At 66.5% G+C, this 919,577-nt stretch carries 823 protein-coding genes, 9 tRNA genes, 1 other RNA gene, 14 pseudogenes and 4 riboswitches (1 of these 851 only partly in view); of the genes and pseudogenes, 462 read left to right on the plus strand and 385 right to left on the minus strand.

Annotation, left to right across the window (positions count from 1 at the left end):
* The 5 genes from VXM69_RS25480 to VXM69_RS25500 all read left to right on the plus strand — a co-directional run.
* Positions 1-733, plus strand: the 3' portion of a protein-coding gene (locus tag VXM69_RS25480) for a TnsA endonuclease C-terminal domain-containing protein (RefSeq protein ID WP_367189421.1). 86 nt of this gene lie to the left of the window's left edge; only the last 733 of its 819 coding nucleotides appear in the window; the start codon falls outside the window, past its left edge; its stop codon occupies positions 731-733.
* Between the two features lie 53 nt (positions 734-786).
* Positions 787-3,258: an integrase gene (locus tag VXM69_RS25485; RefSeq protein WP_367189422.1), complete on the plus strand. Its 2,472-nt coding sequence runs from the start codon at positions 787-789 to the stop codon at positions 3,256-3,258.
* A gap of 234 nt (positions 3,259-3,492) precedes the next feature.
* The gene (locus VXM69_RS25490) at positions 3,493-5,037 is read left to right on the plus strand and encodes an ATP-binding protein (protein WP_321968069.1); all 1,545 of its coding nucleotides are present in this window, start codon (positions 3,493-3,495) and stop codon (positions 5,035-5,037) included.
* An 81-nt stretch (positions 5,038-5,118) separates the two neighbouring features.
* Positions 5,119-6,858: a TnsD family Tn7-like transposition protein gene (locus tag VXM69_RS25495; protein ID WP_367189423.1), complete on the plus strand. Its 1,740-nt coding sequence runs from the start codon at positions 5,119-5,121 to the stop codon at positions 6,856-6,858.
* A 19-nt stretch (positions 6,859-6,877) separates the two neighbouring features.
* Positions 6,878-8,677 (plus strand): TniQ family protein, encoded by a 1,800-nt coding sequence (locus VXM69_RS25500; protein WP_367189424.1) that lies wholly within the window; start codon positions 6,878-6,880, stop codon positions 8,675-8,677.
* 844 nt (positions 8,678-9,521) lie between these two features.
* Here VXM69_RS25500 and VXM69_RS25505 read toward each other — a convergent pair.
* The 3 genes from VXM69_RS25505 to VXM69_RS25515 form a co-directional block, all read right to left on the minus strand.
* Positions 9,522-11,483: a PhoX family phosphatase gene (locus tag VXM69_RS25505; protein ID WP_367189425.1), complete on the minus strand. Its 1,962-nt coding sequence runs from the start codon at positions 11,481-11,483 to the stop codon at positions 9,522-9,524.
* 159 nt (positions 11,484-11,642) lie between these two features.
* Entirely contained in the window at positions 11,643-12,836 is a 1,194-nt protein-coding gene (locus tag VXM69_RS25510) for an ammonium transporter (RefSeq protein WP_034186567.1), read from the minus strand.
* A 253-nt stretch (positions 12,837-13,089) separates the two neighbouring features.
* A complete protein-coding gene (locus tag VXM69_RS25515; protein ID WP_069705392.1) occupies positions 13,090-13,425 on the minus strand; it encodes a hypothetical protein in 336 nt (111 codons plus the stop codon).
* Between the two features lie 194 nt (positions 13,426-13,619).
* Here VXM69_RS25515 and VXM69_RS25520 point away from each other — a divergent pair, with 194 nt between their 5' ends.
* The 4 genes from VXM69_RS25520 (at position 13,620) to VXM69_RS25535 (ending at position 16,070) form a co-directional block, all read left to right on the plus strand.
* Complete coding sequence (locus tag VXM69_RS25520; protein WP_034186569.1) at positions 13,620-14,048, plus strand: hypothetical protein; 429 nt, start codon at positions 13,620-13,622, stop codon at positions 14,046-14,048.
* A 90-nt stretch (positions 14,049-14,138) separates the two neighbouring features.
* The gene (locus VXM69_RS25525; protein ID WP_034186570.1) at positions 14,139-14,591 is read left to right on the plus strand and encodes an Rrf2 family transcriptional regulator; all 453 of its coding nucleotides are present in this window, start codon (positions 14,139-14,141) and stop codon (positions 14,589-14,591) included.
* A gap of 132 nt (positions 14,592-14,723) precedes the next feature.
* Positions 14,724-15,365, plus strand: coding sequence for an NAD(P)-dependent oxidoreductase (locus VXM69_RS25530; RefSeq protein ID WP_367189426.1), 642 nt, complete (start codon positions 14,724-14,726; stop codon positions 15,363-15,365).
* Positions 15,366-15,599: 234 nt separating this feature from the next.
* A complete protein-coding gene (locus tag VXM69_RS25535; protein ID WP_006484401.1) occupies positions 15,600-16,070 on the plus strand; it encodes an Lrp/AsnC family transcriptional regulator in 471 nt (156 codons plus the stop codon).
* A 59-nt stretch (positions 16,071-16,129) separates the two neighbouring features.
* On the opposite strand, the gene VXM69_RS25540 is transcribed toward VXM69_RS25535, so the two are convergent.
* Genes VXM69_RS25540 through VXM69_RS25550 form a run of 3 tightly spaced genes read right to left on the minus strand, consistent with a single transcriptional unit; the run spans position 16,130 to position 19,629 of the window.
* Positions 16,130-16,903 (minus strand): ABC transporter ATP-binding protein, encoded by a 774-nt coding sequence (locus VXM69_RS25540; protein WP_069245602.1) that lies wholly within the window; start codon positions 16,901-16,903, stop codon positions 16,130-16,132.
* A 4-nt stretch (positions 16,904-16,907) separates the two neighbouring features.
* The gene (locus VXM69_RS25545) at positions 16,908-18,596 is read right to left on the minus strand and encodes an ABC transporter permease (protein ID WP_367189427.1); all 1,689 of its coding nucleotides are present in this window, start codon (positions 18,594-18,596) and stop codon (positions 16,908-16,910) included.
* Positions 18,586-19,629 carry a Fe(3+) ABC transporter substrate-binding protein gene (locus VXM69_RS25550; protein WP_367189428.1) on the minus strand — a complete coding sequence of 348 codons (1,044 nt, stop codon included), beginning with the start codon at positions 19,627-19,629 and terminating at the stop codon, positions 18,586-18,588. The genes VXM69_RS25545 and VXM69_RS25550 overlap by 11 nt, the downstream gene beginning before the upstream one ends.
* 207 nt (positions 19,630-19,836) lie before the next feature.
* Here VXM69_RS25550 and VXM69_RS25555 point away from each other — a divergent pair, with 207 nt between their 5' ends.
* Positions 19,837-19,998, plus strand: a complete 162-nt coding sequence (locus tag VXM69_RS25555) for a hypothetical protein (RefSeq protein WP_009688068.1) — start codon at positions 19,837-19,839, stop codon at positions 19,996-19,998.
* A gap of 147 nt (positions 19,999-20,145) precedes the next feature.
* Here VXM69_RS25555 and VXM69_RS25560 read toward each other — a convergent pair whose 3' ends face one another.
* Both VXM69_RS25560 and VXM69_RS25565 read right to left on the minus strand, forming a co-directional pair.
* Positions 20,146-21,513, minus strand: coding sequence for an amino acid permease (locus VXM69_RS25560; RefSeq protein ID WP_034186575.1), 1,368 nt, complete (start codon positions 21,511-21,513; stop codon positions 20,146-20,148).
* 290 nt (positions 21,514-21,803) lie between these two features.
* A complete protein-coding gene (locus VXM69_RS25565) occupies positions 21,804-24,095 on the minus strand; it encodes an FUSC family membrane protein (protein WP_034186576.1) in 2,292 nt (763 codons plus the stop codon).
* A gap of 180 nt (positions 24,096-24,275) precedes the next feature.
* Between VXM69_RS25565 and recC the strand changes: the two genes are divergently transcribed.
* The 4 genes from recC to arfB are packed head-to-tail and all read left to right on the plus strand — an operon-like array spanning position 24,276 to position 34,004.
* A complete protein-coding gene (gene recC, locus VXM69_RS25570) occupies positions 24,276-27,590 on the plus strand; it encodes an exodeoxyribonuclease V subunit gamma (protein ID WP_367189429.1) in 3,315 nt (1,104 codons plus the stop codon).
* Positions 27,587-31,291 (plus strand): exodeoxyribonuclease V subunit beta, encoded by a 3,705-nt coding sequence (gene recB / locus VXM69_RS25575; protein WP_367189430.1) that lies wholly within the window; start codon positions 27,587-27,589, stop codon positions 31,289-31,291. Before recC ends, recB begins: the two co-directional genes overlap by 4 nt.
* A complete protein-coding gene (locus VXM69_RS25580; protein WP_367189431.1) occupies positions 31,288-33,603 on the plus strand; it encodes an AAA family ATPase in 2,316 nt (771 codons plus the stop codon). The genes recB and VXM69_RS25580 overlap by 4 nt, the downstream gene beginning before the upstream one ends.
* Positions 33,600-34,004, plus strand: coding sequence for an alternative ribosome rescue aminoacyl-tRNA hydrolase ArfB (gene arfB / locus VXM69_RS25585; RefSeq protein WP_034186580.1), 405 nt, complete (start codon positions 33,600-33,602; stop codon positions 34,002-34,004). The genes VXM69_RS25580 and arfB overlap by 4 nt, the downstream gene beginning before the upstream one ends.
* Before the next feature lie 27 nt (positions 34,005-34,031).
* On the opposite strand, the gene VXM69_RS25590 is transcribed toward arfB, so the two are convergent.
* The 5 genes from VXM69_RS25590 to thiC form a co-directional block, all read right to left on the minus strand.
* Positions 34,032-35,312 carry an EAL domain-containing protein gene (locus tag VXM69_RS25590; protein WP_049035318.1) on the minus strand — a complete coding sequence of 427 codons (1,281 nt, stop codon included), beginning with the start codon at positions 35,310-35,312 and terminating at the stop codon, positions 34,032-34,034.
* 423 nt (positions 35,313-35,735) lie between these two features.
* Positions 35,736-36,662, minus strand: a complete 927-nt coding sequence (locus tag VXM69_RS25595; RefSeq protein ID WP_049035319.1) for a DMT family transporter — start codon at positions 36,660-36,662, stop codon at positions 35,736-35,738.
* A gap of 141 nt (positions 36,663-36,803) precedes the next feature.
* Positions 36,804-37,052 (minus strand): hypothetical protein, encoded by a 249-nt coding sequence (locus VXM69_RS25600; protein ID WP_034186583.1) that lies wholly within the window; start codon positions 37,050-37,052, stop codon positions 36,804-36,806.
* Positions 37,053-37,246: 194 nt separating this feature from the next.
* Positions 37,247-37,459, minus strand: a complete 213-nt coding sequence (locus tag VXM69_RS25605) for a glycine zipper 2TM domain-containing protein (protein ID WP_021162063.1) — start codon at positions 37,457-37,459, stop codon at positions 37,247-37,249.
* Between the two features lie 232 nt (positions 37,460-37,691).
* The gene (gene thiC, locus VXM69_RS25610; RefSeq protein WP_034186584.1) at positions 37,692-39,623 is read right to left on the minus strand and encodes a phosphomethylpyrimidine synthase ThiC; all 1,932 of its coding nucleotides are present in this window, start codon (positions 39,621-39,623) and stop codon (positions 37,692-37,694) included.
* 126 nt (positions 39,624-39,749) lie between these two features.
* Positions 39,750-39,866: riboswitch (TPP riboswitch) on the minus strand.
* A gap of 270 nt (positions 39,867-40,136) precedes the next feature.
* Between thiC and VXM69_RS25615 the strand changes: the two genes are divergently transcribed.
* The 4 genes from VXM69_RS25615 to VXM69_RS25630 all read left to right on the plus strand — a co-directional run bounded on the left by VXM69_RS25615 (position 40,137) and on the right by VXM69_RS25630 (position 43,644).
* Positions 40,137-40,394, plus strand: coding sequence for a pentapeptide MXKDX repeat protein (locus VXM69_RS25615; RefSeq protein WP_367189432.1), 258 nt, complete (start codon positions 40,137-40,139; stop codon positions 40,392-40,394).
* Positions 40,395-40,465: 71 nt separating this feature from the next.
* Entirely contained in the window at positions 40,466-41,098 is a 633-nt protein-coding gene (locus tag VXM69_RS25620; protein ID WP_034186586.1) for a cytochrome b/b6 domain-containing protein, read from the plus strand.
* 29 nt (positions 41,099-41,127) lie between these two features.
* The gene (locus tag VXM69_RS25625) at positions 41,128-41,916 is read left to right on the plus strand and encodes a molybdopterin-dependent oxidoreductase (RefSeq protein ID WP_034186587.1); all 789 of its coding nucleotides are present in this window, start codon (positions 41,128-41,130) and stop codon (positions 41,914-41,916) included.
* 549 nt (positions 41,917-42,465) lie between these two features.
* Positions 42,466-43,644: an EamA family transporter gene (locus tag VXM69_RS25630; protein WP_059560749.1), complete on the plus strand. Its 1,179-nt coding sequence runs from the start codon at positions 42,466-42,468 to the stop codon at positions 43,642-43,644.
* A 21-nt stretch (positions 43,645-43,665) separates the two neighbouring features.
* Here the strand turns inward: VXM69_RS25630 and VXM69_RS25635 are convergent, their stop codons facing one another.
* The 7 genes from VXM69_RS25635 to VXM69_RS25665 form a co-directional block, all read right to left on the minus strand.
* The gene (locus VXM69_RS25635) at positions 43,666-44,865 is read right to left on the minus strand and encodes an MFS transporter (RefSeq protein WP_059560613.1); all 1,200 of its coding nucleotides are present in this window, start codon (positions 44,863-44,865) and stop codon (positions 43,666-43,668) included.
* 153 nt (positions 44,866-45,018) lie between these two features.
* The gene (locus VXM69_RS25640; protein WP_059560610.1) at positions 45,019-45,843 is read right to left on the minus strand and encodes a phosphodiesterase; all 825 of its coding nucleotides are present in this window, start codon (positions 45,841-45,843) and stop codon (positions 45,019-45,021) included.
* 86 nt (positions 45,844-45,929) lie between these two features.
* On the minus strand, positions 45,930-46,961 hold the full coding sequence (locus VXM69_RS25645) for an ABC transporter ATP-binding protein (RefSeq protein WP_367189433.1): 1,032 nt from the start codon (positions 46,959-46,961) through the stop codon (positions 45,930-45,932).
* 13 nt (positions 46,962-46,974) lie between these two features.
* The gene (locus VXM69_RS25650; protein ID WP_034186591.1) at positions 46,975-47,871 is read right to left on the minus strand and encodes an ABC transporter permease; all 897 of its coding nucleotides are present in this window, start codon (positions 47,869-47,871) and stop codon (positions 46,975-46,977) included.
* 10 nt (positions 47,872-47,881) lie between these two features.
* Positions 47,882-48,706: an ABC transporter permease gene (locus tag VXM69_RS25655; protein WP_034186592.1), complete on the minus strand. Its 825-nt coding sequence runs from the start codon at positions 48,704-48,706 to the stop codon at positions 47,882-47,884.
* A gap of 17 nt (positions 48,707-48,723) precedes the next feature.
* The gene (locus VXM69_RS25660; RefSeq protein WP_059560605.1) at positions 48,724-49,752 is read right to left on the minus strand and encodes an ABC transporter substrate-binding protein; all 1,029 of its coding nucleotides are present in this window, start codon (positions 49,750-49,752) and stop codon (positions 48,724-48,726) included.
* A 63-nt stretch (positions 49,753-49,815) separates the two neighbouring features.
* The gene (locus VXM69_RS25665; RefSeq protein WP_367189434.1) at positions 49,816-50,850 is read right to left on the minus strand and encodes a substrate-binding domain-containing protein; all 1,035 of its coding nucleotides are present in this window, start codon (positions 50,848-50,850) and stop codon (positions 49,816-49,818) included.
* Positions 50,851-51,663: 813 nt separating this feature from the next.
* Between VXM69_RS25665 and VXM69_RS25670 the strand changes: the two genes are divergently transcribed.
* From VXM69_RS25670 to VXM69_RS25690, 5 genes are all read left to right on the plus strand, one after another.
* Positions 51,664-52,881 carry a tyrosine-type recombinase/integrase gene (locus VXM69_RS25670; protein ID WP_367189435.1) on the plus strand — a complete coding sequence of 406 codons (1,218 nt, stop codon included), beginning with the start codon at positions 51,664-51,666 and terminating at the stop codon, positions 52,879-52,881.
* A gap of 234 nt (positions 52,882-53,115) precedes the next feature.
* Positions 53,116-53,898, plus strand: a complete 783-nt coding sequence (locus tag VXM69_RS25675) for a hypothetical protein (RefSeq protein ID WP_367189436.1) — start codon at positions 53,116-53,118, stop codon at positions 53,896-53,898.
* Between the two features lie 247 nt (positions 53,899-54,145).
* A complete protein-coding gene (locus tag VXM69_RS25680) occupies positions 54,146-54,355 on the plus strand; it encodes a helix-turn-helix transcriptional regulator (protein ID WP_367189437.1) in 210 nt (69 codons plus the stop codon).
* A 251-nt stretch (positions 54,356-54,606) separates the two neighbouring features.
* Complete coding sequence (locus VXM69_RS25685) at positions 54,607-55,782, plus strand: phage/plasmid replication protein (protein WP_367189438.1); 1,176 nt, start codon at positions 54,607-54,609, stop codon at positions 55,780-55,782.
* Positions 55,783-55,869: 87 nt separating this feature from the next.
* Positions 55,870-57,585 carry a DUF927 domain-containing protein gene (locus VXM69_RS25690; protein WP_367189439.1) on the plus strand — a complete coding sequence of 572 codons (1,716 nt, stop codon included), beginning with the start codon at positions 55,870-55,872 and terminating at the stop codon, positions 57,583-57,585.
* 83 nt (positions 57,586-57,668) lie between these two features.
* Here the strand turns inward: VXM69_RS25690 and VXM69_RS25695 are convergent, their stop codons facing one another.
* From VXM69_RS25695 to VXM69_RS25710, 4 genes are all read right to left on the minus strand, one after another.
* The gene (locus VXM69_RS25695; RefSeq protein ID WP_367189440.1) at positions 57,669-58,439 is read right to left on the minus strand and encodes a DUF6710 family protein; all 771 of its coding nucleotides are present in this window, start codon (positions 58,437-58,439) and stop codon (positions 57,669-57,671) included.
* 380 nt (positions 58,440-58,819) lie between these two features.
* On the minus strand, positions 58,820-59,845 hold the full coding sequence (locus VXM69_RS25700) for a DUF4365 domain-containing protein (protein ID WP_367189441.1): 1,026 nt from the start codon (positions 59,843-59,845) through the stop codon (positions 58,820-58,822).
* A gap of 32 nt (positions 59,846-59,877) precedes the next feature.
* Entirely contained in the window at positions 59,878-61,878 is a 2,001-nt protein-coding gene (locus tag VXM69_RS25705) for an ATP-binding protein (protein ID WP_367189442.1), read from the minus strand.
* A gap of 139 nt (positions 61,879-62,017) precedes the next feature.
* Entirely contained in the window at positions 62,018-62,611 is a 594-nt protein-coding gene (locus VXM69_RS25710; protein ID WP_212105136.1) for a recombinase family protein, read from the minus strand.
* Positions 62,612-63,003: 392 nt separating this feature from the next.
* On the opposite strand from VXM69_RS25710, the gene VXM69_RS25715 reads away from it, so the two are divergent.
* From VXM69_RS25715 to VXM69_RS25755, 9 genes are all read left to right on the plus strand, one after another.
* Positions 63,004-65,694: an SIR2 family protein gene (locus tag VXM69_RS25715; RefSeq protein ID WP_367189443.1), complete on the plus strand. Its 2,691-nt coding sequence runs from the start codon at positions 63,004-63,006 to the stop codon at positions 65,692-65,694.
* Between the two features lie 35 nt (positions 65,695-65,729).
* The gene (locus tag VXM69_RS25720) at positions 65,730-66,671 is read left to right on the plus strand and encodes a hypothetical protein (protein WP_367189444.1); all 942 of its coding nucleotides are present in this window, start codon (positions 65,730-65,732) and stop codon (positions 66,669-66,671) included.
* 436 nt (positions 66,672-67,107) lie between these two features.
* Positions 67,108-69,615 carry a type VI secretion system Vgr family protein gene (locus VXM69_RS25725; RefSeq protein WP_367189445.1) on the plus strand — a complete coding sequence of 836 codons (2,508 nt, stop codon included), beginning with the start codon at positions 67,108-67,110 and terminating at the stop codon, positions 69,613-69,615.
* Positions 69,616-69,807: 192 nt separating this feature from the next.
* A complete protein-coding gene (locus VXM69_RS25730) occupies positions 69,808-72,666 on the plus strand; it encodes a lytic transglycosylase domain-containing protein (protein ID WP_367189446.1) in 2,859 nt (952 codons plus the stop codon).
* Complete coding sequence (locus VXM69_RS25735; protein WP_367189447.1) at positions 72,663-73,610, plus strand: hypothetical protein; 948 nt, start codon at positions 72,663-72,665, stop codon at positions 73,608-73,610. The genes VXM69_RS25730 and VXM69_RS25735 overlap by 4 nt, the downstream gene beginning before the upstream one ends.
* Before the next feature lie 10 nt (positions 73,611-73,620).
* Positions 73,621-73,872 (plus strand): PAAR domain-containing protein, encoded by a 252-nt coding sequence (locus tag VXM69_RS25740; protein WP_367189448.1) that lies wholly within the window; start codon positions 73,621-73,623, stop codon positions 73,870-73,872.
* A gap of 235 nt (positions 73,873-74,107) precedes the next feature.
* On the plus strand, positions 74,108-74,521 hold the full coding sequence (locus VXM69_RS25745; protein ID WP_080298168.1) for a transposase: 414 nt from the start codon (positions 74,108-74,110) through the stop codon (positions 74,519-74,521).
* Positions 74,518-74,865 carry an IS66 family insertion sequence element accessory protein TnpB gene (gene tnpB, locus VXM69_RS25750; protein ID WP_038785480.1) on the plus strand — a complete coding sequence of 116 codons (348 nt, stop codon included), beginning with the start codon at positions 74,518-74,520 and terminating at the stop codon, positions 74,863-74,865. The genes VXM69_RS25745 and tnpB (VXM69_RS25750) overlap by 4 nt, the downstream gene beginning before the upstream one ends.
* Positions 74,866-74,916: 51 nt before the next feature.
* A complete protein-coding gene (locus VXM69_RS25755) occupies positions 74,917-76,488 on the plus strand; it encodes an IS66 family transposase (RefSeq protein ID WP_367188812.1) in 1,572 nt (523 codons plus the stop codon).
* A gap of 582 nt (positions 76,489-77,070) precedes the next feature.
* On the opposite strand, the gene VXM69_RS25760 is transcribed toward VXM69_RS25755, so the two are convergent.
* Positions 77,071-78,212, minus strand: a protein-coding gene (locus VXM69_RS25760; protein WP_088578745.1) for an IS3 family transposase whose coding sequence is annotated in 2 segments (ribosomal slippage) — positions 77,071-77,960 and positions 77,960-78,212 — 1,143 coding nt in all. Because the reading frame shifts where the segments join, the coding sequence is not laid out codon by codon here.
* 31 nt (positions 78,213-78,243) lie between these two features.
* On the opposite strand from VXM69_RS25760, the gene VXM69_RS25765 reads away from it, so the two are divergent.
* From VXM69_RS25765 to VXM69_RS25810, 10 genes and pseudogenes are all read left to right on the plus strand, one after another.
* Positions 78,244-78,759: a hypothetical protein gene (locus VXM69_RS25765; protein ID WP_367189449.1), complete on the plus strand. Its 516-nt coding sequence runs from the start codon at positions 78,244-78,246 to the stop codon at positions 78,757-78,759.
* A 280-nt stretch (positions 78,760-79,039) separates the two neighbouring features.
* The gene (locus VXM69_RS25770; protein WP_367189450.1) at positions 79,040-79,729 is read left to right on the plus strand and encodes an ImmA/IrrE family metallo-endopeptidase; all 690 of its coding nucleotides are present in this window, start codon (positions 79,040-79,042) and stop codon (positions 79,727-79,729) included.
* Positions 79,730-79,890: 161 nt separating this feature from the next.
* Positions 79,891-80,148 (plus strand): hypothetical protein, encoded by a 258-nt coding sequence (locus tag VXM69_RS25775; RefSeq protein ID WP_226251715.1) that lies wholly within the window; start codon positions 79,891-79,893, stop codon positions 80,146-80,148.
* Positions 80,124-80,231, plus strand: a pseudogene (locus VXM69_RS25780) (LysR family transcriptional regulator); the annotation flags it as partial. The gene VXM69_RS25775 and the pseudogene VXM69_RS25780, both read left to right, overlap by 25 nt.
* A 195-nt stretch (positions 80,232-80,426) precedes the next feature.
* Positions 80,427-81,053: a flavin reductase family protein gene (locus tag VXM69_RS25785; RefSeq protein ID WP_069705407.1), complete on the plus strand. Its 627-nt coding sequence runs from the start codon at positions 80,427-80,429 to the stop codon at positions 81,051-81,053.
* Between the two features lie 401 nt (positions 81,054-81,454).
* Positions 81,455-82,687 (plus strand): 3-methyl-2-oxobutanoate dehydrogenase (2-methylpropanoyl-transferring) subunit alpha, encoded by a 1,233-nt coding sequence (locus tag VXM69_RS25790; protein WP_034186600.1) that lies wholly within the window; start codon positions 81,455-81,457, stop codon positions 82,685-82,687.
* A 2-nt stretch (positions 82,688-82,689) separates the two neighbouring features.
* On the plus strand, positions 82,690-83,730 hold the full coding sequence (locus tag VXM69_RS25795; protein ID WP_034186601.1) for an alpha-ketoacid dehydrogenase subunit beta: 1,041 nt from the start codon (positions 82,690-82,692) through the stop codon (positions 83,728-83,730).
* A gap of 1 nt (position 83,731) precedes the next feature.
* Positions 83,732-85,036 carry a dihydrolipoamide acetyltransferase family protein gene (locus VXM69_RS25800; RefSeq protein ID WP_367189451.1) on the plus strand — a complete coding sequence of 435 codons (1,305 nt, stop codon included), beginning with the start codon at positions 83,732-83,734 and terminating at the stop codon, positions 85,034-85,036.
* Between the two features lie 5 nt (positions 85,037-85,041).
* Positions 85,042-86,433, plus strand: a complete 1,392-nt coding sequence (gene lpdA / locus VXM69_RS25805) for a dihydrolipoyl dehydrogenase (RefSeq protein ID WP_367189452.1) — start codon at positions 85,042-85,044, stop codon at positions 86,431-86,433.
* A gap of 330 nt (positions 86,434-86,763) precedes the next feature.
* A complete protein-coding gene (locus VXM69_RS25810) occupies positions 86,764-87,393 on the plus strand; it encodes an NAD(P)H-binding protein (protein ID WP_034186604.1) in 630 nt (209 codons plus the stop codon).
* Positions 87,394-87,421: 28 nt separating this feature from the next.
* Here the strand turns inward: VXM69_RS25810 and VXM69_RS25815 are convergent, their stop codons facing one another.
* A complete protein-coding gene (locus VXM69_RS25815; RefSeq protein ID WP_059560589.1) occupies positions 87,422-88,339 on the minus strand; it encodes a LysR family transcriptional regulator in 918 nt (305 codons plus the stop codon).
* 128 nt (positions 88,340-88,467) lie between these two features.
* On the opposite strand from VXM69_RS25815, the gene speB reads away from it, so the two are divergent.
* From speB to VXM69_RS25840, 5 genes are all read left to right on the plus strand, one after another.
* Positions 88,468-89,436 carry an agmatinase gene (gene speB, locus VXM69_RS25820; RefSeq protein ID WP_124670424.1) on the plus strand — a complete coding sequence of 323 codons (969 nt, stop codon included), beginning with the start codon at positions 88,468-88,470 and terminating at the stop codon, positions 89,434-89,436.
* A complete protein-coding gene (locus VXM69_RS25825) occupies positions 89,429-89,893 on the plus strand; it encodes an N-acetyltransferase family protein (protein ID WP_367189453.1) in 465 nt (154 codons plus the stop codon). The genes speB and VXM69_RS25825 overlap by 8 nt, the downstream gene beginning before the upstream one ends.
* Positions 89,894-90,023: 130 nt before the next feature.
* A complete protein-coding gene (locus VXM69_RS25830; protein ID WP_049034239.1) occupies positions 90,024-90,701 on the plus strand; it encodes an SOS response-associated peptidase family protein in 678 nt (225 codons plus the stop codon).
* 303 nt (positions 90,702-91,004) lie between these two features.
* Positions 91,005-92,435 (plus strand): cytosine permease, encoded by a 1,431-nt coding sequence (locus VXM69_RS25835; RefSeq protein WP_034186609.1) that lies wholly within the window; start codon positions 91,005-91,007, stop codon positions 92,433-92,435.
* 158 nt (positions 92,436-92,593) lie between these two features.
* Complete coding sequence (locus VXM69_RS25840; protein ID WP_124670421.1) at positions 92,594-93,664, plus strand: porin; 1,071 nt, start codon at positions 92,594-92,596, stop codon at positions 93,662-93,664.
* Positions 93,665-93,722: 58 nt separating this feature from the next.
* Here the strand turns inward: VXM69_RS25840 and VXM69_RS25845 are convergent, their stop codons facing one another.
* Positions 93,723-94,679, minus strand: a complete 957-nt coding sequence (locus VXM69_RS25845; protein ID WP_034186611.1) for a LysR family transcriptional regulator — start codon at positions 94,677-94,679, stop codon at positions 93,723-93,725.
* Positions 94,680-94,869: 190 nt separating this feature from the next.
* Here VXM69_RS25845 and VXM69_RS25850 point away from each other — a divergent pair, with 190 nt between their 5' ends.
* The 4 genes from VXM69_RS25850 to VXM69_RS25865 all read left to right on the plus strand — a co-directional run bounded on the left by VXM69_RS25850 (position 94,870) and on the right by VXM69_RS25865 (position 98,936).
* The gene (locus VXM69_RS25850) at positions 94,870-96,180 is read left to right on the plus strand and encodes an MFS transporter (protein WP_034186612.1); all 1,311 of its coding nucleotides are present in this window, start codon (positions 94,870-94,872) and stop codon (positions 96,178-96,180) included.
* Between the two features lie 31 nt (positions 96,181-96,211).
* Positions 96,212-97,483, plus strand: a complete 1,272-nt coding sequence (locus VXM69_RS25855; protein WP_367189454.1) for a Zn-dependent hydrolase — start codon at positions 96,212-96,214, stop codon at positions 97,481-97,483.
* Between the two features lie 25 nt (positions 97,484-97,508).
* Positions 97,509-98,531 (plus strand): histone deacetylase family protein, encoded by a 1,023-nt coding sequence (locus VXM69_RS25860; protein ID WP_200089315.1) that lies wholly within the window; start codon positions 97,509-97,511, stop codon positions 98,529-98,531.
* A gap of 117 nt (positions 98,532-98,648) precedes the next feature.
* Complete coding sequence (locus tag VXM69_RS25865) at positions 98,649-98,936, plus strand: hypothetical protein (protein WP_124609091.1); 288 nt, start codon at positions 98,649-98,651, stop codon at positions 98,934-98,936.
* Between the two features lie 19 nt (positions 98,937-98,955).
* Here the strand turns inward: VXM69_RS25865 and VXM69_RS25870 are convergent, their stop codons facing one another.
* The 6 genes from VXM69_RS25870 to VXM69_RS25895 form a co-directional block, all read right to left on the minus strand.
* Complete coding sequence (locus tag VXM69_RS25870) at positions 98,956-99,918, minus strand: spore coat U domain-containing protein (RefSeq protein WP_059560568.1); 963 nt, start codon at positions 99,916-99,918, stop codon at positions 98,956-98,958.
* Positions 99,915-102,212, minus strand: a complete 2,298-nt coding sequence (locus VXM69_RS25875) for a fimbria/pilus outer membrane usher protein (RefSeq protein WP_367189455.1) — start codon at positions 102,210-102,212, stop codon at positions 99,915-99,917. The genes VXM69_RS25870 and VXM69_RS25875 overlap by 4 nt, the downstream gene beginning before the upstream one ends.
* Before the next feature lie 94 nt (positions 102,213-102,306).
* Positions 102,307-103,026, minus strand: coding sequence for a molecular chaperone (locus VXM69_RS25880; protein WP_049034610.1), 720 nt, complete (start codon positions 103,024-103,026; stop codon positions 102,307-102,309).
* 15 nt (positions 103,027-103,041) lie between these two features.
* Positions 103,042-103,539, minus strand: a complete 498-nt coding sequence (locus VXM69_RS25885) for a spore coat U domain-containing protein (RefSeq protein WP_049034614.1) — start codon at positions 103,537-103,539, stop codon at positions 103,042-103,044.
* Between the two features lie 566 nt (positions 103,540-104,105).
* Entirely contained in the window at positions 104,106-105,305 is a 1,200-nt protein-coding gene (locus VXM69_RS25890) for an MFS transporter (protein WP_367189456.1), read from the minus strand.
* Between the two features lie 751 nt (positions 105,306-106,056).
* Entirely contained in the window at positions 106,057-106,968 is a 912-nt protein-coding gene (locus VXM69_RS25895) for a LysR family transcriptional regulator (RefSeq protein WP_034186621.1), read from the minus strand.
* A 161-nt stretch (positions 106,969-107,129) separates the two neighbouring features.
* Between VXM69_RS25895 and VXM69_RS25900 the strand changes: the two genes are divergently transcribed.
* The gene (locus tag VXM69_RS25900; protein ID WP_059560556.1) at positions 107,130-108,050 is read left to right on the plus strand and encodes a pyridoxal-phosphate dependent enzyme; all 921 of its coding nucleotides are present in this window, start codon (positions 107,130-107,132) and stop codon (positions 108,048-108,050) included.
* A gap of 125 nt (positions 108,051-108,175) precedes the next feature.
* On the opposite strand, the gene VXM69_RS25905 is transcribed toward VXM69_RS25900, so the two are convergent.
* Entirely contained in the window at positions 108,176-109,294 is a 1,119-nt protein-coding gene (locus tag VXM69_RS25905; RefSeq protein ID WP_059560746.1) for a DUF2242 domain-containing protein, read from the minus strand.
* 115 nt (positions 109,295-109,409) lie between these two features.
* On the minus strand, positions 109,410-110,303 hold the full coding sequence (locus VXM69_RS25910; RefSeq protein WP_034186623.1) for a LysR family transcriptional regulator: 894 nt from the start codon (positions 110,301-110,303) through the stop codon (positions 109,410-109,412).
* Positions 110,304-110,411: 108 nt separating this feature from the next.
* Between VXM69_RS25910 and VXM69_RS25915 the strand changes: the two genes are divergently transcribed.
* Positions 110,412-111,167, plus strand: coding sequence for a TerC family protein (locus tag VXM69_RS25915; RefSeq protein ID WP_034186624.1), 756 nt, complete (start codon positions 110,412-110,414; stop codon positions 111,165-111,167).
* 90 nt (positions 111,168-111,257) lie between these two features.
* A complete protein-coding gene (locus VXM69_RS25920; RefSeq protein WP_367189457.1) occupies positions 111,258-111,560 on the plus strand; it encodes a zf-TFIIB domain-containing protein in 303 nt (100 codons plus the stop codon).
* A 123-nt stretch (positions 111,561-111,683) separates the two neighbouring features.
* Here the strand turns inward: VXM69_RS25920 and VXM69_RS25925 are convergent, their stop codons facing one another.
* Both VXM69_RS25925 and VXM69_RS25930 read right to left on the minus strand, forming a co-directional pair.
* Positions 111,684-112,094 (minus strand): Hsp20/alpha crystallin family protein, encoded by a 411-nt coding sequence (locus tag VXM69_RS25925; protein WP_049033114.1) that lies wholly within the window; start codon positions 112,092-112,094, stop codon positions 111,684-111,686.
* 16 nt (positions 112,095-112,110) lie between these two features.
* Positions 112,111-112,551, minus strand: a complete 441-nt coding sequence (locus tag VXM69_RS25930; RefSeq protein ID WP_069245605.1) for an Hsp20/alpha crystallin family protein — start codon at positions 112,549-112,551, stop codon at positions 112,111-112,113.
* A 245-nt stretch (positions 112,552-112,796) separates the two neighbouring features.
* Between VXM69_RS25930 and VXM69_RS25935 the strand changes: the two genes are divergently transcribed.
* Complete coding sequence (locus tag VXM69_RS25935) at positions 112,797-113,714, plus strand: 3-hydroxyacyl-CoA dehydrogenase NAD-binding domain-containing protein (RefSeq protein ID WP_034186628.1); 918 nt, start codon at positions 112,797-112,799, stop codon at positions 113,712-113,714.
* A gap of 9 nt (positions 113,715-113,723) precedes the next feature.
* Here VXM69_RS25935 and VXM69_RS25940 read toward each other — a convergent pair whose 3' ends face one another.
* The gene (locus tag VXM69_RS25940) at positions 113,724-114,002 is read right to left on the minus strand and encodes a DUF4148 domain-containing protein (protein ID WP_049031214.1); all 279 of its coding nucleotides are present in this window, start codon (positions 114,000-114,002) and stop codon (positions 113,724-113,726) included.
* 165 nt (positions 114,003-114,167) lie between these two features.
* On the minus strand, positions 114,168-115,016 hold the full coding sequence (locus tag VXM69_RS25945) for a LysR substrate-binding domain-containing protein (RefSeq protein WP_034186630.1): 849 nt from the start codon (positions 115,014-115,016) through the stop codon (positions 114,168-114,170).
* Between the two features lie 325 nt (positions 115,017-115,341).
* Here VXM69_RS25945 and madL point away from each other — a divergent pair, with 325 nt between their 5' ends.
* From madL to VXM69_RS26000, 11 genes are all read left to right on the plus strand, one after another.
* Positions 115,342-115,737: a malonate transporter subunit MadL gene (madL, locus tag VXM69_RS25950; protein ID WP_034186756.1), complete on the plus strand. Its 396-nt coding sequence runs from the start codon at positions 115,342-115,344 to the stop codon at positions 115,735-115,737.
* An 11-nt stretch (positions 115,738-115,748) separates the two neighbouring features.
* Positions 115,749-116,516, plus strand: a complete 768-nt coding sequence (madM, locus tag VXM69_RS25955; RefSeq protein ID WP_034186631.1) for a malonate transporter subunit MadM — start codon at positions 115,749-115,751, stop codon at positions 116,514-116,516.
* Positions 116,517-116,650: 134 nt separating this feature from the next.
* Entirely contained in the window at positions 116,651-118,297 is a 1,647-nt protein-coding gene (gene mdcA, locus VXM69_RS25960; protein WP_034186632.1) for a malonate decarboxylase subunit alpha, read from the plus strand.
* 10 nt (positions 118,298-118,307) lie between these two features.
* On the plus strand, positions 118,308-118,625 hold the full coding sequence (gene mdcC / locus VXM69_RS25965; RefSeq protein WP_049031215.1) for a malonate decarboxylase acyl carrier protein: 318 nt from the start codon (positions 118,308-118,310) through the stop codon (positions 118,623-118,625).
* Positions 118,622-119,554, plus strand: coding sequence for a biotin-independent malonate decarboxylase subunit beta (locus tag VXM69_RS25970; protein WP_124609544.1), 933 nt, complete (start codon positions 118,622-118,624; stop codon positions 119,552-119,554). The genes mdcC and VXM69_RS25970 overlap by 4 nt, the downstream gene beginning before the upstream one ends.
* Entirely contained in the window at positions 119,541-120,248 is a 708-nt protein-coding gene (gene mdcE, locus VXM69_RS25975) for a biotin-independent malonate decarboxylase subunit gamma (protein WP_367189458.1), read from the plus strand. Before VXM69_RS25970 ends, mdcE begins: the two co-directional genes overlap by 14 nt.
* Positions 120,235-120,903 (plus strand): malonate decarboxylase holo-[acyl-carrier-protein] synthase, encoded by a 669-nt coding sequence (gene mdcG, locus VXM69_RS25980; RefSeq protein ID WP_367189459.1) that lies wholly within the window; start codon positions 120,235-120,237, stop codon positions 120,901-120,903. The genes mdcE and mdcG overlap by 14 nt, the downstream gene beginning before the upstream one ends.
* On the plus strand, positions 120,900-121,787 hold the full coding sequence (gene mdcB, locus VXM69_RS25985; protein ID WP_367189460.1) for a triphosphoribosyl-dephospho-CoA synthase MdcB: 888 nt from the start codon (positions 120,900-120,902) through the stop codon (positions 121,785-121,787). The genes mdcG and mdcB overlap by 4 nt, the downstream gene beginning before the upstream one ends.
* Positions 121,784-122,713 (plus strand): malonate decarboxylase subunit epsilon, encoded by a 930-nt coding sequence (gene mdcH / locus VXM69_RS25990; protein WP_200087392.1) that lies wholly within the window; start codon positions 121,784-121,786, stop codon positions 122,711-122,713. The genes mdcB and mdcH overlap by 4 nt, the downstream gene beginning before the upstream one ends.
* Before the next feature lie 117 nt (positions 122,714-122,830).
* Positions 122,831-123,352 carry a phospholipase D-like domain-containing protein gene (locus VXM69_RS25995; RefSeq protein WP_034186639.1) on the plus strand — a complete coding sequence of 174 codons (522 nt, stop codon included), beginning with the start codon at positions 122,831-122,833 and terminating at the stop codon, positions 123,350-123,352.
* Positions 123,353-123,475: 123 nt separating this feature from the next.
* Positions 123,476-124,123: a phosphoribosyltransferase gene (locus VXM69_RS26000; protein WP_049029925.1), complete on the plus strand. Its 648-nt coding sequence runs from the start codon at positions 123,476-123,478 to the stop codon at positions 124,121-124,123.
* Between the two features lie 7 nt (positions 124,124-124,130).
* On the opposite strand, the gene VXM69_RS26005 is transcribed toward VXM69_RS26000, so the two are convergent.
* Positions 124,131-125,348 carry a polyhydroxyalkanoate depolymerase gene (locus VXM69_RS26005; protein WP_034186640.1) on the minus strand — a complete coding sequence of 406 codons (1,218 nt, stop codon included), beginning with the start codon at positions 125,346-125,348 and terminating at the stop codon, positions 124,131-124,133.
* A gap of 173 nt (positions 125,349-125,521) precedes the next feature.
* Here VXM69_RS26005 and VXM69_RS26010 point away from each other — a divergent pair, with 173 nt between their 5' ends.
* Positions 125,522-126,151, plus strand: coding sequence for a glutathione S-transferase family protein (locus tag VXM69_RS26010; RefSeq protein ID WP_034186641.1), 630 nt, complete (start codon positions 125,522-125,524; stop codon positions 126,149-126,151).
* Positions 126,152-126,279: 128 nt separating this feature from the next.
* The gene (locus VXM69_RS26015) at positions 126,280-126,486 is read left to right on the plus strand and encodes a hypothetical protein (protein ID WP_034186642.1); all 207 of its coding nucleotides are present in this window, start codon (positions 126,280-126,282) and stop codon (positions 126,484-126,486) included.
* A 110-nt stretch (positions 126,487-126,596) separates the two neighbouring features.
* On the opposite strand, the gene proP is transcribed toward VXM69_RS26015, so the two are convergent.
* Complete coding sequence (proP, locus tag VXM69_RS26020) at positions 126,597-128,087, minus strand: glycine betaine/L-proline transporter ProP (RefSeq protein WP_034186643.1); 1,491 nt, start codon at positions 128,085-128,087, stop codon at positions 126,597-126,599.
* A 540-nt stretch (positions 128,088-128,627) separates the two neighbouring features.
* Between proP and VXM69_RS26025 the strand changes: the two genes are divergently transcribed.
* Entirely contained in the window at positions 128,628-128,960 is a 333-nt protein-coding gene (locus VXM69_RS26025) for a YnfA family protein (RefSeq protein ID WP_034186644.1), read from the plus strand.
* Positions 128,961-128,988: 28 nt separating this feature from the next.
* Here VXM69_RS26025 and dnaQ read toward each other — a convergent pair whose 3' ends face one another.
* From dnaQ to VXM69_RS26040, 3 genes are read right to left on the minus strand one after another with little or no spacing between them, the layout of a single operon-like run.
* On the minus strand, positions 128,989-129,723 hold the full coding sequence (gene dnaQ, locus VXM69_RS26030) for a DNA polymerase III subunit epsilon (RefSeq protein WP_034186645.1): 735 nt from the start codon (positions 129,721-129,723) through the stop codon (positions 128,989-128,991).
* A 38-nt stretch (positions 129,724-129,761) separates the two neighbouring features.
* The gene (gene rnhA, locus VXM69_RS26035; protein ID WP_021163370.1) at positions 129,762-130,205 is read right to left on the minus strand and encodes a ribonuclease HI; all 444 of its coding nucleotides are present in this window, start codon (positions 130,203-130,205) and stop codon (positions 129,762-129,764) included.
* Positions 130,202-131,014, minus strand: coding sequence for a class I SAM-dependent methyltransferase (locus VXM69_RS26040; protein ID WP_034186646.1), 813 nt, complete (start codon positions 131,012-131,014; stop codon positions 130,202-130,204). Before VXM69_RS26040 ends, rnhA begins: the two co-directional genes overlap by 4 nt.
* Positions 131,015-131,032: 18 nt before the next feature.
* On the opposite strand from VXM69_RS26040, the gene gloB reads away from it, so the two are divergent.
* From gloB to VXM69_RS26080, 8 genes are all read left to right on the plus strand, one after another.
* Positions 131,033-131,839 carry a hydroxyacylglutathione hydrolase gene (gloB, locus tag VXM69_RS26045; RefSeq protein WP_367189461.1) on the plus strand — a complete coding sequence of 269 codons (807 nt, stop codon included), beginning with the start codon at positions 131,033-131,035 and terminating at the stop codon, positions 131,837-131,839.
* A gap of 151 nt (positions 131,840-131,990) precedes the next feature.
* A complete protein-coding gene (locus VXM69_RS26050) occupies positions 131,991-133,565 on the plus strand; it encodes a transglycosylase SLT domain-containing protein (protein ID WP_034186648.1) in 1,575 nt (524 codons plus the stop codon).
* A 158-nt stretch (positions 133,566-133,723) separates the two neighbouring features.
* Positions 133,724-134,941, plus strand: a complete 1,218-nt coding sequence (locus VXM69_RS26055; RefSeq protein WP_124609553.1) for a nitrate/nitrite transporter — start codon at positions 133,724-133,726, stop codon at positions 134,939-134,941.
* 365 nt (positions 134,942-135,306) lie between these two features.
* Positions 135,307-136,452, plus strand: a complete 1,146-nt coding sequence (carA, locus tag VXM69_RS26060; protein WP_049033901.1) for a glutamine-hydrolyzing carbamoyl-phosphate synthase small subunit — start codon at positions 135,307-135,309, stop codon at positions 136,450-136,452.
* A 36-nt stretch (positions 136,453-136,488) separates the two neighbouring features.
* Positions 136,489-137,148, plus strand: a complete 660-nt coding sequence (leuE, locus tag VXM69_RS26065) for a leucine efflux protein LeuE (RefSeq protein ID WP_034186651.1) — start codon at positions 136,489-136,491, stop codon at positions 137,146-137,148.
* A gap of 49 nt (positions 137,149-137,197) precedes the next feature.
* Positions 137,198-140,452 carry a carbamoyl-phosphate synthase large subunit gene (gene carB / locus VXM69_RS26070; protein ID WP_200087379.1) on the plus strand — a complete coding sequence of 1,085 codons (3,255 nt, stop codon included), beginning with the start codon at positions 137,198-137,200 and terminating at the stop codon, positions 140,450-140,452.
* 118 nt (positions 140,453-140,570) lie between these two features.
* The gene (greA, locus tag VXM69_RS26075) at positions 140,571-141,047 is read left to right on the plus strand and encodes a transcription elongation factor GreA (RefSeq protein ID WP_021163362.1); all 477 of its coding nucleotides are present in this window, start codon (positions 140,571-140,573) and stop codon (positions 141,045-141,047) included.
* 14 nt (positions 141,048-141,061) lie between these two features.
* Positions 141,062-141,520: a DUF4149 domain-containing protein gene (locus VXM69_RS26080; RefSeq protein ID WP_367190208.1), complete on the plus strand. Its 459-nt coding sequence runs from the start codon at positions 141,062-141,064 to the stop codon at positions 141,518-141,520.
* 48 nt (positions 141,521-141,568) lie between these two features.
* On the opposite strand, the gene VXM69_RS26085 is transcribed toward VXM69_RS26080, so the two are convergent.
* Positions 141,569-142,096 (minus strand): YhbY family RNA-binding protein, encoded by a 528-nt coding sequence (locus VXM69_RS26085; RefSeq protein ID WP_034186654.1) that lies wholly within the window; start codon positions 142,094-142,096, stop codon positions 141,569-141,571.
* 193 nt (positions 142,097-142,289) lie between these two features.
* Here VXM69_RS26085 and VXM69_RS26090 point away from each other — a divergent pair, with 193 nt between their 5' ends.
* The 11 genes from VXM69_RS26090 to phoR all read left to right on the plus strand — a co-directional run bounded on the left by VXM69_RS26090 (position 142,290) and on the right by phoR (position 154,536).
* Complete coding sequence (locus tag VXM69_RS26090) at positions 142,290-142,952, plus strand: RlmE family RNA methyltransferase (protein WP_034186655.1); 663 nt, start codon at positions 142,290-142,292, stop codon at positions 142,950-142,952.
* A 166-nt stretch (positions 142,953-143,118) separates the two neighbouring features.
* Complete coding sequence (gene ftsH / locus VXM69_RS26095; protein WP_034186656.1) at positions 143,119-145,017, plus strand: ATP-dependent zinc metalloprotease FtsH; 1,899 nt, start codon at positions 143,119-143,121, stop codon at positions 145,015-145,017.
* A 30-nt stretch (positions 145,018-145,047) separates the two neighbouring features.
* Positions 145,048-145,989, plus strand: a complete 942-nt coding sequence (gene folP, locus VXM69_RS26100) for a dihydropteroate synthase (RefSeq protein ID WP_051700904.1) — start codon at positions 145,048-145,050, stop codon at positions 145,987-145,989.
* Positions 145,990-146,016: 27 nt separating this feature from the next.
* Positions 146,017-147,372, plus strand: a complete 1,356-nt coding sequence (gene glmM / locus VXM69_RS26105; protein ID WP_034186658.1) for a phosphoglucosamine mutase — start codon at positions 146,017-146,019, stop codon at positions 147,370-147,372.
* 463 nt (positions 147,373-147,835) lie between these two features.
* On the plus strand, positions 147,836-148,870 hold the full coding sequence (gene pstS / locus VXM69_RS26110; RefSeq protein WP_069245608.1) for a phosphate ABC transporter substrate-binding protein PstS: 1,035 nt from the start codon (positions 147,836-147,838) through the stop codon (positions 148,868-148,870).
* Positions 148,871-148,964: 94 nt separating this feature from the next.
* A complete protein-coding gene (pstC, locus tag VXM69_RS26115; protein WP_049029361.1) occupies positions 148,965-149,948 on the plus strand; it encodes a phosphate ABC transporter permease PstC in 984 nt (327 codons plus the stop codon).
* Complete coding sequence (gene pstA, locus VXM69_RS26120) at positions 149,945-150,838, plus strand: phosphate ABC transporter permease PstA (protein ID WP_034186661.1); 894 nt, start codon at positions 149,945-149,947, stop codon at positions 150,836-150,838. The genes pstC and pstA overlap by 4 nt, the downstream gene beginning before the upstream one ends.
* 15 nt (positions 150,839-150,853) lie before the next feature.
* The gene (gene pstB, locus VXM69_RS26125; RefSeq protein WP_034186662.1) at positions 150,854-151,702 is read left to right on the plus strand and encodes a phosphate ABC transporter ATP-binding protein PstB; all 849 of its coding nucleotides are present in this window, start codon (positions 150,854-150,856) and stop codon (positions 151,700-151,702) included.
* A gap of 18 nt (positions 151,703-151,720) precedes the next feature.
* Positions 151,721-152,425, plus strand: a complete 705-nt coding sequence (gene phoU, locus VXM69_RS26130; protein ID WP_034186663.1) for a phosphate signaling complex protein PhoU — start codon at positions 151,721-151,723, stop codon at positions 152,423-152,425.
* A 32-nt stretch (positions 152,426-152,457) separates the two neighbouring features.
* Positions 152,458-153,159, plus strand: a complete 702-nt coding sequence (gene phoB / locus VXM69_RS26135; protein WP_006750313.1) for a phosphate regulon transcriptional regulator PhoB — start codon at positions 152,458-152,460, stop codon at positions 153,157-153,159.
* Positions 153,160-153,216: 57 nt separating this feature from the next.
* Positions 153,217-154,536, plus strand: a complete 1,320-nt coding sequence (phoR, locus tag VXM69_RS26140; RefSeq protein ID WP_034186664.1) for a phosphate regulon sensor histidine kinase PhoR — start codon at positions 153,217-153,219, stop codon at positions 154,534-154,536.
* Between the two features lie 95 nt (positions 154,537-154,631).
* Here the strand turns inward: phoR and ppk1 are convergent, their stop codons facing one another.
* Entirely contained in the window at positions 154,632-156,695 is a 2,064-nt protein-coding gene (gene ppk1 / locus VXM69_RS26145) for a polyphosphate kinase 1 (protein WP_367189462.1), read from the minus strand.
* Positions 156,696-156,974: 279 nt separating this feature from the next.
* Between ppk1 and ppx the strand changes: the two genes are divergently transcribed.
* Entirely contained in the window at positions 156,975-158,489 is a 1,515-nt protein-coding gene (gene ppx, locus VXM69_RS26150) for an exopolyphosphatase (RefSeq protein ID WP_343727079.1), read from the plus strand.
* A 91-nt stretch (positions 158,490-158,580) separates the two neighbouring features.
* On the opposite strand, the gene VXM69_RS26155 is transcribed toward ppx, so the two are convergent.
* Complete coding sequence (locus VXM69_RS26155; protein WP_049029365.1) at positions 158,581-159,015, minus strand: hypothetical protein; 435 nt, start codon at positions 159,013-159,015, stop codon at positions 158,581-158,583.
* Between the two features lie 424 nt (positions 159,016-159,439).
* On the opposite strand from VXM69_RS26155, the gene VXM69_RS26160 reads away from it, so the two are divergent.
* The 5 genes from VXM69_RS26160 (at position 159,440) to VXM69_RS26180 (ending at position 166,131) form a co-directional block, all read left to right on the plus strand.
* A complete protein-coding gene (locus VXM69_RS26160) occupies positions 159,440-160,795 on the plus strand; it encodes a tyrosine-type recombinase/integrase (protein ID WP_367189463.1) in 1,356 nt (451 codons plus the stop codon).
* Between the two features lie 355 nt (positions 160,796-161,150).
* Positions 161,151-161,567 (plus strand): helix-turn-helix transcriptional regulator, encoded by a 417-nt coding sequence (locus tag VXM69_RS26165; protein WP_367189464.1) that lies wholly within the window; start codon positions 161,151-161,153, stop codon positions 161,565-161,567.
* Positions 161,564-163,159 (plus strand): hypothetical protein, encoded by a 1,596-nt coding sequence (locus VXM69_RS26170; protein WP_367189466.1) that lies wholly within the window; start codon positions 161,564-161,566, stop codon positions 163,157-163,159. Before VXM69_RS26165 ends, VXM69_RS26170 begins: the two co-directional genes overlap by 4 nt.
* Positions 163,160-163,271: 112 nt before the next feature.
* A complete protein-coding gene (locus VXM69_RS26175) occupies positions 163,272-164,147 on the plus strand; it encodes a hypothetical protein (RefSeq protein WP_367189467.1) in 876 nt (291 codons plus the stop codon).
* A 226-nt stretch (positions 164,148-164,373) separates the two neighbouring features.
* Positions 164,374-166,131, plus strand: coding sequence for a UvrD-helicase domain-containing protein (locus VXM69_RS26180; protein WP_367189468.1), 1,758 nt, complete (start codon positions 164,374-164,376; stop codon positions 166,129-166,131).
* A gap of 118 nt (positions 166,132-166,249) precedes the next feature.
* On the opposite strand, the gene VXM69_RS26185 is transcribed toward VXM69_RS26180, so the two are convergent.
* Positions 166,250-166,825: a hypothetical protein gene (locus VXM69_RS26185; RefSeq protein ID WP_367189469.1), complete on the minus strand. Its 576-nt coding sequence runs from the start codon at positions 166,823-166,825 to the stop codon at positions 166,250-166,252.
* 233 nt (positions 166,826-167,058) lie between these two features.
* On the opposite strand from VXM69_RS26185, the gene VXM69_RS26190 reads away from it, so the two are divergent.
* Positions 167,059-167,310, plus strand: a complete 252-nt coding sequence (locus VXM69_RS26190) for a helix-turn-helix domain-containing protein (RefSeq protein ID WP_076839854.1) — start codon at positions 167,059-167,061, stop codon at positions 167,308-167,310.
* A gap of 43 nt (positions 167,311-167,353) precedes the next feature.
* Here the strand turns inward: VXM69_RS26190 and VXM69_RS26195 are convergent, their stop codons facing one another.
* Both VXM69_RS26195 and VXM69_RS26200 read right to left on the minus strand, forming a co-directional pair.
* Complete coding sequence (locus tag VXM69_RS26195) at positions 167,354-167,992, minus strand: hypothetical protein (RefSeq protein WP_367189470.1); 639 nt, start codon at positions 167,990-167,992, stop codon at positions 167,354-167,356.
* A 16-nt stretch (positions 167,993-168,008) separates the two neighbouring features.
* Positions 168,009-168,302, minus strand: a complete 294-nt coding sequence (locus VXM69_RS26200) for a hypothetical protein (protein WP_367189472.1) — start codon at positions 168,300-168,302, stop codon at positions 168,009-168,011.
* An 825-nt stretch (positions 168,303-169,127) separates the two neighbouring features.
* Here VXM69_RS26200 and VXM69_RS26205 point away from each other — a divergent pair.
* Positions 169,128-169,280 (plus strand): annotated as a pseudogene (locus tag VXM69_RS26205) (PAAR domain-containing protein); the annotation flags it as partial.
* A gap of 408 nt (positions 169,281-169,688) precedes the next feature.
* On the opposite strand, the gene VXM69_RS26210 reads toward VXM69_RS26205, so the two are convergent.
* From VXM69_RS26210 to VXM69_RS26235, 6 genes are all read right to left on the minus strand, one after another.
* Positions 169,689-170,483 carry a hypothetical protein gene (locus VXM69_RS26210; RefSeq protein WP_367189473.1) on the minus strand — a complete coding sequence of 265 codons (795 nt, stop codon included), beginning with the start codon at positions 170,481-170,483 and terminating at the stop codon, positions 169,689-169,691.
* Positions 170,484-170,560: 77 nt separating this feature from the next.
* Complete coding sequence (locus VXM69_RS26215; protein ID WP_367189474.1) at positions 170,561-172,099, minus strand: AAA family ATPase; 1,539 nt, start codon at positions 172,097-172,099, stop codon at positions 170,561-170,563.
* Positions 172,100-172,154: 55 nt separating this feature from the next.
* Positions 172,155-172,820, minus strand: coding sequence for a hypothetical protein (locus tag VXM69_RS26220; protein WP_367189475.1), 666 nt, complete (start codon positions 172,818-172,820; stop codon positions 172,155-172,157).
* The gene (locus VXM69_RS26225; protein ID WP_367189476.1) at positions 172,821-173,555 is read right to left on the minus strand and encodes a hypothetical protein; all 735 of its coding nucleotides are present in this window, start codon (positions 173,553-173,555) and stop codon (positions 172,821-172,823) included. It abuts the gene before it with no gap.
* Complete coding sequence (locus VXM69_RS26230) at positions 173,542-175,215, minus strand: class I SAM-dependent DNA methyltransferase (protein ID WP_367189477.1); 1,674 nt, start codon at positions 175,213-175,215, stop codon at positions 173,542-173,544. The genes VXM69_RS26225 and VXM69_RS26230 overlap by 14 nt, the downstream gene beginning before the upstream one ends.
* A 150-nt stretch (positions 175,216-175,365) precedes the next feature.
* Complete coding sequence (locus tag VXM69_RS26235) at positions 175,366-175,941, minus strand: recombinase family protein (protein WP_367189478.1); 576 nt, start codon at positions 175,939-175,941, stop codon at positions 175,366-175,368.
* A gap of 311 nt (positions 175,942-176,252) precedes the next feature.
* On the opposite strand from VXM69_RS26235, the gene VXM69_RS26240 reads away from it, so the two are divergent.
* The gene (locus VXM69_RS26240) at positions 176,253-177,107 is read left to right on the plus strand and encodes a ParA family protein (protein WP_367189479.1); all 855 of its coding nucleotides are present in this window, start codon (positions 176,253-176,255) and stop codon (positions 177,105-177,107) included.
* 17 nt (positions 177,108-177,124) lie between these two features.
* The gene (locus tag VXM69_RS26245; RefSeq protein ID WP_367189480.1) at positions 177,125-177,643 is read left to right on the plus strand and encodes a hypothetical protein; all 519 of its coding nucleotides are present in this window, start codon (positions 177,125-177,127) and stop codon (positions 177,641-177,643) included.
* A 229-nt stretch (positions 177,644-177,872) separates the two neighbouring features.
* Here VXM69_RS26245 and VXM69_RS26250 read toward each other — a convergent pair whose 3' ends face one another.
* Positions 177,873-178,049: a hypothetical protein gene (locus VXM69_RS26250; protein ID WP_367189481.1), complete on the minus strand. Its 177-nt coding sequence runs from the start codon at positions 178,047-178,049 to the stop codon at positions 177,873-177,875.
* Positions 178,050-179,413: 1,364 nt separating this feature from the next.
* Positions 179,414-179,490 (minus strand) — tRNA-Pro (locus tag VXM69_RS26255).
* Between the two features lie 161 nt (positions 179,491-179,651).
* On the opposite strand from VXM69_RS26255, the gene sixA reads away from it, so the two are divergent.
* Together sixA and VXM69_RS26265 are read left to right on the plus strand one after the other, a co-directional pair.
* Positions 179,652-180,113, plus strand: a complete 462-nt coding sequence (gene sixA / locus VXM69_RS26260; protein ID WP_175027641.1) for a phosphohistidine phosphatase SixA — start codon at positions 179,652-179,654, stop codon at positions 180,111-180,113.
* A gap of 170 nt (positions 180,114-180,283) precedes the next feature.
* A complete protein-coding gene (locus VXM69_RS26265) occupies positions 180,284-181,090 on the plus strand; it encodes a GNAT family N-acyltransferase (protein WP_034186675.1) in 807 nt (268 codons plus the stop codon).
* 192 nt (positions 181,091-181,282) lie between these two features.
* Here VXM69_RS26265 and VXM69_RS26270 read toward each other — a convergent pair whose 3' ends face one another.
* On the minus strand, positions 181,283-181,453 hold the full coding sequence (locus VXM69_RS26270; protein ID WP_162840567.1) for a hypothetical protein: 171 nt from the start codon (positions 181,451-181,453) through the stop codon (positions 181,283-181,285).
* A gap of 136 nt (positions 181,454-181,589) precedes the next feature.
* Between VXM69_RS26270 and VXM69_RS26275 the strand changes: the two genes are divergently transcribed.
* The gene (locus VXM69_RS26275; RefSeq protein ID WP_167361866.1) at positions 181,590-181,766 is read left to right on the plus strand and encodes a hypothetical protein; all 177 of its coding nucleotides are present in this window, start codon (positions 181,590-181,592) and stop codon (positions 181,764-181,766) included.
* Between the two features lie 15 nt (positions 181,767-181,781).
* On the opposite strand, the gene VXM69_RS26280 is transcribed toward VXM69_RS26275, so the two are convergent.
* The 5 genes from VXM69_RS26280 to VXM69_RS26300 form a co-directional block, all read right to left on the minus strand.
* Complete coding sequence (locus VXM69_RS26280) at positions 181,782-183,161, minus strand: MATE family efflux transporter (protein ID WP_367189482.1); 1,380 nt, start codon at positions 183,159-183,161, stop codon at positions 181,782-181,784.
* Positions 183,162-183,171: 10 nt separating this feature from the next.
* Positions 183,172-183,495, minus strand: a complete 324-nt coding sequence (locus tag VXM69_RS26285; protein WP_034186677.1) for a DUF2288 domain-containing protein — start codon at positions 183,493-183,495, stop codon at positions 183,172-183,174.
* Positions 183,496-183,568: 73 nt separating this feature from the next.
* On the minus strand, positions 183,569-185,188 hold the full coding sequence (locus tag VXM69_RS26290) for an acyl-CoA synthetase (RefSeq protein ID WP_034186678.1): 1,620 nt from the start codon (positions 185,186-185,188) through the stop codon (positions 183,569-183,571).
* A 368-nt stretch (positions 185,189-185,556) separates the two neighbouring features.
* The gene (locus VXM69_RS26295) at positions 185,557-186,258 is read right to left on the minus strand and encodes a peptidoglycan DD-metalloendopeptidase family protein (RefSeq protein ID WP_034186679.1); all 702 of its coding nucleotides are present in this window, start codon (positions 186,256-186,258) and stop codon (positions 185,557-185,559) included.
* Between the two features lie 130 nt (positions 186,259-186,388).
* A complete protein-coding gene (locus VXM69_RS26300; RefSeq protein ID WP_049029343.1) occupies positions 186,389-187,300 on the minus strand; it encodes an aldose epimerase in 912 nt (303 codons plus the stop codon).
* Between the two features lie 478 nt (positions 187,301-187,778).
* Here VXM69_RS26300 and VXM69_RS26305 point away from each other — a divergent pair, with 478 nt between their 5' ends.
* From VXM69_RS26305 to VXM69_RS26325, 5 genes are all read left to right on the plus strand, one after another.
* Positions 187,779-188,609: an undecaprenyl-diphosphate phosphatase gene (locus VXM69_RS26305; protein ID WP_011351628.1), complete on the plus strand. Its 831-nt coding sequence runs from the start codon at positions 187,779-187,781 to the stop codon at positions 188,607-188,609.
* A 170-nt stretch (positions 188,610-188,779) separates the two neighbouring features.
* Positions 188,780-188,856: transfer RNA gene (locus tag VXM69_RS26310), tRNA-Arg, on the plus strand.
* Between the two features lie 613 nt (positions 188,857-189,469).
* Entirely contained in the window at positions 189,470-189,646 is a 177-nt protein-coding gene (locus tag VXM69_RS26315; protein WP_367190209.1) for a hypothetical protein, read from the plus strand.
* 124 nt (positions 189,647-189,770) lie between these two features.
* On the plus strand, positions 189,771-190,163 hold the full coding sequence (locus tag VXM69_RS26320; protein WP_241012856.1) for a DUF3592 domain-containing protein: 393 nt from the start codon (positions 189,771-189,773) through the stop codon (positions 190,161-190,163).
* Positions 190,164-190,180: 17 nt separating this feature from the next.
* Entirely contained in the window at positions 190,181-190,750 is a 570-nt protein-coding gene (locus VXM69_RS26325) for a hypothetical protein (protein ID WP_124669804.1), read from the plus strand.
* 1 nt (position 190,751) lies between these two features.
* On the opposite strand, the gene tssF is transcribed toward VXM69_RS26325, so the two are convergent.
* Entirely contained in the window at positions 190,752-192,629 is a 1,878-nt protein-coding gene (tssF, locus tag VXM69_RS26330) for a type VI secretion system baseplate subunit TssF (RefSeq protein ID WP_367189483.1), read from the minus strand.
* Between the two features lie 139 nt (positions 192,630-192,768).
* Between tssF and VXM69_RS26335 the strand changes: the two genes are divergently transcribed.
* The 5 genes from VXM69_RS26335 (at position 192,769) to VXM69_RS26355 (ending at position 198,359) form a co-directional block, all read left to right on the plus strand.
* Complete coding sequence (locus VXM69_RS26335) at positions 192,769-194,880, plus strand: type VI secretion system Vgr family protein (RefSeq protein ID WP_367189484.1); 2,112 nt, start codon at positions 192,769-192,771, stop codon at positions 194,878-194,880.
* 11 nt (positions 194,881-194,891) lie between these two features.
* A complete protein-coding gene (locus VXM69_RS26340; RefSeq protein ID WP_124669801.1) occupies positions 194,892-196,235 on the plus strand; it encodes a DUF2169 domain-containing protein in 1,344 nt (447 codons plus the stop codon).
* Complete coding sequence (locus tag VXM69_RS26345) at positions 196,228-196,827, plus strand: DUF4150 domain-containing protein (RefSeq protein ID WP_367189485.1); 600 nt, start codon at positions 196,228-196,230, stop codon at positions 196,825-196,827. The genes VXM69_RS26340 and VXM69_RS26345 overlap by 8 nt, the downstream gene beginning before the upstream one ends.
* 110 nt (positions 196,828-196,937) lie before the next feature.
* Positions 196,938-197,939, plus strand: coding sequence for a hypothetical protein (locus VXM69_RS26350; protein WP_367189486.1), 1,002 nt, complete (start codon positions 196,938-196,940; stop codon positions 197,937-197,939).
* Between the two features lie 3 nt (positions 197,940-197,942).
* On the plus strand, positions 197,943-198,359 hold the full coding sequence (locus VXM69_RS26355) for an Imm70 family immunity protein (RefSeq protein ID WP_124669800.1): 417 nt from the start codon (positions 197,943-197,945) through the stop codon (positions 198,357-198,359).
* Positions 198,360-198,768: 409 nt separating this feature from the next.
* On the opposite strand, the gene glmS is transcribed toward VXM69_RS26355, so the two are convergent.
* The 7 genes from glmS to VXM69_RS26390 all read right to left on the minus strand — a co-directional run bounded on the left by glmS (position 198,769) and on the right by VXM69_RS26390 (position 208,653).
* Positions 198,769-200,586, minus strand: coding sequence for a glutamine--fructose-6-phosphate transaminase (isomerizing) (glmS, locus tag VXM69_RS26360; protein WP_034186685.1), 1,818 nt, complete (start codon positions 200,584-200,586; stop codon positions 198,769-198,771).
* Between the two features lie 48 nt (positions 200,587-200,634).
* Positions 200,635-201,723, minus strand: coding sequence for a hypothetical protein (locus VXM69_RS26365; RefSeq protein WP_367189487.1), 1,089 nt, complete (start codon positions 201,721-201,723; stop codon positions 200,635-200,637).
* A 92-nt stretch (positions 201,724-201,815) separates the two neighbouring features.
* The gene (locus VXM69_RS26370) at positions 201,816-203,966 is read right to left on the minus strand and encodes a polysaccharide deacetylase family protein (protein WP_034186687.1); all 2,151 of its coding nucleotides are present in this window, start codon (positions 203,964-203,966) and stop codon (positions 201,816-201,818) included.
* Positions 203,967-204,300: 334 nt separating this feature from the next.
* A complete protein-coding gene (locus VXM69_RS26375; RefSeq protein WP_301740682.1) occupies positions 204,301-205,071 on the minus strand; it encodes a hypothetical protein in 771 nt (256 codons plus the stop codon).
* Positions 205,072-205,084: 13 nt separating this feature from the next.
* Positions 205,085-206,098: a YaiO family outer membrane beta-barrel protein gene (locus tag VXM69_RS26380; RefSeq protein ID WP_034186689.1), complete on the minus strand. Its 1,014-nt coding sequence runs from the start codon at positions 206,096-206,098 to the stop codon at positions 205,085-205,087.
* A gap of 11 nt (positions 206,099-206,109) precedes the next feature.
* Entirely contained in the window at positions 206,110-207,105 is a 996-nt protein-coding gene (locus tag VXM69_RS26385; RefSeq protein ID WP_034186690.1) for a polymer-forming cytoskeletal protein, read from the minus strand.
* 3 nt (positions 207,106-207,108) lie between these two features.
* Entirely contained in the window at positions 207,109-208,653 is a 1,545-nt protein-coding gene (locus tag VXM69_RS26390; RefSeq protein WP_367189489.1) for a glycosyltransferase family 2 protein, read from the minus strand.
* A gap of 1,193 nt (positions 208,654-209,846) precedes the next feature.
* On the opposite strand from VXM69_RS26390, the gene wecB reads away from it, so the two are divergent.
* The 6 genes from wecB to VXM69_RS26420 all read left to right on the plus strand — a co-directional run bounded on the left by wecB (position 209,847) and on the right by VXM69_RS26420 (position 218,455).
* Complete coding sequence (wecB, locus tag VXM69_RS26395) at positions 209,847-211,064, plus strand: non-hydrolyzing UDP-N-acetylglucosamine 2-epimerase (RefSeq protein WP_034186691.1); 1,218 nt, start codon at positions 209,847-209,849, stop codon at positions 211,062-211,064.
* Between the two features lie 701 nt (positions 211,065-211,765).
* A complete protein-coding gene (locus VXM69_RS26400) occupies positions 211,766-212,227 on the plus strand; it encodes a (2Fe-2S)-binding protein (protein WP_367189490.1) in 462 nt (153 codons plus the stop codon).
* Complete coding sequence (locus VXM69_RS26405; protein ID WP_367189491.1) at positions 212,224-214,548, plus strand: molybdopterin cofactor-binding domain-containing protein; 2,325 nt, start codon at positions 212,224-212,226, stop codon at positions 214,546-214,548. The genes VXM69_RS26400 and VXM69_RS26405 overlap by 4 nt, the downstream gene beginning before the upstream one ends.
* A gap of 72 nt (positions 214,549-214,620) precedes the next feature.
* On the plus strand, positions 214,621-215,388 hold the full coding sequence (locus tag VXM69_RS26410; protein WP_049029982.1) for a class II aldolase/adducin family protein: 768 nt from the start codon (positions 214,621-214,623) through the stop codon (positions 215,386-215,388).
* A 108-nt stretch (positions 215,389-215,496) separates the two neighbouring features.
* Positions 215,497-217,326, plus strand: a complete 1,830-nt coding sequence (locus VXM69_RS26415) for an acyl-CoA dehydrogenase (RefSeq protein ID WP_367189492.1) — start codon at positions 215,497-215,499, stop codon at positions 217,324-217,326.
* Positions 217,327-217,474: 148 nt separating this feature from the next.
* Complete coding sequence (locus VXM69_RS26420) at positions 217,475-218,455, plus strand: NADPH:quinone oxidoreductase family protein (RefSeq protein ID WP_034186696.1); 981 nt, start codon at positions 217,475-217,477, stop codon at positions 218,453-218,455.
* 162 nt (positions 218,456-218,617) lie between these two features.
* Here the strand turns inward: VXM69_RS26420 and VXM69_RS26425 are convergent, their stop codons facing one another.
* A complete protein-coding gene (locus VXM69_RS26425) occupies positions 218,618-219,154 on the minus strand; it encodes a PadR family transcriptional regulator (RefSeq protein WP_049032392.1) in 537 nt (178 codons plus the stop codon).
* A gap of 151 nt (positions 219,155-219,305) precedes the next feature.
* Here VXM69_RS26425 and VXM69_RS26430 point away from each other — a divergent pair, with 151 nt between their 5' ends.
* Together VXM69_RS26430 and VXM69_RS26435 are read left to right on the plus strand one after the other, a co-directional pair.
* On the plus strand, positions 219,306-221,330 hold the full coding sequence (locus VXM69_RS26430) for an FAD-dependent oxidoreductase (protein ID WP_367189493.1): 2,025 nt from the start codon (positions 219,306-219,308) through the stop codon (positions 221,328-221,330).
* A gap of 47 nt (positions 221,331-221,377) precedes the next feature.
* Positions 221,378-221,815 (plus strand): nuclear transport factor 2 family protein, encoded by a 438-nt coding sequence (locus VXM69_RS26435; RefSeq protein WP_049032393.1) that lies wholly within the window; start codon positions 221,378-221,380, stop codon positions 221,813-221,815.
* Between the two features lie 108 nt (positions 221,816-221,923).
* Here the strand turns inward: VXM69_RS26435 and VXM69_RS26440 are convergent, their stop codons facing one another.
* Genes VXM69_RS26440 through VXM69_RS26450 form a run of 3 tightly spaced genes read right to left on the minus strand, consistent with a single transcriptional unit; the run spans position 221,924 to position 224,179 of the window.
* On the minus strand, positions 221,924-222,991 hold the full coding sequence (locus VXM69_RS26440; RefSeq protein ID WP_049032395.1) for a maleylacetate reductase: 1,068 nt from the start codon (positions 222,989-222,991) through the stop codon (positions 221,924-221,926).
* A 7-nt stretch (positions 222,992-222,998) separates the two neighbouring features.
* Positions 222,999-223,301, minus strand: coding sequence for a Dabb family protein (locus VXM69_RS26445; protein ID WP_367189494.1), 303 nt, complete (start codon positions 223,299-223,301; stop codon positions 222,999-223,001).
* On the minus strand, positions 223,298-224,179 hold the full coding sequence (locus VXM69_RS26450) for an intradiol ring-cleavage dioxygenase (RefSeq protein WP_069706040.1): 882 nt from the start codon (positions 224,177-224,179) through the stop codon (positions 223,298-223,300). Before VXM69_RS26450 ends, VXM69_RS26445 begins: the two co-directional genes overlap by 4 nt.
* 118 nt (positions 224,180-224,297) lie before the next feature.
* On the opposite strand from VXM69_RS26450, the gene VXM69_RS26455 reads away from it, so the two are divergent.
* From VXM69_RS26455 to VXM69_RS26475, 5 genes are all read left to right on the plus strand, one after another.
* Positions 224,298-225,221 (plus strand): LysR family transcriptional regulator, encoded by a 924-nt coding sequence (locus VXM69_RS26455; protein WP_367189495.1) that lies wholly within the window; start codon positions 224,298-224,300, stop codon positions 225,219-225,221.
* 345 nt (positions 225,222-225,566) lie between these two features.
* Entirely contained in the window at positions 225,567-227,657 is a 2,091-nt protein-coding gene (locus VXM69_RS26460; RefSeq protein WP_367190210.1) for a TonB-dependent receptor, read from the plus strand.
* 11 nt (positions 227,658-227,668) lie between these two features.
* Positions 227,669-228,454, plus strand: coding sequence for an ABC transporter ATP-binding protein (locus tag VXM69_RS26465; protein ID WP_367189496.1), 786 nt, complete (start codon positions 227,669-227,671; stop codon positions 228,452-228,454).
* The gene (locus tag VXM69_RS26470; protein WP_034186704.1) at positions 228,451-229,440 is read left to right on the plus strand and encodes an ABC transporter substrate-binding protein; all 990 of its coding nucleotides are present in this window, start codon (positions 228,451-228,453) and stop codon (positions 229,438-229,440) included. Before VXM69_RS26465 ends, VXM69_RS26470 begins: the two co-directional genes overlap by 4 nt.
* 2 nt (positions 229,441-229,442) lie before the next feature.
* Positions 229,443-230,450: an iron ABC transporter permease gene (locus VXM69_RS26475; RefSeq protein ID WP_059557033.1), complete on the plus strand. Its 1,008-nt coding sequence runs from the start codon at positions 229,443-229,445 to the stop codon at positions 230,448-230,450.
* A 45-nt stretch (positions 230,451-230,495) separates the two neighbouring features.
* On the opposite strand, the gene VXM69_RS26480 is transcribed toward VXM69_RS26475, so the two are convergent.
* Together VXM69_RS26480 and VXM69_RS26485 are read right to left on the minus strand one after the other, a co-directional pair.
* Complete coding sequence (locus VXM69_RS26480) at positions 230,496-231,875, minus strand: ATP-binding protein (protein ID WP_367189497.1); 1,380 nt, start codon at positions 231,873-231,875, stop codon at positions 230,496-230,498.
* A complete protein-coding gene (locus VXM69_RS26485; RefSeq protein WP_367189498.1) occupies positions 231,876-232,601 on the minus strand; it encodes a response regulator in 726 nt (241 codons plus the stop codon).
* A gap of 245 nt (positions 232,602-232,846) precedes the next feature.
* Between VXM69_RS26485 and VXM69_RS26490 the strand changes: the two genes are divergently transcribed.
* Together VXM69_RS26490 and VXM69_RS26495 are read left to right on the plus strand one after the other, a co-directional pair.
* Positions 232,847-233,593 (plus strand): MipA/OmpV family protein, encoded by a 747-nt coding sequence (locus VXM69_RS26490; RefSeq protein ID WP_367189499.1) that lies wholly within the window; start codon positions 232,847-232,849, stop codon positions 233,591-233,593.
* A 233-nt stretch (positions 233,594-233,826) separates the two neighbouring features.
* Positions 233,827-234,141: a hypothetical protein gene (locus VXM69_RS26495; RefSeq protein ID WP_367189500.1), complete on the plus strand. Its 315-nt coding sequence runs from the start codon at positions 233,827-233,829 to the stop codon at positions 234,139-234,141.
* A 46-nt stretch (positions 234,142-234,187) separates the two neighbouring features.
* On the opposite strand, the gene VXM69_RS26500 is transcribed toward VXM69_RS26495, so the two are convergent.
* On the minus strand, positions 234,188-235,381 hold the full coding sequence (locus tag VXM69_RS26500) for a transglycosylase SLT domain-containing protein (protein ID WP_367189501.1): 1,194 nt from the start codon (positions 235,379-235,381) through the stop codon (positions 234,188-234,190).
* Between the two features lie 401 nt (positions 235,382-235,782).
* Complete coding sequence (locus VXM69_RS26505) at positions 235,783-236,943, minus strand: porin (RefSeq protein WP_124669786.1); 1,161 nt, start codon at positions 236,941-236,943, stop codon at positions 235,783-235,785.
* Positions 236,944-237,428: 485 nt separating this feature from the next.
* On the opposite strand from VXM69_RS26505, the gene VXM69_RS26510 reads away from it, so the two are divergent.
* Genes VXM69_RS26510 through VXM69_RS26525 form a run of 4 tightly spaced genes read left to right on the plus strand, consistent with a single transcriptional unit; the run spans position 237,429 to position 242,367 of the window.
* Positions 237,429-237,938 (plus strand): sigma-70 family RNA polymerase sigma factor, encoded by a 510-nt coding sequence (locus tag VXM69_RS26510; protein ID WP_034186712.1) that lies wholly within the window; start codon positions 237,429-237,431, stop codon positions 237,936-237,938.
* Between the two features lie 3 nt (positions 237,939-237,941).
* Complete coding sequence (locus VXM69_RS26515; protein ID WP_200087337.1) at positions 237,942-238,928, plus strand: FecR domain-containing protein; 987 nt, start codon at positions 237,942-237,944, stop codon at positions 238,926-238,928.
* A gap of 54 nt (positions 238,929-238,982) precedes the next feature.
* Positions 238,983-241,544 carry a TonB-dependent siderophore receptor gene (locus VXM69_RS26520; protein ID WP_367189502.1) on the plus strand — a complete coding sequence of 854 codons (2,562 nt, stop codon included), beginning with the start codon at positions 238,983-238,985 and terminating at the stop codon, positions 241,542-241,544.
* A gap of 55 nt (positions 241,545-241,599) precedes the next feature.
* Positions 241,600-242,367 carry a hypothetical protein gene (locus VXM69_RS26525; protein ID WP_226251751.1) on the plus strand — a complete coding sequence of 256 codons (768 nt, stop codon included), beginning with the start codon at positions 241,600-241,602 and terminating at the stop codon, positions 242,365-242,367.
* A gap of 15 nt (positions 242,368-242,382) precedes the next feature.
* Here VXM69_RS26525 and VXM69_RS26530 read toward each other — a convergent pair whose 3' ends face one another.
* The gene (locus VXM69_RS26530; protein WP_367189503.1) at positions 242,383-243,273 is read right to left on the minus strand and encodes a LysR family transcriptional regulator; all 891 of its coding nucleotides are present in this window, start codon (positions 243,271-243,273) and stop codon (positions 242,383-242,385) included.
* 112 nt (positions 243,274-243,385) lie between these two features.
* Between VXM69_RS26530 and VXM69_RS26535 the strand changes: the two genes are divergently transcribed.
* Both VXM69_RS26535 and VXM69_RS26540 read left to right on the plus strand, forming a co-directional pair.
* On the plus strand, positions 243,386-243,811 hold the full coding sequence (locus VXM69_RS26535) for a VOC family protein (RefSeq protein ID WP_034186716.1): 426 nt from the start codon (positions 243,386-243,388) through the stop codon (positions 243,809-243,811).
* Positions 243,812-243,941: 130 nt separating this feature from the next.
* The gene (locus VXM69_RS26540) at positions 243,942-244,526 is read left to right on the plus strand and encodes a flavin reductase family protein (RefSeq protein ID WP_034186717.1); all 585 of its coding nucleotides are present in this window, start codon (positions 243,942-243,944) and stop codon (positions 244,524-244,526) included.
* A 39-nt stretch (positions 244,527-244,565) separates the two neighbouring features.
* Here VXM69_RS26540 and VXM69_RS26545 read toward each other — a convergent pair whose 3' ends face one another.
* Entirely contained in the window at positions 244,566-245,462 is an 897-nt protein-coding gene (locus VXM69_RS26545) for a LysR family transcriptional regulator (RefSeq protein ID WP_049031975.1), read from the minus strand.
* A 97-nt stretch (positions 245,463-245,559) separates the two neighbouring features.
* Between VXM69_RS26545 and VXM69_RS26550 the strand changes: the two genes are divergently transcribed.
* The 3 genes from VXM69_RS26550 to VXM69_RS26560 are packed head-to-tail and all read left to right on the plus strand — an operon-like array spanning position 245,560 to position 248,567.
* Positions 245,560-246,858 carry a CitMHS family transporter gene (locus tag VXM69_RS26550; RefSeq protein WP_034186719.1) on the plus strand — a complete coding sequence of 433 codons (1,299 nt, stop codon included), beginning with the start codon at positions 245,560-245,562 and terminating at the stop codon, positions 246,856-246,858.
* A 39-nt stretch (positions 246,859-246,897) separates the two neighbouring features.
* Positions 246,898-248,256 (plus strand): acyclic terpene utilization AtuA family protein, encoded by a 1,359-nt coding sequence (locus VXM69_RS26555; RefSeq protein ID WP_034186720.1) that lies wholly within the window; start codon positions 246,898-246,900, stop codon positions 248,254-248,256.
* Positions 248,256-248,567: a hypothetical protein gene (locus VXM69_RS26560; RefSeq protein WP_034186770.1), complete on the plus strand. Its 312-nt coding sequence runs from the start codon at positions 248,256-248,258 to the stop codon at positions 248,565-248,567. Before VXM69_RS26555 ends, VXM69_RS26560 begins: the two co-directional genes overlap by 1 nt.
* Before the next feature lie 37 nt (positions 248,568-248,604).
* Here the strand turns inward: VXM69_RS26560 and VXM69_RS26565 are convergent, their stop codons facing one another.
* Positions 248,605-249,426: a carbon-nitrogen hydrolase family protein gene (locus VXM69_RS26565; RefSeq protein WP_124609360.1), complete on the minus strand. Its 822-nt coding sequence runs from the start codon at positions 249,424-249,426 to the stop codon at positions 248,605-248,607.
* 184 nt (positions 249,427-249,610) lie between these two features.
* Entirely contained in the window at positions 249,611-250,414 is an 804-nt protein-coding gene (locus VXM69_RS26570; RefSeq protein ID WP_034186771.1) for a LuxR C-terminal-related transcriptional regulator, read from the minus strand.
* A 105-nt stretch (positions 250,415-250,519) separates the two neighbouring features.
* Between VXM69_RS26570 and VXM69_RS26575 the strand changes: the two genes are divergently transcribed.
* The 5 genes from VXM69_RS26575 to VXM69_RS26595 all read left to right on the plus strand — a co-directional run bounded on the left by VXM69_RS26575 (position 250,520) and on the right by VXM69_RS26595 (position 256,526).
* Entirely contained in the window at positions 250,520-251,305 is a 786-nt protein-coding gene (locus tag VXM69_RS26575; RefSeq protein ID WP_367189504.1) for a hypothetical protein, read from the plus strand.
* A 43-nt stretch (positions 251,306-251,348) separates the two neighbouring features.
* On the plus strand, positions 251,349-252,155 hold the full coding sequence (locus tag VXM69_RS26580; protein ID WP_367189505.1) for a topoisomerase IV: 807 nt from the start codon (positions 251,349-251,351) through the stop codon (positions 252,153-252,155).
* Between the two features lie 84 nt (positions 252,156-252,239).
* The gene (locus tag VXM69_RS26585) at positions 252,240-254,627 is read left to right on the plus strand and encodes a hypothetical protein (RefSeq protein ID WP_367189506.1); all 2,388 of its coding nucleotides are present in this window, start codon (positions 252,240-252,242) and stop codon (positions 254,625-254,627) included.
* The gene (locus tag VXM69_RS26590; RefSeq protein WP_367189507.1) at positions 254,624-255,838 is read left to right on the plus strand and encodes a hypothetical protein; all 1,215 of its coding nucleotides are present in this window, start codon (positions 254,624-254,626) and stop codon (positions 255,836-255,838) included. Before VXM69_RS26585 ends, VXM69_RS26590 begins: the two co-directional genes overlap by 4 nt.
* 13 nt (positions 255,839-255,851) lie before the next feature.
* On the plus strand, positions 255,852-256,526 hold the full coding sequence (locus VXM69_RS26595; protein WP_367189508.1) for a DUF1266 domain-containing protein: 675 nt from the start codon (positions 255,852-255,854) through the stop codon (positions 256,524-256,526).
* A gap of 77 nt (positions 256,527-256,603) precedes the next feature.
* On the opposite strand, the gene VXM69_RS26600 is transcribed toward VXM69_RS26595, so the two are convergent.
* The 3 genes from VXM69_RS26600 to VXM69_RS26610 form a co-directional block, all read right to left on the minus strand.
* Positions 256,604-257,533 carry a phosphatidate cytidylyltransferase gene (locus VXM69_RS26600; RefSeq protein ID WP_034186724.1) on the minus strand — a complete coding sequence of 310 codons (930 nt, stop codon included), beginning with the start codon at positions 257,531-257,533 and terminating at the stop codon, positions 256,604-256,606.
* A gap of 38 nt (positions 257,534-257,571) precedes the next feature.
* Positions 257,572-258,204, minus strand: a complete 633-nt coding sequence (locus tag VXM69_RS26605; protein WP_034186775.1) for a lysophospholipid acyltransferase family protein — start codon at positions 258,202-258,204, stop codon at positions 257,572-257,574.
* 102 nt (positions 258,205-258,306) lie between these two features.
* Complete coding sequence (locus VXM69_RS26610; RefSeq protein ID WP_154233710.1) at positions 258,307-258,537, minus strand: hypothetical protein; 231 nt, start codon at positions 258,535-258,537, stop codon at positions 258,307-258,309.
* 133 nt (positions 258,538-258,670) lie between these two features.
* Between VXM69_RS26610 and VXM69_RS26615 the strand changes: the two genes are divergently transcribed.
* Genes VXM69_RS26615 through VXM69_RS26630 form a run of 4 tightly spaced genes read left to right on the plus strand, consistent with a single transcriptional unit; the run spans position 258,671 to position 262,954 of the window.
* Positions 258,671-259,276: a CDP-alcohol phosphatidyltransferase family protein gene (locus VXM69_RS26615; RefSeq protein ID WP_367189510.1), complete on the plus strand. Its 606-nt coding sequence runs from the start codon at positions 258,671-258,673 to the stop codon at positions 259,274-259,276.
* A gap of 59 nt (positions 259,277-259,335) precedes the next feature.
* On the plus strand, positions 259,336-261,105 hold the full coding sequence (locus VXM69_RS26620; RefSeq protein WP_367189511.1) for a bifunctional alpha/beta hydrolase/class I SAM-dependent methyltransferase: 1,770 nt from the start codon (positions 259,336-259,338) through the stop codon (positions 261,103-261,105).
* Complete coding sequence (locus tag VXM69_RS26625; protein WP_367189512.1) at positions 261,102-262,502, plus strand: dual specificity protein phosphatase family protein; 1,401 nt, start codon at positions 261,102-261,104, stop codon at positions 262,500-262,502. Before VXM69_RS26620 ends, VXM69_RS26625 begins: the two co-directional genes overlap by 4 nt.
* Positions 262,502-262,954 (plus strand): hypothetical protein, encoded by a 453-nt coding sequence (locus tag VXM69_RS26630; protein ID WP_059557015.1) that lies wholly within the window; start codon positions 262,502-262,504, stop codon positions 262,952-262,954. Before VXM69_RS26625 ends, VXM69_RS26630 begins: the two co-directional genes overlap by 1 nt.
* A 23-nt stretch (positions 262,955-262,977) precedes the next feature.
* Here VXM69_RS26630 and VXM69_RS26635 read toward each other — a convergent pair whose 3' ends face one another.
* The gene (locus VXM69_RS26635; RefSeq protein WP_367189513.1) at positions 262,978-264,000 is read right to left on the minus strand and encodes a diguanylate cyclase; all 1,023 of its coding nucleotides are present in this window, start codon (positions 263,998-264,000) and stop codon (positions 262,978-262,980) included.
* 475 nt (positions 264,001-264,475) lie between these two features.
* On the opposite strand from VXM69_RS26635, the gene bcsB reads away from it, so the two are divergent.
* From bcsB to VXM69_RS26680, 9 genes are read left to right on the plus strand one after another with little or no spacing between them, the layout of a single operon-like run.
* Positions 264,476-266,785 (plus strand): cellulose biosynthesis cyclic di-GMP-binding regulatory protein BcsB, encoded by a 2,310-nt coding sequence (bcsB, locus tag VXM69_RS26640; RefSeq protein ID WP_034186730.1) that lies wholly within the window; start codon positions 264,476-264,478, stop codon positions 266,783-266,785.
* Between the two features lie 3 nt (positions 266,786-266,788).
* Positions 266,789-268,018: a cellulose synthase complex periplasmic endoglucanase BcsZ gene (gene bcsZ, locus VXM69_RS26645; protein ID WP_034186731.1), complete on the plus strand. Its 1,230-nt coding sequence runs from the start codon at positions 266,789-266,791 to the stop codon at positions 268,016-268,018.
* A complete protein-coding gene (locus tag VXM69_RS26650) occupies positions 268,003-271,911 on the plus strand; it encodes a cellulose synthase subunit BcsC-related outer membrane protein (protein WP_226227155.1) in 3,909 nt (1,302 codons plus the stop codon). The genes bcsZ and VXM69_RS26650 overlap by 16 nt, the downstream gene beginning before the upstream one ends.
* 9 nt (positions 271,912-271,920) lie before the next feature.
* On the plus strand, positions 271,921-273,864 hold the full coding sequence (gene bcsE / locus VXM69_RS26655) for a cellulose biosynthesis protein BcsE (protein ID WP_059557010.1): 1,944 nt from the start codon (positions 271,921-271,923) through the stop codon (positions 273,862-273,864).
* Positions 273,861-274,070, plus strand: coding sequence for a hypothetical protein (locus VXM69_RS26660; protein WP_034186734.1), 210 nt, complete (start codon positions 273,861-273,863; stop codon positions 274,068-274,070). The genes bcsE and VXM69_RS26660 overlap by 4 nt, the downstream gene beginning before the upstream one ends.
* Positions 274,067-274,846: a cellulose biosynthesis protein BcsQ gene (bcsQ, locus tag VXM69_RS26665; RefSeq protein WP_059557009.1), complete on the plus strand. Its 780-nt coding sequence runs from the start codon at positions 274,067-274,069 to the stop codon at positions 274,844-274,846. The genes VXM69_RS26660 and bcsQ overlap by 4 nt, the downstream gene beginning before the upstream one ends.
* Positions 274,843-277,380: a UDP-forming cellulose synthase catalytic subunit gene (gene bcsA, locus VXM69_RS26670; RefSeq protein ID WP_301740707.1), complete on the plus strand. Its 2,538-nt coding sequence runs from the start codon at positions 274,843-274,845 to the stop codon at positions 277,378-277,380. The genes bcsQ and bcsA overlap by 4 nt, the downstream gene beginning before the upstream one ends.
* Positions 277,381-277,407: 27 nt before the next feature.
* A complete protein-coding gene (gene bcsG, locus VXM69_RS26675; protein WP_049031656.1) occupies positions 277,408-278,964 on the plus strand; it encodes a cellulose biosynthesis protein BcsG in 1,557 nt (518 codons plus the stop codon).
* The gene (locus tag VXM69_RS26680; protein ID WP_034186737.1) at positions 278,946-279,143 is read left to right on the plus strand and encodes a hypothetical protein; all 198 of its coding nucleotides are present in this window, start codon (positions 278,946-278,948) and stop codon (positions 279,141-279,143) included. Before bcsG ends, VXM69_RS26680 begins: the two co-directional genes overlap by 19 nt.
* A 64-nt stretch (positions 279,144-279,207) precedes the next feature.
* Here the strand turns inward: VXM69_RS26680 and VXM69_RS26685 are convergent, their stop codons facing one another.
* Genes VXM69_RS26685 through VXM69_RS26700 form a run of 4 tightly spaced genes read right to left on the minus strand, consistent with a single transcriptional unit; the run spans position 279,208 to position 282,438 of the window.
* On the minus strand, positions 279,208-280,092 hold the full coding sequence (locus VXM69_RS26685) for a pirin family protein (protein WP_034186738.1): 885 nt from the start codon (positions 280,090-280,092) through the stop codon (positions 279,208-279,210).
* A 34-nt stretch (positions 280,093-280,126) separates the two neighbouring features.
* On the minus strand, positions 280,127-280,519 hold the full coding sequence (locus tag VXM69_RS26690; protein WP_034186739.1) for an OsmC family protein: 393 nt from the start codon (positions 280,517-280,519) through the stop codon (positions 280,127-280,129).
* A 52-nt stretch (positions 280,520-280,571) separates the two neighbouring features.
* Positions 280,572-282,152, minus strand: coding sequence for a sodium:proton antiporter (locus VXM69_RS26695; protein WP_034186740.1), 1,581 nt, complete (start codon positions 282,150-282,152; stop codon positions 280,572-280,574).
* Between the two features lie 25 nt (positions 282,153-282,177).
* Positions 282,178-282,438, minus strand: coding sequence for a XapX domain-containing protein (locus tag VXM69_RS26700; protein WP_034186741.1), 261 nt, complete (start codon positions 282,436-282,438; stop codon positions 282,178-282,180).
* A gap of 274 nt (positions 282,439-282,712) precedes the next feature.
* Here VXM69_RS26700 and VXM69_RS26705 point away from each other — a divergent pair, with 274 nt between their 5' ends.
* A complete protein-coding gene (locus VXM69_RS26705; RefSeq protein WP_367189514.1) occupies positions 282,713-283,399 on the plus strand; it encodes a hydrolase in 687 nt (228 codons plus the stop codon).
* A gap of 63 nt (positions 283,400-283,462) precedes the next feature.
* On the opposite strand, the gene VXM69_RS26710 is transcribed toward VXM69_RS26705, so the two are convergent.
* Positions 283,463-284,386, minus strand: a complete 924-nt coding sequence (locus VXM69_RS26710; RefSeq protein WP_034186743.1) for a LysR family transcriptional regulator — start codon at positions 284,384-284,386, stop codon at positions 283,463-283,465.
* 99 nt (positions 284,387-284,485) lie between these two features.
* Between VXM69_RS26710 and VXM69_RS26715 the strand changes: the two genes are divergently transcribed.
* From VXM69_RS26715 to VXM69_RS26740, 6 genes are read left to right on the plus strand one after another with little or no spacing between them, the layout of a single operon-like run.
* Positions 284,486-284,653 carry a DUF1427 family protein gene (locus VXM69_RS26715; RefSeq protein ID WP_059557006.1) on the plus strand — a complete coding sequence of 56 codons (168 nt, stop codon included), beginning with the start codon at positions 284,486-284,488 and terminating at the stop codon, positions 284,651-284,653.
* Positions 284,654-284,671: 18 nt separating this feature from the next.
* Positions 284,672-286,564 (plus strand): amidohydrolase, encoded by a 1,893-nt coding sequence (locus VXM69_RS26720; RefSeq protein ID WP_034186745.1) that lies wholly within the window; start codon positions 284,672-284,674, stop codon positions 286,562-286,564.
* A 1-nt stretch (position 286,565) separates the two neighbouring features.
* The gene (locus VXM69_RS26725; RefSeq protein ID WP_069245618.1) at positions 286,566-287,027 is read left to right on the plus strand and encodes a DoxX family protein; all 462 of its coding nucleotides are present in this window, start codon (positions 286,566-286,568) and stop codon (positions 287,025-287,027) included.
* 26 nt (positions 287,028-287,053) lie between these two features.
* On the plus strand, positions 287,054-287,971 hold the full coding sequence (locus VXM69_RS26730; protein ID WP_367189516.1) for a glyoxalase: 918 nt from the start codon (positions 287,054-287,056) through the stop codon (positions 287,969-287,971).
* Positions 287,968-288,663, plus strand: coding sequence for a YoaK family protein (locus tag VXM69_RS26735; protein ID WP_175902309.1), 696 nt, complete (start codon positions 287,968-287,970; stop codon positions 288,661-288,663). The genes VXM69_RS26730 and VXM69_RS26735 overlap by 4 nt, the downstream gene beginning before the upstream one ends.
* Positions 288,660-290,138, plus strand: a complete 1,479-nt coding sequence (locus VXM69_RS26740) for an alginate export family protein (RefSeq protein ID WP_367189517.1) — start codon at positions 288,660-288,662, stop codon at positions 290,136-290,138. The genes VXM69_RS26735 and VXM69_RS26740 overlap by 4 nt, the downstream gene beginning before the upstream one ends.
* Before the next feature lie 96 nt (positions 290,139-290,234).
* On the opposite strand, the gene VXM69_RS26745 is transcribed toward VXM69_RS26740, so the two are convergent.
* Positions 290,235-291,821 carry an acid phosphatase gene (locus VXM69_RS26745; protein WP_049035813.1) on the minus strand — a complete coding sequence of 529 codons (1,587 nt, stop codon included), beginning with the start codon at positions 291,819-291,821 and terminating at the stop codon, positions 290,235-290,237.
* Positions 291,822-292,044: 223 nt separating this feature from the next.
* Here VXM69_RS26745 and VXM69_RS26750 point away from each other — a divergent pair, with 223 nt between their 5' ends.
* The 3 genes from VXM69_RS26750 to VXM69_RS26760 all read left to right on the plus strand — a co-directional run bounded on the left by VXM69_RS26750 (position 292,045) and on the right by VXM69_RS26760 (position 294,372).
* Positions 292,045-293,394 (plus strand): cytochrome-c peroxidase, encoded by a 1,350-nt coding sequence (locus VXM69_RS26750; RefSeq protein ID WP_367189518.1) that lies wholly within the window; start codon positions 292,045-292,047, stop codon positions 293,392-293,394.
* Positions 293,395-293,503: 109 nt separating this feature from the next.
* Positions 293,504-293,890: a hypothetical protein gene (locus VXM69_RS26755; RefSeq protein ID WP_034191202.1), complete on the plus strand. Its 387-nt coding sequence runs from the start codon at positions 293,504-293,506 to the stop codon at positions 293,888-293,890.
* 11 nt (positions 293,891-293,901) lie between these two features.
* Entirely contained in the window at positions 293,902-294,372 is a 471-nt protein-coding gene (locus VXM69_RS26760) for an NUDIX hydrolase (RefSeq protein WP_367190211.1), read from the plus strand.
* A gap of 127 nt (positions 294,373-294,499) precedes the next feature.
* Here VXM69_RS26760 and VXM69_RS26765 read toward each other — a convergent pair whose 3' ends face one another.
* Positions 294,500-296,209 (minus strand): glutamine--tRNA ligase/YqeY domain fusion protein, encoded by a 1,710-nt coding sequence (locus tag VXM69_RS26765; RefSeq protein ID WP_034191200.1) that lies wholly within the window; start codon positions 296,207-296,209, stop codon positions 294,500-294,502.
* A 253-nt stretch (positions 296,210-296,462) separates the two neighbouring features.
* On the opposite strand from VXM69_RS26765, the gene VXM69_RS26770 reads away from it, so the two are divergent.
* Positions 296,463-296,672 (plus strand): ornithine acetyltransferase, encoded by a 210-nt coding sequence (locus VXM69_RS26770; protein ID WP_006497729.1) that lies wholly within the window; start codon positions 296,463-296,465, stop codon positions 296,670-296,672.
* A gap of 157 nt (positions 296,673-296,829) precedes the next feature.
* Positions 296,830-297,378: an alpha/beta hydrolase gene (locus VXM69_RS26775; protein WP_059556998.1), complete on the plus strand. Its 549-nt coding sequence runs from the start codon at positions 296,830-296,832 to the stop codon at positions 297,376-297,378.
* 33 nt (positions 297,379-297,411) lie between these two features.
* Here the strand turns inward: VXM69_RS26775 and VXM69_RS26780 are convergent, their stop codons facing one another.
* A complete protein-coding gene (locus VXM69_RS26780) occupies positions 297,412-298,632 on the minus strand; it encodes a CaiB/BaiF CoA-transferase family protein (RefSeq protein ID WP_069245622.1) in 1,221 nt (406 codons plus the stop codon).
* Between the two features lie 254 nt (positions 298,633-298,886).
* On the opposite strand from VXM69_RS26780, the gene alaS reads away from it, so the two are divergent.
* Positions 298,887-301,511, plus strand: coding sequence for an alanine--tRNA ligase (alaS, locus tag VXM69_RS26785; protein ID WP_034191197.1), 2,625 nt, complete (start codon positions 298,887-298,889; stop codon positions 301,509-301,511).
* A gap of 129 nt (positions 301,512-301,640) precedes the next feature.
* Here alaS and VXM69_RS26790 read toward each other — a convergent pair whose 3' ends face one another.
* The gene (locus VXM69_RS26790; RefSeq protein ID WP_049031957.1) at positions 301,641-302,555 is read right to left on the minus strand and encodes a LysR family transcriptional regulator; all 915 of its coding nucleotides are present in this window, start codon (positions 302,553-302,555) and stop codon (positions 301,641-301,643) included.
* 123 nt (positions 302,556-302,678) lie between these two features.
* Here VXM69_RS26790 and VXM69_RS26795 point away from each other — a divergent pair, with 123 nt between their 5' ends.
* From VXM69_RS26795 to VXM69_RS26830, 8 genes are all read left to right on the plus strand, one after another.
* Positions 302,679-303,935, plus strand: coding sequence for a YbfB/YjiJ family MFS transporter (locus VXM69_RS26795; protein WP_367189519.1), 1,257 nt, complete (start codon positions 302,679-302,681; stop codon positions 303,933-303,935).
* Positions 303,936-304,056: 121 nt separating this feature from the next.
* Entirely contained in the window at positions 304,057-304,593 is a 537-nt protein-coding gene (locus VXM69_RS26800; RefSeq protein ID WP_367189520.1) for an NUDIX domain-containing protein, read from the plus strand.
* 139 nt (positions 304,594-304,732) lie between these two features.
* Positions 304,733-305,170 (plus strand): thioesterase family protein, encoded by a 438-nt coding sequence (locus VXM69_RS26805; protein WP_034191208.1) that lies wholly within the window; start codon positions 304,733-304,735, stop codon positions 305,168-305,170.
* Between the two features lie 9 nt (positions 305,171-305,179).
* Positions 305,180-306,115, plus strand: coding sequence for a branched-chain amino acid ABC transporter permease (locus tag VXM69_RS26810; protein WP_034191193.1), 936 nt, complete (start codon positions 305,180-305,182; stop codon positions 306,113-306,115).
* Positions 306,108-307,328 (plus strand): branched-chain amino acid ABC transporter permease, encoded by a 1,221-nt coding sequence (locus VXM69_RS26815; protein ID WP_367189521.1) that lies wholly within the window; start codon positions 306,108-306,110, stop codon positions 307,326-307,328. The genes VXM69_RS26810 and VXM69_RS26815 overlap by 8 nt, the downstream gene beginning before the upstream one ends.
* Positions 307,325-308,077 carry an ABC transporter ATP-binding protein gene (locus VXM69_RS26820; RefSeq protein ID WP_034191191.1) on the plus strand — a complete coding sequence of 251 codons (753 nt, stop codon included), beginning with the start codon at positions 307,325-307,327 and terminating at the stop codon, positions 308,075-308,077. Before VXM69_RS26815 ends, VXM69_RS26820 begins: the two co-directional genes overlap by 4 nt.
* Positions 308,074-308,778 carry an ABC transporter ATP-binding protein gene (locus tag VXM69_RS26825; protein ID WP_059556993.1) on the plus strand — a complete coding sequence of 235 codons (705 nt, stop codon included), beginning with the start codon at positions 308,074-308,076 and terminating at the stop codon, positions 308,776-308,778. Before VXM69_RS26820 ends, VXM69_RS26825 begins: the two co-directional genes overlap by 4 nt.
* Before the next feature lie 159 nt (positions 308,779-308,937).
* Positions 308,938-309,684 carry an SDR family NAD(P)-dependent oxidoreductase gene (locus VXM69_RS26830; protein ID WP_367189522.1) on the plus strand — a complete coding sequence of 249 codons (747 nt, stop codon included), beginning with the start codon at positions 308,938-308,940 and terminating at the stop codon, positions 309,682-309,684.
* Positions 309,685-309,727: 43 nt separating this feature from the next.
* On the opposite strand, the gene VXM69_RS26835 is transcribed toward VXM69_RS26830, so the two are convergent.
* From VXM69_RS26835 to iolC, 5 genes are all read right to left on the minus strand, one after another.
* Positions 309,728-310,219, minus strand: coding sequence for a heme-degrading domain-containing protein (locus VXM69_RS26835; RefSeq protein WP_367189523.1), 492 nt, complete (start codon positions 310,217-310,219; stop codon positions 309,728-309,730).
* 79 nt (positions 310,220-310,298) lie between these two features.
* Complete coding sequence (gene iolB / locus VXM69_RS26840; RefSeq protein WP_034191187.1) at positions 310,299-311,117, minus strand: 5-deoxy-glucuronate isomerase; 819 nt, start codon at positions 311,115-311,117, stop codon at positions 310,299-310,301.
* A gap of 36 nt (positions 311,118-311,153) precedes the next feature.
* Positions 311,154-312,083: a myo-inosose-2 dehydratase gene (gene iolE, locus VXM69_RS26845; RefSeq protein WP_069706075.1), complete on the minus strand. Its 930-nt coding sequence runs from the start codon at positions 312,081-312,083 to the stop codon at positions 311,154-311,156.
* A 61-nt stretch (positions 312,084-312,144) separates the two neighbouring features.
* The gene (gene iolD, locus VXM69_RS26850; RefSeq protein WP_124609386.1) at positions 312,145-314,028 is read right to left on the minus strand and encodes a 3D-(3,5/4)-trihydroxycyclohexane-1,2-dione acylhydrolase (decyclizing); all 1,884 of its coding nucleotides are present in this window, start codon (positions 314,026-314,028) and stop codon (positions 312,145-312,147) included.
* A 46-nt stretch (positions 314,029-314,074) separates the two neighbouring features.
* Positions 314,075-316,033, minus strand: coding sequence for a 5-dehydro-2-deoxygluconokinase (iolC, locus tag VXM69_RS26855; RefSeq protein ID WP_301740719.1), 1,959 nt, complete (start codon positions 316,031-316,033; stop codon positions 314,075-314,077).
* Between the two features lie 306 nt (positions 316,034-316,339).
* On the opposite strand from iolC, the gene VXM69_RS26860 reads away from it, so the two are divergent.
* The 8 genes from VXM69_RS26860 (at position 316,340) to VXM69_RS26895 (ending at position 325,326) form a co-directional block, all read left to right on the plus strand.
* Positions 316,340-317,266 (plus strand): sugar ABC transporter substrate-binding protein, encoded by a 927-nt coding sequence (locus VXM69_RS26860; protein WP_034191183.1) that lies wholly within the window; start codon positions 316,340-316,342, stop codon positions 317,264-317,266.
* Between the two features lie 68 nt (positions 317,267-317,334).
* Positions 317,335-318,912, plus strand: coding sequence for a sugar ABC transporter ATP-binding protein (locus VXM69_RS26865; protein ID WP_034191182.1), 1,578 nt, complete (start codon positions 317,335-317,337; stop codon positions 318,910-318,912).
* Between the two features lie 27 nt (positions 318,913-318,939).
* Positions 318,940-319,965, plus strand: coding sequence for an ABC transporter permease (locus VXM69_RS26870; RefSeq protein ID WP_034191181.1), 1,026 nt, complete (start codon positions 318,940-318,942; stop codon positions 319,963-319,965).
* 43 nt (positions 319,966-320,008) lie between these two features.
* Positions 320,009-320,920, plus strand: coding sequence for a sugar phosphate isomerase/epimerase family protein (locus tag VXM69_RS26875; protein WP_367189524.1), 912 nt, complete (start codon positions 320,009-320,011; stop codon positions 320,918-320,920).
* A gap of 59 nt (positions 320,921-320,979) precedes the next feature.
* Positions 320,980-321,993 (plus strand): Gfo/Idh/MocA family protein, encoded by a 1,014-nt coding sequence (locus tag VXM69_RS26880; protein ID WP_034191179.1) that lies wholly within the window; start codon positions 320,980-320,982, stop codon positions 321,991-321,993.
* Between the two features lie 29 nt (positions 321,994-322,022).
* The gene (locus VXM69_RS26885; protein ID WP_034191178.1) at positions 322,023-322,949 is read left to right on the plus strand and encodes a TIM barrel protein; all 927 of its coding nucleotides are present in this window, start codon (positions 322,023-322,025) and stop codon (positions 322,947-322,949) included.
* A gap of 32 nt (positions 322,950-322,981) precedes the next feature.
* Positions 322,982-324,154 carry a Gfo/Idh/MocA family protein gene (locus VXM69_RS26890; protein WP_367189525.1) on the plus strand — a complete coding sequence of 391 codons (1,173 nt, stop codon included), beginning with the start codon at positions 322,982-322,984 and terminating at the stop codon, positions 324,152-324,154.
* Positions 324,155-324,441: 287 nt separating this feature from the next.
* Positions 324,442-325,326, plus strand: coding sequence for a MurR/RpiR family transcriptional regulator (locus VXM69_RS26895; protein WP_034191176.1), 885 nt, complete (start codon positions 324,442-324,444; stop codon positions 325,324-325,326).
* Positions 325,327-325,383: 57 nt separating this feature from the next.
* Here VXM69_RS26895 and VXM69_RS26900 read toward each other — a convergent pair whose 3' ends face one another.
* The gene (locus tag VXM69_RS26900; protein WP_034191175.1) at positions 325,384-326,904 is read right to left on the minus strand and encodes a CoA-acylating methylmalonate-semialdehyde dehydrogenase; all 1,521 of its coding nucleotides are present in this window, start codon (positions 326,902-326,904) and stop codon (positions 325,384-325,386) included.
* Positions 326,905-327,013: 109 nt separating this feature from the next.
* Between VXM69_RS26900 and VXM69_RS26905 the strand changes: the two genes are divergently transcribed.
* The 7 genes from VXM69_RS26905 to VXM69_RS26935 all read left to right on the plus strand — a co-directional run bounded on the left by VXM69_RS26905 (position 327,014) and on the right by VXM69_RS26935 (position 334,295).
* Positions 327,014-327,949, plus strand: coding sequence for a LysR family transcriptional regulator (locus tag VXM69_RS26905; protein WP_367189527.1), 936 nt, complete (start codon positions 327,014-327,016; stop codon positions 327,947-327,949).
* Between the two features lie 116 nt (positions 327,950-328,065).
* The gene (locus VXM69_RS26910; protein WP_006402122.1) at positions 328,066-328,293 is read left to right on the plus strand and encodes a sulfurtransferase TusA family protein; all 228 of its coding nucleotides are present in this window, start codon (positions 328,066-328,068) and stop codon (positions 328,291-328,293) included.
* Positions 328,294-328,480: 187 nt separating this feature from the next.
* Positions 328,481-328,915, plus strand: a complete 435-nt coding sequence (locus VXM69_RS26915; protein WP_034191173.1) for a hypothetical protein — start codon at positions 328,481-328,483, stop codon at positions 328,913-328,915.
* Between the two features lie 267 nt (positions 328,916-329,182).
* Entirely contained in the window at positions 329,183-329,887 is a 705-nt protein-coding gene (locus VXM69_RS26920; RefSeq protein ID WP_006490421.1) for a response regulator transcription factor, read from the plus strand.
* The gene (locus tag VXM69_RS26925) at positions 329,884-331,245 is read left to right on the plus strand and encodes a FecR domain-containing protein (protein WP_059556985.1); all 1,362 of its coding nucleotides are present in this window, start codon (positions 329,884-329,886) and stop codon (positions 331,243-331,245) included. Before VXM69_RS26920 ends, VXM69_RS26925 begins: the two co-directional genes overlap by 4 nt.
* A 10-nt stretch (positions 331,246-331,255) precedes the next feature.
* Positions 331,256-333,643, plus strand: coding sequence for a CHASE2 domain-containing protein (locus tag VXM69_RS26930; RefSeq protein ID WP_034191171.1), 2,388 nt, complete (start codon positions 331,256-331,258; stop codon positions 333,641-333,643).
* A gap of 37 nt (positions 333,644-333,680) precedes the next feature.
* Positions 333,681-334,295, plus strand: a complete 615-nt coding sequence (locus tag VXM69_RS26935; RefSeq protein ID WP_367189528.1) for a DUF4136 domain-containing protein — start codon at positions 333,681-333,683, stop codon at positions 334,293-334,295.
* A 52-nt stretch (positions 334,296-334,347) separates the two neighbouring features.
* Here VXM69_RS26935 and galU read toward each other — a convergent pair whose 3' ends face one another.
* Together galU and VXM69_RS26945 are read right to left on the minus strand one after the other, a co-directional pair.
* Positions 334,348-335,229, minus strand: coding sequence for a UTP--glucose-1-phosphate uridylyltransferase GalU (gene galU, locus VXM69_RS26940; protein ID WP_034191169.1), 882 nt, complete (start codon positions 335,227-335,229; stop codon positions 334,348-334,350).
* 87 nt (positions 335,230-335,316) lie between these two features.
* The gene (locus VXM69_RS26945; protein ID WP_367189529.1) at positions 335,317-338,184 is read right to left on the minus strand and encodes a valine--tRNA ligase; all 2,868 of its coding nucleotides are present in this window, start codon (positions 338,182-338,184) and stop codon (positions 335,317-335,319) included.
* A 213-nt stretch (positions 338,185-338,397) separates the two neighbouring features.
* On the opposite strand from VXM69_RS26945, the gene VXM69_RS26950 reads away from it, so the two are divergent.
* Both VXM69_RS26950 and VXM69_RS26955 read left to right on the plus strand, forming a co-directional pair.
* The gene (locus VXM69_RS26950) at positions 338,398-340,761 is read left to right on the plus strand and encodes a UvrD-helicase domain-containing protein (RefSeq protein WP_175028008.1); all 2,364 of its coding nucleotides are present in this window, start codon (positions 338,398-338,400) and stop codon (positions 340,759-340,761) included.
* On the plus strand, positions 340,761-341,555 hold the full coding sequence (locus tag VXM69_RS26955) for a 5'-methylthioadenosine/adenosylhomocysteine nucleosidase (RefSeq protein WP_367189530.1): 795 nt from the start codon (positions 340,761-340,763) through the stop codon (positions 341,553-341,555). The genes VXM69_RS26950 and VXM69_RS26955 overlap by 1 nt, the downstream gene beginning before the upstream one ends.
* 66 nt (positions 341,556-341,621) lie before the next feature.
* On the opposite strand, the gene VXM69_RS26960 is transcribed toward VXM69_RS26955, so the two are convergent.
* Complete coding sequence (locus tag VXM69_RS26960; RefSeq protein ID WP_034191165.1) at positions 341,622-342,860, minus strand: MFS transporter; 1,239 nt, start codon at positions 342,858-342,860, stop codon at positions 341,622-341,624.
* A gap of 403 nt (positions 342,861-343,263) precedes the next feature.
* Here VXM69_RS26960 and VXM69_RS26965 point away from each other — a divergent pair, with 403 nt between their 5' ends.
* Positions 343,264-344,937 carry a methyl-accepting chemotaxis protein gene (locus tag VXM69_RS26965; RefSeq protein WP_034191164.1) on the plus strand — a complete coding sequence of 558 codons (1,674 nt, stop codon included), beginning with the start codon at positions 343,264-343,266 and terminating at the stop codon, positions 344,935-344,937.
* A 21-nt stretch (positions 344,938-344,958) separates the two neighbouring features.
* On the opposite strand, the gene VXM69_RS26970 is transcribed toward VXM69_RS26965, so the two are convergent.
* From VXM69_RS26970 to VXM69_RS26985, 4 genes are read right to left on the minus strand one after another with little or no spacing between them, the layout of a single operon-like run.
* Positions 344,959-345,834: an HlyD family secretion protein gene (locus VXM69_RS26970; RefSeq protein WP_014897260.1), complete on the minus strand. Its 876-nt coding sequence runs from the start codon at positions 345,832-345,834 to the stop codon at positions 344,959-344,961.
* Positions 345,835-345,846: 12 nt separating this feature from the next.
* Complete coding sequence (locus tag VXM69_RS26975) at positions 345,847-346,050, minus strand: DUF1656 domain-containing protein (protein WP_011351756.1); 204 nt, start codon at positions 346,048-346,050, stop codon at positions 345,847-345,849.
* Positions 346,047-348,251, minus strand: a complete 2,205-nt coding sequence (locus VXM69_RS26980; protein ID WP_367189532.1) for an FUSC family protein — start codon at positions 348,249-348,251, stop codon at positions 346,047-346,049. Before VXM69_RS26980 ends, VXM69_RS26975 begins: the two co-directional genes overlap by 4 nt.
* Positions 348,252-348,266: 15 nt before the next feature.
* Positions 348,267-349,865: an efflux transporter outer membrane subunit gene (locus VXM69_RS26985; RefSeq protein WP_082744657.1), complete on the minus strand. Its 1,599-nt coding sequence runs from the start codon at positions 349,863-349,865 to the stop codon at positions 348,267-348,269.
* Between the two features lie 157 nt (positions 349,866-350,022).
* On the opposite strand from VXM69_RS26985, the gene VXM69_RS26990 reads away from it, so the two are divergent.
* Both VXM69_RS26990 and VXM69_RS26995 read left to right on the plus strand, forming a co-directional pair.
* Complete coding sequence (locus VXM69_RS26990; RefSeq protein WP_034191161.1) at positions 350,023-350,964, plus strand: LysR family transcriptional regulator; 942 nt, start codon at positions 350,023-350,025, stop codon at positions 350,962-350,964.
* 117 nt (positions 350,965-351,081) lie between these two features.
* Positions 351,082-351,234 (plus strand): hypothetical protein, encoded by a 153-nt coding sequence (locus VXM69_RS26995; RefSeq protein WP_006476208.1) that lies wholly within the window; start codon positions 351,082-351,084, stop codon positions 351,232-351,234.
* Between the two features lie 61 nt (positions 351,235-351,295).
* Here VXM69_RS26995 and VXM69_RS27000 read toward each other — a convergent pair whose 3' ends face one another.
* The 4 genes from VXM69_RS27000 to wrbA are packed head-to-tail and all read right to left on the minus strand — an operon-like array spanning position 351,296 to position 354,601.
* On the minus strand, positions 351,296-352,126 hold the full coding sequence (locus tag VXM69_RS27000; RefSeq protein WP_034191160.1) for a metallophosphoesterase: 831 nt from the start codon (positions 352,124-352,126) through the stop codon (positions 351,296-351,298).
* 25 nt (positions 352,127-352,151) lie between these two features.
* Entirely contained in the window at positions 352,152-353,573 is a 1,422-nt protein-coding gene (locus VXM69_RS27005) for an FAD-binding oxidoreductase (RefSeq protein ID WP_049032386.1), read from the minus strand.
* Positions 353,574-353,591: 18 nt separating this feature from the next.
* Entirely contained in the window at positions 353,592-353,984 is a 393-nt protein-coding gene (locus tag VXM69_RS27010) for a DUF2069 domain-containing protein (protein ID WP_034191158.1), read from the minus strand.
* Complete coding sequence (gene wrbA / locus VXM69_RS27015) at positions 353,981-354,601, minus strand: NAD(P)H:quinone oxidoreductase (protein WP_034191157.1); 621 nt, start codon at positions 354,599-354,601, stop codon at positions 353,981-353,983. The genes VXM69_RS27010 and wrbA overlap by 4 nt, the downstream gene beginning before the upstream one ends.
* 145 nt (positions 354,602-354,746) lie before the next feature.
* On the opposite strand from wrbA, the gene VXM69_RS27020 reads away from it, so the two are divergent.
* Complete coding sequence (locus VXM69_RS27020) at positions 354,747-356,078, plus strand: YihY family inner membrane protein (protein WP_034191156.1); 1,332 nt, start codon at positions 354,747-354,749, stop codon at positions 356,076-356,078.
* Positions 356,079-356,094: 16 nt separating this feature from the next.
* On the opposite strand, the gene VXM69_RS27025 is transcribed toward VXM69_RS27020, so the two are convergent.
* The gene (locus VXM69_RS27025) at positions 356,095-356,412 is read right to left on the minus strand and encodes an Mpo1-like protein (RefSeq protein ID WP_034191155.1); all 318 of its coding nucleotides are present in this window, start codon (positions 356,410-356,412) and stop codon (positions 356,095-356,097) included.
* 159 nt (positions 356,413-356,571) lie between these two features.
* On the opposite strand from VXM69_RS27025, the gene VXM69_RS27030 reads away from it, so the two are divergent.
* The 3 genes from VXM69_RS27030 to aroC all read left to right on the plus strand — a co-directional run bounded on the left by VXM69_RS27030 (position 356,572) and on the right by aroC (position 360,444).
* Entirely contained in the window at positions 356,572-357,027 is a 456-nt protein-coding gene (locus tag VXM69_RS27030; RefSeq protein WP_006488504.1) for a CBS domain-containing protein, read from the plus strand.
* 139 nt (positions 357,028-357,166) lie between these two features.
* A complete protein-coding gene (locus tag VXM69_RS27035) occupies positions 357,167-359,101 on the plus strand; it encodes an MFS transporter (protein ID WP_175027007.1) in 1,935 nt (644 codons plus the stop codon).
* Positions 359,102-359,343: 242 nt separating this feature from the next.
* Positions 359,344-360,444, plus strand: a complete 1,101-nt coding sequence (gene aroC, locus VXM69_RS27040; protein ID WP_034191153.1) for a chorismate synthase — start codon at positions 359,344-359,346, stop codon at positions 360,442-360,444.
* A 133-nt stretch (positions 360,445-360,577) separates the two neighbouring features.
* On the opposite strand, the gene VXM69_RS27045 is transcribed toward aroC, so the two are convergent.
* Positions 360,578-362,251, minus strand: coding sequence for an electron transfer flavoprotein-ubiquinone oxidoreductase (locus tag VXM69_RS27045; RefSeq protein ID WP_367189533.1), 1,674 nt, complete (start codon positions 362,249-362,251; stop codon positions 360,578-360,580).
* Positions 362,252-362,430: 179 nt separating this feature from the next.
* Between VXM69_RS27045 and VXM69_RS27050 the strand changes: the two genes are divergently transcribed.
* On the plus strand, positions 362,431-363,213 hold the full coding sequence (locus VXM69_RS27050) for an SDR family oxidoreductase (RefSeq protein ID WP_034190169.1): 783 nt from the start codon (positions 362,431-362,433) through the stop codon (positions 363,211-363,213).
* Between the two features lie 32 nt (positions 363,214-363,245).
* Positions 363,246-363,686, plus strand: coding sequence for a thioesterase family protein (locus VXM69_RS27055; RefSeq protein WP_034190168.1), 441 nt, complete (start codon positions 363,246-363,248; stop codon positions 363,684-363,686).
* Positions 363,687-363,793: 107 nt separating this feature from the next.
* On the opposite strand, the gene VXM69_RS27060 is transcribed toward VXM69_RS27055, so the two are convergent.
* Positions 363,794-364,339 carry a LuxR C-terminal-related transcriptional regulator gene (locus VXM69_RS27060; RefSeq protein ID WP_034190167.1) on the minus strand — a complete coding sequence of 182 codons (546 nt, stop codon included), beginning with the start codon at positions 364,337-364,339 and terminating at the stop codon, positions 363,794-363,796.
* A gap of 223 nt (positions 364,340-364,562) precedes the next feature.
* Here VXM69_RS27060 and VXM69_RS27065 point away from each other — a divergent pair, with 223 nt between their 5' ends.
* Together VXM69_RS27065 and VXM69_RS27070 are read left to right on the plus strand one after the other, a co-directional pair.
* The gene (locus tag VXM69_RS27065) at positions 364,563-365,267 is read left to right on the plus strand and encodes a CoA transferase subunit A (protein WP_021162428.1); all 705 of its coding nucleotides are present in this window, start codon (positions 364,563-364,565) and stop codon (positions 365,265-365,267) included.
* A 1-nt stretch (position 365,268) separates the two neighbouring features.
* Complete coding sequence (locus VXM69_RS27070; RefSeq protein WP_034190166.1) at positions 365,269-365,910, plus strand: CoA transferase subunit B; 642 nt, start codon at positions 365,269-365,271, stop codon at positions 365,908-365,910.
* 76 nt (positions 365,911-365,986) lie between these two features.
* Here VXM69_RS27070 and VXM69_RS27075 read toward each other — a convergent pair whose 3' ends face one another.
* Genes VXM69_RS27075 through VXM69_RS27085 form a run of 3 tightly spaced genes read right to left on the minus strand, consistent with a single transcriptional unit; the run spans position 365,987 to position 368,319 of the window.
* On the minus strand, positions 365,987-366,700 hold the full coding sequence (locus VXM69_RS27075) for an SDR family oxidoreductase (protein ID WP_059557846.1): 714 nt from the start codon (positions 366,698-366,700) through the stop codon (positions 365,987-365,989).
* A gap of 38 nt (positions 366,701-366,738) precedes the next feature.
* The gene (locus tag VXM69_RS27080; RefSeq protein ID WP_124669176.1) at positions 366,739-367,749 is read right to left on the minus strand and encodes a polysaccharide deacetylase family protein; all 1,011 of its coding nucleotides are present in this window, start codon (positions 367,747-367,749) and stop codon (positions 366,739-366,741) included.
* Positions 367,750-367,761: 12 nt separating this feature from the next.
* Positions 367,762-368,319 (minus strand): ester cyclase, encoded by a 558-nt coding sequence (locus tag VXM69_RS27085; protein WP_049029773.1) that lies wholly within the window; start codon positions 368,317-368,319, stop codon positions 367,762-367,764.
* Positions 368,320-368,457: 138 nt separating this feature from the next.
* Here VXM69_RS27085 and VXM69_RS27090 point away from each other — a divergent pair, with 138 nt between their 5' ends.
* From VXM69_RS27090 to VXM69_RS27150, 13 genes are all read left to right on the plus strand, one after another.
* Positions 368,458-369,363: a LysR family transcriptional regulator gene (locus VXM69_RS27090; protein WP_034190177.1), complete on the plus strand. Its 906-nt coding sequence runs from the start codon at positions 368,458-368,460 to the stop codon at positions 369,361-369,363.
* A 124-nt stretch (positions 369,364-369,487) separates the two neighbouring features.
* Entirely contained in the window at positions 369,488-370,384 is an 897-nt protein-coding gene (locus VXM69_RS27095) for an alpha/beta hydrolase (RefSeq protein ID WP_034190162.1), read from the plus strand.
* Between the two features lie 80 nt (positions 370,385-370,464).
* Complete coding sequence (locus VXM69_RS27100) at positions 370,465-370,818, plus strand: RidA family protein (RefSeq protein ID WP_034190161.1); 354 nt, start codon at positions 370,465-370,467, stop codon at positions 370,816-370,818.
* 49 nt (positions 370,819-370,867) lie between these two features.
* Entirely contained in the window at positions 370,868-373,102 is a 2,235-nt protein-coding gene (locus tag VXM69_RS27105) for a bifunctional (p)ppGpp synthetase/guanosine-3',5'-bis(diphosphate) 3'-pyrophosphohydrolase (protein WP_034190160.1), read from the plus strand.
* Between the two features lie 86 nt (positions 373,103-373,188).
* A tRNA-Val gene (locus VXM69_RS27110) sits at positions 373,189-373,265 on the plus strand.
* A 272-nt stretch (positions 373,266-373,537) separates the two neighbouring features.
* Positions 373,538-375,445 carry a threonine--tRNA ligase gene (gene thrS, locus VXM69_RS27115; RefSeq protein ID WP_367189534.1) on the plus strand — a complete coding sequence of 636 codons (1,908 nt, stop codon included), beginning with the start codon at positions 373,538-373,540 and terminating at the stop codon, positions 375,443-375,445.
* A gap of 49 nt (positions 375,446-375,494) precedes the next feature.
* Positions 375,495-376,019 (plus strand): translation initiation factor IF-3, encoded by a 525-nt coding sequence (infC, locus tag VXM69_RS27120; protein ID WP_071734130.1) that lies wholly within the window; start codon positions 375,495-375,497, stop codon positions 376,017-376,019.
* A 190-nt stretch (positions 376,020-376,209) separates the two neighbouring features.
* A complete protein-coding gene (rpmI, locus tag VXM69_RS27125) occupies positions 376,210-376,407 on the plus strand; it encodes a 50S ribosomal protein L35 (protein ID WP_004191477.1) in 198 nt (65 codons plus the stop codon).
* Between the two features lie 30 nt (positions 376,408-376,437).
* Positions 376,438-376,797, plus strand: coding sequence for a 50S ribosomal protein L20 (gene rplT, locus VXM69_RS27130; RefSeq protein WP_004192938.1), 360 nt, complete (start codon positions 376,438-376,440; stop codon positions 376,795-376,797).
* Between the two features lie 149 nt (positions 376,798-376,946).
* Positions 376,947-377,960 carry a phenylalanine--tRNA ligase subunit alpha gene (gene pheS, locus VXM69_RS27135; protein WP_034190158.1) on the plus strand — a complete coding sequence of 338 codons (1,014 nt, stop codon included), beginning with the start codon at positions 376,947-376,949 and terminating at the stop codon, positions 377,958-377,960.
* A 96-nt stretch (positions 377,961-378,056) separates the two neighbouring features.
* Positions 378,057-380,486 (plus strand): phenylalanine--tRNA ligase subunit beta, encoded by a 2,430-nt coding sequence (gene pheT, locus VXM69_RS27140; RefSeq protein WP_069705251.1) that lies wholly within the window; start codon positions 378,057-378,059, stop codon positions 380,484-380,486.
* Positions 380,487-380,558: 72 nt separating this feature from the next.
* Positions 380,559-380,945, plus strand: coding sequence for an integration host factor subunit alpha (locus VXM69_RS27145; RefSeq protein ID WP_034190156.1), 387 nt, complete (start codon positions 380,559-380,561; stop codon positions 380,943-380,945).
* A gap of 60 nt (positions 380,946-381,005) precedes the next feature.
* The gene (locus VXM69_RS27150) at positions 381,006-381,419 is read left to right on the plus strand and encodes a MerR family transcriptional regulator (protein ID WP_049033775.1); all 414 of its coding nucleotides are present in this window, start codon (positions 381,006-381,008) and stop codon (positions 381,417-381,419) included.
* Between the two features lie 84 nt (positions 381,420-381,503).
* Here VXM69_RS27150 and VXM69_RS27155 read toward each other — a convergent pair whose 3' ends face one another.
* Positions 381,504-383,714, minus strand: coding sequence for a lipoprotein (locus tag VXM69_RS27155; protein ID WP_034190176.1), 2,211 nt, complete (start codon positions 383,712-383,714; stop codon positions 381,504-381,506).
* Positions 383,715-384,008: 294 nt separating this feature from the next.
* Positions 384,009-384,305 carry a hypothetical protein gene (locus tag VXM69_RS27160; protein WP_367189537.1) on the minus strand — a complete coding sequence of 99 codons (297 nt, stop codon included), beginning with the start codon at positions 384,303-384,305 and terminating at the stop codon, positions 384,009-384,011.
* Positions 384,306-384,391: 86 nt separating this feature from the next.
* Between VXM69_RS27160 and VXM69_RS27165 the strand changes: the two genes are divergently transcribed.
* The 3 genes from VXM69_RS27165 (at position 384,392) to bamC (ending at position 386,698) form a co-directional block, all read left to right on the plus strand.
* Positions 384,392-385,105: a methyltransferase domain-containing protein gene (locus tag VXM69_RS27165; protein WP_124608019.1), complete on the plus strand. Its 714-nt coding sequence runs from the start codon at positions 384,392-384,394 to the stop codon at positions 385,103-385,105.
* Between the two features lie 166 nt (positions 385,106-385,271).
* Positions 385,272-385,348 (plus strand) — tRNA-Pro (locus VXM69_RS27170).
* Positions 385,349-385,489: 141 nt separating this feature from the next.
* Positions 385,490-386,698 (plus strand): outer membrane protein assembly factor BamC, encoded by a 1,209-nt coding sequence (bamC, locus tag VXM69_RS27175; RefSeq protein ID WP_034190153.1) that lies wholly within the window; start codon positions 385,490-385,492, stop codon positions 386,696-386,698.
* Positions 386,699-386,846: 148 nt separating this feature from the next.
* Here the strand turns inward: bamC and VXM69_RS27180 are convergent, their stop codons facing one another.
* Complete coding sequence (locus tag VXM69_RS27180; protein WP_124608018.1) at positions 386,847-387,062, minus strand: hypothetical protein; 216 nt, start codon at positions 387,060-387,062, stop codon at positions 386,847-386,849.
* A 174-nt stretch (positions 387,063-387,236) separates the two neighbouring features.
* On the opposite strand from VXM69_RS27180, the gene VXM69_RS27185 reads away from it, so the two are divergent.
* On the plus strand, positions 387,237-387,527 hold the full coding sequence (locus VXM69_RS27185) for a putative quinol monooxygenase (protein WP_034190152.1): 291 nt from the start codon (positions 387,237-387,239) through the stop codon (positions 387,525-387,527).
* Positions 387,528-387,568: 41 nt separating this feature from the next.
* On the opposite strand, the gene VXM69_RS27190 is transcribed toward VXM69_RS27185, so the two are convergent.
* The 3 genes from VXM69_RS27190 to VXM69_RS27200 all read right to left on the minus strand — a co-directional run bounded on the left by VXM69_RS27190 (position 387,569) and on the right by VXM69_RS27200 (position 389,180).
* A complete protein-coding gene (locus VXM69_RS27190; RefSeq protein ID WP_011884572.1) occupies positions 387,569-387,826 on the minus strand; it encodes a hypothetical protein in 258 nt (85 codons plus the stop codon).
* A 136-nt stretch (positions 387,827-387,962) separates the two neighbouring features.
* Positions 387,963-388,241, minus strand: coding sequence for a hypothetical protein (locus VXM69_RS27195; protein WP_011351789.1), 279 nt, complete (start codon positions 388,239-388,241; stop codon positions 387,963-387,965).
* Positions 388,242-388,463: 222 nt separating this feature from the next.
* Entirely contained in the window at positions 388,464-389,180 is a 717-nt protein-coding gene (locus VXM69_RS27200; protein ID WP_226254250.1) for a YdcF family protein, read from the minus strand.
* A gap of 157 nt (positions 389,181-389,337) precedes the next feature.
* Between VXM69_RS27200 and VXM69_RS27205 the strand changes: the two genes are divergently transcribed.
* Entirely contained in the window at positions 389,338-389,655 is a 318-nt protein-coding gene (locus VXM69_RS27205) for a hypothetical protein (RefSeq protein ID WP_034190150.1), read from the plus strand.
* Between the two features lie 194 nt (positions 389,656-389,849).
* On the opposite strand, the gene VXM69_RS27210 is transcribed toward VXM69_RS27205, so the two are convergent.
* Together VXM69_RS27210 and VXM69_RS27215 are read right to left on the minus strand one after the other, a co-directional pair.
* Entirely contained in the window at positions 389,850-390,101 is a 252-nt protein-coding gene (locus VXM69_RS27210; RefSeq protein ID WP_034190149.1) for a hypothetical protein, read from the minus strand.
* A 211-nt stretch (positions 390,102-390,312) separates the two neighbouring features.
* A pseudogene (locus VXM69_RS27215) lies at positions 390,313-390,699 on the minus strand (transposase); the annotation flags it as partial.
* 431 nt (positions 390,700-391,130) lie between these two features.
* On the opposite strand from VXM69_RS27215, the gene VXM69_RS27220 reads away from it, so the two are divergent.
* The 9 genes from VXM69_RS27220 (at position 391,131) to truB (ending at position 403,307) form a co-directional block, all read left to right on the plus strand.
* A complete protein-coding gene (locus VXM69_RS27220) occupies positions 391,131-392,033 on the plus strand; it encodes a LysR family transcriptional regulator (RefSeq protein WP_034190148.1) in 903 nt (300 codons plus the stop codon).
* 75 nt (positions 392,034-392,108) lie between these two features.
* Positions 392,109-393,311, plus strand: a complete 1,203-nt coding sequence (locus VXM69_RS27225; protein WP_124608017.1) for a pyridoxal phosphate-dependent aminotransferase — start codon at positions 392,109-392,111, stop codon at positions 393,309-393,311.
* Between the two features lie 272 nt (positions 393,312-393,583).
* Positions 393,584-394,615 carry an SMC-Scp complex subunit ScpB gene (gene scpB / locus VXM69_RS27230; protein ID WP_049028423.1) on the plus strand — a complete coding sequence of 344 codons (1,032 nt, stop codon included), beginning with the start codon at positions 393,584-393,586 and terminating at the stop codon, positions 394,613-394,615.
* 60 nt (positions 394,616-394,675) lie between these two features.
* Positions 394,676-396,427, plus strand: a complete 1,752-nt coding sequence (rluB, locus tag VXM69_RS27235; protein WP_367189538.1) for a 23S rRNA pseudouridine(2605) synthase RluB — start codon at positions 394,676-394,678, stop codon at positions 396,425-396,427.
* 456 nt (positions 396,428-396,883) lie between these two features.
* A complete protein-coding gene (rimP, locus tag VXM69_RS27240) occupies positions 396,884-397,342 on the plus strand; it encodes a ribosome maturation factor RimP (protein WP_011351796.1) in 459 nt (152 codons plus the stop codon).
* Positions 397,342-398,817 carry a transcription termination factor NusA gene (gene nusA, locus VXM69_RS27245; protein WP_034190144.1) on the plus strand — a complete coding sequence of 492 codons (1,476 nt, stop codon included), beginning with the start codon at positions 397,342-397,344 and terminating at the stop codon, positions 398,815-398,817. Before rimP ends, nusA begins: the two co-directional genes overlap by 1 nt.
* Positions 398,818-398,908: 91 nt before the next feature.
* Positions 398,909-401,848, plus strand: coding sequence for a translation initiation factor IF-2 (infB, locus tag VXM69_RS27250; RefSeq protein WP_034190143.1), 2,940 nt, complete (start codon positions 398,909-398,911; stop codon positions 401,846-401,848).
* Positions 401,849-401,962: 114 nt separating this feature from the next.
* Positions 401,963-402,361: a 30S ribosome-binding factor RbfA gene (gene rbfA / locus VXM69_RS27255; RefSeq protein ID WP_034190142.1), complete on the plus strand. Its 399-nt coding sequence runs from the start codon at positions 401,963-401,965 to the stop codon at positions 402,359-402,361.
* Between the two features lie 13 nt (positions 402,362-402,374).
* A complete protein-coding gene (truB, locus tag VXM69_RS27260; protein ID WP_034190141.1) occupies positions 402,375-403,307 on the plus strand; it encodes a tRNA pseudouridine(55) synthase TruB in 933 nt (310 codons plus the stop codon).
* A 103-nt stretch (positions 403,308-403,410) separates the two neighbouring features.
* Here truB and VXM69_RS27265 read toward each other — a convergent pair whose 3' ends face one another.
* From VXM69_RS27265 to VXM69_RS27280, 4 genes are all read right to left on the minus strand, one after another.
* Positions 403,411-404,970 (minus strand): DHA2 family efflux MFS transporter permease subunit, encoded by a 1,560-nt coding sequence (locus tag VXM69_RS27265; RefSeq protein ID WP_034190140.1) that lies wholly within the window; start codon positions 404,968-404,970, stop codon positions 403,411-403,413.
* 28 nt (positions 404,971-404,998) lie between these two features.
* Positions 404,999-406,213 (minus strand): HlyD family secretion protein, encoded by a 1,215-nt coding sequence (locus VXM69_RS27270; RefSeq protein ID WP_059557830.1) that lies wholly within the window; start codon positions 406,211-406,213, stop codon positions 404,999-405,001.
* A 52-nt stretch (positions 406,214-406,265) separates the two neighbouring features.
* On the minus strand, positions 406,266-407,762 hold the full coding sequence (locus VXM69_RS27275; protein WP_049028401.1) for an efflux transporter outer membrane subunit: 1,497 nt from the start codon (positions 407,760-407,762) through the stop codon (positions 406,266-406,268).
* Positions 407,763-407,849: 87 nt separating this feature from the next.
* Positions 407,850-408,341 (minus strand): MarR family winged helix-turn-helix transcriptional regulator, encoded by a 492-nt coding sequence (locus VXM69_RS27280; protein WP_367189539.1) that lies wholly within the window; start codon positions 408,339-408,341, stop codon positions 407,850-407,852.
* A 329-nt stretch (positions 408,342-408,670) separates the two neighbouring features.
* Between VXM69_RS27280 and typA the strand changes: the two genes are divergently transcribed.
* From typA to VXM69_RS27310, 6 genes are all read left to right on the plus strand, one after another.
* Entirely contained in the window at positions 408,671-410,497 is a 1,827-nt protein-coding gene (gene typA / locus VXM69_RS27285; protein ID WP_006490690.1) for a translational GTPase TypA, read from the plus strand.
* 317 nt (positions 410,498-410,814) lie between these two features.
* Positions 410,815-413,679: a 2-oxoglutarate dehydrogenase E1 component gene (locus VXM69_RS27290; RefSeq protein WP_034190136.1), complete on the plus strand. Its 2,865-nt coding sequence runs from the start codon at positions 410,815-410,817 to the stop codon at positions 413,677-413,679.
* Between the two features lie 135 nt (positions 413,680-413,814).
* Positions 413,815-415,092 carry a 2-oxoglutarate dehydrogenase complex dihydrolipoyllysine-residue succinyltransferase gene (gene odhB / locus VXM69_RS27295; protein ID WP_034190135.1) on the plus strand — a complete coding sequence of 426 codons (1,278 nt, stop codon included), beginning with the start codon at positions 413,815-413,817 and terminating at the stop codon, positions 415,090-415,092.
* An 81-nt stretch (positions 415,093-415,173) separates the two neighbouring features.
* Positions 415,174-416,604, plus strand: coding sequence for a dihydrolipoyl dehydrogenase (gene lpdA / locus VXM69_RS27300; RefSeq protein WP_367189541.1), 1,431 nt, complete (start codon positions 415,174-415,176; stop codon positions 416,602-416,604).
* A 98-nt stretch (positions 416,605-416,702) separates the two neighbouring features.
* The gene (gene zapE / locus VXM69_RS27305; protein ID WP_034190133.1) at positions 416,703-417,800 is read left to right on the plus strand and encodes a cell division protein ZapE; all 1,098 of its coding nucleotides are present in this window, start codon (positions 416,703-416,705) and stop codon (positions 417,798-417,800) included.
* Positions 417,801-417,915: 115 nt separating this feature from the next.
* Positions 417,916-418,356 (plus strand): transposase, encoded by a 441-nt coding sequence (locus tag VXM69_RS27310; RefSeq protein ID WP_124608013.1) that lies wholly within the window; start codon positions 417,916-417,918, stop codon positions 418,354-418,356.
* A 103-nt stretch (positions 418,357-418,459) separates the two neighbouring features.
* On the opposite strand, the gene VXM69_RS27315 is transcribed toward VXM69_RS27310, so the two are convergent.
* The 4 genes from VXM69_RS27315 to VXM69_RS27330 form a co-directional block, all read right to left on the minus strand.
* Entirely contained in the window at positions 418,460-418,921 is a 462-nt protein-coding gene (locus VXM69_RS27315; protein ID WP_034190131.1) for a DUF2147 domain-containing protein, read from the minus strand.
* Positions 418,922-419,086: 165 nt separating this feature from the next.
* The gene (locus VXM69_RS27320; RefSeq protein WP_367189542.1) at positions 419,087-420,772 is read right to left on the minus strand and encodes a ShlB/FhaC/HecB family hemolysin secretion/activation protein; all 1,686 of its coding nucleotides are present in this window, start codon (positions 420,770-420,772) and stop codon (positions 419,087-419,089) included.
* A gap of 144 nt (positions 420,773-420,916) precedes the next feature.
* Positions 420,917-422,341 carry a collagen-like triple helix repeat-containing protein gene (locus VXM69_RS27325; RefSeq protein WP_059557824.1) on the minus strand — a complete coding sequence of 475 codons (1,425 nt, stop codon included), beginning with the start codon at positions 422,339-422,341 and terminating at the stop codon, positions 420,917-420,919.
* A 40-nt stretch (positions 422,342-422,381) separates the two neighbouring features.
* Complete coding sequence (locus VXM69_RS27330) at positions 422,382-424,064, minus strand: collagen-like triple helix repeat-containing protein (protein ID WP_367189543.1); 1,683 nt, start codon at positions 424,062-424,064, stop codon at positions 422,382-422,384.
* Positions 424,065-424,739: 675 nt separating this feature from the next.
* Here VXM69_RS27330 and VXM69_RS27335 point away from each other — a divergent pair.
* The 14 genes from VXM69_RS27335 to VXM69_RS27400 all read left to right on the plus strand — a co-directional run bounded on the left by VXM69_RS27335 (position 424,740) and on the right by VXM69_RS27400 (position 438,191).
* On the plus strand, positions 424,740-424,910 hold the full coding sequence (locus VXM69_RS27335) for a Flp family type IVb pilin (protein WP_049032155.1): 171 nt from the start codon (positions 424,740-424,742) through the stop codon (positions 424,908-424,910).
* 88 nt (positions 424,911-424,998) lie between these two features.
* Entirely contained in the window at positions 424,999-425,493 is a 495-nt protein-coding gene (locus VXM69_RS27340) for a prepilin peptidase (protein WP_049032156.1), read from the plus strand.
* Positions 425,490-425,984, plus strand: a complete 495-nt coding sequence (locus VXM69_RS27345) for a TadE/TadG family type IV pilus assembly protein (RefSeq protein ID WP_049032157.1) — start codon at positions 425,490-425,492, stop codon at positions 425,982-425,984. The genes VXM69_RS27340 and VXM69_RS27345 overlap by 4 nt, the downstream gene beginning before the upstream one ends.
* Before the next feature lie 90 nt (positions 425,985-426,074).
* On the plus strand, positions 426,075-426,974 hold the full coding sequence (cpaB, locus tag VXM69_RS27350; RefSeq protein ID WP_049032158.1) for a Flp pilus assembly protein CpaB: 900 nt from the start codon (positions 426,075-426,077) through the stop codon (positions 426,972-426,974).
* A gap of 53 nt (positions 426,975-427,027) precedes the next feature.
* Positions 427,028-428,359 (plus strand): type II and III secretion system protein family protein, encoded by a 1,332-nt coding sequence (locus VXM69_RS27355; RefSeq protein WP_124669120.1) that lies wholly within the window; start codon positions 427,028-427,030, stop codon positions 428,357-428,359.
* Between the two features lie 75 nt (positions 428,360-428,434).
* Positions 428,435-429,673 carry a fimbrial protein gene (locus VXM69_RS27360; protein WP_367189544.1) on the plus strand — a complete coding sequence of 413 codons (1,239 nt, stop codon included), beginning with the start codon at positions 428,435-428,437 and terminating at the stop codon, positions 429,671-429,673.
* Between the two features lie 3 nt (positions 429,674-429,676).
* Positions 429,677-431,020: a CpaF family protein gene (locus VXM69_RS27365; protein ID WP_049029455.1), complete on the plus strand. Its 1,344-nt coding sequence runs from the start codon at positions 429,677-429,679 to the stop codon at positions 431,018-431,020.
* Positions 431,013-431,993 (plus strand): type II secretion system F family protein, encoded by a 981-nt coding sequence (locus VXM69_RS27370; RefSeq protein ID WP_124669118.1) that lies wholly within the window; start codon positions 431,013-431,015, stop codon positions 431,991-431,993. The genes VXM69_RS27365 and VXM69_RS27370 overlap by 8 nt, the downstream gene beginning before the upstream one ends.
* Before the next feature lie 4 nt (positions 431,994-431,997).
* Complete coding sequence (locus tag VXM69_RS27375) at positions 431,998-432,996, plus strand: type II secretion system F family protein (protein WP_367189545.1); 999 nt, start codon at positions 431,998-432,000, stop codon at positions 432,994-432,996.
* Between the two features lie 29 nt (positions 432,997-433,025).
* Positions 433,026-433,853, plus strand: a complete 828-nt coding sequence (locus VXM69_RS27380) for a pilus assembly protein (protein WP_049032172.1) — start codon at positions 433,026-433,028, stop codon at positions 433,851-433,853.
* A 23-nt stretch (positions 433,854-433,876) separates the two neighbouring features.
* Positions 433,877-434,200 carry a DUF3613 domain-containing protein gene (locus VXM69_RS27385; protein ID WP_049032173.1) on the plus strand — a complete coding sequence of 108 codons (324 nt, stop codon included), beginning with the start codon at positions 433,877-433,879 and terminating at the stop codon, positions 434,198-434,200.
* A 12-nt stretch (positions 434,201-434,212) separates the two neighbouring features.
* Positions 434,213-436,024, plus strand: a complete 1,812-nt coding sequence (locus VXM69_RS27390) for a TadG family pilus assembly protein (RefSeq protein ID WP_049032174.1) — start codon at positions 434,213-434,215, stop codon at positions 436,022-436,024.
* 13 nt (positions 436,025-436,037) lie between these two features.
* Entirely contained in the window at positions 436,038-437,429 is a 1,392-nt protein-coding gene (locus tag VXM69_RS27395; RefSeq protein WP_367189546.1) for a sigma 54-interacting transcriptional regulator, read from the plus strand.
* A 54-nt stretch (positions 437,430-437,483) separates the two neighbouring features.
* Entirely contained in the window at positions 437,484-438,191 is a 708-nt protein-coding gene (locus tag VXM69_RS27400) for a DUF2968 domain-containing protein (RefSeq protein WP_034190116.1), read from the plus strand.
* Positions 438,192-438,268: 77 nt separating this feature from the next.
* Here VXM69_RS27400 and hfq (VXM69_RS27405) read toward each other — a convergent pair whose 3' ends face one another.
* Positions 438,269-438,823, minus strand: coding sequence for an RNA chaperone Hfq (gene hfq, locus VXM69_RS27405; RefSeq protein ID WP_034190115.1), 555 nt, complete (start codon positions 438,821-438,823; stop codon positions 438,269-438,271).
* Positions 438,824-439,118: 295 nt separating this feature from the next.
* On the opposite strand from hfq (VXM69_RS27405), the gene VXM69_RS27410 reads away from it, so the two are divergent.
* Entirely contained in the window at positions 439,119-439,397 is a 279-nt protein-coding gene (locus VXM69_RS27410; RefSeq protein ID WP_367189547.1) for a PXPV repeat protein, read from the plus strand.
* Positions 439,398-439,424: 27 nt separating this feature from the next.
* Here the strand turns inward: VXM69_RS27410 and VXM69_RS27415 are convergent, their stop codons facing one another.
* The 4 genes from VXM69_RS27415 to VXM69_RS27430 all read right to left on the minus strand — a co-directional run bounded on the left by VXM69_RS27415 (position 439,425) and on the right by VXM69_RS27430 (position 444,541).
* Positions 439,425-440,342, minus strand: coding sequence for a DUF1571 domain-containing protein (locus tag VXM69_RS27415; protein ID WP_175026993.1), 918 nt, complete (start codon positions 440,340-440,342; stop codon positions 439,425-439,427).
* A 29-nt stretch (positions 440,343-440,371) separates the two neighbouring features.
* Positions 440,372-442,126, minus strand: coding sequence for an AMP-binding protein (locus tag VXM69_RS27420; RefSeq protein ID WP_367189548.1), 1,755 nt, complete (start codon positions 442,124-442,126; stop codon positions 440,372-440,374).
* A 157-nt stretch (positions 442,127-442,283) separates the two neighbouring features.
* Positions 442,284-443,105 (minus strand): TetR/AcrR family transcriptional regulator, encoded by an 822-nt coding sequence (locus VXM69_RS27425; protein ID WP_175026992.1) that lies wholly within the window; start codon positions 443,103-443,105, stop codon positions 442,284-442,286.
* Positions 443,106-443,320: 215 nt separating this feature from the next.
* On the minus strand, positions 443,321-444,541 hold the full coding sequence (locus VXM69_RS27430) for an MFS transporter (RefSeq protein WP_049031897.1): 1,221 nt from the start codon (positions 444,539-444,541) through the stop codon (positions 443,321-443,323).
* 282 nt (positions 444,542-444,823) lie between these two features.
* Here VXM69_RS27430 and VXM69_RS27435 point away from each other — a divergent pair, with 282 nt between their 5' ends.
* From VXM69_RS27435 to VXM69_RS27445, 3 genes are all read left to right on the plus strand, one after another.
* Entirely contained in the window at positions 444,824-445,366 is a 543-nt protein-coding gene (locus VXM69_RS27435) for a GNAT family N-acetyltransferase (protein ID WP_049031896.1), read from the plus strand.
* Positions 445,367-445,496: 130 nt separating this feature from the next.
* Entirely contained in the window at positions 445,497-446,123 is a 627-nt protein-coding gene (locus VXM69_RS27440) for a ParB-like protein (protein ID WP_034190110.1), read from the plus strand.
* Between the two features lie 24 nt (positions 446,124-446,147).
* Complete coding sequence (locus VXM69_RS27445; protein WP_367189549.1) at positions 446,148-447,878, plus strand: SulP family inorganic anion transporter; 1,731 nt, start codon at positions 446,148-446,150, stop codon at positions 447,876-447,878.
* A 22-nt stretch (positions 447,879-447,900) separates the two neighbouring features.
* Here VXM69_RS27445 and VXM69_RS27450 read toward each other — a convergent pair whose 3' ends face one another.
* The 5 genes from VXM69_RS27450 to VXM69_RS27470 all read right to left on the minus strand — a co-directional run bounded on the left by VXM69_RS27450 (position 447,901) and on the right by VXM69_RS27470 (position 453,860).
* On the minus strand, positions 447,901-448,836 hold the full coding sequence (locus tag VXM69_RS27450; RefSeq protein ID WP_059557869.1) for a carbohydrate kinase: 936 nt from the start codon (positions 448,834-448,836) through the stop codon (positions 447,901-447,903).
* A 130-nt stretch (positions 448,837-448,966) separates the two neighbouring features.
* On the minus strand, positions 448,967-449,911 hold the full coding sequence (locus VXM69_RS27455) for an ABC transporter substrate-binding protein (protein WP_034190108.1): 945 nt from the start codon (positions 449,909-449,911) through the stop codon (positions 448,967-448,969).
* 83 nt (positions 449,912-449,994) lie between these two features.
* Positions 449,995-451,032, minus strand: coding sequence for a ribose ABC transporter permease (locus VXM69_RS27460; protein ID WP_034190107.1), 1,038 nt, complete (start codon positions 451,030-451,032; stop codon positions 449,995-449,997).
* A 40-nt stretch (positions 451,033-451,072) separates the two neighbouring features.
* Entirely contained in the window at positions 451,073-452,626 is a 1,554-nt protein-coding gene (locus tag VXM69_RS27465) for a sugar ABC transporter ATP-binding protein (RefSeq protein WP_034190106.1), read from the minus strand.
* Entirely contained in the window at positions 452,613-453,860 is a 1,248-nt protein-coding gene (locus VXM69_RS27470) for an ROK family protein (RefSeq protein WP_034190170.1), read from the minus strand. Before VXM69_RS27470 ends, VXM69_RS27465 begins: the two co-directional genes overlap by 14 nt.
* A 361-nt stretch (positions 453,861-454,221) precedes the next feature.
* Here VXM69_RS27470 and VXM69_RS27475 point away from each other — a divergent pair, with 361 nt between their 5' ends.
* Positions 454,222-454,725 (plus strand): Ohr family peroxiredoxin, encoded by a 504-nt coding sequence (locus tag VXM69_RS27475; RefSeq protein ID WP_367189550.1) that lies wholly within the window; start codon positions 454,222-454,224, stop codon positions 454,723-454,725.
* Positions 454,726-454,944: 219 nt separating this feature from the next.
* Here VXM69_RS27475 and VXM69_RS27480 read toward each other — a convergent pair.
* Positions 454,945-455,031 (minus strand) — tRNA-Leu (locus VXM69_RS27480).
* Positions 455,032-455,268: 237 nt separating this feature from the next.
* Here VXM69_RS27480 and VXM69_RS27485 point away from each other — a divergent pair.
* Positions 455,269-455,832 (plus strand): flavodoxin family protein, encoded by a 564-nt coding sequence (locus VXM69_RS27485; protein ID WP_367189551.1) that lies wholly within the window; start codon positions 455,269-455,271, stop codon positions 455,830-455,832.
* 160 nt (positions 455,833-455,992) lie between these two features.
* Here the strand turns inward: VXM69_RS27485 and VXM69_RS27490 are convergent.
* The 3 genes from VXM69_RS27490 to VXM69_RS27500 all read right to left on the minus strand — a co-directional run bounded on the left by VXM69_RS27490 (position 455,993) and on the right by VXM69_RS27500 (position 457,608).
* Positions 455,993-456,079 (minus strand) — tRNA-Leu (locus tag VXM69_RS27490).
* A 110-nt stretch (positions 456,080-456,189) separates the two neighbouring features.
* Positions 456,190-457,179, minus strand: a complete 990-nt coding sequence (locus VXM69_RS27495) for an aliphatic sulfonate ABC transporter substrate-binding protein (protein WP_049030927.1) — start codon at positions 457,177-457,179, stop codon at positions 456,190-456,192.
* A 342-nt stretch (positions 457,180-457,521) separates the two neighbouring features.
* A tRNA-Leu gene (locus VXM69_RS27500) sits at positions 457,522-457,608 on the minus strand.
* A gap of 250 nt (positions 457,609-457,858) precedes the next feature.
* On the opposite strand from VXM69_RS27500, the gene rnr reads away from it, so the two are divergent.
* The 6 genes from rnr (at position 457,859) to VXM69_RS27530 (ending at position 465,072) form a co-directional block, all read left to right on the plus strand.
* Positions 457,859-460,336, plus strand: coding sequence for a ribonuclease R (rnr, locus tag VXM69_RS27505; protein WP_034187001.1), 2,478 nt, complete (start codon positions 457,859-457,861; stop codon positions 460,334-460,336).
* A gap of 148 nt (positions 460,337-460,484) precedes the next feature.
* Complete coding sequence (rlmB, locus tag VXM69_RS27510; protein WP_034187000.1) at positions 460,485-461,228, plus strand: 23S rRNA (guanosine(2251)-2'-O)-methyltransferase RlmB; 744 nt, start codon at positions 460,485-460,487, stop codon at positions 461,226-461,228.
* A 99-nt stretch (positions 461,229-461,327) separates the two neighbouring features.
* Positions 461,328-462,200 carry an N-acetylmuramoyl-L-alanine amidase gene (locus VXM69_RS27515; protein WP_367189552.1) on the plus strand — a complete coding sequence of 291 codons (873 nt, stop codon included), beginning with the start codon at positions 461,328-461,330 and terminating at the stop codon, positions 462,198-462,200.
* A gap of 91 nt (positions 462,201-462,291) precedes the next feature.
* Positions 462,292-462,987 carry a ribose-5-phosphate isomerase RpiA gene (rpiA, locus tag VXM69_RS27520; protein ID WP_034186998.1) on the plus strand — a complete coding sequence of 232 codons (696 nt, stop codon included), beginning with the start codon at positions 462,292-462,294 and terminating at the stop codon, positions 462,985-462,987.
* Positions 462,988-463,267: 280 nt separating this feature from the next.
* Entirely contained in the window at positions 463,268-463,984 is a 717-nt protein-coding gene (locus VXM69_RS27525) for a FadR/GntR family transcriptional regulator (RefSeq protein ID WP_049032024.1), read from the plus strand.
* Between the two features lie 101 nt (positions 463,985-464,085).
* Positions 464,086-465,072, plus strand: coding sequence for a Gfo/Idh/MocA family protein (locus VXM69_RS27530; protein WP_367189553.1), 987 nt, complete (start codon positions 464,086-464,088; stop codon positions 465,070-465,072).
* Positions 465,073-465,127: 55 nt separating this feature from the next.
* Here VXM69_RS27530 and VXM69_RS27535 read toward each other — a convergent pair whose 3' ends face one another.
* The 7 genes from VXM69_RS27535 to VXM69_RS27565 all read right to left on the minus strand — a co-directional run bounded on the left by VXM69_RS27535 (position 465,128) and on the right by VXM69_RS27565 (position 470,422).
* Positions 465,128-465,820: an amino acid ABC transporter permease gene (locus tag VXM69_RS27535; protein ID WP_034186995.1), complete on the minus strand. Its 693-nt coding sequence runs from the start codon at positions 465,818-465,820 to the stop codon at positions 465,128-465,130.
* 122 nt (positions 465,821-465,942) lie between these two features.
* Entirely contained in the window at positions 465,943-466,737 is a 795-nt protein-coding gene (locus tag VXM69_RS27540; protein ID WP_034186994.1) for a cystine ABC transporter substrate-binding protein, read from the minus strand.
* A gap of 100 nt (positions 466,738-466,837) precedes the next feature.
* Positions 466,838-467,875, minus strand: coding sequence for a quinone-dependent dihydroorotate dehydrogenase (locus VXM69_RS27545; RefSeq protein ID WP_059234588.1), 1,038 nt, complete (start codon positions 467,873-467,875; stop codon positions 466,838-466,840).
* Positions 467,876-467,973: 98 nt separating this feature from the next.
* Positions 467,974-468,804 carry an arginyltransferase gene (locus VXM69_RS27550; RefSeq protein ID WP_034186992.1) on the minus strand — a complete coding sequence of 277 codons (831 nt, stop codon included), beginning with the start codon at positions 468,802-468,804 and terminating at the stop codon, positions 467,974-467,976.
* Positions 468,805-468,837: 33 nt separating this feature from the next.
* A complete protein-coding gene (gene aat, locus VXM69_RS27555; protein WP_034186991.1) occupies positions 468,838-469,602 on the minus strand; it encodes a leucyl/phenylalanyl-tRNA--protein transferase in 765 nt (254 codons plus the stop codon).
* 11 nt (positions 469,603-469,613) lie between these two features.
* On the minus strand, positions 469,614-470,159 hold the full coding sequence (locus VXM69_RS27560; protein ID WP_021161562.1) for an NUDIX hydrolase: 546 nt from the start codon (positions 470,157-470,159) through the stop codon (positions 469,614-469,616).
* Between the two features lie 186 nt (positions 470,160-470,345).
* Positions 470,346-470,422 (minus strand) — tRNA-Met (locus VXM69_RS27565).
* 197 nt (positions 470,423-470,619) lie between these two features.
* Between VXM69_RS27565 and VXM69_RS27570 the strand changes: the two genes are divergently transcribed.
* The 3 genes from VXM69_RS27570 to VXM69_RS27580 are packed head-to-tail and all read left to right on the plus strand — an operon-like array spanning position 470,620 to position 472,645.
* The gene (locus VXM69_RS27570; RefSeq protein WP_049036200.1) at positions 470,620-471,117 is read left to right on the plus strand and encodes a heme-degrading domain-containing protein; all 498 of its coding nucleotides are present in this window, start codon (positions 470,620-470,622) and stop codon (positions 471,115-471,117) included.
* Positions 471,118-471,120: 3 nt separating this feature from the next.
* Positions 471,121-471,459 carry a multidrug efflux SMR transporter gene (locus VXM69_RS27575; protein ID WP_034186989.1) on the plus strand — a complete coding sequence of 113 codons (339 nt, stop codon included), beginning with the start codon at positions 471,121-471,123 and terminating at the stop codon, positions 471,457-471,459.
* A 31-nt stretch (positions 471,460-471,490) separates the two neighbouring features.
* Positions 471,491-472,645, plus strand: a complete 1,155-nt coding sequence (locus tag VXM69_RS27580) for an enoyl-CoA hydratase/isomerase family protein (RefSeq protein ID WP_059557795.1) — start codon at positions 471,491-471,493, stop codon at positions 472,643-472,645.
* Between the two features lie 104 nt (positions 472,646-472,749).
* Here the strand turns inward: VXM69_RS27580 and VXM69_RS27585 are convergent, their stop codons facing one another.
* Entirely contained in the window at positions 472,750-473,178 is a 429-nt protein-coding gene (locus tag VXM69_RS27585) for a hypothetical protein (protein ID WP_034186987.1), read from the minus strand.
* Positions 473,179-473,519: 341 nt separating this feature from the next.
* Here VXM69_RS27585 and ssuD point away from each other — a divergent pair, with 341 nt between their 5' ends.
* The 9 genes from ssuD to VXM69_RS27630 all read left to right on the plus strand — a co-directional run bounded on the left by ssuD (position 473,520) and on the right by VXM69_RS27630 (position 479,745).
* Positions 473,520-474,677: an FMNH2-dependent alkanesulfonate monooxygenase gene (gene ssuD, locus VXM69_RS27590; protein ID WP_034186986.1), complete on the plus strand. Its 1,158-nt coding sequence runs from the start codon at positions 473,520-473,522 to the stop codon at positions 474,675-474,677.
* A 17-nt stretch (positions 474,678-474,694) separates the two neighbouring features.
* Entirely contained in the window at positions 474,695-475,507 is an 813-nt protein-coding gene (gene ssuC, locus VXM69_RS27595) for an aliphatic sulfonate ABC transporter permease SsuC (RefSeq protein ID WP_049036196.1), read from the plus strand.
* Positions 475,504-476,463, plus strand: a complete 960-nt coding sequence (locus VXM69_RS27600) for an ATP-binding cassette domain-containing protein (RefSeq protein ID WP_367189554.1) — start codon at positions 475,504-475,506, stop codon at positions 476,461-476,463. Before ssuC ends, VXM69_RS27600 begins: the two co-directional genes overlap by 4 nt.
* 57 nt (positions 476,464-476,520) lie before the next feature.
* The gene (locus tag VXM69_RS27605; RefSeq protein WP_006476104.1) at positions 476,521-476,736 is read left to right on the plus strand and encodes a molybdopterin-binding protein; all 216 of its coding nucleotides are present in this window, start codon (positions 476,521-476,523) and stop codon (positions 476,734-476,736) included.
* 142 nt (positions 476,737-476,878) lie between these two features.
* On the plus strand, positions 476,879-477,076 hold the full coding sequence (locus VXM69_RS27610; protein WP_034187036.1) for a hypothetical protein: 198 nt from the start codon (positions 476,879-476,881) through the stop codon (positions 477,074-477,076).
* 55 nt (positions 477,077-477,131) lie between these two features.
* A complete protein-coding gene (locus tag VXM69_RS27615) occupies positions 477,132-477,380 on the plus strand; it encodes a hypothetical protein (RefSeq protein ID WP_034186983.1) in 249 nt (82 codons plus the stop codon).
* A 128-nt stretch (positions 477,381-477,508) separates the two neighbouring features.
* Positions 477,509-478,495 carry a tRNA dihydrouridine(20/20a) synthase DusA gene (gene dusA, locus VXM69_RS27620; protein WP_367189555.1) on the plus strand — a complete coding sequence of 329 codons (987 nt, stop codon included), beginning with the start codon at positions 477,509-477,511 and terminating at the stop codon, positions 478,493-478,495.
* 54 nt (positions 478,496-478,549) lie between these two features.
* A tRNA-His gene (locus tag VXM69_RS27625) sits at positions 478,550-478,625 on the plus strand.
* 604 nt (positions 478,626-479,229) lie between these two features.
* Complete coding sequence (locus VXM69_RS27630) at positions 479,230-479,745, plus strand: GNAT family N-acetyltransferase (RefSeq protein WP_059557790.1); 516 nt, start codon at positions 479,230-479,232, stop codon at positions 479,743-479,745.
* A gap of 42 nt (positions 479,746-479,787) precedes the next feature.
* Here the strand turns inward: VXM69_RS27630 and VXM69_RS27635 are convergent, their stop codons facing one another.
* Complete coding sequence (locus VXM69_RS27635; protein WP_175026925.1) at positions 479,788-480,252, minus strand: hypothetical protein; 465 nt, start codon at positions 480,250-480,252, stop codon at positions 479,788-479,790.
* A 313-nt stretch (positions 480,253-480,565) separates the two neighbouring features.
* On the opposite strand from VXM69_RS27635, the gene VXM69_RS27640 reads away from it, so the two are divergent.
* Positions 480,566-480,967 carry a hypothetical protein gene (locus tag VXM69_RS27640; protein WP_034186977.1) on the plus strand — a complete coding sequence of 134 codons (402 nt, stop codon included), beginning with the start codon at positions 480,566-480,568 and terminating at the stop codon, positions 480,965-480,967.
* A gap of 775 nt (positions 480,968-481,742) precedes the next feature.
* On the opposite strand, the gene VXM69_RS27645 is transcribed toward VXM69_RS27640, so the two are convergent.
* Positions 481,743-482,486, minus strand: a complete 744-nt coding sequence (locus tag VXM69_RS27645) for a DUF695 domain-containing protein (RefSeq protein ID WP_059557786.1) — start codon at positions 482,484-482,486, stop codon at positions 481,743-481,745.
* Between the two features lie 185 nt (positions 482,487-482,671).
* Here VXM69_RS27645 and VXM69_RS27650 point away from each other — a divergent pair, with 185 nt between their 5' ends.
* The 4 genes from VXM69_RS27650 to VXM69_RS27665 all read left to right on the plus strand — a co-directional run bounded on the left by VXM69_RS27650 (position 482,672) and on the right by VXM69_RS27665 (position 484,705).
* Positions 482,672-482,980 carry a hypothetical protein gene (locus VXM69_RS27650; protein WP_034187035.1) on the plus strand — a complete coding sequence of 103 codons (309 nt, stop codon included), beginning with the start codon at positions 482,672-482,674 and terminating at the stop codon, positions 482,978-482,980.
* A 190-nt stretch (positions 482,981-483,170) separates the two neighbouring features.
* On the plus strand, positions 483,171-483,410 hold the full coding sequence (locus tag VXM69_RS27655; protein ID WP_124607996.1) for a hypothetical protein: 240 nt from the start codon (positions 483,171-483,173) through the stop codon (positions 483,408-483,410).
* Between the two features lie 103 nt (positions 483,411-483,513).
* Entirely contained in the window at positions 483,514-484,053 is a 540-nt protein-coding gene (locus tag VXM69_RS27660) for a hypothetical protein (RefSeq protein WP_034187034.1), read from the plus strand.
* 178 nt (positions 484,054-484,231) lie between these two features.
* Positions 484,232-484,705 carry a VOC family protein gene (locus VXM69_RS27665; protein ID WP_049036174.1) on the plus strand — a complete coding sequence of 158 codons (474 nt, stop codon included), beginning with the start codon at positions 484,232-484,234 and terminating at the stop codon, positions 484,703-484,705.
* A 65-nt stretch (positions 484,706-484,770) separates the two neighbouring features.
* On the opposite strand, the gene VXM69_RS27670 is transcribed toward VXM69_RS27665, so the two are convergent.
* Positions 484,771-485,742, minus strand: a complete 972-nt coding sequence (locus VXM69_RS27670) for a sensor domain-containing diguanylate cyclase (protein ID WP_343726783.1) — start codon at positions 485,740-485,742, stop codon at positions 484,771-484,773.
* 263 nt (positions 485,743-486,005) lie between these two features.
* Between VXM69_RS27670 and VXM69_RS27675 the strand changes: the two genes are divergently transcribed.
* Positions 486,006-486,221, plus strand: a complete 216-nt coding sequence (locus VXM69_RS27675; RefSeq protein WP_034186973.1) for a hypothetical protein — start codon at positions 486,006-486,008, stop codon at positions 486,219-486,221.
* A 150-nt stretch (positions 486,222-486,371) separates the two neighbouring features.
* On the opposite strand, the gene VXM69_RS27680 is transcribed toward VXM69_RS27675, so the two are convergent.
* Both VXM69_RS27680 and VXM69_RS27685 read right to left on the minus strand, forming a co-directional pair.
* Positions 486,372-486,995: a phospholipase D family protein gene (locus tag VXM69_RS27680; protein ID WP_034186972.1), complete on the minus strand. Its 624-nt coding sequence runs from the start codon at positions 486,993-486,995 to the stop codon at positions 486,372-486,374.
* Between the two features lie 139 nt (positions 486,996-487,134).
* Positions 487,135-487,623: a winged helix-turn-helix transcriptional regulator gene (locus VXM69_RS27685; protein ID WP_367189556.1), complete on the minus strand. Its 489-nt coding sequence runs from the start codon at positions 487,621-487,623 to the stop codon at positions 487,135-487,137.
* 176 nt (positions 487,624-487,799) lie between these two features.
* On the opposite strand from VXM69_RS27685, the gene VXM69_RS27690 reads away from it, so the two are divergent.
* Together VXM69_RS27690 and VXM69_RS27695 are read left to right on the plus strand one after the other, a co-directional pair.
* Complete coding sequence (locus VXM69_RS27690; protein ID WP_034186970.1) at positions 487,800-488,237, plus strand: PaaI family thioesterase; 438 nt, start codon at positions 487,800-487,802, stop codon at positions 488,235-488,237.
* A 146-nt stretch (positions 488,238-488,383) separates the two neighbouring features.
* Positions 488,384-489,436, plus strand: coding sequence for an NADP(H)-dependent aldo-keto reductase (locus VXM69_RS27695; RefSeq protein WP_059557780.1), 1,053 nt, complete (start codon positions 488,384-488,386; stop codon positions 489,434-489,436).
* A gap of 77 nt (positions 489,437-489,513) precedes the next feature.
* Here the strand turns inward: VXM69_RS27695 and VXM69_RS27700 are convergent, their stop codons facing one another.
* Positions 489,514-490,800: an MFS transporter gene (locus VXM69_RS27700; protein ID WP_034186968.1), complete on the minus strand. Its 1,287-nt coding sequence runs from the start codon at positions 490,798-490,800 to the stop codon at positions 489,514-489,516.
* Between the two features lie 35 nt (positions 490,801-490,835).
* A complete protein-coding gene (locus VXM69_RS27705; RefSeq protein ID WP_034186967.1) occupies positions 490,836-492,257 on the minus strand; it encodes a M20 family metallopeptidase in 1,422 nt (473 codons plus the stop codon).
* Positions 492,258-492,422: 165 nt separating this feature from the next.
* On the opposite strand from VXM69_RS27705, the gene VXM69_RS27710 reads away from it, so the two are divergent.
* From VXM69_RS27710 to VXM69_RS27725, 4 genes are all read left to right on the plus strand, one after another.
* Positions 492,423-493,370: a LysR substrate-binding domain-containing protein gene (locus tag VXM69_RS27710; RefSeq protein WP_059557776.1), complete on the plus strand. Its 948-nt coding sequence runs from the start codon at positions 492,423-492,425 to the stop codon at positions 493,368-493,370.
* Between the two features lie 69 nt (positions 493,371-493,439).
* On the plus strand, positions 493,440-494,567 hold the full coding sequence (mnmH, locus tag VXM69_RS27715; protein WP_034186966.1) for a tRNA 2-selenouridine(34) synthase MnmH: 1,128 nt from the start codon (positions 493,440-493,442) through the stop codon (positions 494,565-494,567).
* Positions 494,564-495,622 (plus strand): permease, encoded by a 1,059-nt coding sequence (locus VXM69_RS27720; RefSeq protein ID WP_034186965.1) that lies wholly within the window; start codon positions 494,564-494,566, stop codon positions 495,620-495,622. Before mnmH ends, VXM69_RS27720 begins: the two co-directional genes overlap by 4 nt.
* A gap of 96 nt (positions 495,623-495,718) precedes the next feature.
* Positions 495,719-496,141 carry a hypothetical protein gene (locus tag VXM69_RS27725; protein WP_034186964.1) on the plus strand — a complete coding sequence of 141 codons (423 nt, stop codon included), beginning with the start codon at positions 495,719-495,721 and terminating at the stop codon, positions 496,139-496,141.
* 37 nt (positions 496,142-496,178) lie between these two features.
* Here the strand turns inward: VXM69_RS27725 and VXM69_RS27730 are convergent, their stop codons facing one another.
* Both VXM69_RS27730 and nodI read right to left on the minus strand, forming a co-directional pair.
* Positions 496,179-497,012, minus strand: coding sequence for an ABC transporter permease (locus VXM69_RS27730; protein WP_034186963.1), 834 nt, complete (start codon positions 497,010-497,012; stop codon positions 496,179-496,181).
* A 12-nt stretch (positions 497,013-497,024) separates the two neighbouring features.
* Complete coding sequence (gene nodI / locus VXM69_RS27735) at positions 497,025-497,939, minus strand: nodulation factor ABC transporter ATP-binding protein NodI (protein WP_034186962.1); 915 nt, start codon at positions 497,937-497,939, stop codon at positions 497,025-497,027.
* A 332-nt stretch (positions 497,940-498,271) separates the two neighbouring features.
* Between nodI and VXM69_RS27740 the strand changes: the two genes are divergently transcribed.
* Positions 498,272-498,769, plus strand: coding sequence for a universal stress protein (locus tag VXM69_RS27740; protein ID WP_034186961.1), 498 nt, complete (start codon positions 498,272-498,274; stop codon positions 498,767-498,769).
* An 83-nt stretch (positions 498,770-498,852) separates the two neighbouring features.
* On the opposite strand, the gene VXM69_RS27745 is transcribed toward VXM69_RS27740, so the two are convergent.
* From VXM69_RS27745 to lexA, 3 genes are read right to left on the minus strand one after another with little or no spacing between them, the layout of a single operon-like run.
* Entirely contained in the window at positions 498,853-499,557 is a 705-nt protein-coding gene (locus VXM69_RS27745; RefSeq protein ID WP_367189557.1) for a DUF2939 domain-containing protein, read from the minus strand.
* A 29-nt stretch (positions 499,558-499,586) separates the two neighbouring features.
* A complete protein-coding gene (locus VXM69_RS27750) occupies positions 499,587-499,922 on the minus strand; it encodes a hypothetical protein (RefSeq protein ID WP_006476078.1) in 336 nt (111 codons plus the stop codon).
* Positions 499,923-499,948: 26 nt separating this feature from the next.
* A complete protein-coding gene (lexA, locus tag VXM69_RS27755; RefSeq protein WP_006754655.1) occupies positions 499,949-500,596 on the minus strand; it encodes a transcriptional repressor LexA in 648 nt (215 codons plus the stop codon).
* Positions 500,597-500,860: 264 nt separating this feature from the next.
* Here lexA and VXM69_RS27760 point away from each other — a divergent pair, with 264 nt between their 5' ends.
* From VXM69_RS27760 to VXM69_RS27835, 16 genes are all read left to right on the plus strand, one after another.
* Entirely contained in the window at positions 500,861-501,898 is a 1,038-nt protein-coding gene (locus VXM69_RS27760) for a sulfate ABC transporter substrate-binding protein (RefSeq protein ID WP_034186958.1), read from the plus strand.
* 121 nt (positions 501,899-502,019) lie between these two features.
* Positions 502,020-502,913: a sulfate ABC transporter permease subunit CysT gene (cysT, locus tag VXM69_RS27765; protein ID WP_226228735.1), complete on the plus strand. Its 894-nt coding sequence runs from the start codon at positions 502,020-502,022 to the stop codon at positions 502,911-502,913.
* Positions 502,910-503,851 (plus strand): sulfate ABC transporter permease subunit CysW, encoded by a 942-nt coding sequence (gene cysW, locus VXM69_RS27770; RefSeq protein WP_034186956.1) that lies wholly within the window; start codon positions 502,910-502,912, stop codon positions 503,849-503,851. The genes cysT and cysW overlap by 4 nt, the downstream gene beginning before the upstream one ends.
* Positions 503,852-503,864: 13 nt before the next feature.
* Positions 503,865-504,923 carry a sulfate/molybdate ABC transporter ATP-binding protein gene (locus VXM69_RS27775; RefSeq protein ID WP_034186955.1) on the plus strand — a complete coding sequence of 353 codons (1,059 nt, stop codon included), beginning with the start codon at positions 503,865-503,867 and terminating at the stop codon, positions 504,921-504,923.
* 75 nt (positions 504,924-504,998) lie between these two features.
* Positions 504,999-505,925 (plus strand): CysB family HTH-type transcriptional regulator, encoded by a 927-nt coding sequence (locus VXM69_RS27780; protein WP_034186954.1) that lies wholly within the window; start codon positions 504,999-505,001, stop codon positions 505,923-505,925.
* Between the two features lie 332 nt (positions 505,926-506,257).
* On the plus strand, positions 506,258-506,644 hold the full coding sequence (locus tag VXM69_RS27785; protein ID WP_367189558.1) for a DUF805 domain-containing protein: 387 nt from the start codon (positions 506,258-506,260) through the stop codon (positions 506,642-506,644).
* Between the two features lie 313 nt (positions 506,645-506,957).
* Entirely contained in the window at positions 506,958-507,908 is a 951-nt protein-coding gene (locus VXM69_RS27790; protein ID WP_034186953.1) for a sugar ABC transporter substrate-binding protein, read from the plus strand.
* A gap of 145 nt (positions 507,909-508,053) precedes the next feature.
* Positions 508,054-509,667: a sugar ABC transporter ATP-binding protein gene (locus VXM69_RS27795; protein WP_367189559.1), complete on the plus strand. Its 1,614-nt coding sequence runs from the start codon at positions 508,054-508,056 to the stop codon at positions 509,665-509,667.
* The gene (locus VXM69_RS27800; RefSeq protein WP_367189560.1) at positions 509,664-510,683 is read left to right on the plus strand and encodes an ABC transporter permease; all 1,020 of its coding nucleotides are present in this window, start codon (positions 509,664-509,666) and stop codon (positions 510,681-510,683) included. The genes VXM69_RS27795 and VXM69_RS27800 overlap by 4 nt, the downstream gene beginning before the upstream one ends.
* 35 nt (positions 510,684-510,718) lie before the next feature.
* The gene (locus VXM69_RS27805) at positions 510,719-511,750 is read left to right on the plus strand and encodes a LacI family DNA-binding transcriptional regulator (protein WP_034186950.1); all 1,032 of its coding nucleotides are present in this window, start codon (positions 510,719-510,721) and stop codon (positions 511,748-511,750) included.
* Complete coding sequence (rbsK, locus tag VXM69_RS27810) at positions 511,747-512,676, plus strand: ribokinase (RefSeq protein ID WP_059557763.1); 930 nt, start codon at positions 511,747-511,749, stop codon at positions 512,674-512,676. Before VXM69_RS27805 ends, rbsK begins: the two co-directional genes overlap by 4 nt.
* A gap of 301 nt (positions 512,677-512,977) precedes the next feature.
* Positions 512,978-514,747, plus strand: coding sequence for a methyl-accepting chemotaxis protein (locus tag VXM69_RS27815; RefSeq protein ID WP_124669099.1), 1,770 nt, complete (start codon positions 512,978-512,980; stop codon positions 514,745-514,747).
* A gap of 546 nt (positions 514,748-515,293) precedes the next feature.
* Positions 515,294-517,216, plus strand: a complete 1,923-nt coding sequence (locus VXM69_RS27820) for a PrkA family serine protein kinase (protein ID WP_034186948.1) — start codon at positions 515,294-515,296, stop codon at positions 517,214-517,216.
* A 125-nt stretch (positions 517,217-517,341) separates the two neighbouring features.
* Positions 517,342-518,610: a YeaH/YhbH family protein gene (locus VXM69_RS27825; RefSeq protein WP_034186947.1), complete on the plus strand. Its 1,269-nt coding sequence runs from the start codon at positions 517,342-517,344 to the stop codon at positions 518,608-518,610.
* The gene (locus tag VXM69_RS27830) at positions 518,607-520,286 is read left to right on the plus strand and encodes a SpoVR family protein (RefSeq protein ID WP_034186946.1); all 1,680 of its coding nucleotides are present in this window, start codon (positions 518,607-518,609) and stop codon (positions 520,284-520,286) included. The genes VXM69_RS27825 and VXM69_RS27830 overlap by 4 nt, the downstream gene beginning before the upstream one ends.
* A gap of 234 nt (positions 520,287-520,520) precedes the next feature.
* On the plus strand, positions 520,521-521,825 hold the full coding sequence (locus tag VXM69_RS27835) for an MFS family transporter (RefSeq protein WP_034186945.1): 1,305 nt from the start codon (positions 520,521-520,523) through the stop codon (positions 521,823-521,825).
* 74 nt (positions 521,826-521,899) lie between these two features.
* Here VXM69_RS27835 and VXM69_RS27840 read toward each other — a convergent pair whose 3' ends face one another.
* Complete coding sequence (locus tag VXM69_RS27840; protein ID WP_034186944.1) at positions 521,900-522,829, minus strand: LysR family transcriptional regulator; 930 nt, start codon at positions 522,827-522,829, stop codon at positions 521,900-521,902.
* A 101-nt stretch (positions 522,830-522,930) separates the two neighbouring features.
* Between VXM69_RS27840 and VXM69_RS27845 the strand changes: the two genes are divergently transcribed.
* The 8 genes from VXM69_RS27845 (at position 522,931) to VXM69_RS27880 (ending at position 531,548) form a co-directional block, all read left to right on the plus strand.
* Positions 522,931-523,968 carry an agmatine/peptidylarginine deiminase gene (locus tag VXM69_RS27845; RefSeq protein WP_124669097.1) on the plus strand — a complete coding sequence of 346 codons (1,038 nt, stop codon included), beginning with the start codon at positions 522,931-522,933 and terminating at the stop codon, positions 523,966-523,968.
* Positions 523,969-524,013: 45 nt separating this feature from the next.
* Positions 524,014-524,928, plus strand: coding sequence for an N-carbamoylputrescine amidase (aguB, locus tag VXM69_RS27850; RefSeq protein ID WP_049031076.1), 915 nt, complete (start codon positions 524,014-524,016; stop codon positions 524,926-524,928).
* 10 nt (positions 524,929-524,938) lie between these two features.
* Positions 524,939-526,051: a polyamine ABC transporter substrate-binding protein gene (locus VXM69_RS27855; RefSeq protein WP_049031075.1), complete on the plus strand. Its 1,113-nt coding sequence runs from the start codon at positions 524,939-524,941 to the stop codon at positions 526,049-526,051.
* 50 nt (positions 526,052-526,101) lie between these two features.
* Positions 526,102-527,214, plus strand: a complete 1,113-nt coding sequence (locus VXM69_RS27860) for an agmatine/peptidylarginine deiminase (RefSeq protein WP_124607962.1) — start codon at positions 526,102-526,104, stop codon at positions 527,212-527,214.
* Between the two features lie 151 nt (positions 527,215-527,365).
* Positions 527,366-528,868, plus strand: a complete 1,503-nt coding sequence (locus tag VXM69_RS27865; protein WP_367189561.1) for an agmatine/peptidylarginine deiminase — start codon at positions 527,366-527,368, stop codon at positions 528,866-528,868.
* Positions 528,869-529,183: 315 nt separating this feature from the next.
* Positions 529,184-529,999, plus strand: coding sequence for an ABC transporter substrate-binding protein (locus VXM69_RS27870; protein ID WP_034186939.1), 816 nt, complete (start codon positions 529,184-529,186; stop codon positions 529,997-529,999).
* A gap of 101 nt (positions 530,000-530,100) precedes the next feature.
* Positions 530,101-530,823: an amino acid ABC transporter permease gene (locus tag VXM69_RS27875; protein WP_069705165.1), complete on the plus strand. Its 723-nt coding sequence runs from the start codon at positions 530,101-530,103 to the stop codon at positions 530,821-530,823.
* Between the two features lie 2 nt (positions 530,824-530,825).
* A complete protein-coding gene (locus tag VXM69_RS27880; RefSeq protein ID WP_343726812.1) occupies positions 530,826-531,548 on the plus strand; it encodes an amino acid ABC transporter permease in 723 nt (240 codons plus the stop codon).
* A 28-nt stretch (positions 531,549-531,576) separates the two neighbouring features.
* Here the strand turns inward: VXM69_RS27880 and VXM69_RS27885 are convergent, their stop codons facing one another.
* Together VXM69_RS27885 and VXM69_RS27890 are read right to left on the minus strand one after the other, a co-directional pair.
* On the minus strand, positions 531,577-532,842 hold the full coding sequence (locus tag VXM69_RS27885) for a M23 family metallopeptidase (protein WP_034186936.1): 1,266 nt from the start codon (positions 532,840-532,842) through the stop codon (positions 531,577-531,579).
* A 335-nt stretch (positions 532,843-533,177) separates the two neighbouring features.
* Positions 533,178-533,828, minus strand: a complete 651-nt coding sequence (locus tag VXM69_RS27890; RefSeq protein ID WP_034186935.1) for a TetR family transcriptional regulator — start codon at positions 533,826-533,828, stop codon at positions 533,178-533,180.
* Positions 533,829-533,978: 150 nt separating this feature from the next.
* Between VXM69_RS27890 and VXM69_RS27895 the strand changes: the two genes are divergently transcribed.
* From VXM69_RS27895 to VXM69_RS27930, 8 genes are all read left to right on the plus strand, one after another.
* The gene (locus tag VXM69_RS27895; RefSeq protein ID WP_367189562.1) at positions 533,979-535,178 is read left to right on the plus strand and encodes a MexX/AxyX family multidrug efflux RND transporter periplasmic adaptor subunit; all 1,200 of its coding nucleotides are present in this window, start codon (positions 533,979-533,981) and stop codon (positions 535,176-535,178) included.
* Positions 535,179-535,193: 15 nt separating this feature from the next.
* Entirely contained in the window at positions 535,194-538,331 is a 3,138-nt protein-coding gene (locus tag VXM69_RS27900) for a multidrug efflux RND transporter permease subunit (RefSeq protein ID WP_367189563.1), read from the plus strand.
* Positions 538,331-539,791: an efflux transporter outer membrane subunit gene (locus VXM69_RS27905; protein ID WP_367190212.1), complete on the plus strand. Its 1,461-nt coding sequence runs from the start codon at positions 538,331-538,333 to the stop codon at positions 539,789-539,791. Before VXM69_RS27900 ends, VXM69_RS27905 begins: the two co-directional genes overlap by 1 nt.
* Positions 539,792-540,648: 857 nt before the next feature.
* Positions 540,649-541,161, plus strand: a complete 513-nt coding sequence (locus VXM69_RS27910) for a fimbrial protein (RefSeq protein ID WP_034186931.1) — start codon at positions 540,649-540,651, stop codon at positions 541,159-541,161.
* Positions 541,162-541,282: 121 nt separating this feature from the next.
* Complete coding sequence (locus tag VXM69_RS27915) at positions 541,283-543,736, plus strand: fimbria/pilus outer membrane usher protein (RefSeq protein ID WP_367190213.1); 2,454 nt, start codon at positions 541,283-541,285, stop codon at positions 543,734-543,736.
* 16 nt (positions 543,737-543,752) lie between these two features.
* On the plus strand, positions 543,753-544,499 hold the full coding sequence (locus VXM69_RS27920; RefSeq protein WP_034187029.1) for a molecular chaperone: 747 nt from the start codon (positions 543,753-543,755) through the stop codon (positions 544,497-544,499).
* 8 nt (positions 544,500-544,507) lie between these two features.
* Entirely contained in the window at positions 544,508-545,518 is a 1,011-nt protein-coding gene (locus VXM69_RS27925; RefSeq protein ID WP_167361867.1) for a fimbrial protein, read from the plus strand.
* A gap of 59 nt (positions 545,519-545,577) precedes the next feature.
* Positions 545,578-545,772, plus strand: a complete 195-nt coding sequence (locus VXM69_RS27930; RefSeq protein WP_301742561.1) for a hypothetical protein — start codon at positions 545,578-545,580, stop codon at positions 545,770-545,772.
* A gap of 130 nt (positions 545,773-545,902) precedes the next feature.
* Here VXM69_RS27930 and VXM69_RS27935 read toward each other — a convergent pair whose 3' ends face one another.
* Positions 545,903-546,040, minus strand: a complete 138-nt coding sequence (locus VXM69_RS27935) for an HHHH-motif protein (protein WP_167361868.1) — start codon at positions 546,038-546,040, stop codon at positions 545,903-545,905.
* A 46-nt stretch (positions 546,041-546,086) separates the two neighbouring features.
* Positions 546,087-546,314 carry a hypothetical protein gene (locus VXM69_RS27940; protein ID WP_034187028.1) on the minus strand — a complete coding sequence of 76 codons (228 nt, stop codon included), beginning with the start codon at positions 546,312-546,314 and terminating at the stop codon, positions 546,087-546,089.
* A gap of 294 nt (positions 546,315-546,608) precedes the next feature.
* Here VXM69_RS27940 and VXM69_RS27945 point away from each other — a divergent pair, with 294 nt between their 5' ends.
* The 7 genes from VXM69_RS27945 to VXM69_RS27975 all read left to right on the plus strand — a co-directional run bounded on the left by VXM69_RS27945 (position 546,609) and on the right by VXM69_RS27975 (position 553,418).
* Positions 546,609-547,277 carry an RNA polymerase factor sigma-70 gene (locus VXM69_RS27945; protein WP_124669093.1) on the plus strand — a complete coding sequence of 223 codons (669 nt, stop codon included), beginning with the start codon at positions 546,609-546,611 and terminating at the stop codon, positions 547,275-547,277.
* An 86-nt stretch (positions 547,278-547,363) separates the two neighbouring features.
* The gene (locus VXM69_RS27950) at positions 547,364-547,606 is read left to right on the plus strand and encodes an MbtH family NRPS accessory protein (RefSeq protein WP_034186926.1); all 243 of its coding nucleotides are present in this window, start codon (positions 547,364-547,366) and stop codon (positions 547,604-547,606) included.
* Between the two features lie 44 nt (positions 547,607-547,650).
* Positions 547,651-548,658: a TauD/TfdA family dioxygenase gene (locus VXM69_RS27955; RefSeq protein ID WP_034186925.1), complete on the plus strand. Its 1,008-nt coding sequence runs from the start codon at positions 547,651-547,653 to the stop codon at positions 548,656-548,658.
* Positions 548,658-549,506 (plus strand): ABC transporter ATP-binding protein, encoded by an 849-nt coding sequence (locus tag VXM69_RS27960; protein ID WP_069705159.1) that lies wholly within the window; start codon positions 548,658-548,660, stop codon positions 549,504-549,506. Before VXM69_RS27955 ends, VXM69_RS27960 begins: the two co-directional genes overlap by 1 nt.
* A complete protein-coding gene (fhuB, locus tag VXM69_RS27965; protein ID WP_367189564.1) occupies positions 549,503-551,593 on the plus strand; it encodes a Fe(3+)-hydroxamate ABC transporter permease FhuB in 2,091 nt (696 codons plus the stop codon). Before VXM69_RS27960 ends, fhuB begins: the two co-directional genes overlap by 4 nt.
* On the plus strand, positions 551,590-552,390 hold the full coding sequence (gene fhuF / locus VXM69_RS27970; protein WP_367189565.1) for a siderophore-iron reductase FhuF: 801 nt from the start codon (positions 551,590-551,592) through the stop codon (positions 552,388-552,390). Before fhuB ends, fhuF begins: the two co-directional genes overlap by 4 nt.
* Entirely contained in the window at positions 552,387-553,418 is a 1,032-nt protein-coding gene (locus VXM69_RS27975; protein ID WP_367189566.1) for an ABC transporter substrate-binding protein, read from the plus strand. The genes fhuF and VXM69_RS27975 overlap by 4 nt, the downstream gene beginning before the upstream one ends.
* A gap of 122 nt (positions 553,419-553,540) precedes the next feature.
* On the opposite strand, the gene VXM69_RS27980 is transcribed toward VXM69_RS27975, so the two are convergent.
* Positions 553,541-555,286 carry a cyclic peptide export ABC transporter gene (locus VXM69_RS27980; RefSeq protein WP_367189567.1) on the minus strand — a complete coding sequence of 582 codons (1,746 nt, stop codon included), beginning with the start codon at positions 555,284-555,286 and terminating at the stop codon, positions 553,541-553,543.
* A 273-nt stretch (positions 555,287-555,559) separates the two neighbouring features.
* Here VXM69_RS27980 and VXM69_RS27985 point away from each other — a divergent pair, with 273 nt between their 5' ends.
* The 9 genes from VXM69_RS27985 to bamE all read left to right on the plus strand — a co-directional run bounded on the left by VXM69_RS27985 (position 555,560) and on the right by bamE (position 579,210).
* Positions 555,560-565,219, plus strand: a complete 9,660-nt coding sequence (locus VXM69_RS27985) for an amino acid adenylation domain-containing protein (RefSeq protein ID WP_367189568.1) — start codon at positions 555,560-555,562, stop codon at positions 565,217-565,219.
* A gap of 9 nt (positions 565,220-565,228) precedes the next feature.
* Positions 565,229-570,205, plus strand: a complete 4,977-nt coding sequence (locus VXM69_RS27990) for an amino acid adenylation domain-containing protein (RefSeq protein ID WP_367189570.1) — start codon at positions 565,229-565,231, stop codon at positions 570,203-570,205.
* The gene (locus VXM69_RS27995) at positions 570,195-571,238 is read left to right on the plus strand and encodes a GNAT family N-acetyltransferase (protein WP_034186918.1); all 1,044 of its coding nucleotides are present in this window, start codon (positions 570,195-570,197) and stop codon (positions 571,236-571,238) included. Before VXM69_RS27990 ends, VXM69_RS27995 begins: the two co-directional genes overlap by 11 nt.
* A gap of 32 nt (positions 571,239-571,270) precedes the next feature.
* Positions 571,271-572,647, plus strand: a complete 1,377-nt coding sequence (locus tag VXM69_RS28000) for a lysine N(6)-hydroxylase/L-ornithine N(5)-oxygenase family protein (protein WP_124669085.1) — start codon at positions 571,271-571,273, stop codon at positions 572,645-572,647.
* Positions 572,648-572,669: 22 nt separating this feature from the next.
* The gene (locus tag VXM69_RS28005; protein WP_367189571.1) at positions 572,670-574,937 is read left to right on the plus strand and encodes a TonB-dependent siderophore receptor; all 2,268 of its coding nucleotides are present in this window, start codon (positions 572,670-572,672) and stop codon (positions 574,935-574,937) included.
* A gap of 86 nt (positions 574,938-575,023) precedes the next feature.
* Positions 575,024-575,863 carry a formyltransferase family protein gene (locus tag VXM69_RS28010; RefSeq protein ID WP_367189572.1) on the plus strand — a complete coding sequence of 280 codons (840 nt, stop codon included), beginning with the start codon at positions 575,024-575,026 and terminating at the stop codon, positions 575,861-575,863.
* Complete coding sequence (locus VXM69_RS28015; RefSeq protein WP_367189574.1) at positions 575,863-576,879, plus strand: GNAT family N-acetyltransferase; 1,017 nt, start codon at positions 575,863-575,865, stop codon at positions 576,877-576,879. The genes VXM69_RS28010 and VXM69_RS28015 overlap by 1 nt, the downstream gene beginning before the upstream one ends.
* 470 nt (positions 576,880-577,349) lie before the next feature.
* On the plus strand, positions 577,350-578,513 hold the full coding sequence (locus tag VXM69_RS28020; protein WP_059557725.1) for a M20 aminoacylase family protein: 1,164 nt from the start codon (positions 577,350-577,352) through the stop codon (positions 578,511-578,513).
* 157 nt (positions 578,514-578,670) lie between these two features.
* Positions 578,671-579,210, plus strand: a complete 540-nt coding sequence (bamE, locus tag VXM69_RS28025) for an outer membrane protein assembly factor BamE (protein ID WP_034186913.1) — start codon at positions 578,671-578,673, stop codon at positions 579,208-579,210.
* Between the two features lie 28 nt (positions 579,211-579,238).
* Here the strand turns inward: bamE and VXM69_RS28030 are convergent, their stop codons facing one another.
* From VXM69_RS28030 to cobA, 4 genes are read right to left on the minus strand one after another with little or no spacing between them, the layout of a single operon-like run.
* A complete protein-coding gene (locus VXM69_RS28030; protein WP_049031069.1) occupies positions 579,239-580,543 on the minus strand; it encodes a cobyrinate a,c-diamide synthase in 1,305 nt (434 codons plus the stop codon).
* A 2-nt stretch (positions 580,544-580,545) separates the two neighbouring features.
* On the minus strand, positions 580,546-581,148 hold the full coding sequence (gene cobO, locus VXM69_RS28035) for a cob(I)yrinic acid a,c-diamide adenosyltransferase (protein ID WP_034186911.1): 603 nt from the start codon (positions 581,146-581,148) through the stop codon (positions 580,546-580,548).
* A 34-nt stretch (positions 581,149-581,182) separates the two neighbouring features.
* Entirely contained in the window at positions 581,183-581,560 is a 378-nt protein-coding gene (locus VXM69_RS28040; RefSeq protein ID WP_034186910.1) for a cobalamin biosynthesis protein, read from the minus strand.
* Positions 581,557-582,306: a uroporphyrinogen-III C-methyltransferase gene (gene cobA, locus VXM69_RS28045; protein WP_367189575.1), complete on the minus strand. Its 750-nt coding sequence runs from the start codon at positions 582,304-582,306 to the stop codon at positions 581,557-581,559. Before cobA ends, VXM69_RS28040 begins: the two co-directional genes overlap by 4 nt.
* Before the next feature lie 169 nt (positions 582,307-582,475).
* Positions 582,476-582,711, minus strand: a riboswitch (cobalamin riboswitch).
* Between the two features lie 115 nt (positions 582,712-582,826).
* A riboswitch (cobalamin riboswitch) is annotated at positions 582,827-583,093 on the plus strand.
* Positions 583,094-583,421: 328 nt separating this feature from the next.
* Here cobA and cobW point away from each other — a divergent pair.
* The 7 genes and pseudogenes from cobW (at position 583,422) to VXM69_RS28080 (ending at position 591,697) form a co-directional block, all read left to right on the plus strand.
* Positions 583,422-584,510, plus strand: coding sequence for a cobalamin biosynthesis protein CobW (gene cobW / locus VXM69_RS28050; protein ID WP_367189576.1), 1,089 nt, complete (start codon positions 583,422-583,424; stop codon positions 584,508-584,510).
* A gap of 6 nt (positions 584,511-584,516) precedes the next feature.
* Positions 584,517-588,326, plus strand: a complete 3,810-nt coding sequence (cobN, locus tag VXM69_RS28055) for a cobaltochelatase subunit CobN (RefSeq protein WP_367189577.1) — start codon at positions 584,517-584,519, stop codon at positions 588,324-588,326.
* Positions 588,323-589,390, plus strand: a pseudogene (locus VXM69_RS28060) (ATP-binding protein); the annotation flags it as partial. The gene cobN and the pseudogene VXM69_RS28060, both read left to right, overlap by 4 nt.
* A gap of 148 nt (positions 589,391-589,538) precedes the next feature.
* On the plus strand, positions 589,539-590,099 hold the full coding sequence (locus tag VXM69_RS28065) for a VWA domain-containing protein (protein ID WP_200087617.1): 561 nt from the start codon (positions 589,539-589,541) through the stop codon (positions 590,097-590,099).
* A gap of 37 nt (positions 590,100-590,136) precedes the next feature.
* Complete coding sequence (locus VXM69_RS28070) at positions 590,137-590,589, plus strand: YaiI/YqxD family protein (RefSeq protein WP_049028295.1); 453 nt, start codon at positions 590,137-590,139, stop codon at positions 590,587-590,589.
* Positions 590,590-590,766: 177 nt separating this feature from the next.
* On the plus strand, positions 590,767-591,339 hold the full coding sequence (locus VXM69_RS28075; RefSeq protein WP_034186904.1) for a DUF1993 family protein: 573 nt from the start codon (positions 590,767-590,769) through the stop codon (positions 591,337-591,339).
* A 31-nt stretch (positions 591,340-591,370) separates the two neighbouring features.
* The gene (locus tag VXM69_RS28080; protein WP_049028296.1) at positions 591,371-591,697 is read left to right on the plus strand and encodes a low molecular weight protein tyrosine phosphatase family protein; all 327 of its coding nucleotides are present in this window, start codon (positions 591,371-591,373) and stop codon (positions 591,695-591,697) included.
* Between the two features lie 21 nt (positions 591,698-591,718).
* Here the strand turns inward: VXM69_RS28080 and VXM69_RS28085 are convergent, their stop codons facing one another.
* Together VXM69_RS28085 and VXM69_RS28090 are read right to left on the minus strand one after the other, a co-directional pair.
* Positions 591,719-592,141 (minus strand): NUDIX hydrolase, encoded by a 423-nt coding sequence (locus VXM69_RS28085; RefSeq protein WP_367189578.1) that lies wholly within the window; start codon positions 592,139-592,141, stop codon positions 591,719-591,721.
* Between the two features lie 142 nt (positions 592,142-592,283).
* Complete coding sequence (locus VXM69_RS28090; protein WP_367189579.1) at positions 592,284-592,520, minus strand: hypothetical protein; 237 nt, start codon at positions 592,518-592,520, stop codon at positions 592,284-592,286.
* Positions 592,521-592,796: 276 nt separating this feature from the next.
* Here VXM69_RS28090 and VXM69_RS28095 point away from each other — a divergent pair, with 276 nt between their 5' ends.
* The 4 genes from VXM69_RS28095 to VXM69_RS28110 all read left to right on the plus strand — a co-directional run bounded on the left by VXM69_RS28095 (position 592,797) and on the right by VXM69_RS28110 (position 597,366).
* Positions 592,797-593,960, plus strand: coding sequence for a CaiB/BaiF CoA-transferase family protein (locus VXM69_RS28095; RefSeq protein ID WP_124607944.1), 1,164 nt, complete (start codon positions 592,797-592,799; stop codon positions 593,958-593,960).
* Between the two features lie 103 nt (positions 593,961-594,063).
* Positions 594,064-595,365, plus strand: coding sequence for a CitMHS family transporter (locus VXM69_RS28100; RefSeq protein WP_367189580.1), 1,302 nt, complete (start codon positions 594,064-594,066; stop codon positions 595,363-595,365).
* A gap of 37 nt (positions 595,366-595,402) precedes the next feature.
* A complete protein-coding gene (locus VXM69_RS28105) occupies positions 595,403-596,569 on the plus strand; it encodes an acyl-CoA dehydrogenase family protein (RefSeq protein ID WP_059557707.1) in 1,167 nt (388 codons plus the stop codon).
* A gap of 53 nt (positions 596,570-596,622) precedes the next feature.
* Positions 596,623-597,366: an IclR family transcriptional regulator gene (locus VXM69_RS28110; RefSeq protein ID WP_367189581.1), complete on the plus strand. Its 744-nt coding sequence runs from the start codon at positions 596,623-596,625 to the stop codon at positions 597,364-597,366.
* A gap of 70 nt (positions 597,367-597,436) precedes the next feature.
* On the opposite strand, the gene VXM69_RS28115 is transcribed toward VXM69_RS28110, so the two are convergent.
* Entirely contained in the window at positions 597,437-598,792 is a 1,356-nt protein-coding gene (locus VXM69_RS28115; protein ID WP_367189582.1) for a chitinase, read from the minus strand.
* Positions 598,793-599,029: 237 nt separating this feature from the next.
* Positions 599,030-599,932 carry a LysR family transcriptional regulator gene (locus tag VXM69_RS28120; protein WP_034186896.1) on the minus strand — a complete coding sequence of 301 codons (903 nt, stop codon included), beginning with the start codon at positions 599,930-599,932 and terminating at the stop codon, positions 599,030-599,032.
* Between the two features lie 94 nt (positions 599,933-600,026).
* Here VXM69_RS28120 and VXM69_RS28125 point away from each other — a divergent pair, with 94 nt between their 5' ends.
* A complete protein-coding gene (locus VXM69_RS28125) occupies positions 600,027-601,232 on the plus strand; it encodes an MFS transporter (RefSeq protein ID WP_367189583.1) in 1,206 nt (401 codons plus the stop codon).
* 6 nt (positions 601,233-601,238) lie between these two features.
* On the opposite strand, the gene cobJ is transcribed toward VXM69_RS28125, so the two are convergent.
* Genes cobJ through cobG form a run of 4 tightly spaced genes read right to left on the minus strand, consistent with a single transcriptional unit; the run spans position 601,239 to position 605,659 of the window.
* Positions 601,239-602,948, minus strand: a complete 1,710-nt coding sequence (gene cobJ, locus VXM69_RS28130; RefSeq protein ID WP_367189584.1) for a precorrin-3B C(17)-methyltransferase — start codon at positions 602,946-602,948, stop codon at positions 601,239-601,241.
* A complete protein-coding gene (locus VXM69_RS28135; RefSeq protein ID WP_034186894.1) occupies positions 602,945-603,679 on the minus strand; it encodes a precorrin-2 C(20)-methyltransferase in 735 nt (244 codons plus the stop codon). Before VXM69_RS28135 ends, cobJ begins: the two co-directional genes overlap by 4 nt.
* Entirely contained in the window at positions 603,676-604,302 is a 627-nt protein-coding gene (locus VXM69_RS28140; protein ID WP_034186893.1) for a precorrin-8X methylmutase, read from the minus strand. The genes VXM69_RS28135 and VXM69_RS28140 overlap by 4 nt, the downstream gene beginning before the upstream one ends.
* Positions 604,295-605,659 (minus strand): precorrin-3B synthase, encoded by a 1,365-nt coding sequence (gene cobG / locus VXM69_RS28145; protein ID WP_367190214.1) that lies wholly within the window; start codon positions 605,657-605,659, stop codon positions 604,295-604,297. Before cobG ends, VXM69_RS28140 begins: the two co-directional genes overlap by 8 nt.
* 106 nt (positions 605,660-605,765) lie before the next feature.
* A riboswitch (cobalamin riboswitch) is annotated at positions 605,766-605,957 on the minus strand.
* Positions 605,958-606,279: 322 nt separating this feature from the next.
* Between cobG and cbiE the strand changes: the two genes are divergently transcribed.
* From cbiE to cobM, 4 genes are read left to right on the plus strand one after another with little or no spacing between them, the layout of a single operon-like run.
* Positions 606,280-607,560 (plus strand): precorrin-6y C5,15-methyltransferase (decarboxylating) subunit CbiE, encoded by a 1,281-nt coding sequence (gene cbiE / locus VXM69_RS28150; RefSeq protein WP_367190215.1) that lies wholly within the window; start codon positions 606,280-606,282, stop codon positions 607,558-607,560.
* On the plus strand, positions 607,560-608,648 hold the full coding sequence (locus tag VXM69_RS28155) for a cobalt-precorrin-5B (C(1))-methyltransferase (protein ID WP_059557693.1): 1,089 nt from the start codon (positions 607,560-607,562) through the stop codon (positions 608,646-608,648). The genes cbiE and VXM69_RS28155 overlap by 1 nt, the downstream gene beginning before the upstream one ends.
* Entirely contained in the window at positions 608,645-609,376 is a 732-nt protein-coding gene (locus VXM69_RS28160; protein WP_367189585.1) for a cobalt-precorrin-6A reductase, read from the plus strand. The genes VXM69_RS28155 and VXM69_RS28160 overlap by 4 nt, the downstream gene beginning before the upstream one ends.
* A gap of 43 nt (positions 609,377-609,419) precedes the next feature.
* Positions 609,420-610,148 carry a precorrin-4 C(11)-methyltransferase gene (gene cobM / locus VXM69_RS28165; RefSeq protein WP_367189586.1) on the plus strand — a complete coding sequence of 243 codons (729 nt, stop codon included), beginning with the start codon at positions 609,420-609,422 and terminating at the stop codon, positions 610,146-610,148.
* A gap of 26 nt (positions 610,149-610,174) precedes the next feature.
* Here cobM and VXM69_RS28170 read toward each other — a convergent pair whose 3' ends face one another.
* Complete coding sequence (locus VXM69_RS28170) at positions 610,175-611,353, minus strand: MFS transporter (protein ID WP_367189587.1); 1,179 nt, start codon at positions 611,351-611,353, stop codon at positions 610,175-610,177.
* Between the two features lie 131 nt (positions 611,354-611,484).
* Between VXM69_RS28170 and VXM69_RS28175 the strand changes: the two genes are divergently transcribed.
* On the plus strand, positions 611,485-611,988 hold the full coding sequence (locus tag VXM69_RS28175; protein WP_367189588.1) for a MarR family winged helix-turn-helix transcriptional regulator: 504 nt from the start codon (positions 611,485-611,487) through the stop codon (positions 611,986-611,988).
* Between the two features lie 307 nt (positions 611,989-612,295).
* On the opposite strand, the gene VXM69_RS28180 is transcribed toward VXM69_RS28175, so the two are convergent.
* Entirely contained in the window at positions 612,296-613,309 is a 1,014-nt protein-coding gene (locus tag VXM69_RS28180) for a hypothetical protein (RefSeq protein WP_155638540.1), read from the minus strand.
* A gap of 459 nt (positions 613,310-613,768) precedes the next feature.
* Here VXM69_RS28180 and VXM69_RS28185 point away from each other — a divergent pair, with 459 nt between their 5' ends.
* Together VXM69_RS28185 and VXM69_RS28190 are read left to right on the plus strand one after the other, a co-directional pair.
* Complete coding sequence (locus VXM69_RS28185) at positions 613,769-617,809, plus strand: multiprotein-bridging factor 1 family protein (RefSeq protein WP_367189589.1); 4,041 nt, start codon at positions 613,769-613,771, stop codon at positions 617,807-617,809.
* Between the two features lie 122 nt (positions 617,810-617,931).
* On the plus strand, positions 617,932-618,645 hold the full coding sequence (locus VXM69_RS28190) for a hypothetical protein (RefSeq protein WP_060157601.1): 714 nt from the start codon (positions 617,932-617,934) through the stop codon (positions 618,643-618,645).
* A gap of 422 nt (positions 618,646-619,067) precedes the next feature.
* Here VXM69_RS28190 and VXM69_RS28195 read toward each other — a convergent pair whose 3' ends face one another.
* Complete coding sequence (locus VXM69_RS28195) at positions 619,068-619,694, minus strand: hypothetical protein (protein WP_124628853.1); 627 nt, start codon at positions 619,692-619,694, stop codon at positions 619,068-619,070.
* A 244-nt stretch (positions 619,695-619,938) separates the two neighbouring features.
* On the opposite strand from VXM69_RS28195, the gene VXM69_RS28200 reads away from it, so the two are divergent.
* The 3 genes from VXM69_RS28200 to VXM69_RS28210 all read left to right on the plus strand — a co-directional run bounded on the left by VXM69_RS28200 (position 619,939) and on the right by VXM69_RS28210 (position 623,381).
* Positions 619,939-620,535 (plus strand): potassium channel family protein, encoded by a 597-nt coding sequence (locus tag VXM69_RS28200; protein ID WP_367189590.1) that lies wholly within the window; start codon positions 619,939-619,941, stop codon positions 620,533-620,535.
* 59 nt (positions 620,536-620,594) lie between these two features.
* Positions 620,595-621,757, plus strand: a protein-coding gene (locus VXM69_RS28205; RefSeq protein ID WP_175907396.1) for an IS3 family transposase whose coding sequence is annotated in 2 segments (ribosomal slippage) — positions 620,595-620,850 and positions 620,850-621,757 — 1,164 coding nt in all. Because the reading frame shifts where the segments join, the coding sequence is not laid out codon by codon here.
* A gap of 988 nt (positions 621,758-622,745) precedes the next feature.
* Positions 622,746-623,381 carry a hypothetical protein gene (locus tag VXM69_RS28210; RefSeq protein ID WP_155638539.1) on the plus strand — a complete coding sequence of 212 codons (636 nt, stop codon included), beginning with the start codon at positions 622,746-622,748 and terminating at the stop codon, positions 623,379-623,381.
* 242 nt (positions 623,382-623,623) lie between these two features.
* Here VXM69_RS28210 and VXM69_RS28215 read toward each other — a convergent pair whose 3' ends face one another.
* On the minus strand, positions 623,624-624,328 hold the full coding sequence (locus VXM69_RS28215) for a glutathione S-transferase N-terminal domain-containing protein (RefSeq protein ID WP_034186882.1): 705 nt from the start codon (positions 624,326-624,328) through the stop codon (positions 623,624-623,626).
* 125 nt (positions 624,329-624,453) lie between these two features.
* On the opposite strand from VXM69_RS28215, the gene VXM69_RS28220 reads away from it, so the two are divergent.
* The 7 genes from VXM69_RS28220 to VXM69_RS28250 all read left to right on the plus strand — a co-directional run bounded on the left by VXM69_RS28220 (position 624,454) and on the right by VXM69_RS28250 (position 630,007).
* Positions 624,454-624,678: a hypothetical protein gene (locus VXM69_RS28220; RefSeq protein WP_367189591.1), complete on the plus strand. Its 225-nt coding sequence runs from the start codon at positions 624,454-624,456 to the stop codon at positions 624,676-624,678.
* A gap of 277 nt (positions 624,679-624,955) precedes the next feature.
* The gene (locus VXM69_RS28225) at positions 624,956-626,122 is read left to right on the plus strand and encodes an ABC transporter substrate-binding protein (RefSeq protein ID WP_367189592.1); all 1,167 of its coding nucleotides are present in this window, start codon (positions 624,956-624,958) and stop codon (positions 626,120-626,122) included.
* Between the two features lie 50 nt (positions 626,123-626,172).
* Positions 626,173-627,252, plus strand: coding sequence for an ABC transporter ATP-binding protein (locus tag VXM69_RS28230; protein ID WP_367189593.1), 1,080 nt, complete (start codon positions 626,173-626,175; stop codon positions 627,250-627,252).
* Entirely contained in the window at positions 627,249-628,118 is an 870-nt protein-coding gene (locus VXM69_RS28235; RefSeq protein ID WP_367189594.1) for an ABC transporter permease, read from the plus strand. Before VXM69_RS28230 ends, VXM69_RS28235 begins: the two co-directional genes overlap by 4 nt.
* Positions 628,118-629,041, plus strand: a complete 924-nt coding sequence (locus VXM69_RS28240) for an ABC transporter permease (protein WP_367189595.1) — start codon at positions 628,118-628,120, stop codon at positions 629,039-629,041. The genes VXM69_RS28235 and VXM69_RS28240 overlap by 1 nt, the downstream gene beginning before the upstream one ends.
* A gap of 113 nt (positions 629,042-629,154) precedes the next feature.
* Entirely contained in the window at positions 629,155-629,592 is a 438-nt protein-coding gene (locus VXM69_RS28245; protein ID WP_034186876.1) for a hypothetical protein, read from the plus strand.
* Positions 629,593-629,794: 202 nt separating this feature from the next.
* A complete protein-coding gene (locus VXM69_RS28250; protein ID WP_006497261.1) occupies positions 629,795-630,007 on the plus strand; it encodes a hypothetical protein in 213 nt (70 codons plus the stop codon).
* 196 nt (positions 630,008-630,203) lie between these two features.
* On the opposite strand, the gene VXM69_RS28255 is transcribed toward VXM69_RS28250, so the two are convergent.
* Positions 630,204-631,169: a D-2-hydroxyacid dehydrogenase gene (locus VXM69_RS28255; protein WP_049032495.1), complete on the minus strand. Its 966-nt coding sequence runs from the start codon at positions 631,167-631,169 to the stop codon at positions 630,204-630,206.
* 260 nt (positions 631,170-631,429) lie between these two features.
* On the opposite strand from VXM69_RS28255, the gene VXM69_RS28260 reads away from it, so the two are divergent.
* The 5 genes from VXM69_RS28260 (at position 631,430) to VXM69_RS28280 (ending at position 636,035) form a co-directional block, all read left to right on the plus strand.
* Positions 631,430-632,620, plus strand: coding sequence for a CaiB/BaiF CoA-transferase family protein (locus VXM69_RS28260; RefSeq protein ID WP_059557677.1), 1,191 nt, complete (start codon positions 631,430-631,432; stop codon positions 632,618-632,620).
* Positions 632,621-632,642: 22 nt separating this feature from the next.
* The gene (locus VXM69_RS28265) at positions 632,643-633,605 is read left to right on the plus strand and encodes a hydroxymethylglutaryl-CoA lyase (RefSeq protein WP_367189596.1); all 963 of its coding nucleotides are present in this window, start codon (positions 632,643-632,645) and stop codon (positions 633,603-633,605) included.
* A gap of 21 nt (positions 633,606-633,626) precedes the next feature.
* Positions 633,627-634,010 (plus strand): VOC family protein, encoded by a 384-nt coding sequence (locus VXM69_RS28270; protein ID WP_034186872.1) that lies wholly within the window; start codon positions 633,627-633,629, stop codon positions 634,008-634,010.
* 210 nt (positions 634,011-634,220) lie between these two features.
* Positions 634,221-635,048, plus strand: coding sequence for an alpha/beta hydrolase (locus VXM69_RS28275; protein ID WP_367189597.1), 828 nt, complete (start codon positions 634,221-634,223; stop codon positions 635,046-635,048).
* A 93-nt stretch (positions 635,049-635,141) separates the two neighbouring features.
* Complete coding sequence (locus VXM69_RS28280; protein WP_034186870.1) at positions 635,142-636,035, plus strand: LysR family transcriptional regulator; 894 nt, start codon at positions 635,142-635,144, stop codon at positions 636,033-636,035.
* Between the two features lie 59 nt (positions 636,036-636,094).
* Here VXM69_RS28280 and VXM69_RS28285 read toward each other — a convergent pair whose 3' ends face one another.
* Positions 636,095-637,546 (minus strand): MFS transporter, encoded by a 1,452-nt coding sequence (locus tag VXM69_RS28285; protein WP_367189598.1) that lies wholly within the window; start codon positions 637,544-637,546, stop codon positions 636,095-636,097.
* A gap of 791 nt (positions 637,547-638,337) precedes the next feature.
* Here VXM69_RS28285 and VXM69_RS28290 point away from each other — a divergent pair.
* The 6 genes from VXM69_RS28290 to VXM69_RS28315 all read left to right on the plus strand — a co-directional run bounded on the left by VXM69_RS28290 (position 638,338) and on the right by VXM69_RS28315 (position 643,214).
* Positions 638,338-639,264 (plus strand): LysR family transcriptional regulator, encoded by a 927-nt coding sequence (locus VXM69_RS28290; protein ID WP_034186867.1) that lies wholly within the window; start codon positions 638,338-638,340, stop codon positions 639,262-639,264.
* Positions 639,265-639,470: 206 nt separating this feature from the next.
* On the plus strand, positions 639,471-640,727 hold the full coding sequence (locus VXM69_RS28295; protein WP_226228640.1) for an MFS transporter: 1,257 nt from the start codon (positions 639,471-639,473) through the stop codon (positions 640,725-640,727).
* Positions 640,728-640,938: 211 nt separating this feature from the next.
* Positions 640,939-642,039 carry an NAD(P)H-dependent flavin oxidoreductase gene (locus tag VXM69_RS28300; protein WP_367189599.1) on the plus strand — a complete coding sequence of 367 codons (1,101 nt, stop codon included), beginning with the start codon at positions 640,939-640,941 and terminating at the stop codon, positions 642,037-642,039.
* A 117-nt stretch (positions 642,040-642,156) separates the two neighbouring features.
* Positions 642,157-642,528, plus strand: a complete 372-nt coding sequence (locus tag VXM69_RS28305) for a GFA family protein (protein WP_034186864.1) — start codon at positions 642,157-642,159, stop codon at positions 642,526-642,528.
* Positions 642,525-642,653, plus strand: a complete 129-nt coding sequence (locus VXM69_RS28310; RefSeq protein ID WP_257786206.1) for a hypothetical protein — start codon at positions 642,525-642,527, stop codon at positions 642,651-642,653. Before VXM69_RS28305 ends, VXM69_RS28310 begins: the two co-directional genes overlap by 4 nt.
* Before the next feature lie 102 nt (positions 642,654-642,755).
* Positions 642,756-643,214, plus strand: a complete 459-nt coding sequence (locus VXM69_RS28315; RefSeq protein WP_034186863.1) for a MarR family winged helix-turn-helix transcriptional regulator — start codon at positions 642,756-642,758, stop codon at positions 643,212-643,214.
* Positions 643,215-643,262: 48 nt separating this feature from the next.
* Here the strand turns inward: VXM69_RS28315 and VXM69_RS28320 are convergent, their stop codons facing one another.
* From VXM69_RS28320 to VXM69_RS28355, 8 genes are all read right to left on the minus strand, one after another.
* Complete coding sequence (locus VXM69_RS28320; protein ID WP_034186862.1) at positions 643,263-643,979, minus strand: GNAT family N-acetyltransferase; 717 nt, start codon at positions 643,977-643,979, stop codon at positions 643,263-643,265.
* 151 nt (positions 643,980-644,130) lie between these two features.
* The gene (locus VXM69_RS28325) at positions 644,131-644,460 is read right to left on the minus strand and encodes a DUF4148 domain-containing protein (RefSeq protein ID WP_049035551.1); all 330 of its coding nucleotides are present in this window, start codon (positions 644,458-644,460) and stop codon (positions 644,131-644,133) included.
* 74 nt (positions 644,461-644,534) lie between these two features.
* Positions 644,535-644,864, minus strand: a complete 330-nt coding sequence (locus VXM69_RS28330) for a DUF4148 domain-containing protein (protein WP_034187022.1) — start codon at positions 644,862-644,864, stop codon at positions 644,535-644,537.
* Between the two features lie 60 nt (positions 644,865-644,924).
* On the minus strand, positions 644,925-645,251 hold the full coding sequence (locus VXM69_RS28335) for a DUF4148 domain-containing protein (RefSeq protein WP_059557853.1): 327 nt from the start codon (positions 645,249-645,251) through the stop codon (positions 644,925-644,927).
* Positions 645,252-645,317: 66 nt separating this feature from the next.
* Complete coding sequence (locus tag VXM69_RS28340) at positions 645,318-645,737, minus strand: organic hydroperoxide resistance protein (RefSeq protein ID WP_034187020.1); 420 nt, start codon at positions 645,735-645,737, stop codon at positions 645,318-645,320.
* A gap of 558 nt (positions 645,738-646,295) precedes the next feature.
* Entirely contained in the window at positions 646,296-646,859 is a 564-nt protein-coding gene (locus VXM69_RS28345) for a shikimate kinase (RefSeq protein WP_233622851.1), read from the minus strand.
* Positions 646,856-647,503 carry a hypothetical protein gene (locus VXM69_RS28350; protein WP_226228631.1) on the minus strand — a complete coding sequence of 216 codons (648 nt, stop codon included), beginning with the start codon at positions 647,501-647,503 and terminating at the stop codon, positions 646,856-646,858. The genes VXM69_RS28345 and VXM69_RS28350 overlap by 4 nt, the downstream gene beginning before the upstream one ends.
* Positions 647,504-647,531: 28 nt before the next feature.
* The gene (locus tag VXM69_RS28355; protein WP_034186859.1) at positions 647,532-647,942 is read right to left on the minus strand and encodes a thioesterase family protein; all 411 of its coding nucleotides are present in this window, start codon (positions 647,940-647,942) and stop codon (positions 647,532-647,534) included.
* Positions 647,943-648,325: 383 nt separating this feature from the next.
* Between VXM69_RS28355 and VXM69_RS28360 the strand changes: the two genes are divergently transcribed.
* Positions 648,326-649,438 carry a 3-deoxy-7-phosphoheptulonate synthase gene (locus VXM69_RS28360; protein WP_175028596.1) on the plus strand — a complete coding sequence of 371 codons (1,113 nt, stop codon included), beginning with the start codon at positions 648,326-648,328 and terminating at the stop codon, positions 649,436-649,438.
* A gap of 19 nt (positions 649,439-649,457) precedes the next feature.
* On the opposite strand, the gene VXM69_RS28365 is transcribed toward VXM69_RS28360, so the two are convergent.
* On the minus strand, positions 649,458-650,825 hold the full coding sequence (locus VXM69_RS28365; RefSeq protein ID WP_059557851.1) for a glutamate--cysteine ligase: 1,368 nt from the start codon (positions 650,823-650,825) through the stop codon (positions 649,458-649,460).
* A gap of 120 nt (positions 650,826-650,945) precedes the next feature.
* On the minus strand, positions 650,946-651,782 hold the full coding sequence (locus VXM69_RS28370) for a helix-turn-helix domain-containing protein (RefSeq protein ID WP_034186858.1): 837 nt from the start codon (positions 651,780-651,782) through the stop codon (positions 650,946-650,948).
* A gap of 103 nt (positions 651,783-651,885) precedes the next feature.
* Between VXM69_RS28370 and VXM69_RS28375 the strand changes: the two genes are divergently transcribed.
* The 5 genes from VXM69_RS28375 to VXM69_RS28395 all read left to right on the plus strand — a co-directional run bounded on the left by VXM69_RS28375 (position 651,886) and on the right by VXM69_RS28395 (position 657,605).
* A complete protein-coding gene (locus VXM69_RS28375) occupies positions 651,886-653,385 on the plus strand; it encodes an efflux transporter outer membrane subunit (protein ID WP_367189601.1) in 1,500 nt (499 codons plus the stop codon).
* Positions 653,386-653,394: 9 nt separating this feature from the next.
* Positions 653,395-654,759, plus strand: coding sequence for an HlyD family efflux transporter periplasmic adaptor subunit (locus VXM69_RS28380; protein WP_083286592.1), 1,365 nt, complete (start codon positions 653,395-653,397; stop codon positions 654,757-654,759).
* On the plus strand, positions 654,756-656,294 hold the full coding sequence (locus tag VXM69_RS28385) for a DHA2 family efflux MFS transporter permease subunit (protein WP_069706256.1): 1,539 nt from the start codon (positions 654,756-654,758) through the stop codon (positions 656,292-656,294). Before VXM69_RS28380 ends, VXM69_RS28385 begins: the two co-directional genes overlap by 4 nt.
* A gap of 59 nt (positions 656,295-656,353) precedes the next feature.
* Complete coding sequence (locus VXM69_RS28390; RefSeq protein WP_049034540.1) at positions 656,354-656,785, plus strand: hypothetical protein; 432 nt, start codon at positions 656,354-656,356, stop codon at positions 656,783-656,785.
* Positions 656,786-656,870: 85 nt separating this feature from the next.
* Complete coding sequence (locus VXM69_RS28395) at positions 656,871-657,605, plus strand: autoinducer binding domain-containing protein (RefSeq protein ID WP_059557651.1); 735 nt, start codon at positions 656,871-656,873, stop codon at positions 657,603-657,605.
* Here VXM69_RS28395 and VXM69_RS28400 read toward each other — a convergent pair.
* Genes VXM69_RS28400 through VXM69_RS28425 form a run of 6 tightly spaced genes read right to left on the minus strand, consistent with a single transcriptional unit; the run spans position 657,528 to position 662,955 of the window.
* Complete coding sequence (locus VXM69_RS28400) at positions 657,528-658,310, minus strand: glutamine amidotransferase (RefSeq protein ID WP_367189602.1); 783 nt, start codon at positions 658,308-658,310, stop codon at positions 657,528-657,530. The two genes, VXM69_RS28395 and VXM69_RS28400, sit on opposite strands and share 78 nt — an antisense overlap.
* 21 nt (positions 658,311-658,331) lie before the next feature.
* Positions 658,332-658,976, minus strand: coding sequence for a glutathione S-transferase family protein (locus tag VXM69_RS28405; protein ID WP_034187012.1), 645 nt, complete (start codon positions 658,974-658,976; stop codon positions 658,332-658,334).
* Positions 658,970-660,208 carry a cystathionine beta-lyase gene (gene metC, locus VXM69_RS28410; RefSeq protein WP_226254400.1) on the minus strand — a complete coding sequence of 413 codons (1,239 nt, stop codon included), beginning with the start codon at positions 660,206-660,208 and terminating at the stop codon, positions 658,970-658,972. Before metC ends, VXM69_RS28405 begins: the two co-directional genes overlap by 7 nt.
* Positions 660,199-660,852: a pyridoxal 5'-phosphate synthase gene (locus VXM69_RS28415; protein ID WP_226254402.1), complete on the minus strand. Its 654-nt coding sequence runs from the start codon at positions 660,850-660,852 to the stop codon at positions 660,199-660,201. The genes metC and VXM69_RS28415 overlap by 10 nt, the downstream gene beginning before the upstream one ends.
* Before the next feature lie 8 nt (positions 660,853-660,860).
* Entirely contained in the window at positions 660,861-661,763 is a 903-nt protein-coding gene (locus tag VXM69_RS28420) for a CoA ester lyase (protein ID WP_034186854.1), read from the minus strand.
* A 49-nt stretch (positions 661,764-661,812) separates the two neighbouring features.
* Complete coding sequence (locus tag VXM69_RS28425; protein WP_034186853.1) at positions 661,813-662,955, minus strand: acyl-CoA dehydrogenase family protein; 1,143 nt, start codon at positions 662,953-662,955, stop codon at positions 661,813-661,815.
* A gap of 311 nt (positions 662,956-663,266) precedes the next feature.
* On the opposite strand from VXM69_RS28425, the gene VXM69_RS28430 reads away from it, so the two are divergent.
* A complete protein-coding gene (locus VXM69_RS28430; protein WP_367189603.1) occupies positions 663,267-663,860 on the plus strand; it encodes an N-acetyltransferase family protein in 594 nt (197 codons plus the stop codon).
* 45 nt (positions 663,861-663,905) lie between these two features.
* Here VXM69_RS28430 and VXM69_RS28435 read toward each other — a convergent pair.
* The 14 genes and pseudogenes from VXM69_RS28435 to VXM69_RS28500 all read right to left on the minus strand — a co-directional run.
* Positions 663,906-664,301 (minus strand): annotated as a pseudogene (locus VXM69_RS28435) (LuxR C-terminal-related transcriptional regulator); the annotation flags it as partial.
* A 13-nt stretch (positions 664,302-664,314) separates the two neighbouring features.
* Positions 664,315-664,467 (minus strand): annotated as a pseudogene (locus VXM69_RS28440) (ISNCY family transposase); the annotation flags it as partial.
* A gap of 181 nt (positions 664,468-664,648) precedes the next feature.
* The gene (locus VXM69_RS28445) at positions 664,649-667,822 is read right to left on the minus strand and encodes a multidrug efflux RND transporter permease subunit (protein ID WP_367190216.1); all 3,174 of its coding nucleotides are present in this window, start codon (positions 667,820-667,822) and stop codon (positions 664,649-664,651) included.
* 76 nt (positions 667,823-667,898) lie between these two features.
* Positions 667,899-669,533, minus strand: a complete 1,635-nt coding sequence (locus VXM69_RS28450; protein WP_367189604.1) for an ABC transporter ATP-binding protein — start codon at positions 669,531-669,533, stop codon at positions 667,899-667,901.
* Positions 669,533-670,636 (minus strand): ABC transporter permease, encoded by a 1,104-nt coding sequence (locus tag VXM69_RS28455; RefSeq protein WP_059557640.1) that lies wholly within the window; start codon positions 670,634-670,636, stop codon positions 669,533-669,535. The genes VXM69_RS28450 and VXM69_RS28455 overlap by 1 nt, the downstream gene beginning before the upstream one ends.
* Positions 670,590-671,642 (minus strand): microcin C ABC transporter permease YejB, encoded by a 1,053-nt coding sequence (locus VXM69_RS28460; RefSeq protein ID WP_034186847.1) that lies wholly within the window; start codon positions 671,640-671,642, stop codon positions 670,590-670,592. The genes VXM69_RS28455 and VXM69_RS28460 overlap by 47 nt, the downstream gene beginning before the upstream one ends.
* A 12-nt stretch (positions 671,643-671,654) precedes the next feature.
* Positions 671,655-673,577 (minus strand): extracellular solute-binding protein, encoded by a 1,923-nt coding sequence (locus tag VXM69_RS28465; RefSeq protein ID WP_367189605.1) that lies wholly within the window; start codon positions 673,575-673,577, stop codon positions 671,655-671,657.
* A 238-nt stretch (positions 673,578-673,815) separates the two neighbouring features.
* Complete coding sequence (locus VXM69_RS28470; protein WP_124607908.1) at positions 673,816-676,602, minus strand: TonB-dependent receptor; 2,787 nt, start codon at positions 676,600-676,602, stop codon at positions 673,816-673,818.
* A 315-nt stretch (positions 676,603-676,917) separates the two neighbouring features.
* Complete coding sequence (locus VXM69_RS28475; RefSeq protein WP_367189606.1) at positions 676,918-677,493, minus strand: helix-turn-helix domain-containing protein; 576 nt, start codon at positions 677,491-677,493, stop codon at positions 676,918-676,920.
* A 304-nt stretch (positions 677,494-677,797) separates the two neighbouring features.
* Positions 677,798-678,964 (minus strand): tetratricopeptide repeat protein, encoded by a 1,167-nt coding sequence (locus VXM69_RS28480; protein ID WP_367189607.1) that lies wholly within the window; start codon positions 678,962-678,964, stop codon positions 677,798-677,800.
* Between the two features lie 40 nt (positions 678,965-679,004).
* Positions 679,005-679,436, minus strand: coding sequence for a biopolymer transporter ExbD (locus VXM69_RS28485; protein WP_034186842.1), 432 nt, complete (start codon positions 679,434-679,436; stop codon positions 679,005-679,007).
* A 29-nt stretch (positions 679,437-679,465) separates the two neighbouring features.
* Positions 679,466-679,888, minus strand: a complete 423-nt coding sequence (locus VXM69_RS28490) for a biopolymer transporter ExbD (RefSeq protein ID WP_048250972.1) — start codon at positions 679,886-679,888, stop codon at positions 679,466-679,468.
* A 20-nt stretch (positions 679,889-679,908) separates the two neighbouring features.
* Positions 679,909-680,817: a MotA/TolQ/ExbB proton channel family protein gene (locus tag VXM69_RS28495; protein WP_034186840.1), complete on the minus strand. Its 909-nt coding sequence runs from the start codon at positions 680,815-680,817 to the stop codon at positions 679,909-679,911.
* An 86-nt stretch (positions 680,818-680,903) separates the two neighbouring features.
* The gene (locus VXM69_RS28500; protein ID WP_034187008.1) at positions 680,904-681,602 is read right to left on the minus strand and encodes an energy transducer TonB; all 699 of its coding nucleotides are present in this window, start codon (positions 681,600-681,602) and stop codon (positions 680,904-680,906) included.
* On the opposite strand from VXM69_RS28500, the gene VXM69_RS28505 reads away from it, so the two are divergent.
* Positions 681,601-681,963, plus strand: a complete 363-nt coding sequence (locus tag VXM69_RS28505) for a hypothetical protein (RefSeq protein ID WP_367189608.1) — start codon at positions 681,601-681,603, stop codon at positions 681,961-681,963. The two genes, VXM69_RS28500 and VXM69_RS28505, sit on opposite strands and share 2 nt — an antisense overlap.
* A gap of 486 nt (positions 681,964-682,449) precedes the next feature.
* Here the strand turns inward: VXM69_RS28505 and VXM69_RS28510 are convergent, their stop codons facing one another.
* Positions 682,450-682,938 carry an aminoacyl-tRNA deacylase gene (locus VXM69_RS28510; RefSeq protein WP_034186839.1) on the minus strand — a complete coding sequence of 163 codons (489 nt, stop codon included), beginning with the start codon at positions 682,936-682,938 and terminating at the stop codon, positions 682,450-682,452.
* Between the two features lie 457 nt (positions 682,939-683,395).
* Between VXM69_RS28510 and VXM69_RS28515 the strand changes: the two genes are divergently transcribed.
* Entirely contained in the window at positions 683,396-683,689 is a 294-nt protein-coding gene (locus tag VXM69_RS28515; RefSeq protein ID WP_034186838.1) for a YciI-like protein, read from the plus strand.
* A gap of 5 nt (positions 683,690-683,694) precedes the next feature.
* Here the strand turns inward: VXM69_RS28515 and corA are convergent, their stop codons facing one another.
* Positions 683,695-684,672 carry a magnesium/cobalt transporter CorA gene (gene corA, locus VXM69_RS28520; RefSeq protein ID WP_034187007.1) on the minus strand — a complete coding sequence of 326 codons (978 nt, stop codon included), beginning with the start codon at positions 684,670-684,672 and terminating at the stop codon, positions 683,695-683,697.
* Positions 684,673-684,872: 200 nt separating this feature from the next.
* Between corA and cydX the strand changes: the two genes are divergently transcribed.
* Both cydX and VXM69_RS28530 read left to right on the plus strand, forming a co-directional pair.
* Positions 684,873-685,019: a cytochrome bd-I oxidase subunit CydX gene (gene cydX, locus VXM69_RS28525; protein WP_049032060.1), complete on the plus strand. Its 147-nt coding sequence runs from the start codon at positions 684,873-684,875 to the stop codon at positions 685,017-685,019.
* Positions 685,016-685,633 carry an ATP-binding protein gene (locus tag VXM69_RS28530; protein ID WP_034186836.1) on the plus strand — a complete coding sequence of 206 codons (618 nt, stop codon included), beginning with the start codon at positions 685,016-685,018 and terminating at the stop codon, positions 685,631-685,633. The genes cydX and VXM69_RS28530 overlap by 4 nt, the downstream gene beginning before the upstream one ends.
* 103 nt (positions 685,634-685,736) lie before the next feature.
* On the opposite strand, the gene VXM69_RS28535 is transcribed toward VXM69_RS28530, so the two are convergent.
* Positions 685,737-686,837 carry a saccharopine dehydrogenase C-terminal domain-containing protein gene (locus VXM69_RS28535; RefSeq protein ID WP_034186835.1) on the minus strand — a complete coding sequence of 367 codons (1,101 nt, stop codon included), beginning with the start codon at positions 686,835-686,837 and terminating at the stop codon, positions 685,737-685,739.
* A gap of 500 nt (positions 686,838-687,337) precedes the next feature.
* Positions 687,338-687,802, minus strand: coding sequence for an Lrp/AsnC family transcriptional regulator (locus VXM69_RS28540; protein ID WP_006481526.1), 465 nt, complete (start codon positions 687,800-687,802; stop codon positions 687,338-687,340).
* Positions 687,803-688,051: 249 nt separating this feature from the next.
* Between VXM69_RS28540 and VXM69_RS28545 the strand changes: the two genes are divergently transcribed.
* Together VXM69_RS28545 and VXM69_RS28550 are read left to right on the plus strand one after the other, a co-directional pair.
* Positions 688,052-688,603 carry a Spy/CpxP family protein refolding chaperone gene (locus VXM69_RS28545; protein ID WP_034186834.1) on the plus strand — a complete coding sequence of 184 codons (552 nt, stop codon included), beginning with the start codon at positions 688,052-688,054 and terminating at the stop codon, positions 688,601-688,603.
* 135 nt (positions 688,604-688,738) lie between these two features.
* Positions 688,739-689,170 (plus strand): PGDYG domain-containing protein, encoded by a 432-nt coding sequence (locus VXM69_RS28550; protein ID WP_367189609.1) that lies wholly within the window; start codon positions 688,739-688,741, stop codon positions 689,168-689,170.
* Positions 689,171-689,203: 33 nt separating this feature from the next.
* On the opposite strand, the gene VXM69_RS28555 is transcribed toward VXM69_RS28550, so the two are convergent.
* The 8 genes from VXM69_RS28555 to VXM69_RS28590 form a co-directional block, all read right to left on the minus strand.
* Positions 689,204-689,566 carry a DUF3022 domain-containing protein gene (locus tag VXM69_RS28555; RefSeq protein WP_034186832.1) on the minus strand — a complete coding sequence of 121 codons (363 nt, stop codon included), beginning with the start codon at positions 689,564-689,566 and terminating at the stop codon, positions 689,204-689,206.
* Between the two features lie 12 nt (positions 689,567-689,578).
* A complete protein-coding gene (locus tag VXM69_RS28560) occupies positions 689,579-690,367 on the minus strand; it encodes a YhfC family intramembrane metalloprotease (protein WP_367189610.1) in 789 nt (262 codons plus the stop codon).
* Between the two features lie 54 nt (positions 690,368-690,421).
* Positions 690,422-691,465, minus strand: a complete 1,044-nt coding sequence (locus VXM69_RS28565) for a LacI family DNA-binding transcriptional regulator (RefSeq protein ID WP_034186830.1) — start codon at positions 691,463-691,465, stop codon at positions 690,422-690,424.
* Between the two features lie 332 nt (positions 691,466-691,797).
* Complete coding sequence (locus tag VXM69_RS28570; RefSeq protein ID WP_059557636.1) at positions 691,798-692,763, minus strand: NAD(P)-dependent oxidoreductase; 966 nt, start codon at positions 692,761-692,763, stop codon at positions 691,798-691,800.
* Positions 692,764-692,766: 3 nt separating this feature from the next.
* Complete coding sequence (locus VXM69_RS28575; protein ID WP_034186828.1) at positions 692,767-694,047, minus strand: MFS transporter; 1,281 nt, start codon at positions 694,045-694,047, stop codon at positions 692,767-692,769.
* Between the two features lie 115 nt (positions 694,048-694,162).
* Positions 694,163-695,155, minus strand: coding sequence for a sugar kinase (locus tag VXM69_RS28580; RefSeq protein WP_034186827.1), 993 nt, complete (start codon positions 695,153-695,155; stop codon positions 694,163-694,165).
* 28 nt (positions 695,156-695,183) lie between these two features.
* Entirely contained in the window at positions 695,184-695,948 is a 765-nt protein-coding gene (locus VXM69_RS28585; RefSeq protein WP_124607905.1) for a sugar phosphate isomerase/epimerase, read from the minus strand.
* A 172-nt stretch (positions 695,949-696,120) separates the two neighbouring features.
* Positions 696,121-697,014: a LysR family transcriptional regulator gene (locus tag VXM69_RS28590; RefSeq protein WP_049030239.1), complete on the minus strand. Its 894-nt coding sequence runs from the start codon at positions 697,012-697,014 to the stop codon at positions 696,121-696,123.
* Between the two features lie 112 nt (positions 697,015-697,126).
* On the opposite strand from VXM69_RS28590, the gene VXM69_RS28595 reads away from it, so the two are divergent.
* Entirely contained in the window at positions 697,127-698,194 is a 1,068-nt protein-coding gene (locus VXM69_RS28595; RefSeq protein ID WP_367189611.1) for a YeiH family protein, read from the plus strand.
* Between the two features lie 103 nt (positions 698,195-698,297).
* On the plus strand, positions 698,298-700,031 hold the full coding sequence (locus VXM69_RS28600; RefSeq protein ID WP_367190217.1) for a ClcB-like voltage-gated chloride channel protein: 1,734 nt from the start codon (positions 698,298-698,300) through the stop codon (positions 700,029-700,031).
* Between the two features lie 27 nt (positions 700,032-700,058).
* Here the strand turns inward: VXM69_RS28600 and VXM69_RS28605 are convergent, their stop codons facing one another.
* The gene (locus tag VXM69_RS28605) at positions 700,059-700,679 is read right to left on the minus strand and encodes a TetR/AcrR family transcriptional regulator (RefSeq protein ID WP_034186822.1); all 621 of its coding nucleotides are present in this window, start codon (positions 700,677-700,679) and stop codon (positions 700,059-700,061) included.
* Between the two features lie 177 nt (positions 700,680-700,856).
* Between VXM69_RS28605 and VXM69_RS28610 the strand changes: the two genes are divergently transcribed.
* From VXM69_RS28610 to VXM69_RS28625, 4 genes are all read left to right on the plus strand, one after another.
* Positions 700,857-701,966 (plus strand): efflux RND transporter periplasmic adaptor subunit, encoded by a 1,110-nt coding sequence (locus VXM69_RS28610; RefSeq protein WP_034186821.1) that lies wholly within the window; start codon positions 700,857-700,859, stop codon positions 701,964-701,966.
* Positions 701,963-705,112 carry an efflux RND transporter permease subunit gene (locus VXM69_RS28615; protein ID WP_034186820.1) on the plus strand — a complete coding sequence of 1,050 codons (3,150 nt, stop codon included), beginning with the start codon at positions 701,963-701,965 and terminating at the stop codon, positions 705,110-705,112. The genes VXM69_RS28610 and VXM69_RS28615 overlap by 4 nt, the downstream gene beginning before the upstream one ends.
* 2 nt (positions 705,113-705,114) lie before the next feature.
* A complete protein-coding gene (locus VXM69_RS28620; RefSeq protein ID WP_059557633.1) occupies positions 705,115-706,680 on the plus strand; it encodes an efflux transporter outer membrane subunit in 1,566 nt (521 codons plus the stop codon).
* A 127-nt stretch (positions 706,681-706,807) separates the two neighbouring features.
* Entirely contained in the window at positions 706,808-707,836 is a 1,029-nt protein-coding gene (locus tag VXM69_RS28625; protein ID WP_124607904.1) for a MerR family transcriptional regulator, read from the plus strand.
* Positions 707,837-707,908: 72 nt separating this feature from the next.
* On the opposite strand, the gene VXM69_RS28630 is transcribed toward VXM69_RS28625, so the two are convergent.
* A complete protein-coding gene (locus VXM69_RS28630; protein ID WP_367189612.1) occupies positions 707,909-708,433 on the minus strand; it encodes a M949_RS01915 family surface polysaccharide biosynthesis protein in 525 nt (174 codons plus the stop codon).
* A 77-nt stretch (positions 708,434-708,510) separates the two neighbouring features.
* Entirely contained in the window at positions 708,511-709,890 is a 1,380-nt protein-coding gene (locus VXM69_RS28635) for a sigma-54 interaction domain-containing protein (protein WP_367189613.1), read from the minus strand.
* A gap of 253 nt (positions 709,891-710,143) precedes the next feature.
* Between VXM69_RS28635 and VXM69_RS28640 the strand changes: the two genes are divergently transcribed.
* The 3 genes from VXM69_RS28640 to VXM69_RS28650 are packed head-to-tail and all read left to right on the plus strand — an operon-like array spanning position 710,144 to position 713,559.
* Complete coding sequence (locus VXM69_RS28640; protein ID WP_367189614.1) at positions 710,144-711,028, plus strand: MBL fold metallo-hydrolase; 885 nt, start codon at positions 710,144-710,146, stop codon at positions 711,026-711,028.
* 32 nt (positions 711,029-711,060) lie between these two features.
* On the plus strand, positions 711,061-712,734 hold the full coding sequence (locus tag VXM69_RS28645; protein WP_301741443.1) for a bifunctional protein tyrosine phosphatase family protein/NAD(P)/FAD-dependent oxidoreductase: 1,674 nt from the start codon (positions 711,061-711,063) through the stop codon (positions 712,732-712,734).
* A gap of 18 nt (positions 712,735-712,752) precedes the next feature.
* Positions 712,753-713,559, plus strand: a complete 807-nt coding sequence (locus tag VXM69_RS28650) for a sulfite exporter TauE/SafE family protein (protein ID WP_059557629.1) — start codon at positions 712,753-712,755, stop codon at positions 713,557-713,559.
* A gap of 96 nt (positions 713,560-713,655) precedes the next feature.
* Here VXM69_RS28650 and VXM69_RS28655 read toward each other — a convergent pair whose 3' ends face one another.
* From VXM69_RS28655 to VXM69_RS28670, 4 genes are all read right to left on the minus strand, one after another.
* Positions 713,656-714,477, minus strand: coding sequence for an ABC transporter permease subunit (locus VXM69_RS28655; RefSeq protein ID WP_034186812.1), 822 nt, complete (start codon positions 714,475-714,477; stop codon positions 713,656-713,658).
* Positions 714,474-715,400 (minus strand): ABC transporter permease subunit, encoded by a 927-nt coding sequence (locus tag VXM69_RS28660; RefSeq protein WP_034186811.1) that lies wholly within the window; start codon positions 715,398-715,400, stop codon positions 714,474-714,476. Before VXM69_RS28660 ends, VXM69_RS28655 begins: the two co-directional genes overlap by 4 nt.
* The gene (locus VXM69_RS28665; RefSeq protein ID WP_034186810.1) at positions 715,397-716,557 is read right to left on the minus strand and encodes a polyamine ABC transporter ATP-binding protein; all 1,161 of its coding nucleotides are present in this window, start codon (positions 716,555-716,557) and stop codon (positions 715,397-715,399) included. The genes VXM69_RS28660 and VXM69_RS28665 overlap by 4 nt, the downstream gene beginning before the upstream one ends.
* A gap of 86 nt (positions 716,558-716,643) precedes the next feature.
* A complete protein-coding gene (locus VXM69_RS28670; protein ID WP_034186809.1) occupies positions 716,644-717,738 on the minus strand; it encodes a polyamine ABC transporter substrate-binding protein in 1,095 nt (364 codons plus the stop codon).
* Positions 717,739-718,132: 394 nt separating this feature from the next.
* On the opposite strand from VXM69_RS28670, the gene VXM69_RS28675 reads away from it, so the two are divergent.
* Positions 718,133-718,336, plus strand: a complete 204-nt coding sequence (locus VXM69_RS28675) for a DUF1289 domain-containing protein (protein WP_006493160.1) — start codon at positions 718,133-718,135, stop codon at positions 718,334-718,336.
* Between the two features lie 73 nt (positions 718,337-718,409).
* Here VXM69_RS28675 and VXM69_RS28680 read toward each other — a convergent pair whose 3' ends face one another.
* From VXM69_RS28680 to VXM69_RS28690, 3 genes are all read right to left on the minus strand, one after another.
* Positions 718,410-719,051 (minus strand): OmpW family outer membrane protein, encoded by a 642-nt coding sequence (locus tag VXM69_RS28680; RefSeq protein ID WP_034186808.1) that lies wholly within the window; start codon positions 719,049-719,051, stop codon positions 718,410-718,412.
* Positions 719,052-719,116: 65 nt separating this feature from the next.
* A complete protein-coding gene (locus tag VXM69_RS28685; RefSeq protein WP_367189615.1) occupies positions 719,117-720,307 on the minus strand; it encodes an NAD(P)H-dependent flavin oxidoreductase in 1,191 nt (396 codons plus the stop codon).
* A gap of 123 nt (positions 720,308-720,430) precedes the next feature.
* Positions 720,431-721,867, minus strand: coding sequence for an aldehyde dehydrogenase family protein (locus VXM69_RS28690; protein ID WP_367189617.1), 1,437 nt, complete (start codon positions 721,865-721,867; stop codon positions 720,431-720,433).
* Between the two features lie 525 nt (positions 721,868-722,392).
* Here VXM69_RS28690 and VXM69_RS28695 point away from each other — a divergent pair.
* Positions 722,393-722,758, plus strand: coding sequence for a hypothetical protein (locus VXM69_RS28695; RefSeq protein ID WP_034186805.1), 366 nt, complete (start codon positions 722,393-722,395; stop codon positions 722,756-722,758).
* Between the two features lie 146 nt (positions 722,759-722,904).
* On the opposite strand, the gene VXM69_RS28700 is transcribed toward VXM69_RS28695, so the two are convergent.
* Complete coding sequence (locus tag VXM69_RS28700) at positions 722,905-723,384, minus strand: DUF2501 domain-containing protein (RefSeq protein ID WP_034186804.1); 480 nt, start codon at positions 723,382-723,384, stop codon at positions 722,905-722,907.
* 280 nt (positions 723,385-723,664) lie between these two features.
* Between VXM69_RS28700 and VXM69_RS28705 the strand changes: the two genes are divergently transcribed.
* Entirely contained in the window at positions 723,665-724,204 is a 540-nt protein-coding gene (locus VXM69_RS28705; protein ID WP_367190218.1) for a hypothetical protein, read from the plus strand.
* Positions 724,205-724,262: 58 nt separating this feature from the next.
* Positions 724,263-724,838, plus strand: coding sequence for a polysaccharide deacetylase family protein (locus VXM69_RS28710; RefSeq protein ID WP_034186802.1), 576 nt, complete (start codon positions 724,263-724,265; stop codon positions 724,836-724,838).
* Between the two features lie 12 nt (positions 724,839-724,850).
* Here VXM69_RS28710 and VXM69_RS28715 read toward each other — a convergent pair whose 3' ends face one another.
* Complete coding sequence (locus VXM69_RS28715) at positions 724,851-725,816, minus strand: phosphotransferase (protein ID WP_034186801.1); 966 nt, start codon at positions 725,814-725,816, stop codon at positions 724,851-724,853.
* Between the two features lie 25 nt (positions 725,817-725,841).
* Here VXM69_RS28715 and VXM69_RS28720 point away from each other — a divergent pair, with 25 nt between their 5' ends.
* Positions 725,842-726,531 (plus strand): cephalosporin hydroxylase family protein, encoded by a 690-nt coding sequence (locus VXM69_RS28720; RefSeq protein ID WP_034186800.1) that lies wholly within the window; start codon positions 725,842-725,844, stop codon positions 726,529-726,531.
* On the opposite strand, the gene VXM69_RS28725 is transcribed toward VXM69_RS28720, so the two are convergent.
* From VXM69_RS28725 to VXM69_RS28745, 5 genes are read right to left on the minus strand one after another with little or no spacing between them, the layout of a single operon-like run.
* A complete protein-coding gene (locus VXM69_RS28725; RefSeq protein ID WP_367189618.1) occupies positions 726,488-727,696 on the minus strand; it encodes a glycosyltransferase in 1,209 nt (402 codons plus the stop codon). The genes VXM69_RS28720 and VXM69_RS28725 overlap by 44 nt on opposite strands.
* Positions 727,697-727,703: 7 nt before the next feature.
* Positions 727,704-728,771, minus strand: coding sequence for an asparagine synthase-related protein (locus VXM69_RS28730; RefSeq protein ID WP_367189619.1), 1,068 nt, complete (start codon positions 728,769-728,771; stop codon positions 727,704-727,706).
* A complete protein-coding gene (locus tag VXM69_RS28735; RefSeq protein WP_367189620.1) occupies positions 728,768-729,646 on the minus strand; it encodes a radical SAM protein in 879 nt (292 codons plus the stop codon). Before VXM69_RS28735 ends, VXM69_RS28730 begins: the two co-directional genes overlap by 4 nt.
* 1 nt (position 729,647) lies before the next feature.
* Positions 729,648-730,640, minus strand: a complete 993-nt coding sequence (locus VXM69_RS28740; protein ID WP_367189621.1) for a phosphotransferase enzyme family protein — start codon at positions 730,638-730,640, stop codon at positions 729,648-729,650.
* Complete coding sequence (locus VXM69_RS28745) at positions 730,641-731,390, minus strand: FkbM family methyltransferase (protein ID WP_367189622.1); 750 nt, start codon at positions 731,388-731,390, stop codon at positions 730,641-730,643.
* Between the two features lie 349 nt (positions 731,391-731,739).
* Here VXM69_RS28745 and VXM69_RS28750 point away from each other — a divergent pair, with 349 nt between their 5' ends.
* The 3 genes from VXM69_RS28750 to VXM69_RS28760 all read left to right on the plus strand — a co-directional run bounded on the left by VXM69_RS28750 (position 731,740) and on the right by VXM69_RS28760 (position 733,321).
* The gene (locus VXM69_RS28750; RefSeq protein WP_260435753.1) at positions 731,740-732,228 is read left to right on the plus strand and encodes a DUF4145 domain-containing protein; all 489 of its coding nucleotides are present in this window, start codon (positions 731,740-731,742) and stop codon (positions 732,226-732,228) included.
* A 332-nt stretch (positions 732,229-732,560) separates the two neighbouring features.
* A complete protein-coding gene (locus VXM69_RS28755) occupies positions 732,561-733,172 on the plus strand; it encodes a hypothetical protein (protein WP_367189623.1) in 612 nt (203 codons plus the stop codon).
* On the plus strand, positions 733,169-733,321 hold the full coding sequence (locus VXM69_RS28760) for a hypothetical protein (RefSeq protein WP_367189624.1): 153 nt from the start codon (positions 733,169-733,171) through the stop codon (positions 733,319-733,321). Before VXM69_RS28755 ends, VXM69_RS28760 begins: the two co-directional genes overlap by 4 nt.
* Positions 733,322-734,162: 841 nt before the next feature.
* Here VXM69_RS28760 and VXM69_RS28765 read toward each other — a convergent pair.
* Positions 734,163-735,755, minus strand: a complete 1,593-nt coding sequence (locus VXM69_RS28765; RefSeq protein WP_034186793.1) for an ABC-F family ATPase — start codon at positions 735,753-735,755, stop codon at positions 734,163-734,165.
* Positions 735,756-735,925: 170 nt separating this feature from the next.
* Between VXM69_RS28765 and VXM69_RS28770 the strand changes: the two genes are divergently transcribed.
* The gene (locus tag VXM69_RS28770) at positions 735,926-736,378 is read left to right on the plus strand and encodes a lipocalin-like domain-containing protein (protein WP_034186792.1); all 453 of its coding nucleotides are present in this window, start codon (positions 735,926-735,928) and stop codon (positions 736,376-736,378) included.
* Between the two features lie 6 nt (positions 736,379-736,384).
* On the opposite strand, the gene VXM69_RS28775 is transcribed toward VXM69_RS28770, so the two are convergent.
* Positions 736,385-738,673, minus strand: a complete 2,289-nt coding sequence (locus tag VXM69_RS28775) for an AsmA family protein (RefSeq protein WP_367189625.1) — start codon at positions 738,671-738,673, stop codon at positions 736,385-736,387.
* Between the two features lie 152 nt (positions 738,674-738,825).
* On the opposite strand from VXM69_RS28775, the gene VXM69_RS28780 reads away from it, so the two are divergent.
* Both VXM69_RS28780 and fetB read left to right on the plus strand, forming a co-directional pair.
* Entirely contained in the window at positions 738,826-739,527 is a 702-nt protein-coding gene (locus VXM69_RS28780) for an ATP-binding cassette domain-containing protein (RefSeq protein WP_034186790.1), read from the plus strand.
* Positions 739,524-740,327, plus strand: a complete 804-nt coding sequence (fetB, locus tag VXM69_RS28785; RefSeq protein WP_034186789.1) for an iron export ABC transporter permease subunit FetB — start codon at positions 739,524-739,526, stop codon at positions 740,325-740,327. Before VXM69_RS28780 ends, fetB begins: the two co-directional genes overlap by 4 nt.
* A 40-nt stretch (positions 740,328-740,367) precedes the next feature.
* Here fetB and VXM69_RS28790 read toward each other — a convergent pair whose 3' ends face one another.
* From VXM69_RS28790 to VXM69_RS28800, 3 genes are all read right to left on the minus strand, one after another.
* Entirely contained in the window at positions 740,368-740,841 is a 474-nt protein-coding gene (locus tag VXM69_RS28790) for a PliI family lysozyme inhibitor of I-type lysozyme (RefSeq protein ID WP_069706229.1), read from the minus strand.
* 217 nt (positions 740,842-741,058) lie between these two features.
* Complete coding sequence (locus VXM69_RS28795; protein ID WP_034187004.1) at positions 741,059-741,610, minus strand: DUF6013 family protein; 552 nt, start codon at positions 741,608-741,610, stop codon at positions 741,059-741,061.
* Between the two features lie 159 nt (positions 741,611-741,769).
* Positions 741,770-742,786, minus strand: coding sequence for a zinc-binding alcohol dehydrogenase family protein (locus VXM69_RS28800; protein ID WP_034186787.1), 1,017 nt, complete (start codon positions 742,784-742,786; stop codon positions 741,770-741,772).
* Between the two features lie 124 nt (positions 742,787-742,910).
* Between VXM69_RS28800 and VXM69_RS28805 the strand changes: the two genes are divergently transcribed.
* A complete protein-coding gene (locus tag VXM69_RS28805) occupies positions 742,911-743,852 on the plus strand; it encodes a LysR family transcriptional regulator (RefSeq protein WP_034186786.1) in 942 nt (313 codons plus the stop codon).
* A gap of 203 nt (positions 743,853-744,055) precedes the next feature.
* Entirely contained in the window at positions 744,056-744,901 is an 846-nt protein-coding gene (gene serB, locus VXM69_RS28810) for a phosphoserine phosphatase SerB (protein ID WP_034186785.1), read from the plus strand.
* A gap of 85 nt (positions 744,902-744,986) precedes the next feature.
* Here serB and VXM69_RS28815 read toward each other — a convergent pair whose 3' ends face one another.
* The 4 genes from VXM69_RS28815 to rimO all read right to left on the minus strand — a co-directional run bounded on the left by VXM69_RS28815 (position 744,987) and on the right by rimO (position 749,206).
* On the minus strand, positions 744,987-746,168 hold the full coding sequence (locus tag VXM69_RS28815) for a cystathionine beta-lyase (protein WP_367189626.1): 1,182 nt from the start codon (positions 746,166-746,168) through the stop codon (positions 744,987-744,989).
* Between the two features lie 113 nt (positions 746,169-746,281).
* Positions 746,282-746,824 (minus strand): hypothetical protein, encoded by a 543-nt coding sequence (locus tag VXM69_RS28820; protein WP_034186783.1) that lies wholly within the window; start codon positions 746,822-746,824, stop codon positions 746,282-746,284.
* Between the two features lie 90 nt (positions 746,825-746,914).
* On the minus strand, positions 746,915-747,841 hold the full coding sequence (locus VXM69_RS28825; protein WP_124607887.1) for a sugar kinase: 927 nt from the start codon (positions 747,839-747,841) through the stop codon (positions 746,915-746,917).
* A 3-nt stretch (positions 747,842-747,844) separates the two neighbouring features.
* Complete coding sequence (gene rimO / locus VXM69_RS28830; RefSeq protein ID WP_034186781.1) at positions 747,845-749,206, minus strand: 30S ribosomal protein S12 methylthiotransferase RimO; 1,362 nt, start codon at positions 749,204-749,206, stop codon at positions 747,845-747,847.
* A gap of 324 nt (positions 749,207-749,530) precedes the next feature.
* Between rimO and VXM69_RS28835 the strand changes: the two genes are divergently transcribed.
* From VXM69_RS28835 to VXM69_RS28845, 3 genes are all read left to right on the plus strand, one after another.
* Positions 749,531-751,000, plus strand: coding sequence for a M16 family metallopeptidase (locus VXM69_RS28835; RefSeq protein ID WP_367189627.1), 1,470 nt, complete (start codon positions 749,531-749,533; stop codon positions 750,998-751,000).
* Positions 750,997-752,343 (plus strand): pitrilysin family protein, encoded by a 1,347-nt coding sequence (locus VXM69_RS28840; protein ID WP_124607886.1) that lies wholly within the window; start codon positions 750,997-750,999, stop codon positions 752,341-752,343. The genes VXM69_RS28835 and VXM69_RS28840 overlap by 4 nt, the downstream gene beginning before the upstream one ends.
* Positions 752,344-752,572: 229 nt before the next feature.
* On the plus strand, positions 752,573-752,827 hold the full coding sequence (locus VXM69_RS28845) for a hypothetical protein (protein WP_034186779.1): 255 nt from the start codon (positions 752,573-752,575) through the stop codon (positions 752,825-752,827).
* A 168-nt stretch (positions 752,828-752,995) separates the two neighbouring features.
* Here the strand turns inward: VXM69_RS28845 and VXM69_RS28850 are convergent, their stop codons facing one another.
* The 7 genes from VXM69_RS28850 to VXM69_RS28880 all read right to left on the minus strand — a co-directional run bounded on the left by VXM69_RS28850 (position 752,996) and on the right by VXM69_RS28880 (position 761,382).
* On the minus strand, positions 752,996-753,964 hold the full coding sequence (locus VXM69_RS28850; RefSeq protein ID WP_367189628.1) for a lysozyme inhibitor LprI family protein: 969 nt from the start codon (positions 753,962-753,964) through the stop codon (positions 752,996-752,998).
* Between the two features lie 286 nt (positions 753,965-754,250).
* Positions 754,251-754,817, minus strand: a complete 567-nt coding sequence (gene phaR, locus VXM69_RS28855; RefSeq protein WP_034186777.1) for a polyhydroxyalkanoate synthesis repressor PhaR — start codon at positions 754,815-754,817, stop codon at positions 754,251-754,253.
* A 124-nt stretch (positions 754,818-754,941) separates the two neighbouring features.
* On the minus strand, positions 754,942-755,682 hold the full coding sequence (locus VXM69_RS28860; RefSeq protein WP_006491801.1) for a 3-ketoacyl-ACP reductase: 741 nt from the start codon (positions 755,680-755,682) through the stop codon (positions 754,942-754,944).
* Positions 755,683-755,802: 120 nt separating this feature from the next.
* On the minus strand, positions 755,803-756,984 hold the full coding sequence (locus tag VXM69_RS28865; RefSeq protein ID WP_069706224.1) for an acetyl-CoA C-acetyltransferase: 1,182 nt from the start codon (positions 756,982-756,984) through the stop codon (positions 755,803-755,805).
* A gap of 99 nt (positions 756,985-757,083) precedes the next feature.
* Positions 757,084-758,964 (minus strand): class I poly(R)-hydroxyalkanoic acid synthase, encoded by a 1,881-nt coding sequence (phaC, locus tag VXM69_RS28870; protein ID WP_367189629.1) that lies wholly within the window; start codon positions 758,962-758,964, stop codon positions 757,084-757,086.
* A 360-nt stretch (positions 758,965-759,324) separates the two neighbouring features.
* Entirely contained in the window at positions 759,325-760,164 is an 840-nt protein-coding gene (gene pgeF / locus VXM69_RS28875) for a peptidoglycan editing factor PgeF (RefSeq protein WP_367190219.1), read from the minus strand.
* Between the two features lie 6 nt (positions 760,165-760,170).
* A complete protein-coding gene (locus VXM69_RS28880; RefSeq protein WP_034188624.1) occupies positions 760,171-761,382 on the minus strand; it encodes an RluA family pseudouridine synthase in 1,212 nt (403 codons plus the stop codon).
* 41 nt (positions 761,383-761,423) lie between these two features.
* Between VXM69_RS28880 and VXM69_RS28885 the strand changes: the two genes are divergently transcribed.
* Entirely contained in the window at positions 761,424-762,248 is an 825-nt protein-coding gene (locus VXM69_RS28885; protein WP_034188625.1) for an outer membrane protein assembly factor BamD, read from the plus strand.
* Between the two features lie 121 nt (positions 762,249-762,369).
* Here the strand turns inward: VXM69_RS28885 and VXM69_RS28890 are convergent, their stop codons facing one another.
* The 3 genes from VXM69_RS28890 to VXM69_RS28900 all read right to left on the minus strand — a co-directional run bounded on the left by VXM69_RS28890 (position 762,370) and on the right by VXM69_RS28900 (position 765,716).
* On the minus strand, positions 762,370-764,619 hold the full coding sequence (locus VXM69_RS28890) for an ATP-dependent DNA helicase (RefSeq protein WP_034188626.1): 2,250 nt from the start codon (positions 764,617-764,619) through the stop codon (positions 762,370-762,372).
* 55 nt (positions 764,620-764,674) lie between these two features.
* On the minus strand, positions 764,675-764,890 hold the full coding sequence (locus tag VXM69_RS28895) for a YdcH family protein (protein ID WP_006478692.1): 216 nt from the start codon (positions 764,888-764,890) through the stop codon (positions 764,675-764,677).
* 76 nt (positions 764,891-764,966) lie between these two features.
* The gene (locus VXM69_RS28900) at positions 764,967-765,716 is read right to left on the minus strand and encodes a hypothetical protein (RefSeq protein ID WP_049028415.1); all 750 of its coding nucleotides are present in this window, start codon (positions 765,714-765,716) and stop codon (positions 764,967-764,969) included.
* Between the two features lie 160 nt (positions 765,717-765,876).
* Here VXM69_RS28900 and VXM69_RS28905 point away from each other — a divergent pair, with 160 nt between their 5' ends.
* A complete protein-coding gene (locus VXM69_RS28905; protein ID WP_034188628.1) occupies positions 765,877-768,201 on the plus strand; it encodes a Tex family protein in 2,325 nt (774 codons plus the stop codon).
* Between the two features lie 102 nt (positions 768,202-768,303).
* Here VXM69_RS28905 and VXM69_RS28910 read toward each other — a convergent pair whose 3' ends face one another.
* The 17 genes and pseudogenes from VXM69_RS28910 to ndk form a co-directional block, all read right to left on the minus strand.
* Positions 768,304-770,220: a potassium transporter Kup gene (locus VXM69_RS28910; protein ID WP_049036608.1), complete on the minus strand. Its 1,917-nt coding sequence runs from the start codon at positions 770,218-770,220 to the stop codon at positions 768,304-768,306.
* A 275-nt stretch (positions 770,221-770,495) separates the two neighbouring features.
* Positions 770,496-771,092: a phosphoribosyltransferase gene (locus tag VXM69_RS28915; RefSeq protein WP_006485899.1), complete on the minus strand. Its 597-nt coding sequence runs from the start codon at positions 771,090-771,092 to the stop codon at positions 770,496-770,498.
* A 7-nt stretch (positions 771,093-771,099) separates the two neighbouring features.
* A complete protein-coding gene (locus VXM69_RS28920; RefSeq protein WP_034188630.1) occupies positions 771,100-772,446 on the minus strand; it encodes an adenylosuccinate synthase in 1,347 nt (448 codons plus the stop codon).
* 113 nt (positions 772,447-772,559) lie between these two features.
* Positions 772,560-773,708: an ATP phosphoribosyltransferase regulatory subunit gene (locus tag VXM69_RS28925; protein WP_034188631.1), complete on the minus strand. Its 1,149-nt coding sequence runs from the start codon at positions 773,706-773,708 to the stop codon at positions 772,560-772,562.
* A 101-nt stretch (positions 773,709-773,809) separates the two neighbouring features.
* Positions 773,810-774,001 (minus strand): DUF2065 domain-containing protein, encoded by a 192-nt coding sequence (locus VXM69_RS28930; RefSeq protein WP_009687995.1) that lies wholly within the window; start codon positions 773,999-774,001, stop codon positions 773,810-773,812.
* 36 nt (positions 774,002-774,037) lie between these two features.
* The gene (gene hflC, locus VXM69_RS28935) at positions 774,038-774,937 is read right to left on the minus strand and encodes a protease modulator HflC (protein ID WP_049034102.1); all 900 of its coding nucleotides are present in this window, start codon (positions 774,935-774,937) and stop codon (positions 774,038-774,040) included.
* 15 nt (positions 774,938-774,952) lie between these two features.
* Entirely contained in the window at positions 774,953-776,296 is a 1,344-nt protein-coding gene (gene hflK / locus VXM69_RS28940; RefSeq protein ID WP_175029011.1) for an FtsH protease activity modulator HflK, read from the minus strand.
* Positions 776,297-776,343: 47 nt separating this feature from the next.
* Positions 776,344-777,519, minus strand: coding sequence for a GTPase HflX (gene hflX / locus VXM69_RS28945; RefSeq protein ID WP_175029016.1), 1,176 nt, complete (start codon positions 777,517-777,519; stop codon positions 776,344-776,346).
* A gap of 72 nt (positions 777,520-777,591) precedes the next feature.
* Positions 777,592-777,831 (minus strand): RNA chaperone Hfq, encoded by a 240-nt coding sequence (gene hfq, locus VXM69_RS28950; RefSeq protein WP_006399927.1) that lies wholly within the window; start codon positions 777,829-777,831, stop codon positions 777,592-777,594.
* Between the two features lie 152 nt (positions 777,832-777,983).
* Positions 777,984-779,321 (minus strand): ribosome biogenesis GTPase Der, encoded by a 1,338-nt coding sequence (der, locus tag VXM69_RS28955; RefSeq protein WP_049029189.1) that lies wholly within the window; start codon positions 779,319-779,321, stop codon positions 777,984-777,986.
* Positions 779,322-779,568: 247 nt separating this feature from the next.
* Positions 779,569-780,714, minus strand: coding sequence for an outer membrane protein assembly factor BamB (bamB, locus tag VXM69_RS28960; protein ID WP_034188636.1), 1,146 nt, complete (start codon positions 780,712-780,714; stop codon positions 779,569-779,571).
* A gap of 42 nt (positions 780,715-780,756) precedes the next feature.
* Positions 780,757-781,386 carry a tetratricopeptide repeat protein gene (locus tag VXM69_RS28965; protein ID WP_200086426.1) on the minus strand — a complete coding sequence of 210 codons (630 nt, stop codon included), beginning with the start codon at positions 781,384-781,386 and terminating at the stop codon, positions 780,757-780,759.
* Between the two features lie 55 nt (positions 781,387-781,441).
* Positions 781,442-782,782 (minus strand): histidine--tRNA ligase, encoded by a 1,341-nt coding sequence (gene hisS / locus VXM69_RS28970; RefSeq protein WP_034188638.1) that lies wholly within the window; start codon positions 782,780-782,782, stop codon positions 781,442-781,444.
* Positions 782,783-782,802: 20 nt separating this feature from the next.
* Positions 782,803-784,107: a flavodoxin-dependent (E)-4-hydroxy-3-methylbut-2-enyl-diphosphate synthase gene (ispG, locus tag VXM69_RS28975; protein ID WP_034188974.1), complete on the minus strand. Its 1,305-nt coding sequence runs from the start codon at positions 784,105-784,107 to the stop codon at positions 782,803-782,805.
* A gap of 112 nt (positions 784,108-784,219) precedes the next feature.
* Positions 784,220-785,227 carry a helix-turn-helix domain-containing protein gene (locus VXM69_RS28980; RefSeq protein WP_034188639.1) on the minus strand — a complete coding sequence of 336 codons (1,008 nt, stop codon included), beginning with the start codon at positions 785,225-785,227 and terminating at the stop codon, positions 784,220-784,222.
* Between the two features lie 163 nt (positions 785,228-785,390).
* Positions 785,391-786,529 (minus strand): annotated as a pseudogene (gene rlmN / locus VXM69_RS28985) (23S rRNA (adenine(2503)-C(2))-methyltransferase RlmN).
* 55 nt (positions 786,530-786,584) lie between these two features.
* On the minus strand, positions 786,585-787,010 hold the full coding sequence (ndk, locus tag VXM69_RS28990) for a nucleoside-diphosphate kinase (protein ID WP_006478674.1): 426 nt from the start codon (positions 787,008-787,010) through the stop codon (positions 786,585-786,587).
* Between the two features lie 249 nt (positions 787,011-787,259).
* On the opposite strand from ndk, the gene VXM69_RS28995 reads away from it, so the two are divergent.
* The gene (locus tag VXM69_RS28995) at positions 787,260-787,958 is read left to right on the plus strand and encodes a Bax inhibitor-1/YccA family protein (RefSeq protein ID WP_006761414.1); all 699 of its coding nucleotides are present in this window, start codon (positions 787,260-787,262) and stop codon (positions 787,956-787,958) included.
* A gap of 63 nt (positions 787,959-788,021) precedes the next feature.
* Here VXM69_RS28995 and rlmD read toward each other — a convergent pair whose 3' ends face one another.
* Positions 788,022-789,326 (minus strand): 23S rRNA (uracil(1939)-C(5))-methyltransferase RlmD, encoded by a 1,305-nt coding sequence (gene rlmD / locus VXM69_RS29000; RefSeq protein ID WP_367190220.1) that lies wholly within the window; start codon positions 789,324-789,326, stop codon positions 788,022-788,024.
* Between the two features lie 318 nt (positions 789,327-789,644).
* Between rlmD and VXM69_RS29005 the strand changes: the two genes are divergently transcribed.
* Positions 789,645-790,499: an endonuclease/exonuclease/phosphatase family protein gene (locus tag VXM69_RS29005; protein WP_059561610.1), complete on the plus strand. Its 855-nt coding sequence runs from the start codon at positions 789,645-789,647 to the stop codon at positions 790,497-790,499.
* Between the two features lie 30 nt (positions 790,500-790,529).
* Here VXM69_RS29005 and VXM69_RS29010 read toward each other — a convergent pair whose 3' ends face one another.
* From VXM69_RS29010 to ffs, 10 genes are all read right to left on the minus strand, one after another.
* Positions 790,530-791,306 (minus strand): 3'-5' exonuclease, encoded by a 777-nt coding sequence (locus VXM69_RS29010; RefSeq protein WP_034188642.1) that lies wholly within the window; start codon positions 791,304-791,306, stop codon positions 790,530-790,532.
* Positions 791,307-791,309: 3 nt separating this feature from the next.
* Positions 791,310-792,398, minus strand: coding sequence for an RNA polymerase sigma factor RpoS (gene rpoS, locus VXM69_RS29015; protein WP_034188643.1), 1,089 nt, complete (start codon positions 792,396-792,398; stop codon positions 791,310-791,312).
* Between the two features lie 11 nt (positions 792,399-792,409).
* Positions 792,410-793,297 (minus strand): peptidoglycan DD-metalloendopeptidase family protein, encoded by an 888-nt coding sequence (locus VXM69_RS29020; RefSeq protein WP_049028267.1) that lies wholly within the window; start codon positions 793,295-793,297, stop codon positions 792,410-792,412.
* 5 nt (positions 793,298-793,302) lie between these two features.
* On the minus strand, positions 793,303-794,235 hold the full coding sequence (locus tag VXM69_RS29025; RefSeq protein WP_367189632.1) for a protein-L-isoaspartate(D-aspartate) O-methyltransferase: 933 nt from the start codon (positions 794,233-794,235) through the stop codon (positions 793,303-793,305).
* Complete coding sequence (surE, locus tag VXM69_RS29030) at positions 794,232-794,993, minus strand: 5'/3'-nucleotidase SurE (protein ID WP_034188645.1); 762 nt, start codon at positions 794,991-794,993, stop codon at positions 794,232-794,234. The genes VXM69_RS29025 and surE overlap by 4 nt, the downstream gene beginning before the upstream one ends.
* Before the next feature lie 209 nt (positions 794,994-795,202).
* Positions 795,203-796,408, minus strand: a complete 1,206-nt coding sequence (locus VXM69_RS29035; protein ID WP_034188646.1) for a CaiB/BaiF CoA-transferase family protein — start codon at positions 796,406-796,408, stop codon at positions 795,203-795,205.
* 48 nt (positions 796,409-796,456) lie between these two features.
* Positions 796,457-797,053, minus strand: coding sequence for a recombination mediator RecR (gene recR / locus VXM69_RS29040; RefSeq protein WP_006478665.1), 597 nt, complete (start codon positions 797,051-797,053; stop codon positions 796,457-796,459).
* Between the two features lie 31 nt (positions 797,054-797,084).
* A complete protein-coding gene (locus VXM69_RS29045) occupies positions 797,085-797,411 on the minus strand; it encodes a YbaB/EbfC family nucleoid-associated protein (protein ID WP_014896896.1) in 327 nt (108 codons plus the stop codon).
* Between the two features lie 95 nt (positions 797,412-797,506).
* The gene (locus VXM69_RS29050; RefSeq protein WP_367189633.1) at positions 797,507-799,870 is read right to left on the minus strand and encodes a DNA polymerase III subunit gamma/tau; all 2,364 of its coding nucleotides are present in this window, start codon (positions 799,868-799,870) and stop codon (positions 797,507-797,509) included.
* A gap of 127 nt (positions 799,871-799,997) precedes the next feature.
* Positions 799,998-800,096, minus strand: an RNA gene (gene ffs, locus VXM69_RS29055) — signal recognition particle sRNA small type.
* Between the two features lie 390 nt (positions 800,097-800,486).
* On the opposite strand from ffs, the gene trxA reads away from it, so the two are divergent.
* From trxA to VXM69_RS29095, 8 genes are all read left to right on the plus strand, one after another.
* A complete protein-coding gene (trxA, locus tag VXM69_RS29060) occupies positions 800,487-800,813 on the plus strand; it encodes a thioredoxin TrxA (protein WP_006402348.1) in 327 nt (108 codons plus the stop codon).
* A 194-nt stretch (positions 800,814-801,007) separates the two neighbouring features.
* A complete protein-coding gene (gene rho, locus VXM69_RS29065; protein ID WP_006478662.1) occupies positions 801,008-802,270 on the plus strand; it encodes a transcription termination factor Rho in 1,263 nt (420 codons plus the stop codon).
* A 125-nt stretch (positions 802,271-802,395) separates the two neighbouring features.
* Positions 802,396-802,896, plus strand: coding sequence for a MerR family transcriptional regulator (locus tag VXM69_RS29070; RefSeq protein ID WP_034188648.1), 501 nt, complete (start codon positions 802,396-802,398; stop codon positions 802,894-802,896).
* The gene (locus VXM69_RS29075; protein ID WP_367189635.1) at positions 802,893-804,449 is read left to right on the plus strand and encodes an MFS transporter; all 1,557 of its coding nucleotides are present in this window, start codon (positions 802,893-802,895) and stop codon (positions 804,447-804,449) included. The genes VXM69_RS29070 and VXM69_RS29075 overlap by 4 nt, the downstream gene beginning before the upstream one ends.
* A 38-nt stretch (positions 804,450-804,487) precedes the next feature.
* Positions 804,488-805,321, plus strand: a complete 834-nt coding sequence (locus VXM69_RS29080) for a zinc-dependent peptidase (RefSeq protein WP_200086432.1) — start codon at positions 804,488-804,490, stop codon at positions 805,319-805,321.
* Positions 805,322-805,478: 157 nt separating this feature from the next.
* A complete protein-coding gene (locus VXM69_RS29085; protein WP_034188651.1) occupies positions 805,479-805,742 on the plus strand; it encodes a type B 50S ribosomal protein L31 in 264 nt (87 codons plus the stop codon).
* A 110-nt stretch (positions 805,743-805,852) separates the two neighbouring features.
* The gene (locus tag VXM69_RS29090; RefSeq protein ID WP_124669688.1) at positions 805,853-807,685 is read left to right on the plus strand and encodes a glycosyltransferase family 39 protein; all 1,833 of its coding nucleotides are present in this window, start codon (positions 805,853-805,855) and stop codon (positions 807,683-807,685) included.
* A 2-nt stretch (positions 807,686-807,687) separates the two neighbouring features.
* Positions 807,688-809,058 (plus strand): MATE family efflux transporter, encoded by a 1,371-nt coding sequence (locus VXM69_RS29095; RefSeq protein ID WP_226228494.1) that lies wholly within the window; start codon positions 807,688-807,690, stop codon positions 809,056-809,058.
* Between the two features lie 11 nt (positions 809,059-809,069).
* Here the strand turns inward: VXM69_RS29095 and lipA are convergent, their stop codons facing one another.
* From lipA to VXM69_RS29125, 6 genes are all read right to left on the minus strand, one after another.
* On the minus strand, positions 809,070-810,035 hold the full coding sequence (gene lipA, locus VXM69_RS29100; protein WP_367189636.1) for a lipoyl synthase: 966 nt from the start codon (positions 810,033-810,035) through the stop codon (positions 809,070-809,072).
* A 2-nt stretch (positions 810,036-810,037) separates the two neighbouring features.
* A complete protein-coding gene (locus VXM69_RS29105; RefSeq protein ID WP_226228491.1) occupies positions 810,038-811,153 on the minus strand; it encodes an acetoin dehydrogenase dihydrolipoyllysine-residue acetyltransferase subunit in 1,116 nt (371 codons plus the stop codon).
* Positions 811,154-811,157: 4 nt separating this feature from the next.
* Positions 811,158-812,162, minus strand: a complete 1,005-nt coding sequence (locus tag VXM69_RS29110) for an alpha-ketoacid dehydrogenase subunit beta (protein ID WP_175028809.1) — start codon at positions 812,160-812,162, stop codon at positions 811,158-811,160.
* 54 nt (positions 812,163-812,216) lie between these two features.
* Positions 812,217-813,200: a thiamine pyrophosphate-dependent dehydrogenase E1 component subunit alpha gene (locus VXM69_RS29115; RefSeq protein ID WP_034188657.1), complete on the minus strand. Its 984-nt coding sequence runs from the start codon at positions 813,198-813,200 to the stop codon at positions 812,217-812,219.
* 76 nt (positions 813,201-813,276) lie between these two features.
* A complete protein-coding gene (locus tag VXM69_RS29120; RefSeq protein WP_367189637.1) occupies positions 813,277-814,053 on the minus strand; it encodes an SDR family NAD(P)-dependent oxidoreductase in 777 nt (258 codons plus the stop codon).
* A gap of 59 nt (positions 814,054-814,112) precedes the next feature.
* Complete coding sequence (locus tag VXM69_RS29125) at positions 814,113-815,171, minus strand: NAD(+)/NADH kinase (RefSeq protein WP_034188659.1); 1,059 nt, start codon at positions 815,169-815,171, stop codon at positions 814,113-814,115.
* Between the two features lie 519 nt (positions 815,172-815,690).
* Between VXM69_RS29125 and VXM69_RS29130 the strand changes: the two genes are divergently transcribed.
* On the plus strand, positions 815,691-817,607 hold the full coding sequence (locus tag VXM69_RS29130; protein ID WP_069245637.1) for a sigma-54-dependent Fis family transcriptional regulator: 1,917 nt from the start codon (positions 815,691-815,693) through the stop codon (positions 817,605-817,607).
* A gap of 19 nt (positions 817,608-817,626) precedes the next feature.
* Here the strand turns inward: VXM69_RS29130 and VXM69_RS29135 are convergent, their stop codons facing one another.
* Both VXM69_RS29135 and VXM69_RS29140 read right to left on the minus strand, forming a co-directional pair.
* Positions 817,627-818,061, minus strand: a complete 435-nt coding sequence (locus VXM69_RS29135; RefSeq protein WP_034188661.1) for a carboxymuconolactone decarboxylase family protein — start codon at positions 818,059-818,061, stop codon at positions 817,627-817,629.
* Positions 818,045-818,506 carry a MerR family transcriptional regulator gene (locus VXM69_RS29140; RefSeq protein ID WP_343727376.1) on the minus strand — a complete coding sequence of 154 codons (462 nt, stop codon included), beginning with the start codon at positions 818,504-818,506 and terminating at the stop codon, positions 818,045-818,047. Before VXM69_RS29140 ends, VXM69_RS29135 begins: the two co-directional genes overlap by 17 nt.
* Before the next feature lie 286 nt (positions 818,507-818,792).
* Here VXM69_RS29140 and VXM69_RS29145 point away from each other — a divergent pair, with 286 nt between their 5' ends.
* Both VXM69_RS29145 and VXM69_RS29150 read left to right on the plus strand, forming a co-directional pair.
* On the plus strand, positions 818,793-819,404 hold the full coding sequence (locus tag VXM69_RS29145) for a helix-hairpin-helix domain-containing protein (protein ID WP_034188663.1): 612 nt from the start codon (positions 818,793-818,795) through the stop codon (positions 819,402-819,404).
* An 88-nt stretch (positions 819,405-819,492) separates the two neighbouring features.
* Positions 819,493-819,924, plus strand: coding sequence for a YidB family protein (locus VXM69_RS29150; RefSeq protein WP_034188664.1), 432 nt, complete (start codon positions 819,493-819,495; stop codon positions 819,922-819,924).
* 117 nt (positions 819,925-820,041) lie between these two features.
* Here VXM69_RS29150 and clpB read toward each other — a convergent pair whose 3' ends face one another.
* Together clpB and VXM69_RS29160 are read right to left on the minus strand one after the other, a co-directional pair.
* A complete protein-coding gene (gene clpB, locus VXM69_RS29155) occupies positions 820,042-822,639 on the minus strand; it encodes an ATP-dependent chaperone ClpB (protein ID WP_367189638.1) in 2,598 nt (865 codons plus the stop codon).
* Between the two features lie 157 nt (positions 822,640-822,796).
* On the minus strand, positions 822,797-823,315 hold the full coding sequence (locus VXM69_RS29160) for an Rrf2 family transcriptional regulator (RefSeq protein ID WP_049035025.1): 519 nt from the start codon (positions 823,313-823,315) through the stop codon (positions 822,797-822,799).
* A 252-nt stretch (positions 823,316-823,567) separates the two neighbouring features.
* On the opposite strand from VXM69_RS29160, the gene VXM69_RS29165 reads away from it, so the two are divergent.
* A complete protein-coding gene (locus VXM69_RS29165; RefSeq protein WP_034188667.1) occupies positions 823,568-824,128 on the plus strand; it encodes a group III truncated hemoglobin in 561 nt (186 codons plus the stop codon).
* Positions 824,129-824,179: 51 nt separating this feature from the next.
* Here VXM69_RS29165 and VXM69_RS29170 read toward each other — a convergent pair whose 3' ends face one another.
* The 6 genes from VXM69_RS29170 to VXM69_RS29195 all read right to left on the minus strand — a co-directional run bounded on the left by VXM69_RS29170 (position 824,180) and on the right by VXM69_RS29195 (position 830,512).
* Positions 824,180-824,656, minus strand: coding sequence for a molybdenum cofactor biosynthesis protein MoaE (locus tag VXM69_RS29170; protein WP_034188668.1), 477 nt, complete (start codon positions 824,654-824,656; stop codon positions 824,180-824,182).
* A gap of 10 nt (positions 824,657-824,666) precedes the next feature.
* The gene (moaD, locus tag VXM69_RS29175; RefSeq protein ID WP_034188669.1) at positions 824,667-824,924 is read right to left on the minus strand and encodes a molybdopterin converting factor subunit 1; all 258 of its coding nucleotides are present in this window, start codon (positions 824,922-824,924) and stop codon (positions 824,667-824,669) included.
* A 19-nt stretch (positions 824,925-824,943) separates the two neighbouring features.
* Positions 824,944-826,191 (minus strand): gephyrin-like molybdotransferase Glp, encoded by a 1,248-nt coding sequence (gene glp / locus VXM69_RS29180; protein WP_034188670.1) that lies wholly within the window; start codon positions 826,189-826,191, stop codon positions 824,944-824,946.
* 234 nt (positions 826,192-826,425) lie between these two features.
* Positions 826,426-827,877 carry a threonine synthase gene (thrC, locus tag VXM69_RS29185; RefSeq protein WP_069245638.1) on the minus strand — a complete coding sequence of 484 codons (1,452 nt, stop codon included), beginning with the start codon at positions 827,875-827,877 and terminating at the stop codon, positions 826,426-826,428.
* Between the two features lie 14 nt (positions 827,878-827,891).
* Positions 827,892-829,220 carry a homoserine dehydrogenase gene (locus VXM69_RS29190; RefSeq protein ID WP_034188672.1) on the minus strand — a complete coding sequence of 443 codons (1,329 nt, stop codon included), beginning with the start codon at positions 829,218-829,220 and terminating at the stop codon, positions 827,892-827,894.
* A 53-nt stretch (positions 829,221-829,273) separates the two neighbouring features.
* Positions 829,274-830,512, minus strand: coding sequence for a pyridoxal phosphate-dependent aminotransferase (locus VXM69_RS29195; RefSeq protein ID WP_034188673.1), 1,239 nt, complete (start codon positions 830,510-830,512; stop codon positions 829,274-829,276).
* Between the two features lie 317 nt (positions 830,513-830,829).
* Here VXM69_RS29195 and VXM69_RS29200 point away from each other — a divergent pair, with 317 nt between their 5' ends.
* The 9 genes from VXM69_RS29200 (at position 830,830) to VXM69_RS29240 (ending at position 839,216) form a co-directional block, all read left to right on the plus strand.
* A complete protein-coding gene (locus tag VXM69_RS29200) occupies positions 830,830-831,204 on the plus strand; it encodes an Mth938-like domain-containing protein (protein WP_012328660.1) in 375 nt (124 codons plus the stop codon).
* A 123-nt stretch (positions 831,205-831,327) separates the two neighbouring features.
* Positions 831,328-833,004 carry a glycosyltransferase family 39 protein gene (locus VXM69_RS29205; protein ID WP_200086439.1) on the plus strand — a complete coding sequence of 559 codons (1,677 nt, stop codon included), beginning with the start codon at positions 831,328-831,330 and terminating at the stop codon, positions 833,002-833,004.
* Positions 833,005-833,017: 13 nt separating this feature from the next.
* Positions 833,018-833,389, plus strand: coding sequence for an SMR family transporter (locus VXM69_RS29210; protein WP_034188675.1), 372 nt, complete (start codon positions 833,018-833,020; stop codon positions 833,387-833,389).
* A 129-nt stretch (positions 833,390-833,518) separates the two neighbouring features.
* Positions 833,519-834,670: a DegT/DnrJ/EryC1/StrS aminotransferase family protein gene (locus VXM69_RS29215; RefSeq protein ID WP_034188676.1), complete on the plus strand. Its 1,152-nt coding sequence runs from the start codon at positions 833,519-833,521 to the stop codon at positions 834,668-834,670.
* A 6-nt stretch (positions 834,671-834,676) separates the two neighbouring features.
* On the plus strand, positions 834,677-835,744 hold the full coding sequence (locus VXM69_RS29220; RefSeq protein ID WP_059561653.1) for a glycosyltransferase: 1,068 nt from the start codon (positions 834,677-834,679) through the stop codon (positions 835,742-835,744).
* A complete protein-coding gene (locus tag VXM69_RS29225) occupies positions 835,741-836,688 on the plus strand; it encodes a formyltransferase (RefSeq protein WP_034188678.1) in 948 nt (315 codons plus the stop codon). The genes VXM69_RS29220 and VXM69_RS29225 overlap by 4 nt, the downstream gene beginning before the upstream one ends.
* Entirely contained in the window at positions 836,685-837,740 is a 1,056-nt protein-coding gene (locus tag VXM69_RS29230; protein ID WP_006482864.1) for a bifunctional UDP-4-keto-pentose/UDP-xylose synthase, read from the plus strand. The genes VXM69_RS29225 and VXM69_RS29230 overlap by 4 nt, the downstream gene beginning before the upstream one ends.
* Positions 837,741-837,753: 13 nt before the next feature.
* Positions 837,754-838,650, plus strand: a complete 897-nt coding sequence (locus VXM69_RS29235) for a polysaccharide deacetylase family protein (protein WP_034188679.1) — start codon at positions 837,754-837,756, stop codon at positions 838,648-838,650.
* Between the two features lie 104 nt (positions 838,651-838,754).
* Entirely contained in the window at positions 838,755-839,216 is a 462-nt protein-coding gene (locus VXM69_RS29240) for a peroxiredoxin (protein ID WP_006756046.1), read from the plus strand.
* 191 nt (positions 839,217-839,407) lie between these two features.
* Here the strand turns inward: VXM69_RS29240 and VXM69_RS29245 are convergent.
* A pseudogene (locus VXM69_RS29245) lies at positions 839,408-839,672 on the minus strand (hypothetical protein).
* On the opposite strand from VXM69_RS29245, the gene VXM69_RS29250 reads away from it, so the two are divergent.
* Together VXM69_RS29250 and VXM69_RS29255 are read left to right on the plus strand one after the other, a co-directional pair.
* Entirely contained in the window at positions 839,583-841,340 is a 1,758-nt protein-coding gene (locus tag VXM69_RS29250) for a PhoH family protein (RefSeq protein WP_311767391.1), read from the plus strand. The pseudogene VXM69_RS29245 and the gene VXM69_RS29250 sit on opposite strands and share 90 nt — an antisense overlap.
* Positions 841,341-841,577: 237 nt before the next feature.
* The gene (locus tag VXM69_RS29255) at positions 841,578-842,645 is read left to right on the plus strand and encodes a C40 family peptidase (RefSeq protein WP_367189639.1); all 1,068 of its coding nucleotides are present in this window, start codon (positions 841,578-841,580) and stop codon (positions 842,643-842,645) included.
* Between the two features lie 148 nt (positions 842,646-842,793).
* Here the strand turns inward: VXM69_RS29255 and VXM69_RS29260 are convergent, their stop codons facing one another.
* The 10 genes from VXM69_RS29260 to VXM69_RS29305 all read right to left on the minus strand — a co-directional run bounded on the left by VXM69_RS29260 (position 842,794) and on the right by VXM69_RS29305 (position 850,409).
* Positions 842,794-843,804 (minus strand): inorganic phosphate transporter, encoded by a 1,011-nt coding sequence (locus tag VXM69_RS29260; RefSeq protein WP_034188682.1) that lies wholly within the window; start codon positions 843,802-843,804, stop codon positions 842,794-842,796.
* Positions 843,805-843,814: 10 nt separating this feature from the next.
* Positions 843,815-844,441, minus strand: coding sequence for a DUF47 domain-containing protein (locus tag VXM69_RS29265; protein WP_034188683.1), 627 nt, complete (start codon positions 844,439-844,441; stop codon positions 843,815-843,817).
* A 138-nt stretch (positions 844,442-844,579) separates the two neighbouring features.
* Entirely contained in the window at positions 844,580-845,962 is a 1,383-nt protein-coding gene (locus VXM69_RS29270) for a replicative DNA helicase (RefSeq protein WP_006486249.1), read from the minus strand.
* A gap of 135 nt (positions 845,963-846,097) precedes the next feature.
* Complete coding sequence (gene rplI / locus VXM69_RS29275; RefSeq protein WP_021156519.1) at positions 846,098-846,550, minus strand: 50S ribosomal protein L9; 453 nt, start codon at positions 846,548-846,550, stop codon at positions 846,098-846,100.
* Between the two features lie 27 nt (positions 846,551-846,577).
* Complete coding sequence (gene rpsR / locus VXM69_RS29280; protein ID WP_011657068.1) at positions 846,578-846,853, minus strand: 30S ribosomal protein S18; 276 nt, start codon at positions 846,851-846,853, stop codon at positions 846,578-846,580.
* Positions 846,854-846,857: 4 nt separating this feature from the next.
* A complete protein-coding gene (gene priB / locus VXM69_RS29285) occupies positions 846,858-847,157 on the minus strand; it encodes a primosomal replication protein N (RefSeq protein WP_034188684.1) in 300 nt (99 codons plus the stop codon).
* Positions 847,158-847,197: 40 nt separating this feature from the next.
* The gene (rpsF, locus tag VXM69_RS29290; protein WP_004193673.1) at positions 847,198-847,572 is read right to left on the minus strand and encodes a 30S ribosomal protein S6; all 375 of its coding nucleotides are present in this window, start codon (positions 847,570-847,572) and stop codon (positions 847,198-847,200) included.
* 241 nt (positions 847,573-847,813) lie between these two features.
* Positions 847,814-848,704, minus strand: a complete 891-nt coding sequence (locus VXM69_RS29295; RefSeq protein WP_034188685.1) for an anti-sigma factor — start codon at positions 848,702-848,704, stop codon at positions 847,814-847,816.
* Positions 848,694-849,335 (minus strand): RNA polymerase sigma factor, encoded by a 642-nt coding sequence (locus VXM69_RS29300; RefSeq protein ID WP_034188686.1) that lies wholly within the window; start codon positions 849,333-849,335, stop codon positions 848,694-848,696. The genes VXM69_RS29295 and VXM69_RS29300 overlap by 11 nt, the downstream gene beginning before the upstream one ends.
* 162 nt (positions 849,336-849,497) lie before the next feature.
* On the minus strand, positions 849,498-850,409 hold the full coding sequence (locus VXM69_RS29305) for a LysR family transcriptional regulator (RefSeq protein ID WP_031399242.1): 912 nt from the start codon (positions 850,407-850,409) through the stop codon (positions 849,498-849,500).
* A 172-nt stretch (positions 850,410-850,581) separates the two neighbouring features.
* On the opposite strand from VXM69_RS29305, the gene gcl reads away from it, so the two are divergent.
* Genes gcl through VXM69_RS29320 form a run of 3 tightly spaced genes read left to right on the plus strand, consistent with a single transcriptional unit; the run spans position 850,582 to position 854,144 of the window.
* Positions 850,582-852,357: a glyoxylate carboligase gene (gene gcl / locus VXM69_RS29310; protein WP_034188687.1), complete on the plus strand. Its 1,776-nt coding sequence runs from the start codon at positions 850,582-850,584 to the stop codon at positions 852,355-852,357.
* 42 nt (positions 852,358-852,399) lie between these two features.
* Entirely contained in the window at positions 852,400-853,209 is an 810-nt protein-coding gene (gene hyi / locus VXM69_RS29315; protein ID WP_069706478.1) for a hydroxypyruvate isomerase, read from the plus strand.
* A 26-nt stretch (positions 853,210-853,235) separates the two neighbouring features.
* Positions 853,236-854,144, plus strand: a complete 909-nt coding sequence (locus tag VXM69_RS29320) for a 2-hydroxy-3-oxopropionate reductase (protein WP_367190221.1) — start codon at positions 853,236-853,238, stop codon at positions 854,142-854,144.
* A 274-nt stretch (positions 854,145-854,418) separates the two neighbouring features.
* On the opposite strand, the gene VXM69_RS29325 is transcribed toward VXM69_RS29320, so the two are convergent.
* Positions 854,419-854,565: a hypothetical protein gene (locus tag VXM69_RS29325; protein ID WP_185732866.1), complete on the minus strand. Its 147-nt coding sequence runs from the start codon at positions 854,563-854,565 to the stop codon at positions 854,419-854,421.
* Positions 854,566-854,602: 37 nt separating this feature from the next.
* On the opposite strand from VXM69_RS29325, the gene lysM reads away from it, so the two are divergent.
* Complete coding sequence (gene lysM, locus VXM69_RS29330) at positions 854,603-855,073, plus strand: peptidoglycan-binding protein LysM (RefSeq protein WP_034188690.1); 471 nt, start codon at positions 854,603-854,605, stop codon at positions 855,071-855,073.
* An 88-nt stretch (positions 855,074-855,161) separates the two neighbouring features.
* On the opposite strand, the gene VXM69_RS29335 is transcribed toward lysM, so the two are convergent.
* Positions 855,162-856,184, minus strand: a complete 1,023-nt coding sequence (locus VXM69_RS29335) for an asparaginase (RefSeq protein ID WP_226228460.1) — start codon at positions 856,182-856,184, stop codon at positions 855,162-855,164.
* A 271-nt stretch (positions 856,185-856,455) separates the two neighbouring features.
* Here VXM69_RS29335 and VXM69_RS29340 point away from each other — a divergent pair, with 271 nt between their 5' ends.
* The 3 genes from VXM69_RS29340 (at position 856,456) to VXM69_RS29350 (ending at position 858,284) form a co-directional block, all read left to right on the plus strand.
* Positions 856,456-856,746 carry a PsiF family protein gene (locus VXM69_RS29340; protein WP_011549641.1) on the plus strand — a complete coding sequence of 97 codons (291 nt, stop codon included), beginning with the start codon at positions 856,456-856,458 and terminating at the stop codon, positions 856,744-856,746.
* Between the two features lie 269 nt (positions 856,747-857,015).
* Complete coding sequence (locus tag VXM69_RS29345) at positions 857,016-857,465, plus strand: membrane protein (RefSeq protein ID WP_034188692.1); 450 nt, start codon at positions 857,016-857,018, stop codon at positions 857,463-857,465.
* A gap of 231 nt (positions 857,466-857,696) precedes the next feature.
* A complete protein-coding gene (locus tag VXM69_RS29350; protein WP_034188693.1) occupies positions 857,697-858,284 on the plus strand; it encodes a YSC84-related protein in 588 nt (195 codons plus the stop codon).
* A gap of 105 nt (positions 858,285-858,389) precedes the next feature.
* Here VXM69_RS29350 and VXM69_RS29355 read toward each other — a convergent pair whose 3' ends face one another.
* The 9 genes from VXM69_RS29355 to mltG all read right to left on the minus strand — a co-directional run bounded on the left by VXM69_RS29355 (position 858,390) and on the right by mltG (position 866,995).
* Positions 858,390-859,454, minus strand: coding sequence for a glycosyltransferase family 4 protein (locus VXM69_RS29355; RefSeq protein WP_367189643.1), 1,065 nt, complete (start codon positions 859,452-859,454; stop codon positions 858,390-858,392).
* A gap of 237 nt (positions 859,455-859,691) precedes the next feature.
* Positions 859,692-860,867, minus strand: coding sequence for an AAA family ATPase (locus VXM69_RS29360; RefSeq protein WP_367189644.1), 1,176 nt, complete (start codon positions 860,865-860,867; stop codon positions 859,692-859,694).
* A gap of 44 nt (positions 860,868-860,911) precedes the next feature.
* Positions 860,912-862,084: a mechanosensitive ion channel domain-containing protein gene (locus VXM69_RS29365; RefSeq protein ID WP_034188696.1), complete on the minus strand. Its 1,173-nt coding sequence runs from the start codon at positions 862,082-862,084 to the stop codon at positions 860,912-860,914.
* 89 nt (positions 862,085-862,173) lie between these two features.
* The gene (locus VXM69_RS29370) at positions 862,174-862,530 is read right to left on the minus strand and encodes a Rap1a/Tai family immunity protein (protein ID WP_006485939.1); all 357 of its coding nucleotides are present in this window, start codon (positions 862,528-862,530) and stop codon (positions 862,174-862,176) included.
* Between the two features lie 118 nt (positions 862,531-862,648).
* Complete coding sequence (locus tag VXM69_RS29375) at positions 862,649-863,359, minus strand: ankyrin repeat domain-containing protein (protein ID WP_034188697.1); 711 nt, start codon at positions 863,357-863,359, stop codon at positions 862,649-862,651.
* 45 nt (positions 863,360-863,404) lie between these two features.
* Complete coding sequence (locus VXM69_RS29380; RefSeq protein ID WP_034188698.1) at positions 863,405-864,184, minus strand: TatD family hydrolase; 780 nt, start codon at positions 864,182-864,184, stop codon at positions 863,405-863,407.
* Between the two features lie 123 nt (positions 864,185-864,307).
* Positions 864,308-865,336, minus strand: coding sequence for a DNA polymerase III subunit delta' (locus VXM69_RS29385; RefSeq protein ID WP_034188699.1), 1,029 nt, complete (start codon positions 865,334-865,336; stop codon positions 864,308-864,310).
* Positions 865,337-865,355: 19 nt separating this feature from the next.
* Positions 865,356-865,976 (minus strand): dTMP kinase, encoded by a 621-nt coding sequence (tmk, locus tag VXM69_RS29390; RefSeq protein ID WP_034188700.1) that lies wholly within the window; start codon positions 865,974-865,976, stop codon positions 865,356-865,358.
* Entirely contained in the window at positions 865,976-866,995 is a 1,020-nt protein-coding gene (mltG, locus tag VXM69_RS29395) for an endolytic transglycosylase MltG (RefSeq protein WP_034188701.1), read from the minus strand. Before mltG ends, tmk begins: the two co-directional genes overlap by 1 nt.
* A 77-nt stretch (positions 866,996-867,072) precedes the next feature.
* Here mltG and VXM69_RS29400 point away from each other — a divergent pair, with 77 nt between their 5' ends.
* Together VXM69_RS29400 and VXM69_RS29405 are read left to right on the plus strand one after the other, a co-directional pair.
* On the plus strand, positions 867,073-868,107 hold the full coding sequence (locus tag VXM69_RS29400; protein ID WP_226252785.1) for a folate-binding protein YgfZ: 1,035 nt from the start codon (positions 867,073-867,075) through the stop codon (positions 868,105-868,107).
* A 76-nt stretch (positions 868,108-868,183) separates the two neighbouring features.
* The gene (locus tag VXM69_RS29405) at positions 868,184-869,035 is read left to right on the plus strand and encodes an NRDE family protein (protein WP_034188703.1); all 852 of its coding nucleotides are present in this window, start codon (positions 868,184-868,186) and stop codon (positions 869,033-869,035) included.
* A gap of 16 nt (positions 869,036-869,051) precedes the next feature.
* On the opposite strand, the gene VXM69_RS29410 is transcribed toward VXM69_RS29405, so the two are convergent.
* From VXM69_RS29410 to VXM69_RS29425, 4 genes are all read right to left on the minus strand, one after another.
* Positions 869,052-869,492, minus strand: a complete 441-nt coding sequence (locus tag VXM69_RS29410; RefSeq protein WP_034188704.1) for a GNAT family N-acetyltransferase — start codon at positions 869,490-869,492, stop codon at positions 869,052-869,054.
* A gap of 39 nt (positions 869,493-869,531) precedes the next feature.
* The gene (locus tag VXM69_RS29415) at positions 869,532-870,491 is read right to left on the minus strand and encodes an alpha/beta hydrolase (RefSeq protein WP_367189645.1); all 960 of its coding nucleotides are present in this window, start codon (positions 870,489-870,491) and stop codon (positions 869,532-869,534) included.
* A 154-nt stretch (positions 870,492-870,645) separates the two neighbouring features.
* Positions 870,646-871,125 carry a PaaI family thioesterase gene (locus tag VXM69_RS29420; protein WP_034188705.1) on the minus strand — a complete coding sequence of 160 codons (480 nt, stop codon included), beginning with the start codon at positions 871,123-871,125 and terminating at the stop codon, positions 870,646-870,648.
* Positions 871,122-871,436, minus strand: a complete 315-nt coding sequence (locus tag VXM69_RS29425; protein ID WP_027787175.1) for a Dabb family protein — start codon at positions 871,434-871,436, stop codon at positions 871,122-871,124. Before VXM69_RS29425 ends, VXM69_RS29420 begins: the two co-directional genes overlap by 4 nt.
* A 178-nt stretch (positions 871,437-871,614) precedes the next feature.
* Here VXM69_RS29425 and VXM69_RS29430 point away from each other — a divergent pair, with 178 nt between their 5' ends.
* The 3 genes and pseudogenes from VXM69_RS29430 to VXM69_RS29440 all read left to right on the plus strand — a co-directional run bounded on the left by VXM69_RS29430 (position 871,615) and on the right by VXM69_RS29440 (position 875,378).
* Positions 871,615-872,841 carry a tyrosine-type recombinase/integrase gene (locus VXM69_RS29430; protein WP_367189647.1) on the plus strand — a complete coding sequence of 409 codons (1,227 nt, stop codon included), beginning with the start codon at positions 871,615-871,617 and terminating at the stop codon, positions 872,839-872,841.
* A gap of 167 nt (positions 872,842-873,008) precedes the next feature.
* Positions 873,009-873,823 (plus strand): annotated as a pseudogene (locus VXM69_RS29435) (IS5 family transposase); the annotation flags it as partial.
* Between the two features lie 121 nt (positions 873,824-873,944).
* Complete coding sequence (locus tag VXM69_RS29440; protein ID WP_367189648.1) at positions 873,945-875,378, plus strand: hypothetical protein; 1,434 nt, start codon at positions 873,945-873,947, stop codon at positions 875,376-875,378.
* Between the two features lie 37 nt (positions 875,379-875,415).
* On the opposite strand, the gene VXM69_RS29445 is transcribed toward VXM69_RS29440, so the two are convergent.
* Entirely contained in the window at positions 875,416-877,053 is a 1,638-nt protein-coding gene (locus VXM69_RS29445; RefSeq protein WP_367189649.1) for a YecA family protein, read from the minus strand.
* Positions 877,054-877,139: 86 nt separating this feature from the next.
* Positions 877,140-877,844, minus strand: a complete 705-nt coding sequence (locus tag VXM69_RS29450; protein ID WP_367189650.1) for an SOS response-associated peptidase family protein — start codon at positions 877,842-877,844, stop codon at positions 877,140-877,142.
* 208 nt (positions 877,845-878,052) lie between these two features.
* On the opposite strand from VXM69_RS29450, the gene VXM69_RS29455 reads away from it, so the two are divergent.
* Positions 878,053-878,553 (plus strand): hypothetical protein, encoded by a 501-nt coding sequence (locus tag VXM69_RS29455; RefSeq protein WP_322055797.1) that lies wholly within the window; start codon positions 878,053-878,055, stop codon positions 878,551-878,553.
* 65 nt (positions 878,554-878,618) lie between these two features.
* Here the strand turns inward: VXM69_RS29455 and VXM69_RS29460 are convergent, their stop codons facing one another.
* From VXM69_RS29460 to VXM69_RS29640, 37 genes and pseudogenes are all read right to left on the minus strand, one after another.
* A complete protein-coding gene (locus tag VXM69_RS29460; protein WP_367189651.1) occupies positions 878,619-879,407 on the minus strand; it encodes a DNA adenine methylase in 789 nt (262 codons plus the stop codon).
* 167 nt (positions 879,408-879,574) lie between these two features.
* Positions 879,575-880,069: a DUF2514 family protein gene (locus VXM69_RS29465; RefSeq protein WP_367189652.1), complete on the minus strand. Its 495-nt coding sequence runs from the start codon at positions 880,067-880,069 to the stop codon at positions 879,575-879,577.
* The gene (locus VXM69_RS29470) at positions 880,066-880,560 is read right to left on the minus strand and encodes a glycoside hydrolase family protein (RefSeq protein ID WP_367189653.1); all 495 of its coding nucleotides are present in this window, start codon (positions 880,558-880,560) and stop codon (positions 880,066-880,068) included. The genes VXM69_RS29465 and VXM69_RS29470 overlap by 4 nt, the downstream gene beginning before the upstream one ends.
* 2 nt (positions 880,561-880,562) lie before the next feature.
* A complete protein-coding gene (locus VXM69_RS29475) occupies positions 880,563-880,847 on the minus strand; it encodes a phage holin family protein (protein WP_034188712.1) in 285 nt (94 codons plus the stop codon).
* 76 nt (positions 880,848-880,923) lie between these two features.
* Positions 880,924-881,973 (minus strand): phage late control D family protein, encoded by a 1,050-nt coding sequence (locus VXM69_RS29480; protein ID WP_367189654.1) that lies wholly within the window; start codon positions 881,971-881,973, stop codon positions 880,924-880,926.
* 9 nt (positions 881,974-881,982) lie between these two features.
* Complete coding sequence (locus tag VXM69_RS29485) at positions 881,983-882,189, minus strand: tail protein X (protein ID WP_367189656.1); 207 nt, start codon at positions 882,187-882,189, stop codon at positions 881,983-881,985.
* Positions 882,164-883,042 (minus strand): phage tail protein, encoded by an 879-nt coding sequence (locus tag VXM69_RS29490; protein ID WP_367189658.1) that lies wholly within the window; start codon positions 883,040-883,042, stop codon positions 882,164-882,166. The genes VXM69_RS29485 and VXM69_RS29490 overlap by 26 nt, the downstream gene beginning before the upstream one ends.
* A gap of 10 nt (positions 883,043-883,052) precedes the next feature.
* Positions 883,053-885,496: pseudogene (locus tag VXM69_RS29495) on the minus strand (phage tail tape measure protein).
* 80 nt (positions 885,497-885,576) lie between these two features.
* A complete protein-coding gene (locus tag VXM69_RS29500) occupies positions 885,577-885,879 on the minus strand; it encodes a phage tail assembly protein (protein ID WP_367189659.1) in 303 nt (100 codons plus the stop codon).
* A 97-nt stretch (positions 885,880-885,976) separates the two neighbouring features.
* Entirely contained in the window at positions 885,977-886,480 is a 504-nt protein-coding gene (locus VXM69_RS29505) for a phage major tail tube protein (RefSeq protein WP_034188718.1), read from the minus strand.
* A gap of 9 nt (positions 886,481-886,489) precedes the next feature.
* The gene (locus tag VXM69_RS29510; RefSeq protein ID WP_367190222.1) at positions 886,490-887,632 is read right to left on the minus strand and encodes a phage tail sheath subtilisin-like domain-containing protein; all 1,143 of its coding nucleotides are present in this window, start codon (positions 887,630-887,632) and stop codon (positions 886,490-886,492) included.
* Positions 887,633-887,732: 100 nt separating this feature from the next.
* A complete protein-coding gene (locus tag VXM69_RS29515; RefSeq protein WP_367189660.1) occupies positions 887,733-888,485 on the minus strand; it encodes a tail fiber assembly protein in 753 nt (250 codons plus the stop codon).
* Between the two features lie 15 nt (positions 888,486-888,500).
* The gene (locus VXM69_RS29520) at positions 888,501-890,468 is read right to left on the minus strand and encodes a phage tail protein (protein WP_034188721.1); all 1,968 of its coding nucleotides are present in this window, start codon (positions 890,466-890,468) and stop codon (positions 888,501-888,503) included.
* The gene (locus VXM69_RS29525; RefSeq protein WP_367189661.1) at positions 890,456-891,034 is read right to left on the minus strand and encodes a phage tail protein I; all 579 of its coding nucleotides are present in this window, start codon (positions 891,032-891,034) and stop codon (positions 890,456-890,458) included. The genes VXM69_RS29520 and VXM69_RS29525 overlap by 13 nt, the downstream gene beginning before the upstream one ends.
* A complete protein-coding gene (locus VXM69_RS29530; protein WP_034188723.1) occupies positions 891,024-891,920 on the minus strand; it encodes a baseplate J/gp47 family protein in 897 nt (298 codons plus the stop codon). Before VXM69_RS29530 ends, VXM69_RS29525 begins: the two co-directional genes overlap by 11 nt.
* Entirely contained in the window at positions 891,917-892,252 is a 336-nt protein-coding gene (locus VXM69_RS29535; protein WP_034188724.1) for a GPW/gp25 family protein, read from the minus strand. The genes VXM69_RS29530 and VXM69_RS29535 overlap by 4 nt, the downstream gene beginning before the upstream one ends.
* A complete protein-coding gene (locus VXM69_RS29540) occupies positions 892,252-892,413 on the minus strand; it encodes a hypothetical protein (protein WP_226233371.1) in 162 nt (53 codons plus the stop codon). The genes VXM69_RS29535 and VXM69_RS29540 overlap by 1 nt, the downstream gene beginning before the upstream one ends.
* A gap of 104 nt (positions 892,414-892,517) precedes the next feature.
* Positions 892,518-893,333 carry a hypothetical protein gene (locus tag VXM69_RS29545; RefSeq protein WP_367189662.1) on the minus strand — a complete coding sequence of 272 codons (816 nt, stop codon included), beginning with the start codon at positions 893,331-893,333 and terminating at the stop codon, positions 892,518-892,520.
* A gap of 111 nt (positions 893,334-893,444) precedes the next feature.
* A complete protein-coding gene (locus VXM69_RS29550; RefSeq protein WP_367189663.1) occupies positions 893,445-894,125 on the minus strand; it encodes a phage baseplate assembly protein V in 681 nt (226 codons plus the stop codon).
* Positions 894,122-894,652, minus strand: coding sequence for a hypothetical protein (locus VXM69_RS29555; protein ID WP_367189664.1), 531 nt, complete (start codon positions 894,650-894,652; stop codon positions 894,122-894,124). Before VXM69_RS29555 ends, VXM69_RS29550 begins: the two co-directional genes overlap by 4 nt.
* On the minus strand, positions 894,642-895,172 hold the full coding sequence (locus VXM69_RS29560; protein ID WP_134255218.1) for a phage tail protein: 531 nt from the start codon (positions 895,170-895,172) through the stop codon (positions 894,642-894,644). Before VXM69_RS29560 ends, VXM69_RS29555 begins: the two co-directional genes overlap by 11 nt.
* Before the next feature lie 2 nt (positions 895,173-895,174).
* A complete protein-coding gene (locus VXM69_RS29565; RefSeq protein ID WP_367189665.1) occupies positions 895,175-895,462 on the minus strand; it encodes a hypothetical protein in 288 nt (95 codons plus the stop codon).
* 1 nt (position 895,463) lies between these two features.
* Positions 895,464-896,459: a major capsid protein gene (locus VXM69_RS29570; protein WP_060331652.1), complete on the minus strand. Its 996-nt coding sequence runs from the start codon at positions 896,457-896,459 to the stop codon at positions 895,464-895,466.
* 72 nt (positions 896,460-896,531) lie between these two features.
* Positions 896,532-896,876 (minus strand): head decoration protein, encoded by a 345-nt coding sequence (locus VXM69_RS29575; RefSeq protein WP_200058509.1) that lies wholly within the window; start codon positions 896,874-896,876, stop codon positions 896,532-896,534.
* Positions 896,877-896,906: 30 nt separating this feature from the next.
* Positions 896,907-897,974, minus strand: a complete 1,068-nt coding sequence (locus VXM69_RS29580; RefSeq protein WP_367189666.1) for a head maturation protease, ClpP-related — start codon at positions 897,972-897,974, stop codon at positions 896,907-896,909.
* Positions 897,971-899,464 (minus strand): phage portal protein, encoded by a 1,494-nt coding sequence (locus VXM69_RS29585; protein ID WP_367189667.1) that lies wholly within the window; start codon positions 899,462-899,464, stop codon positions 897,971-897,973. The genes VXM69_RS29580 and VXM69_RS29585 overlap by 4 nt, the downstream gene beginning before the upstream one ends.
* Positions 899,461-899,667 (minus strand): phage head-tail joining protein, encoded by a 207-nt coding sequence (locus VXM69_RS29590; protein WP_006497114.1) that lies wholly within the window; start codon positions 899,665-899,667, stop codon positions 899,461-899,463. The genes VXM69_RS29585 and VXM69_RS29590 overlap by 4 nt, the downstream gene beginning before the upstream one ends.
* A 13-nt stretch (positions 899,668-899,680) precedes the next feature.
* Entirely contained in the window at positions 899,681-901,666 is a 1,986-nt protein-coding gene (locus tag VXM69_RS29595) for a phage terminase large subunit family protein (protein WP_367189669.1), read from the minus strand.
* A gap of 1 nt (position 901,667) precedes the next feature.
* Positions 901,668-902,198 carry a MarR family transcriptional regulator gene (locus VXM69_RS29600; protein WP_185730924.1) on the minus strand — a complete coding sequence of 177 codons (531 nt, stop codon included), beginning with the start codon at positions 902,196-902,198 and terminating at the stop codon, positions 901,668-901,670.
* A gap of 90 nt (positions 902,199-902,288) precedes the next feature.
* Entirely contained in the window at positions 902,289-902,417 is a 129-nt protein-coding gene (locus VXM69_RS29605; protein ID WP_367189670.1) for a hypothetical protein, read from the minus strand.
* Positions 902,418-902,549: 132 nt separating this feature from the next.
* Entirely contained in the window at positions 902,550-903,155 is a 606-nt protein-coding gene (locus VXM69_RS29610) for a hypothetical protein (RefSeq protein WP_367189671.1), read from the minus strand.
* Between the two features lie 305 nt (positions 903,156-903,460).
* The gene (locus tag VXM69_RS29615) at positions 903,461-904,072 is read right to left on the minus strand and encodes a hypothetical protein (RefSeq protein WP_367190223.1); all 612 of its coding nucleotides are present in this window, start codon (positions 904,070-904,072) and stop codon (positions 903,461-903,463) included.
* Positions 904,073-904,169: 97 nt separating this feature from the next.
* A protein-coding gene (locus VXM69_RS29620; RefSeq protein WP_175908046.1) for an IS5 family transposase occupies positions 904,170-904,987 on the minus strand; the annotation gives its coding sequence in 2 pieces (ribosomal slippage) (positions 904,170-904,639 and positions 904,639-904,987; 819 coding nt in all).
* The gene (locus tag VXM69_RS29625; RefSeq protein WP_367190230.1) at positions 904,948-905,151 is read right to left on the minus strand and encodes a hypothetical protein; all 204 of its coding nucleotides are present in this window, start codon (positions 905,149-905,151) and stop codon (positions 904,948-904,950) included. The genes VXM69_RS29620 and VXM69_RS29625 overlap by 40 nt, the downstream gene beginning before the upstream one ends.
* 222 nt (positions 905,152-905,373) lie before the next feature.
* Entirely contained in the window at positions 905,374-907,881 is a 2,508-nt protein-coding gene (locus tag VXM69_RS29630) for a VapE domain-containing protein (RefSeq protein WP_367189672.1), read from the minus strand.
* A gap of 260 nt (positions 907,882-908,141) precedes the next feature.
* Positions 908,142-908,525: a hypothetical protein gene (locus VXM69_RS29635; RefSeq protein ID WP_367189673.1), complete on the minus strand. Its 384-nt coding sequence runs from the start codon at positions 908,523-908,525 to the stop codon at positions 908,142-908,144.
* The gene (locus tag VXM69_RS29640; protein WP_367190224.1) at positions 908,512-909,054 is read right to left on the minus strand and encodes a hypothetical protein; all 543 of its coding nucleotides are present in this window, start codon (positions 909,052-909,054) and stop codon (positions 908,512-908,514) included. Before VXM69_RS29640 ends, VXM69_RS29635 begins: the two co-directional genes overlap by 14 nt.
* Positions 909,055-909,442: 388 nt before the next feature.
* Between VXM69_RS29640 and VXM69_RS29645 the strand changes: the two genes are divergently transcribed.
* From VXM69_RS29645 to VXM69_RS29690, 10 genes and pseudogenes are all read left to right on the plus strand, one after another.
* Positions 909,443-909,871, plus strand: a complete 429-nt coding sequence (locus VXM69_RS29645) for an XRE family transcriptional regulator (RefSeq protein WP_060223098.1) — start codon at positions 909,443-909,445, stop codon at positions 909,869-909,871.
* 456 nt (positions 909,872-910,327) lie between these two features.
* Positions 910,328-910,546 carry a hypothetical protein gene (locus VXM69_RS29650; RefSeq protein ID WP_338756865.1) on the plus strand — a complete coding sequence of 73 codons (219 nt, stop codon included), beginning with the start codon at positions 910,328-910,330 and terminating at the stop codon, positions 910,544-910,546.
* A gap of 50 nt (positions 910,547-910,596) precedes the next feature.
* Complete coding sequence (locus VXM69_RS29655; protein WP_367190225.1) at positions 910,597-910,959, plus strand: beta-hexosaminidase; 363 nt, start codon at positions 910,597-910,599, stop codon at positions 910,957-910,959.
* A pseudogene (locus VXM69_RS29660) lies at positions 910,959-911,129 on the plus strand (chromosome partitioning protein ParB); the annotation flags it as partial. The gene VXM69_RS29655 and the pseudogene VXM69_RS29660, both read left to right, overlap by 1 nt.
* A 52-nt stretch (positions 911,130-911,181) precedes the next feature.
* Complete coding sequence (locus VXM69_RS29665) at positions 911,182-911,724, plus strand: transposase (protein ID WP_175907237.1); 543 nt, start codon at positions 911,182-911,184, stop codon at positions 911,722-911,724.
* Positions 911,700-912,050, plus strand: coding sequence for an IS66 family insertion sequence element accessory protein TnpB (gene tnpB / locus VXM69_RS29670; RefSeq protein ID WP_121863073.1), 351 nt, complete (start codon positions 911,700-911,702; stop codon positions 912,048-912,050). Before VXM69_RS29665 ends, tnpB (VXM69_RS29670) begins: the two co-directional genes overlap by 25 nt.
* A 31-nt stretch (positions 912,051-912,081) precedes the next feature.
* A complete protein-coding gene (locus tag VXM69_RS29675) occupies positions 912,082-913,647 on the plus strand; it encodes an IS66 family transposase (protein WP_175907236.1) in 1,566 nt (521 codons plus the stop codon).
* Between the two features lie 20 nt (positions 913,648-913,667).
* Positions 913,668-914,303 (plus strand): annotated as a pseudogene (locus VXM69_RS29680) (ParB/RepB/Spo0J family partition protein); the annotation flags it as partial.
* Positions 914,304-915,139: 836 nt separating this feature from the next.
* Positions 915,140-915,586: a hypothetical protein gene (locus VXM69_RS29685; RefSeq protein WP_367189674.1), complete on the plus strand. Its 447-nt coding sequence runs from the start codon at positions 915,140-915,142 to the stop codon at positions 915,584-915,586.
* Positions 915,586-915,807: a helix-turn-helix transcriptional regulator gene (locus VXM69_RS29690; RefSeq protein WP_367189675.1), complete on the plus strand. Its 222-nt coding sequence runs from the start codon at positions 915,586-915,588 to the stop codon at positions 915,805-915,807. Before VXM69_RS29685 ends, VXM69_RS29690 begins: the two co-directional genes overlap by 1 nt.
* A gap of 201 nt (positions 915,808-916,008) precedes the next feature.
* Here VXM69_RS29690 and VXM69_RS29695 read toward each other — a convergent pair whose 3' ends face one another.
* The 4 genes and pseudogenes from VXM69_RS29695 to VXM69_RS29710 form a co-directional block, all read right to left on the minus strand.
* A complete protein-coding gene (locus VXM69_RS29695; RefSeq protein WP_367189676.1) occupies positions 916,009-916,728 on the minus strand; it encodes a DUF6602 domain-containing protein in 720 nt (239 codons plus the stop codon).
* On the minus strand, positions 916,725-917,393 hold the full coding sequence (locus VXM69_RS29700) for a nucleotidyltransferase (protein WP_367189677.1): 669 nt from the start codon (positions 917,391-917,393) through the stop codon (positions 916,725-916,727). Before VXM69_RS29700 ends, VXM69_RS29695 begins: the two co-directional genes overlap by 4 nt.
* Positions 917,394-917,961: 568 nt before the next feature.
* Positions 917,962-918,198 (minus strand): annotated as a pseudogene (locus tag VXM69_RS29705) (IS3 family transposase); the annotation flags it as partial.
* A gap of 36 nt (positions 918,199-918,234) precedes the next feature.
* Positions 918,235-919,391, minus strand: a pseudogene (locus VXM69_RS29710) (sensor histidine kinase).
* Between the last annotated feature and the right edge of the window lie 186 nt (positions 919,392-919,577).

Here is a 919,577-nt window from a genome sequence, read left to right on the forward strand (position 1 = left end):
CGAGCGCTGGATTGGGACGCGCGATATGCCGGGCGTCGGTATGAAAACGCGATTGACTTCTTCGAAAACCGGCCCGCGAGCAATTCATCTGCTATCGGATGGAGAGAAGGCTTGTTTCCTCGAACTCTGGTGGGATCGACGCATATTGACCGTATACGACCAGGTAATGCTTGAGCCAGAAAAGACATTGCGGGCAGCTGCGCGTGCGGGCGTGGATCATCCGCGGTATCCGGATACGGGCGATCCAGTTGTACTCAGCACGGACCTTGTAGCGATAGGTGAACGGAACGGTCGGCTCTACAAGCGTGCTATTTCGGTCAAATCCTCAGAGAGATTCGGTACGACTGACAAGACGCCCAAGCAAAAAATAGAAGAGCAATATTGGCTAGGTGAGGGGGCGCGGTTTGAGATCTTCAAAGCCCATGGGATGCATGCAGCACGACACAAGAATCTCGGCTGGTTACTAAAAGCCGAGAATGACATGCTGGGGCGGGAACTGTCGGAAGCCGAAGAGATCGCGCAACGGGAGCTATTGCGACGTCTGCGAAAGTGTATAGACGCTCGTGTTGTCGACGCCTGCGAGGCGGTAGAACGCCAGTTTTCACTGCAGAGCGGTGCCGGCGCGCAAGCCTTTCGTCAGCTGGCGGCGAAGAGAATTGTCAGTTTTGACCTTGAATCGAAAAATCCCGTGCTCGTCGTTGTTGAAGATTTGCGTGTGAACGTTAGATTGTAAATGTGCAGTAATCCAAAGTAATACGGAATTGATAGATAGTAAAGGAGGTTGCTATGCTGAAAAAGGCGACCTGTCCGTCGTCCATTGCAATGGGAGATGTACTGAAGAAGCGCAATGGAGACACGATTTATATCGTGTTGAAAACGGGCGACGGACTGAGATGGACGCACCTGATTGATATCGAGCATGGGAAGCCGGAAAGTACGCATCGTGCTAGCCCGTTCAAACTGAAAACCGACGAGGTCCTCAGACGACTGTCGTTCAACGTCGAAGACGACGATGCACTTGACATCATTTCGAAGTTGCCAGTGAGCGTTGCAGAGCGGCGTCGAGCCGCGACATACGTCCCGAACCGGCGGTCGAAGGAAAGCCTCGAATGCGTCGAGGAACCTGAGAGGTATCGGGGGTGGGTACTCATCCGACGGTTGCTTACGTTCGATAGGCAACCTGACGGCGACTTGCAACCAGAACCGTCGCTTCATGGTGATGAGCATGAGGCGTTGCTTGAACGGTCGACTCGCGCGAAGCGGATTCACCGTTTTATCGCGATGTATCGATATTCCGAGGCTACAGTACGACGCGTGCTGCGGCGCTTCTGGCAGCGCGGTATGACGCCTGCCGCCGCCGGAGACGACTATGACTGCTGTGGCGGGAAGGGAAAAGTAAAGAATTTCACATTGAAACCCGGCCGGAAGTCACGCGGCAAAAGTTTGAGCGGTCCCGCACTTGATGAGGAGGTTCGAAAAATACTGGCGATAGCGGCAGACTACTATTTTACTGCTGAGTACAGGAAGGGGCCTCGAGCGTCTAAGTCGATGGCGGCGGCAGTCCGTTGGGTCATGACCTTGTTTGCGCGTCGAAAAGTCTTTGATGCAGACGGCAGGCTGGTGGACATGGAGTTTGTCGAAGGAGCCAGCATAACGCCAAGGCAACTGCAGTACTACATTGCGCAAACTTATTCGTACAAGGATCGTCGGGTGCGCAAGGTGGGAATTCGACGCTATCTGCTGCATGAGCGGCCACTGACTGGGCGACTCTCGAACACGCGGGGACCGGGTCAACGATTCCATATTGATGCGACGATCATTGACGTGTATCCCGTTTCTCGCATCATGCGCAGCATCGCGCTTCGCAGGCCTACGTTGTATCTGGTTGTCGACGACTATTCCCGCATGATTGTGGGTGTGCATCTGACGTTTGACCCTCCTTGCTGGAACGGGGCAATGATGGCTCTCGTCAACGCTACTAGTTCCAAGGTCGAATTCTGTAAAAGGCTCGGACTCGACATCACAGAAGGTCAGTGGCCTTCGGAGATTCTCTGCGAGGAACTGTATGGTGACCAGGGTGAGATCAGTAGCGTGCACAAGGCGCAGCCACTCCATCGAGACTATCGGGTGGAGATATTGAATCCTGAGGCGTATCGACCCGACCTGCGTGGTGTCATAGAAGTGCGATTCCGCCTTCTGCCGGCGACGTGGATGCCTTTGGTCCCGGGCGCAGTCGAAAAAGACTCGTTTGAAAGAGGCCGGGTACACCCGGCTCTCGACGCGGCACTGGACATCGGACAACTGCTTCTGATTGTAGTGATGGCGATACTTAGTTACAACACCCGGGCGGTGACAGGCTATCCGACTCCACCCGAGATGGTCGAAGCGGGAGAAGCGGCGACGCCACTGAACCTCTGGAAATACGGTATCAAAGTCAACGGGCGTGGCCGTAAGGTCGATGTCGCGGAATTCCGCTCGAAGGTCATAGCCCCAGAGAAGGCGGTCATCGTGGCCAACGGCATCAAGTTCAGGCGTGTCATGTACGCGTGCCCTCTGTCCTTGATAGAGAGGCAGGCCATGTTTCGCGCCGAGGGGAAAGAAACGATCGTTGACGTGACTCCCGATTCCTCCGACGTCAGCAATATCAACCTGCTCGGTCTTGGGGAGCCGATCGCGTGCGCTCTGCAAGAATCTGAGCCAGACTGGATGGCAGGATTAACATACCACGAACTTGAAGTCTATCGATCTGTCAATGCAGCGAACATTGGGTGCCACGAAGCCGAAGTGCAGAAGAGTCTCGCGATAACCGAATACAACATCGCAGCTACAGCCAAACAGTCCGTGAAGCAGACGAAAGCGGCATTGGAAGCGGCCGGACTGAGGCATCCTGATATAAATAATATGGATACCGAAACGTCATGTGAGCGCGCTGATGAGCGAACTGAACGCGAGATGGACGAACGTAGCGAAGCACAGGACCCTACATTAGGCGCGGTGGGCATTCGACAAGCAGATGCCGCCATGAGTGGCAAGGATCGCAATAGCTCAATAGTCGAAAAGCGTAGCAAGCCATTCCGGCGTGTGACTGGGGGCCTTACCCGTTCGGCGCGCCCTCAGGCGGAGGATCATCGTGGCATCGATCCTCAGAGTGCAGGCGCCGACATCACTGACTTGTCGGAAGGTAGCGGTAGCTCAGATTTCGGGGCTATTTCAGAGCAGATTGAGGCCGGCATGCGCGACCTGTTCGATAAGGTTTGACTCGTAGACGAAGTACTTGAAGTTGCAGCCGAAATGGACATTGCTGTTTCGAGCGATGCATGAGCGAGCGCGGCGCGTCCTGGCTTGATTCGCAATAGTCGCACTGTATGCATTCACTATGTCGTTGAGAAGATGTCCGATTTTATTAAAGGAGGGTGGCCGGTAGTCTCTGAATCTTTTTGATTGGACGGTTTATGGCGATGTCGCATCAACATGCCTTTAACGGAGGTTGCCATGGTAAAGCGTACCGAAGCAAACGTGAACGAGGTTCAGGTGAAGCCTCAGCCGGTAAAGCAATGTATCGAAGCAGTCGAGGCTCAATACTATGAGGGTGATCTACTTCCTGAGCATGCGAGCAACCCCTTGATCTCTGCGCTGGGCCCATACTGGCGCATCGAAGATATCGTCCGCGAATTGAGCGTTCCAATACCATTCTCTCAGGATGAGAGGTGCAGGTCAAAAGAGTACCGGACAAATGCGGTTGCGCGGTTGGGAAACTTGATCGTGGGGTTGCCGTCTCAGGTTGAAGTGGTTTCAACGGTACATCTACTCATCAGGCAGCACTACTCTCAGCAGTCTATTCATAAAAATGGAATTGACGGGATCAAGGAACGTTATGGAATCTCGGCGGACGGTCGGCTGACGGCAGTCTATCCTCACGAGAGAAGCCATGCATACTGTGCAGGGCTCTTTGGCATATCCGGCTCGGGAAAAACTACCGTTCTGGATTCTGCGCTCAGGCTTCTGCCGAAGGTTATTCATCACTCAAGTTACGGCGTCACGCAGGTCGTCCGTATCAAGATTGACTGTCCACGAAGCGCCAGCCTGAAGGACACGCTTCGGCTTCTGCTCGCAACCTACGATGACCTTCTCGGAACGCACTATGAGAAAGAAGTTGGCAGTCGTGCAACGGTTGCCGATTTCGCCAACAAGGTCCATCGCGTCGCGCGGAGACATTTTACGGGACTTATCGTACTCGACGAAATCCAGAACGCACTCTATGCAGCGGCATCGCACGACCCGCTGTTCGATTTCTTCGTCAACTTCACAAACGTCGTTCAGGTTCCGGTTCTTGTCGCAGGGACACCCCGCGCGGAGCGTCTTTTCCGTCGGACACTACGATTGGCACGGCGAGCTAGCAGCGGAGGGGTGACCAATTGGAAGGGGATTACCAATGAGCGGGATTGGGATCGGTTCTGTAAGGAGCTGTCGAAATATCAATGGCTATCTAAAGCGGCGCCGCTATCCGCAGCCGAGCGAAAATGCCTTTGGCGACTGACTCAGGGGCTCCCGGGATTGGCAGTTCCGCTGTTCCAGCTTGCGCAGTATGCGGCCATTGCGTGCGGCGAGGAACGCCTCTCGGTGCGCATGTTTGTGCGGGTATTTGACGAGAAAATGTCTTCCCTGAAACCGATCATACGCGCCATTCGTTCGGGCAAGAAAGTGGCAATGATGAAATATGACGATGTGCTGGGCGATACGTTGAACGATGTCGTTGCCGAGATGAAGACAGAAATGCAGCATAACCTGTTCTACGATGAGGCCATTCGACATGACAGGTTGGAGACTGGCCTCGATGCAGTTTCGTCCCTGATGCTTATCGGCATTCCCAGGGAGACGGCATCGTCGATGACTGCGCTTGTGCAAAAACACCACCCGAATGCATCTCGCGAACAACTAATCCACGAAGTTTGCGTCAAGTACTACGGCACGAAGTCTTCAACGTTATCGCGCAAGTCGTCCAGCACATCGGATGAGGAAGCATCGGTTATTGGCTGATTGAGAGTGATGGGGGGCGGATGTCAGGGGCAGTCTTGATCTACCTGATATCAGTATCCCTTATCGATCGGAGCGGCGGCTATGGCTATCGCATTGAGAAGGCCACGAGAAGATGAGCTTCTCGTCAGTGTTTTTGCGGAGTATGTCAGCGACGAACGCGTTGCACATCAGGGCGCTTTTTTGCGTCGTGTGCTGGGTTATTGTGCCACTTCCCTGTTCGATATGGCTGGCGGACTGGACAGGCTTGCGGAGGAGACTGCCGACTATTGGCGACTGACCTCCGACGAGATTACGCGCTGCCACACAAACTATCCCTATCACACGGCAAGTTGCTCGGCGAAGGTGGCGGAAGAGGTGCGCTCAGCGATGAAAAGCCGGGTCGCAGGGGTGAGGAACAGAAGAGGTCTGGGCTTCGGGAGGTTCAACCGGCTGGAAGCTTTCCGGTACTGCCCTAAGTGTGCATCGGATGATGTGGCGGCGGGTTATCGTCCATTTTTTCGAATGTCACAACAACTGCCCGGCGTCGCATATTGCGCCCGTCATCAGGTTCCCTTGTTGATATCTCGAGTCGCGGCGAGTGCGCCTTTCGACGGAGCGAAACATTTCAATGACTATTTAGAGGGAGGGCGGTCGATCGATATTGACGTACCTGACGTCGAGAAGATGAGGCGCCTCGTTCGAGTCGCCGAGTTTTCGGAGGAGATATTGCGCGGACGCGTCGGAGAGGCTGGGTTCTTTCAAAAACAGGATATGTACAGGGAGCGGCTCAGGGGGCTGGGCTATTCGTGGAGAGGTGCATCTGTACATATCGACCGGCTCTCTCAAGATTTGGTCGAGTTTTATGGAGCCAGCTACCTCGGGTGGATCGGGCTGTTTCGCGAGGGGCAAAAAACGCGCGATTGGGTAGTTCCACTGGTGTGTGCGGGGCAAGCTGTTCCGCCTACAGTTGCTCATGTGCTCCTGGAGGCATTCCTTCAGTCCGCGGAGCGGACAGAACGCAGTGCATTGAACAGTGTAGTCGTGCGATGCCCGGCAAGGTTCGGCAAGCATGCGGATTCGAGCTTCGAAGGGCGCGTTCAATTCGACGCTGACCTCAGAACGGGACGGGCTGTGTGTGTCTGCGGAACGAAATTTACGTTTGACGTACGAGATCGGCACGCGGCCGTGCGTCGCATTTCTAGCTATGGGGAGTCATATCGTAGCGAAGCCAGAGCGCTACTCGAACTGGGCGAATCTCACTGGACAGTCGCAGAGCGACTGGGTGTCAGCATCATGACCGCAAGGCGTTTGACGTCGCACACTCCGGCCGGGGAAGACTGCGCTTCATATGACGACATTCGAGCGTGGCGGACTGAATGGATCATTGCGCTTGCCGGCACGCCAGGCTCTGTAGCCGCGGTGTGCAGGAAGCAGCATCGACCACTTTACCGACGACTTCTGCAATATGACCGAAAGTGGGTACAGCAGAGTTGCCTGAATCAGTGCACGACTAGCTCGAGACGTATCAACTGGTCAGCTCGTGATGCTGCGTATGTGATTTCAATGAGGAAAGCATGGGAGACGCTCAGAGCAATAGAGCCTCCGAGATGGGTAAGCAAAATCAGTATCTTGATGCTGTCCGGTGTTCCGCAAGGCACCAGAAATCAGCTTTTCAAGCTGCCGACCTGCAACAGCTTCCTCAAGGCTCATACGGAGTGTCGCGGAGACTATTTGCGTCGTCTAGGTCAATGGAGCGCTGGGCATCATTATGGAGATCGTGCAAATACTCGCAACCTAAACACTACACGGATCGGGGGCGGGAAACCTGGCAAGCTATGTTGAAATTTGAAGATTGTCGCTCGTGTCCGAGAAGGAGGATGTCATGGCGGTGGCTTTGAAGCCTTTTCTTGAGGGCGAGACAATTTTTAGCAATATTAGTCGGTACGCAGACGAAGTGGGATTGCGAGCGTTCGGTACTATCTTGCCCATTCTGTTCGGTTCGCCGTGCAGAGCGATCAAAAATCTTCCCGTTGGGCTTCAATGTTTTTCGGAGGAGACGTCAGCATACATAGGCCTGGATGGGGAGACAATTGCTCGCCAGCATACCCCGTATAACTATCTGATGGCGTTGGCAAATGAAGATGTGCGTGGGGCAACTATGCAAAAGATGCTGTCGCGGTGCGTGGGTGCGCCATGGAGATATCGAGCTCCCGGGATGACGAGAAAAGAAACAAAGGGGTTGCGATATTGCGATGAATGTGTGGCCGAGTGTCGTGAAACCGCCGTCGAACTGTACTATCGCGTTGATCAACAATTGCCGGGTGTATATGTTTGTCTGAAGCATGCCAGGTTGCTGCGTGTGGTGGTCGGTACGGAAACGATGGATTTTTCTCGTTCAGGTAGCCTGACAACATTAGCGTCCCGGAAAGACGCGACAGCGCTTGAAGGACTGAAGCCACTTGAATTGCAAGCGATGGTCGACGTCGCTAGGCGCAGCGCGCACGTGCTTGTTTCGGCTGATTTAAACCTCGGGAGATTTCCCTATCGAGAGATGCTGAGAGCGGCTGGCCTTCTTTCGAAAGGCGGTGAGGTTCGGCGCAATGCTTTAACCGAGGCATGTACCTGTTACTTTGGTACCCAGTTTTGTTGGCTAACTGGTTTTGACGATGGCATGGCCCGGATATTACATCCGTCGTTTCAATGCGCAGCGACTCGTCACCCATTCAAATCCATAGCTTTCCAGTCGATGTTGTCGTATCTGGCATCCGGTGAAGGATCTTTCCATCCGCGGGTCGAAGCGTACTGCGCTACATTGAATGAGCCTCTGATTTGTTCGGGAAAGCTGCACCGTGACGCAGACAATTTCGGCGAGTTGCGGTTTCAAGAGGGGAGCGGGCGATACGTTACAGATTGCACATGCGGTGTGTCGGTAAGCGTCAGAGTTGACTGCGACGGGAACGTTTTCGACCGGAAAACGGTCGGATATGGACGTCGGTACAAAGCGGCGTTTAGAGAGCTCGTTAGCGGGGGGATGAACGCGCCGGCCGCCGGACGAGAAATCGGAATCAAGAAAGGTATTGCGTGGTCCTGGAAGCAGGAAGTTTTACCGGGAGCATCCCAGCTTTCCCGGTCCTGCCGCGCCTCCCTTCGTGCGAAATGGCGTGCTTGTGTCGAATCAGCTCCGATAGAGCGAAGGTTGAAGACTGCTTACGAAATGGAACGAGGGTTGTACCGGAAATTACATATTTATGACAGGACGTGGTTCCTGTTTTTCAATTCCCGACATAGGAGTTCGAGGGGACGTAGCGATGCTCGCCTCATGGAAATCTTCGCGAGACTCGATGACGCTCGCAAACTGATTGCTGGCAGACTTCCACCTGAGCAGGTTACGCGAAAAGCGCTGGTTGCTCTAGCACGTGCCGAACTGAACGGTCGATTGCCAGGATGCCAGGATGTTGCGGTAAGGCGACACATGTTGACATTGACGGAGGAGAGGAGTGTGTTCATTGACCGTTTGATTGGCTACTGGTTCGAACGATTGGCGGGAGAGCGAGTTGCCTCACTAGCGCAGTTTTCCGCACTGGGCGGGTTTTCTCTCAAAAGGCTGACTGCGGCACAAAGGGCTCGCATCGTAAACTGGCTTTCAGACGACTCCCGATAACGGAAGCCAGCGTGCTGGTTTGAAAGGCATTGAGCATCAGCGATAGGGTGGCCACGCCGGCGTTCCCGCAGAAGCCGCTGGACTGTCTTGTTGCTCATCTGGGAGAGAATGTCTGCGTTGTCTGGATGCAGTATATGCAGAGAACATTTGATTAACTGCAATTAATTAACGCGGCGCCCAATCGGGGCTTGGCATGACCTTCCTGTGCGAGGCAGTTTTCTCGCTGGGCCGTATCGTTATTTGGATTTGCCTACGTCTCCGGACACCGCCTCGCACTTGAGTTGATGACTCGGTCCTGCGCCTGAACTCGCGTTGCGAGCGGTATTTCAGCGCGCTACGAGGGTGCTGCTCGTTGATAAATGCGACGGCGAGATTGTGCGCTGCGCCAGGTTCGTGATTCGGCTCTTTTATTCTGTGCTGCTGGAATGCCCGTCTGCCCTGGATGCCGCAGACTCTGTGTACGGGAAATTTGACGCTAAGCGTGGCTCGCGAGGGATTCCAGCGGACTTTGTTTTTTTCCGGGGCGCTGATTGTGGCGGTGGACGTTACATCGCAGCCGTTATTTCCCGCAAACTTTGATGTTCGCCAATACCCGTCATTTTGACTGTCCGCCCGGGCACGTCAGGCCCGTATTATCCCCCGATCGCTGGAAACGCCCGTCCGAGCCCGTTCGGCGCGCGCTGGCGCACGCCATGCACACGATTCGCACGCGCAAAAAAAAGCGCGATGCCCGCACTGGGCATCGCGCACAAAACGGCGTGGAGCGCCGACGAATGAACGGTGATGAAGAAGGGGAGTCCCGGTTAGGGACGCCTGGCCAGCGAGCCCCCCTCGTGTGACCCGGTCAGGCCTTCGCGAGCTTGATGCCGGTCTGCTCGGCCGTCAGGTAGCCGACGCTGGCGCCGAAGCGGTCCTTGAAGTTCGCGCGCACGAGCGGATCGAGCGTCGGCTTGACCTTGTCGTGCAGCGGCGATTCCCAGTCGCCCGCGTGCTGGAAGTTGCTCATGATGTAGGTCCAGCCGTTGATCTCGTCGACCGCGTGCAGGCCCGTCGACTCCGCGCCGGCCGGGCACGACAGCACGCGCGAGAGCGACTTCGTGTCGACGTTGTACGCCCACAGGAAGTTGTTCACGTGCATGCCCGAGTCTTCGCCGATGAACAGCGTGCGCAGCTTTTCGGAGAACTTCAGGTTGTCCGGGTTCGCGATCTTGTCCGGGTTCGCGAGGTTGCCGAGCCCGTCGGCCGCGGCGAGATCCTCGCCGACGAGCGCGGCCGGCGCGCCCATGTCGACCGGCACCCATTCGCTGTCGATCGCGCCGCCCGTCGTGTCGCGCTGGCCGGCCTTCAGGTTCAGCGCGTAGACGGCGCCCGCGGCGATCTTCTTGTCGACCGCGACGTCGCGCGACACCGCATTGCCCTTGACCATCGACGTTTCGATCCGCGACATCGCCGTATAGACGATCTTGTCCTTCGCGTTCACGGTCGTGCCTTCGAGCTTGGTGAAGCCCATGCTGCCGCCGAGCAGCGCCGCGTAGCGGTGCGTCTCGAGGAACGCGGCCGCCTTTTCCATCCCCGGCTTCACGCGCATCCAGTTGAACTTGCCGCCGAAGTGGATCTTCGTGTAGCTCGCGTCGTTCGGGTCGGCGGTCACCAGGTCCATGATGTCCGACGCCTTCAGCATGTTCGCGAGCGCTTCGATCTCGCTGCTCGTCGCGTGGCCGATCCTGATCCACGTGAGCGTCGCGGTGCCGGCGCCGGCCGACGACGTCTGCGTCCATTTCGCGACGTACAGCGTGCCGGCCGACAGGTCGGCCGCCTTGTCGGCGACGAACATGAACAGGCCGCCGTTGGTGGCGTCGTCACCCATCATCACGGTGCGCTGGTCCGGCATCACCTGGATCAGCTCGTGCGAGATGCGGCCGAGGCAGTAGTGCTTCTTCACGCTGCCCGTGCCGTCCGGGTTCACGGTGATCTCGGGCAGGTGGCCGTAGTGGTAGGGGTTCGCCTTTGTCTCGTCGCCGAACGTGTTCTTGCTGAACGCCTTGAACTGCGCGTCGGTGGCAGCCTTCGTCGCGTCCGGCTCGTATTCCTCGCTCGACAGGTGCGTGCCCCACGGCGACAGGCTCGCGCCGCAGGTGATCCACAGCCCGTGCGCCTTCGACGTGTCGACGTTGTGGTACTTCACGACCTTCAGCGCGCCGGTGGCCGGATCCTGGTCGAGCGAGAGCACCGCGATCGGCGACGGCAACTGGCCGTACTGCGATGCGCTCGCCTGGTCGCGCGTCGTGTATTCGAACTGCACGACCGCGAACACCGTGTTGCCCTTCACGCCGGGCACGTTCGCGTTCTTCAGCGTCAGCAGCGAGCTGCCGTCCGGGCAGTCGGAATAGAACTGGCGCTCCTTGCCGGCGACCGAGCGATCGATGATCGGCTGGTTGTTGATGTCGTAGTAGCCGCCCGCGAGCGTCGTGCCGCCCTTGCCGTCCGGCACCATGTCGCCCGTCACGAAGAACGGCTGGTACGCGAGCTTGAAGTTGCGCGACGAACCGTCCGAGAACGACACCGACAGCGTCGAGCCGACCGTCGTCGTGGCCATCGCGGCCGCATTGTCGAGCGTGGGGGCGGCCATCGCCGAGAACGTCGCCGACGTATAGGCAGCGGCGACCGGGGCCGGCGTCGACGCGGGATCGTCGCCGCCGCAACCCGTCAGCAGGGCCGGCAGCGCGAGGCCGGAAAGGGGGAGCATCGGCGCGCCGGCGAGGATCTTCAGGGCCTGACGACGGGAAGCATTGGGCAACGCGGGCATGTGGAGTCCAGTTTCGGTTGTTGGAAGAATGGCCTTCGCGAAGCAGGCGGTCGGCAAGCTTCGCGAAGGCTGATTGAAAACTGGACGGAAGTGTAAGGATGCTAGATGAAAGTTTTTTGAATTGAAACCGTAATGGTGTGCCTGGCGTCCTTCGATGGATCAATCGCGCTCGGGCGTTGCCGTGATGCGATGGATCGACAGGTCGGCGCCGTCGAACTCGGCTTCGCGATCGAGGCGCAGCCCGACGGTCGCTTTCAGCGCGCCATAGACGAGCGTGCCGCCCGCGCTTGCGATCACGATGCCGCCGAGCGTGCCGACGAGCTGCGACAGGAACGACACACCGCCGAGGCCGCCAAGCGCAGGCAGGCCGAACACGCCCGCCGCGAGGCCGCCGAGCGCGCCGCACATGCCGTGCAGCGGCCACACGCCGAGCACGTCGTCGATGCGCCACTTGTTCTGCACGCAAGTGAACATCGCGACGAACAGCGCACCGGCGGCCGCGCCCGTGACGAGCGCGCCGATCGGATGCATCACGTCGGAGCCCGCGCATACGGCGACGAGGCCCGCGAGCGGCCCGTTGTACGTGAAGCCCGGGTCGTTGCGGCCGGCCATCCACGCGGCGAGCGTGCCGCCGACCATCGCCATCAGCGAGTTCACGGCGACGAGGCCGCTGATCTTGTCGAGCGTCTGCGCGCTCATCACGTTGAAGCCGAACCAGCCGACCGCGAGCACCCATGCGCCGAGCGCGAGGAACGGGATGTTCGACGGCGGGTGCGCGGCGATCCGGCCATCCTTCGCGTAGCGGCCGTGACGCGCGCCGAGCAGCAGCACGGCCGGCAGCGCGACCCAGCCGCCGAACGCATGCACGACGACCGAGCCGGCGAAATCGTGGAACGGCGCACCGAACGCGTGCGTGAGCCACGCCTGCACGCCGAAGCGCTCGTTCCACGCCATCCCTTCGAAGAACGGATAGATGAAGCCGACGATGATCAGCGTCGCGACGAGCTGCGGATTGAACTTCGCGCGCTCGGCGATGCCGCCGGACACGATCGCGGGAATGGCCGCCGCGAAGGTCAGCAGGAAGAAGAAGCGCACGAGCGCGTAGCCGCTGTGCTGCGACAGCGTGCCGATGTCGTCGAAGAACTCGACACCGTATGCGATCGTGTAGCCGATGAAGAAATACGCGAGCGTCGACACCGAGAAGTCGACCAGGATCTTCACGAGCGCGTTGACCTGGTTCTTCTTGCGGACCGTGCCGAGTTCGAGAAATGCGAAGCCCGCGTGCATCGCGAGCACCATGACGGCGCCGATCAACAGGAACAGTGTATCGACGCCGGATTTCAGACCATCCATGCCGTGGCTTCCTTGCGCAAAAAACGGGCAAGGAACGCAAATATCGAGCCAACTTGGTGAACGGCTGCGTGGAATTGGTGCCTCGATACCGCGTGGTGCGGCATTCCGGTGAATCGTGCACGGGTGACGGAGCGGCCGACGACGATTGGTGACCGCACGATTTGCACGTGTGTGGTGCGGTGCGTGCTGAACTGGTGCGTGCGGCGAGCGAGGCGATGCGATGTGGTGCGCCGTGGCGCACCGATCTGGCGCGTCAGTGACGGGCGAACAGCGTGGGCGGCCGGCGCAGCCGCCACGCGCATGCCGACCAGTAGGCGGCGACGGTCGACAGCCCGAGCGCGGCGAACGCGAGGGCCGCGAAGCCGGCGAGCGACTGGCCGTCGCCGTCGGCGCCGAGGATGCCTTCCGCGATGATCAGCGCGGCCGTCCAGAAACCGATCACGGCCTGCGTGAGCAGGCGCGCGGATGCGACGCGGCGCGGGCGCCCGGATTCGGCCAGGCGGGGCGCCGACGGCGCGCGCAGGCACAGGAACAGGGTGGCGGCGAGCAGCGTGGCCAGAACGATGAACCAGTCGACGAGAAAAGCCATAAGAAAAAAGGGACACGTACGAAGCGGATTGAGGCGTGCCCACTTTAGTGGCGTAGCGCCTGCGATTGAATCAGACGAATCCGAAATTGAAAGGCATTTTTAATGGCTGGTCGTCATTTGGCCTGTTCCACAGGCGGTATCATCGACACCGGTCCAACCACAAGGCCGTGCGACGCACGGCCGGAGATTTGCTGATGAACATGAAGACATCGCGGGCGCGTCGCGTGCCCGGGTCCGTACTGGCGGCGGTGGCCGCCGGTGCGCTGCTGTTGCTCGCGGGCTGCGAGAAGTCCGGCGCGCCGGCCACGCAAGCCGATACGGCCGCCAGCGCGGCCGCCGATGCCGCGAACAACGCGGCCAAGGCGCTCGACCAGGTCGCGAGCACCGTCAACCAGCAGATCAACGCCGCGAAGGCCGGCATCGCTTCGGCGGCGTCGGCCGTGCCGCCGCTGTCCGCGAGCGGTCTCGCGTCGGCCGCGCAGGCGCAGATCGACGCGGCCGCTTCCGCGGTCGTCGCGCATGCGGCCTCCGAAGCCGGTGCGAAGATCGCGGAAGCCGGCAAGAAGCTGCAGCAGTGGAGCCAGCAGAACGCGTCGGGCGCCAAGCCCGCGAGCGGGGAATGACGCGGGCTTGCACGATCCACGAAATGTAATTATCATGATTACACATGTCGCCGGTCGCGGTTCGGGCCGGTGTCGCCGAGTGAGTGAGGAATGAATACCAGCAGCCGGTTCGCGTTTGCCGTCCACGTGCTCGCCTTGCTGTCGATGCAGGAAGGCGTGCCGCTGTCGTCGGACATCATCGCGGGCAGCGTGAATACGAATCCGGCGCTGATTCGCCGGTTGCTGTCGATGCTGGCAGCCGCGGGGCTGACCACGTCGCAGCTCGGCGCGGGCGGCGGCGCGTTGCTGGCGCGCGAGCCCGGCGAGATCACGCTGCTCGACGTGTATCGCGCGGTCGACGACGCGCAACTGTTCGCGCTGCATCGCGAGGCACCGAATCCCGCGTGCCTCGTCGGGCGGCACATCCAGGTCGCGCTGACCGGCTATATCGGCGATGCGCAGCGCGCGATGGAGGCATCGCTCGCCACGCGCACGCTCGTCGACGTCACGGCCGACATGCTGGATCTCGAGCGGCGCACGCAACAGGCGGCAGCCGGCAGGTAGCCGGCGGCAGGCAGGGCAGGAAGCCGGACGGCGCGCAGGTGCGGGTGTCCGGTGCAACGGGGGCTTCGCCCCGTTTTTTTCGATCTTATCTGTAATTAACTGTGTTACATATTTTCTGACTGGAGAATCGCCATGACGCAACGTTCGTTGAAAATCGCGCTGTTCGGCGCCACCGGCATGATCGGCTCGCGCATCGCGGCGGAAGCCGTACGACGCGGCCACCGCGTGACCGCGCTGTCGCGCCATCCGGGCACGGCCGGCGACGGCATCACCGCGCAGGCGGCCGACCTGTTCGACGCGGCCAGCATCGCGGCCGCGCTGCCGGGGCATGACGTGGTCGCGAGCGCGTACGGTCCGAAGCAGGACGATGCGGCGAAGGTCGTCGGGGCCGCGCAGGCGCTGGTCGCCGGCACGCGCCAGGCCGGCCTGAAGCGGCTCGTCGTGGTCGGCGGCGCCGGTTCGCTCGAAGTCGCGCCGGGCAAGCAGCTGGTCGACAGCGAAGGTTTCCCTGACGCGTACAAGGCGGTCGCGCTGGCCCATCGCGACGCGTTCGACTACCTGAAGACGGTCACCGATCTCGACTGGACCTTCCTGGCGCCGGCCGCGCTGATCGCGCCGGGAGAGCGCACGGGCACGTTCCGCACGGGCGCCGGCAAGCTGATCGTGGACGCGCAGGGCAATAGCAAGATCTCGGCGGAAGACTACGCGGTCGCGTTCGTCGACACGCTCGAGCAGGACAGCTTCGTGCGCGAGATCGCGACGGTCGCGTATTGAGCGGCGTGACGACCGGCGGCGTGTGAGCGCCGGCCGGGGCGTGGCGTACAAGCCGCGGCGCGTAACAAGGTCGGGCGATGCCATCCTCACGGGCGGCGTCGCCTGTTTCGTTTGGCGTGGCGAGCACGTGGCGGATCGGTATTTATACCGGTCGACGCGGCGAAGCCGTTTTCATACTGTTCCCCGTTGTGCAGGATGAATAGAATAAATTTCTATCTACGAGGGACTGGAGAAATGGACGCCATCGATCGCAAGCTGCTGGAACTGCTGCAGGCCGATGCCACATTGCCGATCGCGGAACTGGCGCAGCGCGTGAACCTGTCGCAGACGCCATGCTGGAAGCGCGTGCAGCGGCTCAAGGAGACCGGCGCGATTCGCGCGCAGGTTGCGCTGTGCGATCCGCGCAAGCTCGGCGTCGGCACGACCGTGTTCGTCGCGATCCGCACGAACCAGCACACCGAGGAATGGGCGCAGCGTTTCACGCAGGCCGTGCGCGACATGCCGGAAGTGGTCGAGGTCTACCGGATGAGCGGCGAGACCGATTACCTGCTGCGCGTCGTGGTGGCCGGCATCGACGACTACGATCGGGTCTACAAGCAACTGATTCGCACGGTGCCGCTGTTCGACGTCAGCTCGTCGTTCGCGATGGAGCAGATCAAGTATTCGACCGCGCTGCCCGTGCGCGATCTCGCGGAGCCGGCGTAGCGCGTCGAGGACGCGGCACGGAGGCTGACGGTGTCGCGCGACGCGGCCGCGGCACGGCGTCAGCGGCCGCGTGCCAGTGCGCGTGCGCGTTCGTCGGCGAGCGCGTCGCGGCGCACGAAATCCGCGACGAATGCGCTCGCTGGATGATGGTGCAGCGCGTACGGCGTGTCCCATTGCGCGAGCCGGCCGTCCTTCATCACGCCGATCCGGTCGGCGATCGCGAACGCTTCGGCCTGGTTGTGCGTGACGAGGATCGCGGTGTGGCCCGTGCGTTTCAGGATGTCGCGCAGCTCGAACGCGAGCCGCTCGCGCGTATCGACGTCGAGATTCGAGAATGGCTCGTCGAGCAGCAGCAGCTCCGGGGACGGCGCGAGCGCGCGGGCGAGCGCGACGCGTTGCTGCTGGCCGCCCGACAACTCGTGCGGATAGGCGCCGCCGGAATCGGCGAGGCCGACGAGTTCGAGCATTTCGGCGACACGCAGGCGCCGTTCGATCTTCGGCATGCGCCGCAAACCGAAGGCGACGTTGTCGGCCGCGCTGAGGTGCGGGAACAGCGCATAGTCCTGGAACATCATGCCGATGCGCCGCCGCTCCGGCGGCACCTCGAACGACGATGCCGCGACGGGCCTGCCGTCCAGCATGATGCGCCCCATGCGAACGGGCTCGAAGCCGGCGATCGCGCGCAGCACGGTCGTCTTGCCGCAGCCCGACGCGCCGAGCAGGCAGCCGATGTCGCCGCGCGGCAGCGCGAGGCTCAGCCCGTCGACCACCGTGCGGCGGCCGTGCGGCGTGTCGTAGGCGATGCAAAGGTCATCGAGTTCAAGCAGGTTCACGGGTTCAGGCTCCGATCTTGTGGCGGGTGCGGGCGAGCAGGATCACGGGCACGAGCCCGGCCAGCACGATCGCGAGCGCGGCGACCGCGCCTTCTTCGTAGGTGCCGCGTGCGGCTTCCGCATACAGCCAGGTCGCGAGCGTGTCGAAATTCAGCGGACGCAGCAGCAGCGTGGCCGGCAATTCCTTCATCGCGTCGACGAACACCAGCAGCGCGCTTGTCGTGAGCCCGGGCCGCAGCAGCGGCAGGTGGACGCGGCGCAGCGTGCCGCCGGCCGTCTCGCCGAGCGAGCGCGCCGCCTGTTCGAGCGACGGCGGAATGCGCGCGAGACCGGCCTCGATGCTGCCGGCCGGGATCGCCAGAAAGCGCACCGAATAGGCGATCACGAGCGCGGTGACCGAACCCATCAGCAGCAGCCCGTCGCGGCCGAGCGCCGCGCCGAACAGCCGGTCGGCTGCCGCGAACGGAATCAGCAGGCCGATCGCGAGCACGGTGCCCGGTACCGCATAGCCGAGGCTCGCGATCCGCGCGCACAGGCGGGCAGGGCCCGCGCGGGCGCTGTCGCGTTGCGCGCGCGCGGCCCACGCGACGACGAGCCCGCAGGCGAGCGTCGCGGCGGTGGCCGCGGTGGCGATCGTCAGCGTGTTCGTGAGCCCCGTCAGCAGTTGCGCGGACACGCCGCCGACGAGATGCAGCCGCTTGCCGGTCTCCACCGCGAGGTACGCGGCCGGTGCGCCGAAACCGAGCAGCACGGGCAGCCAGCCGAACACGGCGGCGCCGAGCGCGGCCGCGCCGGTGAGGCGGCGCGGCGCGATCGGCCGCATGCGCCGGCCATGCGCGTAGCGCTGGCGGCGGCGCCCATGACGTTCGAGCACGATCATGCCGACGACGATCACGAGCATCGCCAGCGCGATCTGCGCGGCACCGGCGAGGTCGGAGCGCGTGATCCACGTCGTGTAGACCGACACGGTCAGCGTCTGCACGCCGAGAAATTCCGACGCGCCGATGTCGTTCAGCGTTTCGAGCAGCGCGAGGCTCACGCCGACCGCGATCGCGGGCCGCGCGAGCGGCACGACGACGCGCCAGAACGTCGCGACGCGTCCCGCGCCGAGCGTGCGCGCGGCCTCGAGCAGGCTCGCGGACTGCGTGACGAACATCGCGCGCGTGCTCAGGTACACATACGGATACAGCACGAAGCCGAGCACGAAGATCGCGCCGGGCAGCGAGCGCAGGTCCGGCAGGCGGAACTGGCGCGGGCTGTCGAAGCCGAGCAGCCAGCGGATCGCGCCCTGGACGGGGCCGATCGGATGCAGCAGGTCGAGATACGCGAATGCGACGATGTAGGTAGGCACCGCGAGCGGCAGCAGCAGCGCCCACGTCAGCATCCGGCGACCGGGAAAATCGTACGCGGTGACGAGCCACGCGCAGCCGGTGCCGACGATCGACACGATCGCGCCGACACCCGCGAGCAGCAGCAGCGTATTGACGAGCGCCTGCGGCAGCACGAATTCGGCGAGATGACGCCAGTGCGCGAGATCGGCGTCGAACGCGGCGGCCACGAGCACCGCGAGCGGCGCCGCGACCGCCGCGGCGACCGCCAGCGCCGCGAGCAGCCACAGGCTGCCCGCGCGCGGGCGCAGACGCAGCCGGGATGGCGCGCGGTACGCGCCGGACGATGCGGCGTCAGTTGTCAAAGCCGACCTTGTCGACGAGCTGGCTCGCCTGCTTGCGATGCTTCGCGATGTCCGCCAGCGGCAGCGGGTCGACCTTCAGCGCGCCGAAACTCGCGATCACCGGATCGAGCTTCACGTTCGCGCGTACCGGGTATTCGTAGTTCGCCTGCGCGTACAGCGCCTGCGCTTCCGGCGACACGAGGTATTCGAGCAGCTTCACCGCGTTGGCCTTGTGCGGCGCGTGCTTTGCGACCGTCGCGCCGCTGATGTTCACGTGCGTGCCGCCGCTCTTCGCGTTCGCGAACGTCGGGCGTACGACCTTGATCGCGTCGCCCCACTTGCGCGCGTCGCTGCCGGCTTCCGCGTTCTTCATGTGGCCGACGTAGTACGCGTTCGCGAGGCCGACGTCGCAGATGCCGCCGAGGATGTCGCGCGCGACGTCGCGGTCGCCGCCCGTCGCCTTGCGCGCGAGGTTCGCCTTCACGCCGCGCAGCCATTTCTCGGTCGCGGCCTCGCCGTCGTGCGCGATCATCGCCGCGACGAGCGCCGTGTTGTACGGATGCTGGCCCGAGCGGATGCAGACCTTGCCCTTCCATTTCGGATCGGCGAGATCCTCGTAGCGGAATGCGTCGACCTTCAGGTCCTTCTCGACGTACAGCACACGGTCGCGCAGCGACAGCGCGTACCAGTCGCCGCTCGTGCCGCGCAGGTTCGCGGGAATCGCGTCGTCGAGCGCCTTCGAGCGTACTGGCTGCGTGACGCCACCGTCGACCAGGTCGAGCAGGTTGCCGACGTCGACCGTCATCAGCACGTCGGCCGGCGACTGCGCGCCTTCCGCCTTCACGCGCTCGAGCAGGCCGTCCTTCACGAACACAGTGTTGACCTTGACGCCGCTCTGCTTCGTGAAGGCATCGATGAGCGGCTGGATCAGCTTGGGTTCGCGGGTGGTGTACAGGCTCACTTCCTCGGCCGCCTGGGCAAGCGGCGCGAAGGCGGCCGCGGCCAGGGCGAGGGCGCCGGCGAGCGGCAGCAGGCGGGTGCGCGGATTCGACATGGTGACTCCGGTGGGACGGGTGGACGAAGGAAATATTACAAAATGAAAGATTCGGGATTCTAAATCGAAATGGGAACGATTACCAACTGAAAGCGTGCGGAAAGCAGCGGGGGATGGGCGTAACGGCGATCGGAAACGGGACGTCGCAGCGCGGGCGCAAGCGCGTAGAATGCGCGCTTCGATGAATTTGACGGAGACGCACCGACCATGAACGATCAGCGCAAGAAGAACCCTGTTCGCAACGTGAGCATCCTGATCGTCGTGGCCGTGCTCCTCGTGATCGGGACGATCCTGTACAACGCGATTTCGCAGAAGCGGGCGTACGACGAGGCCCATCCGGCCGAGGCCGCGAGCGCGGCATCGCACTGACGTGCCGGTACGCGGGCCGGCCGGGCCGCGCACGCGGCGCATGCGAAGGGGCGCAATCCGCGGCTTCCGGCGCGACGGGCGCCGCGCGGAGCCTTGACGGCAGCGGGCGCCGAACGAGGCGCGCCGCGCATTCGGGTCAGCCGTGCGTCAACGTGACGCAGGGGCGAATTTCGGGCGGATCCGTGCGTAGAACACGGCCGCGAGCAGCGCGAGCCATGCCGCGCCGACATACAGCGCGACACGCGTATCCTCGAACCAGCCGAGCATCACGATCACGAAACCCATGAACGCGATCGTCAGCGCCGGCGCGGCCGGCCACAGCGGCACCTTGAACTTCAGCGCGGCGACTTCCGCGCTCGACAGGCGGCGGCGCATCGCGACCTGCGACAGCAGGATCATCAGCCAGACCCATACGGTCGCGAACGTCGCGATCGCGGCGACCACCAGGAACACGTCCTTCGGCATCAGGTAGTTGAGCAGCACGCCGACGAGCAGCGCGCCGGCCATCACGAGCACCGTGACCCACGGCACGCCGTGCCGCGACGTCGTCATCAGCACGCGCGGTGCCTGGCCCTGTCGCGCCATCCCGAACATCATGCGGCCCGCGCCGAAGATGTCGCTGTTGATCGCCGAGATCGCGGCGCTGATCACGACCAGGTTGAGGATCGTGGCAGCCGACTTCACGCCGAGCGCCGAGAAGATCTGCACGAACGGGCTGCCGTCGCTGCCGACGCCCGTCCACGGGCTGATCGACATCAGCACGACCATGGTCAGCACGTAGAACAGCAGGATGCGCGCGGGCACCGCGTTGATCGCGCGCGGAATCACGCGTTCCGGATCCTTCGCCTCGCCGGCGCTCATCCCGATCACCTCGATCCCGCCGTACGCGAAGATCACGACCGACAGCGACGCGACCAGCCCGCCGATGCCGTTCGGCAGGAAGCCGCCGTGGTTCCACAGGTTCGCGAACGTCGGCACGTCGGCCGAATGGCCGAAGTGCATGCCGGACAGCAGGATCGCGACGCCGCCGCCGATCATCGCGACGATCGCGCCGACCTTGATGATCGACAGCCAGAATTCGAGCTCGCCGAACACCTTCACGTGGCACAGGTTCAGCCCGCAGATGATCGCGACGACGCCGAGCACCCAGATCCATTGCGGGACATCCGGAAACCAGAAGCCCATGTAGATGCCGAACGCGGTGATGTCGGCGATCGCGACGATCACCATTTCGAGCGTGTAGGTCCAGCCGGTGACGAAACCCGCGAACGGGCCGAGGTTCTCGGTCGCGTAATGGCCGAACGAGCCGGCGACGGGTTCGCGCACGGCCATTTCGCCGAGCGCGCGCATCACCATGTAGACGGCCGCGCCGCCCAGGATGTACGCCAGGATCACGGCCGGGCCCGCGAGCTGGATCGCGGACGCGGAGCCGTAGAACAGGCCCGTGCCGATCGCCGAGCCGAGCGCGAGAAAGCGGATGTGCCGCGCGCTCAGGTGGCGCTGCAAGTTTTTCATCGAGTCTCCGATATCGTTATTCGACGGACCGGGCGAGCGGGGCCGGTCCGATCGGCTCAAGTTGTCTATACAACTTGAATGTGAACGAATGATAACAAGCCGGGCCGGGTGACCGGAATCGGGTATTCCCTGACTGGCGCGGCGAGCGGGAAGGGGCGTGGGGCGGTCGCGCGACGGATGCGCGGGCCGCGTGGAGCGGGCGGGTCATGCTTCGGGGATCGCTGAGTCGGGGCGCGCCGGTGGCCGACCCGCGGCGTGCGCGGGCCGGCCACCGGCGCGGGTGGTCGGGGTCAGGCGGGCAGGCGGATCACGCTCGCATCCTTGCGGATCAGCAGCGACGACGCAAGCATCTGCTTGCATTGGTGGGCAAGCACTTTCAGGTCGTGCGTGAGCTCGGCGCCGACCGCATCGGATTTCTCCGCGGACACGACCATCGCGTCGAGATCGCGCGTGATCTGCTTCGACGCTTCGAGCTGGTCGGCGGGCGGCGGCTCGCCGGCCTCGGCCTTCTCGAGATTGTCGAGCACGGCGGCGAGGCCGCGATGCAGCGCGTCGTCGTGCTCGATGCTGCCGTCGGCCGAGCACGCGTTGCGGATCAGCGGCGCGGCGGCCGTGATCTGCGCGCCGAGCACGTGCGTCTGCACGAGCAGGTCGTTCAGTTCGGGCACGAAACGCTGGTGCGCCTTCGGCTCGATCATCATCCGCTGGAACGCCTGCCCGAGGTTCGCGAACGCGATGTGCACGTCCTTGCGCGCCAGGCGGTAGCGGTAGTCGTCGTCGAGGCTCGTGGCCGGCGTTTCGACCGCCGCGGCGACGACCGGCACGACGGCGGCGCCGTCGGCGGCGGGCACGGGCGGCGGCGACGCGCCACGCCCGGCGCGCCACACGGCCTCGAAATACTTGCGGGTCGCGGTGAGCATGTCGGCGACCTGCTTGCCCATCAGCCGGTATTCCCAGTACGGGAACAGCCGGCTCGCGGCGATCGCGATCATGCAGCCGACCACCGTGTCGATCGCGCGCTCGCCGATGATCCGCATGCTGCCCGGTGCGAGCAGGTGAAACATCAGCAATACGTACGACGACGTGAACACGACGCTTGCCGCGTAATTGAACAGCAGCAGGCTGTAGCTCATCACCATCGACCCGAACATGATCGCGATCAGCAGGTGCGGCTCCTTCACCGTGTAGATCAGCGCGATGCTCGCCGCGCAGCCGATCAGCGTGCCGATGATCCGCTGCGCGTTGCGCTGCTTGGTCAGCGAGTAGCCGGGCTTCAGGATGATGATGGTCGTCATCACGATCCAGTACGCGTTCGTGAGCGGCAGCAGCCGGCCGATCCAGAAGCCGACCGCCACCGCGATCGTCACGCGCAGCGCGTGGCGAAAGCTCGGCGAGCGCATGTTCAGGTTCGAGAAGATCAGCAGCGGCGACATCCGGCGGCGCTGCAGGAAGCGCGTGAGCGCCTTGTCGATCTTCAGTTCGGTTTGCTGCGGATCGGCGTGGCCCGACAGGTTGCGGCGCATCCGGTCGATCAGGCGCGTCGCGCTCCAGATGCGCCGGAACGTCGCGAGCACGGCCGCGTACGCTTCCGCGTTGGTGGCCGCGAAGTTCTTCTTGCGCATCAGCTCGATCTCGTACTCGATCGCGCGCAGCTCGGCCTTCACGCTGATCCGCGAATGCGGCGCGCGGTTCTCGAGCACCGCGAGGCCGATCTCCTCGAGATCGGCGGCCGCCTTGCGGATCAGGTCGCGGTAGAAAATGATCAGATCCGAGCCGCCGAACGTGTTGCGCACCAGCGGGTAGTCGGTGTGGGCGCCGACGAACAGCTCGTGCAGGTCGACGCTGTTGATGAACAGGTTGTACATCGTCGTGCGGCCGGGATCGAGCTTGCCGCGGCGAAGCTTCGGCAGGTTGCGCAGCACGATGTCGCGCGCGGTTTCCTGCGTTTCGACCGCGGTGATCTGCCGCGCGACCAGGTTGCGGTAGCATTCGTCGAGATCGGCGTCGAGATCGTAGAACTGTGCGCGCGCCAGCAGGTAGTCGGCACAGGCGAACAGGCTCTCGGCCAGCGCCTGCTGCTCGATCCGGCGCGCCTGCCATCGCGACACGAGCGTGGCCCAGTACGTGTACCAGAGGCCGCCCGCGAGAATCCAGCCGGCGTTGATGAACGCCTGCAGCGGCGTGAACTTCTCCTCGAGCGTCATCACCATCATGAACAGCGTCGCGAAGCTGATTTGGGGCCAGCGGTTGCCGTAGACGACGATCAGCGACAGCACGAACGTGAGCGGCACGATCGTGAGCCACAGCGCGAAGATGTTCGGTGTCGCGAGGCCGGTGGCGAGCGCCGCGAGGAAGCCGATCACGCTGCACGCGAGCATTTCGTTGTGCTTGTACTTGAGCGGACCCGGCATGTCGACGACGCAGGCGCCGAGCGCGCCCGTCGAGATCGTGAAGCCGAGTTCGCGGTTGTGAAACACGATCAGGCACAGCACGGCCGGCAGCGAGACGCCGACCGCGATCCGCAGGCCGCCGAAAAAGTACTGGCTGTAGAAAAACTTTCTGATTTCGACCGAATAGCGCATCGATGGGCTGAATGGCAGACGAAGACGCCGGGGCGGCGTATTGACTGGCGACGAGTCTATCGTATTTCGCGGTCCGCAAAACCTGGCTTTCCGGCAGAGGTTCGCGGCGGCGGTCCATTTGCTATCCTTGGTGATCCTGTTCGCCCGGCCCGGCCGGGGCGAGGTTCCGACGCCCGCTTCATGCTCCATCTCTTCTATTCGAACCGTCACGAGACGCTGGCCGACGCGCTGCTCGAGGATCTGGCCGCGTTCCCGGCCCGCAACGGCCTGTGGGCGCCGCAACAGGTCATCGTGCCGAGCGCGGCGCTGCGCCGTCGTCTCGAGCTCGACATCGCCGCACGCAACGGCGTGTGCGCGAACGTCGAGTTCACGTATCTCGCGCAGTGGCTGTGGGCGCAGATCGGCCGCGTGATGGAGGTGCCCAAGCGTTCGCCGTTCGCGCCCGACCGTCTCGTGTGGCGCTGCTACCGGCTGCTCGCGCAGGCGGCCGGCGGCGCGCCATGGCTCGCCTCGCCACGGCTGGCCGCGTACCTGTCCGCCTCCGACGATGCGATGCGCTACGAGCTCGCGCACCGCGTCGCGGCCGTGCTCGATCATTACCTGACCTATCGCCCCGAATGGCTGGCCGCCTGGCAGGCCGGCGAATCCGTGCTCGCGGGCGACGCCGCACGCGACGACGAGCGCTGGCAGGCCGCGCTGTGGCGCGCGCTGCTCGCCGAGCTGAGCGACAGCGGCACGCCGCCCGCGCACCGTTTCCTCGTCGAGGCGCGCCATCTCGATGCCGAAACGGTCGCGTGCGCAGACTGGCCGGAATCGGTCAGCGTGTTCGCGCTGCCGACGATGCCGCCGCTGCACGTCGCGTTGCTGCGCGAGCTGTCGCGCTGGATCGACGTGCGCGTCTATGCGCTGAACCCGTGCCGCGAATTCTGGTTCGACATCGTCACGGCCGCGCACGCCGAGACACTCGATGCGGCCGGGCGGCTCGACTATCAGGAAGTCGGCCATCCGCTGCTCGCCGAGTGGGGCCGGCAGACGCAGGCGCAGCTGCACATGCTGCACGAGCTGACTGAAAGCGCCGCGTCGGGCGATGCCTCGCGCTTCGTCGAGAATCCCGCGCCCACGTGGCTCGCACGCGTGCAGAACGCGATCCTCGAGCTGCGGCCGGAGGCCGAAACCGGCGACACGCCGGCCGAGCGCGGCATCGAGGTGCACGTGTGCCACAGCCTCGCGCGCCAGCTCGAGGTGCTGCACGACCGCCTGCTCGCGTGGTTCGACGCCGATGCGAGCCTGCAGCCGTCCGACGTGCTGGTCGCGGTGGCCGACCTCGCGGCGGCCGGGCCGCTGATCGATGCGGTGTTCGGCACGGCCGGCGCCGGCGGCGCGCGCGTGCCTTACCGGATCACCGGCCTGCCGCCGTCGCAGGCGAACCCGGTCGCCCGCGTGCTGCTCGACTGGCTCACGTTGCCGGAACGGCAGGTCGGCGCGCCGGAGTTGGTCGAATGGCTGCGCGTCGATGCGGTGGCCGCGCGATACGACATCGACGCGGCCGCGCTCGAGACGGTGCAGACCTGGCTCGCGGCCGCCGGCGCGCGGCGCGGGCTGTCGCCGCTTGTCAGCGACGACGCGGCCGTGCCCGCGCCGCGCCATACGTTCTCCGATGCGCTCGCGCGGCTCTTTCTCGGCTATGCGATGCCGGAAGGCGCGGCGCCGATCGGCGCGTGGCTGCCGATCGAGGCGGCCACGGGCAGCGAGGCCGAACTGCTCGGCCGGCTGGCGCGCTTTACCGACGATCTCGACGGCTTCGCGCGTCGCCTGGCCGAATCGCACACGCCGAGCGGCTGGAGCGAACTGTTCGCCGATACGCTCGCGCGCTTCTTCGATTCGGGCGCCGCATATGCGGACGCGCTGGCCGGCGTGCGCGATGCGCTCGACGCGATGCTGGCCGCGATGACGGAAGGGGCGCCCGACGAAGCGTTGCCGGCCGCGGTCGTCCGCGCGGGGCTGGCCGCGGCGCTCGACGATCCGGCGCGCGGCGGGGTGCCGTGGGGCGGCGTCACGTTCTCGTCGCTGACGAGCCTGCGCGGGCTGCCGTATCGCGTCGTCTGTCTGCTCGGGATGGACGACGGCGTGCTGCCGAGCCTCGCGCGCGCGGACGAATTCGACCTGATGGCCGTGTTGCCGAAGCTCGGCGACCGGCAGCGCCGCGACGACGAGCGCAACCTGTTTCTCGACCTGCTGCTGGCCGCGCGCGACCGGCTGCTGATCGCCTATACGGGCCGCAGCATCCGCGACAACGCGCCGTTGCCGCCCGCGGCGCTCGTCGACGAACTGCTCGATCATCTGGCGATCGTCACGGCCGGGCCCGACGCCGCGCCGGACGCCGTCGATGCCGCGCGGCGCGCGTTCATCGTCGAGCATCCGCTGCAACCGTTCGCGGCCGCGTATTTCCAGCCCGGCAGCGCGCTCGTGTCCTACGACGCCGAGCGGGCGACGCTCGCGTCGCTGCTCGCCGCCGAAGCGTCGCGCGACGGCCCGCGCGAATTGCCGTTCTTCGCGCAGCCGCTGCCGGCCGAACCGGTCGAGCCCGTCGCGTTCAGCGAATTCGAACGCTTCTGGCGCCATCCGGCGCGCGCGTTGCTGCGCGGCCGGCTCGGCATCGTGCTTGCCGACGCGCAGGCCGAACTGCTCGATACGGAACCGTTCTCGCTCGACTTCGCCGGCAGTGATGCGCTCGCCGAGCGCGTGTTGCCGCTGTTGATCGAATCGGACGAGGGCACGGTGCATGACCACGCGCTGCGCATTGCCGATGCGAGCCCCGAACTGCCGGGCGGCGCGACGGGCACGGTGTGGCGCGATCAGGCGCTCGGCTCGATGACGCAGCTTGCGTCGAGCGTGCGCCGCGCGCTGGCCGACGGCATCGAGCGGCGGCCGTTCTCGCTCACGGTCGTGCCGGCATGGCCCGATACGGAGCAGGCGTTGTTCGGCACGGACGACGCGATGCTGTCGGCCGACGCGGTGAGCGCGCCGCTCGAATTGCAGGGCACGCTGAACCGGTTGACGCCGGCCGGGCAGATCATCTATCGCTACGCACGACCGAGCGCGCGCGACTATCTGTCCGCCTGGCTCGCGCATCTCGTGTACTGCGCGGTCGAGCCCGGCGGGCCGCGCCGCACGCTGTGGTTCGGCAGCGGCGGCGCGTTCGAGCTGACGCCCGTCGCGGCGCCGCTGGAACGGCTCGCGCCGCTTGCCGCGCTGTTCCGCGCGGGGCGGCGGATGCCGCTGCGGTTCTTTCCGCGCAGCGCATGGGCGCGGGTGTCCGACGGCGAGGCCAAGGCCGCGAGCGTGTGGATCAACGAACGTGTCGTGAGCGAAGCGGACGATCCGGCGATCGCGATCGCATGGCGCGGTGCGCACCCGTCGCTCGACGAGCCGTTCGGCACATTGGCGCGGCTCGTGTTCGAGCCGCTGATCGAGCATCTGAAGGAGGTTGCATGAGCGCCGTGTCGCAGCCGCAGCAGGCGCTCGAACTCGACGTGTTCGCGTGCCCGCTCGACGGCGTCAACCAGATCGAGGCATCGGCCGGCACCGGCAAGACCTGGAACATCTGCGCGCTGTACGTGCGCCTGCTGCTCGAGAAGGATCTCGGCGCGGACGAAATCCTCGTCGTGACCTTCACGAAGGCGGCGACGGCCGAGCTGCACGAGCGGATTCGCAGCCGGCTCGCGCAGCTTGCGCATGCGCTCGATACGGGCGACGACGGCGGGGACCCGTTCATCTCGCGCCTGCTCGAGACCACGCTCGGCGCAGACGGCGCGCTCGACCCCGAGACGGCCGCGAAGCGCATCCGGCGCGCGCTGCGCGCGTTCGACCAGGCCGCGATCCATACGATTCACGCGTTCTGCCAGCGTGCGTTGCAGGAAGCGCCGTTCGCCGCCGCGATGCCGTTCGCGTTCGACATGGAGGCCGACGATGCGTCGCTGCGCTTCGAACTCGCGGCGGATTTCTGGCGCACGCGCGTCGAACCGGCGGCCGCGCGCTGGCCGGGTTTCGCGACCTGGCTCGTCGAATCGGGCGCCGGCCCGGCCGCGCTCGATGCGCAGCTTGCGCGCCGGCTGAAGAAGCCGCTCGCCGCGCTGCGCTGGGACGGCGTGACCGAGCCGGACGAGTCGGCCGAGGCCGCCGCGGCCGAATGCTTCGCCGAGGCGGCGCGGCTGTGGGCGGCCGAGCGCGAGACGATCGACGCGTTGCTGCGCACGGCGCAGCCCGCGCTCAACCAGCGCTCGCACAAGCCCGATGCGGTCGCCGATGCGCTGGCCGCCTGGACGGCGCATTTCGCGCAGGGCGACGCGACGGCCGCGCTGCCGAAAGCCGCGCTGAAGCTCACGCAATCCGCGCTGACGAAAGCGACGAAGAAAGGCGGCGTGACACCCGAGCACGCGTTCTTCGACGTCGCCGATGCGCTCGAAGCCGCGGTGGCCGCCGCCGAGGCCACGCAGCGCGCGCGCTGGCTCGCGCTGATCGCCGACTGGCTCGACGTGGCGCCGGGCGAGCTGGCCGAGCGCAAGCGCACGCGGCGCGTCGTGTCGTTCGACGATCTGCTGGCTAACCTGTACCACGCGCTGCATGCGCATCCGTGGCTCGCCGAGACGCTGCGCGCACGCTATCCGGCCGCGCTGATCGACGAGTTCCAGGATACCGACCCGCTGCAGTTCGCGATCTTCGACCGGATCTTCGCGCCGGCCGGCCCGCTGTTCCTGGTCGGCGATCCGAAGCAGGCGATCTACAGCTTTCGCGCGGCCGATCTGCATACCTATCTGGCGGCGCGCGCACGAGCGAGCGCGTGCTACACGCTCGCGGTCAACCAGCGTTCGACGCCCGCGATCGTCGACGCATGCAACCGCTTCTTCATGTCGAATCCGCGCGCGTTCGTGCTCGACGGGCTCGACTATTACGCGGTGCGTGCCGGCACGCGCGTGCGCGCGCCGTTCGTCGACGAAACCGATCCGGGCCCGTCCGGCGACTTCCGGGTCTGGGCATTGCCGGGCGGGGAAGGTACGTTGCTCAAGCGCGATGCGCAGGCACAGGCCGCGCAGGCGTGTGCCGCCGAGATCGCGCGGCTGATGCGCGGCGCGCGCGAAGGGCACGTGCGGCTCGGCGACACGCCGCTGTCGCCGGGCGACATCGCGGTGCTCGTGCAGACGCACCGGCAGGGCAGTCTCGTGAAACGCGTGCTCGCCACCTGGGGCATCGGCAGCGTCGAGCTGGCGCAGGCGTCGGTGTTCTCGACCGGCGACGCCGAGCAGCTCGAACGCGTGCTGGCGGCGATCGATGCGCCGGGCGACCTGCGGCGCCTGCGCGCGGCGCTCGCATCCGACTGGTTCGGCCTCGATGCTGGTGCACTGTGGCGGATGGAGCAGGGCGACGGCGACGCGTCGAGCGGCGCGTCCGACAGCACCGACGCGATGAGCTGGGTCGAGCGCTTCTCGCGCTATCGGCTGCTGTGGCGCGAACGCGGTTTCGCGGTGATGTGGCGCACGTTCACGCGCGAGCTGCGGATCGCCGAGCGGCTGATGGCCGGTGCGGACGGCGAGCGTCGTGTGACCGACATCAACCATCTGGCCGAACTGACGCAGGCGCGCGCTTCCGCGCAGCCGGGCATCGCGCCGACGCTGCGCTGGCTCGCCGCGCAACGGCTCGACGGCGGCGGCGAGGAAGCGCAGCTGCGGCTCGAATCCGATCGCAACCTCGTGCAGATCGTGACGGTGCACAAGTCGAAGGGGCTTGAATACGCAATCGTGTTCTGTCCGTTCCTGAACGACGGCGGATTGCGCGAACCGCCTGCGTCCGCGTTGCCCGATGCGCGCGAGTATCACGACGAAGCGGGCGACGCCGTGCTGCATTACGGATGCGACGACGAGGCGGCCGCGCACGCGGCGCGGCAGGCGTTGCGCGAGCAGGCCGCGGAACGCGCGCGGCTCGTCTACGTGGCGCTCACGCGTGCGGTCTATCGTTGTTATGTCGTTGCCGGGCCGTACCTGTCGTCGCGCTCGACGCGCGAAGCGCGGCGCAGCGTGCTCAACTGGCTCGTCGCCGGCGCCGGCCAGTCGTTCGATGCGTGGCTCGACGAACCGCCCGACGAGGCTGCGCTCGAGGCGGCGTGGCGCGCGCTCGCGGGCGGCCCCGTGAGCGTCGCGCCGCTGCCCGTGCCCGCGCGCCGCGAGCGTCTCGCGGCGGGGCACGACGCCTCGCAGACGCTCGCGGCGCGCCACGCGACGCGTGTGCTGCGCGACGCGTGGCGGATGGCGAGCTTCAGCTCGCTGACCGAGTCGATGGCGCGCGAGGAGGCGGGCGTCGCGGCCGTGCCCGACGACGAACTGCGGCCCGATCACGATGCGCTTGCCGAGGTGACGCCGGACGGCGAATGGCACTTCTCGGAGCCGGCCGCGGCGGAACCGCCGGACGACGACATCCTCGTGTTCCCGCGCGGGGCCGCGGCCGGCGAATGCCTGCACCGCCTGTTCGAACTCAGCCGCTTCACGGAGCCCGAGTCGTGGCACGCGGCCGCGCTCGGCGCGCTGCATGACCGGCCGGTCGAGGCGGAGCCCGAGCTCGCTACCCGGCTGCCGGCGATGATGGCGCAGCTGGTCGACGATGTCGTGCACACCGAGCTCGTGCCGGGCATGCGGCTCGCCGATCTCGATCCGGCGAAGCGGCTCGACGAAATGGGGTTCCTGTTCCCGGCACCGTCGCTCGACCTGGCGGCGCTGCGCCGCTTGCTGGTCGCGCACGGCTATCCGGACGTCGCACTGGAGGCGGGCACGCTCGCCGGTTTCATCAAGGGTTTCATCGACATGATCGTCGAACACGACGGCCGCTTCTGGATCGTCGACTGGAAGTCGAACCATCTCGGCACGACGCCGGATGCCTACGGTCCGCGCGCGCTCGACGTCGCGATGGCCGATCACGCGTATCACCTGCAGGCGCTGCTCTACACGGTCGCGCTGCATCGCTACCTGCGCGGACGGCTGCCCGACTACGACTACGATACGCACATCGCGGGCTACCTGTACCTGTTCGTGCGCGGCGTGCGGCCCGGCTGGCGCAGCGGCGGCGAGCCGTCCGGCGTGCATGCCCGCCGGCCCGCGCGTGCGCTCGTCGAGGCCCTCGACCGCATGATGGAAGGGAGGCGCGCATGAACGCGTCGGACGACACGCTCGAATTCACCGGCGGCCTCGTCGCGCGGCTGCCCGAGCCGGCCGATTTCGGCATCGCGCTTGCGGAAGGCTTCGCGCGTCGCATCGGCGAACTCGCGCGGCGCGCCGGCGCGCCGTCGGCCGCGGCACGCTGGGCGGCGCGCGCCGCGTTCGCGACGAGCCGCGCGACGGCCGGCGGCCACGTGTGCGTCGCGCTCGGCGCACTCGCGCAGCGCTACGACGCACCGCTCGACGAGGTGCGCGCCGCGCTTGCCGCGAGCGGCGTGGTCGCGTTCGGCACGCTGGCGCGCGGCGACGAGCGGCCGCTGATCGTCGACCGGCACGATCACCTGTACCTGTCGCGCTATTTCGATTACGAACGGCGGCTTGCCGATGCGCTCGTCGCACAGGCCGGGGTTGCCGGTCCGGACGAAGGCCTGTCGCCCGACCGGCTGCGCGACAGTCTCGCGCGCTATTTCGGGCCGGCCAACGGCGAAGTCGACTGGCAGCGCGTGGCGGCGATCGTCGCGCTGACGGGCCGCGTGACGATCGTCAGCGGCGGCCCCGGCACGGGCAAGACGACGACGGTCGTCGGCGTGCTGGCCTGCCTGCTCGACGCGCACCCGGGGCTGCGCATCGCGCTGGCCGCACCGACCGGCAAGGCCGCGCAGCGGATGCAGGAAGCGCTGCATGCACGGGCCGGCGACCTGCCGCCCGAACTCGCGGCACGCCTGCCCGACACGTCGTATACGCTGCACCGGCTGCTGGGCGGCGGCGGGGCGGCCGGCTTCCGCCATCATCGCGACAATCCGTTGCCGTACGACCTGATCGTCGTCGACGAGGCGTCGATGATCGACGTCGCGCTCGCCGCGCATCTGCTCGACGCGCTTGCGCCGGGCGCACGGCTCGTGCTGCTCGGCGACAAGGATCAACTGGCCGCGGTCGAAGCGGGGGCCGTGTTCGCCGAGTTGAGCGCGCGGCCCGCCTTTACGGCTGCGGCGCGCACGCGCATCGCACAGGCGCTCGGCATCGACGAGGCGACGTTCGTCGCGGCGTTGCCGGTGCCGGACGAAGCCGCAATCGCCACCGCGGCGGGTGTGCCGACCGCACGTCCGGCTTCCGTTTCGGCGCAGGCGTTGCCTTCGGCATCGGCTTCCGTTTCCCGCAAACCGGCGTCGCGGCAGAAGGCCGATCCGCGACAGGCATCGCTCTTCGACGACGAACCGCAGGATGACGAGGTTTCGTCGGCCGAGATCGTATCGCCACCGCCGGCAGTCCCGGCGCCGGCCGATATCGGCGGCACCGTTACCGCGGGGGAGACACCCGCATGGATCGAAGTCGACGAACTCGCATGGCTCGATGCCGTCGAACTGCCGCCGTTCGACGCGGGCGACGCGGCGCTCGCATCGGTGACGGCAGCGACCTCCGCATCGACCGGCGAAGTCGACGCCGCAGCCGCCGTCGCGCACGCGCCGGCGCCGCTCGCGGACTGCGTCGTCTGGCTCGAACGCAACTACCGTTTCGGTCTCGATTCGCCGATCGGGCGGCTGTCGGTCGCGATCCGCGGCGGCGACGTGCAGGCCGCACTGGATGCGCTGCCCGCCGACGATACGGCCGCCGCGTCGTTCCACGACGATGCGGGCGATACGCTTGCATCGTCGACGGTCGAGCGGCTCGCGCGGCGGTTCGGCGCTTACCTCGACGCGTTGCGCGCCGCGCTGGACGCGCCGGTGCCCGATCCGCTGCCGCTGTTCGATGCGCTCAACCGGTTCCGAATCCTGTGCGCGACCCGCAACGGCTCGCGCGGCGCGGAGCACGTCAACGCGCTGGTGGCCGCGCACGTGCGGCACGCGGCGCGCGTGCCGCTCGCGGTCGGCGCGCACTGGTTCACCGGGCGGCCGATCATGGTGACGCGCAACGACTACGCGCTCGGGCTGTTCAACGGCGACATCGGCATCGCGTTGCCCGATGCGCACGGCGTGCTGCGCGTGTGGTTCCGGCGCGCGGACGGCACCGCGCGTGCGGTGTCGCCGGCCGCGCTGCCGCCGCACGAGACGGCGTTCGCGCTGACCGTCCACAAATCGCAGGGCTCGGAATTCGACGAAGCCGCGCTCGTGCTGCCGGCCTCGTTCAGCCGGGTGCTCACGCGCGAGCTGGTCTATACGGCCGTCACGCGTGCGCGCACGCGGGTGCAGGTGATCGGGCCGCGGCGCGTGCTGGCGCAGGCGGTCGCGACACGCACGCAGCGCGATTCGGGGCTCGCGGCGCGCGTCGACGAAGCGCTCGCGCGACGCCGCACGGAGGTTTCGCGATGATGATCCGCTATACGCTCGATCCGGCCGAGGTCGAATGGACGGCCGTGCGCGCACAGGGCGCGGGCGGGCAGAACGTGAACAAAGTGTCGAGCGCGATTCACCTGCGCTTCGACATCCGTGCGTCGTCGCTGCCGCCGGTGATCAAGGAGCGGCTTCTCGCGCTGTCCGACCAGCGCATCACGCGCGACGGCATCGTCGTGATCAAGTCGCAGGAATATCGCACGCAGGAGAAGAACCGCGAGGCCGCGCTGGCGCGACTCGATTCGCTGATCTCCAGCGTCGCGTTCACGCCGCGCGCACGCGTGGCGACGCGGCCGACGCGTGCGTCGAAGGAGCGGCGGCTCGAACACAAGTCGCGCCGCAGCGTGGTGAAGTCCGGAAGAGGGAAGGTGATCGACTGACGAATGAACGGCCGGCGGCGCGCGCGGCTAGCGCATCACCGTTCCCGCGCTGTCGAGCACGAAGTCGACGCAGAACACGACGAGCCGGCTCCGTGCGCGGATCGCGACGGCGGCCGTGTAGCAGTCGCGGCCTTCCGTCAGCGAGAAATGCGGGCCCATCAGCGCGACGCGTCCGGGTGCGGCGATCGCGCGCTGGAAGTACGGGCGCCGCGACCAGTTGCTGTGGGTTTCCGGGAACAGCGGCGCGAGGCGGGCGGCGACTGCCTGACCGTCGTCGGGCCGCGCGGTGATCGACGGCAGGAACTGCTCGCCGATCTCGTCGGTGACGAACACGCGGCGCGCGGCCGGCACCGTGAACACGCGTTGGGCGGCATCCTGCAGATTGCCGCTGGCGGAAAAGGCGGCCGCACCGCCCAGCACGAGTCGTTCGATCGCATCGAAGCCCGGCTGCTCGGCGATGACCGGCGGGCGCCGGCGTGCGATGAAGCGCTGCCACGCGGCGTCGAGCATCGCGGGCGCGGCCGCGCTCGCATGCGCGATCGACGCATCGGGCTGGCCGAACTGGAAACCCTGCACGAAATCGATATCGGCCTCCATCAGCGTCTGCAGCGCGTCGTCGCTTTCGACGCCTTCGGCCAGCACCATCGCGCCGGCCTGGTGCAGCATCGACACGAGGTGATGCATGATGCGGCGATCGTCGGCCGACCCGGTCGCGCGTTCGACGAGCGAGCGGTCGAGCTTGACGATGTCGGGCCGTGCGCGCCAGACGCGGTCGAAATTCGAGAATCCGGTGCCGAAATCGTCGATCGCGATCAGGAAATCGCGATGCTGGATCATGTCGATCGTGCGGGCGAGCGCGGCTTCGTCGCGCGCCGGTTGCTCGACGACCTCCAGCACGATGCGGTTCGGCGGCAACCCGAAATGCCGGCACAGCGCCTCGACGAACTCGCGCTGCACGAGGCCCGTATCGAGTACGCGCGGCGTCACGTTCAGGAACAGCCAGCCGTCGCCGATTCCCTGCGCGACGAAGTTGGCCGTGTGCAGGCAGCGCGCGAGCCGGTCGAGCAGCAGCGCGTCGGCGTCGGCACGCGTCTTGTCGAAGAGGGCGGTGGGCGAGAGCAGCGTGCCGTCCGCGTCGACGACGCGCAGCAGCGCTTCGTAGCCGACGACGCGCTTGTGCGTGATCGACAACACGGGCTGGAACACGCTGCGCAGCGTCGTGGTGCGAAAGGTGGCGACCCAGCCGCCGGGCGTCGGCGTCAGGCGTTCGAGCAGGGAGTCGAGAGACAGGTCGCGGGCGGGCTTCATGTCAACGGTGCCCGGGGGCGTACGGTGGCGCGGGAGCGGGCCGCCACGCCGATGCGGTCGCACGCGCAGGCGGACGCGAAAGAACGTGGTACATCGAGGCCGCCTCGTGCGGATAAGTGTTTCGAGTGTACCGGGATTGCAGCGGCGCGCGTATCAGGGTAACTCCAGACGCAAACGGTACACGGCCCGGCCATGGCAACGGCGCGGGGGGGCCGGGTGCCGTTCGCGTGCGTGCCGCGCATGACCGTCACGCAGCGGCGGGCGCTGCCGGCGCACATGACAACCCGACCGCATGGCGAATGGTAAAGGGCGGGGGACGAAAAATCCCGGCGGCGGAGACAGGCGCGAACGAGATCCGCCGTCGGATGAATGCGGGTGCGCGGTGCCGCCATCCGCGATGCGTTGGCGCCCGCGCCCGGATCCTCAGGCCGCTTCGCCGCCGCGCGGCCGGATGCCGGGAATCCGCTTGATCACGCCGGTCGCGAGCGCGGTGCCGACGAGTACGATCGCGCAGCCTTCGATCATGACGGCCGACACGTGTTCGCCCAGGAACAGCGCGCCCCACAGCAGCCCGAACACCGGGATCACGAACGTCACGGTAATCGCGCGGGCGGGGCCGACATGCGCGATCAGGTAGAAGAAGATGAAATACGCGATGCCGGTGCACGCGATGCCGAGGGCGAGTACCGCGCCCCAGGCGTGGGCGCTGACCGGCGCCGCCGGCCAGGTAGCGATCGCGAACGGCAGCAGCAGGAGGGTCGAGCCGATCATGCTGCCGGCCGCGTTGACGAGCGGATCGACGCCACCGAGCGTGCGCTTCGTGTAATTGGCCGCGATGCCGTACAGCAGCGTCGCGCCGAGCGCCGCGGCGGCAGCGAGCGCGGTCGCGCTGGCGCCCGTGTCGCCGTGCGCGTTCGCGATCTGGTTCCACACGAGCGTGAGGACCCCGGCAAAGCCGATCACGAGGCCGAGCGCACGCGGCAACGACAGCTTGTCCTTCAGCCACAGGTACGCGACGAGCGCGCCCCACAGTGGCGTCGTCGCATTGATCACCGACGTGAGCCCGGCCGACAGCGTCAGCTCGGCGAACGCGAACAGGCAGAACGGGATGCCCGAGTTCAGTGCGCCGACGACGAACAACGGCCACGCATGGCGGCGCAATCGCGCACCGAGGTCGGCGGGTTTGAAGCGCGTCAGCGCGAAGCCGGTGAGAAACAGCGCGCCGATGCCCACGCGCAACGCCATCAGCGGCGCGACGCCGAGATCGATCACGCCGATCCGGATGAACAGGAACGACGCGCCCCACAGGGCAGCGAGCACGGTCAGCAGGAAGGCGTTCTTGGGTGACATCGATCGTGAGGGCGGAGACGGGATGCGATGAATCTTACACCGCGTTACCGCACCGTCGTTTCACGATTCGATGAAACGACAAGAAACGGGAATATCGCCGGTCGAGGGGGCAGGGGGCCACCCGTCGGCGGCCGTGCCCGGTCAGTGATGGCGCCAGCCGCCGCGTCCGCCGAAGCCGAAATTGAGCGACAGCGCCGGGCCCCAATAGCCGCCCCAGGCAGGCGCGTAGGCCGGCGCCGGATAGTAGTAGGCGGGGCCGGGATCGACGTACACGGGCGCCGGCTGCACCGGCGCGGCCGTGTAATAGCCGCCGGGATAATAGCCGTACGGGTAGTAGCAGCCGGCGAGCGTCGTGCAGGCGAGCGCCGCCGCGACGAGGGTCCTGTTCATGATGTCTCTCCGGCGGAGTCGGCAATCGGCAGATGCTTAAGCTTAGGCCGCGCGCCGATGACACGGTGTGCAAAACGGTAACCGATCATTTCCGGGTGGCTGCCGCGCCTATTGCGGCGCCGCATGCGAAAACGGCGCTTCCGCATCGCGGAAACGCCGTCTGGACGAAGGTTGCGCCGGGTCCGGCCGGCGGCTTACTTGCCGACCTGGTTACCGATGATGCCGCCGGCTGCCGCACCGCCGAGCGTCGACAGCGCGCTGCCGCCGATCGCCGCGCCGGCGACGCCGCCGACACCCGCGCCGATTGCCGTGTCGCGCTGACGTCGTGACATCGAATCGCAGGCCGACAGGCTGGCCACCGTCGCGACGAGAAGCGCGCATACCCCAAAACGCCGAATCGAGTTCATGATCGTTGTCCTTGTGGTAGTGAGCGGAGGTCGCGCGACCGGCTGGCGGCCGCGCATGACCCCAATCTACGCGCCGCCTGGCGGTGCTGCTGTAAGGACTTGTTAAGGCTTGCGCGGTTTCGTAATCAATTGTTTCCCGTGCCGCCGCAGGCACGCGACGTGCGCAAAAAAGCCCGCTCGAAAGCGGGCTTCGTGCATCGCGATGCGACCCGGCGCGGATCGCTGCTTGCGCTTACTGACGGTGATAGATCTCGGCGCCGGTCTTGACGAACTCGACCGCCTTCACTTCCATCCCTTTCTTCAGCGCCTCGGTTTCCGACACGCCCTGCTGTGCCGCGAACTCGCGCACGTCCTGCGTGATCTTCATCGAGCAGAAGTGCGGGCCGCACATCGAGCAGAAGTGCGCGACCTTCGCCGAATCCTTCGGCAGCGTTTCGTCGTGGAATTCGCGCGCCTTGTCCGGATCGAGACCGATGTTGAACTGATCTTCCCAGCGGAACTCGAAGCGTGCCTTCGACAGCGCGTTGTCGCGCACCTGCGCGCCTGGGTGACCCTTGGCGAGGTCGGCGGCGTGCGCGGCGAGCTTGTACGTGATGATGCCTTCCTTCACGTCGTCCTTGTTCGGCAGGCCGAGGTGTTCCTTCGGCGTCACGTAGCAGAGCATCGCGGTGCCGAACCAGCCGATCATCGCCGCGCCGATGCCCGACGTGATGTGGTCGTAGCCCGGTGCGATGTCGGTCGTCAGCGGCCCGAGCGTGTAGAACGGCGCTTCCTTGCACCAGTCGAGCTGGAGATCCATGTTCTCCTTGATCAGCTGCATCGGCACGTGGCCGGGGCCTTCGATCATCACCTGCACGTCGTGCTTCCACGCGATCTGCGTGAGCTCGCCGAGCGTCTTCAGCTCGCCGAGCTGCGCTTCGTCGTTCGCGTCGTAGATCGAGCCGGGACGCAGGCCGTCGCCGAGCGAGAAGCTCACGTCGTACGCCTTCATGATCTCGCAGATCTCTTCGAAGTGTTCGTACAGGAAGCTTTCCTTGTGATGCGCGAGGCACCACTTCGCCATGATCGAGCCGCCGCGCGACACGATGCCCGTCATCCGGTTCGCGGTGAGCGGCACGTACTGCAGGCGCACGCCGGCGTGGATCGTGAAGTAGTCGACGCCTTGCTCGGCCTGCTCGATCAGCGTGTCGCGGAAGATTTCCCACGTGAGGTCCTCGGCCTTGCCGTTGACCTTCTCGAGCGCCTGGTAGATCGGCACCGTGCCGATCGGCACCGGGCTGTTGCGGATGATCCACTCGCGCGTTTCATGGATGTGCTTGCCGGTCGACAGGTCCATCACCGTGTCGCCGCCCCAGCGGATCGCCCACGTCATCTTGTCGACTTCCTCGCCGATCGACGACGTGACGGCCGAGTTGCCGATGTTCGCGTTGATCTTCACGAGGAAGTTGCGGCCGATGATCATCGGCTCGGATTCCGGGTGGTTGATGTTCGCGGGGATGATCGCGCGGCCGCGTGCGACTTCGTCGCGCACGAATTCCGGCGTGATCTCGGCCAGCGCATTCGCGCCGAAGGCCGCGGCGCCGAATGCCTGGCCCGGGTGCTGGCGGCCCATCATCGCGGCGAGCTTCGCGCCGTTCGGGCCGCTCGACTTCAGGCTCTCGATGTATTCGGCGCGGCGCTGGTTCTCGCGGATCGCGATGTACTCCATTTCCGGCGTGATGATGCCCTGGCGCGCGTAGTGCATCTGCGTGACGTTCTTGCCGGCCTGGGCGCGACGCGGGTTGCGGTGCAGGCCGGGGAAACGCAGGTCGGCCGTGGCCGGATCGGCCGCGCGCTCGAGGCCGTACTGGCTCGACAGGCCGGAGAGCACGTCGGTGTCGCCGCGTGCCTCGATCCAGCGTTGGCGCAGCGCGGGCAGGCCCGCACGGATGTCGATCTTCGCGTCCGGATCGGTGTAGGGGCCCGACGTGTCGTACACGTAGATCGGCGGATTCTTTTCGCCGCCGAAGCCGGTCGGCGTGTCGGCCTGCGTGATTTCGCGCATCGGCACGCGGATGTCGGGCTGCGAGCCGGTGACGTAGACCTTGCGCGAATTCGGCAGCGGCGCGACGGCAGCCGCGTCGACGTGGGCGTCGGCGGACAGAAACTTCGGATTGGCGTTCATTCGATCTCCTGTGTCGGCCCGAGTCGGCGCTTCGGCGCTTACTCGGGCCCCATGCAAAGCAATTGTGGGGCGCGAGCTAAGCAGGAGACGAGATTCGTGAGGCGGCGGGTTTCGTCAGAGGGATGGCGGCGAAATCCGTACGCTTCCCTGCGCTGGCATTATCCAGATCAGGTTCAAAGGGTATTTCTCACCCGCAATGCCGGTTGTTTGACCGGGCGCATTGCAGGACCCCCGCGTTAGCAAGGGCACACGATACACCGGCTTGGCGGCGGTTTCAACCGGGAGCGGAGCGGATGCCGCCGGGCGATCGCTTGATCGCCGCGGCCGGACCGGGCGGGGTGCGCCGCAGCAATCGCGGCCGCCGAACGGCTTCCCGGTGGGGCCGCCCAGGGTCGAGCGGTGCAGCATTCGCGTCTTCATTTTCGGCGTCTAGAATTTTTTTTGACATCGCTGTCATTTCCGGCGGTGTGCTCCGTCTATTCGGCTCCTAAACCCATGTAGTGGAGAGATGTCATGAAAAACGTATTCCTGGTTGCCTGTGTCGCCGCGCTTGCCACGATCGCAACGGGCGCATATGCGCAGAACGATGCGATGTCGAAGGACGGCATGTCGATGTCGAAGGACGCGATGGGCCACGACGCGATGGCCAAGGACGGCGCGATGAAGAAGGACGGCATGAAGCACGACGCGATGAAGAAGGACGCGATGGGCCACGACGCGATGTCCAAGGGCGACGCGATGAAGAAGGACGCCATGAGCCCGTCGAACTGACGAATGCGCGGGGCGCGACCGGCAACACGCATCGCGTCCCGCCCCGACGCCTCAATCCGGGAGTCTTCATCATGCAAACGGTTCCTGTCACGGATCGCACGAGCACGCCGCCGCCCGCGCCCACGATTCATCCGCCGTGGGTGCGCGTGAGCCACTGGCTCAACGCGCTCGCGGCGATCCTGATGGCGCTGTCGGGCTGGCGCATCTACGACGCGTCGCCGATCTATCCGTCATTCACGTTCGCGCACGGCATCACGCTTGGCGGCTGGCTCGGCGGCGCGCTGCAATGGCATTTCGCGGCGATGTGGCTGCTGGTCGCCAACGGGCTGTTCTACCTCGCGATGTCGATCGCGACGGGGCGCTTCGCGCGCAAGCTGCTGCCCGTCACGCCGGCATCCGTATGGCGCGACATCCGCGCCGCGCTCGGCGGGCGGCTCGCGCATGACGACCTGAGCGTCTACAACGCGGTGCAGCGTGCCGCGTACCTGACCGCGATCGTCGATCTCGTCGTGCTGGTGCTGTCGGGGCTCACGATCTGGAAGTCCGTCCAGTTTCCGCTGCTGCGCGAACTGTTCGGCGGCTACGACAACGCGCGCGTCGTGCATTTCTGGGCGATGTCGCTGCTGGTCGCCTTCTTTGTCGTCCATGTCGCGATGGCGCTGCTGGTGCCGCGCTCGCTGCTCGCGATGCTGCGCGGCCGCTGACCTGCCCACCGCGGGCGAAGGAAATCATCATGTCGGAATCCGAAAAAAGCCGCGACGAGCCGCGCTGGACGCTCGACCGCAAGTCGCTCGAACTCGACGTGCGCCGCGAGCTCGAGATGCCGTCGCGGCGGCTCTTCAACCGGCGCGTCCTGACGCTCGGCGGCCTCGCGATGCTGACCGGCTGCACGTTGCAGGACGACGCGTCGGTCAACACGTTTCTCGAGAAAGTGTCGCGCATGAACGATCGCGTGCAGGCTTGGTTGTTCAACCCCGACCGGCTCGCGCCGACCTACACCGAGGCCGACATCACGCGTCCGTTCCCATTCAACGCGTACTACGGGATCGACGAAGTGCGGCATGTCGATGCGTCGACGTATCGCCTCGTGCTGTCCGGCCGCGTGACGGGCAAGCGCGTGTGGACGCTCGACGAGCTGCGCGCGCTGCCGCATGCGGAACAGATCACGCGGCACATCTGCGTCGAAGGGTGGAGTGCGATCGGCCGCTGGGGCGGCACGCCGTTCGGCGCGTTCCTCGCGCGCGCCGGCGCCGACACGCGGGCGAAATACGTCGGCTTCAAGTGCGCGGACGATTATTACGAAAGCATCGACATGCCGACCGCGCTGCATCCGCAGACGCTGCTCGCGCTCGAGTACGACGGCCGCCAGTTGCCGCCGGAGTACGGCTTCCCGATGAAGCTGCGGATGCCGACCAAGCTCGGTTACAAGAATCCGAAGCACATCATGGAAATCTTCGTGACCGATACGTTCCCGGGCGGCTACTGGGTCGATCAGGGCTACAACTGGTTCGGCGGATCGTGAGCGGCGCGCGGGGCGCGCGCGTCCGGCACGCGGATTCGCGCACCTGAAGATCGACAGGCGGGCCGACCGCAGCGGCCCTGTTCGCGAACGCGTCGAGCCCACCCGTCGTCCGTCACGACCGGCGCGACGGACGGACCGGCGCGCACGGCGGGCCGTTTGGCCGACGCCGGATTCGACGGCCCCGGATTGCGCGGGTGCGCGCGCGTTATCGGCGCCGGTTCCGCGCGCGTTCCGCTCATCCGGCCCCGGATTTCATCCGCGTGCGGGCCGAAAAATGTCGCGCCGAAACGTCAGTCTTTATGCTTTCAGACAGGTCTGACGATGCTTTCGAATCCTTGATGCCATAATGCCGAGCGTGTGCAGCCGAAGCGGGTGCGCACGTTTTTTTTGTCCCTCTGCCGCCGCTCGCCGGTTCTCTTTCGTCGCCGTTCGCACTGCCATGTCGTTCCGCACGTTCGCTCTGCCTTTCCGGTCCCGCCAGGACCGTTTGCCGGCATGGCCGGCGTCTTTCAGCGGGGCACGCGGCGTGACGTGCGGGCGGGCTGCACGATGACGCCGCTCGACCGCCTGCTCGATTTCCTCGCGCGCTTTTCGTTCCGGATCCGCCTGCCGCAAAGCCGCGGCGGCCGGGTCGCGCTGGCGCTCGTGTTCATCTATTTCGTCTGGGGTTCAACCTACAGCGGCCTGCATTTCGCGCTGCAGTCGTTCCCGCCGCTGCTGCTGTCGGGGCTGCGCAACCTGCTCGGCGGGATCGGCCTGTTCATTTTCGCGCTGCGACGCAAGCCCGAATGGCCGACGCTGCTCGAAATTCGCAACGCGGGGATTGTCGGCACGATGCTCGTCGCGCTGTCGTCCGGCACGATCGCGCTGGGGATCAGCTCGGTCAGCAGCGGCTCGGCCGCGGTGATGGTGGCGACCGTGCCGCTGTTCGCGACGGTGATCGCGGCGGTGGCCGGGCGGCCCGTGACGAAGGGCGAGTGGGCGGCCGTCGCGCTCGGGATGGTCGGTATCGTCGTGCTGAACTCGGGTGGCGCGGCGGCCCGGAATTCGGCACTGGGCACGATCTGCGTGCTGGCCGGCGCGCTGTTCTGGGCGGGCGGCGCGCACCTCGCGACGCGGCTCAGGCTGCCGTCGGACCTGTTCCTGTCGACGTCGCTGCAGATCGGCCTCGGCGGCCTGATTTCGACGCTCGTCGCCTGGCTGATCGGCGAACGCATCGAACAGGTGATGGTGGGGCCGGTGTTCGCGTTCCTGTACCTGATGGTGTTCTGCACGATGGCCGCGTATGTCGCGTACGGCTATCTGATCCGCCATACGAGCCCGATCATCGCGAGCAGCTGCATGTACGTGAACCCGATCGTCGCGGTCGCGCTCGGTGCGCTGCTGCTCGGCGAGCCGGTGACGATGGCGACCGTGGTCGCGACCGTCGCGATCCTCGGCAGTGTCGCGCTGTCGTTCGTGTTCGATCCGGCGCGTCGGCCGGCGGCACGGGCGGCGGCCGACGGTTCGGCGGCCGTGGCGGCCGAGCACGCGCCGGCGGCGGCGGCCGATGCCGCCCCCGAGCAGATCGCGATTCCCGAAGCGGCGCCGATCCTCGCGCCTTCCGCCGTTCCGCTCGCGGTGCCGGCGCCGGCTGCCGTGATGGATCCCGCCGCGGTGATCGACCCGGCACCGGCGTTCGCGCCGCCGCCCGTCGACGAACCGGCCGTGCCGCGCGCCGACGCGTGACACCACGGTGGCCGGCCGCGCTCAGCCGTGCCGGCCGCCGCGATGGTGGGACCAGCCCGCGAGCGCGGCGAACAGCAGCCCCGTCGCGCACATGCCGGTCCAGCCGAACGCATGCCATGCGGCAACCCCGGCCGACGAGCCGAGCGCGCCGCCGATGAAGTAACACACCATGTACACCGTGTTCACGCGGCTGCGCGCGTCGGGCTTCAGCGCGTAGATGCGCGACTGGTTGGAGATCTGCGCGGCCTGTACGCCGACATCCAGCACGATCACGCCGATCACGAGTCCGGCGAGGCTCGAACCCGACACCGCAAAAATCACGAATGACAACGCCAACAGCGCGATCGCGAGCGAGATGATCGCGCGCGGGCCGCGCGTGTCCGCGAAGCGGCCGGCGTACGGCGCCGCGAGCGCGCCGGCCGCCCCGACGATCCCGAACAGGCCGGCAGCCTGCGGGCCGAGATGGAACGGCGCGCCGGCGAGCAGCAGCGTCAGCACGGGCCAGAACGCGCTGAACGCCGCGAACAGCGCGGCGCCCGTCAGCGACGCCTCGCGCAGCCCGCGCAGTTCGACGGCCAGATGCCACATCGAGCCGAGCAGCTTGCCGTACGACAGTGTCGACGTCGGCGAACTGCGCGGCAGCCGCATCACGATCACGGCGGCGAGCACGACGAGTGCCGCGACCGACGCGGCGAACACCGCGCGCCAGCCGAAATACTCGGCGACGAAACCGGCGGCCGTGCGCGCGAGCAGGATGCCGAGCAGCAGGCCGCTCATCACGGTGCCGACTGCATGCCCGCGTTCGGCGGGCGGCGCGATTTCGGCGGCGAACGGCACGGCCTGCTGCGCGATGGTCGCGAGGACGCCGATCGCGAGGCTCGCGGCGGCGAGTACGGCCAGCGACGGCGCGGTGGCCGCCACGATCAGCGCGACCGACAGGCCGGCGATCTGCATCAGGATCAGCCCGCGGCGGTCGAACCGGTCGCCGAGCGGCGCGAGCAGGAACATGCCGGCCGCATAACCGAGCTGCGTCGCGGTCGGCACCGCGCCGATCCATGACGCGCCGTCGGGAAAAGTCGAGCGGAAGCTGTCGAGCAGCGGCTGGTTGTAGTAGATGTTCGCGACCGATACGCCCGCGATCGTCGCGAGCAGCAACAGCAGGCTGCGCGAGTAGTGGGGCGAGGCGGTGTCGGTCGGACGGTCGGTGGAGGCGGTGGACATGGCTGCGCGGACGAAGTTGGACGGCGTGGCAAGCGTCGGGTGCACAGGCGGGCCGAGCGCCGGTCGAGGCTGCCGATCATACCGGAGCGACGCGAATCCTGCCGGGCAGGCGACGAACCGGCCGCCGCCCGCCGTCGTGCGTGCCGCAAGCCGTCAGTCGACCAGTTCGCCCGTCGGTTCGTAGAACGGATACGGGCCGGCGCCTTCGTCGACGTACACGTGATGCGACGTCATCCCCGTATCGGGCGCATAACGATGGACCGCGAACGCCGGCGGTTCGAGCCGGAACGCGGACGGCGCGTCGGCCCGCAGGTCGAACGCCACCTGATGTGCGGGCGACGGCACCGCCGCCGCGAGCGTGCCGCCGAAGCGCGTGAACATCGTGCGGTGCACGTGGCCGCACAGCACCCGCTCGACGTTCGGATGACCGCGCAGCAGCGCGTCGAGTTTCGCGGCAGCGGCCGGCGCGAGGCGCAGCTTGTCCATATGGCCGATGCCCGCCACGAACGGCGGGTGATGCAGCGCGACGATCACCGGCCGGTCGCGTGCGGCGTCGAGCTGCGCGGCGAGCCACGCGAGCCGTGCGTCGCACAGATCGCCGTGACTCGCGCCGGGCACCTGCGAATCGAGCGCGAGCACGCGCACCGCGCCGACGTCGAGCGCGTACTGCACGAATGCGCCGTCCTGCAATTCGGCGCGCGCGGCAAACGCACGGCGCAGCCCGGCGCGGTCGTCGTGGTTGCCGATCATCAGGTAGTACGGAATCTCGAGCGCCGCGAGCAGCCCGCGCAGGTTGCCGTACTCTTCGTCGTGGCCGAAGTCGGTCAGGTCGCCGGTGACGAGCACGGCGTCGGGACGCGGCTCGAGCGCGTTCAGCTTCGCGATGCAGCGCGCAAGCGCGGCCGCCGTGTCGACGCGCCGGTACGCGAGCTGGCCCGGACGCTTGATGTGGAGATCGCTGATTTGAGCAAGCAGCATCGTCGTTCCTCGGAATCGTCTGTTTGTTGTCGCGGCGCTATCGTGCGCCGCGGTGGGGGCTGCGGGAATGATGCCCGAACGACGGGTCACGCGCCGAGCGCGATCAGGCCTTCCGGTGCGATCATGAGGCCGACCGCCGTGCCGCGTGCGAGCGCGATGCGGCCCGGCACGTCGATCACGAGCGCATCGGGTGCCGCGTGTTCGATCGTGAGCCGCGTGCGCTCGCCGAGGAACGCGCACGCGCCGACCGCGCCGCGCAGCGGCGCATGCGCGGGATCGGCGAGCTGCGCGTCCTCCGGGCGGAAGAACCATTCGTCGGCGGCGTGCGGCGTCGCGATCGCGCCGCCCGTCGTCACCAGCGCGCCGTCGCGCCATTGCCCGGCGAGCCGGTTCAGCGTGCCGATGAACTGTGCGACGGTGCGGTTCGCCGGGTGGTAGTAAATGTCGCGCGGCGTGCCGATCTGCTCGATGCGGCCCGCGCCCATCACGACGATCCGGTCGCCGAGTTCCATCGCCTCGGCCTGGTCGTGCGTCACGTAGACGGTCGTCACGCCGAGCTCGCGCAGCAGCGTGTTCATCTCGCGGCGCAGCACGTCGCGCAGTTTCGCGTCGAGCGCGGTCAGCGGTTCGTCGAGCAGCAGCACGCGCGGCCGCACCGCGAGCGCGCGGGCCAGCGCGACGCGCTGGCGCTGGCCGCCCGACAGCTGATCGACCGGCTTGTCCGCATGCGTGTCGAGCCGCATCATCGCGAGCAGTTCGTCGACGCGTTCACGCAGCGCGCGCGGCTCGGTCTTGCGGATCTTCAGCCCGTAGCCGACGTTGCCGCGCACCGTCAGGTTCGGAAACAGCGCATAGTTCTGGAACACCATGCCGACCTGCCGGCGCTCGATCGGCAGCGCGGTGACGTCGTCGTTGCCGAACGCGATCGTGCCGCCGGCGTCCGGCGTGTCGAGGCCCGCGATCAGGCGCAGCGTGGTCGTCTTGCCGCAGCCTGACGGCCCGAGCAGCACGAGTGTCTCGCCCGCGCCGATCGACAGGTCGAGCGGTTCGAGTACGCGCGTGCCGCGGAACGTCTTCGCGCAACGGGTCAGGGTGATGGGAGTGGAATCGAGTTTCATATCAGCGAAAAATTCAGCGCGGGCGCTGCTTGAGCGCACGCGTGCCGGACGGATCGACGCCGAGCCACTGCATCGCGACGAGGAGCGGCAGCGTCATCAGCAGGAACAGGATCGTGTACGCGCTGCCGACTTCGAGGCGCAGCGACGCATAGGTATCGGCGAGCCCGACCGGCAGTGTCTTGGTGTCGGGCGTGTGCAGCATCCACGTGAGGTTGAATTCGCCGATCGACAGCGTGAGCACCGCGAGCGCGCCCGCGACGATGCCGGGGCGCAGGTTCGGCAGCACGATCGTGACGAAGCGCGTGACGAACGACGCGCCGAGGCTCGCCGCGCCTTCCTCGAGCGTGCGCAGGTCGGCGCCGGCCGCGACGGCGGCCACCGCGCGCACCATGAACGGCAGCGTGAACACGACGTGGCCGACGACGATGAACCACAGGCTCATCCGGAACGCGGTGAAGCCGCCGTACACGACCAGCAGCGCGAGTGCCGACGCGAGCCCGGGCAGCGCGACCGGCAGCACGAGCGCCTCCTCGATCGCGCGTGCGACGCGGCTCTTGCTGCGCGCGAGCGCATAGCCGGCCGGCACGCCGGCGACGAGCACGATCGCGAGCGTCGCGAACGCGACTTCGAGCGACAGCGCGACCGAGCCGTGATACTGCTGCCACACCTGTTCGAGCCAGCGCAGCGTGAGGCCGCTCGACAGGCCGCGGAAATAGTTGACGGTCAGGCCCGCGAGCACGGACATCACGACGGGCACGATCAGGAACGCGCACAGCAGCAGCGTGACGCCCCATTGCAGCGCGGCGATCGCGCGCGCGCCCGTGACGTGCGGCGCGCGCCGCGCGACGCCGTTCGCCTGCGCGGGAGCGGGCGCCGGTGACGGCGCGGAGGAGCTGGAAAGCGATTGCATGCGGGAATCCTCAGGCCGCGGCGGCGGCGGTGTGGCCGGTGAAACGGCGCGCGAGCGCGAGCACGGCCCAGGTGACGATGCCGAGCACGATCGACAGGCCGGCCGCCGTCGCGATGTTCGCGTTCAGCGTGAATTCGGTATAGATCGTCATCGGCAGCACGTTCAGGTCGGTGGCGAGCGTGAAGGCGGTGCCGAAGGCGCCCATCGCGGTCGCGAAGCAGATCGCGCCGGCCGCGATCAGCCCGGGCGCGAGCGCGGGCAGCACGATGTCGACGAAGATGCGCCACGGCGACGCGCCGAGCGAACGCGCGGCTTCCTCGAGCGACGCATCGAGCTTCGACGCGGCCGCGATCACGGTGACGATCACGCGCGGAATCGAGAAGTACAGGTAGCCGACGAACAGGCCCGCGACCGAGTACGCGAATACCCATTTGTCGCCGGTGAGCTTTGCCGACAGCATGCCGATCAGCCCCTGGCGGCCGGCGAGCATGATCACCATGAAGCCGACGACGACGCCCGGGAACGCGAGCGGAAACGTGAGCAGCGCGAGCAGCACGCGCTTGCCGGCGAACTCGCGGCGCGCGAGCAGGAGGCCCGAGATCGTCGACAGCGCGAGCGTCGCGAGCGTGACGCCCGCGGACAGCGCGACCGTCTCGCCGAGGCTCTTCATGTAACGCGCATTGCCGAGCAGCGCCGCGTAGTGCGACAGGAACGCGCCGTCGGCGGATACCTGCACGAGCGCCGCCATCGGCAGCAGCCAGAACGCGGCGAACACCGCCAGCGCCGGCGCGACGAGCGCGACGCGCCAGCGCAGCGGAAAAGTCAGGTCGAGCATCGATTGTGTCCTGCCGCTTACTGCATCACCTGCAGGTACTGCTGGCCGAACGCCTGCTGGCCGGCCGCCATCTTGCCGAAGTCGACCGATTTCGCACGCGCATACTCGCTCGCCGGCAGGAACTTCGCGGCGACGTCGGCGCCGAGCGCCTGCGCGCGCACCGGGCGCAGGTAGGCGTTGGCCCACAGCTTCTGCCCTTCGTCCGACAGCACGAAGTCGAGCACTTTCCTGCCGTTCGCATCGTGCGGCGCACCCTTCACGAGGCTCATCACGTACGGCACGGCGATCGTGCCTTCCTTCGGAATCACGAACTCGACGTTCGCGCTGTCCTTGTACTTCGCACGATACGCATCGAAGTCGTAGTCGAGCAGGATCGGAATCTCGCCGGACAGCACGCGTGCATACGCAGTCTGTTTCGGCACGATCGGCGCATTCGCCTTCAGCTTGCGGAACCAGTCGAGGGCCGGCTTGAAGTTGTCGAGGCTGCCGCCCAACGCCTGGTTGACGGCGACCGCGCCGGCATAACCGACGAAGGCGCTCGACGGATCGAGATAACCGACCATGCCCTTGTATTCGGGCTTCAGCAGATCGGCCCACGAACGCGGCACCGGCTTGCCGTCGAGCGCGTCCTTGTTCACGAAGAAGCCGAGCGTGCCCGAGTGAATCGCGAACCAGTAGCCTTGCGGATCCTTCAGGTTCGCGGGAATGTCGTTCCAGTGCGCGGGCTTGTACGGCGCGATCACGCCCTTGTCCTTCGCCTGGAAGGCCGACGACACGCCGAGGTAGACGACGTCGGCGACCGGGCTCTTCTGTTCGGCGATCAGCTGCGCGATCGACTGGCCCGAATTCTTGTTGTCGAACGGCACGCGGATGCCGGTCTTCTGCTTGATCGCCGCGATCTGCGCGGCCCAGTCGGCCCATTCGGGCGGGCAGTTGTAGCAGATCGCCGTTTCGTCGGCGTGGGCGGCGGGCGCGCCGGCGACGAGCGCGGCAAGGGCGAGCGGCGCGGCAAGCGCGCGCAGCAGCGAGGTCAGGCGAAAGGACACGGTGGGTCTCCGGGCGAGTGGGTGGTGCGCTGGGGTGGTGGGGTGGTCGGGGGCGGCCTGCGTTCAGGCCTGGCGCCATTGCAGATCGGTGGACGGCGGTGCGACCGTCGCGCCGTCGCGCACCGCATGCGGCAGGATCAGCGACGTGCGCTCGAGCGTCGCGCCGCCGATGCATTCGACGAGACGCCGCCACGCGTGACGGCCGATGTCGCGGTTCGGCGTCGCCACGCTCGCGAGCGGCGGCGCGAGCAGTTCGCCGATCGCGATCCCGTCGAAGCCGAGTACCGACAGGTCGTCGGGAATCGAGAAGCCGGCGCGGCGCAGGCCGCGCATTACGACCATCGCGAGCAGGTCGTTGCTGCAGAAGAGGGCGGTCGGGCGTGTGGCGTGCGCGGTGAGATGCGCGAGCACGGCTTCGGGCAGCTCGGGTGCGTTGAAGTCGACCTCGACCGGCGGCAGCGTGGCCATGCCACTTTCCTGGAGGGCCTGCGCATAGCCGAGATGACGCTGGCGCGCGCGATCCGACGCGGCGAGCGAACCGGCCAGCATCAGCACGCGGCGGTGGCCGCGCGCGATCAGCAGCCGCACGCCGTCGTAGGCGGCACGGCGGTTGTCGACCGACACCGACGGGCGGCGTTGCGTGTCGTTGTGCATCAGCACGTAGTGCGGGCCGTCGCGGTCGAGCATGTCGAGCATGTCGAGCAGCGGGTGCGTGTCCGCGTCGGCGACGGTGAGGATCAGCCCTTCGACGCGCTGCTCGCGCAGCGTCTCGATCGCATGGCGTTCGCGCGCGGCGTCGTACTCGGTCGTCATCACGATCAGCTTGAAGCCGGCCGCGGTCGCGAGCGCGTCGATGCCTTGCAGGCAGTCGGCGAACACGGGGTTCGACAGCGTCGGCACGACGACGCCGACGAGTCGCGTGCGTTCGCCGCGCAGTTGCCGGCCGAGCGGGCTCGGGCGGAACTGCAGCGTATCGATCGCGGTGCGGATCGTCTGCAGCGTGGCGGGGCTGACGGTATGCGGGGCGTTGATCGCGCGCGAGACGGTGGCGATCGAGAAGCCCGCGAGGGCAGCGACGTCCTTGATGGTCGAGGTCATGAAATAACGCGATGTAAACGTTTTCGGCGAGGGAATTATCGAAAACGTTTGTGACTTCGCGATGACGCACGCGACGCTTGTTTCGCAAAAAAGCACGATACAAACGTCAGACGGTTGGGGCCGTCGGACGACGCGGGCTCGATTGTAGCGGGGAGGGCGCGGCGCGCGACGAAACCGGCGGCCCTGTCGTAGCGACGGCGAGCGGGCGGGAGTGCCTCCGCGCGACGGCGGCCGGTGTCGCGATGCGGTGCGGCAGAATAAGGGAACGCATGCGCAAGCAATGGTAGAATCGCGTCCGCCCTCTTGCCGGGGTGATGAAATTGGTAAACATAGCGGACTTAAACGATTGAGTGCCCGGCCGGAAACGGTCGGTGCAGAACCCTTCAAATTCGGCGAAACCCCTGATGCGCGCATCGAGGCAACGCCGAGCCAAGCCTCGCGGCATCCGCGAGGAAGGTGTAGAGACTAGACGGGGGGCGCCTAAGGCGCACGGGCAGCGGTCACGCCCGCGCGCGACGGTGAAGGCATAGTCCAGCGCACGAACGGCTTCGCTTACGCGACGTCGGCTTTGAAAGAAGCAGTGTGACGAAAATCCGCCGCCTTAACTGGCTTGCCGGTTCGAGTCCGGTCCCCGGCACCAAAAAACGTTCTAGTTGATTCCGAGGAAGCCCTGAAACCCGCCAAAAATCAAGCTTTGGCGGGTTTTTTGTTTCCAAGCTGTTCCGCTTCGAGCGATTGAAATCCGGGGGTATTTGGGGGTATGTTTGGGGGGGTGTGCTACCATTTTCACACGTTCTTCATGAGATACCCCCTATGCCGCTAACCGATACAGCCATCCGGAATGCCAAGCCCGGGGCACGGCCGCAGAAGCTGTTCGATGGCGGTGGTTTATTCTTGCTTGTTACGTCAGTAGGGCAGCGTTACTGGCGACTCAAATATCGCTTTGCCGGAAAGGAAAAATTGTTGGCGCTCGGCGTCTATCCAGATGTGACTCTGGCCGTTGCGCGAGAAAAAAGGGATGCAGCCCGCAAAAAGCTGGCAGTGGGAATCGATCCCGGCGAAGCGAAGCGTGTAGAGAAGCGAGCGGCTCGCCTTGCGGCGAGCAACTCCTTCGAGGTAGTCGCGCAAGGATGGATGGACGAGCGGAAAACGGTCGTGGAGATCGGTCAGTACGAGAAGACGCTTGCACGATTCAAGAGCGACGTATTTCCGTGGCTCGGCCGAAGGCCGATAGCGGAGATTGATGCGCCAGAGATTCTCGCAGTGCTGAAACGGATCGACGGTCGCGGGGCACGGTTTACTGCCCACCGGGTTCGTAGCGAAATCAGCCGCGTTTTTCGTTACGGCATCAAGGAAGGTTACTGCAAAACCGATCCCGCCCGCGATTTGGTAGATGCAATACCGCCTGCGCAGACAACTCATTTTGCGGCGATTACTGAACCGGCCAAAGTTGGGGAAATGCTTCGGGCGTTTGACGGGTTCTCCGGTACATTCCCGGTGCAATGCGCGCTCAGACTTGCGCCCATGTTGTTCGTACGGCCCGGCGAGTTGCGGCAGGCCGAGTGGTCACAGTTCGATCTAGATAAAGGTGAATGGCGTTATCTCGTGACTAAGACAAGGACCGAGCATTTGGTGCCACTTGCCACCCAAGCCGTCGCAATCTTGCGGGAATTGCACGCGCTAACAGGGACATGGCGTTTTGTGTTTCCGGGTGCGCGAACAAAGGACCGTCCGATGAGTGATGCGGCAATCAATGCGGCGTTGCGCCGGCTTGGCTACGACACACGCACCGAAATTACGGGCCACGGATTCCGGGCGATGGCTCGCACGATTCTGCATGAGGAACTGGAGCAGAAACCGGAAGTCATCGAGCATCAGCTTGCCCACGTTGTATCAGATAACCTGGGTTCCGCCTACAACCGGACCAAGTTTCTCCGAGAGCGTCGTGCAATGATGCAACAATGGGCGGACTACTTGGAGCAATTGAAGGACGGTGCGCAGACAATTCCGATTGATGCCGCATTGGGATAACGCTGTTTCAGCGCAAGTTGTTCCGCAAGCCAGTACTCGACGGCGAGCGTGCCGGCAATACCGTGAAAGTGCATCGGTATCCGATCGCGGACATGTCGCGGCTGCTCATCTGATTGTTGGCGCTTGACGATTTCCTGCGCATATCCTCATTGGCGCAACAGGTGCGGAGCGGTCACATCGACGTCTTCTTATTGGTGTGCGGTAAAGAGCACCGCTTTCATATGGGCACGATCTATGGCACCAGACCAACCGCCGAAAAGACGGCAGCTTCCCAGCGGCCACGAGGAATCCGCCTATAAGGGTTATGAAAAATGGCCTCTTCATCGATGGGCATGGGAATTTTTGTGCCGCAACGAGGAATTTATTGCGGCTTGTCGTACGCCGGCTCGGACACCGGGTGAAGAACTTTCGACGCGAACGCGCATCGCGCGTCAATTTCACCTGAAGAAGTTCAAGCATTGCGACGAACCTTATCAGGTCGGCGCGAAGCCCGCGTTCAATGTCATAGGGATATGGCGTTGCACGGAACGGCAGCGAGGAATTTATTGCGAGGACGTATCGATACGTCAGGGGGAAGTTCTCATCCGCTTCAACCCCGAGGCCGCGCTGTATAGCAGTAACGCCCTTACGGCACAGCTTCTGATGGCAGAGAAGACTCTGAAAGAGCACGCGCGCATGCTTGCTCGTTTGCAAAATACCGGGCTACCGAGAAACAAAGCTAGGATCGGCACGGTAGGCGAGCGAATTCGTTGGCTTCGTATGCTGGACGCCAAGCGTCACGCGCAGTCAGCCGAGGCGCGATCTCAAGGCGACGCATGGTCGCAGCCGGAAATTTATCGAAATCTATTTCCTGCCGTCGCGAAGAGGCTGGAACGCGACGAACTCCGTGCCAAGTTCAAGAACGCTTTCCGAACGGCAGAGAAATGCACTCAGCATACCTACCTTGAAATGGTACTCGCCGGGCAGATAGAGAATGCCAGCCGCCATGTCAGGGTTGGCGAAGCTGCCGAGCTGTAGCTTTCTGCACTCGAACCGATACAACGTCTTTTCGTCTCCCACGTTGGCTTGTCCGCTGTGGGAGGGCTCACGAGTCCCACCCGACTCGTGAACCATGTTGCACGAGTCATCTTCCAATACTGCTCCTTACAGCATCTGCGTCGTCATGGTCTTATGTTCATGCAGGATTTCACTGCACATACATGGGAGATTTGAGATGTACGCAAAGAGTCACCAAGGTGGTCCGTCGGCGGTAGGGAGTTTCAACTTGCCGGTAGACGGGAAGGCAAGCGCACTGGTCGTGTTCCTCCGCCGCAAGGTGGTCGAGAACCGCACGGGGCTGTCCCGTTCGTCGCTCTACGCCGCTATCGCCAAGAACGAGTTCCCGAAGCCGGTCCCGATCGGTGCAAAGTCGGTTGCGTGGATCGAGGCTGAAGTCGCGGCGTGGATGCACGCGAAGATCAGCCTGCGTACGTAACTGACAGTCTGGCAGAGAGAGCGGCAAAAGGTGTTGCCCGCTCTCGTCTTTCCGCTGTCGTGTAATTACATACTCTATATACCCATTACGACATCAATTGTAAATGTATAGGCTTCCTATTTAATATAAGGAGTTGCTATGCCTCTCTCCAACACCAAGCGTGGTGTAGGACCGCCACACGACGGATCGTCCCGCGTCGGCCTCGGTGCTAATACGCAACCGCAGGTTGTGTTGCAGCAGGTGCATGCCTGATGAAAACTCGTCCGAGTCAATTTGTCAGTCCACCCCTGAAAGCGACTACCAAGACGCTCGCGCAGATCGGCATGGCGTTCCGACCGGCTGACTGCGTGAACGTCGATACGGTCGAGTTCACGGTTAGCGGCATCGAGTGGGACGTGTCCAATCAGACACGCTGCTTGGTTAGCAACGCCGATGGCGAGGTCCTTTTCAACAGCACGAATCGCTTGCCGGTAACCGGCAAGTACGGCATGCATAACTTGCAGGTTCGATACAACCCGATCACCAAGACGTTGCGCGTGGAGGGCTCACTGTTCGGGTTTATCCTCGGCCAGAACGTGTTCACTTCGCAGCGTCTCGCGAAGGGTTTGGCGTGGGTGATCTCGTATCTCAAGAAGAAGCTGGGGTTTTCGTTTGCCGTGCCGATGCAGAAACTGATCGACGAGCATGTGACGTTGCACCGCGTCGATCTGGCCGTGAATCTGCAGTTCGGCTCGGGTCGTTTCGTGAAGACGTGTTTGCGTCAGATCGCCCGGCAACTGATCGAACAGGATTGCATGGTGAGGAAGGCGTTCACCTCGGTCTACTGGACGCCGCAGAACAGCCGCTACTACAGCATTATCTTTTACGACAAGGGCGAAGACGTACGCCGTAAATACCTCCCCAAAGCGAAGCGCACGGGCGACAGGGAGCAGACGTTTTTCGAAGCCCGGTGCAACGAGTGCGATGGTCTGCTGCGCATTGAAGTTCGCTTGCGGAGTGCGGAATTGAAGAAGCGCGGATTGCAGAATGTTAAGGCATGGAGTGGCGATGCGCCGAAGGAAATCTTCAACCGCTACTACCGGAACGTCCCAGTCCTCAACGTCGTGTCGTCGGGGATGACCCGTGCCGACTTCGATGGCGTGCCGGATCGCCTTCGACCCGTCGTCGCGCTGCACAAGCTGAACGCGCCGATGGAACTGGTGTATTCCGAGCGCACTATGGCTCGGCATCGCGCGACGTTCCGCAAGCAGAAGATCGACCTGAAGTCCCCCGCGCGCGCCAAAGTTGTGCCGCTGGCGAAAGTGCTGACCGCTTCGCGTATCAAACCGACACCGACGCGGTTGATCGATGCACGGTTCGCACCGCTGCCCTGTGAAGCAAGCGCATTGCCGTCTCCCGTAAAGGGGCGTGTGTCTAGGATCGCGTAGAACTGCACGAACAGGCATGACGCAATTTTCAACTACGGCCCGCGCTATCACGAGGCAGCGTGGGCCGCAAATGGAACACCAAACAATATGAACCTTACTGACGTTGAAAGTGTGGCGCTCAACGTGCCCCCTGACGTGTGGAAGTTGCCGTGCTCGGAAATGAGGTACATCGCCAAAGTAGTCAATGCGGACGGCGGCCACCCCGCGTACCTGGTTGAAATCAAGGGCGCGGGTGACGCCTGGAAGGAGATCGAGATTCCGGTCACCTTGATCCTGAGCCCGATGCAGCTTGCGCGTCACCTGATCGAACACGGTGTCGATCTGCACTCGAACGATGCGCCGAAGCACGTCGCGGATTTCCTGCGCACCTGCCGCGGCGGCACGACGATTCTGCGTGTAGAGCGCGACGGATGGATCGACCACGGCCAAGAGCTGAGCTACGTTTTCGGCAACGAACGTTTTTCCGATCGTGTCGAGCGCGTAGTCCGCGTTCAGGCGAGCGTGCGCGTATCGGCGGGTACGCTCGCGGACTGGAACGCTGTGACAGCCCTGTGCAGAGGCAATGCACTCATGATCGTCGCACTTTGCTTCGCCTTCGCGTCGGCGCTCCTGAAGCTGTTCGGTCAGAGCGGCGTTTGCGTGAATCTGGTCGGCAGCTCCAGCACTGGAAAATCGACAATCCTGCGCCTCGTGCAAGCACTGACTGGTTCTCCGGAGTTCCTTGCTAACTGGGAAGCGACCGCGAACGGTTTGGAAGCGTACGCGGCGCAGCACAAGGACTTGCCGCTCATCATTGACGAACTGGGCCAGTCAGATATCGCGTCTTTCGGGCAGTCGATGTATCGTTTGACGAACGGAAGCGGCAGACTGCGCGCGAAGACGAACGGCGGTCTTGCGGACCAGGCTCAGTTGTCAACCGTGATTATCTCGGCGGGCGAAGAAAGCCCGGCTGAGCGTATTCGTCGTAGCGGCGAGCAAGTTGTGGCTGGTCAACTCGCACGCTTCGTTACGCTACCGATCAGAAGCGAGCACGGTGCGTTCGACAACCTGCACGGTGAAAGGAACGGCGCGGCGTTCTCGGCAGTGGTTCGGTCGAAACTGCGTGAAGTACATGGGGTCGCATGGCGGTCGTTCGGCCAGTACGTGGCTGCGAACATTCCGGCGGTTCGTCAAAGGCGCGAAGACTACTATGCCGGTCTGAAGGAGGCCATTAGCGAGGGCTGCAACGTCGATGCTGCAGACGGTGTTCAGGAGCGCGTGCTTGAGCACTTCGCGTTTGCAGCCATTGCGGGCTTCGTTGCTATCGATGCGGGCGCGGTTGGCGTTACAACGGGGGACGTCGCCTCCGCCATGTGCTCCTGTTTCGCCGACTGGTTGCGGCAATATCGCGCGGACACGCATGCGCCGGAAGACGAAATTGCAGAGGCAGTACGCGACCTCGTGTTGAAACACCGGAATCGCTTGCCGCCGTACTCGGCGTTTTGCGATGCCGATCGCGACACGCAGATCGGGTTCACGCATACAGCAAAGGGCATCGATCTGGTGCTGCTGCTCCCCGATGCCTTGCGTAAGATCAACGAGAAGTACGGCAAGAAGGCGGCAAAGAATGCTCTGGTTCGCAAGGGGCTGCTGATCCTCGGGTTAGAAGGCAGGCCAACGAATCAGTTCGTCGTGCCCAATCATCCCAACGTGAAGCCAAGCACGTATGCGTTGCATAAGGATGCAATTTTTTGTAGAGTAGGCGCGATTAGGCCGCAGTATGATGCTGCGGCCTCCGATCTACAAATCTGCAAATCTACGTAGCCTTGAACTAAATGACGGAACGGAGGCTTCGATGGCGATCAGCATGAGGTCTTCGGAGACGATCAACCTGTATATGAACGTGTTCACGACTGGCTGCGGAGACGGTTCGGTACTACGCCATGCGCCATCATGAGGCGGCCGATTTCAAATACGGCAGCAATGCGTGGATTGCTGACTGGAGCGATTCTGCGGCCAGTCGCAACCTCATGATAGTGCCGTCCATCACAGTGGACCCTGTCCAACATGGCGGACATGTCATAGACGGCTTCCGGTACCAGCTCACCTTCACCTGACACAATTCCCGCTGTCAGTGAATGATTGCCGCCTGCGACAAACGCAATGCCCCACGGCAGCCAGAGCAACACACAGTGGTTGTTGAAATCCTGTTCCCATGGACCTGCCGCTTTGCCGGTGCCGATTGATGAGAGCGTATTTGCAATGCGCTGACGATTCCACGGCCAAGGGAGCACAACGTCTGTCGACAGCCGTATGCGAAACTGCTCATTGGGTAGCTCGCGCTCGTAAAGTTCACCGGTTCGAAAATTATTGTCGGTGAAGAAAAATGTCGGGCCTTCAATGTCAGCCGGTGCCTCATGCTCGGCATTCTCCGCGACACCAAGCATTGCCTCAGCCTGAATTGGTCGGAGAATCAATTTGACAAGATCGTATAGCGCGTCCGGATTTTTATCTGCGACAGCATGGGCCATGTCGATAATATTTTCGAAGGGCGTTTTGCGCTTTATGCGCTTACGGGGCCTGAGTTGCCGAAGTATTTTGAAACGCCAGCGTTCCAAGAGGCTCATTCCAATGGTTTGTGGGTCCACCACCTTCAAATCGCCCAGATTTCCCGACATCGTTGTTCCTTCTTTCTTTGTCCCTATGAGGCCCCGAACTTGATGGAGGCGCCGTCGCTGCGATGGCACAGGCGCCTCGATTATCGATCAACTGGACTGCATCTACCCTTATGTCAGTTGTCGCGAGGGGTGCCCCTATGTGTTTCGTCAAGCGTTAGAGGCTGACTCGGGTTGGTAAATGGGGCCGTCGCGCAGCATGGCGAACAGAACGTCGCAGCGTCGCTGTGGGAGCACGATGAGCGCTTGGTTGTGGCGCTTAGGTGTATAGCTTTTCGAAGGTCCTTGCTTCTGCGGGCGCGCGAGTGGTACTCCGGACGTTTGCCCTATTGATGACATGTCAACCGGCGAGTGACATGCCGCAGCATATTCGCGCTGGCATATCACGATTTGCGCGCTTGAAATGAAAACTTGAGTGCGCCGATTGCTTTAAGCTTGGCCTCGATGGCTGCGTGAAACTTTGGGTCCGATTCACGGTGATCCACCATTACCTGCTGAATGTGCCGGGCGGTCGTTATACGCCCGGCAAAATTCCAGAGGTCTTGGTTTTCGACGGTTAGTTCTGTGCTTTTGACTCGTTCGACGACCTTGCTCAATGCCTCCTGATAAGCTTGACCGATCAACTTCATCGCTTCGCTGAAGGTTCCCCAGAACAGCAAGGAATCACCGTTCCATAAACCCGAGTTGCGCATGTACCAGTCATCAAGCGACGGAAGTTCGTCGTTCGAGAGGCCGACTTCGAGGCGCAAACGAAGGGCATGACGATAGAAAAGGCGAAAATCTCCGTCCTCTGCTTCTGCTAGTTCAGACCATGCATCGTAGTGGTCAACATCGGATTTGAGCCTTTCGTACATGGCATGGAACGGAGGAATCTCTCGCAACATTGCATCACCGGCGCGAGCTGTGAACCAAGAATCGAGGTAAGCACGAAGGGGTGAGAGACCGTGCCGAAGGTCATTCGATTCATCGAATTTAACGGAAAATGAAGATGCTCCCGGTCTAGGGTGATGTGCCAGCGCAGGGGTCCAGTAAGCGGTTCCAGAGGAGGTGTCAACGTGGAACAAAATTGTAATAGTTGGGGTCGCTTTCCATAGGTTGTACGTCGAAGTTTTGACGGACACTGACGACTCGCCATCCTTAAACGTGATCATCTTGCTAGATTTGACCTGACATTTCGCGATGCGCCCGGTGACCTTGTTGCGTTCAACAATTTCGATTTCGCCGTCAATGCCAAAATCGTCGTCCCCGGCTTGACGTCGAAAAATCCAACCCTCTTTCTCGAAGATGACCTGAAGCTGGCTTACACCTAGGCGGCCCGTTTGATTATTTTCGTCGGAAGTAGGAAGGTTAGAGTCCATAGGGAGGTATGTAAAGAGTTCGAATAACGTTGCATCGCTGCTCGCTTCCATTGCGCGGTAGCGAACGCGCCACTGGCGATATTTCAGTGCTTGTGCAGGCCAAGCTTGTCGAAGAGTACTCTATTCCGTCGTTTGGCATCTCGAAGTAGCTTATCGTACGAGATGATCTCGATCGAGCCATTCCCACCGGGCAGGGTGTAGAAGTACCCTTCGTTGTCAGCGGTCCTGTGGTAACGCATAGCGACCTGCCGTTGCAGCGTCGGGGTCAAATCGGCTATGAGGTAACCCGTATATCTCAAGCGTTTGGGATTTATCGGTCGGCCGTCGATGTCCTTAACCCCGCCTTGGTCGATCTCTACGAAACGCTGGATGATTTGGTCGGCAGGGTCTTTGTCATAGTTGTCCCGGCCTGGCCGTTTGAACTCGACGACTACGACTCCGCCACTGGGCAGATTGTCTGGTTCAGCAACTCCAATGGGGGTGTCGTAGAAGAACGCAAATATATCTGGCTCCTTCCCGGACGTCTGGCCTAGGCCGGGCACCTTGTTCAGTTTCTTGTCGGAAGTCAACAGCGTATGAAAGCACAGACGTTCGTCAATGAGCCAAAGATTTTGCTGGTCGAGAAAGATGTCTTTTGACGAAACGCCCATTGGGAAGATCATTTTGTGCAATACCTTCTCGAAGGGGTACTTCTCGTCGTTTTGTACTCGCTTAAGGCTTTGATCAACCAAGTCCAGGATTGTGCGCCGATGCGCAACATAGTCGGCCAGTTTAGCTTTGCCAACATCATTCATTTCTTCCATCAGGCCTTTGATGCGCTCCTGATACGCATCAAACGATTCCTTTTCGATAAGCGCCGCGACATGGCGCTCCTCGACCCGAATACTGTCTTCAATTTCGCGGCGAATATGAAGCAGGGCTTCGTCAAGTTGTTCATCCTTGAGGCCAGGCTGCACTCGCTGCTCAAGGATCGGACGATATTTTTCATGAGTGAGAACTCGGTACTCAGGTGCTCGCTCAACGAAGCGACCGATTTGAGCGATCTTCTCCTCGTTGGTAACCTTGAGATCGGCGGCAAGGACAGACCGTAGCGCTGCCGCAAGTCCTTTGTTAAGCGCCTGACGCGAAACCCGGGTTTCCTCAAGTTCGGGCTCTTCCTCGGATTGAAATGCAATCTTTGTACGTTCCTGATTGGCGTGGTCGTCGAGATACTCCCCCGTCACAAGCACTATCAGTGTGTAGGCTTCCTGCGCGTCGTCCACCAGTCGCTCCGGAAGTTCGGGGAGCAGATCGCGCAACTTGTACGTCATCACGTCGCGGCCGTTCGCGCACAAGTGATAGTCGTGACGCGAGCGACCGTCACGGTGTCGGAATGCTTGGAGCGCGAACGTGTGTCCATGCACGTCAAAGAAACGATCTTCGATGTGCGGCTGCACGGTGGACTGGAAAAGCTTATGGAGGTCAATTGGTTCGTGCCTGGGAGCTTCAAGCGTCATGCGGGGGCAAGAGCGCGCAGCAAAGCGAATGAGAAAATGTGCAACGATATGTGCGGCAAGTATCGCGGGATCGGTCGGCCACGCCGCGCGGTATCGGTCTGCTAAACCGCGCACACGAACCGTCGTGCCAGTCGGAGCGCTGGTCGGGGTGACCTTGTCCGCCCCATTAAGCTCTTCTGTGATCGAGAAACTGAAGTTGCGTGCGAAATGCTTGCCGTCGCGCTCGTAGACGCTACGTATTTCGCAATGGTTGAAGACCTTGAGGAAGGTGAACCTGCCGACGCCCTTGCCGCCGAGCTTAACCTTCGAGAGTGTGTATGCCTCTCCGAAAGAAGCGATGTTGAGTTCATTGAACCCGACGCCATCATCAACTACGTCGAAGCCGTCCGTAATCAGCGTGTCGTCACCGCCTTTCTGAGCAAGGTCGTCGGACGGGAGCAGCTTGATTTTAATTGAACCGGCTGCAGAGCTGCCATGCTTATCCTCGATAGCGTCCATCGCGTTCGATACCGCCTCAAAGAGCGGCATGAGACCGCGCGACGGCGCTAAATCGAGTCTATCGACAAGTCCCCGGATGTTGGTAAGCATGGCATCCCTCGTTCTGTATTTTTTGTCGCACTGGTACGAGTCACCTCGTCACGGAATCTCGATTCTAATGCACGCTTGAGCATTTGCACCGACCGGCTTGCATGTCGGAAACTTGACGGAGCGGGGCATCCCGTCATGTTCAATTGCCGTCCGCGCACGCTCGCTTGACCGTCGCAGTGCCGACCCCGAAGTGCTCTGCCGTCCCTCGAATGCTCGCGCCGTTCTCAGCGCGCCACTCCTTGATCGCTGCGTAGTCGTTCGACCGCGCTCGCCCCTTGTACTTTCCATCGGCCTTGGCAATTGCGATGCCCCGACGCTGCATCTCGGCGCGGTTCAGGTAGTCGGCTTCGCCCTGCGCGGCCATGAATGCAAGGATCGCGTCGCGCGTTGCTTTCTCGATGGGGTCCTTTGCTTTCCCATCGAACACCATCCCGTTGAGGGTGCATTCGACACGCACGCCCAGTTGCATGAGTCGGCGCATGGTCGCGTGTAGCTCGTCGTAGCGGCGGCTGATCCGGTCCAGCCAGCGCACGATGAGAATGCCTCCGTGACGCAGATCGTGTTCGGCTCTGCCCCACTGTTCCCGTGCGTCAGGAGCCACGTGATAGCCGCTCACGCCCTCGTCAATGAAAACGTCCTTGTCCTGCACGCCGTGGGCTCTGGCGTCCTCGTACTGGCTCGCGGATGACTGGCCGTCCGTGGTGGAAATTCGCCCGTAGTAGAGTTTGCGCATGATATTTAGGTGGATCGTTTAAATTGATGGATCAATTTTAGCATGGATCAAACAACCGGTTGACCCTATTGATCCACGTCCAGATGATCCGGTGCATGGCCCGCTATGGTACCCAAGTGATCCATATTTATGAATGGCGTGCGCGCTGGTGTTTATGCGTGCTGCTCCCGTCGACTCTGCGAGTTGCGGTAGGCTACGGCATTCGATATCAGACTTTGTTCGATGTCATTTTCGACCAAACGGAGACTAAACTGAGGTTCCTACCTGACGGGCCGTCGATCCCAAATGAGCTGCTAAGCCTCAGGGATAAAGGCGAAGTAGTATTTTTTTGTGGCGCTGGTGTTTCTATGCCAGTTGGCTTACCGAGTTTTTTCAAACTTACGAAGTGCGTCATGACCCGTCTGGGTGTATCCCCAGCGTCAAAAATTGGCAAGCTCATGGCGCCTGCAATGGAGAAAAACGACCCGGATCTGGCGCCGCCGTTGGATCAAGTATTTGGCCTTCTTCATAGAGAGTATTCCCGTCCGAGGGTCGAGCGGGAGGTCAATTGGCTATTGAAGATACCAAAGGCAGCAAATCCGACTAAGCATGAAGCTATCCTCCGTCTCTCTGCCGATGCTTCCGGTACTCCGCTAGTAGTGACGACAAACTTCGATCTGATGTTTGAGCGGGCGAATAGACAGCTGCGTCGGTGGACGCCACCGTTGTTGCCACCGATGACGGCCATGGAGGTGCCGACGGGGATTGTTTATCTTCACGGCCGTTTGCGGCAGCAGAGCGACGATGGTCAGAATCTCGTGCTGAGTTCGGCCGACTTCGGCCGTGCGTATCTAGCAGACGGCTGGGCGACGACATTTATGCGTCAGTTGCTTGAGCAGCGGGTGGTTGTTCTATTGGGATACTCAGCAAGTGATCCCCCGGTTCGTTATCTCCTCGAAGGTTTGTCCGCAAGCAATTCCGCGAAATTGCGCACAATCTATGCGTTCGACCGAGGGGAGCCGCAGACCGTGCGCGCGAAGTGGCACGAATTGGGCGTAACCGGTATAGCCTTTCGGCAGTTTGATGACTTATGGACAACGCTCGAAGCTTGGTCTGTTCGAGCAATCAACAAGGACTCGTGGACTGCAAGTGTTCTCGCGCATGCGCACACATCGCCACGGTCGTTGCTTCCACATCAGCGTGGTCAGGTTGTTGCGTTGGTCGAAACTCGAGAAGGCGCGAAAGCGTTCGCTGACGCTGAGCCCCCACCTCCAGCAGAATGGCTGTGTGTTTTTGATAAATTCTCGCGATATGGACGTCCAGAAAAGAATGGCTGGTCGAATGATGCAGCAGAGATCAATCCGCACGTAGAGTTTGGACTGGATGATGATCCACCTCGTCCTCCAGCGAATGGCCGGTCTACGGACGTAGGCGGTGTCGATCTGATCGGAACATTGGCCACTGATGACGATGGTCAGAACTACATGCGGCTCGCTGGGATGCGATCCTCTCCCGGTGCCGTGGATTCGAAGCGTCTCTGGTGGCTTGTCCGTTGGTTTGAGCGAGTCGCAGAACAACCTGCCGCTATTTGGTGGGCCGCGCGGCAGCGGAGTCTACATTCATCGCTCTTGGAGGCTGTGGATCGTCGATTGAATGGGCGCAATGGAGCCGTTTCAGCATTTGAAGGCGAATCTAGACATATTTGGGCGCTCATGTCCGAGTCGTTCGCTGAGTTGCCGGAAGATGTATGGGAGTTTTCATGGTATAGGCTTGCTGATCGAATTCGTACCGAGGGCTGGTCTACTTCCGTACTTCGCAAACTTGAAAAAATCGCGCAACCACGGCTTTCAGTGAAGGCTATGTCTGCCACCCGCCCGCCAGTACCACCGCCGATAGATGAATCGGTGGATATGGAGAGGCTTGTTCGATTTGAAGTTGTAACCGCGCAGCGACATGGAGCCGACATTAACGTCCCGGACCATCTCGTGCTTGCTGTTTTTCAGATTGTTCGGCGAATATTGCTCCGTTCAATAGACCTTCTGAACGAAATCATCGGATCGTTAGGTTATTTTAGGTTGCCTGCAATTGAACCTGATGCAAGACCGGGAGGGCATATCCGTCATCGTGAAGGTGTCGAGGCGGATTTCTTCTGGGCGGTTGAATTGTTTCAACGCTTGTGCGATCTTTATCCGAAAGACGCGCGTGATGAGGTGGTGACATGGCCCAAATCAGATAGGTATTTTTTTGACAAGCTGAAATTACATTTTTGGCGGAATCGAATCGTATTTGATGGTGAGTGTGTTGAGCAGGGGCTTAATGGATTATCTGATGAGGTGTTCTGGAATGCATATATGCGGCGGGAAGTGCTTCTGTTGCTCAGAGATCGATGGTGTGATGTTCGACCTGAGATCCGAAGGCGCATAGAGCAGAGGTTCATCGGCGGTCGGCAACCGTATGAGGGGGAGGCACCGGAGGACTATGAGCAGAGAGTTATTTTTGATGCCGGTACTTCTCTAGGATGGCTCGAACGGAATGGCTGCGAGTTATCGCGATCAGCCGTAAATATTCTCAGTGCTATCCGAAGAAGACCGGATTGGAGTGAGGATGCTGAGAAGGCTGCCGACCACGATTGGGATGGTAGAAGCGGTTGGGTTCAACGAAAGACGGACCCAGAGAATTTGCTGCACCTGCCATTGGCCGAAATTGTCCCGCAAGCTCTTAAATTGTCGCGACATGACAATTCAGATTTTGTCGAACACGCACCGTTCGCTGGACTTGTGTCGGCGCTGCCAGTCAAAGCACTCAGGGCTCTTTCGTTGTATGAACCAGGGGGCGACCATAGTGTATTTCTTTGGAAACAGTTGCTTTCCAATTGGCCGGATGCCGCGCCGAGAAAAGCACTTCTGATTTGTGCATGCAAGCTTGCTGACGCTCAGGAAGATTTATTTTTTAGAATTCGCTTTGAGGCTACATCATGGATTGAAAAATACTTGCCTCGCTTGTTTTCTTATCGAAAAAATGTCTTCTGGAGCCTATGGGACAGGGTGTTCGATAAGATTATTGCGATGGGGGGAGGGCAACGGAAAGTGCTATTCATGAGATAAGGCAGGGTGGGGAGGTGAAATCTTTTTCGAGGACGATGGATTTTGCCATAAATGCACCGGTAGGTCGTATGGTTGAGACGTTGTTTTCTACTTTGGGGGAGAAGAGCTACCAATTAAATGAGGGGCTCGATGCTGAACTGCTTGAAAGAATCTGCCGAGCGCTTACATCCCCTGGTGACGGGGCGCATCATGCGGCTACCTTGGTTGGCCGACGATTGAACTTCCTCTTTTATGTGGACAGCCGATGGGTAAAGCGCCGAATACTTCAACTTTTCTCTCGCAAGAACACATTGTCGAACGCAGTATGGGCAGGTTTAATTTGGGAGGCAAATGTGCCTTCGGCTGCGCTCTTTCATTTGTTGAAGAGTGATTTTGTAGCGCTTTTCTCGGAATCCAAAAGTCTGTTGTCAGATGAGGAGCTGGAAAGGAATGCGGTACATATGTTGATCGTCGCCAGATATTGGTGGACTAACGATAAGCGATATATTAATGCTGTAGAATGCCGCCGCATTCTACAGGAGATCAGTGATTTGGGACGGCAGTCTGCATTATGGATGGTTGGTCGGATCGTGGTGGATCAGTCGGCGTGGGAAACATTTGGTAAGTCATTTTTTGTATCGACTTGGCCGCAGGAAGTCGTATTGCAGTCTAGTGCTGTCACGGAAAGCATGATTCGTATGGCTCAGGATCTACCCAATCTCTTCAATAAGGTTGTAGAGGCTGTGCGAGACTACCTTACCCCAATTGAGCATCCGGACGTGGTGCTTTATGGCTTGCGAGAAAAGATGACAGACAATCTGTCACTCTCTAGAAGATGGCCAAAGCAGGTGCTTTTCTTGATAGACAGAATCATCGAACAGGCACCTAGCTATCCCCCTATGGGATTGCGGGAGCTACTGGATGAAATTGTCGAGGCTGCCCCTACTCTACGAACCGAAAAATCGTGGAGAAGACTACATAATTTATTGTCGGAATAGGGTGCTGTTAGCGCTTTGTATGTTTACTGGGGCGCGATGTAGATGGCTCGTGAAGCGGCCCGTCAACCACTCTGATTTCTCGTAGTAAATGACGCACTGAGTGGTTGACGACTCGACGATCGACAGGTCGGCGGGCGCTGATTTTGGTTGCGCTGGTGTGAAGGTCGGTAATTCGAATCTGCGATGAGTTTCGGCGGGTAGCGTCAAGAAGACAGTCAAGAATCGTCACGGCGCCTTTATCGTGGCGAGCGGACTTTGGTATGATCTTTGGAGACATCTTCCGCAATCACACTTTAGGTCGCCTGCGGCCTCTACGTGAAGGCGGAATTTAATATTTATGTTTGCAATTTGTAATTTTAATGTAACACATACGCAGTCCTGGCGTTTTGATGTCTAGTTACGGTCGGACGCGTTCTGTACGAAACGAGGTGACCGCATGAGCGGGGAAGTCTTGCTGAAGGTGCTGCGCGGCGGCTACGCGCAGTTCGATCGCATCGTGAAACTCGACACGCCGCTCGGCGACGACTGGCTCACGCCTCTGTACGTCAAAATCAACGCGCGGCTTGGGCGCAATTTCGAGGTGACTGTCGACGCCTCGTCCGTCATGGGCGACAAGATCAAGCTCAACGCCTTGATACTGCAGCCCGTCACGCTCTGGATTCGCCAGACCGACGGCGGCTATCTGCCGATCCATGGCTATGTGCAGAGGGCTCGCCGCCTTGGAAATGATGGGACCGTCTCGTATTTTCAGCTTCAGTTCTCTTCTTGGCTGAGTTTTTTGAAGCTCAGCAGCGATCGACGGGACTGGCAGGAAGCCGGCGGCTGGCAGATTCTCACCGACGTGTTCGACAAGCACCCGCAGGCTTCCGGCAACTATGGACAGGAACTGCGCGCGGCGATGCGTTCGTATTCGCACCGCGTGCAGTGGGAAACCGACTGGAATTTCGTGCACCGGAGTCTGGAGGAAGTCGGCGTGTTTTCGCGCTTCGATTTCGCGAAGGACGGCAAGTCGCACAAGGTCGTCATGATGGACGATCTCTATTTCGGGCCATCGCTGCCGAATTCGGAGATGAAGTTCAGCCATGCGGGTACCGACGAGGATTTCAACGGACTCACCCAGTTGAGCGAGCAGCAGGACGCACAAAGCGCGACGCTGACGCTCGGCACAGCCGACTACAAACGACCGGACCTGGACAAACAGACCAGTACGCCGGCGGCGGACCTCGAGGATTTACCCGGCCAAGGTGAAGACTATCTCTATACGGGCTCGCAGACCTGGGCTGAATCTGATGTCGGGCAACAGCAAGCTCGCGTCCGCACCGAGGAATGGGCCTCGCGAGCAAAGCGCTATTTCGCGATCGGCAGTCCGCGCTATGCCCTGCCTGGCTATTGGTTCAAAGTGTCGGGTCATCCCGTCCTAGATGCGTTGCCGGAGGAGGAGCGTGAGCTGTCGATCATTGCGAGCGACTGGCTGATTCAGAACAACTTGCCAGGATTGGACGCGCTCACGCGATTCCCGCGCAGCCTGCGCAGCGAGATCGAACAGGTCCAGGCGGCTGGGACTGGTACGACCGTGAGTCACCGCGATGGCGGTGTCGGTTTTTTTCACGTCGAGATCGAAGCGCAGCGCCGCAAAACGCCATTCCGCAGCCCGTTCGAGCATGAGAAGCCGGAGATGCACTTGCAGACGGCAATCGTCGTAACCGACAGCGACGAAGAAATCGTCACGGACGATGGCAATCGCGTACGGGTCCGGACGTCGAACAGTCGAAACGATCGCAATACGAAGTCCACGTCTTGGATTCGCGCGGCGATGCCGGACGCCGGCGCGAAGCGAGGCGGTTACTTTCCGTTGCGCAAAGATGATCAGGTGCTTCTCGGATTCGTAAATGGCGATTGCGATCGGCCGGTGATCATCTCGCGACTGCACGGGGGCGTGACGATGCCGGTATGGCATACGCACGGCTTGCTGTCTGGCTTCCGTTCCCGCGAGTATGGTGGCGACGGATTCAACCAACTCGTGCTGGATGACGCAAGCGGCCAGAACCGGGTCCACCTTTCCACGACGAGTTACGCGTCACACCTTCATCTTGGCTACCTGATCGAACAGTCCGATAACACGCGCGGCTCGTTCGTTGGCAGTGGCTTCGACCTCAAGTCGGAGGCACACGGAGCGATCCGGGCGGTTCAGGGGCTGTCGATCTCGACTCACGCGGCAGCGGTACAGCCGATGAACGTGTCGGCCGCGACCGATCAGCTCGCAGCTTCGGAGGCAGTATTCGAGACGGTCTCGCAGGCGAGCGAAACGAATCGGGCCGAGAGTCTGCAGGACGGCAGCGATGCGCTGAAAGCCTTTACCGAGATGACGCAGCACAGTGTCCCCGGCGCAACAAAAGGCGGTCGCACGGCTGGCGGCGGAACGGGGAGCGCCAGTGGCTTTGCGAAACCGGCGTTGCTGCTATCGAGCCCTGCGGGCGTTGGGCTGTCCAGCCAGCAATCGATTCATGCGTCGGCGAATCAACAGGTCAACTTGGTGGCGGGGAAGAACGTCAACCTCGCAGCTGGGAAGGCGCTCCTCGCGAGCGTGATGGACAAGATCAGCCTGTACGCTCAAAACCTCGGGATCAAAATCTTCGCGACCAAAGGTCCTATCGAAATCCAGGCTCAAAACGATGCGTTGACGATGCTGGCGCAGCAGGACGTCAAGATCGAGAGTGCGTCGGGACGGATGATTCTGCGCGCGGAAAAGGAACTGATTCTTAACGTCGGCGGATCGTATATCAAGATCACGCCTGACATGATCGAGAACGGGACGTCGGGCCAGATTCTCGAAAAATGTGCGTCGTGGGACAAGCCCGGTGCGTCGACCATGACGTTGCGCGACCCGCTGAACGGCACGCCGATTTCGAAGCATGGTGGCTACGCGGACGATTTCTCTGGTTGATCGAGATGCCCAGTTCCTGAAGCACGATAACGACTTACGATTCTAATTGCCATGACGGATAAGCACCCTCCTAAAAAGCAACCTCCGAAGACGCCTGAGCCGGATGCTAAGCCTGCGTACACGCCTCTCGCATGGAGCTATCCGTTTTCCCCTGCGGCCAAGGAAGGTGCGGCGTCGGATGCCGCAGACCCCATGACCTACATGAAGGCGCTTGCGAGCGCCGAAGATGGTTTTTATCCGCTGGGAACCAGCGGCATCTGGCACGGCGGCATTCACTTCGGACAGAAAACGGGTGAGGCCCTGAAACAGGACGAGGGCGTACGCGCGATCGCCACGGGCGACGTCGTTGCTTACCGACTCGACAAGGAATACCCCACGCTGACCTACCAGGACCAGCGTCACGCGTTGTACTCGCGGGGATTTGTGCTGATCCGCCATACTTTGCAATTGCCACCCGCACCGAAAAAGTCGGAACCCGCACCCGCCCCCTCAAATGCACCAGCCGGATCACCTGCCTCGGGGAGCAATGCAACGCCCCCTGCGCCAGCCCCCGCACCCGCGTCCTCCGGTCCACCTCCCGGTGAAACGCTGACGTTCTTCAGTTTGTACATGCATACGCTCGACTGGAAAACGTATAAAGCGGCGCTCGATCAGCCCAAAACGGAGAGTGCGGCCCCCAAGGCGCCGCAACTCAAGCCTCTTCCGTACTGGGAAGCCGACCGCTCATATCGAGCACTGAAGCCGAACAAGCAGGACCTTCCTAAACCGAAGCCGGTCGATCCGGGTGCGCTCGGTGACGATCCGTCGCAGCAGCAACAAGGCGCAGATGATGCGCTGCCGGAGCCTGTATTGGGTGTTCGGGTTCGCATTACTCCGAACGCCAAGCTCCTCGGATTGCTACCCGAGGGGACGGAACTCACCGTGAACGAGGCCGATAACGGTGGCCACAAGGGTTGGGCAAAGATCACGAAGATCATTAAAGGTGATCCGGTGGGCCCAGTCGTTGGTCAGTCGCCCGATGTACAACTGAAGTGGGGTTACGTTTTTGTTTCGGAACTGGAACTGATTCCCCAGTCCGGTCCTGTCGATCAGGTAGTCGTTCTTAAGAAGGCGTACCCTGTCAAGGCAGGAGACATCGTCGCGCATATCGGACAATACCAGCGCTACCGTGAAGCGAAGCCCACTCCTCCGCTACCCACTCGGCCGTTGCTGCATCTCGAAGTCTTTGCAGGCCCTGATCTTCCGGCGTTCATCGCCAAGAGCCAAGCACGCGTGAAGGAATTGCCGGATACAGACAAGCCGTTTCTGGAAGTGCTGGCGGGTGCAAAACTCGTGACGAAAGTACCTGATCCGGATTACACCCTCGAGCAGACGGGGTTGAAGCTGGTACCGGTCAGCGATTCGAAATCACGATGGATCAAGGTACAGCCCAAGATCGTTACGATGCCGGCCGCGCAGCCGGAGCCAGCCGCTCCGGCTGGCAAGGGGAAGAAGCACAAGGTGAAGCCAGCGAAAAAGCCGGATCCGACCGAGACGCCGACCGGTAGCCCGTTCTGGGTCGACAGCAGCCTAGGGTTGGTCAATCAAATGACGAAGGCGCCCGTCAAGGGCTGGAAAGACTTTCCACTGAAGGTTAGCCAGGCAGACGGGCCCGCAACGGACTTCCGCGACGTCTTCCGAGTGGTCGATCTCGACAAGCAGGGTCCGCAAAGCTCGGCACGAGAAGACAAGGACGCGAGCGGAAAAACGAAACGCTGGTGGAACGTGCTGGTCGGCACGAAAGACGGTGGAACCCGTCAAGGCTGGGTGCGCGAGCAGGACCATCCTAAAGTAAAGCTGTGTAGCCCGTGGGACTGGCCGGGGTTCGAGCTCGTCGACAACAGTTCGACCACAATGGTCGACATGTTCAAGCGTTATGTGTTCGTCGCTGGACTGGCTATGGGTGAGGATCAGGATAACTTCAAGCCGAGTGCGGACGCGTTGGCCACCAGTGACCTCATCCAGAAGCTCGAAAAAGCCATTGATGTCAATCACGATGGCAAGGTAACTGCCGCGGAATTGGCGGATGCACAGAAAACGACGTGGCTGGCCGAGGCGATCTCACACATAGTTGTGAAGAGCGAGAGCGAATGGGGCGGCAATATGGGGAAGTGGGAGGACATCACGCCTCATATGAAGCTCGTGCCGTGGAAATGGCAGAACGAGTTGGAGCGGATCAATAAGCTTCAATGGTGGGAAGAAGTTCAGTGCGTTGACACTAAGATTCTTCCGAAAGAGCCAAAGCCATGGCATTTTCACCCGATCGGGCTGATTGGGAATTTCACGGCATCAGGCTCATGCGATTGCATAAACGTCGATGAGTTTTGTAAGCGATATGCGGATCAGCATCCGACTGAGTTTGGCTGGTTCGAAGGCAGCAAACATGTGACATTACCACCAATGAATCCTCAGTCGGTCAAGAGCCTGCATGATCTCGTGACCGAAATGATGAAGCAATACCCCATCCATTTCAAGGAATGCAAGACAGAGTACCTGGCGTATATGCTAGCAACGGCTCGAATTGAATCATACGATTGGCATACTCAACACTTCTTCTCTCCGATATGCGAAGGCATTTCGTATGATGAGGCGGAGACAAATTACGGAGTCGGCCCCAACGCAACGGAGGCACACAAAAAACGGGCTATCGCCAACGGAAACACAGAGAAAGGCGATGGATATAAATATCGAGGCCGTGGACTGGTTCAACTTACGTGGAAAATTGGATACAATAAATTTAAAGAGATAGCCGGCGCCGACATTGTCGCAAATCCGGATGCTGTTTTGGATTTACCCGTCGCAGTTCGGATTATGATGATCGGGATGAGGGATGGAATGTTTAGAGGGGGAAATTCGCTCTCAACCCACCTCGATGGAGCCAAGCCTGACTACTATCATGCTCGCTACATTATTAATGGCGATAGTCCGGCTGGATCAGGGCATCCGGACAAAGCCGAGCAGTTTCAATTTTATGCAGAGAAGTTCGAAAAGCTTATCAGGGAAACCAAATGATCTCTAAGTTTATCTTCGGAGCATCGCTCGCTTTAACATTGACCTCAACTGCAATGGCGGGCAGTTATCAAATCCCTGGCCTCGACGTTTGTGATGCGAACTCATCTGCGAAGCATTGCGCCCTCCAGCTGGATGGCAATGGATATCTCGTCGATAGCGCTAGCGGTACACGCTTGTCTTCCGATCCCGATTTCAAGGGAGTCGTGAATGATGCTACGCTCTATGAAAGCAAGAAAAGTTTGGCTTTGGAATACAGCGATTCATCATCGTCAAAAAACTGGACCGTCCTGATCTTCTCCTACAAGAATGGCACGTTGCATGCCACGAATTACATCTCGCTCTCGAAGATGACGCTAGTGAATGGTGAGCGATGGGGTGGGCAAAGTTGTCGAGGCGATGTGGTCTTGCCCAGAGGAAAAACAATTCTGGCGAGTGCCTTTAACGCCTTATGCAATGGAAATGTAAGCAATAATTCACCAACCTCACCGAACACAGAGGCAATAAAAATTGCAAGCCAAACGGGGCTTGTTGTAACAGTGCCAATGTATGATGCTGATACAAGAGTTTGGTCGGTGGCAACGTACGCATTCCCATCCAACACTATGCCCGACGCAAGCGCATTACTCTGCCTTTCTGGTTGTAAAACTGATCCGGCACATCAGCGTTTGGGTGGTTGGATTGGAAAGGATTTTTGGATAGATGCGTCCCTGCCCGAAAGTGAGGCTGGCACAGTCGACGGAAGTTACATCTACCTGAAGAAAAAAACACCAATCTCCATTAAAGGATCGGTGGCGAATGGAAGTATAAACTTAACAGAATATTCAAGCTCAGGAAGCATGCCTGTTGCGACATTCACCGGAAAGAGGCTTGATAGCTCATATGTTGGAACCTGGGCATCAAATAACAAAAGATATAAATTCCTCCTGGGAACAATACTTTATTGATTATCCCGCCATGATTGATTTTATCCGCATCGGCGACGACACCGACCACGGCGGCAAGGTCGAAACGGGCTCTGCGACCATGCGATTCGACGGCCGCTATGTCGCCCGCAAGGGCGATCGCGTCTCGTGCCCCCAGCATCCCGATGTGTCGCCTAACCTCATAGAGGAAGGCGATCCGTCGATGACGGATGATGGTATCCCGATCGCACGGCACGGCCATCGCGCCACATGTGGCTGTCACCTTATCTCAAGTCTCGTTTGAGCCTGAGATCGAACTGGCGGCACTGCGTCGACACTATCGTCGGCCATGTATCGAATCCGCACTCGCAAATGTATAGCACCTAGTGCCCGGCACCTATGCCGGGCTGTGGTGTTGGGTAACACATGGTTTGTTATTGGTAACGAGCGCTGTTTTTAGTAAGCACGAGACCAGTACCGTCTGTGAACGCTCGGTGACGAGTGCCATGATGTCCTGTGAAGGACACGAATGACCAGTCGTGTCCACGATAGGAGTTGTGGACAGAGTGACTCAGACAGTCGAGATCCCGCCGAAACGGCAAACTCGCCGACATCCCACGGAATGGAAGCGGACCATCGTCGCGCTGACATTCGAGCCCGGCGCATCGGTCGCCCGTGTTGCTCGCGAGAACGGCATCAATGCCAATCAGGTGTGGGCATGGCGTCGCCTCCATGCGCAAGGCCTGCTAACGGACGATGCGATTCCAGACGCAATGCTGCCGGTTGTCGTCAACGAACCGTCTCAGCCGTCGATGGCGCTCGAGGTGCCGACTGCGACCGACAACATACCGTCCGGCTCGATCCAGATCCAGCATGGCAAGACGTCGATTCGCATCGAAGGCGCGCCAGACCCGGACGTGCTGCGTTCTGTTCTCGATCGCATTTTACGATGATCGGTCTGCCTCAAAACACGCGGATCTGGATCGCGGCGGGCGTCACCGATATGCGATGCGGCTTCAATTCGTTGGCCGCGAAGGTACAGACGGTGCTGGAGAAAGATCCGTTCTCTGGACACGTGTTCGTGTTCCGGGGCAAGCGCGGTGACCTGCTGAAGTGCTTGTATTGGAGCGACGGCGGGCTATGTTTATTGGCGAAGCGGCTCGAGAAGGGGCGTTTTGCGTGGCCGCGTGCTGACGCCGGCGTGGTCGCGCTCACAACCGCCCAACTGTCGCTCTTGCTCGAGGGTTTCGATTGGCGGCAGCCGGTCGAAGCCGCGCGCCCACGCAGCGCGCTGTAAACCATTGTTAACTGGTGCTCGCGTGATCATGGGCAGTCGTAAACTGTCCTCATGGAATCGACCTCGACCGCGCTGCCCGACGACATCGACGCTTTGAAAGCGTTGCTGCGTGAGCGCGACGCCCAGGTCGCCGAGCTGCGGCAGCAACTCTCGTCGCGCTCACTTGAGATCGAGCACCTAAAGCTCACGATCGCGAAACTGCGCCGCATGCAGTTCGGCCGTAAATCGGAGAAGCTGGATCGTCAGATCGAGCAGCTCGAATTGCGGCTGGAGGATCTGCAGGCCGACGAAGGCGCCGCCGATGTAGCAGCCGCTCCCGAGGCAAAGCGGCCGCGCCGCGAAGGTCCGAGCCGCAAGCCGCTACCCGAACATCTTGAACGCGAAGAGCGCGTCCATCTGCCCGCCGATGATGACTGCCCCGATTGCGGTGGACAGCTCAAGCCGTTGGGCGAAGACGTCGCGGAGCAACTCGAATACGTGCGTGCGCACTTCCGTGTGATCCGTCATCGCCGCCCGAAGCTGGCCTGCGCGCGCTGCGATCGCATCGTGCAGGCTGCGGCGCCGAGCCGCCCGATCGATCGGGGCATCCCGGGTCCGGCGCTGCTCGCCCACATCGCCGTGTCGAAGTTCGCGTACCACCTTCCGCTGCACCGCCAGGCGGTGATGTACGCGCGTGACGGCGTCGAGATCGATCCCGGCGCGATGGGCTACTGGATGGGCAGCATCACGGCGCTGCTCGCACCGTTGGTCGACGCCGTGCGCCGCTACACGCTGGCCTGCGGTAAGGTGCATGCGGACGACACTCCGCTGCCGGTGCTGGCGCCGGGCAACGGTCGAACGAAGACAGGACGTCTCTGGGTCTACGTGCGCGATGATCGGCCGAGCGGCTCCGACGAACCGCCGGCGGCCTGGTTCGCCTACACGTCAGATCGCCGCGGTGAGCATCCGCAGCGACATCTCGCTGACTTCACTGGTGTGCTGCAGGCCGATGCGTTCGCGGGCTATGCCGAGCTATATCTCGACGGGCGCGTCCAGGAAGCCGCATGTATGGCTCACGCGCGCCGGAAGATCCACGACCTGCATGCGGTGCGCCCCAACGCCGTGACGGAGGAGGCGCTGCGCCGGATCGGCGCGCTCTACAAGATCGAAGAGCAGATCCGCGGCAAGCCGCCCGACGAACGGCGCAGTGTGCGCCAAGCGCGGGCGGTGCCGCTGCTCGACGACATGAAGCGTTGGTTCGAAGCGACGCTCGCCAACCTCTCTGCAAAATCTGACACGACCAAGGCGATTCGGTACGCGCTGAATCGCTGGCCAGCGCTCGTCTACTACTGCAGCGATGGGTGTGCGGAGATCGACAACCTGATTGCCGAGCGAGCATTGCGAGCCGTCGCTCTCGGACGGCGGAACTATCTGTTCGCCGGCGCCGACTCCGGTGGCGAACGTGCCGCCGCGATGTATAGCCTGATTGGCACGGCGCGCTTAAACGGCCTCGATCCCGAGGCGTATCTCGCCTACGTGCTCGAGCGCATCGCCGACTATCCGGCTAACCGCGTCGACGAGCTGCTGCCGTGGAACGTGGCGCCGTCGCTGCCGCCTACTGCTCGCGTCGACCCCATCCGATAGCGTCGCAGAGCTCCGCAGTCAACAACCTGCACTACGGTACTGCTCGGGCGCTTACTGTTTTTATGGCAACCGGCAACGATCGCCTCTCGAAAATCCGTGACTACCTCGCAACAGCAGGATTCACGCTGATGGCCCGCGAGTGGCGCAACGTAGCGAGTCAGTATCGGTTTCGTTGCGAGAACGGTCACGCGTTGTCCCAGTCGGGAGCGAGTCTTTTGCGCCTCGTCCGAGGGGCGCGGGGCTCGCTACGATGCCGTCAATGCTGGGTCGAGCAGACGATGACTCGAATCCATGAGACTGCGGGCTCGGCTGGAGGCCAGTGCCTGAGTAAGCGGTATCGTGGAAAAAGCGCGCGCTACCGCTTCGTCTGTGCTGCAGGCCATAAGTTTGAGGCCACAGCCGCTTCGGTCTTGGCCGATCATTGGTGTGCAAAGTGCTCAACCGAACGACGAGCTGAGCGTCGTCGTGACCCTGAACCAGAATTAGTCCCGGTCGGAAGTGGAGATTTCCGGCTTGTGACCCTGAACCAGAATTAGTCCCGGTCGGAAGTGGAGATTTCCGGCTTGTGACCCTGAACCAGAATTAGTCCCGGTCGGAAGTGGAGATTTCCGGCTTGGTTGAGTTGTCAGGCGAGGCGGATTCCCTTGCCTGACGGGCGAATTCGGCGGGCGTCATCCACTGCAATGCAGAGTGGGGACGCACCTCGTTATAGTACGTGCGCCAGTCGTCGATTTTGCTCTGCGCGTCGGCCAATGACAAGAACCAATGCGCGTTCAGACATTCTTGCCGGAAGCGCCCGTTGAAGCTTTCGACCTTGGCGTTGTCAGTAGGCGTGCCCGGCCGGCTGAAATCCAGTTCGACGCCATGTTCATACGCCCAGCGATCCATTGCCTTCGAGATGAACTCGCTGCCGTTGTCGACCTTGATCGTGGCAGGGTGCCCGCGCATGGCGGTGATACGCGTCAGCGCTTCGACCACATGCTCTCCCTTCAGGCTTTGTCCAACCTCGATGGCCAGGCATTCCCGTGTGTAGTTGTCGACGACGGTCAGAGTCCGAAGGCGTCGCCCATCGAACAGTGCATCCGCAACGAAATCCATGCTCCAAATTTCGTTGATCGCGGTCACGATATGCTTGGGCTGTCGCAGCCGAGCCGATTTGTTACGTCGTGGTCGCTTATGCCGCAGTGAAAGGCCCTCCGCCCGATACAGCCTGTAGACGCGCTTGCAGTTATCTCGCCAGCCTTCCCGTCGCAGGACCACGTGAACGCGCCGATACCCATAGTGCACGCGCGTGGCGGTGATTTCCTTGATACGCATGAGCAGCGCCGACGAATCGCGCGCAACCGACTGATACCGATACAGCGAACGAGACATGCCAAACAACGCGCAAGTCTTCGTCAGGCTGGTTCGATAGCGATCACGCAATTCATCGATCAACATGCGCCGACGGGCAGGCTTCAGAGCTTTTTTGCGAGTACGTCCTGCAACATGGCCTTGTCCAGGCTCAGGTCCGCCACGAGCCGCTTCAGCTTCGCGTTTTCCTCTTCGAGCTGGCGCAAGCGGCGCAGCTCAGAAGGCCCCAACCCTCCGAATTTCTTCTTCCAGTTGTAGAAAGTCGCCTCGCTTATTCCGAGTTTGCGGCAGATCTCTTCGACCTTCGTACCCAGCTCGGCTTGCTTCAGGGCAAATGCGATCTGCTCTTCCGTAAACTTGCTCGTCTTCATGGCATGGCCTTCGTGTCCGCTTGGACACATCATGCCGAATTTCTCTACTTTTGCACCGGACTATTTCTTGGGTCAGGGTCAACAAGCGGCGACCTCGTCCCCCGCTTCCGCTGCAGGACGGGGGCCGCGTGTTAAAAATATCGCGCTCGGTGATTCGCCCGATACTGTGCGTCAGGCGCTGACTGCGTTATTGCCGCCGAGCAGTACGTGTCTGGTGAGCGATAATGCGGTGAGGGTGGTTTGCGAGAGCACGGCGCAACGTCTGCAGGGTAGCTTCACGTACGAATCCGGCAAACTATCCAGCTTCAAGTTCTATTCCGCCCTGACAAGTCTGGCATTCGGCCAGATGCCATTCAATGACTTCACGCAGAACTTCATGAAGGCATACAACATCCCGCGTATGGACCCAGCGCAAGACAACCCGGCGCTGAGTCAGTACCTGCGATATCGCGACGACAGTGGATGGGAGGCTGGCATCTATCCCGACAACACGTTTTACGTTAAGAGCGTTGCGACGGCGAGCCAGCAGGCGAAGAGCTTCAACTAGCGGTACGGCACACTGTGACAATCCACTGAGTCCGGAGCCTAGCAAGTGGCTCCGGTATCAGATACCTCGCTACACTTGTTGGAAGTTCGCGCTTTTATGCCTTCGTGCCCGTAAGCTTGCTTCTAGAAAGTACCGTAATCTGATCGACGAAGGTGCTCGGAGCGGTGTTGGCGATGATGATCTTACCTTTCCGCAATGCAACACAAGATATAGATAAGAAATACATTACAACACCATATATTGTGTGGTAGATTCCTCGTAACCTAGGGGAGGTCTCCACATGGACGAGATCGATCGAGAAGCAATCGCCAAAGAGTGTTGGCGTTTCCAGTATGAAGTCTGGCAGCGCGCGGGGCGGACACACAACACCATTCCGCACTTGTTGCAATTGTTTCGGCCAGACCATGCCGCGAGCGTTCATGGTTACGAATACGAAGTCGCGGCCGGATCACTTGGGGTCCACGGCGTCGGGAACGAGCAATACCAAGTTGCGGGACTTGTCGATGTGGAGCGCGGCATCATCAAGGTCGCCGGTAACTTCTCGTACGAGGTCCAGCGCTTCACGGGCTCACACGAACTCGGACACATGGTCCTGCACCCGGGGTTGACACTGCATCGGGACCGCCCGTTATTGGGCGAAACGACGTCGCTCGATAAGCGCGAGCGGGAGGCGAATTACTTTGCGGCATGTTTCCTTGCCCCTGAAAAGCTGGTCCGCAAGGCGTTCAAGCAGCGCTTTGGGACAGACATCCTGCACCTTGACGACAATGTTGCGTTCGCCCTCGTGGGCAGCAACATGATGCAGGACCTTCTTCGCGCAAAGACTGGTTCGATGGAGTTTCCGCGAGCGGTCGCGACGGCAAAGAAGTTCGGCCCCGGCAACAACTTCAAGTCGCTTGCGAACGAATTTGGCATGTCGCCGACGGCGATGGCGATCCGCATCAAGGAACTGGGCCTCGTTAACTACTAGTCGTAGCAGGGAGCGCGCCCTGATCGATAGACATTAGGGGACAGTGCGCTGACGTTGGGGGTGTTTGTGGGGGTATATTTTGTCCGATATTCTTTTAACCCCTTGCCAGCATGCTATGTCGGTCTAAATTCTAGTCCGGTCCCCGCACCACGATCGCTTCGATGCGTTTCGATGAAGGTCTGAAAAAACCCGCGAGAATTGAAGCGCTCGCGGGTTTTTTGTTTGTGCGGCGTGGCCATTCGTCGGAGGCTGCGGTGTCGGGGACGGATGTCGAGGATGTTGCGGCGGGCGGAGTGTCGAAAGATCCCCGGCCGATGCCCTCTCCCGAGACCCGGCCGTTCGCATGGCTCGTTTCTGACGATGAGTGCGCGATATTCCGGCAGGGGACGGGCGCGTGTTTCGATACGGCCTGTCGTTGATCAGGCGGGCCGATCGTGCGTGCGGACCCGCGACGCAGTGGCTGATCGACCATCTGACGCGTCCCGGCGAACCGGACGCCTGAAGCGCGACGCCGTGCACCGGCACAACGCGGGCACCGGGACACGCGAAGCCTTCATTGGCGTTGCCGCTGCGCTGCGGCAAAAACGGCGTCATGTGATACTGGCGACGCCCGTCGTACCGGACGCGTGGGTCGCCATCGGCACACGCGTCCCGCCGACCGCCTCCAACATCGTTTGCGTCACGCAAAAACATCGTCATGACCGACTCGACCCATCACTATTACGAACCGTCGCAAGGCCACGGCCTGCCGCACGATCCGTTGAACGCGATCGTGGGCCCGCGCCCGATCGGCTGGATCTCTTCTCGCGGCAGCGACGGCACACTCAACCTCGCGCCATACAGCTTCTTCAACGCGTTCAACTATCGCCCGCCGATCATCGGCTTTTCGAGTACCGGCGCCAAGGACAGCCTGCGCAACGTGCAGGAGACGGGCGAGTTCGTGTGGAACCTCGCGACGCGCGAGCTCGCCGAGCGGATGAACCAGACCTGCGCCGCCGTGCCGTACGACGTGAACGAGTTCGAACTCGGCGGCTTGACCGCGGTGCCGTCGCGCCTCGTCAACGTGCCGCGCGTCGCGGAAAGCGGCGTCAACTTCGAATGCAAGGTGACCGACGTGGTCCCGCTGCGTGATCATCACGGCGTCGAGACGCCAGCCACGCTGGTGCTGGGTGAGGTCATCGCGGTTCATATCCGCCATGACTTGCTGAAGGACGGCATCTTCGACACGTTTGGCGCCGGCATCATTCTTCGTGCGGGCGGTCCGTCGGCCTACGTGCACGTAAAGCCCGACAGTCGCTTCGACATTTTCCGTCCCGACGCGTGATCGATCGCGCCGGCGCAAGCCGGCGACCGGGCGCCGAAGCGCCCGAACCTGAAAGGACCCCGCGCAGCGCAACGATGTCGCGGGGTCTTTTGCTTCGTACCCTCGCATGAGACGGACGGGCCGATTCGTCCGCCCCCGATGCCCGATCGCGGCCGGCCCGGCGGTCTTGCACTGCAGCAACCACATCCTTCGCCGGTTCCGCCCGCCCGACGCGCGCCGTGGACCTCTGCCATGGCAAATCTGCTCACGACGAACGAGCGGCTTGGACATCGACGCCCGGCGCCGCAAGGCATAGATTTCCAAGGTTGACGCGCTTATCCGCGCGCCAACCCGCGCGCAGGCCGGCAACCGGCCGCGCGTTCCCAACAGCGTGAGACACAATCGAGCGTGGAGACGACACGATGAGCCTGTCAGAGCCATTGCGTCTGCATGTGCCGGAGCCCACCGGGCGTCCGGGCTGCAAGACGGATTTTTCCTATCTGCATCTATCGCCGGCCGGCGCGGTCCGCCGCCCGCCGATCGACGTGGCCGCGGCGGACACCGCCAATCTCGCCCGCAGCCTCGTGCGCGTGCTCGACGACAGCGGCCAGGCCGTCGGCCCGTGGGCGCCGGAGCTCGACGACGCGCGACTGATCGCCGGGCTGCGCGCGATGCTCAAGACCCGCATTTTCGACGCGCGCATGATGATCGCGCAGCGCCAGAAGAAAATCTCCTTCTACATGTTGAGCCTCGGCGAGGAGGCGATCGGCACCGCGCACGCGATGGCGCTGCGCGACGGCGACATGTGCTTTCCGACCTACCGGCAGCAGAGCATCCTGATCGCGCGCGACGTGCCGCTCGAACGGATGATCTGCCAGCTGATGTCGAACGAAGGCGACCCGCTGAAAGGCCGCCAGCTTCCGGTGATGTATTCCGACCGCGAAGCGGGCTTCTTCTCCATTTCCGGCAACCTCGCGACGCAGTTCATCCAGGCGGTCGGCTGGGCGATGGCGTCGGCAATCAAGGGCGACACGAAGATCGCGTCCGCGTGGATCGGCGACGGCGCGACAGCCGAAGCCGACTTCCATACCGCGCTCACGTTCGCGCACGTGTACCGCGCGCCGGTCGTGTTGAACGTCGTCAACAACCAGTGGGCGATCTCGACGTTCCAGGCGATCGCGGGCGGCGAAGGCACGACCTTCGCGGGGCGCGGCGTCGGCTGCGGGATCGCATCGCTGCGCGTCGACGGCAACGACTTCCTCGCGATCTACGCGGCGTCGAGTTGGGCCGCCGAACGCGCGCGCCGCAATCTCGGCCCGACGCTGATCGAATGGGTGACCTACCGCGCGGGCGCGCATTCGACGTCGGACGATCCGACCAAGTACCGCCCGAGCGACGACTGGTCCCATTTCCCGCTCGGCGACCCGATCGAGCGTTTCAAGCGTCACCTGATCGCGAAGGGCATCTGGTCGGACAGCGCACACGAGGCGCTGACGGCCGAACTCGAGGCCGAGGTGATTGCCGCGCAGAAGGAAGCGGAGCAATACGGGACGCTGGCCGACGACCGGATTCCGTCGCCGGCCTCGATGTTCGACGACGTGTACAAGGAGCTGCCCGCGCACCTGCGCCGTCAGCGCCAGGAACTGGGAGCATGATCATGGCGCAACATGAGACAGACACGGCGACGCAGCCGATGACGATGATCCAGGCGCTGCGCTCCGCGATGGACGTGATGCTCGGCCGCGACAGCGACGTGGTCGTGTTCGGGCAGGACGTCGGTTATTTTGGCGGGGTGTTCCGCTGTACCGAAGGACTGCAGAACAAATACGGCAAGTCGCGCGTGTTCGATGCGCCGATCTCCGAAGGCGGGATCGTCGGCGCGGCGGTCGGAATGGGCGCGTACGGGCTGCGCCCGGTGTGCGAGATCCAGTTCGCCGACTATTTCTACCCGGCGTCGGACCAGATCGTGTCGGAAGGCGCGCGGCTGCGCTATCGCTCGGCCGGCCAGTTCACCGCGCCGATGACGATCCGGATGCCGTGCGGCGGCGGCATCTACGGCGGCCAGACGCACAGCCAGAGCCCGGAGGCGATGTTCACGCAGGTGTGCGGGCTGCGCACGGTGATGCCGTCGAATCCGTACGACGCGAAAGGGCTGCTGATCGCGTCGATCGAAAACGACGATCCGGTGATCTTCCTCGAGCCGAAGCGGCTGTACAACGGGCCGTTCGACGGCCATCACGAACGGCCGGTCACGTCGTGGCTCAAGCATCCGGCGAGCGCGGTGCCCGAGGGTTATTACACGGTGCCGCTCGACACGGCCGCCATCGCGCGGCCCGGCAGCGACGTGACGGTGCTGACGTACGGCACGACCGTGCACGTATCGCTCGCCGCCGCCGAGGAGACGGGCATCGACGCGGAGGTGATCGACCTGCGCACGCTGTGGCCGCTCGATCTCGACACGATCGTCGCGTCGGTCCGCAAGACCGGGCGCTGCGTCGTGGTGCACGAGGCGACGCGCACCTGCGGCTTCGGCGCGGAACTCGTTTCGCTGGTTCAGGAACACTGCTTCTACCACCTCGAAGCGCCGGTCGAGCGCACGACGGGCTGGGATACGCCGTATCCGCATGCGCAGGAATGGGCGTACTTTCCGGGGCCGGCCCGGGTCGGTGAAGCGTTGCGACGCGTGATGGAGGCGTGAAATGGGGATTCATGTCATCAAGATGCCGGATATCGGCGAAGGGATCGCCGAGGTCGAGCTGGTGGCCTGGCATGTGGCAGTCGGGCAGACGATCAAGGAAGACCAGCCGCTCGCCGACGTGATGACCGACAAGGCGGCGGTCGAGATTCCGTCGCCGGTGACGGGCAAGGTGATCGAACTGGGCGGCCGGATCGGCGAGATGATGGCGGTCGGCAGCGAACTGATTCGACTCGAAGTCGAAGGCGACGGTAACCTGAAGGCCGGCGCACCGGTGCGGGAAACAAAGGTAGCAACCGCACCGGTCGCGGCGGCGCCGGCGAAGCCGGCGGTCGACGTGCCGGCCGAGCCGCCTGCACGGCCGACGGCGAGCGACGCTCCGGCGCGGCCGCGTCGTGACGCACCGGCGGCGCAGCCGCGCGCGGCGCTCGCGCCGGGCGAACGGCCGCTCGCGTCGCCGGCCGTGCGTCAGCGCGCGTGGGACATGGGCATCGAGCTGCGCTATGTGCGCGGCACCGGTGAAGCCGGGCGGATCCTGCACGCGGACCTCGATGCGTATGCGGGCGGCGGCGCGGCGCGGCCGGTGCACGCGCACGGCTACGACGAACGCAACGACGAGACCGAGGTGCCGGTGATCGGCTTGCGCCGCGCGATCGCGCGCAAGATGCAGGAAGCGAAACACCGCATCCCGCACTTCAGCTACGTCGAGGAAATCGACGTCACCGAGCTCGAGTCGTTGCGCACGGAACTGAACCGACGCTACGGCGACACGCGCGGCAAGCTCACGCCGCTGCCGCTGCTGATCCGCGCGATGGTGATCGCACTGCGCGATTTCCCGCAGATCAACGCGCGTTTCGACGACGAAGCAGGCGTCGTCACGCGTTACGGCGCGGTGCACATGGGGGTCGCGACGCAGACGGACGGCGGCCTCACGGTGCCCGTGCTGCGCCATGCCGAAGCGCGCGACGTGTGGTCGATCTCGGCGGAAATCGCGCGGCTCGCCGATGCCGTGCGCGCGAACCGCGCGCAGCGCGACGAGTTGAGCGGGTCGACGATCACGATTTCGAGCCTCGGCGCGCTCGGCGGCATCGTGTCGACCCCGGTGATCAATCACCCGGAAGTCGGCATCGTCGGCGTGAACCGGATCGTCGAGCGGCCGATGATCCGCGACGGGGCGGTCGTCGCGCGCAAGCTGATGAACCTGTCGTCGTCGTTCGATCATCGCGTCGTCGACGGCGCGGATGCGGCCGAATTCATCCAGGCCGTGCGCGCGGTGCTCGAACGCCCGGCACTGCTGTTCGTGGAGTGAGCGCGATGAAGAACGAACACACCACACTGCTCGTCGTCGGCGGCGGCCCGGGCGGCTACGTTGCCGCGATCCGCGCCGGCCAGCTCGGCATTCCGACCGTGCTGGTCGAGCGCGACCGGCTCGGCGGTACGTGCCTGAACATCGGCTGCATTCCGTCGAAGGCGCTGATCCACGTGGCCGATGCGTTCGAACAGGCGTGCGGCCAGGCGGGTGAAGGCGCGCTCGGGATCCGCGTGCGCACGCCCGAGCTCGACATCGCGAAAAGCGTCGCGTGGAAGGACGGCATCGTCGACCGGCTGACGCGCGGCGTCGGCGCGCTGCTCAAGAAAAACGGCGTGCGCGTGCTGCACGGCGACGCCCACGTGATCGACGGCAAGACCGTCGACGTCGTCACCGGCAATCATTCGGTGCGGATCGGTTGCGAACACCTGTTGCTCGCGACGGGTTCCGAGCCGGTCGAGCTGCCGACGATGCCGTTCGGCGGGCACGTCGTGTCGTCGACCGAGGCGCTGTCGCCCGCGACGTTGCCGAAGCGGCTGGTCGTCGTCGGCGCCGGGTACATCGGGCTCGAACTCGGGACCGTCTATCGCAAGCTCGGTGTCGACGTCAGCGTCGTCGAGGCGGCCGAGCGCGTGCTGCCTGCATACGATGCGGAACTCGGGCGGCCGGTTGCCGATTCGCTCGCACGGCTCGGCGTCCGGCTGTGGCTTGGCCACCAGGTGCTCGGGCTGGCGGAGCACGGCGCGGTGCGCGTGCAGGCCGCCGACGGCGCCGAGCAGACGCTGCCGGCCGATCGCGTGCTGGTGGCTGTCGGCCGCCGGCCGCGCGTCGACGGATTCGGGCTGGAGACGCTGCAGCTCGATCGCAACGGCCGCGCGCTGCGGATCGACGACACGTGCCGGACGTCGATGCACAACGTGTGGGCGATCGGCGACGTCGCGGGCGAGCCGATGCTCGCGCATCGCGCGATGGCGCAAGGCGAGATGGTGGCCGAGCTGATTGCCGGCCGGCGCCGCCAGTTCGTGCCGGCGTCGATTCCGGCCGTGTGCTTCACCGATCCCGAGATCGTGACGGCCGGCTGGTCGCCGGACGATGCGCATGCGGCCGGCGTCGATTGCGTGAGCGCATCGTTCCCGTTCGCGGCGAACGGGCGCGCGATGACGCTGCAGGCGACCGATGGCTTCGTGCGCGTCGTCGCGCGACGCGACAATCACCTGATCGTCGGCTGGCAGGCCGTCGGACGCGGCGTGTCGGAACTGGCCGCGGCGTTCTCGCAGTCGCTGGAGATGGGCGCGCGGCTGGAGGATATCGGCGGCACGATCCATGCGCATCCGACGCTGGGCGAGGCGCTGCAGGAGGCCGCATTGCGCGCGCTCGGGCACGCGTTGCATGTCTGATAGGCGGGCCGCCTGAAACGGAACCGCCGGCGTGCCATGCGCGCATCGGCGGTTCGTGCTTTTTCACGCTTGCGTCGTGTGCATCCAGTCGGTATGCGGAATGCATCGATGCCGGCTTCCGCGCCGGCGCTGATCGCCGAAGGCCGGCTGTCGATCGGGCCGGCGTCGGCCGCGTCGTGGCGCGCGACAGGACAGGGAAGACGCCCGGTCGGTAATTTTGGGAGACAACGGACGGGTTGTGCGCGAGCGGCCGGCCGGGGATCATGTCGATAGCCGGAAACCGGGCCGCATCGGGCCCGCCAACGCAGGCTTCACACGGAAGAACCGGACATGAAACTGCTGCTCGTCGGCGCGACCGGACTCGTCGGGCGCCACGTCCTCGAAGTCGCGCTTGCCGATTCGCGGGTCGATCAGGTCATCGTCCTCGCGCGCCGGCCGCTGTCCCCGCATCCGAAGATGCGCGCGCTGGAGGTCGATTTCGACCAGTTGCCCGACACGGCCGACTGGTGGCAGGCCGATGCGGTCATTTGCACGCTCGGCACGACGATGCGGGCCGCCGGCTCGCAGGCGGCCTTCCGGCGCGTCGATCACGATTATCCGCTGGCCGTCGCGCGGCACGCGCACCGGCACGGCACGCCGACCTACGTGCTGAATTCCGCACTCGGCGCGGATGCCGCGTCGCGCATCTTCTACAACCGCGTGAAGGGCGAGGTCGAGCAGGCGCTGGCCGGCGTCGGCTTTGCGTCGCTCACCTATGTGCGGCCGGGCCTGATCGGCGGCAGTCGTGACGAATTCAGGTTCGGCGAGCGGCTGTTCGTGTTCGCGTTGAACGCGGTCGGGCCGGTGCTGCCGGCGAAGTGGCGCGTGAATCCGGCGTCGCGGATCGCGCGTGCGCTGGTCGATGCCGCGATCGACGCGCGGCCGGGCGTGCACGTCGTCGCATCGGACCGGCTCGTCTGACGCGCGGCGGGCTGCCTCGCGTAGCCGGTTACCGGCCCGACCAGTCATCGAGCCCGCCGAACTGCTCGGCGAGCGCCGCGGTGAACGCGTCCATCGCGTCGCTGCCGTCGCGGTTTCGCGGCGTCGCGAGCTGGAATTCGACCGTGTGGCTCAGCTTGCTGGCAAGCAGCCGGCGCATCTTCCCGGCAGCGATCCACGGCGCCGCGACGTGGTCGGGCAGGAACCCGACATGCGCGCCGGACAGGATGAAGATCACGTCGGCGTCGACGTTTTCGGAGAACGCGGTCGGCTGTGCGTTGCGCAGCGCCGCACCCGACGTGTTCGTCTTGTAGAGCCGCGCGACGTTGCTCGCGCGCGCGATGTCGCTCGCCGACACGCTTTTTTTCGCAAACAGCGGATGGCGTGCGCCGCAATGCAGCGACTGATGTTCGACGAACAGCGGCGCGTAGTGCAGGCCGGCCTGATGGCCGGAAAAATAGCCGATCGCGAGCTGCAGTTCGCCTTTCAGCAGCCTGCGCTCCAGTTCGTCGGGCGGAACCGCGAGCATCTCGATCAGCACGTCCGGCGCCTGTTCGCGAAAACGGCCGACGGCCGCCGCGATCGATTCGACGATGTCCGGCGCGAGCCGTTCGGACAAACCCACGCGCAGCTCGCCGAGCAACGTGCCCGACACGTGCTGCGTGTCGCGCGTGAACACGTCCATCGCCTGCAGGAGCCGCCGCGTCGACTGCAGCACGCGCTCGCCTTTCGGCGTCAGCCGGAAGCCGCGCTTGCCGCGATCGCACAGCCGGAACCCGAGGCGCGTCTCGAGCTTGGCCATCTGCGTGCTGATGGTCGAAGGCGCCATGCCGAGCGTGCCCTGCGCGGCGCTGAAGCCGCCGCACTCGGCGATCGTCAGGAACAGCCGCAGCAACTGCAAATCCATGTCTCGGAGCCGGGTCAGCATGGCAATACATCGCATTTCGTGAAGTCGGCTTATGTTAGTTCATATTTTTCGTTGGATGCCGTGGCGGCAGAATCGGGCACGAGGTCGCCAGCCGCGCGGCCGTGTCCCCTTCAGACAGGAATCCGACGATGAGCCAGAACGATTTCGCGTTTACGCGCGACAGCCTCCACGGCACCCAGGCCGAACCGACGTTTGCGGGCGCGACGAGCTTCATGCGGCGGCGTTTCAGCCGCGATCTCGACGGCGTCGATCTCGCGATCACCGGCGTGCCGTTCGACGCCGCCGCGTCGCACCGGCCCGGCACGCGCTTCGGCCCGCGCGGGTTGCGGATCGCGTCGACGGGCCTCGCGTGGGAGCGCCCGTGGCCGTGGTCGTTCGATCCGTTCGACGTGCTGGCCGCGGTCGACTACGGCGATTGCGCGTTCGATCTCGGGCAGCCGGAATCGGTGCCGGGTGCGATCGAGCGGCATGCCGATGCGATCCTCGCGCGCGGCTGCGCGATGCTGACGCTCGGCGGCGATCACTTCATCACGTATCCGCTGCTGAAGGCGCATGCGAAGGTGCACGGCCCGCTGTCGCTCGTGCATTTCGATGCGCACACCGACACCTGGCCCGACCGCGACGTGAAGCGCATCGATCACGGGACGATGTTCCATCACGCGGCGCGGGAAGGGTGGGTCGTGCCCGCGCGATCGGCGCAGATCGGCATCCGGACCACCAACGACGAGCCGATGGGATTCGACATCCAGGATGCGCGCCGCGTGCATGCGTCGACACCGGCCGCGGTCGCCGCGCGGATTCGCGAGCGGGTCGGCGATCATCCGGTGTACCTGACGTTCGACATCGACTGTCTCGACCCGGCGTTCGCGCCGGGCACCGGTACGCCGGTGTCGGGCGGATTGTCGAGCCACCAGGCGTTCGAGATCCTGCGTCACCTCGACGGCATCAACCTGGTCGGCATGGACGTGGTCGAGGTGTCGCCGCCGTATGATCATGCTGAAATCACGTCGTTGGCCGGCGCGACGATCGCGCTGGAACTGATCTGCCTGTATGCGTCGCGCCGGCGGCACACCAAGGAAACATCGATCGATGGATGACCTCATCTGGCGCAAGGCCGTGCCCGGCGACGCGGCCGCGTGCATCGCACTGCGCGGCAAGACACGCGAGAACGCGTTCACCGAAACGCAGTTGCGCGACCTCGGCATCACCGTCGAAAGCTGGGGCGACGGGATCCGGGACGGCCGGTTCGCGGGCCATGTCTGCTGCACGAACGGACGCATGGTCGGCTACTGCTTCGGTGCTACCGCTTCGGGCGAGATCGTCGTGCTCGCGATCCTGCCCGAGTACGAAGGGGCGGGGATCGGCAAGCGGCTGCTGCGGCGCGTGATCGACGATTTCGCGGCGAACGGCTTCACGTCGCTGTTTCTCGGCTGCTCGACCGATCCCGCGTCGCGCTCGCACGGCTTCTATCGACATCTCGGCTGGATGCCGACCGGCAGGCTCGATGAAGCCGGCGATGAAATCCTGACGCTTCAGGTGAGGCAGGGCGCCTGACCGCATGCGCTGCCCGGATCTCGATACGCCGGCGATCCGTAAAACTGTTTCGTCATACCAAGCAATAACGCCATTGCCGCATGCGCGCTGATCTACGATGGAAGCATTGCCTCCATGGTCGGCACGAACCGTGTGCACTCACTACCGCGCTCCCGGCGAAGACCCCGGCATCAGCGAACTGAAGATCGGCATCGGCGACCTGTATCGCCGCGACCCGTGGGCACCCGACGTGTATCCCGACTACGCGGCGCCCGTCGCATGCGCCGACGGCGACGGCCTTGCGGTCGTGGCGGCCGTGTTCGGCTTCTGGCCGAAGTTCATGCAGCCCGAGCGGCTCGACGAGCACGGCCGGAAAAGAAGGAAGCTCGATACGGTGAACGCGCGCACGGAAACGGTCGGCGCATCGCGTCTCTACGGGAACGCCTGGCGCAACGGCCAGCGCTGCCTGATTCCGGTGCGCTGGATCTGCGAGCCGTGTTACGAGACCGGCCGCAACGTGTGGCACCGGATCGGCGTCGACGGCTGGCAGCCGTATTGCGTCGCCGGTCTCTGGCGTCGCCATGAAGACAGCGGCGGACGCGTCCGCATCGGCATGACGATGCTCACCGTGAACGCCGACGATCATCCGCTGTTCGCGCGAATGCATCGGCCCGGCGACGAGAAGCGCGGTGTCGTGATCCTGCGCAGCGAGGATTACGACGAGTGGCTGCACACGCGCGACATCGAAGCGGCGCGGCGCATGCTGAACCTGTTCCCCGCAGGCGGCATGACGGCCGAGCCCGATCCGGCACCGCCGGCCGGCGCCTGACCTTTCATTTTTCCGACGACCGGCTTGCGGCGAAATTGCCCGACCCCGCACCGATTGTTCGGACGATTTCGAAAATCGGTCGATACCGGGTAATCACCGATATCTCACAAGTTGTATATACAAGATCATCCGCTGGCAATGTCGGCACACGTCGTGCCGCTTGCGCGCCAGCGTGCAGACCATGCGTGCGTGGCGCATGCCGGCGATCCACGGCGCCCCGCATCCGCAGAGCCGAAAGGGCGGCTCGCTGCATCCTGTCCCGTTCAAACCATGTGTGGTCCTGAGTATTGGGGAGATTGACCCGTGTCAACGAATTCGAGTGGAAAGGCCGGCGGACTGATCGAGGTCCGCTCGATCGACTTCATTCCCGACGCCGAGCGCCACGGCGGGCTGCTGAGCCAGTTCACGCTGTGGCTGTCGGCGAACATGCAGATCACGGCCATCGTCACGGGCGCGCTCGCGGTCGTGCTCGGCGGCGACGTGTTCTGGTCGCTGGTCGCGCTGCTGCTCGGCCAGCTCGTCGGCGGCGCCGTGATGGCGCTGCACGGCGCGCAGGGGCCGCAGCTCGGGCTGCCGCAGATGATCTCGAGCCGCGTGCAGTTCGGCGTGTACGGCGCGATGATCCCGATCGTGCTCGTGTGCCTGATGTATATCGGCTTTTCCGCGAGCGGCTCGGTGCTGGCCGGGCAGGCCGTCGCGCAGTTGCTGCACGTCGATGACGCCGCCGGCATCCTGCTGTTCGCGGCCGTGATCGTCGTGCTGACCGTATTCGGCTACCGCGCGATCCACTTCGTCGGCCGGATCGCGAGCGTGGTCGGCATCGTCGCGTTCGTCTACATGTTCGCGCAGCTGTTCGCGAACCACGACGTCGGCGCGCTGCTCGCGAACCGTCATTTCTCGCTCGCGAGCTTCCTGCTGTCGATGTCGCTGTCCGCGTCGTGGCAGATCGCGTTCGGCCCGTACGTTGCCGATTACTCGCGCTACCTGCCGCGCTCGACGTCGTCGGTCGCGACGTTCCTCGCGGTCGGCCTCGGCTCGGTGATCGGCGCGCAGGCGGCGATGGTGTTCGGCGTCTTCGCGGCCGCGCTGGCCGGCAGCCAGTTCGCGCATCACGAAGTGTCGTATATCGTCGGGCTCGGCTCGACGGGCGCCGTGGCGGCGCTGCTGTACTTCAGCATCGCGTTCGGCAAGGTGACGGTGACGGCGCTCAACGCGTACGGCAGCTTCATGTCGATGGCGACGATCGTCAGCGGCTTCCGCGGCAAGGGCGCGGTGTCGTCGAAGAGCCGCCTCGTGTACATCGTCGGGATGATCTGCGTGTCGACGCTGATCGCGCTCGCCGGCCGTCATTCGTTCCTGAAGGAATTCACCGCGTTCATCCTGTTCCTGCTCGCGTTCTTCACACCGTGGAGCGCGATCAACCTCGTCGACTACTACTGCTTCACGCGCTCGCGCTACGACGTGCCGGCGCTGTCCGATCCGGACGGCCGCTACGGACGCTGGAACGGGATGGCCATCACGATCTACGTGGTCGGTATCCTCGTGCAACTGCCGTTCATGTCGACGCACATCTACACGGGGCCGCTCGTCGATGCGCTCGGCGGCACCGACATCTCGTGGATTCTCGGGCTGATCGTGCCGGCCGTGCTGTATTACATCGGCGCGCGCGCATCGCGTCGCAGCATTCCCGAGCGCCTGATCCTGCCGCTCGAACGCGGCGAAGTTCACCACTGACGGCGCATCCCGCGCATCGGGCCGGCTCGTTGCCGGCCTGAGCGTCGAGCCGGGTGCGGTCCGCGCCGGGCCTACCCGATCGATTCCCATTCCCGCGATACCGGTGCCGCGTGACTGTCGCGCCCGGTGTCGTTTCCTTCTCTGCCTATTTAAATAGTATGACTAAATATATTGAAGCGTACGGCAGCGATTGCCGGGCGCGGACGGTGCACGCCGGTCTTCGCGCGACAGTCACGGTCGCATGCCTCGCCGCATCGGGCACCGTGCTCGCGCAGGACGGCGTCACGTTGTACGGCGTGATCGACGAGTTCGCGCAGTACGTGAATACGGGCAACGGCTATACGGCGGCGATCAACTCGGGTGGCCAGTGGGGCAGCCGGTTCGGCTTGAAGGGCGGCGAGGATATCGGCGGCGGGCAGAAGATCGAGTTCGCGCTGGAAAACGGCTTCAATCCGAACGACGGTTCGCTGGCGAGTGCCGGCAGCATGTTCAACCGGCAGGCGTGGGTCGGCGTCGCGGGGGCGTGGGGGAAGCTGCGCGCGGGCCGGCAGAATTCGCCGCTGTTCAACGACCAGGGCGGGCAGGACGCGTTCGGCGGCGTCACGCAGGCATCCGGCATGGACAACCTGACCGTGTTCGCGTTCCGCACCAGCAACACGCTGTCGTACCAGAGTCCGGAGATCGCGGGCTTCCGGGGCGGGCTGTATTTCGGCTTCGGCGACGCGGGCGGCGTGCGCTCGGCCGGTTCCAGCCAGCAGTTCGACCTGACCTACGAACACGGGCCGTTCGGCGCGTTCGTCGCGGGCCAGTGGCTGAAGAACGCGACGGCGACCACGACCGATCGCACGATCATGGCCGGCGCCTCGTACGAGATCGGCAAGGCAACCGTGTACGGCGGTTTCTCCGCGGTGAAGTGGGCCGACCTCGGGATCGATTCGCGCGTGTACGGGCTGTCGGTCAAATACCAGTTCAACCCGGCGAACTATGTCGCGCTCGGCTACGCGTACCTGCATGACCAGTCGTCGCAGGGCAACAATGCGGACCAGCTGGGGCTGATGTACGAGTACGACCTGTCGAAGCGCACGAGCTTCTACGGCGCGCTGTCGTACCTGCGCAACCGCAACCAGGCCGGCTACACGCTGGCCGGCGCGGCGAACCCCGGCCTGCCGCTCGCCTACCCGGGCGCGAATGCGCGCGGCGTGCAACTCGGCATCGTGCATCGTTTCTGATGCGTGCGACGCGCCGGGCCGCCTGCGCCCGGCGTGTTCTCCGCGCGCAGGCGCACCGTCACTTCCCCAGCCGCTCCGCGAGCGAATAGCGCTGCATGCAGCGCTCCATCGCGTCGAGAAACGCCTGCTCGGCCGCGTTCATCTTGCGGTCGCGATGCCACAGCAGGAACACGTCGACATCGACGAGCCCGTCATCGGGCGGCAGCCGCCACAGCCGCTGCTGCGCGATGTCGTCGCGCACGATGTGCTCGGGCAGGCAGCCGATCCCGTAACCCGCGAAGATCAGCCGCCGCACTTCCTCGAGGCTCGGCGACGATGCCACGATGCGCCCCGTGAAGCCCTTCTGGTCGCGGAACACGGTGAGCGGCGACAGGCTGTCGCCGATCTGGTCGCTCGTGAACGACACGAAATTCTCCGCGAGCAGATCGTCCATCCGCAGTTGCGTCTGCCCGAACAGCCGGTGATGGCGGCCGCAGTAGATCGCATAACGCTGGCGCAGGAAACAGCGCATCTCCAGCTTGTCGTGCGGCGTGCGGCACAGGCCGAGCCCGGCCGTGGCCGTCTTCTGCAGCAGCGACGACAGGATGTCCGACGAGCGCATCACCTCGATCTGCAGGTCGATGCGCGGATACGCGCGATGGAATTCCGCGAGGAATTCGTCGTAGACGGGCGACTCGATGCGGCTCACCGTCAGCAGCCGGATCGAGCCGGTCAGGTCGGCCGTGCTGTCGTCGATTTCGGTTTCGAGGCGCGAGATGCCGCCGTAGATGTCGCTTGCGATCCGGTACACGGCCTCGCCGGCCGGCGTCGCCGCGAAATGCGCGCCGCGCCGCTCGATCAGCCGGCGCTCGAGCGTCTCCTCGAGCCGCCGCAGCGCCTGGCTCACGGCCGGCTGCGTCACGTGCAGGCGCGCGGCCGCGCGGCTCACGCTGCGCTCCTGCATGATCACCAGATAGGTGCGCAACAGGTTCCAGTCGAGGCGGTCGTTCAGGAACGGGGCAAGGTCGGGGCGCATCGGGTCTCCGGGCGAGGCGTCGGGTAGGCATTAGTTGAATTTATACAGCGAATAATAACTTGAAATTTGACTAATGATTTGCGGTCGCCGATAAAGGAGGGGCGCCGCAGCGTGCGGCGCGAGGCCGCGCGAGACGGTCGTCACCACGATATTGCGCGTCGCCCCGCAGCGGCGTGCGTCAGGAGCCCGCATGACCCAGTCTCTTCCTTCCGCGCGCCAGCCGGGGCGTGCCGCGACGGCCGCGTTCATCGGCACGATGATCGAGTGGTACGACTTCTACATCTACGCGACCGCCGCCGCGCTCGTGTTCGGCGAGCTCTATTTTCCGTCGCACGACCGCTTCGTCAGCACGATGGCGTCGTTCGCGACGTTCGCGGTCGGCTTCTTCGCGCGGCCGCTCGGCGGCGTGATCTTCGGCCACCTCGGCGACCGCATTGGCCGCAAGAAGGCGCTGATGACGACGCTGATGATGATGGGCGTAGCGACCGTGTGCGTCGGGCTGCTGCCCGATTATTCGACGGTCGGCATGCTCGCGCCGGTGCTGCTCGTCGCGCTGCGCGTGGTGCAGGGCATCGCGGTCGGCGGCGAATGGGGCGGTGCGGTGCTGATGGCGGGCGAGCATGCGCCGCAGGGGCGCCGCACGTTCTTCGCGTCGTTCGCGCAGCTCGGCAGCCCGGCCGGGCTGATCCTGTCGCTGGTCGCGTTCCGGGCGGTCACGTCGATGGACAAGGCCGACTTCCTCGCGTGGGGCTGGCGCCTGCCGTTTCTCGCGAGTTCGGTGCTGCTCGTGGTCGGCATCCTGATCCGGCTCGGCGTGAACGAATCGCCGGAATTCGCGCGGGTGAAGGAAACCAACCGCACGGTGAAGCTGCCGGTCGCCGAAGTGTTTCGCTCCGCGTCGGGGCTGGTGCTGCTCTGCATCGGCGCGAACACGATCGGCATCGCGGGCGTCTATTTCACGAACACGTTCATGATCGCGTACACGACCCAGTACGTCGGCGTATCGCGCTCGCTGATCCTCGACAGCCTGTTCGCGGTCGCGATCATCCAGTTCGTCGCGCAGCCGGTCGCCGCCTGGACCGCCGAGCGGATCGGCGGCGCGCGCTTCCTGAAGCTCGCCGCGCTGCTCGCGATGCTGTCGCCGTATCCGATGTTCATGCTCGTGCAGGGCGGCACGTCCGCGTCGCTGATCGCAGGCATCGCGCTCGCGGTCGTCTGCATGGCCGGTTTCTATTCGGTGATCGCGGGTTTCGTCAGCGACGTTTTCCCCGCGCATGTGCGCTATTCGGCGATCTCGCTCGCGTACCAGATCTGCGGCGCGATTGCCGGCGGCCTGACGCCGCTCGTGGGCACCTGGCTCGCGCATCGCTTCGCCGGGCAGTGGTGGCCGCTCGCGGTGTTCTACACGGGTCTCGCCGGCATTTCGCTGCTCTGCATCGTTGCGCTCGACGCGCGCCGTGCGGCCCGGCCGGCTGCCGCCGAAGCGCTCGGTTCGCACTGACCCTCAACGTACGAATTCATCCGGAGTGCACATGAAAGACCTGCTGGAAATCGACGGCGCCCGCTTGTGGCGGAGCCTGGCCGACATGGCGCGCGTCGGCGCGACGCCGCGCGGCGGCGTGCGGCGCCTCGCGCTGACCGAGGATGACCGGCGCGGGCGCGACCTGTTCGCGCAATGGTGCCGCGACGCGGGGATGGCGGTGCGCGTCGATGCGGTCGGCAACCTGTTCGCCCGGCGCGACGGCGCCGACGCGCAAGCCGCGCCCGTGCTGATCGGCAGCCATCTCGACACGCAGCCGGAAGGCGGTCGTTTCGACGGCGTCTACGGCGTGCTCGCCGGGCTCGAACTCGTGCGCACGCTGAACGACGCCGGCATCGCGACCGACAAGCCGCTCGAAATCGTGTCCTGGACCAACGAGGAAGGCGCGCGCTTCGCGCCGGCGATGCTCGGCTCGGCGGTGTTTGCGGGCGCGCTGCCGCTCGACGACGCGCTCGCGAAGCAGGACGCCGACGGCGTCACGCTCGGCGCGGCGCTCGACGCGTGCGGTTATCGCGGCACGCGCGCGGCGGGCGGCGCGGTCGATGCGTATTTCGAGGCCCATATCGAACAGGGGCCCGTACTCGAGGCCAATGGCACGACGATCGGCGTCGTCACCGGCGGCCAGGCGATTCGCTGGCTCGACGTGACGGTGACGGGCGTGGCCGCGCATGCGGGCACGACACCGATGCCGTATCGCAAGGATGCGTATTTCGCGAGCGCGCAGATCGCGCTCGAACTCGAGCGGATCGTCGCCGGGTACGCGCCGCGCGGGCTCGCGACGATCGGGCAGGTCGGCATCCGCAACGCGTCGCGCAACACGATTGCCGGCGACCTGACGTTCACGGTCGACCTGCGTCATCACGACGATGCCGAAGTCGACGCGATGGAGCGCGACCTGCGCGATGCGTGTGCACGCATCGCCGCCGCCCGCGGCGTGCAGGTCGCGATCGACACCTGCTGGCGCAGCCCGGCGACGCCGTTCGACCGCGATTGCGTCGAGCTGGTCGCGCAGGCGGCGGCTGCATTCGGCTATACGAACGAGCGGATCGTCAGCGGCGCCGGCCACGACGCGATCCTGCTCGCGCGCCGCGTCCCGACCGCGATGGTATTCATTCCGTGCGTCGACGGCCTGTCGCACAACGAGGCCGAGGACGCATTGCCCGACGACGTGACGCGCGGCACGAACGTGCTGTTCCATGCGGTGCTGGCGCGCGCGGGCATCGCGGCGCCGGTCGAAGCGGAGGCGGCCGCGCGCGTGGCGTGACGCGGCGATTCGACGAGGACGAACGATGAAAACCTATTTCCATCCCGAACAACTGCTGCATCATCCGCGCAGCTACCTGTCGCGCGGCCGGATGCGCGAACCGCAGGAAGTGCCCGAACGCGCGGCGCGGCTCGTCGCGGCCGTGCGCGCGCTCGACTTCGACGTGCGCGAGCCGGCCGACCGCGGCACCGCGCCGATCGCGGCCGTGCACGACATGAACTACCTGCGCTTTCTCGAAGAGGCGCACCGCGACTGGCAGCGGATGCCCGACGACTGGGGCGACGAAGTGATGTCGAACGTGTTCGTGCGCGACCCGAACCCGTTGCGCGGCGTGCTCGCGAAAGCCGCGCGCTACCTTGCCGACGGCAGTTGCCCGGTCGGTGCGAACACGTGGCGCGCCGCGTACTGGTCCGCGCAGGACGCGCTCGCGGCCGCGGCCGACGTCAACGACGGCGCGCGCGAGGCCTACGCGCTGTGCCGCCCGCCGGGCCACCACGCGCGCCGCGATGCAGCCGGCGGCTTCTGTTACCTGAACAATGCGGCGATCGCCGCGCAAGCGCTGCTGGGCCGCCATCGCCGTGTCGCGATCCTCGACACCGACATGCATCACGGGCAGGGCGTGCAGGAGATCTTCTACGGCCGCGACGATGTGCTGTACGTGTCGATCCACGGCGATCCGACCAACTTCTACCCGGTCGTCGCGGGTTACGAGGACGAGACGGGCGCGGGCGCCGGCGCCGGCTTCAACCTCAACCTGCCGATGCCGCACGGTGCGCCGGAATCGGTATTCTTCGAGCGGCTCGACGACGCGTTGCGCGCCCTCGCGCGATTCCAGCCCGACGCGCTCGTGCTCGCGCTCGGCTTCGACATCTACCAGGACGATCCGCAATCGCAGGTTGCCGTCACGACCGACGGGTTCGGGCGGCTCGGCGGCGCGATCGGCGCGCTCGGGTTGCCGACGGTGATCGTGCAGGAGGGCGGCTATCACCTCGACAGCCTCGACGCGAACGCCCGTGCGTTCTTCGGCGGGTTCGGCGAGGCGCGCTGACGCGGACGCCGGCGCGCCGTGGGGAGGGGCCGGATCATCGGCATGCGCTCAAGTTTTCGGCTTGCGCGCCGTCAATTCGCGCATACGCTGGATCAATGCATGAAGGAGAGCCGAACGATGAGCGCAACCGGCCGAATCAAGTGTGCGGTGCTCGCGCTGGCGGGCGTGGCGGCGCTCGCGCGTGCCGCGGAGCCATCGATCCCGTTGAGGGTCAGCCTGACGATTCCCGAAACCTGCACGATCGCGCCGGCCGTGCAACCGGGCGTGGACGCGGACATGCCGAGCGTCAGTTGCGCGCACGGCACGCCGTTCCAGGTGAGCCACGTGAGCGTGGCCGGCGCGCGGCCGACGCCGCCGCGCAGCGTCGGCGCGGGCGCGCCGGCCGCGTGGACCGTGATGTTCTGAGCGCCGCGCCGCCCGCCCGCTAGAAGCTGATCGTCGCGGTGATCGTGTCGCTGTAGTTGCCGGGCGCGGGCGTGGTCTGCGCGGGCACCGCGCCGTACACGGTGACGGCCTGCGACGTGCCGGTGCCGACGCCCGTGACGGTCGCGCTTCCGCCCGTGTCGTCGCCCCAGGTGACCGAGTGCGCGGCATCCGTGTACAGCCCGTAGTTGATCGCGCCGCCGCCGCCGCTGCGCTGCATCTGGCGCGCCGTCACGTTGCCGCTGCCGCCGCCGTTCAGCGCGATTTTCCACGCGTCGCCGTTCGTGCATTGCGCGGTGATCGAACCGGTCGCCGCGAGCGCGCCCGACAGCACGCTCGCCGTGCCGAAGTTCACGTTGGTCGCGCTGATGTTGCAGTCGTTGATCACGTTCGCGGTTGCGCTGAACGGAAAGGTGCCGTTCGATGCCGTCAGCGACGCGCAGGTCGGCGCACCGAGCAGATAGAACCCCGCGTTGATCGATGTCGTGTTGCCGCCGAACGTCTGCGAGTAGGTCGTCGTGCTGTTGCCGGTGGTCGGCACGGTCGGCTGGTTCGCGGTGATCTGCCCGTAGACCGTGACCGTGGCGCTCGCGCTCGTGCCGAGCGCGGGTTTGACGAGCGTGACCGACGCGGGCGTCGTGCCGGAGTAGACGGAGCCCCACGCGACGGAGTGCGCGGCATCGAGATAGAGGTCGTACTGCATCGCGTTGGTGCCGTTCACGAGGCTGCGCGGGCTCGTGCCGCCGAGATTCAGGCACACGAGCACGTTCGGCGTCAGCGTGACGGCCGACCACGTGCAGGTGACACTGACGGTGCCGGTCGCGGCGACCGACGCGCGCGTGATCGGGCTGACCGAACCGAAGCTGACCGTCGACGCGGTGGCCGTGCAAGTTTCCGCGTGCGCGCGGCTCGACGCGCCGCACCACGCGACGAACGCGACGACGAGCAGCAGCACGGCCCTCATGGCGCCGCCCTGCAGACGAGCGGCCCGACGGTCGGCAGCGTGCCGTTGCCGGGCGCGGTGAACGCGAATGCCGCGACGCAACGCCGCGTGCCGTCATCGATCACGAGATGGTTGTCCGCCTTCAGCCCGTCGATGAACGTGAGCCCGTCGTAGCCGACGATCGTGTCCGCGCCGCTTTCGGCATGATGCACGCGCGCGCCGGCCGGCAGCGGCTTGCCGGCGGCATCGTGCAGGATCACCGACGCCGCGCGATAGCGCGACACGCCGAAATGCGCGACCACGCCCGATCGCGCCTGCGGCACGACCGTCATCGACGTGCGGGCGATCCGCGCGTCGGCCGGCAGCTTCATCGAATCGATCGCGACCTGGTTGTTCTGGTACGCGTTCAGGTCGGGCACGAGCAGATGCCCGGCACGATCGGTCGTGCCGATCACGCGGTTCTCATGCAGCACCGGGATGCCGGCGACGCCGTCGGTCGACACCAGCGCGAAGCCGTCGTCGATGCGGCGCGACATCTGCAGGCTGCTGTCCATCAACACGAGCGCGCCGCTGACGTCGAGCGATGCGCCCGTCTGGCGGTCGATGCCCTGCGCGGCCGCGATGACTTCGCCCGCGCGGCCGAGATAGCGCACCTGCGCCTGCCGGTAGGGCACGGCGCCCGTCCCGCCGGTCTGCACGCCCCAGCCCCAGCCGCCGTCGTAGTCGGGCGGACGGCTCGCGTCGACCGTGTAGTTCGACTGGCCGCGCTGGCGGCCGACGGTCGCGTTGATCGACGTATTGCGGCCGAGCCCGATGTTCAGCGACACGAATGCGCCGTTCGCGCCCTGCTGCGCGAAATCGCGGTAGGCGCTCACGCTCATCGACGCGAGATCGCCGAAGCTCAGCGTGTACGACACGGTGCCGATCCGCGCGCTCGGGCCTTGCGGCAGCCGGAAGCCGATATAGCTGAGCGACAGCGTCTGGCGGTGCATGAACGGCAGCGCGAGCGTCGCCTGGTCGGTCGCCGACGGCACCGGCGAGCCGTCGCGCGATGCGAGGTCGCCGTAGCGGCCGAACGCGCGGATCGTCTGCGCGTTGATCGAGAAGCGCGGCTCGATCAGCTGGTAGCCGACGCTCACCTGCGTGCCGGAAAAGCGGCCGACGCTGCCCGCGATCGCGCCGTTCAGCACACCGGCATAACCGAGCCGCATCAGCGCGCCGACGCCGGCGTTGAGCACGCCGCCGGTCGCTTCCGCATGCCCTTCGACGGTCAGCGCATCGCCGAGGCCGCGCCGCATCGAGCCGCTGACGGCCGGCCGCGTGTCGTAGTCGAACGACTGCAGCGCGTAGTTGCGGCGCAGGAAGCCGGCCTCGAACGAATAGCTCGACAGCCCGGCCGACAGCATGCGCGTATCGACATAGAGCGGCACCGACGTCGCGACCGTGCGCCCGAGCGCATCGCGCGTGATGACGGTCGCCTGGCCGGCGCCGGTGATGCCCGGCACGTCGTGGATGATGAACGGGCCGCTCGGTACGTTGCCGGTGTATTGCCGTACGTTGTTGATGTACAGGTCGACCGCCGACGGCACCGCGGCCGAGCCCGCGAGCGACGGAATCGGAAACGTCACGAGGTCGGGCCGCAGCGCGAAATTGCTGCGCCACTGGACGCCGCCGAGACGGACCGAACGGGTCCACGCGAGCGATCCGGAAATCGCGTCGCCGATCTGTGTCGTGCTCGGCCGCGCCGGGTCCGAATGGCTCCAGTACGTATCGAAGCGCGTGTAGCGCCGCTGGCCGTTGTAGAAGGACGCGGTGCCGGTGTGGTTGAACACGCCGTTCGGATCGAAGTAGCGCACGTCGGTGTAGAGCGAGAACTGCCGGTCGCCGATCGTCTGCGCGTATGCCTCGTAGTTGATCGCGAGCCCGCGCGATGCGGTGGCCGCTTGCGTGGGCGGCAGCGCGCGGCTGTCGACCGCGTACGGGCGGCGCAGTGCGTCGGCCATCTCCAGATCGACGCTCTGGCGTGCCGCATCGTAGCGGTAACGCAGGCCGGCAATCGTGTCGAGTTCGACCGTCGCCGCGTCGGCGATGCCGAGGCGGTCGGTCGCGAAGCCGATCGTGCGCAGGTCGGCGCCGCTCGCCGACAGTCGGCCGTCGCGTTCGCGGAAGTGCGCGAGCAGCGCCGTATTTTCGCCGTTGACGCTGACTTCGAGGATCACGTCGTGCGTGCGGTCGGTCATCACGAGCGCCGCAGGTTCGTCCGCGCGGGCGCCGCCAAGCACGAGCAGGCGGCCCGCCACGACGGCCGCGAGCACGATGCGGCGGGTGCGTCGCGACGTTCCGCGTCCGTTGGCCGGGCGTGCGCCGGCGCGTGGCGAAGGGGAAGAGGCCGGGCGGCGCACCGGCGGTCTAGCCCGGCGGCTCCACCGCGACGACCGCGCTGGCCGGCTGCGAATTGACGGCCGCCCGCACCGTGACCTTGCCGCCGGGCACGAGACCCGCCGGCAGCGGCGCGCTCCACTGGCCGGTGCGGCCCGCCAGCGCGTAGCCGAGCAGCCCGCGCGTGAGCGGGTACGCACGACCGTCGCCGTTGACGAGTTCGACCGACGCCAGTTGCGCGCGGCGCGTGCCGACGTTGCGCACGCGCAGCACCCAGCCTTCGTTGCCGCGCGCGAGCGTCCAGTCGAGTTGCGGCGCGCCGGGGGCTGCCGGTTCGACGAACACCGGAATCGAATAGCGCAGCCGGATCGAGACACCGTTGGTCGGCGCCTCGCCCGGGGGCGGAAGCTCGTCGATCAGCAGCCGGTAGCACTGTTCGACGCCGGAAGGCGCGCGCGAGGCGCGTACGACGCGGATCAGCTGCTCGGACTGCGTGCCGACCTCGATCAGCGGCGGGCTCGCGACGAGATCCTGGGTGGGCGTCAGCGTGTCCTGGCCGTCGGCCTGGTCCCAGCGGAATACGCGTACCTGTCCGTACACGGGCCGCTCGCCGGGATTGCGCAGCGTGATGCCGGTGGCCGTGTCGTCGGTGCCGAATTCGATCGTGACGGGGGAAATCTGCAGCGACGCGGCGTGCGCGGCACCGGCCGCGCACAGCAGCGCGGCGAGCGTTCGACGTATTGCGAGCATGCGAAACGGCGCCGGTCAGAAGTAGACGGTTGCGGTGACGGTCGTCTGATAGGTGTCCGGCTTCGGCGTCGCCTGCGCGGGCACCTGGCCGTAGACGGTCAGCGCCTGCGCGGCGCCCGTGCCGGTGCCGGCCACGGTGTTGGTGCCCTGCGTGTTGCCCCAGATCGTCGTGCGCCCGGCGTCCTGGTACAACTGGAAGCCGACGGTCGTCGTCGTATTGCCGGTCGACGTGCCGGCCATCAGGCGGCTCGCGACGCTCGATCCGGTGACCGAACCGGCGTCGAGGCCGACGTTGTACGGCGTCGTGTTGGTACAGGTGACGCTGACGGTCGTCTGCTGGTTGATCGCGGTCGCCAGCACGCCGTTGGTCCCGAAGGCCAGCGGGTTCGCGGCGATCGTGCAGTTCGGCTGCAGGGTCAGCGTGACGTTGAAGGTGGCGGTCGCGGTGCCGTTCGTATAGACGGCCGCGTCGGCGGTGGGTGTCGAAAGGCCGATTGACAGCGCGAGCGACAATGTCGTGGAAGCGATGGCGACTTTCACTCTGATCCCTCATCGGTCGATTTTTCATTGGATTTATGCCGCGCTTCGCACGCCGCAGCACGGTAAATGCTGATACGAATCGATGAGTCTTTCAATCTTAAATTTGGGGTTGTTGTATTTCGTGACGAATGAATGAGTTATTTATTGAATAAATCGGGGAAATATTACGGATTTAGATTTAATTGCCGGATTCCACGCGAAATATTTTGCTGCGACGCGGAAAAGAATGCCTGTCGGGGTGGGGGGCGGCACGATTTTTCCGATTGGTTCGGTGAATCGAGGCGGCGAATTCGAATTGGATAATTCATGCGCGCGGTGAAATTGAACGAGCGGCAATGAATCGGTTGGGCGATGCCAAGTATTTAACCGGTTCGTGAATCGATCCGGTCGAAATGATGTCGGGAGACGGATATTCCGGATTTTTCCAGGGTGAAGAGAAAACGGGAATCCGGACGGCGGACGGGAAATGAAAACGGCCGCATTGCGCGGCCGTAGGTGTCCTTGCCGCACCGGGCGGCAGCCCGGGCGAGCCGCGCGTGTCAGTTCGCGGCGGCCGGCGCGCGGCGCTGCGCGATCTGCAGCAGGACGAGTGCGAGTCCGGCCGCGGCGATCAGGCCGCCGACGAGCGGCACCGCCGCGTAGCCGAACCCGGCCGAAATTGCCGCGCCGCCGGCCGCGGCGCCCACCGCATTGCCGAGGTTGAACGCGCCGATGTTGACGGCCGACGCGAGGCCCGGCGCTTCGTGGGCCGCGCGCATCACGCGCATCTGCAGCGGCGGCACGACCGCGAACGTGGCGACGCCCCACACGAGCAGCGTGACGGCCGCGCCGGCATGCGTGCTGGCGAGCAGCGGGAACGCCGCCATCGTCGCGATCAGCAGCAGCAGGAAGCCGATCAGCGTGCCGTCGAGCGAGCGGTCGGCCAGGCGGCCGCCCGCGATGTTGCCGATCGAGAAGCCGACGCCGATCAGCACGAGCATCGCGGTCACGAAGCCGGGCGTCGCGCCGGTCAGGTGTTCGAGCGTCGGTGCGACATACGTGTAGAGCGTGAACATCGCGCCGGCGCCGAGCACCGTCGTGGCGAGCGCACCGAGCACGACCGGGCGCGTCAGTACCGAGAGTTCGGCCCGCAGATCGGGCATCTTGCCGGCCTGGCCCTTCGGCAGCGCGGCGAACAGGCCGGCGATCGCGATCAGGCCGAGGCCCGCGGTCGCCGCGAACGACATGCGCCAGCCGATGATCTGGCCGAGCCAGGTCGCGGCCGGCACGCCGCCCACGTTCGCGATCGTGAGGCCCATGAACATCGTCGCGACGGCGCTTGCCTGCTTGTCGCGCGGCACGAGGCTGGCCGCGACCACCGAGCCGAGCCCGAAGAACGCGCCGTGGTTGAGGCTCGTCACGAGGCGGGCGAGCAGCAGCGTCGTGTAATCCGGCGCGACGGCCGACAGCAGGTTGCCGATCGTGAAGATCGACATCAGCGCGATCAGCGCCGAGCGGCGCGACCAGCGGGCGAGCAGCAGCGTCATCAGCGGCGCGCCGACCATCACGCCGATCGCATACGCGCTGATCAGCATGCCGGCCTGCGGAATCGACACGTGCACGCCGTCGGCGATCACGGGCAGCAGGCCCATCGGCGAGAACTCGGTCGTGCCGATGCCGAACGCGCCGGCGGCGAGCGCCAGTAGCGGCAGCGCGGCGCTGCCGCCGGGGCGGGAAGGAGAGGAAGTCGTGGTGTTCACGCGATGGGCTCCTGTATTCGTGGGTGACGGCACGGGGCCGTTGCGGACAGGGCGAAGTGTGCCTGGATTATTTTTGCGGAAAAAGCCGGATTGGAACGAAATTATCTTGATTCCATGTCAACAATACGGTGCGCGCGCGGTGTGCCCGCCAGGCCGTGGGCGTTGCGCCGGCGAGGCAGGCGAACGACGGTGTCGGTGGTGAAAGGTATGGGTAAGGTGGAAATCGGATTGTCCTGCCGCGCGCCGCGATTCGGTGACGGTTTGCGGCGGACGGGCGGGCCGTCCGGCATCGCATGCCGCACGTTGCCCGGCAACCGTGCGGTGACGGGCGGCGGGCAGCCAGGGCCCGTCGACCGGGCGCCTTCCATCCCGTGACACAGACCTCGCGCCACGGCTGGAAACCCTTTACAGGCAAGGCGCAAGCGAAAAAAGCCCCGACCACAGGGGGACCGTGGCCGGGGCGAAAACGCATCCTCTCTTTGGCACGAGGGTTGGATGCGGGCGCAGTATATTTCGGGCCATGACAATTCGAAGCGGCGTTAAACGGCGGTTTTTGGTGCCAATTTAAAAATTCCGGCGCCGCGGCGTGGATTGTCGGGGTTTTGAAAGATTTTTCGCTGGCACGGCCATCTTGTTTAGCGCGATGAGGCCGCCAAAACGGCGAATCAGCAGAGGGGGCGTCGCGCGTCGGCTGGCGTGCGGATCGCCTTGCCTGACCGGATGCCGGGCTGGCCCGGCGCCCGGTGCAGGGTCAACCCGCTTCGTCGGCCGCATCGCGCACGGCCGCGAGAAACCGCGCGACGATCGGCGAGGGCGCTGCCGCCGCGCCATCGAACACGAATTCGATGTCGAAGCGGCTCGCGAGCTCGTCGAGCGCGACGAGCCTGACCGTGTGCGGGCAGGTCGGCGACGCGCTTTCCGGCACGAACGCGCACCCCATTCCGGCCGCGACGAGGCCGATCAGCGTCGGGATGTCGCTGCCGACCTGCGCGATGCGCGGCGTGAAGCCGGCCTGCTGGCACTGCGCCATCAGGAACCGGTGGTGCGCGGCCGAGCGCTGCGCGTCGAACCAGACGAACGGTTCGTCCGCGACGTCGGCCAGCGCGCGCGGCGCATTGAAGCGGCCGCCCGGCGGCGCGGGCATCGCGAGCACGAAGCGGTCGCTCAGCAGCCGCACGCCCGACAGGTGCGGCGCCTCGTCGCGGCGCCACGCCATGATCCCGGCGTCGAGCTGGCCGCGCATCAGCGCGCTCGCCTGTTCGGCCGACAGCATCGGCGCGATCGACAGCTGCACGTCCGGGCACGCGTCGCGAAACGCCTTGAGCACCTTCGCGACGATCGGCAGCGGCAGGCAGTTCGGCAGCGCGCCGAGCCGCAGTTCGCCGAGCTGGCCGGCCGCGCTGCGCAACGCGCGTTCGCGGCTGGCCTGCACCGTTGCGAGCAGGCCGGTCGCATCCTTCAGGAAGCTCGCGCCGGCCGCGGTGAGCGTGACGCCCGTCGCGCGTCGGATCAGCAACGGCGTGCCGATCGCGTCCTCGAGCTCGCGGATCTGCCGCGACAGCGCGGGCTGGACGATGCCGGCCGCGCGGGCGCCGGCCATCACGCTGCCGGCCTGGGCGACAGCCACGAAATAGCGCAGGTGACGCAGTTCGATCTGGCGCATGCGATGCTCGTCCGGGTTCGTCAATATACCTGTGGAGCATAGCAAATACCATTCGATGGTATTGGAAAGCATGGCAGGCCTGCCGTACGATGACCGTCATTGGCGCACGCGCTGGCTCGCGAGTCGCGTGCGCTTCCTCCGTCTCCACTGAGCCTTGTCCGATGCCGCTTCATATCCCGACTCCTTATATCCGCTCGCAAATCGCGTCCCGCCGGCTCGGCCGGACGATCCGGCTGAAGCTCGATGCGCTGCAGCCATCGGGCTCGTTCAAGCTGCGCGGCATCGGTGCCGTCTGCGAAGCGCGGCACGCGGCCGGCGCGCGGCGATTCGTGTCGTCGTCGGGCGGTAACGCGGGCATCGCGGTCGCGTATTGCGGCCGCGTGCTCGGCGTGCCGGTACGCGTCGTCGTGCCGGAAAGCGCCTCGGCGCGCGCGCGTGAGCTGATTCGTGTCGAAGGCGCCGAGGTGGTCGTGCATGGCGCGAGCTGGGCCGAGGCAAACGCGTTTGCGCAATCGGCGCTCGGCGAGCACGATGCGTTCGTCCATCCGTTCGACGATCCCGTGCTGTGGCAGGGGCACGCGACGATGATCGACGAGATGGCGGCCGCCGGGCCGAAGCCCGGTGCGGTGGTGCTCGCGGTCGGCGGCGGCGGCCTGCTGTGCGGCGTGCTCGAAGGGCTCGCGCGCAACGGCTGGCACGACGTGCCGGTCGTCGCGGCCGAAACGGAAGGCGCCGACTGCTATGCGCGCTCGGTCGCGCAGGGGCGTCCGGTCGAACTCGCGGCAATCGCGAGCATCGCGACGTCGCTCGGCGCGAAGCGGCCATGCGATGCGGCAGTCGAATGGGCGACGCGGCACGCGATCCATCCCGTCGTCGTGTCCGATGCGGACGCGGTGGCCGCGTCGCTGCGGTTCGTCGACGAACACCGGATCGTCGTCGAACCCGCATGCGGCGCCGCGCTGGCTGCGCTCGAGCGGCCGGTGCCGGTGCTTGCGTCGGCGTCGGACATCGCGGTGATCGTCTGCGGCGGCGTGACGGCGTCCGTCGAGCAGTTGCAGACGCTGCGCGCGACGTTGCGGTAAGGCGGGAGCGCCGCAGGCAGGGCGCTCACGCCGCCCGATGGCGGAAACTGCTGCGGTGAATAACGCGGAAGGCGGGCCGTCGTGCCGAGCCGTATGCAGCCGGGCGCGACGATACGGCGGCCCGGTCAGTTCGCGGCCGGTGCGCTCGCGCCGGACGGCGCGGACGATGCGACAGGGTTGGCGGTGGCGGGCGCCGGCGATGCGCTCGACGGCGCGGATGCCGATGCGGGGGCGGATGCCGCGGACGCGGGTGCAGGTGCAGGGGCAGGCGCGGGCACGGTCGACGCCGGCTTGCCAGCGGCCGGTGCCGGAACGGCGGGCGTCGACGCCGCGGCGGCAGGCGCGGCCGCCGGGCTGGCAGCCGATGCAGGCGTGGCAGCCGACGCGGCAGCGGAAGCCGGCGCAGGCACGGAACCGGCGGAAGCCGCAGCCGGTGCGGCAACCGGCTGCGAACCCGACGCCGCTCCCGGCGCGGCGGCACGCACCGCGGCCGGCACGGCGACGGCCGACGCCGCGGCAGGCACGGCATGCGCACCCGACTCGGGTGCGACACCCGGCACCGACAGCGGCACCGGCGCCGCGGGCGGCGTCGGCACGACCGGCGTCGTCATCTTCAGCGGTTCGCCCTGCGGCGTCGGCGCGGGTTCCGGCAGCGGCGTGACGGGTTCCTTCTCGGCGGCCTTCACGGTCGCGCGATCGCGGCGCGCCGGGTCGATCTTCAGGAAATGGTCGACGAGATTGAAGAAGCGCTCATAGAACACGCCGGCCGGAATCGTCTCGCTCGCGGTCTTGACGAGCGCGTCGTCGCTCGACCCGATCGGCAGCGACAGCGAGCCGAACACGCTCAAGCCCACGCTGGCCGACGTATTCGACTTCTTCAGCGTGTAGCGGTCCTGCACGGCGTTCACGTACGCGATGCTCGACGTGCCGTCGGCGTTCGCATCCGCGCACACGACGTGAAATTCGATCACGACGTGCATGTCGTTGCTCGGCTGGAAATTCTTGCTGCCGTCGACCGCATCGTTGCGCGACGACGACACCACATAACCCTGGCTCAGCAGCGCGCGCCGCGCGGCCTCGCAGGCCGCGTCGGATTTCGAGTGGAACGTATGCGCATACGGGCTGCTGGTCGCGTCGAACTGTTCCTGCTGGTAGATCGGCTTGGGCGGCGACGAGCACGCGGCCAGCACGGTCGCGGCCGCGAGTGCGCACGAAACGGAAAACAGGCGAAATCGGTTGTGCATGGCGTCTTTCAGAAGGCTTGGCGAGCGGCCGCGCAACGGCGGTGCCTGGATGAGGCGTGCGGCAATCTCGTAAGGCCGGGGCGCCATTATAGTTTCGTTTGATGTCGCGCTCGCTTCAGTCGGCCGGCGCGACGCGCACCGCGGCCAGCAATTGCGACGTCAGCGGATGATGTTCGCCGCGCCGCGAGCGGATCGCGTGGATCTCCTCGGTCACGTCGCCCGCGCGCCCGAGCCGCCGCAACCCGCTCAGCAGCGACGCATCGTTCGCGCCGAGTTCGCTGAGCGGAAACACGCCGAGGCCGCGCGCCGCGAACACGGCCATCAGCGCGCTGTCCTCGAATTCCCCGGTCACGCGCGGCACGATCCGCTCGCCTTCCAGCCACCGGTCGAGGCGCGCGCGCAGCGCCGAATGCGCGGTCGGCAGCAGCACGGGCAGGTCGGCCAGGCACTGCGGAAAGCGCTGCCGCGCGGCCGGCGTGACGAGCGCCGCGGGCCCGTACCAGTCGACCGGCGATGCGACGAGCCGCTCGCTCGTCACGCGCAGGTTCGACCCCGACGGCGCGCCCTGGCCGGCCAGCACGAGATCGAGGTGATGCAGCGCGAGCTCCGCGAGCAGCGCATCGTGCTCGCCCTCGTGGCACAGCAGCCGCAACGTCGGCGTGTCGAGCACCGGCGCGAGGATCGCGTGCGCGGCGAGCTTCGAAATGCCGTCCGCGAGCCCGACCGCGAGCCGCACGGTCGGCTGGCTGGCCGCCGCGCGCACTTCGTCGGGAATCAGCCGCCCCATCTCGAAGATGACCTCGGCGCGCGCAAACGCGGCCTGTCCCGCGTCGGTCATCGTGACGCCGCGCCCGGCCGGGCGCAGCAACTGGTGCCCGAGCGATTTCTCGAGCTCGCGCACCTGCGCGCTGATCGTCTGCACGGCCATGTCGAGCCGGCCGGCCGCGCGCGCGAAGCCGCCTTCCTTCACGACGACCCAGAAATAGTACAGATGTCGAAAATTGAGCATCGGATCGATATATCGAAAAAACCGAACTTAAATTCAGATTCTCTCTGATTTTTTCGAAGTGCGGGGCGGCATATCATCGGGCTTTCCACTTTTCAATCGGCCCATTTCATGGACTACCTGCTGACGCTTGCCGCCGACCCCGCCGTCTGGGCCGCGCTCCTGACGCTCGTCGTGATGGAAGTCGTGCTCGGCATCGACAACCTGATCTTCATCTCGATCCTCAGCAACAAGCTGCCCGAGGCGCAGCGCGCCCGCACGCAGCGCCTCGGCATCGCGCTCGCGCTGGTGATGCGCCTGGCGCTGCTCGGCAGCGTCGCGTGGATCGCGAGCCTGACCGAACCCGTGTTCACGCTGTTCGACCATGCGTTCTCGTGGCGCGACATGATCCTGCTGTCGGGCGGCCTGTTCCTCGTGTGGAAGGCGACCACCGAGATCCATCACCACGTGTCGCACGACGGCGGCGGCGAGGGCGGGGCGGGCGGCGCGGCCGGGCTGACGGTGTGGGCCGCCATCGGCCAGATCGTGATGCTCGACATCGTGTTCTCGATCGACAGCATCGTGACGGCGATCGGCATGACCGAGCACATCCCGATCATGTTCGTCGCGGTGATCGTCGCCGTGACCGTGATGCTGTTCGCCGCGCAGCCGCTCGCACGCTTCATCGACCGCAACCCGACCATCGTGATGCTGGCGCTGTCGTTCCTGGTCGTGATCGGCATGACGCTGATCGCCGAAGGTTTCGGTTCGCACGTGCCGAAGGGGTACATCTACGCGGCGATGGCGTTCTCGGCGTTCGTCGAGGGCATGAACATGCTGGCGCGGCGCGCGAAGGCGAAGCGCGCGGCGCAAGTCGATGGCGACTGAGTCGCCGCGCGTGACGCCGGCTGCCGCTGCTGCCGGCGCGCGCGCTGCATACGGAATCGGGACGAGATTCGCACGGAAAGGAGAAACGCGATGAAATGCCCTGTCTGCAAGACGCCCGACCTGCTGATGGCCAAGCGCCAGTCGATCGAGATCGACTACTGTCCGACGTGCCGCGGCGTATGGCTCGACCGCGGCGAGCTCGACAAGCTGATCGCCCGCGAAACCGGCGACGCGCCGGCCCGCCGCGACGATTCGCCGGCGCAGCACGCCGCATCGGCGCAGCGCGGGCGCGACGACGGCTGGGGGCGCGACGGCCGCTCGCGCGACGAGCGTTACCGGCACGACGGCCAGCGTCGCAAGAAGTCGGTGTTCGACCTGTTCGATTTCGATTGAATCCGGATCCGGCGTGCCTGCACGCACGCCGGGCCGCCGATCAACAAAGAAGCCCCGCCCGGCATCGCGCCGGGCGGGGCTTCTTTCATGCGTGCCGCGACACGTCGCGACTCACGCCGACGCTTACGCGTGGCCGGCCGTCACGTCGATACGGCGCGGGCGCGTTTCCTCGCGGCGCGGAATCGTCAGCGTCAGCACGCCGTCGCGCAGGTTCGCGTCGATCCGCGACGTGTCGAGGTCGGGACTCAGCACGAACGAGCGCGCATAGCGGGTCGCGCGCACTTCCGCGTGCCGCACGCGCAGGTCGGCCGGCGTGTCGATGTGCGTGTCCGCTTCGATCGTCAGCGTGTTGTCGTGCACCTTCACGTCGAGGTTCTCGCGCGGCACGCCGGGAAGATCGGCCCGCAGCGTGACGCCGCGAGGGGTCTCGACGATGTCGACGTTCGGCGTGATCGCGGGCCGGCGCGCGGCCTCGGCGGCGGCGGGATGAACGGGTTTCGTTTGGCGTTCGGCCAGGGTCGGGTTCGTATACATGTCGGTATCCTGAAGATTACTGAACGGTGATCGCACGCGGCTTCGAGGCTTCGCGCCGGCCGACGCGAATCAGCAGGCAGCCGTTTTCGTAGCGCGCGGTGACCTGGTCGGGATCCGCGTCGCGCGGCAGCTCGACGACGCGGCGGAAGGCGCCGTGAAAGCGCTCCTGCGCGTAGGTCCGCACGTCTTCGCCTTCGATGCCCGGCGCCGGCTTGCGCTCGCCGCTGACGGTCAGCAGGTCCTTGTCGATCGATACGTCGAAGTCGCCCGCGGCCATGCCGGGTGCGAACGCGACGATCTCGATCGCATTGTCGGTGGCGCCGACGTTGAGTGCCGGGAACGTGCCGTGCCGCACCGCGCGGATGCCGGTCGGGCGTTCGCCGAGCAGGTTCGCCACTTGCCGCTGCACGCGGGCGAATTCGTCGAACAGGTCGTTGCCGAAATGGATACCGCTCATGTGGGTCCTCCTGAACAGGGAACACGGGAGACGTGACGGCGCGACGCCTGCGGCGGGCGCGACGGGGGCTCCACTGGATCGAAACGGAGGCAGTGCAACGGATGAGGCACTGCCCGACGACGGGTAATTAGTGGCCGCCATCGCGCATTTCAAGAGGGAATCCGCAATCCGCGTCAACGCATGCGCACGGGATTCGATGCGACAATCGCCGCGAGCTATCCGCAGAACAACCACACGGGACAACCATGGACATTCGACGTATCGCGATCGTCGGCGCCGGCGTGATCGGCGCGAGCTGGGCGGCTTTCTATCTGACGCAGGGTTTCGACGTCGTCGCGACCGATCCGGCGCCGCAAGCCGACGCGCGGCTGCGCGACGCGCTGGCCGCGTTTCTCGGCGAGCGTGCCGCCGAACTTTCCTCGCGGTTGTCGTTCGACGCCGATCTGGTGCGCGCGCTCGACGGCGTCGACTTCGTGCAGGAGAACGGCCCGGAGCGGCTCGACCTGAAGCGTGCGCTGTACCGCCAGATGGACGACGTGCTGCCCGCGCACGTACCGATCGCATCGAGCTCGTCGGGCCTGAAGATGTCCGATATCCAGACCGCGTGCGCGAAGCATCCGGAGCGTTGCCTGATCGCGCATCCGTTCAATCCGCCGCACCTGATTCCGCTCGTCGAGCTGGTCGGCGGCGATGCGACCGGCCAGGACGTGATCGCGCGCGTGAAGGATTTCTACGACGCGCTCGGCAAGCAGACGATCGTCCTCAACAAGGAAATGACCGGCCACGTCGCGAACCGGCTCGCGGCCGCGCTGTTCCGCGAGGTGTATCACCTCGTCGGCGAAGGCGTCGTGAGTGTCGCCGATGCGGACAAGGCCGTCGCGTGGGGGCCCGGCTTGCGCTGGGGGCTGATGGGGCAGTGCCTGACCTATCACCTCGGCGGCGGCGCGGGCGGGATCGCGCACTTCCTCGAACACCTGTCGGGGCCGATCGCGAGCTGGTGGGACGACCTCGGCACGCCCTCGTTCGATCCGGAGGTCGATCGCCAACTGAACGAAGAACTGCGCGCGATCCAGGGCGAGCGTTCGATGCAGGCGCTGGCGGCCGAGCGCGACCGCTTGCTCGTCGAGCTGATCGATGCGCGGCGCCGCAGCTTCCTGCCCTGAGCGCGCGGCTTATTGCTGCGACGCGGCCTGCGGTGCGGGCGGCGCATGCGCGAGCCAGGCGGGGCTCGCGGCCTGCACGAGTTCGCGGTTGCGTGCCCGCGTCGCGGCATCCGGCGGGTAGTTGCCGTCGTTCGTCGGCAGTTCGCCGTCGAGATAGGCCTGCTTGAGCTGGTCGATGACTTCCGCGCGCGTCAGGCCCTGGGCGGGCGCCGACGCGTCGGTTTGCGCAAAGGCAGGGGACAGCAGCGCGGCTGCGGCGGTCGCGACGGCGAATCGCAAGACGTTCATGGTGGGCTCCGATCAAGGGACGGGGTACCGGATGCGCGCGGCGATCGCCGTGCCTGCCGATGGGTCCCATTGTCGCGAGCGGGTGCTGCGCGGACGATGACGCGTTCCGGGCAAAGCTGTCAGGTGCGGGCGCGGCCGTGCATGCGCCCGGTGCGCCCGGTGCGGTTACAACCCGGCCGCCGCCGCGATCAGCGTGGCTTCCAGCGCGAGCGTCGAGCGCGACGCGGCTGCCGGCCGGTCGATCACGTATTCGAGTTCGCCGAGTTCGGGCAGCCCCGCGTCGAGCCGGGCGAGTCCGGCCGGGATCACGTAGCCGGCGAACGCGCTGACGCCGAGCCCCGCGCTCGCGGCCGCGCGCAATACCGCGACGCTGCTGCTGACCACCGCGATCCGGTACGGCCGCCCGATGGCCTCGAGCGATTCGAGCACGCGGCGGCGCGACACGCTCGGCTCCGGATGCATCGCGAGCGGCAGCACGACCTCGTGGCCGGTGAGCCGCGATTCGGGGCCGGTGCACCAGTACAGCGGTTCGCTGCGGATCACGCGGCCGCGCCGGCTGCCCGCGATACGCTTCGCGAACACCAGGTCGTGCCGGCCTTCGTCGAGCGCATCGAACAGGTCGCCCGACAGCCCGGTCGAGATCGCGAGCTCGACGTCCGGATTGCGCTGCACGAAGCTCGCGAGCGCGGCCGTCAGGTGGGCGGACGCGAAATCCTCCGACATCGCGAGCCGCACCTTGCCCGACAGCGGCGGCCCGCACACCGACGTGACGGCTTCGTCCATCAGCTCGAGGATGCGCACCGCGTAGCGGAACAGCGCGTCGCCGTGCTGCGACAGGTGCACGTTGCGCGTGTCGCGTTCGAACAGCGGCCGGTCGAGCAGCTCCTCGAGGCGGCGGATGTGCTGGCTGACGGTCGACTGCGACAGGCTCACGCGCTCGGACGCGGCGGTGAAGCTGCCGGATTGGGCGACGGCGACGAAGCTGCGCAGCAGCTCGGGCGGTAACGGACGCATTGCTAAATCCACTGAATCGGTTTCGACAACTTCATAAATGGCGGGAATCGGCGGCGCTAGTATCGGATCACGCGCCAGTGCGGCCCGCAACGGGGGCACCGGCGCGTAGCCCGCGTCGTGCCGGCGGCTGCCTCGATCAGTCTACGGCATCCGGCGTCCGGCCCGAAACCGCATCATCCCATCGACCGCCCGAGAACAGGCCCGCCAGACGGGCCGCCGGGCCGCGGCGCACCGCCGCAGGAGACAAGTCCGTGCACGGGATCGCCGTGCGGGGCCGGCTCCCGCGTGCGTCCGGCGCCCGTCACGAAGAGACTGGAGACGACTCATGATCATCTACGGAACCGCGCTGCTGGCGTTTTGCCATCTGGCCGGACTGTTTCTCGGCGACCTGCTCGGCAGCGCGATCGGCGTGAAGACCAATGTCGGCGGCGTCGGCATCGCGATGCTGCTGCTGATCTGCCTGCGCCTGTGGCTGCACCGGCGCGGCTGGCTGCCGAAGGAGACCGAGGCCGGCGTCGGTTTCTGGGGCGCGATGTACATTCCGGTCGTCGTCGCGATGGCCGCGAACCAGAACGTGGTCGCCGCGCTGAAGGGCGGTCCCGTCGCGCTGCTGGCCGCCGTCGGCGCGGTCGCGATCTGCGCATGCTGCATCGCGGTACTGGTGCGCACCGGGCGCGACGACACGGCCTTCGCGGGCGTGCCGCAATTCGAAGAACAGTAACGGAGGCCGCCATGCTGCAGATGCTCGAAAAAACCGTCGCCCACAACGGGCTCGTCGCGTCGTTCGCGCTGGTCGGCCTGATCATGTGGCTGTCGTCGATCGCCTCGCGCAAGCTGACGTTCGGCCGCGTGCACGGCTCCGCGATCGCGATCGTGATCGGTCTCGCGCTCGCGTACGTCGGCGGCGCGTTCACCGGCGGCGAAAAGGGAATCGCCGACGTGCCGCTGTTCGCGGGTGTCGGCCTGATGGGCGGCGCGATGCTGCGCGATTTCGCGATCGTCGCGACCGCGTTCGAAGTGCAGCCGACCGAGGCGCGCAAGGCCGGGCTCGTCGGCGTCGTGTCGCTGCTGCTCGGCACCGTGCTGCCGTTCATCGTCGGCGCATGCATCGCGCGCGCGTTCGGGTACACCGACGCGGTCAGCATGACGACGATCGGCGCGGGCGCCGTCACCTACATCGTCGGGCCCGTTACCGGCGCGGCGATCGGCGCGAGTTCCGACGTGATCGCGCTGAGCATCGCCACCGGGCTCGTGAAGGCGATCATCGTGATGGTCGGCACGCCGGTCGCGGCCGGCTTCATGGGCCTGAAGACGCCACGCTCCGCGATGATCTTCGGCGGCCTCGCGGGCACTGTCAGCGGCGTGAGCGCGGGGCTCGCCGCGACCGACCGCCGGCTGGTCCCGTACGGCGCGCTGGTCGCGACGTTCCATACGGGCGTCGGCTGCCTGCTCGGGCCCTCGGTGCTCTACTTCACGACCCGCGCGCTGGTCGGCGCATAGCGCCCCGCGGTGCGGCCCGCGCGCGTGGGCCGCATCCATCGCGGCGTCCTCTGAGTCGCATTCGTCAACATCATCAATCGGCGGCGGCGCCCGGCTTAGAATGCCGCTGAACCATCGAAGCGGGAGAACTGTTCATGACGGGATGGAATCACGCGCGGCAAGCGCGCGATGCACGGCTCGCGGCCGGCGCGGCTTACGCGCAGGGCAAGCGGGTCGATGCGCGCGACACCGTCGCGTTGCTCGAAGCGGTGCTGCGGCCCGGCGACCGCGTGTGCCTCGAAGGCGACAACCAGAAGCAGGCCGACCTGCTCGCGACGGCGCTCGCCGACGTCGACAGCGCGAAGATCCACGACCTGCACATGGTGCAGTCGGGCGTCGTGCTGCCCGAGCATCTCGACGTGTTCGAGCGCGGCATCGCGAAGCGCCTCGATTTCGCGTACTCGGGCCCGCAGTCGCAGCGCATCGCTAAGCTGCTGTTCGGCGGCAAGATCGCGCTCGGCGCGGTGCATACCTATCTCGAGCTGTTCGCGCGCTACTTCATCGATCTGACGCCGCAGGTCGCGCTGATCGCGGCGGTCAGCGCCGACCGTGACGGCAACCTGTACACGGGCCCGAACACCGAGGACACGCCGACCGTCGTCGAGGCCACGGCATTCAAGGACGGCATCGTGATCGCGCAGGTCGACCGCATCGTCGACAAGGTGCCGCGCGTCGACATCCCGGGCGACCGCGTGCATTTCGTCGTCGAGGCCGGCCGGCCGTTCTACGTCGAGCCGCTGTTCACCCGCGATCCGGCCGCGATCACCGAAACGCAGATCCTCACCGCGATGCTCGCGATCAAGGGCATCTACGAGCCGTACGGCATCAAGCGCCTGAACCACGGGATCGGCTTCAACACGGCCGCGATCGAGCTGCTGCTGCCGACCTACGGCGAGAAGCTCGGGCTGAAGGGCAAGGTCTGCACGCACTGGGCGCTCAATCCGCATCCGACGCTGATTCCCGCGATCGAGTCGGGCTGGGTCGAGCAGGTGCACTGCTTCGGCTCCGAAGTCGGGATGGACGACTACATCCGCGAACGGTCCGACGTGTGGTTCACGGGCCCCGACGGGTCGCTGCGCTCGAACCGCGCGTTCTGCCAGACGGCCGGCCTCTACGCGTGCGACATGTTCATCGGCTCGACGCTGCAGATCGACCTGTCCGGCCATTCGTCGACGGTCACGGCCGAGCGCATCGCCGGCTTCGGCGGCGCGCCGAACATGGGCAGCGACGCGCGCGGCCGGCGCCATCCGAGCGCGCCGTGGCTGAAGGCCGGCGCGGAAGCCGACCCCGACACGCCGGCGGCGCTCAGGCGCGGCCGCAAGCTCGTCGTGCAGATCGGCGAGACGTTCGGCGACAAGAACGTGCCGATGTTCGTCGAGAAGCTCGACGCGCTGAAGCTCGCCGACAAGCTGCAGCTCGACCTCGCGCCGATCATGGTCTACGGCGACGACGTCACGCACATCGTCACCGAGGAAGGGATCGCGAACCTGCTGATGTGTCGCGACAAGGACGAACGCGAGCACGCGATCCGCGGCGTCGCCGGTTATACGGAGATCGGCCGCGGCCGCGACCGGAAGATGGTCGAGCGGCTGCGCGAACGCGGCGTGATCCGCCGCCCGGAGGATCTCGGCATCGATCCGCTCGACGCCGACCGTCGCTGGCTCGCCGCGCGTTCGATCAAGGATCTCGTGCACTGGTCGGGCGGGCTCTATGCGCCGCCGGCGCGGTTCCGCAACTGGTGAGGAAGAGGGCATGGAACAGTTGAACTATCGCTTCACCGCGCGCGAACGCGCGAAGGGCGAGCAGGCCGCGGCGCTCGTCGGCGTGGTCGCGTCCGGCAATCTCGAGGTGCTCGTCGAGCGCGTGCTGCCGGGCAACGAATGCGAGATCGACATCCGCACCGCGGCGGTCGGTTTCGGTGCGGTATGGCAGGCCGTCGTGTCGGATTTCGTCGAACGGCGCGCGCCGGGCGGCCTGAAGCTGTCGATCAACGACGGCGGCGCGAGGCCCGACATGGTGTCGCTGCGGCTCGCGCAGGCCGTGCGCGCGATCGAGGGGGACGCACGATGAGCGACGTGATCCACGACGCACCGGCGTTCGTCGCGAACGGCGCGAGCTGGTACGAGGCGTCGGCGCGACAGCGCATCGACGGACTGCTTGACACGGGGAGCTTCGACGAATTCCTCGGGCCGGCCGAGCGCGTGACGAGCCCGCACCTGCCGCTGTTCGACCTGCCGCAGCAGTTCGACGACGGGATGGTGGTCGGCCACGGGCGGCTCGATGGCCGGCCGGTGTTCGTCGCCGCGCAGGAAGGCCGCTTCATGGGCGGCGCGTTCGGCGAGGTGCACGGCGCGAAGCTCACCGGGCTGCTGCGCGCCGCGCGCGAAATCGGCAAGCCGGTGCTGATCCTGTTCGATACGGGCGGCGTGCGGCTGCAGGAAGCGAACGCGGGCGAGCTCGCGATCGCCGAGATCATGCGTGCGCTCGTCGACGCGCGCGCGGCCGGCGTGCCGGTGATCGGGCTGATCGGCGGGCGCGCGGGCTGCTACGGCGGCGGCGGGTTGCTCGCCGCGTGCTGTTCGGCGCTCGCGGTGTCGGAGCAGGGGCGCATCAGCGTGTCGGGCCCCGAAGTGATCGAGACCAATCGCGGCGTCGAGGAATTCGATTCCAAGGATCGCGCGCTGATCTGGCGCACGATGGGCGGCAAGCACCGGCGGCTGATCGGCGGCGCCGACCGTTACGTGGCCGACACGCCGGACGCGTTCCGCGCGGCGGCGCTCGAGCTGATCGGCCGCGCGCCGAGGTTCGATGCGGCGATGCTGCGCGCGGAACAGGCGCGCCTGGAAGCGCGTGTCGCCCGGTTCGGCGCATGCAGGGATGCGCTCGACGTGTGGCGCATGCTCGGGGCCGATCAGCCCGAGGCGATTCCCGGCATGCCCGACGACGCATTCGCCACGCTCGCCGACCAGTTACAGGAGCCGCAGCATGACGCTCGATGAAGTACTGAATTCGCTGTTTCCGAAGGGCCATTCGATCGTGCGTTACGGCGGCCTGCTGACCGGCCATGCGGAACTGGCCGGCGCGCGGGTCGACGTGATCGGCGTCACCGACCGCTTGCCGTTCGGCATCGACGAAGCGCTGACGCTCGCGTCGCAGGTGCTCGACACGGTCGCGCGCGGCGGCGACACGCCGATCGTCGTGCTCGTCGACAGCGACAGCCAGCGGATGAGCAAGCGCGACGAACTGCTCGGCCTGAACGAAGGGCTGTCGCATCTCGCGAAGTGCCTGATGCATGCCGATCTCGCCGGGCACCGGACGATCGGCGTGCTGTACGGCCACACCGCCGCCGGCGCGTTCATCGCGACCGCGCTCGCGACGCGCACGCTGCTCGCGGTGCCGGGCGCCGAGCCGGAGGTGATGGACCTGCCGTCGATGTCGCGCGTGACCAAGCTGCCGATCGACGTGCTGAAGGAGATGTCGCGTTCGACGCCGGTGTTCGCGCCGGGACTCGACAATCTCGTGAAGATGGGCGCCGTCGACGCCGTGCTCGACCCGGCCCGCGCGCTTGACGCACAGGTCGGCGAATGGCTCGGCAAACCGGCCGACCGAATCGACCGGCGCGCGTCGCGCGGCCGGCCGGTCGCGACCGACGTCGCGCAGCGCGTCGAGGCACTCGCGCGTGCCGCACGCTGAGCTGCCGCTGCGCCGCCACACGCTCGTCACGCTGACGGCGGCCGGGTGGGACGCGGCGTTCGCGCGCGACCGCGCGCTCGCGGGCGATCCGCTCGTGCGCGCATGGGCCGGACGCGGCTGGCCGCTGATCGTGCGCCGCGCGTCGCCGGATGAAGCCGGCGCCGGCCGCGTGCCGCTCGGCATGCCGCTGCCGCCGGCGGCGGGCAAGCGGCGTATCGCGCTGAACGTCGCCGCCGACGCGCTCGCGACGGTCGGCCCGCTGCCCGCGCTGGCCGACGTGCTCGGCGCCGCGCCCGACGCATGGCACGTACCGCTGCGCGCGCTCGACGCGCTCGGCGCGCGCAGCGGCGTGCAGGGGCGCGTGTTCGGCAGCCTCGCGTGGCAGGCACTGACGGGCGAGCCGTACCTGGGCCCGTCGTCCGACCTCGACATCGTGTTTCCGCTGCCGGATGCCGCGTCGCTCCGGCCGTTGCTCGACGGTCTCGCGGCGATCGACGCGCACGCGCCGATGCGCATCGACGGCGAACTGCTGCGCGCCGACGGCGCGGGCGTCAACTGGCGCGAACTGCATGCGCGGCGCCCCGAAGTCGCGGTCAAGACCGCGGTCGCCGTCGAATTGATGGCGGCCGACGCATTCACCGGAGGCGCGCGATGAGCGCATGGGCTGCCTGCCGCGTAGCGGCGCCGTCGGATGCCGAGCGCATCGCCGCGCTGGCCGAGCGCATCGCCGCGCTGGCCGAGCGCAGCCTCGTGCTCGAGATCGAGACTTATCCGAAGCCGGGTCTCGTCAGCCATGTCGACACCGGCAGTCACACCGACATGGATGCCGCGACGTTCGCGCGCAGCGCCGCGGTGCTGCGGCCGTACTTCGCGGCACTCGCCGACGCGGGCGCACGCGACGCGGACATGGCGGTGCTGCGCAAGATCGGCCTGCGTGCCGAACACGCGATGCTCGCCGCGACCGGCGGCGTCAATACGCATCGCGGCGCGATCTTCGGGCTCGGGCTGCTGTGCGCGGCCGCGGGCCGGCGCGCGGTGCCGGGCGCGGTGCCTAACGGGACGACGCTCGGCGCGTTCGTCTCCGGCCGCTGGGGTGCCGACATCCTCGGCGGCCCGCGTTTGCCCGACAGCCATGGCGAGCGGGCGAGCCGCCGCTACGGAGTCGGCGGCGCGCGTCGCGAAGCGGCTGACGGCTTCCCGACCGTGTACGGGGTCGGGTTGCCCGCGCTGCGCCGTGCGCGGCGCGACCTGCCCGGCGATCCGGAAGCCGCGCGCGTCGACGCGTGCTTTGCGCTGATCGCCGCGCTCGACGACACGAATCTGTTGCACCGGGGTGGGCAGCACGGCCTCGATTTCGCGCGGGCGACCGCCCGTGCGTTCGTCGCCCGCGGCGGCGTGCGGGCGCGTGACTGGCGGCTGCGCGCGGCCGCCGCGCACCGTGCGTTCGTCGCACGCCGATTGAGCCCGGGCGGCGCGGCCGACCTGCTCGCGATGAGCGTATTCGTCGATGCGCTCGACGCCGACGGGCATCCGCGATGACGCTGGCCATCCTCTGTTCGGGGCAGGGCGCGCAGCGCGCCGACATGTTCGACCTGACGGGCGCCGCGCCGCAGGCCGACGCCGTGTTCGCCCATGCCGGCCGGCTCCTTGGTGACGATCCGCGCGCGTGGGTCCGGCAGGCCGGGCCGGACGCGCTGCGCGAGAACCGCGCCGCGCAGATCCTCTGCACGACCCAGGCGCTCGCGGCCGCCGCGCTGCTCGATACGGCGTGGCCGCGTCGGCGCTGCGTCGCCGGCTACAGCGTCGGCGAGGTCGGTTCGTGGAGCGTCGCGGGGATGATCGAGCCGCATGACGCGCTCGACCTGGCCGACGCGCGCGCGCGCGCGATGGATGCGGCGAGCGGCGGCGACGAGCGGATGGTGTTCGTGCGCGGCCTGACGCGCGCGCGGCTCGCATCATTGTGCGACGGCCGCGATGCGGCCATCGCGATCGCGAATCCCGGCGACGCGTTCGTCGTCGCGGGGCGCCAGGCCGACGTCGACGCGGTGGCCGACGATGCGGCGCGCGCCGGCGCATTGCGCGTCGCACCGGTCTGCGTGCGGATCGCGTCGCACACACGCCGGCTCGCCGCGGCTGTACCGGTGTTTCGCACGGCGCTTGCCGCGACGCGCGTCCGGCGGCCGCTGCCCGGCACGCGGCTGTTTTCCGGGATCGACGGGGCGTCGGTGCTCGACGTCGACGCGGGCCTCGACAAGCTCGCGCGGCAGATCGCGGAGCCGGTCGAGTGGGCGGCCTGTCTCGCCGCCTGCGTCGAGGCCGGCGCGACGGCGTTTCTCGAACTGGGCCCCGGGCGCGCGCTGGCCGAGATGGCCGGCGGCGCGTACCCGGCGTTGCCGGCGCGCAGCCTCGCGGATTTCCGTTCCGTCGACGGCGTGACGAGCTGGCTCGCGCGCGTCGCGGCCTGACCCGCGGCCCGAAAAACGGGCTGAAACACAGTCGTCGCGCCCGCGTTCCAGGCTGGGTGTTGCGCCGGCGCAGCAGCGTCGCAGCCGGTGCTTGCCACGCGAATTGGCATCGCTACAATGGCGCCCGCCATGAGACCAGCCGCCATCCTTCTCGCCGCGCTGTGCTGCGCGACGAGCGCCCACGCCAGCCAGATTCCGTCCGACGCCGCGTCGGTCGGCACATACTTTTCGTATGACAACGCGGCGGCCGACGCGACCGTCGACCTGATCGAACAGGCGCAGCGTCGCGTGCTGCTGGCGGGCTATACGCACGTGCCGCCGGCTGTCGCGGGCGCGTTGCGCGCGGCCCGCGCGCGCGGAGTCGAGGTGCGTGTCGTGCTCGTGCGCTCGCCGCGCGCGGGCCGCTACAGCGGCGCCGGTTTTCTGAAATCCGCGGGCATCGACGTCGCGATCGATTCGCGGCATGGCGATCCGGCACCGCGCTTCGTGATCGTCGACGACAGCGTCGCGCTGACGACGCTGTCCGACGGTGCGGCCGCCCATGCGGAAACGGTGAATGTGTTCCAGCGCGCGCCCGAGCTTGCGCAATCCTATGCGCAGTCGTTCTGGCGGCTGTACCGGCAGGCCGGCGGCCTCTGATCCCTTCCTTCGGCGTCGCGTGCGCCGGTATGACCCTGCTTGCATCGGCGCGGCCGATGCACCATGCTCGTTGACAAGGCGCCGGCGCGGGTTTCGCGCATCCGGCGCAACGGCAGGGAGCCGATCGTGACCGAGTGTTTTGCCGATCGCGCCGATGCCGGCCGCCAGCTGGCCGACGCATTGCGCGATTACGCGGGGCGGAGCGACGTCGTCGTGCTCGCGTTGCCGCGCGGCGGCGTGCCCGTCGCGTATCCGGTCGCCTGCGCGCTGCGCGCGCCGCTCGACGTGCTGGTCGTGCGCAAGCTCGGCGTGCCGTTCGATCCCGAGCTCGCGATGGGCGCGATCGCGACCGGTGGCGCGATGTATCTGCAGCGTTCGGTGATCCGCTCGATGGGCGTGTCGGACGGGCAGCTCGCCGACGTGATCGTGCGCGAGACGGCCGAGCTGCATCGCCGTGAGGCGTTGTATCGCGGCGCCGTGCCGCCGCTGCCGGTCGACGGACGCATCGCGATCGTCGTCGACGACGGCGTCGCGACCGGCGCGTCGATGCGCGTCGCGCTGCAGGCGTTGCGCGAGCGCCGCCCCGCACGCATCGTCGCGGCGGTACCGGTCGCGCCGGCGAGCGCGCGGCACGCGTTCGACGATCTGGCCGACGCCTTCGTCACGGTGTCGCAGCCGCTGCGGTTCTTCGGGATCAGCCCGTTCTACGCCCGCTTCGAGCAGACGAGCGACGACGAGGTGCGCAGGCTGCTCGACGCGGCGCGCCACTGACGCCGCATCACGGCCGCCTGGCGCGGCGCGTGCGCGGGCGGGCCGCTTCCGCCAGCGCGAACACGCGCTGCAGCGCCGGATGGACGTCGCCGCGCCAGCGCGGCCCGGTAAACAGCCCGTAGTGATCGCAATCGTCGATGTCGACGCGATGGCGTTCGCCGGCCGTGAGGCCGCGGCACAGGTCGAGCGCCGCGTGCGTCTGGCCGGCGCCCGTGACCGCGTCGCGCGCGCCTTCGACGGTCAGCAGCGCGACGCCGCGCAGCGCGGCCGGCTCGACGCGCGTGCCGCCGACGTCCCACGTGCCGGTCGCGAGGCTCATGCGCTGGAACACGATGTCGACCGTGTCGAGGAAATAATCGGCCGGCATGTCGAGCAGCGCCGTGTATTCGAGCAGCGCCCGTCGCGCACCGGCGAGCCCGGCCATGTCGAAGCGTGACGCGGCCAGCGCGTAGGCCTCGATCAGCGTGAGGAAGCGCTGCGGATACAGCAGCGCGATCTCGCCCTGCTGCAGGTAGGTCGGGAACACGTGGCGGCCGTGCCCCGCGAAACCGGGCGGCACGATGTCGATCAGGTGGCGGCGGCACCAGTCGAGCGAGTGGGTGGCGGCGGCGGTGCCGAGTGCGCTCGGGTTCCGGCGCGCGTCGAGCGGGCCGCCGATCAGCGTGATGCTCGCGGGCGGTGCGAGGCCGCGCGCGGCACGCAGCGCGAGCGCGCCGAGCGCCGGCACGGTGGCCTGGCACACGGCGACGACGTGCAGCGGCCGGGCGTCGTGCGCGAGGCCGTCGACGAAGCCGTCGAGCAGCGCGACGTACTCGTCGAGCCCGAAGCGGCCTGCTGCAGGCGGCACGTCGCGCGCATTGCGCCAGTCGGTCACGCAGACGTCGCCGTCGGCGAGCAGCGTCTCGACGGTTTCCCGCATCATCACGGCCGCGTGCCCGGCGAGCGGCGCGCACAGCAGCACCGTGCGCCGTGCGTCGGCGCGCACGAAGCGCCGCAGGTCGCAGAACGGCGTGCGGGCGACGACCCGCTCGTCGACGGCCGGCCGCCCGATGTCGAAGCGCGGCGGCCCGGCCGACGGGCCGAGCAGCGGTTCGAACAGGTCGTCGTAGCACGACGACGCAGCGTGCGGCAGCGTGGCCGCGGGCCATGCGTCGAACGCGTGCCGCGTCGCCGCGCGCCAGGCGCGCATCCATTCCCGCTGCTGCTCGACGAGGGCATACCACATGGCGAACCTTGGGGCGGAAGGGGGCGTGAATCTTCATTATGGTCACTGTGGCCGCGCAGCGGGAGCCGAAAGCGCGGCCGTCTGCTTAGCATCAAGCGTGCGGGCGCGCTGGCCGGTGCGGCGCGACACTGCTACAGTCCTCGGTCCCATCCCCCAGAAGCGGAGCGTTTGCGATGAAGCTGATCGGCATGCTGGATTCCCCGTTCGTGCGCCGTGTCGCCATTTCGGCGAAGCTGCTCGACCTGCCGTTCGAACACCATTCGATCTCGGTGTTTCGTCATTTCGAGCAGTTCGGCACCTTCAACCCGGTCGTCAAGGCGCCGACGCTGGTGACCGACGACGGCTCGACGCTGATCGATTCGTCGCTGATCGTCGACTATCTCGATCATTGCGTCGCGCCCGAGCGGCGCCTGCTGCCCGACACCGCCGATGCGCGGTTGCGCGTGCTCGTGCCCGTCGGGTTCGCGCTGGCGGCGGCCGAAAAGACCGTCCAGGTCGTCTACGAGCAGGCGCTGCGACCGGCCGACAAGCAGCACGCGCCGTGGCTCGAGCGCGTGCTGGGCCAGCTTGAGGCCGCATACGGCGCACTGGAGCCGCTCGTCGCGGCCGCGAACGGCTGGTTAGGCGGTGCGCGCCTGCTGCAATCCGACGTGACGGTCGCGGTCGCATGGCGTTTCACGCAATTCATGGCGGCCGATTACCCGGCGCTCGCGCGGATCGATCCGGCCCGCTATCCGGCGCTGGCCGCGCATTCGGCACGGGCCGAGACGCTGCCGGCATTCGTCGAAACGCCGCTCGCGTAGGCCGAGTGCCTTGTCCGGCAAGGGTTTGCCGATTGTTCGCAACCGCTGACAAGTGACTTCGCATTCGCGCTGTTTATCCGGAAGCGGCCGGTCCCTAGAATCCACTCCATCGAATGACGCATTGCCAGATGGAGCCGATGATGAAAGCCCTGATCGAATCGAGCCTGTACCACCCGTCCGTCGTGTTGCCGCTCGCCGCGCTGACGCAGCTGATGGTCGAGCGCGATTTCAATCTCGGCCAGGTCGGATTGATCATGGCGACGCGCGGTGCCCAGGCGGCCGTGTCGCGTTCGCGCGAGCTGATCTTCTGCCGCCATTGCGAAGCGCGCGCGTGAAGGCGGCCGCATCGAAAGGATGAAAAAAAGCCCGGCCGGCGCAAGCCGGTCGGGCGGATCGGGTTCGATCGAGCCCCGGCTGCGGCCGGGGCTTTTTCATTGGGCGACGCTCACGCCCGTGCCGGCGTCGCGACGTCGTACATCTGCGGCGCATCGTCCTCTTCACGCAGCTTGCGGGCGAGCTGGTGCGCCTCGCGACGCGTCGCGACGGCCGGCGGCGAGCCCTTCAGCGGCTGGCGCGCGGTTTCCGCGAGCGCGACGACCGACACGATGCCGATCACGGCGGCGCCCATCATGTAATACGCGGGCATCATCAGGTTGTGCGTCACGTCGACGAGCCACGCGGTCATCAGCGGCGTCGTGCCGCCGAACAGCGATACCGACACGTTGAAGCCGATCGCGAGCGCGCCGTAGCGGATCTCGGTCGGGAACAGCGCCGGCAGCGCCGACGGCATCACGCCGGTGAAGCACGACAGCAGCACGCCGAGGATCAGCAGGCCGCCGAACACCGACGCCGTGGTGCCCGCGTGAATCAGCATCATCGACGGGATCGACAGCACGAGCAGGCCGACACAGCCGGCGAGCATCACGGGCTTGCGGCCGATCTTGTCCGACAGGCGGCCGGCGTACAGCGTCATCGGCATCATCAGCACCATCACGATCAGCACGAGCACGAGGCTGTGCGATTCGTCGAAGTGCAGCGTCGACGACATGAAGCTCGGCAGGTACGACAACACCATGTAGTCGGTCACGTTGAAGATCAGCACGAGGCCGACGCACAGCAGCAGCGCACGCCAGTTGCGCATCAGCGTCTCGCGGAACCGCGCCTTCGGCACGGCCTTGTCCTGCGCTTCGCGCTCTTCGGCCTGGCGCTTGAACGCGGGCGTTTCCTCGAGCCGCATCCGGATGTAGAGGCCGATCAGGCCGAGCGGGCCGGCGATCAGGAACGGCACGCGCCAGCCCCACGACAGCAGCGCTTCCTGCGACAGCGACGCGGTGAGCAGCGCGACGACGCCGGCGCCCATCACGTAGCCGATCAGCGTGCCGAACTCGAGGAAGCTGCCCATGAAGCCGCGGCGCTTGTCGGTCGAGAATTCGGCGATGAAGGTGGCGGCGCCGCCGTACTCGCCGCCGGTCGAGAAGCCCTGCACGAGGCGGGCGACGAGCAGCAGCACGGGCGCCATGATGCCGATCGACGCGTAGCTCGGGATCAGGCCGATCGCGAAGGTGCCGACGGCCATCATGATCATCGTCGCGGCGAGCACGCGCTGGCGGCCGATGCGATCGCCGAGCGGGCCGAACACCATGCCGCCGAGCGGGCGCACGAGGAACGCGGCCGCGAACGTGCCGAAGGTCGCGAGCAGCTGCGCGGACGGGCTGCTGGACGGGAAGAACACCTTGCCGAGCGTGACGGCGATGTAGCTGTAGACGCCGAAGTCGAACCATTCCATCGCGTTGCCGATGGCCATCGCGCTGACGGCGCGCTTGAGCAGGCTCTGGTCGACGACGGTGATGTCGTCCGCGGCGAGCGGAGCCTCGCCGGACGGCGAAGCGGTGGAAGAAGCAGCGGTCGGGCTGACGTGTGTTGCGGTCAAGGTCATGCACTCCTTTGACTGCGCCGGAACGGGCGGGCCGTCCGACACGGTTTGCCGGCGAGCGCGATGTCGGGTGCGGCGCGTCGGGGCAGGCCATTAAGCGCTTACTGCACAAGGGGCAGCAAAGGCCGTAAGGGGCTGCTTCGACGCGGGCCCGATGGGCCGTCGCGACAGTGCGCTCATGAAGAATGGGCCGCGTGATGCAGGCGGCGGATGCCGGTGCGGACGAAGGGTCCGGTGTTCCGGCAACGCCCCGGAGGGGCAACGAAACGAGAAAAGCGGGCCTGTCGGGCGGGCTTTCCTGTGGGTGCAATTTCGGTCGAAAGGCCGGCCCGCAACGCGCGGACGGGTTTCTCTCGAAATCGAATAGACAGAGATTGAATGTTGAAACAGGCGACATGATAGCACGATGACGGATGATCGTGCAAATTGCCGGGAGACGCCCGCCTGGCGGGGGATTCGGCGCGGCCTGCTCGGGTATGATCGGCGGCGCGCGGCGGGGCCGTGCAGCGCCCGGCGACGGGGGCCGAATTCACGAGGAACCGGATGACCGAACTGATCAGGATCGCGGCGCTGTTCGCCGCTACCGCGCTGGCCGAAATCGTCGGCTGCTACCTGCCGTGGCTCGTGCTGAAGGACGGGCGTCCTGCCTGGCTGCTGGTGCCGGCCGCGCTCTCGCTTGCGCTGTTCGCGTGGCTGCTGACGCTGCACCCGAGCGCGGCGGGGCGTACTTATGCCGCGTACGGCGGCGTCTACATCGCGGTGGCGCTGGTGTGGTTGCGGGTGGTCGACGGCGTCGCGCTGACCCGCTGGGACGTGGCCGGCGCGGCGCTCGCGCTCGGCGGGATGGCCGTCATCGCGCTGCAGCCGCGCGCGTAAGCGCGGCCGCGGCGGGTATGGGCAGGCGTCAGGCCGCTTCCGCGGCGCCTTCGTCGGCGGACTTGCGCCACACGCAGGTGCCCTTGACCGACTTGTCGAGCTCGTCGAGTTGCGCCTGGTGCGCGGCGAGTTCGTCGTCGCTCGCGACCACGACGGCCAGGTCGAGCGCGGCGAGCGAGACGCGCTGGCCGTTCGCCGCGCCGCCGTCGGCGCCCGCGTCGTCGAGCATGTCGATCACGAGGCTGTCCTGGCCGCGCGTCATCGCGAGATACACCTCGGCGAGCAGCTCCGAGTCGAGCAGTGCGCCGTGCAGCGTGCGGTGCGCGTTGCTGATGCCGAAGCGGTCGCACAGCGCGTCGAGCGAGTTGCGCTTGCCTGGGAACATCTGCTTGGCCTGCACGAGCGTGTCGATCACGCCGCCGCAATGTTCGGTGAACGGCGGCAGGCCGAGCCGCGCGAATTCCGCGTCGAGAAAGCCAAGGTCGAACGGCGCGTTGTGGATGATCAGCTCGGCGTCCTTCACGAAGTCGCGGATCTGGTCGGCGACTTCCGCGAATTTGGGCTTGTCGCTGAGGAATTCGGTCGTGAGGCCGTGCACCGCCAGTGCGCCCGGATCGCTGTCGCGCTCGGGGTTCACGTAGAAATGCAGGTTGTTGCCGGTGAGCCGCCGGTTCAGCAGCTCGACGCAGCCGATTTCGATGAGGCGGTCGCCCGTGCGGGCGTTCAGGCCGGTGGTTTCGGTATCGAGAATGATCTGGCGCATGTCGGGGAAAACGAAGAAAACAGGGGAACGGCCGGCGTTCAGGCCGTGAGCGATTCGACGCCGCGATTCGCGAGCGCGTCCGCGCGCTCGTTTTCGGGGTGGCCCGCGTGGCCCTTGACCCAGCGCCACTCGACTTCATGCTGCGCGACGAGCGCGTCGAGCCGCTTCCACAGGTCGGCGTTCTTCACGGGTGTTTTCGCCGCGGTGACCCAGCCTTTTTTCTTCCAGCCGTGGATCCACTCGCTGATGCCTTTCTGCACGTACTGCGAGTCGGTATGGACGATCACCTGGCACGGCCGCTTCAGCGCTTCGAGCGCGGCGATCACGCCCATCAGCTCCATGCGGTTGTTGGTCGTGTTCGGTTCGCCGCCGAACAGCTCCTTCTCCTTGTCGCCGTAGCGCATCAGTGCGCCCCAGCCGCCGGGGCCGGGGTTGCCCTTGCAGGCGCCGTCGGTATAGATGTCGATGGTATCGATTGTCATGAATGTTCTTGATGGGTGGTCGGGGAGGCCGCCGGCGTCAGGCCCGGGGCGAGCACGGGCTTCTTCATCTTGATCTGGCCGACGAGGCGCATGCCGCGCACGCGCTTGACGGCCGTCACCATGTAGACGGCGCCGAAGATCGGCCACCAGCGGTCGCCGGCGGCCTCCATGAAGCCGTAGCGGGCCAGCCACTTGTCGGTGACGAGCGGCGGGCGGTAGCAGCCGAAGCGGCCGCGTTCGAGGTCGAAACCGAGCAGCTTGATCCAGTCCTTGAGCCGGATGAACGCGATCTGGTCGCGCGTGGCCGGCACGAACGGGTGGTTCGCCATGCGCCCGAACGACTGGCGCATGCCCCACAGGCTGAGCGAATTGAAGCCGGTGATCACGAGCTGGCCTTCCGGCATCAGCACGCGCTCGGCCTCGCGCAGCAGGCGGTGCGGGTCGGACGTGAATTCGAGCGTGTGCGGCATCACGATCAGGTCGACGCTCTGCGACTCGAACGGCAGGTCGAGCAGGTCGCACCAGGTCGTGCTGCGATCGGCGGGCGCATGCTCGGGTGCGTGCGCCTCGCGTGCCCACGGGTACTGGTACGGCGCGCTCGCGCCGCTCGCCGGGTCGAGCACGAGGCCGCGATACGGCATGCGGTTCTCGCGCAACGCGTCGAGCTGCGGCAAGCCGAGCTGCAGCGCGTGGAACCCGAAGACGTCGGACACGATCCGGTCGAGCTGCGCCTGCTCCCAGCCCAGCACGTAGCGGCCGGGAGGCGAGTCGGTCCAGGCGGGCCAGTCTATAATTTGACGGTCAGACATAACGATGATTGCGCGCCCATGAACGAGCTGGAATACGTGCCGGTTCCGGCATTCGAAGACAACTATATCTGGCTCGTCTCGGACGGCCGCGATGCAATCGCCGTCGATCCGGGTGAAGCCGCGCCCGTACGCCGGGTTCTTGCCGAACGAGGCTGGCGGTTGACCGCTATTTTACTCACGCACCACCACGCCGACCATGTCGGCGGTGTCGAGGCGCTGCGCGATAGCCAACCGGCCGATGCGCCGCTGGCGGTATACGGCCCCGCGGCCGAAGCGATCGGCGTGGTCACGCGGCCGCTGGCGGGCAGCGATCGCGTGACGCTCGACGCGCCGGCCGTCGCGTTCGACGTGCTCGACGTACCCGGTCATACGCGCGGCCACATCGCCTATTTCCAGGCGGCCGGGCCGCGCAACGCGGCGCCGCACGTGTTCTGCGGCGACACGCTGTTCTCGTGCGGGTGCGGCCGCCTGTTCGAAGGCACGCCCGCGCAGATGCTCGCGTCGCTCGACGCGCTCGCGGCGCTGCCGGGCGACACGCGCGTGCATTGCGCACACGAATACACGCTGTCCAATATCCGCTTCGCGCTCGCGTGCGAGCCCGGCAATGCGGCGCTCGCCGCGTGGCGCGACGAAGCGCAGGCGCTGCGCGCGCGTGGCGTGCCGACGCTGCCCACTACGATTGCTCACGAGCGTGCCGTTAACCCGTTCATGCGGGCGGACAGCGCGGCGATACATGCCACGCTCGAGGCCGAGCTGCACGAAACAGTGCCGGATCGTCTGGCGGCATTCACGCTGATGCGCGAGTGGAAAAACCGGTTCCGATGATGATTTCCGGAGGACTCCAAAGCTCAAGCGGTGTCTGTAAAAATTGCTCCAAATGTAGGATTTCGCTGAGTTTTCGGTGTTTTTATTGACGTGAAGCACGCACTTCCGTAGTATCGCCTGCAATTTCCAGCCGTCGGAAGCCGAGATTTTCATGCGACTTATATTGAGTGCGATGGTGGTCCTGCTACTCGCCGCTTGTGCGAGCCAGGCGCCTGTCGCCAACAACGCCGCCGATTCGCAGGCGACGTCCAACTACCTCCGTAAATCAGCCACCGCCAAAGAAACTGTCGACGTCGACAAGCAATCCGTCGGCGACCTGACCAGTGCCGACTCCGATCTGTGGGGGCGCATCCGCCGCGGCTTCCAGATGCCCGACCTGCAGAGCGACCTCGTCGACATGCAGACGACCTGGTACACGCAGCGTCCGGATTACGTGCAGCGCATGACCGAGCGCTCGCAGAAGTACCTGTATCACATCGTCGAGGAGCTCGAGGCGCGTCACATGCCGACCGAGCTCGCGCTGCTGCCGTTCATCGAGTCCGCGTACAACCCGCAGGCGCTGTCGGTCGCGAAGGCGGCCGGCATGTGGCAGTTCATGCCCGGCACGGGCCGCACGTACAACCTGAAGCGCAACATGTGGCAGGACGAGCGCCGCGACGTGCTCGCGTCGACGAGCGCCGCGCTCGACTACCTGTCGCGCCTGCATGACATGTTCGGCGACTGGTATCTGGCGCTGGCCGCGTACAACTGGGGCGAGGGCAACGTGCAGCGCGCGATCGCGCGCAACCAGGCCGCCGGCCTGCCGACCGACTACCAGAACCTGCGGATGCCGAACGAGACGCGCAACTACGTGCCGAAGCTGCAGGCGGTGAAGAACATCATCGCGAGCCCGCAGCAGTATGGCCTGACGCTGCCGGACATCCCGAACCACCCGTATTTCGTGACGGTCACGACCGCGCGCGACATCGACGTCGCGGTTGCCGCGAAGCTCGCGAACCTGTCGCTCGACGAGTTCCGCTCGCTGAACCCGTCGTTCTCGAAGCCGGTGATCCTCGGAGCGACCGAGCCGCAGATCCTGCTGCCGTTCGACAACGCGTCGGCGTTCGAGAAGAACCTGAAGACCTACAACGGCCAGCTGTCGACGTGGACCACCTATACGGTGAGCGAGCGCGCGCGCCCGGCCGCGATCGCCGAGAAGATCGGCGTGGACGCCGATACGCTGATGTCGGTCAACAAGATTCCGGCCGGCATGCGCCTGAAGCCGGGCTCGACGATCGTCGTGCCGCGCGGCGACGACGATGACGAGGACATCAGCGCCGACGTCGCCGAAAACGGCGCGCTCGCGATGGAACCGGACGTACCCGACACGCGCAAGATGCTGATCCGCGTGCGCCGCAAGCAGTCGATGGCGGCGATCGCCGGCCGCTACGGCGTGTCGGTCGGTCAGTTGAAGGCGTGGAACCGCACGCACCGCGATCTCGCGATGCCGGGCCAGGCGCTCGTGCTGCACGTGCCGGTCGGCCGTTCGGTGCCGGCGGAACCCGGCCCGGAGCGGATCGCGACGTCGTCCGCCGGGGCGCACATCGAGCGTGCAAGCCTCGCGGTGGGCGGCAAGTCGCACGGCGCGAAGCGCGGTGCGGCAAAGCCGGCCGCCAGGTCGGCGAAGGCGGCGCCCGCGAAGGCCGCGCCGGCCAAGGCCGCGGCACACAAGGGCAAGAAGAAGTAACGCGGCTGCCCCGCGCAGCGGGCGGCCGGTCGGGTTCGCGCGATTGCGCTATCATCCGACGAAATGCGACGAAACGCCGTCACCGAGGTGACGGCGTTTTCGTTTGTGCGCGGTGCGAGGGCGCCGTTTCGGATGTCTTCATATAACGAGGGGAAGTGATGTCGTCGGTGCAGGTGAGGGTGCTCGCGCTGTTTTCGGTCGGGTATTTCGTGTCGTACGTGTTTCGCGGCGTCAATCTGGGCTTCGCGCCGTTCGTCACGCACGAGCTCGGGCTGTCGGCCGCCGACCTCGGCCTGCTGACCAGCCTCTATTTCCTCGGCTTCGCGGGCGCGCAGATTCCGGCCGGCGTGATGCTCGACCACTTCGGCCCGCGTCGCGTGACGGCCGGCATGCTGCTGTTCGCGGCGGCCGGTGCGGCCGTGTTCGGCGCCGCGCACGGCCTCGGCACGATGATGGTCGGCCGGCTGCTGATCGGCGTCGGCGTATCGGTATGTCTCGGCGCGGCGTTCAAGGCACTCGCGCAGCATTTCCCCGTCGGCCGGCTGCCGCTCGTCAACGGCCTCGTGATGGCCGTGGGCGGCCTTGGCGGCGTGATGGTCGGCTCGCCGCTGACCTGGCTGCTCGGCTGGATGAGCTGGCGCGCGATCTGTTTTGGCCTCGCGGTGCTGACGGTGGCCGTCGCGGCGTCGATCGGCTTCGGTGCGCCCGAGGCGAAGCAGGCGCGCCACCAGGGCGGCCTCGTCAGCCAGTTCAAGGGCACGTGGCACATCCTGAGCAGCCGTGCGTTCTGGAAGATCTCGTCATTCTCCGTCGTCACGCAGGGCGTGTTCTACGCGATGCAGTCGCTGTGGGTCGGGCCGTATCTGCGCGATGTCGCCGGTTTCGATGCGGCGCATGCCGCGCGCCTCGTGTCGGTGCTCGGCTTCGCGATGATGGCCGGCTGCGTCGGCTTCGGCGCGGCCGCGCGCGTGCTCGAGCGGCGCGGCGTGTCGGTCTACGCGTTCTGCGGCGTCGGCATGGCGCTGTTCGTCGCGACGCAACTGGCGATCGTCGCGCGCGTGCCGCTGCCGCCGGCCGCGCTGTGGGCGGCATACGGGATGTTCGGCGGCGTCGGCATCCTGACCTACGCGGTGATGGCCGGACACTTTCCCGCGCATCTGATCGGTCGCGCGAACACGACGCTCACGCTCGTGATCTTCCTGCTGATCTTCGCGTTCCAGATCGGCGTCGGCGCGGTGCTGTCGCACTGGCCGGCGGTCGACGGCCGTTATCCGGCGGCCGCGCACTTCACCGCGTGGGGCGTGTTGCTCGCGCTGCAGCTCGCGAGTGCGGCCTGGTACGTGTGGCCCGCGCGCGGCGCTGGCCAAGCGCACTGATCCGGCGGTACGCTGGCGGGTAGGGCGGTCCTGGAAACGGGGCCGCAGCGCGCCGCGCCGTGCGGCAGGGCGCGGCGCGCGTACGATCGGACGGCCATATCCATTGAAGATAGGGCCATTTTCAGGCTATAATTTGAAAGTTTGTGCTGATCAACCTCGCACCCTAGCGCCTACCTCTTTCATCCCGTTCATCCGCCGCACGCCGCCTGCCGGGCGATGCCGCGAAGCCTCGTGCGCCACGCGCCGGGTTCGCGACTCGACAACGCAGGCCGCGTCCAGCAAGCGACCACGCGCGCCCACGCAGCGCGGCGCTCGCGCGGCAGGGTAAACAGGTCGGCAGCAGGGTGTTCCCCAAGGAGCCTCCCGTGTTGCCGTCTTTTTCTCCCGCCTTGCTTGCACTCGCCGACGGCACGGTCTTTCGTGGTTATTCGATCGGGGCCGAAGGCCACACGATCGGCGAAGTCGTGTTCAATACCGCGATCACCGGCTATCAGGAAATCCTGACTGACCCGAGCTACTCGCGCCAGATCGTCACGCTCACCTACCCGCATATCGGCAACGTCGGCGTCAACGCCGAAGACGTCGAAGCCACGAAAGTCCATGCCGCCGGCCTGATCATCCGTGATCTGCCCACACTCGCGTCGAATTTCCGCATGGACCGCACGCTCGGCGACTACCTGCGCGACGAAGGCGTCGTCGCGATCGCCGGCATCGACACCCGCAAGCTGACCCGCATCCTGCGCGACAAGGGCGCGCAGAACGGCTGCATCCTGACCGGCTCGGACGACGCAGCGAAGGCGATCGAACTCGCGCGCTCGTTCCCGGGCCTCGCGGGCATGGACCTCGCGAAGGTCGTGTCGACCACGAAGCCGTTCGAGTGGAAGCAGACCGAATGGCGCCTCGAAGGCGGCTACGGCATGCAGGAAGCGCCGAAGTATCGCGTCGTCGCGTACGATTTCGGCGTCAAGTACAACATCCTGCGCATGCTCGCGGAGCGCGGCTGCCACGTGACGGTGCTGCCGGCGCAGGCGAGCGCGGCCGATGCGCTCGCGCTGAATCCGGACGGCATCTTCCTGTCGAACGGCCCCGGCGATCCGGAGCCCTGCGATTACGCGATCGCGGCCACGAAGGAATTCATCGCGCGCGGGGTGCCGACCTTCGGCATCTGCCTGGGCCACCAGATCATGGGCCTCGCGGTCGGCGCGAAGACGCTGAAGATGAAGACGGGCCACCACGGCGCGAACCATCCGGTGAAGGATCTCGGCGACGGCCGTGTCGTGATCACGTCGCAGAACCACGGCTTCGCGGTCGACGCCGATTCGCTGCCGGCCAATGCGCGCGTGACGCACGTGTCGCTGTTCGACGGCACGCTGCAGGGCTTCGAGCTGACCGACAAGCCGGCATTCTGCTTCCAGGGCCACCCGGAAGCGTCGCCCGGCCCGCACGACATCGGCTACCTGTTCGACCGTTTCACCGCGCTGATGGACGCGGCGAAACAGCGCAACGCCTAAGTCACTGACGCAACCGAAGGACGGGAGATTCACATCATGTTCGGCCACGCACTCGGCATCACGGATATCTGGACCTACGTGTTCGGCGTGATCTTCATCATCCTGCTGCCGGGACCGAACTCGATGTACGTGCTGTCGCTGGCGGCGCAGCGCGGCGTGAAGGCCGGCTACCGCGCGGCCTGCGGCGTGTTCGTCGGCGATACGGTGCTGATGGTGCTGTCCGCCGCGGGCGTCGCGTCGCTGCTGAAGGCGAACCCGCTGCTGTTCTCAGTCGTCAAGTACGGCGGCGCCGCGTATCTGCTGTACATCGGCACCGGGATGCTGCGCAGCGCGTGGCGCAAGCTGCGCGCGCGCGGCGACGCACCGGTCGATGCGCCGCAGGCGGTTGACGGCGAGCGGCCCTTCCGGAAAGCGCTGATCGTGAGCCTGCTGAATCCGAAGGCGATCCTGTTCTTCATCTCGTTCTTCATCCAGTTCGTCGACCCGGCATTTCCGCATCCCGCGCTGTCGTTCGTCGTGCTCGGGGCGATCGCGCAATGCGCGAGCTTCCTGTACCTGAGCACGCTGATCTTCGCGGGCGCGCGGCTCGCCGAGCATTTCCGCCGCCGCCGCAAGCTTGCGGCAGGCGCGGCGAGCAGCGTGGGCGGCCTGTTCATCGGTTTCTCGGTGAAGCTTGCGCTCGCGACCATGAGCTGAGCGCTGCCGGCCGACCCACGACAACGATTACTTATTGAATTCACAAGCCATGCCAAAACGCACAGACATCAAGAGCATCCTCATCATCGGCGCCGGCCCGATCATCATCGGCCAGGCGTGCGAGTTCGACTACTCGGGCGCGCAGGCTTGCAAGGCGTTGCGTGAGGAGGGCTACAAGGTCATTCTCGTCAACAGCAACCCGGCGACGATCATGACCGACCCGAATACGGCCGACGTGACCTACATCGAGCCGATCACGTGGGAAGTCGTCGCACGCATCATCGAGAAGGAGCGCCCGGACGCGATCCTGCCGACGATGGGCGGCCAGACCGCGCTGAACTGCGCGCTCGACCTGCATCACCACGGTGTGCTCGAGAAGTTCGGCGTCGAGCTGATCGGCGCGTCGCCGGAAGCGATCGACAAGGCGGAAGACCGCCAGAAGTTCAAGGAAGCGATGACCAAGATCGGTCTCGGCTCCGCGAAGTCGGGCATCGCGCACTCGATGGAAGAGGCGACCCAGGTGCATGCCGAGATCATGGCCGGCACCGGCGGCAGCGGCTACCCGGTCGTGATCCGTCCGTCGTTCACGCTCGGCGGCTCGGGCGGCGGCATCGCGTACAACCGCGAGGAGTTCGAGGAGATCTGCAAGCGCGGTCTCGACCTGTCGCCCACGCGCGAGCTGCTGATCGAAGAGTCGCTGCTCGGCTGGAAGGAATACGAGATGGAAGTCGTGCGCGACCGCGCCGACAACTGCATCATCGTCTGCTCGATCGAGAACCTCGACCCGATGGGCGTGCACACCGGCGACTCGATCACGGTCGCGCCGGCGCAGACGCTCACCGACAAGGAATACCAGATCCTGCGCAACGCATCGCTCGCGGTGCTGCGCGAGATCGGCGTCGACACCGGCGGCTCGAACGTGCAGTTCTCGATCAACCCGAAGGACGGCCGCATGGTCGTCATCGAAATGAACCCGCGCGTGTCGCGTTCGTCGGCGCTCGCATCGAAGGCGACGGGCTTCCCGATCGCGAAGGTCGCCGCGAAGCTGGCGGTCGGCTACACGCTCGACGAGCTGAAGAACGAAATCACCGGCGGCCAGACGCCGGCGTCGTTCGAGCCGACGATCGACTACGTCGTCACGAAGATCCCGCGTTTCGCGTTCGAGAAGTTCCGTGAAGCCGATTCGCGCCTCACCACGCAGATGAAGTCGGTCGGCGAAGTGATGGCGATCGGCCGCACGTTCCAGGAATCGTTCCAGAAGGCGCTGCGCGGCCTCGAGGTCGGCGTCGACGGTCTCGACGAGAAGTCGACCAACCGCGACGAGATCGCGATCGAGATCCACGAGCCGGGCCCGGACCGCATCTGGTACGTGGGCGACGCATTCCGCATCGGCATGACGGCCGAGGAAATCTTCGCGGAAACCGCGATCGACCCGTGGTTCCTCGAGCAGATCGAGCAGATCATCCTGAAGGAAAAAGCGCTGTCGGGCCGCACGCTCGCGTCGCTGACGTTCGACGAGCTGCGCTACCTGAAGCAGAGCGGCTTCTCCGACCGCCGCCTCGCGAAGCTGCTCGGCGCGACGCCGGAAGACGTGCGCAAGCGTCGTATCGAACTGAACGTGCGCCCGGTCTACAAGCGCGTCGACACCTGCGCGGCCGAATTCGCGACGAAGACGGCGTACATGTACTCGACCTACGAGGAAGAGTGCGAGGCGCAGCCGACCACCAACAAGAAGATCATGGTGCTGGGCGGCGGCCCGAACCGGATCGGCCAGGGCATCGAGTTCGACTACTGCTGCGTGCACGCGGCGCTCGCGATGCGCGAGGACGGCTACGAAACGATCATGGTCAACTGCAACCCGGAAACGGTGTCGACCGACTATGACACGTCCGACCGCCTGTACTTCGAGCCGCTGACGCTCGAAGACGTGCTCGAGATCGTCGACAAGGAAAAGCCGGTCGGCGTGATCGTCCAGTACGGCGGCCAGACGCCGCTGAAGCTCGCGCTCGACCTCGAGGCGCACGGCGTGCCGATCGTCGGCACGTCGCCGGACATGATCGACGCGGCCGAAGACCGCGAGCGCTTCCAGAAGCTGCTGCAGGACCTCGGCCTGCGCCAGCCGCCGAACCGCACCGCGCGCGCCGAAGACGAAGCGCTCGCGCTCGCGGACGAAATCGGCTACCCGCTCGTCGTGCGCCCGTCGTACGTGCTGGGCGGCCGCGCGATGGAAATCGTCCACGAGCCGCGCGACCTCGAGCGCTACATGCGCGAGGCCGTGAAGGTGTCGAACGATTCGCCGGTGCTGCTCGACCGCTTCCTGAACGACGCGATCGAATGCGACGTCGACTGCATCTGCGACGGCGAAGCCGTGTTCATCGGCGGCGTGATGGAGCACATCGAGCAGGCGGGCGTCCACTCGGGCGACTCGGCATGCTCGCTGCCGCCGTACTCGCTGTCGAAGGAAACCGTGGCCGAGCTGAAGCGCCAGACGGGCGCGATGGCGAAGGCGCTGAACGTGGTCGGCCTGATGAACGTGCAGTTCGCGATCCAGCAGGTGCCGCAGGCGGACGGTTCGAAGCAGGACATCATCTACGTGCTGGAAGTGAACCCGCGCGCATCGCGCACGGTGCCGTACGTGTCGAAGGCGACCAGCCTGCCGCTCGCGAAGATCGCGGCGCGCGCGATGGTCGGCCAGAAGCTCGCGCAGCAGGGCGTGACGAAGGAAGTCGAGCCGCCGTACTTCAGCGTGAAGGAGGCCGTGTTCCCGTTCGTCAAGTTCCCGACCGTCGATCCGGTCCTCGGGCCTGAAATGCGCTCGACCGGCGAAGTGATGGGCGTCGGCCAGACGTTCGGCGAAGCGCTGTTCAAGTCGCAGCTCGCGGCCGGCTCGCGCCTGCCGGAGTCGGGCACGGTGCTGCTGACCGTGATGGACGCGGATAAACCGAAGGCCGTCGAAGTCGCGCGCATGCTGCACGACCTCGGCTACCCGATCGTCGCGACGAAGGGGACGGCTGCCGCGATCGAAGCGGCCGGCGTGCCGGTGAAGGTCGTGAACAAGGTGAAGGACGGCCGTCCGCACATCGTCGACATGATCAAGAACGGCGAGATCGCCCTCGTGTTCACGACCGTCGACGAGACGCGCCAGGCGATCGCCGATTCGCGCTCGATCCGCATGAGCGCGCAGGCGCACAAGGTCACGTACTACACGACGATGTCGGGCGCGCGCGCGGCCGTCGAAGGCTTGCGCTACCTGAAGGATCTGGAAGTCTATGATTTACAAGGTCTTCACGCTCGCCTAAACTAAGCAGTCAGTTACCTGTCGAAGCAACACGTGCCGCGATTAGGCGGTGTTTCCAGTGCATCGGAAACGCGCTTAATCGCGGTGATTTTTTTTAAAGCCGTTTTTAGCGATTGAGCCGTTTATGAGCACCATTCCGTTGACAAAGCGTGGCGCGGAGCAACTGCGCGATGAATTGCAGCGCCTCAAGTCCGTCGAGCGGCCGGCCGTGATCAACGCGATCGCGGAGGCCCGCGCACAGGGCGACCTGTCCGAAAACGCCGAATACGATGCCGCGAAGGAAAAGCAGGGCTTCATCGAGGGTCGTATCGCGGAAATCGAATCGAAGCTGTCGGCCGCGCAGGTCATCGATCCCACCGTGCTCGACGCGGAAGGCCGCGTGGTCTTCGCGTCGACCGTCGAGCTCGAGGATCTCGAATCGGGCGACACCGTCAAGTACCAGATCGTCGGCGACGACGAAGCCGACATCGATCACGGCCTGATCTCGGTCAGCTCGCCGATCGCGCGCGCGCTGATCGGCAAGTCCGAAGGCGACGTCGCGGCCGTGCAGGCGCCGAGCGGCGTGCGCGAGTACGAAATCATCTCGGTCAGCTACATCTGAAGCGGGGCGACGTGATGCCGCATCGCGTGTTCCGCCTGCTGTCGGCCGTGTGGGTCGGCAGCCTGCTGACGATCGGGTATGCGGTCGCGCCCGTATTGTTCAAGACGCTGGAGCGGATGACGGCCGGTTCGGTCGCCGCCCAGCTGTTCCGTATCGAGGCGATCCTCGGCGTCGTGTGCGGCGTGCTGCTGCTCGCGCTGTCGAACCAGCAGGTGCGGCGCGGCAGCAGCGAATATCGCCGCGTGCGCTGGGTCGTCGCCGCGATGGTCGGGTGCGTTCTGGTCGGGTATTTTGCGCTGCAGCCGTTCATGAACGCGCTGCGGGTGGCCGCGATTGAGGCGGGCACCGATATCGCGAATTCGCCGTATGCAAGCCGCTTCGGGATGCTGCACGGCGTCTCGAGCGTGTTCTACCTCGTCGAGAGCGTGCTGGGGCTGATGCTGATCTGGCGTCTGCCGGCACGCGACGCCTGAGCGCCGCGCGGGCTGCGCGGCACGGGATGCCCCGTGCCGCATGCGTGATTACTTGTCCTGGAACGGCCGCTTGGTGCTGGCCTGGCGCTTTTTCGCCCGCTTCACGTTGCCGCCGGCCGTCACGCGCTCGTTGCCGCGCACGACGACCTTCGTCGGCTTCGGGCGACGCACGGGGCTCGCGTTCGGCGACACCTTGACGACCTTGACGGTGCGCGGTGCGCGGCCTTTCCTGTCGTCGGCGGCTTCGGCCGCGCTCGGCAGCGTGCCGGCACGACGGCCGCGGGCCGGGGCCGCCGCGGCGGCTTCGGGCTTCCAGATCACCAGCAGCTTGCCGATGTGCTGGATCGGCGCGGCGCTCAGGCGGTCGCAGATCTCGTCGTAGATCGCGATGCGCTCGTCGCGTTCGTCGCCGAACACGCGGATCTTGATCAGCTGGTGCGCGTTGAGGTGCACCTTGATTTCCTTCAGCACGGCGTCGGTCAGCCCTTCGGCGCCGATCAGCACGACGGGCTTGAGCGCATGGGCCTGGGAGCGCAGCGCGGAGCGCTCGGCGGGAGAAAGCGAAAGGGCGGGCATGGGAATGTCGAAATCTAAATAAGGGCGCGCTGACTGAATGGCGATCGCGGGAAGTTACCGCGTCAGCCGTGCGCCGAAACCACGTAAAATCGCGGCTTGGGCCTGAAAAGGGGCCGCAGCCGCGCGAAGAAGACGCGTATTATCCGCTAAAAGCGCGGCTTCACGAAGCAATTGGCAGCAATCTCTCTCTCGAATGGCAAAAAACCGCTTCAACCAGCACTGGCTGCACGACCACATCAACGACCCGTACGTCAAAATGGCGCAGCGGGAGGGCTATCGCGCGCGCGCCGCGTACAAGCTGAAGGAAATCGACGAGCAGGACAAGCTGATCCGTCCGGGCCAGGTGATCGTCGACCTCGGCGCGACGCCGGGCAGCTGGAGCCAGTATGCCCGCAACAAGCTCGCGCAGGGCAAGAAGCGTGACGCGGAGCGCGAAGGCGGCATTGACGGCACGATCGTGGCGCTCGACATCCTGCCGATGGAGCCGATCGCCGACGTCCACTTTCTCCAGGGCGACTTCCGCGAGGACGATGTCCTTCACCAGCTCGAGGAAGTGCTCGAAGGGCGCGCGGTGGACCTTGTTATTTCCGACATGGCCCCCAACCTCTCCGGCGTGGCCTCGGCAGACGCGGCGCGCATCGAGCATCTCTGCGATCTGGCGCTCGAATTCGCGCAGAATCATCTGAAGCCGGACGGTGCGCTGCTCGTGAAGTGCTTTCACGGCAGCGGCTACAGCCAGATCGTCGAGAAATTCAAACAGCAGTTTAAGACCGTCGCGCCGCGCAAGCCGAAGGCGTCCCGCGACAAATCGTCCGAAACGTTCATTTTGGGTCGGCATCTGAAGCATCCGCGGTGACGCGGAGCGGGATACCGCAAACGGGCTCCGGCCCTTGCCAGACAAGCGAAGCGCTATCGCGGCGGTTGTCAATGCTTATGGCGGGGGTGGTCGGACTGGATTAGAATGACCGAGGGGCGCCGCAAGGAAAATGTAGGCGCTCGTCTACGAGTGAAGGAGTGGTGCTTTGAACAACAATATGTTTTCGAAGGCAGCGGTGTGGCTGGTGATCGCACTGGTGCTGTTTACGGTGTTCAAGCAGTTCGACAAGCCCCGCGTCCAGGAAGGCGTGTCCTATTCGCAGTTCATGGACGACGCCAAGAACGGCAAGGTCAAGAACGTCATCGTTCAGGGGCGCAACCTCACCGTCACTCCGGCTGATGGCCAGAAATACCAGATCGTGTCGCCCGGCGACATCTGGATGGTCGGCGATCTGATGAAGTACGGCGTGCAGGTCAGCGGCAAGGCCGACGACGAGCCGAACGCGCTGATGTCCGCGCTGTACTACCTCGGGCCGACGATCCTGATCATCGTGTTCTGGTTCTACATGATGAGGCAGATGCAGGGAGGCGGCAAAGGCGGCGCATTCTCGTTCGGGAAATCGCGTGCGCGGCTGATCGACGAGAACAACAACGCGGTGAACTTCTCCGACGTCGCGGGCTGCGACGAAGCGAAGGAAGAAGTGTCCGAGCTCGTCGACTTCCTGCGCGATCCGCAGAAATTCCAGAAGCTGGGCGGCCGCATTCCGCGCGGCGTGCTGCTGGTCGGCCCGCCGGGTACCGGCAAGACGCTGCTGGCCCGCGCGATCGCCGGTGAAGCGAAGGTGCCGTTCTTCAGCATCTCGGGTTCGGACTTCGTCGAAATGTTCGTCGGCGTCGGTGCGGCCCGTGTGCGCGACATGTTCGAGCAGGCGAAGAAGCATGCACCGTGTATCGTGTTCATCGACGAAATCGACGCGGTCGGCCGTCATCGCGGCGCCGGCATGGGCGGCGGCAACGACGAGCGCGAACAGACGCTGAACCAGATGCTCGTCGAGATGGACGGCTTCGAGGCGAACTCCGGCGTGATCGTGATCGCCGCGACCAACCGTTCCGACGTGCTCGACAAGGCGCTGCTGCGTCCGGGCCGTTTCGACCGCCAGGTCTATGTCGGCCTGCCGGACATCCGCGGCCGCGAGCAGATCATGCGCGTGCACCTGCGCAAGGTGCCGATCGCGAACGACGTCGACGCGGCCGTCATCGCACGCGGCACGCCGGGCTTCTCCGGCGCCGATCTCGCGAACCTCGTGAACGAAGCCGCGCTGTTCGCCGCCCGCCGCGGCAAGCGCATCGTCGAGATGCAGGACTTCGAGGACGCGAAGGACAAGATCTTCATGGGTCCGGAGCGCAAGTCGGCCGTGATCCGCGAGGAAGCGAAGCGTGCGACCGCGTATCACGAGTCGGGCCACGCGGTGATCGCGAAGCTGCTGCCGAAGGCCGACCCCGTGCACAAGGTCACGATCATTCCGCGCGGCCGTGCGCTGGGCGTCACGTGGCAGTTGCCGGAGCACGACAACGAGACGTACTCGAAGGACTACCTGATGGATCGCCTCGCGATCCTGTTCGGTGGCCGCGTGGCGGAAGAGCTGTTCATGAACCTCGTCAGCACCGGCGCATCGGACGACTTCAACAAGGCGACGCAGACGGCGCGTGCGATGGTCGCCCGTTTCGGCATGACCGACGCGCTCGGGCCGATGGTCTACGTCGACGACGAAAACGATGCATCGCCGTTCGGCCGCGGTTTCACGCGCACGATTTCGGAAGCGACGCAGCAGAAGGTCGACTCGGAAATCCGCCGCGTGCTCGACGAGCAGTACGGCCTTGCGCGCCGTCTGCTCGAGGAGAACCGCGACAAGGTCGAGGCGATGACGGCCGCCCTGATGGAGTGGGAGACGATCGACGCCGATCAGATCAACGACATCATGGAAGGTCGTCCGCCGCGTTCGCCGAAGAGCTCGGCGGCGGTCGGCGGCGATTCGTCGGGCGGTGGCAGCAGCGCCGAGGTCAAGCCCGGCAACGCACCGGCGCCGGCTACGCCGGCGGCGTAATCTCTCCGCTTTAGCACCGTTCACGGGCTGGTGTGGCTTCACACCGGCCCGTTTTGCATTCATCCACGCCAGTCGCTCGTGTCCGATTCCGCTGTGTCCCCGTTCATTCCCGCGCCCCTCCAGTGCGGCCGCTTCGAGCTGACGTTCGAGCGCCCGCTCGTGATGGGCATCCTCAACGCCACGCCCGATTCGTTCTCCGACGGCGGCCGCTTCCTCGCGCGCGACGATGCGCTGCGCCAGGCCGAGCGGATGATTGCCGACGGCGCGGATATCCTCGACATCGGCGGCGAATCGACGCGCCCTGGCGCACCGCCCGTACCGCTCGACGAGGAGCTGGCGCGCGTGATTCCGCTCGTCGAGGCGCTGCGGCCGCTGAACGTTCCGCTGTCGATCGACACATACAAGCCGGCCGTGATGCGCGCGGCGCTGGCCGCCGGCGCGGACCTGATCAACGACATCTGGGGGTTCCGCCAGCCAGGCGCGATCGACGCGGTGCGCGAGGGCAACAGCGGACTGTGCGCGATGCACATGCTCGGCGAGCCGCAGACGATGCAGGTCGGCGAACCCGACTACGGCGATGTGGTGACCGACGTGCGCGATTTTCTCGCCGTGCGTGCGCAGGCGCTGCGCGACGCGGGCATTGCCCCGGAGCGGATCTGCGTCGATCCCGGTTTCGGGTTCGGCAAGGCGGTCGTCGACGACAACTATGCGCTGCTGGCCGCGTTGCCGGACACGGCGCCCCTGCGGCCCGACGGGCGGGCATATCCGATACTCGCGGGCATGTCGCGCAAGTCGATGCTCGGCGCGGTGATCGGCGGCAAGCCGCCGATGGAGCGCGTCGCGGCGAGCGTGGCCGCCGCGTTGTGCGCGGTCGGGCGCGGTGCCGCGATCGTGCGCGTGCACGACGTCGCGGCGACGGTCGATGCGTTGAAAGTGTGGAATGCCGTGCGCGAAGCCGCGCGGCAACGATAAGTCAAAAGACGAAGGAGAAAGGATCCCATGGGACGTCGATATTTCGGCACGGACGGCATTCGCGGCACGGTGGGCGAGGCACCCATCACACCGGATTTCGTGTTGCGTCTCGGTTATGCGGCGGGCAAGGTGCTGGCCGGTTCGGCCGACGTCGCGGCGGGCGCGCGTCCGACCGTGCTGATCGGCAAGGACACCCGCGTGTCGGGCTACATGCTCGAGGCCGCACTCGAGGCCGGCTTCTCGGCGGCGGGCGTCGACGTGATGCTGGCCGGCCCGATGCCGACGCCGGGCGTCGCGTACCTGACGCGCGCGCTGCGCCTGTCGGCCGGTGTCGTGATCAGTGCATCGCACAACCCGTATCACGACAACGGGATCAAGTTTTTCTCGGCTGACGGCAACAAGCTGCCCGACGACACGGAAGCCGCGATCGAAGCGTGGCTCGACAAGCCGCTCGAGTGCGCGTCGTCCGACGGCCTCGGCAAGGCGCGCCGCCTCGACGACGCGGCAGGCCGCTACATCGAGTTCTGCAAGAGCACGTTCCCGGCCGCGTTCGACCTGCGCGGGCTGAAGCTCGTGATCGATTGCGCGCACGGCGCCGCCTACCAGATCGCGCCGCACGTATTCCACGAGCTTGGCGCGGACGTGATCCCGATCGGCGTCGCGCCGAACGGCTTCAACATCAACGACGGCGTCGGTGCGACCGCGCCGGACGCGCTCGTGCGCGCGGTGCGGGCGAACCACGCCGATCTCGGCATTGCGCTTGACGGCGATGCGGACCGCCTGCAGGTCGTCGATTCGACCGGTCGCCTGTACAACGGCGACGAACTTCTCTACGTGCTCGTGAAGGACCGGATCGCGACGGACGGCAAGGTCGACGGCGCGGTCGGCACGCTGATGACGAACCTCGCGGTCGAAGTCGCGTTGCAACGCGAGGGTGTGAAGTTCGTCCGCGCGGCGGTCGGCGACCGCTACGTGCTCGAGCAGTTGCGCGAACACGGCTGGCAGCTCGGCGCGGAAGGGTCGGGCCACATCCTGTCGCTCGACCGGCATTCGACCGGCGACGGCATCGTGTCGGCGCTGCTCGTGCTGGCCGCGCTGAAGCGCGGCGGCCGTACGCTCGCGCAGATGCTCGACGGCGTCACGCTGTTCCCGCAGAAGCTGATCAACGTGCGGATGAAGCCGGGTGCCGACTGGAAGGGCAGCGCATCGATTCGCGCGGCGATCGACGCGGCGGAGGCCGCGCTCGCCGGCCGCGGCCGCGTGCTGATCCGCGCATCGGGCACCGAGCCCGTGCTGCGCGTGATGGTCGAGGCGCAGCAGGCGGCCGACGCGGTGCGCCATGCGGAGACGATCGCCGACGCGGTGCGCGCCGCAACAACCTGATGCGGGATGGCGGCGCGCGGCAGTCCCGTCGCCCGCGCGCCGGCGTTCCGACGAATGACCAGGCGGCGCCTTCGGGGCGCCGCCATTTCGTCAGACGCAAAGGTTTGCGATATATAGATGTGTTTTGGGCGTGTGTTTCCGCACGCGCATGCTTCCGACCAGATAAATCCTCCGACCCCGGATATCCAGCCCGCCACCGGCAGGGCTTCCCGCCTCGCCGGCGCCCCGCGGCGATCCGCCGGCCCACCCGCGAATCGGGTGTCCGCCCGGTCCTTGCCAGGCAGGCAATTCTTGCCGCCATGGCCGTTCCGGTGCCGCCCAGGCGCCGCCCGCGGCCCCTCGCTATTCCCTTTCAACCAGTCATGTTACTGTCACGCCAGTTTCATCGATTGTCACATTACCGTCATGAGGAGCCCCTAACCTTCGCGGTGCCGTAGTCATCCGCTCACACACTGGAGGTCTCATGAAATTGATGCAAACCGCGATTGCCGGCCTGGCTGGCGCGCTTTTCGCCGTCGCCGCCCACGCTGCCGACATCACGGGCGCAGGCAGCACGTTCGCGATGCCGATCTATACGAAATGGGCTGCCGACTACCAGCAGTCCGGCGGTTCGAAGGTCAACTACCAGGGCATCGGCTCGTCGGGCGGCCTGAAGCAGATCATCGCGAAGACGGTCGATTTTGCCGGTTCGGACGCTCCGCTGAAGGATGAAGAGCTTGCGAAGGAAGGCCTGTTCCAGTTCCCGACGGTGGTCGGCGGCGTGGTGCCGGTCGTCAACGTGCCGGGCGTGAAGGCCGGCGAACTGACGCTGTCGGGCCCGGTGCTCGGCGACATCTACCTCGGCAAGATCAAGAAGTGGAACGACCCGGCGATCGCCGCGCTGAACCCGAAGGTCAAGCTGCCGGATACGGACATCGCCGTGGTTCGCCGCGCTGACGGTTCGGGCACCAGCTTCATCTGGACGAACTACCTGTCGAAGGTCAACGACGAGTGGAAGTCGAAGATCGGCGAAGGCACGACGGTCAACTGGCCGACGGGCACGGGCGGCAAGGGCAACGACGGCGTCGCGGCCTTCGTGCAGCGCCTGCCGGGCGCGATCGGCTACGTCGAATGGGCGTACGCGAAGAAGAACAACATGGTCTACACGGCCCTGAAGAACTCGACGGGCACGGTGGTCGAGCCGAAGACGGAAACGTTCAAGGCGGCCGCGGCCGGCGCGAACTGGTCGAAGTCGTTCTACCAGATCCTGACGAACCAGCCGGGCAAGGACGCATGGCCGGTCGTCGGCGCGACGTTCGTGCTGCTGCACGCGAAGCAGGACAAGCCGGAGCAGGGCGCCGAAACGCTGAAGTTCTTCAGCTGGGCGTTCAAGAACGGCGAGAAGGCTGCCGACAGCCTCGACTACATCTCGCTGCCGTCGGCGGTCGAGACGGAAATCCGCAAGCAGTGGAAGACGAAGGTGACGGACGCTTCGGGCAAGTCGGTCGCCGCCGAGTAAGCAATGCAGCGGTTCGCTGCCCGGCCGCGCCGGCCGGGCAGTGTGTGCGGTAAAGCCGGGCGTCATGGCGCCCGGCGATCAAAAGCAGGCACCCATGTCTGATATTTCCTACACGTCCTCCCGATCGTCCGACGGTGTGCAGCGCGCGCCGGGTCGTCTCGGGGATGTCCTGTTCGGCGGCCTCGCTCGGCTCGCCGCGATCGTGACCCTGCTGCTGCTGGGCGGGATCATCGTTTCCCTGATCGTTGCGTCGATGCCGACCATCGAGAAGTTCGGCCTCGGCTTCCTGTGGCAATCCGAGTGGGATCCCAACTCGGACATCTACGGCGCACTCGTGCCGATCTACGGCACGATCGTGACGTCGCTCATTGCGCTCGTCATCGCGGTGCCCGTCAGCTTCGGCATCGCACTGTTCCTCACCGAATTGTCGCCCGTCTGGCTGCGCCGCCCGCTCGGCATCGCGATCGAGCTGCTCGCCGCGATTCCGTCGATCGTGTACGGCATGTGGGGCCTGCTCGTGTTCGCGCCGATCTTCGCCGAATACTTCCAGAAGCCGATCGGCCGCCTGTTCAAGGACGTCTGGGTGCTCGGTCCGCTGACGGCGGGCCCGCCGATCGGCATCGGCATTCTCGCGGCCGGCGTGATCCTCGCGATCATGATCATCCCGTACATCGCGTCGGTGATGCGCGACGTGTTCGAGGTCACGCCCGTGCTGCTGAAGGAATCCGCGTACGGGATCGGCTGCACGACCTGGGAAGTGATGTGGAAGGTCGTGCTGCCCTACACGAAGACCGGCGTGATCGGCGGCGTGATGCTCGGCCTCGGCCGCGCGCTCGGCGAAACGATGGCCGTGACCTTCGTGATCGGCAACACCAACCTGCTCGACAGCGTATCGCTGTTCGCGCCGGGCAACAGCATCACGTCGGCGCTCGCGAACGAATTCGCCGAAGCGCAGCCGGGCCTGCATACGTCCGCGCTGATGGAACTCGGCCTGATTCTCTTCGTGATCACGTTCATCGTGCTGTCCATCTCCAAACTGCTGCTGCTTCGTCTCGAGAAGGGAGAGGGCAAGAAATGAGCGAGCCCATCATGAATTTCCCGGGAGCCGACGGCGCCGTGCTCGACGCGATGCGCAACCGCCTGCAGCGCAAGCGCAAGGCGATCAACGCGATCGCGCTTACCGCGTCGCTCGGCGCGATGGCGTTCGGCCTGCTGTGGCTCGTGTGGATTCTCTACACGACGGTGCACCTCGGTATCGGCGGCCTGTCGCTGCAGCTGTTCACCGAATCGACGCCGGCGCCGAACACGGAAGGCGGCGGTCTCGCGAACGCGATCGTCGGCAGCCTGCTGCTGTGCGGATTCGGCACGTTGGTCGGCACGCCGATCGGCATCCTCGCGGGCGTCTATCTCGCCGAATACGGCCAGAAGAACCTGCTGGCGAGCACGATCCGCTTCATCAACGACATCCTGCTGTCGGCGCCGTCGATCGTCATCGGCCTGTTCGTGTACGCGATCGTCGTGGCGAAATCGGGACGCTTCTCGGGCTGGGCCGGCGTCATCGCGCTCGCCCTGCTGCAGATTCCGATCGTGATCCGCACGACCGAGAACATGCTGAAGCTCGTGCCGAATGCGCTGCGCGAAGCGGCCTTCGCGCTCGGTACGCCGAAGTGGCGGATGGTGCTGAAGATCACGCTGCGCGCATCCGTCGGCGGGATCGTGACGGGCGTGCTGCTCGCGGTCGCACGGATTGCCGGCGAAACGGCGCCGTTGCTGTTCACCGCGCTGTCGAACCAGTTCTTCTCGTGGGACATGAGCCAGCCGATGGCGAACCTGCCGGTCACGATCTACAAGTTCGCGATGAGCCCGTTCGCGGAGTGGCAGTCGCTCGCATGGGCGGGCGTGTTCCTGATTACGCTCGGGGTGCTCGGACTCAACGTCCTGGCGCGCTCGATCTTCTCGAAAAAGTAACGGCGGAGCAATCCGATGAATATGGCAGAGAGCCACCTGAATCCCGTCGAGCGCACCGCTGCGCCGGCCGGCACGCATGACGCGGCGAACGATCGCCCGCTCGCGCCGCTGAACGCGAAGATCGAGGTCAACAACCTCAACTTCTTCTACAACAAGTTCCATGCGCTGAAGAACATCAACCTGCGTATTCCGGACGGCAAGGTGACCGCGTTCATCGGCCCGTCGGGTTGCGGCAAGTCGACGCTGCTGCGCACGTTCAACAAGATGTTCGCGCTCTACCCGGAGCAGCGCGCCGAAGGCGAAATCCTGATGGACGGCGAGAACCTGCTGACGACGAAGCGCGACATCTCGCTGCTGCGCGCGCGGATCGGCATGGTGTTCCAGAAGCCGACCCCGTTCCCGATGTCGATCTACGACAACATCGCGTTCGGCGTGAAGATGTTCGAAAAGCTCACGCGCTCGGAAATGGACGACCGCGTCGAGTGGGCGCTCACGAAGGCTGCTCTGTGGAACGAAGTGAAGGACAAGCTGGGCCAGAGCGGCTACGGCCTGTCGGGCGGCCAGCAGCAGCGCCTGTGCATCGCGCGCGGCATTGCGATCCGTCCGGAAGTGCTGCTGCTCGACGAGCCGTGCTCGGCGCTCGACCCGATCTCGACGGGCCGCATCGAAGAGCTGATCGCGGAGCTGAAGAGCGACTACACGGTCGTGATCGTCACGCACAACATGCAGCAGGCCGCACGCTGCTCGGATTACACGGCCTACATGTACCTGGGCGAGCTGATCGAGTTCGGCGAGACCGAAAAGATCTTCATCAAGCCGGTGCGCAAGGAAACGGAAGACTACATCACCGGCCGTTTCGGTTGATGACGGAGAACAACAGCCATGTCGGATAAACATCTGTCGAGCCAGTTCGATGCGGACCTGAATGCCGTGTCGTCGAAAGTGCTGGAAATGGGCGGCCTCGTCGAGTCGCAGATCGTCGGCGCGATGTACGCGCTGAACGAGTTCGACCGCGAGACGGCCGAGAAGGTGATCGCGGCCGAGGAAACGCTGAACGCGATGGAAGTCGACATCGACCAGGAGTGCGGCAACATCATCGCGCGGAGGCAGCCGGCCGCGCGCGACCTGCGCCTTTTGATGTCGATTTCGAAAACGATTACGAACCTCGAGCGCGCCGGCGACGAGGCCGAGAAGATCGCCAAGCGCGTGCGCCGCCTGGTCGACGAGCCGGCCGCGCGCGCGGTCAACATCGCCGAGATCAAGGTGTCGGGCGAGATGGCCGTGACGATCCTGCGCCGCGCGCTCGACGCGTTTGCGCGCCTCGACACGGTCGCGGCCGCGCAGATCGTCAAGGACGACAAGGAGATCGACCTGGAATTCCGCGCGTTCGTGCGCAAGCTCGTGTCGTACATGCAGGAAGATCCGCGCACGATCTCGGTCGGCCTCGAGTACCTGTTCATCGCGAAGGCGATCGAGCGGATCGGCGACCACGCGAAGAACATCGCCGAATTCATCATCTACATCGTGAAGGGCACGGACGTGCGGCACCAGCCGCGCGACACGCTCGACCGTGAAGCCAACAGTTAATACGACCCAGCACAGGAAAAACAGAGGTGCCGATGCCCAGCAACATTCTCGTCGTTGAAGATGAGCCCGCGATTTCCGAACTGATCTCGGTGAATCTCCAGCACGCCGGTCACTGCCCGATCCGTGCGTACAACGCCGAACAGGCGCAGAACCTGATCAGCGATGTGCTGCCCGATCTCGTGCTGCTCGACTGGATGCTGCCGGGCAAGTCCGGTATTGCGTTCGCGCGCGACCTGCGCAACAACGAACGGACCAAGCACATCCCGATCATCATGCTGACTGCCCGCGGCGACGAGCAGGACAAGGTGCTCGGCCTCGAAATCGGCGCGGACGACTACGTGACGAAGCCGTTCTCGCCGAAGGAGCTGATGGCGCGGATCAAGGCCGTGCTGCGCCGCCGTGCGCCGCAGCTGACCGAGGACGTCGTGTCGATCAACGGGCTGCGCCTCGACCCGGCCACGCATCGCGTCGCCGCGCACGGCGATGGCAGCGAGATCAAGCTCGATCTCGGCCCGACCGAGTTCCGCCTGCTGCATTTCTTCATGACGCATCCGGAGCGTGTCCACAGCCGAACGCAACTGCTCGACCAGGTATGGGGCGACCACGTGTTCGTCGAGGAGCGTACCGTCGACGTGCACATCAAGCGATTGCGCGCAGCCTTGAAACCGGCCGGTTGCGATGCGATGATCGAGACCGTGCGCGGCAGCGGCTACCGGCTCGCCAAGCACGCGTAACGTATCCGCGCATGCCGTGTGCCACGGCATGCCGTTCATTCTTTCGGACGCTGAATCATGAACATCATCTGGGCGCGCTTTCTGGTGTCGCTCGTGCTGCTCGTGCTGATCGGCGTATTGGTCGGCGTTTTCGCCGGCCCGACCGCGGGCCTCGTGTTCGTGGTCGTGATGCTGGTCGCGCAGGGCTTTTTCAGCACCTTCCATACGCAGCGTCTGTGGCGCCTGCTCGACGCGCCCGTCTACGGCGAAGTGCCGAGCGCGCCGGGCATTTGGGGCGAAATCTACTATCGCCTGCACAAACTCGCGAAGCAGTGGCATGCGCAGGTGCGGCAGGTCGAGCAGCAGCATTCGCGCTTCATCCAGGCGATCCAGGCGTCGCCCAATGGCGTCGCGATGCTCGACGACCACGACCAGATCGAGTGGTGCAACGCGATCGCCGAGGTTCATTTCGGCCTCGACGCGAAGCGCGATCTGCGCCAGCACATCACGAACCTGGTGCGCCATCCCGATTTCGTCCGCTACCTGAATGCGCAGCTTTACGACGAGACGCTCGTGATGCGCGGCATGGGCGACTCGCGGCAGAACGTGCTGGAAGTGCAGGTGTTTCCGTACGGCGAGAACCGCAAGCTGCTGCTCACGCAAGACATCACCGAGCTCGAACGCACCGACGCGATGCGGCGCGACTTCGTCGCGAACGTGTCGCACGAGCTGAAGACGCCGCTCACCGTGCTGTCGGGCTTTCTCGAGACGATGCGCGAGTTGCCGCTGAACGAGGAAGACCGCGCGCGTTATCTCGACATGATGGAGCAGCAGGCGTCGCGCATGCGGCACATCGTGACCGACCTGCTGGTGCTCGCGAAGCTCGAAGGCGAGAGCAAGCCGCCGCTCGATCACGCGATCGACATGCGCGCCGTGTTCGACCATCTGAAGGAGGATGCGCAGACGCTGTCGAACGGGCATCACGACATCGCGTTCATGATCGACGAGACGCTCGGCGTCACGGGGGCGCAGACGGAGCTGTTCAGCGCGTTCGCGAACCTCGTCACGAACGCGATCCGCTATACGCCGGAAGGCGGCAAGATCGTCGTCACGTGGCGGCGCGAGGGCGCGCAGGGCGTGTTTTCCGTCACGGACAGCGGCTTCGGCATTCCGGCCGCCGACCTGCCGCGGCTCACCGAGCGCTTCTACCGCGTCGACCGCAGCCGTTCGCGCGACACCGGCGGCACGGGCCTCGGGCTGGCGATCGTCAAGCACGTGCTGCAGCGGCACGACGCGCACCTGTACGTGCAGAGCGAGGAAGGGCGCGGCAGTACGTTCACCGCGCGGTTCCCGGGTTCGCGCGTCATCGCGATCCGGCCGGCCGCGTACGAGGCGTGACCGCGTAGCGTTCCGACGTTCGAAACAAAAGAGCAGCCCGCGGGCTGCTCTTTTTCATGCGCGAGGCTTCGCGCGACTGGCGGCGCGCCGACGGCTCACGAGCAGAACTTCGCGAGCAATCCGAGCTGCGCGTTGCGGAGCGTCTTGCCGGCGCGACGGCGGCGGTAGTGGCCGTCGCTGTGCATCTGCCATGCCGACTGGTTGTCGCCGAGACACACCGACAGGCCTTCGGCGATCACGCGCCGCTTGAGCTTGCGCTCGCGGACCGGGAACGCGACTTCGACGCGGCGGAACAGGTTGCGGTCCATCCAGTCGGCGCTCGACAGATAGACGTCCTCGGCGCCGCCCGCATGGAAGTAGTAGATCCGGTGGTGCTCGAGGAAGCGGCCGACGATCGAGCGCACCGTGATGTTTTCCGACAGCCCCGGCACGCCGGGCTTCAGCGCGCAGACGCCGCGCACGATCAGGTCGACCTTCACGCCGGCCTGCGACGCTTCGTACAGCGCGGCGATCACCGACGGCTCCAGCAGCGCGTTCATCTTCGCGACGATGCGCGCACGCTTGCCGGCGCGCGCATTGTCGATTTCCGCGCCGATCGCGTCGACGATGCGCGGGTGCAGCGTGAACGGCGACTGCCACAGCTCGTGCAGCGTGAGCTCGCCGCCGATTCCCGTCAGTTGCTGGAAAACGTGGTGGACGTCCTCGCAGATCTTCTGGTCGGCCGTCATCAGCCCGAAGTCGGTGTAGAGGCGCGCCGTGCGCGGGTGGTAGTTGCCGGTGCCGAGGTGCACGTAGCGGCGCAGCGATGCCTTGCCGCCCTGCACGACGCGCCGCACGATCAGCATCATCTTCGCGTGGCACTTGTGGCCGACCACGCCGTACACGACATGCGCGCCGACGGCTTCGAGCTGCGACGCCCAGTTGATGTTGGTCTCCTCGTCGAAGCGCGCGAGCAGCTCGACGACGACGGTCACTTCCTTGCCGTTGCGCGCGGCTTCCATCAGCGCGTCCATCAGCGGCGAATCGGTGCCGGTGCGGTAGATCGTCTGCTTGATCGCGACGACGCTCGGGTCCCTCGCGGCCTGCTGCAGCAGTTCGAGCACGGGCTGGAAGCTCTCGTACGGGTGGTGCAGCAGGATGTCGCCGTCGTCGATCGCGTCGAACATCGTCGGCGCGTTCGTGATCGCGGCCGGGGTCGACGCGGTGAACGGCGCGAACTTCAGGTCGGGGCGGTCGACGAGATCGGGAATCTGCATCAGCCGCACGAGGTTCACGGAACCGGCCACGCGATAGCAGTCCTTTTCGCCGAGCTCGCTTTCCTCGAGCAGGCGGCGCACGATGTGCGCCGGCGTGTCGGCCGACACTTCGAGACGCACCGCGTTGCCGAGGTGGCGTGCGGGCAGCTCGCCCTGCAGCGCGACGCGCAGGTTCGTGATTTCGTCCTCGTCGACGAACAGCTCGCTGTTGCGCGTGATGCGGAACTGGTTGCAGCTCTTCACGACGAGTTGCGGGAAGAGTTCGCCGACGAAGCGCTGCATGAACGAACTCAGCAGCACGAAGCCGTGCTCGAAGCCCGACAGCGCGTGCGGCATGCGCACGACACGCGGCAGCGCACGCGGCGCCTGCACGATGCCCATCACCGCCTGGCGGCCGAACGCGTCGCGGCCTTCGAGCTCGACGACGAAGTTCAGGCTCTTGTTGAGCACGCGCGGGAACGGGTGGGCCGGATCGAGGCCGATCGGCGTCAGCACGGGCAGCAGCTCGTCGAGGAAGTAGTGCCGCGCCCATTCGAGCTGCTCGTCGTTCCACGTGTCGCTCGCGTGGAAGTAGATGCCTTCCTGTTCGAGCGCGGGCAGCACGGTTTCGTGCAGCATCGTGTACTGTCGATGGACGAGCCGCTGCGCGCGTTCGACGACGAGGTCGTAAGCGTGCTGCAACGACATGCCGTCGGGCGTCAGCGCGCCGGGATTGTCGCGGATCTGTTCCTGAAGGCCGGCCATCCGGACTTCGAAGAATTCGTCGAGGTTGCTGCTGGTGATGCAGATGAAGCGGAGGCGCTCGAGCAACGGGACTTGCGGATCGGCCGCCTGGGCCAGCACGCGCTCGTTGAAACCGAGGATGCCGAGTTCACGATTGAGAAGCGGATAACGGACGGACATCGGCAGAGTAGGGGGCAGTTCAGGCGATGATTCGAAAGGACGCTCGGAAACTCTCACGGTACGATGACGTGCTGATGACAATCATGTATTTATATCGGGAAATTCTACGCCTTAACCATTTCGTCGCATAAATGTTTCGGCTATATGGAATCGAGCAGTGTGCATACCCGTGAAGCGTGGTAACGGCAAGCGTTCCACGCTTAAAATGTCGCCTTTGATTGATCGCCCTGGGTTGCCGGTCCGGCTGCCGCGGGCGACCGCGCACGGAGCCCCCTTCTGATGGTTACAACCCCCCACTTGCTGGCTGCCGTGGATCTCGGCTCGAACAGCTTCCGGCTGATCGTCGGGCGCGTCGAGGAAACGCCGGCGGGCAGCCAGATCTATCCCGTCGACGCGTTGCGCGAGCCGGTTCGGCTGGCCGCGGGCCTGTCGAGCGACAAGATGCTCGATCGCGCGTCGCAGGAGCGTGGCTGGGAGGCGCTCAAGCGGTTCGGCGAGCGCCTGCGCGATTTTCATCCCGACCATGTGCGCGCGGTGGCGACCAACACGCTGCGCGTCGCGAAGAACGCCGCCGAATTTCTCGGCGAGGCCGAAGCGGCGCTCGGTTTCCCGATCGAAGTGATCGCGGGCCGCGAAGAAGCGCGGCTGATCTATGCGGGCGCCGCGCACTCGGTGCCGGCGAGTGCCGGCAAGCGGCTCGTCGTCGACATCGGCGGCGGCTCGACCGAATTCATCATCGGCTCGCACTACACGCCGATCGTGATGGAGAGCCTGTATATCGGCTGCGTGAGCCACAGCCGCAGCTTCTTTCCGGCCGGCAACGTCGACGAATACACGATGCGGCAGGCCGAACTCGCGGCCAAGCGCGAGATCCAGATCATTTCGAGCGAGTACAAGAAGGCCGGCTGGGACCAGGCGATCGGGTCGTCCGGCACTGCGCGTGCGCTCGCGGAACTCGTCGAGGCGAACGGCTTCAACGATCCGGGCATCACGCACGGCATTTCGCGCGGTGGCCTGGAGCGGCTGAAGCGCGCGCTGATCAAGTCGGAGAACGTCAACCGGCTCAAGCTGATCGCGTTGAAGCCCGATCGCGTGCCGGTGCTCGCCGGCGGCCTCGCGATCATGCTCGCGGTGTTCGAGGAGCTCGGCGTCGATTACGTCGATACGACCGACGGCGCGCTGCGCCTCGGCGTGCTGTACGACCTGCTCGGCCGGACGCAGCACGAGGACATGCGCGCGGTGACCGTCGAGGGCTTCACGCGCCGCTACGGCGTCGATCGTGCGCAGGCCGAGCGGATCGGTGCGCTTGCGGTGCGTTTCTACGACGAACTCGAGGAAGACGACGAAGAGGCGCGCGAGGAAGGGCGGATGTTCCTCGGCTGGGCGGCCGCGTTGCACGAGATCGGCCTGTCGATCTCGCACAGCGCGTATCACAAGCATTCGGCCTATATCGCGAGCAATGCGGACATGCCGGGTTTCTCGCGCACCGACCAGGCGCGGCTGGCCGCGCTCGTGCTCGGTCATGCGGGCAAGCTCGGCAAGCTGTCGCAGGCGCGCGACGTCGAGTGGCCGCTGCTGTTCTGCCTGCGGCTCGCGGCGCTGCTGTGCCGGCGCCGGACCGATGCGGGGCTGCCCGACATTGCCGTTTCGCAGATGAAGAAGGGCGGGTACGAAGTGCGCCTGCCGAGCGCGTGGGTCGAGCAGAATCCGTTGACCGACTACAGCCTCAGCCAGGAGGCTGCCGAGTGGGAGAAGGTCGGGATCCCGTATCGCGTGGTGTACACCGGCGCGTAATGGCCGCAAGCGTGGCCTAGAAGCCGTTGATGGGGCGGGAGCGTGGCTGCGGTGGCCTCAGGCGTGCCGCACGACCGTCCTGACGGCTCGCTCAATCCGACGAGCAGACGATCGCGGTCAGAAACGGGAACGCCTGCTTGACGGTCGCGTCGCTGCCGGCCTTGCGCACGGCTTCCTCCACCGCACTCTTCGTGCCGCGTACCACGACGCCGTAGGCCCAGTCGCCGATCGGCGTGCCGTCGCCCGGACGGAAGATCGGGTCGCTCGCTTGATAGCCCAGCACGACATAGACGCCGAAGCCGTACGCCGTCAGCGAGCGGTTCGTGCGGAATGCGTTCACGGAATTCGATTCGACGTGCATCGGCTCCGACTGGATGTCGCCGGCGGCGAGCAGCGGCGCGACGAACTTGTGGCCGGTCGAATGGCAGTCGAGCGCGTCGTCGAGCGCTTTCGCCGACGCGGGGCCGGCGGTCGCGAGCACGAGCAGCGACGCGCAGAGGGCGGTTTTGACGATGTTGTTTTTCATGCGCGGATGCGGGTTGTTCATACGCATTATCGCGTGTTCCCGGAAGTGTCGCGCGCGGGTGCGGGCAGGGCCGGAGCGTTGTCGCGTCGGTGCCCCAATGAATCCCTACAATGAACGGAAGTGCGTGAGCCGGGAATCCGTGCGGGCGGCGCAGGGCCCAGAAACGGAAAAGGGGCTACGGTATTAACCGTAACCCCTTGATTCCTTGGTCGGAGCGATAGGATTCGAACCTACGACCCTCTGATCCCAAATCACTTTTCGTCAAGTCCGAATGGGTTCGATAACGTTCGCGATAGAAAAAAATCCTCTTTGTCTTCAACGCATTACCGGATTATGGTGTTCGTTTGACTTCCGTTTGGTTCGGTTGAATTCGCGCGGAATCCGGTAACATACCGGTAACGCAACGAGGACGGATTAATGGGGCATGGGGAAGCTTACAGTTCGAACAATAGAGTTGGCAAAACGAAAGGACAGGGCGTACTGTCTTTCGGATGGCAACGGCCTGCGCGTTCGCGTCGCGACGGACGGAACGAAGAGTTGGCAGGTCAAATACACGGTCGATGGCAAGGAAACCACCATCACGCTGCCCCGTCGCTACGGGTCAAATACTGACACCGCCCACCTGTCACTTGCCGATGCAAGGCATGAAGCTGCCGCCATTCGCGCTCTGGCACGGAGCGGTGTCGACCATCAGCAGAAAGTCAAAGATGATCTCGAGGCGCAGCGTCGCCAGCGCGAGCACGAGCAATCGGAAGCTAAAACCGTGCAAGACTTGTACGATGCATGGTTCCCGACAATCGCCACGAAGCGAGGCAAGCGCGGCCGAAAAGACGGTGGCAGTGAGATCGCCAGAACATTCGCAAAGTTCGTTCTGAGCGAAATCGGCGGCAAAACACTTACCCAGTTGTACGCGACAGACGTGCGGCCGATTCTTACGCGAATCTCCGATCGCGGCGCGAACAGACAGGCCACGGCTTTACTTGTCGACCTAAAGCAGATGTTTCGCTGGGGCGACCAAAATCAACCGTGGAAGCGCCTCCTTGCAAGTAGCGACATTTTGGCCATCCGAGCCGAGGACATCGTAAGCGGTGGCTACGACCCGGTGCGGGACAACGAGCGGGACCGAGTTTTGAGCGAGGCCGAAATCCGTACACTCGCTCAGCTCATACCGAAAGCCGAACTATCGCTCGCAATCCGTTCCGCGATCTGGATTATGTTGTCTGCAGGGACGCGTGTGGGCGAGACCGTCGCTTCGTGCTGGAAGCATGTCGACCTCGACAACAAATCGTGGCTCATCCCCGCCGAAAACGCGAAGTCCGGCGTTACGCACAATGTGCGAATGTCCGACTTCACGCACTCGCATTTTGCTGCGTTATGGAATTGGCGCGAAAGCCTACCGGAAGAGCTGCGCAGCGAATTTGTATTTCCATCAAGCCGAAACCACCGCGCTGCACTGAACAACCAGACTGTCGGGAAAGCTTTGGCAGATCGACAGCGCCCGGATCGCAAGCCGTTGCCCGGCCGAACCGAGCACACGAACGTATTACTATTGGAAGGTGGGCAATGGAAGTGCCACGATCTGCGGCGAACCTGCGGAACGCTGATGCAGAGTCTCGGAATCGCGGAAAGCATCGTGCATCGATGCCTCAACCACGCCCGAGCGGACAAGCTTGACCGAGTCTACCTGCAGCACGACTATGCAGATGAGATGGCGCATGCGTGGGACGTCTTGGGACAGCGCCTCCAAGTTCTGACCGAACTAACCACGACTCCGGCATAGCATCCAATTTCAGTCCGGCTCCTGATCGAAGAGTGTGGCGGTCGGGTTCTGGCAGGATTGCACGCGTCTTAAAGGATGATACAGTTCTAGCTCTGCCTAACGCGGTCGTCTGTGGATACGATCGATGTTGAGAACCCCGCAGTTTGGGAATCGGGTCGGGCAAAGTATTCCAGGGCTCAGAAGCCCTTTATCACCACCTGCCTTCGCGAAGTCATGCTCGCAGGTGTGCACCATAAGCGCCCAGACGCGCTCACACGTCAGCCTCGTCTTCGTGCGGCTTGGTGTGTGATGGTCGATAAAGGACTTCTCAGCGTCTGGATTACTTTCGAGTCGAACCTCCCTCAAATTGTTTGCCATGGGTTCCAAACACTCTATCGATGGGCCGACGACCAGCGCGGCACCTCTCTATCTTGATTCTTCCGACTCTGTAGGTGACGCGCAGCCGTCTCACAGTGAGGCGATCAATCGCCAAGTGAAACTTGGCGACCTGTCGCGTGAGGCGCGCCGTCAGCTCGACGTAAGCACGTTCACACCTTCCGCTTACGCGACTGAAACGACGTCGGTCAATCGGACCTGGGAGCCGACCATTTCCGACCGCATCGTTCGTCTCCCCGAACTGCTCACCATCCTCCAGATCAGCCGCACAACTGCATACGCATGGCAAAAGGCCGGTCTCTTGCCGCGCTCAGTTGCCCTCGGCCCGCGAGCACGCGGCTGGAAGCTGTCGGAAATCGAACGCTTCATTGCTGCACTCGGCAAGGAGGCGCGATGAGCGTCCGGATCATAACCGACGTGCTCGATGCGGAATTGGCACCAGAGCCGTGCGCCGACGATTATCCCGAACAGCCGGAAAACGCCGGTGCGGCTCAAGTCGTGCAGCCGCCTGCTTTGGAGGTAATCGCAACCGCTTACGATTTGCATGGTCGCGATCCGCGTCGCGTAGTCGATTTCGATCACGCGTCCGGTCGCCGTGTGCGCCGCTTGCTGCCGGAAGGCGTTTTCACGTCGGCTGCTCGGGTTCGCACGGCGCTGATCAAGGCTGGCATGTCGTTCGGCAACTGTTCTTCCAATTCTTCGGCGATCCTCGATGTTGCGATGATGCGACCGAACATGATCGGCATGTATGGGATTCCCTACGGTTGGTCGCGCGGTCAGGATGCTGGGCCGATCTATCGCTTCGGCAATACGGCCTATTCGTCGTCTGGTCCGATTCCCGTTTACGCCGAGGGTCCCGCGCCGGTCGGCAAGCAGGCTAGCGATCCCGATCTGCCGAGGGGAGTGCTGACGGCTGGTCTTTCGCCGTGTTCGGTCATTCTGGTGGCCGCTCACCTCGCGGGGTTGCTGGTGCCGCTGCTTGGTTGTGACCCGCTCGTGATTGTCACATCTGGCGTTTCAGCATTGGACGGAGCGTATATCAACTCGCTCGCGGATTCCGCGTTCGGCACAAAAGCAGCCGCATGGCATGCGCGCTCGTTTGCGAACGGAGGCACACTCGTTTTGCTCGCAACGGCCAAGTCGCGCAAGCTGGCGTTCCAGCGGGTCCGCCCGCTTTGCGATGCAGGCACGGGCGCTGAATGCCCCACTGGCAAGCTCGACTCGACACCGGCTCCTATTACGTTCGTAGTGACCTGCGAACAGGACGCTTCGGGGAATCTCGGCTCCCCCTGTCCGCCGAACGGGTGTGTCGAGATTTCCTTCGATGTGTCGCAGGTCGCTGTCGCTGAAGAGGCAGCGCAATCGTCTTCGGCTTCAAACGCGCCCCTTGATGCAGCTGTAGCGAAGGCGTTCATCGATGCCGTGCTGCGCGCCCCGGAGCGGGTTATTCGTAACGCCGACAAGATGATGCCGAAATTCGTCGACCGCTATCTCGGGATGATGAAGGGTGACCCGAGCGAAGACGCCGTTCGTATCACGGCGTCCGCCTTCGCGTTGCTTCGCTACGCGCTTACGTGCGGGTGTCAGTTCGGAGTCGTTCCGTGGGAGGCGGAAGCTGTCGATGCGGTGATGAATGCGTGCGTGACGCGCTGTGCGGAACGTCATTGCGACCGCAAGTTAGCGTTCGAATGTTACGTGATCGATGCTGTAAAGAAGCTGGCCGATCCGGGCATGGTATGTCAGCGCGCGAAGCTGGTCGAGCGCGAGGTCATGTTCGAGACCGTAAAGGAACGGGAACTCATGTTGATCGAACCTCGAACGTTCGATATGTACATCGCCGCTCACTTCGACAAAACCCGTGTGCTCGATGTGCTCCGCAAGCGTCGACTGCTCGTGACGAATGGCGACGGCGCACAGTACCAGAAGCGCATCGACGGCGGGCGGGCACGCTTCTACGCCGTCGACTTCGCCCACCTCCGGACGTTGTAGGCGAGAAGTGCAAGCGGCTTTACGGCTCGCTTGCGCTTCTCGGTTCGCCTTCATTCCATACCGCGATGGTGTCGCGTGTTCGATGCGACGTCGCCCCGATTCTTCCTGCACCATGAAATCTACGCATCCGAAATCGCATACGAAACGGTCCGTCGAGATTCAGCGCGCACTCGACGCGATCATGAGAAGCGTAACCGGGTTCGATCGGTTGACTTGCTGGATCGATCATCCGGCACCCGACATTCCGGTTTCCATCGTGCAACAGCACTGCGGCGAGATGACGATCACGAACTGCTATTCGCGGCCGTTTCATCCGGTCTGGCAAACGGAGGTCAAGATTTTTCAACCGAGTCGCGAGGCACTGATCGAATTGCACCGAGCGCTTGAGTCGCGTCACCGCGTCCGCATGGGTTACGCCGAGCTGGCATTCGATTGGCTGGTTACCGATCGCGCCGCCGCCGACATGCTCTACCGCTTCATCTTGAAGCATATGCGCGTGCCGTACCTCCGTCACGCAGTCACGTTCGAAGAAGGGACTGCCTATTTCGCGCCGCGCGCAGCGGATGACTTGTCGAAGAATGTGCGCAACGTCGTGCTATATGCCGATCGACCCAGCAAGTTGTGGGCTGCGCGTCAGGCTCACTCCCCGTGCTGTCATCTTGAGCATCGATTCCAAGGTGTCGACACGCTGGCGCAGCGCGGGCTGCTGAGCTTGGAAGACTGCATCCGTTTCGACCATCGGGCGTATTGGGGCGAACATTTGAGGCTGTTCCGGCTGCCGTCGAAAGTCGAGCTCGGCCGCTGGCTCAACCCGGACAGCATCGACGTGTCGGGCACGGCACTCGCAAACCGCGCAGATCGGTTCCTCGATCGCTACAGCCACGGTGACACCTTTGTGCTGCAGGATTGCTGGCGCGAGAACCAGAGCATCGCGAACACGTTGACGCAGATCGACAATGCTTTGTTCTTCATGGATGCGACGCCGTGACAGCGTGACGGGAAGAAGGGTAAGGCAATGATACATATCCCCAATCTTTTCCTCCTTCTCCTTCCTTCACTTCTTTATCCAAACCCATTTCCGTCGACACGTCATGGCGTTTTTCGCATTTTCGGGCCGGTGTTCCCTCGATTTTCCAAGAGAAAATTCACAACCTCCGGACCGAAAACAGCGCGTAGATGCATGTCACGCCGTCACGCGTCACCAGCAAATGATCGTGAAAAATATCCAATTTACCGACGAGCAACTTGCGATCATCAATACGAAAATTCCGCGCTTGTTCGTGTCTGCCTGCGCCGGTAGCGGCAAAACGCACACGTTGAATGCGTGCGTGCGTCGTCAGCTTGATCGTGGCGTGCTCGCCAAGAAAATTCTCGTGCTGTGCTTCTCGAACACGGCTGTCAACGAATTGAAGAAGCGCCTGCCTGATGCCATTACGGTGCGGACGTTCCACTCGTTTTCGCTGGACGTCGTGCGGAGAACTGCCGGTAGTAACGCCGCGCGCCCCGTGGTGCTGTCGCCGCGACGTAGCGTCGCGTTGCTTCAGAAAGCGCTGCTGGCCTGTCGGAAAATATGCCGTGCTGTCCGGGAACGAACAGGCATTGCGCTGCGTACAGATATCGAAACCAGGCGTCTGGCCGCGTTCTTCAAGCGATGCAATGGAAGCGATGAAGTGGCACGACGTCTTGTCGATGACGCTGAATCCGACTTCTCGGACTATGCGGACGTGCTTACGGAATTGCGCATGATCCGGATCGCGTATGAGAAGCGTATCGAGCGCGCTGGCGGGATTGACTATCCGGCCATGCTGCGCCGCGCCTGTTCGGCCATCGAGAATGTTTCGCTGCCGTACACGCATGTCCTCGCGGACGAGGCACAGGATATGGATGCTGCACAGATGCAACTTCTCGTTGGTCTGGCGAAGCGGGTACGCAATTTAGTGATTTTCGGCGACCCAAATCAGGCGGTGTACGGCTTTATTGGCGGCAAAGCGCATGACTTGCGCGAAGTGATCCGTGACGTTGTGACACTGCCTCTTTCTCGGTCATTCCGGCTCACGCACGAAAATGCCGCATTGGCAAACGCGATACTTGGGTATGGCAAGGGGCGTACCGTCGGCGACCGTCACGGCGTCACGCCGTCACTAAAGCAGTGCGGGTCAGTAATCGAGCAAGAAGACGAAGTGGTGAAGTTGATCGGAAGGCTGAAGGAAGACGGTGTATCCGGCAATCGTATTGCTATCCTTAGCCGGACGAAAGCGTCGCTGCGAGCTGTCGAGCAGGCGCTGCTTGCTGCCGGTCACGAAACGGATTCGGTGTATAGCCCTCGGCTGCCCGAGCACGTCAATCGTGCTCTGAACATGCTGTCGCTGGTCCAGGCATGCGTCATTACGGCGAAGGCCGGTCGGAAGCCGAAGCGGCTGTGGAGAACTCGTCGTCTTCGCGAGATTATCGGGAAGGACATTCGACCGACCGTTCTTGATGACTGTCTGCGCATGCTGACGAAGGCATGGCGCATCCCGTCGTTCGAGGGTCGCTACGTCATGGCGACGCGCATTTATCTGCGTCTGGCGAGGGCAACGGGCGATATGCCGAAAAATCTTGCGAGTGAACTGGGGCGCTGGCAAGCGACTAGCCGAAGGTTCAGGACGGTGCGCGCGTTTCGTGAGCACATCGCGATACTTCGCATGCAGGCACCCATCGTCACGTCGTCTATTCACGGAGCAAAGGGAGGTGAGTGGGATTACGTTATCGTGCTCGGCGTGACCGATGGTTCGATTCCGTTCTACCGGGAAATCAAGAGGGGCGACATCGCTGAAGAGCGCAGGCTCTTCTACGTTGCGGTTACGCGGGCGCGCAAGCAGTTGCACCTGTTCCATGCGCCGTATTGTCATGCGCCATCGCGACAGAAGTTTGTCGAACCATCTCGTTTGCTCGACCGCCGTGTGAGAGCGAAGTTGCATTGCGGCGAGTAAAGGCACCGACGCGATAGCCTATGTAAGGCGAGCGAGGTGTTCCTGTACAGGAACACCTCGCTCGCCTTATGTTAAGTCATCCGCTGAGATGACGCAGGCAGCCACAGCATGCGGACGTTTACCATTTTGGACGAACGCACGGCGTTCCGCGCTGGAGGCATGCGTTGTAGTAATCGGAGATTGCTTTTCCTCTATTTGGATCGGTCACGTTGTCTTCGTAGATATCTTGGACCATGGAAGCCGCATAGGCTTGGGCCATTACCGGCAAACCACCCACGAAGGTCATCTGTTGCTCCTCCGTTAGTCCCTTATTGCGGCATCGAATAATCCGTTCCCCCGAGTTGAACTTCGAGTTCGTCAGGTCGGGACACATGCCCGCGATCTTCTTCGCAGCGTCAAGCTGCTGCTGCCCTTGCTGCTGATCGCGCCGCTGCATAGCCTCATATTTCTGCTTGTCATCAGCATCGAGCGGACAGTTGGCGTTGCAAGGTGGGTGCTGCTTCAGATAATCGATCCGTTGCTGTTGAGCTTGCTGCGCCTGCTGCTGGGCGGTGTCCTGCTGCGGCATCAGGTTTTTCACTTCGGTGACGGCATACTGAGCTGAGTGAATTGCCCCAAAAATCTGGTTCATCTGCGCATGCGCAATGGCAGGCGCAATGATGGCAAGAACGATCGAAATTCGCGAAATTCTCATGGTTTCTGGTCTCCGTAGCGAATGGAAGATAGGTCTACAGTCGAATGGAAGTTGTCTGAGCGTCCAAGCGCGCCATTGGCGGAATCAGTGCTGCTTTCGTCATTGAGAGACTCGGCTATCGGCTTCGGGTGGCACAGTCCACGGTCTCTCACCCTCATCGCGGAACTCCCGGACAGCCGTTATGTGATGCAAAGTCCGTAGATGAAAACGCATCATATCGTAAAGATCGGAGCATGTCCGCACCGCTCCGAGGCCCCGATCCCAAAGCCAAACTCGTCTCCCTTCGAGACGTGCTGGCTTACAATGTCCGCGCCAATCGGGTCGAGAAGTCGCTGTCTCAGGAGGAGCTTGGCTTTGCTGCTGGGCTAGACCGCACGTTCATAAGTCAAGTCGAACGCGCTCGCGTGAACGTATCAATCGATAACATCGAGCGATTAGCGATTGCACTCGATATTGACCCGGTTCGATTATTTGAGCGGCCCTAAGCCCTTACAGAAGGCTGCCCAGCGAGGGCGAGACTCGGACGCGCTACGGCGGCTTCCCGCTCCGGATTGAAACTGCGCCGGTGAGCGTGACTTTTCGCTTATCGAACCCAGTGACGTATTGCGCGCACCCGCCCGACCTGCCGCAGCCGCTGTCTGTCCACGTCAGCCGCGCGTTGTAGGCTGCAAGTACGGGTTCAGCTTCGGCGGAATCGACCACCAGCAACGTGTGTCCGTCGAAGGTTCGGCCGATCCTCCGCCCTTCGATGCCGACTGCAAGTGCCGCGTGCAGAGTCGCTCGGCGTGACTGTCGAAACGTCAGGATCACCGGCCGACCGCGCAAAATTTCTTGTTCGCTGAACCGGAGAACGTCTGCGTGCGCTCCTTCGAAGGAGGTCGGGTGTAATCCCCAGTCGAGTTCCCGAATTAGCGCTTGCAGTTCTTCGAGCGATACGCCCGAGAGGTAAAACGGTTGCGCGCGACGCCAGAACTCAGCTTCAGGTGCGCGACGACGCGACGACACATGCACTGGATCGGACAAGCGACCAAGTATCGCGAGCGCCATCGCCGTCGCATGCAGTGCGCAGCCGCCGTCCCAGCAGCCTTGGAAACTGAAGGCTGGGGCATTCGAGCCAACAAGCGTGAGGCGTCGGCCGGCCTGAAGAGCCGGATGGAGTTTCTGCACGGTGGCCTCCATCGGATCAGTACTCACACGGTAGCAAGAGGGTTGTTGCCCGGCGGTCTGCTTCGGTGAGCACCCACAATTTTTCTGGGCGGTCCCCCAATTCGTAGGCGGAGAGGATGCGCGTGCCGTTCACGACGGCCAGATTGTTCGCGCGTGCATCGGCCGAACAGACGACACCCCAATCACCCCGCAAATGGCGTCGCAATAGGTCATCGACATTGGTGCCGGCTCTATCGAGCAGATCAATTGCTCCCGGCGTGGCAAGGACGCGTCCAAGAGGAAACAGATGTTCAAGACCAAGTGCTACCATGATTAGGCATCCAAAGTAATGAAGGCGAGCAAAGGCACCGAACGAATGTTCGAGACCAGGCTCATGGTTGGAAAACCTGAAACGCGATGCGACTACAGGGGGCGTTTCAGGAAAGCAAGGTGCGGCGAAGGGATCGCGGGAACCGTTCAAGGCGCGACGCCCAAGCGGAGCAAGAAGGCGTGGAGGCAACTATGAGGCAGAGGGTAAAAGAACGTGTTTGTGCCCAAAATTCGCCAAAAATCAGCCGCGAACCGCCCCTCGGTGAGTGAAATGTAGCACAAATGACCCAAACCAATAAAAGGGACGGACTGTCCGTGCTCAGTATCGGCACTTGTTACCGATTCAGCTAACTAGTCGTGTTCCGGACGCTCTTCGGATAGGAGAATGGCCCTCTGACCCGTTTTCCGAGCCACCAGCGGCTTCGATTTGCCCCGGATAGGGGTTGGGTAGCGTGCGGTCACTCATCGGCGCTACGACTCTGATTTTCGGGCGAAAGAATATTGAAATAAATGCTGCAATGCAGCAATCACCGAGTCGGCCCATTTCGGGGCAGGAAAACGAGCAATTTTGCTCAATTTTTAAGCAAACGAGGTCGTTTCAGGTAATTTGTATCCCGAAGATTAGGGCGGGATTGCGTCGAACCTTGTTTTTGCCTGCCGTAGCCTATCCAAATCTGAGTTTTCTTCGATCCACGCCGTTACCGGTTCATGGCTGGATATATGCCTCGCCTGTTTGCGTTATCAGCAGACAAATGATGTACAGTGGCGAGCGTCTCAGCATCCGGCAAAACCAATGAGCGCATTTATCGTTGAAGGCGACACGACCTCCCACGGCGGAAAGGTATTCGGCTGCGCCTCGATCAGCATAATTAACGGCAAGCGAATCGCGCGACTGGGAGACATGGTGTCTTGTCCCAAATGCGGCGGCGCATACCCGATTGTCACGAGCAAAAATCCCGGCATGGACATGAACGGTCGTCCAAGGCTACGCGAAATTCGAGTGCATCGTTTTGACAGCCTTCAGCGAGGTACTGTCAACGGCGACGCCCCGGTGTACAACACTAAGGAGTCGACCGCTACTTGGCTTCGCAGGTTTGAAGTCGACGACGAAAAACTGCTTGCTGCAAAAGCCGCTGTCCTCCATACCTCACGTCTCTCGGCAGCCAACGCATTACCAAATCCGCTCTGAACTCCGGATACGTAGGCCGTAGAAAACGACGACAAACACGCTTATTTCTCTACTCGGAAGCAAGGCGGTGAGACGTAAGCATATGAAACTTTGATCCCAAAGCGGGCGTCGGCGAGCAAGGGTGATTTTGCGATCTGTCCGGTACGGGGGCTTCATCGAGAACACCCCCGATAACCGTACGAATGTGTAGTGTTGCGACTAGCGCAGGTTGTTCGCTGACGGCCCAGTAACAATTGACCGGAACCCACCTTGAAGAAACCAGTCAGAATCGTGAAGTGCCTGATATACAGCAGCCTGCCATGAGTTGCGTACGACGTGTCGTCGATTGTCCGCCATATTTGAGCAATAACTCTTTAGCGCGGTGGCCGCTCCTGCCGAGTAAACCGTCGAGATGTCGTAATAGATATTATTTAGCTCGACTGCAGCGTGGGTGGTGTATAGCGTGGAAAGGCCAAACGTTTTGAAGTGGGATTTTACGATATCACTCTTGATCTTCGGCCAGGTTGCCGGCGGCTGCGCAAAAAAATTAATCGTGGGCGGCGTTGTTTCAATCACACGTCCGAAAAGCCATACCTCATCATCTACCGCATGAAAATATGGATGAATGGTCAATTCGCCAGCGACGCTAGCCCGTCGGACAAGCGTATCGCTGTTACAGTCCTTACAAGACGGCACGAGATTCGATGGTGTTATCGCAAGTGCTGGGTGAGTCGACTTTGAAAGATGATGATCTAGGGTGGAAACCGTGCGTTGATTACACAGCGGACAAATCCCTCCCGGCGCAGCGAGTTTCAATTTTTCGTAAATATTTCTCGTTCTCGCGCTCTTCACAAACGTATTTTCGTATAACGCCCTCATTTCATTTGGGCTCACGCACCCCTGCCAGTTTTTGCTTTCTGGTATCGCGAAAAGGTTCCACTGGGCTGCCTCGCGTTGATAATCTCCTTCCATTGTGGAAAGCTGGGGCGATAAGGTCTGCAACCGCTTTTTCAAGCCGATGTCTCTAACGCTTTTGACGCACAGGCTCGCGACAGTCGCGACGTCATCGGTTGGCTGAGGCACTGGACGCATCAAACTCCCCCGCCATTTCGGTTTGCGACAAGCCCCATTGCTATTGCTCTACCTTCTGCACCTAATCGATTTTGAAGAGCGCCAAGAACGTCCTCGTAGCCGCGATTACCATCATTCACAAGTGAATTAAGCGTCTGATGAAAACCTGTCGTCGTAACCTCGAGTCCGAATACTTCTCGCGTAAGCACGCCGACGTTTTCGCCGAACGTCTCGATTGCAGGACGCTCGGCCGTCGACTCTGAACCGGCGCGACGCAGCATCCAGACACAGGAGTTTGGTACTTCTTGAAGAACAACGGGCGAATGCGTCGCGATGATCGCTACACCATTTCTCTGGACTAGCAGATCACCTAGGCTTCGTATGAACGCTGACAGCAGCGGGGGATGGAGATGTCCCTCGGGTTCATCTAGCAAAACAAGTGTGCGTTCATCGACCAACTCGACAAGTCTGGTAATAGTGAGCAAAACAATCTTATGCCCGGAGCTTAATCGCCCGAAAAATTTTTCAGCGTCACGTCGCCAATCTTCATCTCCTAGATCGAGCAGCAGCAGCGCGTTTGCCTCCGCAAACAGGGGATCGTTTGAGAGAGTTTCAACCGCTTTTCGCCAACGTTGAGCTCTTAATCCGCGCCTACAAGTTGCAAAACTAGTCGTGAAATCTGCCGCGAGTTGCGGTGGCGTACTAACGCGCACTTCCTTTGTATCAGGTATCGTGTATCGAAGTCCAACCATGGTTGCCCGCATTCCTGATGGGGCCTCGGGGAGGTCGAAATTATCAAATGCGCTGAAGGAAACAGATACTAGGTTGGAGAAAGACCAATCGTCATCGTGCTCGCGAAGCGGCAGCACCGATCCTGCCGGCTTTTCGCTGTCCTGCACGCCTAGCAGCGCGCGGCCAATATTTTGCATGCATGTCGTCTTGCCAACACCATTTCTGCCGATGAGCACATGTACGTTCGTAGGAGGTAGTGAGCCGGGTTCAACTTCAAATGAGATCGAATGGGAATCTGACGTACTGGCCGCCTTGGGAAACTCATACCGAAAACGGAATGACGTTAATACCGCATCTCCATGCGCAAGCCGGTGAAAGCGAGATTTGACATTTTCAGCGGGCACACTTCTCAGCAAAGATTCCTGCATGACCTCTTCGCCTTTCGCAAGCTCAAATAGCGTAAGGTTATAAGCCACATCGTTCAATGCTGTCAGGAGTGATTGCCGAATCGCAGGATCAAGCTTGCCGAGCGTTTCATAGTACGTCTCGTTTTGCCCGAGTGAGAAAAATTCCAGAGGGAGTGATTCAAAAACACCCGGTGGAGAGGGGGCCCGAGTATTTTCAGCAATCTGATTCCCCGCTTTCAGGCCGAACTTTCCGATTTTGACGTCGCCGGGATAGTGCTTTTGACCCTGCTCATCAATTACCACAAGGGCGAATTGCGTTCGAAATTTACCCCAGTCGTCCCATCTATCGTCGACAAGGAAAGCAGCCACACCTTGACCTGCATTTACTTCTAGATTTGAGTCAACAACAAAGATTTGCATCGTGGGTACCTTTGGTTATTCTTTGCTTTGTCAACGTTGATCGGATGAAGTGAACTCACCGATCTACTCGAAATGCCGGTAGCGCCAGCAAGCGAATAACGACGCTGATTGCGAAACTGGCGTCGATGGACAAATGAAGTTCGGCGGGTTGCATTGTCTCGACTACTCGATGCGAAAGGTTCGCGGGATCGTCAAAATGTCGGAAATGGGAGAGTGGGTTGCGCATTCCCATGAGGCGTCGTAAATCATCTGCATCCTCCTTGGCGATCATGCTCTCTTCCACACATCGTCTGAGCGTTTCCTGAAACGAAATGCGGTCAGGAAGCTTTCCGCCCCCCATCGACAGCGACAGGTATCCAGCAAGCACATGTTCGGCCAAGCCCTGACACAGCAGGACTGTCGCCACATAGTTTCCATGTATGAAACTGGTGCGAGCCTCGGACCAAGCGAACGAGGAAATTTCGCCTCCGGGGAGCATGGTTGCTACCGCACCGAGGACAGTAGAAAGGTCCGCGAGTTGGTGAAAACGCGCTACCTTCCCCTTTAGATCATCGTGCAAGTCTGCTAACAGGTCCCGCGTAAGATCCAAGTCGCTGACGGGTGACAGCAACGATAACTGGGCGTTTTCGCTCATAGCGCCTCCGCTACCCAAATGGGAATCGGGAATCGTCCCAAGGTTCTCGTCGGAATAGCTGAAGGATCGCAATGCTTCGAGCGTCACTTAGCTTGCCCTAACCAGTTTCCCATCCACAAATTCGTAGAAGTCGGGGTTCCGTTGTGCTACCAGTCGAAGCAAATCGTCCAATACAACTTCAAGCGAAACTGGAGTGTCGGGCTTTCCGACCTCAAAGGCCCTGATTTCCACGCTGGCCGGCGATGCCTCAAGCAATAGTACGTAAAATTTCTCGAACTGCTCTTCTCGGCCAGCCGGGTCCGATCGACCAGTAAACAACTGCAGGCGTGCGTGAGCGTTCAGGAATGTCGAGCGACGCGTCTTGGTATGGTCGGATTCCGCGCCTTTATCGAGAAAGAAAAACGCGCCAAGCACGGCGTAGGGAAATCTGCGATGGAGCGTCATTGCTTCCATCAACATGTCGCCACGCCTGTTGACGAGATTTTTCTGAAAATTCTTCGTTTTCGAATCGCGGAAATTTATTGTCTTAACCGAGATGCCAAGCAGCAACCCTGATTCTTCGGTCGCCCACGTTACATCAACCTTCTTTGCGCCGAGTCCCCCGGCCATACGGCGTTCGGCCCCCGAGTCGCCGATTTCGCCCTCCCCAGCCGGGCGCGCCCCTTTCAGGCTCCGATGTCGTAGCTCATCCGCAATTGCCAGCGCAACTTTTTGAGATACCAGCTCGCTGTATCGCTTTTTTGCATCCGGCTTTGCGGAGTCAGCAGGCTTCGTTGGCAGAAGCTTCAGTGCTTCTGTCAGCAGATCATCAATCCTCGCCACCTTGTTTGCGTCCTCTTGTATGCCTTCTTTGCAAGAGAGTCTCGCGAGCTTGCTTGAGCGCCCCGATCTGCTCCTCGCTAAACCCCAGTTGGTCGCCTAATATAACCCGATCGATGATGTCGATGGCTGGATTGATGTCGTTTTTTCTCATCAGGCCGGATACTTGGCTGTGGAGTAGTGACAGTCGCTCTCTGACTGCGTCTACCGTTGCAAAGGACGGCAACGGTATGGCGTCTGCTTCCGTCGGCTCATGCTTCAGCATGCCGCCGCCATAGGCGCGTCCAACGATCTCAGCTCCAAGCAAAGTTAAACTGTTCAATGCCGCAAGAGGTAAAGCTTCCTGACCGAGTTCTCTTCGTGTTTCAACTAGCTTGATCCCATAAAGCGAGTTGAGCAAATGTACGCCGGCTCCATTTCGGATAAAGCGAACGCGATCGTGATTCATATAGGCAAAAAGTAGATCGGGCCGATCAACAAGCGGCACTTGCCACCATGGGTCGCGTACGGAGCACTTATATGCCTTATGAATTTTCAGCTTTTTGCCGGTTTCGATGTATTGCTTGGCTGCTTCCGACGGTTGTGACTTGGGGGCAAACAGATAGCAACTGTCGCCCGCATCGGCTAACGCTTCCCATGCACTTTCGCTAAATGTCAAGCCGCGCAAGTGCCTCGATCCAGGTGGGGATATCCGCAAAATCTCTTGCGACGACAACTTGAGCTTTGCTACTTGTTGCTTGGTCAGCGTGAAGAATTTGTTTCCGCCGGTGACAGCCCCGAGGTAGGTCTTGCCCCAATCCCGTACGGTCTCGAATCCGCCACTCGCGAGCGAGCGCTCGTACACCTCAATCGCGTCGTGTGACAGAAGAGCCGGGGTCCACTTCTCATCTTCGCGTGGAGTGAAGCCAGTCCATGTAGCCGAAGCAATGTTTGCCAGGTCCTGAGCATTGCGCGCCTGAAATACCTCAAAGCTTGTCGCTCCGCCGCTGCCTTCCGCCAGCAGCAGAACCACTTCTTCCAGAACACCCGGAAACACCAAGTCCTCAAACAAGACGAGGCGTACGCTGCGGAAACGCTTCAGAAGAAACGAGCGGACTTGCGCAGCGTATTTGACGGACAGCAGCTCCGCAGGAAGTACTAAGCCAAGGCGTCCCTCGGGCTTCAGGAATGCCGCCGCGTGGACCGTGAAGGCCGCCCATGAACTCGCGAGTTGTGTGAGGCGAACACCTTGGCGCAGCGCGGCTTCCAAGGATCGTGCGCGAGCTGCCCCGGAAAACTGCTGATATCGCACATACGGCGGATTGCCAATTACTACGTCGTACCTGGGGGCAGCCTCGTGCTCGAAGAAATCACCCGTGGTCAGTCGAGATGAGTAGCCATTCGCGGAGAGATAGCCCCGCGCCATGGCAACTGAGCCTTCGTGGATGTCCATCCCATGCAGTTGATCCGCGAGTTGAAGCTCTAGTGCGCCTAGTGCGCAGACCCTTTGAGCAGCCGGCAACAGAAATGCGGCATCACCGCACGACGGTTCTAGAACAAGATCGTCACTGGTGCGAATGGCCCAGTTACTGACAAATTTGGCGATCTCGGGCGGGGTAAAGAAAGCCCCCCGCGCTTTTCGGGCTTCAGGGGTGTCTACAAGTTGAAGCTCGGTTGCCTTCATATGCTGGTGAGTCGTCGAAGAGTGCGGTGAGAGGGCGGGCAAGCCCGGCCGAATTATAACGTGCGGCACCTGTATATGCGTACAGTATTTGGCGATTTCTGGGATATTGCGTCAGGTCAAGCTGGGGTGCGCGAGAATGACGGACGGCAGTCAGTGCGGACGAGCGATTTTCAGCACAGTGGGGTGAGAAACGGCGTATTCCTTGGCCAGTCCACGGGCAGTAGCCCCTGCTGCAAGCTTGTTCCGAATCTCATCCTTCTGTTCCGGCGTTAGGGCATCCTTGCGCCCCAGTTTCTTGCCCTCGGCTTTCGCGCGCGCCAGTCCCGCATGTGTGCGCTCGATGAGCAGGTCGCGCTCGAACTGAGAAACAGCTGCGAGCACCGTCATGTGTAGCTTTCCGGATGCGCTGGTCAGATCGACACCCTTGAGCGCAAGACAATGGACGTGAACGCCCATCTCGGCCAGCCGCTCGACGGTCGCGAGCACGTCGGTTGTGTTGCGGCCGAGTCGGTCTAGCTTAGTAACGACGAGCGTATCGCCATCGTCCAACCGTTCCAATAACTTTGAGAAGCCGGGGCGCTCGGCGGTCGGCACGCTGCCGGAAATGGTCTCCGTAACCGTGTGGCGGGGCTGAATGGCGAAACCCGCGCTACTGGCTTCCAGCAGTTGATTGTCGGTAGTCTGCTCGGCCGTGGACACGCGAGCGTAGAGGAACGTGCGGGACATGATTTCACCGGTAAACAAACGTGGAAATCATATTATACGGTAATAAATTACCCCGGCTGGGATTGATTACCGCTGCCGGGGTGGTTCTCACGGCGGTCAGAAACCGGACGTTTGTTGACCGGCGTGTCAAGCCGCCATGGCGGCTGATAGCGACGGATGGGGGTGTGTCGGCAAAGGGGAGGGTGGTAAGCTGTTATCGCTTGAAAGACTCGGGCGAAGTTGGTCGGCCTAGTTCTCGGGGGCAGTATCGCTGGACGCTACGGCGGTTTCAAAAATTTCTAACGCTACAGAAAATAATAGAGGAACCAGACGTGACCGTTACTGTATCTTTGATAAACATGAAGGGCGGGGTTGGAAAGACGACACTTGCTTTCAATCTTGCTTGGTTTTGTGCGTGGCGCGCCAACATGCGTGTATTGGCGATCGATCTTGATCCACAGGCGAACTTGAGCCAGTACTTCATGGGGGCTGAGAAATACCTAGAATATCTGGACTCTGAGAAGGCGACGGTCGTTGATATCTTTGAGCAATTTTCGGCTCCGAAGCCCGCGAAGGGGGCGCCAACCTTGCTTGATCCAGGCGATGTCATTCATCGTCTCCACCATTGGCAGCAAGATGGTAGTTTGTTGGACTTGATTCCGTCGCGTCTGGAACTCGCGTGGACACTCAAAAATCCTACGGAGAAGGCGCATCTTCTTCCACAGTTCTTGGCCAAGGTAAGTGGCGACTACGATCTGATCCTTATTGATTGCGCACCTACCGAATCTATTCTGACTACAGCCGCTTACCGATCTAGTCGATATGTTGTCGTGCCGGTTAAGCCTGAGTTTCTCGCAACGATTGGTTTGCCCTTGCTTGCGCGCTCGTTGGAAGAATTCCGACTAATGCATCAGGACCAAACGTTAGAAATGGCCGGGATCATTTTCAATGATCTCCGCAGGACTGGCACACCGCCCGAGCAAAAAAAATCGCGGTCCGACGTTAAGAAGCTTGCAAACACCTTCGGTTGGCCTGTTTTCGATGAAGCTGCGCACCACTCGGATTCGTACCCTGCTGGATCGCGGCAAGGGTGGCCAATCTTCTTGACTGACCATGCGCGTGACTACGTGAAGGATGAGTTTGCCAATGTTGGTAATAAGTTCTTGGAGGCAATTGGAGCAAAATGAGGAAAACGACTGTCTCGTTGGCACTTCAGATCGCGCAGCTACTAGAAGAGTATTCAGATGGCGAACTGCAGGAGGCGGTTGAACTTCTGCGTAAGCGTGGCTATGGGACGTCACTTCTGGATTTTCTCTCTGGCAAGCGTGAGCCTCCGCATCGACCAACTTCATCCTCTGCTGCTTCTCGACCAATGAAAACCAAGCCGATGGAGGAGATTACATCCCGTGCGGTCTTCGCCTTGAAGGACAAAGATGCGGAGAAGTTTCGTGTCCTTTCGGAATTCGATAAGCTGATTAGGCGAGGACAATTGCTGCCGACCAATGACGATCTTCGCCGGTTCGGTGAGCGTTTGACCAAAGATTTCGAGCCCAAGAAAGCGCGGAAGGAGACAATCAGTTCTTTGATGTCCGTTTTGGCTGGGCGCTCGGTAAAAGACATCGAAGAGTTAATCGAATTCTCCGCCTCATTTGGGGTCGCAGGTAACACAGACGAGTATCAACGTCTGGCGCATTATCTGATCAAAGGTAAGGAAGGGACGTGACGCGCTTTTTCGGCTAATCGACGGGCGATCGGCGGTCCGTGGATGTCCTTGCTAATCAAGGCATTATGGTTGTTTTGTGGTTCCCGCAGCCGCACCATATCGAACGAAGGGCCAGGGATATTGTTTCCTGGTCCTTCGTCATTTCCGTGGTTGCGTTCGGATACCGACGCCGTCAGTTTCACGCGACGAGTCTACGTGCCCGTACCTATCCGTATCAGCTGTGCCACGCTCAGCGCATCCACAGGATCTTCCCCATCGCTATCCGGCACTTCTTCGCGAGGTTCGGGGTCGAGGCAGACATCGCCTCGGCGCGCGCCTTGTGCGTTGGCTTGAGCGTATAGCGTGTGTCAACGGGTTTTTCACTGGTCGCGGGAATCGTTGTCGTCGTCACGCTCGACACATTCATCTGCTAAGTCGCGCTGACAGGCGTTTCATGCCACCACTCGTCGGATGCGGTGTGCAGGCGAACCACGTGACTCGGATACATCGCGTTCAGCGCGGGCTGGATCGGCTCGACGAACGTCATCAAGTCCAGCTCGACTTTCGCCGGCGTGCTCGCCAGCGCGCCGGGATGCCTTGCCCAGCCCAACCAGATGCGCGCGGCCCTCGTTGCCGTATGCGTACGAAATCGTGCCGTCCACGGCGACCAGGATGCCGCTCGTGTCGGTCCGCGCCGATGCGTAGCCGCTCGCGAGCGCGGCGACGACCCATGCTGCGATTCCATGCACTGTGTTCCGAGCAACGTAGAAATGTGCTTCCGTCCTCCTACTGGAACGTATCGTAGTCGCTCGAACTTCGATGTATACATGGAACGAAAGCTGGTCGACGTTGCAAGACACGAGGCCGTAGGGGAGAATTCAAGCGGGGCAAAGCGCGAGCGCGCTATTGCGTTTACTCGGGAACGGGCCATCGCTCGCCTCGCAATGAGCGTGAAATGGCGCAACTGAATTCCGGGCTACTTAGTAGCAGTCAATATCGACCACATATGGAAGACTATCTCGATCTGGACGATCTCTATCGTCTACGCTTTATAAAACGGACAGCGCTGCCCGAGGCAACGCATGTCGCCGTTAGCCAAACATTTAGGTCCGAAGACGGAGACGTTGGCGTCACTGACGCGCGCTTTGCTCTCGAGCGACGGTCTGGGGCGGACTGGGTCGAGCTTGGGGAGGCTGATTTGAGCGAGTCCGTATACCTCGATACACGGCCAAAGATTTTGGAGTCTGTGAGGGCTTCCCCGTGTATTGCTGGTGAGCGATTGGATGTGGAGGTGCACGTTCCCGTGCTCTCACACCGATTGGCGGCACGAAAGGTTGCTTCGGTGATGCTGCGCGGAAGCGAATGATGACTCGCGGCGACCTTCCTAAGTCGATACTCTCCCGGAAGGACGCAGATTGCCTTGAAGCATAACAAAACGGGCCCTGAGTCAAGACTCAGAGCCCGCGCAATTTTGGTGGGGGGGACGGGAGTCGAACCCGCACGCCTCGCAGCGCCGACTTGGCAAGTCGGTGTGTCTACCAAGTTTCACCACCCCGTACAAACCACATGTTATCACTTGCAGTGCAATTGGTCCAGCCCCTGTTTTGCCTTGCGAAATGCAAGCGAGGGCGTATGGACCAAGCGGGCGGAAGCTAACGTTGAACCCGTCGGGGTTCGATTGGTGCCGGCAATGTTCGATGCCGTGCCAGCCATTTTCCGGTAACAAGACGGTAACGGCCAGCGGAAAAAGAAAAGGGGCTACGGTGTTAAACCGTAACCCCTTGATTCCTTTGGTCGGAGCGATAGGATTCGAACCTACGACCCTCTGATCCCAAATCAGATGCGCTACCAGGCTGCGCTACGCTCCGACGAGCCAAAGATTATATCGTTGCATGATCCATCCGGTCAATCACGACATGCGGGTAAATGCCGCGGCGGCGAACCGGCCGCGATTTGCGACAATCCACGGGACGATCGGCCGGCCGCGACGCATGCGTGCGCGGACGCTCGCCGAAGCAAGGAGAACATCATGATGAACCTGATCCTGTGGCGTCACGCCGAAGCCGAAGACCATGCGACCAGCGATCTCGCGCGCCAGCTGACCGTCCGCGGCCGCAAGGACGCGCAGGCGATGGCCAAATGGCTGCGCGGCAGGCTCGAGACGAACAGCGTGATCCTCGCGAGCCCGGCGGCTCGCACCGTGCAGACGGTCGAGGCGCTGACCGACCAGTACCGGACCGTCGACGCGCTCGCACCGGGCGGCAGCGTCGACGACGTGCTGGCAGCGGCAGGCTGGCCGGACGGCATCGCGCCGACGGTCGTGATCGTCGGGCACCAGCCGACGCTCGGCAGTGTCGCCGCGCAATTGATCACCGGCGGCGACGACAGCTGGAGCGTCAGGAAGGGCGGCATCGTGTGGCTCGCGAGCCGCACGCGTGACGGCAGTCGGCAGGCGGTATTGCGGGCGGTATTGACGCCGGAACTGGTGTGAATCCCGGCTGAATAGGTTTGAAGGGATTGATCATACGGTTTCGCAAGCTTTCTGCTAAAGTCAATTCGGCGACACGTCATTGAAAGGACACGGTCGTGCCACATAACGGTCACGGCCGGTTACTACATTGGCGGGCATGTCGCCTTATTCCTTACGACCAGGAAAGCCTAATGCGAGAACTGCCGACGCCTACGCTCCCTTTTGCCTCGCTGCCCCTCGACACGTCGCGGCGCCACCTGCCGCGCGCCAGTGAAACCGTCACATCGGAGTATCGCCTGCGCGCCGCATGGGCGCGTACGGAAGACGAATTGCGCGAAGCCCAGCGCCTGCGCTACAGCGTGTTCGCCGAAGAGATGGGCGCGCAGGTCAGCGGTCCCTCCGGTCTCGACGTCGATCCGTTCGATGCGTACTGCGACCACCTGCTGGTGCGCGATCTCGACACGCTGAAAGTCGTCGGCACGTACCGCGTGCTGCCGCCGCACCAGGCGGCGCGGGTCGGCCGCCTGTATGCCGAGGGCGAATTCGACCTGTCGCGCCTCACGCACCTGCGCGGCAAGATGGTCGAGGTCGGCCGCTCGTGCGTGCACAGCGACTACCGCAGCGGCGCCGTCATCATGGCGCTGTGGGGCGGTCTCGGCGCGTACATGATGCAGAACGGCTACGAGACGATGCTCGGCTGCGCGAGCGTGTCGATGGCCGATGGCGGCCACTATGCGGCGAACCTGTACCAGTCGCTGTCGGCAGGCTCGCTGACGGCGCCCGAGTACCGCGCGTTCCCGCACACGGCGCTGCCGGTCGACGAACTGCAGACGGGCACCGTGGTCGCACCGCCGCCGCTGATCAAGGGCTACCTGCGTCTCGGCGCGAAGATTTGCGGCGCACCGGCCTGGGATCCCGACTTCAACTGCGCGGATTTCCTGACGCTGTTCCGCCTGTCCGACATCAACTCGCGCTACGCCCGCCACTTCCTGGGCTGAACCGTCCGAACCGCGGCGCGCCCGCTCCGGGTGCGCGCACGCGAATGCCGTCGCGTGCCATTGGTCAGGCGACGGCGTTCGTGCATTCGGCCCTGATAATTTCCGCGGTATGCGATTGCCGGCGTGCCACGGGATGGCACGTTTCAGGACGGCCCGGATCGTCGATACGGGCCGGACTGCGGGGCGGCTCGCTCAGTGCTTGCGCCGCCAGTCGAGCAGGTGATGTTCCGCCATCCAATGGTGGATCATCCCTTCGCCGCCATGGCTGCGCTTGTATTCGCGCGACTCGAAGTACGACAGCGCGACCAGCACCATCAGGCCAATGAACAGGCCGATCAGGCCCGCAATTTCTTCAGACGACATGGCAGCCTCCTTTCCACGGCACAGCGCCATGCGTACATAGTAGGACATGCGCGGCACGACCCTGAAACCGGATTTCCGCTAGACTCGGCGCGGTCCCGGCGCGCGATGGGCGCACCGTTTTCCGGAGCCACATCCGATGACCCGTTTCATGCTGGCCGTGCTGGCCGCATCCCTGCTTGCCGCCTGCACCAGCGATCCTCGCCAGGCCCGTCGCGGCCACCCGCCGGAAGACCCGGCCGACTATCACGGCGTGCCGACCGACATGACGCCGCCGTCGATGCTCGACGCGCCGCCGCCGAAACCGACGCAGTAACGACAGGGTTCGCCGTCACGCGCGGGCGGCGGACGCGGCGTGCGCGTCGGCGCCGATGCGCCGCAGCAGCCCGGGCAGGTAACGCGCGAGCGTCGCGCCGCGCGCGGCCATGAACAGCAGCAGCGCGAACCACAGACCGTGATTGGCGAACGTGCCGACGGCCGCGAACGTGGCAACAATGAAGATCGAGAGCGACACGACCATCGCGCGCATCAGCGATCGCGTTTGCGTCGCGCCGATGAAGACGCCATCGAGCAGGAAGCCCCAGACCGACACGATCGGCGAGATCGCAGCCCACGGCAGATAGCGCAACGCGACGGCGCGGATCTCGGCCTGGTCGGTCAGGCGCGCGACGATCCAGCCGCCCGCCGCCCAGTAGACGAGCGCGAACAGCAGCGCGCCGAGCGCCGACCAGAGCAGCGTGACGCGCACGGCCTGCCGAAAGGCGCGGCGGTCGCGCGCCCCGGCGGCCGCACCGACGAGCGCCTCGGCCGCATGCGCGAAGCCGTCGAGGCCATAAGCCATGAAGGTCTGGAAATTCAGCAGCAGCGCGTTTGCCGCGAGCGTCGCGTCGCCTTGTCTTGCGCCGAGGTGCGCGAACCAGCCGAACGCGCCGAGCAGGCACAGCGTACGCAGGAAGATGTCGCGATTGAGCGCAACCAGGCGCTTGAGCGCGGCGCGCTCGGCAAGTGCGCGTACCGCGATCGGCGCAAGGCCGCGCGGGCGCAACCGCCACAGCATCCACGCACCGAGCGCGAAGCCGCAAGCGTCCGCGGTGGCGGTCGCGGCACCGATGCCGGCGCTGCCCCAACCGAAGCCGTACACATAGAGCAGGACGGCACCGATGTTCACCGCGTTGATGAACACCTGCGCGACCAGCGCCAGCCGCACACGCTGTACGCCGAGCAGATAGCCGAGCACGACGTAGTTCGCGAGCGCGAATGGCGCGCTCCAGATCCGCGCATGACTGTATGCGAGCGCCGTCGCGCGGACGGCGTCGCTGCCGCCGAGCGCGGACAGTGCGAACGACAGCAGCGGCACCTGCAGCGCGAGCACGGTGCTACCGAGCGCGAACGCGACGATCAGCGCGCGCAGCAGGTTCAGGCGAATACCGGCGGTGTCCCCGGCGCCATGCGCCTGTGCGACGAGGCCGGTCGTCCCCATCCGCAGGAAGCCGAAACCCCAGAACACGAAATTGAAGAACAGCCCGCCGAGTGCGACGCCGCCGAGATACTGCGCGCCGTCGAGGTGGCCGGCGACGGCCGTGTCGACGGCGCCGAGGATTGGCTGGGTCAGGTTCGCCAGGACGATCGGGAAGGCGAGCGCGAGGACGCGCCGATGCGTGACGGTGGCCGAACCGGCGCCGGCTCCGTGCGCTAACGCGGATTCGGACATGGCGGACGCGTCAGGCGCGTTCCTGCACGCAGACCCACGGCGAGACGACGACCGCCCACAGCTCCGGGTTGCGCGCCGCGTAGTCGGCGGCGGTCTCGGCGGGCATGCGCGCGACGAGACCGGCCGACAGCCAGCGCGTGACCTGTTCGGCATCGTCGCTGGCGACGGCTTCCGCGACGCTGACGAGATCGAGGTCGCGCGCGACGGACAGCAGCTTGCCCTGCGCGAAGAAGCGTTCGAGATCGCACCAGTCGATCTTCGCGGTTTCGCCGAGGAGTTTGGCGTAGAGCGGGCTGTGCGACGCGCCCGCGGCGGATGGCTGATCTGAGGACATCGTTTTCTTGGAAAAACTGCGTGGCGCCACTATAAACCATCCGGCCGCACGGGCCGAGCCGGAGGTGAGCGGCCTACGCGTCGCGCAACGCGCGGCGCACGATCTTGCCGGTCGCGGTCATCGGCAGGCTGTCGACGAACGCGATCGCGCGCGGGTATTCGTGTGCGGCGAGCCGCGTGCGCACGTGGGCCTGCAGCGCGAGGACGAGCGTGTCGTCACCGACGTGGCCGGGGTTCAGCACGACGAACGCCTTGACGATCTCGGTGCGCGTCGCGTCGGGCACGCCGACGACGGCCGCCATTCGCACCGCCGGATGCGTGAGCAGGCAGTCCTCGATCGGCCCCGGGCCGATCCGGTAGCCGGCGCTCGTGATGACGTCGTCGTCGCGGCCGACGAAGCGCACGAAACCGTCGGCGTCGAGCGTGCCCGTATCGCCGGTCAGCAGGTAGTCGCCCGCGAACTTGTCGCGCGTCGCATCCGGGTTGCGCCAGTATTCGAGGAACATCACCGGGTCGGGGCGGCGTACCGCGATGCGACCTTCGACGCCCGGCGGCAGCGGCGTGCCGTCCGCGTCGACGATCGCGACCGCATGACCGGGTACCGCCTTGCCGATGGCGCCGGGCCGCGCGTCGAACAGCGCCGCGCAGGACGACAGCACCATGTTGCACTCGGTTTGCCCGTAGAACTCGTTGATCGTCACGCCGAGCGCGTCGCGCCCCCAGGCCGTCAGTTCGGTGCCGAGCGATTCGCCGCCGCTCGCGACCGATTTCAGCGACAGCGCATGGCGTTCGCGCGGAGCCGCTACGGTGCGCATCAGCTTCAGCGCGGTGGGCGGCAGGAATGCGTGCGTGACGCCGTGCCGCGCCATCAACGCAAACGCCGCGTCGCCGTCGAACTTCTCGAAGCGGCGCGCGAGCACCGGCACGCCGTGATGCCACGACGGCAGCAGCACGTCGAGCAGGCCGCCGATCCATGCCCAGTCGGCCGGCGTCCAGAACAGGCGTGCATCGCGCGGGAAGCATTGCTGCGACATCTCGACACCGGGCAGGTGGCCGAGCAGCACGCGATGGGCGTGCAGCGCGCCTTTCGGTTTGCCCGTCGTGCCGGACGTGTAGATGATCACCGCCGGATCGTCGGCAGCCGTATCGGCCGGCACGAACTCCGGCGTTTCGGCGGCGAGCGCCGCGTCGTAACGCAGCACGCCCGGCGCGTCGGGCGCATCGTCGCCGACGCAGTAGACGGTACGCAGCGTGGGCAGCTGCGCGCGCAGCGGCGCGATTTTCGCGTAGCCGGCCGCGTCGGTGACGAGCGCGGCGGCCCCGCTGTTCGCGAGCCGGTATTCGAGTGCATCGACGCCGAACAGCGTGAAGAGCGGCACCGCGATCGCGCCGAGCTTGTACGCCGCGAGATGCGCGACAGCCGTTTCGGGACCCTGCGCGAGAAGGATGCCGATCCGGTCGCCGCGTTGCAGGCCCGCACGCGCGAGGCTGTTCGCGAAACGGTTAGAGGCATTCTTCAGATCGTCGAACGTCATCCGAAACACGTCGCCTTGCGCCGTTTCGTAGATCAGCGCGAGGCGTCCGCTGCCGTCGGCCCATTTGTCGCAGACGTCCACGCCGATGTTGTAGCGCGCCGGAATGTTCCACCGGAAGCGGGAGAGCAGGTCGTCGTAGCGGTCGGCGGCGGGCAGCATCGATTGTCTCCTGGGTGTCGATCGTGGCGTCGGGCGCACGGCTTACATCAGGTTTTCACGCAGACGAATCCACAATGGGGTCTGCTGATAGGGAATGCTCGGGCTCGTCCAACGGCCGACGCTCGGTGCACGATTCCGGAATGACGCATAAGATCACGACAAAACAGTGATGTGACCATGGATTTGCTTCTGATAGCTGCGGGGTTCAGCCTGATCGGAATCGGTGCGCTGGTGGCGTTTGCCAGTCACGTCGATCCGTTGTCCGGCCGTTTCACCGGACGTCTGCGCAAGCGCTGACTCGACCATTCCCGTTTTTCGCCGCGACGGCACGCGATGCGCGCCGGCATCGCGTGTCGTCCGTTGGTCGCTCAGCGGGCCGGCAGGTAACGAGACGGGTCGATCGACCGGCCGCCGTAGCGCAGCTCGAAATGCAGCGCGACGCGATCGCTGTCGCTGTTGCCCATCTCCGCGATCGACTGCCCCTGCGTGACCGACTGGCCTTCCTTCACCAGCAGCGCGCGGTTGTGCGCGTAGGCGGTCAGGTAGTCGGCGTTGTGCTTCAGGATGATCAGGTTGCCGTAGCCGCGCAGCCCGTTGCCGGCATAGACCACGACACCCGGCGCGGCCGCGACCACCGGCGTGCCCGGCGCGTTCGCGATGTCGATCCCCTTCGATTTCGAGCCGTCGAACGTGCGCACCACGTTGCCGGCCGCCGGCCAGACCAGCGCGATGCTCGTGGCCGGTTTCACGGCCGATTCGACCGGCGCGGAAGGGGCCGGGCGGGCGCGTCCCGCGCTGCCGGTGCCGGTGGTCGACGGCGTCGATGCGGTGGCCGTGCCGGGCGGCGGCGCGACGCGCAGCACCTGACCGACTTCGATCGCATCGGGGTTCGCCATCTGGTTCCAGCGCACGATGTTTTGTACCGACGTGCGGTTGTCGCGCGCGATCTTGTAGAGCGTGTCGCCACGCTCGACGCGATAGAACCCGGGGCCGACGGGCGCGGAGCCGCACGCGACGAGCAGGGCCGCGCAGGCGGCCGCGAAGAGTCGCTTCGTTGTTGTTCCGAACATTGAACCTCGCAAAACCCCGCCGCGCGTGACGCGGCAGGCAACACAAAACGTCCGATTTTAACGGGTTCGACCCGAGCACCGCAGTTTCGTGCCGCTGCCGGGGCCCTTGCGCGCCCGTTCGGCGCGCCGATCAGCCGGCGAGCGGCCGCACGCGAATGCGCAGCGCGGCCGTTTCGGTTGCGCCCGGCGCAAGCATGCGCAGCCCGAGGCCGTTGTGGATCGCATCGGGCAGGCCGAGCCACGGCTCCACGCAGTAGAAGTCGGAATCCGGCTTTTCGGTCCAGGTCGTGACTGCGTACCAGGGGATCGAGCCCGGCGCGTCGAGCGCGATCTCGATCGTGCGGCCGCGGCCCGGCATCACGATGCGCACTGGCGCGGACGGTTCGCCGTCGAGGCAGTGGAAGCGGTCGAGGATGTCCGGATTGTCGAGGCGGTAGCGGGCTTCGCCGGGTTCGAGCGGGCTGATCGAGCCGTCCGGACGCTGCTGGCAGCTGCGGGTCGGCGGCAGTTCGAGGGTGGTTTCCGCGCGTTCGCCATGCGGCAGCGCGAAATAGAAATGATGGCCGGCGTAGTAGGGCAGCGGCGTGTCGCCGCGGTTGGTCGTCGTCAGCGCGACGTCGAGCGTATGCGCGTCGGCCAGCCGGTAGGTCGTCTCGAACCGGAAGTCGAACGGGTAGCTCGCGTGCAGGGCGTCGTTCGCGTCGAGCGTCATCGACAGCGCGGCACCGTCGGCGGACGGATGCGCGTCGAACGGCAGGTCGCGCGCGAAGCCGTGCATCGGCAGATCGCGGACCACGCCGGCGGCGTCGCGCCAGCGGCCGAGTTCCCCGTCGACGCGGTGGCGGCCGAGGAACGGAAACAGCAGCGGATTGCCGCCGCGCACGCGTGCGAGGTTGCTCCAGTCGGCCGTTTCCGGCCAGAAGATGACCGGTTCGCCGTCGACGTGCCAGGACAGCAGGCGGCCGCCGAATTGCGGAGCGACCCGGACGAGCGACGGGCCGGCGTGAAGTTCGTGGATATCGTGTTGCTGGAAGATCGGCATGGCGAATCGGGTTGGGCGGGTGGACGGAGCAACGCGCGTTCCATTATCGGGCCGCGGCTGCTCGGGGAAAACCCTTCTCGGGAAATTGCGAGTTTTTAACATTGTCAACGGTCGGGATAATGCCTCTAAACCGGTGATGTTGCCGGGTCATGACACTTCGTGGAGGGGGCCATGGATCTGGCAATGGCAATGGGTATCGCACTGTTCGGCATGTTCACTGGCAGCACGGTATTATTTTTCTATCAGCTCGGCCGCTGACGGCAATTCCTGCCGAAGTCGACAGGCCCGCCATGCAAATGGCGGGCTTTTTGCTTTCTGGGCCCTTACAAATTGCAAGCGTTTGTGTGCATTGCCGCAATAACCTGCCAAATGCCTTGGCGCGGTAATCCTGGCTCGGCATAATCGGGGCGCGTTTTTCGGACGCGCATCGCGTCGTCCGTCTTTCTCCCCGCTTAATCTCGACTAAAAGGACCGACGCGTGAGCCTCTGGTTTCTGGTATTCCTGAGCGTCCTGCAGGGCGTCACCGAACTCTTCCCCGTCAGCAGCCTCGGCCATACGTTGCTGGTGCCGGCGCTGTTCGGCATGCATATCGACAAGCACGCGCCGCAACTGCTGCCGTTCCTCGTGGCGCTGCACCTCGGCACCGCGCTCGCGCTGCTGTGGTACTTCCGCGCGCGCTGGGTCGCGCTGATCGGCGGCTTCTTCGCGCAGCTCGGCGGCCGCAAGAACGACGACGGCCACCTGATGTGGGCGCTCATCATCGGGACGATCCCGACCGGCATCGTCGGGCTGCTGCTCGAGAAGCGTATCGAACGCGTGTTTCATGACCTGCGGATCGTGGCGATCGCGCTGATCGTGAACGGCGTGCTGCTGTGGCTCGGCGATCGCATCCAGCGCAGCCGCGCGCACCAGGCGCCCGAGAAGATGACGTTCAAGCAGGCGTTCTTCGTGGGTCTCGCGCAGATCGGCGCGCTGATTCCGGGTTTCTCGCGCAGCGGGCTGACGATGATCGCCGGCAATGCGGCCGGGTTGACGGCCGAGAAGGCGGCGGAATTCTCGTTCCTGCTCGGCACGCCGATCATCTTCGCGGCGGGCGTGCTCGAGCTGCCGAAGCTGTTCCATGCGCGCGACCAGCTCGCCGACGCGCTGCTCGGCGGCGTGCTGACGGCGATCGCCGCGTACCTGAGCGTGCGATTCCTGATGCGCTATTTCGAAGGGCGCGGCCGGCTCGCGTCGTTCGGCGTGTATTGCGTGATCGCCGGCGTGTTCTGTCTCGGCTGGTTCATGCTGCATCCGCAGCCGGTTTGACGCGGTGATGGGTCGCTTCGCGTGATGTGGCGCGATGATCGGGTATAATTTCGGGCTCGGTTTCGTACCGGGCCCGTTTTGTTTCGGGGCTTTGAGTTTGGCGGTGTTGCTGCTGCTCGAAAGCCCGGCGCGGAATGCGGTCCGTGGCAGGCCGTGTCTTTTCTCCCCGACCGCCCTTAGCTCAGTTGGATAGAGCAACGGCCTTCTAAGCCGTAGGTCACACGTTCGAATCGTGTAGGGCGGGCCAGTCAAGTTATCGCGTTAGCGGATATTTCCAACTTCCCCGTCCTCTGTCGGCCTGCTTGTGTGGCAGCATGCAGGTGTTTGTAGTCAACCCGGATCGCAACCAATCCAGGTGGACCAGCTGCCCTCACTGACAAACGCTCACTTTGATGGCGCCGTAGGCTGAAATGCCGAGCGGGTCGCACGACGTGATCGAGGCGTGGATGCCTGGTCGCCTGACTTCTAATACCTATCGATGTGACCATAGATGCGAAGAGCCGCACCTCGGCACTCTGGTCCAATTCCACTTGCCGCACGACAGCCGGCTTATCGAACCACGCTCGCTGTCTACGGAAGGCTGGCCGGTTCAATTTGAACAGCTGACACGGTCAGCATTGAGCACCCGAATAATCGTCAGAAATGTAAGCGAGAGCGTCATGTTTAAGGGCATCAGCGCCATGGTGATTGGGGTGGGCTTTCTTGTCGCCGCTGTAATCAGCGCACAGTCGACTAGAGAGTTTCTTCGAACATCGATTGTGGTGCCGGGCCTCGTTGTTAAGCTCAATGCCGGCGGATACCATCCCGAGATTTAATTCACCACCAAGACAGGGCAGCAGATTTCGTATCCGCAGGGCGGGATTGTCACGAAAGCGGAGCTGGGGCAGCGAGTCGAAGTGCGATACCAGGCCGACGATCCCGGTGGCAGTGCAACGATGAACGTATTTGTTGCAATTTGGAATTCGTCGATCGTTTTTACCACCATGGGTGTGTTCGCCATCGTGTGCGGGTTCATGAATTTGCCGTCGCGTACATGATACGAGAATGCGCAAGGTCATTTTTGTCGGGCATGCCGGTTGTGTGATTCGATAGACTCGGGCTGTAAAATCAGTCATCCCGGTGGATGAGACGTCAGCCATGAATCGAGGTAAATAAACGAACATGACGAAGTCAGCTGATGCGATGAAAGCGGTGTTCTTCTGCCTGCTTGGTGTGGCCCTACTCGCAGGCATGGCCTATTCGATCGTTGATACGCGGGCCTTTCTCAGGAAATCTGAAGTTGCGAATGGGGAGGTCGTTGCGTTAAATGCCGGCAGTAGTCATCCGGAAATTGCGTTTGTGACCTCCGTCGGCGAGCACATCTCATACGCTCAAGGCGGTCTCGTGTTCGGCATGAAAGTGGGTGACGCTGTGCAAGTGCGCTATCTCGCGTCTTCGCCCAAGACGTCTGCGACCCTGGATCGATTCCTGGCGATCTGGACGGTACCGATCTTCCTGGGTTTCTTTGGTGTCAGTGCAGTGATAGGCGGTTTCTTCAGTTTCCCTCGGCCTTGACCTTCTGGAATAAGTCCATGTCTTTCTTGCGACGTAGTCAATGGGAGTACCAGACTGGCTCGACGTTCGGTGCGAGTATCGAATTCGTTACGGGTTCGGGCGGTGAAATTTTGTTGAAGAATCCAGCGGGACAGTTTCAGCGATTCTGGTATGGGGGCCTTGGTGTCGGTTGGGGTGTCGGCGTCAAGATTCCGAAAGTTCGGTTGCCTAAGTTCGCAATCAAGGGGAAATCTGTCGGCGGAAGTGGTTCGGCAGAGGCGTTTCCTAGCATCGGCTGGATCTACATGACATCGGCCTTCTCCGGGGCGGAACTCGAGCATTCCGATTTTCAGGGTGGTGCCGTTTATCTTGACGGAAGTGCTGAAATCCTACTGGCTGGCGGCGGTGGGTCGGTCATGTTGCTTGGCATCAATCCGGCATTGCTATCGCTCGCCATAAGCCAGCTTACGATTAACCCCATGCTGTTTGAATGGGTGATACAACGGGCAAAGGCGCTCTTGATCATGGCGGGTGTCAATGCCGGACTGAACCCGGACGGTAAAGGCTTCGGCGGTGGGGTTGGAATTCTCGCTGGCTACGTCCACTGATCTATATCAGCGGTTGCGTCCCGGGGCGTGGAGCGCACCGCAAAAGCTCGTTGCCGTTCTCGGCGGATAACACGACAAGTTGAACGTAGCTGTTTGACTGCGCGTACGGACCGAAGAACCGGTCCATCACAGCCGAGAATCGATACAGGCTGACATCACGTGTCGCGGCCTCGGAGAACGAAAGCAGGATCTCCACACCGCGAACAAATGACGGGAACGGGTTGTCGAGAGACATCCACTTGATCGTCGGTTTGTAGTCGAGGGAGACGATCGCGTCGATGCAACGTTGAGCAACCACGCTGGAACGCGGGGCATGGAAACGGAGAAGCGCCTTCAGCGCGGGTAGTCCGGTTTGCGTCAGGTCGAGCGGATGCGGCGTCAATGCCGAAAGGACGCGCCAAAGTGCACCGCCACGCGGCAAGGCAGCCGGCAAGGTGGGGCGAGAGAGTAGCGCGATCGGGCACGCCAGTGCCGAACCCTCGTACAAAAGATCGCTATCCGGGGCGCCGATTGGCAACCGGGACGGCATCTCTCCGTTTGTCGCCAGCACATCGATATCGACCTGAGGATATCGTGGATAGGCGGTTTGGCCCTTCAAGTCGACCAATGCCAGTAGCGGTGCCGTAAGCGCGCTGTCCCGTGTGGCTTCCTGATCTTCGCAGGCCAACCAATAGACGGCGGACGAATCCGTCGGCCGCGCATGACTGAATGCATGATACGGCCGCACCTGTGTACGCGGTGGGGCGTGTGAAGCGACGGGTGCCTTGCCTTCCTCCGATTTCGTGCGCTCACCCAGATAAACGGCTTCAACCGAGTAAAAGCTCAGCGGGACGCCGGTTGCCAACGGGATCGGGGTGATCGGATATGCGTCATTGCTGCTGGTAAGCTGGATAGGCGTTGCGGCTCGTTCGAACAAGTTGACGATCGGCGTGCAAAACAAACGGAATGTGCTGGTGTTCAGCGTCGCCAGGATCTGAGCGGTAGCGGAATCGGCTGCCGTGCCTCGCACGGCGATGTGAAGCGTCAGCCGTCGCGCTGCAGCGGAACGTGCGGTGCGATGAATGCGATCCAGGTCGATGTCGATGAAATCGAACTTCTCGGGGAAGGCGAAATACTCGACCAGATCCCGGAACGATCGCGCGCTCGTGTCGTCTGGGCTGGGTAACAATCGCTCGTCATCGGCGAAACCGGCTGGCTCGATCGGCACTTTCGACAAGCTGATCCAGCGTCCACTTTCATCCACTTCCACATAGCCGCTCGATGCGCGAAGCAACAGCGTATCGAAAAGCGCGGCGACGAGCGGTCGCTCTCCGGTCAAATGCACCCTAACCGGGGCGGACGGAATGGTATCGTCGAATGCTTGCGACGCGGATTCGCTTGCAAAGGTAATCGAAATGATCCCCGTCACATCCGCCGGGATGCGCGCCGCTGCCGGTGCAAGTGTCGCAGGTGAATAGCGAGCCGAGTGAATGCGCAATGGCGACAACGTGACGTCGTAGACGGTACGGAAGCGACATGGTGCGGCGTTGGCGTCCAGCATCGTGCCGCGCGCAATCGTCAGCGGTTCGGTAAGCTGGCCGAACAGAACCGACGGGTTGAACGACGCAACCGCGCATGACGGGACCGGGCGCAGATACTGCGGATAGGCAATTTCGAGAATGGCCTCGGTGAATTGCGGGTAATCGTCGTCAAGCTGCGCGTCAACACGAGCGGCTAGTAGTGCGAACGTCTGTACCATTCTATCGACGTGCAGGTCTTCGACGTGACCGCCAGTCATGCCGAGGCGTGCTGCAATCTTCGGAAAGCGTCGAGCGAAATCTGCCAGACTGCGCGCAAGCAGTCCGACTTCACGTTCGTAATGTGACAGCAAGTGGTCCATTCGCTGCAGATAGTCAACAGTCCGAGATAATCGGTCCCCGTTTTTCGGGGGCGGCATCTAGTCCAAATGACGCGCAGACATATTAGAATGGCCGCGCAGACAAAAAATGCCCCTCCGCCGAGAGATTCCGAGGCTACATATGCAAATGTCAGAAATTGCGAGCTTCTTCCAGCTCCAGAGCAATCGCCTGTTTACGATCGAAACCCCGCTGAAAGGTCGATCGGATCTCGTACTCGTCGATTTCCATTGTACAGAGGGGTTATCTCAAAATTTCGAGATGCATGTCCGGCTCGCGTCACAGGACAAAAATATCGAGTTGAAGAAACTGATCGGCCAACCGGTGACAATCACGTTACAGTTGACCGATGCACTCGCCAGCTCTGAAGAACGTTACTTCCACGGATACGTCGCAGCGTTTTCGCATCTGGATACGGATGGTGGCTTTGCGATGTATAGCGCAACGATTCTGCCGTGGCTCTGGATGCTCTCTCGCCGACAGGACATTCGAATTTTCCAGGAAGAGAACACCGAGGAGATCCTCTCACGCGTGTTCCGCGAATACGGCAAGCTCGCATCGTTCGAGTTCCGGCTCTCGAAGGGAACACGGAATCACAGCTATTGCACCCAGTACAGAGAAACCGGTCTCGCCTTTGTCGAACGGCTGATGCGGGAGGATGGCCTGTTCTATTACTTCGAGCATGCGAAGGATGGACACAAGCTGATCATTGCCGATAACTCGGTGACCGCAAAGCCGATCGACGGGCGCAGTCCGTCGCTGCAATACAACCAGGGCGAGGCGATGGACAATCTTGCCGTCATCACGTCATTTCAAGCGCAGCGTCAGCTTGCGCCAGACACGGTCGGACTGAAAACTTTCGACTACAAAATTCCCCATGCCCGGCGATTCGTGTCGGGCGGCACCGAAGTCAATCAAGGCGACGTACCGTCCTACGAGATCTACGACTATCTCGGCGAGCATGGTTTCGCTGACAGCGATCGCGGGGAAGAGCTTACGCGCTTCAGGACGGAGGCGCTGGCTGCACACAGCAAAACGTTCGTCGGGGTGACGACGGGGCGGCGGATGATGCCGTGCCGATACTTCGAGCTGGACGACCACTATGATCACGTCAGCACCAAACAGGAAGACCGGCAATTCCTGTTGCTGACTGTGTCACACACCGGCACGAACAACTATGAGCCCGGTGAGGGGAGTTCGGCGTACTCGTGCAGCTTCACCTGCATTCGCAAGAAAATTCCGTACCGTCCGGCGTTCGAGGGCGAGCGTCCGACGATCGTCGGGCCGCAGACGGCGATCGTCGTAGGTCCGAAGGGCGAGGAGATTTATACGGATAGTCTCGGCCGGGTGAAGGTGCAGTTTCACTGGGATCGTCTCGGCAAACGCGACCAAGGCAGCTCCTGCTGGGTGCGCGTGAGCCAGCCGTGGGCGGGTAGCGGTTTCGGGATGATTCAGATTCCGCGAATCGGGGATGAGGTGGTCGTGAGTTTCCTGGATGGAAATCCGGACCGTCCCCTCGTGACGTCGCGCGTTTACAACTCGCAGAACATGCCACCGTGGGCATTGCCGGCCAACGCGACACAGAGCGGGATTCTGACGCGTTCGACCAAGACCGGTAACGTCAATACCGCCAATGCGATCCGCTTCGAGGACAAGAAGGGTGAGGAAGAGGTGTGGCTTCACGCCGAGAAGGATCAGCGCATCGAGGTCGAGCACGACGAGTCGCACTGGGTTGGTAACGACCGCACCAAGAACATCGATCACGATGAGACGGTGCACGTCGGCCACGATCGTACGGAAACGGTCGACAACAACGAGACAATTCACGTTGGCGTGGATCGTACCGAAACCGTTGGCAACAACGAGACGCTGACGGTCGGCGGCAACCGGAACGAGACGATCGAGGGGATGGAGAATCTCCTGATTGCACTGACGTCGACGGAGACGGTGGGGCTCGCAAAAGCGCTGACAGTGGGCGGCGGCTATCAGGTGACGGTGGCCGGCGCAGTTAACACGTCGGCGGGGCTTGCCAGTGCGGAAGAAGTCGGGTTGTCGAAGACCACGATGGTTGGCAAGACGTACACGATCACGGCGGGCGACCGGATCGAGCTGAAGACCGGTAGCGCCGTTCTCATCATGGAATCCAACGGGCACATCACGCTACGTGGCACGCAGTTGCTGATCGAGGGCTCGGGGCCGGTGCAGATCAACGGCAAGGATGTCGACGTCAACTGACGGGAGCGGGGATGGAATTCTCCAATTACACGCCTTTCCCGGCATTGGCGTTCGAATCGTTTGCTCCGGAAGGTGCGTCGTTCCATACCGTTGTATTGCGCCAGACTTTTGAGCTGCGCAATGGCTCGCTGGTGCTGGCACAGGAGCAGATGCCGCTCGCGACATCAGATCGTTTCCACGGCGAGCCGAATCAGTCCAGCGTGGCGGAGGAAAGCGATCTCGCGCCATATAAACCGCTTTGCGACGTACTGATCAACGGGACGGCCCATGCGCCGCAGGGGCGATCGTTGCCGCGCTTCGTGGCAGGCGTTCGAATAGTGTCGGTACCCATGCGATCCGACGACGACGCGGGTGTGCCAACGGCACAAGTCCTGCTGGATCGCAGGCTGTCCGTGACCGGCCCAAGGTACTTTGCTCGACGATCGATGCTTGGTCGAGGCATGAATCGACTCGTGAAGATCGCTTCGTTCGGCATCGTACGTCCCGTCGACTGGTGGCTGACGCCGCCCGAGCCAATCGCAGCGCTGCCTGTACGCTACGAATACGCGTGGGGCGGCCAGTGTCGGGTCGACGCGCAGGATCCGGCTTCAAAACGTGTGCCGAAGTCATCTCGGCTCGATGACAAACAGCAGGCTGCACATCCCGATCAAGATAACGTTCCGGCGGCGCATACGGTCTGCGAAGACAATCCGATCGGTCTGGGGTTTGCCGAGCGTTGGTTCCTTACTGCGACGAAGCAGCAGAAGGTCGCTGCTCCGCAGATTGAAGCCGGCAGTGAACCTGTCTCGATACAAGCATGGCTAGCATCTTCGAATGGGCAGGCGCACCCGTCACTGCGTCCGGCTGGCTTCGGTATCGTCGGGAAAGCGTGGCGATCGAGGCGTGAGCTTGCCGGCACCTACGATGACCAGTGGCTCGCTGAGCGCCATCCGGGCTTGCCAGACGATTTTCGGTTCAGGTACTGGAACGGCGCGCATCCGCTGATGCAGGTGCCGTACCTGAAGGGTAACGAGATGATCGTGCTGACGAATCTTGTTCCCGCCGGCACGCCCGGGTCGACCGTCGACGAGCGTGGCAATACGATCCTGCGCATCGCCTTGCCAGGACATCTACCGATGGGATGGGTCTACACCGACCAGTCGCTCAAGTTTGCGCCGTTGCTGCTCGATACGTTGTCTGTCGACGTGTCGGATGCTGCAAAGCCTATGGTGACGTTGGTATGGCGCGCGACGCTGATGAAGTCCATGCGTGCGCAGCGTTTCGAGGCAAGGTTTGTGAATCATGCCGACTTGGAGCGACTTGCTGCAGGTTCGCCGGCAACTTCGGTCGGATCGACGGGAGCGCAAGATGGCTGAACCGTTGGAGATTACCGTTACCGGTGACGCGGGCGATGTTTTCCGCGAGCACTTCAACATCCAGAGTGTCGAGCAGGCCCGTGACGCGGTGAAGAATCTGGATGCGCTGTGGAATACCCCGAATCCGTGGAGCGACCGTCCCGATCTGCGGGATATATTTGACGAGGCGGGGAAGTCAGTTCAAAGGCGCTTTGAAACTGGCGTTTATAAGCCGCAGGATCAGGCGCAACCGTCCGATCATTTCTCCAAGGGCAATCGGATTGCGTCGAGACAGGACGGTAGCTTCAAGGCCGTCAGTAGCACGCCTGATGTCTGCAAGACGCCGATGGGCAGTTCGACGCCGCCGGTGCCCTATCAGGTCATCTCGGATCTGAGCGGGTCATCGGGAATCGTGCCGAGCGTGCGATTCAACGGGAAGCCGGCGTACGTCCTCGATCAGAGTGTGGTTCCGACGTGTACTGGCGACGAAGCAGGTTCAGCCGACGGGGTACGCTCCGGAACGGTGGGGGCGAGACCAAGCCGACGAAGGGAAGCACGACGGTTCGCGCGGGCGGTCATCCGGTTATTCGCGATGGTGACCCGTGCACGATGAACTCCGGCAACTGTACAGGCACTTACGTAACCGCTCCCGCGCCGGGAAGCTCGGTGGATGCGAGCGGGAACGTCGTGGGGGATGCTAATCCGCCTCCCGAGAAGGGCGTCATGCATCAGGTCGGCGGGTTCTTTAAGGGAGCCGGCGGCGCGGTGTGGGACATGGGTAAGGGCTTGGTCGGGTTAGGAGTCGGGGCAGCCAAGTTATCGCCAGTGTCGCAGGCTGCCGAGGGGCTGTCTGATCTGACCGGGTTATACAACTATCACGGGTACTCGCAGACGTTGGATTCAGCCGGAAAGACCGCGCAAGCGATCTACGAGCATCCGGGAGCGATTGTCGACGGCATTACGAAACCATACATGGAAGCGTGGAGCCAAGGCAACTACGGTGAGGCGCTTGGGCGTGGCGCGGTCGACATCGGGGGCTTGTTTGTCGGCGGGGTTGGCGCTGCAGGCAAGGTCGGCGAAGTCGGAAATGTGGCAGGCAAGGTTGGAGAGGCAGTGAACGTTGCCGGCAAGGCTGGCGAGGTCGCTGATGTTGCCAATGCCGCCGGGAAAACGGGAGAGATTGCGAGCGCGGCGGGGAAAACGGGGGAAGTGGCAGAGGCGGGGGCTGCGACGGCCAAGGGGGCCGAAGTCGCTGAAGGTGCTGCTGACGGATCAAAGGTCGTTAAGCCAGCCGAAGCAGAGCCGGCTGGTGATGGGCTCAAAGTCCCGGCCAAACCCAAGAGACCGTCATGGAGACAGAGTGAAAAGGACGTTGGCAAGAAGCTGGGTGAGGGGTACAAAGAACAAAGGTCCTTCAAGGACGGGAAGGAGGTTCCGTACGGAACTAAGGGAAGTACACGTCCTGATTGGTACAAGGATGGTTCGAGCGTGGAAGTTAAGAACTACAATATTGAGACGCCGGCCGGTCAGGAGAGGCTGATCGATAACGTGTCAAATCAGGCGATCTATCGGGCTCAACAACTGCCGCAGAATACGGTACAGTCGCTGTACGTCGACATCCGAGGTCAGGAAGTCAGTCGTGGCGCGTTGCAAAACGTCATTCAGTCAATTTCCACGCGCAGCAACGGTATAATTCAGCCAAGCAATATTACGATATTGAGGTAGCGCATGTCAGTTGGCGTTCGAGTAGGGTCGATAGTCGATGAGGTCGGTGCTTCGAGCTTCTTCAATTCGTTCTTCGCCACGATCTGGGGACTGCTGGAGCCTAACGGTCCCGGAACGAAGTATCCCATAGTATCGAGGGAGTTTTATGAGGGGCGTATACCCCCGGAGCACGTGGAAAAGGCACTGGAAGAGTTGAAGGAAATTCGCAATGAGTTGGAGAAATTTCCGCCGACTGCAGTGATATGGGATTACGACGATCGATCCAAGCAGCCTCCTTGGGGTAAGGATATTAGTTCCGATATCACTTCGATGAGTAATTACTTTGTGTCTAGTACCGGCCGTGATCTGTTTGAGCTTCTGGTCGAAGCGTTTGATGATGCGGTGAAGAATAAGTCTGAGGTTACGATCGAAGAGATCTGACTTTTCTCATTGCAGGCGTTTAGTGGGAGCCTGCACATCAGGCCACTGAAGATTCTTTTGGAACTGCGAGTCGTGATGAAGCCCGCTGAGCGCGGGCTTTTTTGCGTGCGACAGAGGTGCTGCAGCGGGGCGGAAGCTTTGCTGGAGAAGCCTAGGGCTTTTCATTCCATCACCTGAACTGCGGGATGCAACTGTCTCCGGAGTCTAGAAGTCGAAAGAGAATAGACTGCGGCCTTCTAAGCCGTCGGTCACGCATTCGAATCGTGTAGGGTGGCCCAGAAACTCCCCTTGCATTTCAATCACATGTGCCGTCCGGTTGCCACGCGAATGCGCCGCGCCTTCCATGATTGATCGGGCGTCAGATATGCTCGCGCGCCGGCTCATGCATATTGTCCGAATCCAGCCCCCATCACTCCACCGTCACCGATTTCGCCAGATTCCTCGGCTTGTCGATATCCGCACCGCGCAAGCACGCCGCGTGATACGCGAGCAACTGTAACGGCACGACGTGCAGGATCGGCGACAACAGCCCGTAGTAATCCGGCATCCGCAGCACCGACACGCCTTCGCCGTTGTCGATCCGTGTATCCGCGTCGGCGAACACGTAGAGCTGCCCGCCACGCGCCCGCACTTCCTGCATGTTCGACTTGAGCTTTTCGAGCAGCGCGTCGTTCGGTGCAATCGTCGCGACGGGCATCGTGTGCGTCACGAGCGCAAGCGGCCCGTGTTTCAGCTCACCCGCGGGATACGCCTCCGCGTGGATATACGAAATCTCCTTCAGCTTCAGCGCCCCTTCGAGCGCGATCGGATAGTGCAATCCGCGCCCGAGAAACAGCGCGTTTTCGTGCTGCGAGAATTCCGCCGCCCAGCGCTCGATCTGCGGCTCCAGTCCGAGCACGTCTTCGAGCGCACCGGGTAGCCGTCGCAACTGCATCGTGTACCGCGCGAGCTGCGCGTCGTCGACGTAGCCGCGCAACCGCCCGAGCGTCACGGCAAGAATGAACAGCGCGACGAGCTGCGTCGTGAACGCCTTGGTCGACGCGACGCCGATTTCCGGGCCGGCCCGCGTCAGGAAGCGCAGGCCGGTTTGACGCATCATCGCGCTGGTCGGCACGTTGCAGATCGCCAGCGTGTCGATATGGCCGAGCGCCTGCGCGTACTTGAGCGCGGCGAGCGTGTCGGCGGTCTCGCCGGACTGCGACACGCTGACCACCAGCGTATTCGGCATCGCGAGCGCGTCGCTGTAACGGTATTCGCTCGCGATCTCGACCTGTGCGGGTATGCGCGCGATCGTTTCGAGCCAGCGGCGCGCGGTCAGGCCGGAATAGTGACTCGTGCCGCACGCGAGAATCAGCACGTTGTCGATCTGCTCGAACGCTCGCGCGGCATCCGGGCCGAACACGGCCGGATCGAACAACCCCGCGTCCGGGATGGTCGCGGCCACCGCCTGCGGTTGCTCGAAAATTTCCTTCTGCATGAAATGCCGGTACGGCCCGAGTTCGACCGCACCCTGCGCGGACGAAACGGTTTGTATCGCGCGTTCGACCGGTGCGCCGGTGCGATCTAGCACGCATACGCCGCCTGGCGTCAACTCGACGATGTCGCCTTCCTCGAGAAAGATGAAGCGGTCGGTGATACCGGCGAGCGCGAGCGCATCGGACGCAAGAAAGCATTCGCCGTCCTTCACGCCGACGACGAGCGGCGAGCCGGCCCGCGCGCCGATGAGCCGCTGCGGTTCGTGTTTGCTGAACACCGCGATCGCGTAGGCGCCGTGCAGCTGCGCCGTCGCATCGCGTACGGCGGCGAGCAGGTCGCCGCGATACTTGCTGTGGATCAGGTGGGCGACGACCTCGGTATCGGTCTGGCCGTCGAATTCGTAGTGCTTGTCTGAAAGTTGCTTGCGCAACGTTTCATGGTTCTCGATGATGCCGTTGTGCACGAGCGCGATCTCGTCGCGCGAGAAGATCGGGTGCGCGTTGCAGGTTGCGGGCGCGCCATGGGTCGCCCAGCGCGTGTGGGCGATGCCCGTGCTGCCGGTCAGGCCGGCGCTGCGCACGTGCGCGTCGAGATCGGCGACGCGCGACATGCTGCGTTCGCGGCGCGCCTGGCCGTTGACGACCGTCGCCACCCCGCATGAATCGTAGCCGCGATATTCAAGGCGGCGCAAACCTTCGATCAGAATCGGGACGATGTCCCGTTGCGCGACCGCGCCGACGATGCCACACATGACACGTCTCCTTCCCTGTCAATTCTCCTGGACCGCATGCACGCTGTGTCAGCGCGACGCGGTCGCCGTTGCCTCTGCCGTCGTGAAGCCGCATTGAGCGGGCGCGACGGGGTCGGCCATCCTGCTTTCGAATGCGAGATAAAGGGATTCCTCCAGTACGTTCCAGTGCGCGCCGTGCCGGTACGGGCCCGATCGCGCATGCCAGCAGGCGACCGTGCTCCAGTCGTTCATCTTGAATGCGACCAGCGCGATCAAGCCCCACGGATAATCGCTGCCGGCCAGCTGCAGCCAGGTCTTGCCGTATTTCTGCATCCATTGCGCGTAGATCGTCTCGTTCGATTGGGCGGGAACTTGAATCCCCGACAGGAGCGGGAAGATCTGCGCGACTTTCGCCGGATAGAAGGTCGTGTCGCTGATGCGCTGCGTGCTTGCCCGAAAGCCGGACTGCGTGCCGCGCCAGAACACCTTCAGGATCGCCGACGAGAGCCGGTCGGCGCGCTGGCTCCATGGGCCCGCATGCGCGTAGTCGGCATGCCGCATGTAGTACGCGGCGAGTGCCTGGAACGCGCTGTGTACCTCGACGTTGTCCATCAGCAGCGCGACGTGCAGCGTCGACGAGATCTGATAGACGCCGGCGGGCTTGCTGAGCAGCGTGTCCAGATGCGCGCCCGCGCGGTTCAGGCTGAGTTCCCAGGCGGCGGGCATGCCGTCGGGCGGCGCGAAGCGGGAGAGCAATTCGATCCACGTCGCCATCATCGAGTCGTCGGCGTCGGCTTCCGCGCATGGACTGTACTGGCCGCTCTTCATGCAGTAACGATCGAAGCCGCCGTCCGGACGCTGGCGCGGCAACAGCCACGCGATCCACGCGAGTGCGGCCTGATGGGCATCGAGCCCGGCGTCGGCGGCGCCGAGCAGCGCCTTCGCCGCGAAGTAAGGATCGATGCCGGCGCCGTTCAGGCGCACGGTGATCGCGCCGTCGGGGCGCTGGTACAGTCCGTTGAGCTGGAGTTCGGCGGCACTCGCGTGCGGCGCGAAGCCGAATGCCGAGAGGCAACTGACAACGCACCACAGGCGGCATAGCCGGGCGACGGCCGCCACGCGTGCGCGTGCGGCCGGGAACAGCGCGGGCCGGTTCATGATCGGGGGCTCCTGCGCGGTGGTCCTGCGCAAATCCCGCCGGGCGCGGCGTTGGCCGCGTCGCGCGCCGGCGGGTAGGTCGATGTTGCGGCTCAGTGCACCTTGGCGCTGGTGAACTTGAGGCTGGTGCCGCTGATCGCGGTCACGAGCCAGTACGTCGAGTCGGTAATGACGACGCTGCCGAGGCCTTGCGTGATGACCGGCAGTGCGAAGCCCTTCTTGGGCAGCAGCCAGGTCATGTTCGCGAGGCTGGTCGGGTGGCTGGCGGCGAACGCCCAGCCGCTGCCCGTGTCGGTGGCCGACCACGTGACGTTCAGGCGTGCGCGATCGAAGATCGTGATGTCGCTCATCGTGTACCACTTGAACTGACCCGCCAGTTTCAGCGTATTGGCTTGCGAGAAGATCGCGGACAGCGTCGACGTGTAGGACGACGCGCCGAGCGGGTGCGCGTAGATCAGCCGGCTCGTACGGTTCGCGACGACGAAGTTCATCAGGGCTGCGTACCAGTTGTTCACGTCGCTCGTGGGCACCGCATACTGCTGGAATTCCTCGAACGTCGCGTACTTGCCGAACGGCATCACGGGGTACGCCCACAGGCCCGGGTTCAGCAGCGCGCCGTTGCGGTATGCGCGGGTCGGCGCCGAGCCGGTGTGGCCGGTGAAGTAGTACCCGTTGAAGCCGTTGCTCTCGAGCCAGTTGACCGACCAGGTCGGCGTGTTGCCTTCCGGCGCCGCATATTCGACATCCGGCTGGCCCGACGCGGCCTGGACGGCCTGATGGTTCATCACGAGGTACTGGGTGAACGTGCTCGCGTTCGTTTCGCTGGCGTTCGCCCCCCAGTAGTCGTGGATCCAGCCGCCGTGGCTGCCGACGCGATGGCCCTTGCTCACGAAATACCTCACGAGACTCTGCGCGGTCGGGTTGTTGGCGAGGTTGATGCCGTCGCCGTCGCCGAAGGCCGCTTCGTCGGGGCCGGCCGTGATCACGAGCGAGAACGGGCCGTTGTTCCACACGCCGAGGTTCTTCAACTGGAGTGCGGGTTGGATCTGGTCGCCGGCGCAGAAGTGCCAGTTGAACACCAGCCCGGCCATCGCCTTCGGCAGCGGCGACAGCGACGGCAGGTTCAGCATCTGCGTGCCGAAATAGTGCAGGTACCCGTGGATCAGCATGCCGTCGGTCTGGCCGTCGAGGTAGGCGAGCGGCAGGTTGACGAATAGCACGCCGCCGTTGCCGTACGTGTTGTAGCCGGATACCAGCCCGAACGTCGGCGAGGTCAGGATCGTCGTGCCGGTGTACGTGCCCTGCGTGACGAAGCTCGGATAGGTGAGGAAGCCGTACACGTAGCCGGAGATGCCTTCGAGCGTGTCGGTGGTCGTCGCCGCGGTCGACGCGAGCGCGGTGGTCGCCGTGCCGGCCGTCGTGCTGACGAGCGAGTTGGCGCTATAGGTGCCGGACTTCACGAGCTTGCCGTTCGCAACGCCGGTCAGCTTCGGGGCCGTCTGGTTCAGTACGCCGCTGCCTGCGGACGGCGTGTCGTACTGGAACCACGCACCGTGGTTGTAGTTGGCGAGGCCGCCCGGGTTCGACGGGCTGGCGGACAGATAGAGCGCGCTGCCGGACGTCTGCTTCGACGAATTGTTCGTCTTCGTGTTGTTCGTGCTCGCCGCGGCCATGACGCTGGCGGTCGTCGTGGTCGACGCGGTCGTGGTCCACGTCATCGACTTGCCGGGAGGCACCTGGAGCGTGCGAAGCCAGCTGCTCATGCCGGTTACGTTGCCGAGACCGATCATGTTGCCGCCCAATTGGTCATACAGTACGTAGTCCACACCGACCATGTTGCTGAAACGGGATTTGGGGCTCACGTAGAAGCCGGCCGAATTCAGCACGCCGAAATCGTAGACGAGCATCACCTTGCCGCCGTTCAGCGCATAGTTCTGGATCGCCGTGACGAGCGTGTCGTCGGCCGTCGTATGCACCTGATCGGGCAGGATCAGGCCGGGATACTGCGACAGCGACGCGCCGGCCGCCATGAACTGGCTGTCGGTCATCACCGTGATCTGCAGCCCTTCCTCTTGCGCGGTGTCCAGCCATGCGGACACGCGCGGATCGGGCAATGTCAGCGTATTCGGCACCAGCAGGATGAGCTGGTTGGTGGCCGCCTGAACCCCGCCCGGACTGAATGCGAACGCGAGCGCGAACAACGCGAACAGGATCCGCAAGAACTTGCCTGACTTTGCCAACATGGTGTACTCCTCGCTCAAGGAATGGGGGCGCGCGGCCGCCGTGATGCGCGTGCCGCCAGGTCGACCAATCCTGCCCCGTAGGTGTGTGCGGCTGTCCGGTGCGTCGGATATCGAGCGGCACCTGTCGACGGCAGCCGGACCGACGAGATACGTCGGTATGCCGCGCTGTCGTCGTCGACGAGAGGACTCGATGCGACGTATCGAACGAAGCGAACAACGTGCCATTCGCCCCGGAGGCCCGGTCCTGCTGGCTTCATGTGACATGGACCGTGCGGCACGGGAGCAAACGCAATGGATTCGTTTCATCGCTGATACGGCGCATTAGCGGGCGAAATCAGCAGACGGAATCGGAGCCGTTCGTCAGCGCGCCGGGCCAGCTTGCGCAGTAGGTGTAGAGCGTGACCAGCAGGCCGATCAGCAGGGGTCCGCCAAGCAGGAAATAGCAGAACGGCAGGAACAGCAGCGAGCCGTGATGAATGATCGTCGCGTGCAGCAGCATCACGAACGGCAGCGCGACGATGAAGTAGCCGAGCACCAGCATCGACGCGACGGCCTTCTGTGGCAGCGAGAAATCGAGCGGGTAGTACAGCGCCGCCATCACCAGCGGGATCATCGCGATCGCCGCGCCGTGCAGCACGAACATGTCGCGCAGATGCAGCAGCGGGCCATACGGAAACGTGCCGGGCGCGAGCCAGAAGTACACGCAAATCAGCAACTGGGTGAAGCTCGCGATACGTAACAGATATGCAACAGGCAGCCAGTTCCTGTGCCGTATGAAGGATGCGGCGAAGCCGATCGCGCAGAGCGCCGCGGTGGCGGCCAGCAGCATGCCGCCCGGCATGCGCGCGGCGACGTCGATCGACAGCAGCGGTACGCGCGGCGCATCGGGCGGATAGCCGAGCACGATCACGTGGAGCGCCGGATCGATCTGGTGCGCACCCCACACCATCACCGCGCGCCAGTAGCGCCAGGCGAGCGGCAAGCCGACCCACAGCAACGCATACAGCGAGGGCGTCAGCAGGGCGATCGACAGCAGCCAGCGCTGCGGATGGGCGTGAATCCGCAGCGAACGGTCGGCGGGAGGGCGGACGGGATGCGTCTGCATGGCGCCCGCCCGGCTACCAGCGATAAAACACGCTGAGCTCGCCGCCGATCCGCGAGTAGTAAGGGTTGTGGTAGTAATTGAATTCGAGCTGCGTGCCCCACTTGCGCGTGAACCAGTAACGCCATTTCGCGTCGATCTCGTGGCTGCGGAAATCGGCGATCTGCGAGCCGGAGCCCGTGACCTGGTAGGCCTCGCGCCCGAACCCGCCGCGCAGCACGATCACGCTCTTGCCGACTTCGCCGTAGGTGACGGCGCCGTAATAGGCCGGCGCCTTTACCGATCCGGGCGAATCGACGGTGTAGTTCGTGCCTGCCTCGAAGATCCACTTCGGCAGGGCGTACCAGATCACGCCGGCGTGATAGAGCTGGTCGCGATGGCCGCTGCGGTTCCATGCGTAGCCGGCGCCCAGCGACACGACCAGCGAACGATCCGACAATAGCTTGCGATTGATCGACAGGTCGACGCGTGCGCTCGGCAGGATCGTCCCCGACGTGGTGCCCGCGAAGCCGATGCCGCCGAACCAGTCGGGGCCGAGATCCTGCACGTAGGTCAGGGCGCCGAGCTGCGTGTTCTCGCCGAAGCGGTGCAGTTGCGCGAGTTCGCCGAGCACGGTGCGCCCGCCATCCTGATAGACGCCACGCAGATGCACGCCGTACCAGTCGCCGTAGCCGTGCGTCAGGTGTGCGCTCGAATAGCCGAGCGACAGTTCGGTATGCGATTCTTGCGGCGCCTGGACATGTGTGACGATTGCGTCGGGCAGGGCCGGCCGGTTCGTATCGTCAGGCGTGAACTCGGCGAGCGGCACGCCGTCCGGCAGGCCGTCGGCGCTGACGCGGACGAACGTGGATTCGTCGCGCGGCCGCGGCGTGATGACGGTCGGGACGTCGGGCGACGGCGCGGGCGGCGCGGCGGCCGCATCGTCCGGCAGTGCCGCGAGCGCCGGTGGCGTACCGAAGGCGACGCCGCACAGCACCGCGAGGGTGGCAACCGGCACGCGCGGACCGCGATGGCAAGGGCGATCGGACATGAAGGCGCTCCTTAACGGGATGCATGGAACCAGCCGCTGCGCCACGCGACGAGGTCGCCATGCACGCAGGCATGACCGACGACCGAGACATCGCGCGCACATGCGCTGACAGGATGGCCGGCGACACCGATGCGTGCACCGGTCAGCCGTAGCAGGCCGCCGGCCGACACGATCCCGTCGATGCAGCTCGCATTCGCGAGCAGCACGTCGTCGCGCGCGAACACGGCGCCGTGCAGCAACGCATGACGTTCGAGTTCGACGCGATGCGCCTTGACGCTGCCGCGCAGCACGCAGCCTTCGCCGAGCACGAGCGTGCCGTCGACGATGAGGTTGCCTTGCACGACCGTGTGCGCGGGCAGGCGAACGTCGCAATGCACCAGGTAGCGGCCGTGCAGGAAGCGATGCGGGAGCGATGCGAAGTGGCGGGCGAGCGAGATCGCGCGGCGCGGCGCGGCTGGCGTGCCGACCGGTCGCGCGCTCGGTGCCGCGCCGAAGACGATCGGCTCGCCGTACAGGCACGCGAAGCCGCCGGCGCCGCGCAGGTGTACCGTGCCGCCGACCACGACGCCACGCAGCACCGCGCCGTCGACGTCGATCCGCGGCGCGTGCGCAAGCGCGCCGATGGTCGCGCCGGCGCGAATGTCGATGCGTTCGCCGGCGAACGCGTACGCCGCGCGGGCGCCGCCGTCGAGCGTGATCGCATGATCGGCATGGAGCACGTCGTCGCGATGCTCGTCGTGCGCGACGTGGATCGTGCCGGCGTGCTGCACGGCCAGTCCGAGCGCTTGCCAGGGCGGTGCGGCGGACGGATCGGCCGCCGGTTCGCCGGCCGCGTGCGCGCGCAGCGCGTCGTGCCATTGCGTGGCGAGCAACGCCTGATCGACGAACGGACCGTCGCCGATCGGCAGCGCCGCGACGTCGCTGCGCCGGATCAACTCATGCAGCATCGGCAGGAACGGCAGGCTGAGCACGCCGGCCACCGGCACCAACACATTGAAGGTCGTCATCGATCATCGCTCCGGTTTCAGTTGCCGGCGAAAGCGCTCGGTCTTGTCCCACTTCAGTTCGCGACGGAATGCGGCGTCGAGCGTGAGTCCCCACAACGCGGAGACGACGGCCGCGATCGTCACGCAGAAGCCGACGACGTTGACCGGTACGAGCCGCAGCCGCGTCGCGCGGCCGTCGAGCCGGGCGGCGACGACGATCTCGAAGAACACGCCGAAGTTGCCGAAGGTGCTGAACGAGAACAGCGCGAACAGCGACACGATCAGGCCGAGCGCCGTCGAGTTGACCCCGTTGAACAGGTAGAGCGTGAGCGCGGCGATCCATGCGACCGCGAGCAGCGCGGGCATCACGAACACGCCGAGCAGCAACGCGCCGTCCAGCCGGCAGCGCCGCGAGATCAGCGGGTTGCGCAGTACCGGAACCAGATAGCGCAGCAGCGTCTGGTTGTGGCCTTTCGCCCAGCGCGTCAACTGCCGGGCACGCACGGCCCAGCGCTCCGGCACTTCCTCATAGCATTCGGCGTGATTCAGGTAGACCGTGCGCCAGTCGCTCAGCAGCAGGCGATAGGTCATGTCGGTGTCCTCGGCCAGCGTGTCGTCGCGCCAGCCGCCCACCGCGTCGAGCGCGCCCTTGCGGATGCCGCCGACCGTGCCGCCGTACTGCGGCACCAGGTTGAGGTTGTTGCGGGCTTGCTGGTTGACCTGGTAGCCGCCCGCGCGCTCGAGGTCGAGCAGCCGCGCGAGCAGGTTGCTGTCGGCGTTCTGCGGCACGACGCGGCCCATCACCGCGCCGACTTCCGGATCGAAGAACGGCGCGACGAGTTCCTTCAGCAGCCCCGGGCGCGGCAGGTAGTCGGCGTCGAACACCACCATGATGTCGCCGCGAATGTAGCGCAGCGCATCCTTCAGCGCGGCCGCCTTGCCCGGTTTGCCGGTCTCGCGGTGAAACGGCTGGATGAGGTCGGGCGCGAGCGCCCGGACCTCGTCGATCAGCGCACGGGTGTTGTCGGTCGAGCGGTCGTTGACCGGAATGATCGTCAGCCTGTCGCGCGGGTAGGTCGTCGCCAGCAGTGCCATCAGGCAATCGACGACGACGGCTTCCTCGTTGTGGGCGGCGACGAACACCGTGAGCCTCGGCCAGGCGCCGTGGGTAATCGTCCGGTAGGGCGCGCATTGCGGCTTGAACAGGCGGTCGAGGCTGAACACGTAATGCCGTCCGGCGTAGATGCACGTCAACACCGTGAACAGCCACAGGTACGCGACGCAGGGCATCAGCAGCAGGTCGGGGTCGAGCGTGATACCCGGCGCGCCGGCCGGCGGCGGCTCGAGCGACGCGTTCGCATCGGGCGAAGCCTGCGCGGCGATCGCGAACCGCGCGCCGTCGAGGGCCGCGCGTTCGACCGCGACCGCGGCGTTTGCGGCAGGCAGGATGATCCGCGCCGGCTCGGCGATCGCCTGCGATGCGGTGTCGCGCACGCTCAGCGAAAAGGCAAGCACGATCAGCAGCAGAACGCCTTGCTCGCAGAGTGACGCCATCCGCGGATTCTTCATGTCCTGGTCCCCGGTGTCCGCGACGACGACCGATGAGAGCGGAAGGCGCCCGTGGATCGCGCGGATGTCAATGGGACGCGGCCGCACGTTCGTCGCGCGGGGCGGATGTCGTTCGCCCCCGCGCACGCGTCGCGTCGCTTCCCGGCTTCGTTGCTTTGGCGTCCCCGTCCGTCTGCTGCTGCCGTGCGAGTGCTTCGGGACGCACCTGTCTGACATTAAGCAAGGCGTGAGCCATGGGCCGCGATGCCCCGTGCAGCAAGGAGGCGGGCGCGAGGCGCGCGTAGGGTCGGGCGCGTGGCGACGTGTTTTGATTCACTGACGAATCAGCGCCGTCGCGCGACATGCGACGCCACGCAGCCTGCGACACATCTCGCCGACCTCGCACGGCGGGCGGTTTGTCTAACGAGTCGTCGCCGCCTTGTTCGATGTGGCCTGGCGAGACGTGCAGCGGCGTGTCGCTCGCCGCGCGCGCGTTGCCCCGATGGACGAAACGGTTGCCGCCGTCGTGCGCGCGGAATAGACCGGACTCCGATGTATCTTCCCGCTCGGCTCTGCGTTACACATTCGCAACATTTCCCGCGCATGCATTCGTGCGACGCAAGCCGCGCCGCGTGTCGGGGAATTCGCGCGCACATGGTCGTGGCCGGAGGTCGCGTGCGCGCCGCGCGCTGCACAGACAAAAGTGCCGAATCGAGACGACGCAACGCGCTTCGAAAGATGCACGCGGTTCGATGCGTGACGGGCGTCCGACCTGCGTTCTCGATTCATCGGACGACGTCGTCAGACGGATCGCGCGATCGGCCGGCTGTTTATCGTTGTCGTGCCGGCTCGTCGATGAGACGCCCGTAGCAGTTGTGAAACATTCCGTAACGCACCGCGCATGTGCGGTGTGCGTCGCGCGAGCCGGCTGCGGCTGCGGGGGCGGCTGGTTTGAATATTGCTGGTGTGGAAGCGACGTGACGGACCGACGTGACGCTCGACACAGCGAGGAACGACTCATGACGTGACTGATCAGTGCAACGGGACGCCGGTAGTACGACGATTCGCGTGGCCGGGACCGCGCGGACAGGACGGCGCGCTTGCCTCGCAGCACGGTTACGTGCCGACCGCGCGAGTATGGGCAGTGCCGCCTGAATACATGCTTCGCGCCACGTGCAGGATCATCCGCGCGAAGTGGCTAAACGAGGATAACGATGAAGAAGATCTTGCTTGTGTTCGGGACTCGGCCGGAGGCCATCAAGATGGCGCCGCTGGTGCGTGCGCTGAAGGCGCAAGCGGAGGTCGACGCCCGGGTATGCGTGACCGCGCAGCATCGGGAAATGCTCGACCAGGTGCTGACGCTGTTCGACATCAAGCCCGACTACGATCTCAACCTGATGCGGCAAAGCCAGACGCTGACCGACGTGACGACCGGCATTCTTCAGGCGATCGGCATGGTCTTCGACGACCTGCGTCCGGACGTCGTGCTGGTGCACGGCGATACGACGACCACGCTGGCGGTCAGCCTGGCGGCGTTCTACCGCTATCTGCCGGTCGGGCACGTGGAGGCCGGGCTGCGCAGCGGCGACATCTGGTCGCCGTGGCCGGAGGAGCTGAATCGCCGCGTGACCGATGCGGTGTCGTCGTGGCACTTCGCGCCGACCGGGCAGGCGCGCGACAATCTGCTCAGCGAGGGCGTGCCGGGCAGCGGCGTCTCGCTGACCGGCAATACCGTGATCGATGCGTTGCACGAGGTCAAACGCATGCTGGACCGCACCTCTGCGTTGTCTGACAAGGTCGCCGCGTATTTTCCGTTTCTCGAACCGTCGCGGCGCGTCGTGCTGATCACGGGGCATCGCCGCGAGAGTTTCGGCGAACCGTTCCAGCATTTTTGCGAGGCGCTCTGTACGCTCGCGGGCCGCTATCGCGACGCGCAGTTCGTCTATCCGCTGCACATGAATCCGAACGTGCGGGAGCCGGCGCGAGCGCGGCTCGGCGGCGTGCCGAACATCTACCTGATCGAACCGCAGGAATACCTGTCGTTCGTATTCCTGATGTCCCGCGCGCATTTCATCATTACCGATTCGGGCGGCATTCAGGAAGAAGGGCCGGCGCTCGGCAAGCCGGTGCTCGTCACGCGCGAGACGACCGAGCGGCCCGAGGCGATCCAGGCCGGCACCGCACGGCTCGTCGGTACGGACCAGGAGCGGATCGTGTGGGAGGCGTCGCGCCTGTTCGACAGCGAAAGCGCCTACGAGGAAATGTCGCGCGCGAGCAATCCGTATGGCGACGGCCATGCGAGCGAGCGGATCGTTCACGCGCTGATGCGCACGCCGGGCGTGACCACGAAAACGACGAGTTTTTCGATGGGGGCAACGGAGATGCCGTTCAACGCGCTCACGCTGGGCTTGCAGGCGTTGCGCTCGCCGTGAGCCGGATCGCGCGATAGCGTACTTCCGTACCGTTCGTTGCCGTCGCGCGAGAATCCGGTTCGGCCGCCAGGCCGGCCGGATCCTCGCATTTGCGCGACCCCGAACGAATTTTCCCGCCGCGTTCTTCAAGACTGTCTTAGCGGACTGCTCCGTTCTCGGTGCGGCGCCGCGCATGGATACTTCCGCGGATACCCGCCCCGCATCGGCCGGAATGCACGGCAAAGTCCCGGTTTCAGATGCGGGGATCCGATGCATCCGATCCCCGGTCATCCGTCGCAACCCATGCCGCGCGAGTTCGGTCTCGACCCGGTCGGCTGGAAAGCGCCCGGCGGCGCAAAGCTGCCGCACATCGGTTAAAGTTGGAGCGCGGCTCAATCCCCATACGAATCCGCCTGCCCGGGCATGTCGAAGCCCTCCGGGCCGGACGTCGCGCGCGGGGGCAGCGGCGATCCCGGGCACCGTTTCTGGCAGCCCCGACAGGGTCGCGTCGCCTGAGTGACGGTTTGCGTGGGGCAGAATCGGGACCCGCGGGCGCCCGCTTTCGCTCGGAGTCGAACACCCGGTCGTCATCGGCACCGATAGCCCGTCGGCCGCTGGTGCTGCCGGCGAAGCAGTCCGCCAGGCGGTGCCGGGCCGGCACCGTTCGAATCCCCACACGGCACCCGTGGTGCGACGCGGGCGCCTCGACCAGGAGGTGAACGATGATCACGCTGACCGTCAACGGTAGCGAGCAACACTTCGACGGCAATCCCGACATGCCGTTGCTCTGGTATCTGCGCGACGTGCTCGGCCACACCGGCACCAAGTTCGGCTGCGGGATGGCGCTGTGCGGCGCGTGTACCGTTCATCTCGACGGCGTCGCGATCCGGTCGTGCATCACGCCCGTTGCGGCGGCTTCCGGCAAGCGCGTGACGACGATCGAGGGACTGTCGACCGACCTGACCCACCCGCTGCAGCAGGCATGGCAGGAACTGAACGTCGCGCAATGCGGCTACTGCCAGTCCGGGCAGATCATGCAGGCCGCATCGCTGCTGAAGGCGAATCCCCATCCGACCGATGCCGACATCGACGATGCGATGTCCGGCAACATCTGCCGCTGCGGCACCTACACGCGCATTCGCGCGGCGATCCGCCTGGCCGTGCGCCGCGGAGGTGCCGCATGAGCGCGCCCGAACTCTCCGTCCACAACGAAAGCCGCCGCGCGCTGCTGCTGGGCTTCGCGTCCGGCGGGCTGCTGCTCGCGTTCGGCGTGCCGTCGCTCGCGCAGGCCGCGGCACCGGTGCAGCCGCCCGTCAGCACGAACCCGCAATACGGCGGCGCCGGGATGCCGCACGGGCTGCGCGACGATCCGCACCTGTTCGTCGCGATCGCCCCGGACGGCACCGTGACCGTCACCTGCATCCGCTCCGAGATGGGACAGGGCGTGCGCACGAGCGTCGCACTCGTGGTCGCCGACGAGCTGGGTGCCGACTGGGCGCGCGTGAAGGTCGCGCAGGCCGTCGGCGACGAGCCGCGCTACGGCAACCAGAACACCGACGGCTCGCGCAGCCTGCGCCAGAGTTTCGCCGCGCTGCGTCGGGCAGGGGCCGCCGCGCGCACGATGCTCGAGCAGGCGGCCGCGACCGAGTGGGGCGTCGATGTGGGCCAGGTCAAGGCATCGGTGCACGAGGTCGTCGACACGAAGGGCGGGCGCAAGCTCGGTTTCGGCGAACTCGCCGCGAAAGCGGCCGCGTTGCCGGTGCCCGACACGAAGACGCTCGCGTTGAAGGCACCGGCCGAATTCCGCTATATCGGCAAGGGCAAGACCGCGCTGATCGACGGGCGCGACATCGTCGGCGGCCGTGCGCACTACGGGATCGACACGCGGCTCGACGGCATGCTGTATGCGGTCGTTGCGCGGCCGCCGGCCTACGGCGACACGGTCGCGTCATTCGATGCGTCGGCGGCCGAGAAACTGCCGGGCGTCGTCAAGGTCGTGCAGCTTGCGTCGGCGCCGCTGCCGTCCGGCTTCCAGCCGCTCGGCGGCGTGGCCGTCGTCGCACGCGACACGTGGACGGCCATCCAGGCGCGCGCGCAACTGAAGATCGACTGGAAGCGCGGGCCCCACGCGGGCTACGACTCGGCCGACTATCGCAAGGCGCTCGAGGCGGCCGCCGCGCAGCCGGGCGACGTGATCCGCAACGACGGCGATGCGGCCGCGGCGCTCGCCGGCGCCGCGAAACGCGTCCGTGCGACGTACTACATCCCGCATCTCGCCCACGCGACGATGGAGCCGCCCGCGGCCGTCGCGCGCGTGGCCGACGGCCGCTGCGAGGTGTGGACCTGCACGCAGGCGCCCCAGACCACCCGCGACGAGGTCGCGAAGGCGCTCGCGCTGCCGACCGAGCGCGTGACGGTCAACGTGACGCTGCTCGGCGGCGGATTCGGCCGCAAGTCGAAACCCGATTACGTGGTGGAAGCCGCGCTGCTGTCGAAGGCGGTCGGCGCGCCCGTGAAGCTGACGTTCACGCGCGAGGACGACATCGCGCACGACTATTTCCACGCGGTGTCGCTCGAGGCGTTCGACGGCGGGATCGACGCGTCGGGGAAGGTGGTCGCGTGGCAGCATCGCACGGTCGCGCCGTCGATCCAGTCGACCTTCAAGCCGGACATCGTGCACGAGCAGCCGGGCGAACTGGCTCAGGGGATCGCGGACCTGCCGTTCGCGATCCCGAACGTGCGGATCGAGAATCCGGTTGCCGAAGGGCACACGCGGATCGGTTGGTTTCGCTCGGTCTACAACATCCCGCATGCGTTCGGCATCCAGAGCTTCGTGTCGGAGCTCGCGCACGCGGCCGGCCGCGACCCGAAGGATTTCCTGCTCGCGCTGATCGGGCCCGCGCGGCGCTTCGAGCCGCACATCACGGTGAAGAACGTGAACTACGGCGAGGATCCCGCGCTGTACCCGGTCGATACGGGGCGGCTGCGGCGCGTGGTCGAGACGGTCGCGCGCGAAGCCGGCTGGGGGCGCAAGCTGCCGAAGGGGCACGGGCTCGGGATCGCCGCGCATCGCAGTTTCGTGTCGTACACGGCGGCGGTCTGCGAGGTGCAGGTCGGCGCGGACGGCAGGATCACGGTGCCGCGCGTCGACATCGCGATCGACTGCGGGCCTCAGGTCAATCCGGAGCGCGTGCGCTCGCAGCTCGAGGGGGCGGTGGTGATGGGGCTCGGCATCGCGCTGCATGGCGAGATCACGTTCAAGGACGGCCATCCGGAACAGAGCAACTTCAACGGCTTCCAGTTGCTGAGAATGAACGAGGCGCCGCGCGAGATCCGCGTGCATCTCGTCGCGCCGGACGACTTCACGGCACCGCTCGGCGGCGTCGGCGAGCCGGGCCTGCCGCCCGTCGCACCGGCGCTGACCAACGCGATCTTCGCGGCGACCGGCACGCGCATCCGCAGCCTGCCGATTGCCGATCAGCTCGCGAAGCCGCAGGCGGGTTGACGCACAATCCCTCCGACGCCGGGCCGCTTCGCGCGGCCCGGTTCGCATCGATCCCTGAACAAGGAGTGTGACGTGGCCTCATCCGATGTCAGTGTGCAGCAGGCGGTTTCTCCCGCCGAATGGGATGCGCGAGTCAACCTGGCGGCGGCCTATCGCCTGACCGCGCTGTTCGGCTGGGACGATCTCGTGTTCACCCATATCTCGGCGCGTGTGCCCGGCCCGGAACATCATGTCCTGATCAACCCGTACGGGATGATGTTCGACGAGATCACGGCGTCGTCGCTGGTCAAGATCGATCTCGACGGTCGCAAGGTGTCCGAATCGCCGTACGAGATCAACCCGGCCGGCTTCACGATTCACAGCGCGGTGCATGCGGCCCGTGACGACGCGCTGTGCGTGATGCACACGCACTCGATCAACGGCGTTGCCGTATCGGCGCAGGAAGCCGGCTTGCTGCCGCTGTCGCAGCAGTCGCTCGGCGTGCTGGCGTCGCTCGGGTATCACGATTACGAAGGCATTGCGCTCGACGAGGGCGAGAAGGCGCGCCTCGTGCGGGACCTCGGCGGCAACACGAACCTGATGCTGCGCAATCATGGGCTCTTGACGGTCGGCGCGACGCCGGCCGACGCGTTCGTCGCGATGTACTTCTTCGAGGCCGCGTGCATGATCCAGGTCCGCGCGCAGGCCGGCGGCGCGGCGCTGCGGCCGATCGCGCAACCGATTCTCGACGGTATCAGGCAGCAGATCGCCGCGGTCACGCGCGGGATGGGCGCCGGGGCGCTCGTCTGGCCGGGATTGCTGCGCCGGCTCGATCGACTTAATCCCGGGTACGCGGACTAGCTCGCCCGTCGTTGTCGTTTGCGAACGATCGTGCTAAATTCCTGCCAGCAACTTGCGGTCACGAACCCTTCATTCGGCTGACGAAGCCGGCGCCCGGGAGGCAGCACGATGAGCCTGTTGATGTCGCGACGCGATCTCGCGTTCTTGCTGTACGACTGGCTCGACGCCGAAGCGCTCGCCGCGCTGCCGCGCTTCGCGGAGCACAGTCGCGAGACCTTCGACGCGGTGCTCGACACCAGCGAGCGGATCGCCGAGAACCTGTTCGCACCGCATGCGGCGCGCGGCGATCGCGAGGAACCGCATTTCGACGGCGAGCGCGTGACGCTGATCCCCGAGGTCGAGCCGGCCGTGCGCGCGTTCGCGGACGCCGGGCTGATCGCCGCAGGCCATGACGACGCGCTCGGCGGCATGCGGTTGCCGAAGCTGGTCGAAGCCGCATCGTTCCTGTTCTTCCAGGCCGCGAACATCGCGACGGCCGCCTATCCGTTCCTGACCGTCGCCAACGCGAACCTGCTCGTCGCGCACGGCAGCCCCGCGCAGATCGACGCGTTCGCGCGCCCGGAACTGGAAGGGCGCTTCCTCGGCACGATGTGCCTGTCCGAACCGCAAGCCGGCTCGTCGTTGTCCGACATCGCGACGCGGGCGGATTTCGAGGGCGACTCGCCGCTCGGCTCGCGCTACCGGCTGACCGGCAACAAGATGTGGATCTCCGGCGGCGAACACGAGCTGGCGGAGAACATCGTGCACCTCGTGCTCGCGAAGATTCCCGACGAACACGGCCGGCTGCAGCCCGGCACGCGCGGCATCTCGCTGTTCATCGTGCCGAAGTACCTGCCGGACGCCGACGGCCGTGCGCGGGGCGAGCACAACGACGTCGTGCTCGCCGGGCTGAACCACAAGATGGGCTATCGCGGCACGACCAACTGCCTGCTGAATTTCGGCGAAGGCACGCGCTATCGTCCGGAAGGGCGTGCGGGCGCGATCGGCTACCTGGTCGGCAAGCCGAACCATGGCCTCGCCTACATGTTCCACATGATGAACGAGGCGCGCATCGGCGTCGGCGCGGGTGCGGTGGCGCTCGGCTATACCGGTTATCTGCGCGCGCTCGACTATGCGCGCAACCGGCCGCAGGGGCGTCCGCTCGGGCCGGCCGGCAAGGACGCGGTCGCGCCGCAGGCGCCAATCGTCGAGCATCCGGACGTGCGGCGCATGCTGCTCGCGCAGAAGGCCTATGTCGAAGGCGGTCTCGCGCTGATCCTGTACTGCGCGAAGCTGGTCGATGAAGCACGCGCGCACGGCGACGCGGACGCGCGCGCCCAGGCCGCGGGCCTGCTCGACATCCTCACGCCGATCGCGAAAAGCTGGCCGTCGCAGTGGTGTCTCGCCGCGAACGACCTCGCGATCCAGGTGCACGGCGGCTACGGCTACACGCGCGACTACGCGGTCGAGCGGCTCTACCGGGACAACCGGCTGAATCCGATTCACGAAGGCACGCACGGGATCCAGGCGCTCGACCTGCTGGGCCGCAAGGTCGCGCAGGACGACGGCGCGCTGCTGCATGCGCTCGATGCGCGGATCGGCGCGACGGTCGAGCGCGCGCGAGCGCTGGATGCCGGCACGCGCGAGCAGGCCGATGCGCTGGCGCGGCGCTGGACGCGACTGTGCGACGTCACGCGGCAGCTCGGCGCGATCGGCGATCCGCGGACACGGCTGGCGAACGCGAGCGTCTATCTCGAAGCGTTCGGCCACCTCGTCGTCGCATGGCTGTGGCTCGACGTGACGCTTGCCGCGCACGGGCACGACGGCGATTTCCACGACGGCAAGCGTGCGGCGGCCCGATACTTTTTCCGCTGGGAGTTGCCGAAGGTGGATGCGCAGCTCGATCTGCTGTCGAGCGTCGACACGACGACGCTCGACATGCGGGACACGTGGTTCTGAACGTTGCGTCACCGACATTCCGGCATGCGGACGATATCGCGGGGGCGGGTGCTGCCGGCCGTCGCCGGTTCGTCGCAAGCCGGCCGGGCGGGAGCATTCCGCCGACCGTACCGATGCGCGGCCGCGCCGCGCAAGGAGTGAGAAGCGCATGAAAGCCCTGTTGTGTACCGCATTCGGCCCGATCGACAGTTTGCGTATCGAGGACGTCGCGATTCCCGAACCGGCCGCCGGCCAGGTGCGGATCCAGGTGAAGGCGGCGTCGCTCAATTTTCCCGACGCGTTGATCGTCCAGGGCTTGTATCAGGTGAAGCCGGCGCTGCCGTTCTCGCCGGGCGCCGAGTTTGCCGGCGTGATCGACGCGGTCGGCGACGGCGTGAGCGCGTATCGGCCGGGCGATTCGGTGGTGGCGTTCACCGGGCATGGCGGGTTCGCGGAGCAGTGCGTGGCCGACGTGCACCAGATCGCCGCGCTGCCGCCGGGCATGGCGTTCGAGCAGGGGGCGGCGCTCGTGCTCGCCTACGGCACGTCGCTGCACGCGTTGCAGCAGCGCGCGCGGCTCCAGGCGGGCGAGACGCTGCTCGTGCTGGGCGCGGCGGGCGGGGTCGGGCTCGCGGCGATCGAGATCGCGAAGGCGCTCGGCGCGCGCGTGATCGCGGCGGCGTCGAGCGCGGACAAGCTCGCGTTGTGCCGTGAAGCGGGGGCCGACGAGACGATCGACTATGCGACCGAAGACCTGCGTCGGCGCGTCGACGCATTGACCGGCGGGCGCGGTGCCGACGTCGTCTACGATCCGGTGGGCGGCGCGTACAGCGAAGCGGCGCTGCGCGCGACCGCCTGGCGCGGCCGGTTCCTCGTGGTCGGCTTCGCGGCCGGCGAGATTCCGAAGATCGCGCTGAACCTCGCGCTGCTCAAGGAGCGTGACATTCTCGGCGTGTTCTGGGGCGATGCGGTGCGCCGCGACCCGGCGCAGCATGTCGCGAACATGCGGCTGCTGGCCGAATGGTTCGCGGCCGGCAAGGTGCGGCCGGCGATCACCGAGCGCGTGTCGCTGGCCGGCGCGGCCGACGCGATCGCACGGATGGCGAACCGGCAGGTGAAGGGCAAGGTGGTGATCCTGCCCGGCGCGTGATCCTGATTCGCCGCGCGGTGATTCAACGTCGGCCGCGCGGCCGATTGCCTGCGGCAGCGGCGCCGCGTGAACCGCGGCAGGCTCATCGTTACCGCGCATGCGCTGCGCGAGTGCGATGCCGATCGGCGCCGAGACGAACGCCGCCCGTGTTTCGTCAGCGGATCAATCCTTCGGCAAGCGCAGCGTGTCGAGCGCGTCCTGCGAAAACTCGACCCAGAACCGCTCGTTCGCGATGCCGGCCTGCAGCACCAGATGCTGCAAGCGTTTCGCGCGCGAGTCGGCGCCTTCCGGAAAATCGCGCGCCTCGATCTTCAGGTACAGGTCGAGCTTCTCCTGGTGAAGCGCGATCCGCCGCCGGATTTCGTCCTCGAGGCCCGACGGGCCGAGCACCGCTTCCGCACGCAGGCGCACCATCAACGCTTCGCGCAGCGGCGTCGGATCTTCCTGTTCGGCGATCCAGCGTCGCAGTTCCTTCTTGCCGGCCGGCAGGATCCGATAGGCACGCTTGCGGCCACGGCCCGATTCGGCGGGCAGCGATTCGATCCAGCCCGTTTCCTCGAGGCGCCCCAGTTCGCGATAGATCTGCTGATGCGTCGCCTGCCAGAAATAACCGATCGAGCGATCGAAGCGGTCGGCAAGCTCGGACCCCGACCCGGGACGTTCGGCGAGCGCGGTGAGGAGGGCGTGAGGCAGGGACATGTCGGATCGGAGGAGGCCGCGGAATGAATCGCATCTTGCCATATCGGGGCCACAGTACAAGCCAGGGATCCCGTTTATGCAACATGTTGCATAAACGGATGCGGTGAACTACCATCTGTGCAACTTGTTGCATAAAAATGGAGGCGCCCCGATGACATCCCGTTATCCGCATTTGACGACCCCGCTCGACCTGGGCTTCACGTCGCTCAGGAACCGCGTGCTGATGGGGTCGATGCATGTGGGACTCGAGGAAGCGCCGAACGGTTTCGAGCGGATGGCGGCGTTCTACGCGGAGCGCGCGCGAGGCGAGGCCGGCCTGATCGTCACGGGCGGATTCGCACCGAACGAGCGCGGCCGTCCGGCGCCGGGCGGCGCGATGCTGACGACCGAGGCGGAAGCCGAACGCCATCGCGTCGTGACGCGCGCGGTGCATGCGGCGGGCGGCAAGATCGCGCTGCAGATCCTGCATTTCGGACGCTACGCGTATCACCCGGCGCTCGCGGCGCCCAGCGCGCTGAAGGCGCCGATCAACCCGTTCACGCCGCATGCGTTGAGCAGCGACGAAGTCGACGAGACGATCGCCGATTTCGTGCGTTGCGCGGCGCTCGCGCAGCATGCGGGCTACGACGGCGTCGAAATCATGGGGTCCGAAGGTTACCTGATCAACGAATTCATCGCCGCGCGCACGAACCATCGCGACGACGCATGGGGCGGCGCGTACGAGAACCGCATCCGTTTCGCGGTCGAGATCGTGCGGCGCGTGCGCGAGCGCGTCGGCACGAACTTCATCGTCATCTACCGGCTGTCGATGCTCGATCTCGTCGAAGGCGGCTCGACGCTCGACGAGGTGATCCGCCTCGCGCAAGCGATCGAGGTGGCCGGCGCGACGATCCTCAATACCGGCATCGGCTGGCACGAGGCGCGCATTCCGACCATCGCGACCAAGGTGCCGCGCGCCGCGTATGCGTGGGTGACGCGGCAGCTGATGGGCAAGGTCGGCATCCCGCTCGTCGCGACCAACCGGATCAACACGCCGGAAGTGGCCGAGCAACTGCTCGCCGACGGCTATTGCGACATGGTGTCGATGGCGCGGCCGTTCCTTGCCGATGCCGAATTCGTCCGCAAGGCGCGGGAAGGGCGCGCGGACGAAATCAACACGTGCATCGGCTGCAACCAGGCGTGCCTCGACCATACCTTCAGCGGCAGGATCACGTCCTGCCTCGTCAATCCGCGCGCCTGCCATGAAACCGAACTCGTGATCCGCCCCGCCGGGCAGCGCAAGCGGATCGCGGTGGTCGGCGCCGGGCCGGCGGGCCTCGGCTTCGCGGTCACGGCGGCCGAACGCGGTCACGCGGTGACGCTGTACGAAGCCGGCGCCGAGATCGGCGGTCAGTTCAACATCGCGAAGAAGGTGCCCGGCAAGGAAGAGTTCAACGAAACGCTGCGCTATTTCCGCCGGCAGATCGAACTGCGCGGCGTGACGCTGCACGTCAATACGCGCGCGACCGCCGAGATGCTGCTGCAGGGCGAATTCGACGAAGTGGTGATCGCGACCGGCATCGTGCCGCGCACGCCGCCGATCGACGGCGTCGGCCATCCGAAGGTGCTCGGTTATCTCGACGTGTTGCGCGACGGCAAGGTCGTCGGCCGCGACGTGGCGATTGTCGGCGCCGGCGGCATCGGCTTCGACGTCGCCGAATATCTCGTGCATCGCGGCGACGGTGAACGTGTCGACGCGGCGCGGTTCTTTGCCGAGTGGGGTGTCGACCGGACGTATGCGAACGCGGGCGGTCTCGGCCATGCGCGGCCCGAACCGGCGGCACGTCATGTCCACCTGCTGCAGCGCAAGGCGTCGAAGGTCGGCGACGGGCTCGGCAAGACCACCGGCTGGATTCATCGCACGGCGCTGAAGGCGCGCGGCGTCGGGATGTCGTCGGCGGTGACGTACCGGCGCATCGACGACGAGGGACTGCACGTGACGATCGACGGCGTCGAGCGGACGCTGCCGGTGGACAACGTGATCATCTGCGCGGGGCAGGAGCCGTTGCGCGAACTCGCCGTCCAGCTCGAGGCGGCCGGGTGCAAGGTTCATGTGATCGGCGGCGCGCACGAAGCCGCCGAGCTCGATGCGAAGCGCGCGATTCACCAGGGTACGACGCTGGCCGCGACGCTTTGACGCCGATTCGCTTTTCTTTCCGTTCGACGATTCAGGAGTCTACGAAGATGAATGCAACGACGCAGGTTCATCCCGCTGTCGCGAAGTCGCTCGACGCGTGGCACGTGATGGTCGAGAACAAGGACTTCGGGCCGCTGGAGTCGATCGTCCACCCGGATGCCGTGTTCCGTTCACCGATGGCGTTCAAGCCGTACGGGCCGGCGCCTGCGCTGTTGATCGCGCTGCGCACGGTGATCACGATCCTCGAGGATTTCGCGTATCACCGCCAGTTCGTCAGCGACGACGGCCGGAGCGTCGTGCTCGAGTTCAGCGCGCGCGTCGGCGACAAGGCGCTGAAGGGAATCGACATGATCCGCTTCGACGACGACGGCCGGATCGTCGAGTTCGAGGTGATGATCCGGCCGTTCAATGCGCTGCAGGCGCTCGGTGCGGAAATGGGCGCGCGGCTCGGGCAGCAGATGCCGACGTTCAAGATCGGCGGGTGAGCGCGGCGTGGCTGCCGCATGGTCCCGGCCCGCCGCCGCATGGCGTCGTTCGGTATTCGTGCGGGTTGTCTCGCCGGGGTTCGTTGGTGGGTTTGTCGCATGTGCGGGTCAGCACGCGGTCGAGCCGGGCAGGTTGCCGTCGAAGGCGTCCTGCAGCAGCGCGCGCAGGCCGTCGCGTTCGATCGGGCGAGGGTTCCAGTACGGATTGGCCGCCGCGAGGTCGGCCGCGCGATCGAGATCGGCCGCCTGCATGCCGATCGCCTTCAACGACACCGGCGCGCCGTTGTCGCGCGCCAGCGCGTAGAGGCCGCGCGCGGCGTCGTTGGTCCCGAGCGCGCGGGCGATCCGCTGCATCGCCTCGGGCGCGTACGCCGCGTTGTACGCGAGCGCATGCGGCAGCACGACCGTGTGGGTCGGTGCGTGCGGCAGGTTGAAGCTGCCGCCGAGCGTGTGGCAGAGCTTGTGGTGCAGCGCCATGCCGACGTTGCCGAGCACCATGCCGCACAGCCACGCGCCGTAGAGGGCATCGCCGCGCGCGGCGAGATCGGCGGGATCGCGCCGCACGCCCGGCAGGCCGCGCGCCAGCGCGCGAATGCCTTCCTCGGCGACGAGGCCCATCACCGGATTCGCGTTGTCCGCGTACAGGCCCTCCGCCGCGTGTGCGATCGCATTGAGGCCGCTCGTCACCGACAGCTCGACCGGCAGCGTCACGGTGAGCTCGGGATCGTAGATCACCGTCTTCGGCAGCACGCGTGCATCCGTGCCGGTGCGCTTGAGGCCGCCTTCGGTCAGGCCGTAGATCGGCGTCATTTCGCTGCCGGCGTACGTGGTCGGTATCGCAAGGATCGGCAGGCAGCTTTCGAGCGCGATCGCCTTGCCCAGGCCGATCGTCGAGCCGCCGCCGATCGCGATCGCGCAATCGGCGTCGCAGGATGTCGCGAACGCCTGCGCATCGCGGGCGATCTCGATCGGCACGTGCATCGTCGCGCGGTCGTACAGCCCGGCGGCACGTGCGCCGAGCCGGTCGACGATGCGTTGCGCGAGGTCGCGCTGCTCCGGCGTGCAGAGCACGATCGCGCGCTGCGCGCCGAGCTCCAGTACTTCGCGTTCGAGATGGTGCAGGCTGCCTGCGCCGAAGACGACGCGGGCCGGCCGCGCCTGATAGATGAAGTTCATGTCTTGCTCAGTCCGTCGCGTAGTCGACCTGATGGCGCGCAGTGCGCAGGCCGGTCAGTGCGTCGTATACGCGTGCGTGTTCGGGATGCGTCGCGTAGCCGTCGAGCGCTTCGCGCGATTCGAATTCGGCGACGAGAATCAGGTCGCATGCGTGGTCGGCCGCACCGAGGTCCGTGCCGACCTCGAGGTGCGTCATGCCCGGAATCCTGCCGCGCAGGCTCTCGAAAGCCGTCTTGACGCTGGCGCGCGCCGTCGCGCGCTCGTAGTCGGTTGCGCCCGCAACGTTCCACATGACGACGCGCCGGATCATGCGACCCGCTCCGCGGGATTCAGCACGAAGTCGTAGTCGAGCGTGTAGAACGGCGTGTCCATTCGCGACCCGTCGGGCGCGAGCCCGGGCGCATGCCGCACCCAGTCGGCGACGAGCGTCGAGCGCACGCCGAATACCGCGTCGGAGTCGAGATAGCGGTCGCCGTCGCGGAATACGTGCGTGATCAGCGTTTCGTAGCCGCGCGCTGCGATCATGAAGTGCAGGTGGGCGGGGCGCCAAGGGTGGCGGCCGAGCGCATCGAGCATCGCCCCGACGGGGCCGTCGTGCGGAATCGGATACGGCTCCGCGAGGATCGAGCGGAATGCGTAACGGCCGTCGGCGCCGCTGCGCAGCCGGCCGCGTGCGCGATGCGTGACGGACCCGTCGTCGGCCGGCTGCTGCACGTCGTAGTGGCCGTCTTCGTCGGCTTGCCAGACTTCCAGCGACGCGTTCGCGACGGGCGTGCCGTCGATGCTTCGCACCTGGCCGGACACGAAGCAGGGCGCGCCGCATGCGCCGTTCGCGATGTCGTCGAACATCGCGAACTCGGGGCTGCCGTCGACGTAGAACGGGCCGAACACGGTCGCCTCGGTGCAGCCGGCCGGCTTCGCATGGTTTTGCGCGGTGACGAGCGTGGACAACCCGAGCACGTCGGACAGCAGGATGAACTCCTGGCGCTTGTCGTCGGTGATGTGGCCGACGGCCGTCAGGAAGCCGATCGCGACTTGCCATTCGGCCTCGGTGAGTTTCGTTTCGCGGGCGAACGAATGCAGGTGCTGGACGAGGCTCGTCATCACCGTGCGCAGCCGCTCGTCGCGACAGCCGGCGAGCGACGCGATCACGGCCTGCGTGATGGTGTCTTCGTTGAGATTGCGCATAGGGGGTGTCTCCTGATGTCGTTCGATGGCGCGTTGACGTAACATTAATTCCTCCCAGAGGCGTAAAAAAGCGGGTTTGGAGGAGTTTTGTTCTCCGCCAGGTGGAAGAATCGAACGCATGGACAAGTGGACGCAGATCGAATTTTTCGTGCAGGTGGCCGAGCTGGGCAGCCTGACGAAGGCCGCCGAACGGCTCGGCATGTCGAGCGCGGCGGCGAGCCGCTGCCTGAATGCGCTGGAGGAGCGGCTGGGCGCGCGGCTCGTCGAGCGCACCACGCGCCGCCTGTGGTTGACCGACGCGGGGCACGAGTACCACCGCCGTTGCGTCGCGATCCTGACGGAGCTGTCGGAGGCCGATGCGGCCGTCAACGCAGCGAGCGTCAATCCGGCCGGCACGCTGCGCGTGACCGCGTCGGTGTCGTTCGCGTCGATCTATATCGCGCCCGCGCTGCCGGAGTTTCACCGGCGGTACCCGAACCTGAACGTGCAGATCGTCGCGGCGAACCGTTACCCGGATTTCATCGAGGCCGGCATCGACGTGGCGATCCGCACGCGCGAGCACGAAGCCGATTCGGGCATCACCGTGCGCAAGCTCGCCGAGACGCGGCGCGTGCTGGCCGCGTCGCCCGGGTATCTGGCGAAGCATGGCGCGCCGGCGACGCCCGACGCGCTGTGCGACCATCGGCTGCTGGTCTACAACCTCGCGAACGATCCATACGTGCTGCATTTCCGCCGTCGCGCGAAGACGCAGTCGGTCACGATCAAGAGCGTGCTCGATGCGAACGAGGGGCAGGTGATCCGCGCGGCGGCGCTCGCCGGGTTCGGCATCCTGATCCAGCCGCTCTACATCATCCACGACGATATCGTCGCGGGGAAGCTGGTGCCGGTGCTCACCGACTGGCAGCTGCCCGCGCTCACCGTCAACATCGCGTACCAGAGCCGCCGGCACCAGCCGGCGAAGATCCGCGTGTTCACCGAGTTCCTGATCGAGCGTTTCGAACGCCTCGGGCTCGCACGCAAGTGGAAGGAAGTCGGCCGCTGATCGCGGCCCGGCGTCGGGCGGGGTCGTGAAGTCCCGGCGCGAGTTCGCGGTGCGCAACCGGCCGCAGGGCGACACGCTGTGGGTGCGGTTCAGTTTTCCGCTGTAAGGGCACCGGGAAGGGCAGAAAGGCTGACAAATTCCTGACGGATCGAGTTGATATATTGTATCATCCGACGTTTTCGTCGCCGGTGGCCGGCGACGACATTCCACCCAGATCGATACGACGTGACGAAATCCGGAAACCATCTGGCGCGCGGGGAGCGGCACCATGCCGCGCAGCGCCGGAACGCGGGCGCCTGGCGCACACGCGCGGCGCGCGGCTGCACGACCCTGCTGGGCTGCGCGATGGCGACCTCCGGCGCGTTGGCCGCCGAAGCGGCCGCATCCGCACCGGACGAGCGGCATGTGCTGCCGGCGATCAACGTCAGCGCGCAACCCGTAGCAACCGACCCGCTGGCACAACCGCTCGAAACAGGCTCGCGGCTCGGGCTCGCGAGCCTCGATACGCCCGCGAGCGTCGAGACGGTCACGGCCGCCACGATCGACGCACGCGGCGATCGCACGGTGCTCGACGCGGTCACGCGCGCGGCCGGCTTCGCGAGCGCGATGGCGCCCGGCAACGGCGGCACCGCGTTGAGCGTGCGCGGTTTCAGCGGGCAGGAATCGGTGATGACGCTGCTCGACGGCGTGCGGCTGATGCCGGCGGCCGGCACGATCACGTTTCCGTTCGATACGTGGTCGGCCGAGCGCATCGAGGTGCTGCGCGGCCCCGCGTCGGTGCTGTACGGCGAGGGCGCGATCGGCGGCGTCGTGAACGTCGTGCCGAAGCGGCCGCAGCGCACGCGCGAGACGACGCTGCAGGCGGGCATCGGCCTCGACGGCGCGAAGCGCGTCGCGTTCGATACGACGGGTGCGCTCGGCGCGCGGCTGTCTTACCGCTTCTATGCGAGCGACGCGCGCGCGAACGGCCTCGCCGAGCGGGCCGATACGCATACGACGGCGCTCGGCGGCGCACTGAAGCTCGACGTGAGCCCGCGGCTCACGCTGACGCTCGACTACGACTACGGCCGCCAGATGCCGGCAACGTACTACGGCGTGCCGGCGCCGAACGGCGTGCTCGATCCGTCGCTGCGCAAGCTCAACTACACCGTCGGCGATGCGACGATTTCGTACTACGACCAGTGGACGCGCCTGTCGGCCAGTTACCGGCCCGCGGCCGGCGTGACGATCGACAACCAGCTCTACTACCTGACGTCGAACCGCCACTGGCGCAACGCCGAATCGTACGCGCTCGATCCCGCGGCGGGGCGCGTCACGCGCGGCGACTATCTCGACATCGGCCACCACCAGCGGCAGATCGGCGACCGCCTGAGCGCGCGCGTCGACGGCACGCTGTTCGGCCGTGCGAACCGCTTCGTCGTCGGCACGGAGTTCAGCCGGATCACGTTCAGCGGCATCAACAACTCGCCGTACGGGGGCGAATCGACGGTGCCCGTGCACGGCTTCGACCCCGGCATCTTCACGAGCCCCGATCCGATCGTGCCGCAATTCAGCACGCGGGCGCGGCAGGCCGCGGTGTTCGCCGAGAACCGGCTCGAAGTGCTGCCGCGGCTCGCTTGGCTGAGCGGCGTGCGCTACGACCACATCGCCTTCAGCCGCGAACAGGCGGCGACCGGCGCGGGCTTCGACAAGCGCTTCGCGAACGTCGGCTGGCGCACCGGTTTCGTGTTCGAAGTCGCCTCGACCCTCAGCGCGTATGCGCAATACACGACGGGCGCGGAGGGGCTCGGCTCGCTCGTGACGTTGTCCGCGTCACAGGCGAACTACCGGCTCGCGACCGGCGAGCAGTGGGAGGCCGGGCTCAAGCAGACGCTGCTCGACGGCCGCGCATACTGGACGTTCGCCGTGTACGACATCACGAAGCGCAACCTGCTCAGCAGCGATCCGTTCCATCCGGCGCTGCGCCGGCAGGTTGGCCGGCAATCGTCGCGCGGCATCGAGTTGACGGGCGGTGCGCGGCTGCCGCAGGGCTGGACGATCGACGCGAACGTCGCGCTGCTGCGCGCGCGTTACGACGAATTCAACCAGACTGACGGCGGCGCGACGGTATCGCGGGCCGGCAACGTGCCGTCCAACGTGCCGCAGCAGACCGCGAACCTGTGGCTTGGCTGGGCGTTCGCCGAACGCTGGCAGGCGAATGCAGGCGTGCGCTACGTCGGCGCGACCTACGGCGACGATGCGAACCGCCTGCAGGTGCCGTCGTACACGGTGTTCGATGCATCGTTGCGCTGGCAGCCGACGTCGCGCACCGAGCTCGCGCTGTATCTGCGCAATCTCGCGAACCGCACGTACGCGGTGACGACGTCGAACGGCGGCGAGCAATGGCTGCTCGGCCCGTCGCGCTCGGCGGAGCTCGTCGCGACGATGCGTTTCTAGTGCGGCGCGACATGCGTCCCGTCACCCACATGCTCGACATCGAACGTGTGAGCTGGTCTCCCGGCGGCGCGATCGACGTGCTCGATTCGGTGACGCTGACGGTCGCCGAAGGCGAATTCGTCGGGCTGGTCGGCCCGAACGGCAGCGGCAAGACGAGCCTGCTGCGCTGCATATTCCGTTACGCGCGGCCCGATGCGGGCCGCGTTGCGCTCGAGGCGCAGGACGTCTGGCGCATGCGGCCGCGCGCGGTCGCGCAGCGCATCGCGGTGCTGCAGCAGGAGACGCCGGACGATTTCGGGCTGACGGTCGACGAATTGGTCGGCATGGGCCGCGCGCCGCACCAGCGGGCGTTCGACGCGGAGTCGGCCAACGATCGCCGGATCGTCGCATCCGCGCTCCGCGACGTCGGCCTCGTCGCGCGCCGCGCGCAACGCTTCGCCTCGCTGTCGGGCGGCGAGAAGCAGCGTGCGCTGCTGGCCCGCGCGCTCGCGCAGCAGCCCGAATTGCTGCTGCTCGACGAACCGACCAACCATCTCGACTTGCGTCACCAGCTCGAACTGCTCGCACGCGTGCGCCGCCTCGGCATCGCGACGCTCGCGACGATTCACGACCTCAATCTCGCGGCCGCGTACTGCGACCGGCTCCACGTGCTCGCGCATGGCCGGGTCGTCGCGTCGGGCACGCCGGGCGACGTGCTGACCGATGCGCTGCTGCGCGACGTGTTCGGCGTCGCCGCGCTCGTCGATCGGCATCCTGTATCGGGCCGGCCGCGCATCACGCCGCTTCATCCGGAATGACCGCCATGCCGTTTCCTTTGTCCTCCGTCGCACGCCGGCTGGTTGCCGCCGCCGCGCTCGGCTGCGCCGCCGCTCACGCGGGCGCCTATCCCGTCACCGTGCGCAGTTGCGAGCGCGACGTGACGTTCGAGCGTGCCCCGACGCGCGCGGTCAGCAACGACGTCAACCTGACCGAGATGATGCTCGTGCTCGGCCTGAAGGACCGGCTCGTCGGTTATACGGGCATCGGCGGCTGGAAGACGGGCACCGCCCGCGTGCGCGACGCGTTGCGCGGCGTGCCCGAGCTGGCGAGCCAGTATCCGTCGCTCGAGGTGCTGGCCGCCGCGCGCGCCGACTTCTATCTTGCGGGCTGGAACTACGGGATGCATGTCGGCGGCGCCGTGACGCCCGCGACGCTCGCACCGTTCGGCATTCGCACCTACGAACTGACCGAGTCGTGCTCGCACGTGATGAAGCAATCGGCCGCGTCGTTCGAGGACGTGTTCCGCGACCTGAACAATCTCGGCCGGATCTTCGGCGTCGACGCGCGTGCCGCGCAAGTCGTCGCCGCGATGCGTGCGCGTCTCGCGGCGGTGGCGCGCACGCTCGGGAAGCCGGCGCCGCTGCGCGTGTTCGTCTACGACAGCGGGACCGACAAGCCGATGACGGCGGGCGGGCTCGCGATGCCGACCGCGTTGCTGGCGGCGGCCGGTGCGCGCAACGTGATGGACGACCTGCCGCGCAGCTGGACGCAGGTGAGCTGGGAGAGTGTGGTCGCGCGCGATCCGCAGGCGATCGTGATCGTCGACTACTCGGCGGTGACGGCCGCGCAGAAGCAGCAGTTCCTGCTGAGCCAGCCGGCGCTCGCGCGCGTGGCGGCGATCCGCGACCGGCGCTTCGTCGTGATTCCGTACGATGCGGCGACACCGGGCCCCGAGAACGTCGCGGCCGTCGAGACGCTGGCGCGTGCGCTGTATCCGGCCGCGTTCGCCGGGCCGGCGCGATGAGCATGCGCGTCGTGCTGCCGGCGCTGGCCGTGCTGCTGATCGTGTCGATCGTCGTGTCGGCCGCGTTCGGTCCGGCGCCGATCGCGATGGCGGCCGCGGTGCGGATCGTGGCCGCGCACCTCGCCTTGGCGTTCGGCGAGACTGGCGCGTTCGCGGCGAGCGCGGGCGACGACAGCATCGTGTGGCTGATCCGGATGCCGCGCGCGCTGCTGGCCGCGACCGTCGGGGCGACGCTGGCGGCGGTCGGCGTCGCGTTGCAGGCGGCGACCGCGAATCGTCTGGCCGATCCGCATCTGCTCGGCGTGAGCGCGGGCGCGATGCTCGGCGCCGTCGCGGTCACGGTGGTCGCCGGTGCGGCGTTCGGCCCGTTCACGTTGTCGGCCGCGGCGTTCGCGGGCGCGCTCGCGGCAACCGCATGCGTCGTCGCGCTCGCGCACCGGGCCGGCCGGCTCGAATCGGACCGGCTGTTGCTCGCGGGCGTGTCGGTGTCGTTCATGATGGCCGCATTCGGCAATCTGCTGCTGTATCTCGGCGACCAGCGCGCCGCATCGTCGGTGCTGTTCTGGATGCTCGGCGGCGTGGGGCTCGCACGCTGGGACCTGTTGCCGGTGCCGGCCGTGTGTGCGGTGCTTGCCGGCGGCGCGCTGTACGCGCGACGGCGCGAACTGAACGCGCTGATGTCGGGGGATGTCGCCGCGGCGTCGCTCGGCGTGCCGAGCGCGCGGATGCGGCGCGAGGTGTTCGTCGTCGCGTCGTTCGCGACGGGCGCGATGGTCGCGGTGAGCGGTGCGATCGGCTTCGTCGGGCTCGTCACGCCGCATCTGTGCCGGCGCGTCGTCGGCGCCGAGCACGGTCGGCTGCTGCCGGTCGCCGCGCTGACGGGCGCGATCCTGCTCGTGTGGGCCGACGTCGCGGCCCGCACGCTGGCCGCGCCGGAGGATTTGCCGATCGGCATCGTGACGGCGCTGTTCGGCAGCCTGTTCTTCGTCGCGCTGCTGCGCCGCCGCTGAGCGGCGAGCAATCGGATCCGGTCGGGCGGCGGCCCGCCGTGCCTGTCATCGCGACGGCGTGGCCGTGCGCTTGACGTCGCCGGGCGTGTCGGCGCGTGTATCGGTGCCCGTCATGTCGAAAAGTCTGTCCGGCAGTGTCAGCGCGGGCAGCGTGATCACGAAGCGTGCGCCGCCGAGCGGCGAATCCTCGAGCCGCACGTCGCCGCCGTGCACCTGCGCGACGCGCCGCACGATCGCGAGCCCGAGCCCGAAACCGCCGGTCTGCCGGTCGCGGCTGGAGTCGAGCCGCTGGAACGGTTCGAACACGCGCGCGCGTTCGGCGACCGGAATGCCGGGGCCGTCGTCGTCGACGCTGAGCACGAGTGCGCCGCTCGCGTCGCCGGCCGCGGCCAGCAGGACCTTGCGCGACGCATAACGCGCGCCGTTGCGGATCAGGTTCAGCAGCGCGCGGGCGACGAGCTTCGGATCGCACACGTGAGTCGCGGGCGCACCGAACGCCGATACGTCGAGCGTGATCCCGCGATCGGCGACGTCGTTCGCTACGTTGCCGGCGACGCTGTCGATCAGCGCGTCGACGACGATCTCCATCGGCGCGAGTTCGCTCGCCCCCTGTTCGAGGCGGCCGATCGTCAGCAGCTCGGTGACGAGCTCGTCGAGTTCGCGCACGTCGCGCCGCAGCGCATCGCGGCGCTCGCGCATCCGTCCGGTCTCGTCGGGTTCGGCGAGCAGGGCGAGCCCGAATTCGAGCCGCGCGAGCGGCGTCTTCAGTTCATGCGAGATGCCATGCATCATTTCGCGCTGCTGCTTGATCGACGCCTCGATGCGCTCGGCCATGTCGTTGAACTGCCGCGACAGCTCGTAGATGTTCGACTTCTTGCCCGCCAGCTTCACGCGCGTCGACAGCTTGCCGGCGCCGAACGCGCGCGCGGCATCCTGCAGCCGCCGAATGTCGCGCCAGTGATAGTGAATCCACAGCACGACCGCAAACAGCGCCGCGAGCGCGAGCAGCAGGTACGCATAGATCCGGATGTCGAGATCCGGCGGCTCGATCGGGCGCGCATGCAGCACCGAGCCATCCGCGAGCGGCATGTAGTAATCCTTGCCGTTGTAGCTGATCGCGATCCTGCCGGCATCGAGATCGCGCAGCGGTGCGCCGCTCAGTTGCGCGCGCGCGTCGGCCATCGACATGAAGCCGAACCCTTCGTTGCCGTGCAGCGCGAGTTCGCGCAGTGCAAGCTCGCGCTGCGCGCCCGGATGGCGCTCGAGGTAGTCGTTCAGCACGAACGAATAGGTCGTCAGCGAATCGCGCTGCGCCTGCGCGACGCGCTCGTAGAAGATCCGGTCGAACGCCAGCTGGATGAACATGATCGACGCGGCGACGCACACGATCACGATGAGGTACAGCCTGATCAACGGGCGCAGCATTTATTCGTCCCACGCGGAAGGGCTGAACAGATAACCGCGACCCCAGATCGTCTTGATCTTGTGCGGCTCCGACGACGCATCCTCGAAGCGGCGGCGCAGCTTCGAGATACCCGAGTCGACCGAGCGGTCGAGCCCGTCGAATTCGATCCCGCGCAACTGCTTCAGGATGTCGTCGCGGCTCAGCACGGTGCCGGCCGCGCGCGCGAGGATCAGCAGCAGGTTGAATTCGGCCGTCTTCAGGTCGACCGGCTCGCCGCGCCACGTGACGGTGCGGTTCGGCGGCGAGATCGTCAGTTCGCCGAACACGAGCGCCTCCGGCGCGGCGACGGGCGCTTCGGCCGCGGCCGTTTGCGCGCGGCGCAGCAGCGCACGGGCGCGCGCGACGAGCACGCGCGGCTCGATCGGCTTCGTCACGTAGTCGTCGGCGCCGGTCTCGAGGCCCGCAATCTGGTCGTAGACGTCGGCGCGCGCGGTCAGGATCAGCACGGGGACGTTGGTGAACGCGCGGATGCGCCGGCAGACTTCCATCCCGTCGAGGTTCGGCAGCATCAGGTCGAGGATCACGAGGGCCGGCTGGTGCTCGCGCACGGCCGCGACGGCAAGGTCGCCGCGCCGCACGACCGTCACCGCGAATTCGTAGCCGTCGAGGTATTCGCGGACGAGCTGCGCGAGACGGTCGTCGTCCTCGATCAGCAGCACACGGTATTTGAGCGGGTCTTCGTTCATGGTCTCCTCGGGATGCGCGCGCCATCTCGCACCCGGCAGGCTGATGGGCGGCGCGGCACGCGAATTCTATCCGGCGTACGGGAGGGCGGGGGAGCGGGGCGACAATCTCGAACAATCGAACACAATTGAGCACAGATTCTCCGCACATTCAGGACAGTCGCGGCGCAAGGCCGCACCTAGACTTCGGGCTCCGTCACTCTGATCTCAATATTGTGCGCCCCCTACTCCGCCGCTATCGTTATTGCATGCCGCTCGCCGGCCTGACCCTCGCCGCCGCCGCCCACGCGGAAAACCAGTATTCGCTGTCGCTCGGCGGCGGCTTCGCGCCACGCTACGCGGGCAGCAACCAGTATCGCGGCGTCGTCGCACCGTCGTTCTCCGCGACGTTCGGCAACGGCTTCTTCATCGACAGCACCGAGGGCGCGGGCTACAAGCTGAACCTGCCGCACGGCGTGTTCGTGTCGGCGGCCGTGAGCTACGACGCGGGCCGCGCGGACGAGAACCGCTTCGACCTGCCGGGCTCCGACTACCTGAAGGGCATGGGCCGGATTCCGGGCTCGGTGCTCGTCGGCGTGCGCGCGGGCGTGACGCTCTTCGATGCGGCCGAACTGAGCGTCGCGATCGATACACCGGTGACGCACACGTCGCGCGGCGTGTCGGGGCACGTGGATCTCGCGGTGCCGGTGCTCAAGACGTCGCAGCACGAGATCATCGTGACGGGCACCGTGCACGCGGGCTCGGGACGTTACATGCAGACGTTCTACGGCGTGACCGATGCCCAGTCGATGACGAGCCGGTTCCGGCCGTATTCGACGAGCGGCGGGATCGACAGCGCGTCGATGGCGCTCGCGTGGAACTGGACGCTGTCGCGGCACTGGTCGGTGCTCGCGACCGGCGGCGTGACGCGGCTGCTCGGCCGCTACGGCGACAGCCCGATCGTCCAGTCGCGCAGCAATTACTACGGGCTGGCGGGCGTGACCTACACGTTCTGATCGGGCCGGCGCGACATGCGCGACCGGGCGCGCATCCCGGATGCGCGCGCCTTCGCGCCGGTCAGCGTGCGGTAACATGCAGGCGGCTTCGGCACCGGGCCGAAGCCGCCGAAGCCGCGATACCGGCGCGCCGCATCGGCGCGGCCGGTTGGGCGCGGGACCGGTCAAGCATGCAACGCCCGGCCGGCGACGAACGCCGCTCATGTTTCGCCGGGCGCGAAAGGGAGAAACCGATGAAGAAGACGATCGCGATGATGACGGCGCTGGTTGCGGGCGCAACGTTTGCGGGATGTGCGGACATGAACACGAAGGTCTCGAGCGCAAGCGGCGCGCCGGCCGGTGCGCCGCAGGCATGCAAGGCGGACGCGGGGCAGGACGACGCGCTGGTCGGCAAGACCGAGGCCGATGCGGCGGCGCAACTGGACGGCTGCCTGTGGCGCGTGCTCGAGCGCGACGGCAAGTCGCTGCCGGGTACGATGGATTACCGGCAGGAGCGCCGCAATCTCGGCATTCACGACGGGAAAGTGATCTGGGTCCGGCGCGGGTGATGTGACGGCGCCGGCGTGACGCGCTACCCGTGCGATCGGGGGCGCGTCACTTCGAGATGTACCACAGCGCATCCGTACTGACGCGCGAAGGCTGGGCGGCCGGTGCCTGGGCCGGCGCGGGCGGCGGCGTGTTCGACGTGATGGCCGTCGGCAGCGTGGCGGGAAGGTTCGCCGTCGATGGCGAGGCGGCCGTCGATCCCGACGTCGACGGCGTATCCAGATACCACAGCGCATCGGCCGAAGCCGTGCGTTTCGACGCCGTTCCCGCTGCCGGATTCGTGGCGGTACCGGCGGACTTCTTCGAAGCGGCGGCCGCGCCCGCCGTACCGGCCTGCGCGGTCATGGCCGCGCTCCCGGCTGCCCCACGCTGCGCACGCGCCTCGAACGGCCCGAGCTGGAAGATTAACGTTTGCGCGGGACGGGTCAGGACGGCATACGGAAACTGCAGCTCCCACGACATCAGCACGCGCCCGCTCGACGTCTCGGTGAAGATCGCCGGCACGTGCTTCATGTCGCTGAACTGCACGTAGATCCGCGCGCCGTCGTCGAATACCTGGGTCGGCTTGGCCTGGTCCGCGCCCGTGACCGTCCAGCCGAAGTTGTACGTGCCGGCCGGGCCGGCGGGGCCGCCCTGCGGCGACGGAGGCGGTGGAGCCGGCGAGACCGTGCGCGGGCGCGTGACCGGCGGCGCCGACACGCTCAGGCTCGCGAACGGGTTGTACGCCTGTGCCTGTTGCGGCGGCGTGAAGGAGGGGGGCAGGATAGGCATGGGGGTATCCGGCGAATCCGGCATGGTTCGGATTGCATCATAGACCTTGCGCGCATACGCGAGGCGCTTGTCGGGCGACGCGGAGTTGTACGCGCCGATCGCGTTCCAGTTGGGGCCGAGCTGGCGGATGTTCTGCGACAGGATCCACGCGCCGACATACGCGTTCGTGCACGCATCGAACAGGCTTTCCCGCGTGATGCCCTCGCGCGCGAGCGTCGGCAGCCACGTGCTGTTGATCTGCATCAGCCCGATGTCGACCGTGCCGTTCGTATTGGTGTTGACGGCGTTCGGATTCATTCCCGATTCGACCTGCGCGATGCCGCGCATCAGGCTGACGCTCACGTGCTGGAACGCGGCCGCATCGTCGAGGCAATCGGCCTGCGCGACACCCTGCACCGCGCACGACAGCGCGATCGTCGAGGCGATTTTCAGCGTTTCGCGGCTGATCGGACGGATGGTATGACGCGGCATGGCAGGTTGGGGCGGAATCCGGGCGCCCGGTGCAAGGAAATGACGTGAGACGCGAAGTGTGCCATAGCGGGCGGGCAAATGGCTCGCGTCAAACTTTCCTTTGCATTTGCGCACGCGTTCGCCACGCATTTTTATCGCGTCGGATCACGCGGCGCGACGACATCCGACCGGTAAAAATGGCCGGATTTTCGGTGAATGCCGGTGCGACGGCGGCGATCGAAACCTGACGCACGACGTCAGCCGTCTCGTGTGCGCCGTATCGAATTGCGTGAAAGGATTTCACCGGGCCATCCCTGTCCGGCTCGAATTCGAACAAAAGCGGAAAAACAACGGCGGCCGAAGCCGCCGTTCACGTCCCGCGGCTTCGACCGGCCGCATCGCGTGCGACCGGTCGCTTCCCATCAGAAGCGGTGACGCAGGCCGAGGTTGACCATCGTCTGCGAGCTGGTGCCCGCATAGCCGTAGGAACCGATCGACGCCTGCGCGGCCATCGAGCCGCCCTGGCCGTCGCCGGTCTGGCCGCTCGCATGCTGGTAGGCGGCGGTCAGGTAGACGTCGGTGCGCTTCGACAGGTTGTAGTCGGCGCCGGCCGATACCTGGTGATAGGTGGCCGACGTGTCGCCGCCCGAGCGCGTGTAGCTGTAGCCGACGCCGACGAGCAGCGCGTTCGTCGCCTGGTAGTTCACGAAGCCTTGCCCGGTGTTGTAGTGCTCGTTCGAGCCGAACACCGAGCTGGCGTCGCGGCGGTATTGCGCGTTGCTGTAGCCGAGGCCGAACGTGAAGGGCCCGGCGACGTACTGGCCCGCGATACGCGCGATGCCGAGCGAGTGGGCGCTCGCGTAGCCGCTGTTGATCGGGCCGTCGAAGGTGCCGTCCGACGAGCTGGTCCAGCCGCTGCGCAGGCCGTTCGACGCGGGGCTGTTGGTCGCGTGGAAGTAGCCGCCGGCGACGCTGAATGGCCCATTGTTGTACGACACGGCGGCCGAATACGACTGCGCGGCGCCGGTGCTGCCCGCGATGCCGCCGAACGAGTACATCGCCGCGAACTGCAGGCCCGCATAGACGGCGGACGTGTACTTCACCGCGTTGTCGACCCGGAAGCTGTTGTCGTAGTTGTCGACGTCGCCCGGCGTCGCGAACACGCTGCCGAGATAGTTGTCGGCGGTGATGCCCTGCACGAGATCGACGAGCGGGTCGTACTGGCGACCGAACGTGAGCGTGCCGTAGCGGTCGCTCGTCAGGCCGACGAATGCCTGCCGGCCGAACATGCGGCCGCCCTGGCCCTGACGGCCGTTGCTCGGGTCGAAGCCGTTCTCGAGCTGGAACAGCGCCTTCAGCCCGCCGCCGAGATCCTCGGTGCCTTTCACGCCGAAGCGGCTGCCGGCCAGGTTGCCCGCGCTGCTGTTGCCGAGCATCCACGCGTTGTCCTTGCCCTGCGCGTGGTTCACGTAGGTGATCGACGTGTCGATCACGCCGTACAGCGTGACGCTCGATTGCGCATGTGCGACGGGTATCGCCGCGAACGACGCGACGGAAATCAGCGAGAGGGTCGTGCGTTTCATTTCATCTCCTTGCGCATGGGCTTGTGTTCGTGATCCGGAATGGCAGGAGACTACCGAGCCGCAATGGAACGGCAAAAACGAAATTCTCCGTTGTGGTCTGACGCAGACAGGGGGGTTCTTCGAAATGCACCGTTGAGGGATTTGGATTATTGAGAATCTCGTATCAATGCGTTGGCGTTTCGTGATTTCGTCATTGCGTTTTGCGTCTCCCGCGACAATGCCGGGCAATCGAGCGGGGAATCGCGGCGATTCGAATATTGTTATTGATCCGTCAAATAATTATTGAATGAATTGAATGGGCCGGACCGCAATGCGTGTGTTAAAGACAGGTCGCCCGCGGCCGGCGACGGCAGCTCGGCTTCGCTACCTGGCGCGACCCGATCGCCGCCGTGCGCATCGAAACCGCGGCCGCAGGCTTGCTTTTGTATATAATAATCATTCTCATTTACGGAATCGTTGACGCCCGCGCACCCCGGAACCCGGCCATGTCCGCTGACAAGCTGTCTCTCCATCGAGAAATCGACGCCCTTTATGCCGGCCACCATGCGTGGCTGCGCGGCTGGCTGAGCCGGAAGCTCGGTTGCGCGCATCGCGCGGCCGATCTGGCGCACGACACGTTCATGCGCCTGCTCGCACGCGACGAGCCGATCGGCGCCGACGAGCCGCGCGCGTTCCTGACGACGGTCGCGCAGCGCGTGCTGAGCAATCACTGGCGGCGCGAGCAGATCGAGCGCGCGTATCTCGACGTGCTGGCGCAGCGCCCCGAAGCGCATGCGCCGTCGCCGGAGGAGCGGGCCGTCGTGCTCGAGACGCTGCTCGAAATCGACCAGCTGCTCGACGGCCTGCCGCTCGCGGCGAAGCGTGCGTTTCTGCTCGCGCAACTCGACGGCCTTACCCAGGCCGAGATCGCGCGCGAACTCGGCGTGTCGCTCGCGACGGTGAAGCGCCATCTCGTGAAGGCCGGCACGCAGTGCTTCTTCGCGATGGCGGCCTGACCGATGGCCGTGCCACGCGCACCGGCGGTGCCGCCGCACGTCGCACGCCGCGCGGTCGAATGGTGGGCCGACCGGCAGTCCGGCCGCGCTGACGAGGCGTTTGACGCCGCGCTCGCGCGCTGGCGCGCCGAGGATCCGGCGCATGAAGCGGCATGGCGTCATATCGAGACGATGCAGGGCCGTTTCGGCCGCCTCGCGGCCGGGCTCGACGCGCAGGCCGCGCATGCGGCGCTGCTGCCGCCGCGTGCGGGCCGCCGCCGCGCGGCCGTGAAGACGCTGGCCGTGCTGCTGTTCGCGGGCGCCGCCGCCTGGATGGCCGAGCCCGCGCGGCGCGCGGCGATCTGGCCGGCCGACCTGCGCACGGCGGTCGGCGAGCGGCGCACGGTGACACTCGCGGATCGCACGGTCGTCGTGCTCGATACCGATACGGCGCTCGACGTGCATTTCGACGACACGACGCGCCACCTGCGCCTGTTGCGCGGCACGGTCATGGTGACGAGCGGCCATGACGATCGCGAGCCCGCGCGGCCGCTCGTCGTCGCGACCGCGCAAGGCGAGTTGCAGCCGCTCGGCACGCGCTTCGCGGTACGGCAGCGCGACGGTGCGACCCGCCTCGAGGTGTTCGCCGGCGCGGTGCGCGTGCAGCCGGCCGGCGCGACGGCCGGCACGCGCGTGATCGCGGCGGGAGAGGGGGCGGATTTCACGCGCGATGCGATCGGCGCGCCGGCGCCGCTCGATCCGCATGCGTCCGCATGGACGGGCGGCATGCTGGTCGCGTCGCGCATGCGGCTGGCCGATCTCGTCGCCGAGCTCGACCGCTATCGGCGCGGCAGCCTGCGCTGCGATGCGGCCGTGGCCGACCTGCGCGTATCGGGCACCTATCCGCTCGACGATCCCGCGCGCGTGCTCGACACGCTGAAGGCGACGCTGCCGATCGACATCCACTACCTGACCCGCTACTGGGCGACGGTCGTGCCGGCCGGTTCGTGAGCGCATCGACAAAAATTTCCGCCGGCTTGAGCTGTTTTTCGCGGTTCGCGTGACATGGGTATTGAAAGCAGCATTGGCCCATCGTCCACCGACTCTCCGCTCATGGTTTCCATCCGTCTCACGTATCGGCGCCGTCCGGCGCCCGCCCGTCATCTGCCGCGCGCGGTCGCGCCGGGCCGTCTTGCGCGCCGACTCGCCGGTGCGGTCCTGCTGTCGGCGCTGCTGCCGCTGCCCGCGCTGGCCGACACCGACGCCGACGCGGCGCCCGCGGCACAGCGTGCGCCGCGCCGCGCGTTCGACGTTCCGGCCGGCCCGCTCGAGGCCGCGCTGAACCGGTTCGGGCGCGACGCGGGCATCCTGCTCGCGTTTCCGGCCGAGTTGACGGCCGGTCTGACGAGCGGCGGCGTGCACGGCCGGTTCGACATCGACGGCGCGTTCGATCGCCTGCTGGCCGGCACGGGGCTCGTCGCGCTGCGCCAGCCGGGCGGCGGCTACACGCTGATGCGCGCGGACGGTTCGGCGGCCGGAACCGTGGCGGCCGGCGTCGCACCGGCCGCCGAGCTGCCGGCGATCAACGTGCGCACGAGTGCGTTGCGCGCCGAAAGTTATCGCGCGCCGAAGGAAGCGGGCGTGCTGCGCTCGGACATTCCACTGCTCGACACCGCGCAGGCCGTCAACATCGTGCCCGCGCAGGTGTTGCGCGACCAGCGTCCGCGCAATCTCGACGACGCGCTCGGCAACGTGAGCGGCATCACGCAGGGCAACACGCTTGCAGGCACGCAGGACACGATCATGAAGCGCGGCTTCGGCGGCAACCGCGACGGCTCGATCATGCAGAACGGCATGCCGCTCGTGCAGGGTCGCGCGTTCAACGCGGCGGTCGACAGCGTCGAGGTGCTGAAGGGCCCGACGTCGCTGCTGTACGGGCTGATGGATCCGGGCGGGATGATCAACGTCGTCACCAAGCAGCCGCAACTCGCGCGCTACAATGCGATTTCGCTCGGTGCATCGACGTTCGGACACGGCAAGAACGGCGGCGGCGCAACGTTCGATTCGACCGGGCCGATCGGCGATTCGCGGCTCGCGTACCGGCTGATCGTCGACCAGTCGAACGAGCAGTACTGGCGCAACTTCGGCGAGAACCGGCAGACCTTCGTCGCGCCGTCGCTCGCGTGGTACGGCCGCGACACGCAGGTCGCGCTCTCCTACCAGTACCGCAAGTTCCATACGCCGTTCGATCGCGGCACCGCGCTCGATCCGCGCACCAATGCGCCGCTCGACATTCCCGCGCGGCGGCGCATCGACGAGCCGTTCAACAACATGGACGGCGAATCGCATCTCGCGCAGCTGACCGTCGATCACCAGTTCAACGCTGACTGGAGCGCGCATTTCGGCTACAGCTACAACCGCGAGACCTACGACGCGAACCAGCTGCGCACGACCGGCGTCGACCCGGTGAAGGGCACGATGACGCGCAGCAACGATGCGACGCACGGCTCGCTCAGCACCGACAGCTACGGAGTCGGCTACGTGAACGGCAAGCTGACGCTCGCGGGAATGCGTCACGACGTGCAGGTCGGCTTCGATACCGAATACCGCCGCATCTATCGCAAGGACATGCTGCGCCAGGCCGTGAAGACGCCGTTCAGCTACATCGATCCGGTGTACGGGCTGCTGCCGCCGTCGAGCACGGTGTCCGCGAGCGACAGCGACCAGACCGACACGCTGCACGATGCGTCCGCGTTCTTCCAGGATACCGTTCACCTCACCGACAAGTGGATCGTGTCGGGCGGCCTGCGCTACATCACGTACAACCAGGTCGCGGGGCGCGGCCGGCCGTTCAAGGCGAACACCGACCTGAGCGGCTCGAAGTGGCTGCCGCGCGCGGGCGTCGTCTACAAATGGACCGACACGTTCTCGCTGTACGGCAGCTACTCGCAGTCGCTGAAGCCATCGTCGTCGATCGCGCCGATGGCGTCGGGCTACATGATCGACGGCTCGACGCCGCCCGAGGAGGCGACCGCATGGGAAGTAGGCGGCAAGCTCGACCTGCAGGGCGGGATGACGGGCACGCTTGCGCTGTTCAACATCGACAAGAAGAACGTGCTCGTGTCGCAGTACAACGACGCGACGAAGCTGACCGACTGGCGCACGTCGGGCAAGGCGCGCTCGCGCGGTGTCGAGCTCGACGTGTCGGGCAGGATCGGCGAACGCGTGAACGTGATCGCGAGTTATGCGTACATCGACGCGAAGACGACCGAGGATCCGCTGTATGCGGGCAACCAGCTGTGGAACGTCGCGCGCCACACCGCTTCGCTCGCGGCCGTCTACGACTTCGGCACGATGATCGGCGGCGACGACCTGCGCGTCGGCGCGGCCGCGCGCTATGTCGGCGCCCGTCCCGGCGATTCGGCGAACAGCTTCACGCTGCCGTCGTACGTGCTCGCCGACGCGTTCGCGACCTACGACACGCGGATCGGCAAGCAGAAGCTGTCGTTCCAGCTGAACGTGAAGAACCTGTTCAACCGCACGTACTACCCGTCGAGCGCGAACCGCTACTTCGTCGCGATCGGCGACGCGCGACAGGTGTCGCTGCTGACCACGCTGCAGTTCTGATCATGCAATCGCCGCGCGGCCGGTGCGCCGGCGCGCGGCCATGGAGAACATTCCGATGAACCTGAAGACGAAGACCGGCGCCCTGCGTGCCGTTGCCGCCGGCACGCGGCGCCGCGCGTTGCGCGCGATCGCGGGCGCGGTGCTCGCGCTGGGCGCGGGCGTATCGGCTCCCGCGTCCGCCGCCGCGGCCGACGCACCGGCGGCCGTCACGCGCGTCGCGATGCTCGTGCAGCTGCGCGGCCCGAACCTGAAGGCCGACGAACGCATCGGCCGGCATCTTGGCGAACGCGGCTATGCGGTGCGCCTGATCGACGAGTCGGCCACGCCCGATGCGGCGCGCGACGCGGACCTCGTCGTGATCTCGTCGACGGTGTCGTCGAAGAACGTGCAGCCCGGCTGGCGCACGCTCGACAAGCCGCTCGTGACCTGGGAAAACGACCTGCTCGACGATCTCGCGATGACGGGCAAGCGGCACGACGCCGACTTCGGCGAAACGGGCAAGGAGCGCTACCTGTGGCTCGTCAACGCACCGCATCCGATTGCGGCCGGCTTGCCGGCCGGCGCCACCAACGTGTACGGCAAGCAGGCGCCGATGAGCTGGGGCAAGCCGGGGCTCGGCGCGATCACGATCGCGACCGTGTACGGGCAGCCCGACAAGGCCGCGATCTTCGCGTACGAGAAGGGCGCGACGATGGACTACGAAGCGCTCGCGCCGGCGCGCCGCGTGATGTTCTTCCTCGACAACGATACGTTCGCGAACCTGTCGCCGGCCGGCGTCGCGCTGTTCGACGCGGCCGTCGACTGGGCGGCCGGGCGGCGTTGAGCCGCCACGCGCCGGTCAGGCAGGCCGCGGCGGCGTACTGATCCGCGACGCGGCTTGGATCAGTTGCGCCAGCTGCTGCGCCGGTTCCGACATCGTGCGCCGGGCGCGGTGCACGAGCCCGATGTCGCGGTGGAACGTGTGCGGCCCGAGGTCGATCGCGCGCACGCCGGCCGGCCAGCGGCGATACACGGCCGTCTGCGGCACGATCGCGATGCCGACACCGTTTTCGACCAGCTTGACGATCGCATCGAGCTCGTCGAGTTCGCAGGTGTCACGCACCGCGATGTGCATCTTGCGCAGGAAGCGATCGACCTGACGGCCGCCGAACGACGCGCGGTCGTAGCGCACGAACGGCTCGCTCGCGAGCAGGCCGGCCCAGTCCTTGCCCTTCACGCCGCGCGGCACGATCAGCCGGAACGGTTCCTGCGCGAGGGTCGTCCAGTGCAGGTCGCTCTGCAGCGAAAACGGCGGGCGGATGATGGCGGCCATGTCGATCTCGCCCGCATCGACCCGGTTCACCAGCTCGATCGACAGCCCCGGGATCACGCGTGTCCGGCATGCGGGATGCCGGCGATGGAAATCGGCCAGCGCGGCCGGCAGCAGCGCGCTCTGCACCGATGCGATCGCGCCGATCGTCACGCGCACGGCGGCCGGTGAGCCGGGCGCCGTCGAGCTCAAGTTGTCGTACAGGCCGAGCAGCGCCTGCGCCTGGTCGAGCACGTGATGGCCCATCTCGTTGAGCCGCGCCGACCGGCGTTGCCGGTCGAACAGCGCGAAGCCGAGCTCGGCCTCGAGCCGCTGCATCTGCGCACTGACGGCTGCCTGCGTGAGCCCGATGCGGTTGCCGGCGGCGGCGAACGTGCCTTCCCGGGCGACGGCGACGAGGGTTTTCAGCTCGCGGATCATTCATCAATTCCGTTTGTGAATCGCGAAAGTATATATTGATTTAATTTTTGCTCGACCTTGTCTACCATGGTGCCGTCCTCGCGCCACGCGAGCGTTTCCCCACGAGGCAACCATGAGTCTTTCCCCGTTTCACCTGGCGATTCCGGTCTACGACCTGTCGGCCGCACGCGATTTCTATGGCCGCGTGTTCGGGCTGGCGGAAGGGCGTTCGAGCGCGCAGTGGGTCGATTTCGACTTTTACGGGCACCAGCTCGTGATTCACGAGCATCCGAAGACCGCGTCGCAGGACGGCGCGCATACGAATCCGGTCGACGGTCACGACGTGCCGGTGCCGCATTTCGGGATCGTGCTCGACTGGCCGAGCTGGGAGGCGCTGGCCGAGCGCTTGCGCGCGTTCGGCGTGACCTTCGTGATCGAGCCGTACGTGCGGTTCCAGGGGCAGGTCGGCGAACAGGCGACGATGTTCCTGCTCGATCCGTGCGGCAATGCGCTCGAATTCAAGGCGTTCCGCGATATCGGCCAGCTGTTCGCGAAGTGACCGGCGGCGCCGTCAGCGCCGATTGAATTTGGGTGCGAGAATGCGGCCTCCGGCACGCGCGCGCAGGTGCGCAGGCCGATGCCGCGCCGCACGGCATCCGTCCGTGCGCGCCGTTCTCCAAGGAACCCGTATGGACAGTCACATCGCTCCGGTGGCGCTGAAGAACGCCTACCGTCTCCTTAACCACGGCCCGACCGTGCTGGTGTCGGCCCGCCACGACGGTGTCGACAACGTGATGGCCGCCGCGTGGGCATGCGCGCTGGACTTCCTGCCGCCGAAGCTGACGGTCGTGCTCGACAAGTCCGCGAAGACACGCGAGCTCGTCGAGCGCAGCGGCACGTTCGTGATCCAGGTGCCGACGGCCGCGCAACTGCGGCTCACGCATGCGGTCGGCAGCCACAGTCTCGCGGAGCGGCCGGCCAAGCTGCGCGAAGCGGGCGTCGAGCTGTTCGATGTCGACGGGCATGACCTGCCGTTCGTCGCCGGCTGTTCGGGCTGGCTCGCGTGCAAGCTGATTCCCGAGCCGCACAACCAGCAGACCTACGACCTGTTCATCGGCGAAGTCGTCGGTGCGTGGTCCGACACGCGCGTGTTCCGCGACGGTCACTGGTATTTCGAATCGGCCGATCCCGCGCTGCGCAGCCTGCACTACATCGCGGGCGGCAATTTCTATGCGATCGGCGAATCGCTGCACGTCGATCCGGACGCGCAGTAAGCGCCAGCCGACCGGCCAGGGCCGACCGGAGCGCGCGATTCACGCGCGCCTTTTCAATTCCGCCAGCATCGCTTCGGCGAACGCCTGCGCGACGCGCGGCAGCGTGCGCCCGCGCTTCGTGACGAGCGCGATCGGCCGCACGAATGCCGGGTCGTCGATCGGTTTCGCGACCAGCTCGGGCTCGGCGCGCACCTCGCGCGCGGTCGCGGGCAGGATCGTCACGCCGAGGCCGCCGCGCACCATCGCGACGGCCGTCATCATGTAGGTCGGCTCGCACGCGATGTCGGGCGTGCAGCCGGCCGCCTCCAGCGCGGCATCGACGACGCTGCGCACGCTCGTCCCTTGCGCGGTCAGCACCAGCGGCACGCCCGCGACGTCGGCGGTGGCGACGCGGCGCTTGCGCGCGAGCGGATGATCCTTCGGGCACACGGCGACGAGCCGGTCGGCGCCCGCGTACAGCACCTCCAGCGACGCGTCGAACGTGTCGCCGCCCGTCAAGCCGAGATCGGCTTCCTCGTTGCGCACGAGCGCGGTGACGAGGCTCGCGACGCCGTCACGGATCTCGAAGCCCGCCCGCGGCACGTCGCGCCGGAACGCCTGGATCAGCTCCGGCAGCATGCTGGACGCAAAGGTCGGCAGGCAGGCGAGCCGTACCGTGCCGCTCGTGCCTTCGCCGAGCGCGCGCGCATCGCGCAGCACGCGCTCCATGTCGTCGAGCGAGCGCTGCAGCAGCGGCAGCAGCTCGCGTCCGGTCTGCGTCAGCGCGACGCTGCGGCTGTTGCGGTCGAACAGGCGCGCGCCGACGATCTCCTCAAGCCGGCGGATCTGCACGGTCAGCGCCGGCTGCGACAGGTGCAGCCGCGCGGCCGCACGCGTGAAGTTGCCGGCGTGCGCGACGGTGACGAACGCGCGAATGTCGCGGAGATTCAGATCCATAACGGTTCGTGATTGCTGCGATCAAATCATTTCAATTGTGCTATCGCTGCGCCGACCTTACGCTCGTCTCCAACAAAAGACAAGGTAGGAGACACGGATGCTGCCGTTACTCGGGCTTGGCACGATCGTCGTGCTGCTGGCCGCGATTCTGTCGAAGCGGATGTCGCCGCTCGTCGCGCTGATCCTCGTGCCGATCGCCGCGTCGCTGATCGGCGGCTTCGGGCTGCACACCAGCAAGTTCGTCGTCGACGGGCTGAAGGGCCTCGCGCCCGTCGTCGGGATGTTCGTGTTCGCGATCCTCTATTTCGGGACGATCACCGACGCCGGCACGCTCGACCCGATCATCGACCGGATCCTGCGCGCGGTCGGCACGCGGCCGACCCGCATCGTGATGGGTACGACGCTGCTCGCGCTGCTGATCCACCTCGACGGCTCGGGCGCCGTCTGCTTCCTCGTGACGATTCCGGCCGTGCTGCCGCTGTACGACCGGCTGAAGATGGACCGGCGCGTCCTGGCCGCCGCCGTGTCGATGGCCGCGGGCATCAACTTCCTGCCGTGGACGGGACCGATGATCCGCGCATCGGCGTCGCTGCACCTGCCGGTGTCGGCGCTGTTCAATCCGCTGATCCCGGTACAGGCGATCGGGCTCGTGTTCGTGTTCGGCGTCGCGTACTGGCTCGGGCGGCGCGAGGAGAAGCGGCTCGGCCTGTCGCGCGACGACCCGTCGATCCCGCTGCCGAAGCGCGAGCTGACGCCCGACGAGCAGGCGTTGCGCCGGCCGCACCTGTTCTGGTTCAACCTCGTGCTGACGCTCGTCGTGCTCGGCACGATGGTCGTGATGGGCGAGAAGATCCCGCCCGCGATCATGTTCATGGTCGGGCTGTGCATCGCGCTGATGGTGAATTACCCGGACGTCGACATGCAGCGCAAGCGCATCGATGCGCATGCGCGCGCCGCGCTGATGATGGCCGGCATCCTGCTCGCGGCCGGCGTGTTCACCGGGATCATGCAGGGCAGCGGGATGCTGAAGGCGATGGCGCAGGCGGCGGTCGGGTTCGTGCCGCCGTCGATGGCCGGTCACATTCCGGTCGTGCTCGGCCTCGCATCGATGCCGCTCAGCATGCTGTTCGACCCCGATTCGTTCTACTTCGGCGTGCTGCCGGTGATCGCGGAAGTGGCCGGCCAGTTGGGCGTGCCGGCCGTCCAGGTCGGACAGGCCGCGCTGCTCGGCCAGATGACGACGGGGTTCCCGGTCAGTCCGCTGACGCCCGCGACGTTCCTCGTCGTCGGCCTGTGCGGCATCGAGCTGGCCGAGCACCAGAAGTTCACGTTTCCGCTGCTGTTCGGCGCCTCGATCGTGATGACGATCGCATGCGTCGTGCTGGGCATCTTTTGATTTTCGCCGGCGGCGCGCCCGCCGGGACACGGTACCGACATGACAGCAAAGCAACCTGAACGGCGCGTGCGCATCGGCGCGGGCGCCGGCTACTCGGGCGACCGGATCGAGCCCGCGGTCGAACTCGCCGAACACGGGCAACTCGACTATCTCGTCTTCGAATGCCTGGCCGAGCGTACGATCGCGATCGCGCAGCAGGCACGACGCCAGGATCCGGCGCTCGGCTACGATCCGCTGCTCGACGCGCGGATGCATGCGGTGCTGCCGGTCGCCGCGGCGAAACACGTGCGCATCGTGTCGAACATGGGCGCCGCGAACCCGCGCGCGGCGGCGCGGCGCACCGCGCGGATCGCGCGGTCGCTCGGCATCGCGGGGCTGAAGGTCGCGGCGGTCGAAGGCGACGACGTGCGCGATGTCGTGCTGCGCGGGGCGTTCCGCTTCGAGGAATCGGGCGACGAAGTCGCCGCGTATCGCGACCGCATCGTGTCCGCGAATGCGTATCTCGGCGCCGCGCCGATCGTCGACGCGCTCGCGGCCGGCGCGGACGTCGTGCTGACCGGGCGCGTCGCCGATCCGTCGCTGTTCGCCGCGCCGCTGATCCACGCGTTCGGCTGGCGAATGGACGACTGGGACACGCTCGGGCAGGCGACCGTCGTCGGCCATCTGCTCGAATGCGCGGGGCAGGTGACGGGCGGCTATTTCGCGGATCCCGGCTACAAGGACGTGCCGAACCTCGCGCGGCTCGGCTTCCCGATCGGCGAAGTCGCGGCCGACGGCTCGGTCACGATCACGAAGGTGCCGCATGCGGGCGGCCGCGTGAGCGCGGCGACCTGCAAGGAACAGCTGCTTTACGAGATTCACGATCCGGCGCGCTATCTGCAGCCCGATGTCGTCGCCGATTTCACGCGGGTCGCCGTTGCCGAGGAGGCGATCGACCGCGTGCGCGTGACGGGTGGGCGCGGCGCCGCGCGGCCCGATACGCTGAAGGTGTCGGTCGCTTATGTCGACGGGTACATCGGCGAAGGCCAGATCTCGTACGGCGGCCCGGGCGCACGTGAGCGCGCACGCCTCGCGCTCGACATCGTCCGCGAGCGGCTGGCGCTGACCGGCGTCGCGGCCACCGAGTTGCGCTTCGACCTGATCGGCGTCGATGCGCTGTATGGCGACGCCACGCCGGCCGCTCATGGCGAGCCGGCCGAGGTGCGCGTGCGGGTGGCCGGCCGCGCGGCGAGCGCCGCCGAGGCCGCGCGGATCGGCAACGAGGTCGAGACGCTTTATACGAACGGGCCGGCCGGCGGCGGCGGTGCGTTCAAGTCGACGCGCGAGGTGGTCGCCGTGCAGTCGGTGCTGCTGCCGCGTGCGGCCGTGACGCCGTCGTTTTCATTCGTGGAGGCATGATGCAACTGCGTGAACTCGCGCATGCGCGCACCGGCGACAAGGGCAATACGCTGAACGTATCGGTCATCTGCCGCGATCCGCGTCATTACGACCATCTGCGCGCGCATCTGGATGCGCAAGCGGTGAAGGCGTGGCTCGCGGGCATCGTGCGCGGCGACGTCGTGCGCTACGAGTTGCCGTCGCTCGGGGCGTTCAATTTCGTGCTGCGCGATGCGCTCGGCGGCGGCGTGACGCGTTCGCTCGCGCTCGACGCGCACGGCAAGTCGGTCAGTTCGGCGCTGCTGGCGATCGAGGTGCCCGACCCGGCATGACGTGCGGCGTCGCCGCCGGGGGGCGAGTGGCGGCCCGTCACGGAATCAGCAGTTCGCGACGTCCGTCCGGGTGCGCGATGCGCTCGCCGGCGATGTGCAGGCGCTGATCGTTGCGATAGTCGTAGACCGCGCGCGAGGCGGCGAGCTGGTCGAAATCGAGCACGATCGCATGACGCGATTCGGTGTTGCCGGCTTCGAAGATCACGTTGCCGAACGGATCGACCGCGAGGCTGCCGCCGGCGAACACGATGTCGTGCGCGCTGCCGCCCACGCGGTTCGCGACCGCCGCGAACACCTGGTTCTCCATCGCGCGTGCCGACACCGACGTGCGGTGGACGTTGCGGTACGGCTCCATGTTGCCGTCGGTCACGAGGATCAGCTGCGCGCCGAGCGCGGCGAGCGCGCGGCCGGATTCGGGGAATTCGCTGTCGTAGCAGATCAGCAGGCCGATCCGCACGCCGCGCCATTCGACCGTCGCATAGCGGTCGCCGGGCAGCACGACGCCACGCTCGCTTACCCACAGATGCGTCTTGCGATAGCGCAGCGCGATCCCGTCCGGCGTGACGAACACGGTCGTGTTGTAGAAGCGGCCGCCGTCGTTCTCGATCAACCCGACCACGACCGCGACGTCGCGTGCACGCGCGGCCGCGATCACCGCGCCGACGCTCGGCCCGTCGAGCGGCTCGGCGACTGCCGCGAGATTCGACGGATCGAGAAAGCCGGTGAGTTGCGCTTCGGGAAACATCACGATGTCGGTGCCGGGCGCGCAGGTCGCGATCGCTTCGAGCGTGCGCTGCAGGTTGTAGTGCGTGTCGCCGTCGCGGCCGGCGAGCTGGACGATGTCGAGCTTCAGTTTCATGGGCGGGTTCGGGGGGCGTTTGGAACGAAGTTCTAGTATGCGCCGAACCACGCGGTTGCCCATCCCGCCGACGCGTTAACCCGTCGGGGGTATTGATTTCGCGGCTGACGTGCCGGAAGCGACGGCGAACAGGTCCTGTCAAGGTGGCGCGACACGGCGGCGACATCGCGCCGCCCACCGGTCGTCACGTATCGGTCTGGGCCTTCAGGAACAGCGAAAACAGTTCAGACTGCGAATTGATCGCGAGCTTGGCGTAGATGTTGCGCCGGTGCACCTTGACCGTTTCCGCCGAGATGTCCAGCTTGTTCGCGACTTCCTTGTTCGAGCGGCCGCTCAGGATCAGCCGGATCACGTCGAGCTCGCGCGCGGTGAGCGGCGTGCCGAGCCGCGCCATCGCGTGCTCGAAGCCGCCTCCGGTACCCGCGCGGGGGTGGGCCCGGCGCGACGGAGCCGGTTCGGCATGCGTGTGCTCGTATGCGAGGCGCTGGCGCATCAGCGCGGCGACCCATGGCCGGACGAGGTCGAGCAAGGCCACCTGCGCGGGACTGAAGCGCCGCTTGCTGCCGAGCGACAGGCACAGCGTGCGCGCATCGTCGAGCACGACGTTGAACTGCACTTCGTCCTCGACGACGTTGTGCGTGAAATAACGCGTGTAGTACTCGGTAGCGCGAAAGCACTCCGGCGCGACGTCGGACAGCCGGAACAGCCCGCTCGTCGGCGCGTCGCGGTTCGCGATGTAGAACGGGTCCAGCAGGTACAGCCCCTGCACGTAGTCGCGGAACAGCGGATCGGGGCCGTCGCCTTCGTACGCGCATTCGGCGAACACCTGCGGGCGGCCGTCGCCGAACATCAGCGCGACCCAGCTGTCGACCGCGACGTATTCCTCGATCAGCCGGATCAGCGCGAGCCAGAAACCCGGCTGGTCGAGCGTCTCGATGAGCCGCCCGACCGAGCGGTGCCAGGCGACGTCCTGCAAGCTCAGGTTCATGCGTATGTCCGTGTCGGGCCGGCCGATGCGCGCTGGCGGTGCCGCGCCGTGCGTGTACGCTACGGGCTCGCGGGTGCTTCCCGCCCGCATCGAACGGATCATGGAATGAAGAACGAGATCGTAACGCCGGCCGGCGCGAATGGCGAGGCTGGGCGCGGCCGCCGGTTCGCGGCGCTCGCCGTGCACGTCGCGCTGGCGAGTGTCGGGGCGGCCGCCGCGCATGTGGCTCATGCGGCATCGTCCGCGTCGTGCGACGCACAGCTTACGCAACTGATCGTGCCGGCACTGCGGCAGACCGCATTCGACCGGCAGGCGATCCACGCCGAGCCCGCGGCGCTGACCGGTCAGCCGGACGGCGTGCTGGGCGTCCGGTTGTTCGTCACCCCCGACCGTCCGGGCACGCCGAACCGCGACGCGACGATCGGCTGGGTCACGCTCGACACGCATGCGCTGCGTGCGCTCGACGTGACACGCGATCCCGATCAGCCGGACGTGCTGAAGATCGACCGGCACGCGCTGTCGCGCTACGTATCGACGTGCGTCGCGCCACCGGCCGCCTCCGCGCGTACCGATGCGGCCCCGCACGGCGCCGTCGATTGCGACGCGCTGAACCGCCTCGCGCAGGCGCGGGGCGACCGCGTGCCGGGCAGCGACGCCGGGCGCGTCGTGACGGGCAAGGGGCGGCTGCCGTTCTTTTTCGCGCCGGACGACGCGTGCCGGATCGACGGCCTGTTCATCGTCGAGCACGATCACGTCGACGCGCGGACCGAATACGGCCGGTTCACGGCGGTCACGTACCTGAATCCGCGCACGCACGGCATGGCCGACGGCTGGGTGCCGAGCGCGCGATTGCGACCGGACGGCACCGGCATCGCGCCGCGGCAACCCTGATGGCCCGTCCGAATCGACCTTGTCCTCCGAATCGCCCATCTCCATGAACGTCCAGAACCCGAAAACACGCGTGAAGCCATTCGCGGTCACGCTCGCCGTGCTGTTCGTACTCGCCGCGGCGGCGCCCGTTCACGCGGCCGAGCCGGTCCCTCCCGCGCGTCAGCTGCAAAAGTTCATCCGCGACACGTACGGCACATGGCGCGCCGATCGCAAGGGCTGGCAGCCGGATGCGGGCGACTTCATCTATTCGCCGTGCGGCGCGCTGCGCGTCGCGACGGCCGACGGCCCGCGCACGCTGCTCGCGATGTGCGGCGAGACCGAGGCGGCCGTTCAGAACGGGGTGCCGGGCATGGATTCGGACGGCGCGCCGGGCACGATCGACCTGTACGTGCTGAAGCCGAGCCAGGACGGCGGTACGCTCGAGCCCGTCGTGAAGAAGACGGATATCGCGTCGGGCCAGCGCGGCGAGCCCGGCACCGTCCGCATCGAGCGGCTCGGCCCGCACCTGTTCGGTTTCGTGATCGGCGACGGCGTCATGCTGCAGGGCTATACGCAGGCGAGCCGGTTGATCTGGCTGCCGCTCGGCAACGCGATCGTCGAGGCCGCGCCGCGCATCAACGAAGCGATGGACAACGGCGGGTCGCTCGATTGCGATCATGCGAAGTCGCATTGCGAGCGCCGCACGTTCGCGATCGTGGCGGATACGACCGGCGCGGGCGACGTCTATCCGCTGACGGTCACGGAGACGGGCGAGCGCGGCGGCAAGGACGTCCGTGCGCGCTACACGGTGAGGTTCGACGCGGCGCGCGGGCGCTACGTGGTGCCGAAGGCGCTGCGGGAGGGGTACTGAGCGGGGCGCGTGCCGGCAGGTGTCGTCGGCTTGATTCGCGCGTCGGTCCTGATAAGCTATCGCGATTCCGAGATGGAGAAGTCGATGACTCCCAGCGCCGATACAACAACGACGACAACAACGATGCCCGTCACGGGCCAACAACTCGACACCCTGATGAATCGGCTCGAGGCCGATCTCGAGGAGAGCGATTCGAGCCGTGAAACCGATCTCGCGGCGAGGTTGCGCGCGCAGCCGTTGCGTGCCGATACGCTCGACGCGGTCGCACGTCTGCACACGCTGTGGATGCACGCGGGCGATCCGGCCGCCGCACGCGCGGTGATCGACGTCGACGGCGCGCTCGTCCACGAGGCCGCCCCGCCCGACGCGCGGCCCGATATCCGCATGCAGCTCGCGCTGTACCGATTGCAGGTCGGTCATCACCTGCGCGAGCACGATTCGGTCGCGCAGGCGATCGGCGAGATGCACGAGGTGGTGCGCACGTCGCCGATGCTCGACGCCGAGCGTTATGTGCGATTGCGCATGCTGGATACGCTGGAGCGCGACGGCGCGGCGCATTCTCTCGATGCGATCGAACTGCGGCATGCGCTGAACGGCGCGATTGCCGGGCGGGCCCGGTTCCGCGCGTGGGACGAAGCCGACCGGCAATGCCGGCGCGCGTGGGCGCTGCAGCGTCTCGACCGTGCCGCCGACGCGCGCGCGGCCGCCGAAGCCGCCGTGGCGGCGCTCGGCTCGGCCGCCGCCGATCAGGACATCGACGCGTACGACTGGCTGCGCATCGGCCACGCGATCATCGAGATCGCGCCGCTGCAGCTCGATACGATCCGGCAAGCCGTCGAAGCGCGCGTGGCGGACTGGGCGTTGCCGCCGCGTCGGGAGGTGGAGGTCAGGGTCGCACGGCTCGCCGCGCGTGCGGCGCGCGCGCAGGGCGATCTCGACGGGGCGCTCGCGCAGTGTGCATTCGCGAGACACAGCCTCGAGTCGGACGGCGGCGACGATTTCGTCGAATATGAACTGCCGTGGCTGATCGAAGCCGGTCGATTCGACGAAGCCGGCCGCCGTGCATTCTTCCATGTGTACCAGATCGAAGGCAGCATGCTCGACACGGTCGGGCACATCGTTCACGCGCGGCTGGCCGACCCGTCCGACACGTCGGTCTGGTGGCCGCTGTGCGTGATGCGCGCGGCCGGCTTCGGGCCGACGCTCGAGCGGCTGATCGAACTGGGCCAGCAGTGGCGCGACCCGCTGGCGTCGGGCTCGCCGGTGCATGCGGCGCTCTTCGCCGCGCTCGGCTCGCTCGATGGCGACGCGCGGCGTCATGCGATCGCCGACGCCGCGCGCGAGCTTGCCGCGCAGCGCGCGCCAGGCCATCCGTGGATCGCGCGGCTCGCGGCGGCCTACGACGGCGAAAACGGCCGGATCGACGCGACGACGCAGGCGGCGCGACTGCTCGCCGCCGCGCAGGAAGGCGACCTGCACGACAATCGCACGGCATTCGTGCTGTTCGGCGCGCGGATCCGCGCGCTCGGCGTCGCGGCCGCGCTGAAGCTGCCGCCGCCATCGCTGCCGAGCGGCCTGTGGAGCTATGCGTTCGCGGTGTCGATCGAGGACGAGGTCGACGACGCGCTCGAAGCGCTGCCGGCGGCGCAGCGCGATGACGTGCGCGCCGACCTGGCACGCCTGCAGACCGCGGTGTACGAGCAGGGGCGGGCGTGCATGGAGCGCTTCTTCGAGACGGGCAACGGGCACCCGTACGATGCGTGCGCGCATCTGTATTCGATGCTGTGCAACAACCTCGCGATTCTCTATCGCGGGGTCGAACGGTACGACGACTCGCTGCAGCTGCATCGCAACGGCATCGCGGCGAGCCCGTTCGCCGAGCATTACGACGGCATACGCTACGTGCTCACGTGTCAGGGCAAGGACGACGAGATGCTCGAAGCGGCCGAGCAGCTGTGGCACTACGCCGCCGAAAACGGATATAGCCGGCACGGGCCGAACGGGTACCTGCGCGACGTCGTGCGTGCGCTGTCGCGCGTCGAGCGATCCAACGAAATGCCGATCTGGCTCGAACGTCTCGTCGGCTGGCAGCGCGATAACGACCAGGTCGACGGGAACCTGCCCGCCGAGGCGTTGAGCGCGCGCTTCATCTTCGCGACCTACATGACGGCGTCGCATCCGGACCAGGCGGCCGCGTTGTACGACGCCGCACGCGCGCAGGCGATCGCGTCGAGCGACCTGAGCGTCCAGCTCGACGCCGGCAACGCGGCGTATCAGCTGCGTCGCGATGCCGACGTCAAGCGCTTCTACGAACATGTGCTGGCTGCCAACCCGCACGCGGCCGAACCGCTCGACCTGAACGTCGAGCTGATCGAGCAGCGGATCCGCGAGGCGAGCGGGCTGGAGCCGGCAGCGGACACGGACCCCGTGCCCGCCGGGTCGAACAAGCGCTGGTGGAAGTTCTGGCAATGACGGCCGCGCTTCGGCGAGCCGGCTATGCGCCGCGCAATGCGCTGAACGCGGACGCATTGAAAGCCGCGATCGCGGCGCGCAGCACCGCGCGCGGCGACGCGCACGCCGTGCGCGCGTGGCTGCTTAACCATTTCTACCGGCATGTCGTCGCGAATTTCGAACCGGCGCGTACCATCGCATCGCTCGACGATGCGCGGCACGCGCTGGGGCACGTCGCGCCACCCGAGTGGGTGGCCCGCCGTTTCGGTCCCGCCGCGAAGATGGCGGGCGCATCGCGCGCCGATGCGCCGGCCCCCGTCGTATGGGTCGATCCGGCGGATCCGGCGCTGCTCGCGCTGGAAGCGACGCTCGTCGAGTTTCTCGAATCGCGCAAGGGCACCGGACTCGAGGGCAAGCTCGACCGGATCAACTGTCCGCAGGCGCTCGCGTTGTGGGAGCACGAGCATGCGCGGATGGTCGCGCGCGTCGCACGCGGCTGGCGCGAGAGCCGGCCCGAGGCGCTGCGCACGTGGTGCGACACGCCCAACGGACGTTTCGTCGAATTGTTGCCCGACAGCGGGCTGCTGCGCGAGGAAATGGCGTTCGAGAGTTACGTGATGCGTCACTGCCTCGGCCAGTTCGCGGATCGGCGCGCCTTGACGGGCGGCTACGGCGAACGCTACGCGCAGGCGATCGAGGCACGCACGCTGCGGCTCCTGAGCTTTCGCGACCCGAACGGCCAGCCGCACATCACGATCAGCGTCGCGATACGCGCGGACGGCGGCCTGGACGTCGATCAGGTGAAGGGCAAGCAGAACCGGCCGCCGATCGAGCGCTACGTCGGCGACCTGCTGACGTGCCTGAATGCGCTTGGCACGACCGATCGCACGCCGAACGACTGCATTGCGATCGGCGTCGTGCGCACGGCGTCCGGCTGGTGCCGGATCGAGGACGTGACCGAGGCCGCGGCGCAAGCGCGACTCGTCGCACGTCATCCGCAACTGTTCGCGCGGCTGGCGGCGCCGACGCCTGCCGTCGAGTGGCTGGTGGCGGCACGGCAGCCCGAGCTGTTGTCGCAGCGGCCGCCGCGCGCGGCTTCGGTGCGTTATGCGGTGCGCGCGACGGCGCCGCAATCGCAGCCGCCGTCGGTCGATGCCGCGGCCGGGTTCGCGACCGAGGGCGTGTCGTGGCCCGGGTACGACGGGCGCGGTGCTCAACGGCCGGGCAGTTGAAGGCGCCGCGACCATGACACTGAAGCTGATCGTCGCGCTGTTCATCCTGTGGCGCATCGTCCGCTACCTGCGCCGGCGCGGCCGCGCGCGTGCGTCGGTGCTGTCCGCGCGCAAGCACTGGGCGCTGCTGCTTGCGCATCCGTACGTGGAGGCGACCGAGTTCTCCCGTTTCAGCGATGCCGATGCGAGCCGCGTGGGCGACGACACGCGCCGGTTCCTGCGCGCGCAGATGCTCCACCAGATGGAATTGCGTACCGACGCGACGGACGACGACGCGCGCGCGCATCTGGCGAGGGTGCTGGAAACGCAGTGGTTCCGGGCCGATCTCCACGCGCTGCACGCCGACGACGAACCGCGCGCCGCGCTCGCGTTCGCCTGCGCGCGGATGGCCTTCTTTGCGCGCGCCGCGATGCTGATGGGCTGGGCCGAGCCGGACGTCGCGTGGCGCGTGCTGCTGCTCAATGCACAGCGTGCGCAGGATTGCTTCGACGGCTGGGAGGATTTCGGCCGCGCGTACGTGGCGGGCCGCAAGCAGTGGGTCACGGCGTTTCGTGCCGATCCGCTCGGTCGCGCGGTCGACGAGGCGGCCGTGCAGCGATGGCTCGCGCCGGCCGACGGCGCGTGGGGGCGGGCGGCCTGGCCGGGCCTCGCGACGTTCGATCCGGAGCCGGTCGTCCGACTGCGTTGATGCCGTCGCCGGCCGGTTTGCGTCAATGCGTTCGTGCGGCGGCGCCGGCATGTGTGATGCGCCGGCGCCGCCGCGCGTCACACGTACAGATAGCGCACGAGGTGGAAGAACACCGGCGCGGCGAAGCAGATCGAGTCGACGCGATCGAGCATCCCGCCGTGGCCGGCGATCATCGAGCCCCAGTCCTTCGTGCCGAGCGAGCGCTTGACCGCCGACAGCACGAGCCCGCCGACGAAACCCGCGATCACGATCGCGAGCGAGATCCCGAATGCCGCGCCGAAGCTGAACGGCGTCACGCGATACAGCGACGCGCCGCACAGCGTGGCCAGCAGCCCGCCGCCGACGAAGCCTTCGACCGTCTTCGACGGCGACAGCTGCGGCGCGATCTTGCGGCGCCCGAACAGCTTGCCGACGACGTATTGCAGCACGTCGCTGATCTGCACGACGAACAGGAAGAAGAACAGCAGCAGCGCGTTCTGCCCCGCGTAGCGCGGAATGTCGAGGATCAGCACGGCCGGCGCATGGCTCAGCCCGTACACGCACACCATCAGCGCCCAGTTGATCTTCGCGTTGCGGCTGAGGAATTCGCGCGTGTCCTGAGTGAGTGCCGAGACGAGCGACATCGCGAAGAACAGGTGGACGGGCACGAAGATCGAATACATCCCGTACCAGTTGATGCCGAGCAGCAGGTACTGCACGGGGATCGCGATGAAGAACGCGATGAAGAGCGTCGTATGGTCGCTCGCCGTGGTCGGCGTGAGCGTGATGAACTCGCGCAGCGTCAGGTACGACAGCAGCGCGAACACGAGATACGTGACGTTGTTGCCGAGGCCGATCGCGACGGCCATGATCGCGATCATCGCCCACCATGCGCGGATGCGCTGGTTCAGGTTGGCGATGGTCGCGTTCTGCCCGCCGCTGCGCGCGCCGAGGATCGCGCCGATCACGGTCGCGACGACGAGCACGCCCGTCACGCCCGCGACCAGTTCCCAGAAGAGGGTTCGCATGGTTGATATCCGGAAAAGGGGAGAAGAGGGCGCCGCGTTCAGCCGGCCGGTCGTTGCGGCGGCGCGAGCGCGATGACCGCGTCGCGCATGCGGGCGAGGAACGTCGGCTTGTCTTCCTGGGCGTCGAGCGCGTCGTTCGCACCGAAATGCACCTTGCAGATCAGCGGCACGGGCCAGATCGCGCCCTTCGGCATGATGCGCTGCAGGTTCTCGAGGTAGACGGGCGCGAGCGCGACGTTCGGGAACTCGGTCGCGAGATGGAACAGCCCGCTCTTGAACGGCTGCGGCAGCACGTCGGCGCCGCGCGTGCCTTCGGGGAAGATGATGATCGAGTGGCCCTGCCGCAGCGCGTCGCGCACGGGGTCGAGCGGGTCGCCGCCCGATTCGCGGTGGCGGTCGATCAGCACGACGTTCAGCAGTTTCCGCGCGATGTGCCGCTTCAGGTCGCTGCTGTCCCAGTAGTCGCGCGCGGCGACCGGCCGCACGACCGCGCGCACGTCGCGCGGCAGCGCGGCGAGAATCGCGAGCGTGTCGATGTGGCTCGTGTGATTCGAGAAATAGATCTTCTGCGTCGGGGACGGCGGCGCCTGATGCCAGACCGGATACGCGCCGGCGACGAGCCGCACGATGGACAGCAGGAAATCGCGCTGCCAGACGTTGAGAATGTTCATCGGCGCGACGCCTCCTGCCTGCATGCGCGGCCCGCTGCGCACGCGCGGCGGGCGGAACCCCGGAATGCCGGCGCGGCAGGATGCGCGCCGGACGGCTCTTGTTTAAATTTTTTCAAATTCGTGGCTGCCTGTCGCAGGTCCGCGATAATCGGACGATTCGCCGTCGCACGCTGTTGCGTCGCGGCGAATGCGCCGGTCGGCGGCGTGATAATCGGCTGTTGCACGAGTGCCCGTCTGCAGTTCGAATGGATCGCGCCGCGATCGGGCCAGCGGATTATCGCGAGTTTCGCCGAAAAACGCCAGATTGGCGCCGCGCGGGCGGGCCGGGCGCATGCTTGACGCATCGGGGCCGCTCGGCGACGATTAGGGCCGTCCAATGAAGGCCGACCGAGGCCGACCAAGGCCGTTACGCCGCCCGGGGCATGGCGGCGGGAAACGTATCCGATAGCGCCGCGCAAATAAAACGATGAGCCTCTACGCACTCAAACCCAAATTCCAGAACCGTCTGCGTCCGTTCGCGGATTCGCTTGCCGCGCGCGGGGTCACGGCCAACCAGGTCACGCTGTTCGCGGCCGGCGGCTCGATCGTCGTCGGCGCGCTTGCCGGGCTCGGCGTGTTCGCCCGCGCGCTGTTCCTGCTGATTCCGTTTTGGCTGTTCGCGCGCATGGCGCTCAACGCGATCGACGGCATGCTCGCGCGCGAGCACGGTCAGAAGAGCACGCTCGGCGCGTACCTGAACGAGCTGGGCGACATCGTGTCCGACGTCGCGCTCGTGCTGCCGTTCCTCGCCATTCCCGCGTTCGCTCCGGCGGACGTCTGGCTGTTCGCGCTGACGGCGGTGATCGTCGAGTGCGCGGGGCTGATCGGCCCGCTCGTCGGCGCGACGCGCCGCTACGACGGCCCGTTCGGCAAGAGCGACCGCGCGCTGGCCCTCGGCGCGTTCGCGCTGTGGATCGGCCTCGGGTTCCCGGTCGGCGGCGTCGCCGCCTGGCTGTGGCGGCTGCTGATCGTGCTGTCGATCGTGACGGCGGTGCGGCGCGTACGGGCCGGGATCGCCGAAGCGGGCGGCTGACGGGCCGGGCGCCGGAGGGCGGCGCCACACCATTCGAATAACGAAACGAGAGAAAGCGCATGAGCACACGCACGGCACGTGAGGCCGGCTTCATCACGCACGACGGCGAAACGCTGTTCTACCGCCACTGGCCCGCGACGGGCCCGCATTGCCGCGGCGCCGTCGTGCTGCTGCATCGCGGCCACGAACATTCGGCGCGCGTCGCACACCTCGTCGACGAGCTCGACCTGCCCGATTTCGCGTTCTTCGCGTGGGACGCGCGCGGCCACGGCCGCTCGCCCGGCGCGCGCGGCTACAGCCCGAGCGCGGCCGCGTCGGTGCGCGACCTGCAGACCTTCGTCGAGCATATCCGCGACGCGCACGGCATCGCGATCGAGGACATGGCCGTGGTCGGACAGAGCGTCGGCGCGGTGCTCGCGGCCACGTGGGTGCACGACTACGCGCCGCCGATCCGCGCGCTCGTCGTCGCGTCGCCGGCGTTCCACATCAAGCTCTACGTGCCGTTCGCGCGACCGGGGCTGCGGCTGATGCACAAGCTGCGCGGGCTGTTCTACGTGAACAGCTACGTGAAACCGAAATTCCTCACGCACGATCCCGAGCGGATCGCGAGCTACGCGTCCGATCCGCTGATCACGCGGCCGATCGCGGTCAACATGCTGCTCGACCTGCACGATACCGCGCGGCGGATCGTCGCCGACGCTGCCGCGATCACCGTGCCGACGCAACTGCTGATCTCGGGCGCCGACTGGGTCGTGCATCGCGGCCCGCAGGACCGCTTCTTCGAACGGCTCGGGTCGGCGCGCAAGGAGCGCATCGTGCTGCCGGGTTTCTATCACGACACGCTCGGTGAACGCGACCGCGCACAGGCGCTCGCGCCGCTGCGTGCGTTCGTGCTGCGTGAGTTCGACGCGCCGAGCCCGCGCGTGTCGCTCGCCGACGCCGATCGGCGCGGCGCGTTCCACGACGAATACGCGGCGCTTGGCCGGCCGCCCGCGAACGTGTTCGCGCGGACGTACTGGGCGCTGACGCGCGCCGGGCTGAAAGCCGGCGGCGCGCTGTCGGACGGCATCGCGCTCGGGCTGCGGCTCGGCTTCGATTCGGGCTCGACGCTCGACTACGTGTACCGCAACCGTGCGCAGGGGCGGCTCGGCGTCGGCGCGCTGATCGACCGCACGTACCTCGATTCGCCGGGCTGGGTCGGCATCCGTCAGCGCAAGGTGCATCTGCAGGAACTGATCGGCTCGGCGATCGGCCGCCTGCGCGGCCACGGCACGCCGGTGCGGATCGTCGACATCGCGGCCGGCCACGGGCGCTACGTGCTCGACGCGATCGCGTCGGCCGCCGAGCGCGACGGCGCGGCGCCGGACGACATCACGCTGCGCGACTACAGCCCGCCGAACGTCGAGGCCGGACGCGTCCTGATCGCGCAGCGCGGCCTCGAGCCGATCGCGCGCTTCGAGCGCGGCGACGCGTTCGACGAGACGTCGCTCGCGACGCTCGAGCCGCGCCCCACGCTCGCGATCGTGTCGGGCCTGTACGAACTGTTCGGCGAGAACGCGCTGATCGAGCGCTCGCTGCGCGGGCTCGCGCGGGCCGTGCCGCCGGGCGGCTATCTCGTCTATACGGGGCAGCCGTGGCATCCGCAGCTGGAATTCATCGCGCGGGCGCTGAACAATCACCGCGGCGAGGCGACCTGGGTGATGCGCCGCCGCTCGCAGGCCGAGATGGACGAGCTCGTCGCGCGCGCGGGCTTCCGCAAGCTCGACCAGCGGATCGACGAGATGGGTATCTTCACGGTCAGCCTCGCGCAGCGGGTCGACGCGCCATGAGCGCGCTCGGCGGGGGCGCGGGCGGCCTCGCCGAGCCGGCGGCCGGCGCGCGCGACGCATCGTTCGCGCTGCGCTTGGGCTGGCTCGCGGCGATGGGCGCCGTGTTCTTCTCGACGTACGGCTTCGCGAACTGGCTCGCCGCGCGCCGCGCGGCGGTGCCGACGTTCGCGTTCGGCTGGGAGCACGCGATTCCGTTCGTGCCGTGGACGATCGTGCCGTACTGGTCGATCGACCTGCTGTATGCGGTGTCGTTCGTCTTCTGGACGCGCCGTGCCGATCTGCTCGATCACGTGAAGCGGCTGCTGACCGTGCAGCTGGTGTCGGTGGCCTGTTTCATCGCGTGGCCGCTGCGCTTCGGGTTCGAGCGGCCCGACGCGGGCGGCGTGGCCGGCGCGCTGTTCACGCTGCTGATGGGCTTCGACAAGCCGTTCAACCAGGCGCCGTCGCTGCATATCGGGCTGCTCGTCGTGCTGTGGGCCGTTTATGCGCGGCACCTGCGCGGTACGGTCGCGCGCGCCGTGCTGCATCTGTGGTTCGCGGCGATCGGCGTGTCGGTGCTGACGACCTACCAGCATCACGCGATCGACGTGCCGACCGGTGCGGCCGTCGGCTGTCTCGCGCTGTTCCTGTTTCCGTTGCGCGATGCGACGGGCCGGCTGCCGGGCGCCGATGCGTCGCCGAGCGCGGCCGGCCGCGCGCTCGCTCGGCGCTATGCGATCGGCGCGGCACTACTGGCGTGGACGGCCCTGTGGTGCGTGCCGCGCGCGCCGGGCTGGGCGCTGGCGGCCGGGTGGGTCGCACTGGCGCTCGCGTGTGTCGCGTGGGCGTACCGGCGCGGCGCGTCCGGCGTTTTCCAGAAGGATGCGGATGGACGTCTCCCGGTCTTCATCCGCGCGCTGCTCGCGCCGACGATCGCCGGCGCGTTCGTCAATTCGCGGCTGTGGACGTGGCGCCGGCCGGCGCCCGTGCGGATCGACGAACGCGTGTCGATCGGCCGTACGCCGACGACGCGCGACGTGCGCCGCCATGGTTTCACCGCGCTGGTCGACTTGACCGCCGAGATGCCGCGCTGGGCGGCGGACGAAACGTCGCTCGCGTATGCATCCGTGCCGCAGCTCGATCTCGTCGCGCCGACGGCGGCGCAGCTTGAGCAGGCCGTCGCGGCGCTCGAACGCCTGCACGGGGAAGGGCGTGACGTGCTGGTCTGCTGCGCGCTCGGTTATGGACGCAGCGTGCTGTGCGCGGCCGCGTGGCTCGCCGCACGGCGCGGGCTGGGAGACGCGCGCGACGCGCTGGCCGCGGTGCGCGCGGTGCGGCCGCACGCCGTGTGGTCGGACGAAGGCGTGGCCGTGCTGCAGCAGTGGATCGACCGCCGTCGCGGCACGGGGCGCGAGTGATGCGCGATCCGTCCGCTCCGTTCAGGATTGCCGCCGCGCGCGGCGCGCTCGATGCGGGCGCATGGGCGATCGCGGCCGCGCTGGCCGCGGCCGGCGCGGGCTGGTGGGTCGCGGCGGGCTGGATGCCGGCGACGCTCGCCCGCGTGTTGCTGGCCGTTGTCAGCACGGGGTCGGGCATGGTGGCGCTGTGGTACGCGGTGCGCATCGAGATCGACCGCCGGCTGTTCGCGGCGCTCGCGCGGGCGGCAGCGGGCGACGGGCCCGTCGACGACGCGCTCGCGGCGCTCGACCGCGCGCTCGCCGATCTCGGCTGGATCGACGCGGCCAAGGCCGGCCGTACGCTCGATGCACGCGTGCGCGGCGCGGTCGGGCTGTGCCGGGCCGGTGTGCTCGTGGCGATCGTGCAGTGGCTGGCGGTCGGGATCGCGATCGCGGTGTCGCGGATCGGTTAGCGCCGCCCGCCGCCCGCCGCCCGTCAAGCGTGTGCCGCGCGCCGCGAGCGCGTGCGCTTCACTTCATACATGGCCCGATCGGCATGCTCGATCAGCGCGGTCATGTCGGTGCCGTCGTCCGGCAGCATCGCGACGCCGATGCTGACGCCCAGCCGCAGCGCATGCCCGTCGAATTCGAACGGTTCGCCGACTTGCCGCGCGAGCCGCGCGCTGTGCGTGTGCGCGTCGTCGCGGGTGCCGATGTTCGGCAGGATCACCGCGAATTCGTCGCCGCCGATGCGCGCGACCGTGTCCGAGCGCCGCACCGCACCCTGCATCCGCGTGGCGATCTCGCACAGCGCGGCGTCGCCCGCGCGGTGGCCGAGCCCGTCGTTGATCGGCTTCAGCCCGTCCATGTCGATGTTGAGAATGCCGAGCCGGCCGTTCGCGCGCAGCGCCATATGCATCGACTGGCGCAGGCGGTCGTAGAACAGCGCGCGGTTCGGCAGGCCCGTGAGCGCGTCGTGCGTCGCGCGCAGGTACAGCTCGTTGGCCTCGTTGCGCGCCGCGTGGAACATCGCGGCGGCGATCAGGTCGGCCGTCAGCCGCAGCGTGCCGGCGTCGGCCGGCGAGAAGCCGTCGACGTGCGGCGACATCACCTTCAGCACGCCGACGGTCGTGTCCGCATGCGTGAGCGGCATCACGAGCATCGAGCGCAGCCCGACCCGCCGGCACGCGTCGCGATCGACGCGCGGGTCGGTTTCCGAATCGACGCAGTGCAGCAGTTCGCCTTGCTGCACGCACCGGCCCGACAGGCTGCCCGAGCGGCGCAGCCGCAGGCCGAGCATCCCGGCGGCGGTGCCCGACGCGGCGCGGTACACCATGTCGTCGCCCTCGGCGAACTCGACCGCGGCGGCGCTCGCGCCCGTGAGCTGCGGCACCTGCTCGGCCACGTAGGCCATCACGCTGCCGAGGTCGAGGCCGAGCTTCGCGATTTCGGTCTGCACCGCGATGATGCGCAGCAGCGTGTCGGGGGACGGGGTGGCGGTATCGACGATTTGATTCAAGTCAGTGATCCATCAAAGAAAGCGCATCCGGCGTCGCGGGTTTGCGGTAGCATACGCGCCGCATCGCGGCGGCGTGCCCCGGGCGGTCCGTCACGGGCCGCCGCCGGCCAGCCGCACGGCGCCGGCAGTATGCCGTTCGGCCCGCCCGGCGACAACGGCGCAATTCTTACCATTCGTCCCTCTCGTGCAGCATTTCCGACTCGATTGAGGTTTTTTTCGCTTCATCGGCGCGAATTCGCGTAAGTTTTGTCCTATTTTTGAGATAGTGTGACGAATGGGCGCGCGCCCGTGCCAGGCGCGCGCAGCACGGCGACGGCCGTTAAAGAATCCGCCGCGTCGTTTCGATAAATGCATCAGGCCAGGTCGCCATATGAGGGGAAGCAGTGGGGATGTGCACTCACGGGCATAGCTGCTTGACGCGCGTCGGTTCGGACGCGCTTGATGACCGGATCAACCAGACGACACGGAGGGGCGCATGAAGCCGGCCGCGTCGCTGCTCGTCCTGTCGGTCGCCATGGTTGGCGCTTTTCACACGGCAGTGCTGTCGGCCGCGCCGATGCCGGCGGTGCCGGCCGCCGCGTCGGCCGCCGGGCCCGCCGATGCGTCCGCTCCGGTGCTCGCGGCCGCGCCGGCCGTGGCCAGCGCGTCGTCCGCCGGCTTGCCGGCGACCACCGTGCATCTGCCGTTTGCGTCGCTCGGCGCGTTCGATCCGCTGCGCCTGCGCGGCGCCGACGACGCGCGCACGATCAACGCCGGCGTGCGGCTCGACCGCGTGGTCACGGGGGCGCGGTTGCGCCTGACCTACGCGTATTCGCCGTCGCTGGTCTTCCCGATGTCGCACCTGAAGGTGTCGGTGAACGGCGAGGTGATCGCGACCGTCCCGTTCGACGCCGCGCGCGCGGGCCGCACGGTCACGCAGGAGATTCCGATCGATCCGCGCTACTTCTCGGATTTCAACCAGATCGGTCTGCGCCTGATCGCGCACTACACGCTCGACCATTGCGAGGATCCGTCGAACTCGGCGCTGTGGGCCGACGTGAGTCCGACGAGCGAACTGATCCTCGACGAATCGCCGGTGCGCTTGCCGAACGATCTCGCGCTGCTGCCCGCGCCGTTCTTCGACCGGCGCGACAACGGCCGCGTGCGGCTGCCGTTCGTGCTGCCGGCAGCGCCCGATTCGGCGACGCTGCGCAGCGCGGGTGTGCTCGCGTCGTGGTTCGGCGCGCTGGCCGATTACCGGCATGCGCGCTTCCCGGTATCGTCCGCGCTGCCGGCCGACGACCAGGCGGTGGTGGTCGGCACGGCCGCGACGCTACCGGCCGGGCTCGCGCTGCCGCCGGTCAACGGACCGCTGCTCGCGGTCGCAGACAACCCGGCCGCGCCGGGGCGCAAGCTGCTGGTCGTCACGGGCCGCACGGCGGCCGAAGTCGACGACGCGGTCGCCGCGCTCGTGCTCGGCCGTGCGGCGCTGTCGGGGCCGACGGCGACGGTCGCGCACGTCGATCTCGGCGCACCGCGCAAGCCGTACGACGCGCCGCGCTGGCTGCCCGTGAACCGGCCGATCACGTTCCGCGAGCTCGTCAACGATCCGCGCCAGCTGGAAGTGCGCGGCACGACGCCCGACGCGATCCGGCTGAACCTGCGCGTGCCGGCCGATCTGCACTCGTGGAATGGCGCGGGTGTGCCGATCACGCTGCGCTACCGCTACACGGCGCCGACCGTGCAGGACAACTCGACGCTCGCCGTCGAGATCAACGACCAGCTCGTGAAGTCGTACCGGCTTGGGCCGGCCCATGCCGAGGACGCGCACGGCCGCATGCAGCTGCCGCTGCTGTCGGTGCCGGAAGGGCGCGTGACGAGCGATGTCGACATTCCCGCGTTCCGCGTCGGCAGCGGCAACCAGCTGCAGTTCCGCTTCACGCTCGATTCGCAGAAAACGGGCCTGTGCTCGAGCACGGCGACCGAGCCGCAGCGCGCGGCGATCGATCCCGATTCGACGATCGACTTCTCGCATTTCGTCCACTACGCGCAACTGCCGAACCTCGCGTTCTTCGCGAACAGCGGCTTCCCGTTCACGCGCTTCGCCGACCTGTCGCAGACGGCCGTGGTGCTGCCCGACCGGCCGTCGCCGCAGGAACTCGAGGCCTATCTGACGATGCTCGGCCACATGGGCGAATGGACCGGCTTCCCGGCGCTGCGCGTGCAGATCGCCCGGCCCGGAGACGTCGCCGCATTGGCGGGCAGCAAGGACCTGCTCGTGATCGACGGCTCGCCCACGTCGCCGTTGCTGGCGCACTGGCGTGCGGCGCTGCCGCTCGCGATCGGCGAGCAGGGCGGCGCCGGCGCGACGCGCGTCGCGTTCTCGGTGAAGGAGCGCTGGCGCAACGGCGTCGGTCTCGCGGATGGCGGCGCGCATATCGAACAGACGGGGCCGCTCGCGGCGCTCGCCGGTTTCGAGCTGCCGGGCAGCCACGGACGCAGCGTCGTCGCGCTGACCGCGACCGACCAGCCGCGTCTCGGCGATCTGCTCAACGTGTTCGAGAACGCCGGCCTCGTCGCGCAGCTGCAGGGCGACCTCGCGGTGGTGCGGCCGGGGCAGGTCGACAGCCTGCGGGTCGGCGAGCCTTACGTGGTCGGTTTCGTGCCGTGGTATGCGCGTGTCTGGACGCATGCGGCGCGGCATCCGGTCGTGCTCGGCGCGGTGGGCGTCGTCGCGGGGCTGCTGCTCGCGCTCGGCGTGTTCAGCGTGCTGCAGAGGATCGCCGCGCGTCGACGGGGGATGTAACGGATGGCGCGGGCAATGACGAAGCGACGGGCAGCGCGGCCGGCGCGGCGTGTCGGCGCGACACTCGCGCTGGCGGTTGCGGTGACGTGCGCGGCGGCCGGCCTGGCCGCGCGGGCGCACGCGGCCGGGGGCGGCGCGACCGATGCGGCCAGCGCGGGATGCAGTGCGGCGTGGCCGCGCTGGGATGCGTTCAAGCGCGATTTCATCTCGGCCGACGGCCGCGTGATCGACGTCGGCTCGGCCGATTCGCGCACGGTGTCGGAGGGGCAGGCCTATGGACTTTTCTTCGCGCTGGTCGCGAACGACCGGCGCACGTTCGACACGATCCTCGCGTGGACCGAGAACAACCTCGCGCAGGGCGACCTGAGCGCGCATCTGCCCGCGTGGCTGTGGGGCCGCGCGCCCGACGGCGCGTGGCGCGTGCTCGACGCCAACGCGGCGTCGGACGCCGATCTGTGGATCGCGTACGCGCTCGTCGAGGCCGGCCGGCTGTGGCACGAGCGCAGCTATACGGCACGCGGCGCGCTGCTCGCGAAGCGCGTGCTCGACGACGAGACGGCGACCGTGCCGGGCCTCGGCCTCACGCTGCTGCCCGGGTCGACCGGGTTCAAGCTCGCCAACGGCCAGTTCCGCGTGAATCCGAGTTATTCGCCGCCGCAGGTGATCCGCGCGCTCGGCGCGCGCCTGCCCGACGACCGGCGCTGGGCCGCACTGGCATCCAGCACCGGGCGCGTGCTGCTCGACACGGCACCGAAGGGTTTCTCGCCGGACTGGGCGCTGTATCGCGCGGGCACGGGCTTCGGCCCCGATCCGCAGACGCACGCGGAGAGCGCGTACAACGCGATCCGCGTGTATTTGTGGGCCGGCATGCTCGACCGTGCCGATCCGCTCGCCGCGCCGCTGCTCGCACGCTTCGCGCCGTTCGCCGACCATATCGCCGCGCATGGCGCACCGCCGGAGAAGGTCGATACGACGACGGGCGTCGCGGGGCCGAACGACGGCAACGGCGGGTTTTCGGCGGCGGCCGTGCCGTTCCTCGATGCGCGCGGCCAGCACGCGCTTGCCGATGCGCAGGCGGCCCGCGTCGATACGCTCGCGCGGCAGTCGGCGCCCGGCTATTACACGAGCGTGCTGACGCTGTTCGGCCTCGGCTGGCGCGACGGCCGCTACCGGTTCGGCGCGGACGGCACGCTCGACACCCGCTGGGGAGGCCGCTCGTGCGCCGCCCGCTGAAACGCGCCGCGCCGCACGTCGCGGGATTCGCGTGGCTCGCGTCGTCGATGTGCGCGGCGGCGCCGGGCGCCGCATCCGGCACGGCGATGGCGAACCCCGCGGCGCCGGCGACTGCCGCGTCGGCCGACGCGCAGCGTCAACTCGACACCGCGCGGATGTGGGGCGTCAAGCATCGCGACGATCTCGCGCGCGATGCGCTGCGCAAGGGGCTGCTGATCGCGCCGGGCGATCCCGAGCTGCTGGCCGAACAGGTCCGCGTGCTGCTGCGGCTCGGCGACGCGAAAGGCGCGCAGGCGTCGCTGGCGCGCCTGCAGGCGCAGTCGCCGAATGCGCCCGCCACGCGGCGCGTGGCCGACGAATACCGTGTCGCGACGAGCGGGCGCGGCGAGATGGCGCAGATTCGCCTGCTCGCGCGCAGCGGCCGCGCCGACGAAGCCGCGCGGCGGATCGTCGCGCTGTTTCCGAACGGCGCGCCGTCGGGTGCGCTTGGCGCCGAGTATTACGAGATCCGCGCGAATGCGCCGGGTGGCCGCGAGTCGGCGCTTGCCGCGCTGCGCCGCAGGGTCGCGGCCGATCCGCAGGACACCAGCGCGGCCATGGCGCTGGCGCGGTTGCTGAACCAGCATGCCGATACGCGCGCGGAGGCCAACCGGATCGCCTGGTCACTCGCGAAGCGGGACGACGCCGACCATACCGAGGCGATGTCGCTGTGGCGCCGCGTGCTGCAGTCGGCCGGCGACGATCCCGCGTATCTCGACGCGCTGCATGCGTATCTCGCGCTCACGCCGGACGACACCGAATTCCGCGACCGTGCTGCCGGTCTCGACCGGCAGCGCGACGCGCAGCGCCGACTCGAACGCGACCCCGACTACATCGCGCAGCAGCGCGGGCTGCAGGCGCTCGCGCGCGGCGACCTGGCCGCGGCCGATCCGCTGCTGTCGCGGGCGGCGCGTGCGCGAGCGGACGACGCGGACGCGCTCGGCGGCCTCGGCCTGTTGCGCCTGCGCGAAGGGCGGCACGACGAAGCGCGCGCGCTGTTCACGCAGGCCGCGGCGCGCGCGACCGATCAACGCGGGAAATGGCAAGGCCTCGCACGCACCGCGCAGTTCTGGGGGCTGCTCGCGCAAGGCCGCGAAGCGGCCAACGCGGGGCGCCCGCAGGAGGCCGAACGCGCGGCGCGGGCGGCGCTCGCGATGCAGCCGGGCAGTCCGGACGCGAAGCTGCAGCTTGCCGATGCGTTGCTCGCGCAGCGCGACTGGGCGCACGCGGAGCCGTTGCTGCGTGAATTGCTGGCGGCACGTTCGCCGGCGCTGTCGGCCGTGCGCGGCACGGCCACGCTCTATGAAAACACCGGCCGCGCGGACCGGGTCGGCCCGCTGCTCGACGCGCTGCAAGGTCGCGTGACGGGCCGCGACGATCGCCGCGCGCTCGACGGCCTGCGGGCCGACCTGCTCGCGAACCAGGCGCGCGCATTGGCCGACAAGGGCGAACGCGGCCCGGCCGCGCAACGCTACGAGGCGGCCGTGCGTGCGGCGCCCGACGCGCCGTGGACGCGCTTCGCGCTCGCGCGCCTCTATCGCGACATGGGGTTGCCGCAGCTCGGCCGCACGGTGATGGACGACGGGCTCGCGCAGGGCGATACGCCGGAGATGCGCTACGCGATCGCGTTGTACCGCAATTCGCTCGACGATGTCGCGGGCGCGCAGGCCGCGCTGGCCCCGGTCGACGACGCGCACCGTTCGGACGGGATGCGCGCGCTCGCGCGCAAGCTCGATGCCGAACATGCGCTGGCCGACGCACGCGGTACGCTCGCGCGCGGCGACCGCGCGGCGTTCGCCGCGTCGCTCGCGCACGCGCAGGCGAGCGCGCCGGACGATCCCGACATGCTCGCCGCGATCGGCGCGCAGTGGATCGACGCGGGCGAACCCGAACGCGGCCTCGCGCTGCTGCACGACTGGATCGTCGCGCATCCGCGCGAAGCCGATGCCGACGTGCGGCTGCGTTACGGCGATCTGCTCGGCAGCGCGGGGCGTGACGACGCGCTCGCGGCGTGGCTCGACACGTTGCGGCGCGAAGCGTCGCTGACCCCGGCGCAGACCGCGCGGATCGAGGACCAGTCGCTGCGGCTCGTGCTGCGGCAGACCGACGAAGCGATCGCGCGGCAGGACTATGCACGGGCGCGCACGCTGCTCGATCGTGCGAGTCCGGCCGGCCGAGCGGACAAGCGTCACGCGCTCGAGCTGGCCGATCTCGAACGCGCGCAGGGCCATTACGGCGCCGCGCGCGACGCGCTCGCGCCGGTCGTCGCGCGCACGCCGGACGACGCCGATACGCAGCTCGCGCTCGCACGGATCGACGAGGACAGCGGCAACCGGGCCGCCGCGCTGGCGCGCGTCCAGGCCGTGCTCGCGCGTACGCCGGACGACGACGTCGACACGCAACTGTCGGCCGTGCGCCGCCTGAACGCGCTGCGCCGCCCGGACGAAGCCGCGCAGGTGACGGACCGGCTGCACGCCGCGTATCCGGCGCGCGCCGACGTGACGGTCGCGGCCGGGCGCGTGGCCGAGGCGCAGGGCCGCTACGACGACGCGGCGTCGCTGTACCGGCTGTCGCAGTCGCAGGAACGCGCGACGGGCGTGAGCCCGGGCCGCGACGGCCTGACGCCCGCGCGGGCCGCGTTCGCGGAGCTCGAACAGCGGCGCAATCCCGAAATCGAGACCGGCTGGACGCCCGCGTACAAGTCGGGCGACGAAGGCGTCTCGTCGTATCGCGCCCAGCAGGTGCCGATCTATCTGCAGATGCCGGTCCGCTACGACGGGCACGTGTTCGCGCAGATCGATACCGTGCATCTCGACCCGGGCACGCTCGATACGAGCGACCCGGATGCGTATGCGCTGAAGACGTTCGGCACCTACGCGGCGCTCAAGGCCCCGGGCGGACTGCCGCCGCCGTTCCAGACGAATCCGTCGGCCGCCGCGCTGCTCGCGAATCCGCCGGGTTCGCTGCACCAGTCGACGACGGGCGTCGCGCTCGGCGCCGGTTATCTGTCGGACGCATGGCGCTTCGACCTCGGCACGTCGCCGCTCGGCTTCCCCGTGCACTACCTCGTCGGCGGCGTGCGCTACCGCTTCGACGCGGGCCCGGCAAGCTTCAGCGTGAATGCGTCGCGGCGGCCGGAAACGAGCAGCGTGCTGTCGTATGCGGGGATGCGCGACCCATGGACGGGCGCGGTCTGGGGCGGCGTGCGCCGCGATGGCGTGAACCTGCGCGCGTCGGTCGACGTCGGCCGCACGAACCTGTTCGCGGAACTCGGCGCGGGCGTGCTGTCCGGCCGCAACGTCGAACGCAACGCGGAAGTCACGCTGCGCACCGGCTTCACGGTGCCCGTGTACGAACGCGCGACGATGAAGGTCAGCACCGGCCTCGTCGGCAATGCGTGGCACTACGCGCAGAACCTGCGCTACTACACGTACGGGCAGGGCGGCTACTACAGCCCGCAACGCTACCTGTCGCTCGGCGTGCCGATCGAATGGGCGGGGCGGTACGACGCGCTGTCGTGGGACCTGACCTTCACGGGCGGGATCTCGAACAGCTTCGAGAAGGATTCGCTGTACTACCCGACGTTCTCGGGTCAGCGGGCCGCGCAGGTCGCGGCCGGGTTCGTGTACGCGGGCAGCTCGACGCGCGGCGTGTCGTTCTCGTACGGCTTCAACGGCATCGCCGAGTACCGCGTGAACCCGCACCTGAGTGTCGGCGCGCAACTGCATGTCGACCGGTCGCACGACTACGCGCCGAGCTCGGCGCTCGTGTACCTGCGCTATGCGTTCGATGCGCGCGCGCAGCGCAGCTGGCTCGTCACGCCGACGCCGGTGCGGCTTTATTCGGATTACTAGGGGAACGTCGTGAATACGGAAATCGATGCCACCCGTCCCGCGCCCGGCGTTGCCGGTCTGCTGGGCCACCTGCGCGCGCTGCTGCGCATGGGGCCGGCCGGCGGCCGCGTCGGCACGCTGAGCCGGCTTGCGATCGACGGCCTGCCCGATGCATGGACGCAACTGGAGGCGGGGGGCCTGTACGCGATCTACGCGGCCGGCGGCACGCCGGCGTGCGATGCGCTTGTCTGGGAAAGCGCGCGGCAGGCACGCACGCGCGATGTGACGGTCGTGCTCGCGCGCGACGCGGCCCGCGTGGCCGACCAGATGGCATCGCTCGGCTTCGCGGGCGGCGTGCAGCCGGCCGGCTGGCCGCGCAACCTGAACGTGCTGGCGATGCCGCCGGCGGTCGAGGCGGCCGACGACGGTCTCGGCACCGGCGCGCCGCGCCGCGCGGCGCCGGGCCCGTTCGCGCGGCTGACCGGTGGCCTGCGCGCGATGCGGCGCTACGGTTTTCGCGCGCGTTCGCTGTATTTCGTGGAAGGCGCCCAGCGCTGGTTCAGCTGGGACGATCCGGTCGCGCTCGCGGATGAAGCCCGCGCACTGGCCGACTGGTGCCGTACGCACCGCCTCGCGCTCGTGCTGCTGCTCGACCCGGAGGCCGCGCGGGCGGGCGACGACGCGCGCACCGACGATGCGCCGCTCGTGCGCGATGCGGACCGCACGCCGCGCAGCGGCTTCCACGGTATCTGCTCGGGCGTCGCGCAGTTGCAGCGCACGCATGGCGAGCTGCTGTGGATCGTCGATTTCTGGCGCGTGGGCGACACGCTCGCGGCCGGTGAAGTGCGGCCGCTGCGCTTCGCGCCCGGCGGCAGGTTGTCCGCGAGCATCGACGGCGGCGCGACCGAACCGGCATACCGGATGAAGCTCGCGAGCGACGAGGACCGTGTCATCGTCAGCCGCGCGGTGCTCGACGGCACGAATCGCCTGCCCGCCGACTGGGAAATCGTCGAAGACAACGCGGCCGTCGTCGCGGCCTGCGCCCGTGCCCAAGCCGCGACCGCGGTGCTCGCGTTCCGCTCGCATGCGCAGCTCGAGGCGTTGTGCGCGGACGTGCATGCATTGCGCCGGCAATGCGGCGGCGCGCTGAAGATCGCGGTCGTCGAGCGCGGCGAAGTGCTGCGCCAGCAGTTCGAGATGCTCGTGCTGAGCGTCGGCGCGAACCGCGTGGTCGCGCGCGACTTGCCGGTCTCGCGGATGCAGGCGGCCGTGCACGCGCTGCGCGGCCAGCTCTACGCGCGGCCGGTCGCACCCGACTATCGCGCGGCGCTCGCGGCCGCGCTCGGCGATTCGGTGCTCGGCTATCTGCCGGTCGGCGCGTTCTGCCTGCGCATTCGCGCGGTGCTCGATCGCGGCGCCGTGCTCGCGCTCCCGCACACGCTCGCGAAGATCACGCTGCTGCCGGGCGTGTCGCACGTCGATGCGTTGCGGCACTGCCGCCCGCGCCGGGCGGGCGACGTCGTGACGGCCGATCCCGGGCATCTGTTCGTGTTCCTGTTCGCGTGCGAACCGGCCGACGCCGACGATGCGCTCGCGCGGATCTTCGACGTGCCGGTCGACACGCTGTCCGATCGCGTCGTATGCCTCGGAAAGGGCAGCATCGACACCGAGCTCGATGCGCTGAAAGCCGAGAACCGGCGCGCGCCGATCGCCGACTACAGCGACCTGTTCGCGGCAACGCAACCGGCCGGCAGCGCGAGTGCGCCGCCCGCGGATGCCGGTCCCGGCGAGACGCCCGCCGAGGCGAGCGAGGCGATCGATGCAATCGATGCGATCGTCGCGCTCGAGGCGATCGGCGCGCCGCCGGTGCCCGATGCCGTCGACGCACCGGCGCCGCATCCCGTCATTCCCGCCGCGCGTGCGCGCGGCGCTACCCGCAGCGCGATGCCGCTGCGCAAGCAGGAGCGCGCATGATTGCCGTACTCGTCATCGGTTTCATCGTCGGCATCGTGATCGCGGTGCCGGTGTGGATCATTGCGCAGCACCTCGGCGTCGGCCGCGGCTTTCAGGCGCCGCGCGGAATCGACCGGCGCGACGCCGTGCCGTGCGAGCTCGTGCCGGTCGCGCTGCGCGGCCGGTTGCTGCCCGGCGCCGAGGGCGGCGACAAGGCGGCCCGATGAAGACGATCGCCATTACGTCGACGACCGGCGGCGCGGGCCGCACGACGCTTGCCGCCGCACTTGCGGTGCTGCTCGCGCGCCGCGGCCGGCCGGTCGTCGCCGTCGAATTCGATGCGCAGAACCTGATGGGCGCGACGCTCGGCCTCGACACGCTGGCCGAACACGGCCTCGCGCAAAGCGTGCTCGGCGGCGCCGAACCGTGGCACGCGCACACGTGGCGCAATGCTGACGGCGTGCTGTTCGTGCCGTACGGGCAAGTCGATGCGGTCGACGCAGCCGCATGCGATGCGCGGCTCGCGGCGGATCCCGCATGGCTGTCGCGCGCACTGGACGAGATCGCGCTGCCGGCCGACGGCGTGGTGCTGGTCGACACCGCGCGCTATCCGTCGCCGCAGGCCGAGCAGGCGATTCGCCGCGCGGACCTGACGCTCGTCGTCGTGCCGCCGGAGCCGGCCGCTTGCGCGACGACGGCCGCGCGGCTCGGTGCGCTGCGGGCCGGCGCCGGTGAGCTGCAGATCGTCGTGAATCGGCTGAATCCGGCACGCGACATGCAGCGCGACGCGCTCGCGATGCTGCGCGCGGTCGCCGGGCCGGCGTCGATGCTCGAACAGCGGATCCACGTCGACGCGGCCGTGCCCGAGGCGCTCGCGCGCGGCAGCTGGATTTTCGACGACGCGCCGTATTCGCAGGCGTCGCACGACCTGAACGGCGTCGCGAACTGGGTCCATGCGTGGCTGACGGCCGTTGCCGCGGGCCGCACCGGAGCGGCGCGATGAAGCCCGCGCGCGCGCCGCGGTTGCGCACGCTCGGCCGCCGTGTGGCCGACTGGTGCGCGCGCGGCATCGGCCTGCCGGCCGAGCGCACGCTGGTCGACTGGCTCGTGCGGCTGTTTTTCCACGCACCGCCGCCGGGCCGGCCCGATCACGTGCGCCGCTGGGTGCGCATCGCGTTCCTGCGGCTCGCGCACGACTGGGGCGTGCTGCAGCCGTTGAGCCCGCGCGAATGGCTGTGGCGCGCGATCGTGCGTGCGCCGCGCGCGGTCGACGGCCGGCCCGCGCGCGATCCGCTCGCATGGTTCGACAAGACCGTCGTGCCCGCTTACGTGGCCGTCCGCGCGGTCGGCCGGCGCATCAACGCGCTGCTCGATCGTCTGCCGTGGGCACGCTGGGGCGGCTGGCTCGATGCGCGCGCGAACGGCGTCGGCCGGCGCGGCTGGCTCGCGCCGCTGCTGCTGGTGGCCGGCGCGGTGCTGTGGGCCGCGGCCGGGATGTCGCCGCTGATGCCCGGCGCGCAGTTCGCCTTCTTCGCGATCGTCGCGGTGCTGGCGCTCATGCTGCGCCGTCTGCCCGGCCATCTGCCGACGCTCGCGCTCGCATCGCTCGCGCTGCTCGCGACGGTGCGCTACGTGTGGTGGCGCACGACGCAGACGCTCGACTTCCGCAGCCCGGTCGAGGCCGTCGCCGGCTACCTGCTGTACGGCGCCGAAGCCTATACGTGGATGATCCTGCTGCTCGGCTTCGTGCAGACCGCGTGGCCGCTCGACCGGCCGATCGTGCCGCTGCCCGACGACCCCGACACCTGGCCGACCGTCGACGTCTATATCCCGACCTACAACGAGCCGCTGTCGGTCGTGAAGCCGACCGTGTTCGCCGCGCAGAGCATCGACTGGCCGACGGCGAAGCTGCGCGTGTACCTGCTCGACGACGGCCGGCGCCCCGAGTTCGCGGCGTTCGCGGCCGAGGCCGGCATCGACTACCTGACGCGCGACGACAACCGTCACGCGAAGGCCGGCAACATCAACCGCGCGCTGCCGAAGACGCACGGCGAATACATCGCGATCTTCGATTGCGATCACGTGCCGACGCGCTCGTTCCTGCAGACGACGATGGGCGTGTTCCTGCGCGACCCAAAGTGCGCGCTCGTGCAGACGCCGCACCATTTCTTCTCGCCCGATCCGTTCGAGCGCAACCTCGGCACGTTCCGCGAGATCCCGAACGAGGGCAACCTGTTCTACGGGCTCGTGCAGTCGGGCAACGACCTGTGGAACGCGACGTTCTTCTGCGGCTCGTGCGCGGTGCTCAAGCGCAGCGCGCTGGAGGAGGTCGGCGGCGTCGCGGTCGAGACCGTGACCGAGGATGCGCACACGGCGCTCAAGCTGCACCGCCGCGGCTACACGTCGGCGTACCTGCCCACCGTGCAGGCGGCCGGCCTCGCGACCGAAAGCCTCGCGGGCCACGTGAAGCAGCGCACGCGCTGGGCACGCGGGATGGCGCAGATCTTCCGCATCGACAACCCGTTCCTCGGGCGCGGGCTCGGCCTGATCCAGCGGATCTGCTACGGCAACGCGATGCTGCACTTCTTCTACGGGATTCCGCGGCTGGTGTTCCTGACGATCCCGCTCGCGTACCTGTTCTTCCACCTGTACTTCATCAACGCGTCGTCGCTCGCGCTCGCGAGCTACGTGATCCCGTACCTCGTGCTCGCGAACGTCGCGAACTCGCGGATGCAGGGGCGTTTCCGCCATTCGTTCTGGGCCGAGGTCTACGAATCGGTGCTCGCGTGGTACATCGCGCTGCCGACCACCGTCGCGTTCTTCAGCCCGAAGCACGGCAAGTTCAACGTGACCGACAAGGGCGGCAAGATCGACGAGGGCTACGTCGACTGGTCGACGTCGAAGCCGTATCTGGTGCTGTTCGGGCTGAACGTGCTCGCGATCCTGGCCGGCCTGTGGCGGCTGGCGGCCGACCAGGGCGACGAGGCGTCGACGATCCTGATCACGCTCGGCTGGACCGTGTACAACCTCGCGATGCTCGGCGCCGCGCTGGCCGTCGCGCGCGAGACCAAGCAGGTGCGCGTCACGCACCGGATCGCGATGCGCGTGCCAGCCATGCTGCTGCTGGCCGACGGGTCGACGGCCGCGTGCTTCACGAGCGACTACTCGACCGGCGGCCTCGGCCTCGAAGCCGTGCCGGGGCTGCCGCTCGCCGTCGGCGACACGCTGACGGTGTGCGTGACGCGCGGCGATCGGGCGTTTCCGTTCCCGGTGCGCGTGACCCGCGTGACGCCGACGCATGTCGGCGTGAGCTTCGAGGCACTGACGCTCGAACAGGAGCGCCAGCTCGTGCAGTGCACGTTCGGCCGCGCCGATGCGTGGCTCGACTGGCATGAAGGCGAGCGCCTCGACACGCCGCTCGGCGGGCTGAAGGAAGTGCTGCGGATCGGGCTGGACGGCTACGTGCGGATGTGGAAGGGCGCGGCGCGCGGCGTGCAGGCGATGCTGGCGCCGAAACTCGATCGGGCGCGCGACTGACGCGGCGCCCATCATGGAGTGGTTTAGATGACGTTCTGGAATCTGTATTTCATCCTGAAGTTCGCGCTGTTCGCGACCGGGCACCTGCAGCCGTTCTGGCTCGCGAACCTCGCGTTCGCGGTGGCGCTCGCGGCGAGCGCGCCGATCCGGCGGCGCGCGTGGCGCATCGTGCGGCAGATCGCGGCGATCGCGATCGCGGTGCCGCTGCTCGCGCGCGAGATGCACGCGCCGCCGCTCGCGCGCCTCGTCGATGCCGCGCGCGAAGTGAGCACGTTCCGTTTCGACTACTGGATGGAACTGCTGCCGCGCCTGCTGCCGCCGTTGCTGGTGCTGACGGTCGCCGGCGCGCTGATCGTCTATTTCATCGTGAACCGCTGGCTGCGCGTCGCGACGTTCGTGCTGGCCGTGCTGATCGCGATGCCGCTGTGGCAGGCCGGCAGCGGGCTGATGGCGCGCGTCGTCGCGCCGGCCCCGCAGCAGGCGAACGCGACGGGCGCCACGCGCGCCGACCAGCCCGAGGATCACAACGCGGCGCTGGCGACGTTCCGCGCCCAGGAGTCGCAGCGGCAGGTGGCGTTCGGCCATCTCGGCCAGGATCCGGCCACGCAGTTCGACGTGATCGTGCTGCACATCTGCTCGCTGTCGTGGGACGATCTCGATGCGGCGAAGGTGCGCAACCATCCGATGCTGAGCCACTTCGACTACCTGTTCACGAACTTCAGCACGGCCGCGAGCTACAGCGGCCCGGCGGCGATCCGCGTGCTGCGCGCGAGCTGCGGGCAGGAGGCGCACGCGGACCTGTACAAGCCCGCGCCGCAGCAGTGCTACCTGTTCTCGCAACTGGCGCGCGCCGGCTACTCGGTGCAGTCGCTGCTGAACCACGACGGCCATTTCGACAACTTCCTGCAGGTGATTCACGACAACATCGGCGTGGCCGATGCGCCGATGATCTCGAACGCGGCCGCGCCCGTCGCGATGCACGCGTTCGACGGCTCGCCGATCAAGGAGGACTATTCGACGCTCGCGAACTGGTACGCGCAGCGCGCGTCGGTGCCGGGGCCCGTCGCGCTGTACTACAACACGATCAGCCTGCATGACGGCAACCGTGTCGTCGGCAGCGCGCTGACGAGCATCGACTCGTATCCGCAGCGCGCGACGAAGCTGATGACCGACTTCGACCGGCTCGCCGACCTGATCGCGCAATCGGGCCGCCGCGCGGTGATCGTGTTCGTGCCCGAGCACGGCGCCGCGCTGCGCGGCGACGAGAATCAGATTGCAGGCCTGCGCGAAATCCCGACGCCGCGCATCGTGCACGGCCCGGTCGGCGTGCGGCTCGTCGGTTTCGCCGGCAACCATGGGGCAACGACCGTGATCGACCAGCCGACCAGCTTCCTCGCGCTCGCGCAGTTGCTGTCGAACCTGGTGTCGAACAGCCCGTTCAAGCCGGGCACGACGCTCGCGCAATACGCGGCGGACCTGCCGCGCACGCGCATGGTCGGCGAAAACGAGGGCACGGTGACGATGCAGACGGCCGCGGGTTACGCGGTGAAAACTCCGGACGGCGTATGGATCGACGAACACTAATCCTTCCCGGCGACGGCGACGACGATCGCCTGTCGCAACCCAACGACGTGATCGGTCTGTCGCGGCACCTGCCCGCGCTCGATCCCGAACGGTATGTCGACGAGCAGGCGCGGCGCGCGTTCGTCGAATCGCTCGATCGCTGGCCGACGCTGGCGAAGCTGATGGGATTGAAGCCGTGAAACGCAAGACGGCCGGCGTGGGTGCCGGCCGTCGCTTCCTCTCAGGCGGTCCTGCCGATCCTGCCTATTGCGCCTTGCGCGCCGGCTGGCGCGTCCATTCGTGTTCCTCGCCCGGCACCTTGCCGAAGGTTTGATCGGCCCATGCCGCGCGGGCCGCATCGATCTTCGCGCGCGCGCTCGAGACGAAATTCCATTCGATGAAACGCTCGCCCGGCAGGTGCGCACCGCCGAGCAGCATCACGCGCGCGCCGTTCGCGCTCGCGAGCGCGACGGTCGCGCCCGGTTCGAGCACGGCCATCGTCGCCGCGGCGAGCGGCGTGCCGTCGACAGTGAGATCGCCGTCGACGAGATAGACGCCGCGCTCGTCATGCTCCGCATCGAGCGCGAGCCGGCCGCCCGGCGTGAATTCCGCGTACGCATAAAGCGTCGGCGAGAATACGGCGACCGGCGACGCCAGCCCGAACGCGGTGCCCGCGATCACGCGCACGTTCGCGCCGTCGCGCGTGAACGACGGCAGCGTGTCGGCCGCGTGGTGCACGAACGCGGGCGCGGTGTCTTCATGTTCGACCGGCAGCGCGACCCAGGTCTGGATCCCGTGGACCGGCTGCTCGCGCGGCCGATCCTCGTCGGGCGAGCGTTCCGAATGCACGATGCCGCGACCGGCCGTCATCCAGTTCACGTCGCCCGGCACGATCTTTTGCCGGAAGCCGAGGCTGTCGTGATGCATCAGCGAGCCGTCGAACAGGTAGGTGACCGTCGCGAGCCCGATGTGCGGATGCGGCAGTACGTCGATGCCGCGGCCGGCCGGCAGCACGGCCGGGCCCATTTCGTCGAAGAAGATGAACGGGCCGACGAGGCGCGCGGCGCGCGCGGGCAGCACGCGGCGCACGACGAGGTTGCCGATGTCGCTTTCGCGCGGCGTGAGCAGGGTCTTGATCGAGGCGGACATGGTGGGGGAGGCTCGTGGTCGGTGCGACAGGCGATCAGGCGATCGCCGTGTCGATCGTGATCGGGTGCGTGAGGATCTTGTGGACCGGGCACGCGTTCGCGATCTGCAGCAGGCGGTCGCGCTGCTCGTCGGTCAGGTCGCCGTCGAGCGTGATGCGGCGCACGATCGTGCTGCCCGCGCCGCCCGATTCGTGCGCGAGCTTCACGTGCACTTCGGCGAGCGGCCAGCCCTTGCGTTGCGCGTACATCTTCAGCGTGATCGCGGTGCACGCGCCGAGGCTCGACAACAGCAGCGCGACGGGTGTCGGCGCCGCGTCGCCGCCGCCGAGCGCAGCCGGTTCGTCGGCACGCCACTGATGGACGCCATCGCTGAAGTGGACGAGGTAATCGACCGAGCCGATGCTCGCTTCGACGGACAGTTCGCTCATTGCAGTTCCAGGTGGGGAAAGGGGGCGGGCCGGCGGCGTGGCCGGCCGGGCGTTACGGTTCGAGCAGCCGCTGCAGCCGCAGTTCCTCGAAATCGAGCTCCGATTCTATGCGGTGCAGCACCGCGTCGTCGACCTTGCCGTCGCGGTGCAGGTCGAGCAGCGCGCCGCGCGACACGCCGACGAGTTCGAGCTCCACGCGCAGCATGCGCGTGCGCACGCCGGCGGGCTCGGCGCCTTGCCGGTGCGCGCGTTCGTTGAACGTGACGCGGTTGCGGTATTCGGCGAGCAGGCGGTCGAGCGACGGACGCTCGAGATCCGACCCGCGCTGCTCGCGTGCGTCGAGCTCGGCGAGCGCCGCGCCGAAGGTATGCGCGCGCACCGCATGCTCGGACATCGTGCGGCGCGCGGCCGGGCGCAGCTTCAGCACGCGGATCAGCGGCGCAAGCGTGCCGCCTTGCACGACGAGCGTCGCGATGATCAGCAGGAACGTGCTGAACAGGATCAGGTCGCGGCCGGGGAAGTTGGCCGGCAGCGCGACCGCGGCCGCGAGACTCACGACGCCGCGCATGCCCGACCAGCCGAGCACGACGGCCTCGCGCCACGACCACGGCGCATGCCCGGCGCGCGGCGCGCGCAGGCGGCCCGGCAGCCACATCGCGGCGAATACCCACACGACGCGCGCGCCGATCGCGGCGGCGGTGGCGGGCAGCGCGACGCGCAGGCCGGCCATCAGCACCGCGCCTTCGTGGTTCACGCGCGCGAGGATCGCGTGCAGCGCGAGACCGATCAGAATGAACACGAGCGCGTCGAGCACGAACACGATCGCTTCCCACGTCGCCTTTGCCTTGATCCGCATGTCGGCGTCGAACACGCGGTGCTGGCGCACGCCGAGCACCAGGCCGCAGGTGACGACCGACAGCACGCCCGAGCCGTCGACGGCTTCCGCGACGCCATAGCTGCCCCACGCCATCGCGAAGGTCACGACGATGCCGAGCATCGGATCGCGCAGGCGCGGCAGCACCCAGCACATCGCATGGCCGCAGGCGAGGCCGACCGCGATGCCGATCAGCGTGAGCGAGAAGAACAGGCCGGTGGCGCTCGCGGCCGTGATCGACACGGCGAGCGCGGCCGAGACGGCCATCTGGTACAGCAGCAGGCCCGACGCGTCGTTGACGAGGCTTTCGCCCTCGAGCACCGCGACGAGCCGCGCGGGCAGCGGGTGGCGCTGCAGGATCGCCTTCGCGGCGACCGCGTCCGGCGGCGACACGATCGCGCCGAGCGTGAAGCACGCGGCCCAGGGCAGATCGGGGTTCGCGGCATGCACGGCGAGTGCGACCGCGACGGTCGTGAACGCCACCGCGCCGAGCGCGAGCGACGCGATCGATGCGAGTTGCTCCCGGAACTCCTTCCACGCGGTGTAGAACCCGCTCGACATCAGCAGCGGCGGCAGGACGGCCGCGAGCAGCAGCGCCGGGTCCATGTCGGGCACGCGCTTACCGGCGATCGCGATCGCGCAGCCGCCGAGCAGCAGCACGACGGCCGGTGGAATCGAGATGCGCTCGGCGAGCCACGTGAGCGCGCCCGCACCGCAGATCAACAACAGCAGGTAATGGAACAGTTCGACGTTGGTCATGCGCGGCCGGCAGGGAAGGGAGTCGTCACGACGGCTTGCGGTCGTTCGTCGTGCCGCCCGGCAGCGCGCCGAACATGTGCTGGCTGCACTGTGCGTCGCGCCATGCGGTGTTCAGCCGATGGCCGGACAGCATCCGGCGCGCGACCGGCAGGATCTGTTCGCCGGCCAGCATGCCGAGCAGGCCGGTGAGCGCGATGATCGGCGGCGCCGGCGAGTTCACGCCGAGTGCGCCGTAGATGACGCCGGCGAGGATGCCGGCGAGCAGTGACAGGAAATACGGTTTCATGGTGGGCATTCCGTGATGGCCGACGAAGGCGCGGCGCGCGTCGTCAAGGTCTTGAAAGCGTATCGGGTTTACATGAAGAAAAAAAGGGCGGGTCGCCCGGATCGGGCATCGATTGCGGAATCGGACCGATTCCATTTCTTGGGTGTTCGCGCCGCGCGTTTGCGGATTAAATGTTCGGGCCGGATGACGATCCGGCACCGACGCATCTCCGGCTCCTCCCGTTTTCACGGCCGAGGCAGGCCTCCCTTTTTTCGTTCACAGGACACCTTGCGCCATGAGCAATCCGAAACTCGAAGTACTGACACCGCAGAACAGCCAGCTGATCTTCATCGACCAGCAGCCGCAGATGGCGTTCGGCGTGCAGTCGATCGATCGCCAGACGCTGAAGAACAACGTCGTCGGGCTCGCGAAGGCCGCGAAGGTCTTTGACATTCCGACCACGATCACGACGGTCGAAAGCGACAGCTTCTCGGGCTACAGCTATCCCGAACTGCTCGACGTGTTCCCGAACCAGAAGACGCTCGAACGCACGTCGATGAACTCGTGGGACGACCAGAAGGTACGCGATGCGCTGGCCGCGAACGGCCGCAAGAAGGTGATCGTCTCGGGCCTGTGGACCGAGGTCTGCAATACGACGTTCGCGCTGTGCGCGATGCTCGAAGGCGACTACGAGATCTACATGGTGGCCGACGCGTCGGGCGGCACGTCGCAGGCCGCGCACGACTTCGCGATGCAGCGGATGGTGCAGGCCGGTGTCGTGCCCGTCACGTGGCAGCAGGTCGTGCTCGAGTGGCAGCGCGACTGGGCGCGCCGCGAGACGTACGACGCGGTGATGGCGCTCGTGAAGGAGCACTCGGGCGCGTACGGGATGGGGGTCGACTACGCCTACACGATGGTCCACAAGGCCGCACAGCGCACCGCGACGCCGCACGAGTCGCTCGCGCCGGTGCCGTCGAAGTAACGGGCTGCCGGATGCGATCGCCGCGGGGAATGCGGCGATCGCCTGTCATCGGCCGCCACGCATTCAGGCCGCCGGCAATGCCCACGGCGCGTGCGAGAAGTGTTCCGCGAGGAAGTCGAGCAGTACCGTCACGCGCGCGGCGCGCAGCATGCCGGGCGGCGTGACGAGGTTCACGTTGATGTCGGCGATCTTCCAGTCGCTCATCACTTCCTCGAGTTCGCCGCGCTGCATCGCCTCCCACACGAGGAACTCGGGCTGCAGCGCCAGGCCGTGACCCGCGACGAGCGCGGGAAGGATCACGTCCGCGTTGTTGGTGCGGATGCGTCCGTGCACGGACACGCCGACTTCCTCGCCCGAGGCCGGGTGACGGAAGCGCCAGTGCTCGGGTGTCGGCAGGTTCGTGTAGGTGAGGCACACGTGCTGGTCGATGTCGCGCGGGTGCGCGGGGCGGCCGCGCCGGTCGAGGTAGGCCGGCGCCGCGACGAGCGGCCGGCGCACCGCGCAGAGGCGGCGCGAGCGCAGCGACGAATCGTTGAGCTCGGCGATGCGGATGGCGACGTCGAAGCCGCCGGACACGATGTCGACGATGTGATCGGTGAGCACGAGGTCGATGTCGACGCGCGGATAGCGCTCGAGAAATGCGGGCAGCACCGGCGACAGGTGGCGCAGCCCGAACGACATCGGCGCATTCACGCGAACGAGGCCGTGCGGTTCGAGCGCCTGCGCGGACGCTTCGTTCTCGATCAGCTCGGCGTCGGCAAGCAGGCGGATCGCGCGGTCGCGCAGCAGTTCGCCGGTCGGCGTGAGCGACAGCTTGCGCGACGTGCGGTACAGCAGCATCGCGCCGAGGCGCTTTTCGAGGCGCGCGATCGCCTTCGACACGGTCGGCTGCGACACGCCGAGCAGGTCGGCGGCTTTCGCGAACGAGCCGGTCTCCGCGACGCGCGCGAAGATGGCCCAGGCTTCGAGATCAGGAAGGTGTTGCATGGTCGGAATGAATGGCAGGGAAGCGAAACGGATGCGATGTGCCGCGAAGGCGGAACGCGCGATGCAGGTGATTCTAATCCGGCCGGGAGAAAAATCGTTATGGAATCTTATCTACTTTCGTTGGGCGCCGGCGTGCTGATCGGCGTCGTATACAGCGTGATCAAGGTGCGCTCGCCGGCACCGCCGCTGATCGCGTTGGTCGGCCTGGGCGGCATGCTGATCGGCGCACAGGCGATCGCGCCGGTTCGTCACTGGCTCGGCTTCTGACCGCATCGAGGACACTTCATGAGCGCAACCGATACTCAACCCGATCTCATCCTGCACAACGGGCGCATCACGACGCTCGATCGTGCGAACCCGGTCGCGACGGCCGTCGCGATCAAGGACGGCCGCTTCGTCGCGGTCGGCGGCAACGCGGACGTCGTGCCGCTCGCGGGTCGCGCGACGAAGGTCGTCGACCTCGACGGCCGCACCGTGCTGCCGGGCCTGATCGACAACCACACGCACGTGATTCGCGGCGGCCTGAACTACAACCTCGAGCTGCGCTGGGACGGCGTGCGTTCGCTCGCCGTCGCGATGGAGATGCTCAAGCGCCAGGTCGCGATCACGCCCGCGCCGCAGTGGGTGCGCGTGGTCGGCGGCTTCACCGAGCATCAGTTCGCGGAGAAGCGCCTGCCGACGATCGACGAACTCAATGCGGTGGCGCCCGATACGCCGGTGTTCATCCTGCACCTGTACGACCGCGCGCTGCTGAACGCGGCTGCATTGCGGGTGGTCGGCTATACGAAGGACACGCCCGAGCCGCCGGGCGGCACGATCCTGCGCGACGACGCGGGCAACCCGACCGGGCTGCTGCTGGCGAACCCGAACGCGACGATCCTCTACGCGACGCTCGCGAAGGGGCCGAAGCTGCCGTTCGACTACCAGTACAACTCGACGCGCCATTTCATGCGCGAGCTGAACCGGCTCGGCGTGACGGGCGTGATCGATGCGGGCGGCGGCTCGCAGAATTATCCCGACGATTACGAAGTGATCCGCAAGCTGCACGACGCGGGCGAGATGACGGTGCGGATCGCCTACAACCTGTTCACGCAGAAGCCGAACGCGGAGAAGGAAGACTTCGTGAACTGGACGAAGAGCGTCACGTATCACGACGGCACCGACTATTTCCGCCACAACGGCGCGGGCGAGATGCTGGTGTTCTCCGCCGCCGATTTCGAGGACTTCCGCGTCGCGCGGCCGGACTTGCCGGCACAGATGGAAGACGATCTCGAAGGCGTCGTGCGCGTGCTCGCGCAGAACCGCTGGCCGTGGCGCATGCATGCGACGTACGATGAAACGATCAGTCGTGCGCTCGACGTGTTCGAGAAGGTGAACCGCGATATTCCGCTCGACGGACTCAATTGGTTCTTCGATCATGCGGAAACCGTCTCCGAACGATCGATGGACCGCATCGCCGCGCTCGGCGGCGGCATCGCGGTGCAGCACCGGATGGCGTACCAGGGCGAATACTTCGTCGAACGCTACGGCGCGCAGGCGGCCGAGGCGACGCCGCCGGTCGCGAAGATGCTCGAGAAAGGGCTCAAGGTGTCGGCCGGCACCGACGCGACGCGCGTCGCGTCGTACAACCCGTGGGTGTCGCTCGCGTGGCTCGTGACGGGCAAGACGGTCGGCGGGTTGCGGATGTATCCTCGGCGCAACCTGCTCGATCGCGAGACCGCGCTGCGCATGTGGACCGAGTACGTGACGTGGTTCTCGAACGAGGAGGGGAAAAAAGGGCGCATCGCGGTCGGGCAACTGGCCGACCTGATGGTCCCGGATCGCGATTTCTTCACCTGCGCGGAGGACGATATCGTGGACACGTCCGCGCTGCTGACGGTGGTGGGCGGCAGGATCGTGTGGGGCGCGGGGCCGTTCGCGTCGCACGATGCGCCGATTCCGCCCGCGATGCCCGACTGGTCGCCGGTGCGCGAGTACGGCGGTTACGGCGGCTGGGGCGCGACACGGCGCGACGGTGCACCGCTGCAGCGTGCGGCGGCAGCGGCCGCCGCGTGCGGCTGTTCGAGCGCGTGCAACGTGCATGGGCATGCGCATGCGGGCGCGTGGGGCCGCGCGTTGCCGACCTCGGATGCAAAGGGCTTCTGGGGCGCGTTCGGCTGTTCGTGCTGGGCGGTCTGACATGGCGATCCCGACCAACCCGGGCCGCGTCGGCAACCCGGCATGGGTCCGTGCGCTGCTGGCGCAGCCGTGGGTCCTGCCGCTCGTGCGTCTGGCGCTGGTGTCCGCGTACCTGATCGGCGGCGTCGCGAAGGCGCTGGACTTCGGCGGCGCGGTCGCGGAGCAGGCGCATTTCGGCCTGCACCCGGCCGCGCTGTGGGCGGCGCTCGCGATCGCGGTCGAGATCGCCGGCTCGCTGTGCGTGGTGTTCAACCGCTTCACTTGGCTCGGTGCCGGCAGCCTCGGTATGCTGACGCTGGTCGCGATGGCGGTGGCGAACGATTTCTGGAACCGCACGGGCGCCGAGCATTTCATGGCACTCAACAGCTTTTTCGAGCATCTCGGACTGATCGCGGCACTCGTGCTCGCGACACTGCTCGCCGATACGAAGCACGCGGCCGGTGACGGCCGCACGACTCGATGACGATGACACAACCAGGAAAACCCTTCATGAAATCCATTCGTTCCGTGTTGCTCGCCGCAATGATCGCGGGCGGTCTCGCCGTCGCGCCGGTCGCATTCGCGAAGACGCCGGTCACGAAGGCTGGCGCGACGCCGGCCGTGGCCGTCGGCCCGCAGTACGACACGACGCACGTGTGCGTGGCGCCCGAGGACTTCGACCGCTTCACCGACAGCTTCGTCGCGACCTTCGGCGGCAAGAAGTCGAAGCAGGGCGTGTTCCAGGTCACGCCCACGCCGAGCCAGACGATGTCGCAGCTCGTGCTCACGCCGGTCGGCACGGTCTCGGTGTTCGGCTTCAAGACGCCGATCCCGTATCCGTTCTGCGCGGAGCGCACCGGTTATCTCGTCACCGATCTCGACGTCGCGATGAAGTCGGCGCGCGCGCACGGCGCGGACGTGGTGGTCGACACGTTCCCCGACCCGATCGGCCGCGACGCGATCATCCGCTGGCCGGGCGGCGTGAACATGCAGCTGTACTGGCATACGGAAGCGCCGCACTACGATGCGCTGGAGACGGTGCCCGAGAACCGCGTGTACGTGTCGCCGGAAAGCGCCGACACGCTCGTGCGCGACTTCGTCGCGTTCTCGCACGGCAAGATCGTGTCCGACGTGCGCCGCGCGCCGGGCATCGAGATCGGCCGGCCGAACGACACGTACCGGCGCATCCGCATCGAATCGGGCTTCGGCAAGATGACGGTGCTCGCCACCGACGGCCATTTGCCCTACCCGTTCGGCCGCGAGATGACCGGCTATGAAGTGCGCGATCTCGCCGCGACGCTGAAGCAGGCGCAGGCCGCGGGCGTGACCGTGCTCGTGCCGGCGTTCGCGTCGGACGGCCGCGATGCGGCGCTCGTGCAGTTCCCGGGCGGCTACGTCGCCGAGATCCACGCGGACGCGGCACGATGAAGCACGAGGATACGATTCTTGCCGCGGTGGCCGGCTTCGTCGACACGCTGAGCTTCGTCGCGTTGTTCGGGCTGTTCACCGCGCACGTGACGGGCAACTTCGTGCTGATCGGCGCGGGCATCGCGGGCTTCGGCCAGGGTGTCGTGCTGAAGCTCAGCGTGTTTCCCGCGTTCGTGTGCGGCGTGATCGCGAGCAGCCTGATCGCACGGTCGATGTCCGCGCGGCCCGCCTGGCAGGGCACGCGTGCGCTGCACGCGGTACAGGCCGTGCTGCTGCTCGGCTTCTGCGCGGCCGGCGTGTGGGCGACGCCCGTCACGCACCCCGACAGCCTGCCGGCGCTCGTGGCCGGCATCGTCGGCACGTTCGCGATGGGCGTGCAGAACGCGCATCCGCGCGTGATTCCGCGCGCCGGCGTGCCGAACACGGTGATGACCGGCAACGTCACGCAGGCGATCCTCGACGTCGTCGATATCCTGTCCGCCGGCACGGCCGACAGCGTGCGCGCGGCCGCCCGCGCGCGCTTCGCGAAGATGCTGCCCGCGATCGTCGCGTTCGCGCTCGGCGCGGCATGCGGTGCGCTCGGATTCCGCTACGTCGGGTTTGCGGCGTTGCTCGTGCCCGTCTGCGCGCTGGCGGTACTCGCGCTGCGCGCGTCGCAAGCGGCGGGCACCGTCAAGCCGGAGCACGCATGAGCCCGCGGCGGGAACGGCATCGTCGCGCGCGCCGCTTCGATCGTGCGGCCCGGGCGTCGGTCGTCGCGGGGCTGCTGTTCGCGGGCGCAGACGCCGCCTGCGCGGAAACGGCAACCGCCGCGACCCCGACGTCGGCCGCCGACGGCACCGCATCGACCTGTACGGCCAAGCGGCCGACCGTGCTGTTCAATCGCTGGCAGGAAGACTGGTCGGTGCTCGCGAATCCGTGCGTGCCGCGCGCGCCGCTCGACGGGTTGAAGTACATCCCGCTCGGCAACGATCCGGCCGCCTATCTGTCGCTCGGCGTGAACCTGCGGGAGCGCCTGGAGACCAACGATGCGCCGCTGTTCGGCATCGGCTCCGCGCAATCGGACACGTACCTGATCCAGCGCGTCGAAGTGCACGCCGATGCGCATCTCGGCCCGCACTGGCAATTCTTCGTGCAGTTGCAGGACGACCGCGCGTTCGGCAAGAACACGATATCGCCGGTCGACAAGAATCCGCTCGATCTCGAACAGGCCTTCGTGACCTACACGGGTGCGCTCGGCGGCGGCACGGTCAAGTTCCGCGTCGGCCGCCAGGAGATGGCGTTCGACCTGCAGCGCTTCATCGCCGCGCGCGACGGCCCGAACGTGCGGCAGGCGTTCGATGCGGTGTGGGCCGACTACGAGTACCGGAAGTGGCGTTTCATCGGGTATGCGACGCAGCCGGTGCAGAACCGCACCGTGTCCGCGTTCGACGACGTGTCGAACCGCGATCTCACCTTCAGCGGCGTGCGCTTCGAGCGGCAGTCGGTCGGGCCCGGCGACCTGTCCGGCTACTGGTCGCGCTACAACCGCAGCAACGCGCGCTTTCTCGATGCGAGCGGCGCCGAGCGGCGCGACGTGTGGGATCTACGGTACACGGGCACGCAGGGCCGCTTCGACTGGGATCTCGAGACGATGCTGCAGACGGGCACGGTCGGCAGCAGTTCGATCCGCGCGTGGGCGGTCGGCTCGATCGCCGGCTACCGGCTCGACGCGCCGTGGTCGCCGCGCGTCGCGCTGCAGGTCGATGCGGCGTCGGGCGACCGGCATCCGCACGACGGCCGCGTCGGCACCTTCAACCCGCTGTTTCCGAACGGCTATTACTTCACGCTGGCGGGATTCACGGGTTACTCGAACCTGATCCACGTGAAGCCGTCCGTGACGTTGAAGCCATCGGCGAACCTGTCGCTGCTCGGCGCGCTCGGTTTCCAGTGGCGCGAGACGACCGGCGATGCGGTCTACCAGCAGGGCAACGCGGTCGTGCCGGGCACGGCAGGCAAGGGCGGGTTGTGGACGGGGATGTACGTGCAGCTGCGTGCGGACTGGACGATCGCCGCGAACCTGATCGGCGCGATCGAGGCCGTGCATTTCCAGGTCGGCGATGCGATCCGGCAGGCGGGCGGGCACAACGCCGACTACGTCGGCGTCGAGCTGAAGTACGGCTGGTAACGCGCGGGTACGCGATGCATGAAAGAAGGGCGGCCGGCAGGCCGCCCTTCGTGCGTTCGGGCCGGCTTCGCCGCCGGCCCGGTCGGTGCGGGCCCGTTACAGGTTCGGCGACAGCGCGAGCGCGTTCGTCAGGTCGCCCATCGGCTGCCCGCCGTTCGCCTTCAGCGCGTCGTCGCGCTGCTGCAGGCCCGCGAGGCGCGGCAGCGAGAAGCGGCGCGTGATGAAGCGCAGGATCGAACCCGTGTCGTACTGCGTGTGGTCGACGAAGCCCTTCTTCGCGTACGGCGACACGATCAGTGCCGGAATGCGCGTACCCGGGCCCCAGCGGTCGGCGCTCGGCGGCGCGGCATGATCCCAGAAGCCGCCGTTTTCGTCGTACGTGACGACGACAACCATGTTCTTCCACTGCGGGCTGGCCTGCAGGTGCGCGATCACGTCGGCGATGTGCTGGTCGCCGGAGGTCACGTCCGTGTAGCCCGGGTGTTCGTTCAGGTTGCCCTGCGGCTTGTAGAACGCGACCTGCGGCAGCGCGCCCGCGTCGATCGCCTTGATGAACTCGGCGCCGTTCGCGCCGCCGTCGAGCAGGTGCTGCGCGCGGCTCGCGGTGCCCGGAGCCTGGTTCGCGAAGTAGTTGAACGGCTGGTGGTGCGGCTGGAAGTTCGGCGTCGACAGATCGGCACCGTAGATCACGTTCGACGTGCCGTTCTGGCTCGCCTGCAGCGCCTGGCCCCATGCGCCGCTGTACCAGGCCCACGACACGCCTGCGTTGGTCATCAGGTCGCCGATATTGGTCGCCGTCTGCGGCGGCATCGTCGACGGATTCGCCGGGTCGGCCAGCAGCGGGTCGCCGCCCGTGGCCGCCTTGTTGCCGCTCGGCTGATACGCCGGCTGCATCGTGTTGATGCCGTAGAAGTCGGGCGTGAGCGCGCCGTCGTTGACGAACTTCGGCGGGCCGCTCAGCGCGGAGGCCGGCGAGTTCGTCGCGACCTTCAGCGACTTGCCGTCGGCATTCAGCACGGCGATCTTGCCGGCCGCGGGGCTCTTGTCGGCGTTCGGGTAGTACGGTGCGCACGCGCAGACCAGGTACTGGTGGTTCAGGAACGAACCGCCGAACGCGCCCATGAAGAAGTTGTCGGCGAGCACGTACTGCTGCGCGATCTTCCACAGCGGCAGCTTCGACGGATCCGCGGTGTAGTGGCCCATCGTCAGGCCGCCCGCGTCGGTCCAGGCGGCGTACATGTCGTTCTTGCCGCCGTTGATCTGCATCTGGTCCTGGTAGAAGCGATGCACGATGTCGCGCGTGGCGATGCTCATCGACTGGTTGAAGCCCTTCGGGTCGTCGATCGCGAACGGCGCGTTCGGCAGGTTCGCCGTCATCGCCTCGGTGACCGCCGGCGTGATGCCGGTCGCGGTCAGGCCGCCCCAGATCTTCGGCAGCGTCGCCATCGTCGAGCCGTCGCGATCCTTCTGCACCGAGTTCGCGGCCGTCGCGTTCTGCAGGCCGTTCGCGCCCGGGAAGTTGCCGTACAGGTTGTCGAAGCTGCGGTTTTCCGCATAGATCACGACGACGTTCTTGACGGCGGACAGGCCTTGCTGCGTGACATCGTCGCCGCCGCAGGCGGTCAGGCTGAGCGCGGCCGCAAGGGCGATCGGCGTGTAGCGAATCCAGGCGTGCTTCTTCATGCGATGTTCTCTCTCATTCGTCGTTGGTCGCGTGTGGGAACCGGGTGGCGGGAGGGCCGACGCACGAACCTCGCGGTACCGCCCGGCAGCGCGCATTATCTGGAACCGATTTGACAGCCGGGTGTAGGCGCGCTTTCAATTGACTGTCGGTGGAACGTCATTGAACGGTCATGGAACTGACATAAGCTCCGGCCGATCGCCCACCGCTACCAGAACAACGACGATGCACACCCTTCTGAAATCCCTCGCGTCCGCGCGATCGCTGATCTCCGCCGCGGCCGCGCTGGCACTCGCGGGCGGACTCGCGGCGCTCGCCGGTTGCGATGCGCGGCCCGGCACGACCGCGTCGGCCGCGTCCGTCGTACCGGCGGCTCAGGCCGCGTCGGCCGGCCCGGCGGTCGCGCCAGCCAGCCAGCCGCAGACGCGCGCGCAGGTGTTCGAGGGCGTGAAGCAGATGACGGCACTCGGCAAGCAGCTGTTCTTCGATCCGTCGCTGTCCGGGTCCGGCAAGCTCGCCTGTGCGTCGTGCCATAGCGCCGAGCATGCGTTCGGGCCGCCGAACGCGTTGTCGGTGCAGCTCGGCGGCGACGACATGCACCGTAGCGGTTTTCGCGCGGTGCCGTCGCTGAAGTACCTGCGCGGCATTCCTCCGTTCAGCGAGCACTTTCACGATTCGCCGGACGAAGGCGATGAAAGCATCGACGCGGGTCCGACCGGCGGCCTGACCTGGGACGGCCGTGTCGACACGCGCGACGCGCAGGCGCGCATTCCGCTCACGTCGCCGTTCGAGATGAGCAGCTCGCCCGCACGGGTGGCGAAGGCGGTTCGCGCCGCGCCGTATGCCGACGCGTTCCGCAAGGCGTTCGGCGATCAGGTCCTCGGCGACGATCGGGCAACGTTCGATGCCGTGCTGCGCGCGCTCGACGCATTCCAGCAGCAGCCGGCGCTGTTCGATCCGTACACGAGCAAGTACGACGCGTATCTGGCCGGCCGCGCGCGGCTCACGCCTGCCGAGCTGCACGGCCTGCAGCTGTTCAACGACGAGAAGAAGGGCAACTGCGCGAGTTGCCACATCAGCCAGCGCACGCTCGAAGGCGGCCCGCCGCAGTTCAGCGATTTCGGGCTGATCGCGATCGCGGTGCCGCGCAACCGCGCGCTGCCCGTCAACCGCGACCCGCGCTTTTACGATTTCGGCGCGTGCGGTCCCGAGCGCACCGACCTGAAGGGCCGCGACGAATTCTGCGGGCTGTTCCGCACGCCGTCGCTGCGCAACGTCGCGCTGCGCAAGACGTTCTTCCACAACGGCGTGTATCACACGCTCGAGGACGTGATGCGCTTCTACGTCGAGCGCGACATCCATCCGGAGAAGTTCTACCCGGTCGTGCACGGCAAGGTGCAGATCTACGACGACCTGCCGAAGCGCTACTGGCCGAACATCAACCGCGAGCCGCCGTTCGACCGCAAGCGCGGCGAGCAGCCGGCGCTGAACGCGGCCGAGATCAAGGACGTGATCGCGTTCCTCGGCACGCTGACTGACGGATATCAGCAAACGGCCGCGCCGGCCGGGCCCTAGAAGGCGCTGCCGCCGGCACGCATGCTATGCTCGCTCGCTGACGGGCGCGCTGCGGGCCGGTTCGCCGGCCCGCAGCGCGCCGTTCGATCGAACATCCAAGGAGAAAAACATGTCGATGCGCGCATCCCTTTCCGTCGTCACGCGTGTGCTGGCCGGCGCCGCGTGCGCAGCCGCGATGCTGCCCGCCCATGCGCAGAACAACCTGAGCTTCCTGAACGACACGCCGATCAGCTATTTCAGCAACGCCGACCGCGCGTCGCTCTCGAAGGCCGTCGTGCAGGCGCGCGACGAAGGCAAGGACGGCGAAACCACGACGTGGCAGAGCAGCGGCCGCGGCACGCAGATCGACGCGAAGCTCACGCCGACCACGACCGAGACGGACGGCAAGACCTGCCGCGAAATCACCACCGACATCACCGCGAAGGGCCAGACGATGACGCTCAAGCCCGTCTACTGCAAGACGGCCACGGGCAAGTGGCAGCTGCAGAAGCGCTGAGCACACGCGCGATGAAGCGGGGCGCCGCGCCGCGCACGGTGTCGTGCGGCGTCGTGATTCTCGATGCGGCCGGCCGCGTGTTCCTCGCGCACGCGACGGATACCACGCACTGGGATATCCCGAAGGGGCAGGGCGAGCCCGGCGAGACGCCGGCCGACGCCGCGCTGCGCGAGCTGCTCGAGGAAACCGGCATCGAGCTCGCGCCGGCGCGGCTGCTCGATCTCGGCCGGTTTTCCTATCGTCACGACAAGGATCTGCACCTGTTCGCGGTGCGGGTGGCCGCAGGCGAGATCGATCCCGCGCACTGCACGTGCACGTCGCTGTTCCCGAGCCGTCGCGACGGCTCGATGATTCCCGAGATGGATGCGTACCGCTGGACCGCGCCGGGCGACGTCGACGCATATGCGAGCCGCAGCCTCGCGCGGCTGTTTCGCACGAAGCTGTCGCTGGCGGACCTGCATCGGCGGTTGGCGGGCGCATGAGCGTGTGCGGCGGCTCCCGCCGCGGCGGGCCGTTTCGATGCGCGCAAAAAAACCGGCGCTTGGGCCGGTTTTTTTATGGGTGACGCGAGGGCGGCGCCCGAAGCCGCCGCGCGCGCCGAGCAGGCCGTCAGGCCGGCTTGCCCCAGCTGTCGCGCAGCCCGACGATCCGGTTGAACACCGGCTTGCCCGGTTTCGAATCGACACGGTCGGCAACGAAGTAGCCGTGACGCTCGAACTGCAGGCGCGTTTCCGGCGCGATGTCGCCGTTACCGGGCTCCAGATAAGCCTGCACGATCTTCTTCGAATCGGGGTTCAGCGCCTCGAGGAAGTTCGCGCCGCCCGCGTCCGGATGCGGCTCCTTGAACAGGCGGTCGTAGATCCGCACTTCGGCCGGCTGCGCATGCTTCGCGCTGACCCAGTGGATGTTGCCCTTGACCTTGTACGTGTTCGCGCCTTCGGTGCCCGACTTGCTGTCCGGGAAGTAGTTGCAGTGCACGGCCGTCACGTTGCCGTCGGCGTCCTTGTCGAAGCCCGTGCATTCGATCACGTAGCCGTAGCGCAGGCGCACCTTGTTGCCCGGGAACAGGCGGAAATAGCCCTTCGGCGGGTTCTCGACGAAATCCTCGCGCTCGATCCACAGCTCGCGCGAGATCGGGAACGTGCGCACGCCGCGGTCCGGGTGGTGCGGATGCACGGGCGCCGTGCACGCTTCCTCGAGGTCTTCCGGATAGTTGTCGATCACGAGCTTCAGCGGATCGAGCACCGCGACCGTACGCGCGGCCTTGTCGTCGAGGTCGTCGCGCAGCGCGCCCTCGAAGATGCTCATGTCGATCCACGAATCGATCTTCGTCACGCCGATCCGCTCGCAGAACAGGTGGATGCTCTCCGGCGTGAAGCCGCGACGGCGCACGCCGACGATCGTCGGCATCCGCGGGTCGTCCCAGCCGTCGACGTGGCCTTCGGTGACGAGCTGCAGCAGCTTGCGCTTGCTGGTGATCGCGTACGTGAGGTTCAGGCGCGAGAATTCGATCTGTTGCGGCAGCGGACGCGTGAACACGCCGGCTTCCGCGAGTTCGTTCAGCACCCAGTCGTACAGCGGGCGGTGATCCTCGAATTCGAGCGTGCACAGCGAATGCGTGATGCCTTCGAGCGCATCCGAGATGCAGTGCGTGTAGTCGTACATCGGATACACGCACCAGGCGTCGCCGGTGCGGTAGTGGTGCGCGTAGCGGATCCGGTAGATCACCGGATCGCGCATGTTCATGTTCGGCGAAGCCATGTCGATCTTCGCGCGCAGCACGTGCTCGCCTTCCTTGAACTCGCCGGCCTTCATGCGGCGGAACAGGTCGAGGTTTTCCTCCGGCGTGCGGTCGCGGAACGGCGACGGCTTGCCGCCTTCCGTCAGCGAGCCGCGGTTCGCGCGCATTTCGTCGGCGCTCTGGCTGTCGACATACGCCTTGCCGCGCTTGATCAGCAGCTCGGCGAACTCGTACAGCTTGTCGTAGTAGTCGCTCGCGAAATACTGATGATCGACCGCGTCCTTGCGCCAGTCGAAACCGAGCCAGCGCACCGCGTCGACGATCGAATCGACGTACTCGACGCTTTCCTTTTCCGGGTTCGTGTCGTCGAAGCGCAGGTGGCACACGCCGCCGTAGTCGCGCGCGACGCTGAAGTTCAGGCAGATGCTCTTCGCATGGCCGATGTGCAGATAGCCGTTCGGCTCGGGCGGGAAGCGCGTCTCGACGCGTCCGCCCCATTTGCCGGTGCGGTTGTCGTCGTCGATGATGTTACGGATGAAATTGGAAGCCGCGGGGGCGTCGTTGCGTTCGGTGCTCATGCGGTTGGCGTCAGGTTGTGTCGGCGCGTCGCGCCGGTTTAATCCTGTAATTCTACCTGACCGGGGTCCGTCCCGCGCGGGTCGCGGGTCCGGTACCCTGCGTGCGCGATGCGCGCCGCAATATATCGAGTGTGTGTCGGCTGTAACACGACGTAAATCGGATTGCCCGCGCCGTTCGGGTTTTCCTATGATGGCTTTACCGATTCAACGCCGCCACTCGTATTTTTTGCCTGGCGGGAGGAAGCCAATAACCATGATGAAGAAGACCACTTTTCTCGTTCGTACCGCGGTGATCGTCGCGGCCCTGTCGCAACTCGGCGCATGTGCGATGACGCATACGCAGCGTAATGCCGGGATCGGCGCGGCCGCGGGCGGCGCACTCGGCTACCTGATCACGGGCGGCCCGGTCGGCACGGTCGCCGGTGCGGCGGCAGGCGGCCTGGTCGGCGCCGGCGTCCGCTGAACGCAGGACGGCCGTGACGTCGACCTGAATCGACGTCGCGGCCCGCTCGCTCCTCACGCACATCCTCCGGTTTTTTGACAGGCAGCATCAGGGAGAGGAGGGTGTGCGACACTTCGTCGATGCCACCACACGATTCCATTCGTCGACGAACCCTGCCATGAGCGACCCCTTCGTTTTCGTCTTGCCGGGCTACGGCAATTCCGGCCCGCTTCACTGGCAGAGCCGCTGGGAGCGTGCCGATGCGCGCTTTTCGCGTGTCGCGATGCCCGACTGGGACCGCGCGTTCCGCAACGGCTGGTGTCTCGCGCTCGACCGCGCGGTCCAAGCCGCGCGCGGGCCCGTGGTGATCGCCGCCCACAGCCTCGGCACGCTGACCGCCGCGTGGTGGGCGACGCGCTATGCGCGTCCGGCCGCGCTCGCGAAAGTGCGCGGCGCGCTGCTGGTCGCGTTGCCCGATCCCGCCGGACCGGCGTTTCCGGCCGACGCGCACGGCTTCGGCCCGGTGCCGCGCGAGCGGCTGCCGTTTCCGACCTGCGTCGTCGCGAGCAGCGACGATCCGTACGGGTCGCTCGCGTTCGCGCGCGGCTGCGCGCACGCGTGGGGCAGCGAATTCCGTGACATCGGCCCGCGCGGCCACCTCAACGCGGACAGCGGGCTCGGCGACTGGCCGGCCGCCCGCGGCTGGCTCGACGCGCTCGCGCGGTAGGCGGGCGAGCCGCCGCCGCGCGAGCCCGGCGCGTCAGATCGCCTGCTTCGCCTTCAACGCGGCGATCCGCGCGTCGTCGTAGCCGAGCATCTCGCGCAGCACGTCGTCGGTCTGCGCGCCGAGCAGCGGCGGGGCCGTGCGCGCGTCGGGCGGCGTCGCGCTCATCCGGATCGGGTTGCGCACGAGCTTCACGTCCGCGCCGCACGGGTGCGGCAGCGATACCTGCATCCCGCGCGCGACCACCTGCTCGTTGTCGAACACCTCGTCGAGATCGTTGATCGGGCCGCACGGCACGCCGGCCGCTTCGAGCACGGCGATCCAGTCGGCCTTGCCGCGCGCCTTCACCATCTCCGCGAGGATCGGCACCAGCGTGTCGCGGTGGCGCACGCGCGACGGGTTCGTCGCGAAGCGCTCGTCGTCGGCCAGCTCGGACCGGCCGCCGGCCTCGACGAATTTGCGGAACTGCCCGTCGTTGCCGACCGCGACGATGATCCAGCCGTCGCGCGTCTGGAACGTCTGGTACGGCACGATGTTCGGATGCGCGTTGCCCCAGCGCACCGGCGGCTTGCCGCTCGCGAGGAAGTTGGTGTTCATGTTCGCGAGCAGCGCGACCTGCACGTCGAGCAGCGCCATGTCGATGTACTGGCCTTCGCCGGTGCGGTCGCGGTGCGCGAGCGCGGCGAGCACCGCAATCGTCGAATAAAGGCCCGTCGCGAGATCGGCGATCGCGACGCCGGCCTTTTGCGGGCCGCCGCCCGGCTCGCCGTCGCGCTCGCCGGTGATGCTCATGAAGCCGCCGATCCCCTGCACGATGAAGTCGTAGCCCGCGCGGTGCGCGTACGGGCCCGTCTGGCCGAAGCCGGTGACCGAGCAGTAGACGAGATCGGGCTTCACCGCGCGCAGCGACGCGTAATCGAGCCCGTATTTCTTCAACTGGCCGACCTTGTAGTTCTCGAGCACGACGTCGCTTTGCGCGGCGAGCTCGCGCACGATCTGCTGGCCTTCGGGCGTCGCGATGTCGATCGTCACCGAGCGCTTGTTGCGGTTCGCCGCGAGGTAGTACGCGGCCTCGGCGGTATCCGCGCCGTCCGCGTCCTTCAGGTACGGCGGCCCCCAGTGGCGCGTGTCGTCGCCGGCGCCCGGGCGCTCGACCTTGATCACGTCCGCGCCGAAATCGGCAAGGGTCTGCGCGCACCACGGGCCCGCGAGCACGCGGGTGAGGTCCAGCACGCGGATATGGCTCAGGGCACCCATCGTCGAATCGTCTCCTTTCATGGCTGGCCTGCCTTGTCGGGCAAGGCCGATTGGCATGCCGAGCATCTTAAGGCGAATCGGCCGCGCGGGTGGCCCAGCCGGGCCGTCCGGATGGCCGAGCCGCTTTGCCGGCGCTTTGCCCGGAAGCCGGCCCCGATCCCGTATAATCGATCGTTTCCGAATCCATGCCGTCGCGCGCCCGTCAAGGGCGCCGGCGTTTTGAAGCCGTCTTTGCCAGACTGTCCCCGCACGCCATGAAAGCTGCCGAAATCCGCGAGAAATTCCTCAAATTCTTCGAATCGAAGGGCCATACGATCGTCCGCTCGTCGAGCCTCGTGCCCGGTAACGACCCCACGCTGATGTTCACGAACTCGGGCATGGTCCAGTTCAAGGACGTCTTCCTCGGCACGGACCCGCGCCCGTACTCGCGCGCCACGACGGCGCAGCGCAGCGTGCGCGCGGGCGGCAAGCACAACGACCTCGAGAACGTCGGCTACACGGCGCGCCACCACACGTTCTTCGAGATGCTCGGCAACTTCTCGTTCGGCGACTACTTCAAGCACGACGCGATCAAGTTCGCGTGGGAGCTGCTGACCACGGTCTACCAGCTGCCGAAGGACAAGCTGTGGGTCACCGTCTACCAGGAAGACGACGAGGCGTACGACATCTGGGCGAAGGAAGTCGGCGTGCCGACCGAGCGCATCATCCGCATCGGCGACAACAAGGGCGCGCGCTACGCGTCGGACAACTTCTGGACGATGGGCGACACCGGCCCGTGCGGCCCGTGCACCGAAATCTTCTACGACCACGGCCCGGACGTGTGGGGCGGCCCGCCGGGGTCGCCCGAAGAAGACGGCGACCGCTACATCGAGATCTGGAACCTCGTGTTCATGCAGTTCAACCGCGACGCGCAGGGCAACATGACGCGCCTGCCGAAGCAGTCGGTCGACACCGGCATGGGCCTCGAGCGTCTCGCCGCCGTGCTGCAGCACGTGCACAGCAACTACGAGATCGACCTGTTCCAGAACCTGATCAAGGCCGCCGCGCGCGTGACCGAGATCAGCGACCTCACGAACAACTCGCTGAAGGTGATCGCCGATCACATCCGCGCATGCTCGTTCCTGATCGTCGACGGCGTGATCCCCGGCAACGAAGGCCGCGGCTACGTGCTGCGCCGGATCGTGCGCCGCGCGATCCGCCACGGCTACAAGCTCGGCCGCAAGGGCTCGTTCTTCCACAAGCTGGTGGCCGACCTCGTCGCCGAGATGGGCGTCGCGTATCCGGAGCTGAAGGAAGCCGAGCAGCGCGTGACCGACGTGCTGCGCCAGGAAGAAGAGCGCTTCTTCGAGACCATCGAGCACGGCATGTCGATCCTCGAGGCGGCGCTGGCCGACGTCGAGGCGAAGGGCGGCAAGGTGCTCGACGGCGAACTCGCGTTCAAGCTGCACGACACCTACGGCTTCCCGCTCGACCTCACGGCCGACGTGTGCCGCGAGCGCGGGATGACGGTCGACGAGCCGGCATTCGACGACGCGATGGCGCGCCAGCGCGAACAGGCGCGCGCGGCTGGCAAGTTCAAGGCCGCGCAGGGCCTCGAATACTCGGGCGCGAAAACCACGTTCCACGGCTACGAGGACATCGCGTTCGACGACGCGAAGGTCGTCGCGCTGTACGTCGACGGTTCGGCCGTCAACGAAGTGAAGGCCGGCCAGGATGCGGTCGTCGTGCTCGACCACACGCCGTTCTACGCGGAATCGGGCGGCCAGGTCGGCGACCAGGGCGTGCTCGCGAACGCCGCGACGCGCTTCGCGGTGGCCGACACGCTGAAGGTGCAGGCCGACGTGATCGGCCATCACGGCACGCTGGAGCAGGGCACGCTGAAGGTCGGCGACGTGCTGCGCGCGGAAATCGACGCGCATCGCCGTGCCCGCACGCAGCGCAACCACTCGGCCACCCACCTGATGCACAAGGCGCTGCGCGAAGTGCTCGGCGCGCACGTGCAGCAGAAGGGTTCGCTGGTCGACGCGGAAAAGACCCGCTTCGACTTCGCGCACAACGCGCCGATGACCGACGACGAAATCCGTCGCGTCGAGCAGATCGTCAACAACGAGATCCTGGCCAACGCGCCGGGCATCGTGCGCGTGATGCCGTACGACGAAGCGGTGAAGGGCGGCGCGATGGCGCTGTTCGGCGAGAAGTACGGCGATGAAGTGCGCGTGCTCGATCTCGGCTTCTCGCGCGAACTCTGCGGCGGCACGCACGTGCACCGCACCGGCGACATCGGGCTCTTCAAGATCGTCGTCGAAGGCGGCGTCGCGGCCGGCATCCGCCGCGTCGAGGCAATCACCGGCGACAACGCGGTGCGCTACGTGCAGGAGCTCGACGCGCGCGTGAACGAAGCGGCGGCCGCGCTGAAGGCGCAGCCGTCGGAACTCACGCAGCGCATCGCGCAGGTGCAGGACCAGGTGAAGTCGCTCGAGAAGGAGCTGGGCGCGCTGAAGTCGAAGCTCGCATCGAGCCAGGGCGACGAGCTCGCACAGCAGGCCGTCGAAGTCGGCGGCGTGTACGTGCTGGCCGCGACGCTCGACGGCGCCGACGCGAAGACGCTGCGCGAAACGGTCGACAAGCTGAAGGACAAGCTGAAGAGCGCGGCGATCGTGCTGGCGGCCGTCGAAGGCGGCAAGGTCAGCCTGATCGCGGGCGTCACGCCGGACGCGAGCAAGAAGGTCAAGGCCGGCGAACTCGTGAACTTCGTCGCGCAGCAGGTCGGGGGCAAGGGCGGCGGCCGTCCGGACATGGCGCAGGCGGGCGGCACCGAGCCGGCGAACCTGCCGGGCGCGCTGGCCGGCGTGAAGGGCTGGGTCGAAGAGCGGCTCTGATCGTCATGCGACCGGTGCGATGCCGTTGCGCTGACGGCATCGCGTGAATGAAACAACGACCCGATCGGCGGATGCCGGTCGGGTCGTTTCGTTTGCGCACGTCGATCGATGCGGCGACGCGCGCACCGGTCAGGCCGTCACGATCGCCGGCGGCTTCGTCGTGTCGCCGGCCGGCCGCGCGGCCTCGGCGAGCGCATCGCGCAGCGCGGCGAGCGCCGCCGACGCATAACCCTGTCGCCACGCGAGCAGCGTGTCGATGCCTTCGAGTTCGGGAATCGTGTGCGCGGCGATGTTGCCGGTTTCCGGCTGCAGGTCGAGCACCGAACGCGGCGCGACCGCGACGCCAGCGCCGGCCGCGACGCACGCGACGATCGCATGGTACGAGCCGAGTTCGAGCACGCGCGCGGGCTTCATGCCGTGCGCCGCATACCATTGCTCGACGTACTTGCGGTACGCGCAGCCGCGCTCGAACGCGATCAGCGTCGGCAGGATCACGTCGCGCGGCGTGCGCACCGGCGGATGGCCGCGCGGCGTCAGCAGCACGAGATCCTCGCGGAAGACCGGCACCGTCTCGAACGTGTCGGGCAGCCCGCCCGGTTCGGGCGGGCGCGCGAACAGCGCGGCATCGATCTCGAAGTCGCGCACCCGGTCGATCAGCCAGCCCGTCGTGCCCGTCACCAGTTCGAGCGACACGTCGGGCCACGCGTGGTGATAGCGCGCGAGGAGAGCCGGCAGTCGGCTCGCGGCCGTGCTTTCCATCGTGCCGAGCCGCAGCCGGCCGCGCGGCGTGTCCTCGCGCACCGCGTCGCGCGCCTCGTCGGCGAGCGCGAGCAGGCGCTCCGCATACGGCAGCAGCGTCTGCCCGGCCGGCGTCAGCACGAGCCGGCGTCCGTCGCGCACGAACAGCGCGGCGCCGAGTTCTTCCTCGAGCTGCTTGATGCGCGTGGTGACGTTCGACTGCACGCGATTGAGCTTGGCCGCCGCGCGCGTCACGCCGTTCTCGCGCACGACCGCCCGGAAAATCGCCAGCGCGGCCAGGTCCATGATTCTCTCCGAGGGATGAGTCGATTCTTGATTATTCATTTTTCAAGAACGTTTGGTCAAGCTACGATGGCCGCATTCCGGTTTCCGATCCGGCCGGCGCGCTCAGTGCCGGCCGTTGCCGCCATGTCCCGCTTCGATGCCTCGACCGCCGCTGCCGGCGTCCTTTCGTCCGACCAGGCCGACCGCCTTGCCCGCGCGGCCGCGCTGGCGTGCATGGTCGGCCTCGCGGTCGTGCTCGGCGTCGGCCGTTTCGCGTTCACGCCGCTGTTGCCGCTGATGCTCGCGGACGGCTCGATCGGCCTGAAAGCCGGCAGCTGGCTCGCGTCGGCGAACTACGCGGGTTACTTCGTCGGCGCGGTCAGTTGCGCGGCGCTGCGCATCGCGCCCGCGCGGATGGTCCGCTTCGGGCTCGCGGCCACCGTGCTGCTGACCGCCGCGATGGGCGTCGGCCACCTGCTGCCCGTGTGGCTCGCGGTGCGCTTCGTCGCGGGCATCGTCAGCGCGTGGACGTTCGTGTTCGTGTCGCAGTGGGGATTGCGGCGCCTGGCCGAACTGCACGCGCCCGAATGGAGCGGGGTGATCTACGCGGGGCCGGGCGTCGGCATCGTCGTGACGGGGCTGATCGGCAGCGCGCTGGCCGGCCAGCGCGCGGCGTCGGGCTGGCTGGGCTTCGCGGCGCTGTCGGCCGTGCTGTCGGTGGCGATCTGGCGCACGTTCGGCACGGTGCCGCCACCCGCGGCACCCTCGGCGGCTGCCGTGCCGCATGCGGCCGCGGGCGCGACGGCAGCCTCGACGGCGCCGGCCGCCGGCGTGCGAAGCCGGCGCCTCGATGCCGCGTGGCTCGTCGTGCTGTACGGCGCGCCGGGCTTCGGCTACATCATCACCGCGACGTTCCTGCCGGTGATCGCGCGCGCCGCGCTGCCGGCCGGCTCGCCGTGGCCGGACCTGTTCTGGCCGATGTTCGGCGCGGCGCTGATCGTCGGCGCGATCACGGCCGCGCGGCTGCCCGGCCACTGGGACAACCGGCTGCTGCTCGCGGCCGGCTGCGCGACGCAGGCGCTCGGCATCGTGGCCGGCATCGTGTGGCCGAACGCGGCCGGCTTCTCGGCGGGCAGCGCGTTGCTCGGCCTGCCGTTCACCGCGATCACGCTGTTCGCGATGCGCGAGGCGCGGCGGCTGCACGGCGAGCGCGCGGCCGGGCTGATGGGCTATGCGACCGCGTCGTACGGGATCGGGCAGATCCTCGGGCCGCTCGTCGCGGCGCCGCTGGCCGCGCGTTTCGGGTCGTTCACGCCGGCGTTGTGGGTCGCGGTCGCCGCGCTGCTCGCGGGCGCCGCCGGCTTCGCGGCGACCGCCGCGAGCGCGCGCCGGCAATCCTGACGCCGGCGGGGACGGATCGTCTGCGGCGCGGGCAAACTCGCTAGAATGAAGCCTTTCCCGCGCCGAGCGGGTGCGCGGGCAGCCGGGAGGCGGCCGTCCGGCGCTCGCCAGATCCTCACCGATGACCACCGCCGACTACCGCTTCTGCCCGCGCTGCGCGAGCCCGCTGACCGAGCGCGCCGATCCCGAACATGAAGGCGGCCGCATCCGCCAGGCGTGTCCCGACGACACCTGCGGCTATGTGCACTGGAACAACCCGCTGCCGGTCGTCGCCGCGATCGTCGAGCTCGACGGCCAGATCCTGCTCGCCCGCAACGCGGCGTGGCCCGAGGGGATGTTCGCGCTGATCACCGGTTTCCTCGAAAACGGCGAGACGCCCGAGGACGGCATCGCGCGCGAGGTGTTCGAGGAAACCGCGCTGAAGGCCGAGCACGTGTCGCTCGTCGGCGTGTACGAATTCATCCGCAAGAACGAGCTGATCATCGCGTACCACGTGCGGGCGTCGGGCACGGTGTCGCTGTCGCCGGAACTGCTCGAATACCGGCTCGTCGATCCGCCGCTGCTGCGTCCGTGGCGTGCCGGTACGGGCTTCGCGCTTGCCGACTGGATGCGTGCGCGCGGCCTCGATGTCGAGTTCGTCGACCGGCGGGGGCAGTGACGGGCCGGCCTGCCCCCAGGGTGTCATTCGCCGCGCCGCGCGCGATCGCGCCGCGGCGTGGCGCTTCATGCCGGCGTGCCGTGCCGCACGGCCGCCGCGCGTCGTCCTCACCGTTTCCATCGTCCTGACCGCCATCGCCATGTCCGACAAGCCGCAGCCGCGTCCGCGCGACGCCTATCGCCACTTCCTGCCGATCACGACCCGCTGGATGGACAACGACGTCTACGGGCACGTGAACAACGTCGTCTACTACAGCTACTTCGACACCGTCGTGAACGAGTACCTGATCCGCGCGGGCGTGCTCGACGTCGAGCACGGGCAGACGATCGGGCTGGTCGTCGAGACACAGTGCAACTACTTCGCGCCGCTCGTGTTTCCGCAGTCGGTCGACGCGGGGCTGCGCGTCGTGAAGCTCGGCACGTCGAGCGTGCGCTACGAGGTCGGGCTGTTCGCGCAAGGCGCTGCGTCGCCCGCCGCGCAGGGCCATTTCGTGCACGTGTACGTCGATCGCGAGACACGCCGCCCCGTGCCGCTGCCCGATGCGCTGCGCGCCGCGCTCGAGCCGCTCACGGCCTGACGGCTCGCGGTGCACGCGTTCGCGCTCCAGGCCTTCAACGGCCTCAGCTACGGCTTGCTGCTGTTCATGCTGTCGGCCGGCCTCACACTGATCTTCAGCGTGCAGGGCGTGCTGAACTTCGCGCATGCGAGCTTCTACATGCTCGGCGCGTATGTCGGCTACAGCATCGCGGCCCAGGCGGGCTTCTGGCCCGCGCTCGTGCTCGCGCCGCTCGCGGTCGGGCTGCTCGGCGCCGGCTGCGAACGCACGCTGCTGCGCCGCGTGCAGGCGCGCGGCCATACCAGTGAGCTGCTGCTGACCTTCGGTCTCGCGTACCTGATCGGCGAGGGCGCGAAACTCGCCTGGGGCCTCGCGCCGCTGCCGGCGCCGGTGCCGCGGCTGTTCGACGGCGCGCCGGTGAGCGTGTTCGGCCTCGCGTTGCCGCGCTACCGGCTGTTCATGATGGCGATGTCCGCGACGATGCTGGTCGCGCTCGGTGCGCTGCTGCGCGCATCGCGCCTCGGGCTCGTCGTGCGCGCGGCGCTCACGCATCGCGCGGCCGTCGAGGCGCTCGGCTACGACGTGCCGCGCGTGATGACGGGCCTGTTCGGCGCCGGCACCGCGCTCGCGGCGCTGGCCGGCGTGATCGGCGCGCCGCTCGCGGTGATCGAACCCGCGCTGGCCGAGACCGTCGGGTCGGTCGTCTTCGCGGTCGTCGTGATCGGCGGCCTCGGCTCGCTCGGCGGCGCATTCGTCGCGTCGCTCGCGGTCGGCTTCGCGCAGACTTTCGCGGCCGCGAGCGACACGTCGCTGCGCGACCTCGCGCAATGGATCGGCATCGCGTTGCCCGACCGCGTGGCCGCGGTGTCGATCGCGCAACTCGCGCCGCTGGTGCCGTACCTGCTGCTCGTCGCGGTGCTGGTCGCACGGCCGCGCGGGCTGTTCGGCGAGCGTGCCGATGCGTAGCCGCGCGTTCGCCGGACTCGCGCGCTGGGCGCTGTTCGCCGCGTGCTTCGTGCTGCCCGCGTGGCTGTGGCCGCATGGCGCGGTGCTCGGCTATCTTGCGCAGACGGCCGCGCTCGTCGTGCTCGCGCTGTCGTACAACCTGCAGCTCGGCACGACCGGGCTGCTGTCGTTCGGGCACGCGGCGTTCGCGGGCCTCGGTGCGTTCGCCGCCGCGCACTGGTTCAACCATCTCGGCGGCCCGCTGCCGCTGCTGCCGCTCGTCGGCGGCGTGGCCGGCGCGGGTTTCGGCTGCGTCGCCGGGCTGCTCGCGACGCGTCGCTCCGGCACCGCGTTCGCGATGATCACGCTCGGGCTCGGCGAATGCGTCGCGGCGGCGGCGTGGAGCGTGCCCGCGTGGTTCGGCGGTCTCGGCGGCGTGCCGATCGATCGCGCGAGCGGCGCGCCGTGGGGCAACGGGCAATTCGGCGCACCGGCGCACGCGTATGCGGTGATCGCCGCGTGGTGCATCGTCTCGGCGTGGGCCATGCACGCGCTGACGCGCACGCCGCTCGCGCGGCTCGCGAACGCGGTGCGCGACAACCCGGCGCGCGTCGCCGCGCTCGGTACCGATCCGCGCCGCGTGCGGCTCGCCATGGTCACCTGCGCGTCGTTCTTCGCGGGCATCGCGGGCACGTTGACGCTGATCGACATCGAGATCGCGACGCCCGACAGCGTGTCGATGGCGCGCTCGGCGACCGTGCTGATCGCCGCGGTGATCGGCGGTACCGGCGCGTTCTTCGGGCCCGCGGCCGGCGCCGCGGTGCTGACCGCGCTGAGCATCGGTGTCGCGGGCGTGTCGCGCGCGTGGGCGCTGTATCTCGGCGTGCTGTTCGTCGCGATCGTCGTGGCCGCGCCGCGCGGGCTCGCGGGCATCGCGCAGGCGTTCGTGCATGCGATGCGGCGCGATGCGCCGGCGCCCGAGCGGTGGCGCATGCTGTGCGCGCTCGGCGCGTGCGTGTTCTGGGGCGTCGCGATCGTCTGCGCGGGCGAGCTCGGTTATGCGTGGCGCTTCGCGCAGGACGACGGCACGGGCCTCGCGTTCGGCGCATGGGGCATCGACGCCGATACGCCGGCCGGCTGGGCCGTCGCGTGCTCGGCGGCCGGCATCGGCACGCTGCTGTGGGGCTGGCGCGCGCGGTTCGCGCGGGCCGGCAAGCGGGAGGACGTGCGATGAACGGCAATGCGATCGCGCTGCAGGGCGTCGTGCAGCGCTTCGGCGCGCAGACCGTGCTCGACGGCGTCGAACTGAGCATCGCGGCCGGCGAGCGCCATGCGCTGATCGGGCCGAACGGCGCGGGCAAGTCGACGCTGTTCGGCGTGATTGCCGGTGCGGTACGGCCGACGCGCGGGCGTGTCGTGCTGCACGGCGTCGACCTGCGCGGGCGCGGGCCCGTCGTCGCGAGCCGCCTCGGCGTCGGCCGCAGTTTCCAGCAAACGAGCGCGTTCGCGCGGCTGACCGTGTTCGACAACCTGCGCTGCGCGGCGCTGCATGCGCCGGCCGAACGGCGGCGCTGGTGGAACCGGCTGCGCGAATCGGCGTCGATCGATCTCGCGGCCGCGCGCGTGCTGCGCGACATCGGGCTCGAGGCACGGCGCGACACGCCGGCCGCCGAACTGAGCTACGCGGAACAGCGCGCGCTCGATCTCGGAATCGCGCTCGCGAGCGGCGCCCGCACGCTGCTGCTCGACGAGCCGACGGCCGGCATGAGCCGCGCGCAGGCGGCGCGGATGATCGCGCTGATCCGCGCGACGACGCAGGGCCGCACGGTGCTGATGATCGAGCACGACATGGATGCGGTGTTCGGTTTCGCCGAACGCATCACGGTGCTCGTCCGCGGCGCGGTCGTCGCGACCGGTGCGCCCGATACGATCCGCGCCGATCCGCGCGTGCGTGCCGCGTACCTGGGCGAAGGCCGCGCATGAACGCACTGCTCGACATTCGCGGCCTGCGCGCGTGGTACGGATTGCAGCCCGTGCTCGACGGCGTCGATCTCGCGCTCGCGCCGGGCGAGACGCTCGCGCTGCTCGGCCGCAACGGCTCGGGTCGCTCGACACTCGCGAAGGCCGTGATGGGGCTCGTGCGCACGGCCGGGTCGGTGCGCATCGCGGGCGCCGAATGCGCGGGCGCGCGTACGTTCGAGATCGCACGGCGCGGCGTGGCTTACGTGGCCGAAAGCCGTGACGTGTTCCCGCTGCTGACGGTACGCGACAACCTGCGGCTCGGATTGCGCGGCGCACGCGGCCCGGCCGAACGCGCGGCGCTCGACCGCCTGTTCGACCGCTTTCCGCTGCTGGCCGCACGCGCGGACGTGAAAGCGGGGCGGCTGTCGGGCGGCGAGCAGCAGGTGCTCGCGTTGGTGCGGGCACTGGCCGGCCGCCCGCGGGTGCTGATCGTCGACGAGCCGGCCGAGGGGCTCGCGCCGCTCGCGGTCGACGAGGTCGGTGCCTGCCTCGCCGCGCTGCAGGCCGACGGCGTCGCGATCGTGCTGATCGAGCAGCGCCTGCAGTTCGCGCCGCGGCTCGCGCGGCGGGTCGCGGTGATGGGGCGGGGACAGATCGTCTACGACGGCGCGCTCGACGGTCTGGGCGGCGAGGTCGCCGACGCATGGCTGAGTGCCGGCTGACCGCGCGCGATCGATTGTTCGGCAAACGCCGCCAGTCAATTCGTGTCGGGCCGCTTTATCGCCGCCGCGACGCGCCGTACATTGCCAGTCATGCCGGTCGCCGCGGCAACGCGGCATCGGCGCCCACCATCGAATGTCTTCTGACCGAGGAATGAAATCATGAGCAAGCTGGCAAACAAGGTAGCGATCGTCACGGGCGCATCGAAGGGCATCGGCGCGGCCATCGCGAAGGCACTGGCCGCGGAAGGCGCATCGGTCGTCGTCAATTACGCGAGCAGCAAGGCCGGCGCCGACGCGGTCGTGAGCGCGATCGTCGAGGGGGGCGGCCGCGCGGTCGCGGTCGGCGGCGACGTGGCGAAGGCCGCCGACGCGCAGCGCATCGTCGATACGGCGATCGACACGTACGGCCGTCTCGACGTGCTCGTCAACAATTCCGGCGTGTACGAATTCGCGCCGATCGAGGCGATCACCGAGGAACACTACCGCCGGCAGTTCGACACGAACGTGTTCGGTGTGCTGCTGACGACGCAGGCGGCCGTCAAGCATCTCGGCGAAGGCGCGAGCATCATCAACATCAGCTCGGTGGTGACCAGCATCACGCCGCCGGCGAGCGCCGTGTACAGCGGCACGAAGGGCGCGGTCGACGCGATCACCGGCGTGCTCGCGCTCGAACTCGGCCCGCGCAAGATCCGCGTGAACGCGATCAACCCGGGCATGATCGTGACCGAAGGCACGCACAGCGCGGGTATCATCGGCTCCGATCTCGAAAAGCAGGTGCTCGGCGAGACGCCGCTCGGCCGTCTCGGCGAGCCGAACGACATCGCGTCGGTCGCCGTGTTCCTCGCCTCGGACGATGCACGCTGGATGACCGGCGAGCACCTCGTCGTGAGCGGCGGGTTGAACTGATCGCGCCACGCGCGGCATCGGCCCGCACGGGCCGGCCGCGCGGTTACGCGATCATCGCCAGCGCGTTCGCGCCGACGTGCCAGCGCAGGCTCTCGACGACGAGCGCGTGGTTGCGTTCGGACTCGAGTCCGGCGATCGTCATCGCACCGACGATGCCGGCGCCGGCGACGCGTAACGGTACGCCGCCGCCGTCGAGCGCATAGTCGTCGTCCGACAGCCCCTGCGACTGCAGCGACCAGCCGGCGTGCCGGAAGCGCGCGCCGACTTCGAGCGAGCTCAGGCCGAAGCGCAGCACCGTGTTCTGCCGGCGGCGGATCGCGCCGTTGTCGCGCGCGCCGCTGCCGTCGAGCGCGCAGTAGAACAGCGGCGCCTTGCCGACGATGCCGACCGCGATCGGCAGCCCGCGGCGCGACGCGATGTTGACCGCGATTTCCCCGAGCCGGCGCGCGACGTCGGCATTGAAGCGCGGCAACGCCGTTTCGCGCGCGCCTTCGTCGAAGGGCGCGTGATCGAGGCGCGGAAAGATCGTCACCATGGCGGCTCCGTGTCGTCGCAAATGCGGATTGCGCGCGGGTATCGCACCGCGACGGGCCGCGCGCTCGCCCGTCTTGCGCTCAGCGCTTCGGCGCCGCGTCGATCATCCATTCGTGCGCGGGATCGTTCTTGAACGCCCATGCGCGGCTCGGCCCGGCCATCACGTTCAGGTAGTACAGGTTGTAGCCGTGCGGCGCGACGACCGGGTGGTAACCGCGCGGCACCATCACGACGTCGTGGTTCTCGACCGCGCACGCTTCGTCGAGGCTGCGGTCGTCCGTGTACACGCGCTGGAACGCGAAACCCTGCGGCGGATCGATCCGGTGATAGTAGGTTTCCTCGAGCGACGTCTCGTCGGGCGCCGCGTCGCGATCGTGCTTGTGCGGCGGATAGCTGCTCGAATGGCTGGCCGGCGTGACGACTTCGACCACGAGCAGCCGGTCGGCCGCCGGGTTGTCGCCCATCAGGATGTCGCACACGTAGCGCGTGTTGGTGCCTTGCCCGCGCACCGAGCGGCGCATCCGTTCGCCGTCGAGGCGTTGCACGGGCTTGTCGCCGCTTGCGTAGGGCGCGGTGCACAACGCGATTTCCGCGTCGCGCGTCGCGACCAGCGTGACGGTCTTGCCGCCCGGCACGTACAGCGCGTCCGGCGACACCTCTTCGAAGACGCTGTCGCGCTTGCCGAGCGCATCGTGGGTTGCGCCGTCGACTTCGGCGCGCACCGTGCCCGTCAGCACGACGACGCACAGCTCGCGCGTGCCGGTGTCGAGCGTTTCGGTGTCGCCGGCCTTCAGGCGCAGCGCGCGAAAGCCGACATGCTTCCAGCCGGCCGACTCGGGCGTGACGTTGCAGATTTCGCGGTCGGCGGATGCCTTGACCAGCAGGGGAGAAATCGTCATGGGGTGGGGCTCCGCAATGGAAGGGGGCTCAAGCGCTCACGCACTCAACCGGTCGACGATCGCGCGCAGCGACGTGTAGCCCTTTTTCGCATACGCATAGCTCGGCGCGACGGCCGGATCCTGCTCGGCCTCGACGACGAGCCAGCCTTCGTAGCCGGCGTCCTTCAGCGTGCGCAGCGTCGCGTCGTAATCGAGCGCGCCGTCGCCCGGCACCGTGAACGTGCCGTTGATCACGCCGTTCAGGAAGCTCCAGCCGTCGTTGCGCGCCTGCGTGACGACCTGCGGCCGCACGTCCTTGCAATGCACGTGCGCGACGCGCGACACGTGCTTCTTCAGCAGCGCGACGGGGTCGGCCGCGCCGCCGAAATACGCGTGGCCGGTATCGAACAGCAGGAACACCTTCGTCGGGTCGGTCAGCGCCATCAGCCGATCGACGTCGTCGGGCGACTCGACGTACGCGCCCATGTGGTGATGGTAGGCGAGCTTGATCCCGTACGTGTCGAGCAGGTGCGCGCCGAACGCGTCGAGGCGTGCCGCGTAGCGCCGCCAGGCGTCGTCGTCGACGAAACGCGGCCGTTTCGCGACCGGCGTGTCGATGCTGCCCTGGATCGTGCCCGCGCATTCGCCGTAGACCACGACCTTCACGTCGTTGAACTGCAGCTTCGTCAGGTGCGCGCGGCAGCGCTCGATTTCGGCCGCGACCGCCTCGGCGTCGCTCATGCCCGGTTCGACTTCCGCGAGGAAGCCCGAATACCAGCCGGACACGCATACGAGGCCGAATTCGGCGAGCTTCGCCTTCAGTTCGGGGCCCGTCTTCGGAAACTTGTTGCCGAGCTCGAAGCCCGCATAGCCGATTTCGGCGCCTTCCTTCAGCGCCGTTTCGAGCGGCGTCTCGCCGCCGAGCGACGGCAGGTCGTCGTTCATCCACGACAGGGGATTGATGCCGATGCGGACGTTCCAGCTCATGACTTGCTTCCTTGGTTCGGAGGGTGTTCTTGTCGGGTGCTTTAGCGGGCGGCGGGCGCGGTCAGCGCCGCTGCCGGGTTTTCGCGTCGAGATACGCGCGGTGCGCCGCGTCGACGCCGGCGCGTGCGGATACCTGCGGCACCGCGACTTCCCACCACGCGCCGCCGTCGTCGGTCGTGCGCCGGTGGGTGGTGTCGATCACGAGCACCTGGCTCTTCCTCGCCGCGCGGGCGCGCTTCATCTCGTGGCGCAATTCGACGATGTCGCGCACGTGCACGGCTTCGGCGCCCATCGCGCGCGCATGCATCGCGAAGTCGATCGTCGAGCGTTCGCCGCCTTCGGGCACGCAATCGTCGAGCATGTTGTTGAAGCTCGCGCCGCCGCAGTTCAGCTGCAGCCGCTCGATGCAGCCGTAGCCGCGGTTGTCGAGGATCACGACGATCAGCTTGCGGCCGAGCATCACGGACGTCGCGAGCTCCGCGTTGAGCATCATGTACGAGCCGTCGCCGACGATCACGATCACCTCGCGCTCGGGCCGGGCGAGCTTCGCGCCGAGGCCGCCCGCCACTTCGTAGCCCATGCACGAGTACGCATAGTCCATGTGATAGTTGCCCGGCACGCCGCTGCGCCACAGCTTGTGCAGCTCGGCCGGCAGCGTGCCGGCCGCGCAGACGACGAGGTCGTCGCGTGCGCTGTCGCGTCCCGCGTCGGCCGCGGAGTCGCGCACCGCGCCGATCACTTCCGCGTCGTACGGCAGCGTGTCCTTCGGGATGCGCGTCGTCAGCTCGGTCACGCGCGCGTTCCACGCGGCGGCCTGGTCGCGGTTCGCGGCCGTCCACGCGGGATCGGCGTGCCAGCCGGCCAGCGCGCCCGACAGCTGGCCGAGGCCCGTGCGTGCGTCGGCGATCAGTTGCCGGCCGCGTTTCTTGCCCGCGTCGAACGGCTGCACGTTCAGGCTCAGCAGCGTCGCGTCGCCGTACAGCGCATGCGAGCCGGTCGTGAAATCCTGCAGCCGCGTGCCGACCGCGAACACGACGTCGGCCTGCGCGGCCGCGCGGTTCGCGGCGGGCGAGCCCGTCACGCCGATCGATCCGAGGTTCAGCGGGTGATCCCACGCGAGGCTGCCCTTGCCGGCCTGCGATTCGGCGACCGGCACGCCGTGCGTGTCGGCGAACGCGCGCAGCGCGTCCCACGCCTGGCTGTACAGCACGCCGCCGCCGGCCACGATCAGCGGTTTCTTCGCGGCCTTCAGCACGTCGAGGGCGTCGGCGAGTTCGAGCGCGTCGGCCGGCGGCCGGCGCATCCGGATCACCGGCGGCGCGAAGAAATCCTCGGGCCAGTCGTACGCGAAGGTCTGCACGTCTTGCGGCAGCGCGAGACAGACGGGGCCGCACTGCGCGGGATCGGTCATCACCTGGATCGCACGCGGCAGCGCGACGAGCAGTTGCTCGGGCGACGTGATGCGGTCGAAGTAGCGCGTCACGGGCCGGAAGCAGTCGTTCGCGCTGACGTCGCCCTGTTCGAAATCCTCGACCTGCTGCAGCACGGGGTCGGGCAGCCGCGACACGAACACGTCGCCGGGCAGCAGCAACAGCGGCAGCCGGCCGACGTGCGCGAGCGCGGCGGAGGTCAGCATGTTGGTCGCGCCGGGGCCGATGCTCGACGTCGCGGCCATCATCCGCTGGCGGAAATGCGCTTTCGCGAACGCGACGGCCGCGTTGGCCATCCCCTGTTCGTTGTGCGCGCGGAACGTCGGCAGCCGGTCCCGCTCGGCATGCAGCGCTTCGCCGAGCCCGGCCACGTTGCCGTGGCCGAAGATCGCGAATACGCCGCCGCAGTACGGCAGGATGTCGGTGCGGCCGTCGGGCTGGACGACTTCGGCGCGCAGGGCGGCCAGGTAGCGCACGAGCGCCTGGCTGACGGTCAGTCTCACGGTGTGGGTCATCGTCGGTCGATAGAGAGGAGTCGGGTGGTCGTCACGGGCACGGGCATCAGGCCGCGGCGGCGGCGCGCGCGGCCGCACGGCGGCCCAGCCACGCGTCGACCAGTTGCGTGAAGTTGCCGGCGACTTCGTCGATCAGCGCCTGGTCGTCGATGCGGCCCGCGAACCAGTTCAGCGACGCGTCGGCCCACAGCGTGCGCCCGACCATGAAGCCCTTGACGATCGGGTTGGTCGCCGCGCGGAAGCTGTCGACGAGGTATTGCAGCGGCTGGTTCAGCCCGAGGATCACCGCGCCGCGGCAATGCGGGTCGCGCTCGGCGATCAGCGCGGCGAGCCGCGTCCAGCCGTCCGCGCTCAGCGGCGTGAGCTTCCACCATTCGGGCTTCACGCCGAGGTTGTAGAAGCGCGCGATCGTGCGCAGCACCGCGTCGTCCTCGGTGCCGGCCGGCGTGACCGCGCGCGGCGGAATCATCTCGAGCAGCAGCTCGTTGCCGCTGGCGCGGGTGGCTTCCCACAGTTCCAGCACGCGCTGCTCCTGCTCGACGCGCAGGTCGACGTCGTCGTCGGGGTGGTAGTGGACGAGGCATTTCACGACCTGTTCGGTCGGCCAGTGCGTGAGCGACGAGCCGACCGAGCGCGTCTCGTCGAACCGCAGCGGCCGCGAGCCCGGCAGCTCGACCGGGCGGCCGACCCACCAGCCGCGCCCGGTGGCCGACGCGAGCGCGTCGCTGCCGTAGGCGCCGCCGTCGATCAGCACGCCGACGTGGCCTTCGATCCGGCGCTCGCGCTCGACCTGCTCGACCGCGCGCACGAGCAGGCGCTTCAGCGTCCTGATGCGCGCTTCATCCGCGCCGGCCTGCACCGCGAGTTCGTAGAACTGGCTGCGGTGGTCGAACGCCATCACGCACAGGTCGTCCCATTCGCGGCGCGGCACCGTTACGCGATGCAGGTGCGCGAGCGTGCGGTCGGCATCGACCGCCGGATTGCGGCTGCCGTCGAACCAGTGCGCGAGTTCGGCCGGCGTCGGCATCGCGGCCGAGCATGCATGGCGCGACACGACGATCGCGCCGCACGCATTCGCGATGCGCGTCGATTCGGCCCAGTCGCGGCCGCGCAGCAGCCCCGACAGCAGGCCCGACAGGAACGCGTCGCCCGCGCCGAGCACGTTGAGCACCTCGACGCGTTCGCCGACGAACGTCGGCGCGGCGTCGATGCCGGCCGGAATGTCGCCTTCGATCACGCAGCAGCCGAGTGCGCCGCGCTTGACGACCAGCGTCGCGTTCGTGATCGCGCGCACGGCCCGCAGCGACCCGATCAGGTCGTGCGGCACGCCGCCCGCGATCAGGAATTCCTCCTCGGTGCCGACCAGCAGGTCGAATTCGCCGAGCACCTGCTGCAGCTGCCGCGTGACCTGCGCGTCCGGCACGTAACGGTTCTCGCCCGCGCCGCGTGCGGTCAGCCCCCACAGCACGGGCCGGTAGTCGATGTCGAGGATCCGCACGACGCCGTGGCGGCGCGCGTAGCCGAGCGCGGTCAGCGACGCCTCGCGCGTGCCCGGCGTCGACAGGTGCGTGCCGGTGATCGCCAGCGCCCGGCAGCCGGCGATGAAGTCCTCGCGGATCTCGTCGGCGCGCACGGCCATGTCCGCGCAGTTCTCGCGCACGAACAACAGCGGGAACGTGTCGCGATCCTTCAGCCCGAGCAGCACCAGCGCGGTGAGGCGCTCGCGGTCGGTCTGCAGCTGGCTCGTGTCGCAGCCTTCGCGCTCGAGCGTCTCGCGCAGGAAGCGGCCCATCTGTTCGTCGCCGACGCGCGAAATCATCGCGGTCTTCAGCCCGAGCCGCGCGACGCCGAACGCAACGTTGCCCGACGAGCCGCCGAGATACATCTGGAAGCTGCGGGCGTCTTCGAGGCGGCTGCCGTACTGCTGCGCATAGAGATCCACGGCCACGCGGCCGAGGCAGGCGAGATCGATGGGGCGGTCACTCGGAAAGTTCAGCTGGCTCATATCACGTGTCACGCTCGCGGCCGGCGGTCGACGTTGCCGGCAGATTGGGGGACCGATCCTCCAGCCGCACGCCGTGACGTGCGCTGCACGACGCGGGACTGCCTGCCGCGGGGAATCGGGCTACGGACGCAGTCTAGACTTTTTGGAAATCCAGTTCCCTAGGTGAAATCACGTAGAAATAAATTTCCAAATGTTCGAGGAAGTGATCTACAGTTCCATCCGGATGCTTCAGTCCGTATCGGACTCGGCCCGGCGGCGCGCAACGCGCCGTCTTCCGCCCCCCGGAGATGAGGAGACAGATTGATCATGAAGACCAAGCTGATGGCCGTCGCGGCCGCCGCGATCCTGGCTGCGCCGCTCGCGCATGCCGAGAAGATCGGCGTGACGATGGCGTCGTTCGACGACACGTTCCTGACCATCCTGCGCAACAGCATCGCCGATTCGGCGAAGAAGGACGGCGTGACCGTGCAGATCGAGGACGGCGGCAACGACGTCGGCAAGCAGTTGAGCCAGGTCCAGAACATGATCGCGCAGAAGGTCGACGCGATCATCGTGAACCCGGTCGATACCGACGCGACGCCGAAGATCACGAAGATGGTGACGGCCGCGAAGATCCCGCTGGTCTACGTCAACCGCAAGCCGGTCGATTTCGACAAGCTGCCGGCCGGCGTCGCGGTCGTCGCGTCCGACGAAAAGCAGTCGGGCACGCTGCAGGCGCGCCAGGTGTGCAAGCTGCTCGGCGGCAAGGGCGACATTCTCGTGCTGATGGGCGAGCTGTCCAACGAATCGGCGCGTGCCCGCACCAAGGACATCGAGGACGTGATCGCGACCAAGGACTGCGCGGGCATGAAGATCGTCGACAAGCGCGAAGGCAAGTGGAGCCGCACGCAGGGCCAGGACATCACGATGAACTGGCTGAGCTCCGGGACCAAGTTCGACGCGATCGTGTCGAACAACGACGAGATGGCGATCGGTGCGATCAACGCGCTGAAGGCCGCGCGCAAGCTGACGCCGAAGACGGTCGTCGCCGGCATCGACGCGACGCCGGACGGGCTCGCGGCGATGAAGGCCGGCGAGCTGAAGGTGTCGGTGTACCAGAACGCGATCGGGCAGGGCGCGCAGTCGGTGGCCGCCGCGCTGAAGCTCGCGAAGAAGCAGCCGGTCGACCGCTACGTGAACGTGCCGTTCGAGCTCGTGACGCCCGAGAACATGAACCAGTACGCCAAGCACTGACCGGCGGTCCGTTGAACTGCGCGGGCCCGGCATTGCCGGGTTCGCGCGCGCTTTGTCGAGGAACGTCCATGTTTACAGCCAGGGTCGCGCGCCCGATGGCCGGCGGCGATGCACCGGCCGCCTCGTCCGGCGGGTCGTCCGCCGCGCCGGCTTCTTTCGCGGCCGACTGCGTGCTCGAGGTACGCGGCGTCGGCAAGTCCTTTCCCGGCGTCGTCGCGCTCGACGGCGTGCAGTTCCGCGTGCGCCGCGGCACCGTCCACGCGCTGATGGGCGAGAACGGCGCGGGCAAGTCCACGCTGATGAAGATCATCGCGGGCGTCTACACGCCCGACCAGGGCGAAATCCTGATCAACGGCGAACCGGTCGTGCTGAACGGCCCGCTCGATGCGCTCGAGCGCGGGATCGCGATGATCCACCAGGAACTCAACCTGATGCCGTACATGACGGTCGCGGAGAACATCTGGATCCGCCGCGAACCGAAGAACCGCTTCGGCCTGATCGATCACGCCGAGCTGCGCCGCCGCACGGCCGCGCTGTTCGAACGGCTGTCGATCGACATCGATCCGGAAACCGACGTGCGCACGCTGACCGTCGCGAGCCGCCAGATGGTCGAGATCGCGAAGGCCGTGTCGTTCGACTCCGACGTGCTGATCATGGACGAGCCGACTTCCGCGCTGACCGACAAGGAAGTCACGCACCTGTTCCGGATCATTCGCCAGCTGCGCGAGCAGGGCAAGGGCATCGTCTACATCACGCACAAGATGAACGAGCTGTTCGAGATCGCCGACGAGTTCTCGGTGTTCCGCGACGGCAAGTACATCGGCACGCATGCATCGAGCGACGTCACGCGCGACGACATCATCCGCATGATGGTCGGGCGCGAGATCACGCAGATGTTCCCGAAGGAAGACGTGCCGATCGGCGACGTCGTGCTGTCGGTGAAGGATCTCTGCGTCGACGGCGTGTTCCGCGACGTGAGCTTCGAGCTGCGCGCGGGGGAAATCCTCGGCGTCGCGGGCCTCGTCGGCTCGGGGCGCTCGAACGTCGCGGAGGCGTTGTTCGGCGTCGTGCCGGCCACGTCGGGCGAGATCCGGATCGACGGCAAGCCGGTGCGGATCGCGACGCCCGCGCAGGCGATGAAGCACGGGATGGCGTTCCTCACCGAGGACCGCAAGGACAGCGGCTGCTTCCTGAATCTCGACCTGCTCGCGAACATGGAAGCGGCCGTGCTCAGCCACCGCTACGTGAAGTTCAATTTCGTGCAGCAGGCGCAGCTGAAGCGCGATTGCGAGGAAATGAGCCGGATGCTGCGCGTGAAGTCGCCGGGGCTGCACGAGGCAATCCAGAACCTGTCGGGCGGCAACCAGCAGAAGGTGCTGATCGGCCGCTGGCTGCTCACGCAGCCGCGCATCCTGATTCTCGACGAACCGACGCGCGGCATCGACGTCGGCGCGAAGGCCGAGATTCACCGGCTCGTCAGCGCGCTCGCCGGCAAGGGCGTCGCGGTGCTGATGATCTCGTCGGAAATGCCGGAAGTGCTGGGAATGAGCGATCGCGTGATGGTGATGCACGAAGGGCGCATGACCGGCATCGTCGATCGCAAGGACGCCGACCAGGTCCGCATCATGGATCTCGCGTCGCGCTGAGCCGAAACAAGATTGGAGACAACTGAAATGGGCAACCTGAATCCGGTCGCGGATGCGCAGACCATCACACTCAAGTCGCGGCACACGAAGTGGCCGCCCGAGCTGAGCATCTTCCTCGTGCTGGTCGGCATCAGCCTGTTCTTCGAGATCGTCGGCTGGATCGTCGTCGGCCAGAGCTTCCTGTTCAACGCCGAGCGGCTCGAGATCATCGTGCTGCAGATGGCCGTGATCGGCATCATCGCGGTCGGCGTGAACCTCGTGATCATCACCAGCGGGATCGACCTGTCGTCGGGGTCGGTCGTCGCGGCCGCCGCCGTCGTGTCGGCGAGCCTCGCGCAGGTGTCCGACTTCCCGCGTGCGGTGTTTCCGCACCTCACCGACCTGCCGATCATCTGGCCGGTGCTGGCCGGCGTGTGCGTCGGGCTGCTGGTCGGCCTGCTGAACGGCACGCTGATCGCGATGACGGGCATCCCGCCGTTCATCGCGACGCTCGGCACGATGGTTGCCGCGCGCGGCTTCGCGAAGTGGTTCACCAACGGGATGCCGGTGTCGATGCTGACCGATCAGTTCGCGGCGATCGGCGCGGGTGCCAATCCGGTGATCATCTTTCTCGTGATCGCGGCGATCTTCCACGTCGTGCTGCGCTACACGCGCTTCGGCAAGTACACCTACGCGATCGGCGCGAACCGTCACGCGGCCGTCGTGTCGGGCATCAACGTCACGCGCCACCTGGTGTTCGTCTACGCGATCGCGGGCCTCTTGAGCGGGATCGCCGGCACCGTGACGGCCGCGCGCGCGATCTCGGGCCAGTCGGGCATGGGCGTGATGTACGAGCTCGATGCGATCGCGGCCGTCGTGATCGGCGGCACGTCGCTGTCGGGCGGCCTCGGCCGCGTGACGGGCACCGTGATCGGCGTGCTGATCCTCGGCGTGATGACGTCGGGCTTCACGTTCATCCGGATCGACGCGTATTACCAGGAGATGGTGAAGGGCGCGATCATCGTCGCGGCCGTGATCGCCGACCAGTACCGCAACAAGAAGAAGCGCCGCTGAGCGCGCGCGTGAGCCCGACATCCGCCTTCACGAAGGACGCCCGATGAAGATCGCACTCGACCCGTACATGATTCGCCACCTGCCGCTCGACCGGCTGCCGCATGCGGTCGCCGAGCTGGGTTACGACCAGATCGAGCTGTCGCCGCGCAGCGACTTTCTAGACTGGTGGGTGATGCCGCGCGCGACGCGGGCGCGCATGGCCGGGTTCCGCCAGGCGCTGCGCGCGAGCGGCGTCGGGCTCGCGTCGCTGCAGCCGATGTACCGCTGGGCAAGCCCGTTCGAGGACGAGCGGCAATGGGCCGTGCGCTGCTGGCGCAAGGCGATCGAGGTGGCGCTCGAGATGGAATGCCCGCTGATGGTGTCGGAATTCGGGCGCGGCGCGTCGCCCGAGCGTTCGGTCGGCGAGCGGCCGGGCGCGAACCCGAAGGAGCTGTGCGAAGCCGCGTGGTTCCGGTCGATGGACGAGCTGCTGCCGATCCTCGAGCGCGAACGCATCGTGCTGTCGGTCGAGCCGCATCCCGAGGACTGGATCGAACAGCTGCAACCGGCGATCGACATCGTCACGAACCTCGGTTCGCCGTCGCTGAAGCTGTCGTATATCGCGCCGCACACGTTCTACTACGGCGACGACATGGCCGCGATGATCGCGCAGGCCGCGCCGATCCTCGCGCACGTGCGCGTGGCCGACACGTTCGACCACCGCAAGAGCAGCCAATTGCGCTACATCGTGAACCCGCCCGGCTCGAACCAGATCCGCGTGCACCAGCATCTCGACATCGGGCAGGGCGAGATCGACTGGGACGGGTTCTTTGGCGCGCTCGGCGCCGCCGGCTTCGACGGCGTGATGTCGTCGTGCGTGTTCGCGTGGGAAGACCGCGCGGAAGCCTCGTCGCGCTACATGCGCGACACGATCCAGCGCTACGTCGATCGCCATTTCGATCGCCGCGCGCGCTGACCGATTCCCGACCGGCGCGGCGGGGGCCGCGCCGCTGATGAACGACTGGAGACTTGTAGATGAGCTTGCAAATCGGCGTGATCGGCTGCGGCGCGATCGGCCAGGACCACATCCGCAGACTGACCCGCACGCTGTCCGGCGCGCGCGTCGTGGCCGTCAACGACATCGACCCGCAGCAGGCGCGCGACGCGGTGACGAAGTACGGGCTCGACGCCGAGATCTACGGCGACGGCCACGAAGTGGTCGCGGCCGCCGACGTACAGGCCGTGCTCGTCACGTCGTGGGGGCCGACGCACGAAGCGTTCGTGCTCGACGCGATCGCGCACGGCAAGCCGGTGTTCTGCGAGAAGCCGCTGGCCGTCACGGCCGACGGTTGCATGCGGATCGTCGAAGCCGAGGTCGCGCACGGCAAGCGGCTCGTGCAGGTCGGCTTCATGCGGCCGTATGACGAAGGCTATCGCGCGCTCAAGCGCGTGATCGACAGCGGCGAGATCGGCGCACCGCTGATGCTGCATTGCGCGCATCGCAACCAGTCGGTCGGTGAGCGCTACACGACCGACATGGCGATCACCGACACGCTGATCCACGAACTCGACGTGCTGCGCTGGCTGCTGGGCGAGGACTACACGAGCGCGCAGGTCGTCTATCCGAAGAAGACGCGGCACGCGTCCGCGCATCTCGCCGATCCGCAGATCGTGCTGCTCGAAACCGCGAGCGGCGTGCGCATCGACGTCGAGATCTTCGTGAACTGCCAGTACGGCTACGACATCCAGTGCGAAGTGGTCGGCGAGCAGGGCATCGCGAAGCTGCCCGATCCGCCGGCCGTCGGGCTCAAGCACGCGGCGCGGCGGTCGGTCGAGATCATGACCGACTGGAAGGAGCGCTTCATCGCGTCGTACGACGTCGAGCTGCAGGCGTTCATCGACGGCGTGCGGCAGGGCGCGCTGACCGGGCCGTCCGCATGGGACGGCTACGCGGCGGCGGTCGCGGCCGATGCGTGCGTGCGGGCGCAGAAGAGCGGCGCGGTCGAACCGATCGCGATGGCCGGCCGTCCCGCGTTCTATCGCGGCTGACCCGCGGCTGACCTGACGGAGCGATCGACATGACGATGAAGATTGGCTGCGCGCCCTGCTGCTGGGGCGTCGACGACGTGAAGAACCCGCATCTGCCGCCGTGGCGGCACGTGCTCGCCGAAGCCGCGCAGGCCGGTTACTCGGGCATCGAGCTTGGGCCGTACGGCTACATCCCGCTCGAACTCGACGTGGTCAGCGCCGAACTCGAGCGGCAACGCCTGAGCATCACCGCCGGCACGATCTTCGACGATCTCGTGTCGCCGGAGAACCTGCCGAACCTGCTGCGCCAGACGCGCGACATCTGCGCGCTGATCACGCGGCTGCCCAGGCTGCCGACGCAGGACGGCCAGCGCTACGCGGCGCCGTACCTGGTCGTGATCGACTGGGGCCACGAAGTGCGCGACTACGCGGCCGGCCACGGCGATCGCGCGCCGCGGCTGTCCGCCGAGCACTGGGCGCGGATGGTCGACCATATCCGGCAGATCGCAACGATCGCGCGCGACGAGTTCGGCGTGCGCGCGGTGATCCATCCGCATGCGGGCGGCTACATCGAGTTCGCGGATGAGATCGACCGGATCGTCGCCGACATTCCGGCCGAGACGGCCGGCCTGTGTCTCGACACCGGCCACCTGCATTACTCGGGCATGGACCCGGAAACCTGGCTGCGCCGCCATGCGGCGCGCCTCGACTACGTGCATTTCAAGGATATCGACGCGGCCGTGTACGACGCGGTGATGGGCGAGCACATCGCATTCTTCGCCGCCTGCGCGCGCGGCGTGATGTGCCCGATCGGCACCGGCGTGCTCGATTACCGCGCGATCCGCCAGGCGCTCGACGAGATCGGCTACGCGGGTTACATCACGATCGAGCAGGAGCGCGACCCGCGCAACGCCGGCACGAGCCTGCGCGACGTCGCCGCGAGCCGCGCGTTTCTCGCGTCGGCCGGCTTTGCCTGACCCACTGAACCCGCACCAGGAACACCACCATCATGATTGACGGACAGATTCTGCTTGGACATTCGATTCGCTGGGGCATGGTCGGCGGCGGGCTCGGCAGCCAGATCGGCTACAGCCATCGGTCGGCCGCGCTGCGCGACGGCAGCTTCCAGCTGGTTGCCGGCGCATTCGACCTCGATCCCGAACGCGGCCGCCAGTTCGGCGTGAAGCTCGGCGTCGCGGCCGAGCGCTGCTATCCCGACTACGCGACGATGTTCGACGCCGAGGCGCGGCGCCCGGACGGCATCCGCGCGGTGTCGATCGCGACGCCGAACAACACGCACTTCGCGATCTGCCGCGCCGCGCTGAACGCGGGGCTGCACGTGGTCTGCGAGAAGCCGCTGTGCTTCACGACCGAGGAGGCCGAGGCGCTGCAGCGGCTGTCGGTCGAGAAGAACCGGATCGTCGGCGTCGCGTACGGCTACTCGGGACACCAGATGATCGAGCAGGCGCGCGAGATGATCGCGCACGGCGAGCTCGGCGAGATCCGCATCGTGCAGATGCAGTTCGCGCACGGCTTCCACAGCGAAGGCGTCGAGGCCGCGAGCGCGGCCGCGCGCTGGCGCGTCGACCCGAAGTTCGCGGGCCCGAGCTACGTGCTCGGCGACATCGGCACGCATCCGCTGTACATCTCCGAGGTGATGGCGCCGGAACTGAAGATCCGGCGGCTGATGTGTTCGCGGCAGAGCTTCGTGAAGAGCCGCGCGCCGCTCGAGGACAACGCGTTCACGATCATGGAGTACGACACCGGCGCGGTCGGCTACGTGTGGTCGAGCGCGGTGAACGCCGGCTCGATGCACGGCCAGAAGGTGCGCGTGATCGGCTCGAAGGCGAGCATCGAATGGTGGGACGAGCATCCGAACCAGTTGCGCTACGAAGTGCAGGGCCAGCCCGCGCAGGTGCTCGATCGCGGGATGGGCTACCTGCATCCGCAGGCGCTGCACGAGGACCGCATCGGCGCCGGGCATCCGGAAGGGCTGTTCGAGGCATGGTCGAATCTCTACGCGCGGTTCGCGCGTGCGATGGATGCGGCCGATCGCGGCGACGCCGACGCGTTGAAGCAGATCCGTTATCCGGACGTTCACGCCGGCGTCGAGGGCGTACGCTGGGTCGAGCACTGCGTGCGCTCCGCCGACGCGGGCGGCGTGTGGGTCGACTATCGGTGAGCGGGGCGGGCCGGCCGCGCGGGCTGCGTCACGTGCGCACCGGCGGCCGGCCCCGGTACTCGGTACACGCCCTAATCTTTACGACGCCGCGAGCGCGTTGGACAATCGCTTCCAGCCTTGCCGTGGAGCGTGTGCAAGTGATGATCGAGCGCGTGGGAGCGAGCGTGCGGCGCGGGCCGTGCCGCAAACGTGATTAAATTCGCCCTTCATGCATGTATCCAGGTGAGTTCCGGGCCGCGTCCGCCAGCATCGCGCGCGCATCGGGGCCGTCAACTTCGCGCTATCCGATGAGTTCATCCGAGAAACCTCCCGCCACCGTCGAGCAGTTCCTGCAGCATCTGACGCAGGAGTACGACGGCCTCAGCAATCGCCTGAAGGTGATCGCGCGCCACGTGGAAACGCACCGGGACCAGCTGGGCCTGGAAGGCATCCAGTCGCTCGCGGAGGCGTGCGGCGTCCAGCCGTCGGCCGTCGTCCGCTTTGCGAAGCACTTCGGCTTCTCCGGCTTCTCCGAGATGCAGCGGCTGTTCCGCGAAGGGCTCGCGCAGCAGATCGCGCCCGGGCGTGCGTACAACCTGCGGCTGCGCGACGTGATCGAAGCGGGCTCGTCGAGCCTGCAGCCCGAACAGATCGCCGACGAATTCATCAAGGGCAGCATCGCGGGCATGCAGCAATTGCGGCAGACGCTCGATTCTCGGGCGCTCGCGCAGGCCGTCGACCTGCTCGCCGATACGCAGGCGATCTGGATTGCCGGCTCGCGGCGCGCGTTTCCGATCGCCGTGTATCTCGACTACGCGCTGCAGCACACCGACAAGCGCATCGGCCTCTTCAGCGCGCTCGGCAGCATGCATCTCGGGCAGATCCGCTCGGTGCGCGCGGGCGACGTGATGATCGTGATCTCGTTCATGCCGTATGCGGAGGAAACCGTCCAGGTCGCGCAGCAGGCCGTGCAGCGCGGCGCGCGCGTGATCGCGATCACCGACAGCCGGATGAGCCCGCTTGCGCGGGAGGCCGAGGTGACGCTGATGGTGCAGGACAGCGAGACGTTCGGTTTTCGTGCGCTGACGGCCACGATGGGTCTCGCGCAGAGCCTGTTCGTCGCGCTCGCGTACCGGCTCGAGCTGTCGTACCGGCCGACCGCCGACGGCGCGCACGGCACCAAGGCCGGCTGACGTGTTGCGGCGGCGCACCGCCCGCGATCTCGATCGGCGGGCGGCGCGCCGGCCGGCTTACTTCGCGGTCGGCATCGCGAATTCGGCGCCCTTGCCGATGCTCGACGACCAGCGCTGCATCACCGATTTCTGGCGCGTGTAGAAGCGCACGCCTTCCTCGCCGTACGCGTGCATGTCGCCGAACAGGCTCTTTTTCCAGCCGCCGAAGCCGTGCCACGCCATCGGCACCGGGATCGGCACGTTGATGCCGACCATGCCGACCTGGATGCGCTGCGCGAATTCGCGCGCGATGCCGCCGTCGCTCGTGAAGCACGACACGCCGTTGCCGAACTCGTGCGCATTGATCAGGTCGACCGCTTCGCCGAAATCCTTCACGCGCACGCAGCCGAGCACGGGCCCGAAGATTTCTTCCTTGTAGATCCGCATGCCGGGCGTCACGTGATCGAACAGCGTGCCGCCGGTGAAGAAGCCTGACTCGCGGCCCGGCACGCGCAGCCCGCGGCCGTCGACCACCAGTTGCGCGCCTTCGTTTACGCCTTGCTCGATATAACCCTCGATGCGCTTCAGCGCCTCGCCGGTGACGATCGGCCCCATCTCGACTTCCGGCGACATGCCGTCGCCGATCACCAGCTTGCGGGCGCGCTCGGCGATGGCCGGCACGATCCGGTCGGCCACGTCGCCGACCAGCACCGCGATGCTGATCGCCATGCAACGCTCGCCGGCCGAGCCGTACGCGGCGCCGATCAGCGCGTCGACGGCCTGCTCGAGGTTCGCATCGGGCATCACGACCAGATGGTTCTTCGCGCCGCCGAGCGCCTGCACGCGCTTGCCGGACTGCACCGCGCGCTGCTGGACGTAGGCCGCGATCGGCGTCGAGCCGACGAAGCTGACGGCCTGCACGTCGGGGTGGTCGAGCAGCGCGTCGACCGCGCCCTTGTCGCCCTGCACGACGTTGAACACGCCGGCCGGCAGCCCGGCCTGCGTGAGCAGGTCGGCGATGAACAGCGCGGCCGACGGGTCGCGCTCGCTCGGCTTCAGCACGAACGTGTTGCCCGTCGCGATCGCGACCGGGAACATCCAGCACGGCACCATGCACGGGAAGTTGAACGGCGTGATGCCCGCGACGACGCCGAGCGGCTGGCGCATCGTCCAGTTGTCGATGCCGGTGCTGACCTGGTCGGTGAAGTCGCCCTTCAGCAGTTGCGGCACGCCGCACGCGAATTCGATGATGTCGATGCCGCGCGCGACTTCGCCCTGCGCGTCGGAGAACACCTTGCCGTGCTCGGCCGTGATGATCGCCGCGAGCGTGTCGCGGTGTTCGTTCATCAGCTGCAGGAAGCGGTGCAGCACGCGTGCGCGGCGGATCGGCGGCGTCGCGGCCCAGGCCGGGAACGCGGCATGGGCCGACGCGACGGCCCGCTGCACTTCGCTGGCGTCGGCGAGCGCGACGCGGCGCACCGCGCGGCCGAGCGACGGATTGAGGACGTCCTGGAAGCGGCCGCTGCGGCCGGCCGCGGGCGCGCCGTCGACATAGTGGCCGACGTCGGCGTCGGACGTGTAGGCGGGAACCGGATTCATCGTGTCTCCTGGGGATGAGGGGGGAACAGGGCCCAGTCTAGGGAAACCGGCAGGGCGGGAGAAGGCCGCGAAACTTGATTCACTGTTCAGAATTCTGAATAATCGGCGAATGAATCAGCAAAATGTCCAGGCGCTCTGGCCGCACATCCATTCGCTGACGGTGCTGGCCGCGGTCGGCAGTTTCACGGCGGCCGCGCAGCGGCTCGGCATCAGCAAGGCCGCGATGAGCCAGCGCATCGCCGATCTCGAAAAGGCGGCCGGCGTGCCGCTCGTGCGCCGTACGACGCGCAGCGTGCGGCTCACCGATGCGGGCCAGACGCTCGTCGACAGCACGCGCGATGCGTTCGAGTCGATCGGGCAGCACTTCGCGCGCGTGAAGGACTTGGCCGGCGAGCCGCGCGGCCTGCTGCGCCTGACGGTGCCGGTCGCGCTCGGGCGCCAGCAGGTCGTGCCGCACCTGCCCGATTTCCTGCGGCAGCATCCGGGCGTGCAGATCGAGCTCGACCTGTCGGATCGGCTGCATTCGCTGACGCAGGAGGGTTTCGATCTCGCGATTCGCCATACGACCACCGCGCCGCAGACCCACGTCGCGTGGAAGCTGTGCGACACGCGCTCGCTGCTGGTCGCGAGCCGCGACTATCTCGATGCGCGCGGCGCGCCGCGCCATCCGAACGAACTCGTCGACCACAGCTGCCTGTGCTACCTGCGCGACCACGAGCCGGCCGCGTGGAGCTTCGAGCTGCACGGCCGGCGGCGCGAGCGCGTGAGCGTGCCCGTGCGCGGCAGTTTCGCGGCGAACAACAGCGAGGCGATGCGCGAGGCCGCGCTCGGCGGGCTCGGCATCGCGCTGCTGCCGGATTTCAGCGCGCGGCGCGATCTCGACGCCGGCCGGCTCGTCGCGCTGCTCGACGGCTGGCGGCCCTCGGGCGCGTTCGGCGACCACATCTTCGCGATCCGGCCGTACAGCCCGGTCGTGCCGAGCGCGGTGCGCGCGCTCGTGCGGCACCTGCGCGAACGGCTCGCGGGCGGCTTCGCGGGCGCGTGAGCCTGGCACCCGCGCGCGTCGCGCCGCGGGCGGGCGGGCAGGCGCGGCGGCGCTGCGGTAAAATCGCGGCTTCCTCCCGCGCCGCCTGTGGCGCGTCATTCGAAGGTCGACATCCGATGCAGATTCACAAGGAAGTGGACGCGCGCGGGCTCAATTGCCCGTTGCCGATCCTGCGTGCCAAGAAAGCGCTCGCCGATATGGAAAGCGGGCAGATCCTCAAGGTGCTCGCGACCGACCCGGGCTCGCAGCGCGATTTCGCCGCGTTCGCGAAGCAGACGGGCAACGAGATCGTCGAATCGACGACGCAGGACAAGACCTTCGTTTTCCTGATGCGCCGCCGCTGACGGCCCGCCTCGCCCGTGCCGCCGCGCCGGCCGGGCCTCTCTGACAATTCTTAAACCTCGTTGCGTGACGGGCTGCGTATACTGACCCGGCCGGTCGTCCGCTCCCAGCGACGCGCCGGCCACGGTACGTCGCAAGGCGGGCACGGGGGCCTTGCCTGACGCTACCGTCGTACAACGGGGAGAGGACATGTCCTTCAGACCAGGGACCCTTCGAAGTCCGTCCGGAGCGGAATGCATGGCGCCCGCACGCGCGTCGGAATTGAGCCGGATCGAGCTCGATCCGCGCCAGGATCGCCATGCGCGCGCCGCGCTGGAGGCTTATGCGGATTCGGCCGCGGCCGAGATGCCGTGGCTGGCCGAGTGGCTCGACGAACGGCTGCGCGATGCCGCGCAGGACGACGGCGCGGGCCTGACCTACTGCGGTGCGACGATCGAGCGCGTGTTCGATGTGGCGCAGGCGTGGGCGGCAGCCCAGCCCGACTACGCAGCGGCTGCGTGGGAGCGCGTGCGCGGCCAGCTGCAGCGGATGCTGGTTCAACCGCCGCTGTCCGAACGGCCGTCGCCACGCGCGCCGGCCGACGATGTTGCCCAGCCGGTGACCGGCATCGCGGGCGCGGATTAGGCGTCCGATTGCGCGACCGGAAGGATTATTCGAAGAAAGGACGGTAGTCCGCGCAATTTCTTGGCGAATTTCATACTACTATGATGAAATCGCCGGTTCGTCCGTGCCCCGTTTTTGAGATATTTGACCGGGGTCGCCGGTTTGCCCAGGCGGCGCGAACGGCCAACGACGGCTCGCCGGCCGATATCCGGACGCCGCGCACGTGGTGCGCGGCCGGGGTAGGCGCGGGAGTTGAATGGACGAATCGATTTCGATTTGCGGGGTGCTATGAGAATTGCTGTACTGGATGACGATCCGGCCCAGACGGATTTCGTCAGTCAAACGCTGACGGCCGTTGGCCACACATGCTACGCGTTCAAGGAAGGCAAGGCCCTGAAGAAGCGCCTGCAGCGCGAGACGTTCGATCTGCTGGTGCTCGACTGGAACGTGCCCGACATGTCCGGCGAGGAAGTGCTCAAGTGGGTGCGTGCGAACCAGACCGAGCACAGCCTGCCGATCATCTTCATGACGAGCCGCGACGACGAGGCGGGGATCACGCAGATCCTCAACGCCGGCGCCGACGACTACGTGGTCAAGCCCGTGTCCGGCCCGATCCTGCGCGCGCGCATCGGCTCGCTGCTGCGCCGCGCGTATCCGGTCAACGCCGAGGCTACCGTCCGCGAGTTCGATCAGTTCCGTTTCGACGTGAACCTGAAGCAGGCGTATGTCGGCGACAAGGCCGTGAGCCTCACGCAGAAGGAATTCGAGCTCGCGCTGCTGCTGTTCCAGCACCTCGACCGGCCGCTGTCGCGCGCGCACATCCTCGATCTCGTGTGGAAGCAGGCGACCGACATCCCGTCGCGCACGATGGACACGCACATCTCGATGCTGCGCACCAAGCTCGGCCTGCGGCCCGAGAACGGCTATCGCCTCGCGCCGATCTACGGCTACGGCTACCGGCTCGAACGGGTCGGCCAGGGAGAACCGGAGTGATGACGGGAATCACGCAGCGCACGGCGACCCTGCGCACGGCGGCGCTGCGCGCGGCCTGTGCGGTCGCGTGTGCGTTCGCCGCGCAGCACGCGGCGGCGCAGCCGCCCGCCGCCGCGGGCAAGACGGTCGTATACCGCACGCAGGCGGGCGACACGCTGTACGACGTCGCCGCGCGCTATCTGCAGGGCGCGGACGACTGGCAACTGCTCCAGCAGATCAACGGCGTGCCCGCGCCGAAGCACCTGCAGCCCGGCGTCGCGCTGAAGCTGCCGGTCGCGCGCCTGCGCAAGGAAAAGCTGACCGCACGCGTGATCGCGGTGCAGGGCACGGCCGAACGCGCGTCCGGCGGCGCTTTCACGGCGCTTGCAAACGACGCGACGCTCGCGGAAGGCGACCGCGTGCGCACGGGCCCGAACGGTTTCGTGACGATCGAGCTGGCCGATGGTACGCACATGAGCCTGCCGCCCGACAGCCAGCTCGACCTGAAGTCGCTGCGCCGCACCGTGCTGACCGGCACGCTCGATCGCGAGTTCGAACTCACGCGCGGCTCGGTCGACAGCGAAGTCACCCATTTGAAGAAACGCGACGACCGCTTCCAGATCCGCTCGCCGTCCGTCGTGGCCGGTGTGCGCGGCACGCGTTTTCGCGTGAACTACGACGCGGCCGGCAATGCGTCGACGCGTGTCGAAGTGCTCGACGGCACCGTCGGCGTCGCGGGTCACCGGCAGGCGGCCGACGCGACGCTCGTGCACGCGAATTTCGGCAGCGTGTCGACGGCGTCCGGCGCGGTCGGGGCGCCCGTCGAGCTGCTGGCCCCGCCCGCGCTCGCGCATCCGGACAAGGTGCAGGACGAGCCCGACGTCACGTTCGACGTCGCGCCGCTCGCGCAGGCACGCGGCTACCACGTCCAGCTCGCGCACGACGCGGGGTTGCTCGACCTGTTCCGCGAAACGCGCACCGATGCGCCGCGCGCGGTGTTTCGCGACGTGCCGAACGGCAACTACTTCCTGCGGATCGCCGCGATCGATGCGAACGGCCTCGAGGGGCTGCCGCGCACCTATGCGTTCGAGCGTCGCGTGATGGGGCTCGACGCGAGCGCGGCGCCCGGTGCCGGCGGCTACGCGTTCCGCTGGTCGCCGAACGGTTCGGGCAAGGATGCGCGCTACCGGTTCGTGCTGTCGCGCTCGAAGGACCTGAGCGCGCCGGTCGTCGACCAGGTCGGCCTGCAGGCGCGCCAGCTCACCGTCGCGCATCTGCCGCCGGGCGACTATTTCTGGGCCGTGACCGTCGAGGAGTTCGAAGGCGGCAAGTTCTACGAGAAGACCAGTCCGGTCAGCGCGTTCACGTTGTCGCGCTGACCCGCGGCGCATGAAACCCGATTCCGTGTCCCCGCGGCGGCGCCTCGGCCGCCGCTTCCTCATCGAATGGATCGCGATCGGCTGCCTCGGGATCGCGGTGATCCTCGCGTGCGCGCTCGGCCGCCTGTCGTCGAGCGTCGACGGGCTGATCTACGACCGGATGCTGATGCTGCGCAGCCTGCCGTTGTCGCCCGACGTCGTCGTCGTCGACATCGACAACCAGAGCGTGTCCGCGCTCGGTCGCTGGCCGTGGTCGCGCAACGTGCATGCGCGGCTGCTCGACACGCTGGCGCGCGCGCAGCCGGCCGCCGTCGTCTACGACGTGCTGTTCACCGAACCGTCGCCGGAGGATCGCGCGTTCGCGGACGCGATGAGCCGCGTGCCGACCTTCCTGCCCGTGCTGCTGAGCCCGGAGCAAGCGGACGGCACGCGCAGCGTCGATCCGCCGGTCGCCGCGCTCGCGGCGCGCGCGACGGGGCTCGGTCACATCAATCTCGAAGTCGATCGCGACGGCATCGTGCGCAGCGTGGCGCTGTTCGAAAGCGACGGCCGCGTGCGCTGGCCGCAACTGATGGTGCCCGTGTACCGCGCGATCCAGGCCGGCCGGCTGCATCCGGTCGGCGGCGTGCCGGGCGCGAACGCGCACGACCTGTCGCGCGATGCGGCCGGCGAGGGCCGCTATCTGATCCCGTTCAGTCGCAACACGCCGGCGTATCCGACGCTGTCGTTCGACGACGTGCTCGAAGGGCGCGTGAAACCCGATGCGCTGCGCGGCAAGATCGTCGTCGTCGGCGTGACGGCGTCCGGGCTGTACGACCGCTTCGCGACACCCGTGTCCGGCGAGTTCGGCCCGCTGGCCGGTGTGTACATCCATGCGAACGTGCTCGACATGCTGGCGACCGGCAGTGCGATCTCGCCCGCGTCGCGCGTGGGGTTGTTCGCCGCGTCGCTGCTGCCGCTTGCCGCGCTGCTCGGCGGTTTCCTGATGCTGTCGCCGTGGCGCGCGCTGTTGCTGACGATGAGTCTCGCCGCGCTTGCCGCGGTTGCGAGCCTGGCGCTGCTGTTCGAGGCGCGCATCTGGCTGACGCCGGCGCCGGCGATCTTCGGGCTGATCGCCGTCTACCCGATCTGGAACTGGCGGCGCCTGGAAATGACGATGTCGTACCTGCGCCGCGAGCTGCAGCGGCTCGCCGACGAGCCGCACCTGCTGCCCGAGGCGCCGCGCACGCGCAGCGTCGGCGGCGACGTGCTCGAGCGGCAGATGGCGCTGATGGCGCAGGCCGCGCAGCGTGTGCAGGACATGAAGCGCTTCGTGTGGGACAGCCTCGACAGCATGCCCGAGCCGATCTTCGTGACCGACCTCGCCGGCACCGTGCTGATCGCGAACCACGCGGCGAAGCGCTACGGGTCGCGGTTGTCGCTGCCGCTGCCGGAAGGGCGGCCGCTGCGCACCGCGCTCGGCGAGCTGACCTTCATGAAGACCGTCGACGGCAACGCCGAGCACGACGCGGCGATCCGCGAGCACTGGCCGGCCGCGCTCGACCCGACGCTCGAGGCCGAGCATGACGCGATGGCGCGCGGCATCGAGGTGCGCGATCGCGACGGCCTCGACCATCTGTTGCGCTACGCGGCCTGTACGAACGCGCAGGGCCGCGTGACGGGCTGGATCGCCGGCCTCGTCGACGTGACCGAGCTGCACGCGGCCGAGCGGCATCGCGAGGAAGCGCTGCACCTGCTGTCGCACGACATGCGCTCGCCGCAGGCGTCGATCCTCGCGCTCGTCGAGATCGAGCGCGACCGCGTCGACAGCGACGCGATGCGCGGGCTGCTCGCGCGGATCGAGCGTTATGCGCACCGCGCGCTGTCGCTCGCCGACGAGTTCGTGCAGTTGGCGCGCGCCGAGTCGCAGGCGTACCAGTTCGAGGTGACGAGTCTCGTCGACGTGCTGATCGACGCGAGCGACGAGGTGTGGCCGCAGGCGCAGGCGAAGCACATCCGCATCGACACCGAGGTCGGCACCGACATGTGCTGGGTGCGCGCCGACCGCTCGCTGATCACGCGCGCCTTCGTGAACCTGCTGAACAACGCGGTCAAATACAGTCCGTCCGACACCGTAATCACGTGTACGCTGACGGTCGAGCACGCATCGAAGCGGATGTTCTGTACGATTCGCGATCAGGGGTACGGCATTGCGCCGGAAGATCAGCGGCATCTGTTCGAGCGTTTCAAGCGATTCCATGCCGGCGAGCGGCCCGAGATCTCGGGTTCCGGGCTCGGCATGGCGTTCGTGAAGACGGTCGTCACGCGCCATGGGGGCAGCGTGTCGGTCGACAGCGAAGTGGGTGTCGGCACCGCGGTGACGGTGTCGCTGCCCGCGATCGACGAGCCGTCCGCCTGACAGGGCCGGGCACGACGGCAGGTATTTGGGGAAAGCCATGAGAAAGGAATGGGCAGCGACCGCACTGGCGGCGTCGCTGTTGACGGGTTGCGCCGGCGTGACGAGCGGCGTGAGTACGGTCGGGCAGCCGAACGCGTTTGCATCCGGTGCGCACGGCTACGATTTCGTGCGGACGGCCGCGCAGGCGGGCGACACCGAATACCGGCAGATCGAGACGCTCGTGCGCGACGAACTCGCGCGCCGCGGCTTCGATGCGCGGCCGCTCAAGGACGCGCGCTACCGGCTGTCGATCGCGTACGCGACGCAGCCGGCGTCGGTCGCGGCAAGCGCCGACCGGTGCGGTGCCGCGAGCAGCGCGTGCGTGACGGTCGACGGGCCGGCGCCGTTCGCGCTGCCGTTCATGGGCACCGTGTATCGCCACGTGCTCACGCTGCGTTTCGTCGACGCGCGCTCGGGGGCCGACGTGTACCGCGTATCGGCCGCGCTGCGCGATCGCGATCCCGGCACGCAGCAGGCCGCGCCGGCGCTCGTGAAGAGCGCGCTGGCGAAGCTGCCGTTCGACGACGGCAGCGGCTGGCTCGTCAAGACGAAAAAAGACGACGCGGGCGGGATGCCGGGCGTCGTCTCGGTGAAGCCGGCCGACACGCGCTGAGCGCCGGCCGGCGAGGTGAGGGCGGGCTCGCCGTGGCGAGCCCTTGCCGCGGTCAGGCGGCCGGTTGCATGCCGCGCGTGCGCAAGTACGCGTCGAACTCGGTGCCGACTTCCGGGTGGCGCAGCGCGAATTCGACCGTCGCCTTCAGGTAGCCGAGCTTGCTGCCGCAGTCGTAGCGCGTGCCCTGGTACTTGTAGGCCAGCACCTGTTCGTCGGCGAGCAACGCCTGGATCGCGTCGGTGAGCTGCAGTTCGCCGCCCGCGCCCGGCTTCAGCGCGCGCAGGTGCTCGAAGATCCGCGGCTTCAGGATGTAGCGGCCGACCACGCCGAGGTTCGACGGCGCGACTTCCGGCGCCGGTTTCTCGACGATCGCCGACATCTTGACGATCGACTCTTCCCACTCCTTGCCGTCGACGATGCCGTACGACTTCGTTTCCGACGGCGGGATCTCTTCCACGCCGATCACCGAGCTGTGATAGTGGTCGAACACATCGACCATCTGCTTCATCACCGGCGGGTTGCCGTCGAGCAGGTCGTCGGCCAGGATCACCGCGAACGGGTTGTCCGCGACCAGCTTCTCCGCGCACAGCACCGCGTGGCCCAGACCGAGCGCTTCCGGCTGGCGCACGTAGAAGCAGTCGACATGGCTCGGCTTGATGCTGCGCACGAGCTCGAGCAGCTTTTCCTTGCCGCGCGCCTCGAGTTCGGCCTCGACCTCGTACGACTTGTCGAAGTGATCCTCGATCGCGCGCTTGCTGCGTCCGGTGACGAAGATCATCTCGGTGATGCCCGCGGCGATCGCTTCCTCCACCGCGTACTGGATCAGCGGCTTGTCGACAACCGGCAGCATTTCCTTCGGGCTCGCCTTCGTTGCCGGCAGGAACCGCGTGCCGAGGCCGGCGACGGGGAATACTGCCTTGGTGACTTTCAACATGATCGAACCTTTATTCCTGTAATCGACTTGTCAGACGGCTTATGTTCACGTTCGCATTATAGTGAACGCAAACGACCTTACCGTTTGTTACGCAGGCAACCGATCGAGCTGCGCGCGCAGCTTTTCGAGCGTGCTCTGGAATTCCGCGACCCGCTTCTGCTCCTGTTCGACCACGGCCGGCGGCGCTTTCGCGACGAAGGCCTCGTTGCCGAGCTTCGCGTTGCACTTCGCGATCTCGCCCGTCAGGCGCACGATTTCCTTCGACAGGCGCTCGCGTTCGGCCGCGACGTCGATTTCCACCTTCAGCACCAGCTTGTTCGGGCCGACGATCGCGATCGGGGCGCCGTGCGCTTCCTTGTCGAGCGTCGCTTCGTCCGCGAGGATCTGCACGTCCGACAGGCGCGCGAGCGCCTGGACGTACGGCGCGAACGAGCGCAGGCGTTCGGCGTCGCCGGCAGCCAGCAGCGGCACCTTGGTCGCCGGCGACAGGTTCATCTCGCCGCGCAGGTTGCGGCAGGCGTCGACGATCGCCTTCAGGTCGGCCGCCCATTGCTCGGACGCCTCGTCGATCTTCTGCAGGTTCGCCAGCGGATACGCCTGCGTCATCAGCGACGCTTCGCCCTCGGCCTTGCCCTGCGGATAACGGCCGGCGAGCGGCGCGACCTTCTGCCAGAGCGCCTCGGTGATGAACGGGATGACCGGGTGCGCGAGGCGCAGCACCGTTTCCAGCACGCGCAGCAGCGTGCGGCGCGTCGCGCGCTGCTGTTCCGGCGTGCCGTTCTGGATCTGCACCTTCGCGAGTTCGAGATACCAGTCGCAGTACTCGTCCCACACGAACTTGTAGATGCTGCTGGCGATGTTGTCGAAGCGGTAATCGGCGAAACCCTTCGCAATGTCGGCCTCGGTACGCTGCAGCAGCGACACGATCCAGCGGTCGGCCGCCGAGAAGTCGAGGTAGCCGCCGGGGCCGCAGTCGCCCGCGCCGCACACTTCCGGCTTGTCGGTGCCGCAGTCGTGGCCTTCGCAGTTCATCAGCACGAAGCGCGTCGCGTTCCACAGCTTGTTGCAGAAGTTGCGGTAGCCTTCGCAGCGCGCGAGGTCGAAGTTCACGTTGCGGCCGAGCGTGGCCATCGACGCCATCGTGAAGCGCAGCGCGTCGGTGCCGAACGCGGCGATGCCGTCCGGGAACTCCTTGCGGGTCTTCTTCTCGATCGTCGCGGCCTGCTTCGGGTTCATCAGGCCCGTCGTGCGCTTCGCGACCAGCGTCTCGAGGTCGATGCCGTCGACGATGTCGATCGGGTCGAGCGTGTTGCCCTTGCTCTTCGACATCTTCTGGCCTTCCGCGTCGCGCACGAGGCCGTGCACGTAGACGGTATGGAACGGCACCTTGCCGGTGAAGTGCGTGGTCATCATCACCATCCGGGCGACCCAGAAGAAGATGATGTCGAAGCCCGTGACGAGCACCGACGACGGCAGGAAGTGCTGCAGTTCGGGCGTTTCGTTCGGCCAGCCGAGCGACGAGAACGGCACGAGCGCCGACGAGAACCACGTGTCGAGCACGTCCTCGTCGCGCTTCAGCGCGCCCGCATAACCCTTCGCGGCGGCCTGCGCGCGCGCTTCTTCCTCGTTGCGCGCGACGAACACCTCGCCGTTCTCGCCGTACCACGCGGGAATCTGGTGGCCCCACCACAGCTGGCGCGAGATGCACCAGTCCTGGATGTTCTCGAGCCACTGGTAGTAGGTGGTCGTCCAGTTTTCCGGCACGAACTTGATCTGGCCGTTGCGCACCACGTCAAGCGACGTTTCGGTGATCGACTTGCCCGGGTTGAACGTGCCTTCCGGCGCCGGCTTCGTCATCGCGACGAACCACTGGTCGGTCAGCATCGGCTCGATCACGACGCCCGTGCGGTCGCCGCGCGGCACCATCAGCTTGTGCGGCTTCACGGAATCGAGGAAGCCCTGCGCGTCGAGGTCCGCGACGATCGCCTTGCGCGCGTCGAAGCGGTCGAGGCCGCGATACTGCTCGGGGCCGTTGTCGTTGATCTTCGCGTCGAGCGTCAGGATCTCGATCGGCGCGAGGTGGTGGCGCAGGCCGACCTGGTAGTCGTTGAAATCGTGCGCGGGCGTGACCTTCACGACGCCCGTGCCGAACGCGCGGTCGACGTAGTCGTCGGCGATCACCGGGATCTCGCGGCCCGTCAGCGGCAGCGTGACGAGCTTGCCGATCAGGTGCGCATAACGCTCGTCTTCCGGATGGACCATCAGCGCGACGTCGCCGAGCATCGTCTCGGGGCGCGTGGTGGCGACCGTCAGCGAGCCCGAGCCGTCGACGAGCGGGTAGCGGATGTGCCACAGGTGGCCGTTTTCCTCTTCGCTCGCGACTTCGAGATCCGACACGGCGGTGAGCAGCACCGGATCCCAGTTGACGAGGCGCTTGCCGCGGTAGATCAGGCCCTGTTCGTAGAGCGTGACGAACACGTCGCGCACGGCGGCCGACATCTTGTCGTCCATCGTGAAGTACTCGCGCGACCAGTCGGTCGACGCGCCGAGGCGGCGCACCTGGCCCGTGATCGTCGAACCGGATTTTTCCTTCCATTCCCACACGCGCTCGACGAACTGCTCGCGGCCGAGATCGTGGCGCGAGACGCCCTGCGCGTCGAGCTGGCGCTCGACGACGATCTGCGTGGCGATCCCCGCGTGGTCGGTGCCGGGCACCCACAGCGTGTTCTCGCCGAGCATCCGGTGGTAGCGGGCGAGGCCGTCCATGATCGTCTGGTTGAACGCGTGGCCCATGTGCAGCGTGCCCGTCACGTTCGGCGGCGGCAACTGGATCGCGAAATCGGGGCGGGACGGATCGAATGCCGGGGCGGCATAACCGCGTTTCTCCCACTCCGGCCCCCATTGGGACTCGATGGTATGGGGCTCGAAGCTCTTCGCAAGCGTGTTGTCGCTCATGTTGGAAATCTGCCGAAAAATGCGTGAATTGGATGCCGAATCCGACAATTATAAATGGATGCCCATCGCCCAGCCATCGCCTTGCCCGCACGGGCCCGTCGCGACAGGCCCGCCACGCGTGCGCAACATGCGGCCGAACGGATCGGGAACGGCATCGCGCGGCCGACTTATAATGTCGGGTCCGCATTTTTCTTGCCCGTCAGCTGCCGCTCCATGCCCGATCTGCTCGCCAATCTGAACCCCGAACAACTCGCCGCCGTCACGTTGCCGAACGAACCGGCGCTGATCCTTGCAGGGGCGGGCAGCGGCAAGACCCGCGTGCTGATCACGCGCATCGCGTGGCTGATCCAGCAGGGCTACGCATCGCCGCCCACCGTGCTCGCCGTCACCTTCACGAACAAGGCCGCGCGCGAGATGATGGCGCGCCTGTCGGCGATGATGCCGATCGACACGCGCGGGATGTGGATCGGCACGTTCCACGGCCTGTGCAACCGGATGCTGCGCACGCACTGGCGCGACGCCGGCCTGCCGCAGACGTTCCAGATCCTCGACACGGCCGACCAGCTGTCCGCGATCAAGCGGCTGATGAAGGCCGCGAACGTCGACGACGAAAAGTATCCGCCGAAGAACGTCCAGTACTTCATCAACAACGCGAAGGAGCAGGGGCTGCGCCCCGACAAGGTCGACGCGACCGACAACTTCAACCGCAAGTTCGTCGAGCTGTACCAGGCGTACGACCAGCAGTGCCAGCGCGAGGGCGTCGTCGATTTCCCCGAGCTGCTGCTGCGCTGCTACGAGCTGCTCGCGTACAACGCGCCGTTGCGCGCGCACTACCAGGCGCGCTTCCGGCACATCCTCGTCGACGAGTTCCAGGACACCAACAAGCTGCAGTACGCGTGGCTCAAGATGCTCGCGGGCGGCGAGAACGCGATCTTCGCGGTCGGCGACGACGACCAGTCGATCTACGCGTTCCGCGGCGCGAACGTCGGCAACATGCGCGACTTCGAAGACGAATTCCGCGTGCGCAACCTGATCAAGCTCGAGCAGAACTACCGGTCGCACGGCAACATCCTCGACGCGGCGAACCAGCTGATCTCGAACAACGCGCACCGCCTCGGCAAGAACCTGCGTACCGACGCCGGCCACGGCGAGCCCGTGCGCGTGTACGAGGCGAGCACCGATTCGCAGGAAGCCGGCTGGATCGTCGAGGAGATCCGCTCGCTGATCAACACCGGGATGGCGCGCAGCGAAGTGGCCGTCCTGTACCGCAGCAACGCGCAGTCGCGCTCGATCGAGCACACGCTGATGTCGTCGGGCATCCCGTACCGCGTGTACGGCGGCCTGCGCTTCTTCGAGCGGCAGGAAGTGAAGCACGCGCTCGCCTACCTGCGCCTGATCGACAACCCGAACGACGACACCGCGTTCGCGCGCGTCGTGAACTTCCCGACCCGCGGGATCGGCGCGCGCTCGGTCGAGCAGCTCGCCGACGCCGCGCGCCTGTACGGCTGCTCGATGGCCGCCGCGATTCCGTACGTGACGGGCAAGGCCGGCACGAGCCTCGGCGGGTTCGCGAACCTGATCGCGAAGATGCGCGCCGATACGCAGCACATGAACCTGCCCGACACCGTCGAGCACATCGTGCGCGCCAGCGGTCTCGCCGATTTCTACCAGGGCGAGCGCGAAGGCCAGGACCGCCTCGAGAACTTGCAGGAACTCGTGAACGCGGCCACCGCGTTCATCGCCGAGGAAGGTTACGGGCTCGACACGCCGGCCCGCTCGATCCCGCTGCGCGCGGGCGCGATCGCGGCGCCCGAGCTCGGCGCCGCGACGGACGATCCGGCGCTCGACGTGCTCGATCCCGCATCGCCCGCCGACCCGGCGCAGAACCCCGACACGATGACGCCGCTCGCGGGCTTCCTGTCGCATGCATCGCTGGAGGCCGGCGACAACCAGGCGCAGGCCGGCCAGGACGCCGTGCAGCTGATGACGGTGCACGCGGCGAAAGGGCTCGAATTCTCGGCCGTGTTCATCACGGGTCTCGAGGAAGGGCTGTTCCCGCACGAGAACAGCGTGCTCGAATCCGACGGCCTCGAGGAAGAGCGCCGGCTGATGTACGTCGCGATCACGCGCGCGAAGGAGCGCCTCTACCTGTCGTTCGCGCAGAGCCGGATGCTGCATGGCCAGACCCGCTACAACGTGCGCTCGCGCTTCTTCGACGAACTGCCGGAGCACGTGCTGAAGTGGTTGACGCCGAAGGTCGAGGCCGGCTCGCGCTGGGGCGGGCGTTCGGACAACGCCGGGTACGGGCGCGACTGGTTCGCGCGGCCGGGCGGCGGCAGCCGCGAGCAGATCGTCGACGCGGCCGTATCCGCGCCGCTGCCCGCGTTCGCGAACAAGCAGCGCGCAGCCGACACCGGCTTCCGGGTCGGCCAGCAGGTGTTTCATACCAAGTTCGGCGAAGGCACCGTCACCGCGCTCGAAGGCAACGGCACCGACGCGAAGGCGCAGGTGAAGTTCAAGCGGCATGGCGAGAAATGGCTCGCGCTCGCGGTCGCGAAACTGCAGGCGGTGGAGTGATGGGCATCGACGGAGCGTTCACGCCTTCGGCTCGCCCGCTCGGCATTCTCGCCGCGCTGCCCGAGGAGCTCGGCGACCTGATCGCCGCGATGCGCGCCGAGGGCGCGATGAAGACGGTCACGCTCGGGCGCCGCGACTATCACGTCGGCACCGTGCACGGCGCGGCCTGCGTCGTCACGCTCGCGCGGGTCGGCAAGGTCGCGGCCGCCGCGACGGTCAGCGCGCTGATCCACGTGTTCGGCGTGTCGGGCGTCGTGTTCACCGGCGTCGCGGGCGGCGTGTCGCGCACGGTGCGGGTCGGCGACGTCGTCGTGGCCGATACGTTGCTGCAGCACGATCTCGACGCGTCGCCGCTCTTTCCGCGTTACGAGGTGCCGCTGCTCGGCATCACGCGCTTCGCGACCGACGCGGCGCTGACGGCGCGCCTGCGCGACGCCTGCACGCTGTTCGTCGCGGACGAGGGCGCGCGGTTCGCCGAGCGCTTCGGGCTCGCCGGCGCGGCGCTGCACGCGGGGCTCGTCATCAGCGGCGACCGCTTCGTGTCGAGCGAGCGCGAGGTCGTCGCGCTGCGCGACGCGCTGCCGGACGCGCTCGCGGTCGAAATGGAAGGCGCCGCGATCGCGCAGGTGTGCGCGGAACACGACGTGCCGTTCGCGCTCGTGCGCACGATCTCCGACACGGCCGACGATCACGCGACGCAGTCGTTCTCGCACTTCCTGTCGGCGATCGCGAGCAGCTATTCGTCCGGCATCCTCAAGCGTTTCCTGACGCTGCATGCGACGACGGCGGCCTGAAGCCGCCGTCGTATTGCCCCTTCGAGCCGGTTGACCGGCCGCGGCGCGCACGCCGCGGCCGGCGCGTCACGCCTGCTTGCGCCGGCTGCTTTCGAGATTCGGCAGGAATACCGTCAGCACGCCGATCAGCGGCAGGAACGAGCACACCTTGTAGACGAACGGGATGCTCGTCGCGTCGGCGAGCTGGCCGAGCACCGCCGCGCCGACGCCGCCGAGCCCGAACGCGAAGCCGAAGAACAGGCCCGCGACCATGCCGACCTTGCCGGGCATCAGTTCGGTCGCGTAGACGAGGATCGCGGCGAACGCCGACGCCAGCACGACGCCGATGATCACGGTCAGCACGCTCGTCCAGAACAGGTTCGCGTACGGCAGCAGCATCGTGAACGGCGCGACGCCGAGGATCGATACCCAGATCACGTACTTGCGGCCGATCCGGTCGCCGACGGGCCCGCCGATCAGCGTGCCGGCCGCCACGGCCGCGAGGAACACGAACAGGTGGATCTGCGCGGCCTGCACCGACAGGTGGAACTTGTCGATCAGGTAGAACGTGAAATAGCTGTTGATGCTCGCGAGGTAGAAGTACTTCGAGAACACGAGCAGCACCAGCACGCCGATCGCACCCATCACGCGGCCGCGCGACAGCGTCGGATGGCCGGCCGACACGGCCTTCTTCTTCATCGACGGATGCTTCTTGTACCAGTGGCCGATCTGCGTGAGCACGATCATCGCGACGAGCGCGGCGGCCGAGAACCACGCGATGCTGTGCTGGCCGTGCGGGATGATCACGAGCGCGGCGAGCAGCGGCCCGAGCGCCGAGCCCGCGTTGCCGCCGACCTGGAACACCGACTGCGCGAGCCCGTGCTGGCCGCCCGACGCCATCCGCGCGACCCGCGACGACTCCGGATGGAACACCGACGAGCCGCAGCCGACCAGCGCCGCGGCCACCAGCAGCATCGGGAAACTCGATGCGACCGACATCAGCAGCAGCCCGGCGAGCGTGAAGCCCATGCCGACCGGCAACGAATACGGTTTCGGACGCTTGTCGGTATAGAGGCCGACGAGCGGCTGCAGCAGCGACGCGGTGATCTGGTAGGTGAGCGTGATCAGGCCGATCTGCGCGAACGACAGCGCGAACTGGCTCTTGAGCATCGGATAGATCGCGAGGATCAACGACTGGATCATGTCGTTGAGCATGTGCGAGAAGCTGATCGCGCCGAGCACCGGGTAGACGGTGCGCGGCGCGGGCGGGGCGGACGGCTGGGCGGCGGCTGCGCCGGCGGTTCCCGTGTCGAGGCTGGTTTCCATGTGAGCTGAGCGAGTTGAGGTGACGGGCGCGCTCTGATGGGAATCGGCGCGTTTTCAATCGTTGTTGCGTCAAAGAAGTGTAATTTGGCGCATCGAGAATGTCCTGCCAAGTTTTGTCGTGATTCGGACATTCGTCCGATGGATCGGCCGGTATCCGCTTTTTTGGCCGGGTATAACGCAGGCGGCGCGCTCGCTCCGTCGGCGGGGGCGCGAGTCCGGTCGGTGTTTCATCGGACTCAAGAAACGGCGGTGGCAGCCGTAGAACGACGTAACGACAACAGGCGCGCTTGGCGCCCGGCACCGGCTACCCGTCGGGCGGGCTCGGGACGCGCGGCATGGCCAGCCATCGCGGGAATGCCGGGACCGACCTTTCCGGCTGCGTGATCCATACGGGGATAGTTCGATGAAAGCAGCATCTTTGCATCCACAGCCCGGTGCGGCGGCCGCCGCACCCGACGTTGCCGCCGGTCGCGCCGCACGACGCGCGCATGCGGCGCGGCGTGAGCGCCGGCCGTGGACCGTCAAGGCGACGTTGCGCGCCGCATTCGCGATCCTGCTGGCCGGCACGCTCGTGATCGGCGTGTTTTCGCTGTGGCAGATCAGCCGCCTGAACGCGTCGATCGCGTCGGTCTACGAGCAGGGGCACGTCGCGAGCCGCGCGGCGCAGGAGGTTCGGGCCGAGGTGCTGCGCGCGAGCCGCGCACAGAAGATGCTGCTGACCGCCACCACCGCGAAGGAGCGCGACGACCTCGGCGCCGACGTCGGTGCGGGGCTCGCGTCGATCGGCCAGGCGCTCGGCACGCTGCAGCGCTACGCGGATCCGGCCGATGCCGACGATTCGGCGCGGCTGCGCGCATTCTCGACGGCCGTCGGCACGTGGAGCACGCATTTGCGTGATTTCGTCACGCTCGTGCGCGCGCAGCCGCTCGACCTGTCGCAGATGAACTGGCAGGTCGGCACGCAGGACGTATCGCTGCTGGTCGAGACCGGCAAGCTCGAGAAACTCGTCGCCGACCTCGTGAAGACGCGCGGCGAGAAGTCGAAGGCGACGCTCGATGCGTCGGCCACGATCTTCTCGTCGTCGTTCGCGATGATCGCCGCGATGACGGCCGCGCTGATCGTGCTCGCGATCGTGATCGCCGAGCGCGTCGTGCGGCGCCTCGCATCGCAGCTCGGCGGCGAGCCCGCGCACGCGAAGGCGATCGCCGCGGACATCGCGCGCGGCGACCTCACGCGACCGATCACGCTCGGCCGGCACGATCGCGACAGCATGGTGCGCGCGCTGGCCGACATGCAGACGGGGCTTGCGGCGACCGTCGGCGAGATCGCCGTCAGCGCCGAGGCCATCGCGGCCGCGTCCGGCGAGATTTCGACCGGCAACCTCGACCTGTCGCGGCGCACCGAACAGCAGGCCGTCGCGCTCGAGCGCACCGCGGCCAGCATGGAGCAGCTCACGTCGACCGTGCGGCAGAACGCCGAGAACGCGCGGCAGGCGAGCGCGCTCGCGGCCAATGCGTCGTCGGTGGCGGAAACGGGCGGGGAAGTCGTCGGGCGCGTGGTCGCGACGATGAGCGAGATCGACGACAGCGCGAAGAACATTCGCGACATCATCGGCACGATAGAGGGGATCGCGTTCCAGACCAACATCCTGGCGCTGAACGCGGCGGTCGAGGCCGCGCGCGCCGGCGAACAGGGGCGCGGCTTCTCGGTGGTCGCGGGCGAGGTGCGCCTGCTCGCGCAACGCTCGGCAACCGCGGCGAAGGAGATCCGCGAACTGATCGGCGCATCGGTCGAGCGCGTCGCGAACGGCGCGGCGCTCGCGCACGACGCCGGCCGCACGATGGGCGACGTCGTGCGCGCGGTCAAGCGCGTGACCGACATCATCGGCGAGATTTCGGCGGCGTCGGACGAGCAGAGCGCCGGGATCGACGAGATCGGCCGCGCGGTCACGCAGATGGACGCCGGCACGCAGCAGAACGCGGCGCTCGTCGAGCAGGCGGCCGCTGCCGCCAACGCGCTCGACGAGCAGGCCCAGGCATTGAAGCGGCTGGTCGGGCGGTTCCGCCTCGCGGCCTGAGCGCCGCGCGGCGCGCGGCGGTTACGACTTCTTCTGCTTGTCCGGATCGATGATGACCGTGCAGGTCGTGCCCGCCGACAGCACCACGTCGGCCGGTACTTCGTCGATCCGGATGCGTACCGGCACGCGCTGCGCGAGGCGCACCCAGTTGAAGGTCGGGTTCACGTCCGCGACGAGGTCGCGGCTTTGCGGGTTGTCGCGATCGTAGATGCCGCGCGAGATGCTCTCGACGTGGCCCTTCATCACGCCGCCGCTCATCAGCCGCATCTCGGCCGGCGCGCCGATCTTCACGCGCGGCAGCTTGGTTTCCTCGAAGTAGCCGTAGACCCAGAACGAGTGGCTGTCGACGATCGCGAGCTTCGCCTGGCCGGCCACCGCATAGTTGCCCTTGAACGTCTGCAGGTTCGTGATGTAGCCGTCGACCGGCGCGACGACGCGCGTGCGCTCGAGGTTGAGCTTCGCGGCGTCGAGCGCGGCGATCGCCTGCTGGTACTGCGCATCGGCGCTCGACGCGCTGTGCGCGGCATTCTCGCGGTTTTCCTTCGACACGACGAGCGCATCGAGGTCCGCGCGGCGGGCCGCGTCGTCGCGACGCATCTGCAGTTCCGCGCGGCGGGCGGCGACGGCCGCCTGCGCCTGCTCGACCGCGATCTGGTAGTGCGACGGGTCGATCTGCATGATCAGGTCGCCTTTTTTCACGAGCTGGTTGTCATGCACGGGCAGCTCGACGATCGCGCCCGACACGTCCGGCGCGACGTTGACGATCTCGGCGCGCACGCGCCCGTCGCGCGTCCACGGATCGTCCATGTAGTGCACCCACAGCGAGCGCCCGATCAGGATCGCGACGAGAAGGATGACGGCGGTCGCGACGAAGCCGAAGAGTTTTCTGAGAATCATGATGGTTCGGAATCAACGGTAAACGGCGAGACTCAGTCCGCCGCAAATGCAGACGAGAAGGCAGGCCCGGAACAGCGACGGGTGCCAGACGAGGCGGTAGAGGCCCGTATAGGCGAGCAGGCGGTCGACGGCCCAGGTCGCGAGCGCGCCCAGGACGAACATCAGCACCACCGTGGGCATGTAGGCATCGAGAATGGCGATTTCACGCGGCATCATGACGAGGCTCCTGGTTGGGGACGCACGGGGCGGTTGCGGTGAAGCGGCTCGAGCGGCGATTCCGGATCGAGCAGCGCGGTACGCACGAAATGCAGGTGGCTCAGGATGCGCTGCAGCCGGTGGCGCTCCTCGCGCGACGGCTCGAACGCATCGAGCGTCTGCCGCGTCGCGTCGATCGCCGCATTGGTCGCGGTGAGCGTCGCGTCGAACCGCGCGGCGTTCGGCTTCGAGAACAGCGCGGCCAGCGCGGTGCGCATCGTCTCGATCGCACGGCGCCACGGCATCGCCGGCGCATAGCGCGGGTCCGGCGGCAGCGTCGCCAGCTCGTGGCGCAGGTCGATCGTCGCGTTGCCGGCTTCGAGCACCGCGAACATCCAGCGCAGCGCATCGCGCTGCACGTCGGGCTGGTCGGCCGACAGCGTGTGCGCCTGGTACATCAGGTCGCGCGCGCCGCTTTCGAAGCGCGTGCGCAAGCCGGCGAGCCGTGCATGACCGGCCGCGACGGCCTGGTGGCGGAGGTCGGCGAACAGCCGCTTCTTCAGCCACGGCGCGGTCGGCGGGAACAGCACCGCGAACGCGATCGCCGACACCAGCATCGACAGCACGAGCGCGAGCGCATCATTCATGAAGCTGGTCGGATCGTAGTGCGTGATGTTGTCCGGACCGGCGAGGAAGCTGAAGAAAATCAGGTAGCCCATTCCATACCCGGCGAGCTTCGGCTTCAGCGTCATGAAGATGCCGATCGCGAGCAGCGGCGCGAGCGCGACGCACAGCAGCGGGAACCCGTCGATGTGCGGATAGATGCCGAACGTCAGCAGGAAGCCGGTGCAGACGGCGAGCGCCGTGCCCATGCCCATCTGCGCGGACATCGCGGTCGGGCGCGGCGTCGACGACGCGAGGGCGCAGGTGGCCGCCGCCGTCAGCGTGAGCGTCACGCCGCTCGGCCACGCGGTCTCGATCCAGAACCAGCCGAGCACGAGGATCACGGTCGCGGTGCGGATCGCCGCGATCACCATCGCGGTCAGGTTGGTGCGCGGCTCGTAGCGCTCGATCCAGCGTTCGCGCTCGTGCGTCGCGGTCGACAGCGACGCGTAGGTGGCCGCGTACTCGTGCAGGTCGGTGATGAAGCGGTACAGCAGCTCGGCGGCCGTGTCGAAGTCGAGCAGCGGAAAGTCCGGCTGCGTTTCGAGCGTCGCGCGTGTCGCACGGATGCGGCGCGGCAGCGCGTCGCGCCAGGCGAGCAGTTGCTCGGCCGCGTGGCCCGCGTCGGCCGCCGTGCGCACCGGTTCGCCGGTGTGCGTCAGCAGCAGCGGCGCGATTTCGCGGAAATACGGCTCGATCGCGTCGATCGCGGCCTGTGCGCCGGCCGCATGCAGCCGGTTCATCAGCTGGTGCAGCGCATGGAAGCGGCTCGACGCGCTCATGAATTCGCTGTTCAGCCGCGCGAGGCGGCCGCTGCGCATCCGCGTGTCCGGATCCTCGAACACGGCCATGCTGCGCGCGGCCTCGAACCCGACCACGTCGGCGACGAAGCGCGTATGGATGGTTTCGATATGCGCGCGATCGAGCTTGCCCGACAGCGCCGATGCAACGTAGTCGACGAAGCTGCCGAAACGCTTGCGTACCGTCGTGCGCATCTGTTCGCCGGTGGTCTGCGGAAACACGAGCGCGCTGACCACGCCGGCCGACACGATCCCGACCATGATTTCGGCCACGCGCGTCATCGCGCTCATGAACGCGCCGTCCGGGTGCTGCGACGCGGGCAGTCCGATCAGCGCGGTCGTATAGCCGGCCAGCAGGAAGCCGTAGCTGCGGAAGTTGCGGTTGCGCGCGGCGCCGGCCGTGCACAGCGCGACCCACAGCGCGACGGCCAGCAGGAACAATTGCGGCTGCTGCGGGAACAGCCCGACGAACGTGAGCGTCGCGATGAGCCCGAAGATCGTGCCGGCGACGCGGTAGAAGCTCTTCGCGAGCACCGCGCCGCTTTGCGGCTGCATCACGATGAACACCGTCGTCATCGCCGTTTTCGGCGCGGGCAGGTCGAGCCGCATCGACACGCCGGTCGCGATGAACGCGGCGAGCAGCGCCTTGAACAGATAGAGCCACGCGGCGCCGTCGGTGCGGGCCCAGTCGCCGAACGCGGCGGACCAGGCCGCGAACGGGCCGCCGGCGGGCGTGGAAGCGGGGGAGGAGGCTGACATGGCGGTTGCTCCGCGTTACCGCGCGGCCGGCGAGCCGGACGTGCCGGTCGTCGCGACCGTTGCGGGCCGCGCGACGGCCGCCGACGGTTTCGTGGCCGGTGCGCCGGAAGGCGCTTGCGTGCCGCCGTTTTTCGGCGTGCCGGCGGCCGGCGTTTCGTCGTGCGGCACATCCTCGCCCGTCTCGACGCCGCCGCCGAGCGCGGCCATCAACTGCGCATGCGCGGCGAGGCGTTCCGCGTCGATGCGGGCGGCCGTTTCCTGCGCGCGCAGCAACTGCTGTTGCGCGACCAGCACGTTCACGTAATCGGTCAGCCCGCGACGGAAGCCTTCGCGCGACAGCTGGTAGCTGCGGTCGTTGGCCGCCACCGAGCGCGCGGCGTCCTTCTTCTGCGTATCGAGCGAGCGGATCCGCACGACCTGGTCGGCGATGTCCTTGAGCGCGCCGACGATCGTCTGGTTGTAGCGCTCGACCGCCTGGTCGTAGCCGGCGTTCGCCGCGCCGAGCTGCGCACGCAGCCGGCCGCCTTCGAAGATCGGCAGCGACAGCGCGGGGCCGGCCGTCCAGCCGCCGTTCATCGCGCGCAGGAAGTCGGTGAACGGCGCGGTCACGCCGAACCCGCCGACCGTCGCGAGCAGGTCGATGTTCGGGTAGAACGATGCCTTCGCGACGTCGATGCCGCGTGCCTGCGCATCGACCGTCCAGCGCGCCGCGACGACGTCGGGGCGGCGGCCGAGCAGGTCGGCAGGCAGCGCCGACGGCAGCCCGGCCGGCGCATCGAGCGACAGTCGCGGCCGCTTGATCGCGTCGCCGGCGCCCGGGCCCTTGCCGGCCAGGGCGGCGAGCTGGTGGCGCGCGAGCTGGATCGCTTCCTCATAGCTGTCGATCTGGCGCTCGTAGTCGGGCAGCGTCGATTCCGCCTGGCTCACTTCGAGCTGCGTGCCGAGGCCCGCCTGCAGCCGCTTGCGCGCGAGATCGGCGAGCGAACGCTGGCGTTCGAACGTTTCATGCGCGAGGTCGAGCAGCGCGTAGTTCATCGACATGCCGACATACGCGCGCACCACGTTGACTTCGAGTTCGAGCTTCGCCGCACGCGCGTCGGCGGCGGTCGCATGTGCGGTGTCGAGCGCGCGCTCGGTCGCGTTCTTGTCCTTGCCCCACAGGTCGAGGTGGTACGACAGGCCGAGGGTGCCGGTATTGTTCCAGGTGTCGGTGTTCGCGAGCGGGCCCGGGCCGTAGTACACGTTGTCCGGCCAGTGCTGGCGCATCAGCGACAGATTGCCGTTGATCTGCGGCAGTTCGGCCGACCGGGCGACGCGCGCCATCGCCTGCGCTTCGCGCACGCGGGCCTCGGCCGCCGCGAGGGTCGGATTGCCGGCCTGGGCGGTGGCGATCCATGCATCGAGCTGCGGGTCGCGGTACGCGCGCCACCAGTCGGCGGCGGGCCAGCCGGCGTCGCGGTCGGCCGCGCGGATGGCCGCGCCGGCGTCGAGCGTGTTCGCTTCGATACGCGTGGACTGGGTCTTGTTGTCGCCCATGCTCGCACAACCGGCCATTATTAATGAGACTGCAAGAACCGCCAGTGCGAGCGTCCCTTTTGTCGCCGGAGACTGCACGATTTTCTCCCTTTCGGATATAGATGAGTCGGATGCGATTATATTTTTCAGTGATTCCTGAATAAATGGACAACGGTGCAAGTCATTTTTACGAATCCTGAGATAATATTTGTTGGCCCCTGTGCAACAATCCGTCCGGATTCAAACGGGTAATGGGATGGATACGCTACAAAACATGCGGGTGTTCGTCCGCGTGGTGGACGCGGGAAGCTTTACCGCGGCCGCCCAGCAGATGAATTCGACCACCGCCTACGCGTCGCGCGCGGTCTCGGATCTCGAGGCGCACTTGCGCACGCGTCTCCTGAACCGCACGACGCGCCGGATCGCGTTGACCGAAGCCGGCGAGCGCTATCTGCAGCGCTGCGAGCAGATCCTGGCGTACGTCGACCAGGCCGAAGCCGAGGCCGGCGACGCGCACGCGCGCCCGTCGGGCAAGCTGAAGGTCCATTGCTTCACGAGCCTCGGCCAGCACTACCTGGTGCCGGCGATCGCGCGCTACCGCGAGCGTTATCCGGACGTGCACGTCGAGCTGACGCTCGCGCAGCGGATGCCCGACCTGCTCGACGAGGGGTACGACGTGGCGATCGTCGTCGGCCGCGACCTGCCCGATTCGGGGCTCGTGTCGCAGCGGCTCGGCGAGAGCTACAGCGTCGTGTGTGCGTCGCCCGGCTACGTCGAGGCGCATGGCGTGCCGCAGCGGCCGGCCGATCTCGCGCAGCACGTGTGCCTCGGGATGGTCGCGCCGGGTTTTCACTTCGACGAATGGGCGCTGGCGGGGCCGAACGGCGACGAGGTCGTCCCGATCGCGGCGCCGCCGTTTCGCGTGAACGTCGCCGAGGCGCTTGCGGTGGCCGTGCGGGAGGGGATGGGGATCGGCGGGCTGCCGCTCTATTCGGCGATCGGCTGGCTGCGCAGCGGGCACATCGTGCGCGTGATGCCGGAGTACCGGTCGCACGTGATGAACATCTACGCGCTGTACCCGTCGCGCCAGTACCTCGACGCGAAAATCCGCACCTGGGTCGATTTCCTGCGCGACGAGTTGCCGGTCACGCTCAAGGCCGACGAGGCCGCGCTCGAGCAATACACGCGTGCGACATGACGGCGCGGTTGGCCGCCATCTGACGAGATTTGTCCTTCACGCAACATTTTTTTACGAACGCGTGTCAGACAGTTTGATACTGTAGGGATTAACGAGATACGCAACCCCGGAGTAGCGATGGATACGCACCTGATGATCGGCCTTGGCGTCCTGCTGGGCGCAGCCGCTGCCGCCGCGGCGACCCGCGACCTGCTGCGTGCGATGAAGGCGAAGGCGCAGATGAAGCCGGTTCCGGTACGGGTGCGCGAGCCGCGCCGCCCCGGCCGCTGATCCTGCCGTACGCGCGGGGAGGCGGGCAGGCCGCGCAAGGCGGCCCGTGGCGAGCCGGTGTTCAGCCGAGCTCGACCACCTTGTCCCACGCGAACGCGGGATTTTCCCGTTCGCCGGTACGACGGTGAAGGTAGCCGCGCGGGTTGCACACCACGCGCGTGCCGCCGTCCGCAACGTAGTCGAATGACGTATGAGTGTGGCCGTGGAGCCACAGATCCACCGGCGGCCGCACCAGTTCCGCCATGTCCGTCACGAACCCCGCCGAAGCGAGATCCGTCGCATAACGTTCCGCCAGCGAGCGCCGATGTGGCGCATGATGGGTGACGACGATCGTCTTGCCCGCGAACGGTGTCGCGAGCCGCGTTTCCAGCCAGGTCCGGCTTTGCCGGTGCAGCGCGATCGCGTCGGCCGGCGAGAAATCCCGTTCAGGCGCACCCGGCGACTCATGCAGCGCCGCGTCGTGCGGCCACGTCACCTGGATCAGTCCCTTGAAATCGAGCATCACGCGCAGCGCGGCCTCGATTGCGCCGGCCTGGCTAGCTTCGTCTTGGCCGAACAGCGAAAAATCGGCCCAGAGCGTCGTGCCGAGCACGCGGAAGCGTTGCCCGGGATCGACGTAGACGCCGTTGTTCAGGTAATGCAGGTTGTCGAGCGAGTGCGCGGCGTCGCGCATCGCCGTTTCCAGCGCGCCGAATTCCCCGTCGTAGTACTCGTGGTTGCCCGGCACGTAGATCACGGGCACGGCGGGGTCGAACGTTTCGGCGGCCCAGCGCAGGCCTTCCGCGTGATTGTGGATGTCGCCGGCCAGCACGACGAGATCCGCGTCGGCGTGCGGGATCGCATCGGGCAGGTTGCTTTCGAGATGCAGGTCGGACAGGACGCGGATTTTCACGGGCGGGGCTCCGAAGTGGGCGGCTTCAGTGCAGGATCTTGCCGGGATTCATCAGGCCGCGCGGGTCGAGCGCGGTCTTCAGCGTGCGCATCAGCGTCGTTTCGACCGGCGACTTGTAGCGCTGCGCGTCGTCGATCTTCAGCTGGCCGATCCCGTGCTCCGCGCTGATCGTGCCGTGGTGGCGGTGCACGTTGTCGTAGACGATCCGGTTGATCGGCGCCTGGAACGCCGCGAGGAACGCCTTCGCGTCGCCGCCTTCGGGCATCTGCACGTTGTAGTGGAGGTTGCCGTCGCCGAGGTGGCCGAACGTGACCATCCGCGCACCCGGCGCGGCCTGCTGGATCGCCGCGTCGGTCTCGTCGATGAAGCGCGCGATCGACGAGATCGGCACCGCGATGTCGTGCTTGATGTTGAGCCCTTCGTCGGCCTGCGCGAGCGGGATGTGCTCGCGCAGGTCCCAGAACGCGCGCGACTGCGCGAGATTCTCCGCGACCACCGCGTCGACCACGAGCCCGGCCTCGAACGCTTCTTCCATCAGTTTCTCGAACAGCGCGCGCGCATGCGCTTCGCTTTCGTTGTCGGACAGCTCGAGCAGCACCGTCTGCGCGTGCGTCTGCGCGAACGGGTAGCGCAGTTGCGGGTAGTGCTTGCCGACCAGCTGCATGCAGAAATCCGACATCAGCTCGAAGCCGGTCAGGAGCGGCCCGGCCGCGCGCTGCGCGAGCGACAGGAAGTCGAGCGCCGCGTGCGGCGATTCGAGCGCGGCGAGTGCCGTGACCTGCGCGGCCGGCAGCGGATGCAGCTTCATCACGGCCGCCGTGATGATCCCGAGCGTGCCTTCCGCGCCGATGAACAGGTCGCGCAGGTCGTAGCCCGTGTTGTCCTTGCGCAGTCCGCGCAGGCCGTCCCAGATCTCGCCCTGCGGCGTCACGACCTCGAGCCCGAGGCACAGCTCGCGCGCGTTGCCGTAGCGCAGCACCGCGGTGCCGCCCGCATTGGTCGACAGGTTGCCGCCGATCGTGCAACTGCCCTCCGCCGCGAGGCTCAGCGCGAACAGCCGGCCGCCTTCGCGGGCGCGCGCCTGCACGTCGGCGAGGATCACGCCGGCCTCGACGGTGATCGTATTGTTGTGCGGATCGAGCGCCCGCACGCGGTTCAGGCGCGCGAGGCTCAGCACGGCCTGGCTGCCGCTCGCATCGGGTGTGGCGCCCCCGGCGAGGCCCGTGTTGCCGCCTTGCGGCACGAGCGCGACGCCGTGCGCGTTGGCCAGCTTCACGAGCGCGGCGACTTCGGCCGTGTTCGCGGGCTTCAGCACCGCGCACGCGGCGCCCTTGTAGCGGCGTCGCCAGTCGGTCAGGAACGGTTCGGTATCGTGCGGATCGGTCAGCACGTGGTCGGTGCCGAGCGCGTCGCGGCACGCGGAAACGAAAGCTTCGGAAGACATCATCACCTTGTCGCGTAAGGGTCAGGACGCGGCGCGCGACTTTTTTGCCGCGCGCTTGTACGGCGCGACATAGGCCAGCGCCGCCACGAAGAAGCCGACGGCAAGCGCGGTCTCGCACCAGCCGAGCGTGGCGGACAGCCCGCGATCGGACATGCCGCGCACGATGCCTTCGGCCAGATAGACGAGGCTGAGCATGCTCGCCCACTGCATCGTATAGATGTTACGCCGCCAGACGCCGGGCAGCGCGAGCGCGAGCGGCACGGCCTTGAGCATCAGCGCGGAGCCGCCCGGGCGCAACGGCGCGAGCCACAGCTCCCACGCGAGCGACAGCGCGATCAGCGCGACGAGGCACGCGGCGGCGGCCAGCGCGTAGCGCGGCCGGGCCGCGACGGCAGGGCGGGCGGGGGTGTTCATGCGGTCTCGGCAGCCTGGGCGGCCGACAGCGCGGCGGCCGCGCGCGCCAGCCGCACGCCGAGCGCGGCGGCGAGCGCCTTTTCGTCCGCGGACAGCCCGCCGGGCGCGCTACGGTCGTGCTGCGCGACATGCGACGCGCCGTACGGCGTGCCGCCGGTGCGCGTCGTGCTGAGCGCCGATTCGGTGTACGGGATCCCGACGATCATCATCCCGTGATGCAGCAGCGGCAGCATCATCGACAGCAGCGTCGATTCCTGGCCGCCGTGCAGGCTGCCCGTCGACGTGAATACGCTCGCCGGCTTGCCGGTCAGCGCCCCCGACAGCCATTGCGGCGTCGTGCCGTCGAGGAAATACTTGAGTGCCGCGGCCATGTTGCCGAAGCGCGTCGGCGAGCCGAGCGCGAGGCCCGCGCATTCCTCGAGGTCGCGCAGTTCCGCGTACGGCGGGCCGTCGGCGGGGATGTCGGGGGCGGTGGTTTCGCAGACGGTCGACACGGGCGGCACGGTGCGGATGCGCGCCTGCATGCCCGGCACGCTGTCGATGCCGTTCGCGATCGCGAGCGCGAGATCGCGCGTGGCGCCGTGACGGCTGTAATAGAGGACGAGGATGTCTTTCATGGGCGACGGAGCCGCATGCGGCCGCGCGCGTGCCCGGTGCAGTCGGCCCCTGCTGGAATCGAGCGGCTATTATAGGGGCTGAAGCCGTCGCGCAGCGCGGCGGCGGCGCGCCGAGAGGCGCGCGGCATCAAGAAGGAGAAGCCGTTTGCCGAAGTTGAGCGTCGATCTCGACACCCTCAAGCGCCTCGCGCAGTTCGCGGCCCGGCGCAGCGCCGAGGATCGCATCCCGCAAGTGGCGGGCAGCCTGACCTTCACGACGATGCTGGCCCTCGTGCCGCTCGTGACGGTCGCGTTCGCGCTGTTCACCGCGTTCCCGATGTTCGCGTCGTTCCAGATCTCGCTGCAGGGGTTCCTCGCGGATCACCTGATGCCCGCGCAGTTCAACATCCAGATCTTCAAGTACCTGAACCAGTTCGCGTCGAAGGCCAAGGGGCTGACCACGGCCGGCCTGATCGTGCTGGTCGTCACGTCGGTGATGACGATGATGACGATCGAATCGGCGTTCAACCTGATCTGGCGGGTACGCAAGCCGCGGCCGTTCGCGCAGCGCGTGCTCGCGTACTGGGCGCTGATCACGCTCGGGCCCTTGTTGTTCGGCGTGAGCCTGTCGATCTCGTCGTACCTGTTCACGCAGTCGCTCGCGTTCACCGGCGCGGCGCCGACCACGTCGATCGTCGAATGGCTGCTCGCGCTCGCGTCGCTGCCGCTGACGGTGCTCGCGTTCACGCTGCTGTACGTGTACCTGCCGAACTGTACGGTCGCCTGGCGCGACGCGGTGATCGGCGGGCTGTTCGCGGCCGTCGCGTTCGAGCTGGCCAAGCGCGGCTTCGGCTACTACGTGCGGCGCATTCCGACCTATACGGCCGTCTACGGCGCGTTCGCGGCGCTGCCGGTGTTCCTGCTGTGGGTGTACCTGAGCTGGTTCATCGCGCTGCTCGGGGCGATGGTGGCGTCCGCGCTGCCGGCGATCCGCGTCGGCCAGTTCCACCGCATCCACTATCCGGGCAGCGACCTGCTCGACGCGCTCGAGCTGCTCGCGCGGCTGGCGGAGGCGCGTGCGGCCGGCAAGCGCGGCTATACGGCGATGCGGCTCGCGACCATGTTGCGCTGCGACATGGAAACCGCGCAGCGGCTGCTGACGACGATGGAGGAGCGGGAGTGGATCGCGCGGCTCGACGGCGGCGCCGAGACCACGCCGCGCTACATCATGCTCGCGAACCCCGAGCAGCTGACGCTCGCGCAACTGTTCGACGTGCTGGTGATCGACCGCGCGGAGCTGACCTACCAGCTGGAGCGGCGGCGCAGCCACGTCGAGGGCGCGGCCCTGCTCGCGGTGCTGTCGAGCGATCGCTTCGACGTGTCGCTTGCGACGCTGATCGCCGCGCACCGGCTCGCGGGCGCGCAGCCGGCGGGGAACGCCGGGCAGGCGCCGGGCGCCGTGCCCGACCCGCACGCGCGGCCGCCGCGGCCCGCGTGACGGCGGGGCCGGCGGGCTACAGCGGGATCTTGCCGGTGCAGATGTCCTTGAACATCACCCAGTCGCCCATCAGGCTGTAGATCGGGTGCCGGAACGTGGCCGGGCGGTTCTTCTCGAAGAAGAAGTGCCCGACCCACGCGAAGCCGTAACCGCAGACGATCGCCGCCGGCAGCCACAGCCAGTTGCCGGTCGCGATCGCCATCGCGACGCAGCCGATCACGCCGAGCGAGCCGATGAAGTGCAGCCGGCGCGACGTCAGGTTCTGGTGTTCGTTCAGGTAATACGGGTAGAAATCGGCGAAGCGGGCGAACTGCTCCGAATGCGTATGCGCCATCGCTGCCTCCTCGGGCCGCTGTCGATGGCTTCATTGTGCGGCGGGCGGCCCATGTCCGCAAGCGGGGGCGCGGCCGCCGCGCCGGGGCCGCGCTTTCCTTTTGACAGGCTTTCCGATAGGATCGAAAGAGATTTTGCATTCAAGCATGAGGGGACTACGATGCGCGTCAGCGATATTCTGAAAGTGAAGGGCAACACGCTGTTTACGGTGACGCCCGATAAGCCGCTGCGCGAAGCGGTCGATACGATGGCCGAACACGATATCGGTTCGCTCGTCGTGATGGAGTACGGCGATCTCGTCGGGATGCTGACGTTCCGCGAGATCATCCTGCGCCTGCACGTGAACGGCGGCGCGATCGGCGACGTCCAGGTGCGCAAGGTGATGGACGAGCCGCTCACGTGTACGCCGGAAACCGACGTCAACGAAGTGCGCCGGATGATGCTCGAGCGTCACGCACGCTACATGCCGGTGCTCGACAAGAAGGTGTTGATGGGCGTCATTTCGTTCTACGACGTCGCGAAGACGGTCGTCGAGGCGCAGAGCTTCGAGAACCGGATGCTGAAGGCGTACATCCGCGACTGGCCGGAATCGGAAGCCGAAGCGCACAAGCCGTGAACCGCGCCGCGCCCGGCACCTCGATGCATGGGCGCCGCCATCCGGCATGCGGCGGCGCAGGCTTGTCCTGCGCCGCCTTTTTTTCAACGACAACACGAGGCCCGCGCAGCTTCGCCGAGACGACGCGCGCGTATTCCGCATGAGCGATCACACGCAAGCCACTTCGGAGCGGCGCGACGAACGGCGTGCCCACGCGTCGCAGTTCGACCTGCTGCGCGAGCGCCGTTTCGCCCCGTTCTTCACGACCCAGTTCCTCGGTGCGCTGAACGACAACGTCTTCAAGATCGGCTTCACGTCGCTCGTCACCTATCACACCGCGCGGTTCGCCGGCGTCGACGCCAAGACGGCCGCGTTCCTGATTTCCGCGATCTTCATCCTGCCGTTCGTGCTGTTCTCGGCGACGTCCGGCCAGATCGCCGACAAATACGACAAGGCGACCCTCACGCGCTTCGTGAAGACCTTCGAGATCGTGCTGATGCTCGTCGGCGCCGCCGGCTTCGTCACGCACAGCGCGACGCTGCTGTATCTGTGCACGTTCATGATGGGGATGCACTCGACGCTGTTCGGGCCCGTCAAGTATTCGTACCTGCCGCAGCATCTCGGCGAGCATGAGCTGGTCGGCGGCAACGGCCTCGTCGAAATGGGCACGTTCATCGCGATCCTGATCGGCACGATCATCGGCGGCGCGGCCGCCGGCATCGAAGGCGCCGGCGAACGCGTGCTCGCGGTGAGCGTCGTCGTGATCGCGCTCGCGGGGCGCCTCGTCGCGCAGCGCGTGCCGTCGACGCCGGCGCCGCAGCCCGATCTCGTGATCAACTGGAATCCGGTCAGCGAAACGTGGCGCAACCTCGGGCTGGCGCGCCAGAATCGCACCGTGTTCCTCAGCTTGCTCGGCATCTCGTGGCTGTGGTTCGTCGGCGCGACCTTCCTCACGTCGTTCTTCAATTTCGCGAAGGACGTGCTGTCCGCGAGCCCCGACGTCGTCACGATCCTGCTCGCGACGTTCTCGGTCGGCATCGGCCTCGGCTCGCTGCTGTGCGAGCGGCTGTCGCAGCGGCGCGTCGAGATCGGCCTCGTGCCGCTCGGCTCGATCGGCATCAGCGTGTTCGCGATCGAGCTGTATTTCGCGAGCCGCGCGCTGCCGTCGCCGGGCCATCTGCTGTCGGTCGGCGAATTCCTGGCCGGCGCGCGCCACTGGCGCATCCTCGCCGACCTGTTCCTGCTCGCGATGTTCGGCGGCTTCTACAGCGTGCCGCTGTACGCGCTGATCCAGAGCCGCAGCGCGCCGACGCACCGCGCACGGATCATCGCCGCGAACAACATCCTGAACGCGCTGTTCATGATCCTGTCGGCCGTGATGGCGATGGGGCTGACCAAGGCCGGCGTCGACATCCCGGGGCTGTTCCTCGCCACCGCGCTGCTGAACGTGATCGTCGCGACGTACATCTACCTGCTCGTGCCCGAGTTCCTGCTGCGTTTCGTCGCGTGGGTGCTCGTGCACACCTTCTACCGGATCCGCCTCGTGCACGCGGAGCGGATTCCGGCGGAAGGCGCGGCCGTGCTCGTGTGCAACCACGTCAGCTACGTCGATGCGCTCGTGCTGGCGGCCGCGAGCCCGCGCCCGATCCGTTTCGTGATGGATCACCGGATCTTCAAGACGCGCTTCGCGAGCTGGGTGTTCCGGCATGCGAAGGCGATCCCGATCGCGCCGCGCCACGAGGATCCGGCGATGCTCGCGCGTGCGTACGACCTGTGCGAGGCCGCGCTGAAGGACGGCGAACTCGTGTGCATCTTCCCCGAGGGCAAGCTGACCAAGACGGGCGACATCAATACGTTCCACCACGGCATCACCGAGATCCTGAGCCGCACCCCGGCACCGGTCATCCCGATGGCGCTGCGCGGACTGTGGGGCAGCTATTTCTCGCGGCATTCCGATGCGCGGATGCCGCGCCCCATCAGGCGCGGCGTGATGAGCCGGCTCACGCTGGCAGTCGGCGAGCCGGTCCCGGCGTCGGTCGCGACGCCCGAGTCGCTGCAGGCGGCGGTGACCGAGCTGCGCGGCGCGCGGAAGTAGGCGGGCGCCGGCCGGCGCCGTGCCGGCATGCGGCTGCTGTCCGGGTGGAACGGGCTGCCGGCCGCCCCCATCGGGCCGCACCGGCACGTACCGTGCGCCCTGACCGGCGTGTCACGCGTCCCGCGGTTCCGGGACGGCTGGCATAATAGCGGTTTACCTCTTTTTCTCGACCGGCAAACGATCGATCTGCCCGCGGCACGGCAGCGCATCGGTTTGCCCATTTATCTTTGGGCGGTTCCATCATGTCCGGCAATACTCTCGGCACGCTTTTCACTGTCACGACCTTCGGCGAATCGCACGGTCCCGCGATCGGCTGCGTGATCGACGGCTGCCCGCCGGGAATGGGGCTGACCGAAGCCGACATCCAGCTCGAGCTCGACCGCCGCAAGCCCGGCACGTCGCGGCACGTGACGCAACGGCAGGAGGCGGACGAGGTCGAGATCCTGTCGGGCGTGTTCGAAGGCGTGACGACCGGCACGCCGATCGCGCTGCTGATCCGCAACACCGACCAGCGCAGCAAGGACTACGGCAACATCGTCGAGACGTTCCGTCCCGGCCATGCCGATTACACGTACTGGCAGAAGTACGGCATCCGCGACTACCGCGGCGGTGGCCGCTCGTCCGCGCGGCTGACCGCGCCGCTCGTCGGCGCGGGTGCCGTGGCGAAGAAGTGGCTGCGCGAGCGCTTCGGCGTCGAAGTGCGCGGCTACATGAGCAGCCTCGGCGAGATCGACGTGCCGTTCGTCGACTGGTCGCACGTGCGCGAGAATCCGTTTTTCTCACCGAATGCGGCGGTCGTGCCGGAGCTCGAGGCGTACATGGATGCGCTGCGCAAGGAGGGCGATTCGATCGGTGCGCGCATCGACGTCGTCGCGTCGGGCGTGCCGGTCGGCTGGGGCGAGCCCGTGTTCGACCGTCTCGATGCCGATATCGCGAAGGCGATGATGAGCATCAACGCGGTGAAGGGCGTCGAGATCGGGGCGGGCTTCGACAGCGTCGCGCAGCGCGGCTCCGCGCACGGCGACGAGCTGACGCCGGGCGGTTTCGTCGGCAACCATGCGGGCGGCGTGCTCGGCGGGATTTCGACGGGGCAGGACATCACCGTGTCGATCGCGATCAAGCCGACGTCGAGCATCCGCACGCCGCGCCGTTCGATCACGAAGGCAGGCGACGAGGCGACGGTGGAAACGTTCGGCCGTCACGATCCGTGCGTCGGCATTCGTGCGACGCCGATCGCCGAGTCGATGCTCGCACTGGTGTTGATCGATCACGCGCTGCGCCATCGCGCACAATGCGGCGACGTCGAGACGTCGACGCCGAAGATCGCCGGTAGCGCGACCTGACACAAGCGGGCGGGGCGGCGCGCCTCGCGAACGCGCAGGGAAGGCAAAACGGGGCGCTGCTTCAGGCAGCGCCCCGTTTCGTTTGTGGCGATCGACAAAAAGCGCACCGCTCGCGGCGGCGCGTCGTGGCGGATTACATGTTCGGGTAATTCGGCCCGCCGCCGCCCTCGGGCGTGACCCACACGATGTTCTGCGTCGGGTCCTTGATGTCGCAGGTCTTGCAGTGCACGCAGTTCTGCGCGTTGATCACCAGCCGGTCGCTGCCGTCGTCGTTCTTCACGAACTCGTACACCGCCGCCGGACAGAAACGCCCCTCCGGCCCCGCATACGTGCGCAGGTTCACGTTCACCGGCACGCTCGCATCCTTCAGCGTCAGGTGCGCCGGCTGGTTCTCCTCGTGGTTCGTGTTCGAGATGAACACCGACGACAGCCGGTCGAACGTCAGCTTGCCGTCCGGCTTCGGGTATTCGATCGGCTCGCACTGCGACGCCGGCTTCAGCATCTCGTGATCCGCATGCTTGTGGTGCAGCGTCCACGGCACGTTGCCGCCCATCACCTTCTGCTCGAGCCCGACCATCAGCGTGCCCAGGTACAGGCCCTTCGCCATCCACTGCTTGAAGTTGCGCGCGCGGTACAGCTCCGTGTACAGCCACGACTGCTTGAACGCGTCCGGGTACGCGTTCAACTCGTCCGACTGGCGGCCGGCCTGCACCGCGTCGAACGCCGCGTCCGCCGCCAGCATGCCGGTCTTGATCGCCGCGTGGCTGCCCTTGATCCGCGATGCGTTCAGGAAGCCCGCGTCGTCGCCGATCAGCGCGCCGCCCGGGAACACCGTCTTCGGCAGCGACAGCAGGCCGCCGGCCGTGATCGCGCGCGCGCCGTACGACACGCGCTTGCCGCCTTCGAGGAACGCGCGGATCGACGGGTGCGTCTTGTAGCGCTGGAATTCCTCGAACGGCGACAGGTACGGGTTCGTGTAGCCCAGGCCCACCACGAAGCCGACCACGACCTGGTTGTTGTCCATGTGATACAGGAACGAGCCGCCGTAGGTGTCGGACTTCAGCGGCCAGCCGGCCGTGTGGATCACGAGGCCCGGCTTGTGCTTGGCCGGATCGATTTCCCACAGTTCCTTGATGCCGATCCCGTATGCCTGCGGATCGGCGTTCGCGTCGAGCTTGTACTTCGCGATCAGTTGCCGCCCCAGATGGCCGCGGCAGCCTTCGGCGAACAGCGTGTACTTCGCGTGCAGCTCCATGCCGAGCTGGAAGTTCTCGGTCGGCTCGCCGTCCTTGCCCACGCCCATGTTGCCGGTGGCGACGCCCTTCACGGAACCGTCGTCGTTGTAGAGGATCTCGGCGGCCGGGAAGCCGGGGAAGATCTCGACGCCCAGCGCTTCGGCCTGCTGGCCCAGCCAGCGCGTGACGTTGCCCAGCGAGATCACGTAGTTGCCGTGGTTCTTGAAGTTGTCGGGCAGCGCCCAGTTGGGCGTGGTGACCGCGCTGCTCTCAGACAGGAACAGGAAGCGGTCTTCCGTCACCTCGACGTCGAGCGGCGCGCCGCGTTCCTTCCAGTCGGGGAACAGTTCGGTGATCGCGCGCGGGTCCATCACCGCGCCCGACAGGATGTGCGCGCCGATCTCGGAACCCTTCTCGAGCACGCACACGCCGATCTCGGTGCCTTTATCGGCGGCCAGCTGCTTGAGCCGGATCGCCGCCGACAGCCCGGCGGGGCCGCCGCCGACGATCACGACGTCGTATTCCATCGATTCGCGCGGGCCGTATTGCTCGATGAGGCTTGCGGGGGTCATTGGCGTTCCTCTAACCGTTAGAATGCTTTTATTCGGGAGCGTATTGTCTGCGAAACGAAACGCTTGCCGCAACAACATGCGGCTAGATTAGCACGATCGTTCTATTTTTTGTGCTAGGGTAATGCCGTTCGGGCTGTGCCGCCCGGGCTGGCGAAACGACATCGAAAGGGGATGTGCAAATGGGTCGATCGATCAATCTGGAAGGCAAGGTTGCGCTGGTCACGGGCGCGTCGAGCGGCCTCGGGCAGCGCTTTGCACAGGTGCTGTCGCAGGCCGGCGCGAAGGTCGTGCTCGCGAGCCGCCGGGTCGAGCGCCTGAAGGAGCTGCGCGCGGAGATCGAGGCGGCGGGTGGCGCCGCGCACGTCGTGTCGCTCGACGTGACCGACGTCCAGAGCATCAAGGCCGCGATCGCGCATGCGGAGACGGAGGCCGGCACGATCGACATCCTCGTGAACAATTCGGGTGTCTCGACGATGCAGAAGCTCGTCGACGTCACGCCGGCCGATTTCGAGTTCGTGTTCGATACCAACACGCGCGGCGCATTTTTCGTCGCGCAGGAAGTCGCGAAGCGGATGATCATGCGCGCCAACGGCAGCGGCAATGGCAAGCCGCCGTGCCGGATCATCAACATCGCATCGGTGGCCGGGCTGCGCGTGTTCCCGCAGATCGGGCTCTACGCGATGAGCAAGGCCGCGGTCGTGCAGATGACGCGCGCGATGGCGCTCGAGTGGGGGCGCCACGGAATCAACGTCAACGCGATCTGTCCGGGCTATATCGATACCGAAATCAATCATTACCTGTGGGAAACCGAGCAGGGCCAGAAGCTGCAGTCGATGCTGCCGCGCCGGCGCGTCGGCAAGCCTCAGGATCTCGACGGGCTGTTGTTGCTGCTCGCGGCCGACGAGTCGCAGTTCATCAACGGCTCGATTATCTCCGCCGACGATGGCTTCGGCCTCGCCTGAGCGGATGACACCCGGCAACGAAGAAGACTGCAATGAGCGCAACAAGCGATTACTCCCCCGTATTTGAGATGTCGATGCCGATCCGCTGGGGCGACATGGACGCGTTCGGCCATGTGAACAACACGGTCTATTTCCGCTACATGGAGCAGGCGCGGATCTCGTGGTTCGAGGAACTCGGCATTGCCGGCGGCAACGGCGAAGGGCAGGGGCCCGTCATCGTCACGGCGTCGATGGAATTCCTCAAGCAGCTGCACTATCCGGGTGACGTGATCGCGAGGATGTCGGCCGCGAAACCCGGCCGGAGCAGCTTCGACACCGGCTTCGAGCTCACGCGCGCGGACGATCCGCAGCACGTCTATGCACGCGGCAAGGCGCGCTGCGTGTGGGTCGACTATGCGCTCGGCAAGTCGGTGGAACTGCCGCCACTGCTGCGCGACACGATCGAGCGCGCACTCGCGACGAAAATCGACTGAGCGGCGAGTCCGGCGCCGCGCGCCGGCGAGCCGCCATGCCCGTCGTTACCCGAATCGGCCGCCCTGTGCGGCCGATCGTCATTCGGGCGCCGCCACGCGACAAGCGTTCACTGCCCGAGCAGGCGCTGCACCAGCTCCGGCGTGTTGTTCGTGCCGTATTTGCGCATCAACCGTGCGCGGTAGATGTCGACCGTGCGCGAACTGATGTCGAGCACGCGCCCGATCTGCTTGCTGGTCTTGCCGGTCGCGAGCTGCGCGGCGATCTCGCGCTCGCGCGGGGTCAGCTCGACGGCGACGCGGCGCGTCGCGCTCAGATCCTCGAAGGTCCAGACGCCGGCCGCGAGCGGGGCGGTGCGGTCGAGCGCGCGGCCCGTCACGTGGCACCAGAACAGCTCGCCGTCCGCGCGCTTCATGATTCTGTCATCCGAGTAGATGCCGTTCGCGGCCATCACGCGCGCGATTCGCTCGCCGATGCGCTGGAATTCGTCCGTCGACGGATAGAGCACCTCGTACGATTTTCCGATGAGATCGGCCCGCGCGCAGCGGAAGATCGACGCAAGCGCATCGTTGCAATCCTCGATCACGCGGTCGCGCGACAGCACGAGGCCGAGCGGCGCGAGGTGGAAGGCAGTCTGGTAATCGAGAGCGGGCATGGCGCAGGCAAGCGGAGGCAAACGCTTATGTATTTTTGCGTATTGTGCCGCATCCGCGCCGCATCGTACCCTTTCAGGCATCTCGCGGTGGTTTGCCGCGACATAAAAACAGCGCGCTTCGACGCAGGCAGGGCCGCGCATGCATAGAATGATGCGGCGGGCTTGCGGCCCAGGTGGGCGCGTGAACCGGTTTTGCTGGTTTCCATAGAGGAAGGGACAACTGATGAACAAAGTCTATCCAAGCGCGGCTGCCGCGCTGGAAGGGATCGTCCGCGACGGACAGACCTTCGCGGTGGGCGGCTTCGGCCTGTGCGGGATTCCGGAGGCGCTGATCGCGGCGTTGCGCGATTCGGCGGTCAAGGGCATCACCTGCATCAGCAACAACGCGGGCGTCGACGGTTTCGGCCTCGGCCTGCTGCTGGAAACGCGCCAGATCAAGAAGATGATCTCGTCGTACGTCGGCGAGAACAAGGAGTTCGAGCGTCAGTACCTGGCCGGCGAACTCGAACTCGAATTCACGCCGCAAGGCACGCTCGCCGAGAAGCTGCGCGCGGGCGGCGCGGGCATTCCCGCCTTCTTCACGAATACCGGCTACGGCACCGTGATCGCGGAAGGCAAGGAAACGCGCCAGTTCGGCGATCGCCACTACGTGCTCGAGCCGTCGCTGACGGCCGACGTCGCGCTCGTGAAGGCGTGGAAGGCCGACAAGTCCGGCAACCTGATCTACCGCCGCACGGCGCGCAACTTCAATCCGATGTGCGCGATGGCCGGCAAGATCACCGTGGCGGAGGTCGAAGAGATCGTCGAAAACGGCGAACTCGATCCGGACCATATCCATACGCCCGGGATTTTCGTGCAGCGCATCGTGCTGAACGCGACGCCGGAAAAACGCATCGAACAACGCGTCGTACGCGCGAAAGGAGACTGACATGGCCTGGAATCGTGACCAGATGGCCGCGCGCGCGGCGAAGGAACTGCAGGACGGCTTCTACGTGAACCTCGGCATCGGCCTGCCGACGCTCGTCGCGAACCACGTGCCGGAAGGCGTCGAGGTGTGGCTGCAGTCGGAAAACGGCCTGCTCGGCATCGGCCCGTCGCCGACCGAAGACGAAGTCGACGCCGATCTCATCAACGCCGGCAAGCAGACCGTCACGACGCTGCCGGGCTCGTCGATCTTCTCATCGGCCGACTCGTTCGCGATGATCCGCGGCGGCCACATCAATCTCGCGATCCTCGGCGCGATGCAGGTCAGCAAGCAGGGCGACCTCGCGAACTGGATGATCCCCGGCAAGATGATCAAGGGGATGGGCGGCGCGATGGACCTCGTCGCGGGGGTGGGGCGTGTCGTCGTGCTGATGGAGCATGTCGCGAAGGGCGACCAGCACAAGATTCTCGAAGAATGCAACCTGCCGCTGACGGGTGTCGGCGTGGTCGACCTGATCATCACCGATCTGGGTGTGATCGAAGTGACGCCGTCCGGCCTGAAGGTTCTCGAACTCGCCGACGGCGTGAGCGCGGACGAGATCCAGGCGAAGACGGGCGCACCGCTCGACGTCAGCGCGGTGGCCTGAGCGTCGCCTCGTTGCGTCGTCCCCGACGCCCCGCGTTCCCAACGGAACGCGGGGCGTTTTGTCGTGCGCGCTTGCGTCACGCGATGGTGCCGCCGCCGTCGATCAGCACCGTCGAGCCGGTCGCATAAGGCGTCGTCGCCAGATACAGGATGGCATTCGCGACATCCTCCGGCTGGCCGACCCGGCGGGCCGGAAGGCGCTGCGCGGCGCCGGCGTACAGGGCGTCGCGCGCATCGGATGCGAGCTTGTCCCACAGCGGCGTCGCGATCAGGCCGGGCGACACGGTATTCACGCGGACCGGCGCCAGCTCGAGGGCCAGGCCGCGCGCCAGCGCCTCCAGCGCCGCATTGATCGCCCCTTGCAGCACCGACGACGCGCTCGGCCGCGCACTGAGGAAACCCGACACGAACGTCAGCGAACCGCCGGGCGCGATATCGATCGCCCGCGCGACGCGATATGCGCCCCAGAACTTGCTGTCCATCGCAGCCTGCGCGTCGGCCAGCGGCAGTCCGCGAACCGGGCCCGTGGCCGTCCTTGCCGCTGAAATCACGACGTGGTCGAACTGGCCGGCGCGCGCGCAGAAGGCCTCCACGTCCGCGGTATCGGTGATGTCGAGCGTTTCGTATCGCACGTGTGCGCCGGCCCCGGCATCGATCGCGATCCTGCCCGGGTTGCGCGAGGCGATCGTCAGGATCGCGCCGTGTCGCGCGAATGCCGTCGCGGCAGCGGCGCCGATGCCGGAGCTTCCTCCGACGACGAGTACTTTCTTTCCGTGAAGCAGGTCAGTCATGACGATTTTTCCTGGTTGAAAGGGGGAGGGGCGTCCGCTCAGATCGTTTCGGTTTCGCGCAGCGTCGACGGGCCGTGCAGCGCGAAGCGCGCAATGTCGTCCTTGCGCATGAATGCGACACCGGGGTGAGATCGAGCGTAGTGCAGGAAGGCGTCCCATGCGCGGACCATTTGCGGCGTGCCGCTGATCCGGTCATGCGCGCTGATCGACATCAATCTGCGCCGCTGTCCGGCCTCCGCGTACAACTGGTCGAAATCGAGCTTGATCTGCTCGAGGAACATCGTCGGCGAGTAGTTGCGGCCTTCGATCAGCAGGATGTCGTTGTTGCGCAGCGTGTACGGGACCACCACGAAATCGCGACCGTCGACGCTTTCGATGAAAGGCTCGTCCCGGCTGACGTCGTCGATGTGATACGTGTAGCCGAGTTCCTGCAGCAACGACAGCGTATGGGGGCCGCGCCGCAGCCAGTTGCAGTTGTAGCCGATCGGGCGCTGACCGGTCACCGCTTCGACCATGTCGCGGGCTTCGGTCAGGAAGCGGCGCTCGTCGTCGCGGCTCATCGCGAATTGCGCACGCCAGGTCGGCCCGTGGGCGGCGGCTTCGTGGCCGCGCGCCACGATTTCGCGCGCCAGTTCGGGGTGCCGGCGCGCGGCCTCCCCGATCATGTGCGACGTGACTTTCACGCCATGCCGGTCCCACAGGTCGAGCAGGCGAGGAATGCCTTCCCGGTAGCCATAGGCGAACCAGGTGGCCGACGCGAGATCGACCGGCACGGACGGCGGAAACGCGACGGCGGGAAAGGGGCTGTCCGCCCCGCTGGGCGGCTGGCCGCCCGCCTCGAACTGCATCGAGATCGAGATGACCAGGCGCGCGCCGTCCGGCCAGAACGGCGCGGCGTCCGGCGTGGGGCGCGCCGGAATCGGGGCGGCCGTTGCCGGCCGGGACGCGCCGGCCATCACCGCGGCGCCGGCCGCGAGCCCGGCGCCGGTCTGGGCCAGAAATCTGCGGCGCGGCAGGTGCGTCGCATGAGGGTCGTGATCGTGAGTCATTGCGTTCCTCCGTCAAGCGACCAGTCCGAGCTGACGCATCAGCGTCAGGTTGTCCTCGATGTGCCAGTTTTCCGCGATCCGGCCGTGGTCGATCCGGTAGATATCGGTCGCGATGAAGTCGATTGCCTGTCCGCGCCCGGCCGTTCCGTTGAACGTGCCGGTGAAATGCCCGCGAAAGTGCAGGTGGACGACGACGCGGTCGCCCGCGACGATCATCTGTTCGATGTCGCAATGCAGATCCGGAATCGCGCCGCGCATCGTGCGCGAGGCCGCGAGCGGTCCCGGAATGCCCTGTTCCCGGCCGGGCGGCAGCGTCCGGTCGGTGAAGTCGGCGGCGAGCGCGGTGCGGGCGAGATCGGCGTCGCCGGTATCCCAGAAGGTGCCGTAGCGGCGCGCGGCCAGTATCTGCGCCCGGGCCTGCGCAGCCGGCACGCCCTCGGCCACGGTCAGGCTGCGCGGCGCGACGAGGTCTGCCGCACGGGACGCGGCGGGCAACAGTGCCACGACGCAAGCGGCCGCGGCGAGTACCGGCGCGACGGGGCGGGTGATCGAACGAAGGCGGATCGACATGGTTTCGGAGGTCCTGTGAATGGCGTCGTGCGACGACGCGGAACAGGTATGGTAGGTTTCCGTTTTGGATGCAAATACGGGCGAACGGCGAATGGATTATTCGAAAAAAGGAAAGACTGGGATGCGGCGGGCGACCGGATGCTGATCGACGATCTTCCTGCGCTCGATACTTTCGCGAGGATCGTGTCGGCCGGCAGCCTGTCGGCGGCCGCGCGCGAACTCGATTTGTCGTTGTCCGTCGTCAGCAAGCGGCTTGCGCAGCTCGAGTCGCAGCTTGGCGTGCGCTTGCTGCACCGGACGACCCGGCAGCAAACGCTGACCGACGAAGGCGCGCAGTTTCACGCCCAGGTCCTGCGCATCCTGGCCGAAGTCGATCGCGCCGAAACGCTGATGCGCGATCGTCGCGGCACGGTCAGCGGCGTGCTGCGCGTGACGGCGCCCGGCGAGCTCGGCCGTCTGCGGATCGCGCCCGTCGTGGCGGCGTTTCAGCAGCGGCATCCGCAACTGACCGTGCAGTTGCTGCTGACCGACACGGTCGTCGACCTGCTCGCCCATGACATCGACGTCGCCGTGCGGATCGGCAATCTCGCCGATTCGACGATGATCGCGCGCGAGCTGGCGCCGAATCATCGCGTGCTGTGCGCGTCGCCGGGCTATCTCGCGGCGCACGGGGCGCCGGCCCATCCGGCCGAGCTGCGCGAACATCGATGCATCGTGATGGGCGACCAGCCGCGTGCCGAATGGCGGTTCGACGGCGCCCAGGGCGGGGTCGCCGTCGAGGTGGCGGCCGCGCTGCTGACGAACGACGGCGGTGCGGCGCGTACGCTGGCGCTGGAAGGCGCGGGTATTGCGCTGAAGTCGATCTGGGACGTCGGCGCCGATCTCGATGCCGGCCGGCTCGTGCGCGTGCTGCCGGCTTTCGCGGCGTCCGCGGCGCCGCTGCATGCGGTCTATCCCGGCGGCCGCCACGTGCCGCTGCGCGTGCGCACCTTCGTCGAGTTCCTGCGCGAGCAGTTGCGCGCGGCGTGGCGCCGAGCCGATTGAGCCTCCGTCCCGTGCGGTGCGCCGCGGGCGCGGCGCCCGTTGTTCGGAAGCGGTTTACAATCGTTCGCATCGGGCGTCGCAAGCGTTGCCCCGCGCGTCGCCCCCGTTCGACAGGATGCCAACGATGCCAACGACCCCAGCGAATCCTCCGGTTCCCCGCCAGCGGCGCGTGCAGTGTGCGAGTGCCGCCGGCCTTCACCACGTCGCCTATACCGAGTGGGGCGATCCCGCCAATCCGCGCGTGCTCGTCTGCGTGCACGGCCTGACGCGTTCCGGGCGCGATTTCGACCGGCTCGCCGCCGCGCTGTCCGATACGTATCGCGTCGTCTGCCCCGACATCGTCGGGCGCGGCCGGTCGGACCGTCTGGCCGACCCGCGGCTCTATGCGATTCCGCAGTACGTGGCCGACATGGTGACGCTGATCGCGCGGCTCGACGTCGAATCGGTCGACTGGTTCGGCACGTCGATGGGCGGCCTGATCGGCATGGCGCTTGCGGGGCTGCCCGGTTCGCCGTTGCGCCGGATGATCGTCAACGACGTCGGGCCGCGCATCGAGCCCGATTCGCTGACACGCATCGGCGAATACCTCGGCGTGCAGCCGCGCTTCGACACCGAGCAGGAGGGGATCGACTACCTGACGTCGCTGTCGCTGCCGTTCGGCGCGCTGAGTGCCGACGAGTGGCGCGAGATCAACGGGCCGCTGCTGCGCGAGCTGCCCGAAGGCGGCTGGACGATGCGCTACGATCCGCGCATCGCCGAGCCGTTCAAGGCGACGACGCCCGAACTGGCCGCGCTCGGCGAGGCCGCGCTGTGGCGTGCGATCGAGACGACGGACGCATCGCTGCTCGTCGTGCGCGGCGAGACCTCCGACCTGCTGTCGCGCGAGACGGTGGCCGACATGGTGCGTCGCGGCCGACATGTGACGCACGTCGAGATTCCGGGGGCGGGCCACGCGCCGGCGTTCGTCAGTGCCGACCAGATTGCACTTGCGCGGCGGTTTTTCGTCGAAGGCCGCGCATAAACGCGTCATAATATGCGGTTCGGCGGCACGTGGGCCGTGCCGCCGTCCGATTCTCCCTTCACTCACGACCGGAACATTCCATGGCAGTCATTCGTCACCACGTCGGGGCCCGTCTCTCCGAAACCGCGATCCACAACGGTACCGTGTATCTGGCCGGCCAGATCGCCGAAGACACCACGCAGGACATCAGGGGCCAGACGCGCGAAGTGCTCGGCCACATCGACCGTCTGCTCGCCGAAGCGAACAGCGACAAGGCGCATCTGCTGTCGGTGCAGATCTACATCTCGGATCTGGCGAACTTCGACGGCATGAATGCGGAGTGGGACGCGTGGGTCGCGCAGGGCAACACGCCGCCGCGCGCCACCGTCGAGGCGAAGCTCGCGGATCCCGCGCTGCTCGTCGAGATCGTGGTCGTTGCCGCGCAGCGGAGCTGAGCTGGGCTGGGCCACACCCGACGATGACCGCATTCCGCCAGGCCGTGCAATGACCGAATCCGTTTCCGCTTCCCCTGTCGCGGCACCGTCGTTCGACGACGTGCTGGCGTTCGTGCGCGAGCGGGCCGGCGACGCGCGCCTGTCGTCGGGCGAACTGCTCGCCGATCACTCGGCCGGCACGGCGGCGATCATGCGCACGCTGAACGTCGATCCGTCCGCGATGCAGGCCGCCGCGCTGTTCGTGCTGACGCCGCACTTGAGCGACCCCGAGCGCGAGCTCACCGAGCGTTTCGGCGAAGAGGTGGCGCGGCTCGTGTCCGACGTGCGCAAGCTGTTGCGGCTCGGCACCGTGAGCCTGCGCGCCGCGCAGAACGCGAAGCCCGACACGGGGCGCGACGCGGCGGAAGAGCGGCGCACGCAGATCGAGGCGCTGCGCAAGATGCTGCTCGCGTTCGCGCAGGACATCCGCGTCGTGCTGATCCGGCTCGCGTCGCGGTTGCAGTCGCTGCGCTATTACGCGGCCGCGAAGATCGAGCCGCCGCCCGACGTCGCGCGCGAGACGCTCGAGATCTATGCGCCGCTCGCGAACCGCCTCGGTATCTGGCAACTGAAGTGGGAGCTCGAGGATCTCGCGTTCCGCTTCGAGGATCCCGTCACCTACAAGCGGATCGCGAAGCTGCTCGACGAGAAGCGCATCGAACGCGAGGCATACGTCACGCAGGCGATCGGGCGGCTGCAGCACGAGCTCGCGGAAGCGAACATCCAGGCCGACGTGAGCGGCCGGCCGAAACATATCTACAGCATCTGGCGCAAGATGCGCGGCAAGGAACTCGATTTCTCCGAGCTGTACGACGTGCGCGCGTTTCGCGTGATCGTGCCGGACATCAAGGATTGCTACGCGGTGCTCGGCATCGTGCATCACCTGTGGCAGCCGGTGCCGAAGGAATTCGACGACTACATCTCGCGACCGAAGCCGAACGGCTACAAGTCGCTGCATACGGTCGTGATCGGCGACGACGGCCGCGCGTTCGAAGTGCAGATCCGCACGCAGGAGATGCACCGCTTCGCCGAGTACGGCGTGGCCGCGCACTGGCGCTACAAGGAGGCCGGCGCGCGTGGTTACGGCGGCCAGTTCTCGGCGAGCGACAAGTACGACGAGAAGATCGCATGGCTGCGCCAGTTGCTGGCGTGGAAGGACGACGTCGAGGACGGCGCCGAGGTGTCGGGCGACCAGGCGTGGGCGCAATTGCGCGAGACGTCGCTCGATGACGACCACATCTACGTGCTGACGCCGCAGGCGCGCGTGATCGCGTTGCCGCAGGGGGCGACGCCGGTCGATTTCGCGTACCACCTGCACAGCGAACTCGGCCATCGCTGCCGCGGCGCGCGCGTGGACGGCGTGATGGTCCCGCTGAACACGTCGCTCGCGAACGGCCAGACGGTCGAGATCGTCGCGGTGAAGGAGGGCGGGCCGTCGCGCGACTGGCTGAACGCGCAGCTCGGCTACCTGAAGAGCCCGCGTGCGCGGCAGAAGGTGCGTGCGTGGTTCAACTCGATCGAGCAGGAGGAAAACGTCGCGCATGGCCGGGCGCTCGTCGAAAAGACGCTGCAGCGCGAAGGCAAGACCTCGGTCAACCTGGACAACCTCGCGGCGAAGCTCGGCTTCAAGTCGCCCGAGGAGCTGTTCTCGGTCGTCGGCAAGGAAGAATTCAGCCTGCGCAATGTCGAGCACGCGCTGTCCGATGCGCCGCCGCCGGAGCCGGCGCCCGAGGCGCCCGCCGATTTCGAGAAGCGCAGCAGCGGCGCGAGCGTCGCGCACGGCGCGTCGACCGGCGTGCTGGTGGTGGGCGTCGATGCGCTGCTGACCCAGCTCGCGCGTTGCTGCCGTCCCGCGCCGCCCGATCCGATCAGCGGGTTCGTCACGCGCGGCAAGGGCATGTCGATCCATCGCACCGACTGCCCGACGTTCCGCCGGATGGTCGAGCGCGCGCCGGAGCGCGTGCTGCAGACGACCTGGTCGGCTGACGTGCTCGGCGGGCGCGGCGCGTCCGTCTATCCGGTCGACCTGATGATCGAGGCGAGCGACCGGCAAGGGTTGCTGCGCGACATCTCCGAAGTGTTCGCGCGCGAGAAGATCAACGTGGTGGGCGTGAAGACGCAGAGTCGCCGCAATGCGGCATTCATGCAGTTCACGGTCGAGGTGTCGAATTCGGCGCAGGTGCAGCGCGCGTGCACGCTGCTCGGCGAGGTGCAGGGCGTCGTGCGGGCGGGTCGCAAGGCGTGATGTGGGGTTGAAACACGGTTGTTTTGCTGCGACTGCATAAAACACTTGCCAAGCCGGTAGCCGCTCCATATAATCTTAGCTTCTCTAGGCTCGTAGCTCAGCTGGTTAGAGCACCACCTTGACATGGTGGGGGTCGTTGGTTCGAGTCCAATCGAGCCTACCAACGAATTGAGAATGCCTGGTCTCCGGGCGTTCGATGCAGTAAAGAACTCAACGCGAACAAGGCGAATACGGTTATGACACCGCGAACGTTGACCGAAACGACTTCGGAGCGACGCTAGTCGAGGAACGTTTTCGCCCTTTCAGTTTGAGTGAAGTATCGAATGCGGCCCCTCGAAAGCGGGGCCGCATTTTTTTTGTCGCGAAATTTTCACGCGTGATTTCTGATCTCGCGTTCCTGGTCTGCCGCCCACTGTCGGCATCACGGAGATTGCCATGGTTTCGATACGCTTGCCTGACGGCTCAGTTCGACAATACGAGCATCCGGTGACAGTTGCCGAGGTCGCGGCCTCGATCGGTCCCGGTCTTGCGAAGGCTGCGCTTGGCGGCAAGCTCGATGGCGAGCTCGTTGATACGTCCACGGTGATCGACCGCGACGCGTCGCTCGCGATCATCACGGACAAGGATGCCGACGGTCTCGACATCATCCGTCACTCGACCGCGCACTTGCTCGCGTATGCGGTGAAGGATCTGTATCCGGACGCGCAGGTGACGATCGGCCCGGTGATCGACAACGGCTTCTATTACGACTTCTCGTACAACCGGCCGTTCACGCCGGAAGATCTGGAAAAGATCGAAAAGCGCATGCAGGAGCTCGCGAAGAAGGACGAGCCGGTGACGCGCCGCGTCGTGTCGCGCGACGAGGCGGCCGGTTACTTCCGCAGCATCGGCGAGAAGTACAAGGCCGAGATCATCGAGTCGATTCCGCAAAGCGACGAAATCAAGCTGTACTCGCACGGCGGCTTCACCGATCTGTGCCGCGGCCCGCACGTGCCGTCCACCGGCAAGATGAAGGTCTTCAAGCTGATGAAGGTCGCGGGCGCGTACTGGCGCGGCGATTCGAAGAACGAGCAGCTGCAGCGCATCTACGGTACGGCCTGGGCGAAGAAGGAAGATCAGGACCAGTACCTGCACATGCTCGAGGAAGCGGAAAAGCGCGATCACCGCAAGCTGGGCAAGCAGCTCGACCTGTTCCACATGCAGGAAGAGTCGCCGGGCATGGTGTTCTGGCATCCGAAGGGCTGGGCGCTGTGGCAGCAGGTCGAGCAGTACATGCGCCGCCGCGTGAACGACGCCGGCTATCTCGAGATCAAGACGCCGATGATCATGGACCGCTCGCTGTGGGAGGCGTCGGGCCACTGGCAGAACTACCGCGAGAACATGTTCACGACGGAGTCGGAGAAGCGCGACTACGCGATCAAGCCGATGAACTGCCCGGGCCACGTCCAGGTGTTCAAGCACGGCCTGCGCTCGTACCGCGACCTGCCGCTGCGTTACGCGGAATTCGGTTCGTGCCACCGCAACGAGGCATCGGGCGCGCTGCACGGCCTGATGCGCGTGCGCGGCTTCGTGCAGGACGATGCGCACATCTTCTGTACGGAAGACCAGTTCATTTCGGAATCGATCGCCTTCAACACGCTGGCCATGAGCGTGTACAAGGACTTCGGTTTCGAACACATCGACATCAAGCTGTCGCTGCGTCCCGATCAGCGCGCGGGCACGGACGAGACGTGGGATCGCGCCGAGCAGGGCCTGCGCGACGCGCTGACGGCCTGCGGCCTCACGTGGGAAGAATTGCCGGGCGAAGGCGCGTTCTACGGCCCGAAGATCGAGTACCACATCAAGGACGCGCTTGGCCGTTCGTGGCAGTGCGGCACGCTGCAGCTCGACATGGTGCTGCCGGAGCGCCTCGGCGCCGAGTACGTGGCGGAAGACAACAGCCGCCGCCGGCCGGTGATGCTGCACCGCGCGATCGTCGGGTCGATGGAGCGTTTCCTGGGCATTTTGATCGAGCACCATGCTGGTGCAATGCCGGTTTGGCTCGCGCCGTTCCAGGCAATTGTGCTCAATATTGCCGAAAGTCAGGCCGAATATGCGCAGTCCCTGGCCCAAACGTTGCAAAAACAAGGGGTTAGAGTGGCGGCCGATTTGCGCAACGAGAAGATTAGCTATAAAATACGCGAGCACACGCTGGAAAAGGTGCCTTATCTCCTCGTCGTGGGCGATAAGGAGCGTGATGCGCAAACGGTAGCCGTGCGTGCCCGTGGCGGCGTCGATCTTGGCGTAATGCCGGTCGAAGCCTTCGTTGAGCGTCTGCAGGAAGACCTGCGCTCGTTCAAGTAACCGCCCTGGCAGCGCGGCTCGTTTTTTTAATTTTTAGAGGAAACGTAACATCGCTACTGATAAGTCGTCGCACCGCATCAACGGTGAAATCACTGCGCCGGAAGTGCGTCTGGTCGGGATCGAGAACGAACCGCTCGGTATCGTAAAACTCGCTGATGCTTTCCGTAAATCGGAAGAACTGGATGTTGACCTGGTGGAAATCGCGCCGCAAGCGGTTCCCCCGGTTTGCCGTCTGATGGATTACGGCAAGTTCAAGTACCAGGAATCGAAGAAGCAGCACGAGGCGAAGCTCAAGCAGAAGGTCATCCAGGTCAAGGAAGTCAAGTTCCGCCCGGGTACCGATGACGGTGACTACAACGTCAAGCTCCGCAATCTCGTGCGCTTCCTCGAAGAAGGCGACAAGACGAAGATCACGTTGCGTTTCCGCGGCCGTGAAATGGCTCACCAGGAAATCGGTATGCGGATGCTTGAGCGTCTGCGCACGGATCTCGAGGAAGTCGGTCAGGTCGAGCAGATGCCGAAGATGGAAGGGCGCCAGATGATCATGGTGCTCTCGCCGAAGAAAAAGAAGTAACGGGCCCGCGCGCGTTGCGCGCGAGTTCGGCAGTGGTTCGGCGCGTGGCCCGGTCAGGGCGGCGCGCCAACAATGACGGTGGCTGCGCAAGCGGTCCGCCGTACACAAGTGGACTGGGTTTCGAAGGGCGGGTCAAGGGCGCAAGCCAACCGCACACCCATCGCCATCTAATAAACTGGAGTTGTTCGTCATGCCTAAGATGAAGACCAAGAAGAGCGCTGCAAAGCGCTTCGTGGTGCGTCCGGGCGGTACCGTCAAGCGCGGTCAAGCCTTCAAGCGCCACATCCTGACCAAGAAAACCACGAAGAACAAGCGTCACCTGCGCGGCGCAACGGCAGTTCATGATTCCGATCTGAACTCCGTCCGCGCAATGCTGCCGTTCGCGTAACCCCTCAACTGATACTCTAAGGAGAGAAACATGCCTCGAGTCAAACGTGGGGTAACCGCACGGGCCCGCCACAAGAAGATCATCAACCTGGCCAAGGGTTATCGCGGCCGCCGCAATAACGTCTACCGCATCGCCAAGCAGGCGGTGATGCGCGCTGGTCAGTACGCGTACCGCGATCGCCGCAACAAGAAGCGTGTGTTCCGCGCACTGTGGATCACGCGTATCAACGCGGCAGTTCGTCAGCACGACATGACCTACAGCGTGTTCATCAACGGCCTGAAGAAGGCGTCGATCGAACTCGACCGTAAGGTGCTGGCTGACATGGCGGTGTTCGACAAGGCTGCTTTTGCTGCGATCGTCAAGCAGGTGAAAGCCGCCGTTGCAGCCTAATTGCGAAATTAGCACTGCGTGGTTAGTTGCAGCGATGTTCCGGTAGTTTCGGCCGCTGTAGCGAAAACGGGGCTCTTCCGAGCCCCTTTTTTGTTTGGTGGGGCAGTTTCGCTCGCCAAGACCGAATGACGTTGGAAATGATGGGATCTATGGATCTGGACCAGATTGTCGCCGACGCGCAGCAGTCCTTCGAACAGGCTGCCGACATCACCACGCTCGAAAACGAGAAAGCACGATTTCTCGGCAAGTCGGGTGCGCTGACCGAGTTGCTGAAGGGCCTCGGCAAGCTCGATCCCGAAGCACGCAAGACCGAAGGCGCACGCATCAACGTCGCGAAGCAGCAGGTTGAAGCCGCGCTGACCGCCCGTCGCCAGGCACTGGCCGACGCGCTGCTGAATCAGCGCCTCACTGCCGAAGCGATCGACGTGACGCTGCCCGGCCGCGGCGCCGGTGCCGGCAGCCTGCACCCCGTGATGCGCACGTGGGAGCGGGTCGAACGGATTTTCGGCTCGATCGGTTTCGATGTGGCCGATGGCCCCGAAATCGAGACCGACTGGTACAACTTCACGTCGCTGAACAGCCCGGAGAACCATCCGGCGCGTTCGATGCAGGACACCTTCTACGTCGAAGGCAAGGATGCCGACGGCCGCCAGTTGCTGCTGCGCACGCACACGAGCCCGATGCAGGTGCGTTATGCGCGCATGAACCGTCCGCCGATCAAGGTGATCGCGCCGGGCCGCACGTATCGCGTCGACAGCGATGCGACCCACTCGCCGATGTTCAATCAGGTCGAGGGGCTGTGGATCGACGAAAACATCAGCTTTGCCGACCTCAAGGGCGTCTATACCGACTTCCTGAAAAAATTCTTCGAGCGCGACGACATCCTCGTGCGCTTCCGTCCGTCATATTTCCCGTTCACGGAACCGTCGGCCGAGATCGACATGATGTTCGAGCAAGGCAAGAACGCCGGCAAGTGGCTCGAGATTTCCGGTTCGGGGCAAGTGCATCCGACCGTGATTCGCAACATGGGCCTCGATCCCGAGCGCTACATCGGCTTCGCGTTCGGCAGCGGCCTCGAGCGCCTGACGATGCTGCGCTACGGCGTCCAGGATCTGCGGCTGTTCTTCGAGAACGACCTGCGTTTCCTGCGCCAGTTCGCATAACGCCGCCCGCCGCGCCGACCTGTGCCCGCGCACGCCCCGACGGACGATCCGACGGGGCCCGGGCGTCGATCTAACCTGTTTCGAACGTAGACATCCATGCAATTCCCTGAATCCTGGTTGAGAACCTTTGTCGACCCGCAGCTGACGACCGACGAACTGTCGCACGCGCTGACGATGGCGGGGCTCGAAGTCGAATCGCTGAGCAAGGCTGCGCCGCCGACGTCGAAGATCGTCGTCGGCCGCGTGCTCGAAGTCGTCAAGCATCCGGATGCGGACAAGCTCAATGTCTGCCAGGTCGACGCCGGCACCGGCGCGACGCTGAACATCGTCTGCGGCGCGCCGAACGTCGCGCCCGGCATCAAGGTGCCGGTTGCATTGGTCGGCGCCGAACTGCCGCCGGCGGAAGAGGGCGGCAAGCCGTTCGCGATCAAGCTGTCGAAGCTGCGCGGCGTGGAGAGCCAGGGGATGCTGTGCTCGGCACGCGAGCTGAAGCTGTCCGAGGACCACAGCGGCCTGCTGATCCTGCCGGAAGATACGCCGGTCGGCCAGGATATCCGCGAGACGCTCAATCTCGACGACACGATCTTCGAAATCAAGCTGACGCCGAACAAGGCCGACTGCCTGTCCGTGTTCGGTATCGCGCGCGAGACGGCCGCGATCACCGGCGCGCCGCTGACGCCGGTCGACATCCGTCCGGTGCGCGTCGAGCTCGACGAAACGCTGCCGGTGCGCATCGCCGCGCCCGATCTGTGCGGCCGCTTCTCGGGTCGCGTGATCCGCGGCGTGAACGCGCGCGCGAAGACGCCGCAGTGGATGGTCGAGCGTCTCGAGCGCTCGGGCCAGCGCAGCGTGTCCGCGCTCGTCGACATCTCGAACTACGTGATGTTCGAACTCGGCCGCCCGTCGCACGTGTTCGATCTCGACAAGATCCACGGCGGCATCGAGGTGCGCTGGGGCAAGCGCGGCGAATCGCTGAAGCTGCTCAACGGCAATACCGTCGAACTCGACGAAACGGTCGGCGTGATTTCGGATGCCGCCCAGGTCGAAAGCCTGGCCGGCATCATGGGCGGCGACAGCACGGCCGTCACGCTCGACACGACCAACATCTATCTCGAAGCCGCGTTCTGGTGGCCGGACAGCATCCGCGGCCGTGCGCGCAAGTACAACTTCTCGACCGATGCGGCGCATCGCTTCGAGCGCGGCGTCGATTACGCGACGACCGTCGAGCACGTCGAGCGCATCACGCAGCTGATTCTCGAGATCTGCGGCGGCAAGGCGGGCCCGGTCGACGATCAGTCGGTGAACCTGCCGCAGCGCGCACCGGTGAAGATGCGCGTGTCGCGTGCGAACCGCATCATCGGCGTGAAGATCGGCGCCGACGAGATCGCCAGCATCTTCACGCGCCTCGGCCTGTCGTTCGAGCGTGAAGACGACGCGTTCCTCGTCACGCCGCCGTCGCACCGCTTCGACATCGAGATCGAGGAAGACCTGATCGAGGAAGTGGCGCGCATCTACGGTTTCGAAAAGATTCCGGCGCGCCCGCCGGTCGCGACGAGCGAAATGCGCGCGACCAACGAGACGCGGCGCTCGATCCACGACATCCGTCACGCGCTCGCTGCGCGCGACTACGCGGAAACCGTCAACTTCAGCTTCGTCGATGCGGAGTGGGAGCACGATTTCGCCGGCAACGACAACCCGATCAAGCTGCTGAACCCGATCGCGAGCCAGCTTTCGGTGATGCGCACGACGCTGTTCGGCAGCCTGGTCGCCGTGCTGCGCCACAACCTCAACCGTCGCGCCGATCGCGTGCGCGTGTTCGAGTCGGGCCGCGTGTTCCTCGCCGATCCGTCGGTGAAGGCCGGCGAACTGGCGGTCGAGGGCCATGCGCAGCCGAAGCGTGTCGGCGCGCTGGCATACGGTCCGGCTGTCGACGAGCAGTGGGGCGTCGCCACCCGCGCGGTCGATTTCTTCGACGTGAAGGGCGATCTCGAAGCGCTGCTGGCGCCGTCGGCCGGGCGCTTCGTGAAGGCCGAGCATCCGGCCCTCCATCCGGGCCGCAGCGCACGCATCGAAGTCGATGGCCGTGCGGTCGGCTGGATCGGCGAGCTGCACCCGCGCCTGATGCAGAAGTACGAGTTGCCGCACGCGCCGGTGATGTTCGAGATCGACGCGGACGCGCTGATTGCGCGTGCGCTGCCGGCGCCGACCGAGGTGTCGAAATTCCCGCCGGTACGACGCGATATCGCCGTTGTCGTCGATCAGGCGGTCGAGGTTCAGGCACTTTTCGACGAAATGAAGAAGGCACTTGCCGAAGAGGCCTGCCGATTCGTTCAGAAGGTTGTACTCTTCGACGAATTTCGTGCAAAATCAAATACTTCCGGTGGCCTTGCCGCGCACGAGAAGAGCCTTGCCTTCCGCGTGACGCTGCAGGACGCGGCTGGCACGCTACAGGACGAGGTCGTCGACCAGGCGATCCAGACGCTGGTCGAGCGGATGGCTCGCGCCGGTGCGCGCCTGCGCGGCTAAGGAGAGGGCCCGCCCGTTCGCGGGCGGCTCTTTTCCATCGTAAGTTTTGATTCAACGCGCTGTATGGCAGATATGAACGACATGACCTCGAGTGAATTCGAAGCCCTCCTGACGGCGCAACGCAGCGCCATGAACCGCGACGCCTCGGCGCCGGCGTCCCCCGAGACGCCCACGCTGACGAAGGCGGAGCTGGCGGAGCTGCTGTTCGACAGCGTCGGGCTGAACAAGCGTGAAGCGAAGGACATGGTCGAGGCGTTTTTCGAGGTGATCCGCGACGCGCTCGAAAACGGCGAAAGCGTCAAGCTGTCGGGATTCGGCAATTTCCAGTTGCGCGACAAGCCGCAGCGTCCGGGCCGCAATCCGAAGACGGGCGAGGCGATTCCGATCGCGGCGCGCCGGGTGGTAACCTTCCACGCGAGCCAGAAGCTGAAGGCGCTGGTCGAAAACGGCGCGGAGTAAGCGCCGCACGCAGCAGTCTCCGCGCGGCCGCCGCGCACCCTTACCGACGGTTAACCGACGATGACCACCACGGTTGAGAAAGTCGTTTTGCCTCCGATTCCCGCGAAGCGCTACTTCACGATCGGTGAAGTCAGCGAACTGTGCGGGGTCAAGCCGCATGTGCTGCGTTATTGGGAACAGGAATTCACCCAGCTGCGGCCGGTGAAGCGGCGCGGCAATCGTCGGTATTACCAGCATCACGAAGTGCTGCTGATCCGGCGGATCCGCGAGTTGCTGTACGAGCAGGGATTCACGATCAACGGTGCGCGCAACCGGCTCGATTCGCCGGGTAGCCCGCGGGGCGCGGCGGAACCGGTCGAACCCGAGCTGCAGGCCGCCGATGCGCGTGCATCGGGCAAGCCGGGCGTAACGGTCGACGTCATCGCGCTGCGGCAGGCGCTGCTCGACGTGATCGACGGACTGAAGCACGACTGAGCGCGACGCGCGAACGAGATCGAGGGAAAAGCCCGGTTGGCGATACGCCAACCGGGCTTTTTTCATCGGTGCCGCATACGCGCATCAGCGCGACGCGAGCGGATTCTTCCGGCCCATGTCGACGACCAGCGTACCGTCCGGCAGCATCCGCACCGAGCCCTGCGCGACCTGGCTGCGATAACCGTACAGGTCGAAACGCATCGGGCCGGCCTCGGCCGAATTGCGGATCAACGCGCGTACGTTCAGTTCGAGCACGTTGAACATCTTCATGTCGCCGCCTTCCATCCACATGTAGCTCGGCGCATCGATCTGCGGCCGCTTCGGCGCCGGTGCGCCGGCCGCGCGCCGGAACGTGAGCCGCAGCCCGTCGCGCTCGACCGTGGCTTGCCCGAGCTTGCCGTTCAGCACCGGCGGCGGGAACACGGTGTACTGGTCGAGCACGAGCGTGTCGCCGCGCAGCGCCGCGCCGCGCCGCTGCAGCGGCGTCAGCGACGCAAGCTCGATGCCGAGCGAGCGCAGGAGCTTCGCCTGCGGAATGCCGAGCACCGACACCTGCGTCGGCCTGAACGCGAGGTGCCGGTCGTCGAGCACCGTCAGCGAGCCTTTCATGTCGGTCGGCAGCCAGACGCCCGGCACGTGATTCCACAGCTTGATGCCGCCCTGGACACGCAGGTCCTGGCCGTCCGCGCTCAATTGCAGGTCGTTCAGCGAACGCGGCGAGTAGTCGAGCAGGTAGTTGTTGAACAGCGCCGACATCGCCTTCCACGACTCGACGACCGTGCCGCCGAGAATGCGGATGTCGTACTGGTTCGGATCGTCGAGATCGACGGGCTCGCCGGGGCGCTTCGATACGAGTTCGACGTCGAGATCCTCGACATGGAAGCCGATGTCGCCGGACAGGTTGAAGTCGACGTTGCGCAGATGGATCGTCGGGTTGCGGTTCGAGACGTGCCGTTCGTTGAATGGCGTGGTCGACGTGCGCCGCATCGCGACCTTCTGCATGCCCGGGCGCGCCGCGTCCGCGGCGAGCGCATAGGCTTCCCAGTGCTGGCGCACGTCGCGCAGCGCAGTCTGCTGCGCGGCAAGGAAACTGTCGTTCAGGCGCGCGGTCGCGTTGCCGAGCAGCGCGCCGCTGGCCGGGCCCGTGTACGAAGGCATCCGGATCGCCATCGCACCGCTTTCGTCGAAATTGAAATAGCCGGCCGACACCTGGTCGCGATAGTGATACAGGTCGAACACGAACGTCTGGTCGCGCTTCGACGGATCGACCGGGCCGATCAGGATGTCCGCGTTCATCGGCATCGAGCGCATGAACTTCACGTCGCCGCCGCGGATGTACATCGCCTGTTGCGGCGCATTCGCGGGCATTGCGAAGCCGGCATGCGTGCCGTCGTCGAGCGTCAGGTCGAGGCCGGCCGGCGTCACGCGCAGTGCGGTGAGGGTGATCTTCAGGCGCGGCGGCGGCATCAGCTTGTCGACCGCCATCACGAGATCGTCGCCGGCAAGCTGCGCGATCGGCGTCTGGACCTTCAGCAGGTCGGCCATTTTCACGTTGGCCGCGCGCATGACCGGTTGCGCGTTGATCCCCGACACGCGCACGCCGGTCGGGTGGAAGACGAGCTGGCTGCCGTCGCGGATCGCGAGCGTGCCGGTCAGCGAGAACGGCACCCAGCCGTCGCGCTGCATCTCGCCTTGCAGATGGATCACGCCGTCGCCGGCCGATACGGCCAGCTTGCGCAGCGGCGCGTTGCGGTAGCCGAAGATGTAGGTGTTGAAGAGGGCGGTCAGCTTGGCGTTGTCGAGCGTGACCGTGCCTTCGTGCACGTCGATCTCGAAGCTCGTCGGATCGTCGAACACGATCGGCGCGCCGGCCTGCGTCGGCACGAGCGTGGCTGACAACTGATGGATGAAGAAGCCGAGGTTGTTGACGATGCGGAAATCGACGTCGCGCAGGAACGTCATCGCGCCGTTCTGGCCCGAGTCGCGCAGCGTGAACGGGCGCGGCTGGGTGAGGCTGATCGATGCGAGCGACGGCACCGTGCGCGCGATCTGCTGCTCGTGCGCGAGGCGTTCGGCTTTGGTGCGTTCGATCTTCGTTGCCGCGATCGACGTGTTGCTGTCGCGCTGCGCGGCCGATTCCGCGCAGCCGGCGCACAGCAGGGCGAGCGCCAGCGCACCGCAGCCGAACACACGGGCGGGCGTGCGCGACGCCGGGCCGGCCGCGCGTGGCAGGCCGGAAAACCAGTCGAAAATTGCCAAAGGCGAGCGATGGCCGCGCCGGACCGGATTCCGCATCGTCTGTCTCCATGTCTTGTCGTGATCGACGGCGGCGCGCGCCACTGGACGGCGCGAGCGTCGATGCCGTGCAGTGTGTCATAGCGCGCTAGAGCGGCGTTACCAAACAACGGGCGCGCGGGCGCGGGGCGCCGGCGCGCTGCGGGACAATGGATTCGCGGTGGTCGCGCGGCCGGATCAAACGGTCGTTTGGTTTTTGCCGGGCGCCCGTCGGCGTCTTTTTGCGCGACCGGGCAAATCCGCCGCGAGCCTTGGCCGGCGCGGGTTTGCCCGGATGGGCGACACGGCCGCCGGTCAGACCAGCTGCTGCTGCCGGATCGTGCTCTGCGCGGCCGGGTCGAGTTGCAGGCCGTGCTCGATATACGACGCCATCGAGTCGTACGAAGCCGTGACCTGATCGAATGCCGCCTCCTGTCTCGCGCAACGCCGCAAAGCCGGGCGGGCCGGGTTGACCGGCGTGCAGTCGGACGGTTCGCCGGGCGCGTCGATCTCGCGCCGGCCAGCCGCACGGTGGCGATGGGCGACGCATCGGCCATCGTCCCTTTCGATGAGGGCCGCATGCGGGAAGGGGCGGCCCGGGCCGTGCATCAACGGATACGCTCGGTGTTGACGGCGGGGTAAGATCGGCATCAGTGGCGGGTTCGATCACAACACGTTGGTCATCACGGGGAAGCGCCATGGACCTGAAGGAAGTCGACGTACTGGGTGCGGGGGCAGGCGATCACTGGTACTACGCGTCGAAGGCGAGCGCGATCCGACGGTTCCTCGGCGGGGCGGGCGCGCACCGGATCCTCGACGTCGGGGCAGGGTCCGGCTTTTTCTCGAAGCACCTGCTGGAACGCACGCAGGCATCGGAAGCGTGGTGTGTCGATACGAGCTACGCCGACGATACCGACGAGGAGACGGCCGGCAAGCCCATCCACTTTCGGCGGTCCGTCGAACGGTTCGATGCCGATCTCGTATTGCTGATGGACGTGCTCGAGCACGTCGACGACGATGTCGGCCTGCTGACGCAGTACGTGAGGGGCGCGCCTTCCGGCAGCCGGTTCCTGATCACTGTGCCGGCGTTCCAGTTCCTCTGGAGCGGCCATGACGATTTTCTCGAGCACAAGCGCCGGTATACGCTCGGCGGTCTCGAGGCCGTGGTGCGTCGCGCGGGGCTCGACGTCGAGCACGGCGCCTATTACTTCGGCCTCACGTTTCCGCTGGCGGCGGCGTTGCGGCTCGGCGAGCGGGTGCGTCGACAGCCACGCGAGCCGGCATCGCAACTGCGCCGTCACCATCCGCTCGTCAACGGCCTGCTCAAGACGATCTGTCGTATCGAGTTGCCGATGTTCCGCTTCAACCGCGTCGCCGGATTGACGGTCATCTGTGTCGCGCGCAAGCGGTGAGTGCGATGCGAGGACCGCGTGGTCGGCGCGTGGCGCGCGCTGTCATGCGCGGGGGACGGACGCATGCATCAGGTGTCGTCAAGCTAGGAAATTTCACAAGAACATTCACAAAATGCATGCGACCCGATTCTAAATCGGAGAAGTGTCTGTTATACTTTTCTTCTTTCGGGGCGTAGCGCAGCCTGGTAGCGTACCTGCATGGGGTGCAGGTGGTCGGAGGTTCAAATCCTCTCGCCCCGACCAGACAAAGAACCCGCGTCAGTTCAGGCTGACGCGGGTTTTTTCTTGCCGGTCGCTTTTTTGCACATCGCGGCGCGGCCCCGGTAAAATGCAAGGTTGATCCACGGAAAGCGCCGTGATTTAGCGGAAGAGGATTCCCCGAACATGACTGATCTTCGTCTTACCATGCGGTTCGCTGCAGTGCTTGCCACCGGCGCGCTCGTTGCCGGTTGCGGTACGTCGTCGCCCACGAAAGTGGACTACAAGAGCGATTCGAAATCGAAGGAAGCGTCGCTCGCAGTGCCGCCCAACATGCTCGACGAGACGGCCGATCAGCGTTCGCTGCCGCCCCAGGGCGGCGCGACTTCCCTGTCTGCGCTTCAACAGGTCCAGCAGGCGGCGCCTGCGCTGGACACCGTCGCGCCGGCCGTGGCCGGCATGCATATCCAGCGCGACGGCACCGAGAGCTGGCTCGTGATCGACGGCAAGCAGCCGGCCGACATCTGGCCGCAGGTCCGCCGGTTCTGGCAGGAGCAGGGCTTCCTGCTCGTGGTCGACCAGCGCGACAAGGGCGTGATGGAAACCGACTGGAACGAAACCCATCCGCAGATCAACGACGGGCTGATCCGCAGCGTGATCTCGAAGGCGATGGGCAACTCGTACGTGACGGCCGAGCGCAACAAGTACCGCACGCGTCTCGACTCGGCGCCGAACGGCGGCACCTACGTGTTCATCAGCCAGAAGGGCATGCGTGAGGCGATCACCGGTGCGAACAACGATTCGAGCAAGTGGGAACCGAAGCCGAACGATCCGGCGCTCGAGACCGAATACCTGAAGCGGCTGATGGCCGTGCTCGCGCAGAATGCGCAGCGTGCGAAGAACGGCGAACCGCCGATCGCGAACATCAAGGACAACACGGTACCGATCGAGAAGAAGGCCGACGCCGACGCATCATCGAAGGCCGCGGCAGCGATCGCCGCGCAGAACGTCTCGCGCACGTCGGCACAGGGCAATGACGCGGCCGATGCGGCCGTGCCGTCGGAAGTCACGCTCGGCGAACCGTACGACCGGTCGTGGCTGCACGTCGGCCTCGCGCTCGATCGCGCGAACTTCACGGTCGACGATCGCGATCGCACGAAGGGTCTGTATTTCGTGCGCTACGTCGATCCGAAGGATCTGACCTCGGCCGAGCAAGGCTTCTGGAGCCAGCTGTTCCACGGCAAGAAGGAAAAGCAGGCGAAGCAGTACCGCGTCAACGTGAAGGCGCTCACGGCCGACCAGACGCGCGTTGCAATCGTTGACGATACGGGCGCGATCGACACGTCGTCGCCGGCACGCCAGATCATGGGGCTGCTCGTGAATCAGCTTCGCTGATCCCGGCGCGTCCCTGCATCACTGAAAAGCCCGCCGTTCGGCGGGCTTTTTTTATAGCCGCTCGCGCTTGCGTATGCATGTGCGAGCGGTTCGGTCCCTCCCTCGTGACGTTACGTAACATCCGCGCGTTACGGCGGCAGAACACGTGTCACATTGTCGCCATCGTCAAAAAATGTTCTTTTAAATCAACGAAGTGATCGGTTTTCAATGGCTGGCATGCAACCTGCTTTATATGTTGGAATTGTTGAAACAGGGAGGATGACGTCAGATGCCGGGCGGGCGCCGCGAGCGCCGGATCAACGGTATCGGCGTCTTCGAATGCCGGCGCGGCATGCGCCGGTGCAACCGATGACGATCCGCGCACGCGTGCGGATCTCGATGGCCCCGTCGCCTATCCTCGTAGGGCGACGGTTTCGCCCGCGCTTCTCTGAAGCGCGGGCTATTTTTTTGGGGCCGTCGGGCCATGTCGCATCGGCGTGGCCGATGCGCGACGCGTGATTCGCGTATTCTCGGACTTTTGTCGATGAAGGAGTCGGGAATGGCGGAAATTGCAGTCGTGGCGCTGATCGTGGCGAAGCCGGGTGCCGAGGAAAAACTGCGCACCGTGCTCGAAGGGATCGTCGAGCCGACCCGTAACGAAGCCGGTGCCTTGCAGTACGACCTGCACCGGGATCTGAAGGAACCCTTGCGATTCGTATTCGTCGAGCGTTGGGAGAGCGAGGCGGCGCTGGCTGCGCATGCGCGCTCCGCGCACATTCTCGCTTATCGCGAAGCGGCCGCGGACTGGATCGAAAGTTCCGAAATCCGCGTGCTGTCGAAGCTCGTCTGAGCCGGGCGGGGCGACCGGACGTGTCCGGTCGCGGCGGCGCGTCAGTGCGACGCGCTGGGGACGTCGAGGATCAGGATGATCGTCCAGTCGGCGTCGCCGTCATGGTGATACTGGCGCTCGGCCACGATGAACGGCTGCTGCTTGCCTTGCGGGCCGAGGAACAGCACGTCGCCCTCCATCGGCAGGCACTCGATCGGCGGCAACGCGAGGAACGCGTCGGCCGAGCCGCGGGGCATCAGTTGCTTGATCTGGCGAGTGGCGGCTTCGGTCCACTCGATGTCGAGTTGAATGTTGCTCATGCTGTCCTCCGCACCGGGGTGCGCACGGGTGGAAAATTTCGGTGCGCGACTTTAGCACAGCGCGCAGGCGCCGCAACCAAAAAAGCCGAACCCGGTTGCCCGGATTCGGCTTTTTACTTGTGCGATGCCGCCGAACTTACTGGCTGGCAGCGTCTGCAGCCTTGGCTGCCTTCTTGCCGGCCTTCTTCGCTGCTGCCTTGTGATGAGCAGCCTTCTTGCCGTGGTGATGCTCTTCCTGCATCGCCGGCTGAGCGGCTTCGGCCGCTTGCTGCTGTTGCAGCGCCTGTGCGCGTTGCTCGATCTCGGAGATCTTGGCCGGATCGGTAATCGTCTTGATTTCCGTGCTCTCTTGCGCATACGCTGCGCCAGTCAGCGCCGACATCGCTACCAGGATAGCCAGGGACGTCTTCTTCATTGCTTTACCTCCGCTAAGTGGTGATGAACCCGAGTGTTGCCGTTTTGTCTGGCGACTGCAATCGAGTGCGTGTCGAGTGTAACAAAAGTGACGGATCAATGTGCACCGGATCGCGGCGCGACGCAAGGCCCCGTTGAAGTCGCGCAACACTTCGTGTACTTCGTCATGCGCATGCCATTCTGGTCGGATTCACTCCGTCCGTGCCCGTTTCCCCGCAGACTTTCAAAACCAGCCGAGCCACCGGTACACGTGGAATTGCGCAATGCCGACCAGTTCGTGCAGCGCCTGCTCGGCATTGGCCAGGTTGCGCCAGCGTGGCAGCCAGCCTGTTTGCGCAAGCCGGCGGTTCGCATAGACGGGCTGCGGATCGATGCCGAACCGGCGGAAATCGAGCAACGCACGGCGCATCTGGTACGACGACGTGACGAGAATGCGTGCGTCGTCATACTGTGAGCGTAGTATAGATGCAGTGAATTTCGCGTTTTCGTAGGTCGTGCGGCTGTCCGGTTCGAGAACGAGGTCGGTGGGAGCAACGCCTTCCGCGACGAGCTGGCGCCCGTATACGGCTGCTTCGGCTTCGCCGTGATGCTGCGGGTCGCCGCCCGACATCACGACGGTGCAACGCTCGGCCTGCTGTCGACACATGCGATAGAGCGCCGCAACCTTGTGGATGCGCGCGGCGCCGTCGGGCGGCGCGCGCAGCCCGTTGTCGGTGCGGCGCGTGCCGGAGCCGAGGAGAATCAGTGTGGTTCGCCCGTGCATGACCGGGTGCTCGACCGGTGTGACGCCGGCCTCGGTCCAGGCGATCAGCGGCGCGGCGAGCCAACCCGTTGCGAGCAGCCAGAACAGCGCAATCGCGGCGATCGAGATGATTCTCCGCCGCTTGCGGCAGAGCATGAAACCGATGAAGAGAAGTACAAATGAATCGAACAGAATCAATTTGATTGGGGTATGGTGTCTTTTTATGGACGGCTGACGATCCGGCCCTGAAGCGACGCCGAACGTCGGCCTCCAGAATCGGTGGCGGTGTCGGCGGGCGGAGACCCCGCCCGGCGCGCCGCTTCGCATTGTCGCTGCACTTTAAGAAAGAATCGAGATGGCCACGTATTCCAACGAAGCGGTGCTCGACGCATTGAGACGAGTGCAGTACCGCCAGGTACCGTGGGCACGCCGCCCGGGCGTGTTCGAGTATCTCCGTTCGCTCGGGCTGATGGACACGGTCAGGCAGAAGACCGTCGCGCCCGCGCCGGGCTTTCATGCCCCGGTCGACATCGCCGTACTGACCGAAACCGGTCGAGCCGAATTCTCGCGCCTCGAGCGCGACGAGAAATTACTTTCCTGGACCGATCGCCGCATGGACGACTACGCATTGAGCGAAGCGAGCGCCGTGGCGATTCTCGAAAGCCGCTTGTAGCGGCGGAGCCTCCCGGCGCGTGCGTCGCCGCGCGAGCGGTCATGTCAAAAAAAAGCCCGTATCGCGAGGATACGGGCGTACCGGATACTTTTGCTGTTGCCACGCTGTGCTCATGGCAACGATGTGACTCGTCGCTTGCGGCGCAGTTCCCGAAAGTGGGTACTTTCTTTGGCGAATGCCTGAAATCGGCAGGACTACGGATGACGCGGCACGTCGGACGGCTGCGAGCCGATGCGCGCCCGCGCGTTGCTGGCGATATCGCCGCGCAGGTCGCCGCGCGGCACGGTCTGCCGGCCGGGCGCGTTGGCGGACGGCGGTTGGCGCGGCGTATTCCGGTGATCCTGCTGGCGGTGAGGCGGCTTCGTGCGATCGTCGGCATGGGCTGGAGCGGTCAGCGCCATGGACATGACAATGCCGCATGCAACGAGCAGTGACATTGGTCTCATGGCGGGGGCTCCCTTCAAGCCGTCGATGCGGCCTGTTGATATGTCGCTAAGGTAAGCGCGGGAGTGCAGGCTTGCTGTAAATATTGGTAAATAGTTGTATCGCGGCACGACAACGGTAATCGACGGCAAGGCAGGCGTCGCGAAAAGATCGCGCCGCAGAAAGAAACCGGGCGGCCGAAGCCGCCCGATCGAGCATGCGTTACGCCATCTTGACGGGCGCGCGCCAGGATTCCGGGTTGGTCCAAAAGGCGCCGCGCAGCCGGTCGCGGCTCGGCGGTGCAGGCGGCTTCGCGGCGCTCGCGCCGATGCGCCCGCGCAGCGAGATCTGCCGGCCGCTCGTGCCGAGTCGCTTCACGATTTCGGCGAGCGTACCGTCCGCCTGCCATTCGTCGAAGCGGCGACGGCAGGTCGGCGGCGACGGGTAGCGGCCCGGCAGCTTCGACCAGCCTTCACCCGTCGACAGCACCCACAGCACGGCGTTGACCACCGAGCGGGCTTCCACGCGGGGACGGCCGCGCCGTTCACTCCGTGCGGGTTCCGAGCAAAACAGACCCTCGACCAGCGCCCACTCGTTATCTCTCAAATCGTCGAACAGCATCATGTCCTCACCTCAGCGAAGCTAACTCCGGTGCGCTGCCCTGCGCCGCGCACTCTTCAAGCACTCGATCGTCGAGTGCCGGGTGGGGGCGTCCGGTTGGCCGGCAGCGGCGTTTCTACTCTTCCGTCCGACGAAACCTGCGCCCTGTGCGCAAGGTAATGCACGAAGCGTGCCATGTCAGAGGTGATTCCCTTGAGAGCCGCTTGGCAGCGAGCTAACGGCTAAGTCAGCTAGGGGCGTATAAGACGCCAAAATAACCCGCCAGCAAATCGGGACAATCACCAATCTTGTGCAGTTCGCCCGTACCACGTGCGTTTGCGAATGTATTGCACCGCAGCGAAACATGCGCGATGAGGGTCGGATTCGCCCATCGAGCCCGGATTCGTGCATTAAAATCGTGCATCGATATCGACGATTGATGAGGGCGGGAAATGAACGTCACGCTGCGCCAGCTTCGCGTATTCATCGAGGTCGCGCGGCTCAAGAGCTTCAGCCGTGCGGGCGACGAGATCGGGCTCACGCAATCCGCGGTCAGCCGCTGCGTGCGCGAGCTCGAGGCCGAACTCGGGCTGAAGCTGATCGACCGCACGACGCGCGACGTGCAATTGACCGATGTCGGTGCGAACCTGATCGCCAGCGTGTCGCGCCTGCTCGACGATCTCGACGACACGCTGCGCGAGATTCGCGAGATCGGCGAGCAGCGTCGCGGGCGCGTGATCGTCGCGGCGAGCCCGACGATCGCCTGCCGTCTGATGCCGCGGGTGGTCGCATCGTGCGAGCGCCAGTTCCCGTTCGTGACGCTGGGCCTGCGCGACGACGTGCAAAGCGACGTCCTGCGCAAGGTGAAGTCGAGCGAAGTCGACTTCGGCGTCGTGATCGGTCCGCTGACGGTCGCCGATCTCGTGTGCGAACCGTTGATGACCGATTCGTTCTGCCTCGTCGCGCGGGCCGATCATCCGCTCGCGGCACGGGCCGAGGTGCCGTGGACGGCGCTGGACGGCGAGCGCCTCGTGCTGCTCGACCATGCGTCGGGCAGCCGGCCGCTGATCGACGCCGCGCTGGCCGCCCATCACGTCAATGCGACGGTCATGCAGGAACTCGGGCATTCGGCGACGGTGTTCGGGCTGGTCGAGGCGGGCGTCGGCGTGAGCGTGCAGCCGTGGCTGTCGCTGCCGCTGCCGGCCGGCTCCACACTGGTCGCGCGGCCGCTCACGCCGCGCACCGAGCGGACGGTCGAGCTGGTGCGCCGCCGCGACCGGTCGCTGTCGCCCGCGGCCCAGGCGATCTGGGAACTCGTGCGGCAGATGCCGGCGCGGGCAGAGGATCTCGACTGACGCGCGCCGACTTGCACCGGCCGGGTGTGCGGGCCGGTACACTACGCGGATCGTGTTCCTCGGCGGTGGTTCTCGATGGTGCATTCCGATGATTTCCTTGCGGTGACCGGCGAGCCGGCGGCACGCGCCGCGGTGCAGGCGCTGCGTCCGTCGCTGATCCGGGAAGTGGCGAACGCCGGCTTCGGCGTGCCGGACATGCTGCCGTTCTGGTTCGGCGAATCCGATCGCGTGACGCCGGATTTCATCCGCGACGCCGCGGCGGCCGCGTTGCGCGACGGCGCGACCTTCTACACGCACAACCTCGGTACCGCGCCGTTGCGCGCGGCGATCGCGGCCTACGTCGGCGCGCGCCACGGCGCGACGGCGGCCGACACGGTGGCCGTGACGAGTTCCGGCGTGAGCGCGCTGATGCTGGCCGCGCAGATGCTGGTCGGTCCCGGGGACCGTGTCGTCGCGGTCACGCCGCTATGGCCGAACCTCGTCGAAATTCCGAAGATTCTCGGCGCGCAGGTCGAATGCGTGCCGCTCGGGTATGGCGACGCGGGCTGGCGGCTGGATGTCGGGCGGCTGCTGGCCGCGCTGACGCCCGAGACGCGAATGTTGCTGATCAATTCGCCGAACAACCCGACCGGCTGGACGATGTCGCGTGACGACCAGCAGGCCGTGCTCGCCCATTGTCGCCGGCACGGCATCTGGCTGGTCGCCGATGAAGTGTACGAACGGCTCGCGTTCGATGCGGGCGGCGCGCCGTCGTTTCTCGATATCGCCACGCGCGACGAACGGGTCGTCGTCGTGAATTCGTTCTCGAAGGCGTGGGCGATGACGGGCTGGCGGCTCGGATGGCTTGTCGCGCCGGCGTCGGTGATGGGCGACCTGTCGAAGCTCGTCGAATACAACACGTCGTGCGCGCCGGGCTTCGTCCAGGCCGCGGGCGAGGTTGCGCTGCGCGACGGCGAGCCGTTCGTGCGGTCGTTCGTCGCGTCACTGCGCGACGCGCGCGATCACCTGGTCGCCGCGCTGCGGACGTTGCCGGACGTCGAGGTGCCGCCGCCGCCGGGTGCGATGTACCTGTTCCTGCGGCTGCCCGGCGCGGCCGACAGTCTCGCGTTCTGCAAGACGCTGGTGCGCGAGGCGGGCATCGGCCTGGCGCCCGGGCGGGCGTTCGGCCCGGAGGGCGAGGGCTTCGTACGGTGGTGCTATGCATGCGATCCGGCCCGGCTCGACGCGGGCGTCGAGCGGCTGCGCCGGTTCCTCGCGCACGGTTCGGCGGCCCGCTGAAGCAGGGCCGGAGCGCGCGCGCCGTACTGGCGGCGGCCCGCTCGGCTCATCTTTACGCACCGGGCAATTTTGCGTAATATGGCGCTCAGTCACGCGGCTCCGTCGTTGAGCCGTGCTGTTCCGTCCGGTTTGGGCCTGGCCTGAAGTTGGTTCGCCGCCCCCGGTTCGTGCTCCCATCAATATGACCGATCAGAATCGGGCGAGCGCGTCTTCCGTTCCTTTCGTCTGTTTGTTGATCCGGTTCGTTTGACCACAGGGTCTGGCCTAGCTGCATGAATACCCAAGAGGCGAAGATCGTCCTCGAGACTGCTTTGATCTGCGCGCAGGAACCGCTGAAGCTCGGCGATTTGCGCAAGCTCTTTGCCGACGGCGTGTCGGCTGACACGGTCCGCACGTTGCTCGAAGATCTGAAACAGGATTGGTCCGGCCGCGGCGTCGAGCTGGTGGCGCTGGCGACCGGATGGCGCTTTCAGAGCAAGCCGGCGATGCGTCATTATCTGGATCGCCTGCATCCCGAGAAGCCGCCGAAGTATTCGCGCGCGGTGCTCGAAACGCTCGCGATCATCGCGTACCGGCAACCCGTCACGCGCGGCGACATCGAAGAGATTCGCGGCGTGACGGTCAACACGCAGGTGGTCAAGCAACTCGAGGATCGCGGCTGGATCGAGGTGATCGGCCATCGTGACGTGCCGGGACGCCCGGCGCTGTACGCGACGACCAAGCAGTTTCTCGACGATCTCGGCCTGAAGGCGCTCGACGATCTGCCTGCGCTCGAAGAGCCGGCCGCGAACATCGAGGCCGCGCTGCTCGCGCAGCAGGCGATGGATTTCGACGGGGATGTGCCGGTTGCCGACGACGCGGCGGGCGATCCGTCGCAGGCGCTGGCGGATGAAACATCGGTCGAATTGCCGGACGATGCCGCGACTGCGGCCGACGGTGCGTCGACGCAGGAAATTCCGGGTCGCGATACGCTCGAGGCTGATCGCGGGCACACGGAACAAACGGAACAGGTGGGCGCCCAAGCAGTGCCGACCGGTGTGCAGTCCGAGCCGCCGCGTGCGGATCGGGGTGAGGAAGATCGCAAGCCGGCCGCCGAAGCGGCTGCCGGAGACGGAGCGGAAGCGGCCGGCGTCACGCCCGGCGAGGCTGACCAGGCCAACGCGTCCCGTTCCCGTTCCGCGGACGACGAGATGCTGGACGACACGTCCGACAGTCTCGCGGATGCCGTACGAAGCGCCAGCGCGCCCATCGGCGCCGACGCGTTGCCGGACGACGAAGCAGAACCCGAACAGCGTCGCGCCTGATCGCGGCCAACATCTTGCCGCGCCCGCGCCGGGCGCGAGACCTGACATTTTGAGGTTGTTTTGACTGATATCCACGATATTGAATCGTCCGCGCCTGCCGTGCAGGCGGCGCGCGCCGACGATGCGCCGGAGCAGGATGCTTCGGCCGGTGGCGACGAGCGTCCCCGCCGCGGTTTGCGGCGCGGCCCGCGCAGCCTGATCGCGCGGCGTCGCGCGGCAGCCAAGTCGAAGGGCGCCGAAGGCGAGCAGCCGGGCGGCGAAGGCGCGGATGCGCAGCCGGCCGAGACGGCCGAAGCGCAGCCGGCGCGTGCGCCGCGCAACAAGGACGGTGCGGCCAAGGGGGGGCGCAAGCCGGCCGGCAAACGCGAAGGCGTGGCCAAGGCTGGCCAGGGCGGTCAGGGCCGGCGCGGTGCGCCGAAGGCTGAGGGCGGCCCGGTGAAGGCGGAGGGCGATGCGTCCCAGGACGAGCTGTTCGCCTACGTGACGTCGCCTGCATTCGACGCGGACAACTCCGCGGGCGGCAGCGGCGTGCGTGCGCCGATGCTGCGCCGCGGCCGCAACCAGCCGGCGAACAAGCGCGTGCTGTCGCCGGACGACGACGCGCCGAAGCTTCACAAGGTGCTGGCGGAGGCGGGCATGGGCTCGCGCCGCGAAATGGAAGAATTGATCGTCGCCGGCCGCGTGTCGGTGAACGGCGAGCCCGCGCACATCGGGCAGCGCATCATGCCGACCGACCAGGTGCGGATCAACGGCAAGCCGGTCAAGCGCAAGCTGCCGAACAAGCCGCCGCGCGTGCTGCTGTACCACAAGCCGACGGGCGAGATCGTCAGCCACGCGGATCCGGAAGGCCGTCCGTCGGTGTTCGATCGCCTGCCGCCGATGAAGACGGCGAAATGGCTTGCGGTGGGTCGCCTCGACTTCAATACCGAAGGTCTGCTGATGCTGACGACTTCGGGCGATCTCGCGAACCGCTTCATGCACCCGCGCTACAGCGTCGAGCGCGAGTATGCGGTGCGCGTCGTCGGCGAGCTGGCCGAAGGGATGCGGCAGAAGCTGCTGCACGGCGTCGAGCTCGATGACGGTCCGGCGAATTTCCTGCGTATCCGCGACGGCGGCGGCGAAGGGACGAACCACTGGTATCACGTCGCGCTGGCCGAAGGCCGCAACCGCGAAGTGCGCCGGATGTTCGAGGCCGTCGGCCTGATGGTGAGCCGCCTGATCCGTACGCGTCACGGCCCGATCCCGCTGCCGCGCGGCCTGAAGCGCGGTCGTTGGGAAGAGCTCGACGACGCGCAGGTGCGCAAGCTGATGGCGACGGTCGGCCTGAAGGCGCCGACCGAGGAGAAGGGCAAGCGCGGCGGGGCTGGCCAGGCCGAACGCCGTCAGCCCGATCCGATGGAGACGTCGATGGGTTTCATCAGCCGTGAGCCGGTGCTGACGACGCATGGGCAACTCGACCAGCCGCGCCGCGGTGGCGGCAGGCGCGGCGTGCCGGGGCTGCCCGGCCTGAGCGGCTACGGCAGTCTGCCGGTTTCGCCGTCGGGCTACGGTAATCGTACCGGCGGTGGCCGTGACGGCAACCGTGGTGGCATGGGCGGTCGCGACGGCAACCGAGCCGGCGGCCGCGATGTCGACGGCAATCGCGCGTCGTACGGCGCGGGCCCCAAGCGCGAAGGCGCGGGCGGCAAGCGCGGCGGCGGCAAGGGCGGCGGTAATCGCAATCCGAACGGCAATCGGGCGGATGGCGCCGGCAACGGCGGTGGTCAGCGCGGCGGCCAGCGTCCGCAGCGCAGCCGTACGCGCAGCCGCTGAACGCATGTCGGCGCGCGGCGGCGCACAGCCGCCGGCGTGCCGGCCCGATCGGCATTCCGCCGATTTTGCCGGCACCGCGCATTGCGCCGATCGCTTTCGACCATAGATATGTCGCGTGCCGCTGCCTCGCAGTCGGCAACCGGTCGCCGGTCTGACAGGATCGTGCCGGCGGATCGGGTAACCCGATTTCGCATTTTTGGTCCGTAAAAGCGCGCGACGCGCTGCTTTTACCGGCTGGCTTGGCGTTTGCGCCAAAAATCGCTATAATCGCGGAGTCGCTGGGCGTACGGATTCAATGTGCGGCTCAGGTGCGACCACCAGTAAGAAAGATGGGCGTTCCGCCCATTTTTTTTTGCTGAAACGGTTAGGCATCTCGGGTAGCGCTTCCTGCGCCGGCTAAGGCGCGCGCCCGCGGGTGAATCGCGAGCGGCGGGCGCGAACACCTGAGAGGACACTGTGCAACTGACGGAACTGATAGAAACCACGGTCACCGGGCTCGGCTACGAGCTGGTGGATCTCGAGCGCACCGGGCGCGGCATGCTTTGCATCTATATCGATCAGCCTGCCGGCATCTCGCTCGAAGATTGCGAAAAGGTCACGCGTCAGCTCCAGCACGTCTTGACGGTCGAAAACATCGATTACGAACGGCTCGAAGTCTCGTCCCCGGGGCTCGACCGCCCGTTGAAGAAGCTGGCCGACTTCGAGCGCTTCGCCGGCAGCGAAGTTTCCGTGACCTTGAAAAAGCCGCTGGACGGGCGCAAGACGTACCGGGGCATTCTGCACGCGCCGAATGGCGAAACGATCGGTTTGGAATTTGAGGGGAAGAAGGGCGAGGCAGCCATGCTGGATTTCACGCTGGCCGATATCGACAAAGCCCGCCTGATTCCGCAAGTTGACTTTAGGAGCCGCAAATAATGAGTCGCGAAGTGTTGATGCTGGTGGATGCGCTGGCGCGCGAGAAAAACGTCGACAAGGATGTGGTGCTGGGCGCCCTCGAGGCCGCGCTCGCTTCCGCTTCCAAGAAGCTGTTCGACGAAGGCGCCGAAATCCGCGTCCATATCGATCGCGAAAGCGGCGAGCACGAAACCTTCCGTCGCTGGCTCGTCGTGCCCGACGAGGCAGGCTTGCAGGAGCCGGATCGCGAGATCCTGCTGTTCGAGGCACGTGAGCAGAATCCCGACGTCGAAGTCGGCGAATATGTCGAGGAACCCGTTCCGTCGATCGAGTTCGGTCGTATCGGCGCGCAGGCCGCGAAGCAGGTGATCCTGCAGAAGGTGCGCGACGCGGAGCGCGAGCAGATCCTGAACGACTACCTCGAGCGGGGCGAAAAGATCATGACGGGTACGGTGAAGCGCCTCGACAAGGGCAACTTCATCGTCGAATCGGGCCGTGTCGAGGCGCTGCTGCGCCGCGATCAGCTGATCCCGAAGGAAAACCTGCGCGTGGGCGACCGCGTGCGCGCGTACATCGCGAAGGTCGACCGCACCGCGCGCGGCCCGCAGATCGAGCTGTCGCGTACGGCGCCCGAGTTCCTGATGAAGCTGTTCGAGATGGAAGTGCCGGAAATCGAGCAGGGCCTGCTCGAGATCAAGGCGGCTGCCCGCGACCCGGGCGTGCGCGCGAAGATCGGCGTGATCGCCTACGACAAGCGGATCGATCCGATCGGCACCTGCGTCGGCATCCGCGGCTCGCGCGTGCAGGCCGTGCGCAACGAGCTCGGTGGCGAAAACATCGACATCGTGCTATGGTCGGAGGATCCCGCCCAGTTCGTGATCGGCGCGCTCGCGCCGGCAGCTGTCCAGTCGATCGTCGTCGATGAAGAAAAGCATTCGATGGACGTCGTCGTCGACGAGAACGAACTGGCTGTCGCGATCGGCCGCAGCGGTCAGAACGTTCGCCTCGCCGGTGAACTGACCGGCTGGCAGATCAACATCATGACGCCGGACGAATCCGCCCTGAAGCAGGGTGAAGAGCGCGACCGGCTGCGTGCACTGTTCATGGCGCGTCTCGATGTCGACGAGGAAGTTGCCGACATCCTGATCGACGAAGGCTTCACGAGCCTCGAAGAGATCGCCTACGTGCCGCTCAACGAAATGCTCGAGATCGAAGCGTTCGACGAGGACACCGTGCACGAGCTGCGCAACCGCGCACGCGATGCGCTGCTGACGATGGCCATCGCGAACGAAGAAAAGGTCGAGAACGCAGCGCTGGATCTCAAGAGCCTCGACGGCATCACGCCGGAGTTGCTCGCGAAGCTGGCCGAACACGGTGTGCAGACGCGGGACGATCTCGCCGAGCTTGCAGTGGATGAACTGGTCGACCTGACCGGAATGGAAGAGGATGCCGCTAAGGCGTTGATCATGAAAGCACGTGAACATTGGTTCCAGTGAGAAATGACCATGGCGCACTGATTTGATGGCGGCCGTATGGCCTGACCCGATGCTAACCGCAAGGAATCGGTCCTTGCACTAAGAGGAATGAATGGCGAGTAACAACGTAGCCCAATTTGCCGCGGAACTGAAAATGCCTGCTGGTGTGCTGCTCGAACAGCTGCAGGCAGCGGGCGTCCAGAAAGCGAGTGAAGACGATGCGCTGTCCGAAGCGGACAAGGCGCGTCTGCTCGATCATTTGCGCAAGTCGCACGGCGCAACCGACGGCGACAAGCGCAAGATCACGCTGACCCGCAAGCATACGTCGGAGATCAAGCAATCTGACGCGACGGGCAAGGCTCGCACCATTCAGGTCGAGGTCCGCAAGAAGCGCACGTTCGTCAAGCGCGACGACGTGAACGAGGGTGCGGAACAGGGTCAGGCGCAGGTCGCCGAAGCGGACGACGATGCGGAACTGAAGCGTCGCGAGGAAGAAGCGCGCCGCGAGGCCGAGCTGCTCGAGAAGCAGGCGCAGGAACTGCGCGAGCGCCAGGAACGCCTGGAGCGTGAAGAGGCGGAACGCCGCGCCCGCGAGGAAGCGGCTGAAGCCGAGCGCCGTCGCGCGGAGGAAGAAGCTGCGGCGAAGCGTGCCGCGGCCGAAGCCGCTGCGGCGCAGCAGCAGGTGGCAGCGCAGCAGGCCGCCGCGGCCGAGCAGAAAACGGCCAGCGTGGAGTCCGCGCAATCCGAGCAGTCCGCGCAGGACGAAGCGCGCGCGGCCGCCGAACGTGCGGCCCAGCGCGAAGCGGCCAAGAAGGCCGAGGACGCAGCCCGCGAGGCGGCGGACAAGGCGCGCGCCGAGCAGGAAGAGATCAGCAAGCGTCGCGCGGCGGCAGAAGCCGAGGCACGCGCGATCCGCGAAATGATGAACACGCCGCGCAAGGCCGTGGTCAAGGCAGTCGAGCCGCCGAAGCCGGTCGAGCCGCCGAAGCCGGCCGAAGCGAAGGGCACGCTGCACAAGCCGGCGAAGCCGGAAGGCGCGCAGGCACGTCCGGCCGTGAAGAAGCCGGCCGGTGCCGCGGCCCCGGCCACGACGCAGGCGCCGGCAGGCGCGGGCGACCGCAACAAGAAGCCGGGCGCAGGCAAGGGCGGCTGGCAGGACGACGCGGCGAAGCGTCGCGGCATCAAGACGCGCGGCGATTCGAGCGGCGGCGTCGACCGCGGCTGGCGCGGCGGCCCGAAGGGGCGCGGCCGTCACCAGGACAGCGCATCGTCGTTCCAGGCGCCGACCGAACCGATCGTTCGTGAAGTGCACGTGCCGGAAACCGTGTCGGTTGCCGATCTCGCGCACAAGATGTCGATCAAGGCCTCCGAAGTCATCAAGGTGATGATGAAGATGGGCCAGATGGTCACGATCAACCAGGTGCTGGACCAGGAAACGGCGATGATCATCGTCGAGGAACTGGGCCACCGCGCGGTTGCCGCGAAGCTGGACGATCCGGAGGCGCTGCTGGTCGAAGGCGAAACCGGTACCGATGCGGAGCAACTGCCGCGTCCGCCGGTCGTCACGGTCATGGGTCACGTCGACCACGGCAAGACCTCGCTGCTCGACCACATTCGCCGCGCGAAGGTTGCCGCTGGCGAAGCGGGCGGCATTACGCAGCACATCGGCGCGTATCACGTCGATACGCCGCGCGGCGTCATCACGTTCCTCGATACGCCGGGTCACGAAGCGTTCACGGCAATGCGTGCACGCGGCGCGAAGGCGACCGACATCGTGGTGCTGGTGGTGGCGGCCGACGACGGCGTGATGCCGCAGACGAAGGAAGCAATCGCCCACGCGAAGGCGGGTGGCGTGCCGATCGTCGTCGCGATCAACAAGATCGACAAGCCGGAAGCGAACCCCGATCGCGTCAAGCAGGAACTGGTCGCGGAAGGCGTCGTGCCGGAAGAGTACGGTGGCGATTCGCCGTTCGTGCCGGTGTCGGCCAAGACGGGCGCGGGCATCGACGATCTGCTCGAGAACGTGCTGCTGCAGGCCGAAGTGCTGGAACTGAAGGCACCGGTCGAAGCACCGGCCAAGGGCATCGTGATCGAAGCGAAGCTCGACAAGGGTAAAGGCCCGGTCGCGACGATCCTCGTGCAGTCCGGTACGCTGAACCGCGGCGACATCGTGCTGGCCGGTACGGCTTACGGCCGGGTTCGCGCGATGCTCGACGAGAACGGCAAGCCGACGAAGGAAGCCGGTCCGTCGATCCCGGTCGAAATCCAGGGTCTGTCGGAAGTGCCGGGCGCGGGCGAGGAAGTGATCGTGCTGCCGGACGAGCGCAAGGCGCGTGAAATCGCGCTGTTCCGTCAGGGCAAGTTCCGCGACGTGAAGCTTGCGAAGCAGCAGGCCGCGAAGCTGGAAAGCATGCTCGAGCAGATGGGCGAAGGCGAAGTGCAGAACCTGCCGCTCATCATCAAGGCAGACGTGCAGGGTTCGCAGGAAGCGCTCGTGCAGTCGCTGCTCAAGCTGTCGACCGACGAAGTGCGCGTGCAGATCGTGCACAGCGCGGTGGGCGGCATCAGCGAAAACGACGTCAACCTCGCGACGGCATCGAAGGCGGTCATCATCGGCTTCAACACGCGTGCGGATGCACAAGCGCGCAAGCTGGCCGAGGCGAACGGCATCGACATCCGCTACTACAACATCATCTACGACGCAGTGGATGAGGTGAAGGCGGCGATGTCGGGCATGCTGGCACCGGAGAAGCGCGAAGTCATCACCGGCATGGTCGAGGTCCGTCAGGTCTTCAAGGTGCCGAAGGTCGGTACGGTTGCTGGCTGTATGGTCACGGACGGTATCGTCAAGCGCTCGTCGTCGGTACGCGTGCTGCGCAACAACGTCGTGATCTTCACGGGCGAACTCGAATCGCTGAAGCGCTTCAAGGACGACGTGAAGGAAGTGAAGCAGGGCTTCGAGTGCGGTATGTCGGTGAAGAACTTCAACGACGTCATCGAAGGCGACCAGTTCGAAGTCTTCGAAGTGACCGAAGTCGCGCGTACGCTGTAATCGTCGCGCATCGGCTCATGGGCGGGGCAGGCTTGGGCCTGTCCCGCCCATTTTCATGGTGGCGTGCCGACAAGGGCCGCCACTTCATCCTGAAAAACGGATCACGGATCGATCATGTCCAGGAAACGCACTTCCCCCAATCGCAACGTTCAGATCGCCGACCAGATTCAGCGCGATCTGTCCGAACTCATCATGCGCGAGGTCAAAGACCCGCGTATCGGCATCGTGACCATCCAGAGCGTGGAGCTCACGCCGGACTACGCGCACGCGAAGGTCTACTTCACCGCGCTCACCGGCGATCCGGAAAAGACGCAGGAGGCGCTGAATCACGCGTCGGGTCACCTGCACAACCTGCTGTTCAAGCGCCTGCACATTCATACGGTGCCGACGCTGCATTTCCATTACGACCAGACGATCGAGAAGGCCGTCGAAATGTCGCGCCTGATCAAGGAAGCGAACTCGACGCGCGCGAAGGACGACGACGAGGCCGACGCACCCGCGAAGGACGACTGAGTTCGACCGGCCTATGACGAATGCAGCACCCCAACGTCCGCGCGTGCCCCGGCGCGTGCTGGATGGCGTCCTCCTGCTTGACAAGCCGGTCGGCCTGTCGAGCAACGATGCGCTGATTCGCGCGAAGCGCCTGCTCCTCGCGAAGAAAGCCGGCCACACCGGCACGCTCGATCCGCTGGCTTCGGGCCTGCTGCCGCTGTGTTTCGGCGAGGCGACCAAGTTTTCGCAGGACTTGCTCGAGGCCGACAAGACCTACGAAGCGACGATGCGTCTTGGCCAGCGCACGGCTACCGGCGATGCGGAAGGCGACGTGATCGACACGCGGCCGGTCGAATGCGACCGGGCGGCGGTGGAAGCCGCGCTCGTGCGCTTCACCGGCGAGATCGTGCAGGTGCCGCCGATGTATTCGGCGCTCAAGCGCGACGGCAAGCCGCTGTACGAATACGCGCGTGCGGGCCAGACCGTCGAGCGGGAAGGGCGTAACGTGACGATTCATGCGCTCGAACTGCTCGCTTGCGAGCTGCCCGACGTGACGTTTCGCGTGACCTGCAGCAAGGGCACGTATGTGCGTACGCTCGCGGAAGACATCGGCGAGGCGCTCGGTTGCGGGGCGCATCTGACGATGCTGCGTCGTACGGGCGTCGGTGCGTTGACGCTCGAACATGCGGTGACGCTCGATGCGCTGTCGGATGCAGCCGAAGCGGCACGCGATGCCTGGCTCCAGCCGGTCGATGCGTTGCTGTCGACGTTTCCGGCGGTTCGTCTCGACGATGCGTCCGCGAAGCGGTTCCTGCACGGCCAGCGCCTGCCGCTGTCGGAGCTCGGGCCGATCGAGGCGGCCGACGGCGAGCGCGTGCGTGTATACGACGCCACGCGGCTGCTCGGCGTGGCGCGCAAGGCGAATGGTGTACTGGCACCGGAACGGCTCGTCGTGACGGCTGCATGACGCTACGGCGCGCGTGCGCCCCAGTCGGCGTCCGAACAAGAAAAAGCCCGGTCGAAACGACCGGGCTTTTTGGTTTGGTGCGTCGGTATTCCGGCTTGGGCGTTCAGTGCGCCGCCGATGCGGCCGCCCCGGCATCGCCGCCGCCCGCGCGTTCGGGCTTCGTGATCCAGATCAGTCCGATCAGCAGCACGAAGATCGCCGCCGAAATGTAGAACAGATCGTTCACGCCGAGCTGCGCAGCCTGCTGCGTGGCCATGTTGTTGATCAGGCCGTGTGCCTGCTCGGGCGTGAGCCCGAGATTGCCCATTTGAGTGACGGCCTGGTTGAACGTCGGGTTGTACGGGTTCGCCTGCTCGACCAGTTGCGCGTGGTGGAAGTTGTTCCGATGATCCCATGCGGTCTGGAAGATCGACGTACCGATGCCGCCGCACATGATCCGCACGAAGTTCGACAGGCCGGACGCCGCGGGAATGCGGTGGCCCGGCAGGCCGGACAGCGTGATCGACACGAGCGGGATGAAGAAGCCGGCCATCGCGATCCCCTGCACGAGCGTCGGCAGTGTCAGCGACCACTCGTCGACGCCCGTCGTGTAGCGCGAACGCATCCAGAAGCACAGCGCGAACGTGAGGAATGACGCCGTCGAGATGAAGCGCGGATCGGTGCGCGGCAGATACTTCCCGGTGAGTGGCGACAACAGGATGGCGAACAACCCGACCGGCGCCATCACGAGGCCGGCGTCGGTCGCGGTGTAGCCGATTTGCGTCTGCAGCCACAGCGGCAGCAGCACGAGATTGCCGAAGTACAGGCCGTACCCGATCGACAGCGCGACCGTGCCGCCGGTGAAGTTTCTTATACGGAACAGCGACAGGTCGACGACCGGGTGCTCGGCGGTCAGCTCCCAGATCACGAAGAACGCGAAAGCAATGACAGCGGTCAGCGCGAGCACGACGATCGTCGTCGACGCGAACCAGTCCAGATCCTTGCCCTTGTCGAGCATGATCTGCAGCGAGCCGACCCACACGACCAGCAGCGCGAGGCCCACGCCGTCGATCGGCGCACGGCGCACGGCCGACTCCCGACTCCGGTAGATCACCCACGTCGCGGCGGCGGCGGCGATGCCAACCGGGATGTTGACGTAGAAGATCCACGGCCACGAATAGTTGTCCGAGATCCAGCCGCCGAGAATGGGGCCCGCGACGGGGGCGATCAGCGTCGTCATCGCCCATAGTGCGAGCGCCATTGGCGCCTTCGCGCGCGGATAGCTCGATAGCAGGAGCGCTTGCGACAGCGGAATCATCGGGCCCGCGACGGCACCCTGGAGCACGCGCGACGCGAGCAGGAATGGCAGGCTCGGCGCCAGCCCGCACATCCACGACGAGATGACGAACAGGATGATCGACACGAGGAACAGGCGGACTTGCCCGAAACGGTCGGTCAGCCAGCCGGTCAGCGGCACCGAGATTGCGTTCGCGACCGCGAACGACGTGATGACCCACGTGCCCTGGTCGGACGACACGCCGAGGTCGCCCGAGATGGTCGGGATCGCGACGTTCGCGATGGACGTGTCGAGCACGTTCATGAACACCGCGAGCGATACCGCGATCGTCCCGAGCAGGAGTTGTCCGCCTTGCAGGGGCGGATGGGAGACAGGAGCCTGTGCCATGTGGGTTGTCTTTCCGGAGTCGGAACGGTTACATCATTTTCGCGGCGCTGCCTGACTTCGCCGCGACGGGCGCCGACGCGCTGCCGCCTGCGTTCTCGGCGATGATGCGTGCGATTTCGGCATCGGCTTCGTCGCCGTACTTCGCGAACACGTTGGTCTCGTAGACGGTGTTCGGCGCGTTGACGAGCTGGTCGCCGCGTTCGTCCTTGATGTCCACGTCGACCTGCATCGACAGGCCGATGCGCAGCGGATGCTTGTCGAGATCCTTCGGGTCGAGTTCGATCCGCACCGGCAGGCGCTGGACGACCTTGATCCAGTTGCCGGTCGCGTTCTGCGCCGGCAGCAGCGAGAACGCCGAGCCCGTACCGGCCGAGAAGCCGACGACCTTGCCGTGGTAGGTGACCGACGAGCCGTAGATGTCGGCGGTCATCTCGACCGGCTGGCCGATCCGCATGTGCTTCAGCTGGACTTCCTTGAAGTTCGCGTCGACCCACACGGCGTTCAGCGGCACCACCGACATCAGCGGCGTGCCCGGCGACACGCGCTGGCCGACCTGCACCGAGCGCTTCGCGACGTAGCCGGTGACCGGCGCCGGCAGCACGTTACGCGCGTTCGCGAGGTAGGCGTCGCGAACCTTCGCGGCGGCGGCCATCACGTTCGGGTGCGAGGCGATCGTCGTGTTCGCGGTCAGCGCGCGATTCGATGCGAGCTGCTGCTGCGCGGCGTCGACCGACGCCTGCGCGGCCTTCACCGCGTCGCGTGCGTGCGAGATTTCTTCCTGCGACACGGCGCCCGTCTGCGCGACGGCCAGGCGGCGACGCAGGTCGTCCTGGGCCTTCGACAGGTCGGACTGGCGCAGCGCGACTTGCGCGCGGTACTGGTCGTCGTTGACGAACAGGCCGCGCACCTGGCGCACCGTCTGCGCAAGGTTCGCTTCCGCCTGCTGCAGCGCGACCTGGGAATCGGCCGGGTCGAGCACGACCAGCGGGTCGCCGGACTTGACCGTCTGCGTATCGTCCGCCTTCACGGCGATCACGGTGCCGGTGACCTGCGGCGTGATCTGCACGACGTTGCCGTTCACGTACGCATCGTCGGTGCCTTCATGGAAGCGGGCGACGAGGAAGTAGTACAGGCCGTATGCGATGGCCGCGATCACGATGACCGCGACGAGCAGCGTCATCATTCGTTTGCGCTTGCCGTTGTTCTGTGGCTGCGCGCTGGCGGCGTTTTGTTGGTCGCTCATGGCGATTTTCTCCGTCCGTTATTTCGAGTGTCTGCGTAGTGGTGGCGCCGGCTCAGTTGGCGGCCTGTTTGTTCGGCGTGGCGGCGTCGGGCGCGGCGAGCGGTGTGCCGGTTGCGTCGAACCCGCCGCCCAGTGCCTTGATCAGCGCGAGCTGCATGTCGCGGCGACGCATCTTCAGGTTGGTCACCGTCTGCTCCGATGCGAGGCGGTTGCTGTCCGCCGTCAGCACCTGCAGTTGCGGCGACAGGCCGGCCTTGTAGCGGATGACCGCGAGATCGTACGCGCGCGTCGATGCGTCGAGCGCGCGTTGGGCGTCGCCCATCTGGCGATCGACCGCGCGGATCGACGCGACCTGCGTCGCGACGTCGTTCAGCGCGCTGATCAGCGTCTGGTTGTAGTTCGCGACCGACAGGTCGAAGTCGGCGTAGCGGCCCTTGAGCTGGGCGCGCAGCGCGCCGGCATCGAAGATCGGCAGGTGGATCGCCGGGCCGAACTGCGCCTGGCGGCTCGCGAAGTTCAGGAATTTGCCCCAGCCGAACGCATCGAAGCCGAAACCGGCCGCGAGGTTCACGTCGGGGTAGAACTCGGCCTTTGCTTCCTTCACGTCGTGCATCGCGGCTTCGACCTGCCAGCGCGCGGCGACGATGTCGGGGCGGCGCGACACGAGATCGGCCGGCAGGTTGCCGGGCAGCGTGACGTCGCCGGTCGGGTTCATCACCGGCGCGGCGATCTGCAGCCCGCGATCCGGACCCTTGCCGAGCAGCGCGGCGAGCTGGTAGCGCACCGTCGTGATCTGGCCGTCGAGGTCCGACAGCGAAGCCTGCGTGGTCGCGATGTTGCCGCGCGCCGTCTGGCGTTCGACGTTGGTGTCGAGGCCGGCCGAGACGCGGCCGTCGGTGATCTTGCCCACCGTCTCACGGTTGGTGATCTCGCGCTGCGCGATGTCGCGCAGCGCATAGAGCTGCGCGAGCGAGTTGTAGGTGCGCGCGACCGACGACGCGAGCGTGATGCGCGCCTGCTGCATGTCGGCTTCGGCGGCCTTTTCCTGCGACACGGCCGTGTGCAGGCGTTCGCGGTTCTTGCCCCACAGGTCGAGTTCCCACGACGCGCTCGCGAGCGCATTGTTCTCGCTGTACCACTGGCCGCCGTACGGGGGCGGGAACAGCGCGTTCGACGAGTACAGCTCGCGCGTCCACGAATAGCTGGCTTCGGCCTTCGGCATCAGGTTCGATCGCGACGATTCGATGTACGACGATGCCTTCGCGATGCGCGCTTGCGCCTGGGCGATCGACGGATTGCCTTGCAGCGCTTCGTCGATCAGCTTCGGCAGTTGCGGATCGCCGAACTGGCTGGCCCAGTCGAGCGCCGGCCACTGGCCGCCCTGGGCCGGGAGGCTCTGCGCGGACTCGAATTGCGATGCGGGGGCGATCTGCTTGTCGCTCTTGATGCCGATGTAGTTTGCGCAGCCCGCCAGTGCGAATGCGGCGACCGCGGCGGCGACGGCGGCGCGGCACGACCCGCCGCGCACGGACAACGGGGAGGACTTCATCGCGCTGACCCCTGACTCGGAATGAATGATGGACACTGCAAGGATTTCCTTACAATAAACTGTCAAAAGTAATTGTTATGGCAACTATTACGTGAGGCTGCCGCCGGCCGTCTCGCAATAGTTGCTGAGAATGCGGCGCAGCATGCTCTTCAGGAACCCGACTTCTTCCGGCGTAAATCCGTCCAGCACCTGATCGAGCACGCTGCGGAAAATGGGCGGCAGCTGTTCGGCAAGCGCGCGGCCTTCATCGGTCAGTTCGAGGCGGACGACGCGCCGGTCCTCGATGCTGCGCACGCGGGACAGCAGGCCGCGTTTCTCGACCCGGTCGAGCAGGCGCGTGACCGCGCTCGCATCGATCCCGTATTCGCGCGCGAGCTCGGCGGCCGTCGAACACCTGCCGACCGCGATCATGAACAGCATGCTCGCCTGCGTGCCCGTGATGCCGAGCTCTTCCTGCGTGCGTTGCGTGACGAGGTTGGTCATCACCGACTTCACGCGCGACATCAGATAACCGACGCTGTCGTTCATCTGATACGAGGACAGCGACGAGACGGGTGGTTGGGTAGAGGAATCCGGCATAAAACCCTGAAGCTGCAATAGTTGACTAGGCAGCAGTATAGGCACAATTGCTTGCCGCGGCAAATGTTAATCGAACGGCAAAGGGCGCGCTGCGCGGTGCGAAAATCCCTCTCGGGGACAAGGTTTTGCGGTGTGCCGGGCGACGGCGCATTCGATCGCTTCGCCGGTTCACGGGCAGGGCTGGCGGGCCCGGTTTTGTCGCGTCGCGACGTGTCCGTCAGCTCTCGACATTCTCGCGTGCTATAATGTTAGGCTTTCCAAGCTGCAACAGCGCGCGCCCGTGAAAACGAGCGGGCGCGTTTGCGCGTTCAAACGATTTCCAGGTTTCTATGACCCGCGCCCTTCGCAATATCGCCATCATCGCTCACGTCGACCACGGCAAGACGACGCTCGTCGACCAACTGCTTCGCCAGTCCGGCACCTTCCGCGACAACCAGCAAGTCGCCGAGCGTGTGATGGACTCGAACGACATCGAAAAGGAGCGCGGGATCACGATTCTCGCGAAGAACTGCGCGGTCGAATACGAAGGCACGCACGTCAACATCGTCGACACCCCGGGCCACGCGGACTTCGGCGGTGAAGTCGAGCGCGTGCTGTCGATGGTCGACTCGGTGCTGCTGCTGGTCGACGCGGTCGAAGGCCCGATGCCGCAGACCCGCTTCGTCACGAAGAAGGCGCTTGCGCTCGGCCTGAAGCCGATCGTCGTCGTCAACAAGATCGACCGCCCGGGCGCGCGCATCGACTGGGTGATCAACCAGACCTTCGACCTGTTCGACAAGCTCGGCGCGACCGAGGAGCAGCTCGACTTCCCGATCGTCTACGCGTCGGGCCTGAACGGCTACGCGTCGCTCGACCCGGCCGCGCGCGAAGGCGACATGCGCCCGCTGTTCGAGGCGATCCTCGAGCACGTGCCGGTTCGCCCGGCCGATCCGGAAGCGCCGCTGCAGCTCCAGATCACGTCGCTCGACTATTCGACGTACGTCGGCCGGATCGGCGTCGGCCGCATCACGCGCGGCCGCATCAAGCCGGGTCAGCCGGTCGTGATGCGCTTCGGCCCGGAAGGCGACGTGCTGAACCGCAAGATCAACCAGGTGCTGTCGTTCAAGGGCCTTGAGCGCGTGCAGGTCGAATCGGCCGAAGCGGGCGACATCGTGCTGATCAACGGTATTGAAGACGTCGGCATCGGCGCGACGATCTGCGCGGTCGACACGCCGGAAGCGTTGCCGATGATCACCGTCGACGAACCGACGCTGACGATGAACTTCCTCGTCAACTCGTCGCCGCTCGCGGGCCGCGAAGGCAAGTTCGTGACGAGCCGCCAGATCCGCGACCGCCTGATGAAGGAGCTGAACCACAACGTCGCGCTGCGCGTGAAGGACACGGGCGACGAAACGGTGTTCGAAGTGTCGGGCCGCGGCGAGCTGCACCTGACCATTCTCGTCGAGAACATGCGCCGCGAAGGCTACGAGCTGGCCGTGTCGCGTCCGCGCGTCGTGATGCAGGAAATCGACGGCGTGCGTCACGAGCCGTACGAGCTGCTGACGGTCGACGTCGAGGACGAACACCAGGGCGGCGTGATGGAAGAACTCGGCCGCCGCAAGGGCGAAATGCTCGACATGGCGTCGGACGGCCGCGGCCGCACGCGTCTGGAATACAAGATCTCGGCACGTGGCCTGATCGGCTTCCAGAGCGAATTCCTGACGCTCACGCGCGGCACGGGCCTGATGAGCCACATCTTCGATTCGTACGCACCGGTCAAGGACGGCTCGGTCTTCGAGCGCCGCAACGGCGTGCTGATCTCGCAGGACGACGGCGCGGCCGTGGCCTACGCACTGTGGAAGCTGCAGGATCGCGGCCGCATGTTCGTGAAGCCGGGCGACGCGCTGTATGAGGGCATGATCATCGGCATCCACAGCCGCGACAACGACCTCGTCGTGAACCCGATCAAGGGCAAGCAGCTGACCAACGTGCGTGCGTCGGGTACCGACGAAGCCGTGCGTCTCGTGCCGCCGGTCCAGATGTCGCTCGAGTACGCGGTCGAATTCATCGACGACGACGAACTCGTGGAAGTGACGCCGCAGTCGATCCGCCTGCGCAAGCGCTTCCTGAAGGAGCACGAGCGTCGCCGCGCGAGCCGCGAAGGCGCGGTCGACTAAGCGTTCGACCGTTCGCTGCATCACGAAAAAGGCTGCCCGCGGGCAGCCTTTTTCGCATCTGCGCGACGCGCAACCGGATTACCTGCAAAACACTGTTCCCGCGGGTCGTGGCAATCCGGCAAAACCCCGTCGCGCGGTGCTTTCGGGCACATTTCGCCGTGAACTCCGGTATCGGTTCTGTGATATGCTGCGCGCACGCAAGTTTTAGGTCCTTCCAAGCAAGACTTGATTCGCAATCCGCTAAACGGTCAGGCCGTGTCGCGGAAGGTTGAGTAACCCGCTATTTCTCGAGAAGCTCGAAGAAAGGTGAGCGTAAAATGTCAGATGTAATGAAGCAGTTTCAGCTGAACTCCTATCTGTTCGGCGGCAATGCTTCGTACGTTGAAGAACTGTACGATGCATATCTCAACAATCCGGCGTCGGTGCCGGAGAATTGGCGAGAGTATTTCGACGCGCTGCAGAACGTGCCTGCAACGGACGGCTCGAATGCCAATGACGTCGCTCACTTCCCGATCGTCGAATCGTTCGCCGAGCGCGCGAAGGCCAATGCCTTCATCCCGCGCGAAAGCAGCACCAACCTGGCTGCCGCACGCAAGCAGGTTCACGTCCAGTCCCTCATCAGCGCGTATCGCTTCCTTGGCTCGCAATGGGCCAATCTGGATCCCCTGAAGCGCCGCGAACGTCCCGCCATTCCCGAGCTCGAACCCGCGTTCTACGACTTCTCCGAAGGCGATCTCGACCAGACGTACAGCGCAAGCAACCTGTATTTCGGTTTCGACCAGGCTTCGCTGCGCGATATCGTCAAGGGCCTGCGTGACACGTACTGCGGCACGATCGGCGCCGAATACATGTACATCAGCGATCCGGAACAGAAACGCTGGTGGCAGGAGCGCCTGGAGTCGACCCGCGCGACGCCGAACTTCTCGATCGACGAGAAGAAGCACATCCTGAATCGCCTGACGGCCGCCGAAGGCCTCGAGCGTTACCTGCACACCAAGTACGTCGGCCAGAAGCGCTTCTCGCTCGAAGGCGGCGAAAGCTTCATCGCGGCGATGGACGAAGTCGTCCAGCACGCGGGCAAGCGCGGCGTGCAGGAAATCATCATCGGCATGGCCCACCGCGGCCGCCTGAACGTGCTGGTCAACACGCTGGGCAAGATGCCGGCCGACCTGTTCGCCGAATTCGAAGGCAAGCACGTCGACGACCTGCCGGCCGGTGACGTGAAGTACCACAAGGGCTTCTCGTCGGACGTGTCGACGGAAGGCGGCCCGGTCCACCTGTCGCTCGCGTTCAACCCGTCGCACCTCGAAATCGTGAACCCGGTGGTCGAAGGTTCCGCGAAGGCGCGGATGGACCGCCGCGGCGACGAAGACGGCCTGCAGGTGCTGCCGGTGCAGATCCACGGCGACGCGGCCTTCGCGGGCCAGGGCGTCGTGATGGAAACGCTGAACCTCGCGCAGACGCGCGGCTACGGCACGCACGGCACGCTGCACATCGTCATCAACAACCAGATCGGCTTCACGACGTCCGACCCGCGCGATGCGCGCTCGACGCTGTACTGTACCGACGTCGTCAAGATGATCGAGGCGCCGGTGCTGCACGTGAACGGCGACGATCCGGAAGCCGTGATCCTCGCGACGCAGATCGCGATCGACTACCGGATGCAGTTCCACAAGGATGTCGTGATCGACATCGTCTGCTTCCGCAAGCTGGGTCACAACGAGCAGGACACGCCGGCGGTCACGCAGCCGCTGATGTACAAGAAGATCGCGCAGCACCCGGGCACCCGTGCGCTGTACGCCGAGAAGCTCGTGCAGCAGGGCGTGATCACCGCGGAAGACGCCGACAACTACGTGAAGGCGTACCGCAAGGCGATGGACGACGGTCACCACACGGTCGACCCGGTCCTGTCGAACTACAAGAGCAAGTACGCGGTCGACTGGGTGCCGTTCCTGAACCGCAAGTGGACCGATGCTGCCGATACGGCCGTGCCGCTCGCCGAACTGAAGCGCCTCGGCGAACGCATCACGACGGTCCCGGAAAACTTCAAGGTCCACCCGCTCGTCGAGCGCGTGATCAACGACCGCCGCAACATGGCGCGTGGCGACCAGCCGCTCGACTGGGGCATGGGCGAACACCTCGCATTCGCGTCGCTCGTCGCATCGGGCTACTCGGTGCGCCTGACGGGCCAGGACTCGGGCCGCGGCACGTTCACGCACCGTCACGCGGTGCTGCACGACCAGAATCGCGAGCGCTGGAACGACGGTACGTACGTGCCGCTGCAGAACATCGCCGAAGGTCAGGCGAAGTTCACGGTGATCGACTCGGTGCTGTCGGAAGAAGCGGTGCTGGGCTTCGAATACGGTTACTCGACCGCCGAGCCGAACACGCTCGTGCTGTGGGAAGCGCAGTTCGGCGACTTCGTCAACGGCGCGCAGGTCGTGATCGACCAGTTCATCTCGTCGGGCGAAGTGAAGTGGGGCCGCGTGTCGGGCCTCACGATGCTGCTGCCGCACGGCTATGAAGGGCAAGGTCCGGAACACTCGTCGACGCGTATCGAGCGTTTCCTGCAGCTGTGTGCCGATCACAACATGCAGGTCGTTCAGCCGACGACGCCGGCGCAGATTTTCCACCTGCTGCGCCGCCAGATGATCCGCCTGTTCCGCAAGCCGCTGATCGTCGCAACGCCGAAGTCGCTGCTGCGTCACAAGGAAGCCGTGTCGGACCTGTCGGAACTGGCGAAGGGTTCGTTCCAGCCGGTGCTGGGCGAAACCGACGGCGGCATCGACGCGAAGAAGGTCAAGCGCGTGCTGGTGTGCTCGGGCCGCGTGTATTACGACCTCGTCGCACATCGCCGCGAAGCGAAGGCGAACGACGTCGCGATCATCCGTATCGAGCAGCTGTATCCGTTCGCGCACAAGCAGTTCGAAGCCGAAATGAAGAAGTACGAGAACGCGACTGAAGTGGTCTGGGTGCAGGACGAGCCGCAGAACCAGGGCCCCTGGTTCTACGTCGAGCACCATCTGAAGGAAGGCATGAAGGAAGGGCAGAAGCTGGCATACAGCGGCCGTCCGGCTTCGGCCTCGCCGGCGGTTGGCTACTACGCGAAGCACTACGAGCAGCAGAAGGCCCTGATCGAAGGTGCTTTCGGCCGCCTGAAGAGCGCATCGATCGCGAAATAACCGACGGAAGCGAAACGGGAAGGCGCGCGGCGCTTTCCCGTCTCTTCCGGCCTGCCGGGCGCGTGGCGCGCCGCATCGGCCGAAGGAATCGCACGAACCTCGTCATACCCCAGATTAAGCATCCAGGAAAATCACATGGCTATCGTAGAAGTCAAAGTCCCCCAGCTTTCGGAGTCGGTTTCGGAAGCGACCATGCTGCAGTGGAAGAAGAAGCCGGGCGAAGCAGTCGCACAGGACGAAATCCTGATCGAACTCGAGACCGACAAGGTCGTGCTCGAAGTGCCGGCACCGGCAGCGGGCGTGCTCGCGCAAGTGCTGCAGAACGACGGTGACACGGTGGTTGCCGATCAAGTGATCGCGACGATCGACACCGAAGCGAAGGCAGGTGCCGCCGAAGCAGCGGCGGGCGCCGCCGAAGTCAAGCCGGCCGCCGCGCCTGCCGCGGCTGCACCGGCAGCCCAGCCGGCCGCCGCGACGGCATCGAGCTCGGCCGCCGCATCGCCGGCTGCATCGAAGCTGCTGGCCGAGAAGGGCCTGTCGGCGGGCGACGTCGCAGGTTCGGGCCGCGACGGCCGCGTCACGAAGGGCGACGCGCTGGCCGCAGGCAGCGCACCGAAGGCCGCTCCGGCCGCCGCACCGGCCAAGGCCGCTGCCGCGAAGCCGTCGCTGCCGGAAGTGAAGGTGCCGGCGTCGGCAACGACCTGGCTGAACGACCGTCCGGAGCAACGCGTGCCGATGTCGCGCCTGCGTGCGCGTATCGCCGAGCGCCTGCTCGAATCGCAGCAGACCAACGCGATCCTGACGACGTTCAACGAAGTCAACATGGCTCCGGTCATGGAGCTGCGCAACAAGTACAAGGACAAGTTCGAGAAGGAACATGGCGTGAAGCTCGGCTTCATGTCGTTCTTCGTGAAGGCGGCTGTTCACGCGCTGAAGAAGTTCCCGCTCGTGAACGCGTCGATCGACGGTAACGACATCGTCTACCACGGCTACTTCGACATCGGTATCGCCGTCGGCTCGCCGCGCGGCCTCGTGGTGCCGATCCTGCGCAACGCGGACCAGATGAGCCTCGCCGACATCGAAAAGAAGATCGCCGAATTCGGCCAGAAGGCGAAGGACGGCAAGCTGTCGATCGAGGAAATGACGGGCGGTACGTTCTCGATCTCGAACGGCGGCGTGTTCGGCTCGATGCTGTCGACGCCGATCATCAACCCGCCGCAGTCGGCCATCCTCGGCGTGCACGCGACGAAGGAGCGTCCGGTCGTCGAGAACGGCCAGATCGTGATCCGTCCGATCAACTACCTGGCGCTGTCGTACGACCACCGCATCATCGACGGTCGCGAAGCCGTGCTGTCGCTCGTCGCGATGAAGGATGCGCTGGAAGATCCGGCACGCCTGCTGCTCGACCTGTAAGCCGAGTCTCACTGCATCGACCCGCTCCGCGGGTTCGCGCACACGCGTGAACCCGCGGGCGTACAAGTAGAAAGGATTGTCATGTCCAAGGAATTTGACGTCGTCGTGATCGGCGCCGGCCCCGGCGGCTACATCGCCGCGATTCGCGCCGCGCAGCTCGGCAAGACCGTTGCCTGTATCGAGAAGTGGAAGAACCCGGCCGGCGCGCTGAAGCTCGGCGGCACCTGCCTGAACGTCGGCTGCATTCCGTCGAAGGCGCTGCTCGCCTCGTCGGAAGAGTTCGAGAACGCGTCGCATCACCTGGTCGACCACGGCATCACGGTCGACGGCGTGAAGATCGACGTCGCGAAGATGCTCGGCCGCAAGGATGCGATCGTCGAGAAAATGACGAGCGGGATCGAGTTCCTGTTCAAGAAGAACAAGATCACCTGGCTGAAGGGCCATGGCAAGTTCACCGGCAAGACCGACGCCGGCGTGCAGATCGAAGTGAGCGGCGAGGGTGAAACCGAAGTCGTCACCGCGAAGAACGTGATCATCGCGACGGGCTCGAAGGCGCGTCACCTGCCGGGCATCTCGGTCGACAACAAGATCGTGTCGGACAACGAAGGTGCGCTGACGTTCGACTCGGTGCCGAAGAAGCTCGCCGTGATCGGCGCAGGCGTGATCGGCCTCGAGCTCGGCTCGGTGTGGCGTCGCCTCGGTGCCGAAGTGACGGTGCTCGAAGCGCTGCCGGCATTCCTCGGCGCCGCCGACGAAGCGCTCGCGAAGGAAGCGGCCAAGCTGTTCAAGAAGCAAGGTCTCGACATCCATCTCGGCGTGAAGATCGGCGAAGTGAAGACGACCGCGAACGGCGTGTCGATCGCCTACACCGACAAGGACGGCAACGCGCAGACGCTCGACGCCGACCGCCTGATCGTGTCGGTCGGCCGTGTGCCGAACACCGACAACCTCGGCCTCGAGGCGATCGGCCTGAAGGCGAACGAGCGCGGCTTCATCGACGTGGACGACCACTGCCGTACGGCGGTGCCGAACGTGTACGCGATCGGCGACGTAGTGCGCGGCCCGATGCTCGCGCACAAGGCGGAAGACGAAGGCGTGCTGGTCGCGGAAGTGATCGACGGCCAGAAGCCGCACATCGACTACAACTGCGTTCCGTGGGTGATCTACACGTACCCGGAAATCGCGTGGGTCGGCAAGACGGAGCAGCAGCTGAAGGCGGAAGGCCGCGAGATCAAGTCGGGCAAGTTCCCGTTCTCGATCAACGGCCGCGCACTCGGCATGAACGCGCCGGACGGTTTCGTGAAGATGATCGCGGATGCGAAGACCGACGAGCTGCTCGGCGTGCACGTGATCGGCGCGAACGCGTCGGACCTGATCGCGGAAGCGGTGGTGGCGATGGAATTCAAGGCGGCGTCGGAAGACATCGCCCGCATCTGCCATCCGCACCCGTCGATGTCGGAAGTGATGCGCGAAGCGGCGCTCGCCGTCGACAAGCGCTCGCTGAACAGCTGAGCATGGTGTAGCGCCTGTCGGCCATCGGCCGGCGCAGCCGTCTCTTGACGAAGGCGGGCGGGGTTTCCCGCTCGCCTTCGTTCTTTCCGGTTTGCCCGATGAACGTCACCGAATACTACACGCGCGAACTGACCACGCGCGGCTATCAGTCCGATCCCGCCCAGCGCGCGGCCGTCGATCGCCTGCAGCGTTGCTTCGACGAGTGGGTCGAATACAAGGCGCGCCGCTCGAACGCGTTCAAGAAGCTGATCAATCACCCGGATCTCCCGCGCGGCGTCTACATGTGGGGCGGGGTGGGCCGCGGCAAGAGCTTCCTGATGGACAGCTTCTACGCCGTCGTGCCCGTGCAGCGCAAGACGCGCCTGCATTTCCACGAGTTCATGCGCGAAGTGCACCGCGAGCTCGAGGAACTGAAAGGGCAGGCCGATCCGCTCGACGAACTCGCGCGGCGCATCGCGAAGCGCTACCGGCTGATCTGCTTCGACGAATTCCACGTGTCGGACATCGCGGACGCGATGATCCTGTACCGTCTGCTCGACCGCCTGTTCAACAACGGCGTGCAGTTCGTGATGACGTCCAACTACGATCCCGACGACCTGTATCCGGACGGCCTGCATCGCGACCGCATGCTGCCGGCGATCGCGCTGATCAAGGACAAGCTCGACGTGCTGAACGTCGACGCGGGCGTCGACTATCGCCAGCGCACGCTCGCGCAGGTGAAGATGTATCACACGCCGCTCGGCGCGGACGCCGATCGCGAACTGCGTCATGCGTTCGGCAAGCTCGCGGCGGTACCCGACGAAAGCCCGATCCTGCATATCGAGAAGCGCGAGCTGAAGGCGCTGCGCAAGGCGGACGGCGTCGTCTGGTTCGACTTCGCGACGCTGTGCGGCGGCCCGCGATCACAGAACGACTATCTCGAGCTGGCGAGCCGCTTCCATGCGATCGTGTTGTCCGAGGTGCCGCAGATGTCGCCGCGGATGGCGTCGGAGGCGCGACGCTTCACGTGGCTCATCGACGTGCTGTACGACCACAAGGTCAAGCTGCTGATGTCGGCGGCGGTGCCGGCGGAGGCGTTGTACGTCGAAGGCCCGATGGCCAACGAATTCGCGCGCACGGTGTCGCGAATCGTCGAGATGCAGTCGAAGGAGTATCTCGAAACGCCGCGTCGTATCGTCGATACGTCGCTGACCTGATTGCGTCGTCCGGGTAATCGACGGGATTCAAACGTCAATTCCGGTCAAATTCGCGCAATCTCGGGGTATTTTCGGATTTGTCTTATATTCATCGTTGAGGTGAGCCGATATCGTTGTGTCATGGTTACCAAGGCTGGAGATGTCCATGACACCGTATCGCGATCTGACCGACCACGAGTGGCGCTGCGTTGCGCCGCTTCTGCCCGAAATGCAGCCGCGCACCGAGTTGCGCGGTCGTCCGTTAGCCAATACGCGCGCCGTCCTGAACGGCGTGCTTTGGGTGATCTACAGCGGCGCAACGTGGTCTGCCATACCGCGCCGTTACCCGTCGTATCAAACTTGCCATCGCCGCTTCAAGGTCTGGCACGAGACGGGCACGCTGTTGAACGTGATGCGTGAACTCTATGGCGATTCGGGCGTGAATCTGTGCAATGAATTGTCCGCACGGATGCGCAAGCACACGCAATCGAAGGCGGCGGAGGCGCGTAGCAATGCGGTACCCGCGTATCGCACACCGGGCGCCTACGCGCCCGACTCGCTGAAGCACGCGGCGTGATGCGGATCGGTTTCCGTCACGCCCGCACCCAAAGAAAATCGGCCTGACGACTTCGTCGCAGGCCGATTTTTCATTGCGCCGCGCGAGTCGGCAGCGTGCTGCGTTATTGCTGGCGAACCCAGGTCTGCGACCGGCCGAGCAGCGATACGCCGATGTAACCGCGCACCACGAGTTTCTGGCCGCCGTCTTCAAGCGTCATCTTGCACTTGTAGACCTTGCCGTTTTCCGGGTCGAGGATGTTGCCGCCGTCCCAGTGGTCGCCTTCCTTCTTCATCGCCTTGATGATCGTCATGCCCTTGATGAGCTGATCCTTGCGCTCGTCCGTGCAGGCGGTGCAGCGGCGATCGGGCGTATCGTTCGCGCCGAGGCCCTTGACGACCTTGCCCGTCAGCGCACCGTCGCCGTCTTCGGCGATCTGCACGAGTGCCTTCGGCTGATGGGTGTTGTCGTCGATCGTCTGCCACATGCCGATGGGGCTGTCGGCCTGTGCGAACGTGGGGGCTGCGCAGGCGAGCAGCGCACCGGCAACGGCGATTGCACGCAACGGGCGGGTCAGTTGAATCATTGTCATCCTCCTTGTTTTGCATGTCGTGTTCATTCGCCCGCACGACCGTCTGCATGGGGCGGGCATGTTGCGAGCTTCGCCAGAATACGTGAAACCGCGTGCCACGTTTGATAGAGGGGACTCTAATCGAAACAGCCCGCATGACGCGGGCTGTTTGGTGTCCGATCAGTTGAGCTGATACGAGAAGGCCGCGTTGATGCGCGGGCTGCGCGACGCGCTTTCGACGGGTGCGTCGCCGATCGGCTTCGCGACGTTCAGGTCGAGACTGTAGAAGCGGCTGTCCGTGAATCGCACGCCGATGCCGACCGACGACATGCGGCTCGGTGACGGCGTGCCCGAGTGCAGGTATACGCGCGCCATGTCGTACGCGACGTACGGCGTGATCGATTTCAGATATGTCCAGCCCGGCGTGAAGCCGCGATTGACCTCCAGCGACATCCCCCAGCCCGAGTCGCCCGACGTTTCGCCGGGCTGGTAGCCGAGCGCGTAGCGCGTCGAGCCGAACGAGATCTGTTCGGAGGTCGGTAGCGAGTCGGGACTGTATTGACCGGTCAGCGAAACCGACGTCCCGATTCGGAACGGCCATTCGTTGGTTTGCGTGACAGTCGCGCCGGTGCGGAGGAAGGTCAGCGAAGTCGGGCTGTCCACCGAGGTCGTCGTCGTGCCGACGGTGATGTCCTGCGACTTCGACGCGCCGAGAATGTTGAAACCCTTCGCGACGTTGACGCTCAGCTTCTGGACCTGCTTCGGCTGGACGCTCGTGTAGTCGAGCTGCATCTGCAGCACGCGGACCTGCGAGCGCGTATCGAGGCTCGCACCGTTGATCTGGTTCTGGTAGCGATCCTCGTTGTGCGATGCGTAGCCCGACACGGTGCCGAGCAGGCTGCGCTGATTATTCAACAAGATCGGATAGGATGCCGAAAGACCAAGCTTCTCGTTCTTGACCGTACGCTGCACGTACGACGGCAACCCCGGATTGTCGGTCGGCTTGCCGCGATACGTACTTGCATCGAGGCGCGTGATCAGGCCGCTGCTGCCGACGGGCACCGCGCCGCTGAACGCGAAGTAGGTCTGCTTGTCGCGTCCCGGCGGCGCGAGCGCCGAGATGCTCAGCTGCTCGCCGAATCGCGTGAGGCCGTTTTCGGTCGCGGTGATCAGGCCCTGGACGCCCGGGTGGTTGAAGTCGATGCCGGTGCTGACGTTGAACGGCTTGCGGTCGACCGCGAGTTCGAGCGTCGTGGCGCCGTCGGTGGTTTGCGGCGGCGGGACGTTCGCCTTCACCGTGAGGCCGGGCAGCAGGCCGAACGTGTTGACGTAGCGCTCGAACGTCGCGCGGCGCAGCGGGCGATCGTCGGTGATGTGCGCGGCGATCGCGCGGATCTTCGGTTCCATCGCACCGGGCTTGCCGGTGACCTTGACGTCCGACACGTAGCCTTCGACCACCGTGATGCGCACGACGCCGTTCTCGAACGTCTGCGCGGGAACGAACGCGAACGACAGCGCGTAGCCGCGCTCCTGGTACAGCTTCGTCACGCCGTTCGCGGTTTCGATCAGGTCGCCGATCGTGATGTCCTTGCCGACGAGGGGCGTGAAGCGACGCGAGATTTCCTCGAACGGCACCGACTTCACGCCTTCGACCTGAAACGTCGACGGCGTCAGGTGGCGCGACAGCAGCTCCTGCAGTTGCGGCGCTTGCGGTGCGACCTGCACGGTAACGTTCGGGCCGGTCTTCGGTGCGTTGATCTGCGGAAGGGAGTCGAGCGGGTTACCGCCGACGCGCGATTGTGCATGTGCCGTGCTTGCCGCCGCGACGGCGAGCAGCATCATCCATCTGTCGAGTCTGGATTTCATTGTTCTTCCTCGTAGGCCTTGCTTTTCGTCTTCTTTGTAATGCCGGCGCGCGACACCAGGGTGTCGCGCGCCGCGTGCCGCCATGCCGGTTGTGTATGTACGGCCGCGCCATTCGCTCCGGCTGCGATGGTGCGACCGTCGTCCTTACTTGCCAACGCTACCCAGCGTGCCCAGCAACCCCGTTACCGGTGCCAGCAGGCCCGTCGAACCGCTGCCCGACGATGCCGTACCCGTGACACTGCCGACCAGCGACGTGACCGGCGCGAGCGGGCTCGCACCACCGGATCCTGCTGCACCGCCCACTGCTCCGGTGACAGTATTCAGCAAACCGGTGACGGGCGCGAGAGGGTTTGCACTGCCTGCGCCGCCCGTTGCGCCACCGAGCGTGCCCGTGACCGTCGACACGAGATTCGTGACGGGGGCGAGCGGGCCGCCGCTGCCGCCTGCCGCGCCGCCCAGTGCGCCGGTGACCGTCGACACGAGGCCCGTGACAGGTGCGAGCGGGCCGCTGCCCGAGCCGCCGGTTGCGCCGCCGAGTGCGCCCGTGAGCGAGCCCAGCGGCGTCGAGCCGAGACCGGACAGCAGGCCGCCGAGCGGGTTCGTCGAGCCGGAACCCGACGACGTGCCGTTCTGGACGGTCGCCGTCGAGCCGCCGACGAGGCTCGTGATCAGGCCGGGGATCGGTGCGGCGCCGTTCGGGCCGTTCGGGTTGACGAGGCCGCCCGTGTTGGTCACCGTGTTGCCGACCGCGGTCACGAGCTGACCGACATCGCCGACGAGCGGCTGGCTCGACGTGCCGCCGACTTGCTTGCCCGCCGAGCTGATCGCGCCGCCGATCTGGCCGAGCAGGCCGGAGACGGGTTGGCCGAGGCCGGTCGTCGTGCCGACCTGTTGCGTGACCTGGCCGGCCGTGATCACGAGCGGCGTGATCGCCGAGCTGATCGGTTGCGTGACCTGCTGGACGGCGCCCGACGACAGCGTCGAGCCGATCGTCGTGCCGGCGGCCGTCAGGCCGTTGGCGACCGTGTCGAGCACGGTGCCGACCGGCGTCGTGACGGGGGCGAGCGGCGCGAGCGGACCCGTGCCGAGCGCCTTGACCGTCGAGCTCAGGCCGGACACCGTGTTGCTCGTCGCGCCGACGACATTGCCGAGGCCGGCAACCGTCGTGCCGACCGGATCCTTCGTCGAGCCGATCTGTCCCAGCCCGTTGCTCACGGCATCGGCGGCCGCACCGATGATCGTGCCGGTGCTGGACAGCGTGCTGCCGACACCCTTCGTCACGCCGTCGCCGAGGCCCGGCAGGCTGATGTTGCCGACCGTGCTGCCGAGGTCGCTGGCCGTCTGGCCGACCGTGCTGACGACACCCTTGGTGCCGGTGGACGAGCCACTGGTGCCGCTGGTGCCGGACGTGCCGCTCGTGCTCGGATTGTTGTTGTTATTGCTGCTGCTCGGCGGCGAGCTGACGCCGCCGCCGCCGCACGCGGCCAGCAGGCAGGCCGCGGCGAAGGCGGTGAGGGGCGCACGCCACTGGCGCAGGGCGGCCGTCGTGATGGAACGTTGCTGGGACATGATGGACTCCTCGCTGTCTTTTCGATGAATGGATGTCGGATTACTTGCCGTGCGTGCCGCCGAGCAGGCCGCCGATCAGCGACGTGACAGGCGCGAGCGGGTTCGACGACGAGCCCGAGTTCGTGACCGCACCCGTGCCGCCGCTCAGTGCCGGTACGCCGACCGAGCTGGTGACCGTCGAGACGGCATTCGTCACCGGGGCGAGCGGGCTGCTGCCGCCTGCGCTGCCCGCCACGCCGCCAAGCGCACCCGTGACTGCACCGAGGAGACCCGTGACCGGGGCGAGCGGACCGCCGCTCGTTCCGCCCGTTGCACCGCCGAGCGCACCCGTGACCGTCGAGACGAGACCGGTAACCGGTGCGAGCGGGCCGCTGCCGCCGCCTGCTGCGCCACCGAGTGCGCCGGTGACCGTCGAGACGAGGCCGGTGACCGGTGCAAGCAGGCCGCTGCCGCCGCCTGCTGCGCCACCGAGTGCGCCGGTGACCGTGGAGACGAGGCCGGTGACCGGTGCGAGCGGGCCGCTGCCGCCACCCGTTGCGCCGCCGAGTGCGCCGGTGACCGTGGAGACGAGGCCGGTGACCGGTGCGAGCGGGCCGCTGCCGCCACCCGTTGCGCCGCCGAGTGCGCCGGTAACCGTGGAGACGAGGCCCGTGAGCGGGGCGAGCGGGTTGGTCACGCCGCCGGTGCCGCCCGTGAGCAGGCCGCCGACGGCCTTCACGGTATTGCCCGTCGCCGAGACGGTGTTGCCGAGGCCCGTCGTGACCGGGTTGCCGCCCGTCGACGCGAGCAGTGCGCCGGCCTGGTTCAGCCCGTTGCCGATCGTGCCGAGCAGCGTGTTGACCGGTGCGCCGAGGCCGGTGGCCGTGCCGATCGTCTGGGTCGTCTGGCCGACCATCGTCGTGATCGGCGTGATGGCCGAGCTGACCGTCTGCGTGACTTGCTGGATCGGGCCGGTCGACAGCGCATTGGTGAGGGTCGTGCCGCCGTTCGATACGGCGCCGCCGAGCGTCGACACGAGGCCGCCGACGGCACCCGTGACCGGTGCGAGCGGCGACAGCGGGCCGCTGCCGAGGCTCGTGACCAGTTTGCCGGTGTCCGTGACTGCGCCGCCGAGCTGGTTGACCACGCCCCCCGTGCTGGCGAGCGTGGTGCCGAGCGGATCCTTCGTTGCGCCGAGCTGGCCGAGACCGTTGCCGAGGCCGTTGCCGAGTGCGGTCACCGCGCCGCCGACGCTTTGCACGATGCCGCCTGCGGCTTGCGTGGTGGCCGGGTTGACGCCCGGCAGCGACTGGCTGCCGATGACCGAGCCGAGACCGGAGACGGTACTGCCGACACCCGTGACGATATTGCTGCTGCTTGCGAGGACCTGTCCCACCGCGTTCGACGACACACCCGACGTGCCCGACGTCCCGCTCGTGCCCGAGGTTCCGCTGGTACCGGAGGTGCCGCTCGTGCCCGAGGTTCCGCTGGTACCGGAGGTACCGCTCGTGCCCGAGGTGCCGCTGGTGCCGGAGGTACCGCTCGTGCCCGAGGTGCCGCTCGTGCCGGAGCTGCCGCCACCCGACGTCGAGATCGTGTCACCGCCGCCCGAGCTCGAGCCGCCGCCGAGCCCCTGGCTGATCGAACCGGAACCGCCGCACGCGGAGAGGGAAAGCATGGCTGCAACGGTGGCCGCGATCAGAGTCGTCCGGAACACGCCATGAGGGATAACCTTGATGTCCATTTCTTCCTCGCATTAAAAATGTGTTGTGAACTGCGTTGTGTTGAGTGGTGCGAGGACTACTCTGCAACTGTCGTGCCATTTCGATGCCCGGCAGGTCGACAACCGGTTTTAAACGACGCAATTCCTTGTCGGGAAAGGAAGTCGAGGAGATTGAAAGATTGTTGAATCTGTTTAAGTGCAGATGAATGAGAACGGTTTCGGCCGTTTCGTAACGTAACGTCACAACATTGGCGTTACGCGTGCGGCGTAACGTGGGTGGCGAGCGGGCTTGATGGACGAGGCAATTGTTTTACTGGTGGATTAGGCGTGCACATCTAACCTATCGTAAATCCTATGTGTAAGTCGTACCGAAACGCCGTACAAATACGCTGTGCTCCTGAAGATTTTTTCCGACAGAGTCGTTAAAAGAGGTTGGAACTTAAATAGGATCGGATATAGAATCCGGAGCAGATGTAAGCAAATGTACGGTTCGGTACACAACGTTCGAGGAGGGTCACTATCGCGAATGTTAACTTGCATCAAATTGTGAGCAATGCCCTTCGGGGCGACCTATAAAGAAAGCGCACCCGGTTGTCGTTGCAGCAGATGTGGCGAACGAGCGGGGCAAGGGCCGGATATGCGGGGACGTATACGTATAAAAGGCCAGAAAACGTAAATACAGGCACGAGGAATAAAATGAAAGCAATCATCAAGCGTTTCCTTTCGGAAGAAAACGGGGTTACCGCAGTCGAGTATGGACTCATTGCCGGACTTATCGCAGTCGCTCTCGTCAGTGCCATGTCCACGCTGACGGGTGGCATCTCGGGGGCGTTCAGCTACATCGCGAGCAAGTTGCCGGCGGCATAACGAACGAGCTTTCGCTCAATTCCCTGCTGATAGGGGCGCGGATTGCTTCGGCAATCCGCGTAGGTAAGTTTTGCCGCTCGGGGCGTAAATGATCCTGCTAACTGGCGTCGGGGTTTTCCTCGCGTGGGCGGTACTCGTCGCGCTCGAGGATATTCGTCACAGGCGTATACCGAATTCACTGGTGATCGGTGGGTTCGTGGCTGCATTTGTGCTCTCCGGACACAACCCGTTCGGCATATCGGTAAATCAGGCGCTCGTCGGCGTACTGATTGGCCTCATCAGTCTTTTCCCATTTTTCGTGCTGCGCGTAATGGGTGCTGCGGATGTCAAGGTATTCGCGGTACTGGGCGCGTGGTGTGGTGCCCATGCGCTGTTGTGGCTTTGGATCGTGGCGAGCCTGCTCGCGTTTGCCCATGCCGGCACGCTGATCGTTGCCACCCGTACGCCGGTGTCTGCGCTGTGGCAGCGACGTGCTCCGACGATGGAGATTGCCGGTTTCCGCGCGTCGCCGTATGCCGCCTTTCTCGTGATTCCGGCGGCGTTGTGGTGCGTGTACCGGATCGCGACCGGGGGAATTCAATGACGTTCTCTCGTCTCGCATCAGGAATCCGGCGTCGCGAGCGTGGCGCGACGGCTATTGAATTTGCGTTGATGCTGCCGGTGTTCTTTCTGATCCTGTACGCGATCATCACGTACGGAATGATCTTCGCCGCGCAGCAAAACCTGACGCTTGCGGCAACCGAGGGCGCTCGCGCCGCGCTGAATTATCAGCAGGTTGGGGCGGCTGCGTCGGTGCCGGCGGCGCAGCAAGCCGCGCTTGCGGCGCGGGCGCAGGCCGCCTGCACGGCCGCAACGAACCTCACTACGTGGCTGAAAGGGGCGACATGCACGCCGACGCAGCAAGGTAGCTGTTCATACGACACGACGATGCTGTGCGTGCAGATTACGCTGACCTATCCGTATTCGCAAAACCCGCTGGTCCCGCCGTTTCCGCTGCTCGGCTCGTTGTTGCCGGTGCCGTCGGCGCTCGTCGGAACCGCGATGGTGCAGATCAGCCCGGTCAACATCTTATAGATGGAAGCGATGGTGCCGGGTCGAGAACGCCTGGCCGGCAACGTCGCACGAAGAATTCAATCGTGAGTAGCGGGGAAGCATAACAACACCATGGCCAACAACCTGACGAAGATCATTGCGGGCTTGCTGATCGCGATCGCGGTCCTGCTCGGCGTCTATGCGTGGATGCTCGGCCGCAAGCCGGCCGACGTCGCGCCGGTTGCCGCGACGGTGGCGACGCAAAGCGTGCCCGTCGTTGTGGCGACCCGGCCATTGCAGGCCGGCCAGCCGATTCCGGCCGATGCGTTGAAGATTCAACAGTCGACGGCCGCGCCAAAGGGTGCGTTTGCCGATCCGCTGCAACTGGTTGGCCGCATTCCCGCTGCCGACATTCCCGCGCAGGCGGCCGTCGTTGCAAGCGCACTGTCCTCCGGCCTTGCCGAGCAGATCGCACCGGGAGAACGCGCCGTCGCGATCAAGGTCGACGAGACCAACGCGGTTGGCAACCGAGTGCGGCCCGGCAACTATGTCGACGTGTTCCTGAACCTGAAACGCGATGGGACTGGCGTGGCGATTGGCGGGACGTCGACGGCCGAGATCGTGAATACTCAGGCTCGATTGCTGATGTCGAAGGTCCGCGTGCTGTCGTTTGGCGATGCCACAACCGAGCGGGACAGCTCAAACGGTTCCGTGGTCGGGATACGGACCGCGGTGCTGGCAGTGCCGACCGCGCAGGTGGATGCGCTGACGCTTGCCGAACAGAGCGGCCGGATCGTCCTCGCGCTTCGCAGCCCGCGCGACGACGATGTCGCGACGCAGACCGTCGCGGTCCGTGTGGGTGACGACAAGAGTCCGTCAGCGCTCGCCGCAGCCGGCGTGATGCTGGGTGAGTTGTCGAAGAGCGCGACGGCGCCGGCCCCGCGTGCGGTGGTGCGGGCAGCCACGCGGCATGCGGGCGGTGGCAGCATCGAAGTGATTCGGGGTGGGCGGGCCGAGACGGTCGCCTATTGAGCGGGACGAAGACGACAACCAGAGAAGGGGGGCGGATCGATGCCTCCAAAACAATGAAAAAGAAACTGATTGGATTGGCTATTGCATTGAGCGCGCTGGCAATGCCGCCGCTGTCGGACGCGGCCGACACGAGCGGGACGATCAGCCTTGCGGTCGGCGCACAACGGCAGCTTGCAATGGGGCACACGCTGCAGCGGGTTGCGATTGGTGATCCGTCGGTCGCCGATGTGCTTGTCGTGAAGGGTGGGCGCGGCGGCGTGTTGCTCGTCGCGAAGAATGCCGGGTCGACGAATGTGATGATCTGGGAGCGTGGCCGTGACGAACCGACCGTCTACAACGTGAATGTCACGAGTGGTGCCGCGCGTGCACTGCTTGACGGTGCATCGCCGAGCGTGAATACGTATGGCGGCACGACGGTGATCGGCGGCGCGTCCGGGACCCTCGACGGGCATCAGCGGGCGGTTCATGCAGCGAAGACAGTCAGCGGCAAGGACGGGACGACGCTTGATGCGTCGACGATTTCCGGCAAGAACGTCGTGCAGGTTGACGTGCGTGTCGTTGAATTCAGCCGTTCGGTGCTGAAGCAGGCGGGTCTCAACTTCTTCAAGCAGAGCAACGGTTTTTCGTTCGGTGCATTCGCGCCGACGGGGCTGACGTCGATTACCGGTACGCCGGGCGGCTCGCTTACATACAATACGAACGTGCCGATTTCTTCTGCGTTCAACCTCGTCGTCAACTCGGTGTCGCATGGGCTGTTCGCGGATCTGTCGATTCTTGAGGCGAACAATCTTGCCCGCGTGCTTGCCCAGCCTACGCTTGTCGCGTTGTCCGGCCAGAGTGCGAACTTCCTCGCGGGCGGAGAAATTCCGGTGCCGGTGCCGCAATCGCTCGGCACGATTTCCATCGAGTGGAAACCTTATGGTGTTGGGCTCACTGTCACGCCGACCGTGCTGAACCCGCGGCGGATCGCGCTGAAGGTCGCACCCGAGTCGAGCCAGCTCGACTTCGTGCATTCGATCACGATCAACGGAATCCAGGTGCCCGCGCTGACAACGCGACGTGCGGACACAACCGTCGAACTTGGCGATGGCGAAAGCTTCGTCATCGGCGGCTTGGTCGACCGGGAGACGACGTCCAACGTCAACAAGGTGCCGTTCCTGGGTGATCTGCCCATCATCGGCGCGTTTTTCAAGAATCTGAGTTACCAGCAGAACGACAAGGAACTCGTGATCATCGTTACGCCGCACCTCGTCGCACCGATTGCGCAAGGCGCATCGCTGCCGGCGACGCCGGGCGAACTGTCCGAGCAGCGCGATGCTCCCGTGTGGCGTTCTTATCTGGGCGGCATGGCGTCGCCAGACGCAGGACCGGGGTTCTCGAAATGAGCGCGCCGAGTCGTTACGGGGCAGCGCAGGCCGTCGCGCGCGACGCGATGCCTTGCTTCATTGGGAGTATCCAAGATGAATGCGAGAACCTATTCTTTGGCTGAGCCCGCCGTCACCGACCACTTCGTGTGCGCATCCTCGCTTGTGGAGCATGTGCATTGGCTGTCGCAGTCGCTGGTCTCGGCCGGCGCCGTCGAGGGCGCGCCGCTCGATGGTGCAGCATTGTCGCAGCGCATCGGCGTGTTGAATCCTGCGCTGGTGTTCATCGATTTTTCGGGTGATTGCGCGGCGGCGAGTACGGTTGTCGCCGCGGTACGCGTATCACATCCAGGGGTGCCGGTCGTCGCGCTGGGTTCGCTCGCGCAACCGGAGGGAGCACTCGCCGCGCTGCGCGCGGGCGTGCGCGATTTTGTCGATTTTTCCGCGCCGGCTGACGAGGCGCTGCGGATCACGCGAGTGTTGCTCGACAACGTCGGTGAGCCGGCGAATCGGCACGGGAAGGTCACCGCGTTGCTCGGCGCTCGCGTCGGGATGGGCGTGAGCACGCTGGCCGCGAACCTGTCGGTGTTGATGCAGCGGCGGCCTGCCGATCCCGCACTGACGGCGGCGCTCCTTGATCTCGGATTGCCGGCTGGCGACGGTGCATTGTTCCTGAATACGCGCTGCGAATTCCATTTCGTCGAAGCCGTACGCAACCTGCGTCGAATCGACCGCACGTTCGTGACGACTGCGCTCGCGCGCCATTCGAGTGGTGTTGCACTGACGACGCTCCCGCCGAACCTCGCCGATCTGCGCGAGGTTGCAACGGCGTCGTGCTCGGCATTGCTCAATCGGCTGCGGGCGTTCTTCGATCACCAGATTGTCGATCTCGGCGGGTTCCCGAATCGCGAATTCATCGCGCAGGTCGTGAATCTTGCGGACGAAGCATGGCTCGTGTGCGATCAGGGCGTGGCGTCGGTCGTTTCGGCGGTGGAGATGCTGGACGGGCTGCGCGACGCGGGGGCCGCGACCGAACGGATTCGGCTCGTCGTCAACCAGTTCGACGCAGATCTCGGGCTGATGCCTGCACAGATCGCCGAACGGCTGGAGTTGTCGCTGGTCGCGACGTTACCGTCACGGCGGGTGTCCATCGGGCATGCGGCGAACCAGGGCAAGCTGATTGCGGAAGTCACGGAACGCGATCCGTATGTACGTGCGCTCGGACCGTTGGTCGAGCGCCTCGCGGGTGCGCCGGCGCCGGGAGCGGCACAGCGTGCGGCCGGCGGTCTCTCGGCGCTCAGGCGAATCATTCAATCCTCAACGAAGCGGTCGTAAGTGATGGCACACGACATTCAATTTGCCGACGGCGCAGCGCCGTTCTCGCAAACGCAACAGTTCCACGACATCAAGAATGCCGCTCACGAACATCTGCTCACGCGGATTGAGGAACTGGGCGCCGAATTCGGCCGCTGGTCGCGACAGGCGATCAACCAGTTCGTCGATCTCGAGATCGACAGCTTCGTGCGGCTACGGCGGATCCCGCTCAACGAGAGTGAGGTGCGTGCCGTTGCCGAGGCGCTGACGAAGGAGCTCGCCGGTTTCGGGCCGATCGAAGACCTGCTGGCGGATCCGCACGTCGAAGACATCCTGATCAACGGCTACAACGACATCTACGTGTCACGGCACGGGATCCTGTCGAAGCTGCCGATCCGCTTTACCGACAACGCCCATCTGCTGAGGATCGTGCGACGGATTCTCGCTCCGGTTGGCCGGCGACTCGACGAATCGAATCCGATGGTCGATGCGCGGCTGCCCGACGGCGGCCGTGTCAACGTCGTGATCGAACCGCTGTCGATCGACGGTCCGGTCGTGTCGATCCGTAAGTTCCGCAAGGACCCGCTGAAGCCCGAGGATCTGCTTGGCAACGGCACCTACAACGAAGAAATTGGCCGGTTGCTCGAGGCCGCGGTCGAGGCGCGCTGCAACGTCCTCGTGTCGGGCGGCACCAGTTCGGGCAAGACGTCGCTGCTGAACGCGCTCGCGTTCCATATTCCCATGGCCGAACGCGTCGTGACGATCGAGGATACGGCCGAATTGTCGTTGAATCACCCGCACGTCGTGCGGCTCGAGAGCCGTCCAGGCGGGTTTGACGGCAGCGGCGTCGTGACGATTCGCGACCTGTTGCGAAACACGTTGCGGATGCGGCCGGACCGAATCATCGTCGGCGAAGTGCGCGGCGGCGAAGTGCTCGAAATGCTGCAGGCGATGAATACAGGTCACGACGGATCGATGGGCACCGTGCACGCGAGTTCGCCGCGTGAGTGCCTGTACCGGCTCGAGATGCTTGCCGGTTTCGCCGGTTTTCAGGGTACCGAAGCAAGTCTGCGCCGGCAGATTGCCAATGCGATCGATTTCATCGTACAGATTGGCCGGCTGTCCAACGGTCGTCGGCGCATCCTGTCGATCACCGAAGTCACCGGCATGTCGGACAACATCGTATCGACGCAGGAACTGTATCGCTACGAGGCGCGCGTTACGCCTGAGGGCGACGAGATCGATCATTGGGAGTCGCTCGGCATTCATCCGCATTCGCCGAAGCTTGCACGTTTCCGTAACACGCTGGTGTCGAGCGGCGGCGGGTTCGGCGGCAATTTCGGGCGTGGCGGAGGTTTCAATGTCTAGCGCCACCTTGCTCGCGCTGATGTTCGCGCTGATCTGTGCGGCGGCCGGGTTGCTGCTGTGGCGCGGAAGCCAGGTGCGGGAAGGGCGCGCGCATACGCAACGATTCTTCGACAGCCGGGTGGGCCAGGGCGCACGCACCGAACTGCCGGCCGGCGACGCACGCACCATGCGTACCGCGGCGGCCGGTATGGTGAACGCGCAGGCGTCGGAACAGGGTTTGGCGCGCTGGCGCTCGTTGGTGTTCGACGCGTGGACCGTGCTGTCCGACCGCGCAGGCCTCGATGAAGTGCGCGCCGGCCTTGTGCTGGGGCTCGCGATCATTGCGCTGCTCGCGCTATGGGCCGGCATGGCCGGCGGGATGCTCGCGGCCGCAGCTGCGCTTATTGCGGGCGGGGTGCTTGTCGTCCTGTGGATTACATCGCGTATCAGCCGGCGCCGCCTGAAGATCGTCCGCCAGTTGCCGTCGTTCCTCGACGGGATCGTTCGGCTCGTGACTCTCGGGAACAGCGTACCGGCGGCTTTCCAGTCAGCGCTTCAGACGGCCGAGATGCCGTTGCGCCGTTGCCTCGACGACGTGTCGCAGATGCTGCGCTCTGGCGTCGAGATCGATCGTGCGATGCTGCACATTGCACACACGTACCGGATTCGCGAATTCGAACTGGTCGGTGCTGTGCTGCGTCTGTCGGTTCGCTATGGCGGCCGGGCAGACGTGATGCTCGATCGGATGTCGACGTTCATGCGCGATCTCGAGCAGGCCGAACGCGAGCTGTCCGCGATGTCGGCCGAGACCAGGCTGTCTGCATGGGTGCTGGCGCTGTTGCCGATCGCAGTCGGTAGCTTCGTCATCTCCACGAGCCCGCGCTACTTCACGGCGATGTGGAATGACGACTCCGGGCGCCAACTGATTTATCTGGCGTTTGCGCTGCAGGCGATAGGTGGTTTCTGGCTGTATCGGCTTGCGCGGCTGAGGTGAATCGATGGATGCAAACCGTTTAGGCGCACTGGCGCTGGTGCTCGGATCGGTCGGCGTGTTGCTGCTTGCCGCGCTCGCGATCGTTCGCGTCGTACTCGTGCAGCGTGCCGAGCGTGCGCTGGTGAATGCGCTTGACCGACGGACTGCGGCAATCGAAGCGGCCGCAGCGCGAGCCGGTTCCGCCGAGCCTGCGCGCGATGCGGCAGCACCTGGTGCAGCGCGCGGGCGTTTCGCGGGGCTGCGCGAACGCTTCGAAGACGTCGGGATGCGGTGGCTCGAAACCGGCTTCAGCCGATATCTGATCGCCGACGAGGATCGCCAATTGCTGGATCAGTGCGGTTTTGTCGACGTTCGTGCGAGAGCGCTGTTTGTCAGTGCGCGCATCGTTGGCGCCATCCTGCTGCCGGCGCTCGCCATGTTGGTACTGGTCAGCCGCGGACATGAGGCGCGCTGGCCGCTCTGGATCTCCTTCGCGCTCGTGACCGGCTACATGTTGCCGAAAATTTACGTGCGTCGGCGTGCCACTGCACGCCGACAGAGCATTGCGGCTGAATTGCCGCTGCTTGTCGACATGCTGAGGCTGCTACAGGGTGTCGGTCTGTCGCTCGACCAGAGCATTCAGGTTGTCACGCACGATTTTCAGACCATGCTGCCCGTATTGTCGTGGGAGCTCGGCGTTGCGCAACGGCAGTTCGCGGCCGGACGCACGCGCGAACAATCGCTGCAACGTCTCACGAACAGCTTCGACAACGAGGATCTGCGTGCGATCGTGCGATTGCTGATTCAGGTGGACAAGCACGGCGGCGCGGTGCAGGAGCCGCTGAAGCAGTTTGGCGACCGACTGCGCGAAGGGCGTCGTGCGACGCTGCGGGAGCAGATCGGCCGCCTGACGGTGAAGATGACTGGCGTCATGATTGTCACACTGTTGCCGGCGCTGTTGATCGTTACCGCGGGGCCCGGGATCATGACCGTGCTGTCCGCGCTTGCCGCGTTTCAGCACTGACGCGGCATGAGGGGAAGGAGCGACACAAGATGAATCGATTTGGTTGGATCCGCACGATCGCAGGGGCGACGGCGGTCGGGTTGCTCGCCGGCGGGTGCTCGTTGTTCAAGGAGTCCGGATACGGGATCGGTGCGCAGGCCGAGCGCGGCGCGCTGATGCAGGCGGCTGCCGACAAGAGTGCACCACCCGATACGCCAGGCATGTACCTGGGCTTGATCGAGCGGATGCAGGGGCAGGGATTGTATTTTGCGTCACTGGCCCACATCGATCAGTACGAGAAGCAATATGGTGCATCGCCGGACACGATCCTGCTGCGTGCCGACGCATTGCGCGCGACCGGTCAGTACGACGCCGGCGTGGCCGCCTATACGAAGTTGCTGACGTCACCGCTCGCCGCGCGCGGCTACCGCGGGCTGGGTCTGACCGCCGGCGCCCGTGGCGATTTTGCGCTTGCCGCGCAGCAACTCGAACAGGCGACGGTGCTTGCGCCGACCGATGCGGCGACGCTGTCCGACCTCGCATATTCGAAAATGCGCGAAGGCGACCTGGCAGGCGCACGCGTGCCGCTGCTGAAGGCAGCCGAACTCGAGCAGAAGAACCCGAAAATCCTCAGCAACTTTGTGCTTTATCTGCTCGCGAGCGGTCATGCGAAGGACGCGCGGCGGCTGATGGATCAGCAGAAGCTTTCGCCCGCGGTGCGCGGCCAGATTCGCGACGACGAGATGAAGGTCGAGGCCGCGATGCGCGCGAAACAACGCGCAGTCGCACACGTGCCAGGCAATGTGCCCGTGCCGTCGGTTGCGAGCAGCGACAACTTCGATCTTGCGGTGCCGCTGCTGCAGCGTTTCGCGCGATAACGACGATATTCACGGAGGCCATCATGTTTCACCTTTCCTCAATCCGCGTGCAAGCAGTGTGCATCGCGTTCGCGTGCACGCTTGGCGCGGGCATCGCGCATGCGCAAGGCGACACGCCGGCGTCCGAAATCGGTCATGCTACGAACGCTCTGCTCGACCTGCAGCGTTCGAATCGCGCGGCCGTCACGCCGCAACCGATCGACGGCGCGGCTGGGACGTATGCCTATCAGCGCTATATCGACTCGTTCAAGACGACGATTCCGCAGTGGTTCGGCACGATGTCGGCGTCGGGCGGCGGCAATAGCGGTGGCAGCGGTGGACTGTCCGGTGGCGACCTCGCGCGTTGACGGAGCAAAACGGTGAATACCCGGCACGATGGCGGCGCTATCCGCCGCGCGGCACGTCAGCGCGGCGCGTTCTCGGTGATGGCGATCATCGCGACGCTGATCGCCATCACGACGCTCGGCGCCATTGGCGTCGGTAATCTCTTTTATCAGCGTCGGGACGTGCAGCGGATTGCCGACATGGCCGCGCTCGCGGCCGTGCAGCGGATGGATGACGCGTGTTCGCAGCCGACGGCCACCGCGACCAGCAATGCGCAGTCGAACGGGCTCAATGCATCGAACGGCGATACGATCAGTGTCGAATGTGGCCGCTGGGACACGGCGGTCAACCCGAAACCCAGCTACTACGCTTCCGCGACCCCAGGGACCACGCAGTTGAACGCGGCCAAGGTGATCGTCACGCGTCAGGTGCCGTTCTTCTTCGTTGGACCGCCGCAGCCCGTATCCGCTGTATCGACCGCGCGGTCGACGAACATCGATACCTTCTCGGTCGGCGCAACCCTTGCCGCGCTCGGTGGTGTCGGCTGCGCCGGCGGATCTGCCCCGGTGTCCGGCAATCCAGGGCTCGTCAACGGACTGATCGGCGGGCTGCTCGGCGCCGGCCTGAACCTCAACATCGGGTCGTATCAATCGCTCGCATGTACGAACGTGACGATCGGCGATCTCGTCGTGGCGGCTGGCGTCGGCACGGTCGATCAATTGCTTGCGCTCAAGCTCACGTTGCCGCAACTGGTCCAACTGATGGTGAACGCGGCCACGCAAACGACCGTCGCGAACGCAAGCCTGCAGGCGAGCCTCGCCACGCTGCAGGCGATCCTGAACGCCAACATTCCGGGGACGTCGATTGGCCTCGGCGGAGCGGGCGGATTGCTGAACGTCGCGCTCGCGGATACGCAGGCGGCACTCAATGCGCAGGTGGACCTGCTCGATCTGCTGCTCGTCAGTGCGGAAATCGCAGCAACGGGCAAGCCGGCGGTCACGGTCAATGTGCCGTCGCTGAATCTCGGCGGGCTGACGGGGACGCAACTGCAGGTGCAGATCATCAGCCCTCCATCGATCGGCATCGGCGAAGGCGGGATCGATCCATCGACGGGAACGTGGCGCACGAAGGCGTCGACCGCTGCGGTGGGTGTATATCTCAATGTCGATCTTGGCACGACGCAATTGCCACTGGTCGGCGCGTTGCTGAATTTGCTGAACGTGAATGTCGATGTGAACCTGCCGATTTATCTGCAAGTCGGTACCGGCACCGCAACGTTGAATTCGACGCAATGTGCGTCCACGCAGGCGGCGAGCACGGTCGTCATTACTGCTCAACCGGGCGTAGCCAATCTGTGCATTGGCCAGCCGCCGCTCGATTCGTCCGGCAAGATTAGCCTGTCGTCGGCTTACAGTTGTACGTCGCCCGGGCAGATCATCAATGCGAACGTGCTCGGACTTGCGCAGTTGACGGCGACGCTGTCCAACGTATCGGTTCAGGTGCAAGGCGCTGCCCAATCGCATACCTTCAATGGCGTGCCCGGGATCGATGCGGACTACTGGACGGTGAATTCGAATGCGCTGGGTTCGGCGCTCAGTTCGGCCTTGACGCAGCTCGCGGCCGCGAAGATCACGGTCAACCTCGGCTTGTTTGGTGCGAATATCCTGACGGTCCCTGGGAACTTCGTTTCCACGTTGCTCACCTTTTTGACCGGCCTGCTCGGCCCGCTCCTATCGAGTCTTGACGCAGTCCTCGTTCCGCTGCTGAATCTGCTTGGCGTCCAGGTCGGCGCGGCGACGGTCCATCAGATCTCGCTCAGTTGCGGGGTCGCCCAAACGGTTTACTGAAGAAGCAGATCAGATGAGAAATACGCCCGCAATCGAAGAGCTCGACCTGTACGTCTGGGAAGGCAAGGCGGACATTGTCGACCGCGTCGCCCGGTGCATGGCGAGCTTCGACGTCGAAGTGATCCGCGCCGACAACGCGGAGATCTCGCCCGAGCGCGCCGCATTGCGGCCGTCGCTCGCGATCATCAGCGTGACGATGATCGAAGGCGGCGCCGCGTTCCTGCGCGACTGGCAGGCCAACATCGGCATGCCGGTGGTCTGGGTCGGCGCGGCGCGCGACCACGACGCGTCGCAATATCCGCCCGATTATTCGCACATCCTGCCGCTCGACTTCACGTGCGCCGAGCTGCGCGGCCTGATCGGCAAGCTCGTCACGCAGCTGCGTGCGCACTCGGCCGAAACGTCGCAGCCGTCCGAACTCGTCGCGCACTCCGAATCGATGCAGGCGCTGCTGCATGAAGTCGATACCTTCGCCGATTGCGACACCAACGTGCTGCTGCACGGCGAAACCGGCGTCGGCAAGGAACGCATCGCGCAACTGCTGCACGAAAAGCATTCGCGTTACCGGCACGGCGAATTCGTGCCGGTGAACTGTGGCGCGATTCCCGACGGCCTGTTCGAATCGCTGTTCTTCGGTCATGCGAAAGGATCGTTCACGGGCGCGGTTGTTGCGCATAAAGGCTATTTCGAGCAGGCGGCCGGCGGCACGCTGTTTCTCGACGAAGTCGGCGATCTGCCGCTGTACCAGCAGGTCAAGCTGCTGCGCGTGCTCGAGGATGGCGCGGTGCTGCGGGTGGGGGCGACTGCGCCGATCAAGGTCGATTTCCGGCTGGTCGCGGCGAGCAACAAGAAGTTGCCGCAGCTCGTGAAGGAAGGGCTGTTCCGCGCCGATCTCTACTACCGGCTCGCGGTGATCGAGCTGAGCATTCCGTCGCTGGAAGAGCGCGGCGCCGTCGACAAGATCGCGCTGTTCAAGTCGTTCGTCGCCCAGGTCGTCGGCGAGGAGCGGCTCGCGGAGCTGTCGGACCTGCCGTACTGGCTGACGGATTCGGTCGCGGACAGTTACTTCCCCGGCAACGTGCGCGAATTGCGCAACCTCGCCGAGCGCGTCGGCGTGACGGTGCGGCAGACGGGCGGGTGGGATGCCGCGCGGCTGCAGCGGCTGATCGCGCACGCGCGCAGTTCGGCCCAGCCGGTGCCGGTGGAGAGCGCGGCCGAGGTGTTCGTCGATCGCAGCAAGTGGGACATGAACGAGCGCAACCGCGTCATTGCCGCGCTCGACGCAAACGGTTGGCGCCGTCAGGATACGGCGCAGCAACTCGGCATCAGCCGCAAGGTACTGTGGGAAAAAATGCGCAAATATCAGATCTTCGACGAAGAACCCGAGACACGCGAAAGCGAGTAATTAATGCGATAAAATCGCGCTGAATCACAACGACTCGGGCGGGAATAAAACTTCATGAGCCATATGACGGGGTTGGGGCGGGTGAGCGTGTTGCTCGCCCTGGTAGGAGGCATGCAGGGCGCTTTCGCGCAGGGGCTGGCCGGCAGCGATTCGCCGGCGGTACAGCAGGCGTCGGCGCCGGTAGCAGCGATTCCGGCGATCGATTCGCAGGCCCAGACGTCGCTGCAGCCGCAAGCGGGCGAGACGACGGGGCCGAGCACGGTCGACGATCTGCAGCGCCAGATCCAGGCGCACTCGCTGACGGAAATGCGCACGAGCTACAACGGCAGCTACGGCGCGAGCCTGCTGTTCAATGTGAAGGACGGTGCGTACTTCGTCGCGCTGTTCCAGCAGAAGGCGTTCTGGCGCGTGATCAAGACGTACGACGAAACGCGCGCGGAAGCGATCTATCGCGATTTCTCGCGCCAGGCGGAGCGGCTGGCCGTCAACGAACTGCGGGCGGCGAAGCTGGAATCGCAGAAGGCGCAATTGGACAAGCAGCTCGAGGTCACGCAGGATCGCGCACGACGCCTGCAGGCCGACATCTCGATCGCACGCCAGCAGCAGGCGGCGGTCGCGGATCGGCAGAAGAGCGTTCGCAGCGAGACGGCTGCATTGCAGGCGCAACAAGCCGAACTCCAGTCGCAACTGCGCGCGTTGCAGCAGCAGGTGCGCTCGTTGCAGCGTGAGGCCGACGCGGGCCTGCCGACGTCGGCACGCTGAACCCGGCGGCGGTGCGGCGACATGCCGCGCCGGCTGCACAAGCAAAAAGGGCAAGCCGGTTGGCTTGCCCTTTTGTTTTACTGGCCGTCCGGCACGATCCGCCGGCGGCGTGTGACGATCACCGGACCGTTGCCGCCGCGTGTATCCGGCGACGACGTGTTGCCGGAGGCATCGCCGCTGTCGCGCGGCGCGCCATAGCTCTCGCGCGGTTCACGGGGTTCGCGCGGGGCGCCGTAGCCTTCGCGCGGCTCACGCGAGCCATAACCTTCACGCGGTTCGCGGGAGCCGTAGCCGCCGCCGTCGCCACGCGATTCGCGCGGGCCGCCGTGCGAGCCGTACGGGCTGTGACCGCCGCCTTCACGACCGCCGGGGCGGCCGCCGGTGCGCGGCCCGCGGGGGCCGCCGCCGCCCGGGCGCGAGCCGCCCGTGTCGAGCTGGATGGTGGAAATCGCGCGCTTGTAGATGCCTTGCAGACCCACGGGGGTGCGCAGCATCACCAGGTACTGGTCGAACGACTCGATACACCCCGTCAGACGAATGCCGTTGACGAGATAGATTTCAACGCGCTTACGTTCCTTGCGCGCCGAATTGATGAAGTCGTTTTGCGGATGGGATTCTGCGGGATTGGCCATTGAGGTGCGGCAGGAGCCTGCGTCAGAGAATATGTTGTGCGTGTGTGTGGCGTGTTCGTCCACAAGGTGTTTGGCGGGATTCTACCCTGTTCAATAGGGAAGCGCGCAGTCGTGATTGTGTCGAACCGTAACCCACTATAGACGTTCCAGCGCATTTGCGCGATTCGGCCGAATGGCCGAAGCCGTTTCGTTACGTCGCGTTACGACTCTCGCAGCGCCGTATCACCTCGCCGCGTGCGGTGCGCTTACATTGGCCGCGCGAGCCGGGCAGGCCGGCGTACTAGGGGTGCAGAACATGAACACGAGGCAATGGGCGGGGTGGGTCGGGGGTGTGGCGTTGCTGGCCTCCGGCAGTGCAATGGCGCATGTCGACCTGTCGGTCGGCATCGGCGTGCCGGTCGCGCCGGTCTATGTCGAGCCGGCACCGGTCTATGTGGCGCCGCAGCCGGCCGTCGTCGCCTATCCGGGCTACGGATACGGCGACAACGGCGATGACGACGACGACCGCTACCGGAAGTGGCGCAAGCACTATGACAAGCATTGGCGCAAGCACCACGGCGACGACGACGATTGATCCCGACTTCAGCCGCGCCGGCGCGAATCAGAATGCGTAGTCGGGGTTTTTCGGGTCAAATGCGGTGTCGTCGAGCGTGGCCGGCGCGATTTTCTCGATGACGATCCGCTCGAAGATCCTGCCGTCGTTGTCATAGGACTCGACGGTCCGGAAATAGGGCGCGTGCAGGTCGAGCCCGAGGACTTCCTTTTTCGCATAGAACTGCGGCCGGCCGGTCGGCGTCTCGTAGGTGAGCGCGACCACGCGCACGCCGCCGATCGATTTTGCCTCGATCTGGGTCGGTCGCTGCACGCCGGCTTCCAGGTACTTCTTCCCTTCGGTCAGGTACAGGTTCGTGATGAACTCGGTGCCGAGATCCTTCACCTGGTGATTCGACTGGGCACGCGCCAGCGCGCCGTCGAGCGACGTCCACAGCGGAATCTTGCCGAGCAGGCCGCCCAGGTGGCCATACATCTCGTCCTTGCGCTGCGTCGTGTCGTAGATGGTTTCCTGTCCCGCGTGCGCGCCGCCCGGCAGCCATTTCGCATAGACGCGCAGCGGCTCGCGGGTGGTCTTCACCAGCATGCGGTCGGGCGTGTCGGACCATTTTCCGCTGATGCGCTCCTGGCGCACCATCGTGAACTGGTACGACGGATAGCCGTTCGGACCGTTACGGATATAGAGCGGCACGGCAAGCGGATCGAGCGCCTTGAAGAGCGCGGTGAGCGTCGCGTCGTCGAGCTGCGCGAGCGTGCCGCGCTGCGCGGCCGTGCGCAGCCAGCGTGCCTGTTGCGCGAGCGGCTCGCGCGCGACTTTCGCCAGGTCCGCCGGCAATGCGGCCTCCTGCGCCGCACTCGCGGCATCGGCCGTTTCCTGCGCATGCAGGCCCGCGTGCGCGAGCGACAGCAGGCAGGCGACAGCCGCGGCGGCGGCATGTCGTGCGCGGCGCTTCATTCCTTCGTTCATCGACAGTGCCTCCCGGAGCGATGGATCGTTCAGCCTTGCTTCGCGGCCTTGATTTTGGCGAGCTCCTCGTCGCGCAGCGCGCGGCGCAGGATCTTGCCGACGTTCGTCTGCGGCAGCGCGTCGCGGAACTCGACGAATTTCGGCATCTTGTAGCCGGTCAGGTTCTTGCGGCAGTGCGCGAGCACGTCGTCGACCGTCAGCGACGGGTCGCGGCGCACGACGAACACCTTGATCCGTTCGCCCTGGACTTCGTCCGGAATGCCGATCGCCGCCGCCTCGCTGATGCCCGGATGCATCACGAGCACTTCCTCGATCTCGTTCGGATACACGTTGAAACCCGACACGAGGATCATGTCCTTCTTGCGGTCGATCAGGCGGATGAAGCCGCGTTCGTCCATCACGCCGATGTCGCCGGTGCCGAGCCAGCCGTCGGCGTCGAGCACCTTGGCGGTCTCGTCGGGGCGCTGCCAGTAGCCGCGCATCACCTGCGGGCCGTGCACGCACAGTTCGCCCGGCTCGCCGACGGGCGCCCAGGTGCCGTCCTCGCGGCGAAAGCGCACGGAGGTGGATGGCGCGGGCAGCCCGATCGAGCCGCTGAACGCGGCCATGTCGTTCAGGTCCACGGGGTTCATCGTGACGATCGGCGAGCACTCGGTGAGCCCGTAGCCCTCGACGACCGGCCGGCCCGTCACCTGCTGGAAGCGCTCCGCGACCGCGCGTTGCATCGCCATCCCGCCGGCCATCGCAAGCTTGAGCTTCGAGAAGTCGCGCTTGCGGAATTCCTCGTTGTCGAGGAACGCGTTGTACAGCGTGTTGATGCCGGTGATCCCCGTGAACGTTTCGTTGCGGATGATCTTCATCACCATCTTCATGTCGCGCGGGTTCGCGATCAGGATGTTGCGTCCGCCCAGTCCCATGAAGATGAACGCGTTCACCGTCAGCGAATAGATGTGATACAGCGGCAGCGGCGTGAGCACGGTCTCGACGTCGCCCGACACCTGGTCGGCGATCCACGCCTTCGCCTGCAGCAGGTTCGCGATCAGGTTGCCGTGCGTGAGCATCGCGCCTTTCGCGACCCCGGTCGTGCCGCCCGTGTATTGCAGGAACGCGAGGTCGTCGCGCGTCGTCTGCACGGGCTGCGGCTTGCCGCGCGCGCCGAGCGCGAGGGCGGAGCGCAGCCGGATGGCCTGCGGCAGGTGGTAGGCCGGCACGAGCTTCTTCACGTGCTTCAGCACGAAATTGATCAGGCATCCTTTCGCATTGAAACCGTCGGCGAGCAGGTCGCCGAGTGCTGTGACGACGATGTGCTTTACCTGCGTTTCAGGCAGCGCGTCCTGCAGCGTGCGTGCGAAGTTCTCGAATACGACGATCGTCTGCGCGCCGCTGTCCTTCAGCTGGTGCGCGAGTTCGCGCACGGTGTAGAGCGGATTGACGTTGACGACGATCGCACCGGCCTTCAGCGTGCCGAACAGCGCGACCGGGTACTGGAACGTATTCGGCAGCATGATCGCGACGCGATCGCCCGGCTTCACGCCGAGGCTTTGCAGGTACGACGCGAATGCGTCGACCTTCCGCGCGAGCGTGCGGTAAGTCATCGACGCGCCGGCGCTCACGTATGCGACGCGGTCGGCGAAGCGGGTCGTGCATTCGTCGAAGAACTGCACGAGCGACGCGTATTGCGTGACGTCGATGTCGTGCGGGACGCCGGGCGGATATGACGCGTACCAGATGCCGTCGGTGTTCGGCGGGATCTGGGCCGTCGTGGTTGCTGCGGAAGATGACATGACGTGTCTCCGGTCTTTGCTTTCGGCGAGGGCGGGCGCTTCGGCGCCTGCCCATGCCCCGTGCTTCGCGGTCGATCGGCGCGGACGCCTCGACGCCCCGCCTGACCGCGCGTATCAATCAAATCGTGAACAGGAAGCCGCGCGTGGCCTCGCGCGCTCAGTTCGCGGAATGCAGCGTCGCCGTGCCGGCGCTCGTCGCGCCCGATTGCGGCAGCCCGAACGCTTCGCTCGCGCCCGCGTCGTCGAGTACCGCGGCGAAGATCGACAACTGCGCGCTGTCGGGCATCGGCGCCTTCAGCGCGGCGACGATCAGCGACGACAGCCGCGCGATCATCTGTACGTCGTTCATCGTGCGGCCTTGCGAGAATTCGTCGATCAGGCTCTCCGTTTCGGCGCCGGCGAGCGCGCCGGACAACGCGCCGATCGCGAAATGCAGCCGCCAGCCGAGCTCGGTGCGCGGCAGGTGCGGCAGCGCGCGCTGGAATGCGTCGAAGAAGCGGCCCGCGACGCTCGCGTAGTGGGCGGTCAGGAAGTTGCGTACGAACGGCGACGGATCGGTATAGGCGCGCCCGATCAGCCGGAGGAACCCGGGCCCGCCGCGTTCCGGGTCGCGCGACGCCTTCAGCGCGGGGATGAACATCGCGCCGAGCACGTGCTCGCAGGTGATGTGCGTGCCGAGCTGCGCATCGAAGCGGTCGAGGATGCCGAGGCGTTCCTGGTTGAGCTGGTCGAGCCGGCGCGACAGCATCGCGTGGATCAGCGCCTCCTTGCTGCCGAAGTGGTAGTTGACCGCGGCGAGATTGACCGCCGCGCGCGACGTGATCTGCCGCATCGACATCGCCTCGAAGCCATGCTCGATGAACAGGTCCTCGGCCGCATCGAGGATGCGCGCCTTCGTCCCGCCGGTCTGCCGCGTGCCGGATGACCGTGCCCCGGACGGCCGTCCCGCGGATGGCCGCCCCTCCTGACTTACTGCCATGTTCCGCCTCCCATGCCGGTTTCCCGGCCGCGAACAGGTGATTTGATTATCTGATTCAAACAGTCGTTTTTATTAAGATAAAAAAACGCGGGCACGGCGGGCAAGCGGGGAATCTGGATAAATTCCTCTAGTTCGATGTGCGAATGCGGAAAGTGCGACGCGCGGCCCCGGCCTGGCGGGGCGCGCGCGATGGTGCGATGCGCAAACGTGCGGATTCAGCCGACGGTGCTACGCGTATTGACCGATTGCGTCATGTCGATGCCGCGCCGTTCGCGGCTGAACAGGATCAGCACGGCGATCACGACCGCGACGGTGCCGGCCACGAGCGCAAGCGCGAGGCTGTAGTTGTTGCCGTGCGAAACGGCGAGCGACGCCTGCATCGTCGCGTTGCCGGACGCGAGCAGGTTGCCGAGCTGATAGACGACACCGGGAAAGGTTGCCCGGATTTCGTCGGGCGAGATCTCGTTCAGGTGAACCGGGATCACGCCCCACGCGCCCTGGACCGAGATCTGCATCAGGAACGCACCGGCGGCGAGGGCAACCGGCCCGCTCGAGAATGCCCACAGCGGCAGCACGGGCAGCGCGATCAGTGCGGCGATGAAGATCGCGCGGCGCCGGCCGATCCGCTCCGAGATCGTGCCGAACGACAGGCCGCCGACGATCGCGCCGAGGTTCAGCACGATCGTGATCCACGACACGGTATGCGGGTCGAAGTGATGCTGTTCGCGCAGGAAGGTCGGGTAGAGATCCTGCGTGCCGTGCGAGAAGAAGTTGAACGCGGTCATCAGCACGATCGCGTAGACCGTGAGCTTCCAGTTCTGCTTCAGCGTGGCGCCGAGGCTCGGCCGCGGGCGCTTCTCCATCTGTTTCCATGCGGGCGATTCCGGCACGTGCGCCCGGACATACAGCACGAGCAGCGCGGGCAGCACCCCGATCATGAACATGCCGCGCCAGCCGATGTACTGGTAGAACAGGCCGAACACGACGGACGCGAGCAGGTAGCCGCTCGGATAGCCGGCCTGCAACAGCCCCGATACGAAGCCGCGCGCATGGGTCGGCACGGTCTCCATCGTCAGCGCGGAGCCGACACCCCATTCGCCGCCCATCGCGATGCCGAACAGCGCACGCAGCACGAGCAGCGCGGTGAGGCTCGGCGCGAAACCGGACGCGAGCTCGAGCAGCGAATAGCACGCGATGTTGACCATCAGCGTCGGGCGGCGGCCGAAGCGGTCGGCGAGCCGGCCGAAGATCAGCGCGCCGAGCGGGCGCATCGCAAGCGTCAGCGTGAGCGCGAACGCGACGGCGGGGATCGTCGACGCGAATTCCGCGGCGATGTCCTTCAGCACGAAAACCATCAGGAAAAAATCGAACGCATCGAGCGTCCAGCCCAGGTAGGCGGCGATCGTGACGTTGCGTTGTTCGCGGGTCCAGCTCATGTCCGGGGTCTCCTCGTTGGCTTGCGCGCTCGCGATATGCATGCGGATGCCGGCCCGGCATGCGCGCGGCGCGGGAGGCACTGATCGAGTGTAGGCCTCCGCGTCGCGCGATGTGGGGCGCGATAAGCCCGAATCGGGAATAATCCCTACGAAATGAACTGTTTCGGAAATGGCAACGAGGCGGCGCGAGCCAAGCGACAGGCGTCTGTATCATTCCGGAAGGCTTTTTGTATCAATTCTGTAATGCGCCCGATGCGCATCGTCACCGAATCAGGAGTCCGGATGAATCAACGTTCCGCCGCCGAATTGCCCGTGCTCGAAACCGACAGGCTGTGGCTGCGTCCGCGCGTACTGGCCGACCTCGAGGCGTGCGTCGAGATGGATCGCGATCCGGAAGTCACGCGGCACATCGCGGGTCCGTGGCACGACCCCGACGCGCATCGCCGCTTCGTCACGCACCGGATCACGCGCGACTATCCGCCGGGCCTCGGCTACTGGTCGATCTTCGAGAAGGCCGCGCCCGACGCGTTCATCGGCTGGGTCCTGCTGATTCCCGACTACGCGGACGGCGCGCGCGACGTGGAGATCGGCTGGCGGCTCGTGCGTGCGGCCTGGGGGCGCGGCATCGCGAGCGAGGCTGCGCAAGCCCTCGTGCGTCACGCGTTCGACACCGTGCGCCTGCCGCGCGTGATCGCCGATATCGCGGAAGCCAACGGCGGCTCGCTGAACGTCGCGCGCAAGCTCGGGATGCAGCGCGTGAGCGTCGTGCACGACGGCATTCCTTACATTCGTCATCGTCTCGAACGCAACGACCTGCGCGCGTAGCGCCGTGTCGCGCGCAGGCGCGGACGGTTGTCAGGGATTGTCAATCGGAGGCGTATCGAGGTCATGACGGATTAACGGCCCATGCGATCCGGAGTATCGTTGCCGGAATTTCGCAACATGGGGTACGACCATGGCACTCGGCAACGACGTTCATCTCATTCCCGTCCGGCTCGACGCGCTGCGTCCGACGCAGATGACGGTCGGGTATCGCGAGGTCAAGGCGAAGCGCAAGCACTGGAAGGGGCTCGACAAGCGTGCGCGCAAGGCGGCGATCGAATCGCACTGGTTCCCGGCCGTCCTCGGCCCGGACGGGCTGCACTACATCACCGATCACCACCATCTCGGCCTCGCGCTGATCGAGGAGGGCGAGTCGCGCGTGAACGCGATGCTGCTGAAGGATCTGTCGTGGCTCGACGACACGATCTTCTGGCGGATGATGGAGCACAATCAGTGGGTGCATCCGTTCGGCGCGGACGGATCGCGGCGCGACTATGCGCATCTGCCGAAGGCGTTGACGGGGCTCGAGGACGATCCGTACCGCAGCCTCGCGGGCGAACTGCGCACGGCGGGTGGCTATGCGAAGGACGCGACGCCGTTCAGCGAATTCCTGTGGGCCGATTACCTGCGCCAGCACGTGTCGCTCGACCAGATCCGCAAGAATTTTTCGAAGGCGCTCGATATCGCGCTGCATCGCGCGCACGAGCAGGATGCGCGCTACCTGCCCGGCTGGTCGGGCGTCATCGCCGTCAAACCCTGACCGGCGCACGGCGCCGACCGCCTCATGACGACCACCCCGATCCGCCCCGATGCCGGCCCGCAGCATGCGGACCATTTCGCCGCGCTCGATACGGCTTCGCCGCCGCCCAGGCGGCGCATCGGCCTCGATGCGCTGGCCGGCCTGTCGATCGCGGGGCTGCTGATTCCCGAAGCGGTCGCGTATGCGGGGCTGGCCAACCTGCCGCCGCAGGCCGGCCTGATCGCGCTGTTGTCGGGGCTCGTCGTCTATGCGCTCACGGGCAGCAGCCGCTTTGCGATCGTGTCGTCGACGTCGTCGTCGGCCGCGGTACTCGCGGCAACCGTGCTCGCCGAATCGGGCATGGCGCTGGCCGCGCAACTCGCGCTCGCGGCGGCGCTCGTCGCGATGACGGGCATGCTGTTCATCCTCGCGGGCGTCGCGCGGCTCGGCGGCATGTCGGATTTCGTCGCGCGGCCCGTGCTGCGCGGCTTCACGTTCGGCCTCGCGCTGACGATCGTCATCAAGCAGTTGCCGAAGATCCTCGCGATCTCCGTGCAGCACAGCGATGCGCCGCACGTCGCGCTCGACCTGATCGCCGGCGCGCCGCACGCGAACCTCGCGAGCATGGTGCTCGGCGCGACCGCGCTGGCGCTGCTGTTCGTGCTCGGGCGCGGCGCGCGCGTGCCCGCGACGCTCGTCGTGATCGTGCTGTCGATCGCGGCAGGTTACGCGATCGACTGGCAACGGTACGGCATCGCGATCGTCGGCCAGATCGACTTCCGGCACCTCGAATTCGGCTTGCCGCGTCTCGACCGCAACGCGTGGATGCAGACGGTCGAACTCGCGTTCGCGCTGATGCTGATCCTGTACGCGGAGTCGTACGGATCGATCCGCAATTTCGCGCTCAAGCATGGCGATACCGTGTCGCCGAACCGCGATCTCGTCGCGCTCGGCTGCGCGAATCTCGTGTCGGGCCTGCTGCACGGCATGCCGGTCGGCGCCGGTTATTCGGCGACGTCGGCGAACGAGGCGGCTGGCGCGCAGTCGCGCTTTGCCGGCCTGTGGGCGGCCGGCGTGGTCGCGCTGATCGTCTGGCTGCTGCTGCCGCAGCTTGCCCGCACGCCGGAGCCCGTGCTCGCGGCGATCGTGATCTTCGCGGTCAGCCACTCGCTGCATCCGTCCGTCTTCCGGCCGTATTGGGCGTGGCATCGCGACCGGCTCGTCGTGATCGCCGCGTTGCTCGCGGTGCTCGTGCTCGGCGTGCTGCACGGCTTGCTCGCGGCCATCGGCGTGAGCCTGCTGCTGACGCTGCGCAAGCTGTCCGAGCCGAACGTGAGCGTGCTCGGCCGGCTACGCGACAGCCACGATTTCGTCGATGTCGCGAGCCATGCCGATGCGAAACCGGTGCCGGGCGTGCTGATCGTGCGGCCCGAGGCGCAACTGTTCTTCGCGAACGCGGACCGGATGCTCAATCGCGTGCGTGCGCTGATGAAGGCCACGCCGGATACGCATACCGTGATGCTGAGCCTCGAGGAGACGCCGGACGTCGACGGTACGACGATCGAATCGCTGCGCACCTTTGCGGCCGAATGCGCGGCGCGCGGGTTGCGGCTCGCGATCGTGCGGCTCAAGGTGCATGCGCTGCATGCATTGCGCCGCGCGGCGGACGATACGCTTCACGGCGACGCGATGTCGGAGCTGAGCGTCGACGAAAGCCTGCAGCTGTTGCAGGCCGGCATGCCGCCGGACGGCGGCGACGGCGCGACTGCCGCATGACCGCCGGCCGTGTCGGTGCCGTCTATCGCGAAAGCGCGACGTCCGTCGTGCGATCGATCATGTCGGCCACTTCCCCGGCCGTCGGCGCATAGGCGCCTGCGTGCGCACAGGCGACCGCCGCGCATGCGGCCGCGTAGCGCAGATGGTCGGCGGCCGTTGCATCGGGGCGCGCAAGCTGGCTCGCGAGCCAGCCGCCGATGCTCGCATCGCCGCAGCCGACCGTATCGGCGACTTCGGCCGGGAATGCGGGCTGGAACAGCACGGTGTCGCGATGCAGGAGCTGCATGCCCGATGCGCCGCGCGTGACGAGCAGTGTCGCGTCGGGCGACCATGCGCGCAGTTGCGCGAGCGCGGCGGCTTCGTCGAGTTCGGGAAACAGCCCGCGCAGATCCTCGTCGGAAACCTTGATCCAGTCCGCGAGCGCGGACAGCCGGCGCAGCGTGTCGCGATACGACGGCGCGGCCATCGGTGCGCGGAAGTTCGGGTCGAACGAGATCCGCTTGCCGGCCGCACGCGCGGCCTGTGCGACCTCGATCAGGCGCGACGCGAGCGGTTCGCGCACGACGCCGAGCGAGCCGACGTGCACGATCTCGGCCGCGTCGAAGGCGCCGGCGGGCAGGTCCGCCGGATCGAATGCGAGATCGGCGCTGTTCTCGCCGATGAAGAAATAGTGGGGCGGCTGTTTCGACACGACCATCGCGAGCAGCGGTGCGCGGTCGACCTGCCGGATGAAGCGCATGTCGAGTCCGGCGTCGGCGCTCTTGCGCATCAGCTCATCGCCGAAGGTGTCGCGGCTGACCGTGCCGGCGAAGGCCGTCGGTACGCCGAGTCGCGCGCCGACGCGCGCGACGTTCCAGCATGAGCCGCCGGCAACGCTGTGCCAGTGCTGCGCGTCGTCGCGGATGAAATCGGTCAGCGCTTCGCCGAATACGATCAGGCGGGGGAACGTGGTCGTCATGTCGAAACCTTGTGCCGTGGCGTCGCGCACGGCCGTACAGCGGTTGATCCGAAAGGGCGGGCAGCGCGGGCCGCCGCGCATGGCGACCCGGCCCGGCACTGCCCGGTTGCGCGGGCGGACGGCGGCGCGCTCAGCGCGGCGCGCTCCAGCCCTTGTAGGTTTTCACGTTGTCGCGCGTGATGAGCGTCGGCTCGATCAGGATCATCGGATTGGCCGGCTTCTGGCCGTTCATGATCCCGTAGCCGACGTTGACGGCCTGCTGCGCCATCGCCCACGGGTCCTGGCTCGACGATGCCTGCACGAGCGTGTTGGACTTGAGCGCGACCTCGATGTCGGGTGCGCCGTCGACCGACGTGATCACGATGCCCGGACGGTTCAGCTGCTTTGCGGCGAGGTCGCTGCCGATCGCCTGCGGGTCGTTGATCGTGAACACCGCGTCGAGCTTCGGAAAGCGCGTCAGGTAGCCTTGCATCGCGTTCATCCCGCCTTCGCGCGAGCCCTTGCCGTCCTGGTCGCTCGACAGCAGCTTGATGCCGGCGTTTTTCGCGAGCACGGCCTTGCAGCCGTTGACGCGATCGATCACGGCCGACACCTGCGGGCCGTTCTCGATGATCACGTTCCCCTTGCCGTTGAGCTTCTTCGCGATGTAGTCGCAGGCGAGCTCGCCTGCCTTCACGTTGTTGGTCTGCACGGTTGCGTTCGCGCCGGCTGCCGCGACGTCGACCGCGATGACCGTGATGCCGGCCGCCTGCGCCTTCTTCACCGCCGGCTCGATGGCTTTCGGATCGGTTGCGTTGAGCAGGATCATGTCGACGTGCGCGGAGATGAAGTTGTCGATCTGCGTGAACTGCTTGTTCAGGTCGTAGTCGGCCGACACGGCCGTCACCTTCGCGTTCGGGTTGAGCTGCTTCGCGCGCGCTTCGGCGCCCTTGACGATGGTGACGAAGTACGGGTTGCCGAGCGATCCGACCGTGACGCCGATCGATTTGAGCGGCTTGTCGGCCGCGTGTGCGGCGGAAGCGCCGAAGGCAAGCGCGCAGGCGACGGCGGTCAGGGCGGCGGTGTGCTTGAACATGTCGTGGTGTCTCCGAGAGGTTTGTTGGCGAACGGGCGCAGGCGGACCGGCCTGCGCCGCGAGGTTGAATCGACGGGATGCTGTCAGGTGCGCGCCGAGTCGCGCTGGCGATAGCGGTCGAGCGCGACGGCGCCGATGATCACGAGCCCCTTGATGATGTACTGCCAGATGTCGGACACGCCGAGCAGCACGAGCCCGTTCGTCAGGACGGCGATGATCAGCGCGCCGATCAGCGTGCCGACGATCGAGCCGACGCCGCCGACGAAGCTCGTGCCGCCGAGGATCACCGCGGCGATCGCGTCGAGTTCGTAGGACTGGCCGAGCTGCAGACCGTTGGCCGCATAGAGCCGCGCGGCCGACATCACCGCGCCGAGGCCGGCGAGCAGCCCCGACGCCGCATACACGAACATCTGGATCGCCCGCACGTTGATGCCCGACAGGCGCGCGGCTTCCGGGTTGCCGCCGACCGAATAGATTCGCATCCCGAGCACCGTGCGGCGCAGGATGAACCACGAGATCGCAATCACCGCGCACGCGATCACGACGAGCCACGGCACACCGAGGATCGTGCCGTTGCCGATGAACGCGAACGGCAGCTGCGGGTTGAAGACGGTCGTGTCGTTGCCGATCAGGCGCGCGACGCCGCGCACGGCCGTCATCGCGCCGAGCGTGACGATGAACGGCGGCAGGCGCAGGAACGAGATCAGCCCGCCGTTGATCGCGCCGAACACGAGGCCGACGACGAGTGCGAAAGGCACGCCGAGCCAGCCCCAGCCGGGGATCGTCGACGCGAGCAGCGCGGCGACGGCCGCGGCGGCGAGCACCGAGCCGACCGACAGGTCGATGCCGCCCGTCAGGATCACGAAGGTCATGCCGGCCGCGAGCACGATGTTGATCGACGCCTGCTGCGTGACGATCGACAGGTTCTGCAGCGTGAAGAAGCCGTCGGTCAGGAAGCCGAAGCCGATGCACAGAACCAGCAGCACCGGCAGCATGCCGGCCGTGCGGATCAGCGATTGCATGCGGGCGCGTTGATCGGCGCCGCGCAGCAGCGGCGTACGGTTGGGCACCGGATGGGCCGTCGCGGAAGCGAGGTTCCGCTGCTTGGTCGGATTGATCATGTCGGTAACCTGAAGGTAAGAGTGAAATGAAAGGGCGGGCTCAGTGCGCGTCGGCGAGTTCGGCCTGCGAGCCGGTGGCGAGCGCGATGATCGCTTCCTGCGTGATGGGCGTATGCGTGTGGCCGCCGAGTTCGCCGGCGATCTCGCCCTCGCGCATCACGAGCACGCGGTCCGCGACGCCGATGATTTCCGGCAGCTCGCTCGAGATCACGATCACGCCCACGCCGGCGCGGGCCAGTTCGTTGATGATCCGGTAGATCTCGGATTTCGCGCCGATGTCGACGCCGCGCGTCGGTTCGTCGAGGATCAGCACGCGCGGCTTCGTCTCGAGCAGCCGCGACAGCAGCACCTTCTGCTGGTTGCCGCCCGACAGCGCGCCAACGTTGACGTTCGCGTGCGGGACACGGATCGACAACGACGCGATCGCGTCGCGTGCGCGTTCGGCGCCGCGTGCGAGGTCGAGCGCGCCGAGCCGTGCGTCGCGGTTGCACACCGAAATGTTGATGTTGTCGCGCACGCTCATGTCGAGGAACAGGCCCTGGCGCTTGCGGTCCTCGGTCAGGTAGACGAGGCCCGCGTCGATCGCGTCGCGCGGCGAGTGCGCGCCGAACGTGCGTTCGCCCAGCTTCACGTCGCCGCGCACGCGTGGTTCGGCGCCGAAGATCAGCCGCGCGAGCTCGGTGCGGCCCGCGCCGACGAGGCCCGCGATGCCGAGCACTTCGCCGGCGTGCAGGTCGAGGCTGCAGCCGCGCACGCGCGTGTCGTCGGCGATGTCGCGGACCGACAGCAGCAGGTGGCCGGGGTCGTACGGCGCATGTTCCTTCTTGTAGAAGCCGGAGATGTCGCGGCCGACCATCATCGCGACGAGCCGCTCGGCCGACAGCGATGCGCGTTCGAGCGTGCCGACGTATGCGCCGTCGCGCAGCACCGACACGCGATCGGACAGTTCGTAGATCTCCGCCATCCGGTGGCTGATGTAGATGATCGCGAGGCCTTCCTCGCGCAACTGGCGGATCAGGCTGAACAGGTGTTCCGTTTCGCGCGACGACAGCGGCGTCGTCGGCTCGTCCATCACGAGGATGCGGGCACGCGTATGCACCGCACGCGCGATTTCGACGAGCTGCTGTTCGGCGATCGACAGCGTGTCGACGAGCGTGTCGGGGCCGAACGGCGCACCCAGGCGCGCGAGCACGTCCTGGCAGCCGCGCGCCATCGCCGCGCGGTCGATCGTGCCCCAGCGCCGGTTGCCGCGCCGCAGTTCGCGGCCGATGTAGATGTTTTCCGCGACGGTCAGGTTCGGCGACAGGCACAGCTCCTGGTAGATCACCGCGACACCCGCATCGCGTGCGGCGAGCGGGCCGTCGATCTCGATGCGTTCGCCGTCGATCAGGATTTCGCCGCCGGCGTCGGCGCGGTAGGCGCCGGACAGGATCTTCATCAGCGTCGATTTGCCCGCGCCGTTCTCGCCCATCAGCGAGTGGATCTCGCCGGGATAGACGGTCAGGCTGACCTTGTCGAGCGCGCGTACGGCCGGGAACGTCTTGCTGATCCCGCGCATCTCGAGCAACGGACGGGGCGACTCAGAACGCGACATGGTGGACCTCCTGCGAGTCGGTGCGGGCGCCCTTGAGGATGCCGGCCCGCGGGGAGAAGTTGAAGAACATCGGCAGCGTGGCGGCGCCGATCGCGCCGGCGTCCGCGCCGAACGTGCCGCGCACGAGCGTCGGCGTGCCGCGTGCTTCGGGGGCGGTCGCGACCAGCGCCGAGCGCAGGCGCGTCGTGACTGCGTCGAGCAGGCCCGCGTCGGTGTCGGCGTCGAGTACGACGACCGGCGCGTCGACCACGCACAGCACCGCGCGCAACGCCGGTGCGAGCGCGTCGACGCAGTCGTCGATCCACTCGTCGACGGCCGGCAGGCCGCGGGCGATGCACGCTTCGAGATCGGCGCGGTTCTCGACCGTCTCGCCGTGATGGCGCAGGTGACGCACGAGCGCGTGCAGCGACGCGCGCGCGAGCAGGATGTCCCACGCGCCGCGCGGCGGCGGTGCGGAGGCGAGCCGGCTCGGCAGTACCGGAATCACCGCGATGTCGCCTGCATTGCCGGTCACGCCGCGCAGACAGTCGCCGTCGATCGCGATGCCGCCGCCGATCGCCGGCCCGATGAACAGGTAGACGAAGTCGTCGCACTGCCGGCCGTAGCCGTAGAACAGCTCGGCGATCGCGGCCGCGTTGCCGTCGTTTTCGCCGAACACGGGCAGCGCCAGCATGCGGCCGAGGTCGGCCGCGAAATCGACGTCTTCCCACGCACGGAACGTGTCGGGCGCGAGGCCGAGCTCGCGCATCCACGCGCCGAGGTTGTAGGGTTGCGCGACGCCGACGCCGGTCAGGCGCGCGCGTTCATGGTCGGGGAGCAGGGCCTGCATCGCGTCGATGTCGCGACGCACGATCTCGAGCACGTCGGCGGGGGGCGGCAGCAGCGTGTCGTGCGAGCGGCGGCCGAGCACGTCGCCGGCGAAGTTGACCAGCGCGGTCTCGATGCGCATCCGGTCCAGATGGACGCCGATGCCGAACGCGCCGCGCGGGTCGAGACGGATCAACGAGGCCGGCTGGCCGCGCTGGCCCTCGGTGCGGCCCGCGAATTCGATCAGCTTGGAGTCGGCGAGCGATTCGATGATGCTGCCGACCGCCGTGCCCGTCATGTTCGCGAGACGGGCGAGGTCGGCCTTCGACGCGCTGCCCACGCGGCGCAGCGTCTTCAGCAGCAGGCGCTCGTTGTAACGGCGCACGTTGGCCGAGTTGCTTCCCTGGCCGATGTGCGGGCTTCTCATGGCGTCTCCTTCCATGGTGCACCGTGTGGCGGTGCATTAAATAAATCACGTTGATTTATTTAACCGCGTGCGCGCCGACATGTCAGCCTAGGGAAATCCCGGTCGGGTGGTGGGGTGGGAGCGCTTCGTGTCGGCGCGGGGAATCGGGGATGGATCGTGAATGCCCTCAAATCGGGAAATTTGGAATTCGTCTGATGGACCGGGATGCGGCTGCGCGTCACGATTGCTCGCGGGATGGCGGGTCGCCGCAATCCGCGCGAGGCAAAGCCCGACGGTGCCTGCTGGCACGGTCCGGTATCGTTCATTGGACATCCGGCACGGCGCGATCGGGAGGGCGCCGTGCCTTTTCCGGGAGAAACCCATGCAACCTGCGACGCGGCCTTCGGTGTCGCTGCTTGATCCTTATTCCGGCAGCGAGCCGCTGCCGCTTTACACGACGACGGTGGTCGTGACCGGCGGCGAGGCGGCGCACGGCCGATCGTCCGGGCACGCACGCGCGGCAACCGGCGAACTCGATCTGTCGTTGCGTTTGCCGGTGGAGTTGGGCGGTGTGGGTGGCGGGACGAATCCGGAGCAGTTGTTTGCCGCTGGGTTTGCCGCATGTTTTCACGGCGCGCTGACGCTGGTCGCGATGAAGCGCAGGGTTCGCTTGCCGGCGGACCTCGCCGTCTCGGCCCGCGTGACGTTTCAGCGCGATCCGTCGGACGGCTTGTTCGAACTGGAACTGGATGTCGAGGTCGGCATGCCGGGCGTCGATCCCGATGACGCGCGTGCGCTGGTCGCGGAAACCGAAGCGATATGTCCGTATGCGAAGATGGCGAGAGACGGCATCCGGCACGCGGTGCGTGTGATCGGGGCGAGGTAAGTCGCGATTCCGGAGCTTGGAATGAAAAAAGGCCGGCTGGAAGCCGACCTTTTTTATAAATCAAGTGGTGCCCAGGAGAGGACTCGGTCACACGGGCGCGACGCCGGCTGCGCTTGCAAGCGCAGCCCTTCGAGTCCTCGCGCAAAGCGCGCAGGCGCTTTGCTTCCTGGGCTGAAAATGAAAAAGGCCGGCTAGAAGCCGACCTTTTTATAAATCAAGTGGTGCCCAGGAGAGGACTCGAACCTCCACGATGTTGCCACCGCTAGGACCTGAACCTAGTGCGTCTACCAATTCCGCCACCTGGGCACGTTTCGCTTTTTGTTGCGAAGCGAAGACCGCAATTATAGCGTGGCCGGAATCGTTGTCAACAGTTTCCTGCAAAGTATCTTCATTGGCACGATCCGGCAGCGCGTGACGATGGCTCGCACGTTGTTTCGTCCACGGAAGAGGGGGCAGCCATACACATGAACCAAGAGGCCCGAGCCGGCATTTTGTGTTACTGTCTCGGTAACGTTTTTTGTCCCTGCCAACAAGGAGTGCTTCATGTCTGAAATCGCAGTCGTTTTTCATAGCGGTTATGGCCACGCGGCCGTCATTGCGGACGCGGTCGCGCGCGGTGTCGAGAAAGTCGACGGTGCATCGGTCAAGCTGATTCCGGTCGATACGATCGATGAACACTGGGCGTATCTGGAGTGTGATGCCGACGCGATCATCTTCGGTTCGCCGACTTACATGGGCAGCGCATCCGCCCAGTTCAAGGGCTTCATGGATGCGTCGTCGAAGTATTGGGGAAAGTGGCGGGACAAGCTGGCGGCGGGGTTCACGGTGTCGGCTTCGCAAAGCGGCGACAAGCTGTCGACGTTGCAGCAGCTCGCCGTGTTTGCGGCCCAGCATCAGATGCTGTGGGTCAGCCTCGGTCTGATGCCCGGTAACAATAGCAGCACGGGGTCCGTCAACGATCTGAACCGGCTCGGCTCGTTTCTCGGCGCGATGGCGCAGGCGAATGCGGACCAGAGCGGCGACGCGATTCTCGAGAGTGACCGCAAGACGGCTGAAGTGCTGGGCGAGCGCGTTGCGATTGCGGCGAAGCGCTGGAGCGGTGCCTGATCTGCGTCGAACGCCTGAGATTGCCGCGGCCGGTGTGCGCGACGCCGGCTGCGCTTGCAAGCGCAGCCCTTCGAGTCCTCGCGCAAAGCGCGCAGGCGCTTTGCTTCCTGGGCTGAAAATGAAAAAGGCCGGCTAGAAGCCGACCTTTTTATAAATCAAGTGGTGCCCAGGAGAGGACTCGAACCTCCACGATGTTGCCACCGCTAGGACCTGAACCTAGTGCGTCTACCAATTCCGCCACCTGGGCACGTTTCGCTTGCTGCAGTGCGAAGACCGCTATTCTAGCGTGTGGCCGGAGTCTGTCAACAGAATTTCATCCGAAGTGATAAAAATATTGGCCGCTTGCGCGGCAGGGCTTCACGCGCCGACCGGCTCCGCACGCTTTGCCGCGAAATTCCAGCGCAGCGCCTGTCCCGTATCGACGCGGGCGGGCAGCAGTCCCGCCGCGAGGAAGGTGTCGGCGATCTTCTGTTGTTCGCTGAAGTTTTGCGCGACCACGGTGCGGACGAGATAGCTGCGCCGCGCGTTTGCGCGCGCGATCGTTGCCGCGTCGAGCCCCCAGATCGGCGCGAGTGTGTTCGCGGCGTCCTGCGGGTGGTCACGCAGCCACGTGCCGGCCTGCGACAGCTGGTCGAACAGGACCTGGACGACGTCGGGTCGAGCGGTCGCGAAACTGCTCGAGGCAAGGTAGTAGCGCTGGTACGATGCGAGCCCCTCGCCGTCGGCGAGAATCCGCACGTCGGGATTCCGGTCGACCGATGCGACATAGGGATCCCACGTGATCCATGCATCCACGCTGCCGCGCTCGAACGCCGCGCGCCCATCCGCAGGCGTCAGGTAGTGGATCGCTGTATCGGCGGGCGCGAGCTTCGCGCGTGCGAGCGCCGCGAGCAGCAGGTAGTGGCTGCCGGCCGCCTTCGTGACCGCGATGCGTTTGCCCTTGAGATCGGCGAGCGTGTGCAGCGCGCTGTCCTGCTTCACGACGATCGCCTGCGCTTTCGGCGAAGGTGCTTCCTGCGCGACGTACACGAAACGCGCATGGGCTGCCTGCGCGAAGACCGGAACCGTGTCGGCCACGTCGGCGCTGAAATCGACGGCGCCGACGTTGAGCGCTTCGGTCAGCGGCAATCCGCTCGCGAATTCATGCCACGACACGCGCAGGCCGAGCGGTGTCAGCGCCTGCTCGAGCGTGCCGCGTGTCTTCAGTAGCGTGATGAGCGTCGAAGATTTCTGGTAGCCGATGCGCAGCGTCGCGGGCGTGTTCTCGGCGCGGGCCCTGACGCCCGCGACAGTGAGGCCGGCGGCCAGCATCGCGCGCGCGAATGCGCGGCGGTTCATCGACGTCATGAATCGTGCTCCTCGTTGGATGCATTGAAAGCAAGGCGGCTAACGTAGCAACGGGGAGGGCGATTGATAAGCGATAAATTCTGCTATCGATCGGAATGGCCGACATAAGGGCCGACGGCAGTCGCCGCGATGCGGGTGCCGAAATGAAAAAAGGCCGGCTAGAAGCCGACCTTTTTTATAAATCAAGTGGTGCCCAGGAGAGGACTCGGTCACACGGGCGCGACCCCGGCTGCGCTTGCAAGCGCAGCCCTTCGAGTCCTCGCGCAAAGCGCGCAGGCGCTTTGCTTCCTGGGCTGAAAATGAAAAAGGCCGGCTAGAAGCCGACCTTTTCTATAAATCAAGTGGTGCCCAGGAGAGGACTCGAACCTCCACGATGTTGCCACCGCTAGGACCTGAACCTAGTGCGTCTACCAATTCCGCCACCTGGGCACGTTTTGCAGTGAGCTGCTTGCTGCAAAGAAGCAAAATTATAGCGCCCCAATTATTCGTGTCAACACTTTTTTGCGATGCATCGCAAACCGGCTGCTGTCGCGCCCGCTCGCGGCATTCCCGTCATTTGGCGACTCAGGCGGGTGATAGAATGACCCGCCGCCGTCAATATAGAACTGTCTGACGGACACCTCTATGTTGATGCCGTGCACCATCAGTCAACGCAACGAGAACAATCATCGACAAACCCTTGAGCAAATATCCGTACCCCATTCCGAGCCGTGAAGAAATTCTCGGCGTGCTGCGTACGAGCGACGCGCCGCTGGCTGCCAACGACATCGCCGAGGCCCTGTCGATCAAGCGTCAGGAGCGCGAGGGGTTCTTCCGGCGTGTCGCCGCGATGGAGCGCGACGGCCAGATCCGCCTCGACAAGCGCGGCCATTACCAGTTGACCCATCCGTCGAACTTCGTCGCCGGGCGCGTGCAGGGGCATCGCGACGGCTACGGGTTCGTGATCCGCGACGACGGCCAGGACGATCTGTTCCTGCCGAACGGCGAAATGCAGAAGGTGATGCACAACGACCGCGTGCTCGCGCGGATCGTCGGCTACGATCGCCGGGGCCGCCCGGAAGGGCATGTCGTCGAAGTCACCGAACGCGCGAACAAGCGCGTGATCGGCCGCCTGCTCAACGAGAACGGTGCGCTGATCGTCGCGCCGGAAGACAAGCGCATCGGCCACGACATCCTGATCACGCAGAACGTGAAGAAGGCGAAGGTCGGGCAGGTCGTCGTCGTCGAGCTGACCGATTTCCCGAGCCGTCATTCGCAGCCGCTCGGCCGTGTCGTCGAAGTGCTCGGCGACATCGACGATCCGGGCATGGAAATCGAAATCGCGGTGCGCAAGTACGGCGTGCCGCACGAATTCAGCCAGCCGGCGCTCGACGAAGCCGCCGCGTTGCCGGACAAGGTCCGGCCGGGCGACCTGCGTTTCCGCGTCGACCTGCGCGACGTGCCGCTCGTGACGATCGACGGCGAGGACGCCCGCGACTTCGACGACGCCGTGTACTGCGAGCCGGTCAAGGTCGGCCGTGGCGACGGCTTCCGGCTGATCGTCGCGATCGCCGACGTGTCGCACTACGTCCAGCCGGGCACGGGCCTCGACGCCGATGCGCTCGAGCGCAGCACGTCGGTCTATTTCCCGCGCCGCGTGATCCCGATGCTGCCGGAGAAGCTGTCGAACGGCCTGTGCTCGCTGAATCCGCACGTCGACCGCTGCGTGCTCGCGTGCGACATGGTGATCACCGCGCGCGGCGAGATCAAGGCCTACCAGTTCTATCCGGCCGTGATCCATTCGGCTGCACGCCTCACGTACACCGAGGTCGCGGCCGTGCTGTCGAACACGAAGGGGCCGGAGGCCGCGCGCCGCGCCGACCTGTTGCCGCACCTGCAGGATCTGTACGGCGTCTACAAGTCGCTGTTCGCCGCACGCCAGAAACGCGGTGCGATCGACTTCGACACGACCGAGACCTACATCGTCTGCAACTCGCAGGGCAAGATCGAGCAGATCGTGCCGCGCCAGCGCAACGACGCACACAAGCTGATCGAGGAATGCATGCTGGCCGCGAACGTCTGTGCGGCCGACTTCCTGAAGCGCAACAAGCATCCGGGCCTGTACCGCGTGCATGCGGGGCCGACGCCGGAGAAGCTCGAGAACCTGCGTGCCTTCCTGCGCGGCATGGGCCTGTCGCTCGGTGGCGGCGACAAGCCGCATGCGAGCGACTACGCGGCGCTGATGGCGCAGATCCGCGACCGGCCCGATGCGCAGATGCTGCAGCCGATGCTGCTGCGCTCGATGCAACAGGCCGTCTACAGCCCGGACAACATCGGCCACTTCGGCCTCGCCTACGACGCGTACGCGCACTTCACGAGCCCGATCCGCCGTTATCCGGACTTGCTCACGCACCGTGCGATCTACGCGATCCTGTCGGGCAAGAAGTACGTGCCGAAGGCGCCGGACGGCTTCGAGCTGAACACCGCGCTGTCGCCGCGCGCGCGCGCCATGCAGCAGGCCGACGACGAATCGCGCGGCCGCTCGCGCTCGAACACGGCGATCTGGGAAGAACTCGGCCTGCACTGCTCGGCGAACGAACGTCGTGCGGACGAAGCGTCGCGCGACGTCGAGGCATGGCTCAAGTGCTACTTCATGCGCGACAAGCTCGGCGAGGAGTACGGCGGGATGGTGAACGGCGTCACGTCGTTCGGCATCTTCGTGCAGCTCGACACGCTGTTCATCGAAGGGCTCGTGCACGTCACGGAACTCGGCTCGGACTACTTCCAGTACGACGAGATCAAGAACGAGCTGCGCGGCGAGCGGACGGGCATCCGCTATCGCCTGTCGGATCGCGTGCGCGTCCAGGTGAGCCGCGTCGATCTCGACGCGCGCAAGATCGACTTCCGCCTCGTGCGCGATACGCCGGTGAAGGCGCCGCGTCCGTCGCCTGCGCCGGCTGCCGCCGGTGCCGATCGCAACGGCAACGGTCCGCGCGTGCGCGCGCTGCCGCCGTCGGAAGAGTCGGCGCCGCGTCGCAAGCAGGCCGCGAGCGCGCCGAGCGTCGCGGTGAAGGACGCGCGCGCCGCGCGTGCCGCCGCGAAGAAGAAGGGCGGTGGTGGGAGCGGTGCGCCCGCGAAGCCGACCGCGAAGAAGACTCGCGCCCGCAAGAAGTATTGAGCGTTCGGGGCGTCGCAAGCGCACGCTCCGCAGTATCGAGAGACGCCGCGTCACCGGTCATCGGCCGGCAACGCGGCGCTTTCCTTTTCCATGGATCGCGGCTGCGCGTGTCGCGCGGCCGCACGTTTGATCGAAGGTTGTTCCAGTCATGTCACGTCTGAAGGTTCTTTACGGTTTTCATGCGGTGACCGCACGTTTGCGGCACGATGCATCGACGGTTGCGGAGGTGCTGTACGACCAGACGCGCCGCGACCGCCGCATGCAGGACTTCCTGCACGCCGCGAAGGAAGCGGGCGTGCGATTGATTGCAGCCGACGAAACGCGCCTGTGGGGCCTCGCGCACACCGAGCGCCACCAGGGCGTTGTCGCGCGGGTCGAGGACATGCCGCTTGCGCAGAACCTGTCGGAGTTGCTCGACGGCATCCAGGGTCCCGCGCTGCTGCTCGTGCTCGACGGCGTCACCGATCCGCACAACCTCGGCGCGTGCCTGCGTGTCGCCGATTCGGCCGGCGCGCATGCGGTGATCGCCCCGCGCGACCGCGCAGTCGGCCTGAACGCGACGGCGGCCAAGGTGGCGAGCGGCGCGGCCGACACGGTGCCGTACATCACGGTGACGAACCTCGCCCGCGCGCTGCGCGAGCTGAAGGAAGCCGGCGTGTGGATCATCGGCACGTCGGACGAGGCGCCGGCGACGCTCTACGAGACCAAGCTCGACGGCCCCGTCGCGCTCGTGATGGGCGCCGAAGGCGAAGGCATGCGCCGGCTTACGCGCGACACCTGCGACGAAGTGATGAGCATCCCGATGGCCGGCAGCGTGGAAAGCCTGAACGTGTCGGTCGCGAGCGGCGTGTGCCTGTACGAGGCCGTGCGCCAGCGGCGCGCGAAGGGCTGACGCCCGCCCGTCCCGCGCGAGCCGCGCGGGGCTTCGAATGACCCGAACGACGCGTGCCGTGATGGGGTGCGGCACGCGGCTCTCCGGAACCCGCGACCGATGACCCTGCTCCGTGTTGGCGCCTCCTGCGCCGTGCTGTGCCTGCTGGCGGCCTGCACGTCGCCGTCGCTCGTCGAACGCGGGACCTACTACGCCGACACGAGCCTGCATGCGCGCGGCGCCGATTCGCGGATTCGCTTTCTCGTGATGCACTACACCGAAAGCGACGAGGCGAAGTCGTTGCGCACGCTGACGGGCGATTCGGTCAGCGTGCATTACGTCGTCCCGCCGCAGCCGCGCATCGAGCGCGGGATGCCCGTCGTCTATCAGCTCGTGCCGGAAGCGCAGCGTGCCTGGCACGCGGGCGTGAGTGAATGGCAAGGCACGACCGAGCTGAACGCGGTGTCGATCGGCATCGAGAACGTGAACCGCGGCCCGCTCGATCCGCAGAATCGCACCTGGCAGCCGTATCCCCCCGAGCAGGTCGTCGCATTGATCGACCTGTCGAAGGACATCGTCGCGCGCTACGGCATTCCGCCGACACGCGTGGTCGGGCACAGCGACATCGCGCCGCAACGCAAGATCGATCCGGGGCCGCTGTTCCCGTGGCATGCGCTGGCGCAGGCCGGTGTCGGCGCGTGGCCGGACGAGGCGACCGTGGCCGCGCGGCTCGGCGGCCGCGACCCGCGCGCGCCGGTCGACGTGCGTGAACTGCAGCTCAAGCTCGCACGCTACGGCTACGACGTGCCGACCGACGGAATGCTCGATGTGCGCACGCGGCGCGTGTTCGCCGCGTTCCAGATGCATTTCCGCCCGTCCGACTATGCGGGCAATCCGGACGCCGAAACCGACGCGATCGCACAGGCGTTGCTCGACAAGTACTTCCCCGGCACGCAGCCGGCGGATAACGCCCCCGCGTCCGGCGCACCGTGAACACGCGGCGCGTCGCACGCCGAAAAACACGGGCCGTCCCCCGACTCCGGTAAACTGGCGGTTTTTCGCAATCCCGCAGCATTACCACGCCATGACTCAAGACGAACTCAAACGCCTCGTCGGCCAGGCCGCCGCCGACTACGTGATCCAGAACGTGCCGGAAGGCGCCGTGATCGGCGTCGGCACCGGCTCGACCGCCAACTGCTTCATCGACGCGCTCGCCGTCGTCAAGTCGCGCTATCGCGGCGCCGTATCGAGCTCGGTCGCGACGACCGAGCGCCTGAAAGCGCACGGCATCAAGGTGTTCGACCTGAACGAGGTCGACTCGCTGCAGGTGTACGTCGACGGCGCCGACGAGATCGACGCGAGCGGCGCGATGATCAAGGGCGGTGGCGGCGCGCTGACGCGCGAGAAGATCGTCGCGTCGGTGGCCGACACGTTCGTCTGCATCGCGGACGGCAGCAAGCGCGTGCCGGTGCTCGGCGCGTTCCCGCTCCCGATCGAGGTCGTGCCGATGGCGCGCACGGCGATCGGCCGGCGCGTCGCCGCGCTCGGCGGCGTGCCCGTGCTGCGCGTGACGAAGGACGGCGCACCGTACATCACCGACAACGGCAACGAGATCATCGACGTGAAGGGGCTGCAGATCGCCGATCCGCGCGGTTTCGAAGCGCAGGTGAATGCATGGCCGGGCGTCGTGACGGTCGGCCTGTTCGCCGGGCGCGGCGCGAATCTGTGCTTGCTTGGCACGGAAAACGGCGTTGAAACGATCGTTTATCCGGCTGGCTGAACCTGAATGAGAAGCAGTCCGTAACGGCGTTGTCGATCATTAATGGACTGAAGGTTTAAATCTTGTGGAAATCGGGGCCCGGCAAGCGCAGCGCGCTTCCCGGGCTTTTTTTTTAGCCGTATAAATCACCTCGTCAAAAAAGAGGGATAACCCTGTCAGGTGTTTACCAGATAGCGGAATATCGTCGAACTCATCAACTTATAGATCATAAGAACAGTGGTAACCAGGGCCGGCGGAACTGCGGAGCAGGTGTTCGCAAATCGACGCACGGGGAGGTGTCATGGAGCAGGGCAAAGACCGGTCACTGGTCGCCAAAGTGATGGATGGGCTTGTCTCGGGTATCGTCGAGGACAAGTATGGCGGCATCTTGCCGCCGCAAGACGTGCTGTCGAAAGAGTTCGATGTGAGTCGTACGGTGATGCGGGAAGCATTGTCGATGTTGCTTGCGCGCGACATGCTCGACGTGCGCCCGAAAGTCGGCACGCGGGTGCGCCCGATGCGCGACTGGCGCATGATCGACGAAGACGTCGTGAGCTGGCGATTTCGGGCGAAACCCGACCCGCAATTCATGCGCGACGTCATCGAGTTTCGGATGTTGATCGAGCCACGCGCGACCGCGCAGGCGGCGGTGCGTGCGACGGCGACCGACATCGCGGGCATTCGCGAAGCGTTCGATGCGTTCAAGGTGCTGCAGCCGGGGGATCCCGGCTACGACACGGCGGACGAGTTGCTGCATACGCGGATCGTCCAGGCCAGCGGCAACCAGTTCTTCCAGCAGATGGCGGCGATCGTGCGCGGTGCGGTGCGCCTCGTGAACCCGCGCGTCGTGCAGAAGGAAGGGGCGCACGAGATCGCGGTGAAGGCGCATGCGCGCGTCGTCGATGCGATCGAGCGGCGCGACCCGCGCGAAGCCGAGGCGGCGTCGCTCGCGCTGATCGATTTCAGCGCCGACGAAATTTCGCGCGATTTCTCGGTCGACGTGCCCGTGCGCGCCTGACGTTGCGCGTGTCGCTCATCCGTGTGCCGCCGGGCCGTTTATCATGACGGCCGGCCGGCAGCGTGCCGGCTACCGTCATACGACCGACACGGAAGATCAGGATGAACGACAACGACCATCGCCCGGTGCGCTTCGGCATCGTCGGCGTGGGCAGCATTGCGCGCCGCTTTGCGCAAAGCCTCGCGCACGTGCCGGGTGCCACGCTCGCCGGTGCCTGGGCTCGCCGCGCCGACGCCGCGGCCGCCTTTTGCGGGACTTGCGGCGGTACGCCTGCCGCGAGCCTCGACGCGCTCCTCGCGAGCGATATCGACGCGGTCTACATCGCGACGCTCCATGACAGTCATGCGCAGTACGCGCTGGCCGCGCTGGCCGCCGGCAAGGCCGTGCTGTGCGAAAAGCCCGCGACGCTGAACGCGGCGCAGCTCGACACCGTGCTGCAGGCGGCAAGCGAGGCCGGGCGGCTGTTCATGGAAGCGATGAAGCCGCCGTTCTTTCCGCTGTACCGTCAATTGCGCGCGCATCTGCGCAACGACCCGATCGGCGAGATCCGGCTCGTCCGGGCAGGATGCGCATCGTCGTCGGTGCCGGACGACCACTCCGTCTACCGCCTCGATCGCGCGGGCGGTGCGCTGCTCGACATCGGGATCTACGAGGCGTTTCTCGCGGTCGACTGGCTCGGGGCGGCGCTCGACGTGCAGACGCTCGGCCGCGTCGGCGCGACGAGCGTCGACCTGTTCGCGAGCCTGAACAGCGTGCATGCGAACGGCGGGATCGCCCAGCTCTTTTGCGGACTCGACGTGATGGGGCGCGGCGACGCGCTGATCGCCGCGGCCGGCGGCCACGTGACGATTCACGAGAAGTGGTGGAACCCGGCGCGCGCGACGATTTGCTATGCGGACGGGCGTACCGTCGAACTCGACGCGCCGGCCGAGGGCGGCGGGTTGAACTACGAGACCGCGCATTTCTGCGACCTGCTGCGCGCGGGCGAAACGGAAAGCCCGATCATGACGCACGACCATTCGCGGCGGATGATCGCGATGACCGATGCGGCGCGCGCCGCGCTCGGCGTGCGCTATTCGGGCGAGTAAGCGGTAAGGAGAGGGGGCGGGGCGCGCATGCGCACCCCGGCGGGAGTGCGTGCGCTCAGTGCCGCGACGGCAGCGACAGGCGCTTTTCGTACCAGCGCTGCACCCATTCGAGGATCTGGCACAGGATCCAGTACACGGCCGCGGCGGCGAGGTAGAGCGGCAGCGGCTGATAGGTCGCCGCGATCACTTCCTGCGCGCTGCGCAGCAGTTCGGTCACGGTGATCACGGAGACGAGCGACGTGTCCTTGATCAGGCTGATCAGGCTGTTCGACAGGCTCGGCACCGCGATGCGCAGCGCCTGCGGGCCGATCACGTAGCGCAGCGTCTGCCCCCACGACAGCCCGAGGCTGTACGCGGCGAGCCATTGGCCGCGCGCGATCCCGTTGATGGCGCCGCGCATGCTTTCGGACATGTAAGCCGCGACGTTCGCGGACAGCGCAATGACGCCGGCCGGCGTCGGGTCGAGCGAGATGCCGAGGCTCGGCAGCCCGTAGTAGATGACGAAGATCTGCACGAGCAGCGGCGTGCCGCGCATCAGGCTCACATACCCGCGCGCGAGCCACGCGAGCGCGTTGACCCAGACGCGTTCGAAGCCGTCGAGCGCTTCGCTTTGCCGGATGCCCATCATCGCGAGCACGACGGCGCCAAGCAGGCCGAACACCATCGACAGCACGGCGAACTTGACGGTCAGGACGGCGCCCTGGGCGAGCACCGGCAGCGATTGGACGAGCAGGGACGTTGTCGACATGGAGTACGAATCGAATGCGTGCGCGAAAGCGCAATCATAAACCGGACGCATAAAACAAAGGGCGGCATCGTGACGGATGCCGCCCTTTCCGGCCCGCCGTCAGGCGGGACATGCAGGCGTGCTTACTTGATCGGTTTGGTCACGTCGATGCCGAACCACTTGTCCGAGATCTTCGTGAACGTGCCGTCGGCCTCGAGTTGCGTCATCGCGTCGTCGATCGCCTTCTGGAACTTCGGGTTGCCCTTCTTGAACGGGATGCCCGACGGGTTCGCCGAGCCGACGTTCGCGCCCGGGCGCAGCGGCAGCTGCGCGTTCTTCGTCAGGTACGCGAGCATCAGGCGGTCGTTGAGCGCCGCGTCGAGGCGGCCGGCGGCGAGGTCGCGCAGGTACTCGGGCGCGCCCGGGTACGTCTTCACGTCGATGCCGGGCACCGACTTCGCCATGTCCATGTAGTTGGTGCCGAGCGCGACGCCGAGCTTCTTGCCCTTCAGGTCGTCCAGCGACTTGAACTCGCGCGTGTCGTCCTTGCGCTGGATCAGCTGCGCGGACGAGAACGTGTACGCCGGCGAGAAGTCGAGCGTTTCCTTGCGCTTGTCGGTGATGCCGACCTGGTTGGCGATCACGTCGAACTTGCCGGCCTGCAGGCCCGCGATGATGCCGCTCCATTCGGTCGTCACGAATTCGGCCTTCACGCCGAGCTTCGCGGCGACGGCCTTCGCGATGTCGACGTCGAAGCCGACGAGTTCGCCTTGCGGGTTCTTCGAGTTGAACGGGGGGAACGTGCCTTCGAGGCCGACGCGCAGTGTGCCGCGCTGTTTGACCTGGTCGAGGAGGTCGGCCGCGTGCGCGGTCGCGGCGGCGAACGACGTGCCGACCAGGCCGGCAACCAGCAGCTTCTTCAGCAGCGAAAATTTCATCGTGTGTGTCCTTGCCCTGTCCGGGTCAATGATTCTGATAGTGAGGCCGATGATAGCAAAAACGCTATCGATCATTAAATATAGTTTGTTTATGTCTATATTACGCGGTGCGCTCGCGGGCGATCGCCTTCACGCATTCCGACACGAGCGCCGGGCCGCGATAGATGAAGCCCGTGTAAAGCTGGACGAGCGCCGCGCCGGCCGCGAGCTTCGCGCGGGCGTCCTCGCCCGAGAAAATGCCGCCGACGCCGATGATCGGCACGTCGTTGCCGACTTCCGCGTGCAGCTTGCGGATCACTTCGTTCGACGCGTCGAACACGGGGCGGCCCGACAGGCCGCCGGCTTCGTCCGCATGCGGCAGGCCCTGGACGGCCGCGCGCGACAGCGTCGTGTTGGTGGCGATGACCGCTTCGATCTTGTGGCGCAACAGCGTGTCGCCGATTTCCTTGACCTGTTCGTCGTCGAGATCGGGGGCGATCTTCAGCGCGAGCGGCACGAGCTTGCCGTGCAGGTCGGCGAGGCGCTGCTGCTTGTCCTTCAGCGCGGCGAGCAGTGCGTCGAGTTCGCCGGCGCCCTGCAGCTGGCGCAGGTTCTTCGTGTTCGGCGACGAAATGTTGATCGTCACGTAGCTCGCGAACGGGTATACGCGCTCGAGGCAGTACAGGTAGTCCTCGGCGGCGCGCTCGATCGGCGTGTCGGCGTTCTTGCCGATGTTCAGGCCGAGAATGCCGCGATAGCGGGCGGCCTGGACGTTCTTCACGAACTGGTCGACGCCATGGTTGTTGAAGCCCATCCGGTTGATCAGCGCTTCGGCTTGCGGCAGGCGGAACATCCGTGGGCGCGGGTTGCCCGGCTGCGCGCGCGGCGTGACCGTGCCGACCTCGATGAAGCCGAAGCCGAGCGCCGCGAGGCCGTCGATGGCCGCGCCGTCCTTGTCGAGGCCGGCCGCGAGGCCGACCGGGTTGCGGAACGTGAGCCCCATCACGGTGCGCGGTGCGTCGGGCACGCGGGCCGACAGCGCGCAGGCGAGGCCCGTGCGGCCGGCCGCGCCGAGCGCGCGCAGCGTGAGGTGGTGAGCATCTTCCGCATCCATTTTGAACAGGGATGCGCGGGCCAGCGGATAGAGGGAACTGAACACGGGAATGGGGCGGGCAGCCGGAATGAATGACAACCCGCTATTTTACCGGGAGTTGCGCGGCAGGGGCGTGCTTCGCTTCGTAGCCCCCGCCGCGTGCGTCAACCCGAGCCGGAATGCCCGCCCGGCAACGGCGCGCGGGCCAGCGCCGCGTCGACGGGCGGCAGGTCGATCCGTTCCGGATCGAGCGTCTTCCAGCGGCCGTCGATCAGCCCCTCGAGCGGGTGGAAGTTCGCCTTGTACGCCATCTTCGGGCTCTCGCGGATCCAGTAGCCGAGGTACACGTACGGCAGGTCGAGGCTCTTCGCCTGCTCGATCTGCCACAGGATGTTGTAGGTGCCGTAGCTCGTATGCCGGTCGTCGGGCTCGAAGAATGTGTAAACCGACGACAGCCCGTCGCCGAGGATGTCGATCATGCTGACCATGCGCAGCTTGCCGGGTTCGCCGCCCGGCGCGTCGAGGTCGCGGAATTCGACGAGGCGCGAGTTGATCCGGCTCTGCAGCAGGAACTGCTCGTACTGGTCGCGGCTGTCGCGATCCATGCCGCCGCCCGCGTGGCGCGCGGACTGGTAGCGCATGTAGAGCGCGTAGTGCTCTTCGTCGTAGTGCAGCGGCGAAACCGTCGCGATCAGCGCGCGGTGGCGCTTCCACATCCTGCGCTGCGTGCGCGACGGCGCGAACGCGCCCACGGGGACGCGCACCGGCACGCATGCGCGGCAGCCGTCGCAGTACGGGCGATACGTGAACACGCCCGACCGGCGGAAGCCGGCCTTCACGAGTTCGGTGTAGATGTCGGAATTGATCAGGTGGCTCGGCGTCGCGACTTGCGAGCGCGCGATGCGACCGTCCAGATAGCTGCACGGATAGGGCGCCGTTGCATAGAATTGCAGCGCCGAAAGCGGTGAAAGCGGCAGCTCAGTCGGGTGAGTCATGGGCAGCTCTCGATGCAGGGAAGGAGTGCCGCGCTAGCGCTCGATCCCGGAGGGCGCCGCCTTCTCGGCGGAGCCCGTCAGCGCGGCGAGCACGCGCTTGTCGAACTGCCACGGAATCGGCGGTTCGGCCACCGCGCTGCGCACGTGAGCGACAAACGCCTTGCGTGCGATCTCGCGGCCGCCGAGCGACGCTAGATGCGACGTATTCTGCTGGCAGTCTATCATCTCCAGCCCCTGCTCGCGAAGGTGCGCGATGAGCGCGGCCAGCGCGATTTTCGACGCGTCGGTCACGTCCGCATACATCGACTCGCCGAAAAACATCCGCCCGAACGACACGCCGTACAGGCCGCCGACGCGGCGTCCGTCGTGCCACGTCTCGATGCTGTGCGCGTTGCCGGAGCGGTAGAGCGACGTATACGCGTCGATGATCTCGGCCGTGATCCACGTGCCGCGCTGCCCGCGCCGCGGCGCCTGCGCACAGGCGCGCATCACGCCCGGAAAGTCGTGGTCGACCCGCACTTCCCATTCGGGATCGCGCAGCACGCGCTTCAGCGTCTTGCGCAGCGACGGCGACACCTTGAATTCGGCCGGCACGAGGATCATGCGCGGATCGGGGCTCCACCACAGCACGGGCTGGCCGTCCGAGTACCACGGGAAAATGCCGCGCAGGTACGCCTCGATGAGGCGCGACGGCAGCAGGTCTGCGCTCGCGGCCAGCAGCCCGGGCGCGCCGGTCGCGGGGCCGAGCGCGCGCTCGATGGGCGGAAACGGATCGTCCGGGCCGAGCCAGGGGACCATGGGGCGCGGGCTCAGCCGTTGCGCAGCGAGCGGAAGATGTCGCCGGTGTGCACGCCGTAATCACCGGCGGCGCGATCGGCGAAGAAGAAACGCAGGGTCTGGCTGACGGTCGGGAACGCGATCTCGTCCCACGGAATGTCGGCTTCGTCGAACAGCTTCACTTCGAGGCTTTCCTCGCCGGCTTCGAACCCCGGATCGGTGAGCCGCGCGAGGTAGAACAGGTGGACCTGGTGCACGTGCGGCACATTGAGCAGCGTGAACAGGTTCTGTACCTCGACGCGTGCGCCGGCTTCCTCGAGCGTTTCGCGCGCGGCGGCTTCGGCCGTCGTTTCGCCCATTTCCATGAAGCCTGCCGGCAGCGTCCAGAATCCGTAGCGCGGTTCGATCGCGCGGCGACACAGCAGGATCTGGTCGCCCCAGACCGGGACCGTGCCGACGACGTTGCGCGGATTCTGGTAGTGGATCGTGCCGCAGTGATCGCAGACGAAGCGCTCGCGGTTGTCGCCCGGAGGAATGCGCGCGATGACTTCGTGACCGCAGACGGAGCAGAATTTCATGTCGAGTGGAAGGGACGAGGTGATGCGAGTGTATCACCGGGGCACGCCATTCCAGAACGCCTGCGCATGCGGGCGGCATGTCGCGCGAAGCGGAGGTGCGCGTGCGCGAAAAGGGTGCCGTGCCCGGGCGCGGAAAAACAAAAAGCCCGGCGCGAGGCCGGGCTTTTTGCGGAATGCTGGACGGGTTGGTTGCGGGGGTAGGATTTGAACCTACGACCTTCGGGTTATGAGCCCGACGAGCTGCCAGACTGCTCCACCCCGCGTCCGTCGAAGAAATGAATTATAAGGAGTTACCCGAGGGCATGCAAGCACTTTCTGACAATCGCGTGTCGCGTCTCGTAGGGACGGTACGTGGAGCGCGTGCGCTAGAATCGAGCGGTTTGTGTCGTCATCCCGGCAGCAGGGCCGTGCGCGATCGCGTCGGCGCCGTTGCGGCTCCCTTTACTGTATCGACGGATTCATGGACATCGCTCACGATCTGCAATCGATCGGCGCGCAGGAACAGGCGCTCGTGTTTCCCCATTTCGATCCCGCGCGCGCATGGGCGCTCGGCAACCGGATGCATGCGCTCGCGACGACGCGCGGCCATGCGATCGCGATCGACATCGTCACGTTCGGCCAGCCGCTGTTCTACGCGGCGCTCGCCGGCGCGACGCCCGACAACGCCGACTGGGTGCGCCGCAAGCGCAACGTCGTCGCGCATTTCCGCCGCAGCTCGTACGCGATCGGCCTGCGCCTGCAGCAGGCCGGCGCCACGCTCGCGGACAAGCACGGGCTGCCGATCGCCGAATATGCGCCGCACGGCGGCTCGTTCCCGCTGACCGTCGCCGGCGCCGGCGTGATCGGCTCGATCACCGCGTCAGGGCTGCCGCAGCGCGCGGATCACGAGTTCGTCGTCGAGGCGCTGTGCGCGGAGCTCGGCCACGACTACGCCGTGCTGGCCCTCGCCAGGAGCTGAGCGATGCAACTGCCCGGTTATGCATGGCTCGCGATCGCGATCGTCGCGGAAGTGGTCGGCACGTCCGCGTTGCGCGCGGCGGACGGCTTCACGCGCTTCTGGCCGTCGGCGCTCGTCGTCGCCGGTTACGGCATCGCGTTCTACTGTCTGTCGCTCACGTTGCGCACGATGCCCGTCGGCATCATCTATGCAGTCTGGTCGGGCGCCGGCATCGTGCTGATCACGCTCGTCGCGATGCTGCTCTATCGTCAGGTGCCTGACCTGCCGGCGGTGATCGGCCTCGGGCTGATCATCTCGGGCGTCGTGGTACTGAACCTGTTCTCGAAGATGCAGGCGCACTGACCGTGCGACTGCCGTTTGCCGGATGACTTCCATGACCGATTCCACTTCCGCCGTTGCTACCGCCGAATCCGCCCGGCCCGACGTCCACGCGTATGTCGCGAACCGCATCGGCTTTCTCGAGCTGAACCGGCCGAAGGCGCTGAATGCGCTGTCGGTCGGCATGATCCGGCTGATGCAGCAGGCACTCGACGCGTGGCGCAACGATCCCGAAGTCGTCGCCGTCGTCGTGCACAGCCCGCACCCGCGCGCGTTCTGCGCGGGCGGCGACGTGCGTTTCTTCCACGACGCATGGCAGCGCGGCGACCGCGACGCGGTCGACACGTTCTTCATCGAGGAATACACGCTGAACCATGCGATCTTCACGTATCCGAAGCCGTACATCGCATTGATGCATGGTGTCGTGATGGGCGGCGGCATGGGTATTTCGCAGGCCGCGCGGCATACGGGCGGCCTGCGCGTCGTGACCGACTCGACCAAGATGGCGATGCCGGAAACGCGCATCGGCCTGTTCCCGGACGTCGGGATGAGCTGGTTTCTCGCGCGCACGCCCGGCGCGATCGGCCGTTATCTCGCCGTGACCGGTGCGGCGCTCGGCGCGGCCGACGCGCTGTACGCGCAACTCGCCGACGTCTATCTGCCCGATGCCGCGCTGCCGGCACTGCTCGATACGCTGCGCAGCGCGCCGATCGACAGCGGTGCGCGGGCGGTGGCTTGTGTCGCCGAGGCAGCGGCCGCGCACAAGGTCGTGCCGACGCCCGACACGTCGGCGCTGGCCGATGCGCGCGCCGGGATCGACCGGCATTTCGCGCAGCCCGACGTCAACGCGATCCTCGCATCGCTCGACGCCGAGCAGGATTGCGCGGCTGTCGACGGTTGGGTCGAAAAGGCGACCCATGCGATGCGCGAACAGCTGTCTCCGCTGTCGATGGCCGTGTCGCTCGAGGTCGTCGAACGCGCACGCGGCGCGACGATGGCCGATTGCCTGCGGCGCGATCTCGATCTCACGCGTTCGACGTTCGCGCGCGGCGACGTGATCGAGGGCGTGCGCGCGCTGATCGTCGACAAGGATCACCGGCCGGCCTGGCGCTTCAAGTCGGCCGCCGATGTCGATCGCGCCGACGTGCTCGCGATGTTCGACAGCCCGTGGGCGCCGGACACGCATCCGCTGCGGAATCTGCAGGACTGACGTCGGTCCGGCCGGCACGCTAGACAGAAACGAAAAGGCCGCCTGCGGATGCAGGCGGCCTTTTTTGCGGAGGGCGATCGAAGGGCATCGCGCCCGAGCGTGCGTTATTCGTCGCCCGCGTCGTCGGACATGAACGCGCGCATGAACACGAGCGCGCCGAAGCCCCACACCGCGTTCGCCGCGAAGCCGGCCGCGAGCACGGGCATCATGTTGCCCGACGGCCAGATGCCGCGCAGCGGATCGATCGCGAACACGCGGGCGGCCGTCAGCACGATGCCGCCGAATATGAGCGCACCGATCCACGATGCCTCGCGTTCCGGCGATACGCGCAGCAGCCACGCCATCGGAATGGCGCAGCATGCGCTGATCAGCGCATTCGCGACAAATTCAGGAATGCCGAGCGGCGCGAACGGCTGCGTCGAGAAGCCGGTTGCGGCGATCAGGTCGGCGGTGTGAAGGAGCGCGAGCGTCGCCTCGCGGAAGAACAGGGCGGCCAGGAAGCCGGACAGGAATGGCAGGATGACTTTCTGCATCGATGAGTGCACCGCAGGCGCGCACGGCCGGGGCCGGGCGCGCGGAGTTATTCGGATAGGTGCGCCATTATAGGGCCCGTCCGCGGCGATATTCGCTCCAGCGTCGTGCTAATCACGAAAGCGGAAAACCTAAGCTCAAAAAAATCGTTCCAAAGCCCTGCACCGATCCCTAGACTGATTTCCCAGAAACAGCCGTGCAATCGCGTCCTCGCCCGCCGCGCGGCCTGACCGGCGAGCTATCCCGAATCGAACGCACACCATGCATGCGCCGCGCATCCGCGACGCGAGCAGGGCGATGTCTTTTCCAAATTTCGGCAGTGACAGTCAAGCAGGAGCAGCAGATGAATGTGTTCTGGTTTATCCCCACGCATGGCGACAGCCGCTATCTCGGCACGGCCGAAGGTGCGCGCGCCGCGGATTACGATTACTTCAAGCAGGTCGCCGTCGCGGCCGATACGCTCGGCTACGAAGGCGTGCTGCTGCCGACCGGCCGTTCCTGCGAGGATGCGTGGGTCGTCGCGTCGAGCCTCATCCCGGCGACGCAGCGCCTGAAATTCCTGGTCGCCGTGCGTCCCGGCATCGCGTCGCCGGGCCTGGCGGCCCGGATGGCCGCGACGTTCGACCGCCTGTCCGGCGGCCGCCTGCTGATCAACGTCGTGACGGGCGGCGACGCGGCCGAACTCGAAGGCGACGGCCTGTTTGCCGATCACGACACGCGCTACGAGATCACCGACGATTTCCTGAACATCTGGCGCGGGCTGCTGGCGGCGTCGCACGACAACGGCGGCTTCGACTACATCGGCAAGCACCTGCAGTCGAAGGGCGGCAAGGCGCTTTATCCGCCCGTGCAGCGTCCGCATCCGCCGCTGTGGTTCGGCGGTTCGTCGCCGGCCGCCCACGCGATTGCGGCCGATCACATCGATACCTACCTGACCTGGGGCGAGCCGCCCGAGGCCGTCGCGAAGAAGATCGCCGACATCCGGGCCCGCGCGGAGGCGCGCGGTCGCAAGATCAAGTTCGGCATCCGCTTGCACGTGATCGTGCGTGAAACCGAGGACGAAGCGTGGCGTGACGCCGAGCGCCTGATCAGCCGTCTGGACGACGACACGATCGCGCGTGCGCAGCAGGCGTTCGCGAACATGGATTCGGAAGGCCAGCGCCGGATGGCCGCGCTGCACGGCGGCAAGCGCGGCGGCCGCGACGCGCTCGAGGTGTACCCGAACCTGTGGGCCGGCGTCGGCCTGGTGCGCGGCGGCGCGGGCACGGCGCTCGTCGGCAATCCCGAGCAGGTCGCGGAACGCATGCGCGAATACGCGGATCTCGGCATCGAGACGTTCATCCTGTCCGGTTATCCGCACCTCGAGGAGTCGTATCGCTTCGCCGAGCTCGTGTTCCCGCTGATCAAGGGCAAGGGCGCGGAGAAGGCGACCGGCCCGCTGTCGGGGCCGTTCGGCGAAATCGTCGGCAACAACTATCTGCCGAAAGCCGCGCAGAGCTGAGCGACAGGAGGCCTGCGATGACAACGAAAACGTCGACGACGGGCGCCGTCGTGGCGGCCCGTGCCTGGCGCGGCGTCGCGCCGTGGCTCGTGCCGCTCGCGTTGCTGGTGGCGTGGGAGGTCGGTGCGCGCACCGGCTGGCTGTCGACCCGCGTGCTGCCCGAACCGGTGGCGGTCGTCCGCGCGGCCTGGTCGCTCGTGACGTCGGGTGAAATGTGGGCGAACGTGAAGGTCAGCACGTGGCGCGCGCTGTTCGGCTTTGCGATCGGCGGCGGCGTCGGCCTTGCGCTGGGGCTCGCGACCGGCCTGTCGAAGGCGGCCGAGGTCGCGCTCGATTCGACGATCCAGATGATCCGCAACATTCCGGCGCTCGCGATGATTCCGCTCGTGATCCTGTGGTTCGGCATCGACGAGAAGGCGAAGCTGTTCCTGGTCGCGCTCGGTGTGTTCTTCCCGGTCTACATCAACACATATCACGGGATCCGTTCGGTCGACGCGAACCTGATCGAGATGGCGAAGAGTTACGGCGTGCGCGGCTTCGCGCTGTACCGCGACGTGATCCTGCCCGGTGCGCTGCCTTCGATCCTCGTCGGCGTGCGTTTCGCGCTCGGGCTGATGTGGGTGATGCTGATCGTCGCGGAAACGATCTCCGCGCAGTCGGGCATCGGCTACATGACGATGAACGCGCGTGAATTCCTGCAAACCGACGTGGTGGTGGTCGGCATCCTGTTGTACGCGGTGCTCGGCAAGCTGGCCGACGTGCTGGCGAAATGGCTCGAGCGCGTGACGCTGCGCTGGCATCCCGCTTATCAATCAGGAGCAAAGGCATGAATGCGACCACTTCGGCGGCCGCCTACGGCCCGCTCGCCGGCGCGGACCTCGAGGTCGAACTGGCACAGGCACGCGTCGCGGACGGCGATGCGCGCGACGCGGCGATTCTCGAGCGCGACGGCGGCGCATCGGTCGTGCCGCTCGCGCGACGACGCGCGGACAGCCCGGCACCCGACGACGCGGTGACGCTGTCGGGCGTCAGCAAGCGCTTCGGCGCACGCACGGTGCTCGACAACGTCGAGCTCGGTATCGCACGCGGCAGCTTCGTCGCGATCGTCGGCCGCAGCGGCTGCGGGAAATCGACGCTGCTGCGTCTCGTCGCGGGGCTCGAGCAGCCGAGCAGCGGCGCGCTCGTGACGCGCGGCGAGGGCGGCGGCGTGCTTGACACGCGGATCATGTACCAGGATGCGCGTCTGCTGCCGTGGAAGACCGTGCTGCAGAACGTGATGCTGGGCCTCGGGCGCGGCGCGCGCGATCAGGCGCGCGCGGTGCTCGATGAAGTCGGCCTGCTGGAGCGGGCCAACGACTGGCCCGCGCAATTGTCGGGCGGCCAGCGCCAGCGCGTTGCACTGGCCCGCGCGCTCGTGCACCGGCCTCAACTGCTGTTGCTCGACGAGCCGCTCGGCGCGCTCGACGCGCTGACCCGCATCGAGATGCATGCGCTGATCGAGCGGTTGTGGCGCGAGCATCGGTTCACCGCGCTGCTCGTCACGCACGACGTGCAGGAGGCCGTCGCGCTCGGCGACCGCATCCTGCTGATCGAGCAGGGACGTGTGGCGCTCGATCAGCCCGTGCCGCTCGACCGGCCGCGCGCCCGTGCCTCGGCCGCATTCGCGGCGCTGGAGGATCGCGTGCTGAAGCGCGTGCTTGCCGGCGGGCCCGGTGCGGCCGATCAGGACGCGGAGCATGAGACGGACAAGGTTCGACCGGTCGGGCAGATCCGCTGGGCCGTTTAATTCCGGGCGGCTCCGGCCGCCCGTCTTGAGACTTTTTTCTTCGGAGCGATCATCCCGATGAGCATCACTGCAATCAACGTACGTAACCAGTTCAAGGGCAAGGTGAAGGAGATCATTCGCGGGTCCGTGGTCTCCGAAGTCGACGTCGAGACGCCGTTCGGCATCGTCACGTCGGTGATCACGACCCGTTCGGTCGACGAACTCGAACTGAAGGTCGGCGCGGAAGTCGTCGCGCTCGTGAAGTCCACCGAAGTCTCGATCGCGCGTCTCTGACCGCGCGTGTCCTGCTCCGATGCGGCGCCGGCGGGCAGTGTGCCCCCCGCGCCGCATCGGCGTTCCCGCAGCGCGCATGCCTCGGTATTCGGCGTCCGGACGAAGTGCTAGGATGGAGCGACACGACGTCGGAGGCCAACGCATGACCCCCATTCTTTCCCCTGAAGCCATCGAGGCGCTGAAGTGGATCGACCAGTTCGGCGAAAGCCGGCCGGTTCCCGCTGCGTTCGACGACGTTGTCTATGCGTTGCTGAACGAGGGGCTGATCTATCAGGCGACGGCCGACCGGGTCGACCTGACGACCGACGGCAAATCCTTTTTGTCCAACGAATACGATTGAGCGCCCGGCGCCGGCTGCCCGGGCGGCCTGGCGCCGCGTCGCAACGGAGCGTGCGATGGAACCGAAAGGCAGCGACCTCGGCGATTTCAGCGAGCCGTACCGCGGTTTCGAGATCGAGGTGAAGACCGAGCAGGTCTGGGACGGCGAGCATGCGCACTACCGCGTGCTGCAAGGCGATGCCGTGCGGATCGACTGGCGGCTCGTCAAGGTCGACGGGATGCTGCTGACCGAGCGACGCGTGATCGAGCGCGTGCTCGACGAGGCGCGCCGGGCCGTCGATGCGGAGCTGGGCGAGGGCGGCTAGCGGAGCGCCGGCAGGAGTGGCCCGGGTTGCGGTAAAATAACCGGTTGTTCCCGTGCCGGCTGGCCTGTTGCCCGAATTCCATGTCCGTTTCGTCCTCGCTTCCTCCCCGCCGCGTTTCCGTCGCGCCCATGCTCGACTGGACCGACCGTCATTGCCGGTCGTTCCACCGTACGCTGACGCGCAACACGTGGCTGTATACGGAGATGATCACGACGGGCGCGCTGCTGTTCGGCGACGCGCAGCGGCATCTTGCGTTCACGCCGAGCGAATCGCCGATCGCGCTGCAACTGGGCGGCAGCGAGCGTGACGATCTCGCGCGCGCCGCGAAGCTCGGCGAGCAGTGGGGCTACGACGAAATCAACCTGAATTGCGGATGTCCGTCCGAGCGTGTGCAGCGCGGCGCGTTCGGCGCGTGCCTGATGAACGAGCCGCAGCTCGTTGCCGACGGCGTGAAGGCGATGCGCGACGCGGTGTCGGTGCCGGTCACGGTCAAGCACCGGATCGGTGTCGACGCGGTCGAAGATTACGCGTTCGTGCGGGACTTCGTCGGCACGGTGGCCGAGGCCGGTTGCGAAACGTTCGTCGTGCATGCGCGCAACGCGATCCTGAAGGGTTTGTCGCCGAAGGAGAATCGCGAGATCCCGCCGCTCAAGTACCACTATGCGTATCAGTTGAAGCGTGATTTTCCGTCGCTGGAGATCGTCATCAACGGCGGCATCACGACGCTCGACGAGGTTGCGCAGCACCTCGAACATGTCGACGGCGTGATGCTGGGTCGCGAGGCGTATCACAACCCGTTTGTGCTGGCCGAAGTCGATACGCGCTTCTACGGGGCGACCGCAGCGGTGCCGACGCGCGAGGAAGCCGAGGCGCAGCTGATCGAGTATTGCGCGGCCGAACTGAAGCGTGGGACCTATCTCGGCGCGATCGTTCGGCACGCGCTCGGACTGTATCGCGGCATGCCGGGCGCGCGTGGCTGGCGCCGCGTGCTGTCCGACAACAAGAAGCTCGCGCGCGGCGATCTGGCCGTGTTTGACGAGGCGCGCGCGCATCTGAACGAAGCCGAAGAATTTTTTGAAAAAAAGGCTTTGCAAGATTCAAAAGTCTTCGTATAATCTTGTTCTTCGCTGCTGAAACAAAACAGCGAAGCGAAGTAAGCAGTATCAGTGGTGGCTGTAGCTCAGTTGGTAGAGTCCAGGATTGTGATTCCTGTCGTCGTGGGTTCGAGTCCCATCAGCCACCCCAACAAATTCAAGCAAAAAGCCCGGTTCAATGAGCCGGGCTTTTTGCTTTCTGGCGTTCGTATTGCATATTGCACAGCGCGACCGGTAATCGGTCCGACGCCCGGGCGGCGCAAATCGGGGATATCTCGGAAGGCCCGCGCTCGAATCACTTCGCGTTTCCCGGTCGTTGCGCAGACAACGTCCGCACGCGTTCGCATGCGCTGCTGCTTTCCGCTAAGGTTTGCGCGCGCCGTGCCGTTATCTCTCCTGGACAGCCCTCGTGCCTCGAATGCTGATCCGTTTTCTTGCCTGCTCGCGTGATGCGCGAGCAGGCTTTTTTGTTTACGGCATTCCATCGAAGACTGGATTGGCGGAATGGAACAGGGACTTGGCGCCAACCGACAAAGCGCAACAGTCTTTCATGGGTGTAATGTATCGCCTTCCTCGTGCCCTCATGCTTTGCAGGGCCGTTCGATCCCGACGACCCATGAAGGCGCCGGGATTTTTTTTGCATATGCAGCGATACCCCCGCGATGCGTCACCGAGAAAGGCATTTCGCAAGGCACGGTATATTTTGCGACGACACATACCGATCGATAGAACACGCTACAAGGAGTCGCCAACCCATGTCGGACACTCGGACCACGCTTCGCGCCGCGACTGCGCACGACGCGTCCCTCATCGCTCGCCTGCATACGCAGAGCTGGCAGAGCGCATACAGCCATATCCTTCCGGCCACCTACCTGTCGGATGAGGTGCCGACAGAGCACGCGATCCGGTGGCGCAAGTATCTCGATCGCAACGAAGACGAGTGGGGCCTGGTGCTGATCGCCGAGTCGGACGGCGCGCCCGTCGGCTTCGTCAGCGCGGAACGTCCTGACGATCCGGCGCTCGGTGTGCTGCTCGACTGCCTGCATGTCCATCCTTCGCATCACGGCTGCGGGACGGGCAAGCGCATGATCGAAGCCGTCCGTGCGTGGGCGCGGTCGATCGGCGCGGGCAAGGTCCACCTGCAGGTGCTGGACGGTAACGTGCGAGCGATCGGTTTCTACGAACACAACGGCTGGCAACTGGCCGGTATCGAAACGAGCCGCATCGGCCCGACGAAGGTCACCGATCGGATCTACGCGATCGACGCCTGAGGGCTTGCCGGTATCGGTGAGAAAGCCGGACGCGCTTCGCCGTTACTCGCCGCAATATCGAACGAGCAAATCAGCCTCGGTCTCGTGGATCTCGACGGGCAGCGCCGTCGCGCCCGCATGGGCAAGATAGCGCGCCCGATGCTGGCCGTTGCGAAACGACGCGACGCCGATTTTCGACAGGCCGGGAATGCCGAGCAGCGTTCGCGCTCTGGTCTCGCGAAACGTGATGAACGGCATGTCGGGAATCCTGTCCTGATCCGGAGCGAGGAATGTGCGGATACCCGCGGCTTTTCCCGGGGCCCAGTACTGGACCGACGGCAGGACATAGTCCGTCGTGTCGCGGTCGGCGCACGCCAGCAACTTCTTCAGATCGATCATCACGACCCGATGTCGCGAGTCGTCGGACGAGAATACCCGCTTGAGGTGCGTATAGGCATACGGGGCATGCCCGGGGAGCTGGATAATCCAGACATCCACGCCGCTTTGTTGTGCGTGGGCGAGTGTCATTATTTCCTCTGGTGGTGCGAGCGGGTTCTTGGGTTCGAGTTTAGCAGTGCGATCACGGCAACGGAGCAGGTCGATACGCGGAATGGAAAAACGGAACGACTCGCCGCATAGGCGCAGGGGCAGGGAAAGCCGGTGGCAAAGTAGCGGCGGTCATGCATCGGCAGTCGATATCGACAGGGGGCGAGACTATCGTGATACTGCCAGTCGGAAGGACATACGTTGTAACAGTCATGCAAGATTCACGCAGTGGCGCGCAATGCGGCACGCGTGGTTCGTCATGAGACTGGAGAGGGCGGAGTGACGGGCGCAAATCATGTCGTCGAAACTTGAGATCGAGTATCTCGATTACTGCTTCACCGCGACGCTCGAAATCAGGGCGTCCGGCCGGACAGCCGTCGTCGACTGGCGACTCGAATCCGACTCACGTGGCAAGACGCTCGCTTGGATCGTGTTCGATCGCTTTCTCGCGCGCAACGACTTCGCCGACGAAGAAGATGCGCGCGCCAATATCGTCGACTGGCTGGAACGGCTTGCCGACCCGCGGTCCGGCGCATCCACCGAGATCGCGAAGGCCGGTGCGGCGGTTTCCGGGGGCGGCGTGGCGACGGACGCATCGGCTGCCGAAATCGTCGGCGAAACCGTCGTTGAAATCGTCAGCGATCCGGACTGGATCGACATGGTTGCCGACTGGTTTTCCAGCAGCGCGCCTGGATGATGAAACCGGGTTGCCGCGTTTCCGATGTGATTTATGCTATTGCGTTCGAAAAACGCCAATTCATAAAATCAGGCGCGAGAAAATGCAGCCGGAATCACGTCGCGTGAAAAATAGAATAAACCTGCTTTGACAATGCGCGTGATTTACCGGAAACTGGCCCGATTCCGAGGACGTCCGCGTGAACTAAAAAAATAGAAGACCAGACATGAAAAGAAAAACGCCGGTAACGGCTGACATTGATCAAAATCGCTGCCGACCTGGTGGGCCGCATGGCCATGCCGTTCAATGAAGGCAGAAATTTCCTGAATCGTCGACATACCCGAGTATCGCCCGGCAATCGACCGGGAATTTCGCGCCCGGCTCATGAGGCTGTCGCCCGTTGCCGCATGTCATCAAAGGGTGAGTTGCCGCACAGACCGTCTTGTGACCCGCGATCACAATTTGGCCGGTTGACCGTTCTTCCCCGGCCCGGTCAACTATTTCCCCGCTCGCTCGCGCAGGAGCGGGGGCTTTTTGCCCGTCCGACGCCGGAAGACCGCGTCGGCGGAACCGGACAGGCGTTCGGCAGGCTGCGCGATGGCACCCACGGCGCGCCTCGGCAACCGTTCGCCTGATCCGCACGCATCGTTTTCCTCGTGCCTGAGCGAACCCTCAGGCCCATCGCCGGTTTCGGCCGGCGATGCCTTGATCCCGGCGGCGTGTCACAACGCTGCCGGGATGTTTTTTGCGCCGGACGCGTCGCGTCACGTCGTGCGCGACGGACATGCCAATCCGCTCAGCCAGCCTGTTCGACGCTGGTTTCCCATCCGTCGTATTCCCCGCCGAGTGAACGCACCTCGCGATTGATCGCGATCGTGTGACGCGTGATGTCGGCCAGCGCCATCGTGCCTTCGTGCGAAAACCGTACGGCCGACTTGCCGTCCTCGGTCGGCGCGACCGACTCGACCGGATAGCCTTTCCCTTCGGCCCAGTCCGCGAACTGGTGCGCGTCGCTCGGGTCCGGGAAGTACGCCCAGTGCATCACACGCCGGCTCACGTCGCTGGCGTCGCCTTTCTGCCGCAGCGCATCCAGTACGCGCATGTCGCGCATCATCTGCCAGTCGTCGTCGGTCGGGTATAGCGTCTGCCAGTACGATGCCTTGTCCGGATCGTCCTGGTGCGCGTACTGAAGTGCGTAGGTCGTCTGTTCGGCCAGCGCGTCGACGATCTCGGCCGCAGCCTCTTCGTCGAACGGCACGTAGAACAGGAAATCCCGGTTGCCGTCGACGGTGATGCGGCCGACCTGCACGCCGCCTTTCGCGGTGATCGCCGTGTCCAGCAGATCCTCGATCTTTGCCAGGTCGGCGAATTCGTCGCCGGCCGGCAGGCCTTCGGGCGTCGGATGCGCGAACGGAACGCGCACGGTGAGCAGCGACGTGCGCGGATCGCCTTCGGCGATTTCCGCGAAGCTGTGGTTGAAGCTGATGAAAGCCTGATGGTCGCCCATTCTGGCAGGGAAGGTTCCCCAGGCGTCGGTCATGTGTTTCTCCCGTACACGATTGTCTGTTGACGGTTGCAAAGCGTCCCAATGTATCATCGAAAATCGCGTGGGCAGTGACGCGCGCATGATCGCGTGCCGCGCGCGAACGTCGGCGATAGCCGCGGCCGACTGCGGCTTTCCGCAGGCGTGTGGCGGGCCGCGAGAAAAATCCGAAGGAGATTCCGATGTCGATGTTTGCGGTGAATGGTGTCCGAATCGATCCGCTCAGCGCGCGCGTGACGCACGTGCGCTGGGCGGCCGTGAATCCGGCCGACCGGTCGTGGGCGGCGACGCCGAGCGAGGCGCCGGTGGCGGACGTGGCACGCGCGCTTGCGTCCGGCAGCGATGTCCGCGCGATCTTTTCGGCATCGGACGCCACCGCGATCGGGCCCAGGCTGAAACGCGTGCTGTATCGGGATGCGTCGGAAGGCATCGAGCTCGACATCGATGCAACGAGCGAGTCGCGCACGTTGCGCGATCTTCCGCAAATCTGAGCGGACCGGCGCGCGCGCTGCGGCGTCGACTGCGGAACCCGGCCGAACGGCCGCTAGCACGACACTGATCGCGAGGCGTAGTATCGAATCGTCGCCATACTGCATGCGGGTTGCGCCGAACGGTCAGGAGGGGCGCGCGAGGTTCGGCGAGCCGGTATCCGAATCGAATCGCGCAAACGCGTACGAGATCATGTCCAGGCCTGTTATCGCTCCGTTGGGATCCGCACTTTGTCTGGCGCTCGCAGCCTGCCAGGCCGCGCCCGAAGCGCCGCTTCCGCCGCCGTCGCCCGAGACCGCATCGGCAGCCGTGCCGGCAGCGTCGCCGGCCGAGCCGATTCGCGGCATGGGCATGGCACCTCATCTGGCAGGGCAGAGTCACTGGGCCGTCGGTCAGTGCACGACCAACGGTACCGTCAAGGTGTGCAATTGACCGGCGCCGTCGGCGCGGGGCGCATGCCGTGTAAGCAAGACTGGAATCCTGATTGGGCACCCGCGTCGATGGGCCGGTTGCCGTCGACGCGAGCCAGCGAGTAATGAACGACGAACACGTAACAGACGATTCCGGCCTGCATGTCGATCCCGCCGAGGGGACGGTCATCGGCCAGTTGCCGATGACGCTGGCGGTCGATGGCAGGAGCCTGAAGAGAAGGGCGGTGGTGTGTGCGGTGCTGGCCGTGGCGAGCCTGTGCGGTTATGCGGCCGATCCGGCACTCTGGCCCGTGGCGGCGCTGGCCGCGATGCTGGCGCTGGCCAGCGCGGCCTTCTTCTTCGCGTCGCGGCGCAAGATGGCGCTGCATATCGACGAGACAGGCTTCAGGCTGATCGGGGCCGCGCGTGAAAAACCCGTCACGCCATGGCGCGACGTCACCGAATTTCGGATCATCAGCGTGGCCGGAAATCGCTACATCGGCTACCAGTTCTCGCCGCATTCGTCGCGCACCAGGGTGCCGGGTGGCGTGATGCTGCCGATTGCCCGGTTTGTCGATCTTCCACTCGACGCGGTGGCCGGATTGCTGGAGGCATGCCGCCGTCAGTTCGGCGCGCCTGATGAGCGGGCCGACCGAATGGGGTGACGGCGGGGGTGACGGCGCCCGATTCGGGCGCTCGCGCGACCCGCGATGCGAAAAAACAAAAAATAGGCGGGGCGTCGTGTCGAATTCCGCCGTGGTCGTCCGTCGTAGCATCGGAGGCGTGCGCATCGAGCGTCCGTCCCGATTTTCGATACGACAACCGACTGAAGGAGCGACACCCATGTCCACGTCCGTCAAACCGATCCCGGAAGGGATGCGCACGCTGACGCCGCACCTGATCTGTGCCGGCGCGACAGCCGCCATCGACTTCTACAAGCGCGCATTCAATGCAGTCGAACAGTTTCGCCTGGCAATGCCTGACGGCCGGCTCGCGCACGCGTGCCTCGCGATTGGCGATTCGACGCTGATGCTGGTGGATGAAATGCCCGAACACGGCGCGCTCGGGCCGAAGGCGCTGAAAGGCACGTCGGTCTGCCTGCATCTGTACGTACCGGACACCGATGCGGCGATCGCGAAGGCGGTCGCAGCCGGTGCGACGGTCACGATGCCGGCCGCCGACATGTTCTGGGGCGATCGTTACGGCCAGGTCGAGGATCCGTTCGGCCATCGCTGGTCACTCGCGACGCATCAGCGCGACCTGACGCCTGAGCAGATCGCGGAGGCCATGGCCAGCGCGCCGCCCTGCGGGAGCTGACGCAGCGGCGCCCCTGCGGCTGAACGGCGGGGCGGCGGCAAGTACCCGCGGCCGGCTTGCCGCGGTTACGCGCCGGTCATCTTGCCGCGCTGCTTGTCCTCGTACATCAGTTGATCGGCCGATGCGAGCAGGTCGGCCACGCCCGGATGGCGGGCGGGATCGTACGCGACGTGGCCGACGCTGAACCGGATCGCGTAGCCGCGTGCGTCGGCCGCATTGCGCAAGGCGAGCGCCTGCGTCACGCGTTCGACCGGCTCGACGACGTCGGCCGGATCGGTGGCGCTCAGCAGCACGACGAACTCGTCGCCGCCGAGCCGTGCGATCACGTCGCTGTCGCGCAGCGCACCGGTCAACGTGTCGGCGAACGTCTTGAGCGCACGATCGCCTTCGGCATGGCCAAAGCGATCGTTGATCGCCTTGAAACCGTTCAGGTCGAAGAACAGCAGCACCGCGTGACGGCCGAGGCGGTCGCACAGGCTCAGCACATGACGGGCGAGGATCTCGAAGCCGCGCCGGTTCGTCAGTTGCGTGAGTTCGTCGGTGGTCGCGAAATGCAGCGCAGCGATTTCGCGTTCCGTCATGTGGGCGAGATCGCCGAGCAGGGCGAGTTCTTCGGGTTCGAGCGAACGCGGCCGCGTGTCGATCAGGCAGAGCGTGCCGATGGGGGCGCCGTTCGGTGCCGCGAGCGGCCGGCCGGCGTAGAAGCGGATGCCCGGTGTGCCGGTGACGAGCGGGTTGTCGTGGAAGCGGCCGTCGTTCCGCGCGTCCTGGATGACCATCGTGTCGCCCGCGAGCAGCGCGTGCGCGCAGAACGATACGTCGCGCGATGTCTGCGTGGCGTCGAGGCCCGCGTGGCTCTTGAACCACTGACGATTCTCATCGACGAGGCTGACGAGCGCGATCGGTACGTCGAACAGCCGGCGCGCGAGACGCGTCAAGCGGTCGAATCGCTCTTCGGGCGGCGTGTCGAGGATCGACAGCGAATGCAGCGCGTCGAGTCGAGCCGCCTCGTTGGCCGGTTTCGGTGCGATTTGCATGGGCCTGGTCGCTTGTCCCGGCTGCAAGGCCGGTCACAGGATCGTATGTTGGACAGTATCGCGCATTATTCGGCGCGTCGCCAACCCGCCCCTCGGTGACGGGCATTCCCGACGCTGTCCCGACCGACGCAGATGCAGTGAGAAGCGGGTGGCATGCGTCTGCGTTGCATCACGATGCAGAATCGGCTGCGCGACGTCTCAAGGTGCGCGGTGCAATGCCGTAAATAGGGCGAGTCCAATCGTTCTTCGCAGCCCACCGCCCCATGGTTCGAATTCTGTACGCGGGTTATCTCGCATTTGCGCTGTATCTTCTTTACCCGATGGTTCAGAACACCCTGGCGTTCAGCACGGATTGCGTGCGCAATGCGCTGCCTGCTGTGTCGACGACGCCGGCAAGCAGCGTGGACGGGCACGCGAACCGCTGTGTCCCGACCACGCAGGCCGGTGCCGCGACAGGACGGATCGCTGAAATCCATTGACTGCGCCGTCCGGCGCGCATGTCGTTCGAGGCGTGAAGCGGCGACTGGCCATTCGGCCGAATTGAGCGTCGCGTCACGCTCGCCGATCATCTGCATCACGGCGGTGCGAGCGCGGGGTATCGGGAAGCGGCGCCCAGCCCGTGGCGTGCGTCAGTAGCTGGAGCGGTACGGCGCGCCCTGGTCGAAGCGGCTTTGCCAGTGCGTGAGGTAGCGCGACGCGAGTTGCGGATTGTTCCAGACCACGACGACGTTTTCCGAATTGCGGCTGGCCGCCGACGCGCTGTAGTTGAACGAACCCGTTTCGACGTGCTCGGCGTCGATCACGAGGTACTTGTCGTGGTGGATCGCATAGGTGTCGATCGTGCGGGTCGGGATGCCGGCGTTGACGAGCAGGTTCAGTGCCTGCTTGCTGCTCTTGGCACGGTTGCCCTTGTCGTCGACGACCACCGCGACATTGACGCCGCGTCGCTTCGCGTCGAGCAGTGCGCGCGTGACGGGCGGCGACGTGAACGAATACGCGGCCACGCGGATCGAACTGCGCGCGGCGCCGATCGCTTTCAGCACGAGTGCCTCGGCGCCGCCGTCGGGCGAGAACGCCGATTCGACCACCTGCGTCGCGGGCGCTTCATGCGTAGGCGTCGGCAGCCATCGCGACACGAGGTCGATCGCCTGCTGGAGCAGCGATTCACTTTGCGTCTTGCCGAAGGCGGCGAAGGGTGTGGCGAGCAGGGAGGCGGCGAGACAGGCAGCGGCGAGGCGATTGCGCGACAACATCTTGGACAGCGAATGATTTCGAGACAGCGGGCCGTGAGTGTAACGCAGACGGAGTGGCGCGGTCACGCGCGTATCGCGACGCGATGTCGCGCGCGATGTTCATTCGTGCAGAGCCGATGCAGTGAAGTTGCGTCGCGCGTCAATCCTCGACTGTCGGCGTGCCGGTTTCGCGCGCAGCGATCCACCCGGGGCCGGGCTCGGGTTGCACGTCGCGCGCATCGAGTGGTTCGCCGCAGGCCGAGCAAACAGTGACCGCATGCATCAGCTGGCCGCAGGTACGGTGGCGCAATTGCACCGGCGGCCCCTGGCCGTCGTCCTTCCAGCGATCGCCCCATGCCGTCAGCGCCAGCAGCGCCGGGTAGAGGTCGCGGCCCTTGTCCGTCAACCGGTATTCGAAGCGCGGCGGCCGCTCCTGATACACACGCTTGACCAGCACGCCTTCGTCGACGAGCCGCGCGAGCCGTTCGGCCAGCACGTGGCGCGTGAGGCCAAGCTGGGTCTGGAACGCATCGAAGCGGCGGCAGCCGAGGAACGCGTTGCGCAGGATCAGCATGGTCCAGCGATCGCCGAGCACGGCGAGCGCGCGCGCGACCGAACAGTTCAGCGTGCCGATGTCATCCCATTTCATCGTCGAGTCTCTTGCGTCTTGCTGCGGTTCAGCGAAATAGCGGGTTCGATTATAGAACCCGCCTTCGGTTGTCACAGGCGCGGCTGCGTTGACAACGGCCGGCATCGTTGTCAATAATGAGTTCCAATTTAGAACTTACTCGCGCGGCGACGCGCTTTCAACCCGGAGACAACCCGATGAATCCGCTTTCCCTGTCAGGTCTCGATCTGCTGCGCGCAGCCGTCTCGGGCGATGCGCCGCTCGCGTCGATTTCCGAGACGATTCCGATGCGCCCGCTCGACGTCGAACTCGGTTACGTGAAGTTTTCCGCGCGGGCGGACGGCCGTCACCTGAATCCGCTCGGCGGCGTGCATGGCGGGTTCGCCGCGACGGTGCTCGATTCGGTCACGGGGTGCGCGGTGCATTCGATGCTCGACGCGGGCGTCGGCTACGGCACGGTCGACCTGCACGTGAAGATGCTGCGGCCGGTGCCGCGCGACGTCGATCTGGTCGCGGAAGGGCGCGTGATTCACCTGTCGCGTTCGCTGGGCGTCGCCGAGGGGACGCTGAAGACGCCGGACGACAAGATCGTCGCGCATGCGTCGGCGACCTGCTTTATCCAGCGGCCGCAGTAACGGCGGGCCGCAACGCTGCCGTCCGGGCCCGCGGGGGACGCGCCGGGCGGCGTCGAAGGCGGCTTGTAAGCGTGCGCGGCGCACATCTGAAGCGGTCGCTTCAATGTGATAGCGTTTCTGCTTTCCACCGACGCGACAGGAACAGCATGGAATACCGCACACTCGGCGATTCGGGCATCGAGGTCAGCCTGATCGGGCTCGGCACGATGACGTGGGGCGAACAGAACTCGGAGCGCGACGCGCACGAGCAGATCGACTACGCGATCGCGCAGGGCGTGACGCTGATCGATGCCGCGGAGATGTATCCGGTGCCGCCGAAGCCCGACACGCAAGGCCGCACCGAGCAGTACATCGGCACCTGGCTCGCTCAGCATCGTGCGCAGCGCGAGCGCATCGTGCTCGCGACGAAGATCGCGGGCCCCGCGCGGCAGCCGCACAACCCGCGCCATATCCGCGGCGAGGGCAACCAGTTCGATCGCAAGAACCTGACCGAAGCGCTCGACGGCAGTCTCAAGCGGCTGCAGACCGACTATGTCGACCTCTATCAACTGCACTGGCCCGATCGCAGCACGACGACGTTCGGCCGTCCCGCGTATCCGTGGGTCGACGACGCCTACACGGTGCCGATCGAGGAAACGCTCGGTGTGCTCGCGGAATTCGTGAAGGCCGGCAAGGTGCGCGCGATCGGCGTGTCGAACGAAACGCCGTGGGGCGTCGCGCAGTTCCTGCGCGCGGCCGAGAAACTCGGGCTGCCGCGTATCGCGAGCATCCAGAATCCGTACAGCCTGCTGAACCGCACGTTCGAGAACGGGCTGTCGGAATTCACGCATCGCGACGGCGTGGGCCTGCTCGCGTACTCGCCGCTCGCGTTCGGCTGGCTGTCCGGCAAGTACGAGAACGGCGCGCGTCCGGCCGGTGCGCGCATCACGCTGTTCGAGCGCTTCCAGCGCTACAGCAAGCCGCAGGCCGTCGAGGCGACGTCGCGTTACGTCGCGCTCGCGCAGCGCCACGGGCTGTCGCCCGCGCAGCTCGCGCTCGCGTTCGTCAACAGCCGGCCGTTCGTGCGCAGCAACCTGGTCGGCGCGACGTCGCTCGAGCAGTTGAAGGAGAACATCGGCAGCATCGACGTGAAACTGTCCGACGAGATCCTTGCCGAGATCGACGCGCTGCACGAACGGCAGCCGAACCCGGCGCCGTAAACGACGCGCGGCCCGGGCGGCAGCGATGCCGCGACGGGCCGCGCCGGCGGCGCAGCGATGCGCTGCCGCTGCCCGGGTTATCGCATCTTGAGCCGCGTGCGCGCGACGAACAGCGCGGCGAGGCTTAGCACCGCGCAGCCCATCAGATAGAGCGCGGGCGACAGCCGGTTGCCGGTCGCGCTGATCAGCCAGGTGATCATGAACGGCGCAAAGCCGCCGAACAACGTGACGCCCGTGTTGTAGCTGACCGCGAGCCCCGTTGCGCGCGTCTGCGACGGGAACAGTTCGGCCATCAGCGCCGGCAGCGCGCCGCAGTACATCGCCTTCAGCACGCCGATCCAGACCAGTGCGGCGAGCATCGTCGCGAACGACGCGTGATGTGTCAGCCACGCGAACGTCGGCCACACGGTGACGAGCATCAGCAGTGCTGCGGCCGCCATCATGCGGATGCGCCCGGTGCTGTCTGACAGATGGCCGACGACCGGCGTGACGAGCGTCAGCACGAAGCCGGTCGCGAGCGTTGCCGCGAATCCGGTCGACGCAGGCAGCCCGAGCTGCTTGATCGCGTAAGTCGGCATGTACAGGATCATGTAGTTGATCGCGGTCGAGATCACGAGCGCGCCGATCGACAGCAGCACCCGCACCTTCTGCTCCGCGAACAGCTCGCGCACCGGCGCTTCGGAGCGCGCCTGCGTCTTGAACTCGACGCCTTCGTCGACATAACGGCGGATATACAGCCCGACCGGGCCGATCGCGAGCCCGAACAGGAACGGCACGCGCCAGCCCCAGCTTTCGAGCTGCGCGGGTGTCAGCGTGGCCGTCAGCAATGCGCCGAAGCCCGACGCGAGCAGCGTCGCGAGGCCCTGGCTCGCGAACTGCCAGCTCGACATGAAGCCGCGCCGCTGCGGCGCGTGTTCGACGAGGAACGCGGTCGAGCTCGCGAATTCGCCGCCGGCGGAAAAGCCCTGCATCAACCGCGACAGCATGATCCCGAGCGGCGCGAGAATGCCGATCGACGCGTAGGTCGGCATCAGCGCGATCAGCAACGTGCCGGCCATCATCATCGCGATCGACAGCAGCAGCGATGCCTTGCGGCCCGCGCGGTCCGCATAGGCACCGAGCACGAAACCGCCGATCGGCCGGATCAGGTAGGACAGCCCGAACGTGCCGAGCGTCAGCATCAGCGACGTCGCTTCGCTCGTCGCGGGGAAGAACAGCTTGGCGATCGTCACCGCGAAGAAGCCGTAGACGATCAGGTCGAACCATTCGAGCGCGTTCCCGATCGACGCCGCGAAGATGATGCGCCGGATCTTCGCCGCGCTGGGGCGGGCGGCGTCCTGCGAGGTCAGGGTGGTCGTGTTCATCGTATGGGCAGGTCCCGAGAAAGGAGCAAAGCGCGTTACAGGGCGGCGCCGGCCGCGGCGGATGCCGCGCGGCGAACGGGCGGCGCGTCGTCGCCGAGATCCCAGAAGAGGCCGGCCATCATCTGCAGCCCCTCGCTGACGACGCTCGCGAGCAGGTGCTCGTCGGGTGCGTGCTGCGAGCACGCCGGGTACGAGTGCGGCACCCATAGCGTCGGCAGCCCGAGCGTGTCGGCGAACACCTCGTTCGGCAGCGTGCCGCCGAGATTCGGCAGGATCGCGGGCTTCTTGCCGGTGGTGCGCGCCAGCGACGCGACGGCCCAGCGGACCCACGGATCGTCCGGCGGCACACGCGTGGCCGGCGCGCCGCGTTCGACGTCGATTTCGATGTCGGTGAACCCGTGTGCGTCGAGGTGCGCGCGCAGGTGCGCATGCAGCGCTTCCCAGTCGGTGCCGACGACGAAACGCAACTGGCAGTGCGCGTACGCGACGGGCGGGATCGCGTTGACGGGATGCTCGGGATTGCCGGCCTTGAATGCGAGGATCTCGAACGTGTTCCAGCCGAACACGCGCTCGGCCGCGGTGAGGCCGGGCTCGCCCCAGTCGGCATCGAGGGCCGGGTCGCCCGGGCCGCCGCCGACGGAAAGGTCGGCGAGCGCGTCGCGCACGGCGGCCGGGATCGGCGGCGGGCGAAGTCCCTCGACGCGAATCGCGCCGCGCGCGTCGACGAGGCTCGCAAGCGCATGCGCGAGCACGATCGCCGGATTGCGCAACAACCCGCCCCAGTTGCCGGAATGGTGTGCGCCGTCGCGGGCGCGCAGGCTCAGCTTGAAGTTGACCGAGCCGCGCGAGCCGAGGAACACGGTCGGGCGCGCGGCGGCGATGCGCGGGCCGTCGGACGCGATCAGCACGTCGGCCGCGAGCGCGTCGCGCGCCTGGCGGCACAGCGCGTCGAGCCCCGGCGACCCCGTTTCCTCGCCCATTTCGATCAGCAGTTTCGCGTTGAAGCCGAGCCGGCCGCCGCGTGCGTCGAGCACGCTTGCGAGCGCGGCGAGGTTGATGGTGTGCTGGCCCTTGTTGTCGGCGCTGCCGCGGCCATACCAGCGGTCGCCGTCGGCCGTCAGCGTCCACGGCGACAGCGGCGCGCGCCACTGCGCGTCGTAGCCGCGCACGACGTCGCCGTGGCCGTAGATCAGCACGGTCGGCAGTGCATCGTCTTCATGGCGCGACGCGAGCAGGAACGGGCCGCCGCCAGCGACGGGGTTGTCGACGATCCGCGAGGTGAAGCCGAGGCGGGCGGCCTCGGGTGCGATCTCGTCGGTCAGGTACGCGCGCAGCGCGGCGTCGTTGCCGCTGTCCTGGCTTTCGGTGCGCAGGCCGACGCGGCGGCTCAGGGTCGTGAAGAACGCGCCGGATTCGAACTGGTTCAGCGCGTGCTGGATGGCGGCGGTACGGCTCAAGTCGTATCTCCTCTGACGGGGGCGCTACACGCGCGGACCGCGCATGCAACGTGAAGTGCGATCGATTCTAGGAAGCCGTTTTTTTTGTCACAATGATCGAATTTCGAACCTTTCTTTGCCGAAAAGGCAAAGCGGCGCGGCCGGATGCGGCGCGGAGACAGAACGATGGCGGCTTTCCTGCATGGCCTGGCGTTGCGGTATTTCGTCGAAGTGGCGCGCACCGGCTCAATCAGCGACGCGTCCGCGCGGCTGCACGTGGCCGTGTCGGCGATCAGCCGGCAGATCGCGAAGCTCGAGAGCGAGCTCGGCGCGCCGCTCTTCGAGCGGCGGCCGCGCGGGATGGCGCTGTCGGAGGCCGGCGAGCGGCTGCTGGCGTTCGCGCAGCGCAGCCTGCTGGAAGCCGAGCACGTGATGAAGGACATCGGCGGCCTCGACGCGCTGCACGGCAGCCTGCTGAAGATCGCGTGTTCCGAAGGGTTCGCGATCGATTTTCTGCCCGGCGCGCTCGCAAGCTTCAAGGCGCGCCACCCGGGTGTCGATTTCACCATGTGGGTTGTGTCGCCGGCGGAAGCGACGCGGCGCGTGCGCGACGGCGATGCGGACATCGCGCTGACGTTCAGTCTTGCACCGGAGAAGGGCGTGCGCGTCGAGCATACCGAGCGCGCGCCGATCTTCGCGCTGGTGCGGCACGATCATCCGCTCGCGACGCGCGACGCGGTGTCGCTCGCCGATGTCGCGCGGCACGCGCATGTGCTGCCCGAGGCCGGCACGACGGTGCGTCAGCTGATCGACATTGCGTGTGCGCTCGACGGGCTGCTGCTCGAGCCCGAACTGACGAGCAACAACACGGCGGCGATGTACGGCTACGCGCGGCGCACGGGGGCGGTGATGTTCACGGGGCTGCTGTCGGTACGCGACCGTTTCGATGCGGACGGTTTCGTCGTCGTGCCCGTGACGAACCCGCAGCTGCGCGAGCGCAGCATCCAGGTGCAGACGATGGCGGGGCGCGATCTGCCCGCGTCGGTACGTGCGTTCCGCGACCACCTGATCGACGCGATGCGGGTTGCATCGACGCCGCCGACGGCCGTGCGCGGCCCGAGACGCCGGCCGTGAGATAATCGTCAATCCGCCTTCCGTGCCCATGCGGCTCTTCGAGCCGCATCGCCCCTGTTCGACGCCAAATTGAAGAACCTGATTGTCACCCTCGATCGCGCCGGCGAGTTCGACGAGATCATCGACGTGCGCACGCCGCTCGAGTTCGCCGAGGATCATATCCCCGGCGCGCTGAACGCGCCCGTGCTCAGCAACGAGGAGCGCGTGCTCGTCGGCACGATGTACCGCCAGGTATCGCCGTACGAGGCGACGCGCGTCGGGGCGGCGATGGTCGCGCGCAACATCGCGCGCCATCTCGACACGACGTTCGCCGACCGGCCGCGCAACTGGCGGCCGCTGATCTACTGCTGGCGCGGCGGCAAGCGCTCGGGTTCGATGACGACCTGGTTCAACCTGATCGGCTGGAAGGCGCGCCAGCTCGACGGCGGGTACAAGTCGTACCGCCAGTCGGTGTGCGCGACGCTCGATTCGCTGCCGACGCGCTTTCGCTACATCGCGCTCGTCGGCCATACCGGCTGCGGCAAGACGCGCCTGCTGAACGCATTGCGCGACGTAGGCGCACAGACGCTCGATCTCGAGGCGCTCGCGTGCCATCGCGGCTCGCTGCTCGGCGCGCTGCCGGGCAAGCCGCAGCCCGCGCAGAAGGGGTTCGATTCGGGGCTCGTCGAAACGCTTGCACGTTTCGACCCCGAATGGCCGGTGTTCGTCGAATCGGAAAGCCGCAGGATCGGGCTCGTGCAGTTGCCGATCGCGCTGATCGAAGCGTTTCATGCCGGCCCGTGGGTACATGTCGAGGCGGCGCACGACGAACGGATCGCGTTCCTTCTCGACGATTACGCGCACCTGTTCGACGAACCGGACGCGTTCAAGGCGCAACTTCATCGGCTGATCGGCCTGCATAGCCGTGAACAGGTGACGCACTGGAAGGCGTTGATCGATGCGAACGCGCGCGCCGAACTGTTCACCGAACTGATCGACAGGCATTACGATCCCGCCTACGCACGAACCTACCGCGCGGTCTACAACAAGCCGAACCGGGCGCTGACGTTCACGTTCCGGCCCAACGCCGCCGACGTGCGCGATCAGGCGCGCACGCTGCTGGCAGAACTCGCGCGAGCCGGGTTGCCCGCATCGGCCGCGCTTGCCGCAGGCACGCAATCCAAAACCGACAAAGACCAATCGACGACTACACGATGACGACCACACGCACCCAACCCAATCCGGCGCTCGGCTGGATGACCTTCCTGCTGATCGCGGTCGCGGGGCTGTTCTATGTGAAATGGTTTCCGTACTACAACAAGGCGTTCGTCGCCGCCGAGCACCATTCGATCGGCCAGTCGATCCTGATGGGCACGTCGGCGAGCGCCCCCGAGCCGTCGTTGAAGGCCGCGCTCGACTACGCCTGGGCGTACGGCAAGGCGATCTGGCAGGCGATGGTGCTCGGCCTGCTGCTCGGCTCGGCCGTGCAGGCGCTGCTGCCCGCGCACTGGGTCGCGCGCGTGCTGGGCCGGACCGGATTCGGCAGCGTTGCCGCGGGCGGCCTGCTGTCGCTGCCCGGGATGATGTGCACGTGCTGCGCGGCGCCGGTCGTCGCGGGGCTGCGCGCACGCCATGCGTCGCCGGGCGGCGCGGTCGCGTTCTGGCTCGGCAACACGGTGCTGAACCCGGCCGCGCTGGTGTTCATGGGTTTCGTGCTCGGCTGGCACTGGAGCGCGCTGCGCCTCGTGCTCGGTATCGCGATGGTGTTCGGGATCGGCTATCTGCTGAACCGCATCGCGCGGCCTGAAGACCGCAGCATCGACGATGCGCAGCTCGCCGCGCTGGCGGCCGAGCAGGCCGCGGCCGGCAATCCGTTCGTCCGCTGGGTGAAGCTGCTCGCGCGCATGGCCGTGCGACTCGTGCCCGAATACATCGTGCTCGTGCTGCTGCTTGGCGCCGCGCGCGCATGGCTGTTCCCGCATATCGGCCCGGACATCGGCAATCATCTCGGCTGGATCGTCGCATTCGCGGTCGCGGGCATGCTGTTCGTGATCCCGACGGCCGGCGAGGTGCCGATCATCCAGGCGATGCTGTCGCTCGGCATGGGGGTCGGCCCGGCCGCCGCGCTGCTGATGACGCTGCCGCCGATCAGCGTGCCGTCGCTCGCGATGCTCGCGCGCTCGTTCAAGCCGTACATGCTGGCGATCGTCGCGACGCTCGTTGTCGTATTCGGGATCGTGAGCGGCTTGCTCGCGCTCGCGCTCGGGTTCTGACGCGCGCAGGCCCGGTGCGATAGCCGTATTCATATTCATCCGGCGCCGCCGCTTCACGCGCGCGGTGCCCTTTACAAGAAGCAAACAGGAAAACGCATGACCCAACCGAAGATTCATCCTCGACTCGAAAAGGCGCTGACGCGCGGCGATCTCGCGATCCGCCAGGCCAATTCCGCGCGGGCGACTGCCGTGTTGAACGCACTCGGCACGATGATCATCGAGGCCTCCGCAACGATCGGCGTCGAGGCCAGCATCGACATTCCGCAGGGCGACCGCATTTACGATCCCGTCAACGGCGTGTGGCCGCAGAAGATGCTGGTGTCGTTCGACGGCCCGGTGGAGGAGGCCGACAAGGAAGAGCTGCGCTCGGTCTATCTGGTGGCCGACGATCCGGGTACGCAGTTCCGCGTCGAATGGCATCGCGCGGACGGCAAGCTCGGTCGCCAGGAAGGCGGCCCGCTCGCGACCGTCGCGTTCCTGACCGACGTCGAGATCCCGTGGAGCGACGACGACGAGTAACGTCGTCGCATCAGACCGGCGCCTGGTGCGCCGGCCGTCAGCGCATCATCCGCCGCCGGAACAGCCACGCGGACAGCACGAATCCGCCGACCGCGTAACCGGCGAGCACCGCGACGTGCAACGCGATGTCGGTTGCCGGGCGGCCGAGCATCGCGGGCCGGATCAGTTCGACCGCGTTCGCGAGCGGCAGCGCCTGCGCCGCGTGCTGGGCGACCGGCGGCAACTGCGTGATCGGGAAGAACACGCCCGACAGCAGCAGCATCGGCGTCAGCACGAGCGTCTGATAAAACATGAAGAAATCGTAGGACGGCGCAAGCGCCGTCACGATCATCGCGACGCTGGCAAACGCGAGGCCCGCGAGCGCGATCACGGGCAGCGCCGCGAGCATCGACGGAAATCGCGCATAGCCGAGCGCACCCGCGACCAGCATGATCGCGACCCCCGACAGCATCGCCTTGCTGGCCCCCCAGACGATCTCGCCGAGCACGATGTCGCCGAGCGCGAGCGGCGTATGCATGATCGCTTCCCAGGTACGCTGCACGTGCATCCGCGAGAAACCCGAATACATCGACTCGAAGCTCGCGGACATCATCACGCTCGACCCGACCGTGCCGGCCGCGAGGAACGCGATATACGACACCCCGTCGACGTGGCCGAGCATCAGGCCGAGCCCGAAACCCAGCCCGAACAGATAGATCATCGGATCGGCAAGATTGCCGAACATCGATGCGAGCGCGAGCTTGCGCCAGACGAGATAGTTGCGACGCCAGACGGCAATCCAGTTGGTGGCGTTCGCGGGCATCGCGATCGCGAAGCGTGATTCGCGCGAAGGCGCGGACGGTGTGGCGGCGGAATAGTTGCGCACGTCCATGATCGATCAGTCCTAGTCCTGCATTTCGCGGCCCGTGAGCCGCAGGAATACATCTTCCAGATTGGCCGGGCGGTGCAGATAGCGCAACCCCGTGCGACCCTTGAGTCTCGCGCTGAGCGGCTCCGCGTCGCTCACATAGCAGAACAGCGTCTCGCCGCTGATCTCGGTGCGCTTCGCGAATGCCGACAACTCGTCGCGCAGCGCGGCCGGATCCGGCCCGTAGATCTCGATCACGTCGCAGCCGATCTCCGATTCGATCAGCGCGTGCGGCGCGCCCTCGGCGATCTTGCGGCCTTCCTCGATCACGCATAGCCGGTCGCACAGGCGTTCGGCTTCTTCCATGAAGTGCGTGGTGATCAGGATCGTCTTGCCGCGCGCGAGCAGCGAGCGCAAGCGCTCCCACATCAGGTGCCGCGCTTGCGGATCGAGGCCCGTCGTCGGTTCGTCGAGCACCAGCACGTCGGGATCGTTGACGAGCGCGCGGGCGAGCGTGAGGCGACGCCGCATGCCGCCCGACAGTTCACCGACCTTCGCCTCGGCCTTGCTCTCGAGCTTCGCGAATTCGAGCAGTGGCGGCACGAGTGCGCGCGCGGCTTGCGCCGATATCCCGAAATAGCGGCTGAACACGAGCAGATTCTCGCGGACGGTGAAGTCGGGGTCGAGATTGTCGAACTGCGGGACGACACCGACGCGCTGGCGTGCATGCCGCGCACGCGACGGAACCGGTTCGCCGCACAGGGAAATGGTGCCGGCATCGGGATGCGCGAGACCGAGCAGCATCTTCAGCGTGGTGGTCTTGCCGGCGCCGTTCGGGCCGAGCAGGCCGTAGCATTCGCCGGCCTGCACGTTGAAGGACAGGCCGTTGACGACGAGCTTGTCGCCATAGCGTTTTTCGACGTTGCGGAAATCGATCGGTGCGACGGACATGGGCATGTTGTCGTTGTAAGCGGGCGCGCGTGGCTATCCGATGCGTGGCCGGCAAGCGAACGGATCGCGCGAATGCGTGTCACACGGGCATGACCGAAGCGCGCGACGCCGGCGTGGCGATGGCCCGCTGGAGTACGAACGGGCCATTCTAGTGCATCGGCTGCGTCTCTTCAGGGCATGCCTGCACGGTGCGATGCATGCGGGCACCGATCGTGCACTGCATCATCGCGCACGCGCCGAGCGGGGCGAATCAGCGTTTTCCATCCCTTGCATCCTGAATTGCGGCGCACCATGATGAATGCGTAGGCTCGTTGTCGCGATAGGGAGGTTTCATGGCCAGTTACAACAAGATTTTGCTGTGTTACGACGGCACGCTCGAAGGGCGCAAGGCACTGCGCTGCGGTGCCAATCTCGCAATGGACCTGAAGGCGGAGACGCACTTGCTGTCGGTTGTCGACATGCGTTCGAGCATTGCGCAAAGCGCAGGTCTGCTGACGGACGTCGCGTGCGGCCGGTTCGAGGAAACCGCGCGGGAAATCCTGCAGGAAGGCGTGAACTGGCTGCGTGAGCGCGGCGTGCAGGCCGAAGGCCATTTCGCATTCGGTTATCCGATCGACGAAATCGCGAATCTCGCGACGGAACTGAAGGTCGATCTCGTCGTCGTCGGCCACCGGTGCCGCAGCGGGCTGTCGAGATGGTGGATGGGGTCGGGCAATACGCAGCTGCTCGATCGCGTGAACTGCAGCATCCTGGTGGCGTGTTCGTCCGCGCAGGAGCAGAAGGAAGAAATCGCGCGCGAGCGTGAAGCGGCCATCGCGAACGGCAAATGATCGAATGATGCGATGACGGCCCGACCGGCGCTGCGAGCCGGTCGGGCGCCGCTGCATCAGCGGTGCGGGTACCGCGCAGCCTGCTACGCGTGCAGGTCGATCGCGGACAATTTCCACGAGAACAGGCCGAAGCGGTGGAATATCGCCGCATAGCGCGTGCCGTCGGCGGTGCGCTGGTACGTGACGACGAATTCATCGATATTCCGGTATCCCGCGCTGGTTTGCTGCTGATGCGGCGGATGCGTTGCATCGCCCGCGCTGGCCGGCGCGGCAGACGTGGATGCGGGTGATGACGCAGCTGTTGCGGCCGCGTTGCTGACGGGGCCGGCGGCGCTCGCCGGCGCCGGACGGGCGGGCGTGTCGGCTGACGCATCGACTTGCGGCTGATTCGACCATTCGGGCGGACGCTCGCCCGGATTGCCGCGCGGCGGCAATCCGCTCATCAGCGCGGCCACGCCCTCCGGCGTCGCGTACGCATCGACCAGCGGGCCGATCAGTGCGGACCCGATCAGCGCGCCGATCACCGCGAACGGATTGTTCTTCTTCACCGCGTCGATCCGGCGCATCAACTCTTCAGTCACCTGCTGCTTCAGGCTGATGCGCAGCGACGGAAAATCGACGTATTCGCTGATGGCCTGCGCGTCGCGCGCGTCGATCGCCGATTTCAGGCGACCGAGCGCGACGTACGGCGACGCGTACGCGTAGCCGACCGCCGCCACGACGGCGACGGCCAGCACGACGATCAGCAGGGGCTTGAGCCGCCATGCGCGGCCCGACGATCCAGTCACGTTGCCTCCGGTGCGGGGATGTTCCGCAATCAGAGACCACCCGGCGTAGCCGATCGTTCCTCCGCGATGCAGCGGTCGATCATCCGGCATACGGCGTCGATCGTGCCGACCATGATCAGCCGCGAACGGCCGTGATAGACGCGCACCGGCGCCCGGCGCGCGGGTTCCGCATGATTCAGGCCGGCGTTCAGCGATACCCGCGCGAACGCGGGGAGCGCCGACGGCAGCAGGGACGCCTGCCGTTCGACTGCGACTTCTTCTTGCACGGGCGCGGCCGCGGACAGCGGTGCGCAGGGCGTGCGGCCGCGCAGATGACGCAGGCGGCCGAATTGACGGAAAGGCAGCAGACGGGCAAGGCGTTCCATGATGTTCTCCTCAGCGAGACGGAATGTCAGAGTTCGCCTGATCGGATCAGTCCGACGGCGATGCCTTCCAGCGCGAACTCCGCGCTGCCGGCCTTGACGAAGATATTTTCGTAATCCGGGTTCTCCGCGATCAGCTCGAGACCGCCAGGCCGGCGCATCAGGCGCTTGACCGTGACGTCGTCGCCGAGACGCGCGACGATGATCTGGCCGTCCTTTGCCTCCGTGCGCTTCTGCACGGCGAGGAGGTCGCCGTCGAGAATGCCGGCGTCGCGCATCGACAGGCCGCGCACCTTCAGCAGGTAGTCGGGCTTGCTCGTGAACAGCGCGGGATCGCACGCGTAGTGCTGCGAGATGTGCTCCTGCGCGAGGATCGGGCTACCGGCCGCGACGCGGCCGACGAGCGGCAGCGACAGCTGCATCAGGCCGGCGTGCGGCAGCGTGAACTGATGCGGGGCGTCGTCGATGCCGAGCAGGCGGATGCCGCGCGACGCGCCGGCGGCCAGCTCGATCACGCCCTTGCGCGCCAGCGCGCGCAGGTGCTCCTCGGCCGCATTCGGCGAACTGAAGCCCAACTCGGCCGCGATCTCGGCACGGGTGGGCGGGAATCCGGAGCGCTCGATCGCGCGACGGATCAAGTCGAACACTTGCTGCTGACGGGCGGTGAGTTTGGTCATGGCTCAACTGTATGGATAGACAGTGAGCTGTATTTTTATACAGTACTTCGCGAATTTCAAGTGTTACGTGAGGTTCGACGCGATCGCGCCGGTTCCGGCGTGATTTTGCGACGCCCCGACGGCGGTTTATCTGCCGCAACCGTCCGTCCCGTCTGCGTTAGCACTTTTGAGTATTAAAAAATGAGGAACGATTATTTTTAATCATGTAACCCGTTCGCTAGACTGGCCCGACATCGCAATACCGACAACACTGGAGAACCAAGGATGGCGAAGCGCAATACGGGGCTGGTGGGCGGAGTGGGCCGCCTGATCGCAACACTCGCGCTGGGCGCGGCGGCGGCGCTGGGCGTCGCGACGCATGCCCAGGCCGATACGACGTTCCTGAACGTGTCGTACGACCCGACGCGCGAGCTGTATCAGGACTTCAACCAGGCGTTCGGCAAGGAGTGGAAGGCGAAGACGGGCGAGACCGTCAACTTCAAGCAGTCGCACGGCGGGTCGGGCGCGCAGGCGCGCTCGGTGCTCGACGGCCTGCAGGCCGACGTCGTCACGCTGGCGCTCGCGTACGACATCGACGCGCTCGCGAACAAGGGGCTCGTGAACAAGGACTGGCAGAAGCGCCTGCCCGACAACGCGTCGCCGTACACGTCGACGATCGTGTTCCTGGTGCGCAAGGGCAATCCGAAGGGGATCAAGGACTGGGACGACCTGACCAAGCCGGGCATCTCGATCGTCACGCCGAACCCGAAGACGTCGGGCGGCGCACGCTGGAACTACCTGGCGGCATGGGCGTACGCGGTGCACAAGCCGGGCGGCAACGAGCAGACGGCCAAGGAATTCGTCACGAAGCTCTACAAGAACGCCGGCGTGCTCGATTCGGGCGCGCGGGGCGCGACGACGAGCTTCGTGCAGCGCGGCATCGGCGACGTGCTGATCGCGTGGGAAAACGAGGCATTCCTGTCGGTGAAGGAATTCGGCACCGACAAGTTCGAGATCGTCGTGCCGTCGGTGAGCATCCTGGCCGAGCCGCCCGTCGCGGTGGTCGACAAGGTGGTCGACAAGAAGGGCACGCGCAAGCTGGCCGAAGCGTACCTGAACTTCCTGTACAGCCCGCAGGGCCAGGAGATCGCGGCGCGCAACTACTACCGGCCGCGTTCGAAGAACGTGCCGGCGGAACTGACGAAGCAGTTCCCGAAGCTGAAGCTGTACACGGTCGACGACACGTTCGGCGGCTGGACGAATGCGCAGAAGACGCATTTCGCGGACGGCGGCGTGTTCGACTCGATCTACAAGCCGCAGTAACGCCATAACGACAGCGGCGCGCCACGCAGCGCGCCGCCTCCCCGACGGCCCGCCGGCGCGATTCACTGCGCCGGCGTTTGCGTCGGACCCGTGAGCAGCATCGACCCAGCAAGAGCATCCGATGACGACGTACACCTTTCGCAAGCCGAGCGCGCTGCCCGGTTTCGGCGTGACACTCGGCATCACGGTGGCCTATTTGAGCCTCGTGGTGCTGATCCCGCTCGCCGCCACGTTCCTGAAGACCGCGACGCTGTCGTGGGACCAGTTCGTCACCGCCGTCACGTCGCCGCGCGTGCTCGCGTCGTACCGGCTGACGTTCTCGGCCGCGCTCGGCGGCGGGCTGATCAACGCCGTGTTCGGCTTCCTCGTCGCGTGGGTGCTCGTGCGCTACACGTTCCCGTTCAAGCGCCTCGTCGATGCGATCGTCGACCTGCCGTTCGCGCTGCCGACGTCGGTCGCCGGCATCTCGCTCGCGGCCGTCTACGCGACCAACGGCTGGGTCGGCCAGTATCTCGCGCCGCTCGGCATCAAGATCGCGTTCACGCCGGCCGGCGTGCTGGTCGCGCTGACCTTCATCGGGCTGCCGTTCGTCGTGCGCACCGTGCAGCCGGTGCTCGAGGATTTCGAGCGCGAGCAGGAGGAAGCGGCCGCATGCCTCGGCGCGTCGCGCTGGCTCACGTTCCGCCGCGTCGTGCTGCCGGCCGTGCTGCCGGCGCTCCTCACCGGCTTCGCGCTCGCGTTCGCGCGTGCGCTCGGCGAATACGGCTCGGTGATCTTCATCGCCGGCAACGTGCCGATGAAATCCGAGATCACGTCGCTGCTGATCATCACGAAGCTCGAGCAGTACGACTACGCGGGCGCGACCGCGCTGGCGGTCGTGATGCTGGTCGTGTCGTTCCTGATGCTGCTGCTGATCAACACGCTGCAGTGGTATCTGCAGCGGCGGACGAGCAAGGGCGCAAGCGGCCCCGCGCCCGCCACCGTTGCCGCCGTCGCGGCAGGAGGCCAGCAATGAGCCAGGAGGCCACCGTCGTGCTGAAAACCCCGTCGCCGGCCGTGCGCGCCACGAAACGGCTCGATCCCGTCAGCGAGTCGCGCGTCGTGCGCTGGCTGCTCACGGGCATCGCGCTGGCGTTCCTCGCGTTCTTCCTCGTCGTGCCGCTCGCCGCGGTGTTCGTCGAGGCGCTGCGCAAGGGCGTCGGCTTCTATCTCGAATCGCTGGCCGATCCCGACGCGTGGTCGGCGATCAAGCTGACGCTGACCGTCGCCGTGATCGCCGTGCCGCTGAACCTCGTGTTCGGCGTGTGCGCGTCGTGGGCGATCGCGAAGTTCGAATTCCGCGGCAAGGCGTTGCTGACGACGCTGATCGACCTGCCGTTCTCGGTGTCGCCGGTGATCTCGGGCCTCGTGTACGTGCTGCTGTTCGGCGCGCAGGGCTGGCTCGGGCCGTGGCTGCAGAACCACGACGTGCAGATCATCTTCGCGGTGCCGGGCATCGTGCTCGCGACGATCTTCGTCACGTTCCCGTTCGTCGCGCGCGAGCTGATCCCGCTGATGCAGGCGCAAGGCACCGACGAGGAGGAGGCCGCGCGCGTGCTCGGCGCGTCGGGCTGGCAGATCTTCCGACGCGTGACGCTGCCGAATGTGAAGTGGGGCCTGCTGTACGGCGTGATCCTGTGCAATGCGCGCGCGATGGGCGAGTTCGGTGCGGTGTCGGTCGTGTCGGGCCATATCCGCGGCCAGACCGACACGATGCCGCTGCACGTCGAGATCCTGTACAACGAATACAACTTCGCGGCGGCGTTCGCGGTGGCGTCGGTGCTGGCGCTGCTCGCGCTCGTCACGCTCGCGCTGAAGCTGATCGCCGAGCGTCATCTCGCCGCCGAACTGGCCGGCGCGAGCGACACCGCGCCCGCACATGCCGGCCCCGCCGCCGTTTCGTCGAAATCGTAAAGAGGCAACCAGAATGGGTATCACCGTCCGTAACCTTCAGAAGCGCTTCGGCGATTTCACGGCGCTCGACAACGTATCGCTCGACTTTCCGCCGGGCGAGCTGGTCGCGCTGCTCGGGCCGTCCGGCTGCGGCAAGACCACGCTGCTGCGCGTGATCGCGGGCCTCGAGCACGCGGACGCCGGCCAGGTCGTGCTGCAGGGGCTCGACGTCGCGTCGGTCGGCGCGCGCGACCGCCAGGTCGGCTTCGTGTTTCAGCACTACGCGCTGTTCCGCCACATGACCGTATTCGAGAACGTCGCGTTCGGGCTGCGCGTGAAGCCGCGCCGCGAGCGGCCGTCGGAAGCCGTGATCCGCGAGAAGGTGCACGAGTTGCTGAAACTGGTGCAGCTCGACTGGCTCGCGCAGCGCTATCCGTCCGAACTGTCGGGCGGCCAGCGCCAGCGTATCGCGCTCGCCCGCGCGCTCGCGGTCGAGCCGAAGGTGCTGCTGCTCGACGAGCCGTTCGGCGCGCTCGACGCGAAGGTCCGCAAGGAGCTGCGCGGCTGGTTGCGCCGGCTGCACGACGACCTGCACATCTCGACGATCTTCGTCACGCACGACCAGGAGGAGGCGCTGGAAGTCGCGGACCGCATCGTCGTGCTGAACCGCGGCCACGTCGAGCAGGTCGGCAGCCCGCAGGACGTCTACGATCATCCGCAAAGCGCGTTCGTGTACGAGTTCCTCGGCGCGGCGAACCGGCTGCCGGGCACGGTGGCCGGGCGCGGCTTCGTGGCCGAGGGCGCGGCCGCGCCGATCGAGGTCGACGCCGATTTCGCGGGCCCCGCGAATGCCTACGTGCGACCGCACGACCTGCAGCTGTGGCCGGCGGGCGAAGGGCACCGGGACGGCATCGCGGTGGACGTGCGCCGCGTGATCCCGCTCGGCGGTTCGGTGCGCGTGGAGCTCGAGGCGCGCGCGGGCGGCGCGCTCGAGGCGGAACTGGATCGCGATGCATGGCGTGCGCTGTCGCTGCAGGTCGGCGACGGTGCGACGGCCGTGCCGCGCGCGGTGCGTGTCTTTCCCGCGCGTTGACGAGACAATACAGGGCAGGGGGCGGGACATGCTCCGAATCGACAATCAAACAACGACAGCCTAAGAGGCATACCCATGAATTTTCAGCAATTGCGGTTCGTGCGCGAAGCGGTGCGCCAGAACATGAACCTGACGGAAGTCGCGAACGTGCTGTATACGTCGCAGTCGGGCGTGTCGAAGCAGATCAAGGATCTCGAGGATGAACTGGGCGTCGACATCTTCATTCGGCGCGGCAAACGGCTGACGGGGCTCACGGAGCCCGGCAAGGCGGTGCATCAGTTGATCGAGCGGATGCTGCTCGACGCCGAGAACCTGCGCCGCGTCGCGCGCCAGTTCGCCGACCAGGACAGCGGCCATCTCGTCGTCGCGACGACGCACACGCAGGCGCGCTACGCGCTGCCGAAGGTGATCCGGCAGTTCACCGAGGTGTTCCCGAAGGTGCATCTGGCGTTGCGCCAGGGCAGCCCGCAGCAGATCGCGCAGATGATCCTGAACGGCGAAGCCGATCTCGGCATCTCGACCGAGGCGCTCGACCGCTATCCGGACATCGTGACGTTCCCGTGCTATTCGTGGCATCACACGGTCGTCGTGCCGAAGGGCCATCCGCTCGTCGGCCGCGAGAACCTGACGCTCGAGGAAATCGCCGAGTATCCGATCATCACGTACGACCAGGACTTCACGGGCCGCTCGCACATCGACCAGGCGTTCACGCAGGCGGGCGCCGTGCCGGACGTCGTGCTGACCGCGATCGACGCGGACGTGATCAAGACCTACGTCGAACTCGGGATGGGGATCGGCGTCGTCGCCGCGATGGCCTATGATCCGCAGCGCGACACAGGGCTCGTCGCGCTCGATACGCAGCACCTGTTCGAGGCGAGCACGACGCGCGTCGGGCTGCGCAAGGGCGCGTTCCTGCGCGCCTATGCGTATCGGCTGATCGAGATGTTCGCGCCGCACCTGAACGAAGCGGAAATCGCGGGGCTGTTGCGCGAAGCCGTTTGACGGTTGCGCGCTTCGCGCGCCGTCCGGGCCGTTGCCGCGGATGGCGCGTCGTGCGCGCACGGCACCGAACACCCGGCGGCGGCGAAATGGCCGCCGGCGCGATGGCCTGATTCATCGAACCATCGGCTGTGCCCGCCGCTCCCGGCCGGGCCCTTCGCCGGATGCGGCGTTCAGCATGCGTTCTCCTGCCGACAGAACAACCAGAAACGGCACGGGCGAACGCGTCGATCCGGTTTCGGCCTCCCGGCCGGGCCATGATTCGGAAGATATGATTCAATGCGCGTGCATGGTCTGATGGCGGGCGTTCACGCCGCACGACGAAGGGGCGAGCAATGAATCCGATATGGTTTCTCTTTTCCTTCAAAGGCCGGACCGAGCGCCTGCCGTGGTGGATCTACTCGCTGGTTTCCGGGTTGATCGGCGCGTTCCTCGATGCCGGTTCGCGCGGCTCACCGGACGACGATCTGCCGCTGGCAGTGGTGCTCGTCGCCGGCGCGATCGCCGTCGTGGCAACGTGGTCGTGGCTGGCGGTTACCGTGAAGCGGCTGCACGACATCGACAAGTCGGGGTGGTGGGCGCTGCTGCTCGTCGTGCCGATCGCCGGCGCGATCGCGTTGTTCGTGATGAACGGTTTCATCGCCGGTACGCCGCATGCGAACCGCTTCGGCGAGCCGCCGTCGGTCGATGAAGCGACGCCTGCGCCGCGGGACCCTGCGTGATGCGCGGCAAGCCGCGACTGTCGCATTTGCGCGTCGTGCAGCCCGATCGCACACTCCGAATAAACCCTTAAATATTGATCAGACAGGTTGCGCGGCGAAGCGAATCGGTACAGCATAGCCTTCACTCCGCCGGCGTCCCGCCGGCGGTGGCGCGTCAACGACAGCACGCGCCAGGCAGTCGGCCGTCTGCCTCGCTTCCATTCCGTGGTACCGATAGCAGCATTGATGGCCATTGCCCGGGTAGTGTGGCGCAAACGTTTGCTCACATTAAAACAACAGTCCGGCCCGACGGGCCAGTCGCCAGGAGATGTGTATGAATGTCCGCTTTCGCCGTCGCTTCCTGACCGCCGCGCTCGCCGCCGTCGCGGTCGCCGCCGCCCCGGCCGTCCACGCGCAGTCCGCGGCCAAGCCGAAGGTCGCGCTCGTGATGAAGTCGCTCGCCAACGAGTTCTTCCTGACCATGGAAACCGGCGCGAAGGATTACCAGAAGCACAACGCGAATCAGTTCGACCTGATCACCAACGGCATCAAGGACGAGACCGACACCGCGAACCAGATCCGCATCGTCGAGCAGATGATCGTGTCGAAGGTCGATGCGATCGTGCTCGCGCCGGCCGACTCGAAGGCACTCGTGCCGGTCGTGAAGAAAGCCGTCGATGCGGGCATCGTCGTCGTGAACATCGACAACCGGCTCGATCCCGACGTGCTGAAGTCGAAGAACCTGAACGTGCCGTTCGTCGGCCCGGACAACCGCAAGGGGGCGCGCAAGATCGGCGACTACCTCGCGAAGCGGCTGAAGGCGGGCGACCAGGTCGGCATCGTCGAAGGCGTGTCGACGACGACCAACGCGCAGCAGCGCACGGCCGGCTTCCAGGACGCGATGAAGGCGGGCGGGATGAAGGTGGTGTCCGTGCAGTCGGGCGAATGGGAAATCGACAAGGGCAATGCGGTGGCTGCCGCGATGCTCAACGAATACCCGAACCTGAAGGCGCTGCTGTGCGGCAACGACAACATGGCGATCGGCGCCGTGTCGGCCGTGCGCGCGGCCGGCAAGCAGGGCAAGGTGCTCGTGGTCGGCTACGACAACATCAACGCGATCAAGCCGATGCTGAAGGACGGCCGCGTGCTCGCGACCGCCGACCAGTACGCGGCGAAGCAGGCCGTATTCGGCATCGACACGGCGCTGAAGGCGATCGCCGAGCATCGCAAGCAGGCCGACATGTCCGGCGTGGTCGAGACGCCGGTGGATCTCGTGACGAAGTAACGCGACTCCGGTCCGGCCGCCGCCCTCAAGAATCCGGCGTGGCGGCCGTTATCCGGAGTGAGCGCGATCACGGCCACTGCATGCACATGCACTTGTGAGCGTCATACCCGCGCGCCGCGTGCGCGCGGCCGCAATCAGGATCGCGATGGAACCGACCTTCCAACCCTCCCGTTCAGCCCAACCCGTGCTGTCCGTATCCGGCATCGGCAAGACCTATGGCGAACCCGTGCTCGCCGATGTCACGCTGACGCTCGAGGCGGGCCAGGCGCTCGCGCTGACGGGCGAGAACGGCGCCGGCAAGAGCACGCTGTCGAAGATCATCGGCGGGCTCGTCGATCCGACCACCGGCACGATGCAGCTCGGCGGCCACGCCTACGCGCCGGCGAGCCGCACGCAGGCCGAGGCGCTCGGCGTGCGCATGGTGATGCAGGAGCTGAACCTGCTGCCGACGCTGACGGTGGCCGAAAACCTGTTCCTGAACCGCCTGCCGCGGCGCTTCGGGATCATCGATCGCGCGCGGCTGCGCGAGGACGCGCGGGCCGCGATGGCGCAGGTCGGGCTCGATGCGGTCGATCCCGATACGCCGGTCGGCGCACTCGGCATCGGCCATCAGCAGATGGTCGAGATCGCGCGCAACCTGATCGGCGACTGCCGCGTGCTGATTCTCGACGAGCCGACCGCGATGCTGACCGCGCGCGAAGTCGAGCTGCTGTTCGAGCAGATCGACCGGCTGAAGGCGCGCGGCGTCGCGATCGTCTATATCTCGCACCGTCTCGAGGAGCTCGCGCGTGTCGCCGAGCGCGTCGCGGTGCTGCGCGACGGCCGGCTCGTGCACGCGGGCGACATGGCCGCGACGACGTCCGACGGGCTCGTCACGCTGATGGTCGGGCGCGAGATCGGCGAGCAGATCGAGCTCGGCGAGCGCCACATCGGCGCGCCGCGGCTCGTCGTATCGGGGTTCACGCGCGGGACGGCCGTGCGCGACGTGTCGCTCGAGGTGCGCGCGGGCGAGATCTTCGGCATTTCGGGATTGATCGGCGCGGGGCGCACCGAGTTGCTGCGGCTGATCTACGGCGCCGATACGCCGGATGCGGGGATGATCGCGGTCGGCCAGCCGCCGAAGCCGGCGAAGATCGATTCCCCCGTCGACGCGGTGAAGCTGGGCATCGCGCTGATTACCGAGGATCGCAAGGGTGAAGGGCTGCTGCTGTCGCAGTCGATCACCGCGAACGTGTCGCTCGGCCAGCTCGACCGGCTCGCGCGCGGCGGCATCGTCGATGCCGCACGCGAGACGGCGCTTGCCGAGCAGCAGATCGACGCGTTGCGGATCCGCACGCACGGTGCGGCGCAGGCGGTCGGCGAGCTGTCGGGCGGCAACCAGCAGAAGGTCGTGATCGGCCGCTGGCTCGCCCGCGACATGGGCGTGCTGCTGTTCGACGAGCCGACGCGCGGGATCGACGTCGGCGCCAAATTCGAGATCTACACGCTGATGGGCGCGCTCGCGCGCGAAGGCCGGTCGCTCGTCGTCGTGTCGAGCGACCTGCGCGAGCTGATGCTGATCTGCGACCGGATCGGCGTGATGTCGGCCGGCCGCATGACCGCCGTGTTCGAGCGCGGCAACTGGACCCAGGATGCGCTGCTGGCCGCGGCATTCGCCGGCTTCGGCCGCGAGACGCCGCCGGGCGGCGCGCAACATCCGGACGCGGGGCAGGCGCCAGGCGCCGCCCCCGGCAATTCGACGACAGGACCCCAGCAATGACCCAGCCTCCCGTATCCCCGACCGACGCAGGCGCCCAGCAGGACGTGACGGGGCGCCGCGCGCGCACGCTGTCCGGCACGCGCCTCGGCCTGTCGAACTATCTCGGGCTCGCCGGTGCGCTCGCCGCGATGATTGCGCTGTTTTCGGTGTTGAGCTCGCATTTCCTGACCTACGATACGTTCAGCACGATCGCGAACCAGATTCCCGATCTCGTCGTGATGTCGGTCGGGATGACCTTCGTGCTGATCATCGCCGGGATCGACCTGTCGGTCGGCTCGGTGCTCGCGCTCGCCGCGTCGATGGTCAGCGTCGCCGCGCTGAAATGGCAGTGGGGGCCGCTGCCGGCCGCGCTGATCGGGATCGCGGTCGCGACCATCACGGGGGCGCTGACGGGGGCGGTCACGGTCGGCTGGCGAATTCCGTCGTTCATCGTGTCGCTCGGCGTGCTGGAGGCCGCGCGCGGCCTCGCGTACCAGCTGACGAATTCGCGGACGGCGTATATCGGCGACGCGTTCGATTTCCTGTCGAACCCGATCGCGCTCGGCATCTCGCCGGCGTTCCTGATCGCGGTCGCGGTGATGATCGCGGCCCAGTTCGTGCTCACGCGCACGGTGTTCGGGCGCTACCTCGTCGGGATCGGCACGAACGAAGAAGCCGTCCGACTTGCCGGGGTTAACCCGCGTCCGTATAAAATTCTCGTATTCGCGTTGATGGGGGCGCTCGCGGGGCTTGCGTCGCTGTTCCAGATTTCGCGGCTCGAGGCGGCCGATCCGAACGCGGGCGCGGGTCTCGAACTGCAGGTCATCGCGGCCGTCGTGATCGGCGGCACGAGCCTGATGGGCGGGCGCGGCTCGGTGATCAGCACGTTCTTCGGCGTGTTGATCATCTCCGTGCTGGCCGCGGGGCTGGCGCAGATCGGGGCGAACGAGCCGACGAAACGGATCATCACCGGCGCGGTGATCGTGGTGGCCGTCGTGCTCGATACGTATCGCAGCCGGCGCGCGCGCGCGCGGTAGAAAGACAGACAGAACAGACCAGAGAGAAACGGGAAATGGCGACGATCAAGGATGTGGCAGCCATGGCGGGCGTGTCGTTTACGACCGTCTCGCACGTGGTGAACAATTCGCGGCCGGTGTCCGCGGATGTGCGTGCGAAGGTCGAGGGCGCAATCCGCGAGCTCAATTACGTGCCGTCGGCCGTGGCGCGCTCGCTGAAGGCGCGGGCGACGGCGACCATCGGCCTCGTCGTGCCGAACAGCACGAATCCGTACTTCGCGGAGCTTGCGCGCGGCATCGAGGATCAGTGCGCGGCCAACGGCTATTGCGTGTTCTTCTGCAATTCGGACGACGATCCCGTGAAGCAGCGCAACTACCTGCGCGTGCTGCAGGAAAAGCGCATCGACGGGCTGATCGTCGCATCGGCCGGCGAGGATGCGGTGCTCGCGCAGACGCTCGCCGATATCCATGCGCCGCTCGTCGTCGTCGACCGCAACATCGAGGGGCTTGCGGCCGACCTCGTGCAGATCGACCACGAGCGCGGCGCGTACCTCGCGACGCGCCACCTGCTCGAACTCGGGCACGCGAAGATCGGCTGCATCACGGGGCCGACCGACACCGCCGTCAGCGCGATGCGCGTGCACGGTTTCATCCGCGCGATGGCCGAGCGCGGCGTCGACATCGTGCCGGGCGCGATCGCGGAAAGCGACTTCTCGTGCCTCGGCGGCTATCACGCGGCGTCGCGGCTGTTCGAATCGGTGCGGCCGAGCGCGATTTTCGCGGGCAACGACCTGATGGGCGTCGGCGCGCTGCGCGCGGCGGCCGAGCGCGGGCTGCGCGTGCCCGACGACTGCTCGATCATCGGTTTCGACGATATCGAGTTTTCCCGCTACACGTATCCCGCGCTGTCGACGGTCGGCCAGTCGGTGCGCGCGCTCGGCGAAATGGCCGCGCAGACGCTGATCGAGCGGATCGGCGGCGGCTCGACGGCCGTGCCGAGCCGTCGTCGCGTGGTGTCGCCGCGCCTCGTGCTGCGCGAGTCGACGGCGGTCTATCGCGAGCCGCCCGCGTCGGGCGGCCGCGCATGACGGCGCCCGCAGCGGGTGCCGGCCGCGTCACGGTGGTCGGCAGTCTCAACATGGATCTCGTCGTGCGGGCGCCGCGACTGCCGCTGCCGGGCGAAACGCTCGCCGGGCATGCGTTTGCCCAGGCGGCCGGCGGCAAGGGCGGCAACCAGGCCGTCGCCGCCGCGCGGCTCGGCGCGCAGGTCGCGATGATCGGTTGCGTCGGCGCGGATGCGCACGGCGCGGCATTGCGCGCGGGCCTGGAAGCCGAGGGCATCGACTGCACCGGGCTCGCGACGAGCGCGTCGGCGTCGACCGGCGTCGCGCTGATCGTCGTCGACGACGCGAGCCAGAACGCGATCGTGATCGTCGCGGGCGGCAACGGCGAGGTTACGCCCGCGACGGTTGCACGGCACGAGGCCGCGCTGGCGTCGGCCGACGTGCTGATCTGCCAGCTCGAAACACCGCCGGACGCCGTATTCGCGGCGCTGTCGGCCGGGCGGCGGCTCGGCCGCACGGTGGTGCTCAATCCGGCGCCGGCCGTCGCGCCGCTGCCGGCGGGCTGGCTGCCGCTCGTCGATTACCTGATCCCGAACGAGGTCGAGGCGGCCGCGCTGACCGCGCTGCCGGTGCGCGACCCGGCGGAGGCGGAAACCGCCGCGCGTGCGCTGCAGGCCGGCGGCGCGCGCAACGTGCTGGTCACGCTCGGCGCGCGCGGCGTGCTCGCGCTGACGGCCGACGGCGTCGCGCGGCACTATCCGGCGCCGGTCGTGCAGGCCGTCGACACGACGGCGGCGGGCGATACCTTCATCGGCGGTTTTTCCGCACGGCTCGCGGCCGGCGCGGATGTCGATGCGGCCATCCGCTTCGCGCAACGTGCGGCGGCGCTGTCGGTCACGCGGGCGGGCGCGCAGCCGTCGATTCCGACGCGCGCCGAACTGGCCGACTAGGGCCGGATCGCCGGCTTCCGTTTCCCGATTTCGGCCGGCCGTCTCGTGCGACGGGCCAGCCGGCCGGTCGTGCTTGCGGCAACGTGCCCGCAGGTCGCCGGGCCTCCCCCCCATCCATTTCTCGAATTGGCCCGAATTTGCATCATTCGTTCAGCTATTTGTAATATACAGACGAATAATTCGAAAAAATCACGCCAAAACCATCAAGTTGTGCGTCGCGCAGTCGTAAATGCAACAAGTGAAGCAATGCTTCCAGCCAACGGGCCCGGCCCGTTCATGACGACGCAATACAGGATGGATGATGGTGTTCAGGAACCTGACGATTCGTGCGCGCATCGGTTTGACGATGGCGTTTCTGGCGATGCTGCTGGGCGTAACCGGCGTGCTCGGGCTGTACGGGATGACGCGTTCGAACGTGTCGACGCGCGAGATTTTCACGAACCAGATGCCGAGCGCGGTCGACGTGGCGGTAGCGGAAATGTTTTCGGCACGCGAACGGCTCGCACTCGATCGCGCGGCGCTGCTGGCCGGCACGCCCGAGTCGGCGGCCGCCGTCGAGCGCAGCCGCGCGATGCGCGCGCAGTCCGACGCCTGGTGGCAGAAATACCTCGCGCTGCCGCGCGGCCCCGAGGAAGACCGGCTCGCGCAGGACGTCGCCGCGAAGCGCGTGGCGCTGCAGCGCGCCTGCGACGCGTTCGCGAGCCTGCTCGGGGCGGACCAGCGCGATCGCTTCGGCGACGGCGCCAAGCAGCTCCAGGCGCTCTATACCGACCTCTCGGTGGCCGGCGAAGCGCTGCGCAACTTCCAGTTCACCAATGCGCAAGTGCTCTTCGATCAAGCGGAATCGGTGTTCGACACGCTGCGCGTACTGTCGATCGTCGCGCTGCTGGCCGGTGTCGGCGCCGCACTGCTGTCATGGGTGGCGCTGAGCCGCGCGATCGGTCGCCCGATCGCCGACGCGCTGTCGCATTTCGACGCGATTTCCGCCGGCGACCTGCGCCGGCCGATCGTCGTGGAACGGCGCGACGAGATGGGCCAGCTTCTCGAAGGGCTCGCGAAGATGCAGCGCGGGCTGGTCGACACGGTGCGCACCGTGCGCGGCGGCAGCGAGTCGATCGCGACCGCGGCGCGCCAGATCGCGGCCGGCAACATCGATCTGTCGTCGCGCACCGAGGAGCAGGCCGCCGCGCTGCAGGAAACCGCGTCGAGCATGGAACAGCTGACCGGCACCGTGAAGCAGAACGCGGACAATGCGCGCCAGGCAAGCGCGCTGGCCGCGAATGCGTCGGAGATTGCAAACAAGGGCAATACGGTGGTCGGCCAGGTCGTCGGCACGATGGGCGAGATCAACGACAGCTCGGCGAAGATCGCCGACATCATCGCAATCATCGAGGGAATCGCGTTCCAGACCAACATTCTTGCGCTGAATGCGGCCGTCGAAGCCGCGCGTGCGGGCGAGGAGGGCCGCGGCTTCGCGGTCGTCGCCGGCGAGGTGCGCAGCCTCGCGCAACGCTCGTCGAGCGCGGCGAAGGAAATCAAGGCGCTGATCGACGCGTCGGTGGAGCGCATCCGCACCGGTTCGACGCTGGTCGACGAAGCGGGGCGCACGATGAGCGACGTGATCGGCGCGGTGCAGCGCGTGACCGACATCATGGGCGAGATCGCGGCGGCGTCGGAGGAGCAGAGCGGCGGGATCGACCAGGTGGCGCGTGCGGTGGCGCAGATGGACGAAGTCACGCAGCAGAATGCCGCGCTCGTCGAGGAAGCCGCTGCCGCCGCGCAGTCGCTCGACGAGCAGGCCGGGCGCCTGCGCGAAACGGCGGCGGTATTCCAGCTCGACGACGAAACGGCGCGCGCCGTCGCGCCGGTTGCGGCGCGTCGCGTGACGCACGTTCCGCGCTCGCCTTCCGCAGCGGTTGCCGCGCCCGTGCAGCCGGCCGCGCGCGACGATCGCGATGCACCGCCGCAGCGCACGGCCGCCCCGATGCCCGCGCGCAAGCCCGTCGCGGCCGCTGCCGCGCCGGCACCGGCTGCCGCCACCGCCGGCGGTGACGACTGGGAAACCTTCTGATTCGCGCGTGCCGCGCATCTATCCCCATTTGGTGACGAACGACGCCCGCGACATGCGGGCGTCGTCGTTTGCGCGGCGGACGCGACGTGACGGGTGCGAACGCACGATCGCGTATCGCCGCGTGCATCGCGCGGCCCGCATCGATGGATGCGCGGCGGCGTGCGTGTCATGTTCCCGCATCCGTCGTACGGGTATCTCCGTAAGGGCGCTGCGAAAAAAATTTGTAACGGTGCACGCGGCGTGTCATCGCACGCGGCTGCTCGAACGTATAGGGATGAAGGGAGGCGGTGACGACGTCGGATGTCTCCAACGCACAAGACGTTTCGTCGTTCGACGAGAGGTGGCGGATGCAGTTTCTGCGGCTCGGGAGATCGATTGTAAAACGACGAAATGCGTTGTCAAAGCGATGTTGTCGAGAATGACGAACTTCATACGAAGAGTTCGTGAAAAAAAATAAGAAAGGGTTTAGGATGAATTCGAACGCGCTTGCTTCTGCGCAGTCGTACGAAGGCAGGCACGTCTTCAGACTTAGGCGAGGGAGGTAGCATGGATATTTACAGCAGCTTCGCGAACCGCTTCGAAAAAACGCGAGAGGAAGAGCTCTCGCTGGAGGAGTATCTCGCGCTCTGCAAGAACGATCCATCCGCGTACGCGACGGCTGGTGAACGCATGCTGGCAGCAATCGGGGAACCTGAACACATCGACACCCGCAACGATCCGCGCCTGTCGCGCATCTTTGCGAACAAGGTCATCAAGGTCTATCCGGCGTTCCGTGAGTTCTACGGAATGGAGGAAGTGATCGAGCAGGTGGTCGCGTATTTCCGCCATGCCGCGCAAGGGCTCGAAGAGAAGAAGCAGATCCTCTATCTGCTGGGCCCGGTGGGCGGCGGCAAGTCGTCGATCGCCGAGCGTCTGAAGCAACTGATGGAGCGCGTGCCGTTCTATTCGCTGAAGGGCTCGCCCGTCAACGAATCGCCGCTCGGGCTGTTCGACTACGACGAAGACGGCCCGATCCTCGAGGAACAGTACGGCATCCCGCGCCGCTACCTGAAAAGCATCCTGAGTCCGTGGGCCGTCAAGCGCCTGCACGAATACAACGGCGACATCCGCCAGTTCCGCGTGGTGCGCCGCTATCCGTCGATCCTGCGGCAGATCGGCATCGCGAAGACCGAGCCGGGCGACGAGAACAACCAGGACATCTCGTCGCTGGTCGGCAAGGTGGACATCCGCAAGCTCGAACAGTACGCGCAGGACGATGCCGACGCCTACAGCTACTCGGGCGGCCTGTGTCTCGCGAACCAGGGCCTGCTCGAATTCGTCGAAATGTTCAAAGCGCCGATCAAGGTGCTGCATCCGCTGCTCACCGCGACACAGGAAGGCAACTTCAAGGGCACCGAAGGCTTCGGCGCGATTCCGTTCGACGGCGTGATCCTCGCGCACTCGAACGAGTCGGAGTGGAAGGCGTTCCGCAACAACCGCAACAACGAGGCACTGCTCGACCGGATCTTCGTCGTGAAGGTGCCGTATTGCCTGCGCGTGTCGGAAGAAACCAAGATCTACGAGAAGCTGATCCGCAACTCGTCGCTGGCCGAAGCCGTGTGCGCGCCGGGCACGCTGAAGATGATGTCGCAGTTCTCGGTGCTGTCGCGCCTGCACGAGCCGGAGAATTCGAGCCTGTTCTCGAAGATGCAGGTGTACGACGGTGAAAACCTGAAGGACACCGATCCGAAGGCGAAGTCTTACCAGGAGTATCGCGACTACGCGGGCGTCGACGAAGGGATGACCGGCGTGTCGACCCGCTTCGCGTTCAAGATCCTGTCGCGCGTGTTCAACTTCGATTCGAGCGAGGTCGCGGCGAACCCCGTGCACCTGATGTACGTGCTCGAACAGCAGATCGAACGCGAGCAGTTTCCGCCGGAAATCGAGCAGAAGTACCTGTCCTTCGTGAAGGACGTGCTCGCGTCGCGCTACGCGGAGTTCATCGGCAAGGAGATCCAGACGGCCTACCTCGAGTCGTATTCGGAATATGGTCAGAACATCTTCGACCGTTATGTCACGTATGCGGATTTCTGGATCCAGGATCAGGAATTCCGCGACCACGATACCGGCGAAAGCTTCGACCGCGCCGCGCTGAACGCGGAGCTGGAGAAGATCGAGAAGCCGGCGGGCATCAGCAATCCGAAGGATTACCGCAACGAGATCGTGAACTTCGTGTTGCGCGCGCGGGCGGCGAACGCCGGCAAGAACCCGGTGTGGACGAGCTACGAGAAGTTGCGCGTCGTGATCGAGAAGAAGATGTTCTCGAACACCGAGGAACTGTTGCCGGTGATTTCGTTCAACGCCAAGGGTTCGGCGGAGGAGCAGCGCAAGCATGAGGACTTTGTGAACCGGATGGTCGCGAAGGGCTATACGCCGAAGCAGGTGAGGCTGCTTTGCGACTGGTACCTGCGCGTGCGCAAGTCGTCATGACGCGCGCGGTTCCGCGCCCGTACGGCGAGTCCGTACGGGCACTTTCAGAGACGCCGCCCGCATGACGGGAGACGGCATGTGCGGCGAGCGTCCCGGCATATCGACATTCGAGCGGGAGACCGGGAGTGCTTCATCAAATCATCGACCGCAGGCTGGCCGGCAAGAACAAGAGCATCGCCAATCGCGAACGCTTCCTGCGTCGCGTCAAGAACTACATTCGTCGTGCCGTGTCCGACGCGGTGCGCGACCGTAGCATCAAGGATATCCAGAGCACGCAGAGCATCACGATCCCGCGCAAGGACATCGCGGAGCCGAATTTCCGGCACGCGCCTGGCGGGCGTCGTGAGTACGTGCACCCCGGCAACGAGGACTACGTGCGCGGCGACAAGATCCCGCGCCCGCAGGGCGGCTCGGGCGGCGGCGGCAGTCAGGCGAGCAACGAAGGCGAAGGGCAGGACGACTTCGTGTTCGAACTGTCGCGCGACGAGTTCATGCAGTATTTCTTCGACGATCTCGAACTGCCGCGCCTCGTGAAGACGCATCTGCTGACGGTGCCGAGCTGGAAGAACGTGCGCGCGGGCTGGTCGGCGGAAGGCACGCCGAACAACATCGACGTCGTGCGTTCGCTGCGCAGCGCGCTTGGCCGGCGCATCGCGCTCGGCTCGCCGCTCGTCAACGAACTGCGCGAACTCGAAGCGCAACTCGAGGCACTGAAGAACGACCCCGAGGACCGCCGCACCGAAATCGCGACGCTCGAGGCCGAGATCCATCACCTGAAAGGGCGCATCTGGCGGATTCCGTTCATCGATCCGTTCGACCTGCGCTACATCAACCGCGTGAAGCAGCCGCAGCCGTCGAGCCAGGCCGTGATGTTCTGCCTGATGGACGTGTCGGGCTCGATGGACGAGCAGCGCAAGGATCTCGCGAAGCGCTTCTTCATCCTGCTGTACCTGTTCCTCAAGCGCAACTACGAACGGATCGAGGTCGTGTTCATCCGTCACCACACGCGCGCCGAGGAGGTCGACGAGGACACCTTCTTCCATTCGACCGAGAGCGGCGGCACGGTCGTGTCGAGCGCGCTCGAACTGATGCGCAAGGTGATGGACGAACGCTACTCGCCGACCGAGTGGAACATCTACGGCGCGCAGGCGTCCGACGGCGACAACTGGACCGACGATTCGCCCAAGTGTCGCAAAATCCTGGAAGAGGATATCCTCACGAAGACGCGTTACTTCGCGTATATCCAGGTCGCGCCGGAAGAGCAGAACCTGTGGCTGGAATACGCGCAACTGGCGTTGTCGCAGCCGCATCTCGCGATGAAAAAAGTGGAATCGGCTGCCGACATTTACCCGGTGTTTCGCGAATTGTTCGAAAAGCAGGTGGAAACGTCATGACAACCCGCCATCTGCACAACGAGTCGCGCGGCTACGAGCCGCGCCCTTCCGGCGACGCCCCGGCCGGCCCTGACGCAGTGCAGCAACGCGCGCAGGCCGAACCGCCGCCGCCGGACGCCGACTTGCCCGGTTCCGGGCAGAAGGAAGCGCGTATGAACGTTGCCGAACGCAAGCCGCTGCCGTGCCCGTCCGACTGGACGTTCGAGTTGCTCGAGGAGTACGACACGCACATCTCGCAGGTCGCCGAACAGTACGAGCTCGATATCTACCCGATCCAGCTCGAACTGATCAGCGCCGAGCAGATGATGGATGCGTATGCGTCGGTCGGGATGCCCGTCAACTACCGTCACTGGTCGTTCGGCAAGCACTTCCTCGCGACCGAGAAGAGCTATCGCCGCGGCCAGATGGGCCTCGCGTACGAAATCGTCATCAATTCGAATCCGTGCATCGCGTACCTGATGGAAGAGAACACGATGACGATGCAGGCGCTCGTCATCGCGCACGCGGCGTACGGGCACAACTCGTTCTTCAAGGGCAACTACCTGTTCCGGCTGTGGACCGACGCGCACGCGATCATCGACTATCTCGTGTACGCGAAGAACTACGTCGCGGAATGCGAGGAGCGCTACGGCCTCGATCGCGTCGAGGAACTGCTCGATTCGTGCCATGCGCTGATGAATTACGGCGTCGACCGCTACAAGCGCCCGCAAAAACCGTCGCTGTCGAAGGAAGCGGCGCTGCGGCGCGAGCGCGAGGCATACCTGCAGTCGCAGGTGAACGAACTGTGGCGCACGCTGCCGGGCAAGAAGCCCGAGTTGATGGAGGAGCAAGAGGAGCGTTATCCGCCCGAGCCGCAGGAGAACCTGCTGTATTTCGCGGAGAAGAATGCGCCGCTGCTCGAGCCGTGGGAGCGGGAAGTGATCCGCATCGTGCGCAAGATCGGCCAGTATTTCTACCCGCAGCGGCAGACGCAGGTGATGAACGAAGGCTGGGCGACGTTCTGGCACTACACGCTGCTGAACACGCTGTACAACCAGGGGAAGCTGGAAGACGGCTTCATGATGGAGTTCCTGCATTCGCACAGCAACGTGGTCTACCAGCCGCCCGTCACGAAGCCGTACTACAGCGGGATCAACCCGTATGCGCTCGGTTTCTCGATGATGAGCGACATCCGAAGGATCTGCGAGGCGCCGACGGAGGAGGACTACAAGTGGTTCCCGGAGATCGCGGGTACCCCGTGGCTGCCGGCGATGCACTACGCGATGCGCAACTTCAAGGACGAGAGCTTCATCGCGCAGTACCTGTCGCCGAACCTGATCCGCGAGATGCGCCTCTTCTCGGTGCTCGACGACGACATGCGCGATTCGCTCGAGGTTTCGGCGATCCACGACGATTCCGGCTACCAGTACGTGCGGCAGGCGTTGTCGCGGCAGTACGACATCCATCACCGCGAGCCGAACATCCAGGTGTGGGCCGTCAACACGCGCGGCGACCGCAGCCTCACGCTGCGTCACTTCATGACCGACAACCGCCACCTGTCCAGCGACAGCGACGAAGTGCTCAAGCACATGGCGCGGCTCTGGCAGTTCGACGTGTATCTCGAAAGCGTCGACGAGGCCGGCACCGTGCGCAAGCGCTACGAGTGCCGCTACGTGCCGCCGGAGATCCGCGTTTGACCGGTGTCTTCGGCAATGTTTGCATCGGACGCCAGCCTGACGGCTGGCGTTTTCATATGACGAACGCGCGGCGGGAGAAAATTTTTCTACATCCGGACGAACCCGGAGCGCCTGTTACTTTACATTTCGCTAAAATCCCGTAGCGTCGGGCACCGGAACCGGTGCCACATGCGACCGCACGCGGCGGCCCCCAGCCGTCTCGCCCAGAAAGCACTAAAAGGAACAGACCAACCCATGGATGTCCAGACCGACCAAGCTGCGCTGTCCGCGCACGACACCCGGCGGCGCGTGTTCGCCATCGTCGGCGCCTCATCGGGCAACCTCGTCGAGTGGTTCGACTTCTACATCTACTCGTTCTGCGCGCTGTACTTCGCACCGGCATTCTTCCCGAGCGGCAACACGACGACGCAGTTGCTGAACACGGCCGGCGTGTTCGCCGCCGGCTTCCTGATGCGTCCGATCGGCGGCTGGCTGTTCGGCCGCATCGCCGACCGTCACGGCCGTCGCGCGGCGATGATGATCTCGGTGCTGATGATGTGCGGCGGGTCGCTCGTGATCGCGGTGCTGCCGACCTACGCGCAGATCGGCGCGCTCGCGCCGGCGCTGCTGCTGGTCGCGCGCCTGTTCCAGGGCCTGTCGGTGGGCGGCGAATATGGCACGAGCGCGACCTACATGAGCGAGGTTGCGCTGAAGGGGCGCCGCGGCTTCTTCGCGTCGTTCCAGTACGTGACGCTGATCGGCGGCCAGCTGTGCGCGCTGCTCGTGCTCGTGATCCTGCAGCAAACGCTGTCGGCCGGCGAACTGAAGGCGTGGGGCTGGCGCATTCCGTTCGTTGTCGGCGCGGCGGCCGCGCTGATCTCGCTGTACCTGCGGAAATCGCTCGACGAGACGTCGACGAGCGCTTCGCGCGACAAGAAGGACGCCGGCACGATCCGCGGCGTGTGGCAGCACAAGGGCGCATTCTTCACGGTGGTCGGTTTCACGGCCGGCGGCTCGCTGATCTTCTACACGTTCACGACGTACATGCAGAAATACCTCGTGAACACGGCCGGCATGCATGCGAAGACGGCCAGCAACGTGATGACCGTCGCGCTGCTCGTCTACATGCTGATGCAGCCGGTGTTCGGCGCGCTGTCCGACAAGATCGGCCGTCGTACGTCGATGATCCTGTTCGGCTCGTTCGCGGTGATCGGCACGGTGCCGCTGATGCATGCGCTGAAGGACGTGACGAGCCCGGTGGCCGCATTCGTGCTGATCACGGTCGCGCTGGCGATCGTCAGCTTCTACACGTCGATCAGCGGCCTCATCAAGGCCGAGATGTTCCCGCCCGAAGTGCGCGCGATGGGCGTCGGCCTGTCGTATGCGGTGGCGAACGCCATTTTCGGCGGCTCGGCCGAGTACGTCGCGCTGTGGTTCAAGTCGATCGGCAGCGAGGAAACCTTCTACTGGTACGTGACCGCCCTGTGCGCGATCTCGCTGATCGTGTCGTGGCGGATGCGCGACCCGAGCAAGGAAGGGTATCTGCGTCACGAGCCGTGATCGGCGGCGCGTTGCGCACCCCGGCATCGTGACGAACGTCCCGCCCATCGGCGGGACTTTTTTTGTGCGCGCGCTCACGCGGACGGTGGCTTCGCGTGGTCGGGCGCCGGGGCCGCCACGCTCGACCGGATGCCTTGCTCGACCAGCCAGTCGAACATTTGCCCGACGATCGGCGAGCGCGACGGGCCTTCCATCCGCGACAGCCACCACGTGGTGCCGGGCAGGCGCGGGTAGTCGGCCAGCACGGTCAGCGCGTGCTGGTCGAGGCCGGCCTGCGCGACGAGGCGCGGCAGGCACGCAATGCCGCGGCCGCGCTGCACGGCGTCCAGCACGAGCCGCTGGTCGTCATAGATCGCCTGCATCCGGAAGTCCGACAGTCGTTCGCGAAAGACGGTCGCCATGCGCTCGTCGGTCAGGCTCGCTTCGAGGCAGACGAGCCCCGCGTGCCGCGCGTGTTCGGCGCGCGGCACGCGGGCGAGCGTCTCGGCGAGCGGTGTCGCGCACACGGTCACCCACTCGTCGCGCATGAACGGGATATCGACCAGGCCCGGCTGCAGCATCGGCCGCGTGCCGATCGTCATGTCGACGTCGATCTCGTCGACGTAGCGCGCGGTTTCGTCGGTCGACAACAGCGGGCACAGGTCCGGCAGTGCCTGTTGCAATTGCTCGAGGCGCGGCTGCAGCCAGCCGTGCAGCAACGGCGCCGGACACACCAGCACGACGAGCCCCGGGTTCAGGTAGGTCGCGATGCGGTCGAGGCCGCCGCGCAACGTGTCCATCGCGCGCTGGACGCTGCGCTGCAGGACCTCGCCGGCAATGGTCAGCTCGACGCCGCGGCCGCGCCGGCGGAACAGCGGCTGCCCGAGCTGCGCTTCGAGTTGCTGGATCTGATGGCTGATCGCCGATTGCGACAGGTGCAGTTCATCGGCTGCGCGCGAGAAATTGCCCAGCCGGGCCGCGGCTTCGAAGCCGCTCAGCAGTTTCAGGGACGGAACGCGTTGCATCGAGATATGAGGTGAATTGATTGATCAAGCCAATAAATATCAATATTCATCAAGTTTAACCTGACGGAAAATCGCTCATCAATCACAACGGAGTCGGATCGATGGGTCGCTTTGATGCTCGCCAGCGCGGTTACCGGATGCCCGCCGAATGGGAATCCATGCACGCCACGTGGCTCGGATGGCCGGTGCTCGACAATCGCGAGGACCTCTGGGGGGCGCATTACGCGCAGGTCTGCCGCGAATTCGCGCTGGTCGCGCGGACGATCGCGCGTTACCAGCGCTGCGTGGTCGCGGTACACCACAGCCAGGCCGATGCCGCGCGCGAGTTGGTGGGCCCGAGCGTCGACGTGCTGCCGGTCGCGGCCGAGGACAACTGGCTGCGCGATTGCGGGCCGATCTTCCTCGTCAGCGAACGGCACGGGCTCGGCGCGGCCGTGTTCCGCTTCAACTGCTGGGGCGAGAAGTACCAGCCGTACGACGGCTGCCAGCAGGCCGGGCAGGACATCGCCCGTGCGGCCGGCGCCGAGATCTTCAATTCGCACATGGTGCTGGAGGGCGGTTCGTTCTACGTCGACGGGCAGGGTACGCTGGTCACGACCGAAAGCTGCCTGCTGCATCCCAATCGCAACCCGCACCTGAGCCGCGCGGAGATCGAGGCGGAGCTGCGCCGGATGCTGGGCGTCGAGAAGATCGTGTGGCTGCCGGGCAACCCGGACGAAGTGGAGACGAACGGGCACGTGGACGGCATCGCGTCGTTCGTCGCGCCGGGGCGGATGCTGTGCCAGACCGCAGCGCCCGAGCAGGGCGACTATTTCCGCGTGATGCGCGAAAACCGCCGTGCGCTGGAACTCGCGACCGATGCGGCGGGGCGCCGTTTCGAGCTGCTCGACCTGCCGTCGCCGATCGTCGGCGAACGCTTCGGCTCCGAGCGCTACTGCGATTGTTACGCGAACTACATCCTGGTGAACGGCGCGGTGATCGTGACCGCGTTCGGCGTCGAACAGGACGAGGCCGCACGCGATGCGTTCAGCCGCGCGTTCCCGACGCGCAAGGTGCAGATGCTGCCGATCCCGACGCTGTCGATCGGCGGCGGCAGCATTCATTGTTCGACGCAGCAGCAGCCGTCCGTCGCGCACTGAGCGACGTTTCGTCAGCGGTTTCCGGTTTCACCGAGGAGCAACGCAATGCCGTCCAAACACATCACCGTCGCCGCCGTGCAGATGGCGTCGGGCAGCTGGAATCTCGAAGACAACATGGCCGCCGCGGAGCGCCTGATCCGCGCGGCCGCCGCACAGGGCGCGAATCTCGTGCTGTGCCCGGAACTGTTCGCGATGCCGTACTTCTGCCTCGACCAGAACGTGCGTCATCTCGAACACGCGCAGCCGTTCGAAGGCAACGCGCAGATCGCCCGTTTCGCGGCGCTGGCCGGCGAGCTCGGCATCGTGCTGCCGATCGGTTTCTTCGAGCGCGCGGGCAATGCCGCGTACAACTCGATCGCGGTGGCGGACGCCGACGGGCGCGTCCTCGGCGTCTATCGCAAGACGCATATTCCGGACGGGCCGGGCTATACGGAGAAGTTCTATTTCACACCGGGCGACACCGGCTTCAAGGTGTGGGACACGCGTTTCGGGCGGATCGGCATCGGCATCTGCTGGGACCAGTGGTATCCGGAGACGGCGCGCAGCCTCGCGCTGATGGGCGCGGAGATCCTGTGCTTTCCGACCATCATCGGCTCGGAGCCGTTCAGCAGCGCGTTCGATTCGGCCGGCCACTGGCAGCGCACGATGCAGGGTCACGCGGCGGCCAACATGGTGCCGGTCGTGGCGGCGAACCGGATCGGCCGCGAAGTCGGCATCGGCAACGGCAATCCGCGGCAGCAGGGGCTGACCGGCGTGTTCTACGGGTCGAGCTTCATCGCGGATCACACCGGCGAGAAGCGGGCCGAGGCGAACCGCACCGACGAAGCCGTGCTCGTGCAGACGTTCGACCTCGACGCGATCCGCGCCGACCGGCAATCGTGGGGCTTTTTTCGCGATCGCCGCCCCGAGATGTACCGCACGTTGCTGACCAGCGACGGCGTGTCGTCCTGTTATCGATGAGGGATTCGCGATGAAACACCAAGGATGGCTGCGCATCGCGGTGCCGGGCCTCGCGCTGTGCGTGCTGGCCGGTGCGGCCCGCGCCGACGAAGAGAACGTGCTGAACCTGTACAACTGGAGCAACTATTTCGCGCCGGACACGATTGCCGCGTTCGAGAAGGAAACCGGCATCAAGGTGCGCTACGACGCGTACGACAGCGACGAGACGCTGCAGTCGAAGCTGCTGACCGGCAACAGCGGCTACGACCTCGTGTGGCCGACCAACGACTTCATGGCCAGGCAGATCCAGGCCGGCGTGTACCGCAAGCTCGACAAGGGCCGGCTGCCGAACCTGAAGTATCTCGACCCGTCGCTGCTGAAGCAGATGGCGCAGTCCGATCCCGGCAACCAGTACGGCGTGCCGTACATGTGGGGCACCGTGGGCGTCGGCTACGACCGCGCGAAGGTGCGCGCGATCCTCGGCAAGGACATGCCGGCCGACAGCCTCGACCTCTTGTTCAACCCGGCGATCGCGGCGCGCGTCGCCGCGCAATGCGGGCTCGGCCTGCAGGACTCCGCGAGCACGGTGCTGCCGCTCGCGCTGCGCTACGTCGGCCGCGACCCGATGCGGCCGTCCGCGCAGGATTACGCGGCCGCGCAGGCGATGCTGATGAAGGTGCGGCCGTTCATCCGCCAGTTCGTCGGCTCGTCCGACGCCGACGCGCTGATCGACGGCGAGCTGTGCGTGACGGTCGGCTTCTCCGGTGCGATCAACCTGGCCGCGCAGAAGGCGAAGGCGCGCGATCCGAAGCGCGACATCGTGTACGACATCCCGCGCATCGGCAGCCTGATGTGGTTCGATGCGATGGTGATTCCGGCATCGGCGAAGCATCCGGACAACGCGCACGCGTTCATCGACTACATCCTGCGTCCGGACGTGATCGCGAAGATCTCGAATGCGACGCGCTACGCGAACGCGAACCGGGGCGCGCTGAAGCTGATGGACCCGGCACTGGTGCGCGATCCGGGCATCTATCCGGACGAGGCGACGCGGCGCACACTGTTCACGCCGATCGCCGAATCGCCGGCCGCGATGCGCCTGGAAGGCCGCACTTGGCTCGGCTTCAAGACCGCGCGGCCGTGACGGCCCGCGCAGAAACAATCGAAATAACCGGCAAGCGAAAGAGGAATGCGATGACCACACGACGTCAACTGTTGAAACGCGGCCTGTCCGTATCGGGCGCGGCGCTGGCCGCCGGCGCGATGGGCGGGTTGTTCGGCCGCGCCGCGCACGCGCAGCAGGGCGCGACCTGGCACATGCCGGACGAAGGCGCGCCGCACACGGCGACCTGGATGGCGTTCGGCCCGAGCGCGGACATCTGGGGCGCGCGGCTGTTGCCCGTGGTGCGCGAGAACCTGGCCGCGGTCGCGAAGGCGATCGCCGCGCACGAGCCGCTCAAGATGCTGGTGCGGGAGCAGGACTACGCGCTCGCATCGCGGCTGTGCGGCGCGTCGGTCGAGCTCGTCCAGCATCCGGTCGACGATCTGTGGATGCGCGATACGGGGCCCGTGTTCGTGAAGAACGCGTCGGGCCAGCTCGGCGGCGTGAGCTTCAATTTCAACGGCTGGGGCAACAAGCAGGAACACGACCAGGACGCGGAAGTCGCGCCGTTCGTGGCCGAACGCGCCGGCGCGCGGCCGATCGACACGAAGCTCGTGCTGGAAGGCGGCGGCATCGAGGTGGACGGCGAGGGCACGGCGATCATCACGCGCAGCTGCGTGCTCAATGCGAACCGCAATCCGGGCGTCAGCCAGGCGCAGTGCGAAGCCGAGCTGAGCCGCCTGCTCGGGCTGAAGAAGATCATCTGGCTGCCCGGCATTGCCGGCAAGGACATCACCGACGGGCATACCGACTTCTACGCGCGTTTCACGAGCCCGGGTGTCGTGGTGGCCGGGCTCGACACGGATCCATCGTCGTACGACCATGCGGTGACGCGGCAGCACCTCGAGATCCTGCGCAAGTCCACCGATGCGAAGGGGCGCCCGCTGAAGGTCGTCGTGCTGCCGGGGCCGAGGACCGTCCGGCACGCGTACGAGAACGACGAGTTCGCGGCCGGCTACATCAATTTCTACGTATGCAATCGCGCGGTGATCGCGCCGCAATTCGGCGACAGCCGCGCCGACCGCAACACGCGCGACACGCTCGTCGACCTGTTTCCCGGCCGCGAAGTCATCCAGTTGAACATCGACGGCATCGCCGCGGGCGGCGGCGGCATTCACTGTACGACGCAGCAGCAGCCGGCCTGAGCGAGGTCGTGGACCGGTCCGCGTGACCGGTTCGAATGCCGCTGCCATTTTTATATATTTTCGGATTACTGAATAACAATGCGGAATCCGTTTCGTGGAACGGATTCCGGCGCGTACGCATGCGCGCCGTCCGCGCAATGGAGTGGAATACATGGCGAAGCAACGAAACGACGTGATCACGAACCCGAACGCGTCGCCCATGCCGGATGCCGGCCGACGCGGATTCATCCGCTGTTCGGCCGCCTGGCTCGGCATGCCGCTGCTGGGTGGACTGGCCGCATGCGGCGACGGCGGTACGGCCGACGCGGCGTCCGCGTCGCGCCCGACACCGTCGGCACGGCAGGCCGTGTACCGGCTGCCGGCGGAAGATGCGCCGCACGCGTCGACCTACATGACCTTCGCGTCCGGCGTGGACGGCATCTGGTCGCCCGTCACGTCACAGAGTACGGATGCCGGCATCGATCGCGTGCGGGCCGACCTGATGGACGTCGCGAAGGCGATCGGCGCGACCGAACCGGTCACCATGCTGGTGCTGCCGGTCGATCTGGACGCGGCCCGCGCGCTGCTCGCGAGCGCGAGTGTCGCGAATCCGGACCTGCATGCGCGCTATGCGGCGCGCGCCGCGGGCACGGGCGGAATCACCCTCGTGCCGCTCGCCGACGGTTTCAACGATTTCTGGGTGCGCGACACGGGGTGCGTGTTCGTCCGCGACACGGCGAACGGCAATGCACTGAACGCGATCGGTTTCAATTTCAACGGCTGGGGCAACGCCAACACCGACGGCGTCGGCCAGAGCGCGGGCACGATTGCGCCGGCGATCCTGGCCGCGAGCAACCGGTCGAAGGCCGGCAAGTTCTTCCAGCCATTCAGCCAGGACGGCAGGGTGGCGGGCTGGATGGCGCAGACCCAAGGCGCGACCCTGGTCCGCAGCACGTTGACGCTCGAAGGCGGCGCGATCGAATTCGACGGCGACGCGACGGCGATCCTCACCGAATCGGCCGTGCTGCATGTGAACCGCAATCCGCAGCTGTTCGACATCCCGAATGGCGTGATCGCCAACGCCACGCTGCTGCCGACGGCCCGCGAGGTCGTGCTCGCCGAACTGCAGCGCACGCTCGGGGTGCGGAAGATCATCTGGTTGCCGGGCACGCCGACCTATCCGCGCGGCAGCGGCGTGGGCGGTGCCGGCGGCGCGGCGACGCCGGCCGGCGAGAGCGACATCACGAACGGTCACGTCGATTTCTATGCGCGTTTTCTCGCGCCCGGGGTGGTCGCCTGCTGTTACGACGCGTCGAATTCGACCGGCGAGCGTGCGTTGACGGACGCGAACCGGAAGCGCCTGGCCGGCCAGATCGACGCGAACGGCCGGCCGCTGCGGATCGTCGAGCTCGTGCCGCCCGTCAGCTTCGGGACCTCGGCCGGCACGACGCTGAGCGAGCGGCAGATGTCGCATTTCGCGGCCGGCTACATCAACTTCTATACGTGCAACGGCGCGATCGTGATGCCGAAGTTCAACGATGCGGCGGCGGACGCGGCCGCGGTCGCCGCGATCCGGCCATATGCGGGCAGTCGCGCGATCGTGCAGGTCGACATCCTCGGCATCGCGTCGGGCGGCGGCGGCATCCACTGCGCGACCCGGGAAGTACCGGCGTGAGCATGTCGCGTCATATCGATATGGAAATCGATTCGTTGTCCGTTTCACGCGAATTCCTTAATCTGGGCCTGTAGTTCGTGTGACACCTCCTTGACTGGGATTCGCGCCCGCTGCGTGCAGCGGGCGTCTTTTTTTGTGCGCCGTACCGCGCGCCTCATCACGAAACCCGCAGAGCAAAGCACCATTTGTTGGTTCGGATTCGCCGCACGCGCTGCTACGTTAGCGGCTTCGCGGCGACACACTGCGTCGCGATGTTCTTCGAACCGGGCCGCCGCGCGATCCGCGGCGGCCTTCATAACAAATCAGGTCGTGCTCATGAAATTCCACACTCTCGCTACGTGGCTCGTCGGGGCCGCGCTCATCACCGCAGGCACCGTCGCGCATGCGGACCGGCTCGACGACATCAAGAAGGCCGGCGTGCTGCGCGTCGCGACGTTCGACAGCAACCCGCCGTTCGGTTATGTCGACGCGAAGAACAACCACATCGTCGGCCTCGACGTCGACTACGCGAAGGCGCTCGCCGACAAGCTCGGCGTGAAGCTGCAACTGCAGCCGACCAATCCCGCGAACCGCATCCCGTTCCTGACGTCCGGCAAGGTCGATCTCGTGCTCGCGAACTTCACGATCACCGACGAGCGTGCGAAGCAGGTCGACTTCAGCATTCCGTATTTCTCGTCGGGCCAGCAGTTTCTCGCGAAGAAGGGCGTGCTGAAATCGGCCGACCAGCTGAACGGCCTGCGCGTCGGCGCGGACAAGGGCACGACCAACGAGATCACGCTGCGCGAGAAATTCCCGAAGGCGACGATCGTCGCGTACGACGATACGCCGTTCGCATTCGCCGCGCTGCGCGCCGGCAACGTGCAGGCGATCACGCAGGACGGCCCGAAGCTGATCGGCCTGCTCGCGAATGTGCCCGACAAGCAGAACTACGAGATCCCGGCATTCACGATCTCGAACGACTACATGGGCGTCGGCGTGCCGAAGGGCGAGACGCGCCTGCTCGGCTTCGTCAACGACACGCTGAAGGGCCTCGAGGCGAACGGCCGCGCGACGCAGATCTACGACGCGTGGTTCGGGCCGACGACGAAGACGCCGCTCACGCGCATCTTCCGCATCGGCGACAAGACCTGATTCAGGCTCCGGCCGCACGCGCGCCGCGTGAGCGCCGGGATACCGGCGTCGCGGCGCTTTTCGTTTTCTTTCGATCGCGCGTTTCGCGCCCGTCATACGACATGCTCGGGTTGGCTCCCAAATATCTGTCCTGGCTCTGGCAGGGCTTCCTGCTGACGCTCGGCCTCGCGGCCGCGTCGGCCGTTGCGGCGACCGTCGGCGGGCTGCTGCTCGCCGTCATGCGTCATGCACGCGGCGCGGCACCGCGCGCGGCCGCCGCCGCGTACATCGTCGCATTTCGCAACACGCCGCTGCTCGTGCAGTTGCTGTTCTGGTATTTCGGCGTCGCGTCGTTGCTGCCCGACACGTGGATCGCGTGGCTGAATGCGCGCCATGCGGTGAGCGCCGGTCCGTTCACGCTCGCGTGGCCGTCGTTCGAATTCGTCGCGGGCTGGGTCGGGTTGAGCGCCTACACGGCCGCGTTCGTCGCCGAGGAGTGCGAAGCCGGCCTGCGCGGCGTGCGGCGCGCGCAGCATGACGCGGCCGCCGCGCTCGGCCTCACGCCGATGCAGTCGCTGCGCTACGTGGTGCTGCCGCAGGCCGTGCGGATCGCGTTGCCGCCGTTGTTCGGCCAGTACATGAATCTCGTGAAGAACTCGTCGCTCGCGATGGCGATCGGCGTGGCCGAGCTGTCGTATGCGTCCAGGCAGGTCGAGACCGAGACGTTCAAGACCTTCGCCGCGTTCGGCGTCGCGACGCTGCTGTACGTCGCGGCGGTGGCCGCGATCGAGGCCGGTGCGTACGCGGCCACGCAATGGCGTGACCGGCTCGGCGCGGGGCGGTGACGATGGACCTTTCGCTGCTCCTCTCCAACCTGCCGTACCTGCTCGTCGGCGCATATCCCGATGGCCCGCTGGGCGGTGCCGCGCTGTCGCTGGTGCTGGCGATCGCGTCCGCCATCGCGTCGGCGGTGCTCGGTGTCGCGCTCGGCGTCGCGATGGCACTCGCACGCGGCCCGGCACGCGTGCTGTTGCTCGCGTTCATCGGTTTCTTCCGTGCGATTCCGGTGCTGATGCTGATCTTCTGGACGTATTTCCTGATGCCCGTGCTGCTGCACATGGACGTGCCGGGGCTCGCGACGGTCGTGTGCGCGCTTGCCCTGATCGGCGGCGCGTATCTCGCGCATGCGGTGCATGCGGGCATCGTCGCGGCGGGTGACGGGCAATGGCAGGCCGGGCTGTCGCTCGGGCTCACGCGCTGGCAGACGGTGCGCTACGTGCTGCTGCCGCAGGCGATCCGGATCATGACGCCGTCGTTCGTCAACCAGTGGGTCGCGCTCGTGAAGGACACGTCGCTCGCGTATATCGTCGGCGTGCCGGAGCTGTCGTTCGTCGCGACGCAGGTGAACAACCGGCTGATGGTGTATCCGGCACCGATCTTCCTGTTCGTCGCGGTGATCTATCTGGTGCTGTGCACGTCGCTCGACGGCGCGGCACGCTGGCTGCTGTCGCACCGCCCGCGCGCGCAACGCGCCGTGCAGGCGGCGGAATGCACGGAACCCGCGCAGTAACGGCGCGCCGCACGCCGCGGCACGCGCGTTACGACGCCGAGTAGTGCGTATTGAAGACCGCGCGCAGCGTCGATTTGTCGGTCGCGAAATCGCCCCACAGCGGCCCGTCGTTCTGCGCGAACGCGAACGGCGCCGTATTGATCGACGCGAGGCGGAAGCGCCATTGCGCGGCTTCCTGGCGGAACGCGGTGAGCTGCATGTCGGACAGCGCCGTCTGCGCGCTGGCGAGCGTGACGAGCGGGTCGACCGGATCGTTCGCGACACGCACCTCGAAATGCAGGTGCGGGCCCGTGGCGGCGCCCGTCATCCCGACCGAGCCGATGCGCTGGCCCTGCTTGACGGTTTCGCCGACCTTGAGCCCGCGCGCGAACGCGGACAGGTGCGCGTAGTAGGTCGAGTAGCCGTCCGCATGATCGACGATCACGTAGCGGCCGTAGCCGCCCGGATCGAACCCGGCGAACGATACGACGCCGTCGGCCGCCGCATCGACGGGCGTGCCGCTCGGCGCGGCGAGATCGACACCCGTATGGAACGCCATCGCCTGCGACAACGGATGGATGCGCTCGCCGAAGAACGAGCTGATGCGCGTCCACTTGACCGGCATCGTGAACGCGGCCGCTTCGAGCGGCGCGCCGTCGAGCGTGTAGTACGCGCCGTGCTGGGCGCCCGGCGCACGGAACCAGATCGCGCCGAACGTGCGGCCGGCGACGCGCAGCTCGAGCGCGGTGAGGCGCGGCGTGCCGTCGTTCGTGTCGAACGCGACGCGGTAGTAGTCGCCGCGCTGCGCGCTCGCGCGCATCGCGACCTTGCCGGTGACGAGATCGCCGAGCTGGATGCGCACTTCGGGCGGTACGTCGAGGCGGTTCAGCGTGTCGGACAGCGTGAGTTCGATGTCGCCCGCGCGCATTCCGTTCTGGTTCTCGGGCGCCGCGAACCGGAACAGGCTCGCATAGCCGAGCATGTCGTTGCGGTGCGCGCTGAGCGGGGCGAACAGGCCCGGCTGCTGGCTGCGGTCGTTGAGATCGACATGTTCGTTGCGCTCGCCGATCGTGCGGGCGAGTTCGCTCGTCACGAAATGCTGCGCGGTGGGAAACGGCGTGTCGGACAGTACGCGCTGCGGCAGCGCGGCCGTGCCGGAATCGACGGCGCCGGGCAGTTGCGATACGGCCGGCAGCGCGGCGGCGAGACCGAATGCGGCGAGGGCGCCGAGCACGGCGGCCGGCACGAGCGCGCGCGCGATGCGCTGCGCGCGGCCGGGCGCGAAAGCATCAGGAGTAGCGGCAGACTTGACCAAGGTGTCCACATCCAGGAAAGCGGTTCAAAGGGGTGTGGGCAGGGGCCGCCGGCGGCTCATCCGTCGAACGGCGACGGGGCGGGCGGCGGGCGTGCAACAAAACAGGCCCCGCCAGGGGCCTGTGTCGTTTCCGTTCGACCCAACACACGGGGCGAGCCCGCTTCGAACGGCGGCGTGCATACCGGGTCGAACCCGGTTATCACGAAGACGCTAAAGAAAGATGACAGCGTCAGTCTACCGATGTTCCGGGAAACGTTAAAAATTTTAAAGAGGGTCAGCTCATTCGTTTCGCAGTGCGGTAAATCGGGCTAAATCAGCATTTGTTACGACGTTTTTCACTGGCCTGGCAATTTTTGCGCGCGAACGCGCAACGCGGCCGATGTCCGGACGGTGTCGAAACCGGCGTCGAGCATCGCTTCGGCGTCGTTCCACAGATTGCCGCGCAGCCGGTTGGTCCAGATCATCGACGCGAACACGCCTTCGAGCAGCGACACGAGATAGACGGCGGCCAGGTGCACGTCGAGATCGGCGGCGATTTCTCCGGCCGCGATCGCGCGGCGCAGCAGCGCCTTCGTGATCCGCAGCATCTGCAGTTCGAGCAGCATGCGGCGCCGCTGCAGCGCGCCGTTTTCCTCGCTTTGCTCGCACTTCGTATAGAGGATCACCAGCACGCGCTGCATCGGGCCCGGTTCGCCGCATTCCTGCAGGTAGTGCGACGCCGCGCGCCGCAGCGTGGCGAGCGGCGGCAGGCCGTCGCCCGCGTCGAAGCCTTCCGACGTGCGCGCGAACGCGCGGTCGCACATCGCGAGACACACTTCCATCTTGTTGCGGTAATGGCCGTAGACGGCGCCCCGCGACATCCCGGCGGCCTCGGCGAGGTCCGCCATCGCGGTTTGCGCGACGCCTTTCTCGAGCAGCACGAGCTCGGCGGCGTCGAGGATCCGGTGCTTGATGGCGAGCGATTCTTCCCGGGTCTTGCGGGCCATGTCGTGAAGCTCCTTACAATTCGCTGTCGTTTTATTGAGACAGTGTGTCGGTCAGATTGAAACGGCAAGTATTTAATCAGTCGTGACTGATTATAATCGGCCACCCTGAGCCGCCGCATTGTATCGGCGGCGAACGATCCGAGGTCAAACATGAATAACAATCGCTCCCTGTCGCGCCACGGGCTGGCGCCGTTCGCGCTGGCGGCCGTGCTGGCCCTGGCCGGATGTGGAAAGGGCGACAAGGACGCCGTGCCGGAGACCGCGAAGCAGGCCACCGTCGTGACGGTACGTCCGACGGCCGTGCCGATGACCGTCGAACTGCCGGGCCGGCTCGACGCGTACCGGCAGGCGGAAGTGCGCGCGCGGGTCGCGGGCATCGTCACCGCGCGCACCTACGAGGAAGGTCAGGAAGTGAAGCAGGGCGCGGTGCTGTTCCGCATCGATCCCGCGCCGCTGAAGGCCGCCCGCGACGCGGCGCAGGGCGCGCTCGCGAAAGCGCAGGCCGCGGCGCTCGCGGCGAGCGACAAGCGCCGCCGCTACGACGATCTGGTGCGCGACCGCGCGGTGAGCGAGCGCGACCATACCGAAGCCGTTGCGGCCGATACGCAGGCGAAGGCCGAGGTCGCATCGGCGAAGGCCGAGCTCGCGCGTGCGCAACTGCAGCTCGACTATGCCACCGTCACCGCGCCGATCGCGGGCCGCGCGCGACGCGCGCTCGTGACCGAAGGCGCGCTCGTCGGCCAGGACCAGGCGACGCCGCTCACGACCGTCGAGCAGCTCGATCCGATCTACGTGAACTTCTCGCAGCCGGCCGCCGATGTCGACGCATTGCGCCGCGCGGTGAAGAGCGGGCGCGCGACGGGCATTGCGCAGCACGACGTCGCGGTGACGCTGCTGCGCGCCGACGGCACCGTGTATCCGTTGAAGGGCAAGCTGCTGTTCAGCGATCTCGCGGTCGATCCGACCACCGACACCGTCGCGATGCGCGCGCTGTTCCCGAATCCGGAGCGCGAACTGCTGCCGGGCGCGTACGTGCGGATCGCGCTCGACACGGCGGTCGACCAGCGCGCGATCCTCGTGCCGCGCGATGCGCTGCTGCGCACCGCCGACCGTACGTCGGTACGCGTGGTCGGCACGAACGGCAAGGTCAAGGACGTCGAGGTCACGGCCGACCAGATGAGCGGCCGTGACTGGCGCATCACGCGCGGCCTCGCGGGCGGCGAACGCGTGATCGTCGACGACGCGTCGCAGTTCGCGCCCGATACGGCCGTCAAGCCCGTCGAGAAGTCGCCGCCGTCGAAGGCGGCGCCGGCCGCGGCCGCTTCGCAGGCGGCCGCCCGTCAAACCTGACCGGTTCAAACCAACATGGCACGTTTCTTCATCGATCGCCCCGTCTTCGCGTGGGTGATCGCCATTTTCATCATGCTGGGCGGCATGTTCGCGATCCGCGCGCTGCCCGTTGCGCAGTACCCGGACATCGCACCGCCCGTCGTCAGTATCTATGCGACGTACCCGGGCGCGTCCGCGCAGGTCGTCGAGGAATCGGTGACTGCGCTGATCGAGCGCGAGATGAACGGCGCGCCGGGGCTGATGTATACGTCGGCCACCAGCAGCGTCGGAATGGCGTCGCTGTACCTGACGTTCAAGCAGGGCGTGAACGCCGATCTCGCGGCCGTCGAAGTGCAGAACCGGCTGAAGACGGTCGAGGCGCGCTTGCCCGAACCGGTGCGCCGCGACGGCATCCAGGTCGAGAAGGCCGCCGACAACATCCAGCTCGTCGTGTCGCTCACGTCCGACGACGGCCGGATGACCGACGTGCAGCTCGGCGAATATGCATCGGCGAACGTCGTGCAGGCGCTGCGTCGCGTCGAGGGTGTCGGCCGGGTGCAGTTCTGGGGCGCGGAGTACGCGATGCGGATCTGGCCCGACCCGGTGAAGATGGCCGGGCACGGCCTCACCGCGTCGGACATCGCGTCGGCCGTGCGCGCGCACAACGCGCGCGTGACGATCGGCGACATCGGGCGCGGCGCGGTGCCGGCCAGCGCGCCGATCGCGGCGACCGTGTTCGCCGATGCGCCGCTGAAGACGCCGGCCGAATTCGGCGCGATCGCGCTGCGCACGCAGGCCGACGGCTCCGCGCTGTTCCTGCGCGACGTCGCGCGTGTCGAGTTCGGCGGCAACGACTACAACTACCCGTCGTACGTGAACGGCAAGGTCGCGACCGGGATGGGCATCAAGCTCGCGCCGGGCTCGAACGCGGTATCGACCGAGAAACGCGTGCGCGCGACGATGGACGAGTTGTCCCGGTTCTTCCCGCCGGGCGTGAAGTACCAGATCCCGTACGAGACCTCGTCGTTCGTGCGCGTGTCGATGAACAAGGTCGTCACGACGCTGATCGAGGCCGGCGTGCTGGTGTTCCTCGTGATGTTCCTGTTCATGCAGAACCTGCGCGCGACGCTGATCCCGACGCTCGTCGTGCCGGTCGCGCTCGCGGGCACGTTCGGCGTGATGTATGCGGCCGGCTTCTCGATCAACGTGCTGACGATGTTCGGGATGGTGCTCGCGATCGGCATCCTCGTCGACGACGCGATCGTCGTCGTCGAGAACGTCGAGCGGCTGATGGTCGAGGAGGGGCTCGGGCCGTACGACGCGACCGTCAAGGCGATGAAGCAGATCAGCGGCGCGATCGTCGGGATCACCGTCGTGCTGACGTCGGTGTTCGTGCCGATGGCGTTCTTCGGCGGCGCGGTGGGCAACATCTACCGGCAGTTCGCGCTGTCGCTCGCGGTGTCGATCGGCTTCTCCGCGTTCCTCGCGCTGTCGCTGACGCCCGCGCTGTGCGCGACGCTGCTCAAGCCCGTGTCCGGCAACCATCACGAGAAGCGCGGCTTCTTCGGCTGGTTCAACCGTTTCGTCGCGCGTGCGACGCAGCGCTACGCGACGCGGGTCGGCACGATGCTGAAGAAGCCCGTGCGCTGGCTCGTGGTGTACGGCGCGCTGATCGCGGCCGCGGTGCTGATGCTCGCGCAGCTGCCGACCGCGTTCCTGCCGGACGAGGACCAGGGCAACTTCATGGTGATGGTGATCCGCCCGCAAGGCACGCCGCTCGCGGAAACGATGCAGAGCGTGCGCGAGGTCGAGTCGTATATCCGCAAGGATGAGCCGGCCGCGTATACGTTCGCGCTCGGCGGCTTCAACCTGTACGGCGAAGGGCCGAACGGCGGGATGATCTTCGTCACGCTGAAGAACTGGAAGATGCGCAAGGCGGAGCGCGATCACGTGCAGTCGATCGTCGCGCGCATCAACGCGCGATTCGCGGGCACGCCGAACACCACGGTGTTCGCGATGAACGCGCCGGCGCTGCCCGATCTCGGCTCGTCGAGCGGCTTCGACTTCCGGCTGCAGAACCGCGGCGGGCTCGATTACGCGACGTTCAGCGCCGCGCGCGAACAGCTGCTCGCCGCGGGCGGCAAGGACCGTGCGCTGACCGACCTGATGTTCGCGGGCACGCAGGATGCGCCGCAACTGAAGCTCGACATCGATCGCGCGAAGGCGTCCGCGCTCGGCGTGTCGATGGACGAGATCAATACGACGCTCGCGGTGATGTTCGGTTCGGACTATATCGGCGACTTCATGCACGGCACGCAGGTGCGGCGCGTGATGGTGCAGGCCGACGGGCTGCACCGGCTCGATCCGGACGACGTGAAGAAGCTGCGCGTGCGCAACGCGCGCGGCGAGATGGTGCCGCTCGCGGCGTTCACGACGCTGCACTGGACGCTCGGGCCGCCGCAGCTCACGCGCTACAACGGCTATCCGTCGTTCACGATCAACGGTTCGGCCGCGGCCGGCCACAGCAGCGGCGAGGCGATGGCCGCGATCGAGCGGATCGCCGCGCAGCTGCCGGCCGGCATCGGTTATGCGTGGTCGGGGCAATCGTTCGAGGAGCGGCTGTCGGGCGCGCAGGCGCCGATGCTGTTCGCGCTGTCGGTGCTCGTGGTGTTCCTGGCGCTCGCGGCGCTCTACGAGAGCTGGTCGATCCCGTTCGCGGTGATGCTGGTCGTCCCGCTCGGCGTGATCGGCGCGGTGCTCGGCGTCACGCTGCGGGCGATGCCGAACGACATCTATTTCAAGGTGGGGCTGATCGCGACGATCGGGCTGTCCGCGAAGAACGCGATCCTGATCGTCGAAGTCGCGAAGGATCTCGTCGCGCAGCGCATGTCGCTCGTCGACGCCGCGCTCGAGGCCGCACGCCTGCGGCTGCGGCCGATCGTGATGACGTCGCTCGCGTTCGGCGTCGGGGTGCTGCCGCTCGCGTTCGCGTCGGGCGCCGCGTCCGGCGCGCAGATGGCGATCGGCACCGGCGTGCTCGGCGGCGTGATCACGGCGACCGTGCTCGCGGTGTTCCTCGTCCCGCTGTTTTTCGTGATCGTCGGCCGCCTGTTCGATGTCGGCCCGCGCCGGCGCGGCGGGGCGCGGCCGGCGGCGATGGAGGGTTCGCAATGATGGTTGCGCTGAATGCACGCGCGGCGCTGCGGGTTCGGCTCGCGCTGGTCGCCGCGCTCGCGCTCGCCGGGTGCTCGCTCGCCCCGCGTTACGAGCGGCCCGCGGCACCGGTGCCGCCGAGCTATGCGCCGGTCGACGGCAGCGCGGCGCCGGCCGCCGAACCGGTTGCGGCGCGGGATGCCGCGCTGCTCGACGACTGGCACGCGTATTTCACCGATCCGGCGCTGCAGGCGTGGATCGATGCCGCGCTCGCCAACAACCGCGACCTGCGTATCGCGGCCGGCCGGCTCGACGAAGCGCGCGCGCTGTACGGCGTGCAGCGCGCGGACCGGATGCCGTCGGTCGACGCGAATCTCGGCTACGAGCGCGCCCGCCAGTACGACCCGGTCGTGCGCGAAAGCGCGATCAGCGGGCTGTACCGCGCGGGCGTCGGCGTCAGCGCGTACGAGCTCGACCTGTTCGGCCGCGTGCGCAACCTGTCCGATGCGGCGCTTGCCGAGTATTTCGCGACGGCCGACGCGCAGCGCACGGTTCGCATCGGCGTGATCGCCGAAGTGGCGGGCGCGTACGTGTCGGAACGCTCGCTGCACGAACAGCTTGCGCTCGCGCAGCGCACGCTCGATGCGCGCGAACGCATGGCCGCGCTCACGCAGCGTCGTTATGCGGCCGGCACGAGCGACGCGATCGAGCTGCGCTCGGCCGAGATGCTGGTGGCCTCCGCGCGTGCCTCGCAGGCCGCGCTGCAGCGCGAGCATGCGCAGGCCGTGCGGGCGCTGCAGCTGCTGGCGGGTGACTTCGCACGCAACGTGCCCGACGACGCGAGCGCGCTCGACACGCTGTCGATCGCACCGGTGGCGCCGGGCGCGCCGAGCGCGCTGCTCGAACGGCGGCCGGACATCCGGCAGGCCGAGGCGCGGCTCAAGGCCGCCAACGCGCAGATCGGCGCCGCGCGCGCGGCGTTCTTTCCGCGCATCGCGTTGACCACCGACTACGGCTCGGTCAGCGACGCGTTTTCGAGCCTGTTCTCCGCCGGCACGAGCGTATGGACGTTCGCGCCGCGCATCACGCTGCCGATTTTCGCGGGCGGCCGCAATCGCGCGAATCTCGACGTCGCGAACGCACGCAAGCACATCGCGGTCGCCGAATACGAGAAGACGGTGCAGACCGCGTTCCGTGAAGTGGCCGACGCGTTCGCCGCGCGCGACTGGATCGATCGCCAGCTTGCCGCGCAACAGGCGGTGTATGCGGCCGACGGCGCGCGGCTGAAGCTCGCCGAGCGTCGTTATGCGGGCGGTGTCGCGACGTATCTCGAACTGCTCGACGCGCAGCGCAGCACGTACGAGTCGGGGCAGGAGCTGATCCGACTCAAGCAGCTCAGGCTCGCGAATGCGATCGCGCTGTACCGCGCGCTCGGTGGCGGCTGGACGCCGGCCTCGGCCGAGGCGGCGATTTCCGCGTGACATGCGTGTCGTCGCCCGGTGCCGCGGCGCGACGCACGACATGATGGCGGCCGTACGATCCGGCGTGCGGCCGCCGCCGCGACAGTCGTGCTGCCGGCCGTATCGCCGGTCGCTGTCGGCACTTCCTTTCGCTGTCCGGCGAATCCTCCAGGTGTGATTCATTTCGCGGCGGGGCGCACGCGCGCCTTCCGCGGCAACCCGCATCCGGCGACCGTTCGTGTCGCCTGCCGGCGCAAACGTATGCGCTGCATTCTCGTCTCTTCGTCTCGTTCCTCCGGGCCGGCCAATCGCGTTCCGATGACCGCGCAAGCGTGCGATTTCAAATGGGCAATTGACGAATGGATTAATCAATGAATTGGAATTAATCATGGCGGCAAAGTGTCGCAGTAAAACGTTTGTATCTTTTCGCAATCGTTTGCGCGGCGATTCCGTATTGGTTAAATACCTCGGTTAATTTCCTGTCAGTTGGAAATGATTTGAGATTGCCGTTGTCTCCGGACAACGATGGCGGCATTGGACAATATTTTGTCTTTTGATTGGCGGTGATTGTCGGGGTCAATACAGGCGGGGCGATGCGGGGCGTTGACGGTTATCGGAAAGAATTTCCCTTAATCTTCAATCGGTTCCGTGAAATAAAAAAGGACTGCGGATGGAAAATGCGGGATTGGAAATCGAGCGGAAGGAATGTGGTTCAAGAGGGGTAAATCGGAGATTGTCATAAGCATTTGACAATGATTTACAGAAAACTTTCACGATTATCTCGATAATGCCGCCTCGTGTCGGACGGGAGCCGTCATGCGCTGCCGTTTGTGTCCGATACGTCGTCTATTCCATTTGCACTCCTTACGGGAAACGTCATGAAAAAATCCATCCTGACCGCTGTCGCACTCGCGGCCCTGTCCACCTCGGCCTTCGCAGCGGGCACCGGCACGATCAACTTCACGGGCGAGATCGTCGCGGGCGCATGCGGCATCGACTCGGGCTCGGTCAACCAGACCGTGAACCTCGGCAAGGTGCCGACCAACGTGTTCAAGCAAGCCGGTGACAAGTCCACGCCGACCAACTTCGACATCAAGCTGACCGACTGCGACACGAGCATCGCGCAGAACGCGTACTTCACGTTCACGGGCACGTCGAGCGCGGGCCAGCCGAAGCTGCTCGCCACGATCGGTTCGGCGACCAACGTCGGCATCCGCCTGCAGGCGGCGTCGGGCGAATACCTCGACAACGGCGCCGAGCAAAAGGCACCGACCGTGCTGCAGAACGGCACGAACATCGCTCGCTTCGCAGCGATGTACGAAGCGACGGCAGCCGGCGTGACGCCGGGTACCGCCGACGGCGTCGCCAACTTCACGGTCCGCTACCAGTAAGCGGCCGTACCGGAGGAGGGATGCGCGCATCCCTTCCTCCTTCTTCCTTCCTCCCGTTTTCTTCTTCCTGGACTTCCGGTAGCGCCGCGTGCGAATCAGACATTCCTTCCTTTGCGTCTCCGTGCTGGTCGTCGGCAGCCAGAGCCATGCGACGGAATTCAATTCGTCGTTCCTGAACATCGACGGCACGAACAATGTCGATCTGTCGCAGTTCTCGCAGGCGGACTTCACGTTACCGGGCGAGTACATGCTCGACGTGCAGGTCAACGACCTGTTCTACGGGCTGCAGGCGATCCAGTTCATCGCGCTCGACTCATCCGGCGCGGGCAAGCCGTGCCTGCCCCCGGAACTCGTCGCGCAGTTCGGGCTGAAACCGTCGCTCGCGAAGGACCTGCCGCGCTTCCAGGGCGGACGTTGCGTCGACCTCGGCGCGATCGAGGGCGCGACCGTGCGTTACCTGAAGAGCGACGGGCGGCTCAAGATCACGATTCCGCAGGCCGCGCTCGAATTCACCGATTCGACCTATCTGCCGCCGGAGCGCTGGTCCGAAGGGATTCCGGGCGCGATGCTCGACTATCGCGTGATCGCCAACACGAACCGCAACTTCGGTGCGGGCGGCGGGCAGACGAATTCGGTCCAGGCCTACGGGACGGTTGGCGCGAACTGGGATGCATGGCGCTTTCGCGGCGACTACCAGGCGCAATCGAACGTGGGCAACACGGCGTACGCGGACCGCACGTTCCGCTTCAGCCGGCTGTATGCATTCCGCGCGCTGCCGTCGATCCAGTCGACGGTGACGTTCGGCGACGACTACCTGACCTCCGACATCTTCGACACGTTCGCGCTGACCGGCGCGTCGATCCGCAGCGACGACCGCATGCTGCCGCCTTCGCTGCGCGGCTATGCGCCGCTGATCTCGGGCGTCGCGCGCACCAACGCGACCGTGACGGTGTCGCAGGCGGGCCGCGTGCTGTACGTGACGCGCGTGTCGCCCGGCGCATTCGCGCTGCAGAACATCAACACGAGCGTGCAGGGCACGCTCGACGTCGCGGTCGAGGAGGAGGACGGCAGCGTCCAGCGCTTCCAGGTGACGACGGCCGCCGTGCCGTTTCTCGCGCGCACCGGGCAACTGCGCTACAAGGCCGCGGTCGGCAAGCCGCGCCTGTTCGGCGGCGCCGGCATCACGCCGTTCTTCGGCTTCGGCGAAATCGCGTACGGCTTGCCGTTCGACATCACCGCCTACGGCGGCTTCATCGCGGCATCGGGCTATACGTCGGTCGCGCTCGGCGTCGGCCGCGATTTCGGCGCGTTCGGCGCGGTGTCGGCCGACGTCACGCATGCGCGTGCACGGCTGTGGTGGAACGGCGCGACGCGCAACGGCAACTCGTATCGCATCAACTACTCGAAGCACTTCGACGGGCTCGATGCCGACGTGCGCTTCTTCGGCTATCGCTTTTCCGAGCGCGAGTACACGAACTTCGCGCAATTCTCGGGCGACCCGACCGCGTACGGTCTTGCCAACAGCAAGCAGCGCTATTCGGCGACGATGTCGAAGCGTTTCGGCGACACGTCGACCTATTTTTCATACGACCAGACGACCTACTGGGCGCGTTCGTCCGAGCAGCGTGTCGGCCTCACGCTGACGCGTGCGTTCTCGATCGGCACGCTGCGCAACCTGAACGTCAGCGTGTCGGCGTTTCGCACGCAGAGCGCGGGCGCGAGCGGCAACCAGTTCTCGGTGACCGCGACGCTGCCGATCGGCGGCCGCCACACGGTCACGTCGAACCTGACGACCGGCAGCGGCAGCACGAGCGTGAACGCCGGCTATATCTACGACGATCCGGCCGGCCGCACCTATCAGGTCAATGCGGGTGAAACCGACGGCCGCGCGTCGGCGAACGCGAGCTTCCGCCAGCGCACGTCGGCGTACCAGCTCACCGCGCAGGCGTCGACGCTCGCGAATGCCTACGCGGCCGCGTCGCTCGAAGTCGACGGCTCGTTCGTCGCGACGCAGTACGGCGTGTCCGCGCACGCGAACGGCAATGCGGGCGATACGCGCCTGCTGGTGTCGACCGACGGCGTGCCCGACGTGCCGCTGTCCGGCACGCTCGCGCGTACGGATTCGCGCGGCTACGCGGTGCTCGACGGCATCTCGCCGTACAACGTGTACGACGCGACGGTCAACGTCGAGAAGCTGCCGCTCGAAGTGCAGGTGACGAACCCGATCCAGCGCATGGTGCTGACCGATGGTGCGATCGGCTTCGTGAAGTTCTCCGCCGCGCGCGGCAGCAACCTGTACCTGACGCTGACGGATGCAGCCGGCAAGCCGTTGCCGTTCGGGGCGTCGGTGCAGGACGCGGCGAACGGCAAGGAGCTCGGCATCGTCGGCGAGGGCGGTGCGGCGTTCCTGACCCAGGTTCAGCCGAAGTCGACGCTGGCGGTGCGCGCGGGCGAACGCACGCTCTGCACGGTCGATGCACTGCCGAACCAGCTTCAACTCGAAGGCACGCCGATCCCGGTGACGTGCCAGACGTCCGGCGAGTCGCATGCAGCGGCCGCGCGGGTCGAACGATGATTTCATGGATCCAGCGATGAAGAACGCTTTCTCCCTTTCCTTTTCGCGGCGCGCGTGGTGCGTGCTCGCGACCGCCGGTACGTTGCTCGCGGGCGCCGCGCAGGCGGCGATCGTGCCCGACCGCACGCGCGTGATCTTCAACGAAGGCGAACAGGCGGCGATCGTCACGATCACCAACAAGAGCACGACGTATCCGTATCTCGTGCAGTCGTGGCTCGAGGACACGAAGGGCAACAAGATCGCGACGCCGCTGATGGTCGTGCCGCCGCTGCAGCGCGTCGAGGCGAACGAGCGCAACGTGCTGCGGATCGCGAAGCTGCCGGGCACCGAGCTGCCGGCCGACCGGGAATCGGTGTTCTACCTGAACATCCGCGAAGTGCCGCCGAAGACCGACACGCCGAACACGCTGCAGATCGCACTGCATACGCAGATGAAGCTGTTTTACCGGCCGAAGGCCGTGCAGCCCGCGCGCGACGAGGACTGGACGCTGCCGATGACGCTGCGCGTCGACGCGGCCGCGCACAAGCTGGTGTTCGACAACCCGACGCCGTATCACGTGACGGTGGTCGACGTGAGCGCGGGCGCGCAGAAGACGCCGGTGCCGATCGAGCCGGTGATGGTGAGCCCGATGAGCACGGCCGACGTGCCGTTCAAGGCCGCGACGCCGTCGACGCTGTTCGTCACGCATATCGACGATTACGGCGGCCAGGTGGCGGTCGAGTATGCGTGCGACGCCGGTGCCTGCAAGAGCGTGAAGAAATGAGCGGGCGAATGCATCTTCGGGCATCCTCCGCGGCCTGGTTACGCTGGATCGTGCTCCTGCTGCTGGTCGCGGCCGTGCAGCCCGCCTGGGCGCTGCGCTGCCTGACCAACAGCGGCGCAACTTCGTTGACGGAGCCAATCGGCGGCGTGGCGTCGTATCCGACCGATGCGCCGGACGGCTATGTGATCTGGGTGTCGCCCGTGCGCACAACCTCGGGTTATTGCTACAAGGACCTGGGTGACGACAGCAGCCTGAAAGTGGTCGACAACATCTATTTCTACGCGAATCCGAACCGCACGAATCCTGCCGCATGGGGGCTCGAGATCGGTATCCGCTACCAGGGGGTCGATTACTTCGACAAGACCAGCAACCGCGGGGGTGGGGTGTTCACCGGCTATTCGGTGCCGCCGTGCAGCAGGTACGACTTCGACCGTAAGCGTTGCCAGCAGACGCGAATCAGCATCGACTATCAGGTTGTCGTACGCAAGAAGGGCAACTGGGTTCAACCGCCGAGCGACATCTATACGGTGTTCCAGTTCGACGGCGAGTTCGGGCTGAATGCTTACAACCCGAGCTTCCAGTACCGCCTGAGCGGGCTACGCAATCTCAAGCCGACACCGTGCTTCGTCGACGTGCTCGTGACTCCCGAGCCGGGCATCGTCAATTTCGGGCAGGTGCAGGCGGTGGGCAACGGCTTCCTGCCGGCGGTGCCGCGCAAGCGGTTTTCGCTGTCGTTGACGAAGAAATGCAACGTTGCGGTACGCGTCGACGGGTACTTCGAAACGAGCTATCCGGTGCAGAACGGCTTGCTGGTGCCCGCGAAGGACAGTAATTTCGGGATCGGCATCGAGGACAGTCAGGGCAAGGCGATTCCGTTCAACGAACAGTTCAACCTGGCTCAATTCCCGTCCAACGTCATGAACCAGAGCGTATTGATGGACGCGGTGCTGAAGTCGTTCGGGCCGCCGAAGATTGGTCGGTTCGACGCGACGGCGACGATCCGGCTGTTCATCTACTGACGCGGGCGAATGCGAGGGGCGACAGCCGGGCGTTTTGTCCCGGAGGAGACGGGATACGCTTGAAGGGCACCACGATGGCCGTCCTGTTCGTTGTCTCGACGATGGGCGCGGCGCATGCGCAGACGATGTCGGCCGGGAAGACGATCGCTGGCTTTTACCAGCGCGACGCGTCGCCCTCCCATGTCGAATCGCGCAGTCTCGCGAAGGGGCGGTCGAGTTGGCGGACGGTATCAACGGCGCCGGGCTCGCGGTGATCCTGTCGTTTCAGGCAGGGCTGGCGCCGGAGCACTGGCAGCGCTAGCGCCCGGCCATCCGGTCCGTTCCTGTCGCGACGATAAAAAAGCGCCGGCTTGCCGGCGCTTTTCCGCATCTGCCGCACGGCGCTCAACGCACCCAGCGGCACACCTTGTGGTGGTGATGCTCGAAGTGGCATACGCGATGCGGATGCGCTTCGGCCATGGCCGGTACGAGCACGGCGGCGGCGACGGCCGCGGCGGTCAGGGTTTTCAGTAGCGTTTTCATGTCGAGTTCCTGTCGTTGAATGGCGGATCAGGGGAGCGGCCTTTCTTTACCACTGCGGCCGCTGATCGTCGCGACGGTCGTCGCGGCGGTCGTCACGCGGGCCGGGGTGCCGGGCTTCCCAGTCGCGGCGCTCCCAATAGCGATTGCCGTCCCAGTACCGATCGCCATGCCAGCCGATCGTGACTTCGGCAGGGCCGGGGTAGGCAACGCATCCGGTCAGCATCACGCTCGACAACGCGCCAGCCATGACAGCGGACAACACGATGGATTTCATGGTTTTCTCCCTTGGAAACGGCAAGTCGATCGTACGAGCCCCCAAAATTTCACGTAGTAAGAAGTTGCTACCGCCCATGACACGTACAGGCGTTTCGTCAGGCGCGTGAAAGATCGCGTCGGCCGCCCGCAAGCCGGGTACGCCGGACGAACGCACGCTCCCTCCGCCCGCACAACGATTCCGTCGATTGTTCAGATAAATCCTGACAACTGAAAGGGTCATCCTGTAATCGGATTGAGAATGATTTGCGTTTACGTTAAATTGCGCTATCTCGGAATTAGACGGAGCAGATCGATGGCCATGGCGGAAGTGCTCGACCGACCGGCGGCGGCAGCGGCGAACCCGTTCCTCGGCAGTTGTCCGGACCTGCCGCCGCGCGCCGCGCCGCGTACGCGCCGTGCGTCGGAGCCCCGCGCGCAGGGCGCGCTGCTCGATGTGCTGATCTCGCATCGCGCGATGCTCGTCAATGTCGCGCGCGGCTTCGTCGGGTGCGCGAGCCGCGCCGAGGACGTCGTGCACGACGTGTTCGTGAAGCTCGTCGAATTCCCGAACCAGGACGCGGTGCGCCAGCCGGTCGCGTACGTGACGCGGATGGTGCGCAATGCGTCGATCGACGCGTGCCGCCGGCAAAGCCTCGAAAACGTCTATCACACGGAAGAGGACGACGGCTTCGACGTGCCGTCGCCCGAGCCGACACCGGAAGCCGCGCTGATGACGCGAGACACGCTGCGGCGCGTGTGGGCCGCGCTCGACGACCTGCCGGCGCGCAGCCGCGCGGCCTTCGAGATGGTGCGGCTGCGCGAGGAAACGCTGCAGACCGCGGCGCGCGCGCTGAACGTATCGCAGACGCTCGTGCATTTCATGGTGCGCGACGCGGAGCGCCACTGCGCGGAATGCCTCGACGCGTGCCATCGCGGCGTCGCGTGCCCGGTGTTCCTGGGCGGCCGCGCGCGGCGGCGGTAAAAAAACGCGCCGGCCAATCGTCTATCAGACAGGAGCGGCCGAAACCGCCGCTTCGCCTCCTTCAACCGCCTCAGCGATTTCCGATCATGACGCAAGCCCCGACGCCTACCGCCGACACCGACGATCTCGTCTACACGGTCGTCATCAACGACGAAGAACAGTATTCGATCTGGCCGACGTTCCGGCCCGTGCCGGCCGGCTGGCGCGAAGTCGGCGTGAGCGGCCCGAAGGCGGACTGTCTCGCGCACATCGAGACCGTCTGGACCGACATGCGCCCGGCGAGCCTGCGCCGCGCGATGGACGGCGAGCGCGCGACGCGCGCATCGTGACCTGCTGCGCCGTGCTCCGGCGCGCCACCTGAAGAGGACGTTGCATGACCCTGCTTTCGTTGCCGACGCTCGACGACCTGCGTATCGAGCCGGGGCTGCCCACCGTCGTGTCGCCGCGCGGCGGCGACGGGATGTCGATCGACGATGTCGCGCCGCTCGCGCGCGAGATCGCGGCCGACACGCTCGAACGGGCGGGCGGTGTGCTGTTCACGGGTTTTCACGTGCCGTCGATCGACGCGTTCCAGCAGTTCGCGGCATCGTTCGGCGATCCGCTGATCGGCTATGAATACGCGTCGACGCCGCGCAGCCAGGTCGAGGGCGCGGTCTACACGTCGACCGAATATCCGCCGCACCGCGCGATTCCGCTGCACAACGAGCAGTCGTACACGCGCGAATGGCCGCTGCGGATCTGGTTCCACTGCGCGCTCGCCGCGCCGAAGGGCGGCGCCACGCCGATCGCGGACAGCCGCGCGGTGTATCGCGCGCTCGATCCGGCGCTGGTCGCGCGTTTCAAGAAGCGCGAGCTGCTGTACGTGCGCAATTTCGGCCAGGGGCTCGACCTGCCGTGGCAGCAGTCGTTCGGCACCGACGAGCCGGCCGAGGTCGAGCGGATGTGCGCGGCGCGCGGCATCGAATGCGCGTGGCGCACCGACGACGACGGCGAGCTGCTGCTGCGCACGCGCGAACGCTGCCAGGCCGTCGCGCGCCATCCACGCACCGGCGACCGCGTGTGGTTCAACCAGGCGAACCTGTTCCACCTGTCGGCGCTCGACGACGACATGCAGGAAGCGCTCGTCGATGCGGTCGGGCTCGAGAACGTGCCGCGCAACGTGTACTACGGCGACGGCGAACCGCTCGAGGCCGACGCGCTCGCGGAGATTCGCGGCGTGCTCGACCAGCAGCGCATCGTGTTCCCGTGGCGCACCGGCGACGTGCTGATGCTCGACAACATGCTGACCGCGCACGCGCGCGACCCGTTCGAGGGGCCGCGCAAGGTCGTCGTCGCGATGGCGCAGAGCTATACGGTCCCGCGCGACCGAACGGAGGATTGATGACGCGTAGTACCGCCGCGCTTGCCGCGCGCGGGCTGTCGGTAGGGTATCGCGACCATGTCGTGATCGACGGGCTGGACCTGTCGATCGCGGCCGGCCGCGTCACCGCGCTGTGCGGACCGAACGGCTGCGGCAAGAGCACGCTGCTGCGCACGCTCGCGGGCCTGCAGCCCGCGCGTGCCGGCCATGTCGAGGTGAACGGCCGGCCGCTCGCATCGTTTCGCCGTCGCGCGCTCGCGCGCGAGCTGACGATGCTCGCGCAGTTCAACCAGATTCCGTCGGGCCTCACGGTGCGCGAACTCGTCGCCTACGGGCGCTATGCGTACGGCGGCTTCCTGCGCGGCCTGTCGCGGGCCGACCATGCGGCGATCGACGAGGCGCTCGACACGAGCGGCCTCGCCGACGACGCGGAGCGCGACGTCGGCGCGCTGTCGGGCGGGGAACGCCAGCGCGCGTGGATCGCGATGGCGCTCGCGCAGCAGGCGCCGATCGTGCTGCTCGACGAACCGACGACCTATCTCGACATCCATCACCAGCTCGACATCCTCGACGCACTGCGCACGCTGAACCGCACGCGCGGGCTGACGATCGTATGGGTGCTGCACGACCTGAACCAGGCGGCCGCGTACAGCGACGAGATCGTGCTGATGCGCGCGGGCCGTCTCGTCGCGCAGGGCACGCCCGACGCGATGCTCGATCCGGCGCGGCTGCGCGCGGCGTTCGGCGTCGACATGCTGAAGCTCGCGCATCCGCAGACGGGCGCGCCGATGTGCGTACCGGCCTACGGTCCGACCACCGACGGCGCGCCGCGGGCGGCCGGCGTCTTCGACCGGGATCTCGCCGTATGACGACGTTCGCGATGCGCAAGCGCCTCGCGGCGGCGGGCAAGGGCGCGGCTACCGGGCGGGCCGGCGCGATCGCGTTCGGCCTTGTCGCGCTGATCGCCGTACTCGCGGCGCTGCGTGTCGCGCCCGACCTGCGCGTGTGGTGGGACGCGGCGCCCGGCAGCGATGCCGCGGCGCTCGCGCACGTGTTCCTGTTCGACCTCAACCTGCCGCGCGTCGCGGCCGCGCTCGTCGCGGGCGGTTGCCTCGGGATCGCCGGCGCGTTGTTCCAGTCGCTCACGCGCAATCCGCTCGCGTCGCCCGACCTGCTCGGCGTCACGGGCGGCGCCCAGCTCGGCCTGCTCGCGGCGATGCTCGTGCCGGCGCTGGCGGGCGTCGCGTCGGTGCCGCTGCTGTTCGTCTGCGGGCTGGCCGCCGCCGCGTGCGCGATCGCCGCGGCCGGCGGCTGGCGCGCGACGCCGCTGCGGCTCGTGCTCGCGGGCAGCGTGTGCATGCTGCTGTTCGCCGCGCTGTCGACGCTCGTGCTCGCGTTTTTCGAGCAGAACATCGCGGGCGCCGCGCTGTGGACCAACGGCAGCCTCTACCAGCCGGGCGCGACGGGCCTCGCGCTCGCCGCGCGCTGGCTCGTCGTGCCGCTGGTCGCGCTGCCGTTCGTGATCCGGCCGCTGAATCCGCTCACGCTCGGCGACGACGCGGCGGCCGCGGCCGGCGTGCGCGTCGATGCGACACGGCTCGCCGCGACGATCGTCGCGGTCGCGTTCACGAGCGTGGCCGTCAGTATCGCGGGCCCGCTGTCGTATGTCGGCCTCGTCGCGCCGAACCTGCTGCGCCAGGTGCGCGGCGCGCGCGCCGCGCGGCTCGGCGTGCTGGTGCCGCTGTCGGCGCTCGCCGGCGGCGCGCTCGTGCTCGTCACCGACAGTGCGGTACTCGCGTCGGGCCTCGACGCGACGCTGTCGACCGGCGTCGCGATCGCGCTGGTCGGCACGCCGTTGATGCTCGCGATGATCCGGCGCGGCGCCGCCTGGTCGGGCGTGCTCCATGCCGCGGCGGAACCGGCGGCGGGCGGCGGCTCGGCGCGGCTCGTCGGCTGGCTCGAACGGCTCGGCTGGCCGCTGCGCACGGCGCTGTTCGTCGTGGTCGGCGCACTCGCGGTGTGGGTCGGCGTGTCGGCCGGCCCCGAATGGCTGTCGCCCGCGCGCTGGTCGGCCGCGCTGTCGGGGCAGGATGGGCTCGCGCGGATGCTGATCGACCTGCGCATGCCGCGCCTGCTGTGCGCGCTGCTCGCGGGTGCGCTGCTCGCCGTCAGCGGCGTGGCGATGCAGAGCGTCGTGCGCAATCCGCTCGCGGGCCCCGAAGTGCTCGGCGTCACGCAGGGCGCGGGGCTCGTCACGTTGTTCGCGTTGTCGACGTGGCCGCTGATGGGCCACGTGACGCTCGCGGCCGCCGCGCTGATCGGCGGCGGCCTGTCGCTCGCGATCACGCTCGCGCTGAATCACCGGCATCGCTACGCGCCGCTCGCGGTCGCGCTGACCGGGATCGTCATCGGCGCGTTGTGGACCACGCTCGCGCAATGGCTGATCACGCAGGAAAGCGTGCAGCCCGCGCGCTTCGTCGTGTGGCTCGTCGGCGGCACCTATGGCCGCAGTTGGGGCGAGGGGTCGATGCTGCTGCCGTGGTGCGTGCTCGCGGTGCCCGTGTTCGCATGGCTCGCGAAACCGCTCGACATGCTCGCGCTCGGCGACGACCAGGCCGCCGCGCTCGGCTTGCCGGTGGCCGTGCTGCGGCCGCTCGCACTGACGATCGCGACGCTCGCCGCGTGTGCGGCCGTCGCGGCGGTCGGGCCGGTCGGCTTCATCGGGCTGATGGCGCCGCACGTCGCGACGATGCTCGGCGCGCGCCGGCATCGCACGCGGCTGTGGCTCGCGGCCGCGTGCGGCGCGCTGATCCTCGGTGTCGCGGATCTGGCCGCGCGCACGGTCGTCGCGCCGCGCGAAGTGCCGGCAGGCGTGCTGACCGCGCTGATCGGCGCACCGTATCTGCTCGGGCTGCTGATCCTCGAGGGGCGCCGCGCCCGGCGCGCGGGGCGATGACGCCGGTGCTCGACGAGACGCGCGCCACGCGCTTTTCGGCGTTCGCGCCGCAACCGTTCGCCGAACCTCTCGATGTCGTCTGGCTCGGCATGCCCGACGACGCGCACCCGCCGGGCCGCATCGTCGTGCCCGTCACCGAATTGCCCGCGCATCGCGACATCGTGCTCGACGCGATGGTCGGCCACTACGGCGGCGATCCCGCGCGGCACGCGCGCGCGCTGATGTCGCAATGGAGCAAATACTATTTCGGCCGCGCGGCGCCGGCCGGTGTCGTCGCCGCGTTGACGCTCGGCCGGCCGCTCGACATGAACCCGGCGCGCACGTTCGTCGCGCTCGACGACGGGATGCCGGCCGCGCTGTATTTCGCGCCGGACGCGCTCAGCGCGCCGTGCGACGATCCCGCGCCGCGCTATGCGGGGCTCCTCGCGCATCTCGGCGCGGTGATCGACCTGCTCGCGGCGATGGGCCGCGTCACGCCGCGCGTGCTGTGGAGCAACGCGGGCAACCTGCTCGACTATCTGCTCGATACGTATCGTTCGCTGCCGTGCGCGGCCGACCCCGTCCGCGATGCGGACTGGCTGTTCGGCTCGACCTGCGTGCGCGGCGAACCGAATCCGCTGCGGATGCCCGTGCGCGACGCCGTGCCGCGCTCGGCACTGCTGCCGACGCCGTTTCGCGCGCGCCGCGTGTGCTGCCTGCGCTACGAAATTCCTGGAGAAACGCAACTGTGTGGAAGCTGCCCCCTGCTACTGACGATGGACGACGCGGCGCTGGCCGAGCAGGACGCGATCCGGTGACGCACGCCGGCCGCCGGCATGCGCTCGGCGCACTCGCGGCGGCATTCGGCGCCGCGTGTTGCGGCGCGTTTCCCGCCTCGGCTGCCGCGGCTTCCGTTGCCGACGGCGCGCGCGGCACGCAGGGCACCGCGTCGCTCGCCGGCAACCCCGTCGTGTCGCAGGCGAGCGCGAAGATGCCGGTGCGGCCGCAGCGCGTGGTCGCACTCGACTTCATGTTCGCGGAAAGCGTGATCGCGCTCGACCTCGTGCCGGTCGGGATGGCCGATACCGCGTTCTACCCGGGCTGGCTCGGCTACCGGAGCGAGCGGCTCGCGCACGTGACCGACATCGGCTCGCGGCAGGAGCCGGGGCTCGAGGCGATCGCGGCGGTCAAGCCCGACCTGATCATCGGCGTCGGCTTCCGCCACGCGCCGATCTTCGACGCGCTCGACCGGATCGCGCCGACGATCCTGTTCCAGTTCAGCCCGAACGTATCCGACGGCGGCGTACCGGTCACGCAGCTCGACTGGATGCGGCAGATCTTCCGGACGATCGGCGCGGTGACGGGGCGCGACGCGCGTGCGCAGGCGGTCGATGCGCAGCTCGACGCCGGCATCGCGCGCAATGCGGCGCGGCTCGCGTCCGCGGGCCGCACGGGCGAGCGCGTCGCGCTGCTGCAGGATCTCGGCTTGCCCGATCGTTACTGGGCCTACACGGGCAACAGCACGTCGGCGGGCCTCGCGCGTGCGCTCGGGCTCGATCCGTGGCCGCGCAAGCCGACGCGGGAAGGCACGCTGTACGTGACGTCGGCCGATCTGCTTCGTCAGCGCGACCTGGCCGTGATGTTCGTCACCGCATCGGGGATGGACGTGCCGCTGTCCGCGAAACTCGATTCGCCGGTGTGGCGCTTCGTGCCCGCGATGAAGGCGCGCCGGATCGCGCTGATCGAACGCAACATCTGGGGGTTCGGCGGACCGATGTCGGCGCTGAAGCTGGCCGACGTGATGACCGATACGATGCTGACGCTGCCGGCCGTGCGCAAGAGCTGACGGGCAGGGTGTCGCGATCGGCGCGATCAGTGAATTGCCCGCCGGCACGATTCGCTTCCGAAATGCAAATCGCCGACGCACTGCCATGGCAGCGCGTCGGCGATTTTTTTGTCGCCCGTCGCTCAGGCGCTCAGTGCATCGACACCATCCTGCGCACGCGAGCGCGCCGGCATCGTGTCGCTGACGATGCGCCCGTTGTCGAGCTTCAGCAGCCGGTCGGCGAGATCGAAGTAGCGGTCGTCGTGCGTGATCACGATCACGGCCTTGCCGCGCGCGCGCAGCTCGGGCAGCAGCTGCTCGTAGAACACGGCCTTGAACGACGGGTCCTGGTCGGCCGCCCATTCGTCGAACAGGTAGAACGGCCGGTCTTCCAGATAGGCGACGACGAGCGCGAGCCGCTTGCGCTGACCGGTCGACAGCGCGCGCGTCGAGAACGCGCCGTCGACCACCTTCACCTTGTGGTCGAGCGCGAGCTTCGCGACGAGCGCGTTCGCCCGTGCGTCGGCCTGCGCGCGCGACGGATCGTCGGGATCGACGATGCCGAGCAGCGCGTCGAACAGGTGGAAGTCGTTGAATACCGCGCTGAAGCGCTGCCGGTACGCGGCGCGCTCGCGCCAGCCGATCGTGCGGCCGTCGACCTCGATCGTGCCTTCCTCCGGTTCGTAGAGCCCCGTCAGCACCTTCGCGAGCGTCGTCTTGCCGCTGCCGTTGCCGCCGACGATGAACACGAGCTCGCCCGGCTTGATCGTCAGGTCGATCGGCCCGATGCTGAACATCCGTTCGTCGCGTTCGTGGAAGTACGCATGCGTGACGCCGCGCAGCGTGACGGCGCCGGCCGGCGGCACGTCGGGTGCGTCGGCGGCGGGCGGCACCGTGCGCAGCGCGCCGAATTCGGCCATCACGCCTTCGATTCGCGTGAGCGACACGCGCGCGGCGTTGACGGTCGGCAGGTTGTTCAGCAGACCGTCGAGCGGCACGAGCATGAACAGGAACACGACGACGTAGCCGGCGGCGGCGGCCGGGTCGGCATGCACGCCGAGCTGCGGCCAGAACGACGCGGCGCCGAGGAACACGTAGAACAGGAAGATGATCCAGCCGACCCCGACCGCGTATGCGCTGAACGCGCGGCGGCGGTGGTCGCGCACTTCGCCGATCGCGGCGCCGAGCTGGCCGTCGACGAACTGGCGGGCACGCGCGTCGTGCAGCTTCAGTTCCTTCGCGCCGGAGAACAGCGAGCCCAGATAGCCGAACAGGCGGTCCTGCGCGTGGCCGGCCGCCTCGAGCGACGCGATCGCGCGGCGGTCGCCGGTGTGATAGCCGAGCGAGCCTGCGATGATCGCGGCCAGCGCCAGCAGGCACACGGGCCACGACAGCCAGGCGAGATAACCGAGGCAGCCGAACACGATCGAACCGTGCATGACCAGGTTCGGCAGCGCGAAGAACAGCATCGACACGTTGGTCGCGTCGTCGGTCAGCACCGACTGCACGGGCGCCGCGCCGATCCGCTCGATGTCGCGCAATTCGGCGGCGCCGACGCGTCGCGCGAGATGGACGCGCAACCGCGCCATCGTGTCCTGCGACAGGCGGGCGAACAGCGTGCCCGACACGATCCGCGTGACGAGCGCGATCACCGCGCACAGGGCGAAACGCCACGCGAGCGATGCATCGGCCGCGCCCGGTTGAGAGAGCGCACGGTTCAGCGTCGCGACGAGCAGCACGCTCGCGACACCATTCAGGACGCACGCCGTGAGCGCAAGCGTGAGCGATACGCGGCTTTCGCGCAGCAGCGCAAGGATCAGGCGCGCGGCGGGGCGGCCGGGAGAGGCGTCGAGGGACGGCGGGGAGGAAGGCTCGTGGGCGGCTGTCATCGGCAACGTCGGTAAAGGGAAGTCAGGCAAAAACGCGGAAACGGTGAATCTGACGCGAAAGCGGCGGGCGAGGCGGGGCCCCGTTCCGGCTTTCCTCCCTGATAGACGAACGGGCCGCGCGAATATTTAGCGGCACCGTCAAAAAAATGCGGCCGCACGCACTTTGCGTGCAAAACGGTAAAAAATCGGCCGCGTCGTTCGTCACACCAGTGAAGCCGCCCCAAGCGGCCCCGAGACTTGGCCGAAGCGGCCGGACCGAAGGATTTCACGCACATGACGAGTTTCCCGACTGCGCTGCATCACCGAATCCGCGAACTGGCGCGCATCGCGCCCGACGCACCCGCGATCGCGGTCCCTTTCCAGAATGACCTGCGCCTGTCGCGCGGCGCGCTCGACGCGCGGGCATCGCACCTGGCCCGGCAACTGCGCGCGGCCGGCGTCGGCGCGGAAGTGCGGGTCGGCGTCTGCGTCGAGCGTTCGTGCGAACTGTTCGTGGCGCTGCTGGCCGTGCTGAAGGCGGGCGGCGTGTTCGTGCCGCTCGATCCGCGCCATCCCGCCGCGCGCCTCGACTGGATCGTCCAGGATGCGCAACTGCGGCACGGCATCGTCGACGCGGCCGGCCGCGCGGCGCTCGGCACGCCGTTCGAACATGCGTTTGATCCGGCGGCGGCATCGGGCGAGCAGGATCTCGTCGCCGGCGACGAAGCCGTGCCGGTTCACCCGCGTTCGGCCGCCTACATGATCTATACGTCGGGCTCGACCGGCACGCCGAAGGCGGTCGTCGTCGAGCACGGGCCGCTCGCCGCGCATTGCGCCGCGCTCGCGGCCGCGCTGCCGATCGAGGCCGGCGACCGCCTGCTGCATTTCGCATCGGTCAATTTCGACGCCGCGCACGAATGCTGGCTCGCGCCGCTCGCCGTCGGCGCCGGCATCGTCGTGGCGCCGCCGCAGCCGTTCGCGCCGGACGCCGCGCATGCGCTGCTCGTGCGCGAGTCGGTCAACGTCGCCGCGTTCCCGCCTGCCTACCTGCGCGAATTCGCGGCCGTCGCCGCGCGCGACGGCGTGCCGCCGGCGCTGCGCGTGCTCGCGTTCGGCGGTGAAGCGCTGCCGCAACAGGCATTCGAGTTCGTACGCGGCACATTTCCGTCGGTACGACTGATCAACGGCTACGGGCCGACCGAGGCGGTGATCTCGCCGATGCTGTGGCCGGTCGAGCCGGGCGAGACGCCCGTGCTGGCGGCCGACGACGCGTATGCATCGCTGCCGATCGGCCGCGTGATCGGCCCGCGCGTCGCGCGCGTCGACGGCGCCGCGGCCGATGGCGTGGGCGAGTTGCTGCTCGGCGGCGTCTGCGTCGCCCGCGGTTATCACGGTCGCCCGGCCTTGACGGCCGAACGTTTCATTCCCGATGCGCAGGGTGAACCCGGCGCGCGCGTCTACCGCACCGGCGACCTCGCGCGGCTGCGCGACGACGGCGCATTCGATTATCTCGGCCGCCTCGACGATCAGGTCCAGGTGCGCGGCGTGCGCGTGGAGCCGGCGGAAATCGCCGCGTGCCTGCGCTCGCACCCGGCCGTGGCCGACGCGGCCGTGGTCGCCGAAACCGGCAACGGACCGACGCGGCTGATCGCGTGCGTCGCGCTGCGCGCGGCGGCCGACGATGCGGCGCTGAAAGCGCACGTGGCCGCGCAATTGCCGGCCGCGTGGCAACCGCACCGCTTCGTGCGGGTCGATGCGTTGCCGTATACGTTGAACGGCAAGATCGACCGTGCCGCGCTGCGCGAACGGATTGCCGCCGCGCGCGACACGACGCAAGGTGCGGGCGATACGCCGCGTACGCCGACCGAACGACAACTGGCCGATCTGTGGCAGACGCTGCTGGGCCTTGACGTCATCCCGTCGCGTGACGACCGGTTCTTCGCGCTGGGCGCCGATTCGCTCGCCGCGATGCAGCTGCAGGCCGCGATTCGGGCGACCCTGCGCGTGAACCTGCGGCTCGACACGCTGTTCGCCGATCCGGCGCTGGCCGAACTGGCCGGGACGGTCGATCGGGCGGAGCGCGAGACCGGCGAGCCGCTGGCCGCGATTTCCGCCCGTCGCGCCGCGGCCGATCCGGCGGCATCGGGCGCGCCGCATGTCGACCGTGCGGCCTCGCTTGCGCAGCAGCGCTTCTGGGTGCTCGCGCAAACGCGTGACGCGAGCGCCGCGTATCACATCGCCGCGCACTGGACGATCGACGGTGCACTCGCGCGCGACGCGCTGCAGCGCGCGCTCGATCACGTGATCGGGCGTCATGAGGCGTGGCGCACGACGCTCGTCGACAACGACGACGGCATCGTGATGCAGCGGATTCATGCGCATCTGCCGGTGCCGATCGCCGATATCGACCTGCGCGACCAGCCGCCCGCCGCCCGCGACGCACAAGCCGCGCGCCTCGCCGAGCGCGACGCGGCCGAGCCGTTCGACCTCGCGCGCGGCCCGCTGCTGCGCGCGACGCTCATCGCGCTCGCCGACGATCGTCACCGCCTGCTGTTGACCGCGCATCACGCGATCACCGACGGCTGGAGCTCGCGCTGCGCGTTCGACGAACTGTCGGCCGCGTACCGCGCGTACGCCGAGGGCCGCGAGCCGTCGCTGCCCGAGCTGCCGATCCAGTACGCCGACTACGCGGACTGGCAGCGCGACATGCTGGCCGGCGGCGAGGGCGAGCGCCAGCTCGACTACTGGCGCGGCGCATTGCGCGACGTGCCGGGCCCGCTCGTGCTGCCGGTCGACCGCCAGCCGGGCGCCGTGCGCACGCTGCAGGGTGCGCGCGTGTCGGTGCGCCTGCCCGACGCGGTCGCGGCAGACGTGCGGCAACTCGCACGCGACGCGCAGGCGACCGTCTTCACGGTGCTGCTCGCCGCGCTCGACGCATGGCTGTCGCGCCTGACCGGCGCAACGGATGTCGTCGTCGCGGTGCCGGTCGCGCATCGCCAGCGCCCCGAAACGCGCGCGCTGCTGGGCCTGTTCCTGAATACCGTCGCGCTGCGCGTGCAAGTGGCGCCCACGCTGCCGTTCCGCGCGCTCGTCGACGCGGCGTGCACGGCGGCGCTCGATGCGGTCGCGCACCAGGACGTGCCGTTCGAGCGCGTCGTCGATGCGGTGAAGCCGCCGGTCAAGCGCGGCGACGAATGGCTGCGGGTGAAGTTCGCGCAACAGTTCGATGCGCGGCACGACAGCGTGCTGCCGGGCGCCACGGCAGTCGCGACGCCGGGGCCCGATCTCGCCGCGCGCTTCGATTTCGCGGTGGATTTCACCGACGACGCGAACGGGATCGAACTGGTCGCCGCGTACGCGACCGACTGCATCGACGCGGACACCGCGCGTGCCTGGCTCGACAGCTATGCGGCGCTCGTCGGCGCGGCCGCGCACGACCCGCAACACCCGACGGCCGTACTGCCGTGCGACGCGTCGGCAAGCTCGCGCCAGCCGCGCGACGGGCGCGCACTGCGCATCGAGCATGCCGACGTCGTCGCCGCGTTTGCGCGGCAGGCGGCGGCCTACCCGCATCGCGTCGCGCTGTCCGACGCATCGACCTCGCTGACGTTCGCCGAGCTCGACGACGCGTCGAACCGCGTCGCACGCGCACTGGTGCAGCGCGGCGTGGCCGCCGAGGCGTCCGTGATCGTCTGCATCGAGCGATCGGCACGTTTCGTCGTCGGTCTGCTGGGCGCGCTGAAGGCCGGCGCGCTCGCCGTGCTGCTCGATCCCGCGCAGCCGGCCGCACGACTCGGTGCCGCGGCGGCCGACTGCGGCGCACGCTGGGCGCTCGTGGCGGACACGGCCGCGTGGCCGGCCGGCATCGATACGCAGCCGCTCGACGTCGACACGCTCGCGCAGGATACGACGCTCGCCCACGCGGCCGGCGTGCGCGTCGCGCCGCATCCGGAGCAGGGCGCGTACCTGATCTACACGTCGGGCTCGACCGGCACGCCGAAGGGCGTCGTCGTGTCGCACGGCGCACTGGCCGACTACGTGCAGGGGATGCTCGATGAACTCGCGTTCGCACCCGACGCCTCGTTCGCGATGGTGTCGACCGTCGCGGCCGACCTCGGCCATACGACGCTGTTCGGCGCGCTGTGCGCCGGCCGCACGCTGCATCTGCTGCCGGCCGCCTGCGCGTTCGATCCGGACCAGTTCGCGGACGAAATGCGCCGCCGTGAAGTCGGCGTGCTGAAGATCGTGCCGAGCCACCTGCAGGCGCTGCTCGACGCGCGCGTGCCGGCCGACGTGCTGCCGCGCCACGCGCTCGTGACGGGCGGCGAGACGCTCACGTGGGCGCTCGTCGCGCGCCTGGCCGCGCTCGCGCCGGCCTGCCGCGTGATCAACCATTACGGGCCGACCGAAGCGACAGTCGGCGCGATCGCGTGCGATACCGCGTCGATCGCCGCCGATGCGCGCGACCCCGCGAGCGGCGTGCCGCTCGGGCTGCCGCTGCCGAATGCGCGCGCGCTCGTGCTCGACGCGTTCGGCGCCTGCGTGCCCGCCGGCGCGACGGGCGAGCTGTATCTGGGCGGGCCGGGCGTCGCGCGCGGTTACCTCGGGCGCCCGGCGCAAACCGCCGAGCGTTTCGTGCCCGATCCGTTCACGCCCGGTGCGCGGCTGTATCGCACGGGCGACCGCGTGCGACTGCGCACGGATGGCCGTCTCGCGTTCCTCGGCCGTATCGACGACCAGGTGAAGATCCGCGGCTATCGCGTCGAGCCGGGCGAGGTGAGTGCGGCCGTGCGCGCGGCCGCGCCGGTCGCGCAGGCCGAAACGCTCGCGATCGAGCACGACGGCCGCCTGCGGCTCGTGACGTTCGTCGTGATGCGCGACGACGCGGCCTTCGACGAAGCCGCCGTGCGCGCGGCACTTGCCGCGAAGCTGCCCGACTACATGGTGCCCGCGCAGTTCGTCGCACTGGCTCGCCTGCCGGTGACGGCGAACGGCAAGATCGATCGCGCGGCATTGCGCGAGCTGGCTGCCGCGCCGGTTGCGGTTGCGTCCGGCGATGCGCCGCGCGGTGCGGTCGAAACCGTGCTCGCCGACGTCTGGCAGGCCGTGCTGAAAGCGCCGAAGGTCGGCCGCGACGACAATTTCTTCGAACTCGGCGGCGATTCGATCCTCGTGCTGCAGGTGATCGCCCGTGCACGCAAGCGCGGTGTGCGCTTCACGCCGAAGCAGTTGTTCGACGGCCCGACGGTGGCCGAACTCGCGCGCATCGCGAAGACCGACGACGCGGCCGCCGCCGTCCAGCCCGCGAGCGCTGCCGCGACGCCGGTGGCCGCATCGGTCCTGACGCCCGCACAGCAGCGCTTCTTCGCGCTCGACGTTCCGCATCCGGGCCACTGGAACCAGTCGGTTGCGTTCGACGTGCGCGGTGCATTCGACGCCGACGCATTCGCGCGCGCATTCGACGCGCTGCTGACGCATCACGACGTGTTCCGCCAGCGCTTCGCGCGCGGCGCGGACGGCGTCTGGCGCGCAAGCGAGGCAGCCAAGCCGTACGACGCATTGCCGTTCGTCGAAGTCGCCGCACGCGACGCAGCCGACGGGCTCGCACGCTTCGACGCGCTGCAGCGCCGTCTCGACCTCGGCCGCGGGCCGCTCGCCTGTGCATGCGCGGCGCGCCTGCCGGACGGCTCGACGCAGCTGTATCTGGCGATTCACCACGTGATCGTCGACGGCGTGTCGTGGCGCATCCTGCTCGACGACCTCGACACGGCCTACCGCGCCGCATGCGAACGCACGCCGGTCCGCCTGTCGCAGCCGGGCCTGCGCGCAGACGCATGGGCCGCGCGGCTCGCGCGTGCCGCGACGGAACCGGGCTCGCCGTTCACGGCGGAGGCCGCATACTGGGCCGGTATGGCGCAGGGCGACGACGTCGTCCCCGATCATCCGGACGCAACGGCCACGAACGCCGATGCGGCCGTCGTCGTACAGACGATCGACGCGGCATTGACCCGCGCCGCGTTGACCGACGCGCATGCCGCCTATCGCACGCAGACGATCGAACTGCTGGGCGCGGCGCTCGCGCTGGCGCTGGCCGGCGCGCGCGACGCCGCTGCGTGCCGCGTCGAACTGGAAGGACACGGCCGGGAAGCGCTGTTCGACGAGGCGGACGCGAGCCGGACGATCGGCTGGCTGACGAGCCATTACCCGGTGACGCTGCCGGTCGCGGCGACCGCGCGCGACACGCTGTGCGCGGTCAAGGACACGCTGCGCGCGGTGCCGCACAAGGGGCTCGGCTTCGGCGTGCTCGCGCACTACGGCGATGCGGCGACGCGCGCGGCGCTGGCCGCCGTGCCGCGCCCGCGCGTCACGTTCAACTATCTCGGCCAGTTCGACGCGCCGCGCGATGCCACGCTCGTACCGCGCTTCGGCGGCACCGGCGTCGAGCGCGATCCGCGGGGGCCGCTCGGCAACACGCTCGCGATCCACGCATACCTCGATACGGACCGCGACGGCGCGCGTACGCTCAAGGTGCACTGGGTCTACGGTGCGCCGCAGTTCGAGCGCGCGACGATCGACGCGTTGGCCGAACGCTTCGCGTCGGCGCTGCGCGAACTCGTCGACGCGTGCGCGTCGCGCATCGCGCATCGCGGCGCCGGCGCGACGCCGGGCGATTTCCCGCTCGCGCAGGCCGCCGGGCTCACGCAGGCCGCGATCGAACGCACGCCGCTCGACTGGCGCGCGATCGACGACGTGTATCCGCTGTCGCCGATGCAGCAGGGCATCCTGTTCCACGCGCTGTTCGCACCGGGCCACGCGAGCTACGTGAACCAGCTCGTCGCGACCGCGACCGCGCTCGACGCCGACCGGCTCGCGGCGGCGTTCGACGCGTCGATCGCGCGTCACGACATTCTGCGCACGAGCGTGATGCCGGACGAAGCCGCGCCGCTGCAGTGCGTGCACCGCCATGCGCGGATCCCGGTCGAGCAGATAGACTGGCGCGAGCGCGGCGACACGCTCGACGCCGATTTCGACGCCTGGCTCGCGGCCGACCGCACGCGCGGCTTCGACTGGCGCGAGCCGCCGCTGATGCGGCTGACGCTGATTCGCGTGTCGGACGACGCATGGCGCGTCGTGTGGACGCGTCACCATGTGCTGCTCGACGGCTGGAGCACGGCGCGCCTGCTCGCGGATGTGCTGCGCGACTATCGCGACCCGGATGCCGTGTCGCCGTTCGCAAGTCGTCCGGCGCTGCGCTACCGTGACTTCATCGCATGGCTCGGCACGCGCGACCGCGACGCCGACGAGCGTTTCTGGACCGGGCGTCTTGCCCGCCTGGATGCACCGACGCTGATTGCCGACCGGTCGGCCGACCGCGCCGAGGCCGAGATGGTCACGTGGCGTGCGACGCTCGATGCGCACGCGCTGGCGCGCGTCGCGCAGACGGCGCGTGCGCTGAAGCTGACCGTCAACACGCTGGTGCAGGGCGCCTGGGCGCTCGCGCTGCAGCGGATGACGCATCAGCCGGCCGTCGCGTTCGGTGCGACCGTCGCGGGCCGTCCCGACGCGCTCGCGGACGTCGACTCGGTGCTCGGTCTGTTCATCAACACGCTGCCGGTCATCACCGCACCGGCGCCGCAGCAACGCGCGGCCGACTGGCTGCAGGCGCTGCAGCGCGAGAACGCGGCCGCCGCCGAACATGCCCACACGCCGCTGGCCGACATCCAGCGCTGGGCGCGCGGGGCGGGCGGCGCACTGTTCGATACGCTGGTCGTGTTCGAAAACTACCCGGTCGACGACACGGCGCGCGACGCCGATCCGCGCGCGCTGGCATTGAGCGGCGTGCGCAGCATCGAGGCAACCGATTTCGCGCTGACGCTCGTGATCGAAAGCGGCGCCGAACTGACGATCGACTACGGTTACGATACCGCACGTGTCGATGCGCGTCAGGTCGAGACCTGGCATCGTGCGTTCGCATGTGCGCTCGATGCACTGGCCCGTACGCCTGACGCGCTGCTCGGCACGCTGTCGATCGCCGACGCCGCCACCCGCGACGCACTGGCGCATGCGCAAGACACCGCGCATGCGTGGCCGATCGCGCAACGGCAGCCGCTGCACCTGCAATTCGCCGAGGCGGCGCGGGCGACGCCGGACGCGATTGCACTCGAATACGCCGACGTTCATGGCGGCGTGCATCGTGCGACCTATCGCGAGCTCGACGTGGCAACCTCGCGCATCGCGGCCGCGCTGCGCCGGCGCGGTGTGCGGCCCGACACGCCGGTCGCGCTGTGCGTCGAGCGTTCGTTCGACATGGTGATGGCGCTCGTCGGCGTGCTGAAGGCCGGCGCCGCGTACCTGCCGGTCGACCCCGACTATCCGGCCGAGCGCATCGCGTACCTGCTGCGCGACGCGCGGCCGGCCGTCGCAATCACACAGGCCCATCTGCGCGAGCAGGTCGAGGCCGCGCTGGGTGAAGGCGCCGACACGCAGTTGCTGACGGTGGCGGACCTGCTTGCGGATGCGGCGGACGAAGCGGACGGCGCGCCCGCAAGCGGCACCGCCGCGATCGACGACGCACGGCTCGCCTACCTGATCTATACGTCCGGCTCGACCGGCAAGCCGAAGGGCGCCGGCAACACGCACGGCGCACTCGCGAACCGGATTGCGTGGATGCAGCACGCGTACCGGCTGACGCGCGACGACGTCGTGCTGCACAAGACGCCGTTCGGTTTCGACGTGTCGGTCTGGGAATTCGTGTGGCCGCTGGCGATCGGCGCGAAGCTCGCGATCGCCGCGCCGGGCGACCATCGCGACCCGGCGCGTCTCGCGGCCGCGATCCACGCGCACGGCGTGACGGTGCTGCATTTCGTGCCGTCGATGCTGGCCGCGTTCGCCGCTCATCTCGACGACTTCTCGGCCGCCGCGCAATGCGACAGCGTGCGCCTGATCGTCGCGAGCGGCGAAGCGCTCGCGCCCGAACTCGTCGCGAAGATGGCGCGGCTGCTGCCGAATGCCACGCTCGTGAACCTGTACGGACCGACCGAAGCCGCGATCGACGTGTCGCACTGGACTTGCGGCCCCGACGACGCGAATGCGGTCGCGGTGCCGATCGGTCATCCGATCGCGAACCTGCAGTTGCACGTGCTGGACGCCGCGTGGCAGCCGGTACCGGCCGGCGCGACCGGCGAACTGTACCTGGCGGGCGCCGGTCTCGCGCGCGGTTATCTCGGCCGCCCGGCGCTGACCGCCGAGCGCTTCGTGCCCGATCCGTTCGTGCCGGGCGCGCGCATGTACCGCACCGGCGACCTCGCGCGCCGGCGCGCCGACGGCGCGCTCGACTACCTTGGCCGCGTCGACACGCAGGTGAAGCTGCGCGGCCAGCGGATCGAGCCGGGCGAGATCGAAGCGCTGCTGCGCGCGGCGCCCGGCGTGAACGATGCGGTCGTGATCGTGCGCGACGAGCAATTGATCGGCTACGTGGCCCGCGGCGATGCGGGCCCGCTCGACCGCGCGGCGCTGCTCGACGCACTGCGCGCGCAACTGCCGGCGTACATGGTGCCGTCGCAACTGATCGAGCTCGACGCGTTGCCCGTCACGCCGAACGGCAAGTGCGACCGTCATGCGCTGCCCGCGCCGGTGCGCGACACGGCAGAAGCCGTCGAACTCGCGACCGACACCGAACGCGCGCTCGCGGCAATCTGGCAGCGCGTGCTGCACGTGGACGCGATCGGCCGCGACGGCGATTTCTTCCTGCTCGGCGGCCACTCGCTGCTCGCGACGCAGGCCCACGCGCAGGCCAACCTGCACTGGGGTCTTGCGCTACCGCTGCGCACGCTGTTCGACACGCGCACGCTGGCGCGCTGCGCGGAAGCGATCGACGCGGCCTGCGCGGCGCGCGGCGAGACCGATGCGGCGAGCGCGATCGACGCGCTGCTCGGCGAACTGGAAACCCAATAAGGACGACGGATGACGAAGGCTCAACCCGACTGGCTCGCGCTCGCGACGCGTTTCGCGCAACTGCCCGACGCGCAGCGCGCGGTCTTCATCGACAAGCTCGGCGCGGCCGGCATCGACTTCCGCGTGCTGCCGATTCCGCCGCGCGCGCCGCGCAGCGAGCGCGTGCCGGCTTCGTTTGCACAGACGCGGCTGTGGTTGCACGCGCGGCTGATCGACGCGCCCGACGCGTATCACATCACCGAGCGCCTCGCGCTGACGGGCCCGCTCGACGTGCATGCGCTGCGTCTCGCGTGCGATGCGCTGATCGCACGTCATGAAGCGCTGCGCACGACCTTCGACGAAGCGCAGGACGGTGTCGCGCAAACGATCCACGCGCCGCTGCGCTGCCCGTGGCGCGAGACCGACCTGGAAGCGTTGCCGGCCGCGCAGCGCGCGGCGCGCGCGGAGGCCGTCGCGACGGCCGACGAAGCCGAGCCGTTCGATCTCGGCACGGCGCCGCTCGTGCGCGCGCACCTGGTGCGCTTCGACGCGACGCATCACTGGCTCGCGCTGACGGTCCATCACATCGTGTCGGACGGCTGGTCGTCCGGCGTGATGCTCGACGAACTCGCGGCGTTCTATCGTGCGTATGCGTCCGACCGGCCGGTGCCGCTCGCGCCGCTGCCGATCCAGTACGCCGACTACGCGCTGTGGCAGCGCCGCTGGCTCGATGCCGGCGAGCGCGACCGTCAGCTCGCGTTCTGGCGCGATCGCCTCGACCCGCAGCGCGGCGTGCTGACGCTGCCGGGCGCGGCCGCGCGGCCGGCGCGCCGCAGCGCACGCGGCGCGCGTCATGTGTTTTCGCTCGACGCGCGCGTCGGCGCGCAACTGCGCGCGTTTGCGGCCGCATCGGGCGCGACGCCGTTCGCCGTGCTGCTGGCCGCGCTCGATGCACTGCTCGCACGCGCGACCGGCGACGCGCGGATCTGCGTCGGCGTGCCGGCCGCGAACCGCGAACGCGCGGAAGTCGCCGGCCTGATCGGCTTCTTCGTCAACACGCTGGCGATCGACGTCGACGTGCCCGCGCACGGCGATTTCTCGTCGCTGGTCGCACGCACGCAGCGCGCGCTCGTCGACGCGCAGATGCACCAGGACGTGCCGTTCGAGCAGGTGGTCGACGCGCTCGGCGTGCCGCGCAGCGCGAGCCATCATCCGCTGTTCCAGGTCATGGCCGCGTATGGCGAGCGGCGCGCGCTGCCGGCGCTCGGCGCGGCGTCGGCCGCGTTGCTGCCGTCCGGCACGCCGTCCGCGAAATTCGACCTGACGCTGTCCGTCGAGGCGACGCCCGACGGCACGTTCGACGCCGCTTTCATCTACGCGCTCGACCTGTTCGACGCGGACGCGATCGCGCGGCTGGCCGCGCGATTCGTCACGTTGCTGACCGATGCGCTCGCACGCCCCGACAGGCCGGTCGGCGATCTCGACTGGCTGCCCGCCGACGAGCGTGCCCAGCTCTTTGCATGGAACGCGCCGGCCGGCGCGACCGATGCCGAACCGTTCGTGCCCGTGCATGCGCGTATCGCCGCGCATGCGCAAGCGCGGCCGCACGCGCGCGGTGTCGCCGATATCGACCGCGCGCTAACGCGCGGCGAAGTCGATGCACGCGCGGCGCGCCTCGCCCGCCATCTGGTCGCGGCCGGCGTCCGGCCCGAGATGCGCGTCGGCGTCGCGCTGCAGCGCTCGGTCGACCTGCTCGTCGCGCTGATCGCGGTGCTGAAGTCGGGCGCCGCGTTCGTGCCGCTCGATCCCGCGCATCCGCGCGAACGGCTCGCGCAGATCGTCGGCGACGCGAACATCGCGCACGTGCTGACCGACGGCGCGAGCGCCGCGTCGCTGCCCGAACTGCCGGCGCTGCGCGTCTGGCGCGCCGATGCGATCGATGCGCTCGACGAGGCCGGGCACGTCGTGCTGCCGGACGTGCTGCCGGGCCACGCGGCCTATGCGATCTACACGTCGGGCTCGACCGGCAAGCCGAAGGGCGTGATCGTCGACCATGCATCGTTCGCGCTGCATTGCGCGGCGATCGCCGAGCGCTACGGCGCGGGCGAGCACGACGTGTTCCTGCTGTTCCAGTCGGTCAACTTCGACGGCGCGCATGAAGGCTGGTTTTCGCAATACATGTCGGGCGCCGCCGTGTCGGTGACGGCCGACGTTCTGTGGCCGCCCGCGCAGACCTGCGCGATGATGGTGCGCGACGGCGTGACGATGACCTATGTGCCGCCGGGCTGCGCCGCGCAACTCGCCGAATGGGCGCTCCAGCACGGTGCGCCGCCGACGCTGCGTTCGCTGACCGTCGGCGGCGAGGCGACGTCGCGCGAAGCGTTCGCGATGCTGCGCCGTGCGCTGCCGAACGTGCGCGTGGTCAACGGCTACGGCCCGACCGAGACGGTCATCACGCCGACGCTGTGGATGTTCCGGCCCGGCGACGATCTGGCGAAGCTCGGCGACGCCGCGTACCTGCCGATCGGCACGCTGGTCGGCGCGCGCACCGCGCATGTGCTCGACGCGCGGCTGCATCCGCTGCCGGTCGGCGTGATCGGCGAACTGTATCTGGGTGGCGAGGGGATCGGCGTCGCGCGCGGCTATCTCGACCGTCCGGCACTGACGGCGGAGCGCTTCGTGCCCGACCCGTACGGCGCGGCGGGCGCGCGGCTGTACCGCACCGGCGACCTCGTGCGCCGCCGCGCGGACGGCGTATTCGACTTCATCGGCCGCGTCGACCACCAGGTGAAGCTGCGCGGGCTGCGCATCGAACTCGGCGAAATCGAGGCGCAGCTGGCCGCGCACGATGCGGTGCGCGAAGCGTGCGCGGTCGTGCACGGGCAGGGTGCGCTCGCGCAGCTCGTCGCGTATGTCGAGCTGACCGCCGATGCGCGGGCCGCCGCGCAGCCGGTCGAAGCCGCGACGCTCGATGCGCACCTGCGCCGCACGCTGCCCGATTACATGGTGCCCGCGCAACTGATCGTGCTCGACGCGCTGCCGCGCAACGCGAACAGCAAGGTCGACCGTGCGCGGCTGCCGGCGCCGGTGCGCGTCGAACGCGCGTACGAGGCGCCGCGCGACGGCGACGAAACCGCGCTCGCGGCGATCTGGTGCGACGTGCTGAATCTCGAGCGCGTCGGCCGCGGCGATCACTTCTTCGATCTCGGCGGCCATTCGCTCGCGGCCGTGCGGGTCGCGACACGCGTGGCGGAACGGCTCGGCCGCGACGTGCCGGTACGCGCGCTGTTCGAGGCGCCCGTGCTCGCACAGTACGCGCGGCAGGTGGCCGATGCACCGCGCGCCGCGCATGCCGGCGCCGCCGCGCCGGGCGTCGCGGTGGCCAAGCCCGACGCGCATGGCGTGTGGCCGCTGTCGCCCGCGCAGCTCGGCCTGTGGTTCCTGTGGCGCGCGCAGCCGGACAGTGCCGCGTACAACATTCCTGTTGCGCTGCGCGTGCGCGGCCCGCTCGACGTCGATGCGCTGCGCGCGGCGTTCGCGGATGCCGCGGCCGTTCATCCGGCATTGCGCGCGCGGCTCGTGGCGCGCAACGGCGCGCTGCCGGGCCAGCGGATCGACGCGGATGTTGACGTCGAACTGCCCGTGATCGACCTGTCGGCCCAGGCCGATGCGCTTGCCCGAGCCGCCGCACTGACCGACGAGGATGCCCTCGCGCCGTTCGACCTTGCGGCCGATGCGCCGCTGTGGCGTGCCCGCGTGCTGCGGCTCGACACGGACGACCACGTGCTGTCGGTGACGATCCATCACATCGTGTCGGATGGCGAATCGATCGAGCTGTGGCTCGATGCGGTGCGCACGCGTTATGTCGCTCGGGTGCACGGCGACGCGCGGCCGGCGCTGGACGCGATCCAGCCGGCCGCGCCGCTCGTGCTGCCCGCGCCGTGCCATCCTGCCCGCGTCGCGTATTGGCAGGATGCGCTGGCCGATCTGCCGTCGCGCGTGCTGCCGCAGCGTGCGGACGCGCCGGCCTATCCGCAATGGCGAGCGGCCCGTCTCGCATTCGAATTCGATGCGCACCTGATCCGCGCCGCACGCGACGCCGCATCGGCCGCGCACGCCACGTTGCCGATGCTGCTGCACGCGGCGCTCAATACCGCGCTGTTCCGCGTGACGGGCGCGGCCGACCAGCCGGTCGGCGTGCTGGCGTCGACGCGCGCGCTCACCGGCGATGCGGCCCGCGACGCGCTCGGTCTCTTCATCAACTCGGTCGTCGTGCGCACGCGGATCGACCCGGCAGACCGCCGCGCGGACGTGCTCGCGCAGGTGCGCGATACGGCGCTCGCCGCGTATGCGCATGCCGACGTGCCGTTTGCCGACGTCGTCGCCGCGCTGCGCGCACCGCGTGCCGCGCAGGCCAATCCGCTGTTCCAGGTGATGTTCAACTACCTGCGTCCGACCGGCGCGGCCGCGCGCGACTGGGCCGGTCTGTCGCTCGCCGAATTCGACGATGTGCGCCATCGCGTCGTGTTCACGCTGGAGCTGGACGTCGTCGAGCATCCGGACGGGCGCGTCAGCGCTGCGTTCTCGTATGCGGACGAACTGCTCGACCGCGGTTTCGTCGATGCGCTCGTCGATGTCTATCACGATGAAGTTGCCCGCTTCGCCGGTGCGTCGGAAGCGGCGCTCGGCGTGCCGGACGCACGCGACGCCGCGTTCGGCGCGCATGCACACGCGGCAGCACGGGGCCACGCGCCGTCGTCGCATGCGGCGGCGGTGCTGGCGGCCTTGTGGTCCGACACGTTCGCGACCGCCGCACCCGAGCCCGATGCGGACCTGTTCGAAGCCGGCGCGACGTCGTTCGACGTCGTGCGCTTCGTCGACGCGGCCGGCCGTGCCGGTCACGCGCTGACGGTCGCCGACGTGTTCGCGTCGCCGACGCTCGCAGCCCTCGGTGCACGGCTGGATGCGCGTGCGGAAACAGCACAGGAGGCGCGCCATGCTGGCTGAAGTGCGTCCGGACGGATTCACGATGCTCGATACGTACCGCCTCGCATTCGCGGACGGCCTGTTCGCGCTGCGCGACGGCACGGAGATCCGTGTCGCGCAGGGCGACGGCATCGGCGCGCAGCTGCTGCGCGCGCAACTCGGCGACGACGGTGCGCTGCGCCTCGTCGCATACAACCATCGCGCGGCGCCGGCCGACCAGCGGCGCGCGCTGCTGGCGGCGCTGGCCGCGGCGTTTTCGGACAGCGCGCGCCATGCGGCGATCCGGCTCGACCCGGCCGCATGGCCGGCGGTCGCGCTCGATGCGCTGCGCGCGAGCGGCGTGCTCGCCGACGGCGGCCGCTGCGTGCGTGACGGCTGGGCGCAACAGGCCGACCTGTGGCTCGTCGGCCCGCATCTGCCGTGCGCGACGCTGCCGATGCTCACCGACGGCCGGCGCCACCCGCGCCGGCCGCCCGCGCCGCGCGGCGACGTCTACGCGCGCGACCTGCCGGCGCTCGGCGTGCGCTTCACGCTGCGCGGCTGGCAGCCGGCGGAGGACACCGAACGGCTCGCGCGCTGGTTCGACGAACCGCGCGTGCGCGACGGCTGGCCGGGTGCGCACCCCGCGCCGCGCGGCACGGACGGCGCGCGAGGCGCCGCCCTCGACGCCGATCCGCACGTGACGCCGCTCGTCGGCTGTTTCGACGGCGAGCCGTTCGCGTATTTCGAAGCGTTCTGGCTGAAGGAGGACGCGCTCGCGCCGCACGTCGCGGCGCGCGACTACGACCGCGGGCTGCGGATGCTGGTCGGCGAGTCGCGCTGGCGCGGCCCGCATTGCGTGGCCGGCTGGTTGCCGTCCGTCGTGCATTACCTGTTTCTCGACGACCCGCGTACCGAAGCGGTCGGCTGTGCCGTTCCGGCCGGCCACGCGCGGGTTGCCGACCATCTCGCGCGGCATGGCTTCGCGCGGCAGCGCCGTCTCGCGCTGGCCGACGCGCAGCCGCTGTGGATGCGCACGCTGCGCGAGACGTTCTTCTCCGGCCGTCACGTCTGACGGGCCGGATTCACCGACAAGGGAGCTGAGACATGCAGAGAGAAACCGTATTCGACCTGATCGGCGTCGGCTTCGGGCCGTCGAATCTGGCGCTGGCCGTGCGCCTCGCGGAGCGCAGCGGCGCGCGCACGTTCGCCCATTGCTTCGTCGAGCGCCAGCCGGAATTCGGCTGGCATCGCGGGATGCTGCTCGACGACTGCCGGATGCAGATTTCGTTTCTGAAGGATCTCGTCACGATGCGCGATCCGAAAAGCCGCTACACGTTCATCAACTACCTGTTCGAGCGCGGCCGGCTGAACGAATTCGTCAACCTGAAGAACTTCTATCCGACCCGCGTCGAATTCCACGACTACCTGAGCTGGGTCGCCGACGCATTCGACGACCGCGTGCACTACAGCGAGACCGTGCTGGCGATCGAGCCGGTACGTGGCGACGGCGCGAAGATCGACGCGCTGCGCGTGCTGTCGCGCGACGCGGCGGGCCACGAGCGCCAGCGCGTCACGCGCGCGCTGTCGGTCGGCGTCGGCGGCACGCCCGCGATTCCGGACGCGTTCGCCGCGCTCGGCCGCGACCGCGTGATCCATTCGTCGTCGTACCTGACCGACATCGACCGACTCGTCGCATCGCCCGACGGCGAGCGCCGCCGCGTCGCGGTGATCGGCGCGGGGCAGAGCGCGGCCGAGGTGTTCATCGACCTCGCGCGCCGCTTCCCGCATGTCGACGCGAGCCTCGTGATGCGTGCCGGCGCGCTGAAGCCGGCCGACGACAGCCCGTTCGTCAACGAGATCTTCAGTCCCGAGTTCACCGACGTCGTCTATGCGCAGCCGCACGACGCGCGCCGCGCATTGCTCGAGCGCTACCGCGACACCAACTACGCGGTGGTCGACCGGCCGCTGATCGAGCAGATCTACGAAATGCTGTACCTGCAGCGCATCGACGGCACGCCGCGCCATGCATTGCTTGCGAACAGCGCGATCGAGGCCGCGGTGCGCACGGCCGACGGCCGCATCGAGCTGACGCTGCGCGACCGGTTGAGCGGCGCCACCCGCGTCGAGCGCTTCGACGCGCTGGTGCTCGCGACCGGCTACCGCCGCGACACGCACTCGGCCTTGCTCGAAGGGCTGGCGCCGCACCTCGGCGATGCGCTCACGCGCGGCGACGTCACGCGCGATTACCTGCTCGCGACGCCCGCGGACTTCGCGCCGCGCATCTACCTGCAAGGCTGCTGCGAAGACAGCCACGGATTGTCCGACACGCTGCTGTCGGTACTGGCGCGCCGCGCGGACGAAATCTGCGCGTCGCTCGAAGACGGGATCGCGCCCGGCCATGACGAAGGCGCGGCCCGGGCAATGCACGAAAAACGACCGGAAAACGGGGTGAGCGCGGGCCGGATGGCTTTCGCTCTTTGACAAAGGCGCGGTCGGAGACCGCATGAAAAAAGTGGAGCAGAGAAAGATGGAGTGGGCAACAGGCACGCGTTTGCGTGCGATCGCAGCCGCGGCGAGCGTGGCGTTCGGTACGGCGGCGGCAGGGCACGCATACGCCCAGACGGCGCCGGCCGTGAACGCGGGCGTCGCGGCGTCGGCCAGCAGTGCACAGAACGGCGCGGCGGCCGGTTCGTCGACCAGCGCGCAGAACGGCACGCTGCCGGCGATCACCGTCAACGCGGCCTCGGCCGGCGACGGCACGGTCGGGCTCGTCGCGAAGCGCAGCCGGTCCGGTACCAAGACCGACACGCCGATCAACGAGATCCCGCAGACGATCAACGTCGTCACCGCGCAGCAGATCGAGATGACCGGCGCGACCGACGTGAACGCGGCGCTGCGCTACGTGCCGGGCTTCTCGTCGTACGGTTCGGACAACCGTTCGGACTGGTATGCGGCGCTGCGCGGCTTTACGCCGACGGCCTACGTGAACGGCCTGCAGGTGCCGAACACAATCAACCTCGCCAGCTGGCGTGTCGATCCGTACATGATCGACAGCATCAGCGTGCTGCGCGGGCCGACCTCGGTGCTGTACGGCGCGGGCGACCCGGGCGCGATCATCGACGTGCAGACCAAGCTCGCCGACGGCGAGCGCGTGCGCGAGGCCGGGGTGCAAATCGGCAACTACGCGCGCAAGCAGTTCATGATCGACGTCGGCGACAAGCTCGACCCGGACGGCAAGTACGCGTACCGGTTCGTCGGCGTCGCACGCGACGGCAACGCGCTGACCGGTCCGAACAACGACCAGCGCGTCGCGCTCGCGCCGTCGTTTCGCTGGCGCCCGGACGCGGATACGTCGCTGACGCTGTCCGCGACGTACCTGCAGGACTGGGGCGACATCTCGTCGAACTTCGTCCCGGCGGTGGGCACGGTGCTGCCGAACCCGAGCGGGCAAATCAACAAGGACGTCTACGAAGGCGACCCGAACTTCAACTACTACCGCAAGAAGCAGTGGTCGGTCGGCTACCAGTTCGAACGAAACCTGACGCCGGCGTGGACGTTCCGCCAGAACACGCGGCTGATGCACCTGTCGCTCGACAACGGCTCGGTGTTCGGCAACGGCTTCGTCGACGGCAGCACGACCGACGTGTCGCGCTGGGCCGGCGTGTTCCAGATGAACTACAGCCGCTTCGACATCGACAACAACCTGGAAGGCCGGTTTGCAACGGGCCCGCTCCAGCACACGCTGCTGCTCGGCTTCCAGTACAACCGCCAGACCGCGACCGACAGCGAATGGCTCGCCGCCGCGTCGCCGCTGAACATCTACAACCCGGTCTACACGCCGGTCACGCTGTCGGTGTTCTCGAATCCGGACACCACGTTCCGTACGAACACGTACACGACGATGAACACGTTCGGCCTGTACGCGCAGGACCAGATCAAGTGGAACCGCTGGACGCTGACGCTCGGCGGCCGCGAGGACTGGGTCAACATGCGGATGGACGACCGCGCGGGCGGCACGTCGACGAAGGCGGACGTCACGGCGTTTACCGGCCGCGTCGGCCTCACGTACCAGGGCGATTACGGGCTGTCGCCGTACGTCAGCTACGCGACGTCGTTCAACCCGCTGATCGGCGTGAACCTGCTCGGCGGCGGGCTGCCGCAGCCGACGCGCGGCAAGCAGATCGAGGCCGGCCTGCGCTGGCAACCGCCCGGCAAGAACCTGATGCTGAACGCGGCGATCTACCAGATCAACCAGACCAACGTGCTCACGTCGGCGTTGCCGAGCCAGGACCCGACCGGCACGAAGTCGGTACAGACGGGCGAAGTGCGTTCGCGCGGGATCGAGCTGAGCGCGACCGGCAAGGTCACGTCGAATCTGTCGGTGATCGCGTCATACGTCTACCAGGACGTGAAGAACGTGCAGGCCAACGACGTGTCGCTGAACAACTGGCCGGTCGACATTCCGCGGCCGCGCCAGATGGCGTCGCTGTGGACCGACTGGACGTGGCACACGGGGCCGCTCGCGGGCTTCGGCCTCGGCGGCGGCATCCGCTACCAGAGCGCGTCGGCCGGTGCGGCGGACAACTCGCTGACGGTGTCGAGCGTCACGCTGTTCGACGCGGGGCTGCATTACGACGTGCGTAACTGGCGCTTCGCCGTGAACGGGACGAACCTGTTCAACCGCCATTACATCAGCGGTTGCCAGTCGTACAACGTCTGCGTGTTCGGAACCGACCGCACGGTGATCGCGACCGCGAAATACAACTGGTGACGTTGCGCGCCGCGGCCCGCCGGCCGGCCTTCGCGGCCGGCGCGGGCGGGCCGCGGCGCCTTCGTCCGCTTTTCCTCGACGCATCCATGCCGAAAAAAAATCTCGTCTACATCCAGTCGCTGCGCAACGGCGCGGCCGATCGCGCCGGCCAGCCGGTCGCTTATCGGGGCGGCACGCGCTACATGAAGGCGCCGCTCGAATTCCTCGTCGAACGCCTGAACGATTCGCCGCTCGGCGAGCGCTACACGCTCAAGGGCGTGATCGTCGACGACGACGAAGGCTCGCCGGCCGACCGCGCGAAAGTGGCCGACTACGGCTTCGCGCGCACGCCGGGCCGCCCGTGGATCCTGCCGGAGGGGTTGACGGTGCAGGGCACGCCGGTCGACGCGCTGTTCAGCGCGATTCCGTCGACGTACCGGCGGCTGCCGCGCGACGCGAGCGAGCGCGTGGCCGGCAAACAGGCGTTCGAGCGCCGCCTGCTCGAGCGCCTGCTCGAACTCGACGCCGACGTCGTCGTGCTCGACGGGCTGCTCGTGATTCTCGACGAGCTCGTGCGGCCGGGCGCGCGCTTTCACCGGCGCATCGCGAACATCCACCCCGGCATCACGGCCGACGATTCGCCGTACCAGCGGCGCGGCGCGTGGGCGACGCTCGATGCGCTGCACGGCGCGCGCGGCGAACGGGTCGACTGGGCGAGCGGCACGACGTCGTCCGTCGAGCCCGTGACGATGACGGGCGCGTCGTTTCACTACGTCGACAACGGCATCGATTCCGGCGAGGTGATCTGCGACGTGCTCGACACGCCGATCGCGCCGGACGACACGATTCTCGAACTGCGCTGGAACAACTTCCAGCGCAGCCTGTTCCCGGCGCTCGAGCGGGGGCTGCATGTCCTCGCCGACCGCCACGACGCGGGAGTACTGTGATGGAAGACACGCTGACGAAACCGGCCGGTGCCGCCGACGCCGTCGCAGGCGAGGTGGCTGCCGCGCTCGACGGCGCCGCGCAGGGGCAGGCCGTGGTGGTCGTCGAGCACACGCTCGACGCCTGGCGGCCCGACGGTGCGCCGGACGAGCTGCTCGCGGCGTTCGTCGCGCTGTTCAACACCGACACGCGGTACGACATCGCGACGATCTCGGTGCCGCTCGCCGGCGCGGAGGCGGCAGCCGTCGAGTCGTACGTCGCGCGCGCGGTGCGCGAGGGCGTAATCGACGGCGCGCAGGTTGTGGGCGACACGCTGCGGCTCACCGTGTCGCGCACGACGTTCTGGCAGAACCCGCGGCCGTGGCTGAAGGCGCCCGCGTCGGGCGGGATGCCGCTGCGCTACGCGATCACGAACGGCCACCGGCATCCGGTGCGCCCGCCGTCGCCGGCCGGCGAGATCTATGCGCGCTACATGCCGCAGGTCGGGATGACCTTCAGCCTGCGCACCGTCGACGTCGACGCGCATGCGGACCTGTTCAGCGGCTGGATGAACCTCGATCGGGTCGCGCATTTCTGGGACCAGCGCGGCACGCGCGACGAGCACGCGGCCTACCTTGCCGAGCGGCTCGCCGATCCGCACATGCACCCGATGATCGGTTATTTCGACGATACGCCGTTCGGCTATTTCGAGTTCTACTGGGCGAAGGAGGACCGCCTCGCGCCGTTCTACGACGCGCACGACTACGACCGCGGCTTGCACCTGCTGATCGGCGACTCGCGCTTCCAGAGCGCCGGCAAGCTGCATGCGTGGTGGAGCGGGGTGCTGCACTACATGTTCGTCGACGAACCGCGCACGCAGCGGCTCGTCGGCGAGCCGCGCGTCGATCACGTGCGGCACATCGCGTACATGCACCGGCTCGGGTTCTACACGCTGAAGGAATTCGATTTCCCGCACAAGCGCGCGGCGCTCACGGTGATCGAGCGCGATACGTTCTTTGACACTTTCCGCTTGCCGTGACGGCGCGGGCGCGCGGCGTCGGCACGCGCACGGGCCGCGCATCGAAGCGCCGGGTTGCGCGGCCGAACGCAGGGCAGGCTTCGTCGAGAAGGTGCTGTTTCGACCTCGGGAGCGTGGTGTTCTCGCGCATCAGGAAGGATCGCTTGTTCACTTTTGCATCAGCGCACACAAAAAACGTACAAGCGTCAAAAAGTGAACAGGATTTCGCAAGCCTTTGATGTAAAGCCACTATTTTCTCTACATGAGCGGCCACGCTTTCCTCTCATACGAACCATCGATGTGAAGCGCGCAGTTTTGCGTGTCGACGGCACGCCGGGCAGTCGTCCAGATGGTCGGGCCCCTGCGGCGCGAGTCGTGCCCGCATCCGGCAACTCCAGGTTGCCACCGCGACGACTTTCCGTCTGTCCGGTTGCCGTCGAATCGACTATCGTTGCCTGCATGTTCCGCACCGTACTTCAGGAGACGACACCGTGACGCACAGCGTGATCCCCGCAGGCCTGGCCGACGAAATGATCCAGATCCGGCACCGCATTCATGCCCACCCCGAACTGGGTTTCGAGGAATTCGCGACGAGCGACCTCGTCGCGGAGCAGTTGCAGTCGTGGGGTTATACGGTGCATCGCGGGCTCGGCGGAACCGGCGTCGTCGGGCAGTTGAAGGTGGGCGATGGCGCGCGGCGCCTCGGCCTGCGTGCCGACATGGACGCGCTGCCGATCCACGAGGCGACCGGGCTGCCGTACCAGAGCACGATCGCCGGCAAGATGCATGCGTGCGGCCACGACGGCCACACGGCGATGCTGCTCGCGGCCGCGAAGCATCTCGCCCGCGAGCGCCGTTTCTCGGGCACGCTGAACCTGATTTTCCAGCCGGCCGAGGAAGGGCTCGGCGGCGCGAAGATGATGCTCGACGAAGGGCTGTTCGAGCAGTTCCCGTGCGATGCGATCTTCGCGATGCACAACATGCCGGGCTTCCCCACCGGCCAATTCGGTTTCCTGCCGGGGCCGTTCATGGCGTCGTCGGATACCGTCGTCATCGACGTGCAGGGCCGCGGCGGCCACGGCGCGGTGCCGCACAAGGCGATCGATCCCGTCGTCGTGTGCGCGCAGATCGTGCTGGCGCTGCAGACGATCGTGTCGCGCAACGTATCGCCGCTCGACATGGCGATCGTCACGGTCGGCGCGATCCACGCGGGCGACGCGCCGAACGTGATTCCCGATCGCGCGCAGATGCGCCTGTCGGTGCGCGCGCTGAAGCCCGACGTGCGCGACCTGCTCGAAACGCGCATCAAGGAAGTCGTCCACGCGCAGGCCGCCGTGTTCGGCGCGACCGCGACGATCGACTACCAGCGCCGCTACCCGGTGCTCGTCAACGACGCGGAAATGACGGCGTTCGCGCGGGGCGTGGCGCGCGAGTGGGTCGGCGATGCAAACCTGATCGACGGGATGGTGCCGCTCACCGGCAGCGAGGATTTCGCGTTCCTGCTCGAAAAGCGGCCGGGCTGCTACCTGATCATCGGCAACGGCGACGGGGAGGGCGGCTGCATGGTGCACAACCCGGGCTACGACTTCAACGACGCGGCGCTGCCGACCGGCGCGTCGTACTGGGTCAAGCTGGCCGAGGCGTTTCTGGTGTGACGCGGTTTCGCGAACGTCGTCGTTGCCGGGCTCGCATGAGCTTTTCCGGCCGCGACGGATGTGCTCGGATTTGACGCTCCTTGACATCGGCGGGACAGGTCGCGTGCTACGCTGCGCGCGACGCCGGATCGGCTCGATGAATACAGGTGTGAATGACATGCGAAAACAGCTTCTGACCGTGCTGACGGCCTGTGCGGTGGGCGTTCTGGCGGCCGGGTGTGACGACCAGAAGGTGGCGGACGCGGTGAATTCGATCAAGCCCGACCCGCTCGCGTTCGGCAAACTGCAGCCGGGTGTCTCGACGACCGAGGACGTGCTCCGCCAGGCGGGCAAGCCCGAGATGGTCAGGCAGGGCGACGATGGCTCGCAGCGCTTCGAGTATCCGCGCGGCCCGTACGGCACGCGTACCTACATGCTCGATTTCGGGCCGGACGGCCGGCTCGTGTCGATCACGCAGGCGCTGACCGCGGCCAACATCGCGAAGGTCGTGCCCGGCATGTCGAAGGACGACGTGCGGCAACTGCTCGGCAAACCGACCGAAGTCGCGCAATACGCGTTGAGCCATGAAGAGGTGTGGAGCTGGCACTGGGCCGAGGGCGGCGTATCGGGCGATGCGATGTTCAACGCGCATTTCTCGCCCGACGGCACCGTGATCCGGACGTCGCGCTCGGAGGCGCCGGGGCGCGAAAAGCCCTGACGTCGCGGCACGCACGCAGGCTGTTCCGTCAGAATGCCGTGCCGCCGAACAGGGCCGCCGCCATCTCCGGATTCGACGGCCAATACATGTGCATGTACGTCGCGACGATCGCGCCGCTGCGGTAGACGGCTTCGCCGCTGCCCGGCGCGCCGTCGGGGCGCGCGGCGCTCGCGACCGGCACCAGCGGCGTCGCGAACCGCGAATAGTGGAACGTATGGCCGCGCATCGGCCCGTTGCGCGTCTCGAGTTGCTGCATGCCGAGCGCCGCGAACCGGCGCTGCATCGTCGCATGACCCGGCAACACGCCCAGCATCGGCGTCGTCACGCCGTCCACGTCGGTCAGCGATTCGCACAGGTACACCATCCCTCCGCATTCCGCGACGATCGGCCGGCCGGCCGCCGCGTGCGTGCGAATCGTCCGCGCGGTCCCGGCATTCGCCGCGAGCGTCGCCGCATGCAGTTCCGGATAACCGCCCGGCAGGAACAGCGCGTCGCAATCGTCGGGCACCGGTTCGTCGGCGAGTGGCGAGAAGAACCGCACCGCCGCACCGAGCGCATCCAGCAGCGCGAGGTTCGCCGGATAGATGAACGAGAACGCCGCATCGCGTGCGACGGCGATCCGCTTGCCCGCAAGCACGCGCGGCAGCGGCGCCGCGGCGTCCGGTGCCGCGAACGCGACGGCCGGCGGCAATTCGGCGAGCGCCGTCCGCGCGAGCACGTCGGCCGCGCGCTCGAGCCGCGCATCGAGATCGTCGATGTCGGCCGGTTGATGCAGGCCGAGATGCCGCTCCGGCAGCGTGATGCCCGCATCGGCCGGCACGTGTCCGAGCCAGCGGAGGTCGCCGGGCAGCGCCTGTTGCAGCAGTTCCGCATGCCGCGCGGAGCCGACGCGGTTTGCCAGCACGCCGTGAAACGGCAGTGTCGGCCTGAACCGGGCGAGCCCGAACGCGATCGCCGCGAATGTCTGCGCCATCGCCTTCGCCGAAATCACCGCGACGACCGGGACGCCGAACGCGGCCGCGAGATCGGCGCTGCTCGGCGTGCCGTCGAACAGCCCCATCACGCCTTCGATCAGGATCAGATCCGCGTCGCGCGCGGCATCGGCGAGCAGCGCGCGGCAGCCGGTTTCGCCGACCATCCCGAGATCGAGCGCATGCACGGGCGCGCCGCTCGCGCGCTCGAGCAGCATCGGATCGAGAAAGTCGGGCCCGGTCTTGAACACGCGCACGCGGCGGCCCAGCCGGCGGTGCAGCCGTGCAAGACCGGCCGTCACCGACGTCTTGCCCTGGCCCGATGCGGGTGCGCTGACGAACAGCGCGGGGCAGGCCGGCACGCTCAGAACTCCACGCCGCGCTGCGCCTTCACGCCTTGCTCCTTGTACGGGTGCTTGACGAGCCGCATTTCGGTGACGAGATCGGCCGCGTCGATCAGCGCATCGGGCGCGTGCCGCCCCGTCACGACGACGTGCACCGAAGCGGGACGTGCGGCGAGCGTCGCGAGCACTTCGTCGAGCGGCAGGTATTCATACTTCAGCACGGTGTTCAGCTCGTCGAGGATCACCATCCGGTAGTCGCCGCTCTCGATCATCCGGCGCGCCTCGTCCCAGCCCTTGCGCGCGGTCGCGATATCGGCGTCGCGGTTCTGCGTGTTCCACGTATAGCCGTCGCCCATCGTCACGAAATCGCACTCCGCGACCGCGCCGAGAAAGTCGCGCTCGGACGTATGCAGCGCGCCCTTGATGAACTGCACGACACCGAGCCGCATGCCGTGGCCGAGCACGCGCACGGCCATGCCGAACGCGGCCGTGCTCTTGCCCTTGCCGTTGCCGGTATTGACGATCAGCAGGCCCTTTTCCAGGGTGGCGGCGGCCTGCTTCTTCTCGTGGCCGGCGCGGCGGCGTTCGGTCATCCGCTGATGGGATTCGGCATCGGTCTTCATCGGAAATCGTCCTGTCGAAAGCGAAACAAAGGGTTCAGAGCGGGCCGGCGAGGGCAACCGTCACGCCGTCCCGGATGGATTTGGGGCCCAGCAGCCGGCCATGCGGCGCCGCGAGCTGCGCGCAGGGTTCGGCCACGCCCGCCACCCCGAAGCGCGCCAGCGCGGCGTCCGACGGGCCGCTCGCGGCCAGTTCGGGACGGCTCGCCAGCTGCGCCGCGTCGAACGCGACGAGCGGCCAGCCGCGGCGCGCGCACAGCACGCGCAGCGCCCGCGCACACGCCTTGTCGGCGAGCGTCGCGACGAGCGCCGGTTCGGCGGCCGGGTAACGCGCCAGCGCCGCCCGTATCGCGGCATCGAGCTGCGCGGCCGTGACGCCCGCGCGAAAACCGATGCCGAGCGCGACGCGCATCATGCGCGGCCGCCGAGCGCCGCACGCACGGCCGGATCGTCGGCAAGCGCCGCGACGCGGCCGATCACGACGATGGCCGGTGAACCGATGCCGGTTGCGCCGACGCGTTCGACGAGCGTGTCGAGCGTCGCGAGGACCTGCCGCTGCTCGGGGCGGGTCGCATGCTCGATCGCCGCGCACGGCGTATCGCCGGGCAGGCCGCCGCCGTGCAGCGCGGCGGTGATCGCGTCGAGCCGGCGAATGCCCATGTAGATCACGATCGTCATGCGCGTGGCCGCCAGCGCGTGCCAGTCGGGCTCGTCGGCGCCCGCGCCGTGGCCCGTGACGAAGATCACGCCCTGCGCGGCGCCGCGCTGCGTGACCGGGATGCCGAGCGCGGCCGGCGCGGCAATGCCTGCGGTGATGCCGTTCACGATCTCGACCGCAAAACCCGCCGCGCCCAGCGCGGCCAGTTCCTCGCCGCCGCGGCCGAACACGAACGGATCGCCGCCCTTGAGCCGCGCGACGCTGCGGCCCGCCCGCAAGTGCGCGAGCATCGCGGCGACGATCGCTTCCTGCGGCGTCGACGCATGGCCGCCGCGCTTGCCGACGTGCTCGACCTGCGCGTCGGCGCGTGCATGGCGCAGCACGTCGGGATTCACGAGATCGTCGACGAGCAGCACGTCGGCCGCGCCGATCGCACGCACGGCCTTGAGCGTCAGCAGGTCGGCGTCGCCGGGGCCGGCGCCGATGAGCCACGCGCGGCTCATCGCACGCGGCACGGCACGCACCGTGTCGAAACAGTGGAAAGGAACAGGCGGGCGGCACATCGGCGGCCGGCGGGCAGGCAGTGCATGACGGATCGGACGAAGCCCGCGCGGACGCGGGCGGAATGCGCACCCCATCCGTCCCCCGCGGATCGGGCGTTCGGCGAGCATCGGGCTCGCCCCTTGCGTCGGCCGGTATCCGGGCTGGCCGCTTGCCAGGCCGCAGCCTTCCCGCCCGGTGAAGGGCAGTGGCATCGCGGGCGGCCTGGGCGCGTGCGCGGGGAGCGCGGCGCGCGGGCGGCGTACCGTTGCGGGGACAGCACAGGCCGGGCGGTCGTCCGCCTCCTGTTTCCCGTTTAACTGCATGCGCGGAATGCGCATGCGAGCACCGAACGCGGCGCATACGATAGCACAGCGGTTCGCCCGCGCGAACCGGCCACGGCCGGCCTCCGGCACGGTGCGCCGGCGGTGCGCAACGCAGTCCGGCGCCCCGTGCCGCCTTGACGCTCCCGGCCCCGCCGCCTACACTCGCACGCGTTTTGGTGCTCGCGCGTGCCGCTCCGGCGCGCGCAGTTAAACGGGAAACAGGGAGCCTGCCTGCACCGCAGTCGAGCCAACCTGTGCTGCCCCCGCAACGGTAAGCGAACGTGTCGCGCGCGAGCGCGATGCAGCGCCGCTTCGCCGCCTGCCGCGTGCAGGCGGACGACCGCCACTGGATGCCGCGCGCATCCGGGAAGGCGAAGCGGCGTGTTCGCCAGCCCGGATACCGGCCTAAACGTTGGGGTTCAGCGCCGCGGGGAGGCGGCGCATCGTCCACGGCCGCAGCAGGCCCGACGCCCGGGGTGTTCCGCTTCCTCCGCCGATCTGCCCCCCGCGCGAACGCGCCGGGCCGGGACGGCGAACGGCAGGCGGCGCGGGCAGGGCCGGCGGCAGCCGTGTTGGCATTCACGATGTCGACCGTTCGCAAGGAAGCACCATGTCCGATTCGTTGTTCCGCCCGTCGCGCGGTTGTTCGCGCGGATCGCGCGGCGGTCTGCCTGCGCGTCGCCCGATGAATGGCCTCGCCGCCGCCAACGCGACGATCCCGTCCTGATTCCCTCTTCGACACCGGACCTACCATGACCCTACGCAAGCTTCCCGTCACGATCGTCACGGGCTTTCTCGGCAGCGGCAAGACGACGCTGATGCGCCACATCCTGCAGCACGCCGCGGGCCGCCGCATCGCGGTGATCGTCAACGAATTCGGCGAGCTCGGCATCGACGGCGAGATCCTCAAGGGCTGCGGCATCGGCTGCGAGGACGCCGACGGCGCGCAGGGCGAAGCGTCGGGCCAGCTGTACGAACTCGCGAACGGCTGCCTGTGCTGCACCGTGCAGGAAGAGTTCTACCCGGTGATGGAGGCGCTCGTCGAACGGCGCGCGGACATCGACCACGTGCTGATCGAGACATCGGGCCTCGCGCTGCCGAAGCCGCTCGTGCAGGCGTTCAACTGGCCGACGATCCGCAACAGCTTCACGGTCGACGCGGTCGTGACCGTGGTCGACGCGCCGGCGGCCGCGAGCGGCCAGTTCGCGGAAAACCCGCAGGCCGTCGACGCGCAGCGCCGCGCCGATCCGAACCTCGACCACGAATCGCCGCTGCACGAACTGTTCGCCGATCAGCTGTCGTCGGCCGATCTGGTGATCGTGAACAAGGCCGATCTGGTCGGCGACGCGGAATTCGCCCGGATCGAAACCGCGATCCGCGACGAGATCCCGCCGCAGGTGAAGATCGTGCGCGCGACGCGCGGCGAGCTCGATCTCGCGATGCTGCTCGGCCTCGAATCGGCATCGGAAAAAACGATCCACCTGCGTCACGATCATCACGGCTCGGCCGACGACGGCGATCACGATCACCATCACGACGATTTCGACTCGGTGGTCGTGTCCGGCGACGCCGGCACGCGCGAGGCGACGATCGCCGCGCTGCAGCGCGTGGTCGAAGCGCACACGATCTACCGCGCGAAAGGTTTCGCCGCGCTGCCCGGCGCGCCGATGCGGCTCGTGATCCAGGGCGTCGGCCGCCGCTTCGACAGCTATTTCGACCGACGCTGGCGGGACGGCGAAACGCGCGCGAGCCGCTTCGTGCTGATCGGCGAGGATCTCGACGCGGCCGCGCTGCAACGCGCGTTCGACGCCGCGTGCGCGGCCGAGCCGCAACAGGCGTAACGCACGATGCATCTGCTGCGCACCACGCCGGGCGGCTTCGTCGACGATACGCAGGGCGTCGTCCGGATCGACCAGCAGCCGGCCGACATCGTGATCCTGAGTTCGGCCGACACGACGCTGTCGCTGCTCGCGAGCGTCGTGCCGCGGTTGCCGGCCGGGTTCCCGAGCGTGCGGCTCGCGAACGTCACGTTCCTGCGGCAGCCGGCGTCCGTCGATTTCTACGTCGACGACGTGCTGCGTCATGCGAAGACGGTCGTGATCGATCATCTCGGCGGCGAAGCGTACTGGCCGTACGGGATCGAGCAGGCCGTGTCGCTCGCGTCGAAGCGCGGGCAGCAGCTCGCGATGTTCTCGGGCGACCTGCAGGAAGATCCGAACCTCGTCGCGAAGAGCACCGTCACGCCGGCGCTGTGCCGGCTGTGGTGGCGCTATCTGCGCGAGGGCGGCGTGCACAATGCCGACGCGCTGCTGCGCAGCATCGCGTTCCATACGCTCGGTTTCGGCGCCGAACCCGAGCCGCCGCGCCCGCTGCCGGCCGCCGCGCTGTATCACCCGGCGCGCGACCGCGCGAGCGTCGACGACTGGCGGCCGCGCTGGACGCCCGGCGCGCCCGTCGTCGCGATCCTGTTCTATCGCGCGCACTGGCAGGCCGCGAACACGGCCGTGTTCGACGCGCTGGCCGACGCACTGATCGCCGAGGGGCTGAATCCGTTGCCGATCGCGGTGACGTCGCTGAAGGATGCAGTGAGCCGCGAAGTCATCACGCAACTTTGCGACACGCACGGCGTCGCGCTCGTATTGAACACGACCGCGTTCGCGGCCGGCGCGATCGACAGCCCCGAACACGACGTGCTCGCCGGCGACGCACCGGTGCTGCAGGTGATCCTGTCCGGCGGCAACCGCGACGCATGGGTGGCCGACAACCAGGGCCTGCATGCGCGCGACATCGCGATGCATATCGCGCTGCCCGAAGTCGACGGGCGCATCGTCACGCGTGCGGTGAGCTTCAAGGGGCTCGCGTATCGCTGCCCGCATACCGAGGTCGACGTCGTGCGCTATCAGCCGGACGCCGAGCGGATCGCGTTCGTCGCGGCGCTCGCGCGCGGCTGGTGCCGGCTGCGCACGCTCGACAACGCCGACAAGCGCATTGCGCTGATTCTCGCGAACTATCCGCAAAGCGAAGGGCGGATCGGCAACGGCGTGGGGCTCGACACGCCGGCATCCGCGCTGCGCGTGCTCGCGGCGCTGCGCGACGCGGGCTACACGCTGGCCGACCTGCCGCCCGATGGAGACGCGCTGATCGCGCGCCTCACCGAAGGCGTGACCAACGACGCGGCCGTGCATGCATTGCGACCCGCGTTCCAGAGCTTCCCGCTGGCCGACTACATCGCGCGCTTCGCGCGGCTGCCGGCCGCCGTGCGCGACGCGCTGAACCAGCGCTGGGGGCCGCCCGAAGCCGACCCGACGCTGCGCCATGGACGTTTCACGATCGCCGGCTGGCGCGCCGGCAACGTGTTCGTCGGCATCCAGCCGTCGCGTTCGCGCGGCGAGAACGACTACGCGAGCTATCACGATGCGGATCTCGTGCCGCCGCACGCGTATCTCGCGTTCTATTTCTGGCTGCGCGATGCGTATCGCATCGACGCGGTCATCCACCTCGGCAAGCACGGCAACCTCGAATGGCTGCCGGGCAAGAGCGTCGCGCTGTCCGACGCGTGCTGGCCCGACCTGACGCTCGGGCCGTTGCCGCATCTCTATCCGTTCATCGTCAACGATCCGGGCGAGGGCAGCCAGGCGAAGCGCCGCGCGCAGGCCGTGATTATCGATCACTTGATGCCGCCGCTCACGCGCGCGGAAAACTACGGGCCGCTGCAGGATCTCGAGCGGCAGGTCGACGAATACTACGAAGCGCTGATGGTCGACGCGCGGCGCGCGAAGCTGCTGCGCAAGACGATCCTCGCGACGATCGCCGAGCATCGCCTGCACGACGAGCTGAGCGTGTCGCCGCCGCGCGATGCGGGCGACGAGGATGCGCTGCTCACGCGCGTCGACGCGTGGCTGTGCGAACTGAAGGAAGCGCAGATTCGCGACGGGCTGCACGTGTTCGGCGCATCGCCGGCCGCTCGCCAGCGCCGCGACACGCTGCTCGCGCTCGCGCGTTTTCCGGTCGGCGATGGCAAGGGCGCGCGGGCGGGGCTGATCGGCGCGCTGGCGCGCGATCTCGCGCTCGGCGACGACTTCGATCCGCTGTCGGCGGACTGGGCCGCGCCGTGGGTCGGCCCGCGCCCGGCGATCCTGCAGGCGCTCGACGCATCGCCGTGGCGCCACGCGGGCGATACGCGCGAGCGCCTCGAATGGCTCGCGCAACAATGGCTGGACGAGCTGTGCGCGGCCGACGGCGGAAACACGGGTGCCGACGCGACGCCGCCCGGCGAATGGCCCCACACGCTCGCGGTGCTCGGGCGCGTTCGCGCGACGCTGCTGCCCGCGCTCGACGCGTGCGGCGGCGAGGAAATGCGCCAGCTGCTGCGCGGGCTCGACGGCCGTTTCGTGCCGCCGGGGCCGAGCGGTTCGCCGTCGCGCGGCCGCCCCGACGTGCTGCCCACCGGCCGCAACTTCTACTCGGTCGACACGCGCGCGGTGCCGACGCAGGCCGCGTGGTCGCTCGGCCTGAAATCCGCGCAGCAACTGATCGAGCGCCATCTGCAGGATCACGGCGACTATCCGCGCGCGATCGGCCTGTCGGTATGGGGCACGGCGACGATGCGCACGGGCGGCGACGACATCGCGCAGGCATTCGCGCTGCTCGGCGTCCGGCCGAAATGGGCGCACGGCAGCCATCGCGTGACCGACTTCGAGATCCTGCCGATCGAGATCTTCGACCGGCCGCGCATCGACGTGACGCTGCGCGTGTCCGGCTTCTTCCGCGACGCGTTCCCGAACCTGATGCACCTGTTCGACGCGGCCGTGCAGGCCGTCGCCGCGCTCGACGAGCCCGAGGAACTGAACCCGATCCGCGCGCGCGTCGAGCGCGAGCGCGCGAAATGGATCGCGCAAGGGGTGACGCCCGACGAAGCGCGGCGCCGCGCCGGCTGGCGCGTGTTCGGCGCACGGCCGGGCAGCTACGGCGCGGGCCTGCAGGACCTGATCGACCAGCGCCGCTGGCAGACCGACGCCGATCTCGCCGATGCGTATCGCCAGTGGGGCGGCCACGCGTATGCGCAGAACAGTGCCGGCGACGCGGCGGCCGACGTCTTCGGCGAGCGGCTCGCGACGATCGACGTCGTCGTGCAGAACCAGGACAGCCGCGAGCACGACATCCTCGATTCGAACGACTACTACCAGTTCCAGGGCGGGATGACGGCGGCCGTGCGGCACTTGTCCGGGCAGCAGCCGAGCATCTACCACGGCGACCATGCGAACCCGGTCGCGCCGACGATGCGCACGCTGCGCGAGGAAATCGCGCGCGTGATCCGCTCGCGCGTCGTCAACCCAAAATGGCTCGACGGCGTGAAGCGTCACGGCTACAAGGGCGCGGCCGAGATGGCCGCGACCGTCGACTACCTGTACGGTTATGACGCGACCGCGCGCGTGCTGTCCGACCACCAGTACGCGCTCGTCGCCGACGCGTACCTGTTCGACGACGCCACCCGTGCATTTCTCGAACGGCACAACCCGAAGGCGCTGCACGGCATCTGCGAACGCTTCGTCGAGGCGATGCAGCGCGGCCTGTGGCAGCAGCCGGGCGACTATCGCGAGCGGATCGAAGCGGTCTGGCTCGCGAGCGAACAACTTCAGGAAGGGGGGCGGCGATGACCGATCCGACGACGCACCGCGCCCGCGCGGTCTTTCCGTTTGCGGCGCTCGTCGCGCAGGACGCGCTGCAGCAGGCGCTGCTGCTCGCCGCGATCGACCCGTCGCTCGGCGGCGTGCTCGTGAGCGGCCCGCGCGGCACCGCGAAATCGACCGCCGCACGCGGCCTCGCGGAACTGCTGCCGGAAGGGCAGTTCGTCACGCTGCCGCTGTCGGCGAGCGACGAGCAGGTGACGGGCACGCTCGATCTCGCGCATGCGCTGGCCGGAAACGGCGTGCGCTTCCGGCCGGGCCTGCTCGCACGCGCGCACCTCGGCGTGCTGTATGTCGACGAAGTGAACCTGCTCGCCGACGGGCTCGTCGATACGTTGCTGGACGTCGCCGCGAGCGGCGTGAACATCGTGGAGCGCGACGGCGTGTCGCACGCGCACGACGCGCGCTTCGTGCTGGTCGGCACGATGAATCCGGAGGAGGGGGAACTGCGCCCGCAACTGCTCGACCGCTTCGGGTTGATGGTCGAACTGGAGAACTGTTTCGACGCCGCGCAGCGCGAACGGATCGTGAAGGCGCGACTCGCGTTCGATCTCGACCCGGACGCATTTCGTGCACGTCATGCGCCCGTCCAGCGTGAACTCGGCGACCGAATCCATGCGGCGCGCGCGCGGCTGGCGACGCTCGATTTCGACGATGCAGTCCATGCGCGCGTCAGCGCGCTGTGCATCGACGCGGCCGTCGACGGGTTGCGCGCCGACCTCGTGATGCTGCGCGCCGCGCGCGCGCTGGCTGCGCTGGAGCAGGCCGACGCGGTGACGGTGTCGCATGTCGAGCGTGTGGCGCAAGCGGTGCTGCGGCACCGGCGCCATGCGGATACGCCGCCGTCGCACGGGTCGTCGCAACACGGCGGCGAACACGACGAACGTTCCCCGCCGGATGCGCGCCAGCGGGACGACAACCGGCAGGACGAGACGCGAGGCGAGGCATCCGCCGCGCAGAGCGACTGGGGTTATCTGCCGCCCGAGCCGGCCGGCCTGCGCGAAGTGAAAGGCGTGGTGCCGCTGCCGCTAAAAAACGCTGAGCCATCGAGCCCGCGCCGCCGCGAACGCCGTTCGCGGTCCTCGATGGCAGTCAGGCGCAGCCGCGCACGTACCGGGCACGGCCCGCGCGGGCACGACCGTTGCGTGGCCGGCGACGCTCGCCGCGAAACGCGGCGGCCCGCTGCTTCACGAACATGTGCGGTTCCGGAAACGCGCAGGGACGCCGCATGCACTGCATTGCTTCGTGCTCGACTGTTCGGCGTCGATGCTGTCGAACGACCGGCTCGCGCTCGCGAAGGGCCTGATCGTCGCGTATTTCGATCGGGCCGCGCGCGATCGGGTCGAAACCGCGCTGATCTGCTTCGGCGGTCAAGGCGCCGCCCGGCGTTTCGGCCCGGCCGTCCCGCGCTGGTGGAACGCACGCTGGCTCGAACCGGTCGACGGCGGCGGCGGCACGCCGCTCGCGGACGGCATCGCCGCGGCCGCGCAGTTGCTCGCGCGAGACGCACGGCGCGAGCCCGGCAAGCAGCGCTGGCTGTGGGTGCTGTCCGACGGACGCACGCGCGAAACGCCGCCGAAACCCGCGTCGGCCGACCACGTCGTGTTCGTCGACTTCGACGATGCGGCCGTGCGGATCGGGCAGGGCGCGCGGCTCGCCGCCGCCTGGGGCGCGCAGTGGCTGACGGCCGACGCGCTTCGCACGGATCTCGCGCGCCGAGGGCCGGCCGGCGGTGCGCTATGATCGCCGCTTCTGCTCATGCTTACCGGAAAACCCCGCCATGCAAGTACTGGTCGATGCCGACGCGTGTCCCGCCGTCATCAAGGACATGCTGTTTCGCGCCGCGCGTCGTGCCGAAATCAGCGTGACGCTGGTCGCGAACCAGTTCCTGCGCACACCGCCGTCGCCGTTCATCAAGGCCGTCCAGGTGCCGGCCGGCTTCGACGTGGCCGATGCGCGCATCGTCGAGCTGGCGGAAGCCGGCGACCTCGTGATCACGGCCGACATCCCGCTGGCCGCGGCCGTCCTCGACAAGGGCGCGCATGCGCTCGACCCGCGCGGCAACTGGTTCAGCCGCGAGAACATCGAGGAGCGCCTGTCGACGCGCGCGATGATGGACCAGTTGCGCAGCGCGGGCATCGACACGGGCGGGCCGGCGCCGTTCAGCGCGCGCGACGGCAAGGCGTTTGCGTCGCAGCTCGACCGGTTCCTGGCGCGGCAGGGCAAGCCGTAAGGCTGCATGTCGACAGGCACGCGTTGCCGCGTATGCGCAGATGGAACCGAAGCGCGCACACGTGGTGTATGAATCGTCCGCCGATGCGCAGCGGTGCGCGCGCATCGCGCCTGTCCAGGATGCAGGGTTGCGCCGACGCTGCTATCGTGACGCAAACCACAATACAGGAGCGCACGCGTGTCACCGACCCAACTTCTCGTTCCGACCTTCACCCAGATGCTGCGCGCGCAGTCCGCATGGCTCGACAAGGCCGTCGCGCACCGGCAGGCCGCGGGGATCGAACCCGACGCGGTGACGACGTTGAAGCTCGCGCCCGACATGTACCCGCTCGCCGCCCAGGTGCGCTTCTCGTGTTTCCAGGCGATGGAACCCGTCTACCGGCTGCGCGGCGAAGCGTTGCCGGCTGCGTTGCTGTCGTTGCGTGAAGCGGGATGGAACGCGGATGCGCAGCCGGGTTCGCCGGGCGACGCGCAGTCGATCATCGCCGGCACGCTCGCATTTCTCGGCGAACTCGCGCCAGATGCGCTCGATGGGGGCGCCGCGCGGCCGATCGCGCTCGAACTGCCGAACGGGATCGCGTTCGACATGACGGGCGAACAATACGCGCGCGACTGGGCGCTGCCGCAGTTCTACTTCCACGCGATCGCCGCGTACGCGATCCTGCGTCATCACGGTGTCGATCTCGGCAAGGCCGACTACGTGCCGCACATGCTCGCATACGTGCGGCCGGACACCATTCCGCAAGGGTAAGCGGGCCGCCCGCGGCGAAGCGCGAAGCGACATGACACGGGCACTGTTCATCTGCAGCCGCAACCGGCTGCGCAGCCCGACGGCCGAAACGATGTTCGCCGCATGGCCGGGCATCGAAACCGACTCCGCGGGCCTCGCGCCCGATGCCGACACCCGCCTGTCCGCCGAGCAGCTCGACTGGGCCGACATCGTGTTCGTGATGGAGCGCGCGCACAAGGCAAGGCTGTCCACGCTGTTCGGTGCGCATCTGAAGGGCAAGCAGATCGTCTGCCTCGAGATTCCCGACCGCTACGCTTTCATGCAGCCCGAACTCGTCGCGCTGCTCGAGCGCAAGGCCGGGCCGTTCCTGCGCGCGTGACCGGCGTGCGCAGCACGGCCCTCAACGAAGCGGGCCGTTGACGATCGCCGAAAAACAGTCGAGACGCAGCAGCTCGATGATCTTGCGCGTCGGCACGCTTGCATGGAGCGTGTCGAGCCGGTCGGCGGCGAACCACTTGCAGCGGGCGATCTCGTTGCTCGCGCGCGGCGTCAGGTGCGCCGGCACCTCGGCCACGAACACGTGATGGAGCTTCGTCAGCCCGCCGAACTGCACCGCGTAGTCGAGCGCGAGCCCTTCCAGCCGCGTTTCCTCGGCAAGCTCCCGCCGCGCGGCTTCGAGCGGCGTCTCGCCGCGCCGGATCGTGCCGCCCGGCAGCGACCAGCGCGATGCCGTGCGGGCGACCAGCAGCACGCTGCCGCGCTGACGGCACACGATGGTGGCGCGTTCCTTGGTGACGGCGAGGGTATCCGGCCGGGTGCTCATGTTCGGCAAAGCAGGTACTGAATCGTGGGGAAGTGCGCGGCGGCGGCGGGTTGTCCGGCAACGGGGCGCGACGGCGTACAAGCTGCCGCGTGGACGTTACCCCCCGTTCGTGACAGTTCCGTGCATGGCGCCGGGCGCCGCGTTACGCGTGCGTATAGATGCCGTTGCGCGTCGGCTTCGCGTGGCGCGAGTGGCGACGTTTGTGAACGGCGCGCCGGTGATGCGGCGACGGCGCGTGCCGGGCCGTGGGCGCGGCGGCCTGCGGTGCCGCGGCGGGCATGCGCGTCTGTCCTTCGCCGAAATGGAAAGTTTGGGTTTGCGCGCGCGCGGCGCCGAGCGTCGACGCCAGCATGAAGGCCGCCAGCCATATCCGTTTCATGAATGCTTCGCCTGACTATTTTCGGGATGAACGTTTCCGCCAGCTTAACGAAGGGCGGGCCGGCCTCGCAACCGGCCCGCATTCGGTGTCGTCCCCACTTGCGCTCGACCACGTTATCCGCGCGGCACGCCGGGTGTATCCGGGCTTGACAATGAAATTCCTGAGTGTGAATATAAATTCACGCACAAGAATTATTTGTCGAGTCCGACGGGCGCGCCGCAGGCATTGGCCCGCCGGTGCCGACAGTCCGATCAACCGGAACCAGGAGCGGGACGCATGGCGGAACACGAGCAGCAGGGCGCGCTGGCGGGATTGCGCATCATCGACCTGTCGCGGGTGCTGGGCGGCCCGTACGCGACGCAGATCCTCGCCGACCATGGCGCGGAGGTGATCAAGGTCGAGCCGCCGTCTGGCGACGAGACACGTACTTGGGGGCCGCCGTTCGACGGCGACACCGCATCGTATTTCCTCGGCGTGAACCGCAACAAGCTCGGCGTTGCGCTCGACCTGACGCAGCCGGCCGACCGCGAGCGGCTGCTGGGCCTGCTCGAACACGCGGACGCCATCGTCGAGAACTTCAAGATCGGCACGATGGAGCGCTGGGGGCTCGGCTTCGACGCGCTGCATGCGCGGTTTCCGCGCCTCGTCCATTGCCGCGTGTCGGGGTTCGGCGCGGACGGGCCGCTGGGCGGGCTGCCCGGCTACGACGCGGCCGTCCAGGCGCTCGCGGGGCTGATGAGCGTCAATGGCGAGGCGGGCGGCGCACCGCTGCGCGTCGGCGTGCCGATCGTCGATCTCGTCACGGGTCTGAACGCGGCGCTCGGCGTGCTGATGGCGCTGCGCGAGCGCGATGCGAGCGGCCGCGGCCAGTTCGTCGAATCGACGCTGTTCGACTGCGCGCTGTCGATCCTGCATCCGCATACGCCGAACTTCTTTCATTCGGGCAACGCACCCGTACGTACCGGCAACGCGCATCCGAACATCACGCCGTACGACAGCTTTCCGACGGCGAGCGTCGACATTTTCCTGGCGGTCGGCAACAACGGGCAGTTCGCCGCGTTGTGCGACGTGCTCGGCACGCGCGGCTGGCTCGACGATCCGCGTTTCGCGGACAACCGCGCGCGCAGCGCGCACCGCGCCGCACTGCGTGCGCTGCTCGAAACGGCGCTGGCCGGACATGACGGCGCGGCGCTCGCCGAGCAGCTGATGCGCCGCGGCGTGCCGTGCGCGCCGGTGCTCGGACTCGATGCGGCGCTCGATCATCCGCATGTCGCGCATCGGGAGATGAAGGTGACGCTGGGCCGGCATCGCGGCATCGCCTCGCCGATCAAGCTCGGCCGTACGCCGGCGACGTACCGTCGACCGCCGCCCGCGCTGAACGAGCACGCGGCGCAGGTGTTTGCGGACCGCGACGGCCACCACGACGACCGCAGGGACTGACCGGCATCGCGGCCGCCGGCCGCGCGGGCCGGCACACCCTCATTCGGACATCACGCCGGCTTGCGCACGGAAGACGCCGTACCGGCTGAAGAGGAGACGCATCATGCTTGCATGGATCGGCGCGATCGCCATCGTCGCGCTGTTCGGCCTGATCATCACGAAGCGGCTGTCGCCGCTTGTCGCGCTGATCGTCGTGCCGGTGGCCGCGTCGCTCGCGGCCGGCTTCGGATTGACGACCGGCAAGTTCGTCGTGCACGGCGTACAGAACATCGGCCCGATCGCCGGGATGTTCGTTTTTGCGATTCTATTTTTCGGAATCCTCACCGATGCGGGGATGCTCGACCCGATCATCGCCGGCGTACTGCGCTTGATCGGCTGCCATCCGCCGCGCATCGTGATGGGCTCGGCGCTGCTCGCGCTGCTGATCCACCTCGACGGCTCGGGCGCCGTCACGTTTCTCGTCACGCTGCCGGCGATGATGCCGCTCTACACGCGCCTCGGGATGGACCGGCGGATTCTCGCGTGCGTCGCGTCGATGGCGGCCGGCGTCAATTTCCTGCCGTGGGTCGGGCCGATGCTGCGCGCCTCGGCGGCGCTGCACATCCCCGGCTCGGCGATCTTCACGCCAATGATTCCGGTGCAGATCGTCGGGCTCGCGTTCGTGTTCGGCACCGCTTACGTGCTCGGCGTGCGCGAGGCGAAACGGCTCGGGCTCGACCGCGCCGGCGCCGCGTCGCTGGCGATCGCGCCGCGCGAGCTGACCGACGCCGAACGCGCGTTGCGCCGGCCGGGCCGCTTCGGGATCAACGTCGTACTGACGCTCGTCGTGCTCGTCACGCTGGTGTCGGGCATCGTCGACCCGATGGTGTTGTTCATGCTCGGCACGGTCGCCGCGCTCGTGATCAACTACCCGGACGTGCAGGCGCAGCGCGAGCGGATCGACGCGCACGCGAAGGCCGCGCTGATGATGGCGAGCGTGCTGCTCGCGGCCGGCGCATTCACCGGCATCATGTCCGGCACCGGCATGCTGAAGGCGATGGCCGAGGTCGTCGTCGCGCACGTGCCGGTCGAGCATGCGCGCCACATGCCGTTCGTACTCGGGCTGCTGTCGATGCCGCTCAGCCTGTTGTTCGATCCCGATTCGTTCTACTTCGGCGTGCTGCCGGTGCTCGCGGAGAGCGGCAAGCTGCTCGGCGTGCCGCCGATCCAGATGGCGCAGGCCGCGCTGCTCGGCCAGATGACGACCGGCTTTCCGGTGAGCCCGCTGACGCCCGCGACGTTCCTGATCGTCGGCCTGACCGGCGTCGAGCTCGCCGAGCACCAGAAATTCACGATTCCGTTCCTGTTCGCCGCCACCGTGCTGATGGTGTTCGCCGCAGTCGCGACGGGCGTGTTTCCGCTATGAACGGCCGGGCCGTTCACGTTTCCCGGGAGAGCAGTCCATGCAGTTCGACCTGACCGACGACCAGCGCGCGATCGAAAGCGCGATCGAGAAAATCTGCGAGCGCTTCGGCGACGACTACTGGCTCGAACGCGATCGCGCGGGCGGCTTTCCGGCCGACTTTCACGCGGCGCTCGCCGAAGCCGGCTGGCTCGGCATCGCGATGGACCCGGCCCACGGCGGCGCCGGTCTCGGGATGACCGAGGCCGCGCTGATGATGCGCACGATCAGCGCATCGGGCGCCGGCCTGTCCGGCGCGTCGGCCGTGCACATGAACATCTTCGGGCTGAATCCCGTGCAGGTGTTCGGCAACGACGCGCAGAAGGCGCGCTTCCTGCCGCCACTGATCGCCGGGCGCGACAAGGCGTGCTTCGCGGTGACGGAGCCCGACGCGGGCCTCGACACCACGCACCTGAGCACGCAGGCGCGCCGCGACGGCGACCACTACGTGCTCAGCGGGCGCAAGATCTGGATCTCGACCGCGCAGGTCGCGAACAAGATGCTGATCATCGCGCGCACGACGCCGCTCGACCAGGTCGCGAAGCCGACCGACGGGCTGAGCCTGTTCTACACCGACCTCGACCGTTCGCATGTCGAGGTACGCGAGATCGAGAAGATGGGCCGCAAGGCCGTCGATTCGAACATGCTGTTCATCGACAACCTGCGCGTGTCGCGCGACGACCTGATCGGCAACGAAGGCGACGGCTTCCGCTACCTGCTGCACGGGCTGAATCCCGAACGGATCCTGATCGCGGCGGAGGCGATCGGGCTCGGGCAGGCCGCGCTGCGCCGCGCGACGCAGTATGCGTGCGAGCGCGTCGTGTTCGGTCGGCCGATCGGGCAGAACCAGTCGATCCAGCATCCGCTCGCGCAGGCGTGGATGCAGCTCGAGGCCGCGTGGCTGATGGTGATGAAGGCCGCGGCGCGCTACGACGCGGGGCAGTCGTGCGGCGCGGAGGCGAACGCGGCGAAATACCTCGGCGCGGAAGCGGCGTTCCAGGCGTGCCAGACGGCGGTCGCGACGCTCGGCGGGATGGGTTACGCGAAGGAATACCATGTCGAGCGCTACCTGCGCGAGTGTATGATTCCGAGGCTCGCGCCCGTGAGTCCGCAACTGATCCTGTGTTACATCGCGGAGAAGGTGCTCGGGCTGCCGAAGTCGTACTGACGCGCGGCGGCTCGCCCGGCGCGCGGTTTCCCGTTTCGATTCAAGCGCTCGTCATGGACGTCAAACTCGTTGCCCGCACGCTCGACCTGTTCGAGCTGTTCGCCGCCGAACGGCGGCCACTGCCGCTCGCCGAACTCGCGCGCCTGCTCGATGTGCCGCCGTCGAGCTGCCTCGCGCTGGCGCGCACGCTCGTGAGCCGCGGCTATCTGTACGAAGTGCGCAAGCGCGGCGGCTACTACCCGACGCGGCGCCTGCAGACGATCGCCGCCGCGATCGACGCGACCGATCCCGTCGTCGACATCGTGCACCCGCACCTCGTCGCGCTGCGCGACGCGAGCCGCGAGACAGCCGTGCTCGGCAAGATCCAGGGCGTGTCGGTCACGTATCTCGACGTCGTCGAGTCGGAGCAGGCGATCCGCTATACGCGCCAGCCGGGCGAGCTGCGCCCGCTGCATGCGAACTCGATCGGCAAGGCGATCTTCGCGGAACTCGCCGGCGACGCGCAGCAGGCGCTCGGCATGCAACTGCCGTTCGAACGTTTTACCGACGCGACGGTGGCCGACCTGCCGGCGCTCGTCGCGCAGACCGCGCGGTTTCGCGAACTCGGCTGGGCTGAGAACTTCGGCGAGAGCGCGCCCGAGCTGTCGGCGATCGCGGTCGCGCTGACGCTCGACGGCGACTGGTACGGGCTGTCGGTCGTCGGGCCGACCGAACGGATCCGCCAGCAGCGCGACGCGCACGCGGCGCTGCTCGTCGACGCGAAGGCGCGGCTGCTGGCCGAGCACGCGCGCGGGTAGGGCCGCCCGCCGGCGCACGATCCTGCTGCGCCGGAAACGGCCCGCCGCGCGTCGCGGCATCACGACTTCATCACGACTTCACCCACACGCCGCCCGCACTCGGGTTGTCGCCCTGTGTCCACCATTTCGCGCAGTACTTCGCGCCCTGGTACATCACGCAGGTGCCGCCCGGGTAGGCGGTCGTCGCCGACCACACCGGCGAGCCGCCGCCGACCGGCTTCCATACGGCCGCCTGGCCGGGCACGTCGCCCTGGGTCCACCACTGCGCCTGGTACGTCGTGCCCTGGTAGGTGACCGTCGCGCCGGCCGTATAGACCTGGCCGGCCGCCCAGGGCGCGCCGGGCTGCGGCGTGCCGCCGTCCGAGCCGCCGCCGTAGTTCGGATCCTGCGTGACGCCCGCGCCCCACTTGCCGTCGATCTGCCTGAAGATCGTCGCGAACGCGTACGGCTGCTGCGCGACGCCCGAGCAGGTCGGCGACGCGTACGTGCCGCCGGACGGGCACGCCTGATCGCGGCCGACCGACCAGTTGCCGAAGAAACCGTAGCCGTTGCCGATCGCCGCGTTCACCACGCTTTGCGCATTCGCGAGCGTGAAGGTTTCACCCTGCACGTCGTTCACGCCGATCATCGGCGTGACGCCGACCATCTGCCAGAGCTGCGCATGGGTTTTTGGTTGGCCGGCCGACTTGAACGCCGTGTCGAGCTGCGCGTACAGCGCCTGCGCGGCGCTGATCGCGGCGGCGCCCATGTCGATGTTCGCGGGGCCGTAATCCATCGCCATCACGTTGACCGCATCAAACGCGGCCCGATTCGCGAGCGCCGCGTTGACGACGTTCAGGCCGTCCTGCGTGAGTCCGGTCGGCATCGTCGGCAGCGTCAGCGTGACGTGCAGCGGTTTGCCCTTCGCCGCGTAGTCGGACTGCAGTTGCGCGACGGCCTGGAAGTTGCGCGCGGCCGCGGCCGTGTCCTGCTGCGACGCGCCTTCGATGTCGAAATCGATATGCGTGAGGCCGTACGTGTCGATCACGGTCTGGTAGGCCGCCTTCAGCGCGGGGACCGTCGAGCACGCCTGCATCAGCGGCGTGCCGTTCGCACCGCCGAACGAGACGGCGACTTCGCCGCCTTTCGCGCGGTAGCTCGCGATCGACGTCGACAGCGCGGTCAGGAGGCCGCCGCTCGCGCCGTTGCCGATCGGCTGCACGCCGCCCCACGACGGCACGCAGCCGTTGCCCGCGACCACGAACGCGAGCGTGAATTGCTGGATGCCTTGCCGGACGCCGATCTGATCGACGAGCGGCGTCGGATAGAGCGTCACGTCGACGAAGGGCGCATAGACGCCGGCACCCTGGGACACGCTCGCCACGGCAAGCAGACAACCCGCGGCAAGTGCACGCGGGATGAAACGCGGCAACAGATTGTTGTTCATTGTGTTCTCCAAGTGGAAGAGGGATACGCTGGCCTGCGTATCGCTGCCGGCCGGGCGACCGGGCATGCCCGGCCGGCAGCGTGCTCATCTTGGAGGATTCGCGTCGAATAGTGAATGGTTAGGTGTTCTTTTTGTTATTTGATTCCCGATACGTAACGATCTTGCCGATTCGACACGGTCGTGCAACGCGGGGCGGGCGATTTTCCCGATCGGTGCCCGCGGCGCGATACGTGCCGCTTACGTCGATGCCGGCTGCGCCAGCGAACGAGCCAGCGCAACGAAGCGCTCGACGCACGCCGACGAAAACGGCGCGTTCCACGACACGATCTGCTCGACCGCGCGCGCGCCGGCGAGCGGCACGTAGACGACACCGGCGCGTTGCAGCGTTGCCGTGAAGGCCGGCACGATCGCGATCCCCCGTTCGGCGGCGACCAGCGACACGAGCGTCGTGATTTGCGCGGCGGTCGCGCCGATCCGCGGCGAGAATCCGGCACGCGCGCACAGGTCGTCCAGCGCGGCGGTCAACGCCGAACCGTAACCGGGCGGAAAGGTGACAAAGGTGGCGTCGGCCAGTTCCGCAACGTCGAGGCGCGCACGGCCCGCGAGCGGATGGCCGGCCGGCACGGCCGCGACGAGCGGCTCGCGCGACACGACGATCGACGCGACCGGCACGCCGGGCGCGCCGTCCCACGCCCAGCCGAAGCCGACGTCCATCGCGCCGTCGGCGATCTGCCGGCGCTGGCTGGCGGTCGCCGCTTCACGGAACGCGAGTTCGACGTCGGGCATCGTGCGGCTCGCGGCGCGGATCACGTCAGGGAACGTGTCCGACATCGGAATCGCGCTCGCGTAGCCGATCACGATGCGCCCGGCGATGCCCTGCGCGATCTTGCGCGCGCTCGCCTCGGCTTCGGCGGCCGCGCTGACGACGTGGCGTGCATGCTCGAGGAACAGTTCGCCTTGCGGCGTGAGCCGCACCGCGCGCGTCGAACGCTCGAACAGCCGCACGCCGAGCTCGCTTTCCAGCGCGGCGATATGGCGCGTCAGTGGCGGCTGCGCGACGCGCAGGCGCAATGCCGCGCGGCCGAAGTGCAGTTCGTCGGCGACGACCACGAAATAGCGGAGGCGGCGCAGGTCGAGCATTGTTGTCGTTCCGGTATCAATGGCGGTGAAAACGGTATTGGCGCACGCGTGGCGCGCTCGTCAGACTGGCGGCATCGATGACGAGGCATTTCCGATGAACGACAGGACCACACACATCGCATTCTTTCTCTGCGGTTTCGCCGCGTTTCTCAATCTCTATTCGACGCAGGGCATCCTGCACGCACTCGCGGCGACGTTCGGCGTCAGCGCGGAACGCGCGGGGCAGGGCGTCAGCGCGACCACGACGGCCGTCGCCATTATCGCGCCGTTCGTCGGCGTGCTGGCCGCGCGCATCGAGCGTCGCATCGCGATCTCGCTGGCGGCGGTGGCCGTCGCGCTGCCGGTCGTGTGGTCCGCACATGCGGCGGGTTTCGCGTCGTTTCTCGGCGCGCGCTTTGCGGCCGGGCTGGTCATGCCGTTCATCTTCGCGCTGTCGATCGCCTATATCGGAGAGCGCTTCGATCGCGGCACGTCGGCCGAGATCGGTGCGTTGTTCGTCGCCGGCACGACGCTCGGCGGGTTCGCCGGCCGCTTCGTCACGAACCTGCTGACGTCGATGTGGGGCTGGCGGCATGCGCTCGATGTCGTCGCGGCGCTGTGTCTCGTCACGGGCGTCGCGATCTACGCGAGCCTGCCGGCATCCGGTGCGGTTGCGCGGCAGGCGTCCGGCAACGATGCGGAGGCGGGGCCGTCGTCGCGGCTCGTCATGCGCGGCCCGCTGCTCGCGTCATTCGCGATCGGCGCATGCGTGCTCGCGTCGCAGGTCGCGACGTTCACGTTCATCGGCCTGCGGCTCACGCGCGCACCGTTCGGCTTCGACACGGTCGAGATCGGCGCAATTTATGCGGTGTTCCTGGTCGCGGTGGTCGTGACGCCGCTGGCCGGGCGCCTCGCGCGGCATCGCGGCCCGCGCGCGCCGGGGCTCGCCGCGGCCGCGCTCGCGATCGGCGGAGCGTTGCTGACGTTGTCGGACAGCGTGCCGGTGATCCTGGCCGGCCTCGCGCTCAGCTCGACCGCCGTATTCGTCGAGCAGGCGTCGGCGAACACGTTCATTTCGCAGGCGGCGTCGAGCGCACGCTCGACGGCGATCGGCATCTACCTGTCCTGCTATTACTTCGGCGGCAGTCTCGGCTCGATCCTGCCGGTGCCCGGCTGGCATCGCTGGGGCTGGGCCGGCTGCGTCGCGTTCGTAGTCGTCGCGCAGGCCGCGGTCGGCGTGCTCGTGTACCGGTTCTGGCGTACCGGCGGCGCATCCGGCCTTACGCATGCCGACGCGCGCACCGTCACGCTGCCGCGGTAACCGCGATCAGCGATACCAGCGCGGCGTATAGACCCATTCGCGCGCGTTGCCGATCGCGAAGCGCCGCGTCGTCGACGAGCCGACGATCACCATCGTCCGCATGTCGACCTGGTCGCTGCGCAGCGCGCCGAGCGTCGTCGTCGCGAGCGTCGCGCCCGGCCGGCCGATGTCGCGGCCGAGTACGACCACCGTATCGGCCGCGCGATGCGCACGCACGAGGTCGAGCGCGCGGTCGAGCTGCCACGGCCGCGCACGCGAGATCGGGTTGTAGAACGCCATCACGAGGTCGGCTTGCGCCGCATGCCGCAGGCGCGTCTCGATCACGTCCCACGGCTTCAGGTTGTCCGACAGCGAAATCGCGCAGAAGTCGTGACCGAGCGGCGCGCCGGCCTGCGCGGCCGTCGCGAGCGACGCCGAGATGCCGGGCTCCACGCGCAGGTCGACCGCGGCCCATTGCGGGTCGCGCGTGTCGTCGAGCGCTTCGAGCACGGCCGCGGCCATCGCGAACACGCCGGGGTCGCCCGACGACACGACCGCGACGCGCCGGCCTTCGGCCGCGAGTTCGAACGCATGGCGCGCGCGCTGCATTTCCTCGCGATTGTCGGTGCCGTGCACGCGCTGGTCGCCGCGGAACGGGCCGGCCATGTTCACGTAGGTCGTGTAGCCGAGGATGTCGGTCGCTTCGGCGAGCGCGGCGCGAGCGGCCGGCGTGAGCCACGCGGTGCCGCCCGGGCCAAGGCCGAGCACCGTCAGGCGGCCGCGCGCGCGGCCGAGCGTGGCGGGATCGACCGGATGCGACGCGACCGCGCACGCGAGACCGTTCGATACCGGACGCAGCGTATGCGCGACACGCAACGTGTGGCCGAGCAGCGCGGCTGCATCGGCGGGCGCGCTGCCGTCGGCATCGGCGAAACGCAGCGGCACGTCGAGTGCCCGCGCGGCTTCCTCCAGCGCGGGTTCGCCGATCGACGACGCCGGCGCGACGAGGGCCGCGAGTGCCAGCCGCGCGAGACCTTGTGCGTCGAGCATGGCGGCGATGCGTGTGGCGAGCGCCTCGTGCGCGTGCATGGCATCGCCTGCGATGCCGACCACCACGCTGCGAGGATGGATCACGAGTTCGTCGTGCGTGCCGCGCCATGCGTCGGGCGTCACGCGGATCGCATGCGCGGCCGCGTCGTCGCGCGGCAGCGCGACATCGTCGAGCCACGCCGCCGCGCCGTCGACACGCGTCGATGCGCCCGCGAGCAGGTCGGAAACGAAGCGCTTGCCCTGCGCGAGATCGGCCAGCGCATACCCGTCGGGCGGATTGAGCACGCATGCGCCGAAACGCAGTTCGCCGCTGGTCGTGATCGCCGGCGCGACGCCCACGCATGCGGCGATTTCGCGCGCGATCACGTTGACGCCCGTCAGCCCGCCGAGCAGCGGTACGACGGCCGAACCGTCTTCCGCAACCGCGAGCACGGGCGGCTCGACGCCCTTGTCCGCGAGCGCGGGGGCGAGGCAGCGGATCACGATGCCGGCCGCGCACAGCGCGACGATCGGCAGGCCGCGTGCGTAGAGTTCGCGCAGGTGCGCACCGAGTTCGTCGAACCGCACGTCGGCATCGACGCGCGACGCGAGGCCATGCACGCTAGCGCCCGGATAGCGCGCCTGGATGCGTCGCGCGGTGTCGAGCGCGCCGGCACCGAGTATCACGATCGCGGGCGGGGTCGTCATCCTTGCCATTTTTCCCCCGGCACGACGAGCAGCGAGAAATACGGCGACGCCATCGGATCGACTGCGTCGAGCGGCACGATGCGCTGGTTCGCCATCGTCGCGCGCTCGACGTACAGCGCGCGCTTCGCGAGCCCGAGTTCGTCGAGCACGCGCCGCACCTTGTCGAAATTGCGACCGAGCTTCATCACGACGGCCGCGTCGGCGCGCGCGAGCCGCTCGCGCAGTTCATGCTCGGGCAGCACGCCGGACAGCACCGACAGGCTCTGGTTGCGATAGACGAGCGGCTGGCCGAGCACGGCCGTGCCGCCGAGCATCGCGCAGACGCCCGGGATCACCTCGGTGTCGTAGCGCGGCGCGAGGCGGTCGTGCAGGTACATGTACGAGCCGTAGAAGAACGGGTCGCCTTCGCAGATCACCGCGACGTCGCGTCCCGCGTCGAGATGGGCGGCGACGATCTCGGCGGCCGTGTCGTAGAAGTCGGCGATCACGGTCTCGTAGCAGAGCGGCGGCGGCAGCACTTCGGTCGTCACCGGATAGACGAGCGGCAGTTGCGTCTGCCCGTCGAGCAGGTGGGCTTCGACGATGCCGTACGCATTGCCCTTCTTGCCCTTCGCGACGAAATACGCGACCACGGGCGCCGCCTGCAGCACGCGCAGCGCCTTGATCGTCATCAGTTCGGGATCGCCGGGGCCGACACCGACCCCGAACAGCCGGCCGCGCATGGTCGTCATTCGACCTCCGTCGCCAGTGCGTTGACCGCGGCGGCGGCCATCGCGCTGCCGCCGCGCCGGCCGAGCAGCGCGACGTACGGCACGCCGCGGCTGTCGGCATCGAGCATCGCCTTCGATTCGGCCGCGCCGATGAAACCGACCGGAAAACCGAGGATCAACGCGGGACGCGGCGCGCCGGCGTCGATCATGTCGAGCAGGTGGAACAGCGCGGTCGGCGCATTGCCGATCACGACGACGCTGCCCGCGAGATGCGGACGCCACAGTTCGAGCGCCGCCGCCGAGCGCGTGTTGCCGAGATGGCGCGCGAGATCGGGCACCTCCGGCTCGCCGAGCGTGCAGATCACGCGGTTGTCGGCCGGCAGCCGCGCGCGCGTGATGCCTTCGGCGACCATTCTCGCGTCGCACAGGATCGGCGCGCCGGCCGCGAGCGCGGTGCGGCCGGCCGTGCCGGCGCCAGCCGAAAAGCGCAGGTCGTAGACGACGTCGACCATCCCGCACGCATGGATCACGCGCACCGCGAGTTTCTCGAGGTCGGGCGGAACGCGCGACAGGTCGGCCTCGGCGCGGATCGTCGCGAACGACTGGCGGTAGATTTCCTGCCCGTCGCGAATGTAGTCAAGCATCGGTGGTGTCCTGGCTGTGCCGCGCGTCCGTCAAACGGGCCGCGGCCTGGTCAATCGTCAGATGGCGCGCGAGCGGGGCGCCAAGGCCCGCGGCCGCGTCGCGCCGGTAAAGGTCGTAGTGCGCGGGCGCCACCGCGACGAGCGTGTGCGCCGCGGGATGCGGCAGCGCGCAGTGGCGCTCGCAGCCGGTCAGGTGCACGTCGACCGGATGGCCGATGCGCGCGGCGAGGGCGAGCGCGTCGTGTTTCGTGTCGGCCCGCGCTTTCGCGCAGCCCGTGCTGCCGGTGCAGGCGACGAGGGTCGCCAGCGGGTCGGACGATGCGCAGACGAGGCCGAGCGACGCCAGTGCCGCCAACGTGGCCGGGGCGCGTTCGTTCGGCACGCCGTGGAGAAACACGCCTTGCCACGGCGTCATCGACAACGTGCCGTCGCCGTCGGCTTCGGCCAGCGCGGCGAGCCGTTCCAGTTGTGTCGCGTCGAGCCGCCCGAGCACGCATTGCGCGCCGACGCTGCAGCATGCCGCATCGCGCGACGCGCGCATGCCGAAACGCAGCGCCGGGTCGGTGCGCGTGCGCCGCCAGCCGGCGAGCGCGGAATCAGCCGTGAGCGGGAAGGGCAGGTAGTGCTGCGCGCGTGCGAGCAACGCGCATTCACCGGCGGTCGCGAGCACCCCACGCATCCGCGTGACCTCGGCCGGTGCGAGATCGAGGAACGCGAGCAGCAATGCGCGAACCAGTGCGACGGCCTGATCGGGCGACACGTCGACCGATGCGGGCCGGTCGTCCTGCGCGACCGGCGGGCAGCCGGCCAGCCCGGCCGCGAGGCGTACCGCGCCGTCCGCGCGGCGCCAGGCGGCCAGCCAGATGTCGTGCGGATGATCGAGCGCCGCAACCGCTTCGCCGCCGTCGAGCTGGATCGAGAATTTCGGCGACAGCTCGCCGCGGCGCGGCTCGCCGGCCAGCATGTCGAGCAGCGGCATCGCGAGCGCGCGGCTGTCGACGAGCGCGGCGGGATCGTGCCCGGCGAGCGGGCTGAGCAGGAGGTTGCGGACGTCGTCGCTCGCGGCGAGCGCGGCCGTCTCGTCGACCGCGCCTGCGGCTGCGTCGACGCGCGGGCCGAGCCCCGCCTCGAGCAATGCGCGCGTCAGCGCATCGGCGGCGCTGTCGCGAATGCCGCGCAGCTGGAGATTCGCGCGATTGGTCGCGTCGATCGCGCCGGAGCCGTACGCGCGGGCGGCGGCGGCAATCGCACGCGCCTGGCGCGCATCGAGCCGGCCGCCCGGCAGCTTGACCCGGCACAGCCCGCCATCGGCGGCCGCGACCACGCGCACGAGCCCCGGGCAGGCCGACGGGCGCACGACGGGCGACGCAGGAATCGAATCGGGGGCGGAACTCAACGGGATACCGGGACAGTGTCGCGCCGCGGCCAACGCATCGGTACACCCCGCCCGACGCCGACTGGCACGCACGCACTTTCTGGCCGGCAGGTCTCCTGGCTGACAGGTCGGCGCCGGCTCCCGGCCTTCCCGGTGAAACCAGTGGCATGAGGGGGAGATCGGCTCGCTGTCTACAGTTGCGGGGGCAGCCACAGCGGCGCGCGGCGCGCCCTGTGTTCCCTCTTCGGCCCCGAAGGGCACCGGCGAACGAACGGCCGTAGGATACCCGATTTCGGCACCGGCCCGACATCGGCCATGTGCGTCGCAACCGTGTCGCAGCATGGCTGCGACGACCTGCGCGCGGCAGCGCGGATGGTACGATTGGCGGCTCGGCACTGGATCGGCGACACGCCGGTGTCCGCGACGATGAAACTGGGCGGGGCCAGCTGTTCGCCATGCGGATCGCGCGGGCCTGGCCGACACCGCTGGCGCGTCCCGCGCCGGGCAGTCGGCGCCGACGGCAATCGCCGGATCGACGCGCGGCGGCGCAACGGCCGCGCATCGCAACACACTGGATGAAATCGAACGATGGGGAAGGGTGCATGACGGCGTGGCTGACGGTAGTGGGCATCGGCGACGACGGTTACGCGGGGCTCGGGCGCAATGCGCGACGCGCGCTGCTCGGCGCGACGCGCGTGGTCGGCGCGAAGCGGCATCTCGACATGCTGCCCGCGCGGTTGCCGGCCGCGCGCGAAGCGTGGCCGTCGCCGTTCGATCTCGCGGGCGTGCTCGCGCGGCGCGGCTCGCCCGTCTGCCTGCTCGCGAGCGGTGACCCGATGCTGTTCGGCGTCGGCGCGACGCTCGCGCGCCAGCTTTCTCCCGACGAATGGCGCGTGCTGCCCGCGCCGTCGTCGCTGTCCCTCGCGGCCGCACGCCTCGGCTGGGCGCTGCAGGACGTCGGCGCGGTGTCGCTCGTCGGCCGTCCGCTCGCGACGCTCGCGCGTCATCTGCTGCCGGGCCGGCGCCTGTTCGTGCTGAGCGCCGACGGCCGCACGCCGGCCGCCGTCGCGGCCGAACTCGCCGCACGCGGCTTCGGGCCGACGCGCATCAGCGTGTTCGAACATCTGGGCGGCCCGCTCGAACGGCGCGTCGACGGCCTCGCGCAGGACTGGAAAGTCACCGAAACGGCCGCGCTCAATCTCGTCGCGCTCGACTGCCGGGCCGGCCCCGACGCGCCGCGCCGCGCGCTCACGCCGGGCCTGCCCGACGATGCATACCGCCACGACGGCCAGCTCACCAAGCGCGACTTGCGCGCGATGACGCTCGGGCGCCTCGCGCCCGCACCCGGCGAGCTGCTGTGGGACGTCGGCGCGGGCAGTGGCTCGATCGGCATCGAATGGATGCGTGCGCATCCATCCTGCCAGGCGATCGCGGTCGAGGCGCATGCGGAACGGCAGCGCTTCATCGAACACAACCGCGACGCACTCGGCGTGCCGGGCCTGCAGCTCGTCGCGGGCCGCGCGCCCGACGCGCTGGCAGGACTCGCCACGCCCGACGCGATCTTCATCGGCGGCGGTGCGACGGCGCCCGGCGTGCTCGACGCGTGCTGGGCCGCGCTGAAACCCGGCGGCCGGCTCGTCGCGAATGCGGTCACGCTGCAGGGCGAGATGGCGCTCGCCGCGTGGCGCGACGCGCACGGCGGCACGCTCACGCGCGTGTCGCTCGCGCATGCGGAACCGCTCGGCCGCTTCGACACGTGGCGCCAGCCGCTGCCCGTCACGCTGTACGACGTGCGCAAGCCCGACGCGGCCGACAGGGTCGAGACGGCCGATGCGATCGACATAGCCGGCGCATCGAACCCGGCGAACGCAACGGACGCGTGATGCGCGACGAAACCCCCGAACAGCCCGCGCCGCTGCGGTTCGGCTACACGACCGGCAGCTGCGCGACCGCGACGTCGCTCGCGGCCGCGCGGCTGCTGCTCGCGGGCCGGGCGGACGACGCGGTCGAGATCGTGCTGCCGAAAGGGCAGCGCGTGATGATGCGGCTCGAGTTCTGCCGCCTCACGGCCGAAGGCGCGGAAGCCGGCACGATCAAGGATGCCGGCGACGATCCGGACGTCACGCACGGCGCGCTGATCTTCGCGCGTGTCGCGCTCGCGGCCGCGCCCGGCGTGCGCTTTCACGCGGGGCCGGGCGTCGGCACGGTCACGCGCGCGGGGCTGACGCTGCCGGTCGGCGAACCGGCGATCAACCCGGTGCCGCGCCAGATGATGACGACGCATCTGGAGGCCCTCGCAGCCGAGCACGGCTACGCAGGCGGCTTCGACGTGACGATCGGCGTCGAAGGCGGCGAGGCGCTCGCGCTGAAGACGATGAACCCGCGCCTCGGCATCGTCGGCGGGCTGTCGATCCTCGGCACGACGGGCATCGTGCGGCCGTTCTCGTGTTCGGCCTATATCGCATCGATCCACCAGGGGATCGATGTCGCGCGCGCCAACGGCATCGCGCATATCGCCGCGTGCACGGGCAACGCGAGCGAGGACGCGATGCGCGCGCACTACGGCCTGCCCGACATGGCGCTGATCGAGATGGGCGATTTCGCGGGCGCGGTGCTCAAGCACCTGCGCCGCGCACCGGTCGCGCGGTTGTCGATGTGCGGCGGATTCGGCAAGCTCAGCAAGCTCGCGGCGGGCCATCTCGACCTGCACAGCCGCCATTCGAGCATCGACCTGCCGCTGCTCGCGCAATGGGCGGCTGAAGCCGGCGCGAGCGAGGCGCTGCAGGCCGCGATGCGCGCCGCGAACACGAGCCAGGAAGCGCTGAAGCTCGCCCTGGCCGACGGCGTGCCGCTCGGCGATCTCGTTTGCGCGCAGGCGCTGCGGGTCGCACGCGACATCGTGCCGCCGTCGGTCGCCGTCGAGATGTTCGCGATCGACCGGCAGGGCCGCTTCGTCGGGGAAGCGCGATGAGCATGCGCATCCTGCTGCTCGGCGGCACCGGCGACGCGCTGAAGATCGCACGCGCGCTCGGCCCGCATCACGTCTACAGCCTGGCTGGTCTCGGCAAGGTGCCGGACGACCTGCGCTGCGACGTGCGCGTCGGCGGCTTCGGCGGGGCCGCCGGGCTGGCCGCGTATCTTCGCGACGCCGGAATCGGCCTCGTGATCGACGCCACGCATCCGTATGCCGCGCAAATCAGTACGAACGCCGCTGCCGCGACGCGCGACGCGGGCGTACCGCTATGGGCGCTGCGCCGCGCGCCCTGGACGCCGCAACCGGGCGACGACTGGCGGATGGTCGACGACTGGGCCGGCATCGAGGCCGCGCTCGCGCCGTTCAGGCGGCCGCTGTTCACGCTCGGCCGCGAACCGCTCGCGCACCTCGATACGATCCCGCCGCACCAGTTCTGGCTCGTGCGCTGCCTCGACGCGCATCCCGGCAATGCGCATGCGCAGGTCATCGCCGCGCGCGGGCCGTTCACGCTCGACGGCGAACGTGCGCTGTTCGCGCTGACGGGCATCGACGTCGTCGTCAGCAAGAACAGCGGCGGTGCGGCCACCGAGGCCAAGCTCGATGTCGCGCGCGAACGCAGGGTGCCGGTCGTGATGCTGCGCCGGCCGTCGCTGCCCGATGCCGACCGGGCGTTCGATTCGGTCGCGGCGCTGCTCGACGCACTCGATCCGGCCGCGCGCGTTTGACGCCGCGCAGCGAATCATCCAACGTATTGACGGAGAATTTTCGATGACGGTGTATTTCATCGGCGCGGGGCCCGGCGACCCCGGGCTGATCACGGTGAAGGGCCAGCGCCTCGTGCGTACGTGCCCGGTGATCCTGTATGCGGGCTCGCTGGTGCCCGCGGCCGTGCTCGACGGTCATCGCGCGGAGCAGGTCGTCAACACGGCCGATCTCGACCTCGACGCGATCGTCGCGCTGCTCGCGGACGCGCATGCGCAAGGGCGGGACGTCGCACGCGTGCATTCGGGCGACCCGTCGCTGTACGGCGCGATCGGCGAGCAGATCCGCCGGCTGAAGGCGCTCGGGATTCCGTACGAAATCGTGCCGGGCGTGACGGCGACGGCCGCGTGCGCGGCGACGCTCGGCGTCGAGCTGACGTTGCCCGGCGTCGCGCAGACGGTGATCCTCACGCGCTTCGCGGGCAAGACCACGATGCCGGAAGGCGAGGCGCTCGGTTCGCTCGCCGCGCACCGCGCGACGCTCGCGATCCATCTCGGCGTGCGCCATCTCGCGCGCATCGTCGACGAAGTGCTGCCGCACTACGGCGCGGATTGCCCGGTCGCGGTGATCTATCGCGCGAGCTGGCCCGACGAGGAGCGCGTGACCGGCACGCTGGCGGACATCGTCGACAAGGTGCGCGGCACGCAGATCGAGCGCACCGCATTGATCCTGATCGGGCGCGTGCTCGATGCCGACGGGTTCGCGGATTCGACGCTGTACGCGAGCGCGGGCTGATCACGCCGGCCCGGCGGACGGGCCGCTCAGGCCCGCGCCGTCTGCCGCGCCAGCCGCGGCGCAAACCCGGCCGCCAGCGCGAACAGCGCGACACACAGGCACGCCATCGCGATCCACGCGGGCGTCAGGTCCGCGAGATGCTGGCGTACGAGCCCGGCCGCGAACGGGAACAACCCGGCGACCAGATAGCCGACACCCTGCACGAACCCTGTCAGCGATGCAGCGTCGGCCGGCGTTGCCGCATGGTCGACCGTGACGATCAGCGACAGCGGAAACAGCGCGCCGATCCCCGCGCCGAGCAGCAGCGCGGCCGGCAGCGCGAACGCGTCGGGTGCGGCCAGCATCGCCAGCAACCCCGCGAACAGCGACGCGATCGCCGCATGCAGCGCGGGCCGGCGATCGGGCAGGCGGTCGATCGTTGCCGAGATCGTCAGCCCCGCGATAACTTCCGCGAGCGTCACGCCGCCGAGCAGGCTGCCGGCCGCCGTCGGCGACCAGCCGAGCCGCATGTAATACGGCGGCAGCCAAGCGAGCACGAGCGTGTAGGCGCCCGTCGCGATCCCGAAGAACAGCGCGAGCCGCCACGCACGCGCCGAACGCGACGGTCGTGCATTCGACGTCGAGACCGGCCCGGCGGCGAAGCCGCCGCCGCCGCGGCTGGCGAGCGGCCATGCGAGCGCGGCCACCGCGGCCGGCAGCGCCCAGCCGGCCAGCGCGGCGAGCCAGCCCCAGCCCGCCGCGGCGAACGGCGCGACCACGCTCGCCAGCACCGCGCCGCCCATGATCGACGTCGAATAGACGCCCATCGCGCCGCCGATGCGCGTCGCGAAATGCGCCTTCACGAAACCGGGCAGCAGCGCCTGCACCATCGCGATCCCGACGCCCGCGCAGCAGGCGCTCGCGAGCAGCAGCCACGCGTGCCGCGCGCCGATGCGCGATGCGCAGGCCAGCCCGATCAGCGCGACGCCGAGCCAAACACCGCCCGCGATGCCGGTAACGCGCTGCAGGCGCCGCGCGCCCAGTGCGCCGAGCCCCATCAGCAGGATCGGAATCGTCGTCAGCAGGCTGGCCGCGCCGTCGCCGATACCGGTCGTGCGCTGGATCATGTCGAGCAGCGGGCCGACCGCGGCGAGCGCGGGACGCAGGTTCAGCCCGACCAGCACGATGACGGCCAGCCGCCATCCCGGGGAAGTGAAGCGATTCATCGACGAGGCCCTCGATATCGGTGCGCGGCTGCCGTCGAGACGCCGCGCGTTTTTCAGGTAAAGTATCTCGACATCAAGATAAACGCCGATTTATCTCGACGTCAAGATAACTGGTGAGCCGAGGAGGGTTAATGGATCGAGCCGCGCATGCGCTCGCGCAATGGCGCGCCGAGCGTCCGGATCTGGACGCGTCGTCGATGGTCGTGATGGGGCGGCTGCAGGAAGCCGCGCTCGTGATCGCGCGCGACCGTCTCAATCCGCTGTTTGCGCGCTACGGGATGCAGCCGGGCGAATTCGACGTGCTCGCGACGCTACGGCGTAGCGGCGCGCCGTTCGCGCTGACGCCGACCGCGTTGTACGACGCGCTGATGATGTCGTCGGGCGGCATGACCGCACGCATCGACCGGCTGCAGAAGGCCGGCTGGGTCGAGCGGCGGCCGAACCCGGCCGACGGGCGCGGCACGCTCGTCGCACTGACGGATACGGGTCGCGCGCTGATCGACGATGCGGTCGTTGCGCACATCGAGAACCAGCGCGCGCTGCTGGCCGCGCTGTCGGAGGCGGAGCAGGCGCAGTTGTCGCAGCTGCTGGGAAAGCTGCTGGCCGGTCTCGAAGGTGCGGCGCCAGAGGCTTGAGGCGGGCGCCCGGTGCGGGTGACAAAGGCATCGTGGACGTCGCTTGCCGACCCGAAGCGGTCGACGAACTTATTCGCCTTGGCCGACCGCAGCTGGCTGAACAGCGGACGCTCGCGAATCTGCGGTGAGAGGTGAGCGGGCCTGCCGTGGCAAGGACGCGCGCGCTGCCGCGCGTCTTAGTAGACAGTAGCGCTCCACTGCGGCATGCGACCCTAGCTACGCGGGCATTAGTCATGCGATGCATGATGAACAAAATATTTTCCTTTTGACAACGCGCTACGGCTGAGTAAGCTGTTCCGTAATTCGATCAAGAGGTGGAGCTACGCTTTATCTTTCCGAACTCTGCTTTGACGAGAAACGCTTTCTCTTCCTCCATTTCGGTGGCCGAATTGGCGGATACAGCTGCGCCATAAAGCTTTGACTTAACCTTAATTGCTAGACCGCGGTCTGAAGAAAATGCGGTGTTTTCGCGCACTTCCAAAGCAGCCCTTGTGCAGCCGCCAATTTCGCGTGCATCAATGAGCGCGTTCCAAGATGGCTCGAAATGTACCCATGCGAAACGGGTCACGTCTAACTTATCGCCTTCTTTCCACTCGCGTCCGTCCAATTCAAATTCTCGAGTGTCGAGGTCGATGGTATCGGTTCTGGCAGCGAGGGAAGCACCAATTTCGGCCTCCCCGATATTTTTCGACCCGCCAGTGACAGAGCCATCCATCTTTCGAGATGATGAGGCGTTGTGCTTCTTTGAGATGACGACCTTAGTCGCCCCGAGATGCACCAGTAGCTTCAAGAGTTCAGCTTCTCTTTCCTGGAGTAATAGCTCATCATACTTGTCGGAAGGGATATAGACGTCAGCTTTTCCTGCGGCTGGAACGTCGGCTAGCGGATGCTGCTTGTAGACTTGCCCGACTTGAGGGTGGCCCGGCGGAAATTTGAAGCCAGCGTCCTTTGCCATCTGAATGGAATATGCGTGCCTGCGCATGAATGCTCCGATCGCCTCTTGCTCTTGACTATCTAATTCCTTAGGCAACTGCTCTTTGTCTTTTGTGAAAATACGAGCGACTGCAGGGCTGGATGCCGCTGCAGATATAAGCAGCGACGCTGGAAGCCCAAGCAGAGGACCACCCAACGCACTGGCGACGATTTTGACGGCGCCTGCTGCTGCCCCTGCTGCGGCAGCGGCACCCAATCCGGCGGCAGTTGCGCCACGAGAATCGCCGGGGTTTACTTCGACTCCCGGATCGAACTTGGATCCAGGCATCGTAAAGTTGGGGCGATACGGCGGAACATCCTGCGGTTCAACGATGTAAAGAAGGTTCATTGCATTTGTTTGTTCGATCTAGACGCACAACGGCGTCCAAGCTGGTTGACGTTCGCTTCACGCTCTGTAGGGACCAACTCAATCTCGACTGGATAACGGCGAATTCGCAGCTACGCTTTAGCGTTGCAGTCGAATTCGCAGAAGCGCGATCGCCGCCCACATTTACCTAAAGGCGCCCGGTCTTTGTATCGCCATTGCCCGGCGCGAGCACACGCACCGGGGCGCAGCTTCTTGGCCGTCATTACGTGTCTGCGCATTGCCTTGACGACGGGCTACGGCAACTTCGCGCAGTAGCCGACTCACTTCGCTAGCAACGAGCGATCGAGGTCGATGCCTTCCCATTGAAAGCCGAGTTCGCTGCTCGGGCCTCAGATCAATGTCGTCTGCCAACACACATGCGCTTGACTGAACAGCATCAGCGTCCTACATTGATCTCACATTTTAAATATGAGGTTGAGCTTGGGCGACGAACTTGTTCCGGAGCAGGTGAAAGCTGCTCGGGCACTTTTGACCTGGTCTCAGCAGGAGTTAGCCAGAAAGGCCCGCGTCGCCACGTCGACAATCGCAGACTTCGAGCGTGGGGTTCGTACGCCGATGGCCAATAACGCCGAGGCCATCCGAAACGCCCTCGAAGCTGAAGGGCTTCAATTTGTTGCCGGCGGCGTTGTTGAAAAGAGCAGACTCCCGACCTCCCCTCGAACTGCTAGCCCAGGCGGATTGATGCGCTGGGTGAATGCAACGGACCTCTCCCAGTGGGGAGAGCGAAGGGACGCGCAGGGCGCTATGCCGGAGTTGCTTCGCCGCTTGATTTTTGCGACGGTAGGGCCAGCGGCAGACGTCCGTTTCCCGTCGGACGAAAGCGTCCAGCACGGTGGATGGGACGGACAATGCATAACCGATATCGGGGCAGCCTATGTCCCAACTGGAAATTCAGTATGGGAAATCGGGACGCAACGCACGAGGATTAGCAAGAAAGCGGACGACGACTTTGAGAAGCGCACGGAGGAGCCGCTCGGGCAAGATCCTTCGCTAACGACCTTTGTCTTCGTAACGCCTCAACGATTTCCCAAAAGGGATGATTGGATCGCGAAACAAAAGGCACGCGGCGTTTGGCGAGATGTTGCGTTAATCGATGGCGACGATCTTGTGCATTGGCTCGAAATGTGTCCAGCGGTAGCACAATGGCTATCGATCAAGATAGGTCGTCGCCCCCAAGGACTGCGGACCTTGGAAGAAGTTTGGTCCGAATGGATAGGGGCGAGCACGATAACCATCACCACGGATGTGCTTCTTACGGGACGTGATGAAGATCAGATAGCGGTACTTAGGTGGCTACGAGAACAGCCGCAGCTTCTTTCGCTGCAGGCAGACGATCCAGAAGAGGCAATGGCTTTCCTGTATGCTGCAATCAGTCCGCTGCCTGAGCACTATAGGTTGTGGCATTGGAGCCGCTGTGTTGTCGCTGAAAACAGTGACGCAGCGAGGCAACTTGTCGGGCTCGGGACGCCGCTGATTATTGTCCTCTCCGACCCGGAACCCGGGCTTGCGCAACGACTGGTAGACGAGCGACATCACGTTTTCGCCGCATATGGCTCCAGCACAAGCAACCATTCAAGCGGCATGAGACGGCTCCGTAGGCCATGGAAATTCGATCTCAAACTGGCACTTGTCCAAGCCGGCATAGAAGAGGAAGACGCCTACGCGTATGCACATGCAGCGGGGCGAAGTATTACTGTGCTGCGGAGGTTGAAACCCGCAGCCCCGCACCAACAGCTTGAATGGGCAAAAAAGGCTGACCCGGCACTGATCGCGGCCATGTTCGCCGGGGCATGGGTGGGAACATCAGCACAAGATCAGAAGGTGCTCAGTGAACTGGCTGACCACCCGTACGAGCAAATCGAGGAAGTGCTTATACCGTTAGCGACTTCGGCTGGCGGCCCGCTGGTTCGCTCGGGAGAACTCTGGAAAGTCGTTTCACTCCGCGATCTCTGGATGCAGATCGGCAACCGGGTTACGCCGACCCAGCTAGACCGTTTTGAACAGACCTTTCATAAGGTACTTGGCGCGGTCAATCCACGCTTCGCGACGCGCCCGAAGAGTATCTATTATGAGGCGGATGGCGAATTCGAGGAACAACCATCTGCAGCGGCCCGCAGTGGTCTGACGGAGGCAATGATCGCGATCGCCGTTCTTCAAGAGGGAGTTGTCCTCGCTTCCGATCTCCGGGGACGTGTCGACCGCGCAGTTCGCAAGCTCTTCGATAATGCCGGGCCGTCCCTATGGTGGTCACTTTCCGGCGACTTCATGAATCTGGCCGAAGCCGCACCTAGCGCGTTCCTGGATGCCATAGAAGCAGGCCTCGATGGGAATGACCCACCGATCATGTCTCTGTTCCGTAGCGATGAAGGGATGTTACATCCCACGGAATACTTGTCGAACTTGCTATGGGCATTGGAGATACTGGCTCGAAGTCCGGATTACCTCGCAAAATCCGCGCTGCTGCTCGCACGCCTCCATGAAATTGATCCGGGAGGAAAGTGGAGCAACAGGCCTTTTGTTTCTCTCCGACGCATTTTTGTCAGTTGGTCTCCGCAGACGTACGCGACTCCCGCCGAGCGACTCAAAGTAATCGACACAATCACGCGGCAGCATCCGGCAGTCGGATGGTCACTCTTGCTGAAGCTGGCACCCAGTTTTCATGACGTGACGGAGCCTTCTGCGAAGCCCAAATGGCGCGATTTCACACCGGATAGACGCGAGGAAATTACCGTGCAAGCGCTCGGTGAAGCAAGCCGTAATATCGGCCAGCGTCTGCTGCTGAACGTCGGAAATGATTTGGGGCGGTGGATTCAACTGCTGGATCGATGGCCGAATTTTGATTCCGAGTGGCGCAAACAGGCGACCGAACAATTGACCATCATGGCCCGCGGACTTGACGATCCCAAAGAGATTGAGGCAATGCGCGACCAGCTACGGTCCTTACTGTCTCAACACCGCGTTTTTTCGGACGCGCAATGGGCAATGCGTGAAGATGATCTGAAGCCGCTGGATGCCGTTTTCGAGACGCTACAACCAGCCGGCACGCAGGAGCGCGTCCGATGGCTTTTCCGCCCCGGCGCGGCGACGTTGGGACCGAATGTCGACTGGAATCTCGAGCAAGCCGACTTGGCAAAAAAGCAGGTCGAGGCGGCAAGCCAGTTATTGGCTGAGTTGCCCGAGGAGGATCTATTCGCTTTCGCGTCGACAGTTACGATGCGACATGCTCTCGGCATCGGGATTGCAAACGCTGATGTACAAAGTGAACTCAAGCATGCGTTGATGAAGAGAGGTATTTCCGCTGCTGAACCTGCAGAAGCAGATGTCGGCCTGGGTATCTTCCGGGGGCTAATGACGCAAGCCGGCACGGATGGAGCTTCCTGGACCCGGCGTTTGTGGCAGCAGGCCATAGCTGAGGGCTGGGGGCCGGAAGCCGAGGTCCGAATCGTTCGAGGACTTCCCGTAGAAAGATCTACATGGGAAGAGATAGACCATCGTGGTCTAACATTGAGTGAGACCTATTGGCGTTCATTGCCTGTGTACTGGATTCCTCGAGATGCAGAGGCTGGTGACGTTGTCGAACGATTGCTGGAATGGGGCCGTGCTGTTGACGCCATTAGTTGGCTATCCCACCATATTGAGACAAAGCCCGCTGGGCACTTGCTCGTCGCAGCATTACGCGCGGCAACAAAACTCGCTCAGCCGCTTGAAGGAAACGCTGCAACGATGCTCAGCCATAACGTTGGAGTGATCCTCGACCATCTCGATTCCGATCCAAGCGTAAGCGAGCAAGAAATCGCCAGCCTGGAATTTATCTATTTCGATTCCCTGCGTTACTCCCGGCGCTCCACACGAACTCTTCACCGTGCCCTGGCCCGAGATCCAGAATTTTTCGTCTACCTGATCAAGTTGATTTTCCTTCCGGAAGAAGGAAGTGGCATTGTCGAGACGGATTCTGTCGATCCGGCAAAAGCGCAGGACTTGGCGAGTCACGCATATAACGTGCTCGATGCATGGTCGCATGTACCTGGCGCAGATGATCAGGGAGAAATCGACGGGGAGTCGCTTGAGCTTTGGATAAAGCAGGCGCGCAAACTTCTCTCCGAAGCCGGACGCACAACCATCGGGGATCAGAAGATCGGTGAGATCCTGTCGGCGGCAAAGCGTAAAGCCGACGACCCATGGCCCCCCGAGCCCGCGCGTGCAGCTATCGAACTTGTCCGGAGCAAGGAGTTGGAACGAGGCTTGGAACTCGGCGTGTATAACCGGCGTGGCGTAACAGTGCGAATGCCGCACGATGGGGGCGATCAGGAGCGCGGTCTCGCACACCGATATCGGCGGGATGCAGGCGAACTTCGTTTTGATTGGCCACGAACTGCGGCATGCTTGGAGCGAATAGCCGAAATGTACGAAGCCGATGCAAATCGGGAGGATATTATGGCCGACCAACGAGACTGGCTTTAATCCAGGTCAAGCACACCAATAGTGAAGTGATCCGAATAAAACGGGTATCAACGCAACGAATTGGCCTGTGAATACAAACTGCATGAGCTTCGGCAACGCGACCAACCGCGAGACACACTGACATGGCCGATATCCTTAGTTTTGCGTCCGTAGACGGGGTGATGCTGGACGGACTGTGCTTCTGCTCCCGGGTGTACGCGATGTTCAACGCGCTCTCCATGGAACCTGATTTCCAGACGCGCTTACGCATGCGGCCGACAAAATTTGAAAAAAGATTGATTGAAGAATTGGTACCGCTGGCGCGTTACGTGCAGCTCAACTACACGCGAGGTGTCAACATATCGCTATGCTGGAGTAGCGGAAACCAACTAGGAGAGGCCACTATTAGAAGGTCGGGCTTAGCGGTTCAGTGGGGCGAACGACGAGCGGAGGGGATGCTTGAAGTTACGCAGGCAGTCCATAAACAGGACTACCTGTTACGTGAGCTACTTGACACGCAAGGTCACTCGTTCGCACCAGACGGAATCAGCGTAGAAGGTAAAGCACATCAAGGCAATCGCGTTGTAAGGTCAGAAGCATACGCGTACGGCAACAACGAAGCCATCGCGAAGCAGATCGTGATCGTGGTCGATGCGATTAAGGCCAAAGTGGCTAAACCCTACCCGGACAATGTGACCTTGATCGTGCAAGTCACGTTGACCGGTGTGTTCACGCCTCACGAATGGAACCAGCTAGTGCAAGGCGTTCGGGACAACCTGCCCGAACATCGATTTGATGAAATTTGGTTGCTCGATGCCAGCGATCGGTATTACTCTCGCATACCGTCCCTGCCCTAGCCTTTCTTTCGGCTCGCATTTGTCACATACGGCGATGGCGCAACGTCTTGCCACCGCTGCCGCGAAGGATCAATGCAGTAATGACAAGGTCGACCAGATGCGATGGTTTGGCGGCCCCTCGGTCTTGACGGGCGAGTTCAGGGTCGATACTTGTTAATTTAGTTGCCAGTCGTCACAGGATACTCGAGCGGTCGGTAAGTGGTGCGAACCGGTCACCCGCGGAACGCCGTTGTCGAGCTGGTCAACGTCGCCTTCTGGCCGAATCCGGAAGCTCGAAGTTGGTGGCCAGTCGCCCGCGCTGGCACCGGCCGCCGAACTCCCACTGCCGACCCGTCGCGGTCAGTCACCGCATTCGATCTGCACCGTCGCGTTCCGAAGTACAGCAGACGCACTTTTGGGTGGCCTTGATCTGCACAGGCCGGTCAACTTAGCTCGGGCGTGCGCTGAACTATGCTTAGAATTTTGCGCTCTGACCACCCGGCGTATTCTCGTCCCTTATCGGTGACCTGAATCGATGGCCCAACAATTTGAATGCATAGGTGTTTTTGAAGTGCATCAATGATCGCCTGACGTTCGATTCCTTGCGGGATACGATGAATCCAATACGCTTGGTACGCGTCGTCTGTGGTAGTGCCCAAACCGACTAGCCACTCAAGAACATGTTGGGTAGCTGGAGCAAAAAAATAATTCAAGAAGTGATATTCCCACATCCTTGCTGCGACACGTTCGGCAAGCATCACAGCCCTTAGCTTCTCCTGATCAACAACAGAAAGATGAATTTCTTTCAACACCGAAGGTTCATCGCCGGCCACTGGAATCGATTCAACAGTGTCTTTCGAAGCTGCTTCTTCCTCAAGCTTTGCCTGTTGTGTCGTTAGTTTCCCGCCCGGAAATTCGAGGCTGGCAATGCGGTTGATCAGCGCTCGCAACTCTGTTCGAAACCAAAGCGTTCCGATTGTCGCGCCGACGCCCACAACTACAGGCCATGCAAGCAATACCTTCAAGTATTCCAGCAAAAGCTTCCAGTCGGAAGAGCATGCATAATGCATCGTGACCCCCGCGTTTTTTGCTTGTGCGGCGAATGTATCATGCAGTCTTCCCTTCGTTCGATAGCATCCGTGGCGAAGACCTCTGCCGGAATGAAGCAGTCGTTCAAATGGCTAGGTTATTGATCGACCGATGGCCACCCATGACCGTCTGGAGATGACTGCGGATGTTCGGATAATTGGGATGTTAGGCACGTCTTCGGACAGAACCGCCGTTTGCTCTCTCTCACTCACCAGGACGAAATCGATGCCACAAAAAGAAACGACCCCGCCAGCTAGTATCATGAAGGGACTGCCCGAACCGCACGACAAAGGTGTTTTAACGTCGAGACTGGGCCGGGTCGTTGAAAGGGCAGCATATGTAGACCTTTTGCTTGTCGCAGGGGGCATCTTACTGTTGGGATCGTTGTACTATCTTTGGATACCCAAAGGCAACGGACTGGCAAGCAATGGTCAGGCTGTGTCCCCCGACTTCCTCGAGGCGCTCTACTTCTGCATTGTCACGTTCACGACGCTCGGATACGGCGATCTTTCGCCGATTGGTATGGGAAGGCTAGCGGCGGCACTGATTGTCATATCGGGTTTGATAATGACCGTGCTGCTAATCGGAAAGTTCGCTTCAGAGCGCCAACAATCGACGTTGCTTCTTCTTTACACAAGCGACGCTCAAAGACGACTAGAAGGTTTTACGGCGCAAATCAACGAGCTGCGCACCAGTCTTGAACGCTTAGCGCCGGGCAGGAGGGCCGCCAGTCGATTGCGCGATACACTTCAGTCCCTTGAAAACTCGATAGAGGCAACTTTCAGCTACGCGATATTTAATGCAAACCAGGCACGTCTGTAGTGGTCTAATGAACCCGGACACTGATTTAGGCGAGAATGCTCGCCATGAAGAGGTGTCTAATGACCAAGCGACGTCGTACGTTTTCCCCGGAGTTCAAACAGCAAGCCGCGTGTCTGGTGCTCGACCAGGGCTATAGCCATATGGAGGCGAGTCGCTCGGTCGGCGTCGGCGAGACGGTACTGCGCCGCTGGGTGCACCAGCTTCAAATGGAGCGTCAGGGTGTCACGCCGCAGGGCAAGGCAATCACGCCGGATCAGCAACGCATTCAGGAACTCGAGGCGCGTATCGAACGCCTCGAGCGTGAGAAGGCCATTTTAAAAAAGGCTACCGCGCTCTTGATGTCGGAAGGCATAGAACGTACGAAGTAATTGATCAGATCTGCGCAGGCGAATCAGTCGAACTGATGTGCGCGGTATTCGACGTATCGCGGTCCTGTCTGTATGCGTACCGGGAGCGTGCCCAGCGCGTAGATGCCGAGCGTATGGCGTTGCGCCACCGGGTGCACGAACTGTTCGTCGAGAGTCGAAGCTCTGCTGGCAGCCGCAGCATCATGGGCATGATGCGCGAGGAAGGCACGGCGATTGGCCGCTTCAAGGTAAGTCGCTTGATGGAAGAGCTGGGGTTGATCTGCAAGCAGCCCGGCAGCCATGCGTACAAGCAAGCTACGGTCGAGCGGATCGATATTCCGAACCATCTCAACCGTCAGTTCGAGGTTGATGCGCCGAATCAGGTCTGGTGTGGCGACATCACGTATGTCTGGGCGCAAGGCCGTTGGCATTACCTGGCCGCCGTACTTGATTTGTTCACGCGCCGAGTCGTCGGCTGGGCGTTCTCGACACGCCCGGATGCCGATCTGGTCGTGCAGGCGCTGGACATGGCCTATGAGCAGCGTGGTCGGCCACAAGGGTTGCTATTCCACTCGGATCAGGGCGGTCAGTATGCGAGTCGGAAATTCCGTCAGCGCCTGTGGCGCTATCGGATACAGCAGAGCATGAGCCGTCGCGGAAACTGTTGGGACAATTCTCCGATGGAGAGGCTGTTCCGCAGCTTCAAGACAGAATGGCTGCCGTCAGTGGGTTACATGTCGGCGCAGGAAGCACACCGGGATATCAGCCACTACCTGATGCATCGGTACAACTGGATACGGCCGCATCAGTTCAATGACGGACTGGCGCCGGCTGTTGCGGAAGAAAAACTTAACGCAGTGTCCGGGGTTGGTTGACCACTACAGTCTAGTAGAATTTGGCAATGAAAGTGCATTGAAGGCGTTATACCGGGAACTAGCGAACGTCCAGGAGACATGCGTATTAATCTATAAACTCGCTATCGATGATGTTGCGGTAAGCGATTGCTCACTTAATCTTGCCCAGCGGCTCTCAGATTTGATGAACATCATGGTGGTATATCATCGAAAGAAGTCGAGTTCCTATGCTTCGATGGTCTTTGAAAGTATCCGAAGTGCGATCCTTTTACTTTTCCTAAAATTCCTCAAATGTATATATACTTGGTTGAAACCCATGCGAGCGCCGAATGATAGCGGCACTCTACTGGTCAAGAAAAAGCTCCGAAAAATTATAAAACGGATCGAATCGTGCGTTGTCAAGGTGGATTCGGGTGTACATGTTGGAATCTGCAAAAAGATGAACCTCGTGGCTTCCGATCTAGGCCATTGGGCGGAACGCAACGAGACACCAGCGCTGCTGTTGAAAGTTCTGGAACTAGTGCCGCCGGGGGCACTGCAGGAGTGGCCAAAGGACCTTAACTCGCATATCGGAAAAAAACTGAAAATCACAAATACTCTCGCGCGTCAGTGCATTTTAAGGCTTCGAGACCAGGGCCGGCTCCCCAAGATATGAGTGGACCTGCGAACCGTATTAGTCTCCGGCTTTTTGCGTGTGCTTTGTAGTGGCAATGCGAACGCGTTACCCTCCGTTCGGTGACGCATACCCGCCGCTGACCTAATAATCGACCAGCATCAGCTTTGGCCGACGAGCGACACCGGCTCTCGGCTATGGAATGACGAGTTGCTGGGTGGAACAGCCGTCTCAATGTCTGGCGACGAAGCCAGACCAAGGTCTCCTCCTGGCCGGCAGCCGCCGGAAACAGGCCAGTTGGCGAACATCGTGCGATCGTGTCCAGCCCACGGGTAAACTCGGGCACGGGTGCTGCAGTTGCATTGATGGATATACTAGACAAAAAAGGGAGTACCTTTGCAAACGACAAAACGTAGCCTTAACGATTACTCAGCGTCATACCGCGAACAACTATCTGACGCCATTGCACAGGCTAAAATCCTAGGTTTCACCCGGCCGCCGCTAATTTCTGCCGCTGCGAACATTGCAGACGATACCTTGCGCTGCACCTCTGAGTTGGTAAATTACCTCTCAGGTTTCTTTGACATGATTATTCCCGGCTACTGGGGCAACTCCTGTCAAACTTTGTCGACAAATATTTTCGCCCAACTGAATAACGCGGGTATTCCTGCGGACATTGTGCTCGGCAATGTCATCATCAATGGCACGGACGAATTTGAAACCACCTTGGAAAGCTTGCAAGCTGAGGTGCGTGCCACGGTGCCTCATTACGGGGCGCAAAGAGTCCACGCATGGGTTTCGCTGGGTGGCGATACCATTGTCGATGCCGCACTTCCTCCACGGTTGGTCAAGCATTACAACGCACCGGAGCACTTCAATGACACGATATTCATTGGAAGGGCTGCAGAGATGCTCGCGAGATTTAAGTTGCAATACCAGCCAATCCTTGTTGGTACGGAGTTTTTCGCCAAGACAAATCCACCCGATCCGATGGATCTACTTAGCGAACTAACGAAGCGACGGCGGTCCTGACGACAAGAAATGCGCCCGCGTGGCTGCTCTTTCGAGGCGTCGAAACGGTACGCCTTCCTCGCTTGCGGATGGCCGCTTTTGAGTACGCCGCTGACACCCGAATGACCGGGGTGGCCTCCTGCGATCGTCCGATACTGGCCGAACGCCGACATTCCTCCCCGACGTCCCCCCGGAACTCCACGAAGAACAAAAAAGCCCGCCGCGCAATGCGGCGGGCTTGAGCGACACAGGGCCGCCCAGATTCAGCCGCGTGCCGGGATATTGAGCCCGCGTGCGACGGCCGGACGGGCTACGAACGCGTCGAGCGCGCGCGCCACGTGCCGGAATTCGCTGAAGCCGACCAGGTCGCCCGCTTCGTAGAAGCCGACGAGATTGCGCACCCAAGGGAAGATCGCGATGTCGGCGATCGTGTAGGTGTCGCCCATCACCCACTGGCGGTTCGCGAGATGCGCGTCGAGCACGGCGAGCAGGCGTTTCGACTCGGCGACGTAGCGATCGCGCGGGCGCTTGTCCTCGTAGTCGCGGCCGGCGAACTTGTGGAAGAAGCCGAGCTGGCCGAACATCGGCCCGATGCCGCCCATCTGGAACATCACCCACTGGATCGTCTCGTAACGGCCGGCGAGATCCTTCGGGATCAACTGGCCGGTCTTGTCCGCGAGATAGATCAGGATCGCGCCCGATTCGAACAGCGGCAGCGGCTTGCCGTCGGGGCCGTTCGGGTCGATGATCGCCGGGATCTTGTTGTTCGGGTTCAGCGACAGGAATTCGGGCGAAAACTGGTCGTTCGTGTCGAAGCGCACGAGGTGCGGCTCGTACGGCAGGCCGGTTTCCTCGAGCATGATCGACACCTTGACGCCGTTCGGCGTCGGCAGCGAGTAGAGCTGGAGACGGTCGGGATGCTGGGCCGGCCACTTTTGCGTGATCGGGAAGGCGGACAGATCGGGCATGAAGGTTCGCTCGTCGAAGGGAATGTTCCGCGCTCCGTCCGTACTGCCGCGTGCACCGATGGACCACACGCGGCGGCGGGCCGGGGCGCGCCGAAAACGCCCACTGTAGCCGATCCCTGGAATCGATGCAGGCATCGCCGGCCCCGCGCAGGCAGCCGTTAGCGTTCGATGACGCAAACACGCGCACCGGCCTCGCCTGCGCGTCGACGTACATGGTGGGGCAGGGCATCTCGATTCCGCGCGTCACCAACCTTCAAGACCTCATGGTCGACATGGCCGATGCGAGCGTCACGAGCGAGGAACGGGCCGAATATTTCAGTGCAGTCCGGGAATTGCCGCTGCCGCGCTGAAAGCGTTCTCTACCGGATCATTCACTTGGCAGGCCCTTGGCGGTCATCCAGCGTGAGTCGAGCCGCCCAGCGACATATGATGTCCTAACACGTATCGCGTCCCGCGGCATGGCGCCCCTCGAAATAGTCTGTGCCAACCGGATCGTATCTCGGCGGAAGGTTTTTGTCAGGGAAAGTCCCGTCCCGCGCGCCACGGTTTTTTGTTGACCGACATCGTATAACGCCGTCATGATTTCCTGAAAAGAAAGGTCCCATCCACCGACCGAAGTGAGGAGACATGAACACCACCACGATCGCTCGCCGTGTCCGCCGGATCGCACTCGCACTGGGTTTCACGCTGTCGGCCGCGGCGGCCGTTGCGGCGCCCGTGTCGCTGAACATCGTCGACGTCGCGGGCAACCTCCAGCTCACGCAGAAGGCCATCGAGGCGTTCCGGGACAAGAACCCGACCCTCGTGTCAAATGTCACGTTCACGAATGCGCCTGCGCCGCAGCTGCCGGGCAAGATCAAGGCGATGCAGGCAGCGGGACGCGCCGACATCGATCTCGTGCTGACGGGCACCGACGCGCTGGCCGCCGGCATCGAACAGAACCTGTGGCTCAAGCTCCTTCCCGATAATGCAGCCGCGTTCCCCGGCGTGCTCGACAGATACGCGCCCGGCCCGCGCAAGATGCAGGATCTCGCGCAGGGCTTCGGCCTCGAAGTCACCTACATGCCGGCCGGCCCGCTGCTCGAATACAACCCGGCGAAGGTCGGCAACCCGCCGAAGACGCCCGATCAGTTGCTCGCCTGGTGCAAGGCGCACCCGAACAAGCTGATCTATGCGCGTCCGGCGAACTCCGGCCCGGGCCGCACGTTCCTGATGGGGCTGCCGTACGTGCTCGGCGACAAGAATCCGCAGGACCCGATCAACGGATGGGACAAGACCTGGGCGTTCCTGAAGGCGCTGAACGACTGCGTGCCGTACTACCCGGGCGGCACGTCGGCGGTGATGAAGGAGCTCGGCGAAGGCACGCGCGACATGACCGTGACCGTCACGGGCTGGGACATCAACCCGCGCGCGCTCGGCATCGTGCCGACCGAGTTCCGGATCCAGGCATTCGACGACATGACGTGGGTCAACGACGCGCATTTCATGGTGATTCCGAAGGGCGTGCCGAAGGACAAGCTCGACGTGCTGTTCAAGCTGATGAACTTCCTGCTCGAACCGGCGCAGCAGGCGATGACCTACGACGACGGCTATTTCTATCCGGGCCCGGCGGTGAAGGGCGTGACGCTCGAGATGGCGCCCGCGCACAGCCAGGACGTGGTCCGCAAGTTCGGCCGCCCCGAGTACGCGAAGCTGCTCGCCGATCGCCCGCACGTGCAGCCGCTCAGCGCACAGGCGATGGTCGCCGCGTTCCAGAAGTGGGATCGCGAGATCGGTTCGCAGAAATCGAAGTGACGCCTGAACCGGCGGGCGCCGCGGCGCCCGCGTCGAGGGAGTTCCGTGCAATGAACCACAGTTTCGAACGGTTGCGGCTCGACGGCGTGTGCCGCAGTTTCACCAATGCGCAAGGGGCGCAGGTCGCAGCGCTGAACGGCCTCGATCTCGAGATCCGGCGCGGCGAGTTCATCGCGCTGCTCGGCCCGTCGGGCTGCGGCAAGTCGACCGCGCTGAACTGCATCGCGGGGCTGCAGCCGCTGACGCGCGGCGGCATCTGGCTCGACGACACGCGCATCGACGTGCTGCCGCCCGAGCGCCGCGGCTTCGGGATGGTGTTCCAGAACTACGCGCTGTTTCCGCACATGTCGGTGCTCGAGAACGTCGGCTTCGGCCTCAAGATGCGCGGCGTGCCGAAGCAGGAAACGCGGCGGCGCGCGCAGCAGGCGCTCGAACTCGTGCAGCTCGTCGGCCATGAGGGCAAGCTGCCCGGGCAGCTGTCGGGCGGCCAGCAGCAGCGCGTCGCGATCGCGCGCGCGATCGTGATCGAGCCGCCGCTCGTGCTGATGGACGAACCGCTGTCGAACCTCGACACGAAACTGCGCATCGAGATGCGCGCCGAGATCCGCCGCATCCACACGCAGCTCGAGCGCGCGACGATCTATGTGACGCACGACCAGGACGAAGCGCTGTCGATGGCCGACCGCATCGTCGTGATGAAGGAGGGCGTCGTGCAGCAGGTCGCGTCGCCGAAGGACGTCTACACGCGCCCGCGCAACCTGCACGTCGCGCGCTTCATGGGCTACCGCAACGTGCTGCCGTTCACGCTCGAGGGGATGGCCGGCGACGACGTCCGGGTCGCGGCCGGCGGCGTCAGCCTCACGGGCGTCCCGATGGCCGGCTTCGATACGAAGGACGTCGTGGTCGCGCTGCGCCCCGACGACATCGAGCGCGCGGACGAAGGCAGCCACAACGCGTTCGACGCGACCGTCGAAACGGTCGAATACGGCGGCCGCGACTCGCTGCTCCGTGCGATCACGCCGTTCGGCGCGATCTGGGCACGCGTCGCCGGCGATTTCGCGCAAGGCGAGCGGTTGCGGCTGCGCGTCGCGCCTGCCCGGACGCTCGTCTACGCGGCGGAGCGGGCATGAGCACGCTCGCGTCCGGCGCGCCGCGCGACGCGAAGGCGTGGCTCGTCACGCCCGCGCTCGCGTTCATCGCCGCGCTGTTCGTCTATCCGTTCGCGTACGGCCTCGTGCTGTCGTTCCAGCCGATGAACGGCGGCGGCGCGCTCGCGAACTACGTGCAGTTCTTCACCGACACCGCGATGTGGCCGACCGTGCTCGTCACGCTAAAGCTCGCGGTGCCGGCGACGCTGCTCAACGTCGGCATCGCGGTACCCGTCGCGTTCGCGCTGCGCCGCCACTCGCCGTACCAGAAGCTCGTCACGACGCTGCTCGTGATTCCCGTTACGCTCGGCACGGTGCTCGTCGCCGACGGGATGCTCACGTATTTCGGGCCGAACGGCTGGTTCCCGCAGGCGCTGCAGGGGCTGCACCTGTACACCGACGAGGTGCGCCTGACGCACAACTACTGGGGCGTGCTGCTGTCGCTGATCGTGTCGGGCTTTCCGTTCGCGTTCCTGCTGATGCTGTCGTACATCAGCGGCATCGACCCGACGCTCGCGCGCGCCGCGGCCACGCTCGGCGCGAACCCGTGGCAGCAGTTCCGGCAGATCTACCTGCCGCTGCTCGTGCCGGGGCTCACGATGGCCGCGTGCCTGTCGTTCGTGCAGGCGTTCTCGGTATTTCCGTCGGCCGTGCTGCTCGGCGCGCCGGCCGGGCCGACGCGCGTGATCTCGATCGCGGCCGCCGAGGCTGCGTTCGAGAGCTACGACTATTCGCTCGCGTCGGCGGTCGCCATCGTGATGGGTTTCGTCCAGCTGCTGGTGGTCGCGTCGATGCTCGGCGCGCGCCGCTTCTTCTATACGGGCGCGGTGACGGGAGGCAAGGGCTGATGGCAACCGACAATCATGCCGCGCGCGCATGGCCGCCGAAGCACGACGCGCCGGATGCACGGCCCGTCGACGCAAGGAAACCGCACCGGATGAAAGGCAACCTCGCCGGCCGCGCCTGGAAGGCGCTCGTCTGGGGGCTGATGGCGTTCTTCCTGCTGAACGTGCTGCTGCTGATCGCGACCGTCGCGGTGAACTCGGTCGCGACGCGCTGGTTCGGCACGCCGCTGCCGCAAGGCTTCACGCTGCACTGGTACGCGAAGGCCTGGGCGGACTTCCAGCTCGCGAGCGTGCTGTGGGTGACCGTCGAAGTCGTCGGCGCGGTCGTGCTGCTGTCGATCGCGCTCGGCGTGCCGGCCGCGTATGCGCTCGCACGCGTGCGGTTTCGCGGCAAGCGCTTCGCGCTGCTGGTGTTCCTGCTGCCGCTGATGGTGCCGCCCGTCACGTACGGGATCCCGATGGCGACCGTGATGTACAAGATCGGGCTCGCGGGCACGCTGCCGGGCGTGATCCTCGCGAACCTCGTGCCGGCGCTGCCGTTCGTGATCCTCGTGATGACGCCGTTCATCGAGCAGATCGATCCGAACCTCGAAGCCGCCGCGCGCATCTTCGGCGCGAACACGTGGCGCTATTTCCGCTACGTGCTGCTGCCGCTGCTAGTGCCCGGCATGCTTGCGGCCGGGCTGCTCGTGCTGGTGCGCACGATCGGGATGTTCGAGCTGACGTTCTTCACCGCGGGGCCGAGCACGCAGACGCTCGTCGTCGCGCTGTATTACGCGGTGTTCTCGACTGGCGTGCGCGCGCCGCAGTCGATCGACGCGATGGCGATGATCTACATGGCCATCACGCTCGTCTGGGTCGTGATCGCGCTGCAGTCCGTGAGCCCGACGCAACTGGTCAGCCGCGTGAAGCAGGAGCGTCAGTAGACGAGGGGCAAGCGGTCGCCCGCGGCATCCGTGCAATTGGTTACAAATGGATACCGCGCCCGGCACGCGGACGTTGCAGACTACGCGGCGTTCCACTCGATCGACGGATCTCCATGAAGTTTCAAACGCTGCTGACACTCGCCGGTGCAACGACGCTGCTGGCCGCCTGCAACCTGCTCCACGACGGTCCCGGATCGAGCGACGTCGACGCGGCCGTGCGCCGCGCGCTCGAAGCGGAAAACCACGGCGGCCTGAACGCGCTGTTCGGCCAGCCGCTGCCTGTCTCGGCCGATGTCGTATCGGCCAAACCCGACGGCGACTGCAAGAAGCTCGGCGATCGTACGTACGCGTGCGACGTCGTCGTCACGTGGCGCAATGCCGACTACTCGCCGTCGCGCGCGAACCTGACCTTCGTGAAGGCCGCCGACGGCTCGTGGCAGACGTCGGGCGTCGATGCGGCGCTCGTGACGGGCACCGCGAAATCGCTGATCGACCATATCGGCAACGCGTGGCCCGGCAATGCGGCAAGCGGCGCGTCGGCGCCGCAGTGATGGGCCGGCGGCACGCCTTCGGCGCCTTCTGCCGGTACGCGGCCGCGTCCTGATCGGCCTCGCGGTCTCGCTGCTCCCCCTCCCCAAAAAGGGCGCGAACACTGGCCCGATTCCGATCGAAGGCATCCTCGGTATGCGGGCCGGCTTATAGGGAAAACCCTTATTTCGAGATATAATGGCGGCCTAAGAGAAAGGTCGGACCATGCCTGAACGCTTCCAAACCCTTGAAAAATTTGTGTTTTCCCTCGTCGTGATGTCCGCCGTGGTGTGCTCGGCATTCCTCGCGTACGAGCGTCACCCCGAGATCAAGATCGCGCTGCACGAAGGCGAAGCGCTGATGCGCGAGAGCGCGAAGTACTCGGTGATCTGCTCGCCGTCCAAGGTCGATCCTTGCGTCGAGATGTCCGCGTACTGAGCGGTTTTGCGGGCTTGCCCTGCATCGTCGTCGATCTGAATCCCTTGAAGCCGCGCTCATCGGGTATCCGGAAACCGGCCGCAAGACAGGGCGGATGCACGAACCCGCCACGAGCCGAGTCGCTGGCGTAAGCAGCCCCGAATCCAGCCGGCCCCGCTTCGAGCAATCGAGCGGGGCCGTTCCGTTTCTGCCCGCCTCACACGACATGCCGCGGCGCGCCGCCGGCGAACGCGGCCACGTTGTCGACCAGCTGGTCGGCGAGCGCCTGCATCGCCTCGTCGCTCGCCCACGCGACGTGCGGCGTCAGGATGAACGCCGGATGCGACAGGATCGCGTGGAACGGATGCGCGGCCGGCAGCGGCTCCTGTGTCACCACATCGAATCCCGCACCCGCGATCCGCCCCGACTGCAACGCGTCGACGAGCGCGCGTTCGTCCACGAGGCCGCCGCGCGCCGTGTTGATCAGCAGCGGCCGGCGCGCCATCCGCGCGAATGCTTGCGCATCGATCAGGTGGCGCGTCGCCGGTGTGAGCGGGCAGTGCAGCGTGATCACGTCGCTGTCGCGCAGCAGCGTGTCGAGCGGCACATGGTCACCATCCGCGGTATCGCCGTGCGCCGCGAACAGTACGCGCATGTCGAGCGCACGGGCGATCCCGGCCACCGCGCGGCCGAGCACCCCGTCGCCGACGATCCCGAGCGTCGCGCCCGCCAGGTCGCGGATCGGGTGATCGAAGAAGCAGAACTGCCCGCTGTCGAGCCAGCGCCCCGCGCGCACCGCGTCGCGATACGCCAGGAGGCTGCGTCGCAGCGCGAAGATCAGCGCGAACGTATGCTCCGGCACCGTGCGGACCGCATAACCGCGAATGTTGCTCACGACGATGCCGCGTGCCGCGCACGCAGCGAGATCGACGAGGTCCGTGCCGGTGGCGGCAATCGCGATCATCCGCAGTTTCCGCGCGTCGGCGAGCGCCGCCGCGTCGAGCCGCACCTTGTTGATCACGACGATGTCCGCGTCGTCGATGCGCGCGGCCACGTCGTGTGCGGCCGTCCGGTCGAACGTTCGCATCACGTGCGGAAACGGGAACGGCTTCAGCACGGTCTGCGGCGACAGCGTCGCACGGTCGAGAAATACGATCTTCGCGGGAGCGGAAACGGAAAACATGGCGGGTCTCGCTGACGGGCGCCCGGTGGCGCGGAACGGCTTCGATTCTGCCGCCGGCGCGCGCGCCGTCGTTTGACCGTTGCGCGAGCGCGCTTTCCCGGACGGAAAGGCCGGCGCACCGCACGGTGGCCGGCGCGACGCTCGTGCTGCCGCGCGCCTTTCCGTTTCGGAAAGCCTGGTTGAGCATCGATCGATTTTCGCGGTGCGCGAACGCCGTCATGATCGCCGTCATCGATTCCACGATCTGAACGGAGACAACCATGACACGACCGCTCGACGGCATTCGCGTGCTGGAACTCGGCCAACTGATCGCCGGGCCGTTCGCGGGCCGGATGCTTGCCGAATTCGGCGCGGACGTGATCAAGGTCGAACCGCCCGGCCTCGGCGATCCGCTGCGCAAGTGGCGGCTGCTGCACGACGGCACGTCGGTATGGTGGGCCGTGCAGTCGCGCAACAAGACGTCGCTCACGCTCGACCTGCGCACGCCTGAAGGGCAGGACGTCGTGCGCCGCCTCGCCGCCGAGGCCGACGTGCTGATCGAGAATTTCCGGCCCGGCACGCTCGAAGGCTGGGGGCTCGGCTGGGACGTGCTGTCCGCGATCAATCCGGGGCTCGTGATGCTGCGCGTGTCGGGCTTCGGGCAGACGGGCCCGTATCGCGACCGGCCGGGCTTCGGCGTGATCGCCGAGGCGATGGGCGGCCTGCGGCACCTGACCGGCGAGCCGGGCCGCACGCCGGTGCGCGTCGGCATCTCGCTCGGCGATTCGCTGTCGGCGCTGCACGGCGTGATCGGCGTGCTGCTCGCGCTGCGGCATCGCGAGCAGCAGGGCGGCAAGGGGCAGGTCGTCGACGTCGCGCTGTACGAATCGGTGTTCAACCTGATGGAAAGCCTGCTGCCCGAATACGCGGCGTTCGGCGCGGTGCGCGAGCCGGCCGGCAGCAGCCTGCCCGGCATCGCGCCGACCAACGCGTACCGCTGCCGCGACGGCAAGTACGCGCTGATCGCCGGCAACGGCGACAGCATCTTCCGGCGCCTGATGGACCTGATCGGCCGGCCCGACCTCGGCCACGATCCCGCGCTCGCGCACAACGACGGGCGCGTCGCGCAGGTCGAGCGCATCGACGCGGCGATCGGCGCGTGGAGCGCGCGCCACGATCTCGACGACGTGCTGGCGGCGCTGAACGAGGCGCGCATCCCGTCCGGGCGCATCTACGACGTGGCCGACATCGCGGCCGACCCGCATTACCGCGCACGCGACATGATCGTCGACGCCGCGCTGCCCGACGGCACGCCCGTGCTCGTGCCGGGCATCGTGCCGAAACTCGACGTCACGCCCGGGCGCATCGAGCGTCCGGCGCCCGCGCTCGGCGCCGATACCGACGCGGTGCTCGAATCGCTCGGCATCGATGCCGCGACGCGCGACGACTGGCGCACGCGCGGCGTGATCTGAACCGGGCCCGGGAGAAGACGACATGAGCGGGCAACGCAAACGGCTCCATATCCACGAAGTCGCGACGCGCGACGGTTTCCAGAACGAAGCGGCCTTCGTCGACACCGACGACAAGATCGCGCTCGTCGACGCGCTGAGCGCATGCGGCTACGCGAAGATCGAGGTCACGTCGTTCACGTCGCCGAGGGCGATCCCCGCGCTGCGCGACGCGGAGGCGGTGATGCACGGCATCGTGCGCGCACCGGGCGTCGTCTACACGGTGCTCGTGCCGAACGTGCGCGGCGCCGAGCGCGCGCTGTCGTGCGGCGTCGACGAAGTGAACCTCGTGATGTCGATGAGCGAAAGCCACAACCGCGCGAACCTGCGGATGACGCGCGAGCAGTCGTTCGCGCAGCTGCGCGGCGTGATCGACGCGGTACGCGGCGCGCGGGTCGCGATCAACGTGTCGCTGTCGACCGCGATGGGGTGCCCGATGGAAGGCGACGTGCCGGCCGAAACGGTGCTCGCGTGGATGCAGCGCTTCGCGGATCTCGGCGTGCACGGCTTCACGCTGTGCGACACGACGGGCATGGCATTTCCGTCGCAGGTGCGCGCGTTGTCCGAACGCGCACGCGAACGCTTCCGCGCGCTGCCGCTCACGCTGCATTTCCACAATACGCGCGGGATGGCGCTCGCCAATACGCTCGCGGCGCTCGACGCCGGCATCGACCGCTTCGACGCATCGCTCGGCGGGCTCGGCGGCTGCCCGTATGCGCCGGGTGCGACCGGCAACGCATGCACCGAGGAACTCGTGCACATGCTCGAACTCGACGGCTACGATACGGGCGTCGACCTCGCGGCCGTGCTGGCCGCGTCGGCGCGGCTGCCCGTGCTGATCGGGCACGATGTGCCGAGCCAGATCCTGAAGGCCGGCCGCCGCTCGGACCTGCATCCGCCGCCGCGCGCCGACGCCGGCGAGATGCCCGCGCAACGCGCTTTCTCATGAACGACAACCGGAGCGAATTCCATGGCGCTGATTGACCACCTCGACCATCTCGTGCTGACCTGCGTCGATCCGGACAAGACCCGGCATTTCTACACCGAAGTGCTGCAGATGCAGCTCGAAACGTTCGGCGCCGGCCGGCTCGCGTTCCGCTTCGGCAACCAGAAGATCAACCTGCACGTGCGCGGCGCGGAGTTCGAGCCGAAGGCGCACGTGCCGGTGCCCGGCGCGCTCGACCTGTGCTTCATCGCATCGGTGCCGCTCGACGACGTGATCGCGCACCTGCGGCGCGTCGCATGGCCGATCGTCGAAGGGCCCGTCGAGCGCACGGGCGCCACGCGGAAGATCCGCTCGGTCTACGTGCGCGATCCCGACCTGAACCTGATCGAGATCGCCGAGCCGATCTGAGCCGAAGCAGCCGGTCGCCCGCGAGCACGCGGCGTTCGCAGTCCTTCGCCGAAAGCGGACAGGCGGGCGCCGCGCCCGCCGATTCCGGATAGCCGGACGCGGCCGCGCCGCGGATAATGGCGCAACGGCGTCGGCCCGGCCGTCGCCTGCTCAACGCGCACGGCGAACCTGCTTCCCGCGCATCCGCAACCCGATCCAGGCGCTCCCCGAATGACGATCCTCTATCGCGGCATGGACCGCGCGGCGCTCGATGCCGCGTACCTGAACACGAAAGCCGTTCCCGATTTCCCGGCGCTGCTCGCGTCGTGCCAGGCGCGCAGCGCCGCGTTGTACGACGCGACGCCCGGCCGCCGCGACCTGCGTTACGGCGCGCAGCCCGCGCAACGCTTCGACTGGTTGTCGTGCGGGCAGGCCGGTGCGCCGCTGTTCGTGTTCATTCACGGCGGCTACTGGCAGCACTGCACGAAAGCGGATTTCGCGTATGCGGCGAGCGGGCCGCTCGCCTGCGGCTTCGACGTCATCCTGGCCGAATATACGCTCGCGCCGGTCGCGACGATGACCGGCATCGTCGCCGAAATCGGCATGCTGCTCGATCATCTCGCCACCGACCCCGACCGCCTCGGCACCGCGCGACGCCCGATCCACCTGAGCGGCCACTCGGCGGGCGGCCACCTGACGGCCATGCATCGCGCGCATCCGGCCGTCGTGTCGGCGCTCGCGATCAGCCCGCTCGTCGATCTCGAACCGATTTCGCTGTGCTGCCTGAACGACAAGCTGCAGCTCACCGCGCACGAAGTCGACGCGTACAGTCCGCTGCATCATGTCGGGCCCGGCGCGCCGACCGTCGTTGCGGTCGGCGACGCCGAACTGCCCGAACTCATCCGGCAGGCGGACGAATACGCGACGGCATGCGAAGCGGCCGGCGAACGGATCGCGCGCGTCTGGCTGCCCGGCATGCAGCACTTCGCGGTGCTCGACGATCTCGCGCGGCCGGACGGGGCGATGCTCGCCGCGCTGCGGTCGATCACGCCGCGCTAGCCGCAGTGCTTCACACGCGCACGGCCGGCGTATGATCGGCGTCAGGCCGTCGCGGCAACGTGTGCGCCGCACGGTTTTCCCAGGACCCACGACATGGTGAACCCGCTTCATTTCGATCTGCAGTCGCTGCGCGTGTTCGCGCTCGTCGCCGAGCACGGCAGCCTGACGAAGGCGGCCGAGCATGGCCAGCTCACGCTGTCCGCGGTCAGCAAGCGCATCGCCGAACTCGAAAGCGTGACCGGCAGCGCGCTGTTCGTCCGGCATGCGCGGGGCGTCGAGCTGACGCCCGCGGGCCGTGCGCTGCTCGACCATGCAGCGAAGGTGATCGAGCAGGTCAACCGGATGGCGCACGAGATGAGCGACTACGCCACCGGCGTGCGCGGCCACATCCACGTGTGGACCAACACGTCCGCGATCGTCCAGTTCCTGCCCGCCGATCTCGCTGCGTTCCTCACCGACAACCCGGGTATCAAGGTGAGTCTAGAGGAGCGGCTGAGCCACGAGATCGTCGACGCGCTTGCCTCCGGCAAGGCCGATCTCGGCGTGTTCGCCGACAACGTGCCGGCGCCCGGCATCGACCGGCGGCTGTACCGGCACGACGAGCTGGTGCTGCTCGTGCCGCGCACGCACCGGTTCGCCACGCGCGACAGCATCCGCTTCGCGGAGACGCTCGACGAGGACTACGTCGGCCTGAGCGACGGCAGTTCGCTGCTCGCGCGCATGACCGACGCCGCGTTCGCGGCCGAGCGCTCGCTGAAGCTGCGGATCCAGGTATCGAATTTCGACGGCGTGAGCCGAATGATCGAGGCCGGGCTCGGTATCGGCGTACTGCCGCGCGAGGCGGTGACGGGCGAACGCGCGGCCCGGCTCGGTGTCGTGAAGCTCGACGACGCGTGGGCGACGCGCACGCTGTGGGTCGGCGTAAAGGCGGGCAGCGTGTTGACCACCGATATCGCGAAACTATTCGATTTCATGTCGGCGCGGTAAATGCGCCGGCACGACGAAACACGGGGCGCGCGCCTGCGTACCCCGGCCCCGTCACCGCGTTACACCGGATTGATCTCGTCCTGGCTGCGCCGCGTGGTCAGCGGCCCAAGCACGCGCAGCGTCACCGCCACGATACCGAGCGCGACCGAAATCACACCGAACATCGCACCCGCGCCGTAGTTGCCGAGCACCGGCAGCAGCACGAACGGCAAGACGCCGCTGACGATGCGCGACAGCGCATAGGTACTGCCGATCGCCGTCGAGCGCACGCGTGCCGGGAAGATTTCCGCCTGGTACACGTGATACGCATTGCTGAACACGTTCGACGCGCAGGTCGTCAGGAACCCGAAGCCGACGATCAGCACGGTATGGCCGGAATACGCGAAGCACAGCCCGAATACCGCGATCGACAGGATCGACACGATCACGAGCGTGCGGCGCTCGATCCAGTTCAGCAGCGGAATCGACAGTAGCGAACCGATCGGGTAGCCGATGAACGACAGCGCGATGAACAGCGTGCTGTCCGTCACGTCGAAACCGCGGCTCTTCACGACCGTGCCGGCCAGCGTACCGAACCCGTAGTAGCCGAAGCCCTGGAACAGGTGAAAGATCGCGAGCATCAGGTAGCGCGCGCCGTAGGGCTCACGACGCAGCAGCGCGATGCGCTCGCGGAGGCCGAGCGGCCGCTGCGGCTCGACCGGCTCCGCGAACTGCTCGGGCACGCGCACGCCGGCGCCGTCCGCGAAACGCCGCAACGCCGCGTGCGCGTCGGCGGTGCGGCCCTGCGCGAGCAGCCAGCGCGGGCTCTCGGGCAAGCGGTGCTGGACGAGCAGCACGTACACGGCGCCGAGACTGCCGATCGCGAGGATGATGCGCCAGCCGGCCACACCGGCCACATGCAGCGGGTTCAGCCACAGCGCGAGGAAGCCGACGAGCGGCACCGCGACGTAGGAAGTCGTATAGGCCCACGCGGCGAGCCGCCCGCGTTTTTCCTTCGGCAGGATCTCGGACAGGAAGCTGTCGGCGACCGGATAGATCGCGCCGACGCCGATGCCCGTCAGGAACCGGCATGCGACGAGCATGTCGGCGTTCAACGAAAATGCGCCGACCAGCGAAAACGCGCTGTACCACGCGAGCGTCAGCAGGAACGCCTTGCGCCGGCCGATGCGGTCGGCGAGGCTGCCCAGGCACATCGCGCCGACGAACATGCCGATGAAGGCCGACGCCAGCAGCAGCTTGAAATCGGCGCTTTGCCGGCTCAGCCCGTATTCGTTCTGCAGCGCGGAGCCGATCGTGCTGACGAGGAAGATCTCGTACATGTCGAAGAACAGCCCGATGCCGATCACCCAGACGACGAACCGGTGCAATGCGCCGACCGGCAGGTCGTCCATGAAATCGCCGAGCGTGACGCGACGGGCGGCAAGGGCCGCCGCATCGGCGCCGACGCCGGAGGAAGCGGCCGGCAGTCGGGCGGACGCGGGGCCGCCGAGATCGAGGGATGGGCTGTTCATCGTGTCTCCTGATTGTCGATATGCCGTGGCGCGCGGCCCGGCCGTTCGCAGCCGGCGTGACGCGCCCGGCCGCACGACGCGGCGGCAGGCATCGCAAGGCCCTCAAAGGGCCGGACATGCGCGCTGCGCCGATCGTCCGACACATGGTGGGCATATCGGCGGCGCGTGATAATTGCGGATGCTTCAAGCATCCTTTCCCGGGCAGAAAGGGTGGGGCGCGTGCGGCGGCCCGGATTCGCGCAGCGGGCCGCTGCGGCTTGCGCGGCACGTGATGCCGCGCCGGCAACGGTGTGCCCGCGCAGTCGAGCGGACCGGGAAAACCATGAGGCTTCGGCCGTCAGACCGCGCCGCGCATGGCTGCGAGAATCAGGCTTCTGAAGAACACGACGGACCCGGCGCGCGCCGGTGTGCCGCATGTCTCCGCGGCACACCGGCGACGTACGTCATTTCTCAACTCGCGATGACGATGAATGCCGTCAGCGCGATCGAGAACAACGCGAGGCCCAGCAGGCAGGCCGCCGCCGCCGCGGGCAGTGCGAGAAATCTTCTTCTTTTCATAGGTGCCGTAGTTGTGTCGTGGGTCATTCAGCGCAACTGCTTGAATGTCGGGCCCGGCGTTCGAGGAACGCGGTGCCCTGACGGCCGTCCGTGCGGTTTCTTCGCTCGCGCATTGCAGGGCCAAATCAGCGATACGGCATCCCCGCGGCCGGACGGCTTGCCCGCGTGCGGTAGACTGCACGCTCGCTTGCCCGCCGCCCATTACACGACCGCCCGCGCCCTGCACACACGCCATGGATCGAATCGATGCGATGAAGGTGTTCGTCGCCACGCTGGACGAGGGCAGCCTCGCGGGCGCGGGCCGACGGCTTGGCCGGTCGCCGGCGGCAGTCAGCCGCGCGATCGCGTTTCTCGAGGAACACACCGGCACCGCGCTGCTGTACCGCACCACCCGGACGATCCGACTGAGCGAGGCCGGCGAACGCTACGCGGCCGCGTGCCGCCGCATCCTGTCGGATCTGGAAGAGGCCGACATGCTGGTTGCCGACGAACGCGCCGCGCCGCGCGGCATGCTGACGGTCACCGCGCCGGTCGCCGCCGGCGAGGACGTGCTGCGTGCGCTGCTCGATGCATTCATCGAACGCCATCCGGCCGTGTCGATCCGCCTGCAACTGCTCGACCGTCCCGTCAGCCTTGTCGACGAAGGGATGGACGTCGCGCTGCGCATCGCGCACCTGTCCGATTCGACGCTCGTCGCGATTCCGGTCGGCTCCGTGCGGCGGGTCGTCGTTGCATCCCCCGCTTACCTCGCGAAGCATCCGGCCATCGACGCACCGGCCGATCTCGCGCGGCACCGGATCATCTCGATGACGCACTTCGGGCTCGACTCGTGGAGCTTCCCGCCGGCGGCGCCGTCGGCACTGCCGCAGGTCGTCCAGTTCGCGCCGCGCTTCATCATCAACACGATCCGCGGCGCGGTCGCGTCGGCCGTCGCCGGCCATGGCGTCACGCGGCTCTTTTCGTATCACGTCGCCGAACAGGTACGCGACGGCACGCTGCGAATCGTGCTGCGCGACAGCGAGCATGCGCCGCTACCCATCCATCTCGTGACGCCGTACGGGCGGCTGTCGGTCCCCAAGGTACGTGCGTTCGTCGATTTCGCGGCGCCGCGCCTGCGGGAGCATTTCTCGCGGCTGGCGGCCATCACCGACGGCGATTGAACCGCCATGCGGAAGAATGACTTTCGCACGACGGCGATTCTCCCGGCATTCGACTCAATCTAGACTTTCCTCGACCGACGGACGCGCCTGGCGTCCGTCCAGCGAATGGAGGTCGACATGCATCGGGCACTTCCGGATCAACCGCGCGGGCGCGCAGTCCACGCGTCGCCCGGCACGGCGGGCGCGACGCCTGCGGCGAGGGCGCGATGAGCACGACCGTCCACGCACCGGCCGCCGCGCGCGCCGAGCGTCCGGCCGTCAGTTATGCCGAACGCAACCTGCGCTACTGGCGGCGCAATCTCGCCGTCTGCGTGTTCGGGTCGTTCACGACGCTCGTCAGCCTGAGCATGCTGCTGCCGTTCTTGCCGCTGTACGTGCGGCAGCTCGGCGTCGACGCGCAGTCGGCCGTCATCCAGTGGTCGGGCGTCGCGTTCGGTGCGACGTTTCTCGGCACGGCCGTCACCGCGCCGCTGTGGGGCCGCCTCGCGGACCGCTTCGGCCGCAAGCCGATGCTCGTGCGCGCGGCGATCGGAATGGCGATCGTGATGTCGCTGATCGGCGTCGCGCACAACGTGGTCGAACTGGTCGCACTGCGGTTGATCGCAGGGCTCGTCGGCGGCTACGCGTCGGCGTCGACCGTGATGGTCGGCACGCAGGCGCCGCGCGAACGCGCGGGCTGGGCGCTCGGCATGCTGTCGACCGGCGCGCTCGCGGGCAATCTGGTCGGCCCGCTCGTCGGCGGATTGCTGCCCGGCTGGGTCGGCATTCGCGGCACCTTCTTCGCCGGCGGCGCGATGATCGCCGTCGCCGCGCTGCTGACGATCTTCGTCGTGAAGGAGGACTTCCACGCGGGCACCGACGCGCAAGCCCGCAGCGCCGGCACGGCCACCGGCACGACGCACCGGACGAATCGCGCAGCGGTCGCCGCCTTGCTGGTGACGGCGATGATGGTGCTGCTCGCGAACATGTCGATCGAGCCGATCATCACGGTCTATATCGGCGGACTCGGCGTCGCCGGCGCCTCTCTCGCGCGGGTCGCCGGCGTCGTCATGGCGTGTTCGGCGCTCGGCAGCATGCTGACCGCCGCGCGGCTCGGCGCGCTCGCCGACCGGATCGGCAGCTGGAACGTGATCGTCGGCTGCCTGCTGCTGACCGCGCTCGCGATGGTGCCGCAAGCGTTCGTCACGCACTGGTGGCAACTTGCCGCGCTGCGCGGACTGATGGGCATGACGCTCGCGGGGCTGCTGCCGTCGATCGGCAAGCTCGTGCGGCAATCGGTCGACGAGCGCTCGACGGGGCAGATGCTCGGCTACCTGCAGTCCGCACAGTTCAGCGGGCAGGTGATCGGCCCCGTGATCGGCGGGCAGATCGGCGTCGCATTCGGCCTGCATTCGGTGTTCTTCGTGACAGGCGCGCTGCTGGCCGCTTGCGCCGGGCTCGCGCACTGGGCACGCGGCCGCTAGCCGCCGGCCCGCGGGCCGACGTCTGGCGTAGGATGGATAGCGTTGCCGGTACCGCATCCGGACACAGGCAACACCGCACGGGCGCCCACCTTTTTCTCGTGACCGGTGCGCGCGAAGCACGACTTGCACGCGCCGGGCCGAACCGGACTCACGCGCGTCGGCGCGCAGGCGACCGGCGCCTTTCGATCACGGCTATGGGGAGACAAGCGACATGAATCAACCGACCGACAACCGGGCGCTGTTGCGCACGCTCGGTATCCGCGCACCGATCGTCCAGGCGCCGATGGCCGGCGTCAGCACGCCGGCGCTGGCCGCCGCCGTGTCGAACGCCGGCGGGCTCGGCTCGCTCGGTGTCGGCGCGACGCATGCCGACGGCGCACGCAAGATGATCCGCGAGACACGCGCGCTGACCGACCGCCCATTCAACATCAACGTGTTCTGCCATGCCCCGGCCCGCGCGGACGCAGCCGTCGAACGCGCGTGGCTCGACTGGCTCGCGCCGGCGTTCCGCGAATACGGCGCGACGCCGCCCGCGTCGCTGTCGGAGATCTATACGAGCTTCGTCGCGGACGATGCGATGCAGGCGATGCTCGTCGAGGAGAAACCGGCCGTCGTCAGCTTCCATTTCGGGCTGCCGCCAGCGAACGTGATCGCCGCGCTGAAACGCGCGGGCATCACGCTGTTCGCGACCGCGACGCATCTCGACGAGGCACGGCAGATTGCCGCCGCCGGCATCGATGCGATCGTCGCGCAGGGCATCGAAGCCGGCGGGCATCGCGGCGTGTTCGATTCGACCGCGCATGACGATCGCCTCGGCACGTTCGCGCTGACCCGCCTGATCGTGCGCGAATGCGCGCTGCCCGTGATCGCCGCCGGCGGCATCATGGACGGCGCAGGCATTGCCGCCGCGCTCGCGCTCGGCGCGCAGGCCGCGCAGCTCGGCACCGCGTTCGTCGCGTGCCCGGAGACGTCGATCGACGACGGCTATCGCCGCGCGATCCTCGGCGACGCGGCGCGCCGCACGACGTTGACGGCCGCGATCTCGGGCCGGGCCGCACGCGGCATCGCGAACCGGCTGACCGCGCTCGGCGACGATCCGCACGCGCCGGCCACGCCCGCGTATCCGATCGCCTACGACGCGGGCAAGGCGTTGCATGCGGCCGCGAAGGCGAAGGGCGAATTCGGCTACGGCGCGCAGTGGGCCGGGCAGGCGGCGCCGCTCGTGCGCACGCTGCCGGCCGCCGAGTTGTTCGCCGCACTCGAAAGCGAAGCGCGGGCGGCGATCGAGCAGCTTCGGCACGCGCTGGACTGATCGCGCGCACCACGGATTTGCAAGGCTTTGTATCGGCACGAACTGCAGATACAGAGCGATACAACGGCCCCGCGCGGCTTCGCTATAAAGCAGGCATGACCGCTTCCGGAGTCCATCATGTCTGCAACGTGGTTCAAGGGATCCTGCCATTGCGGGGCCGTCAAATTCGAAGTCAGGGCGGCCATTACGCCGGCCGTTCGCTGCAACTGCAGCCTGTGCCGCCGCCGCGGCGCGCTGATGAGCCCGATGTTCGCCGCCGCCTGTCTGACCATCGTCGAAGGCGAGGACGTGCTGACGTGCTACCGCTTCAACACGCGCACGGCCCGTCACTATTTCTGCAGCCGGTGCGGCGTCTATCCGTTCCATCAGACGCGCAAGGACCCGGCATGCTGGCGCGTCAATCTCGGCTGCCTCGACGGCATCGATCCGTATGCGCTCGACGCGACGGTCGCCAACGGGGCAAGCCTGTCGGTCGTGGAGGACGCATGAAACGCTGGCTGATGATCCTGCTGTTTGCCGCAGGCGGGCTCGCGACTGAAATCGCGCATCCGGTGCAATGCTCGCTGCTGTCGGTCAGCCGTCAGCAGACCGGCAAGCGCCGCGGGCACGGCTGAGGCCGCACCGGTTCATCGAGACCGATTATCATTCTTCCGATAAGATCGCATGCGATATATAATGCGGTTGTCTGCGACCGTTCACGTCGCTGGAGGAAGCCCATGAAACCGACCGAAGCCTCATCGCCCGCCACGCCGAAGCTGTCCGAGTTCCTTTGCTTTGCGATCTACTCGGCGAATCTCGCGTTCGGCAAGGCCTACAAGCCGATCCTCGACGAGCTCGGCCTCACGTATACGCAATACATCACGATCATCGCACTGTGGGAGCAGGACAACCAGACCGTCGGCCAGCTCGGCGAGAAGCTGTTCCTCGAATCCAATACGCTGACGCCGATCCTGAAGAAGCTCGAAGCGATGGGCTACCTGGAGCGGCACCGCGACCCGTCCGACGAACGCCAGGTGCTCGTCAGCCTGACGAAAAGCGGCCGCCGCGTGCGCGAGAAGGGGCTCGACATGAATCTGGTCGAAGCCACCGGATTGAAGCCGGACGAATTCGCGAAGGTGCAGAAGGCGATCGTCACGCTGCGCGGCAACCTGATCCGTTCGACCGAAGAAGCATGAGCCGATGAACCGCCGGCGGCCGGCGCGTGCATCGCGCCGGCCGCGTCGTCATGCGTGCGCGTCGCCCAGCACCAGCAGGCGCATCTCGCGGCGCACGACGAAACCGAGCGCGACATAGCGCTCGATCGCCACCTGGTTCGTTGTGAGGACGTGCAGGAAAGGCGTTTCCGCGCGCGCACCGATCGACGCGATCAACGACCGGATCAGGCGCGCCGCAAGGCCTTGCCGCCGAAACGCGGCATCCACGCACACGGCGCTGATCTCCGTATACCCGTCGACCCGCATCCGCTCGCCAGCCATCGCGGCGAGCCGGCCTGCGCTGCGCACGCCGATGTAGCGGCCAAGCTCGACCGTGCGCGGGCCGAACGGGCCCGGCTGCGCCGCCGTGGTCAGCGCGAGCATGTCCGGCACATCGGCTTCGCCGAGCGTCACATGCTCCGATTCGTCGGCCGGATCGGGCGCGCCTTGCCAGACCATTTGCAGCAGTGTCGCGCGCCGGACGACCGCCCATCCCGCCGGCGGCTCGATTTCGTCCGGCGTGACGAGGGCCGCTGGCCCGTGCGCGGCGACCAGTTCGCGCAGCGCGTCGAACGAAGCCGCGCTCGTGTCGGCGATCGCGGCGAATGGCGCAATGGCCGACGGAAACCGCCACGCGCGGTCATTGCCGAGCGCCAGGTGGCGCTGCTTGCCCGTCAGTGCGTTCCAGGCGACCCGATCGAGCACGTGTGTATCGCCTGTCGCGTTTCCGGTCGTGGCATCCGGCATCGGCTGCTCCTCGAATGAAGATGGGGGACGCACAGCATAGACCGGATGCGCGGGGCAGGTAGCAGCGTCGATCCAGACACCGGCTTCCCCATGATAAAATCGCATGCGATTTATAAGGCGATAGAGGGCGACCGTTTTCGTCGTGCCGCGCTCAATGGCCGAAATAAACCGAGCGCCCGGCCATGCGAACCCCGTCGCGGCTGCCCGACTGCGCCGCGCCGCTCGCGTCGCTGCCGTATCCGGCTGCCTGCGTGTCGGCCGCATCGGCGCCATTGTCGTGAATCCGGTTCAGCGCCGCCTGGATATTGTCCGGATAGTTCGGGTCGTTGGGGCGGTTCGGCAGGTAGCCGGCCGTTTGCAGCGCGACCAGTTCCGCACGCACCTGCGCGCGCGTGACGGTGCTTTCGCTGGCGAACGCCGGCGCGGCGGCGGAGGCCGACACGGCGACGAGAAGGGCTGCGATCAGTTGGGTCTTCATCATTTACCTCGACAGGGAAACAGGCATTCAGGGGTTGCGTACCGTACGCCGGCCATCGGCGCCGTTCGCGGTTTCATTCAGTGACCGAAGTAGATCGAACGTTCGGCGATGCGCGTCGCGGGCCGGCTGCCCGACTGCGTCGCGGCGGCAGCGTCGGGGCCATAACCCGACGACGCGGACGTGTCGGCCGCCACGGCGTCGTTCGCGTGAACGCGCGTCAATGCGGCCTGCAGGTCGTCCGGGTAATGCGGATCGTTCGCCCGGCCGGGACGGTAACCGGCCTGTTCGAGCTGGACGAGTTCGGCGCGCACCTGCGCGCGGGACACGGCGGCCTGGTCGGCGAACGCCGGGGCGGCGGCGGAAGCGGAAACGGCGACGAGCAGCGCAGCGATCAATTGGGTTTTCATCATTCACCTCGACAATCTGGAAACGGGAAAGGATTCAGGGTTCGCACACCGGCGCGCCGCTCAATGACCGAAGTACACCGAGCGCGCGGCCACGCTGAGCGCGGGCCGGCGGCCGGATTGCGTCGCGGCGTCGCCGTTGCTGCCGTAGCCGGACGCCGGCACGTGGGCAACGACGGCATCGTCGGCATGGATCTGCGTGAGCGCGGCCTGCAGATCGTTCGGATAGGTCGCGTCGGACGCACGGTTCAGCGGATAGCCGGCCTGTTGAAGCTGGGCAAGCTCGGCGCGTACCTGTGCACGCGTCACGGCGGTTTCGTTGGCGAACGCCGGGGCGGCAACGGTGGCCGAAACAGCGACGAGCAGGGCAGCGATCAATTGGACTTTCATCATTCACCTCGATAGAAAAGAAATCGGAAATTCGGGCGGGCGGCGTTCGGCCGCCCAATACGACGTTCAGGCGATGCGGATGTCGACGTCGATGTTGCCGCGCGTCGCCTTCGAGTACGGGCAGGTCTGGTGCGCGGCGTCGACGATCCGTTGCGCGACGTCGCGATCGAGCCCCGGCACGCTCACGTTCAGCCGGGCCTGCAGGAAATACGCGTTGCCGCCGGTGCCGAGATCCACTTCGGCGTCGACCGCGAGATCGGCCGGCAGCGTCACCTTCGCGGCACGCGCCGCAAGCTGCATCGCGCCGATGAAACAGGCCGACCAGCCGGCGGCGAACAGCTGTTCCGGGTTGGTGCCGGTGCCGGCGCTGCCCGGCGACGACAGCTGGATGTCGAGGCGACCGTCGGAACTGCGCGCCGCGCCGTCGCGGCCGCCGGAAGTCGTATGCGTCTTGCCCGTGTACAGCACTGTTTCGATCTTGCTCATCATTGGCTCCGTCAGTGGGGTTTGTTTCAGATGCGATTCGATCGCATGCGATGCAGTTTGGTCGAGATGATTTCCCTAGTCAAGCGTATTCGATTAAATCGCATGCGATATTTTGTATTTCAATGTATCTGGCACGTGTCGCGCCTTTCCGGACAAGGCTTTCCGACGATCGCGCCCTGATATCGAGCAGATCGGCAAACGTGCCGGATTCCGGGCAGGGCACACGAAAACGCCCGGGAGACGGGATGACCGCCCCGCAGGGCGGCCGTTCCATCACGTTGCGGCGATCGCGACGAGGATGACGGCCGCATCGGCCGGCAACTGGCGCGGGGAGAACGCCGAACGCGCGTGTCGCAGGGAAGGCTGCTTGCCGCGCCGGCATCGGAAACGCGCCGATCTGCCTGCCTCGAAACCCGCAGTTGGATAAAACGATCGACCTATCCGGATAACTTTTCTTATCACAACACCACGATTGAATATCCAAACTCGTCACTTCAAAAACGCTTCCGACATCGAACAGGGGGTCGCCTCGCAGGGCAGGGCAGCGAACACGCGCCGTCAATCCGGCGCGTCCAGCCGCGCCAGCAGCACCGTCAGCACGTCCGCCGTCGCCCGCGCGACACCGTGAGCGGTCGTGTCGACCAGCGCATGCGCGCATTCGCGATACAGCGGGTCGCGCATCCGGTATTGCGCGGCGAGCGTTTGCCGCGGTTCGGCCACCTGCAGCAGCGGCCGCCGCGTGTCGTCGCGGGTCCGGCGCCACAACGCATCGGGATCCGCATGCAGGTAGACCACGCAGCCGCGTTCGTTCAGGCGCGCGCGGGTGCGCGGATTCAGGATCGCGCCCCCGCCGGTCGCCACGATCACGTTCGCGCGCTGCGTCAGTTCGTCGACGATATGCGTTTCGAGCAGCCGGAAACCGCGTTCGCCGACGCTGTCGAACAGCGCGGCGACCGAGCGGCCCGTGCGCCGCTCGATCTCGTCGTCGCTGTCGGCGAACGCCCAGCCGAGCGATGCCGCCAGTGCACGGCCGAGCGTCGACTTGCCCGCGCCCATCATGCCGACCAGGAACGCGCGCGCGGGCAGCGCACGCGCACCGGCCGTCACGACGACGGCGCTCATAGCCGCCGGGCGAGCGGCCAGCCGGCCCGCGTCGCCAGGCAGATCCGCCGCGTGCGCACCGCGTCCGACAGCGTATCGAGCGCCGCGCCGGTCGACGCGTCGTCGGCGTCCAGCAGCGCGCCGAGCACCTGTTCGTCGGGATTGCCCGCTGCGAGGTGCTCAGCCGCCTCCGCCGCAATGGTCCGCGGCGTGCGGTCCGGCCCCCCGTCGCCCGCCGGCCGCCGCCACCGCCCGTGCCGGTCGCGCCATCGCACGACCAGCCCGTAGAGCAGCGCACCGCCAGGCACGACCGTGTCGTCACGTGCCGCCGCCGGGCCGTCCGGCGTTGTACACCGTGTGACCCAGCTCGCGAATTCGAGCAGCGACGCATCGTGCGCGAGCGTCGCCGCATCGAGCGCGACGGCCACGCCGGCGTCCCGCAACCGGCCGAGCAGCGGCCGCACGCCGTCGTGCGCGCCGCCGCACGGCTGCAGCAGCACCTCCAGCTCGTCCTCGTGGCGGTACGCGAGCACACGGTGCCGCTCGAGCGCAGCCGGCTCGAGCAGCGCCTGCGCCGCCTGACGGACGATCACGATCGCACGATCGTCACGCCGCTCGACGATCGCGCCGATCCGGCGCCGGGCGCGCGCCACCGGGCAGTTCACGTGTCGCTCCCGACCGCGTGAGCGCGGCTCACAGCGAACCCTGGAATTCGAGCACGCGCGTCTTGAATTCGTCGGGCACGGCCAGCGTCGTGTTGTTCGCGTAATCGAACATCACGTGCGTCGACACGCCGCGCGCGACGATGGTCTGGTCGTCGCGCTCCATCAGGTGTTCGAGATCGAAGCTCTTGCTGCCGAAGCGCACGATGCTCGAGCGGATCGTCAGGTTGTCGCCGAATTGCGCCGGTGCGAGGTACTCGCATTGCGTCTTCACCATGATGTGCGGCAGCTTCTCGCTGCGCGGCAGGCCGAGCAGGTCGAACATGTAGCAGAGGTACGAATGCTGCAGATAGTCGTAATAGACGGGACTGCTCACATGCCCCATCGAATCCGTATCGCGATACTTGACGTGAATGGGCGTTTCGTAATGTCGCTTCGCCATGGTGATTCTCCGCAATGACTGGGTTGATTTATATTTTCTTGCCCGAGTGGCCTGTCGGGCATCCGAAAATTAATCGAACGACTATCGGGCCGCCACTATCAGAACGAATAGCAACCCCGCGTGGAGCCCCGTAAAATCAAGACTTCCCTTCAACCGGATCGCTCCCCTGATTTCCAAATGAAAATCGAATGACCGACCGCCTTCGCCTCCTGCAACCCGGCACGAAAGATGCCGGAATTATCGAATTCGACGCTTATTTCCCTCATTCATAAGGTTATGAATTAGAAACTGATAAATGTGTTAGTTGCGCACCAAAAGCACCATTCAATACAGTCGCGCTGTAGTAAAAAGTCCCGTTCATTATCGACAGGAGGGCAGTCCCCATGCATGCAAACGCCTGGACGACAAACCGCGACGCCGTGCTGCGCTTGCCGTCCCCTGCGGATCTGGCCGGCGCGCTGCCGCCGGCCTTGCGCGCGTCGCGCACCGTTCATACGACCCGCCGTGCGATCGTCGACGTGCTCGACGGCACGGACGACCGGCTCGTGGTCATCGCCGGTCCGTGCTCCGTGCACGATCCGGCCGCCGCGCGCGACTACGCGGCACGGCTCGCGCTGCAACGCGCGCGCTTCGCCGACGAGCTGGAAATCGTGATGCGCGTGTACTTCGAGAAGCCGCGCACGACCATCGGCTGGAAAGGGCTGATCAACGATCCGCTGCTGGACGGCAGCGACCGGATCGATGCCGGGCTGCAGGCGGCCCGCGCGCTGCTGTGCGACATCAACGGTGCGGAGATGCCGGCCGCGACCGAGTTTCTCGATCCGCTGTCGCCGCGCTACCTCGCGGATCTGGTTGCGTGGGGCGCGATCGGCGCGCGCACCGTGGAGTCGCAGGTGCATCGCGAGCTGGCATCGTCGCTGCCGATCCCGATCGGCTTCAAGAACGGCACCGACGGCAACGTCCAGGTGGCCGTCGATGCGATGCGCGCGGCGGCGCATCCGCACCGGTTCCTGTCGATCGATGCGGATGGCCGGTTATGCGCGGCTGCGTCGCCCGGCAATCCGCACACGCACGTCGTGCTGCGCGGCGGGCGCGAGCCGAATTTCGACGCGGCCGCCGTGAATGCGGCATGCGAGCGCATGACCGGCGCGCAGGTCGCGCCGCGCGTGATGATCGACGTCAGTCACGGCAACAGCCGCCGCCAATACCGCAACCAGCTCGGTGTCGGCGCGGAAGTCGCCGCGCAGGTGGCGGCCGGCGATACGCGCATCGTCGGCGTGCTGATCGAGTCGAACCTGATCGAAGGGCGGCAGGACCTCGTGCCCGGCGTGCCGCTGCGCTACGGGCAGAGCATCACCGACGCGTGCCTGTCGTTCGCCGATACCGCGCGGCTCTTCGAGACGCTCGCTCACGCCGTGCGTACGCGGCGACGCGGCCATGCGCTGCCGCCCGGCGTCGAGTTCGCACACGAGCCGCTGCTCGCGTGCTGCGCGTGAGCGGCCCGGCGCGCTGCGCTCAGACGGCGGCTTCGTCATGAATCCGCGTCGCGTCGCCGGCCCATGCGTCGCGATAGCGGGCCAGCCAGTGCTCGGCCTGGGTCGGCGCGCCGGCGACGATCGCGTCGAGCGGGGCGAGATACCTCGATTCGTCGTGGCCGGCCGCGTCCCGGCGCGCCCGCGCACGCAGGCCGCGATGCGCGATCGCAAGCGCGTCGGCCGCCAGCGCGCGCAATGAACGACCGTCGACGCGCGTGTCGAGCCCGGTACGCGGCACGTCGCGACGCAGCGTGAGCAGCGTGCCGCGGTCGATCCCGGCCGCCAGCGTCTCGGCCTCCGACAGCGCGGCCGGATCGTACAGCAGGCCGGTCCAGAACGCGGACAACGCGACCATCATGTCGGGCGAGCCGGCATCGGCGCCGCGCATCTCGAGATAGCGCTTGAGCCGGACCTCGGTAAACACCGTCGTCAGGTGGTCCGCGAAATCCCCCAGTGTCGGCGTCTCGCCTTCGAGATGCGGAATGCGCCGCCGCATGAAGTCGCGGAACGTGTGCCCGGTCGCCTCCGCATAACGATCGCCGCGCCGCACGAAATACATCGGCACGTTGTCGAGCAGCCAGCTCACGTAGCGCTCGAAGCCGAAGCTGCGCGACAGGAACAGGGCCGGCGCGCCGCAGCGATCCTCGTCGGTGTCGAGCCACGTGTGCGCACGCGTCGACAGCAGGCCCGACGGGCGGCCGTCGCGAAACGGCGAATTCGCGAACAGCGCGGTCGCGACCGGCTGCAGCGCGAGCGACACGCGCATCTTGCGCGCCATGTCGCTTTCCGACGCGAAATCGAGGTTGACCTGCACGGTGCAGGTGCGCTGCATCATGTCGAGCCCGCGCGTGCCGACGCGCGGCATGTAGCGCCGCATGATCCCGTAGCGCTGCTTCGGCATCCACGGCAGCGCTTCGCGCGACAGGTGAGGGTGAAAACCGAGCGGCACGCAGCGCAGGCCGAGCGGATCGCATGCCGCGCGGGCCGCGGCGAGGTGCGCATGCAGTTCGGCGTGCGTGTCGTGCAGCGTATCGAGCGGCGCGCCCGACAGTTCGAGCTGGCCGGCCGGCTCGAGCGAGATCGCCGCGCCGTCGCGCTGGATCACGCCGACGACCTGGCCGGCATCGACGATCGGCGTTCCGTCGCCGCGCAGCCGCTCGAGCACCGCGGCAATGCCGGACGATCCCTCGTAACGCGCGGCCGCGTGCGTCGCGCGGGCCACGACGAACTTCTCGTGCTCGGTGCCGATCCGGAACCGCGCGGCCGGCTTGCAGCCGGCGGCCAGATGATCGGCGAGCTGCTGCTCGGAGACGATCGGCGTGTTGTCCGATCCGACTGCATTCGACATCGACATCCTCCACAGGTCACATTGAGCGACCGACCGGCCGGTCGCACGGCGACTATAGCGACGTCGCCGTGCGCGCAGTACTGGCAGGGGTGATAGGGCGTCGTGCGATTCCGCGCCGCGTTACGGCTGCTTGCGCTTCGCGAAGTAGTGCGCGGGCGAATCGCCGAACGCGCGGCGGAACATCGCGATGAAATTGCTCGGCGTCGCATAGCCGAGCGCGTCGGCGATGTTGGCGACGCTGTCGCCGTTCGCCAGCCGTTCGAGCGCGTGCGTGAGCCGCGCCTGCTGCCGCCACTGCGCGAAGCTCGTGCCGGTTTCCGCGACGAACAGCCGGCTCAGCGTCCGGGCGGACAACCCGGCCCATTCGGCCCACGCGTCGAGCGTGCGGCTGTCGTGCGGCTGCCCGAGGATCGCGTTCGCGATGCGCAGCAACCGCCGGTCGTGCGGCATCGGCAAGTGCAGCGGTTCGTGCGGCGCGCGCCGCATCTCGTCGAGCAGCACGACGCTGATGCGCGCCTGTTCGATGTCGAGCCGGTCCTGGTCGGCCCACGACACCGCGCGCCGCACGAGCGCGCGCATCAGGTCGGTGATCGCGATCACGCACGGTTGATCCGGCATCCGGCGGCTCGCGGCCGGCGCGATCACGACGCTCCAGCCGCTCAACGCACCGCTGATGCTGACCTTGTGCTGCTCGCCCGGCGGAATCCAGCCCGCGCGATGCGGCGGCAGCAGCCACGAACCGTGCGGCGTGCGCACGTGCGCGAAACCGCTTTCCACGCAGAACACCTGGCCGCGCAGATGGCTGTGCCAGTCGACCTCGCGCGTGCCGAGCTGATACGCGTTGCTGCCGTCGTCCTCGCCCCAGACGGCGATCAGCGACGGGCCGTCCGCGCGTTCGCTCGGATCGGCGTCGGCGCGTGGCATGGCAGGGGAGGGAGAAGCTTCTCGGATGGGCATGGCCGGAATTCATTATTTTTTGTCTAAACAACATTATCAGCTTTGCCCGGGAGCGTCCAACAATGCGTGTCGTGTTCAAACCCAATCGAAGCAGAGGAATGCGATGCATGCAGCACTTGCTCCCTCGCCACGCGATGCCGTCGCGCTGCGCGTCCTGTCGCGAACGGCCGTTGCCGTGGCGCTCGCCCTGCTCGGCGCCTGCGCGAGCCGCGACGGGCTCGCGCCCGCCGGCACGCTGCGCGGCGCCGATACGCTCGCCGCGTCGCGCAGCCTCGCGCATGCGCCGATCGCCGACTGGCCGGCCGCCGACTGGTGGCTTGCGTTGCACGATGCGCAGCTGGATGCATTGATCGACGAAGCGCTGGCCGGCAATCCCGATCTCGCGACCGCCGATGCGCGTGCGCGCGAGGCGCAGGCGCTGGTGATCGAAGCGCAGGCCGCGCGACTGCCGCACCTCGTCGGCCGCGCGAGCGCGAAGGGCGAACGCACGTCCGGCACGCAGTTTTCGACGGACCAGGGCGGCGGTGTCTTCAGCCACACACGCGAGATCAATCTCGGCCTGAGCTGGGATCTCGATCTGTGGGGCGGCCGCCGGGCGACGTGGGAAGCCGCGCTCGGCGAAGCGCGTGCGGCGCGGATCGATGCGCAGGCCGCGCGCGTGCTGCTGTCCGTCAACGTCGCGCGCGCCTACGTGAATCTTGCCTATGCGTTCGATCAGCAGGATCTCGCGCAGGCCGAATTCGACCGCGCCGACGAAGCGCTGTCGCTGACGCGCCAGCGCGTCACGAAAGGCATCGACAACGTCGCGCAGCAGCGCCAGGCGGAAAGCGAAGTCGCGGCGGCGACGCGCGAGCAGGCCCGCGCGGCGCAGGCGATCGACAGCGCGCGCATCGCGCTCGCGATCCTGCTCGGCGCCGGCCCCGATCGCGGCCTCGCGCTCGCGCGGCCCGCGCCGCTGCCGACCGCCGCGCTCGCGGTGCCGGCCGACCTGCCGGCCGCGCTGCTCGGCCGGCGCGCCGACCTCGTCGCCGCGCGCTGGCGCGTGGAGGCCGCGAGCCGCAACGTCGCGGCCGCCCGCGCGGATTTCCTGCCCGACGTCAGTCTCACCGCGCTGATCGGGCTCGCGACGCGCGGCGGCGCATCGCTGTTCCAGGCCGCCTCGCGCACCTACAACGTCAACCCGGCCGTGAGCCTGCCGATCTTCGACGGCGGCGAACGGCGCGGTGTGCTGCGCAAGCGCGACGCGCAATACGACCTCGCGGTCGCCGGCTACAACAAAACGCTGATCGGCGCGATCGGCGAGGTGGCGGACGATCTGCACCGGCTGCGTTCACTCGCCCAGCAGGCCGATGCGCAGCAACGTGCGTTCGACTCCGCCGCCGATGCATGGCGGCTCGCGGACGCGCGCTACCGGGCCGGCGTCGGCAGCTATCTCGATGCGCTCGTCGTGCGCCAGCAGCTGCTGATCGCGAGCCGCGAGGTCGCCGCGCTGCGCGCCCAGCGCGCGGACCAGTCGCTGCAGCTCGTCGCGGCGCTCGGCGGCGGCTTTCGCGCCGAGCCGGACGACGTCGCGCTCGCCGCCACTCCTTCCCACCGTCCTTGACATCGAACCATGAGCAGCGACAACACCTTGCAGACTCCCGCGCGACCGGCAGTCGCCGATTCCGCCAGTGCCCGCCAGCAACCCGCGGCCGACCACACCGGTGCGCCGCGCGCGCCGGGCGCACCGGACGCCCGCGCGCAACCGTCGCCGGGCGGCGCCGCACCGGCGACGCCGCCGCCCGCGCGACGCAAGCACCTCGTGCGCGCGCTCGTCGGGGTGTTCGCGTTCGGCATCGTCGGCTGGGGCATCTGGTACGCGCTCGTCGGCCGCTGGTACGAAGCCACCGACAACGCCTACGCGCAAGGCAACGTCGTCGAGCTGACGCCGCAGGTAACGGGCACCGTCGTGTCGATCGACGCGGACGACGGCAACCTCGTGCGCGCCGGCACGCCGCTCGTCCGTCTCGACGCGAGCGACGCGCAGATCGCGCTCGCGGCTGCGCAGGCCGATCTCGCGGCCACGGTCCGCAAGGTGCGCGGCCTGTACAGCAATGAACGCGGGCTCGCGAACAGCATCGACGGCGCACGCGCCGACCTCGACGCGCGACGTACCGCGCTCGACAAGGCGAAGGCCGATTACCGGCGCCGCGAGGACCTCGGCCGCTCCGGCGCGATCTCGCGCGAGGAGCTTGCGCACGCGCTCGACACGCTGACGTCCGCGCAAAGCGCATATGCCGCCGCGCAAAGCGCGCTCGCCACGTTGAGCGAACAGCACCAGACGAGCAAGGCGCTCGTCGACGATACCGCGGTCGCGTCGCATCCCGATGTCCAGGCCGCGGCCTCGCGGCTGCGCGCCGCGTATCTCGCCCGCGCGCGCACCGATATCGTCGCGCCCGTCACCGGCTATGTCGCGAAACGCACGGTACAGGTCGGGCAGCGCGTGTCGCCCGGCGTGCCGTTGCTTGCGGTCGTGCCGCTGCGCGAGCTGTGGGTCGACGCGAACTTCACCGAGAAGCAGCTCGAACACATGCGGATCGGGCAACCGGTCGAGCTGACGGCCGACCTGTACGGCGACGCGGTGCGCTACACGGGCCGCGTGCAGAGCCTCGGCGTCGGCACCGGCAGCGCATTCTCGCTGCTGCCCGCGCAGAACGCGACCGGCAACTGGATCAAGATCGTCCAGCGGCTGCCGGTGCGCATCGAACTGACGGATCCGGCGCAGCTCGACGCGCATCCGTTGCGCATCGGCCTGTCGATGCACGCGCGCGTCGACCAGCACGACCGCAGCGGCGCGATGCTGTCGCGCCGCGAGCAGCGTTCGCCGGTGTTCCGCACCGACGTGTACCGCGACGAACTCGCGCGCGCCGACAGCCTGATCGCCGACGTCGTGCACGCGAACCTGCCGGCGGCGGTACGCACGGAGCGTGCGCAATGAGCGGCCCGATGCCGGCCGCCGATGCCGGTTTTCGTCCGTCGAGCGTCGCGCTGACGACGTTCGGCCTCGCGCTCGCGGTCTTCATGCAGGTGCTCGACGGCACCGTCGCGAACGTGTCGCTGCCGACCATCGCCGGCAACTTCGGCGTGAGCACGACGCAGAGCGCCTGGGTCGTCACGACGTTCTCGGTCAGCAATGCGATCGCGCTGCCGCTGACCGGGTTTCTCGTCAAGCGCGTCGGCCAGGTGAGGCTGTTCGTATGGGCGACGCTGGCGTTTACGTTCGCATCGCTCCTGTGCGGCCTCGCGCAGAATCTGCCGCAGCTCGTCGCGTTCCGCGCGCTGCAGGGCCTCGTGGCCGGGCCGATGATTCCGACCACGCAAGCGCTGATGTTGTCGATCTACCCGCCGCAGCGGCGCGGCTTCGCGCTGTCGATGATCGCGATGGTCACCGTCGTCGCGCCGATCGCGGGCCCCGTGTTCGGCGGCTGGGTGACGGAACATTACTCGTGGCGCTGGGCGTTCCTGATCAATCTGCCGATCGGTGTGTTCGCCGCGATGTGCGTGTTCGCGCAGATGCGGGCGCGCGTCGAGACGACGGTCGCCGCGCGCGTCGACTACGTCGGGCTGGCCGCGCTCATCGTCGGCGTCGGCGCGCTGCAGATCGTGCTCGACAAGGGCAACGAGGCCGACTGGTTCAACTCGACGTTCATCGTCGTGATGTCGGTGGTCGCCGCGTTCGGGATCGCGCTGTTCCTGATCTGGGAGCTCAACGAACCGAATCCGATCGTGAACCTGCGGTTGTTCGCGCATCGCAACTTCGCGGCCGGCACGCTGACGCTCGTGCTCGCGTACTCGGCCTTCTTCGCGGTCAACGTGATCGTGCCGCAGTGGCTGCAGCGCACGCTCGGCTACACGGCGTTCTGGGCCGGGCTGGCGGTCGCGCCGATGGGCGTGATCCCCGTGCTGATGACGCCGTTCATGGGCAAGTACGCGCCGCGCTTCAACATGCGCGTGCTCGTGTGCTGCGCGTTCGCGATCCTCGGCACGTCGTCGTTCCTGCGCGCGGGCTTCGTGCCCGACATCGACTTCACGCACATCGCGCTGATCCAGCTGCTGCAGGGCCTCGGCCTCGCGCTGTTCATCATGCCGATCAACAGCATCCTGCTGTCCGACCTGAAGCCGGACGAAATCGCCGCGGGCTCCGGCCTGTCGACGTTCCTGCGCACGCTCGGCGCGAGCTTCGCGGTGTCGATCACGTCGTTCCTGTGGGACCGGCGCGCCATCCTGCATCACGCGCAGCTCAGCGAACACCTGAGCGGTTTCGATCCGGCCGTGCGTGCCGAAGTCGCACGGCTCGGCGGCGGCGATCCACAACGCGCGGCGACGCTGCTCGGCAACCTGGTCGACGCGCAGGCGTACCAGATTTCGTTCAACGACGTGTCGTTCGCGCTCGGCTGCGTGTATCTCGCCGTGATCGCGGTGGTGTGGCTCGCCCGCCCGCCGTTCGGCCCCGGCGCGGCCGCGAAACGATGAAGCGGGCGCTGCGCGGCCCGTTCCGACCCATGCTGTTCAATTCGATGGAGATTGACCCGATGCCTACCTCTCACGCTGGAAACACGCCGCCCGAACTGGCGACGCTCGCCGTGTTCGACGTCACGGAATTTCCGCTCGTCGTTGTGCGCAACGACGCGATCGCATCCGGCGGCTACGCGCAGCGCTGGCTCGACGACATGCACGCGCTGATGCGGCACGGCGAGCCGTTTGTCATGATCTTTCCGCCGGCCCGCCCGGACGAGCCGCACGACGACCGCAAGGAACGCGGCATGTGGCTCAAGCAGAACCGTGCCGCGCTTGCCGCGGTCTGCCGCGCGCTCGTGTCGGTCGAACCGGACCCGACCGAGCGCGAAGCGGCCATCGCGAACGCGTCCGGCATCGAAAAGGCGTTCGGGATTCCGTTCGACGTGACGGCTTCGCTCGACGATGCGAAGCACGCGGGTCGGCGACGTCTGACCGAGGCGCTCTAGCGCGGCCCGTTCGCGCGCAACGCCTCGAACCGGTTGCGCAAGTCCGCCTGACTGCAGATTCCAACTAATAAACGGGGTGGCTTGTATGAAAGGACTGGATTGTCTGAAATGGTTGGTACCCGGCGACACGGACGCGTCATGGCAGCGGATGACCGACGCGGCCGCCGGAATGGGATTCGACAAGGTCGTGCTGATCGTGTTGCCGTTTACCGGCGCGTCGTTCGATCTCGCGCGCAAGTGGAGCAGCGGCGTGCCGGGCTGGACGGCGCTGTACCGGCAGCGCCAGTTCGACCGCGTCGACCCGATGCTGCGTCATTGCTTCCGTTCGGCACTGCCGCTCGTATGGGACGACGCGCTGTTCGCGCAGCCCGGGCAGCGGCCGTGCTACGAAGCGGCGGCCGCGTACGGCATGCGCAGCGGCGTCGTGCTGCCCGTGCGCGGCGCGAAAGGGGAGGTCGGCATGCTGTCGTGCGCGAGCGCGGACGATCTTGCCGCCACGCGCGAGCGCTGCGACCGTCACCTGGCGGCGCTGACGCTGCTGCGCGACGTCGCGTGCGAAGCGATCGCCGGCACGCCGTGCCACGCACCGCCCGACAGCGTGCCGCGGCTGAGCCGGCGGGAAGTCGAGTGCCTGCGCTGGCATGCGGCCGGCAAGACGTCGTGGGAAATCGGCCACATCCTGAACGTGACCGAGTCGTGCATCAATTTCCACTTCATGAACATCCGCCGCAAGTTCAACGTGTCACGTCGGCATGAAGCCGTGCTGCGCGCGGTCGAGTGGGGGCTGATCAGTATCTCCGACGTGACGGTGCCGACCTGATGCCGGCGCATCGTCGAGCCAGCGGTCGAGAAACGCGCTGAGCCACGCAGCCGTCGCGCGGTCGTGCCGCCGGCCTTCGCTCGCCTGCGTCGCGAGATCCTGCGCGCCGGGCGCCGCCAGCTTGTGCGCGGCGGCGGTGCTCCAGCGCCGCATCATCGGAAAGCTGACTTCCGGATGGAACTGGACGCCGTACGCGTGCGGCCCGTAGCGCACGGCCTCGTTCTCGAAGTGCTCGCCGGTCGCGAGGATATCGAGCCCGGCAACGCGCTCGAAACCCTCGCGATGCCACTGGTACACGTGCGACGGCCATGAACCGAGTCGCCGGCCGGCGTGCGTCGCGGCGATCGGCCAGTAGCCGATTTCCGCGCGCCCGTCGCGGTGCGCCGTCACGCGGCCGCCCAGATGACGGATCATCATCTGCGCGCCGAGGCAAACGCCGAGAAACGGTGCCGACTCGCGCAGCGGCACGCCGATCCAGTCGATCTCGTCGCGGATCCAGCGATCGCCGTCGTTGGCGCTCATCGGGCCGCCGAACACCACGGCGCCCGCATGCCCGGCAAGCGTCGCCGGCAGCGGGTCGCCGAGCGGCGGGCGGCGGATGTCGAGCGGATGGCCGCGCGCGGCCAGCAGCCGCCCGATCCGGCCGGGGCTCGACTGTTCGCGATGCAGTACGATCAGGATCGGACGAAGTGCGGAGTGCGTCATGTCGTGTGGTCGGATAGAAGGTCAGCCCGGCTGGCCGCGCAGCGCGTCGAACGACACCATCACCTGTTCGCGGTAGGCAGGCCGTCGGCACAGGCGGGCGTACCAGGCCTCGACGTGCGGCAACGGCGGCCGCTCGACGTCGAGCGAGAAGTAGCGGAACAGCGTCGCGCCGGCCGGAATGTCGGCCAGGCCCGGCGTCGCACCGCCGAGAAACGGCTGGGTCGACAGCAGCCGGTCGAGCAGCCGGTAATGCGTCGCGCTGCGCGCGGCCTTGTCGAGCACGATCGCGTCGTCGCGCCGCTCCGGCGGCGTTCGCACGAGTGCCCAGAACAGCCCGGTCATCACGTCGGGTTCGAGCGCGGTCTGCGACCAGTCCATCCAGCGCTCCGCGCGCGAACGCGCGTACGTGTCGCGGCACCAGAACGGATTGTTCGGCACGCGCGCGGCGAGATAGCGCAGGATCGTGTGCGACTCCCACACGACGTCGCCGTCCCAGTCGATCACCGGGATCCGGCAGGTCGGATTCAGCGCCGCGAACGCGGGCGTCTGCAGCGTGCCGTGTTCGCCGCCGGCCGCGATATGCCGATACGGCAGGCCCAGCTCGCCGATGAGCCACAGCACCTTCTGCACGTTGAACGACGTGCGGCGCCCCCAGACGGTCAGCATCGCGCGGCATCCTCGCGGGCAGCGGATCGCGCGCATGCCGCATAGCGGTCGAGACCGGCGGCAAGATCCGCGATCAGGTCGTCCGGATCCTCGAGTCCGATGTGCAGGCGCACGCCGCGGCTGCCGAGCGGCCAGCGTTGCGCGAGGCCGTGCGCGTCCAGTTCGAACGGGAGCGCGAGGCTCTCGTAGCCGCCCCACGAATAGCCGAGCCCGAACAGCGCCAGGTGGTCGAGAAACGCGTCGATCGCGTGCGGCGGCGCCGGTTGCAGCACGACCGAGAACAACCCGGACGCGCCACGGAAATCGCGTCGCCACAGTGCGTGCCCGTCGTCGCCGGGCAGCGCCGGATACAGCACGCGCTGCACCTCGGCGCGCGTCGAGAGCCAGGTCGCGACCGCGAGCGCGTTGCGCTGATGCTGCCGCAGCCGCACGCCGAGCGTGCGCAGTCCGCGCAGCGCGAGATACACGTCGTCGGGGCCGGCGCACAGGCCGAGATCGCCATGCAGTTGCTTCAACGCCGGCCATGCGCGTTCGTTGGCCGACACCGTGCCGAGCATGGCGTCCGAGTGCCCGACCAGATATTTGGTGCCCGCCTGGATCGACAGGTCGATACCGAGCGCATGCGGCTGCAAGAAGAGCGGCGTGGCCCAGCTGTTGTCCGCGATGACCCGTGCGCCGTGCGCATGGGCGAGCCGCACGAGTGCGGGGACGTCGTGCATGTCGAACGTGTAGGAGCCGGGCACCTCGACGTACAGCGCACGCGTGTTCGACCGGAACGCGGCCGCGACCGGCGTGCTGCCGTCGTACCACGTCGTCTCGACGCCGAGTCGCGCGAGTACGCCTTCGCACGCATGACGCACCGGGCCGTAGACCGATGCGGTCATCAGCAGGTGATCGCCGGGCTTCAGGCACGACAGCAGCGCGAGCGTGCACGCGGACAGGCCCGACGGGCACAGCACCGTACCGGCGCCGCCTTCGAGGCTCGTCACCGCGCGTTCGAGCGCATCCGTCGTCGGCGTGCCGCGGCGGCCGTAGATATACGGCTGCGTGCGGTTCAGCAGATCCGACACCGTCGGGCTGAGCACGGTCGACGCATGGTAGACGGGCGGGTTGACGAAACCGTGCCATGCGGCGCTGTCGCGGCCCGCGTGCACGAGCCGCGTGTCGTCTTGCAGGCGGTCATGCGGGCCGTCGCGCGGCGGCGACGGCGGTTCGACGGACTTCACGGCCATAGCGCGCACCGCTCCCAATGCTGGCCGGCACGCCGGTAAGCCTGCCGCGCGAAGCGGCGCGCACTGTCGGCCCGCCAGAATTCGGCTTCGTCGGGCGCCAGCGTGTACAGGTGCCAGTCGTCCGACACGAGCGCCGGATCGGCGGCCAGCCGCTCGAGCTGCGCGTCGATCGCGCGCGTCAGGTCGGCCGGATCGTCGAGCCGTTCGCTTTGCCGTCCGGCCAGGATGCTCGCGCGCGATCGTTCGGGGCGGCCCGCGAAATCGGCGCGGCCTTCGGCGGCCGGCAGCCGCTCGACCGGGCCGCTCAGCCGGATCTGGCTCGCGATCGCGGGCCAGTAGAACGTCATCGCCGCGTACGGCCGGTTCGCGAGCTGGCGCCCCTTGGGGCTGCGCGCATTCGCCGCGAAATGCCAGCCGCGCGCGTCGACGTTGAGCAGCACGACGGAGCGTGCATCGGGTCGTCCGTCCGGGTGGGCCGTCGACAGCGTCATCACCTGCGGCTCCAGTGCGCCGGCGGTCACGGCTTCGTCGAGCCAGCGTTCGAACTGCGCGTGCGGCGTGTCCGCCCAGTTTTCGGGCGGTACGTGCGGCGCGGCATGCGCGAGGGTTTTCAGCGCCTTCAGGCGCGTTGCGATCGTATCCATGGCGACACTCATGCGATGCCGAATTGCGTCGCGCGGGCGATCAGCCGATGCGCGGCGAGATAGTCGGGGACTTCCGCGAGGAAACCGTCGACGACGGCGGCCGCCACGCGCCGGCCGCCGGACGCGCGCCGCGCGGTGTCGAACGCGTCGATCACGCGGCGGGCGAGGGCGACTTCGTCGGCCGTCGGCGTCAGCACGCGATTGACGACCGGCACGAACTGCGCGTTGACGATCGCTTTCGCCTGGTACCCGAGGCCGCGCGACACGCGCATGTCGAGTTCCGCGCCTTCGTTGTCGGCATAGCTGTACGGACAATCGATCGCGGTGACGCCGACGGCCGCGCATTCGACGCGAAAACGCGAGCGCACGTAGTCGAGCTCGCGGCCCGCACGCGTGCGCTCGGCCCCCATGTCGGCCACCATGTCCTCGGTCGCGACGAGCACCGCCGACACGCGCGGGCTCGACCGCGCGATCGCCATCGTGTTCACGAGGCCGAGCGTCGTCTCGACGTTCGGCACCAGCTCGGTCGAACCGGGTGCGATGTCGTATTCGCGTTCAAAGCGCGTGACGGCGTCGTCGAGCGCGACGACCTGCTCGGGCGTCGCGACGTACGACATCATCACGATGTCCGGACGGCCGCGCATCGCGGCGCGCAGGTCGTCGATGCCGCCCGCGTCGAGCGGGTTCACGCGCACGGACGCCAGCGCGCCGGCATCGCGCCAGCCCGCGAGCACGCGCTCGCTCAGTTCGCGCGCGGCCGGGCGCCGGTCGGGCGGCGTGAAGGTTTCGAGTTCCTGGATCAGCACGTCCGCACCGCTCGCGGTGCCGTCAACGAGCGCATCGTGATCGGCGCCGGCGAGAAAGAGCCAGGAGCGGCGCAGGCGGGAAGGGCGTCGGTTCGTCGGTGTCATGCGTGGTTTCCTGTAGGTCGCGTGGTACGCGGGGCGATGGCGCGGGCCGTCAGCCGGCGCGCATCATCTGGTTGAAGATGTTCTTGCGATGCATTTCCTCGGTACCGCCGACGCTCATGAAGCCCAGCGCGTCCGACGCGAACGCGGCCACCGGCCCGGCCTGGTAGCCGAGGCTGCCGTACAGCCGCACGAGGCCGAGCGCGCTGTCGACGAGATCCTGCGCGCCGACCAGCTTCGCGATCGAGCAGGTCATCAGCGCCTGCGGGTGATCCGTCAGCAACTGCGCGAGTGCGCCGCGCGCGAGCCACGTGCCGCGCTCGATGCCGATCTGCAGGTCGACGAGGCGGCGCTGCACGTACTGGTGTGCATCGATCGTGCTGTCGAAGCTGCGTCGTTCGCGGCAGTAGCCGATCGCATCGCGCAGGTACGGCGCCGTCACCTGGGCGGCGACGAGGCCGTAGTAGAGCCGGCCGAGCGAGATGATGTCGATCAGGTTGCCGAGCCCCGCGCCCGGTTCGCCGAGCAGCTGGCCGCGCGTGATCGGGCAATCGTCGAAATGCAGCGCGCCGGTGGGCAGGTCGTCGAGGCCGAGCTTGCGGTCGGGCGCGGCCACCGTCATGCCCGGCTGGTCGCGATCGACGATCACGAGCGCGGTGTTGCGCCGGCCCGGCGTTTCGATGCGCGTGACGACGAGGATGAAACGCGCGAGCGGCGCGTGCGCGATATTGAATTTGCTGCCGGTCAGGCGGTAGCCGTCGCCGTGCTCGGCGAGCGTCGTCGCGATGCTGCGCACGTCGGTGCCGGTGCCCGGTTCGGCGATCGCGGTCGCACTCAGTTCGCCGCGCAGGATCGCGCCGAAATAGCGGTCCTGCTGCGTCGCCGTGCCGTATCGCTCGAGTGCGCGCACCATGCCGGCCTGCGCGATCACCGACAGCAGCAGCGCCGGGCGGCGGATCGACGATGCAAGCCCTTCGAGCGCCGCGGAAAAATGCCACCAGCCGTGACCGTCGCCGCCGTATGTCTCCGGCACGATCATGTCCCACAGTCCCTCGTGCCCGAGCCGCGCCCAGCCGGCTTCGTCGAATCCGGCGGGCGCGCGGCCGTCGTGCGCCGCGGCCGCGGCGATCTCCGCGCCGATGTCGCGAAAGCGCGCCAGCGTCGCGTGCTGTTCCTGCGTCCAGTCAAATGGCATCTGTCGTGTCTCCGGTCGAAGCGGCGCGGCCTGCGACGGCGCGCCAGCGATGCCGACAAGGTTAAGGGGGCACGGACAGCGGAGGTACTGGCAGTAGTGGTAGTTGCCGCGCCAGTGACGGCGATGACACCCGGCACATGGCGAACCGGTTTCGCGTTGCCGGCCCATTGTTTCCGCGCGGCCAACTGTGAAGTCTTCCGCCAGGCATCGATCGGGCGGGCGGCCGTTCCGATAATCGATGCACAAGGTCAGGGCAGGGTACGCGGCGATCCGGTCGCGACACGCCCGACCCGCGGGAAAAGGCGGAGGGCATGATGGATACGATGGCGCCCGAACGGGCGGCCTGCGTCACGGCCGGGCAGGACGCGCCGGTGCTCGGCATTCGGCGCATCTGGGGCGCGAAGGACGGAACGCCGATCCTCCTGCGCGCGATCGAGCCCGGCGATCTCGACATCGAACGCGAGCTGGTCGACCGTCTGTCGAGCCGCAGCCGCTACATGCGGTTGATGTCCGCGCGCAAGCCGACCGAAGACGAGTTGATCCGATGGACCCGCATCGATCGCCGGCGGGAAGGCGCGGTGATTGCGACGATCCGCGCCGGCGGCCGCGAGCGGTTGATCGGCGTTGCGCGTTATGCGACGGACGACGAAGCAACCGAGGTCGTCGAATGCGCGATCGTGATCGACGACGTATGGCAGCGGCAAGGGCTCGGCCGTGTGCTGCTGTCGAGCCTGATCGATCTGGCGCGGCGCTCGGGCATGCGGCAGATGGTCGGCACGATGCTGACCGAGAACAGTGCGATGAGACGCCTTGCGCGTTCCGTCGGCTTCACGCTGTCACGCCAGCCGGGGCGCGCATTCGTGACTGATCTGCGGCTCGACCTGGATACCCGTTGGGGAGCTTGAAGGAGGGCGCTTGCAGGCTTCCGGGGCGCCACGACACGCGGTGAATCATGCGGATTCACCCGCTCTTGCCGGATCGTCGAACAACGCAAGGAGCGCGGATTGCGACCCGACACCGAGCTTTGCGTAGCGATGCTTTTTATGCGCACGCACGGTCTCGAACGAGATCGGCAATTTCTCGCCGATCGCGCACGACGAGAACCTGCTCAACGACAACATCGCCACTTCGACTTCGTGCGTCGTCGACGCACCGCGGCCGTTCTTGCCGGTCAGCACGCCGAAGCGCGCGCGGATCGGGGGTCTCGTTTTCCGTTGCACTCGGCGCCTCCTTCACGGGGAACGTTTCGAAGCGCAGGCGCTGCTGCACAAGGCCATCTCGCGGTCGTCGTACTTTGCTCGTCGTGCCGAGCAAAAAAACCGCGTGTGATCGCGATCGATCACGAGGCCCGTGTTCTCATAGCCGGGCGACCAGCCGGCGAATCTGCCGGGTCGTCAATTCCGGCCGTTCCGCTGCACGCCACGGCTTGAGCTTGCCATCCGCCACGTCCTGAATGACCTTGAATCGGTCCAGCTCGCGCATCGTCATCGTGATCCGCTCCGTTGCAGCCATCGCAGCCTCCGGCGCCGGACACCCGGCGGCCGGACAGCTTACGCGGCACGAAAGCGGACATTTCAATCTAGCCACTACAATCCAAACTGTCGATAATTATGATTATGTCAAATGCGATATTTCCGTCTGGATTGGCACCATCCGACCGCTGACCCGACCGAAAACGACCCGCTTCCCATCCTCAATCCACCTCCAGATCCCCGATCGTTTCCGCCCGCCGCGCGTCGCGCGGCGTCCCGACAGCCTGCCGGCCGCGCTGGCCGGCGGACGCCACCAGACGAAACGCGACCGGCGCAAACACGAGCCCGAACAGCGTCGCCGCCAACACGCCTCCAAACGCGCCCGTACCGATCGACCGCCGGCTTTCGGCGCCCGCGCCCGTCGCCAGCACGAGCGGCACGACGCCGAGCAGGAATGCCATCGACGTCATCACGATCGGCCTGAACCGCGCGGCGGCCGCGTCGATCACCGCCTGCCGCAGCGGCACGCCGCGCGCGGCCAGGTCACGTGCGTACTGCACGATCAGGATCGCGTTCTTCGCCGCCAGGCCAACCACCGTGATCATGCCGACCTTGAAATACACGTCGTTCGGCATGCCGCGCGCGAGCGCCGCCACGATCGCGCCGATCACGCCGAGCGGCACGATCGTCAGCACGGACAGCGGAATCGTCCAGCTTTCGTACAGCGCGGCGAGCGCCATGAAGACCGCGAGCACCGACAGCCCGACGAGCAGCGGCGTCTGCCGCGCGGCGGCCCGCTCCTCGCGCGCCGCATCGACCCAGTCGAAGCCGATTCCGGCCGGCAGCGCGCCGGCGAGCCGCTCCATCTCCGCCATCGCCGCGCCCGAACTCGTGCCGGCCGCCGCCCGGCCGCTGATGTCGAGCGACGGATAGCCGTTGTAACGGTTCAGCATCACCGGGCCGATCGTCCAGTGCGGCGCGGCGATCGCCGACAGCGGCACCATGTCGCCGGTGCGGTTCGGCACGGTCAGCGCCATCAGTTGCGTGTCGGTCGCGCGGGCGCCCGGCTCGGCCTCGATGATCACCCGGCGCATCCGGCCCGACGCCGGAAAATCGTTGATGTAGTTCGAGCCGAACGTGCCGCCCAGGAGCCCCGCGATCCGCTCGAACGGCACGCCGAGCGCATACGCCTTCGCGCGATCGACGTCGAGCTCGATGCGCGGCGCGTCCGGCAGGTCTTCGAAATGCACGGCAGCCAGCAGCGGATCCGCCTTCGCGTGTTCGGACAGTTGCTCGCGAGCCGCCTTCAACGCATCGAGCCCGACCCCGCCGCGATCCTCGAGCCGGAACGTGAAACCGTCGGCATGCCCGATGCCGCGCACCGAAGGCGGCAGCGACGCCTCGACGTCGCCGTCGAGAATCTCGCCGAAACGCCCGTTGAGCCGGTCGCGCAACGTCATCGCGTCGACGTCGCGCCGTGCCCAGTCCTTCAACTCGACGAACGCCATCCCGACGTTCTGCCCGCTGCCCGCGAAACTCCAGCCGACCACGCTCGTCACGTTCGCGATCGCCGGCTCCGCGCGCAAGATCGCCTCGACACGCTCGACGACCCCGAGCGTGCGCGCCTGCGTCGCGCCGGCCGGCAACTGGATCATCACCTGCAGCTGCCCCTGATCCTCGGTCGGCAGGAAACCGCCCGGCATCATCCAGTACAGCAGCGCGCACGCGATCACGAGCGCCGCGTAGACCGCGACGACGACGCCGGTGCGCCGCACCGCGAGCACGGCGACGCGGCGATACCCGGCCTCGACGCGCGCGAAACCCGCCCCGAACCGGTCGGCCAGCCGTGCGCCGATGCCGCGGCGCCGCGCATCGGCGGCCCTGCCGTCGTGCCGCGCGACCGGCTTCAGCAGGTTCGCGCACAGCGCGGGCGTGAGCGACAGCGCCATGAACGACGACACCAGCATCGACGCGATCATCGCCACCGCGAACTGCCGGTAGATACCGCCGACGGTCCCGGAAAAGAACGCCATCGGCACGAACACGGCGGTCAGCACCGCCGTCACGCCGACGATCGCCCCGCCGATCCGCTTCATGGCGCGCCGCGTTGCATCGCGCGGCGACACGCCCTCCTCCATCACGCGGTGCACGCTCTCGACGACGACGATCGCGTCATCGACGAGGATGCCGATCGCCAGCACGAGACCGAACATCGTGAACACGTTGATCGACAGCCCGAACGCCCACATGGCGACGAACGCGCCCATCAGCGTGACCGGAATCACGACGGTCGGCACCAGCGTGTAGCGCAGGTCGCGCAGGAACAGCCACATCACGCAGAACACCAGCACGACCGCCTCGAGCAGCGTCAGCACGACCTCGCGGATCGCGATCGTCACGAAATGCGCGCCGTCGAACGGGATCTCGATCGCGACGCCCGGCGGCAACGTCCTCGACAGCTCGGCGAGCCGCGCACGAATCGCATTCGACGTTTCGAGCGCGTTGCCGCGCGGGCCGAGCTGGATGCCGACCGTCGCGGCCGGCCGGCCGTTCAGCCGCGAATAGAACGAGTAGTCGTCGCGGCCGATCTCGACGCCCGCGACGTCGGCGACGCGCACCGCCGAACCGTCCGTCTTCGACTTCAGCACGATCCGGCCGAACTCGTCCGGCGACGCGAGCTGCCCCTTGACGACGATCTGCGCGGTGAGCTGCTGGCCACCCGGAAACGGCGCGTCGCCGATCGCGCCGGCCGTCACCGTCGCGTTCTGCGCGCCGATCGCCGCGATCACGTCGTCGGCGCCGAGGCCGTATTCGCGCAGCTTGTGCGGATCGAGCCAGACCCGCAGCGCCTCGTCGGCGTCCCACAGCTCCGCCGCGCCGACGCCCGGTGCGCGCTTCAGTTCGCGCAGCACGTAGCGGTTCAGGTAATCGCCGAGCTGCGCGGAATCGCGCATGCCGTCGGTCGACGTCAGCGTGACGAGCATCAGGAACGTGTTCGCCGCCTTGAACACGCCGATCCCCTGCTGGACGACCTGCTGCGGCAACCGCGACTCGACCTGCTTCAGCCGGTTGTTCACGTCGACCAGCGCGATGTCGGGATCGGTGCCCGGCGAAAACGTCACGTCGATCTCGAGGTTGCCGTGACCGTCGCTGCTCGTCTCGTAGTACAGGAGCCCGTCGGCCCCGTCGAGGCTTTCCTCGATGATGCTGCCGACGTCGCCGTCGACCGTCTCGGTCGACGCGCCTGGATACGCGGCGGTGATCACGACGCGCGGCGGCGCAAGGCGCGGATATTGCGCGATCGGCAGTTGCGGAATCGCCAGCACGCCCGCGACGACGACCGCGAGCGCGACGATCCACGCAAACACCGGACGATCGATGAAGAACGACGGCATCGACATGCGTCAGCGCACCGCCGGCGTTCGGCCGCCCGGCACGCGGGCGGCCTGGGCGCGCTGCGCCCGGTACACGTCAATCATCGGTTCTCTCTCGGGAGCCGCGCACCGGCGCCAGCATCGACGACGCCAGCAGCGCGCGCGTATACGGATGGGACGGCGCCTGCAGCACGTCGAGCGTATCGCCCTCCTCGACCACGCGCCCCGCCTTCATCACGACGACCCGGTGGGCCATCGCACGCATGACCGCGAGATCGTGCGTAATGAACAGGTAGCTCAGTTTGTACTTCTTTTGCAGATTCGTCAGCAGATTCAGCACCTGCTTCTGGATCGACACGTCGAGCGCGCTGGTCGGCTCGTCCAGCACCAGCAGTTCCGGCTCGACCGCCAGTGCGCGCGCGATCGCGATCCGCTGCCGCTGGCCGCCGGAGAATTCGTGCGGATAGCGCAGCATCGACTCGGCCGGCAGGCCGACTTCCTGCAGCAGCGCGACGATCCGCGCGCGCCGCGCGTCCCCGGCCACCTGCGGCCGGTGCACCGCGAGCCCTTCGCCGACGATCTGCTCGACCGTCATCCGCGGCGACAGCGAGCCGAACGGATCCTGGAACACCACCTGCATCCTGCCGTACAGCGCGCGCCTGCCGCCCGTGGTCCGCAGCGTGTCGAGCGGCAGGCCGTCGATTTCGATCGCGCCGGCCGCCGGCCGCTGCAGACCGAGCACCGTCGCCGCGAGCGTCGATTTCCCCGAGCCGGACTCGCCGACAATCCCGAGCGTTTCGCCACGCTTCAGCGACAGTGTCACGTCGTGCACCGCGCGGAACGTCGTCTTGCCGAGCGCCCCGCGCCAGCCTTTCACCGCGATGCGGTAGTCGACCGCGAGATCGCGCACGTCGAGGATCGTCCGCGCCGCGGCCGCGACGGGCTCGACGGCCCGCTGCGGCGCGCTGTCGAGCAGCCGGCGCGTGTACGCATGCTGCGGCGCGGCGAACAGCGCATCGGTCGTGTTCGTCTCCACCAGCACGCCCTGCTCCATCACGGCCACGCGCTGCGCGAAGCGCCGCACCAGGTTCAGGTCGTGCGTGATCAGCAGCACGGCCATGCCGCGCGCAGCGGCTTCCTGCTCCTGCAGTTCGAGCAGCAGATCGACGATCTGCTGGCGCACCGTCACGTCGAGCGCCGTCGTCGGTTCGTCCGCCAGCAGCAGCCGCGGCCGGCAGGCCAGCGCCATCGCGATCATCGCCCGCTGGCGCTGCCCGCCCGACAGCTGATGCGGAAAACTGTCGATGCGCCGCTCCGGCTCCGGAATCCCGGTGCGCCGCAGCAGCGCGATCCCGCGTTCGCGTGCGTCGCCGGGCCGCAGCCCCTCGTGCAGCCGCAGGCTCTCGGCGATCTGCTTGCCGATCGTATACAGCGGATTCAGCGCGGTCATCGGCTCCTGGAACACCATCGCGATGTCGGCGCCGCGAATCCCGCGCATCTGCTGTTCGGTCTTCGCGAGCAGGTCCTCGCCGTCGAACAGGATCCGTCCCGACAGCGCCGCCTGTTGCGCGAGCCGCAGGATCGACAGCGCCGTCACGCTCTTGCCCGACCCCGATTCGCCGACGAGCGCGACACGCTCGCCGCGGCCGATCGACAGGCTCAGGTCCCGCACCGCGGGCTTCGCGCCGAAGCGCGCCGAAAACCCGTCGATCTGCAGCAACGCGTTCGCCATCATCGCCCTCCGCCGAACGCCGAGCCGCGCGCGCGCGTGTCGAGCGCGTTGCGCAACGCGTCGCCCATGAACGTGAGCAGCAGCAGCGTCACCACCAGCGCGGCGAATGCGGAGATCGAGATCCACCACGCATCGAGGTTGTTCTTGCCCTCCTGAAGCAGCTCGCCGAGGCTCGGCGTCGGCGGCTGTACGCCGAGACCGAGGAAGTCGAGGCTCGTCAGCGACAGGATCGCGGCGCTCATCCGGAACGGCAAGAACGTGATCACCGGCGTGAGGCTGTTCGGCAGCACGTGACGCCACATGATCTGCGCGTTCGTCAGCCCCATCGTGCGGGCCGCTTTCACGTAATCGAGCATGCGGTTGCGCAGGAATTCGGCGCGTACGTAGTCGGACAGCACGAGCCAGCCGAACATCGACAGCAGGATGAACAGCAGCCACAGCGACGGCGTGAAGATCGATGCGAAGATGATCAGCAGGTAGAGGTCCGGCAGCGCGCTCCAGATCTCGATCAGGCGCTGGCCGATCAGGTCGGTGCGGCCGCCGTAGAAGCCCTGCAGCGCCCCCGTCAGCACGCCGACCAGCACGCCCGACACGGTGAGCGCGAACGCCATCAGCACCGACAGCCGAAAGCCGTACAGGAGCCGCGCGAGCACGTCGCGCCCGAACTGGTCGGTGCCGAGCCAGTTGCTCGCCGATGGCGGCGCCGGATACGGCCGCGACGCGAAGTAGTCGATCGTGTCGTAGCGATAGCGATTCGGCGGATAGATCGCGAAATTGCCGTGCGACTCGAGCTTCGCGCGGATGTACGGATCGAGGTAGTTCGTCTTCGCGGGAAAGTCGCCGCCGAACTCGGTCTCCGGGTAGTCCTTCACGATCGGGAAATAATAGTGCCCGTCGTAGCGCACGAGCAGCGGCCGGTCGTTCGACAGGCCATCGGCACACAGGCTGAGCGCGAACAGCACGACGAAGATCACGAGGCTCGCATGGCCGAGCGGCTGCGCGCGAAAGCGCTGCCAGGTACGCCGCCACGGCGAAGGCGACGGCGCGCACGCGGGATCAGTGGTCCAGGCGGCTGAACTGGATACGGGGGTCGACGAGGACATAGCAGATATCCGCGATAAGCTTGGTCAGCAGACCGATCAGGGTGAACAGGAACAGCGAGCCGAGCACGACCGGATAGTCGCGACGGATCACCGCGTCGTACGACAGCTGCCCCATTCCGTCGAGCGAGAACAACGTCTCGATCAGCAGGTTGCCGTTCAGGAACGCGCCGACGAAGGCCGCGGGCAGCCCGGTGAGCAGCGGGATCGCCGCGTTGCGCAGCACGTGCTTCCACAGCACGTCGCGCTCCGGCGCCCCCTTCGCCCGCGCGGTCAGCACGTACTGCCGGCCGATTTCCTCGAGGAACGTGTTCTTCGTCAGGATCGTGACGATCGCGAAATTGCCGATCACGGCCGCCGTGACGGGCATCACGATGTGCCACAGGTAGTCGAGCGTCTTGCCGATCAGCGTCAGGTCGTCGAAGTTGTCCGACGTGAGCCCGCGCATCGGGAACACCTGCCAGAACGTGCCGCCGCCGAACAGCATCAGCAGCAGCACGCCGAGCACGAAACCCGGCACCGCGTAGCCGGTCAGCACCAGCACGCTCGTCACGGTGTCGAACCGCGAGCCGTTGCGCACCGCCTTCGCGATGCCGAGCGGCACCGACACGAGATACGTGAGGATCACCGTCCATAGCCCGAGCGTGATCGAGACCGGCAGCTTCGAGCGGATCACCGCCCACACGCTGCGGTGCGCGAAGTAGGACTGGCCGAGGTCGAACGTCGCATAGCTTTTGAGCATCAGCAGGTAGCGTTCGAGCGGCGGCCTGTCGAAGCCGAACTGTTTTCGGATTTGCGCGATCTGCTGCGGGTCGACGCCCTGGCTGCCGTGATAGCCGCCCCCGCCTCCGCCCGCCTCGCCCCCGCGTGCGCTGCCGTGCCGCAACTGCGCGAGCACCTGCTCGACCGGGCCGCCCGGCACGAACTGCGTGACCGCGAACGTGATCGTCACGACGCCGACCAGCGTCGGAATCATCAGCAGCAGCCGCCTGAATATGTATGCCAGCATCGTCGTTCCCCGTCAGGCCGCCGGTGCGGGTTGTGCCGCCGGCTTCTTCACGTACCAGTAGTCGATGATCCAGTCCTCGTATTGATAGGAGTTCGGCACGACCGCCGGATGACCGAGCGTCGCCTTGTACCCGATCCGCGCGTTCGGCAGGTAGTACTGCGGGATCAGCACGTACAGGTTGATCAGCACGCGGTCGAGCGCATGCGTGGCCGTCTCGAGATCGTCGAGCGTGTCGGCCGCGAGCGCCGCGCGGATCAGCGCATCGACGGCCTTCGACTTCACGCCCGGATAGTTCTCGGAGCCCGGCTGCGACGCGGCCGCGCTGCCGAACCGGCGCGTCAGCTCCGCGCCCGGGATCGTCACGGGCAGGTAGATGTACGTCGTCATGTCGTACTCGAAATTGTCGAGCCGCTTCAGGTAGACGGCGCTGTCGATCTCGCGCAGGTACGCGTGGATGCCGAGCGTCGCGAGCGCCTGCGTGTACGGCAGGATCAGGCGGTCCATGCCGGGCTGGTCGTCGATGATCTCGATCGTCATCGGCGTGCCGTTCGCATCCCGCAGCGCGCCGTCCCGGTAGTGCCAGCCGGCCTGCTCGAGCAGGTCGCGCGCCTGCTTCAGGTTCGCGCGCAGCGAGCCGGGCGGCAGCGTCGACGGCTGCGCGATCATCGGGCCGAATACGGCCGGCGGCAACGTCGACCGGTACGGCTCGAGCAGCGCGAGTTCCTTCGCGCTCGGCATGCCGGACGCCGCGAACGGGCTCGCCTCCCAGAAGCTGTTGGTACGGCGATACTGTCCGTAGAACATCATCCGGCTCATCCAGTCGAAGTCGAACGCCAGCGCGAGCGCATGCCGCACGCGCACGTCCTGGAACATCGGCTTGCGCAGGTTCATCAGGAAGCCCTGCATCTGCGCGGGGCCGTCCGGGAACTCGCCCTTCCTCAGCATCCCGTTACGGAAATTCTTGCCGACGTACTTGCGTGCCCACTGCGTCGAGCTGTACTCCATCCGCGCATCGATGTCGCCGGCCTTGAACGCTTCGAGCGACGTGTACTGGTCCAGGTAAAGCTTGAACGTCACGTGGGCGAAGCGGAACATCCCGCGCCGCGACGGCAGGTTCGCCGCCCAGTAGCGCGGGTTGCGCACGTAGCGGATCTGCTTGTCGTTCCTGCGCTGCTCGATCAGGTACGCGCCGCTTGCGATCGGCGGCACGTTCGCGATCTGGTCGAACGGCGGCCGCGTGCCGTCCGCGCGTTGCCCCCATTTCGGCGAGAACACCGGCAGGTCGCCCGCGATCAGCGCCGCGTCGCGCTCCGCATGCTTGAACTCGAAGCGGATCGTGTGGCCGTCGACCACCACCGCGCGCTTGATGATCGAGAACTGCGCGTTGTAGAGCGGCGACGCCTGCGGGCTCGTCAGCGTGTCGAACGAGTACTTGACGTCGGCCGCGGTGATCGCGTCGCCGTTCGAGAATCGCGCGGCCGGGTTGAGGTGGAACGTCGCCGACAGCCGGTCCGGCGCAACCTCGACGTCGTCGGCGATCAGCGCGTATTCGGACGCGAGTTCGTCCCAGCTGCGCTGCATCAGCGTGTCGAACATCAGGTTCTTGATGTCGGGTGCGGGCGAACCGCGCACGAGGAACGGGTTCAGCGAGTCGTAGCTCTGCGCTTCGTCGTAGTTTTCGAAATCGAGCGTGCCGGTGTCGGGCGCGTTTACATCCGCGTAGTCGAAATGCGTGAAGTCCGGCGGATATTTCGGCTGATCGTATTGCGAGATCGCCGGCACCGCGAGCGCGTCCCGCGGCAGCGCACCGCTCGACACGAGCAGCACCGCGCAGGCAAACAACGCGGCACGCACGCCGCGACGCATTCGCGCCTGCGCGCGCATCGGACGCGTGCGGTGCGACACGCGTGCCCCTCGCCATTTCAACAGTCTCATGGTCAGTCTGTCCGGAAGCGTGCGGGCGCGAAGCCTTCGCACGGTCGATGCCTGTGCCGGACGCCGCGTGCCGGCCGCGTCCCGCTGGTGGTTCATGGTGCAAGATCGAAACGCCGCGCCGTCGCGTGCCGCGATTGCGGGCCCGCGTGGCGCCAGGCGAAAAAGGGCCGCTCCAAACAAAGGGGAGGTGTGGACGTGGAGCGGCCCGTCCAAGCCTGTCAATCCATCGCCGCCTCCATCAGAACTTGTACGTCGCGCCGACCTGCGCGAACCGGCCGATGTACGAGTACACCGACGTGTCGTACCCGCTCTGGCTCAGCGTGCCGTTCGCGAAGATCGGATCGTACGGCGGCGTGCGGTTGAAGATGTTGTCGATGCCGCCGTAGATCGTCCAGTTCTTGAAGCCCGTGTACGTCAGCATCAGGTTGAACTGGCTGTACGAACCGACTTTCGGCGGCTCCGCCATCAGGTTCTGCGCGTACGGGCCCGTGAACTGCCACGTCAGCGCCGCATCGAACTTGCGATAGTTCCAGTCCAGCGTCGTGTTGCCGCGCCAGCGCGGGAAGCTGCCGCCGAACGGCTGCGTGATCGTGAAGTTGTTGCCCGCGCCGTTCACCGGTGCGCCGCCCGGGAAGCCGATCTTGTAGCTGTTGATGTACGCCCAGTCGCCCGACAGCGTGAGCATGCCCCAGCCCTTGAGCGGCAGCCCCTGGCGGAACGTGCCTTCGAAGCCGTTCGTGTCGAGGTAGCCGAGGTTCTGGTACGGAATGACCTTGTACAGCAGCTGGCCGGTCGTCGGGTCGGTCACGACCTGCGACGGCTTGCCCTGGCCGATCACGTTGTCGATGCGGATCTTGTACCAGTCGAAGCCGATGTCCGTGTAGCGGGCCGGCGAGACCTGGAAGCCGATGTTGAAGTTGCGCGTGCGCTCCGGCGCGAGGTTCGGGTTGCCGACCGTGATCGACGTGTAGTTCTGCCCGGTGGCCGGATCGACCTGGATGCCGAGCGTCTGCGACTTGCTGTCCTCGACGAAGGTCGGCGCACGGAACCCGCGGTTGTACGACGTATACAGCGTCAGCGCCTTGATCGGCTGGTAGCGCAACGCAAAGCGCGGCGAGAAGGCGCCGCCCACGTCCGTGTAGTGGTCGTAGCGGCCCGCCTGGCTGAACGTCAGATTCTCCAGGATCGGCACGTTGATCTGGTAATAGACGGCCGCGACGTTGCGCGCACCGTTCACCGTCTCCAGGTCCGGCGAGATCACCGCGCCGGACAGGTACTCCGAGCCCGGCGTCAGCGTTTCGCTCTGGTGCGTGAACTGTGCGCCGAAACCGATGCCGACGTCACCGGTCGGCAGATGGAACAGGTTCGGCGTCGACAGCGTCGCATCGATCGTGTCGAGCTTCGAGATGCCGAGGTTGTTCGCTTCCTGGTACAGCCCGTTGAACGCGTTCGGCGTCGCGGCCGGGTTCGCGAAGTTCAGCGTGCCGTTCTGGTAGATGTTGTTCAGCGCGTTGACGTTCAGCTGGTTCGTGAACACGTTCGACACCGTGCTCTGCGAATGGCTGACCGACGTCGCCCAGTCCCAGTCGCCGTACGGCAGCGTAAAGGAACCCTTGATGCCGGCCGCCGCGCGCCAGTAGTTCGCCCAGGTCTTCTGCGCGACCGTGTTCGGGAACGCGTAGGTCAACGGCGTCGCCGCGCCCGTCGTGTTGTACGGGTTGGTCACCGGCACGACCGTGTTGAACGGCGACAGCAACTGCGTCTGCGGATTCCAGACGAGCGCCGGGTTCTGCGGGTTGCCGATCACGTTGTTCCACAGGCCGTCATTGGTCGTGGTCGTGTTGTAGCTTTCCAGGAAGTCCGCGAACGCCGTCGTCGTGTCGTTGATCTTGAAGTCGCCGTGCAGCTTCGCGTTCAGGCGTTCGGTCATCGGCAGGATCGACGTGCTTTCCGCCGTGTTGAACGCGCAGATCGTGCCCGGCAGGCCGGCCGACAGCGAGTTCGGCGCGGCCGGGCGAACCGCCCCGCCGGACGGGCAGCCGTTCAGCGCCTGCGCACTGCCGTCGGGCATGTTCCAGTAGGACGGCGCGAGCAGCGAAAAACCGCCCGGCTTGCCCGTGAAGTCCTGGTTGCGCGTCGAATCGCGATCGGCCAGCGTGAAGCCGTTCGACTTGTAATAGCTGAGTGCCGCCGTCACGTTGAAGCGGTCGGCGTTCAGGTCGCCGAAGCCGCCGAGCACGCCGAATTTCGTCGTGCCGTCGCCGTTGCCGGCATTGATCGCGCTGCCGATGCTGCCGTCGAGTTGCAGCCCGCGGAAATTGTGCTTCGTGATGATGTTGACGACGCCGCCGATCGCGTCCGACCCGTATTGCGACACCGCGCCCGTCTTCACGATTTCGATGCGCTCGATGTCGTTGAGCGGCAACGTGTTGAGGTCGAAGAACGAATCGACGCTGTTCGAGAAGAACGCATACGGCGCCACGCGCTGGCCGTCGACCAGCACGAGCGTGTATTTCTCCGACAGGCCGCGCAGCGCGATGCCGGCCGCGCCGGCCGCGAAGTTGCCCGATTGCCCTTCGCCCCAGCTGTTCGCCGAGTTGGCCGTCGCATTGCGCAGGAAGTCGGTCACCGTCACCGCGCCGCTGGCCTGGATTTCCTTCGGCGTGATCGTCTGCACCTGCTGGAAGCCCGTCTTGTCGGATTGCCGGATCAGCGAGCCGGTCACCTCGAACCGCTTGATCTGCGCGACCTTGCCCTGCCCGTTCTCGGCGGGTGCCGCAGGCGTTGCCTCGGCTGCCGCACCGGACGTCACATCGGGGGCCGCGGCCCCCGCAGCGGCGGTACCGGCGGTGCCGCCCGCCTGCGCGACGGTCACGGGTGCGCCGTTCGCGACCGCATCCGCGATGGCGACGGCGCCCGGCGCCGGCTGGCTCTGGGCGAACGCCGACGGCGCCAGTGCGGCCGTCAACGCGAGTTCCGCCCAGACTATCCTCTTGATGGCCAACGCCAACACTCTCTGCTTCATCTTGTTTCCTCTCGCTCGTAGTAAGACCCCACCTGCCGTGCGCCGGAACCTTGTGAATTCCTTGCGCGTCCTGGGTGCCCGTGTACCGGAACCCGCGATTGCCACTGTTTCGACTGCCATGACTCGAACGGATCGGCCTCGGGGCACCCGCACCATTCAGCACGACCGTTTTTTATTTTGATTCGTCATACTAATTACCTACCTTGAGCGCACCGCCTGCTTCCTCCCGGTTCGACGGATGGCGCATCGTGACGCGCGCCCCTCCTTCGATCGGGTACTTCTCCTTCGTCGCGGCCCGAAGCGTGGCCGGCGCCGCTAGAACAGCCTCGGCGTGCCGACCCAGACGATCACGGCTTCCTCGTCGGCCGTGTTGTGCCACGCATGCGGCATCGTCGACTCGTAATGCGCGGTATCGCCCTCGTTCAGCGTGAACGTGCAGTCCTCGAGGGTCAGCGCGACCTGCCCGCGCATCACATAGACGAACTCCTCGCCCGCATGCGTGGTCATCTCGGACGGCTGCTGCCCCGCCGGCATCCTGACGAGGATCGCGTCGAGCTTGCGGTCGTCGGCCGGATTCGTCAGCCGCGCGAACAGGCTCGCCGAGTTCGCGAACTGGAAATACCGCAGCGCGTTGCCGCGACACACCGAACGCGCTTCCGTCGGCGTATCGATGAAGTACTGAATCGTCACGCCCAGCGCTTTCGCGATCCGGACCAGCGATGTGATCGACGGCGTGGCCCGCCCGCGCTCGACCTGCGACAGGAACGGCTTCGAGATACCGGCGATGCCGGCCGTTTCGTCGAGCGTGAGTTTCAGGCGCTGGCGCAGCGCCCGGATCTTGTTGCCGAGCGACACGGCGACGAGCACCGACTCATCAGGGGGCACAACCATGGAAGGACGGAGCCTCGCAGTCGAAATCGGTTTGATGTCGGCGATCGTTGACCGAAGCCACGATGCGCACGGCCCGGCGCGATACCGGCCCGTGCACGGCAGCCGCGGGCGGGCCGTGCGCGGCGCGGCGCGGCACCGTCGCGGCCCGCGCGCACGCGTCTCGCTCATTTCATTCGGTTTACTAACTAACAAGGTTGCCCCTTTTCGTCGTTGAACCTGACCGCCATGCATCGGAACGCTCGCGGCGGCACGCCGCTTGCCGACTGACTGCGCCCGCGTCGTGTGCCGGCGCCCTTTCGTTGCGTTACCGGGAAGCCACCGCCGTCCACAGCCTGGCCAGGTCACCGGAACCGTCGGTTCCCTTGACCGTGCGCAGCACCTGCACCGCACGCGCCTTCTGGCCGGCCACGTAGTACGCCTCGCCGAGCCGCAGTCGCGCCGCGTCGGGATGCTCGAGGCCGCCCTTGGCGATCGCCTGCTCCATCATCGGTAAACCCTGCTGCGCCCGGCCCGCAAAGACGAGATTCATGCCCGTGTCGAGCGGCGTCACCGGCGTCGCGGCGTCCCCGCCCGGTTGCGCGCGCTTCGCGGCAAGCGCCTGCAGCCGTTTCTCGCGATCCGCCTGCGCGTCCTTGCCGAGTACGCCGGTCGCGAACCCCTGGTCGATCACCTGCTTGCCTTCGGCGGGAGACCCCGCAACCAGCGCGAGTTGGGTCATCTCCATGTACGCGTCGGCCGTCGCAAGCGAGCCCGTCGCACGGCGCAACCGGTAGATGTCGAGGTCGAGCGACGACAGATACCCGGGCGTGCCGCGAATGGCCGCGATCATTTCGTCCCAGTACGCGGGACTCGGATGGTAGGCGACCAGCAGCCCGAGTGCCCCACGATACGCGTTGCCGTCCTTCACTTTCTGCGCGCACGTCGCGAGCATCTGCAACTGCCCTTCGTCCGGCGCGTGCCCGCCGTTCGCCTGCGTGTCGGTGCTCGCCTTCAACTGGCTCACGACCGGCGCGCAATCGTTCGACAGGTAGTACGACTGCGTGAGCAGCGTGCGCATTTCGGGATCCGTGCCGCCGGCCTTCAGGTAGCGCTGTGCGGTCCGGATCGCCAGCGGGTAGTTCTTTTGCTGGAAGTAGATGCCGGCCAGCGCGGCCGTGGTGCGCTGCTCGTCCTCGCCCGACAGCCGCCCCGAGTTCAGCACCGACTGGTACGCCTGCGCGGCCGTGCCCGTGTCGCCAGCCGCCATCGCCGCCGCGCCGCGCATCTCCTCCACCATGTACGTTTCGTACGGCGTCCGGTTGGGCACGGCCGCCGCCTGGGCGATCTTGCCGAGCGCGTCGCGATACTTGTGCGCGCGGTACAACTCCTGCGCCGCCGCGAGCGGTTTCGCCACGTCCGGCCGCAGCGCGTCCGCCGGCAGCGCCGGCCGGCCGAGCATGCAGGCCGCGCCGAGCGCCGTCACCGCCACCATCCGTTTTCATCGTCGCTGGTTCATCGGCTCGTCCGTTTCGTCATTGCATGAACTGTTCGTTGCCGATCAGGCCGATCTTGGTCGCGCCCACGCGCTGCGCGGACGCCAGCACGGCCGCCACGTCCTTGTACGGCACCAGCTTGTTCGGGCGCAGGTGGATCTCCGCCTGCACGGGTTCCGCTGCGACCTGCGACAGTTTCGCCTCGAGCGCCGAACGGTCCGGCACCGGCGCGCCGTTCCACGTCGTCGTGCCGTCGAAGTCGATATCGATCTGCACGACTTCCGGCGGCGCGGCCGGTGGCGGCGGGTTGCCGACCGGCAGGTCCATCTTCACCGAATGCATCTGGATCGGAATCGTGATGATCAGCATGATCAGCAGCACCAGCATCACGTCGATCAGCGGCGTGGTGTTGATGTCCACCATCACGTCCGGTTCCGCATTGCTCCCGCCCGAAGGCACGTTCATCCCCATCGTCGACTCCTGTGGATCCGCGTTGGCGCCTAACCGCCGCGCGCCGGCGGCTCCGTAATGAAAGACAGCTTCGCGATCCCCGCGCGCTCGCACATCGTGACCACTCGCCCGATGAACTCGTAGCGCGTGTTCTGGTCGCCCCGCACGTGGACGCTCGGCTGCGGCTGTTGTTGCGACACGCCCTTGAGCTTCGCGAGCAGCGTCGGCGCGTCCACCAGTTGCTCGCCCCAGAAGAAATCGCCGTCGCGATTCACCGCGATCTCGATGCTTTTCGGCGTCGTCTGCAGCGGCTGCACCGTCTCCTTCGGCAGCTGAAGCTGGATCGTGTGCGTCACGACCGGAATCGTGATCAGGAAGATGATCAACAACACCAGCATCACGTCGACGAGCGGCGTCGTGTTGATGTTGGCGATCACCTCGTCGCTATCGTCCTGCCCGACGTTCATGGCCATCGCGCGCCTCCGTCAGCCGGTCAGTTCGCGAGCGACGCCGCCGGCGCCGCCGCCCGCACCGGGCGCCGGTTGCCGGCCAGCAGCACCGTGTGCAGTTGCGCGCCGAAGTTGCGGACCCGCTCCATCACCGACTTGTTGCGCCGGACCAGGAAGTTGTAGCCGAGCACCGCCGGCACCGCGACGGCGAGGCCGATCGCGGTCATGATGAGCGCCTCGCCCACCGGGCCCGCGACCTTGTCGATCGAGGCCTGGCCCGCGATGCCGATCGCCGTCAGCGCGTGATAGATTCCCCAGACGGTGCCGAACAGCCCGACGAACGGCGCGGTCGACCCCACCGTGGCCAGGAACGCGAGGCCGTCCTGCATCCGGTTCGATACGTTCGTGATCGAGCGCTCGACCGATACGTCGATCCACGTGTTGCGGTCGACCGCTTCGAGCAGCGCGTCTTCGTGATGCTCGCCGGCTTCGATCGCGGTTTCGGCGATGAACCGGAACGGCGACGCCTCGTCGAGCATCCTGGCGCCCTCGGCCAGCGACGGCGCGGTCCAGAGCTGCGCGTCGGCCAGTTTCGCGCGGCGATTCGCGCGCAACTGCTCCAGGAACTTCGTGACCATGATGTACCAGCTTCCCATCGACATGATCACCAGCAGGATCAGCACGAAACGCGCGACGAAATCGCCGTTCTTCCACAGCGCGCCGAGCCCGTACGGATTGTCGACCGCCACCGTCGTGGCCGGCGCGGGCGGCGGAGCCGGCTCGGCGGCGGCCGGGACCGTGGCCGGCGCGGCCGACGGCGCCGCGGCCTGCGCCGATGCATCGGCCGCCCCGCTGGCCTGCGCATGGGCGAGCTGCGGCGCAACGAACCCGTCGACCACGGCGACGGACATCAACATGCTTGCCGCCAGCGCGGCCAGTGAACGCTTCGTCATACCCCACTCCAGTTCTTTCGGTAAACTTATTACATAAGTTCGAGACGGTTTTCCCCGACCCGGCGCGTGCCGGGCCGCCCACTGCATCAATTCAGATTGAACGAGAACGGCACCTGGACCCGCACCGACTGGCCCTGTGCGACGCATTTGAACCGTTTCACGGTGTTGTACGCGGCTCGATCGAGGATCGGATCCGCGGACTGCGCGACGCGCTCGTTCGTGATGTTCCCTTCCGCATCCACGACGAACTCGATCGTCACGTCACCGGTGATGTTGTTTTCCTGCGCTTCCTTCGGATACTGGATCGACGCACGCAGCGCGTCCGAATTCGGGCAGACGACCCCGACGTCATGGCTGACCGGCTTGGCCGGTGCCGGCGGCGCCACCACCGGCGCCTGCACGGCCGGCGCGGACGGCACCGGGGCCGCCTGGTGCGTGATCGTCGCCTGCGGCGGCGCCTGCACCTGGACTTCCGGCGGCGGCACGAACGGCGGCGGCGGCGGTGCGAATTTCGGCGGCGGGAGCTTGACCACCGGCATCGGCGGTGGCGGCGGCGGTTTGACCGGCTCGATGATGCGGGTCTCGATCGGATGCTGGATCACCTGCACGACTTTGGTCGCGAGGCCGTTGAGCAGCGCGTAGATCAGCACTGCATGCAGTACCAGGACGATCCCGATGCCGCCGAACCGGCGCACCGGGTTCTGCTGCTTCTTGCCGAACTCTCTCGGACGCCCCAGCGTGGCCAGCCCGCTGTTCGAAGTAGCCAGATGTTCTTCGACTTTCATGCCCACCATCCATCCCCCAAGCGATTCGCCCAGTTTCGGGTTGCGGCCGGCAGCGCAGCCAGGTCGGCAGCGCCACCGCATCACCCCGAACATTTCATTTCAAATTCAATTAGCAATCCGAATTGAAAGAATCACATTCGAATTCAAATTCATTCTTTTTTCACGAAATCGTTGCGCCGATGCGGCCCGGATTTATACCGGAAAAACACCCACCTGCGCGGTCAGGCAATTGTCAGCTGAGCTGGCGCCCCTCGCAATTCGTATGACGATTCGCCGTTCGTTACGCGGTGATGTCAATGGCGCCGTTCACTTGGGTGCAGACGATAGCAAGGAAAAAATTTTGCCGTCAAACTTTATTTGATGCCCAAATACAAAGTTTGGAGGGCTTATTCAAATAATATTCCGGTAAGCACAAATCAAGTCTTTATTATTGAATTGGTAATTGATTTGTATGGATATATTCCAATCCGTATATCGAACCCGTCCGACATGGATTTTCGTGTATTTCCCGTGCGGCACGGGAAATGACCTCACCCTTGGGGGCAACGAGCCGAACGTACCCCGTCACGCGTCAATATGGGAGGCGGTCGACCGGCGCTTCGGGGCGCCCGCATCGAAGCACGCCGGTATCGCATGCCGTGACACGTCGACGGGACGAGTCAACCTTGCTGGAATAAACAGGAATCCGACACAACAAAGGTCGAATTGAATTTAATTCAGCTATCGTGAAATAGCTTCGTATGTCGAATTAACTGACTGGAACATCGCAATCAAGCAGGTACACCCCCTCCCCGCCGGGGCGCATGCCTGCGCACCGGCCCTGCGCATCACCGCATTCGAGGCTCCCTCAGGACAGCATCATCCCTTGCATCTTGTGCGAGAAATGCGCACGCTCGGCCGTCTCCATCAGCGTCAGGAATTCATCCTGCATCATGTGGATCAGCGCTTCGTGGTCGCCGGCCTCGAAATAGACTTCCGGCTGCTGCGCGAGACGTTCCTCGAGGAACGTCTTCATCCCGTACGCCATGCATACCGGCGGCAGCGCGCCCATGTCGCAGTCCTTGAACAGTTCGCGCAATTCGACCTCCCGGGCAAGCACGAGATGGCGTCCCGTCTTCACCCAGAGATCCGACAGGCGCACCGCGTGCGTGGTCGGCAAGACCGCGGCGACGTAGCCCTCGTCGTCCTCGAGGAGCACGGTTTTCGCGAGGCGGTCGCCGGGGATATGCGCGGCGGCGGCCGTCTCCATGCTCGTATGGCTATAGGGGTGGTACACGACTTCGTACCGCGATGACTTCTGGCGCAGGCAATCCTGCAGGGTGGCTGATACAGGCATGGCTCACCTCGTCTGGGCGAATCGGGCGAACGGAGTTCGCTCCGGATTCGTTCAGCATAGGTCGCATTCCGGCCAATGGAAACGCCCGCGCGCAGCGCCCGCCCGGACGGCCCCGCGCACGGTTCCGATCCCTTTTCGCCGGCCCCGGAAGCCGCCGCAGGCACGTGGAATCCCCGCCCGGAATGGACGTGACCGCCCCTCTTTTCCTATAGACGATTCCAGGCACCAGTGATGTGGTGCGAACGCGCCCTTCACTATCTGGGCGCTTTGAAAACCAGACCGTTAGTTGCGTTTATTCCAAAATGTCGACGAAAGCCGGTCACGCATTTCGATCCGTCCGACACCCTGACAACCGTGCGCCGCGCCGCGCAAAGCGCACTGCCAAAGGCCGTACGGTGCCCTATACTGAGCCGGCCGGCCCGCGATCCGGCGGCACCCACCGACTCCGGGAGCGATCATGCATTACCAGTTGATCTACGAACTCGTCGACGATTACCTGTCGCGGCGCGAACCCTTCCGCGCGCAGCATCTCGCGCTCGCGCAGGCCGCGACCGAGCGCGGCGAACTGATGCTCGCCGGTGCGCTGGCGGACCCGGCCGATCAGGCCGTGCTCGTGTTCGAAGGCGATTCGCCGGAAGCGGCCGAATCGTTCGCGCGCGCCGATCCGTACGTGCAGAACGGCCTCGTGAAATCGTGGCGCGTGCGGCCGTGGCGCGTCGTGGTCGGCAAGCACGCGCCACGCCAGGCCTGAGCCGGCTACAGCCACCCTGCCCGCTTGAAACGCCACCACAGCGCGAGATCGGCGACGACCATCACCGCGATGCAGCCGTAGAAGCCGTATTTCAGGTGCAACTCGGGCATGTTCGCGAAATTCATCCCGTAGATGCCGGCGATCATCGTCGGTATCGCGAACAGCGCGGCGAACGAGCCGAGCCGCTTTGTCACTTCGTTCTCGGCGAGCGAAATCATCCCGAGGTTGACCTGGATCGCCGTGACGACCATCTCCCGGCGTCCTTCGATCGTCTTCACGATCCGCTGCAGATGGTCGTACACGTCGCGGAAATAAGCGGCCATCCCGCTGCACACCTGCGGCACGCGCCCGCCGGTGAGCTTGGCGAGCGGCTCCATCAGCGGCGCCGTGTGCTGGTACAGCATCACGAGCCGGCGTTTCAGCGAATAGAGATCCTCGATGATCGCGCGCGACGACGCGGGCGTCGCTTTCGCGAAGATGCGGTCCTCCAGTTCCTCGAGCTCCGCACCGAGCGTTTCGAGGATCGGAAAGTAGCGGTCTACCACCTGGTCCATCAACGCGTAGAACACGAACGCCGAGCCCTCCCGCAGCAGATGCGGCTCCCGCTCGCAGCGCTTGCGCACGTCGCGGAAATCATGCTCGGTATGGTTGCGGATCGACAGCACGTAGTTCGGGCCGACGAACACGTTCAGTTCGCCGACCTTGAATTCGTCGTCCTCGTCGAGCTCGACCGTATGCAGCACGGCGAACAGCGAATCGCCGTACTCCTCGATCTTCGGCCGCTGGTGCCCCTTGCGGGCGTCCTCGAGCGCGAGCTCGTGCAGCCCGAACTCCTCGCCCATCAGGTCGATTTCCTCCGGCGTCGGATCCTTCAGCGCGACCCACACGAAGCACTCGGGCTTCGACACGTAGTCGCTGATGGCGTCGATATCGATGTCGGCCAGCTTGCGGCCATCCTGGTATGCAGCGCAGTTGATCAGCATGTCGTCCGTCATGTTGCGGTTTGTGCATCAGTTTACCGGTTTGCTGCGCGGACGGCCCGGCTTGCACGGCACGCCGATATTGGTCATGATCGGGCTGCGTGCGCCGCAGCACGCGCATCGGGGTACTTCGACCGGCCCGCGGCACCTGCGTTGCGCAACGCACAACGCCCGTGCGGCCCAACCGTCAAGGAGGCAGACCTATGTGGTATTTCTCGTGGATACTCGGCATCGGCGTGGCGCTCGGCTTCGGCATCATCAACGCGATGTGGCTGGAAGCGGAAGTCTTCTCGCGCGGCGACAGGCGCAACGACGCGTCGGGCACGCGGCCGGGGAGCCAGGCTTCGTGACGCACCTGGTGTTCTTCTGCGGTCACGCCGGCACCGGCAAGACCACGCTCGCGAAGCGGCTCATCGGGCCGCTGATGCGCGCCACCGGCGAGGCGTTCTGCCTGCTCGACAAGGACACGCTGTACGGCCGCTACAGCTCGGCCGCGATGGGCGCGCTCACGGAAGATCCGAACGATCGCGACAGCCCGCTCTACCTGAAACACCTGCGCGATCCCGAATATCACGGCCTGCTCGATACGGCCCGCGACAATCTCGCGCTCGGCATCAGCGCGATCGTCGTCGGCCCGCTGTCGCGCGAAGTGCGCGACCGGCGCATCCTCGATCGCGCGTGGCTCGGCATCGCGCCCGACGTCACGCTGACGGTCGTCTGGGTCCACACGTCGGAAGACGTTGCACACGCACGGATCGTCGCACGCGGCAATCCGAACGATGCCTACAAGCTCGCGCACTGGGACGAATACCGGCAGCGCCGCTTCGTGCCGACCGGCCAGGAATGCGACGGCATCGTGATGTTCGACAACACCGCACCGTCCGACGCGGACGTCGACGCGCTGCTGTACCGCATCGTGCCGCCGCCGCAACCTGCGACGATCGTCCCGCCGCTGCCGGCCTGAGCGCACCGCACCGTTCCCGCCTTGCGCGTCACAAACGACAACGCCGGAAGCGCTGCTGCGCTCCCGGCGTCGTACGGCCCTCGTGCCCGAGGCTGGCGGAGGGTCAGGCGAGCGCGTGCACGCGCTCCATCGTGCCGCCGTCGTACAGCTTGCCGAAGCGGTTCGACAGGAACGCCTTCAGCGACACCTTTTCCTGCGGGATGAAACCGCTCTGCGGCAGCTTCTTTTCGCGGAACAGATCCAGCACCGCGCACATCGCGCCGGCCGTCGTGATCTGGATCGCGCTCATGTGCATCCCGCACACGTCCTTCGCGAAGATCTTGCGCGTGAACACGTCCTGCACGAGCTGGCCGTCCTTCACGCCCGTCACCGTGACGAACACGAGCACGACGTCCTGCTTCGTCGACGGCACCGCACGGCGCATGATCGACTTCAGCGTGTCGCGGTCGGTCGACAGGCGCAGGTCTTCCAGCAGGAACTGGACGAGCTCGCGGTGGCCCGGATAGCGCACCGACTTGTAGTCGAGCGTCTCGACCTTGCCCGACAGCGTCTCGCACAGCGTGCCGAGGCCGCCCGACGTGTTGAACGCTTCGTATTCGGTGCCGTCCAGCGAGAAGTGCTCGAGGCCTTCGAGCGGCTGCACCCACTGCTTGCGGCCGTCGCGGATCGCTTCGCACGGCTGGCAGTATTCGTTGATCAGGCCGTCGACGCTCCACGTCAGGTTGTACTTCAGCGCGTTGGTCGGATACTCGGGCAGCGCGCCGACGCGCATCTTCACGTCGCGCACTTCGCTGAAGCCGTTCACGAGTTCGTGCGCGGCGATGCCGATGAAGCCCGGCGCGAGGCCGCACTGCGGCATGAACGCACGGTCGGAGCCGTCGGCCAGTTCGCGGATCGCGTGGGTGGCGCGCACGTCTTCGGTCAGGTCGAAGTAATGGACGCCGGCAGCCTTCGCGGCGGCGGCAACGTTCACCGCGAGGTAGTAAGGCAGCGCATTGACGAGCGCATCGAAGCCCTTCACTGCTTCGCGAATCGCATTCGCATCGGCGGAATCGACGCGTTGCGTCGCGATGCCTTCGCGCGACAGCTTCGCGAGCGCATCCGCGTCGCGGTCGAACGCGACGACTTCGTAGTCGCCCGTTTCACGCAGCATGTGAGCAATGGTGTGGCCGATCAGACCTGCGCCGACGATGGCGATTTTCATGCGCTTATCTCCTGATGATGGGTTGATGTTGTGAACGGCGTCGAGCCATGAACACAGTTTAGGGACGCGCAAAATCAGTTCCAAGACGAAGAATGATGCGAAACGACCGATAATTTCGACGTTATGACGATACATTTCGTCGAAACGTCCGATTCATCTAAAAATCGCGTATAAGCGCGCCTGCAGGCAGGCCGTTGCAGGCTTCACGCGCAAGAACGAAGGACGAAGGCGAAGACGAGGAATGGCATGGCGCCGACGCACGAACCGCGCGCGTCAGGAGCGGCACGCCGGTCGAAGCAGGCGACACGAAGGCGTTCGGAAGGAAGAGACGCGCCGGATGCGCAGACATGCGACGGCCGGCACCCCTGCCCATCAGGCAATGCGCCGACGGTCGGGACGAATATGGCCGCGGGCGGGCGGCAAGCGAAACCCCGCGACGCCGCGCAAACCCGCGCAATGCACGCGCTGGCACGGTCGTGCACGGCACCGCGTGCGGCAGGTCAGCCGCCGATCGTCCCGCGATCGATCTTGCGCGACAGGATGATCGACGTCGTCGTGCGCTCGACGCCTTCGAGCGTCCCGATCTGGTCGAGCAGGTCGTTGAGCCGTTCGGGCGAATCGGCGCGCAACCACGCGACGTAGTCGTACTCGCCGCTCACCGCGCACAGCAGCTGCACTTCGGGCATCCGGTCGAGCTTGCGCAATACGTCCTTGCCGAACTTCGGCGTGAGGATGATGCCGACGTACGCATAAATGCTCGCGTCGAGCACGTCCTGCCCGAGCCGCACGCTGTACCCGGCAATCACGTTGGTGCGTTCGAGCCGCGCGATGCGTGCGACGACCGTCGTGCGCGCGACGTCGAGCTGGCGCGCGAGATCCGCGACGCTGGCGCGCGCATCGGCTTGCAGCAGCGCGACGAGTTGCCGGTCGAGATCGTCGAGTTGGTCGAGGCGGGGTGGACGCATGAGGCTGGGCCGGCACGCAACGCGCCGGCTGAGTGGAAGGTGACGCGATGATAGCGCCGAACGCCCGCGTGCCCAACCGGCATCGCCCGAATCCGGGCCTTTCAATTTCGATTCGTATCGGATGTAAGCAAGTGTCGCATTCACTGCCGCGCCGCACGCAACGTGCTACTAATAACGGCGACGCGAGAAGCGCGCTTGCGGCAGTGACCGCCGCGCCCGCTCGCACGACACCACCCCGGAGAGCCAATCATGAAGAAAATCTCGCTCACCCTCGCTACGCTCGCCGTTGCAGCCAGCGCGTTCGCGCAAACCCCGGCACAGCCGCAAGCGCCCGCGCAGGCCCCGGCCACGACGGCCGCGGCGTCGGCCCCGAGCGCCGAGCAGCGCGCGGCACGTCACGAAGCGCGCATCGAGCAGCGCATCAAGTACCTGCACGACCAGTTGAAGATCACGTCGGCGCAGGAACCGCAGTGGAAGACGTTCGCCGACACGATGCGCGACAACGGCGCAACGATGGGCCGCCTCTACAGCGAACGGATGGCCAAGCACGACGTCTCCGCACTCGACGACATGAAGCAGTATGCGGAACTGTCGCAGGCGAACGCCGACGGTGCGAAGAAGCTCGCCGACGCCTTCGCGCCGCTCTACGAGAGCTTCCCGGCCGAGCAGAAGGCACTGGCCGACACGACGTTCCGCAGCTGGCTGCACCACGGCGGCGAGCATCGCGGCAAGGGCAAGGCGAAGGGCAAGGAAGGCAAGGCGGCAGCCGCGCCGGCCGCCAGCGCACCCGCGCAACCCTGACGCCCTCCCCGCCGGCGCCGTGCTGCCCCGCCCGGGCGGACGACGCCGCGCCTCCGCCGGCGATCGGCGCGCCACACGGCGCGCCGAATTCGGGATAAGCTCCCGGCTTTTCCAGCTTTCCCGTACCTTCCCGCCATGCTCGAACTCAAGCACCTCGATCTGCGTACCGATCCGCAGGCCCGTCGCGTCGTCAAGGACGAAACCGTCGCCGTGGCTTTCGCGGATGCCGACGGCGAACTGATGAGCCTCGAAGGTCCGAACCGCTACGTCGCGGGCGACGCGCTGATCACCGGCTCGACCGGCGATCGCTGGGTCGTGTCGCGCGCACGCTTCGACGCCAAATACCTGCCCGCCGATCCGGCACTCGCGCATGGCACGCCGGGCACCTACCGGAACCGGCCGGCCGTCGTGCTCGCCCGCCGGATGGACGAGCCGTTCACGATCGCCCGCTCGGAAAACGGCGACACGCTGCGCGGCGTCGCCGGCGACTGGGTCATGCAATACGCGCCCGGCGACTACGGCGTCGTGCAGGCGCAGCGCTTCGCGCAGGTCTACCGCGACGCGTAACCCGCCGCGCCGGCACGATGCCGGCGCACCCGCTCACGCAAAGTCCTCGTCGAGCTCGAGTTCCGCGTTGCGCTCGACGGCCTCGCCGGCCGCATGCCGCTCCTCGAGCGAGCCGAGCATCGCTTCCGTGTACGCATGCAGCACCGCATGGCTGCGCGCACGCTGCATCGGCTTGAGCGCAAGATAGCGCGCGAACGCCGCCGGCACGATGCGGATATCGAGCGTCATCCGCTTCGGCGTCGCGCCGAAACGCATCGCGAGCCAGTGCACGGACAGGAAGCGCCCGCGCGCATCGCTGCTTTCGGCAAAGCGCGTCTGCTCCGGAAAGAGATCGCAGATCACGCGCGCGAGCGCGTCGAATTCCGCGCTCTGGCATTCGATCAGATAGTCATCCATTACGCTCCCCCGTCAGGCTGCCGTTCGCGGCGGCCGGCACGTCTTCACCAGCACGGCGACCAGGACCGCGCCCAGCACGAAATACGCGGCCTCGACCCACGCGGCCGGCAGCACGCGCACCTGGTACAGCAGCGTCGGCACGGCCGCGAGCGCATGCAGCACGATCGCGAGCGGCAACACGCCCGCGCGGCCGGCGCGCACGCCGCGCCAGACCAGCACCGACAGCGCGAGCTGCACCGCGAACGCCGCGCAGCGTTCGAGCAGCAACAACAGGATCGACTGCGCCGACAGCGTCGCGAGCATCATGTGCAGCCGCACCACGGTGTCGACCGGCAGGTCGGACAACTGCGTCTCGAGCTGGCCGCGGCTCGCGAGCCACGCGAGATACGACCACTGGCCCCACACGAGCACGCCGACGAACCATGCTTCGGCGCCGGCATGACCGATCCCGTAGCCGATCCCGCGGCCGTCGCCGGCCGACTCGCCGTAGCGGCGGTTCAGGAAACGCATCCCGAGATAGCGGCCGGCTTCCTCGAATACGGCCGTCGCGAGCGCGCTGTACGCGACGAACGCGAGCGGCTGCGTCAGCCAGCCGTCCTCCGGCGTGCGGCTCAGCACGAGCCCGTGAAACGCGCGCTCGGCGATCATCGCAAACAGCGTGAAGACGGCGACGCCGACGATCGTGTCGCGGCGATTGAGCGCAAGCGGCTTGCGCAGGATGCGGAAGAGGACGAGCGGCAGCAGCGCGATGATCAACGTGGCGGCGATCAGCAGCGCCAGCGTGACGGGAGCGACAGTCATGTATTTCCTTGTTCGGGGCAGCGCACCTGACGCGCTGCGTGCCCCGCATGATACTCAGCTTGTGGTCGACGCGCGCGCACACAGCTCGCCGGGCAGCATCGCGACGCGTACGTCGCCCGCCGCGCCGTCGATCCGCTCGTGCACGAATTCGACGGCCTTGTAGCCGATTTCGTAGGTCGGCTGACGAATCGTCGTGATGCCGATCAGCTCGGCCCATTCCGGATCGTCGATCGACAGCAGCGCCGCCTTCTGCTGCCACGCGGCGCCGAAACGCGCACGCAGGTGGCGCGCGATCGCGAGCGCGACCGGCGCGTTCGCGGCGAACAGCGCCGCACGCACGCCGCGCCGCGCGGCGGCGTCGATGCGGGTGTCGATGTCGGCCAGCGCCGCGGCGGCCGCGTCGGGCGCGTTCAGGTCGAGCACGACCGTCGGCGGCACCGGCAGCCCGCGCGCGTCGAGCGCCGCGCGGAATGCCGCCTCGCGCACGCGCCGCGAGCTGACGCGCTCGAACGGCTGCACGACGAAATGGATCGCGTCGAAGCCGTGTTCGACCAGGTGCGCGAGCGCCATCTCGATCGCGTCGGCGTTGTCGAGGCCGATCAGGTCGGCCTCGAAGCCCTCGACCGTCCGGTCGACGAGCACGGCCGGGATCCCCGCGCCGCGCAACGGGCGCAGCACGTCCTCCTCCGCGCCGAGCGCGTTGACGATCAGCCCTTCGACCCGGTAGGTCGTGAGCAGCTGCAGGAAGCGCCGCTCCATCTCGACCTCGTTCGCCGCGTGACAGATGAGCGGCATGTAGCCGAGCGCATGGCACGCGGCCTCGACGCCCTGCAGCACTTCGACGGTGTAGGGATTGGTCAGGTCGGCCGCGAGCATGCCGAGCAGCCGGTTGCGGCCGCGCTTGAGCCCGCGCGCCATCTGGTTCGGCCGGTAGTTGAGCCGCGCGATCGCCGACTCGATCCGCTGGCGCAGATCGACGGACAGCACGTGGGTTTCGCCGTTCAGGTAGCGCGACACGCTGGTCTTGCCCGTGCCGGCCTCGCGCGCGACGTCGCTGATCGTCGCCGGACGCGTCGTGGAAGGTTGCGAATCGGTCACTGTCGTGCCTCGCGACGTACGATCCGCGCCGCTTCGTGAGCAGACGGATCTTTGTTGTTGGAAACGTAAGCCACCCGGCGGACTCCCCTGTCTGAGCGCTTCTGCGCCTGCGCCGGCCCCGTGTTTCGCGGTCGACCAGCGCCCGCCAGTCGCGTGCATCGGCAATCGGCCGCCCGGACCTGGCGCGGATCCCCGCCGCGCGACGCCACCGGCAGTGTAGCCGGCGCGTCGATGCAACGAGAGCGGGCGATCATAACGCAGCCGGCCCGCCCGCACCAAGACCCTCGACTCTAACCGTGCCCGCGCCGTCCCGGCCGGGTGCCGGCGGCGGCTCAGGCGTGCGCGAGCGCGTCCGGATTGACGAGATTCGTGCGCAGCGTGCCGGCCAGCGCGCCGACCAGGTTTTCCGCAGCGCAGCGCGCCATCGCGTGGCGCGTCTCGTGCGTCGCCGAGCCGATATGCGGCAGCGCGACGACGTTCTTCATCCGCAGCAGCGGCGAATCCGCCGGCAGCGGCTCCTGCTCGAACACGTCGAGCCCCGCCCCGCGGATCGTGCCCGCGCGCAGCGCGTCGATCAGCGCGGCCTCGTCGACGACGGGCCCGCGCGACGCGTTGATCAGGATCGCGCCGCGCTTCATCTTCGCGAATTCGGGTGCGCCGATCAGGTGGCGCGTCTCCGGCGACAGCGGCACCTGCACGCACACGAAATCCGACTGGGCGAGCAACGCGTCGAGCGTCACGCGCCGTGCGCCGTACTGCGTCTCGGCTTCCGCATGCGCGGAGCGGTTCGCGTACAGCACCTGCATCCGGAAGCCGAGCGCCGCGCGGCGCGCGACCGCGCCGCCGATCCGGCCGAGCCCGACGATGCCGAGCGTCTTGCCCTGCACGTCGGTCCCGTACAGGTCGGGGCCGATGCTGCGATGCCAGTGGCCGGCCTTGACCCACTCGGCCAGTTCGACCACGCGCCGCGCGGACGCCAGGATCAGCGAGAACACCGTATCGGCGGTCGACTCGGTCAGCACGTCGGGCGTATGCGCGAGCACGATGCCGCGGCGCGTGAGATCGGCGACGTCGAAGTTGTCGTAGCCGACCGAGATCGTCGACCACGCCTTCAGCCGCGGGGCGCGATCGAGCATCTGCGGCGTGACCTTCAGGCTCGCGCCGATCGCGCCGTCCGCGTCGCCGAGTGCGGCGGCAAGCGCATCGGCGCCATCGGCCTGCACGACGTCCGCATGCTCGCGCAGGTACGCGAGGACGTCATCGGGCAGCGGCTTGTACGCGACGATACGGGGCTTCATGTTTCATTTTCCTTGCAGCGGCGCGGCGAGCGGATGCGCATCGCGCGCCTGGGGTTTGACGGACAGCGTGAGGATCACCGCGGCGACGAGCGCGGCGCTCATGAACGCATACGATGCGACGGGCGACCCGGTCGCACCGTTCAGGTAGCCGACGAAGTACGAGCCGACGAACGAGCCGAGCGCGCCCATGCTGTTGATCAGCGCCATCGCGCCGCCGGCGACGTTCTTCGGCAGCAGTTCCGGCACGATCGCGAAGAACGGGCCGTACGGCGCATACATCGCCGCGCCCGCGACGACCAGGAGCGCATACGAGATCCAGAAATGCGACGAGCCGAGCGCGTACGACGCAGCGAACGCGGCCGCGCCGATCAGCAGGAACGGCCACACGAAGCCGCGGCGCGAGCCGACCTTGTCGGAGGCCCACGAGGCGGCGAGCATCGCGATCGTCGCCGCCAGATACGGCAGCGCGGACAGCCAGCCGGTCGCGACCATCCCGAGCTCGGAACCGTTCTTGACGATCGACGGCAGCCACAGCACGAAGCCGTACACGCCGATGCTCCAGCAGAAATACTGCGCGCACAGCTTGATCACGGCCGGCGAGCGGAATGCCTCGCCGTAGTTGCGCACGGGCTTGATCGCCGCCTGCTCGGCCGCGAGCGCGGCGTCGAGGTCACGCTTTTCCTGTGCCGAGAGCCACGGCGAATCGGCCGGCTTGTCCTGCACGAGGAACCACCAGCACACGGCCCAGATGACGGCCGGCACGCCTTCGGCGATGAACATGTGGCGCCAGCCGAATTCATGCACGAGATAACCCGACACGATCGACATCCACAGCACCGTGACCGGGTTGCCGAGGATCAGGAACGTGTTCGCGCGCGAGCGCTCGTTCTTCGTGAACCAGTTGCTGATGTAGATCAGCATCGCCGGCATCACGGCCGCTTCGACGACACCGAGCACGAAGCGGATCGCCATCAGCGACGGGATGTTGCTGACCACGCCCGTGAGCGCCGCGCAGGCGCCCCACAGGATCAGGCTGACGAACACGAGCTTCTTCACGCTGCGGCGCTCCGCATAGATCGCGCCGGGGATCTGGAAGAAGAAGTAGCCGAGGAAGAACAGCGCGCCGATCAGCGACGACAGGCCCTTGCTGACCCCGAGGTCCTGGTTGATGCCGGCCGCCGCCGCGAACCCGTAGTTCGCGCGGTCGAGGTAAGCGAGGCTGTACGTGATGAACACGATCGGCATGATCGTCCACCAGCGTCGGGTTGCAAGATTGGCTGCCATGAGCGTGTCTCCGTATGTCGACCGGACTGGGTGCCTGGGCACCCGTCGGCCTGGAACAAAACTGCGTGTGCGTCGCACACGAAATGGATCCGCGGATTGTGCCGTGTCCGGCCTCTCATTGCGCGGTGACGGTTTCCTCTAAGCGATCGGTGCGATTGCTGACATTTTCGAGCCGGTCGAGGGCTTCACGCGTCGGCAACCCTTCCGAATCGCCGATCACCTGGATGGCGAGCGCGCCGATCCGGTTGCCGCGCGCGACGGCCTGCTCGACGCTGCGGCCTTCCAGCAACGCGCTGACCACGCCGACCGCGAAACCGTCGCCGGCGCCGACCGTGTCGACCACCCGTTCGACGCGCTCGCCCACGACCGTGCCCTCGCGGCCATCGGCCGTGCGGAAATACGCGCCTTCGGCGCCGAGCTTGATCACGACGCCGCGCGCACCCTGCGCGAGATAGAAGCCCGCGATGTCGGCCGGCGTGTCGTGCCCCGTGAGCTGCTGCCCTTCGGCGAGGCCCGGCAGCACCCAGTCGGCGAGCGTCGCGAGCGCATTCAGCGTTTTCGCCATCACGTCGGCGGACGGCCACAGCGTCGGGCGCAGGTTCGGGTCGAACGAGATCGTCTTGCCGGCCGCGCGCATTTCGCGCGCCAGCTGGAACGCCAGCTCGCACGAGGTCGCGGAGATCGCCGGCGCGACGCCCGTCAGGTGCAGGTGGCGCGCGCCGAGCACGTAGTCGGCCACGTAGTCGTCGCACGACAGATGGCTCGCGGCCGAGCCCTTGCGGAAATATTCGACGGTCGGATCGCTGCCGTCGTCGTTGCGCGACTTCAGCTGGAAACCGGTCGGGTAACGCGGATCGACCGTCACGCACGACGCGTCGATGCCTTCGCGCGCCAGCGTGTCGAGCACGTAGCCGCCGAACGAATCGCGACCCACGCGGCTCATCCAGCCGACCCGGAAACCGAGCCGCGACAGGCCGATCGCGACGTTCAGGTCGGCGCCCGCGATCCGCTTCGTGAATTGCCCCGCCTGCGCGAGATGGCCGGGCTCGGCCGCGACGAACATCGCCATCGCTTCGCCGTAGGTCACGACATCGAGTGCTGCTTTCATGAATGAACTCCTCGGGATGCTGGTGCGGTCACGCGGCCGCGAGCCATGCGACCCGGCGACATGCATCGCCCGCCGGATCGGCCGCGTCGAACGGAAACTCGATGCCGCGCGGCGCGTGCGGCGGCAGCGCCGCGAGCACGCCGGTCACGAGCGCGTCATCCGGTGCCGGCGCGACCGCGAAACGGCGCGCGCCCTCGCCTTCGACGGCCTTGCAGTGAATGTATTCGACATGCGGCGCGAGCACCTGCGCGCAATCGAGCGGCGCTTCGCCCGGCCACTGCCAGTTGCCGATGTCGAACGTCATCCCGAGCGCATCGCGCACGCCAGCCGCGGCCAGCGCGTCGAACAGCCCGCGGAACTGCATGAGCGCCCCGCCGACCGGAAGCTGGCCGTTCTCGACCACCACACGCGCCTTGGCGCCGCGCGACAGCGCGACGATGTCGGCCGCGTGCGCGTCGCCGGCGAAACCGCCGAGCTGGAATTTCACGAAGCGCGCGCCGAGCGCGTCGGCTTCCGCGAGCGCGTCGTGCAACGCATCGGCGTCGAGCGCACCCGTTTCCGTGTACAGCGTGGCCGGCGTCGAGTACACCGACCACAGCCCGTGGCCGGCGATCTGCGCGCCGAGCGCGGTCAGCGCGCCGGGCGTCGTATCGTCGTCCGACGCGAACAGTTCGCGCCGCACCTCGAAGCCGGTCGCGCCGGATGCCGCGACGGTCGCGATGAATGCACTGTGGCCCTCCTGGCGCACCCGGTCCATCCCGAATGCGCTCGCCACGATCACGATGTCTGCCATTTTGCCCTTTTTTACCGGAATGGAACCGGTTCCATTTGCTTGAGACGGATGGTGCGCCTCGCGCCGGAGCCACGCCATAGAGGAAATCCCTAAGGCCGGACGGGACGCAAACGCCTGCCCGCCGGCGCGCAACGCGTGTTCCCGCGCGGGCCCGGCAAGCGGTTTCGGCGCCTCAGGCGAGGTCCTGCGCGAGGCTCATGTCGAGGAATTGCGCGGCCACGCGCGACGGCGCGCCGCCGTGCGGCACGAGAATGGAGAAATGCCGGGTGAGCGGCGCCGGCGCGAGCGAGCGCAGCACGAGCGCCGCATCCGGGTGACGCAGCGACATCGCGGACACGAAGCCGACGCCCATCCCCGCGCGCACGGCCTCCTTCACGGCCTCGACCCCGGCGATCTCGAACGCGACGCGCATCGGCGCGCCGCCGTGCGCGAACGCGCGCTCGACGAGTTGCCGCACGGCCGACCCTTCCTCGCGCAACACGAGCGGGTGCGCGGCGAGCGCATCGAGCGTCACCCCCGCGTCGTAGCGTGATGCGGCCAGCGGATGGCCGGCCGGCACGATCGCGACGATCTCGTCCTCGTGCCACGCATGGACGGCCGTACCGGGCGGCAGCGCCTCGCCGGGCGGCCCCTCGATCAGCGCGATGTCGAGCGACGGCAGCGCGGCCACGACGTCGGCCGTATTGCCGCTCATCGTCTGGATGGTCACGCGCGGCGCAAGCGGCTGGAACGCCGCGATCAGGTACGGCAGCAGGTAGCTCGCGGGCGTCGTGCTCGCGCCGATGCGCAGCGTGCCGGCCTCGAGCCCGCGCACCGCGTCGCGAAACGCACGCGCCTGCGCGAACGTGTCGCGCTGCGCCTTCGCGTACTGCGCGAGCTGCTCGCCGACCGGCGTGAGGCGAATGCCACGGCCGTCGCGCTGGTACAGCGGCTCGCCGAATTCGTCCTGCAGCAGCCGCAACTGGCCCGACACGGCCGGCTGCGACAGATGCAGCGCCACGGCGGCGCGGCTGATGTTCAGGTGTTCGGCGACGGCGGCGAACGTTATCAGTTGATCCGGGGTCATGGGGACGAATTATCGGATTTCCGGATAGTTTACGTCACAAATCACAATTTTTCATATCGATATAACAAAATTAGGATTACTGCATCGCCACACGCTCCGTCACGGTGCTCTCATGTCCACTGCTCCGACTCCCCCTCTCAGCCATGCCGCGCCGTCGATGCGCGGCCAGTTGAACGGCGTGCTGTTCGTCGTGCTGTTCGCCGCCGCCGTCACGAGCCTGTCCGAGCTTCCCGCGATCGCGGGGCTCGGCCTGTCGCCGCTGATCGTCGGCATCGTCGCCGGCGCGCTGTACGGCAATGCGCTGCGCGACGGCATGCCGGCCAGCTGGGCCGCCGGCGTGAACTTCTCCGCGCGCAAGCTGCTGCGCATCGCGGTCGCGTTCTTCGGGTTGCGCGTGAGCCTGCAGGAAATCGCGCAGGTCGGCCTGCCGGGCCTCGCGGTATCGGTGCTGGTCGTCGTCAGCACGCTCGCGATCGGCACCTGGGCCGGCATGAAGCTGATGAAGCTCGACCGCGACGCCGCGCTGCTGACCGCCGCCGGCAGCGCGATCTGCGGCGCGGCCGCCGTGCTCGCGTTCGAATCGACGCTGCAGTCGAAGCCGCACCAGAGCGCGATGGCCGTGGGCAGCGTCGTGCTGTTCGGCACGCTGTCGATGTTCCTGTACCCGGTCGCGTATCACGCCGGACTGCTGAACCTCGATCCGGCCGGCCTCGGCCTGTTCTTCGGCGGCACGATCCACGAAGTCGCGCAGGTCGTCGGGGCGGCCAGCGACATCAGCCCGCAGGTCGCACACGTCGCGACGATCGTGAAGATGACGCGCGTGATGCTGCTGGTCCCCGTGCTGCTGGTGCTCGGCTGGTGGCTCGCCCGCTCGGCGCGGGCAACGGCCGGCGGCGCGCACGGCAAGCGCAAGGTGGCGGTACCCTGGTTCGCGCTCGGCTTCCTCGGCTTCGTGATCGTCAATTCGCTGAACGTGCTGCCGACCGACGTCACGCATACGCTGAACGTGCTCGACACCTTCGCGCTGACGATGGCGATGACCGCGCTCGGCATCGAGACCCGCGTCGCGCAGATCCGCGCCGCCGGCCCGCGTGCGCTGATGACCGGCCTGATCCTGTACGTGTGGCTGCTCGTCGGCGGCTACGGGATCACCTGGGCCGTGCAGCACTGGCTTGGCTGAATTGCCCGCCCGTGACACTTCGCGCGCCGCGCCCGACGGGACCGTCCCGCCGGCGCGGCGCGGTGCTATGCTTCGCGTCGTTTTCCATCGCCCTCTTTCAGCCGTGCTCTCGTTCCTGCTGAAGCTGCGTACTCGCGCCCAAAAGCTGTTCCGCCTGTCGGACGCCCACACGATGCTGATCTGGTCGGCCATCGTCGGCGTCGGCGGCGCCTTCGCCACGATGGCGTTCCGCGAAGGCATCGACCTGATGCAGCGCCTGATCTCGGGGCACAGCGGCAGCTTCGTGCTGATGGCCAAGAGCCTGCCGTGGTACGTCCGGTTCTGGATGCCGGCGGCGGGCGGCTTCCTCGCCGGCTGCGTGCTGCTGCTCGCGACGCACGGCGACAGGCAAGCCGCCAAGACTGACTACATGGAATCCGTCGCGCTCGGCAACGGCGTCGTGCCGGTACGGCAGAGCCTGTGGCGCAGCGTGTCGTCGCTGCTGACGATCGGCACCGGCGGCTCGATCGGCCGCGAGGGCCCGATGGTGCAGCTCGCGGCGCTCGCCGCGTCGCTCGTCGGCCGCTTCGCGCACTTCGACCCGCCGCGCCTGCGCCTGCTGGTCGCCTGCGGGGCCGCCGCCGGCATCACGTCCGCCTACAACGCGCCGATCGCGGGCGCGTTTTTCGTGTCGGAAATCGTGCTCGGCACGATCGCGATGGAGAGCTTCGGACCGATGGTGGTCGCGTCGGTCGTCGCGAACATCGTGATGCGCGAATTCGCCGGTTACCGGCCGCCGTACGAGATGCCGGTGTTTCCGGCCGTCACGGGCCCCGAGGTCCTGCCGTTCGTCGTGCTCGGCGCGCTGTGCGGCGTGCTCGCGCCGCAGTTCCTGCACCTGCTCGACGCGTCGAAGCACCAGTTCAAGCGGCTGCCCGTGCCGCTGCCCGTGCGGCTCGCGCTCGGCGGCCTCGTCGTCGGCGTGATCTCGGTGTGGATTCCGGACGTCTGGGGCAACGGCTACAGCGTCGTGAACCACATCCTCCATGCGCCGTGGACATGGCAGGCGCTCGTCGCGGTGCTCGTGTTCAAGGTGATCGCGACGGCCGCGACGGCCGGCTCGGGCGCGATCGGCGGCGTGTTCACGCCGACGCTGTTCGTCGGCGCGGTATTCGGCTCGCTGTTCGGGCTCGCGATGGACGCGCTGTGGCCCGGCCATACGTCGGCCTATTTCGCGTATGCGATCGTCGGGATGGGGGCGTTCATGGCGGGCGCCACGCAGGCGCCGCTGATGGCGATCCTGATGATCTTCGAGATGACGCTGAGCTACCAGGTCGTGCTGCCGCTGCTGGTGTCGTGCGTGTTCGCGTACTTCGTCGCGCGCGCGACGGGCACGACGTCGATGTACGAGATCACGCAGCACCACTACCAGGATGCACAGGAGCGGCAGCGGCTGCGCACCACGCAGATGCGCGAGCTGATCCAGCCCGCGCAGACGGTCGTGCCGCTCACCGCGAGCGTCGCCGACATGACGCGCGTGTTTCTCGAATACCCGGTGAAGTACCTGTACGTGACCGACGAGGCGGGACGCTTTCGCGGCGCGGTCGCGCTGAAGGACATCACGTCGGACCTGCTCGACAAGCGCGACACGGCCGACAAGACGGCCGCGCACTACGCGCACACGCCGTTTCCGCTGCTCACGCCCGACATGCCGCTCGCGACCGCGCTCGAACGCTTCATGGCGTTCCAGGGCGAACGGCTGCCGGTCATCGAAAGCGAAGCCGAACCGACGCTCGCGGGGGTCGTCTACAAGACCTCGCTGCTCGACGCCTACCGCCGGATGACCGGCGAGCGCTGACGCGCGCAGCCGGCCCAACCGCGTCGGTCAGTCCGGCGTGCGCCCCAGCACGACCCGCGCGAAGAACCCCGCCAGCACCGATTCGGCCACGTCGGCCGACACGTGCTGCGGATCGGCCGTGTAGTACGACTGCACGCCGTCGCACAGGCACATCAACCCGAACGCGAGCGTGTCCGCCGGCAGCAGCAGCGGCGTGCCGGACCGTTCGGCGAAGCGCTCGATGAACTCGGCCATCTGCACGCGCTTGCCGTGCAGGAACTGGTTGAAGCGCACGCGGAACTTCGCGTCGCGCGCGGCCTGCAGCTTCGCCTCGCCCCACAGCAGCGAATACTCGTCGTCGCGAAACAGCGTGCGGTAATACGCGAGCGACATCGATTCCATCTGCTCGCGCGATCCGCCGCCTTCGAAAATCGCCTCGAAATCGGCCCGTACCTCCGCGTGGTTGCGCTCCAGCAATTCCAGCAGCAGGTCGGACTTGCTGCGGAAGTTCGAATAGAACGCGCCGCGCGTATAGCCGGCCGCCGCCGCGACGTCCTCGACGCTCGCGGCCACATAACCTTTCTTCAGAAAAATGCGATGCGCGGCTTTCAGCAGACGTTCGCGCGTCTGGTCCCTGCTCTGCTCGCGAGTTAAGCGCTGTGGTTTCATGGCGCGCAGTCTAGCACCATTCCCCTTTCAGATTCATCTTTGCATTCAGATACAGGTGTGTATTAGAATTCGCCACAGTTTTCGAAAGTACTGTCCGCGCGCCCGTGCCGGCGCCGTTTGGGGCAAGCGCCCGCGCGCTTGCCGGCTTCGTTCCGCTCTACCTCACCTGGGGGTTTCGTGAATCGCTCCGGTTCCCGCGCCACGCTGCTGATCGGCGCCGCGCTTGTCCTTGCCGCCTGTCATCCGAAAGAATCCGCACCGCCGGCCCCGCGCCCCGTCGTCGCGCTGCCCGCGCGGGCCGACACCGCGGCGGCGGCCCGCTCGCTGCCCGGCGACATCCAGCCGCGCTACGCGACCCCGCTGTCGTTCCGCATCGCCGGCAAGATCATCGAGCGCAAGGTGCGCCTCGGCGACACGGTCAAGGTCGGCCAGGTCGTCGCGCTGCTCGATCCGTCCGATGTCGAGAAAAACGCCGCGAGCGCACAGGCGCAACTCGACGCCGCGACGCACAGCCTCGCGTTCGCGAAGCAGCAGCTCGACCGCGATCGCGCGCAGGCGCAGGAACACCTGATCGCGACCGCGCAGCTCGAACAGACCCAGAACAGCTACACGTCGGCGCTCGCGCAGCGCGACCAGGCGCAGCAGCAGCTCGCGCTCGCGAAGAACCAGCTTCGGTATGCGACGCTCGTCGCCGATCATGCGGGCTACATCACCGCCGAACAGGCCGATACCGGCCAGAACGTGTCGGCCGGCCAGCCCGTCTACCAGCTCGCGTGGTCGGGCGACGTCGACGTCGTCAGCGACGTGCCCGAGGCCGCGCTCGCGTCGCTCGCGCCCGGCCATGCGGCGACCGTCACGCTGCCGTCGCTGCCGGGGCGCCAGTTCGCCGCGAAGGTGCGCGAAATCGCGCCGGCCGCCGATCCGCAAAGCCGCACCTATCGCGTAAGGCTCACGCTCGCCGCACCCGACCCGGCGATCCGGCTCGGCATGACCGCGAACGTCGCACTCGACGGCGCGCCGGCCGCCGGCGACGCGCAGCCGGTCACGCTGCCCGCGACCGCGCTGTTCCACGACGGCGCGCAGCCGGCCGTCTGGGTCGTGCGCGCGAAGGACGACACGCTCGAATTGCGCCGCGTCGACGTCGCGCGCTTCAACGAGCGCACGGTGACGGTATCGCACGGGCTGCAGCCGGGCGAGCGCGTCGTGCTGCAGGGCGTGCATACGGTCAGCGCGGGCGAGAAGGTGCGCCCGGTCGCCCCGCTGCATCCGGAGGACTTCGCATCGTGAGCACCCCGCACGAAGAAGGCCGCTTCAACCTGTCGGCGTGGGCACTGCGCCACCAGGCGCTCGTCGTCTACCTGATCGCGCTCGCGACGCTCGCGGGCATCCTCGCCTACACGCGCCTCGCGCAATCCGAAGACCCGCCGTTCACGTTCCGCGTGATGGTGATCCGCACGTTCTGGCCCGGCGCGAGTGCGCGGCAGGTGCAGGAACAGGTGACCGACCGGATCGGCCGCAAGCTGCAGGAGACGCCGGCCATCGACTTCCTGCGCAGCTATTCGCGCCCCGGCGAATCGCTGATCTTCTTCACGATGAAGGATTCGGCGCCCGTAAAGGACGTGCCCGAGACCTGGTACCAGATCCGCAAGAAAGTGGGCGACATCGGCTATACGCTGCCGCCCGGCGTGCAGGGCCCGTTCTTCAACGACGAGTTCGGCGACGTCTACACCAACATCTGGACGCTCGAGGGCGACGGCTTCACGCCCGCGCAACTGCACGACTATGCGGATCAGCTGCGCACCGTGCTGCTGCGCGTGCCGGGCGTCGGCAAGGTCGACTATTTCGGCGATCCCGACCAGCGGATCTTCATCGAGGTGAACAACGCGCAGCTCACGCGCCTCGGCATCTCGCCGCAGCAGCTCGGGCAGGCCATCAACGCGCAGAACGACATCTCGTCGACCGGCGTGCTGACCACCGCCGACGATCGCGTGTTCGTGCGGCCGAGCGGCCAGTTCGACAACGTCGACGCGATCGCCGATACGGTGATCCGCATCAACGGCCGCACGTTCCGGCTCGGCGATCTCGCGACGGTGAAGCGCGGCTACGACGACCCGGCCGTCACGCAGATGCGCGCGAACGGCAAGGCCGTGCTCGGCATCGGCGTGACGATGCAGCCGGGCGGCGACGTGATCCGGCTCGGCAAGGCGCTCGACGCGGAATCGAAGGACCTGCAGGCGCAACTGCCGGCCGGCCTGAAGCTGACCGAAGTGTCGAGCATGCCGCACGCGGTGTCGCATTCGGTCGACGACTTCCTCGAAGCCGTCGCCGAAGCCGTCGCGATCGTGCTGGTCGTGAGTCTCGTGTCGCTCGGCCTGCGCACCGGGATGGTCGTCGTGATCTCGATTCCGGTCGTGCTCGCGGTCACCGCCCTCTTCATGTACCTGTTCGACATCGGGCTGCACAAGGTGTCGCTCGGCACGCTCGTGCTCGCGCTTGGGCTGCTCGTCGACGACGCGATCATCGCGGTCGAAATGATGGCCGTGAAGCTCGAACAGGGCTACAGCCGCGCACGCGCCGCCGCGTTCGCGTACACGAGCACCGCGTTCCCGATGCTGACGGGCACGCTCGTGACCGTGTCGGGCTTCCTGCCGATCGCGCTCGCGAAATCGAGCACCGGCGAATACACGCGCTCGATCTTCGAGGTGTCCGCGATCGCGCTGATCGCGTCGTGGTTCGCCGCCGTCGTGCTGATCCCGCTGCTCGGTTACCACCTGCTGCCCGAGCGCAAGCGCCAGGCGCACGAGGCGCACCTGCCCGACGATCACGAACACGACATCTACGACACGCGCTTCTACCGCCGGCTGCGCGGCTGGATCGCGTGGTGCATCGAACGGCGCTTCGTCGTGCTGCTGATCACCGGCGCGCTGTTCGTCGTGTCGCTGATGGGCTTCTCGCTGGTGCCGCAGCAGTTCTTCCCGAGCTCCGACCGGCCCGAGCTGCTGGTCGACCTGCGGTTGCCCGAAGGCGCGTCGTTCGCGGCGACGCTGCGCGAAACCGAACGCCTCGAGAAGGCGATCGACAAGCGCCCCGAGATCGACCATTCGGTGAACTTCGTCGGCAGCGGCGCGCCGCGTTTCTACCTGCCGCTCGACCAGCAGCTGCAACTGCCGAACTTCGCGCAGTTCGTGATCACCGCGAAATCGGTCGAGGATCGCGAAAAACTCGCGACCTGGCTCGAAACCACGCTGCGCGACCGCTTCCCGGCCGTGCGCTGGCGCCTGTCGCGGCTCGAGAACGGCCCGCCGGTCGGCTATCCGGTGCAGTTCCGCGTGAGCGGCGACAGCATCGCGACGGTGCGCTCGATCGCCGAGAAGGTCGCGGCGACGATGCGCGGCGACGCGCGCACGGTCAACGTGCAGTTCGACTGGGACGAGCCGGCCGAGCGCTCGGTGCGCTTCGAGATCGACCAGAAGAAGGCGCGCGAGCTGAACGTCACGTCGCAGGACGTGTCGAGCTTCCTCGCGATGACGCTGTCCGGCACGACCGTCACGCAGTATCGCGAGCGCGACAAGCTGATCGCGGTCGACCTGCGCGCGCCGAAGGCCGATCGCGTCGATCCGGCGAAGCTCGCGGGCCTCGCGCTGCCGACACCGAACGGCCCCGTGCCGCTCGGCTCGCTCGGCCGCTTCACGCCGACGCTCGAATACGGCGTCGTGTGGGAACGCGACCGCCAGCCGACCCTCACCGTGCAGTCGGACGTGCGCGCCGGTGCCCAGGGCATCGACGTCACGCATGCGGTCGACGCGAAGCTGAACGCGCTGCGCGCGCAGTTGCCGGTCGGCTATCAGATCAACATCGGCGGCTCGGTCGAGGAAAGCGCGAAGGCGCAGGCGTCGATCAACGCGCAGATGCCGCTGATGGCGATCGCGGTGTTCACGCTGCTGATGATCCAGCTGCAGAGCTTCTCGCGCGTGCTGATGGTGGTGCTGACCGCGCCGCTCGGGCTGATCGGCGTGGTCGCGACGCTGCTGCTGTTCGGCCAGCCGTTCGGCTTCGTCGCGATGCTCGGCGTGATCGCGATGTTCGGGATCATCATGCGCAACTCGGTGATCCTCGTCGACCAGATCGAGCAGGACATCGCGGTGGGCCACGGCCGCATCGACGCGATCATCGGCGCGACCGTGCGGCGGTTCCGCCCGATCACGCTGACGGCCGCGGCCGCCGTGCTCGCGCTGATCCCGCTGCTGCGCTCGAACTTCTTCGGGCCGATGGCGACCGCGCTGATGGGCGGCATCACGAGCGCGACCGTGCTGACGCTGTTCTACCTGCCCGCGCTGTACGCGACGTGGTTCCGCGTGAAGCGCGACGAACGCGACCCGCAGGACGGCCCGCCGCCAGGCGGCAGCGCATCGGCCGCGCCGTCGGGAGCCTGACCATGGATGAATCGATGAACCTGAAAACGAAAGCCGTGCGGGCGCTCGCGGTGGCGAGCCTCGCCGGCCCGCTCGCGGGCTGCGCGTGGTTCGCGCCGAGCGGCGAGCCGCCCGCGATGCCGTCGCCCGCGCACTACGGCACCGTGCCGCAAGTACAGCAGACCGTATCCGCGCAAGGCGTCGCACAACAGTTCGAAGTCGGCGCCCAGCCGGTGCCCGACTGGTGGAAGCAGTACCGCTCCGACGCGCTGAACGCGCTCGTCGACGAAGGGCTGCGCAACAGCCCGACGCTCGGCGCGGCGTCGCATTCGCTGGACGCCGCGCGCGAACAGCTGCGCGGGCAGATCGGCAGCTCGATGCTGCCGTCGATCGACGCAGGCGCCCAGGCGACACGCCAGCGCGCGCTCGGCGTGCCGATTCCCGCGCTCGGCGCGCCGACGCTGCTGTACGACACGTTCGTCGGGCAACTGCAGGCCAGCTATACGATCGACCTGTTCGGCGTGTCGCGCTTCGCGAACCGCGCGCTCGCGAAACGCGTCGACGTCAGCGCGTTCCAGCTCGAATCCGCGCGGCGCGCGCTGGCCGCGAACATCGTCACCGCGTCGATCACCGTGTCGGTGCTCAACGCGCAGATCGGCACGACCGAGCGGCTCGTCGCGCTCGCGAACGACCAGGCGCACGACGCCGAACGCCGCTATGCGCTCGGCTCGGCGTCGCGCAGCGACGCGCTGAACGCGCGGCAAAGCGCCGACACGTTCGCGGCGAGCCTGCCCGCGCTGCGCCAGCAGCGCGACTCGGCGCGGCATGCGCTCGCGGTGCTGGTCGGCCGCACGCCCGACCGGCCGCCAGCCGATCTCGCGCTCGCCGATCTGCATCTGCCCGAGCAGGTGCCCGTCGTCGTGCCGTCGGACCTGCTGAAAAGCCGCCCGGACATCCAGGCGGCCGATGCGGGGCTGAAGGCAGCCGCGGCCGAAGTGGGCCTAGCGACCGCGCAGATGTTCCCGCAGCTGTCGCTGTCGGCCGCGATGGGACGAGGCGGCTTCAGCTGGCCGACGATGCTGTCGGGCGCCGGCGCGATCTGGAACGTCGGCGCGTCGCTGAGCCAGCCGATCTTCCACGGCGGCGCGCTGCTCGCGCAGCGCCGTGCGGCGAAGGCGACCTACGAGGCCGCGGTCGACCAGTACAAGCAGGCCGTGCTCGGCGCGTTCCAGAACGTCGCCGATTCACTGGCGGCGCTCGAACACGATGCGGAAGCGCTCGATGCGTCGTCGCGTGCCGCCCTTTCAGCGCGCGGCGCATACGACGACGCGGCGGCCCGCGTGCGGCTCGGCGCGCTGCCGCCGTCGGCCGCGCGCGCGAGCGAGCTGCAGTACCGCAACGCGCGGCTCGACGAGATCCGCGCGACCGGCGCGCGGTTCGCGGATACCGCGCGGCTGTACCAGGCGATGGGCACGCCGCCGGCCGGCAACGGCGACACATCCGCCAAGACCGGCAGCACGGCCGGCGATGCCGCAACCGGCCAGCAGGCCCACGCCGCCGCGCCCGACACCGCCCCTTCGACGCCATGACCGGCCCCTTCGGCCGGCCGCGTGCGGCGACCCCGCACGCGTCCGGCCGCCGAATGCCGATCTTCCGCTTGACCCTCACGTAGCGTAACGTTCGAGACTCCAGTGTGCGCACCGAACGGAGGAACGAATGCGGCTGAAAGTGGGAGAACTGGCGAAACGCAGCGGGCTGACCGTCCGCACGCTTCATCACTATCACGCAATCGGTTTGCTGACGCCTTCGGCGCGCGCCGACAACGGCTACCGGCTGTACGACCGCCACGACATCGCCCGGCTCCACCAGATCCAGGCGCTGCGTCGCTTCGGCCTGTCGCTCGCCGAAATCGGCGATCACCTGAACCAGCCCGGCACCCCGCTCGTCGAGCTCGTCGCGAAGCAGATCGCGCTGCTCGACCGTCAGCTGGCGCAGACCGCGCAGCTGCGCGAGCGGCTCGTGAACCTGCATGCGCAGCTCGCGGCGGGCACGGAGCCGGAACTGGCCGATTGGCTCACCACACTGGAGTTGATGACCGTGTACGACAAATATTTCTCCGAGGAAGAACTCGCGCGCATGCCGATGTACCGGAAGAGCCAGACGGGCGACGCGGAATGGATCGCGCTCGTCGACGAGGTCCGTGCGCTGTACGACGCGGGCGTGCCCGCCGAGGACGAGCGCGTGCGTGCGCTCGCCGCACGCTGGATGGCGCTGCTCGTGCGCGACACGAACAACGATCCGCGGTTGCTCGCGAAGCTCAACCGGATGCACGAGCACGAACCGGCGATGCAGTCGAAGATCGGCATTTCGACCGCGCTGCGCGACTACGTGCTGCGCGCATCGTCGGAAACGAAGATGCGGCTCTTCGAGAAGTACCTCGCGCCGGACGAGATCCGCTTCATGCGCGCGCACTACGCCGAACGTGCGATGGAATGGCCGCAACTGATGGCCGACGTGCGCGACGCGATCGACGCGGGCACGCGGCCCGATTCGCCGCAAGGCCGCGCGCTCGCGCAGCGCTGGCTCGAACTGTTCCGCAGCTACGCTGGGCACGATCCGGCCACGCACGCGAAATTCCGCGCGGCGCTGATGAACGAGCCAGCGCTGACGAAGGATTCGTGGACCGACGAGACGCTGCTCGGTTTCGTGCGCGAAGCGATGGCGCAACTGGCGCCCGTGCGCTGAGCGCATGACGAGGCGGGCGGCGGACGGGCCGCGGTGTGCCGCCCGCTCACCCTGCACGCATCGGCCGCCGGTCTAGTCGTTGCGTGCGCTGATCCCGCGCCAGCGCTTCGTCATGTAACGCAGAAGCACGGGCTGCGCCTTCAGGTCCGCGTTCGGCACGGGCGCCGCGCCGCCGTCGACGAACTTGCCGTTGACCGTCACGGTTTCCTCGCCGCGCAGCACGTATTTCGTGCCGGCGTCCACCAGGAAATACTTGACCTGATCGGCACTGACGTCGCCGCGGCAGCCGATCTTGTACGCGAACAGGAACGGCTTGCGGCCGTTGCCGAGCAGGTCACGCATTTCGATCGACTTCGGTACGACGTCGAGGATCACGTCGACCGGACAGGCCTTCACGTAGTCGCGCACCGTCCAGTCAGGACGGCCGTCGAGCGTCGCCGCCACCTTCAGCTCGACATCGTCGCCGGACTCGGTCCTGGCCAGCGTCACCGCGTGCGCGCCGGCCGCATCGGTCCACGTATAGTCGGCGGCCTGGGCCGGGTTGCACGAGACGGCGGCCGCAAGAAACAGGCAAGGCGAAAGGAAGCGTCGGTTCATCGGCGAAGAGGCGGAACGGGAATACGTCATTATCGGCAAACCCGCGTACCGTTGCCAGCCGCGCGCGACATGCGCGTTCAACGCTCGCGCGAACCTACGCCGAGCGCCTTCATCCGCCGGTACAGCGTCCGCTCGCTCATCCCGAGCCGCTCGGCAAGCGCCTTGCGCGTGCCGTCGAACGTACGCGCGATACGCACGAGTTCCGCGTCCGGCACGTCGCGCGCGTCCGCCGCGGGATCTTGCGCCGCCGCTGCCGCGACCAGTTCGGCCGGCAGATGCTCGACCCGGATCGTCCCGTCGTCCGCGAACAGGCACGCGCGTTCGAGCACGTTGCGCAACTCGCGGATGTTGCCGGGCCACGCATACGCGTCGAGGCACGCGCGTGCGTGTTCGGTCAGCCTGTACGGCCGCGCATTCGCGTCGCCCGCCTTGCCGCGCGCATTCGCGATCCGTCGCAGGATCGACTCGGCCAGCAGCGCGACGTCGCCCTGCCGTTCGCGCAACGCCGGCAGCGGAATCGGAAACGCGTTGATCCGGTAGTAGAGATCCTGCCGGAACCGGCCGTCGTCGATCATCTCGCGCAGCGGCTTGTGCGTGGCCGCGACGAGCCGGAAATCGGCGCGCAGCGCCTCGACGCCGCCGACGCGCCGGAACGTGCCCGACTCGATCAGCCGCAGCAGCTTCACCTGCATCGGCAGCGGCACGTCGCCGATCTCGTCGAGAAACAGCGTGCCGCCCTGCGCGGTTTCGACGAGGCCCGGCTTGCGCTGGTTCGCGCCCGTAAACGCGCCTTTCTCGTAACCAAACAGTTCGCTCTCGAACAGCGTCTCGGCGATCCCCGAGCAATCGACGACGACGAACGGCCCCATCGCGCGATCGCTCGCCTCGTGCAAGGCGCGGGCGAACAGTTCCTTGCCGGTGCCCGATTCGCCGAGCAGCAGCACCGGCAGCGTCGACGGCGCGACGCGCTGCAGCGCGCCGAGCGCCGCATTGAAGGCGTCGGAGCCGCCGACGAGCCCCTCCGCGCTCGGTTGCGCGGATGCGCTGCGCACCGTCGTCAGCCGCTCGACATAGGCGATCACGTTGCCGTCCGCATCGAAGATCGGCCGCAGCTCGACGTCGACATGCTCGGGGCCGCGCGGCGTGTGATGGATGTGCAGCACGCGGTTCAGCCCGCGCGACTCGAGCGCCTGCTTCATCGGGCAATGCTCGCCGGCCTGGTCGCACGGCACGTCGTAGTGATGCGAAACCTGGAAACAGTGCCGGCCCACGTGCTCGACGCCGGCTACACCGAACTGGCGCCGGTACGCCTCGTTCGCCGCGAGGATGCGGTAGTCGGGATCGACCACGATCATCGGCTGCGGGTCCTGCTCGAGATAAGCGACGAGCGCGCGCACGTCCGGCAGCGCGTCGCGACGCGGCGCGGGAACGATCGGAATGGTGTCGTGCGGATGCATGCGGAGGCTCGCTCGGTGAAGAGGCGCCCGGGCGGACTGCCAGGCGGACTGCCAATTCTGCCACGACACTGCCAGTTGTGGCAGTCTTCGTCCGCCACCGGGTGTCGCTGCCACCATCACGAGGCCGCCGACGCACCGAAAACCCGAGCCGAATCAAGCCCCTGCCTGATCGGCCGATGCCGCACCGCTGGCTGGCACGCTTCTTGAAGTAAAGATCGCGATTGCAGATGCAGAACCCGATCGAGGACACCCCGTGAGCAACGCCCCCGCCCTGTCGGTCGAAGGCTTTTTCGACCCGGCGACCCACACCGTCAGCTATCTCCTGCTCGATACCGACAGCCGCGCGTGCGCGCTGATCGACAGCGTGCTCGACTACGATCCGACATCCGGCCGCACGCGCACGGCCAGCGCCGACCGGCTGATCGCCCGCGTCGCCGAACTCGGCGCAACCGTCGAGTGGCTGCTGGAAACGCACGTGCACGCCGACCACCTGTCGGCCGCGCCGTACCTGAAAGCGCGGGTCGGCGGCCGGATCGCGATCGGTTCGCACGTGCGCCGCGTGCAGCACGTGTTCGGCACGCTGTTCAACGCCGGCCCCGGCTTCGCGGAAGACGGCCGCCAGTTCGACCGGCTCGTCGACGACGGCGACACGCTCGCGCTCGGCGCGCTGACGATCCGCGCGCTGCACACGCCGGGCCACACGCCCGCGTGCATGACCTACTGCGTCGACGACGCGACGCAGCGCGCGGCATTCGTCGGCGACACGCTGTTCATGCCCGACTACGGCACGGCCCGCTGCGACTTCCCCGGCGGCGACGCACGCACGCTGTACCGCTCGATCGCGCGCGTGCTCGCGCTGCCGCCCGACACGCGCCTGCACCTGTGCCACGACTACCAGCCGGGCGGCCGCGACGTGCAGTTCGTGACGACGGTGGCCGAGCAGCGCCGCGCGAACGTGCACGTGAAGGACGGCGTGACCGAGGACGATTTCGTCGCGATGCGCACCGCACGCGACGCGACGCTCGACATGCCCGTGCTGATGCTGCCGTCCGTGCAGGTCAACATGCGTGCCGGCCACCTGCCCGAGCCCGAGAACAATGGCGTGCGCTACCTGAAGATCCCGCTCGACGCGATCTGAGCCGCACGCGCTGCCCCAACCGAGACCCCGACATGACCTCCATCCGCAAGCTGACCGACACGCTGTCGGTCTCGCCGCAAATCACCGCGGCCGACCTGCCCGCGCTTCACGCGGCCGGTATCCGCGCGATCGTCTGCAACCGGCCGGACGGCGAAGGCGCCGACCAGCCGACCGTCACCGAAATCCGCGCGGCGGCCGCGCCGCTCGGCATCGACGTGCTTTACCTGCCGGTCGATACCGGCAAGGTCACCGACGACCAGGCCGCGCAGTTCGGCGCGCTGCTCGCGTCGCTCGACGGCCCGGTGCTCGCCTACTGCCGCAGCGGCACGCGTTCGGCCACGCTGTGGGCGCTGTCGCAGGCGGGTCTGCGGCCGCTGAACGACATCATCGCGACGGCCGGCGCGGCCGGCTACGACCTGAGCGGAATCGCGTCGCGCATCGCACCGGGCGGGCGGCAAGCCGCGCCACCCGTCGTCGGCGCACGGCACGACATCGTGATCGTCGGCGCGGGCGCGGCCGGCATCGCGGTCGCGTCGAGCCTGCTCGCGCGCGACGCATCGCTCGACATCGCGGTGATCGATCCGGCCGACGTCCACTACTACCAGCCGGGCTGGACGATGGTCGGCGCGGGCGTGTTCCAGCCGGAAACCACCGCACGCCGGATGACCGACGTGCTGCCGCGCGGCGTGCACCGGATCCAGGCCGCCGTCGCGGGCTTCGAGCCCGACGCGCACACGGTCGTGCTCGACGGCTGCCGCCGCATCGGCTACCGCAAGCTCGTCGTGTGCCCGGGACTCAAGCTCGACTGGCACGCGATCGACGGCCTCGCCGACACGCTCGGCCGCAACGGCGTCACGTCGAACTACCGCTACGATCTCGCGCCGTACACGTGGGAACTCGTGCGCGCGTTCCGCGGCGGCCATGCGCTGTTCACGCAACCGCCGATGCCGATCAAGTGCGCGGGCGCGCCGCAGAAGGCGATGTACCTGTCGTGCGACCACTGGCGGCGCGCGGGCCGGCTCGACGCCGCGAACGTCGAATTCCTGAACGCGGGCGCGGCGCTGTTCGGCGTCGCCGACTACGTACCGGCGCTGATGGAATACGTGAAAAGCTACGACATCGCGCTGTCGTTCGGCCACAACCTCGTCGCGATCGACGGCCCGGCACGCCAGGCGACGTTCGCGCGCACGCTGCCGGACGGCGGCAAGGAAACCGTCGTGCGCGGGTTCGACATGATCCACGTCGTGCCGCCGCAAAAGGCGCCCGACTTCGTGCGGTCGAGCCCGCTCGCCGACGCGGCCGGCTGGATTGACGTCGATCCGGCGACGCTGCGGCACCGGCAGTTTCCGGACGTCTACGCGCTCGGCGACGTCACCAACACGACCAATGCGAAAACGGCCGCCGCCGCCCGCAAGCAGGCGCCCGTCGTCGCGCACAACCTGCTCGCGTCGCTCGGCCGCGCGCACGGCGATGCCGCGTACGACGGCTACGGCTCATGCCCGCTCACCGTCGAGCGCGGCAAGATCGTGCTCGCCGAATTCCTGTACGGCGGCAAGGTCGCGCCCACTTTCCCCGCATGGCTGATCGACGGCAAGCGCCCGTCGCGGCTCGCGTGGCTGCTCAAGGAGCGCGTGCTGCCGCCGCTCTACTGGAAGGCGATGCTCAAGGGCCGCGAATGGCTCGCGAAGCCCGCCGTCGCACGTTGACCGGAGCGCGATGACGTCATGCTGATTTCCCTCGTACTGGGCAGCTTCGTCGGCGCCGTGCTCGGGCTGACCGGCGCCGGCGGCGGCATTCTCGCGGTGCCCGCGCTCGTCGTCGGAATGAGCTGGCCGATGCAGCAGGCCACGCCCGTCGCGCTCGTCGCGGTAGCAGGCAGTGCCGCGCTCGGTGCGCTCGAAGGCTTCCGCCGCGGGCTCGTGCGCTATCGCGCGGCGCTGCTGATGGCCGTGGCCGGCGTGCCGCTGACCACGCTCGGCGTACGGCTCGCGCACATGTTGCCGCAGCGCCTGCTGCTCACGCTGTTCGCACTGACGATGCTGGTCGTCGCCGGCCGCCTGTTGCGGCAGGCGCTGCGGCAGGCGGCCGGCGACGCCGACGCGTCGCCGCTGTGCGTCGGCCGCGTGAATCCCGATACGGGCCGGCTGGTGTGGTCCTGGCCGGTCGTCGTGGCGCTGGCGTCGACCGGCGCGATGACGGGACTGATGACGGGGTTGCTCGGCGTCGGCGGCGGCTTCGTGATCGTACCGATGCTGCGCAAGTTCACGAATGTATCGATGCACGGCGTGGTCGCGACGTCGCTGATGGTGATCGCGCTGGTCGGCACGGGCGGCGTGCTCGCGACGCTCGTGTCGGGCACGCGTGCGCCGCTCGACGTGACGCTGTGGTTCACCGTCGCAACCGCGTTCGGCATGGCCGCCGGCCGCGGCGCGTCGCGCCGCCTCGCCGCGCGGCACGTGCAGGCCGGCTTCGCGGCCGTGCTCGTGTGCGTTGCGCTCGGGTTGCTGGCGAAAGCCGCGTTCGGCGCATGAGCCACCGGCGGTGCCGCGCACGCGCCGCCAAACGAAACGCCCGGCCCGACTCGTCGTCGGCACCGGGCGTTTTTCATCGCGGCCGCGGCCTGTCCGTCAGCCCGCGTAACCCGCCATCCGCTTGCGTTCCTGACGCAGCATCACGAAGTTCGCGATCACGACACCGGCCGTCACCGCGACGATGAACAGCGTCGCGAGCGCGTTCATCTCCGGATTCAGGCCGAGACGCACGCGCGAGAACACGACGAGCGGCAGCGTCGTCGAGCCGGGGCCCGACAGGAACGCCGACAGCACGAGGTCGTCGATCGACAGCGTGAACGACAGCAGCCAGCCCGCGATCAGCGCCTGCGAGATCAGCGGCAACGTGATCGTGAAGAACACCTTCAGCGGCGTCGCGCCGAGATCGAGCGCGGCCTCTTCCAGCGACGGGTTCAGCTCGCGCACGCGCGACTGCACGATGATCGCGACGTACGAGATGCACAGCATCACGTGGCCGAGCCAGATCGTGAACACGCCGCGCTCGGCCGGCCAGCCGATCCACTTCGCCAGTTCGATGAACAGCAGCAGCAGCGAGATCCCCTGAATGACTTCGGGGATCACGAGCGGCGCGTTGATCATCCCGCTGAACAGCGCGAAGCCGCGAAAGCGCCCCATCCGCGCGAGCACGAAGCCGGCCCACGTGCCGATGAACACCGACGCGAACGCGGTCAGCACGCCGATCTTCAGAGACAGCCACGCGGCCGTCAGCAGCTCGTCGTCCTGCACGAGCGCCGCATACCAGCGAAACGAGAAGCCCGACCACACGGTGACGAGCTTCGACTCGTTGAACGAATAGACGATCAGGCTGAGGATCGGGATGTACAGGAACGCGAAGCCGGCAAACAGCGCCGCGAACTGCAAATAACGGTTCGGCTTCATCGACGGCCTCCCTGTTCCTTCGCCTGGAAGTGCTGGAACATCGCCATCGGCACGAGCAGCAGCAGCACCATCGCGCAGGTCACCGCCGACGCCATCGGCCAGTCCGCGTTGTTGAAGAACTCGTTCCACATCACGCGGCCGATCATCAGCGTGTTCGCGCCGCCGAGCAGCTCCGGAATCACGTACTCGCCGACCGCCGGGATGAACACCAGCAGGCAGCCCGCGATGATCCCGTTCTTCGACAGCGGCAGCGTGATCTGCACGAACGCCTTCCACGGCTTCGCGCCGAGGTCGTACGCGGCCTCGAGCAGGCGCAGGTCCATCTTCACGAGGTGCGCGTAGAGCGGCATCACGAGGAACGGCAGGTACGAGTACACCATCCCGATGTACACCGCGTAGTTCGTGCGGTACAGCTCGATCGGCGTGTGCGTGAGGCCGATCCACATCAGGAAGTTGTTCAGCAGCCCGTTGTTCTTCAGGATGCCGATCCACGCGTACACGCGAATCAGGAACGACGTCCAGAACGGCAGCATCACGCCCATCATCAGCAGGTTGCGGGTCGCCGGATTCGAGCGCGCGATGTAGTACGCCATCGGATAGCCGACCAGCAGGCACAGCAGCGTCGTGATCGCGGCCACCCACACCGAGTTCACGTAGGTCGCGAAATACAGGCTGTCCGTGAACAGGAACGCGTAGTGCGACAGGTTCAGCGCGATGTGCACGACGCCGTCGGTATACGACGCGAGTTCCGTGTACGGCGGGATGCCGAGCTGCAGCTCCGCGAAGCTGATCTTGACGACCAGCACGAACGGCACCAGGAAGAACAGCACAAGCCACGTGAACGGCCCGGCGACGACCGCCGACGCGCCCGTCAGGTTGAAGCGCCGCACCGGCCACTCGAGCAGGGACTTGAACGCGTTCATGACGTCAGCACCACGCCGGCCGTCGCGCTCCAGCGCACGTAGATCTCGTCGCCGAGCGCCGGTGTGTCGAGCTCGGAAATCGCGAGGCTCGACACGTTCGCGATCACCGTCTTGCCCGCGTCGAGCTTCACGTGATACAGCGAATAGCCGCCCATGTACGCGACGTTGCTGATGCGGCCGCGCGCCCAGTTGAACGCGCCTTCGGGCGGCTTGCGCGTGAGCGCGATCCGCTCGGGGCGCACCGACACCGTGACCGGCATCCCGAGCGGGCCCGAGATCCCGTGGCTCACGTATAGCCGGCTCGGCAGCTCCGGCGATTCGATGTACACGTGGTCGGGTTCGTCCTCGACGGTCACGCCGTCGAACAAGTTCGTCGAGCCGATGAATTCGGCCGAGAAGCGGCTGTTCGGGTATTCGTAGACTTCGTTCGGCGAGCCGATCTGCACGATCTGGCCTTCGCTCATCACCGCGAGGCGGTTCGCCATCGTCATCGCTTCTTCCTGGTCGTGCGTGACCATGATGCAGGTGACGCCGACCTTGTTCAGGATGTTGACGAGCTCGATCTGCGTGCGCTGGCGGATCTGCTTGTCGAGCGCGGACATCGGCTCGTCGAGCAGCAGCAGCTTCGGGCGCTTGACCAGCGACCGGGCCAGCGCGACGCGCTGCTGCTGGCCGCCGGACAGCTGGTGCGGCTTGCGCTTCGCGTACTTGCTCATCTGCACGAGTTCGAGCGCGGACGCGACGCGTTCCTTCAGCTCGGCCTTCGGCGTGCCTTCCTGCTTCAGTCCGAACGCGACGTTCGACTCGACCGACATGTGCGGGAACAGCGCATACGACTGGAACATCATGTTCACGGGCCGCTTGTACGGCGGCATCTGCGCGAGGTCCTCGCCGTCGATCAGGATCTTGCCCGACGTGACCGTCTCGAGGCCCGCGAGCATCCGCAGCAACGTCGACTTGCCGCAGCCCGAGCTGCCGAGCAGCGCGAACAGCTCGCCCTGGCGCACGGTCAGGTTGACGCTGCGCACGGCCTCGGTGTCGCCGAATTTCTTGACGACGTCGACGATCTGGACAAAGTTCTCGGCGCGCGCATCGGCGCCGGAGGAGGAAACGGAGAACGGCGCGCCCGCGACCGGCGCACCCGACTGGCTATTCATGATGTGCTGCTTCTCTCCTGCGTTAGACGAACAAAGCCCCCGGGGGCACCAGGGGCTTCATGACTGCGGGTTCACTTCGGCTCGCGTCAGCGGCCCGACTTCAGCTCGGTCCACAAACGCGTCTGCAGACGCTGGATTTCAGGCGGCAGCGGCTTGAGCAGGAACAGCGTCTTCACGACGTCGGCCGGCGGGTAGACGGCCGGGTCGTTCGCGACGTCGGGCCGCACGTACTTGCGGGCCTCGGCGTTGGCGCTCGGGTAGTACACCGCGTTCGTGATCGCCGCGTGTACCTTCGGGTCCTCGATGTAGTTGATCCACGCGAGGGCCGCTTCCTTGTTCTTCGCGTCCTTCGGGATCGCCATCACGTCGAACCACACCGGCGCGCCGCCCTTCGGAATGTAGTACTCGACCTTGTACGGCTTCTTCGCCTCGATCGCGCGATGCTTCGCGATCACGACATCGCCCGACCAGCCGAACGCGAAGCAGATGTCGCCGCCGACCAGGTCGTTGATGTAGCCCGACGAGTTGAATTGCGTGATGTACGGGCGGATCTTCTTCAGCACTTCCATCGCGGCCTTGTAGTCGGCCGGGTTCGTGCTCATCGGATCCTTGCCGATGTAGTGCAGCGTCGCCGCGAACATCTGGTCGGGCGCGTCGAGCACCGACACGCCGCAGGTCTTCAGCTTCGAGAGGTTTTCCGGCTTGAACAGGATGTCCCAGTTGTCGAGCGGCACCTTGCCGAGCGCCTGCTGCGCCTTCGTCAGGTTGTACGCGAGACCGGTCGTGCCGTACGCCCAGGGCACCGAGTACTTGTTGCCCGGGTCCGCGCCGGCAACGAGCGCCATCAGTTGCGGATCGAGGTACTTGAGGTTCGGCAGCTTCGACTTGTCGAGCGGCGCGAAGATGCCGGCGGCGATCTGCTTGCCCGCGTAGTTGCTGGTCGGCACGACGATGTCGTAGCCCGAGCTGCCGGTCAGCAGCTTCGCCTGCAGCGTGTCGTCGCTGTCGTAGTTGTCGTAGCGGACCTTGACACCCGTCTGCTTCTCGAAGTTCGGGATCGTGTCCTTCGCAATGTAGTCCGACCAGTTATAGACATTGAGCTGCGTATCCTTCGCCGCTGCCGCCGACGCCCCCACGCACAGCGCGAGCGCTGCGAACCGGCCCACTACCTTTGCTTTCATCCCGTTCTCCCTCCGGCCGGACACGTTGCCCGGCTGTCGTCTGCCTCGTCATGGCGGCGCATTCTGGCGCGCCACCCCTCGAAAACCCCGAAAACTACCATCATTCGCGCGCCGTCACAAAAAAAACATGCCGGTGTCGCGCAAACGGAACAGATTCCCGCCGCCGGCCAGCCAGGCTGCCCGCGCGGCGGGGCGTTCCGGGGGAATTCTATCGGGTAATCGGCATCTGTCCACCGGGAAAAACGGTCAGGGGCGAAACCGCGGTCGCATACCGGGCGCGCGGCCGGACGGTCGCGCCGGCGCACCGGGATCGCATGCCGGCCGGCGCCGGCCGACCCGGCGGCCGCGATGCATTAAAATGGCGGTTCACGATTCAACCGCGCGAACCCTTCCGATGGCCTCCAATCTCCACGACCTGCCCGACAGCCCCTGCATCGGCGTGTGCTCGACCCTCTTCGACGAAGTCTGCAAGGGTTGCGGCCGCACGGCCGCCGAAGTGTCGAACTGGGTGTTCCTGAGCGACGACGAAAAGCGCGCGGTGTGGGAGCGCATCACGCGCGAAGGCACCGCGATGCGCTTCCAGTACGACAAGCTGTAAATCCGCCGCACAAAAAAGAGCGGCATGCCGACCGCCATGCCGCCAACCCCAACTCTGTTCTTTTCCTGCCGCGTCAGAACTTCATCCCGACGCCCACGCCGACGATCAGCGGATCGATGTGCAGCGTGCCGATGCCCTTGTCGCCCAGCGTCGCATCGGTGCTCATCCAGATCTTCTTCACGTCGACGTTCATGAACACCTTCTTCGTCAGTTGCACGTCCACGCCGAACTGCAGTGCGGGGCCGAAGCTGCTCTTGTTGATCGACACGCCCTCCCCGCCGACGTTGAGCCCGTTGTTGTAGAAGTACGTGTAGTTCAACCCGGCGCCGACGTACGGCCGTACCTTGCCCGCGTGGTTGAAGTGATACTGCAGCAGCAGCGTCGGCGGCAGCACGCCCACGCCGCCGAGATTGCCCAGGCTCGACGTCATCTGGTGCCGCGACGTGCCGAGGATCAGCTCGACGCCGAGGTAGTCGCGGATCATGTACGTGAAGTCGAGCTCCGGCACGATCGCGTTGTTCACGCCCGTGTTGATCGCGCCGAGCGTATCGCTCGCGCGCTCGTTCGGCTGGATGCTGATCGCGCGAAGCCGGACCAGTACGTCACCCTGGTTGATGCCGTCACCCGGCGATGCCGCGTGCGACAGCGACGGCATCGCGACGAAGGTGGCCGCGACGGCGGCTGCGGTGACACAAGTTCGAATCGTTTTATGCATGGTACGGACCCCCAAAGAATGGTTTCCATTCTCCATGTAGGGTCTTTTCGTCATCTTGATATTGGTCAAGCCAGCGTAAACGTGGGACGGTTTGCCGCAGGCTCGGTCGCACTGCCCGTCAGCAGCAGGTCGAGCAGATCGCGCACGCTGCGGATCGCGCGGCCGAACGGCAACGCTTCGCGGCCGCGGAAGAACAGCCCGTTCGCGACGTCGCCGCGCAGCGCGGCCGCAAGCCGCGTGTCGATGCAGAAGTGGCCGAATTTCTCGATGCCGTCGCGCAGCCCGCATACGCTCAGGCATTCGAGCGCGGTCGGGCAACGCTGCTTGAACGCGCCGAGCTTGTTGCGAATGCGCGTCTCGTTGCGCAGGTAACGATCGAGCCACGGCGTCTTCACCGCGCGGGCGGGCAGCCCCGTCACGCTGACGAATTCGACGATGTCGTCGGGCGTCGCATCGGCAAGCACGCGCTTGAAGTGCGGATGCGCATCCCCTTCTTCCGTCACCGCGAACGGCGTTCCGACCTGCACACCATTCGCGCCGGCCGCGAACGCCGCGCGCACCGTGTCGTGACTGTTTACGCCGCCCGCCACGATCAGCGGAATCGTTTCGCGTTCGAGACCGAGCGACGCCATCACCTGCGCGGTCTCGTCGAGCACCCGCGCGAAATTGAAACGCGCGTCGTGCATGTCGTCGATCTGCGTGACGCCGAGGTGGCCGCCCGCGTGCGCCGGATGCTCGATCACGATCGCATCGGGCAGGCGTCCCTTCTTCATCCACTTCTTCAGCACCAGCGCGATCCCGCGGCTGTCCGACAGGATCGGGATCAGCGCGATGTCGTGCCCTTGCGTGAGATCGGGCAGGTCGAGCGGCAGGCCCGCGCCCATCACGATCGCGTCCGCGCCCTCGTCGCACGCGACGCGCACGTAGTCCGCGTGCGCGCTCACCGCCTTCATCACGTTGACCGCGATCATCCCGCGCCCTTCGCTGTACGTCTTAGCGAGACGGATCTCGCGCGCGAGCGCCTCGCGGTTCGCGGCCTCGAGCGTCGCGCGATCGGGTTGCGCGCGGCAGCGTGCGAGCAGGTCCGCATGATGGTGGCGCAGGTCGATGCTCGCGATCGTGCCGACCGCGCCTTCGCGCGCGACGCTGCCGGCCAGCCGGTGTGCGGAGATGCCGACGCCCATGCCGCCCTGCACGACGGGCAACAAGGTGCGGCCGCGAATCGTCAGCGGCGGAAAGGAACTGCGTACGGTCATCTGAAACCTCGTCGGAACATCGGAACCGCGATGATCGACGATCCACCGACGCGCACCTTGACGGCCGTCAATAAAAAAACGGCACGCGAGCGTGCCGTTTCCGTTCCATGCGGCGCGCGGCGCTCAGGCAGGCTTCGCCGGCTTCAGCTGCATCGACTTGTACTCGAGATACTCCTCGAGCCCGTACACGCCGTTCTCGCGGCCGTGCCCCGACTGCTTGTAGCCGCCGAACGGCGCGGCGGCGTTCCACATGCCGCCGTTGATGTCGACCTGCCCCGTACGGAGGCGGCGCGCAACGCGCATCGCGCGTTCGTCGCTGCCGGCCCACACCGCGCCGCCGAGCCCGTACGGCGAATCGTTCGCGATGCGCACGGCTTCCTCTTCATCGCGATACGTGATGATCGACAGCACCGGCCCGAAGATCTCTTCCTGCGCGATCGTCGATTTCGGATCGACGCGGCCGAACACCGTCGGCTTCACGAAGAAGCCCTTCGCGAGGCCGTCCGGCAGGCCCGTGCCGCCCGTCACGAGTTCCGCGCCTTCGTCGATGCCGCGCTGGATGTACGCCTGCACGCGCTGCTGCTGCACGGCCGACGCCAGCGCGCCGAGGCGCGTCGCATCCTGCCGCGGGTCGCCCGCGACGTACGCTTCGGCCGCGGCCTTCGCCAGCGCGCGCGCTTCGTCGTAGCGCGCTTCCGGCACCAGCATGCGCGTGTGCGCCGAGCAGGTCTGTCCCGCGTTCAGGTAGCACGCGTTCACCGTACCCTTCACGGCCGTCGCGAAATCGGCGTCGTCGAGAATCACCGATGCCGACTTGCCGCCCAGCTCCAGCGCGACGCGCTTGACGCCCGCGGCCGCCAGCTCGGCCACGCGCTTGCCCGCGCGCGTCGAGCCCGTAAACGACACCATGTCGACGTCCGGATCGGTGGCCAGCACCTCGCCGACGACCGGTCCATAACCGCACACGAGGTTGAACACGCCGGCCGGCAGCCCGGCTTCGTGAATCGCTTCGGCGAGCATGAACGCGTTGAGCGGTGCGACTTCGGACGGCTTCAGGACGACCGTGCAGCCGGCCGCGAGCGCCGGCGCGACCTTCAGCGTGACCTGGTTCAGCGGGTAGTTCCACGGCGTGATCGCCGCGACGACGCCGACCGGCTCGCGCACCACGAGCGAGTTGCCGACCTGCGCCTCGAATTCGAACGACTCGGCGAGCTTCGCGTACGCCTTCCAGTTGTAGATCGGGCCGCCGACCTGGATCGCGCGCGACAGCTTGATCGGCATCCCGACTTCGCCGGTGATCGATTGCGCGAGTTCCTCGCTGCGCGCCTGCAGATGCTCGACGATCTTGCGCAGGTAGCCCGCGCGTGTCGCGGCCGGCGTGGCCGCCCATCCGTCGAAGGCCGCGCGCGCCGCGCGGATCGCGTCCTGCGCGTCGGATGCGACGCCTTCGGGAATCCGGCCGATCACGGCCTCGGTGGCCGAGTCGATCACGTCGATCGTGCCGGTTCCGGCCGGTTTGCGCCATGCGCCGTCGATATAGAACTGGTCGTAGATTTTCATCGCTTCCGTCTCCTGTCGACCAGAGTTGGCGCTTTAGCGCCTACTCTGGTCCCATGCCCTTGTGCGGTCGACCAGAGTTGGCGCTTTAGCGCCTACTCTGGTCCCATGCCCTTGTGCGGTCGACCAGAGTTGGCGCTTTAGCGCTTACTCTGGTCCCATGCCCTTGTGCGGTCGACCAGAGTTGGCGCTTTAGCGCTTACTCTGGTCCCATGCCCTTGTGCGGTCGACCCGAGTTGGCGCTTCAGCGCTTGCTCCGGTCCCATGCGTCGCGGGAAAGCCGACATTCTAGCGAGCGTTTCGGTCGGCCGGCATGACGATTGACAGCCATTCGAAAGAATCGGGGAGCCGTCGCGCCGCGTGGCGCTCGCCGGCCGCGCATGCCGCCGGCGGCGTGTGCGCGACCGCAGCCACATCAGCATCGGCCCGGGTGCGCGGGCAGGCCCGCATCGTGCTATGTTTTTAATATCGGCACCGGCTCATTGCATCCGGCGCCGCCCGGAATCGACGCATTTCGTGAGCGCTGCCATGACCGACGCATCCCATACCCTCGGCTCGCAAGACCGCCTTGAGCTGCTCTGCTGGCTCACCTGCGGCAACCTCGGCGCGTTTTACCTCAACGAATCGTGGCCGGACGCCACGTTCCAGGTCCAGGCCGCGCACCGCTGGCTCGACCGCCATCACCGTCAGGCCGACTGGCTCGCGGTCGCGAAGCTCGCGGCGCTCGCGCAGGACATCGCGAAGCGGCATGCGGGGTTCGTCGACGCGTCGTGGGCGCGCGACGCGGTCGAGGAAATCGTCGACACCGACGATCTCGATTACCGCGCGAAACTCGTGCAATGGGTGTACGAAGACTGCTGCAAAGCCCTCGCGGACAAGCGGCTGGCCGACTGAGCCGCGGTGCGCGCGGGCCGCGGCGTCGCCCGGCGCGACGGTCTTGTCGCCGCTGCGGAAGTAACGGCCTGAATGGCTGACGGTGAACGGTGCACGAGCACCGCCCCCTTCGATGCCGGCACGCGCCGTGCGTGCCGCTGTGGTGCTTACAGCAGCGATTTCGCCTGCGTCAGTACCTTGTCGCAGATCTGCCTGGTCACCTGCTGTTTCAGGCCGCCGCCGCTCAGGTCGAGCTTGCCGCCGTTACCGGCGTCGAGGATCCCGCTCGCGCCGCTCGTATAACCGCTGTCCGACGACGCATTGCCGCCGAGCTTGCTCAGCAGCGCGTCCTTCACCGACGACGCGCCACTGCCGGACGCGCCGCCGAGATAGTTGTTCTGGATGCAGAACTGCAGCAGGCCCGCGACGTTGCCGGTGCTGCCCGGCGTCAGCGACGCCCCGCCGCCGCCCGTCAGCGCGCCGCCGAGGCCGCCGAGGTTGCCGAGCGCACCACCCGCGCTGCCGCCCGAATCGCCGCCGCCGACCTGTTTCAGGACATCGCCCAGCTGCGCATGGGCCACCGAAAACGGCGCGAGCAAACCGATCAGCGCGCCGGCAATGGTCGCGCGGTATAGACGTGCATTCATGTGAAGCCTCCCGGTTGTCACGGCGTGAGTACCGCGAATCGAAGCCAAGCATACTCAATCCCCCCCTGCATGACAGCCTTCATGCCGGGTCCGAAACGTCAGGCATCGTGATATCGCGGCGATTTGACAATGCTTGACGGCGTGCCGGCCGGCACTGCAAGCTCGACATGCGGCCGAAGGCGCGTACCGACGATCGCATTCCGTCTCGCCGGCGCGCATGAAGCGTCATGGAATCGTCGCCGCCGGCCGGCCTTCAACCTCGAACCTGAAGGATGCTCGCGTGGCGCTCGCCCATCGAATGCTGCTGATCACCGGCACAGCGGCTGCGCTGATCACCGGTTCAGGCACTGCCCGTGCGGCGCCCGCGGCGGCATGCCCGTCACCGTCGTTCGACCGCTATCCGGCACCGGCCGCGCGCGCGCCGCGCCAGCCGGCCGCATCGCCCCGCTTGGCCGGCAAGGAAGCACGCCTGTACCGCACCGTGATCCGCGACGCATTCACGCAACCGGCCAATTTTGCCGGTCACTATCGCGTCGCGATCTGGGGTTGCGGCACGGATTGCCGGAATTTCGCGATCGTCGACAAGTACACGGGCGCGACATACACGATGCCGGGCGTCACCGCCATTTCGGGCGTGATGGGCAACGACGACGAGCGCGTCGACTTCCGTGCCGGCAGTACGCTGCTGATCGTCGCCGGCTGCTTCAACGGCGATTGCGACGACAACCACGCGAAGGCCGCCCGGTTCTTCTATACGTGGACCGGCAAGCGCTTGCGTCCGGTCGGCACCTGTCCGCTGCACGTCGAGCCGATTCAGTAGCCGGCGCGAATTGCGCTATCGTTCGTCCGGTACACCCTAGACGGCACGCCCGCCCGCGATGTCCATTCACCTCAGCTTCGACGACGGCCCCGGTCCGTCGACCCCTTCGCTGCTCGACGTCCTGCGCGACGCCTCGTGCCAGGCGACCTTCTTCCTGCTCGGTAAACATCTGGCGGGCGCACTCGACGTCGCCGCGAGAATGGCGCGCGAAGGCCATCGCCTCGGCAATCACACCCATTCGCATGCCAGACCGGGCGCGCTGGCGGACGACGCGCTGATCGGCGAGATCGAGGCGACCGACGCACTGATCCGCGACGCCTATTGCCGGGCCGGTATTGCCGCGCCGGACGCGATCCCGTTGCGTCTGCCGTACGGGCTGATGCCGCGGGACGATCGCGCCGGCGTGCTGGCGCGCCTGCGGCGCGAACACACGGGCTGGACCGCGATACTGGACGACTGGCAGCGGCCGGCGCCGTCGCCGCAGGCGCTGTTCGACGCGATGTGCGCGCATGCCGACGCCCGCGCGACGCAGCGTCGCGACGTGCTGTTCTGCATGCACGACGGCTCGCGACATGGCGACGCGCGGCCCAACACGGTCGAAGCCGTCCGCCTGTTCCTGAATCGGCGAAGCTGAAGCAACGGCCGGTCAGTTTCCCGGCGCTGCACTGTCCAGCAACTGCCGCCAGCCGCCGAGAAAGCCGATGCCGGGCCCCGGCATCCACAAGCCGCGCTGTGCCGCCTCCAGATGGATCAGCGTCTGGTCCACGCAGAACAGCGTCATCAACGCATCGCGCTCGGCACGCATCCAGCCCGGTACACCGTCGCGCCGCGTCGCCGCGTAGGCGTGCAAGCCGGCCTCCCAGCGCTGCGCATCGAACACGAAACGATCGTCCCTGCCCGCGTCGCGCGACAGCGCGAACAGTGCGAAGGCCGCCTCGAGCCACTGCGCGCCCTGCCCGGCATCGTCGAAATCCAGCACGCCGTTCACCGTGTGGCCGACATACAGCAGGTTGCCCGCGTGATAGTCGCCGTGCAGCCAATGCACCGGCCCCGCCAGCCAGTGCGCGGCAGCGTCGAGATGCGCGCCGATCCGCCGGATCACCGCATCGTAATCGCCGCTCAAACCGGCCGGCAGCGACGGCATCGCGCGCGCCGACACGCGCGCATGACGGGCCGACAACCACGCCAGCGGCGCCGATTCGCTCACGGGTATCGCGACCAGTGCCGCATGCAGATGCGCGAGCGCGCGCATCGCATCGATCGCCCCCGCTTGCGCGTCATGCGGCAGGCCGGGATCGCCGTCGACAGGTTCGAACAGGTGCAGCCAGCTTCCATCGTCGATGAGCACGCCGGATTGCGCATCGACGGTCGGCCTCAGCCGCGGCAGCGCGGGTAATGCCGGCACCGTACGCGTCTCGCCGAGATGACCGAGTATCGACGCCTCGCGACGCACCTGCTCGGCCGGCTTGCCGGGCCACGACACGCGCAGCACCGCGCGCCCCGCGTCATACTCGACGAGATACGTTTTGTTAGTATGGCCCGATGCCATCGCCTGCACGCGGGCCGGCACGATGTTCCAGTACCGGCGCAGCCACGGTTCCAGCGTTTTCACGTCACTCCTACTCGTTGCATTGACCATGTCAGAGCGTCCTTCGGCCCGCATGCGGGACCTCAATATCGAATGGCTGACGCGCGCCGCCGAATTCGACCATCTGTTCCAGACGCGCTGGCTCGGCGAGCGCTTCTTCCATCTGCCCGGCGACATGCTTGCGCTCCAGGAACTGATCTGGCGCGAACGCCCCGACTGTATCGTGCAGACCGGCATCGCGGCGGGCGGCGGTGTCGTGTTCTCCGCGTCGATGCTGGAACTGGCCGGCGGGCACGGCCGCGTCGTCGCGGTCGAACCGCGGCTGCGCGACGAGGTCAGGCAACGCCTGCAATCGCACCGGCTGGCCCATCGCATGGTGCTGATCGAAGGCGAATCGTGCGCGGCCGACACGCTCGCGGCGGTGCACGCGCAGCTCCGCGACGGCGCGCGCGTGATGGCGATCCTCGATCTCACGCATACCCATGCGCACGTGCTGCGCGAACTCGAATGCTATGCGCCGCTCGTGACGCCCGGCAGCTATGCGATCGTGATGGATACCATCATGGAGTATCTGCCCGCATCGATGTTCGACGGCAAGCCGTACGGCCGCGGCAACAACCCGGCCACGGCCGCGCGTGAATTTCTCGCCCGCGACGACCGTTTCGAGGCCGACCACGACATCGAGGACCGCGTGCTCATGACGCTGTCGCCAGGCGGTTTCCTGAAGCGAGTGCGCTGATCAGGCGAGCGGCTTGCGCGGAGCCGTCGCACGCGGCGTAGCTGTCGCGAATCCGTGCCGCATGCTCGCGCAGCGGGCCCGGACGCAACAGGCGCTCGAGCGCAGCGGCAATCTCCGCGACGCCGGCACGCTGCAGATCGAGCACGCACGCCGCGCCGGCCCGCTCGACGAAGTGCGCCGAATGAAACTGGTCGTTGCAGAACGGCGACAGCAGCATCGGCACACCGCACGCGAGCGATTCCATCACCGAATTGGCGCCGCCATGGCTGACGAACACATGCGTGCGCCGCAGCAGCGCCAGCTGCGGCGCATAGCGCACCGCGATCACGCGCTCGTCACCGGCCGGCAGCAGATCCGAATCGACCAGTTCGCCTACCGACAGCACCAGTTGCGCCGACGTCGCGCGCGTCGCGTCGATCACCTTCGAGAACAGGTCCGGATGGTAGTAAAGCTGGCTGCCGAGCGACATGTAGACGAGCGGGCGACCGGCGTCGATACGCGCCCACGGAAACGCCGTCTCGTCGCCGCGCGGCCCCGACGGCATCGCGGGGCCGACCAGCTCGACACCCGGCGGCGGCGCACCGACCAGCGCGTCGGTCGTGAACGCGAGCGTCAGGTGCGGCGACAGGACATCGCACCCGCGAAAACGCGCATCGAGCCCGTAGCGCGCAAACAGCCCGGCACGTTCCGGCGCGAGCCATCGCACCGTGCGCAGCAGTTCCGAATCGAGATCGTCCGGCAGCACCGGATTCAGCGAATTCGACATCGACACCCACGGCAGCCCTTCCAGCTCGGCGGCGATCGCTGCCGCGTAAAGCAGCGGATCGATCACGACCACATCGGGCCGCCAGTCGCGCAGCACCGCACGGATGCCGTCCACCTGCGACGGCGCCAGGTCGATCAGCAGCGTGCGGATCCAGTGCCGCAGCCAGTCGGCGTCGCGAATGTTCGCGGCGAAGCTCGCGCCGCGCGACAGGTCGTGGCGCTCGGGCGTCTCGCGCGGCCCGAGGAACGCGAAGTCGCCGGCGCCGTCGAGCTGTTCGCTGATATCGGCCGGCGCGTAGAACGCGACGTCGCAGCCGGCCGCGCGCAGATGCTGGGCCGGGCCGATGCACGGATTGACGTGGCCCTTCTCGGGCACGACGCAGAACAGGATGCGTGTCATGAGCGGTTCAGGTTGGACGATGCGCGGCATCGAGATGAAGGTGCTCGAGATGATCGAGGATCAGGGTCAGCGTCGCCCACAGCACGCGCTCGGTATCGGCCCGCAGCGCGGGCGCGGCAAGGCCGAGCGTACCGGCCAGCGCATGCGTGCGCTCGCGATCGAGCAGCGCGCCGAGGTCCATCGCCGGCGCGAGTCGTCCGCGCTTGGGGCCGTACACCAGACGGTCCGGCAGGTTCAGGCGCGCACCGAGATCGCGCAGGCATTGCTTGTTCGGGTCCGGCGCGATGCTCGTCAGATGCGCGACGACCTCCGCATCGACGAACGGCGGATGCAGGTCGACCGCCGCCGCGTCGAACAACGCGTGGCACAGCGGCAGGTAATTGGCCGACCGGTCGCGGCGCAACACCTGATCCGCGCCGTCGCCGGTAATTGCAACCTCGATGCCGTCCGCCGCCATGGCCTCGGCCAGCAACCGCTTCGCGACCGGATGCAGATTGAACATCGGTTCCTCGACCGCATGGGTCGTTCTCGGCAGCGCCGCGACGAAATCGGCTTCATTCGCCCGCACGATCTTCACGTTCGCCTGCATCTGCGTCGCGAGTTCAAGTGCCGCGTCGAGCTCGCAATAGTCGGGCATCTCGGTCGCGAGCACGTAGGCCGTCACGTGCGGCAGCGCGCCGAGTTCGCGCAACAACGCGAGCAGCAGCGCCGAATCGAGGCCGCCGCTCAGCGCCAGTGCAACGCGCTTGCCGCTGTCGAGCGCGCGTTGCAGCGACGCGCGCAGCACGGTGTCCAGATCGGCATGCCGCGGCCGCTCGGGCGACGGCTGCACCGTCAATCCTTGCGGCGAACGGATCAGCGCATGCCCCGGCGGCACCGCGAGCACGTCGCGCAGCACGGTGCGGCCGACGAGCCGCTCGCCGCTCAGGTAACCCGCGATCGCGGCCGTGTCCGGCGCACCGGCCGGCTGCGCCGACGCGTGCAGGACGGCGCGGATGCCGGATGCCGACACGCCGCTGCGCGGATGGTAGTGAAGACGATCGAACCCGAACGGGTCGCGCGTGCCGACGATCATGGATAACGAGCCTTCAGGAGGTCCACTTCAACGCGTTTCAGAATGCGATGCGGCGCCACCGGCGCGCTGCCGCCCTGGCAATGCAGGCACGCTTCGAGCGGCGCGTCGCGCTGCAGATAGACGAGCATTGCGCCGAGCATGTCCGCATCGTCGCGCAACGGCAGGCCGTCCGCCTGAAAATCCTTCTCGCCGCGATAGAGCGTATGGAAATGCGCGGGACGCGTGCACGTGTAGAACATGCCGTCGCGAATCATATGGCAGCGCTCGCGAATCCAGCAATCGTGATAGAGACGCTGCGCTTCGTCGCGGTCCGTGCCGGGCTGGGCGCGATTCATCGTCGTGAACACGTCCTGCACCTTCCAGTTCAGGCGTACGCCGAAACGCGCGGCCTGGCGTTCGACGTGCACGATCAATTCGGGCGAAAGCGCCGGCTTCGGATAGCGCGAGATCGTCAGCGCATCGACCGCTTGCCAGAACGCGTCCGGCATCTCGCCGAGTTTCAGACCGTTGGTCGTGACCGAGATCACGGGCGCGATACCCGTGCCGCGCACGCGTTCGACGATTTCGACGAGCGCCGGATGCAGCAGCGGCTCGCCGCCGACCAGCTTGAACATGCGCGGGCTCAGTACCTTCGCGGCCATGCGCAGATCGGCCTCGATCGAATCGGGGCTCGCGTGCCACGCCGGCAGGAGCGGCGACAGCGAGCAGCATTCCGCGCAGGTCAGGTTGCAGTGATCGACGATATGCGCTTCCAGCGAACGCGTCCGGATGCGGCCGTTTTCGACCCGGTAATCGCGATCCAGCGGCGGCGGAAACACATGCTGGCGCTCGCCGGACGGCGGCGGATTCGGGATCTCGTTCGGATTCACACTCACGTCAGTTTCCTGCTTCCACGCAACGGGAAAAGAAATCGACCAGATGGCCGCGTGCGTCCACCATCGCGGATGCCATCGTCACCGCGCCGCTCAGGTGCGACGCGAAGCGCGACGGATCGTCCAGCCAGCCTTGCACGACCCACAGCTTGAGTGCGTGCTGCAGACACGCCGCATCGACCGCCCAGGCGATACGCGCCGGATTCACCGGCCGCACCCGCTGGTAGGCACGCACGAACGCTTCCGCCCGTTGCGGCGCTTCCAGCGGCAGATGATTCAGGCAGCGTACCAGTTCGTATTCGCGCGGCGCGCCGATCGACGCTTCCCAGTCGAGGATCAGCGGCGGCAGCCGGCCCGTGAACAGATAGTTGAACTGGTTGTAGTCGTTGTGGATCGGGTACTGCGGGTCGTCGGCGGGAAACGCGTCGAGGCTGCCGGGATAGTAGCGATCGAGCATGCGCAGCGCGAGATCGACGTAACGGCGCAAGTTCGCGGCGTTGTCGTTCGAGCGCGAGCGATTCAATGCATCCAGCAGGCTGCGGCGCACCGCATCCGCGTCGATTGCAGCCAAGCGCGCGCGAATCGTATCAAGTGATGGCAGATGAAGCCGTTCGAGGCCCAGGTGCAACGCAGCCAGACTCGCGCCGAGCGCATCCCATTCGGCCGGTAAAAACGTGTCGTAGGTCCTGAACTGCCCGGCCTCCCAGCGCGTCAGCATCGCGTGCGAGTGTTGCCCCGTCCACAGCGGATCGCCGTCCGTCGTGCGCTTCAGCGTCTGTACATGGAACCGGGTATCGCCGTGAGTTTCGAGGTGCGCGAGGATGGCAGCCTCCTTTGCCGCGCGTGCATGGTGCTCGGACGCGTAAAGCTTGACGGCCATATCGCCGCCGTCGGCCGGCAGATGCCACACGCGTTCACTGACCCGGCGCGGCGCGGGACCGCGGCCGAGCGCGTAGGCCTCTCGAATCTCGTCGAAGGTGGCGGCGAGCGGCCCCATTCAGATATGCTCGGCCGGCCCGTGCCGATACGGATGACCGGTCAGGAACGTGTTGTGCCCGACGTAGCGCAGCTTGTACATCGCCGGCCGGAACAGCACCGAAGGATCGTTGTTCGCGATGCCCAGCAGCGGATACAGGTCCTGCCGCACGAAGAACGCGTTGTTGCCCATGTCGTCGCAGCAGACGAGTTCATAGCCCTTTTGCCTGCCGAGATGAACGAGCGATTCGAGGCTTGCGCCGTAATAGGTCGAGCCGTCCCATTCGTGATCCGGGTTGAAGCACATGACCCAGCGCTCGGGCGGCGTGTAGTACGGGTTGTACTCGATCACGACGATGCGCGGCTTGAACGCTTGCAGCCCACGCCAGACCCAGTAGTCGTTGCCGTCGATGTCGATCGATAGCAGGTCGAAGTCCTCAGGCGTGTCCGCATTGGCGAGCAGGTGGTCGACCGTGTCGGGCTGGACGCGGTCGTGATGCAGCCGGACGCGCTCTGCACCCGCGTAGTGAGCGGCAAGCTTGCCGAACCGGTATGCGCTGCCTTCCACCAGTACGCCGGCCCAATCCTCCTCACGCAGCAGCCGCGCGGTGTTGCTGTTACGCAGGCCGTCGCTCGCGCCGATATCGACGCAGAAGCGGTTGGTCGGGGCGATCCGCTCCATCAGCCGCGACAGGATGCTTTCCTCGGTGCCCTGCGCGTACAGGCTTGGCGCAAGGTCGGACAGGTCGAGCGGGAGAGGATGGTCCTGCATCGAGAAACGGGCTCCGGGTCGGAATGGGGAATGGCGACGTGCGTTTGGAGTGTACTCAAACATGACATATGGCGCTGTTGCTGACCCTTCTTGCACAATGGGAGTAAGACCAACAGATACCGGTTAAAACATGGCAACGATAAAAGAGAATGGACAGCTCATCGCACACTGCCCCGTATGTGATGGGGCCTTGTCGTCGTATTTGGTCGGGGATGACCGCATGGGCGAGTACGGGCAAATCTTCCGGCCCGTCGATGACTGGAGCTCCCAAGTGTACCGACTGGTTAGATGCGCCAATTGCGGCTCTGGGGCGTTGGCCACATTCCTATCTCATCGGAGCGAGCCGGGTATGCAGTTGCTGGATTTTTATCCAGAAGCCAATGAAGCGCAGATGTCACTGCCCAAAGATGTCCCTGAGGGGATTGTGCGAGAGTTCCGCGAGGGCGAATCCTGTGCGAACGCGGGGTGCTACCGGGCCGCAGCAGCTATGTTTCGCTCGGTCCTAGACAAAGCCCTTCGAGCCAGCGGATACAAGATCAAGAAAGGCACCCCGCTAGACCAGCAAATAGACCTAGCTGCGGCCGATGGTGTGATTACCGCTGCGCGTAAGAGGCGCGCGCATGAGGAAATTCGGACCCTGGGGAACTATGTCCTGCACGAGCCTTGGCGCGTGGTCTCTATAAGTGAAGTGAATACTGCCAGAGAGTACGCGGCGCGGCTGTTGCATGACCTATACGATGATCGGGAGACAGTCTTGTCCGTGCTCAAGGAGAAGGGGCGCATCCCTGAAGAGGCCATGCCTGACATCGATAGCGACGACGAAGAGGCACCAGCCTAATGAGATACGCGCGCGCGCATCAGGGTATCGCGCGGATTACCTGATGCGCGTCAGAGGGGCTGCGCGTGATGGTGCGTGTGTGGGAACGGAGGGGGTACCGGGGGGAATTCCACATTCCGGCTTAATGAGATATCCTCTGAGAAATTCCCGAAAAACATTCCGGATGCACCGCACCAAACAGCCAGTAGCAAAACTCAGAATATAAAAAGAACCTCAAGACCATGCCAGATCACTTTGAACTCCGATTGACGGGTAGACTTGCGCCAGGCAATCAAGTAAGTGCCAGAACCCTATCGCACTCTCTAATGCATGTCCAGAGAGCAGTAGACAAGATGGTCATATTCGACAAGAGAGGGGTTCTTCGAAAATATGCAGGCCTTAAAAGCATCGAGTATGCCGAAGCCGACCTTATAGTTCAACAGTTCGAACATGGCAGCATTCGCATCCCTCTCGTCAACGAGGCCTATAATTGGCTTGGCGCGAAATTCAATGAGCTCATTTTCGATCAATATCAAGCTGCCGCTCATGAAATTGCCGTGGTAGTCCAGCCACTTCACCAACAAGTCCCAGCTGCCGTTGACCGCGCGCGAAGAAAGCAACCGGACGGTAATAGCCAAGCCGACCTTATAGCCAATCAAGCCGCGCGCGAAGCTGAGTATCTTAAATCAGCAGTACTCCAAGAAATCAATAACCTAATATCACCCCTGCGATCAAGCTCGATAACTGAAGCAGAGTCAATCAGTTTCCAAGTAGAAACAAGGCAAGGTCGAACCAATTACGAATTCGACAAAAGAATAAGCAAACAATTCAACCGCCTGGTCAGCTCAAAACGATTAGGCCCCGAGACCCTTTATACGGGAACTCTTACGGGACTTGGCGAAAAAGATCGGGGAAATTTAAGTACCAAGGGCAATTTGTCAGCTCCACCACCCAGGAAGAAATGACACTCCTCATCTTCTCCGAAAATGATGCGACCGAACTAAATAACTTCAATCTCAAGAAGGAAGAGTTTAGCTTTTGGGCCTGCCCTGTTACGACATTTGGAGCATTTGATGAGCAGCGCGGAGATATAGTGTTTCTAGCCTTCCCCTAAAATGAGCGAGATATCAGACAAGCTGATCGACGCGACATTTAAGTCCGTCATTCCGTATATAACGCCTTGGCGGATCATCTTTACAGCCACGGCGTTATCCGTCATTTCTAGCGGCAATTGGAGTATCAACTCAAAAATCGTAGACAATGCATCACTAAAGACGATTTCGACGTCTTTTATCGAACACGTCACAACGATGCCACTATGGGAGCTGTTGCTGACAATAGGAATAACAGCTTACCTAATCCCGAAGATAAGCAATTTCCTCACGTTTTCCACAATCAAGTTGATACACATCCCACGCTGTGAGTCCGCGATAGCAGAGCTCGTCAAACTCAAAAGCATCAGACCAAGCAAGCTAACCAGATCATTTAAAAGTCAAATCGCCGAACTATATCAGCACGAAAAAAACGCAAAGCGCAGCATACAACGATATCGACTCGTACTAGAGATAAGCCTGGGATCGACGATTGCATCAAATTACATCGCCGTAAAAATTAATCACTTAAGTGCGGGCATCCCCTTTGTCATCGGCTTTTTTATTCTATTATTTTTTCTAAGCCAAAAGATCACCCTTCTCTATTTAACAAAGATATCGCGCTTTTCGATCATCAGGGCTGGGATGCAAAAAATAGGATCGTTCCGTGCCGTCAAGAGCAGCATATAAGCCGCAATATCAACCTGTGACTGGGAACTCTACACCTCGCGCACTGGAAGCAGCCAGTGGCACCTAAGAAGCATGCCGCTGGCTGCACCAACCTGGTCACGCATTGTCCCAACGGGACAATTCCGTGGGACAATTGGGACGCATGAAAGGTGGTCTTGGGACAACCCGGCAGAATTACTCCTGCCCCTGACTCGTCAGGAATTCCTCGTAATTCCCGCCGAAGTCGAACAGCGTGCCATCCGTACGCACTTCGATGATCCGGTTCGCCAGCCCGCTCACGAACTCGCGGTCGTGCGACACGAAGATCAGCGTGCCTTCGAACTGCTCGAGCGCGATCTGCAGCGACTCGATCGACTCCATGTCCATGTGGTTGGTCGGCTCGTCCATCAGCAGCACGTTGTGGCGGCCGAGCATCAGCTTGCCCCAGATCATGCGGCCCTTCTCGCCGCCCGACAGCACCTTCACCGACTTCTTGATGTCGTCCGACGAGAACAGCAGGCGGCCCAGCGTGCCGCGCACCATCGTTTCGTCGTCGCCGTCCTTGCGGTACTGGTCGATCCAGTCCATCAGCGTGATGTCGTTCGGGAATTCCTCGTACGTGTCCTGCGGCATGTAGCCGACATTCGCGTTCTCGGACCACTTCACCGTGCCGTGATCGAGTTCGAGCGCGCCGAGCAGCGAGCGCAGCAGCGTCGTCTTGCCCGCGCCGTTCTCGCCGATGATCGCGATGCGTTCGCCCGGCTGCACCGACAGGTTGAAGTTCTGGAAGATCGTGCGCTCGTACTTCTTCGTGATGTCTTCCGCGACCACCGCGACGTTGTGCAGCTTCTTCTCGAACTCGAAGCGGATGAACGGGTTCTGGCGCGACGACGGCTTGAATTCCTCGATCTTGATCTTGTCGATCTGCTTCGCACGGCTCGTTGCCTGGCGGGCCTTCGACTTGTTCGCCGAGAAGCGGCGCACGAAGTCCTGCAGTTCGGCCACGCGCTCCTTCGCACGTGCGTTCGCGGCGGCCTGGCGCTCGCGCGCCTGTGCCGATGCGAGCATGTAGTCGTCGTAATTACCCGGCCAGACCTTCAGCGTGCCGAAGTCCATGTCGGCCATGTGCGTGCACACCGAGTTCAGGAAGTGACGATCGTGCGAGATGATGATCATCGTCGAGTTGTACTCGTTGAGCGTGTGCTCGAGCCAACGGATCGAGTTGATGTCGAGGTTGTTGGTCGGTTCGTCGAGCAGCAGCACGTCCGGCTTCGAGAACAGCGCCTGCGCGAGCAGCACGCGCAGCTTCCAGCCCGGCGCGACGTCGGCCATCGTGCCGTTGTGGAATTTCTCCTCGATGCCGATGCCCAGCAGCAGCGCACCCGCGCGCGCCTCGGCGTCGTAACCGCCGTATTCGGCGAACTTGCCTTCGAGTTCGGCCGCGTGCATGTAGTCGTCGTCGGTGGCTTCCGGGTTCGCGTAGATCGCGTCACGCTCGGTCATGGCGGCCCACATTTCGGTGTGGCCCATCATCACGACGTCGAGCACGCGCACGTCTTCGTACGCGAACTGGTCCTGGCGCAGCTTGCCCAGGCGGACGTTCGGCTCCAGCGCGACGTTGCCGGCGCTCGGCTCGAGGTCGCCACCGAGGATCTTCATGAACGTCGACTTGCCACAGCCGTTCGCGCCGATCAGACCATAGCGGTTGCCCTCGCCGAATTTGACCGAGATATTCTCGAACAGGGGCTTTGGCCCGAATTGCATCGTGATGTTGGCAGTAGAAAGCACGGCAGGTCCCGTTAAGAGAGAAATCGACGGAAAACCGTGTATTTTAGCAGGAGTCGGAGAAACTGCCGACCATACTGCCCGGGCAGCGCATTCGAGGCCATCTGGCCCTCCGCCCGGCGGCCCGCCAACACGGCGGCACGCGCCCCAACGCCGCCCGACCGGAATCCAGCATGCTTGCCAGCCAGCTTCGCGAACAACTCGTCGGCGCATGGCGCCTCGTGTCCTACGAAGTCCGCCCGCGCGACGGTAGCGCGACCGCCTATCCGCTCGGCCGCGACGCGCGCGGCTGGATTCTCTATACGCCGGACGGCTACATGTCCGCCCAACTGATGGCTACCGGCCGGCCGCCCTACGCGAACGGCGACCTGCACCACGGCACCGACGCCGAGTACGCGGCCGCCGCCCGCGGCTACATCGCCTATTCCGGCCCCTTTCAAGTGACCGACGACGGCACGCTGACCCATGAAATGGACGTCAGCCTGTTCCCGAACTGGCTCGGCAACGTCCAGCAGCGCGCCGTCATGCTCGACGGCGACCGCCTTCAGCTCGGCACCGCCGCGCCGGTGCGGATCGACGGCCGCGAAGTGGACGCCGTGCTGCTGTGGGTGCGCGCGGGCCGTTGACGCGCGTCACTTGCCGGCCTTCGCGGCCGCCTTCTGCGCGGCCTTCGCCTTCATCTGCCCGAACAGCTCGGAGCACGGCACGTCGCGGTTGTTGCTCGGCGCGATCAGCGGGATCAGCGCCGCGAACGGGTTGATCAGCCCGAGCCCGACCATCGCGCCGGCGCGCAGCGCGAGCGCGGTCGCATCGACGCCGACCTTCGGGTCCTTGAACGTCCCCTTCGCATACAGCGGCGAGCGCAGCGAGAAGATCCGGAACCCCTTCGTATGCGGGTGGATCTTCAGGTCGAGCGATTCGTCGCGCAGGCTGATCGGGCCGTCGACGTTGATCAGCGCATCGTCGGTATCGAGCGCGAACACTTTCGGGTCGAGCATGCCGTTGGTCGCGACGAAATCGATCGCCGCGCAGTTGATCTTCACGTCGTTGTTGCCGAACAGCTTCTCGTAGACGACGTTGGCCACGTTCAGCCCCGCCGCTTCCATCAGCAGGCGACTGATGCGGCCGTCCGTCACGAGCGCCTTCACTTCGCCGTTCGACGTCGCGGCGAGCGCTGCCGGCGAGTTGCCGGTCGCCGACAGCGACGCGTCGCCGTTGATTTCGCCGAGCGCCGACTGCATGACCTTCTGCGTCGGGAACAGTTGCTTGAGCTTCAGGTGCCGCGCGGCCACCGTGAAACGGCCCTTCAGCGGCGTGCCGCTGCCGTCGAGATGCGCGGTCGTCGCGAGCGTGCCGCCCGCGACGCCGAACTGCAGCGGCTCGAGCGACAGCACGCCGTCCTGCATCAGGATGTGCGTATACAGGTTCGTGATCGGCAGGTTCGAACTCTTGACCAGCTTGCGGCCCGTGAACTTGACGTCCGCGTCGAGCGCCCGCCAGCGGTCGGTCCGGAACGTCTCGACCGGCAGCACGCGGCCCGGCGGCTGATGCGTCGTGTCGCCGCGCTTGGCCTTGCTCGCGGCCGTATCGGCACCGATCACCGGCGCGAGATCGGAGAACTGCAGCAGGTTCGACACGAGTTCGCCCGACAGCTTCGGTCGCGGCTCGCGCTGCGCATACGTGAGCGTGCCGCCGAGATCGCTGCCGCCGACGCGGCCGTTGAAGTTCTCGTAGCGGAACGTGCTCGCGTGCCGCTTGAAGTTGCCGATCAACCGCCCTTCGGTCGCGTAAGGCGGCGTATCGGGCAGCGTGATGCCGGTGAGCGGGTAAAGGTGCGACATCGACGTGCCCTGCAGCCACAGCCGCAGGTCGATCGCCGCGAGATGCATCGGATCGGTCAGCGTACCGACGATCGCGAGCCGCGTATCGCCGGCCTTCACGTCGGCCTGCAGCGGGAACGGCCGCGATGCGTCCTGGATCGCGAGCACGCCGCCGAGCTTGCCGGTCCCGTTGATCGGCACGTTCTTGTAGCGGCCGTCGACCTTCAGCCCGAACGCATAGGTCGGGCCGGACGGCTTCGCGGGCGCCGCGGCGCCGGATGCCACGGCAACCGTCGATGCGGAAGAAGCAGAAGAAGCGGACGAACCGGACGCCGCCGAAGCGACGGAAGCCGCAGCCGACGCGCCCGTCGCCGATGCCGCACTCGCCGCCTGCGCGCCGGAAGCGCTCGATGCGGCTTCCGCATTGGCCTTCGCGCTCAACTGCGCGGCGCCATGCTTGCCGACACGCTGCGCGGACGCCGCGCGCGACGTCTGCTCCTGCTCCTTGAGCACGTCGCCGAGCGGGATCGGCTGGCCGAGCGTATCGATCGCGACGGTCAGGTCGGCCTTCGTGATCGCATCGCGATACGTGACGGTGCCCTTCGCGAAGCCGAAGCTGTCGAGCCGCACCTTCCACGGCGACGGCTGCGACGATTGCTTGAACTGGAAGGTCCACGTGTTGCGGCCGTCGGCAAGCCGCTCGAGGTCGACAGCCGGATTCACGACGTCGATCGACGGAATGACGATTTCATGCGCGAGCAGCGGCAGGATCGCGAGATCGAAGTGCGCGGCATCGAGCGTGACGAACTTGGGCGACTTCGCCCAGTCGGGGTTGCCGATCTCGAGCTGCGTGGCCGAAAAGCTCGGCCAGGGCACCCATGCGCGCCAGCCGGTCTCGCCGTCGGGGCGACGCCAGCCGACCTTGAGATCGCCGTTGATCGCGAACGGGCGGCCGAGTGCGGCGCTCACCTGTTCGTTGACCCACGGTTTCGCGCGGTTCCAGTCGAACGTGAAGAGAAAGACGCCGGCCGCCGCGATGAGCACCGCGACGATACCGACGACCCATGCAGCCGATTTGCCGATGGCTCGGGTTAGCGTCATGGCGGTTCCGTTGTTGTTCTGAAGTGTTGCCGCGCCATGCCGGACCGCTTGCGTGAACGAACGGCGCACGACACCCGCGGCTTTTCAATCGGTATTATGACGCACGCGATACCGCCTCTTCGGCGCCATTAACGCTTTTTTTCATTTGTGACATGACAGCCCCCACCGGTCTCATCGATGCGCGGCACATCGCGCGGCGCGACGCCAGCAGCGGCAAGACGCTGCTGGCGCCGACCGATTTCAGCCTCGCCGCGGGATCGCGAATTGCTATCACGGGACCGTCCGGCTCCGGCAAGAGCGTGCTGCTGCGCGCGCTCGCGCTGCTCGATCCGCTCGACGGCGGGCAGATCCTGTGGCGCGGCCGCCGGATCCGGCGCGGCGCGATTCCGCGCTACCGGCGCAGCGTCGCGTACGTGCGCCAGCGCCCCGCGCAAATGGACGGCACCGTCGAATCGCAATTGCGCTATCCGTATTCGCTCGCGATCTATCGCGACGTCGCATTCGATCGCGCACGTGCCGAAGCGCTCGCCGCGCAGGCCGGCCGCGGTCCCGACTTTCTCGACAAGCGCGCGAGCGACCTGTCCGGCGGCGAAGCGCAGATCGCCGCGCTGCTGCGCGTGCTGCAGCTCGACCCCGACGTGCTGCTGCTCGACGAGCCGACGTCCGCACTCGATCCCGACTCGGCGCGCGCGATCGAGGCGCTGGTCGGCGCGTGGTTCGACGCGGCACCCGACACGCGCGCCTACATGTGGATCTCGCACGATCCGGCCCAGGCCGCCCGGATCGGCACGATGCGGCTCGTGATGCAGGCAGGCGTCATGCATGTCGCGAACCCGGCGGAGGCGGCGCAATGAGCCCGGCCCTGCAGGACCTGAGCCTCGTCGACGTCGGCATCGCCGCCGCGCTCGTCGCCGTCAACGGCGCGATTTCGGCGGCCTTGTCGCTCGGCCTCGGCCGCAAGCTCGCGCTCGCGGCGGTGCGCACCGTCGTGCAGCTGCTCGCGATCGGCTACGTGCTCGGCTGGGTGTTCGGCCATCCGCACTGGTACGTCGTGCTGCCGCTCACCGCGCTGATGACGCTGATCGCCGGTTTCGCCGGCGCCGGCCGCGGCAAGCGCACATATCGCGGCCAGCGCATCGACAGCATTGCGTCGATCTGGTTCAGCAGCTGGTTCGTCGCGGCGGTCGGGTTGTTCGTCGTGATCCGCATTCATCCATGGTATGCGCCGCAATACGCGATTCCGATCCTGGGGATGATTCTCGGCAATACGCTCACGGGCGTGTCGCTCGGCGTCGAGCGGATGATGGAAGAACTCACCGCGCGGCGCGATCGGGTCGAGACCGCACTCGCGCTCGGCGCGACGCGCTGGGAAGCCGCGCAGGATGCCGCGCGCCAGGCCGTACGCGCGGGCATGCTGCCGACGCTGAACCAGATGGCCGTCGTCGGCGTCGTCAGCCTGCCGGGGATGATGACGGGCCAGGTGCTGGCCGGCCAGTCGCCGCTGCAGGCCGTGCGCTACCAGATCGTGATCATGTTCCTGATCGCCGCCGCGTCCGCGCTCGGCACCGTCGGCGCGGTACTGATGACCTATCGACGGCTGTTCTCGGCCGATCACCGCTTTCTCGCGTCGCGGCTCGAAGAGCGCGCGCCCTGACCGGCCCGGGTACCGCGCGGTGCGTTCGCGCGCCGGACGGTCAGCGCGCGACGCGGCGCTTGCCGATCGCCTGCCGCAACGCGGCCGCGACGTCCGCCTCGGGTGCGAGCCCGTCGACCGACGCGACGAGCCGCACCGCGCGCGGCGTCGTCACATAAGCCTGCGCGCCGACATAACCGCCGCTGCCGGCCGAACGCGTCGTCACGACGAGCGCCTGCGGCGCGCGTGCGCCGAGGTCGGCCGTGAACGCATCGGTGACCGTACCGTCGCGCGCATGCAGCGTGCCCGTCACGTAATCGTCGGTATCGAAGCCCGGGGCGGCGTGCGCGGTCGAGTACACGCGTACCGCGTAGCTGCCGGTCGAGCACGGTTCGAGTGCGCCGCTCGACACGACGGCTACCTGCTGCCGCGACGGCAGCCCGACCTTCTTCACGAAACTGCAGTCGTCGGCCGCGTGCGCATGCACGGCGACGAACGCAATGGCAGACAGCAGCACGCGCATTCGAGGTTTCATCGGAATCGTTACGGGGAGGAAAGGAAGCGGGTGAACGTCACGCGACAGCTGCATGACGTCACGCACGGCCGCCGCACGGCAGCGGCACCGTCCCGCGAAGAAGATGACGGGAAAACATCGCGACGCCTGCACGCAGCGCTCATGCGCCGCCCCGCCCACGCCACCCGTCGAATCCGTTGCGCGCGCACCGGGCGAAACGCCGGCCCGCGCGCGCCGTTCAGCGCTTGATCGACACCGTCACCTTGGTGCCGTCGCTCATCGTCACGGATTTCGATCCGCCGTTGGTCGGAATCGACACCCACTTCACCTGGCTGACCGACACGACGTCCGGGCATTGCAGCGACTTGCCGCCGGCCGTCACGCTGCGCGTGCCCTTCGGCGCGGCCGCCTGGAAGCTCAGCTGCACGTTGGCGACGCCCTTCGCGTCGACCGACGGCGCGAGCCGTACCTGGGTCTGGCGCACCATCGCGCCGTTCGCGTCGCGCGGCAGGGTGTCGGCGTTCGGGCAGCCGTCCGGCATCGCGACCGCCCCGCTCGGCGGCACCGACTTCCAGTTGAAATCGTCCGTCTCGCCCGAGCGGATCTTGCGCGTCTCCTGCGTATTGCCGAAGGTCTTCGAATCGACCTTGACGGTGTATTCGAGCTGTCCGGTACCGCCGCCCTTCAGGCTGCCCTTGACCGGCGGCGCCGCGAATACGCTCGCGCTGACGCACGCCGCCGCGAACACGACCGACCACGATGCGGCGACTGACAAGCTGCGTTGGCTCATGCTGACCTCCTTGTAATGCGGCGGCACGCGCGTGCCGCGCGGTTTTCGATGCATGATGCGCTGCCAGTCTACCGCCAAGCTCGATGCAATGCGCCGCAAACGCATCGGGTGTTACCCCGCTTGCGTTCGCGGCGCCGCAACCTTATGCGCGCGACGGAATCAGAAACCGCTCAGCACGAGCTTGCCGATCGCGCGGCCGCCCTCGAGCAACTGGTGCGCGCGCCGCACGTTCGCCGCGTTGATCGTGCCGAGCTGTTCGCCGAGCGTCGTGCGCAGCGTGCCGCCGTCGACGAGCCGCGCGACTTCGCCGAGGATCCGGTGCTGCTCGATCATGTCCGGCGTCTCGAACATCGCGCGCGTGAACATGAACTCCCAGTGAAACGCGGCGCTCTTCGCCTTCAGCAGTTCGACCGGCACCGGCTTGTCGTTCTCGACGATCGTGCAAATGCCGCCCTGCGGCCGGATGACTTCCGCGGCGGCAGGGAAATGACGATCCGTGTCGTTGAAGATCAGCACGTAGTCGACGTTCGGATGGCCGGCCTCGCGCAACTGCGCCGGCAGGTCGCCGAAATGGTCGACCACCGCGTCGGCGCCGAGCGCGCGCACCCAGTCGGCCGACGCCGGCCGCGACGCGGTCGCGATCACGTGCAGCTTGCCGAGCGTCTTCGCGAGCTGGATCGCGATCGACCCCACGCCGCCCGCGCCGCCGATGATCAGCACCGACTTGCCGGCGTCCGCGCCCTGCGGCGACACGCGCAGCCGGTCGAACAGCGCTTCCCACGCGGTCAACGCGGTCAGCGGCAGCGCGGCCGACGCAGCGAAGTCGAGCGTGCGCGGCTTCAGCGCGGCGATCCGTTCGTCGACCGTATGGAATTCGCTGTTCGCGCCGGGCCGCGTGATGCTGCCCGCGTAGAACACCTCGTCGCCGGGGCGAAACAGCGTGACGTCGGCGCCGACCGCGACGACCGTGCCGGCCGCATCCCAGCCGAGCACGCGCGGCGTCTCCTCGACCTGCGGCTTCGGCGCGCGCACCTTGGTGTCCACCGGGTTCACGGAAATCGCCTCGACCTTCACGAGCAGGTCACGCGGGCCCGGCACGGGCTGCGGCAGTTCCACGTCAAGCAAGGCTTGCGGGTCGTCGATCGGCAGATAGCGGGTCAGTCCAACGGCTTTCATCTCGATACTCCTTTCATGGAATCCGGGCGGGCCGCGGCGCGGCCCCATGAACATCATCGTAGGCAACCCGATCCTTCGAGAAAACCGCTATATTTCCTGAAACATTTTCAGGAATTTCAGAATAATGGCGTCCGATCCGATTCCGGCACCCGACAAGCCGCTCGACCTGCTCGACGTCGCGCTGTTCGTGCGCGCGGCGCTGCTCGCGAACGTCACGGCGGCCGGCCGCGAGTTCGGCGTGTCGGCCGCCGTTGCCAGCGCGCGCATCGCGCAGCTCGAACGCCAGCTCGGCGCACGGTTGCTGCACCGCACCACGCGCCGCATCAGCCTCACGCAGGACGGCGAAATCTTCATGGCGCGCGCCGACGCGCTGCTGTCGGCCGCCGACGCCGCGCGCGCCTCGGTCGGCCATGGCCGCAGCGAGCCGTACGGGCGGCTGAAGGTGTCGATGTCGTCGTCGTTCGGCCGCCAGCACGTCGCGCCGGTGATTCCCGCGTTCCTGCGCCGCTATCCGTCGGTATCGCTCGACCTGCGGCTGTCCGACGAGATCGTCGATCTCGTCGACGACGGCTACGACGTCGCGATCCGCCTCGGCGCGCTGAAGGACTCGACGCTCGTCGCGCGCAAGCTCGCTACCAACCGCCGCGTGCTGTGCTGCTCGCCCGCGTATCTCGCCGAGCGCGGCACGCCGCGCCATCCGGCCGACCTGACGCAGCACGAATGCGTGATCCTCGGCGACCAGCGCGACTGGTCGTTCGCGACACCGCAAGGCCCGCTGACCGTGCGGGTCGCCGGCCGGCTCGTCGCGAGCAACGGCGAGGCGATCCGCGAAGCGCTCGTCGACGGCTTCGGAATCGCGATCAAGTCGACCTGGGACGTCGGCCCGCTGCTCGCGAGCGGCACGCTCGTCACGGTGCTCGACGACTATCCGTTCGCGGACGAGGTGGCGATCTGGGCCGTCTATCCGAGCCGCGCGCACGTGCCGTTGAAAACGCTCGCGTTTATCGCGTTCCTCGCCGAGCATTTCGGCGATCCGCCGTACTGGGATCGAGCGGACGGGCGATAGGCATCGATGTCCGCGCGCGTGCCGCGGCGTTGCCGCTTCGATTCCGGCCCCCGGAACCGAAACGGCCGCGTCCGCCCCGCCCCCGCCAACCGGCTACAATGGCGCGTTCGCCACGCAAGGGCCCGACGCCGGACGGGGCCCGCATCGGCAGGCGGCCGCCCGTTGGCCGCACACGCATTTCATTTGCTTTCCAACCACTCGTCATGACCCACAATCTCGTCATCCAGAGTCTTGCGCCGCTGTCGGACACCCATCACAAACCGCTGCTCGCGCTGTCGCGCGGCACCCGCATCGTGCAGACCGACGATCACGCGCTGCGCATCGAAAACGCGAACCCGGCGCAGCGCCTCGACATCGACGCGTATTGCGGCACGCACGCGCTCGATTTCGGGTTCGTCGAGGCCGGCCGCACGCTCGGCGACTTCGGGCTCGCCGTGATGGACATGGACTCGACGCTGATCACGATCGAATGCATCGACGAGATCGCCGATTTCTGCGGGCTGAAGACGCAGGTCGCCGAGATCACCGAAGCGTCGATGCGCGGCGAGATCCGGGACTTCAACGAAAGCCTCACGCGCCGCGTCGCGCTGCTGGCCGGGCTCGACGCGCGGGCGCTCGAACGCGTGTACGAGGAACGGCTGCAACTGTCGCCGGGCGCCGAGACGATGCTGGCCGGCGTGAAGGCCGCCGGCATGAAGACGCTGCTCGTGTCGGGCGGCTTCACGTTCTTCACCGAGCGGCTGAAGGCACGTCTCGGCCTCGACTACGCGTACGCGAACACGCTCGAGATCGTCGACGGCAAGCTGACCGGCAAGGTGCTCGGCGAGATCGTCAACGCCGACGTGAAGGCGCGCCTGCTGCGCGACACGTGCGCGTCGCTCGGCCTCGAGCCGAGCCGCGCGATCGCGATGGGCGACGGGTCGAACGACCTGAAGATGATGGCCGAAGCGGGGCTCTCGGTCGCGTTTCACGCGAAGCCGGTCGTGCGCGACGCGGCGACGGTCGCGTTCGACCATGTCGGCCTCGACGGGCTGCTGCGGCTGTTCTGATCGCGCCGCACCCCCCATGAAAAACGCCGGCGCGATCGTGCATCGCGCCGGCGTTTCGTTTTTCCGCGGGTCGTCGGACCGGCGATCAGCCGAGTACGTCCTGCAGCGCGCGCTCGATGTCCGCGCGCAAGTCGGCTTCGTCCTCCAGACCGACGTAGAAACGCACCAGCGTGCCGCGATGCGGCCAGTCCGGGCGCATCGACGCGACGTCGTAAGGCATCGCGAGGCTGCATGCGCCGCCCCAGCTCCAGCCGATCGCGAACAGGTCGAGCGACTCGACGAAGCGATCGATCTGCTCCGCGCTGTAGCGTTCGTCGAACACCACCGAGAACAGCCCGCCCGCGCCCGTGAAATCGCGCACGAACGACGCGTGCCCCGGGCAGTCGGCGATCTGCGGATGCAGCACCACCGCGATCTCCGGACGCGCCTTCAGCCATTGCGCGAGCGCGAGCGCGCTCTTGCTGTGCGCATCGAAGCGCACCTGCATGCTCGGCAGGCTGCGCAGCACGAGCGAACAATCGTCGACCGACACGCCGATCCCGCAGCGCATCCGCGCGAGCTTCAGTTGCGCGTGCAACGCCGCGTCCGCGGTGATCGTCGCGCCCATCAACACGTCGCTGCCGCCCGACTGGTACTTGGTCAGCGCCTGCACCGAAATGTCGACGCCGTGCTCGAACGGCTTGAACGCGAGCCCGGCCGAGAAGGTGTTGTCGATCGCGGTGACGATGCCGCGCGCCTTCGCGGCCGCGGTGATCGCCTGCACGTCGGGCACTTCCATCGTTACCGAGCCGGGTGCCTCGATCCAGATCAGCCGCGTGTTCGGCTGGATCAGGTCGGCGATGCCGGCGCCGATCAGCGGATCGTAGAAGCGCGCGGTGATGCCGAAATCCTTCGCGAGCCAGTTGCCGAAATCGGCGTTCGGGCCGTACACGTTGTGCGGAACCAGCACGTCGTCGCCCGCTTTCACGATCCCGAAGTAGACGTTCATGATCGCCGCGAGCCCCGACGGCTGCAGCAGCGCATGCGCGCCGCCCTCGATCTCGGCGAGCCGCTGCGCGAGCGCGAGCGACGTCGGCGTGGCATGCAGCCCGTAGCGCCACTGGTTGTCGTTGTGCCAGACGAGCGCGCGCATCGTCGCGAGATCGGGGAACACGACCGTCGACGCGCGCGCGACCGGCGGCACGAACGACCGGAAGCCTTCCGGAATGACGTCGTCGGGTTGAACGATGCGGGTTTGCAGCGCGCGCTTGGGGGTGGATGCAGTCATGTCGGGAAGCCGGGCACGAGGCCGTTCGGTTGCGGAATATGCCGCTAGATTAGCCAAAATCGGCGCGCTTGGCCCGGTACAATGCGCGCCGCGCCCGCCGAGCCAGCGCGCGCTCAGTCGTCGGTGCGCAGGTTCACGACGCCGCCCACCGTCTCGATTTCCCGCACGCGGCCGTCGCGCACCTGCAGCGCCGCGCGCTTGCCCGGTGCGAGATGCAGCACGACCGGCTGCGGGTCCGACTCGTCCGAGTTCATCCGGTCGGCCTTCAGGTCGCCCGTCGCGTCGAAGCGGCCGATCCACACGCCGGTGATGTTCGTGCCGTCGTTCGACTCCTCGATCTCGAGTGTGTCGCCGTCGCGATCGCCCGCCAGCAGCACGACCTCGCCGGTATCGGCGAACTGGTACTCGCCGTGCACGCCCTCCTCGTCCGTCTTCGGGCCGAGATGCACGACGATCGGCCGGTCGCCGAGCGTGCCTTCGTAGCGCGGCAGGCGGGCAAACTCGGGATTCGGCTTCAGCGGCCGCGCCGGTGCCGGTTCATCCTGCTGCACGCCCGGCGCGACGGCCTGCGCCGCGACCACGCGCGGCATCGCGAGGCCCGCGGCCAGCGCGCCTGCGACGACAAGCACCCGTTGCCATTCCGAATATCGACCCACCTTGTGTTACTCCTTGCTTCAGATTCGCTCGAAAATCGCGGCGACGCGCCGCCCGTCGTACGAAACCACGGCCGGCGCGCGTATTTCGCGTCAGCCCTGCATCAGGCGCGCGACCGCATCGCGGTGCGGAATCGGCGCGACCGCGCCGTAGCCCGTCGTCGACAGCGCCGCCGCCGCGTTCGCGTAACGTGCGGCCGCGAACGGATCGTCGCCCGCGACGATCCGCGCGACGAAGGCGCCGCCGAAACAATCGCCCGCGCCCGTCGCATCGACGGCCTCGACGGTGAAGCCCGGCACGACGCGCCGCTCGCTCGGCGTCGCGACATACGCGCCTTCCTTGCCGAGTTTCAGCGCGACGACCTGCGGCCCGTGTTCGAGCATCGCGTCGACGATCGCATCGCGATCGTTCGCGCCCGTCAGTGCGGTGACGTCGTCCCAGCTCGGCAGGCAGATGTCCGTCTGGCGCAGCGCCTCGCGCATCACCGCGCGGGCCCGCGGCAGCGGCCACAGCTTCAGGCGCAGGTTCGTGTCGAAGCTGACCTTCGCGCCGTGGCGGCGCGCATGGTCGATCGCCGCGAACGCCGCGTCGCACGCGGCCGTGCTGATCGCCAGGCTGATGCCCGACAGGTGCACGGCCTTCGCGGCCGCGAGCGCGTCGAGCGGCAGGTCGGCCGCCGCATAACGGCTCGCCGCGGAACCCGCGCGCAGATAGTCGAACTGGTGACCGTCCGCGCCATGCGTGACGAAATACACGCCGGTCGGTGCCGTGCGGTCGATCCGCACGTACGTCGTGTCGACCTGTTCCGCCCGCCACATGCCGGCCAGCAGCCGGCCGAACGGATCGTCGCCGATCGCCGACACGAAGCCCGTCGACGCGCCCTGGCGCGCCGCCGCGATGCAGAAGTTCGACGTGTCGCCGCCGAAGCCCTGCAGGAATTCGGGACGGCCCGGCTGCGACTGGTTGAATTCGATCATCGCCTCACCGAGCGCGAGGATCTCCGGAAAGGCGGCGGCCATCGCTTACACCTCGCCCCACAGATCGTGACCGTCCGCGCCCGTGATCTTCACGGACACGAAATCGCCGACCTTGTAGCGCTTCGATGCCTTCGCCGCCGGTTCGACATAGACGACGCCGTCGATCTCCGGCGCGTCGGCCGCGGTGCGGCCGATGCCGCCTTCCTCGCTGACTTCGTCGATCAGCACCTTGAGCGTCTTGCCGACCTTGCGCTGGATGCGATTCGCCGACACTTCCTCGGCGACTTCCATGAAGCGCGCGCGGCGTGCCTCGCGGACGTCGTCCGGCAGCGCGCCGTCGAGTTCGTTCGCGGTCGCGCCTTCGACCGGCGAATACGCGAAACAGCCGACGCGGTCGAGTTCCGCCTCGCGGATGAAGTCCAGCAGCGTTTCGAACTGCTCTTCCGTCTCGCCGGGGAAGCCCGCGATGAACGTGCTGCGGATCGTCAGGTCCGGGCAGATCTCGCGCCACTTCTGCACGCGCTCGAGCACCTTCTCGGCGTTCGCCGGGCGCTTCATGCGCTTCAGCACCTCGGGGTGCGCGTGCTGGAACGGCACGTCGAGGTACGGCAGCACGTGGCCCTTGAACGGACCTTCGGCCATCAGCGGAATCACTTCGTCGACGCTCGGATACGGGTACACGTAGTGCAGGCGCACCCACGCGCCGTACTGTGCGGCGAGTTCGCCGAGCGCGGCGACCAGGTCGGTCATGCGCGTCTTGATCGGCTTGCCGTTCCAGAAGCCCGTGCGGTACTTCACGTCGACGCCGTAGGCGCTCGTGTCCTGCGAGATCACGAGCAGTTCCTTCACGCCCGACTTGAACAGGTTCTCGGCTTCCAGCATCACTTCGGCGACCGGACGCGACACGAGGTCGCCGCGCATCGACGGGATGATGCAGAACGTGCAGCGGTGGTTGCAGCCTTCGGAAATCTTCAGGTATGCGTAGTGACGCGGCGTGAGCTTGATGCCGGCGGCGGGCACGAGATCGGTGAACGGGTCGTGCGGCTTCGGCAGGTGCGAATGCACGGCCTGCATCACTTCGCCCACCGCGTGCGGGCCGGTGACGGCGAGCACCTTCGGATGGACTTCCTCGATCAGGTTCGAGCCGCTCGCGCTCGACTTCGCGCCGAGGCAGCCGGTGACGATCACCTTGCCGTTCTCGGTCAGCGCTTCGCCGATCGCGTCGAGGCTTTCCTGCACGGCTTCGTCGATGAAGCCGCAGGTGTTCACGACGACGAGGTCGGCGCCGTCGTAGGTGCCGGAGATTTCATAACCTTCGGCGCGCAATTGCGTGATGATCTGTTCGGAGTCGACGAGCGCCTTGGGGCACCCGAGGGATACGAACCCTACTTTGGGGGATTGGGACATCTGGAATGTGGGGGCGTGGCAGCAAAAGCGTGAGTTTACAGCGATTTAGGGGTGGCGAGGCAAAACAGGCGGTCGGCGACGGCGTCGACCGTCAAATCGGCGGCACGACGCGTCAACGGCCTGTCATGCGAGGCGGCTTGATGCGTCCCTTTTCACTCTGAAACAATCGCCTGCCCACCGTTGCTCGCCGGCAGACCTCGGCGCGATGCGCCATCGAAGACGTCCGGGCCCGACAATCGCGTTCAGGTGACCTGCACGTTCAACGGGTGCATCCCGGCGGCGATGTCCCCGCCACGCACCATCGCTCAACGCGCATCGGAAAATATGAAAAACTTCACGTTCGCCGCGCTCGACGCAGGTCAGGTCGACCGACCGTCGAGCCGGCGCCCGATCTTCCGCGTTCATCCCGCCCACACGAAAGGACGTTTCATGTCAGTACGCCGTTTGATATGCGCCGGGCTCTCGTTGTGCCTGTTGATTGCAGGCACCGCGATGGCCCAACCCGTCGAGGTCGCGGGCTTTACCCACGTGCGCTCCCTGGGCGGCATCGACGAATACCGCCTGGATGCCAACGGCCTCACCGTGCTGGCCCTGCCCGATCCCGCTGCGACGGTGGTCAGTTTCCAGGTGCTGTACCAGGTGGGTTCACGCAACGAGGCCGCCGGCACGACCGGCGACACCCACCTGCTCGAGCACCTGATGTTCAAGGGCAGCCAGCATTACAACAAGGCGCTCGGCAATTCGCTGAACAGCTACATGGAGCGGGTGGGCGCGACCTTCAACGCAACCACCTCGATGGATCGCACCAACTACTTCGGCACGCTCGGGCGCGACGCGCTGGAAGGCTATATCGCCATCGAGGCCGACCGCATGCGCAACCTCCTGCTGCGTCCGGAAGATCTGGCCAGCGAGATGACGGTGGTACGCAACGAGTACGAGCGGGGCGAGAACAGCCCTGTCACCGCGTTGTTCCAGCAGGTCATGGCCACGGCTTACCAGGCGCACCCCTACCACCATCCCACCATCGGCTGGCGCAGCGACATCGAACATGCGAGCGTGGACAAGCTGCGCCGCTTCTACGACACCTTCTACTGGCCGGACAACGCGGTCGTCATCGTGGTCGGCAATTTCCGGCCGGACCAGGCATTGGGCTGGATCAAGCAGTATTACGGCGGCATCCCGCGCGCGCCCCAGCCCATCCCGGTGGTCACGACCGAGGAACCTCCGCAGCAGGGGCAGCGACGGCTGGTGCTCAAACGCGCCGGCGCGACAGGCAATCTGATCATCGCCTTCAAGGCGCCGCGCGCGCTCGACCCCGATGCGGCGGCCCTGACCGTCCTGGGCCTGGTATTGAGCCAGGGCAAGAGCAGCCGGCTGTATCGCGCACTGATCGACACCGCGGTTGCCACGCATGCCGGCGCCAGCTTCCATGCGCTGCGCGATCCCGGCCCGTTCGTGGTGACGGTCAGCCTGCCGCCCGACGCGAAACACGAGCAGGCCGAGAAAGTCGTCTGGACCGAACTGGAGCGCGTCAAGACCGAGGGCGTCACGCGCGACGATATCCAGCGGGTGCTGGGCCCTTACCGGGCCGATCAGATCTACCAGCGTGACGGCGTCGGCTTGACGTCCGCCCGATTGGGCCGGGCGGTCTCGCTGGGCGACTGGACACGGTTCGTCACCGAGCTCGAAGAACTGGAGAAGGTGACGCCCGCCGATGTGCAGCGCGTCGCCCGAAAGTACCTCGTTGAAAACCAGAGCACCACCGGCTGGTTCGTCCCGGAGAAATCGTCATGAAGCAGGCTCGTTTCAATCATCTGCGGACGTGGTTCGTGTGGTTCGCCGTGCTGTGGCTGCCTGTTGCCGCTCAGGCGGGCATCGCCGATCGCGTCGTGCGCACCCAGGCCGGCAGCATCGCGCTGCTGACCTATTCGATGTCGCCGCGGGAAATGGTGTCCATTGCCGGGGTGATGCCGCTGGGCGATGCCGATACGGCCAGCAAGGCAGCCAATCCCGCCGTGCCGTTGCTGACGGGCATGTTGCTGCAGGAGGGCAGCACCCGTCGCGACAAGGTGGCGATCTCCGCGCTGCTGGAGAGCCTGGGCGCCCAGTTGTCGTTCCGGACCGACGGAGGCTATGTCGGCATCTACGGCCAAAGCCTGACCAAGGATTTGCCGACGCTGATCGACCTGATGGCCGAGCAGTTGCGCCGGCCGGCCTTCAAGCCGGAGGAACTGGCCAAGGCCAAGACGCGGCTGGAGGCCGCGGTCCGCAACGCCGCGGAAAACCCGTCGGTCCGGGCCAGCGAGGCGCTGAACCAGTCGATCTACCCCGCCGCGCACCTCAACGCCCCGGTGCCGCGCGAGCGGATGCTCGAGGCCATCGCCGCCGCCACACTGGACGACATCAAGACCTTTCATCAAGCCTATTACGGGCCTGCACACATGACGCTGGTCGTGGTCGGCGGCGCGGACCCTCGCCGCCTGCAGTCCCTCGTGACCGAAGCGTTCGCGGGCTGGAGCGGCGGCCAGGCGCTCGTGCGGCGGGGGCCGCCGCGCAAGGCAAGTCAGCCCGACATACAGCGCATCGCCATGGGGGACAAGGAATCCATCAGCGTGATGCTGGGTCAGGCCATCGACCTGCGCGCCAACGATGCCGACTACCTGCCGCTCAGCGCGGCCGTCAACATCCTGGGCAACGGCTTCACCGGCCGGCTGATGGCAGGGGTGCGCGATCAGGAGGGCCTGACCTACGGCATCCGTGCCGGCCTGTCCGGGCTCTCGCTGATGGACGGCGGATTCGTCATCACCAGCAGTTTCGCCCCGCCTCTGCTGGACAAGGGCGTCGCCAGCACGCGCCGCATTCTGGACACCTGGTGGAAACAGGGCGTGACGCAGGCGGAACTGGATGCCCGCAAGGACGGCATGATCGGCCGCCATCAAGTCGCCATGGAAACGACCGGGCAGATGGCCGCCATGATCGCCCAGACGGTGCTCCAGGACCGCCCGCTGAGCGACCTGGACACCTATCCCGAGCGCGTGCGCGCGTTGACCGTCGAGCAGGTCAACACCGCCATCCGCGCGTACCTGGACCCCGGCAAGATGACGTTGGTGGAAGCGGGCACGTTTGCGGAGAAATAACCGCAACCTCGCTTCGTTCCGCGCCGCGCCCGGCTTCGGCCGGGCCGCCGCCATCGCACTGCTACGGCTCTCCAACGGGAGGTTCGCTGCAACGCTCGTGGAACATCCTCGACGCGTGCGGACTCGAGTGCGCCGGAGCCCGGCGCACGACAATCGCCCCGGACGCGAGGCGCCGTTATGCGAGAATCGGAACCTCCAACCGCTTCACACCACCCATGACGGGGCTCGCATGACCACCCACATCACGATCGAATTCACCGAACACGCAGCGGAAGCCGTCGGCGAGCAAACCAGCACCAGTTTCTCCTACGACCAGGGCGCGCATGTGCCGCAACCGGGCGACTTCGTCGAGCTCGAGCATTCGCGACAGACGTTCCTCGTGATCGGCCGCGTGTTTTCGCTCAAGGCGAACTACTGCGCCGTCAAGCTCGTGCTCGACCTTCCTCCGCCGGACGACGATCAGGACTTCGGTCCCGCGCACTGAGCACCGCTGCAACGCATGCCATCGGCCCGAACCGATGACCACGCAGCGCACGCGTGCGCGACATCGCAGTCGATGATCGATCGACATCGGCTGCGCACGAAACCCCTGCCGACGAAAAACGACCCGGCCCGCGATCGCGGGCCGTGCAGGAACATGAAGCGTTGCGCGTCACCGCGCATCCGGAAACACCGGCGCAGTCAGACACCGCTCGAACCACACTGCATCGTCGCCGTCGCCGATCGGCCACATTTCCGCATCCAGTTGCGGCATGCCCGCGGCCGGCGCAGGCGCGCGGCCATCCACGCCGGACGCACCGGCCCGTACCCATCCTGACTGCGCGCCGCCGCCATCGCACGATTGCGCATGCGCCTGCGCCTCGCAGAACGCCACCGGATGCACCTTCCCGCCGACGGTCGCACTCACCGAGCGGTATTGATAGACCGCGCCGGTCGCCCAGTCCTCGCTCTGGCTGCAGATCCGCGCACGATGCTGCACGTGGACCGCGCCGAAGCACGCGTAGGACACGTGCGTGCCGCTCGCGTCGTCCGGAATGAAATCGCAGTTGCCATCGAAACCGGTCAACGGGCCGCCCGTATATTTCGCGAGCCACTGCCGCTCGGCCAGCGCCCGCGCGATCAGCCCTTTGGCCGACCGATCGGCCAGCATCGCCGTGCGCCGATCGATGGCCTTGCGCACTTCGTCGACCGCCATCGGATGGCCATCGTAATCGGCGTCGAGTCGGTTGTTGCGAGCGCCGATCCAGCGCCGCTGGCTGCGCACGAGCATGTCGCGGATCGCGGCGTCCGGCGCGGCCTTCAGCGCGCCCGCATAGGCCGTATTCATCCTCGCGTCGGCTGTCCGCAGCGCGGGGCTCGCGCAGATGCGCTTCTCGACCGGTTGCACGGCCTTCGCGCAATCGATCGCCAGGGCCGGCAAGGCCAGGCCCATGCCACACATGAACATCGAAGCAAGACCGGCGAGCCTGCCGGCCGATGCCATTCGAATCCCTCGCATGCGCTCTCTCAATCGGTTTGTTGTTCTTGGTCGCGCCGGGTCGACGCGGCATCGCCTGTATCGTCGCAACCGGAACCGGTACCGCGCGTCACCGTGCAGCGCCGCTTCGGGTGCGACAGGCACACACCCCGCGCCGCGGTGCGAACGCACGCGCTCCGGCGCAGCGCACCCCGGCTTTCATTCGTTGATGACGGGATCTCGATCGACTGGACGACGGTCATGCACGCCGTTGCCCGGCACGCGCATCGGTGCCGACGATCATGAACGACCGTCGGCGGCATCTCACGGCAGGCAGCGGCCGCGCATCGTCATGCCCGAACACACGATCGGCTGCGCTGCGCGCGCTGCTTCGCGGCCCCGTCGCCCGACGGCTCGCGCCGCCGCGGCCGGCGTGCCGCGCCACGATTAATTACTTCTTTTCCGGCTCCGACGCACCCGGCTGCTTGAACGGGAACGTGCTGAACATCGACTTCGCCTGGTTCTGCATCTGCTCCTGCATCTGCACGAACATGTTCTTCGACTGCTCGATGTAGCTGGTCATCATCCCCTGCATCATCGGCGCCTGCATGTTCATGAACTGCGACCAGACTTCCGGATTCATCGCGTTGGTGTCGTACAGGTTCTTCGACTGATCCGCGAGCTTGTTCTGGATGTCGATGAACGCCTGGATGTTCTTTTCCAGGTACGTGCCCATCATGCCCTGCATCGCATGGCCGTAGAAACGGATGATTTGCGACAGCATCGACGACGAGAACATCGGCACGCCGCCGCTTTCCTCTTCGAGGATGATCTGCAGGAGGATGCTGCGCGTCAGGTCTTCGTTGGATTTCGCATCGACGACCTTGAAGTCCTCCTGCTCCAGCACGAGCTGCTTGACGTCCGTGAGCGTAATGTACGTGCTTGTCTCGGTATCGTAGAGCCGGCGGTTCGGGTACTTCTTGATGAGCCGTTCGGCAGTCTTCTTTGTAGTAGTCATGTAACGCCTTTCAGTGCAGCGTAGCGCAAGCGCAAGTGACGAATCCCCGCCGCCCGAATCCGGGAGGCGGGGGCCTTCGGAACCCACCCGGCTGCGCGGCCACCCGGCCCGCGCAGCCCGGGCGTCAGCCCATGTGCAGGCCGCCGTTCAGCGAGAAGTCGGCGCCCGTCGCGAAGCCGGAATCGTTCGACGCGAGCCACGCGACGATCGAGCCGATTTCCTCCGGGCCGCCCAGACGCCGCACCGGGATCGTCGCGACGATCTTCTCGAGCACGTCGGGACGGATCGCCTTCACCATGTCGGTGCCGATGTAGCCCGGCGACACGGTGTTGACCGTCACGCCCTTCGTCGCGACTTCCTGCGCGAGCGACATCGTGAAGCCGTGAATGCCGGCCTTCGCGGTCGAGTAGTTGGTCTGGCCGAACTGCCCCTTCTGGCCGTTCACCGACGAAATGTTGATGATGCGGCCCCAGCCACGCTCGACCATCCCGTCGATCACCTGCTTCGTCACGTTGAAGAGGCTCGTCAGGTTGGTGTCGATCACGGCCGTCCAGTCTTCATGCGTCATCTTGCGGAACACGACGTCGCGCGTGATGCCCGCGTTGTTGACCAGCACGTCGATCTCGCCGACTTCGGCCTTGACCTTGTCGAATGCTTCCTTGGTCGAGTCCCAGTCGCCGACGTTGCCTTCCGACGCGATGAAGTCGTAGCCGAGCGCCTTCTGGTCCTCGAGCCACTTCACGCGGCGCGGCGAGTTCGGGCCGCAACCCGCGACGACCTTGAAGCCGTCCTTCGACAGACGCTGGCAGATGCTGGTGCCGATGCCGCCCATCCCGCCCGTTACGTACGCAATTCGCTGAGACATGAATCTCACTCCATTTTTTGGTTTCGAGAGCTATCGAGGCTCCCTCTGACTTCACGTGGCGCCGGCCGAAGCCGCAATCGGCCGGCGCCCGGATTCGGTTCGACGGTGACGAACAGCCGGTTACGGGCGCTCGACCGCGAGCGCGACACCCATCCCGCCGCCGATGCACAGCGACGCCAGCCCGCGCTTCGCGTCGCGCTTGGCCATCTCGTGCAGCAGCGTCACCAGGATCCGGCAGCCCGACGCGCCGATCGGATGGCCGATCGCGATCGCCCCGCCGTTCACGTTCACCTTCGACGTGTCCCAGCCCATCTGCTTGTGCACCGCCAGCGCCTGCGCCGCGAACGCCTCGTTGATTTCCATCAGGTCCAGGTCGCCCGGCGTCCAGCCCGCGCGCTCCAGGCACCGGCGCGACGCCGGCACCGGGCCCATGCCCATCACGCTCGGATCCACGCCCGCGTTCGCGTACGCCTTGATCCGCGCCAGCGGCGTCAGGCCGAGCGCCGCCGCCTTCTGCGCCGACATCACCAGCACCGCCGCCGCCCCGTCGTTCAGCCCCGACGCGTTCGCCGCCGTCACCGAGCCGTCCTTCGAGAACGCCGGCTTCAGACCGGCCAGCGATTCCGCCGTCACGCCGTGACGCACGAATTCGTCGGTGGCGAACTGCAGCGGCTCGCCCTTGCGTTGCGGAATCGACACCGGCACGATTTCATCGTCGAAACGGCCGGCCTTCTGCGCGGCTTCCGCCTTGTTCTGCGACAGCGCCGCGAACGCGTCCTGCTCCTCGCGCGTGATCCCGTATTCCTTCGCGACGTTCTCCGCCGTGATGCCCATGTGGTACTGGTTGTACACGTCCCACAGGCCGTCGACGATCATCGTGTCGACCAGCTTCGCGTCGCCCATCCGGAACCCGTCGCGCGAGCCCGGCAGCACGTGCGGCGACGCGCTCATGTTCTCCTGGCCGCCCGCGATCACGATGTCCGCGTCGCCCGCGACGATCGCGTTCGCCGCCAGCATCACGGCCTTCAGGCCCGAGCCGCACACCTTGTTGATCGTCATCCCCGGCACCGCGTTCGGCAGCCCGGCCTTGATCAGCGACTGCCGCGCCGGGTTCTGCCCCGATCCGGCCGTCAGCACCTGGCCCATGATCACTTCGCTGACCTGATCGGGCTTCACGCCAGCACGCTCCAGCACCGCGCGGATCACCGTCGCGCCCAGTTCCGGCGCTGCAATCTTCGCAAGCGAGCCGCCGAATTTGCCGACCGCGGTTCGCGCGGCCGATACGATCACTACGTCCGTCATTTCCCTTTCCTCCAGGCCCGCACGACACGGCGCATCGTTACCGGCCCTGTTAAAAAAACTGCGGTGCTCCGGACAGCGTGCGCCGCTGTCCGGTTTTCGTCAATCGCGCTGCAATACGTAGCGCCCGGGTGCCGGCTCGATCACCGGAAACTGCGCGGAACCCGCCTCGGCCGGCGGCGCCACCTTGCGGCCGCCGTACGCATCGAGCCATTCGACCCACGTCGGCCACCAGCTGCCCGGCTGCTCGGCCGCACCGGCGAACCAGTCGTCCGCGGATTCGGGCAGGTCGTCGTTGACCCAGTAGCTGCGTTTCTTCTTCGCCGGCGGATTGATCACGCCCGCGATATGCCCCGACGCGCCGAGCACGAATTTCAACGGGCCCGACAGGATCGACGTCGACGCGTAGGCCGTCTGCCACGGCACGATGTGATCCTCGCGCGAACCGTAGATGAAGGTCGGCACGTCGATCAGCGACAGGTCGACGGATTCGCCGCATACGGTCAGCGCGCCCGGCTCGCGCAGCTTGTTCTCGAGATAGGTATTGCGCAGGTACCACGCGTACATCGGGCCCGGCAGGCTGGTCGAATCGCTGTTCCAGTACAGCAGGTCGAACGGCGCGGGCGTGCGGCCCTTCAGGTAGTTGTCGACGACGTAGTTCCACACGAGGTCGTTCGGACGCAGGAACGAGAACGTGTTCGCGAACTCGACGCCGCGCATCAGCCCCGGTTGCGTGCCGTTCTTGCCACCGATGGTCTGCTCGCGCATCTGCACGTGCGCCTCGTCGACGAACACGTCGAGGATGCCGGTATCGCTGAAGTCGAGCATCGCGGTGAGCAGCGTCATCGAAGCGGCCGGATGTTCGCCACGCGCGGCAAGCACCGCGAGCGCGGTCGCGAGCATCGTGCCGCCGACGCAGAAGCCGAGCGTGTTGATCTGCTCGCGGCCGCTGACCTGCTGCACGGCGTCGATCGCCGCGAGCAGCCCTTCGTTCATGTAGTCGTCCCACGTCTTGTGCGCGACCGATGCGTCCGCATTGCGCCACGACACCAGGAACACCTGATGACCGTTCGACAGCGCATGCGCGACGAGCGAATTCTCGGGCTGCAGGTCGAGGATGTAGAACTTGTTGATGCACGGCGGGACGATCAGCAGCGGCCGCTCGAACACCTTGTCCGTCTTCGGCGTGTACTGAATCAACTGGATCAGGTCGTTCTCGTAGACGACCGCACCTTCAGTACACCCGAGGTTCTTGCCGACCACGAACTGCGATTCGTCGGTCTGCGAAATCTTGCCGCGCTGCAGGTCGCCGAGCAGGTTCATCATCCCCTGCCGCAGGCTCTCGCCCTGCGTGTCGAGAATCGATTTCTGCGCGTCGGGATTGAGTGCGAGGAAGTTGCTCGGCGCGGCGGCGGCCGTCCATTGCTGGACCGTGAAGCGGATGCGCTCGCGCGTCTTCGGATCGGTCTGAAGCGAGTCGGCGAGTTCCTGCAGGTAACGCGCGTTGAGCAGATACCACGCAGCCGCGAACGCATGCGCGGGCGACGACTTCCACGCGTCGCCGCTGAAGCGGCGATCCTTCAGTTCGGGGGCCTCGAGCTTCGCGGCGGCAGCCTGCTGCATCAGCGTCATGCAATCGCGTGCGTAGTCGGCCTGCAGCGCCTGGAGCCGTTCCGGCGGAATCGCGGCAACCGGCAGCTTCAGCCCCGCGAACGGCGACGCCATGCCGCCAAGACCCGCGAGGCCACCGAGATCGGGCATCGACGGCATCTGGAACGGAAACGAAGCCGGAAACTGGAAAGTCGCGAACGGATTGACGGTGGCCGATGCAGTCGCGGCGCGCGCCGGATCTGCAAAACCGCGCCACGCGTTCAGCCACGACTCGAACATCTGCTGCATCGGCTGGGCGGCCGGATCAAAACCGGTGCCGCCTGCGGAAGTGCCCGCCTGAGCGGACGTCGACGAATTTTTCGATGCTGTCATTACCTGCCTTACCGGTGATTCGTGAGCGTCAATCGTGAAATCCTGCTCGCGCGCGGCGTGCCGGCTGCGAGCCGGGCCGTCATGCTCTGGAGAGGCGTCTCCAGATTCTGCCGCAGTGCGGTATTTTTATCATTATCGTTTTCCCCATGTGAAGCGCCAAGTCAAACCACTGAACATTTCTGCACGGAGATAATCCGCGTGCAACAGGCGGGACAAGGGTTCCGGCGAAACATAAACCATTTTGTCCGGCTTGACTTCGGGATTTTCCATTCAGTTGCGCATGCGATGCCGCAGTGCCGTCTAAATATCGAGATAACCCGATTTCGCGACGCGGCAAATCCCGCACGCATGCGCATGCCGTCAATCGGCCAGCCAGATCGCCGCTGCCATGCGGCCCGTCACGCGATCGCGGCGGTACGAATAGAAGCGTGCCTGTTCGGCGACCGTGCAAGCCGCCCCGCCGCTCACGTGCGCGACGCCCGCACGGGCGAGACGCAAGCGCGCGAGCGCGTACAGATCGGCGAGAAACTTGCCGGGCGCGCCCTCGATCGCGACGAACGCGAGCCCGGTTTCATCATGCTCCGACTGCAGAGCCGTGTCGAGAAACGCGTCGCGCACGTCCGCGCCGACCTCGAACGCCTGCGGGCCGATCGCCGGCCCCAGGTACGCATGCAGCGTGTCCGTCGCGCCGCCGGCAAGCGCCGCGACGCGAGCCGCGGTCTGCTCGACGATGCCGGCCGCGAGCCCGCGCCAGCCCGCGTGCGCGGCGCCGACCGCGCGGCCTTGCGCATCGCACAACAGCACGGGCAGGCAATCCGCGACCATCACGACGCAGACGGCGCCGGCCCGGTCCGTGACGCTCGCGTCGGCCCGCACCGGCGCAGCAGCCGCAGGCGCCGCCGCGATCACCTCGTCGGCGCGGACGATGTCCGCACCGTGAACCTGCTCGAGCCACGCGGCGCTCGACTGGCCCGCGAGGGCGAGCAAACGCGCGCGATTCGCGGCGACACGGGCCGGATCGTCACCGGTATGCAGGCCGAGATTCATCCCGCCCGGCCGCGCCTCTCCCTCCTGCCAGCGCCCGTAAGGGCCTTCGCTCACACCGCCGTCGCGCGTCGTGATCAGCGCGCGCACGCGCGGCGACACCTGCCAGTCGGGCTGCACGCAGTCCTGCCACGTCAACGGCGCCAGGTTCGTCATCGGCACTCACGCCTCCTCGTCGTCTTCCAGGTACGGCTCGTCATCGTGATACTCGCCGCCGAAATCGTCATCGTCGTAGACACCATCGTCGTCGTCGAATTCCTCATCGCCCTGCCCGAAACCGAGCGCCGCGACGAGCGTGTTCAGGTCGTCCGGCAGCGGACAGCGCCATTGCATCGCCTTGCCCGTGACCGGATGCACGAGGCCGAGCCGCCACGCATGCAGCGCCTGTCGCGCGAAGCCGTCCGGCAGCGGCGTGACCGAACGCTTGCCGCGCGCGCGCCCGTAGACGGGATCGCCGAGCAGCGGGTGCCCGATGTGCGCGCAGTGCACGCGGATCTGGTGCGTGCGGCCGGTTTCGAGATCGCACTGGATCGCCGACACCGGCTGACGTTGCCACAGACATGTGTCAACCGTACGGAAATGCGTGCGGGCCGGCTTGCCCGACGCGCCGGTGACGACGGCCATGCGCGTGCGCTCGCGCGGATCGCGGCCGATCGGCGCGTCGATCGTGCCTTCCTCGGGCATCGTGCCCCACACGAGCGCGAAGTAGCGGCGCTTCACCGTGCGGGCCTGCAACTGCCGCACGAGGTCCGTCTGCGCGGCCAGCGTGCGCGCCACCACCATCAGGCCGGAGGTTTCCTTGTCGAGCCGGTGGACGATTCCCGCGCGCGGCAGGCCGGCCGCCGCGTCGCCGTAGCGATGCAGCAGCCCGTTGAGCATCGTGCCGCTCCAGTTGCCGGCGGCCGGATGCACGACGAGGCCGGCCGGCTTGTTGATCACGACGAGCGCGTCGTCCTCGTAGATCACGTCGAGCGGCACCGGCTCCGGCGTGAACGCGAGCTGCTCGGGCAGCAGGTCGGGCACGAGCGCGATCTTGGCACCGAGCGGCACCGGCTGGCGGATCTTCGCCGGCGCGCCGTCGACGAGCACGCGCTGCGCCTCGATCCAGCTCTGCAGGCGGCTGCGGGAGAATTCGGGGAACAGCTGGGCAAGCGCCTTGTCGAGGCGCTCGCCCGCGAGCGACAGCGGCACTTCGACGACGCGCGGCGCCTCGTCGACCGCCGCGGACGGTACGACGGGCGGCTGCATGACGTCGCCGGCCAGATCGTCATCGAGGGAATCCCCCGACGCAGCGTCGGCGGGCCGATCGCTTGGGCTATAATCTTCGCGATTTGGTGTGCCCGGCTGGGCATTCTGCGAACTTGAACGGGTCATTTAGACTGGGTCACCGAGACTTGAAGCTAGGACATGCGAGCATGATGAATTCGACCAAACGCACGGCCAGAACCGCCGCCGCCCGGGCTGCGGCGGTAGCGGCCGCGGCCCTCATCGCCGGCTGCCACGGCTTGCCGCAGAAGCAGGACGAGACGGCTACCTGGTCGAATAACAAATTATACTCAGAGGCCCAGGACGCACTGTCCGGCGGCGACTGGGGCAAGTGCGCGAAATATTTCGAATCGCTGCAAGGCCGCGATCCGTTCGGTCATTTCGCGCAGCAGGCACAGATCAACGTTGCATACTGCAACTGGAAGGACAACGAAGCGGCCGCCGCCGACCAGGCCGTCGACCGCTTCATCCAGCTCCACCCCGATCATCCGGATATCCCGTACGCGTACTACCTGAAGGGGATGATCCACTTCAACGACGATCTCGGCCTGTTCGGGCGCTTCTCCGGCCAGGACATGAGCGAACGCGATCCGCAGGCGCTGCGCGAGTCGTACGATGCGTTCAAGGTCGTCGTCGACCGCTTCCCGAAGAGCAAGTACGCGCCCGATGCAGCGGCACGGATGCGCTACATCGTCAACGCGCTCGCGTCGCACGAAGTGCACGCGGCCGACTACTACTACCGTCGTGGCGCCTACGTGGCGGCAATCAACCGCGCCCAGCTCGCGATCAAGGATTACAAGGGTGCGCCGGCGATCGAAGATGCGCTGCACATCATGATCCTGTCGTACAACAAGCTGAACCAGCCGCAGCTCGCCGAGGACACGAAGCGCGTGCTCGCGGGCACGTTCCCCGACAGCCCGTACGTCACGGGCCATTCGCGCCCCGGCGCGAAGAAGTCGTGGTGGCAGTTCTGACGAACCGCGCGGCGCAACGCCCGTTGCACGAACAAAAAACCCGGCCATCGAGCCGGGTTTTTTATTGGCGCCGCAATCCGGCGCCGCGGGGGCGATCGCGCGGCGCCGGCCGCGCGGATCGTCACATGCGTTTGTCCGAGCGATGCTCGTCGAAGAAATCCTGCACGACCGCGATCTCGCGCGTGCGCTTGAACGGCGGCAGGCTCTGCCAGATCCGGCGCCCGTAGGGCTTGTCGACGAGCCGCGTGTCGCAGATCATCAGCACGCCGCGATCCGTCTCCGCGCGAATCAGCCGGCCTGCGCCCTGCTTCAGCGTGATCACGGCCTGCGGCAGCTGATGCACGGCGAACGGGCTCAGGCCCTTCTTCGTCAGGGCATCGAGACGCGCGGCCAGCACCGGATCGTCCGGCGGGGCGAACGGCAGCTTGTCGATCACGACGAGCGACAGCGCGTCGCCGCGCACGTCGACGCCCTCCCAGAAACTCTGGCTGCCGACCAGGATCGCATTGCCGTATGCGCGGAAACGGTCGAGCAGCTCGGTGCGGCTCGCATCGCCCTGCACGAGCAGCGGCGTGTTCCAGCCGCGCGATTCGATGACATCGCGCAACTTCGACGCGATCCGGTCGACCGCGCGCAGCGTCGTGCACAGCATGAACACGCCGCCGCCGGACGCCTCGATCGCCGGCAGCGCGGCATCGAAGACGGCATCGGTAAACGCCGGCGAAGACGGCTGAGGCAGGTTGCGCGGCACGTACAGCAGCCCTTGCGACTGGTAGTCGAACGGGCTCGCGAGCGTCATCGAACGGCGCGAGCTGAGGCCCATCTGCGCCGCGTAGTGCGTGAAATCGCCGCGCACCGACAGCGTGGCCGACGTGAACACCCATGCCCGCGGGACACCTGCACGCTGCTTCGCGAAGATCGGCGCGACCGACAGCGGCGTTTCGTGCAGTTGCACGGTATGCGCGAACACCTCGACCCAGCGCACCTTCTCGTTCGGATCGCCGTCGGAGGTCGCCTTGTCGCCGGCCGCGGCCGCGTCGGCCTGCGCGGCCGCCTCCGCCGCGCCGGGCGCAACCCAGCCGGCCAGCAGATCCTGCAGCTCGCGCGCGCGCCGCAGGCACGCGCCGAGCGACTCCGCCCGCTCGGCCTGGCTCGCGAGCGCCGACGCGAGCGCGTCGAGCGCCACGTCGAGCGCGTCGAGCGCGCCGAACATCGGATGATCGTCGCCGAGCTGCGCCAGCGACATGCGCACGATCTGGTCGTTCGCGAACGCAAGGCGCAAGTCGCGCGCCGCACGTTCGAGATCGCCGCCGAGCTTCACCCACTCGACCGCGTCGCGCGCGTGGCCCAGGCCCTCGGCCACCGTGTCGCGGGCGAGTTCGAGGATCTGCGTGGTCGACAGCGTCTCGCCGAAGAACAGCGTCGCCGTCTCCGGCAACTGGTGCGCTTCGTCGAAGATGACCGTGTTCGCGTTCGGCAGCAATTCGGCCATCCCGGTGTCGCGCAGCATGATGTCCGCGAAGAACAGGTGATGGTTGACGACCACCACGTCGGCCTGCTGCGCCTCGCGCCGCGCCTGCATCACGAAGCATTCCTTGTAATGCGGGCACTCCTGGCCGAGGCAGTTGTCGCGCGTCGACGTGACCATCGACCACACGGGCGCCGTTTCCGGCACGCTCGCGAGCTCGGCCTTGTCGCCGCTCTTCGTGATCTTCGCGAAGCGGACGATCTCCTGCAGATACGCGGTGTCCTGCCGCGACGGCAGGCGGCCGTTGTCGGCCGTGCGTTGCAGGTAGTAATGGCACAGGTAGTTGGCGCGCCCCTTGAGCATCGCCACCGACACCGGCACCGCGAGCGCGTTGCGCACGGTCGGGATGTCGCGCTGGAACAGCTGGTCCTGCAGGTGTTTCGTGCCGGTCGACACGATCACCTTGCCGCCCCACAGCATCGCGGGCACGAGATACGCGTAGGTCTTGCCGGTACCCGTACCGGCTTCGACGATCAGCGTGTTGTCGGCCGCATCGGTGTCGGATTCGGCTGATGCGGCGCCGTCCGCGCCCGGCTCGGCTGCCTTGTCGCCGTCGCCGAGGCGGCGCGCCGGCCGCTTGCGTGTTTCGAAGATCTCGGGCTCGGGCATCCGGCGCGCGGACGCTTCCATCGCCGACGCGACCGCGCGCGCCATCTCGATCTGCGAGGTACGCGGCCGGTAGCCGTCGAGCGCGCGCGCCAGCAACCCGCCCTCGCCGAAAATCGTGTCGAGTTCGTCGACGCGCTTGCGGCTCAGCTCGAAGGTGCCTTCGGGCGCACGAGCGCGCCCGGCGGACGTCGCGTCACGCCGGGCATCGGGGGTGGCTTCAAGCGGTGAATTCAAGGCAAGCGTTCCTGTGTCCAGCGCCCGGGCGGCGCCGGCGCTTGCCAGGCCGCGCTCAGGCGCGCTTATCCGGTTCGAGCTGCGATTGCAGCAGAATGATTTTGTCCTTGGCTGCCAGCTTTTCCTTCTTCAGCCGGTGCAGCGTGATGTCGTCGATGTCGGAGTGCCCTTCCTTCAGCTCGATCTCCCGAGCGAGCTGCTGGTGCTGCTCCTGCAATGCAGCCAAACGGTTGTGCAATTCCTGCTGCTGTTCCGTGTGACGGTTTTGCATAGTTGCCTCCTCATCGAAGCAGCGCGGCGGCTGGCATGCCGACGCGCCCGAGACTGATCCCGATCAATCCAACACGTTACTGCCCCTGCTGTTGCTGCTTGGCCTTCTCGGCCGCTTCCTGCTGACGTCGCTCGACATCGGCCTTGTGCTGCGCGGCTTCCTTCTGCTTCTGCTCGTAGCGCGCGGCGTTGTCCGCCCGCTCCTGCGCCTTCTGCGCCGCCTGCTGGTGCGCCTGGTCGAGCTTGCGCTGGAAGTCGCCCTGCTTCTGGTCGTATGCCTGCTTGCTCGCCGCGCGCTGCGGCCCTTCCGCGCCGCGCTGCGCCTGCTTCAGTGCATTCTGCTCCTGCTTGTCGCGGAACGCAGCCGCGTTCGCCGCATCGTTCGCCGCCCGCTGCGGCGCTTCCGCCGCGTTCTGCGCCTGCTTCAGTGCCTGCTGCTGGTCGCGCTGCTGCGCGCGCACCGCGCGCTGCTCGTCGTTGAGCGCGAGTTGCTCCTGACGGATGCTCGCGCGCTCGTCGCGCATCTGGTCGCGCGCCTTGCCGAGACAGTGATTGACGAAAAAGGTGCTGTAGCAATTATGCTCGGCCACCGCATAACGATAATCGTTTTCCGCGGTGCGTTGATTGAGCACTTTTTGACGGGCGTCGAAATCCGGTGCGGCGGAGGCCGCAACGGGCGCGGCCGCGACGGCGTCCGGCGCGGTTGCGCCCGAGGCTTGCGCGAACGCGCCGGAAGGCCCGGCGGACAAAGCCGCGGCGAGCGCTGCGCCGAGCGCGACGAGAGAAATTCGGGAAGTTGGCAACGTCGTAGGAAAGCTGCGGGACATGTGTCAAATTCTATCACCCCCGGCTGGACGCTCCGCCATTTATGGCAAAATGCCCCGCTTCACTCACCCGCGGCATCAGGCCCGTCGGGCCCGCCATGCAGCCCGCCGCGTCGGGCCTGCCGGCCCGCGCCGCGATTTCAGCAGGCAGATCATCCACGACATGACGGAAACCGTAGCACTCAAGATCGTACAGCGCATCGCCACCGAACTGTCCGTCCAGCCGCGCCAGGTCGCGGCGGCCGTGCAACTCCTCGACGAAGGCTCGACCGTTCCGTTCATTGCCCGGTACCGCAAGGAAGTGACCGGCAACCTGGACGACACGCAGCTGCGCCAGCTTGAGGAACGTCTCCTGTATCTGCGCGAACTCGAGGATCGCCGCGCGGCGATCCTGTCGAGCATCGACGAACAGGGCAAGCTGACGGACGAACTGCGCGCCGCGATCGACGCGGCCGACAGCAAGCAGGTGCTCGAAGACCTTTATCTGCCGTACAAGCCGAAACGCCGCACGCGTGCGCAGATCGCCCGCGAAGCCGGCCTCGAGCCGCTCGCGCAGGCCCTGCTCGCGAACCCGCTGCTCGACCCGCAGGCCGAGGCGGCCGCGTATGTCGACGCCGACAAGGGTGTCGCCGACGTGAAGGCCGCGCTCGACGGCGCGCGCGACATCCTGTCCGAACAGTTCGGCGAAACGGCCGAGCTGCTCGGCAAGCTGCGCGACTACCTGCACAACCAGGGCGTCGTGTCGTCGGCGGTCGTCGAGGGCAAGGAAAACGAGGAAGGCGAGAAATTCCGCGACTATTACGACTACGCGGAAACGATCAAGACCGTGCCGTCGCACCGCGCCCTCGCGCTGTTCCGCGGCCGCAACGCGGGCGTCCTGACGGTCAAGCTCGGCCTCGGCGAAGAGCTCGACGCGCAGGTGCCGCATCCCGGCGAGGCGATGATCGCGCGCCATTTCGGCATCGCGAACCAGAACCGCCCGGCCGACAAATGGCTGTCCGACGTCTGCCGCTGGTGCTGGCGCGTGAAGGTGCAGCCGCATATCGAGAACGAACTGCTCACGCAACTGCGCGAAACGGCCGAAACCGAGGCGATCCGCGTGTTCGCGCGCAACCTGAACGACCTGCTGCTGGCCGCGCCGGCCGGCCCGAAGGCCGTGATCGGTCTCGACCCCGGCCTGCGCACGGGCGTAAAGGTCGCGGTCGTCGACCGCACCGGCAAGGTGCTCGCGACCGACACGATCTACCCGCACGAGCCGCGCCGCGACTGGGACGGCTCGATCGCGAAACTCGCCCGCATCGCCGCGCAGACGCAGGCCGAACTCATCAGCATCGGCAACGGCACCGCGTCGCGCGAAACCGACAAGCTCGCGAGCGAACTGATCGCGAAACACCCGGAGCTGCGCCTGCAGAAGATCGTCGTGTCCGAAGCCGGCGCGTCGGTCTACTCGGCGTCCGAGCTCGCCGCGAAGGAATTCCCGGAGCTCGACGTATCGCTGCGCGGCGCCGTGTCGATCGCACGCCGCCTGCAGGACCCGCTCGCCGAGCTCGTGAAGATCGAGCCGAAGGCGATCGGCGTCGGCCAGTACCAGCACGACGTGAACCAGCGCGAACTCGCGCGTTCGCTCGACGCGGTCGTCGAGGATTGCGTGAACGCGGTCGGCGTCGACGCGAACACCGCATCGGTCCCGCTGCTGGCGCGCGTGTCGGGCCTGAACGCGACGCTCGCCCGCAACATCGTCGACTACCGCGATGCGAACGGCCCGTTCCCGTCGCGCGAGCACCTGCGCAAGGTGCCGCGCCTCGGCGACAAGACCTTCGAGCAGGCCGCCGGCTTCCTGCGCATCAACGGCGGCGAGAACCCGCTCGACCGCTCGTCGGTGCACCCCGAAGCCTATCCGGTCGTCGAACGGATGCTCGCGAAGATCAACAAGCGCATCGACGACGTGCTCGGCAACCGCGAAGCGCTGTCGGGCCTGTCCCCGACGGAATTCGTTGACGAACGTTTCGGCCTGCCGACCGTGCGCGACATCCTGTCCGAACTGGAGAAACCGGGCCGCGATCCGCGGCCGGAATTCAAGACGGCGACGTTCCGCGAAGGTGTCGAGAAGGTGTCGGACCTCGTGCCAGGCATGACGCTCGAAGGCGTCGTGACGAACGTCGCCGCGTTCGGTGCGTTCGTGGATATCGGCGTCCATCAGGACGGCCTCGTCCATGTGTCCGCGATGTCGACGAAGTTCATCAAGGACCCGCACGAAGTCGTGAAGGCCGGCCAGGTCGTCAAGGTGAAGGTGCTCGACGTCGACGTGAAGCGCCAGCGCATTGCGCTGACGATGCGCCTCGACGACGACGCGGCAGCACCCGGCATGTCGTCGCGCGGCGGCCAGGATCGCGGCAACGCGGCGCGCGGCGCGGCTCGCCCGCAGCGCTCGCGCGAGCCGGAACCGGCCGGCGCGATGGCCGCGGCATTCGCGAAGCTGAAGCGCTGAACACGCGAAAGCCGCCGCCAGAAAAAAGCCCGCCGAAAGGCGGGCTTTTTTATGCGCCGGCAGCCGTGGCGCGCGGCTGAACGGCCCGCGCGCCGCGTCCGGTCAGATCTCGATCTTCGTGCCGAGCTCGACGACGCGGTTCGCCGGAATCGAGAAGAAGTCGGTCGGCTTCGCGGCGTTCTGGTGCATCCACGCGAACACGCGCTCGCGCCAGATCGACATCCCGGGCAGGTGGGTCGGCACGACCGTTTCGCGTGCGAGGAAGAACGACGTGTCCATCAGCTCGAACGTCATGTCGTGCGCGCGGCCGAATTCCTCGAGAACGGCCTTCACGTCCGGCGTCTCGTTGAAGCCGTACTCGGCCTTGACGATGTACAGCCCGCCGCCCGCATCGCGCGAGGTCTGGCGCTTGTCGTCGCGCACATAGGGAAAGTCACGCGTGACGAACGTCAGGAAAATGGTCCGCTCGTGCAGCACCTTGTTGTGCTTCAGGTTGTGCAGCAGGCTGACAGGCACGAGCTTGTCGTTGCCGGTCAGGTAGATCGCGGTGCCCGATACGCGATGCGGCGGATGCGCGAGCAAGCCCTGCAGGAACGGCTCGAGCGGAATACCGTCGGCCGCCGTGCGTTCCTTGACGATGTGACGCCCCTTGTACCAGGTCATCAGCAGGAAGAACAGCAGCGCGCCGATGCCGAGCGGCAGCCAGCCGCCCTGCGCGACCTTCAGCAGGTTCGCGCCGAAGAAGCCGAGGTCGATCGCGAGGAACACGGTGATGATCGCGCCGACCAGCAACCGGTTCCAGTTCCACACCTTCACCATCACGACGCACGCGAGCACCGTGGTGATCACCATCGTCGCCGTCACCGCGATGCCGTACGCGGCCGCGAGATTGTCGGAGCTCTTGAAACCGACCACGATGCAGAGGATCACGAACAGCAGCAGCCAGTTCACGACCGGCACGTAGATCTGGCCGATCGCGAGCTCGGACGTGTGCAGCACCTTCATGCGCGGCACGTAGCCGAGCTGGATCGCCTGCGACGTCAGCGAATAGGCGCCCGAGATCACGGCCTGCGACGCGATCACGGTCGCGACCGTCGACAGCACGACGAGCGGCAGCAGCCCCCATTCGGGCGCCAGCAGGAAGAACGGGTTTTCGATCGCTTTCGGATTCTGGATCAGCAGCGCGCCCTGGCCGAAGTAGTTCAGCACGAGCGACGGCATCACGAGCCCGTACGCGGCGATCCGGATCGGCTTCGCCCCGAAGTGGCCCATGTCCGCGTAGAGCGCTTCCGCGCCGGTCAGCACCAGCACGACCGAGCCGAGCACGACGTAGGCCTGCAGCAGGTGGTCGGCCATGAACGACGCCGCGTAATACGGGTTGACGGCCGCGATGATGCCCGGCACGCGCACGATGTGGTACACGCCGAGCGCCGCGATCACGACGAACCACAGCACCATGATCGGGCCGAACAGCTTGCCGACCAGTGCGGTGCCGTGACGCTGGATCCAGAACAGCGCGATCAGGATCACGATCGTGATCGGCAACACGAGGTGGGACAGGTGCGGCGTCGCGATTTCGAGACCTTCGACCGCCGACATCACCGAGATCGCCGGCGTGATCACCGCGTCGCCGTAGAACATGCACGCGCCGAAGATCCCGAGCGCCATCAGCGCGCCCGCGACGCGGGTCTTCGAGTCGAGCGGCCGCAGCGACAGCGCCATCAGCGCCAGCACGCCGCCTTCGCCGTTGTTGTCGGCCCGCATCACGAACAGCAGGTACTTGACGCCGACCACCAGGATGATTGCCCAGAACAGCAGCGAGATCACGCCGAGAATCGATCCTTCGGTGAGCGGAATGCCGTGTGCGGGGCTGAACGCCTCCTTCAGCGAATACAGCGGGCTGGTGCCGATGTCGCCGAACACGACGCCGATGGCTGCTATCGCTAGCGCCCGCATCGAGTGTTGTTGCGTCGAATGCGGCGCGTGTGCGGCGTCGGTCGCGTGGATCGTGTCGTTCATATGAAGCGTAATAATCGGGTCCGGGTCGGACAAAACGAGCGCTATTCTACTCGCGCCCCCGTGAAACGCCGCCCTGCTCTGTTGCCTTGGAACCACGTGATCCACGCTGCGCATGCAATCCGGCGCGAGCTGTGGCAGGGCTGCCATCATAGCCGGGGCAGCGCCGTCTGCCTACTATCGGATTCGTGAAACGCCCCGCCCGACGCCCCGCCGCGCAATGAAAAACGGCGCCGCAAGCGGCGCCGTACCAGGCTTTCCTTCGATCGGCCGGGCGCTTACGCGCCCGAACCGTCGCGCTGCGCGCGACCGCGCTTGATCCACGCCTCGAGGTTGTGCGGACGCACCGTGTCCCACTCCTCGAACGGCTGATGAATCCACGGATTCGTCGGCAGAAACTGCGTGTGATAGTCGGGCTTGACCTTCGAGCAACCCTTGTACCAGAGGACGGCCGAGCGAACCGCCGTCACGGACGGGTAACGCTCCTTCAGGTGCTCCTGCACGCGCGCGAGCGTGACGCCCGAATCGACGAGATCGTCGACCAGCAGCACGTTGCCCGCGAGGTTGCCGCGCGTCATCGTGATGTACTGCGCGATGTCGAGCTCACCCTGCTCGGTGCCGGCCGCTTCGCGGTACGAACTCGTCGCGAGGATCGCGAGCGGCACGTCGTAGATGCGCGACAGCTGGTCGCCGACGCGCAGGCCGCCGCGCGCGAGGCACAGGATCTGGTCGAACTTCCAGCCCGACGCGTGCACCTGGAGCGCGAGCAACTCGATCAGACGGTGATACTCGTCCCAGCCTACCCACAGGTTCTTGTCGTCGTTGCGCGGATCGGTCATCAAGTCTGCCGCCGTCATCGTGATTTGCTGCGTCATCTTGGAATTACACCTTGAACGGATGGCGGAGCAGGATCGTTTCGTCGCGGTCCGGGCCCGTCGACACCATGTCGACCGGCACGCCGGCCACGTCCTGGACACGGGACAGGTATGCCTGCGCGTTCACCGGCAGCGCATCCCACGTCTTGATGCCGACCGTGCTTTCCTTCCAGCCGGGGAACGTTTCGTATACGGGTTCGCAACGCGCCACGTCGGCGGCGCCGCGCGGCAGGATGTCCACGTCCTTGCCGTCGATCTTGTAGCCGACGCACAGCTTGACTTCGTCGAGGCCGTCGAGCACGTCGAGCTTCGTCATGCACAGGCCCGACACGCCGTTGATCTGGATCGAGCGGCGCAGCGCGGCTGCGTCGAGCCAGCCCGTGCGGCGCGGACGGCCGGTGACCGAACCGAATTCCTTGCCGACGTTCGCGAGCGTGACGCCGACCTGGTCCTGGCGCTGCGGATTGTCCGCATCGTACAGTTCGCTCGGGAACGGGCCCGAACCGACGCGCGTGCAATACGCCTTCGTGATGCCGAGGATGTAGTTGAGCTTCTGCGGACCGACGCCCGCGCCGGCCGACGCCGCACCCGCGACGCAGTTGCTCGACGTGACGAACGGATAGGTGCCGTGGTCGATGTCGAGCAGCGTGCCCTGCGCGCCTTCGAACAGCAGGTTCTGGCCCGCGTTGTTCGCGTCGTACAGGCGGCGCGACACGTCGGCCACCATCGGCTTCAGGCGGTCGGCATAGCCGAGCATCGTGTCGAGCGTGGCCTGGAAATCGACGGCCGCGCCGCCCAGATACTGGGTCAGCACGAAATTGTGGAAATCGAGGTTTTCGCGCAGGCGGTCGGCGAAGGTCTTCGCGTCGAACAGGTCCTGCACGCGCAGCGCGCGACGGCCGACCTTGTCTTCGTACGCCGGGCCGATGCCGCGGCCGGTCGTGCCGATCTTGCCCGCGCCCTTGCGCGCTTCGCGCGCCTGGTCGATCGCGATGTGGTACGGCAGGATCAGCGTCGTGGCTTCGGAGATGAACAGACGGTCGCGCACGTTCACGCCGGCTTCTTCGAGCTCGCCGATTTCCTTGAACAGTGCTTCGGGGGACAGGACGACGCCGTTGCCGATGTAGCAGGCGACGCCTTCACGCATGATGCCCGACGGAATGAGGCGCAAGATCGTTTTCTTGCCGCCGATGATGAGGGTGTGGCCGGCGTTGTGACCGCCCTGGAAACGCACGACGCCCTGAGCGTGGTCCGTCAGCCAGTCGACGATCTTGCCCTTGCCTTCATCACCCCATTGCGTTCCCACGACGACGACATTGCGCCCGGGAGTCACGTTCACTGCGCTGGCAGACATGTTGATTCGTTAGCTGGTTAAAAACGTATTCTACCTATGTTCGCGGGCGATTCCGAATTTTTCCGTTTCGCTTCAACGATATGCACGTCGAAGCACGGCCCGCGAACGCCTGTTTATCGGGGTTCGACCACCCATGCGCCGTCACGCTCGACGAGCGAACGATCGCATGCGAATTCGTCGAGCACGTGGTCGTGGCCGGGGAGTGCCTGGATCACGACCTCGCCCGCATCGCGCAGCGCGGCGACGGCCGCGCCCAGTGCGTCGTCCTGCGCCCACGGCGCGAGAATCGCGGTGCCGCGCGCCTCGACCGGCGAGATCCGCGCGAGCTCGCGCAGGTCGAGCGAGAAGCCCGTTGCCGGGCGCGCACGGCCGTACGCCTGGCCGACGTGGTCGTACCGGCCGCCGCGCGCGATCGCGTTCGGCACGCCGTCGATGTACGCGCTGAACATCGCGCCGCTGTGGTATGCATAACCCCGCAGGTCGGCGAGGTCGATCGCCACTTCCGCGCCCTTCGCCTGCGACGCGAGCTGTGCCAGATCGTCGAGCGCCCGCGTGATTTCCGGCAGCACCGGCAAGCGTGTGCGCGCCTCGGCGAGCACGCCCGCATCGCCGTAAAGGCTCGGCAGCGCGCGCAGCGCGGCGCGCGTATCGGCGCCGAGATCGTCGGTGAGTTCGTTCAGGAGCGGCACGTCCTTGCCCGACAGCGCGTCGTACAGCGACTCGCCGCGCTCGGCGGCCTGCGCGTCGCGCGCCAGCAGCGCCGCGAGCACGCCCGCATGGCCGAGGTCGAGACGGATGCGCGACAGGCCCGCGAGATGCAGCGCGTCGAGCATCAGCTGCTGGATCTCGAGGTCGGCTTCCAGCCCGGCATGCCCGTAGATTTCGGCACCGATCTGGATCTGCTCGCGCGTCGCGTGCAGGCCGCGCGGGCGCGTATGCATCACGTGGCCGGCGTAGCACAGGCGCGTCACGCCCTGGCGGTTCAACAGATGCGCGTCGATCCGCGCGACCTGCGGCGTGATGTCGGCGCGCAGGCCGAGCGTGCGGCCCGACAGCTGGTCGACCAGCTTGAAGGTGCGCAGGCGCAGGTCGCTGCCGCCGCTCGTCAGCAGCGACTCGAGATACTCGAGCAACGGCGGCATCACCATTTCGTAGCCGTACGAACGGAAGCGGTCGAGCAGCCTGCGGCGCAGCTCCTCGATCTTGCGCGCTTCCGACGGCAGTACGTCGGCGATATTCTCGGGAAGTAACCAGGTCGACATCGGTACGGTCCTACGACGGGAAACGGCGCGCGCCACGCGCGCCGCGAGTTGAATCGGAACTTCGGAATCGGGCGGGACGGACGGCGGATGCGCCGTCCGGATCACGTGGCGAGCAGCAGCAGCACGAGCCCGAGCGCCATCACGATCAGGCCGCCGATCCGGATATGATGCGGCGGCCGCTCAGCTATTCTACGAAACGTGTCGCGCCAGGCGACGGGAAACACGAAGGGGAACGCCCCCTCGATGATCAGCATCAGCGCTACTGCGAGCAACAACGAGCCAGCCAGGTCCATGCGAGCGACGGCGCCGCTCGACGCGGCGCCTCAAAGTCAATGTTTGCGGGGAGCAGGCGCCGCCGGTGCGGCGCCGCCCGTCGGGCTGCGCATGAAGCGGAAGAACTCGCTGTCGGGATCGACGACGATGATGTCGTTGCGCTTGAACGTATTCCGGTAGGCCTGCAGGCTCGCGTAGAACTGATAGAACTGCGGATCGCGGCCGAACGCATCGGCGGCAATCGTCGCGGCCTTCGCGTCGCCCTCGCCCTTGATCGTCTGCGCGGACTTGTATGCGTTCGCGAGCACGGCCTGCTGCTCACGTTCGGCATCGGCCTTGATCCGCTCGACGTCGGCCGCGCCTTCCGCACGCACCTGCGCCGCCTGATCGCGCAGCGTGCCGATCATCCGTTGATAAACGGCATCCGTCTGTGCAGCCGGCAGGTCGACGCGCGTCAGCTGGACGTCGACGACGTCGACGCCGAAGCCCGACGCCTTCGCCTTGACCGCATCGCGGGCCGCATCGGCGATCGCGCGCTGGCCGCCGAGGGCGTCGTCGAGCGCGCGCTGGCCGAACGCGTCGCCGAGCGCACCCTTCAGCGCGCCGGCCAGGCGGTCGGCAGCCGCGGCCGGATCGCCGCCGGTCGCCGTGAAATACTTCAGCGGATCGCTGATCCGGTACTTCACCGCATACGCGACGAGCAGGTCGTGCTTGTCCTGGGTGGCGAGCTGCAGCGGATCGGACGACTCGAGCGATTGCAGGCGCGTGTCGATCAGCGTGGCCGTCTGCAACGGCGGCGGCAGCTTGAAGTGGAGGCCCGGGCCCGCGAGTTCGGGCTGCGCGCCGTCACGACCCGACAGCACGGCCGCATGACGCGGATCGACGGTCAGGACCGTCGAGGACGCCGCGAAGGCAACGATCACGATCGCGACGACGAGCGCAATGATTCGGTTCATGTTCTGCGCTCCCCGTTACTTCGTATCGTCTTCGCGCGACCGGCTGCGAAACACTTCGCGCGATCGCAGCACGTCGACGCCCGACGCCGCGGCCGCCGGTGCGGCGCTCGCGGGTACGGCGGCGGCGGCCGGCGCAACGGCTGCCGGTGCCGACGCCGCATCGGGCGCGGATGCGCCGGTCGACGCCGCGGCGTTCTGCCGCCCCTGCTCGACGAGCTTGTCGAGCGGCAGGTAGACGACGCTGTTGCCGCCCTTGTTGCCGACGAACACCTTCGTCGCGTTCGAATAGATTTCCTGCATCGTCTCGAGGTACATCCGCTCGCGGATCACCGCGGGCGCCTTCGAGTACTGCGCGTAGACCTGCTTGAAGCGGTCGGCATCGCCCTCGGCTTGCGTGACCACGCGATCGGCATACGCCTTCGCTTCGTCGACGAGCTTCGCGGCGTCGCCCTGCGCCTTCGGCAGCAGGTCGCTTGCATACGCCTGCGCGGCGCGCTTCGCGGCCTCGCGCTCGTCGCGTGCCTTCGCGACTTCGGCGTAGGCGGCCTGCGTCTGCTCGGGCGCCGCGACGCTCTGCATCGTGACGGCCGTCACCTCGAGCCCCGACTGGTAGCGGTCGAGATCGCGCTGGATCGCGGTGGACAGTTGCTCGCGCAGCGCGTCGCGGTCCTGGTTCAGCATGTCGGCCGCGCTGCGCGTGCCGACGATCGCGCGCACCGCGGCCTGCGCGGCCTGCGAGACGCTGCGCTCGGGGTCGACGCTGCGGAACAGGTAATCGGTGGCGGAACGGATCCGGTACTGAACGATGAAACGCACGTCGACGATGTCGGCATCGCGCGTCAGCATCGCCGCTTCCTTCACGTTCGCCAGACGCACGACGTTGTTGCGGCCGATCTCGATCGAGCGGACCTGCGACGTATCGACGATCTCGTGGGACGCGAACGGATACGGCGGGCGCCAGTGCACGCCCTGGCCGACCGTGCCCGACAGCTTGCCGAGCTGCAGCACGACGCCCGTCTGGCCGTCCTGCACGACGAACAGCCCGCTGCCCGCGTAAACCGCGACCAGCACGCCGATCACGATGCCGACGCCGACTCGCGCGGCCCGGCCGTTGTCGGGACGCAGGCCGTTGCCGCCCTTGCCGCCGAACAGGCCGCTCAGGCGCCGGTTGAAGTTGCGCCACATCTCGTCGAGATCGGGCGGACCATCGCCGTCGCCGCCTTGCGGACGCTTCGATTCATTCGAACGCGGACGGGATCCGTCCTTGCCATTGCCTTCGCCGCGTCCCCAGCGGGGATCGTTGATCGACAGCAAGGCACGCATCCGCCGCCAGGTAATCCGCTCGTTGTATTCGTTCACCAGAGTTTGTTCACCAGATAAGACGCCGGCGAACCGGCCGAGGCCGGTTAGCGCCCGTGTTCGGAAATCGTGTGGTCTTCGTGTGGTTCAGCGGGTGCGCCGTCGAGCGCGCCGCTGGGTAACGTCGCGCTGGAAAGGTGTTCCGCGGAGGCGATTTCGGCGATGGCGGCACGCAACGTATCAAGACCCTGACCGGTGCGCGCGCTCAAAAAGACGCGCGAAATATTACCATATTCGTCCCGCTCGACCGCGTCGCCGCGGGCCGCCAGCTCAGGCACCGCGTCGATCTTGTTGAACACCAGCACCTGCCGGATCGTGTCCGCGCCAATCTCGTGCAGCACGCCGTTGACCTGCTCGATCTGTTCGAGCCTGACCGCGCTCGATGCATCGACCACGTGCAGCAGCAGATCCGCGTGGATCGTTTCCTCGAGGGTCGCGCGGAATGCCGCGACGAGCTGGTGAGGCAGCTCGCGGATGAACCCGACCGTATCGGACACGACGATCTGGCCGACCTCGTCGCCGAGGTACACCCGCCGCGACGTCGTGTCGAGCGTGGCGAACAGCTGGTCGGCCGCGTACGCCTGCGCTTTCGTCAGCGCATTGAACAGCGTCGACTTGCCCGCGTTCGTATAGCCGACGAGCGATACCGACATCGTGCCGCTGCGCGCGCGCTGCCGACGCTGAGTGCTGTGCTGACGGCGCAGCCGGTCGAGCCGCGACTTCAGCATCTTGATGCGCTCGCCGATCAGCCGGCGGTCGGTTTCGAGCTGCGTTTCGCCGGGGCCGCGCAGGCCGATACCGCCCTTCTGGCGTTCAAGGTGGGTCCACGCGCGAATGAGCCGCGTCGACAGGTATTGAAGCTGCGCGAGTTCGACCTGCAGCTTGCCTTCATGGCTGCGGGCACGCTGCGCGAAGATGTCGAGGATGAGGCTGGTGCGGTCGACCACACGTCTGTTAAGTGCCTGCTCCAGATTGCGTTGCTGGGCCGGCGCCAGGGCGTGATTGAAGATGACGATTTCGACGTTGTGCGCGTCGCAGGCAAGCCGCAGTTCTTCGGCTTTGCCGCTGCCGATGAACATCTTGGCATCGGGACTGGAGCGACGACCCGTGAGGGTGACGGCGGGACGGGCCCCCGCGCTGGAGGCGAGAAGACTGAGTTCTTCGAGACTGGCTTCGAAATCGGTCTTGCCGAAATCGATGCCGACGAGCGCTGCGTTGATCAAATTATCGGGTGTCAAGATAAGGCGGCTGGCATCGGTCGCTCGCGGCGACCGGATGCCGGCCGCTGCGATAGGTTAGGACGAGGCTTCCGCGTCCGGGTGGAAATTCACCGGGCGCGCCGGCACGACCGTCGAGATGGCGTGCTTGTAGACCATCTGGGTCACCGTATTACGGAGCAACACGACGTACTGGTCGAACGATTCAATGTTCCCTTGCAGCTTGATGCCGTTGACGAGGTAAATCGAAACGGGAACGTGCTCTTTGCGCAGTGCGTTCAAAAACGGGTCTTGTAACAATTGCCCTTTGTTGCTCATGGCGTACTCCATCTTTTTTTGCAGGTTGATCTGGATTGGCGGGAAAGAAAAAGAGATCCGGCGCCAATCGCTACACTATAGCTGATTTTGCCTGCCCCGCCCGCCGCGCAGGCCTTACGGCCTACCCTTGCGGGACGCATGACAGGCGTGCGTCAGCCCTTGTCCGCGTACGGGTTGTTCGACGAACGGAACTCTATGCGCAATGGAGTCCCGGTCAGCGAGAAAGTTTCGCGGAACCGGTTTTCGAGGTAGCGCTTGTAGGTTTCCGTGACCGCGTCGAGCGCGTTGCCGTGGATGACGATCAGCGGCGGATTCTGGCCGCCCTGGTGCGCGTAGCGCAGCTTCGGACGCACCGGGCCGCGACGGCGCGGCTGCTGGAATTCGACGGCCTCGATCAGCGCGCGCGTGAGCTTCGGCGTCGGCAGCTTCGCCATCGCCGCCGCGTACGCGTCGTCGACCGAGCGCATCAGCGCGCCGATGCCCGTCTTCTTCGCGGCCGAAATGAAGTGCGATTTCGCGAAATCGAGGAATTTCAGCTTGCGGGTCAAATCCGCTTTCGCGCGGTCGCGCGCGTGCTCGTCGAGGCCGTCCCACTTGTTGACGCCGATCACGAGCGCACGGCCCTGCTCGACGACGAAGCCGGCGATGTGCGCGTCCTGGTCGGAAATGTCCTGCTGCGCATCCAGCAGAAGAATGACGACGTTCGCGTCGGAGATCGACTGCAGCGTCTTCACGACCGAGAACTTCTCGATCGCCTCGAACACCTTGCCGCGGCGGCGCAGGCCGGCCGTGTCGATCAGCGTGTATTTCTTGCCGTTGCGCTCGAAGTCGACGTAGATCGAATCGCGCGTCGTGCCCGGCATGTCGAACGCGATCACGCGATCCTCGCCGATCAGCGCGTTCACGAGCGTCGACTTGCCGACGTTCGGACGGCCGACGATCGCGATCTTGATGCCGCGCGACGGGTCGTTCTCGTCCTCTTCCTCCGGACGGTCGGCGTAAGCCACCGCCAGCGCCTCGTTGATCATGTCGGTCACGCCGTCGCCGTGCGCGGCCGAGATCGCGCGCGGGTCGCCGAGCCCGAGCTCGTAGAAGTCGGCCGCGACCGCCGTGTACCGCATCCCCTCGGCCTTGTTGACGACGAGGAAGATCGGCCGGCCGGTCTTGCGCAGGTAGTCGGCGATCGACTTGTCCTGCGGCGCCAGCCCGTTGCGGCCGTCGACGATGAACACGACGATGTCGGCTTCCTCGACGGCCTGCCGCGTCTGGCGCGCCATCTCGTGCAGGATGCCGTCCTTCGCGACGGGTTCGAAGCCGCCCGTATCGACGACCAGGTACGGCCGTTCGCCGACGCGCCCTTCGCCGTAATGGCGATCGCGCGTCAGGCCAGGCAGGTCGGCGACCAGCGCATCGCGCGAGCGCGTGAGCCGGTTGAACAGCGTGGATTTCCCCACATTGGGGCGCCCAACGAGGGCAATGACCGGTTTCATCTGTGTTTTCTACGGTGATGCGCAGCAGCGGGAGGCCCGCTGCTGCGGGCGGCTGCGCTGAATGAAAATATCACGAATTCGCGCCGCGCCGGATGCGCGCGCCGGGCGCGCGTTGCGCGCCGTCGTCTTTCGTCTCGAACTGCCTTTCAAATACCGAGCGGCCGGGAGCACCGGCCGCCTTCATGCTGCACGGCCGGGGCGCGCGGGACAAGCCCGCCGCGCCGCGGCCACACGTGTTTCCTGCTTATCAGCGCGGACGGAATCCGTACAGGCCGCCGTCCTTCGTCTGCACGACGAGCGTATTGCCCGCGAGGACCGGCGCCGCCGTAATCGCGCTGCCGTCGGTCTTCATCCGCGCGATGAAGCTGCCGTCTTCGCGCGACAGGAAGTGCACGAAGCCCTTGTAGTCGCCCATCACGACCGCGTGCCCGAGCAGGTACGGCACGCCGACGTCACGGCTCTTCAGCTTGTCGTTGCGCCACAGCTGGTTGCCGGACGCCGCGTCGTACGCCGTCACGACCGACCAGTCGTCGCCGCCGGCGACCACCGAATCGTCCTGCGCCAGACCGCTGCGGCTCGAGAACGGCTTTTCCCACAGCGGGCGGCCCGAGTTCGCGTCGAAGCAGCCGAGCTGCCCCTGGAACGTCACCGCGCAGGCTTCCGCGCCGACGAGCGTCGGCGGGCCGCTGACGTCGTTGATGCGCTCGACCTCGGTCACGCCCTTCGGGAACGACACCGGGGTCTGCCAGAACGGCTCGCCCGTCTGCAGGTTGATCGCGACGAGACCGCCGCCCGGGAAGCCCGCCAGCACCGCCGCGTCGCCCGCGAACGTCATGCCGGCCGACACGCGCAGGTTCAGCGGCACCGCGCGGTTGCGGTAGTTCCACTTCTGCTCGCCCGTCTGCGCGTTGAACGCGATCACCTGGCCGTCGATCGTGCGGACGATCACGAGGCCGTTGCCGACGAGCGGCGGCGAGAAGATCTCGCCCTGCACGCTGGTCTTCCACAGTTGCTTGCCGTCCGGACCCAGCACGAACACGCCGCCCTTCAGCGCGCCGACCGCGGTCAGGTTGCCGTCGCTGCCGACCCCGGCCGACAGGTCCGAGCCGACCTTCGCGCGCCAGACGGTCTGGCCCGTCTTCGCATCGATCTTCTCGACCGAACCGTTTTCGCCCGCCGCATAAACGGCGTCGCCCACGGCCACCGGCGAGAACAGGTAGCGCCCGCCCTTGCCGACGCTTGCCTTCCAGACCTGTTGCACGTCCATGACGGGCTTGAACTCGGTCAGCGGCGTCGGCACGCGGCGCGCGTCCTTCGACGACGAGCAGGCCGCCAATGCGAGGACAGCCGCCGCGCAGGCGACGGGCACAGCGTAACGTTTCAGCAAATTCATCGGTTAGCGAAGCAGAAGTTAAGAGGTTGAGGGGACCGCGATTCAGCCGCCGAGCGCGTCCAGCTTGAACTGCACGAGCTGGCGCGCAGACTGGTCGTCCTTCGACAGGCCGTCGAGCGCGAGCTTGTAAGCGGCGCGCGCCTCGTCGGTCTTGCCTTGCGCGGCCAGCAGATCGCCGCGGCGATCGGCCACGAGGCCCTTGAACGCTTCGACCGGCGTGCCCGACAGCAGCGTGAGGCCCGCGTCGTACGCCTTTTCGTCGAGCAGCAGCGACGCGAGGCGCAGCTTCGCGATCTGCTTGTACTCGTCGTCCTTGGCGTGATCGACCGCCCATTGCAGCTGCGCCTTCGCGCCCGCCGCGTCGCCGGCCGCATACAGCGTCTTCGCGGCCGTGAGCGCCGTCATCTGTGCATACGGCGTGCTGCCGAACTTGTCTTCCATGTCGGCGGCCGCGCGGGCCATCGTCGCCTTGTCGTTCGCGGCGGCGGCCTTCTGGACCTGCTCGTACAGCCCGGACGCCTCGGCAGCCTGACGGCGCTGCCAGTAGTTCCAGCCGTTGAAACCGGCCGCGACGACGAGCGCCGCGAGCACGATCCACGTGGTGAGGTTGCCCCAGCGGGCCCACCACGCCTTGAGACTTTCAATCGATTCTTGTTCGTCGTGATAACTCATCGGCGAGCGATTCCTTCCTGTTCAGGCCTTTCTTGTCGAGCGAACGCCAGCGCGATCAGTCGTCGCCGTCTTCGGCGGATGCAACCATCGCATTGATTAGGAATTCGGTCAAGCTTTCGACCGGTACGGTCTGCTGAACGTTCTTTTCCCCGTCCGCGCCCGCACCGCGCAGCGCTTTCACGCCCACCGTGCCGTTCGCGACTTCTTCTTCGCCGAAGATCACCGCGAACGCGGCGCCGCTCGCGTCGGCCCGCTTCATCTGCGACTTGAAGCTTGCCGTCGCGCCGTCGGCGCTGCAGTGGAAGATCACGTCGAGGCCCGTATCGCGCAGGCGCTCGGCCGCGATGAACGCCTGTTCGCGCGCGGTCTCGCCCTGGTGCACGACGTACACGTCGACGCCTTCCTGCTCGGGCGCGAGATCCTCTTCCTTCAGCAGCTCGAGAATCCGCTCGATGCCCATCGCCCAGCCGCACGCGGCGGTCGGCTTGCCGCCGAGCTGCTCGATCAGCGGATCGTAGCGGCCGCCGGCCGCGACCGTGCCCTGCGCGCCGAGCTTGTCGGTCACCCACTCGAACACGGTCAGGTTGTAGTAATCGAGGCCGCGCACGAGACGCGGGTTGATCTTGAACGGAATGTTGTTCGCGAGCAGCAGGCGCTGCAGTCCTTCGAAGTGCGCGCGCGATGCCTCGCCAAGGAAGTCGATCAGCTTCGGCGCGTTCTGCGCGATCTCCTGCAGCGCGGGATTCTTCGTGTCGAGCACGCGCAGCGGGTTCGTATACAGACGGCGCTTCGCGTCCTCGTCGAGCACGTCGGCGAACCGTTCGAGGTACTTGATCAGTTCGACGCGGTGCGCGGCGCGCTCTTCGGCCAGGCCGAGCGAGTTGATCTCGAGCTTGATGCCGGTCAGGCCGAGGTCGTCCCACAGGCGCTGGCACATCATGATGATCTCGGCATCCGCATCGGGACCCGCGAAGCCGAGCGCCTCGACGCCGACCTGATGGAACTGGCGGTAGCGGCCGCGCTGCGGACGCTCGTGACGGAACATCGGGCCGATGTACCACAGGCGCTTCGGGCCGTCGTACAGCATGTTGTGCTCGATCGACGCGCGCACGACGGCCGCGGTGTTTTCCGGGCGCAGCGTCAGGTTCTCGCCGTTCAGCGCGTCGGTGAAGCTGTACATCTCCTTCTCGACGATGTCGGTGACTTCGCCGATGCCGCGCGTGAAGAGCTGCGTGTGTTCGACGATCGGCGTGCGGATGTTCTGGTAGCCGTATGCGCGCAGCAGCGATTTCACGGTTGCTTCGAAGAATTCCCACAGGCCGGCATCCTGCGGAAGGATGTCGTTCATGCCCTTGACGCCGGTGAGCTTCTCGATCTTGCGTTTCTGTTCAGTCATCGTTCGTGTGTGTGGACGAATTAGTTCAGGGCCTCGGTGCGGCCGTAATTGCGTGCGACGTAGTCGCTGACGATCTGCTGGAATTCCTCGGCGATCCGCTCGCCGCGCAGCGTCTTGACCTTCTCGCCGTCGATGAAGACGGGCGCGGCCGGGTTCTCGCCCGAACCCGGCAGGCTGATGCCGATGTTCGCGTGCTTCGATTCGCCCGGACCGTTGACGATGCAGCCCATCACCGCGACGTTCATCTTCTCGACGCCCGGATACGCCTTGCGCCAGACCGGCATCTGCTCGCGCAGGTAGGTCTGGATCTGCATCGCGAGTTCCTGGAACAGCGTGCTCGTCGTGCGGCCGCAGCCCGGGCACGCGATCACCATCGGCGCGAACGAGCGCAGACCCATCGTCTGCAGGATTTCCTGGCCGACGATCACTTCACCCGTGCGCGACGCGCCCGGCTCCGGCGTCAGCGAGATGCGGATCGTGTCGCCGATCCCTTCCTGGAGCAGCACGCCGAGCGCGGCCGTCGACGCGACGATGCCCTTCGAGCCCATGCCGGCCTCGGTCAGCCCGAGGTGCAGCGCAAAGCCGCAGCGGCGGCCGAGCTCGCGGTACACGGCGATCAGGTCCTGCACGCCGCTGACCTTGCACGACAGCACGATGCGGTCGCGGCCGAGGCCGAGTTCGACCGCCCGTTCGGCCGAGCCGATCGCCGACTGGATCAGTGCCTCGTACATCACGCTCTGCGCGTCCCACGGCTGCGAACGCGCGCCGTTCTCGTCCATCATGCGCGCGAGCAGATCCTGGTCGAGGCTGCCCCAGTTCACGCCGATCCGCACCGGCTTGTCGTACTTGGCCGCGGCCTCGATCATCTGTGCGAACTGCGTATCGCGCTTCGCGCCCTGGCCGACGTTGCCGGGGTTGATCCGGTACTTCGACAGCGCCTCCGCGCAGCCCGGGTAGTCGCGCAGCAGCAGGTGGCCGTTGTAGTGGAAATCGCCGACGAGCGGCACGGTCACGCCCATCCGGTCGAGCTGCTCGCGGATCGCCGGCACGGCGGCCGCGGCCTCGGGCGTGTTGACCGTGATGCGCACCAGTTCGGAGCCCGCGTTCGCGAGTTCCTTGATCTGGATCGCCGTGCCGATCGCGTCGGCCGTGTCGGTATTCGTCATCGACTGCACGCGCACCGGCGCGTCGCCGCCGATCGTCACGAGCTGCCCGCCCCAGCGGACATCCACCGCATGCGATACGCGGCGCGGCTGATGCCCGCCGAACACCGGCTCGGTTGAACAAATCTGACTGCTGCGTGGGGATTGAGCTTCGGATTGCATCGATAGATCCATTTACGCGGAATGCGCCGCGACACGGCGCATGAATTGAAAAAGCGCCGTGCCCTCACGGCCTGCCGAGATCGACGACAGGCCTTCGCCACGGCGCTTGACGTCAGGGCAACGTGAACCGTGCCACATTACCCCGCGCTGCCGAATATTTTGCCGGATCGACAGGTTTTCCGTCGAACGCGACTGCGTCGAGGCCCGCCTTGTTGCCGATCGTGACCTTGAACGGCCCGTCGCCGGCGACCTGCTTCGTCTCGCCGGCCCGCACCAGCGCCGAGAACAGCTCCTTGCCGTTCTTGTCGCGCACGCTGAACCAGCAATCCTGCTTGACCTTCAGTTCGATCATCGACTGGCCTGCCGCGACCGCGACGCTCGCCGGCTGGACCGGCACGGCGGCGCTCGCCGCCGCCGCCACGGCCGGCTGCGATGCCGCGGCCGTCGCCACGGGCGCCGGGACAGCGGATGCCACTGCCTGCGCCGGCGCCGCGGATGCCGCCGCCGGGGCCGGAACGTCGTTGGCGGAGACGGTCGACGCGCCGCTCGCGGCCGCCTCTTCGGCAGCCGCCGGCGACGCAGCCGAGGCGCTCGCCGCCGACGCATGCTCCGCGTCATTGCCCTTCAGGCGCGCGAGCAGGCCCGACGAATCGCCGCCAGTGTGCCACATCAGTACGGCGACCACCGCGACGACGACGATCGCCGTTCCCCACAGCCACGGATGATGACGCGACGAGCCGCCCAGCGGAATCGACACGCGGCCGCGCGGCAGATCCGTCCCCGACGACGCGGGCATCGACAGGTCGACTTCCGGCACCCCGCGCTCACGGCGCAACGCCTGCGCGAACGGCTCCGGATCGACGCCGAGCATCTTCGCGTAGCTGCGCACGACACCGAGCGCGAACGTCACACCGGGCAGATGGCTGATGTCGCCGGCCTCGAGCGCCCGGAGCTTCTGCGGTGCGACCTTGAGTCGCGCCGATACGTCGTCGACCGACCAGCCCTTCGTCTCCCGAAGCTGCGCCAGCCGGCTGCCGACCGCCGCCAGCGATTCCAGTCCCGCCGGTGCCGGTTTCGCGGCATTCGTCTCTGCGCCGTTAGTCGGCTGCGGCTCACTCATCCTTGTCCTCGCGTCGATTCTTCTTCACTGGCGGGCGCCGCCGGCCCTGCCGGCCGACACCCGCAACTGTCCATACCATGCGCGGCGCCGAGGCGCCGCGACCGATCGCTATTCGCGTGTTGCACCGCCAAAGGGTTCGGGCGTCCCCGGCCAGGTGCCCCCGTCAAACTGCCCGAACTTCGATGATTTTTCCTGCTGCACCCGTTCGCTCCGCCAGGCGCGTGCGGTCCTTCACCGCGCCGGCCAGCTGGCCGCACGCGGCATCGATGTCGTCGCCGCGCGTCTTGCGAACGGTCGTGACGACACCCGCGTCGATGAGGACCTGCGCGAAGCGCTTGATCTGCTCCGGCTTCGAGCGGATGAGGCCCGATTCCGGAAACGGATTGAACGGGATCAGATTGAACTTGCACGGCACGTCGCGCGTGACGGCCAGCAGTTCGCGCGCATGCGCTTCGGTGTCGTTGACGCCGTCCAGCATGCAGTATTCGAATGTAATGAAGTCACGCGGCGCGACTTTCAGATAGCGCTGGCATGCAGCCATCAGCTCGCGAAGCGGATACTTCTTGTTGAGCGGCACCAGCTCGTCGCGCAGCGCATCGTTCGGCGCGTGCAGCGAAACGGCCAGCGCGACCGGCAACTCGGCGCCGAGGCGATCCATCATCGGCACCACGCCGGACGTGGACAGCGTCACGCGGCGGCGCGACAGGCCGTACGCGTTGTCGTCGAGCATCAGCCGCATCGCGGGCACGACCGCGCTGTAATTCAGGAGCGGCTCGCCCATGCCCATCATCACCACGTTGGTGACGACCCGTTCGGCCTTGCCGTTCGGGCCAGGCGCGCGGCCCAGCGACGCTCGCAATGCAAATTCGGCCATGCGGAGCTGGCCGATGATTTCGGCTGTCGACAGGTTGCGGGAAAGCCCTGCTTGCCCGTCGAACAGAAGCGGCAGTTGACCGCGCATCCGGCCTGCGACGACACGCACAGCGTGCCGCGCGTCTCTTCCGGGATGAACACGGTTTCGACCGCATTGCCGTTTCCGACGTCGATCAGCCACTTGCGCGTGCCGTCGGTGGAAACGTGATCGCTGGCGATCTCGGGCATCACGATCGACGCGCGACCCTTGAGCTTTTCTCTCAGGGACTTCGCGAGATCGGTCATGCCGTCGAAATCGCCGGCGTTGTACTGGTGGATCCAGCGCTGCAACTGCTTGGCGCGGAACGGCTTCTCGCCCAGGCTGCCGCAGTACGCGACAAGACCCTCGGCATCGAAGTCGAGAAGATTGACGGAAGTTTCGCTCGTCATGATGTGCTGCCTTGCCGCGTACGCTGAATCCTGCCTACTTGCTGTCAGCCAGGGCTTAACGCGAGTAAACGTTCATTTCCGGGAAGAAGAACGCGATTTCGACCGCTGCCGTTTCCGCAGCGTCCGAGCCGTGAACGGCGTTCGCGTCGATGCTGTCGGCGAAATCGGCGCGGATCGTGCCCTTTTCCGCCTTCTTCGGATCCGTCGCGCCCATCAGGTCGCGGTTCTTCAGGATCGCGCCTTCGCCTTCCAGAACCTGGATCATCACCGGGCCCGAGATCATGAAATCGACGAGGTCCTTGAAGAACGGACGCGCTGCGTGAACCGCGTAGAACTTCTCTGCGTCAGCACGCGACAGGTGTGCCATGCGCGATGCGACGATCTTCAGGCCGGCGCCTTCGAAACGGCTGTAGATCTGGCCGATCACGTTCTTTGCCACCGCATCCGGCTTGATGATCGACAGGGTGCGCTCGATTGCCATAAAAACTCCAAAAAATTAAGAAGTTACAGGTTCAAATGAATCCGCTATTGTAGCACGATCCCGTGTATCATTGCGATTGAACCCTTACACACGCGAAAGGTTCCGAATCCATATGTTTTCTGCCGCACGGCCATTGAAACCTCCCGGCACGGAACGTATCTTAGCCATAGCTGCTCCGGTTTGCTGCGCCGCACACCGCGTGCGCCGAACCGGCCCCGGACGCTCACGCGTTCAATGTTAGGAGAAACCATGAACGACTATCCGTACAATTTCGGCCGCGGCGGTTCCGTCAGCACCGCCGAGGTGCGCAACCGCGTGCTGCGGAACACGTACTGGCTGCTCGCGCTGTCGATGGTGCCGACCGTGCTGGGCGCCTGGGTCGGCGTCGCGACGGGCTTCTCGCTGTTCGCCGCCACGAGCCCGATGATGAGCCTGCTCGCGTTCTTCGCGATCGCGTTCGGCTTCATGTTCGCGATCGAGCGGACGAAAAACAGCGCGGCCGGCGTGTTCGTGCTGCTCGGCTTCACGTTCTTCATGGGCCTGATGCTGTCGCGGCTGCTGAGCTTCATCCTCGGCTTCTCGAACGGCCCGTCGCTGATCATGCTCGCGTTCGGCGGCACCGGCATCATCTTCGCCGCGATGGCGACGATCGCCACCGTCAGCAAGCGCGATTTCTCGGGCCTCGGCAAGTGGCTGTTCATGGGCGTGATCGTGATCCTGCTCGCGTCGGTCGCGAACATCTTCCTGCAACTGCCGGCGCTGATGCTCACCGTGTCGGTGCTCGCGATCGCGATCTTCTCCGCATACATGCTGTTCGACGTCCAGCGCGTCGTGAACGGCGGCGAGACGAACTACATCTCGGCCACGCTCGCGATCTACCTCGACCTGTACAACGTGTTCACGAACCTGCTCGCCCTGCTCGGCATCTTCGGCGGCAACCGCAACTGACGTTCGCGGGGCTCCATGAAAAAACCGGCCTTCGGGCCGGTTTTTTTACGTCCGCCGCCCGGCTCAGTCGCGCTCGAACAGCGCGATCGATTCGACGTGCGACGTATTCGGGAACATGTTGACGACACCGGCGCCCTTCAGCCGGTAACCGGCCTCGTGCACGAGCAGGCCCGCGTCGCGTGCAAGCGTCGACGGGTTGCACGACACGTAGACGATGCGCTTCGGCAGCGGGCCTGCGCCGCTCTGCGCGATCTCGGCCAGCGCCTTCGACACCGCGAGCGCGCCTTCGCGCGGCGGGTCGATCAGGAACTTGTCGAAGGCGCCAAGCGCGCGGAGGTCGTCGCCCGTCACCTCGAACAGGTTCCGGCACGCGAACGTCGTGTGGCCGTCGACACCGTTTTCGCGTGCATTCGCGAGCGCGCGCGTCGTCAGCGTGTCGCTGCCCTCGATGCCCATCACTTCGCGCGACAGCCGCGCGAGCGGCAGCGTGAAGTTGCCGATGCCGCAGAACAGGTCGAGCACGCGGTCTTCGCGCGACGGCGCCAGCAGGCGCAGCGCACGCCCCACCAGCACACGGTTGATCTGATGATTGACCTGCGTGAAGTCGGTCGGCTTGAACGGCATGCGGATGCCGAACTCCGGCAGCGTGTAGTCGAGCGGCACGTCGAGCGGATAGAACGGCGTCACCGTGTCCGGGCCCTTCGGCTGCAGCCAGAACTGCACCTTGTGCTCGTCCGCGAACGCGCGCAGCAGCGCTTCATCGTCCGCATTGATCGGCTCCAGCACACGCAGCACGAGCGCCGTGACTTGCGAACCGACCGCCAGCTCGATCTGCGGCATCCGATCGCGGATCGACAGCCCCTCGACGAGCCGGCGCAGCGGCACCAGCATCGCCGACACGTGCGGCGGCAGCACTTCGCAGCTCGTCATGTCGGCAACGTAGCTGCTCTTCTTCTCGTGGAACCCGACCAGCACGCCGCCCTTCTTCGCCACGTTGCGCACGGTCAGCCGCGCACGATAGCGATAGCCCCACGACGGGCCGTGGATCGGCGCGAACATCGTTTCCGCGCGCAGCTTCGCCAGGTGCCACAGGTTGTCCTCGAGCACGCGCTGCTTGACCGCCACCTGCGCACGCATGTCGAGATGCTGCATCGAGCAGCCGCCGCAGGTACCGAAGAACTTGCATTTCGGCTGCGTGCGCATCACGCTCGGGCGCAGAATATCGACAACCGTCGCCTGCTCGTAGCTCGGCTTGCGGCGGTAGCTCGAATAGGTCACGCGTTCGCCCGGCAACGCGCCCTCGACGAAGATGACCTTGCCCGGCTCGCCGTCCTCGGTGATCGTGCGGCCGACACCGCGCGCTTCCATGTCGAGCGATTCGATCTCGAGAACCGGGGCGGGCCCGGGCGCGACGGGCGCATTTTTCGATTTGCGCGCAGAAGTGGGGACGGCTTCGGACACCAGCTTTTCCTGACAAACGTTGAAGAAGGCGAGATTGTAGACGACGAAGGCCCGTACCGCCCGCTTTGGATGGCGCGACCGTCGATACTCGATCAGGGACGGCCCTGCATGGCGCCGAAACTCGCGCAGCCGGCTGACAGCCCACGGCCCACCGGCGCGCAAGACACTGGAACGCGCGAGGGCGCGGCCCTGACGCCCGACGCCCAACCGGCAGGAGATTCGACCATGCGACTGATCGACTGGAACATCCAATGGGGTCGGGACGCGGACGGCGTCGTCGACCTTTCCCGCACCGTCTCGACGATCCGGCGGCTCGGCGATTTCGACGTGCTGTGCCTGCAGGAGGTCACGCGCGGCTTCGGCGCACTGCCCGGGCAGCCGGGCCCCGACCAGTTCGCCGAACTGGCGGCGCGGCTGCCCGGCTACACGATCATCGAAGCGATCGGCGCCGACCTGCCGGCAATCGAACCGGGCGCATCGCGCCGCCAGTTCGGCAATGCGATCGCGACGCGGCTGCCGGTCGGGCGCGTGCTGCGCCAGTGGCTGCCGTGGCCGGCCGACGCCGGCGCGCCGTCGATGCCGCGCGTCGCGCTCGACGTCGAACTGCAGGCGCCCTTCGGCGCGCTGCGCGTGGTGACGACCCATCTGGAATATTATTCGGCGCGCCAGCGGCTCGCACAGGTCGATGCGTTGCGCGGCCGGCATCGCGAGGCCTGCGCGCACGCGAAACACCCGGCGCCGGCCGAGACTGCCGAGGGACCGTTCAGCGCGACCGGCCAGCCGTGCGATGCGATCGTCTGCGGCGACTTCAACAGCGCATTCGACAGCGACGCGTACCGGCGCTTCCTGGCCCCGATCGCGGACGCGCCGCGCTTCGTCGACGCTTGGGTCGCGCGACACCCGGGCCGCGCGCCGCCACCGACGGCCGGCGTCCACGATACGGCGCAATGGCCGGAAGGGCCGCTCGCGTGCGACTTCGTATTCGTGACCGAGACGCTGCTGCCGCGCGTCGTGTATTGCGAGATCGAAGGCGACGTGCGCGCGTCCGACCATCAGCCCGTGCTGCTCGAGCTGGCCTGACCGCGCCGATTGCGGCGCCGGCCGCCCGCGCTACGCGTCGAAGCCGGCCAGGTACTCGACCCAGTGCGGCGCCGGCTCGAGCGCGAGCGCATTCTTCACGATCAGGATCTCGTCCGCATACTCGCTCGGTGTCAGGCCGCCGCGCATCAACTGGAACCGGCAGTACAGCAGATAGGTGTTGACGACGTCGGTTTCGCAATAGTTGCGGATTTCGTCGATCCGGCCATCGCGGAACGCCGGCCACACCTGGCTGCCGTCCATCCCGAGCTTGCCCGGAAAGCCGCACAGCTTCGCCAGCGCGTCGAGCGGCGCGTTCGCGCGCGCCTGATACATCGCGAGCACGTCCATCAGGTCGGTATGCCGCGTGTGATAGCGCGAGATGTAGTTGTTCCACTTGAATTCGCGGTCGTCCTCGCCGAGATCCCAGTAGCGGGTCGCGGGGATACCGTGCACGAGCGCGCGATAATGGAGCACCGGCAGGTCGAAGCCACCGCCGTTCCACGACACGAGCTGCGGCGTGTATTTCTCGATCACGCGGTAGAACGACTGGATCAGCGTCGCTTCATTGTCCTGCGGCGTGCCGAGCGAGCGCACGCGAAAACCGTTGTTGTCGCGGAACACGCACGAGATCGCGGCGATCCGCTGCAGGTGATGCGGCAGGAAATCGCTGCCGGTCTTCTCGCGGCGCGCGGCGAATGCATGTTCGGCCACCGCGGCATCGTCGAGCGTTGCAGGGAGGTCTTCCAGACGGCGAATGCCGTCGACATCGGGAATCGTCTCGATGTCAAACACAAGAATCGGAGTCATCGGTTACAGAACGGCGTCCTTACGCACGCCGTTGGAGGCAAAGAACCGCTTGAGGCGCACCAGCGCTTCCTGCTGGATCTGCCGCACGCGCTCGCGCGTCAGCCCCATCTCGTCGGCGAGCTCCTCGAGCGTCGCCGGTTCGATGTGGTTCAGGCCGAAGCGGCGTTCGATCACGTGCCGATGCTTGTCCGACAGACGCGACAGCCATGCGCGCGTCAGCGTCTCGAGCTCGCGGTGCTGCACCTCGGCATCGGGCGACTGGCTCTGGTCGTCGGGCAACAGGTCGAGCAGGCTGCTCGCGGGATCGAGGTCGAGCGGCGCGTCGAGCGACGCCGTATGCTCGTTGAGCGCGAGGATGTCGGTGACTTCCTCGGCGGTCTTGCCGGTGAGATAGGCGATGTCGTCGATGCTGGCTTCGCGGCGCTCGGCCGCCTCGCCCGTCGACATCGAATTCTTTTCGAGGTGGCGCTTCGCGCGCAGCACCTGGTTCAGCTCGCGGATCACGTGCACGGGCAGGCGCACCGTGCGGGCCTGGTTCATGATCGCCCGTTCGATGCTCTGCCGGATCCACCACGTCGCATAGGTCGAGAAACGGAACCCGCGCGTCGGGTCGAACTTCTCGATCGCGTGCATGAGGCCGAGGTTGCCTTCCTCGATCAGGTCGAGCAGCGGGACGCCGCGGTTCAGATACCCCTTCGCGATACTGACGACGAGACGCAGGTTGCGCTCGATCATCACCTGCCGCGCCTCGAATTCGCCGGCCTTCGCCAGGCGGGAATAGCGCTGCTCTTCCTCGACGGTCAGCAGCGGCTTCACGCTGATTCGGTTCAGGTAATGCTGGATCGTGTCGGCCGTGAGCTCGGCCTGCAGCAGCGTGCGGAAATCGTCGACATCGGGCGATGCTTCCGGGCGGCCTTCGCGCTCGTCGTCGCCGCCGTCCACCTCGGCGTCGCGTGCCTCGATATCGCGCTCGTTGTCCGCGATATCGTCCTCGTCGTCCGTCGAAGCACCAGCTCGCCCCACCGATGCTTGCGTGGCACGACTGATCTTCTCAGATTCGGCTTGCGGCTCGTGGCGCTTCGATTTCGGCATGGTCGTCTCGGTTATTGAGGCGGCAAATACTTCAGCGGATCGACAGGCTTACCCTGCCGGCGAACCTCGAAATGCAGCATCACGCGGTCGGCGTCGCTGTTACCCATCTCGGCGATCTTCTGCCCCTTCGTTACCGCGTCCCCCTCTTTTACCATCAAAGCGCGATTGTGTGCATACGCCGTGAGGTAAGTTGCATCGTGTTTGATGATAATGAGGTTGCCGTAACCACGCAGGCCATTGCCGGAGTAAACGACGCGGCCGTCCGCTGCCGCCTTCACGGCCTCGCCGGCGGACCCGCCGATATTGACACCCTTGTTCTTCGCGTCGTCGAACCCGTTCAGCACGGGGCCGCGCGCGGGCCACGCGAACGTCACGGGGCCGCTCGGGGCCGCCGCCGTATCGCTGGATCCGGTCGCCGCGGCCGGCGGCGTCGCGAGCGTGGACGACGTGCCGGCGGCCGGCGTGGCCGGACCGCTGCTCAGCGGCGCGGTCGCCACGGCCGCACCCGCGATCGGCGCGGTGGCCGGTGCGCCCGCAACGGCGGCACCGCCCGGCGGCGCCACGCGCAGCAACTGGTCGACTTCGATCTGGTTCGGGTTCGCCAGGTTGTTCCACGACGCGATGTCGCGATAGTTCTGCCCGTTCTCGAGCGCAATCCGGTACAGCGTGTCGCCCGGTTTCACGCGGTAGAAGCCCGGCGGCGGCGGGCCGAGCGGCACCGCGGGCTGCGCGGCGCCGGTCGTGCCGAGCGAGCCGGAGCGATCGACGACAGGCGCGTTGTCGAGCCGCGTCGCACAGGCGGCCAGTAGCGTGGAGAGCGCAGCCACACAGATCGCGCGCTGGGCGAGCGTGAGCGGTTCCCTGGATCGGTTGTTTTGCATCGCGCGCAACATACTCATCGGTTTCAAATCACTCCGGATTTTAAAGGGACAAAGAAAACGCGATCAAGCCGGGACTCTCGCCATTGCGCGTGCGCGACGCGCTCGACGAGCGTGAGCACCTGGTGCTGCCCGCTCTGCGCGCCGACCGGCGCGACGAGCCGCCCGCCGATCGCGAGCTGCTCGAGCAGCGCTTGCGGCACGTCGAGCCCCGCCGCCGCGATCACGATCGCGTCGAACGGGGCCGCGGACGGCAGGCCGACACGCCCGTCGCCGTAGTGCAGACGGATGTTCGGCACGCGCAGCGGCCGCAGGTTCAGCTTGGCGCGCTCGTAGAGCGGCTTGATGCGTTCAATCGAATACACGTCGCGTGCCACGTGGCTCAGCACGGCGGCCTGATAGCCGCATCCCGTGCCGATCTCGAGGACGCGCTCGAGTGTGCGGCCGGCCATCGCGAGCTCGATCATGCGCGCGACGACCGACGGCTTGGAAATGGTTTGCTGGTGGCCGATCGGCAACGCCGAATCCTCGTAGGCCTGCGTCGCGAGCCCCGGATCCACGAACATGTGGCGCGGCACCGCGGCCATCGCGTCCAGCACGCGCGCGTCGGTCACACCGTTCGCGCGCAGTCGTTCGACCATCCGCTCGCGCACCCGTTCCGACGTGAGCGCGAACGCGCCGGCCGGCGCGACGCTCGGCGCAGCCGGTTTCGGCATCGCGGGCTTCGGCGCGGTCGGCTTCGGCGCGGTCGCGGGCTTCGCGGCGACGGAACCGGGCAACGCCGACCGCCCGGCAGCGGGCTTTACCGCAACCGGTTTCAGCACGGCAGCGGGCTTGTCGGCCGCCTTCGACACCGCGCCCGCCGCATGGCGTTCACCGGTCCGACCTTCCGATTTGCGTGGCGCTCGCTTGAGATCTTCGAGCGCGAGCGGAAACCGCTTCGCGCGCTCGCCGCTCATGAAGCCCGCCCTCCGGCGCGCGCCCATTCGCGCGTCGCGGGCAGCATCTGCGTATGCGTGAGGTCGAGCTGCAGCGGCGTGATCGACACGAAACCGTTTGCGACGGCGTGGAAATCGGTGCCGTCGCTCGCGTCCAGCGCCGCGCCCGCCGCGCCGATCCAGTAGACCGGCTCGCCGCGCGGGTCGGTCTGGCGAATCACCGGCTGCGACGGATGACGCTTGCCCAGGCGCGTGACCTGCCAGCCCTTCAGCGCGTCGTACGGCAGGTTCGGAATATTGACGTTCAGCAGCGGGTTGCCCGGCAGCGGATGCGCGAGGTAGTGCTCGACGATTTCCGCGGCGACGCGCGCGGCGTCCGCCAGATGGGCCCAACCCTTGTCGGCCAGCGAGAAGGCGATGGCCGGCACGCCGAACATGATGCCTTCGGTGGCGGCCGCAACTGTCCCTGAATAGAGCGTGTCTTCGCCCATGTTCTGGCCGTTGTTGATTCCGGAAACGACGAGATCCGGCCTCGCGCCGGCCATCCCCGTCAACGCGACGTGCACCGAATCGGTCGGCGTGCCGTTCACGTAGAAGAAACCCGTACCCGCCGCACGCTGCACCGACAGCGGCCGCGACAACGTGAGGGAATTCGACGCGCCGCTGCAGTTCTGCTCGGGCGCGATTACCGTGAGCTCGCCCAGCGGCTGCAGCGCTTCGCTGAGCGCGGCGAGACCGGGGGCAAGATAGCCGTCGTCGTTGCTGAGTAGGATTCGCATCCGGCGATTGTAACCGAGGAAAGATGGCGCGAGAGCGACAGTCCGGCGAGCGCGGACGGACGGGGCACGCATGCGCGCACGGTGCGCCGCCGCATTGCGCGGCGGCCTTCCGCATGCCCGGGAAAACGCGTGGCTGCCCCGGTTTTTCCTTCTCGAAAGCCGTCCCGTCGCGGATCTGGCGCGACGCGACAGGTCCGCGGGCGCTTCCCCTAGATCGCGCCCGCTTCGCGCAGCGCGGCGATCGCCTGCGCGTCGTAGCCGAGGCCGCGCAGCACCTCGTCCGTATGCTCGCCGAGTTCCGGCCCGAGCCAGCGCGTTTCACCCGGCGTATCCGACAGCTTCGGCGTGATGTTCGGCAGCGGAATGTCGGTACCGTCGGCCAGCTTGAAACGCTGGATCATCTGCCGCGCGACGAACTGCGGATCGGTGAACATGTCGGCGGCGCTGTAGATGCGCCCGGCCGGCACGTCGGCCGCGTTGAGCACGACGAGCGCCTCGTCGATCGTGCGCGGCGCGAGCCACGCGGCGATCGCGTCGTCGATCTCCTGCGTACGCGGCACGCGCCCGTCGTTTTGCGCAAGCGCGGGATCGTCGGCGAGGTCGTCGCGTTCGATGGCCTTCATCAGCCGCTTGAAGATCGGGTCGCTGTTGCCGCCGATCACGATGCTGCCGTCGCGGCACGCATAGGTGTTCGACGGCACGATGCCCGGCAGCGACGCGCCGGTGCGCTCGCGCACCATCCCGTACACGCCGTATTCGGGCACCACGCTTTCCATCATGTTGAAGACGGCCTCGTATAGTGCAACGTCGACCACCTGCCCCGCGCCGCCGTTGACCTTGCGGTGATGGAGCGCCATCAGCGCGCCGATCACGCCGTGCAGCGCGGCGATCGAATCGCCGATCGAGATGCCGATGCGCGGCGGCGGCAGATCGGGATAACCGGTGATGTGACGCAGCCCGCCCATCGATTCGGCGATCGCGCCGAAGCCGGGCCGGTCGCGGTACGGGCCCGTCTGACCGTAGCCGGACAGGCGCACCATCACGAGGCCCGGGTTGTCGGCCGACAGCACGTCGTAGCCGAGCCCGAGCTTCTCGAGCAGGCCCGGACGGAAGTTTTCGATCACGATGTCGGCCTCGCTCGCGAGCTGACGCGCGATCGCCTTGCCGGCGTCGGCTTTCAGGTTGAGCGTGACCGATTTCTTGTTGCGCGCCTGGACGGACCACCACAGCGACGTGCCGCCCTGCTCCGGGTGGAGCTTGCGCCACTTGCGCAGCGGGTCGCCGCCGTTCGGATCCTCGATCTTGATCACTTCCGCGCCGAATTCGGCGAACAGCCGCGACGCGAACGGCCCCGCGATCAGCGTTCCGAATTCGAGCACTTTGACGCCCGCGAGCGGGCCCTGGGTGGTGCTCATGTGTCTCCCTGGCATGAGGAACGGCGCCGCCTGCCGGCGGCGCCCGGCTTACATCGTGCGGCGATCGAGCATCGCACGGGCGATGGTGCCCGCGTCGACGTATTCGAGCTCGCCGCCGACCGGCACGCCTCGCGCGAGACGCGTGACCGCGAGGCCGCGCGCCTTCAGCGTCTGGCCGAGGTAATGGGCGGTGGCTTCGCCCTCGTTCGTGAAGTTGGTCGCGAGGACGACCTCCTTGACGACACCGTCGGACGCGCGCCGCACGAGGCGGTCGAAATGGATTTCCTTCGGGCCGATCCCGTCGAGCGGGCTCAGTCGCCCCATCAACACGAAATACAGCCCGCGGTACGTCATCGTCTGCTCGAGCATGATTTGATCGGCAGGCGTCTCGACGACGCACAGCAGCGTCGGATCACGCTCCTCGTCGCTGCAGACCTCGCAGATCTGCGCTTCGGTGAACGTGTTGCACTTCTCGCAGTGCTGCAGGTGCTCGGTCGCGAACAGCAGCGACCGGCCGAGCCGCTCCGCGCCCTCGCGGTCGTGCTGCATCAGGTGGACCGCCATGCGCTGCGCGGATTTCGGCCCGACACCGGGCAGCACGCGCAACGCTTCGACGAGAGCGGACAGGGCGGACGGCTGTTTCATACGGCGGCAAACGGTGGCACGGACGCCGCGCTCAGAACGGCAGCTTGAAGCCCGGGGGCAGCGGCAGGCCCGACGTCATGCCGCTCATCTTTTCCTGCGACGTCGCTTCGGCCTTGCGCACCGCGTCGTTGAACGCCGCGGCGACGAGATCCTCGAGCATGTCCTTGTCGTCCGCGAGCAGGCTCGGGTCGATCGCGACGCGACGCACTTCGTTGCGGCACGTCATCGTCACCTTGACGAGGCCGGCGCCCGACTGCCCTTCGACTTCGATCAGCGCAAGCTGCTCCTGCATCTTCTTCATGTTTTCCTGCATTTGCTGCGCTTGCTTCATCAGTCCGGCGAGGTTGCCTTTCAACATGGGAATACTCCTTCTTGATCGTGTGAAAACCGGCACGCGGCGCGTGCCGGCCAATGTGTGCGGGGCGTGATTATGCCTGTCGCGGGGCGGTCAGTTCAATGCAGCGTCGGCGGCACGCCGTCCGGCGCCGAATCGGCGAGCGGACGGATCGAGCCGTCGACGATGCGCGCACCGAAGTCGCGCACGAGCTGCTGGACGAACGGATCGCCGTGAATCTCCTGCTCGGCCTCGCGCTGGCGTGCCGCGCGCGCGGCCGCGTCGAGCGCCGCCGCGGTGCGCCGCGCGGGCCCGACCTCGACGGCTACCTCGACCGGCTTGCCGAGCGCATCGGCCAGCGCCGCCTTCAGCTTCGCCACCTGCGCGGCATCCGCGTACTGCGGCACCGGCACCGAAAGTTTCAGGGTGGTCGCATCGACGGCCGTCAGTTCGCTGTTGAACGCGAGCTGGTACGCGACGCCCTTCAGCGGCAGGCGCGCGGCCAGCGCCGGCCATTCGCCGTCGAAACCGACCGGATCCAGCGCGATCGCGGGCGGCAACGGGCGCGTGTCGACCGGCACGGACGGACGCGCTTCCGCCGGCTTCGGCATCACGCGCACATCGTCGGGGCCGCTGTCGAACACCGGCACGAAGCCGTCGTCAGGGCCGCCGAACATCTCGTCGGCGCTGAGCGGCACGTAGTCGTCGGGCGGGATGTCCTCCCACGGCGGCGACGTCGGGCGCGCATCGGCAGCCTGCGGCGCACGGGCGGCAGCACGCGGCGTCGGCACCTGCACGGCGGGACGCGGCGCGGCCGGCTTTTCGACGACCGGCTGGGCGGCCGGCTTCGGCGCGGCGCCCGCACGCCCGCGATCGGACGACACGCGCATTCCTGCATTGCGCAGCACGTCGAGCGCGGCGGCGGCACCGCCTGCGCGCGCGGCCGGACGGGCAGCCGGTTCCGGCGACGCAGCGCGCGGTGCCGGCGCGGCCGGTGCGGCCGGCTCCTCGATTCGCGATGCAACCGCGGCGACGCCGGCCGCGGGCGGCTCGGGTTCGTTGCGGGCGGGTGGCGGCACGTCGCTGGCCGGCGCCGCTTGCTGCGCGGCATCCGTTCCAGCCGGCTGCGTTTCGACGACAGGTGCGTCGACCGGCGCAGGCGCCTGCGCCTGAACGGCAACCGGCTTCGCCGCCGGCGGGCTGGCTTCTTCGCCGGATCGAGCCGGCGCCGGACGCGCGGCGGGTACGATCGGCGCAGCCGCCGCAGCCGGCGGACGCGCCGCCTCGGCGGGCGCAGCCGACACCGGCTTCGCCGCAGCGGCCGATGCCGCGGCAGCGCGCGGAGCCGGCACGGCACGCGGCACGGACGGCTGGCCGCCCGGCGCACCGCCGGCGGCAACAGCCGGCTCGAACGCGAGCATCCGCAGCAGCGTCATCGTGAAACCGGCATATTCGTCCGGCGCGAGACCGAGCTCCGCGCGACCGACCGTCGCGATCTGATAGAACAGCTGAACCTGCTCGGGGCTCAACGCCTCCGCGAAGCGGCGCAGGTCGGCCGCTTCCGGCCATTCGTCGAGTACCGATCCCGGCGCAAACTGCGCCCACGCGATCCGGTGCAGCAGGCTCGCGAGATCCTGCAGCGCGGTCGAGAACGACAGGCTGCGCAGCGACATTTCGTCGGCGATCGTCAGGATTTCGGGGCCGCTGCCGGCCGCGAGCGCGTCGAGCAGGCGCACCATGTAAGTCTGGTCGAGCGCGCCGAGCATGCCCGACACGGCCGACTCGGTCACTTCGTTCGCCGAATAGGCGATCGCCTGGTCGGTGAGCGACAGCGCATCGCGCATGCTGCCCTGCGCCGCACGCGCGAGCAGGCGCAGCGCCTGCGGCTCGAACGTGATGCGCTCTTCGCCGAGGATCCGCTCGAGATGCGACACGATGTGCCCGGCCGGCATCTGCTTGAGGTTGAACTGCAGGCAGCGCGACAGCACGGTGACGGGAATCTTCTGCGGATCGGTCGTCGCCAGGATGAACTTGACGTGCGGCGGCGGCTCTTCGAGCGTCTTCAGCATCGCGTTGAACGCGTGGTTCGTCAGCATGTGCACTTCGTCGATCATGTAGACCTTGAAGCGCGCATCGACGGGCGCGTACACCGCGCGCTCGAGCAGCGCGGCCATCTCGTCGACGCCGCGGTTGCTCGCGGCATCCATTTCGACGTAGTCGACGAAACGGCCCTCGTCGATCTCGCGACAGGCGCGGCACACGCCGCACGGCTGCGACGTGACGCCGGTTTCACAGTTGAGCGCCTTGGCGAAGATCCGCGACAGCGTCGTCTTGCCGACACCGCGGGTTCCGGTAAACAGATAGGCGTGATGGAGACGCCCGCCGTCGAGCGCGTGCGTGAGCGCCCTGACGACGTGCTCCTGGCCGACGAGCGAAGCGAAATCCTTCGGACGCCACTTGCGTGCGAGAACTTGATAGGTCATCGGGAAATTGTATCAGTAACGCTGCGTCGCGCCGACACGCGAAACGGTGCGGAGAACGGGCAAGGTACGGGTCGAACGGAGTGTGACGCGGAAATAAAAAACGCCCGGCGAACGGGGCGAGAAGGAAGGTGACGAGCCCAACCCTCGGCACTGGCGGAAAACGATTGTGGCTGCTTCGTTCCCGACCTGACCAGGTTCACCGCCCCACCATGCGAGGAGGCCCGTCACGGCATATTCTATCACCGCTCCCGGACAAATGCGACCGTTTGTTCGCCTCAATGCAAATATCGCCGGGCAAACCGGCGCGCCATCCGTTCGCACGACGCACATGCGCACCCGCCCCTTGTAATCCGCCGGCCAGCCTCCACCTGCGTGGCACAACGGTCGAACGCCGCGTCGTACCCCTACTCGCGTAGCGGCTACTATCGCCGCCCGCAGCAGATAGCAATTTAGGCTAATATGACGCCCGAACGACCCGCGAGCCGCGGCATGCAGCGCCCACGCCTCTCCTTTCCGGGGAGCGGAGTGACCTGCCGCAGCGGCCGGCAGCCTACGGCGGCCGGTACGCCGCAACGCGCAAGCAGGCAGTCCCCGAACCGTAAGAGGTATTGACCCAATGAGCGAACAGATCAAACACATCAGCGACGCATCGTTCGAACAGGACGTCGTCAAGTCCGACAAGCCCGTGCTCGTCGATTTCTGGGCCGAATGGTGCGGCCCGTGCAAGATGATCGCCCCGATCCTCGACGAAGTCGCGAAGGACTACGGCGACAAGCTGCAGATCGCGAAAATCAACGTCGACGACAACCAGGCGACGCCCGCGAAGTTCGGCGTGCGCGGCATCCCGACGCTGATCCTGTTCAAGAACGGCGCGGCCGCCGCGCAGAAGGTCGGCGCGCTGTCGAAGTCGCAGCTCACCGCATTCCTGGACAGCCACCTGTAATACGGGCAGGCTCACGGACGTGTTGTCAGCCGGCAACACGTCCGTCGCCAAGCCGCCGATCGCTCGCTCAAGCGCGAATCGGCCTATGCTAGAATTAAAAAACGTCGACAAGACGCATTTAAGTCTCTGAGCGCTTCCGCTCGCCCTCCTCCCTTATTTCTTTCGTCGCTTCTCCTCCCTGGCGGGTTCTCCGTATGCATTTATCCGAGCTCAAGTCTCTGCACGTCTCCGAACTGATCGAAATGGCCAATGGCCTGGAGATCGAAAACGCGAACCGCCTGCGCAAGCAGGAGTTGATGTTTGCCATTCTTAAAAAGCGCGCCAAGACGGGAGAGACAATCTTCGGCGACGGTACGCTCGAAGTGCTGCCGGACGGCTTCGGTTTCCTGCGCTCGCCGGAAATGTCGTATCTCGCCAGCACCGACGACATCTACATCAGCCCGTCGCAGATCCGCCGCTTCAACCTGCACACCGGCGACACCATCGAAGGTGAAGTCCGCACGCCGAAGGACGGCGAGCGCTACTTCGCGCTGGTGAAGGTCGACAAAGTCAACGGGCAGCCGCCCGAGGCCTCGAAACACAAGATCATGTTCGAGAACCTCACGCCGCTGCACCCGAACAAGCCGCTGTCGCTCGAGCGCGAAATGCGCGGCGAAGAAAACGTCACGGGCCGCATCATCGACATGATCGCGCCGATCGGCAAGGGCCAGCGCGGCCTGCTCGTCGCGTCGCCGAAGTCGGGCAAGACCGTGATGCTCCAGCACATCGCGCACGCGATCAAGCAGAACCACCCGGACGTGATCCTGTTCGTGCTGCTGATCGACGAACGCCCTGAAGAAGTGACCGAAATGCAGCGCTCGGTCGCCGGCGAGGTGATTGCCTCGACGTTCGACGAACCGGCCACGCGCCACGTCCAGGTCGCCGAAATGGTAATCGAGAAGGCCAAGCGCCTCGTCGAAATGAAGCACGACGTCGTGATCCTGCTCGACTCGATCACGCGTCTCGCCCGCGCGTACAACACCGTGATCCCGGCGTCGGGCAAGGTGCTGACGGGCGGTGTCGACGCGAACGCACTGCAGCGTCCGAAGCGCTTCTTCGGCGCGGCGCGCAACATCGAGGAAGGCGGTTCGCTGACGATCATCGGCACCGCGCTGATCGAAACCGGCAGCCGCATGGACGACGTGATCTACGAAGAGTTCAAGGGCACCGGCAACATGGAAGTGCACCTCGAGCGGCGTCTCGCGGAAAAGCGCGTCTACCCGTCGATCAACCTGAACAAGTCGGGCACGCGTCGCGAAGAAATGCTGATCAAGCCCGAGATCCTTCAAAAGATCTGGGTGCTGCGCAAGTTCATCCACGACATGGACGAAGTCGAGGCAATGGAATTCCTGCTCGACAAGATCCGCCAGACGAAGAGCAACTCCGAGTTCTTCGACCTGATGCGTCGCGGCGGCTGATCGCCCTCGCCTCGCAAAACGGCCGCCCGCGCATCCAGCCCGGCGGCCGTTTTTTCGCCCCAACATGAACGTAAACGTACAGGTCGATCTATAATCGCGTCATCGCCCCGCCCCTCCGACGCCCGATGCCGAACGACACCTCCCCCGCACTGCTGACCGTGAGCGACGCCGCTTCGCGGCTCGGCGTCACGCCGCGCACGCTGAAATATTACGAAGAGCGCGGGCTCGTCACGCCGTCGCGCAGCGAAGGCCGCTACCGCCTCTACGACGAAGCCGATCTCGAGCGTTTCGCGCGCATCCTGCGGCTGCGCGCGCTCGGCTTCTCGCTGCACGGCATCACTGAAATGCTGAAGCGCCCGCTGGAAGAAACGGGGGACGGCCGGCGCCGCTATTCGGACGCGTCGCTGCGCGACATCCGCACGGGCCTCGCCGAACAGATCGACACGCTCGACCGGCGGATCGCGGCCGTCCAGCGCGAACTGAAGGAAGCCGTCGCACTGCGCAAGGAACTGCAGCACGACATCGACTACGTCGAACGGCGCCTCGCCGGCGAAAACCCCGACGCACTCATCGCGCAGCGGCGGGCCGAAGCCGGCACGCGACGCCCCCGCAAGGATCGCGAATGAACGCGGTGCCCGGCCGAGCGCCGCTGTGGAGCCGCGCCAACCTGCGCACGGACCTGTTTCCGTGGGCGCTCGCGCTCGTCACCGGCATCGACTATTTCGACAACGCGGTCTTCTCGTTCTTCGCGAGCTACATCGCGGGCGGCATCAACGCATCGCCCGACGAACTCGTCTGGTCGTCGAGCGCGTACGCGGTCACGGCCGTGCTCGGCATCCTGCAGCAGCAATGGTGGGTCGACCGGCTCGGCCATCGCCGCTACGTCGCCGGCTGCATGCTGATGTTCTCGTGCGGCGCGATCGCGTCGGCGCTCGCCGACACATCGCTGCAACTCGCGTTCGCGCGCGGTTTCCAGGGGTATTTCATCGGCCCGATGATGGGCGCCTGCCGGATCCTGATCCAGATCAGCTTCAAGCCGCAGGAACGGCCGCCCGCGACGCGGGCGTTCCTGATCATGATCCTGCTCGGCAGCGCGCTCGCGCCGATCGTCGGCGGACTGCTCGTCGCGCATTCGACCTGGCGTGCACTGTTCGCGTGCACGGCACCGGCCGGCATCGCCTTCGCGATCCTCGCGCTGCTCACGCTGCCCGACTCGGGCCGCACGCCCGACGACGAACGCGGCTCGGGACACTTCTGGCCGTACGTCGTATTCGCGCTCGCGCAGGGCGCGCTGCAGATCGTGCTGCAGCAGGTGCACTACCAGCTCTACAGCGGTTCACCGATGCTGATCCTGCTGACGATCGCGGGAGTCGGCGCGCTCGCGTGGTTCGCGTATCACCAGTGGAACCACCCGACGCCGCTCGTGCGGCTGCATGCGTTTCGCGAGCGGACCTTCCAGGTCGGGCTGCTGCTCTACATGTTCTATTACTACGAGACGACGGGGTTCAGTTACCTGACGTCGCGCTTTCTCGAAGGCGGGCTCGGCTATCCGGTCGAGAACGCCGGCCGCCTGGTGGGCACGATGTCGCTGATTTCGGCCACCGCGCTGTTCGCGTACCTGCGCTACGCGAAACTCGTCGCGCACAAGAAGTGGTTCGTCGTGCCGGGGTTCGCGATCGCCGTCGCGGCCGCGCTATGGATGACGCGCATGACGCCGCAGGTCGGCGAGGCCGCGCTGATCGTCCCGCTGCTGCTGCGCGGGCTGCTGCTGCTCTTCATCGTGCTGCCGGTCGCGAACCTGACGTTCCGGATCTTCGCGATCGACGAATACACGCACGGCTACCGGCTGAAGAACATCGTGCGGCAACTGACGATCTCGTTCGCGACGTCGTCGGTGATCATCGTCGAGCAGCACCGCGTCGCCGTGCACCAGACGCGGCTCGTCGAGCGTGCGAACGTGTTCGACCCGCTGTTCCAGCAGACCACCGACGCGCTGACGCACAGCTACGCCGCCGCCGGCCACGCGCTGAACGAGGCGCACGCCCTCGCGATCGCGTCGATCGCGCGAATGGTCGCGCAACAGGCATCGCTCCTCGCATCGCTCGACGGGTTTTACTTCCTGGCGGGCGTCGCGCTGGTCGGCGGCGTCTTCGCGGCATGGCAAAAAGAGATCGATTGAGTTAAAAGACAGGCTTTGGATTATCGTCAGCCGTCTCCATGCTTTCAAAACTGACCCGCTGGTTCGACGACCGCCGCCGCGACCGTGCGCTGCGCAGCCACCCGATCTCCGACACGCTGTGGCAGGACACCGTCGAGCGCCTGCCGTTCCTCGCGGCGCTGGCGCCCGACGCGCTCGGCCGGCTGCGCGAGCTGACGAGCCTGTTCATCGCGAAGAAATCGTTCTCGACCGCGCACGGGCTGGCGCTGACCGACGAGATGATCGTCGCGATCGCCGCGCAGGCCTGCCTGCCCGTGCTGAATCTCGACCTGTCGCTGTACGACGGCTGGGTCGGCGTCGTCGTGTATCCGGGCGAATTCGTGATCCGCAAGACCGTGCAGGACGAGGACGGCGTCGTCCACGAGGTCGAGCAGGACGCGAGCGGCGAGGCCTGGGAAGGCGGGCCGGTGATCCTGTCGTGGGAAGACGCGCAGATGACGGACGGCCGGGACGCGTACAACGTCGTGATCCACGAATTCGCGCACAAGATCGACATGGTCAACGGCGCGGCCGACGGTTATCCGCCCCTATTTCGCCGCTGGCACGCGCCGCACCTCGACGCGCAGGCCTGGTCCGACGTGTTCGAACACGCGTACGACCAGTTCTGCGCACGCGTCGACGCGGTGCCGGACCGTGCATGGGCGCGCTTCGAGCGGGACTCGCTGATCGATCCGTATGCGGCCGACCACCCGTCGGAGTTCTTCGCGGTGTGCAGCGAGGCGCTGTTCGTGCGGCCGAAAGCGTTCGAGTCCGAATTTCCGGAGCTGTACCGGGTGCTCGCGCGTTACTACCGGCAGGATCCGGCCGGCACCGGCGCACTCGACGCACCGTGAAAATTATTCGTCAACCATCTGATTTTCTGGCATAATCGCCGTTTTTCGACCTTAGGCAAGTGGCTCGCGCCGGGCTTGACGTCAACCGAATCGCGCCAGTTTGGGCGGCAAGGCACGGCAAGCGGCGGGTTGGCTACCGCTCTCACCAAGGAAAATCATGAAACCTGGCATTCACCCGGACTACCGCGAAGTCGTCTTCCAAGACATGTCGAACGGCTTCAAGTTCATCACGCGCTCGACGATCCAGACGCGTGAAACCATCGACCACGAAGGCAAGACCTACCCGCTCGCCAAGATCGAAGTGTCGTCGGAATCGCACTCGTTCTACACGGGTCAGCAAAAGATCATGGACACGGCAGGCCGTGTCGAGAAGTTCAAGAACAAGTTCGGCGCACGCGCCAGCGGCAAGATCGCGAAGTAAGCTTCGCATCGGCATCGCACAAAAGGGCAGCCCAGGCTGCCCTTTTTCGTCTCTGCTCGCCCGGAAGCGTCCGGGCATCGACCTGACGCGGCGCGGCCGGCGCGTCTACAATGCCGGATGCTCGAAACCGGCTCGCCCGCGCGCAACCGCGCCAGGCGCCCGCCCATAACAAAACGCTCATCTGCATGAAGCCTGTCGTCCGTCTCACCGCCTCCGCCACGCGCGCGCTCCCGCGCTGGCTGCTGCTCACGCTCTGCCTCGTCTACGCGGCGTTCGGCCTGTTCGGCCGCGACCCGTGGAAAAACGAGGACGCGGCGGGCTTCGGCGTGATGTGGACGATGGCCAAGGGCAGCTGGCACGACTGGCTGCTGCCGAACCTGGTCGGCAAGTTCATCACGACCGACGGACCGCTCGGCTACTGGCTCGGCGCGCTGTCGATCCGCGGCCTCGGCCCGTGGGTCGATGCCAGCAACGCGTCGCGCGTCGACACCGGCGTGCTGTTCTGCGTCGCGTGCGCCTTCGTCTGGTACGCGGCCTACCTGCTCGGCCGGCGCGCCGAGGTACAGCCGTTCAAATACGCATTCGGCGGCGAACCCGAGCCGCGCGACTACGGCCGCACGCTCGCCGACGGCGCGCTGCTGGTGCTCGTCGCGTGCTTCGGCCTCGCGGAACGCGGCCATGAAACGACGCCGCAGCTCGCGCAGTTCGCGTGGATCGCGATGCTCGTGTACGGAATCGTGCGCGGCATCGACAAGCCGCTGCAGGGCGCGCTGTGGTGGGGCGTCGCGATCGGCCTCGTCGCGCTGTCGGGCAACCCCGTGCTGGTCGCCGCGCTGCTCGCCGGCACGGCCGCGCTGTGGCTCGTCACGCCCGAGATGCGCAACCTGCGCCTGCCGCTGGTCGGCGTGCCGCTCGCGGCCGCGATCTTCGCGCTGTGGCCGCTCGCCGCCTTCGTCGCGGCGCCCGACGACGCCGCCTGGTTCTTCAACCAGTGGATCCACGGCAGCCTGATGCGCTTCTCGGGGCCGCCGACCGCCGTGCTCGGCTATGCGGCGAAGAACCTGCCGCTGTTCACGTGGCCGGCGTGGCCGCTCGCGATCTGGGCCTGGTGGAGCTGGGCCGGCATGCGCCGCCGCGCGCACATCGCGATTCCGCTGTCGGTTGCCGTGCCGCTCGTCGCGCTCGTGATCCTGCAGAGCCAGCAGTCGAACCGCATGTACATGCTGCTGCTGCCGCCGCTCGCGGTGCTCGCCACGTTCGCGCTGCCGACCCTCAAGCGCGGCGCGATCAATGCGATCGACTGGTTCGCGGTGCTGAGCTTCACGATCCTCGGCACCTTCGTATGGCTCGTATGGCTCGCCTCGCTCACGGGCTTCCCGCATCCGCTCGCACGCAACCTCGCGCGGCTCGTGCCCGGCTACGAACCGCATTTCAAGATCCTGTCGTTCATCTGCGCGGTGATCGTCACGGTGTGCTGGTGCTTCCTCGCGCGCTGGCGCATCTCGCGACAGCCGAAGGTGCTGTGGCGCAGCGTCGTGCTGTCGGGCGCCGGCACCACGCTGATGTGGGTGCTGCTGATGACGCTGTGGCTGCCGATCGTCAACTACGGCCGGACCTATCGCGATGTCGCGCAACAGATCGCCGTGCACCTGCCGTCCGACTACGAGTGCATCTCGCCCGTGCGGCTCGGCGATGCGCAGATCGCGACCTTCGCGTATTTCGGCAACATGCACTTCGACTTCTCCGGCGACTGCGACGTGATCCTGCGCCAGGATCGTTCGGACTTCGGCGAGCCGAGCGCGATGTCGCAGTATGTGTGGCGCCTCGTGTGGGAAGGCCGCCGCGTCGCCGACCGCGATGAGCGCTTCCGCTTGTACGAGCGCATCGAGCGGCCGAAGACGCCCGTCAAGCGGCGTCCGGCGCGCCGCCAGGCGGCCGATTGACGATGTTCGGCGACATCCGCCGGATCGTCGGTCTCGCGTGGCCGGTGCTCGTCGGCCAGCTCGCGATCATCGCGTTCGGCGTGATCGACACCGCGATGGTCGGCCGCTACTCGGCCGTCGATCTCGCCGCGCTCGGGCTCGGGTCGTCGATCTACGTGTCGATCTATATCGGCCTGACGGGCATCCTGTCCGCGCTGCAGCCGATCACCGGGCAGTTGTACGGCGCGCGGCGCTATACCGAAATCGGCGAGGAAGTACGCCAGGCGCTGTGGCTCGCGCTGCTGCTCGCGATTCCCGGCTTCCTGCTGCTGCATTTTCCCGAGCCGCTGCTGCGCATCGCGCATGCGCCTGCCGCGCTGCACGAGCGCACCGTCGACTACCTGCGCATCCTGTCGTACGGGCTGCCCGCCAGCCTCGTCTTTCGCATCTACAACGCGCTGACCAACGCGGCCGGCAAGCCGCGGCTCGCGATGATCCTGCAGATCGGCGCGCTGCTGCTCAAGTTTCCGCTCAACGTGTGGTTCATCTTCGGCGGGTTCGGCGTGCCGGCCCTGGGCGGCCCGGGCTGCGGGCTCGCCAGCACGCTGATCAACTGGGCGCTCGCGCTGATCGGCTACACGCTGCTCGCGAAGCTCGACGTGTTCGCGCCGCTCGCGATCTTCTCGCGCTTCTGCTGGCCCGTCTGGGCACGCCAGAAGGCCATCCTCAAGCTCGGCGTGCCGATGGGCCTGTCGTACCTGATCGAGGTCACGTCGTACACCTGCATGGCGCTGTTCATCGCGCAGTTCGGCACGACGACGCTCGCCGGCCACCAGATCGCCGGCAACATCGGCGCGGTGCTGTACATGACGCCGCTGTCGATCGGCGTGGCGGCGTCGACACTGGTCGCGCGCGCGCTCGGCGCCGGGCGCCCGGAAGAAGCGCGGCTGCTCGGCCGGCACAGCGTGATGTTCGCGTGCGGCGTGGCGGCCGCCTACGGCGTGCTCGTGTTCACGCTGCGCCCGCTGATCATCGGCGGCTATACGCCGAACCCGGCCGTCGCCGCGGCCGCGATGCCGCTCGTCGCGATCGTCGCGTGCTACCACTGCTTCGATGCGCTGCAGGTCACGTCGGCGTTCGTGCTGCGCGCGTACAAGGTCGCCGTCGTGCCGACCGTGATCTATGCGGTCGCGCTGTGGGGCATCGGCCTGAGCGGCGGCTACGTGCTCGGCTTCGACGTCGGCGGCATCGCTCCCGCATGGCTGACAGGCGCGCGCGGCTTCTGGTTCGCGAACACCGTCAGCCTGATGCTCGCGGGCGCCGGGCTCGCGCTGTACCTGCGCCGCGTGAGTCGTGCGCACGCCTCCGCCGCCTCCGCCGCCTCCGCCGCCTGACGCACGGCCCGCTACGCGTCCTCCAGCACGTCGGCCGCGTGATATGACGACCGCACGAGCGGGCCGGCGACGACTTCCCTGAAACCGAGTGCGAGCGCCTCGCCGCGCCACGCGGCGAACGCCTCCGGGCTCACGTAACGCCGCACCGGCAGATGGTGCGCCGACGGCGCGAGATACTGGCCGAGCGTCAGCACGTCGACGTCATGCGCGCGCAGGTCGCGCAGCGTGTCGCGCACTTCGTCGTCACGCTCGCCGAGCCCGAGCATCAATCCCGACTTCGTCACCAGCCCCGGCCGCGCGCGCTTGGCCTGCAAGAGCAGGTCGAGCGAACCGCGATAGTCGGCGCCCGGCCGCGCCGCGCGATAGTGCGACGGCACCGTCTCGACGTTGTGGTTGAACACGTCCGGCCAGGCCGTCGACAGCGCATCGAGCGCACGCGCCACGCGGCCGCGGAAGTCCGGCGTCAATACCTCGACACCGATGCCGGGCACGCTCGCGCGCACCGCCGCGATGCACGCGGCGAAATGCGCGGCGCCGCCGTCGCGCAGGTCGTCGCGATCGACCGACGTGATCACGACGTAGCGCAGCCCGAGCGCGGCGGCCGCGGCGGCCAGCCGTGCCGGCTCGTCGGGATCGAGCGGCTCGGGACGGCCGTGCGCGACATCGCAGAACGGGCAGCGCCGCGTGCACAGGCCGCCCATGATCATGAAGGTCGCGGCGCGCTGCGCGAAGCATTCACCGATGTTCGGACACATCGCCTCCTCGCAGACGGAATGCAGCCGATGCTCGCGCAGCACGGCGGCCATGTCGGCCACCGCCGCGCTCATCATCGGCCGCGCGCGCAGCCACGGCGGTTTCGGCAGCGCCGCGCCGGCCGCGGGCTCGACGCGCACCGGAATGCGCGCGAGCTTGTCGCGGCTGCGCGCGCCCGGCTGGCCGAGCGCCGTGAGGCTGGATCGTTCGGGCGCGGCAGCCATCGTCACGCTCCGAGAAACGCGACGATCAGGCGGTTCACGTCGGCGGCCGCCTCCATCTGCACCATGTGCCCGCTGCCGGCGATCACCTCGGCACGCACGCCGTCAGGCAGGCCCCGCGCATGCTGGGCGGGAATCACCTGGTCGCGCTCGCCCCAGATCACGAGCGTGCGCGGCGCAAGCGTCGCGAGCCGGTCGCGGAACACGCGCCGCTGGGCGGCGCCGTCGAACGCGGCGTTCGCGATCTTCTCCAGTGCGGCCTGCACGCCTTCGAGCCGCTTGTACTTGACGAGATCCTCGACGAGCTGCCGCGTCACCAGCGCGTGGTCGGCGAACAGCGCGCCGAGGTGCGGCTTCAGCGTGTTGCGGCTGTTGCCGGCGACGAAGCCGTCGATGTAGGCACGGTTGATGTCGGTGCCGAGCCCCGCGCTCGCGATCAGCGTCAGCGACGCGACCCGTTGCGGCGCGCGCTCGGCCGCCGCCATCGCGACCGCGCCGCCCATCGAATGGCCGATCAGGTGCGCGTGCTCGATGTGCTGCGCATCGAGCAGCGCGAGCACCGCATCGGCGAGTTCGTCGAGGCTGCCCGTATCGAGCGCCTTGCCCGACTCGCCGTGACCGGGCAGGTCGAGCGCCCACACCGGCCGGTGCGCGGCGAGATCCGCGTGATTGAACAGCCAGTTGTTCAGGTCGCCGCCGAAACCGTGGATCAGCACGGCAGGCGTGCCTGCCCCGTCGCCGAGCTTCAGGAAGCGCACCGTGCGGCCGCCGATCTGCGCCTTCTCGGGCTGCGGGCCGGCAGCCTCGTCGGTGGCGGCGCTCGGCACGAAATCGCGCTGGAAGTCGGCGATCGCCGCATCGATGTCGGCATCGCTCGCCTCGGCGGCCGCGACGACGCCGAGCAGCGCGCCGACCGGCAGCGTCTCGCCTTCCTGCGCGACCTGCCGGCGCAGCGTGCCGTCGAACGCGCACTCGACGCCCGACGAGATCTTGTCGGTCTCGACGTCGAGCAGCTCATCGCCCTTCGTCACGCGTTCGCCGATCGCCTTCAGCCAGCCGTTGACCTGCCCCTGCTCCATCGACAGCCCCCACTTGGGCATCGTGATCATGTGAATCGACATCGTGTCAGCTCCTCGTCTTCAGGACCGCCTGCCCAATCGCATCGGCGGACGGGATGTACAGGTCTTCCAGCACGCTCGCGAACGGCGCCGGCGTATGCGGCGCGGTGACGAGCCCGATCGGCGCCTTCAGCGAATGGAACGCGCGCTGCGCGACGAGCGCGGCGATGTCGGTCGCGATCGAGCAGCGCGGATTCGCTTCGTCGACGACCACCACGCGCCCCGTGCGTTCGGCGCTTTCGAGAATCGTCTCCTCGTCGAGCGGCGACGTCGTGCGCAGGTCGATCACGTCGCACTGGATGCCGTCCTTCGCGAGCTTCGCGGCCGCGTCCATCGCGAGATGCACCATCCGGCCGTACGTGACGATCGTCACGTCGTCACCGTCGCGAACCACGTTCGCCTCGCCGAACGGAATCGCATAGGACTCCTCCGGCACGTCGCCTTCGCGCGTATAGAGCAGCTTGTGTTCGAGGAAGATCACGGGATCGTTGTCGCGGATCGCCTGGATCAGCAGCCCCTTGGCGTCGTACGGCGTCGACGGGCACACGACCTTCAGCCCGGGAATGTGCGTGAACAGCGACGTCAGCATCTGCGAGTGCTGGGCGGCCGCGCGCAACCCGGCGCCGTACATCGCGCGAATCACGACCGGCGTCACGGCCTTGCCGCCGAACATGTAGCGGAATTTCGCGGCCTGGTTGAAGATCTGGTCGAAGCACACGCCCATGAAATCGATGAACATCAGTTCCGCGACGGGCCGCATCCCGCATGCGGCCGCGCCGACCGCCGCGCCGATGTAGCCGCCCTCCGACAGCGGCGTATCGAGCACGCGGCCCGGAAACTTGTGGAACAGCCCTTTCGTCACGCCGAGGACGCCGCCCCATGCATCGTCCTCGCCCGGCGCGCCCGCGCCGCCCGCGTTGTCCTCGCCCATCACGATCACGCTGTCGTCGCGCGCCATTTCCTGCGCGAGCGCTTCGTTGATCGCCTGCGAATAAGTGATCTTCCTTGCCATGTCTGTCTCCTGGAATGTTCGGTTTGCCGTGCCGGCCGCGATGTCAGGCCGCGCTCACGGATACGACACGTAGACGTCGGCCAGCAGGTCGGCGGCATCCGGCACCGGCGCGGCCTTCGCCTGCGCGACCGCGTCGTCGATCAGCGCCTTGACCTGCGCGTCGACCGCGCGCAGGTCGGCCGTCGTCAGCGCTTCGGCACGCACGACACGCGTCTCGAAATGCTTCAGGCAGTCCTTCTCGTCGCGCAGCTTCTGTACCTCGCCCGGCGCGCGGTAGGTTTGCGCATCGCCTTCGAAATGGCCGAAATAGCGCGTGAACTTCACCTCGACCAGCGTCGGGCCGCCGCCGTTGCGCGCGCGCTCGACGGCTTCGCCGAGCGCTTCGTGCACCGCGAAGAAGTCGAAGCCGTCGACGATCACGCCCGGCATCCCGAACCCGTTCGCGCGGTCGGCGATGTTGTCGGTCGCGACCGACCAGCTCGACGACGTCGCTTCCGCGTAGCCGTTGTTTTCGGCGACGAAGATCGCGGGCAGGCGCCACACCGACGCCAGGTTCATCGATTCGAAGATCACGCCCTGGTTCGACGCGCCGTCGCCGAAGAAGCACACGCCGACACCGCCCGTCTTCTTGTGCTTCGCCGCGAGCGCCGCGCCGCACACGAGCGGGCCGCCCGCGCCGACGATCCCGTTCGCGCCGAGCATCCCCATCGACAGGTCGGCGATGTGCATCGAGCCGCCCTTGCCGTGGCAGACGCCCGTCTTCTTGCCGTAGATCTCGGCCATCATCCCGTGCACGTCGACGCCCTTCGCGATGCAATGGCCGTGACCGCGGTGCGTGGTGGCAACGTAATCGGCGAGGCCGAGATGCAGCATCGTGCCGACCGCGGACGCCTCCTCGCCCGCGTACAGGTGAACGAAGCCGGGAATCTCCCCGGTCGCGAATTCGACGTGCAGGCGCTCCTCGAATTCGCGGATCGTGCGCATCAGCCGGTAGGCGTCCAGCAGCGTGTCCCTGCTGAGCTGGGTCGAAGCGGTCATGTGTGTCTCCTGGTAGGTTTGACTGCGAATGCCGCCGCGTCCGTGCCGCGGCGGCGGATTGCACGGCCGGCGGCCGTCAATGGAACGTGAAACCGCCGTCGACGTTCACGGCCTGGCCCGTCACGTTGTCCATCGTCGCGAAGAACAGCGCGAGCCGGCCCATGTCCTCCGGCGTCTGCGCGCGGCCCTGCGGGATCAGCGTCAACTGGTGCCGCTGCCACGATTGCTCGACCGTTTCGCCGTCGGTCTTCCATGCTTCGGACAACCGGTCCCACATGTCGGTCCGGACGATGCCGGGGCAGATCGCGTTGACGGTCACGCCGTCGCGCGCGAGTTCCTTCGCGAGCGCGTTGGTGAAGCCGACGACCGCGAATTTCGATGCGCTGTAGTGCGCGAGATTCGGAAAACCCTCCTTGCCCGCGATCGACGCGACGTTGATGATCCGGCCGCGACCCTGCGCCTTCAGGTGCGCGAGCGCCGCGCGGCAACCGAGGAACGTGCCCTTCGCGTTCACGTCCATCACGACATCCCAGTCGCGCTCGGTCAGTTCGGCGACCGGATGAATGCTGATCACGCCCGCGCAGTTCACGAGGATGTCGAGCCCGCCGAGTTCGGCGAGCGCCTGCGCGACCATCGCGTCGACCTGCGCGGCCTGCGTGACGTCGACCTTCGCGACCGCCGCCCGGCGGCCGAGCGCACGCACCTCGCGCGCGGTGGCGTCGAGCGCGTCGTCGAGCAGGTCGGCCAGCAGGATGTCGGCGCCCGCGCCGGCAAGCGTCAGCGCGATGCCGCGGCCGATGCCGCGCGCGCCGCCGGTGACGATGGCGACCTGTCCTTCGAGAACGGTTGTCATGACGATGTCTCCTTGAAAATCGTGCTGGATGGCGAAGCGTCTTGCATCAAACCGGATGCTCAGTCGCGCCACGCGCCGGCGCTGCGCAGCAATTGCCGCGACGACGCGTAGCGCAGCGTGCGGCCGACGTCGACCGTCAGCGGTCCGCGCCAGTCGAGCGAGATTTCGTAGCGCTCGCCGCGCGCGACCTCGATCTCGCGCTCGCCGTCGAACGCGAGCGTGCCGCGTTCGAACGGAATCGCCTGCCACGTGTCCGGCTCGAGCCGCTCGCAACTGCGCATCACGACGCGATCGACGCGCCCCGGCGCGATCGGTGCGACGAGCGGCGTGCCGGCTGCGTTGCCGGCTTCCGCGAAGCGCATCGCAAGCCCGTGCGGCGCGCTGCGTTCGAGCGGCGCCCACGCGCCGCCGAGCGCGGACAGCCCGATGCCGTCCGGTTCCGCGAAGGTCAGGTAGAGCGCGTCGAGGTCGTCGGACCCGGAGATCGCACGTGCGCCGATGAAGCGCTGCCGCGCGGCGCACACGTCGACGAGCGCGATCTCCTCGCGCCCCGGCTGCGCGCCCGCCGCACAGCGCACGACGAGCCGCTTGTTGCGCACGAACGCGACCTCGGCGGGCACGGCGCCGGTCGCGGCGAGCCCTGCCGCGACGCCGGCGACGGTCGCCTCGCGATGTTCGGGAAACGCATTGTTGGTGCCGGTGGACAGCGCGACGAGCGGCGTCGCGCCGCAATGCGCGGCCACCGCGCGATGGGTACCGTCGCCACCGAGCACGACGATCAGCGCGACTTCCATCCGGTGCAGGTACGCGGCGCCGGCCTGCGTGTCGGCGACGGTATCGGTGATCGGCAGGTCGACGAACTCGACCTCGGGCCAGCGTTCGTGCGGCGCGACCGCGCGATGCGTGTCGATCGCGCGCAGTAGCAGCGTCGCGATGCCCGTGCGGTCGCGCAACGTCAGCACGCGCTCGACGCCCATCGCACCGAGGCCGGCCAGCAGGCGCACGATCATGTTCGCCTTCTCGGCCGTCGGAAACACGGATGCATGCGTCGTGAGGCGGCGGATGTCGCGCCCCGATGCGGGGTTCGCGATCACGCCGACGGTAACGGGCGTCGTCACGGGTTCGTCTCCATCCAGTGGACCGGCCATGCCGGCCCGGTCTGTGTCGTCCGCTGCCATCGACGGGCGGCGGATCGTCGTCGCCGACGCGACCGCATCGGCTTGCCCGTGATCTCTGCAAGCGGCGTGCCATCGTCGCTGCGACGACCGCGGAACCCGCGTGCACACTGGCGCGACAGGCAGGCACGCGTTCGCGCTTCGTGACCGTGACGACACGGCACCTGGCGAATCCGCCCGTGCGTCTCACGCAGCCGATGCGACGAAACGATCGCCCCGGCCTCTGCGCTTGCGCGCCGCCCTGCCCGCAAACCCCGCACGCGCGCGGCTCGACGCGGGCGTCGGCCGGCCGGACGGCCACCGTGCGCCGTGCATGCGGATGTCTCACGCGCGCGAGACACGGCGAGCGACCGGTGAGACGAACGTCTCACGCCGGCCGCGTGCTGCGATGCAATGTGATCCGCCGAACGGGATGTGCTACAAGAACATCGCATTCCCCGCCGTACGGAACCGGAGCCGACCATGCCCTACGCCGTTCCCCAGGCCCAGCACGCCGACCGCGTGCTCGGCGCGCTCGCCGGACGCCTGCCCGCGCCGGCCGACTCCGCGCGCCTCGTATCGTCGTGGCAACGGTCGCTGGAGCGCTACCGTCTCGACCCCGCTTCGTCGATCGGCCCGCGTGTGCTGACCGCGGCCGAGCTGCGCGAAGTGCGCGACAAGGAAGAGGCGTTCCTGCGCGCGTCGGGCCAATGCCTGACGCGGCTGCACGACATGATCCGCGTCGCCGACTACTGCGTGATGCTGACCGACGCGCACGGCGTGACGATCGACTACCGGATCGACCGCGAGCGCCGCAACGACTTCCGCCATGCGGGGCTGCACATCGGCTCGTGCTGGTCGGAAAGCGAGGAAGGCACCTGCGGCGTCGCGAGCGTGCTGACCGATCTCGCGCCGATCACCGTGCACAAGACCGATCACTTTCGCGCGGCGTTCACGACGCTCACCTGCAGCGCCGCGCCGATCTTCTCGCCGGGCGGCGAACTGATCGGCGTGCTCGACGCGTCGGCCGTGCATTCGCCCGACGGCCGCGACAGCCAGCGCCTCGTCTACCAGCTCGTGCGGCAAAGCGCGGCGCTGATCGAGGACGGCTACTTCGTGCACAGCACCGCGCAGCACTGGATCCTGTTCGGGCATCCGAACCGTCACTACGTCGAGGCGCAACCGGAATGGATGATCGCGTTCGACGAATGCGGCAACATCGTCGCCGCGAACCGGCAGGCACGCGACGCGCTGCCGGCGCTGCGCGAGCCGCGCCATATCGACGAGATCTTCGATGCGACCGAGATGCCGCTGCGCGATGCCGCGCGGCTCGATACGATCGTCGCGCTGCGGCTGCGCGCCACCGGCGCACCGCTCTATGCGCGGTTGCGGGCGCCGCTACGACGCGCGGGCCGCGAGCCCGGCACCGTATCGCGCCGCGCGGGCACCGCGCCGCGCAACGTCGGCGCGCTGACGCCGTTCCTGCACAGCAGCGATGCGCATATCGCGCAACAGGCCGAACTCGCGCTGCGGGTCGCGAGCAAACGGCTGCCGATTCTCGTGCTCGGCGAAACCGGTGCGGGCAAGGAGGTGTTCGCCCGCGCGATCCACGACGCCGGCGCACGGCGCGCGCGGCCGTTCGTCGCCGTCAACTGCGGCGCGCTGCCCGACGCGCTGATCGAGAGCGAACTGTTCGGTTATGCGGCCGGTGCGTTCACCGGCGCACGCAAGCACGGCGCGCGCGGCAAGATCGCGCTCGCCGACGGCGGCACGCTGTTTCTCGATGAAATCGGCGACATGCCGCTCGCGCTGCAGACGCGCCTGCTGCGCGTCCTCGCCGACGGCGAGGTCGTGCCGCTCGGCAGCGATACGCCCGTGCGCGTCGATCTCGACGTGATCTGCGCGACGCACCGCGATCTCGCGCGGATGGTGGCCGACGGGACCTTCCGCGAAGACCTGTACTACCGCCTGAGCGGCGCGACGTTCGAACTGCCGCCGCTGCGCGCACGCACGGACGTGCGCGACGTGATTGCCGCCGTGTTCGCCGAGGAAGCGCAGGCGACCGGCCACGTGCTCACGCTCGATCCGACGCTCGCCGAACACCTCGCCGCATACGCGTGGCCCGGCAACGTGCGGCAACTGCGCAACGTCCTGCGCTACGCGTGCGCGGTGTGCGACGCCGCGCGCGTGACGCGGCGCGACCTGCCGGCCGAGCTCGCCGCTCAACTCGGCGGTGCTCCGCCGGGCGCGCTGCCCGACGACGAACGCGGCCGCATCGTCGCCGCGCTCACCGCGCATCGCTGGCGGCCCGACGCGGCCGCGCAGGCGCTCGGCATGTCGCGCGCGACGCTGTACCGGCGCATCGCGAAGTACCGGATCGTCGCACCGCACCGCGCGTGACGCGCGGGCGCACGCTCCGTCATGCGGGCTGCCCGGCCGCTTCGTTCGCATCGTCCGTCACGCCGGCCGTTTCGTCGCGCCGCTTGAACACCTCGTGCGCGGCAAACAACGCGTTCAGCGCGGCCGGCATCCCCGCATACACGGCCATCTGCATGAACACCTCGACGATCTCGTCGCGCGTGCAGCCGACGTTCAGCGCGGCCTCGATATGCACCTTCAACTGCGGCTGCGCGTTGCCGAGCGCGGCCAGCGCCGCGATCGTCGCGATTTCGCGTGCTTTCAGGTCGAGCTGCGGCCGGCTGTAGATGTCGCCGAAGCTGAATTCGACCAGGAGCCGCGCGAAGTCCGGCGCGATCGGCGCCAGCGCCGCGATCACGCGTTCGCCCGCTTCGCCGTCGATTTCCTTCAGTTTGTTCCAGCCGCGCGTGTAGCGATCCTCAACGAGTCGTTCCATCGTGTCCGTCCTGTTCCGATAAAGAGAGAGAAGGTTTCACCCGTCGTTCCGTTTCCCGTTCCTGCGCCTCGTAGTACGCGATCTTGTCGCCGATCGCATCGAGGTTCGCCTGCAGCTCCGCGATATGCGCGCGCACCGCGTCGCGATGTGCGACCAGCAAGTCGCGCCGCGCGCCGAACGTCGACTCGCCCTGCTCGCGCAGCACCGCGAACGCCTGGATCTGCGCGATCGGCATGCCGGTCGCCTTCAGGCGCATCACGAAGGCCAGCCCGGCAAGGTCGGCCGGCGCATAGAGCCGGTGCCCGGCCGCCGTGCGCGAAATCGCGCGCAGCAGCCCGGCCTGCTCGTAGTACCGCAACGTGTGCGTCGACACGCCCGTCAGTTCGGCGACTTGCCCGATCGTCAGCGGACCGGCGGAGGAGGATGGGGATACGGTTTTCGACATGGCAGGAACAAGGTTAGGAGTTAGAGTTCACTCTAAGTCAAGCGTGATCGCACGGCCAGCGCGACGACGATCCGCTCGCCCCCGGCGACACCGTAAACAATGGTCAAAAGCGGCGCCCGGCGCGGGTTTCGGCCTTTACAGCACCGCAAGCCTTCAGCAAGATTCAGTCAGCCTGTCTTAAAAAGGGCACGCATTTGTCCTATGCTTAACGGCGACGCCCGGCCACCTCGCGCCCCGCCGTCCGTTGCAACAGCCATTCATCCGTCAGAACCAGGGAGCCTTTGCCATGCTGAAAAAGCTGCTGATGCTGTTCGTCGCGCTGTCGCTGTCGCTTGCCGCCGGCCTTGCCGCGGCCGTCGAAGTCAACACGGCCGACCAGGCCGCGCTCGAATCCGTGAAGGGTCTCGGGCCCGTGAAGTCGAAGGCGATCATCGACGAACGCACCAAGAACGGCCCGTTCAAGGACGCCGACGATCTCGCGAACCGCGTGAAGGGTCTCGGCACGAAGTCGGTCGGGCATCTGGAGGAAAACGGCCTGACGATCGGCGGCTCGTCGACGCCGCCGAAGGGCGTCAAGCTGTCGAAGCCGGCCGCAACGGCACCGGCCACCACGCCGGCCACGACCTCGGCAGGCACCGCATCGACGTCCACGACCGCGACGGCCGGCACGACGGCTGCGACGCCGGCCCCGGCGGCCAGCGCACCGGATGCGGCGGCGAAGCCGGCCAAGGCGAAGCGCGCATCGAAGAAGGAAAAGGCAGCGGCAGCGGCGGCGGCATCCGCCGACGCGGGTGCGAGCGCACCGGCCGCCGCGTCGTCCACGAAGGCGACGAAGGGTTCGAAGAAGAAGAGCAAGAAGGACAAGGCAGCCTCCGCCGCCGCGGCGTCGGGCGCCTGATGTGCGCCGCGCGCGCGACGGCGTGCGCGCGGCATTCGTTCAACGGGCGCCGTCGTCACGGCGCCCTTTTCAGTGAAGGTGAAGAACCATGGGTCTCCTCGACATCGTTGGCGGTCTGATCGGCGGCCAGGCCGGCGGCAACTCGCAAAGCGCGCTGATCACCACCGCGCTCGAATTCATCAACAACCAGCCGGGCGGCCTGAACGGCCTGATCGAGAAATTCAAGGCCGGTGGCGCCGGCGACATCATCGGTTCGTGGGTCGGCAACGGCGAAAACCAGCCGATCTCGGCCGACACGCTGCAGAACGTGCTGGGCTCCGACGTCGTCGGCTCGCTCGCGAGCAAGGTCGGCATCGACCCGTCGCAGGCCTCGTCGATCCTCGCGCAGGTGCTGCCGCACGTGGTCAACGGCGCGACGCCGAACGGCGAAGTGCCGGCCGGCGGCCAGGTCGACACGTCGAACGTGCTCGGCACGCTCACGCAGCTCGCCGGCATGTTCGGCGGCAACAAGCAGGGCTGAGCGTCCCGGCCCGCGCGGCGGCCCGTTCGGCCGCCCCATAAGCAAACACCCCGCCGAGGCGGGGTGTTTGTTTTTGCGCGCCCGGCGCGAACCGGGCGGGCAACCGATGGCAGGCGATCAGTGAACGACGCGGTCGAACACGAACTTGCCGTCGTTGACGTCGACCGGAATCACGTCCTTCGGACCGAAACGGCCCGCGAGGATCAGCTTCGCGACCGGGTTCTCGATCTCCTGCTGGATCGCGCGCTTCAGCGGCCGCGCGCCGAACAGCGGATCGTAGCCGACCTTGCCGATCTGTTCGAGCGCCGCCGGCGACACGTCGAGCGCCATGTCGAGCTTCGCGAGCCGGTCGTGCAGGCGGGCGAGCTGGATCTTCGCGATCGACTCGATGTTGCTGCGGTCGAGCGCATGGAACACGACGACGTCGTCGATCCGGTTCAGGAACTCGGGGCGGAAATGCTGCTTCACCTCGAGCCACACCGCGTCCTTGATCTCTTCCTGCGGCGCGCCCGTCATCGCCTGGATCACCTGCGAGCCGAGGTTCGACGTCATCACGATCACCGTGTTCTTGAAGTCGACCGTCCGCCCCTGCCCGTCCGTCATGCGGCCGTCGTCGAGCACCTGCAGCAGCACGTTGAACACGTCCGGGTGCGCCTTCTCGATCTCGTCGAGCAGGATCACGCTGTACGGCTTGCGACGCACGGCTTCCGTCAGGTAACCGCCTTCCTCGTAGCCGACATAACCCGGCGGCGCGCCGATCAGCCGGGCGACGCTGTGCTTCTCCATGAACTCGCTCATGTCGATGCGGATCAGGTGCTCTTCCGAATCGAACAGGAACGACGCCAGCGCCTTGCACAGCTCGGTCTTGCCGACGCCCGTCGGGCCGAGGAACAGGAACGAGCCGTACGGACGGTTCGGATCGGCGAGACCCGCGCGCGAACGACGGATCGCATCGGCCACCGCACTGATCGCCTCGTCCTGCCCGACCACGCGCTCGTGCAGCTTTTCCTCGATGTGCAGCAGCTTCTCGCGTTCGCCCTGCATCATCCGCGACACGGGGATCCCGGTCGAGCGCGACACGACTTCCGCGATTTCCTCGGCGCCGACCTGCGTGCGCAACAGGCGCGGACGCGTCGGGTTGTGCTGCTCCTGCTCTTCGGCCTGCGTGACCTGCTTCAGCTGCGCCTCGAGCTGCGGCAGCTTGCCGTACTGCAACTCGGCGACCTTCTCCAGCTTGCCGTTACGCTGCAGCCTCGCGATGTCCGCGCGCACCTTCTCGATCTCTTCCTTGAGCTGTGCGCTGCCCTGCACCGCGGCCTTCTCGGCGGTCCAGATCTCTTCCAGGTCCGCGTACTCGCGGCCGAGGCGCTCGATCTCTTCCTCGATCAGCTGCAGGCGCTTCTGCGACGCTTCGTCCTGCTCCTTCTTCACGGCCTCGCGCTCGATCTTCAGCTGGATCAGCCGGCGGTCGAGCTTGTCCATCTCTTCGGGCTTCGAATCGATTTCCATCTTGATCTTCGAAGCGGCTTCGTCGATCAGGTCGATCGCCTTGTCGGGCAGGAAGCGGTCGGTGATGTAGCGGTGCGACAGCTCGGCCGCGGCGACGATCGCCGGGTCGGTGATGTCAACGCCGTGGTGCAGTTCGTACTTCTCCTGCAGCCCGCGCAGGATCGCGATCGTCGCCTCGACGCTCGGCTCGTCGACGAGCACCTTCTGGAAGCGGCGTTCGAGCGCGGCATCCTTCTCGATGTACTTGCGGTATTCGTCGAGCGTGGTCGCGCCGATGCAGTGCAGCTCGCCGCGCGACAGCGCCGGCTTCAGCATGTTGCCCGCATCCATCGCGCCTTCGGCCTTGCCCGCACCGACCATCGTGTGGATTTCGTCGATGAAGACGATCGTCCGGCCTTCGTCCTTCGCGATGTCGTTGAGCACGGCCTTCAGGCGCTCCTCGAATTCACCGCGATACTTCGCGCCGGCGAGCAGCGCCGCCATGTCGAGCGACAGCACGCGCTTGCCCTTCAGCGTCTCCGGCACTTCGCCGTTGACGATCCGTTGCGCGAGCCCTTCGACGATCGCGGTCTTGCCGACGCCCGGCTCGCCGATCAGCACCGGGTTGTTCTTGGTGCGGCGCTGCAGGATCTGGATCGAGCGGCGGATTTCGTCGTCGCGGCCGATCACCGGATCGAGCTTGCCCGCACGGGCCCGCTCGGTCAGGTCGACCGTGTACTTCTTCAGCGCCTCGCGCTGGCTTTCCGCATCCTGGCTATGCACCTGCGAGCCGCCGCGCACCGCGGCGATCGCGGCTTCGAGCGCCTTGCGCGTGAGGCCGTGCTGGCGCGCGAGCTTGCCGGCTTCGCCCTTGTCGTCGGACGCGGCGAGCAGGAACATTTCACTCGCGATGAACGTGTCGTTGAGCTTCTGCGCTTCCTTGTCGGCCTGGTTCAGCAGCCCGGCCAGTTCACGGCCGATCTGGATGTCGCCGCCCGTGCCCGTCACTTGCGGCAAGCGCGAAATGGCTTCGTTCAGCGCGCCTTGCAACGCCTGCACGTGAACACCCGCGCGCGACATCAGCGAGCGGGCGGACCCGTCCTGCTGCGCGACCAGCGCCGCGAGGACGTGAACGGGTTCGATGTATTGATTGTCGCGGCCTGCCGCGAGGCTTTGCGCGTCCGCGAGTGCTTCCTGGAACTTGGTGGTGAGCTTGTCGATTCTCATTTAGTCGAGACCTCCAATTTTCGATTAACACCAAGATAAGGATGGTTATGCGGCTTTCAAGCCAAATTCGGGTTGATTCAGCGCAAAAATTGCTGGATAGGCCGGAAGCGGCCCCGGGACGGGCCGCGTTCGGATCGCGGGACGCGGCGCGCGCGCGTCAGCCGGCCGCCGACGGCGGCTCGGCGGTCGCCGATGGGTCGTCCGGCGACGATTCGGCACGCACGGGCACGACCGGACGGATGCCGAGCAGCGCCGCGAGCGGCGACGCGGGCTCGGCCAGCTCGCCGAGCCGGTGACGGTCGAGCTCGGCGAAGAACGCATCGCGCGCGGCCGCCAGCACGCCTTTCAGGCGGCACCGCGGCTCGATCACGCAGCCGCGCGATTCGCCGCCGTCGGTCGCGAAACAGCCGACCAGCGCGAAGTCGCTCTCGGTCGCGCGCACGACCTGGCCGACCGTCAACTCGAGCGATGCCGGGAAGAGCCGCAGCCCGCCGTTGCGGCCGCGAACCGTGTCGACCCATCCCAGCTCGCCGAGCTGCTGCACGACTTTCATCAGATGGTTCTTCGAGATGCCGTAGGCATCCGAGATCTCCTGGATCGTCGCGAGCCCCTCGCCGCGCACGGCAAGGTACAGCATCACGCGCAGCGAATAGTCGGTGTAGTCAGTGAGTCTCATGGACGGATACGGAAATGATCGATCGTGCCCCGATGACGCGGGCCGGGCCGATCGCGGGGCGTGCGGGGGCCGGCTGACGGTCCCGTTCCGCGACCCCGGGTTGCCGGGATCGCGTGCGCGCAATAAGATGCATGACACTTGCGCGTTTTTCAGCGGGTATTGGACGCTATTTTGCGACAAAATCCGACCGGCGTCCTGCCTGCCCTCCCGCCACTGCCCGTCAGCACTCCGATCTACCGGCCCCTTTTTGCCATGAATGCCCTGCCCGCCTCGCCCGAAACCGCACCGGCCCGCCCTCGCGACACCGAGCCGACCGAAGACAACATCCGCGCGCTCGTCTACGCGTTCTACGACCGCGTGCGCGCCGACCCGCTGCTCGGACCCGTGTTCGACGCGAAGCTGGCCGGCCGCTGGGACGACCACCTGCCGAAGATGGTCACGTTCTGGTCGAGCCTCGTACTCGGCACCAAAGGCTATCGCGGCAACGTGCAGCAGGCGCACCAGCCGCTCGACGGGATCGAGCCGGCCCATTTCAGCCGCTGGCTGGCGCTGTTCCTGAGGACCGTCGAGGCGCGCTACGCGCCGCCCGCGGCGATCCGCTTCATGGCGCCCGCGCTGCGGATCGCCCAGAGCCTGCAGTTGAGCCGATTCGGCTGGGATTATCGGATTCCGCCCGAGCAGCAGGCGCTGCTCGATGCGATCGCGCCGCGCCGCCGCGACGCGGGCGACGATCCGCACGCGCTGCCGTCGCGTGCCCGCGGCGAACCGTTTCCGACGAAGATCGTCGGACGCAGCGCCGACCCGGACGCGTGACGCGCGGCCCGTGACGCCGGGCGCACCACCCGCGGCAGATCGACGCACCGCCTAGCGCGGCGTATTGCCCGACTCGACGCCCCAGCGCGCGAGCGCGGCATCGTCGGTGCTGCGCGCATCGACCCAGCGCTCGCCGTCCGGCGTCGTTTCCTTCTTCCAGAACGGCGCCTCGGTCTTCAGATAGTCCATCACGAATTCGCACGACGCGAATGCATCGCCGCGGTGCGACGCGACCGTCGCGACCATCACGATCTGGTCGAGCGGCAGCAGCCTGCCGACGCGATGCACGATCGCGACGTCGATGCCCGGCCAGCGCCGGCCGGCCTCGGCGGCAATCTTCTCGAGCGCCTTCTCGGTCATCCCCGGATAGTGCTCGAGCTCCATCGCGGCAACCGAATCGCCTTCGTTCAGGTCGCGCACCGTGCCGACGAAACACGCGACGGCGCCGATCTTCGGGTTGCGCGCGCGCAATGCCGCGACTTCGGCATTCAGATCGAAATCGTCGGCCTGGACTCGTACCGTTGCCATCGCGCGCCCCTCAGCCGCCCGTCACCGGCGGAAAGAACGCGACCTCGCAGCCTTCGGTGAGCCGCGTGTCGGGATCGGTCATCTCGTGGTTGCAGGCCATGCGCAGCGCGCGCCCCTCGGCGAGCGTCTCGGCCCATACGCCGCCGCGCACGCGCAACCAGGCGCGCACGTCGCCGACGGTCGTCACGCTGTCCGGCACGGTTGCCGCTTCGTCGGCGACACCCAGTGCCTCGCGCACGCTTGCAAAAAATTTCAGCTGAATCTTCATGGTTCGGGAAGCCGTCGCGTTACGACAGCAGTTCGGAAAACGGAATGAAACGGACGGTCTCGCCGGCGCTGATCACGTGCTGCGGCGGGTTGTCGATCAGGCCGTCGCCCCAGACCGTCGACGTCAGCACCGCCGAGCTCTGGTTCGGAAACAGGTCGAGCCCGCCGGCCGCGTTGACGCGCGCACGCAGGAATTCGTTGCGCCGGTCGCCCTTGCCTTGCGAAAAGTCCGCACGCAGCGACAGTGCGCGCGGCGCGACGTCACGCACGCCGGACAGGCGCAGCAGGAACGGCCGCACGAACAGCAGGAACGTGACGAAGCTCGACACGGGGTTGCCGGGCAAGCCGATGAAGTGCGCGTCCGCACGCTCGTCGCCGCGGCGCACCGCGCCGTACGCGAGCGGCTTGCCGGGCTTCATCGCGATCTGCCACAGCGCGAGCCGCCCTTCGGCCTCGACGGCGGGCTTCACGTGATCCTCGTCGCCGACCGATACGCCGCCGCTCGTCAGGATCACGTCGTGATCGCGCGCGGCCTCGCGCAGCGTGTCGCGCGTCGCGGCGAGCGAATCGGGCACGATCCCGTAGTCGGTCACGTGGCAGCCGAGCCGCTCCAGCAACCCGCGCAGCGTGAAGCGGTTCGAGTTGTAGATCGCGCCGGGCTTCAGCGGCTCGCCCGGCATCGTCAGTTCGTCGCCGGTGAAGAACACGGCGACGCGAATCCGCCGTGCGACCGACAGCTGCGCGCAGCCGACCGATGCGGCCAGACCGAGCGCCTGCGGCGTGAGCCGCGTGCCGGCCGGCAGGATCACCGAACCCTGGCGGATGTCCGCGCCCTGCGCGGTGATCCATTCACCGGCCTTCGGCGTGTGCAGGATCTCGACCGCGTCGCCGTCGGCCGATGCCTGCTCCTGCATCACGACCGCGTCGGCGCCGGGCGGCACCGTTGCGCCGGTGAAGATCCGCGCGGCCGTGCCGGCCGCGAGCGGCCCAGCCGGATGGCCGGCCGGAATGCGCTGCGACACCGGCAACCGCCGATCGCCGTGCAGCAGGTCGGCGACGCGCACCGCATAGCCGTCCATCGCGCTCGTATGCATCGGCGGCACGTCGAGCGGCGAGCTCACGTCGGCGGCCAGCACGCGGCCGAGCGCATCGAGCGTGGCGACGGTCTCCGCGCCGGGCAGCGGCTTCGCGGCATCGAGCAGCGCGGCGAGCGCCTCGGCGGTCGACAGCATCGGCGCGCGCGGCGCCGCGGGATTCGGGTTCGACATCGATGGAATCGGGGATCGTTGGAGTCAATACGTCATTGTAGCGACGCCGTCGCACCGGCGCGCGATATGGCGGACATGCGAAAACTGTGATCGGCGCGAACGCGCGGGTCTGGCACTTGTTTCGCGCGACAGGCCATGCCCGGGCGCCAAACGAAACGGCCGGAACCCCGATCCGTTCGACGAATCGGCGTTCCGGCCGTCCCGCGCAGCCGGGCCCGCGGGCCCGGCCGTGCGTCATGCACCCGTATGGGCGACGATGAAGTCCTTCACCTGCCGGGCATCGGCCTTCACGACCTCGAAGCGCTGCGGCAGCGCCTCGAGCCCGTCGAACGCGGCCGGCCGCTCGGCTTCGCGATCGAGCGCCTCGCGGATCGTCTCGCCGAACTTGATCGGCTGCGCCGTCTCGAGCACGACCATCGGCACGCCGGCATCCAGGTGCTCGCGTGCGACCTTCACGCCGTCGGCCGTGTGCGTGTCGATCATCGTGTCGTAACGCGAGAACACGTCGCGAATCGTCGCGATCCGGTCGGCGTGGCTGCTGCGGCCCGACACGAAGCCGAACTCGGCGACGCGCGCGAAATCGCCGCTCGCCGCGAGATCGAAACCGCCCTTCTCCTCGACGTCGCGGAACAGCTGCATCACGCGCGCCGGATCGCGGCCGAGCAGGTCGAACACGAAACGCTCGAAATTCGACGCCTTCGAGATGTCCATGCTCGGGCTGCTCGTGTGATACGTATTCTCGGCGCTGCGCACGCGATACGCGCCCGTGCGGAAGAACTCGTCGAGCACGTCGTTCTCGTTGGTCGCGACCACGAGCTTCGCGATCGGCAGCCCCATCATCCGCGCGATGTGGCCCGCGCAGACGTTGCCGAAGTTGCCCGACGGCACCGTGAACGACACGCGCTCGTCGTTGGACTGCGTCGCCGCGAAGTAGCCCTTGAAGTAGTACACGACCTGCGCGACGACGCGCGCCCAGTTGATCGAGTTGACCGTGCCGATCTTCTGCTGCGCCTTGAACGCGTGATCGTTCGACACGGCCTTCACGATGTCCTGGCAGTCGTCGAACACGCCTTCCACTGCGAGGTTGAAGATGTTCGGGTCCTGCAGGCTGAACATCTGGGCCGTCTGGAACGCGCTCATCTTCTTGTGCGGCGACAGCATGAACACGCGCACGCCGGCCTTGCCGCGCATCGCGTATTCGGCCGCGCTGCCCGTGTCGCCCGACGTCGCGCCGAGGATGTTCAGCGCTTCGCCGTGCTTCGCGAGCGTGTACTCGAACAGGTTGCCGAGCAACTGCATCGCCATGTCCTTGAACGCCAGCGTCGGGCCGTTCGACAGCTCGAGCAGCGACAGCGCCGCGCCATGCTCGGTGCCGAGCGTCTTCAGCGGCGTGATGTCGGACGCGTTCTCGCCGTGGCGCGTGTTGCGGTACACGTCGGCCGTGTACGTGCGGCGTGTGATCGCGCGCAGGTCGTCGGCCGGGACGTCGTCGCAGAACTTCGACAGGATCTCGAACGCGAGATCCGCGTACGACAGCGTGCGCCAGCGCGCGAGCTCGTCGGCGGACACCCGCGGATACTCGGCCGGCAGGTAGAGCCCGCCGTCCTTCGCGAGACCGCCGAGCAGGATGTCGGAGAACGTATGGCGCTCGCCGATGCCGGCGCCGCGCGTGGAGATGTAGTTCATGTCGCTTTCCGTCCTCAGTTCAGCGCTTCCATGCGCAGCTTCGTCACCTTCGACACGACCGTCGCGAGGCGCTCGATCTGCGCGATCGCCGCATTGACGTTCTTCTCGACCGTTTCGTGCGTGATCAGGATGATGTCGGTTTCGCCCTTCGCGTCGTCGACCTGCTCCGACTCCTTCTGCAGCAGCGCGTCGATCGAGATGCCCGACGCGGCGAGGATGCGCGTGATGTCGGCCAGCACGCCGGTTTGATCGGCGACGCGCAGGCGCAGGTAGTAGCCGCTCGTCACTTCCTCGATCGGCAGGATCGGCGTGTTCGACAGGCTGTCCGGCTGGAACGCGAGATGCGGCACGCGATGCTCGGGGTCGGCCGTATGCAGGCGCGTGACGTCGACGAGATCCGCGACCACCGCCGACGCGGTCGGCTCCGCGCCCGCGCCCTTGCCGTAGTACAGCGTCGTGCCCACCGCATCGCCGTGCACGACGACCGCATTCATCGCGCCCTCGACGTTCGCGAGCAGGCGCTTCTCCGGGATCAGCGTCGGGTGCACGCGCAGCTCGATGCCGTTCTCGGCGCGACGCGTGATGCCGAGCAGCTTGATCCGGTAGCCGAGCTCTTCCGCGTAGCGGATGTCGGTCGCGTCGAGCTTGCTGATGCCCTCGACGTAAGCGCGGTCGAACTGCACCGGCACGCCGAACGCGATCGCGCTCATGATCGTCGCCTTGTGCGCGGCGTCGACGCCTTCGATGTCGAAGGTCGGGTCGGCTTCCGCGTAGCCGAGCTCCTGCGCGGCCTTCAGCGCGGTCGCGAAATCGAGCCCGCGGTCGCGCATTTCCGACAGGATGTAGTTGGTCGTGCCGTTGATGATGCCCGCGATGTACTGGATGCGGTTCGCGGTCAGGCCCTCGCGCAGCGCCTTGATGATCGGGATGCCGCCGGCGACGGCCGCCTCGAACGCCACCATCACGCCCTTTTCGCGCGCGGCCTCGAAGATCTCGGTGCCGTGCACCGCGAGCAGCGCCTTGTTCGCCGTCACGACGTGCTTGCCGTTCGCGATCGCGCGCAGCACGAGCTCGCGCGCGATGCCCGTGCCGCCGATCATCTCGGCGATGATCGCGATCGACGGATCGTCGACGACCGAATTGAAATCGTCGGTGATCTGCGCGGCGGCGGCATCCCCGCCGAGCACGGCCCGCGCCTTGGCCGGATTACGCACGGCAATGCGCGCGACCTCGATGCCGCGCCCCGCGCGTCGCTTGATTTCTTCCTGGTTGCGGCGCAGCACCGTGAAGGTGCCGCTGCCCACCGTGCCGAAGCCCAACAGGCCAACTTTGATCGGTTCCATGCTGCGTGTGATCGATGAGTAAGAAGTAGTGAATTCCGCGTGACCCTGCCCGCTCAGGCCGAGTGGCGCTTGCGGTAGCCGTCGAGGAAGCGTGCGATCCGGTTGATCGAATCGGTCAGGTCGTCGAGGTTCGGCAGGAAGACCACGCGGAAGTGGTCCGGCGTCGCCCAGTTGAAACCCGTGCCCTGCACCAGCAGCACACGCTCCTCGAGCAACAGGTCGAGAATGAACTGCTGGTCGTTCTGGATCGGGTAGAGCTTCGGGTCGAGGCGCGGGAACATGTACAGCGCGGCCTGCGGCTTCACGCAGGTCACGCCCGGGATCGACGTCAGCATGTCGTACGCGAGCTCGCGCTGCTTGTACAGGCGCCCGCTCGGCACGATGAGTTCGTTGATGCTCTGGTAGCCGCCGAGCGCCGTCTGGATCGCGAACTGCCCGGGCACGTTCGCGCACAGGCGCATCGACGACAGGATACCCAGCCCCTCGAGGTAATCCTTCGCGCGCCGGCGGTTGTCGCCGCCGAGGCCCGACACGGCCATCCAGCCCGCGCGGTAGCCGCACGAGCGATAGCTCTTCGACAGGCTGTTGAACGTGACGGTGATCACGTCCTCCGACAGCGAACCCATCGCGGTGTGCTCGAGGCCGTCGTAGACGATCTTGTCGTAGACCTCGTCGGCGAACACGATCAGCCCGTGCTGGCGCGCGATCTCGAGCAGCTCGAGCAGCAATTCGTCGGAGTAAAGCGCGCCCGTCGGGTTGTTCGGGTTGATCACGACGATCGCCTTCGTGTTCGGCGTGATCTTGCTGCGGATGTCGTCGAGATCGGGCATCCACGCGTTCTGCTCGTCGCACACGTAGTGCACCGGCGTGCCGCCCGACAGGCTCACCGCGGCCGTCCACAGCGGGTAGTCGGGCGCGGGCAGCAGCACTTCGTCGCCGTCGTTCAGCAGCGCCTGGGTCGCCATCACGATCAGCTCGGACGCGCCGTTGCCGATGTAGATGTCGTCGAGGCCGACGCCCACGACGCCCTTTTCCTGCGTGTAGTGCATCACGGCCTTGCGCGCCGAGAACACGCCCTTCGAATCGGAATAACCCGACGACGACGGCAGGTTGCGGATCATGTCCTGGATGATCTCGTCCGGCGCGTCGAAACCGAACGGCGCGAGGTTGCCGATGTTCAGCTTGATGATGCGGTGGCCTTCTTCCTCGAGGCGCTTCGCGTGCTCGAGCACCGGGCCACGGATGTCGTAGCAGACGTTGAGCAGCTTGTTCGACTTCTGAATCGGTTTCACGACGACACGGTTCCTGGGTTGGCCTTGCGGCCGGGGGGACGGGATCAAAACTGGAAAGCGGCCGGTCTGTGCGCGCTGTCTAGACTGGGAAAAAGCGGGCGGTCGGACGCGGCTTGTGGCGACGCACGACGCAAGTGGCGCCCGGGGGCGGCCAAAAAGTTATAATTTAGCGGATTTTGGCCGACTTTCGCAATGCACCATAGCCGCGCCGGGCCCGCGCCGTCAGGCGTCCCCATGTGGCCAGGCGCGCGAAACCGGCCATCCGGGCCCCTGCGGCCCTTGCGATACATGCCCTTACGGAACCGCGGAATACCGATTTGAAACTGCACCAGGACACGAGCGGCGCGCTCAATACCGTCACCGGCTACGGCCCCGATTACGTCGACGTCAATCTCGAACGCCATGAAACGAGCGTCATCGTGCTGCCCGGCGCGCCGGTCCAGGCATGGCCGGTGTCGTCGTTCGACGCGCTCGCGCCCGAGCATTTCGCGATGCTGCTCGACCCGACGCCCGAGCTCGTGATCTTCGGCAGCGGCGCGCGGCTGCGCTTCCCGCACCCGCGGCTCGTCGCGGCGCTCACGGCGAAGCGGATCGGCGTCGAGACGATGGATTTCCAGGCGGCCTGCCGCACCTACAACATCCTGATGGCCGAGGGCCGCAAAGTCGCCGCCGCGCTCTTAATTGAACGTTAATCCCCGATGCGGTAAAACTCGGGCCGGCGCAACGGGTCGATCCCCCGATCGGTCCGGCCAGGCCGCCCGCCGCCGGCACAACCCGCCGGCGGCCCGTCACCCCAACCAACAGGCTGAAAATCCATGAACGATACGCCCTCGAGGCTACCGCTCAACCGCATCACGCTCGTCCTCCTGATCGTCGCGCTCGCGATCGTCTGGTTCGCGCCGCTCGGGCTGCGCCACCTGATCCCGAGCGACGAAGGCCGCTACGCGGAAATGGCGCGCGAGATGTTCGTCACCGGCGACTGGATCACGCCGCGCTACAACGGCTACAAGTACTTCGAGAAGCCGCCGCTGCAGACCTGGCTGAATGCGCTGACCTTCGCGTGGTTCGGCATCGGCGAATGGCAGGCGCGCCTCTACACGGCCGTCGCGAGCTTCGCCGGCGTGCTGCTCGTCGGCTACACCGGCGCGCGCCTGTTCAACCCGCTGTCGGGCTTCCTCGCGGCCGTCGTGCTCGCGAGCTCGCCGTACTGGAACCTGATGGGCCACTTCAACGCGCTCGACATGGGGCTCGCGTTCTGGATGGCGCTGTCGCTCTGCTCGCTGCTGCTCGCGCAGCGGCCCGGGCTGCGCCCGGCCGCGGTGCGCGGCTGGATGTGGGCATGCTGGGCCGCGATGGCGCTCGCGGTGCTGTCCAAGGGCCTCGTCGGCCTGATCCTGCCCGGCGCCGTGCTCGTGCTCTATACGCTGATCGCGCGCGACTGGGCGCTGTGGAAGCGCCTGTACCTGGTCAGCGGCCTCGTGATCTTCTTCGCGATCGTCACGCCGTGGTTCGTGCTGGTGCAGCAGCGCAACCCCGAGTTCTTCAACTTCTTCTTCATCGTCCAGCAGTTCCGCCGGTACCTGACCCCGGAACAGAACCGCCCGGGCCCGCTGTACTACTTCGTGCCGGTGCTGCTGGTCGGCTTCCTGCCGTGGCTGTCGGTCGCGTGGCAGAGCATCCGCCATGCGCTGCGGATGCCGCGCCAGCCGAACGGCTTCTCGCCGATGCTGGTGCTGCTGATCTGGAGCGCCTTCATCTTCCTGTTCTTCAGCACGTCGCATTCGAAGCTGATCTCGTACGTGCTGCCGGTCGCGCCGGCGCTCGCGCTGATCATCGGCGCGTACCTGCCGCTGATGACGGCCGACCGGTTCCGCCGCCACCTGCTCGGCTACCTCGTGTTCTTCGTCGCCGCGGCGTTCGGGATCATCTTCCTCGCGTACCAGGGCGATGCCCGCACGCCGAACGCGCTGTACCGCGCGTTCCAGATGTGGCTGTACGCGGGCCTCGCGGTCTCGGCCGCGCTGACGCTCGCGGCCGCGTGGCTGAACCGCCGGACGGGCGCGGCCGCCGCGCTCGCCGCGTTCGGCGCCGCATGGCTCGCGTTCGGCACGATCGGCGGCACCGGGCACGACGAGTTCGGCCGCTACAGCTCGGGCGCGCTGCTCGCGCCGGCCGTGCGCGCCGAACTGGCGAAGCTGCCGCCCGACACGCCGTTCTACTCGATCGAGATGCTCGACCATACGTTCCCGTTCTACATGGGCCACACGACGATCATGGTCCAGCGCCAGGACGAGCTCGCGTTCGGGATCTCGATGGAGCCGAACAAGTGGATTCCGACGGTCGACGAATGGATCGCGCGCTGGAAGCAGGAAACCCATGCGCTCGCGATCATGCCGCCCGGCCAGTACGACGCGCTGGTCAGGCAAGGCGTGCCGATGCGCGTGATCGCGCGCGACAACCGCCGCGTGATCGTCGAGAAACCGCAATCGTAAGGACGCCCCTCGCATGAATCCCGTTTCGTTCGTCTGCATCATCACCGGCGTGATGCTCAACGCCTGTGCGCAACTGCTGCTGAAAGCCGGCGTCAACGCCGTCGGGCACTTCGAATTCAGCCGTGCGAACATCCTCCCGGTCGGCCTGAAGATCGCGACCCAGCTGCCGATCATCGGCGGCCTCGGCTGCTACGTGCTGAGCGTCGTGGTCTGGATTCTCGGGCTGTCGCGGGTCGACGTGTCGATCGCGTACCCGATGCTGTCGCTCGGCTACGTGGTCAACGCGTTCGCGGCGTGGTACCTGTTCGGCGAGGTGCTGTCGGTCCAGCGGCTCGTCGGGATCGGCATCATCCTGATCGGCGTGCTCGTGCTCGCGCGCAGCTGAGCATGCCCCGCGGCGTTAAGTGTCCGCCTACAAAAAATCACGGTGCGAATCCGCCAACCGGTGTTTAATGCCGGTTTCGGGCGGATCGCCCGACCCTTTTATTACACGCCATTACAGGCCAACGCGTTCATGAGCCAGACTACCGCTCCGTTTCTGCCGTTCACCCGACCGGAAATCGACGAGGAAACCATCCAGGGCGTCGTCGACGTGCTGCGCTCGGGCTGGATCACCACCGGCCCGCAATGCCAGAAATTCGAGGCCGCGCTGTCCGACTACTGCGGCGGGCGGCCGGTCCGCGCGTTCAATTCGGGCACCTGCACGCTCGAGATCGGCCTGCGCATCGCGGGCGTCGGTGCCGGCGACGAGGTGATCACGACGCCGGCGTCGTGGGTCTCGACCAGCAACGTAATCATCGAAACGGGCGCGACGCCCGTGTTCGCCGACATCGATCCCGTCACGCGCAACATCGACCTCGACAAGCTCGAGCAGGCGATCACGCCGCGCACGAAGGCGATCATCCCCGTGTTCCTGTCCGGCCTGCCGGTCGACATGGACCGCCTGTACGCGATCGCGCGCGCGCACAAGCTGCGCGTGATCGAGGACGCCGCGCAGGCGTTCGGCTCGACGTGGAACGGCAAGCGCATCGGCGCGATCGGCGACATCGTGTCGTTCAGCTTCCACGCGAACAAGAACCTGACGACGATCGAAGGCGGTGCGCTGGTGCTGAACAACGAGGACGAAGCGACACTCGCGCAGAAGTACCGGCTGCAGGGCATCACGCGCACCGGCTTCGACGGGATGGACTGCGACGTGCTCGGCGGCAAGTACAACCTGACCGACGTCGCCGCCCGCGTCGGTCTCGGCCAGCTGCCGCACATCGAACGCTTCACCGCGCAGCGCCGCGCGCTCGCCCGCGCGTATTTCGCCGCGTTCGACGGCGGCGCGGCCGTGAAGCTCGGCGTCGGCCTGCCGGTTGCCGACTTCGCGAACAGCAACTGGCACATGTTCCTGATCACGCTGCCGCTCGAGCGGCTGACGATCACGCGCGCCGAATTCATGGCGCAGCTGAAGGAACGCGGCATCGGCACGGGCATCCACTACCCGGCGATCCATCTTTTCACGCTGTACCGTGCGCGCGGCTTCAAGGAGGGCATGTTCCCCCACGCCGAACGGTACGGCGCGTCGACCGTCACGCTGCCGCTGTTCACGCAGATGACGGAAGGCGACGTGCGTCGCGTGGTCGACGCCATCAACCAGATTTGTGAACAATACGGAAAATAAGCGTACATGAGTCACCTTGAAGCACGCGCCGGGCATCCGGGGGCCGGCCATCCGGGGGCCGGCCATCCGGTCGCCGGGCACCTGGACGCCGGTCGGCCCGAAGTCTCGGTCATCATCCCCGTATACAACGAGGAAGACGGCCTCGCCGCGCTGTTCGCGCGGCTGTATCCGGCGCTCGACGCACTCGACACGTCGTATGAAGTAATCCTGATCAACGACGGCAGCCGCGACCGCTCGGCCGCGATGCTCGCCGATCAGTTCCACGTACGGCCCGACACGACGCGCGTCGTGCTGCTCAACGGCAACTACGGTCAGCACATGGCCATCCTCGCGGGCTTCGCGCAGTCGCGCGGCGAGATCGTCATCACGCTCGACGCCGACCTGCAGAACCCGCCCGAGGAAATCGGCAAGCTGATCGCGAAGATGCGCGAGGGCTACGACTACGTCGGCTCGATCCGCAAGCAGCGCCAGGACAGCCTGTGGCGGCGCAAGGCGTCGCAGATGATGAACCGGCTGCGCGAGCGCATCACGCGCATCAAGATGACCGACCAGGGCTGCATGCTGCGCGCGTACAGCCGCCGCATCATCGACACGATCAACGTGTGCGGCGAAGTCAACACGTTCATCCCCGCGCTCGCGTACACGTTCGCGCAAAAGCCGACCGAAATCGAGGTCGCGCACGAGGAACGCTTCGCAGGCGAATCGAAGTATTCGCTGTACAGCCTGATCCGGCTGAACTTCGACCTCGTGACCGGCTTCTCGGTCGTGCCGCTGCAGTGGCTGTCGTTCATCGGCGTGATCCTGTCGCTCGGCTCCGCCGCGCTGTTCGTGCTGCTGCTCGTGCGCCGCTTCATCGTCGGCGCGGAAGTGCAAGGCGTGTTCACGCTGTTCGCCATTACGTTCTTCCTGCTCGGCGTGATCATCTTCGCGCTCGGCCTGCTCGGCGAGTACGTCGGCCGCATCTACCAGCAGGTGCGCGCACGGCCGCGCTACCTGATCCAGGCCGTGCTCGAGCAGCACGACGGCGTGCCGCCGGTGCCGGCCGACGCGAACCGCACGGGAGCCGGGCAATGAAGCCGCGCGCGGTCGTCTTCGCGTATCACAACGTCGGCGTGCGCTGCCTGCAGGTGCTGCTCGCGCGCGGCGTCGACGTCGCGCTCGTCGTCACGCACGAGGACAACCCGAACGAGAACATCTGGTTCGGCAGTGTCGCGTCCGTCGCGGCCGAGCACGGCATCCCGGTCGTCACGCCGGCCGATCCCGCCGATCCGGCGCTGCGCCGCGCGGTATCCGACGCGCGGCCCGACTTCATCTTCTCGTTCTACTACCGGCACATGCTGCCGGTGGACCTGCTCGCGATCGCGCCGCGCGGCGCGTACAACATGCACGGTTCGCTGCTGCCGAAATACCGGGGTCGGGTACCGACCAACTGGGCCGTGCTGAACGGCGAGACCGAAACCGGCGCGACGCTGCACGAGATGGCCGCGAAGCCCGACGCGGGCGCGATCATCGGCCAGACCGCGGTGCCGATCCTGCCGGACGACACGGCCGCGCAGGTGTTCGACAAGGTCACGGTGGCCGCCGAACAGACGCTCTGGCGCGTGCTGCCCGCGCTGCTCGCCGGCGAGGCGGCGCACCTGCCGAACGACCTGTCGAGCGGCAGCTACTACGGCGGGCGCAAGCCCGAGGACGGCCGCGTCGACTGGTCGAAACCGGCCGCGCAGGTCTACAACCTGGTGCGCGCGGTCGCGCCCCCGTATCCGGGCGCGTTCACGGACGTCGACGGCACGCGTTTCGTGATCGCGCGCGCGCGCCTCGCGGCGCCCGGCAGCGCGGCAGCGGCCGCCGCGGCGGATTTGCCGCCCGGCCTGCACGTAAGCGATAATGCGCTATTCGGCGTCTGCGGCGACAGCCGCGCCTTGTCCATTCTCGAGCTGTGGCAGCAGCGCGACGGCAGCGAAACCGTCGTGACGCCCGCGGAATTCGCGCAGTTCATTCATTCTTCCCGTCATTCATGAAAGCAAAAAAAGTCCTGATCCTGGGTGTGAACGGCTTCATCGGCCATCACCTGTCGAAGCGCATTCTTGAAACCACCGATTGGGAAGTGTTCGGCATGGACATGCAGACCGATCGGCTGGGCGACCTCGTCAACCACGAGCGGATGCATTTCTTCGAAGGCGACATCACGATCAACAAGGAGTGGGTCGAGTATCACGTGAAGAAGTGCGACGTGATCCTGCCGCTCGTCGCGATCGCGACGCCGGCCACCTACGTCCAGCAGCCGCTGCGCGTATTCGAGCTCGACTTCGAGGCGAACCTGCCGATCGTGCGTTCGGCCGTCAAGTACGGCAAGCACCTCGTGTTCCCGTCGACCTCCGAGGTCTACGGCATGTGCTCGGACGAGCAGTTCGATCCGGACGCGTCGGCACTCACCTACGGCCCGATCAACAAGCCGCGCTGGATCTACGCATGCTCGAAGCAGCTGATGGACCGCGTGATCTGGGGTTACGGGATGGAAGGCCTGAACTTCACGCTGTTCCGCCCGTTCAACTGGATCGGCCCGGGCCTCGACTCGATCTACACGCCGAAGGAAGGCAGCTCGCGCGTGGTCACGCAGTTCCTCGGCCACATCGTGCGCGGCGAGAACATCAGCCTCGTCGACGGCGGCTCGCAGAAGCGCGCGTTCACCGACATCGGCGACGGCATCAGCGCGCTGATGAAGATCATCGAGAACAAGGACGGCGTCGCGTCGGGCAAGATCTACAACATCGGGAATCCGAAGAACAACTTCTCGGTTCGCGAACTCGCGCACAAGATGCTCGAACTGGCCGCGGAATTCCCCGAGTACGCCGACTCGGCCAAGCAGGTGAAGCTCGTCGAAACGACGTCCGGCGCCTACTACGGCAACGGCTACCAGGACGTGCAGAACCGCGTGCCGAAGATCGACAACACGATGCAGGAGCTCGGCTGGGCGCCGCAGGCGACGTTCGACGACGCGCTGCGCAACATCTTCGAGGCGTATCGCGGCCACGTCGCCGACGCGCGCGCGCTCGTCGAACAGCAAGGCTGACCGGGACGTTCGCTTGGCTCGTATCGTCCTCAAGATCGACGTCGACACGCTGCGCGGCACACGCGAAGGCGTGCCGAACCTCGCGCGCATCTTCGATCGCTTCAGCGCGCGCGCGACCTTCCTCTTCAGCCTCGGGCCCGATCACACCGGCTGGGCGCTGCGGCGGGTGTTCCGCCCGGGTTTCCTGAAGAAGGTGTCGCGCACGTCGGTGGTCGAACACTACGGCGTGAAGCAGCTGATGTACGGCGTGCTGCTGCCGGGCCCCGACATCGGCCGCCGCGCGATCGCCGACATGCGCGCGATCCACGAGGCCGGCTTCGAATGCGGGATCCACACGTGGGATCACGTGTACTGGCAGGACAACGTCCGTGCGCGCGATCGCGACTGGACCGCGCGTGAAATGCAGAAGAGTCACGCGCGCTTCATCGAGATCTTCGGCGCGCCGCCCGTCACGCACGGCGCGGCCGGCTGGCAGATGAACGATGCCGCGTTCGAGCAGATCGACGCGTGGGGCATGCGCTACGCCTCCGACGGGCGCGGCCACTCGCCGTACCTGCCGGTCGTCGGCGGCCGCACGCTGTCGCACGTGCAGATGCCGACCACGCTGCCGACGCTCGACGAAGTGCTCGGCATCGACGGCGTCGACACGCACAACGTCGCCGCGCACCTCCTCAAGTTCACCGAAACCAATCCGCACGACCAGGTGTTCACGCTGCATGCGGAACTGGAAGGCCAGAAGCTCGCGCCCGTGTTCGAGCAGCTGCTCGCCGGCTGGCGCGCGCAAGGCCACACGTTTGCGACGATGGGCGACTACCACGCGACGCTGGACCGCGACACGCTGCCATCGTACCCTGTCACGTGGGGCGAAATCCCCGGCCGCTCCGGCGAACTGATCGTCCAGCCCGACTGAGTCCGCGCGCGAGCTGGCGGCGCCCGCAGCGCCCTGCCGCGCGTTGCCGGGACGCCGCACCGCGCCGCCGCAGCGGCGCCTTTCCATAACAACAGGAGAAACACGTGTCTGTCGAAGTTGACCGTCAAGTTCCCGATTTCACCGCACCGGCCACGGGCGGCGACATTTCGCTGTCCGACCTGAAAGGCAAGAAGCTCGTGCTGTACTTCTATCCGAAGGACAACACGCCGGGCTGCACGACCGAAGGGCTGCAGTTCCGCGATCTCTATCCGAAGTTCAAGAAAGCCGGTGCGGAAGTCATCGGCGTGTCGCGCGACAGCCTGCGCTCGCATGACAACTTCAAGGCAAAGCTCGAACTGCCGTTCCCGCTGATCTCCGATGCCGACGAAGCGCTGTGCGCGCTGTTCGATGTCATCAAGATGAAGAAGATGTATGGCAAGGAAGTGCGCGGAATCGAGCGCTCGACGTTCCTGATCGACGCCGACGGCGTGCTCCGTCAGGCATGGCGCGGCATCAAGGTGCCGGGTCACGTGGACGACGTGCTAAGTGCTGTACAAGCGCTTTGAGGCGCGTTATATTGGGCCGCAATGAATGCCCGTTCGACCCATATTTCTCGTAGCTGCGCCGGTGCTCGATGCGATGCTTCCCGGCACCTGACGCGCATCACGACATCAGCCGAGCCGCATGTCCCTGTCGACGGGGCAGCGGCTTTTTTTATGGATTGCGCGCCGGCCTTCCCGGTCCGGCCCTAACCGCATCAAGGAGCTGATCGACACTTAGGCGAACCGGCTAGACGAATTTCCTGTGCGCCACCGCGCGCAAACTGCGTCTACGTCACGCAGGATGCGATCAGCGGCGCACGCCATGCGACACGATTCCTCCCGAGGGACACCATGCCTTTGCCTACCCCCCCCAGCAAGCTCGGCAGCCTGCTGCCGCCCGACGAATACAAGGCGAAAGCGCGGCCCGCGAAAGCCGCGAAGAAATCCGCCGAAGGGGACGCATCCACAGCCGGTGACTATGGTCCGGCCAGCGTGGCCCAACCGATGATCGAAGCCGCGAACACGGCCGCGCCGCTGCGTGCCGTCGCGTCTTCGGCGCCTGATGCCGCACCCGCGCGCGGCCGCAAGACCAAGCAGACGGCCGCGCTGCTGCAGCCGATGCCGGCCCCCGCCGCACCCGCGGCGCCGGTCGTCGCGCGCAACGACAAGCCGGCCGCCGGCAAACCCGCCGCCGCGCCCGCGCGCGACGCCGGCGCCGCCACCAAGTCGCGCAGCCGCAAGCCCGCCGAGGCCGAACTGCAGAAACTGTTCGTGCTCGACACCAACGTGCTGATGCACGACCCGAGCAGCCTCTTCCGCTTCGAGGAACACGACGTCTATCTGCCGATGATGACGCTCGAGGAACTCGACAACCACAAGAAGGGAATGTCGGAAGTCGCGCGCAACGCACGCCAGGTCAGCCGCACGCTCGACGCGCTGGTCGCCGACGGCGGCCCGATCTCGGACGGCATCCCGCTGTCGCGCCTCGGCAGCCGCGAGGCGCTCGGCCGCCTGTACTTCCAGACGAAGCTCGCCGACATCGCGCCGGTCGAAGGCTTGCCCGTGGGCAAGGCCGACAACCAGATCCTCGGTGTCGTGCGCGCGCTGCAGCGCGACCGGCCCGACCGCCAGGTCGTGCTGGTGTCGAAAGACATCAACATGCGGATCAAGGCGCATGCGCTCGGGCTGCCCGCGGAAGACTACTTCAACGACCAGGTGCTCGAGGACTCCGATCTCCTGTACAACGGCGTGCGCGAGCTGCCGCAGGATTTCTGGACCAAGCATGCGAAGGGCATGGAGAGCTGGCAGGACACGAAGACGGGCACCACGTACTACCGCGTGACGGGCCCGCTCGTCGCGTCGATGCTCGTCAACGAGTTCGTCTATCTCGAACCGCAGAACGGCGAGCCGACGTTCCATGCGATCGTCCGCGAACTGAACGGCAAGACGGCGCTGCTGCAGACGCTGCGCGACTACAGCCACCACAAGAACAACGTGTGGGGCATCACCGCGCGCAACCGCGAGCAGAACTTCGCGCTGAACCTGCTGATGAACCCCGAGATCGACTTCGTCACGCTGCTCGGCCAGGCCGGCACCGGCAAGACGCTCGTCGCGCTCGCGGCCGGCCTCGCGCAGGTGCTCGACGACAAGCGCTACAACGAGATCATCGTGACGCGCGCCACCGTGCCCGTCGGCGAGGACATCGGTTTCCTGCCCGGTACCGAGGAAGAGAAGATGCAGCCGTGGATGGGCGCATTCGACGACAACCTCGAGGTGCTGCAGAAGACCGACGACGCGGCCGGCGAATGGGGCCGCGCCGCAACGCAGGAACTGATCCGTTCGCGCCTGAAGGTGAAGAGCATGAACTTCATGCGCGGCCGTACGTTCGTCGACAAGTACCTGATCATCGACGAAGCGCAGAACCTGACGCCGAAGCAGATGAAGACGCTCGTCACGCGCGCGGGCCCCGGCACGAAGATCGTGTGCCTCGGCAACATCGCGCAGATCGACACGCCTTACCTGACCGAAGGCAGCTCGGGCCTGACCTACGTCGTCGACCGCTTCAAGGGCTGGGGCCACAGCGGCCACGTGACGCTCGCTCGCGGCGAACGTTCGCGGCTGGCCGACTACGCGTCGGACATCCTGTAACGCGGCCTGCCGGCCGATCGGCCGGCTGTCGACGCCACACGGCGCTCCGTTTCCGGAGCGCCGTTTTTATTTGGGGTCGAAGACAAAAGTAACGCTTCGTCACGCAAAAGCGCAGTTTACGCGCGAAACTTCAAGTAAATTCTCAAGAATGGTTGCTTAAGCCCCGTCCGGGCGTCTACCATTGGGTCTGTCTGTTGTCATACGATTCGCGAGCGCGCCGCGCTCGCCCGCCTTGCCATGCTTCGAATCTGGGTTCCCGTCGCCGTCGTTTCCCTGCTTGCGGCCTGCTCCAGCGTGCCGCCGCAGTCGGCATCGCGTTCCGCGTCGGGCATGAAGATCACGACGCCGCGCGCGTTCCCCGCTCCGGCCAATTTCCCGAAATTCGTCGATCACAGCGTCGGCCAGGAAGAAATCTCGATCCAGGCGATGAGCCTCGTCGGCATCCCGTATCGCTGGGGCGGCAACACGCCGGCGAGCGGCTTCGACTGCAGCGGGCTCGTGCGCTACGTGATCGGCCGCGCGGCCGACGTGAACCTGCCGCGCACGACCGCCGACATGAGCGGCCGCGGCGTGTCGATCGAACCCGACGAGATCGCGCCGGGCGACCTGATTTTCTTCAATACGACCGGGCGGCCGCATTCGCACGTCGGCATCTATGTCGGCAAGCTGCGCTTCGTCAACGCACCGTCGACGGGCGGCACCGTCCGGCTCGACTACCTGACGAACCCGTACTGGGCCAAACGTTTCGACGGCATTCGCCGCGTCGCGCCGCCGCGCACGGCGCCGACGCCGTTCGATGCGCCGACCTACGAGGCGAAGCGCGACGAGCCGCGCACGCCGCCGGCGGTCGCAGCCGCGCCGGTGGTCGTGACGACCGCGGCGGCGCGGCAGCCTGCCTATGCGCCGCAGCAAGCACGCGTGACGCAGGCACCCGCGCCGGTCGTCACGGCCGCCGCCGCACCGGCGGCCCCCGCCGCCGATCCGTACGAACCGCCTCCGCCGCGCATGCAGGCCGCCCGGCAGCAGGCAACGTCGATGAACGGCGGCATGACTGCGATGACGGCCAATGCAGCGCCCGCCGTCCAGGCGGAGTCCGGCACGCAGATTCCGACGACGGCGCTGACCGCCGCCCAGGCTGCCGCGTTCGACGACGAACCGCCTCCGGCGGCCGCATCGGCATCGCCACGCAGCATCGAGCCCGCACCCGTGCAGGTCTGGCGCGCGTCGACGCAATCCGCGCCCGTCAGCCCGCGTACCGGCACCGCGGACGATCCGATCGCGCGGTTCGCGAACGGCAGTTACTGACCGGTTGCCCGGCCGTCGACGGCAAGTCCCGTCGGCGACCTCTGTCGGCGCCCCGCCCGTTCCGTCGCCCATTCGCCGCTCCAAAAGAAAATGCGCCGCAGCCTTTCGGCTTGCGGCGCATCGGATGTCGATCCGGCAGTGTCGGCGATCAGAAGATCTGGTGGCCAAGCCACCATCCGCCGGCCGCGAACAGCGCGGCGGCGGGCAGCGTCAGCACCCACGCCCACACGATGTTGCCGGCGACGCCCCAGCGCACGGCCGACAGCTTCTGGGTCGCGCCGACGCCGACGATCGCGCCGGTGATGGTGTGCGTGGTCGACACCGGAATGCCGAGGAACGACGCGAGGAACAGCGTCATCGCGCCACCGGTTTCCGCGCAGAAACCGCCGACCGGCTTGAGCTTCGTGATCTTCTGGCCCATCGTGCGCACGATGCGCCAGCCGCCGAACAGCGTGCCGAGGCCCATCGACAGGTAACACGCGCCGATCACCCACGCAGGCGGCGCATCGGCGCCGGCCGACGCGTAGCCGCTTGCGATCAACAGCATCCAGATGATGCCGATCGTCTTCTGCGCGTCGTTGCCGCCGTGGCCGAGGCTGTACAGGCCGGCCGACAGCAGCTGCAGACGGCGGAAACGCCGGTCGACCTTGCTTGGCGCGGTACGGAAATACAGCCACGACACGCCGAGCATGAACAGCGAACCGAGGATGAAGCCGAGCAGCGGCGAAATGAAGATGAACGCAACCGTCTTCAGCAGCCCGTCGATGTTCAACGAGCTCCAGCCCGACTTCGCGAGCGCCGCGCCGACGAGGCCGCCGATCAGCGCGTGCGACGAGCTCGACGGAATCCCGTAATACCACGTGATCACGTTCCAGCCGATCGCACCGACCAGCGCGCCGAAGATGACGTAGTGGTCGACGATTTCGGGATCGATCGTGCCTTTACCGACGGTCTGCGCGACTTTCAGGTGGAAGATGAAGTACGCGATGACGTTGAACGCCGCCGCGAACACGACGGCCTGCTGGGGCTTCAGCACCCCGGTCGACACGACGGTGGCGATCGAGTTCGCCGCGTCGTGAAAGCCGTTCATGAAGTCGAATACGAGCGCGACGAGCACCAGCGCCGCGACCATCCATAGGGCGAGTTGTATCGAATGCATCGTGGTCCGCTCAGGCGTTTTCCAGCACGATGCCTTCGATGATGTTCGCGACGTCCTCGCACTTGTCGGTGATCTCTTCGAGCAGCTCGTAGATCGCCTTCAGCTTGATGAGCGTCTTCACGTCGTCTTCCTCGCGGAACAGCTTCGACATCGCCGCGCGCAGCACGCGATCGGCCTCCGACTCCCAGCGGTCGATCTCCTCGCATTGCTTGAGGATCTGTGCCGACTGCTTCATGTCGGACAGCAGCCCGACCGCCTGTTGCACGTGCTGGGCCGACTGCGTGACGATGTGCGCGAGCTGGCTCGCCTCCGACGTGACCGAACGCACGTCGTACAGCGACACGGCCGTCGCGACGTCTTCCATCAGGTCGAGGATGTCGTCCATCGTCGTGATCAGCTTGTGGATCTCGTCGCGATCGAGCGGCGTGATGAAGGTCTTGTGCAGCAGATCGATCGCCTCGTGCGTGAGCTTGTCGGCGGCCTTCTCGGCGGTCTGCACGTTTTGCTTGTGAATCTCGGCGTCGGCGAGATTGTCGATCAGCAGTTCGAGCTCGCGGCCACCGGAAACGATGTGCTTCGCGTGCGCGTTGAAGAGTTCAAAGAACTTGCCCTCGGTGGGCATGAATCGACCGAACATGGGATTCCTGAGAGATTGTCAAACTACTGTCACGAAAACGGGCGACATTGTACCGTTTTCGGTTGCGACGCGACGCGCGCATATGCGCGCGCCGGGATTGGATACAACGTTTGGCGATTTAGGCCTTTACAAGCGGCGTCACTCGCCGTAGAAGGTCTGCGCCCCTGCAAAGTTATCGAACTTCGTATATTGACCCAGGAACGTGAGCCGAACGGGGCCGATCGGACCGTTACGCTGCTTGCCGATGATGATCTCGGCCGTTCCTTTGTCCGGGCTGTCCGGATTGTAGACTTCATCGCGGTAAATGAACAGGATCACGTCCGCATCCTGTTCGATTGCACCTGATTCGCGCAGATCGGACATCACCGGACGCTTGTTCGGGCGCTGTTCGAGGCCGCGGTTCAGCTGCGACAGCGCGATCACCGGCACGTCGAGCTCCTTCGCGAGGCTCTTCAGCGATCGCGAAATTTCCGAGATTTCGGTCGCGCGGTTCTCCCCCTGCGACGAACCCGACATCAGCTGCAGGTAGTCGACGATGATCAGGCCGAGCTTGCCGCATTGCCGCGCAAGACGCCGCGCGCGCGAGCGCAATTCCATCGGGTTCAGGCCGCCCGTCTCGTCGATGAAGAGCTGCGCCTCGCTCATCTTCTGCACCGCATGCGTCAGCTTTGGCCAGTCCTCGTCCGTCAGCCGGCCCGTCCGCATCCGGTGCTGGTCGAGCCGGCCGATCGAGCCGAGCATACGCATCACGAGCTGGGTGCCCGGCATTTCCATCGAGAACACCGCGACCGGCAGCCCGTACTCGACCGCGACATATTCGCCGATGTTCATCGAAAACGCGGTCTTGCCCATCGACGGCCGTCCCGCCACGATGATCAGCTCGCCGCCGTGCATCCCGGACGTCATCCGGTCGAGGTCGACGAAGCCCGTCGGCGTGCCCGTGACGTCGCTCGGATTCGCGGTGTGGTACAGCGTGTCGATCCGCTCGACGACCTGCGTGAGCAGCGGGCCGATCTCGAGGAAGCCCTGGTTGCCGCGCGCGCCCTCTTCCGCGATCGAGAACACCTTCGATTCGGCTTCGTCGAGCAGCTGACGGACTTCCTTGCCTTGCGGATTGAACGCGTCGGCCGAGATTTCGTCGGCAACCGACACGAGCCGGCGCAACACCGCGCGATCGCGCACGATTTCCGCATAACGACGGATGTTCGCGGCGCTCGGCGTGTTCTGCGCGAGGGCGTTCAGGTACGCGAGGCCGCCCACGTCGTCGGCCTTGCCGGACGTGGTCAGCGCTTCGTACACGGTCACGACGTCGGCCGGCCGCGTCGACGCGATCAGGCGGCCGATGTGCTCGTAGATGATCCGGTGGTCGTAGCGATAGAAATCGCCCTGCGACAGGAAGTCGGCAATCCGGTCCCATGCCGCGTTGTCGAGCAACAGGCCGCCGAGCACCGACTGCTCGGCTTCGACCGAATGCGGCGGGACTTTCAGCGATTCGATTTGAGGATCTTGCGGCGCGTTCATGGGTTGGGATTATCGCGAATAGATCGCTGCAGCGCTACCGCTCAGGCGATCGGGCAATAAAAAAGGCAGGCCCCGGTTGCCCGGGCGCCTGCCCTTGTCCGGACGACGGAAGCCGCCCGGAAAGCCTGCGTACGCTTACGCGTGGTCGCCGATCACGTTGATCGTGACGTCGACGACGACGTCCGTGTGCAGCGCGACCTGCACGTTGTGCTCGCCGATCATCTTCAGCGGGCCTTCCGGCATGCGAACTTGCAGCTTCTCGACTTCGAAACCTGCCTTCTTCAGCAGTTCCGCGACGTCGCCGTTCGTGACCGAGCCGAACAGACGGCCGTCAACGCCCGACTTCTGCGTGATTTCGAACGACTGGCCGTTCAGCTTCTCGCCGACTGCCTGCGATGCCGCCAGCTTTTCAGCGGCGATCTTTTCGAGTTCAGCGCGGCGCACTTCGAATTCGGCGATCGCTTCCTTCGTTGCACGGCGAGCCTTGCGGTTCGGGATCAGGAAGTTGCGAGCGTAACCGTCCTTGACCTTGACGATGTCGCCGAGGTTACCCAGATTGGCGACTTTTTCCAACAGAATGATTTGCATTCGAATTCTCCTTATTGCGTCGCCTGATTACGCCTTGTGCTGATCGGTGTACGGCAGCAGCGCGAGGAAACGCGCACGCTTGATGGCCGTATCCAGCTGACGCTGATAGTGCGCCTTCGTACCCGTCAGACGAGCCGGCGTGATCTTGCCGTTTTCGCCGATGAAGTCCTTCAGCGTTTCCGTGTCCTTGTAGTCGATCTGGTCGACGCCTGCAGCCGTGAAACGGCAGAACTTCTTGCGCTTGAAGAGCGGGTTTTGTTGCTGACGACGCTTGTCGAATTTCTTACCAGTCGGGCGGGGCATGATTTCAGTCCTTTCCAATGTCCTGCAATGCTGTGATGTGAAACACCAAGGTTCTCGCGTTGCGGCTTTTCTTGGCCAGGAAGCCCGTGAACAGCGTTTCGACGCCCATTTCACGACTCTCCAGCCTGCCGCTCGCCTCACCGGCCGCCACCGCCTCGATCGTCATTTCGACCTGACGGGGGATGCCTGCCTCGACGACTTCCGTGCGGTGCTGCAATGTGGCGCTAGCGATCGGAACACCTGCCGGCGTATATCGCACCGGTGCGCGTTCGACGACGCTCGCCGTCAATTGCAACCTGTTCACGAGAGTGGCGCGCTCCTTGATGGCTTAATGAATGACGAACTTAAGCCTGCGCTTCGGTCGGCTGAGCTGCAGCCGCCTTCTTGGCTTCTTCGCGCTGAACTTCCTTCATCATCGGCGACGGGCCGGTTTCGGCCTTCTTCATCTTGACGATGAGGTGACGCAGCACGGCGTCGTTGAACTTGAACGCGTGTTCGAGTTCGTCGAGCGTCGTCTGGTCGCACTCGATGTTCATGCAGACGTAGTGAGCCTTCGCGAGTTTCTCGATCATGTAGGCCAGTTGGCGACGGCCCCAGTCTTCGACACGGTGGATCTGGCCACCGTGCGACGTGATCGTGGACTTGTAGCGCTCGATCATCGCGGGCACTTGCTCGCTTTGATCCGGGTGCACGATGAAGACGATTTCGTAATGACGCATTACACACTCCTTGTGGATTAAAGCCACCCGGGCGTCTGAACCGGTGTGGCAAGTGAGAAGCCGAAGATTCTAACCCGATTACGGGGCGCATGCAAGGCCAATCAACGATCGGCGCGCGGATTCGGCCATGTTTTCAAAGACTTGAACGGACGGGCCGGCGCACGTGCTCGCCTGTCGGCTCTTTTTATCGGGGCCCGAACGCCGGCCGCGCGCGCGGCGGGGCGCGGCCGGCGTCGCGCCATCACTCGCCGCGCGTGCCCGACAGCCGCGCGTCGAGCGCCGTCCGGAACGCCGTGAGCGCCGACGGCTCGGCGTCGGTCACGGCCCACCACGTCATCCCGGCCGCGTCCCAGCGGTCGAGCGCATAGCCCTGCGACACGGTCGTGTACGGGGCCGCCGGCCCTTCGCCGGCCGGCCGCACGTAGACGTCGATCACGTGCTGCCGGTAGCGGTACACGAGCACCGCGACGCGACGCCGCCCGACGTAGTCGAGCCGCCCGCCAACCAGCGCGAAGCCGTCCGCCGCGAGATCCTCGACCGGCGGCGCATAGTCGAGCCGGCCGTTGAACCATGGCTTGACCGTGTGGCGGTCGGTCGAGATCACGTCGATGTCGCGCGCCGACAGGCCGGCCCGCACGTGGCTCGAGACGAGTTCGTCGACGGTGCGGTCGGTGTCGGCATGGCGCGCGGACAGCGTCATCCCGCCCGCCGCCGCGAGCGCCACCAGCAGCGCGACGCCCCAGCCGAGCCCCGGCCATGCGGCGACGCGCGGCCCGGCGCCGGCCGCGGCAGGCCGTGTCGGCCCGCCCCGCCCCGCCAGCCAGGGAAACCAGCCGCGACCGCGCGGACGCGGCTGCGATCGAGGCTCGGGCCGAAACCCCGCGCCCGCCGGCTCGCGAACGGGCGCGTCGGCCGCGGCCGGCAGACCGGCCAGGATGCCCGCCCGCAGCGCATCCGGCGCACGGTGGTAATCGGCCTGCCGCACGGCCTGCACCAGCGTGACGATCCGCGCGCGTTCGCGGCGGCACGCATCGCACCCTTCGACATGCTGCTGGACCCGCAACGCATCGGGCGCCGACAGCTCGCGGTCGACGTCCGCGTCCAGCAACGCGCGCGCTTCGTTACAGTCCATCGATAGCCTCCGATGCGGTTCCGCCGGCCGGCGTACGGGCCGGCCTGCCTTCGGGCGCCGGTGCCGGCACGCCGCCCAGCAGCGCGGCGAGCTTGCGCCGGCCGCGCGCGAGCCGCGACATCACCGTGCCGACCGGCACGTCCGCGATCGCCGCGATCTCGCGGTAACTCAGGTCCTCCATCTCGCGCAGCACGAGCACCTCGCGGTACTCGGGCGGCAGCTTCGCGAGCGCCGCATTCACGAGCCGCACGTTCTCGCCGCGCAGCAGCTGCGCGAGCGGATCCTCCGCCGCCGGCTGCCAGTCGTCGGGCACGTCGGTGTCGTCCAGCGTATCGGGCAGCGCGACCTCGTGCGCATGCGTGCGGCGCCGCCACTCGGTGTACCAGGTGTGGCGCACGATCGTCAGCAGCCATGGCCGCGCGTTGTCGCCGCGACACGAATCGACGAAGCGCAGCGCGCGCATGCACGCGTCCTGCACGACGTCGTCCGCGTCGCCGGCATTGCCGCTCAGCCAGCGCGCGAGGTTGTACGCGGCGTCGAGATGCGGCAGCACGAGCGTGCGAAACCGCTCGCCGCGCGCGACCGCGTCGTCCGCCGCCCGTTCATCGACCGCCTGTCCGGCTTGCCCCACATGGCCTCCCTGGTCCCGGCGGCCGATGCCGCGCCCGTTCCGCGCACGGCGCCCGGACAGACCGGCAGCGTGCGCGCTCGATGACCATACCGTTGCTGCGTCGAGTTTATTCCCGCGCCGGGGGCACGAAGCGAAAAAAAGCGCCGGGAGGCCCGCCGCTCGTTACGGCGTGGTGCTCCAGTAGCCGGGGCGCGCATACGCGGCCCTCAGGTAGTCGATGAAATAGCGCACGCGCGCCGGCACGTAGCGCTGCTGCGGGTAGACCGCGAGGATGTCGTAGTCGGGCAGCGCGTATTCGTCGAGCACGGTCTCCAGCTCGCCCGTCTCCAGCTGCGCGGCGATTTCCCAGGTCGAGCGCCAGCCGAGCCCGAGCCCCTCGGCCACCCAGCGGTGCAGCAGCTCGCCGTCGTTGCAGTCGAGGTTGCCGGTCACGCGCATCGTCGCGATCTTGCCGTGGCGCTGGAAATACCAGCCGCGGTTCTGTCCGCCCTGCAGGTTGAAAGCCAGGCAGTTGTGCTTCAGCAGGTCGTCGAGCGATTTCGGCCGGCCGTGTCGGCGGAAATACCCGGGCGTGCCGCAGACGACGCGCCGGTTCGACGCGAGCTTCACCGCGACGAAGTTCGGATCGACGGCGCCGCCGATCCGGATCGACAGGTCGTAGCCTTCGCGCACGAGATCGACGACGCGGTCGGTCAGGTTGAACGACAGCTGCATCTCGGGCTTGTCGGCCAGAAAGCCGGGCGCATGCGGCGCGACGTGCTTGCGCCCGAATGCGGCCGGCGCCGAGACGATCAGGTGCCCGCTGACCGCGCGCCGCCCGGCGGCCAGCTCGTTCTCGGCCTGGTCCCATTCGGACAGCAGCCCGCGGCAGCGCTCGAGGAACGCGGCGCCCTCCTCGCTGACCACCAGCCGCCGCGTCGAGCGGTACATCAGCTTCACGCCGAGGCGTTTCTCCAGCGCGTCGATGCGCCGCCCGAGCACCACCGGCGACACCCCCTCCTCGAGCGCCGCCGCCGCGAGGCTGCCGGCATCGGCAACCCGTACGAACGTCTCGATCTGCTTGAAGCGATCCATCTCCTGTCTCCGTCTCAGTTCCGACCCCGCGAGAAGCCCCGTCAGGCCGTCATTCCATACTTTTAGTTTCGAAATAAGCGACTTGGGCGGATCTTATCAAACCTTTCCTGCATCCCTAAAGTGTCCCCAACAGACCCATTCGCAAGATCCGCCACATATCAAGGAGACATTCATGGCCAAGATGAGAGCCGTCGACGCGGCAGTGCTCGTGCTCGAGAAGGAAGGCATCCAGACCGCGTTCGGCGTGCCGGGCGCGGCGATCAACCCGTTCTACTCCGCGATGCGCAAGTCCGGCGGCATCAGTCACGTGCTGGCGCGCCACGTCGAAGGCGCATCGCACATGGCCGAAGGCTTCACGCGTGCGGCGCCCGGCAACATCGGCGTGTGCATCGGCACGTCGGGCCCCGCCGGCACCGACATGATCACCGGCCTCTACTCCGCGTCCGCCGACTCGATTCCGATCCTCGCGATCACCGGCCAGGCGCCGCGTGCCCGCCTGTACAAGGAAGACTTCCAGGCCGTCGACATCGAGTCGATCGCGAAGCCCGTCACGAAATGGGCCGTCACCGTGCGCGAACCGGCGCTCGTGCCGCGCGTGTTCCAGCAAGCCTTCCACCTGATGCGCTCGGGCCGTCCGGGCCCGGTGCTGGTCGACCTGCCGATCGACGTGCAGCTCGCCGAAATCGAATTCGACATCGACACGTACGAACCGCTGCCAGTCTACAAGCCCGCGGCCACCCGCGCGCAGATCGAGAAGGCGCTCGCGATGCTCAACGACGCGGACAAGCCGCTGATCGTGTCGGGCGGCGGCGTGCTCAACGCGGCGGCCGAAGACCTGCTCGTCCAGTTCGCCGAAACGATCGGCGTGCCGGTGATCCCGACGCTGATGTCGTGGGGCGCGATTCCGGACGACCACCCGCTGATGGCCGGCATGGTCGGCCTGCAGACGTCGCACCGCTACGGCAACGCCACGCTGCTCGCGTCCGACTTCGTGCTCGGCATCGGCAACCGCTGGGCGAACCGCCACACGGGCAGCGTCGAGGTCTACACGAAGGGCCGCAAGTTCGTGCACGTCGACATCGAGCCGACGCAGATCGGCCGCGTGTTCGGCCCGGATCTCGGCATCGTGTCCGACGCGAAGGCCGCGCTCGAGCTGTTCGTCGCCGTCGCACGGGAATGGCAGGCCGCCGGCAAGCTGAAGGACCGCGGCGCATGGGTCGCGGAATGCCAGGCACGCAAGCGCACGCTGCAGCGCAAGACGCACTTCGACAACGTGCCGGTCAAGCCGCAGCGCGTGTACGAAGAGATGAACAAGGTGTTCGGCCGCGATACCTGCTACGTCAGCACGATCGGCCTGTCGCAGATCGCCGCCGCGCAGTTCCTGCACGTGTTCAAGGCGCGCAACTGGATCAACTGCGGCCAGGCCGGCCCGCTCGGCTGGACGATCCCCGCCGCGCTCGGCGTGCGTGCCGCCGACCCGAGCCGCCCGATCGTCGCGCTGTCCGGCGACTACGACTTCCAGTTCATGATCGAGGAGCTGGCGGCCGGCGCGCAATTCAAGCTGCCGTACGTGCACGTGGTCGTGAACAACTCGTACCTCGGGCTGATCCGCCAGGCCCAGCGCGCGTTCGACATGGACTACTGCGTGCAGCTCGCGTTCGACAACGTGAACGCGCCGGAATTGAACGGCTACGGCGTCGACCACGTGGCCGTCGCGGAAGGCCTCGGCTGCAAGGCGCTGCGCGTGTTCAAGCCGGAAGAGATCGAGCCGGCGCTGCGCCAGGCGCAAACGCTCGCGGAACAGTTCAGCGTGCCGGTGGTCGTCGAAGTGATCCTCGAGCGCGTGACGAACATCTCGATGGGCACCGAAATCGACGCGATCAACGAATTCGAGGATCTCGCCGAGAAGGCCGAGCACGCGCCGACCGCGATCTCGATGCTCGACTGAACCGCCGGACCATTTGACCGACCGACCGAAGAGGCTTAGCTCATGCCGAAGTTTGCTGCAAACCTGACCATGCTGTTCAACGAAGTGCCGTTCCTCGACCGCTTCAAGGCGGCCGCCGACGCGGGCTTCGACGCCGTCGAATTCCTGTTCCCGTACCCGTACGCGAAAGAGGAACTCGCCGAGCGGCTCGAGACGCACCGCCTGCGCCTCGTGCTGCACAACCTGCCCGCCGGCAACTGGGACCAGGGCGAGCGCGGCATCGCCTGCCTGCCCGATCGCGTCGGCGAATTCCAGGAGGGTGTCGGCCGTGCGATCGAGTACGCGAAGGCGCTGAAGGTGCCGCAGCTGAACTGCCTCGTCGGCATTCCGTCGGCAAGCACCGCGCGCGACAAGACGTTCGTCACGATCGTCGACAACCTGCGCTTCGCGGCCGACGCGCTGAAGCGCGCAGGCATTCGCCTGCTCGTCGAGCCGTGCAACAGCTTCGACATTCCGGGCTTCGCGCTGAACCGTTCGTCGGAAGGCCTCGACGTGATTCGCGCGGTCGGCTCGGACAACCTGTTCCTGCAGTACGACATCTATCACATGCAGCGCATGGAAGGCGAACTGGCCGCGACGATCGAACGCAACCTCGCGTCGATCGGCCACGTCCAGCTCGCGGACAACCCGGGCCGCAACGAGCCGGGCACGGGCGAGATCAACTACGCGTTCCTGTTCGCGCTGCTCGACCGGCTCGGTTATGCCGGCTACGTCGGCTGCGAATACAAGCCCCGCACCACCACGACGGAAGGCCTCGGCTGGCTGCAAAGCGTCGCCCGCTGCGCACCGGGCTCGGCGCGTCGCGCCGCCTGAGTCGCCCCTTCCCGTCATCCGCCCCAATAGGAGACTTTCACATGGCAACCATCGGTTTCATCGGCCTCGGCATCATGGGCGCGCACATGGCGCGCAACCTGCTCAAGGGCGACCACCAGCTCGTCGTGAACGGCGCGTTCCCGATCCCGGACGATCTGCGCGCGAGCGCGAAGGTCGTCGCGAACTCGACCGAAGTCGCGCAGCACGCCGACATCATCATCTCGATGGTGCCGGATACGCCGGACGTGCGTAACGTGCTGTTCGCCGACGACGGCGTCGCGAAGGGTCTGACGGCCGGCAAGCTCGTGATCGACATGAGCTCGATTTCGCCGCTCGACACGCAGGCTTTCGCGAAGCAGATCAACGCGCTCGGTTGCGACTACCTCGACGCACCGGTGTCCGGCGGCGAGGTCGGCGCCCGCGAAGCGACGCTGACGATCATGGTCGGCGGCCCGGAGAAGGCGTTCGAGCGCGCGAAGCCGCTGTTCGAGAAGATGGGCAAGAACATCACGCTCGTCGGCGACAACGGCGCCGGCCAGACCTGCAAGGTCGCGAACCAGATCATCGTCGCGCTGAACATCGAGGCCGTCGGCGAAGCGCTCCTGTTCGCCGCGCGCTCGGGCGCCGATCCGGAGCGCGTTCGCCAGGCGCTGATGGGCGGCTTCGCCGCGTCGCGCATCCTCGAAGTGCACGGCGCGCGGATGACGAAGCGCACGTTCGATCCGGGCTTCCGCATCGAGCTGCATCAGAAGGACCTGAACCTCGCGCTCGACGGCGCACGCAAGCTCGGCCTCGCGCTGCCGCATACGGCCAGCGCGCAGCAGCTGTTCAGCGTGTGCGCATCGCACGGCGGCAAGGCATGGGATCACTCGGCACTCGTACGCGCGCTCGAGATCATGTCGAACTTCGAGATCGGCCAGACGCCGGCCGCGTAACGCGACTGCCGCACCGCGCGTTTCCGCTGCAATGGCGGAGGCGCGCGACAGACATGCGCGAACCGGCCGCGGCCGGTCGCATCGATGCGCGGACACGCGCGCATCACGGTGGGGCGCCCCGCCCTGCATCGCCAACGGCGTGCGGGACGGGGCGAAAAACGCCGCTCTGGGCTGAGAGCGGCGTGGTGGGGTCCGCAGCGGCACCCGGCGGCGCCGGGGAAGCCTTGGTCGGTCAGACGTCGTCGTCGGGTGTCCGCCTGTCGGATTTCGCGTATTACATTTCTTTACGTTCGAGCGCGCGATTTTTCATGCAATCGTCGCGCTGAACGCCTACACTTTCGCCACGCCTTTCGAGAAAACCGCCGCGCTTGCGTTCACGTTCGTGAATGCGCCCAGCGCGGTGTTTTTTTCGCCACTTCATGGCGCGTTTTCTGTTCAACCACCTAAGGAGTGCAGCGATGGGTCTTCTTTCGTTTATCAAAGAGGCGGGTGAAAAACTGCTGGGTCATGCCGATGCGCAAGCAGCGGAAGATCCGAATGCCGCAAACCAGACCGCGGCCGATGCGATCAAGAATTACATCAACTCGCAAGGGCTCGACACGTCGAACCTGACCGTCGCGTTCGACGGCGCATCGCGCACCGTCACGCTGTCGGGCAGCGTCGCCGACCTCGACACGAAGGCGAAGGTCAAGGTCGCGGCCGGCAACGTGCAAGGCGTCGCGGGCGTCAACGACGACGATCTGCAGCCGGACGATCCCGAAGTGCAGTATCACGACGTGAAGCCGGGCGACACGCTGTCGGCGATCGCCAAGGAAGTGTATGGCGACGCGAACAAGTATCCGGCGATCTTCGAAGCGAACAAGCCGATGCTGTCGAGCCCGGACCGGATCTACCCGGGCCAGAAGCTCGTGATTCCGCCGCAGTCCTGAGCAAACTTGCCGGACTGATGCAAAAAAGGCAGGCCGATGGCCTGCCTTTTTCATGGGCGCCGCGCGCCGCCCGACCGGCCTGTCGCCGTTACAGCGTGTCGAATGCGCGCTGCAGCGCGTCGCGACCGACAATGCCGTTCGCGAGTGCGAGCATCAGCAGCACGCGTGCCTTGAACGGATTCAGCGAGCCCGCGCTGACGAAACCGAGCGCATCGTCGCTCGCGGCGCCGTTGCGCATCACATGCCCCGACCCGACGCGCGACGCACGGACCACCGCCACGCCGGCCTTCACCGCATCGGCGAGCGCCGCCTGCAGCGTCGCATGGATCGACCCGTTGCCGGTGCCCGCGACGACGAGGCCGCGCACGCCGGCAGCCACGAGCGCGTCGACGGCCGTGCGCGTGACGCCCGCATAGCTCGCGACGACTTCGACGGGCGGCCACGCCGCGGCGATCGCCAGCTGCGAGTCGCGCGAACGCGTGACACGGCGCGCGAATTCGACGCGGCCGTCCTGCACCCAGCCGAGTGCGCCCAGTTCCGGCGACTGGAAGGCGTCGACCGCATAGGTGCTCGTCTTCACGACGTCGCGCGCGGCGTGGATCCGGTTGTTGAACGCGACCAGCACGCCTTGCCCGCGCGCGGCCGGATGGCCGGCCACCGTCACCGCGTTCAGCAGGTTGAGCGGGCCATCGGACGACAGCGCGGTCGCCGGCCGCATCGCGGCCGTCAGCACGACCGGCTTCTCGCCCGTCACGACCAGATGCAGCGCGTACGCGGTTTCCTCGAGCGTGTCGGTGCCGTGCGTGATCACGATGCCGTCGATCGCCGGATCGGCCATCAGCGCGTCGATCCGCGCGGCAAGCGTGTTCCACAGCGGCAGCGCGAGATCCTTGCTGTCGATGCTGGCGATCTGCTCGGCGTCGATGCGCGCGACCGACGCGAGCGCCGGTACCGCGTCGACCAGGAAATTGACGCCGAGCGCGCCGGCCTGGTAGCCGGCCGTGCTGGCCGCGTCGGGCGCGGCGCCGGCGATCGTGCCGCCGGTAGCGAGCACGGCGATGCGCGGCAGCGCCGCCGCGGACGAAGGGGATGCGGGATTCGGAGTATTCATGGCCGCGATTGTAATGGCTCGCGGCCGGGATCCGGCAGGTTCCGGCGCGGCGGCCGATGCGGGCGGCCGCGCGTCATGGTTTGTCCCGATCGCCCGGTCGCATGCGCGGTCAACGGCCGTGGCGTCCGCAACGTTATAGAAAGTGCCGTTGTGGTGTTTTCACATGGATTTGCCATAATCGGAGCGCACGGCGCGATGCGGCCCTGTCCGCAACGCGGCGTGCTTCGTGACGGCGTCGATAACACGCAATTCACCCCATGGGAGTGTCGAAATGAAAATCCAATCGCTCGTAGCCGCAGTGCTGCTCGGCGGCATGCTGGCTTCCCCCGCATTCGCGGCGAACAGCCAGCAGGACAAGATGAAGGCCTGCAACACCCAGGCAGCCGGCAAGACGGGCGACGAACGCAAGGCGTTCATGAAGGACTGCCTGTCGGCGAAGCCCGCGAAGGCGATGACGCAGCAGGAAAAGATGAAGGCGTGCAACACGCAAGCCACCGGCAAGAAGGGCGACGACCGCAAGGCGTTCATGAAGAGCTGCCTGAGCAATCAGCCGGCCGCCTGAGTTCCGGCGCTCCCGTATCGAATGCCGCGCACCGCTTCGGCGGGCGCGGCATTTTTCGTTTTCGTTGCACGCGCATCGACATGCGCGGTTCCCCTCCGTCCTCCCCTTCCCGCCCCGCTTTTCCGGCCCGCTGCCCAGGCACCGCCACATGGTGCGGCAATTCGCCGCGTTTTCTTCTATGATGGCTGCAACGCGGCCCACCCAAGTACAAGAAGCGCCATCGGGCCGCCCTCGAGACGGACGCGCACGCGCGTCAAACGGAGGCTTGGATGGCATGGAGACAACACCGCTGGTTCCGCCGCTGGCTGATCGTGATCGTGTTCTGGGCCGTGCCCGTCGCGATCGTCGCCGTGCGCGAGATCCGCGAGGAAATGGCCTACAACAAGGCGGACCTGCAGCTCGCGCTGACCACCTGGCAGCTCACTGAAGCCCAGCAAGCCGCCGGTGCCGCCGCGAAGTGCCACGGGGATCCTGACGAGGCGCGCGCGGCCGGCTGCCCGGCCGACGTGCTGGCCGCCAACGCGCCGCGCCAGCAGGCGGCCCGCGACGAATACGTGGTGCGCCGCAATACGCTCGCCGGCTACCTGTGGCATGCGTTCGTCGGCTACTGGGTCGTCCCGGCCGCGTTCCTGTTCGCATGCGGGGTCGTGATCGCGCTGATCCGCCGCGCGCTGCGCCGCCCGCCGATCAAGCCGCCCGTCCCGCCCGTCACGCATTGATGTGCGGCGCAAACGCCGCCCTCCCGTCGATCGATCGACCGCCGCCGTGCACCGAATCCACCCGGCGCGCAGGCGCCGGTCCGTCCGTTGGCGCGCCGCGACACCCCCGCGCGATTTGACGCTTTTTCACGTGCCGACGAAAAGAGGCTGTAATCCGCTGTGTTATAACTGCCGACGTGATCCGCTCCATGAGCGAGACTCACTCCGAACATCATCCGATGGAGAAGAACGATGCAAAAACGGAATCTTGTGCTGAAAGCCGCCGCTGCGCTCATCGTCGGTAGCCTCGCGCTCACCGGTTGCACCACCACCCCGGACAAGCCGGACAACGCCGCCACCAACGCGTCGAAGCGCCAGTCGATCGACGCGAGCGTCGACGCCACGCTGTCGCGCATGTACTCGACGGTCAAGGGTTCCCGCGAACTCGTCGCGAAATCGCGCGGCGTGCTGGTCTTCCCCGACGTGATCCAGGCCGGCTTCATCGTCGGCGGCCAGTCGGGCAACGGCGCGCTGCGCGTCGGCGGCAGCACGGTCGGCTACTACAACACGTCGTCGCTGTCCGTCGGCCTGCAGGCCGGTGCGCAGTCGAAGGCGATCGTGTTCCTGTTCATGACGCAGGAAGCGCTCGACGAATTCCGCGGCTCGGACGGCTGGGCAGCCGGCGCCGGCGCTTCGGTCGCACTCGTGAAGATGGGCGCGAACGGCGCCGTCGACACGACCACGGCCACCGCGCCGGTCCAGGTCGTCGTGCTGACGAACGCGGGCCTGATGGGCGACGTGTCGATCAACGGCACGAAGGTCACGAAGCTCAAGATCTGACGCTGACGCACCGCCCGTGCGCGCCGCGCGCGGGCCATGCGCAAACGGCGATGTCCTTGCGGACATCGCCGTTTTTTCATCCGTCCGCGTGCCGCGTCGGCACGTTCAGGTCGTCGAGTCGATCACCTTGAAGCGCGAGCGTTTCTGCGCGCGGATCACCGACTGGTAGACGTCGACGTACTGCTGCGCCATCCGGCGCGACGTGAAGCGGTCCTCGAAGCGCTGCCGCACGCGCGCACGCGGCAGCAGGTGCAGCCGGTTCACGGCGGCCACCGCGCTGATTTCATCCTCGACGATGAACCCCGACACGCCCTCGTCCACCACCTCGGGCACCGCGCCGCGATTGAACGCGACCACCGGCGTGCCGCACGACATCGCCTCGATCATCACCAGGCCGAACGGCTCCGGCCAGTCGATCGGAAACAGCAGCGCATGCGCGCCCGACAGGAACTCGGCCTTCTGGTGATCGGCGATCTCGCCGATGTATTCGACGTGCGGCAGCGCGAACAGCGGCTTGATCTCGCGCTCGAAGTACTCCTGGTCGGCCGCGTCGATCTTCGCGGCGATCCGGATCGGCAGCCCGCACTGGCGCGCGATGCGGATCGCGGTATCGACGCGCTTTTCCGGCGAGATGCGGCCGAGGAACGCGAGATAGCGCGGCTCGACCGGTTGTGGCATGTACAGCGTGTCGGGCAGCCCGTGATAGACGGTCGTCAGCCATTTCGCCTGCGGCAGCGGCTGGCGCTGCGAGTTCGAAATCGAGATCACCGGCGCCGTGTTGAACGTGTCGAACACCGGCTGCTGCTCGGGCAGGTCGAGCCGGCCGTGCAGCGTCGTCACGTACGGCGTTTCCTGCCGGTTGAAGACCGAGAACGAGTAGTAGTCCATGTGGAAATGGAGCACGTCGAAATCCTTCGCGCGGCGCGCGACCGTCTCCATCAGCAGCATGTGCGGGGCGACGCGGTCGCGGATCGACGAATCGAGCCGCAGCGCGCGCGGCCACACGGGCTCGAGCCGGGCCCGTGTCGTCGAGTCGCCGCTCGCGAACAGCGTCACGTCGTGGCCAAGCTCGACGAGCGCCTCGGTGATGTAGGACACGACGCGCTCGGTGCCGCCGTACAGCTTCGGCGGCACGGATTCGGTCAGCGGGGCGATCTGCGCAATTCTCATGGTCCACGTCTCCTGTGTCCTTCCCTGGCGGCCCGGCCGGCGGGCGATCGCGCATTGCGCGCGCCCGACCCTTGCAGTGCTGGCCGGCAAGGCGCCAGCCGCCTATCCCGACATTATTCGCGATCCCGCTGCCGGGAGCCGCCCGTCTTGCATTTTATGGGCGTTGTTACAGACAGGATACATTCCGTTCGCGGGGCAGCCGCCTCCACCGCGCACGGCCGAATCGATCCGGCCCCGTCAACGCAACGGCCACTTCCAGGCCGGCAGGTCGCGTGTGTCGGCATCGACGAGCGCGGTCGCGCCGAGCTGCTTGTCGAGCACCAGCGATTCGCAGCCGGCCTCGCGCTCGAGCGTCGCGATCAGCCGCGCCGCGTGCGACACGACGAGCACCTGCGAGCGCCGCGCGGCCTGCGCGATCAGGCGGCCAAGCGCGGGCAGCAGATCGGGATGCAGGCTCGTCTCCGGTTCGTTCAGCACCATCAGCGCCGGCGGGCGCGGCGTCAGCAGCGCGGCCGCGAGCAGCAAGTAGCGCAGCGTGCCGTCGGACAGCTCGGCCGCCGCCAGCGGCCGCAGCAGCCCCGGCTGGCGCATCAGCACGTCGAACCGGCCGCGGCCGCCCGGATTGTCGATCTCGACCGACGCACCGGGAAACGCGTCGTCGATCGCCGCGTCGAGCGCGGCCGCGTCGCCGATTTCGCGGATCGTCTGCAGCGCGGCGGCCAGATCGGCGCCGTCGTCCGCGAGCACCGGCGTGTGGGTGCCGATGTGCGACTGGCGCGCCGGCGCCTGCGCATCGGTCCGGAAATGGTCGTAGAAGCGCCACGACCGGATCCGCTCGCGTACCGCGATCATCTCGGGCGCGCCGGTCGGATCGGCGAATTCGGTCATCATGCTGTCGAAGCTCGCGACCGGCTGCGGAATCGTCCACCAGTCGCCCGCCGCGGTGCGCGCGCGGATCTGCGCGCCCTGCCGGTCGACCAGCAGCGTCGACGGACGCGGCAGCGCGCCGCCCCAGATGCATTCGCGCTTGACCACCGGATCGAGCGCGAACTGCGAATGGCTCGCGACCGGCAGGCCGAGATCGATCGAATAACCGAAGTCGGCGCACGCGAAGCCGAGCTTCAGGCTCACGGGCCCCTTGCGCACCGTGCCCGTCACCGGCGCATCGCCGTCCAGCATCGCGCGCGAGAAGCGCTCGGGGCCGGCCCACAGCGTCGACGGCAACCCGCCCTCGCGGGCGAGCGACGGGATCACGCGGCCCTGCGCGGTGTCGGCGAGCAGCCGCAGCGCGCGGTACACGCTCGACTTGCCGCTGCCGTTCGGCCCCGTCACGACGTTGAGCGCCGCGAGCGGCACGATCAGCTCGCGCAGCGAGCGGTAATTGGCGATGGCAAGCGTCTTCAGTGCGGTCATGGGAAGAGGGGAATCCTCCGTGGCGGACAGGCGCCAGGCCGCGCTCAGCGGCCGTCGACGGCCTGCGGATCGGCCGCGGTATTGGCCGCCGTGCTGGCGGCAGGCTGCCGCGCGTGCGGCCGTTCGGGATTCGGCGCGTCCGGCGCGGATTCGTGCGGATACAGCTCCATCCGGCTGCGCGGCAGGCATTGCGGGTAGCGGTCCTGCAGGTATGCGATCAACCCTTCGCGCACGCGGCAGCGCAGATCCCAGCACGACGACGCATCGGCCGCGCTGACGAGCGCGCGCAACTGCATCGTGCGCTCGGTCGCGTCGGTGACCTGCAGCACCTGCACGCGGCCGTCCCACTCGGGCGCCGCATGGACGAGCCGCGCGAGTTCCTCGCGCAGCGGCGCGAGCGGTGTCCGGTAGTCGACCGACAGGTAGACCGTGCCGATGATTTCCGAACTGCTGCGCGTCCAGTTCGTGAACGGGTTCTCGATGATCCATTGCAGCGGCACGACGAGGCGCCGCTGATCCCACAGCCGCACCGACACGAACGAGCCGGTGATTTCCTCGATGCGCCCCCACTCGCCCTGGATCACGACCACGTCGTCGAGCCGGATCGGCTGCGTGAGCGCGATCTGCAGCCCGGCGATCAGGTTGCCGAGCACCGGCCGCGCGGCGATACCGGCGACCAGCCCCGCGACGCCGGCCGACGCCAGCAGGCTCGCGCCCACCTGACGCACGTTCGGGAACGTCATCAGCGCGGCGCCGGTGCCGATGATCACGATCAGCACCATCACGGTCCGCACGAGCACCTTGGCCTGCGTATGGATGCGCCGCGCCTGCAGGTTGTCGGCCGTATCGATCGGATGGGCCCGGATGATCGCGTCGCCGACGCCGGCCGCGAGCCGCACCAGCAGCCACGTGAGCGACACGATCGAGCCGACCGCGGCCGCGGTGCGCATGCCGCGCACGAACGACATGCCGTCGTCCGCCTGGACCCACACGAACTCGAGCGCCAGCAGCGTGAGCACGACGAGCGACGGCTTGTCGATGTAGCGCAGGATCGCGCTCATCAGCGGATACGGCTGCGCGACGCGCTTGACGATGCGTGCGCCGAGGCGGTGCACGACCGCGACGACCAGCATGACGATGACCGACACGGCCAGCGTGCCGAGCCACGCATGCAGCGGCGCATCGGCGATGCGCTGCAGTTCCTCGATTGAAATCATCGGCGCCCTTGGGTGATGAGGCGTGCAGCCTCGTCCTGGGATGCGTCGGCGACGTCCGGACAGCGCATGGGCCCGGACACGGCGTCAGGTCAGTTGCCGCTCCTGCACGGAAACGCCTTGCCGAGACCGAGCGACACGGCGGTGCTCGCGTTGTAGTCGGCCAGCTTCGGATTTTCCGCGATGTACTTGCGCACCGCGTCGGTCATCTGCTGCGCCCGGATGTCGGGCGGCAGGCAGAAATACTGGCCGACGCGCGGCCCCGTGGTGCCGCCGATCGCGTCGATCGTGTTGTAGACGCCGTCGGCGGCGCCTTCGATATAGGCCGCGCACGACGCCCGCGACTTCACGTCCGTCTTCGCGCACAGCCGGTCGAGATCCGCGCCCGTGAAAGCCGCCGCCGACAACGGCACGGCAAACGCCGCGGCACAAAACATTGCGCGCAACATGGTGTTCCTTATATCAATGCGGCCCGAGGCCGCCTGCTGCCTTGGCCGGCGCGGCGCCGGGCACCCTGCTCCGGCCGGAATCCGGCCGGCCGGGCACACCGTCCCGCACCGAAAACCGTCATTTTGCACTCTTTTGCGCATCTGCCGGCGTCGCCGCACCAATGCGCGTCGTCCGCTTGCTCAGGATCTCGATCGCGTCCGGCGCGTTGTAGTGCTTCGCGAACTCGAGCGCGGTGATGCCGAGCTGGTTCTTGACCTGCGGATCGGCACCCTGGTCGAGCAGCAGCGTGACCGTCGACGCATGGTTGCCGCGCGCGGCCATCATCAGCGGGGTCGTGCCATTCGGCGACGCCGTGTCGATGTAGGCATCGTGGTCGAGCAACAGCTTCACGACCGCGTCCTGGCCGTTGGTCGCCGCGTAGTGCAACGGCGCCCAGCCCTTCTTGCTGACTTCCGCGCCCTTGTCGATCAGCAGCTTCGCGAGGCCCAGGTCGCCGTTCAGCGACGCGAGCATCAGCGCGTTCTCGCCGGCCTTGTCTTCCTTCTCGAGGTCGACGTTCGGCGTCGTCGCGATCGCGGCCGCGACCTTGTCCGACTTCTCGCGCGCGGCGATCACCAGGATCGGATCGCCGTTCGGCGCGAGCGTGTTCGGGTCGAGCTTGCCGCTCTTGAGCTGCTTGCCGATGTCGGCGATGTCGTCGAACTTGACGGCCTTGACGATCGCGTCGAGCGACTCGGCATGCGCGCCGGCGGCGGCGAACAGGCCGCTCGCGACCAGCGCGGCGGCAACGAGGGCGCGTTTGGGCAGATGATTGGTCGGCTTCGTCATTGTTGTGGGCTCCTTCCCTGGGTTGTGTCGGCTGCGCGCACGTCGTTAGCGGGCGATCTTGAACAGCCGGAAAAAGTTCTGCGTCGTCGCATCGGCGAGCGCCTCGACGGCCATCCCGCGTTCGGATGCGATAAAGCGTCCGACATGGCTGACGTACGCAGGTTCATTCGGCTTGCCGCGATACGGCACCGGCGCGAGGTACGGCGAGTCGGTCTCGATCAGCAGCCGGTCGAGCGGCACGCGCCGCGCGACGTCCTGCACGTCGGTCGCGTTCTTGAACGTGACGATGCCCGACAACGAGATATGGAAGTTCTGCGCGAGCGCCTGCTCGGCGACGGACCACGGCTCGGTGAAGCAGTGCATCACGCCGCCGGGCACGTCGGCCCGCTCCTCGGCCATGATCCGCAGCGTGTCTTCCGACGACGCGCGCGTATGGATGATCAGCGGCTTCATCGTCGCGGTCGCCGCGCGGATGTGCGTGCGAAAGCGTTCGCGCTGCCATTCCATGTCGGCGATCGAGCGGCCTTCGAGGCGGTAGTAGTCGAGGCCCGTTTCGCCGATCGCGACGACCTTCGGGTGCGCGGCCAGCTCGACGAGCTCCGCGAGCGTCGGCTCGCGCGCGTCCTCGTGATCGGGATGCACGCCGACCGACGCGTAGACGTTGTCGTGCGCGTCGGCGATCGCAAGCACGTCGGGCAGCGTCTCGAAATCGACGGACACGCACAGCGCGTGCGTGACGTCATGCTCGCGCATGTTCTCGAGAACGGCCGGCAGGCGGTCGGCCAGGCCCTTGAAATTGATGTGGCAGTGAGAGTCGACGAACATCGTGTTTCCTGAATACGTAAGACGCGCGCTCACGCGCTCGCCGGCATGCGGCGACAGGCCGCGTCGCCGAGTGGTCCGTTCGATCCGTTCACCATTTCACAACCCACGGGAAGCAATGCCGGATCACGCGAACATTTCCCGATATCCGAGAAACAATTCCTCGAATACGAGCCGTGCATTGAGCGGATGGTTCTCGACCGTCCGCTGCCGCGTCACGGCTTTCATGAAACGCGCGAACGCGTTCGCGTCGACCGCCTCCGCGCAACGCGCGAGCGCCGCCGCGTGCATCGGGAAGTAGCGCGGCGCGCCCGCCATCCGCTGCGCGAGCAGATCGTACAACCAACGCTGCAGCCAGCCGAGCACCAGCGGCACCGGCAGCTTCTGCAGCGTCTCGCCGCACGCGAACGGATCGCATCCGGCCCCGGCCGCGAGCTGCCCGAGCGTGTAGTCGCGCAGCGGGCGGTTCTCGTCGCTCGCGAGCGCCAGCGCGGCGAGCGGCGCGCCGCCGGCTTCCGCGAGCAGCGCGCGGGCGTGGTCGACGCCCTGCGCCGCAAGCCATGTCTCGGCCGCGTCGGGCGCCGGCACCGTCATCGGCCACTGCCGGCAGCGGCTGATGATGGTCGGCAGCAGGCGGTCGATACGCGCCGACACCAGCAGGAACACGACGCCGGACGGCGGCTCCTCCAGCGTCTTCAGCAGCGCGTTCGACGCGGCGACGTTGAGCGCCTCGGCCGGATACAGCACGACGACGCGCGCGCCGCCGCGGTGCGAGCCGACCCCGCAGAAGTCGAGCAGCGCGCGCACCTGCTCGATCTTGATTTCCTTGCTCGGCGCACGCGTCTTCTTGCCGCCTTCGTCCGCGTCGGCCGGCTTCGCGTCGTCCGCGGCGCCCGGCGCTTCGCCGGCCAGCGCCTCGGGCAGCACGATCCGGTAGTCCGGATGGTTGCCCTGCGAGAACCACGTGCAGGCCGCGCAGGTGCCGCACGGCTCGCCGTTCGGCCGCGGCGATTCGCACAGGAAGCCCTGCGCGAGATGCTGCGCGAACTGCAGCTTGCCGATCCCGGCCTGGCCGTGCAGCAGCAGCGCATGCGGCCATTGCGCGCGCAGTTGCTGCAGGCGGTTCCAGTCGTCGGTCTGCCACGGATAGATCATGTGGTGCGTTCCTTGCGGGTTACAGCGCGGCGAGCACGCGTTCGAGCTGCTGGCGGATCTCGGGAATCGACTGCGTCGCGTCGACGATCGCGAAACGGTGCGGCGCCTCTTCCGCGCGCCGCAGATATTCGCCGCGCGTACGCGAGAAGAACGCGTCCGATTCGCTTTCGAACTTGTCGGGCATGCGCGCGGCGCCACGGCGCTCGCTCGCGACGTGCGGCGCGACGTCGAACAGCACCGTGAGGTCGGGCTGGAAACCGCCCTGCACCCAGCGCTCGAGCGTTTCGAGCTTGTCGCGCGGCAGCCCGCGGCCGCCGCCCTGGTACGCGAACGTCGCGTCGGTGAAACGGTCGGACACGACCCAGTCGCCGCGCGCGAGCGCCGGCTCGATCACGAGCGCGAGATGCTCGCGGCGCGCGGCGAACATCAGCAGCGCTTCCGTCTCGAGGTCCATCGGCTGGTTCAGCAGGATCTCGCGCAGTTTCTCGCCGAGCTGCGTGCCGCCCGGCTCGCGGGTGACGACGACCTGCCGGCCGGCCGCGGCCAGCTTGCCCTGGAGCCGTTCGCAGAACCATTGCAGGTGGGTGGTCTTCCCCGCCCCGTCGATGCCTTCGAACGTGATGAATTTACCGCTCGCCATTATTGACCTCGTATGTACTTGTCCACGGCCTTGTTGTGATCGCCCAGCGTGTCCGAGAACACGCTCGTGCCGTCGCCCTTCGCGACGAAATAGAGCGCGCTCGTCGGTGCCGGATTGATCGCCGCCTGCAGCGCGGCGACACCCGGCAACGCGATCGGCGTCGGCGGCAGGCCGCGTCTCGTGTAGGTATTGTAAGGAGTGTCGGCCTGCAGGTCGCGCTTGCGCAGGCGGCCGTCGTACGCGTCGCCGAGCCCGTAGATCACCGACGGATCGGTCTGCAGCGGCATGCCGATGCGCAGCCGGTTCGCGAACACGGCCGCGACGAACGCGCGGTCGGCCGCGTGGCCCGTTTCCTTCTCGACGATCGATGCGATCGTCAGCGCTTCGTAAGGCGACTTGTACGGCAGCCCCGGCACGCGGGCGGCCCACGCCTCGTCGAGACGCGTCTGCATCAGGTGATACGCGCGCCGGTAGATGTTCAGGTCGCTCGTGCCCTTGTCGAACAGGTAGGTATCGGGGAAGAACAGCCCCTCGCCGCTGCCGCGCTGCACGGCGCTGTCCGATGCGCCGATCGCACGCAGCAGCTCGGCGTCGCTCATGCCGGCCGTCGAGTGCGACAGGTCGGGGTTCGCATCGAGTTCCGCGCGCATCCGCTTGAAGGTCCAGCCTTCGATGACCGTCGCGACGTACTCGTTCACGTCGCCGCGCGCAATCTTCTGCAGCACCTCGTAAGGCGTGATGCCGGTCTTGAATTCGTAGTTGCCGGACTTGAGCCGGCTCGACAGCCCGAGCACGCGCGTCATCGCGACGAACCCGAACGGTTCGACCGGCACGCCGCCGCGCTTGAGCTGCAGCGCGACGCTCTTCACGGTGCTGCGCGGCTTGATCGTGACGTCGAGCGATGCCGAGCCCAGCAGCAGCGGCCGGGTCGCCCAGTAATACCCGCCGCCCGCGCCGGCAGCGGCCACAACGACGGCCAGCGCCACGATCGTCGCGGCGCATTTCTTCAGTAGGGACATGGAAACGTGACTCAGGTAAGACCCATATAATACTTGCTCGCCTTCGTCAAAGTCAGGGTTGACTGTTCCCTCATTCCATGAGCACACCGTTCGCTTCACCGGCTGCCCAGGCCGCATCTGCCTCGCTCCCCGTTTTCCCCCGCCCGTCCGCCGCCGATTTCGAAGCGCCGGGCGCCTGCATGCCGCTGCCGCAGTTCGGCGTGATCGACGTGGCCGGCGACGACGCCGCGACGTTCCTGCACAGCCAGCTGACCAACGACATCGAGCACCTCGATGCCGCGAGCGCGCGGCTGTCCGGCTATTGCTCGCCGAAGGGGCGCCTACTGGGGTCGTTCCTCGCCTGGCGCGCCGGCCACGACGTGCGCCTGCTCGTGTCGAAGGATGTGCAGCCGGCCGTGCAGAAGCGGCTGTCGATGTTCGTGCTGCGTGCGAAGGCGAAGCTCACCGATGCAAGTGACACGCTCGCGGTGGCCGGCTTCGCGGGCGACGTGCGCGACGCGCTGTCGGGCATCTTCGACGCGCTGCCGGACGGCGTGCACGTGAAGGTCGACGGCCCGGCCGGCGCGCTGATCCGCGTGCCCGACGCGGCCGGCCGCAAGCGCTATCTGTGGATCGGCCCGCGCGCCGAGGTCGACGCGCGCCTCGCGGCGCTCGCCGGCACGCTGCCGGTCGTGTCGCCGGCCGTGTGGGACTGGCTCGACATTCGCGCGGGCGAGCCGCGCATCACGCAGCCGGCCGTCGAACAGTTCGTGCCGCAGATGGTCAACTTCGACGTGATCGGTGCCGTTAACTTCAGGAAAGGGTGCTACCCGGGCCAGGAAGTCGTCGCGCGCAGCCAGTACCGCGGCACGATCAAGCGCCGCACCGCGCTCGCGCACGTCGCCGGCGACATCGATACCGTGCATGCCGGCGTCGAGCTGTTCCACAGCGACGATCCCGGCCAGCCGTGCGGGATGATCGTCAACGCGGCGGCCGCGCCCGCCGGCGGCGTCGACGCGCTCGTCGAGATCAAGCTCGCCGCGCTCGACAACGGCACGGTGCACGTCGGTTCGGCCGACGGCCCGGCGCTCGCGTTCGACGCGCTGCCGTACGCATGGCCGACGGAAGCGTGACGCACTGACAACCCATTCGGGCGCCGGCTCGCGAGTCGCAGCCGGCGCCCGATGTTTCCTGCGAGAGATTCACCCGATGTGTCTGATTGCCTTCGACTGGCAGCCTGATGCCGCCGCCGGTCCCGTCTTTACCCTCGCCGCCAACCGCGACGAGTTCTTTCGCCGGACCAGCGCGCCGCTCTCGTGGTGGGAAGATGTGCCGGGCGTCCTTGCCGGCCGCGATCTCGAAGCGGGCGGCACGTGGCTCGGCGTCTCGCGCGACGGCCGGTTCGCCGCGCTGACGAACTACCGCGCGCCGTTCGACATCCGCGCGGGCGCACCGACCCGCGGCAAGCTCGTGTCCGATTTCCTCGGCGGCCCGCCCGTCGCGCCGCTCGAGTATCTCGGGCAGCTTGCCGAGCATGCGGCCGTCTACAACGGCTTCAACCTGCTCGTCGGCGACTGGCGGCGGCGCGAACTCGCGTGGTTCTGCAACCGTGCGCCCGAAGGCGAAAGCCGGGTCGCCGCGCCGGTCGCGGTCACGCCCGGCGTGCATGCGCTGTCGAATGCGCGGCTCGATACGCCCTGGCCGAAAGTCGTGCGCAAGCGCGCGGAACTCGGCACGCTGCTCACCGACGATCCGACCCCGCCGCTCGACGAGCTGATCGCGCTGATGCGCGATCCGCACGTCGCGGACGACGACGCGCTGCCGCACACCGGCATCCCGATCGAGCGCGAGCGTGCGCTGTCGGCCGCATTCATCGAGACGCCCGAATACGGCACGCGCGGCACGACCGCGCTGCGCGTCACAATGAAGGAAGGCGTGCGGCTGACGGTGGAGATCAAGGAGCGCTGCGACGACGACGGTTCGCACCGTACCGTGCGGCCGGGTTCGTTCGAGCGCGCGTTGACGTTCGACATCGACGTGGCGTCGGCACGGCCGCGCTGAACGCGCGCCTTTCGCGCTACGGCGCGCGCGTCATCTCGACATGCGGCACGCCGGCCTCGACGAACGGTTCGCCGACCGCCGCGAAGCCGTGCCGCACATAGAACGCCACCGCCGAATCCTGCGCATACAGCCGCACGGCGGCTTCGCCGCGCCGCCGTGCGGCCTCCAGCAGCGCGTTCAGCACGGCCGACCCGACGCCCTGCCCGCGCATGTCGGCCAGCACCGCAACGCGGCCGATCGTACCCGACGGCAACAACCGTCCCGTGGCGACCGCACGGCGCGTGCCGGTTACCGCGTCGATCCGGTACGCGACCGCATGCAGCGACAGCGGATCGTCGTCGTCGAGTTCCCATTCCGGCGGAATCTGCTGCTCGCGCACGAACACCGCGTCGCGAATCCGCGCGGCGTCGCCGCCCAATACCGCCCAGTCGCCCGTTTCCACCACGCCGTCCGTCATCGCAGCCTCCCTGCGACGCGCGCCTTCGGGCGCCCGCCGTCAAATGTCGTCGAATGCGGCCTTCAGCGCCACGACCGCATCGCCATGCGCGGCCCGCACCTCGGGCACGTAACCGCCCATCTTGAAGAATTCGTGAATCATCCCCGGATAGCAGACCAGCGTGACCGCATTGCCGGCCGCGCGCAGCTTGTCCGCGTACGCGGCCCCCTCGTCGCTCAGCGGATCGTATTCGGCCGTCGCGATCCACGCCGGCGCGACGCCCGCGAACGACGGCGCGCCGCGCGTGCCGTCGAGCGGCGCGAAGCGCCAGTCGTCGCGATCCGCCGGATCACGCACGTATTGCGTGAAGAACCACTGGATCGTGTCCTGCGTCAGCAGGTAGCCGTTCGCGAGCCGTACGTGCGATGCGGTGTCCTGGTAACCCGTCACGCCCGGATAGATCAGCATCTGCAGTGCCAGGCGGATGCCCGCATCGCGCGCGAGCACCGCGCAGACGGTGGCAAGCGTGCCGCCCGCGCTGTCGCCGCCGACCGCCAGCCGTGCGGCGTCGATGCCGAACGTGGCGGCTTCGCGATGGAGCCACCGCAACGCGTCGTCGGCGTCGTTCACCGCGGTCGGAAACCGGTGCTCGGGCGCGAGCCGGTAATCGACCGACAGCACCGCGCACTGCGCATCGCGCGCGAACATCCGGCACAACGCATCGTGCGTGTCGACGCTGCCGACCGTGAAGCCGCCGCCGTGGTAGTAGACGAGCGCGGGCAACGGCTCCGCGAGGCTCGGCGCGACCGGCAGGTACAGCCGCGCACCGATCGTGCGGCCGTCGCGCGTCGGCACGACGCACGCCTCCACCGCATGCATCGGCGCCGGCGCGACATCAAGGATCGGCGCGCTCTTCTCGTACGCGGCGCGCGCCTGCTGCGGCGTCTGGTGGTGATAGGACGGGCGTTTCGCGCGCTCGATCATGTCGAGCACCTGGGCGATCTTCGGATTCAGCGGCATCGGGAAAACAGCGCCTGCGCGGCGCCGTGAACGGACAAGCGTGCATGATGCCACGCCCGAATCAGGCAGGCGTGACGCGCGATGTGCCGGCTTTCCGTGCCGCCAAACGCAACGGCCCTGTCCGACCAGCAGACCGGGCCGTGCGCCCGGGCGCCTACGCGTCGCTCGGGCCGGGCTGGGCGTCCGGCGCGGTGCGCGAACGCTGCCGCTTGATGTCGCGACCGACCGCGAGCCGCCGCATGTACTTGAACGTGCCGAGCGCCTTCGCGACGAAATTGCCGTCGCTGTCGCGCACTTCGCCTTCGCAGTAGGCCATCGTCGTCGAGCGGTGCATCACACGCCCATAGGCGCGCAACTCGCCGCGCCCCGGCTGCATGAAGTTCACCTTCATCTCGACCGTGACGACGCCGACGCCGTCGTCGGTCAGGCTGCGCGCCGCCATCGCGAGCGCGATGTCGGAAAGCGTCATCGTCACGCCGCCGTGCGCGATGCTCCACGTGTTCATGTGCCGCTCCTCGAGCGGCAGCACGATCTCGCTCGCCCCATCCTTCGCGGACACGAGCTGCACGCCGAGCAGGTCGACGAACGGGCTTTCGATCGACGGGCCGTCCGTCGGGGTTGCCGCGTCGCTCATCGTGCGCTGTCGACGATGTAGTCGACGCACTCGCGCGATTCGGCGACCGCGACGACGAATTTCTTCACTTCCTGGTGGACCGGGTGCACCTGGTACGCGTCGAGCGCGGCCTTGTCCGCGAAATCGGATACGAGCACGATGTCCGCGGTCGCGTCGAGGCCCGGCGTCGCCACGCCGACGTCGATCTGCAAGGTGCCTGGTACGAGGTCACGGCAGCCTTCGAGCTTTTCCTTCAGCTTCAGCGCGTTCTGTGCGCGCGTCGCGCCTTCGGCCGATTCCTTCAACTTCCACATGACAATATGCCTAATCATTTAATTCGCTCCAGTTCGTAATGGTTCGCCAATTTGCCGGAAACCGTTGACAGTTGGGTGTTTCACGCCCTTCCACCGTTCGCTCTCGTTCGCCGGAAATCGTGCCCAGCCGAGAAAAAGGGGGTATAAAAGGGGGTATCATTTCGATCATTCCGAGGCGGTACCCCCTTTTTTCACTATGGCACTTACCGACGTCAAGATCCGACAAGCGAAGGCAGGCAACAAGCCTATCAAACTTACCGACAGCAATGGACTGTATCTGCTTGTGAAGCCGTCCGGCTCCAAGCTCTGGCGATACAAGTACCGAATTGCCGGGAGGGAGAATCTCTTCGCGATCGGCGAGTATCCATCGGTTAATCTTCAAGCTGCACGCGCTGCGCGTGACGATGCGCGCGAATTCGTCAAGAAAGGACTGCACCCGTCACATGCTCGACAGGAAGTGCTGTCGGCACGTATCAACGAAGGCAAAGCAACTTTTCGCGCAGTCAGCGACGAGTGGCTTGAAAAGAAGCGGAAGACTTGGACCGAGCGGCACTATGGCGAGATTCTTCGCATGCTCGAAGCCGATGCATACCCGTACATCGGGAACCGACCCATGCGCTCTGTTACCGCGCATGATGTGCTTGCTTTGATGCGCCGGGTCGAAGAGCGTGGCTCCCCTTCCGTTGCAATCAAACTGCGCCAGTACGTGTCCAACGTGTTCCAGTATGCGGTGATCACGCTGCGAGCCGATACAGATCCCGCGTCGGTACTGCGTGGCTCGGTCCTGAAACCACCGACAGAGAATGCTCGGGCGTTGAGCCGTGAAGAGCTGAAGAGGCTCTTTCGCCAGCTTCCCGTCTACAAGAGCAGACGAACCGCGATTGCGATTCGATTGCTGATGATGCTGTTTCCGCGAACGATTGAGCTTTGCCGGGCGCGGTGGGAAGAAATCGACCTGGGAACCCCCGAATGGAAGGTTCCCCCGGAAAAAATCAAATCACGACGCCTCCACATCGTTCCCCTTCCCACGCAAGCGGTGAAATTGCTGCGCGAGCTGCAGGAAATGTACGGGAATCGCGGGTATATCCTGCCGATTCTGCACAGCAATCGAAAGCGCCCACACATGAGTCGCGCAACCATCAATCGGGCGATCGACTACATGGTTCCGGATAACCCTGAACCGATAACTGGCCATGATTTTCGGGCGACAGCGTCGACCAACCTCCATGAAATGGGATGGAAGGACGAAGTCGTTGAAATGCAGTTGTCGCATAAGGACAAGGACAGGACTCGCTCCACGTACAACCATGCCAAGTATTTGCCGGAGCGGCGGGAGATGATGCAAGCGTGGGCGGACTGGCTCGACGACGTCGAGGAAGAGGCGCTCAAAGACTGGGATATCGCAAGCGCCCACAATCAATGACCGATGATCGAAAGGTTCCTTAGCCTTATCTGGCTCGGCAGGCCACATCAACTTACGCCGCCACTTAAGCTCTTTCTTTAGAGGCCAGTTCAAAAACTCCGGAGAGGGGTTGTTTACTTCCTCGGCAAGCTGTTAACCTTGGGCATCAGAACAAGGGAAGTCCAAGGATGGAAGCGCCAATCATTGACGACGAACTGTGGATACTGATCGAACCATTGCTGCCACCTGCGAAGCTTCGCGCGAAGAGCGATCCTGGTCGTCCGCGCGTGTCCGATCGTGCGGCGCTCAACGGTATCCTGTTCGTGTTCAAAACGGGAATTCGTTGGAACCACTTGCCGACTCGTCTGGGCTTTGGCTCGGGCGCCACTTGCTGGCGGCGATTGAGCGGCTGGCAAAAGGCTGGTGTATGGGACCAACTGCACGAGTTGCTGCTCGACAAGTTGCGTGCGACCGGCCAAATCGATCTGTCATACGCTGCGGTCGATTCGTCGTCCGTGCGCGCCGTTGGGGCGGGCGAAAAACTGGCCCGAACCCCACGGATCGCGCGCGACCCGGTTCCAAGCACCACATCCTCGTAGACGCCAACGGCGTTCCTCTCGTTGCGATCCTGACTGGCGCGAACACCAACGACGTCACGCAGTTGCTGCCGCTCGTTGATGCGATCCCACCCATCCGCGGCGTTCGTGGCCGACCGCTTCAGAAGCCCGGCGTCGTCTACGCCGATCGCGGCTACGATTGCACCCGACATCGTCGCGCGTTGCGCGAACGCGGTATCAAGCCGGTGATCGCCAAGCGCCGGACCGAGCATGGCAGTGGTCTGGGCAAGTATCGTTGGGTGGTCGAACGTACGCATTCCTGGCTCCACAATTTCCGTCGCCTACGCACTCGCTTTGAGCGACGTGCCTACATTCACGAAGCATTCCTGAAACTTGGCTGCTCGCTCATCTGTTGGAACATCTTCCGACGAGCTGAGCAGGGGTTTTTGAACTGGCCTCTTAGAAGATCGCTGTTATCGCATCGGCCAATCAATAGGGTTCGCCGATCACTCGTCGGATACGGTAATTTTCCAGGATACGTGCAGAAGCACCTCTTGACGGAAACGAATGATGAATGTCTGGGAATGGGAGTGCCTGATCGATTTTTTGTCCACGTGCACGGTCGTTGACTGCGGGCCGCTTTATGGACCAATCAGGCAATTCACAACGACGCGCGACGAGGATCTGAACCTGATCTTGGAAAGCACCTCGCCAATTGGTAGCCGCAGCAGTGCTCAACCGGTATTGACTGGAACAGTCCGAAGGTCCACAGAGGAAGTCCACTTCACCGGGCTTTCAGGCGACACAGCTGTCGCTCGCGGAGTAGTGCCGTTCAGTCTTACTCATTCACATGGAACAGACCCGTCCGATGCAATTAAAACGGAACGGTCGCAAGTCCATATAGTGGAATGGACGGCTGCGAGCGAGCAGAAAGTCGCGCACACTATTCAGTGGCTCGAAAATATGCCAGATCACTTCATATGGCCACATTCTGTTGCCAAAGAAGCCACCACCAAGAAAGCGTTTAAATATCAAGGAGATAATCTGGAAATAAAATTAGACGATTCTTCCGACTCCAGAGGATTTAGCCGTTGCTGCGTGCATCTTTCTCTGGCGGAATTAGATTTTTTTGTGGTTAGGGCACAAAATTTATCGATCGACAAAGTTCGCTCACCCGGATTTATCCTATACAAAGGAAATCCAAGCGATGAAGATCAGGCAAAAATTAAGGATATTTTGTCGTTTTGCCTTGGTCAATTCCTTGTCGATCTCGGCTTTACGAATTTTGACGCACTTTGGCAACCCGTACATTTCAAATCCAGAAGTGCGCATACAATGCATGGATCAGCATTCAAGTTAATTACCTCACCGCCCACATTGCTCAGCAATCGCTCTTACAATGAAATTGACAAGAGCATACTTGAGCGCATGATGACGGCACTGTGGGGAATCTACGATGCATTCGATCTGCAAAATGTCTTTTGGGCATACTGGCATGCAGCGGCGGCGCCAGCACATATTGCAGCCGTCCACTACGGTGCAGCAATTGAATCGCTCCAACGAAAATACGCGGAGCAGCATAATACGAAATTTAGCACAACAATCCTTGATACCGATACATGGAGAATACTCTCAAGTCAAATCAAAAATCTCATCGCCGACTTAGACAACGACACGGAAATAAAGGAATTGATTATTAGAAAGGTCCAGTCTTTAAATTCGGCGCCACAAAGTATTGTAATGGCACGTTTCCTCGCCGCATTGGGAATCGAGGGAGGGGTGGTGGAGTTTTCCGCATGGAATAAGCGAAATCGAGCAGCCCATGGAAGCAAGATCCACGAAGATAAATTCATCGAGGTTATTCGAGACAACAAGGCTCTAATGATCCTGTTAAATAGAATTCTACTTGCAATCTCCGGCGCATCCCATCAATACTGCAACTACTATACCGCCGGGCATCCAGTCTCGACGCTGGCTTCGCCTATACCCGTCGAAGATTGACCAATTCAAATTCAAAATATCAAAAAATAACCGTTTGCTACGCCGGCTTCGCCTCTTGCTGCTGCAACACCGCATTCGCACATCCCTCAGCGTAGATTTCAACAAGATCCTCTCTCGAAAAATCCTTGAGCTTGTTGATATCTGGATGCTGGGCCAAGACTTCCAGGAGGCGCTCCTTCGGAAGGTCTATGAACCCTTCTAAAAAAAAATAGAACAACTCAAGAGGCGTCTTGATGCCACCGCGCGAAACTTTAATCTCGACTCCGAAAAATGTATCAGGATGTCGTCGATAAGCAGCTAGTTCCTCTGGCGACAGAGGGGCTGTACATATGACCGATTCTCCAGTATCGAACTGGAAGGCCCCAAATACGATTGATTGTGCTTCGTCAACCGTCGCCGACGTAAGCTTTCCGGGTCTCGCGACGCCCATCGAGTCAGGGATTAAGTAGGTATCCCCTATTGCGAGGCGAGCCGGCGGATGGTCAGCGAACGCGAGTTCTGGAGCACTTCCGTCAAAAGTGACCGGGATTGCGGAGTGTTCCCGAACCGAGTCGAGCAGTTGATGCATATCGGCGTGAGCCTTGCGGCCTTGATGGGCTGCTCTTAGTCCCGGGTACATTGTGTCCATCTTGAAATCAGGGATTTGGAAACCCTCGGCCAGTAGAGCGGACTGGATATTGGTGCCTTCAAGGTCAAGATCATGCGGTCGATTGGTCACGAATATATAAGCTGGGGGAAGTGGTTGGCCGTTGCAACTGCGCCCCTCGAATCCACGCAGATCAGAAAGGGCTTTCGCAAGTAACTTTGGCATGTCGCCCTGATTCGTTTCCTCTTGAGCGTCTATGAAGTCGATACCGATAAATACAATCCGCGGATGCTTCGCTGTCTTCCGCAATGCACGTTGCAGAAGTCTACCCAACCTAAACGAGCCGGCCCCAGCCTCGACATTGCGTCTCTTGGCCTCGACAGAGTACTTTCCCCCTGATTTTCGACAGGTCGCGGTAAATTCCACATGAGAGGATTCCCTATCGTCCTCGTCCTCAAATTCAATGTCAAATCCAGCGCGAATCATTGTGGCCGCCACAAACGTCTCGTATCTGGCCCCTTGAAACATCTCCGGGTGCTTGATTCTGTTAATGAGCTTTTTCTGCAGCTCCGCATTGTGCTCAAGAGAATAGAGATCGTATGCAAGTTGAAACCAAGCCTCCGTCGCACCAGTCATTGGCGCACTATGAACTTTTCCGACTTCTTTGATGGTCGCTTGCTGCAATAGGCAAACGTAGTGATACCACCGTGCAATTGGGTGGCGCTCGTCAAGCGGCTTCGCCAACTCGGCGTTGCCCCACTCTGCTCCCAACACACCGGGCAGGTAGTGGCCGAGAAAGTCGTGGACGGTTTTCCATTTATCGGAGTACATCAGCTTTCTACCCACTGCGACAAACCTTTTGCCGTTGTGTTCAATTGAAATGAACGGCCGACCAAAGCCCTGCTGCTGCTCGCGTTGCTTTTCTTGAGCCTTGATACGATCGAGCATCAGGCGCCCTCGCTGCATCACCTGATCAATCGTGGAGGCGCTCGTCGCCGGCTGCGCTTGGCCATGGCAACGCTTGTATTTTTTGCCGCTGCCACATGGACAGCGCTCGTTTCTGCCGACCTTCCTGCCGCTACTGGTCATGTTGCCCCGCCTCCAACATACCGGTTGAGTGCAGCCCGCTTATCGTGGGCTTTCTGCGTATGACAGCACTTGAGTGGTGGTGCACGTTATTTTGGCTCTGCAAGCATGTCTACAGCCGGATAGAGTTGCAACATCGCGCGCGCTGCCTCGACATTTGGCGTCGTGAGCCACTCCTCCCAGTCGTCCGGTCGCAAGATCACGACCGATCGTTTTTCGTCGGCCGGCTTGTGCATGTGCGACATCAGGGGGTGGCCGTCAGCGTTGACGGTAAGCATCGCCATCGCATTAACTACCGTGCCGTCCCGGCGACGCAGCGTTTGCCAAATGCCGGCGACGCACATCGTCGGGCGATCGATTAAGCCAATGCGCTGCCACACGCATGGCCCGAGCACCCATTTGCCATCGTCGCCTTGATAGGCATCCGGATACGATGGCTCGACGACATACTTGGCCGGTATGAGGCACCGGCTCCCTGCTCGCCATGTTGGAGCGAATAGCCGCGACTTCCCCACGTTGTCATCACGCACGTTCATCAGCGTACGTATGATGTCCGGCTTCTTGCCGGCCGCCTTTGCCGCCTCAATCCGCTCCTTCTGGACCGTGCGCGGCACGAAGCCGAAGCCCGCGATCAGCGGCTTGAACTGGCCGTCGACATACCCGACGATCGGGGCGTCGTAGTCTTGGTAGATCTCTGGCTTCCACGGCGTCCACCGGTACAGTTCACGAAAACTGTCAATCTTCAGTTCGCTCAGGCCTGGATCTTCGCCCGGTGCCACGTAATTCGTGCACACTGTCCGCCCCCATTTTTGAGACTTGACGGCACCATCTTACCCCGCGTTAAACTGTATATCCATACAGTATTTCGTGCGCGTCATGATTCTGCCCCCATTCGATCCGCCACAGTTCGACGCGATGTCTCGATGGTGGCGCGAGTGCACGTACGACGACGTCCACCGGCTGATCCTCGAAGTGCTACACCTGCGAGTCACGATAAGTGAGATGAGCAGTCTCACCGGCGATGCCACGCGCATGATCGCGTACCTCGACCAAGCCGACGAATTGAAGTACGCGGCCCCACTACGGCGCCTGTCGCACAAGATCGACAGGGAGGTCAAGCGCGCAGGTCGAATGGGAAATCCTCGCGCACCCGTCGCCCCATTCTCCGACGAGTGGCGTGCTCGCGAAGCGATGAAATGCAAGCTTTACGACGCCCCCAGCGAGCCAGATCCCGGGTCCGACAAGGCAACAAAGCTGCCTGAATTTCGACGCCTGACATGGGAGGAGTTGCGCGACGCGTGGAGCGCGGCCAACTTCAAAAAACATCGTGCACTGACGCTCGAACAGCGCTTCGTTCTGGAAGTCGTACATGTCCGCCGATCGTTACGCCTGATGGAAAGATTGGTCTGCGCCGCCGAACTGGAACTGAAGAAGAGCGGCTCCCCTGACGTGTTCGCACTTGATCAGCTCCGCCGCATGATCGACAGCGCTCGCTTCGATTGAAAGTGCCAACCTTTACCAATGTGTGAATGCGATGCCGGTGCAATAAGTCGCACCGGCATGCTCATTTAGAACAACCCCACTGGTTGAGCCGCGTCATCCCAACTGAAAATGATCAGCTCGTTTCGCTCGACGCCCCTCCCACCGCCGACCGTATATTGAATCGGCACGGTCTCGATGTGAAAGCCCTCGAACACGCGCCGGATGTCGGGATGGTCATTGAGGCTCACGATCGCGCGCCCTTTGATCGACCGCAGGCGTTGCGCCATCTTCTCGTACTCGGCGAACGGAAACGCTACGCCATATCCTTGCGTCTCGTAATACGGTGGGTCCAAGTAGAACAGCGTATGCGGTCGGTCGTATCGATCAATGCACGCAGCCCAATCCAGCCGCTCGATATACGCGTTCGCTAGCCGCAAGTGAGCCGCCGACAATTCTTCTTCAAGCCGCAGCAGGTTCAGGCCCGGCGGATGTTCGGTTCGCGTCCCGAAAGTTTGCCCCTCCAGCTTCCCGCCAAAGCAACTTTTCTGCAGGTAGTAGAACCTCGCAGCACGCTGGATATCGGTGAGGGTTTCCGGGATCGTCTGCTTCATCCACTCGAACACCTGCCGGCTCGTCAACGCCCACTTGAACTGGCGCACGAACTCTTCCAAGTGATGCTGCACGACGCGATACAGATTGATCAGTTCGCCGTTCACGTCGTTGATGACTTCGACCTTGGCCGGCGGCCGCAGAAAGTAAAGCGCAGCCCCACCGGCGAACACTTCGACATAGCAATCGTGCGCCGGGAAACGCGGGATGAGATGGTCTGCAAGACGGCGCTTGCCGCCAATCCAAGGAATGATGGGATTTGCCATTGTGAAAGCCGTTTTTAAACTTGGTGTAGAATCCGGCCCGCCTACGTAGGTAAGCAGGGCCTTGGCTGATTCACTGGCACAAGCAGTGAAAAGGCGACCGGGTCAATGCGCGAACATTCCCCCGGTCGCCCTGTTTCTCTCGAAGCTGCGTGGCTTCGATTGCCGCGTTACTGCGGCAGATTGGCTTGTGTGTCGCCGATCAACGCGTCGTAACTACGCTCGCACTGCTGGCCGGCGATGCCCCGCTCGTCAGCGATCTTTGCCAGCTCTCCCGCGCGCTCGTCAGCCCGGCCGAACACGTCGGCGAGCAGATCGAGGGCGTCGCCGGTTGCCGGGCTTCCGGCCGCAGCGCCGGCACGCCGGATGTCGGCGACGAGTGCGGCGACTTGCCTGCGCAGCCCGTCAGCAGCAGCACCGGCAACAGCAGCATCAGCGGCCGCCTGATCACGTTCTTTCGCAGCATCGGTTGCGATCTCCTGTTGTGCCGCCAACCGGCGGCGAAATTCGTTCCGTTCGTTCGTCAGGTCATCGATCTGCCGCGCCTGATCCGCGACTTTCGCGGATTGATCGGCATCGCGATGTCCCTCGAAGTAGCCACAGGCAGCGCCGGCAATGACGCCGGCGACGACGAGCAGCCAGATACGCGGATCGATCCACGTCATGCGATCACCTCCCCGCCGGCCGCGCGATACGCGGCCAGCAAATGCTCGATGTCGTTCTCATGTTGACCGTAGCCGGCCCCCGGCAAACTGGCCCATACGTTCGACACCTTGGCGATGGCTTCACGAAACCGTCCAGCGTCGATTAACGGCAATGCGCCATGTTCGCGCAGCTGCTGCAGCGCGTACCGATCCTGCGACACCGGCCCGAAGTCGGGAAGCTTCATCTGCGCCTGATAGATCCGCCACCAGCGCGTGAGGATCTGGTAGCGGCCCGCCGCTGTCGACGGCACGCGGATCTGCCGATTGAGCACATTCGGATGTGCGGCATAGCTCGCAAACAGCAGCGGGCGCGATGCCGTCGCACCGACCAGGACGTTGTAACCGTCGTCCGACTTCGCCAGCAACGCCGCCCCGATCTCGCTCACCGCGATCGTGTCGAGAAACGCCACCCGGTTCTTTCCGCCCGCAGCGGCAACACTGATTCGCGCCATCGTCACTTCCCCCCAAACACACGCTTTGCATTCCGGCGCAGCAGCACTTCGAGGTACTGCGACCCCACAATGCCGAGCGCACTCCCCAGACCGAGCAGCGCAATCGGCGGCAGATCCGGGATCTGCAGCAGCGCGAGCCCGGCCACCATCGACGTCGCCGATCCCAATACGGCCCGGCCGACAACCAGCCGAAACGACAACGGCTCGCTACCAACCAACACCTTCGCGATGCCGATCAATCCGCCCATGACGATCAGCTCCAGAATCGTTTTTTCGTGGTCTTGCATCGGTTCCCCTTGCCCGATAAAAAGAAAGGCCGCTCCGGTTGCCCGTGAGCGGCCTGCAACTACGGTGCGTGACGCGCTATCGCGGCGCCGGCACCACCAGAGTGATTTTCTTGCCCGACTTCTTCTTGTGCCCGACCTTCGCTTTCCCCTTATTCCCTCCGTTCAAAGTTACGACCGTGATCCACCCACGCGACGCGAAGTTGTGTTCAACCGACTCGATCAGGAATTCACCGTCTACACCGGTCTTGAACCCTTTCAGCGCGATCGTCTTTTCCGCCGACAGATCTGCGCGGCCGCGCATTGTCAGCCTGCTCGTCGACGTGTGCCGGTTGAGCGTCGCCATACGCGACGTTGCGCCGGCCTTCGCCGCTTCTGGACTGGCGAACGCATGGCGTTCGGTATGAACCGCGGACGCACCTGGCGGCGCATCTGGATTCGGGATCGTCAGATCGATCTTCTTCCCGGACTTGCGGTCATGCACCTTCGTGCGAACGGCCGCGAAGCTCGCGCGATCCGGGAAGTTGATGTCGTAGTCGAGCAGGTCGGCCGGCGTGAGTGTGACGATCGGCAACGGCTTGCCGCTCGCGCTCTTGCCTCCCCCGCGCGGCAGGACGATCAGCTTGCCGGCCTTGACCGTTGCCGTCGCACCGTACTGCCGAGCCACGCGCGTGATGAAGTGCAGATCGCTCTCGCCGAACTGGTCGATGCGTGGCACGACAACGTCGACGTCACACGCGGCCGACCACTTGTTACGGCGCGCGACGTCGCCGACGATGTCGGCCAGCTTCGCGTTCGACCAGCTCCCGTATCGCTGCGTTTTCGACGTCGCACGCATGTTCGCGGGCTTGCCACGGATCACGATACTGGCCGGCGGCCCGCGCAATCCGACCTCGTCGACGGCATACTCGCCGAGCATCGACAGCCCCTGCCCCTCCCATCCGATCGACACCTTCAACGTCGCGCCCTTCGGCGGAAACTCGATGCGGCCGTCGCGATCGTCGAGCGTGATCGTGCACTCGTCTGCGTCTAGACCGGGTTTGTCCATCGACCGGATTTCGAGCACGCGGTCCTGAATAACCTTGGTCACGTCGGCCCCGTTCGCGACGATCTGAAAAATCGCTTCCATTGCACCTCACTATGTCCAGAGCTGGACCGACTCGGCTCGCGGTTCGTCGAGATCCGGCATCACGATCTCGACACCAGACGGGAACGGCTGCCGTTGATTCGCCAGCCCCGGATTCGCGTCGTAGACGGCCTCGACGGTGCCCTGCAACGTCCCGTAGTACCGATAGCAGAGCGTGTCGAGCACGTCACCGTCAGACGTTCTTAAAGTCTTCGCCATAGCGGCCGAACTCCACCGAGAATGTTTGCTTGCGCGGCATACCGTCCGCGAGCAGCGCGTCCTGCTCCTCCTCGATCGCCTGCAACAGCCAGCGGCCGAGCACTTCGCCGTCCCCCGTCGTGAGCAGCACGGGTTTCATCCGGCCGCCAATCGCCCGCAGCCGGGTGATCTGCTTCGTACCTGCCCCGAGCGACGGGAACACGACGCCCGACAGCGTGATCGTCTCGCCCCCTTCGCTGACAGGCTGCAGCGCCTCCTGACGATTCAGGCGCTCCTGAGGCGCGACGCGATACCGCGTCGCACGTCGCAGCTTGTCGTGAGCGGCCGTCGACAGATTGAAGTGGAATGCGTCGCCGGCATCCGTCGTCATCGACATCAAGTGCGGCGTGCTCGACGACGCACCGTCGAACAGACCCGACAGCATCGAGCCGACGCCTGTCGACTTGATGACATCCATCACCGCCGAGTCCTTCAGGCCGACCGCAGCGTTGAACTGATTCCATGCCCCACCCAATGCAGACTTGACGCTGTCAGCGGCAGCCCGCACAAGGGGGAAATTCGATCCGTCGACGGCCTTCAGAATCGAGCCGATCGACGCCTGCGTCGCGTTGAAGCTGCGCATGACCGCGCCGACCTGCGGAAACAGATCGGACGCCACCGACAGGGCGCTCGTCGCGCCGGTCAGCAGCTCGGCCGCGCTGCTTAGATTGCCGGTCGCGAGCCGCTGCAGCACGTCGACCGTCGCCATGCTCGCCGCACGGTTTCGATCAAATATGCGGACCATCTGCCGCACGCGCTCCGTCGCGATCCCTGCCTGCGTTGCCGCCCCCGTGATCTGTCGAATCACGTCCATAGCGCCTCCCTTACATATGTGGCGCGTCGAACATCGCCGTCCGACTGTTCGCCTTCCGTTGATGCTCCTCCATCATCCGCGTCAGTTGCGGACTGACCTGCGCGAGGAACTTGTTCGCCATGTCGGTATCGCTCGCTTCGATCTTCACGTTGAAGACCGGCGCGAACGTGTTCGTTTGATCGATACGCGGCCCGAAGCGAGCGTCTGCCGCCGGACTTTCGGCAGCCTTCGCCGCCTTGGCGACCGCCGCAGCGTTCGCTGGCGTCTCGTCCGACTTACGATCCAGCACCTTGCGTGAGATCGCGCTGAACAGCTTATCGCCCGCGAACGTGCCGACAGCACCACCAATAACGCCGAGCACTGCCGAGCCGATCGGTCCGCCGATCGCACCGACCATCGCGCCGAGCTTTGCGCCCATCACGCCACCGGCAAGACTCCCCGCGATGCCCGCGAATCGGTTCGCTTTCTGCGTGTTCGTGTCGGTACTGGATGCCACGGCGTACGCTTCGCGAGCCGCGAGACCGAACTTCAACACCGTGCCGGCTACGGCAAGCTTCCCAGCGTACGGTGCGACTCGACCGAACAACGCACGGCCCGCGTTGAAGATGCGACCAATTCTCCCGAGTCGCCCGCCCATCGTCGCCGCGCGGCGTGCAGCTCTGCCAGCTCGCCCCCGCCCATCAGATCGCCCAACCCGCCACCGCCGATGCCACCGCCGGGCATGTTCACGACGAACACGCGCTGCACGCCACCAGCGGCACCGCCAGCGCCGCCAAGCGCGTCCAACGCGCGACCGACAGCGCCACCCGCACCACCACCGGCACGCCCCGCAGCCCCCCGACCACCCCGCGCCAGCAGCGTGCCGCGCGCGATATCGAACATGCCGCGTCCGATGCTCCAAAGTGCCTTTGCTCCGCGCACCGCGAGCACCGTGCCAGCGATGCCGACGACAGCAGCGGTCGCCTTCGGCGCACTGTCTGCTGCGGACTGGATGCCGCTGCCGGCCCCCTTCGCGACCTCGCCGACGCGATCCGTGATCGGCCTCAACGCATCGCCAATGCTGCGCATCGCGTCGTCCCATCGCTGCCCGACCTCATTCCAGATCTGCTTGGACGTCTCGCGACGGGCCTCCAGATCCTTCTGGATCTCACCGCTTGCCTGCTGCGCGTTGCGCTTCAGGTTCGAATACAGCTCGGCGTTCTGCATATACGCGGTAAGCGCCGCCTTGACCTGCATGTCGTTGAACAGGTCGCCGGTCTTCATCGTCTCGGCGAACGCGGCCATCTGCGCCTGACGCTTGGCCGGGTCCATTTCCGAATTGAACTGCTTCGCCGCAGCGGCGAGTTGCTTCGCCTTGGCCGGATCGACGCGCTCGATGTATGCGCGGGCGAGCACGAATGACGCCTCCATCGTCGACCAGCCCTTGCTGATCGCCTCGCGCATCTTCGCCTGATAGTCGACGCCGGCCTTCGCATAGTTGCGTTCGGTCTCGCCCGAACCGATCTTCGAAAACCAGTTTCTCAGGTTGTTCGCCGCCTCGTCCGAGCTGCCGGCCGTCTTCATCTGCACCTGGAGCATCGCCCCGAGCTGCGTCACCGAGTCCTGCCCCGTGATGCCGATCTTCTTCATTTCGGCGAGCAGCACCGGGAACCATCGCGCCATGTCGACGGACTCGAACGACCCTTCCTTGCCGAGGTACGCGATCGCTTCGAGCGCCTTCGACATCTGCTGCGGGTCGACGATCTCCGCGTTCTGCTGCAACGCTTGGATCATCTTCGCGGTCTCGACCGTCGTCGCGCCCTGGCCGATCGAGAACTTCGCAACCAGCGGCGCGAAGTTGAGCGCACGATCGAGATCCATGCCGCCCGCAACCATCTGGTTCACGGCGTCAGCCAGCTCGTTGCGGCCGATGCCGTTCGCCCCGGCGTCGCGCCTGATCCGCGTTCCCATCGCGGCCTCTTCCTGCGTGCGCGCGATGCCAGCCTTGAGCGCGATGTCGCGAATGATCGCCTGATAGTTCGCGGCAATCGTCGCCGGCACCGCGACCGCCGCCGTCAGCTTCACCGCGTCACCGATCACGCCACGACCGGCCTCTTGCCCGGCCGCCAATCGCTCGCGGCCGGCCACCTTCAGATCCATTCCGCGAGCGGTGCGCCCGAGCTGCGCATATGCGCGATCGAGCCGACCGACCTCGATGCCAGCGTCTCGCAGCGACTTCAGATTGCTGTCGAGCTTGCGACGAATGCCATCCGCCGCGCTGTCGCCCGCCAAATGCAGCCGCCGGAACTCGTCCTGCAGGCGCATCGTCTCGCCGATCTGGCGCTGCCAGAGCCGCGAGTCGTTCGCCCGCTTCTTCATCGCGTCGATCTTCGACGACGTGTCGGAGATTGCTTTCCCGAACGTTGCGGAGACGGCCCCGCCGATCACGATGCCAAGTGCTAAGTCTTTCGCCATCCCGGCCCCCTCAATCCGTCAACCACCAGAGCATGTCGTCGACCGTCATCTCGTCGATCGATGTCGCCGACATGCCGCATTCACGCACCAGCCGTTTCGCCAGTGCCTTGAGCGTCCTTCGGTCCAGCTTCGCGTACGGATCGAAAGGAGTAGTAGGCGTCCTGCACGCGCTCGTAATCGGCCATGTCCATGTCTTCGAGGTCGTCGGGCGAGACGTCGGCGAGATTGGCGAACAGGATCAGCTCCTGTTGCTCGGCATCATTCGGCGCGAGCTTCTGCGCACTGCGCATGTCGCGCACCTTCGGCCGGCGCATCGTGAATTTGTCGCATTCGACGCCATTGAGTTTGATCGGATAGGTGAGCTGGACAGTGACCTTTTCCATTGCGATTCCCGAAATGAAAAATGGCGAGCCGTCGGCTCGCCATTGATTGAACAAAGTAGCTTTGCTGCGTGACCGTCGAATGACGGCCCCGAGGTACTTACATGCCGAGACCCTTACGCACTTCGGCGAGCTGGTCGACGCCATTGATCACGCGCTTGCACGCGAAGATATCGATCTCGTGCACGATCGCCCCAGCGACTTCCAGCTTGTAGTAGTCGCACGACACGCTGAACTTCGCGTCGACCTTTTCACCCGGTTTCCATTCGCCGGGATCGACTTCGTACAGCATGCCGCGCAGGTAGACGGCGACGCTCTTCGTCTTCCCGTTGCGGTCCATGAATACCGCGCGAAAGACGCCGTTGAACGCGCCTTGATCCACCAGCCCGAAGAAGCGCAACACCTCGTATTCCATCGTCGACATGGAGAACGACGCATCCATCGCTTCCATGCCCTGATCGACCTTCGTCGTACCGTCCATGCCGCCCGCGCGGAAGTCGTCCGTTTTGATCTTCAGCTTCGGCGGCGTCATGCTCGTTGCGCGGCCGGCGTATCCGCGGCCGTCGATGAACGCGTTGCAGTTATGCAGAGTTTCCGGAATCATCGTTCCCCCTTAGATCTGGTTATCCAGCACTTCGGTCAGCCACTGGTTCGTGACCTCGAAGCGGAAAATCGGGTTTTCGGCCGGCCGGACGTCCGTGAATCGGATGTTCCAGTACACCTTGCCGTCTTCGAGCTGGCTCGCCGTGTTCAGCATCGGGTCCGGATAGACCTCGAAGTTGATCACTGCGCCCTGACGCTTCAGATCGCGCATGAACGCCTGCAGCCCTTCGGTCACGTCGCTGACATATGTCGCCGTGATGCCACGATCGACCGCCCACTTATGGCCGGCCTGCACGGCATCCATCACGATGTCGAGCGTGCGTACACGCGTGACGAACTTCCACTTCGGATCAGCCGACAGCGTGCGGTTCCCCCACAGGCGGAACCCGCCGTCGCGGATGATCGTCGTGATGTTCGCGTTGTTGAGCAGGTTCGCCCGGCACGTCTCGTCGCCGTCGAGGTATTCGATCGGCCGGCCCGTGCCCGTGATCTCGACGATCTCCTTGTTCGACGGCGACGCCCAGAAACCGATCTTCGCGTCGGTCTGGCAGAACAGCCCGGCAGCGTACGTCGACGCCGGTAGCGAGATTTCGCCGTTCGTCGCGTTGTCCCATGCCTTCGCGCCGGGGTCGACCATGTACAGACGCTTGCTGCCGAAGTTCTTCGCGTACGCGATTGCCGCCTCGTCGTCGGCATTCGGGCCGTCGATCACGGCCACCGCGCGCAGCTTGCCGGCGAGCGAGTCAGCCGCCGTCGCGACCGGTTGCTTCGACGTATGTCCGGGTGCGATCAGCAAACGCGGTTGTGCGTTGAAACGGGACTTCGCGTCGAGCAGCGCCTGCATGCCCGTGCGTACGCCGCCGGCCGACACCCCGCCGATGATCGCCGACGTGAGCTGCGCCGCGTCGGCCGCTGCCGGCACGCCGACCGCGATCACAATCGCGCTGCTCTGCGCATAGATCGCGCGTGCTGCCCGCGCGATCGCGCTGTTCTCTCCGAACGCACGCACTGCCTCGCCGTAGCTCGTCAGTTGCACGGGGACGTTCGGCTGCGCCAGATCGGGGCCGGGCGTATAGGTATCGGTCATGCCGACAACCGACGACGAAGGCACCGCAATCGTACGCGGGCCGCTGTCGACGATCGTCGTCGTGATGCCGTGAAAAAAGAAGTCGCTGCCATGCGGATCTCCGGAAATAAAAAAGCCGCTCGTCGGAGCGGCTTGAAACGAAACGACGCGCTGTGCGTCGGCAAAGTTACTTTTTGGCGGTCTCGCTCGGCTCGGCCAGCGGTTCAGCTTCGACGTCACGGTTGGGCGTTGCCGCCTCTGCTGCGGCGCGATCTGCTTCGGCCTGTTTCGCTTCGGCGTCACGCTGCGCAGCCTCCTCGGCTTCGCGAGCCGCTTTCGCCGCCCGCTCGGCCTCGACCGTCGCGAGAATCGCGGCCGGATCGGGTTCGTCCGGCCACGCGATCTGCGCCGGGAAGCTCGGCGACTCGACCACGCGCACCAACGCGAGCTGATATTCGGCCCACGCATGGAAAGTCGCCGCTTCGAGATCCGAAAGGCGCCCCGTCACCCATGCATCCGCCTTGCCGAGATTCTGCTGCCGCGCCTTTTCCAGCCGTGCGAAGAAGTCATTCATCGCCACCTCACGTGCCTTGCCAGCAACGATCTCTTCGTCGATTGCCCACGCGCCATCACGCCATACGTGTGCATCGGACGGACGCGGGACTTCGGTCAGTCCCGCATCGTCAGGCGTCACACCCGCGACCGTGATTTCGGCGGCCGAGCCGGAATCGGTGCGATAGAGGCGCACACCGCGAAAGTCCGGCAACATTTCCCACTTGTCGTTACGCCAAAACGGCCAGGTACGCGGCGCACGTTCGGGCAGCGGTTCCAGCGTGCAGAACGCGGGCACCAAGTAGCGGCTCGAATTCATCGGATCTATGTCAGCCAGAAAGCTGACGATGTACTGCCCGGTCAGGTTGTCGTACTGATTGCAAAGCATGCTCTACCTCATCTATTAGAACGCGCGGATCATCGCGAGCACCGCGACGTTGCGCATACGTGCCTCCGCACCGCCATCGGCCGCAACAGTGATCGTGTGCGAGTGCGCGCCGGCCGCGCCGATGCCGACGTTGTGGCCGTGCGTGCCAGCCCCCTCGGTATTGAATTCGTGGGCGTGATCCCCGACACCGACAATGTCTGCGGAATCGCCGTTGCCGACAGCCTGTTCAGCCCCGCTGCCCGCCGTATCCGAGCCAGTGATCGAACCGTTATAAGGCGGTCGAAGCAGGCGACTGTAGATTCCGTTGTTGTGGTTGTGGCCGCCCGCACCGGCTGTCCACCCGTGGTGTCCGTGCCAGCCTTGCGAATCGGTCCATGCGCTATGCGCGTGATCCCCGACTGCCTCGGCCGAAGCACCGTGCGCGTGCGAGCGGTTCTGGCTGTCCTGCCACGTTCCGACTCGCCGGCCCGCATCGGCACCACGCCCGGAGTCCGCGCAGCGAATGCCCTCGCCACGAAACTCCGGGATGCGAAAGGTCTTCGCTCCGTCGCCGGTTGAAAACGAACCCCAGTTCCCGTTGCTCCAGTCTTTCTCTTCGACCAGCGCACCGGAACCCTGCGCATAGGCCCACAATGCCGGGTAGTCCGCTCGATTCAGCGCGGCACCGTTGAGCGCGAGACATCCCGCACGCGGTGCCGTACGTGCCTCAAAGATGATCTGACCGATCGAGGCCGATGCGATTGCGTCTGCGACGAACGCAGTCGACGCGGCGTTACCGGATCTATCACCAGCAGCAGGCGTCGGAACCTGAACAGCGCGGTCAAAGATCGTCCCTTTGTTTGCCGTGAATCGTACGTTGACCAATCCGTTGCACGTCACGCCGAATTCGCCATCGGCGATGTGGTACAGACCGGTATCCGGCGCACCGTCCTTGTCGAACGTCAGCGACGGATTCTGCGGCGTGCCCTCCGATAGGAAGATGCGCGCCCCCGGAGCAAACGAGAGAGTCCCCTTCGAGGTTCCACCGACATTGAGATCAAACGGCGTCAGATTTCCGGAGTGCCATACCGGCTTGCCGTTGACGCGGAAAGAACCGTCAGCCGCGTAGAACTGGAACGACCCGGCATTACCGCCCCACCAGCCCACCGACGTGGCATTTCCGTAGAAGTAACCATCCGCTGCACCGACTCGAATCTGCCCCTCGCCCGTACCCGGGCCGACCGACAGCTGACCGCCGATCTTGGTCCCCAAGCCCGTGCCGTCGATCGTGACGTACCCGGTATCAAGCGACCATGCGAACGGCCGGAACGTGTTCCAGGTGCCAAGCGGATCGCCCTTCTTCGTCTGCAGAAAGTACGCGGACATCCCGTCGTGGCGGAACATCACCCCGTAGCCCGGGTCCGTCATCCGAAGATGTCCGCCATCAGGCCCTTCGAGGTCGGTAATCTGGACGCCCTTCGCAAACGAAGCACGGTAAGCGACCTGCATTCCGTCTCGACCGTTGTCGTCGGTCGTCCCGAGCAGCAATCGACCGGCCGGCGTGAACCGACCGCGTTCAGCCCCACCCGAGTTGAACAACAGGAAGCCGCCGGGGTTGAGCGTGAGATTGTTGCCAAGCATGACGACGTACGGCACACCGTTCGCGCCGAGCTGCAGATGACCATCAGCCGGCGAGAACATGCCAGTATCGGGATCGCCATCGAAGCCATACCCGACGTTTTTCGGATTGTTGCCAGCGATTGCGCCGGGCTTTCCAAGCAGCGCCCCCGACAACGCACCGCCCGACTTGTCCAGCTTGCTGTTCCCGAGCCCCCCGACGGCCTTGTCGGCCGCGTCCGCGCGGTCTTTCAGGTAACGCGTACGATTGGCAAGTTGCTTTGTCGGGACGTTATCGACGCCGTCCGGGCCACCTTGTACGGGGTCCGACGTCTCGAACTGATAGACGCCCTCTTCCCACCTACTTTCTTCTTTCAGATTGGCCATGTACCGATCACCCCTCGCGTAAATTGACCATTGCGCGTCGCGACACCGTTGTGTCGGATCGCAACCTCAGAAAAGTCGAGCCATGCAAGCCGGCTACGAGCCGGCGCGTAACGCTCGATTGCCCGCTTCAGGTTCTCGCCCTGATCTCGCGTCACCGGCCGCCGCAGCTTGACGATGTATTCCGCCCATGCCGTCGCACCACCGTGCAGATAACGGCCATCGCGTTTAACCGAGCCGTCCCGGCGCTTGATCTGCCGCCCCTCCTGAATGTCGACCTCGCCGAAACCGAGACGCCGGACAATCTCGCGAATCGCCCAAGGCGTACCCTTCTTCCGGTAGATCACCAGCGACGACTTGATCAGCTCACGCCGAGCATCGTCGGACTCCGCCAGTTCCCACCCGTCGACCGCCAGCGACCACGCCAGCCACGGCAAGAATGCGGCGGAGCAGTGGTCGGCGTCCCAAAGCGTACGGATCACATTCGGATCGACGGTCGGCCGCATCACCTGCGCGAGCGCCGCCTCCAGACTCGTTTGATTCGTCGGCAGCAGTGCTTCAGTCGTCATCGCTCACCCTCGGATTGAGCACGATCGATGTGCATCGCGCGAACTCGTCGACCGCGCATACGACATCGGCCGCAGGGGACTTCAGATCAACACGCACGACACCCGATTCCTTCGGATGCAGCGCTCCGGTCACGGCGGATCGAGGCATGCCAACACGAAGCCCCTCGCCCGCAGCGACCGCGATATCGAGATCGGCCCGTCGCGCCGTAAGCACCACACCGGGATCAGGCCCGCGCCCGATGTAGACGTCGGCGACAATCGAGTAATTGACGGGCCGTGCGGCAACGACGAGCAGCGTGTCATTGAGCGGTCGGCGATCTTCAGGCGAAAGAGCACGACGCACCGTATCGAGCAGTGCGACGCTGGCAATTCCACCGTTCGATGACGACTTCACGACGACACGCACGACGCCCGGCTCCGGATGATCGACGCGCACGTCGGCGACGTCCGGAGACGCGTCCATCGCGAGCGATCGATACGAGCCGGACGGGCCGGCCGTCGACGCGCGTTCGATACCCATCTGCGTGCGCAATCGCAAGCGCTCGTCGCGCTCGTACGTGACCGGAATCGGCGGGTGCGCTTCCGGATCGCCGGGGTCGACAATCTCTTTCTTCAGGTTCCAAAGCGCCGCGAGGTGTTCGAGATCGGCACCCGTTGCATACGCCAGCAGGACCGCACGACCTGCATCGTTCACGCGCGCCCGAAAGCGGACGTCCTCGTACGCGGCCAGCTCCAGCAGTTTCACGACCGGGTCGGATTCGAGCGCTGCCGTCCAATCCGGATAGATGCTCTTGAAGTGCTCCAGCTTGCGTTGGTAAAGCTCCTCAAAGTCGAGCGTTTCGACGAGATCCGGCGGATCAAGCGCCGACAGATCGATCACTGTCATATCGTCACCTCGAATACAACATCGTCGCCGCTGTACCGCCCGGCGATCCGAAAAGTTACTTTGCCGTCCACGACAGACAGCGCTTTCACGCTATCCAACGCAATACGAGGCTCCCACCGCCCGATCGCACGCGCGGCCTCGGCCTGCGCAGCCGATATCCATCCGCGCGTGACGGGCAAGTCAACCATCGCGGGGAGATCCGAGCCGTAATCGGGTCGCTCGCGGCGGGTTCCCTTGCGCGTGCTGAGAATGTCCGCGATGCTCTGCACAAGATGATCCAGACCGCCGATCAGTCGGCCCGTACGGCGACACATACCGACCAGCGCGACCATCACTGCGCCTTCGTCGGAATGCGCTTGAAGCACCCGCGCGATTCGAGATACGCGATATGCTCAGGCTCCGTCACTTCCGTTTTGCCGGCCAGCACGGCAACGTGCGAGCCGTCCGGAAACACGATCACGCGGCTGCGGAATTCGGTATCGATGAATGTCACGGGTGCCACCGCCCCGCCTTGCTGTGTGTCTTTCGCCATATCGCCCTCTAGAAATGAAAAGCCCCGCTCGGGGCGGGGCAAAATTACTGGCCAAGCCGGCTGGCTCAACGGGGCATAGCCTGATCGAAATTTGGTCGCTCGACTGTCCTGATCTCGGAGCCATCGAGTGGGATTTGCACAGTATTACCTTCGTAGTACATTGCAATATGTGTCGCTGATTGTGCGACGATATAGCCACGCGCAACTTCCTTTCCGCCTTTGACTACCATCTGACATCGCGCTTCAGACACCCAGCATCCCCGATCAAAATCTCGCATCTTATCGGTGGCGACGCCGTCGCCGGCAGACTCGCCTATTACGGATGGAATTGCCATAAATGTGGGGACGGACATCCCGAGCATCGAGCCAATCCCGACAGACGTCCATATCCAAAACACGATAGTGAAGAAGCGAACTACGATCGGCCAAAGCTTGATGGATCTCGTCGATCCGTCAGCCCGTCTGCTTGCGCGATCAACCGCCCAAAGCAACACCTTTTCAATCAAGACCCAGACGGTAACGCCAAATAGGATTATCGCCACGACTTGCAGGATTTGAACCGTATGCTTGCTGATCCAAGCCTGCACATTGGCCACCGCGGTTAGAGCACCGTACAACGACAGGACAAGATGCCGAGCCTTATCGATCGGAAACGCAGCGGGCTCAATCCAGAATTTCCCCAGATATGCGTTGTAATATGCATCGCCGAGTGAATACGCAACGCCCAGCGATACCAAGCCGGCTATCGATACGATCAAAGGCCACGGCCAATCGACCATTGATTTCCGCTCGGGCCGCTTCAATGGATAATTTTCTCGTCGTTGCACGGGTTGTTTCCCGATCTTCTTCTCCGTTTTTTGTTCCGACTCAACCGTGCTCATGCAAGCTCCCCATTTCGCGAATATTGTTCCTAATCACAGCAAAGATACTGTCGAAGAAACGCTACATCACTTCGCCGCGAGCAAGCACCTGACAAATCTACCAGCGTCATCCTAGATTGGCTTACTTACCAACTCCCCGTCGCCCTGTTCACGGTGACTGTGCTGGCTGACCGATTTACCAGCCGCGACAACGTCGTCGGTGAACTCAGCACCACCTGCGATCTTCATCGCAACACCGCCGCCATCGCCCGGCTTGCCCTGCATGCCGCCGTTGAACGTCAGCAGTTGCTCCGTCGTCGTATTGCCCGTGAACGTCGAGTTCGGAACGTCCGCCAGCAGCTTCGCGCTGCGCAGCGTCGCGCCGTCCGCCTTCAGCTCGAACTCCGTGCCACCGATGCGGAACACGATTCGACCGCCGGCCGGCACCGACAGCACATATTCATGGCTCGCATGGTTGTACTGCTCGAATGCGCCGTCCGGGAAGTCGGTCGCCGTCTCGTCCGGACTGGATCTACCGGACCCGCCGTGCTGCTCCGTGTAGTAGCCGGGCGCGACGAACGCCCCCGCGAGATCGCCGGACGGTGCCCACAGGGCAACCTCCTCGTCGATGGACGGCGGACGCCAATGCCGAACCTTGCCTGCGGCACCGGCCTGCCATTTGAGCCAGTCGCTAACCCAATCGCCGACACGCACCTTCACGCGCGGCGGGTCGTACGTGATCGCCTCGATGACCGCGGATTGCGTCAGGCACGCCATACGGCGATCCATTTCGCCAAGCTCGAAGTCGCTCACACGTCCCCCGCTCCCTGTTCCGCCGGATTCCAGTAACGGTCTTCGCGCCCCGGCCCGGTCTCCGGATCGACACCCCACAGCACCGCTCGCCCCTTCGTCGGCGGCTCGTACACATCGCCCAGGTCGAATTCGTGCACCCACTCGACGAGCCAAACGAGATAGGTATCCAGTTCGGGCCGGAACGGATCTTCGCCCGCCGACCCGACCTGCTTACCCGGCGTCATCGGCAGTCCCCACGTCGCCCCGTGCACCGTTTGCAGCACGCGCGCGGACAGCTCGCGCACCTGGACCTCGGCATCCTCCACCAGCGGGTCGACGATCACGCGGGCCTGCATGCGCGCGATAAGCGGCACCCGGCCCGTGCCGTCGTCGTGCCCCGGCTCCAGCTCCGCAAGCTCGATCGCGACGAACGGGGTTTCGATCTGCTTGCCGATCCTCGGGTACGCGTGAATACGTTCGAGATCCGGCAAGCGTGCACGCAGGCCGGCCTCGATACCGTCATGGAGTTGTTTCAGGTTATCGAGCACGATTCGCCGCCTTCTGGATTTCGTAATTGACCTCTTGCCGCAGCACCGTCATCAGCCGCGCTTCGCACACGCGGGCAGCTCGTCGAAATGCCGGATCGCCCGTCTGCGACCATTCGACCGTGACCACTTCGAACGGCGTTCGCGCCTTTCCGGTACGTCGGTAGATCGCGCCGTCCGGCTGCGCCTTGGTCTTGCGCCACGCGCCCTCGAACAACGATCTGCCGGCGCGCATCCCCTTCTTCGTGCGCCGCACCGCGCCGAGCCGGTGCGCTTCGAGCGGATTTAGCCCGAGCCACACCTTGCCCGTATCGAGCGAGCGCATGAAGAAGTACATCCGCTGCCGCAGGAGCTTCTGCTGAATGCCCGTCGCGCCGCTGACCTCTTTCGCCGTCTGACTCCGAATCCACGCGCCTGTCTTGCGCAGCGTCCGACGCCATGCCGCCTGCATTGCTGCAGGCGGCAGGCCGGCGAGCGCTTCGAGCGCCCCCCGTACGTCGATCTCGACCTTCAGCAGATCCATCGTCACCTCAGAATCAGGATCGTCCAGCCCGTGCCAGCCGGGCGGACCTCCAAAACGCGGAACCGTTCGCCACCCGCTTCGACGATGCTGCCCTCGCGCACGCCTGCCGCATCGTCGTCCGTGATGTCGAGGATCGGCGCAACGAGCTGCGTGCGTTGCGTTCCGAGATCCGGGCCGAGCCAAGGCGCTTTGAACATGCCCTGCAGCGGCTTGCCATCGATCTTGACCTCGTCCGACAGGTCTCGCTTCACGGCCGTATCGACGGCGGCCATCAGATCCCGGAACGCCATGTCACGCCTTCAGCTTAACCAGCGCTTTCGGGCGCGTGCACAGGTGGATCGGATTCGACTGCGCCTCGATCTCGACGCCCTTGCCGAAGTCCATCAGTTCCTGCTTCGCGTAGTACGGAATGCCCGTCGTGTTCACCGCTTCGACGTAGTCGGCCGGCGCGAAGCGCGTGATGAATAGGTCCGGCACACCTTCGGGAATCGCGTGCGCTTCGTCGTCCGCGACGTAGCCGACATCGCCGACGCGACCGCGATAGCGCTCGAACGTGCAACCGCCGAAGTCGAACGCGTCGCGCGCGTCGCCGCGCAGCGATGCCGCCATCGCGGTCGCAAGGTACGTTTCCTTCACGGTCTTCGCGACGATCAGCTTGTTCCAGAACGCCCGGCCGCAGAGTACGCGCACGCCCGTGTACGTCGTCGCGCCCAGCGCGTCTTCGATCGCGTCCTGCACCTCGACGCACTTCACGCGGATCTCGGTGTCGGCCTTGCCCAGCTCGAACGGGATCACCGTCTGCTCGATACCGAAGTACTGCAGCAGATCGATCAGTACCGTTTTGCCGTCCGCGTCGAGCACCGCGCCCTTGATCGCGCCGATGCGATGGAATTCGTGCGTCGCGTCGAGCTGGCGACGCATCTTCGCGAGTCGGCGATTCACGACGGTCTGCAGCGCTTCCAGCTCGGTCTCGGAACCGAACGCGCGCAGATTCTGGATCTCGTCCGCCTTGATCACCGCGCGCTGCGGCAGGTGCACCGTATTGAACGGGATCATCTTGCGCTTGCTGCCAACGACAACGCCAGCCGGCGAACCGCGCTCGCCAGCCGCGACGAGTGCGAGCGTGTCGCCGTCGCGCTCGATCTGGATCGTCGTCGTCGTGATGCCGTCCTCTTCGAACAGGCCGAGCGTGCCGATCCGGCCGGGAACATACGGCTGATCGTTGATCGCAGCACTCAGGGATGCGAGCGAGAAGGCATCGTCTTGAAACAGGGCGATATCCGCCATAAAACCTCCGACATGAAAATGGATACAAAAAAGCCACGCGCTCGGCGTGGCTTCGAATGGAGTGAGTTTCGATCAGCGAACGATGACGTGTCGCTCGGCGAGATCCCCGCGACCGGCTGCATCGAGTCCCGTGAGCAGGCCGCCCACGACTTCGGCGAGCCGGACGATCCCCGTCGCCGGGCGCGACGCGTCGGACGCCGCCAGCGGCGCGTAGAGCACGGCCGCTGCGACCTCGGAGCCGTCATTCGCGGCGTTGTCGTACGGCGCATATTCGCCGGTACTGGTCACGCCGAGCACCTGTCCGGCCGGCAGTGCCGGGCCGGCCTTGACGACGATGTGCTCGCGCGAGATCTGGCCGTTGCCCTCCGACACGAGAAATTCGGCCGTCAGAGCGGCCTGTACCTTCCAGTTCGACATGAGTTTTCCCCTCCTCGGGTTACGTCAAAGTTACTTGCCGCTCTTGCGAGCCGCGTAGATGGACGCCGCACGCGGCGCATTCGCGACCACGGGCGCGTCTTGCGACGCAACCGGGGCAGCACGATGGTTGATCGGCTTCTGCGATGCCGTCATGCGCTCGAACAGCCGTGCGCGCACCTGATCGGGCGACAGGCCGTCCGAGACAAAGCCGGCCGTCAGCTCGGTCAGACTCGCGGCCAGACAGATACCGGCGATGTCCTGCGCGTTGCGGATCGCGGCGTCAACGCTCGCGCGATCCCGCAGGCCGGTCGCCAGCACGATGCCCTCCGCGCAGTGCTCGATCCGCGCGTCGCGGCACGCGCTGTAGACGTGAGCAGCGAGAACCGACACGTCCGGACCCGGCGCGGGTGTGGGCGTCGGCAGCCGATGAGGCTCCGGGGCCGGCGTCACCTCGCTGTCGTCCTCCAGCACGGCGCGGATCTCGGCCGGCACCGCCGCATAGCGTGCGGCGAGCCGTGCCGCGCCCGCATATGCCTCGATCCGGATCGGATCGATGATCGCGTCGCAAAAGCCTTGCTCCTTCGCCTGCGCGGCCGTGAGCCACGTCTCGGCATCCATGATCGCGCGGACTTCCTCTGCGGTTCGGCCGCTGCGCTCGACGTAGGCCGCCAACATGCTGTCGGACGTGCTGTCGAGCAGATCGGCGAGCTTGCGCAGATCCTCGGCCTCCCCGGCCGCGACCGTGTTCGGGTTGTGGATCATCAGCCTCGCGTTCGACGGCATTTCGATCGTGTCGCATGCCATCAGGATCAGCGACGCAGCCGATGCGGCGACACCATCGACGCGCCCGGTTACCTTGCCGCTATGCCGACGCACCGCGTTATAGATCGCGAAGGCATCGAACACGTCGCCGCCCATCGAGTTGATCGCGAGGACGATCGACGTCGCTGTCGACGCCACTTCGTCCAGCTTCGACGCGAACAGGTCAGCGTCGGTGCCCCAGAATCCAATGTCACCATAGATCCGGATCTCGACCTCGTTCACGCCCGCCGCATTCGCTTGCGCGCGGATGTCCCACCACCGCTTCTTCCCTTTCATTCGCCATCCCCATTAGAAAGATCGCCCGCCCCGTCGACCGGATCGAGCGTGTCATATCGAATCCCGAGCCGGCGCTCACGCGCGAGATCGTCCGCGTTCTCTTGGTCGACCTGCTCCGGATCATCACCACGCGACAACACCGCACCCGTCCGGCTCGCTAGCCCGGAGCGGATCTCCATCCGCTTTGCCGTAACGTCCTGCACCGGATGGATGTACGGCCAGCCCTGTGGCACCCACCGCACCCGCAAATAGTCGCGACGGCGTCGGTAGTAGTCCTCCATTGGCATCGCACCCGACCACGCGCAGGCGTCGACCCACCAGCGCCAGACCTTCCGGCAAAACTGATGGATGAACACGTTCCACTGGATCTGCTCGATCGACCGCCGGAACTCGTTCAGGATCACACGCAGCACGCGGTCGCTCACGTCGCGCAGATCGCCCGTCATGACCTCGTACGGCATGCCGACCGACGCTGCAGCGGCCATCAGTTGCTGACGCATGAACGGGCCGTAGTCGGTCCCAGCCCCCGGCGGCTCCGCAAACTTGACGTCCTCGCCGGGGGCCAGCTCCTGCATGCTCCCCGGTTCAAGCGATACGACCGGCGAAAAGCCATCGACGTCGTACTCCATCGCCGCACCCGTGACTGGATCGCCCATCAAGCCCGGCTCGGCGGGCGGCTTCGTGACGAATCCTGCAAAGAGGTTGCTGACCTCCTGCCGAAACAGCACCGCGTCGTCGAAGTTGTCCAGCGACTTGAGCCGCAGCAGCACGGTCGACAGCTCCGGGACGCCGCGCACCTGACCGGGTCGAAGCGGGAGAAAAACGTGCGCGATTTCGGTGGCCGGCACGCGCACGGTCTGCATGTTGGTCATTCCCGCACGCCCGTACTCGCCGGGATGACGCCGAAGCAAGTGATACGCAACGCGTCGACCGTCCGCATCGAACTCCACGCCGTTGATGATCTCGCCCCCGCCCGGCACGATCTCGTTCTTCTCCATCGGCAACAGGTCGCCTTCGAAAAGCCGGATCTGCATCGGGACCGCCAAGCCTTCACTCGGTCTGCGAAATTGACGGCACACCAACACTTCGCCGTCGCTGAAAAACGACCGTGCGGCAAGCGTCTGCACGCCCGCCATGTCGAACAGCTCGTCCGCGTCGATCTCCTCGCAGCTATCCTCCCAAAGTTGCTTTTGCATCTTGCGCACGGCGTCGTTCGGATGCTGCGGGTGCGCTTGGATGCCGTTCCCGATGGTGTTCGATACGAGCCGCGCGATTGCCGTTTTCGCCCACGGGTCGTTTCGGATCGCATCACGAGCGCGCGAGCGCAGTAGCGGCAGGTTCTGCACCGCCGCCGCATTCGGTCCCGCGCTCGACGTCCGCCACGACTTCGCCCGTGCGCCCGTCGTGCTCGCCGACTCGTAGGCCGCCGCCTTGAGCCGCGTCGGCACCACGAATCCGCGCCGCGCGAGTGACGGAAAGCCCCCCTTCATCGCACCCCCTTGCCGGCATGGCGAATCCGGACGATCGACGAACGCCCGGCCGCGCCGTTCAGGTCGCGAATGATCTCGGTACGCGCCTCGCGCAGCTCGCCGATTGAGCGATATTTCACGCGCCGGTCGGCATACTGGACTTCCAGCTCGCCCTTCGCGATTGCAGACTGAATGTTCTGCAGATCCTGTTTTGTGTATGCCATGCCATTCCCTCGTTTAGCGGCGCTTCAGGTACGTCGAGCGACCAACACGACGCCCCTGAATGCGCGAAACCCCGCTCGGGGGCGGGGTTTCGGTGGGTTTTGCTACCTGCGGCGAAGGCCGCGGAGTCTCTGTAACGGCCTCTTCGAGAGGCGGATCGGGAAGCACCTCGGCAGGCAGCGCCGACGGCAACGCCTCCAGTACCGGGACCGCATCAAACAGCGAGACCTGCGATGCGCGATGCTGCTCGACCTGCCAGTGCGCCTCGGTCATCAGGTGCACTTTCACGCTGCGGGCCGCGTGCAGCGCGTAGCCTTCGCAGTCCAACGCCTCGTTGCGCGGGCTAATCTTCTTCCACACACGCTTACCGCCGCGCGGCCCCGGCACCTTGACCTCTGCCGTGAGCTGCGACAGGTAGTCGCTGCGCACACCGCTATACCAGTGCATCCGGCCCGGCCCGTTGCCGTCAAGCTTCAACCGGTTTTCGAGGATCAGATCCTTCGCGCGGCTCACGCCTACCATATACGGGCGCAGCCCATACTTCGCCGCCTTGCTGTTGTTGCGCGTCGAGTCGATCGACGCCTTCGGCACGCTGAAGATCTCCGCGTCGACGTTGCTGCTGCCCTTGACCGCCATGACGTTGTAACCGGCCTGCTGCGCCGCGCGCACATACTTGTATACCGCGTCCGACGTAGCGCCGTCTGACGAGTCGATCGACGTTGCACGTACACGCAGCAGCCAGCCGTTCTCATGCCGGTATGCGTGCGACAGCAGCATCGTCAACGCGCCCCATACGCCGCCGGTCATAGGGTCTTGCTGCTGCTCCGTCACATTGCCGTAGATCTCGCCCCACAAAACGAGCCAGCTTTCCTCGCCGCGACCCCATGCGCGCAGGACGATCGCGAGCCGGTCGTGCTGCACGTCGACACCGAGCGTCAACACCAGACCTCCGAGCGGCACCGTCAGCTCCGCGTATGGCAGCGCACGTTGCGCGAGCACGTCCAGCTCGGGCAGATCGGTCTTGTACTTGTACGCCCGACCCTGCGAGTTGTTCACGAACGAACGCATCTTCGTATCGTCACCCTCGCGCAGCGCCTTGTCGGCCGTCAGCCACTTCTTGACCAGCTCGGCCATGTTCGAGCCGGGGAACGGCGACACCAGTTCGTTGATGCGGAAGCCGGCAACGCCGTGAAACGGTGCCGTCGCAACCCATCGCCCGCGACGCACCGCGCGAATACGTGTCGCGTCGTCCCACAAAGAGCCGCAATGCGGGCAGGTGTAACGAGCCGTCTCCGGTTGTGCGCGGCCGTAGACCTCATGCACGACTTCGGCGCCCTCGCTCCACGTGACGTTTTCCCACGCCAGCTCATGCTCCTCGTCACAATCAGGGCACGGCACCAGATACACGCGCTGATCCGATGCCGCGTAAGCCTGCTGGATGCGCGACAGGCCGTCGATGGTTGGCGTGCCGCCCAAGATCATCTTGCGTCGCCGGGCTGAATAGCTCTTGTTCCGCTCCTCCAGCAGCGTGATCGAATCGCCCTGCTCGCGAACGTTCGTATTCGCGTCGTCCGGCTCCTCGACCGCAACGACCGGGGCTGGCGTCGACTTCACTTCGTCCGGTGCGTTCGACGTGATGAACTTCAGGAAACCGCGCGCGAACGTTTTGTGGTCCCACAAGTTGTTTTTGTCGCGGGCCGCGTGAACCGGCAATTTCGCCGACAGGCGAGGCGTCACCTCGACCATCGGCTCGAACTTCTCCAGGTTGAACTTCTTCGCCGTCTTCTCTTTCGGGAACATGACGATCATCGGGCACGGGTCAACGTCGATCCGCTTGCCGATGTAGTTCAGCAGCACGCCATCTGTCCACGCGACCTGCGCCGACTTCATGCACACGATCTTCTGCACGGTCGGATCGTCCAGCGCTTCGTGCATGCCGAACACCCAAGGCGTGATGTTCGGGTTGTACCGGCCGGGGCTGGCCGATCCTTTCGCGCTCAACCTACGATGTTTGCGTGCCCAATCCGTCGTCCCAATCCGCTCCGGCGGACGCAGCATCTTCGCGATCCGGCGAATCACCGCGTGGACTGTCTGGGTCGTATTCAGAAAGCTGCTCAAGGCATCCATATATGTGCTCATTCAACCATTCGACGTCCACCTCGACGCCGTACAGCGTGCGCAGCTCCTGCACCAGCTTGTCGGACAGCGACAGCAGCTCCGTTTGAAATGCGCCGACCATCAGGCCGTACGCCTGTTCGAGCTGCGCCGCATTGACGAGCTGCCCCTTCTTCTCGGCCAGCGTCAGCAGCTTGATCTCGCGATCGACGATCTCGGTCTTCGCCCGTTCGGCGACGAGATCGATGCCCGTACCGCTGGACCGGCCGGCCGCGACCTCACGCAAATGCCGGATGTACGCGACGCGGATCTCGTCGATCGACACCACGCGGTAATCGAGCTGGACCTTGTCGACGAACCGCGAAACGGCCGACTGATCAAGGTCGAGATGGTCAGCGATCTGCTGCTGAGTCGGCATGAATATGACCCCCTATGGGAACTCGCCAGTAGAGAAAAGACGCGGGTGCGAGCCCCCGCGTCTGGCGATGCCCAGAGGGTCCCCGCCTGCTCAAAAAGTAGGCAGACCCGCACCGATCGCGACATCGGCGGTCACGCCGTCGCCCGCTCGGTCCATCGCCCACACGACATGGTCCATCGCGTCGTCAAACATGAAGCACCGCGCGGTAACGCGCCCCATGCTTCGATCCTCATCCCACGTCGACCAGACCTCGCTCGGCCCGGCGCTCGTCGACTCGATTAGCATTTCAGCGCCCCAATAAAAAACCCCGAGTGCTATTACACTCGGGGTTCGTCATTCGTCGAACAAAATTCAGCTTTGCTGTCGTTCCGGATGGTCATCCGGAAGCCCAGACCTCCGCAGCATTCCAACCAACTCCATGTTGAAGACTAGAAAGCTCTGAACGGTTTCGATCACAACCCCGTGATCGACGCCCTCCATGAGTTGAACGACCAGTTCAACATCGCCGTCGAAGTGCCCAGTCGCCTTGTTCCGAATCTTCTCCCACCTATCGATCTCCTTGAAAGTCGGGCGACACCTAGCGCGCAGCGCCCGAACATCCGCTTCGTCGAATGGAATCCCTCGACTGGCTGTGTACTTGTACATCGTTGGAATCGACGCGGCATCAAGATGCTTGCGGTACTCCACGACCAAGTGAATCAACCCTTTCATGGCAACCGCTCGTGCGAATCCCTGCGGCGCATTTGCCTCGAGTACATTCATCTGTATGGCAAGCTCGAACTGGAACATACGAGTTTGAATCAGCATATTCAAGAAGAACTGATCCAACTCGCCCTGCCCCTTGAATACCGCATACGCGGCATTCAAGTTATTTTCTGCAGTTTTGAAACTACGTCGAATCGAAGCATCAGCAAGCTCTTCAGACGTTTTCGTCCCGCCAGCCTGTTCTCTTTCCATTAGAAGTCCGCGCCGTGGATGTCGTTCACTGATGATACAGCGACACTCGCGACCATCGTAGCGGTCAAGAAACGGAAAAGCCCTGAGGGCTTTCGCACTCAGGGCTTCGATATTCATTTCGTAAGGGCGAACGCCCTCCCAACAGATCCCGACAGACAGTTATCGTTGTTGGTCGCGGCGCTCCCGCGATTCAGTACGCCTGTCGGGCGAAGGTTGCGACACGAGTATGCGGTCGCTCATTTATCCAGTGACGCGGTAAAGGATGTGCAAAGTTTACGCGATCCGCTCTTGAAATGGAATACGTTTCATCCTCGCAATTGTCGACGCAATGTGTCGTACACCGATCCATCGACCGTATCCAGCAGAGCGAGCATGTCGTGAAAGCGCCACGACCAGTTCTTCCGATACTCGTCGAGCGATACACCAAGTGCGTGCGCCCGGCCAGCATCGTCGACCTGCCGTTTGCCGGAACCGGAACAGTCAGGGCAGATGTGCCGGCCCTTTGCATCCGACACCGGCGACGCGGCGATCCGCCCCATCCCGCCGCAGTCGTCGCACGGTTCGTATTCCCGAAAGACCAGCGGCCCGTTACGCCCTTCGAAGAACGGGATACGCTCCTCCGATACACACACCTTCCCGCTGCCCCCGCATACATCACACGCGTGCGTTGACGTCGTGACGGCACGCGCGCGACGCACGACGCCACGCCCTTCGCACTCGACACATTGATCGTTCACCCACTCATCCAGCAATCGCAGCGCGAAGCGCTCGATGATGTCGACCTTCGAACGCTCGACAGCGTGCCCGGCACGTTGATCGCGGCGCTCGTCGCGCGACATGCCCGTGAAGCGCGCACGCTTGAATCGGCCCGACGTCCGGATCATCTGCGCCAACAGCAACGTTGCACGTCGCACCATCGCAGGCGTCGGCAGCGGCCCGGCCTTGATTCGGGCCAGCAAGCTCCCGAGATCGTTCGCAAAGGCGAGCGCGCCCAAAGTAACTTTAGAGGCCAGTTCAAAAACCCTGCTCAGCTCGTCGGAAGATGTTCCAACAGATGAGCGAGCAGCCAAGTTTCAGGAATGCTTCGTGAATGTAGGCACGTCGCTCAAAGCGAGTGCGTAGGCGACGGAAATTGTGGAGCCAGGAATGCGTACGTTCGACCACCCAACGATACTTGCCCAGACCACTGCCATGCTCGGTCCGGCGCTTGGCGATCACCGGCTTGATACCGCGTTCGCGCAACGCGCGACGATGTCGGGTGCAATCGTAGCCGCGATCGGCGTAGACGACGCCGGGCTTCTGAAGCGGTCGGCCACGAACGCCGCGGATGGGTGGGATCGCATCAACGAGCGGCAGCAACTGCGTGACGTCGTTGGTGTTCGCGCCAGTCAGGATCGCAACGAGAGGAACGCCGTTGGCGTCTACGAGGATGTGGTGCTTGGAACCGGGTCGCGCGCGATCCGTGGGGTTCGGGCCAGTTTTTCGCCCGCCCCAACGGCGCGCACGGACGACGAATCGACCGCAGCGTATGACAGATCGATTTGGCCGGTCGCACGCAACTTGTCGAGCAGCAACTCGTGCAGTTGGTCCCATACACCAGCCTTTTGCCAGCCGCTCAATCGCCGCCAGCAAGTGGCGCCCGAGCCAAAGCCCAGACGAGTCGGCAAGTGGTTCCAACGAATTCCCGTTTTGAACACGAACAGGATACCGTTGAGCGCCGCACGATCGGACACGCGCGGACGACCAGGATCGCTCTTCGCGCGAAGCTTCGCAGGTGGCAGCAATGGTTCGATCAGTATCCACAGTTCGTCGTCAATGATTGGCGCTTCCATCCTTGGACTTCCCTTGTTCTGATGCCCAAGGTTAACAGCTTGCCGAGGAAGTAAACAACCCCTCTCCGGAGTTTTTGAACTGGCCTCTTAGGATCGGCAATCGGGTCGGTGAACTGACCACGAACGCTCATCGCAACGCCCACCCGCTCTTTCAAATCGATCATGACTCTCTCCTACTCGTCCTAATGTCTCAATGTCCCAGGGGAAAAGGCTTGTGGGGGTGCGCGCCTGCGACATGCGCGACATGCGCCGCTCACGTCGCGCATGTCGCGCCCCCGCACCCGCGCCCGAGACCGCGCCTTGGGACGTTGGGACATGGGACGTCCACAGCGCGCCAAGACGGGGCGTGTGGCGCGCTTACCGTGCAGGCACAGCGCGCCACGCGATCACAGCGGACTGTCGTCATCGCCCGCTGCGACCAGTTCGCGCTCCGCTTCCGGCTCTTGCTCTTCCTTCACGTAGTACCAACCGCGCGATCCGGTCGACTCGCGCTTGCGCACCCACCCGAGTGACTTCAGCGCTTTGCCGATGCGGCGCTGCTCGGCCAGCGTCCACTTCGACGTGTCGAGCTTCAGAATGTCCGCGAGGATCTCTTCCATCGTCGTGCGCGACACGAATTCCAGGGCCTTGGCGATCTTGTCCTCGTACACGTCGCCTTCGTAGCGCTCCGCCTGCTCGATCTCGAACAGCGGGCGCTCATGCTCTTCGACGTGCCACACGACGCCCGAGCGATACAGGTGCACGGCTTCCGCCCAGAGCTGCTCACGAACGGCCACAATGCCGTCGATGTCGACCAGCCCGCCGACACGCAACGGCCAGTAACGCCGGTTGCCCGACTCGTCTTTCAGGTACGTGTCGAAGTTGACCGAGCCTGCGAACACGCACTGACGCGGGACGTCGGTCGCACGCTTGCCGTAGAAGTTGCGGAACCGGTCGACGGCCGTCGCGAAGAAGCTCTTCACCGCCGACGAGTCGGCCTTGTTCAACGAATCCAGCTCGGCCAGCTCGATCACCCACTTCCCGGCCAGCACCGCGTACGTGTCCTTGTTGCCGATCTGGATCGGTGTATCGGTGAACCACGGTGCGCCGGCTAGCACTTTCAGCGCCGTCGACTTGCGGTGCCCCTGCTTGCCTTCGAGGATCAGGACGTTGTCGACCTTGCAGCCCGGCTCCATCACGCGCGCGACGGCGGCGATCATCCATTTCATGAACGCGAGCTGCACATACTCGCTGTCGGCGACACGCAGGTATGTCGACGGCATCGATCGCACGCGCGACACGCCGTCCCATTTGAGCCCTTCGAGGTATTCGCGCACGTCATGGAAGTGCTTCTCGTCCGCCACCAACAGAACCGCGTTCATCACGATATCGGTGCGCACTGAGAGGCCGTAGCGCTGCGACAACCAAAGCGCGCAGCGCTGATCGTCCATGTCCGTCCACTCGCCCTTCACGCCTTGCCGGAATGGCGGTGCCTTGCGCTTCATCACGCGGCCACCGAAGTCGTCCTGTTCGATGACGCCCTGCCAAGCTTTGTGATTCGCCAGGATCATGTGCACGTTGCCGAGCGTCGGCAGCAGCGTGCCCTTGTCCGAACGCGCGAGATCCTGCTCCCATGTGTGTGCGCCGTTCTCTGCCTCGCGGCCATCCCATTCCGGCTGTTTCGCGGCAGCGGATGTCGCGGCGGATTTCGTCGGCGTGTCGTCCGCGGTCGACACCGCAACTGTCGCCGGCCGGATCTCTTCGTTCGCTGGCGCGATGACGCGCAGGATTGCCGCCTGCACTTGCGCTTCGACTGCCTCGACGCCCTCTTCGACGTGCAGGTCGTTGAAATCGGTCAACTTGCGCTCGCCGCGCTTGGCGAATGCCGGATAGGCGACGCTGACGTCGGCGACCGTCGCTGCCGCCTCGTACGCGCGCTTCAGGCCCGTGTTCTCGAAGCGCTTACGTCGCAACGGCATCACGTCGTTTCCGTAGCTCACCTCGACATACGGCACGCCATTGTGGTCGCGACTGCGTGACGCGGCGACCATGTACCACGTGTTCTTCGCCTCGATCCGCACCGGATCAGCACCGAATATCAGCTCACCACGGAAGGCGAACTCGTCGGCGAGCCAGTCGCGCATGCGCTGCTCGATCTTCCAGTCGTCGTCGGCGCAGACCAGCACATGCACATCCGGATACGTCGCACGCAGGTAGCGCACGGCGGGGAGGATGCCGCCCGCGTCGAAGCAGACATTGACTGCGAACGCCTCGTCGATCGCCATGCGGATCGACCGCGCGGTCGCGTAACCTTCGGTGACCAGCACGATCTGGTCGTCAGCACCGACCTCGCCGAGCAGATACGACGCGCCCTTCTTTTCCATGCCCTTGTTGAAGCGCTTCGCGCCGTCCGGCGTGATCTTCTGCAGACCGACGAGCCGAGCGTCATCGCCGTACTGATACATCGGCACGAAGATCGTGCCGTCCGCGTCGAAACGCACGCCTTCGGCCGTGATGCGCTTGCGCTCAAGATAGGTGGAATCGCCATGCTCTGCCGCGCGGTTCCACTGATCTCGCGCGCGGTTCGCGGCGAGCTTCGCCTGACGCGCATCACGCTCCGCCTGCTCACGGTCGGCGGCTTCCTGCCGGCGACGCGTCTCCGCCAGCACTTCCTCGCTCAGCGGCGCACCGCTCCACTCGAATCGCTCGGTGCCCGGATCGTCGCCGGAAAAATGGCCGAACGTACCGCCATAGCCGATTACCGCGCCCTTGCTAATGATCTCTCGAAGCTGATACCAGTATTTCTTGCGCGGCCCATACCGATGATGTTTGCCGTCCGCGATCGGATGGCCGGTAGGCAGGTCGGGATGCCCCGCAGCATGCAATTGCTGAATGATCTGGTCCAGTGTCGCCATACAAAAATTCCCTCGATCAAAGTTACTTTGGCCGCATGTCGCGGCCAGATCACAATTCGTTGAGTTGCGCGCTGTTAGCTCGCACGACGAGCCGCCTCCAGCTCGACGAGACGACGGTCGCGCTCGACCTTGTGAGAAAAGCTTCGCCATACGGCTCGCCCTGCCGCATAGCACTGCCGCCCGCTCGGCGAGCGGCTGTATTGCGATGCACTGCGTCGCAACGCGCTACTGATCCCGTTCACGTTCACATGTGTCTCCGGTTATTTGCCGCGCAGTCGACGCCATTCCGCCGACATGAGATCGTCGAACGCGGCAAGGTCCAGCGCGCAGAGACGATCGGTAAGCTGGTCGCGGAACGCGTGACGTTCCGCCTTGGTCGCGAGCGCGGCGCATACGCGCGCAGCTCGCTCGATGAACAGGCGCACGCGCCCGGCCGCGCTCGCTTCCGCGAGAATCGGCGCGAGGCGATCGGGGAACGCGGCGATCAATTCGGACAGCAAACGCCCCGCTTCGGCGGGGGCATACTCGAATCGGGATGCGAGCGTCGTGACAGAGCACGCCAGTTGCTGCTCGGACGAGCAGCAGAGGCCAACGTGTTCACGGTCGGGACGACAGCACCCCATGCCGGGCTTAAACCGCTCCATGACGACGGCGTCGACGCGCGGCGAGGTTGCGAGCAGCGTGAATCAAACGCTGGAACAGACGCTGGCCCTTGCGGCCGGTCGCGATGATCTTCTCGGCGTGTTGATCGTCGATCGGCTGATCAGCCAGCGCACGCGTCACGTCGTCAGCGACGAGACCAACATGCGCCTGCAGGTGCAGCGCCGTCGATACAAGACGCAGCGTGCCGGGTTCGCTGACGTCGTCAGCGGCATGGTCGTCGACGTGTTCGGCAACCAGCCCGAAGCGCGCGTTCAACGCATGCAGCGCGTCGAGCGCGTACGCCTCGCCCTCTGCCTTTTCCTGCATCCACTCGATCAGCAGCTCGAACATTTCCATCGACAAGCGACTGTCGCCAACACCACGTAGGCGAAGGCGAAGCGATTCCGGTGTGATGTTCTTACCGCGCCGCATCGTGAGGTGGTTCGCCGCGTCGGCGACGCCGCCGGGCGTGTTGCGAACGGACGTATAGAGGACGTCCAGCCATTCGGTACTGTCGTATCGGCAGGTCATAGCGGGAGATTGGTAGAGAGGGACTTTCATCCTGTCGCGCACACGGAGTCGCAACTAAGATGCAGCTCATGAGGTGCGCAACTACGGCTGTCACGCGTCAATGTGGCGTGACAACGAGTTGTCGTGTGCGTCTAGAGAAGCAAACAGGTCAGGACGTGCGAGCTTCAAGAACAGCAAACGCGCTCGCGGAATGCCGGTCCGGCGCCATTCGGATACGGACGGCATCCGGACTTCGCACAGTTGGGCAGTCGCGGCCGTTCCACCGAATGCATCGATCACAGCGCACGCGTACGGGTCTCGATTCAGAAGCGTATTCATGCCGCCATGTTAGGCGTTCCTTACATGAAAAGCAAGGCATTCCTTATGCTCATTCAGTTAGGCTTTCCTAATGACGACACTAGCCGAACGCCTGGAACAGGCAATGAAGTTGCCGCCTGAGAAAAAGGCTGCAGATCTGGCGCGAGCGTGCCGAGTGCGAGCGCCCTCGGTCAGCGATTGGTTAAGCGGAAAAACCAAAAAGATGGAAGGCGCGAACTTGCTGCTCGCGGCCGAATTCCTGAACGTTGACCCGTGGTGGCTCGCCACTGGCGAAGGTCAGATGGTGCGTCGAGCCAGTGCGCCCGCCCCACAGAGACAGGAGATGCTCGGCGCGCATGCTCAGGCGCTAGTTGACGCACTCGCCAAAGCAGACAAGCTTGGATTGCCGTCGACAGCATTTATCGCGCTGCTCGAAACCCTCAAGGTATTTGAAGATCTACGCGGACAGCAGTCCGGTGACCTTCTCGATCTGAATGCTCCTGACCCGCAAGAGGGGTAAGGTTCCAGTCGAATACAGCAGCTCTGCGGTGCGTTCCGACGCACCCTGAACGTATCCCGCGCCCTCTGATGGGGCCACCCAGAATCTCAACATCCCAATCGAAGTCATCGCTGCCATGCGGGCCGATGATCCGTACCAGCATGCCGATACGCGACCGGTTTCGGCATCGACTGACGATCGCCACATCGCCCGGTTTGCAGCGCAATTCCCCTGTTGACATATCCCCGCAACAACCTCCCCTCGGCAATATTTTCGCTTAACCACTGTATAAACATACAGTATTTGGTCGGAAGAATACAACACCTTTCAACGAGGTTCACCGCATTCTCGCGGGCCCATTTGCGGGCAAAGCACGACGGCACGGAAAAATAGTTAGGCATTCCTATTGCATAATGACAAAGGAATGCCTAACATTCGGCTTCATCGCTGCCGCTTGCGCAGCCTTCGGAGAAGCCCATGAAAATGCTCGACCATCAATCCACTGACCGCCACGAATGGCTTCGTGAGGAAAGCACGCCCCGCATTACGCCGTCCGAACCCGCTCGCCAAAGCAACTTTGAAAAATCGAAGATCTTCCGCTGGACGGTCGTCGCCGTCCTGCTGTTTGTCGTCGTGAATGTGTTCCAGGACGATCCGGTCGTCGCCCCGACCACCGCTTATCACGTCAGCGTTTAAGCCGCCCCGACCTTGCCGGGGCGTACGCCCCCGGCGTCATGGAGACCACCATGCCGCGAACCAAAGCCCGAACCCTTCCCGTCGTCGACGTCGAGCGCCGCGACACCCTCTCACTTCGCACCATCACGCGTTACGACCGGAACGCACGCCGTCCATCGACTCCGATCCTCGTCGGCAAGCACGTCGTCGGTCGCCGCCCCTTGGCCGACAGCGTGCATACCGAGTATTTGATCCTTGACGGCACCGAGATTGCCGACAAGCAGATCTCGATCCCGAGCGAAGGCGACTGCGCGACCGCGATCAAGCGCCTGCGAGACGCAAAGCGTGCGGCGGGCGTCGAGGCGTCGAACGCGATCGATAAAGCGAAGAAGCGTGGCAAGACGCGGACGGCGGTACCGCAGGAGGTTGCGTAATGGACGACCGCACGCAACAGCTCGACCTGACCGCCCCGATCCCGACCGGCAACATCAAGGCTGCAGCCGCGGCGGCCGGCGCAACGTCAGCGGACCTGTGGATGGTCCCCTACGACCAGCTTCACTACGACCCGTCCGACAATATTCGACCGGTTGATCCCGAGTGGGTGAAGCGTAAGCCGTCAATAAACGACGCCCTACCAATGGTAGGCATAAGGTCAGATGCTAAGTGTCCGCGTGGACACATGCACTCAGACCATGATGACAGAGAAACAGGACCTTCGAAGCAGACTGGTAGTTGGCCAACGACGGGATGGCCGGCGGGAATTTGATGAAGATGCCGTGCGGGAGCTGGTCGAGTTTTGCCTGAAGCCGGGGGTATCGATCGCCCGGGCGGCTATGGACCATGACGTCAATCCGAATCAGTTGCGCCGCTGGATCTCGCGCCATCAGCAGCATACGCTGCAAACCCCAACGAGGCCGGACCCGCTGGTGATCGACGGCGTATCGATCGACATTCCGGGCACTGCCCGTCGGGTTCCGATGAGTGAAGCGCGGGCATTCGTTCCTGTCGTCACGACTGCGTCGACCGTGCCTGCCGTTTCCCCAGTACTGCCACCAGCCCCGTCGTTGATGGCGCTCTCGTTACATGTGCGCTTGTCCAATGGTGTCGAATTTGATCTCGGCGAGGCGAGTGTCGATGAGCTGGCCACGGTGATCCAGATGCTCGGGAGGCTGCCGTGTTCCGGTTCGACGAAGAGCTGAAGGTTTATCTGCATCGCGATCCAGTCGACTTCCGCATGGGCATCAACGGGTTGTCGATTCTGGTCGAACAGGCGATGCGCCTGAATCTGATGACCTCGGCGCTGTTCGTGTTCGGCAACCGACGACGCGATCGCATCAAGATTCTCGGCTGGGGCGGCAACGGCTTCTGGTTGCTGCTCAAGCGACTCGAAGCCGACCGCTTCGTCTGGCCGAACGGAGGCGACACGATCACGCTCAGCGCTGAGCAGTTGCACTGGCTGCTCGACGGAATCGACCTGGCCGTGATCCAGAAGCATCCCCAGCGATATTACGCGCGGATGAGCTGAACACGACGAGGGCGACATGGTCTAACCGGCCATGCCGAACAATCCCGTCATGTTGAGCGCCGAGGAGTACGAGGCGCTGATTGCCGCGAGCGCCGAACGCGATGCGCTGCGCGGTGAGCTTCGACTCGTGACGGCTCAGCGCGATCTGGCCGAGGAGAAACTGCGGGCCTACAAGCACGAACTGTTCGGCGCATCGAGCGAAGCGCGCCATGCTGACCAGCTCGGTCTGTTCAACGAAGCCGAGGCGCTGGCGACGACTACCGACGCGCCCGCGCGCGAGGATATGCCCGGCACATCGGTCGCCGCTCACACGCGCGGCAAGCGTGGGCGCAAACCACTCGATCCGAACCTGCCGCGCGAGGTCGTGCGACACGAGTTGCCCGAGTCCGAACGGTTCTGCGCGCATGATGGCCATGCTCTCGTCGAGATCGGCGTGGAAACGAGCGAACAGCTCGACGTGATTCCCGAGCAAGTGTGCGTCGTTCAGCACCAACGGGTCAAATACGCGTGCCCATGCTGCGATCTCGGTATCAAGGTCACGCCCGCACCGGCGCGTATCATCCCTCGCGGGCTGCTCACGGAATCCGCGCTGGCGTGGATCATCACCGGCAAGTACCAGTACGGCATGCCGCTGTATCGCCAGGCCACGCTGCTGCGTCGCTTCGGCGGCGCCATCTCGTCGAACACGCTGGCCGCCAGCGTAGTGCGGGTGGGGCTCGCCACGCAGCCGGTGATCAATCTGATGCGCGACGCGCTGCTCGAATCGGACCTGATCTACGGCGACGAGACAACGTTCCAGGTGCTGAAGGAGCCGGGACGAAGGCCGCAGGCGAAGAGTTACCTGTGGGCGCAGGTCAACAGCTCGGGGCCGCCTGTGCGGATGTTCTCGTACTCGCCGGGGCGCGGCGCCCAGCATGCGCAGAAGCTCTATGCCGGCGTGCAGCCTGGCACCGTGCTGATGACTGACGGGTACGAGCTCTACAACGGCATCGCCCACGATCACCAGCTCGTGCATCTCGGATGCTGGGCACACGTGCGCCGCGGCTTCATCAAGGCCGAGGAGTCGGTGCCGAAGGCGGCACGCTCGCCGGACCTACTGGCGACGCGCTTCGTCGTGCTGATCGGCAAGCTGTTCGCGGCCGAGGCGCGCAGCGCGAAGTGGAAGTCTGAACGCCGGCAGCGACTGCGTGCCCGGTACAGCGCCCGCGTGCTCACCATCATCGAGCGCATGCTGGTCGAGCATCTGCCAGGCGTCGTGCCGTCGAGTCTGCTCGGCAAGGCATTGCAGTACATGAGCGGACAGTGGCCCAAGCTGGTCCGCTACGTCGGTAACGGCAACTGGCCGATCTCGAACAACCTGTGCGAGAACGCGATCCGGCCGTTCGTCGTCGGCCGCAAGGGCTGGCTGTTCTCCGATACTGTCGCCGGCGCGCAGGCCAGTGCCAACCTGTACTCCCTCGTCGAGACGTGCAAGGCGAACGGCATCGAGCCGTATCGCTATCTGGTCTGGCTGTTCACCAGGTTGCCGCTCGCTGCAACTGCCGACGACTACGCCGATCTCATGCCTTGGAGAATGCCTGCTGCCCTCAACCACTGAGGGGCGTCGTTAAAAGACCGCGTACGGTGAAGCACCTCACCACACTGATGATGGAAAACGGGTACGACAAGGGTTCACCGCTCCATTGCTACGCGCGGAAGGTCGCGGGCAAGGATCTGCTGTTCGTATACAAGGGGCAGCACCGCTACCTTGCGGCCGGCAAGGCAATCGAAGCAGGCAAGGACATCGGCAAGATTCCGGTCGTCGTTCGTGACGCCAAGACGGTCAACCGCGCCGAAATGGTGATCGACGGCTATCTCAGCAACAACGGCAAGCAGTCGTCGCCGCTTGATCTGGCCGCTGCCGTCGCAGAGCTGCGCGACATTCACGGCATGACGCTTGCCGCCATCTGCAAGCGCTTGAACGTCACCGATCAAACGATCCGCGACGTCGGCCTGCTCGAACGGGCACCGGCCGAACTGCACCAGCTCATACGGAACGGCCAATGTACCGGCACACTGGCCATCGAGCAGATCCGCCTGCACGGCGGCGACAAAGCGCTCGAACGCATCGTCGCCGGGATCTCCAAAGCCGCCGAAGCCGGCAAGACGAAGGTAACGAAGAAGTACCTCGAAGCAGCGCCCCTGCTCGATACGCATCCGGACCCGACACCTTCGCCCGAGCACGCAGCTCCCGCAGCTCCGTCAGCAGCCGACAGCGACACCGATACCGACAGCAACGCCGACGCTGACGCCGCCCCGCTCGTCACGTCGACGGCAGCAGATGCCACGATCGAGACGCAGGCGCCGATGCAGGCATCGTCGCGCCAGAGTGCCCCCGCCAAGATCAGCGAGAAGCAGTCAAAGCAACTTTTGCAGGCCCTTCAGGCTGTACTCCATGACAAGAATTTCGGCCGACTGGCAAAGCCGACGATCGAAGCAGTTCATACCGCGCTGATGCCGCTCGCCGATCTACTCGGCCGCCCCTCAACCACAAAGGTATGGCCGGTGTCCGAGCCGGATGCAAACGGCTGCTGCGAGCCTGTCGATACGGTATGCGGACCTGAGCGAACCGGAAGAATTAAGGGGCCGCTCGCATACATTCGCGTTGCGCAGCCTGCATCCGGCGCATGGATCTACGCGATCGAATACAACACCGGCACCAGCTTTGCGAGTGAACCGCTCAAGGTATCACACCAGACGCGCGCAGTATGGACGCGCGTTCAAGCGATTCGTTCCGGCGCAGCGCGGCTCATCGAGACGATCAAATCGCCGGTTCACGGGCGAACGAAGGCAGAGCAAGCATCGTTTAAGCGCATTCTCGAATGGGCTAACGAGATCATCGGCATGTCTGACCCCGACATGACTGCCGAATTCTCCGCCGCCACCGCCAAGGGGGAACGCCCCGATCTGTCCGACGTGTTGACTGCCATCGGGCACAAGCAGCGGATCTCGTCGAATAAGGCGCTGCTTGATGCCGCATTCCCGGCACGGAAAGCGAAGCCCGGTCTAGATCCCGCATCCGCATGGCCGTTCCCGACAGGAGCCGCAAATTGACCTCGCGCCCGGCCTTTTCTACCCCACGTCCGCTGCCGCGAAAGCGGGAATACGCGAAGAAGCGCCCGGCCATCGCACTGGCGAGCGTCAACGGTACTTCGACACAGGCCGACTGCGACGAGCTAACGCTCGCAAAAGCGGTCCAGAAGGACGAAGCGCCGCTCGTGCGGCGCAAACCTATCAAGACGAACGAAGCCTTGGCGGATACCCGCCAAGGCTGGCTCGCGCGGCTCGACGCTCTTCGGCTCGAGATCCGCGCGTTGATCACCGAGATCTCGCACGCGGCCGACATCGAGCTGCTGGATCTGATGGCCGACGAGATCGGATCATTCGCTCGCTATAAAGTGGCTCAGGATACGCGCACCTGGGCAGCGACCGCTGCTATCACGCTTGAGACTGGGCTCATGCAACTGGCCCGTGCAACTCAGCCGGTCACCGAATAATGAGGAACACTGAATTGAGCACCACGACTGAACGACTGTTGCGACTTCCGACCGTTCTGGACATGGTCGGCTTGGGCAAGACGACGATCTACGACATGATGAAGGAAGGTAGTTTTCCGAAACCACGACGAGTTCGCAATCTCTCACTATGGGCGGAGACAGAAGTACAAGCATGGATTCGCTCCATCACATCACGCGAAACGTCCACGGCGGCCCAATAACATGTCTGAGTCGAGACCTGATCCCTCAGCCAGTATCTGGTCAGGTCGCAAACTACTTGGATAATCCCTCGTCAAAGGCCGTGATCGAGCCGAAGCGGTCATCCAAATGCATCAATTGCGCGCCACGAGGCGGCTATCTGAGTTGGCCCATCCAATCAGGTAGCCGAGCCCGTCAGCAAGCCTCAGTGCGCTGCGCCAAGCTCAAGGAATATGAGCCGCATAAGCGCGGACGTCCAACATTGGCACGGTGCCAAGCTCTTGCAACCGTGCAACTAGTTCAAACAGGAAGTGAGTCGTAGCGCGGGAAATCGGCTGCAATGAGAAGTTGCCATCGGCCATCCGCCCGAATATCCCGGCATCTGCGATGCAGCCAAGGTCCAAGGCGCCATCCGCTTTCTCAGCGTCAAGGTAACCCGCAAGTGTGTCACCCAAGGGGGGCCTCCATGGACAGCTCAGGGTCAGCAAGCCAGCAAGGATCGGGCCCGGCTCCTTCGCTGGCCGCACGCCATCTACGGTTGGCACAGGAACGCTGGTCCGGTACAAGCGGCGAACGCTCGCTGCCTTTGATTGTGCATAGCGGACGGTATCACTCGTTGCATCTTGTTTAGCCTCGAATACCGCGTACACGCTCTCCGCTGGAATATACAGAGCCTCCTTAAACGTGAACACTAGTGGCGAGTACTGACGATCGTGAACCACAACATCGATCTGATCGCTAAAGCCGCCTTTACTGTCGACGATGTGGGCCTTGCTCACAACGTAGCGGCGAGGCAGGTATTTGGTGAGTAGCTCAATCCATACGGCTTCGCTTGCATCACCTTTGTCAGTAGGATGGCCGAGTGCCTTGCGCGCCGTTGTCAGTTCACCTTCGACCTGCCCATGCAGGTGATCGAGCAAGTCGGAAAGAGAAGGTACCGTCATTTAACAACCTCGCCCCAAGTCTTCCGTTGCAGTGATTGCGCGGCCGCAGCCTTGATGGCCAGCTTCTCCGCCACCGTCAAGTCGTCAGATATCACATTGTTGGTGTTCGCCGGGTCGACAATTCGAGCCGTTGAAAAATTACCTGCCAAGTACTGGAGCGTTGCCCAAACTCGGGAAGCCAAATCGGGCCCGCTGTGCTTTCGCAGTGCCTCGATGACCGCAAGTTCAAGATAGAAAGATGGGAAATCGAGTCCCTGCTGCGTGCGCCATAGCTTGAGAATCCGCGATTCCATCTGCCGCCCGTTACTTTGCACGTGGGCGATATGAGTCTGCACATTCGTCTTTGTCCAAGTGTTCGCTTTTCGCCGGTACAGACTATGATCCAAGGACAAAAAATTCTGCTGCTTGCCTGGCACTAAATCGACATCGATCGCCCCGACGCGTACCCCAATCGATACATTTTGCCTACGGGGTACATATCCGGCATTTGTCAACGCTTGGCACAGCGTGTCGTGTATTTCCTGGAGGGTATTGGTCGTGGCGGGCGACAGGGAAATAAAAAGATCGACGTCAGTGCCGCTCCTGTTCGCTGTTCCCTTGGCGAATGATCCGCTTGCATCGACTCGCTGCAGGTAAGTACCTGCCCACTGAGTCAGAATCGGCACGAGGGCTTGCCTAGCGGACCAAACCGGCGAAGTTAGTGATGTGTCTACGCTTTCTCGCGCCAAGATGCCGAATAAGTACTGGTCCGCCGTCATCGCTAGCCCTCCCTCGCCTGCTGATTATAGGGGCTGGATACTAGTTACTCGTGAGATTGTGAGTCGACGACCGGACCAATTCACATGGACCAGGGAACGAAAAAGGGGGTACCAGAGGGGGTACCAAGCATTGAAGTCCCCACAATATTCCTTATTAATCATCACCTTGACATCATCAATATCACTGCAACTTCCACATGACGATATGTCTGATCACTTCGGTTGCTCCAGTTTCTGTTGGTTCGGCACTTTGCCATAACCCTTTGCCAGTCGGGCGCTTCACGCCCTTCCGTCGTTCGCTTGCGTGCGCCGGAAATCGTGCCCGGCCGAGAAAAAAGGGGGTATTACTTCAACCATCTCGGGACGATACCCCTTTTCCACCGTTTCGCTTACTGAGGCTGGTCCAATTTCCGTCCCGGTCTTGGAGGGAAAATTCCGGCTCTTCGGGGTGGGCCGAATCGGCCCGGTCGGTACGCTAGCGGACGAATTCCATCGATGTCGTCCGCTGTAGCGCGGCGCGAGGGCGCGCCTCGTTATGGTACCCGCACCAAACTTCGATTTGGCGTCTGGCGTTCTTCTGCGACAAGAACCCATTTGCCGGCCGGCCTGCCGGGGCGCGAGCAGTCAATCTCCACGCCGTTCTCATACGCCCGTTTGTCGAGCGCCTTCGAATGAATTCACTGCCATCATCAACCTCGATATAGCCGGGAATCTCAGAACAACGCGCCCCCACGAAACCCACTCCGCATCACTGCCGCTCGACACGAGCTCCGGGACGCTCGTTTCGCGCACCTCTCGGCAGATGTACCGAGAAAACTGTTTCCGTCGAATCGGACCGCGCCTCGATACGACCCTGATGTGCCTTGGCGATCTCGCTGGCGATGTACAAGCCCAACCCCAATCCGACATCGTCATCGACGTTTTCCGATCGGTCGGATCCACGCTGAAGCGGATCGAAGATCCGGTCGAGCGTGAGCCGATCGATAGCGGGCCCTCATTCCCGACCTCGATATGCGCCTCTGCGTCGTCCGAGGTCGCCGTCACCCGCACGGGTGTATCGGGCGCTCCATACTTGACGGCGTTGCTCACCAGATTGCTCAGGAGCTGCTCGAGCCGCTGATCATCCCAGTCACCCCGCAGGTCGCCGTTCACCTCGAGATTGATCTCGCGATTCGGATGAGCCGTCTGCAATTCGTCGACCACATTGGCGAGCACTTGCACGAGATCGGCATCGCGGCGCACGACGTTGATACCGAGTCCGAGTTGCGTCCGGTTGAAATCGCAGAGATCGTCAAGGAGAGCGTGCATGCGCCCGCCGCTGCGAATCAGCCGGGCCGCGGCCTCCGATATGTCTTCTCCGGCATTGAGCGCGGCCAAATAGGACGCTGTTATCTGAATGGTCTGCAGCGGCGTGCGCATATCGTGACCCAGCATCCCGAGCAACAAGTTGCGGGCCAGCTCCACCTGCTCGGTAAAAAAAGCAACGGATTCCGCGAGCGCCTGATCGATCGCCTCATTGAAGCGAATCATGTCGTCCACATGAGGTGCGTCCGGCTGGCATGCGTCGATCCACAAGCGCAGCACACTGGCACGCAGCGCCCGATACTCGGCCGTCAATTGATTGATGTTGAAGCCTCGACGGGCGCGCAGGACGGCATGCGTCTGCGCGGCCGTTTTCTCCGCGTTCACCGGTTCGGGCGCCCGTCCAAGCGATTTTTCATGTTGCTCCGCCGTCGTTTGCGGCGTATCGATGTCCTCGGCCACCGCCTGCAGGATCTGACGCGCGTGATCGCGTAGCCCATGCGCGTCCATGCTCCGCGCAGCCGGCAGCAGCGTGGCGGCAAATGCCTCCCACTCCACCAGGATCGGCTCCATGTTCTGAACGATGAAATCAGCTAGACGCATGTCGCCTCTCACAATGGAATAAACGGTGGATGGCTTCCGACGCTCCGCGACGATATCACGTGAATATGGGCAATCGAAGGTGCCGCGTCGCGGACGGGCAGCGCGCGGCCGTCGCAACCGCGAAAAAACGCGTACCGAATCGGCAGTCGTCCGTTCCGGCGACGATATCTGCTCTTTTACCGCATC

The sequence above is a fragment of the Burkholderia sp. Ed8 genome (assembly GCF_040761425.1).
Classification (GTDB): Bacteria; Pseudomonadota; Gammaproteobacteria; order Burkholderiales; family Burkholderiaceae; genus Burkholderia; species Burkholderia seminalis.

Bases quoted from the DNA above. Each gene is read 5' to 3' on its own strand.
- VXM69_RS25485 (WP_367189422.1), top strand. From the start codon at position 787: ATGCTGAAAAAGGCGACCTGTCCGTCGTCCATTGCAATGGGAGATGTA.
- VXM69_RS25490 (WP_321968069.1), top strand. From the start codon at position 3,493: ATGGTAAAGCGTACCGAAGCAAACGTGAACGAGGTTCAGGTGAAGCCT.
- VXM69_RS25495 (WP_367189423.1), top strand. From the start codon at position 5,119: ATGGCTATCGCATTGAGAAGGCCACGAGAAGATGAGCTTCTCGTCAGT.
- VXM69_RS25505 (WP_367189425.1), bottom strand. From the start codon at position 11,483: ATGCCCGCGTTGCCCAATGCTTCCCGTCGTCAGGCCCTGAAGATCCTC.
- VXM69_RS25510 (WP_034186567.1), bottom strand. From the start codon at position 12,836: ATGGATGGTCTGAAATCCGGCGTCGATACACTGTTCCTGTTGATCGGC.
- VXM69_RS25515 (WP_069705392.1), bottom strand. From the start codon at position 13,425: ATGGCTTTTCTCGTCGACTGGTTCATCGTTCTGGCCACGCTGCTCGCC.
- VXM69_RS25520 (WP_034186569.1), top strand. From the start codon at position 13,620: ATGAACATGAAGACATCGCGGGCGCGTCGCGTGCCCGGGTCCGTACTG.
- VXM69_RS25525 (WP_034186570.1), top strand. From the start codon at position 14,139: ATGAATACCAGCAGCCGGTTCGCGTTTGCCGTCCACGTGCTCGCCTTG.
- VXM69_RS25530 (WP_367189426.1), top strand. From the start codon at position 14,724: ATGACGCAACGTTCGTTGAAAATCGCGCTGTTCGGCGCCACCGGCATG.
- VXM69_RS25535 (WP_006484401.1), top strand. From the start codon at position 15,600: ATGGACGCCATCGATCGCAAGCTGCTGGAACTGCTGCAGGCCGATGCC.
- VXM69_RS25550 (WP_367189428.1), bottom strand. From the start codon at position 19,629: ATGTCGAATCCGCGCACCCGCCTGCTGCCGCTCGCCGGCGCCCTCGCC.
- VXM69_RS25555 (WP_009688068.1), top strand. From the start codon at position 19,837: ATGAACGATCAGCGCAAGAAGAACCCTGTTCGCAACGTGAGCATCCTG.
- VXM69_RS25560 (WP_034186575.1), bottom strand. From the start codon at position 21,513: ATGAAAAACTTGCAGCGCCACCTGAGCGCGCGGCACATCCGCTTTCTC.
- VXM69_RS25565 (WP_034186576.1), bottom strand. From the start codon at position 24,095: ATGCGCTATTCGGTCGAAATCAGAAAGTTTTTCTACAGCCAGTACTTT.
- recC (WP_367189429.1), top strand. From the start codon at position 24,276: ATGCTCCATCTCTTCTATTCGAACCGTCACGAGACGCTGGCCGACGCG.
- recB (WP_367189430.1), top strand. From the start codon at position 27,587: ATGAGCGCCGTGTCGCAGCCGCAGCAGGCGCTCGAACTCGACGTGTTC.
- VXM69_RS25580 (WP_367189431.1), top strand. From the start codon at position 31,288: ATGAACGCGTCGGACGACACGCTCGAATTCACCGGCGGCCTCGTCGCG.
- arfB (WP_034186580.1), top strand. From the start codon at position 33,600: ATGATGATCCGCTATACGCTCGATCCGGCCGAGGTCGAATGGACGGCC.
- VXM69_RS25590 (WP_049035318.1), bottom strand. From the start codon at position 35,312: ATGAAGCCCGCCCGCGACCTGTCTCTCGACTCCCTGCTCGAACGCCTG.
- VXM69_RS25595 (WP_049035319.1), bottom strand. From the start codon at position 36,662: ATGTCACCCAAGAACGCCTTCCTGCTGACCGTGCTCGCTGCCCTGTGG.
- VXM69_RS25600 (WP_034186583.1), bottom strand. From the start codon at position 37,052: ATGAACAGGACCCTCGTCGCGGCGGCGCTCGCCTGCACGACGCTCGCC.
- VXM69_RS25605 (WP_021162063.1), bottom strand. From the start codon at position 37,459: ATGAACTCGATTCGGCGTTTTGGGGTATGCGCGCTTCTCGTCGCGACG.
- thiC (WP_034186584.1), bottom strand. From the start codon at position 39,623: ATGAACGCCAATCCGAAGTTTCTGTCCGCCGACGCCCACGTCGACGCG.
- VXM69_RS25615 (WP_367189432.1), top strand. From the start codon at position 40,137: ATGAAAAACGTATTCCTGGTTGCCTGTGTCGCCGCGCTTGCCACGATC.
- VXM69_RS25620 (WP_034186586.1), top strand. From the start codon at position 40,466: ATGCAAACGGTTCCTGTCACGGATCGCACGAGCACGCCGCCGCCCGCG.
- VXM69_RS25625 (WP_034186587.1), top strand. From the start codon at position 41,128: ATGTCGGAATCCGAAAAAAGCCGCGACGAGCCGCGCTGGACGCTCGAC.
- VXM69_RS25630 (WP_059560749.1), top strand. From the start codon at position 42,466: ATGACGCCGCTCGACCGCCTGCTCGATTTCCTCGCGCGCTTTTCGTTC.
- VXM69_RS25635 (WP_059560613.1), bottom strand. From the start codon at position 44,865: ATGTCCACCGCCTCCACCGACCGTCCGACCGACACCGCCTCGCCCCAC.
- VXM69_RS25640 (WP_059560610.1), bottom strand. From the start codon at position 45,843: ATGCTGCTTGCTCAAATCAGCGATCTCCACATCAAGCGTCCGGGCCAG.
- VXM69_RS25645 (WP_367189433.1), bottom strand. From the start codon at position 46,961: ATGAAACTCGATTCCACTCCCATCACCCTGACCCGTTGCGCGAAGACG.
- VXM69_RS25650 (WP_034186591.1), bottom strand. From the start codon at position 47,871: ATGCAATCGCTTTCCAGCTCCTCCGCGCCGTCACCGGCGCCCGCTCCC.
- VXM69_RS25655 (WP_034186592.1), bottom strand. From the start codon at position 48,706: ATGCTCGACCTGACTTTTCCGCTGCGCTGGCGCGTCGCGCTCGTCGCG.
- VXM69_RS25665 (WP_367189434.1), bottom strand. From the start codon at position 50,850: ATGACCTCGACCATCAAGGACGTCGCTGCCCTCGCGGGCTTCTCGATC.
- VXM69_RS25670 (WP_367189435.1), top strand. From the start codon at position 51,664: ATGCCGCTAACCGATACAGCCATCCGGAATGCCAAGCCCGGGGCACGG.
- VXM69_RS25675 (WP_367189436.1), top strand. From the start codon at position 53,116: ATGGCACCAGACCAACCGCCGAAAAGACGGCAGCTTCCCAGCGGCCAC.
- VXM69_RS25685 (WP_367189438.1), top strand. From the start codon at position 54,607: ATGAAAACTCGTCCGAGTCAATTTGTCAGTCCACCCCTGAAAGCGACT.
- VXM69_RS25690 (WP_367189439.1), top strand. From the start codon at position 55,870: ATGAACCTTACTGACGTTGAAAGTGTGGCGCTCAACGTGCCCCCTGAC.
- VXM69_RS25695 (WP_367189440.1), bottom strand. From the start codon at position 58,439: ATGTCGGGAAATCTGGGCGATTTGAAGGTGGTGGACCCACAAACCATT.
- VXM69_RS25700 (WP_367189441.1), bottom strand. From the start codon at position 59,845: ATGGAAGCGAGCAGCGATGCAACGTTATTCGAACTCTTTACATACCTC.
- VXM69_RS25705 (WP_367189442.1), bottom strand. From the start codon at position 61,878: ATGCTTACCAACATCCGGGGACTTGTCGATAGACTCGATTTAGCGCCG.
- VXM69_RS25710 (WP_212105136.1), bottom strand. From the start codon at position 62,611: ATGCGCAAACTCTACTACGGGCGAATTTCCACCACGGACGGCCAGTCA.
- VXM69_RS25715 (WP_367189443.1), top strand. From the start codon at position 63,004: ATGACCCGTCTGGGTGTATCCCCAGCGTCAAAAATTGGCAAGCTCATG.
- VXM69_RS25720 (WP_367189444.1), top strand. From the start codon at position 65,730: ATGGATTTTGCCATAAATGCACCGGTAGGTCGTATGGTTGAGACGTTG.
- VXM69_RS25725 (WP_367189445.1), top strand. From the start codon at position 67,108: ATGAGCGGGGAAGTCTTGCTGAAGGTGCTGCGCGGCGGCTACGCGCAG.
- VXM69_RS25730 (WP_367189446.1), top strand. From the start codon at position 69,808: ATGACCTACATGAAGGCGCTTGCGAGCGCCGAAGATGGTTTTTATCCG.
- VXM69_RS25735 (WP_367189447.1), top strand. From the start codon at position 72,663: ATGATCTCTAAGTTTATCTTCGGAGCATCGCTCGCTTTAACATTGACC.
- VXM69_RS25740 (WP_367189448.1), top strand. From the start codon at position 73,621: ATGATTGATTTTATCCGCATCGGCGACGACACCGACCACGGCGGCAAG.
- tnpB (WP_038785480.1), top strand. From the start codon at position 74,518: ATGATCGGTCTGCCTCAAAACACGCGGATCTGGATCGCGGCGGGCGTC.
- VXM69_RS25755 (WP_367188812.1), top strand. From the start codon at position 74,917: ATGGAATCGACCTCGACCGCGCTGCCCGACGACATCGACGCTTTGAAA.
- VXM69_RS25765 (WP_367189449.1), top strand. From the start codon at position 78,244: ATGCCGAATTTCTCTACTTTTGCACCGGACTATTTCTTGGGTCAGGGT.
- VXM69_RS25770 (WP_367189450.1), top strand. From the start codon at position 79,040: ATGGACGAGATCGATCGAGAAGCAATCGCCAAAGAGTGTTGGCGTTTC.
- VXM69_RS25775 (WP_226251715.1), top strand. From the start codon at position 79,891: ATGCGTTTCGATGAAGGTCTGAAAAAACCCGCGAGAATTGAAGCGCTC.
- VXM69_RS25785 (WP_069705407.1), top strand. From the start codon at position 80,427: ATGACCGACTCGACCCATCACTATTACGAACCGTCGCAAGGCCACGGC.
- VXM69_RS25790 (WP_034186600.1), top strand. From the start codon at position 81,455: ATGAGCCTGTCAGAGCCATTGCGTCTGCATGTGCCGGAGCCCACCGGG.
- VXM69_RS25795 (WP_034186601.1), top strand. From the start codon at position 82,690: ATGGCGCAACATGAGACAGACACGGCGACGCAGCCGATGACGATGATC.
- VXM69_RS25800 (WP_367189451.1), top strand. From the start codon at position 83,732: ATGGGGATTCATGTCATCAAGATGCCGGATATCGGCGAAGGGATCGCC.
- lpdA (WP_367189452.1), top strand. From the start codon at position 85,042: ATGAAGAACGAACACACCACACTGCTCGTCGTCGGCGGCGGCCCGGGC.
- VXM69_RS25810 (WP_034186604.1), top strand. From the start codon at position 86,764: ATGAAACTGCTGCTCGTCGGCGCGACCGGACTCGTCGGGCGCCACGTC.
- VXM69_RS25815 (WP_059560589.1), bottom strand. From the start codon at position 88,339: ATGCTGACCCGGCTCCGAGACATGGATTTGCAGTTGCTGCGGCTGTTC.
- speB (WP_124670424.1), top strand. From the start codon at position 88,468: ATGAGCCAGAACGATTTCGCGTTTACGCGCGACAGCCTCCACGGCACC.
- VXM69_RS25825 (WP_367189453.1), top strand. From the start codon at position 89,429: ATGGATGACCTCATCTGGCGCAAGGCCGTGCCCGGCGACGCGGCCGCG.
- VXM69_RS25840 (WP_124670421.1), top strand. From the start codon at position 92,594: ATGACTAAATATATTGAAGCGTACGGCAGCGATTGCCGGGCGCGGACG.
- VXM69_RS25845 (WP_034186611.1), bottom strand. From the start codon at position 94,679: ATGCGCCCCGACCTTGCCCCGTTCCTGAACGACCGCCTCGACTGGAAC.
- VXM69_RS25850 (WP_034186612.1), top strand. From the start codon at position 94,870: ATGACCCAGTCTCTTCCTTCCGCGCGCCAGCCGGGGCGTGCCGCGACG.
- VXM69_RS25855 (WP_367189454.1), top strand. From the start codon at position 96,212: ATGAAAGACCTGCTGGAAATCGACGGCGCCCGCTTGTGGCGGAGCCTG.
- VXM69_RS25860 (WP_200089315.1), top strand. From the start codon at position 97,509: ATGAAAACCTATTTCCATCCCGAACAACTGCTGCATCATCCGCGCAGC.
- VXM69_RS25865 (WP_124609091.1), top strand. From the start codon at position 98,649: ATGAGCGCAACCGGCCGAATCAAGTGTGCGGTGCTCGCGCTGGCGGGC.
- VXM69_RS25870 (WP_059560568.1), bottom strand. From the start codon at position 99,918: ATGAGGGCCGTGCTGCTGCTCGTCGTCGCGTTCGTCGCGTGGTGCGGC.
- VXM69_RS25880 (WP_049034610.1), bottom strand. From the start codon at position 103,026: ATGCTCGCAATACGTCGAACGCTCGCCGCGCTGCTGTGCGCGGCCGGT.
- VXM69_RS25895 (WP_034186621.1), bottom strand. From the start codon at position 106,968: ATGCGCCAGATCGAACTGCGTCACCTGCGCTATTTCGTGGCTGTCGCC.
- VXM69_RS25900 (WP_059560556.1), top strand. From the start codon at position 107,130: ATGCCGCTTCATATCCCGACTCCTTATATCCGCTCGCAAATCGCGTCC.
- VXM69_RS25905 (WP_059560746.1), bottom strand. From the start codon at position 109,294: ATGCACAACCGATTTCGCCTGTTTTCCGTTTCGTGCGCACTCGCGGCC.
- VXM69_RS25910 (WP_034186623.1), bottom strand. From the start codon at position 110,303: ATGCTCAATTTTCGACATCTGTACTATTTCTGGGTCGTCGTGAAGGAA.
- VXM69_RS25915 (WP_034186624.1), top strand. From the start codon at position 110,412: ATGGACTACCTGCTGACGCTTGCCGCCGACCCCGCCGTCTGGGCCGCG.
- VXM69_RS25920 (WP_367189457.1), top strand. From the start codon at position 111,258: ATGAAATGCCCTGTCTGCAAGACGCCCGACCTGCTGATGGCCAAGCGC.
- VXM69_RS25925 (WP_049033114.1), bottom strand. From the start codon at position 112,094: ATGTATACGAACCCGACCCTGGCCGAACGCCAAACGAAACCCGTTCAT.
- VXM69_RS25930 (WP_069245605.1), bottom strand. From the start codon at position 112,551: ATGAGCGGTATCCATTTCGGCAACGACCTGTTCGACGAATTCGCCCGC.
- VXM69_RS25935 (WP_034186628.1), top strand. From the start codon at position 112,797: ATGGACATTCGACGTATCGCGATCGTCGGCGCCGGCGTGATCGGCGCG.
- VXM69_RS25940 (WP_049031214.1), bottom strand. From the start codon at position 114,002: ATGAACGTCTTGCGATTCGCCGTCGCGACCGCCGCAGCCGCGCTGCTG.
- VXM69_RS25945 (WP_034186630.1), bottom strand. From the start codon at position 115,016: ATGCGTCCGTTACCGCCCGAGCTGCTGCGCAGCTTCGTCGCCGTCGCC.
- madL (WP_034186756.1), top strand. From the start codon at position 115,342: ATGATCATCTACGGAACCGCGCTGCTGGCGTTTTGCCATCTGGCCGGA.
- madM (WP_034186631.1), top strand. From the start codon at position 115,749: ATGCTGCAGATGCTCGAAAAAACCGTCGCCCACAACGGGCTCGTCGCG.
- mdcA (WP_034186632.1), top strand. From the start codon at position 116,651: ATGACGGGATGGAATCACGCGCGGCAAGCGCGCGATGCACGGCTCGCG.
- mdcC (WP_049031215.1), top strand. From the start codon at position 118,308: ATGGAACAGTTGAACTATCGCTTCACCGCGCGCGAACGCGCGAAGGGC.
- VXM69_RS25970 (WP_124609544.1), top strand. From the start codon at position 118,622: ATGAGCGACGTGATCCACGACGCACCGGCGTTCGTCGCGAACGGCGCG.
- mdcE (WP_367189458.1), top strand. From the start codon at position 119,541: ATGACGCTCGATGAAGTACTGAATTCGCTGTTTCCGAAGGGCCATTCG.
- mdcB (WP_367189460.1), top strand. From the start codon at position 120,900: ATGAGCGCATGGGCTGCCTGCCGCGTAGCGGCGCCGTCGGATGCCGAG.
- mdcH (WP_200087392.1), top strand. From the start codon at position 121,784: ATGACGCTGGCCATCCTCTGTTCGGGGCAGGGCGCGCAGCGCGCCGAC.
- VXM69_RS25995 (WP_034186639.1), top strand. From the start codon at position 122,831: ATGGCGCCCGCCATGAGACCAGCCGCCATCCTTCTCGCCGCGCTGTGC.
- VXM69_RS26005 (WP_034186640.1), bottom strand. From the start codon at position 125,348: ATGTGGTATGCCCTCGTCGAGCAGCAGCGGGAATGGATGCGCGCCTGG.
- VXM69_RS26010 (WP_034186641.1), top strand. From the start codon at position 125,522: ATGAAGCTGATCGGCATGCTGGATTCCCCGTTCGTGCGCCGTGTCGCC.
- VXM69_RS26015 (WP_034186642.1), top strand. From the start codon at position 126,280: ATGGAGCCGATGATGAAAGCCCTGATCGAATCGAGCCTGTACCACCCG.
- proP (WP_034186643.1), bottom strand. From the start codon at position 128,087: ATGACCTTGACCGCAACACACGTCAGCCCGACCGCTGCTTCTTCCACC.
- VXM69_RS26025 (WP_034186644.1), top strand. From the start codon at position 128,628: ATGACCGAACTGATCAGGATCGCGGCGCTGTTCGCCGCTACCGCGCTG.
- dnaQ (WP_034186645.1), bottom strand. From the start codon at position 129,723: ATGCGCCAGATCATTCTCGATACCGAAACCACCGGCCTGAACGCCCGC.
- rnhA (WP_021163370.1), bottom strand. From the start codon at position 130,205: ATGACAATCGATACCATCGACATCTATACCGACGGCGCCTGCAAGGGC.
- VXM69_RS26040 (WP_034186646.1), bottom strand. From the start codon at position 131,014: ATGTCTGACCGTCAAATTATAGACTGGCCCGCCTGGACCGACTCGCCT.
- gloB (WP_367189461.1), top strand. From the start codon at position 131,033: ATGAACGAGCTGGAATACGTGCCGGTTCCGGCATTCGAAGACAACTAT.
- VXM69_RS26050 (WP_034186648.1), top strand. From the start codon at position 131,991: ATGCGACTTATATTGAGTGCGATGGTGGTCCTGCTACTCGCCGCTTGT.
- VXM69_RS26055 (WP_124609553.1), top strand. From the start codon at position 133,724: ATGTCGTCGGTGCAGGTGAGGGTGCTCGCGCTGTTTTCGGTCGGGTAT.
- leuE (WP_034186651.1), top strand. From the start codon at position 136,489: ATGTTCGGCCACGCACTCGGCATCACGGATATCTGGACCTACGTGTTC.
- carB (WP_200087379.1), top strand. From the start codon at position 137,198: ATGCCAAAACGCACAGACATCAAGAGCATCCTCATCATCGGCGCCGGC.
- greA (WP_021163362.1), top strand. From the start codon at position 140,571: ATGAGCACCATTCCGTTGACAAAGCGTGGCGCGGAGCAACTGCGCGAT.
- VXM69_RS26080 (WP_367190208.1), top strand. From the start codon at position 141,062: ATGCCGCATCGCGTGTTCCGCCTGCTGTCGGCCGTGTGGGTCGGCAGC.
- VXM69_RS26085 (WP_034186654.1), bottom strand. From the start codon at position 142,096: ATGCCCGCCCTTTCGCTTTCTCCCGCCGAGCGCTCCGCGCTGCGCTCC.
- VXM69_RS26090 (WP_034186655.1), top strand. From the start codon at position 142,290: ATGGCAAAAAACCGCTTCAACCAGCACTGGCTGCACGACCACATCAAC.
- glmM (WP_034186658.1), top strand. From the start codon at position 146,017: ATGGGACGTCGATATTTCGGCACGGACGGCATTCGCGGCACGGTGGGC.
- pstS (WP_069245608.1), top strand. From the start codon at position 147,836: ATGAAATTGATGCAAACCGCGATTGCCGGCCTGGCTGGCGCGCTTTTC.
- pstC (WP_049029361.1), top strand. From the start codon at position 148,965: ATGTCTGATATTTCCTACACGTCCTCCCGATCGTCCGACGGTGTGCAG.
- pstA (WP_034186661.1), top strand. From the start codon at position 149,945: ATGAGCGAGCCCATCATGAATTTCCCGGGAGCCGACGGCGCCGTGCTC.
- pstB (WP_034186662.1), top strand. From the start codon at position 150,854: ATGAATATGGCAGAGAGCCACCTGAATCCCGTCGAGCGCACCGCTGCG.
- phoU (WP_034186663.1), top strand. From the start codon at position 151,721: ATGTCGGATAAACATCTGTCGAGCCAGTTCGATGCGGACCTGAATGCC.
- phoB (WP_006750313.1), top strand. From the start codon at position 152,458: ATGCCCAGCAACATTCTCGTCGTTGAAGATGAGCCCGCGATTTCCGAA.
- phoR (WP_034186664.1), top strand. From the start codon at position 153,217: ATGAACATCATCTGGGCGCGCTTTCTGGTGTCGCTCGTGCTGCTCGTG.
- ppk1 (WP_367189462.1), bottom strand. From the start codon at position 156,695: ATGTCCGTCCGTTATCCGCTTCTCAATCGTGAACTCGGCATCCTCGGT.
- ppx (WP_343727079.1), top strand. From the start codon at position 156,975: ATGGTTACAACCCCCCACTTGCTGGCTGCCGTGGATCTCGGCTCGAAC.
- VXM69_RS26155 (WP_049029365.1), bottom strand. From the start codon at position 159,015: ATGAAAAACAACATCGTCAAAACCGCCCTCTGCGCGTCGCTGCTCGTG.
- VXM69_RS26160 (WP_367189463.1), top strand. From the start codon at position 159,440: ATGGGGAAGCTTACAGTTCGAACAATAGAGTTGGCAAAACGAAAGGAC.
- VXM69_RS26165 (WP_367189464.1), top strand. From the start codon at position 161,151: ATGGGTTCCAAACACTCTATCGATGGGCCGACGACCAGCGCGGCACCT.
- VXM69_RS26170 (WP_367189466.1), top strand. From the start codon at position 161,564: ATGAGCGTCCGGATCATAACCGACGTGCTCGATGCGGAATTGGCACCA.
- VXM69_RS26175 (WP_367189467.1), top strand. From the start codon at position 163,272: ATGAAATCTACGCATCCGAAATCGCATACGAAACGGTCCGTCGAGATT.
- VXM69_RS26185 (WP_367189469.1), bottom strand. From the start codon at position 166,825: ATGAGAATTTCGCGAATTTCGATCGTTCTTGCCATCATTGCGCCTGCC.
- VXM69_RS26190 (WP_076839854.1), top strand. From the start codon at position 167,059: ATGTCCGCACCGCTCCGAGGCCCCGATCCCAAAGCCAAACTCGTCTCC.
- VXM69_RS26200 (WP_367189472.1), bottom strand. From the start codon at position 168,302: ATGGTAGCACTTGGTCTTGAACATCTGTTTCCTCTTGGACGCGTCCTT.
- VXM69_RS26215 (WP_367189474.1), bottom strand. From the start codon at position 172,099: ATGCAAATCTTTGTTGTTGACTCAAATCTAGAAGTAAATGCAGGTCAA.
- VXM69_RS26230 (WP_367189477.1), bottom strand. From the start codon at position 175,215: ATGAAGGCAACCGAGCTTCAACTTGTAGACACCCCTGAAGCCCGAAAA.
- VXM69_RS26235 (WP_367189478.1), bottom strand. From the start codon at position 175,941: ATGTCCCGCACGTTCCTCTACGCTCGCGTGTCCACGGCCGAGCAGACT.
- VXM69_RS26250 (WP_367189481.1), bottom strand. From the start codon at position 178,049: ATGAATGTGTCGAGCGTGACGACGACAACGATTCCCGCGACCAGTGAA.
- sixA (WP_175027641.1), top strand. From the start codon at position 179,652: ATGATGAACCTGATCCTGTGGCGTCACGCCGAAGCCGAAGACCATGCG.
- VXM69_RS26265 (WP_034186675.1), top strand. From the start codon at position 180,284: ATGCGAGAACTGCCGACGCCTACGCTCCCTTTTGCCTCGCTGCCCCTC.
- VXM69_RS26270 (WP_162840567.1), bottom strand. From the start codon at position 181,453: ATGTCGTCTGAAGAAATTGCGGGCCTGATCGGCCTGTTCATTGGCCTG.
- VXM69_RS26275 (WP_167361866.1), top strand. From the start codon at position 181,590: ATGACCCGTTTCATGCTGGCCGTGCTGGCCGCATCCCTGCTTGCCGCC.
- VXM69_RS26280 (WP_367189482.1), bottom strand. From the start codon at position 183,161: ATGTCCGAATCCGCGTTAGCGCACGGAGCCGGCGCCGGTTCGGCCACC.
- VXM69_RS26285 (WP_034186677.1), bottom strand. From the start codon at position 183,495: ATGTCCTCAGATCAGCCATCCGCCGCGGGCGCGTCGCACAGCCCGCTC.
- VXM69_RS26290 (WP_034186678.1), bottom strand. From the start codon at position 185,188: ATGCTGCCCGCCGCCGACCGCTACGACGACCTGCTCTCCCGCTTCCGG.
- VXM69_RS26295 (WP_034186679.1), bottom strand. From the start codon at position 186,258: ATGTTCGGAACAACAACGAAGCGACTCTTCGCGGCCGCCTGCGCGGCC.
- VXM69_RS26300 (WP_049029343.1), bottom strand. From the start codon at position 187,300: ATGCCGATCTTCCAGCAACACGATATCCACGAACTTCACGCCGGCCCG.
- VXM69_RS26320 (WP_241012856.1), top strand. From the start codon at position 189,771: ATGACGAAGTCAGCTGATGCGATGAAAGCGGTGTTCTTCTGCCTGCTT.
- VXM69_RS26325 (WP_124669804.1), top strand. From the start codon at position 190,181: ATGTCTTTCTTGCGACGTAGTCAATGGGAGTACCAGACTGGCTCGACG.
- tssF (WP_367189483.1), bottom strand. From the start codon at position 192,629: ATGGACCACTTGCTGTCACATTACGAACGTGAAGTCGGACTGCTTGCG.
- VXM69_RS26335 (WP_367189484.1), top strand. From the start codon at position 192,769: ATGCAAATGTCAGAAATTGCGAGCTTCTTCCAGCTCCAGAGCAATCGC.
- VXM69_RS26340 (WP_124669801.1), top strand. From the start codon at position 194,892: ATGGAATTCTCCAATTACACGCCTTTCCCGGCATTGGCGTTCGAATCG.
- VXM69_RS26345 (WP_367189485.1), top strand. From the start codon at position 196,228: ATGGCTGAACCGTTGGAGATTACCGTTACCGGTGACGCGGGCGATGTT.
- VXM69_RS26350 (WP_367189486.1), top strand. From the start codon at position 196,938: ATGCATCAGGTCGGCGGGTTCTTTAAGGGAGCCGGCGGCGCGGTGTGG.
- VXM69_RS26355 (WP_124669800.1), top strand. From the start codon at position 197,943: ATGTCAGTTGGCGTTCGAGTAGGGTCGATAGTCGATGAGGTCGGTGCT.
- glmS (WP_034186685.1), bottom strand. From the start codon at position 200,586: ATGTGTGGCATCGTCGGCGCGGTCGCGCAACGGGACATCGTCCCGATT.
- VXM69_RS26365 (WP_367189487.1), bottom strand. From the start codon at position 201,723: ATGAACCGGCCCGCGCTGTTCCCGGCCGCACGCGCACGCGTGGCGGCC.
- VXM69_RS26370 (WP_034186687.1), bottom strand. From the start codon at position 203,966: ATGTTGGCAAAGTCAGGCAAGTTCTTGCGGATCCTGTTCGCGTTGTTC.
- VXM69_RS26375 (WP_301740682.1), bottom strand. From the start codon at position 205,071: ATGCAGACGCATCCCGTCCGCCCTCCCGCCGACCGTTCGCTGCGGATT.
- VXM69_RS26380 (WP_034186689.1), bottom strand. From the start codon at position 206,098: ATGTCCGATCGCCCTTGCCATCGCGGTCCGCGCGTGCCGGTTGCCACC.
- VXM69_RS26385 (WP_034186690.1), bottom strand. From the start codon at position 207,105: ATGACGACCTTCAATGTGTTGGTGCCGGTGGCCGGCGTGCTCAGCCTG.
- VXM69_RS26390 (WP_367189489.1), bottom strand. From the start codon at position 208,653: ATGAAGAATCCGCGGATGGCGTCACTCTGCGAGCAAGGCGTTCTGCTG.
- wecB (WP_034186691.1), top strand. From the start codon at position 209,847: ATGAAGAAGATCTTGCTTGTGTTCGGGACTCGGCCGGAGGCCATCAAG.
- VXM69_RS26400 (WP_367189490.1), top strand. From the start codon at position 211,766: ATGATCACGCTGACCGTCAACGGTAGCGAGCAACACTTCGACGGCAAT.
- VXM69_RS26405 (WP_367189491.1), top strand. From the start codon at position 212,224: ATGAGCGCGCCCGAACTCTCCGTCCACAACGAAAGCCGCCGCGCGCTG.
- VXM69_RS26415 (WP_367189492.1), top strand. From the start codon at position 215,497: ATGAGCCTGTTGATGTCGCGACGCGATCTCGCGTTCTTGCTGTACGAC.
- VXM69_RS26420 (WP_034186696.1), top strand. From the start codon at position 217,475: ATGAAAGCCCTGTTGTGTACCGCATTCGGCCCGATCGACAGTTTGCGT.
- VXM69_RS26425 (WP_049032392.1), bottom strand. From the start codon at position 219,154: ATGTCCCTGCCTCACGCCCTCCTCACCGCGCTCGCCGAACGTCCCGGG.
- VXM69_RS26430 (WP_367189493.1), top strand. From the start codon at position 219,306: ATGACATCCCGTTATCCGCATTTGACGACCCCGCTCGACCTGGGCTTC.
- VXM69_RS26435 (WP_049032393.1), top strand. From the start codon at position 221,378: ATGAATGCAACGACGCAGGTTCATCCCGCTGTCGCGAAGTCGCTCGAC.
- VXM69_RS26440 (WP_049032395.1), bottom strand. From the start codon at position 222,991: ATGAACTTCATCTATCAGGCGCGGCCGGCCCGCGTCGTCTTCGGCGCA.
- VXM69_RS26445 (WP_367189494.1), bottom strand. From the start codon at position 223,301: ATGATCCGGCGCGTCGTCATGTGGAACGTTGCGGGCGCAACCGACTAC.
- VXM69_RS26450 (WP_069706040.1), bottom strand. From the start codon at position 224,179: ATGCGCAATCTCAACGAAGACACCATCACGCAGGCCGTGATCGCGTCG.
- VXM69_RS26455 (WP_367189495.1), top strand. From the start codon at position 224,298: ATGGACAAGTGGACGCAGATCGAATTTTTCGTGCAGGTGGCCGAGCTG.
- VXM69_RS26460 (WP_367190210.1), top strand. From the start codon at position 225,567: ATGGCGACCTCCGGCGCGTTGGCCGCCGAAGCGGCCGCATCCGCACCG.
- VXM69_RS26465 (WP_367189496.1), top strand. From the start codon at position 227,669: ATGCGTCCCGTCACCCACATGCTCGACATCGAACGTGTGAGCTGGTCT.
- VXM69_RS26470 (WP_034186704.1), top strand. From the start codon at position 228,451: ATGACCGCCATGCCGTTTCCTTTGTCCTCCGTCGCACGCCGGCTGGTT.
- VXM69_RS26475 (WP_059557033.1), top strand. From the start codon at position 229,443: ATGCGCGTCGTGCTGCCGGCGCTGGCCGTGCTGCTGATCGTGTCGATC.
- VXM69_RS26480 (WP_367189497.1), bottom strand. From the start codon at position 231,875: ATGCTGCGCCCGTTGATCAGGCTGTACCTCATCGTGATCGTGTGCGTC.
- VXM69_RS26485 (WP_367189498.1), bottom strand. From the start codon at position 232,601: ATGAACGAAGACCCGCTCAAATACCGTGTGCTGCTGATCGAGGACGAC.
- VXM69_RS26490 (WP_367189499.1), top strand. From the start codon at position 232,847: ATGCCGCTCGCCGGCCTGACCCTCGCCGCCGCCGCCCACGCGGAAAAC.
- VXM69_RS26495 (WP_367189500.1), top strand. From the start codon at position 233,827: ATGAAGAAGACGATCGCGATGATGACGGCGCTGGTTGCGGGCGCAACG.
- VXM69_RS26500 (WP_367189501.1), bottom strand. From the start codon at position 235,381: ATGCCGCGTCATACCATCCGTCCGATCAGCCGCGAAACGCTGAAAATC.
- VXM69_RS26505 (WP_124669786.1), bottom strand. From the start codon at position 236,943: ATGAAACGCACGACCCTCTCGCTGATTTCCGTCGCGTCGTTCGCGGCG.
- VXM69_RS26510 (WP_034186712.1), top strand. From the start codon at position 237,429: ATGTCCGCTGACAAGCTGTCTCTCCATCGAGAAATCGACGCCCTTTAT.
- VXM69_RS26515 (WP_200087337.1), top strand. From the start codon at position 237,942: ATGGCCGTGCCACGCGCACCGGCGGTGCCGCCGCACGTCGCACGCCGC.
- VXM69_RS26520 (WP_367189502.1), top strand. From the start codon at position 238,983: ATGGGTATTGAAAGCAGCATTGGCCCATCGTCCACCGACTCTCCGCTC.
- VXM69_RS26525 (WP_226251751.1), top strand. From the start codon at position 241,600: ATGAACCTGAAGACGAAGACCGGCGCCCTGCGTGCCGTTGCCGCCGGC.
- VXM69_RS26530 (WP_367189503.1), bottom strand. From the start codon at position 243,273: ATGATCCGCGAGCTGAAAACCCTCGTCGCCGTCGCCCGGGAAGGCACG.
- VXM69_RS26535 (WP_034186716.1), top strand. From the start codon at position 243,386: ATGAGTCTTTCCCCGTTTCACCTGGCGATTCCGGTCTACGACCTGTCG.
- VXM69_RS26540 (WP_034186717.1), top strand. From the start codon at position 243,942: ATGGACAGTCACATCGCTCCGGTGGCGCTGAAGAACGCCTACCGTCTC.
- VXM69_RS26545 (WP_049031975.1), bottom strand. From the start codon at position 245,462: ATGGATCTGAATCTCCGCGACATTCGCGCGTTCGTCACCGTCGCGCAC.
- VXM69_RS26550 (WP_034186719.1), top strand. From the start codon at position 245,560: ATGCTGCCGTTACTCGGGCTTGGCACGATCGTCGTGCTGCTGGCCGCG.
- VXM69_RS26555 (WP_034186720.1), top strand. From the start codon at position 246,898: ATGACAGCAAAGCAACCTGAACGGCGCGTGCGCATCGGCGCGGGCGCC.
- VXM69_RS26560 (WP_034186770.1), top strand. From the start codon at position 248,256: ATGCAACTGCGTGAACTCGCGCATGCGCGCACCGGCGACAAGGGCAAT.
- VXM69_RS26565 (WP_124609360.1), bottom strand. From the start codon at position 249,426: ATGAAACTGAAGCTCGACATCGTCCAGCTCGCCGGCCGCGACGGCGAC.
- VXM69_RS26570 (WP_034186771.1), bottom strand. From the start codon at position 250,414: ATGAACCTGAGCTTGCAGGACGTCGCCTGGCACCGCTCGGTCGGGCGG.
- VXM69_RS26575 (WP_367189504.1), top strand. From the start codon at position 250,520: ATGAAGAACGAGATCGTAACGCCGGCCGGCGCGAATGGCGAGGCTGGG.
- VXM69_RS26580 (WP_367189505.1), top strand. From the start codon at position 251,349: ATGAACGTCCAGAACCCGAAAACACGCGTGAAGCCATTCGCGGTCACG.
- VXM69_RS26585 (WP_367189506.1), top strand. From the start codon at position 252,240: ATGACTCCCAGCGCCGATACAACAACGACGACAACAACGATGCCCGTC.
- VXM69_RS26590 (WP_367189507.1), top strand. From the start codon at position 254,624: ATGACGGCCGCGCTTCGGCGAGCCGGCTATGCGCCGCGCAATGCGCTG.
- VXM69_RS26595 (WP_367189508.1), top strand. From the start codon at position 255,852: ATGACACTGAAGCTGATCGTCGCGCTGTTCATCCTGTGGCGCATCGTC.
- VXM69_RS26600 (WP_034186724.1), bottom strand. From the start codon at position 257,533: ATGCGAACCCTCTTCTGGGAACTGGTCGCGGGCGTGACGGGCGTGCTC.
- VXM69_RS26605 (WP_034186775.1), bottom strand. From the start codon at position 258,204: ATGAACATTCTCAACGTCTGGCAGCGCGATTTCCTGCTGTCCATCGTG.
- VXM69_RS26610 (WP_154233710.1), bottom strand. From the start codon at position 258,537: ATGCGCCCGGCCCGCCCGCGCGGCGCCAATCTGGCGTTTTTCGGCGAA.
- VXM69_RS26615 (WP_367189510.1), top strand. From the start codon at position 258,671: ATGAGCCTCTACGCACTCAAACCCAAATTCCAGAACCGTCTGCGTCCG.
- VXM69_RS26620 (WP_367189511.1), top strand. From the start codon at position 259,336: ATGAGCACACGCACGGCACGTGAGGCCGGCTTCATCACGCACGACGGC.
- VXM69_RS26625 (WP_367189512.1), top strand. From the start codon at position 261,102: ATGAGCGCGCTCGGCGGGGGCGCGGGCGGCCTCGCCGAGCCGGCGGCC.
- VXM69_RS26630 (WP_059557015.1), top strand. From the start codon at position 262,502: ATGCGCGATCCGTCCGCTCCGTTCAGGATTGCCGCCGCGCGCGGCGCG.
- bcsB (WP_034186730.1), top strand. From the start codon at position 264,476: ATGAAGCCGGCCGCGTCGCTGCTCGTCCTGTCGGTCGCCATGGTTGGC.
- bcsZ (WP_034186731.1), top strand. From the start codon at position 266,789: ATGGCGCGGGCAATGACGAAGCGACGGGCAGCGCGGCCGGCGCGGCGT.
- VXM69_RS26660 (WP_034186734.1), top strand. From the start codon at position 273,861: ATGATTGCCGTACTCGTCATCGGTTTCATCGTCGGCATCGTGATCGCG.
- bcsQ (WP_059557009.1), top strand. From the start codon at position 274,067: ATGAAGACGATCGCCATTACGTCGACGACCGGCGGCGCGGGCCGCACG.
- bcsA (WP_301740707.1), top strand. From the start codon at position 274,843: ATGAAGCCCGCGCGCGCGCCGCGGTTGCGCACGCTCGGCCGCCGTGTG.
- bcsG (WP_049031656.1), top strand. From the start codon at position 277,408: ATGACGTTCTGGAATCTGTATTTCATCCTGAAGTTCGCGCTGTTCGCG.
- VXM69_RS26680 (WP_034186737.1), top strand. From the start codon at position 278,946: ATGGATCGACGAACACTAATCCTTCCCGGCGACGGCGACGACGATCGC.
- VXM69_RS26685 (WP_034186738.1), bottom strand. From the start codon at position 280,092: ATGTCCGCCTCGATCAAGACCCTGCTCACGCCGCGCGAAAGCGACATC.
- VXM69_RS26690 (WP_034186739.1), bottom strand. From the start codon at position 280,519: ATGAGCGAACTGTCCGTCGAAGCGAGCATCGGCTCGGTCGATTACCTC.
- VXM69_RS26695 (WP_034186740.1), bottom strand. From the start codon at position 282,152: ATGACCAACGTCGAACTGTTCCATTACCTGCTGTTGTTGATCTGCGGT.
- VXM69_RS26700 (WP_034186741.1), bottom strand. From the start codon at position 282,438: ATGAAACCGTATTTCCTGTCACTGCTCGCCGGCATCCTCGCCGGCGTC.
- VXM69_RS26705 (WP_367189514.1), top strand. From the start codon at position 282,713: ATGAGCAATCCGAAACTCGAAGTACTGACACCGCAGAACAGCCAGCTG.
- VXM69_RS26710 (WP_034186743.1), bottom strand. From the start codon at position 284,386: ATGCAACACCTTCCTGATCTCGAAGCCTGGGCCATCTTCGCGCGCGTC.
- VXM69_RS26715 (WP_059557006.1), top strand. From the start codon at position 284,486: ATGGAATCTTATCTACTTTCGTTGGGCGCCGGCGTGCTGATCGGCGTC.
- VXM69_RS26720 (WP_034186745.1), top strand. From the start codon at position 284,672: ATGAGCGCAACCGATACTCAACCCGATCTCATCCTGCACAACGGGCGC.
- VXM69_RS26725 (WP_069245618.1), top strand. From the start codon at position 286,566: ATGGCGATCCCGACCAACCCGGGCCGCGTCGGCAACCCGGCATGGGTC.
- VXM69_RS26730 (WP_367189516.1), top strand. From the start codon at position 287,054: ATGAAATCCATTCGTTCCGTGTTGCTCGCCGCAATGATCGCGGGCGGT.
- VXM69_RS26735 (WP_175902309.1), top strand. From the start codon at position 287,968: ATGAAGCACGAGGATACGATTCTTGCCGCGGTGGCCGGCTTCGTCGAC.
- VXM69_RS26740 (WP_367189517.1), top strand. From the start codon at position 288,660: ATGAGCCCGCGGCGGGAACGGCATCGTCGCGCGCGCCGCTTCGATCGT.
- VXM69_RS26745 (WP_049035813.1), bottom strand. From the start codon at position 291,821: ATGAAGAAGCACGCCTGGATTCGCTACACGCCGATCGCCCTTGCGGCC.
- VXM69_RS26750 (WP_367189518.1), top strand. From the start codon at position 292,045: ATGCACACCCTTCTGAAATCCCTCGCGTCCGCGCGATCGCTGATCTCC.
- VXM69_RS26755 (WP_034191202.1), top strand. From the start codon at position 293,504: ATGTCGATGCGCGCATCCCTTTCCGTCGTCACGCGTGTGCTGGCCGGC.
- VXM69_RS26760 (WP_367190211.1), top strand. From the start codon at position 293,902: ATGAAGCGGGGCGCCGCGCCGCGCACGGTGTCGTGCGGCGTCGTGATT.
- VXM69_RS26765 (WP_034191200.1), bottom strand. From the start codon at position 296,209: ATGAGCACCGAACGCAACGACGCCCCCGCGGCTTCCAATTTCATCCGT.
- VXM69_RS26770 (WP_006497729.1), top strand. From the start codon at position 296,463: ATGATGAAGAAGACCACTTTTCTCGTTCGTACCGCGGTGATCGTCGCG.
- VXM69_RS26775 (WP_059556998.1), top strand. From the start codon at position 296,830: ATGAGCGACCCCTTCGTTTTCGTCTTGCCGGGCTACGGCAATTCCGGC.
- VXM69_RS26780 (WP_069245622.1), bottom strand. From the start codon at position 298,632: ATGGGTGCCCTGAGCCATATCCGCGTGCTGGACCTCACCCGCGTGCTC.
- alaS (WP_034191197.1), top strand. From the start codon at position 298,887: ATGAAAGCTGCCGAAATCCGCGAGAAATTCCTCAAATTCTTCGAATCG.
- VXM69_RS26790 (WP_049031957.1), bottom strand. From the start codon at position 302,555: ATGGACCTGGCCGCGCTGGCGATTTTCCGGGCGGTCGTGCGCGAGAAC.
- VXM69_RS26795 (WP_367189519.1), top strand. From the start codon at position 302,679: ATGTCCCGCTTCGATGCCTCGACCGCCGCTGCCGGCGTCCTTTCGTCC.
- VXM69_RS26800 (WP_367189520.1), top strand. From the start codon at position 304,057: ATGACCACCGCCGACTACCGCTTCTGCCCGCGCTGCGCGAGCCCGCTG.
- VXM69_RS26805 (WP_034191208.1), top strand. From the start codon at position 304,733: ATGTCCGACAAGCCGCAGCCGCGTCCGCGCGACGCCTATCGCCACTTC.
- VXM69_RS26815 (WP_367189521.1), top strand. From the start codon at position 306,108: ATGCGTAGCCGCGCGTTCGCCGGACTCGCGCGCTGGGCGCTGTTCGCC.
- VXM69_RS26820 (WP_034191191.1), top strand. From the start codon at position 307,325: ATGAACGGCAATGCGATCGCGCTGCAGGGCGTCGTGCAGCGCTTCGGC.
- VXM69_RS26825 (WP_059556993.1), top strand. From the start codon at position 308,074: ATGAACGCACTGCTCGACATTCGCGGCCTGCGCGCGTGGTACGGATTG.
- VXM69_RS26830 (WP_367189522.1), top strand. From the start codon at position 308,938: ATGAGCAAGCTGGCAAACAAGGTAGCGATCGTCACGGGCGCATCGAAG.
- VXM69_RS26835 (WP_367189523.1), bottom strand. From the start codon at position 310,219: ATGGTGACGATCTTTCCGCGCCTCGATCACGCGCCCTTCGACGAAGGC.
- iolB (WP_034191187.1), bottom strand. From the start codon at position 311,117: ATGACGATTTCTCCCCTGCTGGTCAAGGCATCCGCCGACCGCGAAATC.
- iolE (WP_069706075.1), bottom strand. From the start codon at position 312,083: ATGAGCTGGAACGTCCGCATCGGCATCAATCCCCTGTCGTGGATGAAC.
- iolD (WP_124609386.1), bottom strand. From the start codon at position 314,028: ATGACCCACACCGTGAGACTGACCGTCAGCCAGGCGCTCGTGCGCTAC.
- iolC (WP_301740719.1), bottom strand. From the start codon at position 316,033: ATGAGCCAGCTGAACTTTCCGAGTGACCGCCCCATCGATCTCGCCTGC.
- VXM69_RS26860 (WP_034191183.1), top strand. From the start codon at position 316,340: ATGAAGACCAAGCTGATGGCCGTCGCGGCCGCCGCGATCCTGGCTGCG.
- VXM69_RS26865 (WP_034191182.1), top strand. From the start codon at position 317,335: ATGTTTACAGCCAGGGTCGCGCGCCCGATGGCCGGCGGCGATGCACCG.
- VXM69_RS26870 (WP_034191181.1), top strand. From the start codon at position 318,940: ATGGGCAACCTGAATCCGGTCGCGGATGCGCAGACCATCACACTCAAG.
- VXM69_RS26875 (WP_367189524.1), top strand. From the start codon at position 320,009: ATGAAGATCGCACTCGACCCGTACATGATTCGCCACCTGCCGCTCGAC.
- VXM69_RS26880 (WP_034191179.1), top strand. From the start codon at position 320,980: ATGAGCTTGCAAATCGGCGTGATCGGCTGCGGCGCGATCGGCCAGGAC.
- VXM69_RS26885 (WP_034191178.1), top strand. From the start codon at position 322,023: ATGACGATGAAGATTGGCTGCGCGCCCTGCTGCTGGGGCGTCGACGAC.
- VXM69_RS26890 (WP_367189525.1), top strand. From the start codon at position 322,982: ATGATTGACGGACAGATTCTGCTTGGACATTCGATTCGCTGGGGCATG.
- VXM69_RS26895 (WP_034191176.1), top strand. From the start codon at position 324,442: ATGAGTTCATCCGAGAAACCTCCCGCCACCGTCGAGCAGTTCCTGCAG.
- VXM69_RS26900 (WP_034191175.1), bottom strand. From the start codon at position 326,904: ATGAATCCGGTTCCCGCCTACACGTCCGACGCCGACGTCGGCCACTAT.
- VXM69_RS26905 (WP_367189527.1), top strand. From the start codon at position 327,014: ATGAATCAGCAAAATGTCCAGGCGCTCTGGCCGCACATCCATTCGCTG.
- VXM69_RS26910 (WP_006402122.1), top strand. From the start codon at position 328,066: ATGCAGATTCACAAGGAAGTGGACGCGCGCGGGCTCAATTGCCCGTTG.
- VXM69_RS26915 (WP_034191173.1), top strand. From the start codon at position 328,481: ATGTCCTTCAGACCAGGGACCCTTCGAAGTCCGTCCGGAGCGGAATGC.
- VXM69_RS26920 (WP_006490421.1), top strand. From the start codon at position 329,183: ATGAGAATTGCTGTACTGGATGACGATCCGGCCCAGACGGATTTCGTC.
- VXM69_RS26930 (WP_034191171.1), top strand. From the start codon at position 331,256: ATGAAACCCGATTCCGTGTCCCCGCGGCGGCGCCTCGGCCGCCGCTTC.
- VXM69_RS26935 (WP_367189528.1), top strand. From the start codon at position 333,681: ATGAGAAAGGAATGGGCAGCGACCGCACTGGCGGCGTCGCTGTTGACG.
- galU (WP_034191169.1), bottom strand. From the start codon at position 335,229: ATGTTGAAAGTCACCAAGGCAGTATTCCCCGTCGCCGGCCTCGGCACG.
- VXM69_RS26945 (WP_367189529.1), bottom strand. From the start codon at position 338,184: ATGAGCGACAACACGCTTGCGAAGAGCTTCGAGCCCCATACCATCGAG.
- VXM69_RS26950 (WP_175028008.1), top strand. From the start codon at position 338,398: ATGCCCGATCTGCTCGCCAATCTGAACCCCGAACAACTCGCCGCCGTC.
- VXM69_RS26955 (WP_367189530.1), top strand. From the start codon at position 340,761: ATGGGCATCGACGGAGCGTTCACGCCTTCGGCTCGCCCGCTCGGCATT.
- VXM69_RS26960 (WP_034191165.1), bottom strand. From the start codon at position 342,860: ATGGAAACCAGCCTCGACACGGGAACCGCCGGCGCAGCCGCCGCCCAG.
- VXM69_RS26965 (WP_034191164.1), top strand. From the start codon at position 343,264: ATGAAAGCAGCATCTTTGCATCCACAGCCCGGTGCGGCGGCCGCCGCA.
- VXM69_RS26970 (WP_014897260.1), bottom strand. From the start codon at position 345,834: ATGATTCTCAGAAAACTCTTCGGCTTCGTCGCGACCGCCGTCATCCTT.
- VXM69_RS26975 (WP_011351756.1), bottom strand. From the start codon at position 346,050: ATGATGCCGCGTGAAATCGCCATTCTCGATGCCTACATGCCCACGGTG.
- VXM69_RS26980 (WP_367189532.1), bottom strand. From the start codon at position 348,251: ATGTCAGCCTCCTCCCCCGCTTCCACGCCCGCCGGCGGCCCGTTCGCG.
- VXM69_RS26990 (WP_034191161.1), top strand. From the start codon at position 350,023: ATGGATACGCTACAAAACATGCGGGTGTTCGTCCGCGTGGTGGACGCG.
- VXM69_RS26995 (WP_006476208.1), top strand. From the start codon at position 351,082: ATGGATACGCACCTGATGATCGGCCTTGGCGTCCTGCTGGGCGCAGCC.
- VXM69_RS27005 (WP_049032386.1), bottom strand. From the start codon at position 353,573: ATGATGTCTTCCGAAGCTTTCGTTTCCGCGTGCCGCGACGCGCTCGGC.
- VXM69_RS27010 (WP_034191158.1), bottom strand. From the start codon at position 353,984: ATGAACACCCCCGCCCGCCCTGCCGTCGCGGCCCGGCCGCGCTACGCG.
- wrbA (WP_034191157.1), bottom strand. From the start codon at position 354,601: ATGAAAGACATCCTCGTCCTCTATTACAGCCGTCACGGCGCCACGCGC.
- VXM69_RS27025 (WP_034191155.1), bottom strand. From the start codon at position 356,412: ATGGCGCATACGCATTCGGAGCAGTTCGCCCGCTTCGCCGATTTCTAC.
- VXM69_RS27030 (WP_006488504.1), top strand. From the start codon at position 356,572: ATGCGCGTCAGCGATATTCTGAAAGTGAAGGGCAACACGCTGTTTACG.
- VXM69_RS27035 (WP_175027007.1), top strand. From the start codon at position 357,167: ATGAGCGATCACACGCAAGCCACTTCGGAGCGGCGCGACGAACGGCGT.
- aroC (WP_034191153.1), top strand. From the start codon at position 359,344: ATGTCCGGCAATACTCTCGGCACGCTTTTCACTGTCACGACCTTCGGC.
- VXM69_RS27045 (WP_367189533.1), bottom strand. From the start codon at position 362,251: ATGACCCCCGCAAGCCTCATCGAGCAATACGGCCCGCGCGAATCGATG.
- VXM69_RS27050 (WP_034190169.1), top strand. From the start codon at position 362,431: ATGGGTCGATCGATCAATCTGGAAGGCAAGGTTGCGCTGGTCACGGGC.
- VXM69_RS27055 (WP_034190168.1), top strand. From the start codon at position 363,246: ATGAGCGCAACAAGCGATTACTCCCCCGTATTTGAGATGTCGATGCCG.
- VXM69_RS27060 (WP_034190167.1), bottom strand. From the start codon at position 364,339: ATGCCCGCTCTCGATTACCAGACTGCCTTCCACCTCGCGCCGCTCGGC.
- VXM69_RS27065 (WP_021162428.1), top strand. From the start codon at position 364,563: ATGAACAAAGTCTATCCAAGCGCGGCTGCCGCGCTGGAAGGGATCGTC.
- VXM69_RS27070 (WP_034190166.1), top strand. From the start codon at position 365,269: ATGGCCTGGAATCGTGACCAGATGGCCGCGCGCGCGGCGAAGGAACTG.
- VXM69_RS27075 (WP_059557846.1), bottom strand. From the start codon at position 366,700: ATGACTGACCTGCTTCACGGAAAGAAAGTACTCGTCGTCGGAGGAAGC.
- VXM69_RS27080 (WP_124669176.1), bottom strand. From the start codon at position 367,749: ATGACTCACGATCACGACCCTCATGCGACGCACCTGCCGCGCCGCAGA.
- VXM69_RS27085 (WP_049029773.1), bottom strand. From the start codon at position 368,319: ATGTCGATCCGCCTTCGTTCGATCACCCGCCCCGTCGCGCCGGTACTC.
- VXM69_RS27090 (WP_034190177.1), top strand. From the start codon at position 368,458: ATGCTGATCGACGATCTTCCTGCGCTCGATACTTTCGCGAGGATCGTG.
- VXM69_RS27095 (WP_034190162.1), top strand. From the start codon at position 369,488: ATGCCAACGACCCCAGCGAATCCTCCGGTTCCCCGCCAGCGGCGCGTG.
- VXM69_RS27100 (WP_034190161.1), top strand. From the start codon at position 370,465: ATGGCAGTCATTCGTCACCACGTCGGGGCCCGTCTCTCCGAAACCGCG.
- VXM69_RS27105 (WP_034190160.1), top strand. From the start codon at position 370,868: ATGACCGAATCCGTTTCCGCTTCCCCTGTCGCGGCACCGTCGTTCGAC.
- thrS (WP_367189534.1), top strand. From the start codon at position 373,538: ATGGTTTCGATACGCTTGCCTGACGGCTCAGTTCGACAATACGAGCAT.
- rpmI (WP_004191477.1), top strand. From the start codon at position 376,210: ATGCCTAAGATGAAGACCAAGAAGAGCGCTGCAAAGCGCTTCGTGGTG.
- rplT (WP_004192938.1), top strand. From the start codon at position 376,438: ATGCCTCGAGTCAAACGTGGGGTAACCGCACGGGCCCGCCACAAGAAG.
- pheS (WP_034190158.1), top strand. From the start codon at position 376,947: ATGGATCTGGACCAGATTGTCGCCGACGCGCAGCAGTCCTTCGAACAG.
- pheT (WP_069705251.1), top strand. From the start codon at position 378,057: ATGCAATTCCCTGAATCCTGGTTGAGAACCTTTGTCGACCCGCAGCTG.
- VXM69_RS27145 (WP_034190156.1), top strand. From the start codon at position 380,559: ATGAACGACATGACCTCGAGTGAATTCGAAGCCCTCCTGACGGCGCAA.
- VXM69_RS27150 (WP_049033775.1), top strand. From the start codon at position 381,006: ATGACCACCACGGTTGAGAAAGTCGTTTTGCCTCCGATTCCCGCGAAG.
- VXM69_RS27155 (WP_034190176.1), bottom strand. From the start codon at position 383,714: ATGCGGAATCCGGTCCGGCGCGGCCATCGCTCGCCTTTGGCAATTTTC.
- VXM69_RS27165 (WP_124608019.1), top strand. From the start codon at position 384,392: ATGGACCTGAAGGAAGTCGACGTACTGGGTGCGGGGGCAGGCGATCAC.
- bamC (WP_034190153.1), top strand. From the start codon at position 385,490: ATGACTGATCTTCGTCTTACCATGCGGTTCGCTGCAGTGCTTGCCACC.
- VXM69_RS27185 (WP_034190152.1), top strand. From the start codon at position 387,237: ATGGCGGAAATTGCAGTCGTGGCGCTGATCGTGGCGAAGCCGGGTGCC.
- VXM69_RS27190 (WP_011884572.1), bottom strand. From the start codon at position 387,826: ATGAGCAACATTCAACTCGACATCGAGTGGACCGAAGCCGCCACTCGC.
- VXM69_RS27195 (WP_011351789.1), bottom strand. From the start codon at position 388,241: ATGAAGAAGACGTCCCTGGCTATCCTGGTAGCGATGTCGGCGCTGACT.
- VXM69_RS27205 (WP_034190150.1), top strand. From the start codon at position 389,338: ATGGCCACGTATTCCAACGAAGCGGTGCTCGACGCATTGAGACGAGTG.
- VXM69_RS27210 (WP_034190149.1), bottom strand. From the start codon at position 390,101: ATGAGACCAATGTCACTGCTCGTTGCATGCGGCATTGTCATGTCCATG.
- VXM69_RS27220 (WP_034190148.1), top strand. From the start codon at position 391,131: ATGAACGTCACGCTGCGCCAGCTTCGCGTATTCATCGAGGTCGCGCGG.
- VXM69_RS27225 (WP_124608017.1), top strand. From the start codon at position 392,109: ATGGTGCATTCCGATGATTTCCTTGCGGTGACCGGCGAGCCGGCGGCA.
- scpB (WP_049028423.1), top strand. From the start codon at position 393,584: ATGAATACCCAAGAGGCGAAGATCGTCCTCGAGACTGCTTTGATCTGC.
- nusA (WP_034190144.1), top strand. From the start codon at position 397,342: ATGAGTCGCGAAGTGTTGATGCTGGTGGATGCGCTGGCGCGCGAGAAA.
- infB (WP_034190143.1), top strand. From the start codon at position 398,909: ATGGCGAGTAACAACGTAGCCCAATTTGCCGCGGAACTGAAAATGCCT.
- rbfA (WP_034190142.1), top strand. From the start codon at position 401,963: ATGTCCAGGAAACGCACTTCCCCCAATCGCAACGTTCAGATCGCCGAC.
- truB (WP_034190141.1), top strand. From the start codon at position 402,375: ATGACGAATGCAGCACCCCAACGTCCGCGCGTGCCCCGGCGCGTGCTG.
- VXM69_RS27265 (WP_034190140.1), bottom strand. From the start codon at position 404,970: ATGGCACAGGCTCCTGTCTCCCATCCGCCCCTGCAAGGCGGACAACTC.
- VXM69_RS27270 (WP_059557830.1), bottom strand. From the start codon at position 406,213: ATGAGCGACCAACAAAACGCCGCCAGCGCGCAGCCACAGAACAACGGC.
- VXM69_RS27275 (WP_049028401.1), bottom strand. From the start codon at position 407,762: ATGAAGTCCTCCCCGTTGTCCGTGCGCGGCGGGTCGTGCCGCGCCGCC.
- VXM69_RS27280 (WP_367189539.1), bottom strand. From the start codon at position 408,341: ATGCCGGATTCCTCTACCCAACCACCCGTCTCGTCGCTGTCCTCGTAT.
- typA (WP_006490690.1), top strand. From the start codon at position 408,671: ATGACCCGCGCCCTTCGCAATATCGCCATCATCGCTCACGTCGACCAC.
- VXM69_RS27290 (WP_034190136.1), top strand. From the start codon at position 410,815: ATGTCAGATGTAATGAAGCAGTTTCAGCTGAACTCCTATCTGTTCGGC.
- odhB (WP_034190135.1), top strand. From the start codon at position 413,815: ATGGCTATCGTAGAAGTCAAAGTCCCCCAGCTTTCGGAGTCGGTTTCG.
- lpdA (WP_367189541.1), top strand. From the start codon at position 415,174: ATGTCCAAGGAATTTGACGTCGTCGTGATCGGCGCCGGCCCCGGCGGC.
- zapE (WP_034190133.1), top strand. From the start codon at position 416,703: ATGAACGTCACCGAATACTACACGCGCGAACTGACCACGCGCGGCTAT.
- VXM69_RS27315 (WP_034190131.1), bottom strand. From the start codon at position 418,921: ATGATTCAACTGACCCGCCCGTTGCGTGCAATCGCCGTTGCCGGTGCG.
- VXM69_RS27320 (WP_367189542.1), bottom strand. From the start codon at position 420,772: ATGAAATCCAGACTCGACAGATGGATGATGCTGCTCGCCGTCGCGGCG.
- VXM69_RS27325 (WP_059557824.1), bottom strand. From the start codon at position 422,341: ATGTCCCAGCAACGTTCCATCACGACGGCCGCCCTGCGCCAGTGGCGT.
- VXM69_RS27330 (WP_367189543.1), bottom strand. From the start codon at position 424,064: ATGGACATCAAGGTTATCCCTCATGGCGTGTTCCGGACGACTCTGATC.
- VXM69_RS27335 (WP_049032155.1), top strand. From the start codon at position 424,740: ATGAAAGCAATCATCAAGCGTTTCCTTTCGGAAGAAAACGGGGTTACC.
- VXM69_RS27340 (WP_049032156.1), top strand. From the start codon at position 424,999: ATGATCCTGCTAACTGGCGTCGGGGTTTTCCTCGCGTGGGCGGTACTC.
- VXM69_RS27345 (WP_049032157.1), top strand. From the start codon at position 425,490: ATGACGTTCTCTCGTCTCGCATCAGGAATCCGGCGTCGCGAGCGTGGC.
- cpaB (WP_049032158.1), top strand. From the start codon at position 426,075: ATGGCCAACAACCTGACGAAGATCATTGCGGGCTTGCTGATCGCGATC.
- VXM69_RS27355 (WP_124669120.1), top strand. From the start codon at position 427,028: ATGAAAAAGAAACTGATTGGATTGGCTATTGCATTGAGCGCGCTGGCA.
- VXM69_RS27360 (WP_367189544.1), top strand. From the start codon at position 428,435: ATGAATGCGAGAACCTATTCTTTGGCTGAGCCCGCCGTCACCGACCAC.
- VXM69_RS27365 (WP_049029455.1), top strand. From the start codon at position 429,677: ATGGCACACGACATTCAATTTGCCGACGGCGCAGCGCCGTTCTCGCAA.
- VXM69_RS27370 (WP_124669118.1), top strand. From the start codon at position 431,013: ATGTCTAGCGCCACCTTGCTCGCGCTGATGTTCGCGCTGATCTGTGCG.
- VXM69_RS27375 (WP_367189545.1), top strand. From the start codon at position 431,998: ATGGATGCAAACCGTTTAGGCGCACTGGCGCTGGTGCTCGGATCGGTC.
- VXM69_RS27380 (WP_049032172.1), top strand. From the start codon at position 433,026: ATGAATCGATTTGGTTGGATCCGCACGATCGCAGGGGCGACGGCGGTC.
- VXM69_RS27385 (WP_049032173.1), top strand. From the start codon at position 433,877: ATGTTTCACCTTTCCTCAATCCGCGTGCAAGCAGTGTGCATCGCGTTC.
- VXM69_RS27395 (WP_367189546.1), top strand. From the start codon at position 436,038: ATGAGAAATACGCCCGCAATCGAAGAGCTCGACCTGTACGTCTGGGAA.
- VXM69_RS27400 (WP_034190116.1), top strand. From the start codon at position 437,484: ATGAGCCATATGACGGGGTTGGGGCGGGTGAGCGTGTTGCTCGCCCTG.
- hfq (WP_034190115.1), bottom strand. From the start codon at position 438,823: ATGGCCAATCCCGCAGAATCCCATCCGCAAAACGACTTCATCAATTCG.
- VXM69_RS27410 (WP_367189547.1), top strand. From the start codon at position 439,119: ATGAACACGAGGCAATGGGCGGGGTGGGTCGGGGGTGTGGCGTTGCTG.
- VXM69_RS27415 (WP_175026993.1), bottom strand. From the start codon at position 440,342: ATGAACGAAGGAATGAAGCGCCGCGCACGACATGCCGCCGCCGCGGCT.
- VXM69_RS27420 (WP_367189548.1), bottom strand. From the start codon at position 442,126: ATGTCATCTTCCGCAGCAACCACGACGGCCCAGATCCCGCCGAACACC.
- VXM69_RS27425 (WP_175026992.1), bottom strand. From the start codon at position 443,105: ATGGCAGTAAGTCAGGAGGGGCGGCCATCCGCGGGACGGCCGTCCGGG.
- VXM69_RS27430 (WP_049031897.1), bottom strand. From the start codon at position 444,541: ATGAGCTGGACCCGCGAACAACGCAACGTCACGATCGCCGCCTACCTG.
- VXM69_RS27435 (WP_049031896.1), top strand. From the start codon at position 444,824: ATGAATCAACGTTCCGCCGCCGAATTGCCCGTGCTCGAAACCGACAGG.
- VXM69_RS27440 (WP_034190110.1), top strand. From the start codon at position 445,497: ATGGCACTCGGCAACGACGTTCATCTCATTCCCGTCCGGCTCGACGCG.
- VXM69_RS27445 (WP_367189549.1), top strand. From the start codon at position 446,148: ATGACGACCACCCCGATCCGCCCCGATGCCGGCCCGCAGCATGCGGAC.
- VXM69_RS27450 (WP_059557869.1), bottom strand. From the start codon at position 448,836: ATGACGACCACGTTCCCCCGCCTGATCGTATTCGGCGAAGCGCTGACC.
- VXM69_RS27455 (WP_034190108.1), bottom strand. From the start codon at position 449,911: ATGTTCAAGCACACCGCCGCCCTGACCGCCGTCGCCTGCGCGCTTGCC.
- VXM69_RS27460 (WP_034190107.1), bottom strand. From the start codon at position 451,032: ATGATCAATCCGACCAAGCAGCGGAACCTCGCTTCCGCGACGGCCCAT.
- VXM69_RS27465 (WP_034190106.1), bottom strand. From the start codon at position 452,626: ATGTCGCGTTCTGAGTCGCCCCGTCCGTTGCTCGAGATGCGCGGGATC.
- VXM69_RS27470 (WP_034190170.1), bottom strand. From the start codon at position 453,860: ATGAGAAGCCCGCACATCGGCCAGGGAAGCAACTCGGCCAACGTGCGC.
- VXM69_RS27475 (WP_367189550.1), top strand. From the start codon at position 454,222: ATGCAACCTGCGACGCGGCCTTCGGTGTCGCTGCTTGATCCTTATTCC.
- VXM69_RS27485 (WP_367189551.1), top strand. From the start codon at position 455,269: ATGTCTGAAATCGCAGTCGTTTTTCATAGCGGTTATGGCCACGCGGCC.
- VXM69_RS27495 (WP_049030927.1), bottom strand. From the start codon at position 457,179: ATGACGTCGATGAACCGCCGCGCATTCGCGCGCGCGATGCTGGCCGCC.
- rlmB (WP_034187000.1), top strand. From the start codon at position 460,485: ATGTCACGTCTGAAGGTTCTTTACGGTTTTCATGCGGTGACCGCACGT.
- VXM69_RS27515 (WP_367189552.1), top strand. From the start codon at position 461,328: ATGACCCTGCTCCGTGTTGGCGCCTCCTGCGCCGTGCTGTGCCTGCTG.
- rpiA (WP_034186998.1), top strand. From the start codon at position 462,292: ATGACTCAAGACGAACTCAAACGCCTCGTCGGCCAGGCCGCCGCCGAC.
- VXM69_RS27525 (WP_049032024.1), top strand. From the start codon at position 463,268: ATGGAGCAGGGCAAAGACCGGTCACTGGTCGCCAAAGTGATGGATGGG.
- VXM69_RS27530 (WP_367189553.1), top strand. From the start codon at position 464,086: ATGAACGACAACGACCATCGCCCGGTGCGCTTCGGCATCGTCGGCGTG.
- VXM69_RS27535 (WP_034186995.1), bottom strand. From the start codon at position 465,820: ATGTCGACAACGTCCCTGCTCGTCCAATCGCTGCCGGTGCTCGCCCAG.
- VXM69_RS27540 (WP_034186994.1), bottom strand. From the start codon at position 466,737: ATGAAATTTTCGCTGCTGAAGAAGCTGCTGGTTGCCGGCCTGGTCGGC.
- VXM69_RS27550 (WP_034186992.1), bottom strand. From the start codon at position 468,804: ATGACTCACCCGACTGAGCTGCCGCTTTCACCGCTTTCGGCGCTGCAA.
- aat (WP_034186991.1), bottom strand. From the start codon at position 469,602: ATGGTCCCCTGGCTCGGCCCGGACGATCCGTTTCCGCCCATCGAGCGC.
- VXM69_RS27560 (WP_021161562.1), bottom strand. From the start codon at position 470,159: ATGAAATTCTGCTCCGTCTGCGGTCACGAAGTCATCGCGCGCATTCCT.
- VXM69_RS27570 (WP_049036200.1), top strand. From the start codon at position 470,620: ATGGACATCGCTCACGATCTGCAATCGATCGGCGCGCAGGAACAGGCG.
- VXM69_RS27575 (WP_034186989.1), top strand. From the start codon at position 471,121: ATGCAACTGCCCGGTTATGCATGGCTCGCGATCGCGATCGTCGCGGAA.
- VXM69_RS27580 (WP_059557795.1), top strand. From the start codon at position 471,491: ATGACCGATTCCACTTCCGCCGTTGCTACCGCCGAATCCGCCCGGCCC.
- VXM69_RS27585 (WP_034186987.1), bottom strand. From the start codon at position 473,178: ATGCAGAAAGTCATCCTGCCATTCCTGTCCGGCTTCCTGGCCGCCCTG.
- ssuD (WP_034186986.1), top strand. From the start codon at position 473,520: ATGAATGTGTTCTGGTTTATCCCCACGCATGGCGACAGCCGCTATCTC.
- ssuC (WP_049036196.1), top strand. From the start codon at position 474,695: ATGACAACGAAAACGTCGACGACGGGCGCCGTCGTGGCGGCCCGTGCC.
- VXM69_RS27600 (WP_367189554.1), top strand. From the start codon at position 475,504: ATGAATGCGACCACTTCGGCGGCCGCCTACGGCCCGCTCGCCGGCGCG.
- VXM69_RS27605 (WP_006476104.1), top strand. From the start codon at position 476,521: ATGAGCATCACTGCAATCAACGTACGTAACCAGTTCAAGGGCAAGGTG.
- VXM69_RS27610 (WP_034187036.1), top strand. From the start codon at position 476,879: ATGACCCCCATTCTTTCCCCTGAAGCCATCGAGGCGCTGAAGTGGATC.
- VXM69_RS27615 (WP_034186983.1), top strand. From the start codon at position 477,132: ATGGAACCGAAAGGCAGCGACCTCGGCGATTTCAGCGAGCCGTACCGC.
- dusA (WP_367189555.1), top strand. From the start codon at position 477,509: ATGCTCGACTGGACCGACCGTCATTGCCGGTCGTTCCACCGTACGCTG.
- VXM69_RS27630 (WP_059557790.1), top strand. From the start codon at position 479,230: ATGTCGGACACTCGGACCACGCTTCGCGCCGCGACTGCGCACGACGCG.
- VXM69_RS27635 (WP_175026925.1), bottom strand. From the start codon at position 480,252: ATGACACTCGCCCACGCACAACAAAGCGGCGTGGATGTCTGGATTATC.
- VXM69_RS27640 (WP_034186977.1), top strand. From the start codon at position 480,566: ATGTCGTCGAAACTTGAGATCGAGTATCTCGATTACTGCTTCACCGCG.
- VXM69_RS27645 (WP_059557786.1), bottom strand. From the start codon at position 482,486: ATGACCGACGCCTGGGGAACCTTCCCTGCCAGAATGGGCGACCATCAG.
- VXM69_RS27650 (WP_034187035.1), top strand. From the start codon at position 482,672: ATGTCGATGTTTGCGGTGAATGGTGTCCGAATCGATCCGCTCAGCGCG.
- VXM69_RS27655 (WP_124607996.1), top strand. From the start codon at position 483,171: ATGTCCAGGCCTGTTATCGCTCCGTTGGGATCCGCACTTTGTCTGGCG.
- VXM69_RS27660 (WP_034187034.1), top strand. From the start codon at position 483,514: ATGAACGACGAACACGTAACAGACGATTCCGGCCTGCATGTCGATCCC.
- VXM69_RS27665 (WP_049036174.1), top strand. From the start codon at position 484,232: ATGTCCACGTCCGTCAAACCGATCCCGGAAGGGATGCGCACGCTGACG.
- VXM69_RS27670 (WP_343726783.1), bottom strand. From the start codon at position 485,742: ATGCAAATCGCACCGAAACCGGCCAACGAGGCGGCTCGACTCGACGCG.
- VXM69_RS27675 (WP_034186973.1), top strand. From the start codon at position 486,006: ATGGTTCGAATTCTGTACGCGGGTTATCTCGCATTTGCGCTGTATCTT.
- VXM69_RS27680 (WP_034186972.1), bottom strand. From the start codon at position 486,995: ATGTTGTCGCGCAATCGCCTCGCCGCTGCCTGTCTCGCCGCCTCCCTG.
- VXM69_RS27685 (WP_367189556.1), bottom strand. From the start codon at position 487,623: ATGAAATGGGATGACATCGGCACGCTGAACTGTTCGGTCGCGCGCGCG.
- VXM69_RS27690 (WP_034186970.1), top strand. From the start codon at position 487,800: ATGAATCCGCTTTCCCTGTCAGGTCTCGATCTGCTGCGCGCAGCCGTC.
- VXM69_RS27695 (WP_059557780.1), top strand. From the start codon at position 488,384: ATGGAATACCGCACACTCGGCGATTCGGGCATCGAGGTCAGCCTGATC.
- VXM69_RS27700 (WP_034186968.1), bottom strand. From the start codon at position 490,800: ATGAACACGACCACCCTGACCTCGCAGGACGCCGCCCGCCCCAGCGCG.
- VXM69_RS27710 (WP_059557776.1), top strand. From the start codon at position 492,423: ATGGCGGCTTTCCTGCATGGCCTGGCGTTGCGGTATTTCGTCGAAGTG.
- VXM69_RS27720 (WP_034186965.1), top strand. From the start codon at position 494,564: ATGACGACCACACGCACCCAACCCAATCCGGCGCTCGGCTGGATGACC.
- VXM69_RS27725 (WP_034186964.1), top strand. From the start codon at position 495,719: ATGACCCAACCGAAGATTCATCCTCGACTCGAAAAGGCGCTGACGCGC.
- VXM69_RS27730 (WP_034186963.1), bottom strand. From the start codon at position 497,012: ATGGACGTGCGCAACTATTCCGCCGCCACACCGTCCGCGCCTTCGCGC.
- nodI (WP_034186962.1), bottom strand. From the start codon at position 497,939: ATGTCCGTCGCACCGATCGATTTCCGCAACGTCGAAAAACGCTATGGC.
- VXM69_RS27740 (WP_034186961.1), top strand. From the start codon at position 498,272: ATGGCCAGTTACAACAAGATTTTGCTGTGTTACGACGGCACGCTCGAA.
- VXM69_RS27750 (WP_006476078.1), bottom strand. From the start codon at position 499,922: ATGGAACGCCTTGCCCGTCTGCTGCCTTTCCGTCAATTCGGCCGCCTG.
- lexA (WP_006754655.1), bottom strand. From the start codon at position 500,596: ATGACCAAACTCACCGCCCGTCAGCAGCAAGTGTTCGACTTGATCCGT.
- VXM69_RS27760 (WP_034186958.1), top strand. From the start codon at position 500,861: ATGGCGAAGCGCAATACGGGGCTGGTGGGCGGAGTGGGCCGCCTGATC.
- cysT (WP_226228735.1), top strand. From the start codon at position 502,020: ATGACGACGTACACCTTTCGCAAGCCGAGCGCGCTGCCCGGTTTCGGC.
- cysW (WP_034186956.1), top strand. From the start codon at position 502,910: ATGAGCCAGGAGGCCACCGTCGTGCTGAAAACCCCGTCGCCGGCCGTG.
- VXM69_RS27775 (WP_034186955.1), top strand. From the start codon at position 503,865: ATGGGTATCACCGTCCGTAACCTTCAGAAGCGCTTCGGCGATTTCACG.
- VXM69_RS27780 (WP_034186954.1), top strand. From the start codon at position 504,999: ATGAATTTTCAGCAATTGCGGTTCGTGCGCGAAGCGGTGCGCCAGAAC.
- VXM69_RS27785 (WP_367189558.1), top strand. From the start codon at position 506,258: ATGAATCCGATATGGTTTCTCTTTTCCTTCAAAGGCCGGACCGAGCGC.
- VXM69_RS27790 (WP_034186953.1), top strand. From the start codon at position 506,958: ATGAATGTCCGCTTTCGCCGTCGCTTCCTGACCGCCGCGCTCGCCGCC.
- VXM69_RS27795 (WP_367189559.1), top strand. From the start codon at position 508,054: ATGGAACCGACCTTCCAACCCTCCCGTTCAGCCCAACCCGTGCTGTCC.
- VXM69_RS27800 (WP_367189560.1), top strand. From the start codon at position 509,664: ATGACCCAGCCTCCCGTATCCCCGACCGACGCAGGCGCCCAGCAGGAC.
- VXM69_RS27805 (WP_034186950.1), top strand. From the start codon at position 510,719: ATGGCGACGATCAAGGATGTGGCAGCCATGGCGGGCGTGTCGTTTACG.
- rbsK (WP_059557763.1), top strand. From the start codon at position 511,747: ATGACGGCGCCCGCAGCGGGTGCCGGCCGCGTCACGGTGGTCGGCAGT.
- VXM69_RS27815 (WP_124669099.1), top strand. From the start codon at position 512,978: ATGGTGTTCAGGAACCTGACGATTCGTGCGCGCATCGGTTTGACGATG.
- VXM69_RS27820 (WP_034186948.1), top strand. From the start codon at position 515,294: ATGGATATTTACAGCAGCTTCGCGAACCGCTTCGAAAAAACGCGAGAG.
- VXM69_RS27830 (WP_034186946.1), top strand. From the start codon at position 518,607: ATGACAACCCGCCATCTGCACAACGAGTCGCGCGGCTACGAGCCGCGC.
- VXM69_RS27835 (WP_034186945.1), top strand. From the start codon at position 520,521: ATGGATGTCCAGACCGACCAAGCTGCGCTGTCCGCGCACGACACCCGG.
- VXM69_RS27840 (WP_034186944.1), bottom strand. From the start codon at position 522,829: ATGCAACGCGTTCCGTCCCTGAAACTGCTGAGCGGCTTCGAAGCCGCG.
- VXM69_RS27845 (WP_124669097.1), top strand. From the start codon at position 522,931: ATGGGTCGCTTTGATGCTCGCCAGCGCGGTTACCGGATGCCCGCCGAA.
- aguB (WP_049031076.1), top strand. From the start codon at position 524,014: ATGCCGTCCAAACACATCACCGTCGCCGCCGTGCAGATGGCGTCGGGC.
- VXM69_RS27855 (WP_049031075.1), top strand. From the start codon at position 524,939: ATGAAACACCAAGGATGGCTGCGCATCGCGGTGCCGGGCCTCGCGCTG.
- VXM69_RS27860 (WP_124607962.1), top strand. From the start codon at position 526,102: ATGACCACACGACGTCAACTGTTGAAACGCGGCCTGTCCGTATCGGGC.
- VXM69_RS27865 (WP_367189561.1), top strand. From the start codon at position 527,366: ATGGCGAAGCAACGAAACGACGTGATCACGAACCCGAACGCGTCGCCC.
- VXM69_RS27870 (WP_034186939.1), top strand. From the start codon at position 529,184: ATGAAATTCCACACTCTCGCTACGTGGCTCGTCGGGGCCGCGCTCATC.
- VXM69_RS27875 (WP_069705165.1), top strand. From the start codon at position 530,101: ATGCTCGGGTTGGCTCCCAAATATCTGTCCTGGCTCTGGCAGGGCTTC.
- VXM69_RS27880 (WP_343726812.1), top strand. From the start codon at position 530,826: ATGGACCTTTCGCTGCTCCTCTCCAACCTGCCGTACCTGCTCGTCGGC.
- VXM69_RS27890 (WP_034186935.1), bottom strand. From the start codon at position 533,828: ATGGCCCGCAAGACCCGGGAAGAATCGCTCGCCATCAAGCACCGGATC.
- VXM69_RS27895 (WP_367189562.1), top strand. From the start codon at position 533,979: ATGAATAACAATCGCTCCCTGTCGCGCCACGGGCTGGCGCCGTTCGCG.
- VXM69_RS27900 (WP_367189563.1), top strand. From the start codon at position 535,194: ATGGCACGTTTCTTCATCGATCGCCCCGTCTTCGCGTGGGTGATCGCC.
- VXM69_RS27905 (WP_367190212.1), top strand. From the start codon at position 538,331: ATGGTTGCGCTGAATGCACGCGCGGCGCTGCGGGTTCGGCTCGCGCTG.
- VXM69_RS27910 (WP_034186931.1), top strand. From the start codon at position 540,649: ATGAAAAAATCCATCCTGACCGCTGTCGCACTCGCGGCCCTGTCCACC.
- VXM69_RS27920 (WP_034187029.1), top strand. From the start codon at position 543,753: ATGAAGAACGCTTTCTCCCTTTCCTTTTCGCGGCGCGCGTGGTGCGTG.
- VXM69_RS27925 (WP_167361867.1), top strand. From the start codon at position 544,508: ATGCATCTTCGGGCATCCTCCGCGGCCTGGTTACGCTGGATCGTGCTC.
- VXM69_RS27935 (WP_167361868.1), bottom strand. From the start codon at position 546,040: ATGAAAACGCTACTGAAAACCCTGACCGCCGCGGCCGTCGCCGCCGCC.
- VXM69_RS27940 (WP_034187028.1), bottom strand. From the start codon at position 546,314: ATGAAATCCATCGTGTTGTCCGCTGTCATGGCTGGCGCGTTGTCGAGC.
- VXM69_RS27945 (WP_124669093.1), top strand. From the start codon at position 546,609: ATGGCCATGGCGGAAGTGCTCGACCGACCGGCGGCGGCAGCGGCGAAC.
- VXM69_RS27950 (WP_034186926.1), top strand. From the start codon at position 547,364: ATGACGCAAGCCCCGACGCCTACCGCCGACACCGACGATCTCGTCTAC.
- VXM69_RS27955 (WP_034186925.1), top strand. From the start codon at position 547,651: ATGACCCTGCTTTCGTTGCCGACGCTCGACGACCTGCGTATCGAGCCG.
- VXM69_RS27960 (WP_069705159.1), top strand. From the start codon at position 548,658: ATGACGCGTAGTACCGCCGCGCTTGCCGCGCGCGGGCTGTCGGTAGGG.
- fhuB (WP_367189564.1), top strand. From the start codon at position 549,503: ATGACGACGTTCGCGATGCGCAAGCGCCTCGCGGCGGCGGGCAAGGGC.
- fhuF (WP_367189565.1), top strand. From the start codon at position 551,590: ATGACGCCGGTGCTCGACGAGACGCGCGCCACGCGCTTTTCGGCGTTC.
- VXM69_RS27980 (WP_367189567.1), bottom strand. From the start codon at position 555,286: ATGACAGCCGCCCACGAGCCTTCCTCCCCGCCGTCCCTCGACGCCTCT.
- VXM69_RS27985 (WP_367189568.1), top strand. From the start codon at position 555,560: ATGACGAGTTTCCCGACTGCGCTGCATCACCGAATCCGCGAACTGGCG.
- VXM69_RS27990 (WP_367189570.1), top strand. From the start codon at position 565,229: ATGACGAAGGCTCAACCCGACTGGCTCGCGCTCGCGACGCGTTTCGCG.
- VXM69_RS27995 (WP_034186918.1), top strand. From the start codon at position 570,195: ATGCTGGCTGAAGTGCGTCCGGACGGATTCACGATGCTCGATACGTAC.
- VXM69_RS28000 (WP_124669085.1), top strand. From the start codon at position 571,271: ATGCAGAGAGAAACCGTATTCGACCTGATCGGCGTCGGCTTCGGGCCG.
- VXM69_RS28005 (WP_367189571.1), top strand. From the start codon at position 572,670: ATGAAAAAAGTGGAGCAGAGAAAGATGGAGTGGGCAACAGGCACGCGT.
- VXM69_RS28010 (WP_367189572.1), top strand. From the start codon at position 575,024: ATGCCGAAAAAAAATCTCGTCTACATCCAGTCGCTGCGCAACGGCGCG.
- VXM69_RS28015 (WP_367189574.1), top strand. From the start codon at position 575,863: ATGGAAGACACGCTGACGAAACCGGCCGGTGCCGCCGACGCCGTCGCA.
- bamE (WP_034186913.1), top strand. From the start codon at position 578,671: ATGCGAAAACAGCTTCTGACCGTGCTGACGGCCTGTGCGGTGGGCGTT.
- cobO (WP_034186911.1), bottom strand. From the start codon at position 581,148: ATGAAGACCGATGCCGAATCCCATCAGCGGATGACCGAACGCCGCCGC.
- VXM69_RS28040 (WP_034186910.1), bottom strand. From the start codon at position 581,560: ATGATGCGCGTCGCGCTCGGCATCGGTTTTCGCGCGGGCGTCACGGCC.
- cobA (WP_367189575.1), bottom strand. From the start codon at position 582,306: ATGAGCCGCGCGTGGCTCATCGGCGCCGGCCCCGGCGACGCCGACCTG.
- cobW (WP_367189576.1), top strand. From the start codon at position 583,422: ATGACCCTACGCAAGCTTCCCGTCACGATCGTCACGGGCTTTCTCGGC.
- cobN (WP_367189577.1), top strand. From the start codon at position 584,517: ATGCATCTGCTGCGCACCACGCCGGGCGGCTTCGTCGACGATACGCAG.
- VXM69_RS28070 (WP_049028295.1), top strand. From the start codon at position 590,137: ATGCAAGTACTGGTCGATGCCGACGCGTGTCCCGCCGTCATCAAGGAC.
- VXM69_RS28080 (WP_049028296.1), top strand. From the start codon at position 591,371: ATGACACGGGCACTGTTCATCTGCAGCCGCAACCGGCTGCGCAGCCCG.
- VXM69_RS28085 (WP_367189578.1), bottom strand. From the start codon at position 592,141: ATGAGCACCCGGCCGGATACCCTCGCCGTCACCAAGGAACGCGCCACC.
- VXM69_RS28090 (WP_367189579.1), bottom strand. From the start codon at position 592,520: ATGAAACGGATATGGCTGGCGGCCTTCATGCTGGCGTCGACGCTCGGC.
- VXM69_RS28095 (WP_124607944.1), top strand. From the start codon at position 592,797: ATGGCGGAACACGAGCAGCAGGGCGCGCTGGCGGGATTGCGCATCATC.
- VXM69_RS28100 (WP_367189580.1), top strand. From the start codon at position 594,064: ATGCTTGCATGGATCGGCGCGATCGCCATCGTCGCGCTGTTCGGCCTG.
- VXM69_RS28105 (WP_059557707.1), top strand. From the start codon at position 595,403: ATGCAGTTCGACCTGACCGACGACCAGCGCGCGATCGAAAGCGCGATC.
- VXM69_RS28110 (WP_367189581.1), top strand. From the start codon at position 596,623: ATGGACGTCAAACTCGTTGCCCGCACGCTCGACCTGTTCGAGCTGTTC.
- VXM69_RS28115 (WP_367189582.1), bottom strand. From the start codon at position 598,792: ATGAACAACAATCTGTTGCCGCGTTTCATCCCGCGTGCACTTGCCGCG.
- VXM69_RS28120 (WP_034186896.1), bottom strand. From the start codon at position 599,932: ATGCTCGACCTGCGCCGCCTCCGCTATTTCGTGGTCGTCGCCGACGAA.
- VXM69_RS28125 (WP_367189583.1), top strand. From the start codon at position 600,027: ATGAACGACAGGACCACACACATCGCATTCTTTCTCTGCGGTTTCGCC.
- cobJ (WP_367189584.1), bottom strand. From the start codon at position 602,948: ATGACGACCCCGCCCGCGATCGTGATACTCGGTGCCGGCGCGCTCGAC.
- VXM69_RS28135 (WP_034186894.1), bottom strand. From the start codon at position 603,679: ATGACGACCATGCGCGGCCGGCTGTTCGGGGTCGGTGTCGGCCCCGGC.
- VXM69_RS28140 (WP_034186893.1), bottom strand. From the start codon at position 604,302: ATGCTTGACTACATTCGCGACGGGCAGGAAATCTACCGCCAGTCGTTC.
- cbiE (WP_367190215.1), top strand. From the start codon at position 606,280: ATGACGGCGTGGCTGACGGTAGTGGGCATCGGCGACGACGGTTACGCG.
- VXM69_RS28155 (WP_059557693.1), top strand. From the start codon at position 607,560: ATGCGCGACGAAACCCCCGAACAGCCCGCGCCGCTGCGGTTCGGCTAC.
- VXM69_RS28160 (WP_367189585.1), top strand. From the start codon at position 608,645: ATGAGCATGCGCATCCTGCTGCTCGGCGGCACCGGCGACGCGCTGAAG.
- cobM (WP_367189586.1), top strand. From the start codon at position 609,420: ATGACGGTGTATTTCATCGGCGCGGGGCCCGGCGACCCCGGGCTGATC.
- VXM69_RS28170 (WP_367189587.1), bottom strand. From the start codon at position 611,353: ATGAATCGCTTCACTTCCCCGGGATGGCGGCTGGCCGTCATCGTGCTG.
- VXM69_RS28175 (WP_367189588.1), top strand. From the start codon at position 611,485: ATGGATCGAGCCGCGCATGCGCTCGCGCAATGGCGCGCCGAGCGTCCG.
- VXM69_RS28180 (WP_155638540.1), bottom strand. From the start codon at position 613,309: ATGAACCTTCTTTACATCGTTGAACCGCAGGATGTTCCGCCGTATCGC.
- VXM69_RS28190 (WP_060157601.1), top strand. From the start codon at position 617,932: ATGGCCGATATCCTTAGTTTTGCGTCCGTAGACGGGGTGATGCTGGAC.
- VXM69_RS28195 (WP_124628853.1), bottom strand. From the start codon at position 619,694: ATGCATTATGCATGCTCTTCCGACTGGAAGCTTTTGCTGGAATACTTG.
- VXM69_RS28200 (WP_367189590.1), top strand. From the start codon at position 619,939: ATGCCACAAAAAGAAACGACCCCGCCAGCTAGTATCATGAAGGGACTG.
- VXM69_RS28215 (WP_034186882.1), bottom strand. From the start codon at position 624,328: ATGCCCGATCTGTCCGCCTTCCCGATCACGCAAAAGTGGCCGGCCCAG.
- VXM69_RS28220 (WP_367189591.1), top strand. From the start codon at position 624,454: ATGCAGGCATCGCCGGCCCCGCGCAGGCAGCCGTTAGCGTTCGATGAC.
- VXM69_RS28225 (WP_367189592.1), top strand. From the start codon at position 624,956: ATGAACACCACCACGATCGCTCGCCGTGTCCGCCGGATCGCACTCGCA.
- VXM69_RS28230 (WP_367189593.1), top strand. From the start codon at position 626,173: ATGAACCACAGTTTCGAACGGTTGCGGCTCGACGGCGTGTGCCGCAGT.
- VXM69_RS28235 (WP_367189594.1), top strand. From the start codon at position 627,249: ATGAGCACGCTCGCGTCCGGCGCGCCGCGCGACGCGAAGGCGTGGCTC.
- VXM69_RS28240 (WP_367189595.1), top strand. From the start codon at position 628,118: ATGGCAACCGACAATCATGCCGCGCGCGCATGGCCGCCGAAGCACGAC.
- VXM69_RS28245 (WP_034186876.1), top strand. From the start codon at position 629,155: ATGAAGTTTCAAACGCTGCTGACACTCGCCGGTGCAACGACGCTGCTG.
- VXM69_RS28250 (WP_006497261.1), top strand. From the start codon at position 629,795: ATGCCTGAACGCTTCCAAACCCTTGAAAAATTTGTGTTTTCCCTCGTC.
- VXM69_RS28255 (WP_049032495.1), bottom strand. From the start codon at position 631,169: ATGTTTTCCGTTTCCGCTCCCGCGAAGATCGTATTTCTCGACCGTGCG.
- VXM69_RS28260 (WP_059557677.1), top strand. From the start codon at position 631,430: ATGACACGACCGCTCGACGGCATTCGCGTGCTGGAACTCGGCCAACTG.
- VXM69_RS28265 (WP_367189596.1), top strand. From the start codon at position 632,643: ATGAGCGGGCAACGCAAACGGCTCCATATCCACGAAGTCGCGACGCGC.
- VXM69_RS28270 (WP_034186872.1), top strand. From the start codon at position 633,627: ATGGCGCTGATTGACCACCTCGACCATCTCGTGCTGACCTGCGTCGAT.
- VXM69_RS28275 (WP_367189597.1), top strand. From the start codon at position 634,221: ATGACGATCCTCTATCGCGGCATGGACCGCGCGGCGCTCGATGCCGCG.
- VXM69_RS28280 (WP_034186870.1), top strand. From the start codon at position 635,142: ATGGTGAACCCGCTTCATTTCGATCTGCAGTCGCTGCGCGTGTTCGCG.
- VXM69_RS28285 (WP_367189598.1), bottom strand. From the start codon at position 637,546: ATGAACAGCCCATCCCTCGATCTCGGCGGCCCCGCGTCCGCCCGACTG.
- VXM69_RS28290 (WP_034186867.1), top strand. From the start codon at position 638,338: ATGGATCGAATCGATGCGATGAAGGTGTTCGTCGCCACGCTGGACGAG.
- VXM69_RS28295 (WP_226228640.1), top strand. From the start codon at position 639,471: ATGAGCACGACCGTCCACGCACCGGCCGCCGCGCGCGCCGAGCGTCCG.
- VXM69_RS28300 (WP_367189599.1), top strand. From the start codon at position 640,939: ATGAATCAACCGACCGACAACCGGGCGCTGTTGCGCACGCTCGGTATC.
- VXM69_RS28305 (WP_034186864.1), top strand. From the start codon at position 642,157: ATGTCTGCAACGTGGTTCAAGGGATCCTGCCATTGCGGGGCCGTCAAA.
- VXM69_RS28310 (WP_257786206.1), top strand. From the start codon at position 642,525: ATGAAACGCTGGCTGATGATCCTGCTGTTTGCCGCAGGCGGGCTCGCG.
- VXM69_RS28315 (WP_034186863.1), top strand. From the start codon at position 642,756: ATGAAACCGACCGAAGCCTCATCGCCCGCCACGCCGAAGCTGTCCGAG.
- VXM69_RS28320 (WP_034186862.1), bottom strand. From the start codon at position 643,979: ATGCCGGATGCCACGACCGGAAACGCGACAGGCGATACACACGTGCTC.
- VXM69_RS28325 (WP_049035551.1), bottom strand. From the start codon at position 644,460: ATGATGAAGACCCAACTGATCGCAGCCCTTCTCGTCGCCGTGTCGGCC.
- VXM69_RS28330 (WP_034187022.1), bottom strand. From the start codon at position 644,864: ATGAAAACCCAATTGATCGCTGCGCTGCTCGTCGCCGTTTCCGCTTCC.
- VXM69_RS28335 (WP_059557853.1), bottom strand. From the start codon at position 645,251: ATGAAAGTCCAATTGATCGCTGCCCTGCTCGTCGCTGTTTCGGCCACC.
- VXM69_RS28340 (WP_034187020.1), bottom strand. From the start codon at position 645,737: ATGAGCAAGATCGAAACAGTGCTGTACACGGGCAAGACGCATACGACT.
- VXM69_RS28345 (WP_233622851.1), bottom strand. From the start codon at position 646,859: ATGAGCGCCGTCGTCGTGACGGCCGGTGCGCGTGCGCTGCCCGCGCGC.
- VXM69_RS28355 (WP_034186859.1), bottom strand. From the start codon at position 647,942: ATGGCGAAGCGACATTACGAAACGCCCATTCACGTCAAGTATCGCGAT.
- VXM69_RS28360 (WP_175028596.1), top strand. From the start codon at position 648,326: ATGCATGCAAACGCCTGGACGACAAACCGCGACGCCGTGCTGCGCTTG.
- VXM69_RS28365 (WP_059557851.1), bottom strand. From the start codon at position 650,825: ATGTCGAATGCAGTCGGATCGGACAACACGCCGATCGTCTCCGAGCAG.
- VXM69_RS28370 (WP_034186858.1), bottom strand. From the start codon at position 651,782: ATGCCCATCCGAGAAGCTTCTCCCTCCCCTGCCATGCCACGCGCCGAC.
- VXM69_RS28375 (WP_367189601.1), top strand. From the start codon at position 651,886: ATGCATGCAGCACTTGCTCCCTCGCCACGCGATGCCGTCGCGCTGCGC.
- VXM69_RS28380 (WP_083286592.1), top strand. From the start codon at position 653,395: ATGAGCAGCGACAACACCTTGCAGACTCCCGCGCGACCGGCAGTCGCC.
- VXM69_RS28385 (WP_069706256.1), top strand. From the start codon at position 654,756: ATGAGCGGCCCGATGCCGGCCGCCGATGCCGGTTTTCGTCCGTCGAGC.
- VXM69_RS28390 (WP_049034540.1), top strand. From the start codon at position 656,354: ATGCCTACCTCTCACGCTGGAAACACGCCGCCCGAACTGGCGACGCTC.
- VXM69_RS28395 (WP_059557651.1), top strand. From the start codon at position 656,871: ATGAAAGGACTGGATTGTCTGAAATGGTTGGTACCCGGCGACACGGAC.
- VXM69_RS28400 (WP_367189602.1), bottom strand. From the start codon at position 658,310: ATGACGCACTCCGCACTTCGTCCGATCCTGATCGTACTGCATCGCGAA.
- VXM69_RS28405 (WP_034187012.1), bottom strand. From the start codon at position 658,976: ATGCTGACCGTCTGGGGGCGCCGCACGTCGTTCAACGTGCAGAAGGTG.
- metC (WP_226254400.1), bottom strand. From the start codon at position 660,208: ATGGCCGTGAAGTCCGTCGAACCGCCGTCGCCGCCGCGCGACGGCCCG.
- VXM69_RS28415 (WP_226254402.1), bottom strand. From the start codon at position 660,852: ATGGATACGATCGCAACGCGCCTGAAGGCGCTGAAAACCCTCGCGCAT.
- VXM69_RS28420 (WP_034186854.1), bottom strand. From the start codon at position 661,763: ATGACACCGACGAACCGACGCCCTTCCCGCCTGCGCCGCTCCTGGCTC.
- VXM69_RS28425 (WP_034186853.1), bottom strand. From the start codon at position 662,955: ATGCCATTTGACTGGACGCAGGAACAGCACGCGACGCTGGCGCGCTTT.
- VXM69_RS28430 (WP_367189603.1), top strand. From the start codon at position 663,267: ATGATGGATACGATGGCGCCCGAACGGGCGGCCTGCGTCACGGCCGGG.
- VXM69_RS28445 (WP_367190216.1), bottom strand. From the start codon at position 667,822: ATGCCGTCGTTCTTCATCGATCGTCCGGTGTTTGCGTGGATCGTCGCG.
- VXM69_RS28450 (WP_367189604.1), bottom strand. From the start codon at position 669,533: ATGGCGAACGCGTTGCTGCAGATCGACGGGTTTTCGGCGCGCTTCGGC.
- VXM69_RS28455 (WP_059557640.1), bottom strand. From the start codon at position 670,636: ATGTCCTCGTCGACCCCCGTATCCAGTTCAGCCGCCTGGACCACTGAT.
- VXM69_RS28460 (WP_034186847.1), bottom strand. From the start codon at position 671,642: ATGCTGGCATACATATTCAGGCGGCTGCTGCTGATGATTCCGACGCTG.
- VXM69_RS28465 (WP_367189605.1), bottom strand. From the start codon at position 673,577: ATGAGACTGTTGAAATGGCGAGGGGCACGCGTGTCGCACCGCACGCGT.
- VXM69_RS28470 (WP_124607908.1), bottom strand. From the start codon at position 676,602: ATGAAGCAGAGAGTGTTGGCGTTGGCCATCAAGAGGATAGTCTGGGCG.
- VXM69_RS28475 (WP_367189606.1), bottom strand. From the start codon at position 677,493: ATGGTTGTGCCCCCTGATGAGTCGGTGCTCGTCGCCGTGTCGCTCGGC.
- VXM69_RS28480 (WP_367189607.1), bottom strand. From the start codon at position 678,964: ATGGTGGCGGTGACGGCGCTCGGCGCGGCCTGCATGCTCGGCCGGCCG.
- VXM69_RS28485 (WP_034186842.1), bottom strand. From the start codon at position 679,436: ATGGGGATGAACGTGCCTTCGGGCGGGAGCAATGCGGAACCGGACGTG.
- VXM69_RS28490 (WP_048250972.1), bottom strand. From the start codon at position 679,888: ATGGCCATGAACGTCGGGCAGGACGATAGCGACGAGGTGATCGCCAAC.
- VXM69_RS28495 (WP_034186840.1), bottom strand. From the start codon at position 680,817: ATGACGAAGCGTTCACTGGCCGCGCTGGCGGCAAGCATGTTGATGTCC.
- VXM69_RS28505 (WP_367189608.1), top strand. From the start codon at position 681,601: ATGCCCACCATCCATCCCCCAAGCGATTCGCCCAGTTTCGGGTTGCGG.
- VXM69_RS28500 (WP_034187008.1), bottom strand. From the start codon at position 681,602: ATGAAAGTCGAAGAACATCTGGCTACTTCGAACAGCGGGCTGGCCACG.
- VXM69_RS28510 (WP_034186839.1), bottom strand. From the start codon at position 682,938: ATGCCTGTATCAGCCACCCTGCAGGATTGCCTGCGCCAGAAGTCATCG.
- VXM69_RS28515 (WP_034186838.1), top strand. From the start codon at position 683,396: ATGCATTACCAGTTGATCTACGAACTCGTCGACGATTACCTGTCGCGG.
- corA (WP_034187007.1), bottom strand. From the start codon at position 684,672: ATGCTGATCAACTGCGCTGCATACCAGGATGGCCGCAAGCTGGCCGAC.
- cydX (WP_049032060.1), top strand. From the start codon at position 684,873: ATGTGGTATTTCTCGTGGATACTCGGCATCGGCGTGGCGCTCGGCTTC.
- VXM69_RS28535 (WP_034186835.1), bottom strand. From the start codon at position 686,837: ATGAAAATCGCCATCGTCGGCGCAGGTCTGATCGGCCACACCATTGCT.
- VXM69_RS28540 (WP_006481526.1), bottom strand. From the start codon at position 687,802: ATGCGTCCACCCCGCCTCGACCAACTCGACGATCTCGACCGGCAACTC.
- VXM69_RS28545 (WP_034186834.1), top strand. From the start codon at position 688,052: ATGAAGAAAATCTCGCTCACCCTCGCTACGCTCGCCGTTGCAGCCAGC.
- VXM69_RS28550 (WP_367189609.1), top strand. From the start codon at position 688,739: ATGCTCGAACTCAAGCACCTCGATCTGCGTACCGATCCGCAGGCCCGT.
- VXM69_RS28555 (WP_034186832.1), bottom strand. From the start codon at position 689,566: ATGGATGACTATCTGATCGAATGCCAGAGCGCGGAATTCGACGCGCTC.
- VXM69_RS28560 (WP_367189610.1), bottom strand. From the start codon at position 690,367: ATGACTGTCGCTCCCGTCACGCTGGCGCTGCTGATCGCCGCCACGTTG.
- VXM69_RS28570 (WP_059557636.1), bottom strand. From the start codon at position 692,763: ATGAAGCCCCGTATCGTCGCGTACAAGCCGCTGCCCGATGACGTCCTC.
- VXM69_RS28575 (WP_034186828.1), bottom strand. From the start codon at position 694,047: ATGGCAGCCAATCTTGCAACCCGACGCTGGTGGACGATCATGCCGATC.
- VXM69_RS28580 (WP_034186827.1), bottom strand. From the start codon at position 695,155: ATGAAAGCAGCACTCGATGTCGTGACCTACGGCGAAGCGATGGCGATG.
- VXM69_RS28585 (WP_124607905.1), bottom strand. From the start codon at position 695,948: ATGGCAGACATCGTGATCGTGGCGAGCGCATTCGGGATGGACCGGGTG.
- VXM69_RS28590 (WP_049030239.1), bottom strand. From the start codon at position 697,014: ATGACCCCGGATCAACTGATAACGTTCGCCGCCGTCGCCGAACACCTG.
- VXM69_RS28595 (WP_367189611.1), top strand. From the start codon at position 697,127: ATGTCCACTGCTCCGACTCCCCCTCTCAGCCATGCCGCGCCGTCGATG.
- VXM69_RS28605 (WP_034186822.1), bottom strand. From the start codon at position 700,679: ATGAAACCACAGCGCTTAACTCGCGAGCAGAGCAGGGACCAGACGCGC.
- VXM69_RS28620 (WP_059557633.1), top strand. From the start codon at position 705,115: ATGGATGAATCGATGAACCTGAAAACGAAAGCCGTGCGGGCGCTCGCG.
- VXM69_RS28625 (WP_124607904.1), top strand. From the start codon at position 706,808: ATGCGGCTGAAAGTGGGAGAACTGGCGAAACGCAGCGGGCTGACCGTC.
- VXM69_RS28630 (WP_367189612.1), bottom strand. From the start codon at position 708,433: ATGAACCGACGCTTCCTTTCGCCTTGCCTGTTTCTTGCGGCCGCCGTC.
- VXM69_RS28635 (WP_367189613.1), bottom strand. From the start codon at position 709,890: ATGCATCCGCACGACACCATTCCGATCGTTCCCGCGCCGCGTCGCGAC.
- VXM69_RS28645 (WP_301741443.1), top strand. From the start codon at position 711,061: ATGACCTCCATCCGCAAGCTGACCGACACGCTGTCGGTCTCGCCGCAA.
- VXM69_RS28650 (WP_059557629.1), top strand. From the start codon at position 712,753: ATGCTGATTTCCCTCGTACTGGGCAGCTTCGTCGGCGCCGTGCTCGGG.
- VXM69_RS28655 (WP_034186812.1), bottom strand. From the start codon at position 714,477: ATGAAGCCGAACCGTTATTTGCAGTTCGCGGCGCTGTTTGCCGGCTTC.
- VXM69_RS28660 (WP_034186811.1), bottom strand. From the start codon at position 715,400: ATGAACGCGTTCAAGTCCCTGCTCGAGTGGCCGGTGCGGCGCTTCAAC.
- VXM69_RS28665 (WP_034186810.1), bottom strand. From the start codon at position 716,557: ATGAATAGCCAGTCGGGTGCGCCGGTCGCGGGCGCGCCGTTCTCCGTT.
- VXM69_RS28670 (WP_034186809.1), bottom strand. From the start codon at position 717,738: ATGAAAGCAAAGGTAGTGGGCCGGTTCGCAGCGCTCGCGCTGTGCGTG.
- VXM69_RS28675 (WP_006493160.1), top strand. From the start codon at position 718,133: ATGGCCTCCAATCTCCACGACCTGCCCGACAGCCCCTGCATCGGCGTG.
- VXM69_RS28680 (WP_034186808.1), bottom strand. From the start codon at position 719,051: ATGCATAAAACGATTCGAACTTGTGTCACCGCAGCCGCCGTCGCGGCC.
- VXM69_RS28685 (WP_367189615.1), bottom strand. From the start codon at position 720,307: ATGACCGTACGCAGTTCCTTTCCGCCGCTGACGATTCGCGGCCGCACC.
- VXM69_RS28690 (WP_367189617.1), bottom strand. From the start codon at position 721,867: ATGAAAATCTACGACCAGTTCTATATCGACGGCGCATGGCGCAAACCG.
- VXM69_RS28695 (WP_034186805.1), top strand. From the start codon at position 722,393: ATGACCGACGCATCCCATACCCTCGGCTCGCAAGACCGCCTTGAGCTG.
- VXM69_RS28700 (WP_034186804.1), bottom strand. From the start codon at position 723,384: ATGAATGCACGTCTATACCGCGCGACCATTGCCGGCGCGCTGATCGGT.
- VXM69_RS28710 (WP_034186802.1), top strand. From the start codon at position 724,263: ATGTCCATTCACCTCAGCTTCGACGACGGCCCCGGTCCGTCGACCCCT.
- VXM69_RS28720 (WP_034186800.1), top strand. From the start codon at position 725,842: ATGTCAGAGCGTCCTTCGGCCCGCATGCGGGACCTCAATATCGAATGG.
- VXM69_RS28725 (WP_367189618.1), bottom strand. From the start codon at position 727,696: ATGACACGCATCCTGTTCTGCGTCGTGCCCGAGAAGGGCCACGTCAAT.
- VXM69_RS28730 (WP_367189619.1), bottom strand. From the start codon at position 728,771: ATGATCGTCGGCACGCGCGACCCGTTCGGGTTCGATCGTCTTCACTAC.
- VXM69_RS28740 (WP_367189621.1), bottom strand. From the start codon at position 730,640: ATGGGGCCGCTCGCCGCCACCTTCGACGAGATTCGAGAGGCCTACGCG.
- VXM69_RS28745 (WP_367189622.1), bottom strand. From the start codon at position 731,390: ATGCAGGACCATCCTCTCCCGCTCGACCTGTCCGACCTTGCGCCAAGC.
- VXM69_RS28750 (WP_260435753.1), top strand. From the start codon at position 731,740: ATGCAGTTGCTGGATTTTTATCCAGAAGCCAATGAAGCGCAGATGTCA.
- VXM69_RS28755 (WP_367189623.1), top strand. From the start codon at position 732,561: ATGGTCATATTCGACAAGAGAGGGGTTCTTCGAAAATATGCAGGCCTT.
- VXM69_RS28760 (WP_367189624.1), top strand. From the start codon at position 733,169: ATGACACTCCTCATCTTCTCCGAAAATGATGCGACCGAACTAAATAAC.
- VXM69_RS28770 (WP_034186792.1), top strand. From the start codon at position 735,926: ATGCTTGCCAGCCAGCTTCGCGAACAACTCGTCGGCGCATGGCGCCTC.
- VXM69_RS28775 (WP_367189625.1), bottom strand. From the start codon at position 738,673: ATGACGCTAACCCGAGCCATCGGCAAATCGGCTGCATGGGTCGTCGGT.
- VXM69_RS28780 (WP_034186790.1), top strand. From the start codon at position 738,826: ATGACAGCCCCCACCGGTCTCATCGATGCGCGGCACATCGCGCGGCGC.
- fetB (WP_034186789.1), top strand. From the start codon at position 739,524: ATGAGCCCGGCCCTGCAGGACCTGAGCCTCGTCGACGTCGGCATCGCC.
- VXM69_RS28790 (WP_069706229.1), bottom strand. From the start codon at position 740,841: ATGAAACCTCGAATGCGCGTGCTGCTGTCTGCCATTGCGTTCGTCGCC.
- VXM69_RS28795 (WP_034187004.1), bottom strand. From the start codon at position 741,610: ATGAGCCAACGCAGCTTGTCAGTCGCCGCATCGTGGTCGGTCGTGTTC.
- VXM69_RS28800 (WP_034186787.1), bottom strand. From the start codon at position 742,786: ATGAAAGCCGTTGGACTGACCCGCTATCTGCCGATCGACGACCCGCAA.
- VXM69_RS28805 (WP_034186786.1), top strand. From the start codon at position 742,911: ATGGCGTCCGATCCGATTCCGGCACCCGACAAGCCGCTCGACCTGCTC.
- serB (WP_034186785.1), top strand. From the start codon at position 744,056: ATGACCCACAATCTCGTCATCCAGAGTCTTGCGCCGCTGTCGGACACC.
- VXM69_RS28815 (WP_367189626.1), bottom strand. From the start codon at position 746,168: ATGACTGCATCCACCCCCAAGCGCGCGCTGCAAACCCGCATCGTTCAA.
- VXM69_RS28825 (WP_124607887.1), bottom strand. From the start codon at position 747,841: ATGGCCGCCGCCTTTCCGGAGATCCTCGCGCTCGGTGAGGCGATGATC.
- rimO (WP_034186781.1), bottom strand. From the start codon at position 749,206: ATGTCCCAATCCCCCAAAGTAGGGTTCGTATCCCTCGGGTGCCCCAAG.
- VXM69_RS28835 (WP_367189627.1), top strand. From the start codon at position 749,531: ATGAAAAACTTCACGTTCGCCGCGCTCGACGCAGGTCAGGTCGACCGA.
- VXM69_RS28840 (WP_124607886.1), top strand. From the start codon at position 750,997: ATGAAGCAGGCTCGTTTCAATCATCTGCGGACGTGGTTCGTGTGGTTC.
- VXM69_RS28845 (WP_034186779.1), top strand. From the start codon at position 752,573: ATGACCACCCACATCACGATCGAATTCACCGAACACGCAGCGGAAGCC.
- phaR (WP_034186777.1), bottom strand. From the start codon at position 754,817: ATGACTACTACAAAGAAGACTGCCGAACGGCTCATCAAGAAGTACCCG.
- VXM69_RS28860 (WP_006491801.1), bottom strand. From the start codon at position 755,682: ATGTCTCAGCGAATTGCGTACGTAACGGGCGGGATGGGCGGCATCGGC.
- VXM69_RS28865 (WP_069706224.1), bottom strand. From the start codon at position 756,984: ATGACGGACGTAGTGATCGTATCGGCCGCGCGAACCGCGGTCGGCAAA.
- phaC (WP_367189629.1), bottom strand. From the start codon at position 758,964: ATGACAGCATCGAAAAATTCGTCGACGTCCGCTCAGGCGGGCACTTCC.
- pgeF (WP_367190219.1), bottom strand. From the start codon at position 760,164: ATGACGAACCTGGCGCCGTTGACGTGGCAGGACTGCGTGCAGCCCGAC.
- VXM69_RS28880 (WP_034188624.1), bottom strand. From the start codon at position 761,382: ATGACCCGTTCAAGTTCGCAGAATGCCCAGCCGGGCACACCAAATCGC.
- VXM69_RS28885 (WP_034188625.1), top strand. From the start codon at position 761,424: ATGATGAATTCGACCAAACGCACGGCCAGAACCGCCGCCGCCCGGGCT.
- VXM69_RS28895 (WP_006478692.1), bottom strand. From the start codon at position 764,890: ATGCAAAACCGTCACACGGAACAGCAGCAGGAATTGCACAACCGTTTG.
- VXM69_RS28900 (WP_049028415.1), bottom strand. From the start codon at position 765,716: ATGTCCCGCAGCTTTCCTACGACGTTGCCAACTTCCCGAATTTCTCTC.
- VXM69_RS28905 (WP_034188628.1), top strand. From the start codon at position 765,877: ATGACGGAAACCGTAGCACTCAAGATCGTACAGCGCATCGCCACCGAA.
- VXM69_RS28910 (WP_049036608.1), bottom strand. From the start codon at position 770,220: ATGAACGACACGATCCACGCGACCGACGCCGCACACGCGCCGCATTCG.
- VXM69_RS28915 (WP_006485899.1), bottom strand. From the start codon at position 771,092: ATGACGCAGCAAATCACGATGACGGCGGCAGACTTGATGACCGATCCG.
- VXM69_RS28920 (WP_034188630.1), bottom strand. From the start codon at position 772,446: ATGTCTGCCAGCGCAGTGAACGTGACTCCCGGGCGCAATGTCGTCGTC.
- VXM69_RS28925 (WP_034188631.1), bottom strand. From the start codon at position 773,708: ATGTCGACCTGGTTACTTCCCGAGAATATCGCCGACGTACTGCCGTCG.
- VXM69_RS28930 (WP_009687995.1), bottom strand. From the start codon at position 774,001: ATGGACCTGGCTGGCTCGTTGTTGCTCGCAGTAGCGCTGATGCTGATC.
- hflC (WP_049034102.1), bottom strand. From the start codon at position 774,937: ATGAACCGAATCATTGCGCTCGTCGTCGCGATCGTGATCGTTGCCTTC.
- hfq (WP_006399927.1), bottom strand. From the start codon at position 777,831: ATGAGCAACAAAGGGCAATTGTTACAAGACCCGTTTTTGAACGCACTG.
- der (WP_049029189.1), bottom strand. From the start codon at position 779,321: ATGAAACCGGTCATTGCCCTCGTTGGGCGCCCCAATGTGGGGAAATCC.
- bamB (WP_034188636.1), bottom strand. From the start codon at position 780,714: ATGAATTTGCTGAAACGTTACGCTGTGCCCGTCGCCTGCGCGGCGGCT.
- VXM69_RS28965 (WP_200086426.1), bottom strand. From the start codon at position 781,386: ATGAGTTATCACGACGAACAAGAATCGATTGAAAGTCTCAAGGCGTGG.
- hisS (WP_034188638.1), bottom strand. From the start codon at position 782,782: ATGACTGAACAGAAACGCAAGATCGAGAAGCTCACCGGCGTCAAGGGC.
- ispG (WP_034188974.1), bottom strand. From the start codon at position 784,107: ATGCAATCCGAAGCTCAATCCCCACGCAGCAGTCAGATTTGTTCAACC.
- VXM69_RS28980 (WP_034188639.1), bottom strand. From the start codon at position 785,227: ATGAGTGAGCCGCAGCCGACTAACGGCGCAGAGACGAATGCCGCGAAA.
- ndk (WP_006478674.1), bottom strand. From the start codon at position 787,010: ATGGCAATCGAGCGCACCCTGTCGATCATCAAGCCGGATGCGGTGGCA.
- VXM69_RS28995 (WP_006761414.1), top strand. From the start codon at position 787,260: ATGAACGACTATCCGTACAATTTCGGCCGCGGCGGTTCCGTCAGCACC.
- rlmD (WP_367190220.1), bottom strand. From the start codon at position 789,326: ATGGAAGCGCGCGGTGTCGGCCGCACGATCACCGAGGACGGCGAGCCG.
- VXM69_RS29005 (WP_059561610.1), top strand. From the start codon at position 789,645: ATGCGACTGATCGACTGGAACATCCAATGGGGTCGGGACGCGGACGGC.
- VXM69_RS29010 (WP_034188642.1), bottom strand. From the start codon at position 791,306: ATGACTCCGATTCTTGTGTTTGACATCGAGACGATTCCCGATGTCGAC.
- rpoS (WP_034188643.1), bottom strand. From the start codon at position 792,398: ATGCCGAAATCGAAGCGCCACGAGCCGCAAGCCGAATCTGAGAAGATC.
- VXM69_RS29020 (WP_049028267.1), bottom strand. From the start codon at position 793,297: ATGAGTATGTTGCGCGCGATGCAAAACAACCGATCCAGGGAACCGCTC.
- VXM69_RS29025 (WP_367189632.1), bottom strand. From the start codon at position 794,235: ATGAGCGGCGAGCGCGCGAAGCGGTTTCCGCTCGCGCTCGAAGATCTC.
- surE (WP_034188645.1), bottom strand. From the start codon at position 794,993: ATGCGAATCCTACTCAGCAACGACGACGGCTATCTTGCCCCCGGTCTC.
- VXM69_RS29035 (WP_034188646.1), bottom strand. From the start codon at position 796,408: ATGAGCACCACCCAGGGCCCGCTCGCGGGCGTCAAAGTGCTCGAATTC.
- recR (WP_006478665.1), bottom strand. From the start codon at position 797,053: ATGAAACAGCCGTCCGCCCTGTCCGCTCTCGTCGAAGCGTTGCGCGTG.
- VXM69_RS29045 (WP_014896896.1), bottom strand. From the start codon at position 797,411: ATGTTGAAAGGCAACCTCGCCGGACTGATGAAGCAAGCGCAGCAAATG.
- VXM69_RS29050 (WP_367189633.1), bottom strand. From the start codon at position 799,870: ATGACCTATCAAGTTCTCGCACGCAAGTGGCGTCCGAAGGATTTCGCT.
- trxA (WP_006402348.1), top strand. From the start codon at position 800,487: ATGAGCGAACAGATCAAACACATCAGCGACGCATCGTTCGAACAGGAC.
- rho (WP_006478662.1), top strand. From the start codon at position 801,008: ATGCATTTATCCGAGCTCAAGTCTCTGCACGTCTCCGAACTGATCGAA.
- VXM69_RS29070 (WP_034188648.1), top strand. From the start codon at position 802,396: ATGCCGAACGACACCTCCCCCGCACTGCTGACCGTGAGCGACGCCGCT.
- VXM69_RS29075 (WP_367189635.1), top strand. From the start codon at position 802,893: ATGAACGCGGTGCCCGGCCGAGCGCCGCTGTGGAGCCGCGCCAACCTG.
- VXM69_RS29080 (WP_200086432.1), top strand. From the start codon at position 804,488: ATGCTTTCAAAACTGACCCGCTGGTTCGACGACCGCCGCCGCGACCGT.
- VXM69_RS29085 (WP_034188651.1), top strand. From the start codon at position 805,479: ATGAAACCTGGCATTCACCCGGACTACCGCGAAGTCGTCTTCCAAGAC.
- VXM69_RS29090 (WP_124669688.1), top strand. From the start codon at position 805,853: ATGCCGGATGCTCGAAACCGGCTCGCCCGCGCGCAACCGCGCCAGGCG.
- VXM69_RS29095 (WP_226228494.1), top strand. From the start codon at position 807,688: ATGTTCGGCGACATCCGCCGGATCGTCGGTCTCGCGTGGCCGGTGCTC.
- lipA (WP_367189636.1), bottom strand. From the start codon at position 810,035: ATGGCTGCCGCGCCCGAACGATCCAGCCTCACGGCGCTCGGCCAGCCG.
- VXM69_RS29105 (WP_226228491.1), bottom strand. From the start codon at position 811,153: ATGTCGATTCACATGATCACGATGCCCAAGTGGGGGCTGTCGATGGAG.
- VXM69_RS29110 (WP_175028809.1), bottom strand. From the start codon at position 812,162: ATGGCAAGGAAGATCACTTATTCGCAGGCGATCAACGAAGCGCTCGCG.
- VXM69_RS29115 (WP_034188657.1), bottom strand. From the start codon at position 813,200: ATGACCGCTTCGACCCAGCTCAGCAGGGACACGCTGCTGGACGCCTAC.
- VXM69_RS29120 (WP_367189637.1), bottom strand. From the start codon at position 814,053: ATGACAACCGTTCTCGAAGGACAGGTCGCCATCGTCACCGGCGGCGCG.
- VXM69_RS29130 (WP_069245637.1), top strand. From the start codon at position 815,691: ATGCCCTACGCCGTTCCCCAGGCCCAGCACGCCGACCGCGTGCTCGGC.
- VXM69_RS29135 (WP_034188661.1), bottom strand. From the start codon at position 818,061: ATGGAACGACTCGTTGAGGATCGCTACACGCGCGGCTGGAACAAACTG.
- VXM69_RS29140 (WP_343727376.1), bottom strand. From the start codon at position 818,506: ATGTCGAAAACCGTATCCCCATCCTCCTCCGCCGGTCCGCTGACGATC.
- VXM69_RS29145 (WP_034188663.1), top strand. From the start codon at position 818,793: ATGCTGAAAAAGCTGCTGATGCTGTTCGTCGCGCTGTCGCTGTCGCTT.
- VXM69_RS29150 (WP_034188664.1), top strand. From the start codon at position 819,493: ATGGGTCTCCTCGACATCGTTGGCGGTCTGATCGGCGGCCAGGCCGGC.
- clpB (WP_367189638.1), bottom strand. From the start codon at position 822,639: ATGAGAATCGACAAGCTCACCACCAAGTTCCAGGAAGCACTCGCGGAC.
- VXM69_RS29160 (WP_049035025.1), bottom strand. From the start codon at position 823,315: ATGAGACTCACTGACTACACCGACTATTCGCTGCGCGTGATGCTGTAC.
- VXM69_RS29165 (WP_034188667.1), top strand. From the start codon at position 823,568: ATGAATGCCCTGCCCGCCTCGCCCGAAACCGCACCGGCCCGCCCTCGC.
- VXM69_RS29170 (WP_034188668.1), bottom strand. From the start codon at position 824,656: ATGGCAACGGTACGAGTCCAGGCCGACGATTTCGATCTGAATGCCGAA.
- moaD (WP_034188669.1), bottom strand. From the start codon at position 824,924: ATGAAGATTCAGCTGAAATTTTTTGCAAGCGTGCGCGAGGCACTGGGT.
- glp (WP_034188670.1), bottom strand. From the start codon at position 826,191: ATGTCGAACCCGAATCCCGCGGCGCCGCGCGCGCCGATGCTGTCGACC.
- thrC (WP_069245638.1), bottom strand. From the start codon at position 827,877: ATGAACTACATCTCCACGCGCGGCGCCGGCATCGGCGAGCGCCATACG.
- VXM69_RS29190 (WP_034188672.1), bottom strand. From the start codon at position 829,220: ATGGAACCGATCAAAGTTGGCCTGTTGGGCTTCGGCACGGTGGGCAGC.
- VXM69_RS29205 (WP_200086439.1), top strand. From the start codon at position 831,328: ATGAACGATACGCCCTCGAGGCTACCGCTCAACCGCATCACGCTCGTC.
- VXM69_RS29210 (WP_034188675.1), top strand. From the start codon at position 833,018: ATGAATCCCGTTTCGTTCGTCTGCATCATCACCGGCGTGATGCTCAAC.
- VXM69_RS29215 (WP_034188676.1), top strand. From the start codon at position 833,519: ATGAGCCAGACTACCGCTCCGTTTCTGCCGTTCACCCGACCGGAAATC.
- VXM69_RS29220 (WP_059561653.1), top strand. From the start codon at position 834,677: ATGAGTCACCTTGAAGCACGCGCCGGGCATCCGGGGGCCGGCCATCCG.
- VXM69_RS29225 (WP_034188678.1), top strand. From the start codon at position 835,741: ATGAAGCCGCGCGCGGTCGTCTTCGCGTATCACAACGTCGGCGTGCGC.
- VXM69_RS29230 (WP_006482864.1), top strand. From the start codon at position 836,685: ATGAAAGCAAAAAAAGTCCTGATCCTGGGTGTGAACGGCTTCATCGGC.
- VXM69_RS29255 (WP_367189639.1), top strand. From the start codon at position 841,578: ATGCTTCGAATCTGGGTTCCCGTCGCCGTCGTTTCCCTGCTTGCGGCC.
- VXM69_RS29260 (WP_034188682.1), bottom strand. From the start codon at position 843,804: ATGCATTCGATACAACTCGCCCTATGGATGGTCGCGGCGCTGGTGCTC.
- VXM69_RS29265 (WP_034188683.1), bottom strand. From the start codon at position 844,441: ATGTTCGGTCGATTCATGCCCACCGAGGGCAAGTTCTTTGAACTCTTC.
- VXM69_RS29270 (WP_006486249.1), bottom strand. From the start codon at position 845,962: ATGAACGCGCCGCAAGATCCTCAAATCGAATCGCTGAAAGTCCCGCCG.
- rplI (WP_021156519.1), bottom strand. From the start codon at position 846,550: ATGCAAATCATTCTGTTGGAAAAAGTCGCCAATCTGGGTAACCTCGGC.
- rpsR (WP_011657068.1), bottom strand. From the start codon at position 846,853: ATGCCCCGCCCGACTGGTAAGAAATTCGACAAGCGTCGTCAGCAACAA.
- rpsF (WP_004193673.1), bottom strand. From the start codon at position 847,572: ATGCGTCATTACGAAATCGTCTTCATCGTGCACCCGGATCAAAGCGAG.
- VXM69_RS29295 (WP_034188685.1), bottom strand. From the start codon at position 848,704: ATGGACTGTAACGAAGCGCGCGCGTTGCTGGACGCGGACGTCGACCGC.
- VXM69_RS29305 (WP_031399242.1), bottom strand. From the start codon at position 850,409: ATGGATCGCTTCAAGCAGATCGAGACGTTCGTACGGGTTGCCGATGCC.
- gcl (WP_034188687.1), top strand. From the start codon at position 850,582: ATGGCCAAGATGAGAGCCGTCGACGCGGCAGTGCTCGTGCTCGAGAAG.
- hyi (WP_069706478.1), top strand. From the start codon at position 852,400: ATGCCGAAGTTTGCTGCAAACCTGACCATGCTGTTCAACGAAGTGCCG.
- VXM69_RS29325 (WP_185732866.1), bottom strand. From the start codon at position 854,565: ATGAAGTGGCGAAAAAAACACCGCGCTGGGCGCATTCACGAACGTGAA.
- lysM (WP_034188690.1), top strand. From the start codon at position 854,603: ATGGGTCTTCTTTCGTTTATCAAAGAGGCGGGTGAAAAACTGCTGGGT.
- VXM69_RS29335 (WP_226228460.1), bottom strand. From the start codon at position 856,184: ATGAATACTCCGAATCCCGCATCCCCTTCGTCCGCGGCGGCGCTGCCG.
- VXM69_RS29340 (WP_011549641.1), top strand. From the start codon at position 856,456: ATGAAAATCCAATCGCTCGTAGCCGCAGTGCTGCTCGGCGGCATGCTG.
- VXM69_RS29345 (WP_034188692.1), top strand. From the start codon at position 857,016: ATGGCATGGAGACAACACCGCTGGTTCCGCCGCTGGCTGATCGTGATC.
- VXM69_RS29350 (WP_034188693.1), top strand. From the start codon at position 857,697: ATGCAAAAACGGAATCTTGTGCTGAAAGCCGCCGCTGCGCTCATCGTC.
- VXM69_RS29355 (WP_367189643.1), bottom strand. From the start codon at position 859,454: ATGAGAATTGCGCAGATCGCCCCGCTGACCGAATCCGTGCCGCCGAAG.
- VXM69_RS29360 (WP_367189644.1), bottom strand. From the start codon at position 860,867: ATGACCGCACTGAAGACGCTTGCCATCGCCAATTACCGCTCGCTGCGC.
- VXM69_RS29365 (WP_034188696.1), bottom strand. From the start codon at position 862,084: ATGATTTCAATCGAGGAACTGCAGCGCATCGCCGATGCGCCGCTGCAT.
- VXM69_RS29370 (WP_006485939.1), bottom strand. From the start codon at position 862,530: ATGTTGCGCGCAATGTTTTGTGCCGCGGCGTTTGCCGTGCCGTTGTCG.
- VXM69_RS29375 (WP_034188697.1), bottom strand. From the start codon at position 863,359: ATGACGAAGCCGACCAATCATCTGCCCAAACGCGCCCTCGTTGCCGCC.
- VXM69_RS29380 (WP_034188698.1), bottom strand. From the start codon at position 864,184: ATGTTCGTCGACTCTCACTGCCACATCAATTTCAAGGGCCTGGCCGAC.
- VXM69_RS29385 (WP_034188699.1), bottom strand. From the start codon at position 865,336: ATGATCTATCCGTGGCAGACCGACGACTGGAACCGCCTGCAGCAACTG.
- tmk (WP_034188700.1), bottom strand. From the start codon at position 865,976: ATGGCGAGCGGTAAATTCATCACGTTCGAAGGCATCGACGGGGCGGGG.
- mltG (WP_034188701.1), bottom strand. From the start codon at position 866,995: ATGTCCCTACTGAAGAAATGCGCCGCGACGATCGTGGCGCTGGCCGTC.
- VXM69_RS29400 (WP_226252785.1), top strand. From the start codon at position 867,073: ATGAGCACACCGTTCGCTTCACCGGCTGCCCAGGCCGCATCTGCCTCG.
- VXM69_RS29405 (WP_034188703.1), top strand. From the start codon at position 868,184: ATGTGTCTGATTGCCTTCGACTGGCAGCCTGATGCCGCCGCCGGTCCC.
- VXM69_RS29410 (WP_034188704.1), bottom strand. From the start codon at position 869,492: ATGACGGACGGCGTGGTGGAAACGGGCGACTGGGCGGTATTGGGCGGC.
- VXM69_RS29415 (WP_367189645.1), bottom strand. From the start codon at position 870,491: ATGCCGCTGAATCCGAAGATCGCCCAGGTGCTCGACATGATCGAGCGC.
- VXM69_RS29420 (WP_034188705.1), bottom strand. From the start codon at position 871,125: ATGAGCGACGCGGCAACCCCGACGGACGGCCCGTCGATCGAAAGCCCG.
- VXM69_RS29425 (WP_027787175.1), bottom strand. From the start codon at position 871,436: ATGATTAGGCATATTGTCATGTGGAAGTTGAAGGAATCGGCCGAAGGC.
- VXM69_RS29430 (WP_367189647.1), top strand. From the start codon at position 871,615: ATGGCACTTACCGACGTCAAGATCCGACAAGCGAAGGCAGGCAACAAG.
- VXM69_RS29440 (WP_367189648.1), top strand. From the start codon at position 873,945: ATGATGAATGTCTGGGAATGGGAGTGCCTGATCGATTTTTTGTCCACG.
- VXM69_RS29445 (WP_367189649.1), bottom strand. From the start codon at position 877,053: ATGACCAGTAGCGGCAGGAAGGTCGGCAGAAACGAGCGCTGTCCATGT.
- VXM69_RS29455 (WP_322055797.1), top strand. From the start codon at position 878,053: ATGAGCAGTCTCACCGGCGATGCCACGCGCATGATCGCGTACCTCGAC.
- VXM69_RS29460 (WP_367189651.1), bottom strand. From the start codon at position 879,407: ATGGCAAATCCCATCATTCCTTGGATTGGCGGCAAGCGCCGTCTTGCA.
- VXM69_RS29465 (WP_367189652.1), bottom strand. From the start codon at position 880,069: ATGACGTGGATCGATCCGCGTATCTGGCTGCTCGTCGTCGCCGGCGTC.
- VXM69_RS29470 (WP_367189653.1), bottom strand. From the start codon at position 880,560: ATGGCGCGAATCAGTGTTGCCGCTGCGGGCGGAAAGAACCGGGTGGCG.
- VXM69_RS29475 (WP_034188712.1), bottom strand. From the start codon at position 880,847: ATGCAAGACCACGAAAAAACGATTCTGGAGCTGATCGTCATGGGCGGA.
- VXM69_RS29480 (WP_367189654.1), bottom strand. From the start codon at position 881,973: ATGGAAGCGATTTTTCAGATCGTCGCGAACGGGGCCGACGTGACCAAG.
- VXM69_RS29485 (WP_367189656.1), bottom strand. From the start codon at position 882,189: ATGGCGAAGACTTTAAGAACGTCTGACGGTGACGTGCTCGACACGCTC.
- VXM69_RS29490 (WP_367189658.1), bottom strand. From the start codon at position 883,042: ATGGACGTGATTCGACAGATCACGGGGGCGGCAACGCAGGCAGGGATC.
- VXM69_RS29500 (WP_367189659.1), bottom strand. From the start codon at position 885,879: ATGGAAAAGGTCACTGTCCAGCTCACCTATCCGATCAAACTCAATGGC.
- VXM69_RS29505 (WP_034188718.1), bottom strand. From the start codon at position 886,480: ATGATTCCGGAAACTCTGCATAACTGCAACGCGTTCATCGACGGCCGC.
- VXM69_RS29515 (WP_367189660.1), bottom strand. From the start codon at position 888,485: ATGCTTTGCAATCAGTACGACAACCTGACCGGGCAGTACATCGTCAGC.
- VXM69_RS29520 (WP_034188721.1), bottom strand. From the start codon at position 890,468: ATGGCCAATCTGAAAGAAGAAAGTAGGTGGGAAGAGGGCGTCTATCAG.
- VXM69_RS29525 (WP_367189661.1), bottom strand. From the start codon at position 891,034: ATGACGACTGAAGCACTGCTGCCGACGAATCAAACGAGTCTGGAGGCG.
- VXM69_RS29530 (WP_034188723.1), bottom strand. From the start codon at position 891,920: ATGACAGTGATCGATCTGTCGGCGCTTGATCCGCCGGATCTCGTCGAA.
- VXM69_RS29535 (WP_034188724.1), bottom strand. From the start codon at position 892,252: ATGGTCGCGCTGGTCGGTATGTGTCGCCGTACGGGCCGACTGATCGGC.
- VXM69_RS29545 (WP_367189662.1), bottom strand. From the start codon at position 893,333: ATGAGCACGGTTGAGTCGGAACAAAAAACGGAGAAGAAGATCGGGAAA.
- VXM69_RS29560 (WP_134255218.1), bottom strand. From the start codon at position 895,172: ATGGATCTGCTGAAGGTCGAGATCGACGTACGGGGGGCGCTCGAAGCG.
- VXM69_RS29565 (WP_367189665.1), bottom strand. From the start codon at position 895,462: ATGGCGTTCCGGGATCTGATGGCCGCCGTCGATACGGCCGTGAAGCGA.
- VXM69_RS29570 (WP_060331652.1), bottom strand. From the start codon at position 896,459: ATGGCGGATATCGCCCTGTTTCAAGACGATGCCTTCTCGCTCGCATCC.
- VXM69_RS29575 (WP_200058509.1), bottom strand. From the start codon at position 896,876: ATGTCGAACTGGAAGGTACAGGCCGCTCTGACGGCCGAATTTCTCGTG.
- VXM69_RS29580 (WP_367189666.1), bottom strand. From the start codon at position 897,974: ATGAAAGGGAAGAAGCGGTGGTGGGACATCCGCGCGCAAGCGAATGCG.
- VXM69_RS29585 (WP_367189667.1), bottom strand. From the start codon at position 899,464: ATGAAGGGGGGCTTTCCGTCACTCGCGCGGCGCGGATTCGTGGTGCCG.
- VXM69_RS29590 (WP_006497114.1), bottom strand. From the start codon at position 899,667: ATGGCATACACAAAACAGGATCTGCAGAACATTCAGTCTGCAATCGCG.
- VXM69_RS29600 (WP_185730924.1), bottom strand. From the start codon at position 902,198: ATGCCGACTCAGCAGCAGATCGCTGACCATCTCGACCTTGATCAGTCG.
- VXM69_RS29605 (WP_367189670.1), bottom strand. From the start codon at position 902,417: ATGGGGCGCGTTACCGCGCGGTGCTTCATGTTTGACGACGCGATGGAC.
- VXM69_RS29610 (WP_367189671.1), bottom strand. From the start codon at position 903,155: ATGGAAAGAGAACAGGCTGGCGGGACGAAAACGTCTGAAGAGCTTGCT.
- VXM69_RS29615 (WP_367190223.1), bottom strand. From the start codon at position 904,072: ATGGTGCGACGTGCAACGTTGCTGTTGGCGCAGATGATCCGGACGTCG.
- VXM69_RS29625 (WP_367190230.1), bottom strand. From the start codon at position 905,151: ATGATCGATTTGAAAGAGCGGGTGGGCGTTGCGATGAGCGTTCGTGGT.
- VXM69_RS29630 (WP_367189672.1), bottom strand. From the start codon at position 907,881: ATGGCGACACTGGACCAGATCATTCAGCAATTGCATGCTGCGGGGCAT.
- VXM69_RS29635 (WP_367189673.1), bottom strand. From the start codon at position 908,525: ATGGAGCGGTTTAAGCCCGGCATGGGGTGCTGTCGTCCCGACCGTGAA.
- VXM69_RS29640 (WP_367190224.1), bottom strand. From the start codon at position 909,054: ATGACCTGCCGATACGACAGTACCGAATGGCTGGACGTCCTCTATACG.
- VXM69_RS29645 (WP_060223098.1), top strand. From the start codon at position 909,443: ATGACGACACTAGCCGAACGCCTGGAACAGGCAATGAAGTTGCCGCCT.
- VXM69_RS29650 (WP_338756865.1), top strand. From the start codon at position 910,328: ATGAAAATGCTCGACCATCAATCCACTGACCGCCACGAATGGCTTCGT.
- VXM69_RS29655 (WP_367190225.1), top strand. From the start codon at position 910,597: ATGCCGCGAACCAAAGCCCGAACCCTTCCCGTCGTCGACGTCGAGCGC.
- VXM69_RS29665 (WP_175907237.1), top strand. From the start codon at position 911,182: ATGCTAAGTGTCCGCGTGGACACATGCACTCAGACCATGATGACAGAG.
- VXM69_RS29675 (WP_175907236.1), top strand. From the start codon at position 912,082: ATGCCGAACAATCCCGTCATGTTGAGCGCCGAGGAGTACGAGGCGCTG.
- VXM69_RS29690 (WP_367189675.1), top strand. From the start codon at position 915,586: ATGAGGAACACTGAATTGAGCACCACGACTGAACGACTGTTGCGACTT.
- VXM69_RS29695 (WP_367189676.1), bottom strand. From the start codon at position 916,728: ATGACGGTACCTTCTCTTTCCGACTTGCTCGATCACCTGCATGGGCAG.